General features: G+C 59.9%; 877 protein-coding genes, 18 tRNA genes, 1 other RNA gene, 7 pseudogenes, 3 riboswitches and 1 other annotated feature (2 of these 907 running past the window's edge). Of the genes and pseudogenes, 455 read left to right on the forward strand and 448 right to left on the reverse strand.

Annotated features, from left to right (window positions below):
• The 3 genes in view from NCHU2750_RS05815 to NCHU2750_RS05825 are tightly spaced (at most 23 nt apart) and all read left to right on the forward strand, a layout consistent with a single transcriptional unit that may run on beyond the window.
• On the forward strand, positions 1 to 2168 hold the final stretch of the coding sequence (locus NCHU2750_RS05815) for a type I polyketide synthase (RefSeq protein ID WP_119939586.1). 5272 nt of this gene lie to the left of the window's left edge; only the last 2168 of its 7440 coding nucleotides appear in the window; its start codon lies off the left edge, out of view; the stop codon is at positions 2166 to 2168.
• 23 nt (positions 2169 to 2191) lie between these two features.
• Positions 2192 to 3592 (forward strand): aminotransferase class I/II-fold pyridoxal phosphate-dependent enzyme, encoded by a 1401-nt coding sequence (locus tag NCHU2750_RS05820; RefSeq protein WP_119943016.1) that lies wholly within the window; start codon positions 2192 to 2194, stop codon positions 3590 to 3592.
• A 13-nt stretch (positions 3593 to 3605) separates the two neighbouring features.
• On the forward strand, positions 3606 to 4391 hold the full coding sequence (locus tag NCHU2750_RS05825) for an SDR family NAD(P)-dependent oxidoreductase (protein ID WP_119939587.1): 786 nt from the start codon (positions 3606 to 3608) through the stop codon (positions 4389 to 4391).
• Between the two features lie 1334 nt (positions 4392 to 5725).
• On the opposite strand, the gene NCHU2750_RS05830 is transcribed toward NCHU2750_RS05825, so the two are convergent.
• The 3 genes from NCHU2750_RS05830 to NCHU2750_RS30360 form a co-directional block, all read right to left on the reverse strand.
• The gene (locus NCHU2750_RS05830; RefSeq protein WP_119939588.1) at positions 5726 to 5929 is read right to left on the reverse strand and encodes a hypothetical protein; all 204 of its coding nucleotides are present in this window, start codon (positions 5927 to 5929) and stop codon (positions 5726 to 5728) included.
• Between the two features lie 277 nt (positions 5930 to 6206).
• Positions 6207 to 6416, reverse strand: a complete 210-nt coding sequence (locus NCHU2750_RS31270) for a KTSC domain-containing protein (protein ID WP_119939589.1) — start codon at positions 6414 to 6416, stop codon at positions 6207 to 6209.
• Positions 6417 to 7216: 800 nt separating this feature from the next.
• The gene (locus NCHU2750_RS30360) at positions 7217 to 7750 is read right to left on the reverse strand and encodes a hypothetical protein (protein ID WP_162939502.1); all 534 of its coding nucleotides are present in this window, start codon (positions 7748 to 7750) and stop codon (positions 7217 to 7219) included.
• A 390-nt stretch (positions 7751 to 8140) separates the two neighbouring features.
• Here NCHU2750_RS30360 and katG point away from each other — a divergent pair, with 390 nt between their 5' ends.
• The gene (katG, locus tag NCHU2750_RS05845) at positions 8141 to 10330 is read left to right on the forward strand and encodes a catalase/peroxidase HPI (RefSeq protein ID WP_119939590.1); all 2190 of its coding nucleotides are present in this window, start codon (positions 8141 to 8143) and stop codon (positions 10328 to 10330) included.
• Positions 10331 to 10450: 120 nt separating this feature from the next.
• On the opposite strand, the gene NCHU2750_RS30365 is transcribed toward katG, so the two are convergent.
• From NCHU2750_RS30365 to NCHU2750_RS05870, 5 genes are all read right to left on the reverse strand, one after another.
• The gene (locus tag NCHU2750_RS30365) at positions 10451 to 10597 is read right to left on the reverse strand and encodes a hypothetical protein (protein ID WP_162939503.1); all 147 of its coding nucleotides are present in this window, start codon (positions 10595 to 10597) and stop codon (positions 10451 to 10453) included.
• A gap of 668 nt (positions 10598 to 11265) precedes the next feature.
• A complete protein-coding gene (locus NCHU2750_RS05850; RefSeq protein WP_119939591.1) occupies positions 11266 to 12048 on the reverse strand; it encodes a metallophosphoesterase family protein in 783 nt (260 codons plus the stop codon).
• Between the two features lie 90 nt (positions 12049 to 12138).
• Positions 12139 to 12882, reverse strand: a complete 744-nt coding sequence (locus NCHU2750_RS30370) for a DUF6030 family protein (protein WP_162939504.1) — start codon at positions 12880 to 12882, stop codon at positions 12139 to 12141.
• Positions 12883 to 13455: 573 nt separating this feature from the next.
• Complete coding sequence (locus NCHU2750_RS05860; protein WP_162939505.1) at positions 13456 to 14022, reverse strand: hypothetical protein; 567 nt, start codon at positions 14020 to 14022, stop codon at positions 13456 to 13458.
• Positions 14023 to 14907: 885 nt separating this feature from the next.
• A complete protein-coding gene (locus NCHU2750_RS05870) occupies positions 14908 to 15120 on the reverse strand; it encodes a KTSC domain-containing protein (RefSeq protein ID WP_502703824.1) in 213 nt (70 codons plus the stop codon).
• Between the two features lie 463 nt (positions 15121 to 15583).
• Between NCHU2750_RS05870 and NCHU2750_RS05875 the strand changes: the two genes are divergently transcribed.
• Positions 15584 to 16006, forward strand: coding sequence for a hypothetical protein (locus NCHU2750_RS05875; protein WP_119939596.1), 423 nt, complete (start codon positions 15584 to 15586; stop codon positions 16004 to 16006).
• A gap of 85 nt (positions 16007 to 16091) precedes the next feature.
• Here the strand turns inward: NCHU2750_RS05875 and NCHU2750_RS05880 are convergent, their stop codons facing one another.
• The 4 genes from NCHU2750_RS05880 to NCHU2750_RS05895 form a co-directional block, all read right to left on the reverse strand.
• Complete coding sequence (locus tag NCHU2750_RS05880) at positions 16092 to 17402, reverse strand: UDP-glucose dehydrogenase family protein (RefSeq protein WP_119939597.1); 1311 nt, start codon at positions 17400 to 17402, stop codon at positions 16092 to 16094.
• Between the two features lie 71 nt (positions 17403 to 17473).
• Positions 17474 to 18901: a mannose-1-phosphate guanylyltransferase/mannose-6-phosphate isomerase gene (locus NCHU2750_RS05885; protein ID WP_119939598.1), complete on the reverse strand. Its 1428-nt coding sequence runs from the start codon at positions 18899 to 18901 to the stop codon at positions 17474 to 17476.
• A gap of 37 nt (positions 18902 to 18938) precedes the next feature.
• Positions 18939 to 20354 (reverse strand): phosphomannomutase, encoded by a 1416-nt coding sequence (locus NCHU2750_RS05890; RefSeq protein ID WP_119939599.1) that lies wholly within the window; start codon positions 20352 to 20354, stop codon positions 18939 to 18941.
• A 197-nt stretch (positions 20355 to 20551) separates the two neighbouring features.
• A complete protein-coding gene (locus NCHU2750_RS05895) occupies positions 20552 to 21256 on the reverse strand; it encodes a sugar transferase (protein ID WP_119939600.1) in 705 nt (234 codons plus the stop codon).
• A gap of 597 nt (positions 21257 to 21853) precedes the next feature.
• Between NCHU2750_RS05895 and NCHU2750_RS05900 the strand changes: the two genes are divergently transcribed.
• The 16 genes and pseudogenes from NCHU2750_RS05900 (at position 21854) to NCHU2750_RS05985 (ending at position 39673) form a co-directional block, all read left to right on the forward strand.
• Positions 21854 to 22231, forward strand: a complete 378-nt coding sequence (locus NCHU2750_RS05900) for a plasmid mobilization protein (RefSeq protein WP_119939601.1) — start codon at positions 21854 to 21856, stop codon at positions 22229 to 22231.
• Complete coding sequence (locus NCHU2750_RS05905) at positions 22224 to 24248, forward strand: hypothetical protein (protein ID WP_119939602.1); 2025 nt, start codon at positions 22224 to 22226, stop codon at positions 24246 to 24248. Before NCHU2750_RS05900 ends, NCHU2750_RS05905 begins: the two co-directional genes overlap by 8 nt.
• Entirely contained in the window at positions 24249 to 25295 is a 1047-nt protein-coding gene (locus NCHU2750_RS05910) for a HEPN domain-containing protein (protein WP_245480346.1), read from the forward strand.
• 320 nt (positions 25296 to 25615) lie between these two features.
• A complete protein-coding gene (locus NCHU2750_RS05915; RefSeq protein ID WP_502703825.1) occupies positions 25616 to 26752 on the forward strand; it encodes a polysaccharide biosynthesis/export family protein in 1137 nt (378 codons plus the stop codon).
• Positions 26753 to 26931: 179 nt separating this feature from the next.
• Positions 26932 to 27537: a transglutaminase-like cysteine peptidase gene (locus NCHU2750_RS05920; RefSeq protein ID WP_119939604.1), complete on the forward strand. Its 606-nt coding sequence runs from the start codon at positions 26932 to 26934 to the stop codon at positions 27535 to 27537.
• Positions 27538 to 28318: 781 nt separating this feature from the next.
• Positions 28319 to 29461: a GDP-mannose 4,6-dehydratase gene (gene gmd, locus NCHU2750_RS05935; protein WP_119939607.1), complete on the forward strand. Its 1143-nt coding sequence runs from the start codon at positions 28319 to 28321 to the stop codon at positions 29459 to 29461.
• On the forward strand, positions 29458 to 30429 hold the full coding sequence (gene fcl, locus NCHU2750_RS05940) for a GDP-L-fucose synthase (RefSeq protein ID WP_119939608.1): 972 nt from the start codon (positions 29458 to 29460) through the stop codon (positions 30427 to 30429). The genes gmd and fcl overlap by 4 nt, the downstream gene beginning before the upstream one ends.
• On the forward strand, positions 30429 to 31724 hold the full coding sequence (locus NCHU2750_RS05945) for a WcaI family glycosyltransferase (protein WP_119939609.1): 1296 nt from the start codon (positions 30429 to 30431) through the stop codon (positions 31722 to 31724). The genes fcl and NCHU2750_RS05945 overlap by 1 nt, the downstream gene beginning before the upstream one ends.
• A 128-nt stretch (positions 31725 to 31852) precedes the next feature.
• Positions 31853 to 33028 carry a lipopolysaccharide biosynthesis protein gene (locus tag NCHU2750_RS05950; protein ID WP_119939610.1) on the forward strand — a complete coding sequence of 392 codons (1176 nt, stop codon included), beginning with the start codon at positions 31853 to 31855 and terminating at the stop codon, positions 33026 to 33028.
• Between the two features lie 53 nt (positions 33029 to 33081).
• Positions 33082 to 34218 carry a glycosyltransferase gene (locus NCHU2750_RS05955; protein WP_119939611.1) on the forward strand — a complete coding sequence of 379 codons (1137 nt, stop codon included), beginning with the start codon at positions 33082 to 33084 and terminating at the stop codon, positions 34216 to 34218.
• Between the two features lie 371 nt (positions 34219 to 34589).
• Positions 34590 to 34763: pseudogene (locus tag NCHU2750_RS30905) on the forward strand (DapH/DapD/GlmU-related protein); the annotation flags it as partial.
• 805 nt (positions 34764 to 35568) lie between these two features.
• Entirely contained in the window at positions 35569 to 35862 is a 294-nt protein-coding gene (locus NCHU2750_RS31205) for an LbetaH domain-containing protein (RefSeq protein ID WP_349509023.1), read from the forward strand.
• The gene (locus NCHU2750_RS05970) at positions 35859 to 36779 is read left to right on the forward strand and encodes a glycosyltransferase family 2 protein (protein WP_119939613.1); all 921 of its coding nucleotides are present in this window, start codon (positions 35859 to 35861) and stop codon (positions 36777 to 36779) included. The genes NCHU2750_RS31205 and NCHU2750_RS05970 overlap by 4 nt, the downstream gene beginning before the upstream one ends.
• A gap of 368 nt (positions 36780 to 37147) precedes the next feature.
• Complete coding sequence (locus NCHU2750_RS05975) at positions 37148 to 38017, forward strand: archaeosortase/exosortase family protein (RefSeq protein WP_162939507.1); 870 nt, start codon at positions 37148 to 37150, stop codon at positions 38015 to 38017.
• Positions 37998 to 38504, forward strand: a complete 507-nt coding sequence (locus NCHU2750_RS05980; RefSeq protein WP_119939615.1) for a hypothetical protein — start codon at positions 37998 to 38000, stop codon at positions 38502 to 38504. Before NCHU2750_RS05975 ends, NCHU2750_RS05980 begins: the two co-directional genes overlap by 20 nt.
• 66 nt (positions 38505 to 38570) lie before the next feature.
• Positions 38571 to 39673, forward strand: a protein-coding gene (locus NCHU2750_RS05985) for an IS3 family transposase (RefSeq protein ID WP_119939616.1) whose coding sequence is annotated in 2 segments (ribosomal slippage) — positions 38571 to 38823 and positions 38823 to 39673 — 1104 coding nt in all. Because the reading frame shifts where the segments join, the coding sequence is not laid out codon by codon here.
• A 74-nt stretch (positions 39674 to 39747) separates the two neighbouring features.
• Here the strand turns inward: NCHU2750_RS05985 and NCHU2750_RS05990 are convergent.
• Positions 39748 to 41277 (reverse strand): hypothetical protein, encoded by a 1530-nt coding sequence (locus tag NCHU2750_RS05990; protein WP_162939508.1) that lies wholly within the window; start codon positions 41275 to 41277, stop codon positions 39748 to 39750.
• A gap of 1804 nt (positions 41278 to 43081) precedes the next feature.
• Here NCHU2750_RS05990 and NCHU2750_RS05995 point away from each other — a divergent pair.
• From NCHU2750_RS05995 to NCHU2750_RS06010, 4 genes are all read left to right on the forward strand, one after another.
• Positions 43082 to 43990 carry a hypothetical protein gene (locus NCHU2750_RS05995; protein ID WP_119939618.1) on the forward strand — a complete coding sequence of 303 codons (909 nt, stop codon included), beginning with the start codon at positions 43082 to 43084 and terminating at the stop codon, positions 43988 to 43990.
• A gap of 159 nt (positions 43991 to 44149) precedes the next feature.
• On the forward strand, positions 44150 to 46147 hold the full coding sequence (locus tag NCHU2750_RS06000) for an aq_1923 C-terminal domain (protein WP_119939619.1): 1998 nt from the start codon (positions 44150 to 44152) through the stop codon (positions 46145 to 46147).
• A 125-nt stretch (positions 46148 to 46272) separates the two neighbouring features.
• On the forward strand, positions 46273 to 48609 hold the full coding sequence (locus NCHU2750_RS06005; protein ID WP_162939509.1) for an AAA family ATPase: 2337 nt from the start codon (positions 46273 to 46275) through the stop codon (positions 48607 to 48609).
• Between the two features lie 87 nt (positions 48610 to 48696).
• Positions 48697 to 50049 carry a TIGR03790 family protein gene (locus tag NCHU2750_RS06010; protein WP_119939621.1) on the forward strand — a complete coding sequence of 451 codons (1353 nt, stop codon included), beginning with the start codon at positions 48697 to 48699 and terminating at the stop codon, positions 50047 to 50049.
• A gap of 226 nt (positions 50050 to 50275) precedes the next feature.
• Here NCHU2750_RS06010 and NCHU2750_RS06015 read toward each other — a convergent pair whose 3' ends face one another.
• The 7 genes from NCHU2750_RS06015 to NCHU2750_RS06045 all read right to left on the reverse strand — a co-directional run bounded on the left by NCHU2750_RS06015 (position 50276) and on the right by NCHU2750_RS06045 (position 58562).
• Positions 50276 to 51349 (reverse strand): iron-containing alcohol dehydrogenase, encoded by a 1074-nt coding sequence (locus NCHU2750_RS06015; protein WP_245480347.1) that lies wholly within the window; start codon positions 51347 to 51349, stop codon positions 50276 to 50278.
• Positions 51350 to 51454: 105 nt separating this feature from the next.
• Entirely contained in the window at positions 51455 to 52780 is a 1326-nt protein-coding gene (locus NCHU2750_RS06020; RefSeq protein ID WP_119939623.1) for a glutamine synthetase family protein, read from the reverse strand.
• 12 nt (positions 52781 to 52792) lie between these two features.
• Positions 52793 to 53869: an ABC transporter ATP-binding protein gene (locus NCHU2750_RS06025; RefSeq protein ID WP_119939624.1), complete on the reverse strand. Its 1077-nt coding sequence runs from the start codon at positions 53867 to 53869 to the stop codon at positions 52793 to 52795.
• Positions 53869 to 55305: an amidase family protein gene (locus NCHU2750_RS06030; RefSeq protein ID WP_162939510.1), complete on the reverse strand. Its 1437-nt coding sequence runs from the start codon at positions 55303 to 55305 to the stop codon at positions 53869 to 53871. Before NCHU2750_RS06030 ends, NCHU2750_RS06025 begins: the two co-directional genes overlap by 1 nt.
• 99 nt (positions 55306 to 55404) lie before the next feature.
• Positions 55405 to 56769, reverse strand: coding sequence for an extracellular solute-binding protein (locus NCHU2750_RS06035; RefSeq protein ID WP_119939626.1), 1365 nt, complete (start codon positions 56767 to 56769; stop codon positions 55405 to 55407).
• A 57-nt stretch (positions 56770 to 56826) separates the two neighbouring features.
• On the reverse strand, positions 56827 to 57654 hold the full coding sequence (locus NCHU2750_RS06040; protein WP_119939627.1) for a carbohydrate ABC transporter permease: 828 nt from the start codon (positions 57652 to 57654) through the stop codon (positions 56827 to 56829).
• The gene (locus tag NCHU2750_RS06045) at positions 57651 to 58562 is read right to left on the reverse strand and encodes a carbohydrate ABC transporter permease (RefSeq protein ID WP_245480348.1); all 912 of its coding nucleotides are present in this window, start codon (positions 58560 to 58562) and stop codon (positions 57651 to 57653) included. Before NCHU2750_RS06045 ends, NCHU2750_RS06040 begins: the two co-directional genes overlap by 4 nt.
• 484 nt (positions 58563 to 59046) lie before the next feature.
• Between NCHU2750_RS06045 and NCHU2750_RS06050 the strand changes: the two genes are divergently transcribed.
• A complete protein-coding gene (locus NCHU2750_RS06050; protein WP_162939511.1) occupies positions 59047 to 60009 on the forward strand; it encodes an AraC family transcriptional regulator in 963 nt (320 codons plus the stop codon).
• Positions 59975 to 61206, forward strand: a protein-coding gene (locus tag NCHU2750_RS06055; protein WP_119939629.1) for an IS3 family transposase whose coding sequence is annotated in 2 segments (ribosomal slippage) — positions 59975 to 60266 and positions 60266 to 61206 — 1233 coding nt in all. Because the reading frame shifts where the segments join, the coding sequence is not laid out codon by codon here. The genes NCHU2750_RS06050 and NCHU2750_RS06055 overlap by 35 nt, the downstream gene beginning before the upstream one ends.
• Positions 60259 to 60375 (forward strand) — a sequence feature (AL1L pseudoknot). It overlaps the preceding gene by 117 nt.
• Positions 61207 to 61790: 584 nt before the next feature.
• On the opposite strand, the gene NCHU2750_RS06060 is transcribed toward NCHU2750_RS06055, so the two are convergent.
• The 9 genes from NCHU2750_RS06060 to NCHU2750_RS06100 all read right to left on the reverse strand — a co-directional run bounded on the left by NCHU2750_RS06060 (position 61791) and on the right by NCHU2750_RS06100 (position 71145).
• Entirely contained in the window at positions 61791 to 63512 is a 1722-nt protein-coding gene (locus tag NCHU2750_RS06060; protein ID WP_119939630.1) for a nitrilase-related carbon-nitrogen hydrolase, read from the reverse strand.
• A gap of 62 nt (positions 63513 to 63574) precedes the next feature.
• Positions 63575 to 64573 carry an acetamidase/formamidase family protein gene (locus NCHU2750_RS06065; protein ID WP_119939631.1) on the reverse strand — a complete coding sequence of 333 codons (999 nt, stop codon included), beginning with the start codon at positions 64571 to 64573 and terminating at the stop codon, positions 63575 to 63577.
• Between the two features lie 41 nt (positions 64574 to 64614).
• Positions 64615 to 65331 carry an ABC transporter ATP-binding protein gene (locus NCHU2750_RS06070; RefSeq protein ID WP_119939632.1) on the reverse strand — a complete coding sequence of 239 codons (717 nt, stop codon included), beginning with the start codon at positions 65329 to 65331 and terminating at the stop codon, positions 64615 to 64617.
• The gene (locus NCHU2750_RS06075) at positions 65324 to 66043 is read right to left on the reverse strand and encodes an ABC transporter ATP-binding protein (RefSeq protein ID WP_119939633.1); all 720 of its coding nucleotides are present in this window, start codon (positions 66041 to 66043) and stop codon (positions 65324 to 65326) included. Before NCHU2750_RS06075 ends, NCHU2750_RS06070 begins: the two co-directional genes overlap by 8 nt.
• 2 nt (positions 66044 to 66045) lie before the next feature.
• Positions 66046 to 67122 (reverse strand): branched-chain amino acid ABC transporter permease, encoded by a 1077-nt coding sequence (locus NCHU2750_RS06080; RefSeq protein ID WP_119939634.1) that lies wholly within the window; start codon positions 67120 to 67122, stop codon positions 66046 to 66048.
• A 2-nt stretch (positions 67123 to 67124) separates the two neighbouring features.
• Positions 67125 to 67997, reverse strand: coding sequence for an ABC transporter permease subunit (locus tag NCHU2750_RS06085; protein WP_119939635.1), 873 nt, complete (start codon positions 67995 to 67997; stop codon positions 67125 to 67127).
• A gap of 80 nt (positions 67998 to 68077) precedes the next feature.
• Positions 68078 to 69310: an urea ABC transporter substrate-binding protein gene (locus NCHU2750_RS06090; protein ID WP_502703826.1), complete on the reverse strand. Its 1233-nt coding sequence runs from the start codon at positions 69308 to 69310 to the stop codon at positions 68078 to 68080.
• 27 nt (positions 69311 to 69337) lie between these two features.
• Complete coding sequence (locus tag NCHU2750_RS06095; protein ID WP_119939637.1) at positions 69338 to 69991, reverse strand: ANTAR domain-containing response regulator; 654 nt, start codon at positions 69989 to 69991, stop codon at positions 69338 to 69340.
• Complete coding sequence (locus tag NCHU2750_RS06100) at positions 69988 to 71145, reverse strand: transporter substrate-binding domain-containing protein (RefSeq protein ID WP_119939638.1); 1158 nt, start codon at positions 71143 to 71145, stop codon at positions 69988 to 69990. Before NCHU2750_RS06100 ends, NCHU2750_RS06095 begins: the two co-directional genes overlap by 4 nt.
• A 279-nt stretch (positions 71146 to 71424) precedes the next feature.
• Here NCHU2750_RS06100 and NCHU2750_RS06105 point away from each other — a divergent pair, with 279 nt between their 5' ends.
• Positions 71425 to 72186, forward strand: coding sequence for an SDR family NAD(P)-dependent oxidoreductase (locus NCHU2750_RS06105; protein WP_119939639.1), 762 nt, complete (start codon positions 71425 to 71427; stop codon positions 72184 to 72186).
• A 167-nt stretch (positions 72187 to 72353) separates the two neighbouring features.
• On the forward strand, positions 72354 to 72548 hold the full coding sequence (locus tag NCHU2750_RS06110) for a hypothetical protein (RefSeq protein WP_119939640.1): 195 nt from the start codon (positions 72354 to 72356) through the stop codon (positions 72546 to 72548).
• A 31-nt stretch (positions 72549 to 72579) separates the two neighbouring features.
• Here NCHU2750_RS06110 and NCHU2750_RS06115 read toward each other — a convergent pair whose 3' ends face one another.
• The 4 genes from NCHU2750_RS06115 to NCHU2750_RS06130 are packed head-to-tail and all read right to left on the reverse strand — an operon-like array spanning position 72580 to position 75631.
• Entirely contained in the window at positions 72580 to 73251 is a 672-nt protein-coding gene (locus NCHU2750_RS06115; protein WP_119939641.1) for an amino acid ABC transporter permease, read from the reverse strand.
• Position 73252: 1 nt separating this feature from the next.
• A complete protein-coding gene (locus NCHU2750_RS06120; RefSeq protein ID WP_119939642.1) occupies positions 73253 to 73930 on the reverse strand; it encodes an amino acid ABC transporter permease in 678 nt (225 codons plus the stop codon).
• 2 nt (positions 73931 to 73932) lie between these two features.
• Positions 73933 to 74712 carry an amino acid ABC transporter ATP-binding protein gene (locus tag NCHU2750_RS06125; protein ID WP_119939643.1) on the reverse strand — a complete coding sequence of 260 codons (780 nt, stop codon included), beginning with the start codon at positions 74710 to 74712 and terminating at the stop codon, positions 73933 to 73935.
• A gap of 52 nt (positions 74713 to 74764) precedes the next feature.
• Positions 74765 to 75631, reverse strand: a complete 867-nt coding sequence (locus NCHU2750_RS06130; RefSeq protein ID WP_119939644.1) for a transporter substrate-binding domain-containing protein — start codon at positions 75629 to 75631, stop codon at positions 74765 to 74767.
• Between the two features lie 549 nt (positions 75632 to 76180).
• Between NCHU2750_RS06130 and NCHU2750_RS06135 the strand changes: the two genes are divergently transcribed.
• The 4 genes from NCHU2750_RS06135 to NCHU2750_RS06150 are packed head-to-tail and all read left to right on the forward strand — an operon-like array spanning position 76181 to position 81430.
• Positions 76181 to 78484 (forward strand): molybdopterin-dependent oxidoreductase, encoded by a 2304-nt coding sequence (locus NCHU2750_RS06135; RefSeq protein WP_119939645.1) that lies wholly within the window; start codon positions 76181 to 76183, stop codon positions 78482 to 78484.
• Positions 78485 to 78515: 31 nt separating this feature from the next.
• Positions 78516 to 79817 carry an NAD(P)/FAD-dependent oxidoreductase gene (locus tag NCHU2750_RS06140; protein ID WP_119939646.1) on the forward strand — a complete coding sequence of 434 codons (1302 nt, stop codon included), beginning with the start codon at positions 78516 to 78518 and terminating at the stop codon, positions 79815 to 79817.
• Positions 79818 to 79849: 32 nt separating this feature from the next.
• Positions 79850 to 80677 carry an SDR family NAD(P)-dependent oxidoreductase gene (locus tag NCHU2750_RS06145; protein WP_162939512.1) on the forward strand — a complete coding sequence of 276 codons (828 nt, stop codon included), beginning with the start codon at positions 79850 to 79852 and terminating at the stop codon, positions 80675 to 80677.
• 15 nt (positions 80678 to 80692) lie between these two features.
• Complete coding sequence (locus NCHU2750_RS06150; RefSeq protein ID WP_119939648.1) at positions 80693 to 81430, forward strand: aspartate/glutamate racemase family protein; 738 nt, start codon at positions 80693 to 80695, stop codon at positions 81428 to 81430.
• Between the two features lie 16 nt (positions 81431 to 81446).
• Here the strand turns inward: NCHU2750_RS06150 and NCHU2750_RS06155 are convergent, their stop codons facing one another.
• The gene (locus NCHU2750_RS06155) at positions 81447 to 82439 is read right to left on the reverse strand and encodes a LysR family transcriptional regulator (protein ID WP_119939649.1); all 993 of its coding nucleotides are present in this window, start codon (positions 82437 to 82439) and stop codon (positions 81447 to 81449) included.
• Between the two features lie 233 nt (positions 82440 to 82672).
• Between NCHU2750_RS06155 and NCHU2750_RS06160 the strand changes: the two genes are divergently transcribed.
• Together NCHU2750_RS06160 and NCHU2750_RS06165 are read left to right on the forward strand one after the other, a co-directional pair.
• The gene (locus NCHU2750_RS06160; RefSeq protein WP_119943025.1) at positions 82673 to 84325 is read left to right on the forward strand and encodes an FAD-dependent oxidoreductase; all 1653 of its coding nucleotides are present in this window, start codon (positions 82673 to 82675) and stop codon (positions 84323 to 84325) included.
• A gap of 34 nt (positions 84326 to 84359) precedes the next feature.
• The gene (locus tag NCHU2750_RS06165; protein ID WP_245480349.1) at positions 84360 to 85382 is read left to right on the forward strand and encodes a D-cysteine desulfhydrase family protein; all 1023 of its coding nucleotides are present in this window, start codon (positions 84360 to 84362) and stop codon (positions 85380 to 85382) included.
• Positions 85383 to 85877: 495 nt separating this feature from the next.
• Here NCHU2750_RS06165 and NCHU2750_RS31135 read toward each other — a convergent pair whose 3' ends face one another.
• The 6 genes from NCHU2750_RS31135 to NCHU2750_RS06190 form a co-directional block, all read right to left on the reverse strand.
• On the reverse strand, positions 85878 to 86009 hold the full coding sequence (locus tag NCHU2750_RS31135; protein ID WP_256377703.1) for a hypothetical protein: 132 nt from the start codon (positions 86007 to 86009) through the stop codon (positions 85878 to 85880).
• Between the two features lie 92 nt (positions 86010 to 86101).
• A complete protein-coding gene (locus NCHU2750_RS06170; protein ID WP_119939651.1) occupies positions 86102 to 86863 on the reverse strand; it encodes an SDR family NAD(P)-dependent oxidoreductase in 762 nt (253 codons plus the stop codon).
• Entirely contained in the window at positions 86860 to 87687 is an 828-nt protein-coding gene (locus tag NCHU2750_RS06175; RefSeq protein WP_119939652.1) for an ABC transporter permease, read from the reverse strand. The genes NCHU2750_RS06170 and NCHU2750_RS06175 overlap by 4 nt, the downstream gene beginning before the upstream one ends.
• Entirely contained in the window at positions 87687 to 88553 is an 867-nt protein-coding gene (locus tag NCHU2750_RS06180; protein WP_119943027.1) for an ABC transporter permease, read from the reverse strand. The genes NCHU2750_RS06175 and NCHU2750_RS06180 overlap by 1 nt, the downstream gene beginning before the upstream one ends.
• An 81-nt stretch (positions 88554 to 88634) precedes the next feature.
• Entirely contained in the window at positions 88635 to 89798 is a 1164-nt protein-coding gene (locus NCHU2750_RS06185) for a polyamine ABC transporter substrate-binding protein (RefSeq protein ID WP_119939653.1), read from the reverse strand.
• Positions 89799 to 89820: 22 nt separating this feature from the next.
• On the reverse strand, positions 89821 to 90912 hold the full coding sequence (locus NCHU2750_RS06190) for an ABC transporter ATP-binding protein (protein ID WP_119939654.1): 1092 nt from the start codon (positions 90910 to 90912) through the stop codon (positions 89821 to 89823).
• A gap of 183 nt (positions 90913 to 91095) precedes the next feature.
• On the opposite strand from NCHU2750_RS06190, the gene NCHU2750_RS06195 reads away from it, so the two are divergent.
• A complete protein-coding gene (locus NCHU2750_RS06195; protein WP_119943029.1) occupies positions 91096 to 91908 on the forward strand; it encodes a helix-turn-helix domain-containing protein in 813 nt (270 codons plus the stop codon).
• Between the two features lie 54 nt (positions 91909 to 91962).
• Here NCHU2750_RS06195 and NCHU2750_RS06200 read toward each other — a convergent pair whose 3' ends face one another.
• The 14 genes from NCHU2750_RS06200 to NCHU2750_RS06260 form a co-directional block, all read right to left on the reverse strand.
• On the reverse strand, positions 91963 to 93558 hold the full coding sequence (locus NCHU2750_RS06200; protein WP_502703827.1) for a type IV secretory system conjugative DNA transfer family protein: 1596 nt from the start codon (positions 93556 to 93558) through the stop codon (positions 91963 to 91965).
• Positions 93555 to 94574, reverse strand: a complete 1020-nt coding sequence (gene virB11 / locus NCHU2750_RS06205; protein ID WP_119939655.1) for a P-type DNA transfer ATPase VirB11 — start codon at positions 94572 to 94574, stop codon at positions 93555 to 93557. Before virB11 ends, NCHU2750_RS06200 begins: the two co-directional genes overlap by 4 nt.
• Positions 94555 to 95736: a type IV secretion system protein VirB10 gene (gene virB10 / locus NCHU2750_RS06210; protein ID WP_119939656.1), complete on the reverse strand. Its 1182-nt coding sequence runs from the start codon at positions 95734 to 95736 to the stop codon at positions 94555 to 94557. Before virB10 ends, virB11 begins: the two co-directional genes overlap by 20 nt.
• Entirely contained in the window at positions 95733 to 96521 is a 789-nt protein-coding gene (locus tag NCHU2750_RS06215; protein WP_119939657.1) for a TrbG/VirB9 family P-type conjugative transfer protein, read from the reverse strand. The genes virB10 and NCHU2750_RS06215 overlap by 4 nt, the downstream gene beginning before the upstream one ends.
• A complete protein-coding gene (locus tag NCHU2750_RS06220; RefSeq protein WP_119939658.1) occupies positions 96518 to 97213 on the reverse strand; it encodes a VirB8 family type IV secretion system protein in 696 nt (231 codons plus the stop codon). The genes NCHU2750_RS06215 and NCHU2750_RS06220 overlap by 4 nt, the downstream gene beginning before the upstream one ends.
• 26 nt (positions 97214 to 97239) lie before the next feature.
• Positions 97240 to 98268, reverse strand: a complete 1029-nt coding sequence (locus NCHU2750_RS06225; protein ID WP_119939659.1) for a TrbL/VirB6 family protein — start codon at positions 98266 to 98268, stop codon at positions 97240 to 97242.
• 220 nt (positions 98269 to 98488) lie between these two features.
• Complete coding sequence (locus tag NCHU2750_RS06230) at positions 98489 to 99190, reverse strand: type IV secretion system protein (protein WP_119939660.1); 702 nt, start codon at positions 99188 to 99190, stop codon at positions 98489 to 98491.
• A gap of 10 nt (positions 99191 to 99200) precedes the next feature.
• Positions 99201 to 100283, reverse strand: coding sequence for a lytic transglycosylase domain-containing protein (locus tag NCHU2750_RS31210; protein ID WP_349509024.1), 1083 nt, complete (start codon positions 100281 to 100283; stop codon positions 99201 to 99203).
• A complete protein-coding gene (locus NCHU2750_RS06240) occupies positions 100280 to 102739 on the reverse strand; it encodes a VirB4 family type IV secretion/conjugal transfer ATPase (RefSeq protein WP_119939662.1) in 2460 nt (819 codons plus the stop codon). Before NCHU2750_RS06240 ends, NCHU2750_RS31210 begins: the two co-directional genes overlap by 4 nt.
• A gap of 16 nt (positions 102740 to 102755) precedes the next feature.
• A complete protein-coding gene (locus NCHU2750_RS06245) occupies positions 102756 to 103055 on the reverse strand; it encodes a VirB3 family type IV secretion system protein (protein WP_119939663.1) in 300 nt (99 codons plus the stop codon).
• A 1-nt stretch (position 103056) separates the two neighbouring features.
• Positions 103057 to 103395: a TrbC/VirB2 family type IV secretion system protein gene (locus tag NCHU2750_RS06250; RefSeq protein WP_119939664.1), complete on the reverse strand. Its 339-nt coding sequence runs from the start codon at positions 103393 to 103395 to the stop codon at positions 103057 to 103059.
• 14 nt (positions 103396 to 103409) lie between these two features.
• Complete coding sequence (locus tag NCHU2750_RS06255) at positions 103410 to 104303, reverse strand: lytic transglycosylase domain-containing protein (protein WP_119939665.1); 894 nt, start codon at positions 104301 to 104303, stop codon at positions 103410 to 103412.
• Positions 104304 to 104919: 616 nt separating this feature from the next.
• Positions 104920 to 105201: a hypothetical protein gene (locus tag NCHU2750_RS30375; protein WP_162939514.1), complete on the reverse strand. Its 282-nt coding sequence runs from the start codon at positions 105199 to 105201 to the stop codon at positions 104920 to 104922.
• A 230-nt stretch (positions 105202 to 105431) separates the two neighbouring features.
• Positions 105432 to 106094 (reverse strand): carbohydrate binding domain-containing protein, encoded by a 663-nt coding sequence (locus NCHU2750_RS06260; protein ID WP_119939666.1) that lies wholly within the window; start codon positions 106092 to 106094, stop codon positions 105432 to 105434.
• A 561-nt stretch (positions 106095 to 106655) separates the two neighbouring features.
• On the opposite strand from NCHU2750_RS06260, the gene NCHU2750_RS06265 reads away from it, so the two are divergent.
• Together NCHU2750_RS06265 and NCHU2750_RS06270 are read left to right on the forward strand one after the other, a co-directional pair.
• Positions 106656 to 108422: a type I secretion system permease/ATPase gene (locus NCHU2750_RS06265; protein ID WP_119939667.1), complete on the forward strand. Its 1767-nt coding sequence runs from the start codon at positions 106656 to 106658 to the stop codon at positions 108420 to 108422.
• 3 nt (positions 108423 to 108425) lie between these two features.
• A complete protein-coding gene (locus NCHU2750_RS06270; protein WP_119939668.1) occupies positions 108426 to 109727 on the forward strand; it encodes an HlyD family type I secretion periplasmic adaptor subunit in 1302 nt (433 codons plus the stop codon).
• 122 nt (positions 109728 to 109849) lie between these two features.
• Here the strand turns inward: NCHU2750_RS06270 and NCHU2750_RS30380 are convergent, their stop codons facing one another.
• A complete protein-coding gene (locus tag NCHU2750_RS30380) occupies positions 109850 to 110251 on the reverse strand; it encodes a hypothetical protein (protein WP_162939515.1) in 402 nt (133 codons plus the stop codon).
• Positions 110252 to 110266: 15 nt separating this feature from the next.
• Here NCHU2750_RS30380 and NCHU2750_RS06275 point away from each other — a divergent pair, with 15 nt between their 5' ends.
• Positions 110267 to 110734 carry a helix-turn-helix domain-containing protein gene (locus NCHU2750_RS06275; protein WP_119939669.1) on the forward strand — a complete coding sequence of 156 codons (468 nt, stop codon included), beginning with the start codon at positions 110267 to 110269 and terminating at the stop codon, positions 110732 to 110734.
• Positions 110735 to 110767: 33 nt separating this feature from the next.
• Here NCHU2750_RS06275 and NCHU2750_RS06280 read toward each other — a convergent pair whose 3' ends face one another.
• The 4 genes from NCHU2750_RS06280 to NCHU2750_RS06295 all read right to left on the reverse strand — a co-directional run bounded on the left by NCHU2750_RS06280 (position 110768) and on the right by NCHU2750_RS06295 (position 113188).
• Positions 110768 to 111235 (reverse strand): helix-turn-helix domain-containing protein, encoded by a 468-nt coding sequence (locus NCHU2750_RS06280; protein WP_119939670.1) that lies wholly within the window; start codon positions 111233 to 111235, stop codon positions 110768 to 110770.
• Positions 111236 to 111518: 283 nt separating this feature from the next.
• Positions 111519 to 111686 carry a hypothetical protein gene (locus NCHU2750_RS06285; protein ID WP_245480350.1) on the reverse strand — a complete coding sequence of 56 codons (168 nt, stop codon included), beginning with the start codon at positions 111684 to 111686 and terminating at the stop codon, positions 111519 to 111521.
• Complete coding sequence (locus tag NCHU2750_RS06290) at positions 111664 to 112386, reverse strand: acyl-homoserine-lactone synthase (protein WP_119939672.1); 723 nt, start codon at positions 112384 to 112386, stop codon at positions 111664 to 111666. The genes NCHU2750_RS06285 and NCHU2750_RS06290 overlap by 23 nt, the downstream gene beginning before the upstream one ends.
• Before the next feature lie 73 nt (positions 112387 to 112459).
• Positions 112460 to 113188, reverse strand: coding sequence for a LuxR family transcriptional regulator (locus NCHU2750_RS06295; RefSeq protein ID WP_162939516.1), 729 nt, complete (start codon positions 113186 to 113188; stop codon positions 112460 to 112462).
• A 282-nt stretch (positions 113189 to 113470) separates the two neighbouring features.
• Here NCHU2750_RS06295 and NCHU2750_RS06300 point away from each other — a divergent pair, with 282 nt between their 5' ends.
• A complete protein-coding gene (locus NCHU2750_RS06300; RefSeq protein ID WP_119939674.1) occupies positions 113471 to 114508 on the forward strand; it encodes a C45 family autoproteolytic acyltransferase/hydrolase in 1038 nt (345 codons plus the stop codon).
• Positions 114509 to 114520: 12 nt separating this feature from the next.
• On the opposite strand, the gene NCHU2750_RS06305 is transcribed toward NCHU2750_RS06300, so the two are convergent.
• Complete coding sequence (locus tag NCHU2750_RS06305; RefSeq protein ID WP_119939675.1) at positions 114521 to 115660, reverse strand: hypothetical protein; 1140 nt, start codon at positions 115658 to 115660, stop codon at positions 114521 to 114523.
• 86 nt (positions 115661 to 115746) lie between these two features.
• Here NCHU2750_RS06305 and alr point away from each other — a divergent pair, with 86 nt between their 5' ends.
• Positions 115747 to 116838 (forward strand): alanine racemase, encoded by a 1092-nt coding sequence (alr, locus tag NCHU2750_RS06310; protein ID WP_162939517.1) that lies wholly within the window; start codon positions 115747 to 115749, stop codon positions 116836 to 116838.
• A gap of 22 nt (positions 116839 to 116860) precedes the next feature.
• Here the strand turns inward: alr and NCHU2750_RS06315 are convergent, their stop codons facing one another.
• Together NCHU2750_RS06315 and NCHU2750_RS06320 are read right to left on the reverse strand one after the other, a co-directional pair.
• Positions 116861 to 117670, reverse strand: coding sequence for an IclR family transcriptional regulator (locus NCHU2750_RS06315; protein ID WP_119939677.1), 810 nt, complete (start codon positions 117668 to 117670; stop codon positions 116861 to 116863).
• A 168-nt stretch (positions 117671 to 117838) separates the two neighbouring features.
• Positions 117839 to 119182, reverse strand: a complete 1344-nt coding sequence (locus tag NCHU2750_RS06320) for an MmgE/PrpD family protein (protein WP_119939678.1) — start codon at positions 119180 to 119182, stop codon at positions 117839 to 117841.
• Between the two features lie 137 nt (positions 119183 to 119319).
• Between NCHU2750_RS06320 and NCHU2750_RS31275 the strand changes: the two genes are divergently transcribed.
• The 10 genes from NCHU2750_RS31275 (at position 119320) to NCHU2750_RS06370 (ending at position 128312) form a co-directional block, all read left to right on the forward strand.
• Positions 119320 to 119616: a (2Fe-2S)-binding protein gene (locus NCHU2750_RS31275; RefSeq protein ID WP_119943033.1), complete on the forward strand. Its 297-nt coding sequence runs from the start codon at positions 119320 to 119322 to the stop codon at positions 119614 to 119616.
• Positions 119606 to 120976, forward strand: a complete 1371-nt coding sequence (locus NCHU2750_RS06330) for an FAD/NAD(P)-dependent oxidoreductase (protein WP_119939679.1) — start codon at positions 119606 to 119608, stop codon at positions 120974 to 120976. The genes NCHU2750_RS31275 and NCHU2750_RS06330 overlap by 11 nt, the downstream gene beginning before the upstream one ends.
• Entirely contained in the window at positions 120973 to 122094 is a 1122-nt protein-coding gene (locus tag NCHU2750_RS06335) for an NAD(P)/FAD-dependent oxidoreductase (protein WP_119939680.1), read from the forward strand. Before NCHU2750_RS06330 ends, NCHU2750_RS06335 begins: the two co-directional genes overlap by 4 nt.
• A 17-nt stretch (positions 122095 to 122111) precedes the next feature.
• Positions 122112 to 122996, forward strand: a complete 885-nt coding sequence (locus NCHU2750_RS06340; protein ID WP_245480351.1) for a substrate-binding periplasmic protein — start codon at positions 122112 to 122114, stop codon at positions 122994 to 122996.
• A 271-nt stretch (positions 122997 to 123267) separates the two neighbouring features.
• Positions 123268 to 123918, forward strand: a complete 651-nt coding sequence (locus NCHU2750_RS06345) for an amino acid ABC transporter permease (protein WP_119939682.1) — start codon at positions 123268 to 123270, stop codon at positions 123916 to 123918.
• Positions 123915 to 124679, forward strand: a complete 765-nt coding sequence (locus tag NCHU2750_RS06350; protein ID WP_119939683.1) for an amino acid ABC transporter permease — start codon at positions 123915 to 123917, stop codon at positions 124677 to 124679. Before NCHU2750_RS06345 ends, NCHU2750_RS06350 begins: the two co-directional genes overlap by 4 nt.
• A 1-nt stretch (position 124680) precedes the next feature.
• A complete protein-coding gene (locus tag NCHU2750_RS06355; RefSeq protein ID WP_119939684.1) occupies positions 124681 to 125673 on the forward strand; it encodes a dihydroxyacetone kinase subunit DhaK in 993 nt (330 codons plus the stop codon).
• Positions 125673 to 126296, forward strand: coding sequence for a DAK2 domain-containing protein (locus NCHU2750_RS06360; protein WP_162939518.1), 624 nt, complete (start codon positions 125673 to 125675; stop codon positions 126294 to 126296). Before NCHU2750_RS06355 ends, NCHU2750_RS06360 begins: the two co-directional genes overlap by 1 nt.
• A gap of 852 nt (positions 126297 to 127148) precedes the next feature.
• Positions 127149 to 127457 carry a DUF982 domain-containing protein gene (locus NCHU2750_RS06365; protein ID WP_162939519.1) on the forward strand — a complete coding sequence of 103 codons (309 nt, stop codon included), beginning with the start codon at positions 127149 to 127151 and terminating at the stop codon, positions 127455 to 127457.
• A 477-nt stretch (positions 127458 to 127934) separates the two neighbouring features.
• Positions 127935 to 128312: a VanZ family protein gene (locus NCHU2750_RS06370; protein ID WP_162939520.1), complete on the forward strand. Its 378-nt coding sequence runs from the start codon at positions 127935 to 127937 to the stop codon at positions 128310 to 128312.
• A 241-nt stretch (positions 128313 to 128553) separates the two neighbouring features.
• Here NCHU2750_RS06370 and NCHU2750_RS06375 read toward each other — a convergent pair whose 3' ends face one another.
• From NCHU2750_RS06375 to NCHU2750_RS06385, 3 genes are all read right to left on the reverse strand, one after another.
• Entirely contained in the window at positions 128554 to 128796 is a 243-nt protein-coding gene (locus NCHU2750_RS06375) for a hypothetical protein (protein ID WP_119939688.1), read from the reverse strand.
• A complete protein-coding gene (locus NCHU2750_RS31280) occupies positions 128793 to 128993 on the reverse strand; it encodes a KTSC domain-containing protein (protein ID WP_119939689.1) in 201 nt (66 codons plus the stop codon). The genes NCHU2750_RS06375 and NCHU2750_RS31280 overlap by 4 nt, the downstream gene beginning before the upstream one ends.
• Positions 128994 to 130522: 1529 nt before the next feature.
• Entirely contained in the window at positions 130523 to 130858 is a 336-nt protein-coding gene (locus NCHU2750_RS06385; RefSeq protein ID WP_162939521.1) for a hypothetical protein, read from the reverse strand.
• Positions 130859 to 131279: 421 nt separating this feature from the next.
• Between NCHU2750_RS06385 and NCHU2750_RS06395 the strand changes: the two genes are divergently transcribed.
• Positions 131280 to 132418, forward strand: a protein-coding gene (locus NCHU2750_RS06395; protein ID WP_162939522.1) for an IS3 family transposase whose coding sequence is annotated in 2 segments (ribosomal slippage) — positions 131280 to 131547 and positions 131547 to 132418 — 1140 coding nt in all. Because the reading frame shifts where the segments join, the coding sequence is not laid out codon by codon here.
• Positions 132419 to 132457: 39 nt separating this feature from the next.
• On the opposite strand, the gene NCHU2750_RS31285 is transcribed toward NCHU2750_RS06395, so the two are convergent.
• Positions 132458 to 132775 (reverse strand): DUF3761 domain-containing protein, encoded by a 318-nt coding sequence (locus NCHU2750_RS31285; protein WP_502703828.1) that lies wholly within the window; start codon positions 132773 to 132775, stop codon positions 132458 to 132460.
• A 1276-nt stretch (positions 132776 to 134051) separates the two neighbouring features.
• Positions 134052 to 134127, reverse strand: a tRNA-Val gene (locus tag NCHU2750_RS06405).
• 273 nt (positions 134128 to 134400) lie between these two features.
• Between NCHU2750_RS06405 and NCHU2750_RS06410 the strand changes: the two genes are divergently transcribed.
• From NCHU2750_RS06410 to dnaE, 25 genes are all read left to right on the forward strand, one after another.
• Positions 134401 to 134477: transfer RNA gene (locus NCHU2750_RS06410), tRNA-Asp, on the forward strand.
• 59 nt (positions 134478 to 134536) lie between these two features.
• A tRNA-Asp gene (locus tag NCHU2750_RS06415) sits at positions 134537 to 134613 on the forward strand.
• A 667-nt stretch (positions 134614 to 135280) separates the two neighbouring features.
• A complete protein-coding gene (locus NCHU2750_RS06420) occupies positions 135281 to 135646 on the forward strand; it encodes an NADH-quinone oxidoreductase subunit A (protein WP_119939692.1) in 366 nt (121 codons plus the stop codon).
• The gene (locus NCHU2750_RS06425) at positions 135637 to 136200 is read left to right on the forward strand and encodes a NuoB/complex I 20 kDa subunit family protein (protein ID WP_119939693.1); all 564 of its coding nucleotides are present in this window, start codon (positions 135637 to 135639) and stop codon (positions 136198 to 136200) included. The genes NCHU2750_RS06420 and NCHU2750_RS06425 overlap by 10 nt, the downstream gene beginning before the upstream one ends.
• Positions 136201 to 136214: 14 nt before the next feature.
• Positions 136215 to 136826 carry an NADH-quinone oxidoreductase subunit C gene (locus tag NCHU2750_RS06430; RefSeq protein ID WP_119939694.1) on the forward strand — a complete coding sequence of 204 codons (612 nt, stop codon included), beginning with the start codon at positions 136215 to 136217 and terminating at the stop codon, positions 136824 to 136826.
• 72 nt (positions 136827 to 136898) lie between these two features.
• A complete protein-coding gene (locus tag NCHU2750_RS06435; protein ID WP_119939695.1) occupies positions 136899 to 138089 on the forward strand; it encodes an NADH-quinone oxidoreductase subunit D in 1191 nt (396 codons plus the stop codon).
• 98 nt (positions 138090 to 138187) lie between these two features.
• Positions 138188 to 139339: an NADH-quinone oxidoreductase subunit E gene (locus tag NCHU2750_RS06440; protein WP_119939696.1), complete on the forward strand. Its 1152-nt coding sequence runs from the start codon at positions 138188 to 138190 to the stop codon at positions 139337 to 139339.
• 10 nt (positions 139340 to 139349) lie between these two features.
• A complete protein-coding gene (gene nuoF / locus NCHU2750_RS06445) occupies positions 139350 to 140654 on the forward strand; it encodes an NADH-quinone oxidoreductase subunit NuoF (RefSeq protein WP_119939697.1) in 1305 nt (434 codons plus the stop codon).
• A gap of 86 nt (positions 140655 to 140740) precedes the next feature.
• On the forward strand, positions 140741 to 142825 hold the full coding sequence (gene nuoG, locus NCHU2750_RS06450) for an NADH-quinone oxidoreductase subunit NuoG (RefSeq protein WP_119939698.1): 2085 nt from the start codon (positions 140741 to 140743) through the stop codon (positions 142823 to 142825).
• 7 nt (positions 142826 to 142832) lie between these two features.
• Positions 142833 to 143879, forward strand: coding sequence for an NADH-quinone oxidoreductase subunit NuoH (nuoH, locus tag NCHU2750_RS06455; protein ID WP_119943035.1), 1047 nt, complete (start codon positions 142833 to 142835; stop codon positions 143877 to 143879).
• A gap of 37 nt (positions 143880 to 143916) precedes the next feature.
• Positions 143917 to 144411: an NADH-quinone oxidoreductase subunit NuoI gene (gene nuoI, locus NCHU2750_RS06460; protein WP_119939699.1), complete on the forward strand. Its 495-nt coding sequence runs from the start codon at positions 143917 to 143919 to the stop codon at positions 144409 to 144411.
• Positions 144412 to 144538: 127 nt separating this feature from the next.
• Complete coding sequence (locus NCHU2750_RS06465; protein WP_119943037.1) at positions 144539 to 145153, forward strand: NADH-quinone oxidoreductase subunit J; 615 nt, start codon at positions 144539 to 144541, stop codon at positions 145151 to 145153.
• A 25-nt stretch (positions 145154 to 145178) separates the two neighbouring features.
• The gene (gene nuoK / locus NCHU2750_RS06470; RefSeq protein ID WP_119939700.1) at positions 145179 to 145487 is read left to right on the forward strand and encodes an NADH-quinone oxidoreductase subunit NuoK; all 309 of its coding nucleotides are present in this window, start codon (positions 145179 to 145181) and stop codon (positions 145485 to 145487) included.
• A 7-nt stretch (positions 145488 to 145494) separates the two neighbouring features.
• On the forward strand, positions 145495 to 147486 hold the full coding sequence (gene nuoL, locus NCHU2750_RS06475; RefSeq protein WP_119939701.1) for an NADH-quinone oxidoreductase subunit L: 1992 nt from the start codon (positions 145495 to 145497) through the stop codon (positions 147484 to 147486).
• A complete protein-coding gene (locus tag NCHU2750_RS06480; RefSeq protein ID WP_119939702.1) occupies positions 147486 to 148997 on the forward strand; it encodes an NADH-quinone oxidoreductase subunit M in 1512 nt (503 codons plus the stop codon). Before nuoL ends, NCHU2750_RS06480 begins: the two co-directional genes overlap by 1 nt.
• A gap of 19 nt (positions 148998 to 149016) precedes the next feature.
• Entirely contained in the window at positions 149017 to 150459 is a 1443-nt protein-coding gene (gene nuoN, locus NCHU2750_RS06485; protein ID WP_119939703.1) for an NADH-quinone oxidoreductase subunit NuoN, read from the forward strand.
• A gap of 2 nt (positions 150460 to 150461) precedes the next feature.
• Entirely contained in the window at positions 150462 to 151244 is a 783-nt protein-coding gene (locus NCHU2750_RS06490; RefSeq protein ID WP_119939704.1) for a biotin--[acetyl-CoA-carboxylase] ligase, read from the forward strand.
• Between the two features lie 8 nt (positions 151245 to 151252).
• Positions 151253 to 152923, forward strand: coding sequence for a ribonuclease J (locus NCHU2750_RS06495; protein WP_119939705.1), 1671 nt, complete (start codon positions 151253 to 151255; stop codon positions 152921 to 152923).
• Positions 152924 to 153182: 259 nt separating this feature from the next.
• Positions 153183 to 153587, forward strand: a complete 405-nt coding sequence (gene mce / locus NCHU2750_RS06500; RefSeq protein WP_119939706.1) for a methylmalonyl-CoA epimerase — start codon at positions 153183 to 153185, stop codon at positions 153585 to 153587.
• A gap of 123 nt (positions 153588 to 153710) precedes the next feature.
• On the forward strand, positions 153711 to 153986 hold the full coding sequence (locus NCHU2750_RS06505; RefSeq protein WP_119939707.1) for a DUF1467 family protein: 276 nt from the start codon (positions 153711 to 153713) through the stop codon (positions 153984 to 153986).
• 530 nt (positions 153987 to 154516) lie between these two features.
• Positions 154517 to 155839: a proline--tRNA ligase gene (proS, locus tag NCHU2750_RS06510; protein ID WP_119943039.1), complete on the forward strand. Its 1323-nt coding sequence runs from the start codon at positions 154517 to 154519 to the stop codon at positions 155837 to 155839.
• Positions 155840 to 155929: 90 nt separating this feature from the next.
• The gene (locus NCHU2750_RS06515) at positions 155930 to 157237 is read left to right on the forward strand and encodes a lipoprotein-releasing ABC transporter permease subunit (protein WP_119939708.1); all 1308 of its coding nucleotides are present in this window, start codon (positions 155930 to 155932) and stop codon (positions 157235 to 157237) included.
• Positions 157238 to 157244: 7 nt separating this feature from the next.
• Complete coding sequence (locus tag NCHU2750_RS06520; RefSeq protein WP_119939709.1) at positions 157245 to 157931, forward strand: ABC transporter ATP-binding protein; 687 nt, start codon at positions 157245 to 157247, stop codon at positions 157929 to 157931.
• A 428-nt stretch (positions 157932 to 158359) separates the two neighbouring features.
• Positions 158360 to 160747, forward strand: coding sequence for a membrane-bound PQQ-dependent dehydrogenase, glucose/quinate/shikimate family (locus tag NCHU2750_RS06525; protein ID WP_119939710.1), 2388 nt, complete (start codon positions 158360 to 158362; stop codon positions 160745 to 160747).
• A gap of 945 nt (positions 160748 to 161692) precedes the next feature.
• Positions 161693 to 165187, forward strand: coding sequence for a DNA polymerase III subunit alpha (gene dnaE, locus NCHU2750_RS06530; RefSeq protein WP_119939711.1), 3495 nt, complete (start codon positions 161693 to 161695; stop codon positions 165185 to 165187).
• A 125-nt stretch (positions 165188 to 165312) separates the two neighbouring features.
• Here dnaE and NCHU2750_RS06535 read toward each other — a convergent pair whose 3' ends face one another.
• The 7 genes from NCHU2750_RS06535 to NCHU2750_RS06560 all read right to left on the reverse strand — a co-directional run bounded on the left by NCHU2750_RS06535 (position 165313) and on the right by NCHU2750_RS06560 (position 172267).
• On the reverse strand, positions 165313 to 166458 hold the full coding sequence (locus NCHU2750_RS06535; protein ID WP_119939712.1) for a GGDEF domain-containing protein: 1146 nt from the start codon (positions 166456 to 166458) through the stop codon (positions 165313 to 165315).
• Positions 166459 to 167053: 595 nt separating this feature from the next.
• The gene (locus NCHU2750_RS06540; RefSeq protein WP_119939713.1) at positions 167054 to 168388 is read right to left on the reverse strand and encodes a L,D-transpeptidase family protein; all 1335 of its coding nucleotides are present in this window, start codon (positions 168386 to 168388) and stop codon (positions 167054 to 167056) included.
• A gap of 256 nt (positions 168389 to 168644) precedes the next feature.
• Positions 168645 to 168920, reverse strand: a complete 276-nt coding sequence (locus NCHU2750_RS30385; RefSeq protein WP_205583912.1) for a hypothetical protein — start codon at positions 168918 to 168920, stop codon at positions 168645 to 168647.
• 218 nt (positions 168921 to 169138) lie between these two features.
• Positions 169139 to 169675, reverse strand: coding sequence for a YidB family protein (locus NCHU2750_RS06545; RefSeq protein ID WP_119939714.1), 537 nt, complete (start codon positions 169673 to 169675; stop codon positions 169139 to 169141).
• Positions 169676 to 169805: 130 nt separating this feature from the next.
• Positions 169806 to 171104 carry a DNA polymerase IV gene (locus NCHU2750_RS06550; protein WP_119939715.1) on the reverse strand — a complete coding sequence of 433 codons (1299 nt, stop codon included), beginning with the start codon at positions 171102 to 171104 and terminating at the stop codon, positions 169806 to 169808.
• Positions 171105 to 171309: 205 nt separating this feature from the next.
• A complete protein-coding gene (locus NCHU2750_RS06555) occupies positions 171310 to 171957 on the reverse strand; it encodes a hypothetical protein (RefSeq protein ID WP_119939716.1) in 648 nt (215 codons plus the stop codon).
• 1 nt (position 171958) lies between these two features.
• Positions 171959 to 172267 (reverse strand): DUF3572 domain-containing protein, encoded by a 309-nt coding sequence (locus tag NCHU2750_RS06560; RefSeq protein ID WP_119939717.1) that lies wholly within the window; start codon positions 172265 to 172267, stop codon positions 171959 to 171961.
• Positions 172268 to 172397: 130 nt separating this feature from the next.
• Here NCHU2750_RS06560 and NCHU2750_RS06565 point away from each other — a divergent pair, with 130 nt between their 5' ends.
• Both NCHU2750_RS06565 and NCHU2750_RS06570 read left to right on the forward strand, forming a co-directional pair.
• Entirely contained in the window at positions 172398 to 172769 is a 372-nt protein-coding gene (locus NCHU2750_RS06565) for a response regulator (protein ID WP_085423079.1), read from the forward strand.
• A 16-nt stretch (positions 172770 to 172785) separates the two neighbouring features.
• Entirely contained in the window at positions 172786 to 174156 is a 1371-nt protein-coding gene (locus NCHU2750_RS06570; protein WP_119939718.1) for a PleD family two-component system response regulator, read from the forward strand.
• Between the two features lie 754 nt (positions 174157 to 174910).
• Here the strand turns inward: NCHU2750_RS06570 and rpmG are convergent.
• The 6 genes from rpmG to topA form a co-directional block, all read right to left on the reverse strand.
• Positions 174911 to 175078: a 50S ribosomal protein L33 gene (rpmG, locus tag NCHU2750_RS06575; RefSeq protein WP_003547442.1), complete on the reverse strand. Its 168-nt coding sequence runs from the start codon at positions 175076 to 175078 to the stop codon at positions 174911 to 174913.
• Positions 175079 to 175168: 90 nt separating this feature from the next.
• Complete coding sequence (locus NCHU2750_RS06580; protein WP_119939719.1) at positions 175169 to 176353, reverse strand: MFS transporter; 1185 nt, start codon at positions 176351 to 176353, stop codon at positions 175169 to 175171.
• 9 nt (positions 176354 to 176362) lie between these two features.
• Positions 176363 to 177052, reverse strand: coding sequence for an NUDIX hydrolase (locus NCHU2750_RS06585; protein ID WP_205583877.1), 690 nt, complete (start codon positions 177050 to 177052; stop codon positions 176363 to 176365).
• Positions 177049 to 177510, reverse strand: coding sequence for a DUF983 domain-containing protein (locus NCHU2750_RS06590; RefSeq protein ID WP_119939720.1), 462 nt, complete (start codon positions 177508 to 177510; stop codon positions 177049 to 177051). Before NCHU2750_RS06590 ends, NCHU2750_RS06585 begins: the two co-directional genes overlap by 4 nt.
• Position 177511: 1 nt before the next feature.
• Positions 177512 to 179830: a ribonuclease R gene (gene rnr / locus NCHU2750_RS06595; protein WP_119939721.1), complete on the reverse strand. Its 2319-nt coding sequence runs from the start codon at positions 179828 to 179830 to the stop codon at positions 177512 to 177514.
• 68 nt (positions 179831 to 179898) lie between these two features.
• Complete coding sequence (gene topA, locus NCHU2750_RS06600) at positions 179899 to 182595, reverse strand: type I DNA topoisomerase (RefSeq protein WP_119939722.1); 2697 nt, start codon at positions 182593 to 182595, stop codon at positions 179899 to 179901.
• Positions 182596 to 182834: 239 nt separating this feature from the next.
• On the opposite strand from topA, the gene NCHU2750_RS06605 reads away from it, so the two are divergent.
• Positions 182835 to 183089 carry a hypothetical protein gene (locus NCHU2750_RS06605; RefSeq protein WP_119939723.1) on the forward strand — a complete coding sequence of 85 codons (255 nt, stop codon included), beginning with the start codon at positions 182835 to 182837 and terminating at the stop codon, positions 183087 to 183089.
• On the opposite strand, the gene dprA is transcribed toward NCHU2750_RS06605, so the two are convergent.
• The 8 genes from dprA to NCHU2750_RS06645 form a co-directional block, all read right to left on the reverse strand.
• Positions 183015 to 184163, reverse strand: a complete 1149-nt coding sequence (gene dprA, locus NCHU2750_RS06610) for a DNA-processing protein DprA (RefSeq protein WP_119939724.1) — start codon at positions 184161 to 184163, stop codon at positions 183015 to 183017. The genes NCHU2750_RS06605 and dprA overlap by 75 nt on opposite strands.
• A gap of 124 nt (positions 184164 to 184287) precedes the next feature.
• Positions 184288 to 185121 (reverse strand): ABC transporter permease subunit, encoded by an 834-nt coding sequence (locus tag NCHU2750_RS06615; protein ID WP_205583878.1) that lies wholly within the window; start codon positions 185119 to 185121, stop codon positions 184288 to 184290.
• Entirely contained in the window at positions 185105 to 186031 is a 927-nt protein-coding gene (locus NCHU2750_RS06620; protein ID WP_205583879.1) for an extracellular solute-binding protein, read from the reverse strand. The genes NCHU2750_RS06615 and NCHU2750_RS06620 overlap by 17 nt, the downstream gene beginning before the upstream one ends.
• Positions 186032 to 186177: 146 nt before the next feature.
• Positions 186178 to 186795 carry a glycerol-3-phosphate 1-O-acyltransferase PlsY gene (gene plsY / locus NCHU2750_RS06625; RefSeq protein WP_119943057.1) on the reverse strand — a complete coding sequence of 206 codons (618 nt, stop codon included), beginning with the start codon at positions 186793 to 186795 and terminating at the stop codon, positions 186178 to 186180.
• A gap of 227 nt (positions 186796 to 187022) precedes the next feature.
• A complete protein-coding gene (locus NCHU2750_RS06630) occupies positions 187023 to 188327 on the reverse strand; it encodes a dihydroorotase (RefSeq protein WP_119939725.1) in 1305 nt (434 codons plus the stop codon).
• The gene (locus tag NCHU2750_RS06635) at positions 188324 to 189262 is read right to left on the reverse strand and encodes an aspartate carbamoyltransferase catalytic subunit (protein WP_119939726.1); all 939 of its coding nucleotides are present in this window, start codon (positions 189260 to 189262) and stop codon (positions 188324 to 188326) included. Before NCHU2750_RS06635 ends, NCHU2750_RS06630 begins: the two co-directional genes overlap by 4 nt.
• 123 nt (positions 189263 to 189385) lie before the next feature.
• Entirely contained in the window at positions 189386 to 189778 is a 393-nt protein-coding gene (locus NCHU2750_RS06640) for a type II toxin-antitoxin system VapC family toxin (protein WP_119939727.1), read from the reverse strand.
• Positions 189778 to 190032 carry a type II toxin-antitoxin system VapB family antitoxin gene (locus tag NCHU2750_RS06645; protein ID WP_119943059.1) on the reverse strand — a complete coding sequence of 85 codons (255 nt, stop codon included), beginning with the start codon at positions 190030 to 190032 and terminating at the stop codon, positions 189778 to 189780. The genes NCHU2750_RS06640 and NCHU2750_RS06645 overlap by 1 nt, the downstream gene beginning before the upstream one ends.
• Positions 190033 to 190212: 180 nt before the next feature.
• Here NCHU2750_RS06645 and NCHU2750_RS06650 point away from each other — a divergent pair, with 180 nt between their 5' ends.
• Positions 190213 to 191865 (forward strand): acyl-CoA dehydrogenase family protein, encoded by a 1653-nt coding sequence (locus tag NCHU2750_RS06650; RefSeq protein WP_119939728.1) that lies wholly within the window; start codon positions 190213 to 190215, stop codon positions 191863 to 191865.
• Here NCHU2750_RS06650 and NCHU2750_RS06655 read toward each other — a convergent pair.
• Positions 191847 to 192782: an AEC family transporter gene (locus NCHU2750_RS06655; protein ID WP_119939729.1), complete on the reverse strand. Its 936-nt coding sequence runs from the start codon at positions 192780 to 192782 to the stop codon at positions 191847 to 191849. The genes NCHU2750_RS06650 and NCHU2750_RS06655 overlap by 19 nt on opposite strands.
• A 233-nt stretch (positions 192783 to 193015) precedes the next feature.
• Between NCHU2750_RS06655 and NCHU2750_RS06660 the strand changes: the two genes are divergently transcribed.
• The 3 genes from NCHU2750_RS06660 to NCHU2750_RS06670 all read left to right on the forward strand — a co-directional run bounded on the left by NCHU2750_RS06660 (position 193016) and on the right by NCHU2750_RS06670 (position 194286).
• Positions 193016 to 193654, forward strand: a complete 639-nt coding sequence (locus NCHU2750_RS06660) for a TetR/AcrR family transcriptional regulator (protein WP_119943061.1) — start codon at positions 193016 to 193018, stop codon at positions 193652 to 193654.
• A 159-nt stretch (positions 193655 to 193813) separates the two neighbouring features.
• The gene (locus tag NCHU2750_RS06665; protein ID WP_245480352.1) at positions 193814 to 193957 is read left to right on the forward strand and encodes a hypothetical protein; all 144 of its coding nucleotides are present in this window, start codon (positions 193814 to 193816) and stop codon (positions 193955 to 193957) included.
• Positions 193954 to 194286, forward strand: coding sequence for a DUF6105 family protein (locus NCHU2750_RS06670; protein WP_119939731.1), 333 nt, complete (start codon positions 193954 to 193956; stop codon positions 194284 to 194286). Before NCHU2750_RS06665 ends, NCHU2750_RS06670 begins: the two co-directional genes overlap by 4 nt.
• On the opposite strand, the gene ruvX is transcribed toward NCHU2750_RS06670, so the two are convergent.
• Together ruvX and NCHU2750_RS06680 are read right to left on the reverse strand one after the other, a co-directional pair.
• Positions 194223 to 194717, reverse strand: a complete 495-nt coding sequence (gene ruvX, locus NCHU2750_RS06675; protein WP_119939732.1) for a Holliday junction resolvase RuvX — start codon at positions 194715 to 194717, stop codon at positions 194223 to 194225. The genes NCHU2750_RS06670 and ruvX overlap by 64 nt on opposite strands.
• A gap of 52 nt (positions 194718 to 194769) precedes the next feature.
• The gene (locus NCHU2750_RS06680) at positions 194770 to 195075 is read right to left on the reverse strand and encodes an alkylphosphonate utilization protein (RefSeq protein ID WP_119939733.1); all 306 of its coding nucleotides are present in this window, start codon (positions 195073 to 195075) and stop codon (positions 194770 to 194772) included.
• 459 nt (positions 195076 to 195534) lie between these two features.
• On the opposite strand from NCHU2750_RS06680, the gene NCHU2750_RS06685 reads away from it, so the two are divergent.
• Complete coding sequence (locus tag NCHU2750_RS06685) at positions 195535 to 196245, forward strand: metal-dependent hydrolase (RefSeq protein WP_119939734.1); 711 nt, start codon at positions 195535 to 195537, stop codon at positions 196243 to 196245.
• An 87-nt stretch (positions 196246 to 196332) separates the two neighbouring features.
• On the opposite strand, the gene NCHU2750_RS06690 is transcribed toward NCHU2750_RS06685, so the two are convergent.
• Positions 196333 to 197139 carry a M48 family metallopeptidase gene (locus tag NCHU2750_RS06690; RefSeq protein ID WP_119939735.1) on the reverse strand — a complete coding sequence of 269 codons (807 nt, stop codon included), beginning with the start codon at positions 197137 to 197139 and terminating at the stop codon, positions 196333 to 196335.
• A 271-nt stretch (positions 197140 to 197410) separates the two neighbouring features.
• Here NCHU2750_RS06690 and gatC point away from each other — a divergent pair, with 271 nt between their 5' ends.
• Positions 197411 to 197698: an Asp-tRNA(Asn)/Glu-tRNA(Gln) amidotransferase subunit GatC gene (gene gatC / locus NCHU2750_RS06695; RefSeq protein ID WP_119939736.1), complete on the forward strand. Its 288-nt coding sequence runs from the start codon at positions 197411 to 197413 to the stop codon at positions 197696 to 197698.
• Positions 197699 to 197756: 58 nt separating this feature from the next.
• Positions 197757 to 199238, forward strand: a complete 1482-nt coding sequence (gene gatA, locus NCHU2750_RS06700) for an Asp-tRNA(Asn)/Glu-tRNA(Gln) amidotransferase subunit GatA (RefSeq protein WP_119939737.1) — start codon at positions 197757 to 197759, stop codon at positions 199236 to 199238.
• Between the two features lie 132 nt (positions 199239 to 199370).
• On the opposite strand, the gene NCHU2750_RS06705 is transcribed toward gatA, so the two are convergent.
• From NCHU2750_RS06705 to NCHU2750_RS06715, 3 genes are all read right to left on the reverse strand, one after another.
• On the reverse strand, positions 199371 to 199760 hold the full coding sequence (locus NCHU2750_RS06705; RefSeq protein ID WP_162939523.1) for a type II toxin-antitoxin system HicB family antitoxin: 390 nt from the start codon (positions 199758 to 199760) through the stop codon (positions 199371 to 199373).
• Between the two features lie 62 nt (positions 199761 to 199822).
• On the reverse strand, positions 199823 to 200008 hold the full coding sequence (locus tag NCHU2750_RS31290) for a type II toxin-antitoxin system HicA family toxin (RefSeq protein WP_119939739.1): 186 nt from the start codon (positions 200006 to 200008) through the stop codon (positions 199823 to 199825).
• 168 nt (positions 200009 to 200176) lie between these two features.
• Positions 200177 to 202606 carry a membrane-bound PQQ-dependent dehydrogenase, glucose/quinate/shikimate family gene (locus NCHU2750_RS06715; RefSeq protein ID WP_119939740.1) on the reverse strand — a complete coding sequence of 810 codons (2430 nt, stop codon included), beginning with the start codon at positions 202604 to 202606 and terminating at the stop codon, positions 200177 to 200179.
• 267 nt (positions 202607 to 202873) lie between these two features.
• Here NCHU2750_RS06715 and NCHU2750_RS06720 point away from each other — a divergent pair, with 267 nt between their 5' ends.
• The gene (locus NCHU2750_RS06720) at positions 202874 to 203383 is read left to right on the forward strand and encodes a GNAT family N-acetyltransferase (RefSeq protein ID WP_119939741.1); all 510 of its coding nucleotides are present in this window, start codon (positions 202874 to 202876) and stop codon (positions 203381 to 203383) included.
• On the opposite strand, the gene NCHU2750_RS06725 is transcribed toward NCHU2750_RS06720, so the two are convergent.
• Positions 203380 to 203700 (reverse strand): DUF1294 domain-containing protein, encoded by a 321-nt coding sequence (locus NCHU2750_RS06725; RefSeq protein ID WP_119939742.1) that lies wholly within the window; start codon positions 203698 to 203700, stop codon positions 203380 to 203382. The genes NCHU2750_RS06720 and NCHU2750_RS06725 overlap by 4 nt on opposite strands.
• Positions 203701 to 203826: 126 nt before the next feature.
• Here NCHU2750_RS06725 and gatB point away from each other — a divergent pair, with 126 nt between their 5' ends.
• The 5 genes from gatB to NCHU2750_RS06750 all read left to right on the forward strand — a co-directional run bounded on the left by gatB (position 203827) and on the right by NCHU2750_RS06750 (position 207405).
• A complete protein-coding gene (gene gatB / locus NCHU2750_RS06730) occupies positions 203827 to 205329 on the forward strand; it encodes an Asp-tRNA(Asn)/Glu-tRNA(Gln) amidotransferase subunit GatB (protein WP_119939743.1) in 1503 nt (500 codons plus the stop codon).
• 60 nt (positions 205330 to 205389) lie between these two features.
• Positions 205390 to 205896, forward strand: a complete 507-nt coding sequence (locus NCHU2750_RS06735; protein WP_119939744.1) for a GNAT family N-acetyltransferase — start codon at positions 205390 to 205392, stop codon at positions 205894 to 205896.
• Positions 205897 to 205918: 22 nt separating this feature from the next.
• The gene (locus tag NCHU2750_RS06740) at positions 205919 to 206380 is read left to right on the forward strand and encodes a GNAT family N-acetyltransferase (protein WP_119939745.1); all 462 of its coding nucleotides are present in this window, start codon (positions 205919 to 205921) and stop codon (positions 206378 to 206380) included.
• A gap of 132 nt (positions 206381 to 206512) precedes the next feature.
• Positions 206513 to 206911 carry an NADH:ubiquinone oxidoreductase subunit NDUFA12 gene (locus tag NCHU2750_RS06745; protein ID WP_119939746.1) on the forward strand — a complete coding sequence of 133 codons (399 nt, stop codon included), beginning with the start codon at positions 206513 to 206515 and terminating at the stop codon, positions 206909 to 206911.
• A 71-nt stretch (positions 206912 to 206982) separates the two neighbouring features.
• Positions 206983 to 207405, forward strand: coding sequence for a DUF2155 domain-containing protein (locus tag NCHU2750_RS06750; RefSeq protein WP_119939747.1), 423 nt, complete (start codon positions 206983 to 206985; stop codon positions 207403 to 207405).
• A gap of 3 nt (positions 207406 to 207408) precedes the next feature.
• Here the strand turns inward: NCHU2750_RS06750 and NCHU2750_RS06755 are convergent, their stop codons facing one another.
• From NCHU2750_RS06755 to NCHU2750_RS06785, 7 genes are all read right to left on the reverse strand, one after another.
• Positions 207409 to 208341: a DUF2167 domain-containing protein gene (locus NCHU2750_RS06755; RefSeq protein ID WP_119939748.1), complete on the reverse strand. Its 933-nt coding sequence runs from the start codon at positions 208339 to 208341 to the stop codon at positions 207409 to 207411.
• A 79-nt stretch (positions 208342 to 208420) separates the two neighbouring features.
• Positions 208421 to 209038 carry a leucyl/phenylalanyl-tRNA--protein transferase gene (gene aat / locus NCHU2750_RS06760; protein WP_119939749.1) on the reverse strand — a complete coding sequence of 206 codons (618 nt, stop codon included), beginning with the start codon at positions 209036 to 209038 and terminating at the stop codon, positions 208421 to 208423.
• A gap of 109 nt (positions 209039 to 209147) precedes the next feature.
• Entirely contained in the window at positions 209148 to 210494 is a 1347-nt protein-coding gene (gene accC, locus NCHU2750_RS06765; RefSeq protein WP_119939750.1) for an acetyl-CoA carboxylase biotin carboxylase subunit, read from the reverse strand.
• 10 nt (positions 210495 to 210504) lie between these two features.
• Complete coding sequence (gene accB, locus NCHU2750_RS06770) at positions 210505 to 210975, reverse strand: acetyl-CoA carboxylase biotin carboxyl carrier protein (protein WP_119939751.1); 471 nt, start codon at positions 210973 to 210975, stop codon at positions 210505 to 210507.
• A gap of 29 nt (positions 210976 to 211004) precedes the next feature.
• Positions 211005 to 211442 carry a type II 3-dehydroquinate dehydratase gene (aroQ, locus tag NCHU2750_RS06775; RefSeq protein WP_119939752.1) on the reverse strand — a complete coding sequence of 146 codons (438 nt, stop codon included), beginning with the start codon at positions 211440 to 211442 and terminating at the stop codon, positions 211005 to 211007.
• Positions 211443 to 211595: 153 nt separating this feature from the next.
• Positions 211596 to 212357, reverse strand: a complete 762-nt coding sequence (locus NCHU2750_RS06780; RefSeq protein WP_119939753.1) for a DsbA family protein — start codon at positions 212355 to 212357, stop codon at positions 211596 to 211598.
• A gap of 308 nt (positions 212358 to 212665) precedes the next feature.
• Positions 212666 to 215587 (reverse strand): Rne/Rng family ribonuclease, encoded by a 2922-nt coding sequence (locus NCHU2750_RS06785; RefSeq protein WP_119939754.1) that lies wholly within the window; start codon positions 215585 to 215587, stop codon positions 212666 to 212668.
• A 612-nt stretch (positions 215588 to 216199) separates the two neighbouring features.
• On the opposite strand from NCHU2750_RS06785, the gene NCHU2750_RS06790 reads away from it, so the two are divergent.
• The 3 genes from NCHU2750_RS06790 to prfB all read left to right on the forward strand — a co-directional run bounded on the left by NCHU2750_RS06790 (position 216200) and on the right by prfB (position 221427).
• Entirely contained in the window at positions 216200 to 217456 is a 1257-nt protein-coding gene (locus NCHU2750_RS06790; RefSeq protein ID WP_245480353.1) for an N-acetylmuramoyl-L-alanine amidase, read from the forward strand.
• Positions 217457 to 217712: 256 nt separating this feature from the next.
• Positions 217713 to 220190, forward strand: a complete 2478-nt coding sequence (locus NCHU2750_RS06795) for a penicillin-binding protein 1A (protein ID WP_119939756.1) — start codon at positions 217713 to 217715, stop codon at positions 220188 to 220190.
• A gap of 105 nt (positions 220191 to 220295) precedes the next feature.
• Positions 220296 to 221427, forward strand: a protein-coding gene (prfB, locus tag NCHU2750_RS06800) for a peptide chain release factor 2 (RefSeq protein ID WP_119939757.1) whose coding sequence is annotated in 2 segments (ribosomal slippage) — positions 220296 to 220364 and positions 220366 to 221427 — 1131 coding nt in all. Because the reading frame shifts where the segments join, the coding sequence is not laid out codon by codon here.
• A 58-nt stretch (positions 221428 to 221485) separates the two neighbouring features.
• Here prfB and NCHU2750_RS06805 read toward each other — a convergent pair.
• The 4 genes from NCHU2750_RS06805 to rlmB all read right to left on the reverse strand — a co-directional run bounded on the left by NCHU2750_RS06805 (position 221486) and on the right by rlmB (position 224976).
• Positions 221486 to 222271, reverse strand: a complete 786-nt coding sequence (locus NCHU2750_RS06805) for an NAD kinase (protein WP_119939758.1) — start codon at positions 222269 to 222271, stop codon at positions 221486 to 221488.
• 231 nt (positions 222272 to 222502) lie between these two features.
• On the reverse strand, positions 222503 to 223318 hold the full coding sequence (gene cysQ / locus NCHU2750_RS06810; RefSeq protein WP_119939759.1) for a 3'(2'),5'-bisphosphate nucleotidase CysQ: 816 nt from the start codon (positions 223316 to 223318) through the stop codon (positions 222503 to 222505).
• A 62-nt stretch (positions 223319 to 223380) separates the two neighbouring features.
• Entirely contained in the window at positions 223381 to 223962 is a 582-nt protein-coding gene (locus NCHU2750_RS06815; RefSeq protein ID WP_162939524.1) for a DUF982 domain-containing protein, read from the reverse strand.
• A gap of 132 nt (positions 223963 to 224094) precedes the next feature.
• Positions 224095 to 224976 carry a 23S rRNA (guanosine(2251)-2'-O)-methyltransferase RlmB gene (rlmB, locus tag NCHU2750_RS06820; protein WP_119939761.1) on the reverse strand — a complete coding sequence of 294 codons (882 nt, stop codon included), beginning with the start codon at positions 224974 to 224976 and terminating at the stop codon, positions 224095 to 224097.
• Between the two features lie 197 nt (positions 224977 to 225173).
• Here rlmB and NCHU2750_RS06825 point away from each other — a divergent pair.
• The 3 genes from NCHU2750_RS06825 (at position 225174) to tuf (NCHU2750_RS06835) (ending at position 226772) form a co-directional block, all read left to right on the forward strand.
• Positions 225174 to 225258 (forward strand) — tRNA-Tyr (locus NCHU2750_RS06825).
• Between the two features lie 26 nt (positions 225259 to 225284).
• Positions 225285 to 225358 (forward strand) — tRNA-Gly (locus NCHU2750_RS06830).
• Between the two features lie 238 nt (positions 225359 to 225596).
• Positions 225597 to 226772 carry an elongation factor Tu gene (tuf, locus tag NCHU2750_RS06835; RefSeq protein ID WP_119939762.1) on the forward strand — a complete coding sequence of 392 codons (1176 nt, stop codon included), beginning with the start codon at positions 225597 to 225599 and terminating at the stop codon, positions 226770 to 226772.
• A 97-nt stretch (positions 226773 to 226869) separates the two neighbouring features.
• Here tuf (NCHU2750_RS06835) and NCHU2750_RS06840 read toward each other — a convergent pair whose 3' ends face one another.
• The gene (locus NCHU2750_RS06840) at positions 226870 to 228162 is read right to left on the reverse strand and encodes a capsule polysaccharide biogenesis protein (RefSeq protein ID WP_119939763.1); all 1293 of its coding nucleotides are present in this window, start codon (positions 228160 to 228162) and stop codon (positions 226870 to 226872) included.
• A 163-nt stretch (positions 228163 to 228325) separates the two neighbouring features.
• On the opposite strand from NCHU2750_RS06840, the gene NCHU2750_RS06845 reads away from it, so the two are divergent.
• The 10 genes from NCHU2750_RS06845 (at position 228326) to rpoC (ending at position 242231) form a co-directional block, all read left to right on the forward strand.
• Positions 228326 to 229714 carry a capsule polysaccharide biogenesis protein gene (locus NCHU2750_RS06845; protein WP_119939764.1) on the forward strand — a complete coding sequence of 463 codons (1389 nt, stop codon included), beginning with the start codon at positions 228326 to 228328 and terminating at the stop codon, positions 229712 to 229714.
• Positions 229715 to 229826: 112 nt separating this feature from the next.
• Positions 229827 to 229902: transfer RNA gene (locus NCHU2750_RS06850), tRNA-Trp, on the forward strand.
• Between the two features lie 191 nt (positions 229903 to 230093).
• Complete coding sequence (gene secE / locus NCHU2750_RS06855; protein ID WP_119939765.1) at positions 230094 to 230294, forward strand: preprotein translocase subunit SecE; 201 nt, start codon at positions 230094 to 230096, stop codon at positions 230292 to 230294.
• Positions 230295 to 230309: 15 nt separating this feature from the next.
• Positions 230310 to 230840, forward strand: a complete 531-nt coding sequence (nusG, locus tag NCHU2750_RS06860; protein WP_119939766.1) for a transcription termination/antitermination protein NusG — start codon at positions 230310 to 230312, stop codon at positions 230838 to 230840.
• Positions 230841 to 231012: 172 nt separating this feature from the next.
• Entirely contained in the window at positions 231013 to 231444 is a 432-nt protein-coding gene (rplK, locus tag NCHU2750_RS06865; protein WP_112509939.1) for a 50S ribosomal protein L11, read from the forward strand.
• Between the two features lies 1 nt (position 231445).
• The gene (gene rplA / locus NCHU2750_RS06870; RefSeq protein WP_119939767.1) at positions 231446 to 232141 is read left to right on the forward strand and encodes a 50S ribosomal protein L1; all 696 of its coding nucleotides are present in this window, start codon (positions 231446 to 231448) and stop codon (positions 232139 to 232141) included.
• 359 nt (positions 232142 to 232500) lie between these two features.
• On the forward strand, positions 232501 to 233019 hold the full coding sequence (rplJ, locus tag NCHU2750_RS06875) for a 50S ribosomal protein L10 (RefSeq protein ID WP_119939768.1): 519 nt from the start codon (positions 232501 to 232503) through the stop codon (positions 233017 to 233019).
• Positions 233020 to 233073: 54 nt separating this feature from the next.
• On the forward strand, positions 233074 to 233451 hold the full coding sequence (gene rplL, locus NCHU2750_RS06880) for a 50S ribosomal protein L7/L12 (protein ID WP_119939769.1): 378 nt from the start codon (positions 233074 to 233076) through the stop codon (positions 233449 to 233451).
• A gap of 250 nt (positions 233452 to 233701) precedes the next feature.
• A complete protein-coding gene (rpoB, locus tag NCHU2750_RS06885; RefSeq protein ID WP_119939770.1) occupies positions 233702 to 237841 on the forward strand; it encodes a DNA-directed RNA polymerase subunit beta in 4140 nt (1379 codons plus the stop codon).
• 181 nt (positions 237842 to 238022) lie between these two features.
• Entirely contained in the window at positions 238023 to 242231 is a 4209-nt protein-coding gene (gene rpoC / locus NCHU2750_RS06890) for a DNA-directed RNA polymerase subunit beta' (RefSeq protein WP_119939771.1), read from the forward strand.
• Positions 242232 to 242412: 181 nt separating this feature from the next.
• On the opposite strand, the gene NCHU2750_RS06895 is transcribed toward rpoC, so the two are convergent.
• Both NCHU2750_RS06895 and NCHU2750_RS06900 read right to left on the reverse strand, forming a co-directional pair.
• Positions 242413 to 243123 carry an acid phosphatase gene (locus tag NCHU2750_RS06895; RefSeq protein ID WP_119939772.1) on the reverse strand — a complete coding sequence of 237 codons (711 nt, stop codon included), beginning with the start codon at positions 243121 to 243123 and terminating at the stop codon, positions 242413 to 242415.
• A gap of 244 nt (positions 243124 to 243367) precedes the next feature.
• Positions 243368 to 243658: a transcriptional regulator gene (locus NCHU2750_RS06900; RefSeq protein ID WP_119939773.1), complete on the reverse strand. Its 291-nt coding sequence runs from the start codon at positions 243656 to 243658 to the stop codon at positions 243368 to 243370.
• 489 nt (positions 243659 to 244147) lie between these two features.
• Between NCHU2750_RS06900 and rpsL the strand changes: the two genes are divergently transcribed.
• The 33 genes from rpsL to NCHU2750_RS07065 all read left to right on the forward strand — a co-directional run bounded on the left by rpsL (position 244148) and on the right by NCHU2750_RS07065 (position 264731).
• Complete coding sequence (gene rpsL, locus NCHU2750_RS06905) at positions 244148 to 244519, forward strand: 30S ribosomal protein S12 (RefSeq protein WP_003547537.1); 372 nt, start codon at positions 244148 to 244150, stop codon at positions 244517 to 244519.
• A gap of 89 nt (positions 244520 to 244608) precedes the next feature.
• Positions 244609 to 245079 carry a 30S ribosomal protein S7 gene (rpsG, locus tag NCHU2750_RS06910; RefSeq protein WP_119939774.1) on the forward strand — a complete coding sequence of 157 codons (471 nt, stop codon included), beginning with the start codon at positions 244609 to 244611 and terminating at the stop codon, positions 245077 to 245079.
• A 33-nt stretch (positions 245080 to 245112) separates the two neighbouring features.
• The gene (gene fusA / locus NCHU2750_RS06915) at positions 245113 to 247212 is read left to right on the forward strand and encodes an elongation factor G (RefSeq protein ID WP_119939775.1); all 2100 of its coding nucleotides are present in this window, start codon (positions 245113 to 245115) and stop codon (positions 247210 to 247212) included.
• 94 nt (positions 247213 to 247306) lie between these two features.
• The gene (tuf, locus tag NCHU2750_RS06920) at positions 247307 to 248482 is read left to right on the forward strand and encodes an elongation factor Tu (protein ID WP_119939762.1); all 1176 of its coding nucleotides are present in this window, start codon (positions 247307 to 247309) and stop codon (positions 248480 to 248482) included.
• 317 nt (positions 248483 to 248799) lie between these two features.
• Positions 248800 to 249108 (forward strand): 30S ribosomal protein S10, encoded by a 309-nt coding sequence (gene rpsJ / locus NCHU2750_RS06925; RefSeq protein WP_003507767.1) that lies wholly within the window; start codon positions 248800 to 248802, stop codon positions 249106 to 249108.
• Between the two features lie 32 nt (positions 249109 to 249140).
• Entirely contained in the window at positions 249141 to 249782 is a 642-nt protein-coding gene (rplC, locus tag NCHU2750_RS06930; protein ID WP_119939776.1) for a 50S ribosomal protein L3, read from the forward strand.
• A gap of 14 nt (positions 249783 to 249796) precedes the next feature.
• Positions 249797 to 250417 (forward strand): 50S ribosomal protein L4, encoded by a 621-nt coding sequence (gene rplD / locus NCHU2750_RS06935; protein WP_119939777.1) that lies wholly within the window; start codon positions 249797 to 249799, stop codon positions 250415 to 250417.
• A complete protein-coding gene (locus NCHU2750_RS06940) occupies positions 250414 to 250707 on the forward strand; it encodes a 50S ribosomal protein L23 (RefSeq protein WP_119939778.1) in 294 nt (97 codons plus the stop codon). The genes rplD and NCHU2750_RS06940 overlap by 4 nt, the downstream gene beginning before the upstream one ends.
• 11 nt (positions 250708 to 250718) lie before the next feature.
• Positions 250719 to 251552 (forward strand): 50S ribosomal protein L2, encoded by an 834-nt coding sequence (rplB, locus tag NCHU2750_RS06945; RefSeq protein WP_119939779.1) that lies wholly within the window; start codon positions 250719 to 250721, stop codon positions 251550 to 251552.
• Positions 251553 to 251568: 16 nt separating this feature from the next.
• Positions 251569 to 251847, forward strand: coding sequence for a 30S ribosomal protein S19 (gene rpsS / locus NCHU2750_RS06950; RefSeq protein WP_119939780.1), 279 nt, complete (start codon positions 251569 to 251571; stop codon positions 251845 to 251847).
• 2 nt (positions 251848 to 251849) lie between these two features.
• On the forward strand, positions 251850 to 252239 hold the full coding sequence (rplV, locus tag NCHU2750_RS06955; RefSeq protein WP_117193858.1) for a 50S ribosomal protein L22: 390 nt from the start codon (positions 251850 to 251852) through the stop codon (positions 252237 to 252239).
• Positions 252239 to 252973: a 30S ribosomal protein S3 gene (gene rpsC / locus NCHU2750_RS06960; protein ID WP_119939781.1), complete on the forward strand. Its 735-nt coding sequence runs from the start codon at positions 252239 to 252241 to the stop codon at positions 252971 to 252973. Before rplV ends, rpsC begins: the two co-directional genes overlap by 1 nt.
• A 38-nt stretch (positions 252974 to 253011) precedes the next feature.
• On the forward strand, positions 253012 to 253425 hold the full coding sequence (rplP, locus tag NCHU2750_RS06965) for a 50S ribosomal protein L16 (RefSeq protein WP_093000489.1): 414 nt from the start codon (positions 253012 to 253014) through the stop codon (positions 253423 to 253425).
• Positions 253426 to 253437: 12 nt separating this feature from the next.
• Positions 253438 to 253638, forward strand: a complete 201-nt coding sequence (gene rpmC / locus NCHU2750_RS06970; protein ID WP_119939782.1) for a 50S ribosomal protein L29 — start codon at positions 253438 to 253440, stop codon at positions 253636 to 253638.
• A gap of 11 nt (positions 253639 to 253649) precedes the next feature.
• On the forward strand, positions 253650 to 253886 hold the full coding sequence (gene rpsQ / locus NCHU2750_RS06975; protein ID WP_071008864.1) for a 30S ribosomal protein S17: 237 nt from the start codon (positions 253650 to 253652) through the stop codon (positions 253884 to 253886).
• A gap of 236 nt (positions 253887 to 254122) precedes the next feature.
• On the forward strand, positions 254123 to 254491 hold the full coding sequence (rplN, locus tag NCHU2750_RS06980; protein WP_003495199.1) for a 50S ribosomal protein L14: 369 nt from the start codon (positions 254123 to 254125) through the stop codon (positions 254489 to 254491).
• Between the two features lie 12 nt (positions 254492 to 254503).
• Entirely contained in the window at positions 254504 to 254812 is a 309-nt protein-coding gene (rplX, locus tag NCHU2750_RS06985; RefSeq protein WP_119939783.1) for a 50S ribosomal protein L24, read from the forward strand.
• Complete coding sequence (gene rplE, locus NCHU2750_RS06990; RefSeq protein ID WP_119939784.1) at positions 254805 to 255362, forward strand: 50S ribosomal protein L5; 558 nt, start codon at positions 254805 to 254807, stop codon at positions 255360 to 255362. The genes rplX and rplE overlap by 8 nt, the downstream gene beginning before the upstream one ends.
• 33 nt (positions 255363 to 255395) lie before the next feature.
• Positions 255396 to 255701, forward strand: coding sequence for a 30S ribosomal protein S14 (gene rpsN / locus NCHU2750_RS06995; RefSeq protein ID WP_119939785.1), 306 nt, complete (start codon positions 255396 to 255398; stop codon positions 255699 to 255701).
• Between the two features lie 12 nt (positions 255702 to 255713).
• The gene (rpsH, locus tag NCHU2750_RS07000) at positions 255714 to 256112 is read left to right on the forward strand and encodes a 30S ribosomal protein S8 (protein ID WP_112510991.1); all 399 of its coding nucleotides are present in this window, start codon (positions 255714 to 255716) and stop codon (positions 256110 to 256112) included.
• Positions 256113 to 256154: 42 nt separating this feature from the next.
• Positions 256155 to 256688, forward strand: a complete 534-nt coding sequence (gene rplF, locus NCHU2750_RS07005) for a 50S ribosomal protein L6 (protein WP_119939786.1) — start codon at positions 256155 to 256157, stop codon at positions 256686 to 256688.
• A 12-nt stretch (positions 256689 to 256700) separates the two neighbouring features.
• Positions 256701 to 257063: a 50S ribosomal protein L18 gene (gene rplR / locus NCHU2750_RS07010; RefSeq protein ID WP_119939787.1), complete on the forward strand. Its 363-nt coding sequence runs from the start codon at positions 256701 to 256703 to the stop codon at positions 257061 to 257063.
• Positions 257064 to 257194: 131 nt separating this feature from the next.
• Positions 257195 to 257761: a 30S ribosomal protein S5 gene (gene rpsE, locus NCHU2750_RS07015; RefSeq protein ID WP_119939788.1), complete on the forward strand. Its 567-nt coding sequence runs from the start codon at positions 257195 to 257197 to the stop codon at positions 257759 to 257761.
• Between the two features lie 14 nt (positions 257762 to 257775).
• Positions 257776 to 257985: a 50S ribosomal protein L30 gene (gene rpmD, locus NCHU2750_RS07020; RefSeq protein WP_006728669.1), complete on the forward strand. Its 210-nt coding sequence runs from the start codon at positions 257776 to 257778 to the stop codon at positions 257983 to 257985.
• A gap of 10 nt (positions 257986 to 257995) precedes the next feature.
• Positions 257996 to 258475: a 50S ribosomal protein L15 gene (gene rplO, locus NCHU2750_RS07025; RefSeq protein ID WP_119943063.1), complete on the forward strand. Its 480-nt coding sequence runs from the start codon at positions 257996 to 257998 to the stop codon at positions 258473 to 258475.
• Between the two features lie 225 nt (positions 258476 to 258700).
• Positions 258701 to 260041 (forward strand): preprotein translocase subunit SecY, encoded by a 1341-nt coding sequence (secY, locus tag NCHU2750_RS07030; RefSeq protein WP_119939789.1) that lies wholly within the window; start codon positions 258701 to 258703, stop codon positions 260039 to 260041.
• Positions 260038 to 260622, forward strand: a complete 585-nt coding sequence (locus NCHU2750_RS07035; protein ID WP_119939790.1) for an adenylate kinase — start codon at positions 260038 to 260040, stop codon at positions 260620 to 260622. Before secY ends, NCHU2750_RS07035 begins: the two co-directional genes overlap by 4 nt.
• A 242-nt stretch (positions 260623 to 260864) precedes the next feature.
• A complete protein-coding gene (rpsM, locus tag NCHU2750_RS07040; protein ID WP_119939791.1) occupies positions 260865 to 261233 on the forward strand; it encodes a 30S ribosomal protein S13 in 369 nt (122 codons plus the stop codon).
• Positions 261234 to 261347: 114 nt separating this feature from the next.
• Complete coding sequence (rpsK, locus tag NCHU2750_RS07045; RefSeq protein ID WP_007766864.1) at positions 261348 to 261737, forward strand: 30S ribosomal protein S11; 390 nt, start codon at positions 261348 to 261350, stop codon at positions 261735 to 261737.
• Between the two features lie 177 nt (positions 261738 to 261914).
• Positions 261915 to 262925 (forward strand): DNA-directed RNA polymerase subunit alpha, encoded by a 1011-nt coding sequence (locus NCHU2750_RS07050; protein WP_119939792.1) that lies wholly within the window; start codon positions 261915 to 261917, stop codon positions 262923 to 262925.
• Positions 262926 to 262970: 45 nt separating this feature from the next.
• Positions 262971 to 263396, forward strand: coding sequence for a 50S ribosomal protein L17 (gene rplQ / locus NCHU2750_RS07055; protein WP_119939793.1), 426 nt, complete (start codon positions 262971 to 262973; stop codon positions 263394 to 263396).
• A 193-nt stretch (positions 263397 to 263589) separates the two neighbouring features.
• Positions 263590 to 264168 (forward strand): DoxX family protein, encoded by a 579-nt coding sequence (locus NCHU2750_RS07060; RefSeq protein ID WP_119939794.1) that lies wholly within the window; start codon positions 263590 to 263592, stop codon positions 264166 to 264168.
• A gap of 152 nt (positions 264169 to 264320) precedes the next feature.
• The gene (locus tag NCHU2750_RS07065) at positions 264321 to 264731 is read left to right on the forward strand and encodes a DUF1801 domain-containing protein (RefSeq protein ID WP_119939795.1); all 411 of its coding nucleotides are present in this window, start codon (positions 264321 to 264323) and stop codon (positions 264729 to 264731) included.
• Between the two features lie 6 nt (positions 264732 to 264737).
• Here the strand turns inward: NCHU2750_RS07065 and msrQ are convergent, their stop codons facing one another.
• On the reverse strand, positions 264738 to 265394 hold the full coding sequence (msrQ, locus tag NCHU2750_RS07070) for a protein-methionine-sulfoxide reductase heme-binding subunit MsrQ (RefSeq protein ID WP_119939796.1): 657 nt from the start codon (positions 265392 to 265394) through the stop codon (positions 264738 to 264740).
• Positions 265395 to 265396: 2 nt separating this feature from the next.
• Positions 265397 to 266338 (reverse strand): protein-methionine-sulfoxide reductase catalytic subunit MsrP, encoded by a 942-nt coding sequence (gene msrP / locus NCHU2750_RS07075; protein WP_119939797.1) that lies wholly within the window; start codon positions 266336 to 266338, stop codon positions 265397 to 265399.
• A gap of 191 nt (positions 266339 to 266529) precedes the next feature.
• Here msrP and NCHU2750_RS07080 point away from each other — a divergent pair, with 191 nt between their 5' ends.
• Both NCHU2750_RS07080 and ilvD read left to right on the forward strand, forming a co-directional pair.
• Positions 266530 to 266946: a DUF4112 domain-containing protein gene (locus NCHU2750_RS07080; protein WP_119939798.1), complete on the forward strand. Its 417-nt coding sequence runs from the start codon at positions 266530 to 266532 to the stop codon at positions 266944 to 266946.
• A gap of 207 nt (positions 266947 to 267153) precedes the next feature.
• Positions 267154 to 268989, forward strand: a complete 1836-nt coding sequence (gene ilvD / locus NCHU2750_RS07085) for a dihydroxy-acid dehydratase (RefSeq protein ID WP_119943065.1) — start codon at positions 267154 to 267156, stop codon at positions 268987 to 268989.
• Positions 268990 to 269053: 64 nt separating this feature from the next.
• Here ilvD and NCHU2750_RS07090 read toward each other — a convergent pair whose 3' ends face one another.
• From NCHU2750_RS07090 to NCHU2750_RS07100, 3 genes are all read right to left on the reverse strand, one after another.
• Complete coding sequence (locus NCHU2750_RS07090; RefSeq protein WP_119939799.1) at positions 269054 to 269980, reverse strand: bestrophin family protein; 927 nt, start codon at positions 269978 to 269980, stop codon at positions 269054 to 269056.
• 239 nt (positions 269981 to 270219) lie between these two features.
• Positions 270220 to 270594 (reverse strand): lysozyme inhibitor LprI family protein, encoded by a 375-nt coding sequence (locus NCHU2750_RS07095; protein WP_245480354.1) that lies wholly within the window; start codon positions 270592 to 270594, stop codon positions 270220 to 270222.
• Between the two features lie 33 nt (positions 270595 to 270627).
• Positions 270628 to 271002, reverse strand: a complete 375-nt coding sequence (locus NCHU2750_RS07100; RefSeq protein ID WP_502703841.1) for a YkvA family protein — start codon at positions 271000 to 271002, stop codon at positions 270628 to 270630.
• Between the two features lie 128 nt (positions 271003 to 271130).
• On the opposite strand from NCHU2750_RS07100, the gene NCHU2750_RS07105 reads away from it, so the two are divergent.
• Together NCHU2750_RS07105 and NCHU2750_RS07110 are read left to right on the forward strand one after the other, a co-directional pair.
• Complete coding sequence (locus tag NCHU2750_RS07105; RefSeq protein ID WP_119939800.1) at positions 271131 to 272534, forward strand: DegQ family serine endoprotease; 1404 nt, start codon at positions 271131 to 271133, stop codon at positions 272532 to 272534.
• A complete protein-coding gene (locus NCHU2750_RS07110) occupies positions 272531 to 273844 on the forward strand; it encodes a replication-associated recombination protein A (RefSeq protein WP_119939801.1) in 1314 nt (437 codons plus the stop codon). The genes NCHU2750_RS07105 and NCHU2750_RS07110 overlap by 4 nt, the downstream gene beginning before the upstream one ends.
• An 11-nt stretch (positions 273845 to 273855) precedes the next feature.
• Here the strand turns inward: NCHU2750_RS07110 and NCHU2750_RS07115 are convergent, their stop codons facing one another.
• From NCHU2750_RS07115 to NCHU2750_RS07130, 4 genes are all read right to left on the reverse strand, one after another.
• Positions 273856 to 274170, reverse strand: coding sequence for a DUF1883 domain-containing protein (locus tag NCHU2750_RS07115; protein ID WP_119939802.1), 315 nt, complete (start codon positions 274168 to 274170; stop codon positions 273856 to 273858).
• Positions 274171 to 274421: 251 nt separating this feature from the next.
• Positions 274422 to 275423, reverse strand: coding sequence for a ketopantoate reductase family protein (locus tag NCHU2750_RS07120; RefSeq protein WP_119939803.1), 1002 nt, complete (start codon positions 275421 to 275423; stop codon positions 274422 to 274424).
• A 95-nt stretch (positions 275424 to 275518) separates the two neighbouring features.
• Positions 275519 to 275731, reverse strand: a complete 213-nt coding sequence (locus NCHU2750_RS07125) for a hypothetical protein (RefSeq protein WP_119939804.1) — start codon at positions 275729 to 275731, stop codon at positions 275519 to 275521.
• A gap of 82 nt (positions 275732 to 275813) precedes the next feature.
• Positions 275814 to 276908 (reverse strand): acyltransferase family protein, encoded by a 1095-nt coding sequence (locus tag NCHU2750_RS07130; protein ID WP_119939805.1) that lies wholly within the window; start codon positions 276906 to 276908, stop codon positions 275814 to 275816.
• 357 nt (positions 276909 to 277265) lie between these two features.
• On the opposite strand from NCHU2750_RS07130, the gene NCHU2750_RS07135 reads away from it, so the two are divergent.
• A complete protein-coding gene (locus NCHU2750_RS07135) occupies positions 277266 to 277901 on the forward strand; it encodes an outer membrane protein (RefSeq protein WP_119939806.1) in 636 nt (211 codons plus the stop codon).
• Positions 277902 to 278313: 412 nt separating this feature from the next.
• Here NCHU2750_RS07135 and NCHU2750_RS07140 read toward each other — a convergent pair whose 3' ends face one another.
• Positions 278314 to 279687 carry a peptidoglycan L,D-endopeptidase MepK gene (locus NCHU2750_RS07140; RefSeq protein WP_205583894.1) on the reverse strand — a complete coding sequence of 458 codons (1374 nt, stop codon included), beginning with the start codon at positions 279685 to 279687 and terminating at the stop codon, positions 278314 to 278316.
• 529 nt (positions 279688 to 280216) lie between these two features.
• Between NCHU2750_RS07140 and NCHU2750_RS07145 the strand changes: the two genes are divergently transcribed.
• Positions 280217 to 281308 carry a glycerol dehydrogenase gene (locus NCHU2750_RS07145; RefSeq protein WP_119939808.1) on the forward strand — a complete coding sequence of 364 codons (1092 nt, stop codon included), beginning with the start codon at positions 280217 to 280219 and terminating at the stop codon, positions 281306 to 281308.
• A 226-nt stretch (positions 281309 to 281534) separates the two neighbouring features.
• Here the strand turns inward: NCHU2750_RS07145 and NCHU2750_RS07150 are convergent, their stop codons facing one another.
• Together NCHU2750_RS07150 and NCHU2750_RS07155 are read right to left on the reverse strand one after the other, a co-directional pair.
• Positions 281535 to 282440 carry an SDH family Clp fold serine proteinase gene (locus tag NCHU2750_RS07150; protein ID WP_119939809.1) on the reverse strand — a complete coding sequence of 302 codons (906 nt, stop codon included), beginning with the start codon at positions 282438 to 282440 and terminating at the stop codon, positions 281535 to 281537.
• A gap of 79 nt (positions 282441 to 282519) precedes the next feature.
• Positions 282520 to 286326: a vitamin B12-dependent ribonucleotide reductase gene (locus NCHU2750_RS07155; protein ID WP_119939810.1), complete on the reverse strand. Its 3807-nt coding sequence runs from the start codon at positions 286324 to 286326 to the stop codon at positions 282520 to 282522.
• A gap of 825 nt (positions 286327 to 287151) precedes the next feature.
• On the opposite strand from NCHU2750_RS07155, the gene NCHU2750_RS07160 reads away from it, so the two are divergent.
• Positions 287152 to 287577: a hypothetical protein gene (locus NCHU2750_RS07160; protein WP_162939525.1), complete on the forward strand. Its 426-nt coding sequence runs from the start codon at positions 287152 to 287154 to the stop codon at positions 287575 to 287577.
• A 31-nt stretch (positions 287578 to 287608) separates the two neighbouring features.
• Positions 287609 to 289246, forward strand: coding sequence for a M10 family metallopeptidase C-terminal domain-containing protein (locus NCHU2750_RS07165; RefSeq protein ID WP_119939812.1), 1638 nt, complete (start codon positions 287609 to 287611; stop codon positions 289244 to 289246).
• A 235-nt stretch (positions 289247 to 289481) separates the two neighbouring features.
• On the opposite strand, the gene gpt is transcribed toward NCHU2750_RS07165, so the two are convergent.
• Both gpt and NCHU2750_RS07175 read right to left on the reverse strand, forming a co-directional pair.
• Positions 289482 to 289979, reverse strand: a complete 498-nt coding sequence (gene gpt / locus NCHU2750_RS07170) for a xanthine phosphoribosyltransferase (protein ID WP_119939813.1) — start codon at positions 289977 to 289979, stop codon at positions 289482 to 289484.
• A gap of 132 nt (positions 289980 to 290111) precedes the next feature.
• Positions 290112 to 291383: an MFS transporter gene (locus tag NCHU2750_RS07175; RefSeq protein ID WP_245480355.1), complete on the reverse strand. Its 1272-nt coding sequence runs from the start codon at positions 291381 to 291383 to the stop codon at positions 290112 to 290114.
• A gap of 88 nt (positions 291384 to 291471) precedes the next feature.
• Between NCHU2750_RS07175 and NCHU2750_RS07180 the strand changes: the two genes are divergently transcribed.
• Positions 291472 to 292422, forward strand: coding sequence for a LysR family transcriptional regulator (locus NCHU2750_RS07180; RefSeq protein ID WP_119939815.1), 951 nt, complete (start codon positions 291472 to 291474; stop codon positions 292420 to 292422).
• 91 nt (positions 292423 to 292513) lie between these two features.
• Here NCHU2750_RS07180 and NCHU2750_RS07185 read toward each other — a convergent pair whose 3' ends face one another.
• Both NCHU2750_RS07185 and NCHU2750_RS07190 read right to left on the reverse strand, forming a co-directional pair.
• On the reverse strand, positions 292514 to 293242 hold the full coding sequence (locus NCHU2750_RS07185) for an SDR family oxidoreductase (protein ID WP_205583880.1): 729 nt from the start codon (positions 293240 to 293242) through the stop codon (positions 292514 to 292516).
• The gene (locus tag NCHU2750_RS07190; RefSeq protein ID WP_119939817.1) at positions 293235 to 293675 is read right to left on the reverse strand and encodes a GlcG/HbpS family heme-binding protein; all 441 of its coding nucleotides are present in this window, start codon (positions 293673 to 293675) and stop codon (positions 293235 to 293237) included. The genes NCHU2750_RS07185 and NCHU2750_RS07190 overlap by 8 nt, the downstream gene beginning before the upstream one ends.
• A gap of 90 nt (positions 293676 to 293765) precedes the next feature.
• Here NCHU2750_RS07190 and NCHU2750_RS07195 point away from each other — a divergent pair, with 90 nt between their 5' ends.
• Complete coding sequence (locus tag NCHU2750_RS07195) at positions 293766 to 294335, forward strand: TetR/AcrR family transcriptional regulator (RefSeq protein WP_119939818.1); 570 nt, start codon at positions 293766 to 293768, stop codon at positions 294333 to 294335.
• Positions 294336 to 294369: 34 nt separating this feature from the next.
• On the opposite strand, the gene NCHU2750_RS07200 is transcribed toward NCHU2750_RS07195, so the two are convergent.
• Together NCHU2750_RS07200 and NCHU2750_RS07205 are read right to left on the reverse strand one after the other, a co-directional pair.
• On the reverse strand, positions 294370 to 295209 hold the full coding sequence (locus NCHU2750_RS07200; RefSeq protein ID WP_119939819.1) for a universal stress protein: 840 nt from the start codon (positions 295207 to 295209) through the stop codon (positions 294370 to 294372).
• 143 nt (positions 295210 to 295352) lie between these two features.
• A complete protein-coding gene (locus NCHU2750_RS07205) occupies positions 295353 to 296159 on the reverse strand; it encodes a competence/damage-inducible protein A (protein ID WP_119939820.1) in 807 nt (268 codons plus the stop codon).
• 293 nt (positions 296160 to 296452) lie between these two features.
• Between NCHU2750_RS07205 and wrbA the strand changes: the two genes are divergently transcribed.
• Positions 296453 to 297052: an NAD(P)H:quinone oxidoreductase type IV gene (gene wrbA / locus NCHU2750_RS07210; protein WP_119939821.1), complete on the forward strand. Its 600-nt coding sequence runs from the start codon at positions 296453 to 296455 to the stop codon at positions 297050 to 297052.
• A 254-nt stretch (positions 297053 to 297306) separates the two neighbouring features.
• Positions 297307 to 297933, forward strand: coding sequence for an imm11 family protein (locus NCHU2750_RS07215; RefSeq protein WP_162939526.1), 627 nt, complete (start codon positions 297307 to 297309; stop codon positions 297931 to 297933).
• A gap of 25 nt (positions 297934 to 297958) precedes the next feature.
• Here the strand turns inward: NCHU2750_RS07215 and NCHU2750_RS07220 are convergent.
• Positions 297959 to 298043 (reverse strand) — tRNA-Leu (locus tag NCHU2750_RS07220).
• A 233-nt stretch (positions 298044 to 298276) separates the two neighbouring features.
• The gene (locus tag NCHU2750_RS07225) at positions 298277 to 298717 is read right to left on the reverse strand and encodes a DUF3597 domain-containing protein (protein ID WP_119939823.1); all 441 of its coding nucleotides are present in this window, start codon (positions 298715 to 298717) and stop codon (positions 298277 to 298279) included.
• A gap of 177 nt (positions 298718 to 298894) precedes the next feature.
• Between NCHU2750_RS07225 and NCHU2750_RS07230 the strand changes: the two genes are divergently transcribed.
• The 5 genes from NCHU2750_RS07230 to NCHU2750_RS07250 all read left to right on the forward strand — a co-directional run bounded on the left by NCHU2750_RS07230 (position 298895) and on the right by NCHU2750_RS07250 (position 306199).
• Complete coding sequence (locus tag NCHU2750_RS07230) at positions 298895 to 299794, forward strand: alpha/beta hydrolase (RefSeq protein WP_119939824.1); 900 nt, start codon at positions 298895 to 298897, stop codon at positions 299792 to 299794.
• A gap of 170 nt (positions 299795 to 299964) precedes the next feature.
• Complete coding sequence (gene ilvA / locus NCHU2750_RS07235) at positions 299965 to 301233, forward strand: threonine ammonia-lyase (RefSeq protein WP_119939825.1); 1269 nt, start codon at positions 299965 to 299967, stop codon at positions 301231 to 301233.
• 81 nt (positions 301234 to 301314) lie between these two features.
• Positions 301315 to 301635: an HlyU family transcriptional regulator gene (locus NCHU2750_RS07240; RefSeq protein ID WP_119939826.1), complete on the forward strand. Its 321-nt coding sequence runs from the start codon at positions 301315 to 301317 to the stop codon at positions 301633 to 301635.
• A 195-nt stretch (positions 301636 to 301830) separates the two neighbouring features.
• Complete coding sequence (locus NCHU2750_RS07245; RefSeq protein WP_119939827.1) at positions 301831 to 304860, forward strand: EAL domain-containing protein; 3030 nt, start codon at positions 301831 to 301833, stop codon at positions 304858 to 304860.
• A gap of 73 nt (positions 304861 to 304933) precedes the next feature.
• Positions 304934 to 306199, forward strand: coding sequence for a GGDEF domain-containing protein (locus NCHU2750_RS07250; RefSeq protein ID WP_119939828.1), 1266 nt, complete (start codon positions 304934 to 304936; stop codon positions 306197 to 306199).
• Between the two features lie 52 nt (positions 306200 to 306251).
• Here the strand turns inward: NCHU2750_RS07250 and NCHU2750_RS07255 are convergent, their stop codons facing one another.
• Positions 306252 to 306869, reverse strand: a complete 618-nt coding sequence (locus tag NCHU2750_RS07255; RefSeq protein WP_119939829.1) for an FMN-dependent NADH-azoreductase — start codon at positions 306867 to 306869, stop codon at positions 306252 to 306254.
• A 153-nt stretch (positions 306870 to 307022) separates the two neighbouring features.
• Between NCHU2750_RS07255 and NCHU2750_RS07260 the strand changes: the two genes are divergently transcribed.
• Both NCHU2750_RS07260 and NCHU2750_RS07265 read left to right on the forward strand, forming a co-directional pair.
• Positions 307023 to 307994 carry a LysR family transcriptional regulator gene (locus NCHU2750_RS07260; protein ID WP_119939830.1) on the forward strand — a complete coding sequence of 324 codons (972 nt, stop codon included), beginning with the start codon at positions 307023 to 307025 and terminating at the stop codon, positions 307992 to 307994.
• 213 nt (positions 307995 to 308207) lie between these two features.
• Positions 308208 to 308873 (forward strand): DUF2087 domain-containing protein, encoded by a 666-nt coding sequence (locus NCHU2750_RS07265; protein WP_119939831.1) that lies wholly within the window; start codon positions 308208 to 308210, stop codon positions 308871 to 308873.
• A 45-nt stretch (positions 308874 to 308918) separates the two neighbouring features.
• Here NCHU2750_RS07265 and NCHU2750_RS07270 read toward each other — a convergent pair whose 3' ends face one another.
• From NCHU2750_RS07270 to NCHU2750_RS07280, 3 genes are all read right to left on the reverse strand, one after another.
• Positions 308919 to 309755, reverse strand: coding sequence for a PhzF family phenazine biosynthesis protein (locus tag NCHU2750_RS07270; RefSeq protein ID WP_119939832.1), 837 nt, complete (start codon positions 309753 to 309755; stop codon positions 308919 to 308921).
• Positions 309756 to 309835: 80 nt separating this feature from the next.
• Positions 309836 to 311824, reverse strand: coding sequence for a bifunctional 2',3'-cyclic-nucleotide 2'-phosphodiesterase/3'-nucleotidase (locus tag NCHU2750_RS07275; RefSeq protein ID WP_119939833.1), 1989 nt, complete (start codon positions 311822 to 311824; stop codon positions 309836 to 309838).
• Between the two features lie 156 nt (positions 311825 to 311980).
• On the reverse strand, positions 311981 to 312319 hold the full coding sequence (locus tag NCHU2750_RS07280; protein ID WP_119939834.1) for a PilZ domain-containing protein: 339 nt from the start codon (positions 312317 to 312319) through the stop codon (positions 311981 to 311983).
• Between the two features lie 241 nt (positions 312320 to 312560).
• On the opposite strand from NCHU2750_RS07280, the gene NCHU2750_RS07285 reads away from it, so the two are divergent.
• On the forward strand, positions 312561 to 313394 hold the full coding sequence (locus NCHU2750_RS07285) for an EamA family transporter (protein WP_119939835.1): 834 nt from the start codon (positions 312561 to 312563) through the stop codon (positions 313392 to 313394).
• A 22-nt stretch (positions 313395 to 313416) separates the two neighbouring features.
• Here the strand turns inward: NCHU2750_RS07285 and NCHU2750_RS07290 are convergent, their stop codons facing one another.
• On the reverse strand, positions 313417 to 313878 hold the full coding sequence (locus NCHU2750_RS07290; RefSeq protein WP_119939836.1) for an Lrp/AsnC family transcriptional regulator: 462 nt from the start codon (positions 313876 to 313878) through the stop codon (positions 313417 to 313419).
• A 156-nt stretch (positions 313879 to 314034) separates the two neighbouring features.
• Between NCHU2750_RS07290 and ald the strand changes: the two genes are divergently transcribed.
• From ald to NCHU2750_RS07305, 3 genes are all read left to right on the forward strand, one after another.
• The gene (ald, locus tag NCHU2750_RS07295) at positions 314035 to 315153 is read left to right on the forward strand and encodes an alanine dehydrogenase (RefSeq protein WP_119939837.1); all 1119 of its coding nucleotides are present in this window, start codon (positions 314035 to 314037) and stop codon (positions 315151 to 315153) included.
• A gap of 161 nt (positions 315154 to 315314) precedes the next feature.
• A complete protein-coding gene (locus NCHU2750_RS07300) occupies positions 315315 to 316025 on the forward strand; it encodes a PadR family transcriptional regulator (protein WP_119939838.1) in 711 nt (236 codons plus the stop codon).
• Positions 316026 to 316390: 365 nt separating this feature from the next.
• Positions 316391 to 317329 carry an IS110 family transposase gene (locus tag NCHU2750_RS07305; protein WP_119939839.1) on the forward strand — a complete coding sequence of 313 codons (939 nt, stop codon included), beginning with the start codon at positions 316391 to 316393 and terminating at the stop codon, positions 317327 to 317329.
• A gap of 119 nt (positions 317330 to 317448) precedes the next feature.
• Here NCHU2750_RS07305 and NCHU2750_RS07310 read toward each other — a convergent pair whose 3' ends face one another.
• The 5 genes from NCHU2750_RS07310 to NCHU2750_RS07330 all read right to left on the reverse strand — a co-directional run bounded on the left by NCHU2750_RS07310 (position 317449) and on the right by NCHU2750_RS07330 (position 321312).
• A complete protein-coding gene (locus NCHU2750_RS07310) occupies positions 317449 to 317955 on the reverse strand; it encodes a DUF1203 domain-containing protein (protein ID WP_119939840.1) in 507 nt (168 codons plus the stop codon).
• 81 nt (positions 317956 to 318036) lie between these two features.
• The gene (locus NCHU2750_RS07315) at positions 318037 to 318594 is read right to left on the reverse strand and encodes a GNAT family N-acetyltransferase (RefSeq protein WP_119939841.1); all 558 of its coding nucleotides are present in this window, start codon (positions 318592 to 318594) and stop codon (positions 318037 to 318039) included.
• A gap of 15 nt (positions 318595 to 318609) precedes the next feature.
• Positions 318610 to 319470 (reverse strand): 3-mercaptopyruvate sulfurtransferase, encoded by an 861-nt coding sequence (gene sseA, locus NCHU2750_RS07320; RefSeq protein WP_119939842.1) that lies wholly within the window; start codon positions 319468 to 319470, stop codon positions 318610 to 318612.
• A gap of 46 nt (positions 319471 to 319516) precedes the next feature.
• On the reverse strand, positions 319517 to 320254 hold the full coding sequence (locus NCHU2750_RS07325; RefSeq protein WP_119939843.1) for an alanyl-tRNA editing protein: 738 nt from the start codon (positions 320252 to 320254) through the stop codon (positions 319517 to 319519).
• A 20-nt stretch (positions 320255 to 320274) separates the two neighbouring features.
• A complete protein-coding gene (locus tag NCHU2750_RS07330) occupies positions 320275 to 321312 on the reverse strand; it encodes a cysteine synthase A (protein ID WP_119939844.1) in 1038 nt (345 codons plus the stop codon).
• Positions 321313 to 321522: 210 nt separating this feature from the next.
• Here NCHU2750_RS07330 and NCHU2750_RS07335 point away from each other — a divergent pair, with 210 nt between their 5' ends.
• Entirely contained in the window at positions 321523 to 322167 is a 645-nt protein-coding gene (locus tag NCHU2750_RS07335) for a ChrR family anti-sigma-E factor (RefSeq protein WP_119939845.1), read from the forward strand.
• 93 nt (positions 322168 to 322260) lie between these two features.
• On the opposite strand, the gene NCHU2750_RS07340 is transcribed toward NCHU2750_RS07335, so the two are convergent.
• Both NCHU2750_RS07340 and NCHU2750_RS07345 read right to left on the reverse strand, forming a co-directional pair.
• Positions 322261 to 322503 (reverse strand): DUF982 domain-containing protein, encoded by a 243-nt coding sequence (locus NCHU2750_RS07340; protein WP_119939846.1) that lies wholly within the window; start codon positions 322501 to 322503, stop codon positions 322261 to 322263.
• Positions 322504 to 322670: 167 nt separating this feature from the next.
• Positions 322671 to 322907: pseudogene (locus NCHU2750_RS07345) on the reverse strand (hypothetical protein); the annotation flags it as partial.
• Between the two features lie 183 nt (positions 322908 to 323090).
• Between NCHU2750_RS07345 and NCHU2750_RS07350 the strand changes: the two are divergent.
• From NCHU2750_RS07350 to NCHU2750_RS07360, 3 genes are all read left to right on the forward strand, one after another.
• Positions 323091 to 323165 (forward strand) — tRNA-Asn (locus NCHU2750_RS07350).
• A gap of 284 nt (positions 323166 to 323449) precedes the next feature.
• A complete protein-coding gene (locus NCHU2750_RS07355; RefSeq protein WP_119939847.1) occupies positions 323450 to 323884 on the forward strand; it encodes a hypothetical protein in 435 nt (144 codons plus the stop codon).
• Positions 323885 to 324200: 316 nt separating this feature from the next.
• Positions 324201 to 324374, forward strand: coding sequence for a hypothetical protein (locus NCHU2750_RS07360; RefSeq protein WP_162939527.1), 174 nt, complete (start codon positions 324201 to 324203; stop codon positions 324372 to 324374).
• Between the two features lie 15 nt (positions 324375 to 324389).
• On the opposite strand, the gene NCHU2750_RS07365 is transcribed toward NCHU2750_RS07360, so the two are convergent.
• The 4 genes from NCHU2750_RS07365 to NCHU2750_RS07380 form a co-directional block, all read right to left on the reverse strand.
• Positions 324390 to 325031: an exopolysaccharide biosynthesis protein gene (locus tag NCHU2750_RS07365; RefSeq protein ID WP_119939849.1), complete on the reverse strand. Its 642-nt coding sequence runs from the start codon at positions 325029 to 325031 to the stop codon at positions 324390 to 324392.
• Between the two features lie 653 nt (positions 325032 to 325684).
• Positions 325685 to 325942, reverse strand: a complete 258-nt coding sequence (locus NCHU2750_RS07370) for a DUF982 domain-containing protein (protein WP_119939850.1) — start codon at positions 325940 to 325942, stop codon at positions 325685 to 325687.
• Between the two features lie 215 nt (positions 325943 to 326157).
• Positions 326158 to 326442 carry a hypothetical protein gene (locus NCHU2750_RS07375; protein WP_119939851.1) on the reverse strand — a complete coding sequence of 95 codons (285 nt, stop codon included), beginning with the start codon at positions 326440 to 326442 and terminating at the stop codon, positions 326158 to 326160.
• A 956-nt stretch (positions 326443 to 327398) separates the two neighbouring features.
• Positions 327399 to 327472 (reverse strand) — tRNA-Cys (locus NCHU2750_RS07380).
• Positions 327473 to 327714: 242 nt separating this feature from the next.
• On the opposite strand from NCHU2750_RS07380, the gene NCHU2750_RS07385 reads away from it, so the two are divergent.
• Positions 327715 to 327912 carry a hypothetical protein gene (locus NCHU2750_RS07385; protein WP_119939852.1) on the forward strand — a complete coding sequence of 66 codons (198 nt, stop codon included), beginning with the start codon at positions 327715 to 327717 and terminating at the stop codon, positions 327910 to 327912.
• Positions 327913 to 328041: 129 nt separating this feature from the next.
• Here NCHU2750_RS07385 and NCHU2750_RS07390 read toward each other — a convergent pair whose 3' ends face one another.
• The 4 genes from NCHU2750_RS07390 to NCHU2750_RS07405 form a co-directional block, all read right to left on the reverse strand.
• The gene (locus tag NCHU2750_RS07390) at positions 328042 to 329232 is read right to left on the reverse strand and encodes a lytic murein transglycosylase (RefSeq protein ID WP_119943071.1); all 1191 of its coding nucleotides are present in this window, start codon (positions 329230 to 329232) and stop codon (positions 328042 to 328044) included.
• Positions 329233 to 329425: 193 nt separating this feature from the next.
• Positions 329426 to 330262, reverse strand: coding sequence for a glycoside hydrolase family 25 protein (locus NCHU2750_RS07395; protein ID WP_119939853.1), 837 nt, complete (start codon positions 330260 to 330262; stop codon positions 329426 to 329428).
• A 136-nt stretch (positions 330263 to 330398) separates the two neighbouring features.
• A complete protein-coding gene (locus NCHU2750_RS07400; RefSeq protein WP_119943073.1) occupies positions 330399 to 331025 on the reverse strand; it encodes a class I SAM-dependent methyltransferase in 627 nt (208 codons plus the stop codon).
• 35 nt (positions 331026 to 331060) lie between these two features.
• A complete protein-coding gene (locus tag NCHU2750_RS07405; protein ID WP_119939854.1) occupies positions 331061 to 332341 on the reverse strand; it encodes a BtaA family protein in 1281 nt (426 codons plus the stop codon).
• A 233-nt stretch (positions 332342 to 332574) separates the two neighbouring features.
• On the opposite strand from NCHU2750_RS07405, the gene NCHU2750_RS07410 reads away from it, so the two are divergent.
• Entirely contained in the window at positions 332575 to 333918 is a 1344-nt protein-coding gene (locus tag NCHU2750_RS07410) for a serine hydrolase domain-containing protein (protein ID WP_502703829.1), read from the forward strand.
• A 13-nt stretch (positions 333919 to 333931) separates the two neighbouring features.
• Here the strand turns inward: NCHU2750_RS07410 and NCHU2750_RS07415 are convergent, their stop codons facing one another.
• From NCHU2750_RS07415 to NCHU2750_RS07425, 3 genes are all read right to left on the reverse strand, one after another.
• Entirely contained in the window at positions 333932 to 334972 is a 1041-nt protein-coding gene (locus NCHU2750_RS07415; protein WP_245480356.1) for a transglycosylase SLT domain-containing protein, read from the reverse strand.
• 160 nt (positions 334973 to 335132) lie between these two features.
• Positions 335133 to 335771, reverse strand: coding sequence for a hypothetical protein (locus tag NCHU2750_RS07420; RefSeq protein ID WP_162939528.1), 639 nt, complete (start codon positions 335769 to 335771; stop codon positions 335133 to 335135).
• Positions 335772 to 335811: 40 nt separating this feature from the next.
• Positions 335812 to 337023 (reverse strand): pyrophosphate--fructose-6-phosphate 1-phosphotransferase, encoded by a 1212-nt coding sequence (locus NCHU2750_RS07425; protein WP_119939858.1) that lies wholly within the window; start codon positions 337021 to 337023, stop codon positions 335812 to 335814.
• A 363-nt stretch (positions 337024 to 337386) separates the two neighbouring features.
• On the opposite strand from NCHU2750_RS07425, the gene NCHU2750_RS07435 reads away from it, so the two are divergent.
• The 16 genes from NCHU2750_RS07435 to NCHU2750_RS07510 all read left to right on the forward strand — a co-directional run bounded on the left by NCHU2750_RS07435 (position 337387) and on the right by NCHU2750_RS07510 (position 355987).
• Positions 337387 to 338130, forward strand: a complete 744-nt coding sequence (locus NCHU2750_RS07435; protein ID WP_162939529.1) for a J domain-containing protein — start codon at positions 337387 to 337389, stop codon at positions 338128 to 338130.
• A complete protein-coding gene (locus NCHU2750_RS07440) occupies positions 338127 to 338903 on the forward strand; it encodes an N-acetylmuramoyl-L-alanine amidase (protein ID WP_119939860.1) in 777 nt (258 codons plus the stop codon). Before NCHU2750_RS07435 ends, NCHU2750_RS07440 begins: the two co-directional genes overlap by 4 nt.
• 240 nt (positions 338904 to 339143) lie before the next feature.
• Positions 339144 to 339797 (forward strand): lytic transglycosylase domain-containing protein, encoded by a 654-nt coding sequence (locus NCHU2750_RS07445; protein ID WP_119939861.1) that lies wholly within the window; start codon positions 339144 to 339146, stop codon positions 339795 to 339797.
• 94 nt (positions 339798 to 339891) lie between these two features.
• An RNA gene (rnpB, locus tag NCHU2750_RS07450) (RNase P RNA component class A) lies at positions 339892 to 340293 on the forward strand.
• Positions 340294 to 340740: 447 nt separating this feature from the next.
• Positions 340741 to 341766 carry a 16S rRNA (cytosine(1402)-N(4))-methyltransferase RsmH gene (gene rsmH, locus NCHU2750_RS07455; protein ID WP_119939862.1) on the forward strand — a complete coding sequence of 342 codons (1026 nt, stop codon included), beginning with the start codon at positions 340741 to 340743 and terminating at the stop codon, positions 341764 to 341766.
• A 2-nt stretch (positions 341767 to 341768) separates the two neighbouring features.
• Positions 341769 to 342233, forward strand: coding sequence for a cell division protein FtsL (ftsL, locus tag NCHU2750_RS07460; RefSeq protein WP_119939863.1), 465 nt, complete (start codon positions 341769 to 341771; stop codon positions 342231 to 342233).
• Positions 342233 to 343978 carry a peptidoglycan D,D-transpeptidase FtsI family protein gene (locus tag NCHU2750_RS07465; RefSeq protein WP_119939864.1) on the forward strand — a complete coding sequence of 582 codons (1746 nt, stop codon included), beginning with the start codon at positions 342233 to 342235 and terminating at the stop codon, positions 343976 to 343978. Before ftsL ends, NCHU2750_RS07465 begins: the two co-directional genes overlap by 1 nt.
• A 57-nt stretch (positions 343979 to 344035) precedes the next feature.
• On the forward strand, positions 344036 to 345496 hold the full coding sequence (locus NCHU2750_RS07470) for a UDP-N-acetylmuramoyl-L-alanyl-D-glutamate--2,6-diaminopimelate ligase (RefSeq protein WP_119943077.1): 1461 nt from the start codon (positions 344036 to 344038) through the stop codon (positions 345494 to 345496).
• Positions 345493 to 346926: a UDP-N-acetylmuramoylalanyl-D-glutamyl-2,6-diaminopimelate--D-alanyl-D-alanine ligase gene (locus NCHU2750_RS07475; protein ID WP_119939865.1), complete on the forward strand. Its 1434-nt coding sequence runs from the start codon at positions 345493 to 345495 to the stop codon at positions 346924 to 346926. Before NCHU2750_RS07470 ends, NCHU2750_RS07475 begins: the two co-directional genes overlap by 4 nt.
• A gap of 28 nt (positions 346927 to 346954) precedes the next feature.
• Complete coding sequence (gene mraY / locus NCHU2750_RS07480) at positions 346955 to 348055, forward strand: phospho-N-acetylmuramoyl-pentapeptide-transferase (protein WP_119939866.1); 1101 nt, start codon at positions 346955 to 346957, stop codon at positions 348053 to 348055.
• Between the two features lie 7 nt (positions 348056 to 348062).
• Positions 348063 to 349469 (forward strand): UDP-N-acetylmuramoyl-L-alanine--D-glutamate ligase, encoded by a 1407-nt coding sequence (gene murD, locus NCHU2750_RS07485; RefSeq protein WP_119939867.1) that lies wholly within the window; start codon positions 348063 to 348065, stop codon positions 349467 to 349469.
• 4 nt (positions 349470 to 349473) lie between these two features.
• Positions 349474 to 350628 (forward strand): putative lipid II flippase FtsW, encoded by a 1155-nt coding sequence (gene ftsW / locus NCHU2750_RS07490; protein ID WP_119939868.1) that lies wholly within the window; start codon positions 349474 to 349476, stop codon positions 350626 to 350628.
• Positions 350629 to 350643: 15 nt separating this feature from the next.
• Positions 350644 to 351783, forward strand: a complete 1140-nt coding sequence (murG, locus tag NCHU2750_RS07495) for an undecaprenyldiphospho-muramoylpentapeptide beta-N-acetylglucosaminyltransferase (protein ID WP_119939869.1) — start codon at positions 350644 to 350646, stop codon at positions 351781 to 351783.
• Entirely contained in the window at positions 351780 to 353195 is a 1416-nt protein-coding gene (gene murC / locus NCHU2750_RS07500) for a UDP-N-acetylmuramate--L-alanine ligase (protein ID WP_119939870.1), read from the forward strand. The genes murG and murC overlap by 4 nt, the downstream gene beginning before the upstream one ends.
• On the forward strand, positions 353192 to 354166 hold the full coding sequence (murB, locus tag NCHU2750_RS07505) for a UDP-N-acetylmuramate dehydrogenase (RefSeq protein WP_119939871.1): 975 nt from the start codon (positions 353192 to 353194) through the stop codon (positions 354164 to 354166). Before murC ends, murB begins: the two co-directional genes overlap by 4 nt.
• 198 nt (positions 354167 to 354364) lie before the next feature.
• Entirely contained in the window at positions 354365 to 355987 is a 1623-nt protein-coding gene (locus NCHU2750_RS07510; RefSeq protein WP_119939872.1) for an ABC-F family ATP-binding cassette domain-containing protein, read from the forward strand.
• Positions 355988 to 356004: 17 nt separating this feature from the next.
• On the opposite strand, the gene NCHU2750_RS07515 is transcribed toward NCHU2750_RS07510, so the two are convergent.
• Positions 356005 to 356763, reverse strand: coding sequence for a bestrophin-like domain (locus NCHU2750_RS07515; RefSeq protein WP_119939873.1), 759 nt, complete (start codon positions 356761 to 356763; stop codon positions 356005 to 356007).
• 174 nt (positions 356764 to 356937) lie between these two features.
• On the opposite strand from NCHU2750_RS07515, the gene NCHU2750_RS07520 reads away from it, so the two are divergent.
• Positions 356938 to 357423, forward strand: a complete 486-nt coding sequence (locus NCHU2750_RS07520) for a hypothetical protein (protein ID WP_245480358.1) — start codon at positions 356938 to 356940, stop codon at positions 357421 to 357423.
• Positions 357424 to 357499: 76 nt separating this feature from the next.
• Here the strand turns inward: NCHU2750_RS07520 and NCHU2750_RS07525 are convergent, their stop codons facing one another.
• The 4 genes from NCHU2750_RS07525 to NCHU2750_RS07540 form a co-directional block, all read right to left on the reverse strand.
• Positions 357500 to 357856: a hypothetical protein gene (locus tag NCHU2750_RS07525; RefSeq protein WP_119943081.1), complete on the reverse strand. Its 357-nt coding sequence runs from the start codon at positions 357854 to 357856 to the stop codon at positions 357500 to 357502.
• Positions 357857 to 357991: 135 nt separating this feature from the next.
• Complete coding sequence (locus tag NCHU2750_RS07530) at positions 357992 to 358330, reverse strand: hypothetical protein (protein WP_119939874.1); 339 nt, start codon at positions 358328 to 358330, stop codon at positions 357992 to 357994.
• A 202-nt stretch (positions 358331 to 358532) separates the two neighbouring features.
• Positions 358533 to 358988, reverse strand: coding sequence for a GNAT family N-acetyltransferase (locus tag NCHU2750_RS07535; RefSeq protein WP_119939875.1), 456 nt, complete (start codon positions 358986 to 358988; stop codon positions 358533 to 358535).
• A 71-nt stretch (positions 358989 to 359059) separates the two neighbouring features.
• Positions 359060 to 360271 (reverse strand): NADP-dependent isocitrate dehydrogenase, encoded by a 1212-nt coding sequence (locus NCHU2750_RS07540; protein ID WP_119939876.1) that lies wholly within the window; start codon positions 360269 to 360271, stop codon positions 359060 to 359062.
• 231 nt (positions 360272 to 360502) lie between these two features.
• On the opposite strand from NCHU2750_RS07540, the gene NCHU2750_RS07545 reads away from it, so the two are divergent.
• From NCHU2750_RS07545 to rpsD, 8 genes are all read left to right on the forward strand, one after another.
• Entirely contained in the window at positions 360503 to 361033 is a 531-nt protein-coding gene (locus NCHU2750_RS07545) for a hypothetical protein (RefSeq protein ID WP_119939877.1), read from the forward strand.
• Between the two features lie 57 nt (positions 361034 to 361090).
• Positions 361091 to 363157: an FUSC family protein gene (locus NCHU2750_RS07550; protein WP_119939878.1), complete on the forward strand. Its 2067-nt coding sequence runs from the start codon at positions 361091 to 361093 to the stop codon at positions 363155 to 363157.
• A gap of 61 nt (positions 363158 to 363218) precedes the next feature.
• Positions 363219 to 364067: an RNA methyltransferase gene (locus NCHU2750_RS07555; RefSeq protein ID WP_119939879.1), complete on the forward strand. Its 849-nt coding sequence runs from the start codon at positions 363219 to 363221 to the stop codon at positions 364065 to 364067.
• The gene (gene murI, locus NCHU2750_RS07560; RefSeq protein ID WP_119939880.1) at positions 364051 to 364851 is read left to right on the forward strand and encodes a glutamate racemase; all 801 of its coding nucleotides are present in this window, start codon (positions 364051 to 364053) and stop codon (positions 364849 to 364851) included. The genes NCHU2750_RS07555 and murI overlap by 17 nt, the downstream gene beginning before the upstream one ends.
• Before the next feature lie 63 nt (positions 364852 to 364914).
• Positions 364915 to 365550 (forward strand): LysE family translocator, encoded by a 636-nt coding sequence (locus tag NCHU2750_RS07565; protein ID WP_119939881.1) that lies wholly within the window; start codon positions 364915 to 364917, stop codon positions 365548 to 365550.
• Positions 365551 to 365698: 148 nt separating this feature from the next.
• Positions 365699 to 367222, forward strand: coding sequence for a helicase HerA domain-containing protein (locus NCHU2750_RS07570; RefSeq protein ID WP_119939882.1), 1524 nt, complete (start codon positions 365699 to 365701; stop codon positions 367220 to 367222).
• Positions 367223 to 367314: 92 nt separating this feature from the next.
• Positions 367315 to 368769 (forward strand): alkaline phosphatase, encoded by a 1455-nt coding sequence (gene phoA, locus NCHU2750_RS07575; protein WP_119939883.1) that lies wholly within the window; start codon positions 367315 to 367317, stop codon positions 368767 to 368769.
• A gap of 241 nt (positions 368770 to 369010) precedes the next feature.
• Entirely contained in the window at positions 369011 to 369628 is a 618-nt protein-coding gene (gene rpsD, locus NCHU2750_RS07580; protein WP_119939884.1) for a 30S ribosomal protein S4, read from the forward strand.
• A 152-nt stretch (positions 369629 to 369780) separates the two neighbouring features.
• Here the strand turns inward: rpsD and sthA are convergent, their stop codons facing one another.
• The gene (sthA, locus tag NCHU2750_RS07585) at positions 369781 to 371277 is read right to left on the reverse strand and encodes a Si-specific NAD(P)(+) transhydrogenase (protein WP_119939885.1); all 1497 of its coding nucleotides are present in this window, start codon (positions 371275 to 371277) and stop codon (positions 369781 to 369783) included.
• 212 nt (positions 371278 to 371489) lie between these two features.
• On the opposite strand from sthA, the gene NCHU2750_RS07590 reads away from it, so the two are divergent.
• From NCHU2750_RS07590 to NCHU2750_RS07615, 6 genes are all read left to right on the forward strand, one after another.
• Positions 371490 to 372281, forward strand: coding sequence for a FadR/GntR family transcriptional regulator (locus NCHU2750_RS07590; protein ID WP_119939886.1), 792 nt, complete (start codon positions 371490 to 371492; stop codon positions 372279 to 372281).
• A gap of 109 nt (positions 372282 to 372390) precedes the next feature.
• Positions 372391 to 373899: an ABC transporter substrate-binding protein gene (locus NCHU2750_RS07595; protein ID WP_119939887.1), complete on the forward strand. Its 1509-nt coding sequence runs from the start codon at positions 372391 to 372393 to the stop codon at positions 373897 to 373899.
• 66 nt (positions 373900 to 373965) lie between these two features.
• Entirely contained in the window at positions 373966 to 374913 is a 948-nt protein-coding gene (locus NCHU2750_RS07600) for an ABC transporter permease (RefSeq protein ID WP_119939888.1), read from the forward strand.
• A 10-nt stretch (positions 374914 to 374923) separates the two neighbouring features.
• Positions 374924 to 375811, forward strand: a complete 888-nt coding sequence (locus NCHU2750_RS07605; protein ID WP_162939530.1) for an ABC transporter permease — start codon at positions 374924 to 374926, stop codon at positions 375809 to 375811.
• Positions 375812 to 375851: 40 nt separating this feature from the next.
• Positions 375852 to 377636: a gamma-glutamyltransferase family protein gene (locus NCHU2750_RS07610; protein WP_119939889.1), complete on the forward strand. Its 1785-nt coding sequence runs from the start codon at positions 375852 to 375854 to the stop codon at positions 377634 to 377636.
• A 3-nt stretch (positions 377637 to 377639) separates the two neighbouring features.
• The gene (locus NCHU2750_RS07615) at positions 377640 to 379451 is read left to right on the forward strand and encodes an ABC transporter ATP-binding protein (protein WP_119939890.1); all 1812 of its coding nucleotides are present in this window, start codon (positions 377640 to 377642) and stop codon (positions 379449 to 379451) included.
• Positions 379452 to 379485: 34 nt separating this feature from the next.
• Here NCHU2750_RS07615 and NCHU2750_RS07620 read toward each other — a convergent pair.
• Together NCHU2750_RS07620 and NCHU2750_RS07625 are read right to left on the reverse strand one after the other, a co-directional pair.
• Positions 379486 to 379719, reverse strand: a pseudogene (locus NCHU2750_RS07620) (JAB domain-containing protein); the annotation flags it as partial.
• A gap of 220 nt (positions 379720 to 379939) precedes the next feature.
• A complete protein-coding gene (locus NCHU2750_RS07625) occupies positions 379940 to 380260 on the reverse strand; it encodes a hypothetical protein (RefSeq protein ID WP_119939891.1) in 321 nt (106 codons plus the stop codon).
• Between the two features lie 117 nt (positions 380261 to 380377).
• On the opposite strand from NCHU2750_RS07625, the gene NCHU2750_RS07630 reads away from it, so the two are divergent.
• From NCHU2750_RS07630 to NCHU2750_RS07640, 3 genes are all read left to right on the forward strand, one after another.
• Complete coding sequence (locus tag NCHU2750_RS07630; protein WP_119939892.1) at positions 380378 to 381097, forward strand: GIY-YIG nuclease family protein; 720 nt, start codon at positions 380378 to 380380, stop codon at positions 381095 to 381097.
• 13 nt (positions 381098 to 381110) lie between these two features.
• A complete protein-coding gene (locus NCHU2750_RS07635; RefSeq protein ID WP_119939893.1) occupies positions 381111 to 381311 on the forward strand; it encodes a hypothetical protein in 201 nt (66 codons plus the stop codon).
• 119 nt (positions 381312 to 381430) lie between these two features.
• On the forward strand, positions 381431 to 381898 hold the full coding sequence (locus NCHU2750_RS07640) for a lysozyme (RefSeq protein ID WP_119939894.1): 468 nt from the start codon (positions 381431 to 381433) through the stop codon (positions 381896 to 381898).
• 145 nt (positions 381899 to 382043) lie between these two features.
• On the opposite strand, the gene NCHU2750_RS07645 is transcribed toward NCHU2750_RS07640, so the two are convergent.
• Positions 382044 to 382382 carry a hypothetical protein gene (locus NCHU2750_RS07645; RefSeq protein ID WP_119939895.1) on the reverse strand — a complete coding sequence of 113 codons (339 nt, stop codon included), beginning with the start codon at positions 382380 to 382382 and terminating at the stop codon, positions 382044 to 382046.
• Positions 382383 to 382527: 145 nt separating this feature from the next.
• Between NCHU2750_RS07645 and NCHU2750_RS07650 the strand changes: the two genes are divergently transcribed.
• Both NCHU2750_RS07650 and NCHU2750_RS07655 read left to right on the forward strand, forming a co-directional pair.
• Positions 382528 to 382809: a hypothetical protein gene (locus tag NCHU2750_RS07650; RefSeq protein WP_119939896.1), complete on the forward strand. Its 282-nt coding sequence runs from the start codon at positions 382528 to 382530 to the stop codon at positions 382807 to 382809.
• Positions 382809 to 385736, forward strand: coding sequence for an SGNH/GDSL hydrolase family protein (locus NCHU2750_RS07655; RefSeq protein WP_119939897.1), 2928 nt, complete (start codon positions 382809 to 382811; stop codon positions 385734 to 385736). Before NCHU2750_RS07650 ends, NCHU2750_RS07655 begins: the two co-directional genes overlap by 1 nt.
• A gap of 208 nt (positions 385737 to 385944) precedes the next feature.
• Here the strand turns inward: NCHU2750_RS07655 and NCHU2750_RS07660 are convergent, their stop codons facing one another.
• Positions 385945 to 386199 carry a hypothetical protein gene (locus NCHU2750_RS07660; protein ID WP_119939898.1) on the reverse strand — a complete coding sequence of 85 codons (255 nt, stop codon included), beginning with the start codon at positions 386197 to 386199 and terminating at the stop codon, positions 385945 to 385947.
• A 121-nt stretch (positions 386200 to 386320) separates the two neighbouring features.
• Here NCHU2750_RS07660 and NCHU2750_RS07665 point away from each other — a divergent pair, with 121 nt between their 5' ends.
• On the forward strand, positions 386321 to 386644 hold the full coding sequence (locus tag NCHU2750_RS07665) for a hypothetical protein (RefSeq protein ID WP_119939899.1): 324 nt from the start codon (positions 386321 to 386323) through the stop codon (positions 386642 to 386644).
• Between the two features lie 10 nt (positions 386645 to 386654).
• On the opposite strand, the gene NCHU2750_RS07670 is transcribed toward NCHU2750_RS07665, so the two are convergent.
• The 19 genes from NCHU2750_RS07670 to NCHU2750_RS07760 all read right to left on the reverse strand — a co-directional run bounded on the left by NCHU2750_RS07670 (position 386655) and on the right by NCHU2750_RS07760 (position 404946).
• Positions 386655 to 387101 (reverse strand): hypothetical protein, encoded by a 447-nt coding sequence (locus NCHU2750_RS07670; RefSeq protein WP_119939900.1) that lies wholly within the window; start codon positions 387099 to 387101, stop codon positions 386655 to 386657.
• 1 nt (position 387102) lies between these two features.
• Positions 387103 to 388779: an autotransporter outer membrane beta-barrel domain-containing protein gene (locus NCHU2750_RS07675; RefSeq protein ID WP_162939531.1), complete on the reverse strand. Its 1677-nt coding sequence runs from the start codon at positions 388777 to 388779 to the stop codon at positions 387103 to 387105.
• A 27-nt stretch (positions 388780 to 388806) separates the two neighbouring features.
• Positions 388807 to 390930, reverse strand: coding sequence for a hypothetical protein (locus NCHU2750_RS07680; protein ID WP_119939902.1), 2124 nt, complete (start codon positions 390928 to 390930; stop codon positions 388807 to 388809).
• Positions 390923 to 391819, reverse strand: coding sequence for a phage tail tip lysozyme (locus NCHU2750_RS07685; RefSeq protein ID WP_119939903.1), 897 nt, complete (start codon positions 391817 to 391819; stop codon positions 390923 to 390925). The genes NCHU2750_RS07680 and NCHU2750_RS07685 overlap by 8 nt, the downstream gene beginning before the upstream one ends.
• Positions 391816 to 393249, reverse strand: a complete 1434-nt coding sequence (locus tag NCHU2750_RS07690) for a hypothetical protein (protein ID WP_119939904.1) — start codon at positions 393247 to 393249, stop codon at positions 391816 to 391818. Before NCHU2750_RS07690 ends, NCHU2750_RS07685 begins: the two co-directional genes overlap by 4 nt.
• Complete coding sequence (locus NCHU2750_RS07695; RefSeq protein WP_205583881.1) at positions 393249 to 394703, reverse strand: hypothetical protein; 1455 nt, start codon at positions 394701 to 394703, stop codon at positions 393249 to 393251. Before NCHU2750_RS07695 ends, NCHU2750_RS07690 begins: the two co-directional genes overlap by 1 nt.
• Positions 394704 to 394884: 181 nt before the next feature.
• Positions 394885 to 395280: a hypothetical protein gene (locus NCHU2750_RS07700; RefSeq protein WP_245480359.1), complete on the reverse strand. Its 396-nt coding sequence runs from the start codon at positions 395278 to 395280 to the stop codon at positions 394885 to 394887.
• Entirely contained in the window at positions 395277 to 395573 is a 297-nt protein-coding gene (locus tag NCHU2750_RS07705; protein WP_119939905.1) for a hypothetical protein, read from the reverse strand. The genes NCHU2750_RS07700 and NCHU2750_RS07705 overlap by 4 nt, the downstream gene beginning before the upstream one ends.
• Positions 395573 to 397087, reverse strand: coding sequence for a hypothetical protein (locus NCHU2750_RS07710; protein ID WP_119939906.1), 1515 nt, complete (start codon positions 397085 to 397087; stop codon positions 395573 to 395575). Before NCHU2750_RS07710 ends, NCHU2750_RS07705 begins: the two co-directional genes overlap by 1 nt.
• Positions 397078 to 397644: a phage adaptor protein gene (locus NCHU2750_RS07715; RefSeq protein ID WP_119939907.1), complete on the reverse strand. Its 567-nt coding sequence runs from the start codon at positions 397642 to 397644 to the stop codon at positions 397078 to 397080. The genes NCHU2750_RS07710 and NCHU2750_RS07715 overlap by 10 nt, the downstream gene beginning before the upstream one ends.
• Complete coding sequence (locus NCHU2750_RS07720) at positions 397644 to 397991, reverse strand: hypothetical protein (RefSeq protein WP_119939908.1); 348 nt, start codon at positions 397989 to 397991, stop codon at positions 397644 to 397646. Before NCHU2750_RS07720 ends, NCHU2750_RS07715 begins: the two co-directional genes overlap by 1 nt.
• Positions 397992 to 398110: 119 nt before the next feature.
• Complete coding sequence (locus tag NCHU2750_RS07725; protein WP_119939909.1) at positions 398111 to 399040, reverse strand: SU10 major capsid protein; 930 nt, start codon at positions 399038 to 399040, stop codon at positions 398111 to 398113.
• Between the two features lie 46 nt (positions 399041 to 399086).
• Positions 399087 to 400007 (reverse strand): hypothetical protein, encoded by a 921-nt coding sequence (locus NCHU2750_RS07730; RefSeq protein WP_162939532.1) that lies wholly within the window; start codon positions 400005 to 400007, stop codon positions 399087 to 399089.
• 68 nt (positions 400008 to 400075) lie between these two features.
• Positions 400076 to 400330, reverse strand: coding sequence for a hypothetical protein (locus NCHU2750_RS07735; RefSeq protein ID WP_119939911.1), 255 nt, complete (start codon positions 400328 to 400330; stop codon positions 400076 to 400078).
• Complete coding sequence (locus NCHU2750_RS07740; RefSeq protein WP_119939912.1) at positions 400327 to 402372, reverse strand: portal protein; 2046 nt, start codon at positions 402370 to 402372, stop codon at positions 400327 to 400329. Before NCHU2750_RS07740 ends, NCHU2750_RS07735 begins: the two co-directional genes overlap by 4 nt.
• A gap of 54 nt (positions 402373 to 402426) precedes the next feature.
• Positions 402427 to 403854 (reverse strand): phage terminase large subunit family protein, encoded by a 1428-nt coding sequence (locus tag NCHU2750_RS07745; protein WP_119939913.1) that lies wholly within the window; start codon positions 403852 to 403854, stop codon positions 402427 to 402429.
• A gap of 30 nt (positions 403855 to 403884) precedes the next feature.
• A complete protein-coding gene (locus NCHU2750_RS07750; RefSeq protein ID WP_119939914.1) occupies positions 403885 to 404247 on the reverse strand; it encodes a hypothetical protein in 363 nt (120 codons plus the stop codon).
• Positions 404247 to 404717, reverse strand: a complete 471-nt coding sequence (locus NCHU2750_RS07755; protein WP_119939915.1) for a hypothetical protein — start codon at positions 404715 to 404717, stop codon at positions 404247 to 404249. The genes NCHU2750_RS07750 and NCHU2750_RS07755 overlap by 1 nt, the downstream gene beginning before the upstream one ends.
• Entirely contained in the window at positions 404710 to 404946 is a 237-nt protein-coding gene (locus tag NCHU2750_RS07760) for a hypothetical protein (RefSeq protein ID WP_119939916.1), read from the reverse strand. The genes NCHU2750_RS07755 and NCHU2750_RS07760 overlap by 8 nt, the downstream gene beginning before the upstream one ends.
• 67 nt (positions 404947 to 405013) lie before the next feature.
• On the opposite strand from NCHU2750_RS07760, the gene NCHU2750_RS07765 reads away from it, so the two are divergent.
• Both NCHU2750_RS07765 and NCHU2750_RS07770 read left to right on the forward strand, forming a co-directional pair.
• Positions 405014 to 405349: a hypothetical protein gene (locus NCHU2750_RS07765; protein WP_119939917.1), complete on the forward strand. Its 336-nt coding sequence runs from the start codon at positions 405014 to 405016 to the stop codon at positions 405347 to 405349.
• A gap of 79 nt (positions 405350 to 405428) precedes the next feature.
• The gene (locus NCHU2750_RS07770; protein ID WP_119939918.1) at positions 405429 to 405650 is read left to right on the forward strand and encodes a hypothetical protein; all 222 of its coding nucleotides are present in this window, start codon (positions 405429 to 405431) and stop codon (positions 405648 to 405650) included.
• Positions 405651 to 405760: 110 nt separating this feature from the next.
• Here NCHU2750_RS07770 and NCHU2750_RS07775 read toward each other — a convergent pair whose 3' ends face one another.
• Both NCHU2750_RS07775 and NCHU2750_RS07780 read right to left on the reverse strand, forming a co-directional pair.
• Entirely contained in the window at positions 405761 to 406414 is a 654-nt protein-coding gene (locus tag NCHU2750_RS07775) for a recombinase family protein (RefSeq protein ID WP_119939919.1), read from the reverse strand.
• 215 nt (positions 406415 to 406629) lie between these two features.
• A complete protein-coding gene (locus tag NCHU2750_RS07780; protein WP_162939533.1) occupies positions 406630 to 407682 on the reverse strand; it encodes a hypothetical protein in 1053 nt (350 codons plus the stop codon).
• Between the two features lie 1034 nt (positions 407683 to 408716).
• Here NCHU2750_RS07780 and NCHU2750_RS07785 point away from each other — a divergent pair.
• Together NCHU2750_RS07785 and NCHU2750_RS07790 are read left to right on the forward strand one after the other, a co-directional pair.
• The gene (locus NCHU2750_RS07785) at positions 408717 to 410201 is read left to right on the forward strand and encodes a hypothetical protein (protein WP_119939921.1); all 1485 of its coding nucleotides are present in this window, start codon (positions 408717 to 408719) and stop codon (positions 410199 to 410201) included.
• 106 nt (positions 410202 to 410307) lie between these two features.
• A complete protein-coding gene (locus NCHU2750_RS07790) occupies positions 410308 to 411090 on the forward strand; it encodes a hypothetical protein (protein ID WP_119939922.1) in 783 nt (260 codons plus the stop codon).
• A 79-nt stretch (positions 411091 to 411169) separates the two neighbouring features.
• On the opposite strand, the gene NCHU2750_RS07795 is transcribed toward NCHU2750_RS07790, so the two are convergent.
• The 6 genes and pseudogenes from NCHU2750_RS07795 to NCHU2750_RS07820 form a co-directional block, all read right to left on the reverse strand.
• Positions 411170 to 411442 carry a BON domain-containing protein gene (locus tag NCHU2750_RS07795; protein ID WP_119940671.1) on the reverse strand — a complete coding sequence of 91 codons (273 nt, stop codon included), beginning with the start codon at positions 411440 to 411442 and terminating at the stop codon, positions 411170 to 411172.
• Positions 411443 to 411515: 73 nt separating this feature from the next.
• Positions 411516 to 411686, reverse strand: coding sequence for a hypothetical protein (locus NCHU2750_RS30390; protein WP_162939534.1), 171 nt, complete (start codon positions 411684 to 411686; stop codon positions 411516 to 411518).
• Between the two features lie 3 nt (positions 411687 to 411689).
• A complete protein-coding gene (locus NCHU2750_RS07800; RefSeq protein ID WP_119939924.1) occupies positions 411690 to 412070 on the reverse strand; it encodes a PilN family protein in 381 nt (126 codons plus the stop codon).
• Between the two features lie 17 nt (positions 412071 to 412087).
• Positions 412088 to 412819 (reverse strand): hypothetical protein, encoded by a 732-nt coding sequence (locus NCHU2750_RS30395; RefSeq protein ID WP_162939535.1) that lies wholly within the window; start codon positions 412817 to 412819, stop codon positions 412088 to 412090.
• Positions 412820 to 412931: 112 nt separating this feature from the next.
• A pseudogene (locus NCHU2750_RS30915) lies at positions 412932 to 413240 on the reverse strand (hypothetical protein); the annotation flags it as partial.
• A gap of 477 nt (positions 413241 to 413717) precedes the next feature.
• The gene (locus tag NCHU2750_RS07820; protein ID WP_119939927.1) at positions 413718 to 413918 is read right to left on the reverse strand and encodes a hypothetical protein; all 201 of its coding nucleotides are present in this window, start codon (positions 413916 to 413918) and stop codon (positions 413718 to 413720) included.
• 134 nt (positions 413919 to 414052) lie between these two features.
• Here NCHU2750_RS07820 and NCHU2750_RS07825 point away from each other — a divergent pair, with 134 nt between their 5' ends.
• Positions 414053 to 414268, forward strand: a complete 216-nt coding sequence (locus tag NCHU2750_RS07825; RefSeq protein ID WP_119939928.1) for a hypothetical protein — start codon at positions 414053 to 414055, stop codon at positions 414266 to 414268.
• On the opposite strand, the gene NCHU2750_RS30400 is transcribed toward NCHU2750_RS07825, so the two are convergent.
• The 8 genes and pseudogenes from NCHU2750_RS30400 to NCHU2750_RS07855 form a co-directional block, all read right to left on the reverse strand.
• Positions 414246 to 414395 (reverse strand): hypothetical protein, encoded by a 150-nt coding sequence (locus NCHU2750_RS30400; RefSeq protein ID WP_162939536.1) that lies wholly within the window; start codon positions 414393 to 414395, stop codon positions 414246 to 414248. The two genes, NCHU2750_RS07825 and NCHU2750_RS30400, sit on opposite strands and share 23 nt — an antisense overlap.
• 374 nt (positions 414396 to 414769) lie before the next feature.
• Positions 414770 to 415069, reverse strand: coding sequence for a hypothetical protein (locus tag NCHU2750_RS07830; protein WP_119939929.1), 300 nt, complete (start codon positions 415067 to 415069; stop codon positions 414770 to 414772).
• Between the two features lie 97 nt (positions 415070 to 415166).
• The gene (locus NCHU2750_RS30405; RefSeq protein WP_162939537.1) at positions 415167 to 415337 is read right to left on the reverse strand and encodes a hypothetical protein; all 171 of its coding nucleotides are present in this window, start codon (positions 415335 to 415337) and stop codon (positions 415167 to 415169) included.
• Between the two features lie 89 nt (positions 415338 to 415426).
• Positions 415427 to 416788: a DUF6538 domain-containing protein gene (locus NCHU2750_RS07835; protein ID WP_119939930.1), complete on the reverse strand. Its 1362-nt coding sequence runs from the start codon at positions 416786 to 416788 to the stop codon at positions 415427 to 415429.
• 311 nt (positions 416789 to 417099) lie between these two features.
• Positions 417100 to 417762: pseudogene (locus tag NCHU2750_RS07840) on the reverse strand (JAB domain-containing protein); the annotation flags it as partial.
• Between the two features lie 3 nt (positions 417763 to 417765).
• Entirely contained in the window at positions 417766 to 418605 is an 840-nt protein-coding gene (gene map, locus NCHU2750_RS07845) for a type I methionyl aminopeptidase (protein WP_162939708.1), read from the reverse strand.
• A 95-nt stretch (positions 418606 to 418700) separates the two neighbouring features.
• Positions 418701 to 419414, reverse strand: a complete 714-nt coding sequence (sfsA, locus tag NCHU2750_RS07850; RefSeq protein ID WP_119939933.1) for a DNA/RNA nuclease SfsA — start codon at positions 419412 to 419414, stop codon at positions 418701 to 418703.
• Positions 419415 to 419441: 27 nt separating this feature from the next.
• Positions 419442 to 421256, reverse strand: coding sequence for a PHA/PHB synthase family protein (locus NCHU2750_RS07855; RefSeq protein WP_119943087.1), 1815 nt, complete (start codon positions 421254 to 421256; stop codon positions 419442 to 419444).
• A 230-nt stretch (positions 421257 to 421486) separates the two neighbouring features.
• Between NCHU2750_RS07855 and NCHU2750_RS07860 the strand changes: the two genes are divergently transcribed.
• The 5 genes from NCHU2750_RS07860 (at position 421487) to recJ (ending at position 426881) form a co-directional block, all read left to right on the forward strand.
• Entirely contained in the window at positions 421487 to 421864 is a 378-nt protein-coding gene (locus tag NCHU2750_RS07860) for a hypothetical protein (protein WP_119939934.1), read from the forward strand.
• Positions 421865 to 422017: 153 nt separating this feature from the next.
• Positions 422018 to 423238, forward strand: a complete 1221-nt coding sequence (locus tag NCHU2750_RS07865; RefSeq protein WP_119939935.1) for an LL-diaminopimelate aminotransferase — start codon at positions 422018 to 422020, stop codon at positions 423236 to 423238.
• Between the two features lie 72 nt (positions 423239 to 423310).
• Positions 423311 to 424630 (forward strand): homoserine dehydrogenase, encoded by a 1320-nt coding sequence (locus NCHU2750_RS07870; protein ID WP_119939936.1) that lies wholly within the window; start codon positions 423311 to 423313, stop codon positions 424628 to 424630.
• Between the two features lie 137 nt (positions 424631 to 424767).
• Positions 424768 to 424980 (forward strand): hypothetical protein, encoded by a 213-nt coding sequence (locus NCHU2750_RS07875; protein WP_119939937.1) that lies wholly within the window; start codon positions 424768 to 424770, stop codon positions 424978 to 424980.
• 68 nt (positions 424981 to 425048) lie between these two features.
• A complete protein-coding gene (gene recJ / locus NCHU2750_RS07880; RefSeq protein WP_162939538.1) occupies positions 425049 to 426881 on the forward strand; it encodes a single-stranded-DNA-specific exonuclease RecJ in 1833 nt (610 codons plus the stop codon).
• A 24-nt stretch (positions 426882 to 426905) separates the two neighbouring features.
• On the opposite strand, the gene NCHU2750_RS07885 is transcribed toward recJ, so the two are convergent.
• From NCHU2750_RS07885 to NCHU2750_RS07895, 3 genes are all read right to left on the reverse strand, one after another.
• Positions 426906 to 426980 (reverse strand) — tRNA-Glu (locus NCHU2750_RS07885).
• Between the two features lie 142 nt (positions 426981 to 427122).
• Positions 427123 to 427197, reverse strand: a tRNA-Glu gene (locus tag NCHU2750_RS07890).
• 85 nt (positions 427198 to 427282) lie between these two features.
• Positions 427283 to 427357, reverse strand: a tRNA-Glu gene (locus NCHU2750_RS07895).
• A gap of 324 nt (positions 427358 to 427681) precedes the next feature.
• Here NCHU2750_RS07895 and NCHU2750_RS07900 point away from each other — a divergent pair.
• Positions 427682 to 427894, forward strand: coding sequence for a hypothetical protein (locus NCHU2750_RS07900; RefSeq protein WP_119939938.1), 213 nt, complete (start codon positions 427682 to 427684; stop codon positions 427892 to 427894).
• Between the two features lie 200 nt (positions 427895 to 428094).
• Here the strand turns inward: NCHU2750_RS07900 and NCHU2750_RS07905 are convergent.
• The 3 genes from NCHU2750_RS07905 to gloA form a co-directional block, all read right to left on the reverse strand.
• Positions 428095 to 428169, reverse strand: a tRNA-Glu gene (locus NCHU2750_RS07905).
• 122 nt (positions 428170 to 428291) lie between these two features.
• Positions 428292 to 428951: a hypothetical protein gene (locus NCHU2750_RS07910; RefSeq protein ID WP_119939939.1), complete on the reverse strand. Its 660-nt coding sequence runs from the start codon at positions 428949 to 428951 to the stop codon at positions 428292 to 428294.
• A 137-nt stretch (positions 428952 to 429088) separates the two neighbouring features.
• Positions 429089 to 429529, reverse strand: coding sequence for a lactoylglutathione lyase (gene gloA, locus NCHU2750_RS07915; RefSeq protein ID WP_119939940.1), 441 nt, complete (start codon positions 429527 to 429529; stop codon positions 429089 to 429091).
• Positions 429530 to 429724: 195 nt separating this feature from the next.
• Between gloA and NCHU2750_RS07920 the strand changes: the two genes are divergently transcribed.
• Genes NCHU2750_RS07920 through NCHU2750_RS30920 form a run of 4 tightly spaced genes read left to right on the forward strand, consistent with a single transcriptional unit; the run spans position 429725 to position 432226 of the window.
• On the forward strand, positions 429725 to 430303 hold the full coding sequence (locus NCHU2750_RS07920) for a cold-shock protein (RefSeq protein WP_119939941.1): 579 nt from the start codon (positions 429725 to 429727) through the stop codon (positions 430301 to 430303).
• Positions 430303 to 430821, forward strand: coding sequence for a DUF192 domain-containing protein (locus NCHU2750_RS07925; protein ID WP_245480360.1), 519 nt, complete (start codon positions 430303 to 430305; stop codon positions 430819 to 430821). Before NCHU2750_RS07920 ends, NCHU2750_RS07925 begins: the two co-directional genes overlap by 1 nt.
• Positions 430822 to 430848: 27 nt before the next feature.
• The gene (locus NCHU2750_RS07930; RefSeq protein ID WP_162939539.1) at positions 430849 to 431634 is read left to right on the forward strand and encodes a hypothetical protein; all 786 of its coding nucleotides are present in this window, start codon (positions 430849 to 430851) and stop codon (positions 431632 to 431634) included.
• A 16-nt stretch (positions 431635 to 431650) separates the two neighbouring features.
• Positions 431651 to 432226 (forward strand): hypothetical protein, encoded by a 576-nt coding sequence (locus tag NCHU2750_RS30920; RefSeq protein ID WP_245480361.1) that lies wholly within the window; start codon positions 431651 to 431653, stop codon positions 432224 to 432226.
• A 448-nt stretch (positions 432227 to 432674) separates the two neighbouring features.
• Here NCHU2750_RS30920 and NCHU2750_RS07940 read toward each other — a convergent pair.
• Positions 432675 to 432751 (reverse strand) — tRNA-Pro (locus tag NCHU2750_RS07940).
• Between the two features lie 447 nt (positions 432752 to 433198).
• Here NCHU2750_RS07940 and NCHU2750_RS07945 point away from each other — a divergent pair.
• Positions 433199 to 433951: a pyridoxine 5'-phosphate synthase gene (locus NCHU2750_RS07945; RefSeq protein WP_119939944.1), complete on the forward strand. Its 753-nt coding sequence runs from the start codon at positions 433199 to 433201 to the stop codon at positions 433949 to 433951.
• Between the two features lie 129 nt (positions 433952 to 434080).
• A complete protein-coding gene (locus tag NCHU2750_RS07950; RefSeq protein ID WP_119939945.1) occupies positions 434081 to 435397 on the forward strand; it encodes an NAD(P)/FAD-dependent oxidoreductase in 1317 nt (438 codons plus the stop codon).
• Positions 435398 to 435513: 116 nt separating this feature from the next.
• Here NCHU2750_RS07950 and NCHU2750_RS07955 read toward each other — a convergent pair whose 3' ends face one another.
• Together NCHU2750_RS07955 and NCHU2750_RS07960 are read right to left on the reverse strand one after the other, a co-directional pair.
• Positions 435514 to 436542: a GlxA family transcriptional regulator gene (locus NCHU2750_RS07955; RefSeq protein WP_119939946.1), complete on the reverse strand. Its 1029-nt coding sequence runs from the start codon at positions 436540 to 436542 to the stop codon at positions 435514 to 435516.
• Positions 436543 to 436828: 286 nt separating this feature from the next.
• Positions 436829 to 437026, reverse strand: coding sequence for a hypothetical protein (locus NCHU2750_RS07960; RefSeq protein ID WP_119939947.1), 198 nt, complete (start codon positions 437024 to 437026; stop codon positions 436829 to 436831).
• Positions 437027 to 437207: 181 nt separating this feature from the next.
• Here NCHU2750_RS07960 and NCHU2750_RS07965 point away from each other — a divergent pair, with 181 nt between their 5' ends.
• A complete protein-coding gene (locus NCHU2750_RS07965; protein ID WP_502703830.1) occupies positions 437208 to 438146 on the forward strand; it encodes a LysR family transcriptional regulator in 939 nt (312 codons plus the stop codon).
• 49 nt (positions 438147 to 438195) lie between these two features.
• Here the strand turns inward: NCHU2750_RS07965 and NCHU2750_RS07970 are convergent, their stop codons facing one another.
• The 5 genes from NCHU2750_RS07970 to NCHU2750_RS07990 form a co-directional block, all read right to left on the reverse strand.
• The gene (locus tag NCHU2750_RS07970; RefSeq protein ID WP_119939948.1) at positions 438196 to 440235 is read right to left on the reverse strand and encodes an ASKHA domain-containing protein; all 2040 of its coding nucleotides are present in this window, start codon (positions 440233 to 440235) and stop codon (positions 438196 to 438198) included.
• Positions 440236 to 440245: 10 nt separating this feature from the next.
• Complete coding sequence (locus NCHU2750_RS07975) at positions 440246 to 441208, reverse strand: methyltetrahydrofolate cobalamin methyltransferase (protein WP_119939949.1); 963 nt, start codon at positions 441206 to 441208, stop codon at positions 440246 to 440248.
• A gap of 42 nt (positions 441209 to 441250) precedes the next feature.
• Entirely contained in the window at positions 441251 to 441553 is a 303-nt protein-coding gene (locus NCHU2750_RS07980) for a virulence factor (RefSeq protein WP_119939950.1), read from the reverse strand.
• Between the two features lie 102 nt (positions 441554 to 441655).
• Entirely contained in the window at positions 441656 to 442399 is a 744-nt protein-coding gene (locus NCHU2750_RS07985) for a formyl transferase (RefSeq protein ID WP_119939951.1), read from the reverse strand.
• 126 nt (positions 442400 to 442525) lie between these two features.
• The gene (locus NCHU2750_RS07990) at positions 442526 to 443167 is read right to left on the reverse strand and encodes a DUF1638 domain-containing protein (protein WP_119939952.1); all 642 of its coding nucleotides are present in this window, start codon (positions 443165 to 443167) and stop codon (positions 442526 to 442528) included.
• Positions 443168 to 443181: 14 nt separating this feature from the next.
• Here NCHU2750_RS07990 and NCHU2750_RS07995 point away from each other — a divergent pair, with 14 nt between their 5' ends.
• A complete protein-coding gene (locus NCHU2750_RS07995; protein ID WP_119939953.1) occupies positions 443182 to 443340 on the forward strand; it encodes an entericidin domain-containing protein in 159 nt (52 codons plus the stop codon).
• A gap of 140 nt (positions 443341 to 443480) precedes the next feature.
• On the opposite strand, the gene NCHU2750_RS08000 is transcribed toward NCHU2750_RS07995, so the two are convergent.
• Positions 443481 to 444182, reverse strand: a complete 702-nt coding sequence (locus NCHU2750_RS08000; protein ID WP_119943095.1) for a cobalamin B12-binding domain-containing protein — start codon at positions 444180 to 444182, stop codon at positions 443481 to 443483.
• A gap of 315 nt (positions 444183 to 444497) precedes the next feature.
• On the opposite strand from NCHU2750_RS08000, the gene NCHU2750_RS08005 reads away from it, so the two are divergent.
• The 3 genes from NCHU2750_RS08005 to NCHU2750_RS08015 all read left to right on the forward strand — a co-directional run bounded on the left by NCHU2750_RS08005 (position 444498) and on the right by NCHU2750_RS08015 (position 447351).
• Complete coding sequence (locus tag NCHU2750_RS08005; protein WP_119939954.1) at positions 444498 to 446072, forward strand: trimethylamine methyltransferase family protein; 1575 nt, start codon at positions 444498 to 444500, stop codon at positions 446070 to 446072.
• A 109-nt stretch (positions 446073 to 446181) separates the two neighbouring features.
• Entirely contained in the window at positions 446182 to 446874 is a 693-nt protein-coding gene (locus NCHU2750_RS08010; RefSeq protein WP_502703842.1) for a ferredoxin, read from the forward strand.
• A 111-nt stretch (positions 446875 to 446985) separates the two neighbouring features.
• Positions 446986 to 447351 (forward strand): hypothetical protein, encoded by a 366-nt coding sequence (locus NCHU2750_RS08015; protein ID WP_205583896.1) that lies wholly within the window; start codon positions 446986 to 446988, stop codon positions 447349 to 447351.
• Positions 447352 to 447419: 68 nt separating this feature from the next.
• Here NCHU2750_RS08015 and NCHU2750_RS08020 read toward each other — a convergent pair whose 3' ends face one another.
• From NCHU2750_RS08020 to NCHU2750_RS30410, 7 genes are all read right to left on the reverse strand, one after another.
• Positions 447420 to 447770, reverse strand: a complete 351-nt coding sequence (locus NCHU2750_RS08020) for a hypothetical protein (protein ID WP_119939957.1) — start codon at positions 447768 to 447770, stop codon at positions 447420 to 447422.
• 19 nt (positions 447771 to 447789) lie between these two features.
• Entirely contained in the window at positions 447790 to 448803 is a 1014-nt protein-coding gene (gene bmt / locus NCHU2750_RS08025; protein ID WP_119939958.1) for a betaine--homocysteine S-methyltransferase, read from the reverse strand.
• Positions 448804 to 448939: 136 nt separating this feature from the next.
• Positions 448940 to 449992, reverse strand: a complete 1053-nt coding sequence (locus NCHU2750_RS08030) for a quaternary amine ABC transporter ATP-binding protein (protein WP_119939959.1) — start codon at positions 449990 to 449992, stop codon at positions 448940 to 448942.
• A complete protein-coding gene (locus NCHU2750_RS08035) occupies positions 449985 to 450893 on the reverse strand; it encodes an ABC transporter permease (protein ID WP_119939960.1) in 909 nt (302 codons plus the stop codon). Before NCHU2750_RS08035 ends, NCHU2750_RS08030 begins: the two co-directional genes overlap by 8 nt.
• A 213-nt stretch (positions 450894 to 451106) precedes the next feature.
• A complete protein-coding gene (locus NCHU2750_RS08040; RefSeq protein ID WP_119939961.1) occupies positions 451107 to 452102 on the reverse strand; it encodes an ABC transporter substrate-binding protein in 996 nt (331 codons plus the stop codon).
• A 297-nt stretch (positions 452103 to 452399) separates the two neighbouring features.
• Positions 452400 to 452531, reverse strand: a complete 132-nt coding sequence (locus tag NCHU2750_RS31140; protein WP_256377705.1) for a hypothetical protein — start codon at positions 452529 to 452531, stop codon at positions 452400 to 452402.
• Positions 452532 to 452836: 305 nt separating this feature from the next.
• A complete protein-coding gene (locus NCHU2750_RS30410) occupies positions 452837 to 452980 on the reverse strand; it encodes a hypothetical protein (RefSeq protein ID WP_162939541.1) in 144 nt (47 codons plus the stop codon).
• Positions 452981 to 453282: 302 nt separating this feature from the next.
• Between NCHU2750_RS30410 and cobU the strand changes: the two genes are divergently transcribed.
• Positions 453283 to 453804 (forward strand): bifunctional adenosylcobinamide kinase/adenosylcobinamide-phosphate guanylyltransferase, encoded by a 522-nt coding sequence (cobU, locus tag NCHU2750_RS08045; RefSeq protein ID WP_119939962.1) that lies wholly within the window; start codon positions 453283 to 453285, stop codon positions 453802 to 453804.
• Positions 453805 to 453816: 12 nt separating this feature from the next.
• Here cobU and NCHU2750_RS08050 read toward each other — a convergent pair whose 3' ends face one another.
• Positions 453817 to 454602, reverse strand: a complete 786-nt coding sequence (locus tag NCHU2750_RS08050; protein WP_119943097.1) for a TSUP family transporter — start codon at positions 454600 to 454602, stop codon at positions 453817 to 453819.
• 280 nt (positions 454603 to 454882) lie between these two features.
• Here NCHU2750_RS08050 and NCHU2750_RS08055 point away from each other — a divergent pair, with 280 nt between their 5' ends.
• Positions 454883 to 455857: a nucleoside hydrolase gene (locus NCHU2750_RS08055; RefSeq protein WP_119939963.1), complete on the forward strand. Its 975-nt coding sequence runs from the start codon at positions 454883 to 454885 to the stop codon at positions 455855 to 455857.
• Positions 455858 to 455906: 49 nt separating this feature from the next.
• Here NCHU2750_RS08055 and NCHU2750_RS08060 read toward each other — a convergent pair whose 3' ends face one another.
• Positions 455907 to 456632 (reverse strand): Crp/Fnr family transcriptional regulator, encoded by a 726-nt coding sequence (locus tag NCHU2750_RS08060; RefSeq protein WP_119939964.1) that lies wholly within the window; start codon positions 456630 to 456632, stop codon positions 455907 to 455909.
• A gap of 232 nt (positions 456633 to 456864) precedes the next feature.
• On the opposite strand from NCHU2750_RS08060, the gene hemN reads away from it, so the two are divergent.
• The 8 genes from hemN (at position 456865) to NCHU2750_RS08100 (ending at position 464698) form a co-directional block, all read left to right on the forward strand.
• Positions 456865 to 458214, forward strand: coding sequence for an oxygen-independent coproporphyrinogen III oxidase (gene hemN, locus NCHU2750_RS08065; protein ID WP_119939965.1), 1350 nt, complete (start codon positions 456865 to 456867; stop codon positions 458212 to 458214).
• A 146-nt stretch (positions 458215 to 458360) separates the two neighbouring features.
• Positions 458361 to 458645 carry an acyl carrier protein gene (locus NCHU2750_RS08070; RefSeq protein ID WP_003495848.1) on the forward strand — a complete coding sequence of 95 codons (285 nt, stop codon included), beginning with the start codon at positions 458361 to 458363 and terminating at the stop codon, positions 458643 to 458645.
• 17 nt (positions 458646 to 458662) lie between these two features.
• Entirely contained in the window at positions 458663 to 459136 is a 474-nt protein-coding gene (locus tag NCHU2750_RS08075; RefSeq protein ID WP_119939966.1) for a 3-hydroxyacyl-ACP dehydratase FabZ family protein, read from the forward strand.
• Between the two features lie 43 nt (positions 459137 to 459179).
• Entirely contained in the window at positions 459180 to 460382 is a 1203-nt protein-coding gene (locus NCHU2750_RS08080; RefSeq protein WP_119939967.1) for a beta-ketoacyl-ACP synthase, read from the forward strand.
• 13 nt (positions 460383 to 460395) lie between these two features.
• Positions 460396 to 461682 (forward strand): beta-ketoacyl-ACP synthase, encoded by a 1287-nt coding sequence (locus tag NCHU2750_RS08085; protein WP_119939968.1) that lies wholly within the window; start codon positions 460396 to 460398, stop codon positions 461680 to 461682.
• Between the two features lie 173 nt (positions 461683 to 461855).
• A complete protein-coding gene (locus NCHU2750_RS08090) occupies positions 461856 to 462884 on the forward strand; it encodes a zinc-binding dehydrogenase (protein ID WP_119939969.1) in 1029 nt (342 codons plus the stop codon).
• A 9-nt stretch (positions 462885 to 462893) separates the two neighbouring features.
• Positions 462894 to 463829, forward strand: coding sequence for a lipid A biosynthesis lauroyl acyltransferase (locus tag NCHU2750_RS08095; RefSeq protein ID WP_119939970.1), 936 nt, complete (start codon positions 462894 to 462896; stop codon positions 463827 to 463829).
• Between the two features lie 158 nt (positions 463830 to 463987).
• Positions 463988 to 464698: a PAS domain-containing protein gene (locus NCHU2750_RS08100; protein ID WP_162939542.1), complete on the forward strand. Its 711-nt coding sequence runs from the start codon at positions 463988 to 463990 to the stop codon at positions 464696 to 464698.
• Here NCHU2750_RS08100 and NCHU2750_RS08105 read toward each other — a convergent pair whose 3' ends face one another.
• Positions 464699 to 465199: a hemerythrin domain-containing protein gene (locus tag NCHU2750_RS08105; RefSeq protein WP_119939972.1), complete on the reverse strand. Its 501-nt coding sequence runs from the start codon at positions 465197 to 465199 to the stop codon at positions 464699 to 464701.
• 257 nt (positions 465200 to 465456) lie between these two features.
• Here NCHU2750_RS08105 and ccoN point away from each other — a divergent pair, with 257 nt between their 5' ends.
• From ccoN to ccoP, 4 genes are read left to right on the forward strand one after another with little or no spacing between them, the layout of a single operon-like run.
• Positions 465457 to 467079 carry a cytochrome-c oxidase, cbb3-type subunit I gene (gene ccoN / locus NCHU2750_RS08110; protein ID WP_119939973.1) on the forward strand — a complete coding sequence of 541 codons (1623 nt, stop codon included), beginning with the start codon at positions 465457 to 465459 and terminating at the stop codon, positions 467077 to 467079.
• An 11-nt stretch (positions 467080 to 467090) separates the two neighbouring features.
• Positions 467091 to 467822 carry a cytochrome-c oxidase, cbb3-type subunit II gene (gene ccoO / locus NCHU2750_RS08115; protein WP_119939974.1) on the forward strand — a complete coding sequence of 244 codons (732 nt, stop codon included), beginning with the start codon at positions 467091 to 467093 and terminating at the stop codon, positions 467820 to 467822.
• Between the two features lie 11 nt (positions 467823 to 467833).
• Positions 467834 to 467986, forward strand: coding sequence for a cbb3-type cytochrome c oxidase subunit 3 (locus NCHU2750_RS08120; RefSeq protein ID WP_119939975.1), 153 nt, complete (start codon positions 467834 to 467836; stop codon positions 467984 to 467986).
• A 1-nt stretch (position 467987) separates the two neighbouring features.
• On the forward strand, positions 467988 to 468851 hold the full coding sequence (gene ccoP / locus NCHU2750_RS08125; protein ID WP_119939976.1) for a cytochrome-c oxidase, cbb3-type subunit III: 864 nt from the start codon (positions 467988 to 467990) through the stop codon (positions 468849 to 468851).
• 14 nt (positions 468852 to 468865) lie between these two features.
• Here ccoP and NCHU2750_RS08130 read toward each other — a convergent pair whose 3' ends face one another.
• Genes NCHU2750_RS08130 through NCHU2750_RS08140 form a run of 3 tightly spaced genes read right to left on the reverse strand, consistent with a single transcriptional unit; the run spans position 468866 to position 470025 of the window.
• Positions 468866 to 469306 (reverse strand): type II toxin-antitoxin system VapC family toxin, encoded by a 441-nt coding sequence (locus tag NCHU2750_RS08130; RefSeq protein ID WP_162939543.1) that lies wholly within the window; start codon positions 469304 to 469306, stop codon positions 468866 to 468868.
• The gene (locus tag NCHU2750_RS08135) at positions 469275 to 469553 is read right to left on the reverse strand and encodes a hypothetical protein (RefSeq protein WP_119939978.1); all 279 of its coding nucleotides are present in this window, start codon (positions 469551 to 469553) and stop codon (positions 469275 to 469277) included. The genes NCHU2750_RS08130 and NCHU2750_RS08135 overlap by 32 nt, the downstream gene beginning before the upstream one ends.
• A 58-nt stretch (positions 469554 to 469611) precedes the next feature.
• Positions 469612 to 470025: an SRPBCC family protein gene (locus NCHU2750_RS08140; protein ID WP_119939979.1), complete on the reverse strand. Its 414-nt coding sequence runs from the start codon at positions 470023 to 470025 to the stop codon at positions 469612 to 469614.
• A gap of 138 nt (positions 470026 to 470163) precedes the next feature.
• Here NCHU2750_RS08140 and ccoG point away from each other — a divergent pair, with 138 nt between their 5' ends.
• The 5 genes from ccoG to gnd all read left to right on the forward strand — a co-directional run bounded on the left by ccoG (position 470164) and on the right by gnd (position 476211).
• Positions 470164 to 471750 carry a cytochrome c oxidase accessory protein CcoG gene (gene ccoG, locus NCHU2750_RS08145; RefSeq protein ID WP_119939980.1) on the forward strand — a complete coding sequence of 529 codons (1587 nt, stop codon included), beginning with the start codon at positions 470164 to 470166 and terminating at the stop codon, positions 471748 to 471750.
• Positions 471747 to 472244, forward strand: coding sequence for a FixH family protein (locus NCHU2750_RS08150; protein ID WP_119939981.1), 498 nt, complete (start codon positions 471747 to 471749; stop codon positions 472242 to 472244). The genes ccoG and NCHU2750_RS08150 overlap by 4 nt, the downstream gene beginning before the upstream one ends.
• A complete protein-coding gene (locus NCHU2750_RS08155) occupies positions 472241 to 474520 on the forward strand; it encodes a cation-translocating P-type ATPase (RefSeq protein ID WP_119939982.1) in 2280 nt (759 codons plus the stop codon). Before NCHU2750_RS08150 ends, NCHU2750_RS08155 begins: the two co-directional genes overlap by 4 nt.
• Positions 474517 to 474669 (forward strand): cbb3-type cytochrome oxidase assembly protein CcoS, encoded by a 153-nt coding sequence (gene ccoS, locus NCHU2750_RS08160; protein WP_119939983.1) that lies wholly within the window; start codon positions 474517 to 474519, stop codon positions 474667 to 474669. The genes NCHU2750_RS08155 and ccoS overlap by 4 nt, the downstream gene beginning before the upstream one ends.
• Positions 474670 to 474777: 108 nt before the next feature.
• On the forward strand, positions 474778 to 476211 hold the full coding sequence (gene gnd, locus NCHU2750_RS08165; RefSeq protein ID WP_119939984.1) for an NADP-dependent phosphogluconate dehydrogenase: 1434 nt from the start codon (positions 474778 to 474780) through the stop codon (positions 476209 to 476211).
• A gap of 137 nt (positions 476212 to 476348) precedes the next feature.
• Here gnd and NCHU2750_RS08170 read toward each other — a convergent pair whose 3' ends face one another.
• Both NCHU2750_RS08170 and NCHU2750_RS08175 read right to left on the reverse strand, forming a co-directional pair.
• A complete protein-coding gene (locus NCHU2750_RS08170) occupies positions 476349 to 476768 on the reverse strand; it encodes a hypothetical protein (protein WP_162939545.1) in 420 nt (139 codons plus the stop codon).
• A 202-nt stretch (positions 476769 to 476970) separates the two neighbouring features.
• Positions 476971 to 478017: a LacI family transcriptional regulator gene (locus tag NCHU2750_RS08175; protein ID WP_119939985.1), complete on the reverse strand. Its 1047-nt coding sequence runs from the start codon at positions 478015 to 478017 to the stop codon at positions 476971 to 476973.
• A 360-nt stretch (positions 478018 to 478377) separates the two neighbouring features.
• Here NCHU2750_RS08175 and NCHU2750_RS08180 point away from each other — a divergent pair, with 360 nt between their 5' ends.
• From NCHU2750_RS08180 to NCHU2750_RS08225, 10 genes are all read left to right on the forward strand, one after another.
• Positions 478378 to 479610: an ABC transporter substrate-binding protein gene (locus NCHU2750_RS08180; RefSeq protein WP_119939986.1), complete on the forward strand. Its 1233-nt coding sequence runs from the start codon at positions 478378 to 478380 to the stop codon at positions 479608 to 479610.
• 163 nt (positions 479611 to 479773) lie between these two features.
• Positions 479774 to 480679 (forward strand): carbohydrate ABC transporter permease, encoded by a 906-nt coding sequence (locus NCHU2750_RS08185; protein WP_119939987.1) that lies wholly within the window; start codon positions 479774 to 479776, stop codon positions 480677 to 480679.
• Positions 480672 to 481634, forward strand: a complete 963-nt coding sequence (locus NCHU2750_RS08190) for a carbohydrate ABC transporter permease (RefSeq protein ID WP_245480362.1) — start codon at positions 480672 to 480674, stop codon at positions 481632 to 481634. The genes NCHU2750_RS08185 and NCHU2750_RS08190 overlap by 8 nt, the downstream gene beginning before the upstream one ends.
• A gap of 6 nt (positions 481635 to 481640) precedes the next feature.
• Positions 481641 to 482738 (forward strand): ABC transporter ATP-binding protein, encoded by a 1098-nt coding sequence (locus NCHU2750_RS08195; RefSeq protein ID WP_119939988.1) that lies wholly within the window; start codon positions 481641 to 481643, stop codon positions 482736 to 482738.
• A 100-nt stretch (positions 482739 to 482838) separates the two neighbouring features.
• Positions 482839 to 485319, forward strand: a complete 2481-nt coding sequence (locus tag NCHU2750_RS08200) for a beta-mannosidase (protein WP_119939989.1) — start codon at positions 482839 to 482841, stop codon at positions 485317 to 485319.
• A 23-nt stretch (positions 485320 to 485342) separates the two neighbouring features.
• Complete coding sequence (locus NCHU2750_RS08205; RefSeq protein WP_119939990.1) at positions 485343 to 486107, forward strand: sugar phosphate isomerase/epimerase family protein; 765 nt, start codon at positions 485343 to 485345, stop codon at positions 486105 to 486107.
• 28 nt (positions 486108 to 486135) lie between these two features.
• Positions 486136 to 487269: a Gfo/Idh/MocA family protein gene (locus tag NCHU2750_RS08210; RefSeq protein ID WP_119939991.1), complete on the forward strand. Its 1134-nt coding sequence runs from the start codon at positions 486136 to 486138 to the stop codon at positions 487267 to 487269.
• 65 nt (positions 487270 to 487334) lie between these two features.
• Complete coding sequence (gene mgrA, locus NCHU2750_RS08215; RefSeq protein ID WP_119939992.1) at positions 487335 to 488384, forward strand: L-glyceraldehyde 3-phosphate reductase; 1050 nt, start codon at positions 487335 to 487337, stop codon at positions 488382 to 488384.
• 261 nt (positions 488385 to 488645) lie between these two features.
• Positions 488646 to 490265 carry a glycoside hydrolase family 43 protein gene (locus tag NCHU2750_RS08220; protein WP_119939993.1) on the forward strand — a complete coding sequence of 540 codons (1620 nt, stop codon included), beginning with the start codon at positions 488646 to 488648 and terminating at the stop codon, positions 490263 to 490265.
• Positions 490266 to 490415: 150 nt separating this feature from the next.
• Positions 490416 to 490733 (forward strand): RcnB family protein, encoded by a 318-nt coding sequence (locus NCHU2750_RS08225; protein ID WP_119939994.1) that lies wholly within the window; start codon positions 490416 to 490418, stop codon positions 490731 to 490733.
• Between the two features lie 107 nt (positions 490734 to 490840).
• Here NCHU2750_RS08225 and NCHU2750_RS08230 read toward each other — a convergent pair whose 3' ends face one another.
• The gene (locus NCHU2750_RS08230) at positions 490841 to 491812 is read right to left on the reverse strand and encodes a zinc ABC transporter substrate-binding protein (RefSeq protein WP_119939995.1); all 972 of its coding nucleotides are present in this window, start codon (positions 491810 to 491812) and stop codon (positions 490841 to 490843) included.
• Between the two features lie 120 nt (positions 491813 to 491932).
• On the opposite strand from NCHU2750_RS08230, the gene NCHU2750_RS08235 reads away from it, so the two are divergent.
• Genes NCHU2750_RS08235 through NCHU2750_RS08245 form a run of 3 tightly spaced genes read left to right on the forward strand, consistent with a single transcriptional unit; the run spans position 491933 to position 494221 of the window.
• Complete coding sequence (locus NCHU2750_RS08235) at positions 491933 to 492985, forward strand: ATP-binding cassette domain-containing protein (protein ID WP_119939996.1); 1053 nt, start codon at positions 491933 to 491935, stop codon at positions 492983 to 492985.
• Positions 492975 to 493802, forward strand: a complete 828-nt coding sequence (znuB, locus tag NCHU2750_RS08240) for a zinc ABC transporter permease subunit ZnuB (protein ID WP_119939997.1) — start codon at positions 492975 to 492977, stop codon at positions 493800 to 493802. The genes NCHU2750_RS08235 and znuB overlap by 11 nt, the downstream gene beginning before the upstream one ends.
• A gap of 8 nt (positions 493803 to 493810) precedes the next feature.
• Positions 493811 to 494221 (forward strand): Fur family transcriptional regulator, encoded by a 411-nt coding sequence (locus NCHU2750_RS08245; RefSeq protein ID WP_349509031.1) that lies wholly within the window; start codon positions 493811 to 493813, stop codon positions 494219 to 494221.
• 21 nt (positions 494222 to 494242) lie between these two features.
• On the opposite strand, the gene NCHU2750_RS08250 is transcribed toward NCHU2750_RS08245, so the two are convergent.
• Complete coding sequence (locus NCHU2750_RS08250; protein ID WP_119939999.1) at positions 494243 to 494770, reverse strand: gamma carbonic anhydrase family protein; 528 nt, start codon at positions 494768 to 494770, stop codon at positions 494243 to 494245.
• A 73-nt stretch (positions 494771 to 494843) separates the two neighbouring features.
• Positions 494844 to 495530, reverse strand: a complete 687-nt coding sequence (locus NCHU2750_RS08255) for a fumarylacetoacetate hydrolase family protein (protein WP_119940000.1) — start codon at positions 495528 to 495530, stop codon at positions 494844 to 494846.
• Between the two features lie 801 nt (positions 495531 to 496331).
• Between NCHU2750_RS08255 and NCHU2750_RS08260 the strand changes: the two genes are divergently transcribed.
• Positions 496332 to 496631, forward strand: a complete 300-nt coding sequence (locus tag NCHU2750_RS08260) for a hypothetical protein (RefSeq protein ID WP_119940001.1) — start codon at positions 496332 to 496334, stop codon at positions 496629 to 496631.
• A 39-nt stretch (positions 496632 to 496670) separates the two neighbouring features.
• Here the strand turns inward: NCHU2750_RS08260 and NCHU2750_RS08265 are convergent, their stop codons facing one another.
• Positions 496671 to 496967, reverse strand: coding sequence for a baseplate tail-tube junction protein (locus NCHU2750_RS08265; protein ID WP_162939546.1), 297 nt, complete (start codon positions 496965 to 496967; stop codon positions 496671 to 496673).
• Positions 496968 to 497295: 328 nt separating this feature from the next.
• On the opposite strand from NCHU2750_RS08265, the gene dusA reads away from it, so the two are divergent.
• Both dusA and NCHU2750_RS08275 read left to right on the forward strand, forming a co-directional pair.
• The gene (gene dusA, locus NCHU2750_RS08270) at positions 497296 to 498312 is read left to right on the forward strand and encodes a tRNA dihydrouridine(20/20a) synthase DusA (RefSeq protein ID WP_245480391.1); all 1017 of its coding nucleotides are present in this window, start codon (positions 497296 to 497298) and stop codon (positions 498310 to 498312) included.
• 159 nt (positions 498313 to 498471) lie between these two features.
• Positions 498472 to 500850 (forward strand): bifunctional diguanylate cyclase/phosphodiesterase, encoded by a 2379-nt coding sequence (locus NCHU2750_RS08275; protein ID WP_119940004.1) that lies wholly within the window; start codon positions 498472 to 498474, stop codon positions 500848 to 500850.
• A gap of 237 nt (positions 500851 to 501087) precedes the next feature.
• Here NCHU2750_RS08275 and NCHU2750_RS08280 read toward each other — a convergent pair whose 3' ends face one another.
• Positions 501088 to 501561, reverse strand: coding sequence for a hypothetical protein (locus NCHU2750_RS08280; RefSeq protein ID WP_119940005.1), 474 nt, complete (start codon positions 501559 to 501561; stop codon positions 501088 to 501090).
• A 975-nt stretch (positions 501562 to 502536) separates the two neighbouring features.
• On the opposite strand from NCHU2750_RS08280, the gene NCHU2750_RS08285 reads away from it, so the two are divergent.
• Both NCHU2750_RS08285 and NCHU2750_RS08290 read left to right on the forward strand, forming a co-directional pair.
• Entirely contained in the window at positions 502537 to 503826 is a 1290-nt protein-coding gene (locus NCHU2750_RS08285) for an AAA family ATPase (protein WP_119940006.1), read from the forward strand.
• A gap of 10 nt (positions 503827 to 503836) precedes the next feature.
• Positions 503837 to 504562 (forward strand): hypothetical protein, encoded by a 726-nt coding sequence (locus NCHU2750_RS08290; protein ID WP_162939547.1) that lies wholly within the window; start codon positions 503837 to 503839, stop codon positions 504560 to 504562.
• Positions 504563 to 504659: 97 nt separating this feature from the next.
• On the opposite strand, the gene uvrB is transcribed toward NCHU2750_RS08290, so the two are convergent.
• A complete protein-coding gene (uvrB, locus tag NCHU2750_RS08295) occupies positions 504660 to 507710 on the reverse strand; it encodes an excinuclease ABC subunit UvrB (protein WP_119940008.1) in 3051 nt (1016 codons plus the stop codon).
• Positions 507711 to 507817: 107 nt separating this feature from the next.
• Positions 507818 to 509779, reverse strand: a complete 1962-nt coding sequence (locus tag NCHU2750_RS08300; protein WP_162939548.1) for a putative bifunctional diguanylate cyclase/phosphodiesterase — start codon at positions 509777 to 509779, stop codon at positions 507818 to 507820.
• A 328-nt stretch (positions 509780 to 510107) separates the two neighbouring features.
• Between NCHU2750_RS08300 and NCHU2750_RS08305 the strand changes: the two genes are divergently transcribed.
• The gene (locus NCHU2750_RS08305; RefSeq protein WP_119940010.1) at positions 510108 to 511580 is read left to right on the forward strand and encodes a DUF1800 domain-containing protein; all 1473 of its coding nucleotides are present in this window, start codon (positions 510108 to 510110) and stop codon (positions 511578 to 511580) included.
• 4 nt (positions 511581 to 511584) lie between these two features.
• A complete protein-coding gene (locus NCHU2750_RS08310; protein ID WP_119940011.1) occupies positions 511585 to 512781 on the forward strand; it encodes a DUF1501 domain-containing protein in 1197 nt (398 codons plus the stop codon).
• A gap of 148 nt (positions 512782 to 512929) precedes the next feature.
• Here NCHU2750_RS08310 and NCHU2750_RS08315 read toward each other — a convergent pair whose 3' ends face one another.
• The 3 genes from NCHU2750_RS08315 to NCHU2750_RS08325 all read right to left on the reverse strand — a co-directional run bounded on the left by NCHU2750_RS08315 (position 512930) and on the right by NCHU2750_RS08325 (position 514564).
• Complete coding sequence (locus tag NCHU2750_RS08315) at positions 512930 to 513301, reverse strand: DUF1330 domain-containing protein (RefSeq protein ID WP_119940012.1); 372 nt, start codon at positions 513299 to 513301, stop codon at positions 512930 to 512932.
• Between the two features lie 47 nt (positions 513302 to 513348).
• Positions 513349 to 514065 carry a helix-turn-helix transcriptional regulator gene (locus NCHU2750_RS08320; protein ID WP_119940013.1) on the reverse strand — a complete coding sequence of 239 codons (717 nt, stop codon included), beginning with the start codon at positions 514063 to 514065 and terminating at the stop codon, positions 513349 to 513351.
• Positions 514066 to 514177: 112 nt separating this feature from the next.
• A complete protein-coding gene (locus NCHU2750_RS08325; protein ID WP_119940014.1) occupies positions 514178 to 514564 on the reverse strand; it encodes an acyl-CoA thioesterase in 387 nt (128 codons plus the stop codon).
• A 242-nt stretch (positions 514565 to 514806) separates the two neighbouring features.
• Between NCHU2750_RS08325 and NCHU2750_RS08330 the strand changes: the two genes are divergently transcribed.
• Together NCHU2750_RS08330 and NCHU2750_RS08335 are read left to right on the forward strand one after the other, a co-directional pair.
• Positions 514807 to 516621: a methyl-accepting chemotaxis protein gene (locus NCHU2750_RS08330; protein ID WP_119940015.1), complete on the forward strand. Its 1815-nt coding sequence runs from the start codon at positions 514807 to 514809 to the stop codon at positions 516619 to 516621.
• Between the two features lie 224 nt (positions 516622 to 516845).
• Positions 516846 to 518213, forward strand: a complete 1368-nt coding sequence (locus tag NCHU2750_RS08335) for an extensin-like domain-containing protein (RefSeq protein WP_119940016.1) — start codon at positions 516846 to 516848, stop codon at positions 518211 to 518213.
• Between the two features lie 51 nt (positions 518214 to 518264).
• Here the strand turns inward: NCHU2750_RS08335 and NCHU2750_RS08340 are convergent, their stop codons facing one another.
• The 3 genes from NCHU2750_RS08340 to NCHU2750_RS08350 form a co-directional block, all read right to left on the reverse strand.
• A complete protein-coding gene (locus NCHU2750_RS08340) occupies positions 518265 to 518498 on the reverse strand; it encodes a hypothetical protein (RefSeq protein WP_119940017.1) in 234 nt (77 codons plus the stop codon).
• Positions 518499 to 518950: 452 nt separating this feature from the next.
• On the reverse strand, positions 518951 to 519424 hold the full coding sequence (locus tag NCHU2750_RS08345) for an ABC-2 family transporter protein (protein ID WP_119940018.1): 474 nt from the start codon (positions 519422 to 519424) through the stop codon (positions 518951 to 518953).
• 93 nt (positions 519425 to 519517) lie between these two features.
• Positions 519518 to 520117, reverse strand: a complete 600-nt coding sequence (locus tag NCHU2750_RS08350) for a LysE family translocator (protein WP_119940019.1) — start codon at positions 520115 to 520117, stop codon at positions 519518 to 519520.
• Positions 520118 to 520214: 97 nt separating this feature from the next.
• On the opposite strand from NCHU2750_RS08350, the gene NCHU2750_RS08355 reads away from it, so the two are divergent.
• The gene (locus NCHU2750_RS08355) at positions 520215 to 521084 is read left to right on the forward strand and encodes a LysR substrate-binding domain-containing protein (RefSeq protein WP_119940020.1); all 870 of its coding nucleotides are present in this window, start codon (positions 520215 to 520217) and stop codon (positions 521082 to 521084) included.
• Between the two features lie 46 nt (positions 521085 to 521130).
• Here the strand turns inward: NCHU2750_RS08355 and NCHU2750_RS08360 are convergent, their stop codons facing one another.
• Together NCHU2750_RS08360 and NCHU2750_RS08365 are read right to left on the reverse strand one after the other, a co-directional pair.
• Positions 521131 to 521925 (reverse strand): alpha/beta fold hydrolase, encoded by a 795-nt coding sequence (locus tag NCHU2750_RS08360; RefSeq protein WP_119940021.1) that lies wholly within the window; start codon positions 521923 to 521925, stop codon positions 521131 to 521133.
• Positions 521926 to 522044: 119 nt separating this feature from the next.
• Positions 522045 to 522719, reverse strand: coding sequence for an alpha/beta fold hydrolase (locus NCHU2750_RS08365; protein WP_119940022.1), 675 nt, complete (start codon positions 522717 to 522719; stop codon positions 522045 to 522047).
• Positions 522720 to 523001: 282 nt separating this feature from the next.
• Here NCHU2750_RS08365 and NCHU2750_RS08370 point away from each other — a divergent pair, with 282 nt between their 5' ends.
• The 4 genes from NCHU2750_RS08370 (at position 523002) to NCHU2750_RS08385 (ending at position 526642) form a co-directional block, all read left to right on the forward strand.
• Entirely contained in the window at positions 523002 to 523967 is a 966-nt protein-coding gene (locus NCHU2750_RS08370) for a GlxA family transcriptional regulator (RefSeq protein WP_119943103.1), read from the forward strand.
• A gap of 158 nt (positions 523968 to 524125) precedes the next feature.
• Positions 524126 to 525052: an ABC transporter ATP-binding protein gene (locus NCHU2750_RS08375; RefSeq protein ID WP_119940023.1), complete on the forward strand. Its 927-nt coding sequence runs from the start codon at positions 524126 to 524128 to the stop codon at positions 525050 to 525052.
• On the forward strand, positions 525049 to 525810 hold the full coding sequence (locus NCHU2750_RS08380; RefSeq protein ID WP_119940024.1) for an ABC transporter permease: 762 nt from the start codon (positions 525049 to 525051) through the stop codon (positions 525808 to 525810). The genes NCHU2750_RS08375 and NCHU2750_RS08380 overlap by 4 nt, the downstream gene beginning before the upstream one ends.
• Positions 525811 to 525904: 94 nt before the next feature.
• Positions 525905 to 526642, forward strand: coding sequence for an SDR family oxidoreductase (locus NCHU2750_RS08385; protein ID WP_119940025.1), 738 nt, complete (start codon positions 525905 to 525907; stop codon positions 526640 to 526642).
• Positions 526643 to 526720: 78 nt separating this feature from the next.
• Here NCHU2750_RS08385 and NCHU2750_RS08390 read toward each other — a convergent pair whose 3' ends face one another.
• Positions 526721 to 527524: an alpha/beta fold hydrolase gene (locus tag NCHU2750_RS08390; protein WP_119940026.1), complete on the reverse strand. Its 804-nt coding sequence runs from the start codon at positions 527522 to 527524 to the stop codon at positions 526721 to 526723.
• 156 nt (positions 527525 to 527680) lie between these two features.
• Here NCHU2750_RS08390 and NCHU2750_RS08395 point away from each other — a divergent pair, with 156 nt between their 5' ends.
• Entirely contained in the window at positions 527681 to 528049 is a 369-nt protein-coding gene (locus NCHU2750_RS08395) for a winged helix-turn-helix transcriptional regulator (protein WP_119940027.1), read from the forward strand.
• 33 nt (positions 528050 to 528082) lie between these two features.
• Here NCHU2750_RS08395 and NCHU2750_RS08400 read toward each other — a convergent pair whose 3' ends face one another.
• Entirely contained in the window at positions 528083 to 529333 is a 1251-nt protein-coding gene (locus tag NCHU2750_RS08400; protein ID WP_245480364.1) for a PrpF domain-containing protein, read from the reverse strand.
• Positions 529334 to 529626: 293 nt separating this feature from the next.
• Between NCHU2750_RS08400 and NCHU2750_RS08405 the strand changes: the two genes are divergently transcribed.
• From NCHU2750_RS08405 to NCHU2750_RS08420, 4 genes are all read left to right on the forward strand, one after another.
• A complete protein-coding gene (locus tag NCHU2750_RS08405) occupies positions 529627 to 529968 on the forward strand; it encodes an ADP-ribosylation/crystallin J1 (RefSeq protein ID WP_119940028.1) in 342 nt (113 codons plus the stop codon).
• Positions 529969 to 530194: 226 nt separating this feature from the next.
• Positions 530195 to 530860: a hypothetical protein gene (locus NCHU2750_RS08410; protein WP_119940029.1), complete on the forward strand. Its 666-nt coding sequence runs from the start codon at positions 530195 to 530197 to the stop codon at positions 530858 to 530860.
• Positions 530861 to 530942: 82 nt separating this feature from the next.
• Positions 530943 to 531386 carry a GNAT family N-acetyltransferase gene (locus tag NCHU2750_RS08415; RefSeq protein ID WP_119940030.1) on the forward strand — a complete coding sequence of 148 codons (444 nt, stop codon included), beginning with the start codon at positions 530943 to 530945 and terminating at the stop codon, positions 531384 to 531386.
• Positions 531387 to 531601: 215 nt separating this feature from the next.
• Complete coding sequence (locus tag NCHU2750_RS08420) at positions 531602 to 532810, forward strand: hypothetical protein (protein ID WP_119940031.1); 1209 nt, start codon at positions 531602 to 531604, stop codon at positions 532808 to 532810.
• A gap of 84 nt (positions 532811 to 532894) precedes the next feature.
• On the opposite strand, the gene NCHU2750_RS08425 is transcribed toward NCHU2750_RS08420, so the two are convergent.
• The gene (locus NCHU2750_RS08425) at positions 532895 to 534130 is read right to left on the reverse strand and encodes an MFS transporter (RefSeq protein WP_119940032.1); all 1236 of its coding nucleotides are present in this window, start codon (positions 534128 to 534130) and stop codon (positions 532895 to 532897) included.
• A 72-nt stretch (positions 534131 to 534202) separates the two neighbouring features.
• Between NCHU2750_RS08425 and NCHU2750_RS08430 the strand changes: the two genes are divergently transcribed.
• Positions 534203 to 535207, forward strand: a complete 1005-nt coding sequence (locus NCHU2750_RS08430; RefSeq protein WP_119940033.1) for an AraC family transcriptional regulator — start codon at positions 534203 to 534205, stop codon at positions 535205 to 535207.
• 142 nt (positions 535208 to 535349) lie between these two features.
• Positions 535350 to 535733: a lysozyme inhibitor LprI family protein gene (locus tag NCHU2750_RS08435; protein WP_119940034.1), complete on the forward strand. Its 384-nt coding sequence runs from the start codon at positions 535350 to 535352 to the stop codon at positions 535731 to 535733.
• Positions 535734 to 535949: 216 nt separating this feature from the next.
• On the opposite strand, the gene NCHU2750_RS08440 is transcribed toward NCHU2750_RS08435, so the two are convergent.
• On the reverse strand, positions 535950 to 536687 hold the full coding sequence (locus NCHU2750_RS08440; protein ID WP_119940035.1) for an SDR family NAD(P)-dependent oxidoreductase: 738 nt from the start codon (positions 536685 to 536687) through the stop codon (positions 535950 to 535952).
• Between the two features lie 124 nt (positions 536688 to 536811).
• Between NCHU2750_RS08440 and NCHU2750_RS08445 the strand changes: the two genes are divergently transcribed.
• Complete coding sequence (locus NCHU2750_RS08445; protein WP_162939549.1) at positions 536812 to 537717, forward strand: LysR family transcriptional regulator; 906 nt, start codon at positions 536812 to 536814, stop codon at positions 537715 to 537717.
• Positions 537718 to 537863: 146 nt separating this feature from the next.
• A complete protein-coding gene (locus NCHU2750_RS08450) occupies positions 537864 to 538115 on the forward strand; it encodes a hypothetical protein (RefSeq protein WP_205583882.1) in 252 nt (83 codons plus the stop codon).
• 96 nt (positions 538116 to 538211) lie between these two features.
• Here NCHU2750_RS08450 and NCHU2750_RS08455 read toward each other — a convergent pair whose 3' ends face one another.
• Positions 538212 to 538709: a MarR family winged helix-turn-helix transcriptional regulator gene (locus tag NCHU2750_RS08455; protein WP_119940037.1), complete on the reverse strand. Its 498-nt coding sequence runs from the start codon at positions 538707 to 538709 to the stop codon at positions 538212 to 538214.
• Between the two features lie 70 nt (positions 538710 to 538779).
• Here NCHU2750_RS08455 and NCHU2750_RS08460 point away from each other — a divergent pair, with 70 nt between their 5' ends.
• The gene (locus tag NCHU2750_RS08460; RefSeq protein WP_119940038.1) at positions 538780 to 539718 is read left to right on the forward strand and encodes a quinone oxidoreductase family protein; all 939 of its coding nucleotides are present in this window, start codon (positions 538780 to 538782) and stop codon (positions 539716 to 539718) included.
• A 20-nt stretch (positions 539719 to 539738) separates the two neighbouring features.
• Here the strand turns inward: NCHU2750_RS08460 and NCHU2750_RS08465 are convergent, their stop codons facing one another.
• From NCHU2750_RS08465 to cobS, 3 genes are read right to left on the reverse strand one after another with little or no spacing between them, the layout of a single operon-like run.
• Positions 539739 to 540440, reverse strand: coding sequence for a TIGR02281 family clan AA aspartic protease (locus NCHU2750_RS08465; protein WP_119940039.1), 702 nt, complete (start codon positions 540438 to 540440; stop codon positions 539739 to 539741).
• Positions 540437 to 540718 (reverse strand): DUF1289 domain-containing protein, encoded by a 282-nt coding sequence (locus NCHU2750_RS08470; protein ID WP_119940040.1) that lies wholly within the window; start codon positions 540716 to 540718, stop codon positions 540437 to 540439. The genes NCHU2750_RS08465 and NCHU2750_RS08470 overlap by 4 nt, the downstream gene beginning before the upstream one ends.
• Positions 540719 to 540760: 42 nt before the next feature.
• A complete protein-coding gene (cobS, locus tag NCHU2750_RS08475; RefSeq protein WP_119943109.1) occupies positions 540761 to 541579 on the reverse strand; it encodes an adenosylcobinamide-GDP ribazoletransferase in 819 nt (272 codons plus the stop codon).
• 85 nt (positions 541580 to 541664) lie between these two features.
• On the opposite strand from cobS, the gene cobT reads away from it, so the two are divergent.
• Both cobT and NCHU2750_RS08485 read left to right on the forward strand, forming a co-directional pair.
• The gene (cobT, locus tag NCHU2750_RS08480; RefSeq protein ID WP_119940041.1) at positions 541665 to 542681 is read left to right on the forward strand and encodes a nicotinate-nucleotide--dimethylbenzimidazole phosphoribosyltransferase; all 1017 of its coding nucleotides are present in this window, start codon (positions 541665 to 541667) and stop codon (positions 542679 to 542681) included.
• A 9-nt stretch (positions 542682 to 542690) separates the two neighbouring features.
• Positions 542691 to 543083, forward strand: a complete 393-nt coding sequence (locus tag NCHU2750_RS08485; protein ID WP_119940042.1) for a diacylglycerol kinase — start codon at positions 542691 to 542693, stop codon at positions 543081 to 543083.
• A 117-nt stretch (positions 543084 to 543200) separates the two neighbouring features.
• Here NCHU2750_RS08485 and NCHU2750_RS30415 read toward each other — a convergent pair whose 3' ends face one another.
• The 4 genes from NCHU2750_RS30415 to NCHU2750_RS08505 form a co-directional block, all read right to left on the reverse strand.
• A complete protein-coding gene (locus tag NCHU2750_RS30415) occupies positions 543201 to 543407 on the reverse strand; it encodes a hypothetical protein (protein ID WP_162939550.1) in 207 nt (68 codons plus the stop codon).
• Between the two features lie 98 nt (positions 543408 to 543505).
• Positions 543506 to 543838: a type II toxin-antitoxin system RelE/ParE family toxin gene (locus NCHU2750_RS08495; RefSeq protein ID WP_119940044.1), complete on the reverse strand. Its 333-nt coding sequence runs from the start codon at positions 543836 to 543838 to the stop codon at positions 543506 to 543508.
• The gene (locus tag NCHU2750_RS08500) at positions 543810 to 544037 is read right to left on the reverse strand and encodes a hypothetical protein (protein ID WP_119943111.1); all 228 of its coding nucleotides are present in this window, start codon (positions 544035 to 544037) and stop codon (positions 543810 to 543812) included. Before NCHU2750_RS08500 ends, NCHU2750_RS08495 begins: the two co-directional genes overlap by 29 nt.
• 51 nt (positions 544038 to 544088) lie before the next feature.
• Positions 544089 to 545624, reverse strand: a complete 1536-nt coding sequence (locus tag NCHU2750_RS08505; protein ID WP_119940045.1) for a sensor histidine kinase — start codon at positions 545622 to 545624, stop codon at positions 544089 to 544091.
• Between the two features lie 120 nt (positions 545625 to 545744).
• On the opposite strand from NCHU2750_RS08505, the gene NCHU2750_RS08510 reads away from it, so the two are divergent.
• The 3 genes from NCHU2750_RS08510 to NCHU2750_RS08520 are packed head-to-tail and all read left to right on the forward strand — an operon-like array spanning position 545745 to position 547509.
• Positions 545745 to 546332, forward strand: coding sequence for a thermonuclease family protein (locus NCHU2750_RS08510; protein WP_162939551.1), 588 nt, complete (start codon positions 545745 to 545747; stop codon positions 546330 to 546332).
• Entirely contained in the window at positions 546323 to 546970 is a 648-nt protein-coding gene (locus NCHU2750_RS08515) for a uracil-DNA glycosylase family protein (protein WP_119940047.1), read from the forward strand. Before NCHU2750_RS08510 ends, NCHU2750_RS08515 begins: the two co-directional genes overlap by 10 nt.
• Positions 546971 to 547020: 50 nt before the next feature.
• The gene (locus NCHU2750_RS08520; protein WP_119943113.1) at positions 547021 to 547509 is read left to right on the forward strand and encodes an Lrp/AsnC family transcriptional regulator; all 489 of its coding nucleotides are present in this window, start codon (positions 547021 to 547023) and stop codon (positions 547507 to 547509) included.
• 80 nt (positions 547510 to 547589) lie between these two features.
• On the opposite strand, the gene NCHU2750_RS08525 is transcribed toward NCHU2750_RS08520, so the two are convergent.
• On the reverse strand, positions 547590 to 548462 hold the full coding sequence (locus NCHU2750_RS08525) for an NAD(P)-dependent oxidoreductase (protein ID WP_119940048.1): 873 nt from the start codon (positions 548460 to 548462) through the stop codon (positions 547590 to 547592).
• 284 nt (positions 548463 to 548746) lie between these two features.
• On the opposite strand from NCHU2750_RS08525, the gene NCHU2750_RS08530 reads away from it, so the two are divergent.
• From NCHU2750_RS08530 to NCHU2750_RS08545, 4 genes are read left to right on the forward strand one after another with little or no spacing between them, the layout of a single operon-like run.
• On the forward strand, positions 548747 to 549736 hold the full coding sequence (locus tag NCHU2750_RS08530) for an aliphatic sulfonate ABC transporter substrate-binding protein (protein ID WP_119940049.1): 990 nt from the start codon (positions 548747 to 548749) through the stop codon (positions 549734 to 549736).
• A gap of 51 nt (positions 549737 to 549787) precedes the next feature.
• Positions 549788 to 550963 carry an FMNH2-dependent alkanesulfonate monooxygenase gene (ssuD, locus tag NCHU2750_RS08535; RefSeq protein WP_119940050.1) on the forward strand — a complete coding sequence of 392 codons (1176 nt, stop codon included), beginning with the start codon at positions 549788 to 549790 and terminating at the stop codon, positions 550961 to 550963.
• Between the two features lie 25 nt (positions 550964 to 550988).
• Positions 550989 to 551978: an ABC transporter permease subunit gene (locus NCHU2750_RS08540; protein WP_349509026.1), complete on the forward strand. Its 990-nt coding sequence runs from the start codon at positions 550989 to 550991 to the stop codon at positions 551976 to 551978.
• A 41-nt stretch (positions 551979 to 552019) separates the two neighbouring features.
• Entirely contained in the window at positions 552020 to 552868 is an 849-nt protein-coding gene (locus NCHU2750_RS08545) for an ATP-binding cassette domain-containing protein (protein ID WP_119940051.1), read from the forward strand.
• A 62-nt stretch (positions 552869 to 552930) separates the two neighbouring features.
• On the opposite strand, the gene NCHU2750_RS08550 is transcribed toward NCHU2750_RS08545, so the two are convergent.
• The 7 genes from NCHU2750_RS08550 to NCHU2750_RS08580 all read right to left on the reverse strand — a co-directional run bounded on the left by NCHU2750_RS08550 (position 552931) and on the right by NCHU2750_RS08580 (position 557794).
• Positions 552931 to 553344 carry a CopD family protein gene (locus NCHU2750_RS08550; protein ID WP_162939552.1) on the reverse strand — a complete coding sequence of 138 codons (414 nt, stop codon included), beginning with the start codon at positions 553342 to 553344 and terminating at the stop codon, positions 552931 to 552933.
• 2 nt (positions 553345 to 553346) lie between these two features.
• Complete coding sequence (locus NCHU2750_RS08555) at positions 553347 to 553910, reverse strand: DinB family protein (RefSeq protein WP_119940053.1); 564 nt, start codon at positions 553908 to 553910, stop codon at positions 553347 to 553349.
• 28 nt (positions 553911 to 553938) lie between these two features.
• Positions 553939 to 554751 carry a class I SAM-dependent methyltransferase gene (locus NCHU2750_RS08560; protein ID WP_119940054.1) on the reverse strand — a complete coding sequence of 271 codons (813 nt, stop codon included), beginning with the start codon at positions 554749 to 554751 and terminating at the stop codon, positions 553939 to 553941.
• Between the two features lie 90 nt (positions 554752 to 554841).
• Positions 554842 to 555105 (reverse strand): usg protein, encoded by a 264-nt coding sequence (locus NCHU2750_RS08565; RefSeq protein ID WP_119940055.1) that lies wholly within the window; start codon positions 555103 to 555105, stop codon positions 554842 to 554844.
• A 145-nt stretch (positions 555106 to 555250) separates the two neighbouring features.
• Positions 555251 to 556093 carry an ABC transporter permease gene (locus NCHU2750_RS08570; protein WP_119940056.1) on the reverse strand — a complete coding sequence of 281 codons (843 nt, stop codon included), beginning with the start codon at positions 556091 to 556093 and terminating at the stop codon, positions 555251 to 555253.
• Entirely contained in the window at positions 556090 to 556905 is an 816-nt protein-coding gene (locus NCHU2750_RS08575) for an ABC transporter permease (RefSeq protein ID WP_119940057.1), read from the reverse strand. Before NCHU2750_RS08575 ends, NCHU2750_RS08570 begins: the two co-directional genes overlap by 4 nt.
• A gap of 115 nt (positions 556906 to 557020) precedes the next feature.
• Entirely contained in the window at positions 557021 to 557794 is a 774-nt protein-coding gene (locus tag NCHU2750_RS08580) for an ABC transporter substrate-binding protein (protein ID WP_119940058.1), read from the reverse strand.
• A 332-nt stretch (positions 557795 to 558126) separates the two neighbouring features.
• Here NCHU2750_RS08580 and NCHU2750_RS08585 point away from each other — a divergent pair, with 332 nt between their 5' ends.
• Complete coding sequence (locus tag NCHU2750_RS08585) at positions 558127 to 560484, forward strand: OmpA family protein (protein ID WP_119943116.1); 2358 nt, start codon at positions 558127 to 558129, stop codon at positions 560482 to 560484.
• A 76-nt stretch (positions 560485 to 560560) separates the two neighbouring features.
• Here the strand turns inward: NCHU2750_RS08585 and mobB are convergent, their stop codons facing one another.
• The 3 genes from mobB to NCHU2750_RS08600 are packed head-to-tail and all read right to left on the reverse strand — an operon-like array spanning position 560561 to position 562689.
• Positions 560561 to 561121 (reverse strand): molybdopterin-guanine dinucleotide biosynthesis protein B, encoded by a 561-nt coding sequence (mobB, locus tag NCHU2750_RS08590; protein WP_119940059.1) that lies wholly within the window; start codon positions 561119 to 561121, stop codon positions 560561 to 560563.
• Positions 561118 to 561732: a molybdenum cofactor guanylyltransferase MobA gene (mobA, locus tag NCHU2750_RS08595; RefSeq protein ID WP_119940060.1), complete on the reverse strand. Its 615-nt coding sequence runs from the start codon at positions 561730 to 561732 to the stop codon at positions 561118 to 561120. Before mobA ends, mobB begins: the two co-directional genes overlap by 4 nt.
• 48 nt (positions 561733 to 561780) lie before the next feature.
• Positions 561781 to 562689 (reverse strand): DMT family transporter, encoded by a 909-nt coding sequence (locus NCHU2750_RS08600; protein WP_119940061.1) that lies wholly within the window; start codon positions 562687 to 562689, stop codon positions 561781 to 561783.
• A 212-nt stretch (positions 562690 to 562901) separates the two neighbouring features.
• Between NCHU2750_RS08600 and NCHU2750_RS08605 the strand changes: the two genes are divergently transcribed.
• On the forward strand, positions 562902 to 565466 hold the full coding sequence (locus NCHU2750_RS08605; protein WP_119943118.1) for a methyl-accepting chemotaxis protein: 2565 nt from the start codon (positions 562902 to 562904) through the stop codon (positions 565464 to 565466).
• 90 nt (positions 565467 to 565556) lie between these two features.
• Positions 565557 to 566516, forward strand: a complete 960-nt coding sequence (locus tag NCHU2750_RS08610) for an aminoglycoside phosphotransferase family protein (RefSeq protein WP_119940062.1) — start codon at positions 565557 to 565559, stop codon at positions 566514 to 566516.
• 27 nt (positions 566517 to 566543) lie between these two features.
• Here the strand turns inward: NCHU2750_RS08610 and moaA are convergent, their stop codons facing one another.
• Positions 566544 to 567563: a GTP 3',8-cyclase MoaA gene (gene moaA / locus NCHU2750_RS08615; protein ID WP_119940063.1), complete on the reverse strand. Its 1020-nt coding sequence runs from the start codon at positions 567561 to 567563 to the stop codon at positions 566544 to 566546.
• Positions 567564 to 567729: 166 nt separating this feature from the next.
• Between moaA and NCHU2750_RS08620 the strand changes: the two genes are divergently transcribed.
• Together NCHU2750_RS08620 and NCHU2750_RS08625 are read left to right on the forward strand one after the other, a co-directional pair.
• Positions 567730 to 568116, forward strand: coding sequence for a gamma-butyrobetaine hydroxylase family protein (locus NCHU2750_RS08620; RefSeq protein ID WP_205583883.1), 387 nt, complete (start codon positions 567730 to 567732; stop codon positions 568114 to 568116).
• Between the two features lie 160 nt (positions 568117 to 568276).
• Positions 568277 to 568897, forward strand: coding sequence for a pyridoxamine 5'-phosphate oxidase family protein (locus NCHU2750_RS08625; protein ID WP_245480366.1), 621 nt, complete (start codon positions 568277 to 568279; stop codon positions 568895 to 568897).
• A gap of 62 nt (positions 568898 to 568959) precedes the next feature.
• Here NCHU2750_RS08625 and NCHU2750_RS08630 read toward each other — a convergent pair whose 3' ends face one another.
• Both NCHU2750_RS08630 and fumC read right to left on the reverse strand, forming a co-directional pair.
• Positions 568960 to 570030, reverse strand: coding sequence for a GGDEF domain-containing protein (locus NCHU2750_RS08630; protein ID WP_119940064.1), 1071 nt, complete (start codon positions 570028 to 570030; stop codon positions 568960 to 568962).
• A 285-nt stretch (positions 570031 to 570315) separates the two neighbouring features.
• Positions 570316 to 571707, reverse strand: a complete 1392-nt coding sequence (fumC, locus tag NCHU2750_RS08635; protein ID WP_119940065.1) for a class II fumarate hydratase — start codon at positions 571705 to 571707, stop codon at positions 570316 to 570318.
• 492 nt (positions 571708 to 572199) lie between these two features.
• On the opposite strand from fumC, the gene NCHU2750_RS08640 reads away from it, so the two are divergent.
• Complete coding sequence (locus NCHU2750_RS08640) at positions 572200 to 574128, forward strand: L,D-transpeptidase family protein (RefSeq protein ID WP_119943124.1); 1929 nt, start codon at positions 572200 to 572202, stop codon at positions 574126 to 574128.
• Between the two features lie 54 nt (positions 574129 to 574182).
• Here NCHU2750_RS08640 and NCHU2750_RS08645 read toward each other — a convergent pair whose 3' ends face one another.
• Entirely contained in the window at positions 574183 to 574872 is a 690-nt protein-coding gene (locus tag NCHU2750_RS08645; RefSeq protein WP_119940066.1) for an HAD family hydrolase, read from the reverse strand.
• 181 nt (positions 574873 to 575053) lie between these two features.
• On the opposite strand from NCHU2750_RS08645, the gene rpiA reads away from it, so the two are divergent.
• The 3 genes from rpiA to gor all read left to right on the forward strand — a co-directional run bounded on the left by rpiA (position 575054) and on the right by gor (position 577878).
• Positions 575054 to 575749 (forward strand): ribose-5-phosphate isomerase RpiA, encoded by a 696-nt coding sequence (gene rpiA, locus NCHU2750_RS08650; protein ID WP_119940067.1) that lies wholly within the window; start codon positions 575054 to 575056, stop codon positions 575747 to 575749.
• 18 nt (positions 575750 to 575767) lie between these two features.
• On the forward strand, positions 575768 to 576379 hold the full coding sequence (locus tag NCHU2750_RS08655) for a DUF2059 domain-containing protein (protein WP_119940068.1): 612 nt from the start codon (positions 575768 to 575770) through the stop codon (positions 576377 to 576379).
• A 110-nt stretch (positions 576380 to 576489) separates the two neighbouring features.
• Positions 576490 to 577878 (forward strand): glutathione-disulfide reductase, encoded by a 1389-nt coding sequence (gene gor, locus NCHU2750_RS08660; RefSeq protein WP_119940069.1) that lies wholly within the window; start codon positions 576490 to 576492, stop codon positions 577876 to 577878.
• 34 nt (positions 577879 to 577912) lie between these two features.
• Here the strand turns inward: gor and NCHU2750_RS08665 are convergent, their stop codons facing one another.
• Complete coding sequence (locus NCHU2750_RS08665) at positions 577913 to 579244, reverse strand: TadE/TadG family type IV pilus assembly protein (protein WP_119940070.1); 1332 nt, start codon at positions 579242 to 579244, stop codon at positions 577913 to 577915.
• Positions 579245 to 579499: 255 nt separating this feature from the next.
• On the opposite strand from NCHU2750_RS08665, the gene NCHU2750_RS08670 reads away from it, so the two are divergent.
• Complete coding sequence (locus NCHU2750_RS08670; protein WP_119940071.1) at positions 579500 to 580873, forward strand: class II 3-deoxy-7-phosphoheptulonate synthase; 1374 nt, start codon at positions 579500 to 579502, stop codon at positions 580871 to 580873.
• A gap of 83 nt (positions 580874 to 580956) precedes the next feature.
• Here NCHU2750_RS08670 and NCHU2750_RS08675 read toward each other — a convergent pair whose 3' ends face one another.
• Together NCHU2750_RS08675 and NCHU2750_RS08680 are read right to left on the reverse strand one after the other, a co-directional pair.
• Positions 580957 to 582687 (reverse strand): pilus assembly protein TadG-related protein, encoded by a 1731-nt coding sequence (locus tag NCHU2750_RS08675; RefSeq protein ID WP_119940072.1) that lies wholly within the window; start codon positions 582685 to 582687, stop codon positions 580957 to 580959.
• Positions 582684 to 583103, reverse strand: coding sequence for a TadE family protein (locus NCHU2750_RS08680; RefSeq protein WP_119940073.1), 420 nt, complete (start codon positions 583101 to 583103; stop codon positions 582684 to 582686). The genes NCHU2750_RS08675 and NCHU2750_RS08680 overlap by 4 nt, the downstream gene beginning before the upstream one ends.
• A gap of 213 nt (positions 583104 to 583316) precedes the next feature.
• Between NCHU2750_RS08680 and NCHU2750_RS08685 the strand changes: the two genes are divergently transcribed.
• The 4 genes from NCHU2750_RS08685 (at position 583317) to bluB (ending at position 587770) form a co-directional block, all read left to right on the forward strand.
• On the forward strand, positions 583317 to 584990 hold the full coding sequence (locus tag NCHU2750_RS08685; RefSeq protein ID WP_119940074.1) for an NAD+ synthase: 1674 nt from the start codon (positions 583317 to 583319) through the stop codon (positions 584988 to 584990).
• Between the two features lie 74 nt (positions 584991 to 585064).
• A complete protein-coding gene (locus tag NCHU2750_RS08690; protein ID WP_119940075.1) occupies positions 585065 to 585910 on the forward strand; it encodes an NYN domain-containing protein in 846 nt (281 codons plus the stop codon).
• Positions 585907 to 586743, forward strand: coding sequence for a TolB family protein (locus tag NCHU2750_RS08695; RefSeq protein WP_119940076.1), 837 nt, complete (start codon positions 585907 to 585909; stop codon positions 586741 to 586743). The genes NCHU2750_RS08690 and NCHU2750_RS08695 overlap by 4 nt, the downstream gene beginning before the upstream one ends.
• A gap of 28 nt (positions 586744 to 586771) precedes the next feature.
• Positions 586772 to 586965: riboswitch (cobalamin riboswitch) on the forward strand.
• Between the two features lie 82 nt (positions 586966 to 587047).
• The gene (gene bluB, locus NCHU2750_RS08700) at positions 587048 to 587770 is read left to right on the forward strand and encodes a 5,6-dimethylbenzimidazole synthase (protein WP_119940077.1); all 723 of its coding nucleotides are present in this window, start codon (positions 587048 to 587050) and stop codon (positions 587768 to 587770) included.
• Between the two features lie 44 nt (positions 587771 to 587814).
• On the opposite strand, the gene NCHU2750_RS08705 is transcribed toward bluB, so the two are convergent.
• Positions 587815 to 588576: a hypothetical protein gene (locus tag NCHU2750_RS08705; protein WP_162939553.1), complete on the reverse strand. Its 762-nt coding sequence runs from the start codon at positions 588574 to 588576 to the stop codon at positions 587815 to 587817.
• A gap of 91 nt (positions 588577 to 588667) precedes the next feature.
• Complete coding sequence (locus NCHU2750_RS08710) at positions 588668 to 590995, reverse strand: NADP-dependent malic enzyme (protein ID WP_119940079.1); 2328 nt, start codon at positions 590993 to 590995, stop codon at positions 588668 to 588670.
• Positions 590996 to 591198: 203 nt separating this feature from the next.
• Here NCHU2750_RS08710 and NCHU2750_RS08715 point away from each other — a divergent pair, with 203 nt between their 5' ends.
• Together NCHU2750_RS08715 and NCHU2750_RS08720 are read left to right on the forward strand one after the other, a co-directional pair.
• A complete protein-coding gene (locus NCHU2750_RS08715) occupies positions 591199 to 592023 on the forward strand; it encodes a UDP-2,3-diacylglucosamine diphosphatase (protein ID WP_119940080.1) in 825 nt (274 codons plus the stop codon).
• 188 nt (positions 592024 to 592211) lie between these two features.
• Positions 592212 to 593399 (forward strand): MFS transporter, encoded by a 1188-nt coding sequence (locus NCHU2750_RS08720; protein WP_162939554.1) that lies wholly within the window; start codon positions 592212 to 592214, stop codon positions 593397 to 593399.
• Here NCHU2750_RS08720 and NCHU2750_RS08725 read toward each other — a convergent pair.
• Positions 593369 to 593605: pseudogene (locus tag NCHU2750_RS08725) on the reverse strand (dipeptide epimerase); the annotation flags it as partial. The gene NCHU2750_RS08720 and the pseudogene NCHU2750_RS08725 sit on opposite strands and share 31 nt — an antisense overlap.
• A gap of 87 nt (positions 593606 to 593692) precedes the next feature.
• Positions 593693 to 594466 (reverse strand): class I SAM-dependent methyltransferase, encoded by a 774-nt coding sequence (locus NCHU2750_RS08730; RefSeq protein ID WP_245480367.1) that lies wholly within the window; start codon positions 594464 to 594466, stop codon positions 593693 to 593695.
• Between the two features lie 244 nt (positions 594467 to 594710).
• Between NCHU2750_RS08730 and NCHU2750_RS30420 the strand changes: the two genes are divergently transcribed.
• Positions 594711 to 594905 (forward strand): hypothetical protein, encoded by a 195-nt coding sequence (locus tag NCHU2750_RS30420; protein ID WP_162939555.1) that lies wholly within the window; start codon positions 594711 to 594713, stop codon positions 594903 to 594905.
• Positions 594906 to 594973: 68 nt separating this feature from the next.
• On the opposite strand, the gene dgcA is transcribed toward NCHU2750_RS30420, so the two are convergent.
• Positions 594974 to 595957, reverse strand: a complete 984-nt coding sequence (gene dgcA / locus NCHU2750_RS08735; RefSeq protein ID WP_119940082.1) for an N-acetyl-D-Glu racemase DgcA — start codon at positions 595955 to 595957, stop codon at positions 594974 to 594976.
• Between the two features lie 102 nt (positions 595958 to 596059).
• Here dgcA and NCHU2750_RS08740 point away from each other — a divergent pair, with 102 nt between their 5' ends.
• From NCHU2750_RS08740 to NCHU2750_RS08760, 5 genes are read left to right on the forward strand one after another with little or no spacing between them, the layout of a single operon-like run.
• Positions 596060 to 597211, forward strand: a complete 1152-nt coding sequence (locus tag NCHU2750_RS08740) for an ABC transporter permease (protein WP_502703843.1) — start codon at positions 596060 to 596062, stop codon at positions 597209 to 597211.
• 31 nt (positions 597212 to 597242) lie between these two features.
• Positions 597243 to 598064 carry an ABC transporter ATP-binding protein gene (locus NCHU2750_RS08745; protein ID WP_119943128.1) on the forward strand — a complete coding sequence of 274 codons (822 nt, stop codon included), beginning with the start codon at positions 597243 to 597245 and terminating at the stop codon, positions 598062 to 598064.
• A 9-nt stretch (positions 598065 to 598073) separates the two neighbouring features.
• The gene (locus NCHU2750_RS08750) at positions 598074 to 599444 is read left to right on the forward strand and encodes an MlaD family protein (RefSeq protein WP_119940084.1); all 1371 of its coding nucleotides are present in this window, start codon (positions 598074 to 598076) and stop codon (positions 599442 to 599444) included.
• 21 nt (positions 599445 to 599465) lie between these two features.
• Positions 599466 to 600080, forward strand: coding sequence for an ABC-type transport auxiliary lipoprotein family protein (locus tag NCHU2750_RS08755; protein ID WP_119940085.1), 615 nt, complete (start codon positions 599466 to 599468; stop codon positions 600078 to 600080).
• A gap of 60 nt (positions 600081 to 600140) precedes the next feature.
• Positions 600141 to 600656 (forward strand): P-loop nucleotide/nucleoside kinase family protein, encoded by a 516-nt coding sequence (locus tag NCHU2750_RS08760; RefSeq protein WP_119940086.1) that lies wholly within the window; start codon positions 600141 to 600143, stop codon positions 600654 to 600656.
• A 574-nt stretch (positions 600657 to 601230) separates the two neighbouring features.
• Here NCHU2750_RS08760 and NCHU2750_RS08765 read toward each other — a convergent pair.
• Positions 601231 to 607491 carry an apolipoprotein A-IV repeat region-like domain-containing protein gene (locus NCHU2750_RS08765; RefSeq protein WP_119940087.1) on the reverse strand — a complete coding sequence of 2087 codons (6261 nt, stop codon included), beginning with the start codon at positions 607489 to 607491 and terminating at the stop codon, positions 601231 to 601233.
• Between the two features lie 464 nt (positions 607492 to 607955).
• Between NCHU2750_RS08765 and NCHU2750_RS08770 the strand changes: the two genes are divergently transcribed.
• Both NCHU2750_RS08770 and NCHU2750_RS08775 read left to right on the forward strand, forming a co-directional pair.
• Positions 607956 to 608327, forward strand: coding sequence for an Hpt domain-containing protein (locus NCHU2750_RS08770; RefSeq protein WP_502703831.1), 372 nt, complete (start codon positions 607956 to 607958; stop codon positions 608325 to 608327).
• Positions 608328 to 608473: 146 nt separating this feature from the next.
• On the forward strand, positions 608474 to 608794 hold the full coding sequence (locus NCHU2750_RS08775; RefSeq protein WP_119940088.1) for a 2Fe-2S iron-sulfur cluster-binding protein: 321 nt from the start codon (positions 608474 to 608476) through the stop codon (positions 608792 to 608794).
• A 438-nt stretch (positions 608795 to 609232) separates the two neighbouring features.
• Here the strand turns inward: NCHU2750_RS08775 and NCHU2750_RS08780 are convergent, their stop codons facing one another.
• A complete protein-coding gene (locus tag NCHU2750_RS08780; protein ID WP_119940089.1) occupies positions 609233 to 609853 on the reverse strand; it encodes a DUF922 domain-containing Zn-dependent protease in 621 nt (206 codons plus the stop codon).
• Between the two features lie 106 nt (positions 609854 to 609959).
• On the opposite strand from NCHU2750_RS08780, the gene folP reads away from it, so the two are divergent.
• Genes folP through folK form a run of 3 tightly spaced genes read left to right on the forward strand, consistent with a single transcriptional unit; the run spans position 609960 to position 611720 of the window.
• Positions 609960 to 610832, forward strand: a complete 873-nt coding sequence (folP, locus tag NCHU2750_RS08785; RefSeq protein WP_245480369.1) for a dihydropteroate synthase — start codon at positions 609960 to 609962, stop codon at positions 610830 to 610832.
• Positions 610832 to 611197 (forward strand): dihydroneopterin aldolase, encoded by a 366-nt coding sequence (gene folB, locus NCHU2750_RS08790; protein ID WP_119943134.1) that lies wholly within the window; start codon positions 610832 to 610834, stop codon positions 611195 to 611197. The genes folP and folB overlap by 1 nt, the downstream gene beginning before the upstream one ends.
• On the forward strand, positions 611166 to 611720 hold the full coding sequence (gene folK, locus NCHU2750_RS08795; RefSeq protein ID WP_119940090.1) for a 2-amino-4-hydroxy-6-hydroxymethyldihydropteridine diphosphokinase: 555 nt from the start codon (positions 611166 to 611168) through the stop codon (positions 611718 to 611720). Before folB ends, folK begins: the two co-directional genes overlap by 32 nt.
• A gap of 108 nt (positions 611721 to 611828) precedes the next feature.
• On the opposite strand, the gene NCHU2750_RS08800 is transcribed toward folK, so the two are convergent.
• From NCHU2750_RS08800 to NCHU2750_RS08815, 4 genes are all read right to left on the reverse strand, one after another.
• Entirely contained in the window at positions 611829 to 612386 is a 558-nt protein-coding gene (locus NCHU2750_RS08800) for a hypothetical protein (protein ID WP_119940091.1), read from the reverse strand.
• A 114-nt stretch (positions 612387 to 612500) separates the two neighbouring features.
• On the reverse strand, positions 612501 to 613586 hold the full coding sequence (locus NCHU2750_RS08805; protein ID WP_119940092.1) for a YcjF family protein: 1086 nt from the start codon (positions 613584 to 613586) through the stop codon (positions 612501 to 612503).
• The gene (locus tag NCHU2750_RS08810; RefSeq protein ID WP_119940093.1) at positions 613583 to 615052 is read right to left on the reverse strand and encodes a YcjX family GTP-binding protein; all 1470 of its coding nucleotides are present in this window, start codon (positions 615050 to 615052) and stop codon (positions 613583 to 613585) included. Before NCHU2750_RS08810 ends, NCHU2750_RS08805 begins: the two co-directional genes overlap by 4 nt.
• Before the next feature lie 63 nt (positions 615053 to 615115).
• Entirely contained in the window at positions 615116 to 615616 is a 501-nt protein-coding gene (locus tag NCHU2750_RS08815) for a SixA phosphatase family protein (RefSeq protein WP_119940094.1), read from the reverse strand.
• 256 nt (positions 615617 to 615872) lie between these two features.
• On the opposite strand from NCHU2750_RS08815, the gene dksA reads away from it, so the two are divergent.
• Entirely contained in the window at positions 615873 to 616292 is a 420-nt protein-coding gene (gene dksA, locus NCHU2750_RS08820) for an RNA polymerase-binding protein DksA (protein ID WP_119940095.1), read from the forward strand.
• Between the two features lie 247 nt (positions 616293 to 616539).
• Here the strand turns inward: dksA and NCHU2750_RS08825 are convergent, their stop codons facing one another.
• Positions 616540 to 617529, reverse strand: a complete 990-nt coding sequence (locus tag NCHU2750_RS08825; RefSeq protein WP_119940096.1) for a flagellar biosynthetic protein FliO — start codon at positions 617527 to 617529, stop codon at positions 616540 to 616542.
• A gap of 254 nt (positions 617530 to 617783) precedes the next feature.
• Here NCHU2750_RS08825 and cckA point away from each other — a divergent pair, with 254 nt between their 5' ends.
• The 5 genes from cckA (at position 617784) to NCHU2750_RS08850 (ending at position 626374) form a co-directional block, all read left to right on the forward strand.
• A complete protein-coding gene (gene cckA, locus NCHU2750_RS08830; protein WP_119940097.1) occupies positions 617784 to 620399 on the forward strand; it encodes a cell cycle histidine kinase CckA in 2616 nt (871 codons plus the stop codon).
• Between the two features lie 235 nt (positions 620400 to 620634).
• Positions 620635 to 621723 carry a recombinase RecA gene (recA, locus tag NCHU2750_RS08835; RefSeq protein WP_119940098.1) on the forward strand — a complete coding sequence of 363 codons (1089 nt, stop codon included), beginning with the start codon at positions 620635 to 620637 and terminating at the stop codon, positions 621721 to 621723.
• Between the two features lie 194 nt (positions 621724 to 621917).
• The gene (gene alaS, locus NCHU2750_RS08840; protein ID WP_119940099.1) at positions 621918 to 624572 is read left to right on the forward strand and encodes an alanine--tRNA ligase; all 2655 of its coding nucleotides are present in this window, start codon (positions 621918 to 621920) and stop codon (positions 624570 to 624572) included.
• 66 nt (positions 624573 to 624638) lie between these two features.
• A complete protein-coding gene (gene ttcA / locus NCHU2750_RS08845) occupies positions 624639 to 625505 on the forward strand; it encodes a tRNA 2-thiocytidine(32) synthetase TtcA (protein WP_119940100.1) in 867 nt (288 codons plus the stop codon).
• A gap of 47 nt (positions 625506 to 625552) precedes the next feature.
• On the forward strand, positions 625553 to 626374 hold the full coding sequence (locus NCHU2750_RS08850; protein ID WP_119940101.1) for an inositol monophosphatase family protein: 822 nt from the start codon (positions 625553 to 625555) through the stop codon (positions 626372 to 626374).
• A gap of 102 nt (positions 626375 to 626476) precedes the next feature.
• On the opposite strand, the gene hspQ is transcribed toward NCHU2750_RS08850, so the two are convergent.
• From hspQ to NCHU2750_RS08870, 4 genes are all read right to left on the reverse strand, one after another.
• Positions 626477 to 626806, reverse strand: coding sequence for a heat shock protein HspQ (gene hspQ, locus NCHU2750_RS08855; protein WP_119940102.1), 330 nt, complete (start codon positions 626804 to 626806; stop codon positions 626477 to 626479).
• 48 nt (positions 626807 to 626854) lie between these two features.
• On the reverse strand, positions 626855 to 627817 hold the full coding sequence (locus tag NCHU2750_RS08860) for a DMT family transporter (protein WP_119943136.1): 963 nt from the start codon (positions 627815 to 627817) through the stop codon (positions 626855 to 626857).
• Positions 627818 to 627953: 136 nt separating this feature from the next.
• Positions 627954 to 629363 carry a type I glutamate--ammonia ligase gene (glnA, locus tag NCHU2750_RS08865; protein WP_119940103.1) on the reverse strand — a complete coding sequence of 470 codons (1410 nt, stop codon included), beginning with the start codon at positions 629361 to 629363 and terminating at the stop codon, positions 627954 to 627956.
• A gap of 49 nt (positions 629364 to 629412) precedes the next feature.
• Complete coding sequence (locus NCHU2750_RS08870; protein ID WP_003515720.1) at positions 629413 to 629751, reverse strand: P-II family nitrogen regulator; 339 nt, start codon at positions 629749 to 629751, stop codon at positions 629413 to 629415.
• A 347-nt stretch (positions 629752 to 630098) separates the two neighbouring features.
• Here NCHU2750_RS08870 and NCHU2750_RS08875 point away from each other — a divergent pair, with 347 nt between their 5' ends.
• Positions 630099 to 631595 (forward strand): NAD(P)H-hydrate dehydratase, encoded by a 1497-nt coding sequence (locus NCHU2750_RS08875; protein ID WP_119943138.1) that lies wholly within the window; start codon positions 630099 to 630101, stop codon positions 631593 to 631595.
• On the opposite strand, the gene NCHU2750_RS08880 is transcribed toward NCHU2750_RS08875, so the two are convergent.
• Entirely contained in the window at positions 631592 to 632401 is an 810-nt protein-coding gene (locus tag NCHU2750_RS08880) for a DUF72 domain-containing protein (protein ID WP_119940104.1), read from the reverse strand. The genes NCHU2750_RS08875 and NCHU2750_RS08880 overlap by 4 nt on opposite strands.
• A gap of 37 nt (positions 632402 to 632438) precedes the next feature.
• Positions 632439 to 635360: an excinuclease ABC subunit UvrA gene (uvrA, locus tag NCHU2750_RS08885; RefSeq protein ID WP_119943140.1), complete on the reverse strand. Its 2922-nt coding sequence runs from the start codon at positions 635358 to 635360 to the stop codon at positions 632439 to 632441.
• A 300-nt stretch (positions 635361 to 635660) separates the two neighbouring features.
• Between uvrA and NCHU2750_RS08890 the strand changes: the two genes are divergently transcribed.
• Positions 635661 to 636248, forward strand: a complete 588-nt coding sequence (locus tag NCHU2750_RS08890; protein WP_119940105.1) for a single-stranded DNA-binding protein — start codon at positions 635661 to 635663, stop codon at positions 636246 to 636248.
• 106 nt (positions 636249 to 636354) lie between these two features.
• On the opposite strand, the gene NCHU2750_RS08895 is transcribed toward NCHU2750_RS08890, so the two are convergent.
• Positions 636355 to 637497 carry an HPP family protein gene (locus NCHU2750_RS08895; protein WP_119940106.1) on the reverse strand — a complete coding sequence of 381 codons (1143 nt, stop codon included), beginning with the start codon at positions 637495 to 637497 and terminating at the stop codon, positions 636355 to 636357.
• Positions 637498 to 637601: 104 nt separating this feature from the next.
• Positions 637602 to 638231 carry a MarC family protein gene (locus tag NCHU2750_RS08900; RefSeq protein ID WP_119940107.1) on the reverse strand — a complete coding sequence of 210 codons (630 nt, stop codon included), beginning with the start codon at positions 638229 to 638231 and terminating at the stop codon, positions 637602 to 637604.
• A gap of 323 nt (positions 638232 to 638554) precedes the next feature.
• On the opposite strand from NCHU2750_RS08900, the gene gyrA reads away from it, so the two are divergent.
• On the forward strand, positions 638555 to 641404 hold the full coding sequence (gyrA, locus tag NCHU2750_RS08905; RefSeq protein WP_119940108.1) for a DNA gyrase subunit A: 2850 nt from the start codon (positions 638555 to 638557) through the stop codon (positions 641402 to 641404).
• 356 nt (positions 641405 to 641760) lie between these two features.
• Here gyrA and NCHU2750_RS08910 read toward each other — a convergent pair whose 3' ends face one another.
• Positions 641761 to 641946: a hypothetical protein gene (locus tag NCHU2750_RS08910; RefSeq protein WP_119940109.1), complete on the reverse strand. Its 186-nt coding sequence runs from the start codon at positions 641944 to 641946 to the stop codon at positions 641761 to 641763.
• A gap of 404 nt (positions 641947 to 642350) precedes the next feature.
• On the opposite strand from NCHU2750_RS08910, the gene coaD reads away from it, so the two are divergent.
• From coaD to NCHU2750_RS08940, 6 genes are all read left to right on the forward strand, one after another.
• Positions 642351 to 642845: a pantetheine-phosphate adenylyltransferase gene (coaD, locus tag NCHU2750_RS08915; RefSeq protein ID WP_119940110.1), complete on the forward strand. Its 495-nt coding sequence runs from the start codon at positions 642351 to 642353 to the stop codon at positions 642843 to 642845.
• Between the two features lie 27 nt (positions 642846 to 642872).
• Positions 642873 to 643439, forward strand: coding sequence for a peptidylprolyl isomerase (locus tag NCHU2750_RS08920; protein ID WP_119940111.1), 567 nt, complete (start codon positions 642873 to 642875; stop codon positions 643437 to 643439).
• A gap of 91 nt (positions 643440 to 643530) precedes the next feature.
• Positions 643531 to 644040 carry a peptidylprolyl isomerase gene (locus tag NCHU2750_RS08925; protein ID WP_119940112.1) on the forward strand — a complete coding sequence of 170 codons (510 nt, stop codon included), beginning with the start codon at positions 643531 to 643533 and terminating at the stop codon, positions 644038 to 644040.
• Positions 644041 to 644122: 82 nt separating this feature from the next.
• Entirely contained in the window at positions 644123 to 645205 is a 1083-nt protein-coding gene (gene queA, locus NCHU2750_RS08930) for a tRNA preQ1(34) S-adenosylmethionine ribosyltransferase-isomerase QueA (protein WP_119940113.1), read from the forward strand.
• Entirely contained in the window at positions 645206 to 646339 is a 1134-nt protein-coding gene (gene tgt, locus NCHU2750_RS08935) for a tRNA guanosine(34) transglycosylase Tgt (RefSeq protein ID WP_119940114.1), read from the forward strand. It abuts the gene before it with no gap.
• 106 nt (positions 646340 to 646445) lie between these two features.
• On the forward strand, positions 646446 to 646973 hold the full coding sequence (locus tag NCHU2750_RS08940) for a regulatory protein RecX (RefSeq protein ID WP_119940115.1): 528 nt from the start codon (positions 646446 to 646448) through the stop codon (positions 646971 to 646973).
• Positions 646974 to 646988: 15 nt separating this feature from the next.
• Here NCHU2750_RS08940 and NCHU2750_RS08945 read toward each other — a convergent pair whose 3' ends face one another.
• Positions 646989 to 647429 carry a DUF4864 domain-containing protein gene (locus NCHU2750_RS08945; protein WP_119940116.1) on the reverse strand — a complete coding sequence of 147 codons (441 nt, stop codon included), beginning with the start codon at positions 647427 to 647429 and terminating at the stop codon, positions 646989 to 646991.
• Positions 647430 to 647633: 204 nt separating this feature from the next.
• Here NCHU2750_RS08945 and NCHU2750_RS08950 point away from each other — a divergent pair, with 204 nt between their 5' ends.
• The 4 genes from NCHU2750_RS08950 (at position 647634) to NCHU2750_RS08965 (ending at position 651160) form a co-directional block, all read left to right on the forward strand.
• Entirely contained in the window at positions 647634 to 648779 is a 1146-nt protein-coding gene (locus NCHU2750_RS08950; protein ID WP_119940117.1) for an MFS transporter, read from the forward strand.
• Positions 648780 to 648928: 149 nt separating this feature from the next.
• Entirely contained in the window at positions 648929 to 649513 is a 585-nt protein-coding gene (locus NCHU2750_RS08955; protein WP_119940118.1) for a J domain-containing protein, read from the forward strand.
• A gap of 83 nt (positions 649514 to 649596) precedes the next feature.
• Complete coding sequence (locus NCHU2750_RS08960) at positions 649597 to 650076, forward strand: GNAT family N-acetyltransferase (RefSeq protein WP_119940119.1); 480 nt, start codon at positions 649597 to 649599, stop codon at positions 650074 to 650076.
• A 361-nt stretch (positions 650077 to 650437) separates the two neighbouring features.
• Positions 650438 to 651160 (forward strand): haloacid dehalogenase type II, encoded by a 723-nt coding sequence (locus NCHU2750_RS08965; RefSeq protein ID WP_119943142.1) that lies wholly within the window; start codon positions 650438 to 650440, stop codon positions 651158 to 651160.
• A 72-nt stretch (positions 651161 to 651232) separates the two neighbouring features.
• Here the strand turns inward: NCHU2750_RS08965 and NCHU2750_RS08970 are convergent, their stop codons facing one another.
• The 8 genes from NCHU2750_RS08970 to NCHU2750_RS09005 all read right to left on the reverse strand — a co-directional run bounded on the left by NCHU2750_RS08970 (position 651233) and on the right by NCHU2750_RS09005 (position 659561).
• Positions 651233 to 652066: an MBL fold metallo-hydrolase gene (locus NCHU2750_RS08970; RefSeq protein ID WP_119940120.1), complete on the reverse strand. Its 834-nt coding sequence runs from the start codon at positions 652064 to 652066 to the stop codon at positions 651233 to 651235.
• 2 nt (positions 652067 to 652068) lie between these two features.
• The gene (locus tag NCHU2750_RS08975) at positions 652069 to 652851 is read right to left on the reverse strand and encodes a TatD family hydrolase (RefSeq protein ID WP_119940121.1); all 783 of its coding nucleotides are present in this window, start codon (positions 652849 to 652851) and stop codon (positions 652069 to 652071) included.
• Between the two features lie 81 nt (positions 652852 to 652932).
• Entirely contained in the window at positions 652933 to 654489 is a 1557-nt protein-coding gene (metG, locus tag NCHU2750_RS08980; RefSeq protein ID WP_119940122.1) for a methionine--tRNA ligase, read from the reverse strand.
• 164 nt (positions 654490 to 654653) lie between these two features.
• Entirely contained in the window at positions 654654 to 655685 is a 1032-nt protein-coding gene (locus NCHU2750_RS08985; RefSeq protein ID WP_119940123.1) for a DNA polymerase III subunit delta', read from the reverse strand.
• Positions 655682 to 656389 carry a dTMP kinase gene (gene tmk / locus NCHU2750_RS08990; protein ID WP_502703832.1) on the reverse strand — a complete coding sequence of 236 codons (708 nt, stop codon included), beginning with the start codon at positions 656387 to 656389 and terminating at the stop codon, positions 655682 to 655684. Before tmk ends, NCHU2750_RS08985 begins: the two co-directional genes overlap by 4 nt.
• A gap of 22 nt (positions 656390 to 656411) precedes the next feature.
• Positions 656412 to 657578, reverse strand: a complete 1167-nt coding sequence (locus tag NCHU2750_RS08995; protein WP_119943144.1) for a D-alanyl-D-alanine carboxypeptidase family protein — start codon at positions 657576 to 657578, stop codon at positions 656412 to 656414.
• A gap of 77 nt (positions 657579 to 657655) precedes the next feature.
• Positions 657656 to 658780: a septal ring lytic transglycosylase RlpA family protein gene (locus NCHU2750_RS30925; RefSeq protein WP_502703833.1), complete on the reverse strand. Its 1125-nt coding sequence runs from the start codon at positions 658778 to 658780 to the stop codon at positions 657656 to 657658.
• 397 nt (positions 658781 to 659177) lie between these two features.
• The gene (locus tag NCHU2750_RS09005; protein WP_119940125.1) at positions 659178 to 659561 is read right to left on the reverse strand and encodes a hypothetical protein; all 384 of its coding nucleotides are present in this window, start codon (positions 659559 to 659561) and stop codon (positions 659178 to 659180) included.
• A gap of 318 nt (positions 659562 to 659879) precedes the next feature.
• On the opposite strand from NCHU2750_RS09005, the gene NCHU2750_RS09010 reads away from it, so the two are divergent.
• A complete protein-coding gene (locus NCHU2750_RS09010; protein ID WP_162939556.1) occupies positions 659880 to 661175 on the forward strand; it encodes a tyrosine-type recombinase/integrase in 1296 nt (431 codons plus the stop codon).
• A 222-nt stretch (positions 661176 to 661397) separates the two neighbouring features.
• Here NCHU2750_RS09010 and NCHU2750_RS30425 read toward each other — a convergent pair whose 3' ends face one another.
• The 13 genes from NCHU2750_RS30425 to NCHU2750_RS09070 all read right to left on the reverse strand — a co-directional run bounded on the left by NCHU2750_RS30425 (position 661398) and on the right by NCHU2750_RS09070 (position 668750).
• Complete coding sequence (locus tag NCHU2750_RS30425; protein WP_162939557.1) at positions 661398 to 661595, reverse strand: hypothetical protein; 198 nt, start codon at positions 661593 to 661595, stop codon at positions 661398 to 661400.
• A 10-nt stretch (positions 661596 to 661605) separates the two neighbouring features.
• On the reverse strand, positions 661606 to 662238 hold the full coding sequence (locus tag NCHU2750_RS09020) for a recombinase family protein (protein ID WP_119940128.1): 633 nt from the start codon (positions 662236 to 662238) through the stop codon (positions 661606 to 661608).
• Positions 662239 to 662450: 212 nt separating this feature from the next.
• Positions 662451 to 662750: a hypothetical protein gene (locus NCHU2750_RS09025; protein ID WP_119940129.1), complete on the reverse strand. Its 300-nt coding sequence runs from the start codon at positions 662748 to 662750 to the stop codon at positions 662451 to 662453.
• Positions 662750 to 663253, reverse strand: a complete 504-nt coding sequence (locus tag NCHU2750_RS09030; RefSeq protein WP_119940130.1) for a helix-turn-helix domain-containing protein — start codon at positions 663251 to 663253, stop codon at positions 662750 to 662752. Before NCHU2750_RS09030 ends, NCHU2750_RS09025 begins: the two co-directional genes overlap by 1 nt.
• On the reverse strand, positions 663250 to 663594 hold the full coding sequence (locus NCHU2750_RS09035) for a hypothetical protein (RefSeq protein ID WP_162939558.1): 345 nt from the start codon (positions 663592 to 663594) through the stop codon (positions 663250 to 663252). Before NCHU2750_RS09035 ends, NCHU2750_RS09030 begins: the two co-directional genes overlap by 4 nt.
• Positions 663587 to 663826 (reverse strand): hypothetical protein, encoded by a 240-nt coding sequence (locus NCHU2750_RS09040; protein ID WP_119940132.1) that lies wholly within the window; start codon positions 663824 to 663826, stop codon positions 663587 to 663589. The genes NCHU2750_RS09035 and NCHU2750_RS09040 overlap by 8 nt, the downstream gene beginning before the upstream one ends.
• Positions 663827 to 663834: 8 nt before the next feature.
• The gene (locus NCHU2750_RS09045) at positions 663835 to 664056 is read right to left on the reverse strand and encodes a hypothetical protein (RefSeq protein WP_119940133.1); all 222 of its coding nucleotides are present in this window, start codon (positions 664054 to 664056) and stop codon (positions 663835 to 663837) included.
• Positions 664053 to 664424 carry a DUF2190 family protein gene (locus NCHU2750_RS09050; protein WP_119940134.1) on the reverse strand — a complete coding sequence of 124 codons (372 nt, stop codon included), beginning with the start codon at positions 664422 to 664424 and terminating at the stop codon, positions 664053 to 664055. The genes NCHU2750_RS09045 and NCHU2750_RS09050 overlap by 4 nt, the downstream gene beginning before the upstream one ends.
• Positions 664424 to 665029: a hypothetical protein gene (locus tag NCHU2750_RS09055; RefSeq protein ID WP_162939559.1), complete on the reverse strand. Its 606-nt coding sequence runs from the start codon at positions 665027 to 665029 to the stop codon at positions 664424 to 664426. Before NCHU2750_RS09055 ends, NCHU2750_RS09050 begins: the two co-directional genes overlap by 1 nt.
• Before the next feature lie 11 nt (positions 665030 to 665040).
• On the reverse strand, positions 665041 to 665217 hold the full coding sequence (locus NCHU2750_RS30430) for a phage upper tail fiber protein (protein WP_162939560.1): 177 nt from the start codon (positions 665215 to 665217) through the stop codon (positions 665041 to 665043).
• A 4-nt stretch (positions 665218 to 665221) separates the two neighbouring features.
• Positions 665222 to 665533: a hypothetical protein gene (locus NCHU2750_RS09060; protein ID WP_119940136.1), complete on the reverse strand. Its 312-nt coding sequence runs from the start codon at positions 665531 to 665533 to the stop codon at positions 665222 to 665224.
• 562 nt (positions 665534 to 666095) lie between these two features.
• Entirely contained in the window at positions 666096 to 668366 is a 2271-nt protein-coding gene (locus NCHU2750_RS09065; RefSeq protein ID WP_119940137.1) for a hypothetical protein, read from the reverse strand.
• A gap of 135 nt (positions 668367 to 668501) precedes the next feature.
• Entirely contained in the window at positions 668502 to 668750 is a 249-nt protein-coding gene (locus tag NCHU2750_RS09070; protein ID WP_162939561.1) for a helix-turn-helix transcriptional regulator, read from the reverse strand.
• A gap of 170 nt (positions 668751 to 668920) precedes the next feature.
• On the opposite strand from NCHU2750_RS09070, the gene NCHU2750_RS09075 reads away from it, so the two are divergent.
• On the forward strand, positions 668921 to 669610 hold the full coding sequence (locus tag NCHU2750_RS09075) for a hypothetical protein (RefSeq protein ID WP_119940139.1): 690 nt from the start codon (positions 668921 to 668923) through the stop codon (positions 669608 to 669610).
• Between the two features lie 102 nt (positions 669611 to 669712).
• Here the strand turns inward: NCHU2750_RS09075 and NCHU2750_RS09080 are convergent.
• The 9 genes from NCHU2750_RS09080 to NCHU2750_RS09120 form a co-directional block, all read right to left on the reverse strand.
• Positions 669713 to 669802 (reverse strand) — tRNA-Ser (locus NCHU2750_RS09080).
• Positions 669803 to 669907: 105 nt separating this feature from the next.
• Complete coding sequence (gene sufA, locus NCHU2750_RS09085; protein ID WP_119940140.1) at positions 669908 to 670297, reverse strand: Fe-S cluster assembly scaffold SufA; 390 nt, start codon at positions 670295 to 670297, stop codon at positions 669908 to 669910.
• Positions 670298 to 670409: 112 nt separating this feature from the next.
• Positions 670410 to 670784 carry an SUF system Fe-S cluster assembly protein gene (locus NCHU2750_RS09090; RefSeq protein ID WP_119940141.1) on the reverse strand — a complete coding sequence of 125 codons (375 nt, stop codon included), beginning with the start codon at positions 670782 to 670784 and terminating at the stop codon, positions 670410 to 670412.
• 15 nt (positions 670785 to 670799) lie between these two features.
• The gene (locus tag NCHU2750_RS09095) at positions 670800 to 672041 is read right to left on the reverse strand and encodes a cysteine desulfurase (protein ID WP_119940142.1); all 1242 of its coding nucleotides are present in this window, start codon (positions 672039 to 672041) and stop codon (positions 670800 to 670802) included.
• A 201-nt stretch (positions 672042 to 672242) separates the two neighbouring features.
• A complete protein-coding gene (sufD, locus tag NCHU2750_RS09100; protein WP_119940143.1) occupies positions 672243 to 673526 on the reverse strand; it encodes a Fe-S cluster assembly protein SufD in 1284 nt (427 codons plus the stop codon).
• Positions 673527 to 673543: 17 nt separating this feature from the next.
• A complete protein-coding gene (sufC, locus tag NCHU2750_RS09105; RefSeq protein ID WP_119940144.1) occupies positions 673544 to 674296 on the reverse strand; it encodes a Fe-S cluster assembly ATPase SufC in 753 nt (250 codons plus the stop codon).
• Positions 674297 to 674336: 40 nt separating this feature from the next.
• Positions 674337 to 674558, reverse strand: a complete 222-nt coding sequence (locus NCHU2750_RS09110; RefSeq protein WP_119940145.1) for a hypothetical protein — start codon at positions 674556 to 674558, stop codon at positions 674337 to 674339.
• Positions 674558 to 676027 carry a Fe-S cluster assembly protein SufB gene (gene sufB / locus NCHU2750_RS09115; RefSeq protein ID WP_119940146.1) on the reverse strand — a complete coding sequence of 490 codons (1470 nt, stop codon included), beginning with the start codon at positions 676025 to 676027 and terminating at the stop codon, positions 674558 to 674560. Before sufB ends, NCHU2750_RS09110 begins: the two co-directional genes overlap by 1 nt.
• Positions 676028 to 676176: 149 nt before the next feature.
• Positions 676177 to 677343 (reverse strand): cysteine desulfurase family protein, encoded by a 1167-nt coding sequence (locus NCHU2750_RS09120; RefSeq protein WP_119940147.1) that lies wholly within the window; start codon positions 677341 to 677343, stop codon positions 676177 to 676179.
• A gap of 239 nt (positions 677344 to 677582) precedes the next feature.
• Between NCHU2750_RS09120 and NCHU2750_RS09125 the strand changes: the two genes are divergently transcribed.
• From NCHU2750_RS09125 to NCHU2750_RS09140, 4 genes are all read left to right on the forward strand, one after another.
• Positions 677583 to 678260, forward strand: a complete 678-nt coding sequence (locus NCHU2750_RS09125) for an alpha/beta hydrolase (protein WP_119940148.1) — start codon at positions 677583 to 677585, stop codon at positions 678258 to 678260.
• 187 nt (positions 678261 to 678447) lie between these two features.
• A complete protein-coding gene (locus NCHU2750_RS09130) occupies positions 678448 to 678852 on the forward strand; it encodes a hypothetical protein (protein WP_119940149.1) in 405 nt (134 codons plus the stop codon).
• An 83-nt stretch (positions 678853 to 678935) separates the two neighbouring features.
• A complete protein-coding gene (gene secD, locus NCHU2750_RS09135; RefSeq protein ID WP_119940150.1) occupies positions 678936 to 681458 on the forward strand; it encodes a protein translocase subunit SecD in 2523 nt (840 codons plus the stop codon).
• 97 nt (positions 681459 to 681555) lie between these two features.
• Positions 681556 to 681993 (forward strand): YqaA family protein, encoded by a 438-nt coding sequence (locus tag NCHU2750_RS09140; protein ID WP_119940151.1) that lies wholly within the window; start codon positions 681556 to 681558, stop codon positions 681991 to 681993.
• Here the strand turns inward: NCHU2750_RS09140 and NCHU2750_RS09145 are convergent.
• The gene (locus NCHU2750_RS09145) at positions 681974 to 682639 is read right to left on the reverse strand and encodes a class I SAM-dependent methyltransferase (protein WP_119940152.1); all 666 of its coding nucleotides are present in this window, start codon (positions 682637 to 682639) and stop codon (positions 681974 to 681976) included. The two genes, NCHU2750_RS09140 and NCHU2750_RS09145, sit on opposite strands and share 20 nt — an antisense overlap.
• A 185-nt stretch (positions 682640 to 682824) precedes the next feature.
• On the opposite strand from NCHU2750_RS09145, the gene NCHU2750_RS09150 reads away from it, so the two are divergent.
• On the forward strand, positions 682825 to 684195 hold the full coding sequence (locus NCHU2750_RS09150; protein ID WP_119940153.1) for an APC family permease: 1371 nt from the start codon (positions 682825 to 682827) through the stop codon (positions 684193 to 684195).
• Positions 684196 to 684202: 7 nt separating this feature from the next.
• On the opposite strand, the gene NCHU2750_RS09155 is transcribed toward NCHU2750_RS09150, so the two are convergent.
• Positions 684203 to 684883 carry an HAD-IA family hydrolase gene (locus NCHU2750_RS09155; RefSeq protein WP_119943146.1) on the reverse strand — a complete coding sequence of 227 codons (681 nt, stop codon included), beginning with the start codon at positions 684881 to 684883 and terminating at the stop codon, positions 684203 to 684205.
• A 149-nt stretch (positions 684884 to 685032) separates the two neighbouring features.
• Between NCHU2750_RS09155 and NCHU2750_RS09160 the strand changes: the two genes are divergently transcribed.
• Complete coding sequence (locus NCHU2750_RS09160) at positions 685033 to 685803, forward strand: SDR family NAD(P)-dependent oxidoreductase (RefSeq protein WP_245480371.1); 771 nt, start codon at positions 685033 to 685035, stop codon at positions 685801 to 685803.
• Between the two features lie 82 nt (positions 685804 to 685885).
• Here NCHU2750_RS09160 and NCHU2750_RS09165 read toward each other — a convergent pair whose 3' ends face one another.
• The 3 genes from NCHU2750_RS09165 to NCHU2750_RS09175 all read right to left on the reverse strand — a co-directional run bounded on the left by NCHU2750_RS09165 (position 685886) and on the right by NCHU2750_RS09175 (position 691266).
• Positions 685886 to 689098 (reverse strand): efflux RND transporter permease subunit, encoded by a 3213-nt coding sequence (locus NCHU2750_RS09165; protein ID WP_119940155.1) that lies wholly within the window; start codon positions 689096 to 689098, stop codon positions 685886 to 685888.
• Between the two features lie 119 nt (positions 689099 to 689217).
• Positions 689218 to 690402, reverse strand: coding sequence for an efflux RND transporter periplasmic adaptor subunit (locus tag NCHU2750_RS09170; RefSeq protein WP_119940156.1), 1185 nt, complete (start codon positions 690400 to 690402; stop codon positions 689218 to 689220).
• A gap of 66 nt (positions 690403 to 690468) precedes the next feature.
• Positions 690469 to 691266, reverse strand: a complete 798-nt coding sequence (locus NCHU2750_RS09175) for an alpha/beta hydrolase fold domain-containing protein (RefSeq protein ID WP_119940157.1) — start codon at positions 691264 to 691266, stop codon at positions 690469 to 690471.
• Between the two features lie 138 nt (positions 691267 to 691404).
• On the opposite strand from NCHU2750_RS09175, the gene NCHU2750_RS09180 reads away from it, so the two are divergent.
• A complete protein-coding gene (locus NCHU2750_RS09180; protein WP_119940158.1) occupies positions 691405 to 692340 on the forward strand; it encodes a LysR family transcriptional regulator in 936 nt (311 codons plus the stop codon).
• A gap of 41 nt (positions 692341 to 692381) precedes the next feature.
• Here the strand turns inward: NCHU2750_RS09180 and NCHU2750_RS09185 are convergent, their stop codons facing one another.
• The 9 genes from NCHU2750_RS09185 to NCHU2750_RS09225 form a co-directional block, all read right to left on the reverse strand.
• Entirely contained in the window at positions 692382 to 692927 is a 546-nt protein-coding gene (locus NCHU2750_RS09185) for a BA14K family protein (protein ID WP_162939562.1), read from the reverse strand.
• 151 nt (positions 692928 to 693078) lie between these two features.
• Positions 693079 to 693154 (reverse strand) — tRNA-Lys (locus NCHU2750_RS09190).
• 167 nt (positions 693155 to 693321) lie between these two features.
• Entirely contained in the window at positions 693322 to 694239 is a 918-nt protein-coding gene (locus NCHU2750_RS09195) for a PhzF family phenazine biosynthesis protein (RefSeq protein ID WP_119940160.1), read from the reverse strand.
• Positions 694240 to 694306: 67 nt separating this feature from the next.
• Positions 694307 to 695059, reverse strand: a complete 753-nt coding sequence (locus NCHU2750_RS09200) for an NUDIX hydrolase (RefSeq protein ID WP_245480372.1) — start codon at positions 695057 to 695059, stop codon at positions 694307 to 694309.
• A complete protein-coding gene (locus NCHU2750_RS09205) occupies positions 695056 to 696165 on the reverse strand; it encodes an endonuclease/exonuclease/phosphatase family protein (RefSeq protein WP_119940161.1) in 1110 nt (369 codons plus the stop codon). Before NCHU2750_RS09205 ends, NCHU2750_RS09200 begins: the two co-directional genes overlap by 4 nt.
• Positions 696166 to 696220: 55 nt before the next feature.
• Positions 696221 to 697243, reverse strand: coding sequence for an ABC transporter ATP-binding protein (locus NCHU2750_RS09210; protein ID WP_119940162.1), 1023 nt, complete (start codon positions 697241 to 697243; stop codon positions 696221 to 696223).
• Entirely contained in the window at positions 697231 to 698925 is a 1695-nt protein-coding gene (locus NCHU2750_RS09215; RefSeq protein ID WP_119940163.1) for an ABC transporter permease, read from the reverse strand. Before NCHU2750_RS09215 ends, NCHU2750_RS09210 begins: the two co-directional genes overlap by 13 nt.
• Before the next feature lie 12 nt (positions 698926 to 698937).
• Positions 698938 to 699918, reverse strand: a complete 981-nt coding sequence (locus NCHU2750_RS09220; RefSeq protein ID WP_119940164.1) for an ABC transporter substrate-binding protein — start codon at positions 699916 to 699918, stop codon at positions 698938 to 698940.
• A gap of 136 nt (positions 699919 to 700054) precedes the next feature.
• Positions 700055 to 701299, reverse strand: coding sequence for an aminotransferase-like domain-containing protein (locus NCHU2750_RS09225; protein ID WP_119940165.1), 1245 nt, complete (start codon positions 701297 to 701299; stop codon positions 700055 to 700057).
• Positions 701300 to 701452: 153 nt separating this feature from the next.
• Here NCHU2750_RS09225 and NCHU2750_RS09230 point away from each other — a divergent pair, with 153 nt between their 5' ends.
• Complete coding sequence (locus NCHU2750_RS09230) at positions 701453 to 702004, forward strand: hypothetical protein (protein ID WP_162939563.1); 552 nt, start codon at positions 701453 to 701455, stop codon at positions 702002 to 702004.
• 48 nt (positions 702005 to 702052) lie between these two features.
• Here the strand turns inward: NCHU2750_RS09230 and ilvC are convergent, their stop codons facing one another.
• The 3 genes from ilvC to NCHU2750_RS09245 form a co-directional block, all read right to left on the reverse strand.
• The gene (gene ilvC / locus NCHU2750_RS09235) at positions 702053 to 703072 is read right to left on the reverse strand and encodes a ketol-acid reductoisomerase (protein WP_119940167.1); all 1020 of its coding nucleotides are present in this window, start codon (positions 703070 to 703072) and stop codon (positions 702053 to 702055) included.
• Between the two features lie 38 nt (positions 703073 to 703110).
• The gene (locus NCHU2750_RS09240) at positions 703111 to 703770 is read right to left on the reverse strand and encodes a TetR/AcrR family transcriptional regulator C-terminal domain-containing protein (protein ID WP_119940168.1); all 660 of its coding nucleotides are present in this window, start codon (positions 703768 to 703770) and stop codon (positions 703111 to 703113) included.
• 120 nt (positions 703771 to 703890) lie between these two features.
• Entirely contained in the window at positions 703891 to 704793 is a 903-nt protein-coding gene (locus NCHU2750_RS09245) for an AraC family transcriptional regulator (protein ID WP_119940169.1), read from the reverse strand.
• A gap of 186 nt (positions 704794 to 704979) precedes the next feature.
• On the opposite strand from NCHU2750_RS09245, the gene NCHU2750_RS09250 reads away from it, so the two are divergent.
• The gene (locus NCHU2750_RS09250) at positions 704980 to 706026 is read left to right on the forward strand and encodes an NAD(P)-dependent alcohol dehydrogenase (protein WP_119940170.1); all 1047 of its coding nucleotides are present in this window, start codon (positions 704980 to 704982) and stop codon (positions 706024 to 706026) included.
• 326 nt (positions 706027 to 706352) lie between these two features.
• Complete coding sequence (locus NCHU2750_RS09255; protein WP_119940171.1) at positions 706353 to 707090, forward strand: fumarylacetoacetate hydrolase family protein; 738 nt, start codon at positions 706353 to 706355, stop codon at positions 707088 to 707090.
• Positions 707091 to 707193: 103 nt separating this feature from the next.
• On the opposite strand, the gene NCHU2750_RS09260 is transcribed toward NCHU2750_RS09255, so the two are convergent.
• On the reverse strand, positions 707194 to 707601 hold the full coding sequence (locus tag NCHU2750_RS09260) for a winged helix-turn-helix transcriptional regulator (RefSeq protein ID WP_119940172.1): 408 nt from the start codon (positions 707599 to 707601) through the stop codon (positions 707194 to 707196).
• A 139-nt stretch (positions 707602 to 707740) separates the two neighbouring features.
• Between NCHU2750_RS09260 and NCHU2750_RS09265 the strand changes: the two genes are divergently transcribed.
• Positions 707741 to 708631 carry an SDR family oxidoreductase gene (locus NCHU2750_RS09265; protein ID WP_119940173.1) on the forward strand — a complete coding sequence of 297 codons (891 nt, stop codon included), beginning with the start codon at positions 707741 to 707743 and terminating at the stop codon, positions 708629 to 708631.
• A 79-nt stretch (positions 708632 to 708710) separates the two neighbouring features.
• On the opposite strand, the gene NCHU2750_RS09270 is transcribed toward NCHU2750_RS09265, so the two are convergent.
• From NCHU2750_RS09270 to NCHU2750_RS09280, 3 genes are all read right to left on the reverse strand, one after another.
• Complete coding sequence (locus NCHU2750_RS09270) at positions 708711 to 709313, reverse strand: GGDEF domain-containing protein (protein WP_119940174.1); 603 nt, start codon at positions 709311 to 709313, stop codon at positions 708711 to 708713.
• 18 nt (positions 709314 to 709331) lie between these two features.
• Entirely contained in the window at positions 709332 to 710180 is an 849-nt protein-coding gene (locus NCHU2750_RS09275) for a response regulator (protein ID WP_119943150.1), read from the reverse strand.
• Positions 710181 to 710429: 249 nt separating this feature from the next.
• Complete coding sequence (locus NCHU2750_RS09280; RefSeq protein WP_119940175.1) at positions 710430 to 712949, reverse strand: mechanosensitive ion channel family protein; 2520 nt, start codon at positions 712947 to 712949, stop codon at positions 710430 to 710432.
• Between the two features lie 160 nt (positions 712950 to 713109).
• Between NCHU2750_RS09280 and NCHU2750_RS09285 the strand changes: the two genes are divergently transcribed.
• Positions 713110 to 713361 (forward strand): GlsB/YeaQ/YmgE family stress response membrane protein, encoded by a 252-nt coding sequence (locus NCHU2750_RS09285; protein WP_119940176.1) that lies wholly within the window; start codon positions 713110 to 713112, stop codon positions 713359 to 713361.
• An 8-nt stretch (positions 713362 to 713369) separates the two neighbouring features.
• Here NCHU2750_RS09285 and NCHU2750_RS09290 read toward each other — a convergent pair whose 3' ends face one another.
• The gene (locus NCHU2750_RS09290; RefSeq protein WP_119940177.1) at positions 713370 to 713864 is read right to left on the reverse strand and encodes a heme-degrading domain-containing protein; all 495 of its coding nucleotides are present in this window, start codon (positions 713862 to 713864) and stop codon (positions 713370 to 713372) included.
• Between the two features lie 14 nt (positions 713865 to 713878).
• A complete protein-coding gene (gene msuE, locus NCHU2750_RS09295) occupies positions 713879 to 714427 on the reverse strand; it encodes an FMN reductase (protein ID WP_119940178.1) in 549 nt (182 codons plus the stop codon).
• Positions 714428 to 714762: 335 nt separating this feature from the next.
• On the opposite strand from msuE, the gene NCHU2750_RS09300 reads away from it, so the two are divergent.
• Positions 714763 to 715383 (forward strand): TerC family protein, encoded by a 621-nt coding sequence (locus tag NCHU2750_RS09300; RefSeq protein ID WP_119943152.1) that lies wholly within the window; start codon positions 714763 to 714765, stop codon positions 715381 to 715383.
• A gap of 67 nt (positions 715384 to 715450) precedes the next feature.
• Here the strand turns inward: NCHU2750_RS09300 and bcp are convergent, their stop codons facing one another.
• Positions 715451 to 715918, reverse strand: a complete 468-nt coding sequence (gene bcp / locus NCHU2750_RS09305) for a thioredoxin-dependent thiol peroxidase (RefSeq protein WP_119940179.1) — start codon at positions 715916 to 715918, stop codon at positions 715451 to 715453.
• A 113-nt stretch (positions 715919 to 716031) separates the two neighbouring features.
• Between bcp and NCHU2750_RS09310 the strand changes: the two genes are divergently transcribed.
• Entirely contained in the window at positions 716032 to 719451 is a 3420-nt protein-coding gene (locus NCHU2750_RS09310; RefSeq protein WP_119940180.1) for a YhdP family protein, read from the forward strand.
• Positions 719452 to 719537: 86 nt separating this feature from the next.
• On the opposite strand, the gene tyrS is transcribed toward NCHU2750_RS09310, so the two are convergent.
• Entirely contained in the window at positions 719538 to 720791 is a 1254-nt protein-coding gene (gene tyrS, locus NCHU2750_RS09315) for a tyrosine--tRNA ligase (RefSeq protein WP_119940181.1), read from the reverse strand.
• A 210-nt stretch (positions 720792 to 721001) separates the two neighbouring features.
• Here tyrS and NCHU2750_RS09320 point away from each other — a divergent pair, with 210 nt between their 5' ends.
• From NCHU2750_RS09320 to NCHU2750_RS09330, 3 genes are all read left to right on the forward strand, one after another.
• Positions 721002 to 722300, forward strand: a complete 1299-nt coding sequence (locus NCHU2750_RS09320; protein ID WP_119940182.1) for a M23 family metallopeptidase — start codon at positions 721002 to 721004, stop codon at positions 722298 to 722300.
• 182 nt (positions 722301 to 722482) lie between these two features.
• Positions 722483 to 724006 carry a DEAD/DEAH box helicase gene (locus tag NCHU2750_RS09325; protein ID WP_119940183.1) on the forward strand — a complete coding sequence of 508 codons (1524 nt, stop codon included), beginning with the start codon at positions 722483 to 722485 and terminating at the stop codon, positions 724004 to 724006.
• Positions 724003 to 724443, forward strand: coding sequence for an NUDIX domain-containing protein (locus NCHU2750_RS09330; protein ID WP_205583884.1), 441 nt, complete (start codon positions 724003 to 724005; stop codon positions 724441 to 724443). The genes NCHU2750_RS09325 and NCHU2750_RS09330 overlap by 4 nt, the downstream gene beginning before the upstream one ends.
• Before the next feature lie 244 nt (positions 724444 to 724687).
• Here NCHU2750_RS09330 and NCHU2750_RS09335 read toward each other — a convergent pair whose 3' ends face one another.
• The 4 genes from NCHU2750_RS09335 to NCHU2750_RS09350 all read right to left on the reverse strand — a co-directional run bounded on the left by NCHU2750_RS09335 (position 724688) and on the right by NCHU2750_RS09350 (position 727006).
• Positions 724688 to 725014, reverse strand: coding sequence for a TfoX/Sxy family protein (locus tag NCHU2750_RS09335; RefSeq protein ID WP_119940184.1), 327 nt, complete (start codon positions 725012 to 725014; stop codon positions 724688 to 724690).
• An 11-nt stretch (positions 725015 to 725025) separates the two neighbouring features.
• Positions 725026 to 725688: a nucleotidyltransferase family protein gene (locus NCHU2750_RS09340; protein WP_119940185.1), complete on the reverse strand. Its 663-nt coding sequence runs from the start codon at positions 725686 to 725688 to the stop codon at positions 725026 to 725028.
• A 278-nt stretch (positions 725689 to 725966) separates the two neighbouring features.
• Complete coding sequence (locus NCHU2750_RS09345) at positions 725967 to 726668, reverse strand: XdhC family protein (RefSeq protein WP_119940186.1); 702 nt, start codon at positions 726666 to 726668, stop codon at positions 725967 to 725969.
• Positions 726668 to 727006, reverse strand: a complete 339-nt coding sequence (locus NCHU2750_RS09350) for an XdhC family protein (RefSeq protein ID WP_119940187.1) — start codon at positions 727004 to 727006, stop codon at positions 726668 to 726670. Before NCHU2750_RS09350 ends, NCHU2750_RS09345 begins: the two co-directional genes overlap by 1 nt.
• Before the next feature lie 225 nt (positions 727007 to 727231).
• Between NCHU2750_RS09350 and NCHU2750_RS09355 the strand changes: the two genes are divergently transcribed.
• The 4 genes from NCHU2750_RS09355 to NCHU2750_RS09370 all read left to right on the forward strand — a co-directional run bounded on the left by NCHU2750_RS09355 (position 727232) and on the right by NCHU2750_RS09370 (position 731112).
• A complete protein-coding gene (locus NCHU2750_RS09355; RefSeq protein ID WP_119940188.1) occupies positions 727232 to 728332 on the forward strand; it encodes an ABC transporter substrate-binding protein in 1101 nt (366 codons plus the stop codon).
• A gap of 59 nt (positions 728333 to 728391) precedes the next feature.
• A complete protein-coding gene (gene rpe / locus NCHU2750_RS09360; RefSeq protein WP_245480373.1) occupies positions 728392 to 729090 on the forward strand; it encodes a ribulose-phosphate 3-epimerase in 699 nt (232 codons plus the stop codon).
• A gap of 128 nt (positions 729091 to 729218) precedes the next feature.
• Positions 729219 to 730526, forward strand: coding sequence for an adenylosuccinate lyase (purB, locus tag NCHU2750_RS09365; RefSeq protein ID WP_119940189.1), 1308 nt, complete (start codon positions 729219 to 729221; stop codon positions 730524 to 730526).
• Between the two features lie 31 nt (positions 730527 to 730557).
• Entirely contained in the window at positions 730558 to 731112 is a 555-nt protein-coding gene (locus NCHU2750_RS09370; RefSeq protein WP_119940190.1) for an RBBP9/YdeN family alpha/beta hydrolase, read from the forward strand.
• 27 nt (positions 731113 to 731139) lie between these two features.
• Here NCHU2750_RS09370 and NCHU2750_RS09375 read toward each other — a convergent pair whose 3' ends face one another.
• Positions 731140 to 731457 carry an ATPase inhibitor subunit zeta gene (locus NCHU2750_RS09375; protein WP_119940191.1) on the reverse strand — a complete coding sequence of 106 codons (318 nt, stop codon included), beginning with the start codon at positions 731455 to 731457 and terminating at the stop codon, positions 731140 to 731142.
• 233 nt (positions 731458 to 731690) lie between these two features.
• On the opposite strand from NCHU2750_RS09375, the gene purC reads away from it, so the two are divergent.
• From purC to NCHU2750_RS09400, 5 genes are all read left to right on the forward strand, one after another.
• Entirely contained in the window at positions 731691 to 732455 is a 765-nt protein-coding gene (purC, locus tag NCHU2750_RS09380; protein ID WP_119940192.1) for a phosphoribosylaminoimidazolesuccinocarboxamide synthase, read from the forward strand.
• 19 nt (positions 732456 to 732474) lie between these two features.
• Positions 732475 to 732717: a phosphoribosylformylglycinamidine synthase subunit PurS gene (gene purS, locus NCHU2750_RS09385; RefSeq protein WP_119940193.1), complete on the forward strand. Its 243-nt coding sequence runs from the start codon at positions 732475 to 732477 to the stop codon at positions 732715 to 732717.
• A gap of 19 nt (positions 732718 to 732736) precedes the next feature.
• Positions 732737 to 732994 (forward strand): hypothetical protein, encoded by a 258-nt coding sequence (locus tag NCHU2750_RS09390; RefSeq protein ID WP_119940194.1) that lies wholly within the window; start codon positions 732737 to 732739, stop codon positions 732992 to 732994.
• The gene (gene purQ / locus NCHU2750_RS09395; RefSeq protein WP_119940195.1) at positions 732991 to 733665 is read left to right on the forward strand and encodes a phosphoribosylformylglycinamidine synthase subunit PurQ; all 675 of its coding nucleotides are present in this window, start codon (positions 732991 to 732993) and stop codon (positions 733663 to 733665) included. The genes NCHU2750_RS09390 and purQ overlap by 4 nt, the downstream gene beginning before the upstream one ends.
• A gap of 72 nt (positions 733666 to 733737) precedes the next feature.
• Positions 733738 to 734124, forward strand: a complete 387-nt coding sequence (locus NCHU2750_RS09400) for a hypothetical protein (protein WP_119940196.1) — start codon at positions 733738 to 733740, stop codon at positions 734122 to 734124.
• Between the two features lie 125 nt (positions 734125 to 734249).
• On the opposite strand, the gene NCHU2750_RS09405 is transcribed toward NCHU2750_RS09400, so the two are convergent.
• Positions 734250 to 734531, reverse strand: coding sequence for a DUF1127 domain-containing protein (locus NCHU2750_RS09405; protein ID WP_119940197.1), 282 nt, complete (start codon positions 734529 to 734531; stop codon positions 734250 to 734252).
• An 84-nt stretch (positions 734532 to 734615) separates the two neighbouring features.
• On the opposite strand from NCHU2750_RS09405, the gene NCHU2750_RS09410 reads away from it, so the two are divergent.
• The 5 genes from NCHU2750_RS09410 (at position 734616) to NCHU2750_RS09430 (ending at position 740610) form a co-directional block, all read left to right on the forward strand.
• The gene (locus NCHU2750_RS09410) at positions 734616 to 736034 is read left to right on the forward strand and encodes an aminotransferase-like domain-containing protein (RefSeq protein ID WP_119940198.1); all 1419 of its coding nucleotides are present in this window, start codon (positions 734616 to 734618) and stop codon (positions 736032 to 736034) included.
• 143 nt (positions 736035 to 736177) lie between these two features.
• A complete protein-coding gene (purL, locus tag NCHU2750_RS09415; protein WP_119940199.1) occupies positions 736178 to 738385 on the forward strand; it encodes a phosphoribosylformylglycinamidine synthase subunit PurL in 2208 nt (735 codons plus the stop codon).
• A 166-nt stretch (positions 738386 to 738551) separates the two neighbouring features.
• Entirely contained in the window at positions 738552 to 738788 is a 237-nt protein-coding gene (locus NCHU2750_RS09420; RefSeq protein ID WP_119943158.1) for a BolA/IbaG family iron-sulfur metabolism protein, read from the forward strand.
• A gap of 152 nt (positions 738789 to 738940) precedes the next feature.
• Positions 738941 to 739276, forward strand: a complete 336-nt coding sequence (gene grxD / locus NCHU2750_RS09425; RefSeq protein ID WP_119940200.1) for a Grx4 family monothiol glutaredoxin — start codon at positions 738941 to 738943, stop codon at positions 739274 to 739276.
• 152 nt (positions 739277 to 739428) lie between these two features.
• Complete coding sequence (locus NCHU2750_RS09430) at positions 739429 to 740610, forward strand: multidrug effflux MFS transporter (protein WP_119943160.1); 1182 nt, start codon at positions 739429 to 739431, stop codon at positions 740608 to 740610.
• A gap of 200 nt (positions 740611 to 740810) precedes the next feature.
• Here NCHU2750_RS09430 and NCHU2750_RS09435 read toward each other — a convergent pair whose 3' ends face one another.
• Positions 740811 to 741458 carry an invasion associated locus B family protein gene (locus NCHU2750_RS09435; protein ID WP_119940201.1) on the reverse strand — a complete coding sequence of 216 codons (648 nt, stop codon included), beginning with the start codon at positions 741456 to 741458 and terminating at the stop codon, positions 740811 to 740813.
• Between the two features lie 335 nt (positions 741459 to 741793).
• On the opposite strand from NCHU2750_RS09435, the gene NCHU2750_RS09440 reads away from it, so the two are divergent.
• The 3 genes from NCHU2750_RS09440 to NCHU2750_RS09450 all read left to right on the forward strand — a co-directional run bounded on the left by NCHU2750_RS09440 (position 741794) and on the right by NCHU2750_RS09450 (position 745509).
• Entirely contained in the window at positions 741794 to 743599 is a 1806-nt protein-coding gene (locus tag NCHU2750_RS09440; RefSeq protein WP_119940202.1) for an extracellular solute-binding protein, read from the forward strand.
• 173 nt (positions 743600 to 743772) lie between these two features.
• Entirely contained in the window at positions 743773 to 744444 is a 672-nt protein-coding gene (locus NCHU2750_RS09445) for a DsbA family oxidoreductase (RefSeq protein WP_119940203.1), read from the forward strand.
• A 123-nt stretch (positions 744445 to 744567) separates the two neighbouring features.
• Entirely contained in the window at positions 744568 to 745509 is a 942-nt protein-coding gene (locus NCHU2750_RS09450; RefSeq protein ID WP_119940204.1) for a DMT family transporter, read from the forward strand.
• Positions 745510 to 745725: 216 nt separating this feature from the next.
• Here the strand turns inward: NCHU2750_RS09450 and mfd are convergent, their stop codons facing one another.
• Together mfd and NCHU2750_RS09460 are read right to left on the reverse strand one after the other, a co-directional pair.
• Positions 745726 to 749256 carry a transcription-repair coupling factor gene (mfd, locus tag NCHU2750_RS09455; RefSeq protein WP_119940205.1) on the reverse strand — a complete coding sequence of 1177 codons (3531 nt, stop codon included), beginning with the start codon at positions 749254 to 749256 and terminating at the stop codon, positions 745726 to 745728.
• Complete coding sequence (locus NCHU2750_RS09460; RefSeq protein ID WP_119940206.1) at positions 749253 to 749576, reverse strand: FAD assembly factor SdhE; 324 nt, start codon at positions 749574 to 749576, stop codon at positions 749253 to 749255. The genes mfd and NCHU2750_RS09460 overlap by 4 nt, the downstream gene beginning before the upstream one ends.
• Positions 749577 to 749666: 90 nt before the next feature.
• On the opposite strand from NCHU2750_RS09460, the gene recG reads away from it, so the two are divergent.
• Complete coding sequence (gene recG, locus NCHU2750_RS09465; RefSeq protein ID WP_119940207.1) at positions 749667 to 751772, forward strand: ATP-dependent DNA helicase RecG; 2106 nt, start codon at positions 749667 to 749669, stop codon at positions 751770 to 751772.
• A gap of 68 nt (positions 751773 to 751840) precedes the next feature.
• Here the strand turns inward: recG and NCHU2750_RS09470 are convergent, their stop codons facing one another.
• From NCHU2750_RS09470 to NCHU2750_RS09485, 4 genes are all read right to left on the reverse strand, one after another.
• The gene (locus tag NCHU2750_RS09470) at positions 751841 to 753322 is read right to left on the reverse strand and encodes an esterase-like activity of phytase family protein (protein ID WP_119940208.1); all 1482 of its coding nucleotides are present in this window, start codon (positions 753320 to 753322) and stop codon (positions 751841 to 751843) included.
• Positions 753323 to 753441: 119 nt separating this feature from the next.
• Entirely contained in the window at positions 753442 to 754146 is a 705-nt protein-coding gene (locus NCHU2750_RS09475; RefSeq protein ID WP_119940209.1) for a DUF502 domain-containing protein, read from the reverse strand.
• A gap of 115 nt (positions 754147 to 754261) precedes the next feature.
• A complete protein-coding gene (glmS, locus tag NCHU2750_RS09480) occupies positions 754262 to 756088 on the reverse strand; it encodes a glutamine--fructose-6-phosphate transaminase (isomerizing) (protein WP_119940210.1) in 1827 nt (608 codons plus the stop codon).
• Positions 756089 to 756297: 209 nt separating this feature from the next.
• On the reverse strand, positions 756298 to 758634 hold the full coding sequence (locus NCHU2750_RS09485) for a membrane-bound PQQ-dependent dehydrogenase, glucose/quinate/shikimate family (protein ID WP_245480374.1): 2337 nt from the start codon (positions 758632 to 758634) through the stop codon (positions 756298 to 756300).
• A gap of 186 nt (positions 758635 to 758820) precedes the next feature.
• On the opposite strand from NCHU2750_RS09485, the gene NCHU2750_RS09490 reads away from it, so the two are divergent.
• Complete coding sequence (locus NCHU2750_RS09490) at positions 758821 to 759012, forward strand: hypothetical protein (RefSeq protein WP_162939564.1); 192 nt, start codon at positions 758821 to 758823, stop codon at positions 759010 to 759012.
• Positions 759013 to 759014: 2 nt separating this feature from the next.
• Here NCHU2750_RS09490 and glmU read toward each other — a convergent pair whose 3' ends face one another.
• The 6 genes from glmU to pcsA form a co-directional block, all read right to left on the reverse strand.
• Entirely contained in the window at positions 759015 to 760373 is a 1359-nt protein-coding gene (glmU, locus tag NCHU2750_RS09495) for a bifunctional UDP-N-acetylglucosamine diphosphorylase/glucosamine-1-phosphate N-acetyltransferase GlmU (protein WP_119940213.1), read from the reverse strand.
• Between the two features lie 219 nt (positions 760374 to 760592).
• Positions 760593 to 761666 (reverse strand): BMP family ABC transporter substrate-binding protein, encoded by a 1074-nt coding sequence (locus NCHU2750_RS09500; RefSeq protein WP_119940214.1) that lies wholly within the window; start codon positions 761664 to 761666, stop codon positions 760593 to 760595.
• 41 nt (positions 761667 to 761707) lie between these two features.
• A complete protein-coding gene (locus NCHU2750_RS09505) occupies positions 761708 to 762634 on the reverse strand; it encodes an ABC transporter permease (RefSeq protein WP_119940215.1) in 927 nt (308 codons plus the stop codon).
• Positions 762634 to 763722, reverse strand: coding sequence for an ABC transporter permease (locus NCHU2750_RS09510; RefSeq protein WP_119940216.1), 1089 nt, complete (start codon positions 763720 to 763722; stop codon positions 762634 to 762636). The genes NCHU2750_RS09505 and NCHU2750_RS09510 overlap by 1 nt, the downstream gene beginning before the upstream one ends.
• Entirely contained in the window at positions 763712 to 765307 is a 1596-nt protein-coding gene (locus NCHU2750_RS09515) for an ABC transporter ATP-binding protein (RefSeq protein ID WP_119940217.1), read from the reverse strand. Before NCHU2750_RS09515 ends, NCHU2750_RS09510 begins: the two co-directional genes overlap by 11 nt.
• A gap of 166 nt (positions 765308 to 765473) precedes the next feature.
• Positions 765474 to 766202 (reverse strand): phosphatidylcholine synthase, encoded by a 729-nt coding sequence (pcsA, locus tag NCHU2750_RS09520; protein WP_119940218.1) that lies wholly within the window; start codon positions 766200 to 766202, stop codon positions 765474 to 765476.
• Positions 766203 to 766387: 185 nt separating this feature from the next.
• On the opposite strand from pcsA, the gene NCHU2750_RS09525 reads away from it, so the two are divergent.
• Positions 766388 to 767614: a UbiH/UbiF family hydroxylase gene (locus tag NCHU2750_RS09525; protein WP_119940219.1), complete on the forward strand. Its 1227-nt coding sequence runs from the start codon at positions 766388 to 766390 to the stop codon at positions 767612 to 767614.
• Positions 767615 to 767630: 16 nt separating this feature from the next.
• On the opposite strand, the gene NCHU2750_RS09530 is transcribed toward NCHU2750_RS09525, so the two are convergent.
• Positions 767631 to 768377, reverse strand: a complete 747-nt coding sequence (locus NCHU2750_RS09530) for a cytochrome c biogenesis CcdA family protein (RefSeq protein WP_119940220.1) — start codon at positions 768375 to 768377, stop codon at positions 767631 to 767633.
• Positions 768378 to 768643: 266 nt separating this feature from the next.
• Between NCHU2750_RS09530 and NCHU2750_RS09535 the strand changes: the two genes are divergently transcribed.
• The 3 genes from NCHU2750_RS09535 to NCHU2750_RS30435 all read left to right on the forward strand — a co-directional run bounded on the left by NCHU2750_RS09535 (position 768644) and on the right by NCHU2750_RS30435 (position 769391).
• Positions 768644 to 768719: transfer RNA gene (locus tag NCHU2750_RS09535), tRNA-Lys, on the forward strand.
• A gap of 300 nt (positions 768720 to 769019) precedes the next feature.
• On the forward strand, positions 769020 to 769145 hold the full coding sequence (locus tag NCHU2750_RS31145; protein ID WP_256377706.1) for a hypothetical protein: 126 nt from the start codon (positions 769020 to 769022) through the stop codon (positions 769143 to 769145).
• 69 nt (positions 769146 to 769214) lie between these two features.
• Complete coding sequence (locus NCHU2750_RS30435) at positions 769215 to 769391, forward strand: hypothetical protein (protein ID WP_162939565.1); 177 nt, start codon at positions 769215 to 769217, stop codon at positions 769389 to 769391.
• A 222-nt stretch (positions 769392 to 769613) separates the two neighbouring features.
• Here the strand turns inward: NCHU2750_RS30435 and NCHU2750_RS09540 are convergent, their stop codons facing one another.
• Positions 769614 to 769868, reverse strand: a complete 255-nt coding sequence (locus NCHU2750_RS09540; protein WP_119940221.1) for a DUF6074 family protein — start codon at positions 769866 to 769868, stop codon at positions 769614 to 769616.
• 247 nt (positions 769869 to 770115) lie between these two features.
• Here NCHU2750_RS09540 and NCHU2750_RS30440 point away from each other — a divergent pair, with 247 nt between their 5' ends.
• From NCHU2750_RS30440 to NCHU2750_RS09580, 9 genes are all read left to right on the forward strand, one after another.
• Complete coding sequence (locus NCHU2750_RS30440; RefSeq protein WP_162939566.1) at positions 770116 to 770277, forward strand: hypothetical protein; 162 nt, start codon at positions 770116 to 770118, stop codon at positions 770275 to 770277.
• A 170-nt stretch (positions 770278 to 770447) separates the two neighbouring features.
• Positions 770448 to 770795 carry a DMT family protein gene (locus NCHU2750_RS09545; RefSeq protein ID WP_119940222.1) on the forward strand — a complete coding sequence of 116 codons (348 nt, stop codon included), beginning with the start codon at positions 770448 to 770450 and terminating at the stop codon, positions 770793 to 770795.
• A 553-nt stretch (positions 770796 to 771348) separates the two neighbouring features.
• On the forward strand, positions 771349 to 773238 hold the full coding sequence (locus NCHU2750_RS09550) for a peptidylprolyl isomerase (RefSeq protein WP_119940223.1): 1890 nt from the start codon (positions 771349 to 771351) through the stop codon (positions 773236 to 773238).
• A gap of 52 nt (positions 773239 to 773290) precedes the next feature.
• On the forward strand, positions 773291 to 774307 hold the full coding sequence (gene trpD, locus NCHU2750_RS09555) for an anthranilate phosphoribosyltransferase (RefSeq protein ID WP_119940224.1): 1017 nt from the start codon (positions 773291 to 773293) through the stop codon (positions 774305 to 774307).
• 3 nt (positions 774308 to 774310) lie between these two features.
• Positions 774311 to 775141 carry an indole-3-glycerol phosphate synthase TrpC gene (gene trpC, locus NCHU2750_RS09560; protein ID WP_119940225.1) on the forward strand — a complete coding sequence of 277 codons (831 nt, stop codon included), beginning with the start codon at positions 774311 to 774313 and terminating at the stop codon, positions 775139 to 775141.
• The gene (moaC, locus tag NCHU2750_RS09565; protein WP_119940226.1) at positions 775141 to 775632 is read left to right on the forward strand and encodes a cyclic pyranopterin monophosphate synthase MoaC; all 492 of its coding nucleotides are present in this window, start codon (positions 775141 to 775143) and stop codon (positions 775630 to 775632) included. Before trpC ends, moaC begins: the two co-directional genes overlap by 1 nt.
• 12 nt (positions 775633 to 775644) lie before the next feature.
• Positions 775645 to 776865, forward strand: a complete 1221-nt coding sequence (locus NCHU2750_RS09570; protein ID WP_119940227.1) for a molybdopterin molybdotransferase MoeA — start codon at positions 775645 to 775647, stop codon at positions 776863 to 776865.
• Between the two features lie 57 nt (positions 776866 to 776922).
• Positions 776923 to 778359 carry a cryptochrome/photolyase family protein gene (locus NCHU2750_RS09575; RefSeq protein ID WP_245480375.1) on the forward strand — a complete coding sequence of 479 codons (1437 nt, stop codon included), beginning with the start codon at positions 776923 to 776925 and terminating at the stop codon, positions 778357 to 778359.
• Positions 778360 to 778454: 95 nt separating this feature from the next.
• Complete coding sequence (locus NCHU2750_RS09580; RefSeq protein WP_119940229.1) at positions 778455 to 779357, forward strand: 2-dehydropantoate 2-reductase; 903 nt, start codon at positions 778455 to 778457, stop codon at positions 779355 to 779357.
• Between the two features lie 276 nt (positions 779358 to 779633).
• Here NCHU2750_RS09580 and pyrG read toward each other — a convergent pair whose 3' ends face one another.
• From pyrG to NCHU2750_RS09600, 4 genes are all read right to left on the reverse strand, one after another.
• Complete coding sequence (gene pyrG / locus NCHU2750_RS09585; RefSeq protein ID WP_205583885.1) at positions 779634 to 781262, reverse strand: CTP synthase; 1629 nt, start codon at positions 781260 to 781262, stop codon at positions 779634 to 779636.
• A 136-nt stretch (positions 781263 to 781398) separates the two neighbouring features.
• Positions 781399 to 781830 (reverse strand): preprotein translocase subunit SecG, encoded by a 432-nt coding sequence (gene secG / locus NCHU2750_RS09590; RefSeq protein ID WP_119940231.1) that lies wholly within the window; start codon positions 781828 to 781830, stop codon positions 781399 to 781401.
• Between the two features lie 85 nt (positions 781831 to 781915).
• Complete coding sequence (tpiA, locus tag NCHU2750_RS09595; RefSeq protein WP_119943162.1) at positions 781916 to 782695, reverse strand: triose-phosphate isomerase; 780 nt, start codon at positions 782693 to 782695, stop codon at positions 781916 to 781918.
• Positions 782696 to 782941: 246 nt separating this feature from the next.
• Positions 782942 to 783850 carry an alpha/beta fold hydrolase gene (locus tag NCHU2750_RS09600; RefSeq protein WP_119943164.1) on the reverse strand — a complete coding sequence of 303 codons (909 nt, stop codon included), beginning with the start codon at positions 783848 to 783850 and terminating at the stop codon, positions 782942 to 782944.
• A gap of 221 nt (positions 783851 to 784071) precedes the next feature.
• Between NCHU2750_RS09600 and parE the strand changes: the two genes are divergently transcribed.
• Both parE and pdxY read left to right on the forward strand, forming a co-directional pair.
• Positions 784072 to 786162 carry a DNA topoisomerase IV subunit B gene (parE, locus tag NCHU2750_RS09605; protein ID WP_119943166.1) on the forward strand — a complete coding sequence of 697 codons (2091 nt, stop codon included), beginning with the start codon at positions 784072 to 784074 and terminating at the stop codon, positions 786160 to 786162.
• Positions 786163 to 786241: 79 nt separating this feature from the next.
• On the forward strand, positions 786242 to 787090 hold the full coding sequence (gene pdxY / locus NCHU2750_RS09610; RefSeq protein WP_119943168.1) for a pyridoxal kinase PdxY: 849 nt from the start codon (positions 786242 to 786244) through the stop codon (positions 787088 to 787090).
• Here pdxY and NCHU2750_RS09615 read toward each other — a convergent pair.
• Positions 787087 to 789633, reverse strand: a complete 2547-nt coding sequence (locus tag NCHU2750_RS09615; protein WP_119940232.1) for an HWE histidine kinase domain-containing protein — start codon at positions 789631 to 789633, stop codon at positions 787087 to 787089. The two genes, pdxY and NCHU2750_RS09615, sit on opposite strands and share 4 nt — an antisense overlap.
• A gap of 254 nt (positions 789634 to 789887) precedes the next feature.
• On the opposite strand from NCHU2750_RS09615, the gene NCHU2750_RS09620 reads away from it, so the two are divergent.
• Entirely contained in the window at positions 789888 to 791108 is a 1221-nt protein-coding gene (locus NCHU2750_RS09620; RefSeq protein ID WP_119940233.1) for an AI-2E family transporter, read from the forward strand.
• A 145-nt stretch (positions 791109 to 791253) separates the two neighbouring features.
• Entirely contained in the window at positions 791254 to 791781 is a 528-nt protein-coding gene (locus tag NCHU2750_RS09625; protein WP_119940234.1) for a hypothetical protein, read from the forward strand.
• Between the two features lie 34 nt (positions 791782 to 791815).
• Here NCHU2750_RS09625 and NCHU2750_RS09630 read toward each other — a convergent pair whose 3' ends face one another.
• The 3 genes from NCHU2750_RS09630 to NCHU2750_RS09640 form a co-directional block, all read right to left on the reverse strand.
• Positions 791816 to 792958: a DUF2336 domain-containing protein gene (locus NCHU2750_RS09630; protein WP_205583898.1), complete on the reverse strand. Its 1143-nt coding sequence runs from the start codon at positions 792956 to 792958 to the stop codon at positions 791816 to 791818.
• Positions 792959 to 793063: 105 nt separating this feature from the next.
• Positions 793064 to 793675, reverse strand: coding sequence for a flavin reductase family protein (locus NCHU2750_RS09635; protein WP_119940236.1), 612 nt, complete (start codon positions 793673 to 793675; stop codon positions 793064 to 793066).
• Between the two features lie 13 nt (positions 793676 to 793688).
• Positions 793689 to 794261 carry a nitroreductase family protein gene (locus NCHU2750_RS09640; protein ID WP_119940237.1) on the reverse strand — a complete coding sequence of 191 codons (573 nt, stop codon included), beginning with the start codon at positions 794259 to 794261 and terminating at the stop codon, positions 793689 to 793691.
• Between the two features lie 130 nt (positions 794262 to 794391).
• Between NCHU2750_RS09640 and NCHU2750_RS09645 the strand changes: the two genes are divergently transcribed.
• A complete protein-coding gene (locus NCHU2750_RS09645) occupies positions 794392 to 795384 on the forward strand; it encodes an RgsD C-terminal domain-containing protein (RefSeq protein ID WP_119940238.1) in 993 nt (330 codons plus the stop codon).
• A gap of 43 nt (positions 795385 to 795427) precedes the next feature.
• On the opposite strand, the gene NCHU2750_RS09650 is transcribed toward NCHU2750_RS09645, so the two are convergent.
• A complete protein-coding gene (locus NCHU2750_RS09650) occupies positions 795428 to 796015 on the reverse strand; it encodes a bifunctional transcriptional activator/DNA repair enzyme AdaA (protein ID WP_119940239.1) in 588 nt (195 codons plus the stop codon).
• A gap of 179 nt (positions 796016 to 796194) precedes the next feature.
• On the opposite strand from NCHU2750_RS09650, the gene NCHU2750_RS09655 reads away from it, so the two are divergent.
• From NCHU2750_RS09655 to NCHU2750_RS09665, 3 genes are all read left to right on the forward strand, one after another.
• Entirely contained in the window at positions 796195 to 797118 is a 924-nt protein-coding gene (locus tag NCHU2750_RS09655) for a DMT family transporter (protein ID WP_205583886.1), read from the forward strand.
• Between the two features lie 171 nt (positions 797119 to 797289).
• Positions 797290 to 798135: a hypothetical protein gene (locus NCHU2750_RS09660; RefSeq protein WP_119940240.1), complete on the forward strand. Its 846-nt coding sequence runs from the start codon at positions 797290 to 797292 to the stop codon at positions 798133 to 798135.
• A 42-nt stretch (positions 798136 to 798177) separates the two neighbouring features.
• Complete coding sequence (locus NCHU2750_RS09665; protein WP_119940241.1) at positions 798178 to 798756, forward strand: hypothetical protein; 579 nt, start codon at positions 798178 to 798180, stop codon at positions 798754 to 798756.
• 87 nt (positions 798757 to 798843) lie between these two features.
• On the opposite strand, the gene NCHU2750_RS09670 is transcribed toward NCHU2750_RS09665, so the two are convergent.
• The 4 genes from NCHU2750_RS09670 to NCHU2750_RS09685 form a co-directional block, all read right to left on the reverse strand.
• A complete protein-coding gene (locus NCHU2750_RS09670; RefSeq protein ID WP_119940242.1) occupies positions 798844 to 799701 on the reverse strand; it encodes a lysophospholipid acyltransferase family protein in 858 nt (285 codons plus the stop codon).
• A gap of 143 nt (positions 799702 to 799844) precedes the next feature.
• A complete protein-coding gene (gene thrS / locus NCHU2750_RS09675) occupies positions 799845 to 801863 on the reverse strand; it encodes a threonine--tRNA ligase (RefSeq protein WP_502703834.1) in 2019 nt (672 codons plus the stop codon).
• A 120-nt stretch (positions 801864 to 801983) separates the two neighbouring features.
• Positions 801984 to 802352: a membrane protein insertion efficiency factor YidD gene (gene yidD / locus NCHU2750_RS09680; protein ID WP_119940243.1), complete on the reverse strand. Its 369-nt coding sequence runs from the start codon at positions 802350 to 802352 to the stop codon at positions 801984 to 801986.
• Complete coding sequence (locus NCHU2750_RS09685; RefSeq protein ID WP_119940244.1) at positions 802352 to 802798, reverse strand: iron-sulfur cluster assembly scaffold protein; 447 nt, start codon at positions 802796 to 802798, stop codon at positions 802352 to 802354. Before NCHU2750_RS09685 ends, yidD begins: the two co-directional genes overlap by 1 nt.
• Before the next feature lie 359 nt (positions 802799 to 803157).
• Between NCHU2750_RS09685 and folE the strand changes: the two genes are divergently transcribed.
• The 3 genes from folE (at position 803158) to NCHU2750_RS09705 (ending at position 805328) form a co-directional block, all read left to right on the forward strand.
• A complete protein-coding gene (folE, locus tag NCHU2750_RS09695) occupies positions 803158 to 803784 on the forward strand; it encodes a GTP cyclohydrolase I FolE (protein WP_119940246.1) in 627 nt (208 codons plus the stop codon).
• A gap of 9 nt (positions 803785 to 803793) precedes the next feature.
• Positions 803794 to 804255, forward strand: coding sequence for a phosphoribosyl-AMP cyclohydrolase (gene hisI, locus NCHU2750_RS09700; protein ID WP_119940247.1), 462 nt, complete (start codon positions 803794 to 803796; stop codon positions 804253 to 804255).
• Positions 804256 to 804365: 110 nt separating this feature from the next.
• The gene (locus NCHU2750_RS09705; protein WP_119940248.1) at positions 804366 to 805328 is read left to right on the forward strand and encodes a patatin-like phospholipase family protein; all 963 of its coding nucleotides are present in this window, start codon (positions 804366 to 804368) and stop codon (positions 805326 to 805328) included.
• Positions 805329 to 805373: 45 nt separating this feature from the next.
• Here the strand turns inward: NCHU2750_RS09705 and NCHU2750_RS09710 are convergent, their stop codons facing one another.
• Positions 805374 to 805808, reverse strand: a complete 435-nt coding sequence (locus NCHU2750_RS09710) for a CBS domain-containing protein (protein WP_119940249.1) — start codon at positions 805806 to 805808, stop codon at positions 805374 to 805376.
• Positions 805809 to 805932: 124 nt separating this feature from the next.
• On the reverse strand, positions 805933 to 806697 hold the full coding sequence (locus tag NCHU2750_RS09715; RefSeq protein ID WP_245480376.1) for a rhomboid family intramembrane serine protease: 765 nt from the start codon (positions 806695 to 806697) through the stop codon (positions 805933 to 805935).
• Between the two features lie 255 nt (positions 806698 to 806952).
• Between NCHU2750_RS09715 and NCHU2750_RS09720 the strand changes: the two genes are divergently transcribed.
• The 6 genes from NCHU2750_RS09720 to NCHU2750_RS09745 all read left to right on the forward strand — a co-directional run bounded on the left by NCHU2750_RS09720 (position 806953) and on the right by NCHU2750_RS09745 (position 812456).
• Complete coding sequence (locus tag NCHU2750_RS09720) at positions 806953 to 807546, forward strand: PAS domain-containing protein (protein WP_119940250.1); 594 nt, start codon at positions 806953 to 806955, stop codon at positions 807544 to 807546.
• 79 nt (positions 807547 to 807625) lie between these two features.
• Positions 807626 to 808237 (forward strand): PilZ domain-containing protein, encoded by a 612-nt coding sequence (locus NCHU2750_RS09725; RefSeq protein ID WP_119940251.1) that lies wholly within the window; start codon positions 807626 to 807628, stop codon positions 808235 to 808237.
• 731 nt (positions 808238 to 808968) lie between these two features.
• On the forward strand, positions 808969 to 809550 hold the full coding sequence (locus NCHU2750_RS09730; RefSeq protein ID WP_245480394.1) for a transglutaminase-like cysteine peptidase: 582 nt from the start codon (positions 808969 to 808971) through the stop codon (positions 809548 to 809550).
• 151 nt (positions 809551 to 809701) lie between these two features.
• Positions 809702 to 810463, forward strand: a complete 762-nt coding sequence (locus NCHU2750_RS09735) for a hypothetical protein (protein WP_119940253.1) — start codon at positions 809702 to 809704, stop codon at positions 810461 to 810463.
• Positions 810464 to 810577: 114 nt separating this feature from the next.
• The gene (locus NCHU2750_RS09740; RefSeq protein WP_502703835.1) at positions 810578 to 812080 is read left to right on the forward strand and encodes an SPOR domain-containing protein; all 1503 of its coding nucleotides are present in this window, start codon (positions 810578 to 810580) and stop codon (positions 812078 to 812080) included.
• A gap of 97 nt (positions 812081 to 812177) precedes the next feature.
• Positions 812178 to 812456 carry a hypothetical protein gene (locus NCHU2750_RS09745; protein WP_119940254.1) on the forward strand — a complete coding sequence of 93 codons (279 nt, stop codon included), beginning with the start codon at positions 812178 to 812180 and terminating at the stop codon, positions 812454 to 812456.
• A gap of 1 nt (position 812457) precedes the next feature.
• Here the strand turns inward: NCHU2750_RS09745 and NCHU2750_RS09750 are convergent, their stop codons facing one another.
• Together NCHU2750_RS09750 and NCHU2750_RS09755 are read right to left on the reverse strand one after the other, a co-directional pair.
• Positions 812458 to 812895, reverse strand: a complete 438-nt coding sequence (locus NCHU2750_RS09750; protein WP_119940255.1) for a DUF1489 family protein — start codon at positions 812893 to 812895, stop codon at positions 812458 to 812460.
• 83 nt (positions 812896 to 812978) lie between these two features.
• On the reverse strand, positions 812979 to 814379 hold the full coding sequence (locus tag NCHU2750_RS09755) for an L-serine ammonia-lyase (protein WP_119940256.1): 1401 nt from the start codon (positions 814377 to 814379) through the stop codon (positions 812979 to 812981).
• 285 nt (positions 814380 to 814664) lie between these two features.
• On the opposite strand from NCHU2750_RS09755, the gene NCHU2750_RS09760 reads away from it, so the two are divergent.
• Together NCHU2750_RS09760 and NCHU2750_RS09765 are read left to right on the forward strand one after the other, a co-directional pair.
• A complete protein-coding gene (locus tag NCHU2750_RS09760) occupies positions 814665 to 815357 on the forward strand; it encodes a DUF599 domain-containing protein (protein ID WP_119943178.1) in 693 nt (230 codons plus the stop codon).
• 11 nt (positions 815358 to 815368) lie between these two features.
• On the forward strand, positions 815369 to 816376 hold the full coding sequence (locus NCHU2750_RS09765; protein WP_119940257.1) for a heparan-alpha-glucosaminide N-acetyltransferase: 1008 nt from the start codon (positions 815369 to 815371) through the stop codon (positions 816374 to 816376).
• A gap of 12 nt (positions 816377 to 816388) precedes the next feature.
• Here NCHU2750_RS09765 and NCHU2750_RS09770 read toward each other — a convergent pair whose 3' ends face one another.
• Both NCHU2750_RS09770 and mgtE read right to left on the reverse strand, forming a co-directional pair.
• Entirely contained in the window at positions 816389 to 816775 is a 387-nt protein-coding gene (locus NCHU2750_RS09770; RefSeq protein WP_119940258.1) for a MerR family transcriptional regulator, read from the reverse strand.
• A gap of 60 nt (positions 816776 to 816835) precedes the next feature.
• The gene (gene mgtE, locus NCHU2750_RS09775) at positions 816836 to 818251 is read right to left on the reverse strand and encodes a magnesium transporter (RefSeq protein ID WP_119940259.1); all 1416 of its coding nucleotides are present in this window, start codon (positions 818249 to 818251) and stop codon (positions 816836 to 816838) included.
• Positions 818252 to 818427: 176 nt separating this feature from the next.
• On the opposite strand from mgtE, the gene NCHU2750_RS09780 reads away from it, so the two are divergent.
• Positions 818428 to 818919: a peptide deformylase gene (locus tag NCHU2750_RS09780; RefSeq protein ID WP_119940260.1), complete on the forward strand. Its 492-nt coding sequence runs from the start codon at positions 818428 to 818430 to the stop codon at positions 818917 to 818919.
• Positions 818920 to 819021: 102 nt separating this feature from the next.
• Positions 819022 to 819519: a BON domain-containing protein gene (locus NCHU2750_RS09785; protein WP_119940261.1), complete on the forward strand. Its 498-nt coding sequence runs from the start codon at positions 819022 to 819024 to the stop codon at positions 819517 to 819519.
• A 2-nt stretch (positions 819520 to 819521) separates the two neighbouring features.
• Here NCHU2750_RS09785 and NCHU2750_RS09790 read toward each other — a convergent pair whose 3' ends face one another.
• Both NCHU2750_RS09790 and lipB read right to left on the reverse strand, forming a co-directional pair.
• Complete coding sequence (locus NCHU2750_RS09790; protein WP_119940262.1) at positions 819522 to 819944, reverse strand: OsmC family protein; 423 nt, start codon at positions 819942 to 819944, stop codon at positions 819522 to 819524.
• Positions 819945 to 819962: 18 nt separating this feature from the next.
• A complete protein-coding gene (gene lipB, locus NCHU2750_RS09795; RefSeq protein WP_119940263.1) occupies positions 819963 to 820685 on the reverse strand; it encodes a lipoyl(octanoyl) transferase LipB in 723 nt (240 codons plus the stop codon).
• Between the two features lie 199 nt (positions 820686 to 820884).
• Here lipB and NCHU2750_RS09805 point away from each other — a divergent pair.
• Positions 820885 to 820969, forward strand: a tRNA-Leu gene (locus tag NCHU2750_RS09805).
• Positions 820970 to 821104: 135 nt separating this feature from the next.
• Here the strand turns inward: NCHU2750_RS09805 and NCHU2750_RS09810 are convergent.
• Positions 821105 to 821404 (reverse strand): hypothetical protein, encoded by a 300-nt coding sequence (locus NCHU2750_RS09810; protein WP_119940265.1) that lies wholly within the window; start codon positions 821402 to 821404, stop codon positions 821105 to 821107.
• A gap of 226 nt (positions 821405 to 821630) precedes the next feature.
• On the opposite strand from NCHU2750_RS09810, the gene NCHU2750_RS09815 reads away from it, so the two are divergent.
• The 12 genes from NCHU2750_RS09815 to fghA all read left to right on the forward strand — a co-directional run bounded on the left by NCHU2750_RS09815 (position 821631) and on the right by fghA (position 828842).
• Positions 821631 to 822563, forward strand: coding sequence for a DMT family transporter (locus NCHU2750_RS09815; RefSeq protein WP_119940266.1), 933 nt, complete (start codon positions 821631 to 821633; stop codon positions 822561 to 822563).
• Between the two features lie 84 nt (positions 822564 to 822647).
• Positions 822648 to 823355: a hypothetical protein gene (locus NCHU2750_RS09820; RefSeq protein WP_119940267.1), complete on the forward strand. Its 708-nt coding sequence runs from the start codon at positions 822648 to 822650 to the stop codon at positions 823353 to 823355.
• A gap of 143 nt (positions 823356 to 823498) precedes the next feature.
• Positions 823499 to 824113, forward strand: a complete 615-nt coding sequence (locus NCHU2750_RS09825) for a GNAT family N-acetyltransferase (protein WP_119940268.1) — start codon at positions 823499 to 823501, stop codon at positions 824111 to 824113.
• A 121-nt stretch (positions 824114 to 824234) separates the two neighbouring features.
• Positions 824235 to 825362: an S-(hydroxymethyl)glutathione dehydrogenase/class III alcohol dehydrogenase gene (locus NCHU2750_RS09830; RefSeq protein ID WP_119940269.1), complete on the forward strand. Its 1128-nt coding sequence runs from the start codon at positions 824235 to 824237 to the stop codon at positions 825360 to 825362.
• Positions 825359 to 825823 (forward strand): GNAT family N-acetyltransferase, encoded by a 465-nt coding sequence (locus NCHU2750_RS09835; RefSeq protein ID WP_245480377.1) that lies wholly within the window; start codon positions 825359 to 825361, stop codon positions 825821 to 825823. The genes NCHU2750_RS09830 and NCHU2750_RS09835 overlap by 4 nt, the downstream gene beginning before the upstream one ends.
• A gap of 74 nt (positions 825824 to 825897) precedes the next feature.
• Positions 825898 to 826152, forward strand: a complete 255-nt coding sequence (locus NCHU2750_RS09840) for a type II toxin-antitoxin system ParD family antitoxin (protein WP_119940270.1) — start codon at positions 825898 to 825900, stop codon at positions 826150 to 826152.
• Positions 826153 to 826157: 5 nt separating this feature from the next.
• On the forward strand, positions 826158 to 826364 hold the full coding sequence (locus NCHU2750_RS30445; RefSeq protein WP_162939567.1) for a type II toxin-antitoxin system RelE/ParE family toxin: 207 nt from the start codon (positions 826158 to 826160) through the stop codon (positions 826362 to 826364).
• Positions 826280 to 826456 carry a type II toxin-antitoxin system RelE/ParE family toxin gene (locus tag NCHU2750_RS31295; protein WP_119940271.1) on the forward strand — a complete coding sequence of 59 codons (177 nt, stop codon included), beginning with the start codon at positions 826280 to 826282 and terminating at the stop codon, positions 826454 to 826456. The genes NCHU2750_RS30445 and NCHU2750_RS31295 overlap by 85 nt, the downstream gene beginning before the upstream one ends.
• An 86-nt stretch (positions 826457 to 826542) precedes the next feature.
• Positions 826543 to 826731 (forward strand): YegP family protein, encoded by a 189-nt coding sequence (locus NCHU2750_RS09850; protein ID WP_119940272.1) that lies wholly within the window; start codon positions 826543 to 826545, stop codon positions 826729 to 826731.
• Positions 826732 to 826782: 51 nt separating this feature from the next.
• Positions 826783 to 827229 (forward strand): YaiI/YqxD family protein, encoded by a 447-nt coding sequence (locus NCHU2750_RS09855; RefSeq protein ID WP_119940273.1) that lies wholly within the window; start codon positions 826783 to 826785, stop codon positions 827227 to 827229.
• Positions 827230 to 827250: 21 nt separating this feature from the next.
• Complete coding sequence (locus NCHU2750_RS09860) at positions 827251 to 827925, forward strand: DUF1345 domain-containing protein (protein WP_119940274.1); 675 nt, start codon at positions 827251 to 827253, stop codon at positions 827923 to 827925.
• An 83-nt stretch (positions 827926 to 828008) separates the two neighbouring features.
• Positions 828009 to 828842 carry an S-formylglutathione hydrolase gene (gene fghA / locus NCHU2750_RS09865; protein WP_119940275.1) on the forward strand — a complete coding sequence of 278 codons (834 nt, stop codon included), beginning with the start codon at positions 828009 to 828011 and terminating at the stop codon, positions 828840 to 828842.
• Between the two features lie 68 nt (positions 828843 to 828910).
• Here fghA and NCHU2750_RS09870 read toward each other — a convergent pair whose 3' ends face one another.
• The 6 genes from NCHU2750_RS09870 to crcB all read right to left on the reverse strand — a co-directional run bounded on the left by NCHU2750_RS09870 (position 828911) and on the right by crcB (position 832861).
• The gene (locus NCHU2750_RS09870) at positions 828911 to 829303 is read right to left on the reverse strand and encodes a DoxX family protein (RefSeq protein ID WP_119940276.1); all 393 of its coding nucleotides are present in this window, start codon (positions 829301 to 829303) and stop codon (positions 828911 to 828913) included.
• A 118-nt stretch (positions 829304 to 829421) separates the two neighbouring features.
• Positions 829422 to 829922, reverse strand: a complete 501-nt coding sequence (locus tag NCHU2750_RS09875; protein ID WP_119940277.1) for a hypothetical protein — start codon at positions 829920 to 829922, stop codon at positions 829422 to 829424.
• A gap of 54 nt (positions 829923 to 829976) precedes the next feature.
• The gene (locus tag NCHU2750_RS09880) at positions 829977 to 830780 is read right to left on the reverse strand and encodes an ATP12 family chaperone protein (protein ID WP_119940278.1); all 804 of its coding nucleotides are present in this window, start codon (positions 830778 to 830780) and stop codon (positions 829977 to 829979) included.
• A 33-nt stretch (positions 830781 to 830813) separates the two neighbouring features.
• Positions 830814 to 831461 (reverse strand): HAD-IA family hydrolase, encoded by a 648-nt coding sequence (locus tag NCHU2750_RS09885; RefSeq protein WP_119940279.1) that lies wholly within the window; start codon positions 831459 to 831461, stop codon positions 830814 to 830816.
• Positions 831458 to 832447 (reverse strand): RluA family pseudouridine synthase, encoded by a 990-nt coding sequence (locus NCHU2750_RS09890; RefSeq protein ID WP_119940280.1) that lies wholly within the window; start codon positions 832445 to 832447, stop codon positions 831458 to 831460. Before NCHU2750_RS09890 ends, NCHU2750_RS09885 begins: the two co-directional genes overlap by 4 nt.
• Positions 832448 to 832483: 36 nt before the next feature.
• Complete coding sequence (crcB, locus tag NCHU2750_RS09895) at positions 832484 to 832861, reverse strand: fluoride efflux transporter CrcB (RefSeq protein ID WP_119940281.1); 378 nt, start codon at positions 832859 to 832861, stop codon at positions 832484 to 832486.
• A gap of 115 nt (positions 832862 to 832976) precedes the next feature.
• Here crcB and NCHU2750_RS09900 point away from each other — a divergent pair, with 115 nt between their 5' ends.
• Complete coding sequence (locus tag NCHU2750_RS09900) at positions 832977 to 833255, forward strand: hypothetical protein (protein WP_119940282.1); 279 nt, start codon at positions 832977 to 832979, stop codon at positions 833253 to 833255.
• 166 nt (positions 833256 to 833421) lie between these two features.
• On the opposite strand, the gene NCHU2750_RS09905 is transcribed toward NCHU2750_RS09900, so the two are convergent.
• Positions 833422 to 833988 (reverse strand): copper chaperone PCu(A)C, encoded by a 567-nt coding sequence (locus NCHU2750_RS09905; protein WP_119940283.1) that lies wholly within the window; start codon positions 833986 to 833988, stop codon positions 833422 to 833424.
• 322 nt (positions 833989 to 834310) lie between these two features.
• Positions 834311 to 834397, forward strand: a riboswitch (glycine riboswitch).
• A 1-nt stretch (position 834398) separates the two neighbouring features.
• A riboswitch (glycine riboswitch) is annotated at positions 834399 to 834479 on the forward strand.
• A 98-nt stretch (positions 834480 to 834577) separates the two neighbouring features.
• On the opposite strand from NCHU2750_RS09905, the gene gcvT reads away from it, so the two are divergent.
• From gcvT to NCHU2750_RS09945, 8 genes are all read left to right on the forward strand, one after another.
• Entirely contained in the window at positions 834578 to 835726 is a 1149-nt protein-coding gene (gene gcvT, locus NCHU2750_RS09910; protein ID WP_119940284.1) for a glycine cleavage system aminomethyltransferase GcvT, read from the forward strand.
• 224 nt (positions 835727 to 835950) lie between these two features.
• Entirely contained in the window at positions 835951 to 836313 is a 363-nt protein-coding gene (gene gcvH, locus NCHU2750_RS09915) for a glycine cleavage system protein GcvH (RefSeq protein WP_119940285.1), read from the forward strand.
• Positions 836310 to 839174 (forward strand): aminomethyl-transferring glycine dehydrogenase, encoded by a 2865-nt coding sequence (gene gcvP / locus NCHU2750_RS09920; RefSeq protein ID WP_119940286.1) that lies wholly within the window; start codon positions 836310 to 836312, stop codon positions 839172 to 839174. Before gcvH ends, gcvP begins: the two co-directional genes overlap by 4 nt.
• Positions 839175 to 839387: 213 nt before the next feature.
• The gene (locus NCHU2750_RS09925) at positions 839388 to 839597 is read left to right on the forward strand and encodes a cold-shock protein (protein WP_119940287.1); all 210 of its coding nucleotides are present in this window, start codon (positions 839388 to 839390) and stop codon (positions 839595 to 839597) included.
• A gap of 288 nt (positions 839598 to 839885) precedes the next feature.
• Entirely contained in the window at positions 839886 to 840128 is a 243-nt protein-coding gene (gene rpsU, locus NCHU2750_RS09930; protein WP_119940288.1) for a 30S ribosomal protein S21, read from the forward strand.
• Positions 840129 to 840238: 110 nt separating this feature from the next.
• Positions 840239 to 840463, forward strand: a complete 225-nt coding sequence (locus tag NCHU2750_RS09935; RefSeq protein ID WP_119940289.1) for a hypothetical protein — start codon at positions 840239 to 840241, stop codon at positions 840461 to 840463.
• A gap of 251 nt (positions 840464 to 840714) precedes the next feature.
• Positions 840715 to 840972, forward strand: coding sequence for a hypothetical protein (locus NCHU2750_RS09940; RefSeq protein ID WP_119940290.1), 258 nt, complete (start codon positions 840715 to 840717; stop codon positions 840970 to 840972).
• 199 nt (positions 840973 to 841171) lie between these two features.
• A complete protein-coding gene (locus NCHU2750_RS09945) occupies positions 841172 to 841420 on the forward strand; it encodes a flagellar basal body rod protein (protein WP_119940291.1) in 249 nt (82 codons plus the stop codon).
• 21 nt (positions 841421 to 841441) lie between these two features.
• Here NCHU2750_RS09945 and mazG read toward each other — a convergent pair whose 3' ends face one another.
• Both mazG and NCHU2750_RS09955 read right to left on the reverse strand, forming a co-directional pair.
• Positions 841442 to 842296 carry a nucleoside triphosphate pyrophosphohydrolase gene (mazG, locus tag NCHU2750_RS09950; RefSeq protein ID WP_119940292.1) on the reverse strand — a complete coding sequence of 285 codons (855 nt, stop codon included), beginning with the start codon at positions 842294 to 842296 and terminating at the stop codon, positions 841442 to 841444.
• A gap of 17 nt (positions 842297 to 842313) precedes the next feature.
• Positions 842314 to 842892: a deaminase gene (locus NCHU2750_RS09955; protein WP_119940293.1), complete on the reverse strand. Its 579-nt coding sequence runs from the start codon at positions 842890 to 842892 to the stop codon at positions 842314 to 842316.
• 237 nt (positions 842893 to 843129) lie between these two features.
• On the opposite strand from NCHU2750_RS09955, the gene cysG reads away from it, so the two are divergent.
• From cysG to NCHU2750_RS09980, 5 genes are all read left to right on the forward strand, one after another.
• Complete coding sequence (cysG, locus tag NCHU2750_RS09960; protein ID WP_119943182.1) at positions 843130 to 844587, forward strand: siroheme synthase CysG; 1458 nt, start codon at positions 843130 to 843132, stop codon at positions 844585 to 844587.
• Between the two features lie 14 nt (positions 844588 to 844601).
• Positions 844602 to 844916, forward strand: a complete 315-nt coding sequence (locus NCHU2750_RS09965) for a DUF2849 domain-containing protein (RefSeq protein WP_119943184.1) — start codon at positions 844602 to 844604, stop codon at positions 844914 to 844916.
• Positions 844917 to 844937: 21 nt separating this feature from the next.
• A complete protein-coding gene (locus NCHU2750_RS09970) occupies positions 844938 to 846611 on the forward strand; it encodes a nitrite/sulfite reductase (protein ID WP_119940294.1) in 1674 nt (557 codons plus the stop codon).
• A complete protein-coding gene (locus NCHU2750_RS09975) occupies positions 846611 to 847129 on the forward strand; it encodes a DUF934 domain-containing protein (RefSeq protein ID WP_119940295.1) in 519 nt (172 codons plus the stop codon). Before NCHU2750_RS09970 ends, NCHU2750_RS09975 begins: the two co-directional genes overlap by 1 nt.
• A 186-nt stretch (positions 847130 to 847315) precedes the next feature.
• Positions 847316 to 848128 (forward strand): ferredoxin--NADP reductase, encoded by an 813-nt coding sequence (locus NCHU2750_RS09980; RefSeq protein WP_119940296.1) that lies wholly within the window; start codon positions 847316 to 847318, stop codon positions 848126 to 848128.
• A gap of 437 nt (positions 848129 to 848565) precedes the next feature.
• On the opposite strand, the gene hflX is transcribed toward NCHU2750_RS09980, so the two are convergent.
• The 8 genes from hflX to dusB all read right to left on the reverse strand — a co-directional run bounded on the left by hflX (position 848566) and on the right by dusB (position 858817).
• Positions 848566 to 849906, reverse strand: a complete 1341-nt coding sequence (gene hflX, locus NCHU2750_RS09985; RefSeq protein WP_119940297.1) for a GTPase HflX — start codon at positions 849904 to 849906, stop codon at positions 848566 to 848568.
• A 74-nt stretch (positions 849907 to 849980) separates the two neighbouring features.
• Complete coding sequence (gene hfq, locus NCHU2750_RS09990; protein WP_007757453.1) at positions 849981 to 850223, reverse strand: RNA chaperone Hfq; 243 nt, start codon at positions 850221 to 850223, stop codon at positions 849981 to 849983.
• Positions 850224 to 850331: 108 nt separating this feature from the next.
• A complete protein-coding gene (locus NCHU2750_RS09995) occupies positions 850332 to 851195 on the reverse strand; it encodes a D-amino-acid transaminase (RefSeq protein WP_119940298.1) in 864 nt (287 codons plus the stop codon).
• Between the two features lie 63 nt (positions 851196 to 851258).
• Positions 851259 to 852623 (reverse strand): nitrogen assimilation response regulator NtrX, encoded by a 1365-nt coding sequence (gene ntrX / locus NCHU2750_RS10000; RefSeq protein ID WP_119940299.1) that lies wholly within the window; start codon positions 852621 to 852623, stop codon positions 851259 to 851261.
• Complete coding sequence (locus NCHU2750_RS10005; RefSeq protein ID WP_119940300.1) at positions 852613 to 854883, reverse strand: sensor histidine kinase NtrY-like; 2271 nt, start codon at positions 854881 to 854883, stop codon at positions 852613 to 852615. Before NCHU2750_RS10005 ends, ntrX begins: the two co-directional genes overlap by 11 nt.
• A gap of 312 nt (positions 854884 to 855195) precedes the next feature.
• Positions 855196 to 856647: a nitrogen regulation protein NR(I) gene (gene ntrC, locus NCHU2750_RS10015; RefSeq protein ID WP_119940302.1), complete on the reverse strand. Its 1452-nt coding sequence runs from the start codon at positions 856645 to 856647 to the stop codon at positions 855196 to 855198.
• Positions 856644 to 857792 (reverse strand): two-component system sensor histidine kinase NtrB, encoded by a 1149-nt coding sequence (locus NCHU2750_RS10020; protein WP_119940303.1) that lies wholly within the window; start codon positions 857790 to 857792, stop codon positions 856644 to 856646. The genes ntrC and NCHU2750_RS10020 overlap by 4 nt, the downstream gene beginning before the upstream one ends.
• Positions 857789 to 858817 (reverse strand): tRNA dihydrouridine synthase DusB, encoded by a 1029-nt coding sequence (gene dusB / locus NCHU2750_RS10025; protein WP_162939568.1) that lies wholly within the window; start codon positions 858815 to 858817, stop codon positions 857789 to 857791. Before dusB ends, NCHU2750_RS10020 begins: the two co-directional genes overlap by 4 nt.
• A gap of 176 nt (positions 858818 to 858993) precedes the next feature.
• On the opposite strand from dusB, the gene NCHU2750_RS10030 reads away from it, so the two are divergent.
• Positions 858994 to 860187, forward strand: a complete 1194-nt coding sequence (locus NCHU2750_RS10030; protein ID WP_119940304.1) for a bifunctional 2-C-methyl-D-erythritol 4-phosphate cytidylyltransferase/2-C-methyl-D-erythritol 2,4-cyclodiphosphate synthase — start codon at positions 858994 to 858996, stop codon at positions 860185 to 860187.
• Entirely contained in the window at positions 860184 to 860684 is a 501-nt protein-coding gene (locus tag NCHU2750_RS10035; RefSeq protein WP_119940305.1) for a CinA family protein, read from the forward strand. Before NCHU2750_RS10030 ends, NCHU2750_RS10035 begins: the two co-directional genes overlap by 4 nt.
• Positions 860685 to 860704: 20 nt before the next feature.
• Here the strand turns inward: NCHU2750_RS10035 and NCHU2750_RS10040 are convergent, their stop codons facing one another.
• Positions 860705 to 861157: a type II toxin-antitoxin system RatA family toxin gene (locus tag NCHU2750_RS10040; RefSeq protein ID WP_119940306.1), complete on the reverse strand. Its 453-nt coding sequence runs from the start codon at positions 861155 to 861157 to the stop codon at positions 860705 to 860707.
• Between the two features lie 402 nt (positions 861158 to 861559).
• On the opposite strand from NCHU2750_RS10040, the gene NCHU2750_RS10045 reads away from it, so the two are divergent.
• A complete protein-coding gene (locus NCHU2750_RS10045; RefSeq protein ID WP_119940307.1) occupies positions 861560 to 861745 on the forward strand; it encodes a hypothetical protein in 186 nt (61 codons plus the stop codon).
• 22 nt (positions 861746 to 861767) lie between these two features.
• On the opposite strand, the gene lipA is transcribed toward NCHU2750_RS10045, so the two are convergent.
• The 12 genes from lipA to NCHU2750_RS10105 form a co-directional block, all read right to left on the reverse strand.
• A complete protein-coding gene (gene lipA, locus NCHU2750_RS10050; protein ID WP_119940308.1) occupies positions 861768 to 862742 on the reverse strand; it encodes a lipoyl synthase in 975 nt (324 codons plus the stop codon).
• Between the two features lie 112 nt (positions 862743 to 862854).
• Positions 862855 to 863103, reverse strand: coding sequence for a GlsB/YeaQ/YmgE family stress response membrane protein (locus NCHU2750_RS10055; protein WP_119940309.1), 249 nt, complete (start codon positions 863101 to 863103; stop codon positions 862855 to 862857).
• A gap of 218 nt (positions 863104 to 863321) precedes the next feature.
• Positions 863322 to 864767, reverse strand: a complete 1446-nt coding sequence (gene lpdA, locus NCHU2750_RS10060; RefSeq protein WP_119940310.1) for a dihydrolipoyl dehydrogenase — start codon at positions 864765 to 864767, stop codon at positions 863322 to 863324.
• Between the two features lie 77 nt (positions 864768 to 864844).
• Positions 864845 to 865117, reverse strand: a complete 273-nt coding sequence (locus NCHU2750_RS10065) for an HP1242/YdcH family protein (protein WP_119940311.1) — start codon at positions 865115 to 865117, stop codon at positions 864845 to 864847.
• Positions 865118 to 865186: 69 nt separating this feature from the next.
• Positions 865187 to 865825 (reverse strand): SGNH/GDSL hydrolase family protein, encoded by a 639-nt coding sequence (locus tag NCHU2750_RS10070; RefSeq protein ID WP_119940312.1) that lies wholly within the window; start codon positions 865823 to 865825, stop codon positions 865187 to 865189.
• 16 nt (positions 865826 to 865841) lie between these two features.
• The gene (locus NCHU2750_RS10075; RefSeq protein ID WP_119940313.1) at positions 865842 to 867188 is read right to left on the reverse strand and encodes a pyruvate dehydrogenase complex dihydrolipoamide acetyltransferase; all 1347 of its coding nucleotides are present in this window, start codon (positions 867186 to 867188) and stop codon (positions 865842 to 865844) included.
• A 15-nt stretch (positions 867189 to 867203) separates the two neighbouring features.
• Positions 867204 to 868592, reverse strand: coding sequence for a pyruvate dehydrogenase complex E1 component subunit beta (locus NCHU2750_RS10080; protein WP_119940314.1), 1389 nt, complete (start codon positions 868590 to 868592; stop codon positions 867204 to 867206).
• A 20-nt stretch (positions 868593 to 868612) separates the two neighbouring features.
• Positions 868613 to 869686 (reverse strand): pyruvate dehydrogenase (acetyl-transferring) E1 component subunit alpha, encoded by a 1074-nt coding sequence (gene pdhA, locus NCHU2750_RS10085; protein ID WP_119940315.1) that lies wholly within the window; start codon positions 869684 to 869686, stop codon positions 868613 to 868615.
• Positions 869687 to 869882: 196 nt separating this feature from the next.
• A complete protein-coding gene (locus tag NCHU2750_RS10090) occupies positions 869883 to 870200 on the reverse strand; it encodes an FtsB family cell division protein (protein WP_162939569.1) in 318 nt (105 codons plus the stop codon).
• A 192-nt stretch (positions 870201 to 870392) separates the two neighbouring features.
• Entirely contained in the window at positions 870393 to 871667 is a 1275-nt protein-coding gene (gene eno, locus NCHU2750_RS10095) for a phosphopyruvate hydratase (protein WP_119940316.1), read from the reverse strand.
• A 118-nt stretch (positions 871668 to 871785) separates the two neighbouring features.
• Entirely contained in the window at positions 871786 to 872634 is an 849-nt protein-coding gene (gene kdsA, locus NCHU2750_RS10100; protein WP_162939570.1) for a 3-deoxy-8-phosphooctulonate synthase, read from the reverse strand.
• Positions 872635 to 872636: 2 nt separating this feature from the next.
• Positions 872637 to 873509 carry a VOC family protein gene (locus tag NCHU2750_RS10105; protein WP_119940317.1) on the reverse strand — a complete coding sequence of 291 codons (873 nt, stop codon included), beginning with the start codon at positions 873507 to 873509 and terminating at the stop codon, positions 872637 to 872639.
• Between the two features lie 196 nt (positions 873510 to 873705).
• On the opposite strand from NCHU2750_RS10105, the gene lexA reads away from it, so the two are divergent.
• Positions 873706 to 874419: a transcriptional repressor LexA gene (lexA, locus tag NCHU2750_RS10110; protein ID WP_119940318.1), complete on the forward strand. Its 714-nt coding sequence runs from the start codon at positions 873706 to 873708 to the stop codon at positions 874417 to 874419.
• Here lexA and NCHU2750_RS10115 read toward each other — a convergent pair.
• Complete coding sequence (locus NCHU2750_RS10115) at positions 874400 to 877006, reverse strand: ComEC/Rec2 family competence protein (protein WP_245480378.1); 2607 nt, start codon at positions 877004 to 877006, stop codon at positions 874400 to 874402. The two genes, lexA and NCHU2750_RS10115, sit on opposite strands and share 20 nt — an antisense overlap.
• A 277-nt stretch (positions 877007 to 877283) precedes the next feature.
• Here NCHU2750_RS10115 and gltA point away from each other — a divergent pair, with 277 nt between their 5' ends.
• Positions 877284 to 878573, forward strand: a complete 1290-nt coding sequence (gene gltA / locus NCHU2750_RS10120) for a citrate synthase (protein ID WP_119940319.1) — start codon at positions 877284 to 877286, stop codon at positions 878571 to 878573.
• 33 nt (positions 878574 to 878606) lie between these two features.
• Here gltA and lpxB read toward each other — a convergent pair whose 3' ends face one another.
• The 15 genes from lpxB to NCHU2750_RS10195 all read right to left on the reverse strand — a co-directional run bounded on the left by lpxB (position 878607) and on the right by NCHU2750_RS10195 (position 893169).
• On the reverse strand, positions 878607 to 879785 hold the full coding sequence (gene lpxB / locus NCHU2750_RS10125) for a lipid-A-disaccharide synthase (RefSeq protein ID WP_119940320.1): 1179 nt from the start codon (positions 879783 to 879785) through the stop codon (positions 878607 to 878609).
• Positions 879782 to 880666, reverse strand: a complete 885-nt coding sequence (locus NCHU2750_RS10130) for an LpxI family protein (RefSeq protein WP_119940321.1) — start codon at positions 880664 to 880666, stop codon at positions 879782 to 879784. The genes lpxB and NCHU2750_RS10130 overlap by 4 nt, the downstream gene beginning before the upstream one ends.
• A gap of 5 nt (positions 880667 to 880671) precedes the next feature.
• Positions 880672 to 881487 (reverse strand): acyl-ACP--UDP-N-acetylglucosamine O-acyltransferase, encoded by an 816-nt coding sequence (gene lpxA, locus NCHU2750_RS10135; RefSeq protein WP_119940322.1) that lies wholly within the window; start codon positions 881485 to 881487, stop codon positions 880672 to 880674.
• Positions 881484 to 881951, reverse strand: a complete 468-nt coding sequence (gene fabZ, locus NCHU2750_RS10140) for a 3-hydroxyacyl-ACP dehydratase FabZ (RefSeq protein ID WP_119940323.1) — start codon at positions 881949 to 881951, stop codon at positions 881484 to 881486. Before fabZ ends, lpxA begins: the two co-directional genes overlap by 4 nt.
• Positions 881944 to 883011 (reverse strand): UDP-3-O-(3-hydroxymyristoyl)glucosamine N-acyltransferase, encoded by a 1068-nt coding sequence (lpxD, locus tag NCHU2750_RS10145; protein WP_119940324.1) that lies wholly within the window; start codon positions 883009 to 883011, stop codon positions 881944 to 881946. The genes fabZ and lpxD overlap by 8 nt, the downstream gene beginning before the upstream one ends.
• Before the next feature lie 50 nt (positions 883012 to 883061).
• Positions 883062 to 885425 (reverse strand): outer membrane protein assembly factor BamA, encoded by a 2364-nt coding sequence (gene bamA, locus NCHU2750_RS10150; protein WP_119940325.1) that lies wholly within the window; start codon positions 885423 to 885425, stop codon positions 883062 to 883064.
• 194 nt (positions 885426 to 885619) lie between these two features.
• The gene (rseP, locus tag NCHU2750_RS10155) at positions 885620 to 886741 is read right to left on the reverse strand and encodes an RIP metalloprotease RseP (RefSeq protein ID WP_119940326.1); all 1122 of its coding nucleotides are present in this window, start codon (positions 886739 to 886741) and stop codon (positions 885620 to 885622) included.
• Between the two features lie 39 nt (positions 886742 to 886780).
• On the reverse strand, positions 886781 to 887614 hold the full coding sequence (locus NCHU2750_RS10160; RefSeq protein WP_119940327.1) for a phosphatidate cytidylyltransferase: 834 nt from the start codon (positions 887612 to 887614) through the stop codon (positions 886781 to 886783).
• Entirely contained in the window at positions 887614 to 888357 is a 744-nt protein-coding gene (locus NCHU2750_RS10165) for an isoprenyl transferase (protein WP_119940328.1), read from the reverse strand. The genes NCHU2750_RS10160 and NCHU2750_RS10165 overlap by 1 nt, the downstream gene beginning before the upstream one ends.
• Before the next feature lie 48 nt (positions 888358 to 888405).
• Positions 888406 to 888966 carry a ribosome recycling factor gene (frr, locus tag NCHU2750_RS10170; protein WP_119940329.1) on the reverse strand — a complete coding sequence of 187 codons (561 nt, stop codon included), beginning with the start codon at positions 888964 to 888966 and terminating at the stop codon, positions 888406 to 888408.
• A 64-nt stretch (positions 888967 to 889030) separates the two neighbouring features.
• The gene (gene pyrH, locus NCHU2750_RS10175) at positions 889031 to 889753 is read right to left on the reverse strand and encodes a UMP kinase (protein WP_119940330.1); all 723 of its coding nucleotides are present in this window, start codon (positions 889751 to 889753) and stop codon (positions 889031 to 889033) included.
• A gap of 117 nt (positions 889754 to 889870) precedes the next feature.
• Positions 889871 to 890797, reverse strand: a complete 927-nt coding sequence (gene tsf / locus NCHU2750_RS10180; RefSeq protein WP_119940331.1) for a translation elongation factor Ts — start codon at positions 890795 to 890797, stop codon at positions 889871 to 889873.
• A gap of 246 nt (positions 890798 to 891043) precedes the next feature.
• On the reverse strand, positions 891044 to 891811 hold the full coding sequence (rpsB, locus tag NCHU2750_RS10185) for a 30S ribosomal protein S2 (RefSeq protein ID WP_119940332.1): 768 nt from the start codon (positions 891809 to 891811) through the stop codon (positions 891044 to 891046).
• A 200-nt stretch (positions 891812 to 892011) separates the two neighbouring features.
• On the reverse strand, positions 892012 to 892212 hold the full coding sequence (locus NCHU2750_RS10190; RefSeq protein ID WP_119940333.1) for a hypothetical protein: 201 nt from the start codon (positions 892210 to 892212) through the stop codon (positions 892012 to 892014).
• Between the two features lie 114 nt (positions 892213 to 892326).
• A complete protein-coding gene (locus NCHU2750_RS10195; RefSeq protein WP_119940334.1) occupies positions 892327 to 893169 on the reverse strand; it encodes a cell envelope integrity EipB family protein in 843 nt (280 codons plus the stop codon).
• 109 nt (positions 893170 to 893278) lie between these two features.
• Between NCHU2750_RS10195 and NCHU2750_RS10200 the strand changes: the two genes are divergently transcribed.
• The 4 genes from NCHU2750_RS10200 (at position 893279) to NCHU2750_RS10215 (ending at position 896247) form a co-directional block, all read left to right on the forward strand.
• Positions 893279 to 893749 (forward strand): RidA family protein, encoded by a 471-nt coding sequence (locus tag NCHU2750_RS10200; RefSeq protein WP_119943194.1) that lies wholly within the window; start codon positions 893279 to 893281, stop codon positions 893747 to 893749.
• The gene (locus NCHU2750_RS10205) at positions 893746 to 894498 is read left to right on the forward strand and encodes a glycerophosphodiester phosphodiesterase (RefSeq protein ID WP_119940335.1); all 753 of its coding nucleotides are present in this window, start codon (positions 893746 to 893748) and stop codon (positions 894496 to 894498) included. The genes NCHU2750_RS10200 and NCHU2750_RS10205 overlap by 4 nt, the downstream gene beginning before the upstream one ends.
• Positions 894499 to 894508: 10 nt before the next feature.
• Positions 894509 to 895702, forward strand: a complete 1194-nt coding sequence (locus tag NCHU2750_RS10210) for a GNAT family N-acetyltransferase (RefSeq protein ID WP_119940336.1) — start codon at positions 894509 to 894511, stop codon at positions 895700 to 895702.
• 128 nt (positions 895703 to 895830) lie between these two features.
• Positions 895831 to 896247, forward strand: a complete 417-nt coding sequence (locus NCHU2750_RS10215) for an HIT family protein (protein ID WP_119940337.1) — start codon at positions 895831 to 895833, stop codon at positions 896245 to 896247.
• Between the two features lie 54 nt (positions 896248 to 896301).
• Here NCHU2750_RS10215 and NCHU2750_RS10220 read toward each other — a convergent pair whose 3' ends face one another.
• The 8 genes from NCHU2750_RS10220 to NCHU2750_RS10255 form a co-directional block, all read right to left on the reverse strand.
• On the reverse strand, positions 896302 to 897156 hold the full coding sequence (locus NCHU2750_RS10220; protein ID WP_119940338.1) for an urea carboxylase-associated family protein: 855 nt from the start codon (positions 897154 to 897156) through the stop codon (positions 896302 to 896304).
• A 116-nt stretch (positions 897157 to 897272) separates the two neighbouring features.
• Positions 897273 to 897605, reverse strand: coding sequence for an AzlD domain-containing protein (locus tag NCHU2750_RS10225; protein ID WP_119940339.1), 333 nt, complete (start codon positions 897603 to 897605; stop codon positions 897273 to 897275).
• Positions 897605 to 898354: an AzlC family ABC transporter permease gene (locus NCHU2750_RS10230; RefSeq protein ID WP_119943196.1), complete on the reverse strand. Its 750-nt coding sequence runs from the start codon at positions 898352 to 898354 to the stop codon at positions 897605 to 897607. The genes NCHU2750_RS10225 and NCHU2750_RS10230 overlap by 1 nt, the downstream gene beginning before the upstream one ends.
• A gap of 94 nt (positions 898355 to 898448) precedes the next feature.
• The gene (clpA, locus tag NCHU2750_RS10235) at positions 898449 to 900974 is read right to left on the reverse strand and encodes an ATP-dependent Clp protease ATP-binding subunit ClpA (protein WP_119940340.1); all 2526 of its coding nucleotides are present in this window, start codon (positions 900972 to 900974) and stop codon (positions 898449 to 898451) included.
• Between the two features lie 10 nt (positions 900975 to 900984).
• Positions 900985 to 901338: an ATP-dependent Clp protease adapter ClpS gene (gene clpS / locus NCHU2750_RS10240; protein ID WP_119943198.1), complete on the reverse strand. Its 354-nt coding sequence runs from the start codon at positions 901336 to 901338 to the stop codon at positions 900985 to 900987.
• 456 nt (positions 901339 to 901794) lie between these two features.
• The gene (locus NCHU2750_RS10245; RefSeq protein WP_119940341.1) at positions 901795 to 901998 is read right to left on the reverse strand and encodes a DUF3126 family protein; all 204 of its coding nucleotides are present in this window, start codon (positions 901996 to 901998) and stop codon (positions 901795 to 901797) included.
• Between the two features lie 129 nt (positions 901999 to 902127).
• A complete protein-coding gene (gene cysE, locus NCHU2750_RS10250; RefSeq protein WP_119940342.1) occupies positions 902128 to 902952 on the reverse strand; it encodes a serine O-acetyltransferase in 825 nt (274 codons plus the stop codon).
• Positions 902953 to 903165: 213 nt separating this feature from the next.
• Complete coding sequence (locus tag NCHU2750_RS10255; RefSeq protein WP_119940343.1) at positions 903166 to 903951, reverse strand: alpha/beta fold hydrolase; 786 nt, start codon at positions 903949 to 903951, stop codon at positions 903166 to 903168.
• 172 nt (positions 903952 to 904123) lie between these two features.
• Between NCHU2750_RS10255 and NCHU2750_RS10260 the strand changes: the two genes are divergently transcribed.
• Together NCHU2750_RS10260 and NCHU2750_RS10265 are read left to right on the forward strand one after the other, a co-directional pair.
• A complete protein-coding gene (locus NCHU2750_RS10260) occupies positions 904124 to 904369 on the forward strand; it encodes a zinc-finger domain-containing protein (protein ID WP_119940344.1) in 246 nt (81 codons plus the stop codon).
• Positions 904370 to 904395: 26 nt separating this feature from the next.
• Positions 904396 to 905559 (forward strand): FAD-dependent monooxygenase, encoded by a 1164-nt coding sequence (locus tag NCHU2750_RS10265; RefSeq protein ID WP_119940345.1) that lies wholly within the window; start codon positions 904396 to 904398, stop codon positions 905557 to 905559.
• On the opposite strand, the gene NCHU2750_RS10270 is transcribed toward NCHU2750_RS10265, so the two are convergent.
• A complete protein-coding gene (locus NCHU2750_RS10270) occupies positions 905560 to 906747 on the reverse strand; it encodes a cystathionine beta-lyase (protein WP_119940346.1) in 1188 nt (395 codons plus the stop codon).
• A gap of 402 nt (positions 906748 to 907149) precedes the next feature.
• Here NCHU2750_RS10270 and NCHU2750_RS10275 point away from each other — a divergent pair.
• The 4 genes and pseudogenes from NCHU2750_RS10275 to NCHU2750_RS10290 all read left to right on the forward strand — a co-directional run.
• Positions 907150 to 908174 (forward strand): annotated as a pseudogene (locus NCHU2750_RS10275) (amino acid ABC transporter substrate-binding protein).
• A gap of 134 nt (positions 908175 to 908308) precedes the next feature.
• Positions 908309 to 909505, forward strand: a complete 1197-nt coding sequence (locus tag NCHU2750_RS10280; RefSeq protein WP_119940347.1) for an amino acid ABC transporter permease — start codon at positions 908309 to 908311, stop codon at positions 909503 to 909505.
• Between the two features lie 35 nt (positions 909506 to 909540).
• A complete protein-coding gene (locus tag NCHU2750_RS10285) occupies positions 909541 to 910662 on the forward strand; it encodes an amino acid ABC transporter permease (protein ID WP_502703844.1) in 1122 nt (373 codons plus the stop codon).
• Between the two features lie 31 nt (positions 910663 to 910693).
• On the forward strand, positions 910694 to 910858 hold the start of the coding sequence (locus NCHU2750_RS10290; RefSeq protein ID WP_119940349.1) for an amino acid ABC transporter ATP-binding protein. The gene runs 609 nt beyond the window's last position; the window shows 165 of its 774 coding nt (coding positions 1-165); the start codon lies at positions 910694 to 910696; its stop codon lies beyond the right edge, outside the window.

A 910858-nucleotide genomic window follows, 5' to 3' on the forward strand; every position in this document is an offset into this window, starting at 1 on the left:
GGCAGAGCTGCGAGCGGCAGGAGCCCGGCGAAAACGAAGTCATCATCGCCGTCGAAGCCGCGGGCCTCAACTTCCGTGACGTCATGTGGTCCATGGGCCTTCTGCCCGAGGAAGCACTGGAAGACGGGTTTGCCGGCGCAACGATCGGCATGGAAATGGCCGGCCGCATCGAGCGCGTGGGCTCCGCCGTGACCGATCTCGTTCCCGGCGATCGCGTCATGGGCATTGGCCCGGCCGCCTTCTCGACCCATGTGAAGGTTCGCCGCGATGGCGTGACGAAGTTCCCGGATCGGATGGACTTTGCAGCCGCCGCAACGGTGCCGGTCGCCTTCCTTACGGCCTATTACGCCATGGTCCAGCTCGGCCATATCGAGCCGGGTGAGACGATCCTCATCCATGGCGCCGCAGGCGGTGTCGGTCTCGCGGCCCTGCAGATCGCCAAGCTCAAGGGCGCGACGGTCATCGCTACCGCAGGCACGGTGGAAAAGCGCCGTTTCCTCGAAGCCGTCGGCGCCGATCATATCTTCGACAGCCGCTCGCTCGATTTCGTCGCCCGCGTTCGTGAGGTGACGAAGGGCGAGGGTGTCGATCTCGTGCTGAACTCGCTGTTCTCCGAGGCCATGGAGCGCAGTCTGGAACTGGTAAAGCCCTTCGGCCGCTTCCTCGAACTCGGCAAGCGCGACTACTATTCCGACCGCAAGATCGGCCTTCGTCCGTTCCGCCGCAATATCAGCTATTTCGGCATCGATGCCGATCAGTTGCTGGTCAACCTTCCGGCGGTCACCAAGCGGATTTTCGCCGAGATCGGCGATCTCTTCCAGCGCGGCGAACTGGCGCCTCTGCCTTACCGTTCCTTCGGCTATGACGAGATCGGCAGTGCCTTCCGGCTGATGCAGAATGCCGGACAGATCGGCAAGATCGTCATCACCCCGCCGGTCAAGGGACGCGATCGTGTCGTGTCCGTTGCCGAGCGCAGCCTGAGCTTCGGCGCAGAGGGAACCTTCCTCGTCGCCGGCGGCATTGGTGGTTTCGGCCTCGTTGCCGCCGAGTGGCTGGTTTCCCGCGGCGCCCGCCACATCGCGCTCTGCTCGCGCCGTGGCATTGCCGACGAGGCGACGCTGAAGGCGATCGAGAAGTGGTCGCGCCTTGGTGTTGTTGCCACGGTGCATGCCTGCGACATCACCCACGAGCAGTCGCTCTCCACCTTGCTCGCGGAACTGCGCCGCCGGGCGCCGCTGCGTGGTGTCATTCACGCCGCCATGGTGCTTGACGACGCGCTGTTGTCGAACCTCACCGAGGAGCGCAACCGTCCGGTCGTCGACGTCAAGGTTCGCGGCGCCGAGCTTCTCGACAGCTTGACGCGCGAGGATGAACTCGAACTCTTCCTGATGTTCTCCTCGGCCACCACCATGCTCGGTAATCCGGGGCAGGCGAACTACGTCATCGCCAACGGCTATCTCGAAGGACTGGCGCGCGTGCGCCGTGCAGCGGGACTTCCGGCGCTTGCCGTCGGCTTCGGTGCGATTGCCGATACCGGCTTCCTCGCCCGCAATGCCGAGGTCAACGAGATCCTGTCGAAGCGCATCGGCAAGACCGCGATGAAGGCGCGCGATGCACTGGAGCAGGTCGAACGCTATTTGGTCAGCGATACGGGAAGCATCGAAGGTGCAGCCGTGATGATCGCCGAAGTCGACTGGAACGCGGTCCGCATGCTGCCCATCGCAACGGCATCCCTGTTCGAGACGGCGATGCGCGCTGCCGGCAGCCAGCAGTCTTCCGGCGATGGCGATCGGATCGATCTGGAGGAACTTATCCGCGGCAAGACCGCCGATGAAGCCCAGGCGCTCCTGCACAAGATCGTTGCCGCCGAGATCGCAGCCATCCTGCGCGTCACCGAAGACAGCATCACGCCGGAAAAGATCCTCAAGGATGTCGGCCTCGACAGCCTGATGGCGATGGAACTCGGCATGAGCTTCCAGCAGAAGACCGGCTTTGACATTCCCTTGAGTGGTGTCGGGGAGGACACCACGGTGAGTGACGTCGTCACCCGCCTGAGGGAGAGGGTATCGAAACGCAGCGGCGGAGATGAGGAGGCTCCGCAGGACGAGGTGCTCGACCGACTGGTCAGGAGCCACTCGACCCAGAGTGAGAAAGCAGCCGCACAGTGACGGACAAAGACAAGCCGCAGACCATGGCGCCTTCCGCGGGAGGCGCCAAGCGCGGCTTCCTCGATCAGATGCGGCAGACGAGCGAAACCTCGGGCCGCAATCGTGAGGCCCGATTGAACCGCCAGCCGCAGGCGCCCGTTCGCCAGGCGCCGAAATTCGACCAGTTGCCGGAGTACCAGCGGGTTCTGACACAGCGGAAGGTGGGCGAACTGATCGGCGTCGCCAATCCCTTCTACCGGTCGCATGACCAGGCGGCCGGTGCCTCGACGGTCATGGCCGGCAGGACCTTTGCCAATTTCGCATCCTACGACTATCTCGGCACCAATACCGATCCCCTGGTGACGAGCCGCGCCAAGGAAGCGATCGACCGCTACGGTATTTCCGCTTCCGCGAGCCGCCTCGTTGCCGGCGAACGTCCGGTCCATACCGAGCTCGAGGCTGCCCTTGCCGGCGTCTACGGGGTCGAGGCGGCCGTCTGTTTCGTCAGCGGCTATCTCACCAATGTCGCGGCAATCAGCACGATCATCGGCCCGCAGGATCTCGTCATCCATGACGAGTTCATCCACAACAGCGCGCTGGCCGGCATCAAGCAGTCGGGTGCCACCCGGCGCCTGTTCCGCCATAACGATGTCGACAATCTCGAAACGGTTTTGAAGACGCTGTCCTCGGAGTTCCGCCGGGTTCTCGTCATCGTTGAGGGCGTCTATTCCATGGATGGCGATATCGCCGACCTGCCGAAGCTTGTCGAGTTGCGCAGCCGTTACGGCTTCTGGCTGATGGTCGACGAAGCCCATGCGCTCGGCGTTCTGGGCCAGACTGGCAGGGGCACATTCGAACATTTCGGCATCGATCCGCAGGAGGTCGACCTGTGGATGGGCACCCTGTCGAAGACGACCTCAAGCTGCGGCGGCTATATCGCCGGCTCGCAGGCGCTGGCCGACATCCTCAAGGCCGAGGCCGGCGGCTTCGTCTACAGCGTCGGACTGGCCCCGGTTCTCGCCGCCGCCGCCAAGACCGGGCTCGATATTCTCCGCTCCGAACCCGAGCGCACCGAGAAGCTGCATCGCAATGGTGCATTGTTTCTTGAAGAGGCCCGCAAGGCCGGTCTCGATACGGGCCTCAGCGTTGGTTTTTCGGTCGTGCCGGTAATCGTCGGCGATTCCCTGCGCGCCGTGCAATTGTCGAACGAACTTCTGGAAGACGGCGTCAACGCGCTGCCGATCATCCATCCGGCGGTGCCGGAAGGCATGGCAAGGCTGCGCTTCTTCATTACCTGCAACCATACCGACGAGCAGATCCGCCATGCGGTGGAAGCGACCGCGCGCCGGCTGAAGGCGCTTCAGGAGAAGAATTTCGGCCTCGCATCGCTCGACATGGAAAAGATGATGCAGCTTTCGCCGCTGCTTCAGACGCCGAACAGCTGAGGCGGGGGCGGCCATGCATGTCGTCGTCACCGGAGGATCGAGCGGCATAGGGCTGGAAGTCGCCAGAGCCTATGCGGCGCGCGGCGCTCAGGTCTCGCTGATCGCCCGCGATCCCGTAAGGCTTGAGGCTGCCCGCCAGGCGATTGAGAGTGTTTCGTCGTCGACCGCGCATGTCTTCACCGCAAGCGCCGATACCGGCAAGGATGACGAACTCTCGTCCGCCCTTGCCGCCTGCGAAGCCGCTTTCGACCTCTGCGATATTCTCGTTGCCTCTGCCGGCGTGGTCGAGCCCGGCTGGTTTTACGCGCAGCAAGCCGATGTCTTCGACGCCCAGTGGCAGACCAATTTCTCCGGCGTCATAAATACGGTGCGGAAAGTCTATCCCGGCATGCGGGCGCGGGGCGAGGGGCGCATCATGATTGTCTCGTCTGCCGCGGCCTTCATCGGCTTGCCCGCCTATTCCGCCTATTGCGCCTCCAAGGCCGCGCTGGTCGGCTTTGCCGATGCCTTGCGGCTCGAAGCGGTCGGAACGGGCGTCTCGGTCGGCATCTGCTTCCCGCCCGATACCGATACGCCCCAGCTTCAACGCGAATTGCAGGCCCGCCCGAAAGAGGCCGAACTGTTGATGGGACAGATCAGGCCGCGGCCGGCCGGCGAGATTGCTGCCCGCATCGTCCGTGGCATCGATCGACGCTCGGCGCGGGTCTATTTTACCGCCTCGATTGCGGCACTGGCGCTGTTCGGCCCGATCGCCAGACCCTTTATCGAAATCTGGTATCGGTTTCAGACCCGACGCTGACTGGCTGTTGTGTCGGCCGAAACCAGGGCAAACGACGATCTTCTTATGCGGAAGGGTTGGGTCGCGCCGGAACGGTGGTAAGAAGAATGTTCGATCGGCGGCAAGATACATATCGGGCGCTTATCGATGGTGCGGTCTCTTAGCCTGACTATCACCGTTATGCTACCTCGTATTTTTATGAGACAGCAGTAACTAATTTATCAGCGGACGCGTTGGATCGATCCGCAGAACGCATCAAACGCCAGTCACAGCGGTGATTGCGGCTGCCGTTCCGTTTGGACTGTGACCTCATTTGTCAGAGACGTACTGTTTGTTCCTAATCTGAGTATCACCGCGACAACCAATAGCGGCCAAAAGGCCGATAGTATCAGCCCTTCGAGCCGATCGCGGTCGGATGCAATGCGCGAACCCCGCGCCTCCAGCACAGTCGCTGTCAAAGCCAATATTACGGTGAAAACATAAAAGGACAAAGCAATAGTGTAGGCCAAACTATTTCTCTCGCGCTTCGATCACAGTAGTCAATTAGACAGCCATTGCACGTGAGACGATAGTTAATTATTTGAGATGATGAAATCTACTATTTTTAATAGATTGATTTATGACTGATGCCAAGCCGCCACTCTGGATGAGACATTGTGCTGGGCATACCCACGACCACACGCAATGCCGATGATCGAAATCCGCGATACATTTCAGAACAACTGGCCAATGGGGCCGCAGGACCTGCCAACGATCACGTATTTACGCAGTCGCCTTTGCCTATCGCATCGTTGACGGATGATTCAAGTTTGGCAGATCGGACTCAGGCGTTAGATCGGCAGGCGCTGAACTGCATATGTTTACAATCTGCTGGTAGTTAGGGTTGGGGCTCCGTTAGTCGATGCGAAGCAGTTCGCAATCATCCACGCCAGAGTAATGCGCCGGACGGGTTGCGTAGCGGCTATCCTGTGCCGCCGGCTGGGGCGGGTAATGGACTGTGTCAGCGGCCTGAGCCTGTGTGTACAGAGTGATGGCCGCTACAGCCGTTAGGTTGAATAGATTCATGACACCAATTCCTTTGCGGAGCTAATGTAAAAAGATTGGCGTATTCTTTCAGAAAGTAAAGGCTGATCCGCAGTCATAACCGCCATGTTGTTATTGACCTATTCGTCAACGTCACGGCGTGGCGCCTGCCTCTCAAGATGCGGTTGGCACAAACGCGACGGGAGCGACCGGCGCTGTTTGACATGGACTTGTATCCCCACTTTGGTGATCACTTACCCTCCAAGGCCAATCGACAAGCGTCGGCTCCCGTCCGCTCAAGCTTTTGAAGGCCATAGAGGCGCAAACGTATTTCACCAATCGATGTACCGGTCGGCCTCATCGCTCTCACCTGCCTTCGCCTTTGCAAATGGCAAGACAGACAAAGGTGTCAGCACTATCAGGATTACGAAAAGTGCGAGCAGATAGCCGGCGACTGCCAACGGCGCAATTACCCAAAGAGCAAGGCGGCGGGTCGAAAAACGAGCTTCAATTTGCTCAACGTTTAGCAGTGCCATTGATGTCTCCACAATTTATTAGAAGACTATCATGTTGGCGTTAGGCAAGATTTAGGAGCATATCTACAAGTTTAATCATCTTGGTGTGATGGCTGAGAAAGCGGCGGGATACTCGACATATCAGCCCAGCAGATGATCCTCGCCCTCAATAGCTATGGCCGGCGCCGGCCGGGGAGTTGTTTGCGGTTGCCTTGCCCGGGAGACGTTTACACCCTAACCTTTAAATCGGCCGTGATGCACTTGGGTTAGGGTCCCCACTGGTTTACGAGATCAAACGTTACGTTTCTCTACGTGGGTATTTCGGGCGAATTTTTCTGAGATAGAATCGCCCTGGTGACCAAGCTCGGCTCAGTCTGTCAAAGACTTCGCGGGGCACATCCGAAAATAGGCGTACCTTACCGATGCGAAAATAGACGGCAAGCACATGATCCTGTTCGTCATATTCTACGTGATGGAGCATCGATGACTTGAGCTTCTGATAAATCATGTCGCGACCGTTGAAAGGTTCAATGCTCCAAATGAGCCAATTTTGATTTATATGCGCCAGTCACCCGGCAAACTGAAATGTTTCATCGCGGCTTGGTTACGCCTTAAGGTTAAGGTGAAAGACACAGGAACGGCATTACAGCAGCGCCCGTCGTGTTGATTTTTCAACGACGCTAGCGGCAGGAAGCGATGGACACAAAACACAAGTAGCTGATTGGGCCGGCGGTGTGATCGAGCAAGATCGGTGGCTTTAGGGCATTGACTCCGGCCTTGAGAGGAGCTCAGCCTCCTCTTAAAATCAGGCACACGGTGAACCGCAGACTCGTCTTTTATGGCCAGGTCGCTGGGCGTAGCTGTCATAGCCATGTGCAGTATCTTGCCGTTGGCTGCTTATGACCCTTCTCGAAGGCGCAACAAAAGCGCAATGTTCGGCCCTGTTTATGCCTTAAGCCTTATGCCGAGAGGATGTGCCCGTCATACTCTGACATGGGCAGCCCTCCGTCTTGCTTTGGCAGGGATCTGGCTGCCCATGGGTGTCGTCCGCAGCTCGGGCAGTTGGCAGGCGCGATATCTTTGTGCCAGTCCAGCCTCTGTGCAATCGCCTTTGGCGATTGCACAGAACGATGTCTAGCCGCGATCCTAAGGAAACGGTGGGGCTCTCTGAGTTGCCCTTCCGCTGCACACGATCTAGAGAAATTGCAGCAAAATGGGGCGCCGATTTTCTTCTCAAAAATGGCGTAAAACGAGGAGATTGGCTATTGCCGGCGACTGAATAATCGCCGGCAATGCTCGCGATCATTGTCATCCCGGAATTGCTTGGTTCCTGCGTCGATGTCTCAATATCAGAAATCCCCCGCCAAGTGCGAGCGCACCGGCACCTGTCCCGGCTTCGGGGCCGGGAACGGCGGTGATTTTCGAGATTGTCGTCGTCATCGTAGCGGTCGTGTTTGCAGCTCCGACACTATAGAACCATGCATATTTGACCGCGGCGCCATCTTCCACCGTGAAGGTGGAGTTGAGAGTTGAAGGTTGACCGGGTAAAAGTGGATCTCTCAAATTGGCGACTGTACCGAGATAGGCATTTGTCGCTCTGCTAATCTCCCACAAGTACGAATAACCTCCCGAAAGGCCTGTAAGGGTCTGTGTGACGAGGAGGTCAATACTGTAAGTTCCTGTATCCAGAAAGATGATGGATGCGCTGGAATTGGTGACAGGTCGCAATGTGGGCGAGCTCACGGAAAGTGTTTGGCTCGCAACCTCCGTGCTGGTTGCCGCGTATGCAGGGGATATGAATGCGGATGCAAATATAAAGGCGAGGCACTGAAGCTTATTCATCGTAAATCCTCACGCAATGTTTGGTTAACGAATGCACAATGACCGTGAATTGGATGAAAATCCATCAATATTATGTCGATGAAACTCTCCGGTAACGCCGAGATATAGTTGGTCATCCGAGGGACTGTGCATCAAGGCTAACGGTTGGCTCATGGCACACCGTCCCTTACCTCAAAATCAGCCTCTGCCCCTCACGGAGACATGACGGGATGGCGTCGATAAGAAAATGCAATTGAGGCGATTTAAAAAGAAGAATTAAAATTATCGTTCAATGCCGATATTTGATTTGTCCAGACGAGGTTGTGCACCAGCTTAAGCCTCATCGGCGTCCATGCGGACGTGTGTCATGACCGTCCGCATCACCGAGCGCATTTTGGAAGGAGAAAAATCATGGATGCGAAATCAAGCGAAAACGCCGGCAAGTGTCCTGTCGCACATGGTGCGACACCGCGCGGCCGTAGCAATCGTGACTGGTGGCCAAACCAGCTCAACGTGCAGATGCTGCATGCCCATTCGTCGCTTTCCGATCCGATGGGCAAGGGCTTTAACTATGCCGAAGAGTTCAAGAAGCTCGACCTTGCGGCCGTCAAGCAGGATCTCACCGCACTGATGACCGACAGCCAGGATTGGTGGCCGGCCGACTTCGGCCACTATGGCGGCCTGTTCATCCGCATGGCCTGGCATTCGGCCGGGACCTACCGCATCACCGACGGTCGCGGTGGCGCTGGCATGGGCCAGCAGCGGTTTGCGCCCCTCAACAGCTGGCCGGACAACGTCAACCTCGACAAGGCCCGCCGCCTTCTCTGGCCGATCAAGCAGAAATACGGCAACAAGATCTCCTGGGCCGACCTGATGATCCTGACCGGCAATGTCGCGCTGGAATCGATGGGCTTCAAGACCTTCGGCTTTGCCGGCGGCCGCGCCGATGTCTGGGAACCGGAAGAGCTCTATTGGGGCCCCGAAGGCACGTGGCTGGGCGACGAGCGCTATAGCGGCGAACGCCAGCTGGCGGAGCCTCTTGGCGCCGTTCAGATGGGCCTCATCTACGTTAACCCGGAGGGTCCGAACGGCAATCCGGATCCGCTCGCATCCGCCCGCGACATCCGCGACACCTTCGCCCGCATGGCGATGAACGACGAGGAAACCGTCGCCCTCATCGCCGGCGGCCACACTTTCGGCAAGACCCATGGCGCCGGTGATCCGTCCTTTGTCGGTATCGATCCGGAAGGCGGCGAACTCGAAGCGCAGGGTCTCGGCTGGTCGAGCAAGTTCAATAGCGGTGTCGGCACCGATGCGATCGGCAGTGGCCTCGAAGTCACCTGGTCGCAGACCCCGACGCGGTGGAGCAATTACTTCTTCGAAAATCTCTTCGCGTTCGAATGGGAGCTGACCAAGAGCCCGGCCGGCGCCCATCAATGGGTGGCGAAGGATGCCGATGCCTCCGTTCCGGATGCCTTCGACAGCGCTAAGAAGCACCGCCCGACCATGCTCACCTCGGACCTCGCGCTGCGCTTCGACCCGATCTACGAAAAGATCTCCCGTCGCTTCTACGAGAACCCGGCCGAGTTCGCCGACGCTTTCGCCCGCGCCTGGTTCAAGCTGACCCACCGCGACATGGGGCCGAAGGTGCGCTATCTCGGCCCGGAAGTGCCGGCCGAAGACCTGATCTGGCAGGATGTCATTCCGCCGGTCGAGCATCCGCTGGTCGATGATGCCGATATTGCAAGCCTCAAGGAAAAGGTTCTGGCAACGGGCCTTACCGTGCAGGAACTGATCTCGACCGCCTGGGCGTCTGCCTCGAGCTTCCGTGGTTCCGACAAGCGCGGCGGTGCCAATGGCGCCCGCATTCGCCTTGAGCCGCAAAAGAACTGGGAAGCCAACCAGCCGGAACAGCTCGCCAAGGTTTTAGGCGTGCTCGAAGGCATCCAGCAGGGTTTCAACGCCGCCAATGCCGGCGGCAAGCAGATCTCGCTGGCCGACCTGATCGTGCTCGCCGGTGCCGCTGGCGTCGAGAAGGCAGCCAAGGCCGCCGGCCACAGCGTCGTCGTGCCTTTCACGCCGGGCCGCACCGACGCCTCGCAGGAACAGACCGATGTCGCATCCTTCGCAGCGCTTGAACCCCGCATCGACGCCTTCCGCAACTATGTCAACGTCAAGAAGATGCAGTTCCTGCAGCCCGAAGAGGCGCTGGTCGACCGTGCGCAGCTTCTGACGCTGACGGCACCGCAGATGACGGCGCTTCTCGGTGGCCTGCGGGTGCTGAAGGCTGGCGCTCCGCAACATGGAGTGTTCACCGACAAGCCGGAGGCGCTGACCAACGACTTCTTCGTCAACCTGCTCGATATGGCGACAGTCTGGGCACCCAAGGAAGGCGAAAAGGGCGTCTATGAAGGCCGTGACCGCCAGTCCGGCGATCTGAAATGGACGGCAACGCGCGTCGACCTGATATTCGGTTCGCACTCACAGCTTCGTGCGATCGCCGAAATCTATGCACAGTCGGATGCGAAGGAAAAGTTCGTCAGGGACTTCGTCTCGGCCTGGGTCAAGGTGATGAACGCCGATCGCTTCGATCTCGTCTGATCGATACTATGGCTTCGGGCGGGATAACCTGCCCGGAGCTTTTTCTTGCTGTTTGCGCAAGATTACAAAATGCGATGCGGGCGCTTGGCGATGTCTCGAACTCGCTATTGGCGCGAGCCACTACTTGGACACGCTCGCCGTTGTCATTGTATCCGTTGATGAACCGGCGAGACCTGTATAGGCCAGCATCGTGCCATGCACGATTGTGACCCACATCAGGATCGATACGCCGAAAACCATGATCATATTGCGAAGACGAGACGTCATAGGGACCTCTTGAATGAGGCCCTATTATCCCACCCGAACCTTTGCGGCGGGTGAAGCGATATGGTGAACAAACCCTGCCAGATTCAAGGGCAATTCGACGGAACCCGGCCTCAATTGCCACTGTTGCTGATGCTGCGAAATCTGCTTCCGTTTTGAACTTCATGATTGGCGCTATTTTCTCTACCAAAGTTCGTAGGTGCCTTCCCATGAAAGATCTCTGTGCACCGACGCGCTCGTGTGCGAGAGCCGTCTCATATCGAGGGTCAAGGTGATTGTCCCTTCGGGCGGGTACGGTTTCTAAAGTCTAGCGGGGCTTTGCAGCGATTTTTCTGGCAAAGCACTCGTAGCGAGCCCGCTCATGATCATATAGTTTTCCTAGACTTGCGTTCATCCTGAGATCGGCCTGCTCCCTCATCGTCTTTTTCGCCGTTAAGAAGATAGGAGGAGGCCATAAAATGCGTCCGATCATGACAGCGATCCCGCCCCACGATCACCGCGGGCGAGGTGAAGGCGCCCAGTCCAGCGAGATGGACCGACGTCACCGCAGCAATTAATTCGCCGAAGCTATCGAGTGGGAGGCCACGTCGCGGTGTCGTCGACGATTATGGTGACGTTGATCCTCAAATACGGCATTATGGAGCCATCCGAACCCAACCCGGAAACAGTTGCTATATAAAGCTTTTCTCATTCTGAAAGAGCTTTAGCACTGTAAGATTGCCAGTATAGAAGGCACCTGTGTCGATCCCGATACGGCCGGGGCCAAAGCTTGGTTGAGGTTGTGGCGTATGACCGTGAATGACGAGGCCCGGACCGCCCCAGCCTGATGATAGAAATGGCTCCCTGATCCACATTAGGTCTTCGTCTGTCTGTTCGTCCAACATAACTTTCGGCCGTAGGCCGGCATGGACGAAAAGGAAGTCGCCAACCTTGAGCGAAATCGGCAGGTTGGACAGAAAATCCAAATGGCGCGGTGGCACGTTGGCTGCAAATATTTGTTGGAGCTTGTCGCGGCCTCTTTTCGAAAAATCGAGCTGGTGGGGATCAATCCCGTAGGACGACAGCGTCTGTTGGCCGCCAAGTTCCAGCCATTGCATATATTGTTCTGGCGCGGCTAAAAATTTGATGAAAATATCGTCATGGTTTCCACATAAGGCAAGCCGCCTGAAACCGAAATCGCTCGGCGTCAAAAGATGCTCGATGACCTGAGCTGACATGGGGCCACGATCGATATAGTCACCCAATAAGACCACAAGGCCCGACCGACCCAGTTGATCCATGTCTCGCGCGATGCGCTCCTCAGCATCTTTGAGTTCCTTCAGACAGCCGTGCACATCGCCGATGGCATAGATCGCGAAGAGGGGGCGAGCGTCACCGAGGTCAAGGCGCCGACGCAAAGGCGCAGGTACCAGAACCTCCTGTCGTCTTTTGACCCAACCCATCAGATTACGCATACACTTTTGCCCAATTTGGCTCTTGCTCGTCTCACAATGGAAAGCGCGAGGCTAAAAGAGGGTTAAAACATAACTATGGCTCTTTGCCTTTCAGCGGTTGCCAACCGATTCTTTGCGTCGTTGTGAAAGAAACGTTGATAGACGGTCGCCTTTTCGTGCACCTGTTGTATGTGGTCGGGTCGTCGGAAAGCGCAATTGCTCAACGTCCAAGTCGACCCTTCGCTCCAGTGCGATCAAATTATATCGATCAGTGTCTTGGATCTCCCTGCGGAACGTGAAGACATAATTGCCCTCCAGGCGATAGAAATCTTCCAAATGTGTGAGCTTTTGTTGCATCCTGCCGGTTGACGGTGGGGCGTCTCTGTCGCCCGTGGCGACATGGATAAAATGGAAGGCTGCCTTTATCAGATTGTCGTCCATATCGACACCATTGAGGCTGAACTTCACCCTGACTTCGCTTGCCGCCGCGAATGTTCGACCTCTTGCCTGGAGGAAAAGTGACGTCCTTTGGCGCTGATCAAGTCCCTGCAGGAGCATGGAGCAGTCCCAGCCGCCTTGCTCGGAGGACATGAAGCGGGGTTCTTCCTGGCCATCCTTTGCCAGAGAATCGCACATCTGGGTTGCTGGTATAACGGAGGAAAGACGACTTGGCGTATGCCGATAGGATATCCATGGCCACATGGATCTCCTTAATGTCGTCTCTTTCGAAACAATGCCGATCTTCACCGGGGGTGACGGTGCGGGAAGCTCAATGCCAAGAAAGCGTGCCAATTGCCGGATATTGCGGCGATCATTGGCCAATAAGGAGGTTCCGACGACTGCGGCGATGGCCATGCACACAAAGAGCGCCAAAGGCCAACGTTTCGCCGGTCGAGGCAAGGTCATATCGGAACCACCTCGATATCGAGATCCTGCCAATGCCATGCCTTCCTGAACGCAGTCATTACTCGTGACCACAAGAGTATCACGCACATAGTGAAGCCGGTCTAAGTATTTTCCCTAATTTGGACGCCGGCTGACAAAGTCAGCAACTGCAAAAGAGGGGTGGACCATCGCTGGTGCAGTCGCTCGATGGAGCGATGAGGCAGGCGCCTATTGGACGGGCTGTGGCAGCCTGAACCTATTGAACCTTCAGATGCGATCTGCGACGTCTGTCGGCAGCTGGGCATCCCGGCCGAAAAATTGCAAGAACACTGGCCGAATGGCTGCGATGGAAGCTGGGTTGGGTAGATAATAAGTCGGCTGGCTTCCGGCGCTTCCAATCCAGAACAGTTGGCCGCAGCGAAGTGCAGGCACTAAAGAAAAGCCGACCGAATCTATCGGCCGGCCAAGAAGAAAGGGAAGGAGGCGAGGTTTGCGCCTGTTCAAAGCACCAGTAACGGCGCCCATACGACCCTCGCCGCCAGTTTAGGATGTCAATGCCTTTGCCTGTTGGCGCCGCTTGGCCCACATTGCAACGCCACCGAGCGCCAGCGCACCAAGTCCCGCACCCGCCTCAGGCCCTGGAACAGCCGTCACCGAACTTACCGATACGTTGTCGACGGCTGCAAATGCAGCCAAAGAACCGCCAGCCAAAGCCTTAAATGTCAGATCATAAAAGCCTTCGGTTGCGACCGAAAAACCATAGCTCTTCGAGCCGGCGATCTCCGAGCCGGTCAGTTTCCCCGAAACAAGACTGTCGATCGAGTATTTCAGTACAGTCGTGCTTCCGAGGAAAAAGCCGGTGAAGTCGAAGTTATAATTGCCCGCAGTCAAATAGATGGACTGACTGAGCGTGCTGCTACCCGGCAAGATTGTATCCACAACTCCCGTGTTGCTGATGGTCGACGCGACGCGGTTGGAGACGCGCGAAAAGCTCCATTCAGGGGACAAGACCCCGTCAAAGCCTCCATTGACGACGGCTTCGGCCGCAGACGCTTGTGCCGAAAGTCCGCCAGCCAATATAGCTGCTGCCAGATACATTTTAATGATCATTAATCCCTCCTTTAATCATTAATGGAAGGTAAATATGCACAACGGTATCGAAAAGTCGACAATGTAAATAAGTAATAATTGATTCCAGTGTTAATGTAACGGCGCTTAAATGGATTATGTATCAATTTGATACATAATTATATGCTGTCTGGTGATGTTTATGCTCTGTGTTGCGTCGCAGTCTTGAGGTGGGGCATGGATACTTCCTGAAACACCCGGAATGCGACATATACCGGGCAGGGGAGGCGGAAATTATGCTGCGCTTGAACGGCCCGGGCTGGATTGTTGAGATGTCGCTTAGCGGCTGAGCCGACGGGCTCACCCCGGCAAGATAGAAACCGGCAGCCCGGGTTTCATGTATGACTGAAAAATGCAGGCCGACAAACCGAGCATAACGGTATGGCCACAGTTCAAGGCGCGAGTTTGGATCGGAAGATGCCGCGACCTTTCCAAGATTTTCATGGGTGGTGGGTCAGGATCAGTAGAGGTCCTCCTCCTGTTGCCACCCATGCAGGCAGTTCGTCCTGACCGATCCGATTTGCGCTGAAAGAAAAGGAACCCGAAGGTTCGTGCTACTCGCCAGGAATAGGCGCAGGTTATCGGAGAAATGCACGGCGTAGGCTCCCGCCATCGCGGTCCCTATATCGATTACCATCCCAATGATCGCGCAAGCCGGTCGGTAGTCAGACCTCGTTAAAGCTTGCGGCCACACCATTCATTGTCTCTGTCGCGCCTACCCTCATCAATGCGGTTCCGGCCCGTTGTGCTGGCTATTGTCATTTGCGGGGCACTCTGGATCTCGTGCCTCACCGCGGGCGGGCCGATATTGGCATCTACGCCCGTTCATGGCGCGTCGCTTTTCGGTCCATCATCGTCTCGTCGAGTTTATGCAGCGACACGCGAGAACTGCGATCGGATACAATCGAGATAGTGTTGGCCCGGTGACGGAGACTGGCAAAGGGCGATCGCCTCTTCTTGCGGCACGCCGGTGAAGCGGCGCGTCTCGCCGTTTCGAAAGCGGATCTGAAGTTGTCCATCCTCTTGGCTGAAGAATACGCTTTCGATCATGCGCGACGTGACGGCTAGGCTTTCCATCATACCCTCCCTGTTTGGCTAGGGTTGTAGCGAAGAAGGGGTATGAATTGGTCAAAGACATTGGTGAGTAGTTCCTTAACGCGATAACCTCATCTGTTTGATTGCTGGATATTAAAGCAACGATTCGGCCTATCATCACCTCGCAGGCGACGCCGATCTCGATCTCCAACTGAGACAGTCGCCGCGGTGAGCTTGAATATGCAGGAACTTTAGTCCGCTGAAGGCAAAGCCAGAGCCACGCGAATAATACGATGCCGATCGATGTGAAAATATAAATATCGGATAAAAAGAAAGATTTTTCTAATATGGAAATACTGAAAGATTCTACGCAGGTGCGGTAAAGTGATGTTTTTTTTAAAAAAAGGAAGTTTCTTTGCGTCAATGATAGTTGAAGTGACTGGACAGAATCCACCTTTTAATAGATAAATTACCATGCGGTAACATTTTATTCCGAAAGGAGAGTTTGATGAAAGTTAAGCATCTCGCTTTCGTGGCGGCGCTGGCATTTACTACGCCTGCTCTCGCTGCGCCAGCGTACGAAGACGCAAGCCAACCCGCCTCCGATTATACAGTGGCGAATAGCTTGATGAACTCCTGGCTGACCGCGTGGAAGACAGTCTTCGATACTACCTATGGGGACGACTGGGATTTCACCACCTCGGCCAGCAAGGGTTTGGTCTACGGCCAGATTTTTCAGACAGTAGCGGACACAAGTACGGCCTACACTCAATCGTTCTTGTGGACGAGCGCCTCGAAAGTTGCTGACTACAACATGCCAGTCACCGCTGTTCCCGGCCCCGAAGCTGGGGCAGGTCTCGGTGCACTTGCAATGCTCGGCGTAGCCTATTGGGCAAAGCGCCGCCGCAACGACCAGCAACTCGCTGCCTAAGCGATCACGCTCAAGACGAAGGGGGCCCTTGAGGCCCCCTTTTTGTTTGTCTCACGCGTTTCGGTCGTCCTTTTAATAGCGGCGATCACAGATCGGATGCTTTGCCGACGCCCGTATAGTCGAAACCGTGAGCCTCAAGTTCGGATTTGCGATAGACATTGCGAAGGTCGACAAGGATCGGTGATCGCATTGCAGACTTCAGTCGTGCCAGATCGAGTGCTCTAAACTCGTTCCACTCCGTGACGAGAACGGCGGCGTCAGCATTTTCAGCTGCCTCATAGGGGCCACTCGTAAACTCGATATCAAGGAGCTGCTTGGCATTTTCCATCCCTTCAGGATCATAACCTGCAACAATCGCCCCTGCGTCTTTCAGCGTCTGAATGACGGCGATCGCCGGGCTGTCGCGCATGTCGTCCGTATTCGGCTTGAATGTCAGGCCAAATACCGCAATCTTCTTGCCCCGGACATCGCCTCCCATCGCGGCAATGACCTTACGGCCCATGGCGCGCTTTCGATTGTCGTTGACTGCAATCGTCGTCTCGATCAGACGAACGGGGCTCTCACTATCTTGCGCGGTCTTTGCAAGGGCCAGCGTATCCTTGGGGAAGCATGAACCGCCATAGCCGGGACCGGCATGCAGGAACTTTGAGCCGATACGGCCGTCAAGGCCGATACCTCGTGAGACATCTTGGACATCGGCGCCGACACGCTCGCACAAATCGGCAATTTCATTGATGAAGGTGATCTTCATCGCCAAAAAGCCATTGGCGGCATATTTGATCAGCTCAGAGGTGCGTCGGCCGGTAAACAGGAGAGGGGACTGGTTGAGGTAAAGCGGACGGTAGACTTCCGTCATCACCCCGCGAGCTCGCTCGTCGGTCAGGCCGACAACGATACGGTCAGGGCGCTTGAAATCGTCGATCGCAGCGCCTTCACGGAGAAATTCAGGGTTGGACACAACCGCGAAATCAGCCTGCGGGTTTTCTTCGCGGATGATCCGCTCGACTTCGTCGCCGGTGCCGACCGGAACGGTCGACTTGGTTACGACCACGGTAAAGCCCTGGATCGCGGCTGCGATCTCGCGAGCGGCAGCATAGACATAACCAAGATCAGCATGGCCGTCGCCGCGCCGCGACGGGGTGCCCACCGCTATGAAGACTACATCGGCGTCAGCAACCGCGTCTGCAAGATCTGTGGTAAATGACAGGCGGTTGGCTTTGACATTGCTCTCAACGAGCTGATCAAGCCCCGGCTCGAAAATTGGCATCATGCCATTTTTCAAGGCTTCGATCTTCTCCGCTGCCTTGTCGACGCAAATCACCGTGTGGCCGAAATCGGCAAAGCACGCACCTGAAACGAGGCCGACATAACCTGATCCGACCATTACAATACGCATTGTACTATCTTCCTTTTTAAAAGCTGGCCAGAAGCCAGCCGGCCGACGCGCAAGCGCTCAGCCCATTTGCCTTAGCCGCGCCCGAACTCGTCGACAATACGGATGATGTCGTCTTCTCCGAGATAGGAGCCCGTCTGGACCTCGATCATCTCGAGCATGATCTTGCCAGGATTGGCAAGACGATGAACTTCTCCTTGAGGAATATAGACAGATTCGTTTTCGCGCACGATCTTGATCTCATCGCCGATCGTCACTTCCGCTGTCCCCTTGACGCAAATCCAATGTTCCGAACGGTGATGATGCTTTTGCAGCGACAGCTTCTTTCCCGGCGTGACAAAGAGCCGCTTCACCTGGAAGCGGTCGCCATTGAGGATGGACGTATAACCACCCCATGGGCGGTATGACGTCGGATGGGTCTCGGTTAAAGGTGCTGTTGCCTTTGCTGCGGCGAGCTGCTTGACCAAGGCGCCGACATTCTGGCTTTCGTCGAGGCGTCCCACATAGACCGCATCCTCACTGGCGATCACCGCAACGCCCTCCAGTCCCTGGACGGCAAGGTGGCTGTGTCTGGAGACGACCAGAGAATTTTTGGTGTTGACCAACGTTGTCTTGCCCAAGACCACGTTTCCCGAGGGATCCTGGGTGCCAAGCTTCCAAACCGCGTCCCAGCTTCCCATGTCGGACCAAACAAAAGATGCAGGAACGACCGCAGCATCCTTCGTCTTTTCCATAACCGCATAATCGATCGAAATATTGGGTGCCTTATCGAAAGCTGCAGCATCAAGGCGGATGAAGTCGAGATCGGCCTTGGCATTTTGCACAGCCTCGACGGCAGCACCGACGACGGCCGGCGCATATTCCTTGATCTCATCGAGGACGCGTTTGGCGCCAAACATGAATATGCCCGAATTCCACACATAGCCGCCGGCGGAAAGCATCTCTTGGGCAATCTTTCCATTCGGCTTCTCGACGAAGCGTTTGACCGCATTGGCGCCAGTGGCGAGGCGCTCCCCGACTTCGATATAGCCGTATCCCGTTGCGGGCTCCGTCGGGGCTATCCCAAACGTGACCAATTTGCCCGAAAGTGCTGTCTTATGTGCCGTCCCGATCGCCTCGAAATAACGGTCATCGGCAATGATTTCATGGTCCGATGCCAGAACCTGGATGATCGCATCGGCACCGAAAGTCTTCATTGCAAAGCTTGCGGCCGCAGCAACTGCTGGTGCCGTATTGCGTGCCGACGGTTCCAAAAGAACACCCGACAATTCGATGCCGAGTTCCCGTGCCTGTTCGGCGACAAGAAAACGAAAATCCTCATTGGTGATGACGATCGGGGCGGTATAGAGCGCCGCATCCGATACGCGATCAAGCGTCGCTTGGAAAAGCGTTCTGTCGCCAACGAATTGAATAAACTGTTTCGGCGCGCTCGCTCTGGAGAGCGGCCACAGGCGCGTGCCCTTGCCGCCTGCCATAATCACTGGAACGATCTTGTCACTCATTACGCTCTCCATTCACACGCAACGCGCCGCTATATTCTTATTCAATGACAAATTGCCGAACGAGTTCAAGGCTCTCGGACAGAAGCCTTTGAGCTTCTGTCTCGGTTCTTGCCTCCACATAACAGCGCATTTCCGGCGCATTCCCGGATGGGCGCAGGTGAACGATCGAACCGTCGGCCAGAAACGCCCTCAAACCGTCTGTATCGTTGAGGTCAACGACGGCGCCGAGCGGTGCCAGAAACGCCGCGATATTGTCTGGCGACTGGCGCAGATGGGTCATCAAGGCGGAACTGTTCTCGACCGGAAAATTCTCCAGCCGGTCCGCTGCCGCAAAAGGCAGTTTGAACTCGCCTGCAAGGCACGACAGCGGCAGCCTTTGGCTCGCCGCAAACCCCAGAACCATCAAAATAGGAACGAAGCTGTCGCGTGTTGGTAAAGGTGTAAGCGCTCCGCCCGGCACGTTAAAATTGGATGCCGTCAGCAAGCCGCCATTGGCCTCAAATCCCATGACACCGGTCTGCGCTCTGCTAAGCGCCTCCTGCATGCCGGCGATGACAAAGGGGGAGCCGACCTTGGTTCGCACGACCTCGAATGTTCCGCTGGCCTCGATACCTGAATTTGACGTAACGGGTGTGACGACAATTTTTGCACCGAGCGCACGGGCCGCAACCAGCCCAAGAAGATCGCCACGCAACGGCGTCCCTGTTTCGTCGGCAACGAGCGGGCGATCACCGTCGCCATCCGCGGACACGATCCCGTCAAGTTGGTGTTCCTCTGCCCAAGCTGCCAGTTGCGCGATCGTCTCGACTGATACGGCTTCCGTGTCGACGGGGATGAATGTGTCGGAATAGCCAAGCTCAACGACGTCAGCGCCATAATAGCCGAGCGTCTCGGCCAGCAGCTCCCGGGCAACCGTGGAATGCTGGTAAACGCCAAATCTGAGGCCGGAAAGTGCCTTGCTTGGCAACACACTGCGCACACGTTCCTTAAACAAAGTGATGGCGCTGTCTTTTGCCGAGGGGCTGTCACCGGCCGTTGCATCGATATCGGTCTTTTCGAGAACTGCCGCGATCGCCGAAATTTTCTGCTCATCGCCTTTGTCGATCTCGCCATCGGCGCGGTAGAATTTTATCCCGTTGCGGTCGGCGGGAATATGTGACCCGGTGATCATCAAAGACGGAGCCCCGATTTTGAGCCCGTAAAGGGCGAGAACGGGCGTTGCAACATCGCCGCAGTCGATGGGCGTGAGACCGGCGCGACGCAAGGCTCCAATACAGGTTGCCACAATCGATGGACTGGACGGACGCAGATCCCGGCCGACGAGAACGCGATCACCGGGCTTTGCCAAGCCGCTTTCAAAGAGATGCTCGGCAAATGCCTGGGCATAGAGCGCGCTGGCCCGGCCTTCGAGATCTACAACCAGGCCTCTAAGACCGCTCGTGCCGAACTTCATGCGCTAACCTTCCAGTTGCCGTCAGTCTATGTCTGTAGCCGATCAGGCCGCCAACCAAAGTGTATTTTGAATATAGCGTTAAAATCCTGGGGGAATTGGCGCCGTGCAAGCCTTGTCAAAAAAACTGCGCCGTGAGGCTTGCAAGTCAACAAAGAGCCGCCATGGCAGCCCTTAGCTGTCACGGAAATCAGACGCTCTCAAAAGCCCTTGCCACCGCGAAGTTCCGAATAGATCGTCCCAGCGATGATCAAAAGATCAAGCCGGAGAGAGAAATTGGAGACATAGTGGAGGTCGCAGGCGATCCGTGCCCGTGCCTTTGAGGCGCGATCCGTTGGACCGCGAAGCCCCCGCATCTGAGCAAGCCCGGTCATGCCAGGCCGCATCGCATGGCGAAGGTGATATTGCGGCACCAGTTCTTCGTAAGGAACGCCGGCAGCAAGCATACCGAGCGCGTGGCAACGAGGGCCGACAAGCGACATGTCGCCTTTCAAGACATTCAGAAGCTGCGGCAGTTCGTCAATGTTCAGTCGTCGGATAAGTCGACCGACGCGGGTCACGCGGGGATCGTCAACCACCGTTTGCGCAACGCCGCTCGCATCGCCACGATCGACATACATCGAGCGGAATTTATAGACCTTGATTTCCTCGCAGTTTCGCCCCCAGCGCTTCTGGTAAAACAGAACCGGTCCTTTGCTGTCGATCTTGATTGCTGCAGCGACCAGCAAAAGCACGGGCAGCAAGATAATCAGTGCGACGCAGGAAATCACCACGTCGATCGCCCTTTTCGACGCCATTTGCCAAGATTTTGGCGCACGAATGCTAACGTCACTGTAAGCCTTGCCAGACTCAACTGGCAATGGGCGCTCGGTAGCTTCCGTGTGTAAGATACTCAAAGAAACCATTGTTGGCCTATTATTGCGATAGACTATGAATTACCCAATAGCGCACAATTATATCCTTGTCAGCGGCGAAATTAATAATTGGTTAAATATCGTATTCTGGAGTATTTCTGGAGGTGTTGATGCACTCTTTAGATGCATTGTGAGGCGAGCTGTGCCGATATTTTATGCCGGTCTGAGGTGAGTTTTGCTTGTCTAATATTTGAGCGGACGTGGAATGTTCTATTTCTGGTTGTTCGGGAGGCGGCGACATCGACGCCTTCGCGGTCAGACGCAGTAGGGGGTGGGCGCGGCGAATCGCAGTGCGAACCGCGACGTCGCGCGGGTCGGCACGCAATGGCGTGCAAACTTTCCTCATCCAGGATATAGATTTTATAGTCTGAAATTTTCCACAGCCATGTGGAGTACGTATTGTTATGGTTATGTCTCATAGCTTTACCCGAAAAGGAACGTCTCCGGCGCATAATCGATGGATACGAATTATGTATTATTTTTGCATAGAGATCGATAAACGTGATAGTCTGTCGCATTGGATTGTCGGTGGGTCCGGTGAAGGGATATCGCGCAGGCCCAAAGCTTGAGATGCGGCTGGGAGACGTTATGGCGAGACGTCGAAATAAGGTGATCTCCGTGCGGGCAAGTGAGAGCGAGCTTGCGAGCATTGTCGAAATCGCGGGCCGCCATCACCTGCCGGTGTCGGACTTTGTCAGGTCGGCGGCACTTGAGGCTGTCGGGGCTTGTGGTTTCTACTCGGATGACGACCGGCGTCTGCTGCTTTATCTGCGCGATGAGCTGAAGCAGGAAGGTTTTAACCTGACGGCGATCTTGATTGCGTTGAACCGCGACCGGAATTTCTCAAGTGAAGAGGTTAAGGACAGTATTCTTGCGATGCAGCAGGCGATCGCCGCGTTGAGCGTGGAAATTCTAGGCCTGGCAAAATTCCCCGCACGTTCATCAAGAGGAGGTGCCGGTGCCTGAATTGGCCTCTGGATTGGTGAATGACTGGCTCAGCCGCCGCTCATCCGTGATCGCTGAAATCAGTGCGTCGGGCCGCGAACTCGACGCATGGTGGAAAAAGACCGGCCGGCGTGCATTCTGGAACGAAACACGGAACTCATCTGTGGCCTTAAGCGGACACAATGCGCCCGAGAGCCACCAGGCCAGATTGACGCGGTTCGCCAGGATGGCGAACGGCGCAACGCCCGCAGTCATCAAAGTTGCCGGATTTGGCGGTGGGGCAGGGACGCAACGGCTCATCTCTTACATATCACGAGATGGGCGTCTTCCCGTCGAGACTGAAACCGGGCGCGATCTTTCCGGGCGACATGTTGCCGCCGATCTCGCAAGAGACTGGTCGCCGCTCTTTCGAGATGCTGAAAAGAGCAAGGATGTCGGCCTGTTTAAAATTGACATCGTTTGGCGGGCGGCGACCGTCCCTTCATTGGATCAGAACCTGTCGGTGGTCCGTGATCTCTTCGGCGATCGAACCTTTGCTATCGCAGTTGCAGCATCCGCTCATCAAGTCAGGATCGAAGCGCTTGTGGTCCTTCTCTCACCAAGTCAGGGCCGCCTGTCCGTTGATGATAAGGCGAATGCTGCACTCGACACCCGCCTCCGTTTTTCTCTCGGCAATCGCGCGTTATCAGCTTCGATCGTCCTCAAGGCGACGCAGCATGGCCTGCGTCATGCTGCGAGCGCATTGGATGATCTCGTTCAGCGCAATCCACACGCGACCTTTGATCACAACGGCAGACCGATTGGGGATAAGGCTCAGGCAAAGCAGATCATGCAGCAGGACTGGCGTTCTAAGCTCGGAAGCCGATCGCCGCGCGATACGCTGCATTTGATCGTCTCTGGATCAGAAAAAGGTAGATCTGCATCTTTTGAACCGGCGCTTCGCCAATTCTTGGCACAGGAGTTTCAAGGCTATCGTTATGTCTTTGCCATCCATTCCCCCGAGAGTGATCCGAAATCTCAACATAAAGGCGGAAGAAGGCCGCATCTGCATGCCCATGTCGTCGTCGCGACAAGGTCGAGCTATGGTGATCGCTTGGCGGTATGGATCGACGATCTAAATCGCTGGCGCCGCAATTTCGCCGAGGCAGCGCGCAATCACGGCATGGCAATGGAGCTGACCCATCGTCATGAAATGCTGTCTGCACCCGCCTTCGGTTATCGGGATGTAAAACCGATCGGGACGCTGGGACGCACCCAACATCAAGGCACAAGTGTTGCGGCTCAGCGCCGCTATGACGCCAAACGATCGGATGAAGCTCGTCTTAACCGAGGCGAGGTCGCAAAGAGCCGCGCAATTGCATCCCAGAAGCTATGGCTTGAGATCGCCAATGGCAGCGGGTCACCGGTCGGCCGCCAATTTTCGCAGCGCATCTTGTCGAGATTTGAAGCGCTTGGGTTCGAGGCGGCTACCGGACAGCGTCAGGGGAAGGAACTAAGCCAGAAAGGGGAGGCCAAACCGATGGTCAGCAGACAACCGATCGATGCCGCAGGCGCCGGGAGAGAGGACAATGTAGAGAGGTCGAGCAAGCGCCATAGCGAAGAAGTGAAACAGGGCGAGGCCAGACTGGCAGCGCGGGAGCAAGAACAGTCCGCGTCATCTGAAAGTTCTCCGTCATATCGACAAAGGGCGATAAAGGCCGTGTTCGGGACCGGAAAATCACGATCTGACAGCGCGCGGACTGCTAAAGATGATGTGAGGCGTAGCCTCGAGACGGACATTGCCCGTCTCGCGCATTGGGGCTCACCAGGAAATGCCGATGCTCGCGATCAGGTGGCCTATCCCCCGAAAAGCGACGGATCACAATCGGCGCCTGTCGAGCAATTCCATCAACACTCGCAGGCTCGGTTCGGAGAATCTGGAGAGCGACGGCGCCCCAACGGTTCCGATCGGGAGAGAAATGGATCGGAAAAGGCCTCGATCGCACAAGGGCCGCATAGGGCGCGCGACGACGGATATGATAGAGACTATGAAAGGTGAGTGAAGCAGGCGATTCACGCATCCTATTGGTCGACAAAGCCTATGGGACTTGAGACATGCCTGACTGCTTTGCCGAGGAACGGGCGTCTAGACGGGAAAGAATGGATTTTGGAAGGTAAAGACGACCATCTTGATGAAGCGCTCGGTCATCTCCCGATCAGGAAGAGACGGGAGCTCGGCCGCGTTCTCAAAATCATCTTCGCGGAATTCGATGCGGCGCAGCAGACCAAGCTCTCTGAAAAGAAGCGCTCGGGGCGGATCCTGAAGGTCATTTTATTTGGATCATATGCTCGCGGCGATTGGGTCGAAGACCGCAAGAGTGGCTATCGATCCGATTACGATATTCTCGTTGTGGTCAATGTCAAAACGGTCGGCGAAGACAACGAGCTCTGGCATCACGTATCAGAGCGAATTCTGCGGGAACTGACGATCACCAAGACGTTGCAAACGCCGACCAACGTGATCGTCCACACGTTGCATGACGTCAATGATCAACTCGCGCGGGGCAGGCCATTTTTCGTTGATGTCGTGCGTGATGGGCGGATGCTGTATGAGGAAGCCGGGCATCCGTTCGGCAAACTTAGCTTACTAAACGACAAGGAAACATCCAGCGTCGCAAATGCCCATTTTGAGAATTGGTTTACCAGCGCGTCTGAGCGCTTTGAGATGGCTCAGGAGGCAATAAACAGAGGATATAATAAAAACGGCGCTTTTGATCTCCATCAGACTGTCGAAAAACTCTACCACTGCGCTCTTTTAGTTCTAACATCTTACAGTCCGAAATCTCATAGGCTGAAGAGCTTGCGGTCGTTTGCGGAAGGTGTTTCGCCTCTACTGGTAGAGGCCTGGCCTCGCGACAGCAAGTTGTCAAGGCGGGCATTCGAGCGACTGGATCGCGCCTATGTCGAGGCACGCTATTCTCCTCACTACAGTGTCTCGGGCGATGAACTTGTTTGGTTGATAGGAAGGATAACTGTGCTCCTCCAACTCGTTGAATCGATATGCAAAGAAAAAATCTCTACTCTTAATGAACGTGGCGATCTTTAGGGTATCGAAAATACGGTGAACTGTTCTAGTCGGAGACATTCACCTCGCCATTTCAAGGATAGTTTATGGATCATTGATAAGGTCGCGGGATGCCGTAATATTCTTCCGGTTTTTCCTATCGGTTGAACCGGAAGTAATGTGTTTCAACTGCAACATTGTTTCATAAATGCGCTGATCAGAAAAAAATGTAAGTTTCATTTTCCATATTCCGGTTAGAAGAAGAGTGCCTGCGACGGGGCGAGGGGCTTTTGAGGGGTAGTATGCGTTCTTTAAATATATTGATTTTGTTGTCGGCCACTGCGTTGACTGGCTGCACTGCGATGTCCGCATCCGGCCCGTCGGCAAGAAGCATCGATTCTGAGGCAAGCGTTAAGGTTACGCCTGCCAAGGAAAAAGCCAAGGCGGGCGTCGATTACGCATTGGTTGATATAAGCTCGTCGGTTCTCAAATACGTCCCGAATGTTGGCGCCGAAGGCCTCTCGGATGGATTCGGTGGTGGTAAGGGGCCCGTACCGACCTTGCCTTTGGGTATCGGCGACATTGTCCAGATCGCAATTTTCGAATCTCAGGCGGGTGGCCTCTTCATTCCTTCCGATGCGGGAAGTCGCCCTGGTAATTACATTACGCTCCCCTCGCAGACGGTCGATCGTGATGGCAATATTTCAGTACCCTATGCCGGCAAGGTAAAGGCTGCTGGTCGCACGACCGACCAGGTGCGTGTCGATATCGAGGATCGACTGGCCAATAGAGCGATCGAGCCTCAGGTCGTCATCTCGATCGTATCAAGCGTCTCGGCGCAGGTCGCCATTTTGGGCGATGTCAATGCGCCTCAGAAGGTACAGATCACCGAAGCGGGTGATCGTATTCTCGATGTCATCTCGAAGGCTGGAGGTCTGAGTGCCTCCGGTGAAGAGAGCTATATCACATTGCAACGCCGTGGCCGTTCGGCACGCGTGAGATACAATACGCTGGTTGAAAAGCCCGCCGAGAATATCTTCGTTATCCCTGGGGACACGGTCTTGGTCGATCGTGAGCGCAGGACCTTCACAGCCTTTGGCGCCTCTGGCGCAAACGGGCGTTTCGATTTCGAAGAATCGAATCTCACGCTGTCTGAAGCTCTGGCAAAGTCTGGTGGTCTGCTCGACTCCCGGGCTGATCCTGGCCAGGTGTTCCTCTATCGCATCGTCGCAAAGGACTTCCTGCGTAAGCTTGGCGTTGATACGTCCCGTTTTGCTTCAGACGATGTGCCCGTCATCTTCCGCGCAAATCTGCGCGATCCCTCTATGTTCTTCGCGGCGACCAAGTTCCCGATGCAGGACAAGGACGTTCTTTACGTCACCAATTCCGATGCCGCAGAACTCAGCAAGTTCTTCGATCTTCTCAATACGACCCCGGCAGGCACGGCCAATATCACCGGCAATGCGCTGTCGACCAAGGACGCAGTCAAGTCGTTCTAATCAAGCGCTTACCACTCGATCTTTAAGAGGCCCCGAAAGGGGCCTTTTCTGTAGGCCAACGATGCTTGGCGTGCCAAAATGAGCGATCTGTAAAATCTGAACGAATCGCTTAAACCCGAAGAAAATACCCCTTGATATCGTGCCCCCATAAGACATCGAAGAGATGAGGAGTGGCGGGCATGAGCATGAAAGCGCAACGGTTCGCATTAATTGGTGCGCTCGTAACAACAGCCATCCTAGCCGGTAGCGTCAACGCCTTTGCGTTGCCCCGCGCCGAAATCAACCGCTCATTGCCTCCAACACGCCCCTCTATCCATATCGCAACGACGCGTGAAACCATTCCGCCTTTTGCCTTCGCGAAATTTTGTGCCGATCAAGAAGATCAATGCGAAGTTCATGGCGGTCACGAGCCGATTTTGCTGACTAGGGACAAGCGTCTTGCTCTGCAAAAGATCAATGCCGAGGTCAATCACGACATTCGCTACCAGGATGATCCGACCAATCAAGATCTTTGGCGCGCGGGTGTGACCGCTGGCGACTGCGACGACTATGCGCTCACCAAGCGGCAAAGGCTGATGGCTGCAGGTTGGCCGTCCTCTGCCCTGCGAATTGCTACCGCACGCACGCAGGAGGGGATTGGACACGCGGTCTTGGTGGTGAGTACGGTAGAAGGTGACTATGTGCTCGATAACCGTACCAATGTGATGAAGCCTTGGTATGCCGCGAATCTTCATTGGATAAAGATCCAGTCTGAGGACGATCCGCGCAAGTGGCTGACGTTTTAGGAGCGTCGATCCGAAACTGCCGGGCCGCATCATACTGTTTGCGCCTTTGACATCGCTCTCCGTGAACTGTCGGCAAAATTTAGCGGACAATAGATCAGATCAAGCGTGACGCTGGGCATGATGGCCCAGCACATCGGCGACAGGCCCGCCATTGCTTTATCTCGTAAGGCCGCGCGCTTCATGATCCCCGTTTGAGCCGTCAAGTGTGGGCGTAGCGGCGGCCACATGCGCTTCGCTGCGTAGTTCTCCCCCATGTACTCCGTGCGATCAATAGCCATAGCCCGCCGCGACCTTACCGCAAGGCAGACTACTTAGATGTATCGCTTGGATCGCCGCAAAGCGACGATTGTCTTCGAAGTCCAGAAGGCAAAGCGGACAACGTTCGCCGGTGGAGTGAATTTGAATTGTGACCAGCCCTATACCGAAATCGCCGTCATGATATCTGATCAAATGGGAACAGCGAGCCAATTCAACCTTAAGGCAATCGTCTGGAGTTCTTGATGGCCCATTTTCCTAAGCCGCATTTAGGAAAATATTCATTTTGAGGCTGTTGCGCCAATGGTGATCTGCTTAGATCAACTACAGATACCATGCCTACGGTCGATATGATGATGTTCACAAATGTATTGTTCGGTGTGCAATTAACTAGTCTGATTTTTATTTGTTGCTCTGCAATATTTTGTGCGTTACGCCTTTGTTGCGAGAATTCATCGGGGTAAATTTGAGTTCTTTCCACCGTTTCTATCCTGAAATTTGATGCGTTGATCATTCTGGGGGCATTATGACCGATAAAGTGCAGAGCAACGCCAAGGTTGCGCTGATTACCGGTGTTACGGGCCAGGACGGCTCTTATCTTGCTGAGTTTCTTTTGGCTAAAGGGTATCAGGTTCACGGCATCAAGCGTCGTGCATCCTCTTTCAATACTGCCCGCGTCGATCACATATACGAAGATCCGCATATCAAAGATCAGCGTTTCAAACTTCACTATGGCGATCTGTCTGATACATCGAATCTGACCCGCATCATTCGTGATATAGAGCCGGATGAGGTCTATAACCTCGGCGCGCAGTCGCACGTTGCAGTAAGTTTCGAGGCGCCCGAATATACCGCCGACGTTGATGCAATTGGCACCTTGCGTCTTCTTGAGGCTATCCGCTTCCTCGGCCTTGAGAAGAAGGCTCGCTTCTATCAGGCCTCGACATCTGAACTGTATGGCCTCGTCCAAGAGATCCCGCAGCGCGAGACGACGCCCTTTTATCCGCGATCGCCTTATGCGGTCGCCAAGCTCTATGCCTACTGGATCACGGTAAATTATCGTGAAGCCTACGGGATGTATGCCTGCAACGGCATTCTCTTCAATCACGAATCGCCGCGCCGAGGAGAAACATTCGTCACCCGCAAAATCACTCGCGGCCTGTCAAATATTGCGATGGGGCTGGAAACGTGCCTCTTCATGGGCAACATCGATAGCTTACGCGACTGGGGCCATGCGAAGGACTATGTCCGTATGCAGTGGATGATGTTGCAACAGAATGCTCCCGAAGACTTTGTCATCTCGACAGGGCTGCAGTACTCCGTCCGTGAGTTCATTCAGTGGACTGCCAGTGAACTCGGTCTGACACTCGAGTTTTCGGGGCAGGGCGTCGACGAGGTGGCGACCGTTGCTGACATCAAGGGGGATCTTGCACCTGCGCTCAAGGTCGGCGATGTGGTGCTGCGCATCGATCCTCGCTACTTCCGCCCCGCCGAAGTCGACACGCTTCTTGGCAGTTCGGAAAAGGCGAAAGAAAAGCTTGGTTGGGTGCCTGAAATAACCGCTCGGGAAATGTGCGCCGAAATGGTCGTCGAAGACCACAAGGCAGCTCGGCGACATGCACTCCTAAAAGAACACGGGCTAGATCTGCCCGTTAGTTTGGAGGGATGAACATGGCGGCCTACGATCTTAAGGGCAAGAAAGTCTATGTTGCAGGTCACCGCGGTATGGTCGGATCCGCAATTGTCCGCCGCCTTGCCGCCGAAGCCTGCACAGTTTTGACTGCAACCCGTGCTGAGCTGGATTTAACCCGACAAGAGCAGGTGGAGGCGTGGATGGAGAGGAACCGTCCCGACGCCGTCTTCCTCGCCGCCGCCAAGGTCGGAGGTATTTTTGCCAACGATACCTATCCAGCGGATTTTCTTTACGAAAATATGGTGCTCGAGGCGAACATCATTCATGCCGCCCATAAGGTCGATGTAGAAAAGCTTCTATTCCTGGGTTCGTCTTGCATTTACCCTAAATTCGCGGACCAGCCGATCGTGGAAGAATCTCTTCTGACCGGCGAACTTGAGCCGACCAACGAATGGTATGCTATCGCCAAGATCGCTGGCATCAAGCTCTGCCAAGCTTATCGCAAGCAACATGGTAATGATTTCATTTCGGCCATGCCAACCAATCTCTACGGGCCAGGTGACAATTTTGACTTGAAATCAAGCCATGTCATGCCGGCTTTAATTCGTAAGGCACATGACGCGAAAATGTCTGGTGCAGAGAGCGTCACAGTCTGGGGGACAGGCACGCCACGCCGTGAGTTCCTGCATGTCGATGATTGCGCTGAGGCCTGTGTCCACTTGATGAAAGTCTATTCCGACTTCTCGCACGTCAATGTCGGCTCGGGCTCAGATGTGACCATCCTTGAACTGACCGAGATGGTATGCCGCGCCGTCGGCTTTGCCGGCAAGATCGTTCACGATCTTTCAAAACCGGACGGTACGCCAAGAAAGTTGATGAGCGGGGCAAAGTTGCAGGGCCTCGGCTGGACGCCGAAAATAGCCCTCGAGGATGGTATCGCAGCAACTTACCAGGCCTTTGTTGATGGCAACTTCGCCGAGCGCCAACACGTGAGTGCTGCCTGATGAGCAACGCGGTCGCCGGATCACTTACAACAAGCGTGATTTCGAAGGACGGGAAAACGCGACGGAATGATCGTAAGATAGTTGTCTACGGTATGAATTATGCCCCGGAAATAGCCGGTGTCGGTAAATATACGGGCGAAATTGGTGCCCACCTTGCCGCTGAAGGCTGTGATGTAACGGTCGTTACAACGCCACCTCATTATCCGGGCTGGGAGGTTCGCGATGGCTACCGAAACCGGTTCTCGGTTGAGTTGTCAGATGGCGTGAAAATTTTTCGTGTGCCGCTGCTGCTGCGTAGCCGTATGCGTGGAATTTGGAGGCTGCTCGCGCCTTTGAGTTTTGCGCTGACGTCGGCGCCTCTCATCTTTGGGCTTATCTTACATCGACGGCCCAACACGGTGCTCAGCGTTGAGCCAACTCTGTTCGCGGCACCGGTTGCGCTACTTGCAGCTAAACTCGTCGGCGCGACAACGGTGCTTCATGTTCAGGATCTGGAAGTCGACGCCGCTTTTGCTGTCGGACATCTGGGTTCTAAAACATGGCTCAAGCGGCTTGGCGCTCTTTTCGAGCGCTTCACCATGAAGCGGTTTGATAAAATAGTCACGATATCAAATCGCATGGCTGAAAGGATCGTTGAAAAAGGCGTTCCAGAAGAAAGGGTTTGCATCGTTCGCAACTGGGTGGATCTCACGCATATCTACCCCTTGGAGACGACAAGTACCTACAGGCAGGAGCTTGGCTTCTCAGAGAACGACTTTGTCGTCCTTTACTCCGGAAATATCGGTGCAAAGCAAGGCTTGAATGTACTGCTCGATGCTGCCGTCCGCTTGAAGAGCGAGCGTAGTATCCATTTCGTCATTGCCGGGGAGGGGCCGTCGAAAGCAGAATTGCAAGCGCAATACGGCCACCTAGAGCGCGTGCACTTTCTGCCCTTCCAGCCATATGCTCGATTCAACGAGTTTCTCAACATGCCGGATCTTCATGCGCTGCCGCAAGACCGGGGAGCCGCAGATCTGGTTTTGCCCTCCAAACTTGGTGGCATGCTCGCAAGCGGCAAACGCATTGTGGTGACCGCAGATAAGGGGACGGAGTTGGCAGATTTCGTTGAAGACGCTGCAATTATCGCGCCACCAGGTGATGTTGAGGCTCTTGCTGACGTGATCCGTATTGCGGCATCCGAAATCGCAACTGGGCCGATGCCTGCACAGATGGAGCGCGTTCGTGTTCTATCAAGAGACGACGGACTTTCGCGCCTCTCAGATACGTTGCTAATGCCGCGGAGCGAGTTGGCGTGAGTACAAGTCGGCGCGTTATATCGGGAACAATTGCTAACTCCGCAGGCATTGGGCTGAATGCTCTACTGCAGATCGTTTCCATTCCTGTACTGGTATCGTCTTGGGGGGAGCAACGATTTGGGGTGTGGATGATGCTGACCACTATACCAACCTATTTCGCGCTGACTGATTTGGGTTTCGTGCAGGCCGCCACAAGTGAGATGACGATGCAGGTCGCGAGCGGTCAGCGTGACAAGGCTCTTTCGACCTTTCAGAGTTCGTCCGTCCTCATCTTCGTTATGTCCCTTACACTCGCTGCGGCAATTTTGTTTGCTCTGGTAGTAATGGGTAATAACGTAGACGCTTTTACCCAACATGACATAAGCTTGGGTTTGATTACTGTCTTATGTACTTTTGCAGCCCTTTCGCTTGTTTCCCGCATGACGTTGGCGGCGTTGCGCGCAACTGGTAGTTATGCAATCGGCTCGATCGCATTCGATACGATGACTACGGTGGAGGGGTTTGCTGGCCTTTTGGTTGCTTATTTAGGCGGAGATTTTTTGCAGGTCGCGCTCTGTTTGATGGTCTTTAGGTCGATAAACCTATTTTCTATGTACTGCATGCTACGCATCCTTACTCCATGGCTGCATTACGGGCTCGGTTATGCTTCACTGAAAGAAGCAAAACGTTTGTTAAAGCCGGCATTGGCGGCCATGACTATACCTCTCGCTTTAGCAATAAACCTGCAGGGAGTTGTGCTAATCGTTGGCGCCGTGCTTTCTCCGGCAGCAGTCGCGGTTTTTACTCCAGTTCGAACCTGCAGTCGGTTGATGATACAGTTGGTCGGAGTAGTGAACCGAGCTACGATGCCTGAATTAGCGACTGCTTTCGCGCGGAGAAGCCGTGCGCAGCTCGTAAACCTCCTGAAAATTAATGCGGCTGCAATTGCCTGCCTGATAGTTCCCAGTTGCGTCATTCTGGGAGTCGGAGGCAAGGAACTCGTGATGCTTTGGAGTCTCGGTCATATTTCCGCTGACCGGAGCTTCGTTGCCCTAGTTGCCCTGTCTACGGCAATTCATGCGGTTTGGTACTTCGCGTCAAACGTGCTTTTGGCAACAAACTTGCATGTATCATTCGCGAAATACAGCTTGGGAGCCTCCGTTGCCACTCTTGTGATGGTGTTTGGTCTTTCTCAAGTCATGGGCTTAACCGGTACCGGCCTAGCACTTGTTTGTGGGGAACTCATAAGCTTAATCGCGATTGTCTATGTATTCTCCCGGTCTATCTCCATCCTATTGGGTACACATAGCGAAATTAATATGTAATTTATGTAGTACTGTGGGGGCACAGTATGGAAAACAGCCGTTACGGGTGAACAATGGCGAATGTCAGTGTTATTTATCATCATTACCCTCACTACCGTCGACCGGTAGTGACCGAGTTATACCATAGTGGGCAACACTCTTATAAATTTTGGGGCTCGCACGATGTAGTAAACGGTATCGAGGTATTTCCAGGTGACGACACGGTTATTATCAATCCGCTATCGTTCAAGACAAAAGGGAAAAGGTGGATCCTCACTGGGTATTGGCCCGCGATCCTAGACCGTTCGGTCGACGTAGTTATCATCCTCGGCAATCCGAATATGCTCGCCACCTGGAAAATGGCATTGATGGCCAGAATGACGGGAAGAAAAGTGCTGTTTTGGGCGCATGGCTGGTTGAAACGTGAGCCGTTCGTCAAGCGGATGATGCGTAATATATACTTCAGAATGGCGAACAAAATTCTGGTATACGGCGTGCGTGCTAAGGAGATAGGTGCTGAAAGTGGCTATCCATGTGAGCGAATTTCAGTAATATACAATAGTTTGGATTTCGACAAAAGTCAGAAAATTCTTGCTCGGATATGCAACTCAAAAACATTTACTAATGCGCCTCAGCGATTGTTTCTATTACCAAGCTTGCCGTTGGTCATATGCACTGCCCGCATTACTAGTGCCTGCAGATTTGATTTACTGTTTGAGGCCGCGCGTATGCTGAGTCAGAAAGGTAAGCCGGTCAACATTTTGTTGGTGGGTGATGGGCCTGAACGTCTTGGGCTTGAAGATATGGCGAAGCAATTGAAAATTAACGTATATTTCTTCGGAGCATGCTACGATGAAGACGTACTTGCAGAGCTTATTCATGGTGCCGACCTGACCGTCTCCCCGGGAAAGGTCGGTCTAACGGCGATACATAGTCTATCGTATGGAACGCCAGTAATTACGCATGACAATTTGGATGAGCAAATGCCGGAGGTCGAAGCAATTATTCCCGGGGTGAGTGGAGAGCTTTTCAGATACGGCGACGCAGCAGACTTGGCGAACTCGATCAATAGTTGGCTGGCCACCGATCATGACCGTAAAGTCGTGCGCGAGGAATGCATAAAAATCGTTGCTTCGACCTGGAATCCAGCCATGCAGAGAAAGCTCATTGATCAAGCCGTAAGTGAGGTTTTGGGAGAAAGGGTTCAATGAACCGGCGAGGTGACATGCCGTCCGTGCCCAAACCAATGAAAGCTCGCGACACCGTAATTGAACGGTGCCGGATAGCAATCGATTCAGCTCCTAAAAGGAAGATAAGGAGAGCGCTGAATTTAATTGTGAAATGTCGCAACAGCGTTTCAGAAGTTGGTGAGGGATTTCAGATTGGTTTGTCGGTTAGAGTGCCCGCCGGAAGTCGGTTGGGGCGTTTTGGTTACATTGGTAGGGGCTTTTATTCGGCGAGTCCGATTTGCGTCGGCGACCTGTGCATGATTTCTACCAATGTCACGATAGTCGCAAATGATCACAATCCCAGCGATGCAGAGCAACCGATGCGTCTTGCGTTTACGTGGGGCCATCGGGTGACGGTGTTTGAAACTGACGTGTGGGTAGGGCATGGAGCGATCTTAAGATCTGGAATAACGTTGGGACGTGGCTGTGTCGTCGCTGCCGGGAGTGTCGTGACAAAGGATGTGGAGCCTTTCGCAATTGTCGGTGGCAATCCGGCGAAGGTCATTAGGTACCGTTTTGCGGAGGATCGCCGAATGCAGCATGATAGATTCGTAAATGGCTAGGTTGGCGGCGCTTATTGATTGTTCAGGAATTAGTCGGTATCCCCAGTCAAGTAGCTGATTTAGCACGTGAATTTGTTCTCGGCTCTTACTCTTGAGGCGATTTTGAAGAAGCCGAGAGAAAGTTCATTGAGCCGCGAATCAACGCGGTTGCCTCGCCCGAGCAGAGCCAGGCATTGCCCTAATCGATCTGGTCCGGCACAAGGTGTGTGTTTGTCGCTCTACATCTAATGACTGGCCCGCGTTTTTCTAAGCCAAAGATGAATGCAATCCCGCGCTGCCATAATCCGCCGACAGTCTCAGAAGAGATGATTGTCAGGTTACGGATGAATTTTCCGTCTGGCAAACGGGGCGAGCACAACGCTCCAAGTCGTCAGATAATACGAGTAGAAAAGTAATGATTGAAAGAAAAACAAGAAGAGAGTTGATTAATTGCGTCGATGCTGCCTTTGTGGGGTAAGATGTCGCGAATTTATCAAGGGTGTTTTGTGAAATGAGCCTTCTTGACGCTAAATTAAGTAACCCCCGTGAAGGTGGTCCAAGTTTTTCATTGCGGCATAGGATTGTTAGGTTTGTTTGGGCTCTCATCTGGGGCGCTTTTGGCAACTGGACGCCGGTCTATCTATATGCCTGGCGGCGCTTTTTGCTTAGGGTGTTTGGCGCCAGGATACATAAGACGGCAAAGGTCTATCCGGGTGTCCGGGTTTGGTACCCCGCGAACCTTACTATGAACGAATATTCCTGCTTGGCGTCAGGTGTAAATTGCTACTGCATGGATCAGATCGAAATCGGCTCTTATGCTCTGGTTTCCCAAGGTGCCCACTTATGCGGCGGCACACATGATATTGACGATCCGCACTTTCAACTCGTAGCCAAACCCATTGTAATCGGTCGCAATGCATGGATTGCCGCAGAAGCTTTCGTCGGGCCCGGAGTGACGGTGGGAGAGGGCGCAGTCATCGGCGCTCGGGCGGTTGCATTTAGGCCTGTCGAACCTTTCGCCGTTTACGCGGGGAACCCGGCAAAACTGAACCGTATGCGGAAAATCAATGGAGTAATTGCTTGAGTAGCGTTGCCGTCCTTATCCTGACCCATAATGAAGAAAAGCACATCGGGCGGGCTCTTCGAGCTGTCGCTCCGTTTGCGTCTGAAGTCTTCGTGGTCGATGCTTTCTCCTCTGATAAGACGGTAGATATAGCCAGCGCGCACGGTGCAAACGTATTGTCGAACCCATGGACGAACTATTCTAAGCAATTCCAGTGGGGACTAGATAATGCTCCGATAAAAGCCGATTGGGTTATGCGGCTTGACGCCGACGAAGTGATCGAACCTGAGTTGGCGGAAGAGATTGCGACGAAACTTCCGAAGCTTGGCCAAGACGTAGCTGGCGTCAATTTAAAGCGGAAGCACATCTTCTTGGGACGATGGATTCGACATGGGGGCCGCTATCCGTTGATATTGACGCGCATTTGGCGCAGAGGTCAAGGCCGCATCGAAGATCGGTGGATGGACGAGCATATCATGATTTGGGGGGGGCGCACTGTGCTTTTCGATGCGCCGTTTTCTGATAACAATCTGAATGACATAGGTTTTTTCACTGAAAAACACAACAAATATGCAACCCGAGAGGCAGTCGATGTTTTGAACCAGCGTTATGGGCTGTTTTTGCAAGACGTTGTATTGAAAACGGAAGCATCGTCGTTTCAGGCCTCTGCAAAGCGCTTTTTAAAGGAGCGCGTCTATAACCGAGTGCCATTCCCAATCTCGACGCTGTGCTATTTTCTCTATCGCTATATCTTTCAGCTCGGGTTCCTTGATCGTCGTGAAGGGCTGATCTATCATTTTTTACAAGGATATTGGTATCGCTTTCTAGTCGGTGTCAAAGTACTGGAATTGGACAGGGCGATAAGGCAGTTTCCCACTGCGGAAGAGAAGTGCATTGAGCTGGCAAGACTTACTAAACTTGATATCGTGAGTGATTAACTATTCCGTTTAAAATTGAATTTTTGAGGGGTAAATTTTCCCCCTGGATCATGTGAATAGTAATTAATCCCGAATATATATGTGTACGTTGTTTTATAGGTGTGAATGGTGATTAACTGTCGTCGAAAATATAGTGCTGAGTACCGATTCATGAATGTGTAAAATAAACGAAAGGAGTTTTTGACATCTATATAAAGTCTATCTGATTTTATTTTATGCGTGTGGTGAAATAGTTATTTTTTTGCTTGATAATTTGGCGCCAGGCCGTGATCGTTGAGGTGCGGGTCACGGGTGAGAAGCGCGATCTAGAGGCCGGTCTTGGACGCAGGCGGGAGGTGGCTGATGACGATCTGTTTAGGGATTGCTCTATGAGTATGGTTGATATTTGGGGGCGGATTAGGGAACGAAAGTCTATGGGCCGCGAACGAGTATTCGGGTTTTCTCGTTCGGAGTTTTTTTCTCTGATTTTCATAGTGTCGACTAGCAATGCTATGCTTTACTCCATCGTCAGTGCGGTTGAGCGTTCGTTTATTTTCGCGGTGCTTAATACATTCGGGGTCAGTGCGATCGTCTGGTGCGGTCTATGGATGGGCACAAGTTTCGCGCTCAAAATTGAATCGGGCGTGATATCCCGAGTAGATAAAGCCGTTGGCGGAATAGTTTTGGCGGCGTGTTTCTTGCCGCTTGGGCCCACAACATGGGCACTCGTGTCGTTTCTTTCATTATATTTGATCCAAACATCAAGAAATCCATCTGGTGCGCAGGCACGAGCGGGTTGGGTGTTCTTGGCGCTCTCAGTGCCGATGTTTTGGAGTAAACGCTTGTTCAGTTTCTTTTCGGAGTTTTTTCTTTCAATTGACGCGAGGCTGGTTTCAAGCATTACAATGACCGAAAGAACAGGAAACTTAGTGGCGATGCCAGACGGGCACGGGTATTTGCAAATCGCCGCTCCGTGCTCATCTATGGCGAATGTATCGCTTGCCGTTCTCTGCTGGGTCCTATTTACGCAAGCTTTTAATCTGCCGTGGCGTCCTGCTAATGTATTATGGTGTGCCGTCGGATGTTTAGCTGTGGTTATTATTAACGTGTCGCGTATTACGTTGATTGGATTTTTTCCGGAATATTACGATGTGCTGCATGGTCCAGTCGGAATAACTGTCGCGTCGTGGATATATATTTTATCGATGATGTCTGTTTGTTATGTGAGAGTGCGTATCGATGCAGCGCTATCGCTTTAACATTGTGCTGCCATGCATTCTTGCCGTCTCCTTATCTATTAAGTTGTCGCTGGGGGGGACGATTGTAGATCCTTCCTTTGCGGAAGTCGTCGTTGCTGCCGAAACCCGTGTAGTTAACCATGCAGTGCAAAGTGCTGGTGTGACCACCTTTGCGGGTAGAACGGCTCTGTTGCTGGCGACGGCTGACTGCATGATGTATCTGGTCCCGGTTGGCCTTGAGGGGTGGCATCAGCAGACGCTACGAAAGTCGATGAGTGAAGGGCAAACGCTCTGGTTCTTTTTTAATGGAGCCTTGTATTATAATGTGCAACCTCGGTGGCTACCTATGATAACGGTATACACCGCGAAGAGCCTTCGATATATCGGCTTTTCGACAGTCTACCATCCTATGTATGCCATTGTAGCATCTCCGGAGTGTGACGTTGCACGGATCAACTGGTCGTTCTTGCCGGCGCTTCATTTCAAGACTGCGATTTGGGAAAATTGAGTGACCTGAGCCCCTGAACTTCCTCCAGATTTTGGTAGAGTCCGTCGCATCAAGGAGACGGACGGAATGAAGCATTCACGGTTCACGGACGAGCAGATCATCGGGATATTGAAAGAGCAGGAAAGCGGCATGCGGACGGCCGATGTCTGCCGCAAGCACGGGATATCCGAGGCGACCTTCTACAAATACAAGGCGAAGTTCGGCGGCATGGAGTTATCCGATGCTCGCAAGCTGAAGGCTTTGGAAGACGAGAACGCCAAGCTGAAGAAGCTGCTGGCCGAGACCATGCTGGACAACGCCATTCTGAAAGATGTCGCTTCAAAAAAGTGGTGACGCCCGATGTGAAGCGAGACGCTGTGGCTCATGTTTGCAAACGACACGGGGTGAGCCAGCGTCGGGCGTGTAAGGTTTTGTCCGTTGATCGGTCGAGTGTGCGCTATCGTAGCATTCGACCGGATGACGCTGATATCCGTGAGGCGATGAGGCTGGTGGCGTCCGAGCGCCGTCGTTTCGGTTATCGCCGCATTCACGTCATGCTGGGTCGGCAGGGCATCATCATGAACCTGAAGAAACTGCGGCGTCTCTATCGCGAAGAGAAGCTGACCGTGCGCAAACGTGGTGGACGCAAACGGGCTTTGGGGACGAGACGCCCCCTGGCGCTGCCCTCGCGTGCCAACGAACGCTGGAGCTTGGATTTCGTCAGCGACGCCTTCACAGATGGTCGTCGCTTTCGGGTTCTGGCCGTCGTCGACGACTTCACCCGCGAATGCCTGGCGCTGGTCGCCGACACATCGCTCTCAGGCCGGCGGCTTGCGCGGGAACTCGATGTTGTCATTGCCCGACGAGGCAAGCCGCCGCGAACGATTGTCTCCGACAATGGCACGGAGATGACCAGCATGGCCGTTCTGGAATGGTGCCAAAGCACTCGTGTCGAATGGCATTATATCGCACCGGGCAAGCCGATGCAGAATGGCTTCGTAGAAAGCTTCAACGGGAGCTTTCGTGACGAATGCCTCAACGAAACACTGTTCTCGTCTCTGACACAGGCGAGGAGCGAAATCGCAGCATGGAAGGAGGACTACAATCGGAACAGACCGCATTCTTCACTGGGCAACATCACACCCAGCGAATTCGCAATGAAAATGGCTATGGAAAAACAGGCCGCATAAGGCCAGATTTAAAACCCAAGACTCTCCCGAAAATTGGAGGGACGATGGGTCTCAGGTCATGAGCTAAGAGGCTTTCACTCTACTTCAAGCGGCAAGCTGCCCCATTTCATCGTCGGAGCCTCAGCGACGCAAACCCATATCACCCTCTTGTCATCACTTTTTGGGACGAGCAGGATCTGGCCGATCCGCCAAAGGCCATCGCTTCCACTCTCTGCCGGCAACTTATTGGCAATCTGGCTGTCACCACGCTTTTGATAACTGATGGAGCCAATAGTAATATTATTGACCGATAGAAAACCTAATGCATAATCGGAAAGGTTAAGCTCTACTTCTCCTTCTCCTTCTCCTTCTAGGTAAATTTTATCGCAGTATCCCACATTTGATAAGACAGAACGAGAACGATCAATTCGCACATTTGTGGGGCTCGCGAGCAGGGTCTGCAAGTTCTTCAGAGCGGCACCCAGGTCGTCTGAATTACTGCCCGGATCAGGTCCCATAGGAAGATCAATTGACGCTACATCAACTGCTCGCGCAGACGTCCCTTCGGCGGCCAAAACGGTTGTACTGGTGCAAGCGTCGGCCGCAATGTGGTCGAATATACTCGGATTTCCCACGCAATCCAAAAAGCGAACGACCGTTGCGGGAAATTGATCTCCACCGTTGTCTGGGCGACCTTTAATGAAGTGGTTATTTGAAAAGCGATGACCGCCACTTTTAGAAATGACAATATGGCTCGAAACTCCGGGGTCCTTCAAGAGCCGAGAATTCCTCCAGAAGATGTTGTCTGATATAACTTGCCCGTCCGAGGCCTCGATCAGGGCTATAGCGGCTTTCCCGCACGCGTCGAAGATGTTGCCAACAAAGCTGTTGACACGACAATTCTTTCCGAGAAGAACATATGGTTCCATTCCCCACTCAACTCGGTTGAGTGACATTATGTTAAGGCCACCGCCCGGATCGACACGTAGCACATTCTTTTTCATCGAAACGAATGTGTTGCCGATAATTTTCATGTCTACCACAATGCCTGCGAAGCCGTAATTACAACCCATTATGGTGTTTTGTTCGAACTGCCAAGCGCCAAAACCTCTGACGGTGTCGCTGGCTATCGCTTCCATGTTTTGTAAAAAACATCCCCGCATATGCACATGGGATGCAACCTTGCCCTTGGGGAATACTGTGTCGTTTGGGGCGAATTTTTCGGCCCTTCTAATAATGATGTTTTCAATTCGGCAACGCTGCCCCTCGGAAAAAGTCGCGCCGTGGCGACCAGTAACATACTGAAAAGTTGCAAATGACTTCGGCCATGGCACGTTGTCATCTTGCCATGTCTCCCAATAATTTGGGTATATGCTGGAAATATTACCTTGAATGACAGCTCCATTGTGAAGTTCGAACGGTCTTGTTTGTTTGACAATACCTGTGACTTGAATAGGCAATCCTAAGGTTTTCGCAGTCCGCAATGCTTCCTCAAACTCAGCCTGGTGGTCTCCTTTCGAAGGGTCGGCATTAAACGAGACGGCGTTAAAAAGCGCACTCTGAGCTAAAGCCCTTCCTGGGGCGGAAGCTATAGTCGCTAAGCAAAAATAACGTCGATTTAACATGTGAAATCCCGTCGAATATAAGTGTATGTCAATGGAGGTCTTGATTTCACTATTGGGTGCCGCATCGCCGGATGGATCGCGGTAGCGTTGGGTGGCTGTTTCTTTTTTTGTCCCCGGGCAGAAATAAGGACTACCGTAAGTCCGAAGACGACTACGCCACTGCTCAGCGCTGACACGGAAAGCCCATTAGCGGCACAAATCGCCACGAATCCGCAACTTACTCGGGCGCTATCCGAAGCGCTCCTAAATAATGAGTACAGTATAAAGATAGTCACGATAAGGCCCAAGATGCCATGGTCAAAGACAACCCGCAAAAAGAAGGAATGCAGTATCACTGAGTAACATGTCAGGGAGTTTTCGTCCGAAAATAACGGCGCATAGGACACCAAATCAGCGCATGCCCTTATGGACAATGGCGTAACAGGTGTTGTTCCAAAAAGATACTGCCAAAGCGTCCAGTCGCTTGTTTCGTAGAGGAATATGTGAAGGAAGTTGAGCCGGTCGATCGCGGTTAGATCATTATCTCCACTTCTGCTGGAGAATAGATAGTAGATCAATGAAACTCCAACAACTGCAGCGCCCGCCATGGTGACAATATCTTTGGGGCGTCTTGGGCGGAACGAGAAGGCGATCGCCAGTACTGCGGCTCCAAGGGCTGATCTTGATCCCGATATAAGGCACAGTAAAAGGAGGAGGATTGCCCAGATAGCTGGGGGCTTTGGGCGATAGGAGAATGCGCCGAAGTACAGAATAACCACCGAAGCAAGCTCGAAGTTATTTTCCACAAAAAATGCAGGGCGCGGAACGCCAAGTGCTCTGTAGATGGAGTAATTGATAAGAAATACAAGTATTGACGCCTTCGCAATATTTTCGATCTGCGTTCGAGTTAAGGTGATTTTGCATGATGCCACGGACATAATTACTAAGTAAATCATGCTCTTGAATGCATATATATAGTCTGAGAATCCCACTGAATTTATCGATGATACTGCGAAGCCATAAATGCAATATATCAAAATTAATAATATTACAGGATTTGATAGTCTTTCTCGGGCTCCGTTTGCTAAAATAAGGCGATGGAGAAATATAATTAGTACAAGAGCATCAAAAAGCACGCTGGCCTGAAGGTGAGCTAGTTTTATAATCACTGAAGAGCTAGTCAGGAGTATAAAGCAGCCGGTATACCACGCAAAACCGGCCAATCGTCGCGTTTTTTGTTTAGGAACTCGTAAGTTTTTCAACGCACCAATCTCCGGTGTAGTGAGGCATTGATCGTGTGAAGAATAAAAGCCTTTAGTGCTGTGGGTTCTCTATCTCCTAGTCTACCAAAGATAAATAATATATGGTCAATTTTATTGGCTGTCGCGATCTCGATTTGTGTTCGTGATGGGTGTCGGTGTTCGGCTGGGGCTCATGGTGGAAAGATCCGTGGCGCTTATCGGCCGTAGGGGGGGGGGCTGATTTCTGGCCAGTTCGCTCAGTGTGTGGCATCGGGACACTCGCTCCGATTATTTGTGAACGATTCCTCTTTATATCACTGCGCAAGCTGTATTTTTCCGGGCTGCGCCAGCTCGAAATAGAAACAGGGTTAATCTGAGAATTGCGGTAATTTGTACGTAACTTTATCATTAAGTGCTTGTTAATAAATGCCAAAAAAATCGGATATACGCGATTGTGTAGCAGTCGTCGTGGGTGGCGGGATAAGTTATTTGTACGTCATCGTGGTTAAACAATATTTCCACTACTTGAATGGAGTTCGGTGGCATGCGATGTGAAGCTAATTGAACTTTGGGAGTGTTTGGGAATGTATAGGGGTCGTAAGGAAGTCTGTTTTATTGCGATGGCTTTGGCGGGCGTCGTCGTTATGTCGCCTGTGGTTAACGCTCAAACGACTGATGGGGCGGCTGTCGCCTCCGAGGTTCCTGCTGTCACAACACCTCCCGCGCGGGTGGAAGGCGAGACAACCGCAAATTATCTTGCTCGGATTGGTGCTGCAGATCCGGGGAGCGTGTCCGGCGTCATCGAGCAGATGCTTCAGTCATCTCCCACAGAATTCGCCGCGGTAGCGGCTTTTGCGAGTGACCCTGGCACTCAGCCCGCTCTCGCGAGCGAGGCCGTTCGCGGGCTAGCCCAGTCGGCAAAGAACCCTGTTGTGGTTGCCCAGCAGGCGTCCGCGTATGCTCTATCGAACCCTGCAAATGCAGCGTCCATCGTCTCGATTGCCCGGCAGGCCAGTGAATCGACATTTTCGCAGGTTATGGGCGAAGGTTTGGCACTAGCAGCCAATACACGACGGTCCGAGGGGAACACAGGTGCCGCTTCCGGCATTCAGACGCAGGCCACAGCGCCGACGGCTCCCACCGAGTTGACCAAAGCCTTTACGGACAACTTCGTGCAAACCGCGGCGCCTGCGGCTGCCTCAACTGCGGCTGCAGGCGGTGGCAATATCTCGAACGGTACGTCGGGGCCGCTCGGCGGGCCGAGCAACGGCGATACGTCGGTCGCTCAATCTGGTCCGTCTGGTTCAAGTAGCGGTTCGTCGGGCTTCAGCTTTGCCGGTAATGCGAGGACGACTTACGTCACCAATACGACGATCTTGCCAACACCTGGGCCTGAAGCGGGTGCCGGCATAGGAACGCTCGCCATGGGCGGCCTGATTTACTGGTTGCGCCGTCGCAACCGGGGTGATGGCATTCGGTCGCTTCCCCGCTGACGTCTAAGGCAGAGTGAGCGCTGTAAGGGAAGCTCTGCTGAGCTAGGTATGGTAGGCTGAGATATCGACATGTTTGTTCGCCAGTCTCATTTCGATGGCGACCGATCACTATGTTAGCAAATTTGTGCGTCTGTTGGATGCTGACAGGAGTTTCAAGACATGTCTTTTATCCGCAGGATAGCGCTGTCTGCTGCGCTCTTGGGGCTCTGTTGGGGAGCGGTAGATCTGCCGCAAGCCGAAGCCCAGCAAAAGGCGGCTCTCGCCCAACCCAATATAAGCGAAACGGCGTTTCGCACCTGGTTGGCTTCCCTCGAGAAAAGCGGCGCCAAGCTTGGCCCGGTCCAGACGCGCTATGAGGCCTCAACCGATACGCTTGATGCTGAGGGAATATCTCTATCCTGGCCGCAATCCGCAGCCTCGGGCGGTCTTGCAACATCTTTAGAGTTTTCTATCCGACACCTGTCCGTGAAATCCTTCCGTTCCAATAATGGAGGTATTTCGTTCGAGGCGGTAACAGCACAAGACGTGGTCATCGCGCCAGCTGGGGCAGTGCAGGGGCAGGTTCATATTGGCGAGCTGCTCTTGGGGGGAGGTCAGTTACCAAGCCTTGCGGGCTTTGTCGCAGACCCGACAAAACCATTTACCACACAAGTCCGCTTAGTCCGCCTTTTAACAAGCGCAAAGGTTGCCAATGCCTCTGCCAAAAAGCTTGAGCTCCCGAGTGGCGTTCAAATCGCTTCCACTAGCCTCGATGCTTTCGCTGCAGGCAAGGCCAAACTTCTGAAAATAGAAGGTCTGGTGTTTGCGCGGGCACCGTCCGAGGCGTCACCAGGCCAGAGTGGCAAACTTGCCGTGGAGAGTGTGGCGGTCGCCGACATCGACTTTGATCCATATCTGCGCCTATTTGAGCCGAGCGCCTATTTAGACAACGGCTCTGCGCGTCCTTGGGCAAATATGATCGGCTCTATCACTCTCGCCGGGCTGAAAGCCGAAAGCGGTCCATTCTCCACTTCGATCAGGCAAGCAAATGCCGGCCCGGTAAAGGTCAAGCAATTCGATGAAGATCTGAGCGGTATCTTCAATCGCGCGGCCTCCGATCCTCAATACCTATCGGCAAACCCGCTAAATGCCGCAAAGATTGCCTCGGCGATCCGCAATGCATTCGCAATTGATACCGTGTCCACTGAGGATGTCACCATATCCGGGCAAAACCAGAGCGGGGCGATAACGGCGCATCTAGCTCAGGCAGCAATTCAAAACCTGACGGCGGATAGCATCAAGAAAATGACGGCCGGCGATCTTGCGATCAAAGATCCCACTGGCGAGTTCAAGTTGTCGTCTGTTGATCTTGGCGACATCAATCTCGTGCCGGTGACGCCGGATGACGGCAAGACGGCGCGCACCGCAGGTGTGACAACAGCCATTGTGCCGGCAATCGGTTCGATCAAGGCAGACGGCCTTTCACTCAAGTTACAAGACACGGCTGCGAGCCTCGACAGTCTGGATGTCTCGATGGCGTACTTTATCGGCGCAACGCCGACAAATGTTCAGCTGAAGCTCGGGCATCTGAAGTTTGAAACCGCTCAGATCTCCAATCCGCCCCTGAAACAGGCTTTGACAGATTTGGGTTATCCGACTGTCGATCTTTCCGTCAATTTGTCCGGAAATTGGGATGATACATCGGGTTCGGTGCTATTGGATGACCTGACCATCGCCGGCGCGGATATGGGGACGCTATCCTTGTCTGGCGCATTTTCAGGCATTTCCCGTGGTGGCCTGCAAGCGCCGGCAACGGTCCTGCCGACGGAATTGGCGAAGGCGGGTATTAAAAACTTCAGGCTGACTTTCGAAAACGCGTCACTTTTCGACCGTTACGTTGCCAAAGTTGCCCAGGCGAACGGCAGGAGCGTCGACGATATAAAGAAGACTTTGTCGGCCAATATCCCAAATATATTTGCAGGGATTAATCCCGCAGGTTTGCGAAACAAATTCATCTTTGCTGCGATCGGCTTCCTAAACGCACCTCAAATGTTGATCCTTGGGGCCGCGCCGGAAAATACTGTGTCGTTCCAAGAGGTGGCCGCTGCAATGCAGACACCGAGCAACCTTCCCGCTCTCCTCAATATTGATGTGAGCGCGAATAATCGCCGTCAATAAGAAAGTAGATCGCGCATTTTCTGGGATTTAACCACTTTACCGCAATAATCTATGATGCGCTGCGGTATATTTGTGCGATGATACTGCCTTTAATATATCGGGCTATTGAACCTTTGGGGTATTCGATGAACCTGTTGAGCCAATCGCAATTCGATAACCTGAGCGGTGAACCCGAACATAATGCGAGTGTTTTCCAAAGAGCAATTGTCGGCTTTGATCTTCTTGGCGCTCTGCGCAGACAGATCTGGGTCGTCGCTGGATCGCTTGTCGTTGGAGGGCTTTTAGGTCTCGGCTACCTCTTCCAGGCCGTGCCGACCTATTCATCCTCGGCGAGTGTCTTGATTGACGCGAAAAACGTTGGAATGGCGGCCACCACGGCACTGGAGGGATCTCTGGCGTTCGAGGCCGGGGCGGTCGACAGTCAGTTGCAGATCATGCAGTCGGACAAGCTAGCGGCCTCGGTCGCCCAAGCGCTTGGACTGCAAAACAACTACACGTTCCTCTCGCCGCCGCCGTCTTTGCTGGGAAGCATCGTCGATGGGGGGAGAGATGCGATCGGTTCGATATCGCGCCTAGTAAGTGGAGCGCCTCCGCCAACCGATATTCACGATCTTCCGGAACCAATCAGAATTTTGATCGCCAGTACAAAGCTGCAGAATAACCTCAAAGTTGGCAGGGTGGGGCGCACCTATGTGCTGTCTCTGGAATATTCGGATCGTGATCCGAGCCTCGCTCAAGCCATCACCGGGCAATATGTCAACGCTTATCTGGAAGACCAACTCGATTCCAAGTTCGACTCCACGCGTCGCGCAACCAACTGGATGGAAGATCGCATTCGCGACTTGAAGGCGCGATCGTTGGCAGCCGATCAAGCTGTGCAACGCTACCGCGCAGACAATAATCTGGTCGAGGCATCTGGGCGCTTGGTTGATGAGCAATCCTTGACCGATGCTAACACCCAGCTTGCTGCCGCCCGCCTTTCCCTCGACAATGCCAGTGCACGCTATCAGCGTCTGAAGGAAATCGTCGATAAGCAAGACACGTCTGCAGGTCTGACGGAGACGTCAGACAATCCGAACATCGCTCAGCTTCGCTCGAAATATCTTGAGGTCGCCAAACTCTATAGCGATATGAAATCTCGCTATGGTGATACCCACAGTGTCGTCATCCGGGCCCAGAAGGATATGGCGGAATATCAGCGACTTATATTCGAAGAGCTGAAAAATCTGCTGCCAGGCTATCAGAGCGATGTGTCGATTGCCCAAAGCCGGGTTAACAGCATTCAGCAGACGATAACCGATCTTCGCAATCGCTCTGTGTCGAACGATAGCGCGATGGTCAAGCTTCGGGCTCTTGAGCAGGAGTCCGATACGCTGAAAACGCTTTACTCGACATTCTTGCAGAAGTCGCAAGAGATGCAGCAGCAGCAGTCATTCCCCGTAACCGATGCCCGCATCATCAGCGAGCCGTCTTTGCCGATTTTGCCCAGCGCTCCCAACAAAATGATTGTCCTCTTTGGCTTCATCATTATGGGTGGTGCCGTTGGCACCGGCATTGGTGGGCTGCGTGAATGGCGGGATCGCGGTATCCGTACGCCGATACAAGTGCGTGACGAACTGGGCCTCGATTTTCTGGCAAACGTGCCGGCTCTCGGCGAGATTGGCGGAAAGAAGAAAGGCAATATGGCCGCAATGAAAAGACCGGCCGAACCGTCTGGTTCGCCTATCGAAAATTTCCAGAAGATCAATAACGACATCGGTGTTCTGCGAGAGGTTGTCGATCAGCCGCTGTCGCAATTCTCCGAAGCAATCAGAGGTTTGAAGATCAAGATCGATCAGCGGCTCTTGGGTCAAAAGGGCATGGTCGTCGGCTTGGCATCCATGTTCCCCGATGAAGGCAAATCCACCATTGCCAAAAACCTCGCATCATCACTGGCGTTTCAAGGGACGAAAACCCTCCTGATCGATGGCGATCTTCGCAATCCGAGCCTCACGAGAAGCTTGATCGGATCGCCCAAGCGCGGCCTCATCGATCTCATCCATGAGAGAGCCGAGCTGACGGAAGTCATCGCTTTCGAAGAAGCAACCAATCTCGCCTTCCTCGCTGGCGCCACACGCGCCCAGCAAGGAAGCGATATTTTTAGCAATCCGAAAACCCACCTGCTTATTGCCAAGCTGCGCCAGCGTTTCGATGTCATTATTATCGACTTTCCGCCTGTCGCGGCGCTGACGGACGCCTTTGCCGCGGGTAACATGGTCGATGGCTATGTCTTCGTTGCGCAATGGGGAAGCACACCTCGCAAGAGCTTGCAGGAATTCTTCGACAATCATCCGTCCTTCTACGAAAAGACGATTGGTGTGGCTTTGAATAAAGTCGATATGAAACGCCTGGAACGCTACGGATCAGCACTCGGCGCTGCGCAATACGGAAAATACGCCGAGAGATATTTTCCCGGCGCCTGAGTGGCTGATAGGGTGGCATAAAGCGGCGAAGTCATCGGGGCTGGGAATTTGCAGTCGGGATTGTGGGCGCGATGGTGATGATTGAGAATGCGCGGTAAAGTCTCTCGGCGTGTTAGCTGTGCACTTGCTGTTTTGGGCTTCGTCTGGCCGGTCGCCAACGCGAATGAAACCCATCAACTCATTCCCGTCGTTCCACTCGTCTCCCCCCAACAGACAGTTCTGACGCCTGCAACATTAGGGGTCATCGTCAATCTGAATGATCCGGATTCCGTGGCGCTCGGCGACTATTACGTCAAAGCTCGTGGCATCCCTCGGGCCAATATCATCGGGCTCCAACTGCCTCGTGTGAACTTCGTCGCCGGACATCTGTTCAGGCGTGAATTTGCTGTTTTACAAGCGAGCCCCAGATACAGGAGCTTTGGCGGTTTCGCGCTCGCTTTCGACAGGCCCTACAGGGTCGATGCCAATCAGTCGATCACCTCGGCCTTTACCCAAGGGCTCACAGATATCGCCTGGAAAGGTGTCTGTAACATCACGGAAGAAAATCCCGACAGGGGACGCATGGCGGGCGAGCCTCTATTGTTGAAGCCGGCGTTTTTATTGGATGGTGGGGCAGGGCTGCATTCGAGCCTTGATCTTGTCGATCGAGGTTTGTCAGCCGACGTCAGTGAGCCCAATGCAAAAATACTCTTGGCGACAACGTCAGATCCTGCGCGCTCCATCCCCCGAAAAGCATCGATGGAACGTGCAACAAGAGATTTGCCCGATTTCGTCGAATTGCGCGATTTTCCAGATCAACTTGTTATAACCCCGGATCCGGTCATCGGCCTGCAGACGGGCTTGGCCGTCTGGAAAACGTTGGCCAGTTTGCGTTTTTTGCCCGGCGCTTATGTTGACCATCTGACCTCGTCTGGCGGAGCACTCAATGATAATCGGGGGCAAACGACCGCCGCTCAGATCATCGCAGCCGGCGCCACTGCATCCTTCGGCACCGTTCGCGAACCTTGCAATTTCCCACCAAAATTTCCCGACCCTGAGCGGATGGCGAAAAATTACCTCGGCGGCGACACGCTGCTCGAAGCCTATTGGAAGAGTATCGACTGGACGACCGAAGGTCTGTTCCTAGGCGAACCGTTGGCGCGGCCATTTCCGGTATTCGATGCCATTTTGGAGGGAGGCCGCGTCAAGATCCGGATAAACCGCCAGACCCGGCTCTCGCTCGGGGGCGGGAAGTCTTCCCAGAAGTGCAACACTCCAACCTTGGGTGCAGGACATACGGTTAGCCTTTTTTCTGTCGAGACCGGGCATCCTGTATTCATTCGCGATCTATGCGTGTCGCAAGATGGAAAGCCAGGCGACATCGTCGATACGGTTGACGTGATAGACGCAACGGAAAAGCTTATGCTTGGCGTCCTTGTCAGAAAACCAGATACTCAGTGACGTTGATTTAGAAAATAAAGGCGATCAATCGGTCGGCATCAAAATCTCCACGTTGCGCGTGGTCCTTTTGATGCCAAAGTTGTAGACCCAGGGGATGATAATCAGTGCCGCAAAATGGCCGGCCTTTGATTGGAATGCTGGCCGGATTCACGTCGAAATCCGTAGCCACATCGATCGCACTGATGCTTCAGTGTCCAAATGCGGCCGCTGTGGGGCTCCTTTAAACTTATATCGCAGACAGAAGGAGGGCCCTTAGATTGTGCGGGGTTAGGGGCACCGGGTTTGCTGGTGCACAAGGATCTGTCATGGCAAGTGCGATGACATCGTCCAAACGGTCAATGCCGATGCCGAGCGCCTCAAGACGCGTCGGAATAGAAAGCTCCATCTGCATTTGCCGGAGCCAAGCGATCACGCCTTCCCCTGAGCGAACCTGCAAATCGAGGACATAGGCGATCTCTGTTAATCGTTCTTCGGCAACCGACCGATTGAACTCGGTGACATAAGGCAATAGCACGGCGTTGAGCAGTCCGTGGGGCGCGTCATAGACTGCACCTAGGGCATGTGAGATCGCATGGACACCGCCCAATCCTTTCTGAAGTGCCACACAGGCCATGCCCGATGCCACAAGCATGTCGGCCCGTGCCTGTGGATCTGGTCCATTTGAATATGCCTTGGGTAAGGCGCGCTTGATCATGCGCAATGCTTGCATCGCAAGTCCATCAGCCATGGGATGGAAACTGGGCGTGATATAGGTTTCGAGCGCGTGGCAAAGCGCATCCATGCCGGTCGATGCAGTCAGCGCCGCCGGGAGGTCGTAGGTCAGTTCGGGGTCGAGAACGGCAATCTGCGGCATCATGATCGGATGGAAAATGATCAGCTTGCGGCCTTGCCCAGTGTCGGTGATGACGGATGATCGGCCAAGTTCAGACCCAGTTCCCGCTGTCGTCGGAAGAGCGATTACGGGGACCGGATCACGCGGATCGACAAGCTTCCAATTATCGCCGATATCTTCAAAATCCCAGATCGGTCGCCTTTGCCGAGCCATCAGAGCAATGGCTTTTCCAGCATCGAGCGCACTGCCACCGCCAAAAGCGATTACCATGTCATGGCCACCGGCGCTAAACGCGTCGACACCGTCGTCTATCGACTGTCCAGTTGGGTTGGGTTGCACCCGGCTGAACAGGCCAAAACGGATGCCACTTTCTTTTAGGCCGGCCAGGGACCTATGGACGATCGGCAGTTCTGCAAGGCTTCGGTCGGTCACGAAAAGCGGATTTCTGCAATTGAGTTCACGCACCATAGCCGGCAGCTCGCGGCTTCGGCCGAAACCAAAACGGACGCTTGTTGGCCAAGACCAATTGCAGTCGGGAAGGGTGTTGGAGGAGGCGCACATGGCTTGGATGTCTCACAAAACTTCGAGATATCGACGAAGTTCCCACTCGCTGACATGACGAGCAGCCTCGGCCGCCTCAATCTCGCGGGAACGTACGAAATGGTTTATGAACGTATCTCCGAAGAGAGCGCGAGCTGTTGAGCTCGAGCCTAGTCGGCTCGCTGCCGATTGTAGATCGCGCGGAAAAGCGCGGCTGTTGTCTGGTCGTACCAAATAGGCGCTACCGATCTCGGCACGCGGTGGCGCAGCGCCGCTCTCAATCCCCCAAAGCCCCGCGGCAAGCACGAAGGCCATGGTCGTATGCGGATTGGTATCGGCCGAAGATACGCGAAACTCAATCCGCGTGCTTTCCGGATGATCGTTGATCACTCGTACGGCGCAAGTGCGGTTTTGAACGCCCCAGCTTGCCCATGTTGGAGCCCATGCACCAGGCACCATGCGCTTATACGCGTTGACGCTGTGGGCCGGAAGCGCGAGCATCTCGGGTAGTAGGGCCAGGATACCGCCAAGAAAAGCCCGGCCGGTCGCCGAAAGGCCATCCGGATCGTCAGGATCGGCAAACACTGGTGTCCCTGCCATGTCTTTCAAAGAGATATGGAAGTGACCCGATTGCCCGGGCAGGTCCTCCGACAGTTTCGACATGAAGACTGCCGAACGGCCCTCTCGACTGAAAAATGCCTTCGCGAAATTCTTAAACAGTGCTGCGTCATCGGCAGCCTTAACGCCAGGAGTGGCCACGAGCGGCGCCTCGAAACACCCCGGTCCTAATTCGGTATGAAGACTGTCGAACCCCACGCCGAGTGTCTCCATCGTGGTCTTCAATTTCCTGAATAGGTCCTGGTGCACTGCTGCAGACTGAAGCGAATAGGTCCGGTTATTTTTGGCGAAGAAATTGAGCCTGCGAAAAGCGTTTTCGCGCAGCGTATCCGGCGTCTCGTCAAGCACGAAAAATTCGAATTCAAATGCAGCAAGTGCCTGAAACCCCATGCTGCCTGCTTTATCGATCTGGCGCAGCAACTGGTTGCGGGGTGATTTTTCGCCGAACTCTCCGGTGAAATCGGCAATGGCAATAGCAGCGCCTGATCCAAAGGGCCATGAGCGCACGGTATCTGGGAAGATCTGGCAGGGACGGTCTATATAGGTGTCTGACGGGTCCCAGGTCTGTTCGGCCGTGTCCCATCCATGGATGACGTCGCAGAAACTATAACCTGTTTTGAGCAGTTTCTCCGCTTTTGCCGTATCAACGAGTTTATGGCGAAACACGGCGTCGAGGTCGAAGATGCCCAGATGAACCTCTTTTATGGTGGAGGAAAACAAAGCATGTGATTTATTGGACATAAACGGCCACTTTCATTGTTGCTCAGACCGCATCGGATTTAAACGCCGTCCATTCTGGGCGTCGAAAATATGGATAGCGTTCAAGTCGGCTATCACCCTCACTCTCTCTCCCGGCTTTACCTTGGCCCGGAAGCGCAGTAAGATCTGCGCTTCCGCACCGCCGAAATCAACGACCAGCAGCGTTTCAGAGCCAAGCGGCTCTACCAGGACCACCTGAGCGGCAATGCCACTATCGTCGGACGTCAAGCTCAAAGCTTCGGGCCGGATGCCGTAAAGCGCGTCCTCTTTTGGAGTAACACCTGGGGGGACTGGAAGTTTTGCCCCTCCATAGGTTGTGAAGCCTTCTGTCAACAGTCGGCCAGGCAGCAGGTTCATGCTGGGCGAACCAATGAAGCCCGCAACAAAACTCGTCTTCGGCTCGTCAAATAGGTCGAGCGGCGCACCCTGCTGCTCGACGACACCGCCGCGCATCACGACGATCCGGTCGGCCATGGTCATCGCTTCAATCTGATCATGCGTGACGTAGATGACCGTTGCGTTCAAGGTTCTTTGCAGCTTGCGGATCTCGGTGCGCATCTGCACTCGAAGCTGAGCATCGAGATTGGAGAGTGGTTCGTCGAAGAGGAACACTTTGGGATTGCGCACGATGGCACGCCCCATCGCGACGCGCTGGCGTTGACCACCGGATAATTGCCTGGGCTTTCGATCCAGCAGCTCATCAAGCCCCAGGATGTCGGCCGCTCGCATAACCTCTCGCTCAATCTTCGCTAAGGGTTCGCGTCGGAGCTTCATCGAGAAGCCCATGTTTTCGCGCACGGTCATATGCGGGTAAAGCGCATAGTTCTGGAAAACCATAGCTATATCGCGATCCCGTGGTGCAAGATCAGTGACATCCTCGCCATCGATGCGTATTTCGCCACCACTGACACGCTCAAGACCAGCAATTGAACGTAATAACGTCGATTTGCCACAACCCGACGGCCCCACCAGTGCGACGAACTCGCCATCGGCCACATCGACGCAGACGTCTTGCAAAACATCAGTCTGTCCAAAAGACTTACGCAGATGGTTGATCGCAACTGATGCCATCAGCGGGCTCCCTTGTGAGTGAAGCCCGTTGCATTGCAGAGGTCGGGCGTGACGAAGTCGGGAGGAACGAGACGCGGAAGCCGACGCGTGATAGCGCCAGCAACGGTCATGAGTTTTTCTTCTCCACCCCAAGGGGCAACGATCTGCAAGCCTATCGGAAGCCCGCTCTCGTCGAGGCCGCAGGGGATCGAGCATGCCGGCAGGCCACACAGGTTGAACGGGAAAGTAAATGGCGTCCAGTCCGCGCGCCAGCCACGGTCCTGCGGGCCAGGATAATCATGGAAAAGAGGGAAAGCCGCTTGCGGCATGGTCGGCAAAATCAAGACGTCATGCTGTGCAAAAAGCGCCCGAAGCCGCGCCATGAAGTCACCGCGCACTCGATGATAGGCCCTGGCGTAAGCCTGTCCGGTGATCGTGCGGCCGACACGGATCAGCTCTTTAAGACCCCATTCCATCAAGTCTAACCGTTCAGCGGGATAGTCATCCGCCATCATGGCGGTTCCAGCCGAAAGAATGGTGATATAGGCGGCTTCCGCATCAGGTAGATCGAGCGCGGCATCCTTAATTGTCACCCCGTCGGCCGAAAGAAGCCGTGCTCCGTGTCGCACGGCGGCCGCGGTTATAGGATCGACAGGCGCGTCGGAAATGGTTGCGAGTAGGCCAACTCGCATGCCCTTGACCGGCAGGGCGAGTGCCAAGCTCAATCGGCCGCCAAACGGCTGAGCCCCAATATTCGCCGAGCCATCAACCACGGACGGTCCTGTCCGGTCAGCCAAAGCATCCAGCATCAGCGCGGCATCGGCAAGCGAGCGTGCAAGCGGACCGGCCGCAACCAGCGGACCGGTAATCGAGGGCAGGGGATGGGTGATCGTGCCTGCACCCGGTTTAATGCCCACTACGCCGCAAAAGGAGGCTGGAATACGCACCGATCCACCGCCGTCATTGCCCAGATGAAGGGGGCCAAGGCCGGCGGCCGCCGCCGCACCGGCGCCGCAGCTGGAACCGCCGGTGGTCATGGCACCGTTCCACGGATTGTGGGTCGCGCCAGTTAGTGGGCAGTCGCTGACACCCTTATGGCCAAACTCTGTCGTCGTCGTCTTGCCAAGCAGGACTGCGCCTTGCGATATCAGCCGTTCAACGGTGATTGCGTTTGTTTTGGCGATCGCTTTTTGGGGTTCGATCACCTTGGTTCCGCACATCGTCGGCCAGCCCTCGACATCGATCAAGTCCTTGATCGAGACCGGGACACCGTCAAGGATGCCTTTGGGAAGGCCAACGGCCCAACGGGAGGCCGATGCTTCCGCTTCGTTCATCGTGCGAGCTTCATCCAAATAACAAAAGGCATTGAGAGCCGATGCAGTCTCATTGATGCGCGCCAGGCACGCCTTGGCCACGTCGACGGGCGAGAAGTTGCCGCTCTTGAAGCCGTCCAGCATCCGGACGGCACTCATCTGATTTAGATCCATGATCAATCCTGCAATTCGTGCGTTCGCCCGGCCGGCACCTCTTCATGCCGGTCGGACGATGATCGCGTGCTAACGGATGGCGCGGTTGGCGCGGGTTGCGGCAGAGGTGAGCGCGTCTGCCGCAGAGACGCCTCCGGTGACTATTTCATTTGTCGCCGTGGCGAAGGCATCGAAGATCATTGGTGCTTGCGGGTGGAAGAGGATCTCCTTCGAGCGTCCGACATCCGCTGTTGAAAGGCTATTAAGTGCTGCCTTGGCTGCCTGCGGGCCGAATGCCTTACCGAATGCCTCGCTTGACCATGCCGAGGCACGTGTGGTCGCAAGGCCCTTTGCCGATGCCAATAGTGCCGTCGGCTTAGACGTTGCCCAGACCATGAACAGGAAAGCTGCCTTTTTCTTCTCCGACTTGGCATTGATACACGCCTGCCAGCAGGACATGTAGGGCGTCACGGGGTGGCTGCCGTCGGAGACCAGGGACGAATAGCTGACTTTTCCGGCGACACGGCTTTTCGCCGGATTGCCAATCGTGGTCGCAAAATTGGAACTGTCGGATGCGATCGCCGCCGCGCCCTGGGTGAAGTCGTTGAGCACTTCATACCAGTCATAGGTGCCGACACCCAACGGCCCGGCTTCGCGCAGAAGCTGGCCGTAAATGTCGAGAGCTTTGATGCCCTCGGCACTATGAAACGCCACCTTGCCGCTATCGTCGACCATGCGACCGCCATAGGAGAACAGGAAGCCCATCGATGCCGCCGTGGCGCTGGTTGCCGCTTTGGCGCGCATCGCAATGCCGGCCATGCTGGCTGATTTGAGCGCTTTGGCCGTGGCGAGCAGTTCCTCAAACGTCTTCGGGACGCTGGCCTTGGCGCCGCTCATCGCTTCATCGTTGAAGAACATGATCTGCGATTCCGAAGTGATTGGGAACGCATAGCGTTCACCATCCTTCCAAAGCGGAAATCCGCGTGCGGCACCAAGCAGGTCGTCCTCGCCATACCAGGAAGGATCAATGAGATCCTTGTTCGAGTAATAGCTGTTGAGCGGCTCGAGCCATCCAGCACCAATCCCCTGACCATAGGAGAGGTACATGAAAACGTCCGGAACGGAGCTGCCGGCGCCGAGCTTGACCGGAAGGGAGGTCAGAAATTCCGATTCCGACTGGAAGTCGGTGGTGACTTTGATACCCGTCAACTCGGTAAACATTGGGATGAGTGGAAGAATAGCGTCCGACCAGGGATGGGTCGCACCAGCAAGGGTGATCGTCGTGCCCTTTGCTTGCTGCCAATCGACAGAGGCGCTCGAATACGCGGACAAATCGGCCCCTGCAAAGGCCCGGCGTGATGAAATGCTCGGGCTTGCGAGGATCGCCGCACCGCCCAACATGATCTGGCTGAAGCGGCGGCGGTTCATGCTAAAAGAAGGCTTTTCTGCAAACATCACGTTCACCTCTGTTGATATGTTGATCTTGGGCTCTTCGGCCTTCTTCAGTTGTTGTTATTTGACCGCACCCAATGTTAGCCCCTGAACAAGTTGGCGCTGGAAGGCCAATAAGATGACGATGACCGGAATGAGCATCAGCGTCGCGGTGGCTGACAGGCGACCCCACTCAATCTGCTGGTAGCCAATGAACTTGTAGAGGCCGACCGAGATCATCGGGATCTGCCCTCCAAGGATCAGCGAGAACAAAAACTCGTTCCAGGTGAAGAGGAAGACTAGAACACCGACGGCTGCAATTCCGGTACGGCTGAGCGGCAAGATGATCGTCAGGAAGGTGCGGAAATAGCTGGCGCCATCGATATAGGCCGCATCCTCAAGCTCCTTGGGGATTTCCGCGAAGAAACCCCGCATCAGCCAGATCACCAGTGAAAGGTTCAATGCGACGTGAGAAATGACCAGACCTACATGAGTGTTGAGCAGACCAAGGCTCTGAAACATCACGAAAAACGGAATAAGCATGGCGACCGGCGGGGTGAAGCGCGTCGACAGGATCCAAAATCCAATATCGGTGCTGCCGCGAAAGCTGAACCTTGCCAGCACATAGGCTGCTGGCGTGCCGATGACGATGGCCAAGAAAGTGGTTGCCACGGAGACGACAAGCGTTGTCCAGAAATAGCCGAGGATGGCCGGATCGCTGACCACCGAAGCGTAATTCTCAAGTGTCGGGACGAAAGCGAAGATCGGTGGACGCGCCACAACATCTACCGGTTGCTTTAGCGATGTATTGATGAGCCAGTAGAGGGGGAAGAGCGTCCACCCGCAGAATATAAGCAGGATGATTCGGCCTGCCCATGTGCCGATCCCTGCCGGACGTGTCATGGTCATTGTCCGTCTCCCGTAATCGTCAATAGCTTGGTTCGACGCAGTAAGAGTTGGGACATGACGATGATGATGACCATCATCAAAATCGCGATGGCCGCGCCTCGACCAAGCACGGTGAACTCCAGTGCCTCTTTAAAGGCAAAGACATTAAGTGTGGTGGTCGAACGTCCCGGCCCCCCACCCGTCAATACGTAAAAGGCGTCAAATGCCTTCAGTGCGTCGATCGCCCGCAACAGAACGGCGACGACCATGAACGGAAAGAGCATAGGAAGGGTCACGAAGCGAAGCGTCTGCCATTCCGTCGCACCGTCGATCTGGGCCGCCTCGATCGGTTCGGTAGGCAAGGCTGCAAGGCCGCCAGACAGGATAAGAATGATGAACGGCGTCCAGTGCCAAGCGTCGACCACCACCATGGTCAACATGGCAAGGTTTGGTGAACCGAGCCAGTCCTGCGGCGGAAGACCGACCGATTGCATCAGATAATTGACCACACCCAGACTGGGGTTGAGCATCATTCGAAAGGTGAAGATCGCCGCGATCGGCGTGATGGCCAAGGGTAGGATCAGGATCGTCCGCAGCGGCCCCGACCACAAAGAACTCGTGCGGAACAGCAAAAGCGCTACAGTCAGTCCCAGCACCATTTCCAGACAGACCGCGAGTGTGACGAAAACGGCTGAGCGCAACAGCGCCTCGCGAAAGTCACTGGCCGTCAGTAGTTCTATATAGTTTCCGAGCCCGATGAATTTTGTCGGCGGGTTGGACAGCATCATGTCGGTCAAACTCAAAACGACACTGACGGCGAAGGGAACGACTGTGAAAGCCAAAAGCAGCGCCATGGCCGGCATCAGCATCAATGCGATGAACAGATTTGGCGAATAAGTTGATCGCTTGCTGCGGGTGTTCGAGGTCAAGAGCGCTCCCCATGGCTGCTTCCGGGCGGTAAAAGCTCGTCATCGTCGGCCAAGGTTAGGCGTCAGGGACCATCGCAGCTTGACATTTGCGGCCCGCTTGTTGACATTTTCCGCCAATTCGCATGCCCAGAAGGGCTTGCCACAAGAATGGTTGACCTGCGTTCGTCGTCAATTCTATCGCCTTTTCTCGGCGAGGTACGCCCACAACCAAGGGAACAGTTCGCGAGTGGCTCCGGCATTATTGCCAGTCCGCCTCGCTTTGGAATTGGAGTGAGTAAGCCCAATGGTCGCTCATGTCGTCAGTTCTGCTCGCCTGGGGCTAGAGAATTGTCTCAGTGCGCTCGGAGTCGATGCCGACGGGCTGATTAGCCCCCGGGATGGAAGTGGGCTGCCCAGAAATCGGCCGCCCGAAGATCACAAGGTCGGAGATCCAGGGAGAGCAGATCGACAGGCCCAAGAGCGACTTCAAGCATCCCAGCAAACCATGCCTCTCGCCGTTTTCGCAGAGACTTTGGAGAAAGCGGCGCGCGCCACAGAACGCCCTGACTTTGGTCTCTATTTTGCACAGACTTTCGATATGCGGAGCTTCGGGGCGCTTGGACAACTCATGTATCGTGCTCCGACGATCGGCGAAAGCTTGCGTGCCTATGTCGCCTATTATGGTCGCATCCAAAGCAAGACCAATGTCGAATTGCAGGTCTTTGGAGATCTGGCCTCCGTGTCTTATCAAGTTCAGGATTCGTCGATAAAGTACTATCGCCAGGATGCGGAGTTCTCCACGGGCATACTGCTACGCTTTGTGTCTGCCGCATGCGGAACGCAATGGCGGCGTGGTGCTCTCAGATTTGCTCACGGGCCAGGGGCAAGCCATCAACGGCAGCCCCGATGTCGATATCCAACGCCCTTTGCCGTACAACCCGTCTTCAATGCCCAATCAAATTGTGTCGAGTTTCCCGCCGAATTCCTAAACGTTGCTAATCCTTTGGCTGATCGTGATCTTGCCGAAATCCTACAGGCTCATATGGAGCTTCAGCCGGTTGTGGAGATGGGCGCCACAGGATTTGCACAACGTCTCCGTGCGCTTCTCAAAGATGAACTCGTCTGTGGCCACGGAACCTCCATTGAAGATGTAACTCGTCTTCTCGGCTGTTCGATGCGCAGTCTGCAGCGCAATTGCGCCATGCAGGGCCTATCTTTCCGCGACGTCCGAAACGAAGCGGTCATGACCGTCGCGATGGATTGGCTGAAAAACACCGAACAGTCTGTCACCGAGATCGCCTTGCGGCTCGGCTTTAGTGAAACCAGTTCGTTTTCGCGTGCCTTCCGCAATTCTACAGGATTTACCCCGTCGCAGCTGCGCAATGAACCGCCCCGGCTTTGCCGGAGACCCCAACTCGTGAGAAGTAGGGTCTATGACAAGCAAGACGACGAACAAATTTTCTCCTGAAGTCCGCGCCCGGGCCGTTCGAATGGTGGCCGATCATGAAGCCGAACATCCTTCCCGGTGGGCGGCTGTATCTTCCATAGCGGCCAAGATCGGCTGCTCGGCGCATACGCTCAATGAATGGGTGAAGAAGGCCGAGGTCGACAGCGGCAAGCGTGCAGGTTTGCCGAGTGACGTGGCGGAGAAGATGAAGGCTTTGGAGCGGGAGAACCGGGAGCTTCGTCAGGCGAATGAGATTTTACGCAAAGCCTCGGCGTATTTTGCCCAGGCGGAGCTCGACCGCCCACTGAAGCGATGATTTCCTTCATCGATGCACACCGCTCGGTGCTCGGGGTCGAGCCGATTTGCAGGCTGCTGCCGATTGCCCCGTCCACCTACTATGAGGTCGTTGCCAAACGCACGGACGTGGACCGCCTGTCAGCCCGCGAACGGAATGATATTGCCATGAAAGTCGAGATACGCCGGGTGTTCAACGAGAACTTCCAGGTCTATGGCGTGCGCAAAGTCTGGCGGCAGTTGCAGCGAGAGGGTTACGATATTGCCCGCTGCACCGTCGCTCGGCTTATGAGAATGATGGGGCTTCAAGGCGTCATTCGCGGCAAGCCAGTCAAAACAACCATGTCGGACAAGTCTGCCCCGTGTCCGCTAGACCGGGTGAACCGACAGTTCTTCGCTCCCGCGCCGAACATGCTGTGGTTATCCGATTTCACCTATGTCGCGACCTGGCAGGGCTTCGTTTACGTGGCGTTCGTCATTGATGCCTTCGCCCGCCGTATCGTCGGTTGGCGGGCAAGCCGAACGGCCCATGCGGGCTTTGTGCTCGATGCCCTCGACCAGGCGCTTCATGATCGGCGGCCCGTCAAACGTGGCGGGCTGGTTCATCATTCCGACCGCGGCTCGCAATATGTGTCCATTCGTTATTCCGAACGGCTGGCGGAGGCAGGCATCGAGCCGTCGGTCGGAAGCGTTGGTGATAGTTACGACAATGCTCTCGCCGAAACGATCAACGGTCTTTACAAGGCCGAGGTCATCCATCGGCGAGGACCATGGCGCAACTTCGAAGCCGTGGAGTTCGCCACGCTCGAATGGGTCGATTGGTTCAACAACCGCCGCCTTCTGGAGCCCATCGGCAACATACCGCCAGCCGAGGCCGAAGAGCGATACTACGCCATGCTGGACGCACCAGCCATGGCCGCATAACTTAAGCCAAACGGTCTCCGGAAAAGCCGGGGCGGTTCACAATGCTTGGTAGAGCAGCAAACGGGGGCGTCCCATAAAGCCAGGTGCGCGATGTCATCGAGACATCCACTCGCCTTGCTCCTCGCGACTGGCTCTCCTTTCGCTATCTTCGGACCGAAACCAAGTGATGCATCATCGTTAGCGCTTCGGTTGAATGAACGCCCATGGATCGAGCTGTCTTTTCGATAGATTGCCCCAACGATAAATCTCGTACTGGATCCGGCCCGATCAGGGCGCTCGAGCCGAGCCTTCGCGTCAGACGAGGCCGGGTATGCGGCTCGCGACCCCGCAAGCTTACCTATAATATGCTCACCGATATAAAAGTGATCGATTTGATGGTAGGTGTCAGCAGGCACTCAGGGATCGCAGAACTAGATATCTTGGCGACCTCTTCTCCATAGGGGACATCGACGGCATGTCCGCACGCGTTGTCGTTAGCAACGTTGAATCCATCATTCGGTAGGCGTGGGAGACAGCTTTGTGTAGCACTTTATCCCGAAAACGAGCGCCATGATGAATGGCCAAAATCTTGGAAATGGTCGGGCTTAACGGACAAGCGGACCATAATGGTGCGGTTGTCTCATCAAGATCAGATCCTTGCGACGAGCGACATTGGTGGGGTAGGTGGGGTCGGAATTCGACAGATCGATTTCGGCGACGGCGAGAGATCCGTCGCGGACAATCGCCTCCTTTCTAGGAAAGGCAAAGGCGTCCGGACCGAAGATGCCGCTCATACCTTCCATACTATCGGTCTCGCTTCTCGTATTCGCGAAGACGAAATAGCAATTGTTCTCACCGGCTCTCACCCGGTAGTGGTGCCAGTGCAGGGGATCCTCGCCGAATGGTATCGGCTCGGGCTGGCGCACCGCGCTCCCGCCATGTGCGGAATAAAAGCCGCCGCCAATGTTCGACGGGCAGCAGATGAGGTCGCAGCCTCTCAGCGCAAGAACACGGGCCGCCTCGGGAAAGGCAGCATCATGGCCGCAGATGATGCCCACCCTGCCAAATGGTAGATCGAGTATGCAAAAGTCGTCGCCGGGCGTTGCCCAGCTTTGCTCAGCCATGGTCAGGTGCATCTGGCGATAGATGGTTCGCGGCCTGTCCGGGCTGTTGATGACCACGCTCATGTGTCGCTGCCCATCAGCCTCTTCGGCAAAGCCGGCCACGATCGATATTTCCAGCCGCTTCGATAGCGCGTCGAGTGTCTGAAAGGCAAAGTGGTTCGCGGAAATAGCGGTCGCGACTGGGGCACTCAGCCCGGTCAGAGCAAGCGAGGGAAAGACCACAAGTTCTGCGCCCCGCGCCTTTGCCTCTTCGCCAAGCTTCAACAGCGTTTGCAGATTTTCGTCAATGTCGTCCGATGGTGCCGTCTCGCACACGGCGATGCGTGCGACCCGTCCTTCGGGAATCGGTTGATGGTCGTAGAGCGTGAAGAAATCCCGCGGATTCCAGCTGAATGTGTTGGTCATCAGCTCTGCGTAGAGTTCGGGCCGGCGCTGGCTCAGCAGCGGCTCGCCGGAGGCCTGCCTGAGGCGGGCCCTTGCCGGATCGATCGTCCCGTAGACAATCCCGTCGCCATCGTCGATCACCGCCAGAATTTCGGCACCGGGCGCGATGATGCAGCTGCCTCCGGAGAATTGGACGCCGCGTTCCAGTCCCCACCGATTACTCTCGATCAGATAGCAGCCATTCTCATAGGCGCGGCTGATCCAATAGGGGGCGGGTGTCCGCTCGGCCAGCCAATTGGAAATGTGGCAGATCACATCGGCGCCGCCAAGCGCTGCGAGCCGGGCCGTCTCGATGAAATGGATATCCATGCAGATGAGCATGGCGATACGCCCGATCTTCGTGTCAAAGACCCGATGACCGAGATCGCCGGACACGGCCCATTTGGGTTCGGAAATATAGGGATGCGTCTTGCGGTGTACGCCGACAAGGCCATCCGGGCCGATCAAGGCTGCGGAATTATAATAGAGCTTGGTGCCTGCATCGACTTCCGGGAGACCGACAACGATAAAGCAGTCGTAATCTCGCGCCAGGGCGGCAAAGCGGTCGGTCGTTGCCCCGGGAATGGTTTCCACGAAGCCGGAGACCTCGGCGCGGTCATACCAGCAATAGCCGGTCGTGCCCATTTCCGGCGTGGTGATCAGCTTTGCGCCCGCTTTTGCGGCCTCTTCCACCAATGTGAGCAGGGCCACAACATTGCGTTCCTTGTCGCCAAGATGGGGCTCGAACTGGATCGCGGCGGCTTTGAAGGGGGGCGTCATGGCGGGCTCCGTCGATGAAATTGATGAGCCGCCCGGAACGGGCGGCCCGGTTCGGCTTACCGTCAGGCGGCTATGCCGACGATGGATTTCAGGACGGACGCACCGACCGTGTATTTCGGATCGACCATGTTGCCGAGCCGGATGCGGCCGCATTGGGTGAGTAACATGTAGGCGTCGATCTCCTCAAAACCGAAATCGGCGACCATCCAGCGGATCAGCTCGCGATAGGCGCCCCGGGCGGCATCCTCCATCGGCCGGGCAGAGCCGATCGTCATGTAGAATCGATCGTTTTCCAGCCGCGGCGTCTTGATCGTCCAGCCCTTGATGAGATCGATCTGCACCGTGGTGACGGTCGGATGTTCGAGTGCCACGCCGCAAAGCTCTCCGTCGCCCTGCGCTGCATGGCAATCACCGAGATAGAGATAAGCACCCTCGGTGTTGACCGGCAGATAGACGACCGTGTCGAGGCAGACATCCGGCAGATCCATGTTGCCGCCATAGTAATCAGGAACCAGCGAGGAAATGGCCTCGATTTCCGGCGCGGTGCCGATCGTGCCGATAAAAGGCTCGTAGGGCAGGGTGATCTTGTCGCTCCACTTGACGCCGGTTTCAGCATCCACGTGCAGCTTGCGCACACGCTCTGGCAGCGGAGCGGTCAAAAGGGCGGTATCGGCCGTCGGAACCAGGCCGCCGAATTCCGGCATGATGACGGTCGTACCCCGTGGCTGCGGTCCGCGGGGTACGATGCTCTTGATGTAGACAGCAAGGCAGTCGCCCTTCTCGGCGCCGTTGACATAGATCGGCCCATTCTGCGGATTGAGGAAGGGGAAATTGAGGATCTTTGACGGGCTGTCGGTCTCGTGCTTGATCGCGCCCTCGAAGGCATCATGGGTCTCGGCCGAGACGATGGAGCCGGGATCGACCTTCAATACCGGATCGACATAGGCGCCGTAGACATAGTGATACTTGCCCTGGCTCTCCTCGGTGATGCTGTAGGTTTCCCCGACCTTGCCCTTGGCAATGCCCTTGCGGGCCATGATCGTTTCGTCGAACCAGCTCATGGGTGCGCTCCTTTGTTCGCTCATCTTGCTGCTTTTTGATGTCAGACAGCCAGGTAACGGCGGACCGCGTCACGGTCCTCCAGCGTTTCCGGCGTTATCTCGTTGGTGATCCGGCCCTTGTCGATCACGTAGCAGCGCTGCGCCATGGCGCGGATCATGTCGATATTCTGCTCGACGAACACGATGGTCACGCCGGTCGACGTGTTGAGCTCGACCATGATGCGGGCAATGTCCTGCACGATGTTGGGCTGGATGCCTTCGGACGGTTCGTCGAGGAGGATCAGTGACGGTTTTCCGATCAGCACGCGGCCGATCGCAAGCTGCTGCTGCTGGCCGCCGGACATGGTGCCGGCCTGCTGGTTGCGGCGCTCCTTGAGGATGGGAAAGTAGCTGAAGATCGTCTCGATCTCGTCGTTGGTTGCGCGCTTGCCGCTGATCTGTTCGCCGACCATCAAGTTTTCGATGACGCTCAGCCGCGGGAAGACGTCACGGCCCTGCGGGACGTATCCGATGCCGAGGCGTGCCCGCTTGTAGGCCGGTACGTTGTCTATCGCTAAGCCGCGGAAGACGACGGAACCCTTGTCGCGCGGCAGAAGCCCGATCAGGCTCTTCATCAATGTCGATTTGCCGACCCCGTTACGACCGATGACCGCGACGATCTCCCCCTCGCGGACATTGATGTCGACACCCTGGAGAACCGGCTTGCCGCCATAGCCGGACCAGAGGCCGACAGTGTTGAGCAGGACTTCATTACGCATGGGTGGCGTCTCCGAGATAGATAGCCGCGACACGCTCATCGGCAACGATGTCGTCGATCGTGCCTTGCGCGAAGATCTTGCCGAAGTGGAGGACCGTGACCTTGTGGGCGATCTGGCGGACGAAGCCCATGTCGTGTTCGACGGCAAGCACGGTGACGCCGTCCCGGTTGAGCGCCTGGACCATTTCGCCGGTCGCTGCCGTCTCGTCAGGCGTCATGCCGGCCGTTGGCTCGTCGAGCAGAAGCAGACGCGGCCTCAGGCCGACCGCCATTCCGATCTCCAGCCATTGTTTCTGGCCATGGCTGAGATTGCCCGCCAGTTGATGACGCGCCTCCGTCAGCTTCAGGAATTCCAGCAGCCGATCGATTTCCTCGTTGAGTTCGGAGGGGAGACGATGATGCTGAAGGGCTATCTGCAGGTTCTGGCGGACACTCAGAGCCTTGAAAATGCCCGGAACCTGGAACTTGACGCTGATGCCGCGACGGATGCGTTCGAACGACTTGGATCTGGTGATGTCGGCGCCTTCATAGAGGATCTGGCCGCTGGTCGGCAGGTGTTCGCCGAGGATGAGGCGGAAGAAGGTGCTCTTGCCGGCGCCGTTGGGACCGATCAGGCAGTGTATTTCGCCCGGCTCGAGTGCGAAATTGACACCGCCCGTTACATGCAGGCCGCCGAACCATTTGTTCAGGTCACGTGTTTCAAGGATGGCCATGGTCACTCCCCCCGGACGGCCGACTTGCGGTGAAACAGGCTGATGGCGAAGGCGGCAAGGCCGAAGATCAGCCCGCGCGGTGCGATCAGGACGGTCAGCACGAGAAGCACGCCCATGACGACGAGAGCGTATTGGCTTCCGTGGATGGTGAGAGCCTGAAAGCCCGCAAGGACGACGACCGTTCCGATCAGCGTAGTGGTCAGGTCGCTTCGACCACCGACCGCCACCCAGACGATCGGCAGGGCCGCTGCCGTCATCCCCATTGAGGCGGGGGTGATGTAGTTGCCCCAGGATGTATAGAGCACGCCGGAAAGGCCGGCGAGTGCGGAGCCGATGACGAAGGCGACAAGCTGATAGGTGCGGATGTCGTAGCCGAGCATTTCGGCGCGCTGCGGGTTTTCGCGAATGGCGACCAGAACATTGCCGAAGCGGGAATTCACCAGAATGCGAAGCCCGAGATAGCAGATGACGAGCAGCGCCAGGGTGAAATAGTAGAGCTGGACATCGGGAAAGAGCACGATATCCCCACCGAACCATGGGATCGTCAGCGATGGCATGCTGCCCATGCCGTTATAGCCGTTCAGCCTAGCGGTGCCGACGCGCCATTCCGGACCGGCCGTCTGCGCCATGAAGCGCTCCAGGACGAGCGTGACCGAAAGCGTAACGATCCCGAGAAACACGCCGCTGATGCGACCGAAGAACAGGAAATAGCCAAGGATGGCGGCCAGCAACGCCGCCGCCGCGACGGATGCGACAAGGGCGACAAGCGTCAGGCCATAGGCATCGCCGAAATTGGTGGAGATGATGCCGTAGCTGTAGCCCGCGACACCGAAAAAGGCTGTCTGGCCGAAGCTCAGCGTACCGCCATAGCCCCAGATCAGGCTGAGACCCAATGCCATGAAGGCCCAGTTGAAGAAATAGACGTTGTTGCCGACATCATATCCGTCGGCAATCAAGGGGTAGGCGCAGGCGAGCGCAATAACGACCGCGAAGATCGACCAGAAGGATTTTCCCTGGCCCAGGGTCTGCGGCCCCTGCAGCAGCCTCAACGCATTCGACACGGGATTGGCTTTATGCATCTTCAGGCTCTTTCACGAAGGATCCAGCCGGAAATGCCGCGCGGCAGGATGCGAATGACGATGATGACGGCGACGAGAAGGCCGATCTGGCCGGCCAACTGTCCCTGCCAGGAGGTCAGGCCTGCCTTCACCGCGCCAAGGATCAGTGCGGCTGGTGCCGTCCCCAGAAAGATATCGGCGCCACCGACGACCACGGTCACGAAGGCCTCGACGACGAAGGCGGCTCCCATCGTCGGCACCAGCGTCATGGTTGGCGCATAGAGACCGCCAGCGAGACCGGCCAGAGCTGCGCCGAGGCCGAAGGTGAGGCTATAGACGAGACCCGTATTGACGCCGAGCGCCTGGGCAATATGCGGCACCTGGATCGTCGCACGGGCGAGAACGCCGAAGCGCGTCCTGGTGAAGCCGAGCCAGAGAAGGCCAAGTGTCGCCAAAGCCGCAGCCATCAGCACGACGCGGTAGATCGAATAGGAATAAGGGCCGACCGGAAAGCTGCCGAACGGTGTGCCGGTGCCGGGCATGGTGGAGCCGAGCAGGATCAGCGTGCCCTGGGTGACGATCATCGAGACACCCCATGTGGCGACGATCGTGTCCAGCGGACGGTCATAGAGAGGCCGGATGATAACGCGCTCGATCGCCATTCCGGCGATACCGGCGGCGAGCGCGCCGGCAAGAATGGCGAATGGCAGCGGCAAGCCGGCACGAGCGGTCGCCGAACAGACATAGGCGCCGCACATGATGAATTCGCCATGCGCGAGATTGATCACGCCCATCATGCCGAAGATGATCGCCAGGCCGCAAGCCGAGAGAACCAGAAAGGCAAAAGCATCACCTGTCTGATAGACGAAGCTGAAAAGAGTGAAGAGCACGGTCATCGCGAGGGCGTTCCTTGCGCAGATATGAGGCAATCAGTCGGGAAGAGGGGCGGCCGGTGCACGGTCCGGCCGCCCTAACATCACTTGGCGGCCGGCGGTGGGTTCGACGGCGTATACTGTGCGCTGGGATCGTTCTTCGTCAGGTCGCAACCTGCGTCACCGAGCCAATAGGGCTTGATGTCGTTCCAGACCTTCGGGAAGCTGATCGAGTGATCGTCGTTGACCTTGGCTAGGTAGATCGTGTGAGACATGTGCTGGCTCTTCGGGTCGAGGCAGACCTTGCCTTCCGGCGCGTCGTAGCAGACATCGCCCTCGGCAATTACCTTGCGCAGGTCATCCTTCTTGGTCGAACCCTTTGCCCGTTCGATCATCTGCTTGTAGAGATAGACGGCGAGATAGGAGTTTTCCGCTTCCTGGTTGATATAGGGTTCGTCCGGGAACTTCTTGTGCCATCTCTCGACGAAGGCCTTAGACTGCGGATTGTCGACTTCCTCGATCCAGTTGACGGTCGCATACATGTTGGCGAGGCTCGGCGGCTTGAAGCGCTTGTGCTCGTAGCCCTGGCCGACATTGACCGATGACGCCATCGGCTTGTTGACGTTGGCGGCTGCAGCCTGCTCGTAATAGGAGGCCTGTGCCGTGCCGACGAGCAGCGTCACGACGAAGTCCGGCTTGGCTGCCTGGATATTTTGAATGGTCTGCGAGAACTGTGAGACGCCGAGCGGGATGAATTCCTCGCCGACCATTTCGCCGCCATGTTCCTTGACGATGTTGCGAACCCATTCGGCGGAGATCTGGCCGAAATTATAGTCGGCTGCGATCGTGTAGACCTTCTTCCCGTAGGTCTCCATCATATAGGGCAGAAGTGTCGAGAACTGCTGTTCCGGGACTGCGCCCGTGACGATCATGTTGGCATCACAGACGCCGCCTTCATACTGGTTATTATAGAAAGCAAGGGCGTCGAACTGATTGACGATCGGCCGGTAGGCTTCTCGGGAGGCGGAGGAAAAACCGGCGAAAACCGCATCGACCTTGTCGCGCTGAAGCACGCGGCGCATAAATTCCTGATAGCGGGTATTGTCGGATTGGGTGTCGTAGATCACCAAGTCCAGCGGCCGTCCGGCAATGCCGCCGGCGGCGTTGATCTCTTCCGTTGCAAGCTGGATGCCGTGCACCTTGCCGATCGTGGCCGCGGCGAAATCGCCGGACTGATCCTCGAGCACGCCGAGTTTGATCGGCTCCTGAGCGCTTGCTGCGGAGCAAAGCAAAATCAGGCCGAGCGCCGTGATGGCGCCGTTAAGCGTCTTCTTCATCTCGTTCTCCATGGAGGTGGTTTTTGACTAGTCGCCGACTGCCTGCTTCTCGTCAGGTTCCCTGTCTTCGACGGTTCGCATCGTGCTTCGTTGAACGACGCCTTCACAATAGGCTTCCAGGCTCAGCCGCGCGCGCATCGCCTCCTTGCGGAGAAGCGCGAACGCTCCCTCATCGTCGAGGGAGTGGGACTTCATGACCATCGTCACCGCTTTGATGACGTGCCGGCGATATCTGCGGCGCTTTTCGAGCTCCTCGATCGACAGGCGCAGATCCGCCTTCTGCTCGAACGTATTGACGGCGAGATAGAGTGCGGAAAAGATCGCGCCGCTATGGACGGGTTTCGACAGGAACGCTGTGGCGCCGAATTGCATCAGGCTTCGCAGGCGGCTCGGTGCCTCGATGCCGACCAGTCCGACAATCGGGATCTGCGGCAGCTCGCTTTCGACACTTTGAACGGCTTCCGGGAATAGATTGAGGTCACCATCGAGAAACAGCACGTCGCGCTGTGAATTGGCTTTTTCGAGCACCGGCCGGAATTCACCGGGCATGATGCAAAGGGGTTCCAAAGCCATTCCGAGCCTTGTCACCATGGCTGAGATGGTCTCGATCGCTTTGGGATCATTGCTCAGCAGCAACGCCCGGCGCTGGCGAAAATTCTGGACGTAGCGGCTGGAGCTCATGACACGATCCTCAGGGATGGGCGGCGCGAGGCTGCCTCAAGCGTGGATGTGGAGTTGATCAGATATGGATCGGGCGCAACCGGGCGCCCGGCATCGTAGACGATGTCGAATTGCCCATCCGGCCGTGAACGTCCGATGCGTGGTGTTAGGTATGCGTGGAAAGTGCCGGGATCGATTGTGACTTCACCCTGCGGTGCTGCCAGACGCTGGCGGGCCGCGCAGAGCTTGACCTCCTGCATCGTGTCACTGCCTGCTTCGCGCAGCGACTGGGCAAGAAGGATCACCGCGGTATAGGCGGCTTCCGCTTCTGCAGACGGAACTTTCTCGTCGGTGAAGGCCGCATTGTAACGATTGACGAAGCGTTGGTTCTCGCGCGTTTCGATCGAGGCGAAATAGACGCTGGAACTTAGGTGGCCATCGACGGCATCGGGACCGATGCAACGTAATTCGGGCTCCGACAAGTTGCAGCTCGCAACAGGATAGCGCCCGACCTGGTCAATGCCACGTTCAACACAGGCCGCACGGAAGGCGCGGAAGAACGCGTAGGCCGATTCCCCGATCAGCGAATTGAACACGATGTCCGGATCGGTGGTGAATATAGACTGGATGATGCTTCCGAAGTCGGTCTCTCCGACCGCGAGATAGCGTTCACCGACCACGCTACCGCCCCGCAATGCCAGTTCTTCGCGCAGAACCCGGTTGCTTTCCCACGCCCAGATATAGTTGGAGCCGATGCAGAATGCCCGCCGGCCGATATGGCGGGTGAAATAGTCGACGAGTGGCAGCATGTGATGGTTCGGCGCGGCGCCCGTGTAAATGACGTTGGCCGAACTCTCGAAACCTTCGTAATGCGTCGGATACCAAAGCAGCGCGTCGCGTTTTTCGAAAAGCGGGATGACTTCCTTGCGACTGGACGAAGTATAGCAACCAATGATGTTTCTAACCCCATTGCCGATCATATCTTCGGCTGCCGGGGCATAGGCATTCAGGCTGCAGCCCGGATTGTGTTCGACCGCGCGGAGGCGAATGCCGAAACCGGGATCATCGTTGATCTGTTCGACGGCAAGCCTGGCGCCATTGAGCATAGACCTGCCGATAGCTCCGTAGGAACCGGTTGTCGAAAACAGCAATCCGACGGGATATTCCCTGGTCATCGTCCGGCAGCCACAAGGTTGGGCCATTCAGCTGTCGCTGATGGAGGCGCCGTTGCCAGAAAACAATATTGATTTTCAGTATTGACGCATTTTTGAGCATCATTGCTCTGCGCCACGAATTTAAGCTGCCGCTTTGCCCTTTCGATGTCAAGCGGTGGAATTCAACTTTTTTCAAAAGCTAGGCTGGCCTTGACGTGTGGCTTTCCAGAGCCGGATCCTATGTGCGTATAGGCGCGCCAAGAGCGGCCAGAGCTAGGGCAAAACGGAAAGGAAAAGCGAATGGATTTGGGCTTGAAGGGCTTGCGCGCGGTCGTGACAGGCGGCACCCGCGGCATCGGTTTGAAAATTGCCGAGACACTCGCCGCTGAAGGAGCAAGTGTCGCAGTGTGCAGTCGCAACGCTGACGACGCCAAAGCCGTCGCCGCGCGGCTTTCAGATCAAGGTGTTTCTACTCTTGGATGTGGTGTTGATGTCGCCGACAAAGAGGCCATCAAGACATGGATCGACCAGGCCGCGTCACAGTTTGGTGGGGTTGATATCGTCGTCGCTAATGTCAGTGCTCTGTCGATCGGCAACGACGAAGACAGCTGGAAGCAAGGCTTTAATGTCGACATGATGGGAACCGTCCGGCTGGTCAACGCCGCTGTGCCATACCTGGAAAAAAGTAAGGCGGGATCGATAGTTACCATCGCATCCGTCTCCGGCCGGGAAATCGACTTCGCCGCAGGTCCCTACGGTGCGTTCAAGGCTGCGCTCACGCATTATACCCAGGGCCTTGCCTATGCCTTGGCACCCAAAGCTATTCGTGCAAATACCGTTTCTCCTGGGAATACTTATTTCGCTGGGGGGGTCTGGGAGAATATCGAAAAAAACAATCCAGAATTGTTTGAGGCTTCCCTTGCATTAAACCCAACCGGTCGTATGGCGTCGCCGCAGGAGATCGCCAACGCGGTCGCATTTTTGGCAAGTCCGGCAGCAAGTTTCATCTACGGAACAAATCTCGTCGTCGACGGCGCACTGACCCGCGGCGTCCAACTTTAAGCCTTGAATCTCGGCGTCAGGCCATATTCGGGTATGAGAACGGACTACAATGTTGGGCGCCGCGTCGCGAGGGACCCGACAGCGAGCCGTTCAATCGAAAAACAGGGCTGTCGGCGGTTCGGTCAGGACGAAGCCTTGGCCAGACCATGCAAGCGGAATTGGCGCCAATGGACGGTGTTGCCTTGGATGACAGTGATCTAGGCGTAAAAGCTGCACTTACAGTACGGGTGACGAAGGTTACTCAGGTTCCTGACATGGTGCTGAGCCGTGATCTGATGGCGCATCACCAGGCTGCGTCCTTGGATGAGGCGCGCGTAATATTGCGTTTCGTAGCTGTTCAGCACACTAAGCCGGTCACCTGAAGGTCCATTTCTAATCAGTAGTAGACACGGGCTATTGTGCCATGCGCCACAACAGGCGCTTCTCAAACATTGAGATCATTCGGGTGAGCGAAAACGCGATGACAAAATAGATCAGTGCCGCGACCGTCAGTATCTCGACTGGGCGCCCTGTAGTGTCTGCTATGTTTTGGCTCTGATACATGAGATCCCCGATCCCCATTGCCGAAACAAGTGCGCTCTCCTTGAAAACCGTGACCACGTTCGACAGAAGGGTCGGAATGGCTCGCAAGATGGCCTGCGGCAGGACGACGTAAAGTATGGAAGGCATAGTCCGCATGCCAAGGGCGATGCAGGCGTCATGCTGCTCCTGGCCGATCGTCCTCAGTGCTGCTCGAAAGCTCTCGCAGGAGATCGCGCCCATGTAGAGCGTCAGCGAGAGCACCGTGCAAAGCGACGAGTCCAGATCGACACCGAGAAGTGCCGGCAGACAGAAGAAGAACCAGAAGAGTTGGACGAGAACCGGCGTGCCACGAAAGATTTCGACGTAAGTCGTCGCGATGAAAGCGGGGACACGGCCACCATATTGCCGAAGCAGGCTTGCCACGAAGCCGAGTGCAAGACCGAAGACGAGGCTGAGGACGGTATAGAACAAGGTTGCGCCAAGCCCTTGCAGCAAGGCTTCGCGAAAGTTCCAGACGTAAGCGAACGAAAAATTGTAACCCATCCTACCCTCGCGCCGCGCCGAAGCGAATTCGTTTTTCCAGATAGCCGACCAGTCGCGCCGTCGGCAGCGATATGCAGAAATAAATCAGCGCGACGGCAGTGAATGTTTCGATCGGCCTGTAGTTCTGCGAGGCCAGCGTCTTGCCCTGATACATAAGGTCCGCGATGCCGACGACTGCAACGAGAGCGGTCTGCTGCAGCAGACCGATCGTATTGGTCACCAGAACCGGAATTGCGGCAATCACGGCCTGCGGCAGGATCACATAGACTGTACGTTGGAAGGATGAAAGCCCGATCGCGGTACAGGCATCCATGTGGGCGCTTGGGATCGCCTGGATCGCGGCGCGGTAGGCCTCAGCATTGAACGCCGTGATATTCAGGCTAAGTGCCAGGATCGCCATCGGGACCGGATCAAAAGCAATGTTGAATAGTAATGGCACGCAATAGAAGATCCATATGAGCTGGATGAGTGCCGGCGTGCAGCGAAAGAGCTCGATGTAAAGGACGGCGACCCAACGAAGCGGCGGGAAACTGCTTGTCGCGAGTAGGCAAACGAGGAAGCCCGCAATGAGCCCAATTACTCCGGACACGACCGTGAGCCACAGAGACATCCATAGGCCTTGCAACAGGAATGGGAGGCTGTGGGCGACGATGCTGAAGTCAAAATGATATGTACCCATGGTCAGCTGATCGTCTCGATATGAAGGACGTTCTTCAGAAACGCCCGTGTCCGCTCATTCTTCGGATTGGAAAAAACTTGCTCCGGGGGGCCGTCCTCAATCACCACGCCGCCGGCCACAAAGATAAGCCGCGTTGCGATGCGCTTTGCAAACCACATGTCGTGGGTGACGATCATCATCGGCATCTTGTTGGCCGCAAGATCCATCATCAGGCCTTCAACCTCGGATACCAGTTCTGGGTCGAGGGCAGACGTCACTTCGTCAAACAGCATCATCTTGGGGTTGAGCAAAAGGGCGCGCGCAATGGCCACGCGCTGTTTCTGGCCGCCCGAAAGCTGGCTCGGGCTGTACTTCGCCTTGTCTTCTAGGCCGAGCCGTTTCAACAATTGTATGGCACGCTCTTTCGCGCTCGCCTTCGCCTCGCCGCGTGAGCGGACCGGTGCCAAGATGAGGTTCCCAAGCACGGAGAGATGCGGAAACAACGTGTAATGCTGGAATACCATGCCAACATCGGAGCGGACCGACTTATCGATGATCGCAGGCCCACTCGGCTTTTTGTTTGCCGTGACATAGGGCTGGCCGTTGAGAGAGATGACACCGCCACCGATCTGCTCAAGCCCCATCATGCAACGCAGAAGGGTGCTCTTTCCGCTTCCCGAGGGGCCGATAACGACGATCCGCTCGTCATCGCCCATCGTGAAGGAAAGCCCGTTGAAGATCTTTACGGTGTTGTTGCCGTAGCTCTTCGTCAAGCCGTCGACATTTACGAATGGCACTGTCATGCAAAACTCCTGAGGAGAAAGGCCGTGCCCGCTCGGGCACGGCCGCGTCTGATTACTTCTTGGCGCCAGCGACGGTCACTTCGCTGTAATGCTTCATCGCGGCATCGATTTCGCCCATACCGCGCTTGCCTTCGATGAAGATATTGAAGACCTGCATGTCGTGGTAGGAGGTGTTCGCCGGCAGGCCGAAGCCTACGCCCAGACGGCTCAGAGCCGGTTCCGGATTGAGAAGAGCGATCTGGTCGGGGTGTGCAGCCTGCAGCAGAAGGTTCATTTCGGTCGCCTTCGCGGCAACGTCGATACGGCCCGAGAGAACAGCGAGATCGACCGCGTCGGAGGTCGGCAGACGAACTATCTGGGCATTCTTAATGCGCTGGGTCAGCGCGCGATCATTGGCGCTGCCGGAGATCACACCGATGCGTACGCCGGCAACATCGATCGTTGACAAGTCAGCGGGTGGGTTGACGATCTTTTTGCTGGTCTTGAGGTAGGTCAATGTCGTTTCATTGGCGCTGACTGTGTCGCTGAAGCTGATGGCAAGTGCGCGGGGGGCGGTTCGGTCAAGCGCCGGCACCATGTCCCACTTGCCCGCCTGCAAACCAGCCACAACGTTGTCCCAAGTGGTATCGACGAACTGCACCTTGACGCCGAGGACATCCGCGAACTGCTTGCAGAGATCGAGATGAGCGCCCTCGTATTCGCCGGTGGCGACGTCCTTCATTTCGAACGGAGGGGCCGATGCAAAGGCGCAGCGCAGCACGCCGCGTGCCTTGACGTCATCCCAGAGGCCCTCTGCCTTGGCGGACGGTGCGAAATTCAGCGCAAACGCCGTCAGAGCGACGGCAGCGACGGCAGCACGCTTGAAGCCGCCGAGCCGAACCTGGCCGTTGCTTCCGGAATGAGTGAGAGTTTCAAACATGACTGTTCCCTTCGGTAAGCGATCAATTCGGGTCTTTGCTCGCCCGACGCCGGCAAACGATATGGGAGAGGATCGGAATGGAAAAGGGCGCGACGGCGCCCAGCTATGCGCCAGAGGGATAGTCCTAACAGCCTCTTAAGGCGGCGTGATTAAATTGTAATCAGGAAGAAAATCCGCACAATAAAATATCAACAAATGAATTCAATGGCATGCTGCAGACGCTGATTGAAGGTCCTCCGCGAATGCACAGTTTTTGACGCGGGATTGATGCGGCCCGCACAATAATCATTTGCATGGCGGACAGTATTTGAGGGTGTTTTTGCCTCTCCGATGCGCAGCTTTCGGGTATCGCAACCTCGTGCCTGAGATCCATCCCGTCTATTCGCCCAATCGAGACGGCGATTAGTGCAGCATGCGAAACAATGAATTGCAGTCCTCTTTCTTAACAGCCTCCTATGTCCCCCGTACTATCCAGATGGCATTTGCTACCCGCTCTTGTTGACCTCACATGAAGCTGCCGGCCGATCCCTCAATCCTTAAGATGACCAAATGATCCTAAACAGTGCGCATTGGGGTGCTTTCAGACTTGCATCGAAAAACGGACGGATTGAACGCATCGTCCCATTCGAGGCGGACCCGGCACCTTCGGACCTCCTCGAGGGCATAGTCGAGGCTTTTGATCACCCAACCAGAATTCGTCGACCGGCCATTCGTAAGGGCTGGCTCGATCATGGGGTCGCAAGTGATACCACGAAGCGTGGCGCAGAGCCTTTTGTTGAGGTCGGTTGGGACGAGGCGCTCGATCTCGCCGCCAAGGCATTGCATGATGTCAAGTCGACAGCCGGAAACCAGGCGATCTTCGGCGGCTCCTACGGATGGTCGAGCGCCGGCCGCTTCCATCATGCCAAGACCCAGGTGAAGCGTTTTCTGAACTGCTTCGGCGGCTGCGTCGAACAGGTGAACAACTACTCCTTCGGCGCCGGCATGGTGCTTCTGCCGCATATCGTCGGCGACAACAAGTTCCTCTACGGGCCGACGACGCAATGGAGCGAGATCGCCAAGCACACGGAAATCATGCTGGCCTTCGGCGGCCTGCCCAACCGCAACACCCAGATTGAATCGGGCGGCTGCGGCGAGCATATCCAGAGACGCTGGGTCGATGTCCTCTCGGATGCCGGACGCAGGATCGTCAACATCAGCCCACTCCGCGACGATGTCAGCGGCAAGAGCGAATGGATGCCGATCCACCCCGGTAGCGATACGGCGCTCATTCTAGCCCTGTGCCACACGCTGCTGGTCGAAGACATCTGCGACCGAGCCTTCATGGCGTCGCATTGCGAGGGTTTCCCGCAATTTGAGGCCTATCTCCGCTCCGGTCGTGGCGGCGCGGCCTTCGATGCTCACTGGGCCGCAGGCATCTGTGGTGCCGATGCCGATGCCGTGCGGAGGCTGGCGCGCGACCTCGTGCGTTGTCGCAGCTTCATCGCGCTGAACTGGTCGATGCAGCGTTCCGACTTTGGCGAGCAACCCTTCTGGGCGGCGATCGCGCTTGCCTGCATGACCGGTCAGGTCGGCTTGCCGGGCGGCGGCGTCGGCTTCGGCTACGGCTCGATGAACGGCACCGGCAATTCCGTGCCGCGCTTCAAGACGCCGCTACTGCCCGCCGGCAAGAGCGCCATCAACCTGTCGATCCCGGTCGCCCGCATCTCCGACCTTCTACTCAAGCCGGGCGAAGAACTGGACTATAACGGCGAAAAGATCCTGCTTCCGGAAATCCAGCTCGTCTACTGGGCTGGCGGCAATCCCTATCATCATCATCAGGACCTGAACCGCCTGGTCCACGCATGGCAGAAACCGCGGACAGTCATCGTCCACGAGACGCACTGGACCGCGACCGCGCGGCGCGCGGATATCGTCTTCCCGGCCACGACGACCATCGAGCGCAACGATCTAGGCGCCTCGTCTTCGGATCGTTTTCTGATCGCGATGAAGAAGTGCATCGAGCCCTACGCCGAAGCGCGTGACGACTTCCGGATCTTTTCGGATCTCGCCAGCCGGCTTGGTTTCGGACAGGAATACACCGAAGGGCGCACCGAAATGGAGTGGCTCGAATATCTCTACGAGGACGCACGCGTCCAATCGGCGAGCCGCGGCATCGTCGTGCCCGATTTCTCCGCCTTCTGGCAAGGCGAATATCTGGAATTTCCGCCGAATGAAGAACCGTTCAACGCGCTCGCGGCCTACCGGGCCGACCCGGCTGCCAACAAGCTCGGCACACCCTCCGGCCGTATCGAGATCTTCAGCCAGCGCATCGCCGATTTCGGCTACAATGATTGCCCCGGCCATCCGGTCTGGCGTCCGGCACGGGAATGGCGTGGCGCGCCGCTGTCCGACCGCTATCCGCTGCATCTGATCACCAACCAGCCCGCGACCCGTCTGCATGGGCAAATGGATGCCGTCGGAATAAGCCGCAAGAGCAAGATCAGGCAGCGCGAGCCGATCCGCATCAACCCGGCGGAAGCCGAGCGTCGCGGTATGCGCGACGGCGATATCGTGCGCGTCTTCAACGATCGCGGCGCATGTCTCGCCGGCCTCATCGTCTCGGACGCCGTCATGGACGGCGTTGCCCAGATGGCGACCGGCGCCTGGTTCGATCCGGTTCATGCCGGCGAAATCGGCAGCATGGATGCGCATGGCAATCCGAATATTTTGACCCACGATATCGGCACGTCCGCCCTGTCCCAGGGGCCGTCGGCGCAAAGCTGCCTCGTGGAAATCGAGCCTTACAACGCGCCGCTTCCACCGATCACCGTTCACATGCCCCCGCCGATGGTAGCGAGAAACGCGGAATGATGGTCAACACGTCTTTTCCGGAGGCAGATGCATGCTGAATACCGACCGCCCCTTGCTGAGCGGCAGAGAACCGGAGATCGAGAACTCGATGTGGTCGGCGACTGCCGGCCCACATCCGCCGTCAACGCCTCTTGCCGCACAGGAGCGCTGTGACATCGCCATCATCGGCGGCGGCTTCAACGGCGTGACTGCCGGGCTGCGGTGCGGCGAAGCCGGCGCCAAGACGATTCTCATCGAGGCAAAAAGCATCGGCGCCGGCGCCACCGGCCGAAATGCCGGCATGGTCAATCCCGGCCAGTTCCTCGGACCCGATGAGATCAAGGCACATCTCGGCGCCGAATTCGGCCAGCGGTTCGTCAGGGAACTGGGTGGCGCGCCGGACATGGTGCGCGACATCATCAAGACATACGGTATTGAGTGTTACGCCGACTATCGCCCGATCATCCGCGCGGCCCACTCCGCCAAGACGAGGGCCATGCTGGAAGCGCAGACCTCCGCATGGCAAGCGCTCGGCGCCCCGGTGAACATGGTTTATGACAACGAGTTGCTCTCGATGACCGGTTCGAGCCGCTACGGCGCGGCGATGATGGACAATCGCGGTTTCACCATTCAGCCGCTCGCCTACATTAGAGCCCTTGCCAATGTCGCAGTATCCAAGGGGTTGCGGATCGCCGCAGGCACCCCTGTCCAGGCGCTGCAGCCGGAAGGCAACCACTGGCGCATACGGGTCGGGCACTCTTCGATCCTTGCCGACAAGGTCATCGTCTCGACCAACGCCTATACGGGCAACCTGATCCCTGAAATGCGTGACGAAATCATGCCGCTGGGTGCATTCGGCTTTGCCACTGATCCCCTGCCGTCGAAATGGCGCGCGAAGATTTTTCCGCAAGGTCATTCGCTCTACGACACACACAAAATACCATTGTTTTTCCGCTACGATCCGCAAGGTCGCCTGAAGGTCGGCTGCATTGGCTTTCTGCCACGCGAAATGCGCCGAGGTGACTGGGCCGCAAAGGCAATGCGATATCTCTTCCCGGACGGACCCGCATTCGAATGGCGTTACCGGTGGTCGGGCACGCTCGGCCAGTCGGTCGACCGCCTTCCACACCTCATCGAGCCACTGCCCGGTATCCTCGGTACGATCGGCTGCAATGGCCGCGGTATCGCGCCTAACACGTATTTCGGCACCATGCTGGCGAAGCTTGCCCTCGGCGAGGCGATCGACACGCCGCTGCCGATCCGCAAGCCGAAAAGCTATCCGCGCCGACGCCTGGCGATGGAAAGCTACGATGCCGCGATCCGCTTCTACCGCAATACCGCGTTGTTTTCCTGAGTATTACGAGAAACATCAAAAAGGAGATGCCCATGTTTTCGCTCGAAGGTAAGGTCTGTGTCGTCACCGGCGCCGGCAAGGGTCTTGGCCGTTGCATCGCAACCACCTATGCCGAACAAGGCGCAACGATCGTCGCAGCCGCTCGAGGTCTGGCGGACCTCGAAAGCCTCAAGAGCGAAATCGAAGCCAAGGGTGGCCGCATCATCATCCAGAAGACCGATGTCACCTCGAAGGCCGACATGGAGCGCCTCGGCGCTGCCGCCGTCGAAGCCTTCGGCACCGTCGACGTCTGGGTCAACAACGCCGGCGGCTTCATCGATGGCGCCATGTGCGACTGGATCGATGTCGAGGACGGCGCGCTGGACGCCATGCTGCGCCTCAATCTCGTATCCTTCATCTACGGCTCGCAGGTCGCCGGCAAGATCATGAAGCAGTCCGGCAAGGGCGGCTCCATCATCCTGATGAGTTCGCTCGACGCCTTCAACCCGGCCCCCGGCGGCGAGGGCTGCTATGGCGCCTGCAAGGTGGCGCTCAACCACATCACCGAGACCATGGCGATCGAACTCGGCCAATACGGAATTCGGGTCAATGCGATAGCGCCGGGCGTCGTCGACACGCCGCTGACCGCTCCCTTCCTGACAACCGAGGAAATCCGCGCCGATCGCGCCTCTTTCTATCCGCTGGGACGTATCGGCCAGCCGGAAGACGTTGCCGCTGCCGCCGTCTTCTTCGCCTCGAACGAGGCTGCCTATACATCGGGCGCGAAACTTCTTGTCTCCGGTGGCGCGGTCTTCAACAGCGACCCCTATCGCTACATGATCAAGGTCGGCCAGGAAAAAGCAGCGGCGAAGAAGGCCTGAGGAGAAACATTCGATATGGCGATCTACCGGGTACGCCCGCACGCCCAGAGCTATGGGCACGACGTCGGCATCATCATGATGTACTGCTCCAATCCCTTTCCTCCGGGGGATGTGGGCAATGCCTGGAGCTACGACTATCCCGTGCTGTATCACACGGTGCGGGACGTCACTATCGAAGCGCTGATCAACAAAGCGGACGCGTCCTCCGGCCTCTCGGTAATCGCCGCGGCCAAGGCCCTCGAGGCGGAGGGCGTCAAGGCGATCACCAGCGATTGCGGCTACATGCTCGAGTATCAGGACGAGGTCGCCGGCCAAGTCGGGGTTCCCGTCATGATGTCGAGCCTGCTGCAACTGCCGTTCATCGCCTCGCTGATTGGCCCGGACATGGAAATCGGCGTGGTCTGTGCCAACAAGCCAAGGCTGACAACGAACCTGCTGGCCCGCGCATACCCGCATCCGACCCGCACAGTACGGATTGCCGGGATGCAGGACCAGCCCGGCTTCCGGCACGCGATCCTCGACGAAAAAGGCTCGCTTGATACCGAGCAAGTCGCCCGCGAGACGGTGGCCGTGGCAACGGATCTCGTGCGCGAGTTCCCCAAGATCGGGGCCCTGCTGCTGGAATGCTCGAACCTGCCGCTCTATTCGCAGGCCGTCCAGCAGGCGGTGAACCTGCCGGTCTTCGATTTCCTGACAATGATCGATTTCGTCCGGTCCGCCTGCGTCCGCAAGAGCTACGACGGCGGCTACTGAGCCGCTCTCTCGATCTTCAGACGCCGCTCAGCATCCAGGGCGGCGTCTTGAAATGCTCGAACATGAAGTCGGCGAAGGATCGTACCTTCGTCGACATGAAGCGCGTGCTGGAATAGCAGATATAGACGTTGGATTCCGGCGTGCTTTGCCAGTCGGGCAAAATGGGTACGAGGTCGCCGGCCGCGATTTGCCTATGGCATATGTATCCGGCAACCAGTCCGATGCCGAGACCGCTCTGGACCACCTCGCTGACTGCTTCGGAGTTGTCACAGCGAAAGCTTCCCGTGATGTTGACCGCTTCGTTCCTCGCCCCCTTGCGGAAGCGCCAGATATTGCCCGCCGACTTGTAAAGGCTGTAACGAACGCACTGATGATGGGCCAGTTCAGCGGGCGACGTCGGTACACCGTATTTTTCGATGTAGGATGGGGATGCAACCAGAAGTCGATTGTTTGTCGCGATCTTCCTGGCGACAATCGAAGAATCCGGCAGGTTTCCGATGCGCACCGACACATCAAAATCCTCATTGATCATGTCGACGAAACGATCGGAATACTCCGCATCGACTGAGATCTTACGGTGCTTCTGCAGGAAGGCCACCATGGCCGACGACATATGCAAATGCCCGAAGGCGACCGGTAGGCTGACGCGCAGCGTGCCTTGTGGCTCCCTATTCATAGAGGCAACCAGCGCGTCAGCCTGGGTCAAATCGTCCAACACGCCGCGGCAATGTCCATGATAGATGCGACCGGCTTCAGTCAGCGCTACAGTACGGGTTGTACGATTGAAAAGACGCGTCCCCAGAGATTCCTCAAGCTTGAGCACTTTCCGGCTCACAGTCGAGGGCGTCTGGTTCAAGACACTCGCTGCTTCGGCAAAACTGAGCTTTTCGGCAACCGTAACAAAAGCGACGATCAGGCCGAGTCGATCGGGGTTGAAAGTGGTGCTGGGTTTGAACCCTTGACCGTCTGTATCGGGGATTGGAGGGCGCTCATTCGTTTGGACTGCCATTTCGATAAGCCTTGTTCTGGGTCCGCTGTCCTCCACAGCGGATAACAACCCTGGATTTCATTGATCGTATCGTATGTTTATAGTGCTGATAATTGCAACGACCGCAACAGTGAATTGCCAATGATTGATCTTCAGGCACCGAAAACAGTCGCCTAAAGTTGAGGCAGTGATTTTCTTCCACTCCCTCGGATCGGCGCTCCGCATCGATCAGGGACAATTTGGCGCTCGAGGACATGACGCAAGCAAGCAGCACGGACCACGAAAATTTCGACCTCGTCGTCGTCGGGTCGGGCGCAGCTGGAATGACCGCAGCCCTCACGGCTGCCACCGGCGGCCTTAAGGTTTTGGTGATCGAGAAGAGCAGGTGGGTCGGTGGCACCAGCGCAATGTCGGGAGCTGGCACATGGATTCCTGCTAACCATCATGCCCGGGCAGAGGGGCTCGATGACAGTCCAGAAGAGGCTTACTCCTATCTTCGCGGCGCGCTGCCGGAAGCATGGCGCAATTCCGACGACAGCCTTTGGAGGGCGATGGCCTACGCTGCCGGGCCGATGCTGGAACTCGTCGAGGCCAACAGCCCGTTGCGCTTCGCGCTCACAGGCGAGCCGGACCCGATGATCGACATACCCGGCGCGAAGGTGCGTGGCCGAATGCTGTCGCCTAAGGTGCTGAGCCGCAATCTCCTCGGGCCGATGAAGCGCAAGCTAAGGCGCTCCACACTGCCGCATATGATGACTTACCAAGAGATGATGGATCCAGCGCCCTATATCCATCCGATCAGAACCGCCCGCAAGCTTGGCGTTGAGCTGTTGCGCCGCATTTTCACTGATAGCTGCGGTCAGGGCAACGCCCTGATGACAGGCCTGATCCGCGGGTGCCTGGACAAGGGCGTCGTGATCCGCCTCGATGCGCCGGCGCAGGACCTATTGCAGAACGAGCCGAGCGGATCGGTAATTGGTGTCAAATATCGTTATGAAGGCAAGGTCAGAACGGCGGTCGCTTCGCTCGGTGTGCTATTGTCGACGGGCGGCTTCGAGTGGAACAAGCAAATGTTCCAGGAGCATTTCCCCGGCCCGACCGATTGGCTGACCAGTCCCGATACCAATTCCGGCGATGGCCACCGCATGGCGCTGCGCGCCGGTGCTCTTCTGGACCGGATGGACCAGGCAAACGTCCATCCCGCGCTGCCGACACGTTATGAAGGCCGCATGCACGGACTGCCGGTGGCTTTCCACAGCGCTCCGCATGCCCTTATCGTCGACCAGACCGGCAAACGCTTCATCAGCGAGTATGACTACAATTTGGGCGACGCACTGAATAAGCAGACGGCAGACGGTGAGATGCAGCATCTTCCTGCTTGGCTGATTGCCGACCGCCGCTTCCTCAGCCGGTCTATGCCGTTCCTCTGGTACGCGCTACGTGGCAAGGGTTGGATGCGTTTCGCTCCCACCATCACCAAGGCGGCCGAAATCGCCGGTCTCGACAAGAAGACGCTAGAAGCGACGATTAGCCGCTTCAACGGCTTCTGCGAATCCGGCCGCGATCTCGATTTCAAAAGGGGCGAGAACCCTTGGGAGCGTTTCCGGAGTGGCTGGAAATCCGGTGACCGCAATCCAACCCTTGGGCCCGTCACCAAAGCCCCGTTCGTCGTAATTCCAATGAACCGCTCCATCTTGGGCACCAAGGGTGGCCCACGGACAAACGAGCACGGCCAAGTCCTGCGTCCGGACTACACTGTGATTGCGGGCCTCTACTGCGCCGGCAACGCCATGGCAAATCCTATCGGAACACGATCGGTTGCGGCCGGTACGACGATCGGCCCGCATATGACCTGGGGCTACATCTGCGCCCGCGACATGGTCGCCCGTCGTACCGCTGAAGCCTGATACATTCTAATCTTATTACATACAGGATCCATCAATGAGTAGCATGACGTCCGATAAGTCGGCCAATCGCGTAAGCCTGGGTTTTTTCCCGACCCCGCTGGAGCCCTTGCCTCGGCTTTCGGCCATGCTCGGTGGCCCCGAAATCTGGGTCAAGCGCGATGACTGCACCGGCCTCGGTGGCGGAGGCAACAAGACCCGCAAGCTCGAATACCTGATCGCTGACGCGCTTTCGCAAGGGGCCGACATCGTTCTCACAGCTGGCGCGCTGCAATCCAATCATGCCCGGCAGACAGCGGCGGCGGCGGCAAAGAGCGGTCTGGATTGCGCCTTGATCCTCGCCGCGGCCGTGCCGTCGCGAAGCCCTGCCTACGCCACTAGCGGCAACATGCTTCTCGATCGCATCTTCGGTGCGTCAATGCATCTGTTTGCGGCCGGAACCGATCTTGTGACAGAGATGCTGGCGGTTGCAGACGATCTCACCCGACAGGGACGCCGCCCTTACATCGTCCCCGTCGGCGGTTCGAACGCCGTTGGCGCGCTCGGCTATTGCGAGGCGATGCGCGAACTGAAAACGCAGTGCGCATCGCTGTCGGTCTCCTTTGATCGCATCGTACTCGGTACAGGCAGCGCCGGCACTCAGGCCGGCATGGTCGCCGGCGCCAAGCTGCACGACGTCGCTGCTGACATCCTTGGTATCAGCGTATCCGGAAACGAGGCCGAGGTAACAGAAAAAGTCGCACTGCTCGCCACCGAGACGCTTGCGCTTGCCGGTGACGATAGCAAGCTGGTCCCCCAGGCGGTGGTCGACGACCGTTTTGTGGGAGCCGGCTACGGCCAACCGACCGAGGCTGTTGTCGAGGCTCTGACAATGTGCGCACGCCTCGAAGGGCTTTTGCTCGATCCGGTCTATACCGGTAAGGCGATGGCCGGGCTTATCGACCACATTCGCCGGGGAAGTCTGTCTAGCGCAAACCGGGTGCTATTTTGGCATACCGGCGGTGCACAGGGCCTGTTTGCCTATCCAGAACTCTTCGCCATCGATGCTGCGAGAAAATAGAAAATCATGGGGTCGTCGCAGATTTTTTTGATCAGCGGCCTGTCGAGCACCTGCAAAGGAATGGCCGCCCGCCGACTAGAAAGATCAAAAGGGCAAGCCAGCGGCTCTATGCAGGGATCGTAGTCGAGTAGCTATGCCATTCAGCTTCGCCCTCACAGATCCGGTAATTCCCCCGTTCTTAACGAAGCTCCGTCAGTGGGTTCACGCGGCCATTTTCAGTTTCTGTGCGGGGGGCAATGTAACCCAACAATCAATCTGTCCTGCTGGAGACGATAGGCAGCGCCTCAGCCGGAACGATATGGCAAAGATCCATCTGTATCTGCGGCGTCAGATGCTGCCGGCATCGCGTCGCCAGCGTCCTTGCTAAATCTGATAATGCAGCCGGACGAATAACGAGATCGATTGGTCGTGTAGGCACGGGTCCGGTAATTCCAGGGCCTCGATGTCTTGCTCGTCAAATGACTGATCGAGAAGACTGAACGGTGACGTTATCGCCTAGGCTCGGCCATATCGGACTGTGTCGATAACCGCCGTCGCCTGATCCACCTCGATCGAACGCAAGACATTGACCGTCTGAAGCGCAAGGTATCGATCGGCAATCACGCCGAGATAGCGTTGGTTCGACATGTCTGATCAACGCCGCTTACCGGGGCGGATTAAAAAACAGATCAACCAGAACTATGGATCGGTTCGCCATGCAGAACAGTTGACGGCCCAAATCACGCGATCGTTTCCCCACCATCGACCACCAATATCTGACCTGTCATGTAGGATGAGCGATCTGAAACAAGAAAAAGAATCGGCTCTGCAATCTCGTCTACATCGGCCCAGCGCCCGAGCGGCACCTTCTCGCCAATATACGCCTCAATCGCTTCACGGCCTCCCATCTGCGCAATGAAAGGGGCATTAAATGCAGTGTCGACCCATCCAGGACACAGCGCATTGACCCGAACGCCAAATTTGGCGTAGTCGCCGGCCATTTGCCGGGTCATCGCAATGGTCGCATGTTTACTCGTCGTGTAAGCAATCATGTCGCGGTCATAGAGAACTCCCGATGATGACGATGTATTGAGAATGACACCGCGGCCTGCGGCCTTCATTTTAGGCATGACAAATCGCGATGCCATGAAATGGGCACGGACATTGAGGGCAAGGGATCTGTCGAAGCCCGCAATCTCCACCTCTTCAAGTCCACCCGCCACCTGGGCACCTGCGTGGTTGTGAAGGATATCGATCCGGCCATGGCGCGCGTAGATGGCGTCGATCGCCTTTTCAAGCGCATGATCATCCAGCACATCAAGAGCGATTGCGTTGGCGCATCCTCCTGACGCCACAATATCGGCAACTGTATGCTCGGCATTGTCACGGTTGATGTCGATGACCGCGACATGGGCGCCTTCACGTGCCATGATCTGCGCACCGGCCCGACCTATTCCCGAGCCTGCTCCCGTGACAATAGCGACGCGATCCTTCAGTATCATGGTGTTTCCTGGTCAGTTTTTTGTTGCTTGTCACGCATCAGAAAGCGCGCAAGGAAGATGAGAATGAGCGACGCCGTCAAAACCATCGTCGCGATTGCATTGATTTCCGGCGTCACTCCGCGCCGGATCGAAGCGAAGACATAGATCGGAAGTGTCGTGTTCGAGCCGGCCACAAAAAAAGCGATGATGAAATCGTCAAAAGAGAAGGTGAAGGCAAGCAGGAAGCCGGCAATGATCGACGGCATGATCTGCGGCAGCACAATTTGCCGAAAGGTCGCAAGCGGCGTTGCATAAAGGTCGCTTGATGCTTCCACAATATCGCGCCCAAGGCTTGCAATGCGCGCCTTCACGATCATCGTGACGAGTGCCATCGTAAACAGGCCATGGGCGGCAATGATAGAGCCATAGCCCAAAGCAAATCGAGGCGGGTTGGAAGCTGGCCAAACTGCCGCAATGATCGGATTGATAAGCCCAAAAACCTCGACCAATGCTACCAGCGTGGCGATCCCGATGACGACGCCCGGAACAACGATTGCTGCAGCAAACAGGCCATCGAAGACCGCCCGCATCCGCAGTGACAGCCGCTCCATGCCAATTGCCGCCATCGTTCCGAAAATCACCGCCAAGGCGGCACTCGAAAGCGCAATGATGACGCTGTTTCGCAAGGCCTCCATCAAGAAGGTATTCGTCAGAGCCCGCCCATACCATTGGCCCGAAAAACCAATGAATTCGCTCGCATTGCGCCCGGAATTGAAGGAAAATAAAACGACCAATGCGATCGGCGTGTAGAGAAAGAGATAGACGGTCGTTACCAGCGCGCGCATCAGACCAGATCCACCTGTCGCGTGCCGGCAACCCGAAAAGCAATCCGCATGGCGACCAAAAGCACGACCACGACGACGCCGACCAGCGTCACGGCAATGGCCGACCCGAACGGCCAATTGCGTGATTGCAAGAAAAGATCGACCAATGCATTGCCGATGAAAAACACTTTTCCACCGCCAAGCAATTGCGGGATCAGATATTCGCCAAGCAGCAGAATACTGACAAGTGCAACGCCGGTCATCACACCCGGGAGCGACAAAGGCAGAGTGATACCGAAGAAGGTCGACACGGGCTTTGCGCCAAGATCAGCCGAAGCCTCCAGCAGTCGTCGGTCGAGCTTTTCGAGGCTGACATAGATCGGCATGATCATCAAAGGCAAATATCCATAGACAATGCCAAGCAGCACAGCGCCTGGCGTGTTGATCAGCCGGATATTGTCAAACCCGATCATCTCAAAAAGATGCGGGATACCTCGCGCGCCAAGCAAATACATCCAGGCATAGGTGCGCACCAAAAGGCTGGTCCAAAAAGGAACCACAACCAGCGACACCAAAAGCAAACGTCGCTCAGGGCGTGTCTTGATAGCCAAGTAATAAGCGACCGGATAGGCGACCAGAAGACAGGTGAAGGCGCCAATCGGCGCAAGCAGGAGCGTATTCAAGAATGCCCCCGACCTGGATCCGAGCGCCGCAAATTGTGCAAGCGTAAATCCGGGCTGATATCCGCCTTCTGGTGCTCGTTCTCCGAATGCGAACACCAAGATCGCGATGAACGGCAGGACCAGAAACAGGAACAGCCAAAGACCAGCCGGTCCCACGAGAACGGCGGTCACAAGACGGCGCTTGGCCGTGATCGTGAAACGCATGGTGGATTTCTTCTTCAATCTATTTGCAAGTGATGACCGGAGGGCGACGAACTCATCGCTCTCCTGCCTTTTATCGAGTGGTCAAGCAGACTTGAAACGCGCCATGAGCTCAGCTCGCCCCGGATCCGTAAGCGTCACCGCTGCGCCAAACTCGAGCGGCGTCAACGCGGCCTCCTCGGGATAAACAATCTTGTTGCTGGTAATGTCCTTCGGCAACAGATCGATGACGCGGCTGTCGGTTGCCGGAGCGCCATTTGCAATATGCTCTTTGACCGCATTTTGCGGATCCATGAGATAGTTCAACAGAGCATAGCCGGCGGCCTTATTGGGCGCATCCTTCGGGATCGCATAATAGTCGGTCCAGATCTCGCCGCCGTCCTTACCTAACACATAGGCAATTTCTGGCATGTCGCGGTTGAGCTGTGCACCATCATTGGTCCAGCACATGGTCAGCCACGCGTCGGTCGAGCGCATTGATGGTTGATAGTCGGAATTGATAGCGAAGAGGTGCGGCTTGACCTTAATCAGCAGCTCTTCGGCCTTGGCCAGTTCGTCCGCTTTGATCGAGTTGAAGTCATAGCCAAGGGACACCAAGGCGCTGCCGATCGTCGTCAATTGATAGTCATGCACCATGGCTCGGCCATCCGCCTCTGTCTGGGCGATCTCAAAGAAATCCTTCCAGCTCGAAAGCTTTGTCTTGATCTTCGAGGTGTTGACCGAGAATCCGGTCGTGCCCCAATTTTTCGGAACGGCATAGGTCTTGCCGTCGATCTGGCCTTCTTTGGTAAAGCGCGGGTTTTCCGTCGTCTGACTGAAATTCGCCAGCTTTTTAAGATCGAGTTCGTCGATCAGTCCAAGCTTGTGATAGGTCGAGATCGTGTAATTGGTCGGCACGAAGAGCGACCAACCGGATGCGCCAGCCTGAAGCTTGGCGAGCATTTCCTCGTTCGAACCGAAGACATTGACTTCAACGGCAACACCTGTCGCCCTTTTGAAGTTCTCAAATGTTGCCGGATCGTGGTAGTTGGGCCAGGTCGCAATCGACATCTGGCTGCCGAGATCGTCTGCGGCCATGGCCGGTGTCGATAGCGCGCCGGGAAAACGTGTCATGACGGCGCTGGCAAGCCCAAGCCCGGTCACGCCCAAAAAATACCGACGGCTAACCGAACCGCGCTTGAGGCGCATAAATTCATCCATAAAGCCTTCAGCGGAGATCGGCAGATTATCCTTGTAGTCTTTGCTCATGATGCTGTTCCCTTGTTTTGGTTTATGCATTCGATGCTGAAAAGACGTGTAATGTGGCCGGGTCGAAGCCTAAAAAGACTTCTTCGCCCGGCGCGACCAGATCATGATCGTTAAGACCGTGTCTGTCCGCCGTGATGAAGAAATCACCAAGTCCGGCTACGGTTACCGCATACTCCGCCGATGAGCCGAGGAAGATCCGATGAGTGACCAGTCCCTTAAATGAGGCCAGGTCCGTCGACTTGGCACGGCTCATGCGGATGGCCTCTGGCCGAAGCGCCGCAATCGCTGCACCCGGCGCAAGCGCCCCGCTTGAAGCGATCGCCGATCCATCGCTCAGGCGTAGTGTCTTGCCATCCGTCTCCATCATGACCGGAAACTGGTTGGTCTTGCCAACGAAGTCGGCGACAAACAGATCCTCGGGCCGATCATAGACGTCCTGCGGCGACCCGATCTGGCGAATGCGCCCGCCGCTCATGACGCAAACCAGGTCTGCCATGGACAGCGCCTCTTCCTGGTCGTGGGTGACGAGGACGAATGTAATGCCAAGCTCTCGCTGCAACGTCTGCAACTCGATTTGCATGGCCGAGCGGAGCTTCTTGTCGAGCGCTGCGAGTGGCTCATCAAGCAACAGGACGGAAGGACGGTTGACGATAGCGCGAGCAAGTGCCACCCGCTGCTGTTGGCCGCCAGACATTTCGTGAATGCGACGTCTCCCAAAGCCGCTAAGTCTCACCATGTCCAACGCCTCGCCGACACGGCGTGCAATCTCAGATGCGGCAATCTTCGGCCGCATCTGCTTCAGCCCATAGGCGACATTCTCCTCGACGTCGAAATGTGGAAACAAGGCGTAATGCTGGAAGACCATGTTGACCGGCCGCTGATAGGCGGGAACGCCGTTCATCTCCCGGCCGGCGATCAACACTGTACCCTCGCTGGGTTGTTCGAAGCCGCCGATCATCCTCAAGCACGTTGTCTTGCCGCAGCCGGACGGTCCGAGCAACGCCAAAAAGGCGCCCTTCGGCACATTCAAATTTATATCGCCTACAGCAGTCACCTGACCATAGGCCTTGGTCACTGAACGAAATTCGATGTCGTTCGTCGAAGCGGATGCCACGTCTGTTCCCTGCGGTTGGTCTGGGTGCGGCAGTCTCTGCTGCCTTTGCCACCGTCTGTTGATGAAACACTAAGTCTGACCCCATCAGCCGGTATATACCCCGAAAGAGGTATTTTCGAACCGTTAGCCGGATGGAAGATATATGTCTCAAGTAAGAAGATTTTGGAGTTTAGGGGCGAATTAATGGGTATCGACCTTGAGGCTCTCTCGACGGCCCTCAATACGACGGTCGGGAAAACCACCATGACTGACGCACAGTTTGGCGAGACATTTTGCCAGATCATGGCCTCGTTGGTGAGTTTCGACTATGTGGTCGCCTTCGCGTACCGTGGAAATGAGCGGCCGATCGATCTCTATTCCACTTTCGATAGCGCCGAACACATTGTCTTCGTAGCCCTTTATCAGGCCGGGCCGTATTTCTTGGACCCATTCTATCACGCTGCGATCGAGCACCGCCAAGGCGTGTTACGCATGCGCGACCTGGCGCCAGACCGCTTCTTCTCAAGCGAATATTATCGCAACTACTACGTCCAAACAGGACTTGCCGAAGAGGTTGGATTTTTCGTCAATGTAGATCACAATATCACAATCGTCCTATCTCTCATGCGCAAGAAGAGCAGGGGGGGCTTCCCGCCCGTGGAGTTTTCCAAGCTCCAAGCCATCGAGCCGCTGATTTCCGCCATGGTCGGGCAATATTGGAATAGCTTTGCCTCCCGCTTCGATCGGCAACTGTCTTGCGGCCGTGACCAAACTCGGCGACCCGACCGAAAGGCCGATATTGCTGCTGCCGACACCGCCTGGCTAGGGCTTAATCTAACCGCCCGTGAAACGGCGATCGTCGATCTTGTGCTGCAGGGGCACTCGTCCGAATCGATCGGCCTCAAGCTCGATATCTCCACCGGAACGGTGAAGGTTCATCGACGAAACGTCTATCGAAAGCTCGGCATTTCATCACAAACCCAATTGCTCTCGCTCTACCTAAAAAGCATGCAGTGACAAGAGCACAGGCACCGTTGAGTGATAAGCCGGCAGAATACCGCAAAAGCAGGCTTACCGTGCTCGACGAGCAAGGCACTTTGGTTTTTGCGCCAAAATCGGTTTTTGTCCTTCGCACAAGATCAGCATCTGCCCGCCTGGCATTTCGCGGATTTCCTGCGACATCATAAGGTCGCGCTCTCGCACCTGTTCGGTCTTGGAAAGACGCGATTGGCCGAATAAATCCCCACTCCTTGATAGGGTCTTAAACTTGATCGTCGTCTTGCCAAGCGCGCGGGACACGTAGTCGGCGGTTGCGAGATCATTGGCGCCGAGAATGAGTTGGTAGCCGCAATTGGCCAAAAGAGATTGGCGCAGATTTTCACCATAGACAGCGTCGAGACTTTTTAGATCCTGAACGACGAAGGCAAGTTTGATATTATAACCGGCGACGAAGGGAAGCTTTCCGACGATCTCGTCCATGCGCTTCAATTGGCAAAATTCATCAAGGAGAAAATAGACCGGCATGCGTGCCGTATTGAGCTCGCGTGTCAAAAGGCTCAAAATCTGCTGAACAAAAAGGGCCGTGAGCGGCCTCAACAGGTTCAAATCCGAAATGTTCGGGGCGATGTAGATCGTCACTGGTCGGCTCTGTATCGCGCTAAGCTCAATGTCGGTCGTGCTGGTCGCCATCACGATCTTTTCGTTCTTGAAGGGGCGCATCGCCTTCTGCAAATCCAGAAGTGCCGACTGTGCAGCTCGTTCCGATAGGCCGATATAGCTGTTGAAGCTTTCGATCGTAAACTTGGACAGGTAGGGCTCAGCCGCCTTGATGTCTTCGAACGTCGATTGCAGCGCCTCACCGCTATTGATGAAGCTGTTGATCTCGCCAAAGCTGCGCCGCCCCTCATATCTTGGGCTTTCGGTGATGTAGCTGATAATGCCGGCCAAAACCTGCTGTGCTGTCGACTGCCAGATCGCATTCTCGGACCCTGACGTTTCCGGGATGAGCATATCGGCAATATTTTGAATGTCGGTTGTGCGATCACCCGGTTCGCCGCGGATGAAATCAAGCGGATTATAGCAATTGCTATTCTGACTGCCCGGCGCAAAAACAAAAACCGCATTGCCATTTCGGCGGCGGAAGTCTGCCGTATTTAGAAATATCTCGCCCTTGAGGTCTGTGACGATCATCGAACCCTTATGGGCCAGAGCATTCGGAATAACGTAGCTCAGCCCCTTTCCCGACCGTGTCGGTCCGATCACAATGTGATGGCGTTCATCCATGACCCGCAGTGTCCTATGTCCGATGCGGCCAAGAATATGCCCGTCTTTGCGAAACCATCGCGCTTTTCGCAAGGACGCCATATCTTGAAACGACGCATTGCCGAGCGGATGAAACTCCTTTCTTCTGATGGCGATGATCAAAATGCTGGAGGCCAAAAGAGCCGGAAAAAGCGATATCAATGCGATCCTTTGTACTCTGGCGTTTTCTATATGGTCCCAGAACTGCTTTACCGGCGCAAACGGTTCAGTCTTGATCATCAAATCCAGCATCGTCGCGTCGCCGGAGAGAATGCGCAAAAGAACGCCATAAGCGAGGAGCCAGACAACTAATCCGGCTGAGGCGGCAATTATGATGGACAGGAGCTTCAGCCGATCCTTCATCATGGACGCCTTGCAAAATATATGTCCGCGACCCCGCGGCGGCCGCCTTCCCGGCGCAGCTGGATCACAATCGGTATGACGGTCTGGATATAGGATAACAAATCCGCTTTTGAAAAGCCGCTCGCCAGTCCCGATTGCATCACCATCATGATCACCTGCTCATATGCGCCGAGCGGCGTATCCGCATGGACCGTGGAAATACTTCCCGGATGGCCCGTGTTGATTGCCCTTAAAAAGGAAAAGGCTTCGCCCCCTCGGATCTCACCAACAAACAATCGATCCGGCCGCATCCGCAAGGATGCTTCAAGCAGCGACTGGATCGTCACGCTTGCTGCACTCTGATCTCCCTTGGATGCTAGGAGATGAACAGTGTTTTCCTGCGGTGGGTAAAGCTCACGCGTGTCCTCGATCGTGACGATCCGCTCGTGTTTATCGACTGCCTGCAAACATGCATTGAGCAAGGTCGTCTTGCCCGACGACGTGCCGCCGCTGATCAACACAGACACCCGCTGGCATAGTGCAAGACGGATAAAATCATATATCCGGCCGGCATCACGATGCGCTGCGAGCATTGCATCGGTGGATGCCTGTTGCTGCAACGCGCCCTCACTGCCACTGAGCGCACCGGCATCTCGCAGGTCATCAAGAGAAAAGGCGTTGACTACCTGCTTGCGGATGGACACCGCGCCGCCATCCGGCGCGGCCGGCGGAAGAACGCATTGGATCCGCTCACCACTCGGTAGCGATGCGCTCAGTAACGGGTTTTCCCGATTGACAAATTGCCCGCTCAAGGCCGCGACCCGCTCGCCGATATTTCTGATTTCGTCTCCAGTCAAACCCGGGATTTGATGATGCTCCATCATCTTGGCGCCGAGGCGCTCGACAAACACGCTTGTCGGGCGATTGACCGCAATCTCCACGACCAGAGGGTCGTCGAGGAAAGGCTGAAGCGGTTGCAGCGCGCGGTGAAGAAAGTAATGACTTTTCTCTTTGACATTATCATCGGGTCTGACGCTCACGCCTGATCTCCTTCATCGCCTCGGAAACCGGATCGGGATAGAAATCACTGAAATCCAGATCTTGACGGACGTAGACGAAGATCCGCTCACCCTGGGCAATGTTGATGGTGGGCTGGATCCGCAGATTTTCCGACAGTACTGTATTGGCCATCGAACTGAACGTGCGGGCGATCGTGTCACGGGCCAATTCTTCAGCGCGCTTCGCATCATCACTGTCACCTGACGCCTCGTCGCTGCCATAGCCGGTCAGATAGCTTGCACCAGCACCCACGATCGACAAGAGGATTGCCGAGCCAAAACGTTCCTTGAACTTATTGTCGACATGTCCAGTCAGTCCCGAGCGGCCAAGACCGTCTGCTCCGATCGAGTTCAATCTCACCGTCACACCGTCATTGCGGATAAGGCGCGTCCAGACCACAAAGATCCGCCTTTGCCCTCGGGTGATATCGGATTGATATTCACCAATCAGGCGTGTTCCTGTCGGTATCAAAAGCCTGCGGCCATCGAAGGAGTAGACATCCTCGGCGGTGATTGCTCTAATCTGACCAGGCAGGTCGCTATTGACCGCTGTTTCTAAAATGCCCGGGATCATGGTTCCCTCAGGAACGACAGCATCGATACGTGCGATCTGGCGCGCCCTCGCGCTGCGGTCCGATAAGTGCGACGCAGTGTTGAGGTAACGGCTCGCTTTATCGTCGCCGGCCACCGTCGAACCGTTTGCCTCTCCGCTCATTTCTTGGACGTGGTCGCCGACACCACGCTGGTCCATCGACAAGAGTTTTGATCGGTAGCGCTCTGGAAATTCTTCGACGAACGGTAGGTCATTGTGTGCCTCTACCGGGGCAGGGGCAGCCGATGAGGTGACCGGTACCGGCGCAGGCTGTGGTGCGGGCAGAGCAATGACTGCAGGCTTAGGTGGCGGTTGCGATGTCGCTTGCCTGAGAAAAGACGGAGGCCGAAATGAGGTCGTGCGAAATTCCTCGTCATTTTGAAGATTGTCCACCGCTTTGTCATGCGCACTGGACAAGGCCAGATAAATAGCGATCGCACCGCTGCCCACGAGCGCCGTGACCACAAGCCTGTAATTGCGTTTGGCGTTTCGATTGGCGACCGGGATGTGGTCTTCTGCATGGAGCGCTTCGAGTTCGGGTGTCATGGTCATCGCGAACCCCTTCTGCTTTCATGCCTAGCTGAAACCTTGTGGACCTTCATGTTTGCAACAGAAGCCGAGAGATTGAAGACGCAAGCCCAGCGCTCGCCATCGCGCAGCGTATACTGGCCTTCGACCCCGTCGACGACGATATAGGCTCCCTCCTTGCGGAAATTGCGCAATGTCTCGCTGCCGCCCGCTCTCACGGCAAATATCGCCGGGACATCCGCTTCAAAGCGCAGGAATGTCTTGGTCCCGTCATCGAACATCATACTCGGCTTCAAGCCGGCATCGCCGGAAAAGCTATAGTTTGAGTTGATCTTCTTCGTGTCGAGGCCAAAGATATTGGGAAATGCCGCCCGTCTTTGTGCCTCCTGGAGCAAGGCAGCCTCTGCTGCCTTTTCGGGATAGATGAAACGGATGCCAAAGATCTCTTTATTCTCCCTCGGCGCGTGGTCGCTGAGCTCCAGGAAATAGATCCGCTTGGTGGTTACGACATTCATGTTCGTCCCCACGTTTTTGGCCACCGGTTTGACGAAGAGAATGTTGCCTTTCTCGGTCGGTGCTACCTGCCAGCTCTCCGTGTCGCCGAGCGAAATCGTTTCAAATTTCTCGTCATCGTCAAAGACAATCATCGTAGAGACACCATAGGTCGCTTCGACCTTCAAGACATTGTTTGGCTGATAGACGACGCTCGTGATCCTCCGATCATCATGACCTGGCGCTGGCAACTGGCTAGCCAAGACAGGCATCGGCAACATAAGGGCGATCACTGTGAGAACTCTGCCTCCCATCATCGTGTCTCCCCCGCATCGACTGTCTCCTGCTCGCGGCGATACTGATAGACCTGAAAGCCCAATGGATTGTCGAAACGCCAATCGTTGCGAATGGGTGTTTCGGTATAGCGATAGCGGACAATCGAGATGAAATGCCTCGTAACGCTGTTTGTCTCTGACGTCTCAGTCGTGGAAAACCTCACAAGCGATGTGCTTTGATTGGGAAATGCGACCGACTTGATCGATACCGCGACCGACTTGTCCTTGCCGTATCGGTCGACCGGATTGTCAGGATTGGCCGCCCGATAAAGCGATTGCAATTGCCGTGCGGCGTCATCTGTCGAAAGCAACGCTGCGAGCCCAAAATTCTCGGAGATGGCAAAGGGATCATAGGCCTCGCGTGCTCGGATATAGCGCACAATATTGGCCTGCGTCACCGCCTGGAGACTTGTAAAGTCGAGCGGCTTGGTCAGTCCGGATTTCACCTCGATATAGCCGGTGTTGCGATCGACCTCGACGATATAGGGGTCAAACGATTTGAGCGGCAAAAGCGCAACCGTTGCAGTGAGCGCCATCATAGTGAGGACCGCAAACGTGCCGGCCACACACCAAGCGACGACGCGCGAACGGCGGGCAGATCTCAGCAATTCATGCTCCCAGCGCTCGCCATCCTGGAAATAGCCAAATAAGGCGTCATCTTGCGATTTCGTCATCCCATCACTCTCCCCATGGTGCTGTCTCAAACGGCCTGGCTGTTTCGGCGAATACCCCTTTCAATGGATTTCGCCGCGCTATCGCGGATATTCTGCCTTGCGAGCCTGAAGGTCCGATCTCTCGTCTGAAAACCGATCGTGCCGAGCCGGCCCGCCATCACACGGCCGCCGCTCAACATGGCCTTGGGAAGTGCCATGCCTGTCAATTGGCTGATGTTACGGGCAATCCGGCCAATTCCGACCGCGATCCCGCCGGTAATCCCCTGGGCCATCACCTGAATATTGAAAAGGACGAACGCGCCGGCGCAGCACAGCAACAGAAAGGCCGAAACGTCGCTTAATTGCAGCGCGCGTTGGCCGGCCGCATTGGTAACCTTGGTCAGTTCCGGATCCATCGCCGAAATCAAAAAGGCAGCGATGACATAAACGAAAAGTGGGATAAGCGCATAGGTCAGAACCTGTTGAAGCCAGGCACGCCCAAGCCCTTGCGAAGGCTCAAATAGCATACAGCCGATGAAGATCGGCGCCGTGCCGACCAAGACCCACATCATCACTTTGGCAAGAAGCAGGATAGCCAGCGCGACAGCCACGAAAACGGCAACGCACAGCATGATCAAGAAACCGATCATCGATGGCAAAACCGAAAAATATCCCGATTGCTCGGCAAACGCAGATGCCGCCTGATTAGCCGTACCCCAAATCTGCGACAGGCCGTCGGTCGGCTCGCTAATACCCGTTCCACTCGCCGACAAGATTGCTCGTCCGACAGCTTCCGGGGTATGGCTTAGCCAATCATAAAAGAGTGCGTCGAAGTTTTGCCATTGCCGTAGCAATGCCAAGATGACGAGCATGCGCACAAGTCGACCGATGATCTCGCCGACCGTGACCCGTGCTGTACCCGTCAGCAACTGAAGGCCATAAAACCCGACATAGGCGATGAACAAAACCGTCATGACGGGCAGGACTTGTTGGCCGACGATCCCATAGGCCTGTTCGCAAAAATGGGCGCCGGTCTGTTCGACCCTGTCGAGCAGGGCGCCAATGACATCTTCCATGCTGGATCCTCCTACGGCCCCAAGAGGTGCTCAATTGCCGCGAGCCCGTCCGATCGCGCGACGTTGATCTTCGATAGCGGACCGCATTCTGCGCTATCGTCCGGCCCGTAGGCGGTTGCAGTTATTGGGCGCAAACATGGGGCTTTGCGCTCCCTGTAACCGCTACCGCAGCCGTAAAGCGCAACGAGCATGCCAAGCGACAAAACCTTCAGCATCGTCTCTACTCGCGGTTATAGGTGAGGGCCTTCTTGGAGTTCGACATATCTGTCAGCCGCCGCTGGTTATCTGCCTGCAGCGACATGACCGCGCTGTTCATCACGCCGATCAACTCGTTGATCGTCAGCCCCGATTGGACCTGCAATTGTGTATTTTGATCAAGCGAGCCTTTGATGTCGGGTGCTTGACCAATACTGGCCCCGGCCGCCTCAAGCGCCGAGCGGCGCGACTGCACAGCCTGTTGCGCGCCCTCGACCACGGCGGCGGTTCCCAAAACCGTCTTGACCAGCTGTTGGTAGGACATGTCGCTGGCAAAGCCGCTGTCCTTTTGCCCCGAAAGGTTTTCTAACAACTTCAGACTGTTGAGAAATGTCGTGGCCGAGGTTGCGATGTCGCCTTTGACGGTGCCGAAATTGGCCATGCCGCTCGCCAAGATCTGATCGAGCCCTGGCATTTGCGCAACGCTGAAGCCGGTGCCAAGAGCGAGCCCTTGCATTGCATTCGATACACGTCCACGCTCGCCGGTCACCGCCTTTAACGTATCATCGACCGTATCGAGAACCCGCTTATTCGTATCGAGAATCTCATCTGTCGTCTGCGCCGTGTGCTTGGCAACGTCAAGATTGGCGTCATCAATCACGGGGACCTGAGCATAGGCCGGGATTACAATGAAAAGGCTGAGAAGATTGCAAATCAGAATCCGCATAACGTCCTCCTCAAAGGAAACTTAGTTTCAACTCCATGTCGTCCGTATCCGAGGGGCTGTTGGCGCACACGGGCGGGCTTGATCCGGTCGAGCCATCATCGCCGTTGCATAACGTGTCGCCCTTGGGTGGTGATGATTGCGGCAAAGACCGAACGGCCTGTGCCGATCCGGACAAGCCACTGGCCGCCAAGAGCCGCCTCGCATTCACGAGATCTGCAATCATGGCTGCCGTTGAAACCATCTGATTGATCATCTCAACATTGGCGCTGCGTGCCGTCGAATTATGATCCCAACTTTGATGGATGGTACCCGGAGCAATGGCTGCGATCGTCGCCCAGAAGGCGACAATATCTGAGCTCCCGTCGGAGATAGCCATCGATCGCCCGGCAGCAGACAACGTCCTCGCCCTGGATTGAACGAATGCGGCAGTCCCACCGCCGCTCGCGACCGGAATTTTATTGCCGGAGGCCTCACCGCCCAAGCTTGGAAGCCATCGCTGCGTAATCGCCGTGACGTAGCTCTCAGTCTCCTTGAACGGTGGAACACCGCCATAAGCTTGAACATTTCCAGGCCCGGCATTGTAGGCTGCGAGCGCGAGCGTCGTGTCGCCATGGAACGTCGACAATTGCTGTTTCAAATAGCGCGCGCCGCCTCGTAAATTGTCATCGACGTCATAGGGATCGATGCCAAGGTCTGCCGCTGTCGCCGGCATGAGTTGCGTCAAACCGATCGCTCCAGCAGATGACGTGGCACAGGCATTGAAGCGGCTTTCCTGATAGATCAACGATAAGAAAAGGGCTTCATCAACGCCTTCTTCACGGGCAATCTGCCTTGCTCGTGAAACGATTTGTGGGTTGGCCGTCGACGCTGAAGCGGCGTCATTGGCCTGCCCAGGGCGAAATTGCGCGCAACTGAGGCCTTGGCTGGCGGAAAGGTGCCTTTGATCAACATCGTCAATGTCGCTTGTCGCGTCCTCCCGTGCCGATTGCCTGGCGATCACGGCATCGTCGGTCACCTGCATTTGCGCCTGTGCCGGCGGAGACGGCCAAACACTCAACGTCACGAGAAATGATGACAGCAGCACCTTGCTCATGATTCTTGATCCCAACCACAAAATTCCGGAAGCCACCGCCATGCAGCTTCGCCGAGCCGCGCACGTAATGCCTCGCATTCGTCGATGCTTTGCTTGCGTCCCGACAGGACCTTGACGAGATCGGGCATGGTGGACAGGTCCAGCTTGGCGATCACGGAATCCTTGCCGTGCTTGATCAGAAAGCTTCGCTTTTCCGGTGGACTTGTCTTGAGGAACGAAAATTCCTTCAATGTCAGGCCGAACCGCTCAACGTAACTCTCCATATCGGCACGGGGATTTGGAAAATGGATATGTGTTGCAGCCTGCTCTATCAACGTGTGGGCGGCCTTCGCCTGTCCTATGTCGGAGGCAGATTGGGTGCCGAAGCCGACGATCCCGTTCAGCTTGCGAATGGTTTTCATCTTGTCGACGATGAAGTCGCTAAAGCTATCATCCGCCAACAATCGCCAGCCTTCGTCCATGAAGAACATCACCGGTTCGCCGGTCAAAAGCTCATCAATGCGGTGATAAAGATACATAAGGGCAGGCGTGCGCACGTCGCTATTCGACAGAATATGCGTCATGTCGAAGCCGAAGACACGATGAGTGTCCAGTGAAAGCAGGTCTTGTGGGGCATTAAAGAGCCAGGCCTTGTCGCCATCGATCCAGCTGTGAAGCCGAGCGGAGAGATCGTTGGCGTTTGAGCGGGCGCCACCGGCAAGCAACGCTGCGAAATGGCCAAGTGTTCGTTGCGGCTTGGGTTCGCGCATAAGGCGAAACAGCGCGCGTTCGACAAGATCAGCATCCTCCTGGCTCGCATGGCCGCGACCCTCGCCGCACAGCATGGTCTTGATCAAGCGCAACAGGAATTCGAAATTTGGGCCTGTATTGTCGAGCTGAAGGGGATTGAAGCCAGTTTGTGTCCCCGGGGTCAAAATGTCGTAGGTCCCACCAATTGCTCGGATAAAGATCTCTGCCCCACGATCCTTGTCAAAAAACACCGCACGAGGGCAGGGGGAAACACGCATTGCCTGCGCCAGCATAAAGGTCAGTACGACCGTTTTTCCCGAACCCGTCGGGCCTGTTACCAGGAAGTGACCAATGTCGCGCTGGTGAAAAGAAAAGAAGTAAGGCGTCTGTGACGCGGTCTCCAAAATGGTGATCGGCGTATCCCAGTGGCAGTGGTCTGTCTGGCCGATCGCAAAATTATGCATCGATGAAAGGCCGGAGAAATTGGCACTCGAGAGCAATGCCTTGCGGGCAATATAGGCGTGATTGCCGGGAAGCTGTGCCCAAAAGGCGGCCTCCAGATTGAGGTCTTCACGCAGCCAGGTGATGTTCATATCCGTCAGGCAGCCACCAAGCTCACTGACGGATTTGCCAAGACCGTCAATGTCGCGCGACAGGCATAGGAGGGATAGATGGTGCGTGCCGAAAACGGCCTCCTGGTTGAGAAGGCTATTGAGCGCGAAATGGATATCATCTTCGACCGAACTGCCTGCCTCGTCCGAGGTACTGAGTTGTCTTTGCAAACGGCTTATCCGCTCTTGCGCGATCGGTCGATCGGCGATGGTGAAGGATTGGGTGAGGATGAACTCGTGATCGATTTGCAAAAGGCCATCGAGAATGCCCGGACCCGTAAACGGCGGATATTCCTTAATCGAAAGCATGGCAGCATATCGGTGCTCGGCTGCGGTCGCCGCCTGCACCATCAAGCTTCTTCGGCCGAAATGCAGTCGTGACGTGCCGAGGAAATTGCAAATCCCCATCCTTGGTAGACGCATCTGATGATAGACGCCGCCGCTCAAAAGCGTGTTGAAGAACTCGCAAGGCTCTGAATAAGGAAAGACGTCGGGCTGGTCTTCGCAAGGGAATGAGGGCAAGGATCGACCCGAGTTCGTGCGAGATGCAACTCCCAAAACTCGTGCGCTATATTTGCTCAAGTCTTGCACAAGGCGCGCGACAAGCTCCTCAAATTCCGCGATTTCGCCGTTCGTCGACACGGGATCTGGCCGCCGTCTAAAAAGGCGCGTGACCTGTCGCAAAGCTTCGCCAGCGCCAAGTACGCTGTCGGGCCTGGCGCGAACCACTGTCAGGTAAAGTTCATTGGTGAACATCCGCTTTCTTTGCAGATGCTCCATATAGCGCTCGTTGAGCAGCCGGCAGAACGGATCGTCAAAATGCCCACCGAGATCGGCATCAACCTGTCTTCGGATGACGGTCGACCAGAGCGAATAGCGACTTGATCCGAGTGAACGGAGCATGGTGTTTTGCACGACCGAGCGCATATTTAGCTCGGCCTGGTCTTCTGTCTGAAAGAACAGCCCCTCAAGTTTGATAACGCTTGCCAGAGCGCCGTTTTCAAGTCCGATCACGGTCTTGGATTTGTGCCGCAAATACGGGATATGGCGCGCCATGGATCGCTCGCTTGCCGCCTTGCGCCCCAATCCCAGTTCTTGCTTAATTGTTTTGAGCATGACGCGCCCTTCTTGATTATGGACCGTAGGAGGTGGCGCCCCAGAACGTTCTGTTTGGCGTTCTTGGGGTGCGTTGGCAGGCGACTTGCATCACGTCGAGACACTTCACGTCCGACGCACAAAGCGAAAATAAAATGACGTAAACCACAGGCGCGAGCCCAAGCGCGGCAAATCGATTGGTCGCCAGCCAAGCAATGATTGTCAGTGCGATGACAATCACCATGGCGATATACGGAACGCCCCACAACATCGGCGGACGTGTGAGCCCGATCACCACGGGGGTCAGAATCGGCTTGTCTTCAATTAACGGCTCCATCTCACTGCCCCACCGCTGAAATCATCTCGTCAACAATGGTCGGTGCGCCAAAGACGAGGCCGATGCCAAGAATGACGCCGCCGGCAAGGAACCAAGACAGCCGGCCCGCGAAAGCCAGGAAGCCCAGACTGATCACGGCAATGATGGCAAGTAGCCGGCCGAACGGCCCGGTGATGAAGTCGACGATCATCTGTACGGCAGTCTGCAACGGTGCAAAGGCGCCACTGCTCGTCGTTTGTGCCAAGGCGGGTTCGGCCAGGGCAACAGAAAACCAAAGGACGGCAAAGGCCACCGCAATTGAACGCCTGTGGGGATTGTAAGCCAAATTGATGCAGCGCATTGGATCTCTCCTGGTCAAAAATGCATGACACCACCGGTGAATTTCCGGTCCTTGTGGATCCCGATCACGCCCGCCGCAGGTTGATCATACATGGGCGTGGATATCGGCGGCTGAAGTTGCCGGCCGCCCCGGCCTACTCGTTTTCCGTCCAAGCCAAGTTGATAGTTGATCACCTTAGCCACGTAGCTGACGGTTTCTGCGAAGGGCGGGATACCGCCATACTGATAGATACGTGCTTCGCCCGCATTGTAGGCCGCGGCAACGAGTAGGGGGTTCTTGAACTCGTCTTGGAGAACCCTCAGATATTTCATCGCGCCGGTAATGTTTTCTTGCGGGTCGCAAATGTCATCGACGCCAAATTGTGCAGCGGTCGCTGGCATAAGTTGCATCGCCCCGCGCGCGCCCTTCTTGGAATTTCGCTGCTGGTCAAAGCCGCTTTCAACAAAGGCGATCGCCAAGGCGAAACCGACAGAGATGCCCTCGGCGCGGGCCGCTGCAACGACGAGGTCCTGAACGTCTTGCCGGCTTAGTAACGTTTGTCCGCAAGTCGGCTGAAAGCTGTTGGCCTCGGGTGTCTCAGCCATTTCCTCAGCCAACAGACGCTTGCTCGCGATTAGGTCAAAGCCGTCACCCCTTGAGTTACTAATAAAAGTATAGTTGTCCGCTTTGTTTGCCACCGGGGAGAAAAGTTTCTGTCGGTCGACTAATTCGTTTCCCTCAAGCGTGCGACGGAACGGTGCCGCTTGGCTCAGTGGCAATGAAGCTCGATGCGACGCGTGCTCATTTTGCCGATTATATTGCGAAAATTGAAGATTTCTGGCGATCTCTTTGGCGGATAGGGGGTAAGGCAAAGCGATCAGGGCATAACAGCACCGTGCCACTATCGAGAAAATGTGATGCCTCCGCATTGAGAAAATCCTTCACGATGAAGTGCTATATGAAGAAATGCAGTGATGAAATGATACGAATTGCGGTAAGTTGTACGGCATCGAGATGAGTATTGCAAGTTGTATATGTGGGCGATAATGCAGGCATTGCGAGCGCTCGCGACGAGGTGTGACATGCGCGCAAGGCCTGGCTGATCTATGGGGGTTAAATGGGTTACTCATCAGTAGCCGAATTCGCAGCTAGAGTGATGATGCCGAGCCCGGCGATCTCGGCAGACTAAAATTGGTCAGGCGCCGGCTTGGGTGTCACCACCGCAAAGCCTGCTCAAATCCCGCAAAAAGGGAGCTGTCAAATCCGGCCAGCAAGACGGCGTTCACGTTCCTTCAAGTCGTCGTGGCTTGGTTCTCGTCGCAACTATTAAGGATCTGACCGATCCGCGCGAAATGAAATCGCGCCCACGATGCCGCATGCATCGAGCCTACGTTGCGCTGCTCTTGACCGGCGCTGCTCGTTCGTAGACGGAACGTTTGTCGCGGAGCGGGATGATGTCGCTTTTCAGAATTGGGAACCCGTCCCTTGTTATTGACAGTCGGCGCTGCCCAACGGAACGCAATCCGTTCGATTGACCAATCGCAATCATCGGCAAATTGTAGTGCCGTTGGCGTGTGCAACGCAGCTACGATATGTGCCGCCGACATTGCCGAGTTTTCTTGAGGGCCGTTGGTCGACCAGGCCCGGCCGTTGTCCGCCCAGTTTCCCAGATACTTCGCCTCGCTTGATGTCGATGTCGAAGTTTCGGCTTCCAAGCGTGCCAGTATAGCCGCCAGTCGCGTTTCGGCGGATTTCAAAATTCTGATACTGCTGCGCGTCGGCGGATGAGGCTGTCATGGCGGCAAATACCATAAACGCCGAACTCATTCTCACTACCCGTCTCATGCAGCTCACCGCCAAATAGGAGTGGTTTGGTCGAGAATTTCGGCGCCGCAATCGGTCCTGCGATCGTCGTATTCTCATCGCCGGCGCCAGATAAGACGTGTTCTCAAGCAGCTTGCACGTATTTCATCCCGAACATTATTCTCGTCTCACACAATACGCGCAATGAAAAAAAGGGCCCCGAACGGAGCCCTTTCGTCGAATATTGGATGATATTAGCTCGCGAGTGGCTGACGGCGGCGCTTCAGATAAAGCGCGACACCGCCCATAGCCAGAGCGCCAAGCCCGGCGCCGGCCTCAGGACCCGGTACCGGCGTGGGGGCCGCTCCCGTGACACTGACATTGGCGAGCAACATGTCGGCGTTGATCGAGGAGGTGGAAATGTCCTTGAAAGTCAAGGTCGTCAGGCTCGATGTGGCGACGAAATAGAGATAGCCATCCTCGAAAATGTCGTTCAAACTGGTGGAGAGCTTGCTCGCTTTGACGGTGCTCTTTGTGCTGGAAATTTCCGCATCAGAGCTGGCGTTTGATGCTGTGACCAGCAGGCTTTGTGTGCTCGTCGAGCCAAAACCTGCAAAATTATAGGTCAGCGTATAGGCCTCGCCTGCGACCGTGGCGAAGGTCTGGAAGAGCGATCCACCCGTGATCTGGCCTGCGCCAAACGCCACATAATTGTCGATCCCGCTCGAGCCGCTGCCGCCAACCGCCGGGGCTTTGTACGCAGCATCGTTCTCAACGGTGACGCCGGTGCCAGATGTGCTCCAGGACGAAAGGCCGCTGGAAAAAGTTCCATTGATCACACGCTCGTCCGCGAGTGCCCCATTCGCCAGCCCGGTTAGAGCCAGTGCCGCAGCGATCGCGGCGTATTTGATTGTCATTGCTCTTCCCTCTCATGAGCTATGCTTACCAAAACGCTAATAACAAAAATTTGAAAGCAATTCTAGATCCGTTTGGGGATAATACTTAATAAACAGGCCGGCAACAGCAGTGATTGGCTGTCGTGTATTCCAAAGACGTTCGTATATCCTCTCCATTATATCTATAATCAGGCGATTATGTTGATGCGTCACCGGATATTGTCTCGGGTCGTCAATTTGATTCTAGAGAAATTTGAGTGCTTTGGCAGATTTTGTCAGTAGTAGCGCCCCGCTGGATGACGCATCTTGGAAGGCTAAGATTCTATGGATGATTGATACCATCCCGTACGTTGGCTGTAGTCTCTGACGTGTTGGCTTGTCATGCTCACGTGCCGCCGGGATGGCACGAGAACTTCGTTGCACTGTTTCGATACAGATTCGGCGGGCGTGATAATCGCCTGTTCGCTTTTCAAGACAGAACCGTTTCGCCGAGATCCATCCTTATGATCTAGTCACATGCAAGGCCCGAGTGGCGGAGGCCGTACCGTAGGGGAGGTTTGTTGATTTCGAGGATAGCAACGAATGGACAGACCCGGCCATGAGGCAAGGCCTCAAAATGATTTCAATCCTTTAGACCGTGCTCGGCGCGAAAGTCGATTGGGCTTCGCCTTAGTTGGCGTCACAAGCGCAATCATCAACCTTCTGTCTTTAACCAGCGCATTCTTCATGCTGCAGGTCTATGATCGCGTTATCCCCAGCCAGAGCATTCCAACCCTTGTCGCGCTCGGTCTCCTAACCCTACTGCTGTACCTGTTTCAAACGGCGTTCGAGATCATGCGCGGGCGAACCCTCATCCGCATTGCAGGGGTTTTCGACGAAATAATTGGCCAGCATATCTTTGCAGCTGTGGTCTCGTCGCCTTCTCGCGACAATGCGCAGCCCAATAGTGCTTTTCTGATGCGCGACTTTGATCGTGTGAAGGCCTTTTTAAGCAGCGCTGGCCTTCCCGCATTCTTTGATCTGCCCTGGTTGCCGTTTTATGTCGGGCTTAGCTTTTTGTTCCATCCGCTGATCGGTGTTACCGCAATAGCGGGAGCAACCTTTTTGGCCAGCTTTACCTACATCACTCACATCAGGACCGAGCGGTCGAGCCGCTTAATCTTACCCGTGAGTATCGATCGCCAAGCCGTTTTGGATGCTTGCCATCGAAATGCTGAAGTCGTCCACGCCATGGGGATGCGGGAGGACATGGTGCGCTCCTGGTTAGCCCTCAATGCCAATCATCGCCTTTTTAGTCGGGCAAGCGCGGATGCCGTCAGCACCTTTTCGGCGATTTCAAAAATCGCCCGTATCAGCCTTCAGTCAGCAATGCTCGCGCTCGGCGCCGTGCTGGTGATCAAAAATCAAGCTTCCGGCGGCATCATCATCGCAGCCTCGATCCTGCTCACCCGCGCTTTGGCACCCGTGGAGCAGGCGATTGCCAATTGGCAAAATTTCGTTCTTGCCAAACAGGCCTGGCAGCGGCTCAAAAATAGTTCAGGGGCACTTCTTCCACCGTCGGTGCAACTTGTCTTGCCAAAGCCCAATAAGAGTTTGAACGTCGACGGTCTGTTTAGCGCCCCGCCGGGGCAGCGTGAACCGATCATCGCCAATATCAGCTTCTCCCTGAAATCGGGTGATGCAATGGCAATCATTGGGCCAAGCGCATCTGGGAAATCCGCTCTCGCGCGGGCCCTAACCGGAATATGGCCACTGAGGGCAGGGGCTGTCCGTTTGGATGGAGCGACTCTCGATCAATGGCCTGACAGCGATCGAGGCCAATGCATCGGCTATTTACCACAGGACATAGAATTGTTTGCCGGCACCGTGGCGCAAAATATTGCACGCTTCCGCCCCAATGCCGCCTCAAGCGATATTATCGACGCTGCCATGACCGCCAATGTCCATGATCTGATCCTGACATTGCCACAGGGTTATGACACCCAGATCGGTGTTGGTGGGGCGGTTTTATCTGCCGGCCAGCGCCAGCGTATTGCTCTGGCGCGTGCCGTATTCGAAAGGCCATTTCTTGTTGTCTTGGATGAACCCAATTCCAACCTCGATTCCGATGGCGAGGCAGCACTTGGCAACACGATAGCGACCCTGCGTCGGCACGGATCGATCGTCGTCATCATTGCCCACCGCGCCAGCGCGATTGCCGGTGTCGACCTCGTCCTGGTCCTGAAGGGGGGGCGGATTGCCGCCTTCGGTCCAAAGGCTGATGTCTTGCCAAAATTCTCGCGCCAGCCGAAATCAAAAGTCTTGGGGAGCTCTGTGCCTTACAAGATTTCTATCGGGGTCGGAGGGTAGGAGATGGAAGTTCGAACCTCGCGCCAGTCTCTTCGCCATCATGCCATCGCCGTCACGGTACTCTTCATCGCCTTGTTTTGCGGGGTTGGCGGCTGGGCGTTGGCAACCACGATATCCAATGCGGTTGAAAGTCCGGCAACCGTCATTATCGATGACAATACGAAAACAATCGAAACGCTAACCGGCGGCATTGTCTCGCAACTCCTGGTCAAAGAGGGCAGTGCCGTCAAACAGGGAGATATTTTGGTCCGTCTTGACGCCACAGCATCCCGCGCCAATCTCGCGATTTTGAATGCAACCCTTGCACAGCTAAAGATCCGAAAGGCCCGCCTTGAGGCGGAGGTGGAGGGCCGATCCGACTTCTCGGATGCCGACGTCGCGCCGATTGTCCACGAGTTCGATGCCAAGCCGAGCATGATCAAGAGTGAGGTTAAGCTCTTTGCGTCGCGAAAATCCTCACTGAGCGGCCAGAAACAACAGTTGCAGGAGCAACAGGCTCAATTGGATGACCAGATCAAAGGTGACGGACTACAAATTGAGGCGATTGACGCGGCGACAAAGCTGATCGACGAAGAGTATCAGGCGATTAACGGCCTTTACGAAAAGCAGCTCGTCACAATGCAACGGGTCAATGCACTCAAGCGACAGCGGGTCGAATTGGATGGAGAACGCGGTGAGAAAATTGCGGCTCGAGCCCAGGCGAAAGGGCGGATCGCCGAGATCAGCCTCAAGATTTTGCAGCTTGATGAAGACCGCAGAGCCGAAAATGCCAAGGATCTAAGCGATATCGAAGCAAATATCGCCGAGACGGCAGAACGCAGAGTCGCGGTGCTCGACCAGTTGCAAAAGCTTGATCTGCGTGCCCCTGTCGATGGGCGCATCTATCAGCTCGCAATCCATACGATTGGTGGCGTAGCAAGTCCGGGAGATCCGTTGATGCTTTTGGCGCCGCAGCGCAGAAGTCTGATCGTCGAGGCAAAGGTCGCCTCGCGCGACATTGATCAGCTTCGTTTGGCTCAGCCGGTCGAGATCCGCTTCAGCGCTTTTGATCAGCGAACAACACCGCTCGTCGCAGGGCAGGTCATCTCAATCTCTCCCGATGTCGTGACAGATAAGACGACCGGGGAAAGCTATTATCCGGTGCGCATTAGACCCGACGCGGATCACCTGGACGCTGCAAAGCAGCTTGCGCTTTACCCCGGTATGCCGGCAGACGTGTTCATCAAAATAGCGGATCGATCCGTTATATCCTACTTCGCCAAACCATTGACCGATCAAATGGCCCATGCTTTTCGTGAGAAATAATCCCAGAGGAACCTTGCCATCCACCGATAATGATTACGTGCCTTATGTGTCAGCCGGGGCAGTCGCTGCCAGCCTTTGCCTGCTCGACTTCGAAAGCGAAATCCGCCCTTGCGATATGAAGCTCAAAGATAAGCGGCGATAGACTGGTGAATCTGATGCAGTTCGTCGTCTCTAAAGGCTCGGCCCGATGCGACGATCACACTTCCGAGATAGGCAAGTTTGCCATATGCTTCCGCATGGCTTGAGGGCTGCCATTGAATAATGGCTTGCCGCAAACGATCTTCATCACCATGCCTGCGGGCGCCAATGGCGTCAATGGAGTAAAGAGTGCGCCTCTGCCTTCGTGCAAGTTCAACCAGCAGCATACGATGGTCGAGAATAACCTTCGCAAATTGTCCCGAAACCCGGTCACCTTGCTCATTCCATGGGATGGCCGGCTTTGCTTCATAACCAGTTCGGGACTGGCAAGAAGCGTCACTGGAAACCCGCCTTTTGCCTGATATACAGTTGGTTCGCGTCGACAATGGGAAGCCTCCTGGATGAAGAGCAAATTGGAACGACACATCGAGGATATGGGCATCGTCGAAGCCGACGATGGCGAAGGTGACAAGCCGATTTTTCGGCGGCCAGGCTTTGAGGGCGTGGTCTCCTTGACCGACCTTGAAAAAAGAATTGGTGAGGCGCTCAGGCAAGCCAGGGACAAAACGGGTCTGACCCATGCCGATGTCGCGCCCATGCTTGGGCTTCACCCGCAGGTCTATGGCCGCTACGAACGCGGCGAAAGCAAACTGAATGTCTCGCGGCTTATCCAACTCAGTGAATTGTTGAATTTTTCGCCGCTTGATGTGCTTTTGGCCGCCGCGCCCTATCGATTTGGGGAGACGAGTGGTGAGGCCGATCAGCGAGCGCGACTGATGCAAATTGTCGAGACCTTACCTCCAGATGCGGTCACATCCTTGCTCTCGCTCGTCGAAGCGATGAAGCAGATGAACGCGGGCGGCCGATAGAACCGGCCACCAATGGGGTGAGCCAGCCTCTCCTTAGGTCTCAGATGTCGTCTCGCAACTCGCGCCAAGCGTGTTAAGCATCGCAATCATCTTCGGTCGAACCTGTTTGGGAAGCCTCAGAAAACTGTCGACGAGGCGCTGGCCTTCTTCTGTCGCGACATAGGCGCAACGCGTCTCGGCCTTTTGCTCTAGAATGTCACAACGGCCATCATTGGGATGGGGTAACGTATCAAAAAAATAGGCCATCGGGACGTCGAGAACGTTGGCGATCTGATAGAGGACGGAAATCGAGACCCGGTTCAAACCACGCTCGTATTTCTGAACCTGCTGGAATGACAGGCCAATGCCTGCTCCAAGCGCCGTTTGAGACAGGCGCAATTGCTGGCGCCGCAGACGAATGCGACGCCCCACTTCCTTATCAACCGGATGGGGGCCTGACGACTGGTCGGCCAGAAATGTTTGCGCCTTGGGGGCCTGTCTTAAAGCAGATGATCGTGACATTCCAACCTCTTCGAGCCAGCGTGACCTGGCAAACCAAGAGCCGGGAAGATGAAAAGCTGTTGGTACACAGCCCTTGCGGCTTTTAGCGCATGCGCCTCTTGTATAGCCACAAGCTTCCCGACCGTTGATCACGGAGCGGTTGCTCTAATTCCAATCATCAAGCACCAAGGGGTTTCCATGCCCCAAGACGATATGTCTCGTATGCGACATTACATGTAAAGCCTGCAATTTCAAATAGCCTTGCGATAATTCACAAGTATTGGTGGTGTCGGTTGGGCCGGCATCACTCTCCTCCCTCGTCGCGCAGGCTTGCCTCCGCGACCATCCGCAGCAGATATTGAATAAACCTCAACTCATCCGTGGCTGGGTAGCGCCCGCAGATTTCGTCAACTATCCTCAATAGCTTCGAAATTTCCTGATGGACGACGTCAACGACAAACTGTTCGGCCATGCTTTGATCCATCACCGATTTGTCGCGTCGTCCCACGTCGCTCGCCTCTTTGTTGACATTGAACGTGCCTATGGCTCGTCAGGTGTAAATCGACATCATCGAATACACGCAAGAGCGACAGTCTCACCCCATGGCGCTTACGATGTTGTTGCAAGAGTTCGGGAGAGGGGTAGGCAACGACTGCCAGGACCCAGTGTCCCTCGTGAAGAGAGGGTGGGCCCAAAAAGTCCAAAACATAGCCGCGGCGCTGCAGCATGCGTATGATGAGCGGTGTGGCTTCGATGACAAATGCCTCTATGCCAAAACTCACCGCATATTCCAAAACGCCCGTCATCAACAGATCGCTGGCCAATATCCCGTCTTTCGACCGCATGTTGCGCAACGCAGCGCAGCGCCCCCATTCGAATGCCGAGCTGGTTTTCGGATAGCGCCCATTTGGGACAAGGAAGGCCAAGGGATCTGAAAGTAAATGCGGTTTCGTCGTCGGCAACAACCTGGAATATCCGATCAGGTGATGTCCTTCGCGAAGCACCAGATGAATAGTGTCGGCCGTATCAAAGGCGTCGCGTTCGCGTCCGTCAATGGTTCGAAGGCCTTCCCAACCGAGCTCTTCGACAAAGCATCTATGACGAAAGCGCCAGACCTTCTCCATAACCGTCGCAAAACGTTCAACCTGATGACCTAAGATTATGTCGAGCATCGCCAAACTCCCATGTCGGGAAATAATGTGCGACTTAATGGGCAGGCAAACTATCCGTAAATTGTCTCAATTTTCACGGCCAATAGCCATGCCGGAAGGCTTCCGCGACCATTTGGGGTCGGTTGCGGACGCCCAGTTTGCGCTGGATATTGGAAAGATGGTTCTGGATCGTTCTTGGCGATGAATGGGTCAGCTCGGAAATTTGCCGATCAGAGTAACCTGCCAGACACCATGACAGGCACTCGCTCTCGCGCCGCGTCAATTCAATCTGGAGTGACGGCCGTAAATGACTGGTATCGAGATCTAACAAGCGCGAATGAATACTATTGGCCAGCACATGCAATAGGCTGCGTTGAGCGGGAGACAGGCTTAATGGGCCGCCAGCTAAGGACAAAAGAGTGCTAAATCCCAAATGTGACGCAATCGGGATGGTTATGCCATCGACCAGTCCAAAGGCTGCTGCCTCCTGCATCACCTGCATGGCTTTGGGCGAAAGCGGGTAATTCAAAATCGCCTCCGACCATAAGATAAGGTCGTCTGAGCTCCGAGACAGACTTACAATCGGGTCATGGCGGAAAAAATTGTGCTGGAGATAGCGTTCATACCATCCGTCCGGCCAGCCGTTCATGATGAAGTGCTTGTCCAGTGTCTCATGCGGCAATGGGATGCGCGCCATGGCAAAATGATCAAAACCTAAAATAGCGACCGTTTCGGCCACAAGAGCCTCTAGTTCATCGTGCGACTGGATGGAAAAGCAGTCTTTGGAAAAAGCTATCAGCGATCTGGCATAGAACATGTCCATCTGCACCTCACCTCCCTGTTGGGTTTTCCATAAGCGACCGCCCAACGGCATTGCTGCAACAGGCAAGCATCAGACCTGAACCGTGCGACCTCGGCCAGATGAGGGCCGTCAACATTCAATCAATAACATCCTGGGCGATCGGTTTGCGTCGATCATCGGATCGGCGCAAACGCCGCCACCTCGCTGATAGAAGCAAAAAGCATGCCACCTATAATTGCATAGTGTCGACGTTTTATGACTTAGGCGCTAGTTGGATGGCTTTCCAAACGGGGCGCCTGTTCCATGATAAAACGCTTTCCAATCATTGTTTTCACCGGTGAGCCTTTCGAGCGTGGCCGGCAACACGGTACCGTCTTCGCCTCTTTAATCAGAGACAAATTGGCGGCTCTCGGGATCGGTCATGCAACATCAGCCGCGCTTTTGCGGCAGCATCAAACCCATGCGCAAAACTGCTGGCGCAACCTGGATTGCCTTGCCCCCGACATCAAGCGTGAGATGGAGGGAATTGCCGCGGGCTGTGATGTCAGTGCCCCTGACATTTTCATGCTCAACAGTTTCGAGTTCTTTCCCCATAGGTTGCAAACCGGGTGCAGCAGTCTCGCAATCGCAGCACCGAAGCGTGCCATCATAGGGCAGAACTGGGATGCCGCACCGGGGACAGCGGAGGGCTTGACCTTGATGATTCATCGCGATGGGAACGAAAAATTCGCCTTGGTCTCTTCGCCGGGCATGCTTGGCTGGGTCGGTGTCAACCAGCACGGGCTCGGTTTCGTTACCAATGACCTGATGACCGACATGGCGACTGTCGGCATGCCAAGTCTCATCGCGCGCCGGCTGATCTTAGGGTACAAGTCAATTGCTGATGCGGTGAGGCTGCTTGGAGCAAGCCCTCATCTGTCCGGTCGTTGCTATCTTTTGACGGACGCATCTCTAAGAGTGGTCGGTGCCGAATTGTCGCCTGCCGGAGGCTTGGCGTTAATTGATCAAGACCGGATCCTGCATACCAATCATCCCTTGACCGCGCAGATCTCCGCCGTGGAGGACCGGGCTCTCTCCAATGCGATCTATCCTTCGAGCCGGTCGCGATTGGAGGTGCTGAGTTGCAACCGCAATCAACTGACAAGGGTTGGTGATTTTGAAACTGTGCTCGCCAGCCGAGATGGCGCACCGGATGCAGTCTGTAAGTCCCTGTCTGCCCGTGAGCAGACTGAGACCGCTTTTTCAATCGTCTATGATGTGACGGCCAGAAATGTGCGCTTGTGTCTTGGGCGCCCGGACCAAAGTCAATATTACTCATTCGCCTTGTCGTCATTGATTTAATCGGCGCGATCGCTAGGCCGCAAATCGCTGGGAATATTCGGCATATCGGGCTCCTAGTTCGTAAGCCATTGCCTCGCATTCCGCTGGCAAAAAGGCTGCGCACTCATAGCCTAATTCCGTCTTGGCAATCTCGACGACTTCCGGCGTGAAGCTTACCGTTCCGTCATCATCGACATCCTCGATGCCATCGTAACGCTGTGCCTCGCGATTGATTGCGACGGCTCGATCAAGCGTCAATCCCGGCGGCAACTCAACCAGAAGGCCGTCTTTGGAAAAACGGACAGGATATCCTCCCACCAAGCCCATCGGGCCTGGTGCATGGACGACATCACCGCTTGCCCTGGCGCCAGCAAGAATAACGGCGGTTGCCGATGAGGCGGTCACAGACTGGCCTGCCAAACCTTTTGTGCGGCGAAACTGCCCGGCCACCAGTTCAAATAGCGCCTGCTCGTCCCTCGCGTCGGTGTCGACGCGTTGGCCGTCAATATAGATTGTCAGGTGATAGGGAGCCCCATCGGTCACTCCGGAACTGGGCATCCGATAGCTGAGGTAGTGGTGAGCAAAAAAGCGAACGCTGATCGAGGCCGGCAGGCTGTCAAACAAATAAGCAGCTGCCAATCTGAGCCCTGGAACCGCATTGGCAACGTTGCCAATCCCGACAGCAGGCGCGAGGCCTTCCGATGCCAAGGCTGCGTTCACCACATCGGGGTATGATGCATTGATCACCATAGCACGGCTCCCGCAGGCGCGAACCGCTTTCATCAGGCGGCGCACCAACACCATATGCATAGGGGTCCAGATCCCGCCGCGGGCTCGATCGAGCCGATCAAAGGCCGGCCTGGGAAGCTTAGTAATCGCCCACCAAGATTGCAGCGTGGCGGCATTGAAAATGATATCCGGCTTCAGCCTGTCGATCGCATCTGCCGTCTCTTCGATCTCCATCAGGTCCAGCCTGATCACTGAGATCTGGGGGGTAAAGCCGAGATTGAGTGCGCTGTAGCGAGCAAGATTAACCCGCAAAAGTGCCGCATCGGGATTGCGGGCGCCTATGATGATGTCCAGTCGCTGCTGAGACTGACTGAGGAAGTCGAGAACATCTCCGGCTAAGACACCCATGCCGACGATCAATACACGTTTTAGCTGCTCTTGCATTGTCAGTCTCCCATTTTTGAGTGTTGAAATAAACCATAGATAGATGTAGAGGAGAATACAACCAAAAAGTGTGCATGGTTAAGTCAATGTTGAACGGTGCTGGATCGCGGCCGCTGCTGCAGGTGGACTTGGGACGCATTCGCGCAAATTATGCAGCGATTGTCGCTGAAACACGGGCCGAAGTGGCCGCTGTGGTCAAAGACGATGCCTACGGGCTCGGTCTGTCCGCGGTGTCGAGGTCCCTTTATGAGGCAGGTTGTCGTTCGTTTTTCGTTGCTGACTTGTCGGAAGCTGTCGCACTGCGCAAAATCTTGCCTGACGGGAGCATTTATCTTTTCAACCCGACGTCGTTTGCGCAAATGTCGATCTATATCGAACATCGCCTGATTCCGGTCTGCAATCGTTTGGATCAGGCGCGAGGATGGGTGGCTGTTGCTGGTGACTTGCCCTTGGCGATTGAAGTCGAGACGGGGCTTCATCGTTTCGGATTGAACTATCCCGATCTTCGGCATCTCAAGCAGATGATCAGGCGCCGGCCAGATCTGTTGATCAGCCACCTTGCGTCTGCCGATCATCCTGATGCCCAAATCAATCAACTGCAGCGCAATCGCTTTCTTGCTGCTATCGAACTTCTTCGGCCCGAACGCGCCAGCCTCATTGCGTCAACCGGGCTCGGCTTGCCGCAGTCTTTTCATTTCGATCTCGTGCGCGCGGGCTCACTTCTATACGGCCTAAAATCGGGCAGGCAGGACAGGGTTATTCAAAGCGTCGTCCGGCTAACGGCAAAAATCATCAATGTCCAAAGCGTCGCGAAAGGAGAGGGAGTGGGATATGCTGCAGCCTTTCGCACGCAAAGATCATCTCTGATTGCGCTTGTCGCAATAGGCTATTCGCATGGCTTGCCCTTTGCCTGCGCAAATCGGTTGACGATTGGTCTTGGCGTCGATCGGGCCCCGCTCGTTGGTCGCATCGCGATGGATTATGTCGCCGCAGATATCACGGACCTGCCTAGGAATAGAAACTGGTTGGGTGAGATGGTCGATCTCATCCATGTTGATCAGACCGTAGAAGATATCGCTCAAGCCAGTCACGCCTCGCCCCAAGAACTATTGCTGCGCTTTGGCAATCAGACGCGACGGATCTATCGAGACGAAAGAAGATCGGCGCAAACCACCTAGTGCCGTCCGTTCGCCGATGCGCTCACTCTAAAATACTCAGGTCGGACATGAACCGTCCCGACGGTCCCAATGCCTGTTCGATCGCCAGAATTTCTCGGCGAAGCAGATCGACAAGCTGAGGAACCCGCTCAGGCGTCATGCGGGCACTCGTCAGGTTGATTGCGATCGCTGCAATCGGGTCGCGGCGATCCGACAAGATCGGCATAGCAATCGCCGAAATTCCGGCAACCAACTCACCATCGTCCAACGCATAGCCTTGTCGTTTAATCTCGGCCAGTGACCGAAGAAACTGCCCACGATCCCAGCTGCCATATTGTTCGAGCTCGGCAGCGTTATGATCGATAAGCGCCTCAATCTCTCCGCCCGGCAAGAACGCAAGGATCGCCTGGCTTGCCGACCCGAGACCCATTGGGATCTGGCCGCCAACATTTTTCGTCAAGCTCCCGATCAGATAGCTTCCCTGGTGACGGTCAACGCAGATCGCATTAAATCCTGCTCTGGCCATGAGGAAAACGGTGTCGGATGTCGCAGCGCAGATGCGAACCAAGGCTGGCCTCACGAGGCTGCGCAAACCAGTGTGGTCCATTGCCGCTGACGCCAATGCGAACAACGTCATCCCCAATCGCAACTTGCGGCTTTGGCGGTCGCGTTCGACCAGTCCCTCCCGCTCCAACGCCGAGATGATCCTGTGAGCTGTCGGTTGTGTCAGGCCGAGTGTCTCCATCAGCTCGACACTCGTCGCGCCGTCTGGCCCAGCTTCGCCAAGGCCGTTGAGGATCGCGATCGCCCGGTCGAGCAACTGGGTTCCCGTCACTGCGGATGGCTTTTTCATGAGCGTCACCTAAAGCCAGTCCGTTTGGCTTAATCTTCGTCCGCGGACGTATATCATCTCTACCGGTGTGATTGTCCATGGCATAAGACGGGCTGTGTTTGAAACCCCGCTCTGCCTGGCAAGCCTCGCCGCCCCGATGAGCCGCGGACAAGAGGGGCGATCTTCTTCTCACTCCCCCTGAAATCCACGGGTTATGGCACGATGAAACGATTTTATATTGTCCGCTGCCTGAGACCTTGCGCCAAGATCGTCGATGCTCTTTAGAAGAGTTGGCATCGCCTCGTCGCGATAGCCCTTTCCAAGTCTGAGGAATTTATCCCTTAAGTCATACGCATTAAACGGATTTTTGGCTTCTCCATACGGATGCGTAACCTCGCATTGAAACCGGTGGCCGCCCGCTGTGATCGTTAGCAATGCCGGTGTCGTGGTTGGGAAGCATTCGAGATAGCGGTCATCCTCAACAAGGCGAACACGATCTGACAGTGAGAGAACGCGCGCGTCTGACAGATGTCGCTCGGTGAGGGGCAAAAGTGCGTCCGGTCCGTGGCACAGTGCCAATGCCACGCAAAAGGGAATGCTGTATTGCGCGCCCTCAAGGTTCAAAGGCCTGCCCTGGTTGGGAAGGCTGAGCGCCCGCGAGAATGTCGCAATCTCGATCGTCTCAATCAAATCTGCAACGAGACCATGCCGGGTCTTGAGCATGATTGCAGCGTCGATGGCTGCATGCCCCCAGCGGCAGCAGCTATAGCGCTTGAAGTAAAGGTTAGAAACGGCCCATCCCGTTGCCACACCCTCCGAAAGCGTCCGGCGCGCGTAAACGCGATCATCATCCAGTAGATCGGTTGGACCGAGATGGCCGCGCAGCGCCAAGGAAACGGCCATGACGCCATTTGCTGCAGCCCATGGAATACCCTCTTTGACCGTATGGCCGACCTTGGTCCATCCAGTGCCAGCCTGACCCGTGGACGTCTGACCGGCAATCGCCATCGCGTTTGAACTGACCCATGGCGAAAGATGGCGAAGATGCGCGATCCCTGCCGCAACTCCATAGCCGCACCAAAGACCGCTATCTGTCGTCTTCAAGCGTCCGATATCGCGTGCCGCCGCAATCCGCACCGATATCTCATAGCCGATGATGATGGCGTCCAGGAGACGGTCTTGATCTGCGTCAGGAAGAAGGCTTGCCGCCAGCAAAGCAGGAATAATTGCGGCACCGGGATGACCCGCAGCCATTCTGTGTCCGTCATCGAGATCCAAGGCAGCGGCGAAGCTTGCGTTGACAAAAGCTGCCCCCGCCACCGTTGTCGAGCGGTCACAAAACCAAATTGGCGCCGGGCCGTCGCCCCAAATTTCAGCGATTGATCCTAACGACGCAATCCCTCCAAGCGTACGAGATCCAGCTAAGGCAACGCCGATAAGATCCGTTATCGCCCTGATGGCGTCCTGACGCACCTCATCCGAAATCACAGGACGCGCAAAGCGCTCGGCAAGATCGAGTGTGACGGATTGCATAGTCTTCTCCTTTGGGTGGCAAGCTTGGGGGTATTCAAGTTTGAGACAGCCTGAGATTGTAAATCACAATGTGATATTGATTACTGAAATAAATTCATATTATGCAAATTGAAAAGGTCAATAAGGTTGCATTTAAAATGTTTAAGCGCCTAAAGATTGAAGATGAGGGATCGCTAGCGTTCACCCTCGATGGGATAGAATTGTCGGGTCAGGTGGGTGATACGGTTCTCACTGCTGTGCTGGCTTGTAGAGACTGGCTCTCCCAAGCCTCGCATATCGAGCCCAGCCGCGCCGGCTTTTGCTTAATGGGTGCATGTCAAGGTTGCTGGCTTTGGGAGGCCGAAGGAAAGCCTGTCCGAGCATGCACGCATACTCTTTATCCGGGCCTCGAACTTCGTAGTCATCGGCCAGAAGGAGGTCGCCATGACCGCTAGGATCGCGATCATCGGTGCAGGTCCGGCCGGGCTCAGCGCTGCGCGCGTTCTTGTCGATGCGGGCTTACGGCCGACATTGATCGACGACGCAATGCGGCCTGGCGGCCAGGCCTTTCGCGCCGCGCGCACCGGCGGGGTAGAATTGGCGTCTCAACCGTGGCGCAATGATCGACAAGGCGAGCAGAAATTCAATGCGCTGGTAACCGCAATCCTGCCCAAGTTGGATTACCGCCCTCAAACAATGGTTTGGTCCGTCGGCACCGACTACTTGAACCTTCTTTCATCGGCACAATCGGTATGTCTGCCAGTTCGCGATGTCATCCTGGCAACCGGCGCCACAGACCGCATCATTCCTTTTCCTGGTTGGACCACTCCAGGCGTCTTTTCGCTCGGGGCGGCACAAATCGCCTTGAAGGCGCAATCGACGCTGATTGGGCAGCGTGTCGCCTTCGTTGGAACCGGACCGCTCCTCTATCTCGTTGCCTATCAATATATGCGGGCCGGCGCTCAGGTCGTCGCGGTTCTCGACAGCAATAAGCCGAGATTGCGTGCAAGGTCATTGGCCGCGCTCTTGCCCGCTGCCGCTACATTCATAGAGGGGCTCAAATTCGTCACAGCGCTTCGTGCTCGTAACATTCCTTGCCTGACCGGGGCCGAGCCAATCGCCATCGTAGCGGACCACGGTGAGCTCAAAGGTCTGCGCTATCGCCACCAGGGAATCGATCGCTCCATCGACTGCGACGCCATTGGCACCGGTTATGGCCTGAAAGCCGAAACACAGGTCGCCGACCTTCTCGGTCTCCCATTTCGCTTCAGTCGCCAACATCGGCAATGGTTGCCTGAGCGGCAGCCTGACGCCGAGAGCGCTCTCATTCGAATCTACCATGCAGGCGATGGAAGCAACATTGGCGGCAAGGAGCTTGCAGCCTTGGATGGCGAACTGGCAGCGCTGGAGCTTCTGGCTCAACGGGGCCACCGCGTCACACGAAAGGTGGCGGCAGTGCGAAAAAAAATCAACCGGGTCAGCCGGTTTCGACAGGTTTTGGATGAGGAACTTTTCCCATTTCCCGCAGGCCTTTGTGGCAATGTCGCTGACGAGACGATTGTTTGTCGCTGTGAACGCATCTCAGCCGGCGAGGTCAGGGCAACCGTCAGCCAGAGCGATGAGAGTGACATAAACAGGGTCAAGGCATTTTGCCGACTGGGGATGGGGCGCTGTCAGGGCAGGCTTTGCGAGCGCCCCGCTGCAGAGATCATCGCTGCTCATAACGGCTGTGACATATCGGTTGTCGGGCGATTGCGCGCCCAGTCGCCGGTCAAGCCTGTCGCTCTTTCCGTATTAGCAAAGGCGCGCCCATGACCATCTACGATGTCGCAATCATCGGCGGAGGTCTCGCCGGTTGTTCCGCCGCGCTGCATGCGCGTTTGATGGGCGCATCCGTTATCCTGCTAGAACGCGGTCGCTGCGGAGCGCAGGCCAGTGGTGTCAACTATGGCGGCGTCAGACAACAAGGCCGGCACCCAGCCGAACTTGCCCTGTCTGTGCGAAGCCAGAAGATCTGGGAAAGCCTGCCCGATCTCATCGGTTGTGATTGCGAATATAAGCGCAGTGGTCACCTTAAGCTTGCAAGAGACGACCACGACATGGCCGAACTCCTGGCCTATCAAAAGGTCGCGCGCCAATATGGCCTTAATCTTGAAATCGTTGACGCCGACGTCCTGCGCCGACGATTTGCCTTCCTGGGGCACCACTTCGCCGGTGCATGCTTGTGTCGCGAGGACGGTCAGGCCAATCCGAGGCTTGTCGCACCGGCCTTTGCAAGACGAGCCAAACTCCTCGAAGCCGAGATTTTTGAGGGGGCGGGAGTTGTTAGAGCCGCCAAGCGAAACGGTCTCTTTGATATTCAACTGGATGGCTTGAAAGACCCTATCCGGTCGCGACGACTGATCAATACTGCCGGCGCCTGGGGATCGGCGATCGCACATATGTTTGGTGATAGGGTTGACGAAGATGTCATGGCGCCAAACATGTGCGTGACCGAACCTATCCCGCCGTTGATTGGCCCAAATATAGGTATCTGCGGCGGGTCAATTTATCTGCGACAAGCCGCCAATGGCAGCGTCATCTTCGGCGCAGGTCTCGCTTACGCCAACAGGGAGACCCAGCGATCTCGTCCGCTGGCAGGCGTCACATCCGCCGCGGCAAAGCAGGCCATCAAGGTTGTTCCGGAACTTGCCAATGCTTTGCTCATCCGCACCTGGACCGGCATCGAAGGACGTATGCCTGATGGACTGCCGATCATCGATATCAGCCCCACGACACAAGATCTGGTCCATGCCTTCGGCTTCTCCGGCCATGGCTTCCAACTCGGTCCAGCTACGGGAGCGGTACTTGCCGAGCTAAGCCTCAATGGCGGCACCGACACCGATATTGCCGGCCTGTCTCTGGCCCGGTTTTCGAACTCACATTCTCAATGACAACAAGGGGTAATCAAATGTGCAAGCGATATTTTCCTCGCTCATCCGTCATGTCCATACTCGCCCTGATGGCACTGCAATGCCTGACGTCGGCCACAAACGCCGCCGATTATAAGCTGGTCGAACCAGGGACGTTGTCCGTTGCCATCACTGGTGACATGCCAGGCCTTGTGGTGAAAGATGGAAGACTGGTGGGATATGATGGTGAAATCCTTCAGATTGCGGCCGAACATCTTGGCCTGAAAATCAAGCCCGTCCCGATGGAATGGTCTGGCGCAATCGCCGCCGTGCAGACCGGCCGCGTTGATATTATCGGCGGCAATGTCGCCTGGACCGAGCAGCGGGCCAAAACGCTCTCCCTGACGGATCCAACCGGCTACTTCCAAAACGGCATCACGAGCAGGGCTGCAGATGGTTTCGAGACACTCGCTGCGCTCGAAAATCGAAAGGTCGGGTCCATCACGGGTTTCTCGTTCCTCCCCGAGCTTCGGCGCGTCAAGGGGCTAAAACTATCCCTCTATGACAGCTCGGATGCAGCCATCCGCGATATCCTGGCTGGCCGTATCGATGCTGTCGTGGGTGATCCACCGGTCATCGACTATGCCATATCGATGAATCCGGACTGGAAGCTCGTCAACAAACCCTTTTCCGACAACAATCCCGACTTTCCGCTTCTAACCGGTAGCGGCCGTCAATATGTCTTTGGACTCAGTCACCAAAATCAAGCTCTTGCCAACGACCTTAGTGCGCAAATTCGTCAGCAGTGGGAAAATTGCGGCCTGCGATCAATCGGCGAGAAATACGGCAATGTCAGTCCCGCCAATTATAGGCCATCCATCAGTAATTTCAGGGCCGGCGTGGACCGTCCGTCCAATTGGTTACCGCCAGCGTGTACCAGATAGCCACAGACCCTCAGCACCTGCCTATCCTGTTTTACTCAGCAACGGCAATCTGCAGGCGGTAGGCCCGCCTGCAGGACACCAAGAAGAATGCAACAAAAAGCTTGCGGATGTCTATGGCCCTTAAGGCGTGATTGATAGGCGCGCTTGTCTGAAAGCACGCAATCCGCAGGCTCTCGATCCACTCGAACTCGATCCAGAGCGGAGCCATCGACGCGCAATGCTGTCTTCCCGTTTGGGCGCCCTGCCATTCAATCGTCAAGGAAGCCATTCTATGAACATTGATCTCGCAGCAAGGGTCGCCGTCGCCTTCGCTGATGGGGTGAGCGTAACGATCAAAGTCACGATCGGTTCGCTCGCTCTTGCCCTTAGCCTTGCGCTTCTTCTGTCGGCCTTGCGCTATCTCCGGCCCGGCCTGTGTGTCACAGTCATCGTCTCAACCTATGTCGAGTTGCTTCGCAACGTTCCCAGCCTGACCATTCTTTTCCTTTGCTACTTCGGTCTCGCGGCATTGGGCATCCGGCTCGCGCCAACGGTCGCTGCCATTCTCGGGCTCGGGCTTGTGGGAGCGGCAATTTGCATCGACATCCTGACCAACGGGTTCCACTCGGTGCTTCGCGGCCAGGCGGAAGCCGCTGCCGCACTCGGGCTTTCGAAAGTCCAAGCGTTCGTGCTCATTATTCTCCCTCAGGCCTTGCGCCTGTCCCTGGCGCCGCTTGGCAATTACGCAGTGTCGCTTGTTAAGGACACGTCGCTTGTGGCCGCTATTGCCGCCCCGGAAGTGATGTTCCAGGCCCGACAGATCGTCAATGAAACCTTCGCGGCACCGTTCGTTTATCTTAGTGCTGCAGTCGTGTATCTCGTTTTGACGCTATCGCTCGGCCAACTGATCGTCCTTATCGAACGGAGGTTGGCATATCCATGATCGACTTCCTCTCGCCAATCTTTGAAAATTACGCCGATTGGGTGCCGCGCCTGACAAGCGCTGCACGGTTGACCATTTTTGTAACGCTCGTTGCCTACACGCTCGCCTTTTTGGGCGGGCTGGCAATCCAATTCGCCCGCTTCAGCCGACTTACCCTCCTGGCGATCTCCGCCAAGATCTACATCGTCGTTATCCGCGGGTTGCCAATCCTGGTGATCCTCTACCTGATCTATTTCGCGTTGCCGCAAGCTGGTATCACCTTGGATGCGCTGACCGCCGGCACACTCGGCCTTGGCCTTGTCTATGCGGCCTATCTCGCGGAGATATTTCGCGCCGGTTTTGCCGCTATTCCGGCAGGCCAAAGAGAGGCCGCCCTTGCTCTCGGGCTCACCTCTTTCCAGGCGTTTCGTCTTGTCTTGATGCCGCAGGTTCTCCGCCTCGTGCTTGTCCCTCTGCTCGTGAGTCTCATCTCACTGCTGAAGGATAGTTCAATCTGCGCCCTAATCGCCATTCCTGAACTGACCCTGACATCCCGCGCTATCATGTCGGAGAGCTTCCTGCCGTTGCAGGTCTTTGCATTCACCGCGCTAATCTATTTCTGTATTGCCTTTCCCGCATCCCGCGCAGTGGGCATGATCGCACAGCGTTTGCGCACGCCAAAAATTCGCTCATCACATAAGCGGAGCGCCCTCATCACCTCATCATACATCCGTACTGACGTGTCGTCTTCGAGTGACGTACCGCGCAATCAAGAGGATTAAAATGTATAAATTCATCAATTCGGCTGATACCTATGTCGATGATATGCTTGCAGGTTATGTGCGCGCCCATCCTGAGGTGGTGCGAGCTGGCCGACAAGGCAGGACGCTTGTCCGTCGTGCCGGGATGCGGCCGGGCCGGGTTGGACTTGCGACCGGAGGAGGCGCCGGCCATCTGCCGCTGTTTCTCGGATATATTGGCCCTGGCTTCGTCGACACCTGCGCCGTCGGAAATGTTTTTGAAGGGCCAGCGCTTGGTGCGTGCATTGATGCGGTGAAAATGGCCGATGCGGGCGCAGGCGTGCTGATTCTGTTTGGAAACTACGGTGGCGACCGCATGAACTTTGAGATGGCGCGTAAAGCGGTTCGATCTGACCTGATAGAGACTGTCCTGGTCAACGACGATATTGCCAGTGCCGACACTTCTGAAAGGCAAAAGCGCCGCGGGGTTGCAGGCATCATATTCGCCTACAAAACGGCCGGGGCAATGGCCGAGGCTGGAGCACCACTTGGTGACGTTGCCGACATGGCGCGGCTCACTGTGTCAAGAACCCGCACAATCGGTGTCGGCCTTAAGGGCTGCCGTCTGCCAAGCTCGACCGCCCCGGTGTTCGAATTACCCGATGGTTATATCGAAATGGGCATTGGTATCCATGGCGAACGCGGCATTCGGCAAACGCAACTTGCCGGCGTCGACGCCGTGATCGACGAGATGCTCTCGGCCCTGTTGCAAGATGTACCGGCCGCATCAACCGGACGTGTCGCACTCTTGATCAATGGTTTGGGGGCGACCCCACTCGAAGAGCAATATATCGCCTTCAGACGGGCCGCTGAAATCCTCGAGATGGAAGGCTTCGAGGTTGTTATGCCCCTTGTCGGCTCCTATGTCACGGCGTTGGAAATGGCCGGCCTTTCGATCAGCCTGTGCTTTCTCGATAACGAGGTCGAACCATGGCTCGCTGCAAAAGCTTCATGCCCATTTTGGAAAGTCGCGTGATGACCATTCACAGCGAGACAATCATTGCCACTGCAGATATTCAAGCTTTCATTCATCAACTCGCAATCTCGTCGATAGAGATCGAGGATGAGGTTAATGCCGCAGACAGAGCGCTCGGCGATGGGGATACCGGCACTATGCTGGTCCGCTTTTTTCGTGCTCTCGATGGTCCACATGACGATAACGGATCGGTAGCGAACCTTTTTTACGCCTACGCGATTGCTGCCGGTGAGACGACGGGATCCAGCCTTGGTACCCTTCTATGTGGAGCGCTAATGGCGATGTCACAGATATTGCAGCCTCGTGAAACGCGTCTCCCTTTGTCCGCCATTTCCGGATTGGCCGCAGTGGCGACGCATGCCCTGCTGGAGCTCGGTGGAGCACGGTTGGGCGATAAGACGATTGCTGATACGCTGGATGCTATCGCAACAGCAACCAAAGCTGAGGCCGATAAAGAGGCGATCAAGAAAGCCATTGTCTTGGCGACGAGACAGGCCCTAGACGACTTTTCCGGAAAGCCATGCAGGATCGGGCGTGCCCGAATGTGGTCTCAAGACAGCAAATGGCTTGCCGACCCAGGTATGTTTGCCGCCGCGGAACTATGTGCGCGGACACTGACATAAGCTGATGCAGGCGTCGCCTGCTGAGATCTCGCCTCGTGACTGCAGAGAGGCTTGTTATGCCGTGACCTTTGATCAAAACCCGCCGCGGCTGGGTCTTCCTAGACCCAAAATCGACAATATTTGCAGGCTCATCACCTATTATGAAAATTCAGACTTTCATCATTGTGCTGGAAATCAGCCTGCTTTTGTGGGGAGCGGGCTTTTGGGGCGCGAGAGATCTGTACCGTGCAGCTCAAGAGCGGGATGTGCTGCCAAACCTTCATCTCCGATCCCATATCGATGAAGTGCTGTGATCATCAAATTGTGTCCTTTGGCGAGATCGCCCCTGCAAAGAGCCGGGCCGTTTCGTTTCGTCGCTAGAACGCTCAGCGGTCAGGCTCGACAGTAAAAATTGGATGACGAGACCGGCAACTGCGTCGGTACGTCTGTCGAGCCGAGCTCGGGTCAGGAGGGCGTTGCCAATCCAAAATGATCACACCGTCCTCCTATCTATGCGGCCCCTTATCCACAGCGTCCTTGTGCCAGTTTATAGCCGTTTCTCATTTCATGACAGAAAGCTGCACCGCCGATTGTTAAATCCTTTACCCTATTTGTTGGTTGCGTCTTAACCATTGATCGCGCTTGGCGCAGTCTGCCGTCATGACAAGGCGATTTCGAAATTATCTATTGATTCTAGCGGTTTCTATGGTGCTGTGGGCAGCTATCATTGGCGCTTTCCTGTGGCTTTTTTGATATAAAGCATGAGTTGAAGACCCTCTCTTTTGAGGGCGAATGGCCAGCAGCGCTCAATGAGAAGGGTTGAGACATGTGTAAGCCTTGCGCAACCTTGGTCTGCGACAGGTGAAGCGTTTCTTGGCCGTCGAAGCGGAGCCGGGTATGGGGGATCGTAAGCGCTGGACTGTGGATCTCTCGGTTGTGGATCCAACCTGGGCCAATTGGGAGGCCCCTGTTATTTTGAGACGCGGCACGCTCCGTCAGGAGATTATCGAAAATCCCGCTGAAGCGCTGGCCTTCTTACATCATTGCTGGCCCTCGATCCGAACTGTGCAAGCGGAGGAGGCCATCAGGCTTTGCTCGCAGGTTCTACGAAGACGGGTGCCGACGGAAAGCGCGCGATTGGCCTTTGTCGCCGCCGTCGCCGAAGCTAAGATTTTGCAGTGACACGGTCAGCGTCTACGAGCACTTGTTCCCGGTCGATAAGGCCGAATGCCCCCTGATTGCGACAAAGTAAACTGACCATTGTCGATTGATGATGGCATAAAGGGAGTACTGCTTGGTCGCTGAGCTGTTTCAAGGCTCCCGTTGGATAACGCGGCCCATCACGACCCCGGCCGTCATGCTAACAAGGATGAACGCCTTCTTCTCTCAGTATGTCTAAATAATGTACAAAAATAATAAATATCATAAAATATATGTCGTATGGAGATTTTGTATGTTAAGTTGTAATTTTATAATATGTAAAATATTGACATTATAAATGTATTGGTTTGTATATTTTTTTTGAATATTGTATGCGTGTGTTTCGTTTGTTGTTGTTTGAATTGTGGATTCTGTCGCTGACCGCGTTTCGGATGTGAAGCCTGCACGCGCTATTTTATGCCTTAAACAGAAAGACTAATGTCCTGTAGGATGGTGGTGGTGATTGAACGCCGGTACTTAAGTAGGGTCTACATACTGACGTTCTGGCTCATTCTGCTTGTTATCATCTTTTCAACAGCCTCTCCAATCGCCTTGCGCCCACCGGTGATGATAACCGTTAATCTGGATCGTGGACTGGCATTCGCTGGCCTATCAATGTTTGCCATGCTTGCTTATCCCAAACGCGTCGCCACAACTCTCTTTGCTTCAATTGCTCTGCCTTCTGTGATCGAAGCCAGTCAGTTTCTCTCAGCCACGCGTCACCCACACCTTCTTGATGTCTATGTGAAGTCAATCGGGGCAGCCTTGGGATGTCTTTTTGCCTATGTGGTGCTGGCAATTTCCAAGCAGATATCGTTGCGTGGCGCAAAGCCGTAGCCACTATCTAAAGGTAGCGGTCGACCCACTATTTGTTGTGCTCGGAGGCGAATCCGAAGGCGAAATCGAGGGGGCAGCTTTTGTTCTTATGATAGGCCGGTGCCGATATCGGGCCCCATAAATGGGCTCCCATATAATCAGGCGCTTGATTTAAGATCTGCCAATAATGGTTGCGATCGAAATGGGGGCGTAGTTAGGGCTGTCAGGCATTCTTCACCAGTCGACTTCCTCGTGTCGAAATTCACTCCACTCCGCCTCCGACAGATGCAAAGGATGCGCACGCGGGAACTGCAAAGATGCCTGCAGTCAAACTGACCAGCGTGGCATCGGCGTTGATATCCCTGATTAGCGAAAACGTATAAGAACCACTCGTGAACGCACTCAGGATGATCGTGTCGAGAAAGAAGATAACCAGAGCCAGCCGACAAAAGAACGCGACGTTGCTCAGTCGGCGCAATTTTACCGCAAAGGCGAGCAGTTTCAATGTCTTGGGTATTGAGTCCTGATATGGTTGATGTAGTAAGTGCCAGGAGAGCGTGCTAGGATCAGACCATCAACCGTGGATTTCGGGACCTCAGAAAACATCCTTTTGCTTCCGTCAATTAAGGAAATACGCAGCATGCGACGCTGCTCGTTATATTCCACGGTCTCGATTAGTTGAGATTTGAGCCTGACCAGCATTTAGATATCCCACCATCCAGAACTGACGAAGTTGACAATGCATGTTAGTCCAATCTAATTCAATTTATAAGTTTGTCTCGGTTGGAAAAAATATTAACAATCGCCCTTTGGAATACCTATGGGGTCACTACAGTGACCCGCCAGACAGCAGAATATCAGGCCTCTTGGCCTGTTTGGAGGCGTTCAGGGTGGCTAATACCTGCGGTGTTCAGGCCTAGAGTGAACTGTCGCGCCGGTCGGATGGCTGGCTCATCGATTGATCGTTTTTCCGGCCGAACATGAATATCTGAATGCGGCCGGCTGCTATCCGGTCTGACGTTGGTAAGCTCTATTGGCCGACTGCTACGAGCGGCTGTATTGCCTGCTGTTGAAGCTGTGAACAGAGTAAACATGCATAAATTGCCATACATATTACGTTTGAAACCTGTAAATCCGGTCGGTTGTCAACTTTGATGAATTTTCTCGAACGTCGGGTCGGATGTGCCGCTGGCACTGCATCACCGAATTTGTTCCAAACGCGATCATTGCAGGGCATGCGGTTGAGGCACACATCACGCGTTTGCTGCCATCATTGACTTAGTTGCGAGCGTCGATTGCTTGGCCTGGAAGAATACATTGTATGAGGACGCCATCTTCTATGTGTTAAGGTCTCGGTCGAGCTGAAATGGCGACGCTGATGGCCGAAAGATATACGTCCTAGTGGTTGATGTGGTATTGTAGTAATTTATTCGCGATGATACGTTGGCATTTCATCAACGTTGCGTGAGCCTTATGAAACATTACTGCGGTTTATTCCGTATTCCTTGCGCTCTTCTTCGGATGTTGGCGATATCGATCGCTGTTGGAGCAATTTCGTTTCTATATGGACATAGTATCTTAAGCAGCGTTTTGATGTCCGCGGCTTCGCTCGCTCTTATGCAAGTTGGCTATTTCGGCGCAGTTGTCGTTATGGTTCTGAGAGAAAGGAAGCGCGAGCGCAATTAGCAACGCAATCGGCCCAACAAGCCAAAAGAGGCTCGGGACGATCGTACCGTTGATCGCTCCGTATCCCGCTGTATCACTATGTGCCTTGCGCGGGAAGGGGATGTCCTGGAACGAGAGGACATGAGCGAACTCTCTTAATGGCCCTATCGCATGCGCATCTTGGGCCAGCGGACGATCTGCGTCGGCTCAGGCAAGGGACAAGCCGATCCGGAGTGGGCCTCTATGACTTTTCGTTCTCGTTAGCCATCTATGCCGTAGGCGACAGGCAGTCGCACTGCGGTGCTCGGGTACGATATCCTCACAGCCTGCGTCTTCCACGACCAAGTTTTGCCGGGGAATTACCCCCTAACCGGCACTGGGATGAATGGCGGTCGTGGGATTCTATCCGTTCAATCCCAAAGGGCGTATCGCCATTCCGGTAATGTCCTCTCATTCGGGGCCCAATATACGTGGAGAATGGGATACCTCGCTGGAAGTCCTCGCGGCGACCATAAGCTCTGAATTCTCAGGCGCAGTGTTGCGCCTGAGATCGTATTCGTGGTCCATCATTTCTTGGTCAATGATGCAGTCGTCGTGTCCTGTCCTGCCCGATAACTGTAGGCGGCCCCTTTTCCGTCCGTGACAAGGCTCACGCGGCCTAATCCCTCCGCACCGACATTCATAGTGATGGTCTTGCCGGACAGCTTCGCATTGCTGACCATCACGGGAGAGCCGCGAAAACGGTAGGTCGGCGTACCGCTCGGCGGAACGACGATGACGATTTCGCCACCTCTTGCTGTCTTGCCGGTATAAGTACCCGCGAGTTCCCCAAACTCGGCGGCAAATGAAGCGGCTGACGAGAACGCGATCGCAAGTGAAATCATAATAATTCGCTGAAGCATATGCCCTCCTAGACATTGGAACACGATATAGAAGGATGCTGCATCATGGATGGTCTTCACCCAAACGGGTGGTGGCTGGAAATATTCGTAAACGCCCCCCCAACATCAATGGCAAATCTAACCCGATGAGTATGTGATTAAGGAAGCTTTGGTCGTCGTCTACGCCCCTTTGATCGTGGCCTCCTTGAGTGTTTGGCACTGTCAAAATAGCGTTTCAGATATTCCTCTAGCCTGCCCTTGTTCCGTAGGCCGACTTGCCTCTTCCAGTGGTGGAGAGGGATGGACGGACGAGCTCGACGAAGTTTGTAGCTTTATCGGCTTGGTCACTTTCGAAGTAAGAGGTGGCTGGGGAAATCTGGACAGCGGGGATAAGTGGAATTTCTGCCTGAGTTCGGCATAGATGCCGTTAACAGGCGATACCATGACAAGACGACCGCGCCGGAACCATAGCCCGGCTTTCAAGGCGAAAGTTGCGCTTGCCGCCATCCGAGGCGAGCAGACGCTTGTGGAATTGTCGCAGCAATTCGACGTGCATGCCAATCAGATCAAACAGTGGAAAGATCAACTGCTTGAAGGGGCGACGGGCGTTTTCGGCGATGAAACGAAGACGGAACCGGCTGGTCCAACTGTGGACGTCAAAACGCTGCATGCCAAAATCGGAGAGTTGACGCTGGAGAACGATTTTTTAGCCGGAGCGCTCGGCAAGGCGGGATTGCTGGGCGGAAAGAAATGATCGACCGCGAGCATAAGTTATCCGTGGTGCGCCAGGCGAAGCTTCTCGGCTTCAGCCGTGGCAGTGTCTATTATCTGCCTCGTGCAGTGCCTGACGCCGATCTTGCCGTAATGCGCCGGATCGATGAACTGCATCTCGAATACCCGTTCGCTGGAAGTCGGATGTTGCAGGGGCTTTTGAACGGCGAAGGGATCAAGGTCGGGCGGTTGCACGTCGCCACGCTGATGAAAAAGATGGGCATTGAGGCGATCTATCGCCGCCCGAACACATCCAAACCAGCGCCGGGTCACAAAATCTATCCCTACCTTCTGCGAAATCTCGAGGTCACCCGGCCCAACCAGGTCTGGACAATGGACCTGACCTACATCCCCATGGCTCGCGGCTTCGTCTATCTCTGCACCGTCGTGGACTGGTTCAGCCGGAAGGTCCTGTCATGGCGGCTGTCGATCACGATGGAAGCAGCCTTTTGCATCGAAGCCGTCGAAGAGGCACTTGCCCGTTATGGCAAGCCCGATATCTTCAACACGGACCAGGGCTCACAGTTCACCTCGACTGACTTCATAGCGGTGCTGAAGAAAGCGGAGATTGCTATCTCGATGGATGGCAAAGGCGCGTGGCGCGACAACGTCTTCGTTGAACGGCTCTGGCGGTCGATCAAATACGAGGAAGTCTACCTCCATGCTTACAGGACCGTGTCCGAAGCCCGTGGGAGCGTCGGCCGATATCTGACCTTTTACAATAGCCGACGTCCACATTCATCGCTTGACCGGAAGACCCCGGATCAGGCCTACTTCAACGCGCTGCCACCGATGATGGTGGCAGCATAATCGAGGCGGAAATCCACTTAGCGAAACGCCCGAAACTGTTCAGACAAACCGAGCCACCTCTGTACTAGTGGCCTGCGGCGCTGGGCTCTTCTTGGGCGGAGAAGATGCGTGAGCAGTCGGAGGCTCTTCGTTCAAAATGAATCTCGCAAAACCTGCCGCCAAACCAATGAATGTAGCAAGGATGCCGGCCCAGCTGCCGCGAACTCCCCCGTGGTGAGAGCATGCGCCGCGATACCCTATCGAAAGAGAATGCCATCCGTCTCGACAGGTTGGTGGCCCAAAGAGCCAACCTAGCAAAAATAACGAGACGAAGAAGGCGAGTAGCCCGACAACGAAAGGGTTACGAAAAAAATACACTCATTGATCCCCCAGATCAGGGGAAGATCATTGAATCAATTTATGCGGGAGTCCAGTCAGTCATTCTCGTTCAGCCGAGATCCGGACCGGGGCGAGAGATCGAATCAGCATCGGCAAACAGTCCTGTCTGCGGCTGGCAAATGGGTGACGTGGCTTCGGTCAGCCAAGACAGGTGGCCGCACGACGCTGCCTTATTGGTCAATTGGCCGACTTTATCTTCCTGACCGGCTCATCTCGGCGGGCCTCCATGCCTGGCGGCTGATTTTTCAGATGTTCTGCAAGTGCCTGGCGGCTGTCCCGCACTGCATCCTTTTGCAGTTTGAGTACAAGCATCTTGCGCAATTTCCTTTGTCTAAGCAGGCTTTCCAAAACGCAGACCTCAAAAAATACCCATGGCGGGATGGTCGGGAATATGGTGGCGCAGGATTTTCCCCGTCTTGGCCAACTGCTTATGGTGCTGTGCGTTATCTCAGCGTCACACGTGCTGTGCACAAGGCTTGCGTAATGGAGGTGGGAAGGCCTGGGGGTACTGGGGTAAGCCTTCCCACCTCGCTGGCGTCCTCTCCAGCAAGGCGACAACTATGCAGGATATGGAATGGCAGCAAACGAAGAATTGTAAGGAATTGTTTCTGCTGCGTCGCAGTCGCTCATCGCATTGATAGGATGCGAAGCGGGCGGAGTGCCTGAAAAAATGGTCCGCCCGCTCCAATTGCACCTTGCTTGGGACGGCGGGTGCAATTTCAAGGAGACGATGGGCGCCCCCTCAGCCGGGATGGATGCAACTTGACTGGGATTCAAAAGCCCCTCGGGTGGTTCCGAGGGGCCAAGGCGGGACTTTCGACTGGAGGTCTGAAATCCCTGGCAATTTCTAGAGCATGCCTTTTATCCGCCGTCTAAAAACAAGTTTGTGATTTTATGCCGCCGCGTGGCGCTGTCACTTCGAAAATTCTCTGCCAGCTGCACGCACGGCGAGTAAAGCCGGCCGGTTTGTGTTTTTCCCGATAATTTTCACGGCCAAAAGAAAATCGACGGTGGCGCGCGAAAATTTGGCCAAAAAAAATCGAAAATCGAGCGCTCCGGGAGAGGAAATGGACCCGCGGGGCCTGTCTCCCATAAATCCAGCCGTTTCGGTGGGGTTTGAACGGGCGAGGGGAGTGACGAGTCCGTCGCGATAGACTCAATCGCCGTGGCAGGCAGAGTGCTCGGGAACAATGCAAATCGACAACGCGGAACATCCGCGCATTAAATTCTCTAAACTGGCATGCTTGGGAAAAAATGGTGGGCGATGAGAGACTCGAACTCCCGACATCCTCGGTGTAAACGAGGCGCTCTACCAACTGAGCTAATCGCCCTTCGCGAGACCGGGTCATGCCCGCCGCGTCGGTGGCCGTGATCTATGCGGATCGTGAGGAAACCGCAAGAGCCTTCGTGATGTTTTTTTGAAATTTTCGTGGAAAGCCCGCAAAATAAGGTGGTGACGGTGGAAAGCTGAAAACCGTCATTCTTTTGTCTTGATACCTGCTTGACACCCGAACGCGAACCTCATAGACAGCCGCCAACCGAGCGATCGAGGTCGCCCGGCCAAGAGGTTTCCCTTCACCGAAGGGGTATCGCTTGAAGAAAGTGCGGGTGTAGCTCAGTCGGTTAGAGTGCCGGCCTGTCACGCCGGAGGTCGCGGGTTCGAGCCCCGTCACTCGCGCCATTCTTCTCCTCGAAACTCTTCCTCCGGATTTCCGGAGGATCGCCGAAAGGCAAAAATGCGCGGGTGTAGCTCAGTCGGTTAGAGTGCCGGCCTGTCACGCCGGAGGTCGCGGGTTCGAGCCCCGTCACTCGCGCCATTCTTTTCCATTCATTGATCTGTTTATCGACGATCCGATGGGCCACTTGTGGCCCTTTCGTCGTTTGCTGCTGTGCAGCGTGTTTTGCTGTCCCTTCGAGATGCCGGATTGCCTATGTACGTGATCCGCGGCGGCCATCGTTGGGGTGCTGATGGCGCGTTCCCAATCGCGTGATCGGTCTTACCCTTTCATTATTGTGGCCTAGATTGTCTTTCGTGCCCAGCTGTCTCCGTTTTCCCGTAATGCGGGAGTAGCGGTGTGGCGGCGTCCTGCTTCTCTGCGTCGCTTTGTTGTCTTTACAACTGCGAATGGTGTTTTCGTGTGCCTGGCGATGCGCGCGTTATCGTCGCAGGTGCGCATGGGCCGGAAAAAATTGGCAAAACGCAAATTTGCCCGCAATCCTTGATGTTTTTACTCCTGTTAACAACTTTTTGCGATTGTTTCGCCGTCCTGTCGTGATCGATTTTTGCCTGTTCCCGGCTTTGCGGCGGCCTCTGCGACATTTCGTCGTCTTTCGCACCGCTATGCGTGTGAGGTCGCTTGTTAAAGCACTTGCGTGGGGGGCTCGGCTGCGATAGTCACGGCTTGTTGCAATGCACGTTCGCTTGCCCGCGCATTGGTCAAAAATGCGTCGCTCGGCGCTTCTTGCAGGCAGGGATTGGATATCATGAGTGAACTCCTCGCTTCTTACGTCCCGATCGCGATTTTCATCGGAATCTCCCTGATTATCGGGTTGGCGCTTCTGATCGCGCCTTTCGCTGTCGCCTATAAGGCGCCCGATCCGGAAAAGCTTTCGGCCTTCGAATGCGGATTCAATGCTTTCGATGACGCGCGCATGAAGTTCGATATCCGATTCTATCTTGTGTCGATTCTCTTCATCATCTTCGACCTCGAAGTCGCCTTCCTGTTTCCCTGGGCAGTGTCCTTCGGTGCGATCGGCTGGTTCGGCTTCTGTTCGATGATGGTGTTCCTTGCTGTCCTGACGGTCGGCTTTATCTACGAATGGAAGAAGGGAGCTCTGGAATGGGAGTAGTCGAAAACAGTGGCGCGCGTATGGCGCCGCAGTCCGGCAATGTCCCGGCGGCTCGCGATGATGCCTTCTTCGGCGAAATCAACAATGAGCTCGCCGACAAGGGCTTTCTCGTTACCTCGACCCAGGATCTGATCACCTGGGCGCGCACCGGCTCGCTGATGTGGATGCAGTTCGGTCTGGCCTGTTGCGCCGTCGAAGGCCTGATGCAGGTCTCCGGCCCTCGCTATGATCTTGAGCGCTTCGGTGTCGCCCCGCGTGCCTCTCCGCGCCAGTCGGACGTGCTGATCGTTGCCGGCACGCTCACCAACAAGATGGCGCCGGCGCTGCGCAAGGTCTACGACCAGATGCCTGAGCCGCGCTACGTCATCTCCATGGGCTCCTGTGCCAATGGCGGCGGCTATTACCACTATTCCTATTCGGTCGTGCGCGGCTGTGACCGCGTCGTGCCGGTCGATATCTATGTGCCGGGCTGTCCTCCCACGGCAGAAGCACTGCTTTACGGCGTGCTTCTGCTGCAGAAGAAGATCCGCCGTACCGGCACGATCGAGCGGTAAGGGGAGGGCAAGTCATGTCGATCGAAGCCTTGACCGAACTCTCCGCCTATCTGGCCGAAGCCCGGCCCGGCCTGGTGTCGGGCGCGCAGATTGCCGTTGGCGAACTGACCGTTCAGACCGAGCCGTCTCACATCATCGAACTCCTGACCTTCCTGCGCGACGATCAAAAATGCGGCTTCATCGCCATCACTGATATCTGTGGTGTCGACTGGCCGGCGCGCGAGAAGCGTTTCGATGTCGTCTACCATCTCCTGTCTCCGCGCCAGAACCTGCGCATCCGCGTCAAGCTGGCTGTCGCCGAGGATGAGGCCGTGCCGTCGGCAACCGCCGTCTATCAGGGTGCGGAATGGTACGAGCGTGAGACCTGGGACCTGTTCGGCATCCCGTTCTCCGGCCATCTCGACCTGCGTCGTCTGCTGACGGACTACGGTTTCGAAGGTCATCCGCTGCGCAAGGACTTCCCGACCACGGGCTTCGTCGAGGTTCGCTACGACGACAGCGTCAAGCGCGTCGTCTACGAACCGGTGGCGCTGCGTCAGGAATTTCGTAACTTCGACTTTCTGTCCCCCTGGGAAGGCCCGGAATACGTGCTGCCCGGAGACGAGAAGGCCGAGACCAAGGCGTAAATACCGGCGCGCTCGCGACGGACCATCACATTTCCCGCCGCAGCATTGGCTGTCCGGCATGGAGCAAGCGGTATGACTGAACATAACGTCCGCAATTTTACGATCAATTTCGGCCCCGAGCATCCGTCGGCGCACGGTGTTCTGCGTCTGGTGCTGGAACTGGACGGCGAAATCGTGGAACGCGTCGATCCGCATGTCGGCCTGCTTCACCGCGGCACCGAAAAGCTGATGGAGACCAAGACCTATCTCCAGGCGCTGCCCTATCTCGACCGGCTCGATTACGTCTCGCCGATGAACCAGGAACACGCCTATTCGCTGGCGGTGGAAAAGCTGCTGAAGCTGCAGATCCCGATCCGCGGCCAGTTGATCCGCGTTCTTTATTCCGAAATCGGCCGCATCCTGTCGCATTTGATGAACGTCACCACCCAGGCCATGGACGTCGGTGCCATGACGCCGCCGGTCTGGGGCTTCGAAGAGCGCGAAAAGCTGATGATCTTCTATGAGCGTGCCTCGGGCGCCCGCCTGCACGCCGCCTATTTCCGCCCCGGTGGCGTCCATCAGGACCTGCCGCCGGAACTCGTCGAGGATATCGGCGCCTGGTGCGATCCCTTCCTCAAGGTGCTCGACGACATCGAGGGCCTGCTGACGGAAAACCGCATCTTCAAGCAGCGCAATGTCGATATCGGCGTCATCAAGCTCGAAGACGCCTGGTCCTGGGGCTTCTCGGGTGTTCTCGTGCGTGGCTCGGGCGCTGCATGGGACCTGCGCAAGGCGCAGCCCTACGAATGTTACGCCGACATGGATTTCGACGTCGCGATCGGCAAGAACGGCGACTGTTATGACCGCTACCTGATCCGCATGATCGAGATGCGCCAGTCGGTGCGCATCATGAAGCAATGCGTCGAGCGGCTGCTCGGTGACGCAAAGACCGGCCCGGTCTCGTCCACCGACGGCAAGGTCGTGCCGCCGAAGCGCGCCGAGATGAAGCGCTCGATGGAAGCGCTGATCCATCACTTCAAGCTTTATACCGAGGGCTATCACGTGCCCGCCGGTGAAGCCTATGCCGCCGTCGAGGCGCCGAAGGGCGAATTCGGCGTTTATATCGTCGCTGATGGTTCCAACAAGCCCTATCGCTGCAAGCTGCGCGCGCCGGGCTTTGCCCATCTCCAGGCGATGGATTTCATCTGCAAGGGCCATCAGCTGGCGGATATCACCGCCGTGCTCGGCTCGCTCGATATCGTGTTCGGTGAGGTGGACCGTTGATGCTCCGCTCCGCCAATTCCGCTCTGTCCATGCCCGCCGGTTCGTTCGCGCAGCGAATGAACGGCGTGTTCCAATAAACTGATAAGGCGTGTGAAAGAATGTCCGTTCGTCGACTAGCCGAAGAAGAGTTTCAGCCCGCAAGCTTCGCTTTCAGCGAAGAGAATGCGGCCTGGGCGGAGGCAACGATCAGGAAATATCCGGAAGGCCGGCAGCAATCGGCTGTGATCCCACTTCTCATGCGGGCGCAGGAACAGGATGGCTGGGTCACCCGCGCCACGATCGAGCATGTCGCCGCCAAGCTCGGCATGGCCTATATCCGCGTCATGGAAGTGGCGACCTTCTACACCCAGTTCCAGCTGAAGCCGGTCGGCACCCGCGCCCATATCCAGGTCTGCGGCACCACGCCCTGCATGCTGCGTGGCGCCGAAGAGCTGATCAAGGTCTGTCAGCGCAAGATCCATCACGACCCGCTGGAGCGCAATGCCGAGGGCACGCTCTCCTGGGAAGAGGTCGAGTGTCAGGGCGCCTGCGTCAACGCACCGATGGTGATCATCTTCAAGGATGCCTACGAGGACCTGACCCCGGCACGGCTCGAAGAAATCATCGATGCGTTCGAAGCGGGCAAGGGAGCCGAAGTCAAGGTCGGCCCGCAGATCGAGCGTCACCTGTCGTCGCCGGAAGGCGGCCCGGTCACGCTGAACGACAAGATCACGCCGGTGCGCACCAATCTCGAACCGCAGCCGGAAGCGCAAACCGATGCAGCCCCGGTCCCGCCGGCAGAGGCCGCCAAGCCCAAGGATACCGCACCCGAGACCGACCCGAAGCTGAAGACGCCGGCAACCGCGCCGAAGGCTGCGGCGGAAAATGCCAAGACCGAAGCTCCCAAGCCCGAGCCGGTCAAGCCCGAGGCAGTCAAGCCGGACCCGGTAAAGGCCGCGCCCGAAGCGAAGGCCGAAAAGCCGTCGCTGGAAGACAAGAACCGTCCGAAGGCGATCGACAAGCCGGAAGCCGTGGACGACCTGAAGCTGATCTCCGGGGTCGGCCCCAAGATCGAGAGCATTCTCCACGAACTCGGCATCTTCACCTTCGCGCAGGTTTCGTCGTGGAAGAAGGCCGAGCGCGAATGGGTGGACGGCTACCTGAACTTCAAGGGCCGCATCGAGCGCGACGACTGGATCAAGCAGGCCAAGGCGCTCGCCAAGGGTGGCGAAGCCGAATACTTTAAAGTCTTCGGCAAGAAGCCGCGGTGAGGACTGAGATATGCTAAAAGATCAGGATCGCATCTTCACCAACATCTACGGCCTCAAGGACAAGTCCTTGAAGGGCGCGATGAGCCGTGGTCACTGGGATGGCACCAAGATCATCCTCGAAAAGGGCAGGGACTGGATCATCAACGAGATGAAGGCCTCCGGTCTTCGCGGGCGTGGCGGCGCAGGCTTCCCGACCGGTCTCAAATGGTCCTTCATGCCGAAGGAATCGGATGGCCGTCCGCATTATCTCGTCGTCAATGCCGACGAATCCGAGCCCGGCACCTGCAAGGACCGCGAAATCCTCCGCAACGACCCGCACACCCTGATCGAAGGCTGCCTGATCGCCAGTTTCGCCATGGGCGCCCACAAGGCCTTCATCTATGTGCGCGGCGAATACATGCGCGAACGCGAGGCGCTGCAGGCGGCGATCGACGAATGCTATGACGCCGGCCTTCTCGGCACAAACAACAAGCACGGCTGGGATTTCGACATCGTCGTCCATCACGGCGCCGGCGCCTATATCTGCGGCGAGGAAACGGCACTGCTCGAAAGCCTCGAAGGCAAGAAGGGCCAGCCGCGCATGAAGCCGCCATTCCCGGCGAACATGGGCCTCTATGGCTGCCCGACGACGGTCAACAATGTCGAATCGATCGCAGTCGCCCCGACCATCTTGCGTCGCGGTGCTGCCTGGTTCTCCTCCATCGGCCGCGCCAACAATGTCGGCACCAAGCTGTTCATGATCTCCGGTCACGTCAACACGCCCTGCACCTTCGAGGAGCAGCTCGGCCTGACCTTCCGTGAAATCATCGAGAAGCATGGCGGCGGCATTCGCGGCGGCTGGGACAATCTCTTGGCCGTCATTCCCGGCGGCGCGTCCTGCCCGATCGTCAAGGGTGACGACATGAAGGACGCCATCATGGATTTCGACGGCATGCGCGAGGTGAAATCCTCCTTCGGCACCGGCGGCATGATCGTCATGGACAAGTCGACCGACGTCATCAAGGCGATCTGGCGCATCTCGGCCTTCTTCAAGCACGAAAGCTGCGGCCAGTGCACGCCCTGCCGCGAAGGCACCGGCTGGATGATGCGCGTCATGGAGCGCATGGTCCGCGGCAATGCCCAGAAGCGCGAGATCGACATGCTCTTCCAGGTGACGAAGCAGATCGAGGGGCACACGATCTGTGCGCTCGGTGACGCCGCTTCCTGGCCGGTCCAGGCGCTGATCCGTAACTTCCGCCCCGAGATCGAGGAGCGGATCGACCGCTACACACATAATGCGACGTCTGAGGGCGCCGTCATGGAGGCTGCCGAATAAGCATCCCGCTACCCAGCGGAATTCGGCGGTTGAAATGAACTTTTCCGGGTGAGAACCCGGTCTGAACACAGGACGCAAGTGAAACGATGGCAACAAAGCTGAAGGTTGACGGCAAGGAAATCGAGGTCCCGGACCATTTCACGCTGCTTCAGGCATGCGAGGAAGCGGGTGCCGAAATTCCGCGTTTTTGTTTCCATGAGCGCCTCTCGGTCGCCGGCAATTGCCGCATGTGTCTGATCGAGGTGAAGGGTGGGCCGCCGAAGCCGACCGCCTCCTGCGCCATGGGCGTGCGCGACATCCGCGGGGGCCCGAACGGCGAATTGCCGGAAGTCTTCACCACCACGCCGATGGTCAAGAAGGCCCGCGAAGGCGTGATGGAATTCCTGCTGATCAACCATCCGCTGGATTGCCCGATCTGCGACCAGGGCGGCGAATGCGACCTGCAGGACCAGGCCATGGCCTTCGGCATCGACAGTTCGCGCTATTCGGAAAACAAGCGCGCCGTCGAGGACAAGTATATCGGCCCGCTGGTCAAGACGGTGATGAACCGCTGCATCCACTGCACGCGCTGCGTCCGCTTCACCACTGAAGTCGGCGGCATTTCCGAGCTTGGCCTGATCGGCCGCGGCGAGGATGCCGAGATCACCACCTATCTCGAACAGGCCATGACCTCCGAGCTGCAGGGCAATGTCGTTGACCTCTGCCCGGTCGGCGCACTCACCTCCAAGCCTTTCGCCTTCACCGCCCGTCCCTGGGAACTCGGCAAGACGGAATCGATCGACGTCATGGATGCCGTTGGCTCCGCGATCCGTGTCGATACCCGCGGCCGCGAAGTCATGCGCATCATGCCGCGCGTCAACGACCAGGTGAACGAGGAGTGGATCTCCGACAAGACCCGCTTCATCTGGGATGGCCTGAAGACCCAGCGTCTCGACCGTCCTTACGTCCGCAAGGATGGCCGCCTGCAGCCGGCAAGCTGGGGCGAGGCATTTGCCGCCGTCAAGGCTGCCGTCTCGGCCGCGTCCGGCGACAAGATCGGTGCGATTGCCGGGGATCTGGCATCCGTCGAGGAAATGTATGCGCTGAAACAGCTCCTGACCTCGCTCGGTTCGCAGAACCACGACTGTCGCCAGGACGGGACGGCGCTTGATCCGTCGCTCGGTCGCGCAAGCTACCTCTTCAACCCGACGATCGAGGGTATCGAACAGGCGGGCGCTCTTCTCATCATCGGTGCCAATCCGCGCATCGAGGCAGCCGTTCTCAACGCCCGCATCCGCAAGCGCTTCCGCCGCGGCAACTTCCCGATCGGCGTGATCGGTGAGGCGACCGAACTGCGCTACGCCTATGAATATCTCGGCGCCGGTCCCGAAACGCTCGTCGATCTCGCATCCGGCGTTCTCGGCTTTGCCGAAAAGCTGCGCAATGCCAAGAACCCGATGATCATTGTAGGGCAGGGGGCTCTCACCCGTCCGGATGGCCTGGCCGTGCTTCAGGCTGCAGCCCAGCTCGCCGGTTCGGTCGGCGCGCTGACCGAAGAGTGGAACGGTTTTGCCGTGCTGCATACGGCAGCATCGCGTGTCGGCGGCCTCGATCTCGGCTTCGTCCCCGGTCCGCAGGGCGCCGATGCGGCAACCATGCTGCGCTCGATGGATGTTCTCTTCCTGCTCGGCGCCGACGAGATGAACTTCGCGGCCAAATACGCCAAGACCACCATCTATATCGGCAGCCACGGCGACAATGGCGCGATGAACGCCGATATCATCCTGCCGGGTGCCGCCTATACCGAAAAATCCGGCACCTGGGTCAATACCGAAGGCCGCGTCCAGATGGGCAACCGCGCCGGTTTCGCACCGGGCGAGGCCCGCGAGGAATGGGCGATCCTGCGGGCACTTTCCGATGTGCTCGGCAAGAAGCTGCCCTTCGACAGCCTGCCGGCGCTGCGCGCCAGGCTCTACCAGGATTTCCCGCATTTCGCCGAGGTCGACGAGATCGCGGCAGGATCGGTCAACGATGTCGCGGCGCTTGGCACCAGGGGCGGCGAGATGACGAGGGGCGGTTTCGCTTCGACGATCAAGGATTTCTACCTGACCAACCCGATCGCCCGCGCCTCTGCCGTCATGGCCGATTGCTCGGCATTGGCCCGCAACAACTTCAAGGCTGCGGCGGAGTGATATGAATATGGATGCGTTCTTCTGGACCTACGTTTGGCCGGCGATCATCATGATTGGTGAATCGCTGCTGCTTCTGGTCTGCCTGCTGGTTTTCATCGCCTTCATCCTGCTTGCCGACCGCAAGGTCTGGGCAAACGTGCAGCTTCGGCGCGGCCCGAACGTGGTCGGTCCCTTCGGCCTGTTCCAGTCCTTTGCCGACTTGATGAAGTTCGTCTTCAAGGAACCGGTCATTCCAGCCGGCGCCGACAAGGTGGTCTTCCTGCTGGCCCCGCTCGTCTCGGTGACTTTGGCGCTCGCCACCTGGGCGGTCATCCCGCTCAACGATGGCTGGGTCGTCGCCAATATCAATGTCGGGGTTCTCTATATCTTCGCCATTTCCTCGCTCGAGGTCTATGGCGTGATCATGGCCGGTTGGGCATCGAACTCGAAATACCCGTTCCTCGGAGCGCTCCGCTCGGCAGCGCAGATGGTGTCCTACGAAGTCTCGATCGGCATCGTCATTGTCACCGTGCTTCTCTGTGTCGGATCGCTAAACCTGACGGATATCGTCTATTCGCAGAAGACCGGTCTCGGCACCATGTTCGGCCTGCCGAACTCCTTCCTCGACTGGCACTGGTTGTCGCTCTTCCCGATGTTCGTGATCTTCTTCATCTCGGGCCTTGCCGAAACCAACCGTCCGCCCTTCGATCTTCCGGAAGCCGAATCCGAACTCGTCGCCGGTTACATGGTCGAATACGGTTCCGCCCCGTACATGATGCTGATGCTGTCGGAATATGCGGCGATCATGCTGGTCTGCTCGCTGATGACCATCCTCTTCCTCGGTGGCTGGCTGCCGCCGGTGGATTTCTGGCTGATCAACTGGGTGCCCGGCATCATCTGGTTCGTCATCAAGCTCTGCTTCTGCTTCTTCCTCTTCGCTATGGCGAAGGCGATCGTGCCTCGCTACCGCTATGACCAGTTGATGCGTCTCGGCTGGAAGGTCTTCCTGCCGCTGTCGCTCGTCATTCTGATCATTGTGGCATTCGTACTGAAGCTGACGGGATGGGCAGGATGATCACCATCGTCACAACCGGCTTTACTGGAGAATAACGATGGCTAGTGTGTCCCGCGCCGTCAACTCGCTCTTCCTCAAGGAATTTGTCAGCGCCTTCTTCCTGGCCTGCAAATATCTGTTCTTCCGGCAGAAGGCGACGATCAACTATCCGTTCGAAAAGGGCCCGGTCTCGCCGCGCTTCCGTGGCGAGCATGCGCTGCGCCGTTACCCCAACGGCGAGGAACGCTGCATCGCCTGCAAGCTCTGCGAGGCGATCTGTCCAGCTCAGGCGATCACCATCGAGGCAGGTCCCCGCCGCAATGACGGCACCCGCCGTACGGTGCGTTACGATATCGACATGGTGAAGTGCATTTATTGCGGCTTCTGCCAGGAAGCCTGCCCGGTTGACGCGATCGTCGAGGGGCCGAATTTCGAATTCTCGACGGAAACCCGCGAGGAACTGTACTTCGACAAGGCCAAGCTGCTCGCCAACGGCGATCGCTGGGAGCGGGAAATCGCCCGCAATATCGCGATGGATGCGCCTTATCGCTAAGACGCGTCTTCGCCGGCGGCGCGCTCGCCGGCTTCAGTGAGGTTAAACCCGGTGTCGCAACGGCATCGGTCGGGCGGGGTAGGGCAGAGAGATGCCCGATCTCGACGAGGGACGAGAAGGCACGACGATGGGTCTGCAGGCAATATTCTTTTATCTCTTCGCGTTCGTCGCGGTGGCGTCGGCGTTCATGGTCATTTCGTCCAAGAACCCGGTTCACTCGGTTCTTTTCCTGATCGTCGTCTTCTTCAATTCGGCGGGCCTGTTCCTTTTGACGGGAGCCGAGTTCCTGGCGATGATCCTGCTGGTTGTCTATATCGGCGCCGTCGCGGTCCTCTTCCTCTTCGTCGTCATGATGCTCGATATCGATTTTGCCGAGTTCCGCTCCGGCATGCTGCAATATGCGCCGATCGGCATCATCGTCGGCCTCATCGTCGCGGCCGAACTGATCCTCGTCGTCGGCTCCAGCGTGCTGTCGCCGGAGGCGGCATCGTCGATCACCATGCCGATCCCGAACCCGGCGGTGCGCTCCAACACGGCAGCCCTCGGCGACGTGCTCTATACCCACTACGTCTATTTCTTCCAGGTCGCCGGCATGGTGCTCCTGGTGGCGATGATCGGGGCGATCGTGCTGACGCTCCGCCACCGCCAGAACATCAAGCGCCAGGATATTTCGCGCCAGGTCGCCCGCAATCCGAAGACCGCCGTCGAGGTGGTCAAGGTCAAGTCGGGCCAGGGCCTTTGAGGAAGCGGGAACAAGGAACACAAATATGCAAATCGGTCTTTCCCACTACCTCACGGTCAGCGCCATCCTCTTCACCCTCGGCGTCTTCGGCATCTTCTTAAATCGCAAGAACGTCATCATCATCTTGATGTCGGTCGAGCTCATCCTGCTCGCGGTCAATCTCAACATGGTGGCCTTCTCGTCCTTCCTGAACGACATCGCGGGCCAGGTCTTTGCTTTGTTCATTCTGACCGTCGCGGCCGCCGAAGCGGCCATCGGTCTTGCAATTCTTGTCGTCTTCTACCGCAACCGCGGCTCGATCGCCGTCGACGACGTCAATGTGATGAAGGGCTGATCGGGTCATGATCTACAAGCTTATCGTCTTCCTCCCTCTGATCGGCTTCCTGATCGCCGGCCTGATGGGCCGACAGATCGGTGCCAAGGCGTCGGAATTCGTCACCTGCGGCCTGATGGCGGTCGTCGCACTGCTCTCCTGGATCGTCTTCTTCCAGGTGGCTCTCGGTTCACAGGAAACCATGAGCGTCGAGGTGCTGCGCTGGATCCAGTCCGGCAATATCGACGTTTACTGGTCGCTGCGCATCGACACGCTGACCTCGGTCATGTTCGTCGTCGTCAACACCGTCTCCTTCCTCGTGCATGTCTATTCGGTCGGCTACATGCACACCGATCCGCACCGCCCGCGCTTCTTCGCCTACCTGTCGCTCTTCACCTTCGCGATGTTGATGCTGATCACCTCCGACAACCTGGCCCAGATGTTCTTTGGCTGGGAAGGCGTCGGTCTCGCATCCTATCTGCTGATCGGCTTCTGGTATGACCGGCCCTCGGCCAATGCGGCTGCGATGAAGGCCTTCATCGTCAACCGCGTCGGCGACTTCGGCTTCATGCTCGGCATCGCCGCTCTGTTCGTCATGTTCGGCTCGATCAATTTCGAGACGATCTTCGCCAATGCCGGAAGCTACATTCCGCCGGAAGGATCGCCCGAAGCCAGCAAGGTCGTCTTCAATCTTTTGGGGCTTTCGCTCACCCGCGAGGGCGCGCTCACCGGCGCCTGCCTGCTGCTCTTCATGGGCGCGATGGGCAAGTCGGCGCAATTCATGCTGCACACCTGGCTTCCGGACGCCATGGAAGGCCCGACCCCGGTCTCGGCCCTCATCCATGCCGCGACCATGGTCACCGCCGGCGTCTTCCTCGTCGCCCGCATGTCGCCGATCTTCGAACTGTCCCATGATGCGATGACCTTCGTCACCATCATCGGCGCGATCACCGCCTTCTTTGCGGCGACCGTCGGCCTGGTGCAGAACGACATCAAGCGCGTCATCGCCTATTCGACCTGCTCGCAGCTCGGCTACATGTTCGTCGCACTCGGCGTCGGCGCCTATGGCGCGGCGATCTTCCACCTCTTCACCCACGCCTTCTTCAAGGCGCTCCTGTTCCTCTGCGCCGGCTCGGTCATCCACGCCGTCGACGGCGAACAGGACATGCGCAAGATGGGCGGCCTGAGGAAGCATATCCCGGTCACCTTCTGGATGATGACGATCGGCACGCTGGCGCTGACCGGCGTCGGCATCCCGTTCACCCCGATCGGTTTTGCCGGCTTCTTCTCCAAGGACGTCATCATCGAGGCATCCTACGCCTCCCATTCGGCCGTCTCCGGCTTCGCCTTCGTCCTGCTCGTCATCGCCGCCCTGTTCACCAGCTTCTATTCCTGGCGCCTGGCGTTCATGACCTTCTTCGGCAAGGAGCGCGCAAGCCACGAAGTCATGCATCATGTGCATGAAAGCCCGAATGTCATGCTGGTGCCGCTCTATGTTCTGGCTATCGGCGCGGTTCTCGCCGGCGTGGTCTTCGAAGGCCGTTTCTACGGCGAGGAATATGCGGAATTCTGGAAGGGCGCGCTGTTCACCTCCGCCCATAACGAACTGGTCCACGAATTCCATCACGTGCCGGTTCTGGTTTCGCTGTCGCCCTTCATCGCCATGGTCATCGGCTTCGTGATCGCCTGGTACTTCTACATCAAGTCGCCCGAGACGCCGAAGAAGCTCGCGGCCTCGCAGCAGGGGCTCTACCAGTTCCTGCTCAACAAGTGGTATTTCGACGAGCTCTACGATTTCCTCTTCGTCCGCTCTTCCAAGGCCCTTGGCCGCTTCTTCTGGCAGAAGATCGATATCGGCACGATCGACCATTTCGGTCCGAACGGCGTCGCCGCACGGGTCGTTGATGCCGCCAACCGCGTCGTTCGCCTGCAGACCGGTTATCTCTACCACTATGCCTTCACGATGCTGCTTGGCGTCGCTGCCCTGATTACCTGGATGATGCTCGGGAGTTCGATCTGATGACCGATTGGCCTATTCTTTCCACGGTCACCTTCCTCCCGCTGGTGGGCGTGCTGCTTCTCTTGTTCACGCGTGACGATACCGATCACGGCCGCCAGAACGTGATGATCATCTCGCTTGTCACGACGATCATCACCTTCCTCCTGTCGCTGCTCGTCTGGTATGGATTTGATGGCCACAGCGCCGAATACCAGATGATCGAGCAGTATTCCTGGCTCGGCAAAGGCATCGATTACCATATCGGCGTCGATGGCCTGTCGGTCATGTTCGTTGTGCTGGCCACCTTCCTCATGCCTTTCGGCGTCCTGACCAGCTGGAACGCCATCACCATGCATGTGCGCGAATACATGATCGCCTTCCTCGTGCTGGAAGTGCTGATCGTCGGCGTCTTCGTGTCGATGGACCTCGTGCTCTTCTACGTCTTCTTCGAGGCGAGTCTGATCCCGATGTTCCTGATCATCGGTGTCTGGGGCGGACCGCGGCGCATCTACGCGTCGATGAAGTTCTTCCTCTATACGCTGCTCGGCTCGATCTTCATGCTGATCGGCATCCTCGTCATGTATTCGGAGACGGGCTCGACCTCCATTCCGGTCCTGCTTGCCCACCAGTTCTCGCCGCAGACGCAGTTCTGGCTGTGGCTGGCCTTCTTCCTGTCCTTTGCCGTCAAGGTGCCGATGTGGCCGTTCCACACCTGGCTCCCCGACGCGCACGTCGAAGCGCCGACGGCAGGTTCGGTCGACCTTGCGGCTCTGCTCCTGAAGTTCGGCGGCTACGGCTTCCTGCGCTTCTCGCTGCCGATGTTCCCGCTGGCATCCGACTATTTCACGCCGTTCATCCTGACGCTGTCGGTCATCGCCATCATCTACGCCTCGCTGGTCGCGCTGATGCAGACCGACATCAAGAAGATGATCGCCTATTCCTCCGTTGCCCACATGGGCTACGTGACGATGGCGATCTTCGCGGTCAACCAGCAGGGCCTGCATGGCGCGCTGTTCCAGATGCTGTCGCACGGCGTCATCTCCGGCGCGCTCTTCCTCTGCGTCGGCGTCGTCTATGAGCGCACCCATACGCGTGACATCACGCAATATGGCGGCCTCGTGCATCGCATGCCGAAATACGCGCTGGCCTTCATGATATTCACCATGGCAAACGTCGGCCTGCCGGGTACCTCCGCCTTCGTCGGCGAGTTCCTCGCGACCGTCGGTGTCTTCCGCGTCAGCGTCTGGACCGCCGTCTTCGCCACCACCGGCGTCGTCCTCTCGGCAGCTTACATGCTGTGGCTCTATCGCCGGATGATCTTCGGCAAGGCCGACAGCCCGCTGATGCAGGGCCTGTTCGATATCTCCTTCCGCGAGCATTGCATCGTCTGGCCGCTGATCGTCGTGACCATCTTCTTCGGTGTCTATCCGGCACCGGTCTTCGATGCCTCTGCTGCTGCGGTGGACAAGCTCGTAACCAATTACCATGCGGCGGTTGACGCCGCGGCGACCGCCGCTCAGGCTGCGAAATGATGACGGGACAGATAAGACTATGACCCCTGAACTCTTCTCTCAAAGTCTGGCCCTGTCGCTGCCCGAGGTCATCCTCGCGGTGGGTGCGCTCGCATTGCTGATGATCGGCGTCTTTGCCGGCGAACAGTCGAGCAAGCTCGTCTCCGCCCTTGCGATCGTGCTTCTCATCGTCGTCGGCCTGTGGATCGTCTTCTTCACCGGCAACGGCCAGGCCTATGGCGGCGCCTTCATCGTCGATCCCTTCGCCCGCTTCATGAAGGCGATTGCCATTACCGGCTCCGTCTTCGCGCTGATCATGTCGATCGGCCAGGGCAAGGCGATGCAGCTCGACAAGTTCGAATACCCGGTCCTGCTGGCCATCTCGACGCTCGGCATGTTGCTCTTGATCTCGGCCAACGACCTGATCGCCTTCTATCTCGGCCTCGAGCTGATGTCGCTGTCGCTCTATGTCGTCGCCGCCTTCAACCGCGACAGCCTGCGCTCGACCGAAGCGGGCCTCAAATATTTCGTCCTCGGTGCGCTCTCCTCGGGCATGCTGCTTTATGGCATGTCGCTGGTCTACGGTTTCACCGGCAATACCGGCTTCGACGGCATCGCCAACGTGCTGATGTCGGAAAAGCGCAGCCTCGGCCTCGTCTTCGGCATGGTCTTCATGCTGGCCGGCGCCTGCTTCAAGATCTCCGCCGTGCCCTTCCATATGTGGACGCCGGACGTCTATGAAGGTGCGCCGACCCCGGTCACCGCCTTCTTTGCCGCAGGCCCCAAGGTCGCCGCCATGGCGATCCTGATCCGCCTGACCTCCGACGTCTTCCTGCCGATCATCGGCGACTGGCGCCAGATCATCGTCTTCGTTTCGATCGCCTCCATGCTGCTCGGCTCGTTTGCCGCCGTCGCCCAGACCAATATCAAGCGACTGATGGCCTATTCCTCGATCGGCCACATGGGTTATGCGCTGGTCGGCCTCGCCGCCGGCAGCGAAAGCGGCGTGTCGGGCATCGTCGTCTACATGCTGATCTATGTCGCCATGTCGGTCGGCACCTTCGCCTGCATCATCTCGATGCGCCGCCCGGACGGCACCTATGTCGAAAACACCGACGATCTTGCCGGTCTCTGGGCCAGCAAGCCGTTCATGACCATGGTGCTGACGGCACAGATGTTCTCCATGGCCGGCATTCCACCGCTTGCGGGCTTCTTCGCCAAGTATTTCGTCTTCCTGGCGGCAGCCGAAGCCAAGCTCTATGCGCTGGCGGTGATCGGCTTCCTCACCTCGGTCGTCGGCGCCTATTACTATCTGCGCATCGTCAAGCTCATGTGGTTCGACCCGCCGAAGGGTGAATTTGCCCGCACGCCTGGCGAAATCCGCTTCGTCTTCGGCATCTCGGCCCTGTTCATCCTCGTCTACATCCTGTTCGGCGGCCCGATCGGGCAGGCGGCAGATGCTGCGGCAAGGTCCTTCTTCTGACCATGGCGAAAGCAGGCGGCCGTTACGGCCTGGATGCCTTTCGTCACGTCGCTTTCGATGACATAGGGTCCACCAATACCGAATGCCTCGCCCGCGCTCGCGCCGGCGAGGCAGGTTTGTTATGGGTGACCGCTGCCCGCCAGACCTCAGGCCGTGGCCGCCGTGGGCGCGCCTGGACATCCGAGACCGGCAATCTCTATTCCTCGCTGCTTCTGATCGATCCCGCGCCGATGGAGCGTGTGGCCTCCCTGCCGCTCGCCGTTGCCGTCGCCGTCTATGATGCGGTCAAGGCCGTGCTGCCGCCGGGCGCCGGTCTTCTGCAGGTCAAATGGCCGAACGACATCCTGATCGACCGGGCAAAGACCTGCGGCATTCTTCTGGAGGGCGAGATGCTGCCGGATGGCCGTCATGCGCTCGTCATCGGTATCGGCATCAATATCCGCCATATGCCCGACAGCGCCCCCTATGGCGTGACGCGTCTCGTCGACCATGGTGCGGCGATTTCGCCCGATGAACTTTTCGCCCATCTTTATCGGTCGATGGCGCTCGCGCTGGAATCATGGGATGAGGGTAGGGGAACGGCACGGATCGTCGAACGTTGGCGCGAGATAGCCTGCGGCATAGGCGAGAAGATCACCGTCAACCTGCCGGACCGCTCGCTGCAGGGAATATTCGCCGGGATTGATGACAATGGTCTTCTGTTGCTCGACATGGGGGCCGAAATGGGGGATGGACAAGTCCGGCCGATCGCGGCAGGGGATGTATTCTTTACGAGAACGGAATAAGAAGACGCATGGCTAAGCAAGACGAACTGGTGTTTCTGCCTTTGGGCGGTGTGGGCGAGATCGGCATGAACCTCGCACTCTACGGCTATGGCCCGTCGGAGAAGCGCCAGTGGATCATGGTCGATTGCGGCGTGACCTTTCCCGGCCCCGATCTTCCCGGCGTCGACCTCGTTCTTCCCGATATCCGCTTCCTCGCCTCGCAGCGTAACAATCTCAAGGGCATGATCATCACCCACGCGCATGAGGACCATTACGGTGCGCTGAACGATCTGTGGCCGGGCCTCAACGTGCCGGTCTATGCCTCTCCCTTTACCGCCGGCATGATGGAAGCCAAGCGCAAGTATGAAGGCAACCGTGCCGAAATCCCGATCACCATCTTCAAGGCCGGCGATCGCATCGAGCTTGGGCCCTTCTCCATCGAGGCCGTCGGCGTCAACCATTCCATTCCCGAGCCCATGTCGCTCGTCATCCGCACGCCGCTCGGCAATGTCGTCCATACCGGCGACTGGAAGATCGATGCGAAGCCGACGCTCGGGCCGCTGACAGACGAAGCCCGCTTCCGGGCGATCGGCGAGGAAGGCGTGCTGGCCCTGATGTGCGACAGCACCAATTCCATGCGCGATGGCGTGTCGCCCTCCGAAGAAGAAGTCTCCAAGGGCCTGCAGAAGGTCATCGAGGAAGCCGAGGGCCGCGTCGCCGTCACCACCTTCTCATCCAATGTCGGTCGTATCCGTTCGATTGCCGAGGCTGCCGAAGCTGCCGGCCGCGAAGTGCTGCTGCTCGGCTCGTCCTTGAAGCGCGTCGTCGACGTTGCTCGCGACATCGGCATCATGGAAGGCATCAAGCCCTTCATCGCCGAGGACGAATATGGCTATATCCCGCGCGACAAGGTCGTCGTCATCCTGACCGGCAGCCAGGGCGAGCCGCGCGCGGCGCTGGCCAAGATCTCCCGTGATGAGATGCGCCATGTGGCGCTGACCAAGGGCGATACGGTCGTGTTTTCCTCGCGCACCATTCCCGGCAACGAAAAGGCCATTCTCGACATCAAGAATGCGCTGATCGAGCAGGGCATCGTCGTGCTCGGCGACAGCGACGCGCTGGTGCACGTTTCCGGCCATCCGCGCCGCAACGAACTCCTGAAGATGTACGAGTGGGTCAAGCCCGAAATCCTCGTGCCGGTGCATGGCGAGGCGGCCCATCTGACGGCCCAGGCCGAACTCGGCGCCTCCGCCGGCATCCAGACGATCCCGCGCGTGCGCAACGGCAATATCCTGCGCCTGGCACCCGGTCCCGCTGAAGTCATCGATGACGCGCCGCATGGCCGCATCTTCAAGGATGGCAAGCTGATCGGCGATTATGACGAAATGGGCGTGGGCGATCGTCGCAAGCTCTCCTTCGTCGGCCATGTCTCGGTCAATATCCTGCTCGACCAGCGCTACGATTTCCTCGCAGATCCCGATCTCGTCTCCTTCGGCCTGCCCGAATTCGACGACGAGGGCGAGGATATGGATGACGGGCTCTATGATGCCGTGCTGGGTGCGGTGGAAAGCATCCCGCGCGCCCGCCGCAAGGATCTCGACATGGTCCGCGAGGCCGTGCGTCGCGCAGTACGCGCCGCCGCCAACATGGCCTGGGGCAAGAAGCCGGTCGTGACGGTGTTCGTGACGCGGGTGCAGTAAGGACGTTTGAGGAGACGGCCGAACTGCTTTCGTGGGAAGAGGCTTTTGCCGTGAGGAGAAGACCCCTCCCAACCCTCCCCACAAGGGGGAGGGCTTAACCCGGACCCACCGCCGAAGCCTGCTTGAGGCAGGCGGTGGCCGCGGTTTTTCTCCCCCCTTGTGGGGGAGATGGCCGGCAGGCCAGAGGGGGAATCTATCGCGTACGTGTATGCCGCATATTTGGAGATCGGGTCGTCTCCAATGCCAGGAGGAGGAACAGATGCTTGGCCGCATCAATCATATCGCAATCGCCGTGCCGATCCTGGAAGAGGCCGTGGAGATCTACCGGGATATGCTGGGTGCCACGGTATCTGAGCCGCAGTCCTTGCCCGAACACGGTGTCACCGTCGTCTTCGTCGAACTTCCCAATACCAAGATCGAATTGCTGGAGCCTCTCGGCGACAGTTCTCCGCTCGCCTCCTTCCTTGAGCGCAATCCCGCAGGCGGCATCCACCACATCTGCCACGAGACCACCGACATCAATGCCGCGGCCGAGCGCCTTCGATCTGCCGGTGCGCGCCTGCTGGGAGATGGCCGGCCGAAGATCGGCGCCCATGGCAAGCCGGTACTCTTCCTGCATCCCAAGGATTTCAACGGAACGCTGATCGAGCTGGAAGAGGTTTGACGGGGAGGCGCGGTCGCCAATGAAAACAATGGACTCTGTGGATATCCGGAATCATTTTCTCAACGGCGGCGATCCTGTCGTCTGCGCGGTTGTCTGTCGCGACAGGATCGAAGGACCGGCACCATGTCCCTTTTGACCGTCGCTGCCATCTACTTCATTCTCTGGTGGACGGTTCTCTTCATCGTCCTGCCTCTCGGCTATCGCAGCCAGCAGGAGGAGGGAGACATCGCGCCCGGAACGGTGGAGAGTGCGCCGGTGCGTTTTCGCGGTGGCCGCGTCGTCGTCCTGACCACGCTAATCTCGACGGCGCTCTATCTCGGCTACTATCTCGCCACAGCCTATTTCGGCATTGGCGTCGCGGATATCCCGGACATTGTGCCGAGCTACCCCCGTGGCTGATCAGCCTGTTAAAGGGTGGGGGATGGAGTGTCGGTAGCGGCCGAGGCACACGAATTGCTGCCATCGTTTTGACACCACGCCATGGTCTTGGGATCATAAGGCCAAAAAAAAACAAGGCGTTGAAGCCTTGTTTTTCAGTTTCGCGTGATCCTAACCGTTGCCGGGGCAGCGTCGAGCGCGCCTAAGATCTGATCCTCCCAAGACTTTACCGCGATTGGCAAGAATTTGAACTTCATGCCTGTTTTATGGGCTGAAACTAGCTCAAAGGGTGTGCTTTGTCACTCTCTTTTTTTGTATTTTTGTGACACCTGTGGAAAAAAATGCCGCTGGCGCATTTGTCGCACCCCCGCCTTCATCAAAATCACATTTTCGGCTGTTCCGACGTGCCGGGCGACCCGTTCATCCACCGGCTTTTCATCTATCTCCGGGTTTCCATGGGGCCTTGGAACCGGTAAGAAGCCTGCCAAATGGTCTTTAAATCGGCCGATTCCTGCGTGAAGCGGAAGGCCAAGCAAAAGTCGGAAATCACCATGCGCCTGTCCCGCTATTTTATGCCCATCCTGAAGGAAAACCCCAAGGAGGCGGAAATCGTATCGCACCGCCTGATGCTGCGCGCGGGCATGATCCGGCAGCAGAGCCAGGGCATCTATTCCTGGCTGCCGCTCGGCAAGAAGGTGCTGGACAAGGTCAACGCCATCATCCGCGAAGAGCAGAACCGCGCCGGCGCCATCGAGCTCCTGATGCCGACGCTGCAGTCGGCCGAACTCTGGCAGGAAAGCGGCCGCTACGAGGCTTACGGCAAGGAAATGCTGCGCATCAAGGACCGCCAGGAGCGTCCGATGCTCTACGGCCCGACCAATGAGGAAATGGTCACCGATATCTTCCGGTCCTACGTCAAGTCCTACAAGAACCTGCCGCTCAACCTCTATCACATCCAGCTGAAGTTCCGCGACGAGATCCGTCCGCGCTTCGGCACTATGCGCTCGCGCGAATTCCTGATGAAGGATGCCTATTCCTTCGACATGACCCGCGAAGACGCGATCCATTCCTATAACAAGATGTTCGTCGCCTACCTGCGCACCTTTGCCCGTCTCGGCATGCGCGCCATCCCGATGCGCGCCGATACCGGCCCGATCGGCGGCAATCACAGCCACGAATTCATCATCCTCGCCGATACCGGTGAGTCGGAAGTGTTCAGCCACAAGGCCTTCACCGATTTCGAAATCCCCTCCGCAGATACCGATTTCGATGATGTCGCGGGCCTGCAGTCGATCTTCGACAAGTGGACCTCGGTCTATGCCGCAACCTCGGAAATGCATGACGAGGCAGCCTTTGCCGCCATTCCCGATGCGGATCGTCTTTCCGCCCGCGGCATCGAGGTCGGTCACATCTTCTATTTCGGCACCAAATATTCCGAGCCGATGGGCGCCAAGGTGCAGGGACCGGACGGCAAGGAACACCCTGTCCACATGGGATCCTACGGCATTGGCCCGACACGCCTTGTTCCCGCCATCATCGAAGCATCGCATGACGAGAACGGCATCATCTGGCCCGAATCGGTCGCACCCTTCGATGTCGTGGTGATCAACATGAAACCGGGCGACACCGCTTGCGACGACCTGTCGGAAAAGCTCTACGCCGCGCTCTCCAAGGCCGGCAAGGACGTGCTTTACGATGACACCGACGATCGCGCCGGCACCAAGTTCGCCACCGCCGATCTGATCGGCGTGCCGGTTCAGATCATCGTCGGCCCCCGCTCGGCAGCCGTCGGCGAGGTCGAGGTGAAGGACCGCAAGAGCGGCGCCCGCGAGGTGATGAGCCTCGAGGCCGCCCTGAACAAGGCGACGGGCTGAACAAGGCTGCGGGCTGAACAAGCCCGCCCGCCGCGTATGAAGACGCCGTGCGTGAACCCCTCGCGCCGGACTGGATTTGAGGAAGCATGAATGGCGAGCGTCGCGGCGAGTGGTGAGAAGGAAAAGGTGAAGAAGGCTCCCAAGGCCGGTGCCTTTTCCGCCTTCGAGCGCATGGTGGCCTGGCGCTACCTGCGTTCGCGCCGCAAGGAAGCCTATATCTCGGTCATTGCCGGTTTTTCCTTCATCGGCATCATGCTCGGCGTCGCCACGCTGATCATCGTCATGGCGGTGATGAACGGCTTCCGCACCGAGCTGATCTCGCGCATCCTCGGCATCAATGGTCACATGATCATCCAGCCGGTCGATGCTCCGTTCACCGATTATGCCGAGCTGACGAAGAAATTCGCCGCAGTGCCGGGCGTCAAGATGGCGCTGCCGCTGGTCGAGGGGCAGACACTGGCCTCCGGCAAGGGCGGTGCGGGCTCCGGTGCGCTGGTGCGCGGCATCCGCACCGAAGATCTGGAAAAGCTCCATGAAGTCGCCGGCAATATCAAGCAGGGTGACATCACCGGCTTTGCCGCAGGGCAGGGCGTGTTGGTCGGCTCGAGACTGGCCGCCCAGCTCGGGCTTTCCGCCGGCGACAAGATCACGCTCATCTCGCCCGAAGGCGACGTGACGCCGATGGGCGTCAACCCGCGGGTCAAGTCCTACACGATCTCCGGTATCTTCGAGATCGGCATGTCGGAATATGATGCGACGATCATCTATATGCCGCTGGAAGAATCGCAGCTCTATTTCAACGCCGAGGGCATCGTCCAGTCGATCGAACTCTTCGTCGATGATCCCGATGCGATCGACGACCTGCGCCCCAAGGTGGAGGCGGCTGCCGGACGGCAGATCTACATCACCGACTGGCGCCAGCGCAACGAGACCTTCTTCTCCGCCCTTCAGGTCGAGCGCAACGTCATGTTTATGATCCTGACGCTGATCGTGCTGGTCGCCGCCTTGAACATCATTTCCGGCCTGATCATGCTGGTGAAGGACAAGGGCTCCGACATCGCCATCCTGCGCACGATGGGGGCGAGTTCCGGGGCGATCATGCGCATATTCTTCATGACCGGGGCCGCCATCGGCCTTGTCGGTACGGTCGCGGGCGTCGCGCTCGGTGTCGTCGTCTGTCTGAATATCGAATCGATCCGCCAGTTCTTCTCCTGGGTTTCCGGCACGGTCCTGTTCAACCCGGAACTCTATTTCTTGAGCGAACTGCCGGCCAAGATGAGCATCGGCGAGACGGTCTCCGTCGTCGCCATGGCGCTCGTCCTGTCCTTCATCGCCACCATCTTTCCCGCATGGCGGGCCTCCAGGCTCGATCCCGTCCAGGCTCTCCGCTATGAATAAGGTCTCCATGGCACCGCGCAAAACCGTCCTGAAGCTCTCTGGCGTCGAACGTCACTATGGCCAGGGCGAGACCATGCTTTCGATCCTGAAGGGCGCCGATTTCGAGCTGAAAAGCGGCGAGATCGTCGCGCTCGTGGCACCTTCCGGCACAGGCAAGTCGACCCTGCTTCATCTCGCAGGCCTTCTGGAACATCCGGATGGCGGCGACGTGTCGATCGGCGGCCATTCCTGCAACGATCTGCCCGACGAGCAGCGCACCTCGATCCGCCGCTCCGAGATCGGCTTCGTCTACCAGTTCCATCATCTCCTGCCGGAATTTTCCGCGATCGAGAATATCATGATGCCCCAGCTGATCGGCGGTCTGTCGAAGACCGAGGCGAGGGGCAGGGCGGCTCAACTGCTCGACTATATGCGCATCGGCCACCGTGCCGAGCACCGGCCGGCCGAACTGTCGGGCGGCGAACAGCAGCGCGTGGCGATCGCCCGCGCAGTGGCCAACGCGCCCCGCGTCTTGCTCGCCGACGAGCCGACCGGCAATCTCGACCCGAAGACCGCATCCTATGTCTTCGACGCCCTGGAGGCGCTGGTGCGCCAGTCCGGCCTCGCCGCCCTGATCGCCACCCACAATCACGATCTCGCCGCCCGCATGGATCGTCGCGTGACGATCGAAGGCGGCAAGGTCGTCGAGTTTTGACCCCAGGGCTTAGCCGAGATCCCTTCCTGTCCATCTTCGGGTTGATCCGGTCGTGCCGCAATGCCGCGGCCGCGCCGCTGCGCCTGGATCGCGCCTGAAATCCATCCCTCATCAGTTCTTGTGCGCGAGGCGCAGATTGATGCCTTGATGTCGCCGGAGCCTGTCCGGTCGCCAGCCGACTGTGGTCGTCATGGGTCGAATCAGTCGCGCTCATGGCTCGGACATGGCGATCGCGAGGGCCGTGCGCCAAAGTCCATGCGACCAGATGTCACAATCTATGGGACACAAAGTCGCATCATTCGGAAAAACCGATGCGCCCATGGGTAGAAAATGCCTCACGTTCCTGGGAGGATTTCATTTTCTGGTGGCAGGGGTGCCTGTTGGCCTTATGTCCCTTCATGCCAACAACATTTCAAGGACACCCTCTTATGACTAAGGATTATGGGACGGGAGAGTACTCTCCCGTCCGGATTTGGTTATTGCGCCTGTTCGGGCTCGCGCTTCTGGCCATCGGCTTGGTTCTCGCAGCCGGCGGCGTAAAGCTCGTCATGCTCGATGGCAGCCCCTATTACGTCTTGATCGGCCTCGCACTCGCCGTCGCCGGCATCGTGGCGCTGGTCGGCAGGATCTGGGGCCTGCATGTCTATCTGCTCGCCTTTGTCGTCACCTTCTTCTGGGCGCTGTGGGAAGCAGGCTTCGATGGCTGGGCGCTCGTCCCGCGCCTCGTCGGCCCTTTCATCCTGCTGGTCCTGGCACTTCTGCTGATGCCGGCCCGTTTCCGCAATGGCAGCCCCACGCGCCGCGGCGCCAGCGCGCTCGCCGGCCTCGCCTGCCTGGTGATCGTGGTTGCCGGCGTGTTCTTCGGCAATTCCCGTCCGGCGCCGCTGCCGCTTCCGGCTGCCGAGGCCGATAACGCGTTTCTCGATGACGCAATCCAGCCGGCCTCGACCGATTGGGCCGCCTGGGGCGGCGGCGCGGGGCAGCGTTTCTCCGACCTGAAGCAGATCACCCCGGAAAATGTCGCCGGGCTGAAGCCTGCCTGGGTCTACCATACCGGCGATATCGCCAAGAATTACGGTGTCGAGATGACGCCGCTGAAGGTTGGTGACATGGTCTATGGATGCACGTCCATCCATGCGGCCTTCGCGCTCAATGCCGCCACCGGCAAGCAGGTCTGGCGCTTCGATCCGAAATCGCCGGAAGCCTATTCGCCGCCGAATTCCGCATGCCGCGGCGTCACCTACTATCATAACCCGCAGGCCGTCGCCGGCGCAGCCTGCGAAAACCGCATCATCTGGGGCAGCTGGGACGGCAAGATCTTTGCGGTCGATGCCGCCGACGGAAAGCTCTGCGAGGATTTTGGCGACGAGGGCCATATCGACCTCACCCAGGGCCTTGGCGAAATCGTTCCGACCATGGTCTCCACCACCTCGGCACCGACCATCGTGCGGGGCGTCGTCGTCACCAGCCAGCAGGTGCGTGATGGCGAGCGCCAGAAGGCGCCTTCCGGCGTCGTTCGCGGCTGGGATGCCGTCACCGGTGAACTGAAATGGGCCTGGGACATGAACCAGCCCGAGATCACCAAACTGCCGCCGGAGGGCAAGACCTATTCGCTCGGTTCGCCGAACGTCTGGTCCACCGCTGTCGGCGATGAAAATCTCGGCCTGGTCTATCTTCCGGTCGCCAACCCGGCCGGCGATTATCTGAGCTCCAACCGCACCGATGCTGAACGCAAATACGGTTCGTCCGTCACCGCGCTCGACGTTCAGACGGGCAAGCCCACCTGGGTCCATCAGTTCGTCAAGAACGACGTATGGGATTATGACGTACCGGCCCAGCCGACCCTCGTCGACTTCCCGACTGCCAATGGCAAGGTACCGGCACTCGTCCAGACGACGAAGATGGGCGACATCTTCGTACTCGACCGCCGCACCGGTGACCTCCTGACCCCGGTCAAGGATACGCCGGTTCCCCAGGGCGGCGTCGAGCCGCAGGAGCGCGCGGCAACGCAGGTGCGGTCCGCCTTCAACAGCACCAGCCAGCCGGATCTGACCGAAAAGCAGATGTGGGGCATGTCGCCGATCGACCAGATGCTGTGCCGCATCCAGTTCCGCGAGGCGAACTACAAGGGCATGTTCACGCCGCCTTCGGCCGACAAGCCCTATATCATGGCGCCGGGCAACAATGGCGGCTCCGATTGGGGCTCGCTTTCGGTGGACGTCCGCCGCGGGGTAATCGTCGCCAACTACAATATCTTCACCAGCTACATGCAGCTGATCCCGCGCGCCGAGGATGATGCCATGGGCGTCTACTATATCGGCGACCCGCGCTCCAAGATGCCGCGTCCGGGCTTCAATCGTCCGGCTGCCGACCAGCCCTATGGCATCAGCCCCAACCAGGGTTGGCAGATGCCGACAGGCCTTCTGTGCACCCAGCCTCCCTATGGCGGCATACGCGCAATCGACCTGAAGACCGGCAAGACCCTGTGGGACAAGCCCTTCGGCACGGCAGAGCGCAACGGACCGTTCGGGATCGCCTCGCATCTGCCGCTGGAAATCGGTACGCCCAACAATGGCGGCACCCTGACCACGGCAACCGGCCTGATCTTTGCCGGCGCGACGACCGACGATCATCTGCGTGCCATGGATCTCGCCTCGGGCAAGACGCTCTGGCAGGCGGAACTTCCGGCTGGCGGCCAGGCGGCACCGATGACCTATGAGCAAGGCGGCAAGCAGTATGTGGTGATCATGGCCGGCGGCCATCACAGCATGCTGACGCCGGCAGGCGACGAACTCATCGCCTATGCACTGCCCTGATAAATGATGACTTGCAGCCCCGCCCTTATGGGCGGGGCTGCATTTTCTCTTCGTACCCATGCCGAAATCGACACCTCGCCTCAACGATTTCAATTGCATGGCCACATTCATTTCCTCACCCCAAAAACCCGTGCCTACAATCATGCCGTTCCGCTTCGGCTACACCGGTCTGCATTGCCGGCGAGGCGGAGCCGGTGATCCGGAAAAACGCCCTTATGCAAGCGGGACGCCGGGGGCCGCGCAGAAAATGGTCTGCCTCTCCTTGAAGAAAGGGGACGTGCGTGTGTCGCACACATACCGGGTCAGTGCCGCTACAGCATCGGCCCGAAAATCGGAATCGATTTTCGGAAAGCCTGATGCGTAGATCAAATGAGATAGAGCGTCCTTTATGCGTCCATTCGGACGCACAGCGCTCTAGGCATCAAACCCGCCGCAGACGGACCGGAGTTGCGCGGAAAAACACACCGAACGGGACACGCCGTGTGTCACTTTATAAAAAATTCATTCGAGACACCCGACGTGTCCCGGCCGAAATTCTGGAATGCCGAAATTTCAAAATCGCCAAAGGCACCAAGGGAGGACTCTATCCTTCGAAGCCGCAGCGTTAACCCCTGATTCACTATCGGGGCGAGGATATGACGCAAAATTCGTTCTCATTTTGTTCCAATGTTGACTCTTGTACAAAAAGAGAACAAATTAAAAACATAACGAACACGGGAGACAACGATGACTGACCTTCTTCGTGATATTGCCGCCTTCGCATCGATCGCAACCTTCGTCGCAAGCCTATCGATGATCATGCTCGTCATGTAGCAGACTTGGCCGGTGGATAATCCCCTTCGCCGGCCCGACCGAAAGCCGTTGACCACCGCAATCTTGACTGGACTTGCGGGGCAGGGCGCCCGAAAATGAACCGACTTGAATCATTGGTGGTGGCGCATAGACATGGCAGAACAGGCAAATACGGGATCGGCGGACGAAAATCTCGGGGCAACCCCGCAATTCGTTCATCTGCGCCTGCATTCCGCCTATTCTCTGCTGGAAGGCGCGCTTCCCCTCAAGAAGGTTCTGGGAAAGGCCGTTGCGGACAATCAGCCCGCGATTGCCATCACCGATACCAACAATCTCTTCGTCGCGCTCGAATTCGCCCAGAAGTCGATCTATGACGGATTGCAGCCGATCATCGGTTGCCAGCTGTCGATCGACATGCAGGATCAGGGCGACGAGCGAAGGGCAAACCAGCAGCTCGCCAAGCTGCCGGCCATCGTTGTTCTTGCGGCGACCGCCGATGGCTATGAGCGGCTGGTCGATCTCGTCAGCCGTGCCTATCTCGGTGGCGAGGGATCGAGCGAAACCCATATCTGCGCCTCCTGGCTGGACGAGGCCGGCACCGATGGGCTGATCGCGCTGACGGGGGCCGCATCCGGGCCGGTCGACAGGGCGATGAGGGACGGTCATGCCGAACTCGCGCTTGCCCGTCTCGAACGGCTGAAAGGTCTCTTCGGCGACCGGCTCTATCTCGAACTGCAGCGCCATGGCGGCTATGACCGCCGGCACGAGCAGCGCATGGTCGATCTCGCCTATACGCATGACGTGCCGCTGGTTGCCACCAACGAGGCCTTCTTCCCCACCAAGGCCGATTATGATGCCCATGATGCGCTGATGGCCGTCGCCCATGGCGCGATCGTCTCCGACGACAGCCGTTTCCGCCTGACGCCGGACCATTACCTGAAAAGCCGCGCCGAGATGGCGAAGCTGTTTGCCGACCTGCCCGAGGCGCTTGAAAACACTGTCGAGATCGCGCAGCGTTGCTCCTTCATCTTGAAGACCCGCGCCCCCATCCTGCCGCGTTTCACCGGCGTCAGTGACCATCCGGAAGAGGACGAGCGCAAGGAGGCGGCCGAATTGCGCCGCCAGGCGGTCGAGGGCCTCGACATGCGGCTTCAGGCCCTCGGCATGGCGGCAGGCTTCGAGGAAAAGGATTACCGCGAGCGCCTCGAATTCGAGCTGTCGATCATCGAGCGGATGAAGTTTCCCGGGTACTTCCTCATCGTTGCGGACTTCATCAAATGGGCCAAGCAGCACAATATTCCGGTCGGGCCGGGGCGCGGTTCGGGTGCGGGTTCTCTCGTCGCCTATGCGCTGACGATCACCGACGTCGATCCGCTGCGCTTCTCGCTTCTGTTCGAACGCTTCCTCAATCCCGAACGCGTCTCGATGCCCGATTTCGACATCGACTTCTGCCAGGATCGCCGTGAAGAGGTGATCCGCTACGTGCAGCGCAAATATGGCCGCGAGCAGGTGGCGCAGATCATCACCTTCGGTTCGCTGCAGGCGCGCGCTGCCCTTCGCGACGTCGGCCGCGTGCTCGAAATGCCCTATGGCCAGGTCGACAAGATCTGCAAGATGGTGCCCAACAATCCGGCCAACCCGACGCCGCTGTCCAAGGCGATCGAGGAAGACCCGAAATTCCAGGAGGAGGCCGAAAAGGAGCCGGTCGTCGCCCGGCTTCTCGATATCGCCCAGAAGATCGAAGGCCTCTATCGCCACGCCTCGACCCATGCCGCCGGCATCGTCATCGGCGACCGGCCGCTGTCGAAGCTGGTGCCGATGTATCGCGATCCGCGCTCCGACATGCCGGTCACCCAGTTCAACATGAAATGGGTGGAACAGGCAGGGCTGGTGAAATTCGACTTCCTCGGCCTGAAAACGCTGACCGTGTTGAAGACGGCGGTGGATTTCTGCCGCAAGCGCGGCATCGAGGTCGATCTGGCAACGATCCCGCTCGACGACAAGCTGACCTATGAGATGCTGTCGCGCGGCGAGACGGTCGGCGTGTTCCAGGTGGAAAGTGCCGGCATGCGCAAGGCACTGATCGGCATGCGGCCCGACTGTATCGAGGATATCATCGCGCTCGTGGCGCTCTATCGCCCGGGTCCGATGGAAAACATCCCGACCTACAATGCCCGCAAGCATGGCGAGGAGGAGATCGAATCGGTCCATCCCTCGATCGACTATCTGCTCAAGGAAACCCAGGGCGTTATCGTCTATCAGGAACAGGTGATGCAGATCGCCCAGGTCCTGTCGGGCTATTCGCTCGGCGAGGCAGACCTTCTGCGTCGCGCCATGGGTAAGAAGATCAAGGAGGAGATGGACAAGCAGAGCGAGCGCTTCGTCGATGGTGCCGTCAAGAACGGCGTCTCCAAGCCGCAGGCGAAGAACATCTTCGAGCTTCTGGCCAAATTCGCAAACTACGGCTTCAACAAGTCGCACGCCGCAGCCTACGCCATCGTCTCCTACCAGACGGCCTATATGAAGGCGCATTATCCGGTCGAGTTCCTCGCCGCGACCATGACCTACGATATGGCCAATTCGGAAAAGCTCAACGATTTCCGCGAGGATGCCGGGCGCCTCGGCATCAAGGTCATTCCGCCTTCGGTGCAGACCTCGTTCCGCCATTTCGAGACCGGCGAAGCGAAGATCTATTATGCGCTTGCGGCCATCAAGGGCGTTGGTGAATCGGCCGTCGAGCATATTACCGAGGTGCGCGGCGACAAGCCCTTTGCCGGCATCGAGGATTTCTGCATGCGCGTCGATCCCAAGCAGATCAACCGCCGTGTGCTGGAAAGCCTGATCTCCGCCGGCGCCTTCGACTGTTTCGGCCATGACCGCGCCCAGCTGATTGCCGGCCTCGACCGGGTGATCGGCTATGCCCAGCGCGCCCAGGAAGAGCGCGTCTCCGGCCAGTCCGATTTCTTCGGTTCATCTGCCTCGAGCGGGCCGGAAAAGCTCATCCTGCCGACATTCAATCCGTGGATGCCGTCGGAAATGCTGATGCGCGAATATCAGGTTCTCGGCTTCTATCTGTCGGCCCATCCGCTCGATACCTACAAGGATGTGCTTGCCAAGCTGCGCGTTCAGACCTTTGCCGATTTTGCCGCAGCCGTGCGTCAGGGAGCCACCGCCGGGCGTTTGGCCGGCACCGTCACCGGTCGCCAGGAGCGCAAGACCAAGACCGGCAACAAGATGGGCATCATCACGTTCTCGGATTCGTCCGGGCAATTCGAGGCTGTATTGTTTTCCGAGGCGCTGGCCCAGTATCGCGATCTTCTGGAGCCCGGAAAATCGCTGGTCATCACCGTCCAGGCCGATGAACGGCCGGAAGGCATCGGTCTGCGCATCCAGACTGCCCAGTCGCTGGAAGAGCAGTCGGTGCGCATGCAGAAGGCGCTGCGCGTCTTCGTGCGCGATTCCGGGCCGCTCAAAACCGTCGCGCGCCATCTCAATGCGAGAGGCGAGGGCCTCGTCTCCTTCATCGTCATCAAGGAGGACGGCCGGCGCGAGATCGAGGTGGAACTGACCGAGCGCTACCGCCTTTCACCGGAAATGGCAGCCGCCCTGAAGGCGGCACCCGGCGTACTCGACGTCGAGCTTGTGTGACCTGCGCCCGCCGATTGCGGACAGGTCAGTGCCGGGCATGATACGGTGAGATAGCCGGCCCGGGATCCGCGGGCCGGTCGAAGTTGTTCGATGACTAACTGCCGTGTCGGGACACCGAAGCCGGCTCAGGCGCCGATGGCTTCCTTGACCTGGTTGCGGCCGGCATTCTTGGCGGTATAGAGCGCCATGTCTGCCTGCCGGTAGGCCTCCGGCAATTGCGACAGGGATGTGAAGGATGAGACGCCGAAGCTTGCGGTGACATTCAGATTGTCCGGCAGGCCGGGCAGGGTCATCGTCGCGCCGCGCAGCGTATGCGCCAGAAGGGCGGCGGAGCGCAGATCCGTATCGGGAAGGAAGATCGCGAATTCCTCGCCGCCGATCCGGCCGAGTGCGGCGCTCTTCGGCGCACTGCTGTTCATCAGCCTGCCAAATCCCTGTATCACCAGATCGCCGACATGATGGCCATAGGTGTCGTTGATGCGCTTGAAGTGATCGAGATCGCAGAGGATGACGGCGTGCTGTCCGTTCGGCGCATGCGCAAGCAGCGACTGGACCTGCCGCTCGAAGCCGCGCCGGTTGGCAAGTGCGGAAAGAATGTCCTTCTCCGACTCGCTGCGCTGGTCGGCCATGATCTCCAGCACCAGCGTGGCAAGCAGGGTCAGCCCGACGGCGACGATGAGGATGGCGGTGGCGCTTTGCGAGATCAGCGCATAGTTGGTGTGGATATAGTCCGTGGCGGTCGTGCCTGCGCCGACATAGACCGCCAGCCCCGCCTTTATGAAAAAATGCAGCCCGGTCAAAAGCAGAAGCAGCCCGAGAAAGTGGTCAATCGCCTTGCGGCCGCGGGATGAAAGCACGCTGTAGGCACTGGCCAGAAGGACGATGGCAAACGGGCTCTGGTAGCAGAAGGCCTGCAGCGGCGTACCGCGTGGCAGGTCGTAAATGGCGTAGCTCAAAGCAACGCTTGCGACGGTATAGACGATGGCGATCCAGCGTCTGGGAGGGTGACCATAGAGTTCGCCGACGCCGATCCATATCAGCACCATGCCGGCAAGCACTGAGGCAAAGGCGCCGAGCGCGAAAGGCTTGGGCATGCCGGCATAGGCGACCAGCAGTTCGCATATCGCAGACAGAGAGGCGACACCGAAGCCGGATGCGAGCCAGAGCGCCGCCCGGCGTGACCGGCTGCGCCTCGCCACGACGGTAAAGACGGCGCTGAAACACAGCGCGACAACGAAATTCACCCCCAGGAAGAAAGCGGCGCCGTTCATCGATCCATCGCTGTCATCATGTCCTGTGTAAACCCCTTGATACACGCAATGATTGTTAAACGGAAAAAGCTAAGTTTTTGTACAGGCATGAATTCGCGCAAGGATACCCTCGCAGACCGAAGCCGAGATGGCACGGCCGGAGCAGAGAACCCCCTTGTAAAAATGTCATTCAGGCGTCCCACGGGGAAAGGACGCCTCATTCGACAAATTCAATGCAATTTTGGCAAAAAAAGGAGCGTGGATCACATCCGAGGCGTATTTTCACAGATCAGAGAGGGAATGGGGTTCGGCCGTCTCCTCCCCGGAGGACGGTCATGGAAGAGAACCAACACATAACCGTCCAACACTGATGGAAGCGTCGCCCGCGGGGGACACGGGCATCGGGGGTACTTCCATGCAACGGGCCTTAAGGGGGGAAGATGGTTGCAGTGTGGCACTGACAAGGTAGCAATATGCAACCTTAGTCTAATTCCCGGGGGGATCGGCTGCCCGCCGTCAAGAGGATTGCATCTCCCGGCCGCTCTGGCTGTGGCAGATGCTGCTCGGCATGGACGTTCAGCGCCTCGGGTGCTCGACTGTCCAAGAAGACTGCTGGTCAATAGAGACCGACGCCGCTTGCATAGGAGCTCTTGGAGCGCCGGGCGGGCTTCGGCTGGCTGTTGTCGTCAGCCTCGGCAACGGCCAGATTGGTCTGCGAATGCGTCAGCGTCACGAAGTCGGTGCCCTTGCCGGTCTCCGGCCCGAGCCCCTGGTCGGTGATCGTCAACGACGTGCCGTTAGCCATCAGTTCGCCGATCCTGTCGCGCAGATCCTTCGGGATGTCGATCCGGTCGAGCGCGGCTGCCGCGGCATTCGGCGCGCTGTCATCTGCGGGCTTGTCGATGCCGAGCTGCTTCATCTCGTCGTCGGTCATCTCGTTCTTCAGGGTCAGCCCATGCCATTCTGCCGTCTCGGCATTGCGGTCGACATGGTCGGCGGTGAAGAAATGCGTGCCGAGCGCCTGTTCGGGGTCCTTGATCTCGACCGGCGCCTCAAACAGCGGCTCGAAATCCCGGCGCACCAGAAGCTGGCCGTTCGGCACATCGGTCTTGCCCGCGGAATGATAGAGAGCGGCGAGGAAATCCTTGCCGAGCAGCGGGCCGTTGGCCGGCATGTTCTTCCAGCGCTTGTAGGCGGCAATCGCCTCGCGGGTCGTCGGGCCGGCAATGCCGTCCACCTCGCCGGCATCGAATCCAAGATCGGTCAGCATGCCCTGCACGTCGAGCATCGTCTCGCGCGGGCCGCGGCGATGGATGAGGATGCGCAGAGGCGCGCCATCGTTCTGCTCGGCTGCCGGCTGTACCGAGCCGGTGGTGACCGGATCGGTACCGGCAGAGGCGACCTTGTAGGAACCGTCGGCGGCCTTCTTCATCGCCGTCGGCCTAAGGTCGGCGTCGGGCAGCAGCGGTGAGGAGGGCATCGGCTTCAGCGGTGTAAACAGGTTGACGTCGTCGATCCTGACGGGAACCACCGGTTCATCGGAAATGACCACATGCACGCCGCGATCGGTCATGTCGTAGAGCGCCTTGGCCGTACCGGACGGAATGCGCACGCAGCCATGCGAGGCGGGATAGTTCGGCACATGCCCCTCGTGAAGCGCAATCCCCGACCATGTCAGGCGCTGCATGAACGGCATGGGCGCGTTCGAATAGATGTTGGATTCGTGATATTTTGCCTTCTCCAGCACCGAGAAGATGCCGCTCGGCGTCTCGTGCCCGGCCTTGCCGCTCGAGACACGCGTCTTCATCACGACCTTGTCGCCGTCATAGACCGTCATCGACTGCTGGTTCTTCGAGACGACGATCTCAAGGGTTGCGGCTTCGGCAAAAGCAGACTGGGAAAGAATGGTGCCGGACAGGAGCCCGAGGCTGAAAACGATGCCACGCAACATGAGGACCTCTTACGCATTACAATGGTCGTCACATTAGCGCGTCGAACTTAATGAAAATTTTCTGAAAAGTGGCGGTATCGTGTCAAAACATCACGTTTGCGCGATTCTGGCGCCGCTTTCGGCCACATTTTGTCCGTGGTCGCCAAAAAATCTTGACCGCCTATGCCACGCCTGGGGCCGTTCCAGACACAGACACAGACACAGACACAGACACAGACACAGACACAGACACAGGCACAGGCACAGGCGCTGCGCGTTATCTTGCGAAAAAGAGTTCGATGATCGACACCCCGCCGATCGGCGCGACAACCAGCGCAATGATGTTGAAGATGAGAACCGACAGGAGAATTTTTTCCTGTCTCGGCGTGAGCTTGTTACGCGGTCGTTCTGGCTTCTCCGGGCCGGAATAATAGCCGTTGAGATCGCGAAACATCATCCCCTCCGCATTGCCGGTTGAAACTGCTGCTGCTCGTAGGTTCCGCAGCGCAGGACGCCGCCCCGTAAAGGCACTCTCTCTGTTGATGATTGTCAAGCAAATGCCGCGGCACAGGGCAAAACCTTGCGCACTGTTGCAGCGGAGAGGCTGACGTCGCGACCGATCAGACATCACGGCAAGCGCCGGGCAGGAGACTGCCCGGGCAGAAACGTGGTGATCGTTCACGAACCGGCTGGCCGCGTCATCTGCGCGATCTGGTCTGCCTCAGCCTTTTTACCGGTTATGCGAGGGCCGCCCTAACCCTAGCGCCAGCCCTAGCCAGCAGGCAGCCTGCCATCGGGCGTCAGGTCATCCACCGCCTTCGGCAGGTCACGGCTCAGGCGCGCAAGGATCTCCTCGGTGGAAAGCCCGGTCTTTTCCGCAAGCTCCTCCAGAACCCCCGGTCCGATCGCCTGGGAAAGCTGGTCGGGGGCGATCTCTGCATTGGCGCCGGGCTCCACCCAGGATTTGGCCTTGTCGCCATGGCCGTTCTGCTGGAACGTATCGAGGAGGTCGCCGAGCCCACCGCTCAGGATCCCGCCGCTCGTCAAACCTCCGAGACCTCCCAGAAGCCCACCGAGGCCGCCGCCCGCGCCACTGCTGGAACCGCCTCCACCGCCCGGTCCGCCGGTCAGGCTCCCCAGAATATCACCGAGGCCGCCGGACCGCGCCTCAGTGGTCTCAGGCGTGGCACCAGATCCTTGCGGCTGCGGGCTCTGAATGCCGCGCAGAAAATCTGCAATCTTGTCCCTGTTCTGGTAGCCGGCAACGGCGAGCACGCCGAGCAGGGCTTTCAACTGACCGCTTACCATGATCTCCTCCTGTCAGGTTCGCTAAGCGGCATGCGTCACCATCCGCAATCCCGCCCGTCAACGCTTTCAACGCCGGCCCGGCGCGCAGGTTCCCTTCGATAGGGCCATGTCCTAACGATTTGTCAGGCGCTCACCGACGCTTGTCGCCGAATGTAAAGCCGGTCTCGACGGCGGCCGTTCCGAACTTGTCGCGCAGCCTGTCCATCGCCGCCTCCGCCGCCGCCCGGCGCCCCGCCTGCTGGTCGACGAGATCCGGCGGATCGGCAAGCTGCGGGTCGCAGAGATCGGTCACGCCGATACCGAGAAGGCGGAATTTCGTGCCGTCCGTTTCCTTCTCCATCAGCGACAGGCCAGTGCGAAAAATCCGGTCGGTCAGCTGTGTCGGGTCTTCCAGCCGTTTGTTGCGCGTGCGGCTCTTGAAATCGGCCGTCTTCATCTTGAGCACGACGGTATGGCCGGCAACGCCGTGCTTCTTCAGCCGCGCCGACACCTTTTCCGAAAGGCGGCGAAGGATCGGCACCAGATCGTCATGCCGGGAAATATCGTCGAAGAAGGTCGTCTCGGCCGAGACGCTCTTGGCCGGGTCGTTGGGATGCACCTCGCGCTCGTCCATGCCGCGCGCCAGCCGGTAGAGCCTCTGGCCCATAGAGCCGTAGCGGCGCATCAGCTCGCCTTCCTCCATCCCTTGAAGCTGGCCGATCGTGCGGATCCCGTCTGCCTCGAGCGTGCTGTTGAAGGCGCGGCCGACACCCCAGATGGTGGTGACGGGCCGGGGCGCCAGAAAATCCCGCGCTTCCGCCTCGCCGATGACGGAAAAGCCGCGTGGCTTCTCAAGGTCGGACGCCACCTTGGCGAGGAACTTGCAGTATGAAAGCCCGACGGAAATCGAAATGCCGATCTCGCTTTCCACCCGCTTGGCAAGCTTCGCCAGAATGCGGGCCGGCGGGTCGCGATGCAGCCGCTCGGTCCCGGCCAGTTCCAGAAAGGCCTCGTCGATCGAAAGCGGCTGCACCAGCGGCGTCAGGTCCATCATCATCTGCCTGACCTGCCGGCCGACGCTGACATATTTTTCCATGTTCGGCGGGATTACCACCGCGTCGGGGCAGAGTTCCAGCGCCTTGAACATCGGCATGGCCGAGCGCACGCCGCTGATGCGCGCGATATAGCAGGCGGTCGACACGACGCCGCGCTTGCCGCCGCCGATGATCACCGGCTTGTCGGCAAGCTCCGGATTGTCCCGCTTCTCGATCGTCGCATAGAAGGCGTCGCAATCGATATGCGCCAGCGTCAGGTCGTAGAGTTCGCGGTGATAGACCAGCCGCGGCGAACCGCAGGCCCGGCAACGGCGTGTTTCGGCCTTCTGCTCGGCAAGGCAGTCGCGACAGAATCCGGTCATCGGGCCGGACAGAGGGTCGGTCGGCGTCGTCATGTGTAGAAGCGATCTGGCCCGGAACAAAGATTGAACATTTGCACCATAGGCACTAATCTCGCGATGCTCAAGGGGCACGACGGGGCGGGGAGCGATGGGGTTGTTGACGACGAGGATGGCGTGGGCTGCTGGGCGGTATTCGCCGTGCAGTGCATGGCTGTGGCATCACCCTACGCGGGTATCCGCCGCCATCGTGGAGCAGGTGTCAGGCAGCGCGGGAAATATGCGCGCGGATCAACTCGCCGGCTTGCACCCAGTCCATCGCTCTCACGATGCCTTCGTCGGGTTTTGGGGCAAGCAGATGCAGCGGCGAATCCGGCATCATGTGCAGCACAAGGCAGCCATCCACATGGTCGCGGACCGAGTGGAGATTGTGCGCCATGTCGTCAATGAAGGCGGACGGCAGCCCGCGTCCGCCGTGGATGCGGTGCATGACGGGGCCTTTCGGTTCCTCGGTTGCCACCAGCGGAAAGTCGAAGCCGAGGCGGTCGAGAAGCTTGCGGCGGATATCGCGGTAGCGGGGCGGCATGGCGGTGAGGAAAAGCACGTCCGCCTCGGCATGGAGCGCATTAAGCGTATCGAGCGCCAGATCGAACGGTGTCTGCCATGTATCCTGCAGTTCGAAGAACCGGCCGATCAATTGCTTGACTGCAACCTCCTCGATAGCGTCCTGCGTACCGGCCGAGACGATATTGCCGGTCAGGCGGAAGGAGCGGGGCAGGAGTTCAAGCCCGCCCTCGCGCAGATAGTCTTCGAAGGGTACGAAGAAGTTCAGGACCACGTCGTCCACGTCGCAAACGACGAGCGGCCTGTCCGTCAGCCGGACATGGGAAAGGTCGAGGATCTCGCTCATCTCAGTAATCACCCGGCCCGAAATAAGGCCCCGAATAATATTGCGCCGCCGCCACCACCGCCTCAGGCTTCGTTCCCGTTGCCTCGCAGAAGGCGAGCAGCGTCGGCTCGTGCCCCATCACGAAGTCGATCATGCCGGCGAGAAAACCCGGATCGCCGATCGCTGTGCGGATTTGCTCCGGAGCGACGCCGGAAAGCGACAGGAAGCGCTGGAGCATATCCGGCTCGCCGGCCAGCCAGCCGAGTACGGTTGCGGCAGTCTCCTCGGCGCCTTTCGCCGCAGACAGATTTTGAGATGCTTTCGGTGGCATTGTCGCGGAGTTACCTCTTTTCAACCAAATGGCCTTAGCGTGATCGGAGCAGGCTCCGCGGAATCGACCCTGATGGAGCTTATATATCGAAGATACGCTTTTGAAGGCGCGATTTAAGGAACGGATCGCAATGCCCAAACGGGTCATGATTGTCGAAGACAACGAGCTGAACATGAAGCTCTTCCGCGATCTGATCGAGGCGTCGGGCTACGACACGATCCAGACGCGCAACGGCATGGAAGCGCTGGATCTGGCCCGCAAGCACCGGCCGGACCTCATCCTGATGGATATCCAGCTTCCGGAAGTCTCCGGCCTGGAAGTCACCAAATGGCTGAAGGAAGACGACGAGCTGCACATCATCCCGGTCATCGCGGTCACCGCCTTTGCGATGAAGGGCGACGAGGAACGCATCCGCCAGGGCGGTTGCGAGGCCTATGTGTCGAAACCGATCTCCGTGCCGAAATTCATCGAGACGATCAAGACCTATCTGGGCGACGCATGAAGCGGGGAACACGGGCATGACAGCACGGATATTGGTGGTCGACGACATCCCGGCGAATGTGAAGCTCCTGGAAGCGCGGCTTCTGGCTGAATATTTCGACGTGCTGACCGCCGATGACGGCTACAAGGCGCTGGCGATCTGCGACAGCACCCATGTGGATCTGATCCTGCTCGACATCATGATGCCCGGCATCGATGGTTTCGAAGTCTGCGAGCGGCTGAAGGCCAATCCGAAGACCGCCCATATCCCGGTCGTCATGGTCACCGCCCTCGACCAGCCGTCCGACCGCGTCCGCGGCCTCAAGGCCGGTGCCGATGATTTTCTGACCAAGCCCGTCAATGACATCCAGCTGATCTCGCGGGTACGCAGCCTCGTGCGGCTGAAGGCGCTGAGCGACGAATTGCGCATTCGCGCCGATACTGCCCATAGCCTTGTGCTGGAAGACATGCTGAAGAGCGTCGACGGCCGCGACGACAGCGGCCAGGTTCTGCTCGTCGACGGGCGGGCAAGCTCGCAGGAACGCATCATCAAGGCGCTGAAGCCCATCTGCAATGTCGTCGCCATTTCCGATCCGCAGGCGGCGCTTTTCGAGGCTGCCGAGAGCGCCTGGGATCTCGTCATCGTCAATGCCAATTTCGAGGATTACGATCCGCTGCGCCTCTGCTCGCAGCTTCGCTCGCTGGAGCGGACCCGTTTCCTGCCGATCCTGCTTGCCACGGAGGCCGGTGCCGAGGACATGGTCGTCCGGGCGCTCGATCTCGGCGTCAATGACTATATCATGCGCCCGATCGACCCGAACGAGCTTCTGGCCCGCACCCTGACCCAGGTGAAGCGCAAGCGCTATAACGACCGGCTTCGCATGAGCGTCAAGCAGACGATCGAGCTTGCCGTCACCGATGGCCTGACCGGGCTCAACAATCGCCGCTATCTCGACAATCACCTCAAGGTGTTGTTTACCCGCGCCACCGTCAGAGCCCGGCCTCTGTCGATCTGCCTGATCGATATCGACCGCTTCAAGTCGGTCAACGACACCTATGGGCATGATGCGGGTGATGACGTGCTGCGCGAATTCGCCAGCCGCATCCGCTCGACGGTTCGTGGTGCCGATCTCGCCTGCCGCTACGGCGGCGAGGAATTCGTCGTCATCATGCCCGATACCGATGCCACCGCGGCTGCAGCCGTAGCCGAGCGCCTGCGTGCCATCATCGAGGAGACGCCGTTCATGCTCAAGAGCGCAGCCACGGCGTTGAACCTGACGGCATCATTCGGCCTTTCATGCACCACGGGTGGTGCCGAAACGCCCGAACAATTGCTCAAGCAGGCCGATCAGGCGCTCTATACCGCCAAGGCCGAGGGCCGTAATCGGGTTGTCGCCAACGCGGCCTGAGCGTCGATCAAGCCGTGTGACATTGTGTCGCATTCTTCGGAAGACGGTCCGAGATGGCATCGCATGCGGACCGATTTCCGGGGCGCCCGATGCAAAATCGCAGCCGTCCGACGCCATGGAATTGCCTGGTGCATGGGTGGCCGGAGCAGATTTCTGTGCGATTTTCCCGTGTTTTCACGGCATTCAGGCTTCCGCGGCCTATGTAGATATCAACAATATGCCATGTCTATCGCGCAGGTTGCTGTTCATGTCGGCGCTGGATTGTGGACGGTCTACCGAAATAATCGACCTGAAGTTGTCTTCACTAAGAAGCCGGGGCGTGTCTGGAGGTTGATTTACTTGGGCGCTATTGCGACAGCCTACTTGAAACTGGGTGGTGGCGTACAAATTTTAACCAATAGTAGAACCAAGTTTTCCGCGCAGTTAAGAATCTATTGATTTTCTTTTTGCTTTGCGCAATTTTGACCCTGACGACAAACAAGTGCCCAAGCGGCACTCTCATACCCCATGATGCTCAGGTCCGCCGCATCTCCTGGGTCGTGGGGTCGGTCGACCGGCAGGCATGCCTATGCGGTTCCTCGTGCCGTTATTGCAGGCTGGTCGACCCCCAATTCAAAACGCCGCTCTCGAAAGGGACGCGGCGTTTTTTCGTTGAAGGCGTGCGGCAACCGTCGGCCAGCACGGTCTGGGCCAAAAGAAAAGGCGCCTGACCAGACCGGTCGGCGCCCCTTGTCTGGAAGACCGGGATCAAGTCTTACTTGATCTTGGTTTCCTTGAATTCGACATGCTTCTTCGCGACCGGGTCATACTTGGTCTTGGTCATCTTGTCGGTCATCGTGCGGCTGTTCTTCGTGGTGACGTAGAAGAAACCGGTGTCAGCCGTCGACAGCAGCTTGATCTTGATGGTCGTAGCTTTCGCCATGGTTATTCTGCCTCTAGAAAATAGGAAGCCACTGGCGCGATGTGCTCCACGGCTAAATCTGGCGCGAAATTACAAATCGCGCGCCAAAAGTCAACTCCGTTTTGACTGGAAAAGCGGTCTGCAGAGCGCAACCAGCACGTAAAAGCCGAAGAAAGCCGCCAGAGCCCAGGCATAACCGCTGGTTCCGGCCACATCCATCGCAGCGCCGATCCCCTGCGGACCGGCAACGGTGCCGACTGCATAGCAGAAGATGAAGGCCGCATTGGCAGCGGCGAGATCCGCCCCGCTGAGTCGTGCGCCGAGATGGGCGAGGCCGACCGTATAGAGGCCCGATACGCAACCGCCCCAGAAGAACAGGATGACGCCCATCAGGATCCAGTTGTGAATGAGCATCGGCAGGGCCAGCGAGCCGAGCACGCCGAGCACCGCCATGGCGGCAAGCAATGGTCGCCTGTCACGCAGCCTGTCGGAGACGAGGCCGAGCGGGATCTGGAAGGCCATGTTGCCGATGCCCATGACCGTCAACAGCACGGCCACCTGCGATTCCTGCAATTGCTCGCGCAGGGCATAGATCGGAAACAGCGAAAGCCCGCCTGCCGAAACCGCGCCGAAGGCGAAGACCGCTGCGGTGGCCGTCGGCACCAGGAAGATGTAGTGGAGGAAGTGCCGCTCGGGAGCCTCATCGAGCACCGGGCTTTCATGCCGGGCGATGAAGATCGGGATGAGGGCGAGAAGGATGATCAGTGCGCCCGCCAGGAACGGCATGACGCCATCGCTTCCAAGTGCGGAGAAAAGCAGCGGCCCGCAGGCAAAGCCGACCGCCAGCACCGTCGCATAGATGCCGAGCACGAGACCGCGGCGGCGGGGAGGGGCTGCGGCATTGATCCAGAATTCCGACAGGATGAACAGCGTCGTCGTCGCGCCATGGAAGGTGAAGCGCAGCGGAAACCACATCCAGAAGGACTGGGCGTAATAGAAGCCGAGGGCGCTCGCTGCTGCAACGACGACGGCAAACATCATCGTCTTCGCCACGCCGCATGTATGGGCAAGCTTGGTGGTGACCGGAGCGGCCAGCATCGAGGCTATGCCGGCCATGGCGGCATTGAGCCCGATCAGCGTCGAGGGGATACCGCGCTTCTCCAGGATGATGGATAGAAGCGGCAGCCCGAGTCCGATCGCAATCCCCACCGCGCTGATGGCGGCGATGGCAGCGGCGAGCGAAGGCCAGTGGATTTTCTCGACATGCCCGTTTGCGTCGGTCGTCGGCTGCGGCATTACTCTTCCTTACAGTCGGCTCTCGACGAAACGTCCGCGGTGTACCCTATAGAAAGGGACGGGGCTTCCGAAAGGCAAGGACGGACTGAGTTCCATCAGGGTCATGACGTCCTCCAGAACCGTTTTTGTGATCCGCGCGAGTTTCAGACTAAAAATTGTTGCAATGTCAAGCCATTGCAAGTCCTCCAGCTCGTCCGTATCGCCGAAATGCGACATGTCGAAGACACTCTCGTCGCAAAAGCCCAGAAAGAAGCGGGTGTCATAGCGACGCGGGTGGCCCGGCGGGGTGATGGCCCGCGCGACATAACGCAGCATCCCGAGATCCGGGCCGCCGGCGCCTGCTGTGCCTATTCCTGTTTCTTCCGTCAGTTCCCTGAGCGCGGCAACTGCCAGGGCGCGGGCACGCGCGGGGCTCATCTTGCCCGGCATCTCTGCCAGAAGCTTGTCCATCACCATCGGATGGAGGTCGGATGAAACGGACGCGGCACTGTCGCCACGGTCACGTCGGCCGCCGGGAAACACGTAGAAATCGGGCATGAAGACATGTGAGGCCGCCCGTCTTCCCATGAGGATGCGCGGCAGCGGGCCGGAACGATCGACAAGGATCAGCGCTGCGGCGTCGCGTATGCGCACGGTCGCAGGCCGCGGCCCGGTGCTCGCTTCCAGCGAGAGAAGGGAACCATCGATGGCCGTCCTCATGGCTGCGGGCCGTCGAAATCGGCGGTCTTCACTTCGCCGGCTGCGGCAAAGCCATGCATGCGATAGGCCCATTGCAGGCCGATTACGCCACCCTTGATCGGCTGGATGGTGGCAAGAGCTGCGATAACCGCGAGCGGGATCCAGATCGCCGCATGCACGAAGGGCGGCACGCGCCACAGCATGTCGGTCAACAGGTAGCCGGTCATCAGCACATGGCCGACGACGACAATGACGAGATAGGCGGGCAGGTCGTCGGCCCGCTGTGGCGTATAGTCCTCGCCGCAGACGGCACAATGGTCGACCGGCTTGAGGAAGGCACGGAAGAGGCGGCCGTCGCCGCATTTGGGACAACGACAGGCAAGGCCGCGCCGGATGGACTGCGCCAAGGAACGTTCATGGGGACGTTCGGGCGCACCGTCACCGCCATATTTCATGGTCGTTCCGGTGCGCTCGTTCATCTCATCTCCTGCGTCCGCGGGGAGGGCGCGTGCCCGGCTTCTTCGGTTGCCCGCCCGGACGGTTGCGTTTCCCGCTCTTGTGGAAGGACCGCATGGCCGTCGGCAGCTTCTTGCCTTCGCTCAGCATCTCGAACTGCAGCGCGCCGGCCAGCGGGATCGCATCCTTCAGCCGCACGTCGACCGTGTCGCCCAACTGGTAGCCGAGCCCCGTGCGTTCGCCCGAGAGTGCCTGATGCGCCTCGTCATAGATGTAATAATCGTTGCCGATCGTCGACACCGGCACGAAGCCATCGGCGCCATAGGTCGGCAGCGAGACGAACAGGCCGGCCTTGGTGACGCCGGAAATCCGCCCCTCGAATTCTTCGCCGATACGGGTTGCCAGATGATGGGCGACGAGCCGGTTGATCGTGTCGCGCTCGGCCGCCATGGCCCGGCGCTCGAAGGTCGAGATCTCGGCAGCGATATCGTCGAGCTGCGCCTCTTCCTCGGGCGTGATGCCGCCTTCGCCAAGCCCGAGCGATCCGACCAGCGCACGATGCACGATCAAGTCCGCATAGCGGCGGATCGGCGAGGTGAAATGCGCGTATTTCATCAGGTTGAGGCCGAAATGGCCGATATTTTCCGGGCTGTAGACAGCCTGGCTCTGCGAGCGCAGCACCATCTCGTTGACCATGATCTGGTGCGGCGTACCCTCCGCCTTCGACAATATGCCGTTGAAGGAGTTGGAACGCATCTGCCCGCCCTTGGCCATCGAGATGCCGAGCGTGGCGAGGAAGTCGCGCAGGGTTTCCTGCTTGGCCATCGATGGGCCGTCATGGATGCGGTAGACGAGCGGCTGGCGCTTCTTCTCCAGCGTCTCGGCGGCGCAGACATTCGCCTGGATCATCATCTCTTCGATGAGCTTGTGCGCATCGAGCCGTTCCGGCACGAATACCCGGTCGACGGTACCATCGGGTTTCAGCAGGATCTTGCGTTCCGGCATGTCGAGTTCGAGCGGCTGGCGACGGTCGCGGCCGACCTTCATGATCTTGTAGGCGTCCCAGAGAGGCTTCAGGATCGGCTCGAGCAGCGGCCCGGTCTTGTCGTCCGGCTTACCGTCGATTGCCGCCTGTGCCTGCTGGTAGGAGAGCTTGGCGGCACTCTTCATCATGATGCGATGGAAGGTATGGCTCGCCTTGCGGCCTTCCTTGGAAAACACCATGCGCACGGCCATCGCCGGGCGGTCCTCGCCTTCGCGCAGCGAGCAGAGATCGTTGGAAATCCGCTCCGGCAGCATCGGCACGACACGGTCGGGAAAATAGACCGAATTGCCGCGCTTCAACGCTTCGCGGTCGAGCGGCGAGCCGGTGCGCACATACCAGGAGACGTCGGCAATGGCGACCGTGACGATCACGCCGCCCGGATTGTCGGGGGACGTGTCGGGCTCGGCATAGACGGCGTCGTCATGGTCCTTGGCATCGGCCGGGTCGATCGTGACGAGCGGCAGGGTGCGCCAATCTTCACGCTTCGACATCGAGGCGGGCTTGGCAGCCTCGGCCTCATCCATCACCTGCTTCGGGAAAATATGCGGAATGCCATGCGAATAGATGGCGATCATCGAGATCGCCTTTTCCGAGGCGACCGATCCGACGACGGACAGAACGCGGGCGCGCGGCAGGCCGAAACGGCCCGAGCGAACGGTCTCGCTCTCGACCAGATCGCCGTGCTTGGCATCACCCAGGCCATCGGGCTCGATCACCATTTCCTCACCGCGCCGGTCGGTCGGCAAGAGGCGGATCTCGCCATCGGCAAGCTTGTGGACGACGCCCAGCGTCGCGCCGCGACGCTTGTCGATCACCTTGATGACACGCGCCGTATAGGCCGGGCCGGAACGGTCCTTGTTGGGGAATATCTTTGCCAGAATGCGGTCGTTGAGGCCGGCTGCGGGCGCCTTGCCCTTGCCGCGGTTCTCCGACGACTGGCGGATCAGCACGGCCGGTGCTGCGCCGAGTTCTTCCGGCCACTCGGCCGGCCGGCCGATCAGCTCGCCATCCTTGTCGCGGGTGGTGATGTCGAGCACCGTCACAGGCGGCAGCGCGCCGGGACGCGCCAGCGACTTGCGGTTCTTGGTCAGAAGACCCTCGTCCTCGAGCTGGCGCAGCAGGTCTTTCAATTCGACGCGCGTCTCGCCCTTCAGCCCGAAAGCCTTGGAGATTTCGCGTTTCGAGGCCTTGTCCGGATTGTCGGAGATGAATTCGAGCAGGACTTCGCGCGGCGGGATGGCGCCCTGGACGATCGCGGGTTTTGCCTGCGAGCCGCTGGCCCCGGAACCAGAAGCCATTCCTCGCTCGGCTCTCTCGGCGCGCTTCCGCTGCCGATGCGATCTGATGTCGTCGTCCTGCTCTTCGCTCACGTATCCGTCTTCTTCGCGCTTGTTGCGGCCTTCTTCGCCGGTGCCTTCTTGGCCCCAGCCTTGCTTGAAGCAGCCTTCTTCGCCGCAGCTTTCTTCGGGGCCGAGGCCGTGGTCTCGCCATCAGCCTTGGCGGCAGCCTTCTTCGGCTTTGCCTTGGATTTTGCTGCCGGCTGCTTGCCGCCCTTTTCGATGATCAGCGCCATCGCCTGTTCCATCGTCACCGACTGAGGATCCATGCCCTTCGGCAGGGTGGCGTTGATCTTGCCCCAGTTGACATAGGGACCATAGCGGCCGTCGCGCACGGTGACAGAACCGCCATCCGGATGATCGCCGAGTTCCTTCAAGGCCGCCGGTGTGCCGCGGCCACGACCGCCCGGACCCTTGGCGGCCTTTTCGGCCAGCACGGTCACCGCACGGTTGAGGCCGATCGAAAACACGTCTTCGATGCTCTCCAGGTTTGCATAGGTGCCGTCATGCAGTAGGAACGGCCCGTAGCGGCCAAGACCGGCCGAGATCATCTTGCCGGTTTCCGGGTTCTGTCCCACGTCGCGCGGCAGGTTGATCAGCGCCAGCGCCTTCTCGTGGTCGATATCCTCCGGCTTCCAGCCCTTGGGCAGCGACGAGCGCTTGGCCTCCTTGCCTTCGCCGCGCTGGATATAGGGTCCGAAACGGCCGGACCGCAGCGTCAGTTCCTCGCCCGTATGTGGATCGGCGCCCAGCGCCTTCGGCTCGTTGAGGCCGGATGCTTCGGCCTCGTTGCCTTCCGACGACAGCTGACGGGTGAAATTGCATTCCGGATAGTTCGAGCAGCCGACGAAGGCGCCATACTTGCCGAGCTTGAGCGACAGGTGTCCGGTGCCGCAGACCTGGCAGATCCGCGGGTCGGAACCGTCTTCGCGCTTGGGGAAGACCAACGGTGCCAATGCCTCGTTGAGCGCATCCAGAACATTGGTGACACGCAGTTCCTTGGTGTCTTCGATCTGGGCGAAGAAATCCTGCCAGAAGTCGCGCAGGACCTGTTTCCAGTCCAGTTCGCCGGCCGAAATCTTGTCGAGCTTCTCTTCCAGATCCGCAGTGAAATCGTATTCCACATATTTGGTGAAGAAGCTTTCGAGGAAGGCCGTCACGAGGCGTCCCTTCGAATGCGGGATCAGCTTGCGCTTCTCGGTGATCACATATTCGCGGTCAGACAGCGTCTTCAGCGTTGCCGCATAAGTGGAAGGACGGCCGATGCCGAGCTCTTCCATCTTCTTGATCAGCGATGCTTCCGAATAGCGCGGCGGCGGCTCGGTGAAATGCTGGCTGGCATTGACCTTGCTCTTGTCGAGCTTTTCGCGCGCATTGATCTCCGGCAGGCGGCCATCCTCGTCGTCGTCCTCGGATTTTTCATCCTCGTCGCGGCGATCCATATAGGCGCCGAGGAAGCCGTCGAACCGGATGACGGAGCCGACGGCGCGAAGGCCGGCGCGGTCGGAGCCGTTGGCGGCAAGGATCTCGACCGTCGTGCGTTCCATCTCGGCCGACGCCATCTGGCTGGCGATGCCGCGCTTCCAGATCAGCTCGTAGAGACGCGCCTGGTCGGCGTCGAGGAACTTCCTGACCTGGTCCGGTGTACGGTTGAAGTCGGTCGGGCGGATCGCTTCGTGGGCTTCCTGGGCGTTCTTCGCCTTGGTCGAATAGAAACGCGGCTTTTCCGGCAGGTAGCGATTGCCGAACTGGCTGACGATGGCGGCGCGTGCCGCGTCGATCGCTTCCGGCGCCATCTGCACGCCGTCGGTACGCATATAGGTGATCAGGCCGACTGTCTCGCCGCCGATATCGACACCTTCATAGAGCTTCTGCGCCACCTGCATGGTGCGCGAGGCGTTGAAGCCGATATTCGACGAGGCTGCCTGCTGCAGCGTCGACGTCGTGAAGGGCGGGCCGGGATTGCGTTTGACCGGCTTTGCCTCGACGCTTTCCACCACATAGGAAGCGCCTTCGAGCAATGTCTTCAGGCGGTTTGCATCGTCGCCGGTCTTGATGCCGCGCGGCGCAAGGCGCTTGCCATCGGCCTGGACCAGCTTGGCTTCGAACTCGTCGCCGCGCGGCGTCTTCAGGAGAGCCGAGAGATTCCAGTATTCTTCCGAGACGAAGCGCTCGATCTCGTTTTCGCGGTCGCAGACGAGGCGCAGCGCCACCGACTGAACGCGGCCGGCAGAGCGTGCGCCCGGCAGCTTGCGCCACAGGACCGGCGAAAGGTTGAAGCCGACCAGATAGTCGAGCGCCCGGCGCGCCAGATAGGCGTCGACCAGCGGCACGTCGATATCGCGGGGGGCGGCCATCGCGTCGAGCACGGCCTTCTTGGTGATCGCGTTGAACACGACGCGCTTGACCGGCTTGTCGCCGATGACGCGCTTCTTCTTCAACAGGTCGAGCACATGCCAGGAAATCGCTTCACCCTCGCGATCAGGGTCGGTCGCGAGAAACAGGCCGTCGGAATTCTTCACCGCGTCGGCAATGTCCTTCATGCGTTTCTGCGAGGCGCTGTCGACCTCCCAGGACATTTCGAAGTCCTGGTCGGGAAGCACGGAGCCGTCCTTTGCGGGAAGATCGCGGACGTGGCCAAAGGAGGCGAGAACCTTATAACCCGAGCCCAGATACTTATTGATCGTCTTGGCTTTGGCTGGAGATTCTACAACGACAACATTCATCTTGGTTCTCTGCAATAGAGCGAGGCCCGGAGCGCTTGTCGGTCCAGGCGGAATTTTGACTTCCCGACATGGAGGGCGTTTGTCCTCCGGTCAAGGGCCTAAGTGAAATTACCGCACTTCAGGAAGTGCAATCGAGGGGTGTTGTGATCTGACTTGCAATCATAAATATTTGCAATAAAGTCCATCGTAATCGCTTTAGTGAAGATAATTTCACTGATTGACGATGAAGGGGATGGGGCATGTCAATTCATTTGAGTGGGCTCCGCGAGGGGCATTCGGTCGAGAATATCGCATACATCCGCCAGATGCTGGGCGAACTGCGCCAGATCGCCTATCGCGAGGGAGCGGACATGCTCTGCTATCTCGTCGAGATGGCCTATGTGGAGGCGGGCGACATCCAGTCGGGTACGCGACCCCCGTCATTCATCCGGCGCAAGGGAGACGAGCCCGCCGGCATGACGGTGGAGCCGTCCGGCAAGATCCAGTTCGAGTAGCACCAGATAGACGATCGAGGCGGCGACGCCGGTATGGCGAATGATGTCGTCTATGTCGGCGGGGCTCGGCCCGAGTGCCGAGACGATGAGGTGGCGCTCGTCGTCATCCGGCGGCAGCATCGTGCCCATCGGCTTGTCCGGCTCGTCGATCACCGGCGGATCGAAGAGATCAAGCTGCGACAAGGGGGCGAGCGTATCGAGCACGTCCTGCGGCCCGGTTGTCACCACGGCACCCTGTTTGAGCAGGCCATTCGTGCCGTGGCAGCGCGGATCGAGCGGCGAGCCCGGCACGGCGAATACGATGCGGCCGAAATCCGACGCCATCCGCGCCGTGATCAGCGAGCCGGAACGCTCCGCCGCCTCGACCACCACGACGCCGAGCGAGATGCCGGCGATCAGCCGGTTGCGCCGCGGAAAATCCCGCGCCCGCGGCTCCCAGCCGAATGGCATCTCGCTGATCGCAAGCCCGGCGCCGCTGGTGATCTCGTCCAAGAGACCGAGATTCTCGGGCGGGTAGGGCTGGTCCAGCCCGCCGGCCAGAACCGCGATCGTTCCGGTCTCCACACTTGCCCGATGCGCTGCCGTATCGATGCCGCGGGCAAGGCCCGAGGTGATGACATAGCCGGCCTCACCACAGCGCCGGGCGATCATCGCCGCAAACTTGGCGCCGACGACAGAGGCATTGCGCGAGCCAACAATGCCGAGCGACGGGCGGGTGGCGCTGGAAAGATCTCCCTTCATCGCAATCAACGGCGGGGCGCCTTCGATATGCCGAAGGGCCGGCGGATAATCCGGTTCGCCGATGCCGACAAAGGTGGCGCCGAACCTGCGTGCCGCGTCCAGTTCCCGTTCTGCATCGGCGACGCTGGCGATGCGCAGCGCACGCGTCGCGCCGCCGCGCTGGGAAAGCTCCGGCAGCATGGCAAGCGCGCCGTCCGCCGAGCCGTAGTGATTGATCAACTGCCGGAAGGTCGCCGGTCCGACATTGTCCGAACGGATCAGCCTCAACCATGCGATCCGCTGCCGGTCGCTGAGCCTGATGCCACTCTTGCCTGTAACCCTATCGACTGACATTCGACATGAATTCCGCGCGGCAAGGGGCAGGTGACGATCGTCTCGCCCCGAAGCTGAATTGTTGAAACCGGGCAGACTATCGTGGTTTCGGCATGCGACCGCAAGTGGCGCTTTGTGGGTGAAATCAATTCCTGCGTTTAAGCAGGGCAAGCCCGGCCAGCGGTAGCGGCAGCGTCACCGCGAGCATGAGCCAGAGCAGTGCATAGACCTGATCTATGCCGTCGTTCTGCAGGTTGACGTAGAGTTTTACCGGAATGCCCTGAGGGAAATAGGCGAAGATGGTGACGATGCCGAATTCGCCGATCACCCGTACCCATGCGACGATCAGCCCGGCGGCAAGTCCGCGTGCGGCAAGCGGCAGCGTCACCAGCCGGAATATCTGGAAACCGCGCGCACCCAGAACCATGGCAGCTTCCTCGGCATCCACCGGAACGCCTTCGAAGGCTGCCGATGCCGCCATGATGAAATAGGCGATGCCGCCATAGACCTGCGACAGGATGAAGGCCCCGGCATTGTTGTTGAGTTCCAGCCCGATCCGGCCGAGCAGCGAGCCGACCGTCGCATAGGGGCCGTAGACCGACAGAAGCACGATGCCCATACCGAGTGGCGGCGTCAGGAGCACGGCAAGCACGGCAAGTTCGACCAGCGGCTTCAGCCGCGAGCGCGTGCGTGCGAGCCAGAGCGCAACCGGCGTTCCGAGTAGAAAGATGAGGATGATCGAGATCAGCCCGAGCGACATCGACACTTCGACAGCGTCGCCGTCGCCATAGGCGAAATGGAAATCGCTCCAGCCAGTCTGCCACAAAAGCACCGCGAAGGGCAGCACGCAGAGCAGGCAGGCCGGAAGTATGAAGAAGGGAAGGGCGGGCATCGATGGTACGCGCCGGGCGCGTGATGCGCCCGGCCGGACCATGCCCGCCCGCAATTCCTGCTTTATCGGATCAGTGATAGAGGCCATCGCCCTTCGGTTGGTCATAGCCGTTGTCGGCAAACAGCTTCTGTCCCTCGGCGCTGTTCATGAAGTCGACGAACTTCTTGGCGGTCTCCGGGTTCGGAGCATTCTTCAGCACGGCAGCATAGAAGACCAGCGGCTCGGGCTTCAAGGTCTGTTGCTTGCCATCGGCGCCCTTCACGTCGAAGCTGACCGTATCGTACCACTTGGCCGAATCCTGCGGATTGCTGAGATTGATCTCGTCCGGCAGTTCCACATAGGGCAGCTTGGCCGAGATGACGGCGCTCTTGTAGCCCGACGAGGCATCGATCTGCCCGGCTTCGAGCCGCGCCAGCATGTTGCCTTCCATGAATACCTGCTTGGTGTTGAGCACTTCGCCGAGCGCGGTCTCTTCAAGCTTCGGCTGCTTGTAGTATTTCTCGGCCAGAAGCATAGTGAAGATGATGTTCTGTCCCTGCGGGTCACCGATCGGGTCGGTGCGGCCGAATTTCAGCTCCGGTGTCTCAAGGATCTTCCACCAAGGTTCGGCGCCGGCCGTGTTGGCGGCGGCGGCCTTGAAGGCCTCGCCATATTTACCCTTCGGATTATAAGCGATCACCATGCTGGTGCTGGCGACCGGAACGGCCGTATCGATGAGACCGGCTTTCTTCAGCACATCCATCGGGCCGGGCGTGATCGAGACGAAGACGTCGGCCGGCACCTGTTTGGAGGCGATCAGCTTGGCCATTGCATAGGCACCACGGCCCTGGCCCTGATAGGTGACATCATTTGCCTTGGCGAAAGCCGGGCCGAGCGCCTTGTCCATGACGACGCCCATCGAGCCGGCATAGGTGACGTTGAGATTGGCGGCATCGGCCATGGAGGCACCCGATAGCAGCGCCGAGGCGAGGGCGAGCGTCTTGAACTGTCTGAACACGTTGAAAGTCCTTCGTTATATTCAATCGAATATCTCGATGGTTAGACCAATGCACCCGGCTTGCGAACATGCCAAGTCAAGTGCCGCCGTCACGTTTTCGTGAGATGATTTTGCGCTCTGCCTGCTCCCCGCCAAGGGGCACGCCGTTAGCCTTTCTGGCCGATCCTGCTCTCGGTACCGGCAAGCAGTCTCTGGATATTGGCCTTGTGCTTGATCCAGGAGATCACGGTCATGATGGCCATGACAAGAGCGATCTTCGGCTCGTGGATGAACCACAGGACGATCGGCACCACGACGGTCGCAAGCAGTGCCGAAAGCGACGAGTATTTGCTGATCTTGGCGGCCGAGAGCCACACGACGGCAAACACCAGCACCATCCATGGCGCCACGCCGAGCAGCATACCAATATAGGTGGCAACACCCTTGCCGCCCTTGAAGCCCAGCCAGACCGGATAGAGATGGCCGAGAAAGGCTGCAAAGCCGGCAAGCAGGCCTGCTTCCGGCCCGAATGCATACAAGCCGATCAGTGCCGCAGCGGTTGCCTTGAGAGCATCGAGCAGAAGTGTCGCCGCTGCTATCTTCTTGTTGCCGGTGCGTAGCACATTCGTCGCGCCGATATTGCCCGAACCGATCGAGCGGATATCGCCGAGCCCGGCCATGCGGGTGAGGAGGAGACCGAACGGGATCGAGCCGAGCAGATAGCCCAGGATCAGCGCGCCGGCCGCGATCGGCAGGGTGATCTGCCAGGTAAGGAGTTCGGTCATTTGGTCGCCCATTCTTGCGAGTTGCCCCAATAAGCCCCTCTCTTGCGATTTCTAACACTTAGCCTCCGGCTAAGATGTTGAAATCGCATTCTCTCCCGCAAGGGGAGAGATGGGAGGAGGCGTCGCCGCGACACTACCTCTCCCCTTGCGGGAGAGGAAGAAAAATCAGCGCCTTAGCCCAGCGGGCTAAGTGCTAGATTTTTCAGGAGAGGGGCATGCGGTTCACGTCACCCGAGATTATGCACGCATTTGCCGGCCACGTAAGTGGCTACGGCCCGGCCGAAGAAGCGTGCCTCGTCGAAAGGCGTATTCTTCGAGCGCGACACGATCTGATCCTTCGACACCAGCCACGGATGATCGAGGTCGATCAGGGTAATGTCGGCCTTGGCGCCGGGTTTCAGCGTGCCGGCGTCGAGACCGAAGATCTGCGCTGGCCTGGTCGACATAGCATCGATCAGCCGCATCAGCGGCACGCGGCCGTCGTGATAAAGGCGAAGGGCGGCCGAAAGCATGGTTTCGAGCCCGATCGCGCCATCTGCGGCGTCGGCGAAGGGGAGCCGCTTGGTATCGACGTCCTGCGGATCATGCGAGGAGACGATGATGTCGATCGAACCGTCGGCAAGCGCATCGACCATGGCACTGCGGTCGTCTTCTGAGCGCAGTGGCGGCGACAGCTTGAAGAAGGTGCGGTATTCGCCGATGTCGTTTTCGTTGAGCGACAGATGGTTGATCGAGATCGCGCAGGTGGCGTTGGCGCCGCGCGCGCGGGCAACCTTCATGGCTTCCACCGATTCCGGCACCGAAATCTTGGCCGCATGGTATTTCGCCTTGGTCAGTGCCGCGATCCTCAGGTCCCGCTCCAGCGGAATGAGTTCGGCTTCCTTCGGTACGCCAGAGAGGCCGAGCCACGAGGCGAACAGGCCCTCGTTCATCACCCCGTTGCCGAGATATTTCTCTTTCAGTTCGAGCGAGATGACCGCGTCGAATTCCCGCGCATAGGTCATCGCCCGGCGCAGCAGCAGCGTATCGGAAAGGCCGTGACGGCCATTGGTGAAGGCCACCGCGCCGGCCTCCTGCAGCAGGCCGAATTCGGTCATTTCCTTGCCATCGAGGCCCTTGGTCAGGGCGGCGGCCGCATGAACGTTGACGACGGCCTTGTCTCGGGCGGTCTTGTGGACGAATTCGACGAGCGCGATGTCGTCGATGACAGGTGCCGTATCGGGCATCATGATGAAGGAGGTGACGCCGCCGGCGGCCGCAGCGCGGCTTGCCGATTCGATCGTCTCGGTGTGTTCCGCACCAGGTTCACCGACATAGACGCGGGCATCGACAAGGCCCGGTGTCGCAACCAGACCCTTGCAGTCGCGAACGACGGCACCGGCCGGCACGCCCTGGTTCTGCGCATCCTTGCCCGAAGCGAGGATGCGACCGTCTTCGCCGATGACGATCGTGCCGACCTCATCGAGATTGCGCGACGGATCGATGATGCGGACATTTTTGAGAACGGCGCTGTTTGACGGGTTCGACGTCATGCCCACTCTCCCTGGTTAGAGGTGAGAAGTGTCTCCATCACCGCCATGCGCACTGCGACACCCATTTCGACCTGGCTCTCGATGACGCTCTGCGGACCGTCTGCGACTTCCGAGGCGATCTCGACACCGCGGTTCATCGGGCCCGGATGCATGACGAGCGCATCGTCCTTGGCGGCCTTCAGCTTTTCCGCGTCGAGGCCGTAGAAGTGGAAATATTCGCGCACCGAAGGCACGAAGGCGCCGGCCATGCGTTCGCGCTGCAGGCGCAGCATCATCACCACGTCGGCATCCTTGAGGCCCTCTTCCATCGACTGGAAGACTTCGACACCCATGTCGCGGATGCCGGATGGAAGCAGCGTCGAGGGCGCGACGACCCGCACCCGCGCACCCATGGCGTTGAGCAGCAGGATGTTGGAGCGCGCCACGCGCGAATGCAGCACGTCGCCGCAGATCGCCACGATGATGCGCGAAAGCTTGCCCTTGGCGCGGCGGATCGTCAGCGCGTCGAGCAGAGCCTGTGTCGGATGTTCATGCTGGCCATCGCCGGCATTGACCACCGAGCAGGCCACCTTCTGGGCGAGCAGCGCGGCCGCACCGGCAGAGGAGTGACGCAGCACCAGCACGTCGGGGCGCATGGCGTTCAGCGTCATCGCCGTGTCGATCAGCGTTTCGCCCTTCTTCACCGAGGAATTGCCGACCGACATGTTCATCACGTCGGCGCCAAGCCGTTTTCCGGCGAGTTCGAACGAGGACTGGGTCCTGGTCGAGGCTTCGAAGAAGAGGTTGATTTGCGTCAGGCCGCGTAGGGTGGACGTCTTTTTCTCCCGTTGCCGGGAAATCTTCACGGCCTCGTCGGCCTTGTCGAGAAGATAGGTGATGTCCTGTTCGGTAAGACCCTTGATGCCGAGGAGGTGGCGGTGGGGGAAGAAGACCATGGATCGTGTCTCCGCTTGCGTTCGGCGGTCTATAGGCCGTGCGGGCGGAGGCTGCAAGCCGATGTTCGGGTTGTCTACGTCTTGTTCGTCATCATATCACCGTCACCGCGGCTTGGAACCGCCTTACCGTAGGGCCGGCTGTATATCCGTCTTCGAGAAATCATTGCCCTTGTAGAGAAGCCGCTCGCCGGTGAGCATCGCCAGCGCGTAGGAAAAGCAGTCGCCATAGTTCAATGCCGCTGGATGGCGCCCCTTGCCATAGCGGCGCCAAGCCCTGCGAGCCTGATCTGCAAGGCTTGCGTCAACCGCGATGATCTCGGCACCGATCTTGTGCAGCCATAGGTCCAGTTCACTGCCACCGGCCGCGCCGAGGCGTGTTTCGATAACGATAGCAACCTCCAGCCAGGTCGCGGCGGAGATCAGGCGGACAGGATCATCTGCAATGCACTGCTCAAAGGTCGGTGCTTCCGGTTCGTTGAGGGCGATTGCAACGATGGCGGATGTATCGATCACCATCAGTTCGGCAATCCATCATCGTCATAGCCGATGATCTCGTCATCGCCGCGAGTGTCGAGAACGGGCATCCGGCTCCACCGCCCGCGGCTGGCTGCCATGTCTTCCAGCAACGCGGCCTTGCCGGCATCGGATCCCATGCGGCGCAAACGCTCCTCAAGCGCCCGACGCGTGGCGACAGTGATTGTTTCACCGGTGCGTTCAGCAAGGGCACGCGCCAATCGTTCCGTCTCGCCGTCCTTGATGCTGAGTGCCATGCGGTTGGGATCCATTCTGCCTGATTGGCTATATTCTACCAAGTTGTGGGCGTGCCTGGAAGATGTTGCAAGGATCGCCGAGGCGGATCGATCCTGGCCCCGCGACCTTTTGTTGAGAACGACTGAATTCCTCAAGTGGCGCCGTTCCCACTCCCGTTAACTTCCGCTAGAAGCGGACATATGAACGAGTTGACCCGCGCCGAAGAAAAATTTGCCGAACTGAACCAGCCTGCGCCCTGGTCCGGCATCAATGCCTATCGCTCCGATCCGCTTCTGGTCGATCTGACGGGTGGCCTCAATCGCACGATCCGCGAGGAATATGACCAACTCGGCCGCTATGTGACGTCGCCGGAAGCGCAGGAACTGGCGCGCATGGCCAATGAAAGCCCGCCGAAGCTGAAGACCCATGGTCCGCGCGGCGAGCGTCTCGACGTCACCGAGTTCCACCCGGCCTGGCACGCGCTGATGCGCCGCTCGATGCAGACCGGGCTGCATTCCTCGATCTGGGACAACATCCCGGAAGCCAAGGGCAGCGAACACAAGGTCCGCGCCACGCGATTCTATCTGACGGCGCAATTGGAAACCGGGCATCTGTGCCCGCTGACCATGACCAGCGCCTCGGTTGCCGCGCTGATGGCCTCGCCCAGGGTGCAGAAGGAATGGGCGCCGAAGATCCTGTCGCGCAAGTACGATTCGACCAATCGCCCGGCCATGCAGAAGTCGGCGGTCACGCTCGGCATGGGCATGACCGAAAAGCAGGGCGGCACCGATGTGCGTGCCAACCGCTCGACGGCCGAACGCGTCGGCGAGGGCATCTATCGCCTGTCCGGCCACAAATGGTTCATGTCGGCGCCGATGAGCGACGGCTTCGTCATGCTGGCCAAGACCGGCAACGATATCAGCTGCTTCCTCGTGCCGCGCCTGCTTGAGGATGGCTCCGCCAACGGCCTGCAGTTCCAGCGGCTGAAGGACAAGCTCGGCAACCGCTCGAATGCCTCGGCCGAAGTCGAGTTTTCCGACGCTTTCGGCTACCTGCTGGGCGATCCGGGCGCCGGCATCCGCACCATTCTCGACATGGTCACCCTGACCAGGCTCGATTGCGCCATCGCCTCCGCCGGCATGATGCGCGCCTCGCTCGCCGAAGCGGTCCATCACACGCGTGGCCGCAGCGTCTTCGGCAAGAAGCTCGTCGATCAGCCGCTGATGACCCGTGTGCTCGCCGACATGGCGCTCGATGTGGCAGCCGCCACCGCGCTCGGTTTCCGTCTGGCCGAAGCCTTCGACCGCGCCGCCGGCAATCCGGCCGATGCCGCCTTTGCCCGCGTCATGACGCCGGTCGTCAAATACTGGAACTGCAAGATCGCCCCGTCGCTGATCTACGAGGCGATGGAATGCCTCGGCGGCAACGGCTATGTCGAGGAACGCCCGATCGCCCGTCACTACCGGGAAGCGCCGGTCAACGCGATATGGGAAGGCTCGGGCAATGTCATGGCGCTCGATGTGCTGCGTGTCCTGCAGCGCGGCCGCGATCTCTTCGATCTGGTGCTTGCCGGCTTCGAGCGCGATCTCGGCGCTTCGGGCCGCAAGACGGTCGAGGTGCTGCGGGCTGCCATGGCGCTTTGCGAGCGGGACGAGGGGGCTGCCCGTCTTCTCGTCGAGCAACTGGCACTTGCCGCCGGTGCCGCGGAACTTGCCCGTCTCGGTGCCGGCAAGATCGCCGATGCCTATCTCGAAACGCGGCTCGCCGGCGGCTGGCGCTCGACCTACGGCATGCTCGATGCCCGCTTCGATGCGAGCTATATCGTCGACCTGCTTTATCCGCCGGCGACATAGGCTGCCAGATACATGGCGATCGGAATGGTGATGAAGGCAAACGCCGTCTGCACCGTGGCGGCGGCGGCGTAAAACTCGGCGTCGCCCCCCATCTGCTTGGCAAGAACATAGCCGTTCATCGCCGTCGGTACGGCAGCACTCAGCGCCAGAAGCGCGAGATTGGTGCCGGTCAGCCCGACCGCCATGCCGACCCCGATGGCGAGCACCGGAAAGACGACGAGCTTCATCACCACGGCCGACAGAACGCCGATACTGGGCTTCAGCGCGTCGGCGACCTTCAGGCCGGCGCCCACCGTGATCAGGCCCATGCTGAGCGAGGCCTGCGACAGAAGGTCGACTGTCGCCATCACCGGCCTGTAGACGGGAATGCCGATCAGGTTGATGCCGATGCCGAGGATCGTGGCAATGATCATCGGATTGCTGAGAATGCGAAGGGCGATTGCACCATAATCGCGCTTCTGCCCGGAAAACACGGCAAGCACGGCAATGCTGCCGGCATTGACCGGCACGATCACCGCCGCCATCACCATGCCGACGACGACGAGGCCATGCGCGTCATAGGTCTTTGCGGCAATGGCGAGCGCCATGAAACCGTTCCAGCGCGTCGAGGTCTGGTAGAGCGAGGTAAACGTCGATGGCGTCATGCTGCCGCGCTTCAGCACCGGCCAGGATGCCAGCACCACGAGCGACATGGTGACGAAGGCGACGATCGCGATCAGGCTGAGATGCACGCTGCTGGCATCGGAAAAATCCGCCTTGGCCATCGTCTCGAACAGAAGTGCGGGAAACAGCACGTAGTAGCTGCACTGTTCCATGCCCTCCCAGAAATGCGGGTTGATCACGGAAGTCCGCTTGAGGCCGATACCGAGAAGCACGAGAAGGAAAACGGGCAGGATGCTTTCGAAGATGGTCAGCATGGTGCAATCGAAGTAAATCTGGATGGGGAGGGAACCGTCTTTTGTCCAGTCGGCTCACAAGGGGCTGAAAGTGGTCAATGTGCATGGAAAGTACGGGAAAGCAATCTGCAATTCTGTGCATCATGTCGCAAGGCGCTTGCCGCTGATCTTCGGTCGGCTTATCCGACAACGACGGATTTTCTGGAGACCGGCGACGAATGCTGCAAGTTCCCGACGCAATGACGCCCAACGCTATGACGCCCGACGCTATGGCGAAGGACGGCACGCCTGCACGGCCGCGCAATCGGGCAAGCACCGAGAAGGCGATCTTCACGGCCGCGCGCAGTCTCCTCGCCGAGCAGGGCTTCCAGGGCTTCGGCATCAACGCGGTCGCTCGTCGCGCCGGTTGCGACAAGCAGTTGATCTATCGCTATTTCGGCGGCCTCGACGGATTGATCGATGCAATCGGCGAAGAGCTCGGCAGCTGGGTCAATGACAAGATCCCGCAGGATACCGGCGGCATGTTCATCCTGACCTATGGCGACCTGATGGAAAAGCTCTCCATGTATTTCATGGAAGCGCTGAGGGACGACCCGCTGGTCTGCAAGATCGTCGCCTGGGAAGTCTCGCAGGATACGCCGCAGGTCCGCCGCCTGTCTGAATCGCGCATGAAGGCGCTCGGCAAATGGCTGGACCGGATGCGCGGTTCGCTCACGCTGCCGAAGGGCGTCGATACGGCCACCACCAATGCGCTTCTCTTCGCCTCGATCCAGCATCTCGTCATCTCGGCGGCCGTCAGCGGCCAGTTTGCCGGCGTTCCGTTGAAGACGGAAAAGGACTGGGAAAAGGTGGCGACGTCCGTGCGCCGCCTCGTTCGCGCCATCTACGGCTGATCCACCCCTTTACTTGTCCACAGCAGGGCGGCGGAAATTAACCATAACGAATGGTTTCCGTTGCGCTGAACTGGCGCGCCTTTAGGTTGGTTAATGAATTGTTAACCAGGTTTACTAAGACAAATGCCGGGTGTGGTAACATTCATCAGAGGACGGGTCTTGCTTTTGCTCCTGACGGGCGCATTTGCGGCACTGGCGCTCGATATCACGGTTCCTGCGGTGGTGTTGAGCCTGATGGCGCTGTCGAGATGGTTTGTCTCGATGGACATGGACCTGGCAGAGCTGGAAGGTAAGGCCGCATGAAGTGGTTCTTGATACTCTGGGCAGGTCCGGTTGCCCTGCTGACCAGTTGGTATGGTCTGTCCTATTACGATATGAGCTTCGGCTTCTTCATGCTGACCCGCCACACGCATGATCTCGTGTTCCAAATCTATGGCCACATTCTCGGCATTCCGCCGGAAACCATCCCGCCGCTTGTCGCCCGCGCCATGGCCTTCGACAGCCTGGTCGTCTTCTTGATCGTCGCCTATCGCAAGCGCAAGGCGATCGCTGCCTGGTGGCACCGCCGTCAGGCGTCCCGTGCCCCCGTGGCGGAGGTCCGCAGCGACAAGAGCCTGTCGAGCGCTCCCTGAAGAATGAAGCTTGCTGCGGCCGAATCGATCCGTTCGGCCCGCTTGGCGCGGGACACATCCATTTCAAGCAAAGCCCGCTCGGCCGCGACCGTCGACAATCGTTCGTCCCAGAAGATGAAGGGCAGGGCGGTCTTATCTGCCATCGAACGCACGAAGGCGCGCGTCGCCTGAACGCGGGGACCGGCAGAACCGTCCATGTTCATCGGCAGGCCGATGACGAAGGCCGACACTTTTTCTCTTTCGGCGAATGCCAGCAGCACTTCCGCATCCTGGGTGAATTTCACCCGCTTGATCACCGACCTGGGGCTCGCGAAACGGCGGCCGAGATCCGACATGGCAAGCCCGATCGTCTTGGTGCCGAGGTCGAGCCCGGCAATCGCCTGGTTCGGCTGAAGTTGCTCGGCCAGTTCCTCGATGGTCAATGTCGCCATGTCTTCAATATTCCCGCGTCTTCAATGCTTGCGCCTCGTCAACGTCCCGGTATCAGTTCTTCTTGCGCACGAACTCTGTGCGCAGAACCAGCCCCTTGATCGTCTCATGCCGGCAGTCGATCTCTTCCGGATTGTCGGTGAGGCGGATCGAGCGGATGACGGTGCCCTGCTTCAGCGTCTGGCCGGCGCCCTTGACCTTCAGGTCCTTGATCAGCGTCACGGCATCGCCATCGGCAAGCACGTTGCCGGCCGAGTCTTTGACGGCCGAAGCCGCGGCGGCCTTGGCTGCCATTTCGGAGGCTGGAAGCCATTCGCCGCTTGCCTCGTCATAGATATAGTCGTCGTCGCCGCCAGCCATGTTGCTTCCTTCGTCATGAAAAATCGATCCATTGCCGATATGGCTCGCAAGAGAGCCGGCAATCGCTGACGGTCGCTTATCTCACGGCCGAGGTGCTTGCAACTGCTGCCGGCTACCTTGGGTAGCGCGCATGCTCCGGCAACGGCAGCACGGCCCGCGTCCATCGAAACGCCTCTCGCCGGACATTTGAAATCGACGGCTGCCATGCTATTGTTGAATGAGGAGGTGAGACGACCTTCCTTCCGGTGGGAGCCGGGCTTTCGCCCGACCCCCGTGCTGTTAACGGCGGAATATGAAGCTAAGGCTGCAACCCAAGAACTTCACAGTCACCGTAACCCGGATTTTCAATCGTCTCACCTCCTTTCGTCGCGTCGAAACGTCCGTTTCGACCTCTCCTATTTATCAAATTTCGATTTGATGTGTTCCCCCTCATTCCCCTGTATTGGAGGACGTTCTCCCATGAAGATCACCTGGCTCGGCCATGCCGCGTTCCGTCTCGAGACCGCAAAGGCAAAGATCCTGATCGATCCGTTTCTGAGCTATAACCAGCCCTTCGCCGATGCCGGCCTGAACATCAAGGATGTCACCGAGGGCGTCACCCACATCCTTCTCACCCACGGTCATGCCGACCACGTCGGCGATACCGCTGCGATCGCAAAGGAAAAGGGCGCCGTTGTCCTCGCCAATGCCGATCTGGGCTCCTGGCTTGGCACCAAGGGCGTCGAAAAGATCGAGATGGGCAATACCGGCGGTACCGTCGGCTTTGACGGCTTCACCGCGACCTTCACCCAGGCGCTGCATTCCTCCGGCCAGGTGGACGAGATGGGCGTCGCCCATTCACTCGGTTCGGCCAATGGCCTGATGCTGCATTTCGACGATGAAATGTCGGTCCTTCACATGGGCGATACCGACATCTTCACCGACATGGGCCTGATCAACGAATTGCATCAGCCCGATATCGGCCTCGTCCCGGTCGGCGATCGCTTCACCATGGGCGGTGCGGTGGCGGCTCTTGCCTGCCAGCGCTTCTTCGATTTCAAGCACGCCATCCCCTGCCATTACGGCACCTTCCCGATCATCGACCAGACACCGGAAAAATTCGTCAAGGGCATGGACGGCAGCCGCACCCGGGTAGATGCACCCGCAGTCGGCGTGACGCTCAGCTTCTGATAGCAAACATAAAAAGAGCCATGCCGGCTGGACCGGCATGGCTTGATTCGGCCTGGGATTGATCCGGCCTGGGCAGCCTGAAGCTTGTCAGGCTTTCGGCGGCAGTTTGCCTGCGAACTGCCCAACGGCTTCCACGCGGCGTGTCAGCCTCGGATAGAGCGAGAAAATGTGGAGCACGAAGCCGGCGATCGACGGCACCTTATGCTCCTGCGCCTCGAAGGCCGTCGGGTTCATTTGCGCGTTGAGCTTGGCGCTGCCGCAAGCCAGCATTTGCAACGCAGTGCGCGAGGCCTGCAGATTGCGGCAAACGATGAAGCCGACACGGTCACATGTCAGTTCCCGGCCTCGCGAATAGGCCGCTGCGAGGAAGGGCACGATATAGGCCGGCAGATGCAACAGGTTCACCGCTGTTCCCAGATGGCCGGCGGCATGGTGGCCGAGTTCGTGACCAATGACGAACCTGATTTGATCGTCATTGTCCGCATCGATCAGTTGGGACGTAAGCCAGATATAGCGCGTGCGACCGACAAGCGTCAGTGCCATGGCATTCATCACGCCGCTGGAATTGTAGACGAAGGCCTGGGGGGCTTCCTTCATGCCGAGCGCCGCAGCACCTTCTGCGACCATCTTGTGCAGGTGCGGGAACTGCTGTTCGCCGACCATGACATAGTGGCCGATCATATAGGCGCGAACGAGGGCCCGCCCCACAAAGCTGATGAACCACAGGATGGCGATATAGAGGACAATCATGGCGATGATCGCCAGGCTGTGCATCATCGCAAAGGCGACAAGTGCGATGATGGCAGCTGCCCAGACCAGCGTGCCGATCACCAACATCACCGTGCCATAGAGCTTTTCCTTCGGGTGACGGACCTTCGAAATCCTGAAATCCATAAAACATTCCTTTTATATGAGTTTTTTATTCAGGTATTCTGTCGGGGACGGTTTAATCAACCCTTGATCGAGTGAACAACGGCGAATTCCACAGCCTGCGAGACGGTCCGCTCGAAAGAATGTTCGGCCGACATTCTCCCTCAGCATGCGGTGTCGCGTCGGGGAGGCTGCGTATGCGCGTGATTTGCGATGTTGCGTGCGGCTTAGGCAGTTGCGAAGGGCGGGCATGGCCATTATAGCGAAGGGGATTTTTATTGCCCGGAGTTGAGCCATGTCCGTCGATCTCGCCACCGTAAAGCGCGTCGCGCGCCTTGCCCGTATTGCCGTCACCGAAGACGACGCCAATCGCATGGTGGGCGAGCTGAATGGCATCATCAATTTCGTCGAGCAGCTTTCCGAGGTTGATGTGACCGGCGTCGAGCCGATGACCTCGGTCACGCCGATGGACATGCGCAAGCGCCAGGACGCCGTCACCGACGGTGACAAGGCCGAGGATATCGTCGCCAACGCTCCTGTCACCGACCGCAATTTCTTCCTGGTGCCGAAGGTCGTCGAATAAGCCGCTTTTCAAGCCGCTTCCGATCTTCTCCACGCATTCGAACAGTTTTGAAGAGACCATGACCGAACTCACCAGCCTCACCATTGCCGAAGCCCGCGAGAAGCTTGGCACCAAGGAAATCACCTCGGTCGAGCTGACCAAGGCCTATGTCGACGCGATCGAAGCCTTCAACGGCACGTTCAATGCCTATGTCACCGTGACGCCGGAAAAGGCGATGGAAATGGCAAAGGCTTCCGACGAACGCCGCGCATCCGGCAAGGTCGGCGAGCTGGAAGGCATTCCGCTCGGCATCAAGGACCTGTTTGCCACCGAAGGTGTCCACACCCAGGCCTGCTCCCATATTCTCGACGGCTTCAAGCCGAAATACGAATCGACCGTCACCCAGAACCTCTGGGACGATGGCGCCGTCATGCTCGGCAAGCTCAACATGGACGAGTTTGCGATGGGTTCGTCGAACGAGACCTCGTTCTATGGCCCGGTCATCAACCCGTGGAAGGCTGAAGGCTCCAACCAGCAGCTCGTTCCCGGCGGTTCTTCCGGTGGTTCGGCCGCAGCCGTTGCCGCCCATCTCTGCGCCGGCGCCACCGCCACCGACACCGGCGGCTCGATCCGCCAGCCGGCAGCCTTCACCGGCACCGTCGGCATCAAGCCGACCTATGGCCGCTGCTCGCGCTGGGGTACCGTCGCCTTCGCATCCTCCCTCGACCAGGCAGGCCCGATTGCCCGCGACGTGCGCGATGCTGCGATCATGCTGAAGTCGATGGCCTCCGTCGACAAGAAGGACGCGACCTCCGTCGATCTGCCGATCCCGGATTACGAGGCAGCGCTTGGTCAGTCGGTCAAGGGCATGAAGATCGGCATTCCGAAGGAATATCGTGTCGACGGCATGCCGGACGAGATCGAGGCGCTCTGGCAGCAGGGGATCGCTTTCCTGAAAGATGCCGGTGCCGAGATCGTCGACATCACCCTGCCGCACACGAAATATGCCCTGCCGGCCTATTACATTGTCGCTCCGGCCGAAGCCTCGTCCAACCTTGCCCGTTATGACGGCGTCCGCTACGGCCTGCGCGTCGACGGCAAGGATATCGTTGACATGTACGAAAAGACCCGCGCCGCCGGCTTCGGCACCGAGGTCAAGCGCCGCATCATGATCGGCACCTATGTTCTCTCGGCCGGTTACTACGACGCCTATTACCTGCAGGCCCAGAAGGTCCGCACGCTGATCAAGCGCGATTTCGAACTCGCCTTCCATGCAGGCGTCGACGCCATCCTGACGCCGGCAACCCCGTCTTCGGCCTTCGGCATCGCCGACGAGAACCTCGCCGCCGATCCGGTCGCCATGTATTTGAACGACATCTTCACCGTGACGGTCAACATGGCCGGCCTGCCGGGCATTGCCGTTCCGGCCGGCCTCGACAAGAAGGGCCTGCCGCTCGGCCTGCAGCTGATCGGCAAGCCGTTCGAGGAAGAAACACTCTTCCGCACCGCCCATGTCATCGAACAGGCCGCCGGCAAGTTCACGCCGGCCAAGTGGTGGTAATTGGGCTGGAAATTCGAAAAATGACTGTCGCCGATCACAACGTGGTCGGCGAAGTCGGTTCGAAGGGCTGGAAATCCAGCGATGTCTGGAGTGATCGACTAAAGCGGCTCCAGAACTGTAGGCGACTTCGCTTCAGCCACCCATCTGTGCCACGCGGCGCGTCATCCAGCTCACATAGCTGGTTCGTGTCATCTTGCGGCGAGCCGCTTCCGAATCTATGAAATTCAGCACATCGGCATCGAGCATCATATTTGCCCGAACAGATTTGCCTGACAAACGAATAAGTGGAACTGTCGTTAATGTGCTGCCCGCCGGCACGATAACGTTCTCAAGCGCACTCGGCTCAGCCAGCGACGCGTTCTCTCGCTCGGTTTCCAGCGCATAGTCACGCAATGCTTCCTCGGCATTGAGAAGCGCCTCATCTACCGTTTTGCCCATCGCAACTACGCCATCAATATCCGGAAAAACGACGCCATAAGCGCCTTTTTCTCCGTCGATAAAGGCTGGATATCTAAGAGTCATGGTTTTCGATCCTGCAAGATTTCTGTTTTGGCGCTGCCTTAAGGAGATGATGGAAAGTCGGCTTAGGCACTCCATCCCGCTTTCCTAGCAATTGATCCCGCAACGCCGGGGCTCAGTTCACGGTGGCGTGGTATCTGCACAAAACCCTTTTCCGGGTGACGGTAGATATCATGGGCAGATCCGTGCCGATCGAAGACCCAGCCATCGGATTTAAGTCGCTTTATGACTTTGGCTGTGTTTGTCTCCATGACGCCTCCAGATCGTGCATATATTTGCACATTCTTGGCGCCAGGTGCAAGCAATTGCTGAAAGCGGTGGCTCGAGCGCGGGCCTCATTGGGTGGTACATAAATTGACAAACAAAAACGCGCCGGTTTCCCGACGCGTTTTCTTTGTCTCGAACTTGAGCCTGTCCGCTCAGTTCAGCGTATAGGCGATCACGCTGTCGCCGGGCGTGGTGCCGAGCGAGCCGTGGCCGCCGGCGGCGACGACGATATATTGCTTGCCGTCCTTGCCGCGATAGGTCATCGGCGTTGCCTGGCCACCGGCCGGCAGCGCCATCTTCCACAGGACTTCGCCGGTCTGCATGTCATAGCCGCGGATCGCGTCGTCAAGGGCGGCAGCCGTATAGGCGACGCCGCCAGCGGTGGTCAGCGTGCCGCCATGGGCGAGCATGCCCATTTCGAACGGGATCGGGAACTTGAAGCCGGCGAACTTCTGGCCGGCAACCGTGCCGTTGCGATATTTCCAGGCGGTCTTGCCGGTCGTCAGGTCGACGCCGACGCGAACGCCCCAGGCCGGCGCATTGCAGGGAGCACCGAGCGCCGACTGGAAATGGTCGATCGACACGGCGTAGGGACCGCCGAGGTTTTCGTTGCCGGGCTTCGATTCACCGCCGGAATTGTCTCCGCCGAAGATCCGCTTGTCGAGCTGGCCCGCAGGACGCGGATAGAGCTTGTAGAGATAGGCCAGATATTGCGGCGTGCCGATCAGCCATTTGTTGACCGGATCGACGGCGACCGAGCCCCAGTTGAACACACCGATATTGCCCGGCCATACGAGCGAACCGGTCATGGTCGGCGGCGTCCACGGATTGCCGTCATAGCGGTTCTGGCTGTAGGTCGTGCGGCATGCCATCTGTTCGAAAGGCGTTGCCCCCCACATGTCGGCCTCGCGCAGCGGTGCCGGTGTGAAGCTCAGCGAAGACATCGGCTGCGTCGGCGAAAGCTTTTCGCCGGCAATGTCGGTATTGGTCCTCACCGGCACGTCGTGAACGGGCAGGATGGGCTTGCCGTTGGTGCGGTCGAGCACCCACAGATTGCCGATCTTCGTCGGGATGATGATCGCCGGCGTATCGACGCCATCCTTCGGCAGGTTCAGGAGAACCGGCTGCGAAGGGTTGTCGCGGTCCCAGAGATCGTGATGCGAGGTCTGGAACTTCCACTTCATCTGCCCGGTCTTCAGGTCGAGCGCAACCAGCGCATCGACGAAGGCTTCCTGCTCCGGCGTGCGCGAGACGCCGACCTGGTCGGGAGATGCATTGCCGAACGGGATATAGGCGAGACCCAGCTTTTCGTCGGCGGCAAATTCCGTCCAGGCGACGACCGAGTTGGATTCGTAGTGCTCGCCCGGTGCCAGCGGCGCCGTCTCGGTGGGCTTGGCCGTATCGAATTTCCAGACGACCTTGCCGGTGCGCACGTCGAAGGCACGCACGACGCCAGACGGATTGTTTTCGTAATAGTTGTCGGCGATCGCGCTGCCGAGGATGACGAGGTCCTTGGTCACCAGCGGGGAGGAGGTTTCCTGGTAGGTGGCGCGATTGGTATTGAGCATGCCGTCCATCAGGTCGACATAGCCGTCCGTGCCGAAGGTCTTGCACAGCGCGCCGGTATCGGCGTTGAGCGCAAACAGGCGGGCATCGACGGTGGTGGCGAGGATGCGGCGCGGGCATTCGGCAACCGCTGCGGCTTCCGCGGCCTGCTGGTCCGGCGTGCTGTCTGCCGGGGCAGCATAGGCGGCCGAGTCGTTATAGGAAACGCCGCGGCAGGTCTGGTGCTGATAGTAGGGGTCGCGCTTCATCATCGGGTCGAAGGACCAGCGAAGCTTGCCGGTTTCCGGCTCGAGCGACTGGATGACGTTGTGCGGGGTGCAGAAATAGAGCCCGCCATCGACTTTGATCGGGGTGGCCTCGAACGTGTATTCGGAGGAGTCCTGGTCGGCCTTGCGCAGGTCGCCGGTATGGTGCTCCCAAGCGACCTTGAGGCCCTTGACGTTGCCGGTGTTGATATCCTTCAGCGCCGAATAGCGCTGGCCGAGATTGCTGCCGCCATAGGCGGTCCAGTCATCGGCGGGATAGGCGACGCCGCTCGGGTCGGTGTTTGCATCGGCTGATGCCGTCTTTTCCAGCTTTCCGGTGATCGACAGCGGATCGTAGAACCAGGCGACGACACCGAGAACCACGATGATGGCGACAACCGCGCGCAGCACGAAAACGCCGTTGCCGAGGCGGAACGCCCAAGGCTTCTGCGGCCGGTTGACGAGGCTGTTGGTGACAAAGGGCAGGCTGAGCAGGATGCCGAGGAACACCAGCAATGCGCCGCGCGGAATCCATTGCCACTTGTCGAAGCCGACTTCGTAAAGCGTCCAGATGAACGTGATGGCAAGGGTCAGGGCATAGACCCAGAGGCCCGACTGGCGTCGCATGATCAGCAATATGCCGGACACAGCGAGGCCGAGGCCCATGATTACATAAAACGGGGAACCGCCTGCCAGGGCCAGCTTTGCTCCATAGAAGAGAATAGCAAGGCCGAGCAGTGCGGTGATAATCCCCCCGATACGAGACATCATCGGGATGTTCTCCTTCTGTCGATTTGAGGAAATACGGCTTCAATAAGGATGGTATGCGGCGAGGCGTCGCAGCATATGCGTAGGGTCGTAGTCCTGCGAAATCTTGGACACAATGCTTGTAAAGTTGTGTTGAGATGCACTTTATCAATTTTTATAACGTTTCACACAAGCAAAAGTGGATTCGTCAAGCGTTATGCGCGAACGGATCAATTGCCTCTGGCCAAACCTTGGACACGATGTTCTATTGCCTGGACGACAGGGGAAAACATGGCCAGCACCCGTAATGCGCGTGAAGACGATGTGGACGTTTTAGCCGAGATCGGTTTCCGTGCCTGGGAGAAGGCGATGGAGACCATCGGTGAGATGGCGGATATGCGCACCAGTGCCCGCGACGCCTTCGTCAACTTCACCCGCTCTTCCTGGCTGACGATCACCGTGGTCGAGCATTTCGGCTCGATCACCGGCTGGGCCGCGCGCGAACATCTCGATGAGGTGATCTCCGATTTCTGGATCGATCCGGAATATCAGGGGCAGGGGTTCGGCAAGCTGCTCTTGGCGGATGTCGAGGCAGAGATCGTCCACCAGGGGTTCGAGAAGGCGCGGCTTGAAACTCACGCCCAGAACAACGAAGCGATCGGCTTCTTCGAAAGGCACGGCTATGTCATTCACTGGCTGTCGGTTGCCTATTCGCCCAAGATCGATCGCGATGTCCAGTCCGTCGGCCTCTCCAAGCAACTGGTGGAAAAGCCCTCCGAGGATTATGGGCGGGAATTCTAGCCGTCGAGCAGATGTCTGATGAGTGCGAGCGCCGTATCGGGCGCCACGATCGCGACAATCAGCGCGAGGATCTGTAGTCCGAGAAACAGCGGCAGCAGCACGGGAAAGCGTTGCTTGCGTGTCTTGTGACGCAGCAGTCTCTGTGCAACGAGCGCCCCGGCTCCTCCACCGGCAAGGGCGAGGAGCAGCAATGTCCTTTCCTGCACGCGCCATTCGCCGTTACGGGCGGCCTGCTTGTCCCACCAGTAAACCCCGTAGACGAACATGTTGTAGAGGGTCGCCAGCAGGATAAGCAGCAGGATGGTCTCTATCGTCATCAAATACCCGGCACGTTTGTTTCCCATTGGCCGCAGGCGGCCATCCGACGCCTTGAAGCCTTGCGCCACCACGGCATTTGTTCTACCTCACGACTTCAAAGAATTCACGCATGAGACGAGCCCAAGATGACCCTGATCGACGTCCGTACCCCTGATCCGAAACGCTTCATCCCCGGCGCCACCGGCGACTGGGAAGTGATCATCGGCATGGAGGTGCACGCCCAGGTCCTCTCCAATTCGAAACTCTTCTCCGGCGCCTCGACCGAGTTCGGCAAGCCGGCCAACGGCAACGTATCTCTCGTCGATGCCGCCATGCCCGGCATGCTGCCGGTCATCAACGAGGAATGCGTCAAGCAGGCGGTGCGCACCGGTCTTGGCCTGAAGGCCGAGATCAACAAGCGCTCGATCTTCGACCGCAAGAACTATTTCTATCCCGACCTGCCGCAGGGCTACCAGATCTCGCAGTTCAAGGATCCGATCGTCGGCGAGGGCAAGATCGTCATCTCGCTCGGTCCCGACCGCCAGGGCCAGTTCGAGGATATCGAGATCGGCATCGAGCGCCTGCATCTGGAACAGGACGCAGGCAAGTCGATGCATGACCAGCATCCGACCATGTCCTATGTCGACCTGAACCGTTCGGGCGTCGCCCTGATGGAAATCGTTTCCAAGCCCGACATGCGCTCGTCCGACGAAGCCAAGGCCTATATGACCAAGCTGCGCTCGATCGTGCGCTATCTCGGCACCTGCGACGGCAACATGGACGAAGGCTCGATGCGCGCCGACGTCAACGTCTCCGTGCGCAAGCCGGGCGGCGAGTTCGGCACGCGCTGCGAGATCAAGAACGTCAACTCCATCCGCTTCATCGGCCAGGCGATCGAATACGAAGCCCGCCGCCAGATCGGCATTCTGGAGGATGGCGGCGTCATCGACCAGGAAACCCGCCTCTTCGATCCGGGCAAGGGTGAGACCCGCTCGATGCGCTCTAAGGAAGACGCGCATGACTACCGCTATTTCCCCGATCCGGACCTCTTGCCGCTCGAATTCGATGATGCCTTCATCGATGCGCTGAAGGCCGACCTGACCGAACTGCCGGACGACAAGAAGGCCCGCTTCGTCTCCGAACTCGGCCTGTCGATCTACGACGCCTCGGTTCTCGTCTCCGAAAAGGCGATTGCCGATTATTTCGAAGCCGTGGCCGAAGGCCGTGACGGCAAGACGGCGGCAAACTGGGTCATCAACGACCTGTTGGGCGCCTTGAACAAACTCGGCAAAGACATTGAAGAGACTCCGGTTTCGCCCGCCCAGCTCGGCGGCATCATCGACCTGATCAAGGCCGAGACCATTTCCGGCAAGATCGCCAAGGATCTGTTCGAGATCGTGCTCACCGAAGGCGGCGACCCGGCACAAATCGTCGAAGCCCGCGGCATGAAGCAGGTGACGGATACCGGCGCCATCGAAAAGGCCGTCGACGAGATCATCGCGGCCAATCCGGATCAGGTCGAGAAGGTCAAGGCCAAGCCGACGCTCGCCGGCTGGTTCGTCGGCCAGGTGATGAAGTCCACCGGCGGCAAGGCCAACCCGCAGGCCGTCCAGGCCCTGGTCAAGGCCAAGCTCGGCATCGAGGAATAATCAATCGGGCCGCAAATCGCGACGCGGTTGCGGCCTGCATCTTCCGTCTGGAGAAGCCCTATGGTCTACTTCGTCCGCACCGCCGGGGAAGAGGACGTGGAGAAGATCCGCGGCCTTTTGGGCGAGACGTTTCATGCCACCTATGATCCGTTCTACGGGACCGATCAGGTGGCGAAGATGGTCGGTTCCTGGCACTCATCGAGCGCCATCCGCTCGCGCATCGGCAAGCGCGACGGCGAGTTTCTGGTGGCCGACGACGGCCGCAAGCTCGGCGGCATTGCCTATGCGGCCATGTATCCGAAAATGGCCAAGACCGTGATGCTGCACCAGCTTTATGTGCGGCCCGAATCCCAGAACGAAGGTGTCGGCCGCGATCTTTTCGCCGAGATCGAAACCTGCTTTCCGGATGCGGAAATCATGCGGGTCGAGGTTGCCCTTCCGAACGCCCGCGCCATTTCCTTCTACCAGCGCCTCGGTTTTTCCGAGGTCGATCGCATGGAGGAATGGGGTGCGCCGAATTCCGGCCTGCCTGCAGTGATCATGGAAAAGCGGCTGTTGCAGCATTGAGTGAAACGGGGAGGCGGGTCCTATGAGCGAACTGATCATCAGAAGGGCACATGAGGAGGATCTGTCCGCGCTGATCGCCATGTTTGCCGAGGACGACAAGGGTGGCCATGGCGATACGACGGATCCTGACGCCTACGAGGATTATCTGCGCGCCTTTCATGTCATCGATGCATCCGCCAATGAGCAACTGTTTGTCGCCGAACAGGACGGCGAGGTGGTCGGCACGTTCCAGCTTCTCTTCACCCGCACGCTGACGTCACGCGGATCGCTGTCGATGATCATCGAGGCCGTGCAGACAAGACCGGATATGCGCAGCCGCGGCATCGGCGCGAAGATGATGGACTTTGCCGTCGACGAGGCGAAGCGTCGCGATTGCCGCCTCGCACAATTGACCTCGAATGCCGTCCGCAGCGATGCGCACCGCTTTTACGAACGCCAGGGCTTTGTCAAAACCCATGCGGGTTTCAAGATGAAGCTCAAGTGAGTGTGCTCCGGAGAGGCTTGAGAATCGCTGGACATGACGGGCGGCAGGCGTCATAAGCAGAAGAGCCGTATGTCGGCGCCGCAAGTCCTAGGCTAAGTCCAATCCGATCATGTCAAATCGACGGAATACCCCATGAAAGCACTTCTGCTGCAGATATTCACCTGGTGGAACGGTCAGACGATGGGGACGCGCTTCTTCACCTGGCGCCATGGCAAGAAGGTCGGCGAAGACGAGTTCGGCAATATCTATTACGAAGGCCCGATGGCCTCCTGGGGCAAGCCCAAGCGCTGGGTCGTCTACAAGGGCTATGCGGAGGCCTCGTCCATTCCTCCGGGCTGGCACGGCTGGATGCATTACCGCACCGACGTTCCGCCGTCGCAGGAAAACTACAAGCCGCGTGAATGGCAGAAGCCGCACCAGCCGAACCTGACCGGCTCGCCGCAGGCCTATTTCCCCAAGGGATCGATGGCATCCACCGGTGAGCGTCCGCGCGTCACCGGCGATTACGATGCCTGGACGCCCGGCAACTGACGCTTATTGGCCATAATCGCACTCTAGTCACGGTGTGAACGGTTCGCCGTGACGGAATGGATATGACACGCATGATGATTTCTCCTCGCAAATTTCTTCTCGGTGCGCTCGTTGCGGCAGCACCTCTTTCTGCGGGAGAAACTGCGTTTGCCGCCCGGATTTCCAATCCGGTGGCCGTCTTCGCCGGTATCGACAAGATTACCGGCCGCATCACCACGTTCGACGTCTATGTCAACGAGACGGTGCAATATGGCGCGCTGCAGGTGACGCCGAAGGTCTGCTATTCGCGTGACGATACCGAAGTGCAGAAGATCGACGGTTTCGTCGAGGTTGACGAAATCACCCTCGACCGCAAGATCCGCCGCATCTTCTCCGGCTGGATGTTCGCCGACAGCCCCGGCCTCAACGCCGTCGAACATCCGATCTATGACGTCTGGCTGACCGGCTGCAAGGCGAAGTCGGATATTCCTCCTCCGACGCCCGCGACCAACTGATCGCTAAGACCGCGGGGTCCTGTTGCGCCTGAACAGGCCGGTGATGAACTTCCAGGCACCGGCCCCACCGGCAAGCACGACCAGAAAACCGCCCTTCTTTAAAAGCAGTGCAATGGCGGCAAACAGCCCGAACTTGGCGGCGAGCTTGGCACCCGCACCGGCGGCGATCATGCCGGCCATGCCATAGGCGGCAATCTTGTCGCCGTTGCGATAGTCGGTATAGGTCGCCCCGCTGTCGAATGCGACGAGCTTCGTGACCGTCGGGATACTGTCCTTTATCTCGTCGAGCTGGCTCATCGCCGCGACGAAATCGAATTGCAGCACGCCTTCGCGGCCGAGCATGCGGACCGAATAGTTGAGCGTGTGTCTTACGTCCTCACCCTTGCCGAAAATCAGCTCGCGTGCCCAGTGCAGCGCATGTTCGGCCTGATCGTAATGCGGTGGGGACGCCCAGCCGACCAGCGTGATCGGCTCGAAGCCCTGCTTCTCGCGCTCGCCGTTTTTCTCCGCAATGCCCTGCTGGATCTGTTTCAGCAGGTCGTCGTAGTCGATCGAGTTGGCCTCCGCGTCGGAAACATGCCCGTCGGCCTCGTAGTCGACCACGGAGCCCCATGCGTCGTCGTCGGCGGGCAGGTAGCGGGCAGGGAAGATCATCCCGAGCGTACCGTCGGCGGCCGCCGGCGGATTGCCCCACAGGTCGACCAGCACTTTCCGGGTCGCCGCAGGATCGAGATAGTAAAAATCCTTCGGGATGTTGAGCGTCGCCGTGGCCGCGTTCAGCGCCACCGGGCCCTGCTGGAAATCGAAACTCTGGAAAAACTGCCTTTCCTTTTCCGGCAGATCGGACCTGCCGGGAAACATCTCTTCGAGCGTTTTCGCATGGGCCGCGCCGGAGACGGAAAGGATGATAAGAAATGCCGGAATGAAATGCTTCATGATACATGCCCCCAATGCTGGCGAGCATAGCGGCATCGCATGCGGGAACAACCAGAGGGCGAATTATTCCGGTGGATTGTCAGAAAGGCATATGCGGCGAATCGACCGCGGCCCGCAAAAGCACGAGATAATCGTCCTTGGGCACGTCGATCGCGCCGAAGGTCTTCAGGTGATCCGTGGTGAACTGCGTGTCGAGCAGCCGGAAACCATTGTCGTTGAGCCGTTGCACGAGATGGGCGAGGCAGATCTTCGAGGCATCCGTCCGCCTTGAAAACATGCTCTCGCCGAAGAAGGCGGCCCCGAGTGAGACACCGTAGAGCCCGCCGACCAGTTCATCTCCCTCCCAGGCCTCGACGCTGTGGGCATGGCCCATGCAGTGAAGCTCGCCATAGAGCTGCCTTATGGTGGCGTTGATCCAGGTACTCGGCCGGTCCGGCGCAGATTCGGCACACATGCCGATCACCCGATCGAAGGCGCTGTCGAAGCGGATCTCGAACGGTGCTCTGCGGATGGTCTTTGAAAGGCTCTTGGAGACGTGGAACGTGTCGAGCGGGATGATGCCCCGCATTTCCGGCTCGACCCAGAATATCTCGGGATCGTCGGCCGACTCGGCCATCGGGAACAGGCCTATCGAATAGGCTCGCAACAGAACGTCCGGGGTGATTGCCGGGTAATACCTGCCGCGCCGCCCTGCCATTTCACTCCCTGTTGCATCAACCCGAAGGCCGCGCCTGGCTTTCGCAAGGCGCGATGCGCATTCTATAGAGGAACGCCCGGAAGCTGTTGCCCCGGGCGTTTCATTATACTCAGTGTTCCTTGCCTCCGGCCAGATAATTTTCCAGCCAGTGGATGTCGTAGTCGCCCTTCTGGATGTCCGGGTTCTCGACCAGGTCCTGGAACAGCGGCAGCGTCGTCTTGATGCCGTCGACGACGAACTCGTCGAGCACGCGGCGCAGGCGCATCATGCATTCCTCGCGCGAGCGCCCATGCACGATCAGCTTGCCGATCAGGCTGTCATAGTAAGGCGGGATCTTGTAGCCGGCATAGGCGCCCGAATCGACGCGCACGCCGAGACCGCCGGGCGCGTGGAAATAGGTGATCGTGCCCGGAGACGGAACGAAGGTGCGCGGATCTTCCGCATTGATGCGGCACTCGATCGCGTGACCCTGGAACTGGATCTCGTCCTGCGTGACCGACAGCCCGTCGCCGGAGGCGACGCGGATCTGCTCGTGAACGAGGTCGATGCCGGTGATCGCTTCGGTGATCGGATGCTCGACCTGAAGACGGGTGTTCATTTCGATGAAATAGAACTCGCCGTTTTCGTAGAGGAACTCGATCGTGCCGGCGCCGCGATATTTCATCTTCTTCATCGCGTCGGCACAGATCTGGCCGATATTCATGCGCTGCTCGACAGTGAGAGCAGGGGAATTGGCCTCTTCCCAGACCTTCTGGTGGCGGCGCTGCAGCGAGCAGTCGCGTTCACCGAGATGGATAGCATTGCCTGCACCATCACCGACCACCTGGATCTCGATATGGCGCGGCTTGCCGAGGTACTTTTCCATGTAGACCGCGCCATTGCCGAAAGCGGCAAGCGCTTCGGTGCGGGCCGTGTTGAAGGCTTCGTCCAGATCGGCCTCGGTCTTGGCCACCTTCATGCCGCGTCCACCGCCGCCGGCCGTTGCCTTGATGAGAACCGGAAAGCCGATCCCCCTGGCAATCTCCAGCGCATTTTCGGGCGTCACTTCGCCTTCGGAGCCCGGAACGACCGGAATGCCGAGTTCGACGGCCGTCTGCTTGGCGGTGATCTTGTCACCCATCAGGCGGATGTGCTCGGCGGTCGGGCCGATGAAGGTAATGCCGTGCGCTTCGAGGATTTCCGCGAACTTGGCATTTTCCGACAGGAAGCCGTAGCCCGGATGCACGGCATCGGCGCCGGTGATCTCGCAGGCGGCGACGATCTGGTGGATGTTGAGATAGCTCTCGCGCGACGGCGGAGGACCGATGCACACGCTCTCGTCCGCAAGGCGGACATGCATGGCGTCGGCATCGGCCGTGGAGTGGACGGCAACGGTTGCGATGCCGAGTTCCTTAGCTGCTCTCAGCACGCGCAACGCGATCTCGCCGCGATTGGCTATGAGGATCTTGGAAATCATGAAAACCGCCTTATTCGACGATGACGAGCGGCTGACCGTATTCGACGGGCTGCGCGTCGTTGACCAGGATTTCAGTGACCTTGCCCGAGCGCGGGGCAGGGATCTGGTTCATGGTCTTCATCGCTTCGATGATGAGCAGCGTCTGGCCTTCCTTGACCATTGCGCCGACTTCGACGAATGCCTTGGAGCCCGGAGCCGGCGACAGATAGGCGGTACCGACCATCGGTGCGGTGACTGCATTCTTGTTGTCGGCGGCTGCAACCGGTGCTGCGACGGCGGCCGGAGCGGCTGCAACCGGCGCTGCGGCGGCCATCGGAGCGGCTGCAATCGGAGCCTGGACATACTGCGTCGCCGAAGCGCGCGAAACGCGGATGCGCAGATCGTCCTGTTCGACTTCGATCTCGGTGAGATCGGTATCGTTGAGGATGTCAGCGAGGTCGCGGATCAGTCCCTTGTCGATCCCGTTCTTCTTCTCAGACATGGCAAACCCTATTGTTCTGTTCTATCTTGTCAGGCGATTGTGTATTTCAAGGCATGCAGTGCGAGAATGTAGCTCGCCGTGCCGAAACCGCAGATGACGCCCTTGGCAGCCGGTGCGATCGCGGAATGATGGCGAAACTCTTCCCGTGCATGGACATTCGAGATGTGCAATTCGATCACCGGCACCGTTACGGCCTTGATCGCATCGTGAAGCGCAATCGACGTGTGGGTGTAGGCGCCGGCATTGATCGCCACGCCGACAGCCTTCTCGCCGGCTTCGTGAATCCAGTCGATCAGCGTGCCTTCGTGATTGCTCTGCCGGAAATCGATATCGAAACCGAGCTCCGCGCCGGCCGAAATGCACTGCTGCTTCACATCCTCGAGCGTCTGCCCGCCATAGATGCCGGGCTCTCTCTTGCCAAGCATGTTGAGGTTCGGGCCGTTGAGGACGAAAACCGTCTTGCTCATCACTGATCTATTGTTCCATCCGAATTTAGCGGCCACCTATAGACCGTGAGGCCGGCAAGGGAAAGCCCCTGCCGCGCCGAAACGCCGCTGCTGCCCCTGAGCTTGGGGATAAACGGCATATGGGGGTGATTGTGGTAAATGCGAGGGCCGCCGTCAGCAGGTGGCCTTGCCGCAGGCCCGGACGTTCTTGACCTTGTCCTCGATCTCGTCGAGCCCGACGGCGCCGAACATCGCCTGGTCGCCGACCACATAGGTCGGTGTTCCGGTAATCCCGATCGCATTGGCCAGCTGATAGGACTGGCGCACGAGATCGTCATTCGGATGATCGGCCATCGACTTGCGGATCGCCGCCTCCTTCAAGCCTAGGCCGGTCGCAACCGCCATTGCGGTCTCGTCGGAGGCATGCTCCTGGCCGCCGAGCAGGCGGCGGTGGAATTCGGGATACTTGTCGGGCGCAATCAGCCGCACCGCATTGGCCACCTTGTGGGCGGCAAGCGAATCCGGTCCGAGGATCGGAAATTCCTTCAAGACGAAGCGGACGTTCTTGTCCGTCTTGATGATGTTGTCCATGTCGCTCATGGCGCGCTTGCAGTAACCGCAATTGTAGTCGAAGAACTCGACGATACTGACGTCACCCTTGGGATTGCCAAGTACGATGTCGGTCGGCGACGAGAAGATCTGGTCCTTGTATTCGGCGACCGCCTTGCTCGACTGTTCTGTGCGCTGCGCCTGCTGCTTGGCTTCCAGCGCGTTCTGCACCTCGATCATCACTTCCGGATTCTGGATCAGATACTCGCGGATGAAATCGCCCATTTCCTTCTTCTGGGCGTCATCGAGCGCAAAGGCCGGTGCGGCCGCAGAAAGCGCCAGCGACAGACAGGCGCTGGCAGCGAAGGTCTTGAACAGACGGGTCATCATTTTCCTCATCACTTGGCAACCGCGAATCCGGCGCCCGAATATCAAATCGTCGGCAAGGCTAAGCCAACCGCGCCGCTCAAGAAACAGAAAATCTGCATTGCGGCACGAGCAAGGCTTCACATCTGCGTAGACGGGAATGGCCGAAAACCGCAACGGCCCCGCGCAAACCTCGCGCAAACCCCGTGCAAACAAGGAGATCTGGGCATTTGCGGAATCATTTTGTCAACGCGGTGCGGCCAGGAGGCGGCAGCGCCGCAAAAGAAAATGGCCGCATCCGCGGCCATTTTCATCGAGTGTTCTGTCTATCAGAAGAAACCGCGGCGCTGCCACCAGCCGGCCTTCTTCGGCTTGGACGGATCGCCGTCACCTTCCGGAGCGGCACTTCCCTCGGAACTCTTCACCACGGCCTCGCTGGAGGACGAGATGTTGGAACCGCGGTTGCCGCGAGCCGACTTGGCTTCGTCAGCGTCCGCTGCAGTCGATGCTTCGTCCGGGGTCGCGGAGACCACAGGGGCTTCTTCGGCCTTCACCTCTGCGGTGACGACTTCCGGAGCGCCGGTCTCTTCCACAGGAGCGGCAGGAGCGGCAGCGGCGGGTTCGGCAGTTGCTGCCTCTGCTTCAGCAGCTTCCGCAGCGATCGCCTTCTTGCTCCGGCGCGCGCGCTTCGGCTTCGGTGCAGCTTCGGCTTCCGCCTCGACAGCAACCGCTTCCTCGACCACGACTTCCGCAGCCGCCGGCTCGACGACAGTCTCCGCCGGAGCGTCGGCGACCTCGGCGACAGCCTCGGCCTCGTCATCGGCAGCAGCGTCTTCGCCCTCGGCGCCGGCTTCTACACCGTCCTCGCCGTTGCGATTGCGGCGTCCGCCACGCTTGCCGCGGCGGCGGCGCTTGCGACGGTCACCTTCGCCATCGGCCGAAGCGTCGGAGGGAGCTGCGGTGTCGACGATATCGCCTTCGGCCTCGTCGTCGCCTTCCTCGCCGTCTTCGGAGATTTCCTCGATATTGCCGCCCTGAGCCTGGGCATCGCCATTGCGCTCGCCGTTACGGTTGCGACGACGACGGCGGCGCTTGCGCTTGCGGCCGTTCTGGTCGTCACCCTCGGCGCGTTCCTGCCTGGCCGACTGGGACTGACCCGACGACTGGGCGGGTGCCAGTTCCTCGTCTTCTTCCTCTTCCATGTCGATGACGATGTCATCGTCGTCTTCCTCGACAGGAATGGCGGCAAACTGCATCAGGCTTTCGATCTTGACCGGGTTTTCAACCGGCTCGCCACGATCGATGGCAAAATGGCTCGAACCGATGCCGGCGTCGGATTCGATGAAGATCGAAACGCCGAAGCGGTTTTCGTAATCCACCACGCTGCCGCGCTTGTGGTTGAGCAGGAAGAGCGCGATGTCCGGAGTGGTCCGCACATTGATGTCATGCGTGGTGTTCTTTAGCAGATATTCCTCGATGCCGCGCAGCACGTGCAGGGCAACGGAAGACTGCGAACGAACATGGCCGGTACCGCCGCAATGCGAGCAGATCTGCGTCGTCGATTCCAGAACCGAGGCGCGGATACGCTGGCGTGACATTTCCAGAAGGCCGAAATGCGAGATGCGGCCGACCTGGATGCGGGCGCGGTCGTTCTTCAGGCAATCCTTCAGCTTCTTCTCGACAGCGCGGTTGTTGCGCTTTTCTTCCATGTCGATGAAGTCGATGACGATCAGGCCGGCAAGGTCGCGCAGGCGAAGCTGGCGGGCCACTTCCTCTGCCGCTTCCAGGTTCGTCTGGAGTGCGGTGTCCTCGATCGAATGCTCGCGGGTCGAACGGCCGGAGTTGACGTCGACAGCCACCAGAGCTTCGGTCTGGTTGATGATCAGATAACCGCCGGACTTCAGCGTTACCTGCGGCTGCAGCATGCGGTCGAGCTGTGCCTCGATGCCGGAACGCGAGAAGATCGGGTGCAGGTCGCGATAGGGCTGAACCACCTTGGCATGGCTCGGCATCAGCATCTTCATGAAGTCTTTCGCTTCACGATAGCCTTCTTCGCCCGAAACGATGATCTCGCCGATATCCTTGTTGTACAGGTCGCGGATCGAACGCTTGATCAGCGAGCCTTCCTCGTAGACGAGGGTAGGGGCGGTCGACTGCAGCGTCAGCGTGCGGACGTTTTCCCACAGGCGCATCAGGTATTCGAAGTCGCGCTTGATCTCGACGCGGGTGCGGTTTGCACCGGCGGTGCGCAGGATTACGCCCATGCCCTGCGGCACGTCGAGTTCGCGGGCAACTTCCTTCAGGCGCTTGCGGTCCTGCGGCTGGGTGATCTTGCGGGAAATGCCGCCGCCACGCGCCGTGTTCGGCATCAGAACCGAGTAACGGCCGGCAAGCGACAGATAGGTGGTCAGCGCCGCACCCTTGTTGCCACGCTCTTCCTTGGCCACCTGCACGAGCAGGATCTGGCGGCGCTTGATGACTTCCTGGATGCGGTACTGCTTGCGCGGCTTGCGCTGCACGCGATCAGGGACCTCTTCCATGGCGTCTTCGGCGCCGACGGATTCGATCTCTTCCTTCTCGTGATTGTCGTCATCATCGTCGTCGTCGCTGTCGTCACGGCGGCGCGAACCGACATCTTCCGAAATCGAGTCGGTGTCGATCATGGCGGCCATGCTGTCCGGCGTCGACGTGTCGTCGCTGGTCGTGCTCTCGGTCGCTGCAGCGTCCGCGGCTTCGGCAGATGCTTCTTCCGGAGCAGCTTCGACGGCCTTCTTGCGCGAGCGGGTGCGCTTCGGCTTGGCCTTCTTTTCCGGCTCGGCGGCGACAGCGTCTTCAGCTGCAACGGCCTCGGCGGCCTGCGGTGCGGCCTCAGCCTCGACCGGCACGATGCCGACATCGGGCTGTTCCTGGTTGGCGAGGTCTACGACCGGATCGACAGCCTCGGCCTCGGCGATCTTGCGCTGGTCCTCGGCTTCCTGCTGCATCAGCGCCTGACGGTCTGCGAGCGGGATCTGGTAATAATCGGGATGGATTTCGGCGAAGGCCAGGAAGCCGTGCCGGTTGCCGCCGTAATCGACAAACGCTGCCTGCAGCGACGGTTCGACACGTGTCACCTTCGCCAGGTAGATATTGCCGCGGATCTGCTTCTTGTGCTGCGATTCGAAATCGAATTCTTCGATGCGATTGCCGCGTACGACGACTACGCGCGTCTCCTCTTCGTGAGACGCGTCGATAAGCATTTTGTCTGCCATTGAAATTCTGCTCCTCGGCGCCGCCGCGCAAATGCACGAAAGCCTGCCGCGAGGACAGGCTCGTTATGCACAACGGTCATGACGCCGGATAAGGGTGATCCCGCTGGGTCGAGGCGAGACGGCAATCGGAAAGGCAGCGAAGCCGTGGGCTTCTTCCTTCTTTCCGTGATCTGAAAAATTTGCCGCAACATTAAAGACCAAACGTGACTGACGATAACTGGACCCTCACGGGTCCGATGGGGTGCTCCATGCGAGCGGTGGGTGGCGTGCCACCCGGCATTGTTCCGGCCGCGGCCGGAGTGATCGATTTACAAACAGGTCGAGAGTTGCGACGGCGGATGCTTGCCGGTCCTTGGCGCCAGTCCCGTGAAGGCTGGCCAGCCCATCGGCAGACTATCCCGTTAACCCTTTAACCTGTCTGGCTTTGTATGTTTTATCTGTCACAATAGCAAGGGAAAAGCCGTATCCGCCATATTGTGGATGGATTTGCCGGCCTAATCGAACATGGAGTTCCGGCAGCGATTCGCTCGCCTTGGAACATAAATGCCTGAAATGCGGGACTTTCGCACCGAAGTCGGGTCGGATGCGAAGGATGAAGAGGCGGGATACGGCTTGAAGTTGGATAGAGTGCTAACGATCGTCGGTGCGGCAGGGCTGCGCGCGATCGCCCAAGGTCCGCGAATCATTGAGCGATTTGCGCTCGTCGTCGCGTTGCTCTTCGTCGCTTTTTCCTCCGCGTCTTTCGCTTCGCAACAACCCATGCTGGCATTTGCCGCACGTGTCGCCGGCGACGACGCCCGAACGCGCGTCGTCATCGACTTTGAGAGCAAGCCGGCCTTCTCCGTCCACTATATTGGCAAGCCGGAACGTATCGTCGTCGACCTGTCCGCGACCGCCTTCGGCTTCCCGGCAGGCGACCTCGCGCCGCGCGGCCTTTTCAAGGATATCCGTTACGGCACAATGGGGGAGGATAGCGCCCGTCTCGTGTTCACCACCAGTCGTCCGGTCAAGCTCGTCACCGCCGAGGTTCGCCAGAACGAGGACAGGGGCTTTCGCCTCATTCTCGATGCGGAGATCACCTCTCAGCCGCAGTTCGATGCGATGCTGAAGACGCAGGACTGGGGGCAGTCCGCCGCCGTGCCGCCGCAGGATATCGATCCTCCGGTCGAGGATGGCGTGTTTGTCGTCGCGGTCGATGCAGGCCATGGCGGCATCGATGCCGGCGCGAGCGGTGCGACGACCAAGACGCCGGAAAAGACGGTGACGCTCGCCTTCGCCAAGCTCCTGGCCGACAAGCTGAACAAGATCGAGGGCGTGAAGGCGTTCCTGACGCGCGACGACGATACCTATCTGTCGCTGTCCGAGCGTGTCACGGTGGCCCGCCAGCATCACGCCGATCTCTTCATTTCCATCCATGCCGATACGCTGCCGCAGAAGGATATCCGCGGCGCGACGGTCTACACGCTGTCCGACAAGGCCTCCGACCGCATGGCGGAAAATCTGGCCGCGCGCGAAAACCTGTCCGACCAGCTGGCGGGTTATCAGGTGGAGGATGCCAAGCCGGAGGTGGCCGATATCCTGCTTGATCTGACCCGTCGCGAAACCCAGGCCTTTTCGGTGGCGCTCGCCGATAACGTGGTCAAATCCTTCGATGGACAGGTCGGCTTGATCAACAATCCCCACCGCCAGGCGAATTTCCAGGTCCTGCGTGCCCCCGATATCCCCTCCGCGCTGCTCGAAATGGGCTTTCTCTCCAATAGCGACGACGAAAAGCTGCTGCTCGACGAGAATTGGCGGGACAAGGTCGCAAGCCTGCTGGCCGAGGCGGTCCACCGCTATCACAAGCGCTCGGTGGCCAATGGCGGATGATGCGGCAAGGCGTGGCATCGATACCACACCGGCCTGACAGATTGTCACGCCGCAACCGGAACTAGCGGAAATACCTGTGAAAAGCCCTAGTTTCCTCACATTCGACGGGCATGGGGTGGCAATGTATTTCGCATTGGCCGAACTTGCACAGAGTTGAACCCGGCCGCCCTTGCGCTGATGGAAACGTCGTGCAAAAGGCCTGCAGGCATGCGATGGTGCGTCTTGCGCCGAAGGAAAGCTGAACGGTAGCTCAGACATGATCAGACTGATTGGATACTTCTTTGGGATGGCCTGCGTGCTCTTCCTGGGCGCAGCAGTGGCCGCTGCCATCTATCTGCATGGCATGACCAAGGATCTGCCCGATTACGAGGTCCTGAGTTCCTACGAGCCGCCGGTGGAAACCCGCGTGCATGCCGGCAACGGTGCGCTCCTGGCCGAATATGCGCGCGAGCGGCGTCTCTTCCTGCCCATCCAGGCCATTCCGGATCGCGTCAAGGCGGCCTTCATTTCGGCCGAAGACAAGAATTTCTACACCCATCCCGGTGTCGACATTACCGGCCTCGGCCGTGCGATCGTCAACAACCTGCAGAATTTCGGCTCCGGCCGCCGCCCAGAAGGTGCCTCGACGATCACCCAGCAGGTGGCCAAGAACTTCCTCCTGTCGAGCGACCAGACGATCGACCGCAAGGTCAAGGAAGCAATTCTCTCCTTCCGCATCGAACAGGCCTATTCCAAGGACAAGATCCTTGAACTCTATCTCAACGAGATTTTCTTCGGCCTGAACTCCTATGGCATCGCCGGTGCCGCGCTGACCTATTTCGGCAAGTCGGTGACCGAGCTGACCACGGCAGAGGCGGCCTATCTCGCCGCGCTGCCGAAGGGCCCGAACAACTATAATCCCTACCGCCACGAGCAGGCCGCCATCGATCGTCGCAACTGGGTGATCGATCGCATGGCCGAAAACGGCTATATTACCGCGGAAGATGCCGCCGACGCCAAGAAGCAGCCGCTCGGTGCCAAGCAGCGCAACGAAGGCCGTTATATCGTTGCCTCCGATTATTTCTCCGAAGAGGTTCGCCGCCAGCTGATCGACAGATATGGCGACAAGGCGCTTTACGAAGGCGGCCTGTCCGTGCGCACCTCGCTCGATCCTGATCTCCAGGTTCTCGCCCGCAAGGCTCTCCAGCACGGGTTGGTGGAATTCGACCAGCGCCGCGGCTTCCACGGTGCTCTGGCCAGTGTCGACATGTCGGGCGACTGGGGAGCGGAATTGCAGAAGCTGATCACCGGTGGCAAGGTCGTCGACCTGCGCGACGTGCCCGAATGGGATCTTGCCGTCGTCCGTTCTGTTTCCGCCAAGTCGGTCGAAGTCAGCCTTCGCCCGCAGGATGGCAATGGCGGTCCGTCGAGTGCGGATCTCCAGACCGGCACGATTTCTGCCGACGACATGAAATGGGCCTACCGGGATGCCGACGGTGACCGCAAGCCTGCAAAGTCGCCGGATGGCGTATTGAAACCCGGCGACGTCATCTATGTCGAGCCGACTGCGGCAGGCTCCAGCAGCTATCACCTGCGTCAGCCGCCCAAGGTACAGGGCGGTCTTGTGGCGATGGACCCCAATACCGGTCGCGTTCTGGCCATGGTCGGCGGCTTCTCCTATGCGCTGTCGGAATTCAACCGTGCCACGCAGGCGATGCGTCAGCCGGGTTCGTCCTTCAAGCCGATCGTCTACTCCGCCGCTCTCGACAACGGCTATACGCCGGCCTCGGTCGTCCTCGATGCACCGATCGAGATCGTCAACGGCGACAAGGTATGGAGCCCGGACAATTACGGCAACGAAGGTTCGAACGGGCCCTCGACGCTGCGCTTCGGCATCGAGCATTCCCGCAACCAGATGACTGTTCGTCTGGCGCAGGACATGGGCATGGATCTCGTCGCCGAATATGCCGAGCGTTTCGGCATCTACGACAAGATGGCGCCCTACCTGCCGATGGCGCTTGGCGCCGGTGAGACGACCGTCATGCGCATGGTTTCGGCTTACGCGGTGATCGCCAATGGCGGCAAGCAGATCAAGCCGACGCTGATCGACCGCATCCAGGACCGTTACGGCAAGACGATCTTCCGTCACGAGGAGCGCAGCTGCGAGGGCTGCAATGCCAGCGGCTGGAACAATCAGGAAGAGCCGACGCTGGTCGACAATCGCGAGCAGGTTCTCGATCCGATGACCGGCTACCAGATCACCTCGATGATGGAAGGCGTCGTCCAGCGCGGCACCGCCGCCGGCAAGATCCACATCACCGACCGCCCGGTCGCCGGCAAGACCGGTACCACCAACGACGAAAAGGATGCCTGGTTCGTCGGCTTCACCCCGAACCTCGTCGCCGGCCTCTATGTCGGTTTCGATACGCCGGCCTCACTTGGCAGGACGGCAACCGGTGGATCGCTTGCCGCGCCGATTTTCGCCGACTTCATGGAGCCGGCTTCCAAGCTGACGCCGCCTGAAAAATTCCACGTTCCGGATGGCATGAGCTTCGTCGCCGTCGACCGCAAGACCGGCATGCAGGCGCAGGAAGGCGATCCGAATGCGATCGTCGAAGCGTTCAAGCCTGGCACCGGCCCGGCCGATGGCATGCATATCATCGGCGAGGGCGATACCATGACCCAGGACCAGATCCTGCAGTCGTCGCCGCAGGCCCAGCAGGCGATCACTTCGGGGGCATCGGGTCTTTACTGACCCTTCCGGTCTTCATTGCAGCCGGGCGCGGTCTTTACATCTGCGCCCGGCGCAACTATGTCCCACCGCATCTCCAATCCCGAAAATGGAAGAGAAGAAAACGCCATGCGCGCGGAAATGCTGAACGTTGTCGACGAAATCAAGCAGGCCATAAGCCTGCTGAGGAGGCATCTTTGACTGGGATCAGGCTGTAAGAAGACTGGACTGGTTGAACAACAAGGCAGAGGATCCCAACCTCTGGAACGACGCCCAGGAAGCCCAGAAGCTGATGCGCGAGCGCCAGCAGCTGGAAGAAAGCATCAATGGCGTCAGGGCGATGGAAACCCAGCTTGCCGACAATATCGAGCTCATCGAGCTTGGTGAGGAGGAAGGCGACGAGGCGATCGTCAAGGATGCCGAAGATGCCTTGAAGGCGCTGAAGGCAGAGGCCGGTCGCCGCCAGGTGGAAGCCATGCTTTCGGGCGAAGCCGATGCCAACGACACCTATGTCGAAGTGCATTCGGGTGCCGGCGGTACCGAAAGCCAGGACTGGGCGAACATGCTTCTGCGCATGTATACGCGCTGGGCCGAGCGTTCGGGCTTCAAGGTCGAGCTTCTCGAAGTTCACGATGGCGAAGAGGCAGGCATCAAGTCGGCGACCATCCTCGTCAAGGGCCACAATGCCTTCGGCTGGATGAAGACCGAATCGGGCGTGCACCGTCTCGTGCGCATCTCGCCCTATGATTCGAACGCGCGTCGCCACACGTCCTTCTCGTCGATCTGGGTCTATCCGGTCGTTGACGACACGATCAATATCGAGATCAACGAAAGCGACTGCCGCATCGACACCTACCGGTCGTCGGGTGCCGGTGGCCAGCACGTCAATACGACCGACTCGGCCGTGCGTATCACCCATATCCCGACCGGCATCGTGGTTGCCTGCCAGCAGGAACGCTCGCAGCACAAGAACCGCGCCAAGGCCTGGGAAATGCTGCGTGCCCGCATGTACGAGGCCGAGCTGATGAAGCGCGAAGCCGCCGCCAATGCGGAAGCAGCCTCGAAGAGCGATATCGGCTGGGGTCACCAGATCCGCTCCTACGTGCTGCAGCCCTACCAGCTGGTCAAGGACCTGCGCACCGGCGTATCGAGCACCGCACCGGACGATGTTCTGGACGGCGACCTGAACGAGTTCATGGAAGCCGCTCTCGCTCACCGCATCAGCGGCAAGCCGGATGTCGAGGTCGGCGACGTCGACTGACGTTACGACAGCTGAAGATAGTGAAAGGCCGGGTGATGAGCCCGGCCTTTTTACGTCGTCAGTTGGTGAACTGTTCCGCCAGGATACGGTCCGACCAGGAATGATCGGGATCCGACAGAATGCGCGCCGTCAGTTCCGTTGATTGGGCGATGCGCACATGCAGCACCGACTTGACCTCGGCATTGTCTGCCACCGCATTCACCGGCCGCTTGTCCGGCTCGAGGATGGAGATGTCGACACAGACATGGTTCGGCAACAGCGCGCCGCGCCAGCGCCTTGGCCGGTAGGGCGAAACCGGCGTCATCGCCAGAAGCGGTGCTTCCAGCGGCAGGATTGGCCCATGGGCGGAGAGATTATAGGCGGTCGAGCCCGCGGGCGTGGCGACCATGACGCCGTCGCAGATCAGTTCGTCGAGCCGCACATGGCCGTCGACTTCCACCCTGAGCTTGGCAGCCTGATAGGACTGGCGAAACAGATAGACCTCGTTGATCGCCAGCGCCACCGACACGGCACCGTCGGTGCTCGTCGTGGTCATCTTCAGCGGATGGAATTCGTTTTCGACAGCCACCGCGATCCGGGCCGGCAGGTCGTCGGTCCTGAAATCGTTCATCAGAAAGCCGACCGAGCCACGGTTCATGCCATAGACCCGAGGTCCATGGCTGATGTTCTCGTGCAGCGTCTGCAGCATGAAGCCGTCGCCGCCGAGCGCGACGATCACGTCCGCTTCTCCGATCGGCATGTTGCCGTAAAGCCCGACAAGCTCTTCCAGCGCCGCCTGTGCATCCGGTGCCGTGGAGGCGATGAAGGACAGCTTCTCGCAGCTGATGGTCCGAGAGGTGGACATGGACGGAGGACCTTTGACGATGCCGAATGTGAAGGGGCGTCGGCGGGATTGCAGATCGCTGTGCGGTCAGAAAGCGCAAAGCCCGCCAGTGGTACAGGAAAAGCGAGGCTGAGGACAAGCATCTTGGGCTTGTGCGGCAAGCTATCCGGCTGGAAGAGTGGCCGAACCCGGCATCCCGCACGGCTCGATACCGCAGGATAAACGCTATGAGGGCAAAGGTCGCATTGGGGACTATCGGGCCTTGTTCCCGGAACACCGCGCCACAAAGTCCGGATTGGCGAAATCGGCGCAATCCGGTCGCCCGGTTTTGCCATATGTCAGCGGATGACCGTCGAGATCGAAGGTCATGCCGCCTGCCGCCCGCAAGATGGCGTCCCCGGCCGCCGTGTCCCATTCCATCGTCCGGCCGAAACGGGGATAGATGTCAGCCGCGCCCTCGGCGATCAGGCAGAACTTCAGTGAAGAGCCGACCGTGCGGATATCCGAGGCACCGGAGTGGTTGATGAACGCATCCGTCTGCGCGCAGCGGCTCCAGCGGCTGGTAACGGCGATATCGGGAGAGGCCAGCGCGCGCGCGCGCATCGGCTGGCGGCGCGTTACCTGGAAATTGGTATCCACCCAGAGCTTTTCCGCACCCTCCGGGCTGCCGCGATAGGCAAGCCCAAGGGCTGGGGCGTAGACGAAGCCGAGAACCGGGATGCCCTTGTCGATCAGCGCAATGTTGACGGTGAAATCGTCATTGCCGTTGATGAACTCCTTCGTACCGTCGAGAGGGTCGACCAGCAGGAAGGGCTTGCCCTCGACATCGGGAATGCGGCCCGCGGCTGCCGATTCTTCAGCGACCACCGGAATGCCGGGGCATTCCGTCGCAAGTCTCGTCAGGATGATCGCTTCGGCCCGTTCGTCGGCATCGGTGACCGGAGAGGCATCGGACTTGTAACGGGCATCCGGTCCGGCCCTGTATATATGCAGGATCGGATCACCGGTAAGAAGCGCGGCGCGTTCGAAAATGTCCAATAGGGACTGAAGGGGCGGGATCTTCGACATGATGCGCCTTCAATGCCATGTTTTGCGCATTTACGGGAGTCCCGCAGCCCTGGACCGTGAGCTTAATGCGCCTGCCGGCTCGCTCGCCTGGTCATTCCGCCGGTAAGAAGGCCGCCCAGAGATCGCAGGACTTCAAGCCCGATCTGCCCAAGCAGAAGGAAAAGCCTGCCGATAAGTTCCCCGAGCTGTGGATGGCCCGATGGAGCAATCGGTTGATACGGCAACGGTGCCGGAGCCGGGCTCGAGCTGTCTTCGCTATCCTCTTGCATCGGGCTGTCTCCCGTCTCGCCTGCTGCCGATACCGTTCGCCGGCTGATCAGGGCTGCGAGGCCAAGCGCCGGTCGCAATGTGTCGTCGGGCAGGGGCGTAAGATCCCATCGGTCGCTGAGGAAGGTCTCCGGCTCTATCCGGTATCCGGCCTCGATCGCCGCCTCGATGAACGTCGCACGCGCCAGCGCCGGCTCTCCGCTCCCCGTCAGCACATTGCGGCAGGACCGTACCGCAAGCATGTGCATGTCCGTTCTCATTGTCGGCCATGCGCCGACCAGCATCAATGCGGCATCGAGCGTGCTGGTAATGAACACCGTTCCCGGTCTTCCATACATCTCGATGACGACGGGCGTCTTCCAGGTACCTGTTTCCATGCCTGTCTCCCAAGTCATATTAGGATGTGAGCATGTAAGGCTTGCGCGAGGGTGGATTTATCAGGAAGTTCTAATGGTAGGGTGCCCGCCGTTCTTTGACCGGAGGGCACCGGTCGAAAAGTTGACCGCCGGTCAGCGCTTGCCGGTCAGGTGCAGCCGGGTGGCATAAAGCGCAATCGCCGCTGCATTCGACACGTTCAGAGACTTGATCGCCCCCGGCATGTCGAGACGGGCGAGCGCGCTCACCGTTTCGCGGGTCTTCTGCCTGATCCCCTTTCCCTCGGAGCCGAGCACCAGAGCGATCCGTTCGCCCGAAAGCGTATCCTCGATCGGGGCGGGGCCTTCCGAATCAAGTCCGATCGTCCGGAACCCCAGCTTGTGCAACTCGCCCAGCGCGTCGGCCAGATTGGTGATCTGTATATAAGGTATCAGTTCCAGTGCACCGGAGGCGGATTTCGCCAGCACGCCGGATTCGGTCGGGCTATGTCTCTGGGTGGTGATGACTGCGCCGGCACCGAAGGCAACGGCCGAGCGCATGATGGCGCCGACATTATGCGGGTCGGTCACCTGATCGAGCACCAGGAGAAGCGGGCTCTCCTTGAGCGCTTCGAGGCGGCGCACCGGCAACGGCCGCGTTTCCAGCATCACGCCCTGATGGATTGCCTCCGGTCCGAGCACCTTGTCGATATCCTGCGGCGAGACGAATTCCACCGGGAAGGGAAGGGCGGTTGATTCACCGATATCGAGGCGCACGAAAGCGTTCTGTGTCACCGAGAGCTTGATCAGCTTGCGTTCGGGATTGTCGAGCGCGGCGCGCACCGTATGCAGGCCATAGAGATAGACCTGGTCCGGCTGCAGTTGCGGCGGATTCCAGTCCTTGTTGGATTTCGGGCGCCTTTGTTGCTGGGGCGTGGGAATTTCCCCGCGCTCGCGCTTCTGGTCGCGCACGGCGCGCCGCAGCGTGGCGTAATGGGTGTCGCGGGCGGATTTGTCTTTGGGATCTTTTGTGCTCATGCCGCCTTATATAGGCGAGGCCCTATCCGGCAAAGCCCCTCCGCAAGGGGCATGGTGGAGAACGTAATTTTTTCGTCATTTTTTCAAAGAGGTCGTGTTGACAGACGCAAACGAGGCGGTCATATAGCCGCCACAGACGACGGGGCGCCAAGCTTCACCGTCTGACGAACTTGGTCTCACGATCCAGACGGAATACTGGAGGGATGCCCGAGTGGTTAAAGGGGACGGACTGTAAATCCGTTGGCTCAGCCTACGTTGGTTCAAATCCAACTCCCTCCACCATTCTGTTTCCGGATCTGAACCACACCGCGGGTATAGCTCAATGGTAGAGCAGCAGCCTTCCAAGCTGAATACGCGGGTTCGATTCCCGCTACCCGCTCCAGATTATTCCCAAAATCGCGCTTCTTTCTGATGTCGTCTGGTGCCGATGTCGGACGACGCTCGCCGCCACTTGCGGCCTGCCGCACCGCTTTGATCCGCGCCCGGACAGTGGCATTTTCCTAGCCTCCCTTGTGCCGGGGGCCTGCCGTAATTATGTCTTGCGCAATCCCATGGAAAGCCTTAAACGGCTGCACCAAACCCGGTTTCGGGTCCACCTCTATGTTCACAGGAAGCATTCAATGGCAAAGAGCAAGTTTGAGCGCAATAAGCCTCACGTCAACATCGGCACGATCGGTCACGTCGACCACGGCAAGACCTCGCTGACGGCTGCGATCACGAAGTACTTCGGTGAATTCAAGGCGTATGACCAGATCGACGCTGCTCCGGAAGAAAAGGCACGCGGCATCACCATCTCGACGGCCCACGTCGAATATGAGACGCCGAACCGCCACTATGCGCACGTTGACTGCCCCGGCCACGCCGACTACGTCAAGAACATGATCACCGGTGCTGCCCAGATGGACGGCGCGATCCTGGTTTGCTCGGCAGCTGACGGCCCGATGCCGCAGACCCGCGAGCACATCCTGCTTGCTCGCCAGGTTGGCGTTCCGGCAATCGTCGTGTTCCTCAACAAGGTCGACCAGGTCGACGACGCAGAACTTCTCGAGCTCGTCGAGCTTGAAGTTCGCGAACTCCTGTCCTCCTACGACTTCCCGGGCGACGACATTCCGGTCATCAAGGGCTCTGCTCTTGCTGCTCTGGAAGATTCCGACAAGAAGATCGGCGAAGACGCGATCCGCGAACTGATGGAAGCTGTCGATTCTTACATCCCGACGCCTGAGCGTCCGGTTGACCAGCCGTTCCTGATGCCGATCGAAGACGTGTTCTCGATCTCCGGCCGTGGTACGGTTGTGACCGGTCGCGTCGAGCGCGGCATTGTCAAGGTTGGTGAAGAAGTCGAAATCGTCGGCATCCGCGCCACCTCGAAGACGACGGTTACCGGCGTTGAAATGTTCCGCAAGCTGCTCGATCAGGGCCAGGCTGGCGACAACATCGGTGCACTGGTTCGCGGCGTTGACCGTAACGGCGTCGAGCGTGGCCAGATCCTGTGCAAGCCGGGCTCTGTCAAGCCGCACAAGAAGTTCAATGCCGAAGCCTACATCCTGACGAAGGAAGAAGGCGGCCGTCATACGCCGTTCTTCACCAACTACCGTCCGCAGTTCTACTTCCGCACGACGGACGTGACGGGTATCGTCACGCTTCCGGAAGGCACGGAAATGGTTATGCCGGGCGACAACGTCACGGTTGTTGTTGAGCTGATCGTTCCGATCGCGATGGAAGAAAAGCTGCGCTTCGCTATCCGCGAAGGCGGCCGCACCGTCGGCGCCGGCATCGTCGCCTCGATCATCGAGTAATCGATAGATCTTCGGATCAAAAAAGAGCCCCGCTGGAAACGGCGGGGCTTTTTCGTTGGAATGTAGCGCAGCGCATAACGGCCGAGATTTCGGCAGCTTAGCCGAAGAGCTCGCCTTGATAGCGAAACACGCCGCGATTGCGCATCTTTCTCCAGCTTTCCGGCAGCCGCTCGCGCTCGTCCAGCAGTCGCGCGGCGACATTGTCGGCTCCGGTCTTGAGCGCTGCCTTGCCGATGAATCCGCCGCGAACCTGCGTCGTTACCGCCAGCGCCCGCATGAAGGCGTCGAACAGGTCGGCATCGGGCAAGGGAGGCTGTCGCCAGAAGTCTGAGAGCGGCGCCTGCGAGGTCAGTCCCGCTACGTCATAGATGGCCGAACCGAGCGCGATCACCGGGCGGCCGAGAGCAAGCGCCGTCAGGCCGACCGTCGAATTGACGGTCACCACCCCGGCAGAGCGCTCGATCAGTCGCTCCGTATCCCCGCCATCGGCCAGAAATACCCGCCCTGAGACGCCAAGACGTCTTGCAGCCTTTTCTATTCGCTCCGGCCAGCGCGACAGGCCGTTGTCGATCGGATGAACTTTGAACAGCAGCCGCGTCTCGGATGGCGCATGACGGGTGAAGGAGGCGATAACGGCCTCGACGATCGCGAAGAGATCGCCACCCGGTGCATGGCGGATGATCTGATAGTCGCCGGGCAATTGCAGTGGAAACAGGAAAAACCGGGGAGCTCCACTTGTCGGCGCGGTCGTGGCGGCGGCAATGGCCCGCTCGGCCTTGGCTCGACGTCTCCGGGCGGTGACGGCCTTCCACACCCAGCCACTATATTCGACGATCGGATGGGCCGCGCCATGGGTCCGGTAATGAGGGTGGAGCAGGGCGCCTGGCACGACATTGGGAATATGGTAAACAAGATCGTAAAGCGCATAGGTAAGGAAACTGGAGCGGAACAACCCGCCTCGATCGACAGCCGGAGCGCCTTCGGCAAGCTTGCGGATGGCATCCGGTTCCTGTGGAAAACGTGAATGCGCAGACATGCCGTCCGGCTCTATCGTCAGCCAGTCCGGCCGCAAATATCCGTGTTCTATCACATGCACGCGGATGCCCTCGGCGATCCCGAAATCCGCTGCTGCAGCGTGATAATCCCGTCCGTCTCCGAGCATGACGAGATCGGTCACCGCATGGTGACGGATATAGGATGCCAGGAAAGCCGGCCAGTTCTTCTTGCTGCCCCGATAGAAGTTGCCTCTTTTCGGCCACCAGAAGGCCATGTCGCCAAGGCAGAAGTTGATTCGCTTCACCTTGGCTCCGGTGGCTTCCAGCCGGTCGGCAACGAGCCGGAAGAAGGGTGATGCCGGTCCCTGCAGGAAGAGAAAGGTCCGTGCGTTCATGTCACAGTGCTCACGCGATTTGGCATCTTGCATCCGTATTTGCATTGACGGCGGAGCCCGTTTGATGACAATGCCAACCACCTTAATGACGAATGGCTGAAAATCACTGCTTTCGTGTCCGCTTGTCCGGCGCACCAAAGGTCGAAAAGGTAACAGATCGCGTATGACCAAAGTTCTCTTTCTGCAAGGTCCTCCTTCGGTTTTCTGGAGAGAACTGTCGGATGCCTTCGAAGCTCAGGGCGTCGAAACCCGGCGGGTGAACTTCTCCTTCGGAGATCAGGTCTACTGGTTCAAGCGTGGCGCGATCAACTATCGCGGCACATTGAAGAAGTGGCCGCGCTATCTGGCGGCGCTTTTGAAGCGCGAGGGTATTACCGACATCCTTTATTATGCCGATCGTCTTCCCTACCACCGGTTCGCCGCAAGGGTGGCGAGGCGCCTCGGCGTGCGCTGTCACGCGGTGGAATTCGGCTACCTGCGTCCCGACTGGGTGACGCTCGAGCGTGACGGCATGGGGCGCTTCTCGCATTTCCCCAACGATCCGGACAGCATCCGCAAGATCGCGGCGCAGGTCGGTGATCCGGATTTGAAGAACCGCTATCCGCATACATTCGGCCAGGAAGGCACCAACGAGGTCGTCTACAATCTCGTTGCCTATTTCGGCCGCCTGATGTTCCCATTCTACCGGTCCGACAAGTATTACGATCCGCTGTTTGACTACCTGTCCTGGCTGCCGCGCATGTTCCGCGAGCGCCACGACCTGCCGGAAGGCTATTTCGACGACAAGCTGAAGCGCAATTACCTTCTCGCCCTCCAGCTCCAGAGCGACTACCAGATTCGTGCCAATTCGCCCTATCGCCATCTGTCGCAGATGCTCGACCAGGTGATGCAGTCCTTCTCCCGTCACGCGCCTGAAAACGGCCGCCTGATCGTCAAGCAGCATCCGCTCGACAACGATCTGGAGAGCTGGCGCAAGGTTGTTGCCGAACTCGCCGAGAAATACCGCATCCAGAACCGGGTCGTCTTCGTCGAAAAGGGCCATCTCGGCGAGATGCTCAAGCACTGCCACGGATCGATCATCGTCAACTCCACGACCGGATTGCACAGCCTGCGGGCCGACGTTCCGACCATCGTCCTCGGCACTGCCATTTTCGACATGCCGGGGCTGACCCATCAGGGCGGTCTCGATGCCTTCTGGCGGCATCCGGAGCGAATCGACCGTAGCCTGCTTGCCTGTTTCATCCGCGCGCTGGCCGGAACGATCCAGGTGAAGGGCAATTTCTATCACCGCGAAGGTCGCAAGCTGGGGATCGCCACGATCGTCGAGCGCATCGTCGCAGAGAAGGTGAATCAGCCGGATGCCTATGTCGCGGTCCCTCCGCGCCTCTCCTGGCGTCGCTTGCCCATGCCCCAGGCACAGAAGGGCCTGCAGGGGTTGCTGCCGGGAACGATCGATATCGCCGGCAGCGATATTCTGGGTGTCGGCGACAACGGCCTTGCGGGCGCGCATATGAGCGACGCCGTCGATCCTCGCACCGGTGGCTACCGATAGCCGCGGAGAAGATAAAAAACACACTTGCCAAGTCGGGCGAGGCACCTTAAAGGGAGCGCCTAGCTTGAAGGCGGCGGCGAAGAATTGCTTCTGATCCGCTCCGGGAAAGTGAAGGGGTATAGCTCAGTTGGTAGAGCGGCGGTCTCCAAAACCGCAGGTCGGGGGTTCGAGCCCCTCTGCCCCTGCCAGTCCTAAAATGACCGCGGATAAGTCTTCGGGGCCATCGGGTTGGCCAAGCCGCGAAATCGGCGAAATTTCATCGAACACCGTTTTGCCTCTTGTGTAAAGAGGATCTGGTGTTTATGTAGGGCAAAACAGACACGCGGTGCGTGGGGCTGATCGTGTTCGGCTTTACGTGCCGTAATTGCGTGGAAAATCGATGGCATCCAAGACCAATCCGGTGACGTTCTTCAAGCAGGTTCGCTCCGAAGCCTTGAAAATCACATGGCCGTCGCGTCGCGAGACCGCGATCTCCACGGCGATGGTGTTGGTAATGGTTGTCTTTGCCGCCCTGTTTTTCTTCGCTGCTGACCAGCTTATCGGTTGGTTGATTCGTCTTGTGCTGAACGTCAGCGTTTGATTCTGGAGAGTGAAGATGGCGGCGCGCTGGTACATCGTCCACGCATATTCGAACTTTGAAAAGAAGGTCGCAGACGACATCGAGAACAAGGCTCGCCAGAAAGGGCTTGAGCATCTGTTCGAGAAGATCCTCGTGCCGACCGAGAAGGTGGTTGAAGTGCGCCGCGGCCGCAAGGTCGATGCCGAGCGCAAGTTCTTCCCGGGCTACGTCCTCGTTCGTGCGAACCTGACGGACGAAGCCTATCACCTGATCAAGAATACGCCGAAGGTCACCGGCTTCCTCGGTTCCGACAACAAGCCGGTTCCGATCCCGGACTTCGAGGCCGAGCGCATCCTTGGTCAGGTCCAGGAAGGCGTCGAGCGCCCCAAGTCCTCGATTTCGTTCGAGATCGGCGAACAGGTTCGTGTCTCGGATGGTCCGTTCGCTTCTTTCAACGGTGTCGTTCAGGATGTCGACGAAGAGCGGTCCCGCCTCAAGGTCGAGGTTTCGATCTTCGGTCGTGCGACCCCGGTCGAGCTGGAATACGGTCAGGTCGAGAAGGTCTGATGTTTCGAATGGGGCCCGCATGTCGGGCCTCGCGCGGTGAAAGCCGCGAAACCGCGTGGAAGGTGAGGGGTCTTAGCCGGGCTCCAACGATCCGGACCACGCAACCGCAGCCGCCGGGTCAACCCGGCAAGTTGGGTCGGGAAACCGTCCCGTTCGTGAAAGGCAGAGAGATATGGCTAAGAAAGTAGCAGGCCAGCTCAAGCTTCAGGTCAAGGCAGGATCGGCAAACCCGTCCCCGCCGATCGGCCCGGCGCTTGGTCAGCGTGGCATCAACATCATGGAATTCTGCAAGGCGTTCAATGCCGCCACGCAGGAAATGGAAAAGGGTATGCCGATCCCGGTCGTCATCACCTATTACCAGGACAAGTCCTTCACCTTCGTCATGAAGCAGCCGCCGGTTTCCTACTGGCTGAAGAAGGAAGCGAAGATCACCTCCGGTTCCAAGACGCCTGGTAAGGGCGGCAAGGCCGGTACCCTCACCAAGGCTCAGATCAAGACGATCGCCGAAGCCAAGATGAAGGATCTCAACGCTGCCGATATCGAAGGCGCAATGGCCATGATCGAGGGCTCTGCCCGCGCCATGGGCCTGGAAGTGGTGGCATAACATGGCAAAGCTTGCAAAGCGTATTCAGAAGATCCGCGAAGGCGTTGATCCGACCAAGCTCGTAGCCCTTTCCGACGCCATCTCGATGGTCAAGGAACGTGCCGTTGCCAAGTTCGACGAAACGGTCGAAATCGCCATGAACCTCGGCGTTGATCCGCGTCACGCAGACCAGATGGTCCGCGGCGTTGTCAACCTGCCGAACGGCACCGGCCGCGACGTTCGCGTTGCCGTCTTCGCTCGTGGTGCCAAGGCTGATGAAGCCAAGGCTGCCGGTGCAGACATCGTCGGCGCCGAAGACCTGGTCGAAATCGTCCAGGGCGGCAAGATCGACTTCGATCGCTGCATCGCCACCCCGGACATGATGCCGCTCGTCGGTCGCCTCGGTAAGGTTCTCGGCCCGCGTGGCATGATGCCGAACCCGAAGGTTGGCACGGTTACGATGGACGTCGCTGGTGCCGTCAAGGCTTCCAAGGGCGGCGCCGTCGAGTTCCGCGTCGAAAAGGCCGGTATCGTTCATGCCGGCATCGGCAAGGCCTCCTTCGACGCCAAGGCGCTCGAAGAAAACATCAAGGCTTTCGCTGACGCCGTCATCAAGGCAAAGCCGGCTGGCGCCAAGGGTAACTACGTCAAGCGCGTAGCGATCTCCTCGACCATGGGTCCGGGCGTCAAGATCGACCCGTCGTCGGTCAACGCATAAGTTTCGCCGGGGCTTTTGCTCCGGTCATCAAGAATTTCCGGCTCTCGCGAGCCGGAAATTTCCGGAGAAATCCGGAATTCCTGTCCGAGATTGTGGGTGGCTCATATCCTTTGGGGTTAGGCCTTAATAATTCAAACCTGCATGAGACGGGTAAGACCCAAGTTTTCAGGATGCGTCATGCGTCCTTAGGAAAATGGTTCGAGCCTGGTGTGCCTTGTGCCTGAAGCTTTTTGAAAGCGGCAGTGCAGGGGGGCAGGATCCTCAAGCGCCGTTTGGGAATCTTGAATAAAGATGCCCGAAAGGCAAAGGCAAACCGATGGGGCCTGCAGGATTGCGGTCCCGTCAACTGGAGACAGACAGTGGAAAGAGCGGAAAAACGCGAATTCGTCACGGAGCTGAACGAAGTCTTCAAGGCTTCCGGTTCGGTTGTCGTGGCCCACTATGCTGGTGTCACAGTTGCGCAGATGAACGACTTCCGTTCGAAGATGCGCGCTGCTGGCGGCACCGTCAAAGTCGCGAAGAACCGCCTGGCCAAGATCGCTCTTCAGGGTACGGAGTCGGAAGGGATCGTCGATCTCTTCAAGGGTCAGACGCTTATCGCATATAGCAATGATCCGATCACGGCACCGAAGGTCGTCATGGACTTCGCCAAGACCAACGACAAGGTCGTTGTTCTGGGTGGCGCCATGGGTTCCACGACGCTCGACGCAGAAGCAGTCAAGTCGCTTGCGACCCTGCCTTCGCTCGACGAGCTGCGTGCAAAGCTTCTGGGCATGATCCAGACGCCGGCTACCCGTATCGCAGGGGTTGTTGCAGCACCGGCAAGCCAGCTTGCCCGCGTGTTCGCGGCCTATGCAAAGAAGGACGAAGCCGCTTAAGGCGGTTTTTCGCTGTTCAAAACCAAGTTCGAACCAATATAAGGAACTATGAAAATGGCTGATCTCGCAAAGATCGTTGAAGACCTCTCGGCCCTGACCGTTCTGGAAGCTGCTGAGCTTTCCAAGATGCTCGAAGAAAAGTGGGGCGTTTCCGCCGCTGCTCCGGTAGCTGTTGCTGCTGCTGGCGGCGCTGGCGCTCCGGCTGCTGCCGAAGAAGAAAAGACCGAATTCGACGTTATCCTGGTTGACGCTGGCGCCAACAAGATCAACGTCATCAAGGAAGTCCGCGGCATCACCGGCCTCGGCCTCAAGGAAGCCAAGGACCTCGTCGAAGGCGCTCCGAAGCCGGTCAAGGAAGCTGTTTCCAAGGCTGAAGCTGCAGACCTCAAGAAGAAGCTTGAGGATGCCGGCGCTAAGGTCGACGTCAAGTAATACTGGAATGTGGCGGGGGAGAGCCTATCTCTCTCCCGTCCGTTTCTTTGGAACTTATTACCCAGGATCCGTGTCAGAACGGCTCCTGGGTAATGGGTTCTCAAGAGGATGGTCCCCACCGGGACGCTAGGCAATCCGGCCTAGGGTATCGGCAAGCGGGACGAGATTGAGAAACCATGTTCGACGGTATATCGGTTGGCCTCCGATAGCCGTCCGTTGCAGGCCCGGATGCAATTTTGAAGGAGCGACGATGGCTCAGCAGACCCTTTCGTTTAATGGTCGCAGGCGCGTACGCAAGTTTTTTGGTAAAATCCCTGAAGTCACGGAGATGCCGAACCTGATCGAGGTTCAGAAGGCATCCTATGACCAATTCCTGATGGTAGAAGAGCCCAAGGGCGGCCGTCCGGACGAAGGCCTGAATGCGGTCTTCAAGTCCGTCTTCCCGATCACCGATTTCTCCGGTGCTTCGATGCTCGAGTTCGTCTCCTACGAATTCGATCCGCCGAAGTTCGACGTCGAAGAATGCCGTCAGCGCGACCTGACCTACGCAGCTCCCCTCAAGGTGACGCTGCGTCTCATCGTGTTCGATATCGACGAGGATACTGGCGCGAAGTCGATCAAGGACATCAAGGAACAGTCCGTCTACATGGGCGACATGCCGCTCATGACGGATAACGGTACGTTCATCGTCAACGGTACCGAGCGCGTTATCGTGTCCCAGATGCACCGTTCGCCGGGCGTCTTCTTCGACCACGACAAGGGCAAGAGCCACTCTTCCGGCAAGCTGCTGTTTGCTGCGCGCGTCATCCCCTATCGCGGTTCCTGGCTCGATATCGAATTCGACGCCAAGGACATCGTCTTTGCCCGTATCGACCGTCGCCGCAAAATTCCGGTCTCGTCGCTGCTGATGGCCCTCGGCATGGACGGCGAAGAAATCCTGTCGACCTTCTACACGAAGTCGAACTACGAGCGTTCCGGCGACGGCTGGCGCATTCCCTTCAACGCGGAAACGCTGAAGGGTGCCAAGGCGCTTGCCGACATGGTCGACGCGGATTCGGGCGAAGTCGTTGTAGAAGCCGGCAAGAAGCTGACCCCGCGTCTGCTCCGCCAGCTGACCGAAAAGGGCCTCAAGGCTCTCAAGGCGACCGATGACGACCTCTATGGCAACTTCCTTGCCGAAGACATCGTCAACTACCAAACCGGTGAAATCTATCTGGAAGCCGGCGACGAGATCGACGAGAAGACCCTGCCGATCATCATCGACGCAGGCTTCGACGAGATCCCGGTTCTCGGCATCGACCACATCAATGTCGGCGCCTATATCCGCAACACGCTTGCCGCCGACAAGAACGAGAACCGTCAGGACGCTCTGTTCGACATCTACCGCGTCATGCGTCCGGGTGAACCGCCGACCATGGAATCTGCGGAAGCCATGTTCAACTCGTTGTTCTTCGATGCCGAGCGCTACGACCTTTCGGCCGTCGGTCGCGTCAAGATGAACATGCGTCTCGACCTGCAGGTCGAAGATACCGTTCGCGTTCTGCGCAAGGACGACATCCTGGCGGTGGTCAAGATGCTGGTCGAGCTGCGTGACGGCAAGGGCGAAATCGACGACATCGACAACCTCGGCAACCGCCGTGTTCGTTCCGTCGGCGAGCTGATGGAAAACCAGTACCGTCTCGGCCTGCTCCGCATGGAGCGCGCGATCAAGGAACGCATGTCGTCGATCGAAATCGACACCGTCATGCCGCAGGACCTGATCAACGCCAAGCCGGCTGCTGCCGCCGTTCGCGAATTCTTCGGCTCCTCGCAGCTGTCGCAGTTCATGGACCAGGTGAACCCGCTTTCGGAAATCACCCACAAGCGCCGTCTTTCGGCACTTGGCCCGGGTGGTCTGACCCGCGAGCGCGCAGGCTTCGAAGTCCGCGACGTTCACCCGACCCACTACGGCCGTATTTGCCCGATCGAAACGCCGGAAGGCCCGAACATCGGTCTGATCAACTCGCTTGCAACCTTCGCCCGCGTCAACAAGTACGGCTTCATCGAAAGCCCGTACCGCAAGATCGTCGACGGCAAGGTCACCAACGAAGTGCTCTACCTCTCCGCTATGGAAGAGGCCAAGTACTACGTCGCCCAGGCGAACTCGGAACTGAACGCGGCCGGTGAATTCGTTGAAGAATTCGTGGTCTGCCGTCATGCCGGCGAAGTCATGCTGTCCCCGCGCGACACCATCAACCTGATGGACGTTTCGCCGAAGCAGCTCGTCTCCGTTGCCGCGGCTCTGATCCCGTTCCTCGAAAACGACGACGCCAACCGCGCTCTGATGGGCTCGAACATGCAGCGTCAGGCCGTGCCGCTGGTTCGTGCCGAAGCTCCGTTCGTCGGTACCGGCATGGAACCGGTCGTCGCCCGTGACTCCGGTGCTGCCATCGCTGCCCGTCGTGGCGGCGTGGTCGACCAGGTCGATGCGACCCGTATCGTTATCCGCGCTACGGAAGATCTCGATGCCGGCCGTTCCGGCGTTGACATCTACCGCCTGCAGAAGTTCCAGCGTTCCAACCAGAACACCTGCGTCAACCAGCGTCCGCTGGTCGCCGTTGGCGACGTTCTGAACCGCGGTGACATCATCGCTGACGGTCCGTCCACGGATCTCGGCGACCTGGCGCTCGGCCGCAACGCGCTCGTCGCGTTCATGCCCTGGAACGGCTACAACTACGAAGACTCGATCCTGATGTCGGAACGCATCGTCGCTGACGACGTGTTCACCTCCATCCACATCGAGGAATTCGAAGTTGCTGCCCGCGACACCAAGCTTGGTCCGGAAGAAATCACGCGCGACATTCCGAACGTTTCGGAAGAAGCGCTGAAGAACCTCGACGAAGCCGGTATCGTCTACATCGGCGCCGAAGTTCAGCCGGGCGACATCCTGGTCGGCAAGATCACCCCGAAGGGCGAAAGCCCGATGACGCCGGAAGAAAAGCTTCTGCGCGCCATCTTCGGTGAGAAGGCGTCCGACGTTCGCGACACCTCCATGCGCATGCCTCCGGGCACGTTCGGTACGGTCGTCGAAGTTCGCGTCTTCAACCGTCACGGCGTCGAAAAGGACGAGCGTGCGATGGCGATCGAGCGTGAGGAAATCGAACGCCTCGCCAAGGACCGTGACGACGAACAGGCGATTCTCGACCGTAACGTCTACGGCCGTCTGGTCGACATGCTGCGTGGCCAGATGTCGGTTGCCGGTCCGAAGGGCTTCAAGAAGGGCGTCGAGCTGTCCAACGCCGTCGTCTCCGAATATCCCCGCTCGCAGTGGTGGATGTTTGCCGTCGAGGACGAAAAGGTCCAGGGCGAGATCGAAGCGCTTCGCGCCCAGTACGACGAGTCGAAGTCGCTGCTCGAGCATCGCTTCATGGACAAGGTCGAAAAGGTCCAGCGCGGTGACGAAATGCCTCCGGGCGTCATGAAGATGGTCAAGGTCTTCGTCGCTGTGAAGCGCAAGATCCAGCCGGGCGACAAGATGGCCGGCCGTCACGGCAACAAGGGTGTCGTCTCGCGCATCGTTCCGATCGAGGACATGCCGTTCCTCGAAGATGGTACGCATGTCGACATCTGCTTGAACCCGCTCGGCGTGCCTTCGCGTATGAACGTTGGCCAGATCCTCGAAACGCACCTCGCATGGGCTTGCGCCGGAATGGGCAAGAAGATCGGCGAGATGCTCGACGAGTATCGCAAGACCATGGACATCGCCAACCTCAAGACGGTGCTGACCGACGTGTATTCCAGCCAGGCACGCGACGAAGTTTCCAACTTCGACGACGCTTCGCTGGTCAAGCTGGCCGAACAGTCCCGCAAGGGCGTCTCCATCGCAACGCCGGTCTTCGACGGTGCGCATGAGCCTGACGTCGCTTCGATGCTGAAAAAGGCCGGCCTGCACGAAAGCGGCCAGTCGGTTCTGTATGATGGCCGTACCGGCGAGCCTTTCGACCGCAAGGTCACCGTTGGCTACATGTACATGATCAAGCTGAACCACCTCGTGGACGACAAGATCCACGCGCGTTCGATCGGTCCGTACTCGCTCGTCACCCAGCAGCCGCTCGGTGGTAAGGCGCAGTTCGGCGGCCAGCGCTTCGGGGAAATGGAAGTCTGGGCTCTGGAAGCCTATGGCGCCGCCTACACCCTGCAGGAAATGCTGACCGTGAAGTCGGACGACGTGGCAGGCCGTACCAAGGTCTATGAGGCGATCGTTCGTGGCGACGATACCTTCGAGGCGGGCATTCCGGAGAGCTTCAACGTTCTCGTCAAGGAAATGCGCTCTCTCGGCCTGTCGGTCGAGCTGGAAAACTCGAAGATCGAGCTTCCTGCCGAGGATCAGCTGCCGGACGCAGCCGAGTAACGGTTTGACAAGGGTGCGCGTGGGAAATCGCGCGCACCGCTCCCTCCCTGGGTTTTGATTCGGGGAGGGGAGTTTCGCCGCATTTGGCGTCTATTGTCATCAAGGGTCGGGATCGACATCCCGGGAATTCGTCGGTCAACGACCCGAGTGAGGGCTTGAAAGCCCCATCAAGGAGACAGGCATGAACCAAGAGGTCATGAACCTTTTCAACCCGCAGGTGCCGGCACAGCACTTTGACTCGATCCGCATCTCGATCGCGTCGCCGGAGAAGATTCTCTCCTGGTCCTACGGCGAGATCAAGAAGCCGGAAACCATCAACTACCGTACGTTCAAGCCCGAACGCGACGGCTTGTTCTGCGCGCGCATCTTCGGTCCCATCAAGGACTACGAATGCCTGTGCGGCAAGTACAAGCGCATGAAGTACAAGGGCATCATCTGCGAAAAGTGCGGCGTCGAAGTCACGCTGTCGCGCGTTCGCCGCGAGCGCATGGGCCATATCGAGCTCGCCGCTCCCGTTGCCCATATCTGGTTCCTGAAGTCGCTTCCCTCGCGCATCTCGACTCTGCTCGACATGACGCTGAAGGATGTCGAGCGTGTTCTCTATTTCGAGAACTACATCGTCACCGAGCCGGGCCTGACTGCTCTGAAGGAGAACCAGCTTCTCTCCGAAGAAGAGTACATGATCGCCATCGACGAATATGGTGAAGACCAGTTCACCGCGATGATCGGCGCCGAGGCCATCTACGAGATGCTCGCCTCGATGAATCTTGAAAAGATCGCCGGCGAACTGCGTACCGATCTTGCTGAGACCACCTCGGATCTCAAGCAGAAGAAGCTGATGAAGCGTCTGAAGATCGTCGAGAATTTCATCGAATCCGGCAACCGTCCGGAATGGATGATCATGAAGGTCGTGCCGGTCATCCCGCCGGACCTGCGCCCGCTGGTTCCGCTCGATGGCGGCCGTTTCGCGACGTCTGACCTGAACGATCTCTATCGCCGCGTCATCAACCGTAACAATCGTCTGAAGCGCCTGATCGAACTGCGCGCTCCGGGCATCATCATCCGTAACGAAAAGCGCATGCTGCAGGAATCTGTGGACGCGCTGTTCGATAACGGCCGCCGCGGCCGCGTCATCACCGGCGCCAACAAGCGTCCGCTGAAGTCGCTGTCCGACATGCTCAAGGGCAAGCAGGGCCGCTTCCGCCAGAACCTTCTCGGCAAGCGCGTCGACTATTCCGGCCGTTCGGTCATCGTGACCGGTCCGGAACTGAAGCTGCATCAATGCGGCCTGCCGAAGAAGATGGCGCTCGAACTGTTCAAGCCGTTCATCTACGCCCGTCTTGACGCCAAGGGCTTCTCGTCCACCGTCAAGCAGGCCAAGAAGCTGGTCGAAAAGGAAAAGCCGGAAGTCTGGGATATCCTCGACGAGGTCATCCGCGAGCATCCGGTTCTGTTGAACCGCGCACCGACGCTGCACCGCCTGGGCATCCAGGCCTTCGAACCGACTCTGGTCGAAGGCAAGGCCATCCAGCTGCACCCGCTCGTCTGCACGGCCTTCAACGCCGACTTCGACGGCGACCAGATGGCCGTTCACGTGCCGCTGTCGCTCGAAGCCCAGCTCGAAGCCCGCGTCCTGATGATGTCGACGAACAACATCCTGCATCCGGCAAACGGTGCACCGATCATCGTTCCGTCGCAGGACATGGTTCTCGGCCTGTACTACCTGTCGATTATGAACGAGCGCGAGCCGGGCGAAGGCATGGCCTTCTCCGACATGGGCGAACTGCACCACGCCTTGGAAAACAAGGTCGTCACGCTGCATTCGAAGATCAAGGGTCGCTTCAAGACCATGGATGCCGAAGGCAAGCTGGTCTCCAAGATCTACGACACGACGCCTGGCCGTCTGATCATTGGCGAACTTCTGCCGAAGAACGTCAACGTGCCGTTCGAGACCTGCAACCAGGAAATGACCAAGAAGAACATCTCCAAGATGATCGACACGGTCTACCGTCATTGCGGTCAGAAGGACACGGTCATCTTCTGCGACCGCATCATGCAGCTCGGCTTTACCCATGCCTGCCGCGCGGGCATTTCGTTCGGCAAGGACGACATGATCATCCCGGATTCGAAGCACAAGATCGTCGGTGACACCGAAGCTCTCGTGAAGGAATACGAGCAGCAGTACAATGACGGCCTGATCACTCAGGGCGAGAAGTACAACAAGGTCGTCGACGCTTGGGGTAAGGCAACCGAAAAGGTCGCCGAAGACATGATGGCCCGCATTAAGGCCGTCGAATTCGACGCCGAGACCGGTCGCCAGAAGCCGATGAACGCCATCTACATGATGTCCCACTCGGGTGCCCGTGGTTCTCCGAACCAGATGCGCCAGCTGGGCGGCATGCGCGGCCTGATGGCGAAGCCGTCGGGTGAAATCATCGAGACGCCGATCATCTCGAACTTCAAGGAAGGCCTGACCGTTAACGAGTACTTCAACTCGACCCACGGTGCCCGTAAGGGTCTGGCAGACACCGCCTTGAAGACGGCAAACTCCGGTTACCTGACCCGTCGTCTCGTCGACGTGGCGCAGGATTGCATCGTCAACCTCGTGGATTGCGGCACCGAAAACGGCCTCACCATGACCGCCATCGTCGATGCCGGTCAGGTTGTTGCTTCTATCGGCGCCCGCGTTCTCGGACGCACCGCGCTCGACAATATCGATCATCCGGTCACGGGTGAGCGCATCGTCGACGCCGGCAAGATGATCCTCGAGCCGGATGTCATCGAAATCGAGAAGGCTGGCATCCAGTCGATCCGCATTCGCTCCGCACTGACCTGCGAAGTACAGACGGGCGTCTGCTCGGTCTGCTACGGCCGTGACCTTGCTCGCGGTACGCCGGTCAACATGGGCGAAGCAGTCGGCGTCATTGCCGCTCAGTCGATCGGTGAGCCGGGTACCCAGCTGACCATGCGTACGTTCCACCTTGGTGGCACGGCAAACGTCGTCGACTCGTCGTTCCTGGAAGCTTCGTATGAAGGTACGATCCTGCTCAAGAACCGCAACGTCCTGCGCAACTCCGAAAACGTTCTCGTCGCGATGGGCCGTAACATGTCCATCACCATTCTCGACGAGCGCGGTGTCGAGCGTTCCTCGCAGCGCGTCGCCTACGGTTCGAAGCTGCATATCGATGACGGCGACAAGGTTCGTCGCGGTCAGCGCCTTGCAGAATGGGATCCGTACACCCGCCCGATGATGACGGAAGTCGCCGGCACGGTTCAGTTCGAAGATGTCTTCGATGGCATCTCGGTTCTGGAATCCACCGACGAATCCACCGGCATCACCAAGCGTCAGGTCATTGACTGGCGTTCGACCCCACGCGGTGCGGATCTGAAGCCGGCAATCGTCATCAAGGACGCCTCCGGCGCCGTGATGAAGTTGTCGCGTGGTGGTGAAGCCCGCTTCAACCTCAACGTCGAGGCCATCCTCTCGGTTGAACCGGGTCAGAAGGTTTCCCAGGGTGACGTGCTTGCGCGTATCCCGATGGAAAGCGCCAAGACCAAGGACATCACCGGTGGTCTGCCGCGCGTCGCCGAACTGTTCGAAGCCCGTCGTCCGAAGGACCACGCCATCATCGCTGAGATCGATGGTACGATCCGCCTCGGCCGCGACTACAAGAACAAGCGTCGCGTCATGATCGAGCCGGCGGAAGACGGTGTCGAGCCGACCGAATACCTGATCCCGAAGGGCAAGCCCTTCCATCTTCAGGAAGGTGACTATATCGAAAAGGGTGACTACATCCTCGACGGTAACCCGGCGCCGCACGACATCCTGGCGATCAAGGGCGTGGAAGCACTTGCTTCCTACCTGGTCAACGAAATCCAGGAAGTCTACCGTCTGCAGGGCGTTGTCATCAACGACAAGCACATCGAAGTGATTGTCCGCCAGATGCTCCAGAAGGTGGAAATCACCGATGCTGGTGACTCGACCTATATCGTCGGCGACAATGTCGACCGGATCGAGCTGGAAGACGTCAACGACGCGCTGATCGAAGAAGGCAAGAAGCCTGCCTATGGCGAGCCGGTTCTGCTCGGCATCACCAAGGCATCGCTTCAGACGCCGTCCTTCATCTCGGCCGCATCCTTCCAGGAGACCACCAAGGTTCTCACGGAAGCTGCGATCGCCGGCAAGGTCGACACGCTGCAGGGTCTGAAGGAAAACGTCATCGTCGGCCGCCTTATCCCGGCTGGTACCGGCGGCACCATGACGCAGATCCGCCGCATCGCCACGTCTCGCGACGACCTCATCCTCGAGGAACGCAAGAAGGGCACGGGTTCCGACACGGCAACCCCGATGCTGCGCGACATGAACGCGGAAAACACGCCGGCCGAGTAATCACTCGCAACGTCGTTTGAATTGAGAGAGCCGCCCGGAGCGATCCGGGCGGCTCTTCTGCATTTGGCGACGACGAGCGGTGGTGTGACTGGCTCCTTCCATCTGGCGCGGCAGGAGGAATGCCAAACAAAAAAGCCGCCGAAGGAAATCGGCGGCTTTTCCAACATGCGACGAGTGATGCTTACAGTCCGAGCGCGCTGCGCAGTTCCGCCTTCGCGGCGGCATATTCCTCACGGTAGTCTTCATGCTGCATGATCGTCTGGGCGATCGCGATGCCGGAAATGCGGCCGGCTTCGATGTCGCTCGGATAGTGGATGCCGCCGATCACGCGGTTCCAGCCATATTCCCAGCCGCGCGCCATGATCTGCTGCTTCTTTTCCGGCAGCATGTCGGAGAGCACCACGGCCATCAGCGTGCCGGTGGTCGTATGACCGGACGGATAGGAGCCGGATTTCGACAACGGAACGACCGGCTTGATCAGGTCGGGATAGAGAAGGTGAGGGCGGGTGCGTTTCCACACGTCCTTCGCCGGATCGACGACGGCATCGCTCGTCGCTAGGATGCGATCGAAGAAGGCCGAGAATTTCGGCAGGTTTTCCGTGGCGAATTTCGGATTGTCGACGACGTCGGCAAACCGCCAGATCTCTTCATGCGCATCGGCCTGGGCACGGGCCTCCATCTCCGGCGTGCGGGTGACCTGGATGGTCAGCAACTGGCCGATTTCCTGCTTGGTCTTGGCGGAATCATTGGCCGGAGGCGGCGGCAGAAGATCGGTGAGATTGACCTCCTTGGCATCGGTAAACGGCTTGGCGGTTTCGTCGGCGAGAACCGGCGAGGCGACGGCGACGCTGAAGGCGAGGCTGAGCGAGAACAACGCGGAAAGGGTGCGCATGAATGATCCTCTGAAGGGAATGATGACCCGAGGACCTCTATCCGCGCCGTGTTCCGTGTCTGTGACAGTTCCTTATCCGGCAACATTAACTTTCGTCCATATCGCTGGATGGTGACGAGGAGCCTTGTAACTCCTGCGCTTGAGTAAGTGCGCGCAACGTCCTTTGCCGATGGCTCAGCCTTGAAATCGGCCCAGATATAGTTTCGGCCCGAAGATCGTTCGTCATCCTCGGGCCGATATCGGATCAGTCGAAACGGATGATCGCCACTTCGCCTTCAAGCGCGCCCTGATAGGCTGATGCATGCGGCTCTTCCGGCGGCTCTTCCTGCAGCACGCCGATCTGGTCGAGATCGGCCTCGAGGAAGCCTTCCTCGGTCAGCGCGTTGAGCGCCTCGCGCACGGCGGAATCGTCATCGGGCGCCTTCAGCATGATGTGCAGTTCCACACCTTCGCCGCCCTTCGTCTCGTAACCCTTGCCGATGATGATGAAAACCATCGGGTCGTCGCTATTGTCGTTGTCGGCGGGGGAAATCATGATAGTCTCCTGAATGAGGTCGTCCTAGAACCAAGGCGATCGGACGAGGAAAGTTCCCTCATCAAATAGCGTCCTGCGCAGCGATTCCCAAACACAATCGGCAATCGTCCTCTGTTGTGGTAAAGCAGGCATCTGTTTGACGCAGGAAACCCTGGTAAACCGGGCTTCCGGGCATTATTTTGGGGCCGGCCCTTGACGTAGAAGGGTTAAAACAGTAAACGCCCCCGCATCGGAAGCCATGTGAGGCTCGTGCGTCTAGAGCGTCTTCGCTCCGGAGTTCGTCTCAAACAGGCTTCTAAAACGCACGTAGACTAAAAAAGAATGCTGTACGCATGACGCATTTGATATGCGTCCTCTGCCTTTCGTGGTCCATCCGCAAAGGGATCGGGCCACGTTTGTGTATGAGGCATGTGCTTGCAGTGGCCGGAAACGGCATCGCTATGGTCCCCAGCCGGGGGCTTGGAAGAAGATTTTGCAAGGGATGGGTATATGCCTACCGTAAACCAGCTGATCCGTAAGCCGCGTCAGGCAAACGTAAAGCGCAATAAGGTTCCTGCTCTGCAGGAAAACCCGCAGAAGCGCGGCGTTTGCACCCGCGTCTACACGACGACCCCGAAGAAGCCGAACTCGGCTCTGCGTAAGGTTGCCAAGATCCGCCTCACCAATGGCTTCGAAGTCATCGGCTATATCCCGGGTGAAGGTCACAACCTGCAGGAACACTCTGTCGTCATGATCCGTGGCGGCCGCGTAAAGGACTTGCCGGGCGTTCGTTACCACATCATCCGCGGCGTTCTCGATACCCAGGGTGTCAAGAACCGTAAGCAGCGCCGTTCGAAGTACGGTGCAAAGCGTCCGAAGTAATCCTTCGGGCCTTTTGACTTTATCAATCCGGCGCTGCGCGAGGTTCTCCGCGTGATAAAGCGCCCGTAACGTTTAGAGACGAGATTAGTATGTCCAGACGCCATCGTGCAGAGAAGCGTGAGATCAACCCGGACCCGAAGTTCGGCGATCTGATCGTCACCAAGTTCATGAATGCCATCATGCTCCACGGCAAGAAGTCCGTAGCTGAAAGCATTGTTTACGGCGCATTCGACGCTGTTCAGGGTAAGGCCAAGTCCGAGCCGCTCGCAATCTTCCATTCCGCGCTCGACAACGTCGCGCCGCATGTTGAAGTTCGCTCGCGCCGCGTCGGTGGTGCGACCTATCAGGTTCCGGTTGACGTGCGTCCGGAACGTCGCCAGGCCCTCGCGATCCGTTGGCTGATCGCTGCTGCCCGCAAGCGCAACGAAACCACCATGATCGATCGTCTCTCGGGCGAACTCATGGATGCCGCAAACAACCGTGGCTCTGCCGTCAAGAAGCGTGAAGACACGCACAAGATGGCTGACGCGAACCGCGCATTCTCGCACTACCGTTGGTAATTCTTATCCGATCGAATTTCGAAAGGCAGTCCTATGGCTCGCGAGTATAAAATCGAAGACTACCGAAATTTCGGTATCATGGCGCATATCGACGCCGGCAAGACCACGACCACTGAGCGCATCCTTTACTACACGGGTAAGTCTCACAAGATCGGTGAAGTTCATGACGGCGCTGCCACCATGGACTGGATGGAGCAGGAGCAGGAGCGTGGCATCACGATCACCTCTGCTGCCACCACGACCTTCTGGAAGGGCCGTGACGGTCACATGCGCCGTTTCAACATCATCGACACCCCCGGCCACGTCGACTTCACCATTGAAGTCGAGCGTTCGCTGCGCGTGCTCGACGGTGCTGTTGCCCTTCTCGATGCCAACGCAGGCGTAGAGCCGCAGACGGAAACCGTCTGGCGTCAGGCTGAGAAGTACAACGTTCCGCGCATGATCTTCTGCAACAAGATGGACAAGACCGGTGCGGACTTCTACCGCTCGGTCGAGATGATCAAGACCCGTCTTGGTGCCACCGCCGTCGTCATGCAGCTCCCGATCGGCGCTGAAAGCGAATTCAAGGGCGTTGTCGACCTGATCGAGATGAACGCTCTGGTATGGCGCGACGAATCGCTCGGCGCTGCCTGGGACGTTGTCGAAATCCCGGACGACCTGAAGGCCAAGGCTGAAGAATATCGCGAAAAGCTGATCGAGACCGTTGTCGAGATCGACGAAGAAGCGATGGAAGCCTACCTGAACGGCGACCTGCCGGACAACGACAAGATCCGTGCCCTGGTTCGCCGCGGCACCATCGACGTCAAGTTCCACCCGATGTTCTGCGGCACAGCGTTCAAGAACAAGGGCGTTCAGCCGCTGCTCGACGCCGTTGTCGATTACCTGCCGTCGCCGATCGACATTCCGGCGATCAAGGGCATCGACTTCAAGACCGAAGCCGATATCGAGCGTCATGCTGACGACAACGAGCCTCTCTCGATGCTCGCGTTCAAGATCATGAACGACCCCTTCGTCGGTTCGCTGACCTTCACCCGCATCTATTCCGGCAAGCTCGAAAAGGGTTCGTCGGTCATGAACACGGTCAAGGACAAGCGCGAGCGCGTCGGCCGCATGCTGCAGATGCACTCCAACTCGCGTGAAGACATCGAAGAAGCCTTTGCAGGCGACATCGTAGCTCTCGCAGGCCTCAAGGAAACCACCACTGGCGATACGCTCTGCGATCCGCTGAAGCCGGTTATCCTCGAGCGCATGGAGTTCCCCGAGCCGGTCATCCAGATCGCGATCGAGCCGAAGTCCAAGGGCGACCAGGAAAAGATGGGCCTCGCGCTCAATCGCCTCGCTGCCGAAGACCCGTCGTTCCGCGTCAAGACCGACCAGGAATCCGGCCAGACCATCATTGCCGGCATGGGCGAACTTCACCTCGACATTCTCGTCGACCGTATGCGTCGCGAGTTCAAGGTTGAAGCAAACGTCGGTGCTCCGCAGGTTGCCTACCGCGAAACCATCACGCGTCAGCACGAAGAAGACTACACGCACAAGAAGCAGTCCGGTGGTACCGGTCAGTTCGCGCGCGTCAAGATCGTCTTCGAACCGAACCCGGATGGCGAAGATTTCGTCTTCGAATCCAAGATCGTCGGCGGTGCAGTTCCGAAGGAATACATCCCGGGCGTTCAGAAGGGTATCGAAAGCGTTCTGTCTTCCGGTCCGCTGGCTGGCTTCCCGATGCTCGGCGTCAAGGCTACCCTCATCGATGGTGCCTTCCACGACGTCGACTCCTCGGTCCTCGCCTTCGAAATCGCATCGCGTGCCTGCTTCCGTGAAGCAGCCAAGAAGGCCGGCGCTCAGCTGCTTGAGCCGATGATGAAGGTCGAAGTCGTAACGCCGGAAGATTACGTCGGTGACGTTATCGGCGACCTGAACTCGCGTCGTGGCCAGATCCAGGGCCAGGAACAGCGCGGCATTGCGATCGTGATCAATGCTCACGTCCCGCTCGCCAACATGTTCAAGTATGTCGACAACCTGCGCTCCATGTCGCAGGGCCGTGCACAGTACTCGATGACCTTCGATCACTACGCACCGGTTCCGAACAACGTCGCTACCGAAATTCAGGCCAAGTATTCCGGTCAGAAGTAATCGGAATACCGATCCGAAATACGCCCCGGTCCCGTACCGGGGCGAACACATGAATTAGAACCCTTGAGGGTTCAGACAAAATGGAGAGCCTGCAATGGCAAAGAGCAAGTTTGAGCGCAATAAGCCTCACGTCAACATCGGCACGATCGGTCACGTCGACCACGGCAAGACCTCGCTGACGGCTGCGATCACGAAGTACTTCGGTGAATTCAAGGCGTATGACCAGATCGACGCTGCTCCGGAAGAAAAGGCACGCGGCATCACCATCTCGACGGCACACGTCGAATATGAGACGCCGAACCGCCACTATGCGCACGTTGACTGCCCCGGCCACGCCGACTACGTCAAGAACATGATCACCGGTGCTGCCCAGATGGACGGCGCGATCCTGGTTTGCTCGGCAGCTGACGGCCCGATGCCGCAGACCCGCGAGCACATCCTGCTTGCTCGCCAGGTTGGCGTTCCGGCAATCGTCGTGTTCCTCAACAAGGTCGACCAGGTCGACGACGCAGAACTTCTCGAGCTCGTCGAGCTTGAAGTTCGCGAACTCCTGTCCTCCTACGACTTCCCGGGCGACGACATTCCGGTCATCAAGGGCTCTGCTCTTGCTGCTCTGGAAGATTCCGACAAGAAGATCGGCGAAGACGCGATCCGCGAATTGATGGAAGCTGTCGATTCTTACATCCCGACGCCTGAGCGTCCGGTTGACCAGCCGTTCCTGATGCCGATCGAAGACGTGTTCTCGATCTCCGGCCGTGGTACGGTTGTGACCGGTCGCGTCGAGCGCGGCATCGTCAAGGTTGGTGAAGAAGTCGAAATCGTCGGCATCCGCGCCACCTCGAAGACGACGGTTACCGGCGTTGAAATGTTCCGCAAGCTGCTCGACCAGGGCCAGGCCGGCGACAACATCGGTGCACTGGTTCGCGGCGTTGACCGTAACGGCGTCGAGCGTGGCCAGATCCTGTGCAAGCCGGGCTCTGTCAAGCCGCACAAGAAGTTCAATGCCGAAGCCTACATCCTGACGAAGGAAGAAGGCGGCCGTCATACGCCGTTCTTCACCAACTACCGTCCGCAGTTCTACTTCCGCACGACGGACGTGACGGGTATCGTCACGCTTCCGGAAGGCACGGAAATGGTTATGCCGGGCGACAACGTCACGGTTGTTGTTGAGCTGATCGTTCCGATCGCGATGGAAGAAAAGCTGCGCTTCGCTATCCGCGAAGGCGGCCGTACCGTCGGCGCCGGCATCGTCGCCTCGATCATCGAGTAATCGATAAAGGGCAGGGCGGTATCTCAAGATACCGCCCGCTTTAATTTTTTTTAAGCAAGTGGCCTTTAGCGGCTTGCTTATGACACAAAAACGTTGCACATGGCGCGCAAGCGCGATTTGCGCCTGCTTCGCTTTGGCGATGCAGGGAATTGCACAAGAAATTTAAGGTGGGCCTTCGGGCCTGAAGAATGGAATGGGGTGCCTGCTGGAAGCGGTGCCCTCTTCGATCTTTGAAACCGGTGATCCGCCTTAGGTAAACGAACAACCCGTGCCATTACGTTTGGTATCGGGAGAACAGAAAACAAGGATAACGTCGAATGAACGGCCAAAATATCCGCATTCGCCTTAAGGCATTCGATCACCGGATTCTCGACGCGTCTACGCGCGAGATCGTGTCGACGGCGAAGCGCACCGGAGCAAGTGTCCGGGGCCCCGTTCCGCTTCCGACCCGCATCGAGAAGTTTACGGTAAACCGGTCCCCCCACGTCGACAAGAAGAGCCGCGAGCAGTTCGAGATGCGCACGCATAAGCGCCTTCTCGATATCGTTGACCCGACCCCGCAGACGGTGGACGCGCTGATGAAGCTCGACCTCGCCGCCGGCGTCGATGTTGAGATCAAGCTCTGAGAAATCAGAGCTGAGTTGGAAGGATTGAACCGATGCGTTCAGGTGTAATTGCACAGAAGATTGGGATGACCCGCGTCTACAACGACGCTGGTGAGCATATCCCGGTTACCGTATTGCGTCTCGACAGCTGCCAGGTTGTTGCACACCGTACCGTTGAGAAGAATGGCTACACGGCCGTTCAGCTCGGTGCAGGCGTTGCCAAGGTGAAGAACACCTCCAAGGCTATGCGTGGCAACTTTGCCGCTGCAAATGTCGAGCCGAAGTCGAAGCTCGTAGAGTTTCGCGTTTCTGAAGACAACATGATCGAAGTCGGCACTGAGCTGAAGGCTGATCACTTCTCGGCCGGTCAGCTGGTCGACGTGACCGGTACCTCGATCGGTAAGGGCTTTGCCGGCGCCATGAAGCGCCACAACTTCGGCGGTCTGCGTGCGACCCACGGCGTGTCCGTGTCGCACCGTTCGCACGGTTCGACTGGTAACAACCAGGATCCGGGCAAGGTCTGGAAGGGCAAGCGCATGGCTGGTCACATGGGCCAGACGCGCGTCACCACCCAGAACCTCGAAGTCGTGTCCACCGACGAAGGCCGCGGCCTGATCCTCGTCAAGGGTGCCGTCCCCGGCTCCAAGGGCGCCTGGATCGTTGTTCGCGACGCCGTCAAGTCGGCTGCGAAGTAAGGGAGCCCAGTATCATGGAATTCAACGTCAAGACCCTCGAAGGCAAAGACGCTGGCAAGGTTTCCCTGTCGGACGCGATCTTCGGCCTCGACCCCCGCGAGGACATCCTCGCTCGTATGGTCCGCTACCAGCTCGCCAAGAAGCAGCAGGGCACGCATCAGTCTCTGACCCGCGGTGAAGTTTCCCGCACGGGTTCGAAGATGTACAAGCAGAAGGGTACGGGCCGCGCTCGTCACCATTCGGCTCGCGCTCCGCAGTTCCGTGGTGGTGCCAAGGCTCACGGTCCGGTTTCCCGCAGCCATGCCTTCGATCTGCCGAAGAAGGTTCGCGCTCTGGCCCTGCGCCACGCGCTTTCGGCAAAGCTGAAGTCTGAAGACCTGATCGTCATCGACGACCTGGTTTCTGCAGAAGCCAAGACCAAGGCTCTGGTCGGTACCTTTGCCTCGCTCGGCCTCACCAACGCCCTCGTTATCGGCGGCGCTGAGATCGACAGCAACTTCAAGCTCGCAGCCCAGAACATCCCGAACATCGATGTTCTGCCGGTTCAGGGCATCAATGTTTACGACATCCTGCGTCGCGGCAAGCTCGTGCTTTCCAAGGCTGCGGTTGAAGCCCTCGAGGAGCGTTTCAAGTGACCGATATTCGCCACTATGATGTGATCGTATCTCCCTCGATCACCGAAAAGTCGACCCTGCTGTCCGAGCAGAACCAGGTTGTCTTTAACGTTGCCAAGACTGCTTCGAAGCCGGAAATCAAGGCTGCCGTAGAAGCTCTCTTCGGTGTGAAGGTCACTGCCGTCAATACGCTGGTCCGTTTGGGCAAGACGAAGCGCTTCAAGGGCTTCATCGGTAAGCAGAAGGACGTCAAGAAGGCTGTTGTCACCCTGGCCGAAGGTCAGACGATCGACATCTCCACCGGTCTCTGAGGTAAAGAAAAATGGCACTGAAAAGCTATAATCCGACGACCCCGAGCCAGCGTCAGCTGGTCATCGTCGACCGTTCGGGCCTGTGGAAGGGCAAGCCGGTCAAGGCGCTGACGGAAGGTCTCTCCAAGAGCGGCGGTCGTAACAACAACGGCCGTATCACCGCCCGCTTCATCGGCGGCGGTCACAAGCGTACCTACCGCCTGGTCGACTTCAAGCGTCGCAAGTTCGACGTTGAAGGCACGGTCGAGCGTCTGGAATACGACCCGAACCGTTCGGCATTCATCGCGCTCGTCAACTACGCGGACGGCGAACAGGCCTACATCATCGCTCCGCAGCGTCTCGCTGCCGGCGACAAGGTCATCGCTTCCGACAAGGCTGTCGACGTAAAGCCGGGCAACACCATGCCCCTGCAGTACATCCCGGTTGGCTCGATCGTTCATAACGTCGAAATGAAGCCGGGCAAGGGCGGTCAGATCGCCCGTTCGGCTGGCACCTACGTACAGCTGGTCGGCCGTGACTCTGGCATGGCTATCCTTCGTCTGAACTCTGGCGAGCAGCGCCTCGTTCCGGGTTCTTGCCTCGCCACCGTTGGCGCCGTTTCCAACCCGGATCACGGCAACATCAACGACGGCAAGGCCGGCCGCACCGTATGGCGCGGCAAGCGTCCGCATAACCGCGGCGTTGTCATGAACCCGGTCGACCACCCGCACGGTGGTGGTGAAGGCCGCACCTCCGGTGGTCGCCATCCGGTGTCGCCGTGGGGCAAGCCCACCAAGGGCAAGCGCACGCGTTCGAACAAGTCCACGGACAAGTTCATCATGCGTTCGCGCCACGTGAAGAAGTAAGAGAGGAAGTCGTTCAATGGCTCGTTCAGTATGGAAAGGTCCGTTTGTTGACGGCTATCTTCTCGCCAAGGCTGAGAAGGTACGTGAAGGCGGCCGCAGCGAAGTGATCAAGATGTGGAGCCGTCGCTCCACCATCCTGCCGCAGTTCGTAGGTCTCACCTTCGGCGTCTACAATGGCTCGAAGCACATCCCGGTCAGCGTCAACGAAGACATGGTCGGACACAAGTTCGGTGAATTCGCTCCCACCCGTACCTACTATGGTCACGGCGCGGACAAGAAGGCGAAGAGGAAGTAATCATGGCCAAGGCAAAGACCGAACGCCGGCTGAAGGACAACGAAGCACAGGCAGTCGCCCGTACGCTTCGCGTCAGCCCGCAGAAGCTGAACCTGGTTGCCGCAATGATCCGCGGCAAGAAGGTCGAACGCGCTCTGGCAGAACTCGAGTTCTCCCGCAAGCGCATCGCCGGCACCGTGAAGAAGACCCTCGAGTCTGCTATCGCCAACGCCGAAAACAACCATGACCTCGACGTCGATGCTCTGATCGTTTCGGAAGCTTACGTCGGCAAGTCGATCGTGATGAAGCGTTTCCACGCTCGCGGCCGTGGCCGTGCATCGCGTATCGAAAAGCCGTTTGCTCACCTGACGATCGTCGTTCGCGAAGTTGAGGAAAAAGGGGAGGCCGCATAATGGGTCAGAAAATTAATCCGATCGGCTTCCGCCTCGGCATTAACCGCACCTGGGACAGCCGTTGGTTCGCCGACAACGCCGAATACGGTCAGCTCCTCCACGAAGACCTGAAGATCCGTGCATACCTCATGCAGGAATTGAAGCAGGCTGGTATCGCCAAGGTCGTTATCGAGCGTCCGCACAAGAAGTGCCGCGTCACGATCCACTCGGCTCGTCCGGGTCTGATCATCGGCAAGAAGGGTGCAGACATCGAGAAGCTTCGCAAGAAGCTTTCCGAGATGACCTCTTCCGAAACGCACCTCAACATCGTTGAAGTTCGCAAGCCGGAAGTTGACGCGACGCTGGTTGCCCAGTCGATCGCTCAGCAGCTCGAACGCCGCGTGGCTTTCCGCCGTGCGATGAAGCGCGCTGTTCAGTCGGCAATGCGTCTTGGCGCCGAAGGCATCAAGATCACCTGCGCCGGCCGTCTCGGTGGCGCGGAAATCGCTCGTACCGAATGGTACCGCGAAGGCCGCGTGCCGCTTCACACGCTGCGTGCAGACATCGACTACGGTACGGCTGAAGCCGAAACCGCATTCGGTATTTGCGGCATCAAGGTCTGGATCTTCAAGGGCGAAATCCTTGAGCACGATCCGATGGCTTCCGAACGTCGCGCGCTGGAAGGCGATGCGCAGGGTCCGGCAAGCCGCGACCGTGATCGTGGCGATCGTCGCCGCGAACGCGAAAACGCTTGATTAGCGCTGGCGAAAGATAAGCTCGGAGAAGTAAGAAAATGTTGCAGCCAAAGCGTACCAAGTATCGCAAGCAGTTCAAGGGCCGCATCAAGGGCGTCGCAAAGGGCGGCTTTGACCTGGCATTCGGCGAATTCGGCCTGAAGGCTCAGGAACCGAACCGCGTGAACGCTCGCGAGATCGAAGCGGCTCGCCGCGCGATCACCCGTTACATGAAGCGCGCGGGCCGTGTATGGATCCGCGTCTTCCCTGACGTCCCGGTAACTGCCAAGCCCACCGAAGTTCGTATGGGTAAGGGTAAGGGTTCTGTTGAATACTGGGCTTGCAAGGTCAAGCCTGGTCGTATCATGTTCGAGATCGACGGCGTTTCGGAAGAAATCGCGCGCGAGGCCCTGCGCCTCGGTTCTGCCAAGCTCTCGGTCACGACGCGCTTTGTTCAGCGCATCGCAGAGTAAGGAGAAGGCACGATGAAAGCCGAAGAAGTACGCGGCCTGACGGCCGATCAGCTCAAGGACAAGCTCGCCGACCTGAAGAAGGAGCAGTTCAACCTGCGCTTCCAGAAGGCAACCGGCCAGCTCGAGAAGTCCTCGCGCATCACCGAAGTTCGCAAGGACATCGCTCGCGTGAAAACCATTGCCCGCCAGAAGGCGGCAGAAGCCAAGGCCTAAGGAAGAATAATATGCCAAAACGCATTCTGCAGGGCGTTGTCGTTTCCGACAAGAACGAGAAGACCGTTGTTGTCCGCGTCGAGCGCCGTTTCGCTCACCCGCTGCTTCAGAAGACCGTTCGCCGGTCCAAGAAGTACAAGGCGCATGACGAAAACAACCAGTACAAGGTAGGTGATGTCGTTTCCATCGAGGAATGCGCACCGATCTCCAAGGACAAGCGCTGGACGGTAGTTGCCGCCCAGGCTTAAGAAGATCAGGAATTTCCGCCAGCCTATTGCGTCTGGCGGAGAATCCTGTATGAAGCACGCCACTGGCGTAGAACGCTCGGAAACGGGCGTTCTTTTGCTTTGAGCGCACGGAAGGTCCCTTTCAGGGAAACCACCTTGGCAAGACCCATCCCGCGCACACTGAAAATCTGTTCATTGCCGGCTCTGAGCGCCTTAAGCGTTCGGAAGTTCCGGTTTTTAGAAGAAGGCGACCTGACATGATTCAGATGCAAACAAACCTCGACGTGGCGGATAATTCCGGCGCACGTCGTGTCATGTGCATCAAGGTGCTGGGCGGCTCCAAGCGCAAGTACGCTTCGGTCGGCGACATTATTGTCGTTTCGATCAAGGAAGCTATTCCGCGCGGCCGCGTGAAGAAGGGCGACGTGATGAAGGCGGTTGTTGTGCGTACCGCTAAAGACATCCGCCGCGCCGACGGCAGCGTCATCCGCTTCGACAACAACGCAGCGGTCCTCATCGACAACAAGAAAGAGCCGATCGGCACCCGTATCTTCGGACCGGTTCCGCGCGAACTTCGTGCGAAGAACCACATGAAGATCATCTCGCTGGCTCCAGAAGTACTGTAAGGAGCGGGATCCATGCAGAAGATCAAGAAGGGCGACAACGTCGTCATCCTCGCCGGCAAGGACAAGGGCCGTACCGGTGAAGTTCTCCAGGTTATGCCGAAGGAAGACCGTGCGGTCGTCCGTGGCATCAACATGGTGAAGCGCCATCAGCGTCAGACGCAGACGCAGGAAGCTGGCATCATCAACAAGGAAGCGTCCATCCACCTGTCGAACGTCGCGATCGTCGCGAAGGACGGCAAGCCGACTCGCGTTGGTTTCTCCGTCGTCGACGGCAAGAAGGTGCGTGTAGCCAAGCGTACGGGAGATGTGATCGATGGCTGAGGCAAAGTACGAGCCGCGGCTCAAGACCGAATACGTTTCCCGCATCCGCGCAGCGCTGCAGGAGCAGTTCTCCTACGCCAACGAAATGATGATCCCCCGTATGGACAAGATCGTCATCAACATGGGCGTTGGCGAAGCCACCGCAGACTCCAAGAAGCCCACCGTTGCTGCAGCTGACCTCGCTGCGATTGCTGGCCAGAAGCCGGTTATCACGCGCGCTCGCAACTCGATTGCTGGCTTCAAGGTTCGCGAACAGATGCCGATCGGCGCGAAGGTTACCCTCCGCGGCGCCCGCATGTATGAATTCATGGATCGCCTGGTCAACATCGCGCTGCCGCGCGTTCGCGACTTCCGCGGCCTGAATCCGAAGTCCTTTGACGGTCGTGGCAACTTTGCCATGGGCCTCAAGGAGCACATTGTGTTCCCGGAAATCAACTACGACAAGGTTGATCAGATGTGGGGCATGGACATCATCGTTTGCACGACGGCGACCACCGACGACGAAGCTCGGGCTCTTCTGAAAGAGTTCAACTTCCCGTTCCGTGCGTAACCGTAACGACGAGCGTTAAAAAGGAACTACGATATGGCGAAGACCAGCGCAGTTGAAAAGAACAAGCGCCGCCGCAAGACAGTTGCCGACCATGCCGCCAAGCGCGCTGCATTGAAGGCAACCATCATGAACCAGGAACTTCCGATCGAAGAGCGGTTCAAGGCAACTCTGAAGCTCGCTTCCCTGCCGCGTGATGGCTCGAAGACGCGTATCCGCAACCGTTGCGAAGTCACCGGTCGCCCGCGCGCTTTCTATCGCAAGCTCAAGATGTCGCGTATCGCGCTTCGTGAGCTCGGCAACCTCGGCAAGGTGCCGGGTATTGTTAAGTCGAGCTGGTAAGGAGATCGTTCGATGACCATGACTGATCCCTTGGGCGATATGCTCACCCGTATCCGCAACGGCGCTTCCCGCCGCAAGAACTCCGTCACGACGCCGGCTTCGCGCCTGCGCGCTCGTGTTCTGGACGTCCTGCAGGCTGAAGGCTACATCCGCGGCTACACCCAGACCGATTTCGGTAACGGCAAGTCCGAGATTGAAATCGAGCTGAAGTACTACGAAGGCGCATCCGTGATCCGTGAGATCGGCCGCGTTTCCAAGCCGGGCCGCCGAGTTTATGTCTCGGTTAAGTCCATTCCGCAGGTCGCGAACGGCCTCGGCATCACCATCCTTTCGACCCCGAAGGGCGTGATGGCCGATCACCAGGCTCGCGAACAGAACGTAGGCGGCGAGGTTCTTTGCTCGGTCTTCTAAGACTGGGCAAGGATCTCCATAACGGACAGACAGGATAACAAAATGTCTCGTATCGGTAAGAAGCCCGTTCCGGTTCCTGCAGGTGTGACGGCTTCCGTCGACGGCCAGAAGGTCACCGCAAAGGGTCCGAAGGGCGAACTTTTCTTCGTTGCCAATGACGAAGTTAAGGTCGAGTTCAACGACAACGCAGTGTCGGTCACCCCGGTCAACCAGACCAAGGATGCTCGCTCGAAGTGGGGCATGTCCCGCACGATGATCGAGAACATCTTCAAGGGTGTTAAGGACGGCTACGAGCGCAAGCTCGAAATCAACGGCGTCGGTTACCGCGCTGCCATGCAGGGCAAGAACCTGCAGCTGGCTCTCGGCTTCAGCCACGATGTTGTTTATGAGGCCCCCGAAGGCATCACCATTGCCGTGCCGAAGCCGACGGAAATCATCGTCTCCGGCATCAACAAGCAGCAGGTCGGTCAGGTTGCCGCGGAAATCCGCGAATACCGTGGTCCCGAGCCCTACAAGGGCAAAGGCGTCAAGTACGCTGAGGAACGGATCGTCCGCAAGGAAGGCAAGAAGAAGTAAGGACGCGGAACAATGGCTACTCGTAAAGAAGCACTCACCAAGCGTGCGAGCCGTGTTCGCCGCCAGATCAAGAAGGTCGCAAACGGCCGTCCGCGTCTGTCGGTTCACCGCTCCTCGAAGAACATCTACGTACAGGTCATCGACGATGTGGCCGGCCGCACGCTTGCTGCCGCTTCCACGCTCGACGCGGGCCTGCGCTCGTCGCTGAAGACCGGCGCTGACGTTGCAGCTGCTGCTGCCGTCGGCAAGCTGGTTGCAGAACGCGCCTCCAAGGCAGGCGTGAAGGAAGTCGTGTTCGATCGCGGCGCCTTCATCTACCACGGCCGCATTAAGGCTCTGGCAGAAGCTGCTCGCGAAGGCGGTCTCGACTTCTAAGAAATTTCGCCCGGCCTGCCTGAGAAGGGGAGGTCGGGCGAATTGCGGTTCTACCGCATCGACCCGGCTCAAGGCCGGGTTTTGGATTGTAATCTGCCGATTGCACCCGCAAAAGAAAAAGGACAAGGACAATGGCACAGGAAAAAAGAGGCCGCGAAGATCGTGCGCCTCGTGAAGAGCGCGATAGCGAATTCGTCGACAAGCTTGTCGCGATCAACCGCGTCGCAAAGGTCGTCAAGGGCGGCCGTCGCTTCGGTTTTGCAGCTCTCGTCGTCGTTGGCGACCAGAAGGGCCGCGTAGGCTTCGGCCATGGCAAGGCACGCGAAGTGCCGGAAGCCATCCGCAAGGCTACCGAAGCTGCCAAGCGCGAACTGATCTTCGTACCGCTGCGCGACGGCCGTACGCTGCATCACGACGTCAACGGCCGTCACGGCGCCGGCAAGGTTCTGCTGCGCTCGGCCAAGGCTGGTACCGGTATCATCGCCGGCGGCCCGATGCGCGCCGTATTCGAAACGCTCGGCGTTCATGACGTCGTTGCGAAGTCGACCGGTTCGTCGAACCCGTACAACATGATCCGTGCGACGTTCGATGCTCTCAAGCACCAGGTGCATCCGAAGGACATCGCAGCTCAGCGCGGCATGAAGTATGCTACGCTGCAGGCTCGCCGTGCCGCTTCCGGCGTTGCATCGGAAGAATAAGAGGAGTCTGACCCATGGCTAAGGCTACGAAGAAGACTGAAGCAAAGACGATCACGGTCGAGCAGATCGGTTCGCCTATTCGCCGTCCGGCTGTCCAGCGCGCAACGCTGGTTGGTCTGGGCCTCAACAAAATGCACCGGGTTCGCACGCTGGAAGATACGCCTTCCGTTCGCGGCATGATCCGGGCCGTCCAGCATCTCGTCCGCGTCGTCGACGAGAAGTGAGGGTTTGATCATGAAACTGAATGAGATCAAGGACAACGAAGGTTCGTCCAAGGACCGTATCCGCGTAGGTCGTGGTATCGGCTCCGGCAAGGGCAAGACCGGTGGTCGCGGCGTCAAGGGTCAGAAGGCCCGTTCCGGCGTTGCCGTCAACGGCTTCGAAGGCGGTCAGATGCCAATCTACCGTCGCCTGCCGAAGCGCGGCTTCAACAACATCTTCGCATCTGAATACGTCACCGTTTCGGTTGGCCGTATCCAGACCGCGATCGATGCCGGCAAGCTCGACGCCAAGGCAACGGTTGATGCAGCAGCTCTCAAGGCTGCCGGCGTTATCCGTCGCGCCAAGGACGGCGTTCGCGTTCTCGCTGACGGCGAACTGAAGGCAAAGCTTGCGATCGAAGTTGCCGGCGCCTCCAAGGCTGCCGTCGAAAAGATCGAAAAGGCTGGCGGTTCCGTCAAGCTGCTCGCTGCTGCAGAAACTGCCGCAGAGTAAAACCTTTAAAATCGCCCGGTGCGTGCTTCACACCGGGCGATTTTATGTCCATATGTGAGCCTCACGATTTGGCGGCCCCGATGGGCGCCGATCACATGAAAACAGGGTGAGGCACCCGATTGCTGCCGCAATCTCCGCGCCCGGTTTTTTGAACCAGAATTTACGATCGCTTTCCGGCCAGGGCTGTTATTTTAGCCGGCCGAGGATGATCGGGCGGAGAAATGCATGGCTTCTGCAGCGGAACAACTTGCCTCCAATCTCAATTTTTCGACCTTCGCCAAGGCTGAGGATCTCAAGAAGCGGCTGTGGTTCACCCTCGCTGCTCTCCTCGTTTATCGCCTTGGTACGCATATTCCGCTTCCGGGCCTCAACCCCGATGCGTATGCGCAGGCCTTCAACGGTCAGGCCGGTGGTATCCTCGGTCTTTTCAACATGTTTTCCGGCGGCGCCGTCCAGCGCATGGCGATCTTCGCGCTCGGAATCATGCCCTATATCTCGGCCTCGATCATCGTTCAGCTGATGACCTCCGTCGTTCCTTCGCTTGAGAACCTCAAGAAGGAAGGCGAGGCGGGCCGCAAGATCATCAACCAGTATACCCGCTACGGCACCGTCATCCTCGGCGCGCTGCAGGCTTACGGCATTGCCGCCGGCCTTGAGGCAGGGCAGGGGATCGTCACCGATCCGGGCTGGTTCTTCCGCCTCTCGACCGTCGTTACGCTTCTTGGCGGCACGATGTTCCTGATGTGGCTTGGCGAGCAGATCACCTCGCGCGGTATCGGCAACGGTATTTCGCTGATCATCTTCTCCGGTATTGCAGCAGGCCTGCCGACGGCTCTCGCCAGCACGCTCGAACTCGGCCGTACCGGCGCGCTCTCGACCGGACTGATTCTCCTCGTCCTCGTCGTGGCGATCTGCGTCATCGCGCTCATCGTCTTCGTGGAACGTGCCCAGCGTCGCCTTCTGATCCAGTATCCGAAGCGCCAGGTCGGCAACCGCATGTTCCAGGGCGATACCTCGCACCTGCCGCTGAAGCTCAATACGTCGGGCGTCATCCCGGCGATCTTCGCATCGTCGCTGCTGCTTCTGCCTGCAACGGCTGCCGGTTTTGCCGGTGGCGCCGGCATGCCTGCATGGGCAACAGCCGCTATCGCAGCACTTGGCCATGGCCAGCCGCTGTTCATGCTGCTCTACGGCCTGCTGATTGCCTTCTTTGCCTTCTTCTACACGGCCATCGTCTTCAATCCGAAGGATACGGCCGATAATCTGAAGAAACACGGTGGCTTCATTCCGGGGATCCGCCCGGGTGAGCGTACCGCCCAGTATATTGACTACGTGTTGACCCGCATCACGGTTATCGGTGCGATCTACCTCGTCTTCGTCTGCATTCTGCCAGAGTTTCTGATTGCCCGTACCGGCATCCCATTAGCCCTTGGTGGTACTTCGCTTTTGATTGTTGTCAGTGTAACCCTCGATACGGTTGCACAGATCCAGGGACATCTCATTGCGCAGCAGTATGAGGGTCTGATCAAGAAGTCGAAGCTGCGCGGAGGAAAGAGGGGACGATGAGACTTATATTTTTGGGGCCACCCGGCGCCGGCAAGGGTACGCAGGCAAAGCTGCTGACTGAAAAATACGGTATTCCGCAGCTTTCCACGGGTGACATGCTTCGTGCCGCCAAGGAAGCCGGTACGGAGATCGGCCTGAAGGCCAAGGCTGTCATGGACGCCGGCCAGCTCGTCTCCGACGATATCGTCAATGCCATCGTCGCCGAGCGTATTGATCTGGATGACTGTTCAAAGGGCTTCATCCTGGATGGCTATCCGCGCACCGTGCCCCAGGCCATCGCGCTGGATAAGATGCTGCAGGAAAAGGGAAGCCCCCTGGATGCGGTCATCGAGCTCAAGGTGGACGAAGGGGCCCTGATGGGCCGAATCGAAAACCGCGTCGCCGAAACCATCGCCGCCGGCGGCAAGGTTCGCGCCGACGATATGCCGGAAGCTTTCAAGAAGCGTCTGGTCGAATATCGCGAAAAGACTGCTCCGCTTTCGGCTCACTACGAAGAGATCGGGCAGTTGAAGACGATCGACGGCATGGCTGACGTAACCGCCGTGACCGCCGAAATCGAAAAGATCCTTTCGGCTCTTTGAGCTGTCACAGGTCTGTTAAAGAATCTCGGGCTCGGCGGTTGCATTTCAGCGCTGATTCCGTTAAACACCGCGCCAACTCGCGACAGACTTGAGCGATTGGCGCGGATCTCCGCAAGGAAATCCGGGGCTGATCTTTTTGAGCTGTCTCGTTTGGTGTTGTTGAACTGGTGGCCTTGATCAGGCTGCTATCATGGAAGAAGTACCGCTTGCCGGATGGCAACCGGAACGCAAGGAGAATAGACGTGGCACGTATCGCTGGCGTCAACATCCCGACTGCGAAGCGCGTTGTTATCGCGCTGACCTACATTCACGGGATCGGCCCGAAATTTGCGCAGGAAATCATGGACAAGGTCGGTCTTCCGGCTGAAAAGCGCGTCCATCAGCTGACGGATTCTGAAATTCTTCAGATCCGCGAAACCATCGACCGCGACTACCATGTCGAAGGCGATCTTCGTCGCGAAACCGCGATGAACATCAAGCGCCTCATGGACCTCGGTTGCTACCGTGGTCTGCGTCACCGTCGTGGCCTTCCGGTCCGCGGTCAGCGCACCCACACCAACGCTCGTACCCGCAAGGGTCCGGCCAAGGCAATCGCTGGTAAGAAGAAGTAATTTTGGATGGATGTCGCAAGGCGGACAGCATCCTGTCCGCTTCTCTAGCGATCATTCGTTCCAAGGTGGAGCCGCTGGAACTACGGCGGTGCAGAGATCAACGAAAGGGATAAAATGGCCAAGGAAGCCACCCGCGTTCGTCGTCGCGAACGCAAGAATATCACGTCGGGCGTTGCCCACGTCAATTCTACCTTCAACAACACCATGATCACCATTACCGACGCGCAGGGCAATGCTATTGCCTGGTCGTCCGCCGGTGCAAAGGGCTTCAAGGGTTCGCGTAAGTCGACCCCGTTTGCTGCTCAGATCGCTGCCGAAGACTGCGCCAAGAAGGCTCAGGAACATGGCATGAAGTCGCTTGAAGTCGAAGTTTGCGGTCCGGGTTCCGGTCGTGAATCGGCACTTCGCGCTCTCCAGGCTGCCGGCTTCATGATCACCTCGATCCGTGACGTCACGCCGATCCCGCACAACGGTTGCCGCCCGCGCAAGAAGCGCCGCGTCTAATGGACGTATTGGGGCTCGCTTTTTTGGCGAGACTCATCTGAACTCGGGGAATAGCCGCTTCGCCTCTGGAAAGTTGCGAGGCGGCTTTCACCGTATCGCCGGAAGGGTATTTTCCGGTGTTCCTCGTGCTCGGTTGCCACGATTGGATGGTGGCAACGAACGGAAGGTAAGTAGGTCATGATCCAGAAGAACTGGCAGGAACTGATTAAGCCGAACAAGGTGGAATTCACCTCGTCCGGTCGCACCAAGGCAACGCTGGTTGCCGAACCCCTTGAGCGCGGCTTCGGCCTGACGCTCGGCAACGCGCTGCGTCGCGTGCTTCTGTCGTCGCTCCGCGGTGCTGCTGTCACGGCAGTCCAGATCGACGGCGTTCTGCACGAGTTCTCCTCCATCCCGGGCGTCCGGGAAGATGTGACGGACATCGTGCTCAACATCAAGGAAATCGCCATCAAGATGGACGGCGATGATCCGAAGCGCATGGTCGTGCGCAAGCAGGGCCCTGGTGCCGTGACCGCTGGCGATATCCAGACGGTTGGCGACATCGAGATCCTGAACCCCGACCACGTGATCTGCACGCTGGACGACGGCGCGGAGATCCGCATGGAATTCACGGTCAACAACGGCAAGGGCTACGTCCCGGCCGAGCGTAACCGTGCAGAGGATGCCCCGATCGGCTTGATCCCGGTCGACAGCCTCTACTCGCCGGTCAAGAAAGTGTCCTACAAGGTGGAAAACACCCGCGAAGGCCAGGTTCTCGACTACGACAAGCTGACCATGACCATCGAAACCGATGGCTCGGTCACGGGTGAAGACGCCGTAGCCTTCGCCGCTCGCATCCTTCAGGATCAGCTTGCTGTATTCGTCAACTTCGACGAACCGCAGAAGGAAGCTGAAGAGGAATCGGTCACTGAACTCGCGTTCAACCCGGCTCTCCTCAAGAAGGTCGACGAACTGGAACTCTCCGTCCGTTCGGCCAACTGCCTGAAGAACGACAACATCGTTTATATCGGCGACCTCATCCAGAAGACCGAGGCGGAAATGCTGCGCACTCCGAATTTCGGTCGCAAGTCGCTGAACGAGATCAAGGAAGTTCTGGCATCCATGGGCCTCCATCTTGGTATGGAAGTTCCTGCATGGCCGCCGGAAAACATCGAAGACCTCGCTAAGCGTTACGAAGACCAGTACTAATTAATCAGACTGCAGGCGAATGCCTGCAAGTGAAGGAGACCAGATATGCGCCACGGAAAATCCGGCCGCAAGCTTAACCGCACCGCAAGCCACCGCAAGGCTATGTTCACCAACATGGCTGCCTCGCTCATCACACATGAGCAGATCGTAACCACCCTGCCGAAGGCGAAGGAAATTCGCCCGATCGTCGAAAAGCTCGTCACGCTCGGCAAGCGCGGCGACCTGCACGCTCGTCGCCAGGCGATCTCCCAGGTTCAGGACCAGGACGCCGTTCGCAAGCTGTTCGACGTCATCGCTTCGCGCTACGCAACCCGCAACGGCGGCTACCTGCGTATCATGAAGGCTGGCTACCGTCAGGGCGACAACGCTCCGCTCGCAGTCATCGAGTTCGTTGAACGCGACGTCACTGCCAAGGGCGCAGCCGACAAGGCCCGCGCTGCCGCTGAAGCAGACGCTGCCGAAGCCGCTTAAGTTTCGATCATCGATCGAGCATTCGAAAAGGCCGGGTGGAAACGCCCGGCCTTTTCGCGTTTGTGCGCTTTCCTGGTGTTCAGGCGGCAACGAGCCAAATCGCCCGCCACGGAGATTGACGGCAATCAATGATCGAGGGCAGGCCCGGCGTAGTGTCATCCCATGCAAACCAGCGGGGCTGTGAGGGACGACAATGGCATACACACCGATCTTCGAAAACGAACGCAAGGACCTGATCATTCCCGCTCTCGGCGGCTTCTATGAGAGGCTCGCCCAGCCCATGGCCTGGAGCATTTTCCGCGTGGCGGTCGGCGGTATGCTGGTCCTGGAAGGCTGGCCGAAGCTGATGGCGCCGCTGGCGCAGGTCGGTTTCGTCGAAAATCTCGGCTTTTATCCGGGCTGGCTCTGGTCTCCGGTGCTGGCCGTCATGCAGGTCTTTGGCGGCCTGCTGATCGCACTCGGGCTGTTCACCCGTCCTACCGCACTGGCAAATGGCGTGATGCTGGCAATCACGCTCTGGTATCATTTTTCTCATCCCTATGGCGGGGCGGTGCTTACCCAGGCTGGGATCGACGCATTGAAGGCCGGCAGCGACTTCTTCACTCAGAACGGCGTGGTGCGGTTGGCCGATGGCGGCGCCGCCTTCTTCCATCAAGTTCAGGAAAAGGCAGAACAGAATTCGCTCTTCTGGACCGGCGGCGCCTTCATCTTCGCAGCCTTCGGCGGCGGCTATCTCTCGCTCGACCGTCTTCTGTTCAGGAAGCAGTTCTGAAGACAGTCTCGATTTGGGTCGGATTTAAGAGACGGGGGCGCAGCTTCAGGGCTGGGCCCCCGTTTCGTTCCGATGGTAGGCTGCTGCACCCGCTTTGCTGGACGCGGGCGAACGCATCGCTATGATCCGGTGACTGATACCGGAGGAGCGAGATGGCAAAGCCTGAGGGAGAAAATGGCGCGGAGGCGCCGTCGACATTGATCGATCGGCGGATTGCCGAACTGGCCGACTGGCGGGGAGAAAAACTGGCCCATGTCCGCGCATTGATCCATCGGGCCGTGCCCGAAATCGTTGAGACATGGAAATGGCGGGGCGTGCCGGTCTGGGAGAAAGATGGCATCATCTGCACCGGCGAGACCTACAAGGCGGCCGTCAAGCTGACCTTTGTCCACGGGGCCTCGCTGGCAGATCCCGCTCGCCTGTTCAACGCCAGCCTTGAAGGCAATGCCCGCCGAGCGATCGATCTGCATGAGGACGATCGGATCGACGAGCAGGCATTCTTGCAACTCATCCGCAGCGCGGCAGCGTTCAATCTGTCGAAGAAGGGGAAGAAGGGGCGCTGACTGCGGCTATCCGCGCGCGGGCTTCATCTGAGGCCGCCGTCCGCGTTTCCAGTTGAGCAGCGGCCGCCGGATCAGCCGGTAGGCCACGAGCAGCGCAATCAGTGCCACATGCACGAACGGCCCGAGCGTCACGGACTTGACCGCCATCACATAATGCACCGCGCCGCCGACGGCGATCAGGTAGATCAGCTTGTGAAGCCGGATCCAGGCCTGGCCGAGCTTGCGGATCGACCAGTTGTTCGATGTTACGGCCAAAGGCACGAGGAACACGAGAGCCGCAAAGCCAATGGTGATATAGGGACGCCTTGCGATATCGCCGCCCACCGCGCCGAAATTCAGCTGCAGGTCGAGCAGCAGATAGACCGAAAAATGCATGACCACATAGTAGAAGGCGAGAAGCCCCAGCGCCCGCCGGTAGCGCACCCAGTTGATGCCGACAAGATCGCGCAGCGGCGTGATCGCCAGCGTCGCGATGATCAACCGCAGCGCCCAGGTGCCGAGAAGATGCTCGAATTCCTTGACCGGATTGAAGCCCAGCCCACCGGTTGCCGCCTGATAGAAATACCAGGCAGCTGGACAGAGGCCGATCACATAGAGCGCCCATATGCTGGCCGCATGATATTTGCGGGGTAGCGCAGGTATGGCTGTTGCGAGCGGTGCCATGGTCAGTAATTCACCCTCAGGTCCATGCCGGTATAGAGGCTTGCCACTTCGTCGCCATAACCGTTGAAGGGCAGGGTGTCGACGCGCTTGGTGCCGAAGAAGCCGCCTTCGCCGATCCGCTGCTCCGTTGCCTGGCTCCAGCGCGGGTGGTCGACGGCCGGATTGACGTTGGAATAGAAGCCGTATTCGCGGGCGTTAGAATTCTTCCAGGTGGTTTCCGGCTGCTTCTCGACAAGCGTGATCTTGACGATCGACTTGATGCCCTTGAACCCGTATTTCCACGGAACCACCAGCCGGATCGGCGCGCCGTTCTGGTTAGGCAGCGTCTCGCCATAAAGCCCGACGGCGAGAATGGTCAGCGGGTGGCGCGCCTCGTCCATTCTGAGCCCCTCGACATAGGGCCAGGGCAGGGGCTGCAGGAAGCCGCTCTGGCCGGGCATTTCTTCCGGCCGCACGACCGTTTCGAAGGCGACGTATTTCGCACTGCCGAGTGGTTCGACCTGGTCAAGTATGGCCGACAGCGGGAAACCGATCCACGGGATGACCATCGACCAGCCTTCGACGCAGCGCATCCGGTAGGTGCGGTCCTCAAGCTTCATCTTGAGGATTTCGTCGAGCCCGAATTCCTTCGGCTTGCCGACAAGGCCTTCCACCTTCACCGACCACGGCGTCGGCTTGAAGCTTCCAGAATTCTGCGACGGATCTTCCTTGTTGACCCCGAATTCGTAGAAATTGTTATAGGTCGTCACCGCCTTCAATGGCGTCAGCTTCTCGTCCAGCTTGTAGGGTCCGGGAACGCTGGCAAGCGGTGATGCCAGCGTCTCGCCGGCGCTCAGCAACAGGCCGGCGGCGGCCGCAGTGCCGATGAACTTGCGGCGGGAGACGTAGATTTCCCTCGGGGTGATTTCGGACGGGCGAATATGCGGCGGGCGATAGGCGGGCATGTCTGTGTCTCCTTGGACGTCGTGCCTTTCCTCATCCTATACGTAAATGCGATGAATAAGGTTTCACAGGCTTTCTGATATTCGTCAAAACCACGTTTGCGTGAGAAAATCCGCCAACTCGCCTCGCCACACCCTTGGAACGGACGGCACCAATATTCATTTGTACTCATGCAAACTGAAAGGGAGCACAGATGGCCACAAGGACCTGGGATGCCGCAAGCGAACGATTTGTCGACGATGGACTCGATCGTGTCGAGCAACTGCGTCGCCTGCGCCGGCTCAATGGCATTGCCCGGCTTATGGATACGGCAATCCGCATTCCCGGAACCGGTATCCGTTTCGGTGCCGATTCGGTCTTTGGTCTCGTCCCCGTCATCGGCGATGCCGGCGGTGCGATCGTCGGTCTCTATATCGTCAACGAGGCGCGCCGCATGGGCATGCCGGTCGATAAGCTCGTGCGGATGCTCGCCAACATAGCGGCAGATAGCGTCCTGGGCTCCGTGCCGGTCGCCGGCGATCTCTTCGACCTTTTCTTCAAGTCGAACCGCCGCAACCTCGATATCATCCTCGACCATTTCGACGTGCGGCCGGAGGATTTGCGGCGCTAGCCGGCAAGAAAATATCCGAACCGTACCGTACCGTACTGTTTTGCCGCAATATGGCAGTGACATGAGGCGCGGGTCCGGCTAGGAGAGCCTCAAATAATGGGCCTTTTGCGCGTCTTTATGGAAGCAGGTACAATGCCTGCTTCCGGAGAAGCCGAAGGCACCGGCCAGATTGATGTGGCCCAATTGATGTGGAGCGAGGAAATATCCATGCCAGTCTATCGTTCGAGAACCACGACCCACGGCCGCAACATGGCCGGCGCGCGCGGCCTTTGGCGCGCCACCGGCATGAAGGACGGCGATTTCGGCAAGCCGATCATCGCGGTCGTCAATTCCTTCACCCAGTTCGTGCCCGGCCACGTCCATCTCAAGGACCTCGGCCAGCTCGTTGCCCGTGAGATCGAGGCAGCCGGCGGCGTCGCCAAGGAATTCGACACGATCGCCGTCGATGATGGTATCGCCATGGGCCATGACGGCATGCTCTATTCGCTGCCCTCGCGCGAAATCATCGCCGACTCGGTCGAATACATGGTCAACGCCCACTGCGCCGATGCCATGGTCTGCATCTCCAACTGCGACAAGATCACCCCCGGCATGCTGAACGCAGCGATGCGCCTCAACATCCCGGCCGTCTTCGTCTCCGGTGGCCCGATGGAAGCCGGTAAGGTCACGCTGCACGGCAAGAAGGTTGCCCTCGATCTGGTCGATGCCATGGTCGCCGCCGCCGACGACAAGATTTCAGACGAAGACGTCGCCGTCATCGAACGCTCTGCCTGTCCCACCTGCGGCTCGTGCTCCGGCATGTTCACCGCCAATTCGATGAACTGCCTGACCGAGGCGCTCGGCCTGTCTCTGCCCGGCAACGGTTCGACGCTCGCCACCCATTCGGACCGCAAGCGCCTGTTCGTCGAGGCCGGCCACCTGATCGTCGATCTCGCCCGCCGCTATTACGAGCAGGATGACGCAAGCGTCCTGCCGCGCAACATCGCCACCAAGCAGGCTTTCGAAAACGCCATGTCGCTCGATATCGCCATGGGTGGTTCGACCAATACCGTCCTGCACATCCTGGCGGCTGCCTATGAAGGCGGCGTCGATTTCGGCATGGAAGATATCGACAAGCTGTCGCGCAAGGTTCCCTGCCTGTCGAAGGTCGCGCCGGCCAAGCAGGACGTCCATATGGAAGATGTCCACCGTGCTGGCGGAATCATGCGTATTCTGGGCGAACTCGACCGTGGCGGCCTGATCAACCGGGATTGCGTCACCGTCCACGAGGCCACCCTCGGCGATGCCATCGACCGCTGGGACATCACCCGCACCAATTCCGAAACTGTCCGCACCTTCTTCAAGGCGGCGCCCGGCGGCGTGCCGACCCAGGTCGCCTTCTCGCAGTCCTCGCGCTGGGATGATCTCGACGCCGATGGCGAAAAGGGCGTCATCCGCTCGGTCGAACACCCGTTCTCCAAGGATGGCGGCCTAGCCGTTCTCTACGGCAACATCGCGCTCGATGGCTGCATCGTGAAGACCGCGGGTGTCGACGAATCGATCCTGAAATTCACTGGCCCGGCCGTCGTCTTCGAAAGCCAGGATGCCGCCGTGAAGGGCATTCTCGGCAACGAGGTCAAGGCCGGTGACGTCGTCGTCATCCGCTATGAAGGCCCCAAGGGCGGCCCCGGCATGCAGGAAATGCTCTATCCTACGAGCTACCTGAAGTCGAAGGGCCTCGGAAAGGCCTGCGCGCTGATCACCGACGGTCGCTTCTCCGGCGGCACGTCCGGCCTGTCCATCGGCCATGCCTCGCCGGAAGCAGCTCAGGGCGGTGCCATCGGCCTCGTCCAGCCGGGTGACATGATCGAGATCGACATCCCGAACCGCACGATCAACCTCAAGGTTTCAGACAACGAACTCGCCGCACGCCGCCACGAGCAGGATACGCTCGGCTGGAAGCCTGCTGCTCCCCGCAAGCGCAACGTCACCACGGCGCTCAAGGCCTACGCCGCCTTCGCAGCGTCTGCAGACAAGGGCGCGGTCCGGATCCTGCCGGAGTAAAAATCCCAAAAGACAAGGCCGGCATTCATGCCGGCCTTTTCGGTTTATCCGGCGGATATTGCCATCACATCAGAATGTAGCGATCCGGTTCGGGCTTCGGCGGCAGGTCGGTTTCGCCGAGCATGCTGCGTGTCTCGATCTCGATCACGGTCGAGATGGCGTTGATCGGCAGGTCGTTCGGCATCGTGCCGAAGGGCTCCTCCAATTCGTCGCCCAGGGCATCGAGGCCGAAGAACGTGTAGGCGACGAGGCCGGCCGCGAGTGGTGTCACCAGGCCCAGCACATCGGCGAAACCGAACGGCACCATGAAGCAGAAGAGATGCGCCGTGCGGTGGATGAGAAGCGTATAGCCGAACGGCACTGGCGTATTTCTCAGGCGCTCGCAGGCGGCAACCGCGTCGGCAAGGCGGGTGACGGTCCGGTCGAACAGCGTGAATTCGATATCGGTAATCAGCCTGGCATTCTGCAGCCTGATCAACTCGCGGCCCATGCGGTTGATGATCTCGTTCGGCGGATGACGGGACGCCTTGACAGCGCTGGCCACGTCGGCGGGCAGGAGCCGCATCGTGCTGTTGTTGGGACAGTCCCCGCCACGCAGGTACTTCACCGTCTCGTCGGTCAAGGCGACGGCCAGCAGCAGGATCGCGCGGCGGCCCTGGCGTGCCTCGTCACTGCGTTCTTCGAACAATTCCGTCTGGCGTGCGAGGTGGCGGCTGACGGCGAGCAGTTCGCCCCATAATTTGCGCGCCTCCCACCAGCGGTCGTAGCAGGCGCTGTTGCGGAAGCTGAGAAAAATCGAGAGGGCGATGCCGATCAGGGCGAAGGGAGCGCCGGCAACCGACGGCACGAATTGCGGGGCTTCTCTATGCCCCCACACGATCATGGCGGACATCGCCATGACGACAAGGATTTGCGGAAAAACGCGCAGGATGACTGAACCGCGCAGGATGAAGAAAAGCTGCGCAAGGTTCGGACGTTCACGAATGATCATTGGATGGACTGCCGAAAAGGCTGGATGCGGGAGGGGTGTATCCGGACCACGGGCCGGACCCGGCCACCGGCCGTTGACGAAATCCCGCTCCCGTATTGCCCTCGGGATATCCGCTCGCGACCATGCGACGCAGTCAAACTAGTCGATTGGCGGCGCGGCTGGATAGTGGAAGCTTGGGCATGCGGCGGAAGGCCGCATGCAATCTGATGAAGGGCTTGTTTCAGATCAATGCGACCCCGTCAGAGCGGCCGGCTGAGGCCCTCATAGGCCTTGTTGAGCTGCTTCATCCGCTCGGCATAGGCATCCGTCAGGCAGGCAGCATCGGCGCCGCAGGCCTGCCGCTTCTTCAGCCATGCGCTTTGTTCGTCCTTCAACTGGTCGCGATTGCCCATCGCAAGCAGGCTGGTCAGGATGTCGAAGGTCGTCGCCATCTTCACGTCGGCATCGTTGAGCGTGCGCGTGTCGCAGATCACCTTCTCGTCGGCAGCAAGGTCGGCCCGCTCGCAATCGAAGCTGGCGGCTGCTGCAGGAGAGGGAAGGGCAGCGCCGAAGCCGCCGAAAAGGCTGACAATGAGGGCGCCCGTGAGGCTGAGTGCGGCGAACTGTCGTTTCATCGTGTTACATCCTGATCTGTCATCGCGGCCTGATCAGAAAAAATCCTTCAGGCGCCAGACGAGGAAGATGATGCAGCAAAGCCAGATGGCAAGGATGGCTGCCAACCCCGCGCGGCTGACAGGCCGGCCGGAACGCCGGGCCGCCTCCAGCCGGAACTCCGCCATCAGCTCAACCGGTACCAGACGGATGGCCATGAGGATGCCGAGCGGTACTAGGATAAGGTCGTCGAGATAGCCGAGAACCGGAATGAAATCGGGAATGAGATCGACGGGGGAAAGCGCATAGGCCGCCACCGCACCGGCGGTGATTTTGGCGGCAAGCGGCACGCGCGGATCCCTTGCCGCGATCCACAACGCCATCACATCGCGTTTTAGCGCCTTTGCCCATGTTTTTGCCTCTTTCAGCATCTTCTTTCCGCACATGTGGCCGATATCCGGATGAGTGAGCACGATACTGCTCCTCCGGCCGTCGGACATCTTTCTTTTCCTGCCTGCAACGCTAAAACTCCATGCGGAATTTTATGAAGAGGAATCAAATGCTCAGCCTGTTCAAGCATATGTCGGTCGGTCTTGTCGCCCTGGCTGTGATTTGTCCCGCAGCCTCCTTTGCGCAGGACGCCAAAACCGTGCCGCAAAGCCGCGAAGAGATGCAGATGTCCTTCTCGCCGCTGGTCAAGCAGACGGCCGGTGCGGTGGTCAATGTCTATGCCGAACGGGTGGTGCAGCGGCCTGCCTCGCTGACGGGAGACCCCTTCTTCGACCAGTTCTTCGGCCAGCGCATGCCGAACCGCTCGCAAAAGCAATCCTCGCTCGGTTCCGGTGTCATTCTCTCGCATGACGGACTGGTAATGACCAACTACCACGTCATCAAGGGCGCCGACGACATCAAGATCGCGCTTGCCGATGGACGCGAATTTCCCTGCGATGTCGTGCTGAAGGACGAAAGCGTCGATCTCGCGGTCCTGCGGATCAAGGCCAAGGAGAACTTTCCCGTCCTGCCGATCGGCAATTCCGATAGCGCCGAAGTTGGCGACCTCGTTCTCGCCATCGGCAACCCGTTCGGTGTCGGCCAGACCGTGACGAGCGGCATTGTCTCTGGTCTCGCCCGCAACCAGATCACCGACGGCGATTTCGGCTTCTTCATCCAGACCGACGCGGCGATCAATCCGGGCAATTCCGGTGGCGCGTTGATGAACATGAAGGGCGAGCTGATCGGCATCAACACGGCGATCTTCTCCCGCGGTGGCGGCTCCAACGGCGTCGGTTTCGCCATTCCCGCCAATCTTGTGAAAGTCTTTCTCGCCGCCGCGGCCGATGGCAAGACGACCTTCGATCGCCCCTATGTCGGCGCCACGTTCGATGCCGTCACCTCGGATATTGCCGAGGCGCTCGGCCTCAAAGCCGCTCGCGGCGCGCTGGTGGTTCGCACCGTCGAAGGCGGACCGGCCGACAAGGCAGGCCTGAAGCCGGGTGAAGTGATCACCGCCGTCAACGGCATTTCTGTCGAACATCCCGATGCGCTCGGTTATCGCCTCACCACGGCCGGCCTCGGCGGCAAGGCCGACCTGACGGTGCAGACCGGTGACGGCGAGAAGAAGATGACGCTGGCACTCGATACCGCGCCGGAGACGGTTCCGCGCGACGAACGCCAGATCGAGGGACGCAACCCCTTCGCCGGCCTGCATGTGGCCAACCTGTCGCCGAAGCTTGCGACCGAACTGCATGTCTCCACCGACGAGACGGGGGTGATCATCACCTCGGTCACCAGCGGCTCGCCTTCCGACCGCCTTGGCTTCCAGCCGAACGATATCGTCGTCTCGATCAACGGTAAGGACGTCAAGTCGACCAAGGCCATGCAGGACATGCTGGCCCAGGATCCGGGCTTCTGGCGGGTCGAGATCGAACGGGACGGCCAGCGTATCCGGCAATTTTTCCGATGAGCGGCGACCTGTTCTCTCCCCGTCTTCCCGATGATGTCGCCAATAGGAGACCTCTGGCGGACCGACTGCGGCCCACCTCGCTTGCCGAGGTCACCGGCCAGCCGCATCTGACGGGAGAGGACGGTGCGCTTCGCCGCATGATTGCTTCGGGCACGCTCGGCTCGATGATCTTCTGGGGCCCGCCCGGTACCGGCAAGACGACGGTCGCCCGTCTTTTGTCGGGCGAGACGGGCCTCGCCTTCGAGCAGATCTCGGCGATTTTTTCTGGTGTTGCCGATCTGAAAAAGGTATTCGAGGCGGCAAGGCTCAGGCGCATGGATGGCCGCCAGACCCTGCTCTTCGTCGACGAGATCCACCGTTTCAACCGCGCCCAGCAGGACAGTTTCCTGCCTGTCATGGAAGACGGAACGGTCATTCTCGTCGGCGCAACGACGGAAAATCCAAGCTTTGAACTCAACGCCGCTCTTCTCTCCCGCGCCCGCGTCCTGACCTTCAGGGCGCATGACGAGGAAAGCCTCGCCGAGCTGCTCAAGCGGGCAGAACAGGTGGAGGGAAAGCCGCTGCCGCTCGACGATGACGCCAGGCAGGCGCTGGTGCGCATGGCAGATGGCGATGGTCGCGCCGTGCTGACGCTCGCCGAAGAGGTCTGGCGTGCGGCAAGGGCCGGTGAGGTGTTCGACACGGCCGGCCTCACCGAAATCGTCCAGCGCCGCGCGCCCGTCTACGACAAGGCGCAGGACGGCCATTACAATCTGATTTCCGCGCTGCACAAGTCGGTGCGCGGCTCGGACCCCGATGCAGCGCTTTACTATCTCTGCCGCATGTTCGATGCGGGCGAGGATCCGCTCTATCTCGGACGCCGGCTGGTGCGCATGGCGGTGGAGGATATCGGTCTTGCCGATCCGCAGGCGCTGGTTGTCTGTAACGCTGCCAAGGACGCCTATGATTATCTCGGCTCGCCGGAAGGGGAACTGGCGCTCGCCAATGCCTGCGTCTATCTCGCTACTGCGCCGAAATCCAATGGCGTCTACACGGCCTTCAAGTCCGCCATGCGGGCCGCCAAGGAAAACGGCTCGCTTTTGCCACCCAAGCATATCCTCAATGCGCCGACCAAGCTGATGAAGCAGGAAGGCTATAACGACGGCTATCGCTACGACCACGACGAGCCCGACGCTTTTTCCGGCCAGGATTACTTTCCCGAAAAGATGGGACGCCAGACCTTTTACGATCCGCCGGAGCGCGGCTTCGAGCGGGAGATCCGCAAGCGTCTGGATTGGTGGGCAAAACTGCGCCGCGAACGCAACGCCTGATTTGCTCCAGGTCAGGAAGCTTTTTTCTGCGGGCTCTGCATGGCCGGTGTGGCAAGCATCTTCACCGAGGATTCCGCCAGCCCGTGATGGCCTTCGGCATCGACGATGATGTGCCAGTGGCCATTGTCGGGAATGACCAGTCTCACCGGCGATTTGCGGGCCACGCCGCCGACATATTTGAAATCGAGGCGTTCGGTAAAGCGCTGGAAATTGACCGCATTCATCAGGCGCACATTGTTGACCGCATTGAGCGTCACCTCAATCGCCATGCCGGCGCGCTGCAGGTTGAGGTCGTAGTGGGTAAAGCGGAAATTCGGCCCCGTCATGTCTGTCTCGATTATGCCCCGTCCATGGTTTTTCAACCATAGCGGATATCGAGTTAAGGATTGGTGGAACCCATGCGCTGCTCGCGGGTTATATTGGCAAGTGACAGAGATGGCAGCAACCACGCTGATGTCACCGAAGATAAAACGGCGGTGCCCGTCCCCTGTGCCGTCTGACAATAATAATTTTGACCTCCGACTGAAACCTCGCCGCGTCCCCTCGGCGAGGTTTTCTTTTTGCGCTGGTGCCGGATCTATCGCCGGTTCTCGATGTCGAGCTGCTGCGTCAGTGTCAGGATCGTCTCGCAGATAGGCGTCGGCACCCCCGCAAGCCGCCCGAGCGCCACCACCATGCCATTGAGCGGCACGATTTCGAGCGCTTTCTTGGCAATCAGGTCCTGCAGCATCGAGGTCTTCACCGGGCCAAAGCCGTTGGCGCTGGCAAACTGTTCGTCGGCGGAACGCTGGAAGCGGCAGCCGAGTGCGGTGCCGACGTCCTGCACCTCGTTCATGATCTTGCGCACCATCTGTGCGAGATCCGGGTTGGCCATCAGGTCGACCATCAGAGTGCGGGTCAGTGCGCTGATCGGATTGAATGCGGCATTGCCGCGCAACTTCGCCCAGATCTCGTCGCGGATGCGCATCGTCGGGCGAATGTCGAGCTTGGCATGCGCAAGCAATGCGCCGATCGCCTGCAGGTCGGCGGAATTTTCGCCATTCGGCTCGCCGAGGAAGAAATGCCCGTGGCCGCTCAGCTTCGTGCAGCCGGGCTCGATGACTTCGGCACCCTGATAGGCAACGCAGCCGATCACCCGCTCGGGGCCGATCGATGTCCACAAAAGGCCGTCGGGGTCGACCTGCGGCAATTGTTGCCCGGAGAAATCGCTGTCCTTGTCCGCATGGAAATACCACCACGGTATGCCGTTGAGGATCATCATCACCCTCGTATCATCCTTCATCAACCCGGCAATGCCGTCGGTGGCTGCCGATAGCTGGTGACCTTTAAGTCCGGTGATGATGAGATCCTGCGGCGGCAAGTTCGAAGGATCGTCGGTGGCCGTGACGCGGGCCGAAATCGAAGGGATGGCCGGATCGGTATAGACGATCTTCAGGCCGTTTTCGCGGATCGCCGCAAGCTGGGCGCCGCGGGCAATGACTGAAATTTCCAGTTCATCTTGAAATGCGCTGGCAATCTTGGTGGCGAATGCGCCGCCGAGCGCGCCCGCGCCATAAATGCAAACCGTCTTGATGCTCATCATTCCTCGCTGCTGTCCGGATACCGGTATCCTTGACCTTAGGGCAGCGGGAACAATGAGGCGAACGAGTTTTTGTGATGGGTCAAGACGCGGCGTTAATGGGGCCGGCTCAGCGGCAGCAATTCATTGCGCCGCAGTTCGTCGATGGCGGCCACCGCTTCGTCGAGTGGCCAGCCGGCACTGAGTGCCGCCGAAAGCATCTTGAGTTCGGCTTCCTGTTCCAGCGCTAGAAAGAGCGGTTCCAGGGCCTCCTGGACGGTGAGAACGTGGTCTTCGGGCGAGGCGACGTGGCGTGCGGCGTTCGGCATGGATGCGGTTCTCCTCTCTTTTTTGCGCAGATTCCTTGTCAATTTCCTGAGCCGGCCAAAAGTTCCGCCACCGTCGAAATTTTTATCGCTGGAGCGCCGGCGCACGGGCGAGAATGCGCTTCTTGAGGAGTTTCTGGAAGGGCTGGTCGAACCATACCGTCAGCCCCCAGGAGATCGCCAGGATCAGCGCCACAAGCGTAAGCCCCGCATAGGGTGTCGCTGCCGGGTCGTTCACTTCAGGCCAGATCACCTGCGCCCAGAAGAGAAGCGGAACATGCAGCACATAGACAGCATAGGACGCGGTGCCGAGCAAGCCGGCAACCGAGGCCGTCCGCCGGCCGGGCACGATGGCGCTTGCCCAGTAGAGCAGGGCCGGCCAGACGAGGAAGACGATGGTGAGGTCGAATATCCAGCGCATGTCCTTCGGCGTCGGCGAGGCGAGCACGCCGACGAGCAGGGCAAGGCAGGCGAGCGACTGGAAAGGACGCACCTGCATCACCTTGCGGCGGTAGCGATAGATCAGCATGCCGACCGAGAACGAGAAGAATACCCGCGCCATGCCGGCATACATTTCCGGCCAGCGGAAACCCGCATGCAGTCTTTCGAACTGCAATGCGGCGACGACGAGCAGTAGCGCACTGATGCCGATGACGACCAGAACCGGCCGCAAGCCCGCTTTTGCGCCGCGCAGCGCAAAGACGACATTCGCCACCAGTTCGTTGAACAGCGACCATGCCGGGTGGACAAGGAAGAGGGCCGCGTTGAACGAGATGGTGATCGGCGAAGGCAGGAACAGCAGGCCCGTGACGAAGGCGAGCGCCAGCTCGTCGGGCACCACGCGTTCCTCCGCCATCACCGGCAGGCCGGCGAAATACATATGGATGTAATAGGCGGTCACCAGCATCAGTCCGATCGCATAGAGCGGATAAAGCCGCATCAGTCGCGCCTTCATGAAGCGCCCGACCGACATCCGCCCTTCGACAAGCGCCGGTCCATAGGCATGCGCCAGCACGAAACCGCTCAAGGCGAAGAACAGGTCGACGCCGAGATAGCTTGAGGGCAGCGCCTCGCCGATCAGCGGTTCCGCATGGCGCTGGATGATGAACAGTGCGGCAATACCCCTCAGTCCGTCGAGAAGCACGAAGCGGTTGGCGGTCTGATGTGTCGTCTCTGTCATCGTGTCTCTGAATTGGGGCGGTGGGGCTTGGGCCGCGGGCTGGAAGATATCATCGATCGCGTCGCAGGCCAGCCGCGACGGAAGCCGCTGACCGGTGTTTCTGGCCTCCTCACGCAGATTTGCGCCCGTTTTTCACTGTCTCGCAAATTTGTGATCTCGTGCCGCATGCAAGTTTTTCGGTCGCGGCGGCGCAGTTAATGGAGTGTTTATATTTTCATGAAAATAGAGACCTATCGGTGCGGTTTCGCACATGCGGCCAAGGGTAGGGCAAGGCCGCATGGGTGAGCCGAGGCTTTCGAGCTGGATGTATCGCCTGCCCATCCGCCAGACGCAGGCTGTGTATGGAGTAATAGTATCATGAGCACCAAGCTCTTCACGCTGGCCGCTGCTGCCGGCATCGTATCCGTTTCCGCCCTTTCCGCTTCCGCTGCTGACCTGGCAAACGCCTACCAGCCGCCGGCTTACAATGAGCCTGCACCGTCCACGTCCGATTGGACCGGCGCCTATGCTGGTATCCATGCCGGTACCAACAGCGACCATAGCAACCCGTTCAAGAACGGCGCAAAGTTCTCCGGCGGCATCCATGGCGGCTACAACACCGAGATCAACGGCGTTGTCGTCGGTGGCGAGCTCGAGCTTTCCCATCTCGGCGACACCAAGGTCAATGTCGGAAACGGCAAGCTGGCTGAACGCCAGCGCGTTGCCCTGAAGGCCAAGGTCGGCGCTCCGCTCGGCAGCACGTTGATTTACGGCACCGCCGGTGCCGCCATGACCAACCTGCGCGATTCCGGTGGCACCGAAGGCCCGGATGGCTGGAAGCCCGGTTATGTCCTCGGCGTTGGCGTCGAGCAGAAGATCACCGGCAACCTGTCGGGTACCCTGGAATACAACTACACCCACACCGCCGACGTGCGCAGCTTCGATGGCGTCGATACGCATGAAAGCAGCATCGGCGACCACACGATCAAGGCTGGCGTGAACTACAAGTTCTAGTCCCGGCTTCGATCGACAGATCGAACAGGCGGCGAGATGCTTCGGCATCTCGCCGTTTTCGTTTGCGGTATTGGGAGACGAGTGCGGGTGGGGAACTGGCGTTTCCCCTTCCCTTGCGAGAGAGGATGTAAATTGGAGTTTTGGCTGGAAGGCTGGGTGCCGAGTTTTTCAGGAGATGGGCAGGGCGTTTATGCGGTGGAGCCCCTCTCTTGCAATTTCTGAAACTTAGCCAAAGGCTAAGTTTCAGAAATTGCTTTCTCTCCCGCAAGGGGAGAGATGACTCGCGGCGGGTCCGGCGTCTCTTTCTCCCCCTTGGCGGGGGAGAGTGGAATTTCAGCATCTTAGCTTCAGCTAAGTGCTAGAAATTCCAAGAGAGGGGGCTTTCCTCTTCAGGCTCAGTCGCCGTTAAATCTCAGCCGCCGGACCAGAACCGGTCGTGATCGAACTCTTCATCCACCCCGAACGGCAGGGGGCTGCTGCGGGAGGTCTTCGCCGTCAGGTCCGTCAGCGTACGGCCGACCAGCACGGGAGCGGCCATGCCGCCGGCCTCACCCGGTGCCGAAAGCGCCCATTCGAGCACTGCATCCTCGCCGTCAAATTCGTCCTCGACATCGAGATCCGGCCCGGTGATCGGCAAAAGCGCCAGCGAACCCTTCGGCATGCGCAGTTCCCGGCCAGCTGCCGGATGCTGCTGCTGCGCCGTCTTCAGGAAGGCCGGCGCGACCGCCGTTGAGATGATGGCAGGCGCGACATCGGTCTTTTCTTCCAAGGGGCCAAGGGAAGCAGTCCGAACCGGATCGACATCCGCCGGCGTCTGCGGCCGTGAACCGGGAAGTGGTGCCGCAAGCTTCGCGAGATCCGCAAATCCGTAGTCGTTCGCAGTCTCGGGCGTCGCTGCCGGTCTCGAGGCTGGCGGCGGTGGTGTAAGTTCGGCAGCGGCTGGCTGGGGAGGTGCAAGAGTGGCGAGTGCCTCAGCCGCGCGGCTCTTCGGTGTCGGCAGCATGGCCGCGATCACACCGCTTGCCGGGCGCTTGGCGGCTCTGGCGCCCGAACCGCTGTCGTCATCGTCATCCGGCAGCGTGCCGGCGATCTCGATCGATTTCGACCCGACCCGGCGCTTGTAGTCGGCAACCGCCTCTGCATAGCCGGGAAGCGGGCTGCCGGAGGCGGGCAGGTGCATCGTCTTCCCGTGCGGGAAAATCCGCGCCAGTTCCTTGCGCGACATGCGCGGCCAGGCGCGAACATTGCCGACATCGAGATGCACGAAGGGCGAGCCGGATGTTGGGTAGAAGCCGACGCCGCCCACCTGCATCTGCATGGCCATCTGGCGCAACGTCGAAAGCTTGACGCCCGGAATATAGAAATCCATCGCCTTGCCAAGCGTATGCTGGCTCTTCTTCGCCACGCCCGAACTGCGCGAACGGCCGCGCAGCATGGCATTGGTGCCGGGCGAGCGATAGGCGGAGACGACATGGATGTAATCCCTGGCGCCGCTGCGTTCATAGACCTCGAAGACGAGATCGAGCAGCCGCGGATCCATGCGGGTCGCCTCGTTCTTGCGCCAGTCGCGCAGGAAACGGTTGATCTTCGCAAGGCCCTGGGCGTCGAAACGGCCGTCCCGCTTGTAGGTGATCGTCGCCCGCTCGCCGGTATGGGTGAAATAGAGTTTCAGCGCCCGGTCTTCCGCTTCCGCACCGATTGCCGAACCCGCCAGTGCGGCAACTGTGAGCGCAATGGTGCGCGACGCCCTGGAAAGGCTGCGGCCGATGGCCGTCAATGCGGGCAGCGCAGTCTGCCTGAGGAAACCGGTTCTTGCAGCGGAAGGGTTGAACCCATGCGACTGATACTCGGACACGACAGGACCCGTTCGACTGAAGACGACATTGGCGCGTTGGCCTGGCGGGCCGCGGCGCTTCGAACCGGCATTATGGTCAACAAAATGCTAATGGAAGGTTGATGAATGGTTGAGGCGAGGGGATCCGCCTCATATCGGCGCGTGTGCGTTCCGGACCATGCGGGCATGACCGATGGTAGGCACAGTGGTCATTCCTGCCCGGTAAGGCTGGCTGCGTATGTTGATAATAGCCAATCGTAATATGACTAACTATCTGTTTTTATTCAGCGTCGATTCTGCCGTTCAATGATCTGCCTCAAAGAAGCAGCCGATGCCGCAGCCTAGTCTGCGAGGTAACGGTTTCGTTGGTTGGCGCTGAAACTCTTGCCCTTCCTGGTTTGGCGGCCAATATCCGTTGCAGAGTATGTTCCACCCCTCTGTTTCACCAAAACGTCCCATTGAATGAATTGGAAGTGACGACATGACCAAGCGTATCTTTGCCTCTCCCGGCCGCTATATCCAGGGAAGCGGCGTCATTGCCGAACTGGGTGCCTATCTTGCCGAAATGGGTTCCAAGGCCCTGCTTGTCTCCGACGATATCGTCTGGGGGCTGATCGGCAAGAAGGTCGAGACGGCCGTTTCCGGCAAGGTCGAGTTCACCCGCGAAAAATTCTCCGGCGAGGCCTCCACCAACGAGATCAACCGCCTCGTCGACGTGGCGAAGAAGGGCGGCGCCAATCTTGTCGTCGGCATCGGCGGCGGCAAGACGCTGGATACGGTCAAGGCCGTGGCCGACGAATTGAAGAGCCCCGTCATCATCGTGCCGACGATCGCCTCGACGGACGCCCCCTGCAGCGCGCTGTCGGTCATCTATTCCGACGACGGCGTGTTTGAAAAATATCGTTTCTACGCCAAGAATCCGGATCTCGTGCTGGTCGATACCTGGGTCTGCGCCCAGGCGCCGGTGCGCCTCTTCGCCTCCGGCATCGCCGATGGCCTTGCCACTTACGTCGAGGCGCTCGCCGTCAAGCGCTCCAATTCCAAGACCATGGTTGGCGGCGCCGCCACCATTGCCGGCATGGCGATTGCCGAAGCCTGCGAAAAGACGCTTCTCGCCTATGGCTTCAGCGCCTATCAGGCGGTTGAGCAGAAACTGGTGACGCCGGCCGTCGAGGCGGTAGTCGAGGCGGCAACGCTTCTCTCCGGCCTCGGCTTCGAAAACGGCGGCCTTGCTGCCGCCCACGCCATCCATAACGGCTTCACGGCGCTCAACGGCGATATCCACCACCTGACCCACGGCGAAAAGGTCGCCTATGGCACGCTTGCCCACATGATCCTCGAGGAACGCCCCGACGAGGAGATCGCCGGCTATATCGAGTTCTACCGCCAGATCAAGATGCCGGTGACGCTCAAGGAACTGCATCTGGAAGGCGTCTCCCGCGAGGACCTGATCAAGGTCGGCGAACTCGCCAACAGCAAGGACGACACGCTGCAGAACCTGCGCACCGATTTCACCGCCGAAGAGATTGCCGACGCGATCTTTGCGGTGGATGCGCTGGCAAAGGCTGTGTGATGCCGTCTTTTCTCTCCCCTTGCGGGAGAGGAAGAAAAATCGGTGTCTTAGCTCGAAGAGCTAAGCGCCAGATTTTTCAGGAGAGGGGCAATGCCGCGTTCCGCAACTAGGCCCCTCTCTTGGAATTTCTAGAACTTAGCCTTTGGCTATGTGCTAGAAATTCCCGCAATCCTCTCGGGACGGCTGTGTCCTTGTATCCAGTCCGACGTGAGAATTTGTTGAACGGCTACTTAGCCTTGTCTCTCCACGTGAATGAACTCTCGTCCCCCACTAGCCAGAACTCCTTGCCGTCGATTCTCGCGAAGATTCGTGCAATATCCAAGAACTTGTAGATCTTGTCGGCTAGGTCGTACTCAGGACTTTCTTCCTTCACGATGTTTGCTCCGAACAGTTCAATCGACTCATCGTAATCGATCACGAACGAGTGGTCCTTGTAGTGATTTACGAGCTTTTCAGCTACGAGATGGGCGGTCTGACCTTCTCCTAGTGGTCTTTTACCTAATAGTCGCTCGGCGTACTGGACTGCACTTTCCGATACTCGCTGATAATACCCTAAAACCCGAATGGGAACCTGATCTGATATATAAGGCCCTAAAAGTGACGCGGATTCTGGAAAGCGGCAGGCAAGATCGGCAATTACATCCAATGCATTTCCTAGCGCCAATGCAGGAAGGCCGTTAATCTGGGGATCGATAGGACCAAGTTCGCTCATCATCCCCATGTGAATTTCATTGGCGCCAAGGCATATGAGCGTCGCAGCAGATTTTGCCTTTCTAGGGATTGCCACAACAAATTTATCTTTGGCGAGGCGTTTGAGTGTTTTGCTCAGCAGGTAAGAAGGCTCTATTTCCCCGCCGTTGCTGTTAATTATTAATAATACATCTTTTGGATTTGATTTTAATTCGGCCGCGGCGGAGTAAATGTTATTTGCATGGTAGCTGGTTATACTATCATGTTCGTCGTGTAGAAACAGTATTTTATACCCATCCAGGCCGCTTGCTTTAATTAGGTCGACAATTTCATTTTTTACAGCTGCGGCTGCACCGTCTTGGTCATTGGCGCGAGATGCATCAATGAATTGAACGATGTTAGATTTGGGCGGCGTGGCGTCCTTTTCCTTCCTAGTCACCATGTATGCTTCCTCAAAAAAAATAGCTCTGCGAAAATACGGCAGAGCTATCTAGTCAATCTTATCTACGTTTGTACACCCATTAGCTGCAACCGCTCGTAGCCCCACACGTGTCGCACTTCTCGCAGGTCCCATTCCGAACCATCGTGAAGTTCTGGCACTCGGAGCACATGTTGCCCGTATAGCCCTGCATGATCGACTTCATACGGCGGTCGGCTTCCACCTTCTTGGCTTCCGTCTTGGCGCTTGCGGCATCTGCCGCGGCCTTGTCGGAGAACAGCGCGGTGGCGGCCTGCTGGCCTTCGTCGGCGATCACTTCTTCGGCGATCTCTTCTGCCAGTTCCTTGGCGCGCTCTTCATAATCGCGCTTGAAGGAAACGACTTCCGAGGTCGAGATGGCAACCGTCGGCTCGAGCTTGCGGGCCGTATTGCCGGCAATCGAGGTGACGCTGGCCGAGGCGCGGGCAGGGGCTGCAGTGGCCGAGCCCTTGGCCTCCGAGCCGGCAGCCGAGGCGCCGCCCTGGATCAGGGTCGGCTTGTAGCCGCGGGTCCAGCCGGTCGAGACGAGCTGCGTCTTGCCTTCCTTGATGCCCTTGCCGAGTGCCGTATTGGAGAAGTCCGACGTATCGACGTGAGCAAGGTCATGACGGCCGAGATAGGAGACGGCGAGTTCGCGGAACACGTAGTCGAGGATCGACGTCGCGTTCTTGATCGCGTCATTGCCCGTCACGATCCCGGCCGGCTCGAACTTGGTGAAGGTGAAGGCCTCCACATATTCTTCCAGCGGCACGCCGTATTGCAGACCGAGCGAGATGGCGATGGCGAAGTTGTTCATCATCGCGCGGAAGGCAGCGCCTTCCTTGTGCATGTCGATGAAGATCTCGCCGATCCGGCCGTCGCCGAATTCGCCGGTGCGCAGATAGACCTTGTGACCGCCGACATTGGCCTTCTGGGTATAACCCTGACGGCGGTTCGGCAGCTTTTCGCGCTCGCGGGTGACGCGCTCGATGACGCGTTCCACGATCTTCTCGGTAATCTGCACGGCCTGAGCAGCGGTCGGAGCGGCTACCAGTTCCTCGATCGCTTCTTCCGCATCGTCCTCGTCGATCAGCGACGCATTGAGCGGCTGCGACAGCTTGGAACCGTCACGGTAGAGAGCGTTGGCCTTCAGAGCCAGCTTCCAGGACAGCATGTAGGCTGCGCCGCAATCTTCGACGGTTGCCTCGTTCGGCATGTTGATCGTCTTGGAGATCGCACCCGAGATGAACGGCTGGGCAGCCGCCATCATGCGAATGTGGGATTCAACCGAGAGATAACGCTTGCCGATCTTGCCGCACGGGTTGGCGCAATCGAAGACGGCGAGGTGTTCTTCCTTGAGGAAGGGCGCACCTTCCAGCGTCATCGCACCGCAGACGTGAACGTTGGCAGCCTCGATGTCCTTCTTGGCGAAACCGACATGCTCAAGCAGGTTGAAGCTCATGTCGGACAGCTGCTCGTCGGTGACCTTGAGGGTTTCCTTGAGGAAGTCCGCACCGAGCGTCCACTGGTTGAAGACGAACTTGATGTCGAAGGCCGACTTCAAGGCGCCGTTCAGAGCCTCGATCTTCTCATCCGAAAAACCCTTGGCCTTCAGCGTGCCGGGGTTGATGCCGGGAGCCTGGTTCAGGTTGCCGTGGCCGACAGCATAGGCTTCGATCTCGGCGATCTGGCTTTCCGAATAACCGAGCGAACGCAATGCATCCGGAACCGCACGGTTGATGATCTTGAAGTAACCGCCACCGGCGAGCTTCTTGAACTTCACGAGTGCGAAGTCGGGCTCGATGCCGGTCGTGTCGCAGTCCATCACCAGGCCGATCGTGCCGGTCGGCGCGATGACGGTCGTCTGGGCGTTGCGGTAGCCGTGCTTTTCACCAAGTTCCAGCGCCTTGTCCCAAGCCGCCTTGGCGTGGGTGGCGAGCGTCTGGTCCGGGTTTTCCGAATGGTAGAGCGGAACCGGGTTGACCGACAGCTGCTCGTAACCGGAGGTTTCGCCATAGGCTGCGCGGCGATGGTTGCGCATGACGCGCAGCATGCTCTCGCGGTTCGGCGCAAAGTTCGGGAACGGGCCAAGCTCGCCGGCGATTTCAGCCGAGGTCGCATAGGCGATACCGGTCATGATCGCGGTGAGCGATCCTGCAATCGCACGGCCTTCCTTCGAATCATAGGGAATGCCCGACGACATCAGGAAACCGCCGATATTGGCATAGCCGAGGCCGAGCGTGCGGTACTGGTAGGAGAGTTCGGCAATTTCCTTCGACGGGAACTGCGCCATCATCACCGAGACTTCGAGAACGACGGTCCACAGGCGAACGGCATGTTCGTAATCTGCGATCGCGATGTTCTTCGTCGCCTTGTCCTTGAACTGGAGAAGGTTGAGCGAAGCAAGGTTGCAGGCCGTGTCGTCGAGGAACATGTATTCCGAGCACGGGTTCGAGCCGCGGATCGGGCCACCGGCCGGCGACGTGTGCCAGTCGTTCATCGTCGTGTTGAAGTGGATGCCCGGATCGGCGGATGCCCATGCGGCATAGGAAATCTGTTCCCACAGATCCTTGGCCTTGAGCGTCTTCATCACCCGGCCGTCCTTGCGGGCGGTCAGGTTCCATTCGCCGTCGTTTTCGACCGCACGAAGGAAGTCGTCCTTCAGCGAGACGGAGTTGTTGGAGTTCTGGCCGGATACCGTGAGATAGGCTTCCGAATCCCAGTCGATGTCATAGGTCTTGAACTCAAGATCCTTGTAGCCCTGCTGGGCGAACTGGATGACGCGCTTGACGTAGTTTTCCGGAACCAGATCCTTCTTGGCAGCGCGGATTTCGCGCTTCAAAGCCGGGTTCTTCAGCGGGTCGAAGCAATCGTCATCGGAGCCTTCGCAATTGACGCAGGCCTTCATGATCGCCTTCAGGTGCTTGGCGACGATCTTCGAACCGGTGACGAGGGCAGCAACCTTCTGCTCTTCCTTGACCTTCCAGTTGATATATTCCTCGATATCCGGGTGATCGATATCGACAACGACCATCTTGGCCGCGCGACGGGTCGTGCCGCCGGACTTGATGGCGCCGGCAGCCCGGTCGCCGATCTTGAGGAAGCTCATCAGGCCGGAGGAACGGCCGCCGCCGGAAAGCTTTTCGCCTTCGCCGCGCAGATGGGAGAAGTTGGAGCCGGTGCCGGAACCGTACTTGAACAGACGCGCTTCGCGAACCCACAGGTCCATGATGCCGCCTTCATTGACCAGATCGTCGCCGACGGACTGGATGAAGCAGGCATGCGGCTGCGGATGCTCATAGGCCGACTTCGACTTGGTCAGCTTGCCGGTGAAGGGGTCGACATAGAAATGGCCCTGGCCGGGACCATCGATGCCATAGGCCCAGTGAAGACCGGTGTTGAACCACTGAGGGGAATTCGGGGCAACGCGCTGGGTGGCGAGCATATAGGCGAGCTCGTCCATGAAGGCAGCGGCATCGTCTTCGGAGGTGAAATAGCCACCCTTCCAGCCCCAGTAGGTCCAGGTGCCGGCGAGACGCGTGAAGACCTGGCGAGCGTCGGTCTCGGGGCCGTACTGCTCTTCCTTCGGAAGGTCCTTCAGAGCCTTTTCGTCGGCAACGGAGCGCCACAGGAAGGACGGAACATCGTTCTCTTCGACCTTCTTCAAAAACTTCGGAACGCCGGCCTTGCGGAAATACTTCTGCGCCAGAACGTCGGTCGCGACCTGGGAGAACTGCGTCGGCACGTCGATATCGGCAAGCCGGAAGACGATGGAACCGTCCGGATTGCGGATCTCGCTGGTCGCCTTGCGGAACTCGATGGTTCCGTAGGCGCCTGTCTCAGGCTTCGTGAAACGACGTTCGATGCGCATTGCCTCTAGTCCCTCATCCTTTGGCGCCGAAAAGGCGCACGTGTTCGATGCGGCCGCTCTCCATCATGGGCAGCCGGCTGAAATTCCATCCAGACTCATTGGATGTCTATCTGTATATTGTGCCGGATGATGGATGCCAACACTAAATATAGTGTTAATGAGATCTTTCCACCAGTCCTGATCACCGTTTCGGAAGCGCTTTTCGGGCGCACGAAAACCCGTCGCCTGGCTGTCTGTCAGAACAAACCATACGCTCGAATGTTTCCGCTGAACTCGAAAAAGAACCGGCCTCGTAACACCCGGTCCAGTCGCCGCCGCAACATGGGTTCATTCATGGCTTTGCCGCATGATTCGGTCAAGCCGTAGTTTGCAACACTTCGTAAACCACAAGATATTGTGGCTCATGCCTGTGGATAACGGGGACTAAAAATCTGCGTGGAATCTCAATCGCTTGGCGGTCGAGGTTGAAGCTTGCGCGAGGCTTGCCAATTCAGATTGTGGCGATCTCGGGGCCGGCAGACATGCCCGGAAGCCCTGTCGGAGGCGGGGTTTCAGCATCTCGTCATACCGTATTGAGACATATGGGTAACAGGGTAGTACTAAATGTGGATCGGGCGTCCCACGGATATTTTATCGCGACCGGTTGACAGGCGGGATCAGGCATTCGGCAAATGCCGGCGGCATGGCCTGTCTGCATAAAACGATACATCTGCCGGCCACTTCCTAACCATTTGGTGTGTTCCTTTGGCGAATTAATCGCTCCTTTATCGATGATCTGCTAATGTACTGTCCTGAATAATGGGCATCGGCAGTTTCGGAACGGGCATGAGGCGAGGCGAAACGGTATCGACCATTTCCGCGATCATATGTGCGGGCGTCGCAGCCGCCTTGCCCTATCCGTTCCGCTTGGCGGTGGCCGACGCTCTGCGGTTTGAATGCCGCATGCCGCAACAGATGGAAAAGGCGCTTGTCCGGCATCTCTGCAATGCAGTGCGCACGGGGGTGGAGGCAAGGTTGCGACAGGGCGCAGCCCGCCCGTCCTCGACCCCGCAGATCGTGTTCGAGGTGACCCGCTATCGGGTGCGATCGGCGTCCGGCTCCATGGCGGGACGCCTTCGCTGGTCGGCAGGCACAGGCAGGCAGGGATGGAGAATAGGGCAGGAGGTGTCTGCGACGATCACCGATGCTCCATTCGATACGGTAATCCTCGGCCAATTCGCGCGCACGATCGCGCAGACGGGTGATTTCTGAGGGCTGGTTTGAACCGCAAGGCGAGGGCGTGATGACGACATACAAGGAAAATGCCGATGCGGCCGCCGGTGTCTCGACCGCATACAAGATTGCTCCCGGCGATGCGCTGACGGGATCGCTGACCATCGGCGATTCGGACTGGATCAAGATCGGCCTGACTGCCGGAAAGGCCTACCAGTTCGATGTCACCGGCACGGTGGGCTGGGCGACATTGCTGGTGACCGATGCGGATGGCATCGCGCTCGATATCGATATCAACAATCGCGACAACCAGTTCACCGCCTCGACACTGAAATTCGTGCCCGAGAAAACAGGCACCTACTATATCCGCGTCGGTAGCCATGACGATGAATGGTCGGGAAAATACACCCTCAAGACGGCAGTCGTCGCCACGCCGAAGTTCGCCAGCTACGATGCGATCGCGACACAATTGACAACCAACTTCTGGAAAAGCGAGGGCTCGGCCCCCTATAAGTTCGATATCAGGGCCGGCGATACGCTGACGGTCAACATCGCCTCGCTGACCAGCCAGGGCCAGCAACTGGCCAAATGGGCGCTGACCGCCTGGACCGAAGCATCGGGCATAAAATTCAAATACGTGAGCGGCGCCGCGCAGATATCTTTCGACGACAAGGAAAGCGGATCCTTTGGCGGCGCATCGTCGATCATCGGCGGACACACGGTGTCAGGCATCGTCAACGTCGCTGCGAGCTGGATCAAGTCCTATGGCGCCGGTCCCGACAGCTATGTGCTGGAGACCTATATCCATGAAATAGGTCACGCTCTCGGGCTCGGCCATGCCGGAAACTATAACGGCAACGCCATTTTCGGAACCAGCAATCTGTTTTCCAACGATTCCGACCGCCTGACGGTCATGTCCTATTTCGACGCCCAGGAAAATCCTTGGGTCGCGGCATCACCGGCAATCGCGGTGACCCCGATGATGGTCGACATTCTGGCTATCCGCGCCCTTTACGGCACGACTGCCATTAACGCCGGCAACACGAAATACGACCTGAAGGCCGATTTCGACGGCAAGGCTATCGCCATGACGCTGGTCGATACCGGCGGTACGGACACGTTCGACTTCAGCTGGGCCGCGGCCACTCAGAAGATCGATCTGAATGCCGAGAAGTTTTCCAATGTCGCGGGTGGCATCAGCAATCTGGCGCTGGCCCGTGGCACGGTGATCGAAAACGCCATCGGCGGCAAGGGCGTGGATGTCATAACCGGAAATTCGGCAGCCAACACGCTGGATGGCCGCGCCGGCAATGACAAGATCTCCGGCGCCGGCGGCAATGACAAGCTTTATGGCGGCGCCGGCAGCGACACACTGTCGGGAGGAAGCGGCAAGGATGCCTTCGTCTTCAACACCGCGCTTGGATCGAAGAATGTCGACCTGATCAATGATTTTTCACCGGTCGACGACGTCATCCATCTGGAAAACGCGATCTTCACGTCCTTCACCAAGACGGGCGCCATCTCAAGCGCCTCTTTCATCAAGGGCACCACGCCGGCGGCCAAGGATGCCAATGATTTCCTGATCTACGAGACGGATACCGGCAATCTCTATTACGATGCCAATGGCAATAAATCCGGCGGCCCGGTCCTCTTCGTCCATCTGCAGAAGGACTTGGCCCTGACCTATCAGGATTTCCTGATCGTCTAACGCATGTCTCCCAAAAGTGGTCGCCGGTTTTGGGATAAAGACATGCGCAAAAACAAGGAGCTAAAGCACGGCGAGCGAATCTGAAAGATCGCGACGTGCTTTAGAGCAGTTCCAGCAAAAGTGCGTAGCGGTTTTGCGTCCGGAACTGCGTTGAAAGAAGCGGAATAACTCTAGGCTAGATCGACATCCGGCAGCTAAACGGCCACGAAGGGGCCGTTCAGCAACAGTGTGTGCCTCAGCCGCGGTGGCCCTTGGCGATCGGCTCCTGATAGGTGAAGCCCATGTCCCAGGGGAAATAGATCCAGGTATCCTGGGAAACTTCGGTGACGAACGTATCGATCATCGGCACGCCGGTCGGCTTGGCATAGACGCAGGCGAAATGCGCCTTGGGCAGCATCTCGCGCACTTCCTTGGCCGTCTTGCCGGTATCGGTCAGGTCGTCGACGACGAGAATGCCTTCGCCGCCATCGGCCGCCAGTTCCGGCGAAATGCCCTTCAGGAGCACCGTGTCGCCCTGGTCGACATAGTCGTGGCGGGTGGCAATGCACACGGTGTCGATCAGCCGGATATTGAGTTCGCGCGAAATGATGGCGGCCGGCACGAGACCCCCGCGGGTAATGCAGACGATCGCCTTGAACTCGCGGTTCAGGCCGGAAAGGCGCCAGGAAAGGGCGCGGGCGTCGCGGTGGAACTGGTCCCAGGAAACAGGAAAGGCTTTGTCGGGAAGAGACATGGTTTTGCTGCCAAGACGTGAGTTTATCTGGCTTTCGCTAATAACGGGAACAAGGGGCATAAGGCAAGCGCCTGAGGCAGGTCCGTCCTGCCAACCCGGCTAAAGCCTGGGGAAGGGCGCTTGCCGCAGCGGTCATTTTGCCCCCGCTACACCTCGCTCATAGCTCAGGCCGACGATCAGGCCGACGACCGCGCAGGCCGAGGTGAGCCCGGCAACCGCGCCCCATCCGCCATGGATCCAGAACCAGCCGCCCGCCCAGCCGGTAAAGCTTGCGCCGATATAGTAGAACAGAAGGTAGAGGGCCGAGGCGTGGCTCTTGGCCGCGCCGGAACTGGCACCCACGCCGCTGCTTGCCGCCGAATGGCCGATGAAGAAGCCGATCGTGATCAGGCATATGCCGAGCACCATCAGCACGATGCTGGTGATCAGCGTCATCGCCATGCCGACAAGGATGATGACGAATGTGGCGATCAGCATCGCCCGCCTTCCAAACCTGTCGACCAGCTTGCCGCCCTTGGAGGAGGCGACGATACCGAGCGCATAAGTCAGGAAGATCATGCTGATCGCGGTCGGGTTGAGATGGTAGGGCTCGCCCGCCAGACGAAAGGTCGAATAGTTGAACACGGTGGTGAACACGCTCGTCAGCATCGTACCGATGGCATAGAGGCGCAACAGGACCGGGTTCGAAAGATGCTGCCGCCAGATATGGATATGCCGTCCGAGCGGCACCGATTGCGGCCGAAAATTCTGCGACGGCGGCAACAGCACGAAAAAGCCGATCGCTGCCGCGACGCAGGCGGCGCCGAGCGCATACATGGCAAAATGCCAGGACGTATAGGCCGATGTCAGGCCCATACCGACCCGCCCGACCATCGCGCCGAAGGCGGTGCCGCCGACATAGAGCCCCATGGCGCGGCCAAGGCTCGAAGGCTCGATCTCTTCGGCGAGATAGGCCATCGCCACCGCCGGCACGCCGCCAAGTACAAAGCCCTCGACGGCGCGCGCCGCAAGCAGCCAGCCCCAGCTTCCGGAACTTGCGGCAACAAGGTTACAGAGCGCCGCCGCCATCATCGAGGTGAACATCAGGCTCTTGCGGCTGAACATCTGCGCAAACGCGCCGGAGAGAAGGATGGCGAAGGAGAGCGCGCCTGTCGTCAGCGACAGGGCGAGTGCCGCCGTCGCGGCATTGACGCCGAAATCGGCCGGAAATTCCGGCAAAAGCGGCTGCACGCAATAGATCAGCGAGAAACTGGCAAAGCCTGCGAGAAACAGTGCCCAGCTTGCCCGGCGAAAGCGCGCGCTGTCACCGGTAATCCAGTTGGGTTCGAATTCTTCAGGGACCGGGCGAACGGCCGCGGCAATCGGAGCGTGCTCGGGCATAGGCTGGGGCATGGAATGGGGCATGGGAAATCCTTGTCACCCGCATATAGCGCATGGCAAAGATAATATCTAATATATGGAGAATAGTTCTCCCATATCTGGAATTAATATCATGGAGCTGCGGCACGTCCGGTATTTTCTCGCCATCGCCGAAGAAGGCAGCTTCACCCGCGCCGCAGAACGCCTCGGTATTGCGCAACCGCCGCTCAGCCAGCAGATCAAGGTGCTGGAAAGGGAAATCGGGGCTCGGCTTTTTCGCCGCCTGTCCCATGGCGTCGAACTGACCCCGGCAGGATCTGCCTTCCGCGCTGCCATAAGCGGCGTTCCGCAGGAAATCGCCGAAGGCACACGGCTTGCCCGCAAGGCCGCGGCCGGCGAAAGCGGCGTCATCCGCATCGGTTTTACCGGCACGGCGGCCTTGAGCCCGGTGACGCCCGCTTGCATCCGGCTGTTCCGCAATGCCTATCCGGATGTCGAGATCAAGGTGACGGAGGCCAATTCGGTGGCGCTCGCCGATGCGCTGATCGACGACCGGCTGGATATCGCCATCCTGCGCCCGTCGAGTTCGGACCCGGAAGCGCTTGCCGAAGACATCCTTGCCGAAGAGCCGCTCGTGGCGGCCTTGCCCGCCGTCCATCCGCTGGCGACGATCGACGCGCCGATCGATCTCGTGGCACTGCGCGACGATCCGTTCATCTTCACCCCGCGCGATGTCGGGGTCAGCCTTCACGATGCCATGCTGAGGGCTTGCGCCAGTGCCGGCTTCACGCCGAAGCCGGGACCGTCTGCCCCGCATATCGCCTCGATCCTGTCGCTGGTGGCGGCCGATCTCGGCGTCTCGCTGGTGCCGCAGTCGATTGCCAATGTCAGGCTGCCGGGCACGGTCTTCCGCGAAATCGACAATATGGGCGAACGCGTCGCCATCGCGCTCGCCTACCGCAGGGCAACGACCTCGACCGTCGTGCGCAATTTTCGCGCCGTCATGCGGCAGGTGCGCAAGGACGGGCAATTGCCGGGCGTGCCCTCGCAGGCAGCGCTCTTGCCCGACGGCATGGATTTCTAGCGCTTTGAAAAAGGGGGCGGCGGCAGGCCGGGAGGGCTGGGGGAGAAGGCCTGATACCGATTGTCGATATCCAGTGCCTGCCGCCGTTCTTTCAGCTCACCAGTCCAAGCCCTCCGTCGATGACAAGCGTCTGACCGGTGAGGAAGGTGTTGCTCAGCGCGAAGAGATAGGCGGATGCCACCTCGTCGACATTGGCCGTGCGGGCAAGCGGAATGGTCCGGTCGAAATAGGCCTTGGTCTCTTCTACCTGTTCGCGCGGCACGTTGCGCCACAGCGGCGTGTCCATCCAGGTCGGCGATACGGCGTTGACCCGGATCTTCGGCGCCATCTCGACCGCGAGCCCTTCCGCCAGCATGCGGATCGCCGCATTGCCGACGATGGCGCCCGACGCATTATGCGGCCTGCCGCCGGCACCCGCCGTCATCACCAGGCTACCGCCGTCCCTGACATGCGGAAGCACCGTCTTGGCGATCTGCAGGGCGGCGAAGAACTTGCCGTCGATCGCCTCGCGCACGGCCGCAACGCTGTTGGCCATGAAGCCGCCGCCCATCGCCCCGCCGACCATCGACACGACATGGTCGACCGCGCCGATCTTGCCCATCGCCTTCTCCAGCGCTTCGACGTCGGTCGCGTCGACCACATGGGTCGCGACGTCCGCGGATGCCAATTCGGCCTTGGCCTTGGCCAGTGCGTCGGCATTGCGGCCAATGAGGATAAGACTGGCGCCTGCAGCCGCGGCCTGTGCCGCGACCGCCCGGCCGATGCCGGAACTGCCGCCGATGACGAGAACGCGTTTTCCGTCGAGAACCCGATCAGGCAACTTTAAACCCTCCCTGGATTGCAAAGGATGCAGCCGTCTCATCAGCGACCGCCATGTCGTTTTCGCCGCTAGAGCCGCTGATCCCGACCGCGCCTGCGAGATCACCACCTTCAAGGATCGGAACGCCGCCCTTCAGCGGGTAGAGCCCGGCAACCGACAGCATGGCCGTCTCGCCCTTGTTGATCATCGTCTCGAAAATTTCCGACGGTGCGCCAAGCGCCGCTGCCGTGCGCGCCTTGCCGATTGCCACATCGCAGGAGACCGAAGGCACGCCATCCATCCGCAGGAAGGCCATGAGGTTTCCGCCGGCATCGACGACCGACGCCGCAATCGCGATGTTTTTTGCCTTGGCGATCGCGACAGCGCGGTCGACAAGCGCTTGCGCCCCCGATGAGGTCAGGGCGGGGCGGTTAAGGAAATGGGTGTCTGTCATCCTGTGCTCCAAATTTAAGATACCGATTGGTATTTAGATACTAATCGGTACACTGGCCTTCAAGTCACCAACATGAAAAAGAGGTCGGAAATGGCCAGGCTCACACGCGTCGAAAGTCAGGCGCAGACGCGGCAGAAGCTTCTGGATGCGGCGCGCGACATGTTTTCGCGCGATGGTTACGCGGCGACCTCGATCGACCGCATTGCCGACGCCGCGGGCTTCAGCAAGGGCGCCGTCTATTCGAACTTCGCCGGCAAGGAGGCGATCTTTCTGGAGGTTCTGGAAGCGCTGGGGCAGGCGAGCCTCGATCCGCTTCTGGAGGCTATAGACACCGCTTCGGGTGCCGATGCCGTCGTCGAACTGCTGGTCGCCTGGGCGGACGACCGCTCGCAGAGCGGCAACTGGTCCCTGACGATCCTCGAACATGCCCGCACCGCCGATCTTGACACACAGTCCCTCGAGCGCCAGCGGGAAATCCTGCGTAGCCATTGGCGCCAGCTCGGCGAAAAGCTTGTCGGAAAATTTGCCGGGGTCTCGGCCGAGCCGGAAACCCTCGGAGCCCTGATGCACGAACTCGCCTACGCGCCGGCGATGACCTTCGTCTCCCGCCCGCGCGCCGGCGATCTGGTTCGTTTGAGCCTGAAGGCCATCCTCGCCTGACGGCCCGGATGGGGCCGTCAGCCTGACATGAGGGTCACCGCGACATGAGGGTGAGCGCCGTCATCGAATCGAGCAGGCTGCGGGTCACGCCGCCGAAGAACACTTCCCACCAGCGGGAATGCCCGTAACCGCCCATTACCAGGAGGTCGATGCTCTCGTCGGCAAGCCGGTTCTCGATTGTCGCCGCCGGGGTGTTGCGACCGCTCTCCTGCGTCGTCACGGTGACGGCAATGCCGTGGCGGCTGAGCGTGGCGGCGATCTCTGCACCGGCAAGCTCCGGGCTCTGGCTACCGCGTTCCGGCGGATCGATGACGAGCACTTCGACCGACGCCGCGAGCTTTAAAAACGGCAGCGAATCGAATGTGGCGCGTGCCGCCTCGCGCGATCCGTTCCAGGCGACCAGCACCCGTTTGATCGGGCGCGGCTCCTTCAGCGTATAGGGCACGAGCAGCAGCGGCCGGCCGCTTTCGAACAGGAAGGTTTCCAGATCGGCGCGGTGATCGGGCTTGGACGGATCGCTCTGGTTGGCGACGATCAGATCCGCCGTGCGCGCCGTCTCCTGCACCGAGGTCGAGGCATAGCCGGCAGCCAGCATGTAACTGTGCCACTCGGCGGCAATGCCCTCGCGCACCGTCTGCTGCTTGAAGATCTGCTCGATCGCCATCGTTTCCCTCTGGGCGCTTTCCTGCAGGATCTCGACAGCCGTCGGATCGGGGATTTCCATCGGTGCGATCAGCGGCACGGCCACCAGTGTCTCCGCATGCACGCCGATCAGATGGGCGTCGAACTGCTGGGAGACGGAAATGGCGAAATCGGTGATCTGCGCCGCATGGCGCTGGGTGTCGAGGACGGCGAGAACGGTCTTGTAGGACATCAAAAATCCCTCATCGGAGAGCTCATGCAAGGCTTTACATCAATTAAAATGGAGCCGTGACAAGGCCCGTCAATGGCGCTCACGCCACCGTGCGCCGCATCAGCCCCATGCGACGCAATCGTCCTCGCAAAACCCCGGCAGGCTCACGCGTCGGCGGTCGGGTTGGCCGCAAGGCCTGCCTTGTCGAGATCGGCAATCATCGCCTCGATGGCCGCAGCCGCGGCGGCAAGCGGCTCTTCGGCGCGTGCCCTGACCACCAGTTCGGTCGAAAATTTCTTACCGTCGAAACGCGGATAGGAGCCGATGCTGGTCTCCGGATGGGCTTTCTGGATATTGCCGAGAAGCGTGCCGATATCACCCTCGCCATAGGGGCAGGAAATCGACCGCGACAGCATTTTCGAGCCCGAGCGTAGCGTCGGCAGGACGTTGTCGACCATCGCCTGGAACACTTGCGGCACGCCGGCCATCACATAGACATTGCCGATCACGAAACCGGGTGCGGTGGAGACCGGATTGGCGATATGGGACGCACCCTCGGGCATGCGCGCCATGCGCTGGCGGGCAGGGGTGAATTCCATCTCGCGGCACTTGTACATCTCGGCAAGCAGCGCCATCGCCTTGTCCTCATGGATACAGGCAACACCGAACGCCTTCGACACGGCATCCGCCGTGATGTCGTCATGCGTCGGGCCGATGCCGCCCGAGGTGAACACATAGTCGTAGCGAGCGCGCAGCGCATTCAGCGCCTCGACGATCCTGTCCTCCTCGTCGGGCACGATGCGCACTTCCTTGAGGTCGATCGCCGAAAGCGTCAGCATGTCCGCCAGATGGCCGATATTCTTGTCCTTGGTGCGCCCGGACAGGAGTTCGTCGCCGATGGCGAGCATTGCGGCGGTGACGATGGGGGAACCGGCGGGGGTGCCAATGGGGGGAGACGTCTGGTCGGTCATGGTGGCTCTCTTCTTCTGATCCGGAAAACCTAATCCGCCTGCCGGCGAATGCAATCCTGCGACCGCTCGACTGATGATGTTCAAATTGGACGAGCCGGGGCCATCGTTCAAGAATAGTGGACAGTGCGTCGTGATCGTCACGGCTGGCAGGGTAGGCCGCGCTCCGCTAGCTATAGGTCACACGCTTGTTAAAGGCCGGTTTGATGATCCTAGAGTTCTTGAAAAGAGTGCTTGGCGGCGCACCTTCCACAAGTCCAGCAGCCGCTCCCATCCCCGCAAAGGAAACGAAGAAAATGACCAAGGTTCTCGTCCTCTATTACTCTTCCTACGGCCATATCGAGAAGATGGCTTACGCTGTTGCCGAAGGTGCCAAGTCCGCCGGTGCGGACGTCACGGTAAAGCGCGTTCCCGAACTCGTTCCGGAAGACGTCGCCAAGGCGTCGCATTTCAAGCTCGATCAGGCCGCCCCGATCGCAACCGCCGATGAACTCGACCAGTATGACGCGATCATCGTCGGCGCCGGCACCCGCTTCGGCACGGTCGCTTCGCAGATGCGCAATTTCTGGGACCAGACCGGCGGTCTGTGGTTCAACGGCAAGCTGGTCGGCAAGGTCGGCTCGGTCTTCACCTCATCCGCTACCCAGCATGGCGGCCAGGAATCCACCATCCTCTCCTTCATCCCGACCTTCCTTCACCACGGCATGGCCGTAGTCGGCCTTCCCTATGCCTTCCAGGGCCAGATGGGCACGGAAGAAGTCAAGGGCGGCTCGCCCTACGGCGCCAGCACGCTGACCAACGGCGACGGCTCGCGCATGCCGTCCGACATCGAACTCGAAGGCGCAAAATTCCAGGGCGCCCACGTCGCCAAGATCGCCGCCAAGCTTTCGGCCTGATCGCCGACGCCTGAGCCGGATTGAAGACAAGGGGAGTGGCCATGCCGCTCCCCTTTTTCGTGTGCGCCGACAGAGACTGTTGTGCTGAGTGAGCAATGGATCGAAACACAGGTCCGAGAAGCGCTTGGCTGCTTTCTGGCTATCGTTGGCGGCTATAGGCCCAAGCCGGATATGCCGGATTGTTGCATTAATTCGCCGTACACGCTCGGCATGGCAGGTTCTGCCACAGAGAGTCAGGCAATTCTGGATTGATCATGGCCAAGCGAAGCGCAACCCGAAAATTCTTCATATTTGGGCCAAACCGGCTAGGTGGTGGCCCTGGCCATGGTCTCGTGTTTGAGAACAAGGACAGGTTGAGAAGGCTCCCTCGTCTGATTGTGAGACCGGCCGAAGGCGGATTTCCTACGTTTCCCGAAGCCCCTCGTATCGTCTACGTCAAAAAGAAGGGCCGTCCGCCCCGTGACCTTGAGGCTTATCTGAGCGGCTATTGGTTTGTCTCAGAACGGCTGAAAGAGATCTTTGAAACTGTTGATCGCGATGCGTTTGCATTTGTTGAGTGCGAATATGTCCTTCCAGACGGCACATTGGGCCCTCGTCACTATTTATGCGACGTCGTGAGAACGATCGATGCAATTGATCTTTCAACCTCGAAAGTATCGATCATTAAGGAACAGGATGATGTTGCGCAGCAACAGCGCGAATTTTATTCAGCATACAGCGGTGCAGAGCTGCGGTTCCGAGACGATGTTGTAGGGGATGCCCACGTTTTTTTTCAAAGCCGCCTCGCGGGTGGCCCGATCTGCGATGAGATTCTATGGAGCGCCTGTCGTGCCGTCCCTGACTTGAAAGGTGTCCTGTTTCGGGATGCGCTGAAACTTTAGCTACCGCATGTTTCCTTGCACACTTTGGTGCGGACGGCGGGGATCGAACCCGCATGACCGAGGCCGAGAGATTTTAAGTCTCTTGCGTCTACCAGTTTCGCCACGTCCGCGTGGCCTTGCTTTTCAGATAGATGGGCGATTCCGTCAAGCGCGCCTGAGCGAAAAGGGGGCGCTGTCCCGTCCTGTCCCCTGTTTGCCGCATCAGGCAGGAGAGGGGCGGTAGCGGAAGGCCGACGCGTCCGGCGCCGGCCTTCGGGGTTTGGCATCATTATGCCTTTTCAAATATCACCGATCGCCATGCTTGCGCAGGCGGCATGAGGCGATGACAGCTCGCTCGACCTTCTCAGTCGAGCAGGTCTGCCGGAACCTTGCCGCCGTTTTCCGACAGCTTCTTCATCAGCGCCTTGTGCAGCCACATGTTCATCTTGGCCGAATCGCCCATGTCGCCGCTATAGCCGAGCTCTTCGGCAAGCTCCTTGCGCTCTGCAAGGCTCGCATCCATGCCGAGTGCCTTCATCAGATCGACGATCGAATGGCGCCAGTCGAGCTTCTGGCCGCTCTTCTTCACGGCGGCATCGAGAATCGGCACCACGTCGATGGCGGTCGCTGCCGGGGTGGCGGGAGCGCCGGCCGCGGTGGTCGCCGCCGGTGCCGAAGCCGTTGGTGCCGAAGCGGGCGACGAGGATGGAGCGGCAGACGATGCCGGGCTGTCTGCCGCCGGTGCCTCTGCCGCAGCCGCCGGCGATCCGAAAATGGCATTCTTGATCTTGCTGAAAATGCTCATGGGTCGTCTCCTCTAAATTAGACTTCTGAGAAGCTAGGGCAAAGGGCGGGTGAGGGGAATGGCCGATGTTCCAAATGCGGACAAAATCCTTGGTTGTCGTCGACAGGTGCGATTTTCCGCAATTGACCTCGCAGGCGCCAAGGCTATCTGCTCTGCGGCACAGATGGAGGCGAATGCATGTTGAGAAGGGTCCTGTTCCTTTTGCTGGCGGTCCTGGCCGGCCCGGTTGCCCATGCTGAGGGTACCGTCAAGGAAGGGCAGTTCATGGCGAGCCGCATCCTCAACAGGAATGTCGAGTTCACGCTCTATCTTCCGCCCGGTTACGGCCGCGACGACCGTCATTATCCGGTGATCTATCTCATGCATGGCGGGCTGGGCGGGCAGAACAGCGACTGGTACCGCTTCGGCAATGCCGGTTACGTCTTCGACAAGCTGATCGAAAGCGGCGAGGTGCCGCCCTTCATCGCGGTGACTCCGGAAGGCCGTCGCGACGAGGAAGACAGGTTCAACACCTATTTCATGAACGATGCCGATGGCGGCTATCTGTGGCAGGATATGTTTTTCAAGGAATTCGTCCCCTATGTCGAAAAATCCTTGCCCGTCGTGCCGGCAAGAAATGCCCGCGCCATCCTCGGCATGTCGATGGGCGGCTATGCGGCCATCGCCTTCTCGCTAAAGCATCCCGACATGTTTGTCGCCGCCGCCGCCCTCAGCGCGGCCGTCAGAACCGACCAGCAGGTCGTCGACATGGATCAGCCCGGTTACGACATGCGCTTCGGCAAGGCCTGGGGCATGGGGCTGAAGGGCAGCGAGCGGCTCAATCGGCTCTATCGTGACAACAGCGTCCTCGATCTCGTCGACACCACGCCGCCCGATCGGATCCGCCGGACGAAGCTCTATATCGATTGCGGTTCCTATGATGGTTTCTTCGCCGGCAATGCCGCGCTGACGCTGAAATTGCAGAAACTCGATGTGCCGCATCATTTCATCGCCCGCGAAGGCGGCCATGACTGGACCTATTGGCGCACCGGCCTACCCGATGCGGTGCGGTTCATCGGCCAGGCCTTCATGAACTGACATCACCTTCATGAACTGAAACCAACTTCATGAACTGAAACCGCCCGCTGCCGCCATCGCTGATGCGTCATCGCCGATGGAAAAAGGGAACCGTTTGGTGGCAAAACGGGCTTGGTCTTCTACCCTTTGCTGTGGCATAGCGAGGGCGATTTGACGACGCAGGATTGCAAATGTTGACGAAGACGGGTGTGGACGAGGCAAGGGCAGCGGTACGGACGATCTTTCCGGAAACGCCGCTGCAGTTGAACGAGCATTTGAGCCGCCGCTACGGCGCCGATATCTGGCTGAAGCGCGAGGATCTCTCGCCGGTCCGCTCCTACAAGATCAGGGGCGCCTTCAATTTCCTGCGCAAGGCGATCGCCGACATGGGAAAACAGGGCGGCGTCGGGGCGAAGACCTTCGTCTGCGCTTCGGCCGGCAATCATGCCCAGGGCTTTGCCTTCGTCTGCCGGCATTTCGAAGTGCCGGGCATCGTCTTCATGCCGGTCACCACGCCGCAGCAGAAGATCGACAAGACCCGCACTTTTGGTGGCGAGTTCATCACCATCAAGCTGGTCGGCGATATTTTCGACCAGTGCTATGCTGCAGCCCGCGCCCATGTGGAGGAGATCGGCGGCATGATGGTGCCGCCCTTTGACGATGCCGATATCATCGAGGGCCAGGCGACGGTTGCCTCGGAAATCCTCTCGCAATTGCCGCAAAGCGTCACGCCCGACATCGTCATCCTGCCGGTCGGCGGCGGCGGCCTGGCCTCCGGCGTCACCGGCTACCTGATGGAGGAAGTGGGTCACGACGGTTTCCTCTTCACCGAACCGACCGGCGCGCCGAGCCTGAAGAAAAGCCTTGAGGCGGGCGCTCCCGTCACTTTGCCGAAGGTTGATAATTTCGTCGATGGCGCGGCCGTGGCGCGCATCGGCACGCTGAATTTCGAGCGTTTGAAGGGCTTTTCCGCCGATCAGGTCCTGCTCGTGCCGGAGAACGCGATCTGCGTGACGATGACCGACATGCTGAATGTCGAAGGTGTCGTGCTCGAGCCTGCCGGTGCATTGTCGATCACCGCGCTGTCGCTGATCGAGCCGGAAAAGATCGCCGGCAAGACCATCGTCTGCGTCGTCTCGGGCGGCAATTTCGATTTCGAGCGCCTGCCCGACGTCAAGGAAAGGGCCATGCGCTATGCCGGCCTGAAGAAATATTTCATCCTGCGCCTGCCGCAGCGCCCCGGCGCCCTGCGTGATTTCCTCAACCTGCTCGGGCCGGACGACGATATCGCCCGCTTCGAATATCTGAAGAAGTCGGCGCGCAATTTCGGCTCCATCCTGATCGGCATCGAAACGACGGCGTCGGAGAATTTCGCCGGCCTTTACGAGCGGTTTGAAGCTGCGGGCCTGGGCTATGAGGATATAACCGAGAACGATATTCTGGCGAACCTCATCATCTGATGCTATCGGGTCTGGCGATCTGAACGGCAATCTACCCCGGCAGCGCTTGGTGCGACCCGGGGCAACGTGTTAGGCAAGGCTATGGCATCGATCTTCTCTTCCCTGTTTTCCACCTTCTCGGGCAAGGACAAGCCGGCCAAGGCCGCGCGCGAAATCGAGCCCGTGGCCTACAAGGACTGCCGGATCTTCCCGGCACCACTGGCCGAAGGCAATCAGTTCCGCCTCGCAGGCCGGATCGAGAAGGACGTCAACGGCGAGACGCTGGTAAGAAACATCATCCGCGCCGACATGTTCTCGTCGATGGAAGATGCCGTCACCTTCACCATCAGCAAGGCCGAGCAGGTCATCGACCAGAATGGCGCATCGCTGTTCTCCGATGGCGAGAAATCACGCTCGGCCTGATTTCGGGCCTGCCTGATTCTGGGTCTGCGTGATTTTGCACAAGCCTGATCCGGCTTGACAGAGCAGGCGGCTGCACCGGAACGGCGCGGTCCCGTTCGACGATCAGAAGTCGCAAACAGTGCGACACTCACTCAATATTAAAAACTCTCATCTAGGCTGGCTGGGCATTTATCAATTTTCCAGCAGTCTGTATCGATGAGATCACAGCGCCTATACTGCAGATCCGTTGCGTGGTTGTTTCTGGCGGCAAGTTTTCTGCCCCATTATGCCTATGCCGACGCAAACCTGCCCGACGGCCATCAGGCGTCCGCGGGCTGGGATGCCGCGTGGATTGCGATGACCGCGGCCTGCCTCCTCTTTATTCAGGCCGGCTCGCTGCTCTTCGGGGCCGGCATGCGCAGGGCGACGGGGCTCGGCGCGATCGCGCAGATCAATCTCCTCGCTCTTGTCCTTGCCGTGATCGGCTTTGCTGCCGTCGGCTTCAACATCGCCTTCGGCCAGTCGCACGATCTGCCTTTCGGTACCGCACCGGTCTTTTCCGTCCTGCATGAAGGGCCTTTCCGGCAGGCGGGCGTGGTTCTCTACCAGTCGCTCATCTGTGCGGTCGCGGCAATCATCCTGTCCTCCATGCTGGGCGCACGCCTCTCGCCCCGGCAGTTCATCCCGGCGATCCTCGTTTTTTCGGCGGTGATCTATCCGCTCTTCCTCCATTTTGCGCATGGCGACCTTTTCGTCGCCAATGTCACGGCGTTTCTCTCGCACCTCGATTTCGTCGATCTGGCCGGTGGCGTCTTCCTCCATGCCACGGCGGGATGGGTGGCGCTCGCTGCGGCAATCGTCTTCATGGCGCCGAAGGGGCAAGCGGACGCGTCGCGGCCCACGCCACGGCGGATTGCCGTGTCCATTCCGGCCGGTGCCCTCATCCTCGCCGCCGGCTGGACATCGCTGAACGGCGTCTTTGCCCTTGTGGCCAGCGCCGACGTTGCGACCGTTGTCAAGAATTCGCTGACAGCGGCCGCAGCCGGCGCATCTCTCGGCGCCGTGATCGGATTGCGCGACGGGCAGGGCGCATTGCTGCGCAACCTGTGCATCGGAGCGCTCGGCGGTCTATCCGCCTCGACGGCGGGCTCTGCCCTGCTTGAACTGCCAGGTGCGATCTTCGTCGGTATCGCGGGTGCCGCCATTGCCATGCTCGGCAATCGTTTCGTCACACGTCAGCTGCGGGTCCACGATCCGGCGGGCCTGATCAGCATCCATGCATTCGCCGGCGCTGCGGGCGCCTTGCTGTTGTCGGTGGCCGCACCGCTCGCGTCCCTGCCTGCCGGCGGTCGGATTGCCCAGTTATGGGTCCAGGCAGTCGGCATCGGCATCGATTTCTACTGGTCGTTCGGTGCGGCATACCTGCTCTTCCGTCTGTCGATCCGGCTTCCGGTGGTCGGCCGCAGGCCTGTCGCGGACGCAGGCGACGACACTTCGGCTGCCGAATGGTCGCTCCCCTTCGATGAATCCGAACGCGTCGCCGCCCTCGCCAAGGCGACATTCGAGGCGATCATGATCCATCGCAACGGCATCGTCGTCGACGGCAATGACGAGCTTGCCAAGCTTGCCGGGCGTCCACTCGATGATCTCATCGGTCGCTCGATCTTTGAGTTCCTGCGCGATGGAGAGGCCATCCGCGTATCGGAGATCGTCAAGCTCAACGACGACGCGCGGCACGAGATTTCCATCGAGCTGCCGGATGGCTCGACCGTACCCGTTGCTGCGCGCGGACGCGATATCGTCTTCAGGGGCGAAAAGGCGCGTGTCGGCTGCTTCGTCGATCTGCGCGAAAGGCGGCAGGCGGAAAAGCGCATCCGTCATCTCGCCCAGCACGATCCGCTGACCGGTCTGCCCAATCGTGTCCTGTTTACCGAGCGCCTGACGGAGATGATGGAGCGTGCCGATGGCAATCGTGCCTTCGGCGTCGTCATCATCGATGTGGACCGGTTCAAGGACATCAACGACATCCACGGCCATCAGGCCGGTGATGCCGTGATCTACGAAGTGGCGGCGCGCTTTGCTGCGCTCGCAGGCGATCATGATGTCGTGGCGAGGCTTGCCGGCGATGAATTTGCCGTCATCCTGGCAGAAGTACTCAGCGTCGAGGAGCTTGAAGCCTTCGGTCGCAATATTCTGGGTGCCATGGCCGTCCCGATCGATATCAGGCCGGAAGAACAGGTGAATGTCACCGTCAGTATCGGCACGGCGCTTTTCCCCGACGATGCCATGGAGATCGATGCGTTGATCGGCTGTGCCGACGTGGCGCTCCATCACGCCAAGACATCCGGCAGGAATGCCATGCGCCGGTTCCTGCCCGGCATGAACGATCTCATCAACAAGCGCCGCGCGCTTGAGCGGGATCTGGAGCAGGCATTGCATCTTGGCCAGTTCGAGCTCTATCTGCAGCCGCGCATATGCGTCGAGGACCTGTCGGTCAGCGGTCACGAAGCTCTTCTGCGCTGGACCCATCCCACCCGCGGCATGGTCAGCCCCGCCGACTTCATCCCCGTCGCCGAAGCCTCGGGCAAGATCATCCAGCTCGGCGAATGGGTGCTGGAAGAGGCGGTGAGGCTGCTCGACCGGGTCGAAGGCCATATCAGCGTCAATGTCAGCCCGCTGCAGTTCCGCCATGCGGATTTCGTCGCAAGGCTAGCCCGGTTGCTTGAGCAATCCGGCACCGATCCCGGCCGCATCGAACTCGAAATCACCGAAAGCGTACTGATCGACGATCACAGCCGCGCGCTTCAGATCCTGACGGAGCTGAAGCGGATGGGGTTCACCATTGCGCTCGATGACTTCGGGACCGGCTATTCCTCGCTCAGCTATCTCAGCCACTATCCCTTCGACACGATCAAGATCGACCGCAGCTTCGTCCAGAACCTGAGCACCGCTGAAAAGACCCAGCTGATCGTCAGGACGATCATCGATCTGGGCGAGGCGCTCGGCATGAAAGTGGTTGCCGAAGGGGTGGAGACGATCGAGGAGGCGGCCTTCCTCAGTCGCTTCGGTTGTCACGAGCTTCAGGGCTATCTGCTCGGCCGACCGTCCCGCATCGCCGAGCTGCAGAAAATCGTTGCGCCGAGGCTCGCCGCCCAATTGCAGGCGGTACAGTTGCTGCGCCGCCGACATGTATCTGCCGATGACGAGGGGCGATCCGGGGTGCGGATCGCCGAGGCTCGCGCCTGATCGGCGGGTATTGGAGAAACCTTAACTGTGGCTCTCCTAAAACACAGGCAGCGGATGGGACGAAGGAGGTGCCATGCAGTGGTTTAATCTCGGTCTCTTCCTGATCGAGGCAGTCGTCTATTTCTCCGTGATGACGCTGTTTCTGCATTTCCGCCGCCCGCTCGGCCTGGGTGTCTTCCTTGCCGCACTCGGCGTCATGCATTTCATGGAGACCTATCTCGCGGCGGTCTTTTATGTCGAGCTTCCCTTCGGCACGGTATCGCCCGGATCCTCGGTCTTCTTTGCCGGCAAGCTGATGATGATCCTGCTTCTCTACATCAAGGAGGATGCAGCCACCGTCCGCCAGCCGATATACGGCCTCTTCCTCGGCAATCTCTTGACTGTCGGGCTGGCGCAGATCCTTCAGGCCCATGCATCCGTCACCCTGCCGGGCGGCCGGATGGCTGACATGCCGTTTCTCGGCGAGATGGGCTGGCTGATGGTCTGGGGCACCTCGATCCTCTATCTGGATTCGATCGGCATCATCCTGTTCTACGAACGGCTGGGACGCATGCTGGAGCGCCACAACGTCCTGCGCTTTGCCATCAGCGGCGCCGTGTTGCTGACCTTCGATCAGCTCGCCTTCTATCTCGTTTTGCATACGCTCTTCGACGCGCCGCTCTCCGTGCTTTTCGGCGGCTGGTACGCCAAGATGCTGTCGGTCGGCATCTATTCGCTTCTCTATGCCGTCTATCTGAGGCTCGATCAGAACGACCGATGGAGCACATCGTCCCGCCAGATCACCGATATCTTCCACGACCTGACGTTTCGCGAACGCTATCAGGCGCTTCTGGCACGGGCAGGCGTCGATGGTCTGACCGGCGTATTCGACCGGGGACGCTACGAGGTCGACGGGCCCCAGTTGCTGAGCGAGAGCATGGCGGGTGGCCGGCCGCTCAGCCTGGTGATGATCGACGCCGACCGCTTCAAGGAGGTCAACGACCTCTACGGCCATCAGCGCGGCGATACGGTGCTGAAACAGCTTGCCGCCTGCCTGACGGGCCATCTGCGCCCCGGAGACCATCTTTCGCGCTTCGGCGGTGAGGAATTCGTTCTCCTCCTCCCGGGCACCGATCACGGTATGGCGCTTCGTTTCGCTGAAGACTTGAGGCTCGATATCAGCCGGGTCATCAGCCGTCCCGATGGTGCAGGCCTCACCGTTTCAGTCGGCGTTGCTACAGCGCCCGACGATGGCAGGGCGCTCGATCTTCTTCTCGGGCGGGCGGACGAACGGCTCTACCAGGCAAAAAACAGCGGCCGTGACAATGTCCACGGCCGCTTCGGAAGAGTGATGCCCTGAGCGGGCCTGCTTGAACGGGCCTGCCTTGAACGGGGCCTGTCTTGTGTCGCGATCAGGCGGCGAGCGCGAGCTGCTGCGTGCGTTCCTTGGCAGAGGCGATCGCCTTGTCGAAGGCTTCCGGGCCGAAGGCCGTGCCTTCGACATAGATGACCTCGACGTCGGTCATGCCCATGAAGGCCAGAACCGTCTTGAGGTAGGGGATGGCGTGGTTCATCACCATGGCCGGGCCTTCGGAATAGATGCCGGCAGCCGAAAGCACGATGTAGACCTTCTTGCCGGTGGCAAGACCCTGCGGGCCTTCTGCGGTGTAGCGGAAGGTCATGCCGGCGCGGGCGACATTGTCGATCCAGCTCTTCAGCGTCGAATAGATGTTGAAGTTGATGAGGCCCGTTGCCAGCACCACGGTGTCGGCGGCAAGCAGTTCGGCAACCAGCTTGTCGGAGGTCGCGGCAGCAGCAGCCTCATCGGCATTGCGGGCTTCGGCCGGCTTGCGGATCGCCGATGTGGTCACGGTGTCGAGATGCGGGATCGGGTTCTTGCCGAGATCATGCGTGACGACGGTAGCATCCGGCGTCTTCGCCTTCAGCTTATCGACGAATTCGTTGGCGATCTTGGTGGAAAGCGATTCATCGCCGCGCGGGCTGGAGGTCACGAGAAGGATGGAGGACATGGTGCCAATTCCTTGATAATTATTGCGATCGATCGAGCCGGAGGTTTTTGGGTGCGACCGGATGGCTCGTGTGACACCAGAAATAGCGATGGACGGACATTGATTAAACGCAGATAATGTCGAAGCTTTCTATCGAATAATTGGATAGCGGATATGGATGCCAACCCCACACTCGATCAGCTGCAGGTTTTCATTGTCGTGGCGGAAACAGGAAGCTTTTCCGCCGCCGCCCGCGCGCTCAATCGCGCCCAATCGGTGGTCAGTTACACGATCGGCAATCTCGAGGCGCAACTGGAAGTGCAGCTTTTCGAGCGCAGTGGCGCGCGCCAGCCGAAACTGACGGACGCGGGCAGGGCGATGCTGGTCGATGCCCGCCGCATCGTCGCCGATCTTCAGGTGATGCGCTCCCGTGCCAAGACCATCAAGCGCGGCCTGGAGACGGAACTGTCGCTCGCCATCAGCGTCATGGTGCCGACCGACGCGCTCGTCGCCGAACTCAGTGAGTTCCGCCGCGAGTTTCCAAGCGTGGCGCTCAATCTCAATGTTGGCGAACTCGGCCGGGTGATGGATCTCGTCGTCAGCGGCAAGGCGGATATCGCCATTGGCGGGGCGCTGCTGAAGCAGGATGATTCCATCGTCGCAGACAGGATCGGCCATGCCTTCATGCTTCCGGTCGCCGCCCCGGATCATCCACTCGCACAAATGGGCCGGCCGCTGACGCTTGCCGACGTGCGCGAGGAAACCCAGCTCGTCGTGACCGACTCGTCCGGAATGACCTCCGGGCGCGATTTCAATGTCCTGTCTTTCAAGATCTGGCGGGTCAGCGACGTCGCGACCAAGCACCATCTGGTCAAGGGTGGGCTCGGATGGGGTGGCCTGCCTGCCTCGCTGGTGCGCGACGACGTGCGTGACGGCAATCTCGTCGTGCTGGAACTCGATGCTTACGAACAGGGCGAATACCCGCTCTATGCGCTGCGCCGTGCCGCCAATCCGCCGGGGCCTGCAGGCCAGTGGCTGATCGAGAGCTTTGCCCGGCGCCTGTCGACCTGCCCGAGCAAGGCGCATTTCGACGCGACACTGAAGGTTGACGGCGAAAGACAGGCCTATCCGCAGGCCGCCGAATAGAGGTCGCTGCAATCTGGTCGGGTGAGGCCTGATTGACCTGCGGAGGCCGATCTTGCTATAGGATCGTCACGGTCAGCAGTACACCGAGGCGTCACCGTCCCTTCCGGGAAGCTAAACCTGCGCATTTGAAGAGATCAGCACTTATCCCGTGCCGACGTCGACAAGACGGTGACCAGCGACAATCCAAAATGATCGGCGCATCGAGGATAAGCCATGACCAGAACCATCTTTCCGATGGCCGTTGCCGACATGTCGGCTTTCGCCAGATCCCTGCGCCAGCAGATCGCCACGCTTGATCACAAGCCGAGCCATCTCGAAATGCTGAACCTCCTCAGCCGTGCCGGGGGCTTCCGCAATTACCAGCATTTTCGCGCCGAAGCCGAGGCGACCGGGCCTGTCGGCACGCCTGAAGCCGTCGCGGATCGCCTGCCGCCATTGCCGGATATGCCGGCAGATATGCAGCCCGACATGCAGCCGGACGAAAAGCGCGTGATGCATACGCTACGCGTCTTCGACCGCGCCGGCCGGATCACCCGCTGGCCGGGAAAACGCTCCCAGCAGCAATTATGCATGTGGTACCTGTGGTCGAAGATCCCACGCGGGCGCTCTTTCTCCGAAAGGGAGATCGGCGACTTCCTCAATACCCTGCATCTCTTCGGTGACCCGGCACTGCTGCGCCGCGATCTCTTCGATCTCGGCCTCGTGACCCGCAACCGCGACGGCAGCAATTATCGCCGTGTCGAGCGCAGGCCGCCGCCGGAACTCGGCCTTCTCACGCGCCGGATCGGCACGGAGCCGCAACGTGCCCCGGGTGTCGGAACCGCGCGGGTAAGTGGCCGCAGGCAAACGGCTGTGATCGTCACCGGCAATCCGGCCTGACGGCCCGAAAACCGCTCGGCAGGCCTCGTCGGCAAACGAGGTCTGCTACAGCGTCACCGTACCGGATATGCATGTGGCAACCTCACCGCCGACCCAGATGTCGCCGCCGACCTTGTCGACATGCACCCGTCCGGCGCGGCCGAGCACGGTGCCCTGTGCGGCGACATAGCTTTCCGGCGCGATGCCTGAACCGATCAGCCATTGGGCAAGACCGGCATTGAGGCTGCCCGTCACCGGGTCCTCGGTGCCGCGATTGCTGAAGGCGCGCACTTCGAACAGCGCCTCGTCGCCATCGGCCTCCGGACTGAACCGCCCGGCAATGCCGACACGCGTGCCGGCGAGAATGCTGAAATCGGGGCGGACCGCCAGCACATAGGCGCGCGACGGCAACAGAACGCCGATCCAGTCCGGTCCGTTGTCGATCCAGTTGGCATCCTCGATCGTGGTCCGCGCCACGCCGAGGCCGGCTGCGATCTTCTCGACCAGCGCTTCCTCCACCGCGCCGCTGCGCCGCAAGGGAGGGGCGGCAAAGGCAAGCCTTTGGCCGTCGCGGCGGATGCGCACCAGCCCGGCACCGCATTCCTGCACGACTTCGCCCTCGGGCGGATTTTCGGCCTGGCTCAGCCAGACATGCGCGCTGCCGAGTGTCGGATGGCCGGCAAAGGGCAGTTCCTGGATGGGGGTGAAGATGCGCACCCGGTAATGCGCCTCGGGCACCGTCGGCTTCAAAAGAAAGGTCGTCTCGCTGAGATTGGTCCAGTTGGCGAAGGCCTGCATCTCGGCATCCGTCAATTGATCCGCACCGACGACGACCGCAAGCGGATTACCGCGCATCGGCTGGCTGGAAAAGACGTCGACCTGCTGGAAGGAAAATGTGGGCATGGGGATCACTGTATCTCGTTGACTCTTGAAAACGGCAGCGTCGCTGCTGCCGTCCGATACTGCAATTGGCCGAGATCAACTCACAGCGTCAGCCGGAAGTTCGAAAAACCGTTCTCGCCGTCGCCAGCATAGTCGATTTTCGCCCCCTTGATCTCGCTGGCGAAGTGGCGGCCTATCGGCCCGCTTTCGAACAGCGCGGTCGTGCCGGGCAGTGGCTTGAACGACCAGTTGCCATCCGCCGATGGATTGATCGTGCCCTGGTCGACGATATAGCGCACGATCACGTCGCGATTGGTGTCGGGAGCGGCAAAGATCAGCTTGTCGCCGGCGATCTCCGGAAACTTGCCGCCGCCGCCGGCCCGGTAATTGTTCGTCGCGACGACGAATTTCTGTTCGAGATCAATCGGTTTCCCGTCGAACTTGAGATCGAGGATGCGGTTGGCGTCGGCATTGATGAGCTTGCCGTCCTTGTCGAAGCGCACCGGCTGCGACAGGTCGATCTGGTAGGTCACGCCGTCGATCACGTCGAAATTGTAGGACGGGAAGCCGTCGTTCAACAGCGGTGCATCCTTGGCGCCCGGCTGGACCTGGTTGAACATGCCGGCCGACATTTCCAGCCAGTTCTTCACCTGCGCACCGGTGACCAGAACGGCCTGTACCGTGTTGGGATAGAGATAGAGATCGGCGACATTCTTGATGGCGATATCGCCGGTCGGCACGTCGGTATAATAGTCGGAGCCATTGCGCCCGCCTGCCTTGAACGGTGCCGCCGCCGAAAGCAGCGGCAGATCCTTGTAGGGACCGTCCTTCAGCATCGCCTTCATGTACCAGGTCTGCGCATTGGAGACGATCTGCACCGACGGGTCGTCGGCGACCAGCGCGAAATAGGAATAGAGCGGCGCCGAGGTCTTGCCCACCGGACGGCGTACGTAGGCAAGCGTCGCCTCATGTTCTCTGCGTGCGGCATCAAGCACTTCCGGCTTGTCCTTCACGTCGGCTATGACCTTGTGGCTGTCGTCGCGATGGTAGATCGGACGCGCCTCTGAGGTGGAGGAAATGATCTTCCAGCGATCGCCGTCCTTTTCGACCAGAAGGTCGATCAGGCCCATATGCGAGCCCCAGAAACCGCCCATCACGGCCGGCTTGCCCATCAGCGTGCCTTTCTCGGCATCGGCCCCGGCAATGCCGACGAAATCCTTCGGGCCGGGGAAGACCAGGTGCTGGTGGCCGGTGAAGATCGCATCGATACCGTCGACGCCGGCGAGATAGAGCGAGGCGTTCTCCATCCGGTCGCTCTGGCCCGAACCGTCTATGCCGGAATGCGACAGCGCGATCACGATATCCGCGCCTTCCTCCTTCATCACCGGAACCCAGGCTTTTGCCGCATCGACGATGTCGCGCGTCTGCGCCTTGCCTTCGAGGTTCTTGGCATCCCAGGTCATGATCGGCGGAGTAACGAAGCCGATGAAGCCGACCTTGATCGGGCTGGTCTTGCCCGCCCCGTCACGGATCTGCTTCTCAAGGATCACATAGGGTTTGAAAAACAGTTCATCTTGTCTGGCATCGGATGCCAGCAGGCCTCTGGTAAGGTTGGCACAAACGTAAGGGAAGCTGGAACCGGAAAGGACCTTGAACATGAAGTCCAGGCCGTAGTTGAACTCGTGATTTCCCAGCGTCCCGACATCGTAACCCAGCACGTTCATCGCCTTGATGACGGGGTGCATGTCGCCATCCTTCATGCCCCGCTCATAGGCGATATAGTCGCCGAGCGGATTGCCCTGCAGGAAATCGCCATTGTCGATCAGCATCGAATTGCCGGCTTCCGCGCGGATCGCGTCGATGATCGAGGCGGTGCGGGCAAGGCCCAGCGTATCGCTCGGCTTGTCGGCATAATAGTCATAGGGGAAGACATGGACATGGATGTCCGTCGTTTCCATGATCCGCAGATGCGCCTGGTTGGCCTGTGCCCGCGCTGCAAACGGATGCAGCGCGACAAGCGCCGATGAGGCGGCGGCACCGGCGAGGACAGAGCGGCGCGAAATCTGCGCGGACGGTGCGGAAAGCAGCATGAAATCTCCCTCATTCGTCATCGAAAGGCGCGACACTACAGCATCGGCCCGAAAATCGGAATCGATTTTCGGAAAGCCTGATGCGTAGATTCAAGGAGATAGAGCGTCAGCCTGCGTCATTTAAATGACGGAGGAAGGTCTGCCCGCCCGGCGGGGCTATCCCCTCAGCACCGGCGTGACGTCCTGATGGAAAAAGCGGAAATAGGCGGCGACCTGTGCCGAGGCATTGGTGTTCGGGCGGAACTGGATGCCGAGGCGGCCGCTATGCGACCACTTGACGATGCCTTCCAGCACGCCGAGTTCCTCGCTGTCGATCCTGATCGGGCTGCCGACCGATGCATTGAAGGGGGCGCTAAGATCGAGCGCCAGTCCCGTCGCCGAGATGTTGACCACCCGGCCATTCACCGACTGTCCGTAATATTTCAGCGTGCCCGCGATGCGTGTCTTGCGGCGTGGTGCCGAACGCACCGTCATGTTCAGATTGTTGACCGCCATGGATCCTTCTCCTGTCTGTGCCGCAAGCTTAGCCGACATCAATTGAGACGAATTTAGCACCTGTCACAAAATTGTAGCGAATCGGGTAAGCGCGGCTTTACTTCCCCGCCGATCCGGCACCAATGGATGGGCGCGGCGAGGGTGATTCTCCTAATGATTCCCCGGCGGTTCGGGTGAGGCTGGAGGGATGGCTTCTGTCTGCATTGAGCACTGACGAGACAATGTCCGGCAGGCCTGCCGGATGAGCACGACGGTCGTCTTCCTGGCGCTGTTTGCCGCCATTCTCCATGCAAGCTGGAATGCCTTCCTGCGATCGGGCGCCGATCGCTTCTGGCTGATGACGGTGATGAACCTGGCGATCAGCATCGCGGCGCTGCCGGTGGCCCTGTGGCTGCCGCTCCCGGCCTCGGCCGCATGGCCCTATATTGTCGGCTCGTCGATCTTCCAGCTGCTTTACGGTCTTCTTCTGGTCGCCGCCTATCGCCATGGGGAACTCGGCCAAGTCTATCCGATCATTCGCGGCAGCGCGCCGCTGCTCGTCACCGCCGCCACCTTCGTGTTGGTCGGCGAGGTCCTGCATCCGCTCGCCATGCTCGGCGTCTGCTGCATCGTGCTCGGCATCATGGCTTTGGCGCTCGGCAAGGCGCGGGCGACGACCACGTCCATGCTGTTTGCACTGGCGACCGGCGTTGCGATTGCCGGCTATTCGACCGTCGATGCCATCGGCATCAGGCTCTCGGGTGACAGGATCGCCTATATCGCCTGGGTCTTCATCCTGCCCGGCATCATGCTTTCAATTGCCTATATGGTCATGCGCGGTCCGCTGCGCGTCAATCTGCGCGCGCCCGAAACCCGCAAGGCGATCGGCGGCGGCATGGTCTCGCTCTGCTCCTACGGCACCGTGCTGATCGCCTATTCCATGGCGCCCGCCGGCCCGGTTTCGGCGCTTCGCGAAACCAGCGTCGTCTTCGCTGCCCTGATCGGCTGGCGGTTCTTAGGCGAAAGGCTCACCGCCAAGCGTATCGCCGCCTGCATCATGGTTGCCGCGGGCGCAATCCTGATCGGCCTTTCATAAGCCGGGGTCATAACCCAGGATGTCATAACCCGACATTCGGCCGGTCGATGACCTCGCGCAGGGCGAAGCTGGAATTGATCTTCACCACATGCGGCAGGGCTGACAGCCAGTCCCGGTGGATGCGCTCATAATCTGCCAGGTCCTTGGCCGCCACCCGCAGGATATAGTCGTATTCTCCCGACATCAGGTAGCAGACCAGCACGTTCGGGCAGAGTTTGACCGCCGCCTCGAACTCCGTCAGCGTCTTGGCGAACTGGCCCGACAGCGAAATGTGCACGATGGCCACCATCTTGGTGTCGAGTGCCGCATTGGAAAGCCGTGCGTAATAGCCGCTGATCGTGCCGTTCTTCTCCAGTATGTCGAGCCGTCGCGAACAGGCCGATGGCGACAGGCCGACCCGTTCGGCAAGCTCCGCATTGGAAATCCGGCCGTTCTCCTGCAGCGTGCGCATCATCGCACGATCGATTGCGTCAAAGCTGCTCATTCGGCAGTCCTTCGAAAATTGGCTCCATCGCGCAATAGTCTGCGAAAATCTGCCTTCCGGCAATTCGTCTTCGCAAGGACATTCTGTCGCTTTTCTGGTGTGCTTGGCACGCAGAAATCAACTGGCGGCTGCCATCATAAAAGAGAGGAATGCTGCATGCGTGTCGGATGTCCGAAGGAAATCAAGAACCATGAATATCGTGTCGGCCTGACGCCCGGTGCCGTGCGCGAATATGTGGCGCATGGCCATGAGGTTCTGGTCGAAACCAAGGCCGGAGCCGGCATCGGTGCCGATGATGCCGCCTATCAGGCAGCCGGCGCCAGGATCGTCGCCGGCCCGAAGGACATCTTTGAAAAATGCGACATGGTGGTGAAGGTCAAGGAACCGCAGCCGGCCGAATGGGCTGAGCTTCGCGATGGCCAGATCCTCTATACCTATCTTCATCTCGCACCGGATCCGGAACAGACCAAGGGGCTCCTCGCGTCCGGCGTCACCGCCGTCGCCTATGAAACGGTGACCGATGAGCGCGGTGGCCTGCCGCTTCTCGCGCCCATGTCGGAAGTCGCCGGCCGGCTGGCAATCCAGGCCGGTGCCACGGGCCTGCAGAAGGCCAATGGCGGGCGCGGCATCCTGCTCGGCGGCGTGCCCGGCGTGCTGCCGGCCAAGGTCGTCGTTGTCGGCGGTGGCGTCGTCGGCCTGCATGCGGCCCGCATGGCAGCCGGTCTTGGCGCCGATGTCTCCATTCTCGATCGCTCGCTGCCCCGCCTGCGCCAGCTCGACGATCTTTTCGCCGGTCGTGTCCACACCCGCTATTCGACGATCGATGCTATCGAAGACGAAGTGTTCTCGGCCGATCTCATTATCGGCGCCGTGCTGATCCCCGGTGCCGCCGCCCCGAAACTGGTCAGCCGCGAAATGCTCTCGGGGATGAAGAAGGGGGCCGTGATGGTCGACGTTGCGATCGACCAGGGCGGCTGCTTCGAAACCTCCCATGCCACGACCCATTCCGACCCGACCTACGAGGTCGATGGCATCGTCCACTACTGCGTTGCCAACATGCCCGGCGCCGTGCCGATCACCTCAACCCATGCGCTGAACAATGCCACCCTGCAGCATGGCCTGGCACTCGCCGATCGTGGCCTCAGGGCCATCGCCGAGGACCGCCACCTGCGCAACGGTCTCAATGTTCACAAGGGAAGGGTGACCAACGCCGCCGTTGCAGAAGCTCTCGGCTACGAAGCCTTCGCACCGGAAAAGCTTCTAAACGTCGCCTGAGGCGAGGCGTCGAAACGCATGAAAACGCCGGGCGCACTGCATTCGGCGTTTTTTTGTCAGTAAATTCAATTCGATATGATTTAGATATATCGAAGAGCTTGCGTCCCGAAATGAGAAGGCTATCTTTAGATATATCGAAAGACAGTCTTAAGGAGACAATCATGTTTGGACACAGGTTCGATGGCCGCGATCGGTGCGGCGAACGAGGCGCCCGCAAGGGCTTTGAAGAGATGTTCGCAATGCGTGGCGGTCCGTTCGGTCGCAGCTTCGGCGGCCCGGGTCGTGGCGGTCGCGGCGGCCCCCATGGAGGTCCCAATGGCGGACCTGGCGGACGCGGCTTCGGCGATGACGGCGATGGCCGTATCGGCCGCTTCCTGATGCAGGGCGACCTGCGCCTTCTGGTTCTGGCGCTGATCGAGAAGGAACCCCGCCACGGTTACGAGATCATCAAGCATATCGAGGACATGACCTACGGCTTCTATGCTCCGAGCCCGGGCGTCGTCTATCCGACGCTGACCTATCTCGAAGAAGCAGGTTATGTGGTGTCGGAAGCCGACGGCAACAAGAAGCGCTATGCCATCACCGAAGAAGGCAAGGCACATCTGGACGAGAACCGCAGCTTTGCGGCAACCATCCTCGACCGGCTGTCCGAGCTTGCCGAGCGCATCAAGCAGCGGCAGGAAAAGTCCGAAGGCCGCCGTGGCGACCGCGGTCCTGATCTGCCCCGCAGTGTCGATGCGGCACTCCTCAACCTTCGCGAAGTCATCGCCGGCAAGCTTTCGACGGATGAGAAGAAGGCCGGCGATATCGTCAGGCTGCTCCTGCAGGTCGCCGACGATCTCGACGGCAAGGATGGCGAAAGCCAGGACTGAGGCAATTCGCCCAAGCTGCAGTTTCTCCCCCCTTGGCGGGGGAGAATGGAATTTCAGCATCTTAGAGCAGTTCCAGCAAAAGTGCGTCGCGGTTTTGCGTCCCGAACTGTGGCAAATCAGAGGGATAGGGCGATTTCGCGTTTCGAAGAAAAGCGGAATTGCTTGTCTTATGACTATCTGCGCTTCTTTTGAGAAAAAGAAGCGCCGGAGAGGAGGGCCATCCTCTTCCGGCGATGGAGGATGGATCGAGAAATGCCTGGCCGTTTTGGGGCCGAGCTAGAGTGTGATCGCCTCCATCTTTTCCAATCGTCCTGAACGGATACCCGAGCTTTGGGCTCGGATGACAAGCATGGGAGACGGAAAAGATGAGTGAGATTACCATCGGGGCCGATATCTCGAAAGACCATATCGATCTCCATCGGTTGCCAGATGGTGACAGGATGCGCGTCACCAACGACCGCAAGGGATTTGCCGCGATCCTTGGCTGGATCGGCGACACGCCTGTCGCGCGTGTGGTCTATGAGCCGACCGGTGCCTACCACAAGCCTTTCGAACGCTTCATGCTCACCCGTGGCCTGCCACTTTCCAAGGTCAATCCGCGTCAGGCGCGACGGTTTGCCGAGGCAACTGGGAAGCTGGCCAAGACGGATCGCGCGGATGCCGCGATGCTGGCCCAATTCGGCATGGTACTGAACCCGCGTCTCTTATCCCCGTATGCCGTTTCTTTCGCTGAACTCAAGGAATTGCATGCTGCACGTCTGGCGTTGGTGAAGGACAGAACGGCTGCGAAGAACCGGGCCAAGAATATCACTCAGCCGCTCCTCAAAAGGCAGAACCTCGCCCGGCTGAAGCAGATCGAAGCGCAACTCGTCCAGGTCGAGCAGGTCATGACCGACCACATCGCAACGGACGAAAGCCTCAAGGTGCGCTTCGATATCCTTGTTTCCATACCTGGCCTGTCGAGGATCACAGCCTTTACACTTCTCATCGAAATGCCCGAGCTGGGCGAAATCGATGAAAAGGCAGCCGGCAAGCTATCGGGTCTTGCCCCAAACGACAGGCAGTCCGGAGGGTGGACCGGACGCGCCTTCATCGCTGGTGGAAGAGCCATCGTCAGGCAAGCCCTTTACATGCCGGCTCTTGTCGCTATCCGTTTCAACCCGGATCTTAAGGCCAAATACGACGCACTCAGGACAGCAGGAAAGCCGCCCAAAGTCGCAATCACCGCTATCATGCGAAAGCTGGTCGTCCTTGCAAACGCACTCCTGCGCAAACAGCAAATATGGACACCAAAACCGGCTTGATCAAAACGGATACTCTAGCCAAAGGCGAAGTGCTAAAAATTCCAAGAGAGGACTCCGTGCTGCAATGCCCGTGCCCTCCGTCTCCATCGTCCATCAATCCGCAACACAGGTCACCCCGTTCAGATCGCCATACCCGCTTCGGCCAATTCGGACACCTCTGCCCGGTCGATCCGGCACTGGTAGCAATTGTTGCGGGCCGAGCGGACATGCACATAGGCGATGTCGTCGCGGGTCAGCAATTCGGCGGCTCTTGCGGCGATAGAACCCGTCGCCGTCACCGCGCCGCTGCCATAGACTATGCGATCGTCGGCGCCATAGCCGCGCACGATATAGTCGGGGCTATCGAGCATCGGCGGAAGTTCCTCCTCGCAGGCATAGCGGTCGCAGGGTTGCGCATGCAGGAAGATCGGCCCGGTCTCGGCATAGGGCTGCAATGCCGGGAAGGGGCGGTAGGCGACAACCAGCAGGCGTTCGCCGTCTGCGATATCGTTCAGGCAATGCCGGCAGGGATAGCCGCCGCCATCTGAGACCTTCTTCTCGGGCACGTTGCCATAGGCGTCGGCACCACCGTTCCAGAGCGCTTCGGCATCACGGGTCGGCATGGCGGTAAAAAGGATTTTCGACATCTGCATCTCCTTAAGGGTTGGAATACCCCCGTGATGCGGCCAAAACCCGCCTGTCGCCACCCGAAACCTGCGCGATGCGATCTATCCGTCGATTGCCTTGAAAAGGGCGGCATCCGTCATCGGCAGGATCAGGCCCTCTTCGGTGCCGACCGGCGAAAAGCCCATCATCTGATAGAGCTGGATGGCGCGCGGATGATCGAGATTGTTGGTCGTGACGGTGACTTTGGCAGGATTGTCCTGCCAGGCGGAATAAAGCGCCTGCAGCAGGAACCATTTGCCGATGCCGAGCCCCATGGCACGCTCGAACAGGCCGAAATAGGAGAGCTCGACGACATCGTTTTCAAGCTTCGCCAGTTCGAAGAAACCGGCCGGCGCACCGTCGACATAAAGCACGCTGATCGAAACGGTCTTGCTATGGATAACTGCGGCGAGCTCGTCATTGCTCATCTGCAGGCGCTCGTACCATTGCCAGCGCTTGCCGATCTGCCGGTAGAGATAGCGATAGAAATGCAGCGGGATTTCCGGCGTGCGCATGATCGCCGTCTGCACGTTGACCGGCACCGGCAGGCTCGTCCTCGGCGGTGCCGTCATGTCGAGACGGGTGACATGGACCTTCAGCGGGACGGGTTTCTTCGCCATCAAGATCGTTCCGGATCAGCGTGCGCCGGCCGGGCCGGTGACGACAGGAGCCTCGTCCCGCGCACCCCATTCGGTCCACGAACCGTCATAGAGCGCATTATCCTCGTGGCCGAGCGATTCGAGCGCCAGCGTGATGATCGCGGCCGTGATGCCCGATCCGCAGCTGGTGACGATCGGTTGGCCGAAATCGATCCCGGCATCTTCGATCGCCTGGCGCAGTTCCGGCAGGCTCCTGAGCTTGCCGTTGACCGAAAACGTGCCGGACGGCAGGCTGCGGGCACCGGGCATATGGCCGGAGCGCAAGCCGGGCCTCGTCTCCAGTTCGGTCGCCTCGAAACGCCCCTTGCTGCGGGCATCGGCAATCTGCCTCTTGCCGTCGACGACGATCGACAGCATCTCGCGGAAATTGATCACCTTGTCGAGGCGCAGATCCGCCTTGAACATGGCGGCGGACGGGGAGGGAATGTCGGTCTCCAGCGACCGTCCTTCGGCCTTCCACCCGTCCAGCCCACCATCGAGCACGAAGACGTTCTTCGCGCCCATGATGCGGAACAGCCACCAGCCGCGCGGCGCCGAAAAGATGCCGGGGCCGTCATAGACGACGATCCGGTCGTTTTCGCTGATGCCCATCCGGCCGACGGCTTCGGCAAACAGGTTCGGTGCAGGCACCATATGGGGCAGGCCGGTGGAATGGTCGGCGATCTTGTCGTGATCGAAGCGCAGCGCACCGGGAATATGGCCGGCCGCATATTCGGCATCGGCGTTGCGGCCTTGGGCCGGCAGATAGAAGGACGCATCGACGACCTTCAGGTCGGGGGCGCCGAGTTCAGCCTCAAGCCAATCGGACGAAACCACAAAACGGCTTTTCTCGCTCATCGGATGCCTCCCTATGTCATTCGGGCCTGATTGATCGGCCCTGTCTTCAGCCTTCGCTGGCAGGTTCGCCGAACCGGATGCGGAAACGGCGGTTCTCCTTGCCCTTCTTCTCGATCTTGGCGATGTGAATCGCCCCGACCTCGCTTGTGCGTGCCACATGTGTGCCGCCGCAGGGCTGGCTGTCAACGCTGGAATTCTCGCCGATACAGACCAGGCTGACGCGCCCGAGCCCGACCGGTGGACGGACGTTTTTCGACTTGACGATGCCCGGATTGGCGGCAAGTTCTTCGTCGGTGATCCATTGGAGAGTGATCGGGTGATCCGCCTCGACGAGCGCCATCAGCTTGCCCGTCACGTCTTGCCTGTCGATCGTGTCGGTCATGTCGAAATCGACGCGCGATTCCTCCTCGCCGACCGCCGCCCCGGTGATCGGATAGGGGCAGACGACGGAAAGCAGGTGGCAGGCCGTATGCATGCGCATCAGGTTGAAACGGCGCGGCCAGTCGATCGACAGAGTAACCTTCTCGCCGACCACCAGCTGTTCCTGTCCTTCGAGCGGCATATGCACGACGATATCCTTCGTCGCGCCATGCCGGGTCTGGCCGAGCATGATCCGCGTGCCGTCCGCCCGGTCGACATAGCCGGTATCGCCCGGCTGCCCGCCGGATGTGGCGTAAAAGCAGGTGCGGTCGAACTCGACCCCGCCATCCTCGTGCAGGGCGGTCACCACCGCCTCGGTCGAGGCGAGGTAGAAATCGTCACGGTATAGGAGTTCGGAAGGCATGCTGTACTCGCGTATGAAGGTCAGGCCGTTTCGAAGGGAACGGCGATATGCCGCTTCTGCGTCAGCCATGGCGGCACCGGCAGTCCCTTGGACTTCAGGAAATCCGGATTGAACAGCTTGGACTGGTAGCGGTTGCCATAGTCGCAAAGGACCGTGACGACCGTGTGGCCTGGACCAAGATCCCTGGCGAGCCGGATCGCGCCGGCAATATTGATGCCGGACGAGCCGCCGAGGCAGAGCCCCTCGGTTTCGACCAGATCGAATATGTAGGGCAGGGCCTCGGCATCCGGGATCCGATAGGAAAAATCCGGGGTAAAGCCTTCCAGGTTGGCGGTGATGCGCCCCTGGCCTATACCCTCGGTGATCGAATTGCCTTCCGACTTTAGTTCGCCATGGGCATAATATTCGTAGAGTGCCGCACCTTCGGGATCGGCAATGCCGACCTTGATGCCGGGGTTCTTTGCCTTCAGCCCCATGGCCGTGCCGACCAGCGTGCCGCCGGAACCGACCGCGCAGATGAAGCCATCGACCTTGCCGCCGGTCTGTTCGAAGATCTCCGGTGCCGTCGTCTCGATATGCGCCTGACGGTTGGCGACATTGTCGAACTGGTTGGCCCAGATCGCGCCGGCAGGCTCCGTCTTCGCCAACTGCTCGGCCAACCGGCCGGAAACCTTCACATAATTGTTCGGGTTCTTATAGGGAACCGCAGGCACCTCGACCAGCTCGGCGCCGAGCAGCCGCAGCGCGTCCTTCTTTTCCTGGCTCTGCGTCTCGGGAATGACGATGACGGTGCGATAGCCGAGTGCCTTGGCCACCAGTGTCAGGCCGATGCCGGTATTGCCGGCCGTGCCCTCGACGATCACGCCGCCCGGCTTCAACAGCCCCTTGCGTTCGGCATCGCGGATGATGAACAGGGCGGCCCTGTCCTTCACCGACTGGCCGGGATTGAGGAATTCCGCCTTGCCGAGGATCTCGCAGCCGGTGGCCTCCGAAGCGGCTTTCAGCCGGATCAGGGGAGTGTTGCCGATGATGTCGATGACATTGGGATAGGAGGTCATGAAAACGGGCCTTTTTGCCAGATTTAAGCTGCGTCTTTTCCATGGACAAGCTTGCGCCGCAAGAAAATCCGTTCCCCATCCTTATTTCTCCGGGAAATCCTGTGCCGCGATTGTGAACGAAACATGCCGCTTCGCCGCGTGACAAAGGCGTACCCGTGAAAACTACCATCTTTACGTTGTGGAATCTCGCCGCTAGATTTGACGATAGATATGTTACTGAACTTAGAACGGCTCGATCTTTTGGTTGCCCACTATGTGGCCGGTTGCCTTCCGGAACCGGCGCATATCCTTGTGGGCTCTCATCTGGAGATGCAGCCGTCTTCGGCCAGACTGGCCGATAGGCTGGACGATCTCGCGGGCCATGCACTCGATACGGCTTCTCCCAGTACGATTTCTTCTGCCGATGAACGATTAAAGGCAATATTCGAGTCGCCAAGGAGCGAATCGAATACCGCGGCCTCGGCAGGCGATAATCCGACATTGCCGCATTTCCTGCGCTCCTATGCCGGCGCGGATCTCGATCATGTGCCGTGGAAGACCAAGCTGCCCGGCCTCAAGCAGCACGTGATCGAAAAGAACGCTGGAATGGAAGCGAGCCTTCTATGGGCAAGGCCCGGCCGCGCACTGCCGCATCACCGTCATAAGGGGCTGGAGTTGACGCTTGTGCTTCAGGGCGAGTTCCGCGACCATAGGGGTGCCTTCAACGAAGGCGATGTCTCCGTCGCCGATGAAACCATCGTTCATCGCCCGGTCGCAAGCATCGACAGGCCGTGCCTGTGCTTTTCGGTTCTTCTGGCGCCTATCGCCCTGAGCGGGCCCGCCTTCCGGGTCGCTGCCGATATTCTTGGTCTCTGAGAGTTAAACCGCCCCGACCGATCCAGCGGATGCGTTCGGGGCGATGATGAGATGAATTGCTGTAGTCAGATCATGGTGTGCATGGTGCTTCCGTCAATTGACGTGCATCTGCGCTTCGCTGACGGCCTGCTCGAATTGCTGTCTGGCTTCCTCGGGCGTCTTTCGCCCATCGAGTGCGGCCCGGCAGACGCTGCGGGCCTTGACGAAATGCGGCCCTTTGAGTTCCGGCCATCGGTCAGCCAGAACCGCCAGTGCTTCGGACGGACCGCTGACAGCCTCCGTGCCGAGATTTCCGAATGTGACCTGTACAGGCTTTTGCCAATGTGCATGCGGCATGAACCATCCTCCCAGTGATCAGCCTTATTTACGCCGCGAGCTTACACCTCAAGGTGTTACCGCGCCATGAAATCTTTGGTGTCGCTGCCGGAGTGCCCCGTGGCATCCTGACGCTTGTCGCGGCCCTCGTCGCGGCTATTGCCCGATCCGTCCGCCGAAGCGGATGTCCGGTCACGCCGTTTTGCCCACCACACGACGATGCGCCGACGCCTGCGGCGGACAAATGCGATGTCGTTCGATAGGACGACGAATCCGAGCGGCAGCATCCAGAAGCCGAGAACGGGCAAAAAGCCGAGCGCTCCACCCACCATCAGCGCCGAGCCGATGCCGATGCGACCGGCCTTCGAACGCGGCATCGGAATCTGCCACGGACCGAGATGAAGCCTGCCGCTCTGCGCATCCATGCCGAAACGCCTGTTTTGTCGGGTTTTGACCATCCGGTCGGGCATCCTCCAATGGGTATTTCCTACCTGCCAGATGGGGAAGGGCTGGGGATTAAACAAGGAAGTTTGATTTTTTTCGAAAAAACCGCTTGGCAAATCGGCAAAGCATGCGTATTACCCGCCGCACACGCCGCGACGCGGTGTTCCCTGGTAGCTCAGCGGTAGAGCATTCGACTGTTAATCGACAGGTCGCCGGTTCGAATCCGGCCCGGGGAGCCAAATTCAAGTAATAAGTGCCTGTTTTCGTTGACTACGTTCCGATAGCAGGCACTTTTACTTTCTCTCCTCTTTATATCGAATGACACTGTGACGGATACTATTCTGTCTCCTGCGCGCGCGCCGAGCCTTGCTTGCGGTTTCTCGATCACCCTTCAAATCAGAATGTAGCGAAAGCGCCTGCAATGTGATCTCGGCGCTGCGATTTTATGTCGCTCATGCGAAATGAAGGGTTTATGCGTGGGGCGATTGCGTAGTGCCTAAACTATGCAAATGCGGAGACCATAATGTTTACGAAACCTATTAGCGAAAAAGAATTTGTCACGGCGATGGCTGGTATCGAAGGCGCCCACCTCGATATCTCGGCCTCGCATTTCACCCATGGAAAGACCGTAAGACTGTTTGCGCTCCGTTCGGACCCCGCGCATCATGCCGTCGAGCCCTTCTCGCGGCCTCAGTTGGTAAAATCCATCGAACACCTTCTCCAGGTTCCCGAGGCTAGCCCCGAGGCTGGCAAGGTGTCGATCTACGATATCGATCACGGTCGGCCGATGTATCTGAATGATCTTGCCAGCAAGTTCCCGTCGCTGACCGTCTATGTGGGAAGATCAGGCAAGAAGGCGTTCGCCATCGTCAAGACGGCTGACCGCACCAGTGTCGACGCAGAAAATTTCTGGCGCGACTATCATGGCCACGACAAGCTGCCCAGCGGCACGGCCTAAAGCCTTGTCAGGCTCGCTGTCTGCCCTTTGCCGAGCCTGAACAGCCAAACCAGCCGTCATATTCGCTGAGCTTGACCATCGCTGGTGAAAAGGCGCCGGTGGCGTGCGACTGCCCGAATGCGCCGGGCCGTCGCCACCAGCGCTTTTTCGGCCGCCGTATAGGGCGGCGCCCCACAAGCCGTGCCTGCGCGTGGGCATTGTGATCCCCAACTCGCCCGTCCCCTTGTTTCCTTGATCGCGTGTGGTCCCAGTTCCGGCTGGCACTTGACATTCTTAATCAAAAATAGAACATATAGGGAACAAGATGGAGGTGCAGATGAAGCGTGCCGATGAAGTCGCAGAACGTGCTCTTGCCCTGGTGGCGGCATCCCGTGCCTTGCGGGAACGTCAGGATCGGCAGCGCCGTGAAATTTACGAGCGGGTGCAGATCGCAACGCTGCGCAGGCCGAATATCCCCAAGGGCATCCAGTTGAGGCTGAACCTTCAGTGATGAACGAGGTTCTGTTCAGCTGAAAAAGCTGGCGAGACCCTGTCCGGCGCTGAAAGCCGCATAGGCCAGTGCAGCGAAATAGACGATGGTGATGACGTTGAAGACATGTCCGCCAAGCACGATTGCGCCGTCACGCTGAAGAATGCCTGCCGCAAGCAGGAGGATGGCGATACCCGGCAGGGTGTTGGAGAACGGGATAAGGCCGAGGGGAAACATCAGCAATATGCCCGCAAGCGTGATGGCGAGCCCGTTCAGCCGGTTGATTGCCGTGCCTGTCGTGAACGCCGTCATGCGCGGCTTGAGATAGCGATCGAGACGCGACACCAGGCTCGCGCCCTTTTGCAGCGCCGGCAGCAGCTTTTCCGTATCCAGCGGCCGGTCGAGTATCCTGCGCGGCAGCCATGGCATGCGGTTGAGCGTGATCGCGATGCTGATCAGGATAATGGCCGCGCCGAAGACCGTGCTGACGCCGGGAATGGATACGGGAATGAGAAAGGGCAGGGCAGCCACTGCGCAGACGAGGAGCAATCCCTGCTCCCCGATGCGATGCATCAACTGCCGCAAGGTGACGCTCGGGCCGTGGATATTGCCGATCAGCTGTCTCAGCGTCTCGCTGAGCGACGCACTGGTATCCTGAAACTCCGGCCCATACTGCAAGATCGTTCTCCATGTTGCCCTGGAAGGTCACACGGATAACAGTATTGGCGCATGCCGGAAAGTCGCAGATGATACCCTTGCGGGAAAATGGCCCTTAAATTCCGGGAAATCTGAGAAATTTCTACTTATGGTGCGTCTCGAGCCAGCGGTCATAGAGACCGCACGCGATGACTGCGGCGAGTATGATAAGCACGAACGGATTGAGGGTGGTAAAGAACTCCAGATAATGCATCTCGGTCTCCTCCTTATGCACTGCTGTAGCCGGTCTCTCCCTGACCGACATGGCGGCATTATATCACCGGCACGAGGTGGATGCAAAACGGTCCAATCGGGAGGCAAGCACACGAGGTGTGGCGCTACCGAAAGACGTCCGGAGTTCTGATGTCGGGGGCGGGCGTGCCGGTCAGAAAAGTGCGACCACCACATGCAGGACGTAGAGTATGCTGGACAGCGACAGGATTGCTGCAAACGCGGCGAACGCGTCGGAAAAGGTCAACTTCATGTCGATCATCGCCGTCATGGCGATCCTCTGAAAAAGGTTTTGACGGCAACATCGCCGCTATCGACATGAGTAGGGCGTCCCGTTTAACGAAACGCCCAATGGAAATCATGAATGGCCGGTTAATGTGGTGTGCTAGATTTGGCTGCTGCTTTCAGCCGAGCATCTTGGCCTCAATGCTAGCCAGAACGAAGGTTTCTCTCACTGCGTCGAGAGGCATTTTCCTCTGCAGCGATGCTGCGCAGTCCTTCAGTGCCTTCACGTAATAAACACCTTCACGCACGGGCCATCGCCAGTTCAGGTAATCCAGCGCCTCCTGCGGCCCTCTGATCGTTTCGGGATGGCCGTAACCTACACGGACCCGCACGGGTTCCGACCAGATGATCTGGTCCTCGGTTTGTCTGTCAATCATTCTTGCACCTTCATTCGCGGCGCTAGGAACGGGCGAAGCCGGCCTTGGTTCCTTCTATCGGTAAAAAAATGCAGGCGATGCCGAAAAGGTGACGGACCGATGCGGCTGTCTTGCCGTGAGGGCTACCCGCGTCTGCCATCTCCTGCGCCAAGGTGGCGGAGGAGATGCCCGCGTCGACGGAAGCCTCGATTGGAGGCCGCGCGAGTATGCTGCTGCTATGTTTCCTGCTGGATCCGATGGTTGAGTGCCTCCGCCACGGCCAGCAGAAATTCCTTCCGGCGCCCATCCAGCGTCATCTCGGCATCAAGGGTAAGCGGTTCGCGGATGCGCTCCATGAACCCCGAATGGTCGTAGCGGTCCGAAGCGACATTCACCTCGACCTCATCCATGAAATGGGCAAGCAGAGGTGTCAGGGAAAGGTTCGCATCCTTCTGATACTGGATGGCCATCTGCTGAGCGAGTTTGCGCATCTGCACATAGGGACCGAACGTGGCGCTCATCTAGAACTCCTGGGTGACGGGCGTGAACGACTTAGATAGGTGCTGCCCGTCAGAAGACGATGGGTGGCAGGCAGGAATGGCGGCGAAAGTATCGTTCATGACCAGACATCGCGGCTCTGTCTGCCGGTAAATTGCCTTGCCATCCGGCTGCCGGATCGCGATGCCAAACTGAAGCGGCCTTTTTCTCAGAGGCGGGGATGGTCGAAGCCGTCAGGATGCACCAAAGGTTGTTTAAAATTGCGTTAATTGGACCGGTATGGCTATCGAAAGCACATAATTACTATTTTTGGTTTGCCTTATGAGCCTGCGGCAGTTAGTCCTCATGTGCTGGAACTCGTTCCAGTCGAATGGGTTTTTATCTCCAATCAAAGACCCTCACGAGGCGGGCTGGCCAGTCACCATGCCCGCCTCATTTTTTTGTCGGGGCTTCGAGAACCCGATCGGCGACAAAATATTACAATTTTGTTTTGGACACTGGCTCGGGCGCGTGTTCTACCCGGCGCAGGGAAATTCTGACCTCCAATCAAAATCCCTCGCTAGCCCCTTGGAAACCAGCCAAGGGGCTTTTGCATCCTATTAAATTGCACCCATCGTCCCCAACGGGTGTAATGAAGCGGGCGGGTCCTCCCAACGAGATGCTCTGCCCGCTTCGCAAGATATCAGGGCGGTCGAGGTGCCTGAGCGTCCCCGCGGATTGGAGTTGCCGCTGAGTCTTGCCGCAAGCGCAACTTTTTCAGCCGGGACATCCGCCTTTCAACCATTTGATCGAAACTTTGGCTGCCGACGCTGATGGTCGGGCTTGATGAGGCCGGCCTGCTGTCTGAGATGGACATGACACGCCTGACCGAGGGCTATCGAACATCACGGGAATTGGATGCCGCCACGACGTCATCCTGAGTTCGTCAGCCGATTCGCCCCGGGAAGGGGTAAATATATTGATTTATATGTGGAAAATTTGGAGGCCTCGCCCGGAATTGAACCGGGGTGCAAGGATTTGCAGTCCTCTGCGTCACCACTCCGCCACGAGGCCTTCCGTGCAGTTCACTGCGGTGTGTGGAGGCGCATTTAGAACGAATCGAATGGCGGCGCAAGCGGTTAGATCGCCAACAGGCGGATTTTTCTTGCCGCATCCACTGCCGCGAAAAAATCACGCTGCTGTCAAAGAGAGGTCGTTCGCCATGGTTAATTTTTAACTTCTTTCCACCAACGTGGAACTGAAAGGCGCGGCCAGCGCTTTAAGCGTCGCAATACCGTGAATGGAGGTTCGGACCCATGCTCAGCAAATTCGTCAACGCCCTTCGCCCATCCCTCGTAGACATCGATGGAACCGGTACCTATCCCGATGGTCTTTTTGCCGCGGCTTTGGCCCGCCAGGCCGATCTTGATGCAAGCGGCAGCCTCCGTGCCTCCTATGGGCAGGACTATCAGGTGGCGCGCAAATCCAACGAGCCGCCGCGCCCTCACTCCTGAGCGGCTTTTCTTCTCAACTGTCGCCTGAGGCGTGCATGCGTTGCGTTCCATGTCGTGATCGTAACGCTGCCTCAATAGAAAAGGGCCGCCGCGATGCGGCAGCCCTCTCAAAGGTCTGAAGTCTATTTCTCAGAGTGCCTGGAGAAGTGCCTGCGTCGGCCAGCCGTCTGCGGGCATGCCGAGGCGCACCTGCTCTGCCTGAATGGCCTGACGGGTGCCGGAGCCGAGAATGCCGTCGATCTTGCCGACGTCGTGCCCATGGGCATCGAGCTTTTCCTGCAACTGCTTCATCGCATCGACATCGAGGCCCGGTTCCGGGTTGCCCTTCTGGTAGGGCGGCGCACCGGAAAGGCGGGTGGCGAAATAGGCAGCCGAGGTCGTGTATATGAACGACTGGTTCCACTGCAGATAGATGTTGAAATTCGGATAGGTCAGGAAGGCCGGTCCATGGCGGCCCTGCGGCAGGATGAGCGCTGCCTTGAGGTTGCCGAAGCTGGTATTGCCGTCACGCGGCGTCACGCCGTAGGAAAACCACTGGCTCGCCGGAATTTCATTGCCGAGACCGGATTTTTCGAAAGGCAGGTTTTCCGGCAGCGTTACTTCCTGAATCCATGGCTGGCCCTTCTGGAAGCCCATGCTCTGGATGAACTTTGCCGCGGTCAGGATGGCGTCCGGCGCGCTGCCCTTGACGTCGATATGGCCGCTATTGTCGCCGTCGACGCCATAGGCGATGATGTCTTCCGGCAGCATCTGCACCTGACCGACTTCGCCGGCCCATGCGCCGGTATTGGTCGCAGGGTTGAGGTCGCCATGCTGCACCATCTCGATCAGCGCAATCAGCTGCGGCCGGAAAAGCTCCGGGCGGCGGCAGTCATGCGCCATGGTGACCAGCGCGTTGCGGGTGTTGAAATCGCCCTGCACGGCGCCGAAATCGGTCTCCATAGCCCAGAAGGCGGTGACCACGCCGGCGGGAACGCCGAACTCGTTCTCGGCGCGGGCAAACACATCGGCATACTGCTTCAGCTTCTGGCGGCCGATGTCGAGCCGGGCCTGGCTGACGGTGCGCTGTGAGAATTCGAGGAATGTCTGGCGAAACACACCCTGCGCACGGTCGCGGGCGAGCACTTTCGGGTCGATCTGGGCGCCTGCGAGCGCCTCGTCTGCCGCGCTCGCCGGAATGCCCTTGGCAATGGCCTCCTGCTTTACGCCATCCAGAAAGGCCGAAAGGTCGCCACCGCAAGGCGCTGCGGGGGCTGCCGCCGGCTGAGCTGCCGGGGCGGTAGCCGGCGTCTGTGCGAAGACTGGGGCAGGGGTGGCCATGCCCCCGGCGATAAGGGCTGCGATGGCAAGGTGGCGGCGGTCGAGGAATGGCATGGGCGATCCTGAGGTGATCTGGCGACGATCTTTGCGTGATGAAACTGCACGATGTCGATTGGAGTGAGCAATAGCCCGCGTTCTCCGGTCCGCCTTTGGCTTTCAGGAAAAATCGCGGCTGGCGGCTATTTAGCGCACTCTACCTGACTTTGCCAGCGTCGGAACTCGCCACGACCTGCTGGTTTGCCGCAGCGACCCAGCTGTTCCAGTCCTTGGTGGAGCCCGAGAATACGTTGAGGTCCGTCTCGCCCTTGATGCCCGGCACGATGCCGGTTCCCGTATATTGCCAGAAGGCCCATTTGCGGTCGGGATAGATCTGCGACGGATGGGCGGCCACCGATCTCAGCCAGAACTGATGGTCCTTGAAGGCGCCGACCAGATTGTCGCGATGGAAATCGACCGATGTATAGATGATCGGCTTCTTGCCATAATAGGCCTCGAGCCGGGCCATGAAGCGGCCCATCACGTCGCGAACAGTCGCCGCATCGGGTTTCAGCTGGCAGGTCGGCGAGGCATGATTCCATTCCATATCGACGACCGGGGGCAGCATGTTCGCCTCCTTCGGCACATTGGCGATGAACCAGTCGGCCTGTTCTTCCGGCGTCGAGCAGAAATAGTAGAAGTGATAGGCGGCATGCGGAATGCCGGCGGCCGCGGCGTTGCGCCAATTGGTCTCGAAGGCCGAATCGATCCGGTCCTTGCCCTCGGTGCCCTTGAGAAAAACGAAGGCGACGCCGGATTTCTTCACCGTCTGCCAGTCGATGTCCGTGCCGTTCCACTTCGACAGGTCGATGCCATGAACCTGGTGCCGGCCCGGATTGTCCCGGCCGAAATCCTGCGGATCGCTGTCACGGAACTTGGTATGGCCGATCGATCCCGTATCCATCAGGTCATAGCTCGTCGACGTGCAGCCCGATGCCAGAAGGGTCGTTGCAATGAGGACGGGCGCGACGAGGGCCAGGAGAATACGGGGCATGAAGGGTCCGGTGTGATGTCGGCAGCAGCGATTTGAATATCCTGTTTACCATAACGCCGTAAAGAATGCGTTAGAGCAGGTCGGTACCGTCATCGCAACCTTGCCGCATCGGCCCCGAGAGTCGGGGCCGTTCTCGTCATCCCGGTCTGCGGATGACCGCATGCCACGCATAGCCGCGGCCGATGTCCTCGAACATCATCTGCGCCCTGGCCGCCTCGCTCTGGCCTTCCAGCACCATGCGAAGATTGCTTCGCGGCGTCACGTGGAAGCGGGCAAGCCAGGCCTGCAGCATGCTGCGGAACCACGCCGGCAGCCCTTCCTGCTGGCCGAAATCGACGATATGCAGCGAACCGCCCGGCTTCAGGGTCGCAAGCGATGCGGCGATTGCCTGTTCCCAGCCGGGGATCATCGACAGGGCATAGGGGATCATCACCCGGTCGAAACCATCCGTGCCGAAGTCGCCGGCGCGAAAGGCGGTGGCATCCGCCACGACGAGCGTCGGCATGGTTCCCTTGTCTGCCTTGCCGGCAAACTTGGCCCGTGCCGTCTGCAGCATCTCCTGCGAGATGTCGAGCCCGTAGAGCTTGGCGGCCGGATAAAGCCGCCGGGCGAGCATCAGGTTGCGGCCCGTGCCGCAGCCGACTTCGAGAATGCTCGCACCCGCCGGGGCATCGAGCCCGGCAATCATCCGGTTACGGCCGAAAAGATAGTATTTGCGGGTGAGGTCGTAGATGTGCCGCTGGTAGCGGTACATACGATCCATATCGGCCGCGTGGCCGCCCGAGGCGGTGCCGGCGCTCACTGGCCAGCCTTTACGTCGTCTGCCTTCGCGTCATCGGCCTTCACATAGATGTGGAAGCCGCCATAGATGGCCGAGCGGTCCTGTAGGTTGAGTTCGGCGGAACGCTCCGAAAGATAGGTCCATTGCTGCCGGACGGCATCGGCGACGCGACCCTCGATGACGCTCTTTTCCGCGGCCGTGCGGAAGATCACCCTTGCGCCTGTCGCAGCCGTGCGGTTGATCTCGCTCCACAGCGCGTTGAGCTGCTCGTCGGTCATCCAGTCCTGCGCATCGAGTAGCACGAACCGGTCGACCGATCCGGCCGGCTTGCGGGCGAGCAACCCGGTGACGCTCTCGTGATGCACGTTGACCCGCTCGGCATTGTTGCGGATCGCCTTGTAGTTTTCCACCCGCAGATAGACCGGCAGGTTGCCTTCTTCCGGGCGCGGGTAGCGGCGGGCAAAGGCCTGCCAGGCGAAATAATTGTCGCGCAGCGGGAAATGGCAGGCGAGCTTTTCCAGCCGCTCGCGCAGCACCGGTGCAATGGAGCCGTTCGGCGCAAGGCTTGCGAGCTCGTCATATTGCTGCGGCGGAATGCCGAGGCCGAACAGCGAGCTCTTGCGGCTGGTGACGAAACGGATCAGCGGCCGGTCGAAGAGCGGCGCGATATGGGCGTCGAAATACTGGCGCTGTTCGCGGATGGAGCGGGCCTTGGCAAATTCCTTGAGATCGACGCCATGCATGCGGGCGACCACATGGCCGATGGTGATAAACCGCCCGAGCAGGCCTGTGCGGTAGATATTGCGCTTGAACACGTCGATCCGGCGGCGCCCGGTGATCGAGCGCTTCTGCCAATAGGCTTCCGTCGTTTCGTCGAGCATGCCGGCGATATGCTGGTCGAACGCGCGGCTGTTGCTCTTCACGCCGTCCATGCCGAAATAGCGCACGATATCCGCATGCGAGGGAAGATGCCGGAAAGCGGCGAGCTTCAGCCGGTTGAGCGCGATATGGTGGCGGTTGAGATCGACGACGTCGATGCGTGAAGGCGAGCGCGACAGATAGGCGAGCATATTGCAGCCGCCGGAACCGATCGTGACGATCGAATGTCCTTCGGCAAGTTCCATGGCCTCCATGTCGACCGACGGGTCTTCCCAGATCTGCGGGTAGACGAGGCCGGAAAACAGCAGCCCGAAAAGCCGCTCCGAAAGCCCGTGGGCGGAAAGCGCCTTGTGCTGGAGAAGGGCATCCTTGAGCTTGCGGTTGCGCTGCAAGCCACGATCTTCGACGATATCTGCCATGAGTGAAATCCTGCCTCATATGGAGCGCCGTGCATCCTTTTGGATGCGCAAAGGACGCTCCAAGTCTGGTGATTTGGAGCTCGAACGCGTGTAGCTGCTTCGTGCAACAGCTTCGTGACGCGGGTTGTGGTCTGCATCTCTTTGGTGCCGATCGGCCGAAAGTGGCTTTTCCTGTCGGGAAGATTTTGCTTGCATGGCGCAGACCCATGCGAGCGGATCAAGGGAGGGGCTTCGTGTTCAGGCATATTCTTCGCGGGCTTGCCGCCATCATGCTGCTGATCGTCGCCGGCGGCGCGGGCTGGCTTTATCTGTCGCCTCCCGAACTGCTGAGGGTCGGCAGCGGTTATGCGGCAAAGATCGTCTGCTCCAATGTCTTCCTTGCAGGGCGTGATGCGGAGAAGGTTCTGGCGGAGGACGTTCAGGCGCCCGGCAATCCGCTGCTGCGGCTGATGCGGGTCGCCGTCGATCCCAACGGCAGGCGCGTCGATGCAGCGCTTCTGGGGTGGATTGCGCCGAGCCTGGCCATCTATCGCGATGGCGCAGGCTGCACGGTCGTGCCCGATGGCGCAATGCCGGCTGAGCTTTCCGTTCCCGTGCAGGCGGCATCGGAGCCGCTGGATGGGCTATGGCCAACAGGAAACAAAGACCAGGTAGATCCGATGCTTCAAGCCGTTGTTTCAGACAGGGCTTTAACAGGGCCCGGCATGCGTGGCGTGGTCGTTGTCAAGGATGGGCGGCTTGCCGCCGAGACCTATGGTGATGGGTTCTCTGCCTCCATGCCGCTTCTCGGCTGGTCGATGACCAAGACCGTCACGGCTGCCATCATCGGCCGCCTTGTGGCCGAGGGAAAAATCTCGCTTGAGGAGAAGAACCTTTTTCCGGCATGGAAGGACGACGCGCGTGCCGGCATTCGGCTGGCCGATCTTCTGTCGATGGAAAGCGGTCTCGCCTTCAACGAGAACTATGGCAGCGTGGCCGACGTGACGCGGATGCTGTTCCTCGAGCCCGACATGGCACGCTTCGTCGAAAGCCTGCCTCTGGAGGCGGGTATCGGCAGCCGCTTCACCTATTCCTCCGGCACGCCGGTGCTTCTGTCGAAGATCTGGATGGCCCATGCGGGCAGCGCCGAAGAGGCGCTCGCCTATCCGCAAAAGGCGCTCTTTGCCCCTCTCGGCATGCGCTCGGCGGTGATCGAAACGGACGCTGCGGGCACCTTTGTCGGCAGTTCCTACATGTATGCGACGGCCCGCGACTGGGCGCGTTTAGGGCTGTTCCTGGCGCAGGACGGCGTCTGGCAAGGCAACAGGCTTCTGCCGCAAGGTTTTGTCGGCGAGATGCAGGAGAAGAACGCCAGCTCGGGCGGCCGCTATTCCAGGATGCAGACATGGCTGCCGAAACCCGGCTCGGGCCTGCCCGGCGACACGTTCATCCTGAGCGGCCACGACGGCCAGAACGTCTTCGTCATTCCCTCGATGAAACTGGTCATCGTTAGGCTCGGCCTGACGCCGCGCGGCGCAGGCTATGACGCGACCACGCTCGCATCGGCGATCGTGCGGAAGGTGAGGGGGGAAGAGTAGCGCTTGGGCTATCTTACTTCTGCAGGACGCTCAGCATGTCCTTGCGCTTGGCATCGTAATAATAGCCGCGCGCATAAAGCCGGATGGCGTCGTCGTTCTGGTTGTCGGCCACGAGCCAGGCGCCGCGAAGGTATTTGATGGCGTATTTCAGATTGGTCTCGGGATCGAGCAGGCCCTCCGGCGGCCCCTGATAGCCCATGGACTTGGCCGTCGAATACTTGATCTGCATGAGGCCCCAGTAGCCGTTCTTGTGATAGGCACTGGGATCATACTTGCTTTCGCGATGCACGACACGGTGCACCAGCGATTCCGGCACGCCGTAGAGCCCGGCATAGCGATGGATCAGTTTTTGCAGATCGGCCGGTGCACCCGCCGCACTGGCCGGCATCGGCTCGCCGGGCGCCGGCGGAAATTCCATTCGGCTGTCGATTGCAGCCACCGCGGCGAGCGGCTTCGGCTGGCCGGCATAGCCAAGCGCGGTGGATGCACCCTGCGGCCCCAACGTGGGGCGCGGCATTGGCCGGGGGATCGGAATGACGGATTGCAGCGCCACCATGTCGGGCGTCAGTTCCGGCTCGTCGAGAGCGATCGCCTCGGCAGCGGCAGGCTGGATCTGTCCCGACTGCACGGCGGGGGCGACAACCGGTGAAACGAGGCGGCTGCCCTTGGCAAGGCTATGGCTTGCCGGCTCGGTCGTTGCAGCCAGAGTGGTCGATGCGGCAAGAGCCGTCGACGATGCGGCTGGCAGCGGCTGCGTGCCGACCGAGGCAGGGCTGATCTGCTGCATGGCGACGAAGGGTGCCATGGTCGGCGATGCCATGGCCGCAGACTGGACCGTCGTCGCCTCGGCGACCGTCGGCACCGGAACGGGCAGGCGGCTGGTCTTGACCAGAGTGACCTCTGTCTGGGATGCGGCGGCGGCATTGGCCGCGGCGATCTGCTGGGCATCGGCGGGCTGCTGGACCGACTGGTCCTTGCCGTCCTTGGACGCAACGGCATTATCGTGTTCGACGCTCGAACATGCGGCCAGCGCAGACGACATGGCAATCACCACGGCCGCTTTCCGGCACACAAATCGCATTACCGCCATTGGGTCGCTTTCACTAAAATCGTTGCCCAGAACGTTAACAAAAAGCGCTCGCACGCCCCCTCAATCCGACATCAATTAACCTATTCGTAAGGGGTCGGCAAGCCACCCGCGGGCAAGCCCACATCTATGCGGCAATCCGTCGGTATCCGGCGGTGACGGCGCGGCGGGCGATGAACAGCGTTCCGGGCTTGTAAAGCGCGTGGCGGGGGGAGGCGACGCGGCGGCGCCTGCGGCTGAACCGGCGCGGAAAGAAGGAATAGGCGAGCACGCCGATGCCGGTGCCGATCGCGAAGGCGGCGATGATTTCGCCAAACTGCTTTCCGGCGGAAAGGTTCGGGTCGACGACCTGGATGGCGAGCGCCGCCGTCAGCGCGAAATAGCGGATCTTCCGGAATGCGGTGAGGATGAAATATCCGAGCACCCGCATCGGGCGCGTTTCGGGCAGGTTGTCGTTGGCGGCAAGCCCGATCCGGATCTCAGGCGCCTGATAGGCGTAGAGCATGTAGATCATCAGATAAGCGAGGCCAGCCCAGGAGAACGAGTCGATCGCACTCTGCCAGTAGAAGCCGAGCGCGAAGACGGCGGCCGTGGCGGGAATGGCGCAAAGCACCATGGCGATGATCGAGGCCGGCACCGTGACGAACGCGCTCGACCGTCCCCACGACGCCGAAAATGCGGCCGTGAGGGCTGCAAGCGGATGCGGCATGAGGAGGAACGCTGTCGCGATCGCGGCAAAAGCGAGCCAGGCCTCTAAGGTCATCATCACCCTCCCGGACGCGCACGGCGCCCGTCATCCTTTATCATCAGGCGGCCGCGTAGGGCTGGCCGATGAAATCCATTACATCCTTGAACCATCTTGCCGTCATATCGAAAGGTTTACCACCCTTGATACGAGGAAATTCTATTGTCCTCAGCTTACCGTTCTGGCCCTCGTCATGGCCGGTCACGCCCGATACCTTGTTGAGCGCGCTTTCCACCGCGAGGTCCACCATGCCCTGGATCAGTCTCAGGTCGTCGCCATTGGCGGGCGCCGACCGGGCGAAATAGCCGGACTTCTGCACCATCGAGCGCTCCGCATCGAGATAGCCGGCAAACTGCTTCTGGAACCAGCCGCCGACATTGATCGTGTCGAGCTTCACATGGCCGAAGGCGTCGCGCTTGACACTCTCTCCCGCGGCCTCCCGTTCGGCGACGATCGCATCGAGGCAGGCACCTTCGGATACAAAGATGGTCGCAAATCCGCGTTTGTCCATGACCTGCCTCAAACGGGCGGCTTCCTTCTCGGCATTGAAGGCCATTTCCGGCAGATAGAGCCCGTCAATGCCTTTGAGTTCGGCGCTCATCAGCAGCCCGTCGACATAGTCGTTTTCCCGGCTCTTCTGGATATAGGCGCGGGCCGTTGCGGCCGTCAGCCAGCCGCAATGGCGGCCCATCACTTCATGGATGACGAGCGTGCGTGGCGCAGCCGTCTGCTCGTTCGACACATTGTCGAAGAAGGTCGCGCCGACTTCCGCCGCCGTCCACGCGCCGAGCGACTGACGGATCGGAACCACGTCGTTGTCGACCGTCTTCGGCAGGCCGACGACCGTCAGGTCATAGCCGTTGGCGCCGAGATAGGCGGCAAGGTCGGCCGCCGTCGTATTGGTGTCGTCGCCGCCGATCGTGTGCAGGATGGTCACGCCATCGGCTGCCAGCCGTTCTGCGGCAACCGCGAGCGGGTTCTGCCCCTCCTTGACGAGGCCCCGCTTCACGCAGTCTGCGGCATTGGTCAGCTTGACGCGGCTGTTGCCGATCGGCGAGCCGCCATAGCGATGCAGAAGATGCGCCTTCTCACGCATGTCGGCGGTGATCTCTATTCTGTCGCTCAATAGAACGCCCTGGTAGCCGGAGCGGTAGGCGATCAGTTCGATGTCCGGAGCGACATCGCTGTAGCGTCCGATCAGTCCTCCGACGGCCGACGACAGGCATGGTGCAAGTCCGCCGGCGGTCAGCATCGCGACTTTCTGCTTGGGCATATATCCTCCGTCGCGCCCTTGGCGCCTCCTCGACAAATCGTGCAAATGGATGCGCCAGCGGTGAGGGCATGTAAAGTCACTTTCCGTCGAGTTTTTACCCCTTGCCGAGCCGGCGAATGCGCCTAATCCATTGTATTCATGTTCCATATCAAATGCTTGAATGAACCTGCGGGGAGCGCTCGGAAGTCCGCCAACGGGACATTTTGCGGCGTCTTGATGACGGGCGCCGCTGCCGGCCGGCCCGCCGGTTTCCATGGAGGGCGGCCGGCGAGGGGGATTGTTCGGATAAGATGAACAGAGTTTAATCCGTCGACGACCATTGCCTGCGTTGCATTTTTTGGCGTTTTCTGGTCATCTAGCCGCATGATATTCGATTTTTCCTGTCTGCAGATTTCCTCGCTCTGGGAGCGGCTGGTCAGCGCCATCGGCGATGCTGCCGGCAATGCGCTGGGGCGAGTCGTAGAGGCGATTCGCACGCTCTTCGAAGGCGATCCGGAAACCCGCCGCAAGGTATCCTTCTCGGTCGCCATCATCGCGCTGTCCGCCAAGATGGCGAAAGCCGACGGGATCGTCACCGAGGCCGAGGTTAAGGCTTTTCAGCAGATCTTCGATTTTCCCGATGAGGAAGCCCGCAACGTTGCCCGGCTCTACAATCTCGCCCGCCAGGACGTCGCCGGCTACGAAGCCTATGCGATGAAGCTTGCGGGCCTGTGCAGCTCCGGTGCCGCCGAGAATTGCCCGATGCTCGAAAGCGTCATCGACGGTCTCTTCCATATCGCCAAGGCCGATGGCCTGATCCACGAGAAGGAACTGCTGTTCCTCGGCCGCATCTCCGAGATCTTCAGGATCAACGAGGAGCATTTCCGCCGCATCATGGCGCGCCACGTGCATCTCGATGGCCGCGATCCCTATCTCGTTCTCGGTGTTTCCCGCGACGATGATTTTGCCGAGATCCGCAAGCAGTATCGCTCGCTCGTTTCCGAACACCATCCCGACCGCCTGATCGCCCGTGGCGTTCCCCCATCGCTGCATGCGGCGGCTCACGAGCGGATGGCTGCGCTCAACGCCGCCTATGAGGCGATCGAGAAAGAGCGCCGCGCAGCATGACGAATTTTACTGCGGACTACGCGCCCGCTCTGGTCCACCCCTCTCCAAACCATGGCAAGCGGGCAGGCGGGCGAAAGCCGGATGCGATCATCCTCCACTACACGGGCATGCCGGGCGCCGATCAGGCACTGAACTGGCTGACCACCGAGGAGAGCCAGGTCTCCAGCCACTATTTCGTCTATGAAGACGGGCGTGTGCTACAACTCGTGCCGGAAGCGCGGCGCGCCTGGCATGCGGGAAAGAGCGCCTGGGCGGGCGAGGTGGACATCAATTCCTGTTCCATCGGCATCGAGATCGCCAATCTCGGCCATCCGGGCGGGCTGCCGCCCTTTCCGCAGGCGCAGATCGACGCGGTCGTTAAATTGTGTCGCGATTGTGGCGAGCGCTGGTCGATTCGGCCCGAAAGAGTGCTGGCGCACTCGGATGTCGCTCCCATTCGCAAGGTCGATCCGGGTGAAAATTTCCCCTGGCAATTGTTGTCCGAAAAGGGCGTCGGACACTGGGTGGAGCCTGCTCCCGTCGCGGGCGGGCGCTTCTTCCAGCTGGGCGAAAGCGGCCAGCCGATCGAGGCATTGCAGTCGATGCTCTCCTTCTATGGTTACGATCTTGAGATCACAGGCAATTTCTGTGATCGCACCAAGGGTGTCGTGGAGGCTTTCCAGCGCCATTTTCGCCCCGCGCGCGTTGACGGGATCGCCGATTTTTCAACCATCGATACATTGCATCGCCTGCTGACCTCGCTGCCGCAATACAGCAGCCAGCACGCCTCTTAGGCAATCTCAAATTGCGATGAAATATTAGTCATTGCTGCAATGCCGCATATTTTCCGTAATGCGCGGTTTTAACTGATGGCTCGCGCAGTCACCTTGTAGGCGGGGATTGCAAAGAAAAACGAACAGGTTTCGTCAACCGGCGCGCCGTCTTTCCGGCGGGCGCCCCAGTGATGCTGTGCCATCCGCGAACCTGGCAGGCCCCCGAGTTTGACGGGCCTTATCCGGAGACAGAACCAATCCATGAGAATACTGGCTGTTGCAGCCGCCGCGAGCATTGCCATGTTCGCAGCGGGGACCGATCTCGTGCGCGCCGAAGACGGCAATGAGACGAAGACTGACGTGAAGGGCAAGGCGGTTACCCAGCCGATCACGCCCTGGGAAAGCCGCGAGACACATGCCGCAGCCGCAACACCGGAAGACCGGCGCGCCATCAGGAAGGCCCATTACGAAGGGCTGATCCGCCAATATGCCAATCTGTACGATGTGCCCGAAGAGCTGGCACTTGCCGTCGTCCAGATCGAGAGCAATTTCCGCCCGACCGTCAAGGGTAGTGCCGGCGAGATCGGCCTGATGCAGATAAAGCCCGCGACCGCCAGGCTGATGGGCTACAAGGGCGAGGCGTCCGGACTGTATGATCCGGAGACCAATATCCGCTACGGCATGAAATATCTCGCCGGTGCGCATGATCTGGGCGACGGCAAGCTGTGTCGCACCATCCTCAAATACAATGCCGGCCATGGTGCAAGGCGGATGAACCCGGTGTCGCAGCGTTACTGCAACCGTGTCGAGACGGTGATCGCCGCCAATGATCGTCCTCGCATCACCGTGCCGAACGGTGAGGTCATCGCCACTGTCGCACTCGATTACGGCCGGACGTTCCCGCTGATATTCTGACATTTGCGGCCCGCGCCTTTTGCCGGGCCGTCGACAGTCGATTCTTTTGGCCGGCCTGTGGCCTTTGCGTTTCAAACCGTCTATGGAGCGCGTGCCAGTTGGCCGGGCAGCCGCGCTTTACCAATGTCGAAAGACGGTAGGGTGAGGAAAGTCCGGGCTCCACGGAAACACGGTGCCGGATAACGTCCGGCGAGGGCGACCTCAGGGAAAGTGCCACAGAAAGCAAACCGCCTCGCTGTTGCGGGGTAAGGGTGAAAGGGTGGGGTAAGAGCCCACCGCACCCCTGGTGACAGGGGTGGCAAGGTAAACCCCACCGGGAGCAAGACCGAATAGGGGTGACGCGGGGCGCCAAAAGCGCCTACAGCCTGTTTCTGGGCCAGTCATCCGGGTGGGTTGCGTGAGGCGATGTGCAAGCATCGTCCCAGATGAATGGCTGCCACGTTCCGGTGTTCGCACCGGGGCCATACAGAACCCGGCTTACAGGCCAACTGGCGAATCTGTTCTGGTTGTATCGGCGCCCGCACGCGACAGTGCGGTTGAGGGCGGCCGTTCGCCAGGGGTTATCCTTCCATTGTTGCACACTCTGGTGAAATACCCCGGTTTTCAACGGGTTGAGACCTGTTCGAAATGGCTGGAGAAGCGCGTTTCTGCAGTTTCCGGAATGGTCTTGGTAACGGTTTGTTAAACTTAACGCCTCATAAATAAATGCTGACGGGGATGGGTCCGCAAGGCTCTTTCCGACGATGTCTCTGTGGTTCGATGTTGTTCCATTTTCACGCTGCGCAGGGCGAACTTTCGCCTCAAGGTCGGATGCTTCGGTCGCGCTGCGCATTGTCCGCCTTCGGTCGGTCCGGTGTCTTCCGGTTGGCTTGCGGGGTGGAGGGCGTCGCAGTCGATGGAATGGAGTGACGGGTATTTGCTCCGCTTGCAGCAGGGATGCGCTATGGTGATGAAATCGGATGGTTCTGAGGTTGAGGCCGAAGCCGGATCGGTTCGTCATGTCCCCGTGCTTCTGCATGAAGTGATCGATGCGCTTCAGCCGGAAGCTGGGAAAGTCATCCTCGATGGCACATTCGGTGCCGGCGGCTATACGTCTGCAATTCTCTCCCGTGGTGCTTCGGTCGTGGCACTCGATCGCGATCCGACGGCGATTGCCGCCGGCCAGCCGCTTGTCGATCAGAACAAGGGTCGGCTCTCGCTGATCCATTCCGAGTTTTCCAATCTCGCCGATCATGCGCCGGAAGGTGGCCTCGATGGCGTCGTGCTCGATATCGGCGTGTCGTCGATGCAGATCGATGAGGCCGAGCGCGGCTTCTCGTTCCAGCGCAACGGCCCGCTCGATATGCGCATGTCAGCGGCCGGTGTCTCTGCGGCCGATGTCGTCAATCGCGCCAAGGTGGGCGACCTGACCCGCATCTTCGGTTTTCTCGGTGAGGAAAAGCATGCAGGCCGTATCGCCCGCGCCATCGAGAAGCGCCGGGCGACGCAGCCGTTCGAGACCACACGTGATCTGGTCAATCTGATCGAGACGGTCAATCCGCGCCGCGCCAAGGACAAGATCCATCCCTCTACACGGGTCTTTCAGGCGCTGCGCATCTTCGTCAATGACGAACTGGGCCAGTTGGCCAATGCGCTGTTTGCCGCCGAGCGAGCGCTGAAGCCCGGTGGTCGCCTCGTCGTCGTTACCTTCCACTCGCTTGAAGATCGTATCGTGAAGCAGTTTTTCTCCGATCGCTCCGGCAAGGCCTCCGGCTCGCGGCATATGCCGCTCGTCGAGGTGCGCCCGGCCGTTTTCGATTTTCCGGGCAAGCAGATGATTGCCGCAAGCGAAGCCGAGGCGGAGGTCAATCCGCGGGCGCGCTCTGCCAAGCTGCGCATGGGGGTTCGCACCACGGCTGTGGCCGGTGTCGCTGACATGTCGATTTTCGCGCTGCCCGATCTCGCCAGCCTCAAGACGATGGGAGCCTGATGATGCTGAGAAGTTTCGATCTTGTTCTGATCGGCGTCATGACCGCAACAGCCGTCATCACCTACAGCATCAAGCATCGTGCCGACGACAAGCTGACGGAGGTGCGCCATCTCGAATCCGAGATCAAGCTGGAGCGCGACACGATCGACCTGTTGAAGGCCGACTGGGCGCTCCTGACCCAGCCGAACCGGCTGGAGCCGCTGATCCAGCGCTATGATTCGGAACTCAGTTTGGTGCCGACCGATCCGACCCATCTCTCCTTGCCGAAGGAACTGCCGATGGCGCGGTCGAACCTGCCGCAGCCGGAAACGACGATCGAGGACATCATCGCCGGCAAGAGCGGCGAGGTGGCCGCAGCATTGAAGGGTGTCGAGAAAGCCAAGGCGACGCCCGCTCCCAAAGTTCCCGTGCCCCAGCGGCGCGGTATGACGCCTGATACGATCTCCACTGGTTCGGTGAAACGCTGATGAGTTTTCTCTCCCGGATAATGATGGTGAAGCGCCGCGCGCATTTCTCCTCCAACCGCAAGGGCAGTGCGGTCGCCCATGGTGCGGCTTTTGAGGGCACGCGCAAGAAGAAGTCCTCGCAGGCGCGCAATCGCGTCGGCCTGCTGATCGCCGGTTTTGCCGCCTTTTACGTGCTGATTGGCGGGCGTCTCGTCGAATACGGCATGACGCTTCCGGTAACCACATCCAGCATATTGCCGCCCGATCGCCTTCTGGCATCGCGCCCGGATATCGTCGACCGCAATGGTGCGCTGCTCGCCACCGATGTCCGCACCGTCTCGCTGTTTGCCGAGCCGCACAAGATCGTCGACGCCGACGAAGTGGTCGAGAAACTCTCGACTGTCCTCGCCGATCTCGATGCCAGGGCCACCTATTCGAAACTGAAATCCAACTCGCGCTTCCAGTGGCTGCGCCGCCAGTTGACGCCGAAGCAACAGAGCCAGATCCTGGCACTCGGCGTCCCCGGCATCGGCTTCCGTCCCGAAAAGCGCCGTTTCTATCCGGGCGGGCGTACCGCCGCCCACATCCTCGGCTATGTCAATATCGACAACCGCGGCGTTGCCGGCATGGAACGCTATATCGACAGCCAGGGCCTTGCCGATCTCGCATCGGTCGGCATGACCTCGAACCAGCCGCTCGAACCCGTCAAGCTTTCCATCGACCTGAGAGTGCAGGCGATCGTCCAGGACGTGGTGTCGGAATCGATCGGCAAATATCACGCCATCGGCGCCGGTGCCGTCGTCATCGACGTCCACACCGGCGAAATCCTCGGCATGGCTTCGGCACCGGATTTCGATCCGAACGATCCGGCGGCCGGCGGCGAGGAAGGCTGGTTCAACCGCATGTCGAACGGCACGTTCGAAATGGGCTCGACCTTCAAGTCCTTCACGCTGGCCATGGGTCTCGACGAGAGCAAGATGACGCTCAACAGCACGTTCGACGCCCGTTTCCCGATCCGCATCGGTGGCTTCACCATCAAGGACTTCCACGGCAAGGGACGTTTTCTCACCGTGCCCGAGATCTTCCAGTATTCGTCGAATATCGGCACGGCCAAGATCGCCGATTCCGTCGGCATCGAGGCGCATAAGGACTTTCTGACCCGTCTTGGCCTTCTGTCCCGGATGAAGACCGAGCTTCCGGAAGTGGCCATGCCGAGCCAGCCGCGCGAATGGAAGAAGATCAACTCGATCACCATCTCCTTCGGCCACGGCGTCTCGACGACACCGCTGCAGACGGCGGTTGCCGGCGCTGCCCTCGTCAATGGCGGCCATCTCATCCAGCCGACCTTCCTGCCGCGCTCGCGCGATCAGGCCGATCTCGTCAAGACCGCGGTGATCAAGCCCTCGACCAGCAAGGACATGCGCTTCCTGTTCGAATGGAACGGCGCCAATGGCTCGGGGCGCAATGCGCGTGTCGCCGGATTCGATGTCGGCGGCAAGACCGGCACGGCCGACAAGGTCGTGCACGGTCGTTACGTGCACGACAAGAACTTCAATGCCTTCCTTTCGGCCTTCCCGATGGGCGATCCGCAATATGTGGTGCTGAGCTTCAGCGATGAGCCCAAGACGGATCTCGGTAATGGCGCGGCCCTCGCTGCCATGTCGGCCGCCCCGATGGTCAAGGAGATCATCAGCCGTGCGGCGCCCATTCTCGGTGTAAAGCCGAAATTCGGCAATGACGGTTCTGCCCTGCTTGTGTCTTATTGAGCGACAACAACTCGGACGGCGATTCGTAGACGCCGTTCGAAATATGGAATGCAACCGATGAATATGCGCGATCTTGCTGGTTCGGATTTTCCCGAAGTAAACGACCTTCTTGCCGGTCCCGTCGGAGACCTCGAGATTGGCGGCCTGTCGGCCGACAGCCGCAAGATTGCGCCGGGAATGCTGTTCGTGGCGCTTGCCGGCGCCAAGGCTGACGGATCGGGCTTCGTCGGGGACGCGATCGCCCGCGGTGCCACAGCTATCGTGGCTGGCCATCCGATCGAAGCGAGCGTTCCTGTTCTGGTCGTTGCCAATCCAAGGCGTTTTCTGGCGCTTGCTGCCGCAAGGTTTTTCGGCAGGCAGCCGCAGACGATGGTCGCGGTGACCGGTACGGCAGGCAAGACCTCGGTCGCCTCCTTCACCCGCCAGATCTGGGCGAAGGCCGGCCTTGATGCCGCGCAGGTCGGCACGACCGGCGTCATTTCTCCCAAGCGCAACGACTACGGCTCGCTGACGACGCCGGACCCGGTCGAGCTGCAGCGGCTTCTTTCCGAGCTTGCGGGCGAGGGCGTCACCCATGCAGTCATGGAAGCCTCAAGCCACGGCCTCGACCAATCCCGCCTCGACGGCGTGAAACTTGCGGCCGCAGCCTTCACCAATCTCGGCCGCGACCATATGGACTACCACCCTACGGTCGAAGACTACATGGCTGCGAAGATGCGCCTGTTCGATACGCTCACCCCGAAGGGCGCTCCGGCCGTCATCTTTGCCGATGACGCATGGTCGGACGAAGCGATCCGCGTCGCAACCGCCTCCGGTCTCAATGTCCGCACGGTCGGCCGCAAGGGCGACTATCTCTGCGTCAAGCGCGTCGAGCATTTCCGCCACAAGCAGACGGCCGAAGTTCATCACGACGGCCAGATCTACGAGATCGACCTTCCGCTGGCAGGTGATTTCCAGCTGGCCAACGCGCTTGTCGCAGCCGGGCTCGCAATCTCCACCGGCGTCGCCCCCAAACTGGCGTTCGAAGCACTTGAAACCCTGCAGGGTGCCTCCGGCCGTCTCGAACTGGTCGGCCATACGAAGGACGGTGCGCTCGCCTATGTCGACTATGCCCACAAGCCCGATGCGCTGGAAAAGGTGCTGTCGGCGGTTCGCCCGTTCACCAGCGGCCGGGTTCTGGTCGTCTTCGGCTGCGGCGGCGATCGCGACAAGGGCAAGCGCCCGATCATGGGCGAGATCGCCACACGGCTTGCCGATGTCGTAGTCGTCACCGACGACAATCCGCGCTCCGAAGTGCCCGAAATCATCCGCTCGGAAATCATGGCGGCCGCACCCGGCGCAATCGAGATCGGCGATCGGGCAAAGGCGATCCGTCATGCGGTGAACCTTCTCAAATCCGGCGATACGCTGATTGTCGCCGGCAAGGGACATGAGGAAGGCCAGACTGTCGGAACGACGGTCCTGCCTTTCTCGGACCACAAGGAACTGCGCAAGGCATTGGAGGAGCGGGCATCGTGAGCTTTCTTTGGACATCGGAGGAAATGACGGCCGTGATGGGCGGACGCCCGGTCGGCGCCCTTCCGGAAGGCATCACGGGCATTTCCATAGACAGCCGTTCGATCGGTGAAGGCGAAGCCTTCTTCGCCATCAAGGGCGACCGGGTCGATGGCCATGACTATGCCGGCATCGCTGTCGCCAATGGCGCCTCGCTGATCGTCATCAGTGAAGGCAAGCTTCCCGCCCTCGGCCGCCTGACGGTGCCGATGATCGTGGTCGAGGACGTTCTCGTAGCACTCGGCCGGCTGGCCGTAGCCTCGCGTGAGCGCAGCCGCGCCCAGATCGTTGCCGTCACCGGTTCGGTCGGCAAGACGACCACCAAGGAAATGCTGCGCCAGGTACTGGCGCCGTCGGGCAAGGTCCATGCGGCCGTTGCCTCCTTCAACAATCATTGGGGCGTGCCGCTGACGCTCGCCCGCATGCCGGCCGATGCCGATTTCGGCGTCTTCGAGATCGGCATGAACCACGCGGGCGAAATCACCCCGCTGGTCAAGATGGTGAAGCCGCATGTGGCGATCATCACAACCATCGCCGCCGCCCATCTCGGCCACTTCAAGGATCTCGAAGAGATCGCCGCCGCCAAGGCCGAGATCTTCGACGGTGTTGTCGAGGGTGGCGTTGCGGTCTTGAACCGCGATATCAAGCAGTATGAATTCCTCGCCGAGCGCGCCGAACAGGCGGGTGTTGCGCGGATCTGCAGTTTCGGCCAGCACGCCAAGGCCGATTTCCGCCTTGCCGATTTCGAAGGCGATGGCGAAAGCTCGACCATCTGGGCGGTGCTCGACGGCGAAACCCGCGAGGTCAAGATTGCTGCCCCCGGCAGGCACATTGCCGAGAATGCAATGGCAGCGCTCGCCGCTTGCGATCTGGTTCAAGCCGACATGGATCTCGCAATCGAGGCGCTGGGCGGCCTGAAGGCCGTCAAGGGACGCGGCCAGCGCCACAGGCGGAAGATTGCCGACGGCTATTTCACCCTGATCGACGAGAGCTATAACGCCAATCCTGCCTCCATGCGGGCAGCGATCGCGCTGCTTGCCTCGACTGCGCCGCAACTGACCGGCCGGCGGATCGCAGTCCTCGGCGACATGCTGGAAATGGGCGAGTTTTCCGCGCAGGTGCATGACGAGTTGGGTGGCCCGCTTTTGGCCGCCGGCATCGAACATGTCTGGCTTGCGGGCAAGGAAATGGCCGTGCTGCGCGATGCGCTACCGGAGAGTGTTCAGGTCGAATATCGCGAACAGACATCCGATCTGGTGGATTACGTCGTTCACGCCGTCGCGCCGGGCGACGTCGTCATGGTGAAGTCGTCGCTCGGGCTCGGCTTCGGCAAGATCGTGTCGGCTTTGCTTGACAACTATCCGGCATTCTCCGACACGGACAATCAACTTTGAATTTTAGCGGCTTTTAGAAAGGGCCCTCATGCTGATCTGGCTTGTCGAACTATCGGACAAACTGCAGTTCTTTAATTTGTTCCGATACATCACCTTCCGGACCGGCGCAGCTCTGTTCACGTCGGCCCTCATCGTCTTCCTGTTCGGACCGCGCATGATCGATTCGCTGCGTGTCCGGCAGGGCAAGGGCCAGCCGATCCGCGCCGATGGTCCGCAGACCCATTTCAAGAAGGCCGGTACGCCGACCATGGGCGGCCTGATGATCCTCGCCGGCATCGTCGGCGGCTCGCTGCTCTGGGCCGATCTCTCCAACGTCTATGTCGTCGCCACCCTGCTGGTGACGCTCGGTTTCGGCGCGATCGGCTTCTATGACGATTATCTCAAGGTCACCAAGCAGTCCGACAAGGGCTTTTCCGGCAAGGCACGCCTCGGCATCGAATTCCTCATCGCCGGCGTTGCGGTCTTCTTCATGATGCGCATGGCCATGCATGCCCAGACCGCCAACCCGCATCTCGCCACCTCGATCGCATTCCCGTTCGTGAAGGAATATGTCCTCAATATCGGCATGTTCTTCATCCTCTTCGGCGGCTTCGTCATCGTCGCGGCCGGCAATGCGGTAAACCTGACCGATGGTCTCGATGGTCTCGCCATCGTGCCGGTGATGATCGCGGCAGCCTCCTTCGGCGTCATAGCCTATCTCGCCGGTAACGCCGTCTTCGCCAATTACCTGCAGATCAATTTCGTCCCCGGTACCGGCGAACTCGCCGTCATCCTGGGCGCGGTGATCGGCGCTGGCCTCGGTTTCCTCTGGTTCAACGCGCCGCCGGCGGCCATCTTCATGGGTGACACCGGCTCGCTGGCGCTCGGCGGCCTGATCGGTTCGGTTGCAGTCGCCACCAAGCACGAGATCGTCATGGCGATCGTCGGCGGCCTTTTCGTTATGGAAACCCTGTCGGTCATCATCCAGGTCGGTTTCTTCAAGATGACCGGCCGCCGCGTCTTCCTGATGGCGCCGATCCACCACCATTTCGAAAAGCTCGGCTGGAGCGAAAGCCAGGTCGTGGTCCGGTTCTGGATCATTGCCGTCGGCCTTGCCATGCTCGGCCTTTCCACCCTGAAACTTCGGTAATTGCAAGATGATCCCGGTCACGACCTTTAACGGCAAAGACGTTGCGCTCTTCGGGCTCGGCGGCTCCGGCCTCGCGACGGCGCAGGCGCTCGTCGCAGGCGGCGCCCGGGTCACGGCCTGGGACGACAATCCCGACAGCGTGACGAAGGCCGGCGAGGCCGGCATCACCGTTGCTGATCTTCACCAGATCGACTGGGGAAAACAGGCAGCCTTCGTGCTGTCACCGGGCGTGCCGCTCACCCATCCGAAGCCGCACTGGACCGTCGATCTGGCGAGAGCAGCCGGTGTCGAGATCATCGGCGATGTCGAGCTTTTCGTCCGTGAACGTCGCACCCATGCGCCCGATTGCCCGTTCATCGCCATTACCGGCACAAACGGCAAGTCGACGACGACGGCGCTGATCGCCCATATCCTCACAGAAAGCGGCCGGGACACGCAGCTCGGCGGCAATATCGGCACGGCCGTATTGACCCTCGACGAACCCAAGGCCGGCCGGTTTTATGTGGTCGAATGCTCGTCCTACCAGATCGATCTTGCCCCGACGCTCAACCCGACCGCCGGCATCCTGCTCAACCTGACGCCGGATCATCTCGATCGCCACGGCACGATGCAGCATTACGCCGACGTCAAGGAACGGCTGGTCGCCGGCAGCGATACCGCGATCGTCGGTGTCGACGATAGTTTCTGCACGCTGATTGCCGACCGCATCGAGCGGGCAGGTGTCACGGTGAAGCGGATATCGAAGCGCAGCCCGGTCGCAGACGGCATCTATGCCGAGGGATCGCGACTGATCCGGGCAACCGGCGGCGCAACGGAAGAGATCGCCGATCTTGACGGCATCGAAACGCTGAAGGGCGCACACAATGCCCAGAACGCGGCAGCTGCCGTATCTGCTTGCCTTGCGGTCGGTCTTTCGGCGGAAGAAATCCGTGCCGGGCTGAAATCCTTTCCCGGACTCAAGCACCGCATGCAGCCCGTCGGGCGCCGTGGCCAGGTCGTGTTCGTCAACGATTCCAAGGCAACCAATGCCGAGGCGGCAGCACCGGCGCTGTCCAGCTACGAGCGCATCTACTGGATTGCCGGCGGTCTTCCCAAGCAGGGCGGCATAGTCAGCCTCGCACCACTCTTCCCGCGTATCGTCAAAGCCTATTTGATCGGAGAGGCCGCGCCGGCATTCGCGGCCACCCTGGGCGAAAGTGTGCGATACGAGATATCCGGCACGCTGGATCAGGCAGTCGCCCATGCAGCCGCAGACGCCGATGGCGATGCCATCGCCTCGGCCGTGATGCTGTCGCCGGCATGTGCAAGCTTCGATCAATTCAGGAATTTCGAGGTCCGCGGCGACGCTTTTGTCGAGTTCGTCGCCGGGCTTCAGAATGTGACCATGCTGGTCGAGACCGCAAAGAAGGACTGAGACGATGGTAAGCCGCGCAGACCGAGGACCGCTCGCAGACTGGTTCTGGACCATTGACCGCTTCTTCCTGGCGGCCTTCATTCTCCTGATGGGCATCGGCTTCATGCTGTCGTTTGCCGCATCGCCATCGGTGGCGGAACGCATCGGCCTGCCGCCCTTCCACTTCGTCGAACGCCATGCGCTGTTCATCATCCCGTCTCTGGCGGTGATGCTCGGCCTGTCCTTCCTGACGCCGCGGCAGGTGCGGCGCACAGCCATCATTCTTCTCGCCGTCTCCCTCGCGCTCATGGTGCTGGTGCTTTTCTTCGGCGTCGAAGTGAAGGGATCGCGGCGCTGGATCGGCATCGGCGCGCTCTCTGTCCAGCCCTCCGAATTCATGAAGCCGGCCTTCGTCGTCGTCTGCGCCTGGCTGTTTTCCGAGCATGCGAGGCAGCCCGAAATCCCCGGAAACCTGTTTGCCATCATTCTTTTCGGCGCCGTCGGCGCGCTGCTGATTGCCCAGCCCGACCTTGGCCAGACGGTTCTGACCAGCGTCGTCTGGGGCGGCATGTTCTTCATGTCGGGCATGCCCTGGCTGTGGATCATCGTCTTCGGCGGCCTTGGCGCCGGTGGCCTTGTCGCCGCCTATTACATGCTGCCGCACGTGACTGCCCGTTTCGACAAGTTCTTGACCGGCGAAGGCGACACGTTCCAGGTGGAGACCGCCCATGAGGCGATCGTGCGCGGCGGCTGGTTCGGCCAGGGGCCGGGTGAGGGCATCGTCAAGCGCATCCTTCCCGACAGCCATACCGACTTCGTGTTTTCCGTCGCGGCGGAAGAATTCGGCATCGTCTTCTGCATGGCGCTGGTCCTGATCTTCGCCTTCATCGTCTTGCGCGGCCTCAATCATGCCTTTAAGGAGCGCAACGACTTCAACCGTTTTGCCGTCGCGGGCCTCGTCCTGCAGATCGGCATGCAGTCGATGATCAATATCAGTGTTAACCTGCAGCTGATGCCGGCCAAGGGCATGACGCTGCCGCTGATTTCCTATGGTGGCTCGTCCCAGGTGGCGATCTGCGTTACCGCCGGCTTCATCCTGGCGCTGACGCGCCACCGCCCCGAAAAGCGGGCCCAGGATCGCAGCCTGTTCAAGGTGGCCCAGGGCGTGCCGGCCGAGTGACCGCGGAGTGATTGAATGAGCAAGGGTATCATCGTTCTGGCCGCCGGAGGAACCGGCGGTCACTTGTTTCCGGCCGAGGCACTCGGGCATGAACTGCGCCGCCAGGGCTATTCGGTCCATCTGGTGACCGACAGCCGCGCCGAGCGTTTTGCCGGAAAGTTCCCGGCCGATGACATCCATGTCGTGCCATCCGCGACCTTCGCCTCGAAAAACCCGTTCGCCATGGCGAAGACGGCGCTCACGCTGTGGAAGGGCCTTCGCACCGCCCGCAAACTGATGACGCGGTTGAGACCCGTCGCGGTCGTCGGCTTCGGTGGCTATCCGACCGTGCCGCCGCTTCTCGCGTCGACCGGGCTCGGCATCCCGACAATGATCCACGAGCAGAACGCCGTCATGGGCCGCGCCAACAAGGCGCTGGCAAAACGCGTCGTGGCGATTGCCGGCGGCTTCCTCCCCGAAGGTCGCGGCGAATATTCCGACAAGACGGTTGTCACCGGAAACCCCGTCCGCCCGCCGATCCTCGATGCGGCAAAAATCCCTTACATTGTTTCGCGCGGCGCGGAGCCCTTCCGTCTGGTCGTCTTCGGCGGCAGCCAGGGCGCACAGTTCTTCTCCTCCGCGGTGCCGACGGCACTCAGCCTGCTCGACGCCGGGCAGCGCGATCGGCTGATCGTCACCCAGCAGGCACGCCCGGAAGACAAGGACCGCGTCACCTCCTGCTTTGCCAAGCTGAATGCGCCGGCCGATATCGCCCCCTTCTTCTCCGATATGGCGGACCGGCTCGCCGAGGCCCATCTCGTCATCTGCCGCTCCGGCGCCTCGACGGTCAGCGAAATCGCCGTGATCGGTCGCCCGGCAATCCTTGTGCCTTACCCTTACGCGCTCGATCATGATCAGGCAGCAAACGCGGCGGCGCTCGTAGCCGAAGGCGGAGCGCAGGTCGTTCAGCAGTCGGAACTGTCACCGGAGAAGCTTTCAGCCCTGATCGCCCAGGCAATGAACGAGCCCGAACGACTGGAGGCCATGGCGGCCGCCGCGAAGAAGGCGGGCAAGCCGGATGCAACCTTGCGTCTTGCAGATCTCGTCATCGCTATTGCAGAAAAGCGCCCGATCACCGAATACAAGAAAAAGAATAGTAGTGGAGTTCAGGCATGAAGATGCCCCAGGCCATCGGCCTCGTACATTTCATCGGCATCGGCGGCATCGGCATGAGCGGCATTGCCGAAGTGCTGCACAATCTCGGCCATCGCGTCCAGGGATCCGATCAGTCCGATGGCGCCAATGTCCAGCGCCTGCGCGACAAGGGCATCGAGGTCTTTGTCGGTCACAAGGCGGAAAATCTCGGTGACGCCGAAGTCGTCGTCGTCTCGACCGCCATCAAGAAGACCAATCCGGAACTGATCGCCGCGCGTGAAAAATCGCTGCCGATTGTCCGTCGTGCCGAAATGCTCGCCGAGCTGATGCGCTTCCGCAATGCGATCGCCATCGGCGGCACCCATGGAAAGACGACCACAACCTCGATGGTCGCGACACTGCTTGATGCCGGCGGCCTCGATCCGACCGTCATCAATGGCGGCATCATCAATGCCTACGGCACCAATGCCCGCATGGGCGAGGGCGAGTGGATGGTGGTCGAGGCCGACGAATCGGACGGCACCTTCCTGAAGCTCCCGGCCGAAGTCGCGGTCGTTACCAATATCGACCCGGAACATCTCGATCACTACGGCAATTTCGATGCCGTACGTGCGGCCTTCCGCCAGTTCGTCGAGAACGTGCCCTTCTACGGCTTCGGTGTTCTGTGCATCGACCATCCGGAAGTACAGGCGCTGGTGGGAAAGATCGAGGACCGCAAGGTCGTCACCTATGGCGAGAACCCGCAGGCCGATGCGCGGTTCTCCAATATCCGCATGGACGGCACCAAGGCGACCTTCGACGTCGAGATCCGCCGCCGCCGCACCGGCCGGGTGTTCAACTTCAAGGACCTGACCCTGCCCATGCCGGGTCGCCATAACATTTCCAACGCGACGGCGGCGATCGCGGTCGCCAACCGCCTCGGTATTTCCGAAGAGGCGATCCGCAAGGGGCTCGCGGCTTTCGGCGGCGTCAAGCGGCGCTTCACCTTGACCGGAACCTGGAACGGCGTCTCGGTCTTCGACGACTATGGCCACCATCCGGTCGAGATCAAGGCCGTGCTCAAGGCGGCGCGTGAGGCCTGCAATGGTCGCATCATCGCCGTCCATCAGCCGCACCGCTATACGCGCCTGTCGAGCCTGTTCGAGGACTTCGCCACCTGCTTCAACGATGCCGACAGCATCATTCTGGCACCGGTCTATGCCGCGGGCGAAGATCCGATCGAAGGCGCCAATTCCGAGGCGCTGGTGTCGCGCATCCGTGCCGGCGGCCATCGTGACGCGCGCTACATGGCATCACCAACGGAACTGGCATCGATTGTTTCAGGCATTGCGAAACCGGGTGATTTCGTGGTTCTTCTGGGAGCAGGTAATATTACGCAGTGGGCGGCATCCTTGCCGAAGGAACTGCAGAGCATGGCAGGACAGTCAGTATGAAGCAGGTAGATGGGGAAAAGCTGCTGGCCTCACTCGGGGAGGGGGTCAACCAGTTGCGCGGGCGTCTGACGCCGGATGCGCCGATGGATCGCGTCACATGGTTCCAGGCGGGTGGTCTGGCGGAACTGATGTTCCAGCCGCATGACGTCGACGACCTCGTGACATTCCTGAAATTGTTGCCCGAAAGCGTGCCGCTGACGGTGATCGGCGTGGGGTCGAACCTGCTGGTCCGTGACGGCGGCATTCCGGGCGTCGTCGTGCGTCTCTCGGCCAAGGGCTTCGGTCAGGTCGAGCTCGTCGGCGAAAACCGTATCCGTGCCGGCGCGATCTGCCCCGACAAGCATATCGCCGCCATGGCCATGGATAACGGCATCGGCGGCTTTGCCTTCTATTACGGCATTCCCGGCTCGATCGGCGGCGCGCTTCGCATGAATGCCGGCGCCAATGGCGGCGAGACGGCGCAACGTGTCGTGGAAGTCCATGCGGTTGACCGTCAGGGCAACCAGCATGTGCTCTCCAATGCCGATATGGGCTACAGCTACCGCCACTGCGGCGCCTCCAAGGACCTGATCTTCACCCATGCGGTGTTCGAGGGCTATCCGGAAGATCGCGCCAAGATCCGTGCCGATATGGATGCGGTGCGCCAGCATCGCGAGACGGTGCAGCCGATCAAGGAAAAGACCGGCGGTTCGACCTTCAAGAACCCGGAGGGCCATTCCGCCTGGAAGGTGATCGACGATGCCGGCTGCCGCGGCCTGATGAATGGCGGCGCCCAGATGTCGTCGCTTCACTGCAACTTCATGATCAATATCGGCCATGCGACCGGCTGCGATCTCGAATATCTCGGCGAAATGGTCCGCCAGCGCGTATTCGAGGACAGCGGCATCAAGCTCGAATGGGAAATCAAGCGGCTCGGCAAATTCATGCCGGGGCGCGAGGTGAAGCCCTTCCAGGGCGCCACGACCGAGTAAGCAGACAGCCAGGCCCGCGCCTATATATGGTGCGGGCCTGATTTTTTTGCGCTTTGGTCATGCCCTTGGACCAAAGCGCTGTGCTCTCAGGGCGACGTTCGCACCGGCAAATAGCCGTTCGCATCTGCGAAAACCCCGAGACAGCGGGCCTTTCGCATGACATAAGGCAGGCCGAATTCGTCAAGAGACCCGGCCGCCATGATCCGCATCGAAAATATCAGCAAGTCGAACAGCCACCGTATCCTCTATATCGAGGCATCGGCAGCGCTCAATCGCGGCGAGAAGATCGGCCTTGTCGGCCCGAACGGCGCCGGCAAGACGACGCTGTTCCGCATGATCACCGGCGGCGAAATTCCCGACGAGGGCCAGGTCTCGGTCGAGAAGAATGTCACGATCGGCTATTTCAATCAGGATGTCGGCGAAATGTCGGGCGTCAGCGCTGTCACCGAGGTGATGGACGGGGCAGGGCCGGTCAGCGCCGTTGCCGCCGAATTGCGCGAACTTGAAGCCGCCATGGTCGATCCCGACCGCATGGACGAGATGGACGAGATCATCGAGCGCTATGGCGAGGTTCAGGCGCGCTACGAGGAACTCGACGGCTACGGACTGGAAAGCCGCGCCCGCGAAGTATTGGCTGGCCTCTCCTTCAGCCAGGAGATGATGGACGGCGATGTCGGCAAGCTCTCCGGCGGCTGGAAGATGCGTGTGGCGCTCGCCCGCATTCTGCTGATGCGCCCGGACGTGATGCTGCTCGACGAACCGTCGAACCATCTCGATCTCGAAAGCCTGATCTGGCTCGAACAGTTTTTGAAAGGCTATGACGGCGCGCTGCTGATGACTTCGCACGACCGCGAGTTCATGAACCGCATCGTCAACAAGATCATCGAGATCGATGCCGGCTCGCTCAACACCTATGCCGGTGATTACGCCTTTTATGAAGGCCAGCGGGCCCAGAACGAGAAGCAGCAGCAGGCCCAGTTCGAGCGCCAGCAGGCCATGCTGGCGAAGGAAATCAAGTTCATCGAGCGCTTCAAGGCACGTGCCTCCCATGCGGCACAGGTGCAGAGCAGGGTGAAGAAGCTCGACAAGATCGAGCGCGTCGAACCGCCGAAGCGCCGCCAGTCGGTCGCCTTCGAGTTCCAGGCTCCGCCGCGCTCCGGCGAGGATGTCGCCAACCTCAAGGGCGTCCACAAGGCCTATGGCACCAAGACGATCTATGAAGGCTTGGATTTTGCCATCCGCCGTAAGGAACGCTGGTGCATCATGGGCGTCAACGGCGCCGGCAAGTCGACGCTGCTGAAGCTGATTGCAGGGTCGGCCGAGCCGGATCAGGGCTCGGTGGCGATCGGCGCCAGCGTCAAGATGGGCTATTTCGCCCAGCACGCCATGGACCTGCTCGATGGCGAACAGACCGTGTTTGAATGGCTCGAATCGGAATTTCCGCGCGCAGGCCAGGGCGCGCTTCGCACGCTCGCCGGATGTTTCGGCTTTTCCGGCGATGACGTCGAGAAGAAGTGCCGTGTACTTTCGGGCGGCGAAAAGGCCCGCCTCGTCATGGCCGCCATGCTTTTCGATCCGCCGAATTTCCTCGTCCTCGACGAGCCGACCAACCACCTCGATCTCGACACCAAGGAAATGCTGATCAAGGCGCTGTCGGAATACGAAGGCACGATGCTCTTCGTCAGCCACGACCGCCATTTCCTCTCCGAACTTTCCAACCGCGTGCTGGAAGTCTCCGCCGAGGGCATCCATCGCTATGATGGCGGCTACCGCGAATATGTCGAGCGCACCGGCTACGAGGCGCCGGGCCTCGTGGCCTGATCAACACAGGCCTCCCTTCAGTTCGTCATTTCAGCAAGCGCGCGATGCAAGGGGGCATCCGAAATCTGGACCAATCCGGTGAACGGCGAATCCATGTCGAGAACAAGATAGATTGATGTTGCCATAAGCAGCGACGCGACGTTGAACACGATAAAGATGACGGTGTTTTTCGGCGCCCGATAGCCGAAACTGGCGAAAATCAGAATCAGCCACGCCACGAGCATGCCAATAACAGGCCGCGGGATGAGACCAGCCTCCTGTTCCACGATCATCCAGCGCTTTTCCACGATCCGGCGATATTGCTGTCTCAGGTCATCGAGCAACGCCTGGCGGGCAGGGTCGGCCGCGGCAACCAGATTGAGTTCGTTGGCAACCTCCGTCAGCCGTTGTTCCGCCTCGTTGCGGCGGTGCTGCACCGCGTCGTCGGCACGGCTAGGATCAGCGATCGCATGCTGGAGATAGACGGCGAGCCCCTGACGCACATTATCTGCGCCATCTCCGTAGAATCGGAGTGACCGGTCGAACAGGATCAACTGTGTCGCATACGCATGCACATTGCTGTCCAGGCTTTCGAATGTGTTTTTCGATGAGTTGATCATAAGACCGAAGACGAGTGAGGTCATCACGACGAAGATATTGGCCACCAGCCTGATGATGACATTTGTTTCTTCGCTTCTGTGTGCTGGCCGTAGTCTCTGATGAAAATGCATCGTGAAGCAGGATGCCGCGCTTAAAAGGACGAAAGTCGTGATCGCTATTGTCAGTCCTTGAGACATGCATGGACCTCGCTGCCCATCGGAATCTAGGCCGTCGCATCGATCGGACAAGATGAAACCGACCGTGGTGCCGCCTATCGATGATTTCGGTCTTGATTGATCTCGTCTCGCCTCTAGCTAGGTCGCCATAGGGTTCGGGCGGCTTATTGAAAGTGTATGGGACGATGATGCTTTATGGCTTTTCAGATATGGAATTTGCGGGCGCTCGCCCGGCTGTCGATTTTGAGTATTCTGCTTGCTGCTTGCTCGATCCCGCCGGACACATCGCGGGTCATCGGTGAAAACGCGACAACCGCGGAAGCCCGCAAGGAACTGGTCGGCTTGGACCAGGACGACATACGCATGTGCGCCGGCTTCCCGACCGCCACCAGTGCCACCGCCGATGGTGGCTCGATCTGGGCCTATCGCGCCGACATGCCGCGCGGCAGCTGGAACGTCGTCAATCCGGCTATAACGCTGTTTGGCGCCATCCCTGCCGTCAACTCCTCGGCAAGCGTCAATTCCGGCGGCAATTGCAGCACCCAGTTCCGCTTTGCCAAGGGCAAGGTCGATGATGTCGAATATGCCGGTGACAACAATACACGGACCGACCTGAACGGCCTCTGCGTCAGCATGGTCGACAACTGCGTGGCTTATGCCCGGCATAAGACGGGGAAATAGGCGACCGCCGTCATCGGCCCGACACGAAAAAAGCCGCGCTGGGCGCGGCTTTTCAAGATCGTGGTGGTCATCGCTCTTAGCGGCAGACGCGCACCGACTCCGTGTGCCAGCCGCCGTTATAGGCGTTTTCGACGCGACGGTCTTCGAACCAGCAACGCGGCGGCGGCGGTGGCGGCTCGACATAGCGGGGGCCGCTGTTTGCGATCGCGCCGCCGATCAGGCCGCCGACGACACCGGCTGCAAGACCACCGGCGATGACGCCGCCGGCGTTGCCGTGGTGATGATGATGGTCATCGCGCGGTGGCGGGCGATGGTGGTGGTCCCAGCCGGGTGGCGGCGGGTCGCGATACTGTGCCATTGCACCGGTGGCAGGCATGAGCGCAGCGCTTGCGGCGATTGCCGCGCAAACTGCGGAAACAACGATTTTCTTCATCTGCATAGTCCTCACGCGCCGGTCTGTCCGGGCGCTTCGATTTGCGACAATGCGCCCCTCTGCCTTAACGTATCTTGAACAAAACCGGTTCCTTTAACACGGCTCGGTGATGTGACGCGGCATCTGCCTGCGGCCCTACTGATGGATCGTGTAGGACCCCATGGCGCACAGATCCTGTGAATCCTCCATGTCCTCATAGCCCGAATCCTCGGTGAATTCGAAGCGCAGGTCGTATTTGCAGACCCGTCGACCATCGGAAATGGTGATCTTCATGCTGTCGCCTGGTTTCAGCACGTCCTTGCCGAAGACATCCTCCTCCCAGTCGTCGATGCCGACAGGGGACGTGTAGAAGCGCTCCAGAACACCATCCGTGTCATTGGTCAGCATGAATGTGAGATCCTCGGCCTGCGAAGCGCCGGCCGAGACAAAAACGGCCGCAGACACGCCTGCGGCGATACGGATCAGTCTTTTCATTATTAGCCTCCCAGCCCATCAGCGGGCTGAAAGAAAAATTAGCATAAGCTTATATTGCTGCAATCGCGGACTGGATTCATGATGAATCCCGGCGTTAACCGTGTCGGGATCGAGGTCATATCGGCTGGATGTTGCCTGCGGGCCGCCTGGTCTTTTCCGCAGGAATTGCCCGGATGCGTGTTCAGGCGACAGGGCGATCCACCTAAAGCGGCTTGCGATACTGGATGAAACCCGGTGCCACGGCCACCCGGTCATAGAGGCGGCGGGCGGAATCGTTCTTTTCCTGCGTCAGCCAGTAGAGCCGTCCGGCATCCTTGTCGCGCGCCAGAAGCGCCACCTTCTCGATCAGCGCCTCGCCGAGGCCGCGACCGCGCTGGCTTTCGTCCACATAGAGATCCTGAAGATAGCAGGTCGTGTCCGGCAGCCATGTCGAGCGATGGAAGACAGCGTGCACGATGCCGACGAGCGTGCCTTCGTCGAAGGCGCCCAGCGCATGCATCGGCTCCGCCGGATCGAAGAAACGCGCCCATGTCAGGTCGTATTGTTCCTTCGGCAGTTCCGATTCGTAAAAGCGAATATAGGCCTCGAACAGTGGCTGCCATGCCTCGCGATCGGACGGGGCGAGCGGCCGGATTTCGATCGGACGACTGGCTGACATGTCTGAGCCTCCTCATAAAAGAAAACGGCGGGGAAAACCCCGCCGTCCAAGTCTAATCCGAAGAATGAGGCTTACGCCATCGCCTTCTTCAGGTTTTCGTCGATCTTGTCGAGGAATGCGGTGGTCGAGAGCCACGGCTGGTCCGGACCGATGAGGAGCGCGAGGTCCTTGGTCATGAAGCCGGCTTCGACCGTGTCGATGCAGACCTTTTCCAGCGTGTCGGCGAATTTCGACAGTTCGGCATTGCTGTCGAGCTTGGCGCGGTGAGCCAGGCCACGGGTCCAGGCGAAGATCGAGGCGATCGAGTTCGTCGAGGTTTCCTGGCCCTTCTGGTGCTGGCGGTAGTGACGGGTGACCGTGCCGTGTGCGGCTTCGGCTTCGACCGTCTTGCCATCCGGCGTCATCAGAACCGAGGTCATCAGGCCGAGCGAGCCAAAACCCTGCGCCACGATGTCGGACTGTACGTCGCCGTCATAGTTCTTGCAGGCCCAGACATAGCCGCCGGACCACTTGAGCGCCGAAGCGACCATGTCGTCGATCAGGCGGTGTTCGTACCAGAGCTTGGCTTCGTCATACTGTGCCTTGAATTCGGCATCGAACACTTCCTGGAAGATATCCTTGAAGCGGCCGTCATAGGCCTTGAGGATGGTGTTCTTGGTCGACAGGTAGCAGGGCACGCCGCGCTGCAGGGCGTAGTTGAACGAAGCGCGGGCGAAATCGCGGATCGAATCGTCGAGATTGTACATCGCCATCGCAACGCCCGAGGACGGCGCGTCGAACACGTCATGCTCGATGGTCTGGCCGTCGTCGCCGACGAACTTGATCGACAGCTTGCCCTTGCCGGGGAACTTGAAATCGGTGGCGCGATACTGGTCGCCGAAAGCGTGACGGCCGACGATGATCGGCTTGGTCCAGCCCGGAACGAGGCGCGGCACGTTCTGCATGATGATCGGTTCGCGGAAAATGACGCCGCCGAGAATGTTGCGGATCGTGCCGTTCGGGCTCTTCCACATCTTCTTCAGCTTGAATTCTTCGACGCGGGCCTCATCCGGAGTGATGGTGGCGCACTTGATACCGACGCCGTGCTTCTTGATGGCATTGGCGGCATCGACCGTCACCTGGTCGTCGGTGGCATCGCGGTTCTCGACGGAAAGATCGTAATATTCGATATCCAGATCGAGATAGGGCAAGATCAGCTTGTCCTTGATCAGTTGCCAGATGATACGGGTCATCTCATCGCCGTCGAGATCGACGACCGGGTTGGCTACCTTGATCTTCTGCATGGACTTCCTCTTGTCGTGAGCGGGCCACATACGGCCCATAAAATGATCAACGGGTTGCGCTATAACATCGCAGTGCAAGAACGCAAAGGCGTGCGCACCGGATTTGCGGCCCGTGGAGGAGATTTTAGCCGGCTTGGGTGAACAAGAATTTGTGCGTTACGATTGGCCATTGCCAAATGCCAAAGCAGCGGTAATGTCCGCCCGATATCAGCTCAAATCCGGATTGCCACCATGCGGACACTGCCGCTCGCGCTCGCCTTCTCGCTCCTGTCCACGATCACGATGGCTGCCGACGTTCCGGCGCCGGTCAAGGAGGTCATGAAGACCACCGAAGACAACTGGACGAGCGCCGACAGCGACTTCAAGTTCATCTTCGATCCGGATCCGCTGGCGAGGCTGTTCAGCAAGAATTTTCAGTCCGTCTATGCCGAGGCCGCCAAGCATCCGGCCTATGAAACGGAAGATGGCCAGCCGGGAGATCCCTTCGGTTATGACGTGATCACCGCGTCACAGGATGGCTGTCCGCTGAAGGACATCACCATGGACGCCGCTGCGCCGGTGAGCGGCAAGACCGACGTCAAGGTCACGTTCAAGCAATGGACCTGCCTCGACGATGCCAGCCTGAAGGATAGCGTCTCCGAAGTGCATTTCGACGTCATCGACGAAGGCGGCAAGCCGGTGATCGATGATATCCATCGCGTCGCCGACGGCGAAACCGATTCCGTCATCGAGGAAATGCAGTCGATCGCCAAGGGCGAATGATGCCGGATTTTAGCCTGGCGGGTCCGGTCTTTCCTTCGGCCCATACCGGGAGCATGCATGCCGGCCTTTAAGCCACTGCAGATATTTGCCCGATACGCCATACCGCTCATCGACCGGCTGCTGGCGCACGACCCCGCCCTGTCGCGCGTCAAGATGGGCGCGCGCGTGACGCTGACGATCGCCGCCTCCATTCTCTCGCTCATTGCCATCCATATTCTGGTGATGCCGCTGCCGCCCATCTCCTATGCGCTGTCGATCGTGCTTTCGATCGAGGGCGGCGTGGCGGTCAAGGATCGCACGCCGTCGGAACAGTTGAAAACGCGCCTGATCGGCTGTGCGGCAAGCCTGTTCTGCATCGGGCTTTCGGCGACACTGGAACCCTACCGGCTGCTTGCGGATCTTTCGTTTCTGGCTGTCATCTTCGCGGCAAGCCTTGCACGCGTCTATGGCCCGCGCGGCCTGGCCGTCGGCATGTTCGCCTTCACCTCCTATTTCATCGGCTCCTATCTGCGGCCGACGCTTGAGGAGCTTCCTCTGGCCGCCATCGGGCCGCTGCTTGCGGTCGCCTACGGCCATCTGATCCGTACCTACCTGTTGAGGGACGACTGGCGCGCCGATCTGCTCAAGGCGCTGCAGGCGATCGAGCGCCGGGTCGTCCGTATCCTGGCGCGTCTCGTTCCTGCGTCGCTGGCAGGGGACATCGGCGAGCAGGACCGCATCGAGTTGCGGCAGATGGAGGAACAACTCAAGGATGTCGTACTGATGGCCGAAGGCCTTCTGCCGCGCAATCCGGAAGGCTCGATGCCGTCCGACGGCCGACCAACTTCCGCACTGACCCTAACCATTTTCGACGTCCATCTGGCGGCGGAAAGCGTGATCGTCCAGTCGCTGCAGGCGCCGCCACCGCTCGGCCTCGTGCGCGCGGTCCTCGACGGCAACGTCGCCAAGGCCAGACGTCTCGCGGAGGCGGCCTGCAGGGATGATGCCGATCCTGCCAGAGCGCCGGCGGTTCAAGCGCTCCTGTGGTTGCAGCAATCGCTGGCCGATCTCAAAAGCCGGGTGAGCGCGGCGGAGGCGGGCGGCTTTCGCGAGCTTGAGGAGGCTCCGTCGGCGGAGCCGCCGAAAAAACCGGATTTCTCCTGGAAAAACCCGACCGTGCGCGCAGCAGTGCAGATCACCATCGCGTCGGGCATCGCCATGATCTTCGGTCTGGCACTGTCGCGCGAACGCTGGTTCTGGGCGGTGCTGACCGCTTTTCTCGTGTTCAGCAATACCCGTTCCCGAGGCGATCAGGCGATCCGCGCCATCCAGCGCTCGGTCGGCACATTGCTCGGCGTGGCGATCGGCCTGGCCGCCGCGACACTGCTTGCGGGGCATGAAGCGGCAACCGTCGCGCTTGCCGCCATCTGCGTCTTCCTCGCTTTTTATTACCTGCAGGTCTCCTACGCACTTTTAAGCTTCTTCGTCACCATCGTGCTGTGCCTCGTCTACGGCCTGATCGGCCAATTGACGCTGGAGGTCCTGCTTCTGCGCCTCGAGGAAACGGTGATCGGCTCGGTGGCGGGCATGTTCGTCGCCTTCGTCGTTTTCCCCGCCTCGACGCGGTCGACGGTCGAATTGGCGCTTGCCCGCTGGTATGATGCGCTCGGCCAGTTGCTCGATGCGGTGGGCGCCGGCGAAGGTCGCTATCGCCTGATCGAACTCTCCAACAAGCTCGACGAATCCTACCGGGACCTGACGGTTGCCGCTCGGCCGCTGGGCAGTCCCTGGTCGCTGGTCACGCGCCCCGGACCGATCCGTCAGACGCTTGCGGTCTATCTGGCTGCATCCTACTGGGCCCGCGTCTTCGCCCGCGACTTTTCCGCCACCCAGAACCGCGACGATCCGGAAATCGCCCGCGCGATCGAGGAGGCGAAAAAGGCATTGCAGAAAGCCGCGGCCAAGGGCGCCACGTGCTTCCGGCTGAAGCGGTCTGGCCATACGGCCGCCGGCAATGCCTCGCTGGCACCGGGGCAGGGCACGGCAAGAGGCGCCGACATGGTCGCCAATCTGCTCAATCGCCTCTATCCGGCCGAGCCGCAGGATGCTGCAGAGGCCGATCCGAAGCAGGCGATGAAACAATAACCGGCTTGCCGTGGCCGCCCGACGGGTCTATTGCCCGGCTTGATAACAAGCGGAAACGAATATGTCGGGTACCAACAGCGAACGCGAACTCATTGCCGAAGGGCCGGCGATCATCCTCGTCGAGCCGCAGCTCGGCGAGAATATCGGCATGGTGGCACGCGCCATGGCCAATTTCGGCCTGGCCGAGCTTCGCCTCGTCAACCCGCGCGACGGCTGGCCGAGCGAGAAGGCGCGCTCTGCTGCCTCCAAGGCCGATCACGTCATAGACGGTACCAAGGTCTACGACACGCTCGAAGACGCGATCCGCGACATGAACTTCGTCTATGCAACGACCGCCCGCGAACGCTACGGCTTCAAGCCTGTCCGTTCCCCGGTCTTCGCCGCCGCGACGCTGCGCGAAAAATTCAAGGCAGGCGAGAAGACGGGTATCCTCTTCGGCCGCGAGCGCTGGGGTCTTTCGAACGAGGAAGTGGCACTGGCCGACGAGATCGTCACATTCCCGGTCAACCCGGCCTTTGCCTCGCTCAACATCGCCCAGGCCGTGCTGCTGATGTCCTATGACTGGATGAAGTCGGGCATGGACGATGTGGAGGAAACCCGCTTCCAGCCGGTCGAACAGCGTCCCTCGACCAAGGAACAGGTATTTGGCCTGTTCGAACATATCGAGGAAGCGCTCGACGCCCGCGGCTATTTCCATCCGCCTGAAAAAAAGCCCAAAATGGTCGACAACCTGCGTGCGGTACTATCGCGACGGGGCTTTACCGAACAGGAAATCAGCGTTGTCCGGGGCGTGATCAACTCGCTTGACCGTTTTCCGCGCAAACACTCGAAAGCGGCAGCCGATAGCGCGGACAGGCCGTCTGCGGATATGACAGGGCCGGGGGCACTGGAGAATGACGTCGAAGAATGAGCTGAAACCGGTCCTGGTGTTCGATTCGGGCATCGGTGGACTGACGGTGCTGCGCGAGGCGCGCGTTCTGATGCCCGAGCGCGGCTTCATCTATGTGGCCGACGATGCCGCCTTTCCCTATGGCGGTTGGGAGGAGGGCGCCCTTCAGGAGCGCATCCTCTCGCTGTTCGAAAAACTGCTCGACGATTACCGGCCGGAAATCTGCGTCATCGCCTGCAACACCGCTTTCACCCTTGCCGGTGCCGCACTGCGCGAAAAATTCCCCGACATGACCTTCGTCGGCACCGTCCCGGCGATCAAGCCGGCCGCCGAACGCACCCGTTCCGGCCTTGTCTCGGTTCTCGCCACACCCGGCACCGTCAAGCGTGCCTATACGCGCGACCTCATCCAGTCCTTTGCCACGCAATGCCATGTCCGGCTGGTCGGCTCGGAAAATCTCGCCCGCATGGCGGAAAACTATATTCGCGGCGGGCCGATCTCCGACGAGGCGGTGCTCGCCGAAATCATGCCCTGCTTCGTCGAGATGGAGGGCGAAAAGACCGACATTGTTGTGCTCGCCTGCACCCATTACCCCTTCGTCGCCAATGTCTTCCGTCGTCTCGCCCCCTGGCCGGTCGACTGGCTTGATCCGGCCGAGGCGATTGCCAGGCAGGCGCGCCGCAAGGTGCCGCTCATCGAAGGTGCCGAACATCCCGACGGCTTCGACTTCGCTATCTTCACCTCCGGCAATCCCGATTTCGCCACCCGCCGTCTGATGCAGGGTTTTGGCCTGCGCACGGATTGAATACACCTCTTGCCAGCGGATGGAATTGGTGGCTTCGTCTTGTGCCAACGGGAGGAACTCATCATGTCGATCGAACACTGGCTCGCATTTGCCGCAGCATCCGCCGTGCTTCTGGCGATACCGGGGCCGACCATCCTGCTCGTCATCTCCTATTCGCTGAGCCACGGACGCAAGGTGGCGAGTGCGACGGTCGCCGGCGTGGCGCTGGGCGATTTTACCGCGATGACGGCGTCCATGCTCGGTCTCGGTGCGCTGCTCGCCACCTCGGCCATGCTGTTCACCCTGCTGAAATGGGTAGGCGCCGCCTATCTCATCTATCTCGGCATAAAGCTCTGGCGTGCTCCGGTCGCGGGGCAGGCAGCGGCCGATGAGGGCGAGACGCCTTCTGTTCTGCCCCTGCGCGTATTCCTTCACACCTATGCCGTCACCGCGCTCAATCCGAAGAGCATCGTCTTCTTCGTCGCCTTCCTGCCGCAGTTCCTCGATCTCGCCCGGCCGCTCTTTTTCCAGATGGTGGTCTTCGAAGTGACCTTCCTCGTGCTTGCGACGATCAATGCGACGCTCTACGGGCTGCTGGCCTCGATGGCGCGCGACACGATCCGCCAACCGAAAGTGCAGAAAGTCGTCAACCGCACCGGCGGCACGCTGATGATCGGGGCAGGGCTCCTGTCGCTCGGTTTCAAACGCGCTGCTGCCTAATCACAAGACCGCTTGCAAAGCCTGTTGATTTTTCTCACTTGCCCGGCGAAACGAATCCCGATCTCTGTTAAGGGGACGGATCGGCGCGTTGCGTGATCGCAACCGGGCGGCCGAGGCACCATCAACAGACAGTCAACGAGGTAAGGCATTGCAGGTCGGCATCGATATGGGAACTGTGACCGGCGGGCAGCCGGCCAAGCTCGATATCGAGGAGCTTCTGGCCACCCGTCTGCTCGTTCAGGGCAATTCCGGCTCGGGAAAATCGCATCTCCTGCGCCGGCTTCTGGAACAGTCTGCCCCCTGGGTGCAGCAGGTCGTCATCGATCCGGAAGGTGACTTCGTCACGCTGTCGGACAAATACGGCCATGTCGTCGTCGATGGTGAACGCACCGAGGCTGAGCTTGCCGGCATTGCCAACCGTATCCGCAAGAACCGCGTCTCCTGCGTGCTCACACTCGAGGGCCTCGATCTCGAAGAGCAGATGCGTGCCGCCGCCGCCTTCCTCAACGGCATGTTCGATGCCGACCGCGGTTACTGGTATCCGGTTCTGGTCGTCGTCGATGAGGCGCAGATGTTCGCCCCCTCCGTCGGCGGCGATGTCTCGGAAGATGCCCGCAAAATGTCGCTCGGCGCGATGACCAACCTGATGTGCCGCGGCCGTAAGCGCGGCTTGGCCGGTGTCATTGCCACCCAGCGTCTGGCAAAACTCGCCAAGAATGTTGCCGCCGAAGCCTCGAACTTTTTGATGGGCCGTACATTTCTCGACATCGACATGGCGCGCGCTGCCGACCTTCTCGGCATGGACCGCCGCCAGGCGGAAATGTTCCGTGATCTGAAACGCGGCAATTTCGTCGCCCTCGGCCCGGCTTTGTCGCGCCGTCCGCTGCCGATCGTCATCGGCACGGTGGAAACCTCGGCCCGTTCGTCGAGCCCCAAGCTGATGCCGCTGCCGGATGCGCCGCAGGATGTCGAGGACCTGATCTTCACGCCCGATCCCGAAGAATTTGCAAGGCCGCTCACAGCCGTGCGACGCCCGACGCCGACACCGCGTCCGACCACCGATATTCTGGCCGAACTCTCTCGCTCGGCGCCGGCTGCAAGCCAGCCATCTCCATCGGAGCCCCGCATCCCGGTGCCGGAACTGACGGAAGAGGAGCGCGAGGAGAGGCTGATGGCGGTACTCTCCGAAATTCTCGACGATCCGCAATCGGCCTATCGCACCGACAGCGTCCTCTATCAGGACTTTCTCGTGCGCGCCCGCATGCGTCGGCTGCCGGGGCCGCCGCTGTCGCTCGGCGATTTCCGCCGCCGCACCGCGATCGCCAGATCCGGTGTCGATGCGGCGACGGCGCAGAGCGAGGCCTGGGCGACCGTTCTGTCGCTGTCGAACGGCGTCTCCGACGATCTTCAGGGCGTCTTCCTGATGATGGCCAAGGCGGCGCTGGGCGCCGAACCTTGCCCGTCCGATGCCCGCATCGCCCGTGCCTATGGCACCCATTCGGCCCGTCGCGCCCGACGTCTTCTCGGTTATTTCGAGGAGCAAGGGCTGATCGTCGTGCATACGGATTTCGCCGGCAAGCGCATCGTCGCCTTCCCGGATCTGCAGGCCGAAACTGCCCCCGGCAGCGCTGAAGCGCAGGATGAGAGCGAGGCCAAACACGCGGCAGAGTAGTATCTTCGCGGCATTTTTTATTTGTGTCACATAAGCTACACGCCAGGGGCGTAAGCCGGTCACGGATAATTCAGCCGTCAGGAGATTATGTGATGTTCAAGGCTCTTTTCCGTACCGGTCCGGCCCTTATCGCCGCGTTGCTCGCAACGTCGACCGTCATTCCGGCACAGGCGCAGGACAGCGCCGAAAAGCTGCTGCAGCGTGCCGCCCAGGGCGATCTCAGCCAGCCCGGTGGTGCCCGTCGCCTGTCCGGCGACATTACCGAAGCCTTCAAGGCCTCGATCGTCGACGGCGCGCCGAAGAACGTCATCCTGCTGATCGGCGATGGCATGGGCGATTCCGAAATCACCGTTGCGCGCAATTATGCGCTCGGCGCCGGCCAGTTCTTCAAGGGCATCGATGCCCTGCCGATCACCGGCCAGTACACCCACTATTCGCTCGACAAGAAGACCGGCAAGCCGACCTATGTGACCGATTCCGCCGCCTCCGGCACGGCCTGGGCGACCGGCGTGAAGAGCTATAACGGCGCGATCGGCGTCGATATCCGCGAACAGCCGCACCAGACACTGCTCGAAATGGCAAAGGCCGCGGGTCTTGCCACCGGCAATGTCTCGACCGCCGAATTGCAGGATGCAACGCCCGCCGTGCAGATCGCCCATGTTACGGGCCGCAAGTGCTACGCCCCGTCCTCGACCACTGAAAAATGCCCGTCCAACGCGCTTGAAAACGGCGGCCTAGGGTCGATCACCGAACAGCTGATCAATGCCCGCGCCGACGTGACGCTCGGCGGTGGCGCCAAGAGCTTCGCCGAAACCGCCAAGGCCGGCGAGTGGAAGGGCAAGACGCTGATGGACCAGGCCAAGGCCCGCGGCTACAAGGTCGTCACCAGTCTCGACGAGATGCAGGCCGTCACCAAGGCTGATGACAGTGCACCGCTGCTCGGCCTTTTCGCCGAAGGCAATATGCCCGTCCGCTGGGAAGGCCCGAAGGCCAGCCACTACGGCAATGTCGAGAAGGAGCCGGTCACCTGCAAGGTCAACGACAAGCGCGGTGCCTCCGTCCCGACGCTCGCGCAGATGACGACGAAGGCGATCGATCTCCTGAAGACCCGGGAAAAGGGCTTCTTCCTGCAGGTTGAAGGCGCCTCCATCGACAAGCAGGACCATGCCGCCAACCCCTGCGGCCAGATCGGCGAGACCGTCGATCTCGACGAAGCCGTTCAGGAAGCGTTGAAGTTCGCCAGGGCCGATGGCCATACGCTCGTCATCGTCACCGCCGACCATGCCCATGCCAGCCAGATCATCGACGCCGAAGCCAAGGCCCCCGGCCTGACCGAGGCGCTGATGACCAAGGACGGCGCCGTCATGGCCGTCAGCTACGGCAATTCCGACGAGGCTGACGACCAGGGCCATACCGGCACGCAGCTGCGCATTGCAGCCTACGGCCCGCGCGCCGCAAACGTCACCGGCCTGACCGACCAGACGGACATGTTCTACACGATCAGCGACGCTCTCGGCCTCAAGCCCCAGAAGGCGGCAATGAAGTAAGGGTTTTAGCGGTTGCGGGCGAATTTTCCGCCCACGACGTTGACAATCCGACGGTTTCTTCTTAGAGACCCCTCCAGCACCGGGTGGCAACGCCCGGTGTTTCATTTGACATGTCCCGTGGCACTCTCCGAACGCTTTCGTGAGAAGCCTGTCAGAACTCTTAAATCAGGGTTCAGAGGAGGGCGTGTTTCCTTGATCCGGTTTGGCAACAAACCGGTGAAACCGTTTGAAAGGAAATGCGATGAGCAAGCGCGAATCGTCCAAGTACAAAATTGACCGCCGTATGGGCGAAAACATCTGGGGCCGTCCGAAGTCCCCGGTAAACCGCCGCGAATACGGCCCGGGCCAGCACGGCCAGCGCCGCAAGGGCAAGCTCTCCGACTTCGGTGTTCAGCTCCGCGCCAAGCAGAAGCTGAAGGGCTACTACGGCGATATCCGCGAGAAGCAGTTCCGCGCCATCTACGAAGAAGCCAACCGCCGCAAGGGCGACACCGGTGAAAACCTGATCGGCCTGCTGGAATCGCGCCTCGACGCCATCGTCTACCGCGCCAAGTTCGTTCCGACGGTCTTCGCTGCCCGTCAGTTCGTCAACCACGGCCACGTCACGGTCAACGGCGTTCGCGTCAACATCGGTTCCTACCGTTGCAAGGCTGGCGACGTCATCGAAGTTCGCCAGAAGTCCAAGCAGCTCGTTACGGTTCTCGAAGCCGTTTCGCTCGCTGAACGCGACGTTCCGGACTATATCGAAGTCGACCACAACAAGATGGTTGCCACTTACGCCCGCGTACCGGCTCTCTCGGATGTACCGTACCCGGTCATCATGGAACCGTCGCTGGTCGTCGAATTCTACTCGCGTTAATCGCGACGAAAATTCCGGACTACGAGTGGCCCCGCAAGGGGCCATTTTCGTATCTGCGGTCAGCAGAACAGTCATGAAGGCATCAAAAAAAGCCGCTCCTTTCGGGGCGGCTTTTTGCTTGGCTCAATTCGTCTTGGCGAAACCGCCTGTCGCTATTTCGAAGCGGACTTCTTGTCGGCTTTCTCGGTCTTCGCTACCGTCGTCGGCGTCATGTTGTCGGTCTGTTTGACACTGTCGTGCGCGGCGGGATCCTGCGGCTTTTCGCCCATCCGGTTCCAGGCGTCGAGGCCGGCGATCTTGTAGGCTTCGGCAAGGGTTGGATAGTTGAACGTGTTCTCGACGAAATATTCGACCGTGCCCTTGAGGTTCAGCACCGCCTGGCCGATGTGGACGAGTTCGGTGGCGCCTTCACCGACAATATGGACGCCGAGCAGGCGGCGGGTCTTGAGCGAGAAGATGAGCTTCAAAAGGCCGCTGTCGAGGCCCATGATATGGCCGCGCGAGGTCTCGCGGAAACGGGCAATGCCGCATTCATAGGGAATGCCGCGCTCCTTCATTTCCTCCTCGGTAAGGCCGCAGGTGGAAATTTCCGGCACGGCATAGATGCCGTAGGGGAAGTATTTCTGCGGCTCCATGGCGATGGCGCCGACGGCGACGCGCGCGGCGATGCGGCCCTGTTCCATCGAGGTCGAGGCAAGGCTCGGAAAGCCGACGACGTCACCCGCGGCGAAGATGCCGGGCACCGCCGTCTCGAACGTCTCCGGGTTGACCCTGAGGCGCCCGCGGCTGTCGGCCTCCAGGCCGGCGGCGGCAAGGTTAAGGCTGTCGGTCGCACCGACACGGCCCGCGGCAAACAGCACCATGTCGGTAATGATCCGGCGGCCCGTATCGACGGAAACGGACAATTTGCCGTCCGGCAGCTTTTCCACCTTCTCCGCCTTCTGGCCGAGCAGGAGCTTCATGTTGCGGTCGCGCAGCTGATAGGTGAAATCCTCGATGATTTCCTTGTCGATGAAGTCGAGCAGCGTCGGCTTCGGATCGATGACTGTCACGGCCGCATCGAGTGCGGAAAAGATCGTCGCATATTCGATGCCGATGACGCCGGCGCCGATGACCACGATCGAACGCGGCAGGTTGTGGACTTCCAGAAGCTCGTCGCTATCGAGAACGCTCTTGCCATCGAACGGGATGGAGCTCGGACGGTAGGGGCGGGTGCCGACGGCCAGCAGGATGCTCTTGCCGGTCACGTTGATGATGTCGTCGTCATCCTTGACGATCTCGATCGTGTCTTTCGAGACGAAGCGGGCCTTGCCGCGGATGTGCTGGACGCGGTTTCGGGCGAACTGGTGTTCCAGCACGTCGACCTCGTGGTCGAGCGTGATCAGCAGCCGGCGGCGCAGGTCTTCCGCGCTGATTTCCTGCTTCACCCGGTAGGAGCGGCCGTAGAAACCGCGTTCGCGCCAGCCGGACAGGTTGAGTGCCGTCTCGCGCAGCGTCTTGGATGGGATCGTGCCGGTATGCACCGAGACGCCGCCAACCCTGCGACCTTGTTCGACGACGAGAACCTTCTTGTCGAGCTTGGCTGCCTGAATGGCCGCGCGGCGCCCGGCCGGCCCGCTGCCAACCACGATGAGGTCGTACTGGTGCATGAAATTCTCCGCGTGAATATCGCTGGCCCCAACAGCCAGACAACCAGACCCGAAACTAGAAGGCTATTCTAAAATTTTGATTGCATGGAACAGCGCATCAAAAAAAATCGCAAGAGGCCAAAACTTGGGCAGGTCGAAAGATTGCCGAAAAAATAACTTGACCGACCCTGCGTGATGTCTTTTCCTGTGACCAATCGGAAATTGGTTCACTAATGGTGCGGCAAGCCGTGACACCGGATAATTCCAACTATGCGCTTGGCCGCTTGCGGGCGATGATCGCTGCAAGCGAGTTCGGCAGCGAAGGCAGGCTTCCGACCGAGAGAGCGCTGACCGATATGCTCGGTGTCAGCCGCCGGGCCGTCCGTCGCGCGCTGGAAGTGCTGGGATCCGAAGGGCTGATCTGGCGTCGCCAGGGGGCGGGAACCTTTGTCGGCGAAAAGCCGGACGGCTGGAGCGACCACGTTGAGGCGCTGGTTGCCGGGACCGACATCATGGAAATCATGGAAGTCCGTCTGCGCATCGAGCCGCAACTGGCGCAGCTCGCAGCAATGCGTGCCAAGCCGGCGGAAATCGAGCGCATGCGGGCGCTTGCCGAAAAGACCGGGCTCAGCACAGACGCCGATTCCAAGGAATTGTGGGACGGCGCCTTTCACCGGCAGATCGCCCAGAGCGCCGGAAATCAGCTCTTCTTGTCGATCTTCGATGTCGTCAATCGCATCCGGCAGGATGATGCATGGCAGTCGATCCGTGAGCGTGCCCGCAGCTTTGCCTCCGACCCGAAGCGTTCATTCAGGCAGCATCTCGCCATTATCGAGGCGATTGCTGCCCGTGATCCCGGCCGGGCAGGCGAGGCGATGCGCGAACACCTTCTCATGCATCAGGAACGTCTCATTCGCGCCACCTCGCTCGAAGCGCTGGGGGAGGCGGCCGAGGCGAGGCCCGCTGAGATCGATCTGCAGAATGCAGAGCCGGATAATGGCGGCGTATTCGGCGCCATGCCCTGACCTGTTTTCGAATGCCCGTTTGAATGCCTGCCGTGCCCTTCGGGTCGGCCAAAAACAAGAAGCAAGAACAATAAGAAAGTCAGAGATAGTCAGACCAGAGGAACGAATTATGAATAGATTTTCCAAATTTTCGGCATCGCTGCTCGCCGGCGCATTGCTGGCTTTTCCAGCCCTTTCGTCGGAACTTCGCATCGGTCTCAACGATGACGCAGATACGCTGGACCCGGCCCAGTCACGCACATTTGTTGGCCGTATCGTCTACACCGCAATGTGCGACAAGCTGCTCGATATCGACCAGACCACCAAGATCGTCCCGCAGCTTGCCACATCCTGGGCGTGGTCCGATGGCGGCAAGGTGCTGACCATGAAGATCCGCGAAGGCGTCAAGTTCCAGGACGAGACGCCGCTCGATGCGGATGCCGTCGTCTATACGATCCAGCGCAACATGACGATGCCGGAATCCCGCCGCAAGAGCGAGCTGGCTTCGGTCGCCAAGGTTGAGGCGACCGGCCCCTATGAGGTCAAGTTCACGCTGAAGTCGCCCGACGTGACGCTGCTGTCGCAGCTGACCGACCGCGCCGGCATGATCGTGTCGCCGAAGGCAGCCAAGGAACTCGGTGCCAATTTCGGCAGCCATCCGGTCTGCGCCGGTCCGTTCAAGTTCGTCGAGCGCGTCCAGCAGGACCGTATCGTGCTGGAAAAATTCGCCGACTACTGGGACAAGGACAAGATCCATATCGACAAGGTGACCTACCTGCCGATTCCGGACACGACGGTCAAGCTCGCCAACCTGCGTTCGGGTGACCTCGACCTTGCAGAACGCATCGCAGCCTCCGACGTCGCGTCGGTCAAGGCCGATCCGAAGCTCAATTATGCCGATGTCATCGGCCCCGGCTACATGGCCATGTATGTCAATATCGGCAACGGCTCGCGCGCCGACAATCCGCTCGGCAAGGACAAGCGCCTGCGCCAGGCCTTCTCGCTTGCCATCGATCGCGAGGCGCTCAACCAGATCGTCTTTGAAGGCACGGCCATGGCCGGCAACCAGCCTTACCCGCCGACGAGCCCGTGGTTCAACAAGGATATCCCGGTTCCGACCCGCGATATCGCCAAGGCCAAGGAGCTGATGAAGGAGGCAGGCTACGATCATCTCGACGTCGAGCTGCAGCATGCCAACAACACCACCCAGACCCAGATGATGCAGGTCATCCAGTCGATGGTGGCCGAGGCCGGCTTCAACGTGACGCTGAAGGCCACCGAGTTCGCCACGCTTCTCTCCGAACAGACCGCCGGCAACTACCAGCTGTCGCGCTCAGACTGGTCGGGCCGCACCGATCCGGACGGCAATCTCCACCAGTTCGTCACCTGCAAGGGCGGCCTCAACGACGTGAAATACTGCAACCCGGAAGTCGACAAGCTCCTGAATGAAGCCCGCACGCTTCAGGACGATGGCGAGCGCAAGCAGCGCTACGATGCTGCAGCCAAGATCCTCAACGACGACATGCCGATCATCTATCTCGGCCATCAGCCCTACGCCTATGCGATTTCCAAGAAGGTCAAGGGCTTCACCCCCTGGCCGGACGGCATGATCCACCTTCAGGGCATCACCAAGGACTGATCTCCTTGCCAAGACTGCCGCACGGGATAGCCCCGTGCGGTTTCCCGACATGAAGAGGGCAAGGCCATGCCTGTTTACATCGGCAAGCGGCTTCTCGTCGCCATCCCGACGCTGCTGATCATTTCGATCTTCGTCTTTTCACTGCAGAAGCTTCTGCCCGGTGATCCGGTGCTTGCCATGGCGGGCGAGGAGCGCGACGCGGCAACGATCGAGTTCCTGCGCGAGAAATACCATCTCAACGATCCGATGCCGGTCCAGTACGCTCGCTGGCTCGGTGGCGTCGTGACCGGTGATTTCGGCATGTCGCTCAGAACCAATCAACCCGTGCTGGAACTGATCGAGCAGAAACTGCCTGTGACCATCCAGCTTGCCGTGATGGCCATGTTCTTTGCCATCATCATCGGCATTCCGATCGGCATCATCGCGGCGGTGAAGAAGAATACCTGGATCGACTACCTTGCCAATATCGTGGCGCTGTCGGGCCTCTCCATCCCGAATTTCTGGCTCGGCATCATGCTGATCCTGCTTGTCTCGGTAAAGCTCGGCTGGCTGCCGGCATCCGGCTACGAATCGATCTTCGTCGATCCGGTCCGCTCCATCGAGACGATGATCATGCCGGCCTTCGTGCTCGGCAATGCGCTCGCCGCAACCCTGATGCGCCACACCCGTTCGGCCATGGTCGCCGTCCTGAGTTCCGATTATATCCGCACCGCCCGCGCCAAGGGCCTGTCGCCGCGTGAAGTGGTCCTGTCGCACAGTTTCCGCAACGCGCTTCTGCCCGTCATCACGCTTCTGGCGCTGCTGTTCGGCGAACTGCTTGCCGGCGCCGTGTTGACCGAACAGATCTTCACCATTCCGGGCTTCGGCAAGATGATCGTAGATGCCGTATTCACCCGCGATTACGCCGTCGTACAGGGCATTGTGCTGTGCACTGCCACCGCCTTCATCCTGATGAACCTCATTGCCGACGTCGCCTATGTCCTGCTCAATCCGCGCCTCAGGGCGACCATCTGAGGCCGAACCCATGACCTCCATCAATCAGCCCGCCATCGATCAGACCACCTCCGTCCCGGTCAAGCGCCAGCAAAGCCGCGCCTGGAGAAAGATGAAGCGCAACAGGTCAGCGCTTGTCGGCATGATCATCGTGCTGTTCTTCGCCATCCTCGCCATTGCCGCGCCGATCCTGCCTATACCCGACCCGATTGCCACCAGCTGGTCGGCGATCCGCAAGGCCCCGTCCGCCGCCCATTGGTTCGGCACCGACGATCTCGGCCGCGACATTCTCTCGCGGATGATCTACGGCGCCCAGGCCTCGCTGATGGCCGGCGTGGTGTCGGTGGCGATCGCGGTCGTCATCGGCGTGCCCTTCGGTCTCGTCGCCGGCTATTTCGGCGGCTGGGTCGATATGGTCATCTCACGCGTGACGGAAGCTTTGTTGGCCATGCCCTTCCTGATCATGGCCATTGCGCTTGCAGCCTTTCTCGGCCCGAGCCTCACCAATGCGATGATCGCCATCGGCCTCTCGGCCATGCCCACCTTCGTCCGCCTGACCCGTGGCCAGGTTCTGGCGGTCAAGACGGAGGATTATGTCGAGGGTGCCCGTTCGATCGGCCTCAACCATGTCGACATCATGACCCGCTATATCCTGCCCAATGTGTTCGCCCCGATCATCGTCCAGGCGACGCTGACCGTCGCGACCGCCATCATTGCCGAGGCGAGCCTGTCCTTCCTCGGCCTCGGCCAGCAGGCGCCGGCCCCGAGCTGGGGCTCGATGCTCAATACCGCCAAGAACTTCCTCAGCCAGGCGCCATGGATGGCGATGTGGCCGGGTATTGCCATCTTCCTCGTCGTCATCGGCTTCAACCTCCTCGGTGACGGCCTGCGTGACGCTCTCGATCCCCGCGAAGCCTGATCGCCGCGCGACCCAAAAGATTTCAAAAGGAATTCACCCCATGACCGATTTCACCACGCGCCCCGAAATCCTCGGCACTTTCGGTGTCGTCACCTCCACCCACTGGATCGCCTCCGCCGTCGGCATGGCGATCCTCGAAAAGGGCGGCAATGCCTTTGACGCCGCTGTCGCCACCGGTTTCGTGCTGCAGATCGTCGAGCCGCATCTCTGTGGTCCGGGCGGCGACATGCCAGCGGTCTTCTATTCCAAGAAGAAGGACAAGGTCGAAGTCATCTGCGCCCAGGGCCCGGCACCGGCCGGCGCCACGATCGAGCATTACACCAAGGAAGGCCTGAAGCTGATCCCCGGCGACGGCCTGCTCGCCACCGTCATCCCCGGCGCCTTCGACGGCTGGATGCTGATGCTGCGCGACTACGGCACGATGAGCGTGCGCGAGGTTCTCGAACCGGCGATCTACTATGCCGAGTTCGGCCATCCGACGCTGCCGCGCGTGTCGAACACCATCAAGGGCCTCGCCGAATTCTTCAAGAAGGAATGGCCGACCTCCTACGAGACCTGGCTGCCGGGCGGTTCGGCACCGGAATCCCATACCAATTTCAAGAACCCGGTATTGGCCGAAACCTACAAGCGGATCGTTTCGGAATCGGAAGCCAAGTCCGGCCGCGAAAACCAGATCGAGGCTGCCCGCGACGCCTTCTATCGCGGTTTCGTCGCAGAGACGATCGACACTTATCTGAAGACCGCAGAGGTCATGGATGCCTCGGGTTCGAAGCACAAGGGCGTGCTGACGGCTGAAGACATGGCGGGCTGGAGCGCCACCATCGATGCGCCGCAGACGCTCGACTACCAGGACTGGACGATCGCCAAGACACCGGCCTGGGGGCAGGGGCCGGTTCTGCTGCAATCGCTGGCGCTGCTGAAAGGTTTCGACCTTGCCGCCATGGATCCGTCCGGCCCGGATTTCGTCCACACCATCGTCGAGGCGATGAAGCTCGCCTATGCCGACCGCGAGGTCTATTACGGCGATCCGGAATTCGGCCAGATCCCGACCGAATTCCTTCTGTCGGAAGGCTATAATGCCGAGCGCCGCAAGCTGATCGGCGACACTGCCTCGCTCGATCTTCGCCCCGGCACGGTACCGGGCTATGAGCGTCAGGTCGATGCGACCATGGCCATGCTCGCCGAAATGAGCGGCAAGGGCACCGTCTACGAGCCGACCATGTCGCACCTGACCGAAAAGCGCGGCGATACCGTCCATATCGACGTCATCGACCGCTGGGGTAACATGGTTTCCACCACGCCGTCCGGCGGCTGGCTGCAGTCCTCGCCGATCGTGCCGGGCCTCGGCTTTGCGCTCAATTCGCGTGCCCAGATGTTCTGGCTGAAGGACGGCCTGCCGACCTCGCTTGCACCGGGCAAGCGCCCGCGCACGACGCTCACCCCGTCGCTGGCGCTCTATCAGGGCAAGCCCTCGATGGTGTTCGGCACGCCCGGCGGCGACCAGCAGGATCAGTGGCAGCTGCCCTTCTTCCTGCGTTACGTCCATCACGGCAAGAACCTGCAGGCGGCAATCGACATGCCGCTCTTCCACACCTCGCATTTCCCCGGCTCCTTCTATCCGCGCACCAGCTCGCCGGGCGAGATCATGGTCGAAAGCACGATCGGCGAGGCAACGCTCGACGAGCTGCGCCGCCGCGGCCACAAGGTCAAGGTTGCCGAGGCATGGTCGGTCGGTCGCCTGACGGCCGCCCGCCGCGATGCGGACGGTCTGCTGCGCGCCGCTGCCACCCCGCGCCTGATGCAGGCCTACGCGGTCGGGCGCTGAACCATGACGATTGCTCCCGTTCTCTCCGTCAGGAACCTCACCACTTCCTTTCTGGTCGATGGCCGGTGGAAGAGCGTCGTGCGCAACATGTCCTTCGACGTGGCGCCGGGAGAAACCGTCGCCATTGTCGGTGAATCCGGCTCCGGCAAGAGCGTCACCTCGCTGTCGCTGATGCGGCTTCTCGCGCCGGCGACGAGCCGGATCGAGGGCGAGGTCATGCTCAACGGCCGCAATCTTCTCGCACTTTCGGAAAAGGAGATGCGGGCTGTGCGCGGCAACGAGGTCTCGATGATCTTCCAGGAGCCGATGACCTCGCTCAACCCGATCTTCACCATCGGCCGGCAAATTTCCGAAGTCCTGATCCGTCACAAGAACATGTCGAAATCAGATGCTCGCGCCGAGACGATCAGGCTTCTGGAAAAGGTGCGTATCCCCAATGCGGCGGGCCGCTTCGACGAGTATCCGCACCAGTTCTCCGGCGGCATGCGCCAGCGCGTGATGATCGCCATGGCGCTCGCCTCGCGCCCGAAGCTCCTGATCGCCGACGAGCCGACGACGGCGCTCGACGTCACCATCCAGGGACAAATCCTCGACCTGATCAAGGTGCTGCAGGAAGAGGAGGGGATGTCGGTCCTGTTCATTACCCACGACATGGGCGTGGTCGCCGAAATTGCCGATCGTACCATCGTCATGTTCCGTGGCGACGAGGTGGAGACCGGCCCGACGGAAGAGATCTTCCATCATGGCAAGCATCCCTATACCCGAGCCCTTCTTTCCGCCGTACCGAAACTCGGCTCGATGCAGGGCCATGCCCTGCCGACCCGCTTTCCGGTTGTCGATGCCGCAACCGGCGAGCCGGCGGAAACGGTGGAGGCGGCCAATACCGTCGCTCTGTCGAAGCGGCCGGTTCTGGAGGTGAAAAACCTCGTCACCCGTTTCCCCATCCGCTCGGGCCTCTGGTCTCGCCAGACCGGCGCCGTTCATGCGGTGGAAAACATCTCCTTCGACCTCTTCCAGGGGGAAACCCTATCACTGGTCGGTGAATCGGGCTGCGGCAAGTCGACCACCGGACGCTCGATCATGCGGCTGGTCGAACCGACATCCGGCGACGTGTCGCTCGACGGTTACGACGTCATGCGGCTCGATGCGTTGAGCCTGCGGCAGATGCGCAAGTCGGTGCAGATGATCTTCCAGGACCCGTTCTCCTCGCTCAATCCGCGCATGACGGTCGGTACCGCGATTTCCGAACCCTTCATCAAGCACCGGCTGGGCACGGCAAGGCAGGCGAGCGAAAAGACCGCCGACCTGCTGCAGAAGGTTGGCCTGTCGCCCGACATGGCAAGCCGCTATCCGCACGAGTTTTCCGGCGGCCAGCGCCAACGTATCGCCATTGCCCGTGCGCTTGCCCTCGATCCGAAGGTGATCGTGGCCGACGAAAGCGTCTCGGCGCTCGACGTCTCGATCAAGGCGCAGGTCTGCAACCTGCTTCTCGACCTGCAGCAGAGCCTGAACCTCGCCTTCCTGTTCATCTCCCATGACATGGCCGTGGTCGAGCGCGTCAGCCATCGCGTCGCCGTCATGTATCTCGGCGAGATCGTCGAGATCGGCCCGAGGGCCGCTGTGTTCGATAATCCGCAGCATCCCTATACGAAGAAGCTGATGGCCGCTGTCCCGGTGCCCGATCCGGCCCGCCGTGGCATCCGTCGCGGCATGTCCAGCGACGAACTGAAAAGCCCGATCCGCGGCATGGACTACCAACCGCCGAAGCGCGAATATCGCGAGGTTTCGCAGGGGCATCTGGTTCAGGTGGGGTAAAACCATGAAAGGCTGGCCCTCCCGCCGGCATTTTTCAGATAAGCCGCAACCCCTTCAGGCTGGCATGCCCGTCCTTGCCGATGATGATGTGATCGTGGACGGTGATGCCGAGCGGTTTTGCCGTGTCGACGATCGTCTTCGTCATGTCGATATCGGCGCGCGACGGTGTCGGATCGCCGCTCGGATGGTTGTGGACGAGAATGATCGCGGTGGCCGACAGTTCCAGCGCACGGCGCACCACCTCGCGCGGATAGACCGGCGTGTGATCGGGGTGTGGTTGAACCGCTGTCGGAAAAATCGGGGGAGAAATCGGCGATACGCCTCTGAAACCCCTGATCTATAAGGGTTTTCGACTTCAGTCCCTTCTCGCTACTCCATTTCCGTCGTTGGCGACAGATTTTGATTTATTAGCAGCAGGATTGAGCCGAAACGCTGTCCTTATGGGGCGATATTAAACTTCATTCGTCTTCTGAATGCAAGAGGGATGCTTACGCTACCTGTCGAACGCACTTCGCCACGAACGCCGCCACCTTGTCTTTCACATCGTCCTTCACTGCCTTCTGATACTCCATCACCACGATTGCGGGCAGGCCTTCCGGTGTGTCTTCCAACACCTTTCTCGCCACCTTTTCAGGGATTTCTTCAAGCCCGAACACGACGGCTGTATCGCTGTCGATTTTATCGATCCGTTCGCTGATGCAGTCGATCTCGATTGTCGTTGCTAATACGATGCGTTTCCCGCCTCTCCTTACGAGGGTTAGGCGGTTGTGGGGCGTGTTTACGCCGAACGAAATTACTTTGATTGTCATTGGGTTTGTCTCCTGATTTCCCAATATCTAGGGAAATCTGGAAATCCAGAGATTCGGTTTCTCCTAAATAAATCGTAGCGCCAATTACGGAGCTACTTATTTCAGGAGAAACCCCAAATGACTACCAATTTTGAAACATCAATTGCCCGCCTTGAAACCAAGATCGATGACCTGTCGAAAACAGTAAATCGGCTTATGAAGCGTGAATATCGCAAGCGCGACCATCTTCCAAAAGACAGCGGTGTTTATGAGATCATCAACACCATCACTGGCGAAAAATATGTCGGAAGCGCCAAGAATATTTGTACCCGTATTTCAGCCCATTTTAGCAAGCTTCGTAAGGGCGAAAGCGAGTCTGTCCTTCTGCAAAAATCATTCGACGAATATGGCGAATACGCATTCTCAACCCGTGTTATTGAACTGGTAAGTGACAGGGAAGAACGCCTTGATCTGGAACAGTTCTATATCGACAAGGCTGATGAATACACGCTGAACACCCTTCGTAGCAGCCGTGGTCGTCATGGCATGGAAAACACGACCGAGACGAAGCGTAAAATGGCTGCATCGAAGACCGGTGAAATGCATCCGAAATTCAAGGGATATTACACGACACCATTCGGTACATTCACATCGCCATATGCTGCATCATTGGCTTGTCCGGATAAGCTTATCTCTCACAGTGCGGTCGCCATTTATTGCGAGAAATCAGACACAATCATCAACCGTAATATGCTGGCAATGTCTCGCTATCTGAAGGCGAATTTCGGTGAAGAAATTCTAGGAATGTCGTTCAAGGAAATCGGTTTTGGCTTTGTTGCCGCGGATTTCGCGAACTAAGGGAGGAACGAAGATGTACGAAGAATTTGAAGCACTGAGCCTGACCGAAAAGATGGATTTGGTCGATCGATGGAATGACGATCACACCGCTGAATATGAGCGGATCAAAGATAAGATTGATGATCTGAATAAATATATCGAATTGATGGCTTCGCCATCTGAGCGAAGCTCATCCGAACAGGGATTGGATAGCAGTGATAATCATATCGACTAACCTCCTACTATATTTCCAACCGGTTACCCTGATTATACCAATACTGACGAATTAGTCAATACATTAGATCGATAAAACATGAATCAAGCAATTGATTTATAACGAGATTTTAGAAAGGAATGCCCAACACCACAAGCCCGAAAGCACTCGCCATCATCAAATCATCTGAAGGCGAGAAATTGACCGCCTACTATTGCCCCGCGAATATTCCAAGCATTGGGTATGGGCACACAGCCACGGTCACCAAAGCGGACGTTGCGAACAGAAAGACCATCACGGTAGCCGAAGCCGAACGCCTGTTGCGCGGTGATCTGGCTGACGCTGAACGCGATGTTGCCAAGCTTGTCAAAGTCCCGGTAAATGACGACCAATTCGGCGCGCTCGTATCCTTCACCTACAATTTGGGTGCAGGCGCGCTCGCATCGTCCACACTGTTGAAGCGGATCAACGCCAAGGCATCGCTGAAGGATATCGAAGCCTCGTGGCTGCAATGGAACAAGGCGCGTGTGAACGGCACATTGACCCCTTTGCGCGGGTTGACTATCCGCCGCCAAGCCGAGTTTGACCTGTTCAAATCCGGTGCCTAGGAGGAAGGTGGCGGATCAAGCACGCTTTCTTTGCGATCGACAGTTCCATCGGGCTTTGTCATCCATGTCTGTACGGCAAACACCGACAGACATATCACGGCTGATATCAGCAGCGATGACAATAATGGGCGGTGGGCTAGATAGGTCATGTGACCTGAACGACGTCGTCAATCAGATGTTCCTCGACATGCGGTGCATAGCCCATCAGCCAGATTTCCATCCGACGTGGGTTTTCTTCCTCAAGGTAAGGGCAGGTTGACGCCAATAGTCCGTTCAGTGCCGCCGTTTGCCCTTCATGAAAAATACGGGCGCGTTCAGCCGGGATTAGTATCGCTGTGTCGACGGATGCGAAGCCCTCAACCCAAGCCACCAACTCGACCGTTTCTTCATCGAGATAGGGATTGGCTGTAATTGGGAGCCCAATACGACCGGCGCGTCGCCCATCTTCAAAGCATGCACTGAAAAGTTCGTCGTCGGTCATCATTGGCGGCGATCCTAGTTGCAATGCAGCAATAACTTAAATGTGTAACTGTGGTTCCTGTATCCCGATAATATAGCAGCGGCGTGCTTTCCGGGTTGCACTTGGGGTTTCGCTAAATAGCTCCATCACCCTATGGAGCCTTCATTTTATGGCTGTTGCCCAACTCATTTTTTCAAACATCACACCAGATGCCGCCGTTATGTCCTGCGACTTCGAATCGCAGGAATTGGACTCAGGCGCCGTCTATACGTTCTCTGCTGCGTCGAAGAAGTATCTGATCATCACCGCATTGGCTGACATCTACGTCGCCTTTTCGAGCGGTGCAGCCGCCCCGAATGCCGCGGTTACGCCGCGCGTAAAGATCGCTGCTGGTCAGTCCTTTCCGTTCTCCATCCGCTCAGGCGTGAAAGTGACGGTGGTATCTGCCTGATGGAGTTTAACCTTGGGTTCGGCTTCACGTCCCTTGGTCTCCTGAAGCCCATTGGCGGCGCAATCATCCCGCCCATCACGACAGGCATCATCGCTGCAAACCGGTTTCAGATACCGACTGCGACTGCTTCCGTCCCCGCAAACTACACGTCCCGTCGATCGCACTTCGCCCATCCGGACGGCGATATCTCCAATCTCAAAACGGTTGATGCGAACTTCGTCTATTCGGGAACCACGGCTGTCGCGGCGGCAACCCGCACAATCAAGCGCTTCATCGAATATCCGGCTGGTGTGTTCACGGCGGTTACATGGGGCGGTAGTCCGACAGTCACCCTATCCACACTGAATGTCGTATCCGATCCAATCAATCTGACGATCCCAAAAGGCGCTGAATTTTGGGAACGTACCGTCAACCTGAATGCGTCTGTCGGCAGCTTTCCATGTCAGGAACTTCCGGCAAGCTCTCAGGCTCTTGGCGTTCCGGACGGCAATTCGGCTTCCGATCTCGGTAACAGCGGCACAATCAGCGCAACGTCTGCCATTACGACGTTCGGCGCGTCAGTCATCATCGGCGATGTAGCTGCACCGGCTGCGAAGAGCTTCGTTATCCTTGGCGACAGCATCGCGTTCGGTGAAGGCGATATCACGTCAGTCGGCGCCAAGCGCGGTTCTGGCTGGATAGCTCGCGCACTCGACAACTACGGGCACGCGTACCTGAAGATCACGAAGCCCGGTCAGCAGGTAACTGAATTCGTCAGCACGATTTCATATCCGACAGCCTTCCTTGCCTTGATCAACTTCAGCGATGTGATCAGCGAACACGGGATCAACGACCTTCGTCTTGGTCGCACACAGGCGCAAATCCTTGCTGATCATCAGTCGATTTATTCGATGGTTTCCGGCAAACGGATCGCTCAAACCACGATGACGCCCCGTTCGTCTTCGACTGACGGCTATGCGACTGTAGCCAATCAGACAGGGCGAACCGATGGCACAATGGCGTCGATCGTTCCGCTGAATGCCGCGATCCGCGCGAAACCCGCAAACGTCAATAGGATTATCGAAGCTGCTGATGCTGCTGCGTCCGCAAGGGATAGCCTTGTTTGGGCTTCGCCACCTGTCCCAACAGCAGACGGCACACATCCGAACAGCTTCAAAGCCGATCAAATGGCGCAAATTCTTGCGTCTCAGGTGGCAGGACCGATAACCGGCATCGATCCGGAAACGCTGCTTCGCCCGCTTTCATACGTCAAGGCAATCGGTAATGAATACAACAGCGGGCAGGGACTTGGTTCCGCGAACCCGGCTGTTGGTGGCACCGTCCATGGCGTTGCTTATGAAGACATCACCGATGGCAGCTTTCAAGTCTGGTTCCCGCACTATGGCGCCTCTGCTGGTTATGGCGAGTGGTCAACCGGTGGAACGATGACCATCGAAGCGTCGATCAAGTGGATTGATGCGTCCGGCGCTCAGCAAATCACCATTCTCCAAACAAAAGCTGGTGGTGGTGTTGCGTCAGCCGCCGCTTTCCAAGACGCAAAGCTCTATGGTCCGACTGTTCGTCCGAAAGTCGGAAGTCATTTTTGGATCAACTTCAGAGGAACCTTCCCGAACGGCTGCTACTATTCGCATGCTCGCGCTGACTATGCCAATGGCGAGGCACTTCAATACGGTTCAACAGTCCCGAACTTGATCGGCTCAGCAACCGCATATGGCAATACGTGGAACGGTGGTGGCGACTTCTATGGTCCATCTTTCATCGGCGGAAAGATCGCGCGTCCGACGTTCGGCGTTTCCGGTGACAGCAACCATTCGGGCGTTCTCGTCAACGGTATCTGCGACGTTCCGGACACGCTCCAAGGCGGTATCGGTTCTGTCGCTCGTCTGTTGACCCCCTATATGGCGGGTATCGACGTCTCGGTTCCCGGTGGAACTGCCTTCGAAATGTCCGATCCGACGAAGACGGCTTGCCGCGATCGACTGTTGAATATGACGGATAATGTCTTCTATCCGCTTGGCACGAACGACATGATTTTCAACACTTATACGGCTGTTCAAGTCGATGGATTTGTTGAAACCGCCAAGGCTCGCCATAAGAACAAGACATATTTCTATCCGACGATCCCGGCAGTCGTGACATCGAATTCAGCGAACACAGTCTATAATTCGGCGCGGGATGTTGAGCGGCGGTCGCGCAATACGACGCTTCGCAGCCGGTCAAACGTGGTCGATATCGCAGTTGGCACGGAAAGCACGGTCACACCCGGTACACTGATCACACTGACTGACACGATTGATGGCACCCACTTCAACGCCACCGGCAATAAAAAGAACGCCAATGGCGCGAACTTCAACGTGTCGTCAAAAATCAGCGGGGCAAACTCGGTCAACGCTGGCTATCAGTATCCGTCAGGTGCGATCTATCAGAACCTCCCGCTCACCGGCTTCTCAGGGCAGCAGGCTACGATAACGACTTCCGCCATCTATTCGCCGGAACATAAGCTGACCGGGGCGCTATTGGTCGAAGATACGTCCACCAACAGCCATTCGGCGTTTGTCACATCGAGCGTGACAGTAGCGGAAACGACACGGGTCTTTACGATCTGTGCCAAGCGCGTATCAGGCGCCCGCAACCTGTTTTTCCAGATTCAGAAGAACGGTGGCAACTATGCGGATGCCCGCGCGGTGGTCAATCTTGATACCGGCACATTGAACTATTCGAGCGGCGAGTCCGGCGTTCAAACCGTCAATTCAGTGACCGTTACTGCATTTGAAGATTACTGGAAAGTATCGCTGTCCGTCACCTTTGCGGCTGGCGTCCCTGCTAATCCGTACATTTTCGTGAAGATCGCCAATGCGACCGGCAACGACAACTATGCGGGTGACGGCGCATCGAGCATCGCGGTGTGGGGATTGGATATCCGGTGATTGGCAAGCTGTCGCCTCTGTTTCGAAGCAAAGGCGACAGCCCGCATGTACCCTTTCCACAAGGGGCTTCCCTATTGCAAATTTAGGAAGCGAGATCAGGCTAGGCGGAATCTGACAGGTTTGCTTTCGCAAAACTGACAAGATGTTCTAAAAGTGCCATGGAGTTTGCCGGGACTTATTCACAACCATAGGAAACTCACCGACAAACTCAGTCGAGCATATTGTCTGTGCAATAGCCGCACTCATCCGGGTAGTGGGTCAGTGCTTCAGCTATGGCTTGATCAACCTCGTCCTCAGTAGCCACCAAAAACTCATTTTGAACTTGAGCCATTAGGATTGCTTTCGCTTCTTCGTTCGCGCCGACATCAAGATTGTCCAGCCAGACATCGGTATGAACATCGCACTCTTTTATCGCTCCGGTTTCTTTGAGAGCGTCGATTGCCAGTGCGCGAAGAGTGCTCATTGAAAACTTGTCCTTTGTTGAGGAAGCATTAACTATACGGGCGTGTCCATGCGAAGTCATCACCAAGCAAGGACACCTTAAAAATAGCTGTGTTGAAAACTTATTATTAGAGGAATTTAAAATGGCGCGATGGACTTCAACCCCTGCCGAGGTCAAGCAAATCACGCGGGTTACCCGCGACCTTCCGATATTCGGATTGTATCGTATAGAGTTCTTCGATGGCACCGTTCTCGAAGGCTCGATACAAGCCGCAAATGTTGGAAACAACTTTTCGGAAACGGCACCTCAGCCCGCAAACCGCTGGTATGGTGAATTTACGCTCCATACCCTCGAAGGGCGGTTGATCATTGATTATCTGGACGTGAAATCGGCAACGAGCATATGGGATGAGAAGAAGGAAGAGTTTCACGACGCGGGCGTGATTACTATCGTTGATTTCACCTAAAGTTCCGCTGTTAGATTCCCGCCGCCCATATCCACAAGTCATCAACTTGTGCGGCGGGGATCGACATAAGTTCCATGACGTCGATAATGGTCGGGTTCGTCCGCTCGAAGCTTCCTGACTCCAACTCAGCGATCATCATCTTCCGATCGACGCCATCAGCCATGTTCGCCTTGATCGCGGAAACGATGACGTCCTTATCGATATCGATATTCGCCGCTGCCATCCAGAATTGACGGGCAGACAGTGCGGGCATCATCGCGCGGCGCTCTTCATCCGTGTAAACAGGCGCCACGTAGGGCAGGGCAGTCGAGACGGCGGCAGCGAACAGTTCGCGGCAATAGTCTTCACTATCGGTCTCTGACGCGGTGAACGGAATCCAGCCGAAGTCAGGATGTTCTACCTCCATGTCGATCGTTCCATACTGGTTGTATGTCGCAGCCTTAAAATTCATTGTCATATTAGGAAATCCTCAACCAAAGTGAGCGGGAACCTTCGGCAGTTGCCCCGCTGGTGATGAAGCCCATGCAACGCCATGTTCCGCTGAGCGAACCGGACTGATCGCCAACGCTAGATGGTGTCAGGTTTGAGCCTGCGATTGTTGCGCCAAGAGCGTATCCACCTGTTCCGCCTGTGCGCTGCGCAAACGCATATGAACCAATACCATTTGCGGCGATACCGGCGCTTAGAGAGCCGACTAACGCGCTGTTGATCCCGATCGCGGATTGCGCTGAAGCTGCCGTCGTTCCGATCGCCAAATGGGCATGGTTTGCGGCTGTGAGGATTTGCGAGCCATTCGCATATGCGTTGGTCGTATCCATCTCGAATTGCATGAACGTCGTCCATGCAGTCGCACCATCAGCCTGCTTTTGGAGATACCAGTTGTTGCTGTCGACAATGATGCGGGTGTTGTACGAGCCGGACGTGGTGTCCGACATGATGATGGACGGCGCTGAATTGGTGATCGTCAGCGCGCCAGTCATGGACAGCGTGGTTATGCCGTCATAGGCGCCGGAAACCCGCGCGTTCGGCAGGGTGCCGGTCGCATTGGTCAGGGACAGGTAATATGTGCCTTGCTGACCGTCGAGTAAGTCTGCGTCAAAGCCAGAACCCGCACCGTCATTGCCCTTATGCATGACGATGTTGGCTGTATCGTTGACGTACACGCTATCAGCGGCGATGCCGAGCGCCGAAGCATTGATGTAAAACGCCGACAGGGCACCATTATTGCGCGCCATCAGTTCGTTGTTGTCGATGATGACGTTTGTGCCTGTATCAAGCCCGATCTGAAGCCCATGGGCGGTCGATGTTTCCGATGCATCCGATGTAGAAAGCAGGCGGATTCGATTGGCAGTTAGCGTGTCGATTCCGTCGTACGATCCGCTAATTCGAGCGTTTGCCAATGTGCCGGTGAGGTTGGCGGCATTCAGGTAATAGGTACCCTGCTGACCATCGAGTAAGTCCGCATCGAGCGTGGAACCGGCGCCATCGTTGCCAGACGTCCAAACCGTGTCACTGCCGAGAGACATGCTGCCGGTTTCAGGGATCGTCAGCGTCCGAACGACCGCATTGTTTGCGTTGCGAAGCGTGACGGAGAAGCCGCCAGCCGTGTTTGCGGCAGCAGCGGCACGAACCACGCTATTAGCTGAAAAGTTTAGGGTGGCAGTGTTCGCGCCCGATGCAGCGATTGTTGCCGTTGTCAGGAATGTCGGCTTCGACTTTTCGTTGCTGATCAGAACGAATGACGTTGCGTCGAAGACGAATTCGATCACCGAACCGGCAGTGATCATGCCCGCTTCGAGCGCCTTACCATGCTGTGTCAGCAGCGACTTGGCGCCAAGACCGTTGACGTTCATGGTCGCGGCGCCGGTATTATCGGCATGCGCAAAGACGCGGTAAATCTCGCCTTTCTGGTACGCGACAGGCGCGGCAACATAGGTCAGCACATAGGCGGCGCCTGTGCCGGTCGTGGTATAGATCGGATTTGCCCGCACCCACGAACGCTTCGATGCGCCACGGATCGCCCGGATAATCGGAGCTACCGATGAAGGGCTGTATGAACCGGCTACGCCGTTAGGAGATGTGCCGGTATTGCCAGCATCATTTTCGTCCCAATCGGACTGAGAAAAATCAGTCATATGGAGGTTAACCCTCTCTTTTTATTGTTACTCTTCATTCCTTTCCGGCTCGTAGCCTACTGAGAACATGTAATCGCCGATCGCCTGAGCGAGGCCCTGGCGCTGTGTTGTCTTACGAATCTGATTGAGCTTATCTAGGTGAGCTTTCAGCCCGCCCTTCTGCATTTCCGCCTTGGGAATATCGGAAAGCCAGTTCACCGTTTCCGGGCTGGTCAGCAGCTTTGCGCGAGAACCGGCAAGCAGCTTGTTACCGGCAGCAGGAACAGCCTTTTTGAGTACACCAGCAGCGGTACCGGCGATCATTCCAGTTGGATCGCCAGTCGCGACCGAGCCGAGCACCGAGAACATCAGGTTGTCTTTACTGAACGGATTCAACGAGTCTTTGATCGCCCGGTGGTTTTCCGTATTAGAGCCATTGACGCCCTTCCGATACTTCGTCCAATTTTCCGAGACGCGCGCCAATCGGTCGAGATCGCTGCGAAGCTGAGCGTTGCCGGTGCCTGAGAACATCGCCGATTTGGCGTTGTCGCTCATATCCGTCCAGTTTTTCAGGTAGGTGCCGGGATCAAAGTTACCCTGTTTGTTGCGACCCAAACGGTCGATGACGCCAGCAGTAATATCGTCCCAAGCCTTCGCGCCACCATCCGACTTCTGAATGGTCCGACGAACAGCGGCAATGCGGTTTCCGCCAGATGCGTCCGTGGCAGTTACCCAACCCATCAGCCGATCGGTATCAGCTTCGTTCAGCAGCTTGTGTGCCGCACCGCCCTTGCCAAAACCTTCGGGTGAGGCGATCTCATCGCGGTAAAAGTCATTGGCGGACTTGAACGCGGACAGGCCTTCATCGCCGGAATTTGCGGCGGTTGCTTCCATGTCTTTCGTCAGGCTGGCGTAAAGACCGTTCAGATGGTTCTTCAGAACCTTATCGGTTTCGTCATTGGCAGCATTGCCGATGAAACTGCGAGCCGACTTCAATTGGTCGAAGCTCATGCCATTTTGCGCGTCTTCGAGGATTGCCGATGTTTGGGCGATTACCTTGTCCGTTTGGGCGGCTTTGGTCATCTCATCGAACTTGTTGAACCCCGCGCGTTCCTTTGTCAGGTTGGCGAGAAAATCGCTGGTATTGGTCGCAACAGCCGGGGAGGTGACATGCTGATCGACAGCGCCATACAGCTTTTCCGACTGTGCTTTTGCGGCTTCTTTGGCAAGCTCAGCCTGATCACGGAGGCGAGCGCCAGCAGACGCGATATCAAGAGGCTGCTCGGACAGGCTACCGACGATACGACCGAATTCATCCTTTTGGGCGCCGAACGCGTCATCAATGCGAGCTTGAATCTGATTACCGCGCCGGGTCGGTAAAAGAGCATGTTCAAGCAGGGATGACTTTTCCTTGCCATTGACCATGCCAGCGGTTGGTTCAGCGCCAATTGCCCGGAGATCGGCGGCACGTTCGGCAGCTTTGATCGGGTCATCAACACCACCACCAATAGCGCCACGAACCCACGCATTTTTTGCAGCCTTCGCACCAGCACCAAGGGCCTTTCCTGCACCTTCGCCCAAAGCGCCCATGGCGAATTCGGTGCCGAGATCGCGGGCAACTTCGCCGGTCGATCGGGTATCATCGTTTCCGAAGATGTAGTTCAAGCCAGACGAAACAGCCTGCTTGCCGAGTGCCGAGCCGGTTCCGGCGCCGGTCATGCCGCCAGCAATGGCACCCGCACCAGTTCCGACGACAGGAACAGCCGAACCAGCCGCACCACCGCCGATAGCACCGAGAATACTGCCTATAGAACCGCCTATCGTACTCCCGATCTCAGGCGCGATCGACGCGAGATCGCCAGCGTTGAAGGGGTTCCAATTGGGCTTGTTATACTGAATGACCTTGCCCGATTCCGGGTCGGTCATGATAAAATTGCTGCCGTCATCGCCGGTTGGCTGAGCATCAGGGTAATGCTTCCGAAGCGCCGTCAAACGGTCTTCTGGCTTATCGAGAGCGCCGACTTCAAGGCGAATGCGGGCAGGGGCGTCATCGAGATCATCGGGATCGGTGACAGCATCGCGGAGAATGATGGCTTTCTGCCAATCCTCAAGCGTGGTCGGTGCGCCGTCCTTTTCGATGATTTTCTTTTGCCAATCAGTCAGTTCAGCCAAGTAGATATCCGCCTAAATTTCCGAGACCGCCTTTCTTCTTTTTCCGGTCGCTCGCGTAGTCGATGAAGGTGAGAGTAACCGGCTCGCTATTGCGCCCACCCCGGGCACCAGCGGCGGCTCTCTGTATTTGGTTATTTATGCTTTGGTCATTTTCAGCCATGGATTTGGCGAAATCGCCGATACCGGAAATGCCTTTCATGACTTTCGATGTGTCTGCACCACCAAGGATCGGCACGCTGTCCGGAATGGTGCTTGGAACCTGCACGTCCGATCCGGTCAGTTTATTATACGCTTGTATAAGAATGCCGTTTTGCGATTTCGGGTCTTCGGCTGGCTTCGGCGCATCGGGCGCTTTACCTTGGATCATCGCAAACAATGGATTGTCACTTGTCGGTGACGACTTAGCCTGAGCTTGCGCAACAGATGTAGGATCAACGCCCAACAGTTCGCTGGCGTTCGTAATACGATTGTTCCAGCCGTGACCGGCAGTCGGATCATCCTTCGACCATCCGTGCGGGCGTTCATAGCTGATCATTGCAGCAGTCGCGTCGTTGACGTTGCCAGCGTTCGCCAGCTTGTTCCACGCATATGCTTCGGAGCCGCCGCCATTACCGCCGCTGCCCTGCAATTCATGCATGACAAAATCAAGCTGAGTATCGAGATTGCCGGTATTGTCGCCCGCGAACGACTTGAAATTGCGGGCGCGCTGACCGTTCCACTGACCAACACCGATACTATCCGTGCCGTCTGTGCCGTCGCCAGCATTCCGAGCGCCCGTATTCATGGACGACTCTTGAATGAGGTTGCCGACGATGCCAGCCGCCTGATAATCCTTCAGCTTATACTTGTCTTGAAGATAGCGGTACGCGTAAAGAGCGTTATCGTTCATCGCTTCGTCCTCACGGTTGTTTCGCTATCAGACGCGAACCGGTAAGCCGCACCTTTCGGCAGGGCTTCGTAATCGGCTTGGCTACCGATAACGGCAACGTTCGCATCAACACGCCCGGTTTTCGGCGCTGCTGCATCGGTCGATGATGATTTATCACCGGATGGTGACTTATCCGATCCGCTGTCCTTGCCGCCCTTCCGATAAGCCTTGAAATTGGCATACGGATCGGGGAGGGCAGCAATCTGCTTATCGCCTTCCTGCCAACTGATCTGTCCGCTATTGACCTGATTGGCGATCGAAGCCGCCTGAATTTTCACGTCCTGAACCGACTTGATGGTGTCTGAGATGATCTCGTTGCCCTTCGGGGTGTTGCCGAGAGAAGGCAGCGAGTCCATGAACATGTTTACGTCAGTGTCAGACGACGCACCGGAACCGGGAACGCGCATGCCGGGGGCGATACGGGCCTTCATGGATTCGAAGGCTTGGGACTCGTCCAGACCATCGACCTTCACCCCAAAACTAGCTGCCCACGGACCCCAAGCCTTCTTGACCTGTGCCCAACGACCGGTACCGATCTGCTTGCCGAGTTCCGCAAGGTTGTTGACGTTGCCAACCATCTGCTGAGCTTCGACGCCCTGCTGAGCCAGCGTATTGTATCGTTCGGCGGCAAGCTGAGCGCCCTTCTTGTCGAATTCGTTGTCCGGGCTGGCAACACCGGCACGCTTTTGCTGCGTCTGGTAATCGACAAATCCGGGCTTATCGACGCCGTATTCGTAATTTTTAATGTCGGCAGTCGTCTCTTGGTTGGCGCCAATTGCCTTGCCGAGACCCTTCGCCTTTTCCGTGTCGAACAGGCTTTCACCGAAGCCGGGGGCAAGCTTGAAGCCACCCGTGGTCGGATCGACAATCATACCTTCGTCGGCGCCCTTCTGCTGAAGTGCCTGAACCTGCTTAAGCGTCTGGCGCGCGCCTTCGTCATCGCCATTGAGCATCTGCAATTCAGCCAATTCGCCGAGTGCTTCAGGAGGATAACCGTTGACGCCCGGTGAACCCCACTTGGCGACGAACGCCTTCGTACGGGCCTGATTGTCGCCAAGGGTCTTCATCTTATAGTCGTTGACGCGGCTAGCGGCGCCGAACTTCTTCGCTTCAAGATCGGTTGTCAGGGCGTCGTCATAGCCCTTCGCGCCACCAGCAACGCCAGCACCGAGAACCTGAAGCAGGTTGGTTGGCTTACCGACAGACGGACCACCAGCCATCATCGCCGAAGCGCCGCCTTGGATGAGGGCACGGGCGACGGCTTCGCGTTTGTCCTGATCTTCCGGCAGGAATTGCGACAGGAAATTCGGCTGCTTTTCCGGTGTAAGGACAGCTTCGAGATCGTTACCGTCTGTCTTTTTGCGGGTGAGAAAATCCCAGATTGACGCCATTACGCTGCCTCCTTCATGAAGGCTTCAACATCGATTACCTTGCGGTCAGCAATGTCGATAACAGCAGCATTCGCCTTCTCTTCGACTTCTTGGGCGATCGGGCCTGTCCAAACGATTTGATCGGGATCACCGGTATAACTGAACTGGTAAATCGCGATCTTTTCGCCATTGAGAAGTGGCATATAGCCAACCAATGCATGGATGATCTTTTCGCGAATATCGCAGAGAGCAAACAAGCCAGCCAATGACGAAAGACCGCCAAGCACCTGTCCAGTCGTGTTCGAATAAACCGGCGTTGTGGTGTTGGAGTAGTTGCCCCCGTTTAATAAGTTGGCGAAGTTTGCTAAGTTTTGGAGGGGCTGTTGCTGAGCCGAATTCCATGCATCAACCTGCGACTGAAGCAGTGTCGAATTGTAGTTGTCCTGAGCCGTACCAACACCCGATAGAGCCTGCGATGGCAGATATTGGTTCTGGTATTGGGTTGCTGCCTGAGACGCTGCCGAAAGCTGATTGCCAGCCAAGGCGTTATCGGCGCTGATCTGACTGTTTGCGGCATTGAGTTTCTGAGAATTCAACCCAAGCATGTCCTGAATCGACTGAGCGTAGTTGTTGCTCAGCAGATTGGCGCCCTGAAGAGCGTACTGATTGTTGGTGTTATATTGCGCGTTCGCCGCATTGGAATTGGCGAGTTGAGCGGCGTTTTGGCTGTCTGCTAAGCTGCCATAAAGAGACGTTCCAGCCTGACGAAGCTGCTGCTGTTGAGCGTCGGTCGAAGCAAGCTGCTGATTGGCATTGAGCTGGTTTGTGACGTCCTGATTTGCCAGATTCCCATAGAGCGATGCCGCGTTTTGCTGCGCCGCCAAATCAGAATTGTATTGCGATGTCAGCGCATTTACCGCGACGTCAGACATGGCTTTCGCCGCCGTTGTGTCTGCCGAATTGCGCTGTGATGCGTACGCGCCTGATCCCATTCGACCAAGCGAAGCCGCTGTGCTGTCGATACCGGGATTGGTCACATTTTTCAGCGTATCCGCGATATTCGCCTGTTGCGCGGCGATATTCGCTTCGAGATAGGGATTATTTCCGATGTTGGCGCCGGACGCTGTCTGCTGAAGATAGCTGGAAATTGCAGGGTTGCTGGAATTGGCAAGCTGCTGAGCTTGAGCCGACTGAAGACCAGCGGCAGAGTTGGTGTAGTTTCCATATCCGGACGCCTGCGAAAGGGCAGGGTTCGTGTAGTTGAGATTGTAGGTTCCGGGCGCTGACGAACCGCTTCCGTTCATGACGGATGTGGCGAAACTATTCGTCGGGTTGGTGCCGAGCGTGCCGCTTTGCAGGCTCGAAAGCGTGTTGGCGGCAGTCGAATTGATACCGGAATTGAGGATGTTGTTGACCGCGTTCGAACCGCTGGAAAGGACGGCAGTGTTACCGCTCCGGGCAAGCTGTTCAGCCATCGACAGGCTGTCTTTGGTAGCCTGCGACTGATCAGCGACCGTACTGCCTTGCCACTGTTGCGGGGCACCGGCATTCAGCAAATCATTGTACTGCGAATAAATGTCTGTGAGATATGGTTGCGCCCCATCCCACGGCTCAACCTTAGAGGTTGTTTCTTTAGGGGTTGAAGTCAAAGTAGTGCTAAAGCCTCTTTATAAATTGGTCCTTTCTGCCGGTGCGTTCGAAGCCGTATTTCAGAAGAAAACGGTGCCATTCTTTGCGGGGTTCTCCCACTATGTAGGAGAAATTATCGTGCCGAAGCATGTCGCATACGGCGAAATGTGCGATCATAATTTCGCGCAAAGCAGCGCCAATTTTGCCGCCGATAACGAGAATATTCGCTGCCTTTTCGCCGTCTTTTTCGAAGAATTGCAGCACGCAAGCGGCGTTATCGGTAGTGATCAAATGCCACTCGCCCGACTGTAATTTGTCGATCATCTCTGCTTCGGTGAAAACGGCAGGGGCAACCTTGAATGCGCTCAAAAGCCAGTCACGTACCCGCGCGTATCTTTCCGGTGAGTAGCCAAGTTCAATCATGCGGCGAAGATCAGATAATCGAATGTGCGGACGGTCGTGGCGCTGGCATGCGTGATGACGAAACTGCCGCTTGATATGCTACTGACGAATGCGCCGGATGTGACGGCGGCAGAATTGCGCGGCTGAAGAAAGATGCGGCTGCTTGTCGTCACCTTCGCATTGCTGACCGTAGTGGTCGTGGTGGAATTCGTCAGATTGACGGAGCCGGTAGCGCTATCGATCGCCTGAACGATCTGGTTGACGATCTGAGCCACTTGGCGGCTATTGGTGTGGTCGTAGACAGATTGAACCATTATCGGCGCCCCGTTGCCTTGGCGTCGATCTGAAGGCCCATGCATCGGGACCATTCGCCATCAATCGAGACGCGGAAACGCTGATAGCGCGACTGGCTGCGAAGATATGCAAAGCCTGTTTCCGGATGTGTTTCCCTTAGATCGGACCATGAAACGTCGGCATTGGTCAGCGATCGGGTGCCGACTTGGACGCGCGCTTTGCCATCACCGCCTTCGAATAGCGGTCGGGCAGCGTCAACGCGGGCTATATCGGCGCCAGTCTCATTGGGAACGATTTTCGAAAGCTGATATTCGGGCGTCTCTATGCTCAATTCCAGCGTTGGTCCGCCGAAACTGTAGATTTTGCCGGTATCGGACATGCCCCAAAGCATGGATTTTCCGCCTGACCAGACAGGGTCGTCGAAGGAAGATGGAACCGCATCGAGCGTGCCGAAACTGCCCAGCATATCGATTGTCCAAGGCAGAGACACGCTGTTGAAGATGAAGCTTGTTGTTGCATCGGCTGTGGTGAATTCGCCGGTCGAATAATTGAGGATCAGCATCATATCCGGCTTACCGGCTTCCGCATCCTTGCTGCAAAACTGCCAATAGATCAGGGTTTCACGCGGATCGGCGGCAACCGTCATCAACGAAGACTGAGCCGGATCGAAGTTGTCCAAGAACCATTGGTCGATGCGACCTGTGCCGATCGGCTGAAGCTGTCCGCCGCTGAGCATGTACCAGCCGTCATCGGACAGGAAGTAATGGGCGCCCTGAACCGTGATGACACTTTCGGGGACGCTGACGCCCTTCGAAGACCGTTCCGTAAATTGGAAGACATAGGGAGAGCCGATGTAAGTCATCTGCACAATCCCACGCTGAAGCAGGATATAGCAGGAGTCATCGGTCACGATGCCTTGGATGTTGCCGTAGCCCTGAATGTCCTGAAAATCTGCCTGAGTTGCGGCGGAATACGTCCAATCACCGGGCGATTCAATGCCAGACCAGCGGACGCGATAAGGGACAGCACCGTCTAGTGAATCCCAGGTCGAACCGAGAATGGTAAAGCCCTTATGGGTCGCGATGTGGCGCCCCTTGGCAAGCGTCGTCAAATTCGCGAACTGAGTATCGATGTTCCGATCGATGTATTGTGGCTCATTGTCCCAATTGGTCATGATGGTCAGCGAACCGAATTCGATCGACTTCCACTTTTCCGTGGCTGACGTCGTGTAGCCGCCTGAACGGCTTATATCGGTCCACTGGCGGGTGTCCGGCGCCAGTTTGTAAAGCTTCGTCGCGTTGCCTGCGTAAACCTTCGCATCGCCGGTCCTATTGGCGCCGATGGCACTGCCGATTGGGCGTGAGTCCATGGATGTGTTGGAATACAAAGAAGCCGACTTCAGCGGGTTTAGCGAGATCGTGCCTTGAGCGGCGCCCCGCGCTGCCGTGGCATTATGAATTTTCGTGAACGCTGACGAGCCAAGGGCAGGGAGGTCCGGCGCCCATGACGTGATTGGGACGTCGATTACCGCCATGAATTGCCACCCATTATGATAGGACCAGTTTGGCGTCCTCTGCGATCGTCTTCGGCAACGATGGAAAGAGCTTCCTGAAGCGCGGCAGACTCGATCTGCACACCTTCCGGATCAGTCTGCCACCGGTGGAATTCCTTCAAGACGGCGCTGATATAGACGTTCGGGAAGCGGTCGAAGAGCCAATTGGATTGGTCTTCCGTGAGATCGGCAAACGCTGCCCAATACAGCAATTCTATCGTCTCATCGGGTTCACCGACGAAAACAAGGCGATTGCCGGAACGGTAATAGCCAACCTCATTTTCGCAGAGAACAGCAGCCTGAACCGCTACTGGTTTATAGCGCTTGGCGCCCGTGATGGAACGGATTTCGATGAAGTCGGCGGGCAGGTCGATTGCACCCGCGACGATAGGCAGAACGACCGTAGTTTCCGCTAGATAATGTTTTGTCACCGTTCGGAGATATGACTCAGCGCGTCGAACGAAACCGTCGAACGGCATGTCGTTTATCGACCGGATGGTGTAGCTTTCGATGGTGGAGAGGAATTCATCGTAGGTCATCAAAGACTCCATGAATTCGTGCGGAACTTCGCGTAATCGCTGTCATTGAGGCGACGGCGCATCGCTTCCGGATCATCGACAATTCCCTGCCGTTTCCAGTCGTAATAGAGGCCTGTCGGGATGCTGGCGACCTTCACCAAATTGCCGTGAGAGCCGGTCGCATTGAAAGCGTTGGCTTCGCGCTGGTTTTGGTCCATCAGGGCCTTGATGACGTCGTCTTTGTATTCCGTGGTGATGATCAGCTTATCGCCGTCACGGGTCATCCAAACCTTATATTCGGGTGTTTCTTCCCAAAGGATCGTGCCGTGTGTGACGAGATCGCCCGCTGTGAGATTGTGGTCGGACATAAATTCCCCGTTGGTTTTACGGGTATTTATGAGAATGGAGACCGCCGCTTTCTGTCAGATTGGCAAAGAAAAAGGCGCCGTTTCCAGCGCCTTTCAGTTGGATCCTGAAGTTGATTTTATTAGCCGTTCAGGTCAGCGATCTTGGCAGAACCGGACTCGTTGAGGCTTTCAAGCGTGACCTCAGTGACGAGCTGGTACTTGGTTGCGTCACCGGTCTTCGCAAGCTCAGTCTTGGACAGACCGCGAAGGGTTGCGATGCGCCACAGACTTTCATCATAGGCGATGACTGTCGAAGTGGTCATGAAGCGTGACGTAATTACGTCCTGACGACCAAAGTCACCATTATAGACATCGACGCCGACGTTGATGGTCTTCTTACCGTCTGCGATAGCCTGTTTCGTAGCGTTGCCGGTGAAAGTACCGATCTTTGCCTTGAGGGAAGGCGGGGCGATGATGGTCGTGACGTTACCGCCAGCCGTGTATGCGCCCTGAAGAGCCGAGACAAGCAGTGCTTCGGTGAAGGCGCGACCGGTACCGGCTGTCACTGCACCAACGGCGCCAGCGGCGTAACCAGCCGTTGCACCACCAGTGCCGTGCATGGCATTGGTTTTGATGAAGGCTTCAGCACCACCAAGTTTACGGGCGCCAGTCGCGACAGACGGATTGGCGGACAGGAATGCGGCTTCCTGATCGAGCTTGATGGACTTGCCAGCCTTCATGATCTGGCGAGCAAGCTCACTGTTACCACCAGCAATCTTCGTTGCTTCGAACGTGTCCGATACAGCGACGGTCTTGGTGAAAATCTGAGTCTGGTTCGACAGGCGGGTAGGGGTGATGAGCGTCGCATCAGCAGCGTCAGCACCTTCGATGGCAGCGTTGTCCTTGTTGACAGCAGCAAGCTCATCGCGAAGCCATTCGTGGGTCTTCTGAGTTGCTTTGGTCTTGCCGATAGACGAAGTGAAAGGGGTTTCTTCCGGCGAAATCATCGAAATGATGTCGGCAAGGTCTTCCTTTACGTGAGCAGCACCTTGGGTGATCAGAGTAGGCATGGGATTTAATCCTCTTATTATTGGGCGGTCTTAGCGCCAGTTTCGGTTAAAGCAGTCGAGAAATAAGCGCGATTGCGTCGTCGCCTTTCCGTGATTTGTTGAACTTGTTGAAATCCTTGGTGTAGGCATCGCTCGCCTTGGATGAAGTTCCCTTCACCGAAATGGCTGGCTTTTGCTCCATCTTCTGAACGACTTGCGGGATAGCCTTCTGAGCGTTGATTGCTTTGTTTAGCTCATACAGGATACCGACAATTCGATAGTCAGATACGCCTTCGATTTCTTCCTTTGTGAAACCATTGTCGATCAGCAATTGAGTGATCTGACCAAGGGCTTCCGCCGATTTACTTTTGTCCTGCATCTCAGGATATTTCGCCAAGAACTGCGTCTGACTTTCGCGCAACTGAGCCTGATGCATTTCCGCTTCATATTCGGCTTGCTTCGTGCGAAGGGCCTGTTCGGCGTCGTACATCTGCTTAACGGCGGCTTCCTTACGCGCCCAATTCTGCTGCTCAATGAGAAACTGATGTGGATCGTCGCGAAGAAGTTCATCCCAATTCGGCTGTTGAGTCTGCCTGAATTCGATTGCCATTTGCTGCTTTAAAGCCTCAATACCTTGGAGGGCTTCCATTCGCAGTTGGTTCTTATCGAACTGAGCTTCCTGATAGGCCTTACGCTGTTCAGCTAGTTCTTGTGTCTTTCGAGTGTAATCGGCTTGTCTCAGATATGAAGCGCGGATTTCCGACAAGCTGACGTTCTGACCGTCAATGTCGAAATACGTTTCTTCGGTATCTGGTGTCTCAACAGCGTCATCGTCTTCGGCTGTTGGTTCGTCTTCAACATTCTCGACTGCTTGTTCTGAAACATCAGAGGCTTCGATATTGTCGTCCAAAAGTGCGGCGATACGATCAACCGCGCTGGCATCATCAAGTGCAGTCTCCATTCCGGAGTTATTGCTTTCGTCTTCCATTCCTTTCGTAATCCAAATGTAAGTGTTATATTTAGCGTCGTATGCAGTTGTGAACGGAGATTTCCGCGTTATTCGTCGGAAATTTCTTCCATTTTCGCCGCATAGTTCGCGGTTTCGATGTATTTAGATAATCTGTCGTTTAGCAGTTTGAAGCCGTGCGACAATGCATGAACTGTGTTCAATGTGTCCGTATCGCCTATCTTCACAGCGCGGAAATTGGCGAGAATATCGGCTTCAATCGCGGCGGCAATAAGCTGGAAATCGGGATTGTTCAGGAGCCGTTTGGCAGCGTTCGAACGGTCAAGAATTACTTGGTCGATCATAGGTTGATATTCCCCATAGCATCGCGACGTGCAGACTGCTCCATTTTAAGTTGCTCTACCTGCACATGGGCTGCATATTTCGCTTCGATTTCGGCGCGCTTCAGTTCGAAATCCTGTGCCATCTGGTCCCGTTTCAGGTCCATTTCGGCGGCAAGCTTTTGCATCTGGAATTGGCGGTCAGCTTCGTCCGATTGCGCCTTCAACTGAGCCTTGACCTTCTCAACCTCGATAAGACCGGCGTTCGGATCGACAGGAGGCTGTGGCGGGGGAGGCGGCGGCAATTTGCGTGGATCGGTGAAGAACAGGCCCGTATTCTTAAAGCCAGCGGTTTCAGCCATCTTATTCAGTGTCTCGTAGACGTTCTGAGCATTGGCAACGGGAAGACCGCGTTCGATGGCGTTCATCTGTTGAGCAAGCAGGTTGGATAGCTGTGCCGTTGACTGATCGCGGCTCATGACGCCGAAGGCTACGGAGGTAGTGAGATCGAAGTCGGTGCTGAACGCATCGAGCGGGACTGCTTGGGCGTTCGTCAGGCGGCTGATCAGTTCGTTGGCTTCGTCCGGCTTCTGGATAAGGAGATCAACGACGATCTTCACCAAGGCGCGATAACCCGTATCGGCAAAGAACCGGCTGATTGACTCGATAAGCAACTGGCTGGCGTTCGAACGGAGGTTGGCAGCGGTGGCGCTGGTACGCTGGAAATCGGACGCATCAATACCGATCATCGTCGGTCCTGTGCCGGTCGAATATTCGAGTTCGCGCGACATCTGATCAATGACAGGCATTGCGTCAGAACCGGCAAACGGAGCCTTGTTATAGCTGATGCCGCCTGATGGATCGGTAGACCGGACAATCGCACCGGCATGGGTGTTCAATAGGTCTTCGACGTTGGTCGTGTCCGGATTGACGACCTTAATAGGGTTCACCGACTGGCTGAGACTGTCCAGAACACCACGATACATGCGGGTCAGAAGGATATGATCGTCCGCAAGGCGGTCAGCGATGCCAAGTCCGAACAGGGTGTCGGCGATCGGAAAGGGGCAGAAGGCAGCATAAGGCGCGATCTTGCTGACTTCGGTATGGTCAAGCAGGACAGGCCTATTTTCCAAATCGCCGCCGATCGTCAGGCGCCAATAGCGGGCCTTAGTATCCTTGCCGATCTTCATCTTCGTATAGATGGTGAAAACTTCGACGTCGTCGGGACCAACGCCCTGTTCGCCAGCAAGGTCTTTCGAGCGTTCAAGGGCAATGCCATCCGTCTTGTCGGAAGCAGCGGGAAGAGCGTCGATCTTTTCCTTCTCAAAGCCCATTTCCCGCAAGTCGCGACGGCTGACAAGTTTGCGGTGACCCTGGATTTTTGCGGCAATCCCGCCCGTTTCCGGATCAAACTTGGCGTCCTTCGAGACGATGAAATCTTCGGGCGCAACTGAAAGGATTTGGAATTTTGGGATGCGCTTGACCGTTCTGATTTTCAGGTCGCGCGTCTCGATTGGTCCCATTGGACCGGGAATTTTGGTTGGCTTGCCGACTTCATCAATCACGATGAGGCCTTGTTCCTCTTGCTGGTTGAGGGCAACAAGGTGTTCATTCGGGACGCCCTTCAGCAGGCGCGGCAAGGACTCTTCCGTATCGACTTCAAATTCGGCGGTCAGAATGCCCAAGCCGGTGAGCAAACCGTTCTGAATCCAAGGCTGAAGATAAGCGACATGGCTGTTCTTCGTCTTCATAATCCAGTTGACGACAAGGTTCTGCTGCTTGGCAATCGCATCATCGGACGGATCAATTCCGCAAAACTCGACGACATTTTCGGCTGAATCGAGAATACGGATAAGCTGACCGCTAAGCCAATCGACGTGCTGCTGAACCTTATTGGATACCCATTTCGATTTGCCTTTCAGCTTGTCGTCACCGGGCAGAGGTTCGCGCTTATAGTGCTTGAGAGCCTGTTCTTGCTTATTCGCAATGTTGCTATTCGACCACGTCACAGCCTGCTTCAATTGCGGCGTAATGGAATTGAGAATAGCTTCGTCTTCAGTAGTCATTCAGGGAAAATCTCGCGATAATTTTTCCGTATTTAGAAGAACGCGATAGTCTGCTTATTCGAGCGTCTGAAGGTGGTTATATTGGATCGGCTTTGACCAATTGTATTTGCTGGCATAGCGCGTCTTTGAAACGGCGAACGTCATCGCCAAGGCGTCGAAATAGTCAGGCGAGCGACCAATTCGCTTCTTCACCAATTTCTTGTCCTCAACTTTTATCTTCCCGCTTGCATCATCGTATTTGAACGATGCCAATTCTTCGATCAGGCGCGAGATATTGGGTATCGAGACGTTTTCGGTTGCCAGCCAATCGCGCGTTTCCCAATAGATTTGATCGCGCATTCGGCTGTATTTTTCCGGATTGCGGGTAGGGGTTCCGGCGAAGATGACGTTGTATGTTGGAAGCCCGAAATCCTTCAGGTTCGACCAAACGCCATTGCCAAGACCTGTGCCGTCAACGCAAACAACGACAGGGCGATCTTTCTTTGGTGTCTGTTGATAAAGGTCGCGGATTTTGTAGCTAAGCTGAGTAGGATCAAGACCAGTCCATTCTTTGAAGTCCAAGACCTTGTTGTCATGGCGAATGCATAGAACGGATGTGTCCTTACCAGCGCCAGCCGGATCGACTGACCAGATGATTGGGACATTGTCGGCTGGAACGGCATCCTCATTGCGAACAGCCGCGTCGATCAGGTCGCGTGGGATAAGACCATCTTCGTCAGATAGCGGGAATTCGCCTTCAACCATGACGCGGTAGTCGCGGGAAGTAGGACCACCGTAGGATTTGGCGGTTTCGGCGAAGGTTTCTGGATCGTAGTTCGGACTATCCCAAAAAGTGCCGTGGACATGGGTCCAGATCGGCGAAAGCTCCGGATCGCACCATGTTCGCCAGAAATAGCCCGATGCGCGGGAAGGGTTGGCGATGATACAAAGCTTTGGGTTCGGGTCAGCGAAGATACCGCCGAGACCTTCAATGAAGACCTCATCGTCAACACCCGTCGCTTCGTCCACTATGACGAAATTCGAACGCATATGGATACCGCGAATAGCGGAGATGTTGTCTTTGCTGGCTAGACGGTATTCACCAAAGCATGAGGCGGGATTGCTGGTGCTGGAAATGCGGGTCGCGGAAACGGTGAAGGTCTCGTTGAATGGCGCTGCCATCCGGTCGTAGAATTTCAGGATTTCCTTCCATGACGTCGATTTGAGGTTGGGTTCGGAAGGACCGAGAATCGAGACCTGAACTTCCTCATGGCAGATCAAGGCCCACCAGAAGCAGGTAGCAAGGACGAAGGTCTTCCCGAAACCCGTGCCGCCTTTGAAACTGATGCGGCGTTTGCTTCGGAAAGCTTCGCAGAATTCGCGCTGTTTGGGGCTGAGGCTTGAGCCGAATACATGCTCAGCGAAAAGGGCAATGTCTTCGCTGTAGACGGCAATCAGTTCGGCATATTCGGATGCTTCTTTCTGTATGTTATTGTCTGACATGCCGCTATTTAGAAGCGGCTATCATTTGGCTTATTCGCCTTCCTTTTTGGCGCCAAGGATGCGCAACAACACGTCTCGAAGATCGTGTTTGAGCTTACCCGGATGCTTCTGGTAATCGCGTCCGATGCTGATCAGTGCTTCCACAAGCGACATGCCGACGAGACCGACGATAAAGCTGATCGAACTGACTGGAATGGATGTGCCAAGCAGGGCAACGCCGATCGGCGTGAAATATGCCGATAGAATTGCGCCCATGAAGCCGCCTAGCAGCTTTTGCCACTTGGAGCCGGTCTTACTGACGATACTGCGAATTATGCCGCCGAAGAAACCGGCGATCAGCAAAGAGGCCTTGGCTTTAAAGAAGCATGTGAGGAAGGCGACAAGGGATTCCATCAGTCCTTATCGCCTTCAATCAGCTTGGGTGCAGGCGTTACGTCGATTACGTTCTTGGCAGCAAGCCGCTTAGCTTCCTGAAGAAGCGCGCCAATGTCGTGGGTATGGGAAACCTTGATTTCCTGTTCGACAGGTGCCTTGCTCATCGACATTTCGCCAAGCCATTGGGCGGCACGAATGCGTTCTTTCACCGGCTGAGTGTCATCGTTCATGATCTCGTACATGAATTCAGCGACGTCGATCGACTTACCGGCGATCCATTCCTTCGTTTCCTTCGGAGTCGCCTTTGAGCCGCTACCCGGAACCTTTGGATCGCCTTTCTTTCTGCCGATATTGCGAAGATGCTCTTTCCATTCCGGAGACGTCTTTTTTGCGCGCTCTTCCGGGGTAACAACGCGCTTGCGTCCTTGCCCGCTCTTTCGCTTTGGTGCAGGCAATGGGCCTACATTATCGATGTCGAAATCACTCAATGATCCGCCCTCCGATCAGCGTGACGAACGCAAGTGCATCGTCATCTTCGGCGAAATCGACCACGAAATGATCGTCTTGAACATCGATCGTGAAGTCATCCTCGGTGATCAGAACGCGGATTCGATCGCCGAACTTCTTGTCGATCCAATCGTCAAATGAACCGGCTTCCTTTGCAGCGGTAATGTCCGCCGAATAGCCGTTAGGGAGAGTGTAATTTACTTTTGCCATTGCCTTTCTCGAAAAACTGTTATTTGTCGTATTTAGCGACAAGAACAATTTTAACAGGGATACAAAAATGACAGACTTTTACGAACTGGCGAACCGCTATAAGCGCGTCGAAAACCCGGTATTGGACTCGTTTAAGGCGTCCTTGAAGCGCCAAATCGAAGCGTTCAATAACGGCACGTTCAACACGCGCTCATGGGTCAAACAGGACGGCACCGGCTACACGGTTACACTCGGTAAACTGCCGGACTCATACGAATTGTTCGATAAGGAACAGGTCGTCGAATTCCTGCTTTCGGCGCTGACTGCCGCGCAAACCAACGCCGATTTTCAGGCGGATGTTGCCAAGGCCTATGGCGAACCGGTCGTTGAACCGAAAAAGCGTGGTCGCCGGAAGGCTGCGTAATCGTACGGTATCGTACCGTTTTGGCGATTGTCTCTAAGTGGATGGCGCGCGTATGTTCGCCGTCCATTAGGAGATTCGGATGTCAGCCGAAAAACGAAGGGCGATGATTGCCCGTGCCCGCGAGAAAGTTGCCGCTCATGGGCTGGAATTCGATAACGATCCGCGCTTTCTGGCGAGCGAAGAGCGTTGGATTTCCGGCGAAATCACCATCGCTGAGTTTCGCGCCGAATATCTCGACCTGATCATGCAGAGGCAGGAAGACGAGTGGCTGAAAAGGGCTTTCGACCGAAGCAAGCGGTAGCCCGACTTTTCGAAAATCTGTAAAAATTTCGCGCGGCACCTAATCATATTTCTTCGCCCCAAAAGGGGAGTCCCCGCCTGCCGCGTGCCGGAAATCCGGTCGATCGTCGCTCAGGTCCGGTCGATCACCCGCTTGACGGCTGTCGGTGTCCACTGTCCGCCGCGTGGTGATGGCTTGCCGCTCTTGTTCAGTGCATCGGCGATGTTGGCTAGGGTTTCGTTGTTCTCGCGCATGCTCTTGATAATCGGTGCGATCGTCTGAGCGAAGTCATCTGCCTTCTTCTTCGCAGCCTCATTGCGCTTCATGGTCGGATCGCGCATGCCGCCAAGCACAACGCCACGTGCCTTCGCTTCCTTCAGTGCAGCCTTGGTACGTTCGCTGACGAACGTGCGTTCCTGTTCAGCTAGAGCCGCGTGGATGTGGAGTTGGAACTTGTCGGCGTAAGGCATGCAGGCAACGCGAAGGTTCACGCGCTTGTCGTCCATGATCTTGGCGATGAACGATACCTTACGGCTCAGGCGGTCCAGCTTAGCCACCAGCAGTTCGGCGCCAGTCTTGCGGGCTAGGGCGAGTGCCTTGGTCAGTTCCGGACGATTGTCCTCGCCACCCGAACCGATGTCCTGATATTCGGCGATGATCTCGTAAGGAACATCAGAGAAGCGGTCGAGAAAGATGTTGATGTCCCGGCGCTGAGCTTCGAGACCAAGACCGGATTTGCCTTGCTCGCTGGTGCTGACGCGGGTGTAGATGATGTACTTTTTCAATGAGATAACCTCTGTAGTTGATAAACTATATATCATCCACAGTGGTTTATTGTCAAACGTCGTCGGTCGTAGTGATTGATAATATGTGCGAATGGCACGTATTTAGTGGAGAATCTGTTCCAATGTTATAGTATTACATTGTGCGCAATCGATCGGAGTTCTGGCGGCGGCTCAGCGGCGGGCGCACGAAACGTGGTCAATGAGGGAAGTCGAGGTTAAACCATCTTTGTGTGGTAAGGGTTGCCCTCCAATGTTGGAACATAATCCTTCTCATTGAGGGTAAAGAACACGCAGGTATGCAATGGTCTATCGCTTGTCGGTGATTTGTACGAGACCATTAAGGAGATGATTGCCGATCCGGGATCGTGACGAGGATCGAACTCTATGGAATGACTCTCGTTATCGAGCCAAACATCATCGATTAAGGGGGCGACGTGCCTAGGATTTTGGACATCGGGTTTGTCCAGTAGCCTTTTATACTCTTTGTCGAAATCAAAATGGTTGGACTGTATTGCGTCCCATCTTAGATGAATATCGAATGCCGGTGACGCGCCTTTGTTTATCAGGTGGACTCTCGTTCCAACTACGATTGCCCTTTTGTCGCTGGTCACTTTCAGCACGGACGGAAGAAGGCTGGCTTCGACAAAAATCCAAGGTCGTTCGGTATTCTTCGCGATATCGTTCGCGGCGCTAGCACTGGCGGCTGCATTTTTCGCAAAAATCGCTGCACCTATTGCAGCTAATAGAGTAAAAATGGATATCAGCGTACCAAATAAGCTGAGGTAGAATTGATACCATCCGATGTTGACTGCGTTCGCAGCCGCGTCTGCTGCTCGCCATTGCGCGCAGATATCGTTACGGGTCGTATCGTCGGTATTGCAAACCGGATCGGGCGGGGCGCTACCATTCTCTGGTCCTGCGACTCCGTCAATGGTCGATATCACGTTGAAGGTTGTTCCGATTGAACTGTGACTTCCTGAGTATGGTCCCGGTGCTGGCGCATTTCCAAGAAATTTACCCACGGGCGGGTTGGAAAACCCCCAACCAGAAGTGGCCTTTTCCGTCGAATCTCCTCCGGACAAACCTCCCATTCCATTAGGCTCTCCATTGAAAATTTGTTTGGTCCCATCCGTAGAGGTTTTTCCGGTAGTTGCCATACTGCCAGCGATTGCGCATGGAGCAGCTCCGAACAATACGCTGAATGCGATTACCGATAGAATTTGGATGGGCAGGTAGTTTATTTTTTCTAGTTTCAGACGTGTCATCATTCTGGGAAGTGTCCCCCATTTCCCCAAGTTGAACGTTTTCATATTGCTTAGTATATGCCATCACACTATTCGGCACGTCCAACGGAAAATCCCTGGAATCGACCTAGCGAAAACGCGGCTGTGAAGACGGGCACCACTTCAGACCCCTACAATTGCACGGTTCAGTAACGGGATTACCCTGTTCAATGTTGGTCGGGACGCCACGGCTTTTCCAGAGATCGAACAGTGGTTGGCAGAAGATCGCAGTAGGTAACAGTTGAACCCAATGGCGATTGGTAGGGTTTGGCAGGTGCCATCAGGTAACGACAGGATTCTAGCAGTTACGCTATTGGGTATTGGTTGGTATTGGTTTGATCCTTCCACTTACCAAATGATCAAATCCAGCCGGGATGGACCGCGTAGCGGGACATCGTCGCGTAGCGACGTCATGAGGATTGATGGGGTTCAAAAAGAACTGGTGGATGTTGGTTGAACCCTATTGGTCTCCATCGGTACTGGTTGGACTTCTTGGATATCCATGATGGTCACAGAACCTCATTAGATCATTTTGTTCGAACTGGTCCTTCCTGAATCTTATGGAATCTCATTGAACCTTATGATGCGCTTCGCGCATGCTCGCTACGCTCGCTTACCCATGTTTTTATGAGATGAGATTCCTTCAACGATCCATCAAATATCCATGAGATGACGCATGGATAAAATCTTAGATTCAAAGAAGATAAAGTAGCGTCAAATAGCCGTATTGAGGTTGCGCTTGTCGTCACTCAATAGCCATCGGATTGCATAGAAATCGATTTCCGTTCGGGGCAAACAAAGCAAAGATATTCCAGCTATTTGTCCGATCGATAAGCGATCGGGACGCTAAATAGATTTGGAATTGAAACCTCTTGGACAGTGGTCTTCGTTCCGAAGGTCATTGTCACTGGTTCGTTCCATCTTTCCTGTTTTGATTTTTGAAGAAGGTCAAGGGTTCGGTGAATGTCCAAGAGGCACCGGACCCTTCTTCGTGTCAACAACTCAAATCAGGAAAGGAAATGCAAAATCAATCAATTACAATCCCCCACGCCAAGCCCACGTTCTATTTCGCTGATGCCCATGCCGGTAGTGGCAAGACGTATTCGGCACACCAGTTCATTGCAGGGCAAAACGACTTCTTCACTATTGCGACTCAGACGAATGAACTGAGCGATCAGCAAGCCAAAGACCTTGCTGAAATTGGCATCAGTGCCACCGTCATCCAACAGAAGAAGTCGTCGGACAATTGCACCAAGAAATACAAAAATCACTGTTCTGATAAGCGCACCAGCGTGGCGTTGATCAACCAAGGTGTGGCGTTTCAGAATATCAAAGAAGCAGCCCACCAAAACCTTATCGTGGACGAATTTCCGTCACCGGTGACGAAGGTCACTCTCACTGAAGACATCTCCGCAACCCGCGAATTCATCAGTAAATTGATCAAGGCAAAGCCCTGTGAATATGAAGGCTGGCTTGAGGTTATCGACACCGAAGATACAACCGAAATTGCCGAGTTTGGGAAGAAGCGAGAATCGTCAGTTCCTTCCCATGTAATCGAGCTTTGTAAGCGCGTTCATAGCCCGCATCATCGAAGCTTTGTCGCTGCCAAGAATTACGTCGGATTCATTTCTGGTTTGGAAGACGATGAGGGGATTTCGTCCGATAGCGACGATTCCAAGAAAAAGATGGTCATCTACTCATTCGTTCAGCCATCCATCCTTTCGCACTATAAGTCAGTGACCTTCATGGGGGCGAATTTCGCCTATTCAAAGCTCTATCGCTATTGGGCTGACAAGGTTGATTGGGTCGTTCATCCTTCGATTGAGGGTGTTCGATATGAGGATTTCTCCCATAAAGCGCCTCTGATCGACCTTTACCATTTGTCGGAAGAAATGCTTTCGTGGACGCATCTCAGTAAGCGGATTGGCTATGATAACTTTGTCTTGTCTGTCGCTGACGTAATCGAACAGCAATTCCCCAAACAGCCGCACATCGTCACCATGAGCGCCAAGGGTGAAGGATCATGGCGTCTTAAAACGGGCGAAGCTATCTCACCGAACCCGGTCGGCTTAAACGCCTACCAAGACAGGTACTTGGCTGTCCATCTCGCCCCTCTACTCCAATCGAATATGGACAGCGCCATTTGGTTGGCGGTTGCGGGGATGACGGCTTCCGAACTGTTTGTCTCGCAAGCGATCGAATTGCTGTATCAATTTTTGACCCGAACGGCGGTGCGGGACGGCAAGAAATATTCAGAAGATCATCCAGAGGATCAGACGCGCCTTTCCTTCGTAGGCTTGGATCGCGGACAGATGGAGTACGTCGGCAGCATCTTCGGCGTTTCGAAGCCATCGGTGCTGTTGGAAGTGCCGGCTCTCACTGAATATACGCGGGCACCACGGAAACAGCGCTCTGACAAAAAGAGCGACGATGAGAAGCGCGCTTCCAAAAGCGAACGCCAAAAGCAGCGCCGAGCCGAGAAGAAGGCTCAAGCCAGCCTGTAACAACCACAACCACTAAATACCATCACGGCACGAGAACAGGCGCATAAGCCGCCTGTTTGCCGCCCAATTCCATACAAATCATATTATCTCAGGAGAATATTTCCATATGAACCACACCGCTATTTCCGACATTTTCACCGCCTCTGTTAAGGCTGATGAAACTGCCAAGCCGACCCACGCTGTTAAAGTCCCCGCGACCAGTATCTTGGATCACTTCCAACTCGTAGGGTCTCATTTCGTCAATGACATTCCGGTGCATAGAGCCGAGGCGGTAATCCGGGCAGATTATGACATCTATCGCCCGAAGACCCTGCGTGGCTTTTTCGTTGCCATCGGTTCGTCGGAGCATGGCCCCTTCGCATCGATTGTTGAAGCCGAGACATTCGCTCGTGCTAACGCAAGTAATTTTGCCAAGGATCAATCAGTGATGAATTTCCTCACCGATTGTATGGAGACGCCTGACCCTGCGGTCATGGTCATCTTGGACACCATTTTTCCGGACTTTAAGGCGCCCTCCTACCAGCGTTTTGATCACAAAGAGTTCTTCACTGAAGAGCATTTTATGATCAGCGGGAAAAACTCGCAGTGGATACAATATGCCAAGCTTGAGGCTGGTGTCAGGAACCTTTGCATTCACCACTATTTCAAGCGAACCCCGCTTCCCAACAGCAACTATTTCGTTGCTGAGCCGAATGGCATGACGGAGGAAGCGCTAGAGGAAGCCGTCAGTAAAGGACGCAATTACGCTCCAATGCTCAAAGCGATTGCCGATCCGACGAAGCTCGTTCTTATCGAGCAAGGTAGTCCTTATCGTCGGATTGCATATGATTATGTGATGACGGTCATCGTCCTAGATAAGAGCAACATCGATCGGGTGAAAGCCGCCTGATCATCGAACCATAGCCTGAAACGAAAAAAGCCCGCTGAGATCATCAAGCGGGCTTTCGCGTATTCGGGTGCAGCGCGGCTTAGACGGACGGCGCGCAAACGATAATGCGAGACAGAACGCGGTCAAAGCCGACGATCTCGCGAGCCACACGAAGAGCGCGTGCCTGATCGCCAGTCGTCCGAACAGCGCCTTCGAGCACGATGTAATCGCCGGTCACATCAACGGACAGGTCTTTTCCGTCGAAGTTATGCAGATAGCTCAGTTCCGTCTCGATGGCAGTTTTCTCCATCGAGATACCGTGATCGCGAGCGAATTCGAAAGTAGCGGAAGGCTGAAGAGTGCTGAGAAACATCGTCTTGTCCTTGAACATGAATGCTACATGAACAAACCGTTCAGGAAGCGGTTATGTTCCGGTGGCGGTGAAATTATTTGGCGGTGGTCATCCGGAGCGCGCTGTCTTCAAAACGCACCGGCAATTCGGGGAACGGGGATCGCCATTCGCGGATAAGCCGCTGTTCCGTTTGCCTATCGAGCTTCAGTGCCGATGTGTCGGGCTTTCCGATGATTTGGGCGGGTGTTCTAATTTGATCATCCATGGGTCACCGCACCGTAATCGCCCGGATCGCATCGATCGACGCCGCAAAGGCATCATTCGCCTTCGTCTCAATCCCGCTAGCATCGCTGTCGGTCGTCAGATCAAGTGCGTCGATCGCATTCCAGCTTGCGGCTTGTTCCATCTCGGTAGCCATGATGCTGTGTGTCAGCTTGGCGTTGGCGGCTGCTAGTGTCTGAGCATCGGCAACCATTTGGGCGATCGTCTTTTCGTTGGTGCTGACCGCGTCTTCGAGTCGAGCGTTATTGGCTTTCAGCGTGTCGATCGTGGCTGCATCCCGGCTGGATTGATACCACCAGCACCCGCCGAGAATGACGATTACCGCGATTAGACCAAGGATGATGTAGAGCGTGAACTGTTGAAGCATGCCCTATGTAGTGCTTCTTACGCGTCAGTAACTCTGAGAGAGGACCACATTAATTCGTTTAGCGAATTCATGCTGATTTTCTCTTCTACCCCCAATTTTTCCCGTAAGTAGCTGCGTCTGGCGCTGATGCTAGCGTCGTCAGTCGGGTATTCCCCGCCCTCAATCGCATCGATGTGCCAAGCACTCTGGTTTTGCTCGACAAAGATGATCAGTTCGAATGCTGCCTCTGCTACGTACTCCAAGTAGCTCGAAATATCGGATGAAAAGACGAAAGAACTTTTCTTCGCGATACGCTCAAGGTCTTGCCATTCACTTCCAAGCATTGGTTTAGATTCCATCGAGCGCTTGACGGCTAGAAGCTCATTGTAGATTTCAAACCGTTTATCGAACAGGTTAAGCCGATACGTCTGCTTTGCCGATTCTTGAGCCTGATTATGCTGCATCACCAATAAAGCGTTTTGTTTGGTGATGTTCTGCATCTGCCCATCGATGACATCTTGCCCCTTCGCGAATTGGTCGCGTGTTTCGTCTAACTCCTGACGTTGGGTTAAAACGGCAGCGACAAGCCAGATAAAGGCGAGGGGAGAGAAAATGCCCGAAAGAAAGTCACCGATCTCGTTCAGGGCGCCGGTCGTAATGTGGGTTGTGATCCGGATAGGACCGATAATGAGGACGGAGCCGACAAGGTAAACTATCGTGAAGCCGCCCGCTGCCCATAGCCAATTGACTTGCTTTGCCCATTCCCTCACGATCAGCCCCTATCTTCAGCTTACTGACATGTTTCGATGCGATGCGGCATTGAATGTAATCGTTGTAGAAAGAGTCGTCCAAGAGGACATCATGTTCGAACTGAAGCTTGGCTTCGAGATAGCTCATTTCTGATGATGTTCGACAAAGGTGCAGGATTTCCCGGCTAAAGCGGTCCCGCCCATGTTCGGCGACAAGCCGCTGAATGGTCTTGTTCGATCCGTAATAGTCAGCCCAATCAGATTCCTGGACCTTTTTCCGCTTCTTGGTCGATCCTTTCAGCGGGGGGAGAGTGGTCGTGAACCAGAAGGTTTTGCGCCCAATATAACGGCGCCCGTTGTCCCTATCGGTGAGAATGTAGACGAACCCGACATATGAGCCGATGTCGGCGCTGATGAACGGCTGATTATTATAGAACCAAATGGCGGCATACCCCTAAAAGGGATATTTATCGCGGCGGCACTAATGCAGGTTCAGCTAATGTTCCCTGTATATCCGATGAATGTTCGGGTGATGTTGTGCGGAAACAGACAATTCGATTTAGCGGGACAAAAAAAGAACCCGGCTTGTCCTGACCGGGTTCAATGGTTCCTCATGCTGATACCGGGGAGAAAACCACGTCCAGAAAATGAGGGATAGGGCTAAATCTCGCACTAGATGGAACTGATGCTGATCCAGAGCGTTTGAGGGCGCCAGTTGGGGGAATTCAGCGTTGTCATCGCATATTAAAACGCATGAAATTGACTCGAAAATTCTTCATGAAGTCGTCCGGGTCAGCGACTTTGCTCTTCAGCACAAGCTGACCAGCGATGAGCAACTGAGGCTTATCAGGCTGCTTGGTACCTTCGCCACTCGCCAAGAATTGCTGATGAATATGCGGCGAAAATCCCGAATCCGCCATTAAGCCAGCGGTTTCAGCATAACCTTCAGCTCTTCTGACGACCGAAAGCCGGACAGCCACAGTCCGACGAGATCGTGCCCTATCGTTTGAACCTGCGCGTCATCGATGCTGATTTTCATCTCGCTGCAAACTTCGGCGAGCACCGTACGAAGGTGCATCAGGTCTTTCGGCTCAAGGGCCTCGTAACTCTTCAAATACATGATCTAGCCCCATTTTTGCCGTTATCCTACCGCGTTTGCCCGATGCGGAAAGATGCGAAATCTCATAATGACGTGATTGACTTACCGCTAAAATGAGAACACAACAAGAACGAAATCTTGAATGTGAGGCTCAGATGGACGCGACAGACGCGATTATGCAGCAATTGCGAGAACGCGATGTGACGGCTGATAAGCCGATAAACCTGTACGAGATTGGTCCAACGCTGGTTGGGGCAGGATATAGTGAAGGTGAGATCGTGAACGCGCTGTTCTATCTTCAGTCGATGAAGCGAATTGAATTGATGGACGGCAACCGAGTGAGACTGATCACGTCACAAACCAGCCAATGATAGTGCTGCCGATGTAGAACAGGATCGCAAAAGCGATCATCAGCGAGACGAGCGTGATGAACAGCCGATTTTTGGGCTTCGGCGGAAGAGGCGGCGTCTCTGTCTGGCGGCTCGCGAGATAAGGCATGGTGGCTCCTTTACAGGAAAACCGACCGCTACTCATATTTGTTCCGTATGAGAAAACCCCGCTGCGTGGGTAAGACGCAACGGGGTCTTTGAAGACTTTCTGGCTTTGGGATCAGAAAGCCCTAACATCGCCCATTGTTCGCAACGGGAAGGCGATATCAGCCTAACCTCGTATCGGCTGAAATGTTCCAGCCAGCCTAACGAAAACCCCTGCCGTGGGGAGGGGATCACGGCAGGGGCGAGGATGAACCGCCCAAAAGGATAGGATACGGACGGCGCCGATCTAACCAGCGGGGAGGGCGGATGTTCCAAAACGCAAAGGGTCCGGAAGCCGAAGCCGCCGAACCCTTCTGTATGTCAGGAGAAACATACGTCTTATTTAGCCGTCTGCTCCGCCAGTGCCGCCCGTCGTGCCTTGGCAGCAGCTACCTTTGGCGCCTGTTCCGCCACAAATTCCGCGACCATTTCGGTGTGGCGATCCCGCTTGGTCTTCTCGATACGTGCGGCTTCACTCCGTTTCTGGCTGGCAAGGCGTTCGGCAATTTCCTCATCAGTAGGGATGAGCGCAAAATCGGCGATTTCCCGCAATCGCTTCTGCCGCCCGAACCGAAATCCTGATCCGATGAGGAAGAGCATACCGAAGAGAATCGTGGTTATCTCGAGCGAGATGGTCATGTAATCCGCCCCATATTATAGCCGGTGATGAACGACGCGAGAGCAAGCCCCGCCAGCGTCCACAAGGTCAAATCGATGGTCATGCTGCATTCTCCCGTTAATCGAGCATGCTGACGTGTTCCATCAGCCGCTTCTTGTTTTGGGCGTGGTCCATGGCTGCTTTCAGGAAGCCGAAGTCCTTGCACCACTTGATCAGTTTGTCGTAGTTCGCGAAAAAATCGTCACGGGCTTTCAGGTCGTAGACGAGGGTTTCGATGTTCGAAGACATGTCATTTCCTTTCAAAGGAAACGATGACGCTTCATCATATAAAGGTGGCTGCTAGAGCCTCACGTTGGTCATGGTTTCGGGGTTGAGGGTTAGTTCTTTTCGTTCTCTTGCTCTTCCTTGATAGGCGCGGCTGCTAGAGCCTTTTCGATAGCCTCCTTCTTCTGTTTGAGGGTGTATGCGTTTCCGGACTTGCCGTAATAATGGAGATGACCGCCAAGGCTGTGCCCGCTGATCGACGCCTTGACGCCGAGATCAACGCCGCTGATTTTCAGCAAGTCGTCTAGCCGGTGACGCGCGCTTAAAAACGACTTGCCCGGTGTGACCGTTGTGAAGAACGGGCTGAATTCTCTGTTGATGCGGGATGGACCTTTTTCGTCCTGAAAACTCGGGAAGCCGGTCGGGTACTTCTTCAAGATGGCGATGCCTTCAGGTGTGGCGATCGGCAAATCGCGATGACGGTCACCGCCACATTTGACACGGGTTCGCAGTTCGTTTTCACCGATGCAGATGTGAGGTGTCTTCGCTTCAGCCTTGATGTCGTCAGCGGTCAGCCAGCATAGTTCCTTCACGCCGCACCCGGTGATCAGTGCCAATTGGATGATCGCTTGAGCTTCATCGCTCATGCCCGACGTTGGAAGCGCCTTCGTCATTGCTTTGACATCGGCTTCGGTGAAGGAAGGGCGTTTGCCAGCATCATCGATCTTTACGCGTTTGCCATCGAGAGCGGTGAACTTGCGACGATACTCGTGACGAAGGATTTCTCGGAGAATCACGCGGACATGCGAGATAAGGCGGTTTCCGTGTTCGGACTTGAATTTCTTGGCAACGACATCTTTCTTAATCGAAAGGACGTAATCGTCAGCCATCCCATCATCGAAGGTCAGGATGTCGATATCGCCAACGCGGGCGATGAAATCATTCACCGATCGCTGATACTTATTGACCTTCTGCTGAGCGTCCCATTCGTTTAGGTTCAGCGAGAATTCCGGCGTAATTTCAAGATACTTTTGGAAGGCAACTTCGATCGTCATTGCCGGTTCCTGCGACACGCCTGCTAACGCGGCAACATCAATTGCGGACGGATTAGCCATGACACCGATCAGTGACATCCTTTCCATGAGCAACTGAAGGCTCTGTTCGATGGAGGCAAGCCGGATGTCGCTTGATGATTTGTGGGTGATGTTCAAGCGGTCAGCTTGGGCGATCTCGTCAGCGAACGTGAATTTGACAGGGGCGGGGACTTCGCCACGCATAACAGCGTCATGTTCTCGCGTGACCGCGTCAGCACGGCGAACAGCTTCAGCGTACTCGTCAGTCTTAAGGGTCTGCCAAATCTGCTTTTTGCCCTCAAACAGATGTCTGTGTTGAGGGGCGATGTTCCGGATGTAATAGTATGTGTTTGCCCGAAGGAATATGTACTTCGGCGGCTTCGCCTTCACTGCGATGTTCATGTTCATATCAGCCCATAATAGTTTATCGGCGGGTGCTTGCGCCCCGGCTCAAAAAGTAAAATTTTAGGATATGAGCGGATTGATATGCTGACGACGCTTTCGTGTCAACAAATAGTGTGAAAACGAAAGAATAAAATTCAACTTCAAATGATTTCGAATTTTGTTTCTGTCGTATATACTTGATTTAGTCTTTGGGGAAATGGCTTTGCTTATTAGCGAAAACCGGGTGGCGGTGAGGGCGAATGCCTGCCTTAGTCGGGTGGCTATGCTGACAAAACCCTTGTACACCAGCCTTTTCGAGACAATTTGCATGCTCTGGACCCTGTCTTTTTAGACCTCCGATCCAACCGGCGTATGACCGGCGTGTGGTCCACGGTACCCTGTCCCTGCACCTCATCGGCAATCAGCGCATTGCGCTTGTCGAGAAACAGGATGCGGAACTGCTCGCGTGCCTCATAGGCCATCACCGCATGGCAATAGTCGATCACCGACGACCACGAGGATAGAACCTGCTTTTCGCGCAGCTCGCTCTTCAGGCTGCGCTGCCCGACGGTAGCGACGAGTTTCAGGTCGAGCGCCACGCTCTCGCCGATCCCCTTCACCTCCTGCAGCAGGGACAAAGGCGCGCCGAACACGCCGGCCAGCGTGCCGAAGCGGGCGATGAGCGCCTTGGCGAGCGGTTTGGTGTCGCGTCGCGGAATGGAGCGGAACAGGATGAGTTCGAGGATTTCGTAATCGGCAAGCGACGTATCGCCATGGTCGCGGTACTTGTCGCGAAGCCGCTCGCGATGACCGTGATAATGCTCGTCCGCCGATGGTGGTGCAAGGCCGGCCTTCAAGGGAGGGCGCTTGGTCGCCTGCTCGGCAAAATGGCCGCGTTCGTCGGCAAACAGGTCGCCGCCTTGCACGTCGTCGCGTTCCGCATCCCCGGCAGCTTCATTCGGTACCTGCGAGGATGGGGAACGCTTGCTCATGTCTCAGCCCTGAAGCGGTGGCAGGCCCGGACGATCGAATCCGCCCGGCGACAGCGTGAACACTTCGCAGCCCGTGGCGGTCACCCCGATCGCATGTTCGTATTGCGCCGACAGCGACCGGTCGCGGGTCACCGCCGTCCAGCCGTCGGCCAGAACCTTCACATGCGGCTTGCCGAGATTGATCATCGGCTCGATGGTGAAGATCATCCCTTCCTTCAGTTCCGGGCCTTCGTCGGCGCGGCCGTAATGCAGGATGTTGGGGGAATCGTGAAACAGCCGCCCGACGCCATGGCCGCAGAAGTCACGCACGACAGAGCAGCGCTCGGCCTCGGCATAGGTCTGGATCGCTTCGCCAATCGCGCCGGTGCGCATGCCCGGCTTGACCACGGCAATGCCGCGCATCAGGCATTCATAGGTCACTTCCAGCAGCCGCTCGGCAGCCCGCTTGACCTGCCCGACCGGATACATGCGGCTCGAATCCCCGTGCCATCCGTCGAGAATATAGGTCACGTCGATATTGACGATGTCGCCGTCGCGCAGCGGCTTGTCGTCCGGCATGCCGTGGCAGACCACATGGTTGATCGAGGTGCAGACCGAATATTTGTAGCCGCGGTAGTTGAGCGTGGCGGGAAGCGCGCCGTGATCCATGCCGAACTCGAACACGAAACGGTCGATCGCGCTGGTCGTGATGCCCGGCTTGATGATCGACGCCAGCTCGTCGAGGCAGCGTGCGGTCAAAAGACACGCCTTCCGCATGCCGGCGAAATCGTCGGTCGTATTGTAGAGACGGATTGCGCCCGTATTTTTAGGGGGGGCGGAAACCGCCTCGATATAATTGACCATCATCTTTCTCTCTCAACTCCCCCGTTCATAAAACAGCAGCCCCGCCTTCGTCCATGGCGAAGAGCGGTTCGCCGCCGCTTTCCTCACGTCAGGTTTTAGATAGGCACGAGTTTCGATGGCTTGATGCCGGCCGGTGTTACATCGCACTTCAACGCATAGGCCTCGACGCCACGCTCTTTGGCGCGGGAAAACGCTGCCGCATAAAACGGATCGAGATCGCCGCAGATCGAGAACCTGTCGCAATCTCCACGCTGGATCAGATAGATCATCACCGCCCGGTGACCGGCCTCCGCCATGTCGCCGAGTTCCTCGAGATGTTTGGCGCCGCGCTTCGTCACAGTGTCGGGAAATTCGGCCAGGCCCGGCGCGCGGCTGAAATGCACGTTCTTCACTTCCACATACGCATCCGGCAGGCCATCGCCCTTGAGCAGGAAATCTATCCGTGAATTGCGTCCGTATTTCTGTTCCCGCAGGATCGTCCGATATCCGGCAAGGCTCGGCACCAGCCCGGCGCGGATCGCCTCTTCGGTCAGTCTGTTTGGCATGCCGGTATTAACCCCGACCATCTCGCCATCCGCCTCGATCATCTCGAACACGTGGCGATACTTGCGCGCCGGCCGGCTTTTGCCCGCAGGATTGTCGTGCTCGGAAAGCCAGATGCGCGATCCCGGCGTCGTCAGTCCGCGCATTGAGCCGGTATTGGGGCAGGAACCGGTGATCTCCGTGCCGTCTTCGAGGATGGCGTCGAACAGGAAGCGCTTGTAGCGCTGCACCAAAGTGGCGGGAATGAGCGGGGGATCGAAATGCATGGATGAAATCCGTATCGGCAACAGTCGTCAGGCGCGGGCGAGAACGTAAGTGCCCGGCGCGTCCCCGAGTGGAGACAATGCCCCGGCTCCGGGGATGCGGGCCGGCACGCGCTCCGCGTCCCTGGCTGTCACCCAGTCCTGCCAGTGCGGCCACCAGGAGCCCGGCGTCTCGATTGCGGTCTGAAGCCAAAGGTCGAGCGTTTCCGAATCCGCACCACCGCTCCAGAAGCGGTATTTCTTGCGGCCCGGCGGATTGACGACACCGGCAATGTGCCCGGAGGCCGACAGCACGAACTCCACCGGTCCGCCGAAAAAGGCATTGCCGGTAAACACGGAGCGGGCAGGGGCGATGTGATCCTCGCGGGTCGCGAGATTATAGATCGGGATCGTCACGTCGTGCAGATTGATCGTCCGCTTGCCAAGCTTCATCCGCCCGGCGGAGAGCGCGTTGTCGAGATAGCAGTTGCGCAGGTAATAGGCGTGATTGGCCGCCGCGACACGGGTCGAATCGGAATTCCAGTAGAGCAGGTCGAAGGGCATCGGCTCCTTGCCCCTCAGATAGTTGTTGACCACATAGGGCCAGATCAGCTCGGAGGAACGCAGGAGATTGAAGGCCGCCGCCATCTGCGAGGCTGCAAGATAGCCGCTGGCCTCCATCTGTTTTTCGATGACGGCGAGCTGCTCCTCGTCGACGAAGATTTTGAGGTCGCCCGCCTCGCTGAAATCCACCTGGGCGGTCAGGAAGCTCGCGGCCGAAATCCTCTTGTCGCCGGTCTGCACATGCAGAGCGAGCGCTGCGGCCAGAAGCGTGCCGCCGACGCAATAGCCCACGGCATTGATTTGGCTTTCGCCGGTCGCCGTCTCGATCGTATCGACCGCGAAATCGATGCCTTCGTCGATATAGGCCTGCCAGTCCTTCCGCGCATGGGCGCTTTCGGGATTGACCCAGGAGATCACGAAGACCGTATGCCCCTGGTCGACACACCATTTGATGAAGCTCTTTTCCGGCGTCAGGTCGAGAATGTAGAACTTGTTGATCCATGGTGGCACGATGAGCAGCGGCCGCTTCAGCACAGTCTCGGTCGACGGCTCGTATTGCAGGATCTCGCAGAGTTCATTGCGGGCGATGACCTTGCCGGGCGTCAGCGCCAGGTTGCGGCCGATGCCGAATTGGCTGGCATCCGTTTGCCTGAGCCGCAGATGCCCGCCGCCGGCCATCACGTCTTCCGCCAGCATGCGCATGCCGGTAACGAGGTTCATGCCGTGGCTCTCGACCGTCTCGCGATAGACTTCCGGATTGGTGACGGCAAAATTGCTCGGAGACAGCGCGGCGATGATCTGCTTCACATAGAAGCGTGCCTTGTATTTGGTGATCTCGTCGATCCCCTCTGCCTCCGCCACCAGCCTGTCGCCCCAGTTCGCAGTGACCTGGTAGGCCTGACGCAGGAAGGAGAAGAACGGGTTCCTGTACCAGTCCTCGTCGGAAAAACGGCGGTCTCTGTTGGCGGCCCTGTCAGCCTCGGCGCTTCCTTCGTCGGGCGATCCGGCCTGCGCGATGCTGCGCATCCAGATCTCCATATAGCTCGACATCAGCAGGGTCTGCGCTTCAAGCGACCGCTTGTTGTCGGCGGTCCAGTATTCGGCAAGCAGCGACATGGTCTTGATGAAATCGCCGATCGGTCCGGCAAACAGGTCGTCGGATGTCTCGCCGCGCTCACGTGGCCCAAGCCATTCGGATGCCGCGCGGCCGAGATTCTCCAGCGCCCGCGCGGCATTCATCATCAGCGACTGCGGATCCTTGATCGCATAGGCCGCAAACAGGCGGGCATCGAAGCCCGGCATGTCGTCTTCTGCCGGCCCGTGATCGTCGGACTTGTGGGCCAATCGCAGCCTCCCGTGCATGACCGTTGTTTTCGTTTGTACATCGTGCCCGAAACCGAATACAAGTGCCGCAAAGCACGAGCCGCGGCGGACAGCCGTCGCCGGCGACTATCGGGCATGCTATTGGCTCGCTGATGACAATGATGGAGATGGGGCAGGCTATGGGGATTGTAGGGCGCGGGATCAGATGCTTGTCCGTCTTGGCACCTCTGGCGGCGTTGCCGCTGCTTGCCTCCTGCAACAGCAAGACTTTTGCGCTGGATGACGGCCGGCCCAACACGGCGCCTCCGGCGGTGATCGCACAGGCCAATGCCGCACCGACGCCGGGCCCGATCGTGTTGAAGAATACCGGCACCTATCCGACATTCGATCACACCCTCGTTGCCGCCAACGAGCAGATCGAGGATGCCGATTACGATAAGACCGAGCCGAAGATGGCGGCCCTTGCCCGCGCCCGCAATTCCGGGTCCATATCGCAAGCCGAATATCAGAAGCGCGTTGCCGAATATCGCAAGCTTGCCGCCGATCACGGCAATGATGCCCTGAACACGATCACCAAGCAGCCCTGAAGCCCTTTTAGAAAGGGATATAGGCAGGTCGCTGCCGGTTGAATTAGCACTTGCCTTTCGTCCGGTTTGGACGCAAAGCAGGCGGATGCACGTGGCGCAGCTGCGTCACGATGCCCGGCCTAGTGCGCCCACCGCGCCCCAATGGGAAGAGAGATGGAAGAGTTTCATAAAGTCCGCCGACTGCCGCCCTACGTTTTCGAACAGGTCAACCGTTTGAAGGCCAGCGCGCGAGCGGGTGGCGCGGACATCATCGATCTCGGCATGGGCAATCCGGACCTTCCGACACCCAAGGCGATCGTCGACAAGCTCTGCGAAGTGGTCCAGGACCCGCGCACCCATCGCTATTCGTCGTCCAAGGGCATTCCCGGCTTGCGCCGCGCCCAGGCTGCTTATTATGCCCGCCGTTTCGGCGTGAAGCTCAATCCCGATACGCAGGTGGTCGCCACCCTCGGCTCGAAGGAAGGCTTTGCCAACATGGCGCAGGCGATCACCGCCCCCGGCGACGTGATCCTTTGCCCCAATCCGACCTATCCGATCCACGCCTTCGGCTTCCTGATGGCAGGCGGGGTGATCCGCTCCATGTCGGTCGAGCCGGACGAAAGCTTCTTCCCGCCGCTGGAACGCGCGGTGAAGCATTCGATCCCGAAGCCGCTGGCGCTGATCCTCAACTATCCGTCCAATCCGACAGCTTTCGTCGCGAGCCTCGATTTCTACAAGGATGTCATCGCCTTTGCGAAGAAGCACGATATCATCGTGCTGTCGGACCTCGCTTACTCCGAGATCTATTTCGACGATAACAATCCGCCGCCGTCGGTCCTCGAAGTGCCGGGCGCCATGGATGTCTGCGTCGAGTTCACCTCGATGTCGAAGACCTTCTCCATGCCCGGCTGGCGCATGGGCTTTGCCGTCGGCAACGAACGCCTGATCGCGGCACTGACGCGGGTAAAATCCTATCTGGATTACGGCGCCTTCACGCCGATCCAGGTCGCCGCGACCCACGCCCTGAACGGCGACGGTTCCGACATTGCCGAAGTTCGCAGCGTCTACAAGCGCCGTCGCGACGTCATGGTCGACGCCTTCGGCAAGGCCGGTTTCGAAGTTCCGCCGCCGGCTGCAACCATGTTCGCTTGGGCAAAAATCCCGGAAAAGTTCCGCCATCTCGGCTCGCTCGAATTTTCCAAGCTTCTGGTCGAGAAGGCCGACGTTGCGGTTGCTCCAGGCATCGGCTTCGGCGAAATGGGCGATGATTACGTGCGCCTTGCGCTCGTCGAAAACGAACACCGGATTCGCCAGGCGGCGCGCAACATCAAGAAGTTCTTCTCGTCGGCCGATGACACGATGCACAACGTCATTTCGTTGAATACGCGTCGCTGACGTCAGGCTTCGATCCTTACGATCCTCAGGCGGCCCGTTCGCGGCCGCCTCTTCAAACATCGGGAATGCGAAATGGCAGACGCCCTCAAAGTCGGCATTGCGGGTCTTGGAACCGTGGGTGCCTCGCTGGTCAAGATCATTCAGTCGCGCGCCAATGAACTGGCGGTTACCTGCGGCCGTCCGATCGAGATTACCGCGATTACCGCACGCGACCGCAACCGTGACCGCGGCTTCGACATGTCCGGCATGGCCTGGTTCGAAACCCCGGAAAAACTTGCCGCCGAAGCCGATATCGATGTCTTCGTCGAACTGATGGGCGGCGCGACGGGCTCCGCCGCCGATTCCGTCAGGATTGCGCTGGAGCGCGGTCTCCATGTGGTGACGGCCAACAAGGCGCTTCTGGCTGCCTCCGGCGTCGAGCTTGCCACGATTGCCGAAGAAAAGGGCGCGCTTCTGAATTTCGAAGCGGCGGTGGCGGGCGGCATTCCGGTCATCAAGGCGCTGCGCGAAAGCCTGACGGGCAACACCGTGTCGCGCGTCTACGGCATCATGAACGGCACCTGCAACTACATCCTCACCAAGATGGAGAAGGAAGGCCTTTCCTTTGCCGATTGCCTGAAGGAAGCCCAGCGCCTCGGTTATGCCGAAGCCGACCCGGCCTTCGACATCGAGGGCAATGACACTGCCCACAAGCTCGCCATCCTGACGACGCTCGCCTTCGGTACCGAGATCGCCGCCGACGAGATCTATCTCGAAGGCATCACCAACATCTCGATCGACGACATCCACGCTGCATCCGATCTCGGCTACCGCATCAAGCTCCTGGGCGTTGCCCAGCGCACCGAAAGCGGCATCGAGCAGCGCGTTCATCCGACCATGGTGCCGCATGACAGCGTCATCGCCCAGGTCGACGGCGTCACCAATGCGGTCGCGATCGAATCCGATATTCTCGGTGAACTCCTGATGGTCGGTCCCGGCGCCGGCGGCAATGCCACCGCTTCCGCCGTGCTTGGCGACATCGCCGATATTGCCAAGAGCCAGCCCGGCGCCCAGCGCGTCCCGGTCCTCGGCACCCCGGCCGTGGCACTCGCTCCCTACCGCAAGGCCCGCATGCGCAGCCACGAGGGCGGATATTTCATCCGCCTGACGGTCGCAGACCGGACCGGCGTCTTCGCCAGCGTCGCCGCCCGCATGGCCGAGAACGGCATTTCGCTCGAATCGATCGTTCAGCGTCCCAAGCCTGCCCAGACGGATGGCTCAAAGACGATCATCCTCGTCACCCATGCCACGACCGAGGCATCGATTCGCAAGGCGGTCGAGGGCATCAAGCAGGAAACCTATCTCGTCGGCGAGCCTCAGGTCATCCGCATCGAGCGTCCAAAGGCACTCTGAGGCGACGTCTCGCGAGGCGTTATATCAGTAGTTGTGCAGAAAAGTTGCTTTGCGACGATTCGGTGACTGGTCTGTGACGACAAATCGCCCTACACTTTCTCCTGTAAGTCACCATCGCAGGAGGAGGCGTTTGCGTGATGTCTATTGAACTGAGTGAAAACAGCTATGGTCACCCGGAAGTGCGTGGCGGCAGGCGCGGCAATGTTCCCTATTTGAAACTAGTCTATTCTTCCAATGATGACCTCATCGGTCATGATGACGGCGAACCCGAAAGCGTGGGTTCCTTCGTTGTCGCCATTCTTGCCTTCGCATCGGTCTCGATGTTTGCCGCAATCTGGTTTCTGATCTGAAATCGGTGGCGGGCGGCTTCCGCTTGAAAGCATTTCCGGTTCTGCGCGTCCTCGGCTAAGGATAGCCGATGACGACAAAGACCTTTTCAAGCCTGACGCCGCCCGAACCCGCCGATCCGATCCAGCGCGCCTTTCTCGGCGTGGAACGTTCGGCCTCCGGGCAGCGGTGGATTTCGCGCCTCGACCAGGCGGCGCAGAACCGTGCGTTGGCCATGGCGCAGGTTCACGGCATCCCTGAAATCGTTGCCCGCGTCCTTGCAGGCCGCGGCGTGCCGCTCGATGATGCGCCGGCCTTTCTCGATCCGACCATCCGTTCACTGATGCCGGACCCTTTGACGCTGACCGATTGCCACAAGGCCGCCGCGCGTCTGGCAGAAGCCATCGGCAAGCGCGAACGCGTGGCGATCTTCGGCGATTACGACGTCGACGGCGCGTCGTCCTCGGCACTGCTCTATCGTTTCCTCAAGCATTTCGACATCGATGCGGAGATCTATATTCCCGACCGCATTTTCGAAGGCTACGGCCCGAATGTCGCGGCCATGGAGCAGTTGATCGAGCGCGGCGCGAACCTGATCGTCACGGTCGATTGTGGCTCGACCAGCCACGAATCGCTTAGCGCTGCAGCGGAGAAGGGCTGTGATGTGGTGGTCATCGATCACCACCAGATGGGAACGGAACTGCCGAGGGCGGTGGCCCTGGTCAATCCCAATCGCGAGGACGATCTTTCGGGGCAGGGGCATCTCTGTGCCGCCGGCGTCGTCTTCCTCGTGCTTGTCGCCACCGCCCGCCTGCTGCGCGAGGCAGGTGACCGGCGCGCAGCAAGTCTCGATCTTCTGTCCTGGATCGATCTCGTGGCGCTTGCCACCGTCTGCGATGTCGTGCCCCTCAAGGGTTTGAACCGCGCCTATGTGGTCAAGGGGCTGATTGCCGCCCGCCACATGACCAATGTCGGCCTTGCGGCACTGTTCAAGAAGGCCGGCCTTTCCGGACCGGTGACGCCCTATCATTTCGGCTTTCTCATCGGCCCGCGCATCAATGCCGGTGGCCGCATCAGCGATGCGGCACTTGGCAGCCGGTTGCTGACACTGGATGACGACGTCAAGGCCGAGGAGATCGCCGCGCGTCTCGATGAACTCAATCGCGAACGCCAGGCGATGGAGGCCGCCATGCTGGCCGAGGCGGAGGCGGAAGTGATCGCCGAGTATGGCGACGGGGAGGGCGCCAATGTCATCCTCACCGCCCATGACGGCTGGCATCCGGGCATTGTCGGGCTTCTCGCCGCCCGGCTGAAGGAAAAATTCAAGCGGCCCGCCTTTGCAATCGCCTTCGACGCCATGGGAAAAGGCACCGGCTCCGGCCGCTCGATCAACGGCTTCGACATGGGCCAGATGGTGCGCGCCGCAGTCGGCGAAGGCCTGCTCGTCAAGGGCGGCGGCCACGCCATGGCGGCCGGCCTGACGGTGGAGCGGGCAAAGCTCGGCCCGCTACGCGCCTTTTTCGAGGAAAGCGCTGCAAGCCGCGTCCCGCAGCTCGTCTCCAGTCATTCGCTGAAGATCGACGGGGCGCTTTCGGCCTCCGGTGCCACGCTCGAACTCTACGATCAGCTTGAAAAGGCCGGCCCCTACGGCTCGGGACACCCGCAGCCGATCTTTGCCCTGCCGTCCCATCGCCTGCGCGATGTCAGGCCGGTCGGCACCGCTCACATCAAGATCACGCTCGAAGCGGCGGATGGTTCGCGCCTCGACGGCATCGCCTTTCGTGCCATCGACACGCCGCTCGGCAATCTGCTTTTGAATTCCCGCGGCATGCGGATCCATGCCGCCGGCACGCTCAGCGCAGATTACTGGCAGGGCAGCAGGCGTATGCAGATAAGACTGCTCGATGCCGTCAAGGCGTCCTGATCGATGGTTTGGAAGAGAAGGAAGTGGCACGCCCTAGGGGAGTCGAACCCCTCTTTTCAGAATGAAAATCTGACGTCCTAACCGATAGACGAAGGGCGCGTGCGGTGAGCGCTCTATTAGGGGGACGGATTGAAGACCGCAAGCGAAAAATGCGGCAATCCACCTTGAAACCGCAAAAAACATGGTTCCGCAGAGGGGTAATTCCGCAAACGGGAACAATGGCTTGTCGGATCAGCTAAAGTGGCACGCCCTAGGGGAGTTGAACCCCTCTTTACAGAATGAGAATCTGTCGTCCTCACCGATAGACGAAGGGCGCGTGTTCTCTCGAAGAAATAGGCAATCGCATATCGCCTTGCAAGGGCGCTGCATGCGGCGAAACGACATGATAGTAGAGGGGGAAGTGGCACGCCCTAGGGGAGTCGAACCCCTCTTTTCAGAATGAAAATCTGACGTCCTAACCGATAGACGAAGGGCGCGTGCTGTGGCGCCCTTATATGGGCGAGAATCGAAGACCGCAAGCGGAAAAATGCAATTTCCGCGACTAAGTTTGGAAAAATTCCAGACTTTTGCCGGGATGGATTTTTCCTTTTCGAACAAGGGCTTGAAACGGGGTGAAGCGGCGGCGAAATTGATTCGGTCTGGCATGTCCGGCCGTCGCGGCCGGTAATCTTGCGCGCCAGAGCGGTAAACCCGATGCCTCTCGAAATCTGACGATCGGCAAAATCCCAACGCAATTAGGATACCGTTAAGTACTGCAGTCGTAACTGCCCCTGTCTTGAATTTTTAAGGAGATTAGAGGCATGAAGCTTCACATTGCTGCCATCGCCGCCATCGGTGCCGCTCTCGTATTCGCAGGCCCCGCCGCCGCCCAGCCCGCCAAGAGCAACGTCACCTGCAAGCTGGAGACCACGATCGTCAAGGGCAGGAAGGTCGCCAGGAAGGTCTGCGCACCGTCGACCCATAAGGCTGCCGTCTCGAAGACGCAGAAGAAGCCGTCCGGCAGAAAGCCCTGATTGCGGCATGCCCCATTTCTGACGACTGGATGACCGGCTGAAAGGCCGGTCATTTCATATCCGCCTAAGCTCTGTGCCCATGATCTCGGCTGCGATGGCCGTGATTCCCGGCCAATACCAGAAGGCGGCCGGAACGGGCAATGGCAGATCGAGCCCTCAGGCGGCAACCAGCAAAACCGTGGATGAATGGGAGAGGGAAGTGGCACGCCCTAGGGGAGTCGAACCCCTCTTACCAGAATGAAAATCTGGTGTCCTAACCGATAGACGAAGGGCGCGAACTCTTCGTGGCGCCCTTATAGAGAGGGGATTTATTTCCCGCAAGCGGCCGGGCGATCTTTTTTGCAAAAAGATGACAGGCCGGCAGCGCCTGTGGAAAACGCAGAAAACGATAGCCTCGTCAGCACCTTATCATGTTGCCATTGGCGTCGTTGCCGCAGGCGACCGGCGTTCCGGTGCTGAACACGCTGCGCGCCATAGCATTCACGCCGGGCGCGGAAACCGCTGCGGCAGGCGCGGCGGGTTGGGCCGGATAGGGAGAATCGAGCGCTGTGGTCGACGTGCTGTGAGCGGGCATGGGAGGCATTGCCGGGCCCGGGCCGGCAGCCGCGAAGATGCTCGTATTGCCGGCGCGAACATCGGTCGGCTCCGTCACCACGCCGGCCATGGACGGGGGCGTGGCTTGAGCCATGGATTGGCCCATCGATGGGGTGGACGACGAATAGGTCTGCGTCAGCGCATTCTGAGCCGGTTTTCCGTTGGCCGCCGGCCGCGCCGGCGATGTGAACAGGCCGGTTTGGGTGGGCTTGCGGGCATGCGCGGTCGTCACCATCGGGTCGATATAGCCTGTGGCCGTGCCGGACGTCGGCGCTGTGGGGAAGCCGGCGAGAAGGTTCGTTGCATCCTCGGCTGTCTCCGGCTCGCTCTTCTTGTGCAGGAAAGCGACCTTGTTGAAGGTCGCGCAGCCGCCAAGCAATGAGATGCACACGCCTGCAACGACCGCCTGTCTGGCGACCATGGCAAGGGTGGAACGGGACATGCGGATGGATGTGGTGGTCAACGCCTTGGCCTTTCCGGCTGGTAATGCAGACTGAAGCCGCGATTCGTGTGGCTGAAGCATCACCTGGAAAGCTTGCGCCAGGCGGGACGGATCACCGCAAGGCCGGCGGCGCTCGGATGCGCCGCCGTCAGGATAAATTACCAGCTGCCGATATTCGGCGCGGATGCCCAGGGCTCGGCGATCGGCAGGCTTTCACCCTTCTGCAGGATTTCGAACGAGATGCCGTCTGGCGAGCGGACGAAGGCCATGCGACCTTCGCGCGGCGGGCGGTTGATGGTGATGCCGTTCTTTTGAAGATGGGCGCAATAGTCATAGATATTGTCGACTTCATAGGCGAGGTGGCCGAAATTGCGCCCGCCGGTATAGTCCTCGGTATCCCAGTTATAGGTGAGTTCGAGGCATGGCGCCTGTGTCTGTCTCGCCTTGTCGACATCCTCGCTGGCAGCCAGGAAGACGAGGGTGAAACGACCCTTCTCGTTTTCAATCCGGCGGATTTCCTGCAGGCCGAGCAGGGTCGTGTAGAAATGCAGCGATGCGTCCAGGTCTTTCACCCGGACCATGGTATGGAGGTAACGCATATCAAGCCTCTGTTCTAAGCAATGTTTCCACCCGGGATATGGAACAGGCGCCAGCCTCGAGCAAGCCACCGCGAATAGAAAGAGAGTGAATAAGAAGAACACGAGACTTGCGCTGGACGGTTGGCGCGATGTTAATCTATCTTCTAAGAATCAGTTAACCGTCATGTGCGACGCGTAACCGAGGGGCCGGTTGATATGGCAGACAGAATGTCATCGAAGGACATTGCCAGCTTCGAAGAGCTTGCAGGCGAACCGGTCGACCTGATCGAGATCACCGGCGTCGTCAAATGGTTTGACGTCGCCAAGGGTTTCGGTTTCATCGTCCCGGACAACGGCATGCAGGATGTGCTTCTGCACGTCACCTGCCTGCGCCGTGATGGATACCAGACCATTCTGGAAGGCACCCGCATCGTCGCGATGATCCAGCGGCGCGATCGCGGCTATCAGGCCTTCCGCATCCTCTCCATGGATCAGTCGACGGCGGTCCATCCTTCCTTGCTTCCGCCGGTGCGCACCCATGTGCAGGTCACCGCGACGAGCGGGCTGGAACGGGCGCTGGTCAAATGGTTCAACCGCACCAAGGGTTTTGGCTTCCTGACGCGCGGCGAGGGCACCGAGGATATTTTCGTCCACATGGAAACCCTGCGCCGTTTCGGCCTGACCGAACTGCGTCCGGGCCAGGTCGTGCTCGTCCGCTACGGACCCGGCGACAAGGGCCTGATGGCTGCCGAGATCCATCCCGATAACGTCGCCCCCGCAAGCCGGTCGCACTGATGTCAACCTTGGTTTCGTCGATGACGCGTGTCCTGTCGCTTCGGGCTGCCGTAAAGGGCGCGCTCATGGCGATGTTCGTTCTCTTCGCAGCGGCGGCCTCCGCCCAGCAGGCGACCGACAATGTCGTCTTTCCGAAAGCCGAACTGACCATCCGCACCGCGGCGGGCAAGAGCTATCCCTTCTCGATCGAACTGGCGCTTGATGATCAGCACCGCGAATACGGGCTGATGTTCCGCAAACAGATGGACCCTGACCACGGCATGCTGTTCGATTTCGGCGGCGCGCGGCAAGTATCGATGTGGATGGAAAACACCGTCCTTGCGCTTGATATGGTCTTCATCCAGGCGGACGGCCGGATTTCCCACATCAAGGAAAATGCCGTTCCCTTCTCCCGCGACATCATCGATTCGCATGGCGAGGTCAGCTACGTGCTGGAACTCAACGCCGGCCGCACCAAGGCCCTCGGCATCAAGGTCGGCGACAAGGTCATCGGCAAGCCGCTGAAAAACGCCGGCTGAGTCGCGGCCGGGTTGGCAATACCCGCATTGAACGACGCTTTTGGCAATGTGATCGATTTGTCTCTAGTGCATGAGCGATGGGCGCATAAGGCGGCAGTGTATTCAACGGCGGTATTCTTCGTGCCAAATGTCACACTTCAAGAGATAACAGGCTTCGCGGCGCTCTGTTTTAGTCTCGCTGTAAGTTTTTACGTCATTGAGGCGTCTGGATATTTCAGTGTTGTTGGTCCGGAATTTATTGGAATTTACTTCGATGACAACCTAATCGCCGGCGTGGTGGAGGTTTTGCCAACTATATCTCTTGTATTGTGTTTGATTTTTCTATTTTCTAATTTTGTTTATTCGAATTTTGAGAAGAGAGGAAAAGAGCGGAATCTCTTGCAGATACTTTGGTGGTCTGACTGGGGGATCGGAATTCTATTCTCTCTTGCTATATTTTTCCCTAGTGAGCGGGATTTTTTGCCAATAAAGGTGATTGCGTATTATTTGAATGCTATGGTCCTTCTCGGGATTTGCTACATTCAAATTTTTAGATTTGATGTTGTTCGTTGGTCCAACGTGGCGATTACTATATTTATTTGGTATACGGCAATTTATCAAGGCGGACGAGCAAGTGCAGTTTTAGATCTTGCGAAGGCGGAACCTAGGTTCTTTATCTCAACCGCTGAGAGAGACTACGCGAACGCTGTAATATTGAGGGCCACCGCGAAGGGCGTAATCATTCATTCTGGAACGGATGTGATCTTTTATCGCGCGGAAGACATAAAGCGAATAGGACGCCCCATCGGTGACATCAAGATTATGAAACCGTGAGCCTGTTGGGGAGTTTATGAAGGACGCGCATTTTAATTGGGTGGCGTTGATTGTCATACCGCTGGTCACGGCTGCGTTGTCTGTCGGCTCAACATATTTACTTCAAAATTCCGCCGCTTCGTTTGAGAAGTTTAAGTTTGCGAGTGAACTTATGCGAGACGATAAGGCATCTAGTACGGAGTTGGAATGGGCAACACAGACGGTAGCCAGTTACTACGTGCAAGATCGTCCAACTGGATGGAGTAACACGGAACTACAAAACTTTTTCCGCGCAGTTGCATTGCGATACCTCGCGCAAAATAAGAGCTTATATTGCATAAAGCCCGATATATCGTTTTTAGATGATGTTCAGGGAAAGCAACTTGATCATCTGAGAAAAATGATCGACGGATATCGAAGTCTCAACCTAAGAAAGTTGGATGACGAGTCGCAGGAGAAATTCTTTAGAAGTTTGTCATTAAGCTTCGATTTCGCCAACGCCAATATCGCTAACATCAATAAGTATGTGAAGGATTTGTGTGATGGCTTTGAGCAAACTCGCAAAGTCGAGATACCGGATTTTAAAGGGCTGAATATTGATGGCTTAAAATAGGCCGAAGTCAGATCTTGAGTTTCTAAACGGTGATAATCATGGTCACCTTCGGTCGCGCGCGCCTCCTTGCGGCGAACACCGACCATCAATAACTGGTCGTAGTCGGTGAATTCATAGCGTAGGTGGCTCTGCATCGTGACGTCAACTGCTGCTTCGATGGACGCGCCGCGCCAACTCTTTGGCACGGTGCAACGGGTGGCGAAATAGACAACGGCAATCTCGGGGCAGCCGGGAAGCTCCGTGCGTATGAAATACTCCACCTCATGTTGATGGAGCCATTACTGATGTCGCCAGTGAATGAAATGCAGGTATTGCGGGAGTTTTCTTGTCTTAAATCGTGCCATGTCCGAAGCCCGTTTTGTAACGAGGTTTGTAAGGATAGTTCGGACGAATGCTCTTGGAAATCAAGGTTTTCCAGGCGTTTCAGGCACTTACAAAGGGAAATCAATGGTCGGAGTGGAGAGATTCGAACTCCCGACCCTCTGGTCCCAAACCAGATGCGCTACCAGACTGCGCTACACTCCGTGCCAAGGTGCAGGCGAGATACACGGTTCCTGTTCGGGCCGCAACAGCAAAAATGGATATTTGCCAAGACGATGGGAGAAACCTGCCGGGTATTTTTCCGTCCGCCGATGGGAGGTCGATAGGCGGCCTGACCTTGCGCAGGCGGCTGTTGCCTGGCCCGCTCACTGCGGCAGGCATTGACGGCGATCTGAAGATGTCATTGTGGCAGGACAGAATTCGCCTCACCAGTCCCGGTCCGCCGCCTCGGTCCGGTGGGTGGTGAAGCGAATTCTGTTAGATAAAACTAATATAAAATGCAATGAAATCCAAGCCGACCCCTCTCGAAAAATGTCGGTGACGAGATCTGGCATGGATGAAAATTGTTGATGACGGTCATCTGCGAAGCATGATGGTCTTCCGCTGTCGTATGATTTAAGAGGGTGCATCGTCATTAGCGGATGCCTCTCGATGCCCACCACGCTCTCCGTCAATCTCAATGCCGTCGCCATGTTGCGCAATCGCCGTGATCTGCCCTGGCCGAGTGTCGAGGCGCTTGGCCGCATTGCGCTTGCCGCGGGTGCTGCGGGCCTGACGGTTCATCCGAGACCGGACCAGCGGCATATCCGCTTTTCCGATCTGCCGGTGATCCGGGCTCTGATCGATGACGAGTTTCCTCAGGCCGAGTTCAATATCGAGGGCTATCCGAGCGAGGATTTTCTCGCACTCTGCGAACGGATAGAGCCAGAGCAGGTGACGTTGGTGCCGGACGATCCGTCCCAGGCCACCTCCGACCATGGTTTCGATTTCCGCCGCGATGGCGAAATGCTGACGCCGATCGTCGCCCGCCTGAAGAAGAAGGGCATGCGCGTTTCGCTGTTTGCCGATGGCGACGGCGATCTCGAAGCCGTGGCGCTGACGAAGGCAACGGGTGCTGATCGTATCGAGCTCTATACCGGGCCCTATGGCGGCTGCTTCGATGACCCGGCAAAGGCGGCCGTTATCCTGGAGGAACTCGGCAGGACGGCCGATGCCGCTTTTTCGGCCGGCCTCGGCGTCAATGCCGGCCATGACCTCACGGTGGCAAACCTGCCGGCGCTGGTGAAGCGCATTCCGCGTCTGGCGGAAGTGTCGATCGGTCACGGTCTGACGGCCGATGCGCTGGAATACGGCATGGCCGAAACCGTGCGCCGTTTTTGCCGCGCCTGTGGCCAATCTGTCTGAGCCATGCGACGATAGGTCCACGGAATAGGGGCGCAGCCATGCGCATCACGCATTTGTACTTGACGATTATCAACTTATCTCACTGTCGGCGTCAGGCCTCGTTCTAGGGGCCGCGCCGGGCTGTCCCGCATGGCGGGATGGCTTCAGCTGCCAACAGAAAGAGCGCTCACAGTGACCAAGCACAGGATAGTCGTCGTCGGTGGAGGTTTCGGAGGTATTCAGGCCGTTCATGGGCTGAAAGGCGCCGCCGCCGACATCACGCTGATCGACCGGCGCAATCACCACCTTTTCCAGCCGCTGCTTTACCAGGTGGCCACGACGGTTCTGGCAACCTCGGAAATCGCCTGGCCCATTCGCCGCCTTTATCGCGACCGCGACGATGTCACGACCCTCTTGGACGAGGTGCTCGACGTCGATACTGAAGCCCGCCTCGTCAAGCTGAGTTCCGGCCATACCGTCCCCTACGACACGCTGATCCTCGCCACCGGCGCGCGCCATGCCTATTTCGGCCGCGACGAATGGGAAAGTGCCGCACCCGGCCTGAAGACGCTCGAGGACGCGACGACGCTGCGCCGCCGTATCCTCTTGGCTTTCGAACATGCGGAAATGGCCGAGATCATCGGTGAGACCGAAGACCTCGATTCCCACCTGACCTTCGCCATCATCGGTGCCGGCCCGACCGGCGTCGAGATGGCGGGCATGATTGCCGAACTCGCCCACAAGGTCCTGCCCAAGGAATTCCGCCACATCGATACGACCCGCACCAGGGTTCTGCTGATCGAGGCGGGGCCGCGGGTTCTGCCGGCCTTTACCGAGGATCTCTCCGCCTATGCCAGGCAGGCGCTCGAAAAGCTCGGTGTCGAGGTGCGCACCGGCGTTCCTGTTACGGCGATTACCGGCGAAGGCGTCACTGTCGGCGAGACCTTCATTCCCTGCAGGACCGTCGTCTGGGCCGCCGGCGTGCAAGCGTCACCGGCAGCCCGCTGGGTCGGCGCTGCGGCCGATCGGGCGGGCAGGGCGGTTGTCGGTCCGGATCTTTCGGTCGAGAACCATCCCGAAATCTTCATCGTCGGCGATACCGCAGCCGTGACCCAGAAGAACGGCAAACCGGTCCCCGGTATTGCGCCGGCAGCCAAGCAGCAGGGAAGTTACGTGGCAAAGGTCATCAAGGCGCGGCTTGCAGGCCGGCCGGCACCCGGCCCGTTCCGCTATCTCCATCAGGGCAGTCTTGCCACGATCGGCAAGAGTGCCGCCGTCATCGATTTCGGCAGGATCAAGTTGAAGGGCAGCCTTGCCTGGTGGATCTGGGGCCTTGCCCATATCTACTTCCTGATCGGCACGCGCTCGCGCTTTGCCGTCGCCTGGAGCTGGCTGTGGATCTTCCTCTCCGGCCAGCACAGCGCCCGGCTGATCACCCAGAAGGAAACCCTGAAGGACGAATCGTAGGCCGCAGGCTGCCGTCCTGCTCGGGCTTGTCCCGAGCATCTGCAATCTTTCAAAGTCTTGGACGTGGTTGGATCCTCGGGCCGAGCCCGAGGATGGTGGCGAGCGGTGCGCGGGATTTAAACCACCACGCCCGTGCGCGAGGTGTTGAGCGTCAGCTTGCGCTCGGCGCGCTCCTGCTGCGGCGAGCGGTTATAGACCTCGCGGTAGCATTTGGAAAAATGCGATGCCGAGACGAAGCCGCAGGCGACGGCCACCTCGACCACCGGCATGGACGACTGCACCAAGAGATGCCGTGCCCGGTCGAGCCGGATCTCCAGGTAATAGCGGGCCGGCGAGCGGCCCATTTCCTGGCGGAACAACCGCTCGATCTGCCGCCGCGACAGGCCGGCATCGTCGGCGATCTCGATCAGCGACAAAGGTTCGGCGAGATTGTTTTCCATCAGCTCGATGATCGACAGAACCTTGGAATTCTGCACGCCGAGCCGGGCCCTGAGCGGCAGCCGCTGCCGGTCATGCGGGTTGCGCACCCGGTCGGTCAATTGCTGCTCGCAGACCCGGTTGACGAGGTTTTCGCCAAAATCCTGGCCGATCAGATTGAGCATCATGTCGAGCGAGGCGGTGCCGCCGGCGCAGGTATAGAGATTGCCGTCCACCTCGTAGAGATCGGCATAGACTTCCGCCTGCGGAAAAGCCTCGGCAAAGCCCGGCAGGTTTTCCCAGTGGATGGCGCAACGCTTGCCGTTCAGCAGGCCTGCCTGTGCCAGCACATGCGCGCCGGTGCAAAGGCTGCCGACCGCGATGCCGCGATTATAGGTCTCGCGCAGCCAGGCATTGACGGACTTGTTGTTGAATTCCTCGACATAGACGCCGGAACAGACCAGCACCATGTTCGGCCGGTTCTCGCCACCGAGATGGCGCCGCTCGTCGGCCAGCGACGAATTGACCTCTATTCCGATGCCGCTTGACGAATATACCTTCTGGCCGTCGGCGGAACAGAGCCGCCATGTATAGGCCGAATAGCCCAGCATGCGGTTGGCTATCCTGAGCGTCTCGATCGCTGCCGAAAACGGCAGCATGGTAAAATGTGGAACCAGGAAGAAGACCAGTGAGCGCTTCAGTCCGGGAGGCTTGCTTGTCAGATCCATTGTCGTCGTTCCCCTTGCTGCCGCTTGATGCGGTCTTGCATTGCTTCAAAAGCGACACTCGCATGGACTCACGAGATTAGAAGAGCTTTTGACGACAGGGAAATGGCATTTTTGCGACATATAGGCGTCGCTGAGGTGATAGAACGTCGAAATAGCTGACAATTGCCAATTGGCCGGAATGCGACATGGCCCCCGGTATGCAACCGCAGGGCCATGTCTATTGCTTCCAATGTCCTCTGGCCGATGCCCTTCGGCCTGCATGTCGGCGCACCTGGCGCGTTCCCGGTTACTTGCCTTCCGTCGTCGGCCAGCCGATATCCTTGCGGATTTCCTGCGGCAATCCTTCGAGCATGCGCTCGGTCTTGCGACGGTTCCAGGCCGCGGCCGTACGTTCCATGGCAGACGAGATCCAGCCGAAAGCTGCGGGCTTGGCGGGGGCGACAGATCGGCCGGCATAGCGGTCGAGATAGGTAATGCTTGTCATTTCAGTGCTCCTTGGGTGTTTTTCTCTTGGGTCACGGACGCCTTCGGCCGGGAGAGCGGAAGGCGCCAATTCATCAATCGATCAGATGTTTGAGGGGCGTCTCATTTGTCTTGGTGTTCTGTCGACGCCCTGCATCTGATGATTTGCACTATCCTGCCGATTTGACTTTCAATCAAACGAAATGATATGGTGCTTATGTTCAGATTTTTTGATGGGTGTTTCGATGACCGTACCGTTCCGCACACCGCTGCCTCTCCTCGACAATGATGTCCTGCGTACTTTCGTCGCCATTGCCGAAACCGGCAATTTCTCCACAGCCGCCGACGTTGTATTGCGCACGCCGTCCGCCGTCTCGATGCAGATCAAGAAACTGGAAGAGCAATTGAAGACGGTGCTTTTCCTGCGCGACGCCCGCTCGGTGACGCTGACCCAGAGCGGCGAGATGCTTCTGTCCTATGCGCGTCGCATGCTGGCGCTGTCCAATGAGGCTGTATCGCGCTTCGTCATGCCGGAACTGTCCGGCGTCGTGCGCCTCGGAGCCCCCGACGACATTTCCGAGCGCTTGCTGCCGAAACTGTTGAAGGACTTCGGCGAACACTTCCCCGGTATCATGGTGGATGTGACGGTCGACCAGAGCCTGCTGTTGCGCAAGCGCATGGATGAACAGCGCCTCGATCTTGCTCTGATCAACTGTGCCAACAGGCCGTTCCCCACCGTTGGTGAGGTCATACACACCGAAAAGCTCGTCTGGGCCGGTGCAAAATGCGGCAATGCCTATCTGCGTGATCCGCTGCCGATTTCGGTCTGGGAAGAAGGGTGCGTCTGGCGCCAGGATGCGATCTCGCAACTTGACAAGCTGAAGCGTCCCTACCGGATTGCCTATGCCAGTGCGCACACCATGGCCCAGCGCGCGGCCGTCGTCTCCGATCTGGCGATTGCACCGTTCCCGCTGTCCTACATCACCGAGGACATGCAGATCCTTGGCCCGAAGGAAGGTATGCCGGACCTTATCAGCTTCGATATTCGCTTGCTGACGGCGCCGAACCTTTCGGTACCTGCCAAGGCGGTGGCCGAAAGCATCAAGGATGCCTTCAGTTCGCTGGATGCCGTCGCGGCCTGATCACCGAAGGCGTCAAGGTCACATTCCGATTTGCATCGAGAGGCGTCGCTCACCCATCGCGTGAGCGGCGCCTTCTGCGTCCGCCGTCACCGCCGCCATCCGCAAGCGTCTTGCGCTCGGGTAGCGTCACGACAAGGCTCAGATTGGGGAAGGCATCCACCTTGTTGGGCAGCGCCATCGCGGCGACGAAATGATCCTGGAATTTCGGCTCCAGCGCCGTCTCGATCTTTTCGATCTGCCGAACGGTATTCTCGATCTCGCGGCGATAGTCGCGATTCAACAGGCACATGCGCGCCCCCGTACCCGCCGCATTGCCGACGGCCTTCACCTTCTCCAGATCGCAATCGGGGATCAGCCCCAGCACCATCGCATATTTCGGGTCGATGAACGTGCCGAAGGCACCGGCAAGCCCGATCCGGTCGACATCGGCGACACCCTGCTTGTCCATCAGCAGCTTCACCCCGGCATAGAGCGCTGCCTTGGCGAGCTGGATGGCGCGCACATCGTTCTGCGTCACGGTAATCCGCGGCATGCCGTCATGCAGAAGATAGGAGAAGGTGCGGCCGTTCTTGAGAATGCGGGGGCTGCGCGCCGCCATCGCCCCATCGACCACGCCATCCTCCGAAATGATCCCCGCAAGATACATTTCGGCAATGACTTCGATAATGGCCGAGCCGCAGATGCCGGTGACGCCGACTTGCTCCGCAGCCTCCGCAAAGCCGGGCTCGTCGGACCATGGCTCGACGCCGATCACCCGAAAACGCGGCTCCAGCGTCAGAGGATCGATGCGCACCCGCTCGATCGCTCCGGGTGCCGCGCGCTGGCCGGAGGAAATTTCCGCCCCCTCGAAGGCCGGTCCGGTCGGTGACGAGGCGGCGACGACCCGCGCACGATTGCCGAGCACGATTTCCGCATTGGTGCCGATATCGACCATCAGCATCATCTCGTCCTGCCGGTGTGGTCCTTCGGAGAGCGTTGCCGCTGCCGCATCGGCGCCCACATGTCCGGCAATGCAGGGCAAAAGATAGGTCCGCGTGCCGGCATTCATCGGCAGGCCGATGTCCGACGACTTCACCTCGACCGCACCGGAGACGGCAAGCGCAAACGGTGCCCCGCCAAGCTCGGTCGGATCAATGCCGAGAAACAGGTGATGCATGATCGGATTGCCGACAAACACGCTGTCGAGAATATCTTGGCGGGAAACGTCGCCCTCAGCGCAGACCTTGTCGATCAGCCCGTTCAATGCCTCGCGCACCGCGTCCGTCATCGCCGCGCGCCCATCCGGGTTCATCATTACATAGGAGACGCGGCTCATCAGGTCTTCACCGAAGCGGATCTGTGGATTGGACGCGCCGGCGGAAGCAACCGTGCGCCCCGAAAGCAGCGACGACAGATGCATGGCGATCGTCGTCGAACCGATGTCGCAGGCAATCCCGTAAGCCTCGTTCTTCAGCCCCGGATAAAGCGCGATGAGGCGAGGGCGTTCGTCCTCGCGGTCCTTGTGGATCGCCGCCGTCACCTTCCACTCGCCCTTGCGCAGGATCTGCTGCACCTGGGGGATGATATGGAAATCGACCTCGACATCGTCGAAATGCCAGTCGGCGGCAAGCGCCGCCTTCAGCCGGTCGAGATCGCCGAGCGGCTTTTCCATGTCGGGTTCCTCGACCTCGACATAGCACATGCGAACCGCCGGATTGCGATCGAACACCCGCTCGTCGGCCGCCTTGCGCACCACCTGCGCATTGATCACGGTATCCTGCGGTATGTCGATGACGAGATCGCCGAGGATCTGCGCCGAACAGGAAAGCCGACGCCCCTCGGGCAGCCCGCGCACCCGGTCATAGCGCTCTTCCTTCGGCCCGACCTGGGAGAGGTGGTCGACCGAGGAGGTTATCCCGTGCTTGGCGAAATTGCCCTCCTGCACCGAGATCTGGCAGCGCCCGCAGGTCGCTCGTCCGCCGCACACGCTTTCCACATAGACCCCGAGCTGACGCGCGGCATCAAGCACCGGCGTACCCGCCGCAAACCGGCCACGCTTGCCGGACGGCATGAAAAGGACGAGGGGATCTCGGTGCGATGCGTCTGCCATGCTGATCCTTTTACTCGCTCGCGGCTCCAGTACCAGCCCGCGCCGCTCGTCCGCCGCGTCGTCCGCCGCTGGCCGACGGGGCAGGAGCGGCGGCGGCGGCACCGCCTTCTGCCGGCTTGTAATCCCGATAGGTCATGATCCAGTTGCCGCAATTCTGGTCGGTGCCGTTCAGCACGTTTGCCGCCCGCACCGCCTCCATTTCCTGCGGCCGGCAAGGGTTCATGATCGCGCTCGTCATGCCGGCGCCGATCACCATCGGAATGAAGCCGGCATTGATGCCGTGGCGGTGCGGCAGGCCGAAGGAGATATTGGAAAGCCCGCAGGTCGTGTTCACCTTCAACTCTTCACGCAGCCGCCGAAGCAGCGTGAAGACCTGCAATCCCGCCGAGCCGAGTGCCCCGATCGGCATGACCAGCGGATCGACGACGATGTCATGTGCCTTGATGCCGTGATCGGCAGCGCGCTCGACAATCTTCTTGGCGACGGCAAAACGCACGTCCGGATCCATCGAAATACCGGTCTCGTCATTCGATATCGCCACGACCGGCACGTCGTATTTCCTGCAGAGCGGCAGGATTGCCTCGAGCTTCTCCTCCTCGCCGGTGACCGAATTGACCAGCGGCCGCCCCTTGGCGACCTTCAGCGCCGCTTCGATCGCAGCCGTCACCGAACTGTCGATTGATAGCGGTACGTCGACCAGCCCCTGGACGATCTCCAGTGTCTGTACCAGAAGGCCCGGCTCCGTCTCGTTCGGATTGACCGAGGTGACCCCGGCATTGACATCGAGCATGGTCGCGCCCGCCGCCACCTGTTCCAGCGCGTCCTTGATCACGGTGTCGAAATTGCCCTCTATCATCTCGGCCGCAAGCTTCTTGCGGCCGGTCGGGTTGATCCTTTCCCCGATGACGCAGAATGGCTGGTCGAAGCCGATCACGACTTCCCGTGTGGCGGATGCGACGATGGTGCGTGTCATGGCGGTCTCCGGCTGTGGGGAGGGAATAGGGGATATCGTCTGCTATGCGCTTTCCCGCCCGCCGGCCTTCACCAGCGCCACGAGCCTGTCCTTGTCATAGGCGGCTTCCAGTTCCGACGCCGCCTTGTCTGCCTCGGCTTCCAGATCGTCAGAGACCGGGATTGGATCGGCCTTGCGCCACTCTGCCAGATAGTCGTCCGTCTCGGCAGCGCCTGTGCGCATGGCACACATGTCTATCGCCTCGGTGAAACGCAGCGAAAGCTCGCGCTTGGCGGTCTGCCTGCCTTTTTTGATGATCACCTGCGCGGGAATGTCCCGCCAGTAGACGACGATGCGATCCGCCAAGAAAACCTCCGTCAGCTCCCCCGTTGACATGGCCGAGCATGCACCGGCGAAGCGGCGCAGACTGCGCTTTGCACGACGTCGCAAGTAGCAAAAAGCGACGTGCTACCAGATGCGCTTGGTTATGCCGTGATAGACCCATGTCCAGATCGGCGGCGGGAAGCGCAGGACGGAGGTGCCGGTCGCGGGCTGAGGCTGTAGATTACCGCCCAGCGCGTCCCTGATCGCCTTGACGATGATGACCGTCGAGGCGGCGGTAATCTGCAGCGGATAGGTGGCGATCGTATCCGTCTTATGCGGCGTCACATGGCTCTGGTAGAGGATATCGCCGGTGTCGACGCCGGCATCGACCAGATGCACGGTGCCGCCGAAATTTGCCTCGTCCTTTTCCACTCGCGCCCAGTAGCCGCCCATCTGTCCACGATAGGCCGGATTGATCCCGGCATGGAAGTTGATGACCGGGCAGGGGATGGACGCTAGCGTCGCACGGGAAAGAATGCGGCAGGAAATGGTGAAGACGACAGCCGGCTCAAGTCGCGTCACCAGGGCGTGACATTCCGCATTGTTCAGCGATGAGACGTGCGTGACCGAAACCGCCGGATTTGGAATAGCTGAAAGCCCGTATTGCCGGACGATCTCGTCGCTGCGCCTTGCGGCAACGGTCTTGCCGAGGCGCGACGCGATCATCGTCGCAAGCTGCCCTGCCGCGTTCAGCCAGCCAAGGCGGCGGGCTCGACGCCTGAGGATTGTGCCTTTTGATTCAGGCTGTTCCTCGATGACGTGGATATCGGGAAAATGTGCCGCCAGTACATTGATTATCACCTGCGGGTTCAGTCCACCGGCGGTCATCACCACAATGCGGGGCACGGATAGTCTCCTGAAGGATGTGTTTGACAAATCTCTGCGGCCAGCATCGGAAATAAAGCGTAAACGGCAAGGAAGTTCCGCGTCCTCGCCGCGGTGGCAGGCAGCGTCTCACAACGCCTTGATCGCCGACGCGAGATCGCCATAGCCGGTAAACCGGTATTCGTATTCGAGCCCGAGATAATCGGCCGCCTCGCGCGCCTTGCGCTGCAGGTCTTCGTCCTCTTCCTGCGAAAGATAGATCAGCTTGCGGTAATTGCCGAAATACATGTCCCTGAGCTCGGGGTGGCGGTCGAGACCGAGCGGCTCGATCACGAAGGCACGGAACTGCCTTGCGAGAAAATCTGTCAGAAAGAAGGACAGGAGGTCGTCCTCCGCCTTCGCCGCGAAGAGGTCGTTGCCGGAGAAGAACGAATAGCAGTGGGGGCCAGCGATGCGCTCGATGCCCTCCCGCTCGCAAAGCCGGTCGATCTCCCCACCGGTGCCGCAATCGGCATAGGCGAAAAATATGCGCGAAAAGCCGTTTTTGCGCGCCTCCGCGACGGCTGCTTCCAGCCCCGGAACGATCTTTTGCGGGTAGGCATGCCAGATTGCCGGCAGGCAATTGAGGTCAATGTGATCGAGACCCTGTTGCCCAGAAGTCGCAATGATCTCCCGTGCGATCGCGCCGCACGCTATGACGTGAACTTTTTTCGAGTTCGAACGTTCCATAGCCGGAAAATCACTTTCCGCAACAATTTGATCCTTACTCATCGGAGAATTCCATCATGACGGCCAAGACAGTCACGGTTATCGCTGCCCTCATCGCTATCACGGCGTCCCTCTCGTCCTGCGGCAATACGATCCGCGGCATGGGCCAGGATACTGCCAACACCGTCAACGCCACCAAGGATGCAGGCCATCGCGTCGGCAAGGCAGCTCAGTAACCGCCATAATCGCCTTTTGGCCAAACGAACCGCGTGCCTTTGTCGGGAACGCGGTTCAAAGCATCAGGCGGGGCATCAGGCCGGGACCGGAGCGAAACAGTCGCTGCCGGTCGTTGGCCTATAGATCCAGCCTTGACCCGTCAGGCCCCGGCCGCCAGGCTGTTGTGCCTGCGTCGCATATAATCCTTGGCAGTTTCGACCGCCACGGCGGCATCCCGGCAATAGGCATCTGCGCCGACCGCCTTGCCGAATTCCTCGTTGAGCGGCGCACCTCCGACGAGCACGACATAGTCGTCGCGAATGCCCTTTTCCTTCATCGTGTCGATCACGACCTTCATATAAGGCATAGTCGTGGTCAGAAGCGCCGACATGCCGAGAATGTCCGGCTGCTCGCGCTCGATCGCGTCGAGATAGTTCTCGACCGGATTGTTGATGCCGAGATCGACGACGTCGAAGCCGGCACCTTCCATCATCATGCCGACGAGGTTCTTGCCGATATCGTGAATATCGCCCTTCACCGTGCCGATCACCACCTTGCCGAGCTTCGGAGCGCCGGTCTCGGCCAGCAGCGGCCTGAGGATCGCCATGCCGGCCTTCATCGCATTGGCCGACAGCAGCACTTCCGGGACGAAGAGAATGCCGTCGCGGAAATCGATGCCGACGATACGCATGCCCTCGACCAAAGCCTGGGTCAGCACGTCATAGGGCGTCCAGCCGCGCTCCAGCAGGATGTTGGTTCCCTCCTCGATCTCCTCCTTGAGGCCGTCATAGAGATCGTCATGCATCTGCTGAACGAGTTCTTCGTCGGAAAGCTCCGAGAGAATGATATCGTCGTCGGACATGAATTCTCTTCCCTGGTTGGAGGCGAGTTTCAAATCGCCCACGTGGCCGATATGGCGCCGATATGGCATTGACACCTGCAACTATGTCTAGCGTTATTTTGTTTCGCAATTTCTTTCGTAAGCGACAGGAGCGCGTCGGAAAGAGAACGGTCGGGCAGGCGTCGCAAATGTCTGTCTCGTGCAAATGCGTGACGCAGGAAGGCGGGAGGAGGCCCGTTTGCGGGCCTAGCATGCGATGCCAGCGAACAAGCCGACAACCGATCCGGCAATAGCCCGATAGGCGGCAGCAAAGAGCGCAAAAGGGTGAGGAAAATCATGGACGACATCAGCCAGCAGACGGATATGGGTGGCGGCTCCGGCCGGCGTGGTCGTGGTGAGCGGGGAGCGGCCGGCAGGCGTGCTGCCCGCGCCGGCGGCGGTCCCGGCGCATCCTTGCCCTATATCACCCGAAAGATCGGCACTTACGAGGTTCTTGACGAGGCGGGCCTCGACCTGATCGAGCGCAATGCCGACCTGATCCTCGAAGAGATCGGCATCGAGTTCCGCGACGACGAGGAGGCGCTGGACCTCTGGGCGAGGGCCGGTGCCGATGTGAAGGGCAGCCGCGTGCATTTCCCCAAAGGCCTGTGCCGTGAACTGCTGAAGACCGCGCCGAAGGAATTCACCTGGCACGCCCGCAACCCTGCTCGCAGCGTCCATATGGGCGGCAATGCCACGGTATTCGCCCCCGTCTACGGCCCGCCCTTCGTGCGTGACCTTGAGGGAAATCGCCGATATGCGACGATCGAGGACTTTCGCAATTTCGTCAAACTGTCCTATCTGGCGCCGTCGATGCATTCCTCGGGCGGCACGGTCTGCGAGCCGGTCGATATCCCGGTCAACAAGCGTCATCTCGATATGGTCTACAGCCATATCAAATATTCCGACAAGCCGTTCATGGGCTCGGTTACAGCGCCCGAGCGGGCGGAAGATACGATCGCCATGGCAAAGCTCGTCTTCGGCGACGAGTTTGTCGAAAACAATTGTGTCACGCTGAACCTCATCAACGCTAACTCGCCGATGGTCTTCGACGGCACCATGCTTGGCGCGCTGAAAGTCTATGCGCGCCATAACCAGGCCTCGGTCGTCTCGCCCTTCATACTGTCGGGCGCCATGAGCCCGGTCACGGTTGCAGGAACTCTCACCCAGATCCTCGCCGAAGTCTTGGCCGGTGCGGCTACTACCCAGCTCATTCGCCCCGGTTCGCCGGTTCTGTTCGGCACATTTGCCGCCTCGATCTCGATGCAGTCGGGCGCGCCAACCTTCGGCACGCCGGAGCCGTCGCTGGTCTCCTATGGCGCCGCCCAGCTTGCCCGCCGCCTCGGCCTGCCGTTCCGCACCGGCGGCTCGCTTTGCGCCTCCAAGATCCCGGATGCGCAGGCAGCACACGAATCCGCCAACACTCTCAACACGACACTGCTGGCCGGCACCAATTTCGTCCTCCATGCCGCCGGCTGGCTCGAAGGCGGGCTCGTCTCGTCCTATGAGAAATTCATGATCGACCAGGACCAGCTCGGCATGATGCAGAAAATGGCCGAAGGGGTCGATCTGTCCGCCGAAGGCCAGGCGCTCGATGCGATCCGCGAAGTCGGGCCGGGCAGCCACTATCTCGGCTGCGCCCACACCCAGGCGCATTTCCAGACGGCCTTCTACCGTTCGGCACTCGCCGACAACAATTCCTTCGAACAATGGGAGATCGAAGGCGCCAAGCGCATCGAGGATCGCGCCAATGCGCTTTGCCGCTCATGGCTCGACAATTACGAGGCACCGCCGCTCGATCCGGCGATCGACGAGGCGCTTCTCGCCTTCATCAAGGACCGCAAGGACAGTATGCCCGACGCCTTCACTTGAAGAGAGCCCGAGGCCGCCAGGGAGCAAGGCGGCGCAAGGCGGGTCGCCGACTTCATCCAGGGCAGCGTCTGGCGACCGCATTACCAATACAAGGGGCCGCGCTGAGATGATGGGCGGCCCTTCATCCATATCCCGCGAGATCGAAACCGGGTTGGGACCAAGCGGCATCCTGATCCGCGGCACGGTGGATTTCGCAATGGGCGAGGGACCTTTGCTCGCCGACGGCACGAATGCTGCCTCGGTCGTTCTGCTTGGCAATGCCGGCGGTTCGATCTGGCCGGCATTCTCGCGCTGGAAGGCCGGTTATGACGGTCCCGATCCGCTCGATACATGGTCGAAGGAGATCATTCATCCTCTTGCGGAGAGGCTTGGCGGCACGGCCTATTTTCCCTCCGATCCGCCCTGGCAGCCCTTCCAGCAATGGGCGATGCGCGCCGAGAGGCTGAAACCGTCACCGCTCGGCATTCTCATCCATCCCGACTATGGGCTCTGGCACGGTTATCGCGGCGCGATCGGCTTTGTACAGAGGCTGGACGATGCCTCTGCGTCATCGATCACCGGGCGGAGACATGCCTGCGATCACTGTCCGGCAAAGCCCTGTCTCTCCACCTGTCCCGTCTCCGCTATTCGGCCTGATCCCCAAAATTTCGCCGTCTCGGCCTGCCGCAGTCATCTCTTGACGCTGTCAGGGCAGGGCGCTTGCATGGTTTCCGGCTGCCTTGCGCGCAACGCCTGCCCGGTCGGTGAGCAATACCGCTATCTATCGGCACAGCTCGAATTCCACATGCACGCGCTGCGCTGAAGGCGCGTCAAAATCGACAAGACGCTGCAGGGACATTGCGTCTGCCGATGGGCGCGCTACATTCATCATGCTGACATAAACGCCACTGGGAGGAGTGATTGCATGAAACGTCTGTGGCCCGAGGAGTTTGACTATGTTCTGGACGATGCGGAGGAGGTCGTGCTGGAGGCTCCTGCCTCGGTAAGCGACGACGGCGTGGAGATCGACGCCATCCATCGGCCGGCACTGAAAGTCCGTCTGCCCGAGCAGGATTTCGAACGGATCTGGCCGCTTGCGGAAGCGCGCTATCGTCTCGATGGACGCTTTGCCGGCAAGGCGATCACGCTGATCGCCAACAACCCCCATTACCACGCCTGGCATCCGGCCGATGGCGGAACGGTGGAAACCGTCTCCGACAGCGGCGTGAAGCACACGACCAGATATGTCGTCGCGCACTTCCTGTTCGACGACGTGCGCGAGGCGGCTGTGGCTGCCTGACGACTGCATCAGGCGACAGGCAAATGGCGAAAATCACCCGGTCGCTCGCCTGACGACGCCGTTGCCCCTCAGACGGGCGCCTTGGGATAGGCCCGCTCCAGACCGCCGGAGCGGGTCAAGCCTTGCTTGAAAGCCTGGTAGGCCGGATGCTGGCTGGATTTCGCCGCCTCCATCAACCGGATCTGCAGCCGGTCGGGCGCGGCGTGGCCGAGCCATTCGCCGCATTTCTGCAATTTCAGCGTATTGAGAAAACGCGCCTCGGATGCCTGGTCGAGATGAAGATGCAGGCCGGCAAGCATCAGGTCGTCCTGCGCCGGGCTTTCCATCAGAAGCTTCAGCCAGGTCTGCTTTTCGTCCGAAAGGCTGGCCAGTCCCTCGGCCACCGTCTCCCTGCTGCCGATCGGCGATACGCTGCTCATCAAGTCTACCCCGCTGTCATCATCCCCGGCGACGGCGGCGCTCCCGGCCGGAATCGCCACCGGATTCGCTTGCCGTCTTATTGCGGAGCGGGCCGATCTTGTCGACGATTTCCTCGATCGTCGGCCGCGGACGCGGTGTATAGTCGTCGAGTGCCGCACGCATGGCCGACAGATGCTCGCAGGACGTGCCGCAGCAGCCGCCGATGATTTTTGCGCCGGCATCGCGTGCCAGCCGCGCATATTCGGCCATCAGCGGCGGCGTGCCGGAATAGTAGATCTCCGAGCCGCGAAATTCCGGAATGCCGCAATTGCCCTTGACGATGGTGATCGCATCCGGCGACGCCTGCGTCATGTCGAGAAGCGAGGACAGGATATCGGAGGCCCCGACGCCGCAATTGGCCCCGACCGCTTCCGGCCCCGGTCCGATATCGGCGGCAACACCGTGAATGTCCTTGGGGTTCAGTCCCATCATCGTCTTGCCGGCCGTGTCGAAGGAACCGGTATAGGTATAGGGTAGGCCGACCTTCACCGCCGCCTCCGCCGCCGCGCGGATCTCGTCCGGTGCCGACATGGTTTCGATCCAGGCGACATCGACGCCACCGGCCTTTAGGCCCTCCATCTGCTCGGTAAAAGCTGAAACGGCATCCTCGTAGGACAGAGCCCCGAGCGGAATCAAAAGCTCGCCGGTCGGCCCGACCGAGCCCGCGACGATCACCTCGCGGCCCGCGGCGTCGGCGACGGCACGCGCGATCTCGGCTGCACGTTTGTTCAGCGCAAATACCCGGTCCTGCGCCTGATGCAGCTTCAGCCGATGGCGTGTGCCACCGAACGAGTTGGTAAGGATGATGTCGGCACCGGCATCGACGAAATCCTGATGCAGCTTGGTGATCCGCTCCGGATGCGCCTCGTTCCACAGTTCCGGCGCTTCGCCGGCCTCCAGGCCCGCGGCAAACAGATTGGTTCCGGTGGCGCCATCCGCCAGCAGCACACCCTTTTCGGCAAGAAGCTCGGTCAGTGGGTTCTTCGTCGGCATGGCATCCTCCTGAAAACTGAATGCAAGATATAAAGCTTCCTTTATATGCTTTCAACGTACAGGATATGCGCCGGCTGCGACGCTGGCGCCTCTCTTTCCGCCGCCAGCACCTGCATCTGCCGCGGCCGGCATGGGCTCACTCGGCGGCCATCTTCGAGCTTTCGGCGCCTGCCGGCGTCACCATCGCCGCCATCATCCGCTGCAGGTCCAGTGTCCCGACCGGTGTGCCTGCCTCGTCAATGACCGTGGCCTTCATCTGGCCGCTCTCCGTCATGGCCTTGGCGGCCCCTTCGAGCGTCGTCGTTGCCGCGATGCGCGTGCCGTCCGCCTGCCCATCGAACGCAGCCATGACGGTCTTGGCCTGGATCACCCGGCCGCGGTTTACTTCCTTGACGAAGGCGGTGATATAGTCATCGGCCGGTGACAGCACGATGTCCTGGCCGGTTCCCTGCTGCACGACCTGTCCGTCGCGCAGGATGGCGATCTTGTCGCCGAGCCTCAACGCCTCGTCGAGATCGTGGGTGATGAACACCACGGTCTTCTTCAGTTCCGCCTGCAGGTCGAGCAGCACGGTCTGCATGTCGACGCGGATCAGCGGGTCGAGCGCCGAATAGGCCTCGTCCATCAACAGGATGTCGGCATCGTTGGTGAGTGCTCTGGCCAGCCCCACACGCTGCTGCATGCCGCCGGACAACTGGTTCGGATAATGGTTCTCGAAGCCGGCAAGGCCGACGCGCTCGATCCAGTATTGTCCCTTTTTCAGGCTTTCGGAGCGGGAGATGCCCTGGATGTCGAGCCCGTAGACGGTGTTCTCGATCACCGTGCGATGCGGCAGGAGAGCAAATTTCTGGAACACCATCGCCGTCTTGTGACGGCGGAAGTCGCGCAGGTCCCGCTCATTCATGCCGCAGACATTGACGCCGTCATAGACGACCTCGCCATAGGTCGGCTCGATCAGCCGGTTGATATGGCGGATCAGCGTCGACTTGCCCGATCCCGACAGGCCCATGACGACGGTGATGCCGCCGGCGGGCATGGAGATGTTGATGTCCTTGAGCCCAAGCACATGGCCGTAGCGCTCGTTGAGTTCGGCCTTGGTCAGGCCGTTCTTGACCGCCTCCACATGCTCGCGGCCGCGCGGGCCGAAGATCTTGTAGAGCCCCTTGATCTCGATGCCGTGACTAGCCATGCACCACCTCCGAATGACGCTGAAGCCGCTTGCCGAACGCCTGGCTGGTGCGGTCGAAGATGATGGCGATCGCCACCAGTGCGAAGCCGTTGAGGAAGCCGAAGGTGAAGAACTGGTTGTTGATCGCCTGCAGCGTATTTCTGCCGAGCCCGCCGACACCCACCATCGAGGCGACCACCACCATGGCGAGCGACATCATGATCGTCTGGTTGATGCCGGCCATGATCGTCGGCAGGGCGAGCGGCATCTGCACGTTCCAGAGCTTCTGCCCGGCTGAGGAACCGAAAGCATCGGCCGCCTCCAGCACTTCCTTGTCGACCAGCCTTATGCCGAGATTGGTTAGCCGGATCATCGGCGGCACGGCATAGATGACAACCGCGATGAGGCCCGGCACCTTGCCGATGCCGAAGATGACGACGACCGGGATCAGGTAGACGAAGCTCGGCATCGTCTGCATCACGTCGAGGATCGGGTTGATGACGCCCTGGATCCGGTCCGAGCGGGCCATCAGGATGCCGATGGGAAGCCCGATGATGATGGCGATGAGGGTTGACACCGTGACGATCGCGAGCGTCGTCATCGTGTCTTCCCACAGGCCGAAAATGCCGATGAAGATCATCCCGATCGCGGTGCCGATGGTGATGCGGATGCTGCGGCTGCCGAAATAGACGACCAGCAGCATGACGATCAGCACCACCGTCCAGGGTGAACTGGTGAACAGCTTTTCAAGATAGTTCAGGAACCATTGCAGCGGCCGCACGATGATGTCGATGATGCTGCCATATTCGCGGACAAGCCCCTTGAAGCCGTCGTCGATCACCTTGCGCGCATCGCGAATATAGCTGTCGCTGATGGCCGGGAACCTACAGAGGGCTCGCGGCAGGATCTCGCAGATCGCCATGCTTTTCCCCTTTTATATGCGTTCTTCCATTTGCAATCCGCAAACCGCCCGGATGCCGTCGTCTGTCATGTCTTTGTCGATGACGGCACCGGTTCGGGCAGGTGTTGCGTCTCGGACCGGCCGTCTTGCCGCGTGGCGGTTGCAACGGGCCACCTGTCTCGCGGGCGGCAGGCCGGAAGGCGGCGCACGGGCCGCCTTCCGCAAGCGAGGGCATCAGAGCGATGCCTTGACCTTTTCGGCAACGTCCGGCGCTACCCACTTGGTCCAGACTTCCGGCATGGTTTCCAGGAAGTGCTTGGCGGCATCGGCATTGGTGCCCTGGTTGTCGGTCTGCCAGGCGAGGATGCTGTTGACCGTCGCATTGGTCCACTTGCGGGCCTTGACGTAATCCATGGCGACACCCGCCTTGTCGGCGAACTGCTTGGTCACGACGGTAAAGGCCTGCGAAGTCGGGTAGGAATTGACCTTCGGGTTGGGGCAATCCGGAACGGCGGTGCAGGCATCCCAGTCTGCCTTGTCATGCGGCACGTCGAAGGAGAGCTTCACCATCTCGTATTTGCCGAGAATGGCCGTCGGTGCCCAGTAATAACCGAGCCAGCCGGTCTTCTTCTCGAAGGCGCTGGCGATCGATCCGTCGAGGCCGGCGGCAGACCCGGTATCGATCAGGTCGAAGCCCTTGTCCTTGGCGCCGAGCGCCTTGTAGAGATTGGCGGTCGATACCTGGCAGTTCCAGCCCGACGGGCAGTTGGTGACGGCGCCCTTGGACGGATCTTCCGGGGCTGGGAACAGGTCGGGATGCTTGAGTGCATCCTGCACGGTCTTGATGTCCGGATGTTTGTCGGCAAGGAATTTCGGGATCCACCAGCCTTCGACGGCACCATCGGCAAGGATTTCGGCGGCCTCGATCAGCCGGCCTTCCTTGACGGCGGCATCGAGCGGCGTGCGAACGGCATTGACCCAGAATTCCGGCGCCATGTCCGGCTGGGCCTTTTCGTTCATCGAGGTGAAGGTCGGCATCGTGTCGCCGGTAACGAGCTCGACGGAGCAGCCGTAACCTTCTTCGAGAATGATCTTGTCGACATTGGCGGCCACGCCGGCGGACGCCCAGTTCATTTCGGCAATGGAAACGGAACCGCATTCGGCATGGGCGGCACCGGCAAAGGCATAAAGACCGGCCGCGAACGCGGCGTAAGCGAGGAGTTTTTTCATCGTAAGACCTCCCAGTCTTATTGTGTTGACAATCAATGCATGGAACCGGTGCAACCGAAATCCGTTGATAAAGCGCCTGGGGGCATCAGTGCTGCACCCTCTGTATGGTCGCTGTCTGCATGCGTCTTTTGCTATCTGCGCGACAGCCACAGATAGGGCGCATTTTTTCTGTCAGCTTAGGCAGCGTACGGCTTTCATCAAATAAATCAACAGTAGCTGTCAGCCCTGCTTATCCGAGAGGTTCTCGTAACTCTTTGGAAGAACGGCATTAGTGCTGCGTTCAAGGCCTAAAAACGGTCAATTGCCGCCTATCTGCGCTGTAAAGCCTTCCGCAACTTCGGCGCGATCAGAAACGGCAGCAAAGTCACGCCCCATATTTGACGTTTTGTAGCCGATTAGCGCCGCGGGGTGCGCCGCAATTTTTTTCATGCTGCGCGCAAAAAGATGGTCCCGACAGCAATCCTCGGCTGTCCTTGAGGGCTTCCCACGCCTCAAATACGGCATATGCAAGTTTAGCGATGTTTTCTTTGCAGATCTCGCTTTTTAGGCGTTGCGCTAACCATCCGGTAACACTGTCTGGCTAATGATCTCTCCGCGGACACATCGTCCGACAGTGGCGCCGGGTCAGGTAATGCGTACCGGTTGCCCCATTCCTCGTGTTCCCCCGATCGTGCCGCGACAAAAATAAAGGGCCCCGAAAGGCCCTTGAAGAGATACCGACTGCAGCTTTTGGCTCAGCCCGCATTCGATGTGCGGATGAAGCCGAACAGCGAAGAACGCTTCTGGTGATCGGACGGGCGTGAATTGCGGAAAGCGCGGGGAGTTTCCCCGTTCCAGGCAATCTGCACGCCGTTATTGTTCCTGAAAATATAGAGCATCCGGGTGTTTCCTCGATGGCTGCGAATAGGTTCGCATGTCCTTATGTTTGCCGATCCAATACGCCTGCTGCAGGCTCTGCGCCACTCGGCAAATCGCCACCGGATGTCGCAAAAAGAATAGTGCGTCGATTTGCGCAGCCTGTATGGCATGTCGGCACCCTGCGGACGGCTGTTGACTTCACCCGGTTCCTGTTCGACCATGGGAACGCAATGCGAATCCAGACAAACACCAACACGGACCGGACGCCTCCGACATCTACGAATCGTCCGGTCTCGTTTGTCCCAAGCGCGGCCTTTTCCCCATGATCCTTTCCGGCAAGTCGGCGCTCGTCCTGGGTGGCGCGCGTTCAGGCAAATCCGCCTTTTCCGAGCGGTTGGCGATCGCGACCGGTCTTGAACGCCATTATATCGCGACCGGCCGCGCCTATGACGACGAGATGCGGGCCCGTATCGCAACGCATCGAGAAGAGCGGGGACCGTCCTGGATCACCCATGAGCAGCCGCTCGATCTCGTCGGCGCGCTGAAGGCGATCGATGCGGCCGGCCATGTGATACTGGTCGACTGCCTGACGCTCTGGGTCACCAATCTGATGATGGAAGAGGCCGACATTCCGGCACAGGCCATGTCGCTGGTCGAACAGATCAAGGCATCGCGCGCCACCGTCGTCCTCGTCTCCAACGAGGTCGGCCTCGGCATCGTGCCGGAAAATCGCATGGCGCGTGAATTCCGCGACCATGCCGGGCGTCTGCATCAGCAGATCGCAGCGGTGGCCGACGAGGTATTTTTCGTCGCGGCCGGGCTGCCCCTCAGGATGAAGGGCTGAGCCTGCAGTCTCTCACCAGCCGAGCCAGACGCGCACGGGATGGCCGGGATCTGCAAGCAGCTTTGCCGCCAGCGCCAGGCAGGAGATCACCAGCAGCGGCTTGATCAGCTTGGCGCCTTTCTTCATCGCAAGCCCCGAGCCGATCTGCGCTCCGATGAACTGGCCGACACCCATCATCAGCCCGACCTTCCAGAGGATGGAGCCGGTGACGGCAAACACCAGGAACGAGCCGAAATTCGAGCCGAAATTGATCAGCTTCGTATTCGCCGTTGCCTTCAATAGCCCGAAGCCTGCCAGAAGCACGAAGCCCAGCATGTAGAAGGAGCCCGCGCCCGGTCCGAAAACGCCGTCATAGAGCCCGACCAGCGGGACGACGGTGATGCCGAAGACGAAGGGGGGCACGCGGCGGTGACCGTCGGCATCCGCAAGATTGGGCTTCAGCGCGAAGAACAGCGCAATCGCGATCAGGAGGAAGGGGATGGCACCCGCAAGCACCGATGCCGGCACCACAGATGCAAGCAGCGCTCCACAGGCGCCCCCGGCCATGGCCATGAGAGCCATCGGCAACTGGCTGTGCAGGTTGATATGGCCCTTGCGCGCATAGGCGATGGTCGCCGAAGCTGCGGCAAACTGCGACTGCAGCTTGTTGGTGGCGATCGCCTGGAGCGGCGGTATGCCGACGATCAAAAGCACGGGGATGGTGATCAGCCCACCGCCACCGGCAATCGAATCGACGAAGCCGGCAAAACAGGCGGCGAGAAACAGAACGAGGAGGAACTGGAAGGCGATATCGGTCACGGCAGGCAACTCGGCAAAGGCAGCGAAAGCAAGGGCAGGGACAACCGCTACACGGAAGCCGCTGCGGGATGCAGCCGTTACGTGACGGTCGAGGAGAGACAATCAGGGCGGGAGCCACCTTGTGGCATCAGATCCGTCTCACGGCAAGAGCTGCGATAGGTCGCCGGCGCCTGTCGAAACAGGATTGCGCCGCGTTTCAATGCGGTTATGGTGCGCGGCCTCCTTCCGAGCGCGGCACCGGCTGCGCCGGCATTACACAAGCAAGAAACGGAAAGCCCTTATGATCAAGGTCATATTCGATACCGACCCCGGCGTGGACGACGCCATGGCGCTTCTCTACCTGCATCGCCATCCGGATATCGACCTTGTCGGCGTCACCACCGTGTTCGGCAATGCTCCGATCGAGATTACCACCCGCAATGCGCAATTCCTCCACAAGGCCTGGAAGATCGGTGCGCCGATCGCCGGCGGTGCAGCGAAGCCCTATGACGATGGCCGCGATGGCGGACATTTCGCCACGATCGTTCATGGGGAAGACGGTCTCGGCAATATCGGTGTACCGCTCGAAATCGATCATCCCGTCGACCCGCGCCATGCCGCACAATTCATCGTCGACACGGTGAAGGCTGACCCGGGCAATGTCACGCTCGTGGCCGTTGGTCCGATGACCAATCTGGCGTTGGCGTTGAAGGCAGACCCGGAGATCGCCTCGCTGGTGAAGGAAGTGGTCGTCATGGGCGGCGCCTTCGACGTCAACGGTAACGTCACCCCGGCGGCCGAGGCCAATATCTACAATGATCCGGAAGCGGCCGATGCCGTCTTCACCGCCCCGTGGAAGGTGACGCTGATCGGCCTCGATGTGACAATGCAGACCACCATGTCATCGGATTATCTGGCAAAGATGGTGGAGGCGGGGCCTTCTGAACTGAAACTGCTGTCCGAACTGTCGCAATTCTACATCGATTTCTATCGCCAGCGGGTCGGTCTCGACGGCATGGCGCTGCACGACAGCTGTGCCTGCGTCTATTTGACCGAGCCGCATCTCTTCGACGTCAGGAGCGGACCGGTTCGCGTCGTCTGCGGCGGTCTGGCGGACGGCAAGACCATCCAGGCACCAGACGATGGCCGCAAATATGTCGGCAGCGCCTGGGACGGCGTGCCGAGCCAGGTCGTCTGTACGGGCATACGTGCAGATGAGATCCGCGAGGCGATCCGCACCGTTCTGGTGGAAGGTCGCGCCCCGGCGCGCGCCTGAGCGGGAAGGGACGCCCGAGCCCGGGGAGGGCCTGAGCGGGGAGGGAAGGTCAGTCGCCGCCGGCCGCCGTCGCCAGGCGGTCGAGATCCGGCACGTAGACCTGCCGGTTGTTCTCGATATGGATGAGCCCGTCCTTGCGCAGCTTGGTCATTTGCCGGCTCACCGTCTCGATCGTCAGGCCGAGGAAATCGGCAATGTCGGCGCGTGACAGCGGCAGTTCGAAGGCGCAGGCGCCGAGCCGGTCGGGTTCGGCATGGGCGGCGACCAGAACGATCAGGCTGGCCACCTTCTCGCGCGCCGACTTGCGGCCGAGCGTCAGCATCCAGTCGCGGGCCTCATCCAGTTCGGTCAGCGCCTGGTTGTGCAGCCGGCTGCCGAGTTCGGCCGATTCGCAGATCATTCGCTCGAGGATCTTGCGCGGCAAGACACAGAGCTCGGTATCGGTGGCGGCTTCGGCCGCCATCAGGCTTTCGCTGAGAAACGGCCGTCCCATGAAGTCCGGCGCAAACTGCAGGCCGACGATCTGCTGGCGGCCGTCCGCCATGATCTTGGAAAGCTTCACGACGCCCTTGAGGATGTTGGAATAGGACGAAACCTGCTGGCCCTGGCCGATCAGTTCCGTACCGGCCTCCACCGCTCGCCTCTGGCTGTGCTTGTTCAGTTCGGAAAGCTGGGCGGGTGTCAGCGTCGAACAGACGCCGGCATGACGGGCCTCGCAGCCGCGACAAATCAGCGGTATCTCGTGAATGTCCACGATCTTCAGCTGTGCTTCCATCCTCATTCCCCCTCGCTGGTTCCATCGCCCCCAAAAACCGGAAGCGATTTTCGAGAGGCGATGCGCAGGTCTAAAAGCTGCAGCGATCTTCGTGCGCCACAACGGCGGACGGCGCTGCAGGTGGCAATCGTCAATCCGACCTTGGTTCACCCCACGTTCTCGTGCTTGATCCAAGTCAAAGTCGCTAAAATATTCAGCAGGTAGCTCTGTCACCCAAGAGAAGAGGTGCGACATGAGCGAAAGATTGCTTGCGAAATATTCCGGTGCTGTGCCACGTTACACTAGCTATCCGACTGCGCCGCATTTTCACACTGGTGTAAATTGCGACATCTATTCGCAGTGGTTGTCGGAAATCGATTCTCGCGGCAGCCTGTCACTCTATCTTCACATTCCCTATTGCGACCGGCTCTGTTGGTTCTGCGCCTGCCATACCAAGCAGACATTGCGCTATGAACCGATCACCGCCTATCTCGTCTCGCTCCGCCGCGAAATCGAAGCCGTTGGTGCTGTGGTGCCGGCCGGCGCGAAGGTTACCGCCATCCATTTCGGCGGCGGCTCGCCCACCATGCTGAGACCGGAGGACATGATCGACCTGATGGCCTGTCTGAGGGCATCGTTCAATATCGCGGACGATGCCGAAATCAGCGTCGAGATGGACCCCAATGATCTCGACGATGCGCGTTATGACGCACTTGCCGAAATCGGCCTGACACGCGCCAGCCTCGGCGTGCAGGATTTCGATCCGGTCGTGCAGAAGGCGATCAACCGTATCCAGACCTTCGAGCAGACCAGATCCGTGGTCGACGCGGTGAGGGCGCGCGGCGTCCGTTCGGTCAATTGCGACGTGCTTTACGGCCTGCCGCACCAGACACTGGAAGGCGTCGAGCGCACCCTGTCGGATATCCTGTCGCTGTCGCCCGATCGCGTCGCGCTGTTCGGCTATGCCCATGTACCGTGGATGAAGAAGCATCAGACGATGATCCCGGAAAGCGCCTTGCCGGATGTCGCCGAGCGCTTTCGCCAGAGCAGTTTTGCAGCCCGTATGCTGATCGAGGCCGGTTATGAGGCAGTCGGCATAGACCACTTTGCCCGGCCGTCCGATAGCCTTGCCGTCGCCGCCCGTTCCGGCACGCTGCGTCGGAATTTCCAGGGCTATACGACCGACACCGCCGATGCCCTGATCGGCCTCGGCGCCTCGTCGATCAGCCAGCTGCCACAGGGCTATGTGCAGAACATGCCGGCTACCGGCGAGTACCAGCGCATGGTCGAGGCGGGCGGTCTTGCTGCGGTCCGGGGAAAGGAACTCTCCGAGGACGATTGCATGCGCGCCTATGTCATCGAACGGCTGATGTGCGACTTCGGCTTCGATTTCATGCCGCTCCTGTCGCGTTTCCCTGACGTCGCCCACGAACTGATCGCGGAAGCGCGTGCCTTCGCCCGCGGCAACCCGGACGACATTTGCCGCGTCGGCAATGCCGCTTTCCGCATAACACCGGAAGGCCGTCCTTTCACCCGCACCATTGCCGCGGCATTCGACCGGTATCTGCAGCGTGGACAGGCCCGGCATTCCGTCGCCGTTTAGCCCATTTCCGTCTTGCCTGTTGCAGTCGGCTCGATTGCTGTTTAGGCAACAGTTTCGGTGCAAATTTCGAGGCCCAAATACGAAGCCATTGGCATTTGGAACCATTTTCCCTATGTGGGGCTCTGAATTACCTATTCTCAAAGGACATGGGCGTGACTGCTACATTCGACAAAGTTGCTGATATCATTGCTGAAACGAGCGAAATTGATCGCGAAACGATCACTCCGGAAAGCCATACGATCGACGATCTCGGCATCGACAGCCTCGATTTCCTCGACATCGTATTCGCGATCGACAAGGAATTCGGCATCAAGATCCCGCTCGAGCAGTGGACCCAGGAAGTCAACGAGGGCAAGGTTTCGACGGAAGAATATTTCGTCCTGAAAAACCTCTGTGCCAAGATCGACGAGCTGAGAGCGGCCAAGGGCTGATTGCTCGGGGTTAGATCATGCTGCTTGAATATTTCCAGATGATCGATCGGGTGGAAACGCTCGATCTTGAAGGAAAGACGCTGACGGCCCGTTCGACGGTGCCGGCGAAGAGCCCCGTATTCGAGGGGCATTTTCCCGGCATGCCGCTCGTTCCGGGCGTGCTTCTCATCGAAACCATGGCGCAGGCCTCCGGCATGCTGGTGCTTGCTGCCACGGATTTTGCCGCCATGCCCTTCCTGATGTCCGTCGATGGCGCCAAGATGCGCGCTTTCGTCGAGCCCGAAGCCGTACTCGACATAGAGGCGTTTCTCGAGCACGAGGGTTCGGGTTATGCCGTCACCAAGGCGAAGATCTCGTCGGGTGGCAAGAAGGTCTGTGATGCCCAGCTGAAGCTGCGCACCATGCCGTTTTCCGACATCCCGCTCGGCCCGATCGTCCGCAAGCGCGCGGAGGAAGTGGGGCTGGTCGCGGCGATGAAGGCCGGTGGTTGAACACGACCGTTTAAATGCGCGAAGTCCACGAAAGAGGACGAAAATGAAGTCTGACAATGATGTTGTGATCACCGGTATTGGCATCGTCACCTGCCGCGGTGTCGGCAAGGAAGCGCATGTCGCATTCCTGTCGCAGGCGGTGGCGGGCGAGCCGACGGTCGATGCCGAGCGTTTCAAGCCCTATCCGGTACACACGATGCCGGAAATCGACTGGTCCAGCCAGATCGCCAAGCGCGGCGACCAGCGGCAGATGGAGAACTGGCAGCGCCTCGGCGTCTTCGCCGCGGGCCTCGCGCTCGATGATGCCGGCCTCAAGGAAGACGCGGAAGCCTGCGCCTCGATGGACATGATCGTCGCCGCCGGTGGTGGCGAGCGCGACATCAAGGTCGATTCGCTGATCGTCGACGAGGCGCTGAAGCGCAACGATCGCGATATCGTGCTGAACGAGAAGCTGACGACAGAATTGCGGCCGACGCTTTTCCTCGCCCAGTTGTCGAACCTGATGGCCGGCAACATCTCGATCGTCCACAAGGTCACCGGCTCGTCCCGCACCTTCATGGGTGAAGAGGCCGCCGGCATTTCCGCCGTCGAGACCGCCTTCCACCGTATCAAGGCCGGCCAGTCGTCTCACAGCCTCGTCGGCGGCGCCTTCATTGCAGAGCGCGCCGACATCCTGCTGCTGGTCGAGGGCATTCATGCTCACGCCACGGGACAATGGCATCCGCTGTGGTCGCGCTCGTCCGAAAACGGTGGCGGCATGATCATGGGCACGGTCGGTGCGTTCCTGGTGCTGGAATCGCGCGCCCGTGCCGAAGCGCGCGGCGCCCATATCTACGCTGTTGTCGATGCCGTCGAAGGCGATCGCGGCACGCGCGGCGAGGGCAAGCTGGAAAAGCGGCTTTCGCGCCTCTCCGCTCTTGGCAAGACCGTCAAGGGTGACGACACCGTCGTATTCTCCGGCGCAAGCGGCATTGTCGATCTTGCCGGCCGCGAAAAGACCGTTCTTGAGAAGGAATTTGCCGGTTCGCCGATCCGTGGTTTCGGCGGCGCCACCGGCCACGCAATGGAAGCCCAGTTCCCGCTCGGTCTCGCACTTGCCGCCCTGACGCTGGACGGTGCAAGCCTTGTTCCGGTCTTCGACAAGGATCATGAGGCTGCCATGTCGAAGCCGGCAAAGCATGCCGTGGTGACGACGGTCGGTTACACGCGCGGCGAGGGCCTTGCCGTGCTCTCGGCCGACGCCTGAAGGAGAGTTGGAGATGAGTGACAATCGCTTCACTGATCATCTTGGTCGCCCGCTCGTGGCCGTTACCGGCATGGGCGTCATCACCTCGCTCGGGCAGGGTCTCGCCGACAACTGGTCTGCGCTGACCTCCGGCACCTCGGGCATTCACAAGATCACCCGTTTCCCGACCGACGGCCTGTCGACCCGCATCAGCGGCACGGTGGATTTCATCGCCATCCCCGCCGTCAATGCGGTCGAACGCTCCTTTGCCTTCGCGCGTGAAACGACCAAGGAAGCGCTGGCCCAGGCCGGCCTTTCGGGTGACTTCGAAGGCCCGCTGTTTCTTGCCGCGCCGCCGGTCGAGCCCGAATGGGAAGACCGTTTCGCGCTCGCCGACCGTGCCCCGCCGGCCAAGGCCGAAGGCGACGTCTATGAGCGTTTCCTCGCCGCCATGCGCGAAAAGCCCGATCCGGTCTTTCTCGAAGCCGTCCAGTTCGGCTCGATCTCCGAGCGTCTCGCCGACACTTTCGGCACCCGCGGCCTGCCGGTAACGCTGTCGACCGCCTGTGCTTCGGGCGCCACCGCGATCCAGCTCGGCGTCGAGGCGATCCGCCAGGGCCGCACTGACCGTGCGCTCGTGGCTGCCACCGATGGTTCCGTCAGCGTCGAGGCGCTGGTGCGCTTCTCGCTTCTCTCGGCGCTTTCGACCCAGAACGACCCGCCGGAAAAGGCTTCCAAGCCCTTCAGCAAGGATCGTGACGGTTTCGTCATCGCCGAAGGGGCTGCGACTTTAATTCTGGAATCGGTGGAATCCGCTCTTGCGCGCGGCGCCAAGGTTCTCGGCATCATCAAGGGGCTCGGCGAAAAGGCCGACCATTTCCACCGCACCCGGTCTTCGCCGGACGGCGCGCCGGCCATCGCCACGATCCGTGCGGCGCTCGAAGATGCCGGCATGGATGAGGGTGGTATCGGCTATATCAACGCCCACGGCACCTCGACGCCTGAAAACGACAAGATGGAATACGGTTCCATGCTCGCCGTCTTCGGCGACCGGCTGAAGAACATCCCGGCCTCGTCCAACAAGTCCATGATCGGTCATACGCTGACGGCCGCTGGTGCTGTCGAGGCGGTGTTCTCGATCCAGACGATGCTGACGGGAACGCTGCCGCCGACCATCAACTACGTCAATCCCGATCCGACGATCGAGCTCGACGTGGTGCCGAACGTGAAGCGCGACGGACAGCCCAAGGCCGTCCTGTCCAATTCCTTCGGCTTCGGCGGCCAGAACGCCAGCCTTGTCATGACGCTGGAACCGGTCTAAGGCCTGCGCCACAAATAGGACGTCATCATCGGCCCTTGCTGCCGGCTATCTGAAGACGTCGACAGATGAAATTGAGCATTGGCAGGTGCCCGTCTGCGGATCTGATCCGTAGACGGGCACAATGCATATCTGGCGCCGATGCTTGCCTGATGAATCCGGAAGGAAACTAAACAATGCGCGCGCTGCAACTGATCGATGACCGCAAGCTCGAAGCCGTCGATATTCCCGAGCCGGAGGCACCCGGCCCCGGCGAGGTGACGTTGCGCGTCAAGGCCGTCGCCCTCAACCACATCGACGTATGGGGCTGGCGCGGCATGGCATTCGCCAAGCGCAAGATGCCCCTGACGATCGGCGCCGAAGCCTCGGGCGTCGTCGAGGCGATCGGCCCCGGCGTGTCGAACGTGCTTCCTGGCCAGCTCGTGTCGATCTACGGCGCACGCACCTGTGGTCTCTGCAAGCCATGCCGCGAAAAGCGCGATAATCTCTGCGAACACGTATCCGGCGTGCACGGCTTCCATCTCGATGGCTTTGCCCAGGAAAAGGCCAATATTCCCGCCCGCCAGCTGGTTCCCGCACCTCCTGGCATCGATGCAGTGGCCGCAGCTCTGGCTCCCGTCACATTCGGCACAGTCGAGCACATGCTGTTCGACAATGCCAAGCTTCAGCCGGGTGAAACCATCCTCGTCCATGCCGGCGGTTCCGGAATCGGCACGGCGGCCATTCAGCTGGCCAAGAAGATCGGCTGCACCGTCATCACCACGGTCGGTTCCGATGACAAGATCGAGAAGGCCAAGGCGCTCGGTGCCGATCACGTCATCAACTACCGCAAGGACCGCTTCGAAGGTGTCGTGCGCAAGCTGACCAAGAAGAAGGGCGTCGACGTCGTCTTCGAACATGTCGGCAAGGATACCTGGGCGGGCTCCATGCTCTGCATGAAGCGCGGCGGGCGCCTCGTCACCTGCGGCTCGACTTCGGGCGTGTCCACCGACATGAACCTGATGATGCTGTTCCAGCAGCAACTGAAACTGCTCGGCTCCTTCGGTTGCCGCATGGAAAACATGGCGGACGCCATGCAGAAGATGGCGCAGGGCATCGTCCACCCGGTGATCGACACCGAAGTCACCTTCGACGAGATCGACAAGGCGCTGGAACGCATGGAAAGCCGCCAGATCTTCGGCAAGATCGTCCTGAAGATGGACTGAGGCCGACCGATGAAGATGGTCATCACCCGGATCGTTCTGGCCCTGATGCATTTCCGCCAATGGCTCGTGGCGCAGGCGACTTTCGGTCTTCTCAACGTCCTGAAGATCCTGCCGGCCGATCCGGCCATCCGCTTTGCCGATCGCGCGGCCCGTTTCGTCGGGCCGAAGATGTGGCGCCACAAGCTGATGTTGACCAATCTGCGCAACGCCTTCCCGGAAAAGCCTCAGGATGAGCTTGAACGGATCGCTGTCGCCAGCTGGGGACATATGGGCCGCATGGCCGCCGAATATGTCTTCCTCGACCGCCTGTTCGATTTCGATCCGGAAAAGGCCGAACCGGGCAGGGTGGAAGTGTCGGGCATCGAGATCTTCATCGACCTCCTGCAGAACCCGCGTCCCTTCATCGTCTTTACCGGCCACACCGGCAATTTCGAGCTTCTGCCGGTCGCGGGCAAGGCTTTCGGCCTGGAAGTCATGGTTCTCTTCCGGCCGCCGAACAATCCCTATATCGCCGAGAAGGTGTTTTCCTTCCGTGCCGCCCGCATGGGAAGTCTGGTGCCCTCGCATGCGGGCTCATCCTTCGCGCTGGCGAGGCGTCTGGAGGCCGGCGGCGGCGTCGGCGTGCTGGTCGACCAGAAATTCAGGAAGGGCCTGTCCACCTCCTTCTTCGGCCGGCCGGTCAAGACCAATCCGCTGCTGGCCAAGCTGGTCCGCCAGTTCGATGCGGAAGTCTATCCGGCCCGTTGCATAAGGCTGCCCGGAAACCGTTTTCGGCTGGAGATCGAGCCCCGTGTCGATATTCCCCGTGACGAAAAGGGCAGCGTCGATGTTCAGGGCACGGCCCAGATGCTCAACGACAAGGTGGAAAGCTGGGTCAGGCAGTATCCCGAACAATGGCTCTGGTATCATGATCGTTGGAATATCAAGAAGAGCGTGGAGCGCTGATCTTCTTCACTTCGGCAGCAGCGCGTTCCATGTTAGGTTGTGCGGGTAATATTTCGGGCCCCACCACAGGAATTGATTAATCAGAATCATGTCTTCTCGGGGCATAATGAACTAACGAGGACACTGCCACTTCTCGCGTTGGTGGGAGCGGGGTTGAGTTGAAAGCATTGATTGATCTGTTCTGGTCGAAATATTCGGACCTGAGGCAGGCCGTTGAGAGGGAAGATGACGAGGCTGTATCCCGGCTGGACCGGGAGATAGATCCGCTCGTCAAGGCGATCCTGGGCAGCCAGGGGCGGGATCAGGCTGCCATCGGCACGCAGTTCCGCTTTGCGCTCGACCTCCTGAACGAGGAGGCCGATGACGGCGGCTGTGTACGGCGCAATGGCCATCTCCTGCAGATGCTCGTGGAGCGCTACCTCAATACCGAACAGTCGTTGCCCGCCAAGCCTGTAGCCGCCGACGAGCCCGGCCAGCCGGTCGACGTCGCCCAGGCGATCGCCGACGGCTATCTCGATGATGCTCTGTTGAACAAGCTCACTGAACGCGTCGTCGTGGTCGCGCCCGGATATCGCATCTTCTACAGCAACGAGACGAATGCGCGGCGCATGGACATGCCGCGGGACACCATCATCGGCCGGCATTTTGCCGAATTCGTCGGGCTTCATCATTTCCGTCAGGACCTGCAACCCTGCCTTGACCGCTGCTTCGCGGGCGAAAGCCTCGTCCTCACCTATGCCGAAAAGATGGACGGCCGCACCGTCGTCATCCATTGCCGGATGTCGCCGATCAGCCGTTCTGGCACCTTGATCGGTGCTCTGGTGGTGATGCAGGAAACCGAGGATCGCAGGCGCAGGCCCGCCGGCTGATCACCAGTCGGTGGCTGCCGCGTTGAAGATCTGCGGATCCTCGAGCAGATGCGCCTTCTCGAAGGCGATGTGCCGGCGCAATCCCTCGAAAAAGCCACGCAGCATATAGCCGATCGCCTCGTCATTGACCGGTTCGTCGGCACCCAGCCGGAAAAGTGCTTCCGTCAGTTCTTCCGCATAGCACTCGTCTTCGAAATGCTCGTATTTCAAACGGTCGAGCGTTGCTGAAAGCGGGCCGATCCCCGGCTGCAATCGGGCCAGTTGTGGAAAAAGCAGGGTTTCCTCATCGCGATGGGCCCGTCGGATGAGCGGACAGAGCGCCTGCGCCGCATAGATGCATTTCTGGCGGTCGACGCTTGCGGGCAGTGAATCCGCAATCTGTTCCAGCTCGTTGCAGAGCGCCAGCTTCTCATCCTGGACCTTGAGGATCCGCACGATCATGGCTGCCTGGCCCGCCTGGAGGTCCGGCAGGTCGACGAGACGCGCATTTTTCAAATCCATATCGTGTATCAAGTCCGACCTCCGGAACCTGCTCTCACTCTTGCCCGGCACTTCATTTCGAAGCCTGTATCGCCGGTTGTACCCAGACGTTCCTTCATCGCAGGCGTAAATGCGTTGATTCAAATCAAGGCATCTGGCGCGGGCTGCTGCCATCTGTCGCGGTGGTCGCGACGGAAAGTGGCAGGGGGATTCGCTGAGGGGCACCGCTGTTCCGCCAGCCTCGCGATGGCCAATAACGCCGTTGGGGGATGCCAACAATGAATTACCCGATAGAAACTGCAGCGCTGGTTGCGGGGACTTTCCTCGCACTGCTCGGCGCAGCCTTCGCGCATGATGCGCTGTTTTCCGCCCATATGTGGGTACTGTTCGTCGTGCTCGGCCTGAGCAGCATCATCATGCTGCGCCGCGTGACCTTCGCACCCGCGGGTGCAACCCGTCCTGTTCCGGCAAAGTCGGAATATTTCGACGAAGTCATCAAATACGGCACGATCGCCACGGTCTTCTGGGGCGTCGTCGGCTTTCTCGTGGGCGTCGTCATCGCCCTCCAGCTCGCCTTTCCCGATCTCAATATCGGTCCGTGGTTCAATTTCGGCCGCATGCGGCCCCTGCACACCTCGGCGGTCATCTTCGCCTTCGGTGGCAACGCGCTTCTCTGTACCTCCTTCTATGTGGTCCAGCGCACCTCGCGAGCTCGCCTGTTCGGCGGCAATCTCGCCTGGTTCGTCTTCTGGGGCTACCAGCTGTTCATCGTCATGGCGGCCACCGGCTATCTGCTCGGGATAACCCAGGGCAAGGAATATGCGGAGCCGGAATGGTATGTCGACCTCTGGCTGACCGTTGTCTGGGTGGCTTACCTCGTCACCTTCCTCGGCACGATCCTCACCCGCAAGGAACCGCATATCTATGTGGCGAACTGGTTCTATCTGGCCTTCATCGTCACCATCGCCATGCTCCACATCGTCAACAACCTCGCCGTACCGGTGTCGTTCCTCGGCGTGAAGAGCTATTCGGCCTTCTCCGGCGTGCAGGATGCGCTGACTGAGTGGTGGTACGGCCATAACGCGGTCGGCTTCTTCCTGACGGCGGGCTTCCTCGGCATGATGTATTATTTCGTGCCCAAACAGGCCGGCCGACCTGTCTATTCCTACCGCCTGTCGATCATCCACTTCTGGGCCCTGATCTTCATGTATATCTGGGCCGGTCCCCACCACCTGCATTATACCGCGCTGCCAGATTGGGCGCAGACGCTCGGCATGGTCTTCTCGATCATGCTGTGGATGCCTTCCTGGGGCGGCATGATCAACGGCTTGATGACGCTGTCCGGTGCCTGGGACAAGATCCGCACCGACCCGATCATCCGCATGATGGTCATCGCCATCGCCTTCTACGGCATGTCGACCTTCGAAGGTCCGATGATGTCGATCAAGACCGTCAACTCGCTCAGCCACTATACCGACTGGACGATCGGTCATGTGCATTCCGGTGCACTCGGCTGGGTCGGCATGATCTCCTTCGGCGCGATCTACTTCCTCGTTCCGAAGCTCTGGCACCGCAACCGGCTCTACAGCCTTGCCATGGTCAACTGGCACTTCTGGCTCGCCACGCTCGGCATCGTCGTCTACGCCGCCGTCATGTGGGTTGCCGGCGTCCAGCAGGGCCTGATGTGGCGCGAATACGACAACCAGGGCTTCCTCGTCTATTCCTTCGCGGAAACCGTCGCGGCGATGTTCCCTTACTACGTCCTGCGCGCGCTCGGCGGCGGCATGTATCTCCTCGGCGGCCTGATCATGGCCTTCAACATCACCATGACCATTCTCGGCCATGAAAGGCAGGAGCGCACCCCCGGTGCCGCCCCCGCCAATCTGCAGCCGGCCGAATAAGGAGCTGACGGATGTCTATTCTCGCCAAGCACCAGTTCATCGAACGCAACGCCACGCTTCTGCTCGTCGGATCGCTGCTCGTCGTCTCCATCGGCGGTATCGTCGAAATCGCGCCGCTCTTCTATCTCGAAAACACCATCGAGAAGGTCGATGGCATGCGGCCCTATACGCCGCTGGAACTCGCGGGCCGCAACATCTACCTGCGTGAGGGCTGTTACGTCTGTCATAGCCAGATGATCCGGCCGTTCCGCGACGAGGTGGAGCGCTACGGCCATTACAGCCTCGCGGCGGAATCGATGTACGACCATCCCTTCCAGTGGGGATCGAAGCGTACCGGGCCGGATCTTGCCCGCGTCGGCGACCGCTATTCCAACGAATGGCACGTCCAGCATCTGAGCCATCCGCGCGACGTCGTGCCGGAATCGATCATGCCGAGCTACGCCTTCCTCAAGGAGACGCCGCTCAAGATCAACGACGTCTCGATGGACCTGACGGCCAACCGGGATGTCGGCGTCCCCTATACCGACGAGATGATCGCCGATGCCAATGCCGACCTGAAGGCGCAGGCAGACCCGGCGGCCGACGCGACGGCGCTGCTCAAACGCTATCCGAAGGCCAAAGTCGGCGATTTCGACGGCAATCCGAAGGAGGTGACTGAGATGGACGCTCTGATTGCCTATCTCCAGATGCTCGGCACGCTGGTCGACTTCTCCACCTACGACGACACAACCGGTTATCGCTGAGGAGGCTTGCAATGGAAATCTACACGGCAATGCGCCACTTCGCCGATAGCTGGGGCCTTCTCGCGATGACCCTGTTCTTTCTCGGCGCCCTGTTCTTCACGCTTCGGCCCGGCAGCAAGAAGGCCGCCGACCAAGCAGCTCAAATTCCGTTGAAGGATGACTGAGATGGCTGACAAACATATCGATGAGCTGAGCGGCGTCGAGACCACCGGCCATGAATGGGACGGCATCCGCGAACTGAACAATCCGCTGCCACGCTGGTGGCTGTGGACCTTCTATGCCTGCATTATCTGGGCCTTGGGGTATACTGTCCTCTATCCCGCATGGCCTCTTCTGCATGGGGCGACACCGGGCTTGCTCGGCTATTCGACCCGTGGCGAATACGCAGCCGAAGTCAATGTGGCCAAGGCCGCCCAGGCAGGCATGCTCGACAGGATCGCGGCGGCAACGCCCGACGAGATCATCGCCGATCCGGAGCTCAACCAGTTCGCCATGGCGGGCGGTGCGGCCGCCTTCCGCGTCAACTGCACGCCCTGTCATGGCACGGGTGCCGCCGGCGGGCAGGGCTATCCGAACCTCAATGACGACGATTGGCTGTGGGGCGGCAGTGTCGACGACATCTACCAGACGGTGCAGCACGGCATCCGCGATACGGTCGATCCGGAAACCCGCGTGTCGGAAATGCCGACATTCGGCGACATCCTCAAACCGGAGGAGATCCGCCAGGTGGTAAGCTATGTCGTCAGCCTCACCGGCAAGCCGCGCGATCCGTCGCTGGTCGAGGCCGGAAAGCAGGTCTTTGCCGATAACTGTGCGTCCTGCCACGGTGAACAGGCGGAAGGCAATCGCGACATGGGGGCCCCCCGACTATCGGATGCCATCTGGCTGAAGGTCCATGGCGAGGATCAGATTGCGGCCCAGATAAAAGCCCCCAAGCACGGCGTCATGCCGGCCTGGGAGGCGCGTCTGGGCGACGTCACGGTGAAGCAGCTGGCCGTCTATATCCATTCCCTGGGAGGCGGGGAATAGAACTCCAGACTGCTTCAGGCTTCGGCCGGAAGATAGCGGAGTTCTATACCGACCGGGGCGCGAATGCCCCGGTCATTCGTTATCAAGACGCGGCAGCTCAGAGCTTCCGCAGTCGCGACATGGATCGCATCGACGAGTTTCATGTTGAGATCGGCGTCGAGATGTGCCGCGCGCCTTATGATGGCATTTGTAATCGGCGCCAACGAAATGAGTGCCCGATCCTCAAGAACAGACAAATAAGCGTCCGGGGTCGCGTGGGACTTATTTCCTGTCCCGATAAGACACTCCCCGAGCGTCATCTCGCTGATGTGAAAGTTCCGACCCTTGCGGATGTAAGTGTTCAACAGGACATCGACCTTGTCGTGAAGCGATGCGGCTCCTTCGACATAGTAAATAACGATATTGCTATCCAGATAGACCCTGTCAGTCATAGGTTCGATCGGCGCGGAACTCACGAACTTGCCGATCTATATCTTCCTCTGAGCGATTTGAGCCGAGCGCGTCAACCATCTTGTTGATCCGCTCAAGCGCAGCAAGCCGCTGGGCAATCGTCGGCTCCGCTTGCTGCTTTGCGGATGGCAGGTGGTCGGCAAGTGTCGCCACCACCACGTCGGAAGGCGATGACCGGCGCTCGATCGACAATCTGTCGACGGCCTGCATCAGTTCATCGCTCAGTTCGATTTCCAGCTTGTGCACGCCCATCGCCGTTCTCCGTGGCGCCGTTCTCCGTGGCATGGATCGACGATAGCATCGTCCGGGCCTATTCGCCAGAATGGCCCTCCATCAGTGCTTTCAGCGTCGCAAGATCCCTGGCAATCGCCGCCGCATCCGTTTCGAATGCTTCGTCCTCCACGCCCGGATGCCTGAGCAGCAGGAACATGACTTCCGCCCCATCGCCGTTCGGCGCGACCCTGAGCGCGTTCTTGAAGCGGGCACCATTCTCCAGTGTCACCGTGTGGTCGATGACGCCGAGATCGTTGGCGGGCGCAAAACGCACCCTGATCTCGCCGATCGGCCCGCCATCGCCGATCCAGTCCTCGCCATCCCGTGTCAGCCCGGCGGCAAGGCCGGCGGCCCATAGCCGCATGTTTTCCGGCCGGCTGGCAAAGGCATGCACCTCGCGCCACGGCCTGTCGATCGTGGCATGGATGATCCGGGCAGGCATCGTCGTCATGACAGTCTCCTCGTTATATCTGTGCGCATCCGGCGCATTTGACACAGGCCTCCGCGGCGGTCCGCCACAGCGCTTGACTTAAGTCAAGGAAGATTGGCTCGCCGGATGGGACAAGGCATCGGGCGAGGGAATGTTCCGATGAGACTCTATACCGCCGAAAGTGCTGCACCGGGGGGCGCGGCTGTCGAACGTATCGATGTGAAGGCGGTTCATTCGCCGGGCGAGGGCGGCCGGCCGCTCTACGAGAAGCGCCGGAAGATCTTTCCCAAGCGGGCCGAGGGGCGTTTCCGCACTCTCAAATGGCTGATCATGCTGGTCACCCTCGGCGTCTACTACCTGACGCCCTGGATCCGCTGGGACCGTGGGCCGTTCGCGCCGGATCAGGCCGTGCTGATCGACCTTGCAGGCCGGCGCTTCTATTTCTTCTTCATCGAGATCTGGCCGCAGGAATTCTTCTTCGTCGCCGGCCTGCTCGTCATGGCGGGCTTCGGCCTGTTCCTGCTCACCTCCGCCGTCGGTCGGGCATGGTGCGGCTACACCTGTCCCCAGACGGTGTGGGTCGACCTGTTCCTGGCCGTCGAGCGTTTCGTCGAAGGCGATCGCAACGCCCGCATGAAGCTCGATGCGGCCCCCTGGACCTTCGACAAGATCACCAGGCGGGTGGTCAAGCATGCCGTCTGGATCGCAATTGCTGTTGCGACCGGCGGCGCCTGGATCTTCTATTTTGCCGATGCGCCATCGCTGGCCTTCGACTTCGTCACCGGTCAGGCCGCCTATGTCGCTTATTCCACCGTCGCCGTCCTGACCGCCACGACATACGTTTTGGGCGGTCTGATGCGCGAGCAGGTCTGCATCTACATGTGCCCCTGGCCTCGCATTCAAGGAGCCATGCTCGATGAGCATTCGCTGGTGGTCACCTATAACGACTGGCGCGGCGAACCCCGCAGCCGCCATGCCAAAAAGGCCGCCGCGGCCGGTCAGCCGGTCGGAGATTGTGTCGATTGCAATGCCTGCGTCGCCGTCTGTCCCATGGGCATCGACATCAGGGACGGCCAGCAGATGGCCTGTATCACGTGCGCGCTCTGTATCGACGCCTGTGACGCGGTCATGGGCAAGACGGGCAGGGAACGCGGATTGATCGCCTATGCGACGCTGGATGAATACGAGGCCAATATGGCGCTCGCCACCGCCGGTGGCACAATGCCGATCGATCCCGTCAGGGTGCGCAGGCCGGAAGGCGGATTTACCGATGGCGTGCGGCACTTCGACTGGAAGATCCTGCTTCGTCCCCGCACGCTGCTCTATATGGGCGTCTGGACGGCGGTCGGCATCGGCCTCGTCGCGGCGCTTCTCGGCCGCGACCGGCTGGAAATCAACGTCCTGCATGACCGCAATCCGCAATTTGTCATGGAGAGCGACGGCTCGATCCGCAACGGCTATACGATTCGCCTGCTCAACATGATCCCCGAGCCGCGCACCATCATGCTCTCCCTCGATGGCATGCCGGAAGCGACGATGAAGATCATCGGTATCAGCGATGTCCCCGGCCGGATCTTCGCGATCGAGGTCCAGCCGGACCGGGCGACCGCACTGAAGGTCTACGTCACTTTGCCGCCGGATGCAGCCAAAGGCGAGACGGCCTTCCGCTTCCTCGCCGAGGACCGCGCCAGCCACGAAAGCAATAGCTATTCCGCCAATTTCTTTGCCCCGGGAGACAATCGATGAACACCGCGACGGAAAAGAACTTCGTCTTTACCGGCTGGCACATGGCGGGCGTGATGGTGCTGTTCTTCGGCACCGTCATCACCGTGAATTTCTACATGGCCTACAATGCCGTATCGAGCTGGAGCGGCCTCGTCGTCGACGATACCTATGTCGCCAGTCAGCAGTTCAACGGCAAGGTCGCTCAAGCCAAGGCACTGGCTGCGACCGGCATCAACGGCAAGCTGACCCTGTCGCTCGACAGCATACGTTATGAGGTGCTGGGCGCCGACGGCAAGCCGGTAAACGCCGATCATCTGGTGCTGAACTTCAAGCGGCCGGTAGGCGAACATCAGGATTTCTCGGTCGACCTGTCGCCGCAGGGCGAGGGTGTCTTCACCGTCGCGCACCAGGTCCTTCCCGGCCACTGGATCGTCGAGGCCATCGCCGAGCGCGATGGCAAGCGCATCCTGCATCACGCCGAGCGCTATTCGCTGCACGGAGCACCTCTGAAATGACCTGCTGCGCGCCGGGATCCGAAGGCCAGGTAGTCGGTTCCGCACCGTCTTCGGAGGAACTGATGCTCGCCAGCCGCGATCTGGGCGAGGGCAGGCGGCAGATCGACCTGAGCGTTCCCGGCGTCCACTGCGGCGCCTGCATTACGTCCATCGAGAAGGCGCTGAAATCCCTGGGCTCGGTGGATAGGGCGCGGGTCAACCTTTCCACCCGGCGCGTCTCGATCGTCTGGCGCCAGGTCGTGGACCAGATCCTCGTCGATCCGGCCGAATTCATCGATGCGATTGCCGAGGCCACCGGCTACGAGGCCTATCTCTTCGACATGTCTCTTGATGACGGCGACAGGCTGCAGCGGGAACTGGTGCGGGCCGTGGCCGTTTGCGGATTTGCCGCGGCCAATATCATGCTCCTCTCGGTCTCGGTCTGGTCGGGCGCCGATGCCGCCACACGCGACATGTTCCACTGGATCTCCGCCCTCATCGCCGCCCCGGCGCTGATCTATGGCGGCCGCTTCTTCTACGTATCCGCCTGGAGCGTGCTCAAACGCGGCCGCACCAATATGGATGTGCCGATCGCGCTGGCCATCACGCTCTCCTATGCGGTGTCGCTGTGGGAGACGATGCATCACGGCGAACACGCCTGGTTCGACGCCACCGTGTCGCTCCTGTTCTTCCTGCTGATCGGCCGAACGCTCGATCATATCATGCGCGACCGGGCGAGGGCGGCGATCAGCGGCCTTGCCCGCCTCTCGCCACGCGGTGCGATGGTCGTGGCGGCCGATGGCAGCCGCGAATACCGCCCGGTCGAGGACGTGCGGCCCGGCGACCGGGTGGCGGTGGCGCTCGGCGAGCGCATTCCCGTCGATGGCGTGGTGGAGATCGGCGCAAGCGATCTCGACGTCTCGATCGTGACCGGCGAAAGCCTGCCGCAGGCGGTGGTCGTGGGCGACGCTGTCCATGCCGGCACGCTCAATCTCACCGGGCCGCTCGTCATTCTGGTCAGGGCTGCGGCAAAGGACAGTTTTCTTGCCGAAGTGATTGCGCTGATGGAAGTGGCCGAAGGCGCCAAGGCCGGTTACCGCCGGCTGGCCGACCGCGCCGCCCAGTATTATTCGCCGGCTGTCCACCTTCTGGCGCTGACGGCTTTCTTTTCCTGGGGCTTTGCCGGGGGCGACTGGAAGCGGGCCATGCTGATCGCCATTTCGGTGCTGATCATCACTTGTCCCTGCGCGCTCGGCCTTGCCGTACCGGTCGTCCAGGTCGTCGCCGCCGGCCGCCTGTTTAAAAACGGCATCATGGTCAAGGACGGCTCGGCGATGGAAAGGCTGGCGCAGGCAGACAGCGTACTCTTCGACAAGACTGGCACACTGACGCTCGGCCGTCCGCGGATCGTCAACGGCGCAGATATCCCGAGCCCGGTTCTGGGGCTTGCCGCGGGCCTTGCCGCTTTTTCCCGCCATCCGCTGTCGCGGGCGATCTGCTGGGTCGCATCCGGTCCTTTCCCGGTCTTCGACGACGTGGTCGAAATTCCCGGAAGCGGGCTGGAGGGCCGGCGCCCGGATGGAATGTACCGGCTCGGCAACCGCCGCTTCGCCTGTGGCGACGAAAATTCGCCAGGTGACGCCGATCTCGAAGTCGTTCTCGCCCGTGACGGGCACGAAATCGTCCGCATCCGTTTCGAGGATGCTCTGCGCCGCGATGCCGTCGCCACAATCGCTGCGCTCCAAAACGATGGCATGGCGCTCGGCCTCGTTTCGGGCGATCGGCCCGGACCGGTAAAGGCGCTTGCGACGGATCTCGGCATCGCAGCCTGGCAGGCGGCCACATCGCCGAAGGGCAAGGCCGATTATTGCGCCTCCCTTTTCGCGGCCGGTCACCGGGTGCTGATGGTCGGCGATGGCATCAACGACGCGCCGGCGCTGGCCGCCGCCCATGTCTCCATGGCGCCCGCCACGGCCGCCGATATCGGCCGTCAGGCCGCCGATTTCGTCTTCATGCACGAAAGCCTCAGGGCGGTAACCCTCGCCATCGAGGTGTCGCGCCGCGCCGGCCGGCTGATCCGTCAGAATTTTGCGCTGGCGATCGGCTACAATGTCATCGCGGTGCCGATCGCGCTTTGCGGCTACGCGACGCCGCTTATTGCCGCAGTCGCCATGTCGACCTCGTCGATCATCGTCGTCGTCAATGCGCTGAGATTGAACCGGCAGCGGGCTGAGCCTCTCATGTCGGATGCCGCGACCATCCTGCCCGATCCGGCAAAACAGGTCCGCGCCGCATGAATATGCTCATTTACCTCATTCCGGTCGCTCTTTTCCTCGGCGGGCTCGGGCTCGGCGCCTTTCTCTGGTCGCTGAAGAACGGCCAGTACGACGATCTCGATGGCGCCGCCTGGCGCATCATGGATGACGGCGACGATCGTCCCGGCTGAGGACATATTGTCGCCTGCACGGAATGTGACGAATTCACGCGCCGGCTCCCTTGCTCCTTGGCCCTGCGGATGCCAAAAGAAGGCGCAACAAAATCGGAGGTTACCCCCGTGGAACAGGCAGAAATTGGCCTCATCGGTCTTGGCGTCATGGGCGCCAACCTTTCCCTCAATATCGCCGAAAAGGGCAACAAGATCGCGGTTTTCAACCGCACGCCCGAGGTGACCAAGAAATTTTACGCGGATGCCGGCGAACTCAAGGGCCAGATCATTCCCTGCGAGACGCTGGATGAATTCGTCAAGGCCATTCGCCCCCCCCGTCCGATCATCATCATGATCAAGGCCGGCGATCCGGTCGATCAGCAGATGGAGCTTCTGAAGCCCTATCTGTCGTCCGGCGACATCATGATCGATGCCGGCAACGCCAATTTCCGCGATACGATGCGTCGTTTCGAAAGCCTCGAAAACAGCGACCTGACCTTCATCGGCATGGGCGTGTCCGGTGGTGAGGAAGGCGCACGCCACGGACCGTCGATCATGGTCGGCGGCACCGAGGAAAGCTGGAAGCGTGTCGAGAAGGTTCTGACCTCGATCTCGGCAAAGTTCAACGGCGAGGCCTGCGTCGACTGGCTCGGCCCGAACGGCGCCGGTCACTTCGTCAAGACCATCCATAACGGCATCGAATATGCCGACATGCAGATGATCGCCGAAATCTACGGCATCCTGCGCGATGGCCTCGGCATGAGCGCCTCGGAAATCGGCGGCGTCTTCGGCCGCTGGAACGAGGGCCGCCTCAATTCCTATCTGATCGAGATTTCGGAAAAGGTGCTGAAGGCCAACGACCCGATCTCCGGCAAGCCGATGGTCGACATGATCGTTGACAGTGCCGGCCAGAAGGGCACCGGCAAATGGTCGGTCATCGAGGCCCAGAACATGGGCGTCGCCGCAACCGCGATCGAGGCTGCCGTCGCCGGCCGTGTCCTGTCGTCGCTGAAACCCGAGCGTGAAGCCGCCGAAAAGATCCTCGGCAAGCCTGCTCTCGTCGACAAGCCCAAGGATGGCATGGCCTTCCTCGCCGATCTCGAACTGGCGCTGCTCGCCGCCAAGATCGGTGCCTATGCGCAGGGCTTCGCGGTCATGGCCGCCGCCTCGAAGGAATATGACTGGAACCTGCCGATGCCGACGATCGCCAAGATCTGGCGTGCCGGCTGCATCATCCGCTCCGGCTTCCTCGATGAGATCACCTCGGCCTTCAGCAAGGACCCGAATGTGGCAAACCTCATCGTCACCCCGGCCTTCGCCCAGATGGTCAAGGAAACCGACGGCGCACTGCGTCGCATCGTGTCCTACGCTGCGCTGAACGGCCTGCCGGCTCCGGCACTGACCTCGGCGCTCACCTATTTCGACGCCTATCGTCGAGGCAGGGGCACGGCCAACCTCATCCAGGCCCAGCGCGACTTCTTCGGCGCCCACGGCTTCAACCGCCTCGACGGCCTCGACAAGCACCACGGCCCCTGGGGCAGCGGTCTCGCCGATTTCGCCTGATCAAAGCTGATAAACGACATGAAAAAGCCCGGCCAAGCGCCGGGCTTTTTTCGTAGATGCGCTCGTCGAAGCCGCTCGCTATGGCGACGCGGATAGCCCGTTACCGTCTCCAGAGCCGGCTTATCGGTCGGAATATCTCAGTCCCTGACCGTGACGTTGATCCATCGCCCGGACGATCCCCGGCCATAGATCTCGACATCGATCCACACATCTCCGCGGATGATCATCCGGGCGGCTTCGCCGGTCATGTTTCCGTTCCTGAGCATGATCTCGAGTGCCTGGCGATTGTTTGCGTCGGCAAAGAACGTGTCCGGCTCGTCGTCCCTGTCCCGGATGCCGTAGAGATAGAAATTGGCCCGGTCCTGGCGAATGATCTGCCATGGCTGGGTCAGACGCACGCCCTTCGAATTGAACAGGTCGTCATGGCCGATATAGGCTCGGTAGCTGTCGATCAGCCTGTCCGAATGTTCGACTGTGACGCTGGACTGTGCCCATGCCGAGGCCACGGATACGGCAAGAATGCCGCCAGCCAGAACGGATAGAAATTTGCCACGCATCGGTGAATTTGCCCCCAAATCCTCTGCCGTCCAAGCCTATAGATTGTTCTCCGGGAATGTAAATGCGGATGCAGGTTTTGGTTGAATAATCAGTGCTGCAGTTGTCGCGACGGGATGGTTTGGGTGCGGGCTAGCGGTTGCCCCGGCCTCTGAGGCGCGCCGCAAGACCGTCGCTCTCTTCACGGATTCCTGACCCTTCGATTTAATCCTTCGGCCCCATCGCCGACCATGTCGGGCCATCCATGCTCTGCAGCAATTCCGGGGCGACGCCGTCGATGCGGGCCAGAACCGATTTGGCGAGTTCGCGGCCGGCATGGCGGACGTCTTCCGTCACGGTCAGCATTTCCGGCCGGATCCAGTTGAGGAAATCCGCAGACTGTTTGGACACGACATCGATATCGTTCCCGAGCCTGCGCCCGGCCGCCTCTATCCCGGCGATCAGCGCGATCGAGGACGAGCCGCTCAGGGATACGATCCCGTCCGGCGGTTCGGGGAGGCGCGACAGCCGCTCGGCATAGGCGCGCAGTTCCTCAAGCGGCGTCTCGGTGGTCATGCGCCCCATCGACACTTCGGTGATCTGAAAATCCGCCAGTCCGCGCTCGAAGCCGATCCGGCTATGGATGTGGTAGGAAAACCGGCTGAGCGGTGCCAATAACGCGATCCGCCTGCGGCCGCGCCGTGCGAGGCGCTCGACGGCCTGATAGACATAGGCCTCGTTGTCGAAATCATGGAACGGATGGGCAATGCCCATATCGGTGCGTCCATGGGTGACGAAGGGCAGGTTGCGCTCCGTCATCAGCAGCACCCGCGGATCTTCCGGCTCGATCCGTGAAATGATCACCCCGTCGGCCGAACCGGTATCGAGGATATAGCGAACCGGCACCATCGGGTCCTTCTCGAAGGAATGCGGCGTCACCACGAGGTGATACTGCGTGCCCCCCAGCACTTCCGAAATGCCCTGAACCATCTGGTTGGTGAAACCCATCAGTTCCTGCTCGATGCTCAAGACCAGCGCGATCACGTTGGTCTTGCCGGTTCGCAGCCGCACGCCGGCGCGGTTCGGCTGGTAGCCGAGCTGGCGGGCGACCAGCCGCACCCGTTCCTTCGTCTCAGCACCGATATCCGGGGCATCCTTCAGCGCCCGGGAAACGGTGGTGATGCCGAGCCCGGTCATGTAGGCGATGGTCTTCAGCGTCGGGCGTTCGCCAGCCGCGAGACCCGCCTTCGTCGTTTTCGTCTTCTCGTCCATCGCGTGCTCGCACCAAAGGCGTCCATTTGGCCGCCGGATACTTCATTATCGCCTAATACGGCAAAAATCTGTAACGTTACAGGTAAATTTCAATCGGCTCTGTCAAAAGTTGTTTGATCGCTGCAACCATGAGGACGCAGGACGCAGGTGCATATATTTTTGTGCGATTGCGAAAATATATTGCACTGGATCGATCTATAGCCTGAAAAAATGAGAATTTTCCTTGCCATCCTTGGGAGCGACGCACAATCTAAAGTTGATGAAAATAGCTTGCTGCAATTTATTTACCCTGTCGGGGTTGCCACACGTCGGCAATTGCCTTAGCTTTTTACTGCAACGTTTCAGTGAGGGAGGAGACTCATGCGTATTCGTGCATTCGCGGCCGTTCTGGCCACCACTGCGGCACTGCCATGCGCAGCATTTGCCGCCGATCTCGAAGTCACCCATTGGTGGACATCCGGCGGCGAGGCCGCAGCCGTCAAGGAACTGGCCAAGGCATTCGATGCGACCGGCAACAAATGGGTTGATGGCGCCATTGCAGGCTCGGGCAGCACCGCGCGCCCGATCATGATCAGCCGCATTACCGGCGGCGACCCGATGGGCGCCACCCAGTTCAACCATGGTCGCCAGGCCGAGGAACTGGTTGAGGCCGGCCTGATGCGCGACCTCAACGATGTGGCCGAGAAGGGCAATTGGAAGAACGTCATCAAGCCGGCAAGCCTGCTGGACAGTTGCACCTATGAAGGCAAGATCTATTGCGCGCCGGTCAACATCCATTCCTGGCAATGGCTGTGGCTGTCGAATGCCGCCTTCGAAAAGGCCGGCGTGCCGGTACCGAAGGACTGGAACGAATTCGTCGCCGCAGGTCCGGCATTGAAGAAGGCGGGCATCCAGCCGCTGGCGTTGGGCGGCCAGCCCTGGCAGGCGAACGGCCTGTTCGACACGCTGGTTCTGGCGATCGGTGGCACCGATCTCTACAACAAGGTCTACAAGGACAAGGACGAGGATGCTGCGGCAGGTCCCGACATGGCCAAGATCTTCGCGGCCGCCGATACGGCCCGTCAGCTTGCCCAGGGCTCCAATGTGCAGGACTGGAACCAGGCAACCAATCTCGTCCTAACCGGCAAGGCCGGTGGCCAGGTCATGGGCGACTGGGCACAGGGCGAATTCCAGATCGCCAACAAGGTTGCCGGCAAGGATTACAGCTGCCTGCCGGGCCTCGGCCTCAACCAGGTTCTGGCAACCGGCGGCGATGCCATCTACTTCCCGCTTTTGAAGGATGAGGCGAAGTCCAAGGCGCAGGAAGTTCTGGCCGAGACGATCGTCGCCCCCAAGACCCAGGTGGCCTTCAACCTCAAGAAGGGATCGGTTCCGATCCGTGGCGACATCGATTTGGCCGCGGCCAATGACTGCATGAAGAAGGGCATCGAGATCATCTCCAAGGGCGGTGTCGCGACAAGCACCGACCAGCTCGTGTCCGCCGACACGCAGAAACAGAAGGAGGATCTGATGGCCGAATTTTTCGCCAATACGTCGATGACGCCGGAAGCGGCCCAGAAGCGCTTTGCCGACATCATCGGTTCGGCCGACTGATCCGTTCGTCGCCATTCCGACGCGTACCGGTCCCGCCCAGAACCACCTGGCGCGGGACCGGAGGAGGGGCTGCGCGGCTGCGCATGCCTATCGAGGAGGAAACATGTCTAATCCCGCGCCGTCTGCCGCACCCCGATCTGCCGCACCACCCTCTGCCGCACCAATGAGGTCCCCGTCGAAGAAATCCGGCCGTCCCAACCAGCTTTTCCGCAATCTCAATTCCAAGATTGCGCTGACCCCGATGATCCTGGTTGCGACCGTCATCTTCTTCGGTGGCACGATCTGGACCGTGGTCTATTCCTTCACCAATTCGCGCCTTCTTCCGCGGGCAAGCTTTGTCGGTCTTGATCAGTATCAGCGCCTCTGGGCCTCATCGCGCTGGATCGTCTCGATCGAGAACCTGGCGATCTACGGCATCCTGTCCTTGATCTTCTCGCTCGTCATCGGCTTCATCCTGGCGGCCCTGATGGACCAGAAGATCCGCTTCGAAAGCGCTTTCCGTACCATCTTTCTCTATCCCTTCGCGCTGTCATTCATCGTCACCGGCCTTGTCTGGCAATGGATACTCAATCCGGAATTCGGCGTGCAGGGCATCGTCCGTTCGCTCGGCTGGGAAAGCTTCACCTTCGATCCGCTCTACAATCCCGATATCGTCATCTACGGCATCCTGATCGCCGGCCTCTGGCAGGGGACGGGGCTCGTCATGTGTCTGATGCTCGCCGGCCTGCGCGGCATAGACGAGGATATCTGGAAGGCCGCCCGCGTCGACGGCATACCCATGTGGCGCACCTATCTCTTCGTCGTCATCCCGATGATGCGCCCCGTCTTCATCACCACGCTGGTCATCATCGGCAGCGGCATCGTCAAGCTCTACGATCTCGTCGTCGCCCAGACCTCCGGTGGCCCCGGCAATGCGTCGGAAGTGCCGGCCAAATACGTCTACGACTACATGTTCCAGGCGCAGAACCTGGGGCAGGGCTTTGCCGCCTCCACCATGATGCTGCTCACCGTCGCCATCATCGTCGTTCCCTGGGCCTATCTCGAATTCGGAGGCTGGAAACGTGGCTGATATCTCCGCTCTCAACACCACCGCGATGGGCCGCAATGCGCCGGCAATCCGAAATGAAGCGCCGGGCCGTGCCCTGTCCGGGCCGCGTGGCAAACGGCCGAAGCGGGTCCTGTCGCGCCGCAATATCGTTCTCTACGGGCTGCTCGGACTTGCGGCACTCTATTACCTTCTGCCGCTCTATGTGATGGTCGTCACTTCGCTGAAGGGCATGCCGGAAATCCGCCTCGGCAATATCTTTTCCCCGCCGATGCAGATTACTTTCCAGCCCTGGCTCAAGGCATGGGCAGAGGCCTGCACGGGGCTGAACTGCGATGGCCTGTCGCGCGGTTTCGGCAATTCGGTGCGCATTCTCGTGCCCTCCGTCATCGTCTCGATCGCGGTCGCCTCGGTGAGCGGTTATGCGCTGGCCAACTGGCGCTTCAAGGGGTCCGAACTGTTCTTCTCGGTGCTGATCGTCGGCGCCTTCATTCCCTATCAGGTGATGATCTACCCGATCGTCATCATCCTGCGCGAGATCGGTATCTACGGCTCGCTGACCGGTCTTGTCGTCGTCCACACCATCTTCGGCATGCCGATCCTCACACTTCTGTTCAGGAATTATTTCGCCGGCCTGCCGGAGGAATTGTTCAAGGCGGCGCGCATCGACGGTGCCGGCTTCTGGCAGATCTACGGCCGCATCATGCTGCCCATGTCGCTGCCGATCTTCGTCGTCGCCATCATCATTCAGGTCACCGGCATCTGGAACGATTTTCTCTTCGGCGTCGTCTTCACCCGTCCCGATACCTATCCGATGACCGTCCAGCTCAATAACATCGTCAACTCCGTCCAGGGAGTGAAGGAATACAACGTCAACATGGCGGCAACCCTGCTCACCGGCGCCGTTCCGCTGATCGTCTATTTCGTTTCCGGCCGGCTGTTCGTGCGCGGCATCGCCGCCGGCGCAGTAAAGGGGTAAGCCTTGATGACCGACCTCTCTCATTCCGTTTCCATCCGCGACCTGACGCTCTCCTTCGGGGCCGTCACGGTGCTCGAAAATCTCAATCTCGATATCCATGACGGCGAATTCCTCGTCCTGCTCGGATCCTCCGGCTGCGGCAAGTCCACGCTTTTGAACTGCATCGCCGGCCTGCTGGAGCCGACCGACGGCCAGATCTTCATCAAGGAGAAGAACGTCACCTGGGAAGAGCCGAAGGATCGCGGCATCGGCATGGTCTTCCAGTCCTACGCGCTCTATCCGCAGATGACGGTCGAAAAGAACCTCTCCTTCGGCCTCAAGGTCGCCGGCATGCCGAAGGAGGAGATCGACAAGCGCATCGCCCGCGCCGCCGGCATATTGCAGATCGAGCCGCTGTTGCAGCGCAAGCCCGCCGCGCTCTCCGGCGGCCAGCGTCAGCGCGTCGCGATCGGCCGCGCGCTTGTCCGCGATGTCGATGTCTTCCTGTTCGACGAGCCGCTTTCCAATCTCGATGCGAAACTGCGTTCCGAACTGCGCGTCGAGATCAAGCGCCTGCACCAGTCGCTGAAGAACACGATGATCTACGTCACCCACGACCAGATCGAGGCACTGACGCTGGCTGACCGTATCGCCATCATGAAGAGCGGGGTCATCCAGCAGCTGGACGACCCGATCACCATCTACAACCGCCCGAGAAACCGGTTCGTCGCCGGTTTCATCGGCTCGCCCTCGATGAATTTTCTCTCCGGCGAACTTGCGGATGAGGGCGGTCAAAAAGTCTTCCGCACCAATGGCGTCAGCATTTCACTTGCCGGCTATGAGGCATCAGAACCGCTGGCGGCCGGCCGCAAGGTCGTGCTCGGCCTGCGTCCCGAACATATCAAGGTCGATCGTGACGAGCCGGGCGGGCAAGCCCATGAGGCGATCGTCGATATCGAGGAGCCGATGGGCGCCGACAACCTGATCTGGCTGAAACTTGCCGGCCACACGATCTCGGTCCGCATCGGCGGCGCGCGGCGCTATGCGGTCGGCTCCAGGGTGCGCCTCGGCTTCGACATGACCATGGCCTCGCTTTTCGATGCAACGACGGAGGAGCGGATCTGATGGCAGCCCTTCGCCCGAGCTTCAATCCCCGCCTGATCGGCCGCCCGGCGCCCCGCCAGGAGCGGCGTCCGGATATCAAGACCGCCGTGAGGCTGAATTCATGACCAGCATTCCGCTTTCCGGAGAGTGGCGGCTCTCGTCTCCCGACAATGCGCATGCCGCCACCATGCCGATCCCCGGCGACATCCACACGGCACTGAAAGTCGCCGGCATCATTCCCGACCCCTATCTCGGCCGCAACGAGAACGATGTCCAATGGGTCGCGCATCAGGACTGGCAGATCGAACGGAGCGTCGTGATCGATGATCCGGGCGGCGCCTGGTATCTCGACATCACCTATCTCGATACGGTGGCGATCGTCTTCGTCAACGACGTGCCGGTTCTCTCTGCCGACAACTGCTTTCGCCGCTACCGGCCGGATGTTTCGGCCGCCCTGAAACCCGGCGAAAACACCATCCGCATCCTTTTCCACTCCAACATCAGGGCCGGCGCCGAACGTCAGGCGAAACAGCCCTTCTACATCCCGTTCTCGAAAAACTGCCCGATCCCGGACGGCAACATGCTGCGCAAGCCGCAATGCCATTTCGGCTGGGACTGGAACCTCGCCGTGGCGCCGCTCGGCCTCTATGGCGAGATCGCCCTGAAGCGGCTGGAGACGGCGCGTATCGAACATGTCGTCACCGAACAGAGACATCACGAGGACGGCTCGGTCGATCTGCATGTCTGTGTCTCGTTCTTCGCCGATGCGCCGGGCGTCATCCCGGTCCATCTCGAACTTGGCCTTGAACTTGGCCAAGAACTCGGCTCCGATCTGGATGACGAGCGTCTGCGTCTCGATTGCGGCATGCGGCCGGGCGAAAACACGGTGCACCATGTCTTCCATCTCGAGACGCCAAAGCTCTGGTGGCCGGCCGGCAGTGGCGGACAGGCGCTGTACCGGCTCACCATCGAGACACCGTCCGAGACGATCACCCGCCAGATCGGCCTGCGCACCGTCGAGCTTGTGACCGACAGGGACGAGGCCGGTAGCCGCTTCGCCTTCCGCATCAACGGCCGCGAAATCTTCTGCCGCGGCGCCAACTGGATCCCCGCCGATGCGCTGTTTTCGCTGACCACCCCGGAGAAGACCGAGGACCTGCTGCAATCGGCCGTCGAGGCCAATATGAACATGATCCGCATCTGGGGCGGCGGCTTTTACGAAGACGATCATTTCTACGACCTCTGCGACCGGCTCGGCCTGATGGTCTGGCAGGATTTCCAGTTCGCCTGCAACATCTATCCCTCGACACCGGATTTCCTCGACAATGTCGAACACGAGGTCGAGTACCAGACGAAGCGGCTGATCTCGCATCCCTCGATCGTGCTCTGGTGCGGCGATAACGAACTGGTCGGCGCTCTCGGCTGGTATGAGGAGACCCGCAGCAATCGCGATCGCTACCTCGTCTCCTACGACCGCCTCAACCACACGATCGAGCGGGCGATGAAGAAGGCGGTGCCCCAGGCGATCTGGTGGCCGTCGAGCCCGGCCTCGGGCTATCTCGATTACGGCGATGCCTGGCACGCTGATGGCTCCGGCGACATGCATTTCTGGTCCGTCTGGCACGAGAACAAGCCGTTTGAACACTACCGCGATGTCAAGCCGCGATTCTGCTCCGAATTCGGCTTCCAGTCCTATACGTCGCTGCCTGTGATCCGCACCTATGCGGAGGAGAAGGACCTGAACATTGCCTCGCCGGTGATGGAACATCACCAGCGCAATGTCGGCGGCAATGAGCGCATCGCCGCCACCATGTTCCGCAATTTCCGCTTCCCAAGGGACTTTGCCAATTTCGTCTATCTGAGCCAGGTCCAGCAGGGCGTGGCGATCAGGACGGCGGTCGATTACTGGCGTTCGCTCAAGCCCCATTGCATGGGCACGCTCTACTGGCAGCTCAACGACACCTGGCCGGTCGCCTCCTGGGCAAGCCTCGATTACGGCGGCGGCTGGAAAGTGCTGCACTATATGGCCCGCCGTTTCTTCCAGCCGGTGACGGTCGCCGCGATACCATCGGATGACGGCCGCGAAATCCGCTTGTCGCTGGTCAACGATACGGCAGAAGACGTCTCGGTGACGCTCGACATCTCGCTCCTGACGCTTTCGGGCGAGCGCCGTACACTCCGGAGCATCGACGCTTTCTGCCCCCCGGATAGGGCTGTCACGGCGACGACGATCGCTGCCGACACCATCCCGAAGGATTGCCTCCTCGCCTGGCGGTTCACCGCATCCGATGGCTCGGCAAGCGAGGGGCATCATGTGATGGAAAGCTACAAGGCGCTGGAACTTGCGCCATCAGGCGTCGAGTTTTGGGTTTCGTCCGCCGGCGCGGCGGACGATAAACCGGCCTATGACATTCTCGTCCAGTCGTCCGGACTGGCGCTCTTCGTCATGATCGAGAGTGACACGCCGGGCCGCTATTCCGACAACGCATTCGATCTTGCCGCCGGCGAAAACCGAAAGGTTCGCTTTACCCCTGGCGAGCCGGCGGCAGGCCCCCCGGTTTTCCGTATCTACGATCTTCAATCCTGCCAGTCGGCAGGTTGATATTTGATTTCAAGGAGGATGACATGACGACTTTGGGTTTCCAGCTCTATAGCGCTCGCAATTTCCCGCCGGTCTCGGACGTGCTGAAACTGGTTGCGAAAAACGGCTACAGCCAGGTGGAGGGCTATGGCGCGCTCTATGCGACGCTGGACGAGACAGCGCTGAAGGCCATGCGGGCAGAACTGGAGGCCAATGGCCTAACCATGCCGACCGGCCATTTCGGCATCGATCTCCTCGAAAACGAGCCTGAACAGGCATTGCTGATCGCCAAAACCCTCGGTGTCGAGGCGATCTACTGCCCTTACCTGATGCCGGATCAGCGTCCGACCGATGCGGCCGGCTGGTTCGCCTTCGGCAAGCAGCTCGCAGAGGCCGGCAAGCGCTATCAGGATGCCGGCTACCTGTTCGGCTGGCATAACCATGATTTCGAGTTCAAGCCGCTCTCCGATGGCTCGACCCCGCAGGAGCAGATCTTCGCCGGCGGGCCGGATCTCACCTGGGAAGCCGATATCGCCTGGGTCATCCGCGGTGGTGCCGATCCCTTCGCCTGGATCGAAAGCTACGGCCGCAAGATCACGGCAGTCCATGTCAAGGACATCGCGCCGGCCGGCGAGAACAGGGATGAGGACGGCTGGGCCGATGTCGGGCAGGGCATGGTTCCGTGGAAGGATCTGATGGGCGCCTTGAGAACCAGCAGTTCAGCGAAATACTATGTGCTCGAACACGATAACCCGAAGGACATAGATCGCCTGGCATCCCGGTCCATGGCTGCCTTCAAGACCTATTGATCTCTTCATATTCATCCGGAGTTTCAACATGACCAAGGAACTGGGCGTCGGCATCCTCGGATGCGGCAACATTTCCACTACCTATTTCTCGCTCTCGCCGCTGTTCAAGGGGATCAAGGTTCTCGCCTGCGCCGACCTCAACATCGAGGCGGCGAAAGCACGGGCAAAGGAATATGGCGTCAAGGCGCAGACGGTCGAGCAGATGCTCGCCAATGACGAGATCGATGTGATCGTCAATCTGACCATTCCCGACGCGCATTTCACCGTCTCCAGAGCGATCCTTGAAGCCGGCAAGCATGTCTACTCGGAAAAGCCGCTGACGGTGACGCTGAACGAGGGCAAGGAACTTCAAGCGCTGGCGAAATCCAAGGGCCTTGCCGTCGGCTGCGCCCCCGACACCTTCCTCGGCGGCGCCCACCAGCTGGCTCGTGACTATATCGACGGCGGCGGGGTCGGGCGCATCACCTCGGGAACCTGCCACGTGATGAGCCCCGGCATGGAAATGTGGCACCCCAATCCGGGATTCTTCTTCCTGAACGGCGGCGGCCCGATCCTCGATCTCGGCCCCTATTACATCGCCAACCTGATCAATTTCCTTGGCCCGGTCAAACGCGTGGCTGCGCTCACATCGATGGCCAGCCCGACCCGCACCATCACCAGCGAACCGCTGAAGGGCACGGTCATCCCGGTCGAAACGCCGACCAATATCCAGGCGCTCCTGGAATTTGCCGAGGGCGCGACGATCACGCTGTCTGCCAGCTGGGATGTCTGGTCGCATCGTCATGCCAATATGGAACTCTACGGCACGGAGGGCTCGCTCTACGTGCCGGACCCGAATTTCTTCGGTGGCGTGGTCGAGGCGAGCGGCCGCGACAAGGATATCAAGCCACTCAAGGACTGGGATCATCCCTTCGGCAAGGCGAACCAGGAACACCCGCAGGGGCCGCGTGCCAACTATCGCACGGCTGGCCTTGCCGACATGGCGATGGCACTGATCGAAGGACGGGACATCAGATGCTCGATCGACCGCGCCCTGCACGGCGTCGATGTCATGACCTCGATCCTCAAATCCGGTGCCGAGGGCAGGTTCATCGCCACCACCACCACCTGCACCAAGCCTGCGGCACTTGGCATTGAGGAAGCGCTGGCGCTTCTGGCGTGAGGCGATAAGAATGCCGCCGGCACCGAAGAGAGGTTCGACGCCGGTTTATTTGGAGGACTTTTCAAATGACGTGGCTCCCGGCGGAAAACCGCTACGACAACATGACCTATAACCGTTGCGGCCGTTCCGGCCTCAAGCTGCCGGCGATCTCGCTCGGCCTTTGGCACAATTTCGGCGATGACACGCCGCATCAGCGCAAGGTCGATATCTGCAAGAAGGCATTCGACCTCGGCATCACCCATTTCGATCTCGCCAACAATTACGGCCCGAAACCGGGCTCAGCCGAACTCGCCTTCGGCCAGATCCTGCGCGAGGAATTTTCCGGCCTGCGCGATGAGCTGATCATCTCGTCGAAAGCCGGCTACAACATGTGGCCGGGCCCTTATGGCGAATGGGGCAGCCGCAAATATCTGATCGCCTCCTGCGATCAGAGCCTGAAGCGCATGGGCCTCGACTATGTCGATATCTTCTATTCGCACCGTTTCGACCCGGACACGCCGCTTGAGGAAACCTGCGGTGCGCTGGATCATATCGTCCGCTCGGGCCGGGCGCTTTACGTCGGCCTTTCGTCCTACAATTCGAAGCGCACCCGCGAAGCAGTCGCGATCCTGAAAGAGATGGGCACGCCGGTTCTCATCCATCAGCCGAGCTATTCGATGATCAACCGCTGGGTCGAGGAGGACGGCCTGCTCGATACGCTCGAAGACCTCGGTATTGGCTCGATCGTCTTCTCGCCGCTGGCGCAGGGCATGCTGACGTCGAAATATCTCGGCGGCATTCCGGAAGACAGCCGTGCCGCCCAGGGCAAGTCGCTGCGCCCGGCCTTCCTCAACGACAAGAATATCGAGAACCTGAAGGGCCTCAACGCGATCGCCGAACGTCGCGGCCAGACGCTGGCGCAGATGGCACTCGCCTGGGTGCTGCGCGGCGGCCATGTGACGACCGCGCTGATCGGCGCCAGCCGCCCCGAACAGGTCGAGGATTGCGTCAAAGCGCTGGAGAAACGCGATTTCACCGCAGACGAACTGGCCGAGATCGACAGGTTCGCCAAGGAAGCCGACATCAACATCTGGGCGGCTTCGGCCGAGCGGGAAGGGCCGGCAAGGAGCAAGTAAGGCCGACGTCTACGCGCGGGCATTTGTCCGTCACGTTTGAGCAAGCACCTGCCCCTCACCCTAACCCTCTCCCCGTAAACGGGGCGAGGGGACTTGCCTCGATTGGGGCAGGGACAGTGCGGCTTGCATCCTTCTCCCCGCAAGCGGGGAGAAGGTGCCGGCAGGCGGATGAGGGGCCACTCCAGCCGCTAACGCCGAAACACATATGCCGACAGGCGGCTGGGGAGCCGCCTGATAAATTCTCTGGGAGGAGATACGATCATGATCCGCAACCCGATCCTGCCGGGCTTCAATGCCGATCCGTCCATCTGCCGTGTCGGTGAGGACTATTACATCGCCACCTCCACCTTCGAATGGTATCCGGGCGTGCAGATCCATCACTCCCGCGATCTCGTCAACTGGGCGCTGGTCCGTCGTCCGCTGGAGCGCAAGGCCCAGCTCGACATGCGCGGCAATCCCGACAGCTGCGGCGTCTGGGCGCCGTGTCTCTCTTATGCCGATAGCCAGTTCTGGCTGGTCTATACCGACGTCAAACGTTACGACGGCAATTTCAAGGATGCCCATAACTACATCGTCACCGCGCCGTCGATCGAGGCCGAATGGTCCGATCCGGTCTATGTCAACTCATCCGGTTTCGACCCGTCGCTCTTCCATGACGACGATGGCCGCAAATGGTTCGTCAACATGCAGTGGAACTACCGGACCGAAAGCTATGGCGGTGCCCCGAAGCATCCGGCCTTCGACGGCATCCTGCTGCAGGAATGGGACGCTGAGGCGAGGGCGCTGAAAGGACCGATCACCAATATCTTTCCCGGCAGCCCGCTCGGCCTTGTCGAGGCACCGCATCTCTTCAAGCGCAACGGCTGGTATTATCTGACCACGGCCGAAGGCGGCACCGGCTACGACCATGCGGTGACCATGGCGCGCTCGCGCACCATCGACGGCCAGTACCAGCTTCATCCGAATACCCATCTCATCACCTCGAAGGACAATCCCGAAACCGTCCTGCAGCGGGCAGGGCATGGCCAGTATGTCGAGACACCGGATGGTGACGTCTACCATACCCATCTCTGCAGCCGGCCGCTTGCGCCCAACCGTCGCTCGCCGCTAGGCCGCGAGACGGGCTTACAGAAATGCGTCTGGAAGGATGACGGCTGGCTCTATCTCGCCCAAGGCGGGGTGGTGCCCGATGTCGAAGTCCCTGCGCCGACCGGCGCCGAGCCCGCCGGAAAGCCTGCCCGCATCCATTACAATTTCGATGCCCCGACATTTCCCATGGATTTCCAATGGCTGCGCACGCCGGAACCCGGTCGCATCTTCAGCCTGTCGGCGAGGCAGGATGCCTTGCGCCTCATCGGCCGCGAAAGCATCGGCTCATGGTTCGAACAGGCGCTCGTTGCCCGCCGCCAGGAACATCACCGGTTCCGCGCCGAAACCACGGTCGAGGAGTTCGCGCCGGACACCTATCAGCAGGCCTGCGGCCTGACCCACTATTACAACCGACACAAATTCCATGCGCTGGCCGTGACGCTGCATGAAAAGCTTGGGCGCGCGGTGACGATTTTCTCCTGCCCGGGCGATTTCCCCCATGGCCGCATGCAGTTTCCGGCGGGCAGCGGCATTGCCATACCCGATGGTCCGGTGGCGCTTGCGATGGAAGTCCGCGACAACGACCTGCAATTCTCCTGGCGCTCCGGCGGCAGCGATGACTGGCAGAAAATCGGCCCGGTTCTCGACGCCAGCGTCATCTCCGACGAAGGCGGCCGCGGCGAGCACGGGTCCTTCACCGGCGCCTTCGCCGGCATGTTCGCCTTCGATACGTCGGGTCGGGCAAAGACAGCTGATTTCAGCAGTTTCCGCTACGAGGCGAGTCGCATTTGAAGCAATGCATGTCTTGCGAAATCGTTAATTGTTCCTATGAGGAGCTTTCAGCAAGTACATATGATTGTTACATATATTTAATCTTGCATTCATTTTGCATTCATCGCGTGCGGCCTAGTTTCAGGTCGTGTTCAACGCGAGGAAACAAACATGAAAAAGATCATTCTCACGCTCATCGCCGCAACCGCTCTGGCCGCTCCCCTGGCCGCCACGGCGCAGGCTCAGCAGCCGCCGCATCACGGTCCCGACCGCCACGTCGAGAAGAAGGTTGTCGTCACCAAGTCGCATTGGAGCAAGGGCTACCGCATGACGTCGGCCGATCGCCGCCGCACCGTCGAGGTGCGCGACTACCGCAGCCATCGCCTTTCGGCCCCGCCGCGCGGTTACCACTGGGTCAAGGTCGATAACGACTACCTGCTGATCGGCATCACCAGCGGCATCATTTCCAGCATCATTGCCGCTCACTAAGCCGGCTAATAAAAGCGGCGGAGGCTCTCTCAAGCCCCCGCCGTTCTGCTGTCCTGAATTGAACGGCGCGCAGCGGTTTCGTGGCGCGCGGTTCGCATTGAGCAGGATTATGGCGTCAGGCATGTCCTGAGCGAAGTCGAAAGTCCGTGCATCATGTCGAAATAGAGGTTGGGGCCTTCCTTCAACGTGCCAGCTTCCGGATCCAGAACGCCGGATTTCGCTTTCGATCCCTCGGTCACCACGGCCACCAGCTTCGGCTCGAACTGCGGTTCGGCGAAAACGCAGGTCGCGCCGAGTTGCTCGACCTTCTGATGGATTTCCTTCACCCGTTCCGCCCCCGGCATCGTCTCGGGGCTCACCGTGATCGATCCGGCAACCTTCACCCCGTAGCGATGCTCGAAATACTGATAGGCGTCGTGGAAGACGATGAACGGCTTGTCCTTGAGCGGCGACAGCTCCGTCTTCAGCTCGGCATCGAGTGCATCGAGCTTCTTCATCAGGTCGGCGGCATTCTTCTGGTAGATTGCGGCATGCTCGGCGTCCGCCTGTACCAGCTGCTTCTCGATCTCCTCCGTCATCGCTTTGGCGTTCATCGGGTCGAGCCACAGATGCACGTCATTGCCGTCATGATCGTGGTCGCCGTCATCATGAGCTTCTTCGCCGGATGCGTCATGATCGTGTCCATGATCATGCCCCTCTTCCTCCGCTTCCGGCTCGAACACGCCGCCTTCGCGGAATTTCAGCTTGGTCAGCCCCGGCGCGTCTTCCAGCGTCACTACCGTTGCCTTGGAACCCAGCGCCTCGAGCGGCTTTTCCAGAAACGCTTCCATCCCGTGGCCGATCCAGAAGATCAGGTCGGCATTCTGCAATGCCGCCGCATTGGAAGGCTTCATGCTGTAGGTATGCGGAGACGCCGCGCCCTCGACGATCAGCTTCGGTTCTCCCACGCCCTGCATCACCGACGCAACCAGCGAATGGATCGGCTTGATCGACACCACGACATTCGGCGTAGCGGCAAAGGCGCCTGAGGCAGCCAGCAACGCGACCGAAGACAGGAGAAGAGAAGCTGCAAATTTCACGGCATTTTCCTTGTTTATGATCGTAATGTTATTACATCAATTGCGTTATGCTATAACGTGTGCCAAGACCATTGGCAACCCGACCCGAATGACGGCGGACAACAGGAATTCTGATCGATCATGCTGATGAGCAGCCGGGCCGCCACTGCCCGCAGGAAGCAGCCGCAACAGGCCGAAACGCTGGTCTCTCTCGACGATGCCGGCATTCGGCGCGATGGCCGCTGGCTCGTTCGCGGCGTCGAATTCTCCATCCGTCGCGGCGAGGTCGTCACCCTCATCGGCCCGAACGGCGCCGGCAAGTCGACCACCGCCAAGATGGCGATCGGCGTGTTGAAGCCGGACGAGGGCAGGGTGGTGCGCAGCAGGGACCTGCGCGTCGGCTACGTGCCGCAGAAACTCGCCGTCGACTGGACCATGCCGCTCTCCGTCCGCCGGTTGATGACGCTCACCGGCCCGCTGAAGGAGGCCGAGATCGTCGAGGCCCTCGAGGCGACCGGCATCCCGCATCTGATCGGCTCGGAAGTCCGCCATCTCTCCGGCGGCGAGTTCCAGCGCGCTCTTCTCGCCCGTGCCATTGCCCGAAAGCCCGACCTGATGGTGCTCGACGAGCCGGTCCAGGGCGTCGACTTTGCCGGCGAGGCGGCGCTCTACGATCTGATCCGCGAGATCCGCAACATCACCGGCTGCGGCATCCTGATGATCTCGCATGACCTGCACATGGTCATGGCCGGCACCGATACGGTAATTTGCCTCAACGGTCATGTCTGCTGCCGCGGCACGCCGGAGGTCGTCAGCCAGAGTTCCGATTACATGAAGCTCTTCGGCGGCAATGCCCGTTCGCTTGCCGTCTACAATCACCATCACGACCACACCCATCTGCCCGACGGAAGGGTGCGCCATTCGGACGGCTCGATCACCGACCACTGCCATCCGGATGACGGCCACCATCACGATCATGACCATGATCACAATCATGTCGAAGGGCACAGCCATGCCGACGGGCACGGGCATGATCATGGCGACGGCGAACACCATCATCACGCCCCCCATGCCCATGGCGAAAATGCCGGCCATTCTCATGCCCATTCTCACGCCCACGCCCATCACCATGGCGACCACGCGCATCACCACGATGCGGCTGCAGATAGGGATGGAGGCAGCAATGCTCGATGATTTCTTCATCCGCGCGCTCGTCGCCGGTATCGGCGTGGCATTGACCGCAGGCCCGCTCGGCTGTTTCGTCGTCTGGCGGCGCATGGCCTATTTCGGCGACACCATGGCCCATTCGGCGCTGCTCGGCGTCGCCCTGTCGCTGTTTTTCGAGATCAACCTTCTGGTTGCCGTGTTCGGCGTCGCGGTCCTGGTCTCGGTTCTGCTTCTTCTCTTGCAGCGGCGCCAGTCGCTCTCGGCCGATGCGCTGCTCGGCATCCTCTCCCATTCGGCGCTGGCGATCGGGCTCGTGCTGGTCGCCTTCATGACCTGGGTGCGGATCGACCTGATCGCCTTCCTCTTCGGTGATATTCTGGCGGTGACGCGGTCCGATATAGCGCTGATCTGGGGTGGCGGGGCGCTCGTCGTGGCCGCCATCGCCTGGCTGTGGCGACCGCTCGTCGCCTCCACCGTCAGCGAGGACGTGGCGGAAGCGGAAGGCATGAACCCGGCCCGCACGAAACTCATCTTCATGCTGCTGATGGCGCTCGTCATCGCGATTGCCATGAAGATCGTCGGCATCATGCTGATCACCGCGCTGCTGATCATTCCGGCCGCCACCGCCCGCCGCTTTTCCGCAAGCCCGGAATGGATGGCGGTCTTTGCCTCGCTGATCGGCGCGGCTGCCGTTATCGGTGGTCTTTTCGGCTCGCTCACCTATGATACGCCGTCCGGCCCTTCCATCGTGGTCGCCGCACTCCTACTTTTCATCATAAGCCTGATTCCAGCCTTCGGCACCAAGACCGCCGAACGGCCAGCCAACAAGGGAGTGCGAGGATGAACGCACCGATCGTCAATCCGGCCCTGACCAAGAACCAGACGCTCGTCTTCGACGTGCTGGAGCGCTCGGACGCGCCGATGAGTGCCTATACGATCCTCGACAAGCTGCGTGACCACGGCTTTCGCGCCCCGCTGCAGGTCTATCGCGCGCTCGACAAGCTGACCGAGTTCGGCATGGTCCACCGGCTGGAAAGCCTCAATGCCTTCGTCGCCTGCGCCCATCGGGAACATGAATGCTGCGGGTCTGGCCATGGTCACGGCACGGTCGCCTTCGCCATCTGCGACAGCTGCGGCCATGTCTTCGAATTCCACGACCATCAGGTCGATCACCGGTTGGCGGACTGGGCCAAGGGCAAGGGTTTCAAGCCGGCCAAGACGACGATCGAAATCCGCGGTCTTTGCGACAAGTGCGCCGCGTAACGAAGAGTTTGGTAAGCGGGATCAGAGTGCCTTGAGATCCCGCGAAAACCGCTTCCAGTTTTCCACATAGCGGGCGGCCGAATCCTTCAGCCTTGCGGCGGATGCCTCGTCCAGAGTGCGGATCGCCTTAGCCGGTGACCCGACGATCAACGAATTGTCGGGAAATTCCTTGCCCTCGGTGACGAGCGCATTGGCGCCGACCAGACAGTTCCTGCCGATCTTCGCACCGTTGAGGATCGTTGCCCCCATGCCGACCAGCGAATTGTCGCCGATCGTGCAGCCATGGATGATCGCATGGTGGCCGATCGTGCAGTCCTCGCCGATCGTCGCGGCAAAGGCGGGGTCCGTATGCACCATCACGCCTTCCTGGATGTTGGAGCGTGCGCCGATCGTGATCGGCTCGTTGTCACCGCGCAAGTTCGCGCCAAACCAGATGCCGACATCCTCGCCAAGCACGACCTTGCCGATCACATTGGCATCCGGCGCCACCCAGTAGCGGTCGGCCGCGGGCAGGCTGGGCTCGAATTCTCCGAGTGCGTAAATCGGCATGCATTCCTCCCGCAATGTCTCGTTCCGGCGGAGGCCTGAAGCGGCACCGCCGGAACGTCTATCCAATAGAAAATCAGACGACCGACAGCGAAAGCTCGGCGACGCCTTCGCAGCCGAAGCTGATCCTGTCGCCCTTGACGATCGGACCGACGCCGGCCGGCGTGCCGGTCATGATCACGTCGCCCGGTGCAAGCACGAAGAGCTTCGACAGTTCGGCGATGATTTCAGGCAGCTTCCAGATCATCTGGTTGAGGTCGCCGGTCTGCTTGCGCTCGCCATTGACGTCGAGCCAGATGGCACCTTTCTGCGGATGGCCGATCTTCGATGCCGGAATGAGGGCCGAAACCGGTGCGGACTTTTCAAACGCCTTGGCCACTTCCCAGGAACGGCCCATCTTCTTCATCTGGTCCTGCAGGTCGCGGCGGGTGAAATCGATGCCGACGCCATAGCCATAGACCTTGGACAGCGCATCCGCTTCGGCAATGTCGGCACCACCGGATGCCAGCGCCATCACCAGTTCCACCTCGAAATGCACGTTGGAAGACAAAGGCGGGTAGGGGAAGCTTTCGCCGTTATAGAGATTGTCGGGGTTCTTCTGGAAGAAGAAGGGCGGCTCGCGCGACGGATCATGACCCATCTCTATCGCATGGTCGGCATAGTTGCGGCCGACGCAATAGACCCGGCGCACCGGAAATTGTTCGGTTACCCCTTCGACATCGAGAAGTACGGGCTGGGGGGCGGGGATGACGGTGGCGCGCATGGGATGTCCTCAAATCACTGAAAAACGCTGGCGCCTTTGTCCAACAATTTGAGGCTCAATCCTAGCCTGTTTCTGCTTCCGTATTGAAATGGCTGAGGGAACAAGATCGTGATCGGCAAGCGAGCATCAGGAACGGCCAGAACCAATCAGCCACCGACTCCACGTCCCCCGGCGCAGCGCTTGCATCACCGAGCTACGGTTGTGCCGGGCCGGCCGATCACCAGGCTTCGCTCCGGACATACTCGTCTTCTTCCTCAGCGGTCGGAAGGCGATATTCCCAGCAGCCTTCACACAGGCGGCGCATGGAGAGGTTCGGCTGGGCGTAGCCCGGTGGAACATCGCTCCAGGTGATATTGTATTGCCAGCAGGGATTTGCCCCTAACGACGCAAGAATGCGAAACGGCCTTGAAAGAAATCGCAGCATCTTCGTTCCAGTGTTGCTTGGTGTGGAATAAACAGCCTGCAAATAAAACGCCTGATAATGATCGCCGATCAGCCTAGGTGAATATTCATTAGGTTGTCCATATATAACTTAAGATTGTATCGAGATATTTGCCGATGGAAGGCAAAATGCCGTGTCGGCGAGCTCGCTTTGGCGGGTATGGCTTGCCGGATTTGCTCGGCCGGACTTGCCTGTCTGGATTTGCCTGTCTGGATTTGCTTGACCGGGCCTGCCCGAACATCATCGGCAGCAGCGCTGCTGCCTGGGCGCAGAATGCCGCCGCGCCTGCTTGCTTTGCATCGCGATTCTCGCCAATGACTACAGACGAACAAGATCGTCCCGAAAATGTCAGGTGCCTCATGTCCAAGCCGCCGAAACCGAACAAGCCGAAGCCGAGCAAGGAACCGAAGCTCGAACATTCCGAATTCGCCGGCGAATTCGAGGACGAAGGCATAACCGTCCTCGTCGACATCTTTCGCGATGCGGGCACCAATGGCGACTGGACGCTCGAAGTCATCAGCCAGACTGAAGTCGTGACAAGCTGGGAAGAAGGTTTCACCACCGATAAGGACGCCTGGGAAGAATTCCTGGCCACCGCGGAACGCGATGGCCTGAAGAGCTTTCTCGACGAAGGCGAGGACGAGCCTTCGGTGCATTGAAGTCTCGGGCGGGGGCGATTTCTCGCCCGCCCCCCATCTTTAACGTCGATCCGAGCCCGCCTTGGAGAGCAGAAACGCAAAGGCTGCCGTCAGCGCCAGTGCTCCGACAATGGCGCCGGTCGTTGCCGTCGGGTTGCGTCGCGCGATGCCGCCAAGATCCTGCCTTCCGTGGTGGAACTGGCTTACCAGTTGTTTCGCGCGGGGTACGAGATAGCTCGAAGCGTCGTCGGCAGATGCGCTCGCCTGTTTTGCCAGCGAGGAGCCGAGAACTGCGGAGCGGAGATCTGCCAGCTGGCTGGTGAGGCGGTCGATATCGGCGGAAAGGTCGCGGGCCATGGTGGTTCCTTGTTGATGGAGGCGCTCATCAACGGACGGGACGCGATCGGGTTCCTTGCCATGATGGGACGAGCCCAAATAAAGCGACCGGCCGGCCAATCTTCCTTTTTTCCCCGTGTCGCTGTATAGCACCGCCAGATCGACCATCGGCCTTTAGGCTTCGATGGCAGGAAAGACCGAAATTCCCGTCTGCCGACCATGCGCTATAATCCCGTCCTGACCGGCCGGGATGACGGACCGGAATTGTTTGACGCGATGCGGAGCGAAAGACTTGAATTTTTACGACAAGGCCAGGCGTTCGGGTAACAAGATTTTCGCGGTCGCGCCGATGATCGACTGGACGGATCGTCACTGCCGTTTCCTGCATCGGCAGCTGTCGTCGCGTGCTCTGCTCTATACCGAGATGGTGGTGGCGGACGCGATCATCCATGGCCCGCGCGAGCGTCTGTTGTCCTTTTCGCCTGAGGAACATCCGGTGGCGCTGCAGCTTGGCGGTTCTGATGCCGGCAAGCTCTGCGAGGCCATTCGTATCGCCTCCGACTACGGTTATGACGAGATCGGCCTGAATGTCGGCTGCCCGTCCGACCGCGTGCAGTCCGGCACGTTCGGCGCCTGCCTGATGCGCGACCCCGGCCATGTCGCCGATCTGATCTCGGCGATGAAGAAGGTCTCGTCCGTGCCGGTCACGGTCAAGTGCCGCATCGGTGTCGACGACCAGGAGCCGACCGATGTCCTGCCCGATTTTCTGGCGCGGATGATCGGGGTAGGGGCCGATGCCATCTGGATCCATGCCCGCAAGGCCTGGCTGCAGGGGCTCTCGCCGAAGGAAAACCGGGAAATCCCGCCGCTCGACTATGATCTCGTCCACCGCATGAAGCGCGAGAACCCGGATGTGTTTCTCGGCATCAATGGCGGCATTGCCGATCTGGCAGAGGCCGCACGTCACCTCTCGGTGATGGATGGCGTCATGCTCGGCCGCGCCGCCTATCAGAATACCGGCCTGCTTTCCGGTGTCGATGCCATGCTTGATGGTTCCGGCTCCGTAGGCGCTACCCCATCCGAAACCGACTGGCTGGCATTGCGCGACACGATGATCGATTATGCCGAGGCCGTGATTGCCGGCGGTGGCCGCCTGCATCATGTCACCCGCCACATGGTCGGCCTGTTCCAGGGCTTTGCCGGGGCCCGCCGCTTCCGCCAGATCCTCTCCTCCGAGGCGACGAAGCCCGGCGCCGATACCGCCATCATCACCGAGGCCTTCGCCGCAGTCGATTTCTCCGGCAATCGCCGCGACCTGTCGGCAACCGCTCCCGCCGGCCATCCGGTGGAACATGCAATCGGCTAAAGTCTCGATTTGCCCCCGACAATCTAGGGGTGTTTCAACTTGAGACTGCATTTTGCTGGCATTTGCGACTGCGTATTAGATATTTCTTAAATAGCGTACCCGTAATGTTCCATGGCTTAGACGGTGAAATCAATCACCGCATGGATGTGGTAGCGTCGTATGTTCAAGGTCATCGAATGCGTCGCGGTCCAGCACGACCGCGCCCTTGTGGCACTCGCCGCCGGCATTTGCGTTGTCGGCATGCTGGCTTTCTTCCTCATTCATCGCCGTGCCGTAGAATGCAGCGAAAAGCGCCGCCGCTTCTGGCTGGCGGTGGCAGCCGTCACCGGCGGCCTGTCGGTCTGGGCCACCCATTTCGTCGCCATGCTCGCCTATCAGGGCACGATTGCCATCGAATTCGAGCTCTTCCGCACCATTCTGTCCGCCGTCATCGCCGCCGTCGGCTTCTGGGCGAGCCTGCGCATCCTCGAGGAAGGCTCTGCCCGCGCCGAGATCCTTGCCGGCATCGCCGCGACGCTTACCGTCGCCGCCATGCATTTCCTCGGCACCGAGGCGATCCGGGCGGCAGCGACGATCGAATACGAGATCGGCATGATCCCGCTCGCCGTCGTCCTCTCCTGCATCCTATTCACGCTCGCCTTCCGCATGGCGCTCCGCCGCAAGAGCCGCCGCGGCCTCTGGGTGGCGGTCGCGGCCGGCGTCGTGTCGATCTGCCTGCTGCATTTCACCGCCATGTCGGCAACCACGCTGGTGCCCGACCCCTCGCTGCCGGAAGTGTCGCTCGACGGTGACAGCGGCCGCATCTGGATGGTCTGGGCCGTCTCGATCGTCGTCGGCCTGATCGTCATCTCGGCGGTGACGGCAAGCTTCCTCGACCGCTATCTCACCGACCTTCGCGGCTTCGCCAACGCCACGCTCGAAGGTCTGGCCGTCGTCCGCGAGGGCGTCATCATCGAGGCGAATGCCCGCTTTGCCGCCATGCTCGGCCTGCGCGACCGAGACGTCATCGGCCGCACCCCCGACAGCCTGCTGGTCGCAGCCGACGGCATTTCACTGATCGATGTCGAGCGGACCAGGGCCGTTGAGGCAGCACCGTTGAAGAGCGGCCCGCTGAAGCCCGGCCGCCAGACCTTTCTCGAAGTTGCCGTCCACACGATCGAATATCGCGGCCGCTCCTGCCAGGTTCTGGCCGTCCGCGACTTGACCGAAAAGCGCATCGCCGAACTCCGGGTCGAGCATATGGCCCGCCACGACGCGCTGACCGACCTGCCCAACCGCTCGCTCTTCTCCGACAAGCTCGAGGCGGCGATCGACCTTGCCGGCAGCGCCAACGAGCGGCTTGCCGTGCTGGCGCTCGATCTCGACCGCTTCAAGGCCGTCAACGACGTCTTCGGCCATGCCGAGGGCGACCGCGTGCTGGTCAAGGTCGCCGACATATTGCGCCGCTGCACCGGCGAGGCCGACACGCCGGCCCGCATCGGCGGCGACGAATTCGTCATCCTCCAGCCCGGCCTCGACCAGCCGACGGCGGCCTATCTTCTCGCCGACCGCATTCTCGATACCTTCCGCCAGGAGATGAACGTTAATTTCGACCCCAAGGCGGTCGGCGTCTCGATCGGCGTGGCGATCTTTCCCGAGGACGGCCACACCGCCGACGAGCTGCGCAATGCCGCCGACATGGCGCTCTACAATGCCAAGTTCAACGGCCGCGGCACCGCCGCCTTCTATTCCGCCGACATGGATGCGGACCTGCGCCAGCGCCGACTGGTCGAAAGCGAGTTGCGCCACGCCGTGCTGCGCGACCAGCTGTCGCTCGTCTTCCAGCCGCTCTTCGACGCCTCGAACGGCATATGCACCGGATATGAGGCGCTGATGCGCTGGAACCACCCGGATCTCGGAGCGATCTCGCCGGCCGAATTCATCCCCGTCGCCGAGGAAACCGGCATCATCGTCACGCTGGGCGAATGGGCGCTGCGCGAGGCCTGCCGCACCGCCGCTTCCTGGGACGATGGCCTGGCGGTGGCGGTCAACGTCTCGGCCGTGCAGTTCCGCTTCCCAGATCTCGTCGGCACCGTCGCCGCAGCGCTCAACGACAGCGGCCTCGACCCCAAGAGGCTGGAGCTCGAAATCACCGAAACCTCGCTGCTCGAAAACCGCGATGCCGTGCTTGCCATGCTGAAGAAGCTGAAGGCGCTCGGCGTGCTGATCGTCATCGATGATTTCGGCACCGGATATTCCTCGCTCGGCAACCTGCACGCCTTCCCCTTCGACAAGATCAAGATCGACCGCAGCTTCATCTGGCAGATGGAAGAGAGCGAAAGCGCCCGCGCCATCGTCAAGGCGATCATCGGGCTCGGCAAGAGCCTCGACCTGCCCGTCGTCGCCGAAGGCATCGAAACGTTTGGCCAGCACCGCATGGTCATCGAACAGGGCATCGAACAGCTGCAGGGCTTTCTGCTCGGCAAGCCGAAAAGCGCCGGCGAGGTGGAAGTCCTCTCCGGCCTCCGCCGCGTCCCGCCCTTCCGCAAACGCGGATAGGGGCGGGCGTCTGCTCGCTCCACGCAGCACCCCAGGGCTATCGCATACGGAAGAAAGACCCCTCCCAACCCTCCCCACAAGGGGGAGGGCTTAACCCGGCCACTCCGCCGAGGCCTAATTGAGGCAGGTGGTTGCCGCTTGTTTTCTCCCCCCTTGTGGGGGAGATGGCCGGCAGGCCAGAGGGGGACTTGCTTAATATGCGATCCCCCCACGCGGCAGACCCTGTGCGACCGGCTTTCAAGGCAGACCACAGGCCGATTCGCCGGAAAATTCGCGCCCGCTGCCCATCCCCGTCATCCGCTTCTCGCGCGCCCGCCTGGCCGCATCCCATCGTTCCGGCCACCAGCGGTTCGGCACATTGCGGGCAATGGCGATCGCCAGATCGTCGAGCAGGCTTTGCGGCCTGCTCACCGCCTGGAAATAATCGCTGTCCCAACCGAGAAATCCCTTGGCGAAATGCGCGGCCTTGTAGACCCGGTCGAACAGTGCTCGCTGCTCGCGGTCGAGATTGGCAAGGCAGCATGGCTCTTTGCTGCCGTTGAAAACCCACCCGCAGCGCCCGGCGCGCCGGCAGGAGCGGCGGCCGCAGACCATATGCGGCAGGCCGAGTGCCTCGGCGGCGTGCACGGCCAGCATGCTGTCGAAGGGCGGCAGCCTGGGTTCCGTCGGGCGGGCGGGAGATGGGACGAATGGCAGATGTGCATCGGACATGGTAACCCCTTGGCGATCTCGGTTGTTTTTCGGGCTCCCCTGATCTGACCAGATCCGGGCCCTGGCGCTCCTCCCGATCCCGGCAGGACCTGAATGGACGGGGCGCTGAAAGCTGCCTCGTAAAGTTAGTTTATGTGGCACCTCTCAGCGCCCCGTTCGGCAGTTTTGATCCGCGACTCCGGTCTCTCTGCCTTGGCTCGTTCAAGATGGTGTTCGTCTGATGCCACGAAACACGGACGGAACGACTTACCGCCAACACTCCGCTTTACCGCCGCCGGGCCCTCCGTCTGAAACGGACGGACTTGAAAAGCCCGGCGAAACCATCCTTCAAAGCCACCCTGTGTGCCGCACAGGCACGCCCGGCGCGCCATTCGGGCATCAGAAGCGAAAAGGCCGGTCCGAAACCTTGATCCGCTTCCCCCGTGTCGCCGGAGGGAGACCATTTTCCGCGGACCCCGGTGGTGACGGTTCACGTCGTCCCTCCACCCCCGGAACCGATCCCGCCTCGCCGGCACGCCTGCCGGTGTATCCGTGACGGAACGGGGAGATTGTAGGCATGGGTTGAGGGGGCGGGGATGAAGGAGGGGGAGATTTTTTGGAGTTATTTGCTCGTTTCGAGGTGCGAGGGAGAAAATCATGGACTTGGCTGACGATTGAGTGCCGGATTATTCAGGGGATAGGCACTTGATTGCAGGGTGATCATGCGACTGCCCTCGTAATGTGGTTGTGGGCATTAGAAAAAAAATCTGCGGAAGCCGGTTGCTTGGCGTCGGAGGCGCGCAACATGAGCTTCAAACTCAAAGCCCCTAATTTTCGTCGCTGCCTAATTTTGGGAAAGCTTGGCGGCTCAGCGCTGTGGTTGCCCACTTTTGTGTAAGTCCAAGAGTTATCGGCCATTGAGGCAGAGTTGCGGGATGGTGCACTTGAGAGATATGCGCTATCACCGCCAACAGTGGACCTAGTTGAGATTACCGCATGCTCCGAAAACTCAAAATTGATCGATTTAAATCGACTCGCGATGTCGAGTTAGAGTTCGGAAGAGTGAATCTTTTTATCGGCGGGAATGGCGTCGGGAAGTCTAATCTCCTTGAAGCCATAGGCGTTGTTTCGGCATCTTTGTATCGTGGTGTGGCTGATAGTGAGCTTGCTCGAAAAGGAGTAAGGCTGACTCCCCCGGCCCTGATGAAGTCGGCGTTTAAAAAGTACGATCTGCCTAAGACGTTCAGGATCGAAGCAGACCTCGATTGCGATATCCAATATGCAATTGAATTGGTCTCCGGTGAAAAAAACACCCATTTGCATTTTTTCTCCGAAAAATGTGAGCTTGCCGGTGCTAAAATTCTGGGGCGTAGCGGTCGCGGAGTGAATATATTTGGCAATAAGGTTTCGAATAGGAATTGGGCACCAGCGAGAAGTCTATGGGATCAGGCTAGGGTTGCATACGATTTCCCTGATGTGCTTCAGCGCGAATTCGATAGTATTTCTCGCTATGCCATTTATTCTCCTCAAACGGAATTTCTGAGAGAAATAAAATCAGGTGTAGCTGATGAACCGCCTGTAGGGCTTCACGGTGAAGGCTTGAGTGCTGCCGTGAGTTCTTTGCTGGCTCAGATAGCGCGTGAGAGAACGCGCCCGAGGTCAGCTAACAGCAAATCTGACTACGACGATTTTAGCTTGCTTGGCGATGCTCTTTCTCTGGTAGGGCTTCCTAACTGGGTAAACGCAGTTAGAGTGGGAGAGGTGGACCCACACCTAAAATCGCGAGAACTGGCCACTTATGATGGGAAAATTGTCTACTTTATTGATAGATATATGCACGAGAAAAGAAATACGCTGTCAGCTTATGATAGCAGCGAAGGGACGTTATTTCTTTTATTTATGAGCGTTTTGCTCGGGCATGATGAGGCGCCCAAAATATTCGCCCTTGATAACGTCGATAGTGCATTGAACCCAGCCGTCACCAAACTTCTTCTTGAGAAGATAATTCTCATAACTGCGCGGCGAGCGGAGAAGCAATTGAAGAGAGGTGCAGATCAGGTGTTTCTGACTAGCCACAATCCAACAGCACTTGATGCCTTCGACCTTTTCGACGATGAACAGCGGGTATTCGTTATTTTTCGCAATAAAGAGGGGCATACTCAAGCCAAAAGACTTAAGCCCAACGCTGGCTGGACCCGCGAGCAATGGGCGGAGCATTTCAGCGGGAAAAAATTGAGTCAGCTTTGGATTGATGGCGAAATTTCCGGTGCTTTAGGTGGTATCTGAGGTTCTCTAAATGCGTATTGGTGTAGTTTGTGAAGGCCCCACTGATTTTTTTGCAATAAAATATTTTCTAGGTGCTGTACTGCGGAAGGAAGGGCGCGAAGTAGATTTTATAGATCTTCAGCCATCCATGGATGCGACGTCACCGAAAGCCGGATGGGGAAATATTGAGAGGTGGCTGGCAGCAAATACGCCACAGAGCCGATCTAAGAGATATTTTTCAGGCGGAATATTCGCAGACGATTTGGATGCAAAGGCTTGCGATTTCATCATCGTTCAAATGGACTGCGATCATTTGGAACATGAGGCATTTACGGTGTTTAATCAGGAGAAATATGGGATAAATTACGGAAAGCTGCCCGACTTAGATGCTCAATATAATATGGTAGAGAAAATATTGGGTGAGTGGTGTGGTCTGTCGGCGCTTACAAGCGCTGACGCAAATCGACATGTTTTGACACCTGCGCAACAAAGTACAGAATCTTGGTGTATCGCAGCTTACAGCCATTTACTGACTGACCCTGATTTGCTGGAGGGGCAAGATTTGATTGATAGGTTCATGACAATTCTTCATGAATCGGAGGGTCGTTTATTACCTGCCAGTGGTTTCTCTGAAGTCGATAAATCTATCAAACGCCGAGAGAAATTCTGCAAAAAGCATGCCGCCAATTGTACTACTTACATAACCAGGTCGAACTCATTCGTTCGCACGGTTGAAAAAACTATTGCAGCTATGTGACTGCTTAGTAAGGGATAATTTCCTATATATTGATCGAAGTATTTTTCCTTCGGGCAGCAAAACGGTAAATTGTTGTCGTATTGTTGATTCTATCTTCTCACTGCCCCGGCCGCCCGGTCTTCCCCTTCGTCCGTCCTTTGCGTCTCTGCTCACCAGCATCCTCGTAGCTTCCGGCGCCGATCTTGCCGCGCACCACCGGGCGCGGGTCGTCCCTGTCCGGCGAGCCCCGTTCGGGCTGGCTTTCCAGAAGCGGTGAAAAACGTTTGCCGGGTTCGGTTGTCGGCTTGTCGGGAAGCTTGCCCGTAACCGGTTTTTCCGTGCGGCCGACGGTCATTTCGTCGAGCGTGTTCTTGCGGAAAAGAGGCCGCGCCGTGTCGGTGCCCGGGCCCATGTCGTCGAGCGAGGGTTTGGCGAAATAGGAGGCCTGCTCCGTTTCACCCCTCACCAAGTTCGCCGAACCACTCGGCTGCGCCTCGCGGGGCGAACTATCCTCTCCCGCAAGGGGAGAGGAAGACCCGCGGCGACCGCCCGAACCACTCTTGCCTCGGCCGCCTTCCTGTCCCTTCGCCTCGTCCCGTGCAATCGGATCGTCCATCGTCGCCAGTTCGGCGGCCTTGAGGCGCTTGATTTCGTCGCGCAGGCGGGCGGCTTTTTCGAAGTCGAGATCGGCTGCGGCGTCGCGCATCGATTTTTCCAGCGCGTTGAGATGTGCCTGGAGATTGTTGCCGACCAGATGGCCGCCATCGGCAAAGCCCTTGCCGCTGGCGCCGGAAATGTCGGCGCGCACATGGTCGCGCTCGTAGACACTGTCGAGAATGTCGGAAATCCGCGCCTTCACCGATTCCGGCGTGATGCCGTGTTCGGTATTATAGGCCATCTGCTTTTCGCGGCGGCGGGTGGTTTCCTCCATCGCCCGTTTCATCGAGCCGGTGATATTGTCGGCATAAAGGATGACCTTTCCATCGACATTGCGCGCCGCGCGTCCGATGGTCTGGATCAGCGATGTCTCCGACCGGAGAAAACCTTCCTTGTCGGCATCGAGAATGGCGACGAAGCCGCATTCGGGAATGTCGAGGCCTTCGCGCAACAGGTTGATGCCGACCAGCACGTCGAAGGCGCCGAGCCGCAGGTCGCGGATGATCTCGATGCGTTCCAGCGTGTCGATATCCGAGTGCATGTAGCGCACGCGCACACCCTGTTCATGCAGGTATTCGGTCAGGTCCTCCGCCATCCGCTTGGTCAGCACGGTGCAGAGCGTGCGATAGCCCCTGGCCGCCGTCTCGCGGATTTCGCCGAGCACGTCGTCGACCTGGCTGCGGGCGGACCGCACTTCCACCGGCGGATCGATGAGGCCGGTCGGGCGGATCACCTGTTCGGCGAAGACGCCGCCGGATTCCTCCATTTCCCAATTGCCGGGCGTCGCCGAGACGGAGACGGTCTGCGGTCGCATCGCGTCCCATTCCTCGAAACGCAGCGGCCGGTTGTCCATGCAGGAGGGCAGGCGGAAACCGTATTCGGCCAGCGTCGCCTTGCGGCGGAAGTCGCCGCGATACATGCCGCCGATCTGCGGGATGGTGACATGGCTTTCGTCGATGAAGACCAGCGCATTGTCGGGGATATATTCGAACAGGGTCGGCGGCGGCTCGCCCGGCTTGCGGCCGGTGAGATAGCGCGAATAGTTCTCGATGCCAGCGCAGGAGCCGGTCGCCTCCATCATCTCCACATCATAGCGGGTGCGCTGTTCCAGCCGCTGGGCTTCCAGCAGGCGGCCGGCCTTTTCCAGCTCGGCGAGGCGGATCTTCAGCTCTTCCTTGATCGACTTGATCGCCCCGTTCAGCGTCGGGCGCGGCGTCACATAGTGCGAATTGGCGTAGATCTTGACCGATTTCAGGTCGCCGGTCTTGGCGCCGGTCAGCGGGTCGAATTCGGTGATCGCGTCGATCTCGTCGCCGAACATCGAGATCCGCCAGGCGGCATCTTCAAGGTGGGCGGGGAAGATCTCGATCGTGTCGCCACGGACCCGGAACGAGCCGCGGACGAAATTGATGTCCTGCCGCTTGTATTGCTGGGCGACGAGGTCGGCGAGCAGCTGGCGCTGGTCCAGCCCGTCACCGACCGTCATCTGGAAGGTCATCGCCGTATAGGTCTCGACCGAGCCGATACCGTAGATGCAGGAAACCGAGGCGACGATGATGCAGTCGTCGCGCTCCAGGATGGCGCGGGTGGCGGCGTGGCGCATCCGGTCGATCTGTTCGTTGATCGAACTTTCCTTCTCGATGAACGTGTCGGAGCGCGGCACATAGGCTTCCGGCTGGTAATAGTCGTAGTAGGAGACGAAATATTCCACCGCATTATTGGGGAAGAAATTCTTGAACTCGGAATAGAGCTGCGCCGCGAGCGTCTTGTTGGGGGCGAGGATGACGGCCGGACGCTGCGTCGCCTCGATCACCTTGGCCATGGTGAAGGTCTTGCCCGAGCCGGTGACGCCGAGCAGGACCTGGCTGCGGTCGCCGGAATTCAGCCCCTCGACCAGATCGGCAATCGCCGTCGGCTGGTCGCCCGAGGGCTTGTAGTCGGTGACCATCTCGATGGCGATGCCGCCCTCGGACTTTGCCGGGCGTTCCGGCCGATGCGGCGTCCAGATCTCGCCGTTCTTGAACAGCGGATTGCCGCTCTCGATCAGCTTCGACAGCGCATCGACCGTGGCCGTGACGGCGCCCGGCGCAAGCGACTGGGCGTCCTCCAGCGAAATGTCGAGGCCGGCGACCGGATTGAGGCCGGCGGCAGCGCGCGTCTTCGGGTCGGAGGACGCACCGATCGACACGCCGCGGGCCGTCTTCGATGCGGTGGTGTTCTTCGCTGTCTTCGGGGCGCTCTTGCCGCCGGATTTGCCCGCGGCCTTCCTGGCTTCCTCCGCCTCGCGGATCGCCTGCTCGCGTGCCGCGATCTCGATCTTCTTGCGGTGCTTGCCCGCCTTGGAGGCGATCTCGCGTTGGGTCTCGATGCCGGACGCTTCCGCCTCCGCCTCGAGCTGCTTCACCCAGTCGGAAACGCTACCCTCGAGCGGGGCACCTTCGAAAGCTGACTGGGGAGCTTCCTCGAAACCGTTGGCGGGCGAGGGGGCGGATTTTTTCGGGGATCTGGCCATCGCCGGAATATGGAGAGAGTCACGCCGGAAGTGAAGAGGGTGGCGGCGAAAAACGAGTACAAAAGGGAAACGTTGTCCGCCTCAATGTCCTGCTGTCCGCAGTCCCCTCACGCCGCCGGCGTCAGCACCCGTGTCACCAGCCAGCCGGCGATCGCCTCGACCGGCATCGGGCGGCCGAGGAAATAGCCCTGCGCGGCCGGGCAGCCGAGATTGCGCAGCGTCGCGGCCTCTTCCGCCGTCTCGACGCCTTCCGCCACGATATCCATCGACAACGCCTTGCCGAGGCCCGCCATGGCGCCGACGATCTCCTGGTTCTGGAAGCTCGTCTCGATGCCGGTGACGAAGCGCCGGTCGAGCTTCAGCCGGTCCACCTTCAGCGTCACCAGATAGGCGAGCGACGAATGCCCTGCACCGAAATCGTCGACCGCCAGCTTGTAGCCGGAGCGCTCGATATGTTTCAGCTGCTGGCCCGCCACCAGCGTGTCGAGGATCGCCTCTTCGGTGATCTCGATCTCGAACAGGCCGGGCTCGATGCCATGCGCGCGGGTGATGCGGTCGAGCGTGTCGGCGACCGAATAGAGCTCGAATTCGCGCGGCGACACGTTGACCGCAACCGTCGCCCCGGCCAGCCCGAGCGAGGGCAGGGTGGTGAGCAGCCGGCAGGCGCTGGTGGCGACGCTCGCCGTCAGCGCCTCGGAAAGATTGGTCGAATGGGCGGCCGAGACGATGTCGGGAGGCGCGATGGCGCCGAGCACCGGATGCTGCCAGCGCACCAGCGTCTCGAAGCCGATCACCCTGCCGCCGTGAAGCTCCACCTGCGGCTGGAAGAACACGGTCACGGCGCCGGAAGCGATCGCCTCACCGAGATCCTGCTCGATCCGTCTCTGCCGGTCGGCACTCGCCTTCAGCGACGGGTCGAATTCCCGCCACAGCCCGCGGCCCTCGTCCTTGGCGCGGTAGAGCGCCATGTCGGCCGAAACGAACAGGTCGGCCGCCGTGTCCGCATGTTCGGGCCAGACCCCGATCCCGGCCGATACGCCGGAAGCGACCGATCGGCCCTGGATCAGAAACGCCTCCCGGCAACGCTCGATGATGCGTCCCGCCAGCCGCCGCGCCTCGGTTCCGGCCGAAGCGCCGCCGATCAGGATGGCAAATTCGTCGCCGCCGAGCCGGGCGATGAAACCGTCATCGCCGACCGCCTCGCGCAGCCGGCGGCTCGCCTGCAACAGCAATTCGTCGCCGGCAAAATGGCCGAACGTGTCGTTGATCGTCTTGAACCGGTCGAGGTCGAGGATCAGCAGCGCAAACCGTTCCTGCTTCCTGCGGGCAAGGTCGATGCCGCGCTGCAGGGCCACGTTGAAAGCAGCGCGATTGGCGAGCCCCGTCAGCGGATCGCGATTGGCGAGGATTTCGAGGCTTTCATTCGCTTGCAGGATATCGGCATTGGCGCGACCGAGCGATTGCGCCAGCGCCGTTGCGCGCACCTGTGCCTCGATATTGCCGATCACGATCGCCTGGCCGTTCATGCTGCTCTTGTAGAGCACCAGCGTCAGCGCCAGCACATTGAGAGCCAGCAGATGCCCGCCGGTCTCCTCGCTCATCAACAGCGTGATCACCACGGCGAGATGAACGGGAAAGGCAAAGGCGAGCGCCGTGATCGCATGGCCGGTGCCGAGCAGAACCGCACCGGTCGCCATGCCGCACATCAGGATATAGATCCCGCCATCGACGCCCAGCGCGTGAAAATCTGGCAGCATGAAGGGCAGTGCACCCCAGGCAATGCCGCTGACAAGCGCGCCCGTGGTCATCAGCCGCAGACAGAAATGCGGCTCCGACCGGTCGAGCCCGCGTCTTTTCGCCACCGTGCCGACGATGACGCGGGCGGCGATCGTGGCGAGCGTCAGCGCGAACCAGAGCAAGGCCGGCTGCGTGATGCCGCGGCTGATCGCGCTCATCAAAAGGGCCGAGAAGGATACGGCGGCATTCACCGTCAGCGTCGTCGGCAGCCGCTCAAGCGTCGCCGCAGCCTGCGCCTGCTTCACCGCAAGCGCCAGCCTCGGGCCGTTCATGTTGCTTGTCGAATCTGCCTGCATTCAGTAAGTCGCCGAATTCATGGATACTCAGATTAACATAAGATAGAGCTAATAAAAAAGTCTTTCCGACGACATGTCGAGAATGGCGGCAGCCATCCACCAGGTCCTGCACTTGTCCATTGTGGCAGGTCCAGTCGCGTTTCAGCGTGTGGCCAGAAAAATGCCGAAACTGTGACGTGTGGGAACGGGAACGATATGATCTGATAGGATTACAATCCGTACATCTCTCTAAATCGCCACATTTTACCACCGTTTCCGCCCAACTTGTGGGTGAGGATTCAAACGATCGAAATAGGAGTAATGCATGGCTCTTGAACGGCCCACGCTGGCAGCGATCCGATACGGATATGGGCTTCGCGCCGGGCAGGACATGCCCGACGATGCCGATGGTCTGATCGCCCAGGTGAAGCGCGGCGTGATGATCAAGCCACGCTTTCCGCGCGAGGGCGTCGTCGGCCGCCGCGAGGCGGCCACCAAGGTCATGTCGCTCAGGGCCGCCGAAGCCAAGGCCGCGCAGGAAGGCAAGCCGAACGAGAGCATTCGCAAGGAGACCCAGCGCGAGGCGCAGCGGCTCTATCGCATCGATGCCATGTCGCGCCTGGCGCAGGCCGTGCAGTCGCGGCTCGGTTTTCACGAACGGCTGGCCAGTTTCTGGATGAACCATTTCGCCGTCAGCACGCTGAAATCCCTGCCGATGCGGATGATCGTGCCGATGTACGAGGCCGAAGCTATCCGCCCGCGCATGGCGGGGTCTTTCTCCGATCTTCTGAAGGCCGGCATATTGCACCCGGCCATGCTGATCTATCTCGACCAGAACCAGAGCGTCGGGCCCGATTCGGTTGCCGGCCGCGAGACCGGTCGCGGCCTCAATGAAAATCTCGGCCGTGAACTGCTGGAACTGCACACGCTCGGCGCCGGCAGCGGCTACAGCCAGGACGACGTGCGGGCGGCGGCACTGATCCTGACGGGTCTGACTGTGGATAGCCGCGGCCTCGATATCGCTTATCGCTCGCGCCTGGCGCAGGCCGGTTCGGTCACCCTCCTCGGCCACGAATATCGCGACGACGAGGGCGGTAGCCAGGATCATGTCCTGATGCTCGAGGACCTAGCCGCCCGGCCGGAAACGGCGCTTCACATTTCCCGCAAGCTTGCCGCCCATTTCATCAGCGACGATCCACCGGCCGATGTCGTGGCGCAGATGGTGGCCGCCTGGCAGAAGAGCGATGGCGACCTCGTCGAGGTCTATCGCGCCATGCTCGAACATCCGCTCGCCTGGGAAAATCCGGGGCAGAAGATCAAGCAGCCGTTCGAATTCGTCGTTTCCGGTTTTCGCGCGCTCGATATGCCCGATGCCAGCCTGACGGCGCTGCTGGCCGATATGGATGGCGACGAGGATGCCGGCCCGGTGGGCAAGGCGATGCAACTGGCCGGCGATGCCAAGGCCGCCGAAATCCGCCAGCGGCGCTCCAACCAGGCCCACGCGTTGACGCTGAAGGCGCTGGGCCGCATGGGAGAGCCGGTCTGGCAGCCACCGAGCCCGGCAGGCTTTGCCGATACGGCAAGCGCCTGGCTGGCGCCGGGCCAACTCGGCGAGCGCATCGCCTGGGCGCGGCTTGCGGCGCGCACCCTCGCGGCAAGGCTGGAGCCCGCCGATTTTCTCGATGCCGCACTTGCCGATGCCGCAACGCCGGAAACCCGTGACGTCATCTCGCAGGCGCCGAGCCGGCTGCATGGGCTGACGATGGTGCTGGCATCCGCCGAGTTCAACAGGAGGTAGGTCGATGAGTTTTGACGGACTGTCCGGTCGTCCCGATCGTTTTCGCCTATCCCGCCGCGGTTTTCTGGCCGGAGCCTGCTGTGCGGCCGCAGCCCCGGTGATGACGCCGGTGACCTTCGCTGCCGCTCCCGGCGACAATCGTTTCGTCACCATCGTGCTGCGCGGAGCCATGGACGGGCTCGATCTCGTCCAGCCCTATGGTGACCCGGATTTTGCCGCCTTGCGGCCGAAACTGGCGCTGACGCCCGACAAGGGCCTGCTCGATCTCGATGGCTTTTTCGGCCTGCATCCGGCCGCCTCTTCCCTCATGCCGCTGTGGAAGAGCGAACAACTGTCCTTCGTCCACGCGGTTTCGACTCCGTATCGCAATCAGCGCAGCCATTTCGATGGTCAGGACATTCTGGAAAGCGGCGGCGCCGACAAGAGCCAGAAAACCGGCTGGCTGAACCGGGCGCTGGCCGTCATCCCGCGCTCCGACGCCCGCCGAGCGATCGATATCAACAGTTCGATGGAACTGATCCTCACCGGCCCGAACCGCGCCGACAGCTGGTCGAGCCAGAGCAATTTCTCGCTGGCCGAAGACGAAATGGCCTTCCTTCAGCGTCTTTATGCTGGTGATCCCGCCTTCGCCCAGGCCTTCGAAGAGGCGGTGAAGACCGACCAAGAGACCGATCTTCTTTACGGCGACGAGAAGCGCGGCGCCGGCATTGCCGACATGGCAAAGCTTGCCGGCGGCATGCTGCGCGAGGATTATCGCGTTGCGAGCTTTTCCATCAACGGCTGGGACACCCATGTCGGCCAGTCCGCCAATTTCAGCAAGGCGGCAGGCGACCTGGCGATTGCCATCACCGCCTTGAAGGATGCGCTGGGCGACGATGCCTGGCAGAAGACGGCGGTGCTGGCGATGACCGAATTCGGCCGCACGGCCCGCGAAAACGGCACCAATGGCACCGACCACGGCACCGGTGGCGTGGCCCTTCTGGCCGGCGGTGCGATAGCCGGCGGCAAGGTGATGGGCAACTGGCCGGGCCTCGGCGACGGCAAGCTCTTGGACGAGCGCGACCTCATGCCGACCGGCGACGTTCGCGAAATCGCCGCCGCCATGCTCTACCAGCAATTCGACATCCGCCCGAACAACCTGACGTCCAAGATCTTTCCGGGGCTCGATTTCGACGAGGATTCGGTTTTTCTGAAGGGGTGAGCCCGAACGATAGAGGCGGGTTTGATAGTGAGGAGGGCAGTTGCAATCCGCCCGTCCACGAGCGACAGCGTATGCCGAGTGGGCGCTATCGGCCGTAGCGCCTCATGAAACGAGCATGAACCCTATCCTGGCCTGCTGCCCTCCGGCATCAAGCCAGCCCGTCGATGGACTTCAGGGGTTGCAGCGTGATGTCAGAGATTGCCGAGATGCCGATTTTGAAGGCGACCTGATAGTCCGGATCGGCAACCATGGTCTTGAAGGCGGAACGGTGCGGATACTGGACCAGCACAACGGCATCCCATCCCTGTTCCTGCCCCGTGGTGAGCACCGGCAGACCATCGCCGCCGAACAGGATCTTTGCACCAAATCGGGCGAGGATCGGCTTGGCCAGCTGAAGATATTGCAGATACCGTTGCCGGCCGCCGTCCGGTTCGAACCGAATGAGATTCAGCATGACGACGGCTGAGCCGTCCTCTTCGGAGAGGAAGGCATCGATTGCGGCAGGGGATAATGAAACCATCTGTATTTCCTTTGACATGACACCCGAACCGGGTGATCCGTCAAAGTCTAGCCTGCCGAGGTGTCAGAAATTGTCAGGAGTGAACGCCAGTCACGATCCTGCTGCAGCCATTGCTTCATGATCGATTGGCGTCGTCCGGGGTAGCGCTCTTCCAGGATCGCTTTCACCTGCAGGCGATCGATGCGGAAATGGCGGAAGGCCGATCTTTGTTCGCACCATGCCGCCAGCACGCGCACATCGTCGAAATAGATGATGGCAATCGGCCAGATGGTGCGATCCGACAGCAAGCCGTGGGCGTCCTCATAGCTGATCGCGACCTTGCGCTGACGGCGGATCGCATCCCGCAATGTGGCGGTCTGGGCAGGATCCACCCGCTCGGATGCCGAGGCCGCAGCAAGCGTAGGCGTTCCGTCATCCGGTGCGGGTCCGCTCCTTGCTGCGGACAATATCTTGGCGAGCGCACTCTCGCTGCCTTGCGCCAGCGCGGGATCGGCGCGCTGCTGCACCCAGCTCAGGCCGAGGATCAACGCATCCAGCTCGTCCGCTGAAAATGCGAACTCGGGAAGAAAGAAGCCCTGCCTCAGGCAATAGCCGATGCCGGCCTGTCCATCGACAAGCGCGCCCATTGAACGCAATGTCTCGATGTCCCGGTATACGCTACGCTCCGAGATACCGAGTTCGCCCGCCAGTTCAAGGGCAGTGACGGGCATTCGTCGGGCGCGCAACAGGCCTATGAGATCAAACAGACGGCTGGTTCTCGACATATGCGGACGCGTCCTCGAAAGGCTTTCTGCTCTTCGTCTGCACGACATACAGGGCCATCCGCGATGCGAACAGCCCTGCTGTCGGCCAGGTCCTATCGACAGAGCAGCGTCATCATTCCGCCGGCAGCGGCTTCGGCTTGCCGTCCTCGTCGAGCGCCACCATGATGAACGTGCCTTCGGTGACCTTTTCGAGGTCGCGGTGGCGGGCGCGCTGGGCCCAAGCTTCGATGGTGAGGGTGATCGAGCTGGTGCCGACGCGGGCGATCGTCGTGTAAATGTTCAGCGTGTCACCGATCTTGACCGGCAGCTGGAAGGCCATTTCCTTGACGGCTGCGGTGACGACGCGGCCGCGGGCGCGCTCGGCGGCGCGGATGCCGCTCGCAAGGTCCATCTGCGCCATCACCCAGCCGCCGAAAATATCTCCGGCCGGATTGGCATCTGCCGGCATGGCCAGCGTTCTCAGCGTCAGTTCGCCACTCGGCTTTGCAGCATCGGTCATCGAAGAATCATCCTTGTTTTCGTTGGCAATTGCGGGATCGCGACAGTAGCGCCCTTTCCACCCTTTGCCAGACTATTTTTGCTGCACTGCAGTAAGTATCGATGTGGAAAAGAAAATGACGGGTCTATTCAACAATAGTACTTGACGATGATTTGCCCGATGCTCGAGTTTTTGTTCGTTTATCGGCCGGTAACTTCCGTTCTTTATAATTTAATGACAATTGCAAGTATCGGGGGAATAACATGCAGCGTCTTGCCATTTCCTGGCGGCTTTATTGTCTGGTCGCGCTGTCGCTGGTCATCCTGGCCGGCAGCCTGACCTTCAGCCTTTTCGAGAGCTATGCCTCGTCCGAGCGGGAACGCAAGGCAGGGCTTGCCCAGATGAACGACACGGCGCTGGCCGTGTTGAAGAAATACCAGGCGCTCGAGGAGAGCGGGGCGATGTCGCGCGAAAAGGCGCAGGCAGAGGCCAAGGGCATCATTGGTGCCATGCGCTATGACAACGGTTCCGGTTACTTCTGGATCAACGACATGCATCCGACCATGGTCATGCATCCGGTCAAGCCGGAGATGAACGGCACGGATCTCAGCCAGAACAAGGATACGAACGGCAAATTCCTGTTCGTCGATTTCGTCAAGATCGTGCAGGCTGAGGGCAAGGGTTTCGTTGATTACTACTGGCCGAAGCCGGGCGCTCCCGAGCCGGTGGAAAAATTCTCCCATGTGGCGGGTTTCGCGCCCTGGGGCTGGATCGTCGGCACCGGCGTCTATGTCGACGATCTCGACGCCATGTTCCGCAAGGATGCAGTCGACTTCGGCATTATCTTCGCCGTCGGCGCGCTGGTTCTGATCGGCGGTGCCTCGCTGGTGGTCAGGAGTGTTACCGGCCCGCTCTTCAGGGTGCAGCAGGTGCTGCAGATGATTGCCGGTGGCGCGTCCGGCGTGGCCGTGCCCTGCACCGAACAGAGAAACGAGATCGGCACGATGGCGCGTGCGCTTCTTGTCCTGCGCGACAATGTCGAGGAGCGTGCCGCACTCCAGACCCGCGAAGCCGACCAGCAGCGGGCGCTCGCCGCCGAGCGGTCGGCAAGCGAGCGGGTCATTTCCACCGCAGCCGAACGCCAGTCCCGCGCAATCAGCGAGCTTGGCCAGGCGCTCGAAACCCTGGCAGCAGGCGACCTTTCCGTCTCGCTCGGCGATATCGGCGAGGACTATGCCAAGCTGAGGCAGGATTTCAACGATGCCGTCGGCGCGCTGAATGCGGCGATCATGGCGATTTCGGAAACCGGCCTCGTCGTCCGCGACAGCGCCTCGGACATTTCGTCCGCCACCGGCAATCTGGCGCGCCGCACCGAACAGCAGGCGGCTGCATTGGAGGAAACTGCTGCCGCGCTCGACGAGATCACCGCCACCGTCGGCACCGCCTCGCAGCGCGCCAGGGAGGCTCGCCAGATGGTCAGCGAAACCAAGCTCAGCGCCAGCCGTTCCGGCGAGATCGTCCGCAACGCGATCGAGGCGATGGGCCGTATCGAAGGTTCTTCCGGCCGCATCGGCCAGATCATCTCCGTCATCGACGAGATCGCCTTCCAGACCAATCTCCTGGCCCTGAACGCCGGCGTCGAGGCGGCGCGGGCAGGCGAGGCGGGCAGGGGCTTCGCCGTCGTCGCCCAGGAAGTCCGCGAACTCGCCCAGCGCTCGGCCAATGCGGCCCGCGAGATCAAGGAACTGATCGGCAATTCGGTCCACGAGGTCGAGGGTGGCGTGGCTCTGGTGCGCTCCACCGGCGATGCGCTGGTCGAGATCGCCGCCCTGGTCGAAAAGGTCAATGCCCATGTGGAAACCATCGCGACCGCCGCGCAGGAACAGGCAAGCGGGCTTGCCGAGATCAACTCCTCGGTCAACCACATGGACCAGATGACCCAGCAGAACGCCGCCATGGTGGAGGAAACCACTGCGGCTAGCCAGACGCTGGCCGACCAGAGCATGCATCTCCAGCACCTGCTCGGCGCCTTCCGCCTCGGTGAAGACGAAGGCCGCCCGGCGTCACGGGCTGCCTGATCTGTCGCCATCCTCGGTCGGTGACATGATGAGGGTCGCAATGCTCAGGTATTGCGGCCTTTTCCATGCCTGATCGCGGCGCGGATGGGTCTCGATGGGCCAGCTTGCCCGCAAATGGTCCAGAAACGGCCCAGAAAGCATCACGGCGCATCAATTTTTCGTTTACCCAATCTGCCTAAAGTCTCAGCCTGTGTCGTTTCGGCATCGAGAGGGAGGCAACTGGTATGGCGTATGCTTCACGATCGACGCGGGCCATCGGCTCGCTGATGGTCTCGACCATGCTGGTTGCATGTTCGGCCGACAATCTCGTGCCGCCGGCATCGATTGATCACGGCACCCAGGTAGGCTCCATCCAGTCGAGCCGCCAGCTTCCTCCAGCGCCGATTGCCGGCCAGACGTCGCAGCAGGCCTATCGCATGTCGCCCGCGCCCGTATCTCAGGCCGGCGGCGGTTATCTGACCGCGCCCTCCCAAACCTATTCGCCATCCTCGTCTGCACCCTTAGCCTCGTCCGCGCCGGCCCCTGATGGCGACCACTATCTGCGCGCTCCGGGGAGTGCTTCGGGCCGCGCACCGGCGACGATACCGCAGGCCGGCGTCAATATGGACGAGCAGTTCGGCTTCGCGCCCGACGAGAGCGGCGTGGTGGGCCTTGCCGAGGAAGAGGAAACCGATATCGCCGAGGGCGTCGGCGACGAGCCGGTGGTCGATGGCATCGGTACCGATCATCCGGTGGCGCTGAAGCCGAAGACGACCCGCGCCGGCATCCAGCCGATGGCCGCATCACCCTCCGCCGACGATCGCGTCATCGTGCCGCCGAAGCGCCAAGGAGCTGGAATGGGAGCAGGGATTTCGGGGCAGGGGGTGTCCTCCGGCATGATCTGGGACGACAATTCTCCCGTGACACCGCCAAGCCGGACGCCTGCCCAACCTCAAGGTGGGGCCCAGGAAGTCGCCATGCTGCGGCCGAACAACCCGATGGCCGCCGACGGCCCGATGAGCGTTCCTGACGGCGCCTTTCCGCGCGAGATCATGCCGCAATCCGAAGTCGCCTGCCGCTCCGAGCTTCGCCGTCTCGGTGTCGAGTTTCGCGATCTGCCGCGCATCTCGCAGGGGGAAAGCTGCGGCATCGATTATCCGGTCAAGCTGTCAGGACTGTCGGGCGGCATCGACGTCAAGCCGGCGGTGACGCTGAATTGCCAGGTGACGCTCGCCTTCGCCAAATGGGTGAAGAACGATCTCGCCGTCTCTGCCCGCACCCGCTATTTCACCGGCATCCAGAAGATCGTACCGCTCGGCGGCTATTCCTGCCGCAAGATGAACAACAGCCATCAGCGCTATAATCCGATGTCCGAACATGCCCATGGCAATGCCATCGATGTCGGCGCGATCGTGCTGAAGAACGGCCACGATATCGATGTGCGCAAGAAGGGACTGTTCTCCTTCCGCGAGGGCGGGTTGCTGAAATCGGTGCGCAGCGACGGCTGCAAGTATTTCTCCACCGTGCTTGGCCCGGGCAGCAATGCCGAACACTGGAACCACTTCCATTTCGACCTGCGCTCGCGCCGCGGCGGTCGCGCCTATTGCGACTGACGATGTCGGTGGCTGGCTGCGGATTTTACGGAAGGGAAGGCAGATCAGCGATCAGTTGATGCGCCGGGAACCGGGATGCCGAAGTGCACTGCCGGCCTTGAGCTGGCTTTCGAGATCGCCAATCGCGTCACCGGCCCCGTGAAAATCGCCCGGCAGCGGAATGGTGAGCGCCTCGACCATCATCGTCGCCATCTCGTCGAGCGAAGCGAAGTCGAAATCGTCCAGGTCCTCCTCCGCGGAGGGCGTGGCATCCTGGGGCAAGACCTTCTTCGCGAAATTCGGCATCGGGATCGTCTTTCAACTGCGAAAATCAATAGCAAAATATGCGGTCCGGTATCCTGGCACCGCATATACGGCAAGATATCAGCGCTTGCATTACGTCAAATGACGGTGCGGCAAAGCTTGGGCCTATCGCCTTGGCCGATCTCACATGGGCTGACCCGCGCCGACCATAGCCCTCGGATTCTTACCGATTTCTAAAGCCGTCCCCTGTTGCCTTGCCGCAGCCGCGGCCTCCGATTTCAGCTGATATGACCCAGTGTGAGATCGACTGGTCTGCCACGCCAGCACAATTGTTCCTTAGTATCAGTCGAACATTGCCACGGGCTGGCGTCACCACCCGTTTGGGTGAGCGGCAACCGAAGCCGGGTGTCGAAATGCATCTTATCCCCAGTATTGTGGTGTTTTTTGCTGCGAAAGAGAGCTCCGCCGCACGGCAGGGCCTCCGGTCCGGGCCATCAACCGCCGGCCCCTTGGTAGCGCCGTTCGCAGGCCTTCCACACGATGATCGCGATGAGCACTGCCACCGGCCCAGCCGATAGTGCTGCAAAGGGTGCCGCACTGCCGATCAGCGGCACGGGTTTGCCAATCAGCGAGGCCACCGGCACATAGGCCATGTAGCCGAGCGGCACGACCGACAGGAGGACGAATTGCAGCGGCATAGCGAAGATGGTGAGCGGATAGCGTGCCAGCTCCCAGAAATCGAAATAGATGCCGAACAGGTAGCGTGAGCGGGTGAGAACGAGCGCCATGGCGCCGACTATGGTCAGCATCGCGCCGGTCAGAAGTGCCGCGCTGATCAGGGTTGCGACGAGATAGAGCATCTTCATCGCCGACCAGTCCAGGCCGAGTTGCGGCAACGCCCATGTCATCATCGCCAGTCCGAGCGCGATATGCCCGCCATATTCGATATTGATGCCGGAAAAGACCAGAAACGCCCAGGGACTTCAGCGGGTACACGCAGCATATGACCGTCATGCGACGGCCTGCAATCCCGGTTGTAGACGGATCGCCGGAAGACCGTTCTATTCAAGCCACATCGGCACGACTGAAGCCGCCAGAAGAAGGCCGAGGGCGAGATTGAGCAGGTGCCATTGCCGATCCGTTTTCAGCAGGCGCGCCAAAAGCAATCCGGCGAGGCACCAGAGCGAAAGCGAGAGCGCCGCGGCAATGGCGAATGACAGGCCGAGTATGGCGCAGAGATGCAGAGGATTTTCCGCGAGCGTAGCAAAGGAAGCGGCGGCGCCGAGCGCCATGGCCCAGCCTTTCGGATTATGCCAGACGAGCCAGATCGCACCGATGAACCGCGTCGGGCGGGCGATCGTGCGTTGCAGGTGTGGCGGCCCGCTGCGGCTCATCTTGAACGCAAGCCAGAGGAGATAACAGCTGCCCACGAGTTTCATGGCCAACTGAAGCGATGGCAGCGCCATGATGATGCCGCCGAGCCCGACCGCTGCCGATGCGCCCATCGAACCAAGGCCCATGGCGATCCCGGCGATCATCGGAAGTGAGCGGCGATAGCCGAAATGAGCGCCGGATGCCGTTGCAAGCGTCGTCGCTCCTCCGGGTGTGATGGTGGAGACGATGACAAAGAGAAGAAACGAGAGGAAATCGGCAGCGGCCATAGGGGGGTCCCAGCACTGAAAATGGCTGTCTACCGCCATATGACGCATTATAAAAACGCATGTTGTGCATGAGTAACATTAGCAACTATAATGCATCATGAGCCGTAATCTGGATATTGCCCTTCTCCGAACTTTCGTCGCGGTTGCCGATCATGCCAGCATGACGGCGGCCGGCAATGCTCTTCACCTGACCCAGAGCGCAGTCAGCCAGCAGATCGCAAGGCTGGAGCGCCTGGCCGGAAAGCTGTTTTTCAGAGAGCGGCGGACGCTGAGACTGACTGCGGTCGGCGAAAGGCTTCTCTTCAGGGCACGGCACATGCTGGTTCTCAACGACGAGCTTTGGTCGGCGATGACGGAGCGGGCGATCGAGGGTCGCGTGCGTCTGGGGGCACCCTATGATCTGGTGGGCACATGGCTCACGCCGATCCTCAAAACCTATGCCGAGCACAATCCGCGCGTCGAAGTGGCGCTTGTCTGCCTCGCTTCACCCGAACTCATCGAGGCGGTGGACGGTGGTCTCATCGATCTGGCGCTGGTCGAGGAACCGATCGGTGCCTCGCGTGGCGAGAGCCTTGCCGTCGACCGGCTCGTATGGGTCGGGGCGAGGGCGGGTACGGCGTATCTGAAGAACCCGCTGCCCGTCTCCATGGTGGCGGAAACCTGCGCCTTTCGCCCGGCTGTGCTGAAGGCGCTCGATGAACGCCATCTCGCATGGCGCACGCTGTTTGAAAGCGGCAGTATCGACGCGACGCGGGCGACGGTTCGGGCCGATCTTGCCGTGACCGCATCGTTGGAATCGACCGTGCCCGGTGATCTCGCCATCCTGCTATCGGGAGAACGCCTGCCGGAACTCACACCCTTTTCCATCAACCTCCACCGGTCGAAGGGCAAGTCATCGCCGGCTGTTGCCGAACTTGCACGGCATATCCGCGAAGGCATTGCTGCCGGCCCGCAGTCGCAATGGTAGCTGGATAGCCGGTCGCTTCTCGCCGGCAATCCGATCCCTGCACTGGTCAGGCACCCATCCGGCCAAGCCCGCGCACGAAGCTGCCGATCAGGTCCGCCAGGCTATCCGGTGCCTCGAGCGGCGAGAGATGCCCGACGCCTTTGAGGATATGGAGCTCCGCCTGCGGAATGCGTGGCAGGAGCTCTTGTCTCAGCACCGTCGGCGGGTCGACATGGTCGTTCTCGCCGGAAATCACCAGCACTGGCACGGTTATATGCGCAACGTCGGCAGTGATGTCCTCCTGGCTTGTTGAGAGCGGCCATGCGGATTTTGCTGCGTCGGCGCCACGCAGGCTGTCGGCAATCACGCCCTCGAGATCGTCGGCGCCAAGTGGGCTACCGGCCAGCACCTGATCGACGGTCGCCATGATGCTCTCCCGGCTCGCATAGGCACCGACCATGCCCTGCCTGACCTCCAGAGGCATGCCGAGCGGCGAGGGCGGGGAGGGCGCGACGAGGACGAGGCCTGCAAGCCCCGTCGGCTGCCGCGAGGCGAGAAGCTGGGCAGCCTTGCCACCCATCGAGTGGCCCACGAGAACATAGCGATCGAGCCCGAGTGCATCGATCACCGCCTCTGCGTCGCCGGCAAGGTCCGTGAGCGCATAGTCACCGCCCGGTGCGTCATCCGATTTCCCCCAGCCACGCTGGTCGATCGCGATGGTGCGAAATTCCGGCTGCAGTCTTTCCGTCACATGCCGCCATGTCCGCGATGAACCTCCCCAATAGTGGAGGAAGACGAGGGCAGGCTGGCCCGCGCCAGCATCCTCAACATGGAGTTCGATATCCTTCGATCTGATTTTCATGACGTCTTTCCTTTCAGGCCAGTGTCGGTACCTGTGCTGGTGCCCGTGCCGGTATCAGTGCGAGTATCGGGGCCGGCGCGCATTGCGCCGGCATCCCTCTTCTGTCCGCATGCCGTCTTTCAGGCGGCGGCCTGCAGGATGAACTGCGTCACGGCCTCGGGCTGCGACAGCATCGGCACATGGCTCGCCTCCACATGGGTGACGGTCGCATTCATGCGGGCTGCCATGCGCTCCTGCTCGGCCCGCAGGATCGCCATGTCGTTATTGCCGATCATGTAATAGGTCGGCCGGGTCCGCCATGCGGCGGCGGTCAGCGTGCCGCCGAGTGCGGCGCCATTGACCGGCCCCTGCGTGGCGTAGAGCACGGCCTTGTCGGTCGCATCGAGATCCTGGGCAAACAGCGTCGAAACGCCCGTCTCGGTGAGCTTGAGAAAGCCCTGAGCATCCGGGCGGATCTCGGCATTGAGCGGTGCGGACTTGAACTGGGCGAAGAGCGAACCGGCCGATTCCCCGGCATCGGGGGCAAAGGCGTCGATATAGACGAGCCTTGCGACCTTCGGATCATTGCCGGCTTCGCCGATCACCGCACCGGCATAGCTGTGTCCGACCAGAACCACCTCGCCATCGGCGAGCGCGATCGCGCGGGTGACAGCCTTGACGTCTTCCTCGAAACTGGTGAGCGGCAGCTGTACGGCAGTGACCTTCAGGCCCTTTGCAGCCAGAAGCGGAATGACGCGGGCCCAGCTGGAACCGTCTGCCCATGCGCCGTGAACAAGAATAATATTGGCAATCATTGTCTTATCTCCTTTGGGTGTCCCCCACGGACAGGCATGCGCCGACCGGCCCTTTTAAAGAGCTTCGCCAGCGGTTCGCGACCGTTCGTGAATGGGTGTCGGGGAAGCGTTGAAATCGTCTCGCGTCCCGCCCTTTCTTCATCGCAATTATGCTCGCGCGCCGCAACGACGGCTCACATTGAGAAACTGCCAACCGTGTGCGATAACCTGCCTCGGGGGGATATGCCGCTTGCGGCAGAGATGTTGGGCAATGACGTCCCGCGGCGGACGGACGGGGTGCGGATGCCGAAGCGGGATATCGTTCTGGTCATACACGATGGCGTTCAGGCACTCGATGTCGCCGGCCCGCTCGATGTGTTCTCAGCCGCAAACGGATTTCTTGCCGAGGATGACCAATACCGATGCCTGCTCGTGGCGCGGGAAAACGAGCCGGTCCGCTGCTCCAACGGCATGTGGATGATCCCCGACCTGACCTTCGATACTGCGGAGCGCCGCTTCGACACGGTTCTGGTTGCCGGCGGCCCGAGCCTGCCGCAAAGGGCAGAAGACGACGCCATGTCGGACTGGCTGCGCCGCTTTGCGACGCAGGCAAGCCGCTACGGGTCGATCTGCAACGGCACTTTCGCGCTCGGCCATGCGGGCCTTCTCGATGGCAGGACGGTGACGACGCACTGGATCTGTTCGGCGGAACTGGCCGCACGCTTTCCCAACACCCGCGTCGAACATGACCGTATCTATGCCCGCGACGACCGGCTCGTCACCTCGGCGGGCGTCACCGCCGGCATCGACTTGAGCCTCGCGCTGGTGGCGGAGGACCACGGTGCCGACGTGTCGCTGGCCTGTGCCAAGGGCCTCGTCGTGGTGGCGCAGCGGCAGGGCGGCCAGTCGCAGTTCAGCCCGCTGCTTCTGCCGGGCGAGACCATCACCCCGATCGCCAAGGTAAAGGCCTATGTGATGGAGAATATCGGCGAGGCCTTTCCGGTCGAAAGGCTGGCCGAGATCGCCGGCGTCAGCCCGCGCAGCATCGCGCGCATGTTCGTCCGCGAACTCGACATGACGCCCCACGAATTCGTCGAGAACATCCGTATCGATCACGCCCGTAATCTCCTGGAAGCGACCGATCTGGTCGCCAAGGCCGTGGCATTCGATTGCGGCTTTGCGAGCCCCGACCAGATGCGCAGCGCCTTTCAGCGCCGGCTAGGCGTCACGCCGCTGCGCTACCGCGAAAGTTTTCGCGCACTCGCCTAGGCACAAGGGCTCCGTTCGATCCAAGGCGCTGATTAGCCCCATGGATTGCCCCGGAATCCGGAACGCAATATTCTTCCCCCAAGGGATAGATTCGCAAATATTCACCCCTATATTGCGCCTTCCTTGTAAAAACATCTTCCAGTGGAAGCGTAATTCCCATGCCCCCCATCATATCGGTCCAGAAGCTGACCAAGACCTATGGCAACGGTTTCGATGCTCTGAAAGGCGTCGATCTCGACATCGAGCGTGGCGAGATCCTGGCGCTGCTCGGCCCCAATGGCGCTGGCAAGACGACGCTGATCTCGATCATCTGCGGCATCGTCAATCCGACCGGCGGCAAGGTTTTCGTCGGCGGTCATGACGTGGTGAAGGACTTTCGCCAGACCCGCTCGATGATCGGCCTCGTGCCGCAGGAACTGACGACAGACCAGTTCGAAACGGTCTGGAACACGGTGAGCTTTTCGCGTGGCGTGTACGGCAAGAAGCCGAACCCGGCGCTGATCGAGAAGATCCTGCGCGAACTGTCGCTGTGGAACAAGAAGGACAACATGCTGCGCGAGCTTTCCGGCGGCATGAAGCGGCGCGTGCTGATCGCCAAGGCGCTGAGCCATGAGCCGGAAGTCCTCTTCCTCGATGAGCCGACCGCCGGCGTTGATGTCAGCCTTCGCCGCGACATGTGGGAAGTGGTCAAGAAGCTGCGCGAGGACGGCGTGACGATCATCCTGACCACCCACTATATCGAGGAGGCGGAAGAGATCGCCGACCGCGTCGGCGTCATCAACGGCGGCAAGCTGCTGCTGATCGAGCAGAAGGCGGCGCTGATGAAAAAGCTCGGCCGCAAGCAGCTGATGCTCGAACTCGCCGAGCCGCTCCAGGCCTTGCCGGAAAGCCTCGGCGGTTTCGATCTGGCGCTATCAGAGGACGGCATGCGGCTCACCCACGACTATGGCAATGACGACGGGCAGGGCAGCATCGCAGCCCTTCTTTCCGCCCTGACGGCGGCCGGCATACAGGTCAAGGACCTGTCGACGCGGCAGAGTTCGCTGGAGGACATTTTCGTCGCTCTGGTGGAGGAAAAGGCATGAATATCGAAGCGATCAAATCCATCTACTTCTTCGAGATGGCCCGCATGCGCCGCACGCTGTTGCAGAGCGTCATTTCACCGGTCATCACCACCTCGCTCTATTTCATTGTCTTCGGAACGGCGATCGGCTCGCGGATCCAGACGGTTGACGGCGTTCCCTACGGTTCCTTCATCACCCCCGGCCTGATCATGCTGACATTGCTGACGCAATGCACGGCAAACGGCTCGATCGGCATCTATTTCCCCAAATTCACCGGCACGATCTACGAAATCCTCTCCGCCCCCGTGGCGATGACGGAAATCCTTGTCGGCTATGTCGGGGCGGCCGCCAGCAAGGGCCTGATCATCGGCCTGATCATCCTCGCCACCGCCTCCTTCTTCGTCGAGATCCGCATCGCCCATCCCGTCCTGATGGTACTTTTTCTGGTGCTGACGGCCATCACCTTCAGCCTGTTCGGCTTCATCATCGGCGTCTGGGCGAAGAATTTCGAACAGCTCAATATCGTGCCGATGCTGGTCGTGCCGCCGCTGACATTTCTCGGCGGAAGTTTTTACTCGATAGACATGCTGCCGCCCTTCTGGCAGGCGGTAAGCCATCTCAATCCGGTGCTTTACCTCGTCTCCGGCTTCCGCTGGAGCTTTTACGAGATCGCCGACGTCAACCCGGTCGTCAGCCTCGTGATGATCGGCGTTTTCCTCGCCGTCTGCCTCTCGGTCCTCGGCTGGATGTTCAAGACGGGATACCGGTTGCGCAGCTGACAGGGCTGCCATTCGTTGTCCGGCGTGGTCCCGGTTCGGGCCGGCGCTTCAAATGCAATGGATGCCTCCAAGGGGGCGGCCAGCGGAGGTCAAGATGGAGAGATTTGACGGCAGGCGCGTGCTGATCACCGGCGGCACAAGCGGCATGGGTCTCGCCGGCGCCCGCCGCATCATCGCCGAGGGCGGTAAGGTCATCCTGACGGGGTTGAACGAAGATCGTCTCCAGGCGGCACGGCAGGAATTCGGCAAAAGTGCACTGGTCGTCCGCAACGATGCCGCCGATCCGACCGCGACGGCGCTTGCCGGGATCGTCGCCTCGGCAGGCCCTCTCGACGGCCTGTGGCTCAACGCTGCCTTCGCCACTCTGGCGGCGCCAGAGGAAATCAACGCCGCGGACTTCGATCGCATGATGGCGACCAATGTCCGCGGACCGATGCTCCAGCTCGCCGCCCTTTCTCCCCATCTCGCAAAGGGCGCCTCCGTCGTCGTCACCTCGTCGAGTTCCACCTATGAAGGAGCGGCCGCCACCAGCCTTTACGCTGCCACCAAGGGCGCGGTTGTGGCGATGGCGAGATCCTGGGCCACAGCTCTCGCGCCGCGCGGCATCCGCGTCAACACGCTTCTGCCCGGCCCGATCGAAACCAATTTCCGCAGCTTTCTGCCGGACGAGGCCCGCCGGGGTTTCGAGAATTTCGTCGTCGAACAGGTGCCGCTCGCACGCGCCGGAACCCCCGAGGAAGCTGCAGCCGTGGCGCTGTTCCTGCTGTCTTCGGATTCTTCCTATGTCACCGGAAGCCAGTATGCCGTCGATGGCGGGCTGATCATGCAGTGATGGTGGCATGAGGAGTGCGTGTGCGTTTCCTCTTGCTGCTGGCGGTTGTTCCTTGCCAGATCTGCGCTGAAAGCCGGATCAGCCCTGAAGGAATGACGTGATCTCGGCGTTGACACGCTCGAAGCGTTCGATCGCCAGCATGTGGGAGGCGCCCTCGATGACAACCAGGCGCGAATTTCCAATCCGTTCTGCCATCTGGCCGGCAGCGGTCGGCGGCGTGCTCGGGTCCTGGTCACCGACGAGAATGAGCGTCGGGCATCGGATCGCGTCCAGCCTGTCATGCAGGTCGAAACCGGCGATCATCTCCCACATCGCGGCATGGACCTGCGGGTTTCCGGCCAGGAGAACCTTGGTGACGCGGTCGATTACATGCGGGCGCTCGGCAAGCGTTGCCGGCGTAAACCACCGCTGCAGCGTCGGCTCCAGGATCGCGGCCATGCCGCTTTGCCGGACAGTCTGGGCACGCAGGCGCATCCCCTCTCTTGCGGCCGTCGGAAAGGTTGATGCGGTCGCAACGAGGGTGAGGGACAAGGTCATGTCCGGCTGGGCCAGTGCGAAGGTCTGGGCGATCATCCCGCCCACGGATATGCCGACAATGTGTGCGGCCCGATGACCCGAGGCCTCGATGACGGATTTCACTCTGGCCGCCATAACCTCGAAGGAAAAATCCTCTGGCAAAGCCGGAGACAGGCCGTGTCCGGGCAGGTCGAAGGCAATGACGTCATAGGCGTGACGGAGACCGTCGATCTGCATGTCCCAATGGGTCAGGTCATAGCCGACCGGATGGATGAGCAGCACCGCCTCGGCATCCGCTGGTCCGGTCCTTATCCAGTTGATCCGGCTCTCCCGGTCTTCGCCGCCATGTTGGTTCTGATTGGGCATTGCTCTGCCTTTCACAATTCAATTTCGCCGGCCGTCCGTTGTGGTCGGCGGTATCGATGCCTAAGAGAGATGGGACGAAAGCGGAAGAAGGCACTTTGAAGTAACAGGCCGCCGGGCCGAAGCGCCACAGATCGGCAGCCCCAGATCGAGAGTACTATGTCGAACCGAAGCGAACTTGCCATTGTCCCTGAACAGCCGGAGCCGGAATGCGAGCTTTTCGGCCTTCTCGAAATGCTGTCCGGTCCCTGGACGATGCATATTCTGTGCCTGCTGGCGATGAACGGACCTTTGCGGTTTGCGGTGCTCCAGCGGCATATCGAGGGGATATCGACAAGGGTGCTGACCGTCCGGCTGCGGGCGCTTGAAAGACGCGGTCTGATCACCCGCAGCATCCGCGACACCGTGCCACCCGAAGTGATCTATGCGCCCACCCCGCGCCTTGAGGAAATGCGCCAGGTCATCAAAGGGCTTCATATTCTGGCAAGCAAATGGGCCGAGGAAGACCGCGCGATGGATGCGGCTTAGCTTCCGGCGTGGAAGCTATTATACGGATGCCTTCTAATCCCGAGTATATGGGAGTGTGGGGCGAGAGCGAAATTTCTCCAGCGCCGCAATCAATTCCCCTGACGCGCGATAGAGCGGTGTGTGCCCGCGCAAGAGTATCTGGCTGCTGCGCCGGTAGGCCGCGCGGCGGATATCCACCGCGCCATCGACCGATCGGGCGTCGAGCGTGGTATCCAGCATGCCGGCCGGATTTTCGATGCGGATGCCAAGGTCGGAATAGGACGGGGAGATCTGCGGAAGCCCGGTGGCGATCTGGTTTGCGACGCTACCGGGGATCAATGCTGCCGCAGCGAGGCAGCATCCGCCCGAAACCGCGAGAGACGCATGCGTGGTCTGCGGCGTGAAATATCGGACGGCGATATGCCCGCCGGCGCGGGGCGGGGCGACGATACAGGCCTTCGGCACGGTCTCGCTCTGCTCGATCTCCGCACGCGTCATCAATTGCCCGTCCTTCCGGCACAGGCCCATGCGCAGCGCGGCTTCCACCCAGACCTGCTTGAACCGGCTCTTGAATTCGAGATCCGCCTCCAGTTCGGCAACCGGCTCCTCGGCCGTCTTGCCGAAATCGGCAGCCCTGGCGATCACCATCGGCACGGCGACATCGACGCAGGAGACGACATGACCGGCAATCTCGTCGATCGCGGAACCGGTGGGCAGGAGATGTCCCGTCTTGCTTCCGGTCGGCGCGTGGAGGAACAGATCGACCAGCGGGAACGAGCCGTCGACGCCCGGTATCTCGGCGCATTTGGACCGGCCGCCGGTATCGCGCTCCATGCGCGCAGTGGTCACCACGCCGGTATTGGTATTGGCGATTTCGGCCTCCACCATGCCCGAGACGCTGCCCTCGATAAATCCGCAATCGAGCGCCCACATCAACAGGGCCGATGACATGTTGCCGCAATTCACGCTCCAGTCGATGCGTCCGTGATCCGACGCCAGTTGCGCAAGCGTGCTGACGATCCGGCGCTTGCCGTCGACCTCTTCGACACGCGCCAGAAAGACCTTGTTGCTGGTTGCGGGCCCACGCCCCAGCCCGGTGATCTGGCGATTGCCCTTGAGCGTGCCGTCAAGCGGCACACCCATCAGATGGCGCAGCAGTTCCTCGCGCAGATGCGGCTCTGCCGGAACCAGATCTTCCCATAAAACGAGCCCCGTCGACGTTCCGCCGCGCATGTGATGAACCGGAAACTCCGTTTCGCCAGCGGCGCGGCGAATGCTGAGAAAGCGATCGGTCTGTGCGGACATGGAGCAGGATACCTCTCGAACGGCAAAGGCGAGACCGGGCGCGCCGCCTTGTTATTGAAGCGCGTTCGACCGCCTCGTGAAATAAAGCTCGGATCGAAGGTCCGCAACGGCTGAGAAGTTGACTTGAGGCTGATGACCCGGCGGCGAGTACACGCCGAAGTGGAGTGACACATCGAATCCGAGAGACTGCGATGCGACCTATGCGATACATCCGCACATTGTGACCCTTCAGGTCAGCCGCTATAAGGTGATTGATTGTTCTATTTTGATTTCGGGTGCGCGACGTGGAGACAATGACACTCTGGAGGCCGGTCGGACCGGCGGAACTGGAACTGATCAGGCAAAGCGGCATGCGCGCATTCCCGCCGCGACTGCCGGACCAGCCGATCTTCTATCCCGTCCTCAGCGAGGATTACGCGATCCGCATCGCGCGGGACTGGAACGTTGGTCGGGATGGTGCCGGCTATGTCACGCGATTTGAGGTGTTGACCTCCTTCCTTGACGGCTTTGCCGCACAGGAAGCCGGCGGCAAGGCTCTCCGCGAATACTGGATACCCGCCGAAGAACTCGAAAATTTCAATGCGGCTATCGTCGGGGAAATTGTCGTCACGAGAACCTTCGAGCGCGAGATGTGATGCCGCTTCGGGCTGATTGCGAGGGGCGAGGTGCCTCCCGCTGCCGGTTTGGGAGGGAGGATAATCCATGTGATGACCCGGCCGATATTCGGTCGTTCGATGTCACGGATTGGGCAGGTGATCGATGCGAATAGGGTATTTTCTGCTAGCGGTAGGGGCTCTGTCTCTGAGCGCATTTTTCGCTCACGCGGATGATCGCGACCGGCCGGCCGCACACGCTCTGCCGATGGCGCAAATCCTTGCGCCAGACAGCGGCTTTTCATTCGCGGAAAACCCGGATCAGGTGAAGAAGCGGCTCGGCGCTTCCTGGCGAGTGAGTGAGCATGCAGAATTTATTGTCCGGAGAAGCCAAGGCAAGTTTGTCTCTGAGCAGCGCTTCCTGGAAAGCCTGCTTGCCTCCGCCGATCAGGCGCAGACGCAGCGGTTCTACAGGTTCTATTTCTCGTCGCCGGTTACCGGTTCGCGGCTTTACCGCGTCGTCCATCTGATGAAACGGGACGTTGAACTCGGTGGGTTGCTGCCATTGGCTGAATGGCCGAACCTCGTGTTGGCGCGATGGGGCGCACCGGCACTCGTCGGAAACTGGTTTTGGCAGGGCGATATCAGCACGACCTACTATCTCGACCGGCGGCACAATGTGCTTAGGGACGGTGCAACGCGCTGCCGGGGCGACGCTCTGGCCTTCTATGATCTTGCTGAAAAATCGGCGTCGGAACTGGATGTTCTGCTTCGCCACCTGGCCCGGAGTGGTTGCGCCTACTTTCTGCAGATCACGGCTAAAAGCCTGTCAAACGGTGTAATCGAACAGGTCGCTTCATCGGTGACGGATATCGGTCTGGCAGCGGAAGATGCGCGACAACGCCTGATGCTCGGATACTCGCCACGAGGCTAGGCAACGTGATTTGGCGGCGAACTGCATTGCCGTCGCGTGCTCTCTGTGCTGATATCCCCCGAAATAAGAGGGGCGTGACACAGTGATCAGACCGGCAGTCGCAGCGGACGAAACGAATATCAGGGCCTGTGCCGAAAGCGCCTATACGCGCTATATCGAGGCGATCGGCAGGCGGCCGGCGCCTATGGATGCGGATTTCGCAGCAAAGATTTCTGCCGGCGAGGTCTATGTCGCCGAGGATGACGATGGCGTATTTCAGGGCTTCATCGTCTTCTTCCCCGATGACGGCCACATGTTTCTGGAAAATGTCGCGGTCATGCCGTCCGCCGCGGGCAAAGGCGTCGGCAAGTCTCTGATCGGCTTCTGCGAAGCGGAGGCCCGCCGGCAGGGGCTCTCGGCGATCGAACTCTATACCAACGAGAAGATGATCGAGAACCTGTCGATCTATCCACGCTTGGGCTATGTCGAGACCGACCGGCGCAGCGAGAACGGTTTCAACCGGGTGTTCTTCGAAAAGAAGCTCTGAGGTTTCCAAAGCCACACGGGAAACCAAAATCCGCCAAATTTCCCACCCGCCACGCCCGCGGCACTCTTGCTGCGTGTGAGCTATCTGCGTAACAGACCTTAATCCCGCCACAGGGTTGCGATTAGGCCATCCTCAGAGAGGGCACGCGGTCGGCGTGGCCGGGACTTATCCGGTGCAGGTCCGGAAAAACCTGTCTTGTCAGAAAGAAACGTGAAGTGCAGGCAGACCATTCTCGCCGGCGCGTGGCAAAGCGCGTCGTGATCCATTTTCCAGGCTTCGAGCCGCTGGATGCCACCCGTCATCGGGATCGTTATCAGCGGGCAATGGCCAAGACCGCCGAACTCTGGCATCTCGATGCCGATGTCGGGCCGCTTTCGGAAGGTCCGGGCTGTCCCCGCTTCGATGTCGAGGTGACGAGGGCAGGGCAAGGCTGGAAGACCTCGAGCCGCATCTTCATGCTGGATCATGATGCAATCGTTGCCCATCTGGCCAGCAGGTCGCTTCCTGTTCGTCTTGTCGGCGGTTTCCTGAGTGCCGCGGCGGTCATCCGGGAAGGTGGTGCCTCCGGCTATTTCCGCCATGCCTGGCGCTTCGGCCTGTTCTTCATCTTTCCCTTCCTGCTGATCGGGCTCGGATTGATGATCGGTCTCGCCTTGGCCGTCTCGCCTCATTGGCTGGGACTTTCCCCCTGGTTCCACCTGCCGGCGGTGGTACTTGGCCTTCTGTTCTTCCTCAAGGCGGTTCTGCCCTACTCAGAGCGTTATCACACGCTGCACCTGTTATCCGACTGGGACATGGCGGTTGCGGTCGCAAGGCTCGATGATCCGGTCATCAACGCCTGGATCGATGACGCAGCGCAGAAGGCGAGGGCGGCCTTCGACGAAGCGGCCGACGAATACGTCGTGACCTCGCACAGCATGGGCTCCAGCATGGCGGCGCATGTCATCGGAAGACTTCTCGAACGGGAACCCGATCTCTTCGACGGCAAGCGCGTCGTCTTCGTCACGCTCGGTGGCGCCATCCTGCAATGCGCGCTGATGCGGTCGGCGCGCGTGTTGCGCGCCCGCGTGGGACTGATCACGCGCGCCAAAAATCTCGGCGTCATCGAGGTCCAGTGCCTCACAGATCCGATCAGCTTCTACAAGTCCTCGGTAACGGAACTGACCGGCAATGGCGATGCGCCGCCGGCAAAGCTGATTTTCCTGCGCATCCGCAACATGCTCGAGCGCGACCGCTACCGGAAGATCAAGCGCGATTTCCTCCGGGTTCACCGCCAGTATGTGCTGGGGTCGGATCGGAAGACGCATTTCGATTTCGGCCTGATGACGTCAGGTCCACTGCCGGCGTCGTCCTTCGACGGTTTTTCCTCGCCCGATGCGCTGGACCAGGCGCTTGGGCGGTTGTCGCAAACCGAAGCGGCCTGAGAGTCGCGAGAGGCTCGATAAAAAAAGCCGTCCGCGGCGGTTGCGCTGCGGACGGCTTTGCCGTTTCGGATGGGCCGATCCGTGTTAGCCGAGCGAAAGCTGCCTGCGTTCGCCCCGCGCCCCCATGACGGAGGCGCCGGCAAGTGCGGCAATCGCCAGCACGAAGATCACGGATACCGGGCCTTCGAGTTCGATCAGTACGCCGCCGAGAATGGCGCCGCTCGAAATGGCGATCTGGAAGGCGGGAATGACGAGCGCTCCGGCACTTTCCGCCTCGTCCGGCGCATGCCGCACGACAAAGCTCTGGATGCTGACCGGGAAGGCGCCGAAACCGAGCCCCCAGAGTGCGATCGCCGTCGTGGCAACCGCGAGCGAGGCACCGCCGATGGCGAGCACCACGGCGGACGCTGCGACCAGCGTCGCAAACAGCGTCACCGACAGGCGCGGGCTGCGCTCGGAGACGATGCCGCCGAGAAAATTGCCGAAGAAGCCGGCAATGCCATAGACGAGCAGGATCAGCGAGATCGTTTCCACATCGAGCTGCGGAACCTGTTCGAGGTACGGCCGGATATAGGTGAAGCCGGCGAAATGGCCCGCAACGAACAGCAGGATGGTGATCAGCCCGGTGCGGATGGCCGGGCGGCGCAACAGTGCCACCAGCGTGCCGAGACCGGCATGGCCGTTTGGCGGCAGGGCAGGCAAAAGTGCAGCCTGGGCGATGAAGGCGATCACACCGACGCTGGCCGAAAGATAGAAGGCAGCCCGCCAGCCGAGCGTCGCGCCGATCCAGGCACCGAGCGGCGCGGCACAGACCGTGGCAACCGAAACGCCGGCCATGATGATCGCCATCGCCCGCGGCATCATCGCGGCGGGAACGAGCCGCATGGCGAGCGCGGCCGACATCGCCCAGAAGCCGCCAAGCCCGATGCCGAGCAGCGCGCGGGCAATCAGCACCATGGTGATGTTGGCGGCGGTGGCGGCGACAAGGCTCGATATGACCAGAAGCGCCGTCAGCGCCAGCACAGTGACGCGCCGGTCGATGGCGCGCGTGCCGATGACGATGCCAGGCCCGGCAAGGGCTGCCATCACGGCGGTGGTGGTGATCGACTGGCCGGCGACGCCGGTGCTGACGCCGAGATCTTCGGAAAGCGGCGTGAGCAGGCTGACAGGCAGGAACTCGGCCGTCACGAGCCCGAATACGCCAAGCGTCAGCGACGCGACCGCACCCCAGCGGGTAAATGTTTCGCCTGTGCCGGCATCATGTGCGACACCGTGTCCGGTCCGCGTTTCGTCGTCGGATGGTAAAGGGCTGCCGTGCATGAGAATCTCCTGATTTGATTTTCATCAGGATTAAGCGTGACGCTCTGGCGTTTCCATGCTAGAAAATCCGTCATGCTTGACAGATCGTCCAAATCTCCGTCGTCCCAGTTTTCCATCGCCGCTGCCGCCGATCCCTTGTCGGAAATGCTGCGCGGCCTACGCCTCGATGGCGTCGAATATGGTCGCTGCCGGCTTTCCGACCCCTGGGCAACAGCCTTTCCGGCCGAAGAGGCCGCACGGTTTCATTTCATCTCGTCGGGCAGGGCGCTGCTCAAGACGCCGTCGGGCGAATGGCTGGAACTGAATGCCGGCGATGCGGTGCTTCTGCCACGTGGCGATGCCCATGTGCTCGCCAGCGCCGAGGATGTCGAACCGCTGCCCTTCGGCCGCTATGGCAAGAAGGAGGTCTGCCAGGGCGTCTTCGACATAAAATGTGCCGATGCGCTTTGCGGCACGGTGGCGCTGACCGCCTCGATGCGCTTCAACATCGACAAACTGCACCCGCTGCTGCAACTGATGCCCGAGGCCATGCTGACATCCGATCTCGCCACCAGCGAGCCGGCCATTCCGCATCTGCTCGATGCCATGGCCCATGAGGTGGACATGGATCGGGTGGGCGCAGGCGGCATTCTGGCACGGCTTGCCGACGTGCTGACCGCCACGATCATCCGCACCTGGGTCGAACATGGCTGCGGCGATACCAGCGGCTGGATTGCCGCGGTGCGCAATCCGGAAGTCGGCCGCGTTCTCGCCGCCATCCATCTGGAGCCAGAGCGCGACTGGAGCGTTGCCGAACTCGCCCGCCTGATGGGCGCCTCCCGCTCCGGCTTTGCCGAACGCTTCGCCCGCGTCGTCGGCGAAACGCCGGCCCGCTATGTCGCAAGGGTCAGGATGCATCAGGCGCGGCTGTGGCTGAAGGACGGCATGCGGGTGGCCGTGGCGGCCGAAAGGCTGGGCTATGACGCCGAAGCCTCGTTCAGCCGCGCCTTCAAGCGCATCATCGGCGATCCGCCAAGCCATTTTCGCGCACGCGAGGTGACGACGTCGGGCGTGGTGGAACTGGCCGCCACGGGGTAAGCGGCAGGGGCCACGCCGTGCATGGCGCGGAGATTGTTTTCAAGGGGCCTGTAACGGATCCTGCACCGCAAATCTGCCGGGCATTATTGGTCGGTGACCATGTTCAGCTCCACCGATGCCAAGCAAGTTGGGAAATATCTGTATGAAAAAGCTGCTCTTCACCCTCCTGTTGCTGATGCCCGCGGCCCATGCCTCGGCAGACAGCCTCTATGACAAATGCATGGATCAGGCCGACGGGACGAACACCGCCTTCGCCAAATGCGGCGGCGATTGGGTATCGCGTGCCGATGCAAGGCTGAACAAGGTCTGGAAGGAACTGAATGCCGGCTTCGCCGATCGCGACGAAGCGAAAAAGGCCCTGCTGGCGGAGCAGCGCCTCTGGAATGCCTACAAGGAAAGCTCCTGCCAGTTCTACATGAGCGATTTCGGCCGGGAGGGACAGGTCATCAGCTTCCCCGCTTGCCGGGCCAGCGTCATCGAGCAGCGGGCGAAGGAACTCGAAAGTTACGGGTCCGAGAAGCAGTGACTTATCGCACCTGATGGCGCTGGACGCAGGACGCGAAGCCACAGTAGGCCGAAGGCCCGGTGAGGAAGATGAATCCCTGTGCGGCCAGATTTTCCACGCGCACCAATTTGTAGCCGGCTTGCCGATTTTGGGAATGGCAGCCGGGGAGTACGTAATAGTGGATCGACCTGCACGCCGTGCCTCCATCGGAGCAAACCGATCCTGCTCATAATCCCGTCAGACCTGCGTAAAACCGCCGTCGACGCTCAGTTCCAGCGCGTTGACATAGCTTGAATCATCCGATGCCAGAAACAGTGCCGCTCCGGCGATCTCTTCCGGCCGGCCGAAACGGTTGAGCGGCACCCCGGCTGTCATCTGGTCCTTCCATTGCTGCGGCGCGTTTTTCGTAAACGGCGTGTCGATCGGGCCGGGGCTGATGACGTTCACCCGGATCGCCCGGTCCTTCAGCTCCATCGCCCATGTTCTGGCGAAGGACCGCACCGCCGCCTTGCTGGCGCAGTAAAGCCCGGCGCCCACCAATCCGATCTGCCCGGCAATCGAGCTGTTGAGAATGATCGAACCTCCGTCCGGCATCAGCGGCAGGGCCTTCTGCACGGCAAACAGCACGCCGCGGACATTGATGCTGAATGTCGTATGGAAATCGTTCATCGTCGCCGTCGTCACATGTTCGGTCGGGCTGGCCGGCGCACCGGCGCTGACGAAGAGGATGTCGACGTGACCTGCCTTCTGCTTCACGACCTCATAAAGCCGATCCAGATCGTCATTGCTGGCGATATCGCCTGCGACGCCTTCGGTATTTCCACCTATCTCTTCCACCGCCGCATCCAGCACGTCCTGGCGGCGGCCAGTGATGAAGACCCGGGCACCCTCGGCCACGAACCGCTTGGCCGTCGCCAATGCCATTCCGGTCGAACCGCCGACAATGACAGCCACTTTTCCTTCGAGTTTGGACATTTTCTACCTTCTTAAATCAGCGCATCTTTTGGCGCGGGCAACAGGTAGGTGTTGGATTGGCGTTTCCTATCTGGCATGTATCGATTAAAGATATTCCAATCTGGAATTTTTGACGGGATTTACCTTGGATCATCTTGAAAGGATGCGCCTGTTCAGCAGGGTGGTGGAAACCGGAAGCTTCACCGATGCTGGCAAGGTGGCAGGCGTTGCCCAGTCGACGGTAAGCAAGGAAATGACGGCGCTTGAAGCCCGTCTCGGCACGCAGCTTGTCCGACGCAGCCCGCGCGGCATGACGGTGACGGATGCCGGCAGGCAGTTCTATGACCTCAGCCTGCGCATGCTGGCCGATTTCGATGCGGCCGAGGCCTTGATCCGCTCGGGCCATGCTGAGCCGGCCGGCAGGCTCCGTGTCGCCGCACCCGCCGTGATCTCCAGCCGGCTCATCGCCCCGAACCTGCCGGAATTCATGGTGCATTTCCCCGATATCTCGATCGATATGGAGGTCTCCGAACGCTATGTCAGCCTTGTCGAGAATGGGATCGATGTGGCTATCCGGATCGGGTCGCTGCCCGATAGCGGCCTCATCGCCCGCCAGATCGGCGCGCTGCAGCCAGTTGTCGCCGCGTCGCCAGCCTATCTTGCCGCCCATGGCGAACCGCAGACGCCGGCGGATCTCGCGCAGCATCACTGCCTGCCATATCTCTTCGAGGGCACGTCCAGGCAATGGCGGTTTCGCGGTGATCAGGGGGCATTCACGGTTGCGACCCCGTCGCGCTTCCGCACCAACGATGCCGCAAGCGTCCATGCCGCCGCTATCGCCGGCCTGGGCATCGCGCAGGGGCCGACCTGGATGTTCCGGCAGGATATCGAAGCCGGCCGTCTCCGCCCCGTGTTCACGCAATTTCGCGGCGATCCCGTCCCGATCCATGCCGTCACCTCCACCGGCCGAAAATCGACAGCCGGCGCCCGGGCTTTCATCGAGTTCATGGCGGACTGTATCGACAGGGAGCCGGAACTGCGCTTGCGGTGAGTGAGAGAAGACCGGCTGCATGAAAGTACGATGGGCCGGGACTACCATCCTGCGCGGATCGGCCCGATAGCTGGGCAGGCGGCAGTCTGATAATGGTTAGCTGCAGCTGCGCTCTACACAGAATTCAATGCGCGAAAGGATATCGGATGGGCGAGAAGGAATACCTGGTTCTGTACCCGGTTCCCAGCCTGCTTGCTATCCTGCTCAATCGAGAGCGCGCCAAGGGAAGTCCTCTGACCGAAGCAGAGGTCAGCGAGATTCGGGATAACTGCGAGACAATCGCGGTACCAATCGACGTGGCCCGAGAGATGGACGAGCAACGCGGCTACCTGGATATCGATCCCGAAAATTGCTGGCATGAATGGCAACGAACGCGGAAAGACCTGATGGAAGGCTGATTACCGCAACAAGCCGGTAGGCTGAAGCGCTCGGCGGCAGCTGCGTGCAGAGGGTATCTCAATCAGTCCCCCGCACACGAACCCTCCCAACCCCTGTCACATTTCACCCTCCGGATCCTTCATCATTGCGTCCGCCAGCTTGCGCATCAGCCGCACCATGTCGTCGAACTCCTCCGGGTTCCATCCGGAAAACACGGCCCGCGCGATCCGCTCTCGGGCCTGATCGATCCTGAGCGTCATCGCCTTGCCGTCCTGCGTGGCGGCGGCCTCGCGTACGCGGCGGTCGCTTGTCCCCGGCCGTCGTTCGACGAGCCCCAGCGCCTCGAGCTTGGCGATCTGGCGGCTTACCGTCGTGTGGTCGCGGCCGACCCGGTCAGCCAGCTCGACCACGCCGATCGGGCCGGCACGCTCGACGATGACGAGAAGGGGAAACAGCGCGCGGTCGAGCTTGATGCCGGCCGCCCTGATCAGCACCTCGTCGCGCTGCGGCCGGTTCATCACGTTGACGATGTCCAGCAGAGAGCCATGCAGGGTCTTCAGCTTCGCACTTATCCCGTCACCGCGGGATATGTGTGTATTTTGCACATTATTCATTGACGCAGTCTCTGCCTTGAAGATATGTGTGCATTATACACATAAATCGGATCCGTGAAAGGAGAGTGCAGTGAAGGCCGCAATCGTGAAAGGTGCCGGCATGGCGCCCGTCTATGGCGAGTTCGACGCGCCGGCCCGGCAGGATGGGGAGTTGGTCGTCCATGTCTCTGCTGCCGCCCTCAGCCACCTGACCCGCATGCGCGCCGTAGGCCGGCACTACAGCGTCGAAAGTCATTTTCCCTTCGTGCCGGGTGTCGATGGTGTCGGCCGGCTTTCCGATGGCAGGCGGGTCTATTTCGCCATGCCGCGGGCACCCTATGGTGCCATGGGCGAACAGGCGGCGGTCGATACCGCACGCTGCGTGGCATTGCCGGATGATCTCGATGACGTGACGGCGGCAGCGCTTGCCAATCCCGGCATGTCCTCCTGGGCGGCCCTTCGGCACAGGGCAAGGCTCAAGCCCAACGAGACGGTGCTGATCAACGGGGCGACGGGCACCTCCGGCCGGCTCGCGGTCAAAATCGCCCGGCATATGGGCGCCGGCAAGATCATAGCCACCGGCCGCAACCTGTCCGTTCTCGAAGCCTCGGGTGCCGACGAGATCGTGCCGCTCGTGGCGGATGATCTCGAAGGCCGCTTCAAACCGCATTTTGTCTCGGGCGTCGACGTCGTGCTCGACTATCTCTGGGGCGACAGCGCGCGCGCCATTCTGGCTGCCGGCGCCAAGGCAGGACCGGACGGACGGGCGATCCGCTTCGTCCAGATCGGCTCCATGGCCGGCGGCGAGATTTTGATGCCGGCCGCCGTGCTTCGTTCATCCTCGATAGAAATGATGGGCAGCGGCATCGGCTCGGTCTCGCTGCAAAACCTCATCTCGTCGATCGCCGACATGTTCGCCGCGGCCGGATCGGCTGGTCTCGATACCGCCACCCGTGTGGTCCCGCTCGCCGACATCGAGCATGTGTGGAAGGAAGAGGAGGGCGCCGAGCGTATCGTCTTCACCCTGTGAAGCGGTCGCCAGCGCCGCAATCAGTCCCTCAGCCTCAGTTCGTCCGGCTGCATGTTGAACGAACTCAAGGTCGACAGGAAACTCATGCCGAGCAGGCTCTCGTCGAGGCGGCCGTCCGCGGCCACCATCGCCCGCACATTGCGCCGCAAAATCGGGCCGATGGCGATCTCGTTGAGCCTGACGGGCGCCACCATTGCCTGCCCGTTGGCGGTCATCACCGGGATCGTATAAGCGAGCCCGTCGGTATCGATGCCGATCGCTTTCGCATCGTCGAAGGACAGCACGATGCTGCTCGCCCCGGTATCGACCAGCATCTGGATCGTCTTGCCGTTGACGGACACATTCGCCTGGAAATGGCCGCCGATCGCCTTCTGGATGACCACCTCGTCGCCGTCCTTGCCGGTCACCACCACCGCATGGCCGGGCAGCAGGCCTGCGGTCATGCGGCCGACAAACTGGTTGGCGTCATTGCGGTAGAGATAGGCGGCGACCAGACCGAGAATGATGACGAGCCAGACGGCGAGATTGCGCAGAACCTCGTTCATCGCGCCACGCCGGCCGGCAACGATGCCGGCGCCCAGCAATCCGGCGATCGGGATCATGTAGATCAGCCGGCCGAAATCGTTGTTGTCGATCCCGAAGGTGCGGCCGGAGTCATGGTTGAAGATCAAGAGTGCCAAGCCGGCACCGAGTACGAGAAGCACGAAGGTCAGGCGGTTCATGATGTCTGCTTCTCCGGTCCCGTCCGCCCGCTGCCTGCCATGCCGTCCGACGCGAGTTCGCCTTCGATCCGCTCTCTCGCCATGCGCTGGCGCCGGGTCTCGCGTCTCGGCCTGCGCTCCACCGTCTGAAGACGCGCCGCCAGCATGTCCATGACCGTTTGCCGCTCGGCATCCGAATAGCCGATCCAGGACGCGATCTCGTCGCGCGTGCGGCCGCAACCGAAACAATAGCCGGTCTTTTCGTCGATCGAGCAGACAAGGATGCAGGGCGAGATCATCACACCTATATCGTGGGTTCGAGCGATCAGGGCAAGGGGCGATCAGGGCAAGGGGGCCGACCACAGCAGGGGGGCGATCAGCGCAAGGATTGCGAGGATCGTCACCTCGGCAATCTGTTGGCTGGCACCGATCGTATCGCCCGTATGGCCACCGATCTTACGGCGCACGAAAACGGTGAACGACTGGCCGACGGCCGCCGTGACTGCGAGTACGAAGATGGCAACCACGATGCCGAGATGCGAGCCGATGAACACGAGCCCCATTACGCCGCCGGTCAACAACGCCACATTGCGTGCTGCCTGGCTTGGTGCTCCGAGCGACGCGGCGACACCGCTGGTGCGGGCAGGCAGGAGTGCGCTCCAGTGCCAGATCATCACGGCGCGGCTGACACAGGCGGCCGCCAGCATCGATACCGCCGAAAGGCTTGAGTCGAATCGTGCCAGCGCCGCCAGAGACGCAATCTTCAATCCGAGCGACAGAATGAGCGCCACGACCCCGTAGGAGCCGATACGGCTGTCTTTCATGATGTCGAGCGCGTGGTCCCTGTCGCGCCCGCCGCCGAGGCCATCGGCTGCATCTGCAAGTCCGTCCTCGTGCAGTGCGCCGGTCATCAGCGTCATCAGCGAGATCGCGATCAGGCTCGAAACAAGCGGATCGCAAACCTGCGACAACCCGTACAGAATGAGTGCCGGCACGAGCGCAATCACCGCGCCTGCCAGTGGAAAGGCCCGCACTGACTGGGAAAACGAGCCGTTATGGCCCATGAAAAACCTGTCCGGCACGGGTATGCGGCTGAGGAATGCCACTGAGCGGGCGAGGTCAGCGATAAATTCGGTCGCGTTTGGCAGTTGTCGCTCCATGTTTCGGCGATTAAGAGAGGCGCACACAAAGCGCGATTTGCCGGCAAACACAAGCGCGCCGGTCAATACGAGAGAGACTTGATCCATGAGCGTGAGCGGCCTGCCTTTCGATGATTTCCGCAACCTGATAGCCAATCTGCCGGGGCCGGACCCGCGGGCGCTTGCCGCTGCCCGCGATCGCGACGCGCAGTTGACCAAGCCGCCGGGAGCGCTTGGAAGGCTTGAGGAAATTGCCTTCTGGCTGGCCGCCTGGACAGGCCGGGCACCGGCCGTCACCCGCCCGCTCGTGGCGATCTTCGCCGGCAACCACGGTGTCACGCGCCACGGCATTACGCCTTTCCCGCCGTCCGTGACCCAGCAGATGGTGGAGAATTTTGCCGCAGGTGGTGCGGCAATTAATCAGATCTGCGTCACCCATGATCTGGGCCTCAAGATCTTCGATCTGGCACTCGAATACCCGACCGGTGACATTGCCACCGAAGCCGCTCTCTCAGAGCGCGACTGCGCCGCGACCATGGCCTTCGGCATGGAGGCGATTGCCGGCGGCACCGATCTTCTCTGCCTCGGCGAAATGGGCATCGGTAACACCACCATCGCCGCCGCCATCCATCTGGCGCTCTATGGCGGCGAGGCCGAGGACTGGGTCGGTCCCGGCACCGGCTCCCACGGTGACCTGCTTGCCCGCAAGATCGCTGTCGTCAAGCAGGCGGTGGAAACCCACAAGGACCATCTCGACGATCCGCTGGAAATCCTGCGTCGCCTTGGCGGCCGCGAGATCGCAGCCATCGCGGGTGCCATTCTCGCCGCCCGCATGGAAAAGATCCCGGTCCTGCTCGACGGCTATGTCGTCACTGCCGCCGCGGCGATCCTCAAGGCTGCCAATCCGTCGGCGATCGACCATTGCCTGATCGGCCACGTCTCGGCCGAACCCGGTCACCTTCGCTCGATCGAAAAGCTCGGCAAGACGCCGCTTCTGGCGCTCGGCATGCGGCTTGGTGAGGGCACCGGTGCGGCGCTTGCGGCCGGCATCGTCAAGTCGGCGGCGGCCTGCCATTCCGGCATGGCGACCTTCGACCAGGCCGGCGTTACCAACAAGGACTAACGAGGCTTCATGGACAGGACACCGCTCGACAGCAATAGCGAAAAGCCGAGCGGTGTCCGCCGCATCATTGCCGCGACCCGCTATTCGATGCAGGGCCTTCTGCGCCTCTGGCACGAAGAGGCTTTTCGTCACGAGATCATCGCCCTTGTCGCGGGGGTGATCTTGTTTGCCGCCGTCGGGGCGGCCGCGACCGACTATCTCGTCTTCCTCATTCTCATGCTCGTCCTGTTCGCCGTCGAGGCGCTCAATACCGCGATCGAGGAACTGGTCGACCGAATCTCACCGGAAATATCCACCGTCGGCCGCCATGCCAAGGATCTCGGTTCCTTCGCCGTCTTCTGCCTTCTCGCCGCCAACGGCCTTTTTGCGCTCTACGTGGTAATCCGGTCGCTTTTTCTCTGAACTTTGGCTGTGCATCGGCCTGTCATGACGTCATCGTGAACCGCGTTTTACCCTTGCCGAGCCGTCGAGTGCAAAATCTGGGGGTGGACACCGATAGGTCAAAAAAATTAGCATTTGTCATGTTTTGAAGAATATGGATCGATCAGTTTGTCCGATAGCAAGGTCGAAATTTTCGAAAATGACTTCAAGTGGATTGTCCGTGTCTGCGAGGACGGACAGGTGACGGAACGCATCTTTCATCTTGCAGAGCACGCCCGCTCGTGGGCCGCGGGGCAGGAGATCCGCATCGCCAGCGAGGCGAGGCGCAGGGTCGGCGACCGTCAAGAGTGTCGCCGCTGAATCGGCTTTCTGGTTCGGGGGCGGAGCTGGGTTTCTATCATGTAAGGCTTGAGCCGTCGGGCGGATTCTTGGACCGGCAAAACTCAGGTATCGGAAGGGCTGGGCTTGGTGCCCGGCATGGTCTCGGGATCTCGGGCGGCATGCCTGACGCCAACGACCACGATATCGCCCTCAGCCAGATAAAAAATTATATAGGGATAGGGACTTGCCACGATCCTGCGCATGTTCATGTGATCTGTCTTTATGCCACTCGATGGATGCTGGCATAAGCGATCAAGTACCTCGCGAATACGCTGGCCCACTCTTTGTGCCGCCTGAGGCGATTGGCCGGCGAGATAGCCGAGACCTCTTCCAGTTCGCGCGAAGCTTGGAGCGTGAAGCGCAGCTTCACTTGACGTATCTCGACCAGATTGCATCCAGCTCTTCGGCAGATGCAAACTCTCCTTGTGCGGCTTGAGCAAGTGAAACGTCAAACGACGCCTTTTCCTGCTCTGTCAATTGGTGGAAGTCTGAACCCTCATTGACGAAACTCAGCATGATGCGCGCCAGTTCGTCCTGCAGTTCTGCAGGCAGATCGCGGGAGGCTTCGATGGCCATGTCGAGTAATGTTGTCATGGCGCCAATATGCACCTGAAACCGCTGTTGCGAAAGGCCCTCGGGTCGCTCTCAGGCAAAGCTGCGGCGGCGGCGTTCGATCGTGGGGGTATCCTCGACGGCCGGCAGGCTCTGCATCACGCGGGTGGCCGGCAGGATGGCGATCACCTCGGTTCCTTCGCGCAGCTTGGAACGCAGCACGAATTGCCCGTCATGCTTGGCAAGGATTGCCTGGACGATCGGCAGACCGAGGCCTGTTCCCTGTTCGGCACTCTTGATGGCGATCGATCCCTGACCGAAGGCCGACAATACGATCGGGATTTCCTCTTCCGGTATGCCCGGCCCGTTATCCTTGATCGATACATATTGGCCGCCGCCCGCCGTCCAACCGACCTTGACGGAAATCTCGCCGCCTTGGGTGGTGAATTTGACCGCATTTGAGAGCAGGTTGAGGATGACTTGGCGGATCGACTTCTCGTCCGCCCACACCATCGGCATGCCAGGCTCGAACTGCGACTTGATGCCGATATTCTTGGCCCGCGCACGCAACTGTACCATGCCGATACAATCTTCCGCGACTTCGAGGAGCGACAGCGATTCCTCGTTGAGATCATAACGGCCGGCTTCGATGCGCGACAGATCGAGGATCTCGTTGATGAGGTTGAGCAGGTGTTCGCCGGAACTGTGGATGTCGCCTGCATATTCCCGGTAGGTCGGGTTCGGCAGCGGCCCGAGCACTTCCGAACTCATCACCTCGGAAAATCCGAGGATGGCGTTGAGCGGGGTGCGAAGCTCGTGGGACATGGAGGCGAGGAAACGCGACTTGGCGAGGTTTGCCTCTTCCGCGCGGCGGCGTGCCTCGTCCGACATCGATTTCGCCACTTCCAGCTCGGCGATCAGGTCGTCCTTTTCCGACTGGTAGGACATCAGCGTCAGATTGGTGCGATAGAGCCTGTCGCCGACGAAATGGAAGAAGACCACGGCCGTGGCGCAGATTGCGGTCAGTCCGATGTCGAGCAGGTTTCCTGTTTTGACTGCCGAAAACATCAGGACAGCGACGACCGGCAGGAAGCCGATCAGCACGCTCTGACGCAACATGAAGCTGCTCATCGCGGTAATCGAGATCGCAAACAGCAGCACCGCGCCCTTGTAGAAATAGAAGCTGTCGCCGCCGCAGGTCGGGCAGGACCGATAGCCAAAGATGGCCCAGCCTATGCCCAGCAGGATCTGTGCGCAGAGAAGTCGCCGGCGCCACTTGGCCGATTCCGTATTGGCAATTTCCTTGCGCGAGAAACGGCGCGCCAGGAGAAGGTTGATCGCATGCAGGCTGAGCATCAACAATGCCCAGCCGATGAGATCGGTGCCTGGCGAAAGATAAAGCCCGATGCCCGCGGCAAAGGCGATGAACAGGGGAATGACCGCAGCCGACTGAAGCACCGTATTCACATGCATCGACAGCATGTCGCGATCGAAAGCCTGGTTGCCGGTGGTCGAAAGCTGCAAACGTTCACGCGTCGCGCGAACGGCCTTCGATACCGCCTTGTTGCGGTGGCCACGCGATCGATCAACGATGATCTTGTCGGTCGAGGTACTGACGCCGCTACTCATTGTTGTGAACTAATTCCTCGGATGATTGAGAGCTTATGTTCCAAACCTTAAGAAGATACTGCCGTGAAAGGTTTTGTTTGCCATTTTCCTGAAGCTTCCCTTTGTGATTGGGACCGGATCGTGACCCGCCTTGCCAAGCTCCTGAAGGATGGCCTGTTTCTCTGCGCCTTCCTCGTCCTCTCTTGCCTGATCATCGCCAAAATCGATCTCGGCGGTGGGAGCAGCATCGCTGGTCCCTTCTTTGCAATCGATGGCGACACCTTGGCGACAGATGGTGAGCGGCTGAGGCTGATCGGCATCGACGCGCCGGAAAAGGACCAGACCTGCGGTGGCGATGGGCACGACGTGTGGACATGCGGCAGTGTCGCGCGAGAGGCATTGTCGAAACTTGCCTCTTCACCTGACATTCGGTGCGCAGGCTCAGCCCGGGATCGCTACGGGCGTCTGCTGGTCGACTGTAGGTTGGGCGATCTCGACATCAATGCCGATCTCGTCCGCCGGGGCATGGCGGTCGCCTATGGTCGCTATGGCGGCGAGGAAACGGCTGCGCGCGGTGAGGGGAAGGGCCTTTGGTCCGGCCCCTTCGAGACGCCGGCGGCATGGCGAAAGGCGAGAGGGATCGGCCGCGCGGGGGACGACGCGCCCAGGGCAGCAATCAGCCTCGAGGCCATCGCTGAGTGGATCGGGAGACTGTGGCCATGGTCGTGACCGATCCGCGCCGGCTCGCCGATCTCACGGCAGCGATCGCTGCCTGCCGGATCTGTCGCGATCAGCCGCTCCATGGCGATCCGCTTCCGCACGAGCCACGACCGGTCGCAATCCTGTCTCCCACGGCGAAACTGTTGATCGCCGGGCAGGCGCCGGGGCTCAAGGTGCATGAAAGCGGCCTGCCGTTCAACGATGCCTCGGGCAATCGGCTGCGTGACTGGATGGGCGTAAGTCGCGAAGAGTTCTATGATAAAAGCCGCATTGCCATCGTGCCGATGGGCTTCTGTTTTCCGGGCTATGACGCCAGGGGCAGCGACCTTCCTCCCAGACGCGAATGCGCGCCCGCCTGGCGAAATGAGGTTCTGTCGGCCATGCCGCAGATCGACACGATCCTTGTCGTCGGGCAATATGCTGCGGCGTGGCATCTGGGACGGCGGCGCGCCAGGAGCATGACGGAGACGGTGCGGAACTGGCGGGACTATTTTCTCGTTAACGACGGACCGAGACTACTGCCGCTGCCGCATCCGAGTTGGCGCAATACGGCCTGGCTGAAGAAAAATCCCTGGTTCGAACAAGACGTGCTGCCGGTGATGAGGCAGGCTGTGGATAGCTTGATACGCGAAACGAATTTCGGTTAACTGCTCAGAATTAGGTCTATAATGGAAAATCATTTCGAAAGGGGACAATGATGGATCGTCTGGACCGCAAGATACTGCGCATATTGCAGGAGGATTCCACTCTGGCGGTTGCGGATCTCGCCAAGAAGGTCGGTCTGTCGACGACGCCCTGCTGGCGCCGCATCCAGAAGATGGAAGAGGATGGCGTCATCCGCCGTCGCGTGGCGCTGCTCGATCCGGGCAAGGTCAACACCAAGGTGACGGTTTTCGTCTCGATCCGCACCGCCAGCCACTCGATCGAATGGCTGAAGCGCTTTTCCGAAGTGGTGGTCGATTTCCCCGAAGTCGTAGAATTCTACCGCATGAGCGGCGACGTCGATTATCTCCTGCGCGTCGTCGTGCCGGATATCGCCGCCTATGACGCCTTCTACAAGCGGCTGATTTCCAAGATCGAGATCCGCGACGTCTCCTCCGTCTTCGCCATGGAGCAGATCAAGTACACGACCGAACTGCCGCTCGACTACATGCTGCTCGACAACCAGAAATCCGGCGACGACTGAGGCGGTAAAGAGGTTGCGGGCTCTCCGCCTCCATAGCCCCAACAAATATTACAAGGGCTCGCAAAGGCGGGTCTTCTTCGCTACTTTCGCTCCAGCCGTGCCAGCAGCGAGGATGTATCCCAGCGATTGCCGCTCATGGCCTGCACGTCGCCGTAGAACTGGTCGACAAGGGCAGTGAGCGGCAGCTTGGCGCCGTTGCGGCGGGCCTCCGTCAGCACGATGCCGAGATCCTTGCGCATCCAGTCGACGGCAAAGCCGAAATCGTATTTGCCCTGATCCATCGCCTTGTAGCGGTTTTCCATCTGCCACGAGCCGGCGGCACCCTTGGAAATGACGTCGATGACCTTGCCGATGTCGAGCCCGGCCTGCTTGCCGAAATGGATGGATTCCGCAAGCCCCTGGACGATGCCGGCAATGCAGATCTGGTTCATCATCTTGGTCAGCTGGCCGCTGCCGACCGGTCCCATCAGGCCGACCATGCGGGCATAGGCACCGATCACCAGCTCTGCCCGATCAAACACCGCCTGTTCGCCACCGCACATCACGGTGAGCACGCCATTTTCAGCCCCGGCCTGGCCTCCAGACACTGGAGCGTCGAGGAAATCGATGCCCTTGTCTTTCGCCGCTTCCCCGAGTTCGCGCGCCACTTCGGCGCTGGCCGTCGTGTTGTCGATCAGCACCGCGCCTTTCTTCATCGCCGAAAGAACGCCGGTCTCGCCCGTTGTCACCGAGCGGAGATCGTCGTCATTGCCGACGCAGGTGAAGACGAAATCGGCATTTCTGGCGGCTTCCGCCGGCGTCGCGCCCGTGTGCCCGCCAAATTTCGCCGCCCAGTCGCCAGCCTTGCTCGCCGTGCGGTTATAGACGGTGACGTCGTGGCCGCCCTTCACCTTGAGATGTCCCGCCATCGGGAACCCCATTACGCCGAGACCGATGAATGCCACTTTCGCCATGCCGAACCTCCGTCATTTCTCCGATAGCCACGATTAGAACAAAGCATGGTCTTCGCAAGGCAAAAACGTCGAAAAAATCAAATTCCGAAAACGGCGGCCAATAGAGATTTAGCAGTTTTGCATTCCGATCGCTCCGATTTGGAGAAATGAAATCTCCTCGAACGGGCATTTTTTGAAACGATGGAATGTCGACCAAGTCGATAGAGTATGGGAGCCTTTTGTCATCGAGGGAGCGCAGTCATGGGAACGATGGCTGACCCGAAGAAGAGCAAAGGGAGATTTCCATGGCGACAGGCATCAACACATTTCGGCACACACGTCGGCAGGCACTCGCGCTGATCGGCGCCGCAACGGCCGGAATGGCCCTCCCGTTCGGTGGCCAAGCCATGGCGGCGACGAAGGAACTGCGCATCGGCTGGCAGAAGAACGGCGTTCTGGCGCTGGCCAAAAGCCAGGGCGCGCTCGAAAAGCGCTTTGCCGATCGCGGCATCAAGGTCTCCTGGTCGGAATTCACCTCCGGGCCGCCGCTGCTCGAGGCGCTTGGCGCCGGTGCGCTCGATTTCGGCCCGACCGGCGATGTGCCGCCGCTGTTTGCCCAGGCAGCCCGCGGCAATCTCGTCTATGTCGGCACCTATCGCGGCAGTTCCGAAGGCTCGGCCATTCTGGTGCGCAAGGATAGCCCGATCGAGAAGATCGAGGACCTGAAAGGCAAAAAGCTCGCCTTCAAGCGCGGTTCGAGCGCCCATAACGTCGCCGTCAAGGTGCTCCGCAAGGGCGGCCTTCAACCGTCTGATGTCACGCTGGTCGACCTTGCGCCGCCGGATGCGGCTGCCGCCTTCAAGAACGGCTCGATCGACGCATGGTCGATCTGGGATCCCTATACGGCGATTGCGGAAGCCGATCCGCAGACCCGCGTACTGACGACGGCCGACGGCATTCTGGATACCTGGAGCTATTTCCTCGGAAACGGTGACTTTGCCGCTGCCAATGGCGAACTGATCGTCGAGGTCATCGACGAACTGAAAAAGGTCGGCGGTGCGGCACAGGCCAATTTCGACGAGACGGTAAAGGCGATCGCCTCGATCACCGGCGTGCCGGAAGACATCACGAAAGTGGTCCTTTCCCGCAAGGGTGCCGATCTCGGCGCCGTCGCCACCGTCTCCGACGATGCGGTCAAATACCAGCAGGCGCTGGCGGACGAATTCTACGACCTGAAGATCATCCCGCGCAAACTCGATGTCGGCGACATCGTCTGGCGCCCGAAGGCGAGCTGAGCCGCTCCCCCCATTTTCGAGCCCGCCCGATAGAGATCAAGGATTTTCACCATGACCGATCACGCAAAACCCATCGATTTTCTCTGGTTCATTCCGACGGCCGGCGACGGCAGCTATCTTGGCGGAAGCGACCTGAACCGCCCGCCGGAGCATCGCTACCTGCGCGAGCTCGCCCAGGCCGTCGACCGTCTCGGCTATTCCGGCGTGCTTCTGCCGACCGGGGTCTCCTGCGAGGAATCCTTCGTCACCGCCGCAGCATTGGCGCCCTTCACGGAAAAGCTGAAATTCCTCGTGGCGATCCGCCCCGGCACCGCCGCGCCCGCCTATTACGCCCGCCTTGCGGCAGCGCTCGACCGGGTGTCGAACGGCCGGTTGCTCCTCAATATCGTCGTAGGCGGCAATCCGTCGGAACTCGCGGGCGACGGCATCTTTCTCGAACATGACGAGCGCTATGCCCATGCAGAGGAATTCTTCCAGGTCTTCGAAGATCTGGTGACCACGGGCCATGCCGATCTCGACGGCAAACACATCAAGGCGAGGGATGCCAAGCTCGGCTTCCCGACCATCCAGGAGCCGCGCCCGCCGCTCTATTTCGGCGGATCGTCGGATGCCGGCATCGAATTCTTTGCCGGCCGCGGCGACAAGTACCTCACCTGGGGCGAACCGCCCGAACAGGTGGAGCAGAAGATCAAGGCAGTGCGTGCCGCGGCCGAAAGGCGGGGCAGGGACGTCTCCTTCGGCATCCGGCTGCATTTCATCGTCCGCGAAACGGATGAGGAGGCATGGCAGGCCGCCGACAGGCTGATCTCGAAACTCTCCGACGAGACGATCGCCAAGGCGCAGGCGCATTTCGCCAGGGATTCGGATTCGGTCGGCCAGCGCCGCATGGCAGCGCTGCACAATGGCCGCCGCGACAAGCTGGAAGTCTCCCCCAATCTCTGGGCCGGCATCGGTCTGGTGCGCTCCGGCGCCGGTACGGCGCTGGTCGGATCGCCGAAGACGGTAGCGGCACGGCTGAAGGAATATCAGGATCTCGGCATCGAGACAGTGATCGGCTCCGGCTATCCGCATCTGGAAGAGGCCTATCGCGTCGCCGAGCTTCTCTTCCCGGAATTGGGGATTACGCGCGAACAGCAGCGCGCCGGCTTCGGCAACGAGTTCGGTGGCGAAAGGCATGTCTTCGGCGGCGGCGGCCACTCGACCATCCGCGCGGTGGCTGCATCCTGAACCAGACCGGCGAGAGGCGAATACGATGACGACAATCGACATGTTTTCCGATGGCGGCCGCATCAGGCGCCTTGCCGACGAAGACAATAATCCGGTGGCACGAACCGGCACGACATCCCCTCCCAGGGCTGCGGCGGAGAAAGGTGCGCGGGTTGGAGATCGCCCGCGCATCCTCTCCGAAGCGGGTGAGACAAAGAACACCAGGGCGGCCGGCAGTAACACTGGCGCTGCCAGGGAGAGGCTGATCCGCGGCTTTGCCAATGACGGCCGCTTGCTGCCCTATCTCCTGCCGGTGACATTGATCCTGCTATGGCAGGCCGGCTCATCGGCCGGCATCATCGCCGATCGCATCATGCCGGCACCGGCGGCCGTTGTTGCCGCCTTCTGGGAAAGGCTGCTCTCGGGCGAACTGGCGGAAAATATCGCCGTCAGCGGTGCGCGTGCCTTTGCCGGCCTTCTGGTTGGCGGCTCGATCGGCTTCCTGCTCGGCATCGCCAACGGCGTGTCGAAACTCTCCGAACAGCTGACCGACACCACGCTGCAGATGCTGCGCACCATTCCGCATCTGGCGATGATCCCGCTCGTCATCCTCTGGTTCGGCATCGGCGAGGAGGCAAAACTGTTTTTGACCTCGCTCGGCGTCCTCTTTCCGGTCTATCTCAACACCTATCACGGCGTCCGCAATGTCGATCGCGACCTCGTGGAGATGGGCCGCGTCTACGGCATGAGCAGCTGGTCGCTGTTTAGGAAAGTCATCTTTCCCGGCGCGCTTCCTTCGATCTTCGTCGGCCTGCGCTATGCGCTCGGCATCATGTGGCTGACGCTGATCGTGTCGGAATCGATCGCCGCCAATTCCGGCATCGGTTACATGGCCAATACCGCCCGCGAATTCATGATGACCGACGTCGTGGTCCTGTCGCTCGTCATCTACGCCATACTCGGCAAGCTTGCCGATGTTGTTGCCAGAACACTGGAACGCCGGGCGCTTGCCTGGAATATCGCTTACCAGAAATGATCAGGCCAGAAATGATCAGGCCAGAGATGAGGAGAACAGCCATGCCGATCGGACCCTTTCAGTCACCGCTCGCCTTCATCTCCGATAGCGAACTGGTTGAATATCTGAATTTCCAGCCCGTCGAGGCACCTCCCGAGCCGATAGAAGAGGCTTCGCCGCAGCCGGCAGGACTGCGGCTGCGTGGCGTCGACAAGCTTTTCGGCGCCAACCATGTTCTGAAGGGCATAGATCTCGACGTGCCGGCCGGCCAGTTCGTCGCCATCGTCGGCAAGAGCGGCTGCGGCAAGAGCACGCTTTTGAGATTGCTGGTCGGGCTGGACGCGCCGACCGGCGGCGAGATTTCCTTCTACGGAGCTGATGGCGAAACGCTGGAACCGAATGCCCGCATCGTCTTCCAGGAGCCGCGCCTGCTGCCATGGTTTTCGGTTGCCGATAACGTGGCGGTGGGACTTGGCGACGGTGTGTCGAAGGCGAGGGGCCGCGAGCGGGCAGGGCAGGCGCTCGCCGCCGTACAGCTGGCCGAGAAGGCCGCCGAATGGCCGTCGAAACTCTCCGGTGGGCAAAGGCAGCGGGTGGCGCTTGCCCGCGCACTGGTCAGCCGCCCCGGCCTTCTGGCGCTCGACGAACCGCTCGGCGCGCTCGACGCTTTGACCCGCATCGGCATGCAGGATCTCGTTACCGATGTCTGGCGTGAACTCGGCTTCACCGCGGTCCTCGTCACCCATGATGTGGCCGAAGCCGTGCATCTCGCCGACAGGGTCATCGTTCTCGACGAAGGCCGCATCAGCCTCGATCTCGATATCCCCCAACCCCGCCCGCGCCGTCATGGCGATCCGGCTCTGGCCGAACTGGAGGGGCAATTGCTGGACCGGATCTTGGGGCGGGGCTGAAGGAGCCTTTCAAATAAAGAGAAAGCCGCGGACCATGTCTGCGGCTTTCTCTGCTTCGGCAATCAGAACGGCTTGATCACGGCCAGCGCCACGATCAGCACGAGACAGATCAGGATGACCGGCATGCCCACGCGCACGAAGGCGTTCGGGTCGAGCTTCGGATCGGCGGCCATCTTGCGCATGGCGGCCTGCTGCATGCCGTGCAGCGCCGACAGGATGACGACCAGCAGGATCTTGGCATGCAGCCAGCCATTGCCGGCAAAGCCGGTATAAGCGAAGGCGAGCCACAGGCCGAAGATCCACACGCCCGCAAGGGCTGCCGTCGTGACAGTACGGTCGTATTTCCTGAGCGCCACGATCACCCCGACGCGGATCTGCGCCGGCACCATGGAAATCACGAAGGCATTCATCAGCATGCCGCCGATGAGCAGGAAATCCGACAGAAGGTGCAGGGCCTTAATGACGAAATAGAGCATTCTCATTCACTCCAGATGATGGATTCGGTAAGGCCGAGTTCGGCCAGGTCATTGGCGCGCAACGCCTGCTCGGCAGGGTCGGCAGGAAAGAATTCATCGAGCTGCGGTGGCTTCACCGATGTGCCCGACAGCATCGCATGAACCTGTCCGCGATGGTGGATCTGGTGCTGGAACAGATGCATGAGGATGCGGTCGGCGCGCTCCACCTGCATATGCGTCTTTCGCGGAATGCGAACCTCCGCGCCAAGCGTCTCCGGTGTCAGGCCGCGACAGTGGTCGATCAGGCGTCTGTCGGCGAGGCGCTGCTCGCGCGCCAGATCGGCAAATGCCGGATAGGGGATTTCCGGATCGAAGGCAGCGCTCCCCGGACAGTTCCCTTCCAGTGCCCCGATATAGAGCCAGTCGACCGTCAGGATATGGTTCAGCGTATGGATGATCGAGGAGAAGAAGCTGACGCGCGGTCCGGCAAGCTCACCCTCGGATAGCATTGCGCAGGCCTTGAGGATCCGGTGATTGGCCCAGGCATTGTTATAGGCCTGGGCGATGAAAGTGCGCTCCGGCGTCATGAAGCCGTTCCCCGTTGAAGCGAAGAAACTAGCCCTTCAGCTTGGCGATGACCAGATGGCCGGGGCTCGGATTGCCGTCCTGCATGCGCACGTTGATGTCACTCATCTCGACGAGCTCGAAGCCGGTATCGACAAGCCGGGCGCGGATGTAAGCCGGTGCATGCAGGAAGCGCTGATGCGGGCCGACGGCATAGGTGGCCGCGCCATCTTCCGCGGTAATGGCTTCCGACGAGAAGATGAACAAGCCACCGGCCACCATGTTCTCCGCCGCGCCGAAGAACAGAGGTTCCAGCGCGCCGAGATAGGGCAACACGTCGGTAGCGGTGATCAGGTCGAAAGCGTCGTCGTCATTGTCTTCGAGGAAGTCTTCGACTTCGGCGACATAGAGCGTCTCGTAGAGATCCTTCTCATGGGCGATCTCGACCATGTTTTCCGAAATGTCGATGCCGGTGATGTCGTCCACCATGTCGCGCAGCGCGCCGCCGGTAAGCCCCGTGCCGCAGCCGAGATCGAGCATCCGCTTGAACGGGCCGAGCTTCCGCTCCTGCAGCCGCTGGCGCACCATGACGGGTACGGCATAGCCGAGCTGCTCGACGAGAATGTCTTCGAAGCTTTCGGCATGCTGGTCGAACAGCGTCTCGACATAGGCGTCCGGCGCCTTGGGCGGAGCCTCGCCGCGGCCCATCGAGGCGATCCGCACGGAGGCGCCGCCGTGATCCTCGGGGTCGATTTCGAGCACCTGCTGATAGGCCTTGACCGCGGCATCGAAATCGCCGGCCTTTTCCAGCGCGAGCGCCCGGTTATAGGCTTCCGCCAATGCGTCTTCGTCGATCTTCGCCATGAACCTTCATCCTCGTTATTGCGAGCGCTTTAAGCGTCGCCGGGGCGTTTGGCAATCGCGAGGATTGACATCGCAGAAGTCAGCGGGGGCTCAATGCAGGATGATCTCGCCGTTCACCGCCCGCCATTCATTGGCCGCGATCAGCTTGCGATGCACGTAGCGCACCGAATGCAGCGGCCCGTCCAGCGTCTCCTCCCAGAATTTCAGAAAGCCTTTCATCTCCGGAAAGTCCGGCGCGAGGTCGTAATTCTGCCAGACGTAGCTCTGCAACAGTTTCGGGTGGTCGGGCAGGCGATAGAAGATCTGGGCGGTGGTGAGGCCATAGCCTCTCAGCATCATTTCGAGTTCCGACATTTGCTGTTCCCTTGTTTGGCGACGCAGCGGATGCGTCACCATCAAGGGGAACATGGCATGCTTAACGGAAGCTTGACATATGTCGGTTTTATGAATGTTTAGTGTTTTATTGCAATAGGTTAGCAGTGCTCGAAATCGAGTGCTGCTAACGCTTCAGGTGGCGGGTCAACCGGCGTTCGATCCAGGCCCAGAGGTGCCGCAGCGCTTCCACCATGGCAAGGTAGAAGATCGCCGCCCACAGATAGGTCTGGTAGTCGAACGTGCGCGAGAAGGCATAGCGCGTCTCGCCCATCAGGTCGTAGACGGTGACGATCGACACAACCGCCGAACCCTTGATCAGCAGAATGATCTCGTTGCCATAGGGGCGAAGCGCCACGATCAGCGCCTGCGGCAGGATGACCTTGCGAAACGCGATCCGCTTCGACAGGCCGAGCGCGGCGGCACCCTCGCGCTGTCCGTTCGGCACGCTTTCGATCGCCCCGCGCAGGATTTCCGCCTGATAGGCGGCGGTGTTGATCGTCAGCGAGAACAGGCCGCAATACCAGGCATCGCGGAAGAACCACCAGAGGCCGATGGCTTCGAACTGCGGCCGGAAACTGCCGAAGCCGTAATAGACGACGAACAATTGGGCCAGCAGCGGCGTGCCGCGGAAGAAGTAGACATAGGCATAGGCGAAGGCGCCGATGATGCGGTTCTTCGACATGCGGGCAAAGGCGAGCGGCAGGCCGATCACCGCCCCCAGAATGACGGAGAGGCCGACCAGTGACACGGTCGTCCAAAGGCCGTGCATGTAGCGCGGCCCGTAACGTTCCAGCTTGTCCGGATCCCAGCCGGTCACCACCATGGCGATGAGCGCGACCGCCAAGAGCAGCCAGACGGCCAGCAGCCCAACACCCAGCATGCGCGCGCCCGTGAGAGGCCGCTCGACGATCTTCGGCGCGGGACGCGGCTGGATCAGTTCGCTGACATGGCTCCCCGAAATGCTCATCGATGCACCTCCGAGCGTTTTGCCCAGCGTTCGATGAAGCCGAGGCCGAAGGAGGAAATGATCGCCAGCAGCAGATAGAGCAGGCAGGCAAGGCCGTAGAAGAAGAAGGCGTCCTTGGTCACGCGCACCGCCACATTGGTCTGGCGCAGGATATCGGCGAGCCCGATGATTGAAACATAGGACGTGTCTTTCAACAGGATCATCCAGAGATTGCTGAGGCCCGGAAGCGCGATCCGGACGAGCTGCGGCAGGATGATCAAGAGCATGGTGCGCCAGCGGCGCAAGCCGAGCGCATCGCCGGCCTCGTATTGCCCGCTCGGGATGGCACGGAAGGCCGACAGCAGCACTTCCGAGCAATAGGCGGAAAACACCACCGACAGCGCGATCATGCCGGCAACGAAGGCATTGATCTCGATCCGCTCGTCATAGCCGAACGAGGCAAGAACCGACTGGATGAGGATCTGCGCACCGTAATAGATGATGAACAGCGTGAGCAGTTCCGGCATGCCGCGGAAGATCGTCGTGTAGATCCCGGCGGCAAGCCTCAGGAGGCGATCCTGCGATTGCTGCCCGAGCGCCACGATGAAACCGATGATCAGGCCGACCGGGAGCGTGCAGAGGGCAACCGTGACGGTGATTCTGACACCTGCCGCGATCTCGTCTCCCCAGCCGCTGTCGCCACAGGCAAGGATCGTCCCGTTCCCCATGAGGGAAAACACACCGACCGGACCGCAGAACGGGTCGAAGACGGTCGATATCCAGGTCAGAACATTGGCCACAATATCGCCAAGTGCGGAAAACAATCCGCCCATCCATATTCCCCTTGTTCGATGGCGGTCTTGGCCGCCTTTATCTGGGTGTTGTCAAACAAAAATGGCGGAAGGGCAAGCCTCCCGCCATTTTTGGCTATGACCGGCAGTGGATTTCTTACTCGCCGTAAACGTCGAAGTCGAAATACTTGTCCTGGATCTTCTTGTAGGTGCCGTCGGCGCGGATGGCGGCGATCGCGGCGTTGAGCTTGTCCTTCAGCGCGGTATCGCCCTTGCGTACTGCAATGCCTGCACCGATGCCGTTGATTTCCGGGTCGCTCTTCAGCGGCGTCAGGATCTTGCAGCATGCGCCGGCGTCCGACTTGACCCACTGCGACAGAACGACGATGTCGTCGATGACAGCGTCGATACGGCCGTTGGAGATGTCGAGCTTGTATTCATCGGCAGTCGGGTAGAGCTTCAGCTCGGTACCGGAAAGATGCTTCTCGGCATAATTGGCGTGCGTAGTGGAGCTCTGTGCGCCGATCGTCTTGCCCTTCAGGTCTTCGATCGTCTTGGCCGGCGAATCCTTCGGCACGGCGATTGCCGGCGGGGTGTTGTAATATTTGTTGGTGAAATCGACGAGCTTGGAACGCTCCGGCGTGATCGACATGGACGACAGGATCATGTCGAACTTCTTGGCCTGAAGGGCCGGGATGATGCCGTCCCAGTCATTGCTGACGAAGGTGCATTCGACCTTCATCTGGGCGCAGAGCGCGCGGCCGATATCCATGTCGAAACCGAGGAACTGACCGCTGGCATCGACATATTCGAAGGGCGGGTAGGTGGAATCGGTGCCGATGACGAGCTTGTCGGCAGCCATTGCGGAGCCGGCGAACATCGAAATCGCGGCGATCGACGCGGCAGCAAGCGCACGGAATGAAATCTTCATAATGGTCCTCTCTGTTGGCAACCCGGCGGCGTTTGTTAGGTTTTTCACCGTTGGGGCAGGGCGCATCAGCGCCGTGCTTTTTATAGATACCGCCGCCGGAAAAATTGCAATGGCATTTTGTGAGGCAACCTCGGGCTTCACAACAGCTTGTTTCGGCTGTGGTGAACGGCTCGTTCAAACGCCGTTCAGACTTAAGCCCCGATCATGCGCAACTGAGCTGCTTTGCCTCGAAGGGAACAAATTTGACGCAAATGCAGTTGAGACGCCGCTAAAGTCCGCCCGCCGAGGCAAAAATGGACGATCGGGACGAAACACAGAAAGAGGAATATGCCATGTCGATAAAATCCAGATTGTTTGCCAGCGTGGCAGCCCCGGTCCTGTCCCTGCCGCTGTTGATCCAGCCGGTCATGGCGATGCCTTTGGGGCTTGATGTCGCACCCGCCGGTATGGCGCAACCGGGCCTCATCCGCGTCCAGCAGCAGGTCATCCCGCAGGATGAGCAGCCGGGCAAGGGCAAGGAACGCCAGAAGCGCGATGAAAAGCAGCGAGACGACAAGCAGCAGGGAGGCGAGCGCCCGCAGGCCGAAGGCCGCGGCAAGGGCGGTGATCAGACGGGCGGCCAGGGTGGCGACGAGCAGCCGAAGCGCCGTCAGCAACAGGCAGATCAGGCCCCGCAGCAGCGCGAGGCACCGAAGCAGGATGCACAGCAGGCCGGTGAGCCGCAGCGCAAGCCAAAGCCGGCGGATCAGGCCGGCGAGGCGCAACCGAAGTCGCGCCAGCAGAATGCCGAGCAGGCACCCGATGCCAAGCCTGCCAAGAAGCAGGATGCTCAGCAGGCTGAACAGCCTCAGCAGGCTCCTAAGCCCGCCCGGCAGCAGGCTGACCAGAGTGGCACGGCCCAGCCGGCCAAGCCTGCACGTCAGGCAGACCAGGCCGAAGAGCCGCTACAGAAGCCGCGCCAGCAGAATGCCGAGCAGGCACCCGACGCCAAGCCCGCTAAGAAGCAGGATGCCCAGCAGGCGGAGCAGCCGCAGCAGGCTCCGAAGCCGCCCCGCCAGCAGGCCGATCAAGGCACAGGCAATCAGCCCGTAAGTCCGGCCAGACAGGCGGATCAGGCACAGCAGCCGCAGCGCAAGCCGCATCCGGGCGATCAGACCGGCGAGCCGCAGCAGAAGCCACGCCAGCAGAATGCTGACGGTGCCCCTGATGCGAAGCCTCCGAGAAAGCCGGATGCTCAGCAAGGCCAGATGCAGCCGGACCAGGCCCAGCCCGGCCAGACCCAGCCTGGTAAGGCGCCAGCCAGCCAGCAGGCCGGCCAGGGTTCCGACCAGCAGCTGAACAACGGCCGTCCAGGCCAGCCGCCTCAGACCGCCAAGACCCCCGAGCAGGTGGAACGTGCCAAGGAGATAGCCAAGGATCCGAAGGCCGCAAAGCCCGGTGAAACGGCTGTTCTCCCGGTTGAAAACGGCGCGGCCGTGCTCGACAGTGCCAAGCAACCCAACCGGCGTCCATCGGCTGATGGCCGTAACCAGCCGGGCCAGTCCGATCAGCAGGCAGGACAGCAAGGCCGTCCGTCGCGCAATCCGGTCGCAGACCAGCCGGCAGGTCCTCCGCCGCGTTCCGATGCCGATGCGCAGGGTCCGGGCATGTCCCGCCAGCAGGAACAGCAGGCGGTGCGCGATGCCGACAAGGAGCGTGGCCAGCGCCTCGACAAGCGTCCGAAATTCGAGCGGCCGAAGGGCTGGGAAGTTCTCGGCGCAGCCGCTCTTGGTGCTGCGGTCGGCTATGCGGTCGGGCAGGGCCAGCAGGGCAACCCGCCGCCGCAGCCAGGCTATGCCGACCGCGATGACGGGCGCGTCTTCATGCGCATCGACGATCAGGAGGTTATCCGCCACGACGACAGCCGTCGCTTCTACGACGATCGCCGCCCGCCGGAATATGACCAGCTCAGCCAGGGCCGTGTCCGCGAAGTCATCATGCGCGACGACGGCACGCGTATCGTCACCATCCGCAACCGCTATGGCGAAATCGTGCAGCGTTCCCGCGTAGCCCCCGATGGCCGCGAATATGTGCTCTATTATGCACCGCAGCTGGTCAACGAGACCCGCGGTCCGGACTATGTCTGGCGCGATCCGGGCGATGACCTGCCGCCGATGCGCCTGCAGGTGCCGCTCGACGATTATATCGCCGACACCTCGGCAGAGCCGAATCGCGACTACTACCGCTTCCTCGAGCAGCCTCCGGTCGAACGTGTCGAGCGCGTCTATTCGCTGGATGAGGTCCGCTATTCGGCCCGCCTGCGAGACAAGGTGCGCCGTATCGACCTCGATACGATCACCTTCGACACAGGCAGCGCCGATATTTCGATGAACCAGGCCGGCACGCTGCGCAATGTCGCCGAAGGCATCAAGCAGGTGCTGGGCAAGGACCCGTCTGAAACCTTCCTCATCGAAGGTCACACCGATGCCGTCGGCTCCGATCAGGACAATCTCGTCCTCTCCGACCAGCGTGCGGAATCGGTCGCTCGCGTCCTGACCGATGTCTATGGAATCCCGCCGGAAAACATGGCGACGCAGGGTTACGGCGAACAGTTCCTGAAGGTCCAGACCGCTGGCCCGAACCAGGAAAACCGCCGCGTCACCATCCGCCGTATCACCCCGCTGGTAAAGCCGGTCGCCTCGAACCAGTAAGGGGCCGCTATCAGGTTAAAAACGGAAAGCCGCCGGTCGCAGGATCGGCGGCTTTCCTTTATCCGGATTGCAGGGATTAGCGTCTGGGAACGCCGATGGTCTCGATCACGAAATCGGCGATCGCCGCCGTATCGTCGAGGTCGAAAACTGGCAGGCGCGCGTCTTCGACCGGGTGGTCGGCTGCGATGGCAACGATATGCGGGTCGCTCGGTGCCAGTGGCTCGCGGCTTCTCGATGCCAGCCGCCTCAGTTCGATCTTCGGGATCGCCTCCTGCTTGTAGCCCTCGACCAGAACCAGGTCGCAGGGCGATATCCGCTGCAGGATTTCTTCGAGCGTCGGTTCGGCAGCGCCCCGCAATTCGTGCATGATGGCAAATCGTGTGCCCGAGACGATCGTCACCTCCTCGGCGCCCGCCTCCCGGTGGCGAAAGGAATCGGCGCCCGGCTTGTCGATGTCGAAATCATGATGCGCATGCTTGATCGTCGAGATCCGGTAGCCGCGTGCTGTGAGTTCCGTCACCAGCCGGACGGTCAGTCCGGTCTTGCCGGAATTCTTCCAGCCGGAAATGCCGAAGGCCGGCGTGTGCAATCCCTGCAATGTCTTTGATGCCGCCGGTGGTGTCAGCTGTGATGTCATGCGAGAGCCTCCGCAAAGGCCTGCGCATCGGTAAGCTCTTCGGGCGTATTGATGTTGAGGAAGGGATCGAGTTCGCCGGCGCCTGTCTGCAGCGGCGAAAAATCGACAGCCACCGTATGGTGACGATCGAGGAATGCGTTGATACGGCGGTTGTCTTCAACGACGAGCGAGTGCTCCAGATCATCGGCAAGGGCTGTCGGCCAGAGGCCGAAGACCGGGTGACGGCGCCCAAGCGAAGACGCGATGACGATCGCTTCCTTGCTATCGCAGGCGGCGATCAGCCTTTCAGCGAGATCCTTCGGAAAGAACGGGCTGTCGCAGGGCACGGTGAGGTAATGCGAGGCTTCCGCGTAATGACGCATGCCTGTCAGTATTCCGGCAAGCGGCCCGAGCTGCCCGGCTACGCTGTCTTCAATGACGGGCAATGACTCGAATCCGGGAAAGGCCGCGGAAGAATTGACGGAAACCGAGGTGACCTGGGGTGTGAGCCTGTCGACCACATGTCTCAACACGGCCTTGCCGTTGAGCGGCAGCAGCGCCTTGTTGGCCCCCATGCGGCTCGATCTGCCTCCGGCGAGAATGAGGCCGGGCGGCACCTTGGTCTGTCCCATATATTCTTCCCTGTTGAGCGCGCCCGCCAAGGATACTGAGGCCCCCCGTCATACCCCGGAGGGAGTAACGGCGGAGGTCTTGGCGGTGTCGCTGGCGCGCCGGCTTTCGCGATAGAACGTGTAGAGGCCGGATGAGATGACGATGGCGGCGCCGATCAGCATGGAGGTCCCCGGTCTTTCACCGAATGCCAGGACACCGATCAGCAGGGCCCAGATGAGGCTGGTATAGCGGAACGGCGCAACGAAGGATATGTCGCCGGATCGCATCGCGAGGATGACGGTCTGATAGGCGCAGAACAGGGCCACCGCCGTCAGCGACAGCTTCATCCAGTTGTCCCCTGAAATCGGTTGCCAGCCACCCGCCGGCACCAGGAGCGCAAATCCCACCGTCATCGTGACGAAGGACGTGAACAGCGTTACATGGAGTGTCGGGATGTCTGCGGAAATTCGCCGCGTCGTGAGGTCGCGTGCAGCGGTGAAGACCACTGAGACGAGCGCAAGCAGTGAGTAGCTGGAAAACCCGTCCGGTCCCGGCTGGATGATCAGAAGCACGCCGAGAAAGCCGACGATGATGGCACTCCAGCGCCGCCAGCCGACCGGCTCATGGAAGAGCAGCGCGGCACCCAGCGTCACCGCCAGCGGCAGAGATTGGGTGATCGAATAGGCCGCGGCGAAATCGATGCGCGCCAGCGCATTGAAATAGGTCAGTGTCGCGCCGAGATCGAAACATGTACGCAGGAGCACCAGCGGATGGCTGACGCTGCGCAGGGAAAATCCTGTTCGCAGCGACAGCGTCACGGCAAGCACGAGCGCAAACGTCATGACCCCGCGCACAGCCATGATCTGCGGAATGCTGAGATCATGGGTCAGCGTCTTGACCAAGGCATCGTTGCAGGAAAACACCGCCATCGCGGTCGCCATGAAAAGCGCGCCGCGCGTGTTCTCCGACAATGCCATGATGATTCCCCCAGCCGATGCGCGGTCGTGTTTAAGGGATAGGCATGGTTGCCGCCAGCGATTTTGCACTGTCGCCCGACAGGCGGGAATGTCTTGCATTTCGCCATTAACGGTTGTTCAACTCAATGTGGTGAAGGTTGTGCAACTATTCCCGCATGACGCTGGAATCGCTTCGCTGCGCACGCATGCTGTCGTGCCGGGCAGTGCAGCCAATGACGGGGATTAATTTGTTTGTAGATCGCCTTCTCCAGGGCCGCAAAATCGTTACCAAGGTTCTACTTTTTGTCATTCCGCTGATCCTGCTCATCGCAGGCGTCGGCCTCGCCGGGTATTACACGGCAAGCACGCTGAACGGCCACATGACCGTCACCCGTGCCACGATTGAAAATATCAGTGATTTCGAACGACTTCAGGCAAGCCTGCAGCAATTTGCAGAAACGCCCAGCGACCACACGGTCGCAACCCTGAAGGCCGATATCGACCGTCAGGAAAAGGGCGTGGCGACGCTTGAAGGCCTGCTCGTCTCCGATGATGATCGCAGCCGCGTCGCACCGGTTGCCGGACTGGCGGGGGCCATGCGGACCCATGTCGATACGCTCTGGGCGACCAAGACCGCCCGCGAGCAGGCCGATGCGCAGATCGTGTCGGCCATGGTCGGTATTTCCACTCTTGGCGACGGCGTGGAAAAACAGGTCGGTACGCTGCGCAAGCAGACCGAGGGCAAGGAGAAATTTGCCAAGGGCATGCTGCTCGAAGCCTATGCCTATAACGCCATTGCCGGGCGCATCGCCAACCTGCGGGACGCCATGCGGCGTGCCGACAGCGACGATGGCGCCGTCAACACGGCAACGCTTTATCTCGGCGCGCTCAACCAGGAATTCGCCAATATCAAGGGCCTTGTCCCGGACAAGGTCGACAAGGTCTTCGATCCGACCCGCCAGGCGGCGGCCGATATGGAAAAGGCGCTCGCCAGCGACGCATCACCTGCCGACAAGGCGCAGGCGATGCGCCTCGGCGCCAGCGCCTTCATGCGCATCCAGGGTGATCTCGACAGCCTGACCACGAAGAAGGCGGTCACGGCCGCGGAACGTTTCGTTGGTCTGGAAGGCGATGTCGCTGCCCAGCGCGACTTGCTCGCCCAGACGGAGGATTCGCTTCGCCGCATCGGCGAATTGAAGCTTCTCGTCGAAAAGCTTCGCGGCACGGCAAGCGAAGAGGCTCGCACCCAACTGGTTGCCGGCACCGCCGCCCTGCGCAAGATCAGTGCCAGTGTCTCCGACCTCGCTAAGACCAATGTCACCATGGCCGAATTTGCCGGCAAGGTCGCAATCCACCTTGCGTCGATCGATGAGGCATCGGCAAAGCTGATCGACATAGCCCACGACTGGCAGACCAAGAAGCTTGCCGCCTCACAGACGCTGACGGCCGGCATGGCCGGCCTCAAGAACTTCGTCGCCCAGGCGCAGGAAGTCGGCAAGGAGGACAGCGAGCGGTCGGCAACGCTCTCGGTCGCCGCCATGGTGATCGGCACCGTGCTGGCGATCGCCGGTGGCCTGATGCTGGTCGAAACCCTGCGCGGCCCACTGCGCCGGGTAACGGAAGTGATGAAACGGCTTGCCGATGGCGATCTTGAAGTGGCGATCGAGGGCCGCGAGCGCGGCGACGAGATCGGCGACATGGTTCGGTCCGTCACCGTCTTCCGCGATGCGGCCAAGGAGAATATCCGCCTGGAACAGGAGGCCGCCACCGCTCGCGAATTGTCCGCCGCCGAAACCGAACGCCGGTCGGCGGAACGGGCACGCGTCGCCGCCGAGCAGGAACATGCATTGACCGCTCTTTCGGGCGTTCTCGGAAGCCTCGCCGAGGGTGATCTCGCCACCGGAATGGACGAGGATCTTCCGGAAGACTTCGTGGTCATGGCCCGCACCTACAATCAGGCTGTGGAGGCCCTGCGGGCGACGCTGTCGGAAGTGCGCTACGCCGCCCACGAGATCAATGGCGGCACCGCCAATCTCTCGGCCTCCGCCGATGATCTCGCCCGCCGCACTGAGCAGCAGGCTGCTGCACTGGAGCAGAGCTCGCGGGCGTTGCGCCATCTGAGCGACGTCGTGCGCGGCACCGCCGCCAATGCGAAGGAGACCTCGCGCTCGGTCAACGAGACGGAGGAATTTGCCGTCCGCTCCGGCACCGTCGTCGCCCGCGCCGTCGATGCCATGGCCGAGATCAGCCGTTCCTCCAACAAGATCGCGACGATCATCGGCGTCATCGACGAGATCGCCTTCCAGACCAACCTGCTTGCACTGAACGCCGGCGTTGAGGCTGCCCGTGCGGGCGAGGCGGGCAGGGGCTTCGCAGTCGTTGCCCAGGAAGTCCGGGAACTGGCACAGCGCTGCGCAGGCGCCGCCCGCGAGATCAAGCAGTTGATTTCGGCAAGCGCCACCCAGGTCGAGAGCGGCGTCAATCTGGTTGAGGAGACAGGCGAGGCGCTGACCAGGATCATCGCCCATGTCAGCGATGTGCGTAAACTCGTGGCACAGATCTCGTCGGCCGCCGCCGAGCAGTCGACGGGCATCACCGAAGTTACCCAGGCCGTCCACGACGTCGAGCTGATCACCCAGCAGAACGCCGCCATGGTCGAGGAGAACAACGCCGAAATCCGCGGCCTTCGCCACCGCGTCGAGGACCTGACGCAGAAGATCGGCCGCTTCCGGACCGGCGCCTACCGGGAAGACAGCACAGCCGAACGCCAACCGATCCGCCGCAACAACGCCGCGTGATCGGTTGACCTGGGCAAGGCACATCTGAAACGTATCGAAAGGCCGCAGAACGCGCTCTGCGGCCTTTCGCTTGTGGCCACGGGAGCCTTCATGTCGCAGCTCTTTCCGATGATTGACGATGACACAGATTTTGGCAAATGGCGACGCCACCCGTCGAATTGGCACGGTGCAGTCAGGGCGATTGCTTCCCGCCACAAGCTTTCGACGGTTGATGTCGGCCCTTTCTCCACTGGCACCAATCTGGTCGTCGGTATTGATGACCGCATCGTACTGAAGCTCTATCCGCCACTCTATAGACGACAGTTCGAGGTAGAGCATCGCGCCCTTGACCAGCTTGCTGGCAAGCTGCGCATCACTATTCCGCAGATCGTCGGCAAGGGCGAGATAGATGGATGGGCCTACCTACTGATGACCCGTCTGAACGGTGTGGTTGGGTCATCCGTCTGGCCGGGCTTGGCCGAGGCCGGTAAGGAGGCTGTGCTCGCCGAGGTCGGTAACACGATTGCCGAGGTTCAGTCCGTTGCACCTGGTCCGATCGCTGATGTCCCTCCGCGATGGTCGGACCTGATCACAAGACGGATAGCCGAATGTCATGCCTGGCACGCTGCACGCGGGCTTGAGGCGCGGTTCCTGGACGATCTGGACACGATGCTGGTGGATGCTGGCGTTATCGTCGGAAATGGGCAGCCTGCAGTTATCCTGACAGGAGAATATATCCCGGAAAACTTTCTGCTCGCCGAGATCAACGGTAAATGGCGGCTCGCCGGCCTATTCGACTTTGGCGACGTCATTATCGGGCCGGCCGATTACGACCTTCTTGGCCCGAGCGCTTTCATGGCCGCCGGAAAGCCGGGGCGCATGCGGCATTTCCTCATGGGTTACGGCTATGCAATCTCGGATATCGACCAAGAGTGGAAGGATCGCCTGTTCACCCTCATGCTCCTGCATCGAGCCAGCGACCTTAGAAATGTGGTGATCGACGGCTGGCAGCAGAAGATCGGCCATTTGCGCGATCTCGCCGACCTGATCTGGACGTTGGAAGTTGACTGATCTTGTCAGTGCCACAAGTCCATCACGTCACCCGCCGGTGACGCTCATGTGGCGGGCGACGGCGGGGCGCTTGTGGGTGCGGTCGATGATAAAATCATGGCCCTTCGGCTTGCGGGTGATCGCCTCGTCTATCGCGGATGACAGGTGGTCGTCATCGGGCGAGGCGCGCAGCGCCGTCCTCAGATCGGCCGCATCGTTCTGGCCGAGGCACATGTAGAGCGTGCCGGTGCAGGTAAGGCGCACCCGGTTGCAGCTCTCGCAGAAATTATGCGTCATCGGCGTGATGAAGCCAAGGCGCCCGCCGGTCTCCTTCACCTCGACATAGCGGGCAGGGCCGCCGGTCATATAGGGGATGTCGGCAAGCGCAAACTGCTTCCCGAGCGTCGCACGCAGCTCCGACAGCGGCAGATAGCGGTCGGTGCGATCCTCTTCGATCTCGCCCATCGGCATGGTCTCGATCAGCGTCAGGTCCATGCCGCGGCCATGGGCGAAGCGGATCATGTCGGGGATTTCCGCCTCGTTGAAGTCCTTCAGCGCAACCGCGTTGAGCTTTATGTGGATGCCGGCCTTCTGGGCCGCATCGATGCCTTCCATCACCTTGGAGAAATCGCCCCAGCGGGTGATCGTCTTGAATTTTTGCGGATCGAGCGTATCGAGCGAGACGTTGATGCGGCGCACGCCGTTGTCATGCAGTTGCTGCGCATAACGGGCAAGCTGCGAGCCATTCGTCGTCAGCGTCAGTTCGTCGAGCCGGCCGGCGGCGACATGCTTTCCGAGCGCCTCCACCAGGAACATGATATTCTTGCGCACCAGCGGTTCGCCGCCCGTCAGGCGCAGCTTGCGCACCCCCTTGGCGATGAAGGCCGAACAGAGCCGGCCGAGTTCCTCCAGCGTCAGAAGGTCCTTCTTCGGCAGAAAAGTCATGTTTTCTGCCATGCAATAGGTGCAGCGGAAATCGCAGCGGTCGGTCACGGAGACGCGAAGATAGGTGACGGAGCGACCGAAAGGATCGATCATCGGCGCCAGCGCGGACGTCCGGCTGCTCATCAAGGGCGGTATCACGATGGAATTCACGTCGTTATTCTCCTGCCCATCGAATCTGGTGACTGACCTGACGAACGTCAAGCACGAGACGACAGGCCGAGGGAGTGGGCGGGTTGCAGCGAATTGACGAAATCCATAATCCTGAGACGACGAAATTGGAAGAGCAGATATGACCGAAGGTATCGACGAAAGCTGGCCGACCGAATTGCGCGTCTCCGAAGACAAGCGCTCCCTGACCGTAACCTTCGATGACGGCGGGGTCTTTGTTCTTCCAGCAGAAAGGATGAGGGTCCTGTCGCCCTCGGCGGAAGTGCAGGGCCATGGCCCCGGCCAGAAGGTGACCGTGCCGGGAAAACGCCTGGTGGCGATCAAAAATATCGTTGCTGCAGGCAATTACGCCGTCCGAATCGCCTTCGATGACGGCCATGACAGCGGCATTTTCACCTGGCGCTACCTGCGCGAACTGGGCACGGACGGCGACGAGCTGTTTCGGCAATACGAAGAGGAGTTGGCCGCCAAAGGTCTAAGTCGCGATACTGTCGCAAGGTTGCGGTAGGCAGAAATCAGAAGGCGACAGGACGGCTGGCGGCTCGATCAATTGCGAGTGAACCGGCGGATCGGCGGCTTCGCCGGACGGGAAAAGGTCGGCCGGCGAAAGGGTCGCCGGGGAAGAGAATGACGGCAGCAGCATCGGCTGCCGCGCAGGAGGCAGCAACTTGAGTGCATCGAATGGACTGATAACCTCGGTCGAACAGTTGAAGCAGATCTATGACAGCGTGACCGAGGCTTCCACGGCCAAGGTGACGGCGTCGCTCACGCCAGGCTACCGCCAGATGATCGAGGCTTCGCCCTTCGTGGCGCTGGCAACCGTCGGTCCCGAAGGCCTCGATTGCTCGCCGCGCGGCGATCTCGGCGGTGTGGTCCGTGTCCGCGACGACGAGACCCTGCTTCTGCCGGACTGGCGCGGCAACAACCGCGTTGATTCGCTCATCAATATCGTCCGCGACCCGCGCGTGGCACTGATGTTTCTCGTTCCCGGATCGAACACGACCATGCGGGTCAATGGCCGCGCCGTCGTCTCCATCGAGCCGTCCTTGCTGGAAAGCTTCGAAATGGATGGCCGGCATCCGCGCACCGTGGCGGTGGTCACCATCAATGAGGTCTATTTCCAGTGCGCCCGCGCGCTGATCCGCTCCGATCTGTGGAATGCCGAGCGTTTTGTCGATCCGAAGAGCCTGCCGACACCCGGCCAGATGCTGCAGGCGGCCAAGGCGGATTTCGACCGCGAGACCTATGATCGCGAATGGCCTGCACGTGCAGCCAAGACAATGTGGTGAGAAATAAGCGCCGGCCTTCGGGCTGGCGAGGGGGAAGGAAGAGGCAGGCCGATGGCCTGCCCTTACTTCTTGTAGATCAGCCAGTTCTTGCTGATGTAATGGTTCTTCATGCTCTCTTCGAAGAACACGGTGCGGTTTCGGCCGCTGTTCTTGGCGTAATAGAGCGCCGCATCCGATTGGGCATAGAGTTCGCCCGGGTCGGCGGCCTGCACGGCCATCGAATAGCCGAGCGAGATCGTTACCGGCCCGTAATTCACTCCCGAACGGGAATTGCGGAAGATGCGCGTCTCGAGGGCTCGACGCACCCGCTCGCAGATCACCATGACCTCGTCCGGCGTATTGCCTTCGACCAGGATGGCGAATTCTTCGCCGCCGGTGCGGGCGACGAACACATCCTTGCGGACGTTGGCACGCAACACCGAGGCAACGGTCGCGAGGATCTTGTCGCCGACCGGATGGCCGTAATTGTCGTTGATCTTCTTGAAATTGTCGATGTCGGCCAGCACCAGCGCGGTGAGCGGCAGCGCGGTCTGGTTGTCGAAGGACAGTGCCAGCCGCTCGTCGAATGCGCGCCGGTTGGCAAGCCGCGTCAATGAGTCGGTATTGGCGATCCGCTTGTACTCGTCGAGTTCGCGCCGCACCTGATCCATCTCATTGGAGCGCTGGACCATGTCGTCGACGGTCTTCTCCCCATGCGCCATCTTGTCGTCCGTCGCCTGGTGGAGGAGACTGATGGCGCTGCGGATGATGTCCGTCGAGAAACTGTTCTTCGAATTGATGCGCGCGGCTGTCTCGCCGAGCAACTTGCCGTAGCTCTCAAGCGAGTTCTGCTCTTGCCGTAAAAGCTTTAACAGCGCATCGAGTTCCCCCAGGATGCGATCGTTCGCCTTTTCTATGACGGCAGCCTGCGGCGCGCCAAGATAGCGCTCTGAAATCGCATCCAGATCTTCCTGCGACGCACGGCTGCCCAATGCAGCAAGATCGCGCGTCAGATCAGGATTGGACCCGATATAGGCTTCGTAAAAAAGCTGATAGTTTCTCGGTATGGGCGATACGCCCATTGATCGCACCGCATAAATAATCTGCCCCATCAGATCACCGGAATGCGGCTTCGATGCAGATACCGTCGTCATCGACGACCCCCAGTTAGACCCCACTACACTGAATAGCTCGAATTCTTAGATTAAAAGTGTTCGAAAAGAATTAAGCTTTTATTCTCGAAACCTTCTTCGGCACAGCCCGAGAAAGATTTCATGACTGCTAAAACCCTTAATTACACAATGAGATGGGAGATAAAATACTATTGTATTAAAAATTTGAAATTTAGTACGTAATACGCCCTATACGGGAATTTTGCGGTATCAGGTAACCGCGTTCCGGCGATGGGCACGGAACGCGGTGTCCGATCCTAGACGGCTTTACTTCGGTCCGATCATGTTTTCGGGACGGACATACTGATCGAATTCTTCGTTTGTCAGGTATCCGCCGCCGACGGCCTCGTCACGCAGCGTCGTGCCGTTCTTGTGGGCCGTCTTGGCGATCTTGGCGCAGATGTCGTAACCGAGCTTTGAATTCAAGGCGGTGACCAGCATCAGCGAGTTTTCGACACCCTTCTTGATATTGTCCTCGCGGGCCTCGATGCCGACGACGCAATTGTCGGTGAAGGAAACGGCCGCATCGCCGAGCAACTGCACCGACTGCAGGAAGTTGTAGGCCATCATCGGATTATAGACGTTGAGCTCGAAATGGCCCTGGCTGCCGGCAAAGCTGAGTGCTGCGTGGTTGCCGAAGATGTGGGCGCAGACCTGCGTCATCGCTTCCGACTGGGTCGGATTGACCTTGCCCGGCATGATCGACGAACCCGGCTCGTTTTCCGGCAGCGACAGTTCGCCGAGGCCGGCGCGCGGGCCGGAGCCGAGGAAGCGGATGTCGTTGGCAATCTTGAAGCAGGCGGCCGCGGCGGCATTGATCGCGCCATGGGCGAAGACCATCGAATCGTGCGAGGCGAGTGCTTCGAACTTGTTCGGCGCCGTGACGAAGGGCAGGCCGGTGATCTTGGAGATTTCCTCGGCGACCTTCTCGGCAAAGCCGATCGGCGCGTTGAGGCCGGTCCCGACGGCAGTGCCGCCCTGGGCAAGCTTGGAAAGTGCGGGCAGCGTCAGTTCGATATTGGCGATCGCCGAAGCGACCTGGGCCGCATAGCCGGAAAATTCCTGACCGAGCGTCAGCGGCGTCGCATCCTGTGTGTGGGTGCGGCCGATCTTGATGATGTGGCTGAAGGCCTTGACCTTGACCTCAAGCGCCTCGTGCAGGTGCTTGAGCGACGGGATGAGGTGACGCACGATCGTCTCGACGCAAGCGATATGCATGGCCGTCGGATAGGTGTCGTTCGACGACTGGCTCATGTTGACGTGATCGTTCGGGTGAACCGGCTTCTTGGAGCCCATCACGCCGCCGAGCATCTCGATCGCCCGGTTGGAGATCACTTCATTGGCATTCATGTTCGACTGCGTGCCGGAACCGGTCTGCCAGACGACGAGCGGAAAATGATCGTTGAGCTTGCCGTCGATGACTTCCTGGGCCGCGTCGATGATCGCCTTGCCGACATCTGGCTTCAGTCCGGCGAGTTCCATATTGGCGCGGGCGGCTGCCTGCTTGACGATGCCGAGTGCGCGCACGACGGCGAGCGGCTGCTTTTCCCAGCCAATCTTGAAATTGCCGAGCGAGCGCTGTGCCTGTGCACCCCAGTAACGGTCGCTGGCAACCTCGATCGGGCCAAATGTGTCGGTTTCGGTGCGGGTCGATGCCATGTCGCTGCCTTTTCTCCCTGATCTCTCGCCGGCGGCACGCCCTTGACAGTATAGAAGGGCCGCAGACTGCGTCGGCGCGGCGCATTACTATACGATTGCCGGGCGTCCGCAAGCGGCCCTGCGGCCTTTTTGCGCGCACGGATACGTGTCCTCAATGACACGCTCGAAGCTTTTGTGAGCCGCTCGCTCAAGCTGCTGTGATCTCTAAATGTCGCGCGTCAGTAAAAAATTAACCAATAAATTCTTAACCTTTGCCCCGTGCGGTGCGTCGCTTATTTTTGTTCGCTGGAACCGAGATGTGAACGGCCGTTTTCTTTTCATCTTTCGCGCGATCGGCTAGATGGCGTGATATTGAATTCGACGCCGCGATAAAGACGCGGACGCAAGGTCACGGGGACTACATTGCAGCACACAAACAAGAAGACATCGGTCGCTCTCGCGCTCTTGTCGGGTATATCCATTTTCGCCGGCGCGGTCGCCCCGGCCAATGCTATGTCGCTCATGGATTTTCTGCGTGGCGGTCCGGGTAACCGGAGCGGCGCCTCGCAGGCAAACGTAAAGCCGCAGGAGCCGGCACCGAGCGAGCGTGCGCTTGCCGATCCCGAGCCTTTGCCGAAGGTCGCCGGCCCGCGTTACTATACCTACAAGGCTGATAGCGAGCGTCTGGTCAAATCAGCGGCTTTCGCATCGAGCCCGCTGCACGGGCTGGCTGATGCCAGGGTGACTGCTCCCAACGATATCGCGGCGGCGCTCGAAGCCTATTACGCCAAGGCGCAGGCACCGCTCTGGGTGTCTCAGGGCGACCTCAATGACAAGGCAAAGGCTGTGCTGGCCCTGCTCGCCAAGGCCGACGACTATGGCCTCGACCCGGCCGATTATGCCGTCACGCCTCCCGCGCTGACAACGGCAAGCGTCACGCCGGCCGCAACCCCGGCCGCGGCGGATGCGGGCTCGACCAACGCTCCGGCAACCGATGTTGCAGCCGTCACCGGCAGCACCACCGACGCCGGCGCCCAGCCGGCTGCCGCAGCCCAGCCCGCTACAACTCAGCCCGCCACTGCAGCTCAGCCGGATTCCGCTGCGCCCGCGCAGCCAGCCACGGCTTCGGCACCGAACCACGAACAGGCGCTGATGCAGTTCGAACTGGCGCTTTCGGGCAAGGTCATGATGTTCGCGCAGGACATGGTCCGCGGCCGTCTCGATCCGAACCGGATTTCCGGCTATCACGATTTCAAGCGCAAGGACGTCAACCTTGCCCAGGTGATCAATTCGGCCGCAACCGAAGCCGATGCCTCCACCTATCTCGCCGGGCTTGCTCCCTCGGGACCGGACTTCCTGGCATTGAAGGCCGAACTCGCCAAGCTCAAGGCTGAGGCTGTCGATTCCGGCGATCAGGTCGCACTTCCGGATGCGATGCTGCTCAAGCCCGGCAACAGCAGCGCCGATCTGCCGAGCGTTATCGCGGCAATCCAGAAGAAGGGCTCCGAGGCGCTCAGGACCGAGCATGCCGCAACCTTCGCCGCCTACCAGAAGACGCCGGACTACACGCCGGAACTGGTCGATGTCGTGAAATCCTACCAGACCGAAGTCGGCCTGAAGGCTGATGGCGTCATCGGCAACGCGACGCTTCGCAAGATGGCTGGCCACAGCGCCCAGGAAAAGATCCAGAAGGTCATCGTCGCCATGGAACAGGCCCGCTGGCTGCCTGCGGATCTCGGCCAGCGCTACGTCTTCATCAACCAGGCGGCCTTCCGCGTCTATTATCACGAGCACGGCGCCGAACAGTTCTCCATGCGTGCGGTCGTCGGCGCCAAGGCGCACCAGACCTTCTTCTTCGAGAACATGATCCAGACCGTCGAATTCAATCCCTATTGGGGCGTTCCGCAGTCGATCATCGTCAACGAAATGCTGCCGAAGCTGCGCCAGGACCCGAGCTATCTCGACCGCACCGGTTACGAAGTGGCCGTCAACGGCAAGGTCATGCCGTCGTCGCAGGTCAACTGGTTCGGCTCGACCCAGAACATCTCCGTGCGCCAGCCGCCGTCGAGCGACAACGCGCTGGGCGACCTGAAGATCCTCTTCCCCAACGTCCATGCGATCTACATGCATGACACGCCGTCGAAGAGCTTCTTCCAGCGCGACATGCGCGCGCTCAGCCATGGCTGCGTGCGCCTGCAGGAACCGCGAAAGATGGCTGCCGCCGTGCTCGGAATCAGCCAGGATCAGGTGGATGCGGAGATTGCCGGCGGCAAGAATGTTGCCGAGAAGGTAACGGCCAAGATCCCGGTCTACGTGGCCTATTTCACTGCTTGGCCGAACAAGGACGGCGCGATCGAATATTTCGATGACGTCTATGATCGTGACGCCGCAACGCTGAAGGCTCTGGACACAACGACCAAGGCTCGGTCGGAAAATATCTGATCGGCTTTCAAATCGAATGCAGGGAGAGGCGGCCTTCGGGCCGCCTCATCCGTTTCAGGACGATACTTTCGACGATGCCAGCAGTTCCTTCGCCATGTCGACCGTGAATTCGTTGAAATGGCTGATGACACGGCTCGGCGAAAGACTTGCGACGGGCACATCCGAATAGCCGAAATCGACGGCGATCGATGGAATGCCGGCATTCTTGGCCGCGAGGATGTCGTTGATGCTGTCGCCGACCATCAGCGACTGTTTCGGGTCGCCGCCGGCTCGTTCGATCGTGCCGAGAATATGGCCGGCATCCGGCTTGCGCACCGCAAACGTATCACCGCCGGTCGTTGCCGCAAAGTGGCCGGAAAGGCCGAGCTTTTCAAGCAGCGGGACAGCCAGTTCCTCCGCCTTGTTGGTGCACACCGCGAGCGTCATGCCGGCGGCCGAGAGCCGTTCCAGGCAGGCGACGACGCCGTCGAAGGGCCGGCTCTTGCCCGGCATATGCGCGTGGTAGTGCTTGATGAAGTGTGCAAACAGCGCCTCGGCCTGAACGTCGTCGAGCGTAACCTTGCGCAGGTCGAAGGCGCGTTTGATCATCATCCTCGCGCCCTGGCCGACGAGATGGGTGAGATCGTCGAACGTCACGGGCGCAAGACCGACTGTCGAGATCGTATCGTTGAGGCTGTCGATCAGGTCCGGCGCGGTATCGATCAGGGTGCCGTCGAGGTCGAAGATGACGAGGGGGGAAGTCACGGGTTGCTACCTCACTTCTGCTGCTTCGGATAAGGCTTCCGGTTAAGCATGCTGCGCCTCTGTTGGGAACCCTTCGATAACCTCGGCGCCGCACTGCGAGAAACCTCGGCAGGGGGCTTCCGCTTCCCATTTGAGGCGTGTAAACAGCGGAGCGACTGAAACAGCGGGGAGAGAGTGGCGCATGGACGCCCGCGAAATGAAGGTCAAGGCTGCAGCCTCGGCACTTGAACATGTCGAAGACGGGATGCGGCTTGGCATCGGCACCGGATCGACGGCGGAGGAGTTCGTCCGTCTGTTGGCGGAAAAGGTGCATGGCGGCATGCGCGTACAGGGCGTACCGACGTCGGAACGGACCGCGCGGCTTTGCCTCGAGCTCGGCGTACCGTTGAAATCACTCGATGAATTGCCCGAACTTGACCTCACTATTGATGGTGCGGACGAGCTGGACGCGGCCCTGACCCTCGTCAAGGGTGGCGGCGGCGCGCTGCTGCGCGAGAAGATCGTCGCGGCCGCATCGTCGCGCGTCATCGTCATCGCCGACGAGAGCAAGCTGGTCGACACGCTCGGAGCCTTCCCGCTGCCGATCGAGATCAATCCTTTCGGCCAGATCGCCACCCGCATCGCGATCGAGAAGGCCGCCTCAAGGCTCGGCCTGACAGGCTCTCTGTCCGTCCGCAAGAACGGCGACGAGATCTTCACCACCGACGGCGGACACTATATCGTCGACGCATCTTTTGGCCGCATTCCTGATGCAGAGGCACTCTCTGCACAATTGCATTCCATTCCAGGCGTCGTTGAACACGGACTTTTCATTCATATGGCGTCCCTTGCGATCATTGCCGGCCCGGCAGGAGCGCGGACGCTGCAAGCGAAATAGAAGTAGGAGCATTAACCCATGATCAAATCCGCGGTTTTCGGCCGAGCCTTCGTCCTGGCAGTTCTTCTGTCCGGCTCCGTGGCGGTCCAGGCGCGCGCCCAGGAAATTCCGGCGGACCATCTTGCGGCAGCGCGCGAGGCTCTCAAGGCACTCAGCGTTACGAATCAGTACGACGATATCCTGCCGGCTTTGGCGGAACGTCTGAAGGCGCAGTTCATCCAGTCGTCGCCGAACTTCCAGGACCAGATCTCGACGATCGTCGATCAGCAGGCGCTGGCGCTGGCGCCACGTCGTGCCGACCTCGAAAAGGAAGCGGCAACCATCTATGCCAAGGCCTTCACGGTTGACGAATTGAAGGCGATCTCGACCTTCTTCAACACCGAAGCCGGCAAGAAGCTGATGTCGACGACACCGCTCGTCGCCCGCGAGCTCGGCCGCGCTGCCGATATCTGGAGCAACGGCATTTCGCGCGACCTGTCTGCCCAGAGCACCGACAAGCTGCGCACCGTCATCGATGCGCACCCGCTGCAGATGCCTGCTTCCGAGCCGATCCCGCAGGCTGCCGCACCGGCGCCGGCAGCGGCACCGTCGGGTGGATCTGCCCCGGCGCTCAACCTGCCGAAGCCCTGATCGGCACGAGACATTTGAAGTTTATCGAAAGCCCGGAGCGATCCGGGCTTTTTCTTGCGCTGCAACATGCCTATATGCGGGTACCGTCCCGCATGCCGAAGGAGATTTGAATGGCCGCCTATGACTACGACCTGTTTGTGATTGGTGGAGGTTCAGGCGGCGTCAGGGCAGGGCGCGTTGCCGCCAGCCTCGGCAAGAAGGTCGGCATTGCCGAGGAATATCGCTACGGCGGCACCTGCGTCATCCGTGGCTGCGTGCCGAAGAAACTGTTCGTCTACGCCTCCCAGTATCACGAGCATTTCGAGGATGCTGCAGGCTTCGGCTGGACGGTCGGTGAAAGCACGTTCGACTGGGCAAAGCTGGTTGCCGCCAAGGACAAGGAAATAACCCGCCTCGAGGGCCTCTATCGCCGCGGGCTGGAAAATAACGGCGCCGATATTTTCGACAGCCGCGCAGAGCTGGTCGATGCCCATACGGTACGCATCACCAAGACCGGCCAGACGGTCACGGCCGAACGCATCGTCATCGCCACAGGCGGCGTTGCCAACCAGCATTCCTCGCTTCCCGGCCACGAGTTCTGCATCACCTCCAACGAGGCCTTCAATCTTGAAGTCCTGCCGAAGTCGATCGTGATCGCCGGCGGAGGTTATATCGCGGTCGAATTCGCCAATATCTTCCATGGCCTCGGTGTCGAGACGACGCTGATCTATCGCGGCAAGGAAATCCTCTCCCGCTTCGATCACGACATGCGCCAGGGCCTGCACAAGGCGATGGTCGAAAAGGGCATCAAGATCGTCCTGACCGATGTCATTGAGGAAGTGGTGAAGGGCAAGGACGGTGGCCTCATCGCCCGCACGAAGAATGGCGACAGCATTGCAGCCGGCGCCGTGATGCTGGCGCTGGGCCGCGACCCGAACACCAAGGGCCTCGGCCTTGAGGCTGCCGGCGTCAGAATGAACGAACGCGGCGCCATCATCGTCGACGATTTTTCGCGCACCAATGTCGCGAACATCTATGCGTTGGGCGACGTCACCGACCGGGTACAGTTGACTCCGGTCGCGATCCACGAAGCGATGTGCTTCATCGAGACCGTCTACAAGAACAACCCGACCTCACCGGACTATGACCTCATCCCGACTGCGGTCTTCTCCCAGCCCGAGATAGGCACGGTCGGCATTTCCGAAGAAGAAGCCATCAAGCGCTATGCGGAGATCGAAGTCTACCGCGCCGAGTTCCGGCCGATGAAGGCAACGCTCTCCGGTCGTTCCGAGCGGATGATCATGAAGCTTCTGGTCGATGCGGAAAGCCGCAAGGTCGTCGGCGCCCATATCCTCGGCCACGAGGCCGGCGAGATGGCGCAGATCATCGGCATCTGCCTGAAGGCGGGCGCAACCAAGGACGATTTCGACCGCACCATGGCCCTCCATCCCTCGGCTGCCGAGGAACTGGTGACCATGTACAACCCGAGCTACAGGGTCAGGAACGGCGAGCGGGTCTGAGGATCCGCGTCGCGCCAGCTGACGCCCTTCGGCGTCAGCTGGTAATGCGCGGCGTGGCGACGATCTTGCGAAACAGCGCCTTCATCGCATCCGCAATGCCTTCCGTCGGGCTCACCTCGAAATAATAGCCTTCCGTCGCGCAGGCCTGCATTTTGGTCGGAATTTCGGACTGGAACGGCTTGATCCAGGTATTGTAGAAAGAATTATCCGTCAGCGGCACATAGGTCGTGTAGAGCACGGCGATCTTGATGCCGCGTGCCTTCAACGTATCGCAATACTGCGTATTGATCGGCTCCATGCAGCGCGGGCCGCTTGATGTATTGTCCAGCTTCTTCTGACAGCTTGACCTCGCCGCGTCTCCGACACCGTCCGCCACGAGGAAGACGATCGCCTGCCGATCCGACACGCTCGTCCCGCCTCCGGTCGACGTGATCTTGCTGTTGATCTTCTGCAAGGCGTCATCGTAATTCGTCTGATTATTCGGATAGTCGTGACTCGGAATGCTCATCAGCTCGATCGCCTCGGTGGCCTTGCTGACCGAAGCGAAATCGGTGGTCGGGTTTGCGACCGTGTAGAGTTGCGCATCGAGCGCGGTCTTGCCGAACGTATAGGCGGCCATGCGGAACTGGCCGCTCACCAATTGCGAATCCGTCGCCGTCTTCATCAGCGCTGAAACCGCATCCGCGACGACATCGATACGGATCGTCGCCCCGATGCTCTTGGCGAGATAATAATAGCTGTTGTAATCGACCACGCCCGTGGTCGAGACGATATGACAGGCGAAGGCGCAACTGCCATCCTTGCCCTTGCCATCGGTACCCTTGACGGTCGCTGCCACCAGCTTCTTGATATCGTCGGGCGTTGCGCCGACGCCCATCGAAGGCGTGTTGTCGAGCAGCATGTAGAAATCGAGGAAGGACGGCGTCTGATATTGCGCCGTCGCCACGTTCGATACGGTGATTTCCGTCTTGCCGAGGACCTGCATGAACGTCGTCGGCAGCGTCGCCGTATAGGTCACCCGCGAGGTGATGATGTTGTTCACCTTCTGCAGCTGGATGGCGACATTGACCGGTGCGTCGATGGAATTGGCCGAGACCTGGCCGAAGAACAGTTTGCGCGCTTCCGCGTCATCCAGCGAGACGGTGCCGTTGCCGGCGGCCATCGCCTGCGTCACGGCCGTGGACTTTTCCGCGACTGCCCCGACTGCCGCAGCATCGGCCGCGGCCGCAAGTTCGGTCTTCAATTCGAGTGCGCGTCCGAAATCGATCGCCAGCCCCGCCGCACCGATCAGCGGCACCATGACAATTGCAGTCAGCATGCCGAAATTGGCGGATTCGTCCGCCATCAGCCGTCTCAAAATTTTCATCTGCTGCCCCCAGCCGACAATTCGCCCCTATGGCGTGCATTGTTGGGGAGATGTGCTGAACAGTTGTTTAATGAGGCTGCCCACTCGTTTGGGCTGGTTAAAAAGATGCTTTCAAGTGTGTGGATGGACGACGGATTGTTTACGGAAACGAGCCACCCGACGTGGCTAGGCAAACCGCGTGTTAAGGTCTATAAGCCGCCTCTATTTTGAAGAGGAACGGCCGGACCCGGTGGTCCGGGCGAACAGGTGAGACACATGGCACAGAATTGGACCCCGAACAGCTGGCGGAACAAACCCATCCAGCAGGTTCCGGCATATCCCGATCAGGCCGCTCTGGCGGCGACCGAAGCCCAGCTCGCAAAGTTTCCTCCGCTCGTCTTTGCCGGCGAGGCACGTCGGCTGAAGGCGCAGCTTGCCAAGGTGGCGGAAGGCGATGCCTTCCTGCTGCAGGGTGGCGATTGTGCGGAGAGCTTTGCGGAACACGGCGCGGACAACATCCGCGACTTCTTCCGCTCGTTCCTGCAGATGGCTGTCGTGCTGACCTATGGCGCCCAGCTGCCGGTGGTCAAGGTCGGCCGCATTGCCGGCCAGTTCGCCAAGCCGCGCTCCTCGAATTTCGAGAAGCAGGGCGACCTCGAACTGCCGTCCTATCGCGGTGACATCATCAACGGCATCGACTTCACGCCGGAGAGCCGCATTCCTGCACCCGAGCGGCAGCTTGACGCCTACCGCCAGTCGGCCGCGACGCTGAACCTTCTGCGCGCGTTCGCCATGGGCGGTTATGCCAACCTGGAAAACGTCCACAAGTGGATGCTCGGCTTCGTCAAGGATTCACCGCAGGGTGAACGCTACAAGAAGCTCGCCGATCGCATCAGCGAGACGATGGACTTCATGCGCGCGATCGGGATCACGGCCGACAACCAGCCGAGCCTGCGCGAGACGGATTTCTTCACCAGTCACGAAGCACTGCTTCTGGGCTATGAGGAAGCGTTGACGCGTGTCGATTCCACCTCGGGCGACTGGTACGCAACGTCTGGCCACATGCTGTGGATCGGCGATCGCACCCGCCAGCTCGACCATGCGCATGTGGAATATTTCCGCGGCATCAAGAACCCGATCGGCCTGAAATGCGGCCCGTCGCTGCAGCCCGATAACCTGATCGAGCTCATTGACGCGCTGAACCCGCAGAACGAGGCGGGCCGTCTGACGCTGATCTGCCGTTTCGGCTATGACAAGGTTGCAGACAGCCTGCCGAAGCTGATCCGTGCGGTCGAGCGCGAAGGCAAGAAGGTCGTCTGGTCCTGCGATCCGATGCATGGCAACACGATCACGCTCAACAACTACAAGACCCGGCCGTTCGACCGGATCCTGTCGGAAGTCGAGAGCTTCTTCCAGATCCACCGCGCCGAAGGCACGCATCCGGGCGGCATCCATGTCGAGATGACCGGCAAGGACGTCACCGAATGCACCGGCGGCGCCCGTGCAGTCACCGGTGCCGACCTGCAGGATCGCTACCACACCCATTGCGACCCGCGCCTCAATGCGGATCAGGCACTGGAACTGGCCTTTCTTCTGGCCGAACGGATGAAGACAGGACGCGACGAGAAGCGGATGGTCGTCAACGGCTGATCGGTCATCGATCGAAAGACATGAAACAAAACAAGGCCGGCGTCATTGCCGGCCTTGTTCGTTTCTTGCCCAACTGCTGAACATTACTGGACAAGAACGGGGTTGCGGCAGGACGCTCCGCCGACGCGCACGTCGACTTCGCCGATCTTGACGCCGACGGTCGACAGCACGCTGTAGAGCACCTGGTCGAGCGGCGCCGTCAGAAGCTTGAGCGTATCGGCCAGTCCGCCGAGAAGGGCCGGGGGCACGGCCACCTTCAGTCCAAGGATCTCGACTTCCACTTGCAGGTTGGTCAGCAGCGAATCCACCAGTGTCGTAAGGGTGTCCTTGGTGGAAGCCTGCTTCACCTTTTGTCCCGATATGTCCGAGGGAGAGAAGGCGAGCTGGGTCGTCTTGACATTGGTGGCATTGGCATAGGCGAGCGCCGTCAGGTTGAGCGCCGGTGTCGCCACCATCTTCGTCTTGGTGACGCGCGGATCCTTGCCGAAATTGGCGAATGCTGCCGTATCGACATCGCCGAGCGACAGTTCCAGCACGCCGGGGATCGCTTCCACATTGACGGTCGCGCCATTCGAGCCGCTGGCACAGGTGATCGAGCTCATGCGCCCCTCCGCATTCGCCACCTCGATATAGAGGGGTACGCGCACCTTGATGCCGAGAAGTCCGGTAATGCCGTCGACAGTCGTCGTCAGCGCGACGCGGGTCTGGGCTGTACGCACGACCGAGCCGGTCCGCCCGATCCCGAGTGCCTTGGAGCCGACCGGCGGTTCGCCGACGGCCACCGACAGCGTCAGCCCGCCGAGGCCGGGGATTGTTGCGCCGAGATTGAGATCGATCTGGTTCTTGCCGCCATTGGCGGCGTTGGCGCTCGCGCTGATGATGTTGAATATGTCGGTCTGCACCGTCAGCCCGTCGCTCTGGCCGATCAGCCGCGAGGCGAGCGGGCCGATATCCATGATATCCTTCAACCGGACGGTCAGCTTGGTGGTCCCGAGCGTCTTTTCCAGCGTCTTGAGAATGGACGCCACCGCCGGCGTGACGCCTGTCGTCTGGCCGATCGCATTCAGCAAGGTGCCGTAGGAAATATCGGTGTTGAGCAGGTCGTTATAGGTGCCGGCCGTGAGGTTGAGCTTGATCGCCAGCTGGTCGAACACCTTGAGGAGATCCACATTGGCGTTGGCCAGCGACTGGTAGTCCATCACCGACAGCGAGATGTTGGTACCAAGCAGGCTGCCGAGCAATGCGTTGACGACGCCACCGTTGAGGCTTGCCAGCCGCGAGCCGACCGAGAACGAGGCCATCTTATCGATCGATGCCGTACCGGCGGCGCTCAGCGTCGGCGCCTTGGCGATGCTGCCGCCGAAGAACAGCCCGCCCTTCTGGTAGAGCGTTACCTTGACGGTGTCATAGGGGGCGACGCCTGTCTGGAAGCGCGAGGCCGCCGCAACCGAAGGATCTGCCTGATAATGCCCGTTGACCACTTCCGCATAGGCATCGAACTTGTCGAACACCGTGTCGGGGTTGAACGTCACGGAGGCACCCTTGTTCAGCAACACGCCGTTCTTCAGAACGGCGATATTCTTGCCGTTGATCGTCATGTAGTCGAGGACACCGGCCTCGGGACTGCTCGGCGTTGCAGCGGCCGAGATCGCCGAGAGGTCGGCCGTTGCCTGCAATTCGCGCTGCTGCAGCGTGAGGTAGCCGTAATCGACGCCGAGTGCCAGTGCACTGATCATCACCGGCAGCGCCAGCGCTGCGGTAATCGCGACATTACCGCCTTCGCTCGCGAACCATTTGCCGATCGGGCGCATCATATCCCTCCGACGCGGACGGTGGCGAACCGCTTTATCTGGCTGCTCGGCATGGCGTAGCTGAAGAGATTGAAGATCGGCAGGTTGCTCGCGTCATAGGTGACCGAGACCGTGAACTGGTTGGGATTGCCGGGATCGGCCTGCGCGACCGTCGTAAGCTTGGACTTGTCGAGAAAGGCGCTGTCTATGGTCGACTGGCTGACGAAGGCGGCGACAAGGCTCTTGCGCTCCGTATCGCTCATGCCGGCGACAGCGGTTCGGGCCGCGTCGGCCGCAAGCTGCTGGACCGAATGGGCCGCGGACAGATAGATGCCGTAGGCGATCATGCTGAGCAGGGCGAGAAAGAAGAGCGGCGAGACGATGGCGAACTCCACCGCTGCCGCACCTGATGTGTTGGTGATGTACCGCCGGATACGCATAGGCCTCCTCCGATCTTTTTTTCGGAGTATCGGCGCCATAAATTAAGGATCAGCTAAAATATGTAATGCGAATATATGCAAGTGGCTCATATTTTACCGACATGGGCTCATGGGTTCGATCCGTCGGAGCGAGCGCGACGCAGGAGAGGCACCTGAAAATTCGCATGCCAAGACCGTTGCGGCATCCGCCCCGTGGCATTAAATCTCCTCCCCATGACCCAGACCGATCTCAACACCTTGCGTATCGCCGTTGCCCAGCTCAACCCGACCCTTGGCGACGTTTCCGGTAACCTCGCTATGGCGCGCGAGGCCCGAAAGGATGCCGCCCGCGAGGGCGCCGACCTTTTGATGCTGACCGAGCTGTTCATCTCCGGCTATCCGCCGGAAGACCTCGTGCTGAAGCCATCCTTCCTCAAGGCCTGCCTTAAGGCGGTCGAGGCTCTGGCCGCGGACACGGCTGACGGTGGGCCGGGAGTTCTGGTCGGCTTCCCGCGCCAGGGCGAGACGGGCCGGCACAACGCCGTGGCGCTTCTGGATGCCGGCAAGATCATTGCCATCCGCGACAAGGTCGACCTGCCGAATTACGGCGAGTTCGACGAGAAGCGGGTCTTCACCGAAGGTTCGATTTCCGGTCCCTACAATTTCCGCGGTGTTCGGATCGGCATTCCGATCTGCGAGGAAATCTGGAACGACATGGGCGTCTGCGAGACGCTGGCCGAGGCTGGCGCCGAAATCCTGCTCGTGCCCAACGGTTCGCCCTATTACCGCGGCAAGCTCGATGTCCGCTATCAGGTGGCGCTGCGCCAGGTGATCGAGACGGGCCTGCCATTGTTGTTCGCCAACCAGCTCGGCGGCCAGGATGAACTGGTCTTCGACGGCGCAAGCTTCGCCTTCAACGCCGACAAGTCGCTGGCCTTCCAGCTGTCGCAGTTCGAGACCGCCTTCACCGTCACCGACTGGAGACGCGAGGAAGATGGCTGGCGCTGCCTGCCGGGCCCGATGGCCCATATTCCCGAAAAGGAAGAGGCCGATTACCACGCCTGCATGCTGGGCTTCCGTGACTATGTGAACAAGAACGGTTTCAAGTCCGTGGTGCTGGGCCTCTCCGGCGGTATTGATTCGGCCGTCTGCGCGGCAATCGCCGTCGATGCGCTGGGCGAGGAGAGGGTGCGCACCATCATGCTGCCCTACCGCTACACGTCGGAAGACTCGTTCAAGGATGCAGCCGATTGCGCAAAGGCGCTCGGCTGCCGTTACGACATCGTGCCGATCTCCGAGCCGGTCGAGGGCTTTCTTGCCTCCCTCTCTGACATGTTCGAGGGCACCGACCAGGGTATTACCGAGGAAAACCTGCAGAGCCGTACCCGCGGCACCATCCTGATGGCGATCTCCAACAAGTTCGGCTCGATGGTGGTGACGACCGGCAACAAGTCGGAAATGTCGGTCGGCTACGCAACGCTCTATGGCGACATGAACGGCGGCTTCAACCCGATCAAGGACCTCTACAAGATGCAGGTCTATGCGATCGCCGAATGGCGCAACGCGCATGTGCCGCCGGATGCGCTCGGCCCCTCCGGCGAGGTGATCCCGAAGAACATCATTTCCAAGGCGCCCTCTGCCGAACTCAGGCCCGACCAGAAGGACCAGGATTCGCTGCCTCCCTATCCGGTACTCGACGACATCCTCGAATGCCTCGTCGAACAGGAGATGGGAACCGAGGAGATCGTCGCCCGCGGCCATGACGCCGCAACCGTCCACCGCATCGAGCATCTTCTCTATCTCGCCGAATACAAGCGCCGTCAGTCGGCACCGGGCGTCAAGATCACCAAGAAGAATTTCGGCCGCGACCGCCGTTACCCGATCACCAACCGCTTCCGGGATCGTTAACCGCCCTGCCGGAAACACCTTCGCTTCGGCAAGGATTTGCTGTTTTCTGTAGTCTGGATGGGCTGGAGAATGTCATGGCGGGTTCTACAGGCAGGGTCGGCATATTCATCGACGCGGAAAATCTTCCGACGCGCGTCGCCGGGCGGGTCATGGAGATCGCGGCCGGTTTCGGCAGGATCGTCGAGCGGCGGGTCTATGGCGACTTCACCCGCGAACACCTGAAACCATGGGCGGAAGCCGCCACCCATCACGCGCTGAGCATCCAGACCGCTCAGGCGACGATCTCGGGCAAGAACAGCAGCGACATAATGTTGGCGATCGATGTGGCCGAACTCATGTGCCGCTCGGATATCGATGTCTTCTGCATCGTGACCTGCGACAGTGACTTCATCCACCTCGCCACCCGCCTGCGCATGCGCGGCCACAGGGCGATAGGCATAGGCGGCACGAAGGCGTCGCCGGCATTAAGGCTGGCATTCGACAAATTCTTCGAGGTCGAGCTTGCCCTCAAGGAAGCGGACCCGCCAAAGGCGGTGAAGAGCACGACACGGGCAAAGACGGCCAAGGCCGAGGAGCCGGCAAAGGTTGCCAAGACTGCCGAGAATACAAAGCCTGCCAAGCCGCTCGAGACAGGCAAGGTCGTCGCCCTAAAGCGCGCCGGTGATATTCGGCCCTATATTGTTCAAGCGCTGAATTCTATTGGGCGCGCGCCGCAGGATTGGGTGGAGGTCGGCCGGTTGTCGTCCGCGATCCGGCAGCTCAATCCCGAATTCAAGCCGAACAATTTCGGCTCGGCCAAGTTTAGTACCGTATTGAAGAATTGCGAATTTCTGGAAACACGCAAAGATGGGACGATAGGCATGCAGGTAAGGGTAAAGGACATCACAGCACCTCTGGTACAGGGTGGAGCTGGCGCGTGACGCTCCGCAGCTCGGTCGAGATCTACAATATCCGCACCCGGCAGAGCCGCATCGTCTGGCAGACGGAAGAGCTGTTCGAGGCACCCAACTGGTCGCCGGACGGACGCTACCTGATGCTCAATGCCGATGGTTTGATCTATCGCCTGTCTCCAGACGGTGATGGCGTGCCGGACCGCGTCGACACCGGCTTTGCCAACCGCTGCAACAACGACCACGGCATATCCCCCGACGGCACCCTGATCGCGATTTCCGACAAGGTCGAGTTCGGCAAATCGGCAATCTATATCCTGCCGGCCGAGGGCGGGATGCCGAAGCTGATCACCGAAAACCTGCCCTCCTACTGGCATGGCTGGTCTCCCGACGGACAGACGGTGACCTATTGCGGCATCCGTGATCAGGTCTTCGATATCTACACGATCGGCATCGATGGTGAGAACGAGACCCGCCTGACCTTCGGCGAGGGCCGCAATGACGGACCGGATTATTCACCGGACGGCAAGTGGATCTATTTCAACTCCAGCCGTACGGGCCGCATGCAGATCTGGCGCGTGCCGGCCGAAGGCGGCGAGGCGGAGCGCATCACCGACAGCGCCTATGGCGACTGGTTCCCGCATCCATCGCCCAAGGGCGACAAGATCGTCTTCGTCTCCTATGACGGCGATGTCTTCGATCATCCGCGCGACCTCGATGTCCGTGTAAGGCTGATGGACATGGATGGCGGCAATGTCGAGACCCTATTCGAGCTTTTCGGCGGGCAGGGCACGATGAACTCGCCGAACTGGTCACCGCACGGTGATGAATTCGCCTATGTCCGTTACTTCCCTGCGGCGTGATCGGTCTTGCCTCGAAGTCGCAGGCCCGGCATAACTCCTCCCGTCAGGTGCCCGCCATTGGCGGGAGAATCGGGAAGCCGGCGCAATTCCGGCACGTGCCCAACGCTGTGAGGCGGACGGTCATCGCATGAGGTAAACCTCAGCCACTGGGCGACTGTCCGGGAAGGCGGCGATGGCCGGATGAAGCCAAGTCAGAAGACCGGCCTGACAGGATGGACCGATCCGCGCGGACAGCGGACAGGTTGTAAGGTTCGTGTGGCGCCGCAGGCGTGACCGGAACCTCAGGCATTGTTGGGGAAAGACGATGCGACCTGAATTGATACCCGAACTGCGACTCCCGGCCCTGGATGAAAGCCCGGATACCGGTCTTGTGGCGGCCGGACCATTTTCCGAAGACGAACGCGCGGCCGTCTACCGCGCCATCGGGACGCGACGTGACGTGCGCGACCAGTTCCTCTCCGACCCTATACCCGATGACGTGTTGAGGCGCCTTCTCGACGCGGCCCATGCAGCGCCGTCGGTCGGCTTCATGCAGCCGTGGAATTTCATCCTCGTTCGCGACGAGAAAGTCAGGCATGCGGCCTGGCAGGCGTTCTCGAAAGCCAATGACGAGGCCGAGGCGATGTTCCCGCAGGACAAGCGCAGTACCTATCGAAGCCTCAAGCTTGAAGGCATTCGCAAGGCGCCGCTGTCGATCTGCGTCACCTGCGATCCCGATCGCGCAGGACCGGTCGTGCTCGGCCGCACCCACAATGCCCGCATGGACAGCTATTCGACCGTCTGCGCCATCCAGAACCTCTGGCTGGCAGCGCGTGCGGAAGGCATCGGTGTCGGCTGGGTCAGCATCTTTCGCGACGAGGACATGCACGCGATCCTCGGCATACCGGAGAAGATCGAGATCGTCGCCTGGCTTTGCCTTGGTTATGTCGACGCGCTTTATGAGGAACCGGAACTCGCGATCAAGGGCTGGCGCCAGCGCCTCCCGCTGAACGATCTTGTCTTCGAGGACGCCTGGGGCCGCAAATAGGCGCGTCCATCAGGACGCGCGCCTGATCCCCGTTCCTCGCTGTCCTATTGCTGTGGCTGCGGGCCGCTCGATTTCGGGTTGGCAAGATCGATCTTCTCGTCCGGGAAGAATTCCGGCCCGATCACCCGGACCTTTCTGTCGGGATCATAAGGACGGTCCGGCGGGAACTGGATCGGCGCTTCCTTCTGTGTCGTCACCGGCTGAGGACTTCCGAGATGGGTGATGCTGGAATTGGCCTTGTCGGCGGCCGGAGCGGGCATATGTGGTGCTGCCTCGTAAAGCCCGGCACCCGTCTGGTTCTCGTCGGGGCCGGGAAGCGCGATGCCGCGGATCCTGATGCGTTCCTTCTCATCGATCGCGGCCTGGGTATCGAGATCGGTCGGCGTGCAGTTGTTCTCGCGGATGGCAGACAGGATGGCCACGCGCTCTTCCGAAGGCTGCAGCAGCGAGCGGCTGTTGTTGCGTTGCTCGGCGAGCTTTTCCCGATCGCCTTCCAGCCGCTGCAGCTTGTCCTGCATGTCGTGGCACTGGTCGTCGCTATGGTTGTTGCCGCCGAGCGTGACGATGCTGCCGCCGCAGCCGCTCTGCCGCATGTCGATGCGCAAACGGCGGATATCGGAATTCATCGCGCTCAGATCCTGCGCGTAATTGCGGACATTCCGTGTCGTGCCGATGATCTGCGGCGTGCTGGCGAGCCGGCGATAGAGATTGGCGCAGGCCTCGACATCGCGCGCCAGCACCGCCTGCGGCAAGGCCATGCAGGCAATCATCATCGATACTGAAATTTTCGCCCTGGCGGAAATCATGTCTCACCTGTCGCATCGTCTTCGCGGCAGATCAACAGTCGCATGTCGAGCATGCGGCAGGCTTGCGCAAAAGCCTGCCGCAGCAGGTCTCTTACTTGGCCAGAACCGCCGGCTCCGGCTGTGCGGCTTCCGCCACCGCGAGAGCCGCCATGTTGACGACGCCGCGCGAGGTGACGGTGGCCGACAGGATATGCGCCGGCATCTTGGCACCGAGCAGGATCGGGCCGACATGCAGCGCGTCCATCATCATCCGCACTAGGCCGAGCGAGATGCTGGCGGCATCGAGGCTCGGGAAGACCAAGAGGTTGGCCTCGCCATGCAGCGTGCTGTCCGGCATGGCGCGCTTGCGCAGAATTTCGTTGAGCGCCGAGCCGCCCTGCATTTCGCCATCGACTTCGAGTTCCGGAGCCTTGTCGCGCACGATGTCGAGAGCGGCGCGCATCTTGCGGGCGCTTTCTGAATCGCGCGAGCCGAAATTCGAATGGCTGATCAGCGCAGCCTTCGGCTCGATACCGAAACGACGCACTTCCTGCGCTGCGAGAACCGTGATCTCGGCGATCTCTTCGGCCGTCGGGTTGTAGTTGACGAACGTGTCGGTGAAGAAGATCGCGCCGCGCTGCGAGATGATCAGGCTGAGCCCCGCAAAAGTGCAGGCGCCCGGACGCTGGCCGATGATCTGCTTGACGTCGCGCAGATGCCGGTCATAGCGCCCTTCGACGCCGCAGATCAGCGCATCGGCTTCGCCGCGGCGAACCGACAGGGCACCGATGACCGTGTTGTTGGTGCGCACGATCGTACGGGCCGCTTCCGGATTGATGCCGTTGCGGCCGACCAGCGCGAAATAGTCGTCGACATATTCGCGGTAACGCGGATCGTCTTCCGGATTGACGACGCTGAAATCGACATTCGGGCGGATGCGGATGCCGAAACGCTTCAGGCGTGCCTCGATGACCGACGGACGGCCGATCAGGATCGGCTTGGCGATCTCTTCCTCGAGCAGAACCTGGGCAGCGCGCAGAACCCGCTCGTCTTCGCCTTCCGCAAAGATGACCCGCTTCTTTTCGGAGGCCTTGGCCGCAGCGAAGATCGGCTTCATCACGAAGCCGGAACGCCAGACGAAGCGGTTGAGCTCGTCCATATAGGCGTCGAAATCCTGGATCGGACGCGAGGCGACGCCGGTTTCCGCGGCAGCACGGGCGACGGCCGGCGCGATCCTGAGGATCAGGCGCGGATCGAACGGCGAGGGGATCAGGTAATCGGGGCCGAAGACCGGCGTTTCACCGCTATAGGCCTTCGCCGCGACGTCGGAGACTTCCTCGCGGGCGAGCGCTGCGATCGCCTTGACCGCAGCCATCTTCATCTCTTCGTTGATCGTGCTGGCACCGCAATCGAGCGCGCCGCGGAAGATATAGGGGAAGCAGAGGACGTTGTTGACCTGGTTGGCGAAGTCGGAGCGACCGGTGCAGATCATCGCGTCGGGGCGGGCCTGGCGCGCAAGTTCCGGCATGATTTCCGGTGTCGGGTTGGCAAGTGCCATGATCAGCGGCTTTTCCGCCATGCGCACCAGAAGTTCAGGCTTCAGCACGCCCGGTGCGGAAAGGCCGAGGAAGACGTCGGCGCCGTCGATACTGTCGGCCAGAACCCGCTTGTCGCTCTTCTGCACATAGACCGATTTCCACTCGTCCATCAGTTCGACACGGCCCTCGTAGACGAGGCCTTCGATATCATGGACCCAGATGTTTTCCTTTTTCGCGCCGAGCGACACGAGCAGGTTGAGACAGGCGAGCGCAGCCGCACCGGCACCCGAGGTGACGATCTTGACGTTGGTCAGCGACTTGCCGGCGAGTTCCAGGCCGTTGAGGATCGCGGCGGCGACGATGATTGCCGTGCCGTGCTGGTCGTCGTGGAAGACCGGGATGTTCATCGTCTCGCGCAGCCGGCGCTCGACCTCGAAACATTCCGGCGCCTTGATATCCTCGAGATTGATGCCACCGAAGGTCGGCTCAAGCGCTGCGACGGTCGAGACCATCGCGTCGATGCCCGGTGCGTCGATTTCGATGTCGAACACATCGATGCCGGCGAACTTCTTGAACAGGACGGCCTTGCCTTCCATTACCGGCTTGGACGCGAGCGGGCCGATATTGCCGAGCCCCAGCACGGCCGAACCGTTGGAGACGACCGCGACGAGATTGGCGCGCGCCGTGTAATCGGCAGCGGTTTCCGGGTTGTCGCGGATCGCAAGACAGGGGGCAGCCACACCCGGCGAATAGGCAAGCGCCAGGTCGCGCTGGTTGCCGAGCGGCTTGGTGGCCTGAATCTCAAGCTTGCCGGGACGCGGGTACTGGTGGAAGAACAATGCCTGGTCGTCAAGGCTGGCACCGGCCGGCGGGGTCGGCTTCGAGTTTTCATGCGCGTCCATAGTGTCTCCTGCCTTGCTGAATACGCTGTCAATATTGGGGAGGATGCGTTTCCTCCTTACATCAATCGATGCGGTCGAACAGCAGCTAATTTCACCTCATGGCGGAAATAGGAACACCGGCGGTTGGGGCCGGGCAAATGCCCGGTTGTCATCATCCTGAAACACGACTCTGGTTTTCAGAGCATGGGACGGACGACGAAAGGATGGCCTCCGTGACTGGCACGTATGAGACGCGGCATTTCAGGACCCTCTTCATTTCCGATGTACATCTCGGCTCGAAGGCCGCACGCACCGAACTGCTTCTCGATTTCCTCAAATATCACGAAGCGGACACGGTTTTCCTCGTCGGCGACATCGTTGACGGCTGGCGCCTGAAGCGCAGCTGGTTCTGGCCGCAGGGCTGCAACGACGTGGTGCAGAAGCTGCTGCGCAAGGCGCGCAAGGGCACCCGCATCGTCTATATCCCCGGCAATCACGACGAATTCCTGCGCGATTTCCCGGGTACCCATTTCGGCGGTATCGAGGTTGCGGACCGCGCCATCTACGAGATGGCCGACGGCAAGAAATACCTGATCCTGCACGGTGATGAATTCGACGTCGTGGTCCGCAACGCCCGTCTTCTCGCCTATCTCGGCGACTGGGCCTATGATGCCGCGATCGCCATCAACGTCGTGCTCGCCGCGGTGCGCCGCCGTCTCGGCATGCCCTACTGGTCGTTCTCGGCCTGGGCCAAGCTGCAGGTCAAGCATGCCGTCAACTTCATCGGCGAGTTCCAGAAGGTGGTGGCCGATGAAGCCCGCCGCAACAAGGTGGATGGCGTCATCTGCGGCCATATCCATCACGCGGTCATGACCGATATCGAAGGCATCCACTACGTCAATACCGGCGACTGGGTGGAGAGCTGCACGGCAATTGCCGAGAACATGAACGGTGAGCTTGAGCTGATCACCTGGCGCGATATCCGCGCGACCGCCGAGCTTCATGCACTGCCGGCCCCGGCAGAGGCAAAGGACATGCGGGCAGCCTGATCGGGGCGCAGGACGCGGCTCCAAATTCGATCATCTTGTATTTGCATGCCGGGGGTGGACGGTCACACCCGGCATCATGAGGCGGCGTAGAAATCCGCCGGGTTGCCGGCGCGGTTTTCTACAATTCTGCTTTGCAGGGCGCCCGCCCGTGATAGTGTCGAAAGACCTTCACCGACATCCGTGATTCCGTGTCCACGCCTGCAACCCTTCCTGCCGCGCCTGCGCAATTCCAGTTTCGTTGTTCTCTCGCCTACGCAGCGCCCCTGTCGCTGAACGGCATACTCGTTCCCTATCTGCCGGTCTGGCTGGTAAGCTGTGGCTTTACCCCGTTCCAGATCGCTGCGGTCCTGGCTGCCCAGGTCGTCTGTCGGGTCGCGGTCGCGACGAGCACCGGCACGCTCGCCGGCATGGCCAGCGAGCCCTATCGGATCCTGGTCTGGTCCTCAGCCCTGTCGCTGCTGTCGGTCATCGGACTTTTTGTGACCAGCAATTTTTGGGTCGTACTGGCGATCGTCGGCATCCAGGCCGCCTTGTTTGCGCCCTATGCGCCGATGGTCGAGGCAATCGCCATTTCCGGCGTCCGGCGCTGGGGATTTCTCTATGGCCGCATGCGCGTCTGGGGATCGATCGGCTTCGTCGTCATGACGCTCGTTGCCGGCAATCTCTCGTCGCTGATCGGCACCAATGCCGTGCCGATTACAGCCCTTGTCGTGCTTGTCGCATCCCTAGCTGTCGCCTTCGTCGCTCCGCGGCTGGGACGGGAGATCATGGTTCGGCCTGCAAGGAGCGCTGCCGGGCCTCGTGGCCTGCCGTTCAGGCAGGTACATCTGCTCCTGATCGGCGCTTCGCTGATCCAGTCCAGCCATGGCATGTTCTATGGCTTCAGCACCATCCAATGGCAGGGTATGGGCTTCTCCAACGGCGTCATTGCCGGCCTCTGGTGCATCGGGGTGATGGCCGAGATCTGTGTTTTCTTTGTCTCGGGCCATATCGCCAGACGCTTTTCGCCCTGGACGCTGATGCGGTTCGGCTGCTTTGTCGGCATTCTCCGCTGGTCGCTATTTCCGGTCGGCGGGGAGGCATGGTTCTATGCGATCCTGCAGCTCGGCCATGCCTTTTCCTTCGCCTTCGTCCATCTCGGGCTGCAATACCGGCTTTCGGAAGCCGTGGCGGAAGACCGTCAGGCCTCTGCGCAAGGGGCATATGTTGCCTATAACGGTGCATTCCTGGCGCTGTCGACGCTGCTTTCGGGCATCATCTACCGCCATCTGGAGATCTACGGCTACTACGCCATGGTGGTGCTGGCACTGATAGGCCTTGCGGCAATCACGGTTGCCTCCGGGCGCTACCCCCAGAGATCGGCTTCCGGCGAATAGACGAGCGAGCCCTCGTAGCGAAGTCCGCCCGGACGATCGCGGGCAAGCAGAAGCGGCCCGTCGAGATCGGCATAATCCGTATCGGCGGCCAGAAGCACCGCCGGTGCCATCGCAAGCGACGTTCCGACCATGCAGCCGGCCATGATTTGAAAGCCCGGTCGTTTCGCCTCGGCCTTCATCCGCAGCGCCTCGGTCAGGCCGCCGGTGATATAATCCAGCTCAGCTGCTCCACGGATCAAATGTCCTCGCCAGCGATCTCTTGGGCAATCAAGGTAATCGAGGTGTCTAGACGATTATTTTTGAAGAGTGATCAGTGCATACCACGCAAATCGTCGGATAAATGGAATGTTGAGCAATACTGCGTCCGCAGCGTGTCCCAATTGTAAACCGACACGACCGGCAGTACCCGGAACCACGGCGCTGAGCACTGTTGCGAGCCCGAAATATGTGACAGATACTCCGGAGAAATACTTCTTCGCGAGTTTAAAGTCCGCTACCAGCAGAGGATGCTCATCAGGTGTTCGGATCTCTGGCGTCCTGGCGCGGTAAAGATTGAGCACAGGATTGTGCCCCATAGGCTCATAAAATACCGCTCGTCCACCAGGCCTCAACACACGGCATACATCCGCGTAGCATAGGTCCAGATCGAGGTGGTGGATAATGCCTCGACCGAAAACCAAATCAAAACTCTCTGCCTTAAACGTCATGTTTTGCGCGTCCATAGCGTAAAACGTTGAGTTCTTGTGGCCTTGGAGCCTCGCTTTATCGTTCGCTTTGGCTATTGCGACGTCTGAAATATCGATGCCGCTGAGTGATTTTGCAAAACGCGGCAGGCGGAGTTGATCGATAGAAAGTCCGCCGTCAGAGCACCCATATTCCATTACATCGGCGTTCTTTGACAGCCGGATAACCTGTTCATCCTGCGCATCCGCGCCGTTTTTGATGGTTCTATACCACTTGTCGAGAAATTCGCGCGGATCAGAATCCTGGGAAAACCTATTGTTATGGAATTCGCGTTCCCGCTCGACGATATCATCCATCAATGGTGAGGTGTCATCTGCGTTCATTGGATAATCCATCCTGAAGCACTGCAACCTATGGTATTTTAAGGTCGTCAAATAGTCAAAACGAAAGTTGAAAAATTCGATTACATGTTGATCATTTATATTACACTTTAATTATTCTGGATGGGTCTGGTCGCTTCGATTTGTAGGCTGGCTGATCCGGCAGCGGACTGTGTCGGGTCAATTGCGAACCTCTAATATGGCTGCGATTTGCGCGTGGTGGGCCGGATCCTGAGATATGTCGGCCATGATCCGGTTCGGTTGCGCCGTCGCGATTGCTCGCTGGGTGTGCACTCCGCTCGACCCGAGTGTTGCCACCTATCTGGTTTTGCAGTGCGTCGGGTCTTCCTTCGCCTATGTCTCTACGACGGCGTGTTTGTGCGGCGGCACGGCAATACTTGTCGGTATCGTCATCGCGATTACCGTAGCGCCAGTCTCCTGATCATGTCGCCGATGCAGCCATCGGCTTTACCATCATCGCCTTGCCATCATCATTCTGGCTGGCCGGTTTCAGCCCCACAGGCCGGCTTCCGGCGGATAGACCAGCGAGCCTTCATATCTAAGCCCGTTTTCTCGATCACGGGCAAGCAGAAGCGGCCCGTCGAGATCGGCATAATCCGTATCTGCGGCCAGAAGCACCGCCGGTGCCATCGCAAGCGATGTTCCGACCATGCAGCCGACCATGATTTGAAAGCCCAGTCGTTTCGCCTCAGTCTTCGTCCGCAGCGCCTCGGTCAGGCCGCCGGTCTTGTCGAGCTTGATGTTGACGGCATCGTAGCGGTCGCGAAGCGACGCGAGGTCGCCGGTGGAATGGACGCTTTCATCGGCGCAGATCGGAACCGGGCGCTCGATGCGCGACAACAGCGCATCATCGCCGGCCGGTAGCGGCTGTTCGATCAACGCAATGCCGAGGGATTTGGCGATATCGAGGTGACGCTCGATATTGTGGGCCGTCCACCCCTCGTTGGCATCGACGATGATTCGCGATTCGGGAGCCGAATCACGCACCGCCCGCATGCGCGCTTCGTCATCTTCGGTGCCCAGCTTGATCTTCAGCAGAGGTCGTGCACAGTTCTTTTTGGCATCCGCCGCCATGGTTGCCGCATCCGCCAACGACAATGTGAAGGCCGTGATGATGGGTTCGCGACCGGTCATCCCGATCATCTCGCCGACCCGCCGTCGCGTGCTTTTGGCCTCCAGATCCCAGAGAGCGCAATCGACCGCATTGCGGGCGGCACCGGGCTTCATCCCTTCCTGCAACCGATCGCGCGTCATTCCGGCCTCGATCGCCTGCGAAACCGCCTTTATCTCGGCCAATACGCCTTCCATCGTCTCGCCGTAACGACGATAGGGCACGCATTCGCCACGACCGGCAATGCCGCCTTCCGTGATGGTGCAGACGACGACGTCCGCCGTCGTTTTCGAGCCCCGCGAGATGGTGAAACTGCCGGCAATGGGGAAGGCCTCGATTGTTGCTTCAAGGTGACGGGGCATGGTTTTACGCGTCCTGTTGTGGCAAATCGGGCCGATGCAGCTATATTGCGTTTTACCGGAGCGCAATCAATGGATTGCGCAAATGACCCAAGTAGCGAGCACCTGCCACACGTGAGTTCCAGTCAGGCCAAAATCGAAGCGCAAGAGCTGCCGGATGGCGCGGAGCGCTATATTCTCTCGGGCGACTGGCGCAATCATTCGATCTCGCCGGTGCTGAAGACGCTCGACCATCTGGCCAAGACCGGAGGCAAAGGGGCGGTCGAAATAGACGTCTCGGGCATAACCGGAATAGACACGGCCGGCGCCTGGTTGATTCGCCGCCTGATGACGGCAAAGAGCGGCGAGGGGCATGAACCGCAGGTGTCGGGTGGCAACGGCACGATTGAGGAATTGATCGGTGCGATGCCCGAAACGTCGCCGGCGCCGCCGCCGCCCGGTCCCGACAAGCGAAGCTTGTTCGAACGCATCTTCTCGCCGCCCGGCAAGTTGGTCGCAGAAGTCGGCAGCGATTTCTATGCGGCGATGCACATCCTCGGCTCCGCCGTGCGGGGTGCGCAGCTGAAATTCGGTCGCGGCTCGGGCGTGTCTCCGGCCTCCGTCGTCACCCATATCGACCGCATGGGGGTGAGGGCGGTTCCGATCATCGTGCTGATGTCCTTCCTGATCGGTGCGATCATCGCCCAGCAGGGCGCCTTCCAGCTGCGCTATTTCGGCGCCGAGATCTTCGTCGTCGACCTCGTCGGCATTCTGCAATTGCGCGAAATCGGCGTGCTGTTGACCGCGATCATGATCGCCGGCCGATCGGGCAGCGCCATCACCGCCGAGATCGGATCGATGAAGATGCGGGAGGAAATCGACGCGTTGACGGTCATCGGCCTCAACCCGATCGGCGTATTGATCTTTCCGCGTCTCGTGGCCCTGACGATCGCCCTGCCGCTCCTGACCATCATCGCAAACTTCGCGGCACTCTACGGTGCGGCCATCGTCGCCTGGAGCTATTCTGGCATCACCTTCGACACATTCCTGTCGCGCCTTCACGAAGCGGTCGATTATACGTCGGTGGCTTCCGGCATGATCAAGGCGCCGTTCATGGCGCTGGCCATCGGCATCGTCGCTGCTGTCGAAGGCATGAAGGTCGGCGGCAGCGCCGAATCGCTCGGCCAGCACGTCACCTCCGCGGTGGTGAAGTCGATCTTCGCCGTTATTCTCATGGATGCGCTTTTCGCCATCTTCTATTCCTCGATCGATTTCTGAGGCGGCGGGCATGGAAGACGGACTTCAGGTGATGGACAACAGGACAGCAGCGGGTGGCGACGATCGTCAGGTCGTCCTCTCGGTGCGCGACCTGAAGGTCGGTTTCGGCGAAAAGCTGGTTCTCGACAACCTCAACCTCGATATCTATCGCGGCGAAATTCTCGGTTTCGTCGGTGCATCGGGTACCGGCAAGTCGGTCTTGATGCGCACCGTGCTGCGGCTGCTGCCGCACCGGGCAGGCGAGATCAAGATCCTCGGCGTCAACTACGAGAAGGCGACCGATCAGGAGCGCATGGCGCTCGACACGCGGCTCGGCGTGCTGTTCCAGCATGGTGCGCTCTTCTCGGCGCTGACGGTGAAGGAAAACATCCAGCTGCCGATGCGCGAATATCTCGATTTGCCGCAGTCGCTGATGGACGAACTCGCCTATCTGAAGCTCGAACTTGTCGGCCTGCCGCCGGATGCGGCCGATAAATACCCTTCGGAGCTTTCGGGCGGCATGATCAAGCGTGCAGCGCTTGCCCGTGCGCTAGCGCTCGATCCCGACCTTGTTTTCCTCGACGAGCCGACCTCCGGTCTCGACCCGATCGGCGCTGCCGATTTCGATGCGCTGATTGCCAAGTTGCGCGATACGCTGGGTCTTACCGTCTATATGGTGACCCACGACCTCGACAGTCTGTTTTCGGTCTGTGACCGTATTGCCGTGCTCGGCCAGAAACGGGTATTGGTTGAGGGTACGCTGCAGGATATGTTCGCATTCGATGATCCGTGGGTTCAATCCTATTTCCGAGGAAAGCGGGCGCGCTCCGTCGTGACCAATGAAAACCAGCCGCCGGCAGACGTGAGGAAGTGATCTAAGTCCATGGAAACGAAAGCAAACTACGCCCTGGTCGGCTTCTTTACCCTGCTGGTGATCGCCGCCGCCTTCGGCTTCGTTTACTGGATGGCGCAGTCCGGTCGTGGAGGGCCGACGGCAGATCTGGCGATTCGCATCCCCGGCTCCGCAAACGGTCTCTCGGTCGGCTCGCCGGTGCGCTTCAACGGCATTCCGGTCGGCTCCGTGCGCGGCCTGACCATCGATCCGGACGACCCGCGTTATTCCATTGCCTTCACCCAGGTGCGTGCCGATGCGCCGGTCTATCAGTCTACCAAGGCCGTGCTCGAAGTGCAGGGCCTGACGGGCGCGGCCTATATCGAGCTTTCCGGTGGCGCCAAGGGCGAGGAAAACATCCTCAAGAAGTCGATGGATGCTGGCCGCCCGGCTGTCCTGATCGCCGACCAGTCGAGCGTCACCAACCTGCTCGCGACTGCCGACAAGATCTTGCAGAAAGCCGATGCGGCAATCGGCGACATTCAGGGCTTCGTCGGTGATGCACGTGGTCCGTTGACCCAGACGATCCGCAATGTCGATACCTTCACCGGGGCGCTTTCCAAGAATTCCGACAATATCGACAAATTCCTCAACAGCCTGTCGACGCTCTCGGTGACGGTCGACCGGGTTTCCGGCACGCTGAACTCTACCCTGCAGGCTGCCGAGCAGCTTGTCCGCGCGATCGATGCCGATCGTGTAAACCAGGTGGTCGGCAATGCCGAACGTCTGACGCGTAACGCCGCCAATGCTTCCGACAATCTCGGACCGGTCATCGACAATGTCCGCAATGCTGCTGCAAGCTTCGCCCAGGCGGGCACCGACGCGCAATCCGTGCTGAAGCGTGCCGACAACCTGATGGCGGCCGTCGACCCGGGCCAGATCGGCAAAACCATCCAGAACATTTCGGCCGCTTCCGAGGATGCAAGGCAGACCCTTTCCTCCGCCCGCGGCGTGATCGACGACGTCGCGCATCGCTCGCAGGACATCAACAAGGCGATCACCGATTTCACCGAACTGGCAAAGAAGCTGAACGGTGCCTCGACCCAGGTCAACACGATCCTCGCCAAGGTCGACGGCCTCGTCTCCAGCGACGATTCGCAGGGCCTGTTTGCGCAGGCACGTCAGACGCTGCAATCCTTCAAGACGGTGGCAGACAACATCAACTCCCGCGTCGGACCGATTGCCGATAGCCTGCAGCGCTTCTCGACCAGCGGTCTGAACAACATCCAGACGCTGGTGACCGATACCCGCCGCACGGTGGACAATCTCAATCAGACCATCACCAATTTCGACGACAATCCGCAGCGATTGCTGTTCGGCGGCGAGACCGTCAAGCAATTTGACGGCCGCACAAGGCGCTAACAGGCAGGGGTTCAAGAGTTCATGAGTCTATTGACGTTTTCGCACCTGCCCGCCGCCCGCCGCGCCATGCTGCTGACGCTGCCCTTGGTCGCGGCACTGCTCACCGGCTGCGGCACCAAGGCCAATAACGACACGTTCGACCTGCACATGACGCCGGTCGCCCAAGGCCCGTCGCTGAAGAACCGCCAGATTCTTGTGCCGGAACCGACGGCGGTGAAGATGCTGGACAGCGAACAGGTCGTCGTGCGCGTCTCGTCATCGGAACTGCAATATCTGGCCGATTCCCGCTGGGGTGACCGCCTGCCGCGCCTCGTCCAGTCGAAGCTCGTTCAGGCTTTCGAAAATACCGGCCGCCTCGGTGGTGTCGGGAAGCCAGGGCAGGGCCTCGCCATCGATTACCAGATCGTCACCGATATCCGCTCCTTCGAGGTAACGACCACCGGCAACCGCATGGCCAATGTCGAGATCTCGGCCAAGATCCTCAATGACCGCACCGGCACGGTCAAGGCTCAGTCTGTATTCAAGGCCACGTCACCGGTACATGGCGCTGAAAACAGCGACTTCGTCGACGCCCTCGACCGCGCCTTCGCCACGGTCGGCGGCGATATCGTCGACTGGTCGCTGAAGTCGATGTGAATTCCACCATCTTTGGCAGATGAATCGCGCCGCATGCCAGGCTAACGGGAGACACCGCCGATGCTGATCATACTGGCGGGGCTCCCCGGCGTCGGCAAGACAACGATCGCCCGTCTGCTGGCCAGACGCATCGCTGCCGTCCATGTCCGTGTCGACACGATCGAACAGAATATCCGCGCAGCAGGGCTTGATGCGGGTCCCGCCGGCTACATGGCCGCCTATGGCGTCGCCGAGGACAATCTCTCGCTTGGCCATGTGGTCGTGGCCGATTCCGTCAACGGCCTGCTCGTCACGCGGCGGGCATGGCGTGCCGTGGCACAGCGTCTCGGCGTCCGGTCGGTCGATATTCATGTCACCTGTTCGGACAAGGCTGAACATCGCCGACGCGTCGAAACCCGCGCGACCGATGTGCCGGGCCTGGTAAAACCGGGCTGGGCGGCCACGGAGGCACGCATGTTCGAGGACTGGGATATCAAGCCGATGCTGGTCGACACGTCTGATGCCGCCCCGGACGCCATCGTTGATGCGTTGATTTCGGATCTGCAACTGGAAAGCCGTGCGCCGGCGGCCCCTTGAATCTCAGACCTAGATCTCCGGCAGCCGGAATAAGCGCTTTAGCCGGTGGCCCATTTAGACCAGTCGGTCGCCGCCCCTGCCTTCTACAATCGCTTGGCCGCCGCCGTCCCGTTAGACGAACCTTGATATCTCCATGGAAGATCTCGCCGCTGTCGCCGGATGCGGCCGTAGCGCCAATTGACATATCCGTAAATCGCTGTTGTCATGGACGTAAATCAACGTTCAGCCCGGACCGCCGGGTTTCACGATGTCCAAAAGATCGGATTTCGATGGCCTTCTGACTGCCATTTGTGCAGGCCAGGGCTATTGTGGCGCCCTTCATGACGATGGATATGTACAGGTTGCGGACCTGCTTTATCGGCTATATGGGGGTTGAGGTCGTTAGCGCCCACAGGCTACGTCGATCTCGTCGGCGGCACCGCAAGATATCCCATTGATCTCTTCCGCATTCAATCATTCATCTGGCGCCGCAAATAGACGGCAATCGATGGCCGATATCGCCTTGATCCACGATGGCGCATGAAAAAGGCCGCCTCTCCGAGCGGCCTTTTCCTTTTTGGCTGGAAGCGTGTCCTCAGCCGAACCGGCCGGCGGCGTGGGCAAGCATCGTATAGACCTTGCCGGTATCGGAGGTCAGGTAGCTCTGCGTCACGGTGCGGTCGTGGTCGGTGCGGGCGACGTCGGCGAGCAGCTTCTCGAAATCCGAGATGTAGCGGTCGACGGCGGTGCGGAATTCCGGCTCGCGGTCATACTTGCGCTTGATGTCGTCGAAGGTCTGCTGGCCCTTCAGCGTGTAGAGGCGACGGGTAAAGACGTCGCGCTCGCCACGCTGGTAGCGCCGCCACAGGTCGACAGAGGCATCGTGATCGATGGCGCGGGCGATGTCCACGGAGAGCGAGTTCAGCGATTCCACCATGTGACGCGGATTGCGGTTGTCGCCGTTGGCGGTCCGCGGTGCAGGGGCGGGTTCGGCCGCACGTGGTGCTGCCGGACGGGCAGGTGCCTGAGTAGCCGTTTCGTCACGCGAGGCGCCACGCAGCAGATCGCTGATCCATCCACCCTGGCCAGCCTGTGCGGCCGGCGTGGCCTGGCCTGCCGGAGACACCGGCTGAGGCGCACGAACGGTCGCCTGGGCCGGCGCTGCGACCGGACGGTCGGCAGGCAGGCTGCCGCGCAGCATGCCTGCGGCATAGGGATCGTTGCGCGGTGCGGCCGGAGCCTGTACCGGGGCAGGTGCTGACTGCTGGGCGATCTGCGGCTGCGGGCGAACCGGCGAGGTCGGGCCGGACGTCACGGCGCTCGCCTGAACCCGCGGCTGGCTTGCCTCGGAGACCTCCATCTGCTGCGACGAGCGGCCGACCAGCTGCGAGATTTCCTGCAGCGCCTTGATCTGCTCGGAAACCGCGCGGCGCATAGCGGCTGCACTTTCCTTGGCTTCTTCCGGCAGGTCGAATGCGCCGCGCTTCAGTTCAGAACGCGTTGCATCGAGCTCCTGGCGGATGTCGTTGGCCGAGCGGCGGATTTCATCGGTGGCGCCGGAGAAGCGGCCGACCGCTTCCTCAACCGACTGGCGAAGCGTCTCGCGCAGATGCTGGGCGGCCGTGTCGGAGCGCTGCGAAGCCTCGCCCATCAGCCGTTCGACATCCGAAAGCGAGCCGGAAATATTGCCGCGCATCTGGTCTGCGAGGTCACGGGCGCGCTTTTCAGCTTCCGACAGTGTCGTTTCGATCGTGCGGTTGGCTTCGTCACCGGCATCGAGCAGGGCGGCGCGCATGACCTGTGCGGTATGTTCGGCGCGCTGCTGGGTCTCTCCGAGACGGCGGCCGATATCGGCAAACGAGGTGCTGAGCCCATCACGCAGCTTGTCGCCGACATGGGCGGTGCGCTCTTCGGCCCGTTCGAAGGCACCATCGACCAGAGCGGTGAGGTTCTTCAGCGTGGCTTCGATTTCGTCCGAACGCTTCACCAGTCCGACAGACAGGCTGCGCAGGGCATCCTGGCGTTCGTCGAGCGTGCTGACGAGGTTTGACTGGGCAGCGTTCAGAAGCTCGGAAGCCTGAGCGAGAACCCTGGAATGGTCCTCGAAGCGGCCGACAATACCGCCGACCTGGCTGAGCGTCTGGCCGGAAATATTGACCAGGCGGTCGATATTGTTTTCGAGCAGTCTGCTGGAGCCGGCAACGAGATCGGCAGCCGATCCGGCCGAATGGGCAAAGCGCGATGCGGTTTCGTCGAGCTTCTGGTCGGTGGCGGCGAGCTGCGTTGCCGCATTCTCAACCAGCGTCGCGATGTTGACGTTGCTGGAAGACAGCCGCTCGATAATGCCGTCGACATTGGCAAGCAGGCTCTGTTCGGCACCGCGCACCATATGGGCGGCGGCTTCCGTACGCTGATTGAGAGCGGCAAGAGTCTCGTTGGCGCGGGCAGCGATCGCGTCCACCAGGGCTGCATTTTCCTCGCGGATGCGGGCGCTGGTTTCCTTGGCGGCAGAGGCCAGCCGTTCGGCGCTCTGCTGTGCGGCGGAGCTCAGGCCCTCGATACCCTGCTGGCTGATGGCTGTGAGCCGTTCTGCACTCTGCTGGCTGACGGCGCCGAGACGCTCGGCACCCTGACGGGCCGCAGATTCCATGCGCTCGGCGGCGGTACGGCCGCTTTCCGCATAGGCGTCCATCATCGGCTTTGCCTTCTCGTCGAGCAGGCGAGACAGTTCTTCGGAACGGCTGGAAAGCATGGAATTGAGGTCGCGCGAGCGGCTGTCGAGCGCCGTGCGGATGGCGTCGCCGCGGGCGGCGAGCGCCCGGTCGACGGCATCCAGTGCGACGTCGAGTTCGCTTGCCGCATCCGACAGCGTCGAGCGGATCGACTGACCACGGTCGTCGAGCGCCTTTTCGGCATTGCCGAGCGCAACCGAGATCGCGTCGACCTGCTGCTTCACCAGCTTGTCGGCCTCCGCCACCTTGCTGACGATGGCGCTGCCGGCATCGGAGAAGGCCTGGGCGACGGTCGCAGCCTGGCCGGCGAGGCGGCTCTGCGTTTCGGAAAGGCGGCCGACGATCTCGTTGGAGCGGTCTTCGATGGCGCGGGTGAATTCGCCGTTGCGGCTGCTGAGCTCTTGGGTGAAGTCGGCGCCTGCACGCGCCAGCGCCTCAGCCGAGCGACTGGCTTCCTCGTTCATCCCCTGGCCGGCATTAGCCACCGCGTCGCGCAGCGAAGATGCAAAGCCGACAGCCTTGCCTTCGATCGTCTTGGCGACGTTTTCGAGGCCGAAGGCGAGGGCCTTGTCCATCGTGCCGAAGCGCTCCTCGATATGAGCCGTACGACCATCGAGGGTTTCGGTGATACGCGCAGCCGCCCTGTCCGTCGACTGTTCAAGGACGCCGGAGCGTTCTTCCATCGTGCGGGCGATGCGGGACGCAGCCTGATCTGTCGACTGTTCGAGTGCGCCGGTGCGCTCCTCGATCGTGCGGGCAATGCGCTCGGCGGCTTCGCTGGTGGCGATCTCGATGCCGATGCTGCTGCCGCTGACCGCCTCTGCGATGCGGTCCGCTGCGGCGTTCGATACGCGTTCCAGGTCGCTCGTGCGCGCACCCAGGGTATCGGCAAGGCTTGCGCCGGCAGTGTCGACCAGCGAGCTGACATTGCCGATCTCGTTGCGGATCCGGTCTTCCAGACCGCCGAAGGTGACTTCGATGCGGTTGCCGGCATTGTCGAGCGCGGTCGACACGCCACCCACGGTCTTCTCGACGCGCGAGGTGAAGGCGTCGGTCGACTGGCTGATGTCGCGGGCTGCATCGCCAAGCTGGCCGGCAATCGTGCCGACATTGTCGCGAAGCCGCGTTTCGAGCATTTCGCCGGCAGTGTCGATCGTTGTGCGCAACGCTTCCTGCTGCCCTTCGAGCGACATTTCCAGCATGCTGGCGCTGGTTGCAATCGTCGTGCCGATCGTCGTTGCCTGATCCATCAGCAGGTTGTCGATCTGCTCGCGGGCATCCGACAGCGTGCCGGAAATCGTGGCAGCCCGTTCGTCGAGCGTGCTGCGCAGCTGCTCATGGCCACTGTCGAGTGCCTGAGACATGTCGCGATTTGCCTGGCTGAGCACGTCCGCCATCCGCAGATGTGCGGAACCGACGACGTCGCCAAGCTGTTCGCCGCTCGCCGAAAGCGCATCGGAAATCTGGCCGGCCGCGGTCGACAGCGTGCCGGAAATCCGTTCGTGGCCGGAGGTCAGCGATGAGGAGATGCGGTCGTGGCCACTGCCCAGAGCAGACGTGATCTGCTCATGTGCGCTGGTCAGCGAGGCGTCAAGCTGCTCGTGTCCGGCGGCCAGCGAAGCACCGATCTGCTCGTGGCTGGTGGCGAGCGAGGCGTCCATGCGCTGCAGGCCGCCGCTCATCGTGGCGTCGAAGCGTTCGGTACCCTCGGAAAGCGCGGTCTCGATCCGGCCGGCGGCACCGCCAACGGTCTGTTCGAGGCGATCGCTGCCATTGCGCAGCAGGTCGGCCAGTTCGGACGTGCGGCTCTCGAGCGAGATATCGAGATTGAGCTGGTTGTCGGCAAATGCCTCGCGAATGGCATCGGCACGCTTTGCGAATGCCTCTTCCAGGCGCGTGTCGGCATTGGCGACGGCGCTTTCCAGGTTGGTCGTATGGTCGGCGAGCGCCGAGCTGAGGCGGTCCTCGTGCAGCGCCAGCGAAGTGCTGATTTCCATCGACTTGTCGTCGAGGATTTCAGACAGCCTGTCGCGATTGGTGGACAGGGCATTGTCGAAGGCCGAAGCGCGCTTGTCCATCTCGTCGGTCAGGCGCGTTTCGCTCTGAGACAAGGCGCGCGAAATCTCTTCGCTCTTCTGGTCGAGGATCGAGGCGAGGCGGTCCGGCGTCTCGGCCATCAGCGACTGCAGCGCGCCGGCCTTCTCGTCGACGGCACCGGCAAAGCGCTCGTGGCTTTCCGTCACCGAGGTGATGATCGCCGAGGTGCGGCTTGCAATGCTGTCTTCGAAACGCTTCTGGCTATCGGCAAGGCTTGCGGAAATCTCGCCGCCACGCGCCGCCATGATCATGTCGATCTTGTTATGCGCGTCGCCGAAGGCGCCGCTGATCTCGCCGGAGCGGGCAGCGAGCGCCTCGGAGAATTCCTTGGAGCGGCCTTCGAGCATCGAATCCAGCACTTCCTGGCCGGTTCCGAGTGTCGTTGCCAGTGCCAGCTGCTGGTCGGTCAGCGCATTGCCGATGCGTTCGATGCTGGACGACAGGATGCCGTCGATCGCTTCCGAACCACCCGCAACGGTTTCGTTGATGCGCGCAAGGCTGTCCATCAGCTTGCTGTCGAGGCTGCCGGCGCGCTGGTCGAAGGCCGAGGTGAACTGCGACAGGCCCTCGTCGAACGTGGTCGACAGCTGGCCGATCGTGGTCGTCAGGCGCTCTTCGAAGAAGCCGGTGCGCAGATCGAGGTCCATCGCCGCATCGTCGGCAGCCGACTGCAGGCTCTGGCGGAACGAGGCGCTCTTGTCGTCGAGCGAGCGGTTGAGTGCGGAAAGCACGCCATCGAGCGAGCCGGTGATCGACTTCTCGCTGTTCGTCAGGCCCTCGGTGATCTCCCGCGTGCGGGCAATCAGGGTTTCGTTCAGCTGGCGGGTGCGGTCGGCGAGTGCCGCATTGAGCTTTTCGGTATTGGCGTCGAGGCTCGATGCGCGGGTCTCGAAGGACGAGAGGATCGCATCGCCGCGTTCCTGCAGCGACATGCCGAGCATTTCGAGGCGGATGTCGAACTCGGTCGACAGCGCCATCCCGGACGTGGTCAGCGTGTCGATCAGGTTTTCCGTCTTGGTGGACAGAAGCGAGGCGAGCGCTTCACCGGCCGCATCCGATTTCTCCATCAGGGCTGCGGCGCGCGTGTCGATCATCGAGGCGAAGGCTTCGCCGGATGTGGCAAGGCGGATGGAAATCTCTTCGGTGGCGAGCGACAGCTCTTCCTTGAGCTGGTCATGCGCACCGACCATCGACGAGCGGATGCGCTCGGCATGGCTGACGATCGCTTCACGCTCGTTGCCGAGTTCCTGCACCAGTCCGCGTACGCGCATTTCATTGTCGCTGTAGCTGCGTTCCAGCGCATTGACTTCCGAATGAACGAGAACTTCCAGCTCGGAGGCGCGGGCGATCGTGCGCTCGATACCTTCGTTCATGGCGGAAACTTCGCGGCGCACGGCTTGGCCGACGCTCATGATGCGTTCCGACGCGATCGTCTCCGGCTCGGAAAGGCGGAGCGCAACCTCTGCCATAGAGCGGGCGGCATTCCTGAGATCCTGGGCGCGCGCCATCATGATGGCGAAGGCGAAGAAGAGCATGATCGGCACGAGAATGCCGACGGCAAGCGCCACGATGCCGGGAGCGGCAAGCACGCCGGCGACGGAGGTGATATGCCACAGCTCGCCGCCATAAATCAGCTGGCCGAGGCCGACGCCGGCGACCGCCCAAAGGACCGAGACGATCAGCGCATTGCGGATTGCACCGCGCATCGAGCCGCCGTCGAGCGCCCGCATGATCGAGGTCGTGTTCCGGCGGCCCGCATCATTGGCGGGCTCGAAGGCCGGCGAGCGGGGCGCGGGGTCTGCGGCAGCCGAGCGCTGCGCATCGGCCTGGGCCGGCTGGGATTGACCCTGTCGGGATTGGCTTGGCTGCTGTGGGGCAGGGCGGGATCGTGGCGTGTCGGACACTCTGGCCTCCGAGGCAGCGGAGTTTTCGCGGGGCGGGTCGTCGTTGAAGTCGATCTTCAGCGCATCTTCCAATGCCTGGAAAGCGGTCTCGTCGATCGATTCATTCGTGGTATTCTTCGCCATGCGGTTACGCCTCGTTACATACACGCCCGGCATCCCGCTCGATCTGCTGCCGCCTGCAATCGAATGAGCGGGATACTCATGCCGGAGATCGTCAGCGTTTAAGCCTTCGACCGCCCATTTCAATTCAATTTCACGGCCGTTCTTTCAAATGGATGATAATGAAAGCTTACCGGCCGTCACACGTCAGCGTCAGGATGGGTCCATTGGCCGACTAAACCGTATTGTAGTGGCACATCCATGGATTTGGCACAAACGAAACGCGCCATCCTGATACCGCTGTCATGCGCTTGTTAACAGAATTTAAACCGTACTGCGGATCGAAAGTGCTGCAATTGCGGCACTTTAACGGAAATTAACCATTCGCAACGATTTGCGCCGCGCTTGTGCCGAAATTTAACGGGATAACCATGGCCGGGGGCGCACAGTCCACAGTTGAGACGTCAGTAAAGCAAGGAAAGAGGCGGATGGCAATGGCAGCCCGTATCGCGTTTGAAACTCCCGACAACAGCCGCACGACAAGCCCCTCCAGCGATCGCCCGATCGATCTCGTTCACCTGGCCAGACAGACGATGGGAGACAAGGCGCTCGAGACCGAGATCCTGCAGATGTTCGCCCGCCAGTCCCGCGGCCTCCTCCAGGAAATTTCCACCGCCGAGCGCGACACCGCGGTCGCATTGGCACACCGGCTCAAGGGATCGGCGAAAGCCATCGGCGCCTTCAAGGTCTCAGTCGCGGCGGAACGCCTTGAAGCGGAGCCTGAGGATGCAGGCGCGATGGCTTCGCTCCAGGCGAGCATGATCGAGGCGGAAAATTTCATCACCGGCCTTTGCCGATAAAGCGACAGTGCGGCAAGATTTGCCGCACTGCATTCGCCTCAGGCGCCGCCAGCAAAGCCGGCGTCGCCCGCGCGATTGACTGGACCGGCGTTTTGGTGGCAGACACGATCTCTTGAGAACATGTCGCCAACCCCGGATTTCCCAACATGACGAAATTGACCATCGTAGCCTTCGACGGAACTCGCTTCGAAATCGACGCGGATAACGGCTCGACGGTGATGGAGAATGCCGTGCGCAATTCCGTTCCCGGTATCGATGCCGAATGCGGCGGCGCCTGTGCCTGTGCCACCTGTCATGTCTATGTCGACGAGGACTGGAGCGACAAGGTCGGGCCGCCGGCAGCCATGGAAGAGGACATGCTCGACTTCGCTTTCGACGTGCGCCCCAATTCCAGGCTTTCCTGTCAGATCAAGATGAAGGCCGATTTCGACGGCCTCGTCGTCAACGTCCCCGAGCGTCAGGCCTGATCGAAGCTGACCGCTCCGAACCCGATACCTGTCTGCGCTACATCGAAAAAAGCCTCGCTCCGCCAAGGCGAGCGAGGCTAGGTGGGCGCAAGGCGGGCAGGCGAGGGAGGAACACCTGCGGCCTTACAACGCGCCGGGGGGAACTCTCTGAACAAAATTTCCGGGCGGTTTTGCGCGCCCGCATTCGGGACCGGCGGAGTTTGACAACTCGACGCCGATTGCAATTCATGCCTGCCGCCCTCGCAAATCATCTAAGGGCCGGTGACTCACGACACTCCGTGAATCATTTAATAATGCATGGCTAATATTTACGCGAGTGCACGCTATCCGGCTATCGCGACAAATTACCCGTTATTCACAATTATCGACGCAAGCCTGGCGCAAGCTTGGCCGAACGGCGCAGGCCATCGTGAAATCCGTCGAAAATATGGAGATCGTTCAGTTTTGGCGCTGATCGATGCGGTACTGGAGCAGGCGCGTCATGCGGGCGTCGAAATTGGCGGCCTCTATCCGGTCGAATTCCTGCTGCGCCTTGTCGTGTGAGGAAAGCACGCTGTGGGTCGTGTCGTTGACCAAGGCCTCCACCTCGTCGCAGGTCCGGCGCGACGGCAGGTCGAGCAATTGCTTCTCCAGCATGCGGGCATGGTTGCGGGCGATTTCCGCATGCCGCTCTTCATGCCGCTTGATATCGGCCGAAAGCGTCGCCCAGATGAAGCGCAGGTCCTTCTCGGCTCTGCCGTTGCTTGTCCATCGCGGCAGGATGATATGAGTGCGCAGTGTCACCTTGACCGCGCCGATCGAGCAGCGCCCACCTTTTTCCACATAGGTAACATCACCGCCGAACTTGATTTCGGTCGCACCCGGATGACGATGACCCGTCGTCATCGTCGTTGGTCCATGGCGTTCCAGTGCCTTGTCCAGTTCTTCCGCTGTGCTGCCGCCGATGCGAAAGTAGGAATAGGTCTTCGTGATGACGGGTTCGGCCTGCGCCGGGGCCCCATTCACGCAGAGCAGGAAAGCGGCACCGAGAAGCCGGTGGACTCTGCGCAGCAAAAACATTCTCTGGCCTGATACGTTGATGTTACGGTGAGCTTGGGGCATAGCCTGCGCAAGTGCAACACGAAGGCATGAAAAATTGCGTTACTTTCAAAAAGATGGGAGGCCTGTGACATCGCCGCGCAACAGCGAATGGCGCCTTGCCCACGGACGCAGCCTCTCTCTCGAGCCGGGCGGCCACATCATGGCGATCGTCAACGTCACACCCGACAGCTTTTCCGATGGCGGGCGCTTCGTCGATGTCGCCCAGGCCGTCGCCCATGGCCAGGACTGTCTGGCGCAGGGCGCGACCATTCTCGATATCGGCGGTGAATCGACCAGGCCCGGCGCTGAGCCGGTCAGTGCTGCGCAGGAACAGGATCGTATCCTGCCGGTGATCGAGGCGCTGGCGAAGGAAGGCGATGCGCTGATATCCGTCGATACCTACCGGGCCGACACGGCAAGGCTTGCAATTGCCGCCGGCGCCCACATCGTCAACGATGTCTACGGCCTCAGATATGACGCGGCGATGGCCGATGTCGTTTCTGAAAGCGGCGCCGGGCTCTGCATCATGTATACCGCGCGCGACCGCGACGATCATCGCGCAGATATCATCGAGGACGAAATCATGTTTTTCGGCCGATCGCTCGACATGGCGAGGACGGCAGGCGTCAGTGACGAGGCGATCGTACTCGACCCCGGCTTCGGCTTTGTCCGCGATCGCCAACAGGATGCCGAGCTGATGGTGCGCTGCGGCGAGCTGGAACGACTGGGCTTTCCGCTGCTCGTCGGCACGTCGCGCAAGCGGTTTCTCGGCGCCATCACCGGGCGTGAAGTGCCCGCAGAGCGGGATTCGGCAACGGCAGCCACCACGGCCATGTTGCGGCTCGCAGGGGCCTCCATTTTTCGCGTCCACAACGTGGCCGCCAATCTCGACGCGCTGCGCATGGCCAATGCCGTGCTGGAAGCCGCTCGGGCGACTGAAACGACAAGGGAAAGCTGATGGCGAGCTACCAGATCACATTGAAGAACTGCGGCTTCTACGCCCGGCACGGCGTGTTCGAGCAGGAGGCGGCGCTCGGCCAGCGGTTTTTCGTCGATGTCGTCATGGATGTCGAGGCGGGCGACGCACTCGTGTCCGACGATGTCGAGCAGACGGTGCATTACGGACTGGCCTATGAGCTGGTCGAAAAGATCGTCACCGGCAGCCGCCGGAACCTGATCGAGGCGCTGGCAAACGACATCGCCACCGGGCTGACGAAATGGTCACCATTGATCCGGCGCGTCGAGGTGGCAATCCGCAAGCCGAGCGTTCCGATCGCCGGCATTCTCGATCATGTGGAGGTTCGTGTTGAACACCGGGCTTGATCATCCGCGGGAAATCGCATCGCTGGGCCTCGGCGGCAATATCGGCGACCCGGCGCAGGCCATGGCGCGGGCGCTGCAGGCGCTCGATGCCCGCAAGGACTGCCGTGTCATCACCGTTTCAAGGCTCTATCTGACGCCGCCCTGGGGAAAGACCGACCAGGCGGATTTCTTCAACTGTTGCGCCCTGATCGAGACGGAACTTCATCCGGAAGATCTGCTTGATCTCTGCCTTGCGCTGGAGCGGGAAATGAAGCGGGTGCGCATCGAGCGATGGGGGCCACGTACGCTTGATATCGACATTCTCACCTATGGCGATATCGAGCAGAAGACGCAGGCGCTTGAACTGCCGCATCCGCGCATGACCGAACGTGCTTTTGTCATGCTGCCGCTGGCCGATATCGCGCCGCATCTTATGATCAACGGGCGCATGGCGCAGAGCTGGGCGGGAAGTCTGAATTCGACCGGAATGCGGATCGCCAAGCCCGACGGCCTCTGGTGGCGCCAGGTCGCAACTGCTGGCTGATTCCGTTCTGCCGAAAACAAAAAATCCGTTCGCAGGCAGTCCCATGCGAACGGATCTTCAAGACGATTATGAACAGCGGAAGGGATGGATAGGCGCGGCGGCCCAGCCTTATTTCTTGATCGAACCGACGGCGATCGAATCGACGTCGCGATCGAGCGACAGGCCGATCACCGGGACCATCTGGTCTTCCACCTTCACCGAAATGGTGATGTTCATCTTGTTGTCGCCGCGCACGCTGGCAACCATTGCACCATTCAGTCTGGCGCGATTGATGCCCATCACAACCTTGTCGCCGTTGACCGAACCCGAAACGATGTCGAGGCCCTTGCCTTCGGCGCCATCGAGAAATTTGCCGGTATAGCCGTTGCCGGACTGGGTGATCACTGCAGACATCGGCTGCTGGAACACGCCGACGCGGCACGTGCCGTCAAGCTTGATGCCCGTGTCGCCATCCGGAGACGGCGAGCCGGTCAGGTTGCAGCTGAATTTTGTACCCTTGTACTTGCCGGCAACAATCTCGCCCGGCCCCTTCCAGGCACCGGCGATGGACTGGAAGAATACCTGATCGCGCGAAGCGGCTTCGGCCTGAGGGGCAAACGCGGGGGCCGCGGTCGCCAGGGTCAGGGCGGCAAGTCCGCCGAAAAGCGAAAGGAAGCGCGAATGCATGAGACTTTCCCCAGGAAGATCCGCCAAAAGCGGTAATGTTTGGTGGGGCTGAAATTAAGCGAGAATGGTTAACCGTTCGTATCTTTGGGGTGTTTGCAAGGCGCCGCAACAGGCCTATTCCCGGTCGTCGGTACGGCCTGCAGCAACGATATCGGAGAGAAAATCGCCAATTCCGGGACGCGGCAATGCACGGAACGGCAGCGGTCGGCAGAGATCCATGGCCGCAATACCGATTCGCGCCGTCAGCAAACCGTTGATCACGCCTTCACCGAGCCGCCGCGACAGCCGCGAGGCAAGCCCATGTCCGAGAACCTGCTGCGCGAGCCCGTCTCCGACAGCGATCGAGCCCGTGACGGCAAGATGCGCAATCACGTCGCGCACCAGCCTGATGAGGCCGAGCTTTCCCGGCCGTGCGCCATAAAGTTCTGCCATGGCGCGCACCAGACGCGTGACTTCGAACAGAACATAGGCGAGATCGACGACGGCGCGGGGGCTGATGGCGGTCACCACCGCAACGCGCTTGGATGAATTGAGGATAAGCGCGCGCGCCCTGCGGTCGAGCGGTGTCAGCAGCTCCCGCTCCGCGAGGTCGAGAAGATGCGGCCCATCGATGATGTCATCCTTCGTCTGGTCGAGAACGGCGCGGCCCTTGGCCGTCTCCGCGCGATGGCTGAGGAGTGAGGTAAGACGCGCAATCACCTTGCGTGCTGGGTCGGCCTGAATGGAGCCGGAAGCCTCCTCGGCCTCTGCCTTCAGGTTCTGCACCGCCGCAAGCTTGGCGATGCCCATGACTTCGCGCCCGACGACGACGAGGAGAGCGAAAGCGGCAAGAGCGAGCGCCGCCATCGCCGCATAGCCGAGCCAGTCGGCCCGGCTGAAAAGGTCGCGAATGATATTGTCTGCCCAGAGTCCGAAGGCGAGCGACAGGAATGTGCCCATTGCCGCAGCGGCAAGCCCGGCAAAGGAGAAGCGTTTTCTCAGGCGCGGCGTGGCGACGGGAAGTGCTGCGGCAGCAAGCTCCGCATCGGCCGAAAACGGATCGTCTGCCTCCGGCAACACCTTGGCTGTTTCATCGAAGCTTTTCGGGCTGCGCGAAGCTAGAGGTGCGGAGGCTTCCGCTCTCGGTTCCTCCTCGACCGAGAAGGATGCGGGCCGGCGGCGATTGGGATTTTTCGGATTTCCTGTGCTGCTCGGGCTCATGCGAGGCGGTCTCCGATCAGGAACTGCAGGGCGCGGTCGAGCCTGATATGCGGCACCGCAAGCTTGATGTCGCCGGGCCCGGTTTCCAGCGCCGGCGGCCGGAAGCGTACGAAATTGATGTCCGGAAGATCCGGGCTGTCGCTATCGAGCGTCCGGAACATCTGGTCGGGATCTTCCGGCAGGTCACCGGGAAAGATCGCCGTCGTCTTGATCCCGTCGAAACGCTCGCCATTGATCGTCTCGCCGGCAATCGGCGTGCCGACGATGACGGGCAGCATGTGGCCGTCTTCCTTGACCCTTGCCTCGCGCGTGGCGCGCACGGAGGCGATCGCCATTACCTCGAAACCGGCGCCGGACAGTCCGATCCGCTTGATCGCGCGGTCGACCAGCCGGCCGGTCAGCCGCTCCAGCCGGTCGTGGCTTTCATGATGCAGATGGTCGGCCTTCGTCGCGGCGATCAGCACCTTGTCGATCCTGCGGCCGACCAGTGAGGAGAAGAAGCTGTTATGGCCAGGGCGAAAACAGCCGAGAACGTCGGCCAGCGCGCGCTCCAGGTCCTGCAGCGCCTCGGGCCCGCGATTGATCGCCTGGAGCGCATCGACAAGCACGATCTGCCGGTCGAGCCTGGCAAAATGGTGCCGGAAGAAGGGTTTGACCACGACGCTCTTATAGGCTTCGTAGCGCCGTTCCATCATCGCCCTCAGCGAGCCTTTCGGCGCCGGTGTGTCCGGCAGGCCGGGCAGCGGTGCGAAAGTCAGGGCCGGCGAGCCCTCAAGATCTCCCGGCATCAGGAAACGGCCGGGCGGCAGCGTCGACAGCGACCGCTCGTCGGACTTGCAGGCCTTGAGATAGGCGGAAAACACCTCGAAGAGCCGCCGTGCCGTCATCTCGTCGGCAGGCCCATCCATGTCTGTCGTCGCGGCGAACGACAGCCAGTCGCGCGCCAGCTCCCGGCGGATGCCTGTGCCGGCCAGCTCGACGGTAGCCTGGCTGAACTGCCGGTAATCCTGGCTGAGCAGCGGCAGGTCCAGAAGCCATTCTCCCGGATAGTCGACGATGTCGAGCGACAACCGGCCCGGCGAAAACAGCCGGTTCCAGCCGCTGGCGCTCTGGTAGTCTATGGTCAGCCTCAGTTCTGAGACGGCGCGGGTTGAATCCGGCCAGATCCGCTCTCGCACCAGGGCGTCGATATGGTCCTCGTATTGGAAGCGAGGCACCGCATCGTCCGGCTGTTCCTCAAGCCTGACCTTCGATACCCGCCCGGATCGCAGCGCCTCCACGAGGGGCAGGCGTCCGCCATTCAAGAGATTGTGCACGATGGACGAGATCAGCACCGTCTTGCCGGCGCGCGACAACCCGGTCACCCCGAGACGGATCGTCGGGTTGACGAGGCCGGACGCACGGTCCGCGAGATTGTCTAATGCGATCAGTGCATCGTCAGTAAGGCTGGTCAGCGAAGGCGCCAAGGCGGGATCCCGAGTGATGTTTCACCCTATATAGGCAGGGCTCGCCGGCTCGCAACGTCGTGATCAGGACTTCAGGAGATCGATCAGCGCCCAGTTGTTTTCGGAGGTCGGTGTCTGGACGTAATCGAGAATGGTCATGGCAGCAGTCGGATAGCCACCCGGCATGGCCGAACGCCGCGCGCCGCCGCCGATCAGCCCCTCCAGCAACTGATCGATCGACGGATTGTGACCGATCAGTAGGACCGACCGGGCAGGGCGCTGGCCGGAAATCACCGTCGCGTAGATTTCCGGTGTGCCGTTATAGAGTTCGTCGATGAATTGCACTTCCAGCGTCTCGCCGAGCCTTCGGCGGACGATTTCAGCTGTCTGACGACAGCGCATCGCCGTCGAGCTGATGATGCAGTCGGGGACGTAGCGCAGGTCGGCCGCCTTGTCGGCAACGATTTCCGCCTGGGCGTAGCCGGTTCCGTCCAGCTCTCGGTCGAAGTCGCGCCCGCCCTGCGCTGCAGAGGCAGCCTGTGCGTGGCGCATCAGGTAGATACGGAATGGTTCAGGCTCGATCATCTTTGTCTCACAAAGTGCAATGCCGAGTAAAAGACCTAGCGTTGCTTGGGGTTCGCGGTCAACTGCGGTCGATGCGAGCCTGAATCGCATTTCGGAAGCCGGCTATCCATGTCTCGATCGGAAAAGCATAAAAATTAGCCACTTAGCTGATTTTTGTGACAGTTTTAAAACTGCTGCAAATCTGGGCGAAAGGCTTGAATGAGGACTGGTTAATGGAGTATAGGGGCCGCAAGAGATGTTCTTCAGGAGAATCGCGTTGAGTGAGAAGATCGATCTTAGTAATTATGTTCTGTCGGAAAACGACGAGTTCATGAATGCCAATCAGAAGGCCTATTTCAGGGCAAAGCTGATTGCTTGGAAGAATGACATCCTCCGGGAGGCGAGGGAAACACTCGACCATCTCGCGGAGGAAAGCGCCAACCATCCGGACCTTGCAGACCGCGCCTCTTCGGAAACCGACCGTGCAATCGAATTGCGCGCCCGCGACCGTCAGCGCAAGCTCATTTCCAAGATCGACGCCGCGCTTCAGCGGATCGAGGACGGGACCTATGGCTTCTGTGAGGAAACCGGCGAGCCGATCGGCTTGAAGCGGCTTGACGCGCGTCCCATCGCAACCCTGTCGATCGAGGCGCAGGAGCGTCACGAGCGACGGGAAAAGGTCTATCGCGACGAGTAATGCTCGGGCGGCAGCCTCAATACTGAAAAAAAGAAAAGGCACGGCGTCAAAGCCGTGCCTTTTCTTTTGGCATGTTTGCGCGCCAAAGCCTTGTTCGGAGCCCCCTTCAGGAACGATGTTGTCTGGTAGAAAGGCGCGGTCCGAGGGGAAGCGCACGCGCCGAGGCAAGGCAGGATACGGGGACATGTCGGAACTGACGATAAAGAGGCGTCGGCGATCCTGAAGGATCGCTCGCTCACCTGGCCCGCTACTTGTCGCGGCTGGCTGACATTTCGCCAAAGATGCGAGCGACCTCGGACTGCAGTGTCGGGTCGTTTTTCGGTGCGGCCGCCGCAGCCGGCGCCCCGGCTGAACCGACGGGCATCCCGGCGTCTGTTGCGCCCGGCAGGGCGGGGCGGCTCGCGCGGGCAGCCGCGGCATCGCGCGCCGCCATGTTGTTTTCCATCTCCTGCTCGAGGATCTTTTCGAAATCGCTTCCGAGCGGCGACGTCGCCCTGTCGCCTGCCGCAGATACCGGCGACGACACGTTGAGTGCCGCCGCAGGGGCAGGGCGCGCTACGGGTGCCGGCTGCGGCGCTGGCCGCTCGGCAAACACGCGATCACGCTCACTGTCGAGCAGTCGGGCGGCATCGTCGATCAGAGGCTGCCTGGCGACGGGCTCGGCACGCGATACGGGAGTTGTCGAAGATACCGCATCCCTGGAGTCGACCACTGGAGCGGCGACAGAAGGCTCGACACGGGACGGGGCGACGGCAGGCACAGGCGGTGCGACCGTACGGGCATCCAGCCGCGGATCGCGAATGGCAGGCTCACGCACAGGCTCCGGGCGCGGCGGCACGGGCGGAACAGGCCTTTGGCTATCCGCAGCAATGGCACGCGGCGCGGCTGCGGCGGGCAGGGCCTGTATCGGCGCAGGCTCCGGCAGGCGTTCCTCGGTGCTTTTCGAAGCGCTGGTAATCCGGCTTTCGACGACGATATCGGTCGGCCCGCCGATCATGATCAGATGCTCGACATCGTCTCGTCGCACCAGAACCAGTCGCCTGCGCGTGTCGACTGCGGCGGCATCGAGCACCTGCAGGCGCGGCTGGCGATTGCGGCCGCCGCGCACGAAGGGCGACGGACCGCGGCGGCCGCGCACTATCCACAGGATTCCGACGAGGCAAAGGAGAGCGAAGCCGACCCCGATCACCGCCACGACGAGCCGGCTGCCATAGTCGCCCATTACGTCTGCCAACATCTCTCGTCACTCCTGATGCGTGTTATCCCGCTGAACAGACTATTTTTTCCGGGGCGAGGCAAGGCTCGCGGCCATCCGTCAACGCTAAAATGTGTCTCGTCTGCATCTCAAATAGGGCGGCTCTGCGGACTGTCTCGCCTTTTGTGGTCTTATGGAGCTTTTTGCTTCATCTTCAAATTGCTAAGAGAGAGTCGCGGACGCCGGATGTGGCCGTTCGCGGCGCGAACGGATGCGCCACGGAACGTGAGGTATTGATGACGAGTTCGCCGAAGGCCGGCAACGACGAAGCGCCCCTGGTCAATCGCGGGGCCCGCGGCGGAACACTGCTGCGGATCATTCTCCTGGCCGTCGTGTTGCTGGGTGTCGCCATCGCATTCGTGGTATTTCAGCAGGCGCTCGACAATGAGGTCGTGCTCGGCCTTCTGGGCATCCTGGCAATGGTCGGGATATTCTTCATCGTCTCCTCGCTGATCGGCCTTGTGGAAGTCATGCCGCAATCGCGATCCGACGAACTTGCCCGCAATTTCCTGGCAAGCCATCCCGATGGCATCGTGGTGACCGACGCCAAGGGCCGGGTCGTCTATGCCAATGCCGCCTACGGCCGGATGACCGGCGCATCGAGCGGTCGCAACGTCCAGTCGCTCGAAGCGCTTCTGTCGAAGACGCGCGAATCGACCGAAGCTCTCTACAGGCTGACGGCCGCCCTGCGCGAAGGCAAGGAAGGCCACGAAGAGTTCCGCCTGCTGCAGCCTCTCGGGCGGACAGCAGGCAACGGTTCCGATGCACATTGGTACAGGCTGAAGGCGAGGATACTCGGGGCTGCCGGTCGTGATGCACAGGACATCTGGGAAATTACCGATATCACCTCTGAGCGCGACGATCAGGAGCGCTTTTTCCGCGAATTGCAGAACGCCATCGACTATCTCGACCATGCGCCGGTCGGCTTCTTCTCCGCTGGCCGCAAGGGCGAGATCTTCTACATGAACGCGACGCTCGCCGAATGGCTGGGCCTCGACCTTACCAAATTTACCCCGCAATCCATGACGGTGTCCGATCTCGTGGCGGGCGAGGGCATGGCACTTATTCAATCCGTTCTGCCGGCTCCCGGCCTGCGCCGCACCGAAACGCTGGAACTGGACCTTCGCCGCACCAATGGCCAGAGTGTGCCCGCAAGGCTCGTTCACAGCGTCAGCGCCACCCGCGACGGCGCGCCGGGCGAAAGCCGTACCGTCGTTCTGATGCGCACCAAGGGCGCCGAGGACGATCAGTCCGCTTCGGCCATGCGGTTTACCCGCTTCTTCAACAACACGCCGATGGCGATCGCCTCGGTGGACGGCAATGGCAAGATCCTGCGCATCAACGCACCGTTCATTCGGCTGTTTTCTGGCGTCGTCTCTCGCGATGAAGTAGAGGCCGGAGGCGCCCAGCTGGAGCGGATCGTCCATGAGGCCTCTGCCGCCTCGATGATGGAGGCACTCGCCGCCGCCAAGGATAGGCAGGGCGATATCGCCCCGATCGAGAGCCGCCATCCGGCCGACGAAAATCGCTATGTCCGTTTCTACGTTAACGCCGTCATCGACGAGGGCGACGAGGCGCCGGAAGAGGTCGCGATCGTCTATGCCGTCGAGACGACCGAGCAGAAGGCGCTCGAGACGCAGATGGCGCAGACCCAGAAGCTCAACGCCGTGGGCACGCTGGCGGGCGGTATTGCCCACGATTTCAACAATGTGCTGACCGCAATCCTGTTGTCGTCCGATCACCTCCTTCTGCAGGCGCGCCCCTCCGACGCGAGCTTTGCCGACCTGATGGAGATCAAGCGCAATGCCAACCGCGCCGCGGTTCTGGTGCGCCAGTTGCTGGCCTTCTCGCGCAAGCAGACGATGCGGCCTGCCGTCCTCAACCTGACCGATGTCGTCGGCGACCTGCGCATGCTGGTCGACCGGCTGATTTCCGGCACCAATGTCAAGCTCGACGTCGATTACGGCCGTGATCTGTGGACGGTGCGCACCGACCTGTCGCAATTCGAGCAGGTGCTGATCAATCTCTGCGTCAATGCCCGCGATGCCATGCCGAAGGGCGGCCTGATCCAGATCAGGACCCGCAATGTCTCGGCACAGGAAGCGGCCGGCTTCCAGCAGGCCGATCTTCCTTCCGAAGATTTCGTCATGGTCGAGGTCTCCGACAACGGGACCGGCATCCCGCCGGAGATCATGGACAAGATCTTCGAACCCTTCTTCACCACCAAGGAAGTCGGCAAGGGCACCGGGCTTGGCCTGTCCATGGTCTATGGCATCGTCAAGCAGTCGGGCGGCTACATCTACCCGGAATCGGAAATCGGTCGCGGCACCAGCTTCCGCATCTTCCTGCCGCGCTATATCCAGGAAATTCAGCCGGTCACCGCTGCGGCGGCTGGCACGGAAGCCGGCGCCGATGGCGCGGCAAAGCCGTTGGTGCTTGCTGCCGCTGCGACCGAATCCGAGCCGGTCGACCTCACTGGAAAGTCTGCCGTCGTGCTTCTGGTCGAAGACGAGGAGGCGGTTCGTCGCGGCGGCAAGCGCATGCTGGAAACACGCGGCTATACCGTTCACGAGGCGGGCTCCGGCACGGAAGCACTCGACATCATGGACGAACTCGAAGGCAAGGTGGATATCGTCGTCTCCGACGTCGTCATGCCCGAAATGGACGGGCCGACGCTTCTGGCGGAACTGCGCAAGTCCTATCCGGACCTGAAGTTCATCTTCGTCTCCGGCTATGCCGAGGATGCTTTCGCCCGCAACCTGCCTGCCGATGCCAAGTTCGGCTTCCTGCCGAAGCCGTTCTCGCTGAAGCAGCTGGCCGTCGCCGTGCGCGAAATGCTCGATTCGGAATAGGGTAGGCCGGTCTGGCACCATGAAGTCGCCGGCGGCTCGCCCGCCGCGAAATCTTTGATTTCAATCGATGTTTCCACAGCTCTTGCAGACGTGAACATTACTGGAACGCAGAGCGAATAACGTTTTTTATGCAAGGACTTGAATGGCGCTTGCAAAATGAGAACAAAATGAGTACGAATATCCCATCGGCTGCTTCATTGCTTGCGCGGCGGCAATAACCTAAAGGTGGGATCTCATGGCACAGAACACATTGCGGCTCGTAGAGGAAAAAGGCGTGGACAAGAGCAAGGCGCTCGAAGCAGCACTCTCACAGATCGAACGTTCCTTCGGGAAGGGCTCGATCATGAAGCTCGGACAGAACGAACAGGTGATCGAGATCGAGACGGTTTCGACCGGCTCTCTCAGCCTGGATATTGCGCTCGGCATTGGTGGCCTTCCCAAGGGTCGCATCATCGAAATCTATGGTCCGGAAAGCTCGGGTAAGACGACCCTTGCGCTGCAGACCATTGCTGAGGCCCAGAAGAAGGGCGGCATCTGCGCCTTCGTCGACGCGGAACATGCGCTCGATCCGGTCTATGCCCGCAAGCTCGGCGTCGACCTGCAGAACCTTCTGATCTCGCAGCCCGACACGGGCGAGCAGGCACTCGAAATCACCGACACGCTGGTCCGCTCCGGCGCCGTCGACGTTCTCGTCGTCGATTCGGTCGCGGCCCTGACCCCGCGCGCTGAAATCGAGGGCGAGATGGGTGACAGCCTTCCCGGCCTTCAGGCCCGCCTGATGAGCCAGGCGCTGCGCAAGCTGACCGCCTCGATCTCCAAGTCGAACTGCATGGTCATCTTCATCAACCAGATCCGCATGAAGATCGGCGTCATGTTCGGTTCGCCGGAAACCACGACCGGTGGCAACGCGCTGAAATTCTATGCCTCCGTCCGTCTCGATATCCGCCGTATTGGCCAGGTCAAGGAGCGCGAGGAGGTCGTCGGCAATCAGACCCGCGTCAAGGTCGTCAAGAACAAGATGGCGCCTCCCTTCAAGCAGGTCGAATTCGACATCATGTATGGCGAAGGCGTCTCGAAGACCGGCGAACTCGTCGATCTGGGCGTCAAGGCCGGCATCGTCGAGAAGTCGGGTGCATGGTTCTCCTATAACAGCCAGCGCCTCGGCCAGGGTAGGGAGAATGCAAAGACCTTCCTGCGCGACAATCCGGAAGTCGCCCGCGAGATCGAGATGTCGCTGCGGCAGAATGCCGGCCTGATCGCCGACCGCTTCCTGCAGAATGGCGGCCCGGATGCCAATGACGGCGATGACGCCGGAGACATGTAATCGTAAATTGGACATGGGCGGTTCCGCCGCACTCGGGAAGCCTTCAAAGGGTTTCATTGCCGCCTATGCTTGCCGGTCGCCATCGAAAGATGTGCGGCCGGTTTTCTGTTCGGCTGGACAGTCGGGAATGTCGGCGATACAAGCCTCTGGACTTCAAATACTGGTACCGCAGCGGCGGTTGAAAAGGGCGTAGCATGAGCGGCGTGAATGACATCCGGTCGACCTTCCTCGACTACTTCAAGAAGAATGGCCACGAGGTTGTGGATTCGAGCCCGCTCGTCCCCCGTAACGACCCGACCCTGATGTTCACCAATGCCGGCATGGTGCAGTTCAAGAACGTCTTCACCGGCCTTGAAAAGCGCAGCTACACGACCGCCACCACCTCGCAGAAATGCGTGCGCGCCGGCGGCAAGCATAACGACCTCGACAATGTCGGCTATACGGCCCGCCATCTCACCTTCTTCGAGATGCTCGGCAACTTCTCCTTCGGCGATTATTTCAAGGAACAGTCGATCGAGCTTGCCTGGAAGCTCGTCACCGAAGGCTTCGACCTGCCGAAGAACCGTCTTCTCGTCACCGTCTATTCCGAGGATGAGGAAGCCGCGACGCTGTGGAAGAAGATCGCCGGCTTCTCCGACGACAAGATCATCCGCATCCCGACCTCTGACAATTTCTGGCAGATGGGCGATACCGGCCCCTGCGGTCCCTGCTCGGAAATCTTCATCGACCAGGGCGAGAACGTTTGGGGCGGCCCTCCGGGCTCGCCGGAAGAGGATGGCGACCGCTTCCTCGAATTCTGGAACCTCGTCTTCATGCAGTTCGAACAGACGGCACCCGGCGAGCGTTCGCTCCTGCCGCGTCCGTCGATCGATACCGGCATGGGCCTCGAGCGCATGGCCTGCGTGCTGCAGGGCAAGCAGAGCGTCTTCGATACAGACCTGTTCCGCACCCTGATCGGCGCCATCGAGGATACGATGGGCGTCAAAGCCGAAGGCAGCGCCAGCCACCGCGTCATCGCAGACCATCTGCGTTCGTCTGCCTTCCTGATCGCCGATGGTGTCCTGCCGTCGAATGAAGGCCGTGGTTACGTGCTTCGCCGCATCATGCGCCGCGCCATGCGCCATGCGCAACTCCTGGGTGCGAAGGAGCCGGTCATGTACAAGCTGCTGCCGACGCTCATCCAGGAGATGGGCCGTGCCTATCCTGAACTGGTGCGTGCCGAGGCATTGACCTCGGAAACGCTGAAGCTCGAAGAGACCCGTTTCCGCAAGACGCTGGAGCGCGGCCTGACCCTGCTTTCGGATGCCACGACGGATCTCTCCAAGGGTGACATGCTGGATGGCGAGACCGCCTTCAAGCTTTACGACACCTATGGCTTCCCGCTCGACCTGACCCAGGATGCGCTGCGCGCTCGCGAAATCGGCGTCGATATCGCCGGCTTCACCGACGCCATGGAGCGCCAGAAGGCCGAAGCCCGTTCGCATTGGGCCGGTTCCGGCGACAAGGCGACGGAAACGATCTGGTTCGAACTCAAGGAAAAGTTCGGCGCCAGCGAATTCCTCGGCTACGACACGGAAAAGGCCGAAGGCGTCGTCCAGGCGATCGTCAAGGACGGCAAGGCGGTCGATAGCGCCGCAGCCGGCGACGAAGTCCAGATCGTCGTCAACCAGACGCCGTTCTACGGCGAATCCGGCGGCCAGATGGGCGATACCGGCGTGATCGCCACGGACAATGCCAAGGTCTCGGTTACCGATACCCAGAAGAAGGGCGAGGGCCTGTTCGTTCACGTCGCCAAGGTCAGCGAAGGCGGCCTCAAGGTCGGTGATGCGGTTATCCTGACGGTCGACCATGCACGCCGCTCGCGCCTGCGCTCGAACCACTCGGCGACCCACCTGCTGCATGAGGCGATGCGCGAAGTGCTCGGCACCCACGTGGCCCAGAAGGGTTCGCTGGTCGCGCCTGAACGCCTGCGTTTCGACGTCTCGCATCCGAAGCCGATGACGGCGGAAGAACTGCAGCGCGTCGAGGACATGGCCAATGCCATTATCCTGCAGAATGCCAAGGTCACCACCCGGTTGATGAGCGTCGATGATGCGATCGCCGAAGGGGCCATGGCGCTGTTCGGTGAAAAATATGGCGATGAAGTTCGCGTCGTGTCGATGGGCACCGCGATCGACGGCGAAAAGGCCGGCAGGCCCTATTCGATCGAACTCTGCGGCGGCACCCACGTGTCTGCGACCGGTGATATCGGTCTTGTCCGGGTCCTGTCGGAAAGCGCAGTGGGCGCAGGCGTGCGTCGCCTCGAAGCCGTCACCGGCGAGGCTGCCCGTGCCTACCTCTCCGAGCAGGATGATCGCGTCAAGACCCTCGCCGGTGCGCTGAAGGTACAGCCCGTCGATGTCGTCTCCCGCGTCGAAGCGCTGCTCGACGAGCGCCGCAAGCTCGAGAAGGAACTCGCCGATGCCAAGCGCCGTCTCGCCATGGGTGGCGGTCAGGGCGGTACAGCCACCGACATTCGCGATGTGGCCGGCGTCAAGTTCATGGGCCGTGCGCTGCCCGGCATCGATGCCAAGGACCTGAAGGGCCTGGCCGATGAAGGCAAGGCGTCGCTCGGTTCGGGCGTCGTCACGCTGATCGGCGTGTCCGAAGATGGCAAGGCGAGTGCCGTTGTGGCCGTCACCGAAGATCTGATCGGCCGCTTCAGCGCCGTCGATCTGGTGCGCATCGCCTCCGCCGCACTTGGCGGCAAGGGTGGTGGCGGTCGTCCGGACATGGCCCAGGCGGGCGGCCCGGATGGCGCCAAGGCCGAGGAGGCGATCGAGGCGGTGGCTGCCGCACTCGGCGCCTGAGAAACACAGTCAAAAGCGGGCTCTGCCCGCTTTTGCATTTTGATGGACGAATAGAGGTTGTTGCGCATGGGCATGAATGCCGGCATCGCGGATGAACTGGACGAGACCGTCGAAGGACTTGCCCCGGCACTGTTTGCCGATGCGCCGAGTTCGGTCTCCTTCAACAAGCTGCGCAAGCGGTTGCTGCGACAGGTGCGTCAGGCCTTTGAGGATTTCGGCATGCTGAAGGGTCAGGAGCGCTGGCTCGTCGGCCTGTCGGGCGGCAAGGACAGCTATTCGCTCCTCGCCGTGCTGCTCGATCTCAAGTGGCGCGGGCTGCTGCCGGTCGAACTCATCGCCTGCAATCTCGATCAGGGCCAACCGAATTTCCCAAAGCACATCCTGCCGGATTATCTTGCCTCGATCGGCGTGAAGCATCGGATCGAATATCGCGACACCTATTCGATCGTGAAGGAAAAGGTGCCGTCGGGCGCCACCTATTGCTCGCTCTGTTCCAGGCTGCGCCGCGGCAATCTTTACCGCGTGGCGCGGGAGGAGGGCTGTCAGGCGCTCGTCCTCGGCCATCACCGGGAAGATATTCTCGAAACCTTCTTTATGAATTTCTTCCATGGCGGTCGGCTGGCCGGCATGCCGGCCAAGCTGTTGAACGACGAGGGCGACCTGATGGTGCTCCGTCCACTTGCCTATTGCGCCGAAGACGATCTGGCGAAATTTGCCGCCGCCATGGAGTTTCCCATCATCCCCTGCGACCTCTGCGGCTCGCAGGACGGCTTGCAGCGCAATGCGATGAAGCAGATGCTCGCCGATATCGAGACGCGTATGCCCGGCCGCAAGGATACGATGCTGCGCGCACTTGCCCATGTGAACCCGTCCCATCTTCTTGATCCGAAACTTTTTGATTTCTCCGGCCTGATGGCCGCTCCCGCCGACTGATCTCCCCCAGGCTGATCTCCTATCGTCACATACGGATTGGATTGAAAATGACCTTGCCGCTCGATGTCACCAGACTCGCCGATCTTCTGAAACAGGCGGCAAAGGCGGAAATCCTGCCGCGCTTTCGCCGGCTTGGCGGCAATGATGTGCGCTCCAAGAGCGAGCCCTCCGACCTTGTGACGGAGGCGGACGAGGCGGCCGAGCGGCTGATCCGCCGCGAGATTGCAACGCTCGCACCCGGTGCGCTTTTCATCGGCGAGGAATCGGTTGCTGCCGATCCGACGCTTCTCGAAAAACTGGGCGATGCCGACTTTGCCGTCGTCGTCGATCCGATCGACGGCACCTTCAACTACGCCTCCGGCATTCCGGCTTTCGGCGTCATGGCGGCGGTTGTCTATAAGGGCGAGACCGTTGCCGGCATCATTTACGACCCGATGGGTGACGATTGGGTCATGGCCGAAAAGGGCGCAGGCGCCTATCTGCGCCGGCCGGATGGCGATGCGGTCAAGCTCCATGTCGCCGCCCCGCAGCCGCTTGGCGAGATGATCGGCATGGCATCGGCCGGCTATTTTTTCGGCACCACCCGCGAACAGATTCTCGCCAATCTCGCCAAGGTCAGGCTTTTCGCCAGCTACCGCTGCGCGGCACATGAATACCGCACCTTCGCCAGCGGCCACGTGCAGTTCGCGCTCTACAACAAGCTCATGCCCTGGGATCACCTGGCAGGGACTTTGATCAGCACCGAAGCGGGCGGCTATGTCCGCCGGCTGGATGGCTCGGTCTATTTGCCGCACCATGTCGACGGCGGCCTGCTGGTCGCAACCGACGAGGACAGCTGGAAGACCCTGCGTCGCGAGATCATCGGCTGACATCTCCGGCGAAAGATGCTGCCGCCGGCACCAGACCGGGATGCACAGAGACGAAAAAAGCCCGGCATGACCGGGCTTTTTCTCAAGAGGCATTGAGGCCGCTCAATTGGCGAGGATTGCCTTCGGCTTGAACTGGCCACCATCGCGTAGTTCGAAGATCTGGTAGACCTGCGGGTTGCGAAGCGGCTCCTCGTTCTCGTCATGCTCCAGGTTCTGTTCGGAAACATAGGCGACATATTCGCTGTCGTCGTTTTCCGCGAGGAGATGATAGAAGGGCTGGTCCTTGCTCGGACGTATCTCGATCGGAATCGAGTTCCACCATTCGTCAGTATTGGCAAATTCCGGATCAACGTCGAATATGACGCCACGGAACGGAAATACCTTGTGACGGACGACTTCCCCGATCATGAACTTTGCGTGTCTCTGTTTCATGGCGTGATGTCCTTTCGCAACATCATGTGGGAATGAAACTCTCAAACATCAAGATCTAGCCGGTTTGTGGCCCGCATCCGCATCCCGGCGACCTTTGACGCCTTTCCCTTTCAAAGAAGCAAGAACCACGCCACCCAGAACCAGCACGATACCGAGTGCATGATAGGGTTCGAAGGTTTCGCCAAGAAACAGCACGGCCATGACGATCGAAACCGGCGGCATCAGGTAGAGCGTCACGCCGGCGGTCGCCGGGCCGAACACCCTGACCACGTGCTGGAAGCAGAAGAAGGCGGCGAGCGAAGCAAAAGCGACCATGCCGGCGATCTTCCACCACGCGGAGGCAGAGCTCGGTACAGCGCCTCCGCTCAAGAATTCGGCAAGAGAGGGCGGCAGGAGCACGATCGTGCCGGAGAACGCGATGATGCCGAAAAGCGCTAGCGGCCTCAGTTCCTGCAGATGCGGGTTCTTCAACAGGATGGAATAGATCGCAAAGCAGATCGCCGCGATCAGGATGCCGAGATCGCCGATATTGAATTTGAGGTGCAGCAGAGCCACCGGATCCCCATGCACGACGATGTAGATCACGCCGGCAAAGGCCACGACCATGCCTGCAAGTTCGCGGCCGCTGACCGACCTGCCGCTGAACATCCACTGGAACAGGATGATGAAGAGCGGCGATGTCGTGTAGATCAGCGTGCCGTTTGCCGCACTCGTATAGGTCAGCGACCAGTAGACGAGCCCGCCGCAGACCCCCATGCCGAGCCCTCCGAGCAGCAGCCAGAGCCAGAAATGATTGCGCACAAAGGCAAAGCTGGCCCGCCTGTCCATAACGATGAACGGCAGCATGACCAGTGTCGAGCCCGCCCAGCGCAGGAATGCTGTCGTGTAGGGCGCAACATCACCGATGATGCCGCGACCGAAGATGATGTTGCTGGCAAAGAAAATCGGAACCAGGGAAAAAATGAACCAGTCGAGCGCACCGCCCGAGCCGGCCTTTGATTGAACGGCCATAATGTACCAACGGATAAAATAGGGCCGCATTCGATCAGAGTCAGGCGGCCTTGACGTCTCCAAAAGAAAAAACGGCGGGGTGCCCCGCCGTTTCCAGATGCGGAAAGACCGCATGGCTGTGATAGAATGCGGCCGGTCAGGCCGAATAATACATGTCGAACTCGACCGGGTGAGGCGTCATTTCGAAGCGCATCACTTCGGTCATCTTCAGTTCGATATAGGCATCGATCTGGTCGTCGTCGAACACGCCGCCGGCGGTCAGGAACTTGCGGTCCTTGTCGAGGCTTTCCAGCGCTTCGCGAAGCGATCCGCAGACGGTCGGGATCTTCTTCAATTCCTTCGGCGGCAGGTCGTAAAGATCCTTGTCCATCGCCTTGCCGGGATGGATCTTGTTTTTGATCCCGTCGAGGCCGGCCATCAGCATGGCGGCAAAACCGAGATAGGGGTTCTGCGCCGGATCAGGGAACCGCACTTCGACGCGCTTCGCCTTCGGGCCGGAACCGAACGGAATGCGGCAGGAGGCCGAGCGGTTGCGTGCTGAATAGGCAAGCAGAACCGGGGCTTCATAGCCGGGTACGAGGCGCTTGTAGGAATTGGTCGTCGGGTTGGTGAAGGCGTTGATCGCCTTGGCATGCTTGATGATGCCGCCGATATAATAGAGGCAGCTTTCCGACAGGCCGGCATATTCGTCGCCGGCGAATGTCGGTTTACCGTCCTTCCAGATCGACTGATGCACGTGCATGCCCGAACCGTTATCGCCGAAAACCGGCTTCGGCATGAAGGTTGCGGTCTTGCCATAGGCATTGGCGACCTGATGCACGACATATTTGTAGATCTGCATCTTGTCGGCATTGCGCACCAGCGTATCGAACTTGACGCCGAGTTCGTGCTGGGCCGAAGCCACTTCATGGTGATGCTTCTCGACCACGACCCCCATTTCGGTGAGCACGGTCAGCATTTCCGAGCGCATGTCCTGCAGGCTGTCGACCGGCGGTACCGGGAAATAGCCGCCCTTGACGCGCGGACGATGGCCGAGGTTGCCGGTTTCGTAATCCGTGTCGTCATTGGACGGCAGTTCGGACGAATCGAGCTTGAACCCGGTATTGTAGGGGTCGGCCTTGTACTTCACGTCGTCGAACACGAAGAATTCCGGCTCCGGGCCGACGAATACCGTGTCGCCGATACCGGATGCTTTCAGATAGGCTTCCGCCTTCTTGGCCGTGCCGCGCGGATCGCGGTTATAGGCTTCGCCCGAGATCGGATCGAGGATGTCGCAGAATACGACCATCGTCGACTGGGCGAAAAAAGGATCCATGTGAACAGTGACGGGGTCCGGCATGAGAACCATGTCGGACTCGTTGATCGCCTTCCAGCCGGCAATCGAGGAACCGTCGAACATCACGCCGTCTGCAAACATGTCCTCATCGACGGCGGAAATATCCATCGTCACGTGCTGCAGCTTGCCGCGTGGGTCGGTAAAGCGAAGGTCAACGAACTTGACGTCGTTTTCCTTGATTTGTTTCATGATTTCGCTTGCGCTCGTCATAACAAGTTCCTCGATTTGAGTGACGATATAACAGTCACGCCGAGCCAGCTTAGATCGCGTCTACACCCGTTTCGCCTGTGCGGATACGGATGACCTCCTCGACGTTCGACACGAATATCTTGCCGTCGCCGATCCGTCCAGTCTGTGCCGCATTTCGAATGGCTTCGATTACGGCTTCCGCATTCTCGTCTGCAAGTACAACCTCGACCTTCACCTTGGGCAGGAAGTCCACGACATATTCTGCGCCGCGGTAAAGTTCGGTATGGCCCTTCTGGCGGCCGAAACCCTTGGCTTCGGTTACCGTAATGCCCTGCAGGCCGACTTCCTGAAGGGCTTCCTTCACTTCGTCGAGCTTGAAGGGTTTAATGATCGCTTCGATCTTCTTCATGAGAAACTATCTCTCCGCTTCTCCCCATGCGCAGACCCCAAGGCCCGCTCGCCCATGCCAATGCAGATATCGTGCCAAACTAATATCCACCCTCCAAAAGGATATCCTCATTTTGCACGGTTTCCTCCGCGTTTCCATGCCGCATGGCACGAATACGGGGGCACCAATGAGGAATTCCATGCGAAATGACGCCGCACTGCCCAGTTTTGTGACAAAACTGCGAAAAATTGTCCACCCTTCGAAAGGTCATGAGAGGGAGTACAAAATATGCATTTGCATATAATATAATCAGTAACTGTGAAATCTGACGACTTGCGTTTCGATCGATGCTGGGCTCAACATGCGCCATGCTCATGACCTCGTCACCCACACTGCTCACTCCTTTGGAAATGGCCGAAGCCGATCGATTGGCTGCTCAATCCGGAATTCCCTCCTTCGAGCTGATGCTTCGTGCCGGCCATGCCGTCGCAGCCGCAGCACTCGCGCATTTCCCTGGGGCCTTGCGCTTCGCCGTATTGTGCGGGCCGGGCAACAATGGCGGTGATGGCTATGTTGCGGCAAAGGCGCTGGCAGAGTCGGGCGCCACGCTCGATGTTTTCGCTCTCGGCGAAACCGCCGCATTGAAAGGCGATGCTAAATCCGCCTTCGACATGTGGGGAAGGGGTGCGACACCGCTCGATGCCTATGATCCTAGACCGGGAGACGTCGTCATCGACGCCCTGTTTGGCGCCGGCCTGTCCCGACCGGTATCCGATCCGGTCAGGCGGCTTATCGCCGATGTCACGGGCGCCGGCCTGCCTGTGCTGGCGGTAGACCTGCCATCGGGCCTCTGCGGCCTGAGCGGCCGCCCGCTTGGCGCAGCCTTCAACGCAAGGCGCACCATTACTTTCATGGCACGAAAGCCCGGCCATCTGCTTCTCCCCGGCCGGTCCCTCTGCGGTGACATGGAGGTTGTCGATATCGGCATCCCGCGGCGGCTCATGCAGGCTGCAGCCGGCAGAGTTTCGGAGAACCGACCCGACCTTTGGCGTAATGAGCTGCCGGTGGCAGGCCCCGATACGCATAAATACCGGCGCGGCCATCTCGTCTGCTTTTCCGGTGAAGCGTCAAAAACCGGCGCCGCCCGGCTTTCGGCGCAGGCGGCCCTCAAATGCGGGGCCGGGCTCGTGACGCTCGCATCTCCCGCCGACGCGCTGGAAATCAACGCGGCGCATCTAACGGCGGTAATGCTCCGGGAAATCGACAGCAAGGCCGATCTCGACGAATGGCTCGCCGATGGCAGGCTGTCGACCTTCGTCCTCGGCCCGGGTTTCGGCATTGGCGGAAAGGCGAGGGGGTTTGCCCTGGCCCTTTCCGGCAAGACGCTCGTGCTCGATGCCGACGGCATAACCTCGTTCAAGGACGACCGCGATGCGCTGTTTGCAGCCTTTGCCGGCGGCGAGCCGCATCTCGTGCTGACGCCCCACGAAGGCGAATTCTCTAGGCTGTTTCCCGACCTCGCCGCCGATGACAGCCTCGGCAAGGTCGAAAAGGCGCTGGAGGCAGCAAGGCGGGCCAATGCCGCCGTCGTTTACAAGGGAGCGGATACGGTCATCGCAGCACCCGATGGTCGCGCCGCAATCAATACCAACGGCCCGCCATGGCTCGCCACCGCCGGATCAGGAGATGTGCTGGCCGGCATTGTCGGCGCATTGTCGGCGCAGGGCATGCCGGCCTTCGAAGCCGCCGCAGCCGGCGTCTATATCCACGCCGAAGCCGCCAATATGGCCGGCCCCGGAATGACGGCGGAAGATCTTGCAGACCATGTCGGCAAGGCCATGGCCGCGACGGTGACCGGCCACTAGCCTTTGTTCACAAGATCCTGCATCGCCATCGCTCCCTGAGGCGCATTGACCTTGCCCTCATGGATGAAGAAGGCAAACACGTCGCGCGGCGTCCGGCTGACGTTACGGGCATCATCGACCAGCGGCAGGTCCCCCGGCACTCTGCCTTCCGCCCATGTCTTGAGCCGCGCGGCCCAGGCATTCATGTCGGTATCGGCATAACAGGTCGCAATGTCGTCCGATCCCTTCTGCAGCCGGGCATAGACGAAATCGGCAGTCACGTCGGCAATCATCGGATAGTCGAAATGCTCCGCACAGACCGGCGCGACATTGTATTTTTCGATGAGCGCCACGAATTCTGGCACCTTGAAGGAGTCGTGCCGCACTTCGACGACGTGGCGCAGCGGCAGGCCCTCAAGCGCCTCAGGCAGAAGCTTCAGGAACGCCTCGAAATCGTCAGGCTCGAATTTCTTGGTCGGCGCAAACTGCCACAGAAGCGGGCCGAGATGGTCGCCGAGTTCGACAAGGCCCTGGTTGAGAAATTTCCCGATCGACTCTTCGGCCTCGGCCAGAACCTTTCGGTTGGTTGTGAAGCGGCTGGCCTTCAGTGAGAAGATGAAACCGTCCGGCACTTCCGAGGCCCATTTGGCGAATGTCTCCGGCTTCTGCGAACCGTAATAGGTGCCGTTGACCTCGATGACCGAAAGCTTGCCCGACGCATATTCGAGCTGCCGCTTTTTCGGAAGCTTCTCCGGATAAAACGTGCCTTCCCACGGATCGAAGGTCCAGCCGCCGATGCCGGTGCGGATCTTGCCGCTCTTGCTCATCTACCCCTCCCTGATCTGCCGTCTCGCAAGCGGTGGCCTATTCCGCCGCCTGCACCTTTTTCACCGGCCGGCGTTCCAGCAACTCCTTGAGGAAGTGCCCGGTATAGGAGCGCTCCTCCTTGACGATCTGTTCGGGCGTGCCGGTGGCGACCACTTCGCCGCCGCCGGTTCCGCCTTCGGGACCGATATCGATGATCCAGTCGGCCGTCTTGATGACCTCCAGATTGTGTTCGATGACGATAACGGAATTGCCTTGGTTGACCAACTCGTGCAGCATTTCTAGAAGTTTCGCCACGTCATGGAAATGCAGGCCGGTGGTCGGCTCGTCGAGAATGTAGAGCGTGCGTCCCGTCGAGCGCTTCGACAATTCCTTGGCGAGCTTGACGCGCTGCGCCTCGCCGCCGGACAGCGTATTGGCCTGCTGGCCGACCTTGATATAGCCGAGACCGACATCGAACAGCGACTGCAGCTTGTCGCGCACCGCCGGCACCGCCGAGAAGAACTCGACGCCTTCCTCGACCGTCATGTCGAGCACGTCGGCAATCGACTTTCCCTTGAAATGCACGTCCAGCGTCTCGCGATTGTAACGCTTGCCGTGGCAGACGTCGCAGGTGACGTAGACATCCGGCAGGAAATGCATCTCGATCTTGATCACCCCGTCGCCCTGGCAGGCCTCGCAACGGCCGCCCTTGACGTTGAAGGAGAAGCGGCCGGGCGCATAGCCGCGTGCCTTGGCCTCTGGCAGGCCGGCAAACCAGTCACGGATCGGCGTGAAGGCGCCGGTATAGGTGGCCGGGTTGGAGCGCGGCGTACGGCCGATCGGCGACTGGTCGATATCGATCACCTTGTCGATATGCTCGAACCCGTCGATCCGGTCATGCTCGGCCGGAATTTCGCGCGCCCCCATGACGCGGCGTGCGGCCGACTTATAGAGCGTCTCGATCAGGAACGTGGACTTGCCGCCGCCCGATACGCCGGTGACTGCCGTGAACACGCCAAGCGGAACCGCTGCGGTGACATTCTTCAGATTGTTGCCGCGCGCGCCGAAAACCTTGAGTTCCTTGCCCTTCTTGGGCTTGCGCCGCTCGGCCGGAACCGCAACGCCGAGCTCGCCCGACAGGTATTTACCGGTCAATGACTTCGGATTGGCCATCACCTGGCTCGGCGTGCCCTCGGCCACCACCGTGCCGCCATGAATGCCGGCCGCCGGTCCGATATCGACGACATAATCGGCCGTCAGGATCGCATCCTCGTCATGCTCGACGACGATCACGGTATTGCCGATGTCGCGCAGATGCTTCAGCGTGTCGAGGAGGCGGGCATTGTCGCGCTGGTGCAGGCCGATCGACGGCTCGTCGAGCACGTAAAGAACGCCCGTGAGGCCCGAGCCGATCTGCGAGGCAAGCCGGATGCGCTGGCTTTCGCCGCCCGACAGCGTGCCGGAGTTGCGCGACAGGCTCAGATAGTCGAGGCCGACATCGTTGAGGAACTGCAGCCGCTCGCGGATCTCCTTGAGGATACGCACCGCGATCTCGTTCTGCTTGGCATTCAGATGTTCCGGCAGGCCGGAAAACCAGTCGCGCGCCACCTTGATCGACATTTCGGTGGCTTCGCCGATATGCAGTTTGTTGATCTTCACCGCCAGCGCTTCGGGCTTAAGGCGATAGCCGGCGCAGGCCGGGCAGGGGGCTGCCGACATGTAGCGCTCGATTTCTTCGCGCGCCCAGGCGCTGTCGGTCTCCTTCCAGCGGCGCTCAAGATTGGGAACGATACCCTCGAAGGTCTTCACCGTCTTGTAGGAGCGTGCGCCATCGGCATAGTTGAACTCGATCTTTTCCTCGGTACCCTTGAGGATCGCGTCCTGTGCCGCCTTGGAGAGCTTGTCCCAGCGGTCCGACAGCTTGAAGCCGAACACCTTGCCGAGACCTTCGAGCGTCTGGTTGTAATAGGGCGACGACGACTTGGCCCAGGGCGCGATGGCACCGTCCTTCAGCGTGCGCCCCGGTTCCGGCACGATCAGGTTCTCGTCCACCTTCTGCTGCGAACCGAGGCCGTCGCAGGTCGGGCAGGCGCCGAACGGATTGTTGAACGAAAACAGCCGCGGCTCGATCTCCGGAATGGTGAAGCCGGAAACCGGGCAGGCGAATTTTTCCGAGAATAGAACCCGTTCATGGGTCTCGTTGAGCGACTTGTTGGCGGAGCCACCGGCTGCAGTTTCATTGGCGGGCAGGGGCTTGTCGGCGAATTCCGCCACGGCCAGGCCATCGGCAAGCTTCAGCGAAGTTTCAAGGCTGTCCGCCAGGCGCGCACCGATATCCGCCCGCACCACGAGGCGGTCGACGACGACGTCGATGTCGTGCTTGTATTTCTTGTCGAGTGCCGGAACATCGGCAATCTCGTAGAACTGGCCATCCACCTTGACGCGCTGAAAGCCCTTCTTCATCAGGTCGGCGAGTTCCTTCTTGTACTCGCCCTTGCGGCCGCGGATCATCGGCGCAAGGATGTAGAGGCGCGTTCCTTCCTCGAAGGCCAGCACCCGGTCGACCATCTGGCTGACCGTCTGGCTTTCGATCGGAAGCCCCGTCGCCGGAGAATAGGGCACGCCGACGCGGGCGAAGAGCAGACGCATATAGTCGTAGATCTCGGTAACCGTGCCGACCGTCGAGCGCGGATTGCGCGAGGTCGTCTTCTGCTCGATCGAGATCGCCGGCGACAGGCCCTCGATCTGGTCGACATCTGGCTTCTGCATCATTTCCAGGAACTGTCGCGCATAGGCCGACAGGCTTTCCACATAACGCCGCTGGCCTTCCGCATAGATCGTGTCGAAGGCAAGCGAGGATTTGCCGGACCCCGACAAGCCGGTCATCACGATCAGCGAATTGCGGGGCAGGTCGAGATCGATGCCCTTCAAATTGTGCTCGCGTGCACCACGTATGGAAATGGTCTTGAGTTCGCTCATCATCATGCCTTTGGGGAGGCCCGCTTTCGGGATTGAAGGCCCTTATGTAGTCATTGATGTCAGACTGTCGAGGCGAAACTGCCGCATTTGCCAAGCGTTCCGACTCCGTTGACAGCACTATAGGAATAAAATAGAACAAATAAAGAACAAAATATACGAAAGCTGACCATCATTCAGGCCTTTAGGATTTTGCCTGTGGATTGTCGGCGGTAGGGCAGGCGCTGCGCCCGACCTATGGTTTAAGGTGCGCCACTGTTTTTGAAGCTGCGGGAATGCGCGGCGAGCTAAGGTGAGAAGATTATGGCAGGTAGCGTCAACAAGGTCATCCTGATCGGCAATGTGGGAGCAGACCCCGAAATCCGTCGGACCCAGGACGGCCGTCCGATCGCCAACCTTCGCATTGCGACGTCCGAAACCTGGCGTGACCGCAATTCCGGCGAGCGCCGCGAAAAGACCGAATGGCACACCGTCGTCGTCTTCAACGAGGGCCTCTGCAAGGTCGTCGAGCAATATGTGAAGAAGGGCGCCAAGCTCTATATCGAAGGCGCGCTGCAGACCCGCAAGTGGCAGGACCAGAGCGGCAACGATCGCTACTCGACGGAAATCGTGCTTCAGGGCTTCAACTCGACGCTGACCATGCTCGACGGTCGCGGCGAGGGCGGCGGTGACCGTGGCGGCTTTGGCGGCGGTCGTGGTGGTGCGAGCGACTTTGGTGGCGGTGACGACTTCGGTGGCGGCTACGGTGGCGGCGGCAACGACTATGATCGCCCGCGCTCGGGTGGCCAGGGTGGCGGTGGCCAAGGCGCCGGTCAAGGAAGCGGCGGCCGCGGCGGCCAGTCGTCGGGAGGCAATTTCTCCCGCGACCTGGATGACGACATCCCGTTCTGATCGGAGGCGCCTGCGGGCGCCTTTTTCATGTCAGTTCACCAAGGACGAGATCCGGTCCTTCGTCCATTAGCCGGCCAGGCCTCACGCTTGGCCGGCTGTTTTTCGTTCATGCCCGCTCGTCGGCAGCCAGCATTGCGACCAGTACATCGGATTGGGACAATATTCCGACCAGTGCCTGACCATCATCGACCACTGGCAGGTAATGCAGGCCATTTTCGGCAAATTGAATGATCGCCTCCGCCGGACTGGCGTCCGGTCGAACGGTTTTGACCGGCGAGGTCATGATGTCGGCGACAGCCGTGCTTGGCCCGATCGGCGAGGAGAAGGCAGACAATAGGCGAACGACCAGATTGCCCGGCCTCCCGGCTGGCCGCAGTTTGTCTATCAGGTTCGTTTGTGTAACGATGCCGACAACTTTCGCGTCGTCCGCAATCACCGGCAAAGCCTTGATGTGATGCGAGCGCATGAGCTGCTGTGCCTCGTAAACCGGCATTTCCGGCGATGCAGTGATCACATCGCGCGACATCAGTTGGCCGCAATCCAGATCGGTGGCCCGACGTCGATAGGACCGCAGTTCCACGCGCTTGAGTATCGCTTCGAGGTCATCGCGATTGATATCGATAAACTCGTCATATTCGCCAAGCACATCATCGATATCCTGCGACGAGAAGCCGATACGTTGGATAGGCGCCGGGTCCTTGGTGCCATGATCGGCCGCCGCCGGCACCGTTCTGTGCGGATACCTACGGCCGGTGACATTGTTGAATATCAATGCGACGGCCAGCAATGCGACGGAATTGCCCAGAACCGGCCAGATCACGAAATTAAAGCCAAGATCATGAATGGCCTTGCCACCGAGGACCGCCGTCAAGGCGATCGCCCCGCCTGGCGGATGAAGGCAGCGGAAGGTCATCATCAAGCCGATGGCTATGCTGATCGAGAGCGCGGCGGCGAGAAACGGTTCACCGACAATCATCGAAACAGAAACACCGACGATGGCAGAGAGCGTATTGCCGCCAATGATTGACCATGGCTGGGCGAGTGGACCTGCCGGTACGGCAAAGAGCAGTACCGCGGAGGCACCCATCGGTGCGATGAGGGCAGGCAGCGATACAGATGATCCGACCGCCAGCACGCCGCTCAGGCCACTGATGAATATGCCCAGAAGGGCACCGGCAGAGGCGCGCAACCGCTCCCTCTTGGTGACGGGTGACGTGTCCGGCAGCAGCCTGCACAATAAGGGATGCAATGGACTTTCCTTCAATCAACAGATGGCGTTGCCACGCCTTCATCTACCAGATGCAACCGGATGGCCGCGGCCAAAATTTCGGCTTCTTGCCAGAGGGCGCTTTCTCAGAGGTTGAAGGCGGACCGCACCCCGTCGACGACGAACTGCACCGAGAGTGCCGCAAGCAGCACGCCGAGAAGCCGCGTCAGGATCGCCCGGCCGGTGACGCCGAGGAAGCGATCGAGCTTTTCCGAAAGCAGCAAGGTCAGATAGACGACGGCCATCATCAGCGCGATCATGCCGATCAGCAGGGCGCGGTCGAAGGCGGTGGTGTAGCTGCCAGCAAGCAGCACGGTGGCTGAGATCGCGCCGGGCCCCGCAATCAGCGGAATGGCCAGCGGGAAGACGGCCAGGTCACGCAGGTGATCGATGGTGATGGCCGCCTGCGATGTCTTTTCCTTGCGCTCCTGGCGGCGCTCGAACACCATTTCGAAGGCGATCCAGAAGAGCAGCAAGCCGCCGGCCACCCGAAAGGCGCCCATAGATATGCCGAGAAGCCCGAGCACCCCGGCGCCGAATAGTGCGAAGACGGCAAGGATACCGAAGGCGATGATCGAGCCGCGCAGTGCCACCTGGCGACGCTGCGCTCCCGTCATACCCACGGTCAGGCCGAGGAATACCGGCGCAAGTCCCGGAGGGTCGAGCGTCACCAGCATCGTCGTCATCGCGTTGATCAAAGCGTCGGCAGTTGCCATATGGATCCTCCGGTGACCACGTTCCTTGCGAACGCGGTCGATGATTGTTAGGACACTGCAGCGCCATCCGCCATATCTGTAACGGCGGATGCTGTAAAACTTTGGCTCGCGTGGACAAGAGCCCTGAAAACCGACCGGCATTCAGGGCAACACACGGGCAAATCCGGCAAAACCTTTGGCTGCGCCCGGCAAGGTGTGGCGAAGGACAAAATATTGCCGGGAACGGCGTCAAAAGCTGTTCAAAACCCAAGCGGAAATTGGCGTACGGAACCGCTATCCGCTATAAAAATGCAACTGATTCCGTTGAGAGATCGTGATCCGTTTTGACTGAGCAAAGCACACCCGGCGGCGGAAAGCTGCCCCCCGGCATCGAACCCATTTCCATCATGGAGGAGATGCAGCGGTCCTACCTCGATTACGCCATGAGCGTTATCGTCAGCCGCGCCCTTCCTGACGTGCGCGACGGCCTGAAGCCTGTCCATCGCCGTATTCTCTACGGCATGTCCGAGCTCGGCATCGACTGGAACAAGAAATACGTCAAATGCGCCCGCGTGACCGGGGACGTGATGGGTAAATACCATCCGCATGGCAACATGGCGATCTATGACGCGCTGGCGCGCATGGCGCAGGACTGGTCGCTCCGCCTGCCGCTGATCGACGGCCAGGGCAATTTCGGCTCGATCGACGGTGACCCGCCGGCGGCCGAACGCTACACCGAATGCCGCCTGCAGAAGGCCGCCCACTCGCTGCTCGACGACCTCGACAAGGAAACCGTCGATTTCCGCGACAACTATGACGGCACGCTGTCCGAGCCCGTCGTCGTTCCGGCGAAATTCCCGAACCTGCTCGTCAATGGCGCGGGCGGCATTGCCGTCGGCATGGCGACCAACATTCCGCCGCACAATCTGTCGGAAGTCATCAACGGCTGTATCGCCCTGATCGACAATCCCGCGATTGAACTGCCGGAAATGATGGACATCATCCCCGGTCCGGACTTCCCGACCGGCGCGCTCATCCTTGGCAAGAACGGCATCCGTTCGGCCTATGAGACCGGCCGAGGTTCCGTCATGATGCGCGGCGTCGCCACGATCGAACCGATGCGTGGCGACCGCGAACAGATCATCATCACCGAAGTTCCCTATCAGGTGAACAAGGCGACGATGATCGAAAAGATGGCCGAACTGGTCAAGGAAAAGCGCATCGAGGGTATTTCCGACCTGCGCGACGAATCCGACCGCCAGGGCTATCGCGTCGTCATCGAGCTGAAGCGCGATGCCAATGCCGATGTCATCCTCAACCAGCTTTACCGCTACACGCCGCTGCAGACCTCCTTCGGCTGCAACATGGTGGCGCTGAACGGCGGCAAGCCGGAACAGCTGACGCTGCTCGACATGCTGCGCGCCTTCTGTTCCTTCCGCGAGGAAGTCGTCAGCCGCCGCACCAAATACCTGCTGCGAAAGGCCCGCGAACGCGCCCACGTCTTGGTTGGTCTCGCAATTGCGGTCGCCAATATCGACGAAGTCATCGCGCTCATCCGCCGTGCGCCCGATCCGGCGACGGCCCGCGAACAATTGATGACCCGTCGTTGGCCGGCCCATGACGTCGAGGCGCTGATCCGCCTGATCGACGACCCGCGCCACAAGATCAACGAGGACGCCACCTACAACCTCTCGGAAGAGCAGGCCCGTGCGATCCTCGAACTGCGTCTGGCCCGCCTGACCGCCCTCGGCCGCGATGAAATCGCCGACGAGTTGAACAAGATCGGCGCCGAGATTTCGGATTACCTCGACATCCTGTCGTCGCGCATCCGCATCCAGACGCTGGTCAAGGAAGAACTCGCCGCCGTTCGCGACGAATTCGGCACGCCGCGTCGCACCCAGATCCTCGATGCCGGCCTCGACATGGATGATGAAGACCTCATCGCCCGCGAGGAAATGGTCGTCACCGTTTCGCATCTCGGTTACATCAAGCGCGTGCCGCTCAATACCTACCGGGCGCAGCGCCGCGGCGGCAAGGGACGCTCCGGCATGGCAACGCGCGACGAGGATTTCGTCTCGCGCCTCTTCGTGGTCAACACCCACACGCCGGTCCTGTTCTTCTCCTCGCGTGGCATCGTCTACAAGGAAAAGGTCTGGCGCCTGCCGGTCGGCACGCCGCAGTCCCGCGGCAAGGCGCTGATCAACATGCTGCCGCTGGAACCCGGCGAACGCATCACCACCATCATGCCGCTACCCGAGGACGAGAACTCCTGGGAAAACCTCGACGTCATGTTCGCAACGACGCGCGGCACCGTTCGCCGCAACAAGCTCAGCGACTTCGTTCAGGTCAACCGCAACGGCAAGATCGCCATGAAGCTTGAGGAAGAGGGCGATGAAATCCTCTCCGTCGAGACCTGCACGGCACCGAATCTCGATATCGGCATTCCCGGCGACGACGTTCTTTTGACGACTGCGCTCGGTCAGGCGATCCGCTTCCCGGTCGATGAGGTCCGCGTCTTTGCCGGCCGCAACTCGATCGGTGTCCGCGGTATCAATCTCGGCGATGGCGACCGTATCATCTCGATGACGATCGTCAGCCATGTCGATGCAGAGCCGTGGGAACGCGCCGCCTACCTCAAGCGCTCCGCCGCCGACAGGCGTGCGGCTGGTGTCGATGAAGAGGATATCGCTCTGGTCGGCGAGGAAGTCACCGAAGAGGGACAACTGACCGACGAACGCTACGAAGACCTGAAGGCGCGCGAACAGTTCGTCCTGACCGTCTCCGAAAAGGGTTTCGGCAAGCGCTCGTCCTCCTACGACTTCCGTACCTCTGGCCGTGGCGGCAAGGGCATCCGCGCCACCGACACGTCGAAAACGTCGGAAATCGGCGAACTCGTCGCCGCATTCCCCGTCGACGAGGCGGACCAGATCATGCTCGTCTCCGATGGCGGCGTGCTGATCCGCGTGCCGATCGGCGGCATCCGCATCGCCAGCCGCGCCACCAAGGGTGTCACCATCTTCTCCACCGCCAAGGATGAGAAAGTGGTTTCCGTCGAGCGCATCAGCGAGCCGGAAGGCGACGAGGAAAATGGCGTCGAGGGCGAAGAGCCGATCGATGGCGGTGATGCAGGCCAGGCCTCGGCCGGCGACGATGCAGCGGACAACGGCCCCGAAAGCGACGATAACGGCGCGTAAGCGCATCGCATCCGACCGGCAGCCTCTTGCAGGGCTGCCGGCAAAACGCAACAGCGAGGTCAGGCGCAAACCGGCCGTCATTCATCAAGCAAGAAAAAGCCCGGAGAACGTGACGTTCTCCGGGCTTTTCAGTTTTGTCAGCCTGCCGCTCTTGTCGTCGACTTTGACCCTCGCAATTACTGAATCACAAGGGGAGCGGTCATGCTGTGAACATGATCGCGGCATAGAAAAAGGTGGCGCATGCGTCACGCCACCTTGAACATAACCAGCTTCGATCGCTGACGACTAAAGGATCACGCTGCTTGGGAGTTTGCAGGTGAGCACGCCATGCCGTCAGGTTCGCCGCCGCGAAAATCTTAGTTGTAGGAAACGTCCTGATAGCGGGCCGAAACCTGCTGGTAGGTGTTGGCGGCTTCGTGGGTGTTGGAACGATCCTGGTACAGGGTCACCGTTGCCGTCAGCATGACTGCAATCATCGACGTCCAGACGAGGTTGATCATCGTGACCTTGTCGAGCATCATCGGGTTCCGCTTGGAAAACATATCCAAAATTCCTTTTTTCTGGCCTGTTTGCGCCGGGGCACTCACAGGTCTCGCCGCATGTTGAGAGAAATTTAACTGAACGGCTCTGAAGCGTCCCTGAAGGGCTCGTTCATCTGGCGTTCAGGTTTCTCCCGTCTCAGAGGTCGTCCTGGCCCAGTGCCGAAAGCACGCCTTCGAGCATCAGCGATGCAAAAATGGCTGCAATGACCACCAGAACCAGCATTTCGTCTCTCCATGTCAGGGCACCACGCCCTTCGATGGTCTGGAGTAAAACAAACCGCGACTGAAACGACCTTGAATGCCCCGTTCATATTGCATTCACGGCCATCAAGACCGCTCTGCCCTTGCGAAGCCGGGGCCGACGTGACAAAAGGCGCGAGAATTTCAACCGGCCGGCTCACCGTATGACGACTGCTTTTTATCCCGGTTCCTTCGATCCCATGACCAACGGGCATCTCGACGTGCTCGTTCAGGCGCTTGATGTCGCCGACCATGTGATCGTTGCGATCGGCGTTCATCCGGGCAAGACACCGCTTTTCTCCTTCGAGGAGCGGGCGGACCTGATCCGCGCATCGCTCGAGCAGGTGCTGCCGGAAAAGGCGGCCCGCATCGATGTCGTATCCTTCGACAGGCTGGTGGTCGATGCCGCTCGCGCCAATGGCGCAAGGCTTCTGATCCGCGGACTGAGGGACGGCACCGATCTGGACTACGAAATGCAGATGGCCGGCATGAACAGGCAGATGGCACCGGATGTGCAGACCGTCTTCCTGCCGGCGGGAACGGCGTCGCGGCCCATAACCGCCACATTGGTCCGTCAGATCGCGGCCATGGGTGGTGATGTCGCAGCCTTTGTGCCGGGTCCCGTGCTTGCCGCCCTGAAAACGAGATTCGACCGCTGATTTGGTCAGAAACACGGAGTTTCAAACATGAAATTGCTTCACCTTGCCTTTGCCGGTCTCGTCGCCTTCGCATCGACGACGATCGCGGCCCATGCCGATGATCTGCTGACGATCCAGCTGAAGGACGGCCCGGTCGTCATCAAGCTCGCCCCGGAAGTCGCGCCGAAACATGTCGCCCAGATCGAGGCGCTCGCCACCAAGGGCGAATATGACAATGTCGTCTTCCATCGCGTCATCGACGGCTTCATGGCCCAGACTGGCGACGTCGAATTCGGCAAGGTCGGCGGTCCGAAATACAATCCGCAGCAAGCCGGCATGGGTGGCTCCGAAATGCCGGACATCCCGGCTGAATTCTCGAAGCTGCCGTTCAAGCGCGGCACGGTCGGCATGGCCCGCGCCCAGGACCCGAACTCGGCCAACTCGCAGTTCTTCATCATGTTCGCCGACGGCCCGTTCCTCAACGGCCAGTATACGGTCGTGGGTCAGGTCGTCTCCGGCATGGATCTGGTCGACAAGATCAAGCGCGGCGAGGGATCGAATGGCGAAGTCAGCAATCCCGACAAGATGATCAAGGTCACCGTTACCAAGAAGTAACGACGGCCGAGACGTGAACAAAGGCGCGCAAGCGCCGTTTCCCCAATCATAGAAGAGCCTTTTCAAAGGCGACCAACAAGGAGAGACGCACATGGCGGAGATCAAGGATCCCGAAAACACCCTCATCATGGAAACCACCAAGGGCAAGGTCGTGATCTCGCTTCTGCCGGACCTCGCTCCGGGCCACGTCGCCCGCATCAAGGAACTGGCACGCGAAGAAGCCTATGACGGCGTTGTCTTTCATCGCGTCATCCCCGATTTCATGGCGCAGACCGGCGACGTCAAGTTCGGCAAGAAGGGCGGCGAAAGCTTTGCCCCGTCGCGCGCCGGCATGGGTGGTTCCGACAAGCCGGACCTGAAGGCTGAATTCTCGGCCGTCCCGCACGTCCGCGGCACCTGCTCCATGGCCCGTTCGCAGAACCCGAACTCGGCCAACTCGCAGTTCTTCATTTGCTTCACCGACGCTCCGTGGCTGAACAAGCAGTATTCTGTCTGGGGCCAGGTCATCGAGGGCATGGATGTCATCGACACGATCAAGAAGGGTGAACCGGTCCAGGATCCGGATTCCATCGTCTCGATCCGCGTCGCAGCCGACGTCTGATCAAGGCTGACGCCTTTGGCCCGCTCCGTCTCGAAAGGCGGGGCGGGCTTCCGCATTTCAAGAACAGGCCTAAAACTACGCCATGCGTGTCGAACTATTCGATTTCGATCTGCCGGAAGAAAACATCGCTCTCAGACCCGCAAGCCCGCGGGACAGCGCGCGGTTTCTCGTCGTCCGCCCGGACGCCGATCCGGTTCTCGCCGATCATCGCGTTTCGGAACTGGCGGATTTCCTGAAACCCGGCGATGCACTGGTATTCAACGACACCAAGGTAATTCCCGCTCAGCTCGAAGGTATCAGGCATCGAGACGGCGCTGGCGGCCAGCAGGTTTCGGCAACGCTGCATATGCGCACCGCAGCCGACGTCTGGAAGGCCTTCGCCAAGCCCGGCAAGCGCATCAAGATCGGCGATCGCATTCAGTTCGGTCACTCTGCGGAGACATGTCAGACTGGTTCAGTGATGGCGACGGTGGAGGAAAAAGGCGAGGGCGGTGAAGTCACGCTCCGCTTCGATCTTTCCGGCCCCGCACTTGACGAGGCGATCATGTCGGTCGGCCACATTCCGCTGCCGCCTTACATCGCCGCCAAGCGCGCCGAGGATGAAAAAGACCGGCAGGACTACCAGACCATCTATGCGCGCGAGGAGGGCGCGGTCGCAGCCCCGACCGCCGGCCTGCATTTTACCCCGGACCTGTTCGCCAAACTTGATGCCGCAGGCATTGAACGCCATTTCGTCACGCTGCATGTCGGCGCCGGCACCTTCCTGCCGATGAAGGTCGACGACACGGTCGATCACAAGATGCATCAGGAAATCGGCTATGTCAGCGCCGAGACGGCCGCAAAGCTCAATGCGGTGAAGGCCCGCGGCGGGCGCATCGTCTGCGTCGGCACGACCTCGCTCAGGCTGATCGAGAGTGCTGCCTCCGATGACGGGCAGATCCAGCCCTGGAGCGGCGCCACCGGCATCTTCATCACGCCCGGCTATCGCTTCAAGGCGGTGGACATGCTGATGACCAATTTCCATCTGCCGAAATCCACCCTGTTCATGCTCGTCTCGGCCTTCTGCGGCCTAGAGGTGATGCAGGACGCCTATTCCCACGCCATCAGGACGGGCTATCGCTTTTATTCCTACGGCGATTCCAGCCTGCTTTTCCGGAAAGACTAGATGACCACCGAGAACTTCCAGTTCACCCTGAAGAAGACCGATGGCGGCGCACGCCTTGGCGAAGTCTCCATGCCGCGCGGCACGATCCGCACGCCTGCCTTCATGCCGGTCGGCACCGTCGGCACGGTCAAGGCCATGTATCTCGATCAGGTGCGCGACACCGGCGCCGATATCATTCTCGGCAATACCTATCACCTGATGCTGCGTCCCGGCGCCGAGCGCGTTGCTCGCCTGGGTGGCCTGCATGAGCTGATCCGCTGGAAGCATCCGATCCTGACGGATTCGGGCGGTTTTCAGGTCATGTCACTGTCTGGCCTGCGCAAGCTCGACGAAAAGGGCGTGACCTTCAAGAGCCATGTCGACGGCTCGCTGCACCACATGTCGCCGGAGCGCTCGATCGAGATCCAGGGCCTGCTCGGTTCGGATATCCAGATGCAGCTCGACGAATGCGTCGCGCTGCCGGCAGAGCCGAAGGAAATCGAGCGGGCGATGGAACTGTCGCTGCGCTGGGCCGAGCGCTGCCGCGTCGCCTTCGGCGACCAGCCCGGCAAGGCGATGTTCGGCATCGTCCAGGGCGGCGACCAGCCGGCGCTGCGTATCCGCTCGGCGGAAGGCCTGAAGCAGCTCGACCTCAAGGGTTATGCGGTCGGCGGCCTCGCTGTCGGCGAGCCACAGGACGTCATGCTCTCGATGCTGGAGACGACGCTGCCGGTTCTGCCCACCGAGAAACCGCGCTACCTGATGGGCGTCGGCACGCCGGACGACATCCTGAAATCGGTTGCCCGCGGCATCGACATGTTCGACTGCGTCATGCCGACCCGCTCGGGCCGCCACGGTCTGGCCTTCACCCGCCGCGGCAAGGTCAATATCCGCAATGCCCGCCACGCCGAGGACATGCGCCCGCTGGACGAGGAGAGCGATTGCCCGGCCGCCCGCGATTACTCACGCGCCTACCTGCATCACCTCTGCCGCTCCGACGAGGCGCTTGGCGGCATGCTGCTCTCCTGGAACAACCTGCATTACTACCAGGACCTGATGAAGGGAATCCGCAAGTCGATCGAGGAAGGCCGCTTCGCCGACTTCTATGCCGAGACACAGGAAGCCTGGGCCAGGGGCGATATCGACAAGCTTTGAGGAGCTTTGCGGCGTGACGGGCGAGGGCGGCCAACAGGCAGGGCTAGGGGCAGGGGTAGCGGCACCGGAAGAGCCAACCGATCCGGCAACGGGCGTCACCGCTCGCATGCTGAATTGGGCGCGCAACTCCACCATCTACCGGCTGTCGCGCCGTATGATGTCGGAGCGGGAATTGGCCGATGCCATCAGGCGCAAGGCGAAGCAGAAATTCGAGGATATTTCCGCCGAAGACCTGCAGGTCCTCGTGACTGCCGCCATAGACTGCGGCCGCACGCTCGGTTGCCTGGACGACCAGAATTACGCCGAGATCAAGGTCCGCTCCGGTGTGAGGACCGGCCGCTCGCGACGCATGCTGCAGAGAAAACTGCAGGAAAAGGGCATCGATGCGCAGACGGCCACTGCGGCGCTGGAAGACATCGATGATCTTCAGGCCGCGCTCGCCTATGCCAGACGGCGTGGCTTCGGCCCCTATCGCCGCTCCGACGCCGATGATCAGGGCCTCGACGACAAGAGACTTATGAAGGAAATGTCCTCGCTGGCGCGCAATGGGTTCAGTCAGGATGTCTGCCGCCGGATCGTTCGCCTGACCCGGGAAGAGGCGGATGAGATGATCTCGGCCTCCGGTGCGCTCTGACACGGTCACGGGTTTTCAGAGACCGACGCTCGTCGTGTTCGGCATCATGCGGACGCCATTGATCTTGTAGGATCCGTCATCCATCAGCCGCATCTCGTAGATGGCGGTCCAGTCCTTGCCGCCGCGACCGCTGATCATCACTTCCTGAAACACCATTTCGCCGCCGCCGATCAGCTTGGATCGCCCGAAGGCGTAAGCCCCGGCACGATAGACCGGCCGGTAGCTCCGCTGCACCATGGCAAGGAAGGCCTGCTTGTCGGGATAGAGGCTGCGGATGTCCGGTGAGGCATAGGAATAGGCCTTGTCGGCATCATCGGCCATCAGCGCCTTGATCTGGCCGGCGATGACCGCCTGCGCTTCGGCTTCAGGGCTTTCGGCAACCGGATCTTCTGCGTGGAGCAAGGCCGGGCAGGCGACCAAAAGCGACACGAGCAGAAATGCCAGGCGAGCAACCATCGAAAATCCTCCAGCGCGATTATCGGCGAAGACTTGTCGGATGGTAGCGCGTTTCACGCCGCCGGGAAGAGCTGCCCGGAAGAATTCGGTAACTTCCGGACGACTGCAGTCTTGGACATGCAGGGCAGGGTCCCGCCATTGCAACTTGTGGCAGGCGGGCTGCGCTGTCACCAATGGGGGACCTGATTCGCCCGGATACCCGCAATGACCCTTCTGCCCCCGGCCTTGCTCTATTTCAGCAATGCCATCCTGTTCATCTCCCTGTTCACCCGCCTGCCGTCGATCCAGGAGGCGATGGAGATCGACAAGGCCGTCCTCGGCCTCGCATTGCTGAGCGCGCCTGTCGGCACCTTCCTGGCACTTCCGCTTGCCGGACGCATCACCGACCGGCTGACGCCGCGCCTGACCGCCGTCATCATGCTGCCCGTCTGCGCGCTGCTCACTCCGCTGCTGACGATCCTGCCTCTGCCGGGTTTCGTCCTGTGCTTCTTTCTCTTCGGCTTCTTCCGCACCATTTTCGACGTCTCCGCCAACATGATCTCAGCCGGCATCGAAAACCGCACCGGCGCAAAGGTTCTTTCACGCAGTCATGGCTTCTGGTCCGTCGGCCTGCTGGCCGGCTCGCTGGTTTCGGGTTTTCTGGCGGAGGAGGGGATGGCGCCACTCGTCCAGCAGATGATGGCGGCAGCACTTGCCATCCTTGCCTGCCTCACGGTCTTCCTTCTCACGCCGCCCGATCCGCCACCGGTGCCGGCATCGAGAAAGCGTTCCGCCTATGTGATGCCGGACAGGACGATCATCCTCATCTGCATCATGGTTCTCGGCCTCTGCATCGTCGAGGGTGCGGTCTATGACTGGGGCATATTCTTCCTGCGCGAGGAACTGGGCGCCGATCCGGCCTTGGCCGGCATGCTCTATGCCGCTTTCACCATCGGCATGGGCGCCACCCGCATGGCCGGCGATACATTGCGCGAGCGTTTCGGCCCGGTGGCGCTGATCCGCATGTCGGCGATCGTCGTCACGGCGTCGATCATCCTGCTGATCACCACACCATCCTATATGCTGGCGGGCGCAGCGCTTTTCCTCATCGGCTGCGGCATCGCGCTGGCCTTTCCTCTGGCGGTCGCCACCACGATTGCGCTCGGCAAGGGCCAGCCATCCGAAAACCTCGCCGCCCTGGCGCTGACCTTGATGCTCGCGACCATAGGCGTTCCGCCGCTTCTCGGCTTCATCGCCGAACATGTCAGCCTTGCCGCCACCTTCCTGGTTCTTCTGCCCTGCGTTTTCATAAGTTTCCTGATGGCGCCGGTGGCAGAGGGCAGGCGGCCATTCCGGCTGTCGGGACGATAATTGTGGGAAACAGGGCGAAGGGCAGGGAAGGCATCGCCGCCTGCCCCCAATTGGCCATAAGAATGCGTCAGGTCTTCGGCCTTCGGGCTTGAGCCCCGCGGCCGAAGCCTTTACCCTAATGACGACATGCCGAACACAGGTGACGCTCCTTGATCGATCCCTATGAAATCCTGGGCCTCGCGCGAGACGCGGACAGTGCGACCGTAAAATCGGCCTATAGAAAACAGGTGAAATCCGCCCATCCGGATGCCGGCGGCGACCCGGAACTCTTCGGCAACCTGAAGCTCGCCTATGAGCTTCTGCTCGATCCCGTCCGCCGCAAGGTCTTCGACGATACCGGCTACGATCCGGAACTCGCCGACACCAAGGACCTGCAGGGCCTCGTCATTCTCGAGACGCTGGTCAACGAGATGATCCTCGACGAGCGCGAGCCTGGCTCCTTCGATCCGGTTGCCTCCATGCGCCGCAAGCTCACCGACCGTGTCGTCAGCGCCCGTTTCCACATTCTTGAAATGGAGCGCCATCGCGCCCGCATTCGCAACCATATGGACCGCATGGGACGTAAGCCCGGCACGGATGTTCTGGGCCGCATGCTGAAGGCGCGCTGCGAGACGATCGGCGAGGCGATCGGCAAGTCGGAGGCCGAGATCAGGACGATCGAACAGGCCTATACCATGCTCGAAGGCTATGCCTACGAACTGGAAATCGCCGAGGTGAAGGACGCTGCCGAATAAGCCTCGGCAGTCCTTGAAACCACTCGGCCGCATCACGATCAAGCCGGTTCACGACACGACCGGAATCCCGGAGACATAACCCCATGACGCTCACCATCCGTCCAGCCTTGCGCGAGGACGCAGCAACGCTGCTCGGTTTCATTCGCGAACTGGCGATCTATGAAAAGGCCGAGCACGAAGTCGCAGCCACCGAAGAAACAATCGCCGACTCCATTTTCGGTCCCCGCTCGGTGACAAGGGCGCTGATCTGCGAGCGGGACGGGCAGGCGGTCGGCATGGCGATCTGGTTCTTCAACTATTCCACCTGGCAGGCCCGCAACGGCCTTTACCTCGAAGACCTCTATGTAACGCCGAGCGCCCGCGGCCTTGGCGCCGGCAAGGCGCTCCTGAAGCGGCTGGCACAGATCGCACTCGAAAACGGCTGCGGCCGTTTCGAATGGAGCGTGCTCGACTGGAACGAACCGGCGATCAAAGTCTATGACGCAATCGGCGCAGAACCGCAGAACGAATGGATCAGATACCGGCTGGCCGGCGATGCGCTGAAGGCATTCGCCGAAGGGTGATTGCAGGGCTCCATGTGAGCACTCAGGCGGCCGAAGCGCGTCGACGCTGACAGGGCCAAACGCCAAGTCGCACTTCATCCTTGAACCCACCCCGCCATATACAGAGATCGCATAACATATATTATGGAACTAATCTGTTTGGCCGCCAAGTCGCCTTAGCCCTGAAACTCTGGCTTCCTCCAATCTTTGGCGCCGCTTCAACATCGGCATTTAACATCATGACGTCATTCGTTTCGGTCTTGAACTACCGTTCTCCGAAAGCGAGACTGTAAGTCGGAGCCGATATGGGCAAGCCTGCTCGTTGGCGGTTCTCGCCATGTTTGAAACAGTCCAGTCCATTTACATCAGGGATACCGCGACGATGAAACTCACCGACTTCAAGGCACTGACATTCGACTGCTACGGAACGCTCATCGACTGGGAAACCGGCATGGTCGAAGCCCTGAAGCCGCTGACCGATCGGGCGGCCACGCCACTGTCGCGCAACCAGATCCTCGAAGCCCATGCGCGGCATGAATCTGCGCAGCAATTGCAGACGCCGGGTAAAATCTATCGGGACCTGCTGCCGATCGTCTACAAGCGCCTTGCCGAGGAATGGGCCATTCCGGTGAGTTGGGCGGAATGCGTGGCCTATGGCCAGTCGGTGAAGAATTGGCCGGCCTTTGCCGATTCCGCCGAAGCGCTCGGCTATCTGAAACAGCACTACAAGCTCGTCATCCTCTCCAATGTCGATAACGAGAGCTTTGCCGCCAGCAATGCGAAGCTCGGCGTCGCCTTCGATGCGATCTACACCGCCGAGGATGTCGGCGCCTACAAGCCCGCCGACCGTAATTTCGATTACATGCTGCAGAATTTGACGACGCTCGGCCTCGAGAAGCGGGATATCCTGCACACCGCCGAAAGCATGTTCCACGATCATGGCCCGGCAAACCGCCACGGTCTTGCATCCTGCTGGATCTATCGCCGCTTCGATCAGGACGGTTTCGGCGCCACGATGCATCCCGGCGACATGCCGAAATATGATTTTCGTTTCAACAGCATGGCCGATCTGGTCGCGGCCCACAAGCAGGCCTTGGCCGGCTGATAGGACTGGGGCAGGCCAAAAGGACTAAAGCCCGCAAAGAGACTGGGGAGGGTGCCTCGCCCTCCCCGCACCTCACATGTCCGCCTCCGAAGCCTCGACCTCGAAGCTCAACCCGTCATAAGCGGGTTCGATATGCGCCGGCGTTTCCTCCAGCACCCTGCGGTAATCGAGCGGAATATGCATATGGGTCAGAAGCGCGCGCCTGGCACCGAAACGCTCGATCCAACCGAGAGCCTGCTCAAGCGATAGATGGCTCGGATGCCGGCTGTATTGCAGGGCATCGATGATCAGCATGTCGAGGCCCAAAAGTCGCTTGACGCTATCCTCGGGAAAATCGCTGACATCGGTACAATAGGCAACGTCGCCGATCCGGAAACCCAGAGAATGGGTATCACCATGCATCTGCATATGCGGCAGCAAGCGCAACGGCCCGCCGGCGCCATTCACGACGATACCGTCATCCAGGTTCTCGATCAGCGTCGGCGTGACGATCGGCGGATAATTGCTGCCGGCCGGCGATTCCAGGCAATAGCCGAAACCCTGGCGGATACGTTCCATCGTCACCGGGTCGGCATGGATCGGAATGCGCATCCTCTGGCTATGGAAATAGCCGCGAATATCATCGATCCCGTGCAGATGGTCGGCATGCGCATGGGTATAGATCACCGCGTCGATGCGGGCGACCTTGGCCGCGATCATCTGCTCGCGAAAATCCGGCCCGGTATCGATGACGACGACCGTGCGACCGTCATCGGGCGCGATCTGCTCCACCAGCAGCGCCGCGCGCGTGCGGCGGTTCTTCGGCTCGGCCGGATCGCAGGCACCCCAGTCGCCATTCAGCCGCGGTACGCCCGGAGAGGACGAGCAGCCGAGAATGGTGAAGCGCCGGCGGTATCCTGTTGCCACCGTCAGAGCCTCGGCATTTTCGAGAAGCAGCGCAGCGCATTCTCCGTCGTGATCCGGGCGATCTCGTCATAGCTGACGCCATGCACCTCGCCCAGAACCTCGGCCGTGTTGACCACATAGGATGGCTCGTTGCGTTTTCCCCGCCAGCGCTTCGGCGCCAGATAGGGCGCATCTGTTTCGACCAGCAGGCGATCCAGCGGCAGAGTCTTTGCGATGTCGCGGATCTCCTGCGACTTCGGGAAGGTCAGGATGCCGGAAAAGGAGACGTAGCCGCCAAGCTCGATACCGGCACGGGCAAGGTCAGGCCCAGCCGAGAAGCAATGCAGGATGAAGGGGAAGGCCCCCTTCCCGCTTTCCTTGGTCAGGATCTCGATCATGTCCTCGTCGGCGCTGCGACTATGGATGACGAGCGGCAGCCGCGTGACGCGTGCAGCCTCGATATGGCGCAGAAGCCCGGTCATCTGGTCGGCGGGCGTCTGGGTGTCGTAGAAATAGTCGAGCCCGACTTCGCCGATGGCGACGATCTTTTCATGCGAACCTGCAAGCCGGATCAGGTCGTCCGCCGTCACGTCCAGCTCTTCGCCGGCATTGTTCGGATGAGTGCCGACCGAACAGAACACCGATGGGTATTTTTCGGTGATCGCCAGAAGCGTCGGAAGCTTCTTCACCCGCGTCGAGATCGTCACCATCTGCTTGACGCCCGCCTCATGCGCACGCGCAATCAGCTCGTCGCGCTCGGCGTCGAACTCGGCAAAATCGAGATGGCAATGGGTATCGATCAGCATGGACACGTTATTCAAACCTTGACTGCAATATAGAGGATGGCCCGGTCGAATGATCCGGGCCATCGATCACGAATTCGACATTCAGGCAGTGCTTTCCGGCGCCACATAGCGCGGGAAGACAGGTTTCGGCGCTTCCAGCACCGTACCCGGCACCAGACGACCGGCTTCGCCGAGAACGGAGAAGTCGCGGGCATCAGCACCGGCCGCCACGAGATCAAGCAGCTTTGCCGCAGAATCTGGCATGAACGGCTGCAGCAGGATGGCGATCTGGCGCACGACTTCCGCCGTCACGTAGAGAACGGTTCCCATCCGCGCCACATCGGTCTTCTTCAGCGCCCAGGGCTCCTGGCTGGCGAAATAGCGGTCGGTCTCGGAGACGACGGCGATGATCGCCGCCAGCGCCTTGTGAATGAGCTGCTTGCCCATGTCCTCGCGGCAGACCGCCATCAATGCATCGGCCGAAGCCAGCATCTGACGATCGGCATCTGTCAGTTCGCCGGGCGTCGGGATCTGCCCGTCGCAATTCTTGACGATCATCGACAGCGAGCGGCTGGCAAGATTGCCGATACCGTTGGCGAGGTCGGCATTGATGCGGATGCCGATTGCTTCCTCGCTGCAATTGCCGTCCTGGCCGAAGGAGATTTCCCGCAGCAGGAAGTAGCGGATCGCATCGAGGCCGAAATGGCCAATCAGTTCGAACGGGTCGAGCACGTTGCCGAGCGATTTCGACATTTTCTCGCCGCCCTTGGCCAGAACGAAGCCATGCGCATAGACGCGCTTGGGCAAAGGCAGGCCCGCCGACATCAGGAAGGCTGGCCAGTAGACGGCGTGGAAGCGGATGATGTCCTTGCCGATGATATGGACGTCGGCCGGCCAGTATTTCGCCCGCGGTCCCTGCGGATCGGAAAGGTAGCCGGTCGCGGTCACGTAGTTGGTCAAGGCGTCGACCCAGACATACATGACATGTGCCGGATCGTTCGGCACCTTGATGCCCCAGTCGAAGGTGGTGCGGGAGACCGACAGGTCCTTCAGGCCCGACTTGACGAAGGAAATCACCTCGTTGCGGCGCTCGGCTGGTCCGATGAAATCCGGGTTTTCCTCGTAGAGTTTGAGCAATTTGTCCTGATAGGCCGAGAGCTTGAAGAAATAGCTCGATTCCTCCACCCATTCGACCGGAGTGCCCTGCCCGCCATAGCGCACGCCGTCGCGCACTTCCGTCTCGTCCTCGGCGTAATAGGCCTCGTCGCGCACGGAATACCAGCCGGCATAAGTGTCCTTGTAGATGTCGCCGGCATCCGCCATCAGGTTCCAGATCGCCTGGCTTGCCTCGTGGTGGCGCTTTTCCGTCGTGCGGATGAAATCGTCGTTGGAGGCATTGAGCAGCTTGCCCATGGCGCGGAATTCGTTGGAATTGCGCTCCGCAAGCGCTTCCGGCGTAATGCCTTCGTTGCGGGCCGTCTGCTGCATCTTCTGGCCATGCTCGTCGGTGCCGGTCAGGAAGAAGACGTCCTTTCCGTCGAGGCGCTGGAAGCGTGCCATCGCATCGGTCGCGATCAGTTCGTAGGCATGGCCGATATGCGGCTTGCCGTTCGGATAGGAAATCGCAGTGGTGATGTAGAAAGGCGTCTTGTCGGACATCGATACACTCGAAAGCATGCGGCCGATAAAATCAGGCCAAGAACAGGGGAATGGCGCGCAATGCGCGCGCGACATGCCGCTCTTAGCGCATGTTGCGCGCAAGCGAAACCCAAACTTGGCTCGATCATCTTCCGCCAGGCTGCCGACAATGCCTTAAGCAGCCGTCAGGCCGCCCGTGCTGCCTCGAGAATGGAAAGCAGCGTCTGCTTACGGTCCAGGTTGTAGGCGGTGGCGATGGTGATCTTCTCGCCGATCTCGCTGACGAGACGCGCGCGCCGGTCGGCCAGCGGCAAGTGGCCTTGCTGCGCCGCAAGTCGCGCCTGTTCGATCAGATATTCGCTGAGGTGCTCGAGGAAGAAGGTGAAGATCACCTCGCTATCCTTGCCCGACAGCACGTCGGAAAGCCGGTGCATGGCGCGCCGGGCCGAAGGTCCCTGTCCGGTGACAATCTCGTCGAAAGCGGCGATGATATCGAGCCCGCCATAGTTCATCAGCTTCAGTGCACGCGACACGCTGCCCTTGGAAAGCGCCATGATCGTCTCTTCGCTCTGGCCACCCTCCAGCCGCTGCCCGAGTGCTGCAAGCGCCGCATGCAACTCGGTGTCTGCGAGCGGTGACAGCGTCAATGTCTGGCAGCGGGAACGGATCGTCGGCAAAAGCTTGCCCGGCGCATGCGACAGAACGAGGAACATCGCCCCGCGCGGCGGCTCCTCCAGGATCTTCAGGATGGCGTTGGCGGCATTGCGATTGAGATCGTCGGCCGGGTCGATAATGACGATACGGCGATTGCCGGTGCCCGATGTCTGCGAGAAGAAGCGCCCCGCCCGCCTCACCTCATCGACGGTGATCGCGCTCTTCACCTTGCCGGTCTTCTCGTCGACAGGCCGCGTCAGGTGCAGCAGATTGTGCGAAGCGCCCGAAAGGATCTGGCGGCTGATCGGCGTCGATGGGTCAGGGTCCGGGATCGTCACCGGCGCTGACCCCGGCTCGGGATTGGCAAGCACGTAATTGGCAAAACGGAAGGCGAGCGTCGCCTTGCCGATCCCCTCCGGTCCTTCGATCAGGATGGCATGATGCGACTTTCCCGTCCGGTAGCTGCGCGACAGGAAGTCGAGCGCTGCGGCATGGCCGAAAAGCTGGGTATTGGCAGCCGGTGCCACCGCACCATCGAGAACCTGCGGGTCATTCTCGCTCATTCAGCCGGCTCTCCGGCCATCGGATGGGCGACAGCCGTCTCGACCTGCGAATGGATCTCGGCGGCAATCTCGTCCTCCGCCCGGTCGGCATCGATCACCCGGCAGCGCGCCGGTTCGGCGGCGGCGATGTCGAGATAGGCCTGGCGCCTCTTCTCGTGGGTCTCGATCTCTTCCTTCTCGAACCGGTCCGGCGCCTCGTCGCCACCCCGGCGGCGCGCCCGAGCAAGCCCCTTGTCGGCGGGAAGATCGAGGATGAAGGTCAGGTCGGGCATGACGCCATTGGTCGCGATCCGCTGCAGCGCCTCGATGAAGCCGGGTTCCAGATTGCCGGTGACGCCCTGATAGACACGCGACGAATCGACGAAACGGTCGCAGAGCACCACAGCCCCGGTTTCCATCGCCGGGCGGATCACCTCTTCCACATGGTCGTTGCGTGCCGCGGCAAACAGGATGGCTTCCATCCGCACGCCGAATTTCTCCGCCGCCCCGCTCAAAAGCACGTGCCGCACGGCCTCCGCTCCCGGCGAACCACCCGGTTCGCGGGTGACGAGCACGTCATGACCCGCCCGCCGCAGGCTGTCCGCCAGTCGCCGGATCTGGGTCGACTTGCCGACCCCCTCGCCGCCTTCGAAGGTGATGAATATGCCCGTACGATCTGCCACGCGTCTTCCGGTCTCTGTTGTCGAGATCGTCCTATAGTGCATCCGCCGCCGGTGCGAAACAATCTCAGAGCCAGAAGAACAGCAATTCCACCAGCGCGTCGCTGGCTTGCGCCCTCAGGCCACCCACATCCACCGGTGCCGCCGCCATCAGCGGCACTTCACGGATCACCCGCTTGCCGGCGGAAATCTTGAGGGCGGCAACCTCGCTGCCTGCGGCGACCGGCGCCCTGAGCGGCCAGTGATAGACGATCCGTCCCGACAGCCGTTCCGGGTTGAGCTTCGGCACGAAGACCTCGACCGACTCCTTCGTCACCAGATCCACCTTGCTGACGGTGCCGCCATAGACGCTCGCCTGACCGATCACCTCATCCGGCTTGAAGAGGACGCGCGTCTGGAACGAGGTGAGCCCCCACTCGAGGATCCGCTTGGCCTCGTCGGTACGGTCCTTGTCGGAAGACAGGCCGCCAAGCGCCAGGAAAAGCCGCGTCCCGTCGCGCGCCACGGACGCAGCAAGCGCATAGCCGGTCCCCTCGGCAAAACCGGCTCCCAGCCCGTCCACCCCCATGTTGAGCGAAAGAAGCGGGTTCTTGTTGCGCTGGAAAATCTTGTTCCACTGGAAATCGGGCTGCGCATAGATCGGATAATAGTCAGGATAGTCCCGGTAGAGATGCCGCGACAGTTCGACGAGATCATGCGCCGTCGTCCAGCTTTCCGCATAGGGAAGGCCCGTCGCATTGCCGAAGGTCGAGCGCGTCATGCCGAGATCCTTCGCCCGCGCCGTCATGCGGGCGGCAAACTCGGCCTCGCTATGGGCTATCCCTTCCGCCAGCACGATGCAGGCGTCGTTGGCGTTTTGGATGATGACACCGCGCATCAGATCGGCCACCGCGACCTGCGATTTCAAGGCAGCAAACATCGTTGTCGTGCCGGAAGGAGCGCCACCCGTTCTCCAGGCGTATTCGCTGACCGGATAAAGCGTTTCGGGCGTGATCTCGCCTTTCTTCAAGGCCTCGAAGACGACATCCATCGTCATCAGCTTGGCGAGCGAGGCCGCGGGAAAGGCCTGGTTCTCGTTGACGGCGAGCACGACCGTGCCGGTATTTTCCTCGACGAGATAGGCCTGCTTGGCCTTGGTATCGAACGCCGCCGGATTGTCATCGGCAAGTGCCGAGCCGATGGGTTGCTGCGTGACTGCGGCCAGGACAAAAGCAAGAAGCAGAAGACGTCGCATCATTCCCCCGATTCCACCCATGGTCATGGGTAACAGCAGGTCGCCGGGGCGGCAACCTGCTGGATATCATGCCGGCATCAATACTTCTTGCCGGGCTTCGGCGGCTCCAGGAGTACGTTGCCGAACATCACGCGGGTCACCCTGCCCTGCGGCGGTTCGGCCGCGTAGGCCGTTTCCATCGTCTGCATCGGCTGGGCTCTCTGAACCGGCTGGCGTACTTCCCGTACCGGCTGACGCACCTCTTCACGAGCCTGCGCAACGACGCGCTGCTGCTGCACCGGCTGCATGCGGGCGGCAGGAGGCAGAGCCTTGGGCGCCATCGGGGCCGGCGAATAGGTGGACGCGACAACGCGTTCCTGCTGCACCGGCCTGCCCGGATTGAAGCCCTTGCGCTCACTTGGAAGAGGTACCGCACGCGGCGCAGGAGCAACCTGCGCCGTCTGCTCTGCAAACTGCTCGGCGACCGTATGCCGCGAAGACGAAGTATTCGCATTGCGGTTCGAATACGCGTATGGAGCAGGCGTCGGCATGGCCGAACCATAGCTCTGCAACTGTTCGCGCAGCGGCTGGTTGGACGCCACCATCACGCCACTGCCGCCCTGACCACCTGGACCGAAGGACGGAATACGGTCGCCCTTGCGGATATAGGATGCCATCAGGAAGGGCATGTCCTGGCCGTCCATGCGGGCGCGACCGACATACTGCACGTTCACACGCGCCGTGCCGATGCGCTTCATGTCGAGCATTTCCGCCGTCTTGCCGGAAACATCGATGATGCGACCCGGATGATACGGTCCGCGATCGTTGACGCGCACGATGATCGAATTGCCGTTGTCGAGATTGGTGACGCGGGCATAGCTCGGCAGCGGGAATGTCGGCGATGCTGCCGTCAATGCGTCGCTGTCATAGATTTCGCCATTGGCCGTATAGCGGCCATGGAAGGCGGAACCGTACCACGATGCCAGGCCGTTCTTGTTATAGTTCGGATCTTCCTTCGGCACATAGGTCTTGCCCTTGACCTCGTAGGGGTCGCCGATCATGAAGCGGCCGCCGCCCTTCGGCACAGGCTGACCTTCGGCAACGACGCGCGGGCTTGCCTTCACGCCATATTCCGATTCCGCGAAATACTCTTTGCCGTGGCCCTTCTTTTTCGGAGCCTCTGCCATGTTCGTCGTGGCACAGGATGCCATCGTCGCGCACATCGCGCTGATCCCGAGCCATTTCGACCAAAGGGAAAGTTTGCCGCCACTCAAACTCAAAACTCGTCCGCCCTACGCTTGCACTAGGGGCCACTTAAGGATCTCGTAACCTTAACGGCGCCGCTGCCGATATAGTGTCCCGGATCAAATCACCGAAACATGATTGGCTTCGACTTTTGCTTGCTTCGTGGCGGAAATGCGAACGAATTCTGTGGAGTAGTTAAAATTCGAACTTTTATGGTTAATCCATGGTTAATGTAAATTGGATTTTTCCTGTTTCAAGCCGAAACAGAACGATAGGTATACTGTTATTTAACAGATGGAAGCGAAGAAAACCTGCGCGACTCATGACCCTGAAAGCTGAATCACGAGAGGCCCGCATTCGGCCCATTGCAGGTCTCTATGGAAGGCAACGCTTGGCTTCATCGATGTTGGACGCGTTCCCGACGCAGGAATCCAGGTCGCGAGACACGCGCAAAAGTGCATTGTACTTATCGACAAGCTGGTTGTTTTCATCCAGGAGTGCGTTGAATTTCGTAACGACGGAATCGTATTTGCCTGCCACGTCGTCAAGCGTCGACTTGCATACGAAGCCCTTGTAATCGCATGTGAAACGGTCGAAAACGACGGCATTCTGATCGACGCATTTTGCGAAGGGGCTGCAGACCTTGGCTCCATAATCCAGGCAAGCGGGCTGAGTGCCGCCGCGACAGGAGAAGGACTGAGCTTTCGCCGGTAGCGCCGCAAGCATCAGCAGGCAGGCGCTAGCGGCGACTTTCACCATCGACCTGCCCCCCCAGAATCCACGCATCATCCCACCCTCTGATGAATACAGCTATGCGCACTTTTGCGCCTGGCGCAAATGCTACCTATGTCTTCGCCATGGAGAAGAAAATAATGGCGGATGGGGTGTCCGCAGAACCAGCAAGCTCCTGATCGAAAAATTCAGATTGAAATCATTGAATAATTTTTACATAGCGCAATGATTTCAGCGGCTTAGATAATACCTTACCATTCCTAATGTGTTTCATTGCATCCTTCCATATTCCACAAAATCGCGGTATATCCGATGCAATTATGTGGAATGAATGTGGAAGCGAACATGGCCGATAAGAGCAAAACCATCAATCGACTGACACCGAAAGAGATCGACGGCTTCCAGCCAAAGCGAAATGATAAGACCGGGAAGCTAATCCCGAATAAGGTTCATGACGGCGGTGGGCTTTATCTCGTCGTCAGCCCGCAAGGGAATAAAAGCTTTGTCGTAAGATACACCTATGATGGCAAGCCGCGCGAAGACGGAATTGGAGCATATCGCGATAAGGTCGGAAGCAAGCTGACTCTTGGCATTGACCTGAAGGAAGCCCGCAAGACGGCGGAAGAATATCGCGTCCTTATTTCCAAGGGCATAGACCCTCGCGTTGAACTGCGCGGCGAAAAGCCTTCGACGGGCAACAGTGAAATCGATCAGGCCGAAGAAATCAAAACCTTCCTCGACTGCATGAAAACGGTTCTGGAAAACAAAGACAAGCGCTGGAAGAACGAGAAACATAGGCAGCAGTGGCATATGACATTGAACGACTACGCAAAGCCGCTGCACGGTCTTTCTGTAGCGACAATAGCTGTTGATGATGTTGAAAGAACTCTGAAGCCGCATTGGCACGAAAGACCTGAAACCGCAGACAGGCTTCGTTCTCGCATTGCAGCGGTCATCGACTACGCCATCGCCAAGAAATGGCGCACAACACCCAATCCAGCGACTGCTAAGCTGATCAAAAGCGTCATGCCAGAAAGGACGCATGAGGAAGACGCCGTGGCCTCGATGAAGGCGATGCCGTATCTCAATGCCCCCGACTTTTATAAGCGCATATCAGAGGCCAAGGGGAAAGACGCGTTGGCGCTCCGTTTCACAATCCTCAATGCAAGCCGATCCGGCGAAGTCAGGTTGGCGGCGTGGGAAGAAATCGATTTTGAAAATGCAGTTTGGACGATACCACCGAACAGATTGAAGCGACCCGTCATTATCGAGGGCAGACCTCAGCCGCACAAAGTTCCTTTGTCAGCTGAAGCCATTGCCGTTCTGCGGATCAGGGAGCAAAGCCGAAAGCTTGAAGACAATGGACTTATATTCCCCGGCAATAAGGAAGGTAGGCCGCTTTCCGACATGACACTTACCGCCGTCATGCGGCGTTGGAAGCTGCCGTTTCATGTGCATGGCTTCCGCTCTACCTTCAGAGATTGGGCGGCAGATAACGGCGCATCGTTTGAACTGGCTGAAAAATGTCTGGGACACGCGGTTGGAGATAGAACATCGAGAGCCTACTTCCGCAGCGATCTCTTCGACCAGCGTCGGGAGTTGATGGATCGATGGGCAGCTTTTCTCACGAACACAGCCTAAACATCGATCCAGAGGCAGTAAATGCGTATCTCTGGATAGGTTGCAAAACGACGAAGACAATCCATGTCGCGCACGATATTCTGGCCGCTCTATTGGCGGGAGGAATGAGTATGTCAGAGGATTGGACTGTCTCCGTGGAATCGATCACGCGACAAAAGGGGGTCGATTCCCGTGGTGATTTCTACCTTGTTCATTTCAAGGTAGCGAGAGAGCCGTCGTGGCTTATACCAATCCGCGTTCAGGTTTCGAGCGTGGACGAATTGGATGTAGTGTCTCAGGCTCGAAAATACCTGCATAACCAATTTCAAAAGTTGGCTGATCAAACCAAACCGTGGGGTCAGAATAGCGACCCGTAAGAAAAAGAGTTCTATCGAATGGGATGTAGTCGCCCAATTCCAAATCTTGCATCATGATGCGCATTTGCTCTCCACTATAGCCCCCACTTCACAAGGGCGCTTTCTGCCGCCTTTGGATCATCCTTGATCCGCAAAACGGTTTGCCGTGATAGCTCCGCTTCCTTGGCTATCTCTGATGTTCCCTTGCCCATCGCCAGTAGGTCACTGACCAGTGACAGTTGATCGCGATCATAAGACGGTTTTTTACCGCGATACTTAGTTTCGTCGCTCTTGGCGTGAGCAATACCGGCCTTCTGCGCTTCTTTGGTCGCCTCCGCCTGCGCCTGTGCTGTCGCGGCCATGAAGGCTATCAGGGCATCCCGTACAGCTTCCTGCATCGGGTCTTTGGTGCTGCCGTCGAAGGTCATCCCATTTATAACGGTACGGATAATAACGCCCTTCCTCATGAACAGGCGTATCGTATCGGTAACGTCCTGATAATTGCGACCCAAGCGGTCCACCCATCGCACAACAAGGGTATCGCCCTTTCGGAGCATGTCGAACAGCCTGCGGCCTTGCGGTCTGTCGGCAAGGCATGTCGACACGCCAGATTCGCCATGATCGGCAACAACTTCATCAATCACAAAGCCAGCGGCTTCAGCTTGGGTGCGCTGGTGTCCGAGGTTCTGTTCCAACGTGGAAACGCGGGCGTATAAAATGGTAGTCATATCGGCCTCACTGTCCGTTAGGGTGCTGACCGATTATAATGTGACCGTTGATATGAAATCAACCCTTTCGGACAGGCTTTCGAGAGCTATTTTTGATGTCCGCTGGACTATACCCTTGCGGACAAAGAAAAGCCCGCCGCCCGTATCCGGTCTATTGTCTCCGGGAAAGAGGCGGCGGGCTTCAGGCCGGAGACAGGGAAACCGGCCTATTCCTAAGTTTTAGATTCGGCGTCCTTCGCAACAGCAGCAGTGAGCGCCGCCTTCACCAAATACTCGAAAAAGCTCTTCGCCTCCTCAACAGTCGTTATCACCGCACGGTGACGCGGCGGAACACCGATCTTAGTGAGATATGCTGCAAGCTCGTCGCTGATCGGCGTATCCGAAATGAAAAAGTCGGTGTCCCCGACAAACAATCGAACATCACGCTCCGATTTCAAGACCAGAGTCGGTTTGAGGAAGTCGATAGCCCCCTGATTTTCAGGGGAAATTACTAGGGCAACGGAGTAGGCCATCACTTATCCTCCTCTTCACTGACTGGTGACATTGGTCTATGGTCAATCGTCAGCGGTTCCTTTTCGGAGGACTGGCTTTCCAAAATCCCGGCAAGCTGTTCTAATTGATTGATTTCCAATTTCGCAGGATCGACAATCTGAAATGTCACCGCTCCAAACTGCGGGGCGGGCAAACCAGAAAAATTTGTGTTTTGTTCGATATGCTGGCGCTCGGTGTAATCGTCCCTAAACCGTGCCTGCGCCGACTTTATCCAAAGGTTCGCATTGAAATTTTTATTGTCCAGATTCTCGCGAGCCATTCGTTCCCAAGCCGCTTGTTCCAAATCCTTCCCCGCGCGTAGCGCTGTCAGAAATTCAGAGTGAGAATCGGCCCATTCGTACAATGTCGAGCGAGCAACCCCTAAGTCTGCCGCCCACTCAGCGACGGACATACCTTTGGAGGCCATAGCTAGGACACGTTCGCAGTATTCCTCACGATAAAGCGTCGGTCTGCCTGCCGTCATTTGGCAACTTTCCGGGGAATGACCGGTGCATTCCCAATTTGTGATGCGTACACTAGACCCGCTTCCATTCTCGAAACGAAACCGGCGTCCGTTGCATAAAGGTGGTTGACCTTTTGCCCGGTCTTGCGGCAGCGGAAGTATCGCCGGATTCCGCGCCTCTGCGGTCTGGTGACGATTTCGAAGATCGTTCGATTATTCCGATATAGGACCGCCACTTCGCGGTCGCTGAGCAGCGAGGCGGTGGCGGTCGTGAAGTCGCCAAAGTGAACGGCGACCATTTTGGCGTTCCCGTCGAAAAGACCCCCATCGATAAGGGATTTCATTCCAAGGCGGTTAGGCATGACCTTCGACTTTCTCGATTCTTTCAACCATCTGATCGGCGGCACCACTGACTAGAAAAAGGTTGTCGGAAAGGTTGACCAGTTCGCCAAGGAATTTGACGAACTGCGGTTTCGTGACCCCAAACGGTGGCTCAAGATTTACGCGGGCGTCTTGAACCGCATCCGACAGTTCGCAGGACAAGGCATAGGTCGCTTTGGCGAGTGCCTTGTATCCATCTGCATTAAAAACCATCTGGCACCTCACATTTCAGAAATTCGACGGGCGTCTTCCGCGAAGAACCGGAGCGTCTTGGAATACGAAAGAAGAAATTCCATCCAGTTGGACTGTTGCGCGGTAGGCACGGCGTCATGCAGATCGAACGTGCGGCGAAGCTCAAGGGCGGTTTCTTCAAACTTTGTCGAGAGATAGGTCAGCCGCGAAGCAGTATTCCCGATATGGAGTTCATCAAATTCGAGCATCATGCCTTACCCGCCTTCTCAAACAGAACAGGAATCACAATCCCGGCAGCGGCGGCGGGATTGATCGCGGTGCCGAGAATGAAATCGCCAGAAGCGGCGGTCACCGCACGGCCTTCATCGTCGGAGGAAATCGGATCGCCAGCAGTAATGACATCGCCTGCGATTAGCTTGCTGATGCCGCCAATGGCGATGCAGGACGCCTGATTTAGATTGGGGTCATCTTGGCAGACGCCGATAGCATCGGCCCCGGCTGTCGAGCGGAGGAAACCGCCTTCGCCGGACGAAATGACGAACCGATATTGCGCAGAAGCGTCGGAATAGTCGGCGGCTGCGATTAGGGTGATCGTGGAGAGACGTTCTTCATACGCCATTATGCGATCCTCCCGACTAGTTCAGGGTGAAGGGAGTAGGCCTTGCTAAGTGCTTGCTCGCGAGTCAGGGACGGTTGCGACTTGCGAATGTTTTCGGCGGCAGCTTCAAGCTGTTCTTCCGCGTCATCGCTTTCGGAGTTCACCTTCTTGATTTTCGCAAGGCTCTCGGTGAAGGTTTTGGCTAGTTCGGCCATACCTTCGCGGGCTTCCTGAAGGGCTGACTTCGGACTATCGTCCTTACGATTGGCCGGGGTGATGTAGGCCTTCGAGAGGCGGTCAGAATCGAAAGGGGCAGATTTCGCAACGGTCGCGGCGTCGATGTTGAGAGACTTCGCTACTTCTGCGGCGGTGTAACCCAACGCCTTCATGTAATCGGCGGTCTGTTCCTGATCGAACGTCAAGGAAAGGGCAACATCTTCCGACTTGATGACGCGCCAACCGTATTCATCGATTCCATCGCGAATGATCGGGGTGATTTCATCGGCAACAAGTTCGTCGCCAGATTTCATGACATGGAGAAGATCGATGTCTTTTGACAGTACCTTCGAGCAACCCTTGCGGAGTAGAGCGGCGTCACCGCCAGTTCGGGAAAATCCATATTTCAATTTAAAAAGTCCTATTCAGAGATAACGTAAAGGATACTGGGATTTTTGACGGTGAGCGCATCATAGGCAGCTTGCGTCAACTTGATGATGGCCACGCCAGTAGAGCCATCAGGTAGCTTTTCGCCGGAGGAGACTATGCGACCGCCGTTCCGGTACATCACGGGCCGATAGATTTTTTCAACACCCATGAACCTATGCCTTTTTCCAAGCAATCTTGGCTCGCTGGTTGATCAGCAACTTTTCCGGTACACCTGCCCGGACCAGAATGCGAACACCTTCGGCGGCGTCGGGAGTTTCCGAAACCGAAACCCAAGCATCGGCGGACGCGTCAACGCGCAGTGTCGCATGACCGAATTTGGCGGATGGAACGGGACCGATAAGGCGGCTTTCGCCGTCTTTCGCGAGCGTCTCGGAATCGATCAGCATCAGTGCATCAGTTTCGGAGGAGACGGAGCCGACGCGGGCGGATTGGAAAAGAGCGAAATGGATGCCTTGAAAGGCCATGCTGAAAATCCTGTTTTGAAATGGGAAAGGGAATGCCGGTCGCGAGGTCACAACGCTCCACCGGCACTCGCAACTCACAGAAGGGAAAGATGCGAGCCATCAAGGCGCTTTGAGGGACACGCCAAGATTAGGAAAGGGTTGCGGGCCGCGTCCAGCACGGAGACTTCGACCGCCCGCACTCAACCGTCGCGGTATGTCCGCCGCGCAGTAGGCTGAGCCGTCCACGCTCAGGCAAGCTGTGCGCAGGTTCATGAAACTTTGGGAGAGATTAGGGAGCGAGAATCGCTCAATCTATGAGAATAACAATACATGACTTTATGAACAATGTCAATAATAAATTTACTGAAAGAGCATTGTTTTTCATTAATTTTATGTAATGTCTACGAGTAGTACGAGTAGTTACGAGTAATAAATCAACTACCTCTGAGACTCATTTTCCTATTATGATCATTTTTTCATTCTCTGAAGCGACCTGTTTATTACTCGTAACTACTCGTACTACTCGTAAAATGGAAAAGGGCGACATTTCTGCCGCCCCTTAGATAAAATCAAGTTTCGATTGTCATGCCGCGATGGGTTCTGTGTTTAGAGACTTCAGTTTCCAAACATTGACGTGCTTGTCGCTGTCATATTCAGAAATTAATTTGAGCCCATCGACGATTGCATTTTGTTTTTTGCTAAGGGCTTTGCCGAGGCTGATTTTTGAAAGCTGATCGCGGCTATTGCTCCCGAATGCGTTAAGGGCATCGCGAAAACGCTCGTTCCGATCATACGCCGCTAGGGCCTCGCCTATTAAGTCGTTCCTCTCTAGGCGGAAATCGTTAGTCCAGCGCTCCATGAGATCAGCAGAACGGAGACCAACCGTTTCTTTGCCGCAGGGAGCGCCCTCGCATTCCCACCACGCCGAAACGAACGCTCTAAAGATATTCAGCTTATCGTCACTCTTGCGAGCAACCTCCATTGACTTCAGCGGGTCGTCTTCCCCAAGCCAGACGAGTGAGGAACGAATATTATCGGACCACTCGCCGAAGCTTCCGAGTGGATCGAGCTTGCCGGGACGGCCAGCGAGAATGTAGGCGCGAACAATTGTGAGAATAGCTGCGACGTAACCCGGGCGATCCGCCATGACCATCTTCAAAGGGTTGCTATCGAATTTCCGCTGTTCCGGCTTTTCCGAATTCGGATCGAGCGAGATCAAGAGCGCCCGTCGCACCATGTCGCCCGAAACGGTGATACCAATACCCGTGGCAGCGAGCGCGGTCTTGTTTCGGATGATATGTTGATCACTGGACCCAAGACGCCGAAGTGTTAGCAGTGGCCGCTCGACTGCCTGACACAAGAATTCTCCACTCAATTCCCCGTTCACGTTGTCGATGACCTGGAATTGAGCGCCCTCAAGCAACGGTCCCGCCAGCCGCTTTTCAAGCTCTTCACTTGACCAGCCAGCCGCCGTAACAGGTGCGCGCTCGCCCGACATAATCGCGGCGGTAATATCAGCGTGGAAACTCTTCCCTGAACCCGCTGCCGGTGCGTTTATTACGTGTATCGGTGCAACCTCCATCGTCGGGCGCAGAACTGGCGTCATTAGTAGAGATAGCCCTGCTGACCGAGAACCGTCACCGACATAATCGAACCCCGTCAAGAGAGCCTTTAGCTTCTCTAATGCGGCGATTGCATCGGCCTTGGACGGCGTTGCGGGCATGTCCGCAGGCAGTTCTAGCGGATCGACTACGAGCAGTCCTGTAGCATCGTCAAAGCCTGCCTTATCCAGAATGCTGCCGTCCTGCCGTAGCGTCGGGCAGCTAATGACGCCCGCAAGCGTTGGCAGCTTGGCGTCACGGCCGGGGGCAAGCAAGGCCGCAGCGACACGATGCGGCGGATCGGTTGGCAGATATTGCGTGACAAATTGCTCGCTACCGTCTTCGCCAACCTTTTTGACGCGCTTAGCTTTCTTGAAGACGATGAAGCGCCCCATCGTCTCCATGAGGGAGATAGCATCCAGTGCCATCATTCGCACCGATGTCGTTTTCCCATTGTGCGCCGCAGGTAATTCGCTGCGAACAGCGCGCACAAGGCTATTGCCGCGCACATATACCCCTGACAAGCGATCACGAAGCTCGCGCTCGCTCTTGTCGATCATTTCAATTAAATTGCCATCTGCCACGATCAGAGGCGACCATTTTGGAGTTGCAGCAATGATCTTCCGCAGCTTGTGTGCGATCTCTTTTGACGAGTGCCCACGCGACGACTGATCGGCGATCCAATCCCGAACGTCTCCCTTGTTCGGGAGATTAGGTAGGCGGATGATGCGAACTGAAGATGCGCGACCGTAAAGCGCTTTCGCGGCGTTAAGGCAGTGTTTCACGCCGCTTTCGTCCTCGTCCTGCATAAGCGCGACCGGACGGCCTTCAAGAGCTTCAGTGTATCGCTCTTGCCATTTACCTGCACCGTCATAATTCGTCGTCGAGACAAAGCCGAGGTTCCTCGTCGCCTTAGCGTCTCCCTCGCCCTCGCAAATGAGAATTACCTCATCCGTATCAGCCGCTTCGATATCCGGCTGATTGTAAAGGGGAACATCAGGGCGTTCACCTAGATCAGGATTGGCGTCCCACTGCCTCACCGTGAAATCTTGCTGCTGAAGGTTGAACAGTTGCCGATCAGAATTACCGAGCGGGTTTTGGTAATATGTTCGGAAGGTCTTGTCGGAGGGATTGTCCTTATTCCGATACTTCACCTTGCGAATGATTTTTCCGTACTCACTATAGTACGACTCTACCTCACTAAAGTTCTCAAGCGAGGATTCGATCAATTCATAATCGAGGTTATTCGACATTATATTTTGCTTGCCTTATAAAGATGCAGCCACAACCCCTTGCTTTCGAAGCAAAAGTCTGTTATCGTACTGCCGTTGAATAAATATTGCGCCCACGGTTGCCGCCGTATCGGGCGCATTTTTTTTTGCTAAGAGTTAAGCGGCCAAGGCCCGCTGCTCCCGATCAGCAATGAAGCGCTCCAACGTCCCCTGACGAATGAAGTTCTGCTTCCCTATTTTAAACATCCGGGGAAGCTCGCCCTGCGCCTGAAGACGATAAACCGATGACCTCGCCAGACCGAAACGGGCTGCTACGTCATCGAGCGAGAGGAGTGTGTGGGGATTTAGCCCCGTTAGTTCAGTTGATTGCATTTCTTGACCTTCATAAAAATAATCACGGACCACCCGAGATTTTCTTTTTGACCGCTTGACGGATGCTCGTTTCCATGTTTTAAAAGTACATAGATCGCCAAGGGGCGTAATGTATCTGTATAAATCAGAATAATACGCAACCCTCTATAAGACTGACTTTCACCGAATCTGCAAGCAAAAAATTCTTATATTACGTAATTGTAATGTTTGAGGCATCTAATCGCGCAACCTATCACGTGGGTCTGGCGATGAGAAAATCGAACGAGAACAAACTTCCCGTACTCAAATGGTCGTTGACCGCCATCGCGGCTTGTATGGGCGCTGTCCTACTGCTCCGGTGGCTCTGCTTCAGTTGGGAAGCCGTCAGCGCGGTAGGTGGTCTGTCTTCGGGAGTATTTGCCGCTCTTGCCTTCGTGATGGCTCTAAAGGCGGTTTCTGACAACCAACAGTCGATCCGGGAGCAGCAGAGAGAGTTGAAGAAGCAGCGAGAGGCACGCGAACAAGCGGATTGGGATGAATTGTTGCGCCTAAGGCTTATCGCGTTTCGGGAATTCTGCTTCCGCACCTTTTGGAATAGCAACAAGTTTGCTGACGAGCAAACACACACATTGCTTGAGAAGATGCCAGCAGACCCTAACAATTATTTCTGGCGAGTTTGCAGGGAGATAACGAATAACAGGGGGAACCCTGATTTTGATTGGTTATTCGGTTTTGGTGAAGCCAAAGTGGACGCAATGAGGGAGGATGTCGCTGAGTTTCGAACGCGGCTCGCTACGATTGCCGACCACAAGCATCACTCATCGCCTGCGATTCGGGCATTCCTAGCCGACGCAAAAATTGATCAGGTGCTCGAATTGCTGGAAATAGCCGCCGCTGCTGTCTATCGCCCGTAAATTCGCCCAATGACCTTGTGGATTTTATGTGGAAAGAAAATCGACTTCGGAAAGAAAAATCGGCTTTTATTCAATAAAAACAATTCCAATAATCTAAATGGTTGGCGGATGGGGTGGGATTCGAACCCACGGTACGGTTCCCCGCACGACGGTTTTCAAGACCGTTGCCTTAAACCACTCGGCCACCCATCCGGACAGCTCGCCTTTATAGGCCAATCGCTTTGCCGTCAACGGCGCGCCGGCCTCAGGCCGGCAATGTGGCTCCCGGCCTGACGATACAGGCCGGCAGAAGGGCCGTCAGGCGTGTGTTTCGGCTTCGCGCTGCTTGGCGAGGGCGGCGAGATCGGCGGGCTTCAGCTCGACCGATTCGCCGCAGCCGCAGGCGGACGTCTGGTTCGGGTTCACGAAGATGAAGCCGGAGCGCATCTTGGTCGTTTCAAAATCCATCTGGGTGCCGAGCAGATAAAGCACGGCAGACGGTTCGATCCACACCTTGGCACCGTCGCGCTCGATCATGTCGTCCTTGGCATTGGCCTCGGTCACCAGATCGACCGTATATTCCATGCCGGCGCAGCCGCCCTTCTTGATCCCGACGCGAATGCCCGCGGCATCCGGACCGGAATTGGAAACGATCTGCTTGACGCGGGCTGCTGCCGCATCGGTCATGGTCATCACTGCAAAGCCCATCGGCTCATTCCTCTTCCACAACCGGGTTCAAGGCCCGGCGTTTCTGACATCAAATCTAGTCCCGCCGGCTTAACCGATCAATACCAGCCGCCCGCGCAATCTTGAACGCGCGTTAATACCAGCCGACAGCCACCTGCGCCTCTTCCGACATGCGCTCCGGCGTCCACGGCGGATCGAAGGTCATTTCCACCTCCACGCCCGACACGCCCTCGATCGCGCCAACGGCATTTTCGACCCAGCCCGGCATTTCGCCGGCCACAGGGCAACCGGGCGCCGTCAGCGTCATGGCGATCTTCACCATCCGGTCGTCCTCGATATCGATCTTGTAGATCAGCCCGAGCTCGAAGATATCGGCCGGAATTTCCGGGTCGTAGACGGTTTTCAGCGCCGCGATGATATCGTCGGAAAGCCGCGCAAGCTCCTCTGCCGGAATGGCGGATTCGATGATCCCTTCGCGGGCGTCCCACTTCGGTATGTCTTGGTCCATGGCCGTCAAATGTCCTCAGGCAAAGAAATTGCGGGCGTAGTCGAGCGCGTCGGCAAGCGCATCCACTTCGGCGCGGGTATTATACATGGCAAACGATGCACGGCATGTGGAGGTCACGCCGAACCGTTTCAAGAGCGGCATGGCGCAATGGGTGCCAGCCCTGACGGCCACGCCGCGCCGGTCGATCACCATCGATACGTCATGGGCATGGATGCCCGCAAGCTCGAAGGAGAATATGCCGCCCTTGCCCGGAGCATTGCCGAAAATCCTGAGCGAATTGACCGCCGAAAGCCGCTCCGTCGCATAGGCGGTGAGATCCGCCTCATGCGCCGCGATCGCTGCCCGGCCGACCTTTTCCATATAGTCCAGCGCGTAACCCAGCCCGATCGCCTGCACGATCGGCGGCGTGCCGGCCTCGAAACGATGTGGCGGATCGTTATAGGTGACGATGTCCTCCGTCACCTCGACGATCATCTCGCCACCGCCCTGGAACGGACGCATCTCCTTCAGCCGGTCCATTTTGCCGTAAAGCACGCCGATGCCGGACGGACCATAGAGCTTGTGGCCGGTCATCACGAACCAGTCGCAATCGATATCCTTCACGTCGATCGGCATGTGCACGGCACTCTGGCTGCCGTCGACGAGAACCGGAATACCGCGCTCATGGGCGATGCGGCAGATCTCCTTGACCGGCACGACGGTGCCGAGCGCATTCGACATATGGGTGACGGCAACCATCCTGGTCTTTTCCGTCAGCACCTTCTCGAAATCCTCGATATGGAAGGCGCCGTCGTCATCCACCGGAACCCAGACGATCTTCGCCCCTTGCCGCTCGCGGATGAAATGCCATGGCACGATATTGGAGTGATGCTCCATGATTGTGATGACGATCTCGTCACTTTCACCGATATGCGGCATGCCGTAGCCATAGGCGACCGTATTGATCGCCGAGGTGGAATTGCTGGTGAAAACGATCTCGTCGATCGAGCCGGCGTTCAAGAACCGGCGCACCTTTTCGCGCGCCGCCTCATAGGCGTCGGTCGCCGCGTTGGAGAGGAAGTGCAGGCCGCGATGCACATTGGCATATTCGTTCGAATAGGCATGCGCGACCGCATCGATCACCGCCTGCGGCTTCTGCGCCGAGGCGCCATTGTCCAGATAGACCAGCGGCTTGTTGCCATGCACCTTGGTCGACAGGATCGGAAAGTCCCGCCTTATGGCGTCAACGTCATAGGCGGCTGGTGTCATCTGGTCCATATCAGACCCTTTCTGTCACGCCCTTGGGCGAAATCCCGTAAAGATCGCAGCAGTTCCCGGCATCGTCACCACGCTCGCCGCGTCATCCTCGGCCTTGTGCCGAGGCCCCAATCACGTTGCAACCGGTTCAACGGTCGCAGATGCTCGGGACGAGCCCGAGCATGACGGGAGGAGATACGTCATCTCCTCCGCCATTTCACATCAGGCGTGCTGTTCAAGCCAGTTGGAGATCACGTCCTCCAGCGGCTCGACCAGGTTTTCGTCTTCCAGTTCCTCGACGATTTCCGCCACGAAGGCATTGACCAGCATGGCCCGCGCCTTGTTTTCCGGAACGCCGCGCGCCATCAGGTAGAACAGATGGTTGCGGTCAATATCGGCAACGGTGGCGCCATGGCCGCAGATCACGTCGTCGGCGAAGATTTCAAGCTCGGGCTTCACCGAGAAATCGCCATCGTCGGACATCAGCAGCGTGTTGCAGGCCATCTTGGCATCGGTCTTCTGGGCATCGGGCGCAACCCGGATCATGCCCTGGAAGACGCCGCTTGCCTTGTCGAACACGACATTGCGGAAGGTTTCCGTCGAGTTGGTATGCGGCACGTTATGGCCGAGCACCAGCGTCACGTCGGTATGCGTATCGCCGCCGAGCAGGTTGACGCCGCGCAGCGTCAGTTCGGCGCCCTCACCGGCAACCTCGATGCGCAGCTCCTGGCGCACCAGCTTGCCGCCGGCATTGACGACGTAAAGGCGAAGCTTGGCTTCCGCACCAAGCTTGGCGCGGATCTGCGCCAGATGCGTGTCGGACGCCCCCTGCTCCTGCAGGATGATCCAGGTAATCTCCGCGCCGTCTTCCAGCGCGATGTCACTGATCGAGGATACCAGCGCCGCTTCTCCCGTCACCGAGTGGTGACGCTCGACGATCGTGGCCTTTGCGCCTGCACCGAAGGAAACCGGGAAGCGCGTATGGATCTGGCCGGCGCCATGCAGCGCCTGCAGCTCGATCACATCCTCGATCTCGGCTCCGGCCGGAATGGCAAGCGCCAGACCGTCGCGCACGAACGAGCCGTTCAGGCGGCCGATCGCATCGTCCTTGTCGAGCGCGGTCAGGCCGGCAACCGCCGAACCATCGGCAAGCTGGTCGCGGAACGCGGTGATCGAAACGCCGTCGACCGACGCATCGACATTTGCCTCGCCCTGCAGAACCGACAGCACGGCCGAACCCTTGACCAGCGGTTCGATCGAAGCGCCAGCGGTCCCGACGACACGTTCGGGCACGGCACGCAGCAGGTTCTTGAGGTCTGTGTAGTGCCAGGATTCGATCCGGCGGGTTGGCAGGCCCGACTTTTTCAGGTCGTCGAGCAGGCGGTCGCGGGTGCCGGTGACGGCGCCATTGCCCGGCAATTCGCCGATCTGCGCCGCGAAAGCTTCGACGAGCGCCGTCTCGGCGGCAGTCAGCCTGGCCTCGGGCTTTGTTGCCTGAATATTCATCGCAAATTCCTCCCGGATCAGGCCGCTTCGATCACGTCGGCGTAACCGTTGGCTTCCAGCTCGTGGGCCAGTTCCTTGTCGCCGGTACGGATGATCTGGCCCTTGTAGAGAACATGGACGGTATCCGGCACGATATAGTCGAGCAGGCGCTGGTAGTGGGTGATGACGATCACCGCACGGTCGGGCGAACGCAGCGCGTTGACGCCATCGGCGACGATCTTCAGAGCATCGATGTCGAGGCCACTGTCGGTTTCATCGAGGATGCAGAGCGTCGGCTCCAGGAGTGCCATCTGCAGGATTTCCGCACGCTTCTTCTCACCGCCGGAGAAACCGACATTGAGCGGGCGCTTCAGCATGGCCGGGTCGATCTTCAGCTGCTCGGCGGCTTCCTTGACGCGGCGCATGAAATCCGGCGTCGTCAATTCCGCTTCGCCGCGCGCCTTGCGCTGCTCGTTCATCGCCACCTTGAGGAACTGCATCGTCGCAACGCCCGGGATTTCGACCGGATACTGGAAGGCGAGGAAGATGCCCTTGGAGGCGCGCTCGGCCGGATCGAGTTCGAGAATGCTCTCGCCATTATAGGTGATGTCGCCCTCGGTGACTTCGTAGTCCTCGCGGCCCGACAGGATGTAGGAAAGCGTCGACTTGCCCGAGCCGTTCGGGCCCATGATGGCGGCAATTTCGCCCGGCTTCACCGTCAGGTTCAGGCCACGGATGATTTCGGTGCCGTCTTCGGCGATGCGGGCGTGCAGGTTCTTGATCTCAAGCATGTTCAATCTCTTATCTGTTCAAGCGAAACGGAGGGGCGGATTATTCGCCGAGCTCCAGGCGTTTTTCGATTCTGTCGAGGCGAACTTTGATGGTCGCAAGCTCCCCGTCATGAAGAACCTGAGAGCCGAGAAGGCCGGCCATGTGCTGGCGCATAACCAGCATCTCGGCCCTCATCCCGCTCATCTCTTCCTTCATGGATGCCATGTCTGCCCGCATAGCGCGCAGATGTTCCAGGATGAGACTTTCGACCTTTTCGTTCATTACCCCACACTTCCCTCAAGCGAGATGCTGATCAGCTTCTGGGCTTCGACGGCAAATTCCATCGGCAGCTGCTGGATGACGTCCTTGACGAAGCCGTTGACGATCAGCGCGATCGCCTCCTCTTCCGGGATGCCGCGCTGCATGGCGTAGAATTTCTGGTCGTCCGAGACCTTCGATGTGGTGGCCTCATGCTCGACCTGGGCCGATGCGTTCTTCGCTTCGATATAGGGCACGGTATGCGCGCCGCACTTGTCGCCGATCAGCAGCGAATCGCAATTTGTGAAGTTGCGCGCATTGTCCGCCTTGCGGTGGATCGACACCTGGCCGCGATAGGTATTCTGCGACACGCCGGCGGAAATGCCCTTGGAGATGATGCGGCTCGACGTGTTCTTGCCGAGATGGATCATCTTCGTTCCCGAATCGATCTGCTGGTGACCGTTCGACACGGCGATCGAGTAGAACTCGCCGCGGCTGTCGTCGCCGCGCAGGATGCAGGACGGGTATTTCCAGGTGATCGCCGAACCGGTCTCGACCTGGGTCCAGGAGATCTTGGAGCGCGCGCCACGGCAATCGCCACGCTTGGTGACGAAATTGTAGATGCCGCCCTTGCCCTCCTTGTCGCCGGGGAACCAGTTCTGCACCGTCGAATACTTGATCTCGGCATCGTCGAGCGCAACCAGTTCGACAACCGCCGCGTGCAGCTGGTTTTCGTCGCGCTGCGGCGCCGTGCAGCCTTCGAGATAGGAGACGTAGGCGCCTTCTTCGGCGATGATCAGCGTGCGCTCGAACTGTCCGGTATTCTTCTCGTTGATGCGGAAATAGGTCGACAGTTCCATCGGGCAGCGAACGCCCTTCGGCACGAAGACGAACGAACCATCGGTAAAGACCGCCGCATTCAGCGTCGCATAATAGTTGTCGGAGGTCGGCACGACCGAGCCGAGATATTTCTTGATCAGTTCGGGATGCTCGCGAATGGCTTCCGAGATCGACATGAAGATCACGCCGGCCTTCTCGAGTTCCTTCTTGAACGTGGTGACGACCGAAACCGAATCGAACACGGCATCGACGGCAACCCGCGGCTTGTCGACGCCGGCAAGGATTTCCTGCTCGCGCAGCGGAATACCGAGCTTTTCATAGGTCTTGAGCAGCTCCGGATCGACCTCGTCCAGCGACTTCGGGCCGGTCACGTTCTTCGGTGCGGCATAATAGTAGATGTCGTTGAAGTCGATCCTGGGATATTCGACGCGCGCCCATGTCGGCTCTTCCATCGTCAGCCAGCGCTTGTAGGCGTCCAGACGCCATTCCAGCATCCAGTCCGGCTCCTGCTTCTTGGCCGAGATGAAGCGGATGATGTCTTCCGAAAGGCCCTTGGGAGCCTTGTCCACTTCGATAAGGGTCTCGAAGCCGTATTTGTACTGGTCGATATCGATCCCACGGACCTGATCGATTGTTTCCTGGACAGCAGGCATCTTAGTCACTCCAAATCTTGCCGGTTCAAATTCCGGCAATTCCGTCATTCGTGCGGGGAAAACAATGCCTCCCCCATGTAAGGGCCAAAAGGCGATTTTCCCACCTTTTGGCAAGCGGAAATTTGCATTTCCGCGCAGTATACAACCGTCTAGGCGGCCTTTTCGGGCACCTTGCGGCGCCCGGCGATCTTGCCGAAGGCGGCGATTGCCTTGTCGATATCGGCATCCGTCGTTTCCGGCCCGAGCGAGATGCGCAATCCGCCGACATCGGCGTCATGGCCCATCGCTGTCAGGACATGGCTCTGCCCGACCTTGCCGGACGAGCATGCCGACCCTGCCGACAGCGAAACCCCCTCGAGGTCGAAGGCGATCTGCCCCGTCTCGGCTTTCAGCCCCGGCAGCGTGAAGAAACTGGTATTGGCCGCCCGCGCCAGGGCTTCGCCATAGATGACGACATCCGGGGCGGCCTCTTTCATCGCGTGCTCCAGCCTGTCGCGCAGCGAGCCGATCCGCTCGTTGCGCCCGAGCAAGTCTTCACTCATCGCTTCAGCTGCCGCGCCGAAGCCGATGATGGCGTGAAAATTCTCTGTCCCCGACCGGTGACCCTTCTCCTGCCCGCCACCGCGGATCAAAGGTTTCGGCATCAGCACTTCGCCGCGTGAAATCAGCGCTCCGACACCTTTCGGCCCGCCGATCTTGTGCGACGAGACGATAAGGAAATCCGCATCAAGGCTCGTGATATCGACTGCCATGCGGCCCGCCGCCTGCACTGCATCGACGACCATCAGGCCGCGATATTTGTGGGCAAGTGCCGCGGCTTCGGCCACCGGCTGTACGATCCCCGTCTCGTTGTTGACCAGCATGACGGCCACCATCGGCAGGCCCGAGGCTGGATCATGCCCTGCCAGAAGCGCATCGAGCGCGCTAAGTTTGATGATACCGTCCGGCGTCACCGGCACTTCCGTTACTTGATCGGCAGCGAATCGCCCGCCCTCGCGTATCGCCGGATGCTCGATCGCAGACACGTAGAGATGCGACACCGTCACCGGCGAGCGCCCCATCCGGTAATCCGGCGTCAGCACATGGTTCGATGCTTCCGTCGCGCCGCTGGTGAATGTCACATGCGACGGCTCGGCGCCGACAAGCGCGCCCACCTGCCGCCTGGCCTTCTCGACGGCCGAGCGTGCGGCCCGCCCCTCGGAATGCACCGAAGACGCATTTCCCGGCAAGAGAAGCGCATCGATCATCGCAAGGCGCGCGCGCTCGGACAGCGGAGCCGTCGCATTCCAGTCGAGATATGTTCGCCTTGAGGCCATCACTCGTCCGCGCCTGCCTTCTTCGATTCACATTGACTTTCACTCATCGAGCGAAAATCCTCATTTTAGTTGAAATCTCAATTGCGCTTGCCTTATGAGACTTCGCAACGGGTACTGCTGTCGCAGGCCCAAGTTTCGAATGGTTCTAAACTGAGTTCTAGAAAAGCTGAGCGCCTTCGTCAAGTCAAACAAGACCGAATGCGTGTGTTTCGAACCAAACAAGATTGACCGGAGTACCGATGCCCGAAGTGATTTTCAACGGCCCTGCCGGCCGCCTGGAGGGACGCTACCAGCCGTCCAAGGAAAAGAGCGCGCCGATCGCGATCATCCTGCATCCGCACCCCCAGTTCGGTGGCACGATGAACAACCAGATCGTCTACCAGCTCTTCTATATGTTCCAGAAGCGCGGCTTCACCACCCTGCGCTTCAATTTCCGCGGTATCGGCCGCAGCCAGGGCGAATTCGACCATGGCGCGGGCGAACTGTCGGATGCCGCCTCGGCGCTCGACTGGGTGCAGAGCCTGCATCCCGATTCGAAGAGCTGTTGGGTCGCCGGCTACTCCTTCGGCGCCTGGATCGGCATGCAGCTTCTGATGCGCCGCCCGGAAATCGAAGGTTTCATGTCGATCGCACCGCAGCCCAACACCTATGACTTCTCCTTCCTCGCCCCCTGCCCGTCGTCCGGCCTGATCATCAACGGCGACAACGACAAGGTGGCTCCCGAAAAGGACGTCAACGGCCTGGTCGAGAAGCTGAAGACCCAGAAGGGCATCCTGATCACCCACCGCACGGTCGAGGGCGCCAACCACTTCTTCAACGGTCAGGTGGATACGCTGATGGCCGAATGCGAGGATTACCTCGACCGCCGCCTCAACGGCGAACTGGTGCCGGAGCCGGCCGCCAAGCGCATTCGCTGATTTCGGCGGGCCTCTTCGGAGGCCCGTTTTCGTTTCAGCCAATTCATCATCACAAGCATCAACGCTGCCAATGCCGGCACCCGTTGCTCCCGCCCACCGCCATTTTGTTGACCCGCAAGGCGCAGTCCTTTAGAAGGCGGCCTCATTCGGAGAGATTCCGACCCCTTCATATCCGGAGCAGGTGCGGATGGCGGTATTGCCGCTGCGAAATCGGAAAAAGGCTGAACGTGCGCAGGTCGATCTTGCGCGCCTGCCGGTTATCGCCGCCGCTTTCCTGATCGCGCTCTTCGGACTTCTGGCCGGCACCCCGCGCAATACCGACCTTTCCGCGTCGACGCGGCCGATCGACGATCGCTCGGATCGCGGACCATCGCTCACCAAGCGTGAGCCCGTGCGCGCGATCACCGTTGCCGAACGCAAGGATGCGACCGCAGCCCAGGTGACGAGCCACGATGGCCTGCCGGCGCCGACAGCCTTCACGCTGCCGGAAAATGCCTATGCAGCTGCGCAGGGCATAAACCGGGCGGTATCGCTCCATCTGCGATTGGATTGGCCGGGTGCCCTGCCCCGCGCTCCACCAATTGCCGCCTGATCAAGGCATTCTCTGCCTCGCAGCATGAAATTTGACGGCCGCTTCAGCCCGCAATCCGCTGTCGGCCAAACAGGATTTATACAATGAGAAACTCTCCGTGGCTGGTGGGAAGCTATGCTCTCATCATCATCATCGGCATTCTGATCGCGCTGCCGAATGCGCTTCCGCAATCGGCCCTCGACCGCCTGCCCTCCTGGCTGCCCCATAGCCGCGTCTCGCTCGGCCTCGACCTGCGCGGCGGTTCGCACCTCGTGCTCGAAGTCGACCGCGCCGACCTGATCAACGAGCGCGTCCAGGCGCTGACCCAGGATGCCCGCCGCGTGCTGCGCGACAAGAACATCAACACCTCGGCCATCCGCCGTGCCGGCGACGCGGTGCTCATCACGCTGCGCGACGCAAGCCAGCGCGACCAGGCCGTCACCGAACTACAGACGCTCGCCAATCCGGTCGGTGGCGTCAACGCCGTCGGCGCCACGGATCTCGCAATCACCACACCGAGCGACAACACCATCTCGGTCGCCCAGACGGATGCAGGCATCAATGCCCATGTCACCGCCGCGGTCGAGCAGAGCCTTGAAATCATTCGCCAGCGCGTCGACCAGGTCGGCGTCGCCGAGCCGACCATCCAGCGTGTCGGCTCCGACCGCGTCCTCGTCCAGCTTCCGGGCGAACAGGATCCGTCGCGTCTTCGCCAGCTTCTCGGCTCGACCGCCAAGATGAGTTTTCATCTTCTCGGTAACCCGGGTGAACCGGGCGTCACCATGCTCGCCGACGAAAAGGGGCAGCAATATCCGGTTCTCGACCGCGTCGAACTGTCCGGCGACCGCCTGACCGATGCCCGCGCCGCCTTTGACCAGCAGACCCAGCAGCCGATCGTCACCTTCCGTTTCGACAGTGCCGGCGCCACCCGCTTCGCCCAGATCACCCAGCAGAATGTCGGCAAGCCTTTCGCCATCGTTCTCGACAACAAGGTCCTGAGCGCGCCGGTCATCCAGACGCCGATCACCGGCGGTTCAGGCCAGATCTCCGGTTCCTTCACGCCGCAGGAAACCACCACGCTGTCCGCCCTCCTGCGCGCAGGCTCGCTGCCGGCCAAGCTGACCGTCATCGAGGAACGCACCGTCGGTGCAGACCTTGGCGCAGACGCCATCCAGATGGGTATTTATACCGGTCTGATCGGCCTCGTCCTCGTCATCTCTTTCATCTTCCTGCTCTATGGCACATGGGGCATTCTCGCCAACATCGCGCTGGTGATCCATACCATCCTGACGCTCTCTGCCCTGACGCTGGTCGGCGCCACGCTGACGCTTCCCGGTATTGCCGGTATCGTGCTCGGCATCGGCCTTGCCGTCGACGCCAACGTTCTGATCAACGAGCGTATCCGTGAAGAAAGCCGCAAGGGCAAGAGCGCCTTCGCCGCCATCGACACGGGCTTCAACCGCGCCTATTCGACCATCATCGACGGCAACATGACGGCGCTGATTGCCGCGGCCGTCCTCTTCTACTTCGGCTCCGGTCCTGTCCGTGGCTTCGCCGTGACCATGGCGCTCGGCCTGATCATCTCGATGTTCACCTCGGTCGCCTTCGTGCGCGTCGCCATGGTGTCGCTCGCCCGCCGCCGCAAGCTGAAGACGGTCGAGATCAAGCCGCTGATCCCCTTCAACCCCTACGACAAGCACATCCACTTCATGAAGGCGCGCTTCTTCGGGATCGGCGTATCGGCCGTCCTGTCCATCGCGTCGCTCGTGCTGTTCTTCCATCCGGGCCTCAACTACGGCGTCGACTTCCGTGGCGGCATCCAGATGTCGGTGAAGACGCAAGGCCCTGCCGATCTGCCGAAATTCCGCGAAGGCCTGAATACGCTCGGCCTCGGCGAAATCACGCTGCAGTCCTTCGGCGATGCCAACAGCCTGCTGGTGCGCGCACAGCGTCAGGATGGTGGCGAAGAAGCCCAGACGGCAGCCGTCACCAAGCTGAAGGATGAAGTTGCCAAGATCGATCCCACCGCAACCATCCAGGGCACCGACGTCATCGGCCCGAAGGTCTCGGGCGAACTTGCCGTCGCCGGCTTCCTCTCGGTCTTCATCGCCAGCCTGGCCATGCTGATCTATATCTGGGTCCGCTTCGAATGGCCGTTCGCCGTCGGCGCCATCATCACGCTGGTGCTCGATACGACCAAGGTGATCGGCTTCTTCGCCATCACCGGCCTCGACTTCAACCTGACGGCCATCGCCGCCGTCCTGACGCTGGTCGGCTACTCGGTCAACGACAAGGTCGTCGTCTACGACCGCATGCGCGAAAACATGCGTCTCTACAAGTCGATGCCGCTGCGCGAACTGATCGACAAGTCGATCAACGAGACGCTGGCACGAAGCCTCTACACCAATGCGACCGCCTTCCTCGCTCTCGTACCGATGGCGATCTGGGGCGGCAGCGCGGTGTCGAGCTTCGCGATCCCGATGGTCTTCGGCATCCTTGTTGCCGGCGCATCGTCGATCTTCATCGCGGCCCCGATCCTGCTCTTCCTCGGCGACTGGCGTGCCCGCCACCGCAAGGCAGCGTCGGCCGAGGCCGCTGCTACGCCGAAGGGCGCCAGCAAGGCCTGAGGCCTGCTATACGATTAAGAAAAAGGGCGGATCCGTTTCCGCCCTTTTTTGTGAGCGAAGAGCAAAGCCAAACCGCCCAAACAGGATATCGCAGCTGATGTTCGATCTGGCAGCCTATGCGGGCCTCTTCATCACCGCCTTCGTTGCGGCGACGATCCTGCCGATGCAATCGGAAACCGTTTTCGTCGGCCTGATCCTGACGGGCAATTATTCGGTCGCCGCCTTGCTGCTCACGGCATCGATAGGCAACACGCTCGGAGCTGCGGTCAACTGGTTGCTCGGCCGCGGCATCGAACGGTTCAGGAACAAGCGCTGGTTCCCCGCCAGCGCGGCGCAGCTCGACCGCGCGCAACGCTGGTACCAGCGTTACGGAAAGTGGTCTCTGCTGTTGAGCTGGCTGCCGATCGGCGGCGACGCATTGACCGTCGTCGCCGGCATATTGCGCGAACCGTTTCCGACTTTCCTGGCTCTTGTCTTCATCGGCAAGGCAGCACGCTATGCAGTGCTGGCCTGGATCACTCTGCGCCTGAGCTGAAATCGAACGGCCGCCGCCGGGAAATCCGATAGACGGCTGCCGGCGGAATGTTGCGCACGGTCCCGCCGACGCGCACGGCCTTCAACCCCAGCCGGTCGAGAATGCGCCGTGGCACCGGGCAACGGGGGCCATAGGTGAACTGGTAGAGCGAAGCACCCGGCTTCAGATAGGCGAACACGCCGGCCAGGATCGCCGTCTGCTTGCGCGGCGACATGGAGAGAAGCGGCAGCCCGCTCACGGCAGCACCGGCCGCCTGACCGTCGAAGATCTGCGCCCGGCGCAACCGTGACGCGTCCATCTGCAGCACGCGGGCAGCCGGAAAGCGGCGCTCCAGCATCGGCAGGAATTCGTGGCCGTACTCGATCAGCGTGAGCTCGCTCTCTGCCACGCCGCGAGCTAGGAGCGCGCGGGTGAAGACGCCGGTGCCGGGACCAAGCTCGATCACCGGACCTGCATCCGCGCCGATCTCCTGGGTGATCAGTCTTGCCAGCGTCTGCCCCGAAGCGGCAACGGCGCCGACACGCAGCGGATTGCTGGCCCAGGATCGGAGAAACCGCCAGACATCGGCACCCTGCCTGTCGTCGGCGACGAGTTCCGGGCCTTCGGCCAAGGCAGTGCTTTGGCAATATGAGCGTAACCGGCGCATCGAGAACATCTCCGTCTTGTATGCCGTCAGCGGTAATCTGGTGAGTCCGCCTAGCAAAAGCAACGACAGTCGCCAATTGTCGCAAAATCAAGGCAATTTAAATCACACCCGCGCCCGCAATGGAACAATCTCGGCTCAACCTTAATTTACTCACCCAATGTGGATGCGCGTGAAGGAGGCACTTGATGAGCGCGAATGCAGAGAGGATCGAGCAGATTGCAGGCGGGGACGGAGAACTGAAGCGCGTCATGGGGCCGGGGCTCCTACTGCTCTTCATCGTCGGTGATATCCTCGGAACCGGCATCTATGCCCTGACCGGCCAGGTGGCTTCGGAAGTCGGCGGTGTCGTGTGGCTACCATTCCTGATCGCCTTCATCGTCGCATTGCTGACCGCCTGCAGCTATCTCGAGCTGGTCACCAAATATCCGCAGGCTGCGGGTGCGGCACTTTATACCCACAAGGCCTTCGGCATCCATTTCGTCACGTTTCTCGTCGCATTTGCCGTGATGTCTTCCGGGATCACTTCGGCATCGACGGCTTCGCGCGCCTTCGCTGCCAATTTCTCCACGTCGCTCGGGCTCGATCTCGGCGCCTGGGGCGTGCCGCTGATCGCCGTCGGCTTCATTGCCCTCGTCGCCGCGATCAATTTTCGTGGTGTCGGCGAGAGCGTCAGGCTGAACGTGCTGCTGACGGTCGTCGAACTGACCGGCCTGCTGATCATCATCGGCATAGGCATGTGGGCCATCTTCGGCGGTCAGGGTGATGTATCCCGTGCCTGGACCTTTGCGACCCCAGAAGGAACCGGTACCTTCTGGCCCGTCGTTGCAGCGACCACGCTGGCATTCTTCGCCATGGTCGGCTTCGAGGATTCGGTCAACATGGCGGAAGAATGCAAAGAGCCGAGCCGCATCTTTCCCAAAGTGCTGCTTGGGGGCCTAGCACTCACCGGCCTCATCTACATTCTCGTTGCCATCTCGGCGATCACGCTTGTCCCGGCAAGCGAACTGGGCGAAGGCGAGACTCCTCTCCTCAAGGTCATCCAGACGGGAGCCCCGAATTTTCCGATCGGCATATTTGCGGTCATCACCATGTTCGCCGTCGCCAATTCGGCGCTGATCAACATGATGATGGCAAGCCGCCTCATATACGGGATGAGCCGACAGGGTGTGCTGCCGGAAGTTCTCGGCAGGGTACACTCGGGTCGGCGCACCCCCTATGTGGCGATCGTCTTCACCTCGCTGCTTGCCGTCGCGCTGATCGTCTTTGCCGGCGGCGTAAAGGCGCTCGGCGGTACGACCGCCCTGCTGCTTCTCTGCGTCTTTGCCGTCGTCAATGTCGCGGTATTGGTTTTGAGGAAAGACAAGGTCGCTCACAGGCATTTTCGCACGCCGACCATCCTGCCGATCCTCGGCGCAGTCACCTGCACCTTCCTCGCCGGTCCGTGGACCGGACGGGACCCGGTTCAATATGCGATCGCCGGCGCCCTGATCGTGCTGGGAACAGTGCTCTGGTTCGCCACGGTCCAGATCATGCGAACGGCAAACCAGGCTGCCTGACCGGTCTCTATCTGGCCCGGACGGACAGACGCCCTTCCACCGAGACGCCGGCTGCGACTGCGCCATAGTCGCGCATCCGGTATTGGCCGCCCTCGACGGGGTGGCTGTGGGTGGTGGTGATCACCATGACTTCGGCGCCCGCCGCCTGCCCTGCGGCAATGCCGGCCGGCACGTCCTCGAACACCAGCACGTCTTTGGGATCGACGCCAAGCCGCTCGGCGCCCAGTCGATACCCCTGTGGGTCTGGCTTGCCCACCGTCACGTCCTCTGCTGAGACGATGAATTTCGGGATCGGAATTCCGGCGGCTGCCAGTCTTGCCTTGGCAAGTTCGAGCGGCGAGGATGTGACAATCGTCCAGCGCCCGTCAGGCAGGCTCCTCAGAAACTCGGCTGCCCCCTTCAATGGCACGACACCTTCAAGATCGTCGATTTCGCCACGCAGCACCTTTTCCGCTTCCACCTGCGGGTCGACGCCCGGAAGGTTGAGATCGGTAATCGTGTCTATGCCGCGCCGCCCATGCATGATGCGCAGAAAACCCTCCACCTCCAGCCCCATGCTCTCAGCCCACCGGCCCCACACACGTTCGGCTGCTGCCGTCGAACTGAGGATCGTCCCGTCCATGTCGAACAGGAAGGCAGCGTAATCGCGTGAGGGCAGGACGGTCGTTGTGGAAGCGGCGGAAGACATGTCGGCCAAGGGAAGTTCCTCTCGCAAACGAGTGGGGATCGGTAAGGCCCCATGAGTAACCCGTCGGCACAACCGGCGCAAACCTCGGGATGCATTTTTCGCAAAGCAGGTTAAGTTCGCCATGGGATGAGAACAATGAGGAGGAAACGTTGGCATACCCGTCTGCAGCATATCCGGATCTCAAGGGCCGCGGCATATTGGTAACCGGCGGCGGCTCCGGCATCGGCGCAAGCCTCGTCGAAGGCTTTGCCCGCCAGGGCGCCCGCGTCGCCTTCATCGATATTGCCGAAGCGCCGAGCCTGGCACTCGTTGAAAGCCTGACCGGTAAGACCGATCATGCGCCGCTCTTTGTCCGCGCCGATCTCTCCGATGTCTCCGCGACACAGGCGGCAGTGCTCAAGGTGGCGGAAGCGCTCGGCACGCTCTCCGTCGTCGTCAACAATGCGGGATGGGATGACCGACGCGAGATCGAGGATATCACCGAGGACTACTGGGACAAAAGCCAGGCGATCAACCTGAAGCAGATGTTCTTCACCGCACAGGCGGCAATCCCCTTCATCAGGGCGGCAGGCGGTGGTTCGATCGTCAATTTCTCGTCCATCTCCTACCTGCTCAACATGGGCAGCCTGCCCTCCTATACGACCGCCAAGGCCGGCATTGTCGGCCTGACCAAGAGCCTCGCCGGAAAGCTCGGTCCAGGCAACATCCGCGTCAACGCCGTGCTGCCGGGCATGATCGTCACGGAGCGGCAGAAGCGCCTCTGGCTGACCGATGACGGGATTGCTGCCATGATCGACCGGCAGTGCCTCAAGCGCAGCCTCGACAGCACGGATCTCGTCGGGCCGTGCCTGTTCCTCGCATCCGATTCGTCCTCCGCCATCACCGCCCAGACCCTCATCGTCGACGGTGGCGCACTCTGAACATGAAAAAGCCGCGCGGGCATCGCGTGCCCGCGCGGCTGAAGGCCAAACCGGAACTGGTGATTACGGCCGACCCGTGCGCCTATTCTGCTGGAGAAAGAGCAGGCGCAGTCTCGCTATTGTGTGCCTCGGGGGCCGGATGCTCACTTCCATGCTGGCGCAGCGGCCGGTTGCCGGTCAGCAGCCTTGCCAGGATGTAGAAGACGGGCGTCATGAAGATGCCGAAGAAGGTCACCCCGATCATGCCGGAGAACACTGCGACGCCCATGGCGGCACGCATCTCGGCACCCGCGCCGGTGGAGACGACCAGCGGCACGACGCCCATGATGAACGCCATCGACGTCATCAGGATCGGCCGCAGGCGCAACCGGCTGGCCTCGACAGCCGCCTGTAGCGGCTTGCGTCCGGCAAATTCCAGTTCGCGGGCGAATTCGACGATCAGGATCGCGTTCTTCGCCGATAGACCGACCAGCACCACCAACCCGATCTGGGTGAAGATGTTGTTGTCGCCTCCCGTCAACCAGACCCCGGTCAGGGCCGCGAGCACGCCCATCGGCACGATCATGATAATGGCAAGCGGCAGCGTCAGGCTTTCATACTGCGCAGCCAGCACCAGGTAGACGAGCAGCAGCGCGAGCGGGAAGACGATGAAGCTCGAATTGCCGGCAAGGATCTGCTGGTAGGTCAGGTCCGTCCATTCGAAGTCGATACCAGATGGCAGCGTCTCCTTGAGGATCTTGGTGATTGCAGCCTCCGCCTGGCCGGACGAAAAGCCCGGTGCCGGAGCCCCGTTGATATCGGCGGCGAGGAAGCCGTTGTAACGGGTAGTCCTTTCGGGACCGGCCGAGGCGTCGACCTTGAGCAGCGCCGACAGCGGGATCATCTCGCCGGATTGCGAACGAACCTTCAGCTGGCCGATATCCTCGGCCTTGGCGCGATATTGCGCATCCGCCTGAACCCTCACACTGTAGGTGCGGCCGAAAGCGTTGAAGTCGTTGACGTAATACGAACCGAGATAGATCTGCAGCGTCTGGAATACATCCGTTACCGACACGCCGAGCTGTTCTGCACGGGCACGGTCGAGATCGGCATAAAGCTGCGGCACGTTGATCTGGAAGCTCGAGAAGATACCCGTCAGTTCCGGCGTCTGTGCCGCCTTGGCAAGGACCGCCTTGGTCGCCTGGTCAAGAGCCTCGTAGCCGTAGCCGGCGCGGTCCTCGATCTGCAGCTTGAAGCCGCCCGTCGTACCGAGACCGTTGACCGGCGGCGGCGGGAACATGGCGATGAACGCGTCCTGGATGCCGGCGTACTTCTGGTTCAGCGCCATGGCGATGGCACCGCCCGAAAGATCCGGCGTCTTGCGCTTGTCGAAATCGTCAAGCACGGCAAACACGATGCCCGAGTTGGAGCCGACGGTGAAACCGTTGATCGACAGGCCGGGGAAGGCAATCGCGTGCTCGACGCCCGGCTGTTCCATGGCGATGTCGCTCATCCGCTTGATGACGTCTTCGGTCCGGTCGAGCGTTGCACCGTCAGGCAGCTGTGCAAAGCCGATCAGGTATTGCTTGTCCTGCGCCGGGACGAAGCCGCCCGGAACGGTATGGAACATGAAATAGGTCGAACCGACGAGCACCAGATAGAGCACCATGACGAAGCTCTTGCGTGACAGGAGGCCGCCCACCGTCCGGCCATAGCCGTTCGCTGCCGCACCGAAAGCACGGTTGAAGCGGCGGAAGAACCAGCCGAGCGCCTTGTCCATGCCGCGCGTCAGCCAGTCCTTCGGCGCATGGTGATCCTTGAGCAGAAGAGCGGCCAGCGCCGGAGACAGCGTCAGCGAGTTGATCGCCGAGATGACCGTCGAGATGGCGATCGTCAGTGCGAACTGGCGGTAGAACTGGCCCGACAGGCCGGTGATGAAGGCCAGCGGCACGAAGACGGCCACAAGCACCAGCGCGATCGCCACGATCGGGCCGGACACTTCGCGCATCGCCCTATATGTCGCCTCACGGGGACTTAGCCCGTTCTCGATATTGCGCTCGACGTTTTCGACGACGACGATCGCGTCGTCGACCACGATACCGATCGCCAGCACCAGACCGAACAGCGTCAGCGCGTTGATCGAGAAGCCGAAGGCATACATGACGGCGAACGTGCCGATGACCGAGACGGGAACCGCGATCAGCGGAATGATCGAGGCACGCCATGTCTGCAGAAACAGGATGACGACGAGGACCACGAGCGCGATTGCTTCGAGCAGCGTGTCGAGAACCTTCTCGATCGAGGAGCGCACGAACTTCGTCGTGTCGTAGACGATCTGGTACTTCACGCCTTCCGGCATCGCCTTCTGCAACTCGTCCATGGTTTCATGGACCTCATTGGAGATTTCGATCGCATTCGAGCCCGGAGCCTGCAGCACGGGGATAGCGACTGCCGGCTTGCCGTCGAGCAGCGAGCGGAGCGTGTAATCGGCAGCACCGAGTTCGATGCGGGCAACGTCCTTCAGCCGGGTAATTTCACCATTCGCACCGGTCTTGACGATGATGTTGCCGAACTGCTCCGGCGTCGTCAGACGTCCCTGGGCGTTGACATTGAGCTGCAGATCGACGCCGGGCACGGTCGGCGAGGCACCGATGATGCCGGCCGCGGCCTGCACGTTCTGCCCGTTGATCGCATTGGTAATGTCGGTCGCGGCCAGCGAAAGCGCTGCGGCTTTCTGCGGATCGACCCACACGCGCATCGAATAGTCGCCGGCGCCGAAGATCTGCACCTGGCCGACACCTTCGATACGGGCAAGCCGGTCCTTGATGTTCAGCGTCGCGTAATTGCGCAGATAGGTCAGGTCGTAGCGGTCGCTATCGGACACCAGATTGACGACCATGATGAAGTCCGGCGAGCTCTTGACCGTGGTGATGCCGAGCGCGCGCACTTCCGTCGGCAACCGCGGCTCGGCCTGGCTGACGCGGTTCTGCACCAGCTGCTGCGCCTTGTCCGGATCGGTGCCGAGCTTGAAGGTCACGGTCAGCGTCAGCACGCCGTCCGAGGTCGCCTGGCTGTTCATGTAGAGCATGTCCTCGACGCCGTTGATCTGCTCTTCGAGCGGCGTTGCGACGGTTTCGGCGATGACCTTCGGATTGGCGCCCGGATACGTTGCCTTCACCACCACGGAGGGCGGCACGACGTTCGGATATTCCGAGATCGGCAGTGACCGCAGTCCCAGCAGGCCTGAGACCACGATAAGCACGGACAGGACCGCCGCAAACACCGGCCGGTCGATAAAAAAGCGAGATATGTTCATCTCTTGAGCCCTCTCCTGAGCGACTTTTTAGGCGAACAGAGCCCTTGCGCCCGCAGCGTCCCGCCACGGGCGACCAAAGGGTCCATAGTGTTGAAAGACCGCCTGAACGGTCCGGTTCGTTAGTTTGAAGCGACCTTGGCTTCGTCCTTCGGATCGACCGTTGCGCCGGGGCGCACACGCTGCAATCCGTTGACGATGACGCGGTCACCGGCATTCAGGCCCTTCTCGACGATCCGCATGCCATCGACGGCATCGCCGAGTACCACCGGCCGATAGGCCACGGTGTTCTTTCCATCGACCACCAGCACGAATTTCTTGTCCTGGTCGTTACCGAGCGCCTTCTCGCTGACGAGCATGCGTTCGCTCGGCTGCGGCTCGCCCATGCGGATGCGCACGAACTGGCCCGGAATCAGCCTGCCCTCGGGATTGTCGAACACCGCCCTCACCCGGATCGTGCCGGTGCCGGCATTCACCTGGTTGTCGATCAGCTGCAGATGGCCCTTCATCGGCTCAGCACCCGGTGCAAGCGTCGAGATTTCCACCGGAACATGATCGATGGCCGGCTGGCCATCGACGACCGGCAGTTCGGCGAGCGTGCGGGTCACCAGCTCTTCGTTGGCATCGAAGCTCGCATAGATCGGGTTGATGGAAACCAGGTTCGTCAGCGGATCGGACGACGAGCCGCCGGCAACCAGATTGCCAACCGTCACCTCGATCTTGCCGACCCGGCCGTCGATCGGGGCGCGGATTTCGGTATAGCCAAGATTGAGCTGAGCGACCTTGAGGCTTGCCTGGGCAGACTGAAGCGTTGCGGCAGCATCGCGCTGGCTGCTTTCACGCTGCGCCAGATCGCTCTGCGAAATCGTGTTGCGGGCAAGCAGCGTCTTGCCGCGCTCGAGTTCGCCATTGGCATAGTCGAGCTTGGCCTGCGCCGAGGCGACCTGCCCCTGCGCTTCGGCAAGCGCCGCCTTGAAGGGTTCCGGGTCGATCGTCACCAGAAGATCGCCGGCCTTCACCAGTCCGCCTTCGCGGAAATGCACCGACTGCACGGCGCCAGCCACGCGCGGACGCACGTCGACGCGGTCGACGGCCTCCAGGCGGCCGGAGAAGTCCTGCCAGGTGCCGACCCGGCGTGGCTCCACCGTCGCAACGGTGACCGGCACGGCCGGTGACGCCGCGGCAACCGCCTCGGACGCCGCATTGGCACCGCGAGGCATGTCGAGATAGAAGGCTGCGCCTGCAAAGAGCGCAGAAGTCGTCAGGCCGGCGCCCAACAGGGCCCAGCGGGTTGTCTTCGCTGTCATTGTGAACTCCTTCAGCCCTGGGAGAGGCTGTTATCGATTCCTGGAACTTTCAGAAAATGCAGGCCTTTACGACGCCACCTGGCGGATAAAGGCCGAGAACTCGAGGCAGAGACTGGCAAGCCAGACACCGCCGATACCGTGATACAATCCCGTCCAGCCGCTGCCGGCGGGCAGAATACGTTTGGTGACCTTCACTCCGGATCCGGCCAGCTTGTCGGCATAGCCGAGCGATTCATCGCGCAGCGGATCGTCTTCCGATGTCATCACCAGTGCCGGCGCCACCCCCGACAATCTCGAACAGAGACAAGGCGCCGCGTATGGGTGCTGCAGCGTGCAGGCCGAGCCGAGATAGTGGCTCCATCCATCCGACCAGCGCTCGCGCATGCCGATCTCGTCCGCGCCCCGGATCGATGCAGAGGTCATCATCGGATCGATCATCGGCGACAGGAGAACCTGCCCGGCAAGCCTGCCCGGCATCTGGTCCCTTGCCTTGAGCGCCGCCCCTGCAGCCACATTGCCACCGGCTTCATCGCCGGCGATCAGCAGAGGCGACTTGCCCTTGCCGTGCCGGTTGAGCTTGTCGTTGAGCCCGTGGAGGGCAAGGAATGCGCATTCCATCGCCTTCGGGAAGACATTGCCCGAAACACTGCCGTAATCCGCCTCGACCACGACCGCACCCGCATCCTCGAGCGCGCCGATCACCGGGCTTGGGGCCGCATCCGGCGTCGGCTGCTGGAATGCATCACCTTTCAGGTACAACACGATCGGCGGCTTGCCGCCCTGCACATTGCCCTTATGGATACGCACGGGAACGGAGGCCTTCCAGGGCCCGTCGATTTCCAGTGTTTCCCATTGCGGTGACATGACGTTTTCTACCTTTTGGCCACAGCTCTTGCGGCGATTTCGTATTCAGATATTATTGTTCCGAAAGAAAAGCGCAATCCGCCGAGATCGGCAACACTTTTCCAAAATCACGGATAATCGCATCGAGAGGAACCGGCCATGGATCAGCTATCGGCAATGCGCGTTTTCGTCAGGGTGGTCGAAACCGGCAATTTCACCCGTGCGGCCGCCACACTCGATATTCCGAAGACCACGGTGACGAACATGGTTCAGGCGCTTGAGGCGCACCTGAAGACCACTCTGCTCAACCGCACGACGCGGCGCGTCATGGTCACCAATGATGGCGCTCTCTACTACGAGCGCGCCACCCAGATCCTCGCCGACATCAACGAACTCGACGGCAGCCTGTCCAACTCGCAGACCCAGCCGAGCGGACGTGTTCGCCTGGAAATGGCGGGCGCCTTCGCCGACCTGATTGTCATTCCCTACCTATGCGACTTCCATGACCGCTATCCGCTGATCAAGCTCGACATCGGCGTCGGCGACCGGCTGGTCGACTATATCGCCGAAAACGTCGACTGCGCCCTGCGCGGCGGCACGCCGACGGACCAGTCGCTGATTGTGCGGAAGGTCGGTGAAATCGGCATGCAGGCATATGCCGCACCGCTCTATCTGGAGAAGATGGGAGACCCGAGCCATCCCGCAGACCTGAACGAAGGGCATCGCTGCGTCGGCTATCTTCAGGCACCATCAGGTCGCATCATGCAGATGAACTTTCGCCGTGGCGAGGAACAGGTCGACATCGATCCGAACTACATCGTCTCGGTCAACGATGCCCGCTCCTATCTCGATGCAGCCATAGCCGGCGTCGGTATTGCCCAGGTTCCACGCTTCATGGCGCAGAAACCGCTCCAGGAGGGCCGTCTCGTGCCCGTTTTGAGCGACTGGGTCTGCGAGTCCTTCCCGCTCTACATCGTCTATCCCCAGACCCGCCACCTGAGCAACAAGGTGCGCGTCGTCGTGGACTGGCTCGCCAAGCGGGTCCAGGACCTGAAAGTGGAGGAAAACCGCCAGATGATGCGTGAGGCGAGCTGAGCGGCCACCACGCGACCCTTGTCACCGTAAAGTCTGCAGCCTCAGCCGTATGGCGAAGTGCAGGCCTTGCGCGGACCGCCGTCGAATGGCTGGTAGCTGTTGTCTTCGGGCCGGTACGAGCGGTAGCGCTCGTGGCACCATTGTTCATGTGCATCCGGAGCAGAAGCGCCCGCGTCGGCCGACTGCTGCTGTTCCACGCTCTGCGAGCCGGGAGAGGTGGCGGCGATGCTGGCAGCCGGTTCGCGACTTTCCGCATGGAAAGCCTTATTGGCGTCCGTGCCTGCGATCCGCTGAACCGCCGGCTGTAGCGCCACGGTCTTCTCCTGATCACCACCTGCGTCAGGCGCATTCTCGCGATCCGGCGCCCGTGCTGCCACCTGCACGTCCCCATCGGTTGCCGGAACATCCGCGACGACCGGCAGGCCCGCTATACGCTGATAGGTCTCCTTCGCCGGATCGACAACGACAGGGGCCGAGGTCCACAGGTCGGGAGTGTCCAGGTGAGCAAAATGATGGGGAGCAGGGTCCGCGATGAATTGCGGCACCGCAGCCAGCCCGGACAGGACAATCGTGACGACACTGGCCAAGAGAACAATCTGGGGGAGGATAGCACGCACGCTGGTGACACCGGCTGGATTCGAATTGCCACGAAAATGCGCGGAACATCCGAAAAGTTCCGCTCTCGCGAAAATAATCTCGCCGCCTAAACTACTGTCATATCTGTGGTTTAAGAAGAGATGGTGGGTGATGTAGGGCTCGAACCTACGACCCGCTGATTAAGAGTCAGCTGCTCTACCAACTGAGCTAATCACCCGAAACCGACTGCATCAGTGGCCTGCGCCGTCGGTGTGAGTGGGCGTATAAAGGGCTTCTTTTGGCTTGTCTAGCGGCCAGAATGATTTTCTTTGTGCAACTGCTCAAAAAAAATCGATAGAACGGCTAAACCCCTTATTTTTCAGGCTTTTCCGTGAGTTCATTTTTTTAGAAGTGGAGAACGCCCTCTGCCATCTTCACCGCCTGCCCGCCGATCCGGGCCTTGGCGATCTCGCCGCCCTTGGAATCGATATGCAGGTGGATGAAGGACGGGCGGCCGATTTCCAACCCTTGCTCGACGATCATCGGATGATGCCCGTCAGGCAGCGCATCGAATTGCTGCACCGCTCCCGCAAGAGCAGCGACCGCGGCTCCTGTCGCCGGATCCTCCCAGATCCGCATGTCGGGAGAAAACATCCGCGCATGAAACTTTGCCTGATGGTGGACGCCACCGCGACAATAGACATAGGCCGAGGCCAAGGTTCCGTCGACGAAGGGTGCCACCCGCTCCCAAAGCGTCGATTCGAATTCAAGATTTTGCACGGTCGCAAGGTTCCTGAGCGGGATCAGCACGAAGGGAACGGCTGCCGTCCAGACGGACAGAACGTGGTTCTCGAAGGCCATGTCGGTAGACTTGACCGTCAGCGCATCGGCAATCCCCTGCCGGTCCAGCGGCATGTCAATCCTTGCAGGACGCTTCGGCAATTCGAATTCCGCAAAAGAGGCCTCGCCCTTGCGCATGCGGATGGCGCAGCGCACCGGCCCGACCGTCTCTTCCAGCACCGCCATCAGATCGAGGTCCGTCTCGCCCGGAGGGTGGTCCCGTTCCGCCAGTGCAATCGCCGAGCCGACTGTCGGGTGGCCGGCAAACGGCAATTCCTTCGCCGGCGTGAAGATGCGCAGCCTTGCGGCATGCCCGCTGCCCTCGGGCGGAAGAATGAATGCCGTCTCCGACAGGTTCATTTCCCGCGCGATCGCCTGCATCGCTTCATCGGACAGCCCATCCGTATCGAAGATCACGGCAAGCGGGTTGCCGGAAAGTCTCTGACCGGTGAATACATCGTAGATGGCATAGCGTCTTGCCACGTCACTCCCTCCCAAAGAATGTGGGGGCACCCTGCCTTACCATGCGACCATGTGCAAGACTGGCGGCTCAGCGCCGCGGCAGGCCGAAATGCCAGTCGAGGATCGGATACATCAAAGGATTATAGTGGTGTGCCCGGCGATCGGCCGAGCGGATAACGACCGCGCCGTCGATTTCCTGCTCCTCGTCGTGAGGCATATGCGCCTCGATGCGCGCCACGAGATCCGAAGATGTCACCGCAAAGTGATAGAAGCGGAAAACCACCACACGATTGTTCGCGTGGCTGGCGTAAAAATGCGGTTCGGTGCTTGCCTCGTCAAGGTCGAGCCCGGTCTCCTCCGCCACTTCGCGGCGCATGTTGGCCGCAAGATCGAGCCTGCCATCGACAATGTCGCTCAGGTCGAGGGACCCCGCAGCGCAATAGACCTGGCCGGGATTGGCGGTCCGCTCGCTCATCCGGATCGCCACGATCGCATTGTCCGACGACACGATGACCGCGAAGCCGAAAAGATGCAGCGCGCCTGCCGGATCCGCCTGCTTGCGCCACCAGAGCAGCGCCGAATAGGGAATGACATGCGCCACCCCACGGACCACGCCCTTGTCGAATGCCAGATGCCGCTGCAGCACCATCTGGCCGTTGAAAAGATGCGGGTTGGCTTTCGCCTCCTCGACCCAATTGGCCTCGATCTCGTCCCCGTGCGCGGCGTGAAGCGGATGCGGCCCCTCGACGACGCGAAGATCGAAGCCATCAACCTGGACCGGATTTTTCGGCGGCGGCCACACGCCCTCAAGGGTTAGCACGTCCTCCAGCCTCATCGTCATGGCAGATCGAGCTCCACCACAACTGGGCAATGGTCGGATGCCTTCGGCCGGTCCCAGCCGATGCGGGGAAAGAGTTCCACCTCCTGCCCCGGCGGAAACACGGTGCGAAACGGCTGGCCGTTGCGGATGATGTCCGGCACGGCTGACGGATTGGCGCGGCCAAGCGTCGGAGACAGCCAGATATAGTCGAGCTGGCACAGATGCTGCTCCTCTGGCCCGCGGGCGTGGTAGAGCGTCCAGCGATCCATCTCGTCGCGGCGCCTCACGACATTTTCCGCAAATCCGTCATGGCTGAACACGTCGAGCGCGCTCGCCTCCTCGCGCACCGGCTCGAACCTGTAGCCGCTGCGACGGGTGCCGATCACCTTCACCCGTTCCTGGTAGTCGTTCATGTCACCGCAAATGGCGAAGCTGGCACTGTCGACATTCTCCGGCCCGAACTGCCGCTCGATGATATGGCGCACCGCCTTCGCCTCGGCGACCCGGATCGCCATCGTGCCGGTCCGCCCGTCCCTGTTGTCGCGTACATTGCCCATCGACTTGAAATGCACGACGTAAAGAAGGAACGGTTTCCCGCCGATCTTCAGTTCCAGTTCCAGGCAGTCGCGCTTGAAGATCTTGTCGGACGGCTTGTTGGTCAGCGCCAGTTCGTCGTTGAACAGATCGAGATCCTGATAGGTCAGCATCGCATGGCTGCGCACGTCGACGACCTCGATCCGCTCGCCGGTCAAGGTCCGCTCGCGCATCAGCACCGCCACGTCTATGCCGCGCCCGTCATTGCCCTGCACCAGAAATTTCTGCAGGTAGCCGTTGCCGACCATGCGATAGAGATAGCCGTATTCGAAGGCCTGCAGCGCCGGCATGTTGTCGACCTCCTGCAGGCAGAGGATATCGGCATCCGCCTCGGCAATCGCCAGCGCCGAAAGCTGCCGCGTGTCGTCGGTCTCGGCGATCTGCCTTGCCTGTTCGAGTTGTTCGTATTCCTGCCGGCTGCCGACCTCGAAGAGGCGGATCACCCTGTCCTGCCGCAACTGATTGCGCCATCCGGAAAAATCGAAGCGCGTCATCAGGTTTTCGATGTTGAACGTGCCGAGCCGCAGAGACATGCATGATTCCCGATTGCAGCCGACAGCTTATCAGCTGAAACGCGTCTGGCTACCGTCAGAGCCTCCAGGCCGAGCGGATCACGACAGAGACATCGTCGCCCACATTCACCGGATGGCGGCTATAGGCACGCAGGACCTGTTCGTCGCCGAGCGTGAGCTTCAAGGCGTAGCGCTCACCCTCGAAGAGGACGGAAGTGACCTTCGCTGCCATGCCCTCCCCGGCAATTTCCACATCTTGGGGCCGCACGAGAATGTCGGCATCGCCGCCGCCCTGGGTCAGCAGTTGCTGCAGCATCTGCCAGTCCATCGACCGGTGTGCCGCAGACGCAGCCGGCCAGGAGAGAATGGCACCCTGCCCCACCAGCCCGCCGACCAGCCGTCCCTCCGGTCGCGCATAGATCTCCTGCGGGCTTGCCACCTGCAATAGCCGGCCTTCCGACATCACCGCCACGTCGGTGGCGAGCGCCATCGCCTCCGCCTGGTCGTGGGTCACATAGATCATCGTCGCGCCGGACCGCGCATGAAATTCACGGAATGTCTCTTCCATCTCCTGGCGCAGATGCCGGTCGAGATTGGCGAGCGGCTCGTCGAGCAGCACCACATCCGGCTCGGTGACGAGGCAGCGCGCCAGCGCCACACGCTGTCGCTGGCCACCGGAAAGATCTGCCGGCCGGCGGTCGGCATAGGGTTCAAGCCGCACCGCAGACAATGCTGCCATCACCTTGCGCCGCTTCGTCTCGCCGGTCACGCCGCGAACCTTGAGCGGATAACCGACATTGTCGGCGACGCTCATATGCGGCCAGAGCGCATAGGACTGGAAAACCATCGCCATGTTGCGATCTTCCGGCGCCACCATATGGCCGTCGCCGGCAAGAATTCTCTCGCCAAGCGTGATACGTCCGCCGCTCGGCTGTTCAAAGCCGGCGATCATCCGCAGCACCGTCGTCTTGCCGCATCCGGAAGGGCCGAGCAAGGCCAGGAACCCGCCCTCCCTGACCGCAAGCGAGACGTCGTTGACGGCCGCGCGGCCGGTCCCTTCGAAACTCTTGGAAATCTGGTTGAGGATCAACTGCGCCACGGGACCACACCTTTGGGCAGCCTGTTCGCCAGCAGTTCCAGAACCAGCATCATCACGATTACCATGATGACGACAAGAACCGAAAGTGCGGCGGCGAGATTGAAGCTGCCACTGTCATCGAGATTGTAGATTGCCACGCCGAGCGTCTGTGTCCCGGCCGACCAGAGAAGGGCGGAGACGGTCAGTTCGTTACAGGCGATCAGGAAAACGAGAATGACCGAGGCACCGGCAGCAGGACCGACGAGCGGCACGGTGATGTCGATCATCCGACGGGCAAACCCCGCCCCGGAAAGCCTTGCAGCCTCCTCCAGCGATGGATCGATCTGCCGGAAGGCGCTCACCACCGGCTTGAGGCCGACGGCGAAGAAATGCGAGAAATAAGCGATCAGGATGATCCAGATCGTGCCGTAGATCGAGAAGCCGAGAACCGGGATCGGAGCCGCGAAGACGAGGATGAAGGCGACCGCCGTCACCACGCCCGGCAGCGCATAGGGGATTTCGGCGACGGCCGCGATCAGCGGCACCAGCCGGCTTTTGCTGCGCACCAGGAAATAGCCGACGAGAACCGAAATCACCAGCAGTCCGATCGCCGTTGCCAGCGACAAGCCGATCGAATTGGTGAAGGCCACCCGCGTGATCGACTGACGGAAGAGGATTTCGTCATAGGCATGGAAGGTCACGGTCTTCGGCGTCAGAGGCACGCCATAGGCGGGTGCCAGCGAACTTGCGACCAGCGCCATGAGCGGCATGGCCAGAATGACGAAAAGCGTCACCCAGAGCAGGATTTCAGCAAGCCAGCGCCAGCCCTTGAGCGTGAAGACGGCCACCTGCCCCGACAGGCCGATGACCCGGTAGTCGCGTCCCAGCAGCACCCGCTCCTCCACCGCAAGGCCGATCACCGCCATCAGCGCGATCAAGCCGGAGAGAAGCGAGACATCGGCGAATGTGCCCGGCCCGAAAGCGGCAAATTTCGCGTAGATCAGCGTCGGCAGCGTGTAGATCGAGGCGGGAATGCCGAGAATGGCGGGAATGCCGAAATTGCCGACACCCGAGACGAAGGCGATTGCCGCCCCGGCGGCGAGCCCCGGCAGCGACAGCGGCAGGATGATATCGATCAGCACCCGCCAGGAAGAGGCGCCCGAAAGCCGTGCGGCCTCCACGGCATCTCTCGGCAATGCCAGAAGCCCGGCCCTCAGTGCCAGATAGACGAGCGGCGCATGCTGCACGCCATAGAGAAGCGCGATGCCGCCGACCGAATAGAGCGGCTGCGGGCTGCCGAGCGGCGGCGCAAGTCCAACCGCCTTCAGGAGCGTGCTGGAAGGACCGGTCATGCCGATCCAGGCCAGCGCCGTCACCTGCGGCGGTATCATCGTCGGCAGCATGAAGAGGAAACCCAGCAACGTCTTGCCGCGCAGGTCGAACAGCGTCAGAAGCAGCGCAAAGCCGCCGCCGAGCACGATCGCCGCCAGCATGCCGAAGAACGACGTCGTCAGCGTGTAATAGACCGACTGCCAGAGCGCCGGATCGGTGATGATATCACGCGCACCGCCCTTGAAGGCGGACGCGATGCCGGTCGCGGCCAGCCGCCCGAGCGGCAGCAGGCTGAGCATGAAGATGACGATGAGGACAAAAGGAAACAGCCAGCGCGGCTGGCTGTTTCCACCATTGACGATGCGCGACATAAGAGACGTGTATCAGCCCTTGCCGCCGAAGATCGAGGTGAATGTCTTCACATCGGCCTCGGAATTCTTCAGCGCGGACGCCGGGTCGATCGGCAGAACCTTGATCGTGTCGCGGGCCGGGAAACCGGCCGGAACCGGCATGCCGTTGCGGGCTGGGATATAGCCGAGCTTCAAGAACCCTTCCTGGCCCTTTTCCGACAGGACGTAGTCGATGAACCTCTTGGCGGCTTCGGCATGCTTGGTGCCGGCAATGATCGCGACCGGCTCGGTCACGGCCGATACGCCTTCCTTCGGGAAGACGAACTCGACGGGTGCGCCCTTGGCCTTTTCGCGGATCGGCATGTAGTCGACGACGACGCCATAGGCCTTTTCGCCGGTGGCGACCGACTTCAGCACGCCGCCATTGCCGCCGGCAGCGATTGCGCCATTGTCCTTGAGCTTCTTGTAGTAGTCCCAGCCGAGGCCCGGCACGGCAGCAAGCGTCTGCGCGTGGATGAGAGCCGCACCCGAGGCCACCGGGCTCGGCATGGTGACGAGGCCCTTGGCTTCCGGCTTGGTGAGATCTTCCCAGCTGGTCGGCTTCATGGCCGCCTGGGTATTGTACATGATGCCGGTGGTGATCAGCTTCGTCGAATAATAGTAGCCGTCGGCATCATAGAATGCCTTGTCGTAATTGGCGGCTTCCGGCGACTTGTAGGCCATCAGCTGCTTGGCTTCCTTCATCCGCTCCAGCGTCACCGTGTCGGCGATCAAGAGAACATCGGCAACCGGGTTTCCGGCCTGCAGTTCCGCATTCAGCTTCGCCATGATCTGTGGAGTTCCGTCGCGAACCCACTGCACGTCGAGGCCGGGATTGGCGGCCTTGAAACCATCGACGGTCTGCTGCGCGTCTTCGTTCGGCTGGCTGGTATAGAGAACCAGATCGGCAGCCGAAGCGGTGCCGGCGAGACCGAGCGCAACAAGCGCCGTAAAGGTGGACAGAAGCTTTGTCATCGAGGTCATCCTGTTTAAGATGACGCCGCTAAGAACACAGATCAACGACACGCATGTGACAGTATTCGACCGATGCAAACGGAAACTGCAAAAAAGGGCGAAACCCCACGGATATCGCCCTTTTTACGACTTAAAGTCACATAATCGGCAGGCTTTCATGGTGATCGACCGTGGCACCGGCGATCAGCCGGCCGAGCCGCTTGATGCCCTCGTCGATCATCTGGTCGTTGGCACAGGAGAAGCTTACCCTCAGTGTGTTGGCATTGCTGCCATCGGCGAAAAAGGCCTTGCCCGGCACGAAGGCAACACGCTCGCTTGCCAGCGATTTTGCCAGAAGCTCCGCGCCGTCCATACCCTCGGGCAGCGTCACCCAGACAAACATGCCACCTTCCGGCTTCGTCCAGCTGGTTCCCTTCGGCATGTATTTCTCAAGAGCAGCCAGCATCGCATCGCGGCGTCCGCTATAGACGCGCTTGATCTTGGCGACCTGCTCGTCGAACCCGCGCACGGCAACATGTTCGACGGCGATCTGGTTGATCGTCGAGGAATGCAGGTCGGCCGCCTGCTTCATCAGCACCAGCTTGCGGATGACCGGCATTGCCGCGATGACGAAGCCGACACGCAGGCCCGGCGCCAGCGTCTTGGAGAAGCTGCCGCTATAGATCGTGCGGGTGTTCTCGATGCCGCCCTTGCGGGCGATATCGAGCGAAAGGATCGGCGATACCGGCTCGCCATCGAAGCGCAGGTTCTGGTAGGCCGCGTCTTCGAGGATGGCGATATCCAGCTCGTCGGCAAGCGCCAGGAGCTTCCGGCGCCCCTCCAGATCGATCGTCTCGCCCGTCGGGTTGGAGAAATCCGCCGACAGATAGGCGAATTTCACGGAACCACCCGCCTTGGCTGCCGTCTCGCGATAGGCATCGGGCGTGCGGTTGCCGTTGAGCGACAGCTGGTCATAGCTCGGCTCATAGGCGTTGAAGGCCGAAAGCGCGCCGAGATAGGTCGGCCACGTAACGAGCGCCGTATCCTTCGGCGACAGGAACAGCTTGCCCAGATAGTCGAGCGCCTGCTGCGACCCGGACGTGATGAACACGTTATCGGCGGTACAGTCGATGCCGATCTTGGCGACATCGGCAACGATCCAGTCGCGCAGCGGCTTGTAGCCTTCGCTGACCGAATACTGCAGCGCCGAGTTTACCTGCGCACTCGAAAAGATATCCGCATAGGCCTTCTGGAAGGCCTCGGAAGGAAACAGCGCAGGATCGGGAATCCCGCCTGCAAACGAGATGATGTCTGGCTGTTCCAAGAGTTTCAGCAGTTCACGAATTTCCGAAGCCTTCATCCGGCTGGAGCGGCTGGCGAAGATATGTTCCCAATCAAGCACGGGATGTTTCCTCTTGTTTCAATTTTGTTGCCCGTGCTTTACAAAAGTTTCGATAGGTCAGCAATGCTGACTTATCGATTTTCGGTACGATAATGGAAAATTTCAAACATTCGGCTTATAATAAAACATTCCCCTCCAGCGGTATGGCGCAAAGTGGCAGCAACTCTAAAACTCAACGCCCAATTATGTTCGCACGCCTATAACGAAGCCGTCGAAAAAATCGCTAGGTTGGCAGCATATGCCACCTCCCGCAGCTTAAAGATAATTGGATTCGGAGAATACTTTTCGATAGCGGAAGAGCTCGCTCAAAAAGACCTTATAATACTTTCCATCTCAACCCGACGCTTGGCAGAAATGACGAAAAGCCAGTCTGCCCTGAAAAGCAAACAGGTTCGTTCTGCGTACAAGGACGCCAGCGGGAAACATCAAAGTCGCCAGGAAAATTGCTGGGACATCATCGGCAACATCCTACATGGCGTAGAAATATTAATTTACAAAGACGTCGGAAAATACGTCGAAACAGACATCATGAAAATTGTCGAAAATACAGATGAGATAGATGCTGCTATAGCCATAAAATCCGACAAATTTAGCCAGAAAGTATTCAGGCTTACAGATTTCCTAAAATGCTTGAATGAATATCTAGACGACGCAAACGACATACTCGCGCAAAACAAAATATTTGTCGGCTCATTATACAAATAGGCCGGAGCTTGCGCTCCGGCCTGAATTGATCGAACTCTTCGAAGAAACTTAGTTGACGGCCTTGTCGACCAGCTTGTTCTTGCCGATCCACGGCATCATGCCGCGCAGCTTGGCGCCGACTTCCTCGATCTGGTGGGCGTCGTTCATGCGGCGGATGCCCTTGAAGCGGGCAGCACCCGAACGGTATTCCTGCATCCAGTCGGAGGTGAACTTGCCGGTCTGGATGTCCTTGAGGACGCGCTTCATCTCGGCCTTGGTTTCTTCCGTGATGATGCGCGGGCCGGTGACGTATTCGCCCCACTCTGCCGTGTTGGAGATCGAGTAGTTCATGTTGGCGATGCCGCCTTCATAGATCAGGTCGACGATCAGCTTCACTTCGTGCAGGCATTCGAAATAAGCCATTTCCGGCGCATAACCGCCTTCGACCAGCGTTTCGAAACCGGCGCGGATGAGCTCGACCAGACCGCCGCAGAGAACCACCTGCTCGCCGAACAGGTCGGTTTCGCATTCTTCCTTGAACGAGGTCTCGATGATGCCCGAACGACCGCCGCCAACGCCGCAGGCGTAGGAGAGAGCCAGATCAAGCGCATTGCCGGAAGCGTTCTGATGAATGGCAACGAGGCAGGGAACGCCGCCGCCCTTCTGGTACTCGCCGCGAACCGTGTGGCCGGGGCCCTTCGGCGCGATCATCACGACGTCGACGGACGCCTTCGGCTCGATCAGGCCGAAATGAACATTGAGGCCGTGGGCGAAGGCGATCGCTGCGCCGTCACGGATATTGCCGGCGATCTCTGCCTTGTAGATATCGGCCTGCAGTTCGTCAGGCGTCGCCATCATCATCAGGTCGGCCCATGCGGCGGCTTCCGCAACCGTCATGACCTTGAAGCCGTCGGCTTCGGCCTTCTTGGCGGTTGCCGAACCGGCCTTGAGCGCGATGGCCACGTTCTGGGCACCGCTATCCTTAAGGTTCAGCGCATGGGCGCGACCCTGGGAGCCGTAGCCGATGATGGCGACCTTCTTCGACTTGATGAGATTGATGTCGGCATCCCGATCATAATAAACGCGCATCTTAGTTCCTTCCCTATGCGAGTGTTTGCTTCAGTTGTTCATCGTCCAGCGGAAACGCGATAGGTTTCCGCCGATTTCTGTGTCGCGCCGTGAAGCGACAGGAAGGCATCGACCGCCCTCTCCGCCTGGCGCGCATTGTCCCTCAGGCCCGGTTCGCCAAGCAGCATGCGAACATGCAGGTCGGAAACGATCAGGCCGTAGAATGTGTGATAGGCGGCATCGGCATTGTCGAAACGCAAGAGCCCTGCCCGCTTTCCAGCGTCGATCAGCGCCATCGCGCGCCGGTCGATCTGGCCGCGACCATGCTCGACCAAAAGCTTGCCAAGCTTCGATCCGTCGCGGCTCGTCTGGCCGATCGCCAGCCGGTTGAGTGCCAGCGAAACGTCGCCCGCCAGAACCTCCAGGAGATCGCGCGCGAACTGGTCCAGCCGCTGCTTCAGCACCTCGTCGGTCAGCTTCTCGCCGGACCGCTCCGTCGTGCGCACCTTGCTTGCCTGATAGGCGATCATGGCCGCAAGCAGACCGTCGCGATCACCGAACCACTTGTAGAGGCTTTCCTTCGAACAGCTCGCTGCGCGCGCCAGACCGGAGGTCGTAAGCGCCTTGTCGCCGCCTTCGACAAGCAGACGAAGTGCCTGTTCCAGAACCTCGTTCTGGCGGGACGAAAATTGCGGCGCTTCGGCGCTATCGGGTCTCACGGGGCTTGCTCCTCTCAGGTACCGTACGGTACGGTTCTGCCGTATAAAGCAATTCTGCGCTCCGTCAAGTCCTCACAATGGAACCATGGGCGACCATGACAGGAATAGATGGAGCGCGGGTCAGCCCGCTGTATCGCGCACTGCGTCCATGTCGCGCGCCGGTGATAAGCCGTAAAGCCGGCTGTATTCGCGGCTGAACTGTGACGGGCTCTGGTAACCGACCCGATGCCCGGCATTTCCGGCATCGAGCCCTTCCACCAGCATCAGGCGCCGGGCCTCGTGCAGCCGAAGGTGCTTCTGGTATTGCACGGGCGTCATCGCGGTAATCGACTTGAAGTGATGATGGAAGGACGAGGCACTCATGCTGACATGCTCGGCCAGTTCCTCGATCCGCAGCGGGCTGGTGAAATTCTCCCTCAGCCAGGAGATGGCCCGGGCAATCCGGTGGCCATGGCTGTCGGTGACAGCGATATTGATCAGTTGCGCTCCGGCCGGACCGGTCAGGATGCGATAGAGGATTTCGCGCTCGATCAAAGGCGCCAGTGCCGGAATATCGTCTGGACGATCGAGCAAGCGCATCAGCCGCACGGATGCATCGAGCAGTTCGGGAGTGGCGACATTGACCAGGATGCCACGCTGTCCCTTGACAGGCTCCGCCGGCCTCGTGAGTCCCGTAGATCCCATCAGGTCGAGCACCTTGTCGCTGCTGATGGCGAACGTCATGCAGAAATGCGGGACCTCGCTGCTTGCCTCCACCACGCGCCATGCGACGGGAAGATCGAGCGAGGTCAGGAGATAGTCCCCCGCTCCGTAATTGATCGTATCGCTGCCCAGCTGCACGCTTTTCGCACCCTGGATCACCATCGCAAAACATGGCCGGTAGCTGCCGTGGCAAGGTGCGCTCGGCGACGTCTGCCGGCTGATCCGCACACCGTCCAGGGCCGTCATAGTTTCACCATTGCTGGTCGCATGGCGCCCGGCAATCGAGGCAATCTCCTGATAGGGATTGAAAGGCAGCGTCATCTGACCATCTTTCTGCGCAGAAATCTCTCTGCGCATTCTATAGCGCGGTTCGCATCGTGCAACGAGCGCACCGCCGGAGTTTTGCAGGATCGTGCAAGAACAACGGAGGATCGATCTAACGCTCCCGCCATCCCCGGACGCATAGTCCGGCCGTTGATTTCCACCCATGAATGAATGGAGTTTTCCATGCCCATCGCAAGAGGCTATGCCGCGACCGACGCCACGAGCCCGCTCAAGCCCTTCACCTTCGAGCGCCGCGAACCGAACGAAGACGACGTCGTCATCGACATCAAGTTCGCCGGCATCTGCCATTCGGACATCCACACAGTCCGCAACGAATGGAAGAACGCCGTCTATCCGATCGTGCCGGGCCATGAGATCGCCGGCGTCGTCAAGGCCGTCGGCTCCAAGGTTACCAATTTCAAGGTCGGCGATCATGTCGGCGTCGGCTGCTTCGTCGATAGTTGCGTTGGCTGCGCCACCCGCGACTTGGACAACGAGCAGTACATGCCCGGTCTGGTCCAGACCTACAACAGTGTCGAGGCCGACGGCAAGACCGCGACCCAGGGCGGCTATTCCGACCAGATCGTCGTCAAGGAAGGCTATGTCCTGAAGATCCCGGACAACCTGCCGCTCGATGCCTCCGCCCCGCTGCTTTGCGCCGGCATCACGCTCTATTCCCCGCTCCATCATTGGGGCGCCGGTCCCGGCAAGAAGGTTGCGATCGTCGGCATGGGCGGCCTCGGCCACATGGGCGTCAAGATCGGCGCGGCCATGGGCGCAGACATCACGGTCCTGTCGCAGTCGCTTTCCAAGAAGGAAGACGGCCTGAAACTCGGCGCAAAGCATTACTATGCCACCAGTGATGCCTCGACCTTCGAGAAACTTGCCGGCACATTCGACCTGATCATTTGCACGGTCTCCGCCGAGATCGACTGGAACGCCTATCTCGGCCTGCTGAAGGTCAATGGCACCATGGTTGTGGTCGGCGTGCCGGAAAATGCCATTCCGGTCCACGCCTTCTCGCTCATTCCCGCCCGCCGCCAGCTGGCCGGCTCGATGATCGGCTCGATCAAGGAAACCCAGGAAATGCTGGATTTCTGCGGCAAGCACAACATCGTCTCGGAAATCGAGAAGATCAACATCCAGCAGGTCAACGAAGCCTACGAACGCGTGCTGAAAAGCGACGTCCGCTACCGCTTCGTCATCGACATGGCCTCGCTCGACGCCTGATCGAACGATTTTATGGCGGATATGAGGGGCGGCTCGAAAGGGTCGCCCCTTCTGATTCGACCTCCGGAAATTCAAGATTCCGGGGTGGAAGAATCTGCCCATACAGCCGATGGAACTCCAGCCATGATTGAAGGTTCCCGCATCCGCTGGCTCGGAGCCAGTCACCGAATTTTTCAAAGACTCGCCGACATATCCCCCCTATAGGCATAGGCGGCACAGATCGTTGCAGCAGAGGTGATGAATGCCGGTGGCGCCTCAAGCGCTCTCGGTCCAGCCCGTTCACGAGACGAATGTGCGCAAGAGCGAAACATGGAAGGAAGATTCGGTTGGCTGAACTCAAGAAAATTGCTCTCGAACTCGCCGCGGCGCATCGCGACCCGACCGCTCTGGTCGACGCGGACGGTCTGCACGACCTGACACGGGAACAGGCCTACACTGTTCAACATGACACCCTTGCCGCGCTGGGCGACACGCCGACCGTCTTCAAGGTCGCCCTTCCCGCGGACGGAGTGGCCACCAGTTCGCCGATCCCGTCCGCCATGGTCGCCGACACACAGGGAACGATCACGCTTGGCGGCCGCGCCGTCGATGGTCTGGAAATCGAGATTGCCGCCCGTCTTTCCAAGGACATTACCGCACAGACTGTTGCCGATGGTGTCGATGCGGTTCTGGATGCAATTGACCACTTCGTCGTCGGCGTGGAGCTTCTCGGCACCCGCTTCAAGGACAAGGACAAAGCAAGCGCATTTGCAAGGCTCGCCGACCTGATGACGACGGGTGGCTACGTGATCGGCAAAGAGACCCTGGCTGCCCAGCCGGATGTCGCCGGTCTGCCGGTCACCCTTTCTGTCGATGGGAAAGTCGTCCAGAGCGAGACCGCCCGCTATCCGTTCACCGATGCGCTGACGCCGATCATGGCGGCCATAGGGACGGTTCCGGAAGGATTTCGCAAGGGATCTCTGGTGACGACAGGATCGCTCTCCCCCCTGCTCATGTCGCCGCCGAAGGGTGAGGTCTCGATCAAGCTTGGCGACTTCGCACCGATCGTGTTCCGACTCGCCTGACGCGCCCTGCAAGACGGCAGGGTCAGGTATCTCCTGCCCTGCGCAGATAACATGCTTTCGGCCGGGAGATTCGCCCGGCCGAGACAACACGCCCCACCGCCTTCTACGCCAGTTCACTCTCGTCGTAGCGAGCCCGAGCAGCCTTGACCGCCGGATGGTTGTCCGCCGCCCAGGCCAGCACGCGCGACAAGGGCGCAAACAGCGAATGGCCAAGCTCCGTCATCCGATATTCCACGCTCGGCGGCTTGGTCGGAAACACCTGCCGGTCGATATAGCCGTCGCGCTGCAAGTCGCGCAAAGTCTGGGTCAGCATTCTTTGGGAAATATCCGGCACCATCCGCCGAAGCTCGCTGAACCGGTAAGGCCGCTGCGCCAATGCCTCGAGAATAAGCGTCGACCATTTACCCGCAATGCGGTCGATCACGTCGCGCACCGGGCAATTGTTCATGTCCCAGCCGGACATGTCGCATTCCTCGCCGTTCAGCATCCGTACCGCACCCTTGGCCACCATGGCGGTTCCCTTCCTGTAACCATGTCCCTGAAAACTGCCTCCTTTACAGTCGATGGTCAATGCATAATCTAGAGATAGTCTCTTTTTGAGACTTGCATTCAAGGCCGTCGAGACACGGCAATACCCGAAGGGAAATACCATGACCAAACTCCTCGTCACCGGTGCTACCGGCAAGCTTGGCCGCGCAGTCCTCCATCACCTTCTGGAGACATCCGCGGTCCCGACCACGGATGTCATCGCCGCAAGCCGGGATCCGTCGAAGCTTGCCGACCTTGCCGCCAAGGGCATCGAAACCCGCAAGGCGGATTTCGCCGATGAGGCCGGCCTTGCCGCAGCCTTTGCCGGCGTTGACCGGCTGCTGATCATCTCGACCGACGATCTCGTCACCCCCGGCGGCCGTCTGAAGCAGCACAAGGCGGCTGTTGCAGCCGCAGCCAAGGCAGGCGTAAAGCACATTCTCTACACGTCCATGCCCAACCCGGACAAATCGCTGGTCTCGTTCGCCTCGGATCATCTTGGCACCGAGGAAGCGGTCAAGGCGACCGGTATCCCCTACACCATCCTGCGCAACGCCTGGTATGACGACAATTATCTGATGTCGATGCCGCACAATCTGGCCACTGGCACGTGGTATACGGCCATGGGCTCCGGCAAGGTTTCAAATATCAGCCGCGATGACTGCGCTCGTGCCGCCGCCGCAGCCCTTGCCAAGCCACTGGCCGGCAGCGTCACCCTGACGCTCACCGGCTCTGAAACCCTTGGGGCGGAAGAGATTGCAGCTCTCGTATCGAAGGCCGCCGGCAAGCCGCTCGCCGTCGTGCAACTCACCGACGAACAACTGGCCGGTGGCATGACCTCTGCCGGCCTTCCCGATTTCCTCGTAAAGATGCTGGTCTCGGCCGATGCCAATATCCGCGCCGGCAATTTCGACCTAGTCACGGGCGATTTCGAGACCCTCACCGGAGCCAAGCCGCAACTGCTGTCAGCCTATCTGGAAGGCCAGAAGAGCGCCCTGCTCGCCAGCCATTGATATCTGTCTGCTGACCGTGGAAAACCTGAAGCGCCGGCGAACGAACACGTTCCGCCGGCGTTGATATCGCGCGCGGCGCTTAATTGACTGCGCCGAACGTATGGTCCGAAACGACCTGATTGCGCCCCGACATCTTTGCCATGAACAGGAACTGCTCGGCAGCATTGAGATAATTGTCGAATGTCTCGGGTCCATGGATGTCAGCAAGGCCGATCGATACGGTCAAACCGATCATCTCTCCCTTCCACCCGATTGGGCGCGCGGCAAGCTCCTGCCGCAACTGGTCGAAATTCTCGGTCGCCTGTGCTCCATCCTGGCCAGCCAGCAGCAGCCCGAACTGATCGAACCCGAGATGCGCCACATGCATGTTTCGCTGCGATGCCAAGCGCAGGAGGTTGGCGCCAAACTCGGAAAGAACCTCGTCCGCACACTCCTCGCCAAAGGATTCGGAGATGCGGAAAAGCCGGTCGATATCGACGATGGCCACACTGCAAGGCTCGCCGTTCTCGATACAGTCGGCGACCGTTGGCTCCCCGGCACGATAAAATTCCTCGATCGAGAAAAGCTTCTCTTCAAATGGAAGCCTCGGCTCGAACCTGTCGGGAAGCGGCGCCACCACGGCCTGCACGACAAAATCGCTGGGCTCGGATCGCTGGCGTTTCTGGCTAACGATATAGGGCATGCTACACCTGTACTGCGACTACGCGACGTTTTTCACATCGCCGATACCGCGCACCGATCGCATCGAACGGATCTGGATCAGCGTATCGAGGTTTTGATTGACCCGGCAGTAGAACTCCTCGTCGATGAACGGCCGCAGCATGAAGTCGTTGCCGCCGGCCTTCAGGAAGCGTGCCGACAGATGACGGTCCGACGACGAAGAGACGCCGATGATGCGCAACTCATGAGAGCCGCGCACTGAGCGGATACGCCGCGTCAGCTCGAAACCGTCGATATCCGGCATGTTGTAGTCGGTGATGACGAGGCTGATATCCTTGTTCGCCTTCAGCAGTTCCAGCGCCTTGGCACCATTTTCCGCCGTGCTGACGCGGAAATTGTAGCGCTTGAGGCGGCTCGAGAGCAGCGCCCGCGCCGTCGGACTGTCATCGACGATCAGCACGTGGTGACGGTGATTGGTCAGGAACCTGCAGACCGATTCCGCCAGCATTTCGACGGCAAACACATTGTCCTTGAGAATATAGTCGACGATGTCCTTGGTCAGAAGCTTGTCGCGGGTTTCCTGGTGGAAGGTGCCCGTGAAGACGATCGTCGGGATAGACAGATCGATCAGATATTCCAGCGCCTCGCCGTTCTCCGCCCCCGGCAGATTGATGTTGGAGATCGCCAGCGTGATCGGATCGGTCGACCGGTCATAGGCCAGTTGCAGATCTTCGAAATTGCGGCAGATCTCCACATCGATGTCGAACAGCTCCTTGAGCCTCATTCCGATCATCGACGTGAATACGTTGGAATCCTCGGCGAGCAGAATGCGCGAGTGACCAAGTGTTTCACCGGAATACTGCATCCCGGAAATGCCAAGGAATGTCATATCGACCCTTACGAACAAAAAATTACGCCCCGGCAATCGTTTTACTTAAATCGATTTGCAGAACCGTTAATCGGACAGGTCAATTCAGGACAAATCGTCCCTCGCCGCGGCACACATTTCTGGTTAGGTCAAAAAATCGTGGCGTCCCATGGCTAATGAAACAGTATTCCCAAATGTAAAACTTTAAACATGAAGTATTTGGAGAGAACGAAGCAGAGGGGTGCCACTCACCCCTCCACCCGTTTCAAATCAGGCGCCGCCGCGCATGTCGGGCTCTTCGGCAAGGACTGGAGCACCGTGATGGAAAACCACTTCCGAGCGCGGGAACGGTATCTCGACGCCCTGTGCCTTGAACCGCTTCAGGATCTCCACCCTCACGGCATTTCTCACCCGCAACCCGTCGGACATGTCGGCCAGATGGAAACGTAGTTCGAAATCGAGCGACGAGCCGCCGAACGCCAGGAACTCTACATGCGGCTCCGGATTTCGCAGGATCTCCGGCACCTCTGCCACGATATCAAGCAAAATCGAGATCACCTGTTCCGGATCGCTGTCATAGCTGACGGACACTTTGATCTCGGATCGCTGGATACGGTTCTTCAGCGTCCAGTTTCCGACCGCAGCGTTGATCAGGTCAGAATTCGGAACGATGATCGCCTGCTGACGAGCGGTTTCGATCTCGGTTGCACGCACCGAAATGCGCTTGACCGTGCCCTCCGTCGTGCCCGTCACCACATAGTCGCCCACCCTGAAGGGCCGCTCGACAAGCAGAATGAGGCCGGAAACAAAGTTCGACACGATGTTCTGCAGGCCGAAACCGATACCGACCGACAAGGCGGACGCGACCAGTGCGAGGTTCGACAGATTGATCCCCGCCGCCGATACGCCGATGATAGCCGCCAGACCGATACCAAGATAGCCGATACCGGTCTTGACCGAGTTTCGCACGCCGATATCGACATGGCTCCGGGCGAGTACGTTCCCGTCGATCCACTTCTGGATCCAGTGCGTCACGACATAGCCGACCGCAAACAACAGCAATCCGCCGAAAATCCCGACGATCGAGATCGAGATGCTGCCGATGCGGAATTCGGTAAAGAAGCTGAATATCCATGACTGGATGTCGGTGATCTGGAAACCCCAGGTGATCAGGATCAGCGGGATGCCGAGTGCGAGTGCGATCACATAGATCCCAAGCCCGACGAACAGGCCCGTCTGGTCAAGCCCCACGTCGCCGAAACCATAGCGCTCGGCAAGCCGCAGCCCCAGTCCCGTGTCATGGAACGCGCCACGCTTGGAAATGGCCTTGCCCGACAGCAGCCCGATATAAATCAGCACCATCATGGCACCGGTCAGGACAATCTGCGTCGAGGCGAACCGTGCCAACCCGATATAACCAGCCATGACGCTCAGAAGCAGAAGGCCGCCCATGACCCTGAACAGCAGCGCAAACGAACGCGGCCAGTGTCGGCCTCGTCCTGCCGTATCCTCGCCGTCTCCGATCACCGGACGTATGAACGAGATAGCGATCAGGATCAATCCGATCAGAACCGAGGCAATCAGGCTCTTGGCGATTGTCAACACCACCGGCGAGTTCAGCGCCTCGCTGACCGCTCCGAGAAGGTAATCGAGACCGTTGATCACCGCCATGGCGATGATCGTCATGCTGAGAAAGCGTGCGCCTGCATCGGTGATCTTGACCAGCCGCCAGCCGGGCGCGTGCGGAGCGAGCGCCGCATAGGTGAGCTTCCAGACGAAGTGGACCAGCCAGAGGAAGCCGAACAACGTCGAGATGATCGGCGCCACGTCAGGCCGCAAGACATTGAAGCCTTCGAGGAAGAGATAGGACGTGATCAGGAAGGCCGCGAATGTGACGGTCTGCAGCACGGTCGACCAGAACGTATAGGACAGCCTCTTGATATAGGGGATATCCTCACTGCCGACGCGACGGACGAAACGCCCGAAAAGGCGATAGCCGCCCGCGAAAAAGAGAACCGCAGCGCCGATAGACAGCGCGATCGCGCCCATCAGCGACAGAGCCTTGAAGCGCCAGACGAAAGTCAGCCAGCTGCCGATCGTCGCATTGAAATTGTGGACTTCCGTGACGAAGGCGTCGCCCGCTTCTGAAAACAGGTCCGAGCTCAGTTCGGTATGCCGGAAAAGTGTACGCGCAAACAAGGCCCGGCGCAGCGTGGTAATCGAATTGGCCAACTGTGTCGCGCTGTTTTGCAGGTTGCTCGCGTCACCGACGATGAGGTTGAGCTGCGATCGCTCGTTCTGCAGCCGGCTGCGCTCCTCGGATACGGCCGGAGCTTCGGCCGGCTGTCCGGCCGCCGGGGGCTCTCCGAGACTGGTCAACCGGTTCTGGATCTGCTCGACGCGAACCTTCATCGCGTCCGACGCCGCCTGCATGTCACCGATAATGGCTTCGGCCTTGACCCTGATATCCGCCAGCTTGGCATCGTCATCGGAAGACGATTCGACATTCTGCTGGAAGGTATTCAACTGCTGGCGCAATCCGTCCAGCTTGTCCTTCATCTCTATATTGATCGAGTCTGCGGTGACATCGGCCTTCGCATCCTGCGCGGGTGCTGCCTGTGGCGCAGATGAGGACGATGCCGCTTCCGGCTGGATCGCGGTCTGCGCAAAAGCCACTTGCGCCGACACTGAGGCACCGAGCATAATCAGGCACGCCGCAACCACAAGACGCGGCCTGCAGGCATCGACGGATGTGGCAAGGGAGGAGCCGAGGAGGGAGAAAAGTTTCACAGGTCTCTCGTCTTGTTGATCGAATCGGCTCGAAAGGTAGGGCCTGTTCGCGGCGAAGAAAAGGAAACTGCGAATTCTAATAAACCGGCAGGGAACCTTGGAACATTTCGGAACGTTACCCGCGGCATTTTATCAATTCACTCATGGAAAGGGTAAGGCCATGGAACAGGCAGGGATCGGCTGGATAGCAGCGATCATCATCGGCGGCATTGCAGGATGGCTGGCCGAGAAATTCATGAAGAGCGACATGGGCATCCTCATGAATATCATTCTCGGCATTGTCGGCGCCATCGTCGCCAATGCGATCCTCGGCGTCTTCGGCGTCGTGCTCGGAGGCTGGATCGGTTATCTCATCGCCGGCTTCATCGGCGCCTGCATCCTGATCGCCGTGGCGCGCATGTTCAGGCGCTGACGCCCCCCTCAGGGCGCGAGGGCAATTTTCTGTTCGTCGCGCCCGAGGATCTCGCAAAGCACCGACACAACCAGATTGTGATCCTCCCGTTGCGGCAATCCCGAAACGGTTATCGCACCGATACATCCGGTACCGCTCACGGTGATCGGAAAGCTGCCCCCATGGGTGGCATAATCGGCATCGGCCAATCCGTATCTCGCCTGGACCGTCGTTTCATCACGCGCAAGCTGCCGACCGATCCCGTAGCTGGAGCGGAAGAAATTCATCACAACATTGCGCTTGCGGCGTACCCAGCGGGCATTGTCCGCAGTCGAGCCGGGAAGCGCGCAGTAGAACATCGGCATCGAATGACAGGTAATGTCGATGGCAACGGCAAGACCGCGCTCGGCGGCAACCGCCCTCAGCCGCGAGCCAACGACCCAGGCCGTATCGGCGTTGAACTCATCGAACACGAGCACACGCTCCTGTTCGGCAATCGTCGCAATATCCTCGTCGAATGACATGCCCTCTCCTTTCACTATCGGCGCCCCCGCCCCATGTGGACGAAGGCTTGCAACTCGTCGACAGCAAAGCCGATCCGCTCTTGCAGGGCAGGCGAGGCAATCTCGTGACCCGAAAAATCGTTATTCGAGGCATAGATGGCCGTCGGAATCGTATGGGCCATGAAGAAGCCGAAGAGCGGTCGCAACTGATGTTCCACCATCAGCGCATGGCGCTCTCCACCGCCTGTCGCGGTGATCAGCACAGGCTTGCCGCGCAACTGCTGCGGGTCGATCAAATCGATGAAATGCTTGAACATGCCTGGATAGCTGCCCTTGTAGGTGGGCGAGCCGATGACCAGCAGATCCGCCTCCACCACCGCCGACATCACCTCGGCGCCCGCCGGATCCAGGTCGAACTGCGTTTTGGCCACGCCGAGCGAATCGCCCACATCGGCGAGATCATAAACCGCCTTTTCTAGGCCATATCGGGCGCAGGCGAGTTCCGCCACATATGCGACCAGCGCTGACGTCTTGGACGGCCGACCGTAACTTCCGGAAAACCCCACCAGTTTCAACTCAACCACCCTACTCTGAACGCGCGACCGCTACCCTATGCACCGTCCGACGTAGCATTTCGCAGTCTGCGGGAAAAGGCGTTCGTGAGGTCCCGGCTGACGCATGCGTCGCACAAGGACATGATCGCCGCTCCATAAAAGACAACCTCTGCACGCATACAATAACGACAACTGGCCCGCCGATGCCTGATATTGCGTGTATACGACTTGCCTTGATGATTTTTGCGGAATAATTCCGGAATATCGTCCGCCAGGATCCCTCACAGGACCCGGCAATATTCGGGGGGAGACTTGCTCGCACTCACGTCGGCAAGGGGAAACGGGTACAAGGGTTACGCTTTATGATGGAATTGTTCACGACTGCCGGCCTTGCCGCACTCGTTGAGGTTATCGCAATCAATCTCGTCCTTTCCGGAGACAATGCGATCGTCATCGGCCTGGCCGCTGCGGGCCTGCCTGCGCATCTGCGCCAGAAGGCCATCCTGTTCGGCATTGCTGCCGCGACCGTACTCCGGCTGATATTCGCCGTCGTCACCACCTATCTCCTCGGCATCGTCGGCCTGCAGCTTCTCGGTGGCCTTCTCCTCGGCTGGGTCTGCTGGAAGATGTGGACCGAACTTCGCGAGGATCCGGATAGCGCGGGGCACGATGCAGCGGCCGCGGGCCTCAAAGGCGGCAAGGAGAAGACCTTTTTCCAGGCCGCCATGCAGATCGTCGTCGCCGACGTCTCCATGTCGCTCGACAATGTTCTGGCGGTTGCCGGCGCCGCACAGGATCACTCGGCCGTACTCGTCATCGGCCTGATCGTCTCGATCGCGCTGATGGGCGTTGCCGCCAATTTCGTTGCCAAGCTTCTGTCGCGCTTCCGCTGGATCGCCTATCTCGGCCTGATCATCATCGTCTATGTGGCGCTGAACATGATTTATCACGGCTTTGTCGAGGTCATGCCGCTCATCTCCCGATGACCACCGCCTGATAACAAGAAAGCCCGGCAACGCCTCGTTCGCCGGGCTTTTCGTTTCGCTGTCCGGATTAAAGCGCCTTGACCGCGGCCAGCACATCCTCAGCATGCCCGGCAACCTTGACCTTCGGCCAGACCTTCGCAACCTTGCCGGCCGCGTCGATCAGGAACGTCGTCCGCTCGATCCCCATATAGGTCTTGCCGTACATGCTCTTTTCCTTCCACACGCCATAGGCCTGCGACACGACCGTATCCTCATCCGCGCCAAGCGCCACCGTCAGCTCGCGTTTGCGAACGAAATTGTCGTGCTTCTTGACGCTGTCTGCGGAGATGCCGACGACGGCTGCACCGGCCTTCTCGAATTCGGGAAGCAGCTGCGAAAACGAAATCGCCTCGGTCGTGCAGGCGCTCGTATCGTCCTTCGGATAGAAATAGAGCACCAGCGGCTTGCCGCTGTAATCGCTAAGAGAAATCGTCCTGTCGCCATTTCCCGGCAGCGTAAAATCGGGGGCGGCCTCGCCCGTCGTCAGGTTTGCCATGGATTTCCTTTCTTTCGCCTGTATCTTGAGTGACTGTTGTCACAATGGGTATATACAGGCCGACGAAGCGTCCAGATCAGCGCTGGATGCGAAAAGGACGAGTTCTTCACTGAATGGCGGAAATACGGGGAGAGAAGGTCAGTTTCGGTAAGCAGGACATTGTTCCTCTGCACGAACTCCCGTCCGCACAGGCCGAAGATCCGATCATCGTCCATTGTCCGCCTCAAACGACAAGAACACTGCGGATCTGCAAGTCGCTCGTGCTTTTGGCTATCCTTCTCGTCATCGCGATCGGCAGCGGGTTCTTTGCCATCGAAAGCGGTGTCATCGACAGCACCCTGACCAGCCGCGCCCAGGCTGCGCTCAACAACGCCATTGGCCCGCGCTACGTCTCGACCGTCGGCTCGGCCGCAATCCGCTTCAATTCGGACATGCGCATCGCCATCGAAGCGCGTGACGTCGATGTCGTCGAGCGGGCGACTGGCCAGCATTTGAGCCGTGCGGGTGCCCTTCGCATGGCCGTCGATCCTCTGGCGCTCCTGAGCGGCCGCATCTCGATCAACAGCATCGAGGCGCAGACGATTCGCCTGGAAACAGCTCAGCTGCCCGAAGGCGACCCGATCGCCCTCTCCAAGGTGCGCGTGGATGCCGTTCCTGACCTGCTGGAACAGGCTTTCCAGCGCCTCGATGAAGCCCGCGGCCTGATTGAGCGTACCGGCACCGCCTCGATCCGCCTTTCCGGCATCGATATCGTCCTGCCCGCCCCGCCGGGACGCAAGCCCAATGTCCTGACCGTCAACGATCTCCAACTGGCGCGCAACGCCGCCGGCGAGATCGGCGTTAACGGAACGGTCAGCGTCAACGGTCGCAAAGCGCAGCTCACGGCCGCCTCTCAAACCGTGGATGGCGTCACCGCCGCCTTGTCGGCCCATCTCTCGGGTCTGGATGTCACTTCCTTCCTGCTGCAGCGAACCGAGGACGGTCTGCCGCGCGAAGGATTGCAAAGCTCCGTCGATTTCGACATGAATGCCACGCGCGCCCGTGGCGATGCACAAAAGCCGGCCATGTCTGCCACGCTGACAAATTCGCCCGGCAATTTCTATTTCGACGGCATCCAGCAGACCTTCAGCGGCGCGACGATCAATATCGCCTATGATTTCGACAAGAATTCCATCGAAATCCTCAAGTCGAAGGCCCAGTTCGGCCCGACCATCCTGCCCTTCACCGGCGCTGTGATCGACCTGAACAGATTGAACCCTGACGACAAGCGGCTCGGCTTCGGCCTCGACATGCTGATCAGTGGCGGCACGGCGGTGAGCGCGTCCCCCGGCGAACAGCCGGGCATCTTCGACCTCAAGGCAACAGGACGTTACCTGACAGCGGACCGCCAGCTCGAATTCGACGAAATGGGCCTCATGAGCCCACTCGGCCAGATGGCGGCGGCGCTCAAGGTCCATTTCGGCAACGAGTCTCCCGAAATCAGTTTCGGCGGTCAGATACCGCATATGCAGGTCACCGGCATCAAGCAGTTCTGGCCGTTCTGGATGGCGCGCAAGCCGCGCGACTGGGTGCTGCAGAACATGTTCGGCGGGAGCGTGTCGAATGGCACGCTCGCAGTCTTCATCCCTGCCGGACGGATGAAGGGTCCCGGAATTCCGATGGAGCTCGATGCCAACGAGCTTCAGATCAGTTTCGGCCTGACCGATTCGCGCCTCAACCTGCCCGGTGACATCCCGCCGCTGCGTGATCTCGACGGCCAGTTTTCGCTCAAGGGCGAGAATATGACGGTCGACGTCAGCAAGGCCGCTTCCTACGCCCCGTCCGGACGCGTCGTGCAGGTTCAAGGCGGCCGTTTCTCGATCCCGTCCACCTATGCCAAACCATTGATGGCGGATCTGTCGATCCACATCGCCGGCCACGCCGATGCCGTTACCGAACTTGCCAATTTCGCACCGATCCGCGCATTGAAGGGCACCAATTTCAAGCCCGATGATTTTTCAGGCGATGCACAGGCCGATATCCAGGCCAAATTTGGCCTGATCAACGATCAGCAGCCGCCAAAGCCTACCTGGAATGCTCAGATCCAACTGCAGGGTGTCAGCCTCGCACCGCCGGTAGAAGGCCACAAGATCGCCTCCCTGACAGGCCTTCTGGCAGTGGACAATCAGGCAGCCCGCCTGACCGCGAACGGCACGGTCGACGACGTCCCCGCCGAATTGTCCATCGTCGAGCCCGTCGATCAGAATTCCGGTGTGAAACGGGCAAGAACGATTAAAGCGACGTTGAACAATGCCCAGCGCGACAAGCTGGTGCCGGGACTATCGGACATGATCGATGGCTCGATCGGCCTGGAGCTGACCCGCCTCGACGACAAGCGGCAGTCGGTCAAACTCGATCTCAGCCGCGCGGCCCTGACCATTCCGGGTGTCGGCTGGACCAAAGGCTCCGGCATAGGCGCCACGGCCCAGTTTGATGTCGCGTCCGGCGACATCAAGGATCTCAACATCCAGAACTTTCAGTTGAGCGGCGACACGTTCGGCGCCAAGGGAGATTTCCAGTTGGCCAATGGCCAATTGTCGACGGCATCCTTCTCCCATGTGCAGCTCTCGCCCGCCGACGATTACAGCGTCACCATCAAACGGAGCAAGGGCAGCTATGACATCGCCGTAAGCGGCTCCAGCGTCGACGTGCGCCCCGTCATCACCCACTTGCGCGCCAGCACGACCGGTAGCGGTAGCAGCAATGGCGCGGGTGGCAGTTCCGGCGATGGCACGACAACGACGGTGAGCGCCAAGGTAGATCAGGCAGTCGGCTTCAACGATGAACACCTCTCGAATGTGTCTCTGAATTTCTCCGTCCGCGGCTCCACCGTCACCCGAGCCGACCTTTCGGCGGTGACCGGCAGCGGCCAGGCGGTGGTCAGCCAGATGACCCGCGGCGACACGATTTCGGTCACCAGTGGTGATGCCGGCGCTGTTGCCCGCTTCACCGACCTCTATGACAACATGAAGGCCGGGCTTTTGAACTTGAAGCTCAAGGCACGCGGCAACGACTGGGCCGGCTCCATGGACATCCGCAACTTCCAGCTCGTCAACGAAAAGCGGCTGCAGTCTCTCGTCACCGCCCCGGTCGGCCGGGACGGAGAAAGCCTGAACACCGCCACCAAGAACGATATCGACGTCAGCGCCGCCCGTTTCCAGCGCGCTTTCGCGACCCTCGTCTATCAGGACGGTGCGTTGGCGGTCGACAACGGCATCGTCCGCGGCGAGCAGATCGGTGCGACCTTCCAGGGCACGGTTCGCGATGCCGCCGGCAAAATGGCGATGACCGGCACCTTCATGCCGGCCTATGGCCTCAATCGCCTGTTTGGCGAATTACCGCTGATCGGCGCCATCCTCGGCAATGGCCGAGATCGTGGGCTTTTGGGCATCACCTTCAAGCTCGATGGGCCGTTCGAAAAGCCGCGGCTGACCGTCAACCCGCTGTCGCTGATCGCTCCCGGCGTCTTCCGCCAGATCTTCGAGTTTCAGTAACAGTGCCAACGGCCAACACCGCGTGAAAAAGCCGCCCGGATTGCTCCGAGCGGCTTTTGTCTCGTCAATAGTTGTTCGTCATGCCCTCAGGCGGGACGCACCAGAATATGCTTCTTCTTGCCGAGCGACAGCTTGATCACGCCATCACCCGTCACCTCGCCGGTGCCGATCACCTTGCGCTCGTCGGAGACGGCGGCATCGTTGATGCGCACTGCGCCACCCTGCACGTGACGGCGGGCTTCGCCGTTAGACGCGGCAAGACCGGCTTTGACGATCAGCGCCAGCAGGCCGATACCGGCTTCGAGTTCGGCGGCAGGAACGTCCACCGACGGCAGGTTGTCGGCAAGCGCACCTTCCTCGAAAGTCTTTCGCGCCGTTTCCGCCGCCTGCTCTGCCGCCTCGCGACCATGCAGCATGGCAGTCACTTCGGTTGCCAGGATCTTCTTCACCTCGTTGATCTCAGCCCCACCGAGTGCCGAAAGCCGGGCGATCTCGTCCATCGGCAAGGTCGTGTAAAGCTTCAGGAAGCGCGATACGTCGGCATCCTCGGTATTGCGCCAGTACTGCCAGAAATCATAGGCAGACAGCATGTCCGGGTTGAGCCAGACCGCACCATTGGCAGACTTGCCCATCTTGGCACCCGACGACGTGGTCAGAAGCGGCGAGGTCAGCGCATAGAGCTGCTGCGTCCCCATCCGGTGACCGAGGTCGATGCCGTTGACGATATTGCCCCACTGGTCGGAGCCACCCATCTGCAGCCGCACGTCGTAGCGCTTGGAAAGCTCGACGAAGTCATAGGCCTGCAGGATCATGTAGTTGAATTCGAGGAAGGACAAAGACTGCTCGCGCTCGAGACGCGTCTTGACGCTGTCGAAGGACAGCATCCGGTTGACCGAGAAGTGCCGGCCGACATCGCGCAGGAATTCGAGATAGTTGAGACCGCGCAGCCAGTCGGCGTTGTTGATCATCAACGCGTCCTTCGGGCCATCGCCGTAATTCAGGTAGCTTGAGAACACCCGCTTGATCGAGGCGATATTGCTCTCGATCGTCTCGAGCGTCATCAGCTGGCGCGACTCTTCCTTGAAGGACGGATCGCCGACCATGCCGGTCCCGCCGCCCATCAGCGAGATCGGCCGATGTCCGGTCTGCTGCATCCAGTGCAGCATCATGATCTGGATCAGGCTGCCGGCATGCAGTGACGGCGCCGTCGGGTCATAGCCGATATAGGCGGTCACAATTTCCTTGGCGAACAGTTCGTCGAGACCTGCCTCGTCGGAGATCTGGTGAATGAAGCCGCGCTCGTCGAGCGTACGAAGGAAATCGGACTTGAACCTGGACATCTTTGCTCTCTGGGGATGTGTCTTGCACTGTGCGACGCGCGTCTAGCATCGTTTCGCGCGATAATCACTTCAAAAGTGATTGCCCCGTCGCAGCGCATTCCCCCAACCGTCACATGAGCGCCTCGGCAAATAAGGGTTCATTAACCTTAAGGATGTGTAATTGCCGCAAGCAAGCACTGGATTTGATTCAGCTTTATTGAGGAGCAGGCCGTGGCCCAACGAGCCGAAAACAGGGTCTTTGGAAAACGGCAAGCCAATCACGTCCTGATTCTCGCAAGCGGCGAACAGATCCGCCACATGACCATCCGCCCCTGGATGATCGCGATCGGCCTGAGTGCCGCCTGCATGGCGCTTGTCGGCTATCTCGGCGCCACCTCCTATCTCGTGGTCCGCGACGACCTGATCGGCGCCACCATGGCGCGCCAGGCCCGCATGCAGCACGACTACGAGGACCGCATCGCAGCGCTCAGAGCGCAACTCGACCGCATCACCTCCCGACAGTTGCTCGACCAGCAGGTCGTCGAGAAGAAGGTCGAGAAATTGCTGGAACAGCAGGACGCCATCTTCTCCCGCCACGGCAAGCTCGGTTCACTTCTCGACCGCGCCCAGCAGTCCGGCATAGAGCCTTCTGCCTCGGACGCACCGGCCTTCGCGCCAGGCAGCGACGGCAAGCGTGCGGATGCCGGCGGTGCGAGCGCAATTTCGCGCTTGCTGGCCAAAAGCGATACCGCCGATGCCCAGCCCGCCAATGCTTCGTCCAATCTTGCGACTGCGACCCTCCGCGAGGGTGCTGCCGACCGCGCCGACAGGATGTTCTCCAAGGTAACCCTGTCCCTCAAGACGCTGGAAAACCAGCAGTTGAACAAGGTCGCCAGCCTCACGACCGATGCCTCCAATACGGCCGATGCGATAACCTCCATTCTGGCGCATAACGGGGTGGATATCGACGAGACGGCAGAGGAGGACAAGAAAGGCGGCGTCGGCGGCCCCTACGTGGCCCCACGACTGGCCGGTGACCGTTTCGACCAGTCTCTGGACGACCTCGACGCCGCCCTGACCCGCCTGGAAAACGTGCGCGATACGGCACGCGCCCTGCCCTTTGCCAACCCGGCGCCCGGCGAGCCGATCACCAGCCGATTCGGCAACCGTATCGATCCCTTTCTTGGCCGCCTTGCGCTCCATTCCGGCATCGATTTCGCCGCCCAGACGGGGGATGGTGTGAAAACGACAGGGACCGGCAAGGTCACCATCGCCGGCGTCATCAATGGCTACGGCAACATGGTCGAGATCGATCACGGATATGGAATTGCCACCCGCTACGGCCATCTTTCCAAAATACTCGTCAGCGTCGGCGACGAGGTCCGGGCCGGCGATATTATCGGCCGCGCAGGCTCTACCGGCCGGTCCACCGGTCCGCACATCCACTACGAGGTGCGCCGCAACGGACAGCCCATAGATCCCATGCATTTCCTCAATGCCGGGATGAAACTGACCACCTATCTGGAGTAGCGTATACGCTCCGCGACGCGGCCTATCGCCGCGAGGTGACTTTCATTCACCAAATCAGCCGTGCTCGAACCCGGTTTTCTTGACTTTCCGGCATTTTGGTCATATGTCGCGCCCTGTTGTCGCCCCAATTGAGCGTAGCGACGGATGATGTTCTTCTTGAACGAAATGGAATTGTATTTCCTTTGACCACTTTTGCTGATCTTGGCCTGAGCCAGAAAGTTCTCTCTGCCGTCACCGACGCCGGCTACACAACGCCGACTCCCATTCAGGCGGGAGCCATTCCTCACGCGCTGCAGCGCCGCGATATTTGCGGCATAGCGCAGACCGGCACGGGCAAGACCGCGTCCTTCGTTCTGCCCATGCTGACGCTTCTGGAAAAGGGCCGCGCACGAGCGCGCATGCCGCGCACGCTGATCCTCGAGCCGACCCGCGAACTGGCTGCGCAGGTCGCAGAAAACTTCGAGAAATACGGCAAGAATCACAAGCTCAACGTCGCCCTCCTGATCGGCGGCGTCTCCTTCGAGGAGCAGGATCGCAAGCTTGAGCGCGGCGCCGACGTTCTGATCTGCACCCCCGGCCGCCTGCTCGACCACTGCGAGCGCGGCAAGCTTCTGATGACCGGCGTCGAGATCCTCGTCATCGACGAAGCCGACCGCATGCTCGACATGGGCTTCATCCCGGATATCGAGCGCATCGCCAAGATGATCCCCTTCACCCGCCAGACGCTGTTCTTCTCGGCCACCATGCCGCCGGAAATCCAGAAGCTGGCAGACCGCTTCCTGCAGAACCCGGAGCGGGTCGAGGTTGCCAAGCCGTCCTCGACCGCCAAGACCGTGACGCAGCGCCTCGTCGCAGCCCATGGCAAGGATTACGAGAAGCGCGCCGTGCTCCGCGACCTGATCAAGGTTCAGGAAGACCTGAAGAACGCCATTATATTCTGCAATCGCAAGAAGGATGTCGCCGATTTGTTCCGCTCGCTGGAACGCCACGGCTTTTCCGTCGGCGCCCTGCATGGCGACATGGACCAGCGTTCGCGCATGACGATGCTTGCCAATTTCAAGGACGGCAACATCAAGCTTCTCGTCGCCTCCGACGTTGCCGCACGCGGCCTCGACATCCCCGACGTCAGCCACGTCTTCAATTTCGACGTGCCGATCCATTCGGAAGACTATGTCCACCGCATCGGTCGTACCGGCCGCGCCGGTCGCTCCGGCAAAGCGTTCACGATCGTGACACGTGCCGATACTAAATATGTCGATGCCATCGAAAAGCTGATTGCTGAAAAGATCGAATGGCAGAACGGCGACCTTTCCGCCCTGCCCGCTCCCATGGAAAGCCATGACAGCGGCGAGCGTGGTCGCAAGGGCGGCCGCGAACGCGGCGGCCGGGATAGGGATCGGGACCGCAATCGCGGCAACCGTCAGGAACAGGCGGTGGCAGCAGATGCACCGCAGGAAAAGCAAATCGTCACGGAAGAGGCAAGCGTGGAAGCAGTTCTGGAAAATTCGAAGTCGGAGCGTCGTTCTGACAGGAAGAATCAGCCTGCCAACAACCGCGGCCGTGATCGTGACCGTCGGCCCAACCCGGCCAATGACGATAACCGCGAGCGCCGCCGCTATCGCGACCACGACGATGGCCCGACGCCGGTCGGCTTCGGCGACGATATCCCCGCCTTCATGCTGATCGTTGCCAACGCTGCAAAGTGACGGTTGCTGACCAGTCCGCAACGGCACGCCCGGGCCTGGATTTTCCGGGCCTCGGTGTTGGTCTGGTCATTCGCCGGGCCGACGGAAAAGTGCTTGTCTGCCGCAGGCTGAAGGCACCGGAAGCCGGATACTGGAACATTGTCGGCGGCAAGGTCGACATGATGGAGCGCGCGGAGGATGCCGCGCGTCGCGAGGCCGAAGAGGAAACCGGCCTCAGGATCGGAAAAGTCCGGTTTGTCTGCCATATCGAAGGCATATTGCCCGACGAGGGCCAGCACTGGCTCTCCCTCATCTATGTCACCGAGGATTTCGACGGCGAACCGGTCCTGACGGAACCGGACAAGCATGCCGACCTCATGTGGATCGATATCAACGATCCTCCAAGCCCTCTGTCGCTTTTCTCGTCGCTGGCTTTCAGCCATCTGAAGAGTATCTAACGGCGGTGCCGTTCCTCAAGACGCGCTGCACCGTTTTGTCCGGCATGCTTTCAACACGAAGCCATAGTAAAAAAGCCGTCCCGGTTTCCCAGAACGGCTTCGCCTTGATGAAAAAGCGCGCAATATTCGCGGATGCTGTCGTCGGCCCGGCAGGTCCCAGGCCACATCCCCCATTACGTATGCAAGAATAGCTAGACTGCCATGGCCCTCGCAATACCTGAAATCTAATAGTTGCTAAGCGTGATCATGTATCGCGATTGATCCTGAGCGCCGCCTCGAAAGCCATCACCACCCATTTTCTAAGCTCATCCGGGTCATCCAGCGCCGAGTCGGGAATTGTCCAATAGGGCATCAGCACGGGTTTGCCCTTCTTGCCCTCATAGGCCCATTGTGACGCACCCGCTTCGGCAAATTCCGGGCCGCTGACCGCATCGGCCTTGAGCATGACCTCGTCGCGTAGATCGATGGCGATAATCAGCCCCTGATGGTAGATGCCCTTGCCGCCGAACATGCGCCGGATCGAGACCGGCCCCAGCCCTTCGAACATCTCTTCGATCGCTGCATTATCCATTCCGTCATGCCCTATCTCGTCAGAATTCCACCTGCCGCAATGACCGCTTCCGGCGTGTCGACATCTATATGCGCAGCCGGGCCGATGTCGACATCGATGACGGCAAGCCCCGAACGCTCAATCACAGGCCTTGCGCCGATGTCACCAGTCAGCTGCAGCACGGCAGCATAACAGCTGCGCGGCAGGATGACCGGATTGCCGCGCTTGCCGTCGAACACACAACGCACCACCGACTGGCCACCTTCCGATTGAAACCGCCGGATCATCATGTTGATCTGGCCGGTAGTCACCGCCGGCATGTCGGCCAGCATCACCAGAACCCCATCCGCCGAGGCCGCTTCCAGACGTGAAAAACCGCAGACGAGCGAGCTTGCCATGCCCGATGCAAAACCGGGATTGAAGGTGATCACCAGATCGAGCCCTGACAACGTATCCTCGATTTCATCGCGGCGATGCCCGGTCACGGCGACGACCGAGGCGAGATCGGCGCCGAGCAACACCTGCGCCGAGCGCCGTACCAGCGGCACACCATCGAACTCGGCCAATAGCTTGTGCGGCCCGTCCTCGCCCATCCGCCGCGCCCGCCCTGCGGCGAGCAGCAGGCCAGCGACGGTGATTGCATCTGCGGCAGCAGACGTCTTCCCGTCGTCGTGGCCGGTATTTTCGTTCTCCATCAGCGATCCTCCGGAGTGCAATTGGATAAATTCCCCAGCACCGACCGTGCGGCGGCGCGTTTCGAGCCATGTAACATTGTCCGCGAGCCAAAGATGACCATAGTTACGATAGCCGGCTCAGCATGTGTCCATTTTTCAACTCATTGCAAAATCTCGAAAAGCGCCCCGCGCGAACGCCTGACATGGCACAGACAAATAAGCCGGCTACCAAAATATCCACCCCGAGACATTTTGGCGTGTGTTTGTCGGCACGGCTTCCAGACCGTTATCAACCAGGTTCATCTCGAAGACGTCTCCGGCCGGTGACGTCGCCGAAATGCCTCTATGATCTGCGCCATGATGGCGACCGCGATTTCGGCGGGGCTGGCAGCGCCGATATCGAGCCCGATCGGCGCTGCGATCCGACAGAGCTCATCGTCATCATGTCCGAGCGCCTTCAGCCTTTCGAGCCGCTTGCCATGCGTCTTGCGGCTGCCCAGCGCGCCGACATAGAAACAGTTGGCCGTAAGCGCGGCCGACAGCGGAAAGTCGTCGATCTTTGGATCGTGAGTGACCACCGCAACGGCCGTATAGCTGTCGAACGGTTCTCCGGCCAGAACCTCCTCCGGCCAATCCGTCAAAAGCCTCACCCCGTCGAATCGCTCGGGCGTGGCAAAGGCGGTCCGCGGATCGATGATCGTCAGGTCGTAACCGGCGATGCGGGCGATCGGAGCCAGTGCCTGGCTGATATGGACGGCGCCGATCACCACGATCCGCGGTGGCGGAACATATGGATTGATGAACACGGCACCATCGGCCGTCTCGACCGTCGCAGCCTTGCCGGATCGCAGCGCCGTGCCGATTTCCGCGGACAACGGCCGATCCTTCATCTCCTCCTCGAGGACGAGTTCGACCTCTCCGGTGGAAAGCCGGGTCAGCAGCACCGCCCCTTTGCGTTCTGCCCGCGTTCTGTTGAGCCGTACCAGCGTCTCGATCCGCATCAGCCGAGCCTCTCGACATAGACGCGAATGCGGCCGCCGCAGGAAAGCCCCACCTGCCACGCGGTCTCGTCGGCAACCCCGAATTCCAGCATCTTCGGCTCTCCGGATCCGATCACCTCGATTGCTTCGGCAATGACCGCGCCTTCGACGCAACCACCCGAGACGGAGCCCTCGAAATTGCCGGCGGCATCGATCACCAGATTTGCGCCGGCGGGCCGCGGCGCAGAACCCCAGGTGTCGATCACCGTGGCGACCGCCACCTCACGCCCCTCCTCGGACCAGCGCTGGGCGGTCGCAAGCGGGTCGAGTATCGGCTCAAGCGGTCGGGCTTGATGCATGGTGAAGTCCTCTCAGGGCTGGAAGGAACAGGATAGGCATGCTGATGACATGGTGCGCGAAGCAAGCATTTGCCAGATGCAAACCCAAGCACTCGCACAAGAAGGGGGTGTCGCGGATCATCGCCCGAAGCGACATCGAAGCGCAATCGCCGTGAATCGGGAAAAAGCTTTGACGCCCCGGCCGCGGCGGTTAAAGGTGCAGCGAACAGTGTCTCAAGGAAAAGCATGCCGTCCCTGCCTTCCAGCCTTGTCGTCCTGATGACTGCGGCCCTTGCCTATGCCGCTCCCGCCTCTGCGGCCTCTGCAGGCGTCATTGGCGTCGTCGCACCGAAGTCCGGTCCCTATGCGCTGCTCGGCGCCCAGGTTCTGGCCGGTGCAAGGGCCGCCGCGGCAGCAACCGGCGACAAGCTGGTCGAAGTCGACGAAAGCTGCGATGAGGCCGGCGGAGCTGCGGCCGCCAAGGCATTGACCGATGGCGGCGCCTCGATCGCGGTCGGGTTTCTCTGCGTAGAAACCCTGACCGCCGCCATGCCCGTTCTGGCGAGCCACAATATTGCGGCCATCACCATCTCCGTGCGTTCGCCGATCGTCATGGAAGATGCTTTGCGCAACGGCTGGCCACTGTTTCGCATGGCGCCGTCCGAAAAGGCAGAGGCGGACAAGGTGGCCGAGGTCATCGGCAAATTGTGGAAGGCCGATCCGATCGCCTTCGTCGACGACGGCACGATCTATGGCCGGGAACTGGTCAACGCGGTACGCCAGAAACTCGAGCCGATCGGCATTACGCCTGTCTTTACCGATACGATGCGGCCGGGACAGGAACAGCAGATCGCACTGGTCCGCAGGCTGCAGAAGGCCGGTGCCACGCATGTCCTGATCGGCGCAGAACGCAATGATGTGGCAATCGTCGCCCGCGATGCGGCATCTGAAAACATCCCCCTGACGGTTCTGGGCGGAGATACGATGCAGGCCGCCAATCGGCCCGTGCCGCTTCGCGATGGCGCGCTCGCCGTCTCCGAGCCACCCTATGACGCGCAGCCCGGCACCAACGATGTGGTGGCCGGCCTCGAACGCCAGGGCGTGGAGGCCGAAGGCAATGTTCTGCCGGCCTATGCCGCGATCCAGATCGCCAGCCAGGCCCTTGCCTCGACAGGCAGCCAGTCGGGCAAGCCCGGAACGCTTTCCGCCGCATTGGCGGGCCATCAGTTCCGCACCGTGATCGGCAGTATCGGCTTCACCGACAGCCACGAACTTGAGGCCAACCCCTACCGCCTGCTCGAATGGCGGGGCAACGCCTTCGTGCCGCTTAACCCCGAAGGCGAGTAGCGATTGCGACCGCTGCCCGACAATGTTACTCGGCGGCCCAAACAGGAGACCAGTCCACCATGACCCAATCCGCCATGCCCCAAGCCGCCACGACATTGCCGCTTCGCATTGCTCCCTCGATCCTCGCCTCGGATTTTTCCAGGCTTGGCCAGGAGGTCAGGGATGTTGTCGATGCCGGCGCCGACTGGGTGCATCTCGACGTCATGGACGGCCATTTCGTTCCCAATATTTCCTTCGGTCCCGACGTCATCAAGTCGCTGCGTCCCTATACCGACGCCTTCTTCGACTGCCACCTGATGATCGCGCCTGTCGACCCCTATATCGAGGCCTTCGCCAAGGCCGGCTGCGATGGCATCACCGTCCATGCAGAGGCAGGCCCGCACCTGCACCGGTCGCTGCAGGCCATCCGAGGCCTCGGCAAGAAGGTCGGCGTCACGCTCAATCCAGCGACCCCGATCTCGGTCCTGGAAAACGTGCTCGATGACGTCGACCTCATCCTGGTCATGAGCGTCAATCCCGGTTTCGGCGGCCAGAAGCTCATTCCGGCGACGCTGGAAAAGATCTCCCGCATCAAGTCCATGATCGGTGACAGGCCGATTGAGCTGGAAGTGGATGGAGGCATCACCACCGAGACGATCGCCGCCGCCCACCGAGCCGGTGCCAACGTCTTCGTTGCCGGCTCCGCCGTCTACAAGGGCGGCAGCAAGGACGCCTATCGCGCCAACATTTCTGCCCTGGTTGCCGCCGCCAAGGCCTGAACCGGTTAAAAACCGGGCATTCGGCCATTGCTGCGCCCGGCTCCCCACCCTTTTCTCCCTAAAACATTGAGCTTTGCCGCCGTTCTTGATAGAGCGGCGGCAATTCTATCCAAGCAAGCGAGCTGCCCATGATCCCCCGTTATTCCCGACCGGAAATGGTCGCCATCTGGTCGCCGGAAACCAAGTTCCGCATCTGGTTCGAAATCGAGGCACATGCCTGCGATGCGCTGGCCGCAATCGGCGTCATTCCGAAGTCGGCAGCCGAAACGATCTGGGAAAAAGGCGGCAAGGCCGAATTCGACGTTGCCCGCATCGATGAGATCGAAGCCGTCACCAAGCACGATGTCATCGCCTTCCTGACCCATCTCGCCGAATTCGTCGGCCCGGACAGCCGTTTCATCCACCAGGGCATGACCTCGTCCGACGTGCTCGACACGACGCTCAATGTCCAGCTCGTGCGCGCAACCGACATCCTGCTTGCCGATATCGACCGCGTTCTGGCAGCCTTGAAGGCCCGCGCCTTCGAACACAAGGATACGGTCCGCATCGGCCGTAGCCACGGCATCCATGCCGAGCCGACGACGATGGGCCTCACCTTCGCCCGCTTCTATGCCGAGATGGACCGCAACAAGACCCGTCTTCTCGAAGCCCGCGAAGAGATCGCCACCTGCGCCATCTCGGGCGCCGTCGGCACCTTCGCCAATATCGACCCGCGCGTCGAAGAGCATGTCGCGGCAGCGCTGGGCCTGAAGCCCGAGCCGGTCTCGACCCAGGTCATCCCGCGTGACCGCCATGCCATGTATTTCGCCATCCTCGGCGTCATCGCCTCGTCGATCGAGAACGTCGCGATCGAGATCCGCCACATGCAGCGCACCGAAGTGCTCGAGGCGGAAGAATTTTTCTCGCCGGGCCAGAAGGGTTCGTCGGCCATGCCGCACAAGCGCAACCCGGTCCTGACCGAAAACCTGACAGGCCTGTCGCGTCTCGTGCGCATGTCGGTCGTCCCGGCCATGGAAAACGTTGCCCTCTGGCACGAACGCGACATCAGCCATTCGAGCGTCGAGCGCGCCATCGGCCCCGACACGACAGTGACCCTCGATTTCGCCCTGAACCGTCTCGCCGGCGTCATCGAAAAGCTGGTCATCTACCCCGAGAACATGTTGAAGAACATGAACAAGTTCAAGGGACTGGTGATGAGCCAGCGCGTTCTGCTCGCACTCACACAGGCCGGCGTATCCCGCGAGGATGCCTATCGCCTCGTGCAGCGCAATGCGATGAAGGTCTGGGAACAGGGCAAGGACTTCCTTGAGGAACTGCTCGCCGACGAGGAAGTGCGGGCCGCCCTTTCAGAAGAAGAGATCCGCGAAAAATTCGATCTCGGTTACCACACCAAGCATGTCGACACGATTTTCAATCGCGTCTTCGGCGAAGCTTGATATCGACCTTGAAAACACACAGATAAGCGGCATGAAAGCGTCCGAAGCCGATATCCTCATCATTCCCGGTTACACCAATTCCGGTCCTGACCACTGGCAGACCCGTTGGGAGCAGAAGCTCGCAACGGCGCGCCGGGTAGAACAGGCGGAATGGTCGAAACCGGTCAAGGAAGACTGGGTCCAGCGTCTCGTCGAGGAGGTCAATGCCTCGACGAAACCTGTCGTGTTGGTTGCCCATTCGCTCGGCGTGCCGACGGCCATCCATGCCATTCCGCATTTCAGGAAGCCGGTGGCCGGCGCATTTTTCGTGGCGCCGCCGGATGTGCAGAACCCGAAGATCAGGCCGAAACACCTGATGACCTTCGGTCCCTATCCGCGTGATCCGCTGCCGTTCCCGTCGCTGACGGTGGCAAGTCGCAACGACCCCTTCGGCACTTACGACCACGCGGACGATATTACCAATGCCTGGGGCTCACTGCTGGTCGATGCAGGGGAATCGGGTCATATCAATGCCGAGTCCGGCCATGGTCCCTGGCCGGAAGGCACGATGGTGTTTGCGCAGTTCCTGAGCCGGTTGAAGCCCTGAAGGTTTCATCGGCCGGAACCGGTTCGTTCAGGCGGCCTTCAGCGCCTGGAAGGCTTCGGTGAGCATGTCGCTCATGCGGGTCTGCAGTTCTTGATCGCTGAGGGCGACGCCGGCCACGTCGAATTCATGACGTAATTTCGTGGCTAGATCGGCGTTCGGGCCATCGGTAATGCTGGCATCGACGAGATCATGCGCATAGGCTTCGGCATCGGGAATACCGAGGCGCGCAGCGGCCCAGAGGCCGGCAAGCTTGACGCGGAGGGTCTTGGCACGGAACTCGAAAGTCTGGCTGTAGGCAAAAGTGATTTCGTGCGCGCAAGCGCCCTTACGAACTGCGTTTGTCATAAATAACCCCTGTTTTAATCTTGTCGTTACTGGCCTTGTTGATCGGCTCGACTTGAGAATTAGGAGAAAAACTTTGCGAATCCGTGTAGGTTTAATCTGAATGATTTATAACCTTCTCAGATGACCGCGACCATCGCCGGGGCGCATTGTGAAATGCGTTCATTTCGGTTAAGGGACCGCTTCGAGCATCTTCCATTGCGCCCGGTGGGCGCCCAGAACGAGATAAGAACATCATGAATCGTCGCCGCCGTATCTACGAAGGCAAGGCAAAGATCCTTTACGAAGGACCCGAGCCGGGCACGCTGATCCAATTCTTCAAGGACGATGCCACAGCCTTCAACAAGAAGAAGCATGATGTCATTGACGGCAAGGGCGTGCTCAACAACCGCATCTCCGAATACCTGTTCACCCACCTGAACAAGATCGGCATCCCGACGCATTTCATCCGCCGACTGAACATGCGCGAGCAGCTGATCAAGGAAGTCGAGATCATCCCGCTCGAGATCGTCGTGCGCAACGTCGCCGCCGGCTCGCTGTCCGAACGCCTCGGCATCGAGGAAGGCACCGTGCTGCCGCGCTCGATCATCGAATTCTACTACAAGTCCGACCAACTCGCCGACCCTATGGTCTCCGAAGAGCATATCACTGCCTTCGGCTGGGCGAATCCCGCTGAACTCGACGACATCATGGCGCTTGCCATCCGCGTCAACGACTTCCTCTCTGGCCTCTTCCTCGGCGTCGGCATCCAGCTTATCGACTTCAAGATCGAATGCGGGCGCCTGTTCGAAGGCGACATGATGCGCATCATCCTAGCCGACGAGATCTCGCCCGACAGCTGCCGTCTGTGGGATATCGAGACCAGAGAAAAGATGGACAAGGATCGTTTCCGTCGCGACCTCGGCGGTCTTCTCGAAGCCTATTCCGAAGTCGCCCGCCGCCTCGGCATCATCAACGAAAACGAGCCGATCCGCGGAACGGGTCCGGTTCTGGTCAAGTAATCATCAGGGGTATTTTGCAGTGATCAAGGCACGCGTCACCGTTACGCTCAAGAACGGCGTTCTCGACCCGCAGGGCAAGGCCATCGAAGGCGCCCTCGGCAGCCTCGGCTTCGAAGGCGTCCACCAGGCCCGCCAGGGCAAGGTCTTCGACCTCGAACTCGACACCGCCGACAAGGCCAAGGCCGAGACCGATCTCAAGGCCATGTGCGAGAAGCTTCTGGCAAACACGGTGATTGAGAACTACACTATCGCAATCGACTAAAGGTTGCGGAGAGCGCGTGATGACCGAGATCAACGGTGAGTTGATGTACGAACTCTTGAAGAAGCTTCATCAGCGCTTCGACAAGGTTGATATCGCGATCAGCGAGTTGCGCGCCGACCACATGACACTGAGAGGGCAACTTCATGTGCTCCAGGGAGACGTGAACAATGTTCGCGTTTCCATTGGGCATATCGAAAGCCGCCTCGACCGTATCGAAAACCGCCTGGAACTGCGGGAGTTCCAGGAAGCCCAAGCAAGGTTTGAACCACAGCCATGAAGTCAGCCGTCGTCCAGCTCCCAGGCCTCAACCGCGATCGCGACATGATCGCCGCCCTCACCAAGATCTCCGGCAAGGCGCCGATCACCGTCTGGCAGACGGAAACGGCCATTGCCGATGACGTCGATCTGATCGTCATTCCGGGCGGCTTTTCCTATGGCGATTACCTGCGCTGCGGCGCGATTGCCGCCCGCATGCCGGTCATGCGGGCAATCAAGGAAAAGGCCGAAAAGGGCGTCAAGGTTCTCGGCGTCTGCAACGGCTTCCAGATCCTCGTCGAGGCCGGCCTTCTGCCGGGCGCCTTGATGATGAACGCCTCGCTGAAATTCGTCTGCAAGGAAGTCAAGCTCGAAGTCGTCAATGCTGACACAGACTTCACCCGCGCCTATGAAAAGGGCCAGGTCATCCGCTGCCCCGTTGCCCACCACGAGGGCAACTATTTCGTCGACCAGGAAACCCTGAAGTCGATGAACGGCAACGGCCAGGTCGTCTTCCGCTATGCAGAAGGCACCAACCCGAACGGCGCGATCGAGAACATTGCGGGCGTCGTCAACACCCGCGGCAACGTGCTTGGCATGATGCCCCATCCGGAAAACCTGATCGAGGCTGCCCATGGCGGCAGCGACGGTCGCGGCATCTTCGCCTCCGCACTCGACGTCATCGCAGCCTGAACATCATCAAGCACGGCGGCCTCCCCCAAGGCCGCCCTGCGACGTCAAAGCCAATTCGGAAACGACCAGCAGATGTCCTGCCGCATTAAGACTGCCCTCTCCATCGCGATTCTCTCCGCCCTTCTGGCAGCCTGCCAGTCCAAACCGGTCGCCATGGGCACCCCGTCGGCTCTCGACGTCATGGAAAGGGTTGCCGTCGCAGCAAACCGCTGCTGGTTCAAGTCGGGCGACGTCGCTTTCAAGACCTACGCATTCTCGCCCGAACTGTCCTCCTTCTCGGGCCGGCCGCGCATTCTTCTCAGCCGCAAGGGATCGTCGGACATCCGTCCGCTTCTCGTCATCCAGGCAGAGGGCCAGCCTGCAAAGCTCAGCGCCTTCGGTCCAATGATGAACGAACAGATCTCCGGCCGCATCAATTCCGACGTGAAGCGCTGGGCGGCCGGCAACAGCAATTGCTGATGCCGATGATTTGAGTGCAAGCCTGACAATATTGCGCTCAGCATAGATCAAGACAAAACAGCCCGTCCGGCGGTTGGGACTGCCGGACGGGCTGTTTTCATCTGCGATTGCAGACGATCAGATGATCAGGCGAGGAAGCGCGACTTTGCGACCTCCCGTTCGGCGGCAATCCGCGTCACGCCGATATCCTGCAACTGACCGTGATCCATGTCACGCAGCACTCGCCGCCCGGCACGGCGTGTCTGCCAATTGCGCACAATATCCAGCAATCCGGCAATAAATCCCGTACGCACCGGCATCGGCGCCGGCGGCAGCATGTCGCCCACGACATGGAACGCGGATTCGCGTTCGTAGCGATCCGGATATATTGTATCGATTGTACTGAGGTACTCTTCGTACTTGCGCATATTGCACCTATGGGGCGTTGGCGTGCATTCGGTGCAATTTGGATACATTGACTCACGCATTGCCACAATGTAATCATTGTCACCATGACAAATTGGCTTCCCGATCTTCGCGAGGGCTCCGGCCCCATCTACATCCGCCTTGCCGACGAGATGGAAAAGGCAATTGGCACAGGCGATCTGGCCGCCGGCAGCAAATTGCCGCCGCAGCGCAACCTCGCCTATGACATCGGGGTGACAATCGGCACGATCAGCCGTGCCTATTCGCTGCTGCACGAACGCGGACTGGTGAGTGGCGAAGTCGGCCGCGGCACGTATGTTCTCTCGCGCAGCGAAAGCGCGCCACATCCGGGCCACGATCCGGTCACCAGCAGCCTTGCGGGAACGCGCCCGCTCAACACACCTGCCGGAAAAATCCGCTTCGACAGCACGGCCGCGCCCGAAATCGGTCAGAGCGAAACAATTGCGTCGATCGTCTCCGATATCCTGACGGACCGCGCCCATGACGTGGTGAGCTACACGCGTGGCTTTCCGGAACACTGGCAGGAGGCCGGCCGACGCTGGCTGAGCTATGGCGACTGGGCGCCGCAGGCCGAGGCAGTGGTGCCGACATTGGGTGCCCATGCCGGCATCATGGCGATCATCAGCGTGCTGACCAATCCCGGCGACCGGATCGTCTTCGAACACCTGACCTATTCGCAGGTCAGCCGTGCCGTCGGCCTGATCGGCCGACGCATATCGCTGGTCGATTCCGACCGCCAAGGTGTCTCGCCCGACGATTTCGAGCGCGTCTGCGTCCAGGAACATCCGAAGATCGCCTTCTTCATGTCCTCGGCACAGAACCCGACGCTAGCCACCATGCCGTTTGACCATCGCAAGGCGATCGCCGAGATCGCCCGCAGGCACAATGTCTGGCTGATCGAAGACAATCTCTACGGAGCGATGAACAAGAAGGAAATTCCGCTCATCGCCGCCTTCGCGCCGGAGCGAACCTTCGTCGTCGACGGATTGTCGAAATCGGTCTCGGCCGGCATCCGCGGCGGCTGGGTCGCCTGCCCCGCCCATTTTGCCCAACGCGTGCGCGTTGCACACAAGATGATGACCGGCGGCCTTCCCTTCATGCTGGCGGAACTCGCCGCACGGCTGGTCCTCAGCGGCGAGGCAGAGAACATCTGGAACCGATGCCGGGCAGAGATCAACACGCGCGAGGCCCTAGCCCGCCAGACCCTCGCCGGCTACGATTTCAATTCCAACCCGGACATTCCCTTTCTGTGGCTGAAATTGCCCGATCCATGGCTGTCGGCGACTTTCAAGAATGCCGTCTATACAGATGGCGTCCTTATCGATGACGAGGACGAGTTCAAGGCGGGGCGCTCGGAGAAGATCACTCACCGGGTTCGCCTTGGCTTCTCCTCTCCCGTTTCGCGGCAGGAGGTCGATCAGGGTCTCAAGATCGTCCGAGGCCTTCTCGACAGCGGATCGGCCGGTTACGACAGCGTCGCGTAAAGACTGCCCCGCCTCGGCTCTGCACCATCCGGCCACCTATCCCCGACCATTGCCGTCAAGGGCTGATTTTCCTGTCGCACTGACGGGATAGTTAGGCTAAAGAGGCGCAAAAGCCCCGACCGGCAGCCATCCCAGGATAAAAGATGACGATCTCCAATTCCCGCCAGATCACCCCGGAACTTATCGCTTCGCACGGCCTCAAGCCGGACGAGTACCAGCGTATCCTCGATCTGATCGGACGCGAGCCGAGCTTTACCGAGCTTGGCATCTTCTCCGCCATGTGGAACGAGCACTGCTCCTACAAGTCCTCCAAGAAATGGCTGCGTACGCTGCCGACCAAGGGCCGCCGCGTCATCCAAGGACCGGGCGAAAATGCCGGTGTCGTCGATATCGATGATGGCGACGTCGTCGTCTTCAAGATGGAGAGCCACAACCACCCGTCCTATATCGAGCCCTATCAGGGAGCTGCGACCGGCGTTGGCGGCATTCTGCGCGACGTCTTCACCATGGGCGCGCGCCCGATCGCGGCGATGAACGCGCTGCGCTTCGGCGCGCCGGATCACGCCAAGACCAAGCATCTCGTCTCCGGCGTCGTGGCCGGCGTCGGCGGCTACGGCAACTCCTTCGGCGTCCCGACTGTCGGTGGCGAAGTCGAGTTCGACGCCCGCTACAACGGCAATATCCTCGTCAACGCCTTTGCAGCCGGCCTTGCCAAGTCGGACGGTATCTTCCTGTCGGAGGCCAAGGGCGTCGGCCTTCCGGTCGTCTATCTCGGCGCTAAGACCGGACGTGATGGCGTAGGCGGCGCAACCATGGCATCGGCAGAATTCGACGAGTCGATCGAGGAAAAGCGCCCGACCGTTCAGGTCGGCGACCCCTTCACCGAAAAATGCCTGCTCGAAGCCTGCCTCGAACTGATGAAGACCGGCGCCGTCATCGCCATCCAGGACATGGGCGCCGCCGGCCTCACCTGCTCGGCCGTCGAAATGGGCGCCAAGGGCGACCTCGGCATCGAGCTTTATCTCGACAAGGTGCCTGTCCGCGAAGAGCAGATGACGGCCTACGAAATGATGCTGTCGGAAAGCCAGGAGCGTATGCTCATGGTTCTCGAACCCTCCAAGGAAGAAGTCGCCAAGGCAATCTTCGTCAAGTGGGGTCTCGATTTCGCCATCGTCGGCAAGACCACCGACGACCTGCGCTTCCGCGTCCTGCACCAGGGCGAGGAAGTCGCCGATCTGCCGATCAAGGATCTCGGCGACCAGGCTCCCGAATATGACCGTCCGTGGATCCAGCACAACGGCCGCGCGCCGCTGCCGGCAAACGAAGTCGCCGAGCCCGCCGATTACAACGAAGCCCTGCTCAAGCTCGTCGCTTCGCCGAACCAGTCCAGCCGCCGCTGGGTCTGGGAACAGTATGACACGCTGATCCAGGGCAATTCCCTGCAGCTGCCTGGCGGCGATGCCGGCGTCGTGCGCGTCGAAGGCCATGCGTCGAAGGCGCTCGCCTTCTCCTCCGACGTCACCCCGCGTTACGTCGAGGCCGACCCGTATGAAGGCGGCAAGCAGGCGGTTGCCGAGTGCTGGCGCAACATCGTTGCGACCGGCGCGGAACCGCTGGCTGCCACCGACAACCTCAATTTCGGCAATCCGGAAAAGCCGGAAATCATGGGCCAGCTCGTCGGCGCCATCAAGGGTATCGGCGAGGCCTGCACCGCGCTCGACTTCCCGATCGTCTCCGGCAACGTCTCGCTCTACAACGAGACCAACGGCATCGCCATCCTGCCGACCCCCACCATTGCCGGCGTCGGCCTGCTCGGTGATTGGCAGAAGATGGCCCGCATCGGCTCGGCCAAGGATGGTGACGTGCTGATCATGATCGGCATCGATGGCAGCCATCTCGGCTCCTCCGTCTACCTGCGTGACGTGCTTGATTCCACCGATGGCCCGGCGCCGACGGTCGATCTCGTTGCCGAGCGCCGCAATGGCGAATTCGTCCGCGCCGTCATCCGCAATGCGCAGGTCACCGCCTGCCACGACATTTCGTCCGGCGGCCTGGGTGTGGCCCTCGCCGAAATGGCGATGTCCTCTGGCAAGGGCCTCGATGTCAGCCTGGCCGACCAGCAGGGTCCGGCCCACGCTCTGCTCTTCGGTGAAGACCAGGCCCGCTACGTCATCGCCGTTCCGGCCGATCTCGCCGACTTCGTTACCGCCAGCGCCGAAAGCGCCGGCGTGCCCTTCCGCACGCTCGGCAAGGTCGGCGGCGACAGCCTCGCCATCGACGGTATCGTCAAGGTTTCGGTCGCCGAGCTCAAGACCGCCCATGAAGGCTGGTTCCCCGCCTTCATGGCGTGATCGCCCGCAGACAGCACGAAGCTGACAGTATTGAATTGAGGACAATGCCGGCGAAGAGTAATCTTCGCCGGCATTGTCGCTTTGACCGCACGTCCGGTTTGAGGCACTGTTCGGTTGAACACGTGCCCGGATGCGATTCCGGACCAGAAAGAAGGACGAAAACTGCATGCCCATGCGACCCGGCGAAATCGAAGACATGATCAAGGCGGGACTTCCCGGTGCCAAGGTCACCATACGCGACCTCGCCGGCGACGGAGATCATTACGCCGCCGAAGTCGTGGCGGAGCAGTTCCGCGGCAAGAGTCGGGTCCAGCAGCACCAGATGGTCTACGAGGCGCTGAAGGGCAATATGGGCGGCGTCCTGCACGCGCTCGCCCTGCAGACATCCGCACCCGCCGACTGAGCACCCATTCGCCACTGCGGATCGGCCCGGCCCTCTCCCTGCCGAAGCCGCTTGTGACGGTGCGATAGCGCTGGAATTAATAAGCCTGCCTTGCTATTTAAAGACAACGCAGCGCAGCGGTCCTTGAAACCGCATGTGAAAGGATAGAGATTATGAGCGGTATTAACGATTTCATCGGCAACGAAATCAAGACCAACGACGTCGTGCTTTTTATGAAGGGCACGCCCCAGTTTCCCCAGTGTGGCTTCTCCGGCCAGGTCGTTCAGATCCTGGATTACCTCGGTGTCGACTATAAGGGCATCAACGTCCTTGCCGACGCGGAAATCCGCCAGGGCATCAAGGATTACTCCAACTGGCCGACCATCCCGCAGCTCTACGTCAAGGGCGAATTCGTCGGCGGTTGCGACATCGTCCGCGAGATGTTCCAGTCGGGCGAGTTGCAGAGCCATTTCGAAGGTCAGGGCGTGAGCGTACGCGGCGCCGCCTGATCCCGCCCGAAGCGGCTTATATTGCATTGCATCGTTCGAAGGCGCCGCCCCCCTGCGGCGCCTTTCCCATTGTTTAGGAAATCGCTGTGACCAATCCCCCTCAACCGGCGCCGGCTCGTCTTAACGGCGTCAGCAAGACCGAATTCATCGGCATGATGGCGGCCCTGATGGCGTGTAATGCACTCGCCATCGACATCATGCTCCCTGCCCTTCAGCAGATCGGCGAAGCGCTCGGGGTCGACAATCCGAATCACCGGCAATATGTCGTCTCCACCTATCTCTTCGGTTTCGGCTTCGCCCAGCTCGTCTACGGCCCCTTGTCGGACCGATTCGGCCGCCGCAAGCCACTCATGATCGGCCTTGCCATCTACATCATTTCGGCCATCGCCGTCGTCTTCGTTCCGAGCTTTGCCGGGCTGCTTATTCTGCGCTTCACCCAGGGCCTCGGCTCCGCCGCGACGCGCGTCATTTCCGTTTCGATCGTCCGCGACGTCTATGGCGGCCGCGCCATGGCCGAAGTCATGTCGCTGATCATGATGGTCTTCATGATCGTGCCGGTGATTGCGCCGGGCACCGGGCAGATGGTGCTTTTCTTCGGCAACTGGCACCTGATCTTCGCCTTCATCGCCGTCGTCGGCGCGGTCGTCATGTGGTGGATCGCCCGCCGACTGCCGGAAACACTGGCATCTGAAGACATCCGGCCTTTCACCGCCTCATCGGTACTCGCCGGCTTCGTCATCGTTCTGACAAACCGTGTGGCGCTCTGTTACACGCTCGCCAGCACCTTCATCCTTGGTGCGCTGTTCGGCTTCGTCAACTCTGCCCAGCAGGTCTATGTCGGTGTCTACCAGCTCGGAGCGGCGTTCCCCCTCGCCTTTGCCTGCGTCGCACTTTTCATGTCGCTTTCGGCGTTCGTCAATTCACGCCTCGTCGGCCGTTTCGGTATGCGTCGCCTCTCCCACGGCGCACTTCTCGGCTTCATGACAGTCACCTTCTGCTGGCTTCTGGTGCAGCTCCTGTCGCCACACCCGATGCCGCTGGTGCTCTTCCTGGCGTTTTTCTCGCTCACCATGTTCCAGTTCGGCTGGATCGCCTCGAACTTCAACTCGCTGGCCATGGAGCCGCTCGGCCATGTCGCCGGCACGGCGTCTTCGGTCCTCGGCTTTCTCGGAACCGTCGGTGGTGCAGCCATCGGCGCCATGATCGGCCAGTCCTTCAACGGCACGGCGCTGCCGATGATCGCGGGCTTCTTCTCGGTCTCGGTCGTCGGCCTCGTCTTCGTGCTGATCGGCGAAAAGGGCAAGCTCTTCCAGCCGCACAACAAGAAGATCTGACGTCGTCGATCCTCGCCGCCTCCAGGCGGATTGCCGACCAACAGCCTTCAATGAAAAGGGCGCGACGTTAACCAGCGTCGCGGCCTTTTCTTTCAGCGATGTTTTTGGCCATGCGGCCTGCATCCGCACAAACAGAAAGGGCGCACCCACGAGGTGCGCCCTTTCTTGAAACAACAGACAGCCTGTCAGGCTTAAAATCTTTACTGGCCCTGCTTGGCAGCCGCCTGGGCGTCTTCCAGCTTCTTGCGGGCTTCCTCAGCCTTCTTCTGCATGCCTTCTTCCAGCGTACGCTGGCTTTCGGCAAGCTGCGACTGGGTGATTGCCGGGCCGTCGAAGGCGCCGGTGAATCCGGTCAGCGCAACCTTGATCGGGTTCGGCGCGCGACGGAAGTTCATCGACGTGAAGACCACTTCGTTGCCCTTCTTCAGGCTTGCGATCATCGGGTCGGTAAGCGGAACTTCGGCCGTGCACTTGTCGGGCAGGCAGACGGTGTAGTCGAGCTTCATGCCCTTGCCGCCGTCGATCTGCATGACGATGCCCGGAGGAACGAGGCGAGCGGTCGGAACCGAAACCTGCAGGATCTTGCGGTTGATCTTGCCGTCGAGCGTGATCAGGCCGACAGCGGTGATCAACTGGCCGTTCTGAGCCAGGATGACGTTCTGCACGACGCAGAGATCGCTGTCTTCCTGCTTCGTGCAGGTCTTGAACCAGCCGAGCGGCGGAGCGCCCGGAGCAGCGGGAGCTGCCGCCTGCTGTGCAGATGCCGCGAGCGGCATCGCAGCCGCGCCGACGGTAAGAGCCAGAGCGGACATGGCAGTCCGCAGGACGTTGGTAGCCTTGAGATTCATAACGAGATCCGTCTCCTGAAAACGCTCGGACGCGGGCGATAATGGCGATGCCTCTGGTGTCCGGTTTGATGTGTCACCTGAGGTTTAAATGAGGCTTTTGAATGACCCCATCTCTGGAGCCTCTGTTACATCGCGGTGGCTCCGATATCCAGCCCCGTTTTTCAACATTCGAACGCCGCAGGACCATCAACACGGCCGTTTTACCGGATAACTGCAAGCATCGACCGTAAAATCGCCGCGGATTCCGGCAAACCCTGCTGCACTGCATCCAAGGTTGGTCGCCGGCGCGGTCTGGTCTATTTTGCGAAGAATCGTTGGTATCTGTCGGGGCTCTTATGTGGCGTTTTCTTATATTACTGATCGCATTCGCAGCACCGCTGCCGTCTCAGGCCCAACAGCTTGACGGCATCGCCATGCATGGCACGCCGGACCTTGCCGCGGGCTTCAGTCATTTCGACTACGTCAATCCTCAGGTAAAAAAAGGCGGCTCCATTCGCTATGGCGTCGTCGGCACCTTCGACAGCCTCAATCCATTCATCCTGAAGAGCATGCGCACCACCGCCCGCGGCCTGTGGGACACGGTTCTCGGCAATCTCGTCTACGAACCGCTGATGACGCGCTCCGCCAACGAGCCCTTCACGCTTTACGGTCTTCTGGCCGAGAGCGTCGAGATGGACGATCAGCGAAGCTTCATCCAGTTCAACCTCAATCCGAAGGCCCGCTGGTCGGATGGCGAGCCGATCACCGCCGATGACGTGATCTTCACCTTCCAGCTTTTAAAGGACAAGGGCCGCATTCCCTTCTCGTCCCGCCTCGATGCGATCGCCAAGATGGAAAAGATCGGCGATCGCAGCGTCCGCTTCACCTTCAACAACAAGGCCGACCGGGAATTTCCGCTCATCCTGGCGAGTTCGACGCCGATCCTGCCCAAGCACGCGATCGATCCCGCCACATTCGACCAGTCGACCCTGAAACCGCCAATCGGCTCCGGCCCGTACCGCATCAAGTCCGTCTCTCCCGGCGAGCGCATCGTATATGAGCGCAACCCGGATTATTGGGGCAAGGACATCCCGTCCAAGATCGGCTTCGACAATTACGATCAGATCTCGATCGAATATTTCCTCCAGGAAAGCACCATGTTCGAGGCCTTTAAAAAGGGCGATCTCGACATCTATCTCGATGGCAGCCCCACCCACTGGACGCGCGCCTATGATTTCCCCGCCGCCCGCAACGGCGAAGTGGTGCAGGACGATTTCAAGCCGAAGCTGCCGACCGGCATGCTCGGCTTCGTCTTCAACACGCGCCGGCCGATCTTTTCCGACGTCAACGTCCGCGCCGGCCTCGCGCTCGCCTTCGATTTCGAATGGGCCAACAGGAACCTGTTCGAAAACGCCTATACGCGCACCGAAAGCTACTGGCAGAATTCCGATCTCACCTCGCTCGGCAGGCCCGCCGACGAGCGGGAGAAGCAATTACTCGGCCCCGCCGTGGCAGATATCGATCCCGATATTCTCGACGGCACCTACCGGCTGCCGAAGACCGATGGCTCGGGCGCCGATCGCACAATCCTGAAAAGGGCCGTCGATCTCCTGGCCAAGGGCGGCTATCACATCGTCGGCGGCAAGATGGTCGACAAGACCGGCCGCCAGCTCGCCTTCGAGGTGATGACCCAGACGACCGACCAGGAAAAGCTCGCCATCACCTACCAGCGCAGCCTGCGCCTGATCGGCGTGGAGATGGCGATCCGCACCGTCGATGATTCGCAATACCAGTCGCGGACCGCGACATTCGACTACGACATGATCGTAAAAGCCTATACCTCGTCGCTCTCCCCGGGCACCGAGCAGCTTGGCAGATGGGGCTCGGCCTCGCGCGACCGCGAAGGCAGCTTCAATTTTGCCGGCACGGCCAGCCCCGACATCGATCATATGATCGAGACCATGCTGACCGCCCGTTCCGAAGAGGATTTTCAGGCCTCTATCCGCGCCTATGACCGGCTGCTGCTTTCCGGCCACTATCTGGTCCCGCTCTACCATGTGCCCGATCAGTGGGTGGCGCGACGCAGCTATATAGGCTATCCCGAAACCTTGCCGCTCTATGGCTACCAGCTCGAAGCCTGGTGGGACAAGCGAGCGCAGTAAGGCAATTCCGGCAGAACCGGGAACCGGTCTTGCCTCCGCAGTTGCCTAGAACAGAACCCCGGAACAGTTTCGCATGTCGACAGAATGCGGACATATTCTCGACACCCCGTGTCATCAAGACAGGCCCGTGTGATCAAACAGGCCTTTGTCATCAAAACAGGAAGGATACCGCCATGGAGCGCGTCACCATCGACCTCGTTTCGGACGTTGTCTGCCCCTGGTGCTATGTCGGCAAGGCACGGCTCGAACTCGCCATTGCCGAAGTTCAGGATGAGGTCGGCATTGACGTCAATTGGCGCCCCTACCGGCTGAACCCCGACATTCCGCCGGAAGGCGTCGACCAGAAGGCCTATCTGGAGGAAAAGCTCGGTGGCGCAGAAGCCGTTGCCCGCAGTCGCGAAACGCTGACGAAGCTCGGCGCCGAAGTCGGAATCCGCTTTGACTTCGAGGCCATCAAGATCGGCCCCAATACGCTCGATGCGCACCGGCTCATCCACTGGGCCATGCTTGAGAGCCGCGAGATACAGGATCTCGTCGTGACCGGTCTTTTCCGGGCCAATTTCGAGGAAGGCCGAAATGTCGGCGATCACGCCGTTCTGGCCGATATCGCAGAAGCTGCCGGCATGGACCGCAAGGTGGTAGAAAACCTGCTGAAGTCGGATGCCGACAAGGACATGGTGCTCGGCGAAATCGATGCCGCCCAGAAGATGGGCGTCAACGGCGTTCCATTCTTCATCATCGACGGGCAATATGCAGTCAGCGGTGCCCAGACGCCGGATGTCCTCGCCGGTGCCTTCCGCGATATCGCCAAACTCAAGACCGAAGCCCGCAAGAGCATGATCTAGCGTAAATTCGGCGTTTCCTCGAATCGCCGGATTTGGTCTATCTACCTGACTTTCCGCAGTTCCGGACATGAAGCCGCACCCCGTTTTTGCCGGGACTGCTCTCGCTGACCAAAGGCCACCCCAGTGCAAAAAGACCACACCCTCAAGGGTGTCCTCCTCGCCTTTGCGGCATTCGCCGCCTATGCGTGGAGCGACGCCAGCGTCAAGATGATCGAAGGACATCTGAGCCCCTACCAGTCCTCCTTCCTCGGTGCGGTCTTCTGCCTCGCCGGCCTGCCCTTCATCATGAAGAAGGGCGATCGCTGGGCCGATATTCTCAACACCACCAACCGGCCCCTCTGGCTCCTGCGCTTCATCGCCCAGGCGGGCGGCACGATCGGCAGCGTAACGGCCTTCACCCATCTGTCGATGGCCGAGGCCTTTGCGCTGATCTTCCTTCTTCCCTCCTTCGTCACCATCATGTCGGTGGTCTTCTTGAAGGAGAAGGTCGGGGTGAAGCGCTGGGCCGCCGTCGTCATCGGCTTTGCCGGCGTTCTCGTCGTCCTGCGCCCCGGTTTTCGTGAATTGTCGATCGGCCATCTCGGCGCCGTCTTCGGCGGCTTGAGCGGCGCGATCTCGATCGTCGTCTTCCGCGCCATGGGCCCGTCGGAAAAGAACATCTCGCTCTATGGCGCAGGCGTTCTCGGCACGATCCTCGTCTGCGGCGCGATCTCCATTCCCGGCTTCCAGATCCCGAGCGCCATCCAGTGGACCTATCTCGCAGGCTACGGCCTACTCGCTGCGCTCGCCGCCATCCTGCTCATGTATGCGGCGACCCATGCCCCGGCAACGCTGATCGGCCCGACGCAATACAGCCAGATGCTCTGGGCGGTTCTGTTCGGCTATCTCGTCTTCGGCGACCATATCGACCTGCCGATGCTGATCGGCATCATCCTGATCGTCGGCTCCGGCCTGCTGACCCTGATGCGCGAAAAGGCCCGCGGCACCCCGCTGCCGCCCGCCGTGGCGCCAAACGCCCAGGCGGCCGCAATGATCGCCCCGGACGGCGGCGAGAAGAAAGACTGAAGAGTTCGGGCAATCTCCCTGAACGACCGTCATCCTCGGGCTCGTTGTCCCAAGGATATGACCACAACGAAGAGAGTTGCAACGTCAGCGGGAACGCCACTGATGCAGCATAAGCGGCACCATTTTCGCGTCAGCCGAAACGCTCACCGCGCATTCCGACAAACCGCCACCTGAGCACATCCTCGGGACAGGCCCGAGGATAACGGCCATGCGTTTTCAGCCCTTCGCCAGTTCCGCAAACTGCGTCATGATCTGCGCCGCAGCGGTGAGCCGCTTGGTCGGTGTCGGCAGGTCGCGGTTGAGGAAAATGCTCTGGTCCGGCCTGATCTTGGCCAGCGAGCCCTGCTTGGCGATATAGCCGACAAGATTGGCCGGATTGGGGAACTGCTTGTCGCGGAAGGCGATGACGACGCCCTTCGGACCGGCATCGACCTTCTCGACATTCGCCTTGCGGCAAAGCGACTTGATATAGACGACCTTGAGCAGGTTCTGCACTTCCGGCGGCATCGGCCCGAATCGGTCGACCATTTCCGCACCGAAACCATCGATTTCCGACAATTCCTCGATCTCGCCGAGACGGCGATAGAGCCCCATGCGCAGATGCAGATCCGGCACGTAGTTTTCCGGGATCATCGTGGTGATGCCGACGGAGATCTGCGGCGACCAGCCGGTATCGATCACCTCGTCCTCGCCCTTCACCTCGGCGACGGCCTCTTCGAGCATCTGCTGGTAAAGCTCGAAACCGACTTCCTTGATATGGCCGGACTGCTCCTCGCCCAAGAGATTGCCCGCACCGCGGATATCGAGGTCGTGGCTCGCCAGCTGGAAGCCGGCGCCGAGCGTATCGAGCGACTGGAGAACCTTGAGGCGACGATCCGCCATCTGCGTCAGCGTCTTGTTGACCGGCAGCGTGAACAGCGCAAATGCCCTCACCTTCGAGCGGCCGACGCGGCCGCGCAGCTGGTAGAGCTGGGCGAGACCGAACATGTCTGCGCGATGGACAATGAGGGTATTGGCGGTCGGCACATCGAGGCCGGATTCCACGATCGTGGTCGACAGAAGCACGTCATACTTGCCGTCATAGAAGGCATTCATGATGTCTTCCAGCTCGCCCGCCGCCATCTGCCCATGGGCGACCGCCACCTTCAGTTCCGGCACGTCGGACTGCAGGAAGGCCTGGATATCGGCCAGGTCCGCCAGCCTCGGGCAGACATAAAAGCTCTGGCCGCCACGATAATGTTCGCGCATCAGCGTCTCGCGGATGACCAGCGGATCGAAGGGCGAGATGAAGGTGCGGACCGCCATGCGGTCGACCGGCGGCGTGGTGATCAGCGACAGTTCGCGCACACCGGTCATGGCAAGCTGCAGCGTCCGCGGGATCGGCGTGGCCGACAGCGTCAGCACGTGGACGTCGGTCTTGAGGTCCTTCAGCCGCTCCTTGTGCTTGACGCCGAAATGCTGCTCCTCGTCGATGATGAGAAGCGACAGATTGGCGAACTGGATGCCTGTACCGAGCAGCGCATGCGTGCCGACGACAATATCGACCTTGCCTTCGGACAGATCCTTCTTCGTCTGCGCCAGTTCCTTGGCGGAGACGAGGCGCGACGCCTGCGCAATCTTGATCGGCAACCCGCGAAAACGCTCGGAAAACGTCTTGAAATGCTGGCGGGCGAGAAGCGTGGTCGGCACCACGACAGCCACCTGCGCCCCGTTCATCGCCGCAAAGAAGGCGGCGCGCAGTGCCACTTCCGTCTTGCCGAAGCCGACATCGCCGCAGACGAGGCGATCCATCGGACGGCCGGCTGCTAGATCTTCGCGCACCGATTCGATTGCGTTTTCCTGGTCTTCCGTCTCGTCATAGGGGAAACGGGCGGCGAATTCGTCGTAGAGGCCTTCGGGCGTGGCCAGAACCGGTGCCTTGCGCACCATGCGGGTGGCAGCAATGCGGATCAGGTCGCCCGCCATGTCGAGCAGGCGCTTCTTCAGCTTCGCCTTGCGCGCCTGCCATGCGCCGCCGCCGAGACGGTCGAGATTGGCTTCCGCCGCATCCGAACCGTAACGCGACAGAAGATCGATGTTTTCGACCGGCAGGAAAAGCTTTGCCTGGTCGGCATAATGCAGTTCAAGACAGGCGCGCGGCGCACCGGCAGCCTCGATGGTGATCAGGCCGACGAATTTGCCGATGCCGTGTTCGGCATGGACGACGAGCGAACCTTCGTCGAGACCCGCGACTTCGGTCAGGAAATCCGCTCCGCGCTTGCGCCGCTTGCCGCGACGAACCATGCGGTCGCCCAGAATATCCTGCTCGCCGATGACGGCGATATTGCCGGTCTCGAAACCGGATTCGAGGCTCATCACGGCCGAAGCCGCTTCGCCCTTGTCCAGCTTGTCAAGATCGGCAAGCTTTTCGATCGGCTTGATCCGCTTCAGCCCGCGCTCGTCCAGCACCTGCAGAAGCCGGTCGAGTGAACCGGCCGACCAGCCGGTAACGAGAACCTTGGTGCCTTCGGCCCGTCTATCGGCGATATGCTTGACGACGAGGTCGAAAACATTGACGCGTCCTTGCTCGCCGGCATCCCGGTCCTGCGTCTCGGAACTCGCTTCCGCCTGGCTCTTCGCCCAGCGCGGACCGGTATGCGCATCGAGTGTCACCACCGGGCGACCGGACGCATCCATCTCGTTGAACGGCGTCAGCCGAAGCGCCGCCGCCTCGTCCAGCGCCGCAGCGAACGCCTTGCCGTCAAGATAAAGCTGGCCGGGAGATACCGGCTTGTAGGGCGTCGAATGCGCCGCAGCGCCCTTGCCCTGGCTTCCCTGATCGCGGCGCGCCTCGAAATAGTCGATGACCAGCTTGGAGCGTTCGGCTGCCGCCTCGCGCGCCGTGTGGTCGGTGACGATGCGGAAGCCGGCAAGATAGTCGAAGGCGGTTTCGAGCCTGTCGTAGAACAGCGGCAGCCAGTGTTCCATGCCGGCATAGCGCCGGCCTTCGGAGACGGCCTGATAGAGCGCGTCGTCGCGTGTGGCAGCGCCGAACAGCGACAGGTAATTCTTGCGGAACCGGCTGATCGTGTCCGGCGTCAGCGTCACTTCGCTCATCGGGTTCAAATCGAGCGAACGCGCCTGCCCTGTCGTCCGCTGACTGGCCGGATCGAAACTCCGGATGCTTTCCAGCGTATCGCCGAAGAAATCGAGCCGCACCGGCTCTTCCGTACCCGGAACGAAGACGTCGAGAATGCCGCCGCGCACCGCGAATTCGCCGACTTCGCGCACGGTCGAGACGCGGTCGAAACCGTTGCGCTCCAGCCGTGCGGCAATATCGTCCATGCGGATCTGGTTGCCGGGCTTTGCCGAAAACGCGAGGCTATCGATGATCTCCGCCGGCGCGATCTTCTGCAGCATCGCGTTGACGGTGACGAGCACGATCGCCGGATGCGGCTTCTTCGCATGCGCAATCAGGCCCGACAGCGCCGACAGTCGCCGCGCGGAGACATCCGCGCTCGGCGACACGCGGTCATAGGGCAGGCAGTCCCAGGCAGGCAGGGAGAGTACCGGGATTTCGGGCGCCACGAAGGAGAGCATCTGCTCCAGATCCGGCATGCGCTGGCCATCGGAAAGCACGTAAGCCACCGACTGGCCGGAACGTGCCAGTTCGGCCAGCACCATCGGCTCCATGCCGGCCGGCACATTGCCGATCGTCAGCGGCGTGGAGGCGCTAGCGATCTTCTTCGCGTCAAAACCGGAAATCATTGGCCGAGTTTCTCTTTCAACGACTCTTTCGTGACAGGATCGAAATCCGGCTTGTAGGCGGCCACGCGCGCAAACAGCGGCGTATTGCGATCTTCCGGCAAGGGACTCGCACCGGTGATCCAGGAATGCAGGTCATGGTCGTCCTCGGCCATGATCTGTTCGAACTCGTCGAGTTCCTCATCCGAAAGCCTGGCAATCTCCGCCTCCGCAAACGAGCCGAACACGAGGTCCATCTCGCGAATGCCGCGATGCCAGCAGCGGTAGAGAATACGACGGCGGCGCGGGTCTAGATCCGCGCTGGTGCGTGCCAATCCGGTCATGTGCAAATCCCTGTTTTGCGGTTCATATAGGATCAAAATGCGCGCCCGTCACCTTGCCAAATGGCCAAAACTTGCCCCATTTAACCGGCCATGCGCCCAGCCATACTCGATCCCCTCTTCGCTTCCGCCTCGTCGCTGCCCGGTGTCGGGCCGAAGATCGCCGACCTGATCGCCAAAGTGACGGGCCGCGAGGATGCCGAGGATTGCCGCGTCGTCGATCTTCTCTTCCATGCGCCCTTCTCGCTGATCGACCGCCGCAACCGGCCGGGCATTGCGCTGGCACCGCAGGGCACGATTGTCACCATCGAGGGACGTGTCGACCGCCACCAGCCGCCGGCACGCGGCACCAACCAGCCCTATCGCGTCTTTCTTCACGACGAGACCGGCGAACTTGCGCTCACCTTCTTCCGCGCCAAGGGCGACTGGCTGGCAAAATCGCTGCCGATAGACGAACAGGTCATGGTCAGCGGCAAGGTCGACTGGTTCAACGGCCGCGCCTCCATGGTGCATCCGGATTTCATGGTGAAGGTCTCGGAGGCGCAGAACCTCGCCCTGGTCGAGCCGGTCTATCCGCTCACCGCCGGCCTGTCGCCGAAGACGCTCAGGAAGGTCATCGAGGGCGCCGTCGAACGACTTCCGGATTTCCCCGAATGGGCCGATGCTGCGCTGACTGAGAAGCAGAATTTCCCGTCGGTCAGCGATGCCTTCCGCGACCTGCATCATCCGGAAGATGAAAAGGATATCGATCCCAATGCGCCTGCGCGGCGCCGGCTTGCCTATGACGAATTTCTGGCCGGGCAGGTATCGCTGGCGCTGGTGCGCCAGAAGATCCGCAAGGTGCCGGGCCAGCCGATCCGGGTAAAGGGCGATCTGGCGGCAAGGATCATCCACGCCCTGCCCTTCTCCCTCACCCCGAGCCAGAAGGCAGCCGTCGGGGACATTACCAGGGACATGGCCGGCGAAGACCGCATGCTGCGCCTTCTTCAGGGCGATGTCGGTGCCGGCAAGACGCTGGTGGCGCTGCTTTCCATGGCAGCCGCCGTCGAGGCCGGCGGCCAGGCGGTGCTGATGGCGCCGACCGAAATCCTCGCCCGCCAGCATTTCTCCACCATCTCGAAGCTCGCAGGCGCTGCCGGCGTCACCGTCGAGCTTCTGACCGGCCGCACCAAGGGCCGCGAGCGCGACGCGATTGTCGAACGCATCGCATCCGGCGAAGCACAGATCATCGTCGGCACCCATGCGCTGTTTCAGGATACGGTGAGCTACGCCAACCTGATGATGGCTGTGGTCGACGAGCAGCACCGTTTCGGCGTCCACCAACGCCTGCGCCTCACGGCAAAAGGCATTTCCCCGCATATGCTGGTAATGACCGCCACCCCCATCCCGCGCACGCTGGTGCTTGCGGCCTTCGGCGACATGGATGTGTCGAAGCTCACCGAAAAACCCGCCGGCCGCAAGCCGATCCAGACCGTCACCGTGCCGACCGAGAGGATCGGTGACATCGTCGCAAGACTGAAGAGCGCCATCACCGAAGGCAAGAAGGCCTACTGGATCTGCCCGCTGGTGGAAGAATCCGACGTCTCGGAACTGATGTCGGCGGAAGAGCGCCATGCCGTCCTTGCCCGCGAACTCGGCGCAAAAAATGTCGGCCTCGTCCATGGTCGCATGGCGGGTCCGGAAAAGGACGCGGTAATGGCCGCCTTCAAGAGCGGCGAGATCCGCATGCTGGTCGCAACCACCGTCGTCGAAGTCGGCGTCGATGTGCCGGACGCGACGATCATGGTGATCGAGCATGCCGAACGCTTCGGCCTGGCCCAGCTTCACCAGTTGCGCGGCCGTGTCGGGCGCGGCGACGAAGCCTCCACCTGCATCCTGCTCTACAAGGGACCTTTAAGCGAGACCGGCCATGCGCGGCTCTCCATCCTGCGCGACAGCGAGGATGGGTTCCTGATCGCAGAAGAAGACCTGAAACTGCGCGGCGAAGGCGAGCTGCTCGGCACCCGCCAGTCGGGTACGCCGGGTTTCCGGATCGCCAGCCTCGCCGCCCATGCCGACCTTCTGGAAATCGCTCGCAAGGACGCGACATACCTGCTCGACCGCGACCCGGACCTGACCGGCACCCGTGGCGAAGCCGTCCGCGTCCTCCTCTATCTCCATCGCCGCGACGAGGCAATCCGCTTCCTCAGGGCGGGATAAAACCGTCCATGGAAAAGGCCGGCAGAGCGATCCGCCGGCCTCATCGAAGACTGTCTCCGGATGGAGACTTATTTCTTCATTCCCGGCAGCGTGACGCGATAGACTTGGAACATCGTGTCGACCTCGGCTCCGTCCTCGGCCTTGTAGTCGACGCCCACCTGGTGACCGCTCTGGGTCAGGAAGTCGTTGTCATTGCCGACGAAGAGGAAATAGTCGTCCGGTGTTGCCGGATCGAGCGCCGGCACGACCGCCATGGATTCCCATTTTTCCGACAGGTTGTTGCGGTCCTGCGGCGCGCCGTTGTGAAGGCCGAAGCGGCCAAGATCGACGTTGTCGTTGATGTCGATGAAGGCGTGTGAGGAAGCAGGCTTGACGCTCTCGTCGAGCTTGCCCTTCGGCGCCAGCGGCTTGTCGCCGTCAAACGCGGTGCCGGCAATGTCGGTTGCACCGCCAAGGTCGATGAGGTCGATCTTGCGGTAAAGCGACGTGTCGCCCTTCATGCCCCAGCCATTGTCGCTGTCGCGCGACAGCATCAGGAACTGCGTGTCGGACAGCGCCAGCACCTCGCTCTGCGCCGCCACCTTGGTCTTGCCCTTGGCCTCGGTGAAGACCGGCAGTTCGACGGCATATTCATGCACCAGTTTCAGGTTCGCCGGGTCGGCCGCATCATAGACCAGCGCGCGGGTATTGTTGCGCGTCGAACCGGAATCGCCGCCATCCTGACGCGCGGCAGACTGCAACACGGCAATGATGAACTTGCCGTCCGGCGTCATCGCCATGCCTTCCAGCCCCTGGTTGTTCTGGCGGCCGCTATCGGGATCCTTCGGATCCGGCTTGCTTTCGCCAGGCCCCGGATTGTTGGAGGAGAAGTTGATCTCGCCCTTGCGCATCGGCAGCAGCGCCTTGGGCGGCTGCGTGGCGGAAAGAAGCTTACCCTCGGCCGAGAAGCGATAGATATAGGGACCGTATTCGTCGCTGATGAACATCGTGCCGTCGGCCATGCGGATAATGGCTTCCGAATCGAGCGAGATCTTGCCGTTCGGCGCTTCCGGCAAAGGCGGCATCCCACCGGCCGCGGCACGCACCCGGTCCGGATCGAGCCCGGTCATGACCGTGCCCTTGTCGTCGGAAAGCATGGTGATGCCCTTGAGTGTCGCCTTCACACCCGACTGCTCGTCTCCCGCTGCAGGCTTGGCGCCCGGCGCCACCGGCGTCATGGTGATCGAGACCGTGTTCAGCCGCGACTGGTAATCGGTCGTTCCGACAGCGTTATAGCCGCGGTCGGGAAGCAGGTAGAGCGTGCCGGAATAGCTGTCGCCATCGCGCTTCCAGCTCTTTGCGTCGAAAGCCATGCCGGAGCCGGACCCGAAGGTTTCGCCCATGCTGTCGCGCAGGCTGGCCGGCATGCGGCCGATCGCTACCCTGCCCTTGTTGACAAACGTCTTGCCGTCCACGGTGACGGACTGGTCGGCCAGCGCCAGGACCGGTGCGGTGGTCGAAAGAAGCAGGCCGACAAGGGCGCGCGCCGAATATCGAATGAATATCTGCATGGTGCTCAAAATCCTCCGGACATGGGGTCGCCGGGTCCGCTGCGGACGGTTGGCAGATACCCTCGGCCCGCTGTCCTAGGAGCAGCAGATGACAGGACAGTGACACCCCCGACCGAAGGTCAGGTCCGCCCTTGTGTCACCTTCTCCCCGGCGTCCGGCCCGGTCAGCGCCGGTGTGACCGGCGTATAGTCCGGTGCAATGAGACCGCCGGAAATCAACAGCTTGGCACCTTCTTCCGGTGTCATCTCCAGCATGACGATCTTGCTCTTCGGCACGAACATCAGGAAACCGGCCGTTGGCACCGGCGTCGGTGGCATAAACACGGCCACCATCTCCTCGCCGTCCTTGTTGAGCTTGGCTGCAATCTCGCCCTGCGCATCGCCGGCAATGAACACCAGCGCCCAGGAACCGGCACTCGGAAACTCGATCAGCCCGCATTTCTTGAACGAGGTCGACTGTTCGCGCAGCACCGTTTCGAGGATCTGCTTGACGCTCTTGTAGACGGTGCGGATCAGCGGCATGCGCTGCAGGATCGATTCACCGAAATTGACGATCGAGCGGCCGATCAGGTTCTTGCCGAGAAACCCGACGATGGTGATGAACACGACCGCGATCAAAAGCCCGGTTCCGGGGATCGTCACGTCGAAATAATAGGCCGGATTGTAGCGCTGCGGCAGATAGGGCGTCACCCAGCTGTCGGCCCAGTCGATGAAGGTGAAGGTGAGCCAGACGGTAATCGCCAGCGGCGCACAGATAATCAGGCCGGTAAGGAAATTATTCCTGACCCGACCGGCCATCGAAATCCGCTCGGGGCTGTCAGTCATATGATCTTCCTAGGGAATTTTTGTCAGAATCGAGCATCGGCATCGCCGCGTTGATTAAACGCGACAATGACGGATGCGTTGCTGCGATGCAAGAAAAAGCCTTGCATCGCCCCGATCACTCGACGGTGACGGACTTTGCCAGATTGCGCGGCTGGTCGACGTCCGTACCCATGAACACCGCCGTATGATAGGCGAGCAACTGGATCGGAAGCGAGAAGATCATCGGCGCGATGATCTCGTCGACATTCGGCAGCGTGATCGTCGCCATGGTCGGAAGCTTGGAGGCGGCAGCGCCCTTCTCGTCGGTGATGAAGATGATCTTCCCGCCGCGGGCCGCCACTTCCTGCATGTTCGACACGGTCTTCTCGTAGAACCGGTCATGCGGGGCAATGACGATCACCGGCATATGCTCGTCGATCAGCGCGATCGGCCCGTGCTTCAACTCGCCGGCCGCATAGCCTTCCGCATGGATATAGGAGATTTCCTTGAGCTTCAGCGCCCCTTCCATGGCGAGCGGGAAGCTCGTGCCGCGGCCGAGATAGAGCACGTCCTTGAAACGCGACAGGTCGCGCGACAAAGTCTCGATAACCGGCTGGATCTCGTTCAGCACCCGGCTCATGATCCGCGGCATCTCCGAAAGATGCTTGACCATGGCCGTCTCTTCGGCCTCCGACACCGTGCCGCGGGCGCGGCCGGCGGCAATCGAAAGCGCGGCCAGAACCGCAAGCTGGCAGGTAAAGGCCTTGGTCGAGGCGACGCCGATTTCCGGCCCGGCAAGGATCGGGAAGATCGCATCGGATTCCCGCGCGATGGTCGATTCGCGCACATTGACGATGGCGCCGATCTTCAGCCCCTCGTCCCTGCAGTAGCGCAGCGAGGCAAGCGTATCGGCGGTTTCGCCCGATTGCGAGATGAACAGCGCCGCCTGGGTGGGCTGCAGCGGCAGTTCGCGGTAGCGGAATTCGGATGCCACATCGATCTCGACCGGCAGCCGGGCATAACGCTCGAACCAGTATTTGCCGACGAGGCCGGAGAGATAGGCGGTGCCGCAGGCGGAGATGGCAAGTCCGGAAAGCTTGGAAAAGTCGATTGCCGTATCGGTCGCCTTCACCCGGTTGCTGGCGAAATCGATATAGTGGCTGAGCGCGTGGGAAATGATCTCCGGCTGTTCGTAGATCTCCTTCTCCATGAAATGGCGATGGTTGCCCTTGTCGACCATGAAGGCAGTTGCCTGGGAAATCTGGCTCTTCCGCTTCACCGGGCGACCCTGATAATCCATCACCTCGAGCCGATCATGGGTGATGATGGCGCAGTCGCCATCGACCAGATAGGTGATCTCGTTGGTAAAGGGCGACAGCGCGATCGCATCCGAGCCCAAAAACATCTCGCCCTTGCCATGGCCGATGGCGAGCGGCGGTCCGAAACGGGCAGACAGGATCGTGCCCGGATCGTCCTCGAACATGACGACGAGCGCATAGGCGCCCGATACCCGGTTCAGCATGGCCAGCATCGCCTCGCGATGGCCGAGACCCTCGCTTGTATATTTGGCCAGAAGATGCGCCACGACTTCCGTATCCGTCTGGCTGGTGAAGACCGCGCCCTCGGCCGTCAGCTCTTCTTTCAGTTCGGAAAAATTCTCGATTATGCCATTATGGACGACCGCGACGCCGTCAACGAAATGCGGATGCGCATTCGTCTCGTTCGGCACGCCATGGGTCGCCCAGCGGGTATGCGCAATGCCGATCGTGCCCGGCAGCGGTTCGCCATCGAGCTTCTTTTCGAGGTTGAACAGCTTTCCTTCGGCACGCCGGCGATCGAGCCTGCCGTCATGGATGGTCGCCACGCCGGCGGAATCATAACCGCGATATTCGAGCCTCCGAAGCGCATCGACCAGACGCGCCGCCACCGGCTCTTGACCCACGATCCCGACAATTCCGCACATAGAGGCATCTCCAATGATTCATTCCGCGCGAAGTCCTAGCCGATCGCGCCGCCCGTGCAATCGTCCGCACGGTCACTTTCAGTATCGAAACGTAACGCGAAATCCTTAATTCCTTGGCGAAGCCCGAAGGACACCGAACGCATCGACGTAGAAAGGGAGGCGGATCGCTCCGCCTCCCTCAAAAGTCACTCTCGGGTGACGACCCGAACCTATTTGCGCAGGCGATAGGCGATGACGTAATCGCCGCGCTGCGGGCTCTGGCGGGCGCCGCCGGCCGTAACGACAATATACTGGCTGCCGTCCTTGCCCATATAGGTCATCGGTGTTGCCTGTGCGCCGATCGGCATGCGGCCCTTCCACACTTCGTCACCGGTCGCGGTGTCGATGGCCCGCAGATAGAAATCCTGCGTGCCGGCATAGAAGGTCAGGCCACCGGCGGTCGTCAGCGGGCCACCAAGCGTCGGCATGCCGATCTGCATGGCGAGCGGCACCTTGAGGCCGTTCGGCAGAACGCTGTCTTCGACCGAACCCAGTGGGCGCTGCCAGACAAGCTTGCCGGTTTCCAGGTCGACGGCGGAGAGCGTGCCCCATGGCGGCATGTGGCACGGAACGCCGAGCGGCGAGTAGAAACCGCCGCGCAGAGCAGCCCACGGGGTACCTTCCTGCGGATGAACGCCGGCATCATGGCTCATGTTTGCCGACATTTCCGGCGTCGCATCCTCGCGCCGGATCAGTTCGGCGATCTGCGGCATGCGGATATCGTTGATGATACCGAGGCCGCGGCTCTCGTCGATCGCCATCGAACCCCAGTTCATCCCGCCATAGAAGCCGGGGTAGATCAGCGTGCGCTGACCATGCACCATCGGCGTATAGCGGCCTTCATAGCGAAGCTTCTTGAAGGCGATGCGGCATGCCAGCTGGTCGAACGGAGTTGCACCCCACATGTCCGCCTCGGTCAGCACGTCGCCGCCGAGATGCGGCATGTCGACCGAGAAAGGCTGCGTCGGAGAGGTGACGTCGCCTTCCTGATGCGTCGGCGTAACGTTGTGTTCCTCGACCTTCTTCACCGGCTCGCCGGTGCGGCGGTCGAGAACATAGATATCGCCCTGCTTGGTCGTCTGCACGACGACCGGCGTACCGTCGGCCATGTCGTAGAGGGCCGGCTGCGGCGCGGTATCATAGTCCCACACATCGTGATGGACGAACTGGAAGTGCCACTTTTCGCGACCCGTCGCGATGTCGAGAGCGACGAGCGAGGAACCGTATTTGTTAGTCGCCTCGTTGCGATGCGCGCTCCAGAAGTCCGGCGTGCCATTGCCCATCGGCAGGTAGATCAGGCCGAGCTTCTCGTCGAAGGCCGGCGTCGACCACATGTTCGGCGTGCCGCGCGTATAGCTCTCGCCGTCCGGCGGCAGCTTGGTGATGGCCGGATTGCCGAGATCCCAGGCCCAGACCAGTTCACCGGTCTCGGCGCTATAGGCACGGATGACGCCGGAGGGCTCGTTGGTCTCGCGACCGTCGCGCACCCAGCCGCCGATGATGACGAGGCCGTTGGTCACGGTCGGCATCGAGGTCGGGAAGTAATAGGTATCCGGCACGTCGCCGAGCCCGGCCTTCAGGTTGGCCGCACCGTTTTCGCCGAACTGGCCGCAGGTCTCGCCGCTATTGGCGTCAAGCTCGATCATCTGCGCATCGATCGTCGTCAGCACGATACGGGCATGGCACTGCTGGCCTTCCGGCACGACGGCGCTCTCATAGTAACCGACGCCGCGGCAACGGTTCCAGAACGAGTTGCTCTTCGACTTCGGATCGAAGCGCCACTTTTCCTTGCCGGTCGTCGCATCGAGCGAGATCACCTTGTTGAGCGGCGTGCAGACATAGAGATTGTCGCCGATCTGGGTGGGCGTGTTCTGGAATTCGGATCCCTTGACCGGCTCCTCGCCGGTGCGGAATGTCCAGGCCACGTCGAGCTTGGAGGCGTTTTCGGCGGTGATCTGGTTATAGGGCGCAAACCGGGTGCCGGCGCCGCTATAGCCGTAATACTGCCAGTTGCTGCCGGTCTCTGACGGCTTTGCGCCGGCCTTGGCGGCAATCGGAGCCTCAGGACGAATGACGCCCTGCGGCTGGAAGGCACCCCAGGCGCCATAGACGAAGACCAGAGCCAGCACGATTGCGATGGCAAAACCGGGCAGTTTCGCCCTGCCGCCCGCCATGGCCGGCAGAAGCAGACCGGCCAGGACGCCGATGACGACGAACGGCGCCAGACGCGGCACCAGACCCCAAAAGGCGAAGCCGACTTCATAGACGCCCCAGAAGGCGGTTGCCACACCGACCAGCAGGAACAGAACCAGGCCGGATGCGCGGCCGCGCACCAGAAGCCAGGCCGAAACCAGCAGGGCGATACCAGCGATCAGGTAGTACCAGGACCCGCCGAGTGTGATCAGATAACCGCCCCCGGCCACGAAGGCCGCTCCGAAGAGAGCAAGGACGACGGCGAGTGCAATCACAAGCCATCGAAACGGCTTGTGGGATGTGAGCTCCGCCACGGACATTCTCCATAAAAATTAACAGGAAGCCGCCACCCCGGTCGGGAGGCGACAGCTGCGCCAATTTGCGCACTTGACAGAAGCGCGCCGCCAGCTTGCCGCGGAATTGCCGTCCAAAAGCCACAATGTCAACGACGTAGCCCCTATTTTTATGGGGGTTTGAAAAATATTATGAGTTTTATAGTCATGTTTATTCACGCAAGCAAGCACATGCGTGACCGCAATCGCGATGCGACCAATCGTCATAATTTGCTAAACTACAGAGAAATCAGCGTCCAGTTGAAATATCCGCCCGATTTTGGCGACAAGAAACACCCTTCCCGCGACGCGCGCACCCGCGGGGTAATCGAAATTCACAATTTCGTGAAGTCGATGTGACGTCAGCTCTTCTGGCGGCTCTTCTTCAGCGCCAGCGTGCGCTCGCGAATCACCCTGGCCCGTTCCGGCTTGATCTCCTGGCGGGCACGGCCGAGCGCCAGCGCGTCGTCCGGCACGTTTTCGGTAATCACGCTTCCCGATGCGATATAGGCGCCGTCGCCGATCACCACCGGCGCCACGAGCGAGGAATTGGAGCCGATGAAGGAATTCGCACCGATCGTAGTCTGGTGCTTGTTCACCCCGTCATAATTGCAGGTGATCGTGCCCGCTCCGATATTGGCATGGGCACCGATCACCGCATCGCCGATATAGGTGAGATGATTGACCTTGGCGCCCTCGCCGATCCTGCCGTTCTTGACCTCGCAGAAATTGCCGACCTTGGAGCCTTCCGAAAGATCGGCGCCCGGACGAAGCCGCGCGAATGGCCCGACCGTCGCACCCGCCGCCACATGCGCGCCCTCGATATGGGAAAACGCATGGATCACCGCGCCGCCGTCGATTACGACACCCGGCCCGAACACCACATTCGGCTCGATCAGCGCATCCTGGCCGATCTCGGTATCGAAGGAGAGGAACACGGTTTCCGGGGCGATCATCGAAACGCCCGAGACCATCAGTTCGTGGCGCCGGCGCTCCTGCCAGAGCTTTTCGATATAAGCGAGCTCGGCGCGATTGTTGCAGCCGGTCAGTTCCGCTTCCGGCGCATCGACCGCCACCACCTTGCCGCCTTCGGCCCTGGCGATCTCGACAAGATCAGTCAGATAATATTCGCCCTTGGCATTGGCATTGCCGATCCGCTCGAGCAGCGCAAGCGCCTTGCGGCCATTGATCGCCATCAGCCCGCTATTGCACCAGGTGACCTTGCGCTCCTCGTCTGTCGCATCCTTCTCCTCGCGGATGGCGACGAGCTCGCCATCTTGAACCAGCAACCGGCCATAACCGGAAGGCCTGTCGGTGTGAAAGCCGATGACGACGACATCGGCGCCCTCGGCGAGCCTTTTACGCGCAGCGGCAAACGGCGCGGCGGTGATCAGCGGTACGTCGCCATAGGCGACCAGCACGTCATCGAAACCTTGCGCAATCGCCTCGCGGGCCGCCAGCACCGCATGGCCGGTGCCGAGCCTTTCGGTCTGCAGGAAACTCTTCACCGAAATCCCGTCAAGCGATCCGGCCTTGGCGACCTTCTCCGCATCGCGCCCGACGACCAGCGCTGCATCCGTCATCCCGGCAGAGGCCACCGCCGCCATCACATGCGCGATCATCGGACGGCCTGCCACCGGATGCAGTACCTTCGACATCGACGATTTCATCCGCGTGCTGTCGCCTGCGGCGAGAATGACGGCAAGGCAGGAACGGCTCATATCGGGAATCTCCTTCGGCAATTGCCCGCTGTTTAACAGCAACATCCTTGCAGCGCGATAAACGGCTTGTATCGGCTGGAAACAAATCGCTGAAAACGAAAAGGGCGCCGGTAAAGGCGCCCCTCTAGCATTGATCCATGAGTTAGCGACACACCCCCCTCATTGCTGTCACAAGCGCAACGATGAGGGAGAATGCGGCAATCGCCTCACCTCATGCCGTTATTGCGGCAGCTTGTCGTCGACGCCTTCGACGTAGAAGTTCATGCCGAGAAGCACGCCGTCCTCGGCCTTCTCGCCGGCCTTCAGCCACGGCGTACCGTCCTGCTTGTTGATCGGGCCGGTGAACGGATGTAGTTCGCCGGACTTGATCTTGGCTTCGGTCTCTTCCGCCATGGCCTTCACGTCGTCAGGCATGTTGGTATAGGGCGCCATGGTCAGGATCCCGTCCTTCAGGCCGTCCCAGGTCTGTTCCGACTTCCAGGTGCCGTCGAGCAGCGCATTGACGCGCTTGATGTAATAGGCGCCCCAGGTGTCGACGATCGACGTCAGCTGCGTCTTCGGGCCGGCGGCGATCATGTCGGAGGCCTGGCCGAAGGCGAGAATGCCGCGCTCGGCAGCAACCTGCATCGGAGCGGTCGTGTCGGTGTGCTGGGTCAGGATGTCGACGCCCTGGTCGATCAAGGCCTTGGCGGCATCGGCTTCCTTGCCCGGATCGAACCAGGTATTGGCCCAGACGACCTTCAGCTTGAAGTTCGGGTTGATCGACTTCGCGCCGAGCTCGAACGCGTTGATGCCCATCACCACTTCCGGGATCGGGAAGGAGGCGATGTAGCCGGCGACGCCCTTCTTCGACATCTTGGCCGCGATCTGGCCCTGGATATAGCGGCCCTCATAGAAGCGCGAGTTGTAGGTGGCGAGATTGGGGCCAGCCTTGAAGCCGGTCGCATGTTCGAACTTCACATCCGGGAACTTCGGGGCGACCTTGGCGGTGGCGTCCATGAAGCCGAACGAGGTTGCGAAGACCATCGCGCAACCCGAACGGGCCATGCGCTCGATGGCGCGCTCGGCATCCGGGCCTTCCGGCACGTTTTCGAGATAAGGCGTCTCGATCTTGTCGCCGAGAGCCTTCTGCAGGTCCTGGCGTCCGCGATCCTGAGCCTGCGTCCAGCCGCCGTCGGTCTTCGAACCGACATAGATGAAGCAGATCTTCTTCTTTTCCTGTGCCGACGCACTGCCCGCGAAGCCGCCGATAAGGGCGGCCGTCGCGGCAAGAGCAATAATGAGTTTCTTCATTTTCCAACCTCTGATGGAGTATGACATGGACGTTAACGCGGTCACCGATCGGGGACAAATGGTTTTCCGAGCGAAGCCGGCGTGTTGATGAGCGTCGTGCGGCGATTATGCGAAATGATGATCAGCACGACAATAGTTGCAACATAGGGAAGAGCAGAGAGAAGCTGCGACGGAATGGCCACCCCAATATTCTGGGCAAGCAGCTGCGCATGCAACTGGCCGATGCCGACCGCACCGAAGAGATAGCCGCCGGCCAGAACCCGCCACGGCCGCCAGGAGGCGAACACGACGAGCGCCAGCGCGATCCAGCCGCGACCGGCCGACATGTTCTCCACCCATTGCGGCGTGTAGACGAGCGAAAGCTGCGCGCCGGCAAGCCCGGCGCAGGCGCCACCGAACAGAACGGCGAAATAGCGGGTGCGCACCACATTGATCCCGAGCGCATGGGCAGACCCGTGATTGTCGCCGATCGCCCGGATTTTGAGACCCGTCCGGCTTCTGAACAGGAACCAGTTGATGCCGATGACGAGTGCCACCGACAGGTAAAAGATCAGGTCTTGGCTGAAAAGCACCTTGCCGAAGAAAGGAATGTCGGAGAGAAGCGGAATGACGATCGGCTCGAGCCTGACGCCCGGCATGCCGACGAAAGCCTCGCCGAGCTGGCCCGACAGGCCGAGCCCCAGGATCGTCAGCGCCAGACCCGTCGCCACCTGGTTTGCCACCAGGGTCAGCGTCAGGAAGCCGAAGAGAAGCGAAAACAGCGCACCGCCGACAATGCCGCCAATGATGCCGAGATAGGGCGAGCCGGTCAGCTGTGCCGCGGCAAAGGCCGCCACCGCCCCCATGATCATCATCCCCTCGACGCCGAGATTGAGCACGCCTGCCCGCTCGGTCACCAGTTCGCCGAGCGCGGCAATGACGAGAGGCGTGGATGCGGTGATGATGGTGAGAAGGATCGCTTCGAACATCAGCCCTTGCCCTCCGAGCCTTTGAGAGAACCGACAATCAGTCTGATCCGGTAGTGGATCAGCGTGTCGCAGGACAGGACGAAGAACAGGATCAGACCCTGGAAGACGCGGCTCGCCTTGTCGGAAATGCCGAGCGACAGCTGCGCCGCCTCGCCGCCGAGATAGGTCAGGGCCAGCACGAAGCCCGAGGCGATGATGCCGAGCGGATTGAGTCGCCCGAGAAAGGCGACGATGATCGCTGTAAACCCGTAGCCCGGCGAGATGATCGGCTGGACATGACCGATCGAACCGGAGACTTCCGAAATCCCGGCAAGGCCTGCCAGCGCGCCGGAGAGCAGCATCGAGAACCACACCATGCGGCGGCCCGAAAAACCGGCAAACCGCCCTGCCCGCTCAGACTGTCCGAGCACGGACACTTCGAACCCCTTGAGCATGAAGCGCATCATGAACCACAGCGCCACGGCGGCGACGATGGCAAAGACGATTTCAAAATGCGCCCGGCCGGAACTGAGGATGGCCGGCAGCACCGCCTCGTCCTGAAAACTCTTCGTCTGCGGGAAATTGTAGCCCTGCGGGTCGCGCCACGGCCCGCGCACCAGCCAGTCGAGAAACAGCTGGGCGATATAGACGAGCATCAGGCTCGTCAGGATTTCGTTGGTGTTGAACCGGGTCTTCAACAGCGCCGGAATGCCCGCGTAAAGCGCCCCGCCGATCATGCCCATGATCAGCATAAGGGGCAGGATGATCGGCGAATGCCATGCGGGATTGAGGACCGGCAGTATCGAGCCGGTGATCGCGCCGATCGTATACTGCCCTTCGGCGCCGATATTCCAGTTGTTGGACCGGTAGCAGACGGAAAGGCCGACCGCGATCAGGATCAGCGGCGCGGCCTTCACCGCAAGCTCATGCAACGACCAGACTTCCAATAGCGGCTCGACGAAATAGATATAGAGCGCGCCGAGCGGGCTCTGTCCGAGCAGCCAGAACATCACGCCGCCGGCGACAAGCGTCAGCACCAGTGCGATGAGCGGCGAAAGCACCGCAAACAGCGTCGACGTGCCGGCTCGTTTCTGTAGTTCAATGCGCATGTGCGCCCTCCGGAGTGGACGGGGCGGTATCGAGCCCGGAATGGCTTTCGTGAATGCCGCCCATCAACAGGCCGATCTGTTCGAGCGTCAGTTCGCCCGCCGGATAGGGCTCGGACAGTTTGCCGTCGGAAATCACGGCAATCGTCGTGGCGATTTCGAAGATCTCATCGAGATCCTGGCTGATCACGATCACCGCCGATCCGGCTCTTGCCAGATCGACCAGTGCCTGGCGGATACGGCTTGCCGCCCCCGCATCGACGCCCCAGGTCGGCTGGTTGACGACCATGACGGAAGGCTGGCGATCGAGTTCGCGGCCGACGATGAACTTCTGCAGGTTGCCGCCGGAAAGCGATCCGGCCGAGGGATCGTCGCCGCTCTTTCTGACGTCCATAGCCGAACAGATGCGTCGCGAAGCTGAAAGGATCGCATCGCGCCTGAGAACCGACAGAAACCCGCCAGCCAGAAACGCTTTCTTGTCGGAGGCGGCGCGCGCCAGAAGCAGATTGTCGGAAAGCGGCAGCGCCGGAACGGCCGCATGGCCATGCCGCTCCTCGGGTACGAAACCTGCGCCGAGAAGCCGCCGCGCGTTGATCCTCAGCCGCCCGACCGGCTTGCCGCGCAGCCGAATGCCGTCATTGTCGGAGATCGGGTATTCACCCGACAGCGCATCGAAGAGTTCCGACTGGCCGTTGCCGGCAATACCGGCGATCGCCAGCACCTCCCCGGCATGGACCTTGAGCGAGATATCCTTCAGCGATACGGCAAACGGCGTGCGCGACGAGACCGACACAGTGTCGACCTCGATCAGCACCTCGCCCGCCTCGGCAAGGCCCTCGCGCTTCACTTCCGCCACTTCGCTGCCGACCATCATCCGGGCGAGCGATGCCGGCGTCTCCTGTTTCGGATCGCAGGCCCCCGTCACCTTGCCGTGGCGCAGCACGGTAGCGCGGTCGCAGATGCGCCGGACTTCCTCCAGGCGATGGCTGATATAGAGAACCGAGCGCCCCTCGGCTTTCAGCCGCATCAGCGTCTCGAACAGGCGTTCGGCCTCTTGCGGCGTCAACACCGAGGTGGGTTCGTCGAGAATGATCAGCTTCGGGTTTTGCAGAAGCGCCCGGATGATCTCGATGCGCTGGCGTTCGCCGACCGAAAGATCGGCCACATGGGCCGAAGGGTCGAGCGGCAGGCCGTAAGCTCTTGAAACGGTCGCCGTCTCCTCGGCGATCTTGGCAAGCGGCGTGCCCGGATCGAGCGACAGCGCGATGTTTTCGGCGACCGTCAGCGCCTCGAACAGCGAGAAGTGCTGGAAAACCATGCCGACGCCGATCTTGCGCGCGGCACCGGGAGAGGAAATCTGGACCGGGTTGCCCTCCCAGGAAATCGTCCCGGATGTCGGCTGCAATACGCCGAACAGCATTTTCACCAGTGTCGATTTACCCGCGCCGTTTTCACCCAGCAGCGCATGGATTTCGCCGTGTCCAATGTCGAGATCGATCTCGTTGCAGGCCGCAAAGCTGCCGAAGAGTTTCGTCACTCCTCGCACAGACAATAGCGGGCTTGCCTCAGCGCCCTCGGAAACCGTCACGGAACCCCCTTTTATATGCAGTACCGTCCGTTGCAGCGCTGCATCTGCTTTCGTTTATTGAAATGAATTGGCAGCCACCCGGATTTTTGCGGGCAGCCGCTTGATATTGATACCGTTTTTGCAGACTTCCACAACATCAAAGAAAGAGTGGCATGCGTCCGGTCGCCTATTTTCCAAGATCGGGAAAAAGCTGCAGCACGCCGCCGATGCAATAAAGATAAATACCGCTGATCACCACGCCCCAGATCACCCAGTCGGGGGACTGGAAATGCAGGAGCAGCGAATAGCCACCGAGCGCGCACCAGATCAGGCAGATGCCGAGATTGAGCGGCCGCAGGCGCTTGACGCGCACGGGATGGAGAAAATTGATCGGCAGGAAGGTCAAGACCACCGAGACCGAGACGACGATCAACGCCGTCGTCGCACTCGCATCGATGACGAACAGGGTAAACACGACCATGTTCCAGACGACAGGAAAGCCGGAAAAGAAATATTCGTCCGTCTTCATGCCCATGTCGGCATAGTAGATCGCACTCGACACGACGATCGCACCGGCCGCGAAAAACGACCATGGCTCGCCGATCATGCCGCTCTGGTAGAGCGCAAAGGCCGGCAGAAGCACATAGGTCACATAGTCGATGATGTTGTCGAGCGTATCACCGGACCAGTTGGGCAGAACTTCCTTGACCTTCACCTTGCGCGCGATCGGCCCGTCGATGCCGTCGACAAGCAATGCCAGCCCGAGCCACCAGAACATGTCGACGAACCGGTGTTCGGCCGCAGCAACCACGCCGAGAAAAGCCAGAAAAGATCCCGATGCCGTCAGCAGATGGACGGAGAACGCGCGAATTTCCGCATAGGGCACGGCCCGATAATTGAAGATTCGTCTGAACACGCGCCCGCCCTGCCTTTTTTCTGCCTGTCGGATATGCTGCGAATCCTCATATATTGCAACCGGTAGCCTGCTGCCTCACGGGTTTTGCACCGCTAACGCCGATCATTTTTTAGCCTGCTTCTTTTCCGTGGATCGCAGCCGTCTTCCGCACTACATAGACGTCAATCAGGAATTGGATGAGGCACATGCAGCATTACGAGATCGCGATCGTCGGTGGTGGGCTGGCAGGTTCGGTGGCAGCCCTTGCTCTTGGCAGGGCCGGGCGAAAGGTCTGCCTCGTCGCAGCTCCCGTGACCGGAGACGACGGCCGCACGACGGCGCTGATGGACCAGTCGGTGCGCTATCTCGAACGGCTTGGCATCTGGGACAGGATCGCCCCCTCGACAGCAGCCCTGTCGATCATGCAGATCCTCGACGGCACGAACCGCCTGCTGCGTGCCCCGCCGGCACAATTCCGCGCTAGCGACATCAGCCTCGCCGCCTTCGGCTACAACATTCCCAACAAGGCGCTGGCCGAAGTGCTGGATACGGCACTTGCCGCAGAACCCAATGTCACGCGCATCGCAGAGACCGTCGCAAGCGTGGCTGTCTCGACCGACAAGGTGTCAATCTCGACGGCCGACGGCGAAATCATCGAGGCGGATTTCGTCATCGGCGCCGATGGCCGCAAGTCGATCACCCGCGAAGCTGCCGGCATCGGCGTCAAGACATGGTCCTACCCCCAATCGGCCGTGGTGCTGATTTTCAGCCACACCCTGCCGCATGGCAACGTCTCCACCGAATTCCACACCGAAAGCGGTCCCTTCACCCAGGTGCCGCTGCCCGGTTCCCGTTCGTCTCTCGTCTGGGTCGTGCGCCCGGAAGAGGCAGCCCGTCTCGTCGCCCTACCCCTGGACGAACTGTCGGCGACGGTCGAGACCCGCATGCAGTCGCTGCTCGGCAAGGTCACCGTCGAGAGACAGGCACAGGCCTGGCCGCTGTCGAGCATGATGGCCGAGCGCTTCGGTTCCGGCCGCGTCGCCCTGATCGGCGAGGCCGCCCACGCCTTCCCGCCGATCGGCGCGCAGGGCCTCAACCTGTCGCTCAGAGACAGCATGACGCTTGCCGATCTCCTCTCCGCCACCCGCGACAAGGCCATCCCCGCCGATGCCGGCGACCGCTACAACAGGCGCCGGCGCGTCGACGTGATGAGCCGCACCGTCAGCGTCGATCTGTTGAACCGCTCGCTTCTGTCCGATTTCCTGCCGGTGCAGATGGTCCGCACCGCTGGTATCCATGTGCTGAACGCCGTCTCGCCCTTGCGCAACGTGCTGATGCAGGAAGGCGTGGAGCCCGGCCGTGGCGTCAAGAACCTCGTCATGGGACTGGGCAAGGGCCTGAAAGCCGGCCTGAAGCAGCAGATCCGACGCTAGAATCGCCTGAGGACAATCAGCCGATCTGCATCAGGATCGGAAAGGTTTCCTGGAACCAGATCGCCGCCGAGCTGACGAAGCCGAAGATGAAGGCGAGCCCGGTGACGATCAGAAACGCGCCCATCACCTTCTCGACCGTACCGAGATGGCGGCGGAACCGCGTCAAGAACCGCATGAACATGCCCGAAAACCCGGCTGCGATCCAGAACGGCACGGCAAGGCCCAGCGAATAGATGGCAAGCAGCGCCGCCCCCTCGCCCACCGTATCGCGCGAGGCCGCCACGCCGAGGATCGCGCCGAGTACCGGCCCGATACAGGGCGTCCAGCCGAAGGCGAAGGCAAGCCCCATCAGATAGGCACCCGACAGCGTCGCCGGCCGGCCCGACGACTGGAACCGCGCTTCCCGCGACAGAAAACCTATCCGCAGCAGCCCGAGAAAATTCAGACCCATGACGATGATGATCAGCCCGCCGATCTTCGACAACAGATCGAGATGTTGGCGAAGCAGCACGCCGATCGTCGATGCGCCCGCGCCCAGCATGACGAACACGGTCGCAAAACCGAGCGTGAAGAACACCGCCGAACGCAGGACCGCCGCCCGCGCCGGTGCGGCCTGCTCCGCCGACTGGCCGCGGAACTGATCGACGGAAATGCCCGCCATGTAACAGAGATAGGGCGGCACCAATGGCAGCACGCAGGGCGACAGGAAGGACAGCGTCCCCGCGATCAATGCGGTAAAGATGGAAATTTCTGCAATCGACACGCATTCACTCCGGTCGTGAGGCTGCCATCCTTCCGGCAGACCTCGATGAAACCGCCATTAGGGGCAGTCAGGCACGCCGGCCATCTGCGGCCAGCGACGCGGCACGGCGCTGTAGCGCCGAATGCCCAACGATGCCAATCACCTTTTACCGGTTCATGCGAAAAGGGTCTGACGACGCCTTTTTTGCTGTTTTAGCGGGTTGACCGCAAGATGTGACCTGCATATGTATCGCGCACTTTCGAAGAGCGCCCCGGCGCCAATGGTGAGAGAGCATAGCTCAGCCGGTAGAGCAACTGACTTTTAATCAGTAGGTCCAGGGTTCGAATCCCTGTGCTCTCACCACGAAAGCGATGTCAGCCTAGACATTATCGGCAACGATCTGCCCCTAAGACATAGCTAACAAGCTCGCGGCGAACGGGTTGTGAACTCCACCGCTTGAGTTCGGCACCTTATTTCCACAAGCCTTCAATTTGCGAAATCAGATAAATCACTTCGTAAGAGGCGGCTTGTAAACATCCGGTGATGACGCAGAAACACACTGTTGCATTTCTTTTATTTCACCAGGCATTTCCCATTTAGGCTGATGACCACCAGAGGAACATCTTCCGGGCTTCAGTGTTATCTCCGCCTAAGGAGTTTTCGATGCGATTCATTTTTGTCGTTCTGATCTGTTCGGTGCTGAGCATTCTGGTGTTCAAATATATGAACCAGACGCTCGGCGATCAGCAACTCATGGCCTCGCCGGATGAGTGGTCGGCCAAGAGCTGACGTGCAACGGCTGACCATCCGGAACATTTGCACGGCCGAAGTGTTCTCCTGTTTCCAAGGAGAGACCGGATGCGAAACAGCCCACTGGTGATTTTCCTGATTGCTCTGATCATCGGCGCCTCGATCGTCACCTTTGCTACTCCAAGGCCGGCACCGGCATCGATCGCCAAGTCTGATCGTCTTGCCGGCGCAAAGTCCCAGATAGCCTTCCTCCCCGAGCGATTTGGCGTCGCAAGCGGCGGGTGATCGTCAATCGGCCTGGCTAGGCCGACGATGATCGGTGGCTCGCCACCTGCCCGGCATGTCCGAAATGGAACTCTTTAAGGAATGGCAGTTTGCTAAAGTGCCCTGGGCACCAGCAGAAACGGCATCTGAACGGCGGTCGACGCCCTTCGCCCCGAAGTGTCTTCGCGACGGAGAATGATGCGGCCTATAACTACGGTCACGGGCCGCATCGCGACGAAAATATCAATACGCGGAGGCGTCGCGGCCTTCCTCGGCAAATGCATACTGCAGTTCCATCTGCACCGCATTCATGAAAAGCGCGGCCTGATGGCGGATTTCGTCTTCGTCTACACCCTGCGCCCGGAACCCCTGCGCAAACTGTGCCATTTCCGAACGCCAGAATCGGTTTGCTTCCTCACCATGAAGACGCTGGAGAGCGTCGGCGCATCGCCTTACATCGGCGGTCCGCCTGTCGGCGGGGAACTGCAACAGTGTCATGCCATCTCCATATTACTGGGGTCGAATCACCCCGATATGAATGCACCTTCGACGCTAGACCTTCACAATTGGTGAACCCGCCGAAAACGTTATGGTTCCGATTCAACATCTTGCCGTCTCATTTTCGGACAATATGTTAGGATCGAAGCGAGCCGACCGGGTCAGGCACAACGCCCCGCCAGCCCGGCGCAAGCCGAAGCATGCATCCATGTCCCACACGTCATGAGGACAAACGAAAGGGACATGAATGTCTGAGAAACTCGATCACACCGCCCAGCCTTCCGACCAGTCGATCGCACTCTTCCTGCAGGACAACGACATGGACGGCCTGACCGACATTCTGGTCGAGGCGCTCTTCCAGGCCCTCAGCATCATGGATGATGAGACCGTCTACGAGACGGTGCACTGACATTGGCCCTGCGCCGGCTGCGCGCCCCGGACGAGGGGTAACAGGCAGGGATCAATGCCGTAGAATGAAGTGACTGCCCGAAGAATCAGACGCACATCGGCAAGGTTGCGACGCTCTTCGGGCAAGGTCCACTGGCAGCGCCACCCCGGAATCACGCTGGAACCTTTTGAATGACCCCTGCACTCACCCCGTTCCTGACCATCGGACTGCTCATTCTCTCCAATGTCTTCATGACCTTCGCCTGGTACGGCCACCTGAAATTCGAAAACAAGCCGCTCTATATCGTCATCCTGGCCAGCTGGGGCATCGCCTTCTTCGAATATTGCGCCCAGGTGCCGGCCAACCGCATCGGCTACGGCTATTTCAATGCCGCCCAGTTGAAGACGATCCAGGAAATCATCACGCTCACCGTCTTCGTGATCTTCTCCGTCTTCTATCTCGGCGAGAGCTTTCACTGGAAACAGGCGATCGGCTTCGGCTTCATCGCCATCGGCGCCTTCTTCATCTTCACCAAATAAAGCCGAAAGGCGGTCTACCCGCCCCTTCATGCGGAGACGATTCGTCCCCGCTTAAAAAATAAATCCTTTTCCCGACAAAGGCTTGCCCGAAAATCGTCTCGCCTTTCGTCCCCGCCCCGCCCGGCTGCACCACAATCTGATCGTCATCGGATGGAAACCGGGTTCGCGAACCGGCCTCCTCCTCGGGTTCGAAGAATTCGGTTTCCGGTGATGGTCGGTGAAATGCGGTCGAACGGGAACTGACACGTCTCGCAGGATCGGATGAAGCGGCCGGGGCAGGGAGACCACACTCTACCTTATACCCCTATACCACTGCCTGCCCCATTCCCTTCTCAAAACCATGCCGGCCACGCCCGCATGGGCAAAGCCGATTGCCCTTCGCACGCAGCACGTCCGGCATCAATCATCAGTTGTCGACCCATCGTCACGCAGGCGTTTTGTCCGCTCTCTTCCTTTTCATCTCGCACGCCTTCTATTCCGCGCAAGATTGTTCTAGAGACAGTGCTCCATCCGCCGGAACCGGTGGGCGAACTGTCTCTAGGTATGTTGATCGATGCTTGATTCTCTCAGAAACGCAGCCCGCTCCTGGGTCGCGAAGTCTCTGCTTCTGCTCCTCGTTGCGTCCTTTGCAATCTGGGGCATATCCCAGTCGCTGATGACGTCGACCTCCAGCACGGTCATGACCGTCGGCGACCAGGAGATCTCCGCCGATCAGTTCCGGCTTGCCTATCAGCGCCAGATCGCCAATCTGAGCCGCCAGTTCGGCACCCAGCTGACACCGCAGCAGGCACGTTCCTTCGGCATCGACAACGAAGTCCTGACCCAGCTTGCCGCAGGCGCAGCCCTCGACCAGTTGGCCAAGGACATGCATCTGGCGCTGTCCGAAGACAAGCTCGCCAACCTCATCGCCGAGGACCCTGCCTTCAAGGGTGTCAACGGCCAGTTCGACCGCAACCTCTTCACCTCGCGCCTGCGCAATGCCGGCCTGCGCGAAAACGACTATATCGCCGAGCGCAGCAAGGTCGCCACCCGCAGCCAGATCGTCGAGGCCGTCTCCGATGGCTTCAAGCCGCCGCAGGTTCTGGTCGACGCCCTCAAGCAGTATCGCGACGAAGGCCGCACGGTCGATTATCTGCTTCTGTCCAACGCCAATATCGATCCGGTCAAGGCCCCTGCCGATGACGTGCTGTCCGCCTGGTTCGACAAGAACAAGACCAAGTACCGCGCCCCGGAATACCGCAGCTTCGCCTATGTGAAGCTCGAGCCGTCCGATATCGCCGACGCGTCGTCGATCACCGATGACGAGCTGCGCGCCGAATACGACAAGCAAAAGGACAGCTACAAGACCGAGGAAACCCGCACGATCGAGCAGCTGACCTTCCCCAACAAGGAAATGGCGGATGCCGCGGCAGGCCAGCTGCGCGAAGGCAACACCACCTTCGACCAGATCATCAAGGACCAGGGCAAGACCCCGACCGACGTGCTGCTCGGCGATTTCACCAAGGCAACCGTGCCGGACCAGAAGCTTGCCGATGCAGCCTTCAAGGTCTCGGCCAATGGCGGCACCACGCCCGTCGTCCAGGGCACGTTCGGCCCGGTCATCCTGCGCGTCAGCAATATCCGCCCCGAATCGACCCGTTCCTTCGATGAGGTCAAGGACGAGCTGCGCAAGAAGATGGCGGTCGCCGCCGCCTCGCGTGAGATTGCCAGCGTCCATGACAAGTTCGAGGACCTGCGCAACGGTGGCGCAACGCTGGACGACGCCGCCAAGCAGACCAACCTGAAGCTCGTCACCGTTACCGCCGACGCCTCCGGCCAGAACGAACAGGACCAGCCGGTCACCGGCCTGCCGGCAGCGAGCAACCTGCTGATGGAAGTCTTCCGCGCCGAGCCTGGCCAGGACACCATTCCCGTCGATCTCGGCAATAGCGGCTATGTCTGGTTCGAAGTCCGCAACGTCACCCCCGAGCGTGACCGCAAGCTGGACGAGGTGCATGACAAGGTCGTCGCCGACTGGACCGCCGAACAGCAGCGCGAAGCGCTGACCGCCAAGGCGAACGAGTTGAAGGCCCGCCTCGACAAGGGCGACACGCTTGCCACCATCGCCGGTGAACTGGGGATTGCGGTCGAAACCAAGACCGGCCTGCACCGCAATGCCGAAGATCCGATCTTCGGCCAGGAAGCGATTGCCGTTGCCTTTTCCGGCCCGGTCGACACGACAGGCACCGCGATTGCTGCCGACCGCGAAAGCCGTCTGCTGATGAAGGTTACCTCCGTCGACCAGTCTCCGACCGACGCGCTTGCCAACGACCAGCAATTGCAGCAACTGGCAGGAGCAGCTGGCGACGACATGCTCGACCAGATGGTCAATAGCCTGAAGCAGCGCTACGGCGTCTCCGTCAACCAGGCGGCGGTGGAGCAGTCGACCTCGTCAATCCGGTAAGACAAGACGATCCAGCCCAAGACGGGCCAGCACAGAAAACGGATCCCGCGCAATGCCCGACTTGAAGCCATTCCTCGCCAAGGTCGCCAACGGCCAGTCCCTCAGTCGCGAAGAGGCGCATGACGCCTTCGGCATCCTGATGTCGGGCGAAGCGACCCCCTCGCAGATCGGTGGCTTCCTGATGGCATTGCGGGTCAGGGGCGAAACGGTGGCGGAAATGACCGGTGCCGTTTCCACCATGCGGGCAAAGATGCTGCGGGTCGAGGCGCCCGCCGATGCCGTCGATATCGTCGGTACCGGTGGCGACGGCGCCGGCACCTACAACATCTCGACGCTCGCATCGCTGATTGCGGCCGGCGCCGGTGTCTCGGTCGCCAAGCACGGCAATCGCGCGCTGAGCTCCAAATCCGGCACGGCCGATGCCCTGTCGTCGCTCGGCGTCAATCTGGATATCGCTCCCGACCTCATCGCCCGCTGCATCCGCGAGGCCGGTATCGGCTTCATGTTCGCCTCCATGCACCACGCGGCCATGCGCCATGTCGGCCCGAGCCGCGTCGAGCTTGGCACCCGCACCATCTTCAACCTGCTCGGCCCGCTGTCGAACCCGGCCGGCGCCAAGCGTCAGTTGCTCGGCGTCTACTCGCCGCAATGGCTGATGCCGATCGCCGAAACGCTGCGCGAAATGGGCTCCGAGACGGTCTGGGTCGTCCATGGCGAAGGCCTCGACGAGATCACCACCACCGGCACGACAAAGGTCGTCGCACTGGAAGACGGCAAGATCCGGTCCTTCGAACTGAAGCCTTCAGATTTCGGCGTGGCACCGGCAACGCTTGCCGACCTCAAGGGCGGCGACGGCGCCTATAATGCCGCGGCATTGCGCGCGGTGCTTGGCGGTGCGAAGAATGCCTATCGCGACATTTCACTCTGCAATGCGGCCGCAGCCCTGGTTGTTGCCGGCAAGGCAGAAACACTGAAGGACGGCATGTCGCTTGCTACCGCCTCGCTCGACGAGGGCAAGGCAGCGGCAGCACTCGACCGTCTCGTTGCGGTTTCCAACGAAAGGGACTGATCTATGGCCGATATCCTGAAGAAGATCGAAGCCTACAAGCGCGAGGAAATCGCCGCCGCCAAGGCATCCGTCTCGGTCGAAGAGCTGAAGGCGCGTGCGGCCGACCAATCCGCGCCGCGCGGCTTCCTCAATGCCCTGCGCAGGAAGAAGCAGGCCGGCGAATTCGGCCTGATCGCCGAGATCAAGAAGGCAAGCCCGTCCAAGGGCCTCATCCGCCCGGATTTCGATCCGCCGGCGCTGGCCGCCGCCTACGAGGCCGGCGGTGCCGCCTGTCTCTCCGTCCTCACCGACAAGCCGAGCTTCCAGGGCGCGCCGGAATTCCTCGTCCAGGCCCGCGCCGCCTGCGCCCTGCCGGCCCTGCGCAAGGATTTCATGTTCGAGCCCTATCAGGTCTATGAAGCCCGCGCCTGGGGCGCCGACTGCATCCTGATCATCATGGCCTCGCTGTCCGATGACGAGGCCCTGTCGCTCTACGAGACGGCCGCCGAACTCGGCATGGACAGCCTGATCGAGGTACATGACGAGGAAGAGATGGAACGGGCGCTGAAACTGCCCTCGCCGCTTCTCGGCGTCAACAATCGCAATCTGAGAACCTTCGACGTCGATCTCGCCAACAGCGAACGTCTGGCCTCCATGGTCCCGGCCTCTGCCGACGATAAAGAGTATCTTCTGGTCGGCGAGAGCGGCATCTTCACCCATGAGGATTGCCAGCGCCTGAAGAAGGTCGACATCAGCACCTTCCTCGTCGGCGAAAGCCTGATGCGCGAGGAAGACGTCGCTGCCGCCACGCGGTTGCTCCTGACCGGTAAGGCAGAAACGCTGGCGGCCGAGTGATGTCGAAGCCGCACGAAGGTCTCACCCATATCGATCAGGCCGGCGAGGCCCATATGGTCGATGTCGGCGACAAGGCGGAAACCAGCCGTTCGGCCACCGCCGAGGGTTTCGTGCGCATGAAGCCGGAGACGCTGGCGCTGATCCTTGAGGGCAATGCCAAGAAGGGCGACGTCATCGGCACGGCAAGGCTTGCCGGCATCATGGCCGCCAAGAAGACCTCAGACCTTATTCCTCTCTGCCATCCGCTGATGCTGACCAAGGTTTCGGTCGATATTACCGAGGACGCATCGCTTCCCGGCCTGCGCGTCAGCGCCACGGCGAAGCTAACCGGCAAGACCGGTGTCGAGATGGAGGCGCTGACCGCCGTCTCCGTATGTTGCCTGACGATCTATGACATGGCCAAGGCCGCCGACAAGGCCATGGAAATCGGCGGCATCAGGCTGATCGAAAAGACCGGCGGCAAGTCCGGTCACTACCAGGCGGATGCCTGAGGAGATTGCATCATGGCGCTTCTGCCTCTTTCCGACGCCAAGGCCCGCCTGCTGTCCCGCGCCGTTCCTCTGACCGATGTCGAACATGTTCCGCTCGGTGAGGCTGCCGGCCGCATTCTTGCGTCGGACATTGCCGCAAATCTCACCCAGCCCCCCTTCGATGCCTCGGCCATGGACGGTTACGCATTGGCCGCCGCCGATGCGCCTGAGGTCGGTTCCGAACTCGATGTCGTCGGCAGTGCCGCCGCCGGCCATGCCTTCGACGGCAGGCTGGAACGCGGACAGGCGGTGCGCATCTTCACCGGTGCCCCGGTGCCGGAAGGTGCCGACACGATCCTCATCCAGGAGGATGCCGAAAGGCTCGATGGCGATCGCATCCGCACCACGTTCGCTGTCACTCGCGGCCGCCACATCCGCCCCCGCGGCCAGGATTTCGCCAAAGGCGAGATCGTGCTGAAGGCGGGCACGCTGATCGACTTCTCGCACCTGACCGTCGCCGCCGCGATGAACCATCCGACGCTTCCCGTGCTGCGCCGGCCCAAAGTCGCCATCCTTGCCACCGGCGACGAACTGGTCCAGCCGGGCGGCAATCCGGCGCCCGACCAGATCATCGCCTCCAACACGTTCGGCGTCGCAGCGCTTGTCCGCGACAATGGCGGCGAGGTTCTCGATCTCGGCGTCGCCCCCGATCGGGTCGATGCGATCGAGGCTGCGATAAAGCGCGCCCGCGACGCCCATGCCGATATTCTCGTCACCCTCGGCGGCGCTTCGGTCGGCGACCACGATCTTGTCCAGTCGACGCTGAAATCCGTCGGCATGGAACTCGATTTCTGGCGTATCGCCATGCGCCCCGGCAAGCCGCTGATGGTGGGCTCTCTGGGTGACATGCATGTGCTGGGCCTGCCTGGAAACCCGGTGGCCAGCATGGTCACCGGCATGCTCTTCGTCGAACCGCTGCTGCGCCGTCTCGCCGGCCTGCCGGAGCGCCGACGCGAGGTGGACGGCATCACCGCCCGCACACTGGCGCCCAACGACCAGCGGCAGGATTACCTGCGCTCCAGGATCACCCGCGACACTGACGGCAATCTCGTCGCCGATGCCAATGCCAAGCAGGATTCGTCGATGATGAAGATTTTCGCCCATGCCGATGGCCTGATCGTGCGCGCCCCGCATGCACCGGAACTTGCTGCCGGCTCGCCCTGCAAAATCCTGCTGATCCGCCCTTTTGACTGATCCGGATGGCAGCCTGATCCGTAGCCTTGGGCATCAATGCCCAAACGGAGAGCCCCCGTGTCCGACCCGTCACCTGCCCCCGCGATCCTCTGGTTTCGCAAGGACCTGCGCCTCGACGACAATGCGGCCCTGCATGCAGCGCTCGATGGAGGCGGCCCTGTCATTCCCGTCTATGTAAACGAGCCCGACGAACTGAATGTCGGCCCGCTCGGCGGCGCTCAGGAATGGTGGCTGCATCATTCGCTTCACGCATTAAAAAACGCCCTCAAGTCTCTGGGCAGTGACCTTGTTCTCCTGTCCGGCAAGGCGGAAGACATTCTGGCAGATGTCGCGAAAAGGACCGGCGCCCGCACCGTCTATGTCAACCGCGCCTATGAGCGCAACGACATCGACCGCGAGATTGCCCTGGCGTTGAAGGAGAAGGGCATCGCCATCCGCGCCTTTCACGTCCAGCTGCTGCACGACCCGAGGACGATCCGCACCGGCTCCGGCAACGCCTTCAAGGTGTTCACGCCCTTCTGGAACGCCATGCAGAAGCTCCATGAGCCGCATGAGCCGGTCGATGCGCCCTCCGCCATACCGGCACCCGACCACTTTCCCCGCTCGGAAAACCTCGACGGCTGGGATCTCCTGCCGAAGTCGCCGGACTGGGCAAAGGACTTCTCGAACATGTGGACACCCGGCGAGGCCGGCGCATTGCAGAAACTCGAGGAGCTCGTCGACCGAGAATTGCACGACTACAAGCGCGGCCGCGACCTGCCCTCGGTGGATGCCACATCGAACCTTTCCCCCCATCTCGCCATGGGCGAGATTTCGCCGGCGCGCGTCTGGCATGCGGTGCGCGGAATGCCGAAAAAGGCGTCCGAAGACGTCTCGCATTTCCGCCGCGAACTCGCCTGGCGCGATTTCTGCCACAGCCTGCTGATCGAATTCCCGGCACTCGACCGCGAGAACTGGGACGAGAAATTCGACCCCTTCGAATGGCAATACGATGCCAGGGAATTCCGTGCCTGGACGAAGGGGATGACCGGATATCCGATCGTTGATGCCGGCATGCGGCAATTGTGGAGATACGGCTTCATGCACAATCGCGTCCGCATGATCACCGCCTCCTTCCTGATCAAGGACCTGATGATCGACTGGCGAAAGGGCGAACAATGGTTCCGCGATACGCTGGTCGATGCCTGCCCGGCCAACAATCCGGCCAACTGGCAATGGGTGGCCGGCTCCGGCGCCGATGCCTCGCCCTTCTTCCGCATCTTCAATCCGGTGCTGCAGGGCGAGAAATTCGATCCGGACGGAGATTACGTCCGCGAACATGTGCCGGAACTGGCAAGGCTGGAGAAGAAATACATCCACAAGCCCTTCGATGCCCCCGCCCATGTACTGGAAAAGGCCGGGATCGAACTTGGGCGGACCTACCCGAAGCCGATCATCGATCACGGCTTTGCCCGCGACCGGGCGTTAGCCGCCTACAAGGCGCTGAAGGACTGAAGCGACGGCTCAACATCGTACCGGCGTGACTGCCGCTGACGTTTTCATTCTCTACCTCAGCCGCTAATCTTCCTCTCCTGAACGGGAGGAAGATCATGGCCGGCAGAAAAATTGCAGTCGTCGGACTGGGTGGTATCGGCGGCGTCGCGGCGGCCTGCCTCAGCCTGTCGCCGGAAAACGACGTTACCGCCTGCGCCCGCCGGCCGATCGAAACGCTGACCTTCGACCACGAGAACGACCGCACCCACATACCGCTGAGGACCCTGATAGAGCCGCATCACGCCGAGCCGGTCGATTGGGTGATCCTCTGCACCAAGGCGCAGGACAGCGCCTCTGCAGCCCCCTGGCTTGCCAATCTCTGCACGCCGGAAACGACGGTCGCCGTGCTGCAGAACGGTATCGGCCATCAAGAGCGCGTGGCGCCCTTTGCCAATGGCGCGGCGGTGCTGCCGGCGATCGTCTATTACAATGGCGAGCGGCTGGCGCATGACCATGTGCGCCTGCGCCATATCCGCGGCCACGACCTTCTGGTGCCGCAAGGCCCGCTGGCCGAGCGATTCGCAGCACTCTTCAAGGGCACCCCGATCGATGTCGGCTCAAGCGAGCAATTCGTCACCTATCAGTGGCGCAAGCTGCTGATCAATGTCATCGCCAATCCGATCACCGCGCTGACCCGCCAGCGCCTCGGCATCTTCCACCGCAAAGACATACAGGACCTGTCGCTTGCCATCCTGAAGGAAGCGGTCGCAGTCGGCCGTGCCGAGGGCGCCGATCTCAACGAGAACGAGGCCGAGACGATCATGGCCCTGTTTCTCAACTATCCGCCGGAAGCCGGCACATCCATGTATTTCGACTGCCTCGCCGGCCGCCCGCTGGAAATAGAAGCCCTCAACGGCGCCGTCGTCGAAGCAGCCCGCCGTCACGGCATCGCGGTGCCACTGAATCTGACGATGCTCACCCTGCTCAAGGCCGTCAGCGATGCCAATGCGGGCAACTGAGATCCCAATAAAAAACCCGGCCGAAGCCGGGCCAGATTTCAGATAAAGCACTGTCCGCAATGTCGGAGTTTGCTTTGGCCACCACCGGCAATAACATTCTCCCTCATTCCTGTGCCTGTCACAGGAATCCAGTAGCCCAAGTCCTTGGGCGGAAAGACTCTTTTCACGGCGCAGACGCGCCGTAGCTGGATTCCTGTGACAAGCACAGGAATGAGGGAGAGATATAACCGCCTCAACGAAAAAAACCGGCCGAAGCCGGGTCTTTCATTTTAGGTCTTAAACCAGCCGGCTCTGTTCCAGTGCCGCTTCGACGAAGCTTGCGAAGAGCGGATGCGGGTCGAGTGGGCGGCTCTTCAGTTCCGGATGGTACTGAACGCCGATGAACCACGGATGGTCCGGATATTCGACCGTTTCCGGCAGAACGCCGTCCGGCGACATGCCGGAGAATACCAGGCCGCAGCTTTCCAGCTTGTCCTTGTAGTCGATATTGACTTCATAGCGGTGGCGGTGGCGCTCGGAAATATCGGTGGAACCATAGATCTCAGCGATCTTGGTATCCTTCTTCAGCGCCGCCTGATAGGCGCCGAGGCGCATCGTACCACCAAGGTCTCCGGCGGCCGCACGTTTTTCGAGCGCATTGCCCTTCACCCATTCGGTCATCAGACCGACGACCGGCTCCTTGGTCGGGCCAAATTCCGTCGACGAGGCATGCTCTACACCGGCGAGATGCCGGGCAGCTTCCACGACCGCCATCTGCATGCCGAAGCAGATGCCGAAATACGGCACCTTGCGCTCGCGGGCAAACTGCGCCGCCAGGATCTTGCCTTCCGAACCGCGCTCGCCGAAACCGCCCGGAACCAGAATGCCATGGACCTTTTCGAGGTAAGGCGTCGGGTCTTCCTTTTCGAAGACTTCCGATTCGATCCATTCGAGCTTGACCTTGACGCGATTGGCGATGCCGCCGTGATGCAGCGCCTCGATCAGCGACTTGTAGGCGTCTTTCAGGCCCGTATACTTGCCGACGATCGCAATCGTCACTTCGCCTTCCGGCGTGCGGATACGGTTGCAGACCTCTTCCCACTGGTCGAGACGCGGCTTCGGCGCCGGCTCGATGCCGAAGGCGGCCAGAACCTCGTTGTCGAGGCCTTCCTTGTGATAGGCGATCGGCACGTCATAGATATTGGCGACGTCGAGCGCCTGGATGACGGCGGACGGACGCACGTTGCAGAACAGCGAAAGCTTGCGGCGCTCCGCTTCCGGGATTTCCCGGTCGGCGCGCACCAGCAGGATGTCGGGATGAATGCCGAGCGCCTGCAGTTCCTTCACCGAATGCTGCGTCGGCTTGGTCTTCAATTCGCCGGCAGCCGGAATGTAGGGCATCAGCGTCAGGTGAACGTAGACCGCAGTGCCGCGCGGCAGATCGTTGCCGAGCTGGCGGATCGCCTCCATGAACGGCATCGCCTCGATATCGCCCACGGTACCGCCGATTTCGCACAGAACGAAGTCGTAGTCCTCGTTGCCTTCGGTGACGAAATCCTTGATCTCGTTCGTCACGTGCGGAATGACCTGCACGGTGGCGCCGAGGTAATCACCACGGCGTTCCTTGTCGATGATGTTCTTGTAGATCCGGCCGGTGGTGATGTTGTCGGTCTTGGTCGCCGAACGCCCGGTAAAGCGCTCGTAGTGACCGAGATCGAGATCCGTCTCGGCGCCGTCGTCGGTAACGAAGACTTCGCCGTGCTGGGTCGGGCTCATCGTGCCCGGATCAACGTTGAGATAAGGATCGAGCTTCCGCAGCCGAACCCGGTAACCCCTCGCCTGGAGCAAAGCTCCGAGGGCCGCGGCCGCAATTCCCTTCCCGAGGGAAGAAACCACGCCGCCTGTGATGAATACATATCGCGCCATGGGAGTCACCGGTTACCTTTTCACACACGATTCCGCCAGCAGAAATTTCGCCATTCGCTAAAACGGCTGTGGAATCTTCACAAAAGAAAACCGGCAGGCTTTTGGCCTGCCGGAGATTGCAATCGAGATCCGAACCTTAGTTGTTCGGAACGCCGTTCGACGGCGCCGCGGGGGCGGCCGGAGCAGCAGGTGCTTGAGCGGCAGGTGCTTGACCAGCAGGTGCCGGAGCTGCCTGGCCCGACGTCTGGGCAGGGGCCTGAGCCGGAGCCGGGCCGAGCTGGTCGAGAATGCCGTTGCCGGTACCCTGCTGGCTCTGCGGAATGCGATTCAGGATGTCCGTCGGCTGGCTCTGGTAGCGGCTGAGAAGGCCGAGACCGAGCGAGGTGATGAAGAACAGTGCGGCAAGAATGGCCGTGGTGCGCGTCAGGGCGTTGGCCGTGCCGCGTGCCGACATGAAGCCGGAACCGCCGCCGATGCCGAGCCCGCCGCCTTCGGAGCGCTGGATAAGCACCACGCCGACAAGCGCGAGCACGATCATGAGATGGATGACAATCAAAACGGTCTGCATGTATCGGGTCCCTGCCCCATCACCGGAGCATCAGAAAGAGTTTGGCGGCTCTTTACATGAGGCCATCACGCTTTCCAAGCCTTGATTACAAGGTTTCCGCGATCAGCCCCTCATAGACCGAATAGATGGCGAGGAAGTCGTCGGCTTTCAAGCTCGCACCGCCGACCAGCGCGCCGTCGACATTGGCAATGCTCATAAGCTTTTCCGCATTGGCGGGCTTTACCGATCCGCCATAGAGAAGCCGCATGTGCCGGCCCTCGTCGCCAAAGCGTCGCACCAGTTCGGAGCGCATGAAGGAATGGGCGACATCGATGTCTTCCGCGGTCGGTGTCACGCCCGAGCCGATCGCCCAGACCGGTTCGTAGGCAATCACCGTGTTATCGGCGGTCGCACCATCCGGGACCGATCCGCGCAATTGGCGCCGCAACACGTCGAGCGTCGAATAGCTGTCGCGCTCATCTTCCGTTTCACCGACGCAGATGATCGCTGTCAGTTCCGCCTGATAGGCAGCGGCAGCCTTGTCGCGAACGATATGGTCGGTCTCGCCATGATCGGTCCGCCGCTCCGAATGGCCGAGAATGACATGGGTGCCGAAGCAGTCGGCAATCATCTCCGCCGAAATATCGCCCGTATGCGGGCCGGAGACGTTGCGATGGCAATCCTGCGCACCGACCATCAGCGGGCTGTCGGTGCAGAGCGCGGTCGCAACATAGAGAAGCGTCGCCGGCGGGCAGATCAGCGCATCGACGCGATCCGACAATGGCCCCATCACCCCTTCCGCCATGGCCTTGATCTCGCCGAGCGACTGGCGCGTGCCATTCATCTTCCAGTTTCCTGCGATCAGCGGTCGGACATCTGGGCTCATCGGCAGTTGCATCCTCTCTGTGTCACGACTTTTCGGAAAAATCGCAATTCCTGCGTGTATGATCCCGGTATCCGGTTATACAGGCATTCCTTCGTACGCCGAAAAATGACTTTTATTCAAGAGCTTGCTTCGACAAGAAGCCTGCGCCTCACCCGCGCGGGAGAGCCAGGATTATAAATTTAGGAGACAATTGCCAAATTCAATCGGTTCAGCCGTCATACATATCGATTTAAGTCCGCATACCGCTTATTTTTGCGATATTAACACGAAATTGAGCACCTCGCGCCAATCGACCATGCGGATCGGCGTTCCATGGCTTCCCGTCTCAAACAAAGTGAAGCGCGTCGGATACCCTGCCGCCTGCAATCCCCGGTAAACCTTGATCTGCTCTTCGGCCTTGTAGACGCTGTCGGAACTGCCATGGGCAAAATAGAGCGGCAGCTTCAGCTTGGCAAAGGGCGTCGTCGAAAGTCCGGGATCGGGCGGGCCGCCGAGCAGCACCATGCCGCCGAGATAGCGCACCGTCTCCTTGTCGCGCACCACGTTCTGGCAGATGATGCCGCCCATCGACGCACAGGCGAGAATAACCGGCTGCCCGGCCGCCTGCTCGAAGGCATAGCGCACCAGCGCCTCGACATCCGCAGCGCCTGCCTCGTCGAAGGATTTCACGCTGACGGAATAATAGGTGCCGCCATTGCGGGCCGTGAGATTTTTCAGCCGGTTGAAATTGCCGCCGAACATGTAGTCGTTGGCGCCGAGTCGACGGTCGCCGCCGCGACCATGGATGAAGATCACCGCAAACCGTTCTCCCGCCTGCGGTCCGACCCGCGTCACGTCCACCTTATGCTCCCCTGGGTGCTCCCCGAGCGCCAGCGTCTCGTCCTCCTGCACGCGGCGTACGGAGAGGTCCACATAGGCGCTTTTCACCCGGTGTTCGGGCTCCTGGTCGCGCTGGTTGATGTCGCGCATTTCCTGATAGTCGATGACCTTGTAGGCCCCGCCATCGGCCGATTGCAGCACCGTCTGGCGCGAGAACAGATCATCCTTGAAGGGCGGGATCGGACCCGGCTGGGATGCTTGCGGAGACACCTGCGCGGCGGTCTGCTGGGCCAGCGCTGCTCCGCAATCCACCAGGGTCGAGGTCGCAAGAACCATGCCAAAAATGAAATGAACTGTGGACATAGGGGATTTCACGGCGTTCCTGCACTCTCTATGCTTGCCAATGACAGGTCGGATCAGCATGTCTCAGCGTGGTGATTTGCTGTCGGCATCGCGGAAAAGCCGATCTTTTGGCAAAATCGCAAGTGATTCGAAACAGCATTGAGATGGGCATGGCTTCCTCTTCGGCACCTCGGCAGGCAGCAGCGAAAGACCAGATGGACGATAACAGCAACGACCTTTTCGGCGATCTTGCGGCAAATGCCCAACCGGTCAACGCAAAGCCGGCAGCAGTAGAGCCCGCCGCGGCTCCTGCAGCGGCACCCGCCCAGCCGTCCCCGGCCCGCCCTGCCCCGCCGGCCGCACCGGTCACCGCCGGTGGCGATGATTACGGCGCCTCCTCGATCCGCGTTCTCGAAGGCCTCGAACCGGTCCGCATGCGTCCCGGCATGTATATCGGCGGCACCGACGAGAAGGCGCTGCACCACCTATTTGCCGAAGTCATCGATAACTCGATGGACGAGGCGGTTGCGGGCCACGCCAATTTCATCGAGGTCCATCTCGATCTCGAAGGCTGCCTGACGGTCACCGATAACGGCCGCGGTATTCCTGTGGAAAACCATCCGCAGGTGCCAGGCAAGTCGACGCTCGAAGTGATCATGACCAAGCTGCATGCCGGCGGCAAGTTCGACGGCAAGGCCTATGAGACGTCGGGCGGCCTGCACGGCGTCGGCATCTCGGTCGTCAACGCGCTGTCGGACATTCTCGAAGTCGAGGTCGCGCGCAATCGCAAGCTCTACCGCCAGACCTTTTCCCGCGGCATTCCGCAGGGTGGCCTGCAGGAGCTCGGCGACGTCCATAATCGCCGCGGCACCCGCGTCCGATTCCATCCCGACGCGCAGATCTTCGGCGACAATGCCAGGTTCGATGCCGGCCGCATCTTCCGCATGGCCCGCTCCAAGGCCTATCTCTTCGGCGGCGTCGAAATCCGCTGGAGCTGCGATCCGGGCGTCTTGCCGGAAGGCAGCGAGATCCCGGAAAAGGCGGTCTTCCACTTCCCCGGCGGCTTGAAGGACTATCTGGCGGCAACGCTCGGCAAGGAATTCACCGTCACCCGCGAGATCTTTGCCGGCAAGACGGAAAAGACCGGCGGCCACGGGGCGCTCGAATGGGCGATCACCTGGTATGGCGGCGATCCGCAGGTCCATTCCTATTGCAATACCATTCCGACCCAGGAAGGCGGCACCCACGAGGCCGGCCTGCGCATCGCGCTGACCAAGGGCCTGAAGAACTATGCCGAACTGACGCAGAACAAGCGCGCCAAGGAAATCACCACCGACGACGTGATGATCTCCGCCGTCGGCATGCTCTCGGTCTTCATCCGCGAGCCGGAATTCGTCGGCCAGACCAAGGACAAGCTCGCCACCGTCGAGGCCCAGCGCATCGTCGAAAACGCGCTGCGCGACCCATTTGACCAGTATCTTGCCGGCAATCCGAGCGAGGCGGCAAAGCTGCTCGACTGGGTGATCGAACGCGCCGAGGAGCGCCTTCGCCGCCGCAAGGAAAAGGAAGTCAACCGCAAGACGGCGGTGCGCAAGCTGCGCCTGCCCGGCAAGCTTGCCGATTGCTCGCAGAATACCGCGGAGGGCGCGGAACTCTTCATCGTCGAGGGTGATTCGGCAGGTGGCTCGGCCAAGCAGGGCCGCAACCGCACCAACCAGGCCATCCTTCCGCTCCGCGGCAAAATCCTCAATGTCGGATCGGCAAGCCGCGAAAAGCTTTCCGCCAACCAGCAGATCGCCGACCTCGTCCAGGCACTCGGCTGCGGCACCCGGTCGAAATACCGCGAGGAAGACCTCCGCTACGAACGCATCATCATCATGACCGATGCCGACGTCGACGGCGCCCATATCGCCTCGCTGCTGATCACCTTCTTCTATCAGGAAATGCCGGAACTGATCCGCGGCAACCATCTCTATCTCGCCGTGCCGCCGCTCTATGTCATCCGTCAGGGCGGCAAGACCGTCTATGCCCGCGACGACGCCCACCGCGCCGAACTGATGGAAACGGTGTTCAAGGGCAAGAAGGTCGAGATCGGCCGCTTCAAAGGTCTCGGCGAAATGATGGCGGCGCAGCTCAAGGAAACCACCATGGATCCGGAAAAGCGCACGCTTCTTCGGGTCGGCATCGACGAGGTGGATTTCGAAGGCACCCGCGAGGCGGTCGACAATCTGATGGGCACCAAGGCCGACGCGCGCTTCCGTTTCATCCAGGAACGCGCCGCCTTCGCGGAAAATCTCGATATCTGATCAAAAAACGTTGCATGGCATGAGGTTGCATGCTTCACGCGAAGACCAGTTGGTATTCGGAACGAAGCGTGCAACAGCCATGAAGCAGATCCTCTCCATCCAGTCCCATGTTGCCTACGGTTATGTCGGTAATCGCGCCGCAACGCTGCCGCTGCAGCGCCTCGGCCATGAGGTCACCGTCATCAACACGGTGCAGTTTTCCAACCATACCGGTTATCTGAAATGGACCGGCGAGGTATTTTCCGCCGCCCATATCGAGAGCATTCTCGACGGGCTCGAAAGCCTCGGGGCGCTGGAAAAGATGGATGCGCTTTTGACCGGTTATCTCGGTGACCCGGCGATCGGCGATATCATCTTGCAACTTCTCGACCGGCTGCCGAAGCATATCCGCTGGCTCTGCGATCCGGTCATGGGCGATGTCGGCCGCGGCTTCTTCGTTCGTCCCGGCATTCCCGATTATTTCCGCCAGAAGGCGCTGGCCCGCGCTTCGATCATCACGCCGAACCAGTTCGAGCTCGAATATCTCGCCGGCCGCCAGATCCTGACGCTGGATGATGCCGTCAAGGCCTGTCGGATGATCCACGAGACGGGACCGGAGATCGTGCTCCTGACCTCGCTGATCCATGACGGCACCCGCGACGACGAGATCCAGATGCTGGCCTCGTCGAAATCCGGCGAACAGTTTCTCGCGACGACGCCCCGCCTACCGCTCGATCCCGCCCCGAACGGTGCCGGCGACTGCACCTCGGCGCTGTTCCTCGGCCATATCCTGTCGGGGGCGACGCTCGACGAGGCGCTGTCGAAAACCGCCTCCAGCATTTTCGCGCTGTTCGAAAAGACGCGCCAGGCCGGGCGCCGCGAGCTTCACATGATCGCCGCACAGGATGATTTCGCCCATCCTGCGCCGCTTTCCGTCACACGACTCTAGCGCCCCTCGAACAGGCTGGTGACGGCGGCGATCAGCGCCGCCGCCTCATAGGGCTTGCGCACGATCGGCGCAGAGAGATGCGGCGGGATGATCGACCGGTCGCTATAGCCGGTGGCGAAGACGAAGGGCACGTTGCGGCGCGCCAGTTCCTCGGCGATCGGCAGCGACGTGCCGGATCCGAGGTTAACATCGAGGATAGCCACATCGGGCGAAAATCCCTTAAGCCGCCGCAGCGCTTCGGCGACCGAAGGCGCAGTCGTCACCTTCGTGATCCCGTGTTCGGCAAGCATCGCCTCGACATCTGCCGCAATCAGCATCTGGTCCTCGACCAGCAGGAATTCCATCTCGCTCAGGCTCGGCGCAGACACGCTTTCCGTGGCTTTGGCATCCGCCTCGCCAAACCGCACATCATTGGCCTCCTCGTCGGCATGCAGATGCTTCGCCGGCACGACGAAGCGGGCGCGCACGCCCGTATGCGGATACTCAACTTCCGCCTCGCCATCGAGTTCGTAAGGGATGCTGCGCCCGATCAGCACGCTGCCGAAGCCGCTGCGGCTCGGCGCCGTGGCGCGCGGGCCGCCGGTTTCGGTCCAGTCGATCTCGCAACCGCCCGAAGCCGTCACCTGCCAGCGGACATCGAGCCTGCCGCCGGGCACCGAGAGCGAACCGTATTTCGCCGCATTGGTCGACATCTCGTGCAGCACCAGCGCCATGACGGAAAAGGCGCGGCTGTCGAGCCACACCCGCGGCCCGTCGAGCACCACCGACCGCGTCCCTTCCATATAGGGCTGCAATTCGGCCTCCAGCAGATCGAGCAGAGATCCGCCGTCGCCGCCGCGCACCACCTGGTCATGGGCAAACGCCAGCGCCTGGATGCGCCCCTTCAGCGAACCGACATAGTCGCTGAGGCTGCGTCCGCTTTCGACTGGATGGCCGACCAGCGCCTTGATGATCGACAGGATGTTCTTGACCCGGTGGTTCAGTTCCTCGTTGAGCATCCGCTGGCGCACATCCGCCTTGCCGCGCTCGTCGGCCAGCATCTCGTTATGGTGAAGCACGATCTCCACCAGCACGGCACGAATGGCCTCAGCTGTCTCGCGGTCGGAATCGGTCCAGGGCTGGGCCTGCAGCCGCACCTCTTCCTTCCAGATGGCAAAGCTTTTGCGCGGCGTCAGCCGGTCGCCCATCGGCCCGGTCGTGTAGGACTTGTCCGGATTGCCGGCCCAGTCGAGCGTCTGCACCACCTCCTTGCGGAAGAAGAACAGGTAATCGCGCGGCCGCTGCGACAGCGGGATCGCCATCACCCCGCAGGCATCATCCGGCGAAATCGCCGTTTGCGGCAGGGATTGCGACAGCTGGAAAGTCGACCAGACCTTGCCGGTCGATGCATGGCCGACCGCCTCGGCAAGTTCGCCGATCAGCGTCGGAGCCGGCGTCGTTCCCTGGCTGGTCCAGGCGCCGTCGAGCCACAGGCCGACACCGTCGCAGGGCATCATCACCGAGAAATCCTCGAGCGAACTGCGCAGCAGCGCGCTGATATCCCGATGGTGCGAAGCCTCCTGCAGGAACCTGTCGAGCGAACGGCGAGCCTGCCTGGCCGTCTCGTGCAGCTCCTTCTGCCTCAGCGCCGAAAGATGCAGCGAGAAGAATTCGCCGAATGTTTCCGCCGCCACCCGCTGCGGCATGGACAGGATCTTGGGCGAATAGTGATGGCAGGCGATCAGCCCCCAGAGTTCGCCATCGAGCACGATCGAGATCGACATCGAGGCGGCGACACCCATGTTGCGCAGATATTCGCAATGGATCGGCGAAACGCTTCTCAGATGCGCATAGGAAAGATCGAGCGGCTGGTTGTCGCCATCGAGTTCGGGAACCACGGGCACCCGCTGGTAGTCGGCATCGCAGATCACCCGGATCGTGTTCTTGATATAGAGGCTGCGCGCCTGCGCCGGGATATCACCCGCCGGGAAATACTGGCCGCGAAAGCTTTCGAGATCACGACGCTTGTATTCGCTGATCACCTTGCCCGAACCGTCCTGCTCGAACCGGTAGACCATCACGCGGTCATAGCCGAGCATGGCAAACATCAGCCGCGTGGCGCTCTGCACCAGTCGGTCGAGGCTCGTGACATTGCGGATGCGGCTCACCAGCATGCGGGCGACTTCCAGCGGCTGGTCCGTATCGCCTGCCGCCGGTTCGAACTCCAGGATCACCTTGGTGTCGTTGCGATGCAGAGAGACGTCGAAGGACCTGCCCGAGGGCAGTTTCAGCCCGTGCCGCAAAGCCGGCCGCGCCGGATCGTCGGAGGTGGCAAGCGCATTGCGCAGCGTATGGGCAACTTCGCCACCCAGCACTTCCTCGAGCCGCCGGCCGAGGATATCGCCCGGCAATCCGAGCATTTCGGCCAGATTGGCGGACTGCTGCAGGATCACGCCGCCAGCACCGTCGCAGACGATCATGCAGCCGTGGGGCTGGATCGATCCGGGTATGTGAATAGGCTCGCGGTCACAGTTCGTGAGGTTGACCGCTTCAGTCTGACGCATCAATCTTTCCTTGAAGCCACTGCCTTGCCGATGGCACACAGAGCTTATTTTCCCGCCTGCCGTGCAAAGGCCCGCAAGATGTTTAAAACATGCCCGTGATAAATGGTGCGGCATTGCCAAATGGCAATTTCATATTTCTATCGCATCCAGGCGTTACCGCAAGTAATGAAGTGCCGTCTTAAGGAATCGATGCGAAGCTTGTTTTCACGACATGCGCTGGCCATATTGGGGCGAGCGAGAAACAGGAATGTGCAGTGAACCGCAGTAGCAATCGCAAAGGCAGCAGCGAACCCCGCTGGCTCGGCCCGGTCTCCCCGAACAGGGTCGCGCTGATCTCGCCGATTTCGGCCGCCCGTTGGCTTCTGATCATCGTTGCTGCCGCCGCCGTGTATTTCTTCTACGGCTTCCTTGTTCCCGTCCTTGCCGCACTCGTCATCGGCTTTGCCAGCTGGCCGCTCTATCGCCGTCTGCTCGCCCGCGTCGGCGGCAACACCACGGTCGGCGCCACGCTCGCCATCATCTTCATCGTCCTGTTCATCGTCGTGCCCGTCTCGATCGGCGCCACCTATGCGGCGCGTGAAGTGGCTGAATGGTTCCGCTGGGCGATCGACGTCAACCGCAACGGCGCCCCGCCGCCGCTCTGGATCACCGGCCTGCCCTTCGTTGGCGAATGGCTCGGCATCCAGTGGACGCGCCATATCGGTTCGCCCGGCTCGGTCGGTGAAGTGGTCCAGCTGATCAGCGGCGCCAATATCGGCGCGATCTATCACGCCATTCTCGCCGCCAGCAACAGCGCCTTCCACATCGTCCTGACGCTGCTTTTCATGCTGATCGCCCTGTTCTTCGTCTATCGCGACGGCGCCTCCTTCGCCGGCCAGATCGACCTTCTCGGCGAGCGCATCTTTCCGACCCGCTGGGAGAGAATTTCCCGCGTCGTGCCGGCCACGATCAGCTCCACGGTCACCGGCATGACGCTGATCGCCATCGGCGAGGGCATCGTGCTCGGCATCGCCTACTGGATCGCCGGCGTCCCCTCGCCCGTCACCTTCGGCGTGTTGACCGGCGTCATGGCCCTCATTCCCGGCGGAGCGCCGCTCTCCTTCACGCTGGTCTCGGCCTATCTCGTTGCCAACGGTTCCTACATTTCCGGTATCGGCCTGCTTGCCTGGGGCAGTATCGAACTCTTCATCGTCGACAAGACGCTGAGGCCGCGCCTCGTCGGCGGCCCGATCAAGCTTCCCTTCCTGCCGACCTTTTTCGGCCTGGTCGGCGGCGTCAAGACCATGGGCTTCCTCGGCCTGTTCATCGGGCCCGTGCTGATGGCGCTGATGGTATCTATCTGGCGCGAATGGATCCGCGAGATCAAGATCGCCGATATCGCCGAGCCCGAGCCGTCTGCCAGCGGCGACCCTCTGGCCGATCCGGCACCGGCCGAAGACGAGCGACCTGCCGCCCGCAAGGCCGCCAATCCCTGACAAAAACCGGTCGGCCGCCGCTCGGACACCAGCCGGCGGCTTCCGGTGATTTCCGGCCACGCCGCCGGCGCCTTCATCGGGCCATGATCTTCGCGATAAAACTCACGCGAGTGAGGCCGAAGCGGCGAACCGACCGGAGATCGACATGAACCCTGCCATCGTGGTGATGACCATTCTCGGCTGCAACGATGCCGGCACCGATTGCCATTACATCGCCACCGCCCAGGAGCGCTGGCCAAACATCGAAATGTGCAACGCCGTCTCCGAGGACCACCTGCCGGCCTATGCCAACCAGCCCTATCCGGTGCTGATCGCTGTATGCCAGGATCCGGCTGTGGCAGGCATTCCGGAAACCGCGCCTCTGCCCACCAACCGCCCGGCCAGCCCGAAGCCACCCGTTGCCGCAGACGTCAAGGCGACGGCCCAAGCACCCGCAGCGATACAGCCACCGGCAGCACCGCAAACGACGGAACAGGCCTCTGCTGCACAAGCCCTTGATTCGGAACAGGCCGACCCGGTGACGGAGGAAGAAAAGCAAAGCCTTGCAGGGCGCGCCATCCAGCGCGTCAAGACCGTGCTGCCGACCACCGAAGGCATCAAGACGCTGATGGCAAAGCCGGTCAGGCTGATGGAAGGCGGATATTCCTGGGTGGCGCGGAAATTCGACCGCTGACCATCCCCCGTGGTACCCCTTGTGCCACGAGGCTTTACGCCACGAGCGAGACGTCCAGGGCATAGGCCCGGGCATTGCGGCGCAATTCGCCGCGATGAAGAAGATCGACCATGTCGATCAGTTCGCAGACCGGCCCGCCGTCACCCCGCGCACCGTCGAACAGTTCGAGCAAGCCGAAATAGCAGGTTTCCAGACCGCCGGTCGCCGAGGCACGTCGCCACAGGAACACCGCCTCGACGAACACCGCCACGATATCCTTGCCGATCCCCGCCGCCTCGAACAACGCCCTGACCGCATGGGTGCGCCCGGTGGCGAGAATGGCTCTGACCCGCCTTTCATCGAGATGGACAAGCGAGACGATGGCGGCGGCGAAGAAGTCCACCTTGCCGCTGCAAAGCGCATGGATGAGCAGAGCCGGCGTCAGCCGCCCGGATAGTCTCAGATGCTCGACGAGCGCTGGTATCTCGCCCTGCGCAAGCGAGGCGGCGATGGCAACGACGGCCTCGTCTCCCGCCTCGCGCGTCATGATCTCGATCCGCTTGGCGCCCATTGTCTTGGTCACAAGATCGGAACCCGCGAGCGCGGAGGCCACATGCGAAACCAGCATGTGGCGGGCTTCGCAGGGAAGACCGTCACGCTCGATGAGATGACGCCGCACGGCGGGAAGATGACCGAAACGCTCGGCCATGCGGCGCAGCGAAATACGGCTGATCGAGGCCGTCTCGTTTTCGAGAAGAAGCAGGATATCGCAGCCCTCGCCGACTTCCGCGATTGCCGCAGCAGCGCTGAAGCCGAGATTGGGGCGCGATGCCACCAGCCCGCGGGTAAACGCGTCGCCGCGCCCGACAAGCTCGACCAGATCGGCATCGCGAAGAACGGGCGAACAGGTGATGACGGTGCAGGCGATTTCCGCCTGATCCTCGCAAAGCGCCATGATGACGGCGCGTGGCGCCTGAGCCGACGAGGCGAGCGCCTCGGCAAGCGCCAGCCTGACCTTCGGCGACGGATCGTCGAGCAGATAGGTCATCGCCATCAACGCGGCGCCATGTTCCTGGTCGCCGAGCTGCGACTGGACGAACGCCTTGGCAAGCGCGGTTGCCGCCCTTGCACGTTCACCAGCTCTTGCCGTCTCAGCCCAGCGTAGGAATGCCTGTATGATCACGATCTGCCCCGGAATAAGGCCGACACCTTTTCGTGCCGGACCTCTGGAATATTAGGGATCAAAGGTTAACATTGGTTCACCACGTTTATTAACCATGACATTCCCGCGTGCCGATTGTCCTTATTTTGCAGCGGTCGGCCGCTTCAACTGGAACACATCGACGCCGCCATCGGCGTAATCCATGTAACCCATGCGTGCCATCGGCCGGGCGATCTCCATGGCGATTCGCCCGTCGCGGATGATCTCCTCGCTGATATGGATGCCGACCACCTCGCCGAATACCATGAACTGCGTCCCAGCCCGGCCGGAAATCCCTTTCGGCTGGATGATCTCCGTCAGCCGGCATTCGAGCGCCGTATAGGCCTCGCCCACATAGGGCGCATCGACGAGTTCGCCCATTTTCGGCGTGAGCCCGGCAAGCGCGAATTCGTCGACGCCGTACTCCACCGGCGCCGAGGATGCATTCATCTGGTCGCCGAGATGCCGGCTGGCAAGGCTCGCGGTAAAGACCCCGGTCTCCTCGGCATTCTTCAAACTGTGCTTGCGGCCCGAAGACGAGAACATCACGATCTTCGGGTTGTCGCAGACGATGTTGAAGAAGGAATAGGGTGACAGGTTCAACGACCCGTCGCGCCCCTTGGTGCCGATCCAGCCGATCGGCCGCGGCGCAACGATCGCCTTGAAGGGATCATGCGCCATGCCATGTGCATTGCTGTCCGTTGCGTAGAACATCTCGAGGCCGCCCTTACGCGTAGGTCACGACATCGGAAAGCTGCGGACGCGGACGGTCCGGCACCGGGAAATCGCTGGAGCCGATATGGATGAAGCCCGCAACCTTCTCGCCGTCCTTGACGCCGAGTGCGGCGAGCGCCTTGTCGTCATAGGAGATCCATTCGGTCCGCCAGTTGGCGACATAGCCGCGCGCATCGCAGGCCATAAGCAGGTTGAGGCAGACCGCACCGGCGGAAAGCACCTGTTCCCATTCCGGGATCTTCACATGCGGTGCCGCCGTGCTGATCACGCCGACGACGACCGGAGCGCGGGTAAAGCGCGCCCGCTCGGCATCCTTCGCCGCATCCGCCATGTCGGGGTTTTGAGACACAGCGATCTCCAGGAACGTTTCCCCAAGCGAGACGCAGACATCGCCGCGATAGACGACCAGCCGCCAGGGCGCGAGCTTGCCGTGATCGGGCACGCGCACGGCAGACGCCAGGATCTCTTCCAGTTCGGCCGCCTCCGGCCCTGGACCCTTGATCTGGGCGACAGGCGTCGAGTGGCGTTCGCGCAGGTAGTCGATCAGCTTTACGTCATTGTTCATCTCGGAAACTTCCATTCAGTGGGACGTGCCAGAGGCGCTGGCGGGGGATGTGGTAGAATGAGGCCTTGAAAATGCCGTTACCATAGGCTTCAAGTGGCTAGTCGCAAAACAAGAGTCAACCGGTCATCGAATGTCAGGCATTTTCCTTGCTCGTCTCCTGCTTGTCGCAGAGGCGCTGTTCGTCGTGATGACGGCAGCCGCGCATGCGCAGGACGGCGACGCGTTCAAGAGCTTCAAGCAGCTCGACAGCACGACGAAGATGCCGAAGCTCAATGCCTTTTCCCCGTCCTCGATCCTGCCGCAGGGCGCGATCGCCAAGGATGTGCGCTTTGCCGCCAAGCTCACCAAGGATGGCGATGCGGTACAGGACGGCCTTGCCTGGCGCGTGTTCAGCCCGATCGCCGGCGAGGATGGCAAGCTGCCGCTGGTGGCAAGTTCGAATGGCGGCTCTGCCGATTTCCAGCTCGCACCGGGTGAGTATTTCGTCAACGTCGCCTTCGGCCGTGCCGGCGTCACCAAGAAGCTGACCGTACCGAGCGACGGCACCGTTGCCGAACAGACGCTGATCCTCGATGCCGGCGGCTTCGTGCTCAATGCCGTGGCGGGCGCCGACCAGCGCATTCCGGCCAACCAGCTGAGCTTTTCGGTCTATTCCTCCGAGGTGCGCGAAAACGGCGACCGGGCGCTCGTCATGGCCGATGTCAAGCCGAACACGATCGTCAGGCTGAGCGCCGGTACCTATCACGTCGTATCCGAATATGGCGACGTCAATGCCGTCGTGCGTGCCGATATCCAGGTGGAGGCCGGCAAGCTCACCCAGGCGGTGCTGCAGCATAAGGCGGCCCAGATCACCCTGAAACTCGTCTCGCAGCCGGGCGGCGAGGCGATCGCCGACACCGCATGGTCGGTGCTGACCGAGGCCGGCGACGTGGTCAATGAAAGCGTCAGCGCCTTTTCCACCATGGTCCTGTCCGAAGGCACCTACCTCGCCGTCGCCCGCAACAAGGACAAGGTCTACCAGCGCGAATTCACCGTCGCCGCCGGCCGCAATACCGATGTCGAGGTGCTGATGCGCAATCCGCGTAGTGTCGGCCGCCAGGCGATCATCGAATCGCAGGATTGAGCCTCTAGAGAGCTCAAGGCCGGGCCTCCCATCCGCTCAAAACCTATCCCGCCTTCCGCACCGAAAACGTGCGCCGGATCGCCGAGGGCGGCCGCCTGTAGACCTCCTGGAAAACCGCATGGAAGCGTCTCAAGCTGCCAAAGCCGCATTGAAACGCGATATCCGTCATCGACAGGTCCGTCTCCGTCAGCAAGCGCTTGGCCCGCTGCACCCGCGCCGTCTTGGCTACCTGCAGCGGGCTTGCCCCGAGATGCCGGCGGAAAAGACGGCTCAAATGCCGCCCGCCGACGCCGACTCGGGCTGCCAGCGCCTCGACCGTCGCCTCCCGCCCATCCAGCGCGCCCTCCTCGCGGATCAGCCTTGCAGCCCGTTCGACGATCGTCAGGCTGCCCTTCCAGGCCGGGCAGAACGGCGCCGTCTCCGGCCGGCAGCGAAGGCACGGCCGATAGCCGGCAAGCTCGGCTGCCGCAGCGCTTGGCATGAATTCGACATTGCGGCGATAGGGCAGCCGCACCGGGCAGACACAGCGGCAATAGATGCCGGTCGTGCGCACGGCAACGAAAAACCGGCCGTCGAATTCCGGGTCGCGTGCCAGCCACGCCTGTTCGCAGATAAAGACATCAAGGCTCATGCCGCTATTCTACACTGCGATCGGACAGCCTAGAAGGACGGAGTCCGTTTTCGGCGAGTCTGGGGCAACGGGCGGGTCTAAAGCATCCCGTACAAAAACCGTGCAGCGGTATAGTGCGACAGGCATGTGATAGCCGATGCCTCAGGACCGTCTCTCATGCATTCAATCGGGGTTACGCGATGCCAGATTCCAAGGTGATGGGCCTGTTCGACTGGGGACTGCTCCTCGTCCTCTCTGTCCTCTGGGGCGGCTCGTTCTTCTTCTCGAAATTCGCGCTGGCCGAACTGCCGCCCTTCGTCATCGTCTTTGCCCGCGTGGCGATCGCAGCCATTGCCCTGTTCGCCTATCTGCGGGCGACACGTCAGCCCATCCCGGCAGACCGCACCACCTGGGCAGCCTTTTTCGGGATGGGTCTACTCAACAACCTCATTCCCTTCAGCCTTCTGTTCTGGGGCCAGACGCAGATTGCCAGCGGCCTTGCCTCGATTCTCAACGCCACGACACCGGTCTTTTCCATCATGGTCGCGCATTGTCTGACCGCCGACGAAAGACTGACCGCCAACAAGATCGCCGGTGTTGCATTGGGCTTCGCCGGTGTCGCGGTGCTGATGGCGGGCAATGCGCTGTCGTCGCAATCCGTACCCGCGCTTGCCATGCTCGCCTGCCTGACGGCCGCCCTCTCCTATGGCTTTGCCGGCGTCTTCGGCCGCCGCTTCCGCCGCATGGGGATTGCGCCGGCCATCGGCGCCTTCGGCCAGACCGCTGCAACGACAGTGATGACGATCCCGCTGGTGTTGGTCTTCGATGCACCCTGGACGCTGCATATGCCGGGCGGCGCGACGATTGCCGCGGTGCTGGCGCTAGGCCTGTTCTCGACGGCACTCGCCTATATCATCTTCTTCCACATCCTCGCCGTCGGCGGGGCGATCAACAGCTCGCTCGTCACCCTGCTGGTCCCGGTCAGCGCCATTGTCCTGGGCAGCCTCTTCCTCGGCGAGCGCCTGGCGATCAATCATCTCGTGGGCATGGCCCTGATCTCGCTCGGCCTATTGTCGATCGACGGCCGCCTATTGCGGCTTTTCCGTGGCAAAACGATGGCTTAAGCATCGATGTCGGATATCTGAGGAAACTCGCCGCGACACGGCTCACGAGAACAAATACAATAAGTTAATCGCGCTCGCGCATTTATAAGCAGTGCGACAAATGTTTCTCAGCTTTTCTGAATTATGACCGTGATTAGGCAAGGGTCATAATTCAAGCTGGAAATCATTTATATGCTGACATCCATCATTTTCTTCTCTGCGGCGATCTCCGCAATGCCACCAGCGCCGATCGGCGACGAGTATCCTCTGTTTCGGCAGGCGACCACGGCAATCATAACCGACGCATCGGACTATGGCGGCACCAAGTCAACGATGAAGGCGAAAGTCACGCCGGCCTCGGCGAAATCATGGTGCGAGAACTGGTATCCCGGCCAGAAGCACTGCACCGAGGATGCACTGACCTCATCCGCCGGCCACGTTTACGAAGCCACTGCGAATTGCGAGACGGGTGATCTCTGGACAGAGGGAAAGCACCTGCTCTTCGACGGCCCTGAGACGACGAACCATAATTTCGAGGGCTATGTCGGCGTCAAGGATGCTGAAACCGGAAAACGTCTTGGCATGTCGGACGCCGAACGCGGCGCTGAATTCGGCAGCTTGTGGCTCAAGCTGTGCCCGATGGGATGGCCATACAAGACCGTGCCGGTCAGCCAGACATTCAAGCTCGGCCCCAATGACGACAAGTACGGCGAATCCATCGGGCACAACGGATCGCTGATGTTCAATCATCAGCGCCAGCACATCATCGTATATTCCGACCCGAAACCGTCGCTTGCCGGAACAGTTGTGGAAGACACCGTTCTCGTGCGGGGATGGGAAGTGCCGAACGAATGGTTCAGCGGCGTCGCCTATACCTATAAGAAGGGCTGCGCGCCGGCTCCCTACCTTGTCACCGGCTATTATCAGGGTGGCAATCTGACGCTGATGGGCAAGGCCCCAGTCCGCAAGGGCTGCGATGTCGTCGACTACAGCAGCAAAAGCGCAAATGCGAAGCTGGTCTTCGATCTTGCCGAATAACTGATCTCCCAAACTTGTATATGACAGACGGGGAAAGACCGAATGAAGGATGTTATCTTCGAGACCGGCACGATCGTTGAGGTCGGTGAAAGCCGCTCCTACGGCGGCACGCGATTCTACACGCATATCGAATTGCAGCGCGCAGATGGCTCAAAAGCCCGTCTCGACGACGTCGCGGTGTCACTGATTGTCACGCCGAAGCTTTTGACCAAAGCCGTGGAGTTGAACCTCGCCGACGCTCCTGTCGCAACGATCGCATTCGTCAACCAGAAAGGGCAGATGCTGGACAAGCCGCTCATCATGGGTGGCCAGTCGAACGGCCGTTTTTTCCGAAATCTGGTTCTTGGCTATGCCAGCGAGAATGGCTACGGCATCGAACGCGGAGTTTCCAAGCCGCTTCTGTTGTTCTCCAAGATCGCCACGGTTGTTCTGGCTTTTCTCTGCCTTTACATCCTTGTGGCCGGCTGGTGGCTGATCGCGCTGATCCTGCCGGTGCTCGGCTTGCTCATCGCGGCCGTTTCCTGGCGTCAGCTTGCCGGCTTCCAGAAAACCTTCGGCGTCATACAAAGCAAGTTCATCGAACTCGGATATATCGACCGCACCACGACCGTATATTCCTGAGGAAGTTTCGTCCGAATTTCCGACCGCCGGCCATGCTCATGAGCCGGCGGCATCAAAGGTGCCATCCTCCAAAAAGCAGGCAAATATTCATGCCGCCTGGCGGCGTTCCTGGAATTTCTGGAGCCGCGAGCGGCGCACCGGCCGCAGCGAAAAGACGGCGTGGTGAAGGGCAGACAACAGGTCCTTGCGCTCCCTGCGCTCCGACATGTCTTCCCAGGTCATCATCTGCCCCACATGGGCGCGGATCGTTGAGCCGGAAAGCCGCTTGAACTCGCGGATCAACAAGGACAGGCGCAGCGTCAGCGACAGCTTGCTGGCAATATGGAAGAGCGGACCGTTCTGTCCCTCGAAATAGATCGGCACGACATCGGCCCGGGCCGACTGCACTAGCTTTGCCGGAAAGATCTTCCACGGCAGGTCTTCCGCACGGCCGAACCCCTTGGTCGCGGTGGCAACGCCGCCGGCCGGGAAGATGATGATCGTCACGCCTTCGTTGAGCAGCCTCAGCGCCTCGTGGCGGGTCTTCATGTTGATCGCCAACGCGTCCTTCGTCTCCTCGAAGGAGACGGGCAGCGAATAGGGGGCGATCTCCGGCACCTTCAGGAGTTCGTCATTGATCAGCACCCGGAACGGCCGGCCGAGCTGCTCGGCCATGGCAAGCACCGCGATCCCGTCGCCGATGCCGAACGGATGATTGGCGACGATGACGAGCGGACGCCCTTCCGCAACGCGCGGCAGCCACTCGCCCTTGATGTCGAGTTCGACATCGATCAGGTCGAGCATCTTGCCGAACACGCGATCGGTCTTGCCGACGATATCGGCGCGCCAAATGTCATAGAGGCGGGCATAGCGGTCGCGGCCGGAAAGGCCTTCGATCGAGCGGATGAACCAGCGTTTCAGCTTGGGGTCCCGCTCGTTGGCATAGGAAAGTTCCTTGAAGCGCATCTCGTCTCCGCGGAAATCCCGCCGTTTATCATCGCCCGATAATATTTCAGATCCCGAGAATATTTCAGATCGATGTCAGTTTTCTGACAGCGCCCGTGCATGACGGGCGCTGTCACCGATTGGAGATGGGCTCAGGCCGCCGCTCAGGCAGCCTTGATGCGGGCGGCCTTGCGACGCTTGACGTCGGGAGGCGTTGCCTCGTCGGTGAGCGATGTGATCGCCTCGTCGAGCGACATTGCCGTCTGCGCCTGCGAGCCGAGGCGGCGGATATTGACCGAGCGCTGTTCGGCTTCCTGACGGCCGCAGACGATGATCACCGGCACCTTGGCAACCGAATGCTCGCGGACCTTGTAGTTGATCTTCTCGTTGCGGAAGTCGGTCTCGACATTGAGGCCCGCCTCGCGCAGCTGCTCGGCAACCTCGCGGCCGTAATCGTCGGCATCCGAGGTGATCGTTGCGACGACGACCTGCGTCGGCGCAAACCACAGCGGCATGTGGCCGGCGAAGTTTTCGATCAGGATGCCGAGGAACCGTTCCATCGAGCCGCAGATGGCGCGATGGATCATTACCGGCTGGGTCTTTTCCGAATTGGCGTCGATATAGAAGGCGCCGAACCGTTCCGGCAGGTTGAAGTCGACCTGCGTTGTGCCGCACTGCCATTCGCGGCCGATGGCGTCCTTCAGCGTATATTCGAATTTCGGACCGTAGAACGCGCCTTCGCCCGGCAGGATACCCGTCTTGATGCGGCCGCCCGACTGTTCCTCGATCATCTTCAATACGCCCATCATCACGTTCTCGGCGCGATCCCAAAGCGCATCGGAACCGACGCGCTTTTCCGGACGGGTCGACAGCTTGACGACGACTTCATGGAAGCCGAAATCCTCGTAGACCGACAGGATCAGTTCGTTGATCCTGAGGCATTCCGCCGCCAGCTGATCGTCGGTGCAGAACACATGCGCGTCGTCCTGCGTGAAGCCGCGCACGCGCATCAGCCCATGCAGCGCACCGGATGCCTCGTAGCGATGCACGAGACCGAATTCGGCAAGGCGGATCGGCAGTTCGCGGTAGGACTTCAACCCATGCTTGAAGATCTGCACGTGCCCCGGGCAGTTCATCGGCTTCAGCGCGAAAACACGGTTATCCGCTTCCTCGTCCTTCGGGTGAGTGAAGGCGTAGGCGGATTTTACCGCGAACATATTCTCCTGGTACCAGCCCCAGTGACCGGAGGTCTCCCAGAGCGAGGCATCCAGCACCTGCGGTGCGTTGACCTCTTCATAGGTGCCGGCCAGACGGCGGCGCATATAGGCCGTCAGCGTCTGGAACATCCGCCAGCCCTTGCCGTGCCAGAACACCACGCCCGGACCTTCTTCCTGGAAATGGAAGAGATCCATCTCGCGGCCGAGCTTGCGGTGGTCGCGCTTTTCGGCTTCGGCGAGAATGTGGAGATACTGGTCGAGCTCTTCCTGGGTGGCCCAGGCCGTGCCGTAGATGCGCGTCAGCATCGGCTTGGTCGAATCGCCACGCCAGTATGCGCCGGCAACCTTCATCAGCTTGAAGGCCGTGCCGATCTGGCCCGTCGAGGCCATATGCGGACCGCGGCAGAGGTCGAACCAGCCGCCCTGATTGTAGATCTTCAGGTCCTGGCCTTCCGGGATCATGTCGACCAGCTCGACCTTGTAGGCCTCGCCCTTGTCGGCAAACACGTCCTTGGCTTTCTGGCGCGACCAGATTTCCTTGGTGAAGGCGGCGTTCTTCTGAATGATCTCCTTCATCTTCTTTTCGATCTTCGGCAGATCGTCAGGCGTGAAGGGCCAGTCTTCCCTCGTGTCCGGATGGACGCGCTTGAAGTCGTAGTAGAAGCCGTTTTCGATGACCGGGCCGATCGTCACCTGCGTGCCGGGCCACAGGTCCTGCACGGCCTCGGCCATGACATGGGCGGCATCGTGGCGGATCAGTTCGAGCGCGCGCGGATCGGTGCGGGTGACGATCTCGATCCGACCATCGGTAACGGGATCGGAGAGATCGCGCAGCTCGCCATCGAGCGCGATTGCCACGGCCTTCTTGGCCAGCGACTTGGAAATGGATTCGGCAACGGCAAGGCCGGTCGTTCCCACGTCGAACGCGCGGACGGAGCCATCGGGAAATGTAAGGGAAACGGACATCTGAATTCTCCTGTCCAGTCCCGCCAACGAATGCGGGTGGTCAAAAAAGGGCTGCAGGACTTTTGCCGGCAGCAACGAACGCCGGGGTGATAGTCAAAAAATGCGACGGAGTAAAGGTTTTCAGCCGCTCCGGTGGCGCATCCAGTAGCGCCACGGCGTCCACCAATGCTGGCGCGCCGACAACGTTTCCGGCACCGGATCGAGCCCGCCGGTACCGCCTGGCCCGCAGCGGGCGACGCGAAACAGCGTCAGGAAGCCTCCCGGCCAGATCCCGTGCCGGGCGATCGCCTCATAACCATATTCCGAACAGGTCGGGATATGCCGGCAGGAATTGCCGATGAAACCGGAAAGCGTCAGCTGGTAGAGACGAATGAAGCCCATGCCGACAAGCCGTCCGGGTGTCTTGCGGAACGGGCCACGCCAGTTGCGGGAAAAACGGGACGGCGGCTCGCGATCATCGCCGCTGGAGGGTGAGCAGAACGGGCACATCACCCGGCAGCAGCCTTCGCCGCGCCCGCCTCGATCTGGTCGATCGCATCGACCACCGCATCGAAGGTCAGCATGGTCGAGGCATGCCGCGCCTTGTAGTCCTTGACTGGCTTCAGGTAGCGCATCTCCTCGAAGCGGCCGGAAGGCCCCTCGCCGCCTTCCTTCAGCATTGCGAGCATGTCGGCTCGCGCCTGGCGAAGTTCCGCCGCCGTCGCACCCACGACATGCCGCGCCATGATCGACGACGACGCCTGGCCGAGTGCGCACGCCCTCACCTCGTGGGAAAAACCCGCCACCGTGTCGCCGTCCATCTTCAGATAGACTTTCACCTTCGAGCCACAGAGCTTGGAATGTTTCTCCGAGCTTGCATCGGCATCCTCTATCCTGCCGGCCAGCGCAATATTGCCGGCAAATTCCAGGATCCTGCTGTTATAGATATCGTCCATATCGATTGACCCATTGCCTGCCGATCCTCAGTCCCGATCCACCGGCCCGATCCACCGCGATGTTCCCGCGGGGATGATCCATTGAACGCATCGTCGCGTATCGTGATCTATCGGAAGCGGTTCGGAACCCTTATATGTGGTGTCGTAACCCGGCGATCAATAAAGCAGCTTTTTGCGAAATTCGATCGTCAGGGAAACAGAATGCCTTGTCAAAAGCGGCGCCAACCCTCAGATAACGGCACAAAGGCAGGCTTGCAGGCATTTTCCCGACAGGGATATGCCGGATGGCGGCCGAAACGAATGCCAGAACGAACCAAAGCATGTCGGGTGCGGCCTTGAACCGCATCGGGAGACAATAGATGGATGCGATTGTGAAGAATTTTCCGGCCTCGAGCCAGGAACAGGGCCAGAAGTCGGCACGCCCGAGCCAACAGGAGGCCGAAGAGGCCGTTCGCGTTCTGCTCCGCTGGGCAGGCGACGATCCGGCCCGCGAAGGCCTGCTCGATACGCCCTCGCGCGTTGCCAAGGCCTATGGTGAACTGTTTGCAGGCTACGACCAGTCCCCCGAAGACGTGCTGGGACGCACGTTTGAGGAAATGTCGGGCTTCGACGACATCGTGCTGGTGCGCGAAATCCCGTTCTTCTCGCATTGCGAACACCACATGCTGCCGATCAAGGGCATGGCGACGGTCGCCTATCTGCCGAACGGCCCGGTTCTCGGCCTGTCGAAGATCGCCCGTGTCGTCGAAATCTTCGGCCGCCGGCTGCAGACGCAGGAAAACCTGACGGCGCAGATAGCCAATGCGATCCAGAACACGCTGAAGCCGCGCGGCGTCGCCGTGCTGATCGAGGCCGAGCACATGTGCATGGAAATGCGCGGCGTGCAGAAGCAGGGCTCGCGCACGCTGACCACAACCTTCACCGGCGAATTCAAGACGAACGCCACCGAACAGGCGCGCTTCTTCACCCTCGCCCGCAACCGGTAAGCCTCCATCATGAGTGCCGAGATGTTTCCAGCTCCCTCCTCCGACAAGTCGGTACTCGAGGGGGCAGGCCCCTTCACGCCGCGCTTCGACGCCAATGGCCTGATCACCGCCGTCGTCACCGATATTCGCGACGGCGAGATCCTGATGCTCGCCCATATGAATGCCGAGGCGCTAAAGCTGACGGTCGAAACCGGTATCGCGCATTACTACAGCCGCTCGCGCTCGACGCTCTGGAAAAAGGGCGAGACCTCGGGAAATCTGCAGACCGTGCATGAAATCATGACCGATTGTGATCAGGACGCGATCCTGCTCAAGGTCTCCGTAGCAGGCCATGACGCCGCCTGCCACACCGGTCGGCGCTCCTGTTTCTATCGGGCGGTAACAAAAAATGACAAGGGTATTGTCCTTGAAATCAAGGATGATGCGCGTCATTTTGATCCCGAAGCCGTCTATTCCAGCAAAGAGAAATAGCGGGGCCAGCGCCTCGTTCCGATACAGCTCCCGCCAGAGTAAACGCTTTCGAAACCATCCGATGCGCTAATTGCCGATCACACTGTAGTCGGTCGTGGAGTTGTCGAACGATGCTGAACTGGAGTTGGAACCGTCACGACCGTCAGGCCGCGTCACAGGAAAGCGGCCTTGCGCGTGTCGGTGAGCCGACGCCACCCGTCGCCATCGCCCCGCCCCGCAAGGCAAAACTCGCGCTTGCGCTGGGTGGCGGCGCCGCCCGCGGCTGGGCCCATATCGGCGTTCTTCGGGCCTTGGACGAAGCCGGCATCGAAGTCGGCATGATCGCCGGCACCTCGATCGGCGCCCTTGTCGGCGGCTGCTATCTTTCCGGCAAGCTCGACGAACTGGAAGCCTTTGCAAGGTCACTGACCATGCGCCGCATCGCAGCGCTTCTCGACCTCACCATCGGCGGCGGCGGCCTGCTCGGCGGCATGCGGCTGACCAAGCGCATGCAGGAACATCTCGAAGGCATGACCATCGAGGATCTCGACCGGCCTTTCGTGGCGGTGGCGACCGAGCTTCTGACCGGTCATGAAATCTGGATATCGAGCGGCTCGCTGATCACCGGCCTTCGCGCATCCTATGCGCTGCCCGGCATTTTTGAACCGGTCAAATGCAACAACCGCACGCTGGTCGATGGTGCGCTGGTCAACCCGGTACCGACCTCCGTCTGCCGCGCCTACGAGCAGCCGCTCGTCGTCGCCGTCAACCTCAACTACGACATTTTCGGCCGCTCGGCGGTCGTCAAGCACAATGCCAGCGTCCAGACCGTCGACGAGGTCATCCGCGAAAAATCGGACGACACCAAGGTCAGCGTCACCGGCACGATGGTGCAGGCCTTCAACATCATCCAGGAGCGGATCTCGCGCGCAAGGCTCGCCGGCGACCCGCCGGATCTGGCGCTGCATCCGCGCCTCAGCGATATCGGCCTGTCGGAATTCCATCGCGCTGGCGAGGCGATCGAGCGCGGCTACGAGGAAACCATGGCGCAGATCGCCGCCTTGAAGCGCATGCAGGAAGTGTTCGCCCGCTGAACCGGGCGAAGCATCGATCCTGCCTGAAATCGCGTCTTGGCACGGTCAGCTGGCGATATAGGCCTTCATCTGCTCGGCCTCGTGCTCGACCTCGCGCATGCGGGCCTTGACCACGTCACCGATCGAAATGATCCCGGCAAGCTTGCCGTCGGTCTCCACCGGCACGTGGCGGAAACGGCCGGCGGTCATCATCTCCATGACCTCTTCGACCGTCTGGTCTTCGCGACAGCGCGTCACGCCGGTCGTCATCATCGATTGCACCGGCTTATCCAGCGCTGCCACGCCATGGGTGGCGATCGTCTTGACCAGATCGCGCTCGGTAAAGATCCCGGCGATCCGCCCCTCCAGCCCGGTCACCACCACGGCACCGATCTTCCTGTCATGCAGTACCGACGCAACCTCCAGGAGCTTTCGGTCGGGCTCGACGGTCTGAACGCCGCGCCCCTTGGCTTCAAGCATCATCTTCACGGTAGTCGACATGCCATCTCCTTACCTATCCACATGGCCAATCAACGTGCGGAAACCCTCCTCCTCCGAAGGCTCCTCACTCCTTCATACATCTGGAATTGTAGATCGGCGCGGACGCGAGTTCAAGCGTCGCCGGCTACACGCTGCGGTAGCGAATGGGGTCGAAAAAGCCGAACAGCAGGAAGCCGAACAGGAAGCCGCCGATATGGGCATCCCAGGCGATCTCACCCGCATCGCTGCCGATCAGCGGCAGGCCGACAGCGACAAGGATGTTTCCGACGAACCACATGGCGGTGAACATGACGACGGTGCGGTTTGAAAAGGCGCCGATGATCGACTGCCGAGGATACAGATGGCCATGGGTGCGGTCGTAGCCTCCACCATCGGGAAAGGCGAACCGGCAGGCGGCTCCCATCAGCGCCGACACGACGCCGGAGGCGCCGATCAGCAATGTTTCCTGCTCCCAGTGAAGCGCGGCATGAAAAAACGCTGCCGCGGCAGCCGAAAGGATCCAGAAGACGATATAACGCCAGGCACCGATCCGCCGCACCACCGGCGTGCCGAAGGCGGCAAGCCACAGGCCGTTGAAGGCGATATGTTCGACGCTGCCATGCAGGAAAGAATAGGTAACCGGCGTCCAGAGCCATTCCAGCCCCTGATCGGAGAGCGGAAAGGCATAACGCACCGGCGTAAACGCAAGCGTGACAATGAACGCATCGCGCGCATCGTCACCCAGCACATATTCCTGCACCACATAGATGACGATCAGAAATGCCAATGTGAGCAGCAGGATCGTCGGCATATTGAAGGCCGGTTGGCGTTCACGCTGGCGCGGAGGCAAATGCGTCTCGTTTTCGGGCGTCGCGCCGTCGTCTGGGACCATGTCGGGCCGCTCGTCCATGGCCATTCCTTCCTTTTCTAAAGGAGCAAGCCATACAGGAGCGATACCGGCTTGAAAAGAAGCCACGCAGCCTTGGAGTTGCGCCTGAACAGCCTTCTCGCCCATCGCAGGCTCACCGCCCATCGCACCATTCCACCACCGTTGCGAGCCGTGCCAGGCAGCCGGCAATGCCAACTGGCATGGTTTTCGCTCCGTCATTGGCAAAGGCAGGATTCGATGGGGTGAGCTGGTTCATTATCGAACAGGACAAGGTGCATGCGCAACACGGCAGTTCAAGAGATCTTTAACTATTGGAATGACTTACGGGGCAGCAGGCCGACGCCGCTGCGCTCGGAGATCGATCCCGTCGCGCTGCGCCGTTTTCTGCCAAACCTGTTCATCGTCAGCGCCGCCGAGCCGGACGATCCGGTTTTCGCGCTGGCAGGAACCCGCATATGTGAAATCTTCGACCGCGAACTGCGCGGCTGCAATTTCAACACCATCTGGCAGGGCGAAGACGACGAACGGCCGGTCGCAGTGCTTAACAACGTCCTCTTCTATGAGCGGCCGGCGCTCCTCGACATCCATACCGCAGCCGATGGCGAGGACTACCCTCACGACCTCCTGCTCATGCCCGTCCGCTCCTATGGACAGCGCAGCGACCGGGTTCTGGGCGCCCTCCTGCCGCAGCAGACAGCCATTCCGCCGCTAGCCCTTCCGATTGCCGGTCTTTCGCTGGAAAGCTGGGGCTTCGTCCAGCCCGACGGCACGCGGCCGACGGTCAGCAGCGATGCGGACGTCTCCACCTCTGTACCGGTCACCTTCTTTCGGCGGCTGGTCGGCGCGCGCCAGGCCCAACCCGGACGCTAACCTTCGGCTGCGGACAACCATCTGTTAACTGGCGAATGTTATCTCTTGGCTGACAATCCAGGCCAGAGTCACGACATCGATGTTTTCCTTCCAGCCGGCACAGACCCAATCGACGCAAGCGATCGCGGCCCAGCGTTCGTTCCAGCGCGTCACGGTCAACGTCGAAGGACGACTGATGCTGGCCAGCCACGAGGAATATCCCTGCACGGTGATCGACATGTCGCCCGGCGACGTCAGTTTCACCTGCGCTGGTCAGCCGCGCGTCGGCGAACGCGTGATTGCCTATATCGACCACCTCGGCCGCCTCGAAGGCACCGTGCTCAATCTGTCCAAGGACGGATTCGTGATGTCGATCAACGCCACCGAGCGCAAGCGCGAAAAGCTCGCCGCCCAGCTGACCTGGATCGCCAACAAGCATGAACTCGGCCTGCCGGAAGACCGGCGCCATGACCGCCTGACGCCGCGCAACACGTTGACCGAGCTGACGCTTGAGGACGGCACGATCTACTCCTGCCGCGTCATGGACCTTTCGCTCTCCGGCGCCGCTGTCGATATCGACATCCGCCCGGCCATCGGCACGCCGGTCCGCCTCGGCAATATGCGCGGCCGCGTCGTGCGCCACTTCATGGAAGGCGTGGCGATCGAGTTCACCTCGGTCCAGTCGCGCGAAGCCCTCACCGCATTCCTCTAGAATCGGCTCGGCCTAAGATAGGCCGCAGCATCCTGCCCGCGGCAATCGCCACCGGCATGGCAGCCCCCGTCGATGCCGACCGGCATGTCTGGCAACCTCCCCACATCGATCCAGGCCGCTCCTCCACCAACAGACCGCACCGTTTGGCAATAGCCCGATGGCGACAACCGGCTCCCGGAACTGGCCAGCTCTGCTGGGTTAAATTTTCCTGAACGGAACCCAGCCCTCCCTCACGCATCTCCCTGATGATCGTCGGCCGGAAGGCCAGAAACACCGCGGCCCAACCTGGGATTCGTCCGAAAATCGTCCACGTCAGAAAAAAATGTGCCTTTTCGGGATTTTTTTCGCACCCGTTTTGGAGCCTGTCGGGACCTCTTTCGATCCCATTTAAAACCAGTCTTGGCACCGAAGGGGCTACCGCACCGACCACCCGGGCAGCAGATAGACGCGCCCGCAGCGCCGGGCCGGTCGTCCGAATGCCAGACGTTTCAGGCACTTGCGCCGCGAATAATCGGATTTGTCTCGAATTTTAATCGAATTATCCGCGAATTTTATCTGCATTTTCGTCAAATACGCAGCGTGTTTTATGCGCATTTTCGTCAATCTCGATTAGAATAAGCGATTGATTTTACGCCGCTATTTTGCAGTCGATCAAAGGCTGTCTGGCACTGTCCCCTCAACGAACGGGGTGACAGAAAATGATGCTTCCGAAAAGACTTGCACAGGTACTCATGACCGCCGCCATCGCCATTGCCGCAGCGGCTCCATCTCTTGCCGCTCCGGCTGGTGCGATGCGGATTATCGGCAAGGCAAGCCAGCCGATCGGCCATTACGAGTTCTGCCAGACCTATGTCAGCGAATGTCAGCCGCTGCCGGGCGGCGACAAAGGCCCACTCTCCTTGACGGAAGACAAGTGGCGCGCACTGCTCGATGTCAATTACACGGTCAACACGACGATCACGCCGATGACCGACATGGAGCTTTACGGCGTCGAGGAGCGCTGGGCCTACCCGACCACCGCCGGAGACTGCGAGGATTTTGTCCTCCTGAAGCGCAAGATGCTGATGCAGAAGGGCTTTGACGCCTCCGACCTGCTGATCACCGTCGTCCTGCAGCCGAGCGGCGAAGGCCACGCGGTGCTGACCGTGCGCACCGATCGCGGCGACTATATCCTCGACAACATGCGCAACAAGGTCCTGCTCTGGACCGACACCGAATACACCTACCTGAAGCGCCAGGATGCGGCTGATCCCGGCCGCTGGGTCAAACTTCAGGACGGCCGCGCCGTCGCTGTCGGCAGCGTCAGCCAATAAATCTCCCCGAACGACCCCGACCCCGCCAAAAGGCGGGGTTCTGCTTTACACAAAATTAACCCTGCCCGCGCGACACTTTCGGGCAGAGGCGATTGGATCCCGTATCCCTGTTCCGGTCCCGCATAACACCATCCGGACACGGGGCCACGTCATGACACGCCGCGAATCTGCGCCGCCGCAGCAAGAGCTGCCGCTGATCTCCGAACGCTTCCTGCTGCGCGTCACACTCGTGACGATCCTGCTTGTGGCAGCCACGCTGGCAATTGCCATCGGCGGACGCTGGCTCGGTCAGCGCATGGCGCTCGGCGGCCATACGGAAAGCGCGCAGGTTTTCCCCGTCACCATTGGTGAAGACACGCTCGGGCTTGCGGCCAACACGATTCGCTTCGAGGAACAGCGCCACGCCGGAACGACCGAAAGGGTCGACCTCTATCTGACATGGCCGGGCATGGAGGGCTACAGCCATGCGCTGCGCGACAGTTTCGACAATCTCGACCGCCCCGACCTCCTGCTGTTCCTGCAGATATCCCAGAGCACTATGTCGAAAGACATGTCCGGCCGCCTGCAGCCGATCTATCAGCAGCTGTTCGATGGCGCGCCGGAACCCTACGATTACGGACTGACGCTCCATCACCTGCGCGACAGCAGCGGCTACGGCCAGGAAGTGCTGCTGACGGCACCGCACCCTGGCGAGCCCGATTACGTGGTTCGCTGCCTTCTCCCCGCAACCGGCGAAAAGCCGACCAGCGGCGACTGCCAGCGCGACATCCATGTCGGGCGTGACCTCACCGTTCTCTACCGATTCTCCTCCAGCCTGCTGAAGGACTGGAATCACATTGATGCCGCAGTTAGCGGTTTTGTGAACGCGCGTCTGAATGCCGCTGACGGCCAATCCGCCCAGAAAGACGACTAAAATGCCCCATTTCCGGGAAGGCTGCCGTTCATCATAAACCTCTTGGTAACGCTGTTCTCCTAGATTGTATGCCAGCGATCCGGGGCGGGGGCACGCCTGGATCAATTGAGAAAAATGACCAAATCAATGAGTGCGGCAGTGTTCAAAACGATGTTCTCCGCGTCCTTCCCCAAGGCCGCAGCGAAGACCCAGGGGAAACGCCTGGGATGTCTCCTTGCAATTGCGTTGTCTCTGACCGCGCTGGCGCCGGCTGCGCACGCTGATCCGAAATACGCGGGCATCGTCGTCGATGCCAAGACCGGCAAGGTTCTTTATGGCGAAGATCCCGACGGCCTGCGTTACCCGGCATCGCTGACCAAAATGATGACTTTGTACCTGACGTTCGAGGCGCTTGAAGCCCATCGCTTCACGCTCGATACTTTGGTTCCCGTTTCCGCCCATGCCGCCGGCCAGGCTCCGACCAAGCTCGGCGTTCGTCCGGGCGGCAAGGTCACCGTCGACCAGGCGATCCGCGCCATCGTCACGCGCTCTGCCAACGACATGGCAACCGCGCTCGGCGAGATGGTGGCCGGCGGATCGGAAGATCGCTTCGCCCAGATCATGACCGCCAAGGCCCGTGCACTCGGCATGACCCGCACCAATTATCGCAACGCCAACGGCCTGCCCAACACTGCGGCAATGACCACGGCCCGCGACCAGGCGCGCCTCGGCATCGCCCTGCGCCAGCACTTCCCGCAATATTACGGTTATTTCAGCATCCGGTCCTTCACCTTCGGCCGACAGGTGATCGGCAACCACAACCGCCTCGTCGGCACGGTTGCGGGCGTCGATGGCATCAAGACGGGCTATACTCGCGCGGCCGGCAGCAACCTTGCAACCTCTGCCCAGCTCGACGGTCGCTCGATCGTCGCTGTCATTCTTGGTGGCCGCTCCAGCGCTGCCCGTGACGCTCAGATGCGCAAGCTCGTTGCCGAATATCTGCCCAAGGCTTCGCGTGGCGGCACCTCGAACCTGATATCCCAGGCCGCGCCCGCCGCACCGGCAATGCCCGTACCGCGCACGCCCGCTGTCGCCGCCGTGTCGTCCGAGGGCCGCCAGGCATCTGCCTTCGACCTGCCGAACAGCGGCCCGCTGCCGGATACCCGTTACGACCGCCAGCCGAAGCCCCCGATGGAAGTCGCCGCCGCCTATACCGGCGAAAGCGCCCAGAGCCGCTCCGCATCCGAGGCTCTGGCCGCTGCTGCACCCGAACCGCAGACTCGCCGCGAAGGCGCCGCGATGAAGCGGGATCTGGCCGAGGAGAATGTCGACGACGTGACGACGGCCTCCACCCGCGCCAGCTCCAGAGCAAGTTCCAGCGCCCAGGCCATGTCCGGCTGGGTCATTCAGATCGGCGTCTCTCCGAGCGAGAAGATGGCCCTCGATCTCCTGCAGAATGCGCAGGATAAAGGCGGCAAGGTATTGCGTTCCGCCAAACCCTTTACGGTCGCCTTCAACAGCAATGGCGGCCAGATCTATCGCGCCCGATTCGGTGGCTTCGACGACCAGAAGACTGCGGTCGATGCCTGCACCGTGTTGAAGCGTAAGGGCGTAAGCTGCTGGGCCTCGGCCCAGTGAGGAAAGAGGCTTGAGACAAGCCTTTTCCCTCGCAAACCGCGCCGCAAGTCGGCGGCGCGGAGAAATCTCGAATTGTAATGCGTAAGCGGGGTTTCCGATGGGAATGAATGAAAACAGTGCCAATCTCGGAACGGCCCAATCGTCCAGGGCCAAGGGTGTGGCACTCAATCCGCTCCATGAAGCGGCAATGCGGCTGGCAGGCCTTGGTCTGAGCCGATCGAAGGAAAAGACGCGGGATCTCGTCTCGCTGCTATTGAGCCACGGCGCCCGCGCCTGGCGCCAGTCGCAGCCTGAAACGGGCATCCACCTGCATGTGTCGGCACATTCGGGCCGTTGGCCTGTGCATATGAAACTGCCGGTAAAAGAAACCGTCTGATCTAAAGCAGACCGAGGTCTGAAAGTTCGCGGCGCAGATCCTCCGGTAGCGCCGCGACATCGTCGCCCAGCGCGCCGAGATCGCGCGGTGCCTCTTCATCCTTGAGGTAACGCCAGCCCTGAAACGGCCGCTTCGGTTGCGAGGCGGTCTCGATCACTTCCGGCCCGAGCACCAGTTCGCATCTCTGGATGCCGTCTGCGCCGGTAAAGGTTCTGAGATCGATGAGCTTCTGCCGCGCCGAAACCTGTCCCTTGATCACCCAGTAGAGCGATCCGCCGTCGAGCAGTTCCTCGACACGCTTCGGCACCATGCGTGTCGTATGGACGCTGTGCGGCTCAAGCCCGGCCGCCATGGCGGTCAGCGCCCTCTCCGATACCCAGTCGCGAAGATCCTGAATACTGTCGGCGCCGACGCAAAGCTTGATGAGATGTAAGGCCATGTCTGGCTTCAAAGACCCGCAGGCGCTTTCAGTCAAGGGCTAAACGGAAGACGGGCGTCGTCACTCCACAGTGACGACGTGGCTCAACACTCGACGACGTTGACGGCAAGCCCGCCGGTCGAGGTTTCCTTGTACTTCTCGCTCATGTCGTTGCCGGTCTGGCGCATCGTCTCGATACAGGCATCGAGCGGCACGAAATGCGTGCCGTCGCCCTTGATCGCCAGCGATGCGGCGGTGACCGCCTTGACCGCGCCGAGCGCGTTGCGCTCGATGCACGGCACCTGCACGAGGCCCGCAATCGGATCGCAGGTCATGCCGAGATGATGCTCGAGCGCGATCTCGGCGGCATTCTCGATCTGCTCCGGCGAACCGCCCATGACGGCAGCGAGCCCGGCCGCGGCCATCGCCGCAGCCGACCCGACCTCCCCCTGACAGCCGACTTCGGCGCCGGAAATCGAGGCATTGTGCTTGATGATGCCGCCGATCGCCGCCGCCGTCAGCAGGAAGTCGCGAATATCGGCCTCGGTCGCATCCTCATGGAAATGCAGGTAATATTTGAGCGTTGCGGGAATGACCCCGGCAGCCCCGTTGGTCGGCGCGGTGACGACACGACCGCCGCCGGCATTTTCCTCGTTGACCGCCATCGCATAGACGGAGAGCCAGTCATTGGCGAGGAGAGGGTTGGGACGATTGCTGCGCCACTCCTCGTTCAGCCGGTCATGGATCGCCCTCGCCCGCCGCTTGACCTTCAGCCCGCCCGGCATGATCCCGTCGACCTTGAGGCCGCGATCGATACAGCCGTTCATCGCCGCCCAGATCGCATCGATCCCCTCGTCGAGTTCCTTCTCGCTCGTCCGGGTCAACTCGTTTGCCCGCTTCATCTGCGCGATCGAAAGCCCGGCGCCATGCGACATGTCGAGCATCTGCTTTGCCGTCGAGAACGGATAGGGCACCCGGTCGCTGCCGGCGGCGTTCTTGGTCGCCCGCATCGCCGCAAGCTCGGTATCGGTGACGACGAAGCCGCCGCCGATCGAATAATAGATCCGCTTCAGGAGCAGCCGGCCGTCCTTGTCCAGCGCCGAGAAACTCATGCCGTTGGCATGGCCCGGCAGCGGCTGCTTCTTGTCGAAGACGAGGTCGGTGGCCGGCTGGAAAGCGTAAGCCGGATGGCCGGGCGGCGTAACACGCCCCGTGCGCTCGACCTCGGCGATGATATCGTCCATCCGGTCCGGATCGACTGTGTTCGGCGCCTCGCCCATCAGGCCGAGGATCACCGCCCTGCCCGTTCCGTGGCCGATGCCGGTAAAGGCGAGCGATCCGTGCAGCGATGCCTGCAGCGCGGCGACATGCGTGCCGGCCGGACGCGGCCATTCATCCGACAGGATGAGATCGAGAAACCGGTTGGCGGCGGACATCGGTCCCATCGTGTGGGAACTCGATGGCCCGATGCCGATCTTGAAGACGTCGAAGACGGAAAGAAACATGGGTGTCCCAAAAATCCAAAGGCCAGCCGATATGGGCCACGGTTAGATGCCGGCTTATCGCAGTGAGGCTACGCCATATCACCGTGCCGTCATGTTGGCCGTCCGACACTCGTTTGAGCATCAACGACATGCGTTTCCCATATGCTGCTTCGCTGGGCGAGAAGCAAGAGCGGCAGGGTTGAGACATCTGTCCCGGCACTTGCGCTGATAGCGCCTCTTGCCGCCGCCGTCGAAACAAAGCAAGAGATGCGGGATGATACGTTTCTCGGGTTCCGGCAGCTTCCCATGATTCTGGCTGATTACGTCGCACTCGCCCTGTTTGCCTTTCTCTGGGCGCTTTACTCCTGGTTTACGGCAGGCTCCGGCGGCCGTTTCCTGCCGCGCCAGAGCCTCAACAAGGCGATGGCCGAGCGCCGGCAGCGCTGGATCTACAACGCGCTGAAGCGCGAGCTGAGGATGATCGACACGCAGATCTTTGCTGGCCTGCAGAACGGCACAGCCTTTTTCGCCACCTCGTCGATCTTCGCGCTTGGCAGCTGTTTTGCCCTGCTCGGTGCCGCCGACAAGGCCGATGCGGTGTTTTCTAATCTGCCTTTCGTCCCCTATACCGGCCATGCCGCCTTCGAGCTGAAGGTGGGCGGTCTCGCCTTCCTGCTCGGCTATGCCTTCTTCAAATTCGGCTGGGCCTACCGGTTGTTCAACTATTGCACCATCCTGTTCGGTGCCCTGCCGATGACCAAGGACGCGGAGGCCGATCCCGTCCATGCGCGCCGCGCCGCCGACCATGTGGTCCGGATGAACACGATCGCCGCCGGTCACTTCAATGCCGGTCTTCGGACACTTTTTCTGTCTATCGGCTATCTCGGTTGGTTTGCCGGGCCCTATGTGTTCATGGCAACGACAGTGATCATCATCGTCGCGCTGCTACGCCGCCAGTATTTTTCCGAGGCGCGGCTCGCCATCATGGAAGACGAGTAAGGACTGAAATATTGACGCTAGCCGATACAAAACCGCAGCCGCAGGCAGGCGGGCGCTCTCCGCGCATTCTGCTGATCGACACCCTTCGCGGCGTCGCGCTGATTGCCATGGCAAGCTACCACTTCACCTGGGATCTCGAATATTTCGGCTATGTCGATCCGGGCACGGCAACGCAGGGCTTCTTCCGCATCTATGCCCGCTGCATCGCCAGCACCTTCCTGTTTCTCGTCGGCATTTCGCTGGTTCTGGCCCATGGCCGGGAGATTCGCTGGCAGGCCTTCGGCAAAAGGCTTGCCATGGTGGCCGGTGCCGCCATCCTCGTCAGCATCGCCACATTCTATATCTTCGCCGATGAATGGATCTATTTCGGCATCCTGCACAATATCGCCGTCACCAGCCTGATCGGCGTCCTGTTTACCCGCCTGCCCTGGTTCGTGCCGGGCATCGTCGCAGCCGTGATCGTCGCGCTGATGGTGACCGACTACAGCCTGGTGCCCGGCCTGATGGACAGCCCGATCTTCGACACCCGCTGGCTGTCATGGATCGGCTTTGCCGAAATGCCGCCGCGCTCCAACGATTACGTGCCGATCTTCCCCTGGATCGCCGCAGTGCTTTTCGGCATTGCCGTCGCTGGCTGCGTCGTTGCGCGCGGCTGGCACCTGAAGCTCGCCAACGTCCAGGCGCGCAAGAACATCCTCACCATGGCGGGCCAGCACAGCCTCGCCTTCTACCTGCTTCACCAGCCGGCATTGCTGGCGCTGCTCTATCTCTTCTCGCTCGTCCACCCCGCACCGCCGCCGGACCTGCGGCTAAGCTATATCAACAGCTGCCAGCCGAGCTGCATGCGCGACACCCATAATGCCGAGCTCTGCCGGAATTTCTGCAACTGCACTGCCGACAGGCTGGCCAGCGAAAACCTGATGACGTCGCTGCAGAACGGCACGATCACCCCACAGGACAACCGCATCCAGATCCTTGCACAGGAATGCTCGATCCAGGCGGAACAGCCTCAGCAATAGAGATAGAGTAAATCACGTACCGACGCCGAGTTCGGCGAGCCGCGTCAGGCAGGCTTCCTCGACGTTGTCGAGTTCCGCAAGCGTCTCGTCGATATCCTTGCGCTTCTGGCGCAGATCGTCGCGCTTCTCGTCGATGCGCTTCATCAGGAGCTTGAGCTGGCCCGTCTCGCCGGGCGGTTCCTTGTAGACCTGAATGATCTCGCGGATTTCCGCGATCGTGAAACCGATCCGGCGGCCTCTGAGAATTTCCAGGATGAGGCGACGGTCGGCTGCCCGAAACAGGCGCGTGCGCCCGCGCCGCTCCGGATGGATCAGGCCTTCGTCCTCGTAAAAACGGAGTGTGCGGGTCGACACGCCGAATTCGCGCGTCAGCTCGGTAATACTGTAATATTTGTCCACGACGGTTCCTTGCTGTCGAACCGGAAAATAATTGACTTTTACGTAACAGTCAAATCGCTGTTACTTCAGCAACCACAGCGTCGCCAGGCCGAGAAAGCTCATGAAGCCGGTCATGTCGGTGATCGCCGTGACGAACACGGCAGACGACACCGCCGGGTCGGCGCCGACCTTGTCGAGCACCAGCGGGATCATCATGCCCGCCATCGCCGCCGCCATCATGTTGATGATCATCGCCGAGGCGATCACCATGCCGATGTGGAAATCGGCAAACCACCAACCCGCCACCGAGCCGACGACGCAGCCGAACAGCATGCCGTTGATCAGCCCGACGCCCGCCTCGCGGCGCACGACGCGCCAGGCATTGTGAATGTCGAGGTCGCGGGTGGCGAGCGCGCGGACCGTCACCGTCATCGTCTGCGATCCGGCATTGCCGCCCATGCCGGCCACAATCGGCATCAGGATGGCGAGTGCCACGATTTGCTGGATCGTCCCTTCGAACAGCGAGATGACCGAGGCCGACATGAAGGCGGTGAACAGGTTGACCATCAGCCACGGCACGCGCGAGCGTGACGTGTCGACCACCGAGTCGGACAGTTCTTCGTCGCCGACACCCGACAGGCGGCGCAAATCCTCTTCCGCCTCTTCCTGGATCACGTCGACTACGTCGTCGATGGTCAGCACCCCGACCAGCCGCCCGTTGTCATCAACCACCGCCGCCGACAGAAGGTCGTACTGCTCGAAGATCTGCGCCGCCTCTTCCTGGTCCATGTCGGCCGGGATCGGGTGGTTCGTCTCCCGCATGATCGTCTCGATCCTCACCTGCCGCTTGGTGCGCAGGATGCGGTCGAGATCGATGATGCCGAGCAGCTTGAAGGTAGGATCGATGACGAAGATCTGGGTAAAGCTTTCCGGCAGACCTTCGTCGTCGCGCATGTAGTCGATCGTCTGGCCCACCGTCCAGAACGGCGGCACGGCGACGAATTCGGTCTGCATGCGCCGGCCGGCCGAGCTTTCCGGATAATCCAGCGCACGGCGAAGCCTGACCCGCTCGGTAAACGGCAGCTGCGCGAGAATTTCTTCGCGGTCCTGATGATCGAGATCCTCGAGAATGTAGACGGCATCGTCCGAATCGAGATCGCCGATCGCCGCCGCGATCTGCGCATTCGGCATCTGTTCGACGATTTCCATGCGGATAGCGTCGTCGACCTCGGTCAGCGCCGTAAGGTCGAAATCCTTGCCGAGCAGTTTGACCAAGGCCAGGCGCTGCGCCGGCAGGATCGATTCGAGTAGGTCGCCGAGTTCCGATTCGTGCAGCTTGGCGACATTCTGGCCTAAAAACAGCGTGTCCCGGTCCGCGATCGCCGCACCGACCTGGGCGAGGAAATCGGAACGGATCGATCCGTCCTCGGAATAGATGTCGTGATGGTCTTCCCCGGCCTTCTGGCGGATGAGGGTATCGTCCTTTATATCGCTCATCCATTACCCTCGCATCGGCCTGTCGCCATCCATAATTCGGCAACGGAAAACATTTAGTCAACAATCAGATAGCATGAAAGACTGAAGTAACTTTATCGACAGCCGCAGGGCGCTTGCGACAAGCTCTGCCGCCAGCGCTGATGCATCGCGCAAGAGCCAGAAGAGAGACACACCAGATGCCCGTCCGCCCTATCCTCACCTACCCGGATCCCGGCCTCTCCCGTATCTGCGAACCCGTGTCGAACTTCGGCGAAAACCTCGCCTCACTGGCCGGTGACCTCGTCGATACGATGCGTGCGGCGCCCGGCGTCGGCATCACCGCCGCCCATATCGGCGTCTTTGAACGTCTCTTCGTGCTGGAACTGGCGCCGGGAAAGGGCGTGCTGACCTATGTGAACCCCGAGATCCTCTGGGCGAGCGATGATCTGATCCGCCACATGGAAGGCAGCGTTTCCATGCCCGGCGCGACCGACGAGGTGGAACGGCCAAGACAGATCCGGCTCCGCTATCAGGACCTTGAGGGCACCAGCCATGAAGAGGAAGCACGGGATTTTCACGCCGTCTGCATCCAGCACGAGATCGACCAGCTCGACGGCATCTTCTGGCTCCGCCGCCTGTCGCGCCTGAAGCGCGAGCGGCTGGTGAAAAAATGGCAGAAGGAAAAATGACCTGAAGGAAAAAATCGCTCGCCGGCAGAACTCCTTCGCGTCTTGAGCGTTTGTCCCTGACAGCCCCAGAGGGATTGACGAATCGACGCAAGGAAGAGAGCCATGCCGCTGAAGAAGGATATCGACGACACCTCCCGCGAGGAGGATTTTCGCGATTTTGACGACCGCAATATCGATGACGGCTGGCCCTATGCCGATCAGCCAGGCGCCGCATCCGGCCCTGTGGATAACGCCGCCTATGGCAATTCCGGCGGCAAGACTGAGAGCGATCGCAATCCGGGCTTTCTCCTCGATCAGGCAGGTTTCGACGGCCTTGAGGAACCGCAGCGCGACAGCCTGCGCCCCGGCACGATGGGGCTCGAAAATTCCGACGATCTGGAAGAGCGGATTACCGACGCGATCGATGCGCTCGGCATAATCGACATGGACCTCATCGACATTCACGTCGAGCGGATGACGGTGATCGTCGAGGGCGAAGTCGATGATGCCGCGACCGCCCGCAAGATACTGCGCGTGGCGGGCGAGACCGCGGGCGTGACAAGGGTGATCAATCACCTGCGGCTAGCCGGCGTCGATAGCCGAATCCCCGATGAGGATTGACGTCACCCGATGGTGACGGAAATGGCCGGAGGTGTCTTCAGCGTGTTGCTGACGGTGCAGATCTCTTCGGCCATTTCGACGATGGCGTGACTCTCGTCGTCACTCATCTCACCTTCCACCGTGATCGACACGATGAAACGTTCGATGCGAAACGGCTCCTCATGGGATTTTTCGCCGGTCACATCCGCCGTCACACTCACGAACCGGTCGAGCAGGCCGAGCCGGCTGGCGGCTATCCTTGCACTCAGGGCCAGACAGGCGGACAGCGAGGAGAACATCAGGTCGAGCGGGTTGAAGCCCTCTTCCGAGGCGCCGGTGACGACACCCACCTGCCCGCCCGTCCGGCTTGTCACCGACGGATGACCGTTACGCGTGAGCCGTGCCGTCGCACCGATTGGGCGCGTCTTGATCTTCACATCCACCATCGCGCGCCCCGCCTCGCCTCACACAGTCTCGATTTCGGTCGGCCCGAAAATATCCTCGAAAGCCTGGCGCAGGCGGATATCCACATCCTCCATCATCACCAGCATGCCGAGATCCTCGAGACTCGTCACCCCATAGGCGCTGACGCCGCAGGGGACGATCCCGGAAAAATGTGTAAGGTCTGGATCGACATTGATGGCAAGGCCGTGAAAACTCACCCAGCGCCGCAGCCGGATGCCGAAGGCGGCGATCTTGTCTTCCGCCATGCTGCCATCCTGCAGAAGCGGTTTTTCCGGTCGCCTCACCCAGACCCCGACACGATCCTCGCGCCGCTCGCCGCGCACATTCATCAGTTCGAGCGTGCGGATCACCAGTTCTTCCAGCGCCGCCACATAGGCACGCACGTCCTGTCGGCGACGCTTGAGGTCGAGCATCACATAGGCAACCCGCTGGCCAGGCCCGTGATAGGTATATTCCCCACCACGCCCCGTCTCATAGACGGGAAACCGGTCCGGCTCGATCAGGTCGGCCGAATTGGCGCTGGTGCCGGCGGTATAGAGCGGCGGATGTTCGAGAAGCCAGACGAGTTCGTCCGCCTTTCCCTCGGCAATCGCCGCCACCTCGCGCTCCATCGTCGCGAGCGCCTCCTCGTAAGGCACAGGACAGTCTGAAATGCGCCAGCGCACCGGCGGACAGTTTGTCGCAGGCAGCATCGAATGGTTGAGATCGGTTCGGGTCAGCATGAGAGCCTTCTGGCAAGAAGATCAGGGCTTGGCAAGCATCCTGTCCGGGCACCGGCTGGCGGGCCTGACAGGGTGGTCCTTGATATGGGGATTGTGGACTTCGATTTTTATCCTTCAAAAAACTGTCACGGCACACTTGTGCTGCCGGAATCCTTTTGCTAGATGCTCCCTCGCCGACGCAAATCGGCTCTACCACGATGCGGTCGTGGCGGAATTGGTAGACGCGCAGCGTTGAGGTCGCTGTGGGGCAACCCGTGGAAGTTCGAGTCTTCTCGACCGCACCAAATAAACCCGGCTTCGGCCGGGTTTTTTCTTTTATGCCCTGCACTTGCAGAAATTTCTTCATCCAACGCATAAATTTTCTGCTGCCCGCCCGAACGCGCTTTTCAGGCTTTTTTTGATGCTTACCGCGGCCCGGATCAGACGGTACGGGATCTCTCCACCGCAAGCGACTGGATGACCAGCCGGCAGTTTTCGTTGCCCTCGGGCAGAAGTGTCATCGGATCGATCAGCCCCACCCCGACGCCGATCGCGTTGACGGCGGCCCAGCCCCAGTTGTCCTGAGCGTAACGCAGAAGCCCCGGCCCCTCGACCGCGATACAGGCCTTGCCCGCCTCCACCAATTCCTGCGAGGACACGCCCTTGAGTCGCTGCGACATCTCGGCGTGAAGCGGGGTGACGACGAGCATCATGAAAAAATAGCTGATCAGTGACGACAATCGGGCCTCCTGTACTGGACAAACAAGATAGGCACGGACCCGCTCCGCTTCCAGCATGGCGAAAAGATCACCCTACTTCGCCCGAAATGCGGCCCGCCGCGATGAACCAACCGACGCTTCGGCAAACGAGTGAGCTTCAAAAAAAATCATCGAGCCCGCCCGCCCCATCCCGCTTGAACCACATCACCGGCTATGGTTGAACACATGCGACCATTGCGAGCGCCACATGTCCGATTCCCCATTGCACAACCCGATCAAGGGCATGGCCATCATGGCCGGCTGCATGATCATCCTGCCGACAATGGATGCGATTGCCAAATACATGGCGACCTTTGAGACCATGTCACCCGGTCAGGTCACCTTCTACCGGTTCTTCTTCCAGTTCCTGACCCTGCTGCCGATCGCGTTTTTCGTGCCGGGGGCGCTGCGTGGCGGCAAGCGCCCGTGGATGAACCTCCTGCGCGGCGCCCTGCATGCAGCAGCAAGCCTGCTGTTCTTCATGGCGGTCAAATACATGCCGCTCGCCGACGTCTTCGCCATCTATTTCGTCGAGCCCTTCATGCTGACGATGATGTCGGCGCTCTTCCTCGGCGAAAAGGTCGGCTGGCGGCGCTGGCTTGCCATCATCATCGGCTTCGGTGGGGCAATGATCGTTATCCAGCCGAGCTACGAGATCTTCGGTTGGACGGCACTCCTGCCGGTCCTCTGCGCCTTCCTCTATACGCTCTACCTGTTCCTCAACCGCGCTATCGGCAATGCCGACTCACCGCTGACCATGCAGTTCGTCGCCGGCGTCGGCGGCACGCTGTTCATGACGGTCGCCCTGTTTGCCGGCCAGTCGGTCTATCCAGTGGAATTCGAAGCCTCCCTCCCGTCATCCGGGCTCGGCCTCGTTCTTCTCGTCATTCTCGGCGGCATATCGGGCTATATGCACCTGCTCGTCGTGCGCGCCTTCCGCATGGCGCCGCTGTCGCTGCTCGCACCGTTCCAGTATTTCGAGATCATTTCCGCAACGGTCCTGGGTTACCTGTTGTTTTCGGATTTCCCGACGGCATCCAAATGGCTGGGTATCGCCATCATCGTCGGCTCCGGCCTGTTCATAATCTGGCGTGAGCGGGTCAGGACGGCACAGATGGCGACCGCATCGGCGAACAATTAATCTTCGTTAACCGCGCTTCTTCTCAAGCTCTCAACTTATCGGCTCTAAGAGCGATATCAGTTTCATGATGAAACGGAGAAAGAGATGAGCGGCATACGCTTTTCTTTTCCGGCATGTGTCATAGCCGGAAAGGGCCGCATCGACAGGCATGACCTGTTGATCCTGCGGAAATATACCTTTGCGGATGGAATCCGTACCTACGAAGACGCACTCCTGCTTCTGGCGCTCAACGACATGTGCCCCATTCACTGCGATGAATGGCCGGCCTATTTCGTCGAACAGCTGACCACATTCATCGTCGACGAGGCCGCCCCCAGGGGCCGCATCGACGCGACGAAATCGGCATGGCTGATGCGCGCGCTTGCGCTCGACGGCCGCATCGTCGAGCCGGCCCAGCTCGAATGCCTGCTGCACGCCATGGAGCGTGCCGAGAGCTGTCCGGACATCCTGTCCGCCTTCGCGCTCGACCAGTTGCGCCACGCCCTTTGCGGCCGGCCGGCCGGTGGCTGCTCGGTCACCAGCCTGCGCCTTGCCGGCATCACCGCCGACGATCTCGCCTATGTCTGGCGCATCCTGCGCAAGCGGGTGAGTTCCGGCCGGCTGCTCGTCTCGGCACTTGAGGCCAGCAGCCTGCGCATGATTCAGGACATCGTGCAGGACCGCGACAATCATCCCGGCTGGGACGACGTGATGGCCTTTGTCAGCGGCGAAGAACGCGCCGGCAGCCTTCGCAACCGTCCATGGCTGATGACGACCGAAGGCGCGACCGGCTGGAACGAACGGGTAGCCTGAACCGGCGGTTCGGGATCCGGCGCTGAGCCGGACCCGGAACCCGCTCAGCACCGAGCCAGGACCCAGCCAGGATCTACCGGGCCTGTATGAAGCCTGATTGCCGGACCGGTTGACATCCGGTCGGCAACACTGTCCAAGGACGCATGCAGACAGACAACCCCGCTCTTCCCTTCGGCTATTCGCCCGTCCCGGCCGGCAAGCTTGCCAATATGGTGACCTGCCTCGATATGTCGGCGCGCCCGCCGGCACGTCCGCAGCCGCCATCGAACGGCCTGAGCGTCGAGCGCTGGCCGTCGCCCACCGTCGAGGATTACCGCGACCTTTATCGGCGGGTCGGCGAGGACTGGATGTGGGTTTCCCGCCTCGTCATGCCCGACGAGAAGCTGAAGGCAATCATCACCGATCCGCTGGTCGAGATCTATGTGCTGACAGACGGCGCACGCCGCCTCGGCCTGCTGGAACTGGATTTCCGCCAACAGGGCGAATGCGAACTCGGCTATTTCGGCGTCGTCCCTGAAGCGATCGGCAACGGCTCCGGCCGCATCCTGATGAATGCCGCCCTCGACCATGCCTGGGCAAAGCCGATCACCCGCTTCTGGGTCCATACCTGCAGCTTCGATCACCCGGCAGCACTTGCCTTCTACCAGCGCTCCGGCTTCAGGCCCTATGCGTTCATGGTCGAGGTCTGCGACGATCCGAGGCTCGACGGTCGCATGCCGAAAAGTGCCGCCCCGCATGTGCCCCTGATCGAACTTTGATCGGAGCCTGACTCCGATTACGACACGGCATGACCGGTTCCGGCTTGAGCCTTTGGCTGCCGTCATGCAAAAGTCCGCCCAGATTCGAAATACCTAATTCAGTACCAACAGGAGAGACACGATGGATGTCCGTGCCGCCGTTGCCGTTCAGGCTGGAAAACCTCTGGAAGTCATGACCGTTCAGCTCGACGGCCCGAAGGCCGGCGAGGTGCTGATCGAGGTCAAGGCGACCGGCATCTGCCACACCGACGACTTCACCCTCTCCGGCGCCGATCCGGAAGGCCTGTTCCCGGCGATCCTCGGCCACGAGGGTGCCGGCATCGTCGTCGATGTCGGACCGGGCGTCACCTCGCTGAAAAAGGGCGACCACGTCATCCCGCTCTACACGCCGGAATGCCGCGAATGCTATTCCTGCACCTCGCGCAAGACCAACCTCTGCACCTCGATCCGCTCCACTCAGGGCCAGGGCGTGATGCCTGACGGCACGAGCCGCTTCTCGATCGGCAAGGACAAGATCCATCACTACATGGGCTGCTCGACCTTCGCGAACTTCACGGTCCTGCCGGAAATCGCGCTTGCCAAGATCAATCCCGACGCTCCCTTCGACAAGGTCTGCTACATCGGCTGCGGCGTCACCACCGGCATCGGCGCCGTCATCAACACCGCCAAGGTGGAGATCGGCTCCACCGCAATCGTCTTCGGTCTCGGCGGCATTGGTCTCAACGTGCTGCAGGGCCTGCGCCTTGCCGGCGCCGACATGATCATCGGCGTCGACATCAACCCGGACCGCAAGGCCTGGGGCGAAAAGTTCGGCATGACCCACTTCGTCAACCCGAAGGAAGTCGGGGAAGACATCGTTCCTTATCTCGTCAACATGACCAAGCGTCATGGCGACCTGATCGGCGGCGCCGACTACACGTTCGACTGCACCGGCAATACCAAGGTCATGCGCCAGGCACTGGAGAGCTCGCATCGTGGTTGGGGCAAGTCGGTCATCATCGGCGTTGCCGGCGCCGGCCAGGAAATCTCCACCCGTCCGTTCCAGCTGGTCACCGGCCGCAACTGGATGGGTACCGCCTTCGGTGGCGCCCGCGGCCGCACCGACGTGCCGAAGATCGTCGACTGGTACATGGAAGGCAAGATCCAGATCGACCCGATGATCACCCACACCATGCCGCTCGAAGACATCAACAAGGGCTTCGACCTGATGCACAAGGGTGAATCAATCCGCGGCGTGGTGGTCTATTGACCACCGCTCCAAGCTACAGTGTTGACGTGCGGGGGCTCGACGAGTTCTCCGCACGCGACCTCTACGAGATGCTGAAGATGCGCGTCGACGTCTTCGTCGTCGAGCAGAACTGCCCCTATCCCGAGCTCGACGGCAACGATCCCGACTGCCTGCATCTGCGGCTGCTGGAAGGTGACGACCTGCTCGCCTGCGCCCGCCTGTGGCGACCCTCGCCGGACGTCCTGCCCCGCATCGGACGCGTCACCGTATCGCCCGCCCATCGCGGCAAGCGGCTTGGCGAGGCACTGATGCGCGAGGCGATCGCCGAGTGCGAAAAACTCTATCCGGGTGAAGCAATCGAGATCGCCGCCCAGGCGCATCTGCAGAAATTCTACGGCTCGCTCGGCTTCGAGCCGACATCGGAAGAATATCTCGAAGACGATATCCCGCACGTGGACATGGTCAGGCCGGCGACACGGTGATAGGCTGTTTGGATACCTAGCCGCCGCCATGCCACAATCGTCATGGCGGGCGGCGCCAAACGGAACTGAGCATCATGGCGCATTCGTCGGATATTTCTCTGGATGACGAGCAGCAAAAACTCATCGACCGGCTTGTCCGCGCGGGCCGTTACCACGGCGCAAACGATGTGATCGCCATGGGGCTGAAGCTGATAGAAGAGCGGGAGCGCCAAGCCGAAGCCTTCACGTCGGAACTGGAGCAGGCCGTCGATACAGGTCTGGCAAGTGGCCCCGCCACACTCATGGAAAACGGCAGCGAACTGATCGCCGCGTTTCGCAGGCCTCGATAGATCCGATGGGCACGGTCCTTCGGCGCCCGGAATTCTTAAGAGACCTGCGCAGCATCTGGCAGTTCATCGCAAGCGATAGTGAAACCCGCGCCGATGGTTTCGTGCTCGAACTGGAAAACGCTACCGACTGCTCGCCGACAATCCAGGCCTCGGGGCTCAACAGCTTCCCAGATACCCGACGATGCGGATTTTCTCCTACCGCAGCTATCTGATTATTTACGAGCCATTGCCGGATGGTACCGGAATAGAGCTTGTCCGCCTGCTGCATGCGACGCGTGATTATCATCGACATTTCGACGATTAGTTCCGTTCACCGCTCAAGCCGCCACGCTTGCCTTTCCCCTCTGCGGATCTATCATCCCTCTAAGAGAACCAGGAGAGGAAGCCACCATGTACAAATTCGAAGTCTACAAGGACAAGGCCGGCGAGTTCCGGTTCCGCTTCAAGGCGCCGAACGGCCAGACGATGTTTTCCTCCGAGGGCTATTCGGCCAAGGCATCCGCCATTGCCGCGGTCGAATCGATCAAGCAGAACGCCCCCGGCGCAGCGACCGACGACCAGACGACAGCCACCGTCTGATGTGCTAATCCGCCTGCCAGCCATTCAGAGTTCGCAGGAAGGCGAATACATTTGATCTATGTCGATGCCGATGCATGCCCGGTCAAGCCGGAAATATTGAAGGTCGCCGAACGCCACGGCTTCGAAGTCACCTTTGTTGCCAATTCCGGCCTCAGGCCCTCCCGTGATCCGATGGTGAAGAACGTCATCGTCTCCGGCGCCTTCGATGCGGCCGACGACTGGATCGCCGAGCGCGCGACACAGGGCGACATCGTCGTCACCGCCGACGTGCCGCTTGCCGGCCGCTGCGTCGAGGCCGGCGCCTTCGTCACTGGCCCGACCGGAAGGCTGTTCGACAGGACCAATATCGGCATGGCCACCGCGATGCGCGATCTCGGCGCACATCTGCGCGAGACCGGCGAGAGCAAGGGGTATAACGCCGCCTTCTCGCCGCGCGACCGGTCGGCCTTCCTCGAAACCCTGGACAGGCTGTGCCGCAGGGCGAAATCTGCCGGCTGAACGGATTTGACGGGATAGAGCATGGCGAAGGCTGGCGCGAGAGAAGCAAGACGGCACGGGCATTGGCGCCACCGACACGGGCCGTTCTTCATCGCGGTCATTGCTGCACTCATCGCCCTGCCGGTACTGATCGCCCTTCTGCCGGAACTCTGCGCCGCCCTGACGGCCATCATTTTCTTCGTCGTCTATCTCGCGTTGATCGGCGCCAGAGTTCGTCACCTTGATGCCGACCAGCTGGAAGCGAGCGGCCAGAATACCGACGAACCCGCGCCGATCATCCTCGCGGTCACCCTGCTTGCCGCCATTGTCGCCCTCGTCACCCTCTTCGAGGCGCTCAACCAGAAACAGCCGACCGGAATACTCGAGGTGGCGGTCGCTTTTGCCGCGGTCATTCTCGGCTGGTTCTCCATCCACATGATGTTTTCGCTCCATTATGCCCATCTCTACTGGCGCCCCGGCGACAAGGATGACGGAAAATCCGTCGGCGGCCTGGATTTCCCCGAGACGGAAAGGCCCGGCGCCTGGGATTTTCTCTATTTCGGCTATGTGATCGGCATGACGGCGCAGACCTCCGATGTCGGCATCACCGCGACCGACATGCGTAAAATCAACCTGCTGCATTCCGTCGTGTCTTTCTTTTTCAACACGATACTGGTAGCCGCTGCGGTCAACGCCGTCGTCTCGCTGGCGACATGAACGCCTGCGGCATGCCCCTCGGAAATGGCCACCGGTTTCGGGACAGGACATCCGCAGGAACGAAGCTCGAAAGGACCCGCCCCTTGAAGATCATTTCCCAAAACACCGCCTTCGGCGGCATGCAGGGTGTATTCGCCCATGATTCGGATGCCTGCAAATGCGAGATGACCTTCGCGGTCTTCGTTCCTCCGCAGGCGATCAGCGAGCCGCGGCCGGTTCTCTGGTATCTCTCGGGGCTCACCTGCACCCATGCGAACGTGATGGAAAAGGGTGAATACCGTCGGCTCGCCGCCGAACTCGGCCTGATCATCGTTTGCCCGGATGTCAGTCCGCGCGGCAATGACGTGCCGGACGAGTTGACCAACTGGCAGATGGGCAAGGGCGCCGGCTTCTATCTCGACGCAACCGAGAAGCCCTGGGCCGAGAACTACCAGATGTACACCTATATCACCGAGGAACTGCCCGCGCTCGTCAGCCAGCAGTTTCGCACCGACATGGACAGGCAGGGCATTTTCGGCCATTCGATGGGCGGCCACGGCGCCATGACCATCGCTCTGAAGAACCCCGACCGGTTCAGGAGTTGCTCGGCCTTCGCCCCGATCGTCGCGCCCTCGACCGCCGACTGGTCGGCCCCCGCGCTTGAAAAATATCTCGGCGCCGACAAGACCACCTGGCGCCAGTATGACGCCTGCGCGCTGGTCGCCGATGGCGCACGCTTCCCCGAATTCCTGATCGATCAGGGCAAGGCCGACAGCTTTCTCGAAAACGGTCTGCGTCCATGGCTGTTTGAAGAAGCGGTGAAGGGCACCGGCATCGGCCTTACGCTGAGAATGCAGGAGCGTTACGACCACTCCTACTACTTCATCTCCACCTTCATGGACGATCATCTGCGCTGGCATGCCGAGCGGCTTGGCTGATCGGCAAGACGGACAGTGAAAAATGACGAAGCCGGCGTTATCGCCGGCTTCATCGTTTTCGGGATCGCTCAGATCTTCCTGCGGTTATCCACCGAGAACGCACCGGCGCCGGCGAAGAACAGGTAGAGGAAGATGAACGAGAAAAGGATGGCGGCCTCGCCACCGTTCAGCGCAGGCCAGAAGCCCTTGGGGAAATGCGCCATGAAATAGGCCACCGCCATCTGTCCGGACAGGATGAAGGCCACCGGACGGGTGAGGAAGCCGATGGTGATCAGAATACCACCAACGAATTCCAGAATGGCTGCAACGAGAAGCAGTGGCGGAAGATGGTCGCCCCCCTGCGGCGCGGGGAAAGCAAAGAGCTTCATCATGCCATGCTCGAGGAACAGCAGTCCGCTCATAACTCTCAGGGCGCCAAGGCCTTGCTCTCTATAAGCGGCCAGACGATCAAATAATGCCATCGGTATCTCTCTCCGGTTGAATAAGGCGGCACAGCGATAGGCTGGGCGGCGCCTTGCCAGAAATCAATTTTATGGCATTAACCGACGAAATTTAAAAGCAACGGGTAACCTTGGCGTATCAAAGCCCGCCGGCCTCGGCATAAGCGGTGATCGCCGTTGTCCGTTGCGGACTGGCGAGGCGAAATTCGGAGGCGATGCGGTCGGCAATCTTGTTCGCGAGCGAATCGACCGCGCCCTGCGCACCGAAGGAGAGCGAGCTTTCCTGAAACGAGCCTTCCGCCACAGGGTCGCCCGAAGTCACCGAAATCGCCTTCACCGTCACGGTGGCCTGATAGCGGTAGCCGAACAGAAACTGCGACGGCTTCACCTTATCGATCCGCACCGTGAGAATGGTCCGCGGCAGCATGATCGAGCGGGTCGTCGCCTGGATCGCTGTATCGACCAGCAGATCGGTGCGGGCGATCAGCTCGCGTGAGACATCCGGCTGGGCCGTCACGAAGGCGCCGCGCACGTCATAGAGCAGCCGCTCCGACACCTCGCCAGGCACAGGCATGCGAAAGCCGGCCAGCATCAGCACGACCAGGGGCACGAGGGAAAGGCGAACGGGACGGAAAGACATGCGGAAATCCGGAACAACAGGCCCGCATGTTCGCCATTTAGGGTTAGTGAAGCCTTAAACCGATGGCTTCAACGCGGTAAAAACCGCCGCCGCAGCAACAAATTCGTCGTGCCGTTTTGCCCGGCGGTGCTCGGCCTCGGCGTCGGCGCCCCAATGCTCGCTTGTCCAGTCTTCTTCCAGATGAGCAAGCGCCCAGATATCTTCGGCGTCACGGTGGCCCTCGGCAAAGGCAAGCGCGAGGATTGCCGAACCGGTCAGCGTCGTCACGGTATGCAGCACCGCAAGCTCGATCGGGGTGTCGTATTTGCGAAGCACCGCGGAAAAGGCGAGCACCGCCTCGCGCGGCTGCTCCTTCGGCATTACGCCCTCGATCAGCTCGAAACGGGCACCGTGGTCATTGGCCACCCAGTCGACCAGCGGATCCCATTGCTCGCGCTGGCGGATGACGAGGTTTTCCGGATCATTGGCACGGTAGCAGAGCATGTCACTGGCGGAAAAGCGTAGTATATCCTCGAACACCGCCTGCGCTTCGACAGCCACGCCATCGATCGCGGTATTGACGAGACGCGTCACCGGCATGGTGCGCGGATCGATAACATCGACCTGGTTTGCCCATTCGTCACGCAGCAATTCGGCAAGTCGCGCTGTCGGCACCGAAAGCGCATTCTTCGCCGGTGTCTTGACCGGCCTGCCATCGAGATGGACCGCATGGCCGCCCTCGCCCTCGACGATCGACACTTCCTTGTAAAACCGCTTCGGCAGCGGCTTCTGCATCTGGATCTGCGCCCGCCGCGTCGGGTCCGGATGGCTCAATGCCGGGTCCTGGGCGCCCAATGGGTCGGTAAACAGTTCACGCATGTCGAATGGTCCTAGGTCTTTGGCTGTCAGTGGTCAGCCGATATGGGCGAGGATCTCGCTTGGATGGCTGACGACGGCATCGGCGCCAGCCTGTCTCAATTCGTCAACCGAGGCATAGCCCCAGGCGACACCGATGGCTGTTGCACCGGCGGCCTTTGCCATCTGCATATCGTAGATGGCATCGCCGATGACAAGCGTGTATCCCGGTCGCATGCCGGTCTCGTCGCAGCATTCCGTCACCATCGCTGGATGCGGCTTCGACGGGCAATCGTCGGCCGTGCGCGAGGCGACGAATTTGAACCCATGCGTCTCCGTCACCAGATCCAGCCCGCGACGCGACTTGCCGGTCACCGCACCGATCAGGATCTCGTCGCGGCTCTCCAGCGTGTCCATCAGTTCGCGGATGCCGGCAAACAGCGGCTCGCGGAAGTCGAGATCGTTACGAACCACCGAAAACAGCGACTTGTAATAGGCCATCATCTCGATGTCCTCGTCATCGACATGCGGCTTGCCGAGCATGCGCGAAATCGCGATGTCGAGCGTCAGGCCGATGATCGCCTTGGTCTCCGCGAAGGCGGGTTCCCGCTTGCCGAACTGGACAAAGGTGCGACGCATGGTTTCATGGATCAGGCCGGCACTGTCGACCAGCGTGCCATCGCAATCGAACAGAACGAGCTTCATTCGTCGTCATCCCTTACGCCGTTTTCGAGATCGAAGCCGAGCAGGTTCCAGCTCTGCACCATATGCGGCGGCAACGGTGCCGTCACCTTCAGGCGTCCGCCGGAAGGATGCGGGATGTCGATATGACGCGCATGCAGATGCAGCTTCTTCTGGATGCCGCCCGGAAACGGCCAGTTGATATCGTCGTCGAAATATTTCGGATCGCCGATGATCGGATGGCCGATATGGAGCGCATGGACGCGAAGCTGGTGAGTACGGCCGGTATAGGGCTCCATCTCCAGCCAGGCGAGCGACTGCGCCGCGGTTTCCAGCACGCGGTAATAGGAGATCGCATGGTCGGCGCCCTCCTCACCATGCTTGGCGATCCGCATCCTGTCACCGTCCGGTGTCTGTTCCTTGACGAGCCAGGTTGACAGCTTGTCCTCGCGCTTGCGCGGTACGCCCTTGACCAGCGACCAGTAGGTCTTCTTGGTGTCGCGCTCGCGAAACGCCGCCGTCAGCTTCTGCGCTGCGCCGCGGGTGCGGGCAATGACGAGTACGCCGGACGTATCGCGGTCGAGCCGGTGCACCAGACGCGGCTTCTCGCCCTTCGGGCTGAGCCAGGATTCAAGCATCTGGTCGATATGGCGCGTCACGCCGGAACCGCCCTGCACCGCAAGTCCGGCCGGCTTGTTCAAGACGATCACCTTGTCGTCCTCATGCAGCACCATGCGCTGCAGCAGCTCGTAATCGCCCGCATGCTTCAGGTCGTGGCCGGCAATCGGCCCCTTCTTGGCATCCGTGTCGATCGGCGGCACGCGTACCACTTGGCCCGGCTGCACGCGCGTATCGGTCTTGACCCGGCCGCCATCGACGCGCACCTGACCGGAACGCAGCAGTTTCTGCAGGGGACCGAAGCCAAGACCCGGATAATGGATCTTGAACCAACGGTCGAGACGCATGCCCGCTTCGTCCGCTTGGACCGGGATATGCTCGATGCCAGCCATCAAAGCTCTTTCTTCTATCTTTTTGATCGCCGGTCTTTAGAGCATTGCCCGCCCGAGCGCCAGCCCGGCAAAGACCGCTGCGAAAGAGAGGACCAGCGAACCGAGAACGTAAGTGGCGCTCGCCATCACCGCACCCCGCTCGAAAAGCGCCATGGCATCGAGCGTGAACGAGGACCATGTGGTGAAACCGCCAAGGACACCGGTTACCAGCAGGAGACGAAGCTCAATCGAGGCGTTGAAACGGCGGGCGATGACTTCGGTCAAGAGACCGATGGCAAAGGCGCCGACGACATTCACCGTCAACGTACCCCAGGGAAAGACTGGACCGAAACGGCGAAGCGTCCAGATGCCGACGAGATAGCGACAGACGGAGCCCAAAGCCCCGCCAAAAGCGACGATCAATAGGTTCAGCACGATTTCAACCCTTGACTGAAAGCGATAAAATCACTCATCATTAAAATGCAGTGATTGGAGTTAAGCATCGGAGAATACGCCTTCCCGTAAGGGTTGATGATCGAAGGTGAGACCAATGACCCAGATCGTGACCATTTCTGCGAATACGGCCGCGTTGAACATCGAGTCCATGCGTACACCGCGCCGGATTTCGGTGAAGGATCAGGTGGCCGATGTCAAGGCGGATGCCGAGCGCAACGCCAAGGCACGTGAAAACGTCGCCGAACCCGATGCCGTCAACGAGATGATACCGGCGACCAAGGTCGGCATCGACGTCACCACGACGGGACAGCAGCCGCAACAGCATTATTCCCTGCGCGAGGTCGAGGCCGCCTATCGCGATCTCGAAGATTGAGCCTGCCACGAGCAACCAGATACGCAAGCTACAGCATCGGCCCGAAAATCGGAATCGATTTTCGGAAAGCCTGATGCGCAGATTCAAGGAAATAGAGCGCCGTGCGTCCGCACGGCGCTCTAGGCTGAAGGCGTCTTCCCTTTAGGACCGCCTGCCCTGCAGGTCGTCACTGACCGCCCGGCACGAATGCCTTGACCGGCAGCGATACCTCGAGCTTGCCCGCCTTTTCGAAGTTGAGCGTCAAGGGCACGCTGTCACCGAGTTTGAAAGGCGTCTTCACCTTCATGAACATCAGATGCATGCCGCCCGGCTGCAGCTCGACCTTCTGTCCGGCCGGAACATCGAGACTGCCCGAAAGCTTGCGCATCGTCATCGTCTGCCCCTGCATCGACATCTCGTGAATTTCCACCGAGCCGGCCGAAGGCGACGAGGCCGACAGGAGCCGGTCATCGGCAGAGCCGCTGTTGCTGATGACGAGATAGCCGCCGCCGACCGGCTGGCCCGGCAGCATGGCGCGAACGAAGGCGCCGTCGACGGCAATATCCCCGGCCTTCGCCATGCCGCCGTCGCTCGCCTCGGCAGTGCTGCCCGACATGTTCATCTGCATGCCCATCTGCATCGCGGCATGGTCATGACCGGCCGGCGCCTTTTCGTCGGCCGCAAGCACTGGCGCGCCCTGACAGATGATGATCGCACCGAGCGCCGCCAAGGCGCTCAAAGTCCTGGTTTTCATTCTCATCTCCATGCGGTGACGGCACTCTTGCCGGATACCGCTTCCCATTGCCGATCGCCTCGAAAAACTGGATTTCAGGCAAGAGCCTCTCCCGCACGCAATATGCATGGCAACGACTGGCCCTTGCCGCAGATCTACGGCCACCGGCCTCCACGTGATCATGATGCATAGCCGAAACCACAGCCGATACAAAGTCCTGCGCAAACATCGCCTGCCCCCTCTGTCGTTGCGCCAGATCAACCGGACGCTGCGATGCGACAGAAATCGTGCTGGTTTCGACATTGGGGCCTTGCCAAACGACATGCCTCAACGATAATGAGCGCCAGACCCGTTGGGAGAAGCCGCTTTGATGCGGTGCCGAAGGAGCAACCGCCCCGGAAACTCTCAGGCAAAAGGACCACGGGCAACCGACAGGAAACTCTGGAGAGAAGCACCGCAAGGGGCTCGCCGAAGGGATAACAATCTCAGGCGAAAAGGACAGAGGGGGCTCGAAACCGACGCACCGATATTCGGTATTGGCGCGTCCAAATCTGAGCCGGCATGCGACCTGATCCCTCGATCGGGCGGGCCAAACCTGGAGGCGTCCCCATTGGGTGACCAGACCAACGACCAGACCGTTCTCAAGATCACCCCGCTGCATGCATTGCATCTGTCGCTCGGCGCCAAGATGGTTCCGTTCGCCGGCTACGACATGCCAGTCCAGTATCCGCTCGGCGTGATGAAGGAACATCTGCATACCCGCACTGCTGCCGGCCTGTTCGACGTGTCCCATATGGGCCAGGTCATCGTGAAGGCAAAATCGGGTGAATATGCCGATGCCGCCCTGGCTCTCGAAAAGCTCGTGCCGGTCGATATCCTGGCGCTCAAGGAAGGCCGCCAGCGTTATGGCTTCTTCACCGATGCAAACGGTGGCATCCTCGACGACCTGATGATCACCAATCGCGGCGACCATCTCCTCGTCGTCGTCAACGCCGCCTGCAAGGACCAGGACGTCGCCCATATGAAGGCGAACCTCGCGGGATGCGATGTGGAGCTCCTCGAAGACCGCGCCCTGATCGCCCTTCAGGGCCCGCGCGCGCAGGCCGTTCTGGCCGAACTCTGGGCCGGCGTTTCGGCCATGAAGTTCATGGATGTGCGCGAAGTGCCGCTGCACGACGTGCCCTGCATCGTCTCCCGCTCCGGCTATTCCGGTGAAGATGGCTTTGAAATCTCCGTCCCGGCCGACAAGGCCGAGGAAATCGCCAAGGCGCTGCTCGAACATCCCGACTGCGAGGCGATCGGTCTTGGCGCCCGCGACAGCCTTCGCCTCGAGGCAGGCCTGTGTCTCTACGGAAACGATATCGATACCACCACTTCGCCGATCGAAGCCTCGCTCGAATGGGCGCTGCAGAAGGCCCGCAAGACCGGCGGCGACCGCGAAGGCGGCTTCCCCGGCGCTGAACGCATTCTTGCGGAACTCGCCAACGGCACGAGCCGCCGCCGCGTCGGCCTGAAGCCGGAAGGCAAGGCACCGGTGCGTTCGCATGCCAAGCTTTATGCGGACGCCGAAGGCAAGACCGAAATCGGCGAAGTCACCTCAGGCACATTCGGCCCGAGCGTCGAGGGCCCGGTTGCCATGGGCTATCTGCCGACCGCCCAGTCCACGCCCGGCACCCAGGTCTATGCCGAGGTCCGCGGCAAGTACCTGCCGATGACCGTTGCCGCCCTGCCTTTCATCACACCGACATACAAGCGCTGACATTCGAACAAGGAGCCCGCCCCTCATCCGCCTGCCGGCACCTTCTCCCCGTTCTGACTGGGAGAAGGACGACGTGGCACCACCTTCGCTCATTCTCGAAAGTCGAGCGGGGCAAGTCCCCTCTCCCCGCCAGCGGGGAGAGGGCTAGGGTGAGGGGCAAGCGCCACCCCGAAAAGCAAGCCGAACACACGAAACACAACAAACAAGACCAGAGGAACAAATCCATGTTGAAATTCACCGCTGAACACGAATGGCTGAAGCTTGAGGGCGATGTCGCCACCGTCGGCATCACCCAGCACGCCGCCGACCAGCTCGGCGATCTCGTTTTCGTCGAACTGCCGGAAGTCGGCGCCGAACTGGTAAAGGACGGCAATGCCGCCACCGTCGAAAGCGTCAAGGCCGCCTCCGACGTCTATTCCCCGCTCGATGGCGAAGTCGTCGAAATCAACCAGGCGATCGTCGACGATCCGTCGCTCGTCAATTCCGACCCGCAGGCCGCCGCATGGTTCTTCAAGCTCAAGCTGAAGAACGTGTCCGACGTCGACGGACTGATGGACGAAGCTGCCTACAAGGACCTGATCGGATGACCGATAACACCGATTTCCATTTCACCGACTACAATCCGTATGACTTCGCCAACCGGCGTCATATCGGCCCCTCGCCGGCCGAGATGACCGCCATGCTGAAGGTCATCGGTTACAAGTCGCTCGACGCGCTGATCGATGCCACCGTTCCCTCCTCGATCCGCCAGCAGGCTCCGCTCGCCTGGGGTGCGGCACTCTCCGAACGCGAAGCGCTCGACAAGCTGCGCGAGACGGCCAACAAGAACAAGGTCCTGACCTCGCTGATCGGCCAGGGCTATTACGGCACGATCACGCCACCGGTCATCCAGCGCAACATCCTGGAAAATCCGGCCTGGTACACGGCCTACACGCCCTACCAGCCGGAAATCTCCCAGGGCCGTCTTGAGGCGCTGTTGAACTTCCAGACGATGATTTCGGACCTGACCGGCCTCGACGTCTCCAACGCGTCGCTCCTGGACGAGGCAACCGCCGCCGCCGAAGCCATGGCGCTCTGCCAGCGTCAGGCGAAGACCAAGGCGACCGCCTTCTTCGTCGACAAGGCCTGCCACCCGCAGACCATCGCGCTCATCGAAACCCGCGCCGCCCCGCTCGGCTGGAGCGTCATCGTCGGCGATCCGATGACCGATCTCGACCCGGTCGACGTCTTCGGCGCGATCTTCCAGTATCCGGGCACCCATGGCGAAGTCCGTGATTTCACCGGCCTGATCTCCCGCCTGCACCAGACCGGCGCCGTCGCCGCCGTAGCCGCCGACCTTCTGGCGCTGACGCTGCTGAAGTCGCCGGGCGAAATGGGTGCAGACATCGCCATCGGCTCGTCGCAGCGCTTCGGCGTTCCGGTCGGCTATGGTGGCCCGCATGCCGCCTATATGGCCGTCAAGGATGCCCATAAGCGCGCCATGCCCGGCCGTCTCGTCGGCGTCTCGGTCGATGCCCGCGGCAACCGCGCCTACCGCCTGTCGCTGCAGACTCGCGAACAGCATATCCGCCGCGAAAAGGCGACGTCGAACATCTGCACCGCGCAGGTCCTGCTCGCCGTCATGGCCTCGATGTACGGCGTCTTCCACGGTCCGCAGGGCCTGAAGGCGATTGCCCAGGCGGTTCACAAGAAGGCCGTGCTGATGGCCAAGGGCCTTGAAAAGCTCGGCTACACGGTTGAACAGGAAACCTTCTTCGACACGATCACCGTCGAGGTCGGCCACATGCAGGGCCTCATCCTGCGTGCCGCGGTCGCCGAGGGCGTCAACCTGCGCAAGGTCGGTGAGACCAAGATCGGCATGTCGCTAGACGAACGCACCCGCCCGGCGACGCTGGAAGCCGTCTGGCGCGCTTTCGGCGGCGACTTCAAGGTCTCGGATTTCGAGGTCGAGTATCGCCTGCCCAAGGCTCTTCTCAGGAAATCGGATTACATGACCCATCCGATCTTCCACATGAACCGCGCCGAAAGCGAGATGACCCGCTACATCCGCCGCCTGTCCGACCGCGACCTCGCGCTCGACCGAGCAATGATCCCGCTCGGCTCCTGCACGATGAAGCTGAACGCCACGGCGGAAATGCTGCCGATCACCTGGCCGGAATTTTCGGATATCCATCCCTTCGTTCCGCAGGACCAGGCGCTGGGCTACAAGGAAATGATCGACGACCTGTCGCAGAAACTTTGCCAGGTCACCGGTTACGACGCCTTCTCCATGCAGCCGAATTCCGGCGCGCAGGGCGAATATGCGGGCCTGCTCACCATTCGCAATTACCACATTGCCAATGGCGATGCGCATCGCGATGTCTGCCTCATCCCGACATCCGCGCACGGCACCAACCCGGCTTCGGCGCAGATGGTCGGCATGAAGGTCGTCGTCGTCAAGGTTCGCGACAACGGCGATATCGACCTCGACGATTTCCGCGCCAAGGCGGAACAGTATGCAGCAAACCTGTCGGCCTGCATGATCACCTATCCTTCGACTCACGGCGTGTTCGAGGAGACGGCGAAGGAAATCTGCGACATCACCCACAAGCATGGTGGCCAGGTCTATCTCGACGGCGCCAACATGAACGCCATGGTCGGCCTGTCCCGCCCCGGCGACATCGGCTCCGACGTGTCGCACCTGAACCTGCACAAGACCTTCTGCATCCCGCATGGCGGCGGCGGTCCCGGCATGGGCCCGATCGGCGTCAAGGCGCATCTGGCACCCTACCTGCCGGGTCACCCGGAATATGACGGTCGCGAAGGTGCAGTCTCGGCTGCTCCCTTCGGTTCGCCGTCGATCCTGCCGATCTCCTGGTCCTATTGCCTGATGATGGGCGGCGAAGGCCTGACCCAGGCAACCAAGGCGGCGATCCTCAACGCCAACTATATCGCGGCACGACTGAAGGGCGCCTATGACGTGCTCTACAAGTCGGAAGCCGGCCGCGTGGCGCATGAATGCATCATCGACACCCGCCCGCTCAACGCCTCTGCGGGCGTCACGGTGGACGACGTGGCCAAGCGCCTGATCGATTGCGGTTTCCACGCCCCGACCATGAGCTGGCCGGTTGCCGGCACGCTGATGATCGAGCCGACCGAATCGGAGACCAAGGCCGAACTCGACCGCTTCTGCGAAGCGATGCTGGCGATCCGCGAGGAAGCCCGCGACATCGAGGAAGGCCGGATGGACAAGGCCAACAACCCGCTGAAGAACGCCCCGCACACGGTGGAAGACCTCGTCGGCGAATGGGATCGCCCCTATTCCCGCGAACAGGCCTGCTACCCGCCGGGCGCCTTCAGGGTCGACAAATACTGGTCGCCGGTCAACCGCGTCGACAATGTCTATGGCGACCGCAACCTCGTCTGCTCCTGCCCGCCGCTGGAGGACTATGCGGAAGCAGCCGAGTAAGGGCTCTGCAAAGAGTTTTTGGGAAGGCCGCCATGTGCGGCCTTTTCTTGTTTCGGCATATCTTGCTTTGCCGCAGATATGACTTATCATAGAGAGCATCGAACTTTGCTTGCGACTCCGTCGGCTGCCTCATGGCACTTTCTGATTTCCTCTCATCGTCGATCTACCGCCGGTCTTGGCACCGGTAACACCAACGATTGAAAGGAAATCGTTATGAACACAGGTACCGTTAAGTGGTTCAACAGCACCAAGGGTTATGGCTTCATTCAGCCGGATAACGGCGGCGCGGACATTTTCGTGCACATCTCTGCTGTCGAGCGTGCAGGCATGCGCGGTCTCAACGATGGTCAGAAGATCAGCTACGACATCGTTCAGGACAAGCGTTCGGGCAAGAGCTCGGCCGACAATCTGCAGGCTGCCTGATCCATCATGACCGCCAGGAGCCGCCGACAGGCTGCTCCTGACAGGTAAGCATACGAGGGAAGGTCGGGATTTTTTCCGGCCTTCCGCTTTTGATCCGCTTTGCATGACCACATCGCAAGACCGGCTGGAGTACCATCTCAGGAGATTGAGACGGCTACTCGGATGCCGGTATCGTCATGAAAAGCCACTGCACAACCGGCCTCCATAAGGCCCCATGGCACTCTTGCAATACGACCGCCCAGCCTCTATCGGTCTGGCCACGATTGTTTGCACTCAAGGAGAGATTTTTTGCAGGTACTCGTAAGAGACAACAACGTCGAACAGGCACTGCGCGTGCTCAAGAAGAAGCTGCAGCGCGAAGGCGTGTTTCGCGAAATGAAGGCGCGCAGCGCTTTTGAAAAGCCGTCTGAAAAGCGCGCTCGCGAAAAGGCCGAAGCAATCCGCCGCACCCGCAAGCTGGCCCGCAAGCAGGCTCAGCGCGAAGGCCTGCTGCCGGCACCGAAGAAGAAGGTCATTGCTCGCGGCCGCTAAGGGTCGCGACATCTCTGCGCCGCGGCCGTGAGGAGCATGGGCCGCGAGCAGGGCGATACTGCAGCGATGGCGCCTTGCCGTCGGCAAGGCATTGGAGGAGGACAAATGAAATGACTGCGACCAGAGACCAGTTCTTCAAGCCGGAAAAGACGTCTGCGCAGGCCAAGGCCGGCCAGGCCAACTCTGTGCTGAAGAGCATCATCGACGCTGAAACCATGGCCCGCGACCAGAAGACCGAAAAGCTGCGCGCCCTTCGTCTGGCCCAGCAAGAGGAACAGGCCGCAAAGGCCGCGACCGCGCGAAAAGGCAGCCGCCAGACGGTCGCCGCCAAGTAGAATTCCAAGCAGTATTCCCGGCACGCACATATGCGCTCAGCCGCAGGCGTCACAGCCTGACAGGCGTGGCCACCCCGCGTATTTTACCACGTTTTGAACCATTTGGCGTCTTTTGCGTTATCGACGCGAGGCCGATTGCATACGGGCATATCCGATGCAGTCCTTGGGTGTCATGTCATTCGAGACACCCGCCTTCTTCCGCATCCAAGGCACAGCCGACGGGAGATCGGGGTTTTCGAACGAGGAAAGACATGCTTCAGGATTATGCGTCAGCCAAACGAGTGCTAGGATCGGATGATCTTGAGCTGCTGCAGCGGTTCCTTGACGCCTGGTGCGAGGAAAACGGCGTCGAACCGGATAGCGACAAGGCCCAGGCGATCGCCTCCGGCCTGTTCAACTGGTACGAATTCGAATTGCGCGATCCGGACAACCTGAAAATGGATCCGCCCGAACCCCTGCCCGAATCCGACAAGATCCGGAAGCTCATGCGCCAGCTTGCCGAGGTCTGACGGACGAGAGCACGTGTCCCAAAAGTGGTCACCGGTTTTGGGCGACATGCGCAAAAACAAAAAGCTGGAAATCGCGACGCCTGTCCCCTTTCGGCACGCCTGACCGCAACCGGCTCCCAGCCGCTTAACCCTGCCGCTTCACCACTCCTTGATCCGCTTCTGTTAAGACGACAGCCGACAAGCAGATGGAACGGCGATCATGAACATCTCGGCAGCCATGGGCATATCGGTATCGGGCATGCGCAACGACATGCGCCGCCTGAATGACACCGCGCAGGCCGTGGCCAGTGGCACATCGACCTCTGATGTCTCCCAGCCCGCGACCGACCCCGCAGACGCGATGATCGACCTTGTCACCACAAGACAGTCCTTTGCCGCCAACGCCGCCGTCTTCGAGACCGGCGCCGACATGTGGGACATGCTGATGTCGATCAAGAAGGACGGCTGAGAGCCTCACGACGTGTATTGGTCAAGCGGTCCTGCTTGCCTTGCCATCCAGTTGCCGCTCGATACCCTTGGCAGCCTGCCAGAGATCTTCCATTCGCTGAAGCGTCGCCGCCTCCAGCGTCTCGCCGGATGCGGCAAGTTCCGTCTCGATATGGCGGAAGCGGCGGCGGAATTTCGTGTTCGTGCCGCGCAGCGCCATTTCCGGATCGGCCTTCACATGCCGTCCGATATTGACCATGGCAAAGATCAGATCCCCGAGTTCGTCGGCTACTTTCTCCGGCTCCCCGGCCGCCAGCGCCTCGCGCAATTCGCCCACCTCCTCCTCGATCTTGTCGAGGATCGGTTCGGCCGCCGACCAGTCGAACCCGACCTTGGCGGCCCGTTCCTGCAGCTTCAGCGCCTCGGTCAAGGCAGGCTGGGCGCGGTGAACGGCGCCCAGATAGCCGGCCTTGAAGTCCTCGGTAATCCCGCGCGCCGCGCGCCGCTCGGCCCGCTCGCGCTTTTCTTCCTGCTTGATCTCGTCCCACTGCAATTTCACCGCATCCGGCGTATCGGCATCGGAGCGGGAAAACACGTGCGGATGCCGGCGGATCATCTTGCGGGTCACCGCCTCGACCACGTCGCCGAAGGCAAATTCCCCCGCCTCTTCCGCCATGCGCGCATGGAACACCACCTGCAGCAACAGGTCCCCCAATTCCTCGCAGAGATCATCCATGTCGTTGCGCTCGATCGCATCGGCCACCTCATAGGCCTCCTCGATCGTATAGGGTTTGATCGACGAAAAATCCTGTTCGAGATCCCAGGGGCAGCCGGTCACGGGCGTGCGCAGCGCCGCCATGATCTCGATCAGGCGCGAAATATCCTTCGAAGCTTCCATGAAAATTCCTCTCCGCCTCAGTTCAGCGGAATATTGTTGTCGCCCTTGCCGGACTGGTAGCCGTCCGAAAGACGCTGATAGCTGGCCTTGATCCGCGCCGTCTGGTCACGCAGCTGCTGACGCAGCGGGTCGTCCTCCGTTTCGACCAAATCGGCAATGAAATAGGAGTTCCAGAACGCGTTCGAGCGCCGATAACCGCCGGGCTCCAGCCCGAACACCTCTTTCAGGATTTTCAGGTCATGCGGGATGGCGAAGGCATCGCGCGAATCCTCATGGCTGAAGAAGGAATAGAAATTGTCGAAGCCAGCCCAGGTGATCGCCGACATGCACATCGTGCAGGGTTCGTGCGTAGACAGGAAAATCAGATCCTTGGTGGAAAGTCCTGAAGTCTTTTCATAAAAGCGCTTCAGCGTATGGACCTCGCCGTGCCAGAGCGGATTTTCCAGCTCGTTATTCGTCTCTGCAATCACCAGCGACAGATCGGATTTCTTCAGGATCGCCGCCCCGAACACCTTGTTGCCGGCGGCGACACCCTTCTCCGTCAATGGCAGGATGTCGTGTTCGATGACGGAAAGGAGGCGTTCGGCGATGCTCATGAAAGGGCTCTCTGTTTCTCGTGTGTCTAGCAAGTTTATGGCGCAGTCGCCCGGATCGCAGCAAAAATGGCTATAGTCTACAGAATTACTGGAGAAATATCCTCTGCGGTGGCTTTTGCTCAAGAAGCGTTTGAAGGCGAAACAGAAATACCCGGCGGCAATCCACTTCGCATATCCATTTCTTCAAATCCCGCGGCGGATTGTGGATATTTCCACCATATGTTTCAGGATAACCGCATGTCTTCAAGCCATCAACGTCTGTCGGCCTTCCCGGCCTTCTTCCGCGTTAGCGGAAAAAGCGTTGCCGTGTTCGGCAGCGGCGACGAAGCCTATGCCAAGGCCCGGCTGCTGCGCAACACAGATGCCGAGATCGTCGCCTATGCCGAGGAGCCCGAGGCTGATTATGCGGCATGGCTGCAGGCGCAGGGTATCGAGCCTCTCCGCGCACCGTTTTCGCCAGAGCAGGTAAAGGGCAAGACCCTGGTCTTCGCCGCCACCGGCAATGCCATTGAAGACCGGACGATCGTCATCGCCGCACGTGCCGAAAAAATTCCGGCAAACGCGGTGGACCAGCCGGATTTCTGCGATTTCTTCACCCCCGCCCTCGTCAACCGTGCGCCGGTGGCAATCGCCATCGGCACGGAGGGTGCAGGCCCGGTTCTGGCGCAGATGATCCGCGCCCGCATCGACCAGATGCTGTCCCCTTCGCTCGGCAAGCTCGCATCGCTCGCCGCCGAGTATCGCGATGCCGCAGAACGGCTCGTGCCGCGCGGCGTCTCGCGCCGCATCTTCTGGCGCCGCTTCTTTTCCGGCGACGTCGCCGACGCGATCGACGCCAACGACCAGGCATCCGCCCGCCGTGCCGCCAACACGCTTCTGTCGACCTCCGGCAAGGCAGAAGGCAAGATCTGGCTGGTCGGCGCCGGCCCCGGTGCCGAGGATCTTCTCACGCTGCGCGCCCAGCGCGTGCTGATGGAAGCAGACGCAATCGTCTATGACGCACTCGTGCCGCAGGCGATCGTCGACATGGGCCGCCGCGATGCCGAGCGGCTTTCCGTCGGCAAGCGCAAGAACTGTCACTCCAAGAGCCAGGACGAGATCAACCGCCTCTTGGTCGATCTCGGACGCCAGGGCAAGCGCGTCGTCAGGCTGAAAAGCGGCGATCCGCTCGTCTATGGCCGCGCCGGCGAGGAAATGGCGGCCCTGCGTGAAGCGGGTATCGCCTATGAAATCGTCCCCGGCATCACCTCGGCCTTTGCCGCCGCCGCCGATTTCGACCTGCCGCTGACGCTGCGCGGTGTCGCATCGTCGTTGATCTTCACCACCGGCCACGATCTCACCGGCAAGGTCCTTCCCGACTGGGCAGCCCTCGCCGTCTCGGGAGCAACGATTGCCGTCTATATGGGTCGCACGGTCGCAGCCTCCGTCTCCGAGCGGATGATGCAGGCAGGCTTGAGCCCCGACACGACGGTCGCCGTCATCGAGAATGCCAGCCGCGCCGGCCGCAGGCTGTTCCATGGCGTACTCGGTGAACTGCCGCAGCTGGAAACCCGCGAGGATCTTGATGGTCCGGTCATGGTGATTATCGGCGAGGCTGTCGCCGGAGCGAATTTCGACAAATCCGAGCCCCTCTCTGCCGCCAGATCGCAGCCCCGCGACCGGCAGGATATGGCCGAAGACATGAGGATGAACTGATGGCAGATAAGGTTTTGACAGATAAGGTTTTAACGGCCAACCGCCTGTCCGACGGCATCGCCGTCTGGCTCGACGCCGCCGGCCAATGGACGGAAAACCTGCAGGATGCGCTGGTCGCCCGTCACGCGGAGGCCGCCGCCTCGCTCGAAGCGATCGGCAAGCGTGATTTTGCCGATAACAAGGTGGTCGACGTCAATGTCATCGATGTCGAGGACACCAATGGCATCCTCTGGCCGACACGTCTTCGTGAGCGCATCCGCGCCCAAGGCCCCACCATGGAATATGCCGCCGGCTATAAACCGGCCGACGCCGCCTTCATCGCAGTCTGATACCGAGAGTTCTGAGATCCCATGTATCGTTACGACGAATTCGACCACGCCTTCGTATCCAGCCGCGTGGAGCAGTTCCGCGATCAGGTCGAGCGCCGCCTGTCCGGCGCGCTCGCCGAGGATGCGTTCAAGCCGCTGCGCCTGATGAACGGCGTCTATCTGCAGCTTCACGCCTATATGCTGCGCGTCGCCATTCCCTACGGTACGCTCAACGCCAATCAGATGCGCATGCTGGCTCATATCGCCCGCAAATATGACCGCGGCTATGGCCATTTCACCACCCGCCAGAACATCCAGTACAACTGGCCGAAACTGTCGGACACGCCGGACATTCTGGCGGAGCTTGCAAGCGTCGAGATGCACGCGCTGCAGACTTCGGGCAATTGCATCCGCAATGTCACCGCCGACCATTTTGCCGGCGCTGCGGCGGATGAAGTTGCCGATCCCCGGCCCTACGCGGAAATCCTGCGCCAGTGGTCCTCCGTCCACCCGGAATTCTCCTTCCTGCCGCGCAAGTTCAAGATCGCCGTCACCGGCGCCGAGCGTGATCGTGCGGCGATCCAGGTTCACGATATCGGCCTGCACCTGAAGAAGAACGACAAGGGCGAGATCGGCTTTGCCGTCTATGTCGGCGGCGGACAGGGCCGCACGCCGCTGATCGCCAAGAAGATCAACGACTTCCTCCCCGAGCAGGATCTTCTCTCCTACATAACCGCCGTCATGCGCGTGTATAACCTGCATGGCCGCCGCGACAACAAGTACAAGGCCCGCATCAAGATCCTCGTCCACGAGACCGGCGCCGAGGAATTGACCCGCCAGGTGGAGGAGGAATTTGCCCACCTGCAGGGGACGGAACTGAAGCTCCCCGAGCGCGACATCGAGGCGATCACCGCCTATTTCGCCCCGCCCGCCCTGCCCGATCGCCCGGAAGGCTGGGCTCAGCTTGCCGGCTGGAAGAAACAGGACGAAGGTTTTGCCCGCTGGGTCGGCCAGAACGTTCAGCCGCACAAGCATCCCGACTACGGCATGGTGACGATTTCGCTCAAACCCATCGGCGGCATTCCAGGCGATGCGTCCGACGCACAGATGGATGCGATTGCCGATCTGGCGGAAGAATTCGGCCACGACGAAATCCGCATCAGCCACGAACAGAACGTCATCTTCCCGCATGTGGCGCTGGCCGATCTGGAACCGCTCTATCGCGCCTTGACCGCACATGGACTGGAAACCGCCAATTCCAACCTGATCACCGATATCATCGCCTGTCCCGGCCTGGACTACTGCGCCTTGGCGAACGCCCGTTCGATCCCGGTAGCCCAGGAAATCTCCGCCCGCTTCGGCGCACCCGAGCGTCAGGCCGAAATCGGCGAACTGAAGATCAAGATCTCCGGCTGCATCAATGCCTGCGGCCACCACCATGTCGGCCATATCGGCCTTCTGGGCGTGGAAAAGAAGGGTGCCGAACTCTACCAGATCACGCTCGGAGGCTCGGGTGACGAAAACACCTCGATCGGCGAAATCATCGGCCGCGGCTTCGAACCCGCCAAGGTGACGGACGCGATCGAGACGATCGTCGACACCTATCTGGGTCTGCGCGAAAGCCGCGAGGAGACCTTCCTCGCCGCCTATCGCCGTGTCGGGCCGCAACCCTTCAAGGAAGCGCTCTATGGTGACGCCAAGGCGGAGGCTGCGTGATGGTTGGGAACACAAGGATCTGGAGAGAAACCGGCTTCGTCGAAAACGATGCATGGGTGATCGAGACCGACGAGGTGAAGGCCGAGGGTGACCAGAAGGTCATCCTGCCACTCGACCAGTTCATCGAGAAGGCCGAAGCCAGCAACGATGTCGGCCTCGGCGTACTGATCCGCCCGGCGGACGACGTGATGGCGCTCGAGCCCTATCTCTACCGCATCGAGATCGTCGCAGTCGATTTCCCGGCATTCAGCGATGGCCGCGCCTTCAGCCATGCCTCGCTGCTGCGCGACCGGCTCGCCTATCGCAACGAGTTGCGGGCCGTCGGCGATGTCCTGATCGACCAGGTGCCGCTGATGCTGCGCTGTGGTATCGACAGCTTCGCCGTCACCAATACCACCGCCCTGAAGCGGCTGGAGGAAGGCCGCCTGCCCGGCATCGCCGTGCATTATCAGCCGACCGCACGGCACGCCGCTCAGGGCGAGGGCTATAGCTGGCGCCGCCGTTCCGCGACCGCCTGACATTTCGTCACAGAAATGCAGGTCATGCACAAATGCGGCCATCCCCGCAAAAATGCGGGAAAGTTAAAGGTGACTTTCCTGCACATATTTTTATCGTTTCCGCGACAATGGGCGGGGATGCCTTCAAATGCGCGGCTTGATAGTATATCTCGCTCTCGCAACATAACGACTGGAAGACCGATCGCGATGAACGCTCCTGCGAAGAACGAAGAATTTGCCGTAAAAATCCCGGATGGCGTCTATGCCGAGACGGTGCTCGATGTGCAGCACTATACAGACCGGCTGTTCCGCTTCCGCATGACGCGTCCGGCAGGTTATCGCTTCCGCTCCGGCGAGTTCGCCATGATCGGCCTGATGGTCGGCGAAAAGCCGATCTACCGCGCCTATTCGATCGCCAGCCCCTCCTGGGACGAGGAACTGGAATTTTTCTCGATCAAGGTGCCGGATGGTCCGCTCACCTCGCATCTGCAGAAGATCAAGCCGGGCGACACCGTGCTGATGCGCAAGAAGCCGACCGGCACGCTGGTGCTCGATGCGCTCACCCCCGGCAAGCGCCTCTACATGTTCTCGACCGGCACCGGCATCGCGCCCTTTGCGAGCCTGATCCGCGATCCGGAGACCTACGAGAAATTCGAGGAAGTCATCCTCACCCATACCTGCCGCGAAGTCTCGGAACTGAAATACGGCCAGGACCTGATCGAGGAAATCAAGAACCACGAATTCCTCTCCGAACTGGTCGGGACCAAGCTGAAACTCTATTCGACCGTCACCCGCGAGGATTACCCCTATCAGGGCCGCATCACCGACCTGATCGAGAACGGCAAGATGTTTGCCGATCTCGGCGTCCCCCCGCTCGACCCCGCCGTCGACCGCGGCATGATCTGCGGCTCCGCCGCCATGCTGAAGGACACCAAGGACCTGCTCGAAAAGGCAGGCCTCACCGAAGGCGCCAACAACAAGCCGAGCGAGTTTGTTATCGAACGGGCGTTTGTGGGGTGAGATGCGACGGCCGAAGGCCGGCAAAACGCTCCAGTGGAGCGTTTTGAGCGTCGAACGCCCTGAGCCATAGCGAAGGGCCGGGCCGGGCAGAACGGTCGGGCGAAGCCCGAGCAATCGATCCAGTGAATCGATTGCAGTGACGAACGCCGCGAGCCATAGCGAGCGGCAGGACAGCGATGGCCGAAGGCCGGCGAATACGTCGAAGTATCCATGTTTGGGACGCGGGGAGGATCGGAGAGATCCCCTCACCAACAAAATCTACGACTTAGCTGAAGCTAAGATCGTGATTTTGTATCCTCTCCCACAAGGGGAGAGGCAGGGCGCCGAGGCTGCCGCGATCTCCGGCATCTCTCCCCTTGTGGGAGAGAAAGCGATTTCAATATCTTAGCATAGCTAAGTGTTAGAAATCGCAAGTGAGGGGAGCTGACCGCACGATATTACCGCTCCCAGTCTTCCTTCTCGCGCTTCGGCCCATTGCCCAAGCGCCGTTCGATCTCGGTCGCCTGCGCTTCCGACATGCGCACATCCATCGTCACCGAGCCGTCCTCGTTGTCCTCGCGGCCATCGACGATGGAATTGCCGTAGATCCATGAAACGAGCGACAGCTTGTCGGCCGGAATGGTGATCGAGGTTTCGGTCAGCACGCCCGAAAGCCGCTTGGCGATCTCGTCCATCAGCGGATCGAGGCCTTCGCCGGTCGTAGCCGAGAGCGCCATGATATTCTCGCGGCCCTTGGCCCGTTCCGCAAGCGCATCGTGGCTTTCCGGGTCGAGCCGGTCGATCTTGTTCCACACCTCGATGATCCGCTCGGAGCGCTCCTTCTCGTCGATGCCAAGATCGGCGAGGATGCGCAGCACGTCATGCGACTGGGCGGCATTGTCCGGGTCGGACATGTCGCGCACATGCAGGATGAGATCGGCCTCCAGCACCTCTTCCAGCGTCGCGCGGAAGGCAGCGACGAGATGCGTCGGCAGGTCGGAGATGAACCCGACCGTGTCTGACAGGATGACGGTACGCCCATGCGGCAGCTTCATCCGGCGCAGCGTCGGATCGAGCGTCGCAAACAGCATGTCCTCGGCAAGCACGCCCGCACCGGTGATGCGATTGAACAGCGTCGACTTGCCGGCATTGGTATAGCCGACCAGCGCCACGATCGGATGCGGCACCTTGCGGCGCTTGGCCCGGTGAAGCTGGCGGGTGCGCACGACCTGTTCCAGCTCGCGCTCCAGCTTGACGATCCGGTCCTGCAGCAGGCGACGGTCGGCCTCGATCTGGGTTTCACCCGGACCACCCATGAAGCCCGCACCACCGCGCTGGCGTTCAAGGTGGGTCCAGGAGCGGACCAGGCGGCCCTTCTGGTAGTTGAGATGCGCGAGATCGACCTGCAGCGTGCCTTCCTTGGTGGAGGCGCGGCGGCCGAAGATTTCCAGGATGAGGCCGGTGCGGTCGATGACCTTGGCACCCCATTCCTTTTCCAGATTGCGCTGCTGCACCGGCGTCAGTGGATGATCGACGATGACGAGGCCGGCATCGCGCTCATCGAGAAGCGCCTTGATTTCCTCGATCTTGCCCGTCCCCATCAGCGTCGCGGGACGCGGCTGGTTGACCTGAACGATCAGGCCTTGCGCGATTTCGAGATCGATGGCGCGGGCAAGCCCCATCGCCTCTTCAAGCCGCGCCTCGCTGGATCGCTGCGGCGCCGGCAATGCAGCCGATTCGCCCTGCCCACCTCGGGCACGCGTCTGCTTGAGCACCGGCACGACGACCACGGCGCGCATGTCGTCCCGGTGCTTTTCGGCTTCCGGGACGAGTGATTCGTTCGACGTATCTCTGGTAGAAACGGTCTTTGTCCTTAAGCTGCGTTTTCTTCGGTCTCGAACATCTGCATCGGCTGGCCCGGCATGATGGTGGAGATGGCATGCTTGTACACGAGCTGGGAGTGCCCGTCACGACGAAGAAGGACGCAGAAATTGTCGAAGGAGGTTACGACACCCGTGAGCTTCACCCCGTTGATGAGGAATATAGTCAGGGAAATCTTCTGCTTGCGAACTGTGTTGAGAAATAAATCCTGCAGGTTCTGAGAACGTTCCGCCATAGCGCCGCTTCTTTCTTTCTTGCCGGCCAGGTGCCGGGATAATGATCTCACGTTTTAAGAGATAAAGGGGAAACGCCCCGTGTTTCCCTTCCCCCAAATGTCTGGTTATCAAATCGCCGTCTTTTCCGCAATCTCGAAAAAGGCATCCCGAATATTCGCTGCGACACTGCCCGGATGGCCGTTGGCAACAGGCTTCCCGTCGATGGATACGATCGGCGTGCAGCTCCCTGTCGCCGAGGTGAAGAACACCTCGCGGGCCGCCAGCATCTCGTCGCGGGAAAATTCCCGCTCCTCGACCGCAATCTTCAGTGCGGCCGCGACATCGAGAAGTGTCGTGCGGGTAATGCCGCGCAGGATACCGTATTCTGCAGGCCGCGTGACGAGCGTGCCATCGGCTGCGACGATCCACACGTTGGACGATGCACCTTCCATGACGATGCCGTTGCGATCGATATAGATCGCGTCCTGCGCACCGGCCTCCTTCGCCTGCTGCTTGGCAAGCACATTCGGCAACAGGCCGACAGTCTTGATGTCGACGCGATCCCAACGGTTTTCCGCAAGCGTGATCACCTTGATGCCGGTCTCGTATTTGCGCAGCATCACCGACGGATCCGTCGACTTGGCGGTGATCACCAGCGTCGGCACGGTATCGGCCGAGGGAAAGAAATGGTCCCGCTTCGCAGCCCCGCGGCTGACCTGCAGATAGAACATGCCGTGACGGACATGGTTGCGGCGCAGCACTTCGCGGATGACGACGGTCAGCGCATCGCGTCCCATCGGATGCGCCATGCGCAACTCCCGGAGCGACCGGTCGAGGCGGTCGAGATGCCGCGTCAGGTCGACGATCAGGCCCTTGCGCACCTCGCAAACTTCATAGACGGCATCGGCAAACTGGAAGCCGCGATCCTCGATATGCACGCCCGCATCCGAATGACGAACATAGGCGCCGTTCACATAGGCAATTCTGGACATTACCAATACTCACACTCAATAAAGCAACCGGGCGTTCGCGCCGCTATTGCAGTGGACGCGGCTTCAAACACCCAGCGATTTCAGCTTCCGGTGCAGCGCCGAACGTTCCATCCCGACGAACTCTGCGGTGCGCGAAATATTGCCGCCGAACCGGTTGATCTGGGCGATCAGATAGTCGCGTTCGAACATTTCACGCGCTTCGCGCAGAGGCAGCGTCATGATGTGGACATTGCCCTTGGAAGACACCTTGGGCAGCATGTCGCCGAGATCGGTCGGCAGCATGTCGGCCGAAATCGCCGTATCCGGGCCGTCTGTCCGAGCAAGGATCATCAGCCGCTCGATATTGTTGCGCAACTGGCGGATATTGCCCGGCCAGTCATGTGCCTGCAGCACCGCCATGGCGTCATCGCCGATCCGGCGCGCACGAATGCCGGCCTGCTCGGAAACCTGCCGCATGAACATGTCGACGAGGAACGGAATATCCTCGCGACGCTCGGCAAGCGCCGGCACCTTGACCGGCACGACGGCGAGGCGATGGTAGAGATCCTCGCGGAAGGCCCCTTCGGAAATCAGGTTTTCCAGATTGTAGGCGGTCGACGAGATGATGCGCACATCGACCTTGACGCGCTTTGACCCGCCGACCCGCTCGAACTGCTGGTCGACGAGAACGCGGAGGATCTTGTTCTGCGTCTCGCGCGGCATTTCGCCGATCTCGTCGAGATAGAGAATGCCGCGATGCGCTTCTTCCAAGGCACCGATCTTGCGCGGCTGGCCGGGCGTACCCTCGGTGCCGAACAATGCGATTTCCATCCGCTCCGGCGTGATCGTCGCCGCATTCAGCGCCACGAACGGGCCTGCGGCCCGCGACGACTTGCGGTGGATCATCCGCGCCACCAGCTCCTTGCCGGAACCCGAAGGGCCGAGGATCATGATGCGGCTATTGGTCGGCGCCACCTTCTCGATCGTCTGGCGAAGCTGGGAAACGGCGACCGAAGTGCCCACCAGTTCGGCGGCGTCGCCGGTGCGACGCTTCAGTTCGGAAACCTCACGCTTCAGCTTCGAGTTTTCCAGCGCCCGCTCGGCGATCAGGATCAACCGATCGGCCTTGAACGGCTTTTCGATGAAATCGAAGGCACCGCGCTTGATGGCGGAGACAGCCGTCTCGACATTGCCGTGGCCGGAAATCATCACCACCGGCAGGTCGGGATGCCGGCTCTTGATCTCGTCGAGCAGCGCCAGCCCGTCGAGCTTTGAGCCCGTCATCCAGATGTCGAGAAAGACCAGCCGCGGCACCCGGTCAGAGATTGCCGCCAATGCGCTGTCGCTGTCATGCGCCATCCGCGTTTCGTGGCCCTCGTCGGAGAGAATGCCCGAAACGATTTCGCGGATGTCCGCCTCGTCATCGACAACCAGAATGTCAGACGCCATAAGCCATTTCCTTGTCTTTGTCCGTCCCGGGTGCAGACGCCGCCTCGACATGCGGCAGAAGCACCCTGATCATGGCGCCCTTGCCATGATCGAAGTCGGCGGGGGCATCATGCAGCTCGAGCTGCCCCCCATGTTCTTCGATAATCTTCTTCACGATCGCGAGGCCAAGGCCCGTGCCCTTCTCGCGCATCGTCATGTATGGTTCGAGAATGCGGTGACGGTTTTCCTTCGGCAGGCCGACGCCGTTGTCGATCACGTCGACGACGAACACGTCCTTGGCTGCGTCGAAGCTCGACCGCACCCAGACCTTCTGCCCGTCACGCTCTTCGCCCGCCGGCACCATCTCGATCGCCTCGACGGCGTTCTTGACCAGATTGCCAAAAGCCTGGCCGAGCATGCGGGCATCGAACAGGCCATTGAGCGGCGCATCGCCAAGCTCACGGATGAAATCCACATGCGTCGTGCCCATCTCGCGCAGGAAGATCGAATCCCGCAGCACGGATCTCAGGTCGGCAATCTCCTTGGACGGTTTCGGCATGCGGGCAAACGAGGAGAACTCGTCGACCATGCGGCCGATATCGCCCACCTGCCGCACGATCGTATCCGTGCACTGGTCGAACACCGCCCGATCGTTCTCGTCGATCTGCTTGCCGTAGCGCCGCTTCAGGCGTTCTGCCGAAAGCTGGATCGGCGTCAGCGGGTTCTTGATCTCATGGGCGATGCGCCGTGCGACATCCGCCCATGCGGTCGAACGCTGGGCGATGACGAGATCGGTAATGTCGTCAAGCGTGATGACATAGCTGTCGCTCGATGTGCGATGCTCCTCGCGCGTCACCTGCACCGACAGCGTGCGCTCCTTGCCGCCGCGCATCAGGTTGACCTCCTTGCGGAAGTCGCCGCGCGAACGGCTCGTCGCCTCGGTCAGAACGTGATCGATCTCCGGCGCCACATCCTCAAGGCTCTTGCCGATCAGGTCCTCGGCGCTGACGCCGAGCATGTGTTCGGCCGACGGGTTGACGATACTGATATGCCTGTCGTCGACGCCGATCACCGCGGCGGTGACGCCCGAAAGCACCGCCTCGATGAAACGACGGCGATCGTCCACTTCGTCCTTGGCGACCAGGATTTCATCCTGCTGTGTGCGGATTTCGGAAATCATCTTGTTGAACGTGCGCGCCAGGCTGCCGACATCGCCGTCTGCCGCACGCACGGGAACCACGACATTGAGGTTGCCGGAGCCGACGCTGTCGGCGGCACTGATCAACAGCCGGATCGGCCGGACGATCCGGTCGGCCACTGCGATGGCAGCCCAGATCGCCGCAAGCAGCACGATCAGCGCAAAACCGAGATAGAGAACCGCGAAGGCGAGCTGCAGCGACATGCGCCCCGCCTCCATCGCCTTGTATTCGGCGGTGTTCTCCTCCATCAGCCGCATGGCGCTCATGACCTTCGGGTCGACCGCGCGGATCGTGTAGAGGAACGTGCCGGAAATCGCATCGGTCTTGAGCACAGCGCCGACGAGATTGGTGACGCCGGGCGGGATCAGGGTCGGTTGGCCGGCAGCTGCCGATTTCAGCGCATCCGCCGGAATGGCCGGCAGCGGCCTCTCGGTCTTGATATCGGCCTGGGCAATCGCCTGCCCGTTTTCCTGCACCAGGAAGGCACCGAGCATGCCGCGACCGCGTGCCTGGCGCGTCATCAGATCGAGGAAGCCGGTACGGTCGAGATAGAACATCGCCCGATTGCGTTCCAGATCGTTCGACATCGATACAGTCTGGCCCTGCAGATAGCTGGCATTCTCCATCATGTAGGCCTGCGCCACATCCTGCGACGACTGGACGATCGACTGGGTTCTGAGCGAGAACCACCGGTCGAGACCGACATTCAGCGTCAGGCTTGCGAAAATCGCCACGAGCACGGCCGGCGTGATCGCCACGATCGAAAACAGGACGACGATGCGCACATGCAGCCGCGCCGCAGCCCTGCCCCGGTTGCGGGCCCGAAGCAGCCGCGTGACTTCCCGGCCGATGAGATACATCAGGCCGATGATGAACAGCGAGTTGATGACGGCAGAGGCGATGACGACATTGCCGGTCGGCGCAATCGGCGTCAGCCCCAGCAGGACGAGAAGCGTGGAAATCGCGCAAACAAGCGCGCCGCCCGCAAGCAGCAGGCCGGGAAGTGCAAACGATGCGCGACGATCCTGAACAAGGGCTGTCGCGTGATCGTCGGCAAGGGGTGCCGTCCCGCCGTCCACCATCGTCTCCCTCCCGTCCTGGGACCAATTATCGGATGCCGACCACAATCACATGTCCGAGCACGCCATGAACTATCGAAAAAGGAATGTCCGACGCATCGGCGGCCAAAACGCTGCCGGCCGAGCAAGGAGCATCTGCGTGACCTCTAAGCAACGCATTGTGGCGAAAATGCAACGATGGATTTCGACTGTCAAGAAGCCGCAGCTGTTGCGCACCAAGAAGGAGACCTATTCACGCAATTCTGCGTGAATAGGTCCGATGGCAGATAAATAACTGGAATTTATACACTTAAATGATGGGGGTATCGGCCCCGTTTAGGCGCTTCGCGAGCTGCGATAGACCGAGACGCCGAGCTCCCGGATCTTCTTGCGCAGCGTGTTCCGGTTGAGCCCCAGAAGGTCGGCCGCCTTGATCTGGTTCCCGCGCGTGGCGGTGAGTGCCGCAAGAATCAGCGGATATTCCATCTCGGTCAGCACCCGGTCATAGAGGCCGGGCGGCGGCAGGTTGTCGCCGAAGCTGGCGAAATAGGTTCGCATGTTCTCCTCGACCGCCTGGGCGATCGTCAGCGAACCGTTGCGCGGGCTCACCTTGTCGATCGGGCTGTCGGGAACGTCGGAGCGCAATTCCGTATCGATGATCTCGCGGGTGATGACGTCCTGCGGGTAGAGCGCCATCAGTCGGCGCACCAGGTTTTCCAGTTCGCGCACGTTGCCCGGCCAGGCATAGGTCTTCATCACGTCGAGCGCTTCGTTGTCGAAACGCTTGGCGTCGAGCCCTTCCTTCTCCGCCATCTGCATGAAGTGGCGCACCAGATCCGGGATATCCTCCGCGCGATCTCTCAGCGGAGGAAGCCTGAGAGGCACGACGTTGAGGCGATAATAGAGGTCCTCGCGGAACAGGCCCTGGTTGATGAGTTGCTTCAGGTCCTTGTTGGTCGCGGCAACGATGCGCACGTCCGTGCGGATCGGCGTGCGGCCGCCGACCGTCGTATATTCGCCCTGCTGCAGCACGCGCAGCAGACGCGTCTGCGCATCCATCGGCATGTCGCCGATTTCGTCGAGGAACAGCGTGCCGCCCTCGGCCTGTTCGAAACGGCCGGTCGAGCGGTTCTGCGCCCCGGTAAAGGCGCCCTTCTCGTGGCCGAACAGTTCCGATTCGATCAGGTCGCGCGGGATAGCCGCCATGTTGATGGCGACGAACGGACCGTTGCGACGCTTGCCGTAATCATGCAGCGCGCGGGCGACGAGTTCCTTGCCGGTACCGCTCTCGCCGGTAATCATCAGCGTCAGGTCGGTCTGCATCAGACGCGCCAGAACGCGGTAGATTTCCTGCATCGCCGCCGAACGACCGACAAGCGGCATGCCGTCCTGCATGTCGTCGTCGAGACGCGCAGGCTTGCGCTTCGGCTCGGCCAATGCCCGGCCGATGATGGCGATGAGCTCGGTCAAGTCGAACGGCTTCGGCAGATAGTCGTAGGCGCCCTTTTCGGAAGCGCGGATCGCCGTCATGAACGTGTTCTGCGCGCTCATCACGAGAACCGGCAGATCCGGTCGCGCCTTCTTGATGCGCGGCAGAAGATCGAAGGCGTTCTCATCCGGCATCACGACATCGGTGACGACGAGATCGCCCTCGCCGGCAGAAATCCACCGCCAGAGCGTGGCGGCGTTCGACGTGATGCGCACATCGTAACCGGCCCTGGTCAGGGCCTGGTTCAGGACTGTGCGGATGGCCGCGTCGTCGTCGGCGACAAGGATCGTGGCAGTCATTTTTCGCTTCCTGTGGAGTTCAAGGCGCGGCCGTCACCGGCCTCTTCCTTGTGCATGGGCATCAAAACACGGAATACGGTTCGGTGGGCCTGGCTGTCGCATTCGACAATGCCGCCATGGCCGCCGATGATCTTGGCAACCAGCGCAAGACCAAGGCCCGAGCCATTGGTCTTGGTGGTGATAAAGGGATCGAAGAGATGCGGCACGAGGTCGGCCGGCACGCCCGGACCATTGTCGATGACGCAGAATTCGAGCGGCAGCGAGATCTTTTCGCGCGTGCCGGCAACCGAGAGCTTGATGCCCGGCCGGTAGGCCGTCGTCAGCATGATCTCGGCATCCGGCTGGCCGTCGACGGCCTCTGCCGCATTCTTGATGAGATTGAGGAAGACCTGCACCAGCTGGTCACGATTGGCATAGACCGGCGGCAGCGACGGGTCGTACATTTCCGAGATCTTGATCTCGCGGGCAAAGCCGGCCTTGGCCACCGCCTTCACATGGTCGAGCACGGAATGGATATTGAGCGGCACCCGGTCGACCGGTCGCTCGTCGGAAAACACTTCCATGCGGTCGACCAGCGAGACGATCCGGTCGGTCTCGTCGCAGATCAGCCGGGTCAGCGGACGATCGTCGTCCGGCACCACGGTTTCGAGAAGCTGGGCGGCACCACGAATACCCGAGAGCGGGTTCTTGATCTCATGGGCAAGCATCGAGGCAAGGCCGGTGACCGAACGCGCGGCCGCCCGGTGCGTCAGCTGCCGGTCGATCTTGTCCGCCATCGACCGCTCCTGGAACACGACGACGATCGAGCCTGGCTCGCTCGCCACCGGTGCCACATAGAGATCGACAAGCTTCTCCTGGCCGAGCTTCGGCGACGACAGGTCGACGCGATATTCGTTGACCGGCGCCTTGCGCTCGCGCACCTGCTCGATCAGCGCCAGAAGCGGGCTGCCGAACGGAATGAAGCTCGAAATCTTGTGCTTGGCGAGATAGGCGGCACTGGCGCCGAAAAACGTTTCAGCCTCCCAGTTGGCAAAGGCGATGACTCCGGCCGGATCGACGAGAATGACCGGGTTCTGAACGGAATTGAGCACGGCCATGGCCAGCGCCTGCCCGTGAGCGGCGTCCTGTACGGCAGACTTAGTCATGCAGCCTCCTTGCGGGCTGATTCGGGATTTTCGTGTCCAAGAAGAGACGAAAGACGGCGGATTACCTCTGCGGGATCACGAGACACCATGATCGCCGCCTTGTCTTCCGGCGCAATGTCGCAACCATGGCGCTCCATGTACCAGCCGAGATGTTTGCGCGCATGCCGAAGACCCGCCTCGCAGCCGTAGAAGTCGAGCATCGCCTCGTAATGTTCGATGACGATATCGGCGATGTCGCCTGCTGCCGGTGCGGCATGGCCGGCAAGCCAGCCGACATGCCAGGGCCGCCCTTGGGCACCGCGGCCGATCATCACCGCGTCAGCCCCCGAGCGACGCATGATCTCGGCGGCATCTTCCCGCGTCTGGACGTCACCATTGGCGATCAGCGGCAGCGAGATCACCTCCCGCACTGCGCGGATAGCATCCCAGTCCGCCTTGCCTTCATAAAATTGCATGCGGGTGCGTCCATGCACGGTGATCATCTGCGCACCCACCTGTTCTGCACGGCTCGCGATCAGCGGTGCATTGAGATTGTCGTGATCCCAGCCGAGCCGCATCTTGACGGTGACCGGAACGGAGACGGCCTTCACCGTCGCCTCGATCATCGACAGCGCGTGGTCGGGATCGCGCATCAAGGCCGAGCCGGAATAACCACCGGTGACCTTCTTGGCCGGACATCCCATGTTGATGTCGATGATGTCGGCACCATTATCGGCAGCGATCTTCGCCGCCTCGGCCATCCAGTAGACCTCGCGACCGGCAAGCTGCACCATATGCGGCGACATGCCGGCATTCTTCAGCCTCGCCCACGACTCGCCCTTGTTCATTGCCAGTTCGCGGCTGGCAACCATTTCGGTGACAACGAGCCCTGCGCCATAGCGCCAGGCGAGCTTGCGGAACGCAAGGTCGGTGACGCCGGACATCGGTGCAAGCACGGCCCGGTTGCGGACAGTGACCGATCCGATCTGAAATGGTCTGGCGAGATCGCTGCAGCGCAATTGATGATCTTTCAGGCAAACGTGCATTCTGCACTATTTTTATTCAGGTCTTGAGCATTTGCCAAGAGCGATTTCCCAGCTGCGTTATTTTTAAGCGACGTGCTGGAAATACGGCTTTTGAGGCTATAGTTCTCGGCCTGTCAATCCAATTCGCCCCAAATGGCGAGAGACCAATTCCACTATAGGACGGGGACGGCATCTCCATGACAATCGGTATCGTCATCGTCGCTGCAGGACGAGGTGAAAGGGCTGGCTCTCCGGACGAGGGCCCCAAGCAATACAGGCTGATCGGCGGGCGATCCGTCATTGCCCACACATTGGAGACCTTCCTCAACTGGCAACGCAGCGGCCCGATCGTCGTCGTCATCCATCCCGATGACGAAGCACTCTATACGGCCGCCACCAAAGGCCTGTCAGGCGCCGGCGCGCTGACCACCACGTTCGGTGGAGAGACGCGCCAGCGCTCCGTCTACGAGGGCCTGAAGGCGCTTTCCACAACCGAGGCGACTCACGTGATGATCCACGATGCCGCCCGCCCCTTCGTCGACCATGCCATCCTCGACCGCGTTGCAGACGCCTTCGACAAGGGTATCGACGCCGTCCTGCCGGCTGTCAGCGTCACCGACACGCTGAAGCGCGGTGGATCGGACGGGCTGGTGCACGAGACGGTACCGCGCAGCGGCCTCTACGCCGCCCAGACACCGCAGAGCTTTCTGCTTGCCGAGATCCGCGCCGCCCACGAGAAAGCCGCAGCGCTTCGCCGCGATGACTTTACCGACGACGCAGCGATCGCCGAATGGGCCGGCCTGCCGGTCTCCATCGTCGAGGGCTCCGTCGACAACATCAAACTGACCGTCAAGCGGGACATGACCATGGCCGATGAAAAACTCTCCTCCAGAATGCTGCCGGACGTGCGCACCGGCAACGGCTATGACGTGCACCAGCTGGTGGAGGGCGATGGCGTGACGCTCTGTGGCATCTTCATTCCGCACAACCAGAAGCTTCTCGGCCATTCCGATGCCGACGTCGCTCTGCATGCTCTCACAGACGCGCTACTGGCCACCTGCGGCGCCGGTGATATCGGCGACCATTTCCCGCCCTCCGACATGCAGTGGAAGGGCGCCCCCTCGAGAATCTTTCTCGAGCATGCGGCCAATATTGTCCGTGAAAAGGGCGGCACGATCATGAATGCCGATATCTCGCTGATAGCCGAGGCCCCCAAGGTCGGCCCTCACCGCGACCGGATGCGCGAAAACCTCGCCGCCATGCTCGGCATCTCGCTCGACCGCTGCTCGGTCAAGGCGACGACCAACGAGAAGATCGGCTTCGTCGGCCGTCGCGAAGGTATCGCCGCGATCGCGACCGCAACGGTGGTCTACCGCGGAGACGATGCATGAGCCTGTTTGCGGCGGATATTGAAGAGACCGCGAGACGGATTGTTGCCGATTTCTCGGCCCGCGGCCTAATGTTGTCGACGGCCGAATCCTGCACCGGGGGACTGATAGCCGGCGCGCTGACCGATATTCCCGGCTCCTCCGCCGTCGTCGACCGCGGCTTCGTCACCTATACCAACGAGGCCAAGATGGACATGCTGGGCGTCAATGCAGCGACGCTTGAAGCCTTCGGCGCGGTATCGCGGGAAACCGCCTTGCAGATGGTCAACGGCGCCCTGTTCCGCTCACGCTCGAACCTTGCCGTCGCCGTCACCGGCGTTGCCGGGCCGGGCGGCGGGTCGAAGGAGAAACCCGTGGGTCTGGTTCATCTCGCCGCCCGTGCCCGCTCCGGCGCCATTCTCCATCGCGAAATGCACTATGGAGAGATCGGCCGCACCGAGATCAGACTGGCGACAGTGAGGACGGCCTTCGAGATGCTGATCGAAGCCGCCGGCATTTGACAGAATCAGGCCTAGCCGGTTCAGGCATAGACCTTGTCTGCCCGCGCTTCGAATGCGTCGGTGAACATCCGGAAGGCGCGATCGAACATCGACCCCATCAGCGCGCCTAAAATCATGCTCTTGAATTCGTAGTCGATGTAGAAATGCACCACGCATCCCTCGCCGCCATCGGCGGCAGGCTCGAAGCGCCAGCGATTGTCGAGATACTTGAACGGACCCTCGATATACTTCACGTCGATCGCCTGTTCCGCCGGATTGAGCAGGACCTGCGTCGTGAAGGTTTCCTTGATCGCCTTGTAGCCCACCGTCATGTCGGCAAGCAGCAGCGTCTTGCCGTCCCGCTCCTTGCGGGTGCGGATGAGAAGAGCCTCGCAGAGCGGCAGGAATTCCGGATAGCGCTCCACGTCTGCGACCAACGCATACATCTTGTCGGGGCTGTGCTTGACGGGGCGGCGAATTTCGAACTTGGGCATGACGTGCAGTTAAGCCGCGCTCCGGCGAAGATCAAGCCCTGAACAGCCCGAGAAACCGCCGCAACAAGGGCAAGCGCCACGCCTGCAGCCCGACTCGCCGAACCAGATGTAGCCAGACACGCATCACAACCCTGAAATGCATCAAAGCTTTTGGGCTGCATCGCACATCAGCCGCTCATCCTGGGGTCGAGCGGACCCGTTGGGACCATTTTTTTCTGTGCGGATTTCCGCACAGGTAACAGCTATGTGTGCGCTGCAATGCACACTTACGCTTTGATAATCTTCAAGTTAACGAAATTTAATGTATGTTGGGTGGGGTTGTAATATTCACAGATCGCAATCGCGCCTATATTGGTGCATTGCAAAATTCTGAAAATCTATCCATCTGAAAGACGCATACCCATGGACGATTTCGCACAGATGATAAAGCTGCTGGAATCTGCAAAGCAGCTCGCTGACATGAACGGTCTGCCGATGCTGGCCTATTTCATTGAAATGGCGAAGGGCGAGACGCGCGGACACAAGTCAACGCTCCGCGAGCGCAGGCACGGCCAGGACAAGCCCCGCAAGATCGAGGCGGCGGAATAAATCAAGAAAAGGTCTGCCGCCCTTATTCGGCGGCAGCCAATAGCTTCTTCTCACGCGCAGCCCTCAGACGAGCAAAATCGTCTCCGGCATGATGCGACGAGCGTGTGAGCGGGCTGGACGAGACCATCAGGAAGCCCTTCGTATAGGCAACGGTCTCATAGGATTTGAATTCTTCAGGCGTAACGAATTTTTCGACCTTGTGGTGCTTGCGCGTCGGCTGCAGATACTGGCCGATCGTCAGGAAGTCGACATCTGCCGTCCTGAGGTCGTCCATCAACTGCAGCACCTCGTTACGCTCTTCCCCAAGACCGACCATGATGCCCGACTTGGTGAACATCGTCGGGTCGAGTTCCTTGACCCGCTGCAACAGCCGCACGGAATGGAAATAGCGCGCGCCGGGACGCACCGTCAGGTAATTGCCCGGCACCGTCTCCATATTGTGGTTGAACACGTCGGGCTTGGCTGCCACGACCCGCTCCAGCGCGCCCGGCTTCTTCAGGAAGTCCGGCGTCAGGATCTCTATCGTCGTCAGCGGAGAGGCAGCCCGGATCGCCCAGATCACCTTCTCGAAATGCTCGGCACCACCGTCCTCCAGATCGTCGCGGTCGACTGAGGTGATGACAACATGCTGCAGTCCCATTTCCTTCACCGCACGGGCGACGCTTTCCGGCTCTGACATGTCGAGCGCGTTCGGCTTGCCGGTCGCCACGTTGCAGAAGGCGCAGGCACGCGTGCAGATCTCGCCCATGATCATGAAGGTGGCGTGCTTCTTGTCCCAGCACTCGCCAATATTGGGACAGCCTGCCTCTTCGCAGACCGTCACCAGCTTGTTCTCGCGCACGATCGCACGGGTATCCTGGTAGCCCTTCGACACCGGCGCCTTGACGCGGATCCAGTCCGGCTTGCGCATCACCTCGGTATCGGGCCGATGCGCCTTTTCCGGATGGCGGACGCGCTTCTCTTCGGAGAGGGTCGTCCTGTCGAGAATGGTGACCATGAAATCCTGCTTTCAGCCCCAGCTTCATCCGGGAGCACGTTTTCCGTATCGGATATGGTTATTTCGAGACCGCAGCGATCTTCCGCGCGGCAATGCCAGTTCGCGCGCTACATTAGCGCCTTACGATTTTGGCGACGAATAGCAAAAGGCTGGCGCCGAGAAAAGCCGTCACGAAATAACCGAGCCGGCTATCCTGCACGAACACGTGGAAGGCTTTCAGCACGGCAATGGCGACAACCGAGCCGACAATGCCGAGAATGATATTCATGAAGATGCCGAAACGCATATCCATCAGCTTGCCGGCGAGCCAGCCCGCCAGTCCACCGATAATGATCGCCCCGATCCAGCCAACGCTTTCCATCATTCCTCCTGGACTAAAAACAGAAGCCCCTCACCTGAAAAATCTAGCACTTAGCTCATAGCTAAGATGCTGATTTTTCTTCCTCTCCCGCACGGGGAGAAGCAACTCGCGGTGGCGCCTCCACCTTCCTCTCCCTTCGCGGGAGAGAAAGCGATTTCAACACCTTAGCTGGAAGCCAAGTGTTAGAAATCGCAAGAGAGAGGCCACCGCGACAACGCTTACGCGTTCAGTACGCGGCCATAGGCGTCCAGCACGCTTTCCTTCATCGTTTCCGAAATGGTCGGATGCGGGAAGATCGTGTGCATCAGGTCTTCTTCAGTCGTCTCGAGGTTCATCGCCACGACAAAGCCCTGGATCAGTTCGGTGACTTCCGCGCCGACCATGTGAGCGCCGAGCAGCTCGCCGGTCTTCTTGTCGAAGATCGTCTTGACCATGCCCTGGTCCTCGCCGAGTGCCACGGCCTTGCCGTTGGCGGCAAAGGAGAAGCGACCGACGCGGATGTCGCGACCCTGTTCCTTAGCCTTCGCTTCGGTAAGACCGACCGAGGCGACCTGCGGGTTGCAGTAGGTGCAGCCCGGGATCTTGCCCTTGTCGGTGGCGTGAACATTCGGCAGGCCGGCGATCTTCTCGACGCAGACGACGGCCTCATGCTCGGCCTTGTGGGCGAGCAGCGGGCCACCGGCGACGTCACCGATTGCATAGATGCCGGGAACGTTGGTCTTGCCGTAACCGTCGATGACGATGAAGCCGCGCTCAGTCTTTACGCCTACAGCCTCAAGGCCGATGTTCTCGATATTGGCCTGAACGCCGACGGCCGAGATCATCCGGTCGGCAGTGATCTTCTCCGACGTGCCGTCCTTCTTCTCGACCGTCGCGGTGATCGAGTTTGCACCCTTCTCCACCTTGGCGACCTTGGCTTCCAGATGGATCTTGATGCCCTGCTTTTCGAACTGCTTCTTGGCGAAGGCGGAAATTTCGGCATCCTCGACCGGCATGACCTGGGTCATGATCTCGACCACGGTGACGTCGACGCCCATGGCATTGTAGAAGGAGGCGAACTCGATGCCGATCGCGCCCGAACCCATGACGAGCAGCGACTTCGGCAGCTCTTCCGGCTTCATCGCTTCGAAATAGGTCCAGATCAGCTTGCCGTCCGGCTCGATGCCGGGCAGCGCGCGCGGACGGGCGCCGGTGGCGACGATGATGTGCTTGGCGGTATAGGTGCCCTCGCCCAGCGTGTTCTTCGGCACCGGACCCTGCGGCTGGACAACCGGCTTGGTCGACTTGCCGACGACGATTTCGCCCGGCTTGGTGAGCTTGGCTTCACCCCAGATGATATCGACCTTGTTTTTCTTGAACAGGAAGCCGACGCCGTTGTTCATGCGGGCGGCAATGCCGCGCGAACGCGCGACGATCGCCTTGACGTCCGGCTTGATCGAGCCTTCGAGCGTCAGACCGTAATCCTTGGCATGGGTTGCAGTATGCATGACGTCGGCCGTGCGCAGCAGAGCCTTGGTCGGGATGCAGCCCCAGTTGGAGCAAATACCGGCGAGATGCTCGCGTTCGACGACGGCAACCTTCATGCCGAGCTGTGCGGCACGAATGGCGGCGATATAACCGCCGGGGCCGGCGCCGATTACGATAAGGTCATAAGCGTTGGACATAGGCGTTTCCAATCCTCGTTTTGCCGAGACCCAGGCACCCGCCTTGAGGTCTTCAACGGGATGGAAGCGCCTGGCCTTTAGACGGCCAGCTTGATCACTTCTGCGTCTGGCTCAGGCTGAACCAGCATCCCGTAGATTTCATCCTTGAGCTGCCTGCGCTGCTTGCACATGTCGATGAGCATGGCATCGCCGGTCGGCTCGTTGCGTTTCTCGGCCTGATGAACTCTCCGGGTCAGTTCTTCGTAGCTCCGGCAAAGTCGGGCAAAGTGCCCATCCGTCTGCTGGAGATGACGCACAAGCGTCTTGAAATCCGGAAATTCCGCGGCCAGTTCATGCAGCATGCCAGACATGGTCCAAATCCTTTTTTCGTGAGGAAGTGTCCACGCTAGGCCGCCTAAAAATACCTCCGTTGACGCAGATCAAGGGCCAAGCAGCATTCGCACGATCGGCTCCAAACCGCGACCAATTGCCCGAGTACCCTCAGCTGTGAGATGCGTTCCATCGAGGGGGCTGGTATGAGCAACCGAGCCCGCATCGAAGAAGGCACATCCGAGATCGTCCGCCAGATCGCGATAGAGCGAAGCCAGCATCGCCGATTCCTCGATACTGCCACGGAACGTTGCCGAGAACACCGGATTGGCCGTTTCGCATAGCGGTGGCGGCGACATCAGGACAATCTCGGGCACATCGTAGCCGAATGAATAATCATGATTGCGAACGAGCCCCACGAGCCTCTGCATGCCGGCACGCGCCGCATGGGCGGTGCCGGCAATCACCGGCTTCATGTCGTTGGTCCCCAGCATGATGATGACCAGATCGAGAGGCATATGGCTGTGAAGGATCGACGGAAGCGCCTTCACGCCATTGCGGTCGCAATCCGCAAGATGGTCATCATAAGCCGTCGTGCGCCCGCCCAATCCTTCGGCGATCACGTTCACGCCGGGCCCAAGGCACGCAGCAAGGACGCTTGGCCAGCGATCCTCGAATGCGTGACGCTCCGGTCCTTCGGGGTTGTAGCCCCATGTGAGCGAATCGCCGAAGCAGAGAACGGATTTCATTCTGCTGCCCCGTCTACTAGACCAGCATCGACATCGGGTTTTCGATGTAGCGCTTGAAGGCGGATGCGAGTTCCGCACCGAGCGCGCCATCGATGACGCGGTGGTCGAAGGCAAACGTTGCCGACATCACCGTACCCACTTCGATCTTGCCGCCACGAACGACCGGCTTCTCGACGCCGGCGCCGATCGACACGATCGAGGCCTGCGGCAGGTTGACAATCGAGGTGAAGGACGAGACGCCGAACATGCCGAGGTTGGACACGGATGTCGTGCCGCCCTGGTATTCTTCCGGCTTCAGCTTCTTGTCGCGGGCGCGCTTGGCCATGTCCTTCACCTCGTTGGAGATGACCGACAGAGCCTTGGTTTCGGCCTTGCGGACGATCGGCGTGATCAGCCCGTCCGGGATCGAAACCGCGACACCGACGTCGGAATGCTTGTGCAGCACGCGGGCCGTCGAGGTCCAGGAGGCATTCGCCATCGGGACATCCCGGAGCGCCAGCGCCATCGCCTTGATGATGAAGTCGTTGACGGAGAGCTTGAAGCTAGGCACCTCACCCTTCTCGGTCTTTTTCACCGGTGCCGAGGCATTGATCTCGGCGCGCAGCTTCATAAGCGCGTCGAGTTCGCAATCCATCGACACCGTGTAGGACGGAACCGTCTGGGTGGACTCGGTGAGTCGTGCGGCGATCGTCTTGCGCATGCCGTCATGCGGCAGAAGCTCGTAGGAGCCCTCCGCAAACAGCTTGAGCGTCGCATCATCCGACGGCCCCTTGGCAGCGGCTGGTGCCGGGGCGGCAGCCTGGGCTGCGGCCGGAGCAGCAGCCTTTGCGCCACCCGATGCGGCAGCCTTCTCGACATCGGCCTTGACGACACGGCCATGCGGACCGGTGCCGGCAACGGCGGAAAGATCGAGACCGGCTTCCTTGGCCAGACGCCTGGCGAGCGGCGAAGAGAAGACCCGCTTGCCATCGGCAACCGGTGCTGGCGTCGACGGTGCAGGAGCAGCATCGGCAACCGGAGCAGCGGCCTTCGGAGCTTCCGCAGCCTTGTCAGTCGGAGCGGCTTCAGCCTTGGCGGCAGGTGCAGAGCCCACGCCGGCAGCCGCAGCAGCAACGTCTTCGCCATCTTCGGCAAGAACCGCGATCAGCGCGTTGACCTTGACGGATTCGCTACCGGCGGGAACCACGATCTTGGCGATCGTGCCCTCGTCGACGGCTTCGACTTCCATCGTCGCCTTGTCGGTTTCGATCTCGGCGATCACGTCGCCGGACTTGACCTTGTCGCCTTCCTTGACCAGCCACTTGGCGAGGTTGCCCTCTTCCATGGTCGGGGAAAGGGCAGGCATGGTGATGTTGATAGGCATCGTATCACCCTTCCCTTACTTGTAGCAGACGGTTTTGACAGCCTGGACGACCTCGCCGACATTCGGCAAAGCCAGCTTTTCGAGATTGGCCGCGTAAGGCATCGGAACGTCCTTGCCCGCGATCGTCAGGATCGGCGCATCGAGATAGTCGAAGGCCTGCTGCATGACGCGGGTGGCGATTTCCGTGCCGACGGACGACTGCGGGAAACCTTCTTCGACGGTGACGAGGCGACCAGTCTTCTTGACCGATTCGATGACGGTCGGCAGATCCATCGGGCGCAGCGTGCGCAGATCGATCAGTTCGACGTCGATGCCGTCCTTGGTCAGTTCCTCGACAGCCTTGACCGCATAGGTCATGCCGATACCCCAGGAAACGATCGTCACGTCCGTACCCTTCTTGTGGATACGGGCCTTGCCGATCGGCAGCACGAAATCATCGAGCTTCGGCACATCGAAATGATGACCGTAGAGGATTTCGTTTTCGAGGAAGATGACCGGGTTCGGATCGCGGATCGCAGCCTTCAGCAGGCCCTTGGCGTCGGCAGCCGTGTAGGGCTGGACAACCTTGAGACCCGGAATATGGCTGTACCATGCGCCGTAATCTTGGCTGTGCTGGGCCGCAACGCGGGCGGCAGCGCCGTTCGGGCCGCGGAACACGATCGGAGCCCCCATCTGGCCACCCGACATGTAGAGCGTCTTGGCGGCCGAGTTGATGATCTGGTCGATCGCCTGCATGGCGAAGTTGAAGGTCATGAACTCGACGATTGGCTTCAGGCCCGACATCGCAGCACCAACGCCGACGCCGGCAAAGCCGTGTTCGGTGATCGGGGTGTCGACGACGCGGCGGGCGCCGAATTCCTGCAGCAGGCCCTGGGTGATCTTGTAGGCACCCTGGTATTCGGCAACTTCCTCGCCCATGACGAAGACGTTTTCGTCGCGGCGCATTTCTTCCGCCATCGCATCGCGCAGCGCATCGCGGACCGTCATGGAAACCATTTCGGTACCGGCCGGAATATCCGGATCGTTGGCGATCTCGACCTTCGGAGCGGCCGGAACCGGAGCCGAGGCAGAAGAAGCTTCGGCAGCAGGCTTTGCCTCTTCGGCAGCAGCCTTCGGCGCTTCGGCAGCGGGAGCCGCCGAGCCGATCGCATCGGCGCTTTCGCCTTCGGCGAGCAGCACAGCGATCTTGGTATTGACCTTGACGTTTTCGGTGCCGGCGGCGACCAGCAGCTTGCCGATCACGCCTTCATCGACGGCTTCCACTTCCATGGTTGCCTTGTCGGTCTCGATCTCGGCAATGACGTCGCCGGACTTGACGGTGTCGCCTTCCTTCTTGACCCATTTGGAAAGCGTGCCTTCTTCCATGGTCGGAGAAAGCGCGGGCATCAGAATATCGATAGGCATAGGTTCTTTCCTCCCCGCGCTTAGAGCAGGATGTCGGTGTAGAGCTCGGATGCATCCGGCTCCGGATCGTTCTGGGCGAAATCGGCGCTATCGGTGACGATGTCGCGGATGTCCTTGTCGATCGCCTTCAGCTCGTCTTCGCTCGCCCAGCCCTTTTCAAGCAGACGGTTGCGGACCTGTTCGATCGGGTCATGCTCGGAGCGCATCTTCTGCACTTCGTCCTTGGAGCGATATTTCGCCGGGTCGGACATCGAGTGGCCGCGGTAACGGTAGGTCAGCATTTCGAGAATGATCGGGCCCTTGCCGGAACGGCAGTGGGCGAGCGCCTCGTCGGCAGCAGCCTTGACGGCGCGCACGTCCATGCCGTCGACCTGGATGCCTGGGATACCGAAGCCGACGCCGCGCATCGAGTAGTTCGACTGCGCCGTTGCACGGGCGGTCGAGGTGCCCATGGCATAACGGTTGTTCTCGACGATATAGATGATCGGCAGTTTCCAGAGAGCAGCCATGTTGAAGCTCTCGTAGACCTGACCCTGGTTGGCAGCACCGTCGCCGAAATAGGCAACCGAGACGCTGTCATTGTTGCGATAGGCATTGGCGAAGGCAAGACCGGTGCCGAGCGACACCTGAGCGCCGACGATGCCGTGGCCACCATAGAAATGCTTCTCCTTGGAGAACATGTGCATCGAGCCGCCCTTGCCCTTCGACAGGCCGCCGCGACGTCCGGTCAGCTCGGCCATGACGCCCCGCGGGCTCATGCCGGTTGCCAGCATGTGGCCATGGTCGCGATAGGCGGTGATGACCTGATCACCTTCCTGCTGCGCCATCTGCATGCCGACGACGACAGCTTCCTGACCGATATAGAGATGGCAGAAACCGCCGATGAAGCCCATGCCGTAAAGCTGGCCGGCCTTCTCTTCGAAGCGACGGATCAGCAGCATCTCGCGATAGGCATGCAGATCTTCGTCCTTGCCGAAGTCCGGCGTATTCTTGCCGGTGAATTCCTTGGGCGCCGATTTGGTGGTGGTTGCCTTGGTAGCAGACTTTGCCGCTGGCTTGCGGCCGGATGCAGACGCGGATTTAGCTTGCGCCATCGATCCCTCCCTATGTGCTGCACAGAAAGAGCGGCACCGACGCGGGCGATCAACGCCCGTCCCGACCCGCTCGGGTTTCGGCAGCTAACATAGGCAAGAATGTCGCGGCCAGCAATGCTATATTTGCATGGCTCGCATGTAAGATAAATAACTGATATATTTCAGAAAAATCAATGTTAACCGAAATTCGGTTAACTCAGAAATAGTTGTTAAATATGACTATTTCATCCGGGCGCGAGACATTTAATTGATAACGCGCAATTTCGTCGAGCATGTCCTTGTCGAGCGAGCCGTCGCTCATCAAGTGCACCTGGCGCTCCAGAGCCTCGCGCTTGGTCGTCAGCTCCGCCAGTTCGGCAGTTCTAGCCAAGCGCTGCTTTTCGAACTGCTCAGTCGCGATCAGGCCCAGATCGCCATGGATCGAATGATAGCCGAAATAGGAGACGAAAGCGACGGTAATGGCAGGCAGGATCAGACGACCGAACTTCCGTTGCCGATGATGCTTTGTCCACATGCCTGTCTACGCCCTGAATTACGCGACGGGGCGCGAGTCGGCCCCTCTGGTGAGTATCTAGGATTCGCAGAACTTGCTTAACCATTCGTTTCCCGCACACGGCTGCGAGACCGTAACAACCATACGGAAACGACAAAGCCCGCGCCGATGACGCGGGCTTTTCGATGATCACTATCGGAACGTAGCCGAGGCTTAGCCCTTGAGGATCGAGCGGCCGGCGTAAATTGCCTGGGGCCCGAGCATTTCCTCGATGCGGATCAGCTGGTTGTACTTGGCCAGACGGTCGGACCGCGACAGCGAGCCGGTCTTGATCTGTCCGCAATTGGTGGCGACGGCGAGATCGGCAATCGTCGAATCTTCCGTTTCGCCCGAGCGGTGCGACATGACGGCGGTATAGGCTGCCTTGTGCGCGGTCTCGACGGCATCGAGCGTTTCCGTCAGCGAGCCGATCTGGTTGACCTTGACGAGGATAGAGTTGGCGACGCCCATCTTGATGCCATCGCGCAGGCGTGCGGAATTGGTGACGAACAGATCGTCGCCGACCAGCTGTACCTTGGAGCCGATCTTGTCGGTCAGGATCTTCCAGCCTTCCCAGTCGTCTTCAGCCATGCCGTCTTCGATCGAGATGATCGGATACTTGGCAGCGAGCTCGGCCAGATATTCGGCCATGGCGCCCGATTCCAGCGTGCGGCCTTCGCCTTCCATGACGTACTTGCCGTCCTTGAAGAATTCCGTCGAGGCGCAGTCGAGGCCGAGATAGACGTCTTCACCCGGCTTGTAGCCGGCCTTTTCGACCGACTTCATGATGAAGTCGAGGGCTTCCGGTGCGCTCTTCAGGCCCGGAGCAAAACCGCCTTCGTCGCCGACATTGGTGTTGTGGCCCTGGGCACCCAGTTCCTTTTTCAGCACGTGGAAGATTTCAGAACCGATCCGCACCGCATCCTTCAGCGTCTCGGCGCCGACCGGCATGATCATGAATTCCTGGAAGTCGATCGGATTGTCGGCATGCGCGCCGCCGTTGATGATGTTCATCATCGGAACCGGCAGGACATGGGCGCCGGCACCGCCAACATAGCGATAGAGGGGCAGACCGGAGGATTCGGCAGCAGCCTTGGCGACTGCAAGCGATACGCCGAGAATGGCGTTAGCGCCGAGCCGCGACTTGTTCGGCGTGCCGTCAAGCGCGATCATCGTCTTGTCGATATGGATCTGGCTTTCGGCATCGAAACCGCCGATGGCGTCGAAGATTTCCGTATTGACCGCTTCCACGGCCTTCTCGACGCCCTTGCCGCCGAAGCGCTTGCCGCCATCGCGCAGTTCGACCGCTTCGTGGGCACCCGTCGAGGCGCCCGACGGAACGGCGGCACGGCCCATCGTGCCGTCTTCCAGATAGACGTCAACTTCGACGGTCGGATTGCCACGGCTATCGAGGATCTCGCGTGCGATGATATCGGTAATAGCAGTCAAGGGTCTCTCCTCAGAGTTATTATCCACGTGGTCATTGAAAATGTCTCACATTCAATGACACGCCAATTACAGTTGAAACGCTTTTCGCGCTTTGACCACGCTCAAGCGCGCCTCAAGTTCAGGCGGCCTTCGCCACCGCATCGAAAGCCAGAAGCTTTTCCAGAAGCCGCGGCATGTCCTTCAGGTGAACCATGTTCGGCCCGTCGGACGGAGCATTGTCCGGATCCTCATGCGTCTCGATGAAGACGCCGGCAACGCCGACGGCGACAGCCGCACGCGCCAGCGTTTCGACGAATTCGCGCTGGCCGCCGCTCGAACCGCCCTGCCCGCCCGGCTGCTGCACCGAATGCGTCGCATCAAAGATGACGGGCGAACCGAGCGACGCCATGATCGGCAGCGAGCGCATGTCGGATACCAGCGTGTTGTAACCGAAGGACGCACCGCGTTCGCACAGCATCACATTCGGATTACCGCTTTCGGTAAACTTCGCCTGCACGTTCTTCATGTCCCAGGGGGCGAGAAACTGGCCCTTCTTGACGTTGATCGCCCGGCCCGTCTTGGCGGCGGCGACCAGCAGGTCCGTCTGGCGCGACAGGAAGGCCGGAATCTGCAGGATGTCGATCGTCGGCGCCACCAGGCCGCACTGTTCTTCCGTGTGGATGTCGCTCAGAACCGGGAAGCCGAATTCCTTCTTCAGGTCGGCAAAGATCTCCATCGCGTTCTCAAGCCCGATGCCGCGCTTGCCCGACAAGGATGTACGGTTCGCCTTGTCATAGGACGACTTGTAGACAAGCCCGATGCCGAGCTTGGCGCAGAGCTCCGTGAGGTTGCCGGCGATCATGAAGGCGTGATCGCGGCTCTCCATCTGGCAGGGGCCCGCAATCAGCGAAAGCTTGCCGGCATTGGAGAACACAACCTTGTTTGCGCCTTCTCCGACCGAAACCTCAGAATTGGGGGACACTGCCATTTTCATTCCTCGAAACCGAAAAACACGCCTTGGCCGGGCGACGGCGACACAAGCACGCGTCCATCCCGGCGGATGAATGCGACGTCATTAGCAGCAAGGGTGATCTCTGTCACGGCCAGATCGGCGGTGCGGAAGATCACCGCCTGCCCGCAAAGCTCAGCCCCATGCAGCTTGGCGGCAGGCCCGAATTCCTGATGCAGCTGATCTGCGTCCACCACCCGGACCCTGGCATTTTCGCCGGCAAACACCAGCCCGGCCTCCCCTTCCTGCGCAGAAACCGACAGGACGGATTGCAACAGCCTGGCGGAATCGCCGGGCACACCTGAGGAAAGCACGACTTCCTTCAGCCCGGTCACCGCATTGGCATGCACCCTCAGGGACCCCATGTCCTGCGGAAAGGAAACGACGCGCTGACAGGCAAAGGCGAAAAATTCGGACGCACCTTCGAGCGCCGCAAAAGCGAGGCGAAAGCGCCCCTCCCGCTCGTCTCCCTCCGGTGACTTAATGATGCGGGCAAATTCCAGCGGCTCGCCCGCCGAAACCCCACCTTCAACAAAACGCTGGTGATCATCGGAAGCGTCGTCACTAGCGACCACGATCGCCGACAGCCCCTGACGCCCACGCTTGCCGCGAAAGGCAATGTCTCGCTCGACAAACACATTGCCGCGCTTGGCAGCGGTGCCCGCCTTGCGCCGGTCCGCAAGCGCGATCGGCTCCAGATAGGTGCCGTCCTCAAGGAAGATACAGGCATTGGCCGTCCCGAACGGATGCACACCATCAGGCGCAACAGTAAAGCCCAGCCCCGACAGCCGCTCGCGCGCCTGGACCAGATTGCCGACCGGCAAAACGAGATGATCGATTTTCTTAGCAGTCACGCATGTCCCCCAGACTCTGATCCGCCGAAAATAAATTGGTCAGTCCGTCGGGGAGCGCAAGTAGCTTTCTGCCGAGAACGTTATCAGCCATCTCGGAAAGTTATCATATTTTCACGAAAATTTAGGGACTTGCGGAACACATATGGAACATATAGTGTTCGTTCTGCATTTGTTTCAAATCTGAAGGTGCATCAAAATGCTGACCCGGAAGCAACAGGAACTTCTTTTGTTCATTCATGAACGCATGAAGGAGTCCGGCGTTCCACCTTCTTTCGATGAAATGAAGGATGCACTCGATCTCGCATCGAAGTCGGGCATCCACCGCCTGATCACCGCTTTGGAAGAGCGCGGCTTCATCCGAAGGCTGCCGAACCGGGCCCGTGCGCTCGAAGTCATCAAGCTGCCGGAGGCCTATGTGCCGACGCTGCAGCCGAAGCGCGGATTTTCGCCGAGCGTCATCGAGGGCAGCCTCGGCAAGAAACCGCCGGCACCTGCCGCACCCGCGGCCCCGGCCAATGACAGCGCCTCGGCGAGCGTCCCCGTGATGGGCCGCATCGCCGCCGGCGTGCCGATCTCGGCCATCCAGAACAACACCCACGACATTTCCGTTCCGGTCGAAATGCTCGGCGCCGGTGAGCATTATGCGCTCGAGGTCAAGGGCGATTCGATGATCGAGGCCGGCATCCTCGATGGCGATACCGTCATCATCCGCAACGGCAGCACCGCCAATCCCGGCGATATCATCGTTGCCCTTGTCGATGACGAGGAAGCAACGCTGAAGCGTTTCCGCCGCAAGGGTGGATCGATCGCGCTTGAAGCTGCTAATCCCGCCTATGAAACCCGCATCTTCCCGCCTGACCGGGTCAAGGTGCAGGGCAAGCTGGTCGGCCTCATTCGCCGCTATCATTGAAATCAGCAGGATCGGCAAAGCCTTGCTGGTCCTGAAAATCGCCTCCCGCGCCCATGGCGGAAACGTCGACGGACAGGTCGTCTTCGATTGAACTGTTTTGTGAAGGCCTGACCAGCCATGGCGGTAGCGACGCATCATAGATGCCGCGATGCCAGTCATATTGGCGATGAACGGTCCATGGCCGGGCAGAGGCGCTCATTGCCGTTTCGATGATCCATTCGTCGGCGATCGGCGACCCGGCAAAGTCGATCTCGACCGCACCCGTATTGCGTAACGTCCTGCCGCTGAGCAATGGCGTCCCCGAGCGGCACTCGTCGAACCGAGCGCGCGGCGCAACGACGAGCCCCGCGACATCACAGGCCACACCGGTGAAGCGGCTATCCTCGATGACGACGACGATGACACCATCCGGAGACATGATCGCACACCAAGCTTTCGGCTGACATTCGAAGCGGTCCGCGCTCGTGACCTCCATGCGATCCCGCGCACGCTCGATGACGGCTTTCGGCAGGCGGGCAGCGCCAGTTTTCGCCCTGTTCTGCGAAAGGCCTTTGGGGACCTCCTTCGGCATATCCTTATCGCGCCACTCGTCGCGAATGATCGGCGCTTCCGGGTCGGGCAGCCGTCGTGCGCGGCGCCATTGTCCATAGATGAAATCCGGCACCTTCGCCCGGTTGACCGCAATACCGCCCTCCCTGCGAAGTCCCACCAGCGTGCCGTCTTCGGCAATCAGCAGGCTGGACGGCGGTTCCGGCCATGGCTGCAGGAAGAGCCAGAGGGCGACCGCAATCAGCGGCAGGCCGAGATATCTGAGCCGGGTGCGCAACAGCGTCAGAAGCAGCAGGCCTGAAGCGCCGAAGAGCAGAAACGAGGAATGTTGCTGCCCGACGGTAAAGTCGCCTCCCCAGCCCGCTACATGCCTGGCGATGACGATCACCCAGTCCAGGCTTTTGGCCATGACAAAGATGAAGGGCGCATCAAGGCCGAACGGCATCAGTAGCATGGCGATGAGCCCTGCCGGCATGACCAAAAAACTGATGATCGGCATGGAGGCGAGATTGGCCGCAAGCCCATAGGTCGCGATCCGATGAAAATGCTCCACAGAGAACATCGTCGTCGCGAGACTGCCGATCAGCGACGTCATGATGATGCCGGCGACAAACTTCCAGCCTCCGACAAGCCATGTCACTGAAGGGTGATGAAGGGGTAGCGGTTCGCGTGGCCGCCGCTCGGCTCGCCTTGTCCAGGCAGCATAGCCCGCCACCAGCGCGGCAGTGGCGGCAAACGACATCTGGAAGCTCGGGCCGAGCACTTCCGATGGCGTCCAGACGAGAATAATGATGGCCGACAGCGCCACATTGCGCAGGCTGATCGACGGCCGGTCGAGCAGCACGGCGATCAGGATGACGGCCATCATGATATAGGCGCGCTGTGCCGAGACCCCGAAGCCGGAAATCAGGTAATAGGCCGTCACCATGGCAAGCGCCCCGGCCGCTGCGATCTTCTTGACCGGCCAGGCCTGAGCAAAGCCGGGAAACAGCGCCAGCGCCGTGCGCAGTCCGATGAAGAAGATGCCGGCTGCCAGCGCCATGTTGAGCCCGGATATCGCAACGATATGGGCAAGCCCCGCGACCCGCAGCGCTTCCACCGTCTCTTCCGAGATCGCCCGCCGCTCGTCGGTGATGATGGCGGCGGCAAAGGCTCCCGCATCGCCGGGAACGAGCCCCCTGATCCGGTTGCCGATCTGCGCACGCAGATCGAACAGCCACCGCTCCACGGCATAGGACCAGTTGCCGGGATCGACAGACGCCTCGATCTGATGCGGCGCTGCGTAGAAATAGCCAACTGCGCCGATCCCGTCGAAATAGGATGAGAAGGCAAAGTCGTGCAATCCGGGCAACGCAGGCCCCGCAGGCGGCGACAGTCGCGCGCGGCCGGCGATCACCGCGCCATTGTCGAACCGCCCGCCCCTGCCGCTCGCCATCAGCAGCACCTGCCCCGGCGGGCGTCTGATCTCGGGATCGGCTGTCGAGATGATCCTGACGACATAGCGCACCCGACCGGCTCCGGACATTTCACTGCGCTCGACCATGCCGACAATATCGCTGGTGACGGCCGTATCGAGAATGACCGTCGCGCGCCGCCATGTCTCCATCTGCGCCAGCATCATGCCGAGGCTGACGAGGGCGGCGGCCAGCAGGACGGCTCTTGCGGCATGGTTATGCGAAATGGAGAGCGCCGCACCTGTCACGACGATGGCCGCAAGGGCAAACGGCCAGAATGGCGGGTCGGATGCAGACAGAAGCCAGATGACGGCCCCGGCGCCGATTGCGACCGGAACGAACAGGAAGCCATGGCCGTACCGCCCTTCCTCCGCGATCGCTGCCGACATCCTGTCGCGCGCCGCCTGCGCGACGGCCACCACGGACAGCGAGGCTGCAGTTCGGCGCGGCGCGATGGGCGCGAGAACGGGAACGGCCGCCGGCCCGATTCTCTCTGCCGACAAGAGGGCGAGATCGGCCGCGGGCGCGGATGGAGCCATCACGCCGTCGATCACGTTCCCTTCATCTTCGAGCTTATCTGCCATGCAAAAACATGCCCGCTGAGACGCGCAGGCTACAACCTGTGCGTTCTTTTTGCGTGCGTCAACCTGACGCAGCAAGGATCGGCGTCAGAAAGCAAAATCGGAATGCAACATTGGGTTGGCCGAAGCTTGAGATGACATTGCCCAATATATTTCCGCGCTGCACAATTGTCCGCCAGAATTGCTTGGCATCAGCCCAAGGATCATATAGCTAAACGTTGGACGCTTAATGTTTATGGCCCTTTTAGGGCGAATGCCGCCAACCGGTTGGAGGATCAGAATGACGGAAATAAGCGCAAATCTCGCTCTCGGTGAAAAGAAGGTCGACCTGCCGGTTCGCTCCGGAACGATCGGTCCGGATGTCATCGACATCGGCGCGCTCTACAAGCAGACGGGTGCATTCACTTACGACCCCGGGTTTACCTCGACCGCTTCATGCGAGTCCGGCATCACCTATATCGATGGTGATGAAGGCGTGCTGCTTCACCGCGGTTACCCGATCGAACAGCTGGCTGAACACGGCGACTTCCTGGAAACCTGCTACCTGCTTCTCTACGGCGAACTGCCGACGGCAGCGCAGAAGAAGGATTTCGATCATCGCGTGACCAATCACACGATGGTTCACGAGCAGATGAGCCGCTTCTTCACCGGCTTCCGCCGCGACGCCCATCCGATGGCCGTCATGGTGGCAACCGTCGGCGCGCTCTCCGCTTTCTATCACGACTCGACCGACATCACCGATCCGCATCAGCGCATGGTCGCTTCCCTGCGCATGATCGCCAAGATGCCGACGATCGCGGCAATGGCCTACAAATACCACATCGGCCAGCCCTTCGTGTATCCGCAGAACAATCTCGACTATGCGTCGAACTTCCTGCGCATGTGCTTTGCCGTTCCCTGCGAAGACTACAAGGTGAACCCGGTTCTGGCCCGCGCCATGGACCGCATCTTCATCCTGCATGCCGATCACGAGCAGAACGCATCGACCTCGACGGTTCGCCTTGCCGGTTCTTCGGGTGCCAATCCGTTTGCCTGTATCGCCGCCGGCATTGCATGCCTCTGGGGCCCCGCTCACGGCGGCGCCAACGAAGCAGCACTCAACATGCTCCAGGAAATCGGCTCGGTCGACAAGATCCCGGAATACATTGCCCGCGCCAAGGACAAGAACGATCCGTTCCGCCTGATGGGCTTCGGTCACCGCGTCTACAAGAACTACGATCCGCGCGCCAAGATCATGCAGAAGACCACGCATGAGGTTCTGGCCGAGCTCGGTCACAAGGACGATCCGCTTCTGCAGGTCGCCATGGAACTCGAAAAGATCGCCCTCACGGACGAATACTTCATCGAGAAGAAGCTCTATCCGAATATCGACTTCTATTCGGGCATCACCCTGAAGGCCATGGGCTTCCCCACGACCATGTTCACGGTTCTCTTCGCCGTCGCCCGTACCGTCGGCTGGATCGCCCAGTGGGCCGAGATGATCGAAGATCCGCAGCAGCGTATCGGTCGCCCGCGCCAACTCTATACCGGCGAGCCGAAGCGCGATTACGTACCGGTTTCGAAGCGCTAAGCTTCAACGGACAAGACAAACAAAAAAACCCGGTCAGAAATGGCTGGGTTTTTTCGTGTTCAGCAGATCAAGGACGGCGCCGGCAGCCGCCTCCCCGGGCGGGATGGGCACCTGCAGCCGTTGCCAGGCAAGGTCGAACCCTTCGAGCATGGCCCGGCGCTGCAACGTATCGCCGGAAAGCCGCTCGACCCAGCGGCAGAGGCTCGCGGGACGAACCACCTCATTGATATATTCCGGCACCACCGCATAATCGGCAATCAGGTTGGGCAAGGCGCCCGTCCAGATCTTGATGCGGCCCGCCAGAAGCTTGATCAGCCAGTCCGTCTTGTAGGCGGATACGACGGGAACGGTCGAAAGCCCAAGCTCGAGGAGGACCGTACCGGACGCGGCCATGGCTGCATCGGCCTCGGCGAATGCAGTCCACTTACCCTGTGTATCGACCGTCACCTCGATTGGCAGATCGCAGCCTGCAATCAGTTCCCGCACCAGCGCCTCGCGCCTCGGCACGGTCGGCAGCAGGAAGCGCGTCGGACCATTGCGGCGCTGAAACTCGCGTGCAGCCCCGATGAATTCCGGCAGCAGGCTCTTGATCTCGGCCGAGCGAGAACCCGGCAGGAGCATGATCGTCTTCTGCTCACCGGCTTCTTTTACCGGCCGAAGCGCGCGCAAGGCACGCACCTTGAGAAGATCGGCATCATTGCTCAGCCGGTGTCCGACAAATATCGTTTCCGGCCCGCCAAGCTGCGCCATTGCCTCAGGCTCGAAGGGAAGCACCGCAAGCACGCGATCGACGTATGGCACCATCGCCTTGGCGCGGTATTCCTTCCAGGCCCACACGCTCGGACAGACATAATTGACGATCGGCAGGTCGGGCAAAGCCGCCCTCACCTTCTTCGCCACCCGATGGGTGAAATCCGGGCTGTCGATGATGATCAGCAGGTCGGGACGCGCCGCCGCAATCGCAGCCGCCGTCTGGCCGATCCGCTTCATCAGCTTCGGCAGGCGCGACAGGACCTGGGTCAACCCCATGATCGAAAGCTCGGAGAAATCGAACAGCGAGTGAAGCCCCTGCGCCGTCAATGCATCACCGCCGACGCCGACGAGTTCCACCGGACCGCCGTAGCGAAGCTTGAGCGCCGCGATCAGATCGCCACCCAGCAGATCCCCGGAAACCTCACCGGCAATGACGGCAACCTTCAGCGGCGCATTCATTTGAGACCTCCTTTGGGCAGTTCCGGATCTATGCCGCAGACGAAGATGCCGGCAGCATCGGCAGCCGCAATGACCGCCTCCTCTTCCAGCACCAACGCGCCGCCCGCCTCTACCGCGACACCGGCAAGTCCGGCCTTCGCCGCATTCTCGATCGTGGAAGGGCCGATCGTCGGCAGATCCGCACGCATGTCCTGCTGCGGCTTGCAGAGCTTGACGAGCACGCCGCGCCGCCGCGCCGATATCCGTCCCTCGGCTCGAAGCGAGGCGACCCGCTGCAGCATCGAATCGGTGCCCTCGACGCCTTCGAGCGCAATCACGCGGCCGCCCACGGAAACCGCGCCCTGGCCGATATCGAGATGGCCGAGCATGCGCGCAGCCTCGGTTGCCTTGTCGATGTCGCGAAGATCGTCACCGGCCGGAGACATGCGGCCCAGCGGCCCGATCCGGGCAAGCAGCCCCGGCGCAATGTCATGCGCACCAACCACCTCGCAGCCCATCGCCTCGATGAGCTGGATGACCATCTGCAGCACGGTGTCATCACCGTGTGACAACAGCGTCCTGACGACCGATGGCATTTTCAGGATCGTCTTGAAGGTTGGACGGATATCGCGCCAATCCGGCCGGCGAACGACGCCACCGGACATGACCACGCGGCCGACGCCCTTCTGCTTGAAGGATTTTTCGATATCGGCGAGATTTCCGACGCCAAGCGAGATCGTTTCAAAGCCATCAAAGGGATGGCTCGCCTCGTCCTTGAGCGCGATGATGAACGGATCTTCGCCGCCAGCCCGAGCGGCCTCGGCGATGCGCAGCGGCAGGAGCCCTCGCCCGGCGATGATCGCCAGGCGCCCCTTATGAGCCACGCCCGGCGCGCCGGCCATGAGGCTCAGGCCTTCCTACGGAAAGGCGAGGAAATGGCCCGATCGCTGTCTGCAGTGATGAAGTCGATGATTTCCATCGCTTCGGCGCAATCGACGTAATCGTCATGGATTGCCGCCGCATTCGCCCGGATATTACCTTCGCCTTCGAAAATATCCTTGAAGGCGCGTCGAACGCGATGGATCGTCTGCTTCTCTACGCCCGCACGCGTCATGCCGACCACGTTGAGCCCGCCGAGAACACCCGGATTGCCGTTCAGCATGCCATAGGGGATGACGTCGTAGTTGACGGCCGAAAGCCCACCGATGAACGCCTGCCGACCGATACGGGTGAACTGATGCACCGCGCAGCCGCCGCCGAGGATCGCCCGGTCGCCCACATGCACATGCCCGGCCAGCATCACGTTGTTGGACATGATGATATCGCTGCCGAGCTGGCAGTCATGGGCGACGTGACTGTTGGCGAGGAACAGGCAATTGTCGCCGACGACGGTCTTGCCGCCGCCACCGACCGTGCCGGTATTCATCGTCACGCCTTCGCGCATGGTGCAATTGGCACCGATCGTCAGCGTCGAACCTTCGCCCGCCTCGTGCAGGCTCTGCGATGTTCCGCCGATCACGGCCATCTGGAAGATTTTGCATCCCTTGCCGATCACGGTCCTGCCCGTGACGACAGCATGGGAAGCGACTTCCACATCATCGCCGAGAACGACGTTCGGGCCGATATGGCTGAACGGCCCGACGACGACATTCTCTCCGATCACGGCTCCATCTTCGACGACAGCGAGCGGATGAACGCGCGCGCTAGACGCAATGGTGCTCATTCTTTTTCCTCATGGACGATCATGGCGCCGATATCGGCTTCCGCCACCAGCGCGCCGTCGACCTTCGCGTCACAATGAAATTTCCAGATATTGGCACGCTGCTTCTGTTTGACGACATGGAACTCGACGCGATCGCCCGGCACGACCGGCTTGCGGAAGCGGGCATTGTCGATCGTCATGAAGTAGACGAGATTGCCGCCCTCACCCTGCTTGCGCGCGCAGATAGCGCCGGCCGTCTGGGCCATGGCTTCGACGAGAAGCACGCCCGGCATGATTGGCCGCTCGGGAAAATGTCCTTGGAAATGCGGCTCGTTGGCAGTCACGTTCTTGATGCCGATCGCCGAATTGTCGCCGTCGATATCGATGATTTTGTCGACCAGAAGAAACGGATAACGGTGAGGCAAAAGCGTCATGATTTCCTGAATGTCGGCCGCGCCGAGCTCCGGCTTGGTCTCATCAGTCATTTGTAGTCTCTCCTTTGCGTTTTGCTCTCTCGTCGGCCTGAGCCATCTTCTCCGCCATCTCGCGGAGAAACACCTTCATCGGTCGGGCCGGTATGCCGCCATATGTAACTCCCGGCGGGACATTTGCCACCACGCCGCTCATGGCCGCAATCTGCACGCCGTCGCCGATGGTGATATGGCCGTTTATGCCCGATGCGCCACCGATGAGCACGCCATTGCCGATCTTGGTTGACCCGGCAATGCCCGCGCCCGACGCGATACCGCAATGGCGTCCGATCTGCACGTTATGCGCGATCTGGACATGATTGTCGATCTTCGTTCCTTCACCGATCACGGTATCGTCCATCGCACCGCGGTCGACCGTGGTATTCGCCCCGATCTCCACATTGTCCTGGATGATGACGCGGCCGATCTGCACGATCTTCAGCATGCCGCGCGGTCCCGGCGCAAAGCCGAAACCGTCCTGCCCGATCCGCGCACCGTTATGGATGATGACATTGTTGCCGATCAGCGCCGCAATGACGCTGGCGCCGGCCGCAATCGTGGTATTGCGTCCGATCTGCACATCCGCGCCGATCACCGCCCCCGCTCCGATGCGGCTGCCCGACCCGATATGCGCGCCCGCGCCGACAACGGCCATCGGTTCGACGATCACGCCATCTTCGAGCTTCGCGGTCACGTCGACATAAGCGGCAGGTGAAATCCCATCCGGCTCGGATGTGATTGCCGTCGGCCGCATTGCCTGCGGATGCAGCAGCGCACCGGCCATCGCAAAGGCACCATGCGGCGTCTTGGTGGAGAGTACGGCAATGTGCCCGGGCACCATGCTGACGAGGCCAGGATCGCAAATGATCGCGGATGCCCGACAGGTTTCGAGCTCGTGGCGGCTCTTGCGTGACAGGATGTAGCAAACCTGCCCGTCCTGTGCCCGACCGACCGGCGACACGGAACGGATGATGCGGTCGCCCGCGCTTTCATCCAAGAGAACAGCCCCAAGATGGGCTGCCAGCTCTTTCAAGCTCACGCCATCGTGGGGCGGAAAGAAATTGTTGTGATCCATAAAGCCAAAGCTCCGGACAGGCATCCGGCCGCTTGCGCGGCCGGATCCGATCAGAACTGGTTCGCCATGCTGAAGCGGAATTCCTGGGTCTTGTCGTAGTCTTCCTTGACGACCGGAATTGCATAGTCAAAGCGAAGGTTACCAAACGGCGAGGCCCACATCACGCCCGCACCAACCGATGCGCGCCAAGCCATGCCCGCGCCCTCAATCGTGTCGCCGTGCTTCTCGACGTCATTGCCGTAGAGCGTGCCGGCGTCGGCAAACGCAGCAAGGCGCAGGCCGATATCCTGAGGCACTGCCGGCATCGGCATCGACATTTCAGCCGAGGCGTTGAAGTAGGTCGTACCACCCAGCGCATCGCCGTGATTCTTCGTACGTGGGCCGATACCGTCGTTCTCGAAGCCACGGATCTGACGACCGCCGATGGTGAACTGGTCGAAGACGTTCAGGTTGTCGCCAGTTGCCATGACATGGCCGGCGCCGATGGCCAACGATCCGATCAGATCGGCTTCGGTCGACAGCGTCTGGAAGTAACGGGCACGACCGGACAGCTTGTAGAACTCCGAATCGCCACCGAGACCGGCAAACTCATGCGTGAAGCTTGCATAGACGCCTTCGCGCGGCAGTGTCTGGCTATCCAGCGTGTTGTAGGTCAGCGTCTGCGAGATCGACGACTGCGTGTAGCTGCCGTGCTCGATCATATCCAGATAGGTATTCGAGACGTTGTCGTCGGAGGTGTAAGGCGTATCGTCGTCGCCGAATGCACCATCGTCAGAATATTTGATCGTCTTGTAGGTATAGCGGAACGTCGTCGCCAGATCTTCGGTGATCGGAGCGGTCACGCGCAGCGTGATACCCTGTTCCTCATAGTCGTAGTAATCGTTGGCCGAGGTCTCGTTGCGGAAGATATCGAAACCGGCAGCCAGGCGATAACCGAGGAAGTAGGGCTCGGTGAACGACAGCGTGTAGGTACGCGCATCATCCAGACCGCCACCGACAGCGACGCGGACATACTGGCCACGGCCCAGGAAGTTCTTTTCTTCGACCGAAGCTTCGAGAATGAATCCGTCGCCGCCGGCTGAGTAACCTGCGCCGATACCGAACGAACCCGTCGACTGGTCTTCGACATTCACCACCACAACGACGCGGTCCGGAGCGCTGCCCTGCTGCGTCGTGATGTTGACGGAAGTGAAGTAACCCAGGGCTTCGAGGCGACGCTTGGCGCGCGCGATCATTTCCTGGTTGAAGGCATCGCCTTCGCTGAAGTCGAATTCGCGACGGATGACATAGTCACGCGTACGGGTGTTGCCATGAATGTCGATACGTTCGACATAGGCGCGCTCACCCTGATCAACCATGTAGGACACGCCGACCGTGTTGGTCTGCATGTTGCGGTCGCCGCGGGGCGTCACGCGTGCAAACGGATAACCCTGCGAGGCAACACGTTTGGAAATGGCTTCCATCGTCTTCTGGATCTGGCGGGCGTCATAGGGCGCACCTGCCTTCGTCTCCACAAGCCCCTTCAGATCGTCGCCGCTGACGCCTTCCACGCTCGATTCGACATTGATGTCGCCGAACGTGTAATGCGCGCCTTCCTCGACCGTGAAGGTGATGGTGTACTTGTTGGTCGCCGGATCCAGAACCGCATTCGACGAAACGACGCGGAAATCCGGATAGCCGTGATTGTAGTAGAACTGACGCAGCGAGTCTTCGTCGACGCGCAGCTTGTCTTCGCTATAGACGTCCTTACGGGTCAGGAACGAGAGCGGACCGGTTTCCTTGGTCGCGATGACCGACTTCAGGCGGCCGTCGCCATAGGCGTGGTTACCGACGAAGCTGATATCCGCAATCTTGGTACGGTCACCTTCGGTGATGTTGAAGGCGATGTTGACGCGACCGGAACCGACATTGGCGGTCTGCGTTGTGATCTCGACATCGCTGCGGCCGATCGCCTTGTAGGCTTCACGGATGCGCTCGACGTCGGCATTGACCATCGCCTGGTTATACGGACCAAGCGGCTGGGTCTGGACGACGCCAAGAAGCTTGTCGTCCTTGATCTTGCGGTTACCGTTGAAGACAACCTGGTTGACCAGATTGTTCTCGCTGACGGTAACGATCAGCGAGCTTCCGGAGACGCTGATCTTCACATTGGAGAAATAGCCGGTCGAATAAAGCCGCTTGACCGATTCATCGATATCCGAGGCGGAAAAGGCAACGCCCGGCTGGATCGTGATGTTGGAACGGACAGCTTCCTCACCGGCGCGCTGAGCGCCATGCACCTGGACGTTGCGGATTACCGCAGCCTCGGCCTTCGGAGCGCTTGCAAGCACAACGACACCCGCGCCCGACGCGACAACACTAGCAGACAGCGCAAACGCCGACACTGCGTTCAAAAACTTTGAACCAGCCTTCATTTTCAATTCTTACCTTTTCCCGTTGTCCCTCGGCGGGTGGAGCCCGACTCCGGCCACGTGTGTCGTTTTACCTTCTTTTGCCCTACAAGCAAGCTATCGCGTTAATTTCTATTTACTTCCTTTTGAGGCGTGACCTTGAGGCCACGCAACTTTGTAAACATGGTGAACAAACGGTTTATTCACCCGCGCCTGCTTCAGCCAATCAGGTTGGTGATGTCGTTGAAGGTGGCGAACACCATCAGACTGAGCACCATCGCCAGACCAATCCGGAATGCGATCTCCTGGGCACCGGCACCCAGGGGCCTCCCCCTCACGGCTTCTATTGCGTAGAAAACCAAATGCCCGCCGTCAAGCACCGGAACCGGCATCAGGTTCAAAAGTCCAATGGAAACTGACAGAACGGCTGCAAGCTGGATGACGGCCGCGAAGCCGAGGCTGGCCATCTGGCCGGAAGCCTGCGCCACCCGCACGGGACCACCCAGCTGATCCGCCTTCATTCGCCCGGTGACGAGGTTTCCGATGTAACGGAAAGTTCCGGTGATGATATTGCCGGTCTCCTTGACCCCTTCGGCGACCGCCTGAACCGGCGTGAAGGTCTCAAGGCGGAAATTGCCGCGCTCCTCATTGGTGACGACGCCGATCAGCCCGAGCTCGACCTTGTTGCCGAACTGGTCGGTGATCTCGGTCCGCTTCGGCACCATGGGAAGCTGAAGATCCTGCCCGTTGCGCTGCACGGTGACGACGATCTGCGTCTCGGGCCGGATGCTGACATAGCGACGCACGTCGTCGAATGTAGTGACCTTCTCTCCATCGAGCGCTACCAGACGGTCTCCCGGCTGAACGCCGGCCGCGGCAGCCGCACTGTCGGGCCGCACCTCGGCCACGACCGGATCGGCAATCATCTTGCCGTAGACGGAAAACAGCACCGCGAAAATGAAGATCGCCAGGATGAAGTTTGCAATCGGTCCGGCGGCCACGGTTGCCGCCCGCTTCCACAGCTTGGCCCCGGCCAGTGTCTGCGCCCTGTCGGCCTCGCTCATAGTCGATACGCTCTGCGCGTCCGGCAGGCTCGATGCATCCTCGTCGCCGAAGAACTTCACATAGCCCCCGAGCGGAATGGCGGAAATCTTCCAGCGCGTCCCGTGGCCGTCGGTAAAGCCGATCAGTTCCGGCCCGAACCCCACGGAAAACGCCGTCACGCGAATACCGCTCCAGCGTCCCACGAGGTAGTGGCCCATCTCGTGAACGAAGACGAGAAGGGACAGGACCAGCACGAAGGGGATGATGTAGCTGGCAATGAAGCTGAGGATGACCATCAGTAGTTCCGCTCGATGTTACGTTGTCCGGCCGGCAACTTACAGGCCGAAGAGGAAGGCGGCGACCGAAATGCTAGCATGGTCTTTCATCGCCGCATCCACAAGCGTCAATAGAAACGCCAGAAAGCAGGCGAAAACCAGACCGTCGACGCGGTCCATGACACCACCGTGCCCGGGAATGAGATGGCTTGAATCCTTCACGCCGAATCGGCGCTTGATGAAGGATTCGAACAGGTCGCCGATCTGGCTGGCGACCGACAGCAGAAATGCCAGGGCCATCGTCCAGAGCGACAGTTGTGAAAACACGACAAGCGTCAGGATCGCGCTGGCGACAACCCCTGCCACCGTGCCGCCTATCGCACCGGACCACGTCTTGCCGGGCGAAATGCGTGGCGCAAGCTTCGGCCCACCGATCGCCCGTCCGACGAAATAGGCGAGAATATCGGTTCCCCAGACGATCGCGAAAATGAACAGCATCGCCACGAAACCGGCCTGATTGTCGCCGCGGATTGCCGCAAGCGATATGCCGCTCAGGCCGGCATAGACGATACCTGCCGGCAGCCACCATGATCCCCGCGCAAAAAGTGCCACCAGGATAGCCGTGATCGTGCCGCCGCAAAGCAGCGGCATCAGCAGGTCACCGTCATAGAGGACGATATTGCAGGCGATCAGCAGCACGATCATCCAGCCGAATGCATTCGCCTTGAAATGCATTTCGGGGAGCTTGGTAATCGTCGACCACTCGTAATAGACGAGAACGGCGATGACGGCGGCAACGATGTCGAACGGCAGGCCGCCCGACCAGGTGGCCGAAAGCACCACCGCAGCCAGCACGATCGCCGAGATGATGCGAAGCTTGAGCTCTCTGCTCATCAGCCCACGACCGCCGCGGGCCTTGCAGAAAGCCCGCCAAAGCGCCTGTCGCGCGAGGCATATATCTTCAGTGCCTCGATGAACAAGGCACGATCGAAATCCGGCCAGTAATCGGGCATGAAGACGAATTCGGCATAGGCCGCCTGCCAGAGCAGGAAATTCGACAGCCGTTCTTCACCGCTGGTGCGAATGATGAGATCCGGATCGGGTATGCCCGCTGTATCGAGATGGGCATCGATCATCTCGGACGAGATCGCACCGGGCTCTATCAACCCGGCCTTGACCTTCTGCGTGATCCGGCTGACAGCCCGCGCGATCTCGTCACGCGACCCGTAATTGAAGGCGATGACCAGCGTCAGTCCGGTATTGTTGCGCGTCGTCTCCTCGGCTTCGAGAAGAAGAGGCAATATATCGCCGCGCAGCTTCTCGCGTTCGCCGATCACCCGGATACGGACGTTCTCGCGGTGAAGTTCGGCAAGGTCGCGGCGGATGAAACGTCGCAGAAGCCCCAGAAGGTCACTGACCTCGGCCTCCGGCCGGCTCCAGTTTTCCGACGAAAAGGCAAACAGCGTCAGATACTTGATGCCGATATCGCCCGCTGTGCGGACGGCTTCCTTGACGGCCTCCACGCCCTTGCTGTGTCCCATCGTCCTGGCAAGGCCGCGTTTATTGGCCCACCGTCCGTTGCCGTCCATGATGATGGCAACATGTTCAGGGATGATCGCAATGTCTGGCGTCAGCATATCCTATGCAATTCCTTCAACGACCAAGGGAGGGCAAGTATAGCCACCCTAGACCTGCATGATTTCCTTTTCCTTATCCGCAAGCAAGCGGTCGACCTCAGAAATCGTGTCGTCAGTCATCTTCTGCACCTTATCGGACTGCGACCGGCTTTCGTCCTGGCCAATCACGCCATCCTTTTCGGCTTTTTTCAGGCCTTCCATGCCGTCGCGGCGAACGTGACGTGCAGCGACCTTGGCTTTCTCGGCATAATCATGCGCGACCTTGACCAGCGACTTGCGGCGCTCTTCGTTGAGTTCCGGCAGCGGAATGCGCAGGTTCTGGCCATCCACGATAGGGTTGAGCCCGAGATTCGATTCGCGGATAGCGCGATCGACCGCACCGACCATCGACTTGTCCCAGATCGACACGCCGAGCATACGCGGCTCAGGCACAGTGATGTTGGCGACCTGGTTCAACGGTACGCGCGAGCCATAGGCCTCGACAGTCACCGGATCGAGAACATTGGCCGAAGCACGGCCGGTTCTCAGCGACGCGATATCGCTCTTGAAGGCGTTGATCGCGCCGTCCATGCGTCGCTTGATGTCGTTAAGGTCGACTGATCCACTCATTGGCTGGAACTCCCATCTTGTTCTTGGCGGCGCCGCACATCGGCAGCCATGCCGCAGTCTGAATTCAATTGTCGGATACGATCGTCTTGCATCCGCCGCCGGTCAAGATCTCGGTAAAGCCGCCGGCTTCATGAATGGAGAAGACGATGATCGGAATGTGGTTCTCGCGGGCAAGCGCCACCGCGGCCACGTCCATCACGGCAAGCCCCTTTTCGAGCACTTCGCTATGGGTCAATGCATCGAAGCGGGTGGCATGCGGATCCTTCTTCGGATCGGCCGAATAGATCCCGTCCACCTGCGTGCCCTTGAAGATCGCCTCGGCGCCGATTTCGGCCGCGCGCAGCGCCGCAGCGGAATCGGTGGTGAAGAACGGGTTGCCGGTACCGCCGGCGAAGATCACCACGCGGCCCTGCCCCATGTGATGCAGCGCCTGGCGCTGCGAGAAGCTCTCGCAGATCTCCGGCATGGCGATCGCGGAGAGGACCACGGTATCGATATCGAGCTTGCGCAGCGAGGTGGCGAGTGCCAGCGCGTTGATGACGGTCGCCAGCATGCCCATGTGGTCGCCGGTCACCCGGTCGCCACCCTTGGATGCAACGGCTACACCGCGAAAAATATTGCCGCCGCCAACGACGACACCGACCTCGACGCCCATGCGGCGCGCTTCGGCGATATCGGAAGCGATACGGTCGGCGACCGCGACATCGATGCCAAAACCTTGGCTCCCCATGAGAGCCTCGCCGGAGGCCTTGAGGAGAACACGCTTGTAGATGGGCTTGGACGACATGACGGCTCCTTGGAAAGAGAAACGAGTCTGCGGAGAGATCAAACGGCTTGGCGATACACGAAGGGCACCGGCTTGTCACCGGTGCCCCCATCGTTTTCACTGTATTAGCTGACGAAATCAGCCCTTTGCAGCGGCAGCCACTTCTGCGGCGAAGTCGGTCTCTTCCTTTTCGACGCCTTCGCCGAGCAGCAGGCGGGCCATGCCGGTAACTTCGATCGGAGCGCCGACTTCCTTTTCAGCTTCCTTGATCGCAGCACCGACCGTCAGGTCGGGATTGATGACGAAAGCCTGCGACAGGAGCGCAACTTCCTCGAAGAACTTGCGCATGCGGCCTTCGACCATCTTTTCGATGATCGCTTCCGGCTTGCCGGATTCGCGGGCCTGCTCGATGAAGACGTGACGCTCGCGCTCGGCGACAGCGGCATCGACTTCTTCGGCGCGGATGGCGAGCGGCGCCGTTGCAGCAATGTGCATGGCAACCTGGCGGCCGATTGCCGTCAGAGCGTCCTTGTTACCGGTCGACTTCAGCGCGACGAGAACGCCGAGCTTGCCGAGACGGTCTGCAGCAGCGTTGTGGATATAGGTGGCAACGACGCCGTCTTCCACTTCGAGTGCAGCCGAACGGCGCAGATTCATGTTTTCGCCGATCGTGGCAACAGCGTCCTTGATCGTGTCGGTAACGGTCTTGCCGGTCTCCGGGTAGATCGCAGCGCCAACGGCTTCAACAGTACCGTCGGTGGTGAGAGCAACGTCGGCAACGCCGCGAACCATGCCCTGGAAGGCATCGTTACGGGCAACGAAGTCGGTTTCGGAGTTGACTTCGACGACGACAGCCTTGGTGCCGCTCGAGGCAACGCCGATCAGGCCTTCGGCAGCCGTGCGGCCCGACTTCTTGTCGGCCTTGGCAATGCCCTTGGCGCGCAGCCAGTCGATTGCTGCTTCGATGTCGCCGTTGTTTTCGGTCAGCGCCTTCTTGCAGTCCATCATGCCTGCGCCGGACTTTTCGCGCAGTTCCTTCACCAGTGCAGCGGTGATTTCAGCCATTGTGAGCCTCTTGTCGGTTCTTGTTGCATGCCGCCGGAAAAACACGGCGAACTCAATGTTTTGGGAACGAATGTACCCGGAAGTATGACAGGGTGATGAAGACCACCTCCGGCCTGTCGCCGCAACCGCGATCCGATCGATCGCAGGCCGACAGGACTTCTTAAACAAACCGAGGCCAGGGATCGTCTCTCTGGCCTCGGTCGAATGGTAAAAGCGGGAGCGGATGAACCGCTCCTAACCTTGGCCTTAAGCTTCGGCTTCGCCTTCGAGAGCCGGCTCGACCGGAACTTCGGCGGAAGCGCCGAGGTCGCGGCCTGCAGCGCCCTGCTGGCGAGCGATGCCGTCGATGGCAGCGCGGGCAATCAGGTCGCAGTAGAGAGCAATCGCACGCGAAGCGTCGTCGTTACCCGGGATCGGGAAGTCGATCAGGTCCGGATCGCAGTTCGAGTCGATGATGGCAACGACCGGGATGCCGAGGCGCTTGGCTTCGTCGATCGCGATCTTTTCCTTGTTGGTGTCGATGATGAACATCAGGTCCGGAACGCCGCCCATGTCGCGAATACCGCCGAGAGCCTTGTCCAGCTTCTCGCGTTCGCGCTCGAGGTTCAGGCGCTCCTTCTTGGAGTAGCCGGACTGTTCCGAAGACAGGATCTCGTCGAGCTTGCGCAGACGGGCGATCGAGTTCGAAATGGTCTTCCAGTTGGTCATCATGCCGCCGAGCCAGCGGGAGTTGACGTAGTACTGGGCAGAACGCTTGGCCGAATCGGCGATCAGCTCGGAAGCCTGACGCTTGGTGCCAACGAACAGAACGCGGCCGCCACGAGCAACGGTGTCGGACACGACCTGAAGGGCGCGCGACAGCATCGGAACGGTCTGAGCCAGGTCGATGATGTGGATGTTGTTACGGTCGCCGAAAATATACGGCTTCATCTTCGGGTTCCAGCGGTGAGTCTGGTGACCGAAGTGGACGCCTGCTTCGAGGAGCTGACGCATAGAGAAATCGGGCAATGCCATGCCTTGTTATCCTTTTCCGGTTGAACCTCCGCAAGGCGAACAGCAGACCTCCGTTGAGGAATGCCACCGGCGGAATTGCCCGGATTTCTCCCGGACGATCCCATGCCTTACGTGTGGAATGCGGGTGCCCATACAGGCGATCGTTGAAAATTGCAAGCGTTGTGATGCGTCTTTCCGCACCAGTCCCTCACGGATCGACGTCAGGCAGCCTTGGCTCCGAGCCTCTGGCGAACCTGATCGACATTGCCGCGAACATAGACGGTATGCGGCTGCGCACCATTGCCGCCGGCAGCAAAGGTGATTATCGTCACCCCTTCCTCGAAAGGCATCACATAGAGGATCTGCGCCGGGTTGACGTAGATCTCCTGATTGTGGGTGTTTTTAAAGCCGATCAATGTCATGAATCACTCCTTATTTCAGAAGAACTACAGACATAAATCTAACTGAGTGTCGAGTATTGTGCAGCGCACACACGCATGTAACACCGCCACCTTTTGCCGCGAGACGGATCAGCCTTATTGCGGCACAACCGGACAGGGATCCTGCTGCTTTTTCAGCAACTCGAGCTTGACCAGACTGCCGGTCAGCGAGAAATCGCCGTAATCCATCGTCAGGTCACGGGTGATGCCATTTTCGTAGAGCTTGAACGACATGTTGTAGACAGGCGTGGGATCGCCGGTGGCACCATCGTTGAAATAGGCGATCGTCACAGGCCAGTAGGGGGCCTTGGCAAAATCGCCCGCCGCCGCGGCATCCGCATCGCCCTTTTCCGGCGTTTCGGATTTGCCGATGATCGTCGATGTCAGCAACGACTGGTCGCCGTTTTCCGAACCGTCGAACACCCGCGTCTCGAAGATCCGCTTGTTCTGCTTGGCCTGTTCGATGATGTCGAGCATATGCGTGGTCGGGAAGGCGCTGGTCGGAAGCTCCACCTCGCGGCCACCGGCACTGCCAAGCTCGACCTTCACCCCGTCCTTGCCTTCGCTGGCATCGCCGGTCACGGTCTTGTCCAGCTGTTCATCGGTGAAGGACTTGGTCTCGAAATGGAACTTTCCGGCGGCCAGATCCTCGAACGTCTTGGTCTGCTGGTCGCTGACCCGCGTATCCTCGCCCGTATTGATCTTCGTCACGAGACGGAAATTGGTGGTGAAACCGGTGCAGGCCGAGCCGGTGAATTCATACACCATGCGGCCGAACATGCCCTCGATCCCCGACCGGTCCGATGCGTTCTTGAGCTTCAGGTCATAGACCGCGCGATGCGGCACCAGAAGCCGGGCGGCGTTATCGGCGGTCAGAGGCGCAGCGGATGCGACACCGGCACCGGTGACGAGAAACAGCGCGAGGCTCATGCGCAGCATTCACATTCTCCTGTTGGACTCGGGGACGGGTGTTATAAGAACGCCATTCGCCGAGGTTATGACCTTGATGCAGGATTTTTGTACGCTTGACAACAAACCGGAGACCGAAATGTCCGCTGCCATCGAAAGCCGCCTGAAGGAACTTGGAATAACCCTCCCCGAGGCCGCCGCTCCCGCCGCCAATTATCTGCCGACGCGCATCAGCGGCAACATGCTGTATGTCTCGGGCCAACTGCCGCTCGAAAACGGCAAGATTGCCGCGATCGGCCTTCTCGGCGCCGAAATCGATGTCGCCGCCGGCCAGCGCGCTGCCGAACTCTGCGCCATCAACGTCATCGCCCAGGCAAAGGCTGCCCTCGGCGGCGACCTGTCGAAGATCCGCCAGTTCGTCAAGCTGACGAGCTTCGTCGCCTCCGCGCCCGGCTTCACCGAACAGCACCTCGTCACCAACGGCGCATCCAACCTCGTCGCCAATGTCTTCGGCGATGCCGGCAAGCATGCCCGTTCGGCCGTCGGCATGGCCGGCCTGCCCTTCAACGCCGCCGTCGAAGTCGAAGCCATTATCGAGATCGAAGCATGACAATTCAAAATTCTGGGCAAAATTCCGACGCCTCCTGGATCAAGGACGTGCCGGTCGCTCACCGCGGCTTTCACGACATGAACAACAAGGTCTGGGAGAATACGCTCTCGGCATTCTCCCGCGCCGTCGAGGCCGGTTTCGCCATCGAATGCGACCTGCAGCTTTCCGCCGACAGCATTCCCATGGTCTTCCATGACGACAAGCTCGACCGCGTCTGCGGCATTCACGGCGACGTTCGCGAACGCACCGCCGCCGAACTCGGCATGCTGTCCGTCGGCGGCACCGCCGACAAGATCCCGTCCTTGAAGCAGATGCTGGCGCTCGTTGCCGGCCGCGTGCCGCTCGTCATCGAGTTGAAGGGCCGCACGGCCGAAGAGGATGACGGCTTTGTCGAGATCGTGCTCGAGGAGCTTGAAGCCTACAAGGGCAAGGTGGCGCTGATGAGCTTCGACCATCATCTGGTCCGCGACCTGAAGAAGGTGGGCGCCCCCTACCCGATCGGACTGACCGCCGAAGGCAACACGCCGGAAGAGTTCTTCAAGCACGACGAAATGACCCAGCTTGGCCTCGATTTCGTCTCCTACAACTGCGCCCATCTGCCAAACAGCTTTGTCGCCGCCCAGAGACAGCAAGGACTTGTGATGATCACCTGGACGGTAAGGGATGAAAAGGCGCGCGAGACCACCTATAAATATGCAGATCAGATGACGTTCGAGGGTTTCGACCCGCGCACGTCGCCCACTGCATAATTATAGGTATATGTCCGCAAACCTTTTGATCCGCATCGAAAAATCTTTCTCCGCGATCAGCCCGCAAAGCTGGTCGCGGCTTGCCGGCGCCTCGAAGGATCCCTCCGCGGGGATCCCCTACAATCCCTTTCTCTCGCATGCCTTCCTGTCCTCGTTGGAGGAATCCGGCTCTGCGGCCGCCAGGAGCGGATGGCTCGGCCACCACGTCCTCCTGGAAAACCAGGAGCGAACCCTCATCGGCGCCATTCCCGCCTATCTGAAAAACCACAGCCAGGGCGAATATGTCTTCGACCACGGCTGGGCCGATGCCTTCGAGCGGGCCGGCGGGCGCTATTATCCGAAACTGCAATGCTCCATCCCCTTCACGCCTGCCACCGGCCCTCGCCTGCTCGTCTCATCCGGCTATGATCGCGACACGACACAGACGACGCTTGCGGCAGGTCTCCAGGAAGTGACGCGCCAGCTTGGCGTCTCCTCCGCCCACGTGACCTTCGTGCCGGAAGACGAGGTGGAGATTTTCGAGGAAACGGACTACCTGCACCGCACCGACAAGCAGTTCCATTTCATCAACGAAGGTTATGCCGACCACAACGCCTTCCTCGAAACGCTGGCATCGCGCAAGCGCAAGGCCTTGAAGAAGGAACGTCGTGCCGCAATCGAAAACGGCATCTCAATCGACTGGCTGACCGGCAGCGACCTCACCGAGGATATCTGGGATCAGTTCTTCGCCTTCTACATGGATACCGGCGGGCGCAAATGGGGCCGGCCCTATCTCACCCGCAGCTTCTATTCGCTGATCGGCGAGCGCATGGCCGACGACATCCTGCTCGTCATGGCCAAGCGCGACGGTCGCTACGTCGCCGGCGCGATCAATTTCATCGGCGGGGATACGCTTTATGGCCGCCATTGGGGCTGCATCGAGGACCACCCCTTCCTGCATTTCGAGGTCTGCTATCACCAGGCGATCGATTTCGCGCTCGCCAACGGCCTGAAGCGGGTCGAGGCCGGAGCACAGGGCGAACACAAGCTGGCACGCGGCTACCTGCCCGTCACCACCCACTCGATGCACTACATCGCTCATCCCGGCCTTCGAAAGGCAATCGCCGACTACCTCGAGCATGAACGCGAGGATATCGAGGACATGAACGAATACCTGACCGAACACAGCCCGTTCCGAAAGGGCGAGCGGCAACAGGACGACTGATGAGGTCGCGCAAAGTTTGAGACGGGCTTGCGCTCCGCAATATGCAATAAGAAGAGGGCCTGAAGCGAAGCGCGCGAGTCTGTCGGATCGCGATGCGCTTTGGTCGACAAAATCCGGAGAGAACATCCATGAGCTATGACGACACCAACATCTTCGCAAAAATCCTGCGCGGTGAGATCCCCTGCCATCGTGTCTACGAGGATGCCGATACGCTCGCCTTCATGGATGTCATGCCCCAGTCGAAAGGTCACCTCCTGGTGATACCGAAGGCCCCGTCGCGCAATATCCTGGATGCCGATCCGGCCGTTCTGGCGAAGGTGATGCCGATCGTCCAGAAACTTGCGGTCGCCGCCAAGGACGCTTTCGATGCCGACGGCATCACAGTCACCCAATTCAACGAACCGGCTGCCGGCCAGACCGTCTATCACCTGCATTTCCACATCATCCCGCGTTACGAGGGTGCCGCCCTCAAGCCGCATACCGGCGCGATGGAAGACCATGGCGTGCTCGCGGCACTTGCGGAACAGGTAAAGGCCGCGCTCTAAGCAAGGATGCTAGAGATACCGTCGCGCCCCTTGGACGCGACGGCTTGGTCCTTCTCAGTCCGGACTGCGGTAACCATTCGGTTCCGGAAACGCATAGTCGGCCAGAAGCGCCATGTCGGGCTTGAAGATCTCGACCTTCAGCGGATAGCAGGCAGCCTCGTCGCTGGAATGACCGGTGCTGCAATCGCCGCCCGGGCAGGCTGACAGGGCACCCAGAAGATCGATTTCGGCGAAGAACTCGATATAGTCTCCCGGCCTCACCGGGCTTGCCTTCATGAAATATTGCTGCGTGTCGCGGGTGAAACCGGTGCACATGAAGACGTTCAGCACATCATGCACATGCCGTTCAGCCTCGCTGAAATTCAGTGCCTTGGCCCGGCCGAGCGCCCGTGTCAGGTTCGAATGGCAGCAATGGTGATAGTCCCCGCCGGAAAGCAGCCTGTTCGTATAGGGATCGCAGCGCGTGCCGATGACATCGTGAATGCCGCCGCCATCCGCATCGAAACCATACCATGACAGCGTGTCATGGGTGATCGTCGCCATCGGCCTGAGTGCCGGCATGGTGCTCCACAGCCGGTCGCCGGTCGACACATGTGTGGCATGCAGCGCCCGCGTCTTGCCGCTGAAGAAGCGCTCCGACAGGTCGTTGGCATTCCACAGGTTGAGATCGCCGACCTGCGGGCCATCGACGCTGACGATACGGAAGAAATGCCCCTTGGGGACCCGAAACGTCGCCGCCTCGCGCGGTGCGGCAATCACCTCGTCGATCTTGGTCAGGTGTTCACGCGCGGCCTCGAGCGTACCCATGTCGGGTGCGGGCAATGTACCGTTGGGATAAACGACGACGGGCTTCGCAGCGCGGCGCTCGGCGGCATCGGCCGGAGCCGCGACGGGTCTGGAAATGCTCATGGGATCTGTCCGGTTGGGTGGTTCAGCGGATAAAGCATCGCCCGCCCTGAAGCCGCTGGCAAGGCTGGTTTTCCTGATCTCAGGATAAGATCTCGGCCGATCCCAGCGGCCGACCGTCAGACCAGCGTCAGCCCGACGACCAGAATGATGATCGGGGCGGCAACACCGACCACCACTTTCTTCCCCGTCGCAAGAAAGATTGCGAAACCGATGCCGGCCGCAGCAAGCCTCAGCCAGAGCGGGGAGTGGGCAAGCGTGCCTGTCGGAAATACGATCAGCTTTGCCGTCACCGCCATGACAAGAGCGGTTGCCACCGCCCTCACCCAGTGAAGTGCCTCGGACTCCTCGTTCAACCGGTTGCCGGCCAAAACGCCGAGCCAGCGCCAGAAATCGGTGGCAATGAAGCCCGCGACAGCAATCAGCACATAGACCCAATAGTCTTCCAGCATCACGCGCGCTCCCCTGCCAGTCCCTGTTTACGGCGTCGGTAGCGATCGATGAGATAGGCGATCGTGCCACCGCCGATCCCGGCGATCAGCACATCGAACTGTGGCGCGACAAGCGCCAGAAGCGGACCGGACACCACACCGATGATGAAGGCGAACTTGACGACCGGCTGGCGCGCACTCGCCCAGATCGACGAGATGAAATAGACAGGCGTCAGCATGAACAGCGCACCGGCCACGACCGGCGGGAATTGTGACACGATACCATAGCTGATGCCGACTACCGCCGTGTTGGCAAGCGTCAGCGTCATCGCAAAGCCGGCGAAATAGGCCACGCGATGTTCCTTCGGCACCTCCTTCAGATGCATCGAGGCGAACACCCAGGAGGTGATCGCGATGAAATGCGACAGGAACAAGAGCTTCCACACCGGCGTCTTCGGCGTGCGCATCTCCGGCATGATCGAGGCAACCATCGGCATCATGCGGATCGCAGATAGCGTCACGGCCAGGAAAGAGGCGGCGATATTGGCGCCGCCCAGCATCGACCCGACCAGAATCATTTGCGACGGCAAGGCCCAGATGCCGAGCGTCATGGTCACTGCCTCTGCGCGGGTAAGCCCGGCCTGAAGCGCAAAGGCGCTGAAGCCGACATAGGATGTCATGAGGATGATGGCCGGAAGCGACAGCACGCCACGCATGCCGGTCAGGAACCAGTTAAAGCCGCCGCGCTCCACGCGCTGCTCTGCAGACATCGGCATTCCATTTGCTGTTGATCAAATCCATGCCTACAAACACAAAGATGCCGGGACAAGCCCGGCATCCTGGATTCAATCGATAAGACAGCGATTACTTCGCTTTCGGTACCCGCGGCACCGTGCCGCCCTTGCGCGGCTTCGGCGCGTCTTCGGCGATCACGTCGCCGTCGTCATCCGCCTTGGCCTTGGCCGAACCGCCGGCCTTGCCCTTCGGCGCAGCCTTCTTGGCGGCCTTCGGCTTGGCAACCTTGGCCTTCGCCTCTTCGGCAGCTTCCTCGACTTCGGCCTCAGGCTTCGGCTTCACCGGCACGGCTTCCGGAATGGAATCCAGCACCAGCTTGTCCTTGCCGTTCTCGTCCTTGCCGACCCTCACGCGAACGACACCACCCTTGCGCAGCGCACCGAACAGAATCTCGTTGGCGAGCGGCTTCTTGATGTGTTCCTGGATGACGCGAGACAATGGACGTGCGCCCATCTTCTCGTCGTAACCCTTGTCGGCCAGCCATGCGACGGCATCGTCGTGCAGGTCGAAGGTGACGTTGCGTTCGGACAGCTGGGTTTCCAGCTGCATGACGAACTTCTGCACCACCTGATGAATGACGGCCGTCGGCAGCGGCGCGAATGGGATCGTCGCGTCGAGACGGTTGCGGAATTCCGGCGTGAACAGGCGGTTCAATGCCTCTTCGTCTTCGCCGGTGCGCTTGGACGAGCCGAAGCCGATGGCGGCCTTGGCCATTTCCGAAGCACCCGCATTGGTCGTCATGATCAAGATGACGTTGCGGAAGTCGATCTTCTTGCCGTTGTGGTCGGTCAGCGAACCATGGTCCATGACCTGCAGCAGGATATTGTAGATATCCGGATGCGCCTTCTCGATTTCGTCAAGCAGGACCACGCTATGCGGATGCTGATCGACCTGATCGGTCAGAAGACCGCCCTGATCGAAGCCGACATAGCCCGGAGGTGCGCCAAGCAGCCTGGAGACCGTGTGGCGTTCCATATATTCCGACATGTCGAAACGTAACAGTTCCACGCCGAGCGAAGCGGCAAGCTGCTTGGCGACTTCCGTCTTGCCGACGCCGGTCGGGCCGGAAAAGACGTAGGAACCGATCGGCTTGTTCGGCTCGCGCAGGCCGGCACGTGCCAGCTTGATCGAGGTCGACAGTGCTTCGATGGCCGCATCCTGACCGTAGACGACCGAGCGCAATTCCTTTTCCAGGTTGGCGAGAACCATCTCGTCATCCTTGGAAACGGTCTTGGGCGGGATCCGCGCCATTGTCGCGATCGTTGCCTCGATCTCCTTCTCGGTGATCAGCTTGCGGCGCTTGGAGGCCGGCAGCAGCATCTGCGCCGCACCGGTCTCGTCGATCACGTCGATCGCCTTGTCCGGCAGCTTGCGGTCGGAGATGTAGCGGGCCGACAGTTCGACGGCCGACTTGATCGCCTCGTTGGTATAGCGAAGCTTGTGATAGTCCTCGAAATAGGGCTTCAGGCCCTTCATGATCTCGATCGCATCGTCGATCGACGGCTCGTTGACGTCGATCTTCTGGAAGCGACGGACCAGAGCCCGGTCCTTTTCGAAGAACTGGCGATATTCCTTGTAGGTGGTCGAACCGATGCAGCGGATCTGTCCCGAGGACAGAGCCGGCTTCAACAGGTTCGACGCATCCATTGCACCGCCCGAAGTCGCGCCCGCACCGATGACGGTGTGGATCTCGTCGATGAACAGCACGGCACCCGGATAATCTTCCAGTTCCTTGACGACCTGCTTCAGGCGTTCCTCGAAGTCACCGCGATAGCGGGTACCGGCGAGCAACGTGCCCATGTCGAGCGAGAAGATGGTCGCGTCGGCAAGTGCTTCCGGCACCTTGCCTTCGACGATGCGCTTGGCGAGACCTTCGGCGATCGCCGTCTTGCCCACGCCCGGATCCCCCACATAAAGCGGGTTGTTCTTGGAGCGGCGGCAAAGCACCTGGATCGTCCGGTTGACCTCCGAATGACGGCCGATCAGCGGATCGATGCGCCCATCCTTGGCCTTTTCGTTCAGGTTGACGCAATAGGCCTTCAGCGCGTCCTGCGGCTTCTTGGCTGCACCATCGTCCTGCTCTCCGCCACGCGAAGGCTTGGCTTCCGATTCGGACTCCTCGGAACCACGCGGCGTGCGGGCCTGGGAGGAGCCCGGACGCTTGCCGATTCCGTGAGAGATGTAGTTGACCGCGTCGTAGCGGGTCATTTCCTGCTCCTGCAGGAAGAAGGCGGCATGGCTTTCACGTTCGGCAAAGATGGCGACAAGCACATTGGCGCCGGTCACTTCTTCGCGGCCGGAGGACTGGACATGGATGACGGCCCGCTGAATGACACGCTGGAAGCCGGAAGTGGGCTTCGAGTCTTCGTCATAGCCGGTCACGAGGTTGGCAAGTTCGTTGTCGACGTAATCGGCAACGGTCTTGCGCAGGCTTTCAAGGTTGACGTTACAAGCGCCCATGACCGCCGCTGCATCCGCGTCGTCGATCAACGCGAGAAGCAGATGCTCGAGCGTGGCATATTCGTGATGCCGCTCGTTGGCGAAGGTCAGTGCCTGGTGCAGCGCCTTTTCAAGACTAGGCGAAAATGTGGGCACGTCGGGTTCCTCACTTCTTTTCCATGACACACTGTAGCGGATGCTGATGCTGTCTGGCGAAATCCATCACCTGGCTCACCTTGGTTTCCGCTACCTCGTAGGTGAAAATGCCGCATTCGCCCACGCCGTGATTGTGAACGTGAAGCATTATGATTGTGGCAGCTTCCCTGTCCTTTTGAAAGAACCGCTCCAATATGTGGATGACGAAATCCATCGGAGTGTAGTCGTCGTTCAAGAGGAGTACGCGATATAGGTTCGGGCGTTTCGTCTTGGGCTTGGTGCGCGTGATAACCGAGGTCCCGCGATTGGCGTTGTCCCCGTCATCACCTTTTTCTTTTTGCATCGAGATCGGCAGTGCGATCATCATTCATCATCCCCAGGTGCCGGCTATCATTTCGAACGCCATGATTTCAACGCCACGGCGCGCCGGACTCCAGTCTTACTAACTTAGTCCATTGGACACGGATTTTAAGCCCCCTTTGCGGCGGTGCAATCACTATTCCGCTAGAGCGCCGTCCAACGCATGAAAATTAACACCCATCGGCCCCCCATATGCAAACGCGAACGCAATTTAGCTGACATTTGTCAGCTATCTCTGTCGACGTTGACGTAAGAGGCAAACGTGGCGCAAGCCATTTTTTCGAAACGGCCCGACTAGGCCGCTTCCTAATAATGGGGTCGGCCAAACGACGTTACAAGTGGAGGGGCCTACGGTTTCCCTGAGTGCTGAAGTGGCGCCACACAGGAAACAGAAACGGGCCGAAGAATCAGAAGCGGGCCGCAGGGGCCCGCTCGCACACGCCTTCAAGGGCAGATTCGATCAGAGATCGACGTCCAGAATGGCCATCGAGAAATTGTAGGAACGCTCGCCGTCCTCGTCGTCGACATAGACGACACCGAGAAACTCTTCTCCAAGATAGACCTCGGCCGAATCGTTCTTGCGCGGACGTGCCTTGACGATGATCTGCGGATTGAGGAGGCGCTTGAAATAGGCGTCGATTTTTTTGATTTCGTCGGGTTTCACGACAATCTCCGTTTTCTATTCGCGTTGGGCCGCTTGTGACATGGGACCGCGGCAAAAGTAAAGCCGGCAAGCCTCAAGGCCGCCGGCCACACACTGTATTTCACCGGCATTTTTGCGGGCTGCTCTCGATCAGTCCTCGGACATAAGCAACTGGTCCATCACCCGCGCGGGTTCGGAACAGCCGGCTTCCCCGACGACCTTGGCCGGCACGCCGGCAACCGTCGATTTCGCCGGCACCGGCTTCAGCACCACCGAACCCGCGGCAACGCGCGAGCAGGAACCGATCTCGATATTGCCGAGGATTTTCGCTCCCGCACCGATCAGAACGCCGTTGCCGATCTTCGGATGGCGGTCCGCCCCTTCCTTGCCCGTTCCCCCGAGGGTGACGCCGTGCAGGATGGAGACGTTGTCGCCGATCACCGCCGTCTCGCCGACGACGAGGCCGGTTGCGTGATCGAGGAAGATCCCCTTGCCGATCCGCGCTGCCGGATTGATATCCGTCTGGAACACGCTTGAGGAGCGGCTCTGAAGGTAGAGCGCGAAATCGCGCCGTCCCCGCTCGTAGAGCCAGTTGGCCAGACGATGGGTCTGGATCGCGTGAAATCCCTTGAAATAGAGAACCGGCTCGAGAAACCGCAGGCATGCCGGGTCGCGGTCATAGACCGCCTGGATGTCGACGCGCAAGATCGCCCCCCATTCCGGCCACTCGTCCAGCATTTCCATGAAGGTCTGACGAAGCAGTACCGCCTGCAGGTCGGGATGGTCCAGCCGCTCGCAGATCCGATGGACGACGCATTCCTCGAGCGAACGATGGTTGAGCACGGTCGAATAGAGAAAGGCTGCGAGAAGCGGGTCCTGCTCGATGGCAAGACGCGCCTCTTCACGCAGCGTATCCCAGATCGGATCGACCGCGGTCACGCCTTCCTTGACGCGAATGTCCATTCTCGGGGGCATGGCCTACTCCCTGTTTGCCCGACACGTCTCTCCGCAAGCCTGAATGGCCGGCGGCCTAAAAACGTACCTTATCCAGCGGCGCAAGGCACATCCGATGCCTCTCGCCACACTTGGCGGCATTACCTGTTAAGAGCGCATTATATAGAACAAGATTGCCGGAACACCAACGGGGGCAAAATCGCATTCCGTTGATGCTAATATTCAGGCGATCTATCAGTTCGATCCAAGCTCGGCATAGAAGTCCAGCACGGCTTTCTTGAACACCCGGTCTCCAACCGCCAGCATGTGATCGCGGCCCGGAATGTCGAGCGCCTGCGCATGCGGCATCAGATCGGCCAGTTCCTGCGGCGAGCCGGCGATATCGTCCTTGGTACCGACCCCGATCAGCGTCGGTGCCTCAATCCGCCCCATGTCGGACCGCGCCACGAGATCGCGCGAACCGCGGATACAGGCGGCGAGCGCTTGCTTGTCGCTTTTCGTCTGGTCGGCAAAGGCGCGGAACATCTTTCCACGCTCATGGGTAACCTCTTCCGCCACCGGCGCAAGAAGCGCGTCGGCGATCGGGTCCCAGTCCCCTACCCCGTCCGTCATACCGATCCCGAGACCGCCGAGCACCAGCGAGCGGACCCGTTCGGGATTGGCAAGTGCGGCGAAGACCGAAATCCGCGCACCCATCGAATAGCCGAACAGATGCGCCTCGGGGATGCGCAGGTGATCGAGCAGCGCCACCGCATCACCGGCCATTACCCAGGGACGATAGGCTTCCGCATCGAGCGGCTTGTCGCTGCCGCCATGACCTCGGTTGTCGAGCGCAATCACCCGATAGCCGGCATCGCCGAGCGTCTTCAACCAGCCCGGATGCACCCAGTTGACCAGCGCGCTCGAAGCGAATCCATGGATCAGCAGCACCGGATCTCCCGCCGGATCCCCTTCGTCGAAATAGCGGATGTTCAATCCGTCGTGAATAAAGGAGGAGAAGGCGGGAGCATTCAAATTCATCGGGGCGATCCTTGCGGCAGTCTTTGGGGCATTCCTGCTTTGCAGGCGACCTATAGTGGATGACGCGCCGCAGCAGAACCCGATGCGGAAAAAAATGCAGCTGAAAATCCCCCTACCCAATTGCGGCATTGGGCGATAATGTCCCGGCCAATCAAGATTCAGGGAGACCATCATGGCTGGCCACAGCATTCCCCATTTCCAGAACGACGGCGGCTATCCGGTCATCCAGATCGGTGTGAAGGAATTCATGTGCACCGGCGCATCCGTTCCCTTCGACCATCCGCATATCTTCATCGACCTCGGCGACGATAGCGAGAAGGTCTGCTCCTACTGCTCCACGCTCTATCGCTACAATCCCGGCCTGAAGGCCGAACAGACCGATCCGCCGGGCTGCGTTTTCCACGTCAAGGCAGCGTAAAGCCCAAGGTCAGGCAATAATTTCCGATGCAGATCGACAGGGTTGCAATCGTCGGGGCCGGCATGGCCGGCCTCGCCGCCGCATTGAGCTTTTCGCGGTTGGGGGTCGCCTGCGATATCTTCGAGGAGGCCGCAGACCTCGTCGAGGTTGGCGCGGGCCTGCAGATGTCGCCCAACGCCTCGGCCATTCTGCGCGAACTCGGCGTGCTCGGCGATCTGGAGAAAATCTGGACGGAGCCGGATGAAATCCGCCTCGCCTCCGGCATCAGCCTCAAGCCGCTTGCCAACGTGCCGGCCGGCGAATTTGCACGCCAGCGCTGGGGTGCCCCTTACGGCGTGCTGCATCGCTCGACCCTGCAGAAGGCCTTGCTGGCAGCCGTCGAGCGCAATCCGCTTTGCACGATCCGCCTTTCAACTGCGATACGCGGAATGGCCGCGCAGGCAGTCCGCGACGTCACCGGGCAGGCCTATCCCCTGGTCATCGGCGCCGACGGCGTCTGGTCCAATGTCCGCGCCTGCATCGAGGATGCCCCGCAGCCGGATTTTTCGCGCAACATCGCTTGGCGCTTCACCGTGCCGCTTGCCCAAGCGCCCCGTTTCCTCTCGGCCGACAGCGTGACAGCCCTCCTCGGCCCGTCGACCCATATCGTCGCCTATCCGTTGACGGAAATGGGCGTCTTCAACATCGTGGCGATCGCCTCGGGCATCAGTCCCGGCCAGACATGGAATGCTCAGGCCAGCGAGAGCCAGCGCGACATGCTGGTCAGGCAGTTTGCAGGCTGGAACCCCGAAATCACTGCCCTGCTCGGCCAGCCTGCCCAGCCAACCTTCTGGCCGCTCTATCAGGTGACGGCCGGCAACTGGCACAACGGGCGCGACGTGGTGCTGATCGGCGACGCGGCCCACGCCATGATGCCCTTTGCGGCACAGGGCGCGGCCATGGCGATCGAGGATGCCTATGTACTCGCGACAGAGGTAGGTCGTGCGAATACCCTGCCCGAAGCACTCGCAAGCTTCGCCAAACTCAGGACGGCCCGCGCAGCGAAGGTGAAGGCCCGCGGCGCCTTCAATCGCTTCGCCTATCATGCAAGGGGACCGTTCCGCCTCGGGCGCGACATCGTCCTGTCCATGCGTCCGCCGCAATCGCTTGCGGCAGACCTTGACTGGCTCTACGGCTACCGGGTGAAATGATCAGACCGCAGCGGCGGCCTTGAACCCTTCTTCCAGATCCTTCTGCAGGTCTGCAACATCCTCGAGCCCGATCTGGAGCCGGATAACCGGACCCTCTGTCGGCTGCTTGCGGATCGTCCTGTCGGAAAGGTTGACATGCACGGCCAGGCTTTCGAACCCGCCCCATGAATAACCAAGACCGAAGAAGGTCAAGGCATCGAGGAAGGCGTGCGCCTTGGCCTTCGCCTTTTCCGGCTCTGCCTTCAGCACGAAGGAGAAGATGCCGCTCGAGCCCTTGAAATCCCGCTTCCAGATCGCGTGTCCGGGAAAGCTCGGCAAGGCAGGATGAAGAACGCGCGCCACATCGCCGCGGCCTTCCAGCCACTGGGCGATCGACAACGCGCTTTTCTGATGATGATCGAGCCGGACGCCCATCGTCCGCAAGCCCCGCAGGATCTGGTAGGCATCGTCCGGCGCCCCGCAGATACCCATCAGCAGGCGGGTTTCTTCGAGCTGCGGCCACCACTTGGCGTTGGCAGACACGGAGCCCATGACGATGTCCGAATGCCCCGAAGGATATTTGGTTGTCGCGTGGATGGAAACGTCGGCACCGAAATCGAGCGCGCGGAAATAGAGCGGCGTGGCCCAGGTGTTGTCGATCGTAACGACGCAGCCATGCTTGTGGGCGGCATCGGCGATCGCCCTGATGTCCTGCATCTCGAACGTGTTCGAGCCCGGAGCCTCGGTATGCACAAGCTTGGTGTTCGGCTTGATCAGGGCCTCGATCCCTGCTCCGATCTCAGGATCGTAATAGTCGATCTCGACACCCATCCGCTTCAACATCGAATTGCAGAAATTACGGCACGGCGTATAGACGGAATCGACGATCAGCGCGTGGTCGCCGGGCGAAAGGTAGGCCAGGAAGGGTATGGAGATCGCAGCCAGCCCCGACGGAACCAGGATCGTGCCGGCAGAGCCTTCCAGCTCGTCGAAAGCGTTGCACAATGCCTCCGTCGTCGGCGTCGCGCGCGTACCGTAGGTATAGCGCTGATTACGATTTTCCATCGTCGCCGAATCCGGGAAAAGCACCGTGGATCCATGCACCACCGGCGGGTTGACGAATCCGTGGAAGGAACGCGGATCGTTGCCGATATGGGAAAGCCGCGTGTTCGCACCGGCAGCGTCGAGCAAGGAGGATTTCTTGGTCATGTCGTGGGGAAGCTTTCTTGAGGCGGGAAAGTCTCTTTTTGGCGCCACAGCAACGCAAGGTCAAGTCGCGCTGAAAAGTCGCGGAACTCGGCGATTTTGCTAATACGACGAGCAGTTGAACAAACATCGGATGCGCGGAAAAAAGGCGCAAAATTCAGCATTAATTGCACCATATTTCATCATTTGATTTAAGATCAGGCAAGATATTTAAATTTACCCCATTTCTGACGCAATTCCTGCTGGTGACCCTTGACCCCCAAAGCTTTTACGAATGAGATACAGGCGCTTGCCCCTGGAGGGTGGCGGGCAACCGGCCGTATTCGAACGAGAACGTATTCCGCGCGAACTTTTGGGGAGCGGCACGGTGCTATCAAACACAAAACACAAACAAAGGTTGGGAAAATGAAAAAGACACTTTTGGCAGCCGTTATCGGCTCAGCCGCCTTTGGTCTGGCGTCGGCAGCGTCCGCAGACACGCTCAGCGATGTTAAGGCGAAGGGTGTCGTGACCTGCGGCGTAAGCCAGGGTATTCCGGGGTTCTCGAACCCTGATGACAAGGGTGACTGGACGGGTCTGGACGTCGATTACTGCCGCGGCATCGCTGCCGCCGTTTTCGGCGATCCGAAGAAGGCCAAGTTCGTCGCGCTTTCCAGCAAGGATCGCTTCCCGGCACTGCAGTCGGGTGAAGTCGACGTGCTGACCCGCAACACACGACCTGGACGATCAGCCGCGATACCTCGCTCGGCTTCAACTTCCGTACCGTCAACTACTATGACGGCCAGGGCTTCCTGGTGAAGAAGAGCCTCAACGTGAAGTCGGCTCTCGAACTTTCCGGCGCAGCCGTCTGCGTACAGACCGGCACCACCACCGAGCTCAACCTCGCCGACTACTTCAAGGCCAACAATCTGCAGTACAACCCGGTCGTCTTCGAAAAGGAAGCCGATGCGACGACTGCCTATGATTCCGGCCGTTGCGACGTCTACACCACCGACCAGTCTGGCCTCTACGCCATCCGCCTGAAGATGAAGAACCCCGACGAGAACATGGTTCTCCCGGAAGTCATCTCCAAGGAACCGCTCGGCCCGGCCGTGCGCCAGGGTGACGACAAGTGGTTCGACATTGTCTCGTGGGTTCACTACGCCATGGTCAACGCCGAAGAACTGGGCGTAACGTCCAAGAACGTCGATGACATGAAGAACACCGGCAGCCCGGACATCAAGCGCATGCTCGGCGCCGAAGAAGGCACCAAGATCGGTACCGACCTCGGCCTTACCAACGACTGGGCCTACAACATCATCAAGACCGTCGGCAATTACGGCGAAGTCTTTGATCGCAACGTCGGCCCCGACACTCCGCTCAAGATCCAGCGCGGCCTGAACGCCCTGTGGACCAAGGGCGGCCTGCAATACGCTCCGCCGATCCGTTAATCGGGTCTCCTGACCCGGTACAGGTGGAGGCGGATCACATCCGCCTCCACCTGCTTCATTCAATTTTCCACAAGGGACGCTAGATCCCGAACAAGGGAAATGTCCGCAAAGGACAGATAAGGGGAAATCCGCCTATGGCCGGCATGGCGCTCAATTCAGATACGCCAAAACCCAAACGGACAGCATCGCTGATCAATGACCCGCAAGCGCGCGGCATTTTCTATCAGGTGGTCACTGTTGTTCTGCTCGTACTCTTCGTGTGGATGGTCACCCAGAACACGATCCACAACCTTCAAAAGGCAAATATCGCCTCTGGCTTCGGCTTTCTCAACGGTCGCGCAGGCTTCGATATCGGCCAGTCGCTGATCGCCTACAGCAGCGATTCGACCTATGGTCGCGCCTTGCTCGTCGGCATTCTCAACACGCTGCAGGTGGCGGTGATCGGCATCGTTACGGCCACGATCATCGGTCTCGTCGTCGGCATTGCGCGGCTTTCCAACAACTGGCTGGTCGCCAAGCTGGCGCAGGTCTATGTGGAAATCTTCCGCAACATCCCGCCGCTGCTTGTCATCCTGTTCTGGTACAAGGGCGTTCTCGCAATTTTGCCGCAGGCCCGCGCCTCGTTGCAACTGCCCTTCTCGACCTATCTCAACAATCGCGGCCTGTTCTTTCCCCGCCCCGTCTGGGGCGATAGCGCATGGCTCATACCGATTGCCCTGCTTGTCGGCATTGTCGCCAGCGTCTTCGTCGCCCGTTGGGCAAAGCAGCGGCAGATGCGGACTGGTCAGCCTTTCCATACGATCTGGGCCGGGCTTGCACTGATCATCGGGCTGCCATTGCTGGTCTTCCTCGTTCTCGGCGCGCCGCTGTCCTTCGACTATCCTGTCGCCGGCAAGTTCAACCTGACGGGCGGATCGGTGGTCGGTCCTGAATTCATCTCGCTTTATCTCGCGCTGTCTTTCTACACGGCCTCCTTCATCGCCGAGATCGTCCGCGCCGGTATCCGCTCCGTACCCAAGGGTCAGACGGAAGCCGCCAATGCGCTCGGGCTGCGCTCGAATTCCATCACGCGGTTGATCGTCCTGCCCCAGGCACTCAGGATCATCATTCCGCCGCTGACGAGCCAGTATCTCAATCTCACCAAGAACTCGTCGCTCGCAGTCGCCGCCGGTTTTGCCGACGTCTATGCGATAGGCGGAACCATGCTCAACCAGACCGGTCAGGCCGTCGAGATCGTTGCCCTGTTCCTGGTGATCTATCTGTCGATCTCCGTCAGCACCGCGATCTTCATGAACTGGTTCAATGCCAAGATGGCGCTGGTGGAGAGATAAGAATGGCACAGACGACAGCCTATATCCGCCAGGAAATGGTATCGCCGCAGCCCGCTCCCATGGGACAGACCGGCGCATCCCACTGGGTGCGGACCAAACTGCTGGCAACGCCCAAGGACGTGGTCCTGACGATCATCGCCCTTGCTGTGCTGGCTTATATCATACCGAACATCGTCAACTGGCTCTTCGTCCAGGCCGTCTGGGTGGGAAGCGACAGATCCGCCTGCGCCACCATCGTGCAGGGTGGCGTCCTTCCGGATGGACAATCCGGCGCCTGCTGGGCCTTCATCGGAGCGAAATTCCAGCAATTCATGTTCGGACGCTACCCGATCGATGAAAGATGGCGGCCGGTCCTTGTCGCGGTCCTGTTCATCATCCTGCTCATACCCATGCTCATTCCAAAAGCCCCCTACAAGGGGTGGAATGCGCTGGCGTTGTTCATCATTCTGCCCTTCGTCTCGTTCTTCCTGCTGATCGGCGGCGTCTTCGGCCTGCCGCATGTGGAGACCGAACTCTGGGGCGGCCTGATGGTGACGCTGATCCTGTCCTTCTTCGGGATCACCGTGTCCTTGCCGCTCGGCATCATCCTGGCGCTCGGGCGACGGTCGACCATGCCGGTCATCCGCACGCTCAGTGTCGTCTTCATCGAGGTGATCCGCGGCATCCCGCTGGTGACCGTGCTGTTCATGGCAAGCGTCATGCTGCCACTGTTCCTGCCTGACGGCTGGACGTTCGACAAACTGCTGCGCGCCCTGATCGGTGTATCGATCTTCTCGTCGGCCTATATGGCGGAGACGATCCGTGCGGGCCTGCAGGCGATACCCAAGGGTCAGTTCGAAGGCGCAGATTCGCTCGGCCTCAGCTACTGGCACAAGATGCGCCTGATCATCCTGCCGCAGGCGATCAAGCTGGTCATCCCGAGCATCGTCAACACCTTCATCGGGCTGTTCAAGGACACGTCGCTGGTTTCGATCATCGGCATGTTCGACCTGCTCGGCGTCGTAACCCTCAACCAGTCGGACCCGAACTGGTCGACACCGGTCACGCCGGTCACAGGATATGTGTTCGCCGGTTTCGTTTTCTGGGTTTTCTGCTTCGGCATGTCGCGCTATTCCTCCTTCATGGAACGGCACCTCGACACCGGCCACAAGCGCTAGCAGCCGCAACATAAATATAAAGGGACAAATCATGGCCGAGACCCAAGCCAAAAAAATGACCGTATCAAGCACCGACGTTGCGGTCGAAATTGTCGGGATGAACAAGTGGTATGGGGATTTCCACGTTCTGCGCGACATCAATCTGAAGGTGATGAAGGGCGAGCGCATCGTCATCGCCGGCCCGTCTGGCTCCGGC

This window comes from Neorhizobium sp. NCHU2750, from assembly GCF_003597675.1.
Taxonomy (GTDB): Bacteria; Pseudomonadota; Alphaproteobacteria; order Rhizobiales; family Rhizobiaceae; genus Neorhizobium.

Coding starts and splice junctions, on each gene's coding strand:
- NCHU2750_RS05820 (WP_119943016.1), top strand. CDS start 2,192: ATGGCGCCTTCCGCGGGAGGCGCCAAGCGCGGCTTCCTCGATCAGATG.
- NCHU2750_RS05825 (WP_119939587.1), top strand. CDS start 3,606: ATGCATGTCGTCGTCACCGGAGGATCGAGCGGCATAGGGCTGGAAGTC.
- NCHU2750_RS05830 (WP_119939588.1), bottom strand. CDS start 5,929: ATGGCACTGCTAAACGTTGAGCAAATTGAAGCTCGTTTTTCGACCCGC.
- NCHU2750_RS31270 (WP_119939589.1), bottom strand. CDS start 6,416: ATGATTTATCAGAAGCTCAAGTCATCGATGCTCCATCACGTAGAATAT.
- NCHU2750_RS30360 (WP_162939502.1), bottom strand. CDS start 7,750: ATGAATAAGCTTCAGTGCCTCGCCTTTATATTTGCATCCGCATTCATA.
- katG (WP_119939590.1), top strand. CDS start 8,141: ATGGATGCGAAATCAAGCGAAAACGCCGGCAAGTGTCCTGTCGCACAT.
- NCHU2750_RS30365 (WP_162939503.1), bottom strand. CDS start 10,597: ATGACGTCTCGTCTTCGCAATATGATCATGGTTTTCGGCGTATCGATC.
- NCHU2750_RS05850 (WP_119939591.1), bottom strand. CDS start 12,048: ATGCGTAATCTGATGGGTTGGGTCAAAAGACGACAGGAGGTTCTGGTA.
- NCHU2750_RS30370 (WP_162939504.1), bottom strand. CDS start 12,882: ATGGCCATCGCCGCAGTCGTCGGAACCTCCTTATTGGCCAATGATCGC.
- NCHU2750_RS05860 (WP_162939505.1), bottom strand. CDS start 14,022: ATGATCATTAAAATGTATCTGGCAGCAGCTATATTGGCTGGCGGACTT.
- NCHU2750_RS05870 (WP_502703824.1), bottom strand. CDS start 15,120: ATGATGGAAAGCCTAGCCGTCACGTCGCGCATGATCGAAAGCGTATTC.
- NCHU2750_RS05875 (WP_119939596.1), top strand. CDS start 15,584: ATGAAAGTTAAGCATCTCGCTTTCGTGGCGGCGCTGGCATTTACTACG.
- NCHU2750_RS05880 (WP_119939597.1), bottom strand. CDS start 17,402: ATGCGTATTGTAATGGTCGGATCAGGTTATGTCGGCCTCGTTTCAGGT.
- NCHU2750_RS05885 (WP_119939598.1), bottom strand. CDS start 18,901: ATGAGTGACAAGATCGTTCCAGTGATTATGGCAGGCGGCAAGGGCACG.
- NCHU2750_RS05890 (WP_119939599.1), bottom strand. CDS start 20,354: ATGAAGTTCGGCACGAGCGGTCTTAGAGGCCTGGTTGTAGATCTCGAA.
- NCHU2750_RS05895 (WP_119939600.1), bottom strand. CDS start 21,256: ATGGTTTCTTTGAGTATCTTACACACGGAAGCTACCGAGCGCCCATTG.
- NCHU2750_RS05900 (WP_119939601.1), top strand. CDS start 21,854: ATGGCGAGACGTCGAAATAAGGTGATCTCCGTGCGGGCAAGTGAGAGC.
- NCHU2750_RS05915 (WP_502703825.1), top strand. CDS start 25,616: ATGTCCGCATCCGGCCCGTCGGCAAGAAGCATCGATTCTGAGGCAAGC.
- NCHU2750_RS05920 (WP_119939604.1), top strand. CDS start 26,932: ATGAGCATGAAAGCGCAACGGTTCGCATTAATTGGTGCGCTCGTAACA.
- gmd (WP_119939607.1), top strand. CDS start 28,319: ATGACCGATAAAGTGCAGAGCAACGCCAAGGTTGCGCTGATTACCGGT.
- fcl (WP_119939608.1), top strand. CDS start 29,458: ATGAACATGGCGGCCTACGATCTTAAGGGCAAGAAAGTCTATGTTGCA.
- NCHU2750_RS05945 (WP_119939609.1), top strand. CDS start 30,429: ATGAGCAACGCGGTCGCCGGATCACTTACAACAAGCGTGATTTCGAAG.
- NCHU2750_RS05950 (WP_119939610.1), top strand. CDS start 31,853: ATGATGCTGACCACTATACCAACCTATTTCGCGCTGACTGATTTGGGT.
- NCHU2750_RS05955 (WP_119939611.1), top strand. CDS start 33,082: ATGGCGAATGTCAGTGTTATTTATCATCATTACCCTCACTACCGTCGA.
- NCHU2750_RS31205 (WP_349509023.1), top strand. CDS start 35,569: ATGGATCAGATCGAAATCGGCTCTTATGCTCTGGTTTCCCAAGGTGCC.
- NCHU2750_RS05975 (WP_162939507.1), top strand. CDS start 37,148: ATGAGTATGGTTGATATTTGGGGGCGGATTAGGGAACGAAAGTCTATG.
- NCHU2750_RS05980 (WP_119939615.1), top strand. CDS start 37,998: ATGCAGCGCTATCGCTTTAACATTGTGCTGCCATGCATTCTTGCCGTC.
- NCHU2750_RS05990 (WP_162939508.1), bottom strand. CDS start 41,277: ATGTTAAATCGACGTTATTTTTGCTTAGCGACTATAGCTTCCGCCCCA.
- NCHU2750_RS05995 (WP_119939618.1), top strand. CDS start 43,082: ATGTATAGGGGTCGTAAGGAAGTCTGTTTTATTGCGATGGCTTTGGCG.
- NCHU2750_RS06000 (WP_119939619.1), top strand. CDS start 44,150: ATGTCTTTTATCCGCAGGATAGCGCTGTCTGCTGCGCTCTTGGGGCTC.
- NCHU2750_RS06005 (WP_162939509.1), top strand. CDS start 46,273: ATGAACCTGTTGAGCCAATCGCAATTCGATAACCTGAGCGGTGAACCC.
- NCHU2750_RS06010 (WP_119939621.1), top strand. CDS start 48,697: ATGCGCGGTAAAGTCTCTCGGCGTGTTAGCTGTGCACTTGCTGTTTTG.
- NCHU2750_RS06015 (WP_245480347.1), bottom strand. CDS start 51,349: ATGGTGCGTGAACTCAATTGCAGAAATCCGCTTTTCGTGACCGACCGA.
- NCHU2750_RS06020 (WP_119939623.1), bottom strand. CDS start 52,780: ATGTCCAATAAATCACATGCTTTGTTTTCCTCCACCATAAAAGAGGTT.
- NCHU2750_RS06025 (WP_119939624.1), bottom strand. CDS start 53,869: ATGGCATCAGTTGCGATCAACCATCTGCGTAAGTCTTTTGGACAGACT.
- NCHU2750_RS06030 (WP_162939510.1), bottom strand. CDS start 55,305: ATGCTGGACGGCTTCAAGAGCGGCAACTTCTCGCCCGTCGACGTGGCC.
- NCHU2750_RS06035 (WP_119939626.1), bottom strand. CDS start 56,769: ATGTTTGCAGAAAAGCCTTCTTTTAGCATGAACCGCCGCCGCTTCAGC.
- NCHU2750_RS06040 (WP_119939627.1), bottom strand. CDS start 57,654: ATGACCATGACACGTCCGGCAGGGATCGGCACATGGGCAGGCCGAATC.
- NCHU2750_RS06050 (WP_162939511.1), top strand. CDS start 59,047: ATGCCTCTCGCCGTTTTCGCAGAGACTTTGGAGAAAGCGGCGCGCGCC.
- NCHU2750_RS06060 (WP_119939630.1), bottom strand. CDS start 63,512: ATGACGCCCCCCTTCAAAGCCGCCGCGATCCAGTTCGAGCCCCATCTT.
- NCHU2750_RS06065 (WP_119939631.1), bottom strand. CDS start 64,573: ATGAGCTGGTTCGACGAAACGATCATGGCCCGCAAGGGCATTGCCAAG.
- NCHU2750_RS06070 (WP_119939632.1), bottom strand. CDS start 65,331: ATGCGTAATGAAGTCCTGCTCAACACTGTCGGCCTCTGGTCCGGCTAT.
- NCHU2750_RS06075 (WP_119939633.1), bottom strand. CDS start 66,043: ATGGCCATCCTTGAAACACGTGACCTGAACAAATGGTTCGGCGGCCTG.
- NCHU2750_RS06080 (WP_119939634.1), bottom strand. CDS start 67,122: ATGCATAAAGCCAATCCCGTGTCGAATGCGTTGAGGCTGCTGCAGGGG.
- NCHU2750_RS06085 (WP_119939635.1), bottom strand. CDS start 67,997: ATGACCGTGCTCTTCACTCTTTTCAGCTTCGTCTATCAGACAGGTGAT.
- NCHU2750_RS06090 (WP_502703826.1), bottom strand. CDS start 69,310: ATGAAGAAGACGCTTAACGGCGCCATCACGGCGCTCGGCCTGATTTTG.
- NCHU2750_RS06095 (WP_119939637.1), bottom strand. CDS start 69,991: ATGAGCTCCAGCCGCTACGTCCAGAATTTTCGCCAGCGCCGGGCGTTG.
- NCHU2750_RS06100 (WP_119939638.1), bottom strand. CDS start 71,145: ATGACCAGGGAATATCCCGTCGGATTGCTGTTTTCGACAACCGGTTCC.
- NCHU2750_RS06105 (WP_119939639.1), top strand. CDS start 71,425: ATGGATTTGGGCTTGAAGGGCTTGCGCGCGGTCGTGACAGGCGGCACC.
- NCHU2750_RS06110 (WP_119939640.1), top strand. CDS start 72,354: ATGGACGGTGTTGCCTTGGATGACAGTGATCTAGGCGTAAAAGCTGCA.
- NCHU2750_RS06115 (WP_119939641.1), bottom strand. CDS start 73,251: ATGGGTTACAATTTTTCGTTCGCTTACGTCTGGAACTTTCGCGAAGCC.
- NCHU2750_RS06120 (WP_119939642.1), bottom strand. CDS start 73,930: ATGGGTACATATCATTTTGACTTCAGCATCGTCGCCCACAGCCTCCCA.
- NCHU2750_RS06125 (WP_119939643.1), bottom strand. CDS start 74,712: ATGACAGTGCCATTCGTAAATGTCGACGGCTTGACGAAGAGCTACGGC.
- NCHU2750_RS06130 (WP_119939644.1), bottom strand. CDS start 75,631: ATGTTTGAAACTCTCACTCATTCCGGAAGCAACGGCCAGGTTCGGCTC.
- NCHU2750_RS06135 (WP_119939645.1), top strand. CDS start 76,181: ATGATCCTAAACAGTGCGCATTGGGGTGCTTTCAGACTTGCATCGAAA.
- NCHU2750_RS06140 (WP_119939646.1), top strand. CDS start 78,516: ATGCTGAATACCGACCGCCCCTTGCTGAGCGGCAGAGAACCGGAGATC.
- NCHU2750_RS06145 (WP_162939512.1), top strand. CDS start 79,850: ATGTTTTCGCTCGAAGGTAAGGTCTGTGTCGTCACCGGCGCCGGCAAG.
- NCHU2750_RS06150 (WP_119939648.1), top strand. CDS start 80,693: ATGGCGATCTACCGGGTACGCCCGCACGCCCAGAGCTATGGGCACGAC.
- NCHU2750_RS06155 (WP_119939649.1), bottom strand. CDS start 82,439: ATGGCAGTCCAAACGAATGAGCGCCCTCCAATCCCCGATACAGACGGT.
- NCHU2750_RS06160 (WP_119943025.1), top strand. CDS start 82,673: ATGACGCAAGCAAGCAGCACGGACCACGAAAATTTCGACCTCGTCGTC.
- NCHU2750_RS06165 (WP_245480349.1), top strand. CDS start 84,360: ATGAGTAGCATGACGTCCGATAAGTCGGCCAATCGCGTAAGCCTGGGT.
- NCHU2750_RS31135 (WP_256377703.1), bottom strand. CDS start 86,009: ATGTCGAACCAACGCTATCTCGGCGTGATTGCCGATCGATACCTTGCG.
- NCHU2750_RS06170 (WP_119939651.1), bottom strand. CDS start 86,863: ATGATACTGAAGGATCGCGTCGCTATTGTCACGGGAGCAGGCTCGGGA.
- NCHU2750_RS06175 (WP_119939652.1), bottom strand. CDS start 87,687: ATGCGCGCGCTGGTAACGACCGTCTATCTCTTTCTCTACACGCCGATC.
- NCHU2750_RS06180 (WP_119943027.1), bottom strand. CDS start 88,553: ATGCGTTTCACGATCACGGCCAAGCGCCGTCTTGTGACCGCCGTTCTC.
- NCHU2750_RS06185 (WP_119939653.1), bottom strand. CDS start 89,798: ATGAGCAAAGACTACAAGGATAATCTGCCGATCTCCGCTGAAGGCTTT.
- NCHU2750_RS06195 (WP_119943029.1), top strand. CDS start 91,096: ATGGGTATCGACCTTGAGGCTCTCTCGACGGCCCTCAATACGACGGTC.
- NCHU2750_RS06200 (WP_502703827.1), bottom strand. CDS start 93,558: ATGATGAAGGATCGGCTGAAGCTCCTGTCCATCATAATTGCCGCCTCA.
- virB10 (WP_119939656.1), bottom strand. CDS start 95,736: ATGACCATGACACCCGAACTCGAAGCGCTCCATGCAGAAGACCACATC.
- NCHU2750_RS06215 (WP_119939657.1), bottom strand. CDS start 96,521: ATGATGGGAGGCAGAGTTCTCACAGTGATCGCCCTTATGTTGCCGATG.
- NCHU2750_RS06220 (WP_119939658.1), bottom strand. CDS start 97,213: ATGACGAAATCGCAAGATGACGCCTTATTTGGCTATTTCCAGGATGGC.
- NCHU2750_RS06225 (WP_119939659.1), bottom strand. CDS start 98,268: ATGGAAGATGTCATTGGCGCCCTGCTCGACAGGGTCGAACAGACCGGC.
- NCHU2750_RS06230 (WP_119939660.1), bottom strand. CDS start 99,190: ATGCGGATTCTGATTTGCAATCTTCTCAGCCTTTTCATTGTAATCCCG.
- NCHU2750_RS31210 (WP_349509024.1), bottom strand. CDS start 100,283: ATGAGCAAGGTGCTGCTGTCATCATTTCTCGTGACGTTGAGTGTTTGG.
- NCHU2750_RS06240 (WP_119939662.1), bottom strand. CDS start 102,739: ATGCTCAAAACAATTAAGCAAGAACTGGGATTGGGGCGCAAGGCGGCA.
- NCHU2750_RS06245 (WP_119939663.1), bottom strand. CDS start 103,055: ATGGAGCCGTTAATTGAAGACAAGCCGATTCTGACCCCCGTGGTGATC.
- NCHU2750_RS06250 (WP_119939664.1), bottom strand. CDS start 103,395: ATGCGCTGCATCAATTTGGCTTACAATCCCCACAGGCGTTCAATTGCG.
- NCHU2750_RS06255 (WP_119939665.1), bottom strand. CDS start 104,303: ATGCGGAGGCATCACATTTTCTCGATAGTGGCACGGTGCTGTTATGCC.
- NCHU2750_RS30375 (WP_162939514.1), bottom strand. CDS start 105,201: ATGAGTTCGGCGTTTATGGTATTTGCCGCCATGACAGCCTCATCCGCC.
- NCHU2750_RS06260 (WP_119939666.1), bottom strand. CDS start 106,094: ATGACAATCAAATACGCCGCGATCGCTGCGGCACTGGCTCTAACCGGG.
- NCHU2750_RS06265 (WP_119939667.1), top strand. CDS start 106,656: ATGGACAGACCCGGCCATGAGGCAAGGCCTCAAAATGATTTCAATCCT.
- NCHU2750_RS06270 (WP_119939668.1), top strand. CDS start 108,426: ATGGAAGTTCGAACCTCGCGCCAGTCTCTTCGCCATCATGCCATCGCC.
- NCHU2750_RS06275 (WP_119939669.1), top strand. CDS start 110,267: ATGAAGAGCAAATTGGAACGACACATCGAGGATATGGGCATCGTCGAA.
- NCHU2750_RS06280 (WP_119939670.1), bottom strand. CDS start 111,235: ATGTCACGATCATCTGCTTTAAGACAGGCCCCCAAGGCGCAAACATTT.
- NCHU2750_RS06285 (WP_245480350.1), bottom strand. CDS start 111,686: ATGGCCGAACAGTTTGTCGTTGACGTCGTCCATCAGGAAATTTCGAAG.
- NCHU2750_RS06290 (WP_119939672.1), bottom strand. CDS start 112,386: ATGCTCGACATAATCTTAGGTCATCAGGTTGAACGTTTTGCGACGGTT.
- NCHU2750_RS06295 (WP_162939516.1), bottom strand. CDS start 113,188: ATGGACATGTTCTATGCCAGATCGCTGATAGCTTTTTCCAAAGACTGC.
- NCHU2750_RS06300 (WP_119939674.1), top strand. CDS start 113,471: ATGATAAAACGCTTTCCAATCATTGTTTTCACCGGTGAGCCTTTCGAG.
- NCHU2750_RS06305 (WP_119939675.1), bottom strand. CDS start 115,660: ATGCAAGAGCAGCTAAAACGTGTATTGATCGTCGGCATGGGTGTCTTA.
- alr (WP_162939517.1), top strand. CDS start 115,747: ATGTTGAACGGTGCTGGATCGCGGCCGCTGCTGCAGGTGGACTTGGGA.
- NCHU2750_RS06315 (WP_119939677.1), bottom strand. CDS start 117,670: ATGAAAAAGCCATCCGCAGTGACGGGAACCCAGTTGCTCGACCGGGCG.
- NCHU2750_RS06320 (WP_119939678.1), bottom strand. CDS start 119,182: ATGCAATCCGTCACACTCGATCTTGCCGAGCGCTTTGCGCGTCCTGTG.
- NCHU2750_RS31275 (WP_119943033.1), top strand. CDS start 119,320: ATGTTTAAGCGCCTAAAGATTGAAGATGAGGGATCGCTAGCGTTCACC.
- NCHU2750_RS06330 (WP_119939679.1), top strand. CDS start 119,606: ATGACCGCTAGGATCGCGATCATCGGTGCAGGTCCGGCCGGGCTCAGC.
- NCHU2750_RS06335 (WP_119939680.1), top strand. CDS start 120,973: ATGACCATCTACGATGTCGCAATCATCGGCGGAGGTCTCGCCGGTTGT.
- NCHU2750_RS06340 (WP_245480351.1), top strand. CDS start 122,112: ATGTGCAAGCGATATTTTCCTCGCTCATCCGTCATGTCCATACTCGCC.
- NCHU2750_RS06345 (WP_119939682.1), top strand. CDS start 123,268: ATGAACATTGATCTCGCAGCAAGGGTCGCCGTCGCCTTCGCTGATGGG.
- NCHU2750_RS06350 (WP_119939683.1), top strand. CDS start 123,915: ATGATCGACTTCCTCTCGCCAATCTTTGAAAATTACGCCGATTGGGTG.
- NCHU2750_RS06355 (WP_119939684.1), top strand. CDS start 124,681: ATGTATAAATTCATCAATTCGGCTGATACCTATGTCGATGATATGCTT.
- NCHU2750_RS06360 (WP_162939518.1), top strand. CDS start 125,673: ATGACCATTCACAGCGAGACAATCATTGCCACTGCAGATATTCAAGCT.
- NCHU2750_RS31280 (WP_119939689.1), bottom strand. CDS start 128,993: ATGCTGGTCAGGCTCAAATCTCAACTAATCGAGACCGTGGAATATAAC.
- NCHU2750_RS06385 (WP_162939521.1), bottom strand. CDS start 130,858: ATGCTTCAGCGAATTATTATGATTTCACTTGCGATCGCGTTCTCGTCA.
- NCHU2750_RS06420 (WP_119939692.1), top strand. CDS start 135,281: ATGAGTGAACTCCTCGCTTCTTACGTCCCGATCGCGATTTTCATCGGA.
- NCHU2750_RS06425 (WP_119939693.1), top strand. CDS start 135,637: ATGGGAGTAGTCGAAAACAGTGGCGCGCGTATGGCGCCGCAGTCCGGC.
- NCHU2750_RS06430 (WP_119939694.1), top strand. CDS start 136,215: ATGTCGATCGAAGCCTTGACCGAACTCTCCGCCTATCTGGCCGAAGCC.
- NCHU2750_RS06435 (WP_119939695.1), top strand. CDS start 136,899: ATGACTGAACATAACGTCCGCAATTTTACGATCAATTTCGGCCCCGAG.
- NCHU2750_RS06440 (WP_119939696.1), top strand. CDS start 138,188: ATGTCCGTTCGTCGACTAGCCGAAGAAGAGTTTCAGCCCGCAAGCTTC.
- nuoF (WP_119939697.1), top strand. CDS start 139,350: ATGCTAAAAGATCAGGATCGCATCTTCACCAACATCTACGGCCTCAAG.
- nuoG (WP_119939698.1), top strand. CDS start 140,741: ATGGCAACAAAGCTGAAGGTTGACGGCAAGGAAATCGAGGTCCCGGAC.
- nuoH (WP_119943035.1), top strand. CDS start 142,833: ATGGATGCGTTCTTCTGGACCTACGTTTGGCCGGCGATCATCATGATT.
- nuoI (WP_119939699.1), top strand. CDS start 143,917: ATGGCTAGTGTGTCCCGCGCCGTCAACTCGCTCTTCCTCAAGGAATTT.
- NCHU2750_RS06465 (WP_119943037.1), top strand. CDS start 144,539: ATGGGTCTGCAGGCAATATTCTTTTATCTCTTCGCGTTCGTCGCGGTG.
- nuoK (WP_119939700.1), top strand. CDS start 145,179: ATGCAAATCGGTCTTTCCCACTACCTCACGGTCAGCGCCATCCTCTTC.
- nuoL (WP_119939701.1), top strand. CDS start 145,495: ATGATCTACAAGCTTATCGTCTTCCTCCCTCTGATCGGCTTCCTGATC.
- NCHU2750_RS06480 (WP_119939702.1), top strand. CDS start 147,486: ATGACCGATTGGCCTATTCTTTCCACGGTCACCTTCCTCCCGCTGGTG.
- nuoN (WP_119939703.1), top strand. CDS start 149,017: ATGACCCCTGAACTCTTCTCTCAAAGTCTGGCCCTGTCGCTGCCCGAG.
- NCHU2750_RS06490 (WP_119939704.1), top strand. CDS start 150,462: ATGGCGAAAGCAGGCGGCCGTTACGGCCTGGATGCCTTTCGTCACGTC.
- NCHU2750_RS06495 (WP_119939705.1), top strand. CDS start 151,253: ATGGCTAAGCAAGACGAACTGGTGTTTCTGCCTTTGGGCGGTGTGGGC.
- mce (WP_119939706.1), top strand. CDS start 153,183: ATGCTTGGCCGCATCAATCATATCGCAATCGCCGTGCCGATCCTGGAA.
- NCHU2750_RS06505 (WP_119939707.1), top strand. CDS start 153,711: ATGTCCCTTTTGACCGTCGCTGCCATCTACTTCATTCTCTGGTGGACG.
- proS (WP_119943039.1), top strand. CDS start 154,517: ATGCGCCTGTCCCGCTATTTTATGCCCATCCTGAAGGAAAACCCCAAG.
- NCHU2750_RS06515 (WP_119939708.1), top strand. CDS start 155,930: ATGGCGAGCGTCGCGGCGAGTGGTGAGAAGGAAAAGGTGAAGAAGGCT.
- NCHU2750_RS06520 (WP_119939709.1), top strand. CDS start 157,245: ATGGCACCGCGCAAAACCGTCCTGAAGCTCTCTGGCGTCGAACGTCAC.
- NCHU2750_RS06525 (WP_119939710.1), top strand. CDS start 158,360: ATGACTAAGGATTATGGGACGGGAGAGTACTCTCCCGTCCGGATTTGG.
- dnaE (WP_119939711.1), top strand. CDS start 161,693: ATGGCAGAACAGGCAAATACGGGATCGGCGGACGAAAATCTCGGGGCA.
- NCHU2750_RS06535 (WP_119939712.1), bottom strand. CDS start 166,458: ATGAACGGCGCCGCTTTCTTCCTGGGGGTGAATTTCGTTGTCGCGCTG.
- NCHU2750_RS06540 (WP_119939713.1), bottom strand. CDS start 168,388: ATGTTGCGTGGCATCGTTTTCAGCCTCGGGCTCCTGTCCGGCACCATT.
- NCHU2750_RS06545 (WP_119939714.1), bottom strand. CDS start 169,675: ATGGTAAGCGGTCAGTTGAAAGCCCTGCTCGGCGTGCTCGCCGTTGCC.
- NCHU2750_RS06550 (WP_119939715.1), bottom strand. CDS start 171,104: ATGACGACGCCGACCGACCCTCTGTCCGGCCCGATGACCGGATTCTGT.
- NCHU2750_RS06555 (WP_119939716.1), bottom strand. CDS start 171,957: ATGAGCGAGATCCTCGACCTTTCCCATGTCCGGCTGACGGACAGGCCG.
- NCHU2750_RS06560 (WP_119939717.1), bottom strand. CDS start 172,267: ATGCCACCGAAAGCATCTCAAAATCTGTCTGCGGCGAAAGGCGCCGAG.
- NCHU2750_RS06565 (WP_085423079.1), top strand. CDS start 172,398: ATGCCCAAACGGGTCATGATTGTCGAAGACAACGAGCTGAACATGAAG.
- NCHU2750_RS06570 (WP_119939718.1), top strand. CDS start 172,786: ATGACAGCACGGATATTGGTGGTCGACGACATCCCGGCGAATGTGAAG.
- rpmG (WP_003547442.1), bottom strand. CDS start 175,078: ATGGCGAAAGCTACGACCATCAAGATCAAGCTGCTGTCGACGGCTGAC.
- NCHU2750_RS06580 (WP_119939719.1), bottom strand. CDS start 176,353: ATGCCGCAGCCGACGACCGACGCAAACGGGCATGTCGAGAAAATCCAC.
- NCHU2750_RS06585 (WP_205583877.1), bottom strand. CDS start 177,052: ATGAGGACGGCCATCGATGGTTCCCTTCTCTCGCTGGAAGCGAGCACC.
- NCHU2750_RS06590 (WP_119939720.1), bottom strand. CDS start 177,510: ATGAACGAGCGCACCGGAACGACCATGAAATATGGCGGTGACGGTGCG.
- rnr (WP_119939721.1), bottom strand. CDS start 179,830: ATGGCTTCTGGTTCCGGGGCCAGCGGCTCGCAGGCAAAACCCGCGATC.
- topA (WP_119939722.1), bottom strand. CDS start 182,595: ATGAATGTTGTCGTTGTAGAATCTCCAGCCAAAGCCAAGACGATCAAT.
- NCHU2750_RS06605 (WP_119939723.1), top strand. CDS start 182,835: ATGTCAATTCATTTGAGTGGGCTCCGCGAGGGGCATTCGGTCGAGAAT.
- dprA (WP_119939724.1), bottom strand. CDS start 184,163: ATGTCAGTCGATAGGGTTACAGGCAAGAGTGGCATCAGGCTCAGCGAC.
- NCHU2750_RS06615 (WP_205583878.1), bottom strand. CDS start 185,121: ATGGCCTCTATCACTGATCCGATAAAGCAGGAATTGCGGGCGGGCATG.
- plsY (WP_119943057.1), bottom strand. CDS start 186,795: ATGACCGAACTCCTTACCTGGCAGATCACCCTGCCGATCGCGGCCGGC.
- NCHU2750_RS06630 (WP_119939725.1), bottom strand. CDS start 188,327: ATGACGTCGAACCCGTCAAACAGCGCCGTTCTCAAAAATGTCCGCATC.
- NCHU2750_RS06635 (WP_119939726.1), bottom strand. CDS start 189,262: ATGGTCTTCTTCCCCCACCGCCACCTCCTCGGCATCAAGGGTCTTACC.
- NCHU2750_RS06640 (WP_119939727.1), bottom strand. CDS start 189,778: ATGGTGATCGATACATCCGCCATCGTTGCAATCGCCCTCAACGAACCG.
- NCHU2750_RS06645 (WP_119943059.1), bottom strand. CDS start 190,032: ATGGCACTCAGCATCAAGGACGGCGAGACGGAACGATTGGCGCGTGCC.
- NCHU2750_RS06650 (WP_119939728.1), top strand. CDS start 190,213: ATGAACGAGTTGACCCGCGCCGAAGAAAAATTTGCCGAACTGAACCAG.
- NCHU2750_RS06655 (WP_119939729.1), bottom strand. CDS start 192,782: ATGCTGACCATCTTCGAAAGCATCCTGCCCGTTTTCCTTCTCGTGCTT.
- NCHU2750_RS06660 (WP_119943061.1), top strand. CDS start 193,016: ATGACGCCCGACGCTATGGCGAAGGACGGCACGCCTGCACGGCCGCGC.
- NCHU2750_RS06670 (WP_119939731.1), top strand. CDS start 193,954: ATGAAGTGGTTCTTGATACTCTGGGCAGGTCCGGTTGCCCTGCTGACC.
- ruvX (WP_119939732.1), bottom strand. CDS start 194,717: ATGGCGACATTGACCATCGAGGAACTGGCCGAGCAACTTCAGCCGAAC.
- NCHU2750_RS06680 (WP_119939733.1), bottom strand. CDS start 195,075: ATGGCTGGCGGCGACGACGACTATATCTATGACGAGGCAAGCGGCGAA.
- NCHU2750_RS06685 (WP_119939734.1), top strand. CDS start 195,535: ATGAAGATCACCTGGCTCGGCCATGCCGCGTTCCGTCTCGAGACCGCA.
- NCHU2750_RS06690 (WP_119939735.1), bottom strand. CDS start 197,139: ATGGATTTCAGGATTTCGAAGGTCCGTCACCCGAAGGAAAAGCTCTAT.
- gatC (WP_119939736.1), top strand. CDS start 197,411: ATGTCCGTCGATCTCGCCACCGTAAAGCGCGTCGCGCGCCTTGCCCGT.
- gatA (WP_119939737.1), top strand. CDS start 197,757: ATGACCGAACTCACCAGCCTCACCATTGCCGAAGCCCGCGAGAAGCTT.
- NCHU2750_RS06705 (WP_162939523.1), bottom strand. CDS start 199,760: ATGACTCTTAGATATCCAGCCTTTATCGACGGAGAAAAAGGCGCTTAT.
- NCHU2750_RS31290 (WP_119939739.1), bottom strand. CDS start 200,008: ATGGAGACAAACACAGCCAAAGTCATAAAGCGACTTAAATCCGATGGC.
- NCHU2750_RS06715 (WP_119939740.1), bottom strand. CDS start 202,606: ATGATGTCTCGTATCGGGGGGATTATCACCGCACTGCTCGGCCTTGCT.
- NCHU2750_RS06720 (WP_119939741.1), top strand. CDS start 202,874: ATGGCCAGCACCCGTAATGCGCGTGAAGACGATGTGGACGTTTTAGCC.
- NCHU2750_RS06725 (WP_119939742.1), bottom strand. CDS start 203,700: ATGACGATAGAGACCATCCTGCTGCTTATCCTGCTGGCGACCCTCTAC.
- gatB (WP_119939743.1), top strand. CDS start 203,827: ATGACCCTGATCGACGTCCGTACCCCTGATCCGAAACGCTTCATCCCC.
- NCHU2750_RS06735 (WP_119939744.1), top strand. CDS start 205,390: ATGGTCTACTTCGTCCGCACCGCCGGGGAAGAGGACGTGGAGAAGATC.
- NCHU2750_RS06740 (WP_119939745.1), top strand. CDS start 205,919: ATGAGCGAACTGATCATCAGAAGGGCACATGAGGAGGATCTGTCCGCG.
- NCHU2750_RS06745 (WP_119939746.1), top strand. CDS start 206,513: ATGAAAGCACTTCTGCTGCAGATATTCACCTGGTGGAACGGTCAGACG.
- NCHU2750_RS06750 (WP_119939747.1), top strand. CDS start 206,983: ATGATGATTTCTCCTCGCAAATTTCTTCTCGGTGCGCTCGTTGCGGCA.
- NCHU2750_RS06755 (WP_119939748.1), bottom strand. CDS start 208,341: ATGAAGCATTTCATTCCGGCATTTCTTATCATCCTTTCCGTCTCCGGC.
- aat (WP_119939749.1), bottom strand. CDS start 209,038: ATGGCAGGGCGGCGCGGCAGGTATTACCCGGCAATCACCCCGGACGTT.
- accC (WP_119939750.1), bottom strand. CDS start 210,494: ATGATTTCCAAGATCCTCATAGCCAATCGCGGCGAGATCGCGTTGCGC.
- accB (WP_119939751.1), bottom strand. CDS start 210,975: ATGTCTGAGAAGAAGAACGGGATCGACAAGGGACTGATCCGCGACCTC.
- aroQ (WP_119939752.1), bottom strand. CDS start 211,442: ATGAGCAAGACGGTTTTCGTCCTCAACGGCCCGAACCTCAACATGCTT.
- NCHU2750_RS06780 (WP_119939753.1), bottom strand. CDS start 212,357: ATGACCCGTCTGTTCAAGACCTTCGCTGCCAGCGCCTGTCTGTCGCTG.
- NCHU2750_RS06785 (WP_119939754.1), bottom strand. CDS start 215,587: ATGGCAGACAAAATGCTTATCGACGCGTCTCACGAAGAGGAGACGCGC.
- NCHU2750_RS06795 (WP_119939756.1), top strand. CDS start 217,713: ATGATCAGACTGATTGGATACTTCTTTGGGATGGCCTGCGTGCTCTTC.
- NCHU2750_RS06805 (WP_119939758.1), bottom strand. CDS start 222,271: ATGTCCACCTCTCGGACCATCAGCTGCGAGAAGCTGTCCTTCATCGCC.
- cysQ (WP_119939759.1), bottom strand. CDS start 223,318: ATGTCGAAGATCCCGCCCCTTCAGTCCCTATTGGACATTTTCGAACGC.
- NCHU2750_RS06815 (WP_162939524.1), bottom strand. CDS start 223,962: ATGGAAACAGGTACCTGGAAGACGCCCGTCGTCATCGAGATGTATGGA.
- rlmB (WP_119939761.1), bottom strand. CDS start 224,976: ATGAGCACAAAAGATCCCAAAGACAAATCCGCCCGCGACACCCATTAC.
- tuf (WP_119939762.1), top strand. CDS start 225,597: ATGGCAAAGAGCAAGTTTGAGCGCAATAAGCCTCACGTCAACATCGGC.
- NCHU2750_RS06840 (WP_119939763.1), bottom strand. CDS start 228,162: ATGAACGCACGGACCTTTCTCTTCCTGCAGGGACCGGCATCACCCTTC.
- NCHU2750_RS06845 (WP_119939764.1), top strand. CDS start 228,326: ATGACCAAAGTTCTCTTTCTGCAAGGTCCTCCTTCGGTTTTCTGGAGA.
- secE (WP_119939765.1), top strand. CDS start 230,094: ATGGCATCCAAGACCAATCCGGTGACGTTCTTCAAGCAGGTTCGCTCC.
- nusG (WP_119939766.1), top strand. CDS start 230,310: ATGGCGGCGCGCTGGTACATCGTCCACGCATATTCGAACTTTGAAAAG.
- rplK (WP_112509939.1), top strand. CDS start 231,013: ATGGCTAAGAAAGTAGCAGGCCAGCTCAAGCTTCAGGTCAAGGCAGGA.
- rplA (WP_119939767.1), top strand. CDS start 231,446: ATGGCAAAGCTTGCAAAGCGTATTCAGAAGATCCGCGAAGGCGTTGAT.
- rplL (WP_119939769.1), top strand. CDS start 233,074: ATGGCTGATCTCGCAAAGATCGTTGAAGACCTCTCGGCCCTGACCGTT.
- rpoB (WP_119939770.1), top strand. CDS start 233,702: ATGGCTCAGCAGACCCTTTCGTTTAATGGTCGCAGGCGCGTACGCAAG.
- rpoC (WP_119939771.1), top strand. CDS start 238,023: ATGAACCAAGAGGTCATGAACCTTTTCAACCCGCAGGTGCCGGCACAG.
- NCHU2750_RS06895 (WP_119939772.1), bottom strand. CDS start 243,123: ATGCGCACCCTTTCCGCGTTGTTCTCGCTCAGCCTCGCCTTCAGCGTC.
- NCHU2750_RS06900 (WP_119939773.1), bottom strand. CDS start 243,658: ATGATTTCCCCCGCCGACAACGACAATAGCGACGACCCGATGGTTTTC.
- rpsL (WP_003547537.1), top strand. CDS start 244,148: ATGCCTACCGTAAACCAGCTGATCCGTAAGCCGCGTCAGGCAAACGTA.
- rpsG (WP_119939774.1), top strand. CDS start 244,609: ATGTCCAGACGCCATCGTGCAGAGAAGCGTGAGATCAACCCGGACCCG.
- fusA (WP_119939775.1), top strand. CDS start 245,113: ATGGCTCGCGAGTATAAAATCGAAGACTACCGAAATTTCGGTATCATG.
- tuf (WP_119939762.1), top strand. CDS start 247,307: ATGGCAAAGAGCAAGTTTGAGCGCAATAAGCCTCACGTCAACATCGGC.
- rpsJ (WP_003507767.1), top strand. CDS start 248,800: ATGAACGGCCAAAATATCCGCATTCGCCTTAAGGCATTCGATCACCGG.
- rplC (WP_119939776.1), top strand. CDS start 249,141: ATGCGTTCAGGTGTAATTGCACAGAAGATTGGGATGACCCGCGTCTAC.
- rplD (WP_119939777.1), top strand. CDS start 249,797: ATGGAATTCAACGTCAAGACCCTCGAAGGCAAAGACGCTGGCAAGGTT.
- rplB (WP_119939779.1), top strand. CDS start 250,719: ATGGCACTGAAAAGCTATAATCCGACGACCCCGAGCCAGCGTCAGCTG.
- rpsS (WP_119939780.1), top strand. CDS start 251,569: ATGGCTCGTTCAGTATGGAAAGGTCCGTTTGTTGACGGCTATCTTCTC.
- rplV (WP_117193858.1), top strand. CDS start 251,850: ATGGCCAAGGCAAAGACCGAACGCCGGCTGAAGGACAACGAAGCACAG.
- rpsC (WP_119939781.1), top strand. CDS start 252,239: ATGGGTCAGAAAATTAATCCGATCGGCTTCCGCCTCGGCATTAACCGC.
- rplP (WP_093000489.1), top strand. CDS start 253,012: ATGTTGCAGCCAAAGCGTACCAAGTATCGCAAGCAGTTCAAGGGCCGC.
- rpmC (WP_119939782.1), top strand. CDS start 253,438: ATGAAAGCCGAAGAAGTACGCGGCCTGACGGCCGATCAGCTCAAGGAC.
- rpsQ (WP_071008864.1), top strand. CDS start 253,650: ATGCCAAAACGCATTCTGCAGGGCGTTGTCGTTTCCGACAAGAACGAG.
- rplN (WP_003495199.1), top strand. CDS start 254,123: ATGATTCAGATGCAAACAAACCTCGACGTGGCGGATAATTCCGGCGCA.
- rplX (WP_119939783.1), top strand. CDS start 254,504: ATGCAGAAGATCAAGAAGGGCGACAACGTCGTCATCCTCGCCGGCAAG.
- rplE (WP_119939784.1), top strand. CDS start 254,805: ATGGCTGAGGCAAAGTACGAGCCGCGGCTCAAGACCGAATACGTTTCC.
- rpsN (WP_119939785.1), top strand. CDS start 255,396: ATGGCGAAGACCAGCGCAGTTGAAAAGAACAAGCGCCGCCGCAAGACA.
- rpsH (WP_112510991.1), top strand. CDS start 255,714: ATGACCATGACTGATCCCTTGGGCGATATGCTCACCCGTATCCGCAAC.
- rplF (WP_119939786.1), top strand. CDS start 256,155: ATGTCTCGTATCGGTAAGAAGCCCGTTCCGGTTCCTGCAGGTGTGACG.
- rplR (WP_119939787.1), top strand. CDS start 256,701: ATGGCTACTCGTAAAGAAGCACTCACCAAGCGTGCGAGCCGTGTTCGC.
- rpsE (WP_119939788.1), top strand. CDS start 257,195: ATGGCACAGGAAAAAAGAGGCCGCGAAGATCGTGCGCCTCGTGAAGAG.
- rpmD (WP_006728669.1), top strand. CDS start 257,776: ATGGCTAAGGCTACGAAGAAGACTGAAGCAAAGACGATCACGGTCGAG.
- rplO (WP_119943063.1), top strand. CDS start 257,996: ATGAAACTGAATGAGATCAAGGACAACGAAGGTTCGTCCAAGGACCGT.
- secY (WP_119939789.1), top strand. CDS start 258,701: ATGGCTTCTGCAGCGGAACAACTTGCCTCCAATCTCAATTTTTCGACC.
- NCHU2750_RS07035 (WP_119939790.1), top strand. CDS start 260,038: ATGAGACTTATATTTTTGGGGCCACCCGGCGCCGGCAAGGGTACGCAG.
- rpsK (WP_007766864.1), top strand. CDS start 261,348: ATGGCCAAGGAAGCCACCCGCGTTCGTCGTCGCGAACGCAAGAATATC.
- NCHU2750_RS07050 (WP_119939792.1), top strand. CDS start 261,915: ATGATCCAGAAGAACTGGCAGGAACTGATTAAGCCGAACAAGGTGGAA.
- rplQ (WP_119939793.1), top strand. CDS start 262,971: ATGCGCCACGGAAAATCCGGCCGCAAGCTTAACCGCACCGCAAGCCAC.
- NCHU2750_RS07060 (WP_119939794.1), top strand. CDS start 263,590: ATGGCATACACACCGATCTTCGAAAACGAACGCAAGGACCTGATCATT.
- NCHU2750_RS07065 (WP_119939795.1), top strand. CDS start 264,321: ATGGCAAAGCCTGAGGGAGAAAATGGCGCGGAGGCGCCGTCGACATTG.
- msrQ (WP_119939796.1), bottom strand. CDS start 265,394: ATGGCACCGCTCGCAACAGCCATACCTGCGCTACCCCGCAAATATCAT.
- msrP (WP_119939797.1), bottom strand. CDS start 266,338: ATGCCCGCCTATCGCCCGCCGCATATTCGCCCGTCCGAAATCACCCCG.
- NCHU2750_RS07080 (WP_119939798.1), top strand. CDS start 266,530: ATGGCCACAAGGACCTGGGATGCCGCAAGCGAACGATTTGTCGACGAT.
- ilvD (WP_119943065.1), top strand. CDS start 267,154: ATGCCAGTCTATCGTTCGAGAACCACGACCCACGGCCGCAACATGGCC.
- NCHU2750_RS07090 (WP_119939799.1), bottom strand. CDS start 269,980: ATGATCATTCGTGAACGTCCGAACCTTGCGCAGCTTTTCTTCATCCTG.
- NCHU2750_RS07095 (WP_245480354.1), bottom strand. CDS start 270,594: ATGAAACGACAGTTCGCCGCACTCAGCCTCACGGGCGCCCTCATTGTC.
- NCHU2750_RS07100 (WP_502703841.1), bottom strand. CDS start 271,002: ATGCTGAAAGAGGCAAAAACATGGGCAAAGGCGCTAAAACGCGATGTG.
- NCHU2750_RS07105 (WP_119939800.1), top strand. CDS start 271,131: ATGCTCAGCCTGTTCAAGCATATGTCGGTCGGTCTTGTCGCCCTGGCT.
- NCHU2750_RS07110 (WP_119939801.1), top strand. CDS start 272,531: ATGAGCGGCGACCTGTTCTCTCCCCGTCTTCCCGATGATGTCGCCAAT.
- NCHU2750_RS07115 (WP_119939802.1), bottom strand. CDS start 274,170: ATGACGGGGCCGAATTTCCGCTTTACCCACTACGACCTCAACCTGCAG.
- NCHU2750_RS07120 (WP_119939803.1), bottom strand. CDS start 275,423: ATGAGCATCAAGACGGTTTGCATTTATGGCGCGGGCGCGCTCGGCGGC.
- NCHU2750_RS07125 (WP_119939804.1), bottom strand. CDS start 275,731: ATGCCGAACGCCGCACGCCACGTCGCCTCGCCCGAAGACCACGTTCTC.
- NCHU2750_RS07130 (WP_119939805.1), bottom strand. CDS start 276,908: ATGACAGAGACGACACATCAGACCGCCAACCGCTTCGTGCTTCTCGAC.
- NCHU2750_RS07135 (WP_119939806.1), top strand. CDS start 277,266: ATGAGCACCAAGCTCTTCACGCTGGCCGCTGCTGCCGGCATCGTATCC.
- NCHU2750_RS07145 (WP_119939808.1), top strand. CDS start 280,217: ATGACCAAGCGTATCTTTGCCTCTCCCGGCCGCTATATCCAGGGAAGC.
- NCHU2750_RS07150 (WP_119939809.1), bottom strand. CDS start 282,440: ATGGTGACTAGGAAGGAAAAGGACGCCACGCCGCCCAAATCTAACATC.
- NCHU2750_RS07155 (WP_119939810.1), bottom strand. CDS start 286,326: ATGCGCATCGAACGTCGTTTCACGAAGCCTGAGACAGGCGCCTACGGA.
- NCHU2750_RS07160 (WP_162939525.1), top strand. CDS start 287,152: ATGAGGCGAGGCGAAACGGTATCGACCATTTCCGCGATCATATGTGCG.
- NCHU2750_RS07165 (WP_119939812.1), top strand. CDS start 287,609: ATGACGACATACAAGGAAAATGCCGATGCGGCCGCCGGTGTCTCGACC.
- gpt (WP_119939813.1), bottom strand. CDS start 289,979: ATGTCTCTTCCCGACAAAGCCTTTCCTGTTTCCTGGGACCAGTTCCAC.
- NCHU2750_RS07175 (WP_245480355.1), bottom strand. CDS start 291,383: ATGCCCCATTCCATGCCCCAGCCTATGCCCGAGCACGCTCCGATTGCC.
- NCHU2750_RS07180 (WP_119939815.1), top strand. CDS start 291,472: ATGGAGCTGCGGCACGTCCGGTATTTTCTCGCCATCGCCGAAGAAGGC.
- NCHU2750_RS07190 (WP_119939817.1), bottom strand. CDS start 293,675: ATGACAGACACCCATTTCCTTAACCGCCCCGCCCTGACCTCATCGGGG.
- NCHU2750_RS07195 (WP_119939818.1), top strand. CDS start 293,766: ATGGCCAGGCTCACACGCGTCGAAAGTCAGGCGCAGACGCGGCAGAAG.
- NCHU2750_RS07200 (WP_119939819.1), bottom strand. CDS start 295,209: ATGTCCTACAAGACCGTTCTCGCCGTCCTCGACACCCAGCGCCATGCG.
- NCHU2750_RS07205 (WP_119939820.1), bottom strand. CDS start 296,159: ATGACCGACCAGACGTCTCCCCCCATTGGCACCCCCGCCGGTTCCCCC.
- wrbA (WP_119939821.1), top strand. CDS start 296,453: ATGACCAAGGTTCTCGTCCTCTATTACTCTTCCTACGGCCATATCGAG.
- NCHU2750_RS07215 (WP_162939526.1), top strand. CDS start 297,307: ATGGCCAAGCGAAGCGCAACCCGAAAATTCTTCATATTTGGGCCAAAC.
- NCHU2750_RS07225 (WP_119939823.1), bottom strand. CDS start 298,717: ATGAGCATTTTCAGCAAGATCAAGAATGCCATTTTCGGATCGCCGGCG.
- NCHU2750_RS07230 (WP_119939824.1), top strand. CDS start 298,895: ATGTTGAGAAGGGTCCTGTTCCTTTTGCTGGCGGTCCTGGCCGGCCCG.
- ilvA (WP_119939825.1), top strand. CDS start 299,965: ATGTTGACGAAGACGGGTGTGGACGAGGCAAGGGCAGCGGTACGGACG.
- NCHU2750_RS07240 (WP_119939826.1), top strand. CDS start 301,315: ATGGCATCGATCTTCTCTTCCCTGTTTTCCACCTTCTCGGGCAAGGAC.
- NCHU2750_RS07245 (WP_119939827.1), top strand. CDS start 301,831: ATGAGATCACAGCGCCTATACTGCAGATCCGTTGCGTGGTTGTTTCTG.
- NCHU2750_RS07250 (WP_119939828.1), top strand. CDS start 304,934: ATGCAGTGGTTTAATCTCGGTCTCTTCCTGATCGAGGCAGTCGTCTAT.
- NCHU2750_RS07255 (WP_119939829.1), bottom strand. CDS start 306,869: ATGTCCTCCATCCTTCTCGTGACCTCCAGCCCGCGCGGCGATGAATCG.
- NCHU2750_RS07260 (WP_119939830.1), top strand. CDS start 307,023: ATGGATGCCAACCCCACACTCGATCAGCTGCAGGTTTTCATTGTCGTG.
- NCHU2750_RS07265 (WP_119939831.1), top strand. CDS start 308,208: ATGACCAGAACCATCTTTCCGATGGCCGTTGCCGACATGTCGGCTTTC.
- NCHU2750_RS07270 (WP_119939832.1), bottom strand. CDS start 309,755: ATGCCCACATTTTCCTTCCAGCAGGTCGACGTCTTTTCCAGCCAGCCG.
- NCHU2750_RS07275 (WP_119939833.1), bottom strand. CDS start 311,824: ATGCTGCTTTCCGCACCGTCCGCGCAGATTTCGCGCCGCTCTGTCCTC.
- NCHU2750_RS07280 (WP_119939834.1), bottom strand. CDS start 312,319: ATGGCGGTCAACAATCTGAACATGACGGTGCGTTCGGCACCACGCCGC.
- NCHU2750_RS07285 (WP_119939835.1), top strand. CDS start 312,561: ATGAGCACGACGGTCGTCTTCCTGGCGCTGTTTGCCGCCATTCTCCAT.
- NCHU2750_RS07290 (WP_119939836.1), bottom strand. CDS start 313,878: ATGAGCAGCTTTGACGCAATCGATCGTGCGATGATGCGCACGCTGCAG.
- ald (WP_119939837.1), top strand. CDS start 314,035: ATGCGTGTCGGATGTCCGAAGGAAATCAAGAACCATGAATATCGTGTC.
- NCHU2750_RS07300 (WP_119939838.1), top strand. CDS start 315,315: ATGTTTGGACACAGGTTCGATGGCCGCGATCGGTGCGGCGAACGAGGC.
- NCHU2750_RS07305 (WP_119939839.1), top strand. CDS start 316,391: ATGAGTGAGATTACCATCGGGGCCGATATCTCGAAAGACCATATCGAT.
- NCHU2750_RS07310 (WP_119939840.1), bottom strand. CDS start 317,955: ATGTCGAAAATCCTTTTTACCGCCATGCCGACCCGTGATGCCGAAGCG.
- NCHU2750_RS07315 (WP_119939841.1), bottom strand. CDS start 318,594: ATGGCGAAGAAACCCGTCCCGCTGAAGGTCCATGTCACCCGTCTCGAC.
- sseA (WP_119939842.1), bottom strand. CDS start 319,470: ATGAGCGAGAAAAGCCGTTTTGTGGTTTCGTCCGATTGGCTTGAGGCT.
- NCHU2750_RS07325 (WP_119939843.1), bottom strand. CDS start 320,254: ATGCCTTCCGAACTCCTATACCGTGACGATTTCTACCTCGCCTCGACC.
- NCHU2750_RS07330 (WP_119939844.1), bottom strand. CDS start 321,312: ATGACCTCCTATCCCAATGTCATCGACATCATCGGCAACACTCCCCTG.
- NCHU2750_RS07335 (WP_119939845.1), top strand. CDS start 321,523: ATGTTACTGAACTTAGAACGGCTCGATCTTTTGGTTGCCCACTATGTG.
- NCHU2750_RS07340 (WP_119939846.1), bottom strand. CDS start 322,503: ATGCCGCATGCACATTGGCAAAAGCCTGTACAGGTCACATTCGGAAAT.
- NCHU2750_RS07355 (WP_119939847.1), top strand. CDS start 323,450: ATGTTTACGAAACCTATTAGCGAAAAAGAATTTGTCACGGCGATGGCT.
- NCHU2750_RS07360 (WP_162939527.1), top strand. CDS start 324,201: ATGAAGCGTGCCGATGAAGTCGCAGAACGTGCTCTTGCCCTGGTGGCG.
- NCHU2750_RS07370 (WP_119939850.1), bottom strand. CDS start 325,942: ATGATTGACAGACAAACCGAGGACCAGATCATCTGGTCGGAACCCGTG.
- NCHU2750_RS07375 (WP_119939851.1), bottom strand. CDS start 326,442: ATGAGCGCCACGTTCGGTCCCTATGTGCAGATGCGCAAACTCGCTCAG.
- NCHU2750_RS07385 (WP_119939852.1), top strand. CDS start 327,715: ATGCTCAGCAAATTCGTCAACGCCCTTCGCCCATCCCTCGTAGACATC.
- NCHU2750_RS07390 (WP_119943071.1), bottom strand. CDS start 329,232: ATGGCCACCCCTGCCCCAGTCTTCGCACAGACGCCGGCTACCGCCCCG.
- NCHU2750_RS07395 (WP_119939853.1), bottom strand. CDS start 330,262: ATGCCCCGTATTCTCCTGGCCCTCGTCGCGCCCGTCCTCATTGCAACG.
- NCHU2750_RS07400 (WP_119943073.1), bottom strand. CDS start 331,025: ATGGATCGTATGTACCGCTACCAGCGGCACATCTACGACCTCACCCGC.
- NCHU2750_RS07405 (WP_119939854.1), bottom strand. CDS start 332,341: ATGGCAGATATCGTCGAAGATCGTGGCTTGCAGCGCAACCGCAAGCTC.
- NCHU2750_RS07420 (WP_162939528.1), bottom strand. CDS start 335,771: ATGATGACCTTAGAGGCCTGGCTCGCTTTTGCCGCGATCGCGACAGCG.
- NCHU2750_RS07425 (WP_119939858.1), bottom strand. CDS start 337,023: ATGCCCAAGCAGAAAGTCGCGATGCTGACCGCCGGCGGACTTGCACCA.
- NCHU2750_RS07435 (WP_162939529.1), top strand. CDS start 337,387: ATGATATTCGATTTTTCCTGTCTGCAGATTTCCTCGCTCTGGGAGCGG.
- NCHU2750_RS07440 (WP_119939860.1), top strand. CDS start 338,127: ATGACGAATTTTACTGCGGACTACGCGCCCGCTCTGGTCCACCCCTCT.
- NCHU2750_RS07445 (WP_119939861.1), top strand. CDS start 339,144: ATGAGAATACTGGCTGTTGCAGCCGCCGCGAGCATTGCCATGTTCGCA.
- rsmH (WP_119939862.1), top strand. CDS start 340,741: ATGGTGATGAAATCGGATGGTTCTGAGGTTGAGGCCGAAGCCGGATCG.
- ftsL (WP_119939863.1), top strand. CDS start 341,769: ATGCTGAGAAGTTTCGATCTTGTTCTGATCGGCGTCATGACCGCAACA.
- NCHU2750_RS07465 (WP_119939864.1), top strand. CDS start 342,233: ATGAGTTTTCTCTCCCGGATAATGATGGTGAAGCGCCGCGCGCATTTC.
- NCHU2750_RS07470 (WP_119943077.1), top strand. CDS start 344,036: ATGAATATGCGCGATCTTGCTGGTTCGGATTTTCCCGAAGTAAACGAC.
- mraY (WP_119939866.1), top strand. CDS start 346,955: ATGCTGATCTGGCTTGTCGAACTATCGGACAAACTGCAGTTCTTTAAT.
- murD (WP_119939867.1), top strand. CDS start 348,063: ATGATCCCGGTCACGACCTTTAACGGCAAAGACGTTGCGCTCTTCGGG.
- ftsW (WP_119939868.1), top strand. CDS start 349,474: ATGGTAAGCCGCGCAGACCGAGGACCGCTCGCAGACTGGTTCTGGACC.
- murG (WP_119939869.1), top strand. CDS start 350,644: ATGAGCAAGGGTATCATCGTTCTGGCCGCCGGAGGAACCGGCGGTCAC.
- murC (WP_119939870.1), top strand. CDS start 351,780: ATGAAGATGCCCCAGGCCATCGGCCTCGTACATTTCATCGGCATCGGC.
- murB (WP_119939871.1), top strand. CDS start 353,192: ATGAAGCAGGTAGATGGGGAAAAGCTGCTGGCCTCACTCGGGGAGGGG.
- NCHU2750_RS07510 (WP_119939872.1), top strand. CDS start 354,365: ATGATCCGCATCGAAAATATCAGCAAGTCGAACAGCCACCGTATCCTC.
- NCHU2750_RS07515 (WP_119939873.1), bottom strand. CDS start 356,763: ATGTCTCAAGGACTGACAATAGCGATCACGACTTTCGTCCTTTTAAGC.
- NCHU2750_RS07520 (WP_245480358.1), top strand. CDS start 356,938: ATGGCTTTTCAGATATGGAATTTGCGGGCGCTCGCCCGGCTGTCGATT.
- NCHU2750_RS07525 (WP_119943081.1), bottom strand. CDS start 357,856: ATGAAGAAAATCGTTGTTTCCGCAGTTTGCGCGGCAATCGCCGCAAGC.
- NCHU2750_RS07530 (WP_119939874.1), bottom strand. CDS start 358,330: ATGAAAAGACTGATCCGTATCGCCGCAGGCGTGTCTGCGGCCGTTTTT.
- NCHU2750_RS07535 (WP_119939875.1), bottom strand. CDS start 358,988: ATGTCAGCCAGTCGTCCGATCGAAATCCGGCCGCTCGCCCCGTCCGAT.
- NCHU2750_RS07540 (WP_119939876.1), bottom strand. CDS start 360,271: ATGCAGAAGATCAAGGTAGCCAACCCGGTCGTCGATCTCGACGGCGAT.
- NCHU2750_RS07545 (WP_119939877.1), top strand. CDS start 360,503: ATGCGGACACTGCCGCTCGCGCTCGCCTTCTCGCTCCTGTCCACGATC.
- NCHU2750_RS07550 (WP_119939878.1), top strand. CDS start 361,091: ATGCCGGCCTTTAAGCCACTGCAGATATTTGCCCGATACGCCATACCG.
- NCHU2750_RS07555 (WP_119939879.1), top strand. CDS start 363,219: ATGTCGGGTACCAACAGCGAACGCGAACTCATTGCCGAAGGGCCGGCG.
- murI (WP_119939880.1), top strand. CDS start 364,051: ATGACGTCGAAGAATGAGCTGAAACCGGTCCTGGTGTTCGATTCGGGC.
- NCHU2750_RS07565 (WP_119939881.1), top strand. CDS start 364,915: ATGTCGATCGAACACTGGCTCGCATTTGCCGCAGCATCCGCCGTGCTT.
- phoA (WP_119939883.1), top strand. CDS start 367,315: ATGTTCAAGGCTCTTTTCCGTACCGGTCCGGCCCTTATCGCCGCGTTG.
- rpsD (WP_119939884.1), top strand. CDS start 369,011: ATGAGCAAGCGCGAATCGTCCAAGTACAAAATTGACCGCCGTATGGGC.
- sthA (WP_119939885.1), bottom strand. CDS start 371,277: ATGCACCAGTACGACCTCATCGTGGTTGGCAGCGGGCCGGCCGGGCGC.
- NCHU2750_RS07590 (WP_119939886.1), top strand. CDS start 371,490: ATGGTGCGGCAAGCCGTGACACCGGATAATTCCAACTATGCGCTTGGC.
- NCHU2750_RS07595 (WP_119939887.1), top strand. CDS start 372,391: ATGAATAGATTTTCCAAATTTTCGGCATCGCTGCTCGCCGGCGCATTG.
- NCHU2750_RS07600 (WP_119939888.1), top strand. CDS start 373,966: ATGCCTGTTTACATCGGCAAGCGGCTTCTCGTCGCCATCCCGACGCTG.
- NCHU2750_RS07605 (WP_162939530.1), top strand. CDS start 374,924: ATGACCTCCATCAATCAGCCCGCCATCGATCAGACCACCTCCGTCCCG.
- NCHU2750_RS07610 (WP_119939889.1), top strand. CDS start 375,852: ATGACCGATTTCACCACGCGCCCCGAAATCCTCGGCACTTTCGGTGTC.
- NCHU2750_RS07615 (WP_119939890.1), top strand. CDS start 377,640: ATGACGATTGCTCCCGTTCTCTCCGTCAGGAACCTCACCACTTCCTTT.
- NCHU2750_RS07625 (WP_119939891.1), bottom strand. CDS start 380,260: ATGACAATCAAAGTAATTTCGTTCGGCGTAAACACGCCCCACAACCGC.
- NCHU2750_RS07630 (WP_119939892.1), top strand. CDS start 380,378: ATGACTACCAATTTTGAAACATCAATTGCCCGCCTTGAAACCAAGATC.
- NCHU2750_RS07635 (WP_119939893.1), top strand. CDS start 381,111: ATGTACGAAGAATTTGAAGCACTGAGCCTGACCGAAAAGATGGATTTG.
- NCHU2750_RS07640 (WP_119939894.1), top strand. CDS start 381,431: ATGCCCAACACCACAAGCCCGAAAGCACTCGCCATCATCAAATCATCT.
- NCHU2750_RS07645 (WP_119939895.1), bottom strand. CDS start 382,382: ATGATGACCGACGACGAACTTTTCAGTGCATGCTTTGAAGATGGGCGA.
- NCHU2750_RS07650 (WP_119939896.1), top strand. CDS start 382,528: ATGGCTGTTGCCCAACTCATTTTTTCAAACATCACACCAGATGCCGCC.
- NCHU2750_RS07655 (WP_119939897.1), top strand. CDS start 382,809: ATGGAGTTTAACCTTGGGTTCGGCTTCACGTCCCTTGGTCTCCTGAAG.
- NCHU2750_RS07660 (WP_119939898.1), bottom strand. CDS start 386,199: ATGAGCACTCTTCGCGCACTGGCAATCGACGCTCTCAAAGAAACCGGA.
- NCHU2750_RS07665 (WP_119939899.1), top strand. CDS start 386,321: ATGGCGCGATGGACTTCAACCCCTGCCGAGGTCAAGCAAATCACGCGG.
- NCHU2750_RS07670 (WP_119939900.1), bottom strand. CDS start 387,101: ATGACAATGAATTTTAAGGCTGCGACATACAACCAGTATGGAACGATC.
- NCHU2750_RS07675 (WP_162939531.1), bottom strand. CDS start 388,779: ATGACTGATTTTTCTCAGTCCGATTGGGACGAAAATGATGCTGGCAAT.
- NCHU2750_RS07685 (WP_119939903.1), bottom strand. CDS start 391,819: ATGAACGATAACGCTCTTTACGCGTACCGCTATCTTCAAGACAAGTAT.
- NCHU2750_RS07690 (WP_119939904.1), bottom strand. CDS start 393,249: ATGGCGTCAATCTGGGATTTTCTCACCCGCAAAAAGACAGACGGTAAC.
- NCHU2750_RS07695 (WP_205583881.1), bottom strand. CDS start 394,703: ATGGCTGAACAGCTTGCCCGGAGCGGTAACACTGCCGTCCTTTCCAGC.
- NCHU2750_RS07700 (WP_245480359.1), bottom strand. CDS start 395,280: ATGATTGAACTTGGCTACTCACCGGAAAGATACGCGCGGGTACGTGAC.
- NCHU2750_RS07705 (WP_119939905.1), bottom strand. CDS start 395,573: ATGGTTCAATCTGTCTACGACCACACCAATAGCCGCCAAGTGGCTCAG.
- NCHU2750_RS07710 (WP_119939906.1), bottom strand. CDS start 397,087: ATGGCGGTAATCGACGTCCCAATCACGTCATGGGCGCCGGACCTCCCT.
- NCHU2750_RS07715 (WP_119939907.1), bottom strand. CDS start 397,644: ATGACCTACGATGAATTCCTCTCCACCATCGAAAGCTACACCATCCGG.
- NCHU2750_RS07720 (WP_119939908.1), bottom strand. CDS start 397,991: ATGTCCGACCACAATCTCACAGCGGGCGATCTCGTCACACACGGCACG.
- NCHU2750_RS07725 (WP_119939909.1), bottom strand. CDS start 399,040: ATGCCTACTCTGATCACCCAAGGTGCTGCTCACGTAAAGGAAGACCTT.
- NCHU2750_RS07730 (WP_162939532.1), bottom strand. CDS start 400,007: ATGGAAGACGAAAGCAATAACTCCGGAATGGAGACTGCACTTGATGAT.
- NCHU2750_RS07735 (WP_119939911.1), bottom strand. CDS start 400,330: ATGATCGACCAAGTAATTCTTGACCGTTCGAACGCTGCCAAACGGCTC.
- NCHU2750_RS07740 (WP_119939912.1), bottom strand. CDS start 402,372: ATGACTACTGAAGACGAAGCTATTCTCAATTCCATTACGCCGCAATTG.
- NCHU2750_RS07745 (WP_119939913.1), bottom strand. CDS start 403,854: ATGTCAGACAATAACATACAGAAAGAAGCATCCGAATATGCCGAACTG.
- NCHU2750_RS07750 (WP_119939914.1), bottom strand. CDS start 404,247: ATGGAATCCCTTGTCGCCTTCCTCACATGCTTCTTTAAAGCCAAGGCC.
- NCHU2750_RS07760 (WP_119939916.1), bottom strand. CDS start 404,946: ATGGCAAAAGTAAATTACACTCTCCCTAACGGCTATTCGGCGGACATT.
- NCHU2750_RS07765 (WP_119939917.1), top strand. CDS start 405,014: ATGACAGACTTTTACGAACTGGCGAACCGCTATAAGCGCGTCGAAAAC.
- NCHU2750_RS07770 (WP_119939918.1), top strand. CDS start 405,429: ATGTCAGCCGAAAAACGAAGGGCGATGATTGCCCGTGCCCGCGAGAAA.
- NCHU2750_RS07780 (WP_162939533.1), bottom strand. CDS start 407,682: ATGATGACACGTCTGAAACTAGAAAAAATAAACTACCTGCCCATCCAA.
- NCHU2750_RS07785 (WP_119939921.1), top strand. CDS start 408,717: ATGCAAAATCAATCAATTACAATCCCCCACGCCAAGCCCACGTTCTAT.
- NCHU2750_RS07790 (WP_119939922.1), top strand. CDS start 410,308: ATGAACCACACCGCTATTTCCGACATTTTCACCGCCTCTGTTAAGGCT.
- NCHU2750_RS07795 (WP_119940671.1), bottom strand. CDS start 411,442: ATGTTTCTCAGCACTCTTCAGCCTTCCGCTACTTTCGAATTCGCTCGC.
- NCHU2750_RS30390 (WP_162939534.1), bottom strand. CDS start 411,686: ATGGATGATCAAATTAGAACACCCGCCCAAATCATCGGAAAGCCCGAC.
- NCHU2750_RS07800 (WP_119939924.1), bottom strand. CDS start 412,070: ATGCTTCAACAGTTCACGCTCTACATCATCCTTGGTCTAATCGCGGTA.
- NCHU2750_RS07820 (WP_119939927.1), bottom strand. CDS start 413,918: ATGTATTTGAAGAGTTACGAGGCCCTTGAGCCGAAAGACCTGATGCAC.
- NCHU2750_RS07825 (WP_119939928.1), top strand. CDS start 414,053: ATGGACGCGACAGACGCGATTATGCAGCAATTGCGAGAACGCGATGTG.
- NCHU2750_RS30400 (WP_162939536.1), bottom strand. CDS start 414,395: ATGCCTTATCTCGCGAGCCGCCAGACAGAGACGCCGCCTCTTCCGCCG.
- NCHU2750_RS07830 (WP_119939929.1), bottom strand. CDS start 415,069: ATGACCATCTCGCTCGAGATAACCACGATTCTCTTCGGTATGCTCTTC.
- NCHU2750_RS30405 (WP_162939537.1), bottom strand. CDS start 415,337: ATGTCTTCGAACATCGAAACCCTCGTCTACGACCTGAAAGCCCGTGAC.
- NCHU2750_RS07835 (WP_119939930.1), bottom strand. CDS start 416,788: ATGAACATCGCAGTGAAGGCGAAGCCGCCGAAGTACATATTCCTTCGG.
- map (WP_162939708.1), bottom strand. CDS start 418,605: ATGGTCAATTATATCGAGGCGGTTTCCGCCCCCCCTAAAAATACGGGC.
- sfsA (WP_119939933.1), bottom strand. CDS start 419,414: ATGCATTTCGATCCCCCGCTCATTCCCGCCACTTTGGTGCAGCGCTAC.
- NCHU2750_RS07855 (WP_119943087.1), bottom strand. CDS start 421,256: ATGCCGGGCTTCGATGCCCGCCTGTTTGCGGCCTATGCGATCAAGGAT.
- NCHU2750_RS07865 (WP_119939935.1), top strand. CDS start 422,018: ATGGAAGAGTTTCATAAAGTCCGCCGACTGCCGCCCTACGTTTTCGAA.
- NCHU2750_RS07870 (WP_119939936.1), top strand. CDS start 423,311: ATGGCAGACGCCCTCAAAGTCGGCATTGCGGGTCTTGGAACCGTGGGT.
- NCHU2750_RS07875 (WP_119939937.1), top strand. CDS start 424,768: ATGTCTATTGAACTGAGTGAAAACAGCTATGGTCACCCGGAAGTGCGT.
- recJ (WP_162939538.1), top strand. CDS start 425,049: ATGACGACAAAGACCTTTTCAAGCCTGACGCCGCCCGAACCCGCCGAT.
- NCHU2750_RS07900 (WP_119939938.1), top strand. CDS start 427,682: ATGAAGCTTCACATTGCTGCCATCGCCGCCATCGGTGCCGCTCTCGTA.
- gloA (WP_119939940.1), bottom strand. CDS start 429,529: ATGCGTTACCTCCATACCATGGTCCGGGTGAAAGACCTGGACGCATCG.
- NCHU2750_RS07920 (WP_119939941.1), top strand. CDS start 429,725: ATGGCAGACAGAATGTCATCGAAGGACATTGCCAGCTTCGAAGAGCTT.
- NCHU2750_RS07925 (WP_245480360.1), top strand. CDS start 430,303: ATGTCAACCTTGGTTTCGTCGATGACGCGTGTCCTGTCGCTTCGGGCT.
- NCHU2750_RS30920 (WP_245480361.1), top strand. CDS start 431,651: ATGAAGGACGCGCATTTTAATTGGGTGGCGTTGATTGTCATACCGCTG.
- NCHU2750_RS07945 (WP_119939944.1), top strand. CDS start 433,199: ATGCCCACCACGCTCTCCGTCAATCTCAATGCCGTCGCCATGTTGCGC.
- NCHU2750_RS07950 (WP_119939945.1), top strand. CDS start 434,081: ATGGCGGGATGGCTTCAGCTGCCAACAGAAAGAGCGCTCACAGTGACC.
- NCHU2750_RS07955 (WP_119939946.1), bottom strand. CDS start 436,542: ATGGATCTGACAAGCAAGCCTCCCGGACTGAAGCGCTCACTGGTCTTC.
- NCHU2750_RS07960 (WP_119939947.1), bottom strand. CDS start 437,026: ATGACAAGCATTACCTATCTCGACCGCTATGCCGGCCGATCTGTCGCC.
- NCHU2750_RS07965 (WP_502703830.1), top strand. CDS start 437,208: ATGATATGGTGCTTATGTTCAGATTTTTTGATGGGTGTTTCGATGACC.
- NCHU2750_RS07970 (WP_119939948.1), bottom strand. CDS start 440,235: ATGGCAGACGCATCGCACCGAGATCCCCTCGTCCTTTTCATGCCGTCC.
- NCHU2750_RS07975 (WP_119939949.1), bottom strand. CDS start 441,208: ATGACACGCACCATCGTCGCATCCGCCACACGGGAAGTCGTGATCGGC.
- NCHU2750_RS07985 (WP_119939951.1), bottom strand. CDS start 442,399: ATGACCGCCGGTGGACTGAACCCGCAGGTGATAATCAATGTACTGGCG.
- NCHU2750_RS07990 (WP_119939952.1), bottom strand. CDS start 443,167: ATGAGTAAGGATCAAATTGTTGCGGAAAGTGATTTTCCGGCTATGGAA.
- NCHU2750_RS07995 (WP_119939953.1), top strand. CDS start 443,182: ATGACGGCCAAGACAGTCACGGTTATCGCTGCCCTCATCGCTATCACG.
- NCHU2750_RS08000 (WP_119943095.1), bottom strand. CDS start 444,182: ATGTCCGACGACGATATCATTCTCTCGGAGCTTTCCGACGAAGAACTC.
- NCHU2750_RS08005 (WP_119939954.1), top strand. CDS start 444,498: ATGGACGACATCAGCCAGCAGACGGATATGGGTGGCGGCTCCGGCCGG.
- NCHU2750_RS08010 (WP_502703842.1), top strand. CDS start 446,182: ATGGGCGGCCCTTCATCCATATCCCGCGAGATCGAAACCGGGTTGGGA.
- NCHU2750_RS08020 (WP_119939957.1), bottom strand. CDS start 447,770: ATGAGCAGCGTATCGCCGATCGGCAGCAGGGAGACGGTGGCCGAGGGA.
- bmt (WP_119939958.1), bottom strand. CDS start 448,803: ATGCCGACGAAGAACCCACTGACCGAGCTTCTTGCCGAAAAGGGTGTG.
- NCHU2750_RS08030 (WP_119939959.1), bottom strand. CDS start 449,992: ATGGCTAGTCACGGCATCGAGATCAAGGGGCTCTACAAGATCTTCGGC.
- NCHU2750_RS08035 (WP_119939960.1), bottom strand. CDS start 450,893: ATGGCGATCTGCGAGATCCTGCCGCGAGCCCTCTGTAGGTTCCCGGCC.
- NCHU2750_RS08040 (WP_119939961.1), bottom strand. CDS start 452,102: ATGAAAAAACTCCTCGCTTACGCCGCGTTCGCGGCCGGTCTTTATGCC.
- NCHU2750_RS31140 (WP_256377705.1), bottom strand. CDS start 452,531: ATGAAAAAAATTGCGGCGCACCCCGCGGCGCTAATCGGCTACAAAACG.
- NCHU2750_RS30410 (WP_162939541.1), bottom strand. CDS start 452,980: ATGCTCTATATTTTCAGGAACAATAACGGCGTGCAGATTGCCTGGAAC.
- cobU (WP_119939962.1), top strand. CDS start 453,283: ATGATCCTTTCCGGCAAGTCGGCGCTCGTCCTGGGTGGCGCGCGTTCA.
- NCHU2750_RS08055 (WP_119939963.1), top strand. CDS start 454,883: ATGATCAAGGTCATATTCGATACCGACCCCGGCGTGGACGACGCCATG.
- NCHU2750_RS08060 (WP_119939964.1), bottom strand. CDS start 456,632: ATGGAAGCACAGCTGAAGATCGTGGACATTCACGAGATACCGCTGATT.
- hemN (WP_119939965.1), top strand. CDS start 456,865: ATGAGCGAAAGATTGCTTGCGAAATATTCCGGTGCTGTGCCACGTTAC.
- NCHU2750_RS08070 (WP_003495848.1), top strand. CDS start 458,361: ATGGGCGTGACTGCTACATTCGACAAAGTTGCTGATATCATTGCTGAA.
- NCHU2750_RS08075 (WP_119939966.1), top strand. CDS start 458,663: ATGCTGCTTGAATATTTCCAGATGATCGATCGGGTGGAAACGCTCGAT.
- NCHU2750_RS08080 (WP_119939967.1), top strand. CDS start 459,180: ATGAAGTCTGACAATGATGTTGTGATCACCGGTATTGGCATCGTCACC.
- NCHU2750_RS08085 (WP_119939968.1), top strand. CDS start 460,396: ATGAGTGACAATCGCTTCACTGATCATCTTGGTCGCCCGCTCGTGGCC.
- NCHU2750_RS08090 (WP_119939969.1), top strand. CDS start 461,856: ATGCGCGCGCTGCAACTGATCGATGACCGCAAGCTCGAAGCCGTCGAT.
- NCHU2750_RS08095 (WP_119939970.1), top strand. CDS start 462,894: ATGAAGATGGTCATCACCCGGATCGTTCTGGCCCTGATGCATTTCCGC.
- NCHU2750_RS08105 (WP_119939972.1), bottom strand. CDS start 465,199: ATGGATTTGAAAAATGCGCGTCTCGTCGACCTGCCGGACCTCCAGGCG.
- ccoN (WP_119939973.1), top strand. CDS start 465,457: ATGAATTACCCGATAGAAACTGCAGCGCTGGTTGCGGGGACTTTCCTC.
- ccoO (WP_119939974.1), top strand. CDS start 467,091: ATGTCTATTCTCGCCAAGCACCAGTTCATCGAACGCAACGCCACGCTT.
- NCHU2750_RS08120 (WP_119939975.1), top strand. CDS start 467,834: ATGGAAATCTACACGGCAATGCGCCACTTCGCCGATAGCTGGGGCCTT.
- ccoP (WP_119939976.1), top strand. CDS start 467,988: ATGGCTGACAAACATATCGATGAGCTGAGCGGCGTCGAGACCACCGGC.
- NCHU2750_RS08135 (WP_119939978.1), bottom strand. CDS start 469,553: ATGGGCGTGCACAAGCTGGAAATCGAACTGAGCGATGAACTGATGCAG.
- NCHU2750_RS08140 (WP_119939979.1), bottom strand. CDS start 470,025: ATGACGACGATGCCTGCCCGGATCATCCATGCCACGATCGACAGGCCG.
- ccoG (WP_119939980.1), top strand. CDS start 470,164: ATGAGACTCTATACCGCCGAAAGTGCTGCACCGGGGGGCGCGGCTGTC.
- NCHU2750_RS08150 (WP_119939981.1), top strand. CDS start 471,747: ATGAACACCGCGACGGAAAAGAACTTCGTCTTTACCGGCTGGCACATG.
- NCHU2750_RS08155 (WP_119939982.1), top strand. CDS start 472,241: ATGACCTGCTGCGCGCCGGGATCCGAAGGCCAGGTAGTCGGTTCCGCA.
- ccoS (WP_119939983.1), top strand. CDS start 474,517: ATGAATATGCTCATTTACCTCATTCCGGTCGCTCTTTTCCTCGGCGGG.
- NCHU2750_RS08170 (WP_162939545.1), bottom strand. CDS start 476,768: ATGCGTGGCAAATTTCTATCCGTTCTGGCTGGCGGCATTCTTGCCGTA.
- NCHU2750_RS08175 (WP_119939985.1), bottom strand. CDS start 478,017: ATGGACGAGAAGACGAAAACGACGAAGGCGGGTCTCGCGGCTGGCGAA.
- NCHU2750_RS08180 (WP_119939986.1), top strand. CDS start 478,378: ATGCGTATTCGTGCATTCGCGGCCGTTCTGGCCACCACTGCGGCACTG.
- NCHU2750_RS08185 (WP_119939987.1), top strand. CDS start 479,774: ATGAGGTCCCCGTCGAAGAAATCCGGCCGTCCCAACCAGCTTTTCCGC.
- NCHU2750_RS08195 (WP_119939988.1), top strand. CDS start 481,641: ATGACCGACCTCTCTCATTCCGTTTCCATCCGCGACCTGACGCTCTCC.
- NCHU2750_RS08200 (WP_119939989.1), top strand. CDS start 482,839: ATGACCAGCATTCCGCTTTCCGGAGAGTGGCGGCTCTCGTCTCCCGAC.
- NCHU2750_RS08205 (WP_119939990.1), top strand. CDS start 485,343: ATGACGACTTTGGGTTTCCAGCTCTATAGCGCTCGCAATTTCCCGCCG.
- NCHU2750_RS08210 (WP_119939991.1), top strand. CDS start 486,136: ATGACCAAGGAACTGGGCGTCGGCATCCTCGGATGCGGCAACATTTCC.
- mgrA (WP_119939992.1), top strand. CDS start 487,335: ATGACGTGGCTCCCGGCGGAAAACCGCTACGACAACATGACCTATAAC.
- NCHU2750_RS08220 (WP_119939993.1), top strand. CDS start 488,646: ATGATCCGCAACCCGATCCTGCCGGGCTTCAATGCCGATCCGTCCATC.
- NCHU2750_RS08225 (WP_119939994.1), top strand. CDS start 490,416: ATGAAAAAGATCATTCTCACGCTCATCGCCGCAACCGCTCTGGCCGCT.
- NCHU2750_RS08235 (WP_119939996.1), top strand. CDS start 491,933: ATGCTGATGAGCAGCCGGGCCGCCACTGCCCGCAGGAAGCAGCCGCAA.
- znuB (WP_119939997.1), top strand. CDS start 492,975: ATGCTCGATGATTTCTTCATCCGCGCGCTCGTCGCCGGTATCGGCGTG.
- NCHU2750_RS08250 (WP_119939999.1), bottom strand. CDS start 494,770: ATGCCGATTTACGCACTCGGAGAATTCGAGCCCAGCCTGCCCGCGGCC.
- NCHU2750_RS08255 (WP_119940000.1), bottom strand. CDS start 495,530: ATGCGCGCCACCGTCATCCCCGCCCCCCAGCCCGTACTTCTCGATGTC.
- NCHU2750_RS08260 (WP_119940001.1), top strand. CDS start 496,332: ATGTCCAAGCCGCCGAAACCGAACAAGCCGAAGCCGAGCAAGGAACCG.
- NCHU2750_RS08265 (WP_162939546.1), bottom strand. CDS start 496,967: ATGGCCCGCGACCTTTCCGCCGATATCGACCGCCTCACCAGCCAGCTG.
- dusA (WP_245480391.1), top strand. CDS start 497,296: ATGATCGACTGGACGGATCGTCACTGCCGTTTCCTGCATCGGCAGCTG.
- NCHU2750_RS08275 (WP_119940004.1), top strand. CDS start 498,472: ATGTTCAAGGTCATCGAATGCGTCGCGGTCCAGCACGACCGCGCCCTT.
- NCHU2750_RS08280 (WP_119940005.1), bottom strand. CDS start 501,561: ATGTCCGATGCACATCTGCCATTCGTCCCATCTCCCGCCCGCCCGACG.
- NCHU2750_RS08285 (WP_119940006.1), top strand. CDS start 502,537: ATGCTCCGAAAACTCAAAATTGATCGATTTAAATCGACTCGCGATGTC.
- NCHU2750_RS08290 (WP_162939547.1), top strand. CDS start 503,837: ATGCGTATTGGTGTAGTTTGTGAAGGCCCCACTGATTTTTTTGCAATA.
- uvrB (WP_119940008.1), bottom strand. CDS start 507,710: ATGGCCAGATCCCCGAAAAAATCCGCCCCCTCGCCCGCCAACGGTTTC.
- NCHU2750_RS08300 (WP_162939548.1), bottom strand. CDS start 509,779: ATGAACGGCCCGAGGCTGGCGCTTGCGGTGAAGCAGGCGCAGGCTGCG.
- NCHU2750_RS08305 (WP_119940010.1), top strand. CDS start 510,108: ATGGCTCTTGAACGGCCCACGCTGGCAGCGATCCGATACGGATATGGG.
- NCHU2750_RS08310 (WP_119940011.1), top strand. CDS start 511,585: ATGAGTTTTGACGGACTGTCCGGTCGTCCCGATCGTTTTCGCCTATCC.
- NCHU2750_RS08315 (WP_119940012.1), bottom strand. CDS start 513,301: ATGGTTTCATTATCCCCTGCCGCAATCGATGCCTTCCTCTCCGAAGAG.
- NCHU2750_RS08320 (WP_119940013.1), bottom strand. CDS start 514,065: ATGTCGAGAACCAGCCGTCTGTTTGATCTCATAGGCCTGTTGCGCGCC.
- NCHU2750_RS08325 (WP_119940014.1), bottom strand. CDS start 514,564: ATGACCGATGCTGCAAAGCCGAGTGGCGAACTGACGCTGAGAACGCTG.
- NCHU2750_RS08330 (WP_119940015.1), top strand. CDS start 514,807: ATGCAGCGTCTTGCCATTTCCTGGCGGCTTTATTGTCTGGTCGCGCTG.
- NCHU2750_RS08335 (WP_119940016.1), top strand. CDS start 516,846: ATGGCGTATGCTTCACGATCGACGCGGGCCATCGGCTCGCTGATGGTC.
- NCHU2750_RS08340 (WP_119940017.1), bottom strand. CDS start 518,498: ATGCCGAATTTCGCGAAGAAGGTCTTGCCCCAGGATGCCACGCCCTCC.
- NCHU2750_RS08350 (WP_119940019.1), bottom strand. CDS start 520,117: ATGGCCGCTGCCGATTTCCTCTCGTTTCTTCTCTTTGTCATCGTCTCC.
- NCHU2750_RS08355 (WP_119940020.1), top strand. CDS start 520,215: ATGAGCCGTAATCTGGATATTGCCCTTCTCCGAACTTTCGTCGCGGTT.
- NCHU2750_RS08360 (WP_119940021.1), bottom strand. CDS start 521,925: ATGAAAATCAGATCGAAGGATATCGAACTCCATGTTGAGGATGCTGGC.
- NCHU2750_RS08365 (WP_119940022.1), bottom strand. CDS start 522,719: ATGATTGCCAATATTATTCTTGTTCACGGCGCATGGGCAGACGGTTCC.
- NCHU2750_RS08370 (WP_119943103.1), top strand. CDS start 523,002: ATGCCGAAGCGGGATATCGTTCTGGTCATACACGATGGCGTTCAGGCA.
- NCHU2750_RS08375 (WP_119940023.1), top strand. CDS start 524,126: ATGCCCCCCATCATATCGGTCCAGAAGCTGACCAAGACCTATGGCAAC.
- NCHU2750_RS08380 (WP_119940024.1), top strand. CDS start 525,049: ATGAATATCGAAGCGATCAAATCCATCTACTTCTTCGAGATGGCCCGC.
- NCHU2750_RS08385 (WP_119940025.1), top strand. CDS start 525,905: ATGGAGAGATTTGACGGCAGGCGCGTGCTGATCACCGGCGGCACAAGC.
- NCHU2750_RS08390 (WP_119940026.1), bottom strand. CDS start 527,524: ATGCCCAATCAGAACCAACATGGCGGCGAAGACCGGGAGAGCCGGATC.
- NCHU2750_RS08395 (WP_119940027.1), top strand. CDS start 527,681: ATGTCGAACCGAAGCGAACTTGCCATTGTCCCTGAACAGCCGGAGCCG.
- NCHU2750_RS08400 (WP_245480364.1), bottom strand. CDS start 529,333: ATGTCCGCACAGACCGATCGCTTTCTCAGCATTCGCCGCGCCGCTGGC.
- NCHU2750_RS08405 (WP_119940028.1), top strand. CDS start 529,627: ATGACACTCTGGAGGCCGGTCGGACCGGCGGAACTGGAACTGATCAGG.
- NCHU2750_RS08410 (WP_119940029.1), top strand. CDS start 530,195: ATGGCGCAAATCCTTGCGCCAGACAGCGGCTTTTCATTCGCGGAAAAC.
- NCHU2750_RS08425 (WP_119940032.1), bottom strand. CDS start 534,130: ATGCACGGCAGCCCTTTACCATCCGACGACGAAACGCGGACCGGACAC.
- NCHU2750_RS08430 (WP_119940033.1), top strand. CDS start 534,203: ATGCTTGACAGATCGTCCAAATCTCCGTCGTCCCAGTTTTCCATCGCC.
- NCHU2750_RS08435 (WP_119940034.1), top strand. CDS start 535,350: ATGAAAAAGCTGCTCTTCACCCTCCTGTTGCTGATGCCCGCGGCCCAT.
- NCHU2750_RS08440 (WP_119940035.1), bottom strand. CDS start 536,687: ATGTCCAAACTCGAAGGAAAAGTGGCTGTCATTGTCGGCGGTTCGACC.
- NCHU2750_RS08450 (WP_205583882.1), top strand. CDS start 537,864: ATGGGCGAGAAGGAATACCTGGTTCTGTACCCGGTTCCCAGCCTGCTT.
- NCHU2750_RS08455 (WP_119940037.1), bottom strand. CDS start 538,709: ATGAATAATGTGCAAAATACACACATATCCCGCGGTGACGGGATAAGT.
- NCHU2750_RS08465 (WP_119940039.1), bottom strand. CDS start 540,440: ATGAACCGCCTGACCTTCGTGCTTCTCGTACTCGGTGCCGGCTTGGCA.
- NCHU2750_RS08470 (WP_119940040.1), bottom strand. CDS start 540,718: ATGATCTCGCCCTGCATCCTTGTCTGCTCGATCGACGAAAAGACCGGC.
- cobS (WP_119943109.1), bottom strand. CDS start 541,579: ATGGAGCGACAACTGCCAAACGCGACCGAATTTATCGCTGACCTCGCC.
- cobT (WP_119940041.1), top strand. CDS start 541,665: ATGAGCGTGAGCGGCCTGCCTTTCGATGATTTCCGCAACCTGATAGCC.
- NCHU2750_RS08485 (WP_119940042.1), top strand. CDS start 542,691: ATGGACAGGACACCGCTCGACAGCAATAGCGAAAAGCCGAGCGGTGTC.
- NCHU2750_RS08495 (WP_119940044.1), bottom strand. CDS start 543,838: ATGCAATCTGGTCGAGATACGTCAAGTGAAGCTGCGCTTCACGCTCCA.
- NCHU2750_RS08500 (WP_119943111.1), bottom strand. CDS start 544,037: ATGACAACATTACTCGACATGGCCATCGAAGCCTCCCGCGATCTGCCT.
- NCHU2750_RS08505 (WP_119940045.1), bottom strand. CDS start 545,624: ATGAGTAGCGGCGTCAGTACCTCGACCGACAAGATCATCGTTGATCGA.
- NCHU2750_RS08515 (WP_119940047.1), top strand. CDS start 546,323: ATGGTCGTGACCGATCCGCGCCGGCTCGCCGATCTCACGGCAGCGATC.
- NCHU2750_RS08520 (WP_119943113.1), top strand. CDS start 547,021: ATGGATCGTCTGGACCGCAAGATACTGCGCATATTGCAGGAGGATTCC.
- NCHU2750_RS08525 (WP_119940048.1), bottom strand. CDS start 548,462: ATGGCGAAAGTGGCATTCATCGGTCTCGGCGTAATGGGGTTCCCGATG.
- NCHU2750_RS08530 (WP_119940049.1), top strand. CDS start 548,747: ATGGCGACAGGCATCAACACATTTCGGCACACACGTCGGCAGGCACTC.
- ssuD (WP_119940050.1), top strand. CDS start 549,788: ATGACCGATCACGCAAAACCCATCGATTTTCTCTGGTTCATTCCGACG.
- NCHU2750_RS08540 (WP_349509026.1), top strand. CDS start 550,989: ATGACGACAATCGACATGTTTTCCGATGGCGGCCGCATCAGGCGCCTT.
- NCHU2750_RS08545 (WP_119940051.1), top strand. CDS start 552,020: ATGCCGATCGGACCCTTTCAGTCACCGCTCGCCTTCATCTCCGATAGC.
- NCHU2750_RS08550 (WP_162939552.1), bottom strand. CDS start 553,344: ATGCTCTATTTCGTCATTAAGGCCCTGCACCTTCTGTCGGATTTCCTG.
- NCHU2750_RS08555 (WP_119940053.1), bottom strand. CDS start 553,910: ATGACGCCGGAGCGCACTTTCATCGCCCAGGCCTATAACAATGCCTGG.
- NCHU2750_RS08560 (WP_119940054.1), bottom strand. CDS start 554,751: ATGGCGAAGATCGACGAAGACGCATTGGCGGAAGCCTATAACCGGGCG.
- NCHU2750_RS08565 (WP_119940055.1), bottom strand. CDS start 555,105: ATGTCGGAACTCGAAATGATGCTGAGAGGCTATGGCCTCACCACCGCC.
- NCHU2750_RS08570 (WP_119940056.1), bottom strand. CDS start 556,093: ATGAGCATTTCGGGGAGCCATGTCAGCGAACTGATCCAGCCGCGTCCC.
- NCHU2750_RS08575 (WP_119940057.1), bottom strand. CDS start 556,905: ATGGGCGGATTGTTTTCCGCACTTGGCGATATTGTGGCCAATGTTCTG.
- NCHU2750_RS08580 (WP_119940058.1), bottom strand. CDS start 557,794: ATGAAGATTTCATTCCGTGCGCTTGCTGCCGCGTCGATCGCCGCGATT.
- NCHU2750_RS08585 (WP_119943116.1), top strand. CDS start 558,127: ATGTCGATAAAATCCAGATTGTTTGCCAGCGTGGCAGCCCCGGTCCTG.
- mobB (WP_119940059.1), bottom strand. CDS start 561,121: ATGACATCACAGCTGACACCACCGGCGGCATCAAAGACATTGCAGGGA.
- mobA (WP_119940060.1), bottom strand. CDS start 561,732: ATGGGACAGACCAAGGTGCCGCCCGGCCTCATTCTCGCCGGAGGCAGA.
- NCHU2750_RS08600 (WP_119940061.1), bottom strand. CDS start 562,689: ATGGCATTGTCGGAGAACACGCGCGGCGCGCTTTTCATGGCGACCGCG.
- NCHU2750_RS08605 (WP_119943118.1), top strand. CDS start 562,902: ATGACGGGGATTAATTTGTTTGTAGATCGCCTTCTCCAGGGCCGCAAA.
- NCHU2750_RS08610 (WP_119940062.1), top strand. CDS start 565,557: ATGTCGCAGCTCTTTCCGATGATTGACGATGACACAGATTTTGGCAAA.
- moaA (WP_119940063.1), bottom strand. CDS start 567,563: ATGAGCAGCCGGACGTCCGCGCTGGCGCCGATGATCGATCCTTTCGGT.
- NCHU2750_RS08620 (WP_205583883.1), top strand. CDS start 567,730: ATGACCGAAGGTATCGACGAAAGCTGGCCGACCGAATTGCGCGTCTCC.
- NCHU2750_RS08630 (WP_119940064.1), bottom strand. CDS start 570,030: ATGACGACGGTATCTGCATCGAAGCCGCATTCCGGTGATCTGATGGGG.
- fumC (WP_119940065.1), bottom strand. CDS start 571,707: ATGGCATCGACCCGCACCGAAACCGACACATTTGGCCCGATCGAGGTT.
- NCHU2750_RS08640 (WP_119943124.1), top strand. CDS start 572,200: ATGTCGCTCATGGATTTTCTGCGTGGCGGTCCGGGTAACCGGAGCGGC.
- rpiA (WP_119940067.1), top strand. CDS start 575,054: ATGGACGCCCGCGAAATGAAGGTCAAGGCTGCAGCCTCGGCACTTGAA.
- NCHU2750_RS08655 (WP_119940068.1), top strand. CDS start 575,768: ATGATCAAATCCGCGGTTTTCGGCCGAGCCTTCGTCCTGGCAGTTCTT.
- gor (WP_119940069.1), top strand. CDS start 576,490: ATGGCCGCCTATGACTACGACCTGTTTGTGATTGGTGGAGGTTCAGGC.
- NCHU2750_RS08665 (WP_119940070.1), bottom strand. CDS start 579,244: ATGAAAATTTTGAGACGGCTGATGGCGGACGAATCCGCCAATTTCGGC.
- NCHU2750_RS08670 (WP_119940071.1), top strand. CDS start 579,500: ATGGCACAGAATTGGACCCCGAACAGCTGGCGGAACAAACCCATCCAG.
- NCHU2750_RS08675 (WP_119940072.1), bottom strand. CDS start 582,687: ATGATGCGCCCGATCGGCAAATGGTTCGCGAGCGAAGGCGGTAATGTC.
- NCHU2750_RS08680 (WP_119940073.1), bottom strand. CDS start 583,103: ATGCGTATCCGGCGGTACATCACCAACACATCAGGTGCGGCAGCGGTG.
- NCHU2750_RS08685 (WP_119940074.1), top strand. CDS start 583,317: ATGACCCAGACCGATCTCAACACCTTGCGTATCGCCGTTGCCCAGCTC.
- NCHU2750_RS08690 (WP_119940075.1), top strand. CDS start 585,065: ATGGCGGGTTCTACAGGCAGGGTCGGCATATTCATCGACGCGGAAAAT.
- bluB (WP_119940077.1), top strand. CDS start 587,048: ATGCGACCTGAATTGATACCCGAACTGCGACTCCCGGCCCTGGATGAA.
- NCHU2750_RS08705 (WP_162939553.1), bottom strand. CDS start 588,576: ATGATTTCCGCCAGGGCGAAAATTTCAGTATCGATGATGATTGCCTGC.
- NCHU2750_RS08710 (WP_119940079.1), bottom strand. CDS start 590,995: ATGGACGCGCATGAAAACTCGAAGCCGACCCCGCCGGCCGGTGCCAGC.
- NCHU2750_RS08715 (WP_119940080.1), top strand. CDS start 591,199: ATGGCCTCCGTGACTGGCACGTATGAGACGCGGCATTTCAGGACCCTC.
- NCHU2750_RS08730 (WP_245480367.1), bottom strand. CDS start 594,466: ATGAACGCAGATGACACCTCACCATTGATGGATGATATCGTCGAGCGG.
- NCHU2750_RS30420 (WP_162939555.1), top strand. CDS start 594,711: ATGATCCGGTTCGGTTGCGCCGTCGCGATTGCTCGCTGGGTGTGCACT.
- dgcA (WP_119940082.1), bottom strand. CDS start 595,957: ATGCCCCGTCACCTTGAAGCAACAATCGAGGCCTTCCCCATTGCCGGC.
- NCHU2750_RS08745 (WP_119943128.1), top strand. CDS start 597,243: ATGGACAACAGGACAGCAGCGGGTGGCGACGATCGTCAGGTCGTCCTC.
- NCHU2750_RS08750 (WP_119940084.1), top strand. CDS start 598,074: ATGGAAACGAAAGCAAACTACGCCCTGGTCGGCTTCTTTACCCTGCTG.
- NCHU2750_RS08755 (WP_119940085.1), top strand. CDS start 599,466: ATGAGTCTATTGACGTTTTCGCACCTGCCCGCCGCCCGCCGCGCCATG.
- NCHU2750_RS08760 (WP_119940086.1), top strand. CDS start 600,141: ATGCTGATCATACTGGCGGGGCTCCCCGGCGTCGGCAAGACAACGATC.
- NCHU2750_RS08765 (WP_119940087.1), bottom strand. CDS start 607,491: ATGGCGAAGAATACCACGAATGAATCGATCGACGAGACCGCTTTCCAG.
- NCHU2750_RS08770 (WP_502703831.1), top strand. CDS start 607,956: ATGGCAATGGCAGCCCGTATCGCGTTTGAAACTCCCGACAACAGCCGC.
- NCHU2750_RS08775 (WP_119940088.1), top strand. CDS start 608,474: ATGACGAAATTGACCATCGTAGCCTTCGACGGAACTCGCTTCGAAATC.
- NCHU2750_RS08780 (WP_119940089.1), bottom strand. CDS start 609,853: ATGTTTTTGCTGCGCAGAGTCCACCGGCTTCTCGGTGCCGCTTTCCTG.
- folB (WP_119943134.1), top strand. CDS start 610,832: ATGGCGAGCTACCAGATCACATTGAAGAACTGCGGCTTCTACGCCCGG.
- folK (WP_119940090.1), top strand. CDS start 611,166: ATGTGGAGGTTCGTGTTGAACACCGGGCTTGATCATCCGCGGGAAATC.
- NCHU2750_RS08800 (WP_119940091.1), bottom strand. CDS start 612,386: ATGCATTCGCGCTTCCTTTCGCTTTTCGGCGGACTTGCCGCCCTGACC.
- NCHU2750_RS08805 (WP_119940092.1), bottom strand. CDS start 613,586: ATGAGCCCGAGCAGCACAGGAAATCCGAAAAATCCCAATCGCCGCCGG.
- NCHU2750_RS08815 (WP_119940094.1), bottom strand. CDS start 615,616: ATGATCGAGCCTGAACCATTCCGTATCTACCTGATGCGCCACGCACAG.
- NCHU2750_RS08825 (WP_119940096.1), bottom strand. CDS start 617,529: ATGTTGGCAGACGTAATGGGCGACTATGGCAGCCGGCTCGTCGTGGCG.
- cckA (WP_119940097.1), top strand. CDS start 617,784: ATGACGAGTTCGCCGAAGGCCGGCAACGACGAAGCGCCCCTGGTCAAT.
- recA (WP_119940098.1), top strand. CDS start 620,635: ATGGCACAGAACACATTGCGGCTCGTAGAGGAAAAAGGCGTGGACAAG.
- alaS (WP_119940099.1), top strand. CDS start 621,918: ATGAGCGGCGTGAATGACATCCGGTCGACCTTCCTCGACTACTTCAAG.
- ttcA (WP_119940100.1), top strand. CDS start 624,639: ATGGGCATGAATGCCGGCATCGCGGATGAACTGGACGAGACCGTCGAA.
- NCHU2750_RS08850 (WP_119940101.1), top strand. CDS start 625,553: ATGACCTTGCCGCTCGATGTCACCAGACTCGCCGATCTTCTGAAACAG.
- hspQ (WP_119940102.1), bottom strand. CDS start 626,806: ATGAAACAGAGACACGCAAAGTTCATGATCGGGGAAGTCGTCCGTCAC.
- NCHU2750_RS08860 (WP_119943136.1), bottom strand. CDS start 627,817: ATGGCCGTTCAATCAAAGGCCGGCTCGGGCGGTGCGCTCGACTGGTTC.
- glnA (WP_119940103.1), bottom strand. CDS start 629,363: ATGACGAGCGCAAGCGAAATCATGAAACAAATCAAGGAAAACGACGTC.
- NCHU2750_RS08870 (WP_003515720.1), bottom strand. CDS start 629,751: ATGAAGAAGATCGAAGCGATCATTAAACCCTTCAAGCTCGACGAAGTG.
- NCHU2750_RS08875 (WP_119943138.1), top strand. CDS start 630,099: ATGCTCATGACCTCGTCACCCACACTGCTCACTCCTTTGGAAATGGCC.
- NCHU2750_RS08880 (WP_119940104.1), bottom strand. CDS start 632,401: ATGAGCAAGAGCGGCAAGATCCGCACCGGCATCGGCGGCTGGACCTTC.
- uvrA (WP_119943140.1), bottom strand. CDS start 635,360: ATGAGCGAACTCAAGACCATTTCCATACGTGGTGCACGCGAGCACAAT.
- NCHU2750_RS08890 (WP_119940105.1), top strand. CDS start 635,661: ATGGCAGGTAGCGTCAACAAGGTCATCCTGATCGGCAATGTGGGAGCA.
- NCHU2750_RS08900 (WP_119940107.1), bottom strand. CDS start 638,231: ATGGCAACTGCCGACGCTTTGATCAACGCGATGACGACGATGCTGGTG.
- NCHU2750_RS08910 (WP_119940109.1), bottom strand. CDS start 641,946: ATGTTTTCCAAGCGGAACCCGATGATGCTCGACAAGGTCACGATGATC.
- coaD (WP_119940110.1), top strand. CDS start 642,351: ATGACGACTGCTTTTTATCCCGGTTCCTTCGATCCCATGACCAACGGG.
- NCHU2750_RS08920 (WP_119940111.1), top strand. CDS start 642,873: ATGAAATTGCTTCACCTTGCCTTTGCCGGTCTCGTCGCCTTCGCATCG.
- NCHU2750_RS08925 (WP_119940112.1), top strand. CDS start 643,531: ATGGCGGAGATCAAGGATCCCGAAAACACCCTCATCATGGAAACCACC.
- queA (WP_119940113.1), top strand. CDS start 644,123: ATGCGTGTCGAACTATTCGATTTCGATCTGCCGGAAGAAAACATCGCT.
- tgt (WP_119940114.1), top strand. CDS start 645,206: ATGACCACCGAGAACTTCCAGTTCACCCTGAAGAAGACCGATGGCGGC.
- NCHU2750_RS08940 (WP_119940115.1), top strand. CDS start 646,446: ATGCTGAATTGGGCGCGCAACTCCACCATCTACCGGCTGTCGCGCCGT.
- NCHU2750_RS08945 (WP_119940116.1), bottom strand. CDS start 647,429: ATGGTTGCTCGCCTGGCATTTCTGCTCGTGTCGCTTTTGGTCGCCTGC.
- NCHU2750_RS08950 (WP_119940117.1), top strand. CDS start 647,634: ATGACCCTTCTGCCCCCGGCCTTGCTCTATTTCAGCAATGCCATCCTG.
- NCHU2750_RS08960 (WP_119940119.1), top strand. CDS start 649,597: ATGACGCTCACCATCCGTCCAGCCTTGCGCGAGGACGCAGCAACGCTG.
- NCHU2750_RS08965 (WP_119943142.1), top strand. CDS start 650,438: ATGAAACTCACCGACTTCAAGGCACTGACATTCGACTGCTACGGAACG.
- NCHU2750_RS08975 (WP_119940121.1), bottom strand. CDS start 652,851: ATGCTGATCGATACCCATTGCCATCTCGATTTTGCCGAGTTCGACGCC.
- metG (WP_119940122.1), bottom strand. CDS start 654,489: ATGTCCGACAAGACGCCTTTCTACATCACCACTGCGATTTCCTATCCG.
- NCHU2750_RS08985 (WP_119940123.1), bottom strand. CDS start 655,685: ATGAGCGAGAATGACCCGCAGGTTCTCGATGGTGCGGTGGCACCGGCT.
- tmk (WP_502703832.1), bottom strand. CDS start 656,389: ATGCACTATAGGACGATCTCGACAACAGAGACCGGAAGACGCGTGGCA.
- NCHU2750_RS08995 (WP_119943144.1), bottom strand. CDS start 657,578: ATGCGACGTCTTCTGCTTCTTGCTTTTGTCCTGGCCGCAGTCACGCAG.
- NCHU2750_RS30925 (WP_502703833.1), bottom strand. CDS start 658,780: ATGTGCGCGACGATGGCATCCTGTGCCACGACGAACATGGCAGAGGCT.
- NCHU2750_RS09005 (WP_119940125.1), bottom strand. CDS start 659,561: ATGGTGAAAGTCGCCGCTAGCGCCTGCCTGCTGATGCTTGCGGCGCTA.
- NCHU2750_RS09010 (WP_162939556.1), top strand. CDS start 659,880: ATGGCCGATAAGAGCAAAACCATCAATCGACTGACACCGAAAGAGATC.
- NCHU2750_RS30425 (WP_162939557.1), bottom strand. CDS start 661,595: ATGCGCATCATGATGCAAGATTTGGAATTGGGCGACTACATCCCATTC.
- NCHU2750_RS09020 (WP_119940128.1), bottom strand. CDS start 662,238: ATGACTACCATTTTATACGCCCGCGTTTCCACGTTGGAACAGAACCTC.
- NCHU2750_RS09025 (WP_119940129.1), bottom strand. CDS start 662,750: ATGGCCTACTCCGTTGCCCTAGTAATTTCCCCTGAAAATCAGGGGGCT.
- NCHU2750_RS09030 (WP_119940130.1), bottom strand. CDS start 663,253: ATGACGGCAGGCAGACCGACGCTTTATCGTGAGGAATACTGCGAACGT.
- NCHU2750_RS09035 (WP_162939558.1), bottom strand. CDS start 663,594: ATGCCTAACCGCCTTGGAATGAAATCCCTTATCGATGGGGGTCTTTTC.
- NCHU2750_RS09040 (WP_119940132.1), bottom strand. CDS start 663,826: ATGGTTTTTAATGCAGATGGATACAAGGCACTCGCCAAAGCGACCTAT.
- NCHU2750_RS09045 (WP_119940133.1), bottom strand. CDS start 664,056: ATGATGCTCGAATTTGATGAACTCCATATCGGGAATACTGCTTCGCGG.
- NCHU2750_RS09050 (WP_119940134.1), bottom strand. CDS start 664,424: ATGGCGTATGAAGAACGTCTCTCCACGATCACCCTAATCGCAGCCGCC.
- NCHU2750_RS30430 (WP_162939560.1), bottom strand. CDS start 665,217: ATGGGTGTTGAAAAAATCTATCGGCCCGTGATGTACCGGAACGGCGGT.
- NCHU2750_RS09060 (WP_119940136.1), bottom strand. CDS start 665,533: ATGGCCTTTCAAGGCATCCATTTCGCTCTTTTCCAATCCGCCCGCGTC.
- NCHU2750_RS09065 (WP_119940137.1), bottom strand. CDS start 668,366: ATGTCGAATAACCTCGATTATGAATTGATCGAATCCTCGCTTGAGAAC.
- NCHU2750_RS09075 (WP_119940139.1), top strand. CDS start 668,921: ATGTTTGAGGCATCTAATCGCGCAACCTATCACGTGGGTCTGGCGATG.
- sufA (WP_119940140.1), bottom strand. CDS start 670,297: ATGGGCTTTGCAGTGATGACCATGACCGATGCGGCAGCAGCCCGCGTC.
- NCHU2750_RS09090 (WP_119940141.1), bottom strand. CDS start 670,784: ATGGACCAAGACATACCGAAGTGGGACGCCCGCGAAGGGATCATCGAA.
- NCHU2750_RS09095 (WP_119940142.1), bottom strand. CDS start 672,041: ATGGACCAGATGACACCAGCCGCCTATGACGTTGACGCCATAAGGCGG.
- sufD (WP_119940143.1), bottom strand. CDS start 673,526: ATGAATATTCAGGCAACAAAGCCCGAGGCCAGGCTGACTGCCGCCGAG.
- sufC (WP_119940144.1), bottom strand. CDS start 674,296: ATGCTTGAGATCAAGAACCTGCACGCCCGCATCGCCGAAGACGGCACC.
- NCHU2750_RS09110 (WP_119940145.1), bottom strand. CDS start 674,558: ATGAACGAAAAGGTCGAAAGTCTCATCCTGGAACATCTGCGCGCTATG.
- sufB (WP_119940146.1), bottom strand. CDS start 676,027: ATGCCTGCTGTCCAGGAAACAATCGATCAGGTCCGTGGGATCGATATC.
- NCHU2750_RS09120 (WP_119940147.1), bottom strand. CDS start 677,343: ATGGCCTCAAGGCGAACATATCTCGACTGGAATGCGACGGCTCCGCTG.
- NCHU2750_RS09125 (WP_119940148.1), top strand. CDS start 677,583: ATGCCCGAAGTGATTTTCAACGGCCCTGCCGGCCGCCTGGAGGGACGC.
- NCHU2750_RS09130 (WP_119940149.1), top strand. CDS start 678,448: ATGGCGGTATTGCCGCTGCGAAATCGGAAAAAGGCTGAACGTGCGCAG.
- secD (WP_119940150.1), top strand. CDS start 678,936: ATGAGAAACTCTCCGTGGCTGGTGGGAAGCTATGCTCTCATCATCATC.
- NCHU2750_RS09140 (WP_119940151.1), top strand. CDS start 681,556: ATGTTCGATCTGGCAGCCTATGCGGGCCTCTTCATCACCGCCTTCGTT.
- NCHU2750_RS09145 (WP_119940152.1), bottom strand. CDS start 682,639: ATGCGCCGGTTACGCTCATATTGCCAAAGCACTGCCTTGGCCGAAGGC.
- NCHU2750_RS09150 (WP_119940153.1), top strand. CDS start 682,825: ATGAGCGCGAATGCAGAGAGGATCGAGCAGATTGCAGGCGGGGACGGA.
- NCHU2750_RS09155 (WP_119943146.1), bottom strand. CDS start 684,883: ATGTCTTCCGCCGCTTCCACAACGACCGTCCTGCCCTCACGCGATTAC.
- NCHU2750_RS09165 (WP_119940155.1), bottom strand. CDS start 689,098: ATGAACATATCTCGCTTTTTTATCGACCGGCCGGTGTTTGCGGCGGTC.
- NCHU2750_RS09170 (WP_119940156.1), bottom strand. CDS start 690,402: ATGACAGCGAAGACAACCCGCTGGGCCCTGTTGGGCGCCGGCCTGACG.
- NCHU2750_RS09175 (WP_119940157.1), bottom strand. CDS start 691,266: ATGTCACCGCAATGGGAAACACTGGAAATCGACGGGCCCTGGAAGGCC.
- NCHU2750_RS09180 (WP_119940158.1), top strand. CDS start 691,405: ATGGATCAGCTATCGGCAATGCGCGTTTTCGTCAGGGTGGTCGAAACC.
- NCHU2750_RS09200 (WP_245480372.1), bottom strand. CDS start 695,059: ATGACGATGAGGCTGGAGGACGTGCTAACCCTTGAGGGCGTGTGGCCG.
- NCHU2750_RS09205 (WP_119940161.1), bottom strand. CDS start 696,165: ATGTCTCTGCGGCTCGGCACGTTCAACATCGAAAACCTGATGACGCGC.
- NCHU2750_RS09215 (WP_119940163.1), bottom strand. CDS start 698,925: ATGTCGCGCATCGTCAATGGTGGAAACAGCCAGCCGCGCTGGCTGTTT.
- NCHU2750_RS09220 (WP_119940164.1), bottom strand. CDS start 699,918: ATGACAAAGCTTCTGTCCACCTTTACGGCGCTTGTTGCGCTCGGTCTC.
- ilvC (WP_119940167.1), bottom strand. CDS start 703,072: ATGCGCGTTTATTATGATCGGGATGCCGACATCAATCTCATCAAGTCG.
- NCHU2750_RS09245 (WP_119940169.1), bottom strand. CDS start 704,793: ATGACGCTGCCTTTCAATCCCTATCAGGAGATTGCCTCGATTGCCGGG.
- NCHU2750_RS09250 (WP_119940170.1), top strand. CDS start 704,980: ATGCCCATCGCAAGAGGCTATGCCGCGACCGACGCCACGAGCCCGCTC.
- NCHU2750_RS09260 (WP_119940172.1), bottom strand. CDS start 707,601: ATGGTGGCCAAGGGTGCGGTACGGATGCTGAACGGCGAGGAATGCGAC.
- NCHU2750_RS09265 (WP_119940173.1), top strand. CDS start 707,741: ATGACCAAACTCCTCGTCACCGGTGCTACCGGCAAGCTTGGCCGCGCA.
- NCHU2750_RS09270 (WP_119940174.1), bottom strand. CDS start 709,313: ATGCCCTATATCGTTAGCCAGAAACGCCAGCGATCCGAGCCCAGCGAT.
- NCHU2750_RS09275 (WP_119943150.1), bottom strand. CDS start 710,180: ATGACATTCCTTGGCATTTCCGGGATGCAGTATTCCGGTGAAACACTT.
- NCHU2750_RS09285 (WP_119940176.1), top strand. CDS start 713,110: ATGGAACAGGCAGGGATCGGCTGGATAGCAGCGATCATCATCGGCGGC.
- NCHU2750_RS09290 (WP_119940177.1), bottom strand. CDS start 713,864: ATGTCATTCGACGAGGATATTGCGACGATTGCCGAACAGGAGCGTGTG.
- NCHU2750_RS09300 (WP_119943152.1), top strand. CDS start 714,763: ATGGAATTGTTCACGACTGCCGGCCTTGCCGCACTCGTTGAGGTTATC.
- bcp (WP_119940179.1), bottom strand. CDS start 715,918: ATGGCAAACCTGACGACGGGCGAGGCCGCCCCCGATTTTACGCTGCCG.
- NCHU2750_RS09310 (WP_119940180.1), top strand. CDS start 716,032: ATGGCGGAAATACGGGGAGAGAAGGTCAGTTTCGGTAAGCAGGACATT.
- tyrS (WP_119940181.1), bottom strand. CDS start 720,791: ATGTCCAGGTTCAAGTCCGATTTCCTTCGTACGCTCGACGAGCGCGGC.
- NCHU2750_RS09335 (WP_119940184.1), bottom strand. CDS start 725,014: ATGGATAATGCAGCGATCGAAGAGATGTTCGAAGGGCTGGGGCCGGTC.
- NCHU2750_RS09340 (WP_119940185.1), bottom strand. CDS start 725,688: ATGGAGAACGAAAATACCGGCCACGACGACGGGAAGACGTCTGCTGCC.
- NCHU2750_RS09345 (WP_119940186.1), bottom strand. CDS start 726,668: ATGCGGATCGAGACGCTGGTACGGCTCAACAGAACGCGGGCAGAACGC.
- NCHU2750_RS09350 (WP_119940187.1), bottom strand. CDS start 727,006: ATGCATCAAGCCCGACCGCTTGAGCCGATACTCGACCCGCTTGCGACC.
- NCHU2750_RS09355 (WP_119940188.1), top strand. CDS start 727,232: ATGCCGTCCCTGCCTTCCAGCCTTGTCGTCCTGATGACTGCGGCCCTT.
- rpe (WP_245480373.1), top strand. CDS start 728,392: ATGACCCAATCCGCCATGCCCCAAGCCGCCACGACATTGCCGCTTCGC.
- purB (WP_119940189.1), top strand. CDS start 729,219: ATGATCCCCCGTTATTCCCGACCGGAAATGGTCGCCATCTGGTCGCCG.
- NCHU2750_RS09370 (WP_119940190.1), top strand. CDS start 730,558: ATGAAAGCGTCCGAAGCCGATATCCTCATCATTCCCGGTTACACCAAT.
- NCHU2750_RS09375 (WP_119940191.1), bottom strand. CDS start 731,457: ATGACAAACGCAGTTCGTAAGGGCGCTTGCGCGCACGAAATCACTTTT.
- purC (WP_119940192.1), top strand. CDS start 731,691: ATGAATCGTCGCCGCCGTATCTACGAAGGCAAGGCAAAGATCCTTTAC.
- NCHU2750_RS09390 (WP_119940194.1), top strand. CDS start 732,737: ATGACCGAGATCAACGGTGAGTTGATGTACGAACTCTTGAAGAAGCTT.
- purQ (WP_119940195.1), top strand. CDS start 732,991: ATGAAGTCAGCCGTCGTCCAGCTCCCAGGCCTCAACCGCGATCGCGAC.
- NCHU2750_RS09400 (WP_119940196.1), top strand. CDS start 733,738: ATGTCCTGCCGCATTAAGACTGCCCTCTCCATCGCGATTCTCTCCGCC.
- NCHU2750_RS09405 (WP_119940197.1), bottom strand. CDS start 734,531: ATGCGCAAGTACGAAGAGTACCTCAGTACAATCGATACAATATATCCG.
- NCHU2750_RS09410 (WP_119940198.1), top strand. CDS start 734,616: ATGACAAATTGGCTTCCCGATCTTCGCGAGGGCTCCGGCCCCATCTAC.
- purL (WP_119940199.1), top strand. CDS start 736,178: ATGACGATCTCCAATTCCCGCCAGATCACCCCGGAACTTATCGCTTCG.
- NCHU2750_RS09420 (WP_119943158.1), top strand. CDS start 738,552: ATGCCCATGCGACCCGGCGAAATCGAAGACATGATCAAGGCGGGACTT.
- grxD (WP_119940200.1), top strand. CDS start 738,941: ATGAGCGGTATTAACGATTTCATCGGCAACGAAATCAAGACCAACGAC.
- NCHU2750_RS09430 (WP_119943160.1), top strand. CDS start 739,429: ATGATGGCGGCCCTGATGGCGTGTAATGCACTCGCCATCGACATCATG.
- NCHU2750_RS09435 (WP_119940201.1), bottom strand. CDS start 741,458: ATGAATCTCAAGGCTACCAACGTCCTGCGGACTGCCATGTCCGCTCTG.
- NCHU2750_RS09440 (WP_119940202.1), top strand. CDS start 741,794: ATGTGGCGTTTTCTTATATTACTGATCGCATTCGCAGCACCGCTGCCG.
- NCHU2750_RS09445 (WP_119940203.1), top strand. CDS start 743,773: ATGGAGCGCGTCACCATCGACCTCGTTTCGGACGTTGTCTGCCCCTGG.
- mfd (WP_119940205.1), bottom strand. CDS start 749,256: ATGATTTCCGGTTTTGACGCGAAGAAGATCGCTAGCGCCTCCACGCCG.
- NCHU2750_RS09460 (WP_119940206.1), bottom strand. CDS start 749,576: ATGACCGGATTGGCACGCACCAGCGCGGATCTAGACCCGCGCCGCCGT.
- recG (WP_119940207.1), top strand. CDS start 749,667: ATGCGCCCAGCCATACTCGATCCCCTCTTCGCTTCCGCCTCGTCGCTG.
- NCHU2750_RS09470 (WP_119940208.1), bottom strand. CDS start 753,322: ATGCAGATATTCATTCGATATTCGGCGCGCGCCCTTGTCGGCCTGCTT.
- NCHU2750_RS09475 (WP_119940209.1), bottom strand. CDS start 754,146: ATGACTGACAGCCCCGAGCGGATTTCGATGGCCGGTCGGGTCAGGAAT.
- glmS (WP_119940210.1), bottom strand. CDS start 756,088: ATGTGCGGAATTGTCGGGATCGTGGGTCAAGAGCCGGTGGCGGCGCGT.
- NCHU2750_RS09490 (WP_162939564.1), top strand. CDS start 758,821: ATGTTTATTCACGCAAGCAAGCACATGCGTGACCGCAATCGCGATGCG.
- glmU (WP_119940213.1), bottom strand. CDS start 760,373: ATGAGCCGTTCCTGCCTTGCCGTCATTCTCGCCGCAGGCGACAGCACG.
- NCHU2750_RS09500 (WP_119940214.1), bottom strand. CDS start 761,666: ATGAAGAAACTCATTATTGCTCTTGCCGCGACGGCCGCCCTTATCGGC.
- NCHU2750_RS09505 (WP_119940215.1), bottom strand. CDS start 762,634: ATGTTCGAAGCGATCCTTCTCACCATCATCACCGCATCCACGCCTCTC.
- NCHU2750_RS09510 (WP_119940216.1), bottom strand. CDS start 763,722: ATGCGCATTGAACTACAGAAACGAGCCGGCACGTCGACGCTGTTTGCG.
- NCHU2750_RS09525 (WP_119940219.1), top strand. CDS start 766,388: ATGCAGCATTACGAGATCGCGATCGTCGGTGGTGGGCTGGCAGGTTCG.
- NCHU2750_RS31145 (WP_256377706.1), top strand. CDS start 769,020: ATGCGATTCATTTTTGTCGTTCTGATCTGTTCGGTGCTGAGCATTCTG.
- NCHU2750_RS30435 (WP_162939565.1), top strand. CDS start 769,215: ATGCGAAACAGCCCACTGGTGATTTTCCTGATTGCTCTGATCATCGGC.
- NCHU2750_RS09540 (WP_119940221.1), bottom strand. CDS start 769,868: ATGACACTGTTGCAGTTCCCCGCCGACAGGCGGACCGCCGATGTAAGG.
- NCHU2750_RS30440 (WP_162939566.1), top strand. CDS start 770,116: ATGTCTGAGAAACTCGATCACACCGCCCAGCCTTCCGACCAGTCGATC.
- NCHU2750_RS09545 (WP_119940222.1), top strand. CDS start 770,448: ATGACCCCTGCACTCACCCCGTTCCTGACCATCGGACTGCTCATTCTC.
- NCHU2750_RS09550 (WP_119940223.1), top strand. CDS start 771,349: ATGCTTGATTCTCTCAGAAACGCAGCCCGCTCCTGGGTCGCGAAGTCT.
- trpD (WP_119940224.1), top strand. CDS start 773,291: ATGCCCGACTTGAAGCCATTCCTCGCCAAGGTCGCCAACGGCCAGTCC.
- trpC (WP_119940225.1), top strand. CDS start 774,311: ATGGCCGATATCCTGAAGAAGATCGAAGCCTACAAGCGCGAGGAAATC.
- moaC (WP_119940226.1), top strand. CDS start 775,141: ATGTCGAAGCCGCACGAAGGTCTCACCCATATCGATCAGGCCGGCGAG.
- NCHU2750_RS09570 (WP_119940227.1), top strand. CDS start 775,645: ATGGCGCTTCTGCCTCTTTCCGACGCCAAGGCCCGCCTGCTGTCCCGC.
- NCHU2750_RS09580 (WP_119940229.1), top strand. CDS start 778,455: ATGGCCGGCAGAAAAATTGCAGTCGTCGGACTGGGTGGTATCGGCGGC.
- pyrG (WP_205583885.1), bottom strand. CDS start 781,262: ATGGCGCGATATGTATTCATCACAGGCGGCGTGGTTTCTTCCCTCGGG.
- secG (WP_119940231.1), bottom strand. CDS start 781,830: ATGCAGACCGTTTTGATTGTCATCCATCTCATGATCGTGCTCGCGCTT.
- tpiA (WP_119943162.1), bottom strand. CDS start 782,695: ATGAGCCCAGATGTCCGACCGCTGATCGCAGGAAACTGGAAGATGAAT.
- NCHU2750_RS09600 (WP_119943164.1), bottom strand. CDS start 783,850: ATGGTTCTTGCGACCTCGACCCTGGTGGATTGCGGAGCAGCGCTGGCC.
- parE (WP_119943166.1), top strand. CDS start 784,072: ATGGACGATAACAGCAACGACCTTTTCGGCGATCTTGCGGCAAATGCC.
- pdxY (WP_119943168.1), top strand. CDS start 786,242: ATGAAGCAGATCCTCTCCATCCAGTCCCATGTTGCCTACGGTTATGTC.
- NCHU2750_RS09615 (WP_119940232.1), bottom strand. CDS start 789,633: ATGCGTCAGACTGAAGCGGTCAACCTCACGAACTGTGACCGCGAGCCT.
- NCHU2750_RS09625 (WP_119940234.1), top strand. CDS start 791,254: ATGAACCCTGCCATCGTGGTGATGACCATTCTCGGCTGCAACGATGCC.
- NCHU2750_RS09635 (WP_119940236.1), bottom strand. CDS start 793,675: ATGTTCTACGCAACGGACAGCAATGCACATGGCATGGCGCATGATCCC.
- NCHU2750_RS09640 (WP_119940237.1), bottom strand. CDS start 794,261: ATGAACAATGACGTAAAGCTGATCGACTACCTGCGCGAACGCCACTCG.
- NCHU2750_RS09645 (WP_119940238.1), top strand. CDS start 794,392: ATGTCAGGCATTTTCCTTGCTCGTCTCCTGCTTGTCGCAGAGGCGCTG.
- NCHU2750_RS09650 (WP_119940239.1), bottom strand. CDS start 796,015: ATGAGCCTTGATGTCTTTATCTGCGAACAGGCGTGGCTGGCACGCGAC.
- NCHU2750_RS09655 (WP_205583886.1), top strand. CDS start 796,195: ATGCCAGATTCCAAGGTGATGGGCCTGTTCGACTGGGGACTGCTCCTC.
- NCHU2750_RS09660 (WP_119940240.1), top strand. CDS start 797,290: ATGCTGACATCCATCATTTTCTTCTCTGCGGCGATCTCCGCAATGCCA.
- NCHU2750_RS09665 (WP_119940241.1), top strand. CDS start 798,178: ATGAAGGATGTTATCTTCGAGACCGGCACGATCGTTGAGGTCGGTGAA.
- NCHU2750_RS09670 (WP_119940242.1), bottom strand. CDS start 799,701: ATGCGCTTCAAGGAACTTTCCTATGCCAACGAGCGGGACCCCAAGCTG.
- thrS (WP_502703834.1), bottom strand. CDS start 801,863: ATGTCCGTTTCCCTTACATTTCCCGATGGCTCCGTCCGCGCGTTCGAC.
- yidD (WP_119940243.1), bottom strand. CDS start 802,352: ATGTGCCCGTTCTGCTCACCCTCCAGCGGCGATGATCGCGAGCCGCCG.
- NCHU2750_RS09685 (WP_119940244.1), bottom strand. CDS start 802,798: ATGGACGATATCTATAACAGCAGGATCCTGGAATTTGCCGGCAATATT.
- folE (WP_119940246.1), top strand. CDS start 803,158: ATGGATGCGATTGTGAAGAATTTTCCGGCCTCGAGCCAGGAACAGGGC.
- hisI (WP_119940247.1), top strand. CDS start 803,794: ATGAGTGCCGAGATGTTTCCAGCTCCCTCCTCCGACAAGTCGGTACTC.
- NCHU2750_RS09705 (WP_119940248.1), top strand. CDS start 804,366: ATGCTGAACTGGAGTTGGAACCGTCACGACCGTCAGGCCGCGTCACAG.
- NCHU2750_RS09710 (WP_119940249.1), bottom strand. CDS start 805,808: ATGTCGACTACCGTGAAGATGATGCTTGAAGCCAAGGGGCGCGGCGTT.
- NCHU2750_RS09715 (WP_245480376.1), bottom strand. CDS start 806,697: ATGGACGAGCGGCCCGACATGGTCCCAGACGACGGCGCGACGCCCGAA.
- NCHU2750_RS09720 (WP_119940250.1), top strand. CDS start 806,953: ATGCGCAACACGGCAGTTCAAGAGATCTTTAACTATTGGAATGACTTA.
- NCHU2750_RS09725 (WP_119940251.1), top strand. CDS start 807,626: ATGTTTTCCTTCCAGCCGGCACAGACCCAATCGACGCAAGCGATCGCG.
- NCHU2750_RS09730 (WP_245480394.1), top strand. CDS start 808,969: ATGACCGCCGCCATCGCCATTGCCGCAGCGGCTCCATCTCTTGCCGCT.
- NCHU2750_RS09735 (WP_119940253.1), top strand. CDS start 809,702: ATGACACGCCGCGAATCTGCGCCGCCGCAGCAAGAGCTGCCGCTGATC.
- NCHU2750_RS09740 (WP_502703835.1), top strand. CDS start 810,578: ATGACCAAATCAATGAGTGCGGCAGTGTTCAAAACGATGTTCTCCGCG.
- NCHU2750_RS09745 (WP_119940254.1), top strand. CDS start 812,178: ATGGGAATGAATGAAAACAGTGCCAATCTCGGAACGGCCCAATCGTCC.
- NCHU2750_RS09750 (WP_119940255.1), bottom strand. CDS start 812,895: ATGGCCTTACATCTCATCAAGCTTTGCGTCGGCGCCGACAGTATTCAG.
- NCHU2750_RS09755 (WP_119940256.1), bottom strand. CDS start 814,379: ATGTTTCTTTCCGTCTTCGACGTCTTCAAGATCGGCATCGGGCCATCG.
- NCHU2750_RS09760 (WP_119943178.1), top strand. CDS start 814,665: ATGATTCTGGCTGATTACGTCGCACTCGCCCTGTTTGCCTTTCTCTGG.
- mgtE (WP_119940259.1), bottom strand. CDS start 818,251: ATGAGCGATATAAAGGACGATACCCTCATCCGCCAGAAGGCCGGGGAA.
- NCHU2750_RS09780 (WP_119940260.1), top strand. CDS start 818,428: ATGCCCGTCCGCCCTATCCTCACCTACCCGGATCCCGGCCTCTCCCGT.
- NCHU2750_RS09785 (WP_119940261.1), top strand. CDS start 819,022: ATGCCGCTGAAGAAGGATATCGACGACACCTCCCGCGAGGAGGATTTT.
- NCHU2750_RS09790 (WP_119940262.1), bottom strand. CDS start 819,944: ATGGTGGATGTGAAGATCAAGACGCGCCCAATCGGTGCGACGGCACGG.
- lipB (WP_119940263.1), bottom strand. CDS start 820,685: ATGCTGACCCGAACCGATCTCAACCATTCGATGCTGCCTGCGACAAAC.
- NCHU2750_RS09815 (WP_119940266.1), top strand. CDS start 821,631: ATGTCCGATTCCCCATTGCACAACCCGATCAAGGGCATGGCCATCATG.
- NCHU2750_RS09820 (WP_119940267.1), top strand. CDS start 822,648: ATGAGCGGCATACGCTTTTCTTTTCCGGCATGTGTCATAGCCGGAAAG.
- NCHU2750_RS09825 (WP_119940268.1), top strand. CDS start 823,499: ATGCAGACAGACAACCCCGCTCTTCCCTTCGGCTATTCGCCCGTCCCG.
- NCHU2750_RS09830 (WP_119940269.1), top strand. CDS start 824,235: ATGGATGTCCGTGCCGCCGTTGCCGTTCAGGCTGGAAAACCTCTGGAA.
- NCHU2750_RS09840 (WP_119940270.1), top strand. CDS start 825,898: ATGGCGCATTCGTCGGATATTTCTCTGGATGACGAGCAGCAAAAACTC.
- NCHU2750_RS30445 (WP_162939567.1), top strand. CDS start 826,158: ATGGGCACGGTCCTTCGGCGCCCGGAATTCTTAAGAGACCTGCGCAGC.
- NCHU2750_RS09850 (WP_119940272.1), top strand. CDS start 826,543: ATGTACAAATTCGAAGTCTACAAGGACAAGGCCGGCGAGTTCCGGTTC.
- NCHU2750_RS09860 (WP_119940274.1), top strand. CDS start 827,251: ATGGCGAAGGCTGGCGCGAGAGAAGCAAGACGGCACGGGCATTGGCGC.
- NCHU2750_RS09870 (WP_119940276.1), bottom strand. CDS start 829,303: ATGGCATTATTTGATCGTCTGGCCGCTTATAGAGAGCAAGGCCTTGGC.
- NCHU2750_RS09875 (WP_119940277.1), bottom strand. CDS start 829,922: ATGTCTTTCCGTCCCGTTCGCCTTTCCCTCGTGCCCCTGGTCGTGCTG.
- NCHU2750_RS09880 (WP_119940278.1), bottom strand. CDS start 830,780: ATGCGTGAACTGTTTACCGACCCATTGGGCGCCCAGGACCCGGCATTG.
- NCHU2750_RS09885 (WP_119940279.1), bottom strand. CDS start 831,461: ATGAAGCTCGTTCTGTTCGATTGCGATGGCACGCTGGTCGACAGTGCC.
- NCHU2750_RS09890 (WP_119940280.1), bottom strand. CDS start 832,447: ATGGCTGGCATCGAGCATATCCCGGTCCAAGCGGACGAAGCGGGCATG.
- NCHU2750_RS09900 (WP_119940282.1), top strand. CDS start 832,977: ATGACCCAGATCGTGACCATTTCTGCGAATACGGCCGCGTTGAACATC.
- NCHU2750_RS09905 (WP_119940283.1), bottom strand. CDS start 833,988: ATGAAAACCAGGACTTTGAGCGCCTTGGCGGCGCTCGGTGCGATCATC.
- gcvH (WP_119940285.1), top strand. CDS start 835,951: ATGTTGAAATTCACCGCTGAACACGAATGGCTGAAGCTTGAGGGCGAT.
- gcvP (WP_119940286.1), top strand. CDS start 836,310: ATGACCGATAACACCGATTTCCATTTCACCGACTACAATCCGTATGAC.
- NCHU2750_RS09925 (WP_119940287.1), top strand. CDS start 839,388: ATGAACACAGGTACCGTTAAGTGGTTCAACAGCACCAAGGGTTATGGC.
- NCHU2750_RS09935 (WP_119940289.1), top strand. CDS start 840,239: ATGACTGCGACCAGAGACCAGTTCTTCAAGCCGGAAAAGACGTCTGCG.
- NCHU2750_RS09940 (WP_119940290.1), top strand. CDS start 840,715: ATGCTTCAGGATTATGCGTCAGCCAAACGAGTGCTAGGATCGGATGAT.
- NCHU2750_RS09945 (WP_119940291.1), top strand. CDS start 841,172: ATGAACATCTCGGCAGCCATGGGCATATCGGTATCGGGCATGCGCAAC.
- mazG (WP_119940292.1), bottom strand. CDS start 842,296: ATGGAAGCTTCGAAGGATATTTCGCGCCTGATCGAGATCATGGCGGCG.
- NCHU2750_RS09955 (WP_119940293.1), bottom strand. CDS start 842,892: ATGAGCATCGCCGAACGCCTCCTTTCCGTCATCGAACACGACATCCTG.
- cysG (WP_119943182.1), top strand. CDS start 843,130: ATGTCTTCAAGCCATCAACGTCTGTCGGCCTTCCCGGCCTTCTTCCGC.
- NCHU2750_RS09970 (WP_119940294.1), top strand. CDS start 844,938: ATGTATCGTTACGACGAATTCGACCACGCCTTCGTATCCAGCCGCGTG.
- NCHU2750_RS09975 (WP_119940295.1), top strand. CDS start 846,611: ATGGTTGGGAACACAAGGATCTGGAGAGAAACCGGCTTCGTCGAAAAC.
- NCHU2750_RS09980 (WP_119940296.1), top strand. CDS start 847,316: ATGAACGCTCCTGCGAAGAACGAAGAATTTGCCGTAAAAATCCCGGAT.
- hflX (WP_119940297.1), bottom strand. CDS start 849,906: ATGCGCGCCGTGGTCGTCGTGCCGGTGCTCAAGCAGACGCGTGCCCGA.
- hfq (WP_007757453.1), bottom strand. CDS start 850,223: ATGGCGGAACGTTCTCAGAACCTGCAGGATTTATTTCTCAACACAGTT.
- NCHU2750_RS09995 (WP_119940298.1), bottom strand. CDS start 851,195: ATGTCCAGAATTGCCTATGTGAACGGCGCCTATGTTCGTCATTCGGAT.
- ntrX (WP_119940299.1), bottom strand. CDS start 852,623: ATGGCGTCTGACATTCTGGTTGTCGATGACGAGGCGGACATCCGCGAA.
- NCHU2750_RS10005 (WP_119940300.1), bottom strand. CDS start 854,883: ATGGTGGACGGCGGGACGGCACCCCTTGCCGACGATCACGCGACAGCC.
- ntrC (WP_119940302.1), bottom strand. CDS start 856,647: ATGACTGCCACGATCCTTGTCGCCGACGACGACGCGGCCATCCGCACA.
- NCHU2750_RS10020 (WP_119940303.1), bottom strand. CDS start 857,792: ATGACTAAGTCTGCCGTACAGGACGCCGCTCACGGGCAGGCGCTGGCC.
- dusB (WP_162939568.1), bottom strand. CDS start 858,817: ATGCACGTTTGCCTGAAAGATCATCAATTGCGCTGCAGCGATCTCGCC.
- NCHU2750_RS10030 (WP_119940304.1), top strand. CDS start 858,994: ATGACAATCGGTATCGTCATCGTCGCTGCAGGACGAGGTGAAAGGGCT.
- NCHU2750_RS10035 (WP_119940305.1), top strand. CDS start 860,184: ATGAGCCTGTTTGCGGCGGATATTGAAGAGACCGCGAGACGGATTGTT.
- NCHU2750_RS10040 (WP_119940306.1), bottom strand. CDS start 861,157: ATGCCCAAGTTCGAAATTCGCCGCCCCGTCAAGCACAGCCCCGACAAG.
- NCHU2750_RS10045 (WP_119940307.1), top strand. CDS start 861,560: ATGGACGATTTCGCACAGATGATAAAGCTGCTGGAATCTGCAAAGCAG.
- lipA (WP_119940308.1), bottom strand. CDS start 862,742: ATGGTCACCATTCTCGACAGGACGACCCTCTCCGAAGAGAAGCGCGTC.
- NCHU2750_RS10055 (WP_119940309.1), bottom strand. CDS start 863,103: ATGGAAAGCGTTGGCTGGATCGGGGCGATCATTATCGGTGGACTGGCG.
- lpdA (WP_119940310.1), bottom strand. CDS start 864,767: ATGTCCAACGCTTATGACCTTATCGTAATCGGCGCCGGCCCCGGCGGT.
- NCHU2750_RS10065 (WP_119940311.1), bottom strand. CDS start 865,117: ATGTCTGGCATGCTGCATGAACTGGCCGCGGAATTTCCGGATTTCAAG.
- NCHU2750_RS10070 (WP_119940312.1), bottom strand. CDS start 865,825: ATGAAATCCGTTCTCTGCTTCGGCGATTCGCTCACATGGGGCTACAAC.
- NCHU2750_RS10075 (WP_119940313.1), bottom strand. CDS start 867,188: ATGCCTATCAACATCACCATGCCTGCCCTTTCCCCGACCATGGAAGAG.
- NCHU2750_RS10080 (WP_119940314.1), bottom strand. CDS start 868,592: ATGCCTATCGATATTCTGATGCCCGCGCTTTCTCCGACCATGGAAGAA.
- pdhA (WP_119940315.1), bottom strand. CDS start 869,686: ATGGCGCAAGCTAAATCCGCGTCTGCATCCGGCCGCAAGCCAGCGGCA.
- NCHU2750_RS10090 (WP_162939569.1), bottom strand. CDS start 870,200: ATGTGGACAAAGCATCATCGGCAACGGAAGTTCGGTCGTCTGATCCTG.
- kdsA (WP_162939570.1), bottom strand. CDS start 872,634: ATGGCAGTGTCCCCCAATTCTGAGGTTTCGGTCGGAGAAGGCGCAAAC.
- lexA (WP_119940318.1), top strand. CDS start 873,706: ATGCTGACCCGGAAGCAACAGGAACTTCTTTTGTTCATTCATGAACGC.
- NCHU2750_RS10115 (WP_245480378.1), bottom strand. CDS start 877,006: ATGGCAGATAAGCTCGAAGATGAAGGGAACGTGATCGACGGCGTGATG.
- gltA (WP_119940319.1), top strand. CDS start 877,284: ATGACGGAAATAAGCGCAAATCTCGCTCTCGGTGAAAAGAAGGTCGAC.
- lpxB (WP_119940320.1), bottom strand. CDS start 879,785: ATGAATGCGCCGCTGAAGGTTGCCGTCATTGCCGGTGAGGTTTCCGGG.
- NCHU2750_RS10130 (WP_119940321.1), bottom strand. CDS start 880,666: ATGGCCGGCGCGCCGGGCGTGGCTCATAAGGGGCGCCTGGCGATCATC.
- lpxA (WP_119940322.1), bottom strand. CDS start 881,487: ATGAGCACCATTGCGTCTAGCGCGCGCGTTCATCCGCTCGCTGTCGTC.
- fabZ (WP_119940323.1), bottom strand. CDS start 881,951: ATGACTGATGAGACCAAGCCGGAGCTCGGCGCGGCCGACATTCAGGAA.
- lpxD (WP_119940324.1), bottom strand. CDS start 883,011: ATGGATCACAACAATTTCTTTCCGCCCCACGATGGCGTGAGCTTGAAA.
- bamA (WP_119940325.1), bottom strand. CDS start 885,425: ATGAAGGCTGGTTCAAAGTTTTTGAACGCAGTGTCGGCGTTTGCGCTG.
- rseP (WP_119940326.1), bottom strand. CDS start 886,741: ATGGTCATCCTCAGCTTCATTGCCAGCTACATCATCCCCTTCGTGCTG.
- NCHU2750_RS10160 (WP_119940327.1), bottom strand. CDS start 887,614: ATGAGCAGAGAGCTCAAGCTTCGCATCATCTCGGCGATCGTGCTGGCT.
- NCHU2750_RS10165 (WP_119940328.1), bottom strand. CDS start 888,357: ATGCTGACGCCAGACATTGCGATCATCCCTGAACATGTTGCCATCATC.
- frr (WP_119940329.1), bottom strand. CDS start 888,966: ATGAGTGGATCAGTCGACCTTAACGACATCAAGCGACGCATGGACGGC.
- pyrH (WP_119940330.1), bottom strand. CDS start 889,753: ATGTCGTCCAAGCCCATCTACAAGCGTGTTCTCCTCAAGGCCTCCGGC.
- tsf (WP_119940331.1), bottom strand. CDS start 890,797: ATGGCTGAAATCACCGCTGCACTGGTGAAGGAACTGCGCGAAAAGTCC.
- rpsB (WP_119940332.1), bottom strand. CDS start 891,811: ATGGCATTGCCCGATTTCTCTATGCGTCAGCTCCTCGAAGCAGGCGTC.
- NCHU2750_RS10190 (WP_119940333.1), bottom strand. CDS start 892,212: ATGACATTGATCGGCTTTAAAAACACCCACAATCAGGAGATCTACGTC.
- NCHU2750_RS10195 (WP_119940334.1), bottom strand. CDS start 893,169: ATGCTGCGCATGAGCCTCGCGCTGTTTCTCGTCACCGGTGCCGGTGTC.
- NCHU2750_RS10200 (WP_119943194.1), top strand. CDS start 893,279: ATGTCCGCTGCCATCGAAAGCCGCCTGAAGGAACTTGGAATAACCCTC.
- NCHU2750_RS10205 (WP_119940335.1), top strand. CDS start 893,746: ATGACAATTCAAAATTCTGGGCAAAATTCCGACGCCTCCTGGATCAAG.
- NCHU2750_RS10210 (WP_119940336.1), top strand. CDS start 894,509: ATGTCCGCAAACCTTTTGATCCGCATCGAAAAATCTTTCTCCGCGATC.
- NCHU2750_RS10215 (WP_119940337.1), top strand. CDS start 895,831: ATGAGCTATGACGACACCAACATCTTCGCAAAAATCCTGCGCGGTGAG.
- NCHU2750_RS10220 (WP_119940338.1), bottom strand. CDS start 897,156: ATGAGCATTTCCAGACCCGTCGCGGCTCCGGCCGATGCCGCCGAGCGC.
- NCHU2750_RS10225 (WP_119940339.1), bottom strand. CDS start 897,605: ATGCTGGAAGACTATTGGGTCTATGTGCTGATTGCTGTCGCGGGCTTC.
- NCHU2750_RS10230 (WP_119943196.1), bottom strand. CDS start 898,354: ATGTCTGCAGAGCAGCGCGTGGAGCGCGGCGGCTTTAACTGGTTCCTG.
- clpS (WP_119943198.1), bottom strand. CDS start 901,338: ATGATCGCACTGCCGATCTCGATGCAAAAAGAAAAAGGTGATGACGGG.
- cysE (WP_119940342.1), bottom strand. CDS start 902,952: ATGCCCCCGAGAATGGACATTCGCGTCAAGGAAGGCGTGACCGCGGTC.
- NCHU2750_RS10255 (WP_119940343.1), bottom strand. CDS start 903,951: ATGAATTTGAATGCTCCCGCCTTCTCCTCCTTTATTCACGACGGATTG.
- NCHU2750_RS10260 (WP_119940344.1), top strand. CDS start 904,124: ATGGCTGGCCACAGCATTCCCCATTTCCAGAACGACGGCGGCTATCCG.
- NCHU2750_RS10265 (WP_119940345.1), top strand. CDS start 904,396: ATGCAGATCGACAGGGTTGCAATCGTCGGGGCCGGCATGGCCGGCCTC.
- NCHU2750_RS10270 (WP_119940346.1), bottom strand. CDS start 906,747: ATGACCAAGAAATCCTCCTTGCTCGACGCTGCCGGTGCGAACACGCGG.
- NCHU2750_RS10280 (WP_119940347.1), top strand. CDS start 908,309: ATGGCCGGCATGGCGCTCAATTCAGATACGCCAAAACCCAAACGGACA.
- NCHU2750_RS10285 (WP_502703844.1), top strand. CDS start 909,541: ATGGTATCGCCGCAGCCCGCTCCCATGGGACAGACCGGCGCATCCCAC.